Source organism: Pseudoalteromonas sp. B160, assembly GCF_037162485.1.
Taxonomy (GTDB): domain Bacteria; phylum Pseudomonadota; class Gammaproteobacteria; order Enterobacterales; family Alteromonadaceae; genus Pseudoalteromonas; species Pseudoalteromonas rhizosphaerae.
In genome coordinates this window covers 922,740-1,845,485 of the sequence record NZ_JARLUX010000001.1, presented here as the reverse complement: position 1 = coordinate 1,845,485, position 922,746 = coordinate 922,740, and the positions used below count along the sequence as shown (strand labels likewise).

Sequence of the window (922,746 nt, the reverse complement as noted above, 5' to 3'; positions counted from 1 at the left end):
ATATGCAATGCTAACTGTGTTAGGCCTGAATAATTAAAGGGCTGCAATCATGCAGCCCTCTGCAAACAGTGATTAATCATCAGCTTGTGATTTAGTGTGGTACCAATTTACTGTGCGGGTCAGCATCATAATCAAACTCAGTACCACAAATACCAATCGTGTTAAGTTACTGACCATTTATAGCGACAGATAAATACAGTGATAACTAGGCGTAAATTTTGACATATAGTTGTTCTACTTGAAAAAATTATAACGCAGTTAGCGCTTTATTTAGCTCGCTAGAATGGTTAAATATTTAAGTCGATTGGTATAAGTATCCATACTCAAATTGCTCTAAAGGTAGATTCCCTGGGATGTGAAGGAGCGTTTGTTTGATAAATAGGGATACACATGCCGTGGAGCATAGGGATTGCAAGAACGGCCACTACTGAGTTCACCATGGGGTCTTGGCTTGGTGTTTTCATTTTATTCCAGACGTAAAAAAGCCGCTTCATTTCTGAAGCGGCTTTCTCAATTTGGAGCTTGGTGATGTCATAGTGCCCACAGCGGTAGAGAGCCACATAGCAAATGTATAGGTCGGCATTAGGCGCTTATTCTTTTCCTTTTACCTGATGCCTTTTACCTTTCACCTCGAACCTTTATTTTTACTTTATGCCAGACGTAAAAAAGCCGCTTCATTTCTGAAGCGGCTTTCTCAATTTGGAGCCTGGCAATGTCCTACTTTCACATAGCAAATGCTACACTATCATCGGCGCTGTTTCGTTTCACTACTGAGTTCGGCATGGGGTCAGGTGGGTCCAAAACGCTATTGTTACCAAGCAAATTTGGTGTTAATCGCGTTAGCAATTAACTAAAATTTGGAATTCTGATAATAAAAGTTTTCAGTAAATCTACTTTAGTCTATTAACTTCTTGCGCTATCAACTATCACATAAAACGCGTTTGGCGTTGTATGGTTAAGCCTCACGGGTAATTAGTACAAGTTAGCTTAACATATCACTATGCTTCCACATCTTGCCTATCAACGTTGTAGTCTTCAACGGCCCTTCAGAGAGCTTATAGCTCTAGTGAGAACTCATCTCGAGGCCTGCTTCGCGCTTAGATGCTTTCAGCGCTTATCAGTTCCGAACGTAGCTACCGGGCAATGCCATTGGCATGACAACCCGAACACCAGCGGTTCGTTCACTCCGGTCCTCTCGTACTAGGAGCAACCCCTCTCAATTCTCAAACGCCCACGGCAGATAGGGACCGAACTGTCTCACGACGTTCTAAACCCAGCTCGCGTACCACTTTAAATGGCGAACAGCCATACCCTTGGGACCGACTTCAGCCCCAGGATGTGATGAGCCGACATCGAGGTGCCAAACACCGCCGTCGATATGAACTCTTGGGCGGTATCAGCCTGTTATCCCCGGAGTACCTTTTATCCGTTGAGCGATGGCCCTTCCATTCAGAACCACCGGATCACTATGACCTACTTTCGTACCTGCTCGACGTGTCTGTCTCGCAGTTAAGCTGGCTTCTACCATTACACTAACCGTACGATGTCCGACCGTACTTAGCCAACCTTCGTGCTCCTCCGTTACTCTTTGGGAGGAGACCGCCCCAGTCAAACTACCCACCAGGCACTGTCCGTAACCCCGATTCAGGGGCCAACGTTAGAACATCAAAACTACAAGGGTGGTATTTCAAGGACGACTCCACAAAAACTAGCGTCTCTGCTTCTAAGTCTCCCACCTATCCTACACATGTAGGTTCAATGTTCAGTGCCAAGCTGTAGTAAAGGTTCACGGGGTCTTTCCGTCTAGCCGCGGGTACACAGCATCTTCACTGCGATTTCAATTTCACTGAGTCTCGGGTGGAGACAGCGTGGCCATGGTTACACCATTCGTGCAGGTCGGAACTTACCCGACAAGGAATTTCGCTACCTTAGGACCGTTATAGTTACGGCCGCCGTTTACCGGGGCTTCGATCAAGAGCTTCTCCGAAGATAACCCCATCAATTAACCTTCCGGCACCGGGCAGGTGTCACACCGTATACGTCATCTTGCGATTTTGCACAGTGCTGTGTTTTTAATAAACAGTCCCAGCCACCTGGTCACTGCGGCTCCAATCAGCTTAGAGAGCAAGTCTCATCACCAATCGGAGCGTACCTTCTCCCGAAGTTACGGTACGATTTTGCCTAGTTCCTTCACCCGAGTTCTCTCAAGCGCCTTAGTATTCTCTACCTGACCACCTGTGTCGGTTTGGGGTACGATTCGGTATAATCTGAAGCTTAGAGGCTTTTCCTGGAAGTATGGCATCAGCAACTTCATCACCTTAGTGACTCGTCTCGTGTCTCAGCCTAACAGCAACCCGGATTTACCTAAGTCACTAGCCTACTCACTTTCACATGGACTACCAACGCCATGCTTGCTTAGCCTGCTCCGTCCCCCCATCGCAATTATACCAAGTACGGAAATATTAATCCGTTTCCCATCGACTACGCCTTTCGGCCTCGCCTTAGGGGTCGACTTACCCTACCCTGATTAACATGGGATAGGAACCCTTGGTCTTCCGGCGTGCGGGTTTTTCACCCGCATTATCGTTACTCATGTCAGCATTCGCACTTCTGATACGTCCAGCATACCTCCCGGTACACCTTCAACCGCTTACAGAACGCTCCCCTACCACTCAGAATAAATTCTGAATCCGCAGCTTCGGTGCATAGTTTAGCCCCGTTACATCTTCCGCGCAGACCGACTCGACCAGTGAGCTATTACGCTTTCTTTAAAGGATGGCTGCTTCTAAGCCAACCTCCTGGCTGTCTGGGCCTTTCCACATCGTTTCCCACTTAACTATGACTTTGGGACCTTAGCTGGCGGTCTGGGTTGTTTCCCTCTTCACGACGGACGTTAGCACCCGCCGTGTGTCTCCCGGATATTACTTTACGGTATTCGGAGTTTGCAAAGGGTTGGTAAGTCGGGATGACCCCCTAGCCTTAACAGTGCTCTACCCCCGTAAGTATTCGTCCGAGGCTCTACCTAAATAGATTTCGGGGAGAACCAGCTATCTCCGGTTTGATTAGCCTTTCACTCCTAGCCACAGGTCATCCCCTAACTTTTCAACGTTAGTGGGTTCGGTCCTCCAGTTGATGTTACTCAACCTTCAACCTGCCCATGGCTAGATCACCGGGTTTCGGGTCTATACCTTGCAACTAGTCGCCCAGTTAAGACTCGGTTTCCCTACGGCTACCCTATTCGGTTAACCTCGCTACAAAATATAAGTCGCTGACCCATTATACAAAAGGTACGCAGTCACCCAACAAGTGGGCTCCTACTGCTTGTACGTACACGGTTTCAGGTTCTATTTCACTCCCCTCACAGGGGTTCTTTTCGCCTTTCCCTCACGGTACTGGTTCACTATCGGTCAGTTGGGAGTATTTAGCCTTAGATGATGGTCCACCTATATTCAGTCAAAGTTTCACGTGCTCCGACCTACTCGATTTCACTTAAAAGGGATTTTCATGTACGGGACTATCACCCTGTATCGTGGCACTTTCCAGAGCCTTCCATTAACACCAATTAAGCTTAAGGGCTGTTCCGATTTCGCTCGCCGCTACTTTCGGAATCTCGGTTGATTTCTTTTCCTACGGGTACTTAGATGTTTCAGTTCTCCGCGTTCGCCTCGTTAACCTATGTATTCAGTTAACGATACCTGCAAGCAGGTGGGTTTCCCCATTCGGAAATCCTAGTCTCAAGTGCTTTTTACTAGCTTGACTAGGCTTATCGCAAGTTAATACGTCCTTCATCGCCTCCAACTGCCAAGGCATCCACCGTGTACGCTTAGTCACTTAACCATACAACCCAAACGGGTCTTTGTTTCGTGACAGTTTAACTTCGCCAGAAGTTAATATTGAATACTAAAGTAGATACCAATCAACAAACGTAAACGTTCATTAAATGGCACTGAATGATACTGCTATCATTCTTTTTTACTTTTGAAAACTCTGTACAAATACACTGTATTTATACGAATTTTATTATCAGCTTTTCCAAATTTTTAAAGAGCATATTAATTAGTTATCCCAAAGGGATACGCACTAATTAACAATCATCTGTGTGGACACTACGAACAAATAAGTTCTAAATCGTATAAGGAGGTGATCCAGCCCCAGGTTCCCCTAGGGCTACCTTGTTACGACTTCACCCCAGTCATGAATCACTCCGTGGTAAACGTCCTCCCGAGGGTTAGACTATCTACTTCTGGAGCAACCCACTCCCATGGTGTGACGGGCGGTGTGTACAAGGCCCGGGAACGTATTCACCGCGTCATTCTGATACGCGATTACTAGCGATTCCGACTTCATGGAGTCGAGTTGCAGACTCCAATCCGGACTACGACGCACTTTAAGTGATTCGCTTACTCTCGCGAGTTCGCAGCACTCTGTATGCGCCATTGTAGCACGTGTGTAGCCCTACACGTAAGGGCCATGATGACTTGACGTCGTCCCCACCTTCCTCCGGTTTATCACCGGCAGTCTCCTTAGAGTTCTCAGCATTACCTGCTAGCAACTAAGGATAGGGGTTGCGCTCGTTGCGGGACTTAACCCAACATCTCACAACACGAGCTGACGACAGCCATGCAGCACCTGTATCAGAGTTCCCGAAGGCACCAAACTATCTCTAGTAAGTTCTCTGTATGTCAAGTGTAGGTAAGGTTCTTCGCGTTGCATCGAATTAAACCACATGCTCCACCGCTTGTGCGGGCCCCCGTCAATTCATTTGAGTTTTAACCTTGCGGCCGTACTCCCCAGGCGGTCTACTTAATGCGTTAGCTTTGAAAAACAGAACCGAGGCTCCGAGCTTCTAGTAGACATCGTTTACGGCGTGGACTACCAGGGTATCTAATCCTGTTTGCTCCCCACGCTTTCGTACATGAGCGTCAGTGTTGACCCAGGTGGCTGCCTTCGCCATCGGTATTCCTTCAGATCTCTACGCATTTCACCGCTACACCTGAAATTCTACCACCCTCTATCACACTCTAGTTTGCCAGTTCGAAATGCAGTTCCCAGGTTGAGCCCGGGCTTTCACATCTCGCTTAACAAACCGCCTGCGTACGCTTTACGCCCAGTAATTCCGATTAACGCTCGCACCCTCCGTATTACCGCGGCTGCTGGCACGGAGTTAGCCGGTGCTTCTTCTGTAAGTAACGTCACAGATAGCCTCTATTAAAGACTACCCTTTCCTCCTTACTGAAAGTGCTTTACAACCCGAAGGCCTTCTTCACACACGCGGCATGGCTGCATCAGGCTTGCGCCCATTGTGCAATATTCCCCACTGCTGCCTCCCGTAGGAGTCTGGGCCGTGTCTCAGTCCCAGTGTGGCTGATCATCCTCTCAAACCAGCTAGGGATCGTCGCCTTGGTAAGCCATTACCTTACCAACTAGCTAATCCCACTTGGGCTAATCTTTTGGCGTGAGGCCCGAAGGTCCCCCACTTTGGTCCGTAGACATTATGCGGTATTAGCAGTCGTTTCCAACTGTTGTCCCCCACCAAAAGGCATATTCCCAAGCATTACTCACCCGTCCGCCGCTCGTCAGCAAAGTAGCAAGCTACTTTCTGTTACCGCTCGACTTGCATGTGTTAGGCCTGCCGCCAGCGTTCAATCTGAGCCATGATCAAACTCTTCAATTAAAAGTTTTTTGCCTTTCGACAGCTCAATGAATTCTGAATTTATTTAATATCTTTCGATATTGAATTGACTGTGCCGAAGCAACTTATAAATAAGTTACTTCTGTTGGTCACTCAGTTTCAATTGAGACTCTAAATTTTTTGCCTTGCTTAGCGAACTAAGCTTGGCTGTTAGAACTCAACCTGTACGAGTGCCCACACAGATGATTGCTTTATATTGTTAAAGAACGTTTGAGTTGCCTTAGCGACTCAAGGGAAGCGAATCTTACGCTTTCCTATTTTTTTGTCAACACTTAATTTTTAGTTTCTTAATAAAAGATTTCAAAGCTAAGTTTTACTCGACTTACTTACCGTTTGTTCAGCGCTTTTCATTGCTGCCTGCCGGGTCAGTGGGTGCGCATTATAGGGATATTCTTGAGGCCGTCAACGCTTTATTTCAGTTTTATTAAATTAATTAACTATTTGCTCAAAAGGCATACAAACAAGGCGTTACAGCGTTATTTTCGCTTAAATTTTCAGCTATGAGAGCAAACCAAGCTGCGCATACAGACCTGATCCATCTCATAGCTAAATAGCAATTATTAAACTGTTGCACTGTTATCTTTTTTAATTGGATTAAATGCGGCTATCGGATTGATTAATTTTCCTTCAAATTTAAGATTTTTTGCCGGATCTGCCAAATCTATCATTTGCTGATTATTACTTAACTGTAATCGGTTTAAACACGACAAGGTAAAATCAGCACTAAATAGATCATACTTGATAAACTTATCTTTTAGTTCTGGGTGTGATTGTTGATAACTAATTACACACTCTGCAACTTGTTGCCAAAAGGCCTGTTCTGAATAGTCGTTTTGCTGGTCAAGAATATCGGCCACGAACCTAAAGAAACAATCAAACACATCAGTAAAAATTGACAGCACCTTTAATTCATCGGGCACATCGACTGTTAAACGTTGAATATTATCTGCTAGTACTAAATCTTTATTTAGAATAGCGATCTCTTCGGCAATATCTTTCATGATTGCTTTGGCTGGAATATTGTCCTCAAGTAATAGAATCAAGTTTTCACCATGAGGCATAAAGACTAAGTCATGGGAGTAAAAACAATGAAGGAGTGGATCTAAGTATGATTTTAAATATTTAGCAATCCAAGTATGAGTATCAATCTGCGCCGATTTAATTAAAGCAGGTAATAATGCTTGGCCTTGATTATCGATATGCAGCAGCGACGCCATGGTCATTAAGCGTTGGTTGCTCTTGATGCTTGGCATTGGGCTCTCACGCCAAAGTGCAGAGAGCATTTTTCGATATGGACTGTAATGATCGGTTGCGGCCTCTAAAGCGTGATTATAATAACCAATAGCAGCCACCTCTCGTAGTATCGTAAATCCTGAGTCAGCTAAATATGGATCTTGTGATACAACCTGCGCCACCCAATCATTAATAGCCGGTGTTGCACTCATATAATAAGGCGATAAACCACGCATGAATCCCATATTCAAAATTGACAGTGCGGTCTTAACATAACGTTTATGAGGATGTGTTTTATTGAAAAAAGTACGAATAGACTGCTGCGGCTGATATTCATCTTCACTGTATCCTAAGCAAACCAAATGCTGATCAGCAATATCGTTAGAGAATAACGACGCGAGTTTATTAAACCACTGCCAAGGATGAACGGGGAAAAAGAAGTAATCGTCACTATTTACTCCACGCGCTAATAGCTTTTGCTTAAATGACTCTATGGTGTGCGTCGATAGCTCTTGCGTTATGAGTGTTTGATAATCTAAATCATCGGTGGTCGAAAACACCACTCTATCTTTATGCGCACCTAGCCAAACCAGCTGTAAGTGCGCGCCAGTCTCTGGTGCGTATTGGCGATAATCATTGGTATCAAACCCTATTCGACCATTGTTTGCTATAAAGCAAGGATGACCTTCCGTCATCGCACTCTCTACCTGTTGAAAATCCGCAGTGGTGAGCTGCTCAGCAGTCAATGCTGGCAGCTGATGCTTATAAGCACTGCCATATAAAGTACTGGCTATTTCTTCTAAATAAGTAGGCAGCATAGCTTGGCTGATACCTAAACTATGTTGTAACTCACAAATAAAGGCGATTGAATCGAGCTCGGCTACTTGGTTATCTATTTGTTTTTCAATTGAGTCTGCTGCTATATGCCAGTGATTCAAATACCCCAGCTTGGCTTTAAAGCGATAAACAATGGTTTCTTTGTCTGTACTGAGCTCAAAATATTGCCAATCTGCATCTTCATTGGTCAATTGCGGTTTTATCAGCCGCTCATGAGCAAACTCACTCAAAGCTTTGCGAACATGTAACCTATTTACATGCCGCCATAGCTGTGGCGTTAAATGACTGACGGCTTGCTCTGGGCTCAGGGGAATGTGCTTCATAGTATTATCCTTATTTAATGCGTGATAAAAGTTATCACGCGTGCAAAATGCGAGATGTGCGGTTTTATGAGTTAACCTAACCGCAGATTGATAACGAAAGCCGGCTTTAGTATTCAAACAATGAATTTTGTTATTGCGAATATCGGGTTCAACAATAACGCGCTGATTTTTGTCATTAGCAAAAATGAAATTCATCACCAGTTGAAACACCGACCAAGTAAAGCCATGCACCTTGTTATTGCTTTGGGCAATCAGAATGTGCATGCCAATATCACCTGCTTTGACGGGGTAATGATTACCTATTTCATCTAATAGAGGGTCATATAACTCAACTAAAAAACACGCGCTATTGTTTGCGTAGCCGATATAAATATCACTATGTGCTAACAGGCTTTGATATTCTTGCTGTAACTGCTCAATGGTAAATTCCTGCATGCCCCAAAACTGTGCATGAGGCTGAGTAACCCACTGGTGAATTAACGCGAGATCTTGTGCTAGGCTAAATGGCCTTAAGCTAAGCTCTGCTATATTAGTAAACTGCTGACAAAAAACAGCTGCTGTAATGGACATTATTGAGCCCTCGTGGTGGATGCCAGATTGGCGCAAGGAGTATGGCGTCGACTTTGCTTGCTCAGTAGCCATAAACAACAAGCAGATATAGCGAGCCCACCAGCGGCGACCCAAAAAGGTATTACTAAACCAGAGCTTTTAACCAGCAAACCCGCGCAGTAAGAAGCTAAAAGTACACCTAAGCTTTGGCAAAAACTGACTTTACTAAAATCTTCAGCGTACTTGTCTGGCGTACTCACTTGGTAAAGCAGCAGATCAAGACGCACAATAATAATGAATAGCGATAGACCGAACAGGCAGCGTCCTGCGATCACTACTAAGTAAAGAGGGCTGGCTTGTAATGCAACGCCTGTAATGATCAACATAAAGACAACTAATAAGTTGATGGGGTTGCGATTTGTTTGCTGCCGCCACTGATTAAAGCACAGCGCAAGCAATGCCATAAAAGCAGGGATAGAAAACACCATACTCGCGAGGACGATACTGGAGGTGTCGCTAATACTTTGCCAATATGCCGCAAAAAAAGGCCGGATCAAAAAAGCACTAAAGTAAAAGCACAACATAACAATGCCAAGTTGATATACAGGCCAACGACTTGATGAAGTGATTGATGTTTTTGCTACTGGAGGCGACTGATTTTTACTAGGCGCTAATCTTATGAGATAGGCGCACACAAAAACCTGAGTAAAATCGCTTAGAGCCATTATTAAAAATGCGGCTTTGCCAGGAAGAGCCGATAACACAAAGCCACCAGCAAGTGCGCCAAGTATGGCGCCAAAGTGCACCACAACACTAAGCATTGCAATCGTCGCAACGTGATTTGTTTTCGCTTCCAAGCTCATTAAGTATGGATAAACCAGTAAATAGCTGGCTTTAAAAGCAAACATAGCCATGGAGGAAAACCAAAACCAATTTAAGTCGCTAGCAAAAAAGCTACTGACACTAAATACACCCGCAGCAATTTGGCTATAAACCAATAAAGGTAGCACATTAATGTATTTACTAATGAAGGCCCAAATAGGAAAACAGACCATGACAACAAAGCAGCTGGCAGCAATGTAAGTGCCAACATAGGCAGGGTCACTTATATTAAATACCGCACTAAAGAAAGTAGGATAAAACGGCAATAACATTGAATCACTGAGCACTGCAAATACCGTTACCGCGATCAACAAAACTTTAAACTGCTTACTCATGCGCGAAACTGCTCTACTTCGTCGCTTAACTCATAATTGGGCGCAGCAAACTCCTGAAAAGCTATTTTACGTTCTATTGGATAATATTCATGTCCGGTGATCGCACGAATAATACAAGAGTTGCGATAACATGCCATGCCTAAATCAGGAGTCACAAAACCATGGGTGTGTTGCTCTGTATTTTGTACAAAAATACGTTGATGCTGCTTGTCTATTGAGTAATTACGAGCAACTTGATAAAGCCCCGCGTCGTCACTATCAATGCAATGACTGATCCCAGCTAAAAAGCTCGGTTGGTAAGACTGATAACCCGTTGCAAAAATAACGCTTTGGGTGTTTAGTGAATAACCTTGCTGCTGTTCAGTTTGCTCTAAGCTAAGTTCAAAACCCTGCTGGTGGCTCAGGTAGGTCATATCAATCAATGCCGAGTTTGTGTGCAAGCTTACTGGCAATTTAGCTGTTAGCCGTTTGCTATAAAGCAAATCAAAAATATTGTTGATCAATTCGCTATTAATACCTTTATAGAGATTATGCTGACGACGATTTAACTGCTGGCGTTTTTGTTCTGGTAATTGATAAAAATAATCAACGTATTCTGGTGAGGTCATTTCTAACGTTAATTTAGTGTATTCGAGCGGATAAAACCGTGAAGAACGAGTAAGCCAATTTAGTTGATAATCATGCTGATCAATCTCTTGTAATAAATCATAAAAAATCTCAGCGGCACTTTGCCCGCTACCAATAATGCTGATCGACTGTTTTTGCTGTAATTGACTTTTATTGGCTAAGTAGTTGCTAGAATGAATAACCCCCTCTTGCAACTTAAATGCTTGAGCACATTGAGGATGACGTGGCACCGGCTCGGTGCCTAACACTAAATGTTTAGCTAGATACACTTGTTCTGCTGTTTGTACTATATAAATATCTTCGTCTTGGCTGTACTCAACATGCAGAACCTCTGAATTAAAACGTATATTAGGCAGCTGCTTTGTTGCCCACTGGCAATACTGATTATATTCTTGGCGAAGTAAGAAAAAGTTTTCTCTAATATAAAAAGAATACAGTCGACCTTGCTGCTTTATATAGTTTAAAAAGCTATAAGGGCTAGTAGGGTCAGCAAGCGTTACCAAGTCAGACATAAAGGGGGTTTGTAAACTTACCTCAGGAAGCATCATGCCTGGATGCCAATTAAACTCAGCTTTTTTATCTAAAAAGAGGCTGCTGACTCCTTCAAGTGGCGCAGTTAAACATGCCAGACTTAAATTAAATGGCCCTAAACCAATACCAATAACATCATAAATGGACTTATCCATAGCTAACTTCCTCCAGTGCAAGACTTAAAGGAGCATGTTCGTTCGCTAAATCACTTGCTAAGTATTGATAACCATATTGCTTTATAAGCCTTACAACTTGCTGGATATCATTGATAGTGGTGGCACAGTTCAGTAAGGTGAACTTTAAATATTGTTTATCTGCTACCTTAGTTGCCGCGATCAACGCCTCACCTTGGCGAGATAACTGTTTACGAATATATTTATTTACGGCGTCCAATTCACTATCTGTAGCACCGCTATCGCCAACAAAACGAAATACCAGTGTACTTAACTGCGGCTGATGAATAATTTCAATATCTGCTTCAGAGGCTAATAACAAATAACCTTGTCGTGCTAAATGCATCACTTGTTCAAATGCTACACCTAAGTTTTGAGCTCCTACCGTACGCAGTGAAAACCACAACTTTAACGCATCAAAACGTCGTGTGGTTTGAATGCTCTTATTGCATAGATCTGGCGTTCCCGCTTGTTGCTGACTTAATGGGTTTAAATATTCGGCATGATAAGTAACAACTGATAGATGTTGCTTATCTTTTACAAAAAAGCACTGCAGCTAACAGGCTGAAAAAATGACTTATGGTAATCAATAGTGACCGAATCTGCGCATTCAATACCCGCTAACTTGTGTTTATTATTGGGCGTTATTAATAAGCCCCCGCCATAAGCAGCATCAACATGAAGCCACGCACCACAGCGCTTAGCTATTTCAGCTATCTGCGTTAATGGATCGATACTACCAAAATCAGTTGTTCCAGCTGTTGCAACGATGGCCATAACGATATCGCCTTGTTGCTGACAGTCTTCGATTGCCTGATTTAAAGCGGTCATATCCATTCTAAAATATTCATCACACGGAACGCTTACAACAGCATCGTAACCAAGTCCTAAAATTGCGGCGGCTTTTTGAATACTAAAATGGCTAACTTTTGAGGTGAAAATTTTTAGTCGTTTAAAGTCGTGTGGTAAACCTTGCTGTTTATTAGTATGCCCTGCATATAACTGGCACTGAAAATCACGAGCTAACAACATCGCCATCAAATTAGATTGCGTACCACCACTGGTAAATACGCCATCAGCCAGCTCACCAAGCGCTAGTTTTGAGAGTGTCCAATCTACGATACTTTGTTCAATAAAAGTGGCACCACCACTTTGATCCCAGGTCTCTACAGCAGTATTAATCGAAGTAGCGAGCAATTCAGCAAGGATACTTTGATAAACAATCGGACAATTTAAATGCGCGAGATAGCGTGGATTATTAAAATAAACAGCATCTTTAAGATAAAGCTGAGCAACTTCTTCTAGTGCGTCCGGTATATCAAACAGCGGTTGATTAAGGTCAATACCAATAAATTTTTTAGCTAGCTCCTGCGGTAATATACCGCTAAATGGTTTTTGTTGTGTTGCGATTGTTTGCTCCAACAATTGCATAACCTGCTCAAGACCTATTTTAAAATTATCTATATTTTCCTTATTAAACATTGAATTAAGCATTGAACTTGCTTCATTAGTTGAAGCTTGCTGCTGTGAATCCGCCAGTAACACATTTAACTGAACCATGAGCACGATCACCTTTAATTGAAAATAATTGATAAATCTAAATGAGAATGTATACTAATCGTGTTTCCAATAGGGTGTCAATGGTTTAATTCTAGTAAAATTTAAGGAGTGATTGTGTTAAAAAAATCAATGTTTGGACTATCTGCAATATCATTATGTTTAATGAGTAACTATGGATTTGCTGCAGAAAAGCCAGCCGCAGACGACATAGAAAGTATTGAAGTATATGGAAAAAGTTATCGTTCAACAGGGACCAAATCGAGTTTGACGCCGATTGAATCGCCTATAAGTTTTGAGGTTTACGACAATAAATTACTAGAGTTACGCCAAGTAGATACCGTTAATGAAGCATTGCGCTATGTTTCTGGGATCACACCTGAAAATCGCAGTACAGTAACGATTTTTGACCAATATACGATTCGTGGTTTTGAAAGTTACCGTAATTTTTACGATGGTTTACCGCTGCAATACAACCTAGCTTATAACTTAGCTCCACAAGTAGATGCGTATGCAACACAAAGTGTCGAAATTTTAAAAGGCCCAGCATCGGTTTTATACGGATCGGCACCTCCAGGTGGCATGGTTAACCAAACAGCAAAAACGCCACAAGCATCCTCTGAGCACAATATTAGAGCCCGAATTGGTAGCAATAGCTTGGCTGAATTAGCTTTAGATAGCACAGGCGCTATTACCGACGGCGTTAATTATCGCTTTATTGCACTTGCCCGTAGCCGCGACGGCCAACAGCAAACAACCGAAGAAGAAAGAATCACCATTGCGCCCTCAGTAACTTTTGAGATAAGTGAGCAAACAAGCTTAAACCTTAACTTATATTATCAAGACGATCCTAAAATGGTGCCATCAACGCCATTACCCGCGAAAGGCACACTTTACGAAGCCAGTTACGGTAAGTTAGATGCTGATGCGTATGCTGGCGATGAAAACTGGGCTGAGTTTGCTCGTGAAGTCACTATGATCGGGTATAAATTAAATCATGAATTTTCAGATTCAATTTCGTTTTTACAAAACTTTCGTTATACCAATGCCGATGCCACGCAACAAAATAGCTATGACTTCGGCTTAGCGGATGCAGATAAAATTTTAACTCGTACTGCCTATAAAACCATTGAAGACGCGGAAGGCTTCGTGGTTGATAACCAACTCGCTGTGCAATTTGGTTTAGCGAAGACTAATCATCAGCTATTATTTGGCTTTGAATATCAAGCCCTTGATTCTACATTTGACTATGCCGATACTTTTGGTGCAAATACGCCAACACTTGATTTATCAAATCCAGATCACAGCCAGTTTAATGCAGCTACTACAGCCGCTTTAGATAGCTATCGTCAATTTAGCCGTTTAGAGCAATCTCAACGCGGTTTTTATCTTCAAGATGAGATAAAGCTCGATGCGCTGACAGTGATTGCTGGCCTTCGTTATGATAATTACTACAGTGTTACAGATGATACGAAAAGCGGTATATCTAGTAGTCAAGAAATCGATCAAAGCGATACCACTTTTCGTATGGCAGCAATTTATACCTTTGATAATAACATTGCTCCTTATGCCAGTTACTCAGAATCATTCGAGCCCACTTCGGGGGTAGATACCTTAACTGGCAAAGCATTTAAACCAACGACCGCAGAGCAAATTGAAGTCGGGATGAAATATCACAACAATGATGCAACAACTAAAGTAACCGCGGCCTTTTTTGATTTGCGCAAACAAGATGTGGTGGTTAACACTCCAGACTTTATGAAATACACACAAAATGGTGAAGTACAATCGAAGGGTTTTGAGATCAGTGTTTATCAGCAACTCACTGACACTCTTGATGTTACTGTAAATCTAACAGATATGGATGTTGAGGTAATAGATAATCCACAAAACCCGGCATTGGAAGGTAAAACACCAATTTGGGTAGCTGAGCAACAAGCCTCAATGTGGTTAAATTACTTCTTTAACGATGCACTGGAATTTAATGGCGGTGTACGTTATGTCGGTGAAAGTCAGTTAGATGCCTTAAATTCCGATACAGTACCGGGTTATACCTTGCTTGATGCTGCCGCTAGCTATCGTTTTAACGACAGCTATAAAATCGGTTTAGCCGTGAGTAACTTAACAGACAAACGTTATGTGGGTGCTTGTTTTGATATAAATGGCTGTTGGATGGGCGCTGAGCGCAGTGTTGAGCTTAGTTTAAACGCCTCATTTTAAGTATCTAAACTCGTTATGAACGCTGAACAACTCGCCCTTAGTAAGCTGTTAAATCTTGCTAAGGGCTACCACAGTGCTTTAAAAGTACCAGAACAATCAACAGATTGGCTCGATATACAATCGAGTTCATTGCTGGTTGCAAGGTTACACCAGTATTGGCAGCAGCAATACCCCGCTGCTAGGCGCAGTTATTGGGCAATCAAAAGCTGGGGAATGCTGTATTGGCAACCTGTCTATTTAGCGCTTATCAGCGTTCATGAACTTAATATGAGCTTTTCTTTGCAAAACTTTAAGCAACACTATCAGCAAGGTGTTATTGCAGGGCTGCAACTATCCACTATAAAAGCGCAGTACCATCAAAACCAGCAACAGGCAGTAACGGATATGGCTGCCCACTTGAAACGCTATGTTGTTAAGTTACTCACAGATTTAAACCTCGTTGCAAGGCTTAATGAGCGTTTGGCGATGTCCTTATTAGCTGACACGCTATTAGCAATACTACTACTTCATGCAAAGCGAAAGCCGCAGTTTAATATTCATGTAATGGCAGCGCACTGGTTGCATGCTCTCGATATCTCAGAGGCGGGGGAGTTTATTATGCTTACAGCTTGTTCAGACTCATTAGCATTAACGCGAAAAACATGTTGTTTGCATTACCAAATAGGTAATGTTGCAAAGTGCGCTAATTGCCCAAAACAACCTCAGCAAATTAAAGTTCAACGGATGCAACAGGAGTTAATAGCAGTATGTTACAGCTAAATAAAAAGCAAAAAGCGAGTATAAACTCGCTTTTCTAGCTAAAGTAAACACTACTGCGCTTACTTTTTAACTGGGCGTTTCCAACCGGTTAAGTTGCGCTGTTTTGAACGTGCGATTGCTAGCTGTTCATCTTCAACGGTGCTAGTGATCACAGAACCTGCACCAACAGTTGCTGTTGCGCCAATGTTTACCGGTGCAACAAGCGATGAGTTAGAGCCAATAAAGGCATTATCACCAATAATGGTTTTGGCTTTATTTACGCCATCGTAGTTACAGGTAATAGTACCGGCACCAATATTTACTTTTTCGCCAATTTCAGCATCGCCTAAGTAAGAAAGATGATTTGCTTTAGAGCCTTTGCCTAAACGGGTTTTTTTCATCTCAACAAAGTTACCAATATGCGAGTCTTCTTCCATAATCGCACCTGGGCGCAGACGTGCATAAGGCCCCAAAGTACACTTGTCGGCTACGCTTGCATCATCAATTAAGGTATTAGCTTTAATAATTACGTTATCGCCAATCGTACAATTTTTAAGTACGCAGTTAGGGCCAATTTCAACGTTATTACCAAGAATAACTTTACCTTCAAAAATAACGTTTACGTCAATTAATACATCTTCACCCGTTGTCACTTCGCCGCGTACATCAATGCGAGCAGGATCGGCAAGCGTTGCACCATTAAGCATTAACTGTTCGGCTTGCCACGACTGATATGCGCGTTCAAGGCCTGCAAGTTGTACGCGGTTATTTGCACCTTCAACTTCCATTGGATGATCTGGTTGTGCTGAGCTTATCTCTACACCTTCACTGTGCGCCATTGCGACTATATCTGTGAGGTAGTATTCACCTTGCGCGTTTTCGTTAGATAAGTTGCCTAACCAGCTTTTCAGCAGTTTACCGTTTACAGCCATAATGCCAGTGTTTACTTCGTTAATAAGTAATTGCTCTGCGCTTGCATCTTTTTGCTCAACAATACCCACTAGCTTACCATCAACACGTAACATACGGCCATAACCATTAGGGTTAGCTAAATTAACAGTAAGCACGGCTAAGCCGTTTTTAGGTGTGGCAGCGAGTAAACGCTCAAGGGTTGATTGCTTTGTCAGTGGTACGTCACCGTATAAAACCAATACAGTGTCTTCATCATTAATATGTGGGTTTGCTTGTGCCACTGCATGGCCAGTACCAAGCTGCTCAGCTTGAAGTACCCAGTTTACATCGTTGTCAGCAAGTTGTTGTTGTAATAATTCGCCGCCATGACCAAAAACTAAGTTAGTAGATGTCGCACCGAGTGCTTTAGCATTATCGATAACGTGTTGCACCATAGGTTTACCGGCAACTTTATGCAGCACCTTAGGTAGAGCAGAGCGCATACGAGTACCTTTACCCGCAGCAAGAATTACAGTAGTAAGTGACATTAAAACAATATCCTTCTTTCTTTGTTTTATTGAAATGAGTAAGCGTGTGTAAATTCAACCAAGATCACGTAAGTCACATCATGTGCACTTACTCAGCAGCAATCTAGCAGTAGCCACTGAATCTAAGCTGAAATCACAACTTGCTTTGTATTAGTTATATTGTAACGGGGATCGATGAAGGATATAAGTAAAAATAATGATAAAGAGCTGTAAAAGTAGAGTTTAGAAAAATGATAGCGTTCTAATAAGATAACAATGCAGTATATTTCAAGCACAAAAAAGCCCACATAAAGTGGGCTTTTTGAAAACCAGATAGGCTTACTTTTTACGTAATTGCTGAATAACGCGTAGCTGTGCAATTGCTTCTGCAAGTTGTACTGCTGCTTGTTGATAATCTAATTCAGCGGCTGAAGAATTCGCCATTTGCGCTTCAGCTTCACGTTTAGCTGCTTCTGTTGCTTGTTCGTCAAGGTCTTCACCACGAACCGCTACATCAGCCAAAATAGTCACTATGTTCGGTTGCACTTCTAGAGTACCACCAGCAACATACATTACTTCTTCGTGACCAAATTGCTTTACTAAACGTACCATACCAGGTTTAAGGGCAGTCAATAGTGGCGCATGTCCTGGGTTTACACCTAGTTCACCTTCACTACCGCTTACTTGAATCGATTCAACCAGACCAGAGAATAACTTCCGCTCTGCGCTTACTACGTCAAGATGTACAGTCATAGCTGCCATACTACCCTCCTAATTACATGTTTTTGGCTTTTTCTTGAGCTTCTTCGATAGAGCCAACCATGTAGAACGCTTGCTCTGGCATATCATCAAATTCACCGTTTAAGATGCCTTTGAAGCCAGCAATTGTGTCTTTAAGTGACACGTATTTACCCGGTGATCCTGTGAAAACCTCTGCCACGAAGAATGGCTGAGATAGGAAACGTTGGATTTTACGTGCACGAGATACAAGTTGCTTATCTTCGTCAGAAAGCTCGTCCATACCTAGGATTGCAATGATGTCTTTAAGTTCTTTATAACGCTGAAGAACTGTCTGAACGCCACGTGCTGTATCGTAGTGCTCTTGACCAATTACTAATGGATCAAGTTGACGTGAAGATGAATCAAGTGGGTCTACCGCTGGGTAGATACCAAGTGACGCGATATCACGCGAAAGTACTACTGTTGCATCTAAGTGAGCAAACGTTGTTGCTGGAGATGGATCCGTTAAATCATCCGCAGGTACGTATACCGCTTGGATTGAAGTGATTGAACCCGTCTTAGTAGATGCGATACGCTCTTGCAGTACACCCATTTCTTCAGCAAGTGTAGGCTGGTAACCTACCGCTGATGGCATACGACCAAGAAGTGCAGATACTTCAGTACCAGCAAGTGTGTAACGGTAGATGTTATCTACGAAGAAAAGTACGTCGCGACCTTCGTCACGGAACTTTTCAGCCATAGTAAGACCTGTTAACGCTACGCGTAAACGGTTACCTGGAGGCTCATTCATCTGACCGTATACAAGCGATACTTTATCAAGTACGTTTGAATCGTTCATTTCATGGTAGAAATCGTTACCCTCACGAGTACGCTCACCAACACCGGCGAATACTGAGTAGCCGCTGTGCTCGATTGCGATGTTACGAATAAGTTCCATCATGTTTACGGTTTTACCAACACCGGCACCACCGAATAAACCAACTTTACCACCTTTAGCGAATGGACATACAAGGTCGATTACCTTGATACCAGTTTCTAAAAGTTCTACTGAACTTGATTGCTCTTCGTATGAAGGCGCTGCACGGTGAATAGACATACGGTCTTCTTCGCCGATTGGACCAGCTTCATCGATTGGCTCACCAAGTACGTTCATGATACGACCAAGCGTTGCTTTACCAACTGGAACTTGAATCGCTTCACCTGTGTTTGATACTAATGCACCACGGCGTAAACCGTCAGTAGTACCTAGTGCGATAGTACGTACCACACCGCCACCTAGCTGTTGTTGAACTTCTAGAGTCAAACCAGCTAAATCGCCATCTGTTATTTTTAACGCGTCATATACGGCTGGCACGCTGTCTTGTGAAAATTCAATATCCACAACGGCGCCGATAATTTGGACGACCTTACCTAAACTCATGTCTATTCCTCTCGTTAATCTTTGCCCGAAGCATTAAACTGCTGCTGAACCAGAACAAATCTCACTAATTTCTTGTGTGATTGCCGCTTGGCGAGCCTTGTTATAAACAAGCTGTAACTCATCCATAAGGTCGCCTGCGTTATCAGTTGCAGCTTTCATTGCAACCATACGGGCGGCCTGTTCAGAGGCAGCATTTTCAACTACACCTTGGTATACTTGAGATTCCACAAAACGAACCATTAATGTATCCAAAATTGCTTTTGGATCTGGTTCGTAAATGTAATCCCAACGGTGTGCAAGTTCTTTGCTTTCGTCTTTTGGCAAAGGCAACAACTGATCGATTGTTGGCTCTTGCTTCATGGTATTTACAAACTTGTTGTAAACCACATACAAGCGGTCTAATTTGCCTTCATTGAATGCTTCTAGCATTACTTTTACCGGACCAATTACGTCGGTAATAGAAGGCGCATCGCCTAACCCTGATTTTTTGGCAAGTACTGTTCCACCAAAACGGTTAAAGAAAGTGCCGGCTTTTGAGCCCATAACTGCGAAATCTGCAGAAACACCTTTTTCTTTCCACGCTTTGATATCTAAAGATACTTTCTTAAACTCATTAGAGTTTAAGCCACCACATAAACCACGGTCGGTAGAAATGACGATATAACCAACGCGCTTGACCTCACGCTCTTCCATATATGGATGGCGATATTCAAGGTTAGCATTAGCAACATGACCGATCACTTTGCGTAAATTTTCAGCGTACGGACGGCTTGAAGCCACTCGTTCCTGTGCCTTTTTCATTTTAGACGCAGCAACCATTTCCATAGCGCTAGTGATCTTTTGAGTATTTTTAATACTACCGATCTTGCTTTTAATCTCTTTTCCGCTGGCCATGACTCTTTCTCCGAATCAAGGTGTGCTTTAGCGAACTAAAGCGCACCATTTATAACTAAATTACCAAGTTTGCGTAGATTTAAACTTCTCTAGAAGTTCTTTAAGCTGCGCTTCGATCTCGGCATTGTAGTTACCAGTTTCATTGATTTGAGCCATAAGCTCTGCGTATGTGCTGTTTGCATAAGAAAGTAACCCAGCTTCGAAATCCATGATTTTAACGATTTCGATATCTTGAAGGTAACCTTTCTCTGCTGCAAATAACGACAAAGACATTTCAGCAACAGACATTGGCGCGTACTGTTTCTGCTTCATTAGCTCTGTTACACGCTCACCATGCTCAAGTTGAGCACGAGTTGCATCATCAAGGTCAGACGCGAACTGCGAGAACGCAGCTAATTCACGATACTGAGCTAGGGCTAGACGAATACCGCCACCTAGTTTCTTAACGATTTTAGTTTGTGCAGCACCACCAACACGCGATACCGAGATACCAGCATTTACTGCCGGACGGATACCTGAGTTGAATAAGTCAGTTTCTAAGAAGATCTGACCATCGGTGATAGAGATAACGTTAGTCGGTACGAACGCAGAAACGTCGCCGCCTTGAGTTTCAATGATTGGCAATGCCGTCAATGAACCTGTTTTACCTTTCACTTCACCATTGGTGAACTTTTCAACGTACTCAGCGTTTACACGCGATGCACGCTCAAGAAGACGAGAGTGAAGATAGAATACGTCACCTGGGTATGCTTCACGACCTGGTGGACGCTTAAGTAGCAATGAGATTTGACGGTAAGCAACTGCTTGCTTAGATAAATCATCATATACGATTAATGCGTTTTCACCACGGTCACGGAAGTATTCACCCATAGTACAGCCCGCGAACGGTGCTAAGTACTGAAGTGCCGCAGACTCAGAAGCAGATGCAACAACTACGATAGTATTTGCTAATGCACCGTGCTCTTCTAATTTACGTACTACGTTAGCAATAGTAGATGCTTTTTGACCAATCGCTACGTACACACACTTAACGCCTGTGTCTTTTTGATTGATGATTGCATCGATTGCTAGTGCAGTTTTACCTGTTTGGCGGTCACCGATCACAAGTTCACGTTGACCACGACCCACTGGGATCATCGCATCGATAGATTTATAACCAGTTTGTACTGGCTCATCTACTGATTTACGTTCGATTACACCCGGTGCAATTTTTTCTACAGGTTCAAAACCGTCGTTATCTAAAGCGCCTTTACCGTCGATAGGTGCACCTAGTGTGTTTACAACACGACCAAGTAAACCAGCACCAACAGGAACTTCTAAGATACGACCAGTTGTGTATACTTTTACGCCTTCTGTAAGGTCAGCGTATGGACCCATTACTACTGCACCAATTGAGTCACGCTCAAGGTTTAGTGCGATAGCATAACGGTTGCCTGGAAGCTCAATCATTTCACCTTGCATACAGTCAGCAAGACCGTGGATGCGAATGATACCGTCAGTAACAGATACAATTGTACCTTCGTTACGAGCTTCACTTACAACTTCGAACTTCTCAATACGTTGTTTGATCAGATCAGAAATTTCAGTGGAATTAAGTTGCATGCTCTTCTTCCCAATTACGATTGTAGTGTAGTGGCTAAACGGTTTAATTTACCGCGAACAGTGCCGTCGATTACTGTGTCTCCAGCCTTAATCATAAGGCCACCAACAAGTGATTCGTCAACACTACAATTCAGCTTAACTTTGCGTGCGAAACGTTTTTCAAGTGCCGCTACCAGTGTTTCTTGCTGCGTTGCAGCAAGGGTTGTTGCAGAGGTGATGTCAACATCAATCTCTTTATCGTAATCTGCTTTAAAAGCAGAGAACAATTGTGCAACAGCTGGTAGGGCGGTCAAACGTCCATTTTCAGCCATAACCTTTACAAGGTTTTGACCGTATTCGTTGAGTTGCTCTGCACAAACAGAAATAACAATTTCTGATTGCTTATCAGCAGAGGCGCTTCCAGTTAGGAATTGAGCGACTTGTTCATTTTTCGCCACTTCTGAAGCAAAAAACAACATATCATTCCAACTCTCAACTACGCCTTTTTCAACGGCAAATTCAAAGGCCGCTTTAGCGTATGGGCGAGCGATTGTAGTCAATTCAGACATGCTCAGACCCTCCTATTAAAGCTCAGCTACAAGTTTTTCAACAATGTCGCTGTGCGCGGCTTCATTGATTTCGCGCTCTAGAATCTTCTGTGCGCCGATAACCGCTAAAGTAGCAACTTGCTTACGCAGTTCTTCTTTAACACGGTTACGCTCGGCTTCAATTTCAGAATGACCTTGAGCAATGATGTTTTCGCGCTCGTCGTGACCACGAGATGTCTCTTCGTCTACGATTTGCGTTGCACGCTTCTTAGCTTGCTCGATGATTTCAGCAGCTTGTGATTTAGCTTCTTTAAGTTCTGCAGTTGCTTTTTTACGAGCAAGTTCAAGATCTTTTTCAGCTTTATCAGAGGCCGCTAAACCATCTTCAATTTTTTTCTGGCGAGCTTCAATAGCACCGTTAAGTGGTGGCCACACAAACTTCATGCAGAACCAAACAAAAACGATAAATGCTATTAATTCGCCGAGTAGAGTAAGGTTTAAACTCACAACCACTCCTCCTTAGTCAATAGTTGATCGCGGATAAAGTATTTTTTCAATATTAAAGTGCGAACAACATGTATAGACCAATACCTACACCGATCATCGCGATAGCATCGATAAGACCCGCTACGATGAACATTTTAACTTGTAGTTGTGGTGCAAGCTCAGGTTGACGAGCAGCAGACTCAAGGAATTTACCACCTAAGTTACCAAAACCGATAGCAGTACCTAAAGCACCAAAACCGATAAGTAACGCTACAGCGATATATTTAAGACCTAGTACGATTTCCATTGTTTTCTCCGATTAATTTTCAAAGTTTAAAGTTTAAGTAAAAAAATCTTTATTGAACTGACGTCTGATTAATGATCAGTTGACGCCATGCTCAGGTATACAATTGTTAGCATCATGAAGATGAATGCTTGCAATACGATTACGAGAATGTGGAACACAGCCCATACGAAGTGCAGTGGTAATTGGAATAAGCCAATCGCTGCAATCAGAATGAAGATCAATTCTCCTGCGTATAAGTTACCAAATAAACGTAGTGCCAATGAGATTGGCTTAGCAAACAAGGTTACTAGCTCTAGTAACAAGTTTACTGGAATAAATAGTGCTTGAACCACTGGGTTCTTAACGTTAAACGGTTGTAATGTAAGTTCTTTAACAAAACCCATAACGCCTTTAACGCGAATCGAATAAAAGATGATAAGTGCGAATACACCTAAACCCATTGCTAACGTTAAGTTAAGATCGGTTGTAGGTACCACTTTCATATAAGTATGCGATTGACCGCTTGAAATAACATCCCAAGACTCACCACTAATCAATGCCGCAGCAGTTGGTAGGAAGTCAACAGGTATTAAATCCATTAAGTTCATCAAGAATACCCAGACAAAAATTGTCAGAGCAAGAGGGGCAATTAGTTTACTTTTACCGTGAAAGGTATCTTTCACGTTAGAGTCAACGAATTCTACGACCATCTCGATAAAGCACTGAAATTTACCAGGAACACCAAGCGTTGCTTTATTCGCAGCGCGCTTGAAGATCCATAGAAAGATCAATCCTAAACCGATAGACCATGCTAGGGTATCGACATTAAGTACCATCCACCAATTGTTAGGGTCGTCGGATAGACGCACCTGACCGTTGGTTAGGTGGTGCTTGATGTAACCCGTTAGAGTTAGCTCTTCACCTGCAACCATGTTATATCCCAAAAGTTAATGATTAAAAAAAACTGGCGCGAACAATCCAACGAACATCACTAATATAAAACTACAAAAAAATGGCAAAAAGATTACCGGATACAGTTTAAATATCAGCGCAAACAAAAAGATTGTTAGCAAAAATTTTAATCCGTTGCCGCGTTTAAACGAGGCAAACACTTGTTTTGCTTTACTAGCACCCATATAACGGAATGCATAGATAACAAATACAAAATTAGGGAGCACCGCTACAGTGCCTCCAGCGATAGCTGAAAGGCCTGCATCTACTCCCCAACCAACAAAAATGATTACAGCAGCAACTAATGCTACAACGCCCTGAAGACATATTAATTTTAATGCGGCAAGCCGATATGGCCTCGCTAACTTATTTGTCACGTTTAGTTAACCTTAGTGGCAATCTAATTGTCAGGGCATGAAAACTGGCGAAATTATACTGATTCCTACCAGTTTTGCAACTTGAGTCGGTGTATTGTGGTGCAAATTTGCGACGAATGTCTCTTTTTGGACATGATATTTATTAATGCTCGGAATTCTCTGCATTTATACGGCTTAAAATTCCATCTAACTCTTCTAAGTTAGTATACGAAATAACTAAGTTTCCTTTGCCTTTTTTGTTGTAGTTAATTTCAACTTTAGCACCCAAGTTTTCGGCTAATTGTTGTTCTAACTGTTTGACATCTGGATCTTTTTCGAAAGTTTCTTTTTTAGGGGCAGGTTCAATAATTGAACGAACTAATTTTTCTGTTTCGCGTACAGTTAAAGCCTTTGCTACAGCCAGTCGAGCAGCATCAGATTGTGCTTCACCTTCAAGGGCTAATAAACAACGCGCATGACCCATTTCAATATCGCCATGTTCCAACAATATTTTAACATCATCATTAAGGTTATTTAGTCGTAATAAATTAGTTACCGTCGTGCGTGATTTGCCTACGGCATCTGCCACTTGTTGGTGAGTTAATTCAAACTCAGTTAACAAACGGTGCAATGCAACCGCTTCTTCCATGGCATTTAGATCTTCGCGTTGAATATTTTCAATCAATGCGATGGCCACCGCAGCTTCATCAGGCACATCTTTAATGATACATGGTACTACGTCTAGCTTAGCTATTTGTGCAGCACGCCAGCGACGTTCACCAGCAATTATCTCATAACTGTTTTCTGCTACTGGACGAACTACAATTGGCTGAATAATCCCTTGCGATCGAATTGAGCTTGCTAGCTCTTCAAGCGCTTCTTCGGACATGTCTTTACGTGGCTGATATTTACCTGAGTGTAAAAACTCAATCGGTAGCTTTTGCAGTTCACTACTGGTTGGCTGAATAATTACATCCTGCTCACTCACGTTGGGTTGTTCAGTGCGGGCACTCGGTGCTGGTTTTGACGAGCTTAATAAAGCATCGAGTCCTCGGCCTAAACCGCGTTTTTTAGCAGACATGTTCTTTTTACCTCAAGTTAGGCGACGATTGGGGATATTTTTTCTTTTCTGCGTAACATTTCACCGGCAAGTGCTAAATACGCTTTAGCGCCACTTGATGCCCGGTCATAATACATTGCGGGTGCACCAAAACTCGGCGCTTCAGCTAAACGTACATTACGTGGGATCACGGTGCGGTATACTTTATCGCCAAAATGTTGTTTAAGCTGCTCAGATACATCATTGGCCAAACGATTACGCGGATCGTACATAGTACGTAAAATCCCTTCAATCTGTAGTTTTGGATTAACTAACTTGGCTAATTGCGTAATTGTGTCCATTAATGCGGTTAAGCCTTCAAGCGCATAATATTCACATTGCATAGGCACTAAAATTGAATCCGCGGCCGCCATTGCATTCACCGTAAGCATGTTCAGTGATGGTGGGCAGTCGATAAAAATAAATTCATATTGATCAGATATTTTTTCAAGGGCATTGCGTAGTCGTACTTCTCGAGCATAAAGCTCCATCAGTTTAACTTCGGCGGCGGTAACATCACCATTGGCAGCAATTAAATGATATTCACCAGAGGTTTCTTTAGTAACAACTTCTTCAATTGGTTTATCTTCGATTAATAAATCATAAATTGTTGCCACATCGCCGTATTTGTCTACGCCGCTACCCATGGTTGCATTGCCTTGCGGATCGAGATCAATAAGCAACACTTTACGTTTAGTTGCAGCCATTGATGCCGCGAGATTAACTGCTGTGGTGGTTTTACCCACACCACCTTTTTGGTTTGCTATTGCGATGACTTTTGCCACAGTATCTCTGATCCCTAGTCTTTAGAAAGAATAATTAAATGTCTTTGCGCATCTAATTTTGGTACTTCCAAGGTGATTTTTTGCTCGAACTTAACACCTGCTGGTAAAGATTCTAGCTCTTCACTTGGAAATACGCCTTTTAAGGCAATAAACTTACCTGAATGATCAATCAAGTGCGAACACCAGTCAACCATATCTTGTAAAGATGCAAAAGCACGACTCAATACACCATCTAATTTAACACTTGGTTGATAATCTTCAACTCTAGACTGCACTGGGGTTACATTTTTCAGACCTAGCTCATGTTTTACCTGCATTAAAAAACGCACGCGTTTACCTAAACTATCTAATAAAATAAATTGTGTCTCAGGTAATGCAATAGCTAATACGATACCCGGAAGACCAGGACCCGTACCAACATCAATATAATGATGACCGGGTAGGTGAGGTGCAACAACTAAGCTATCCATAATATGCTTAATCATCATATCCTCAGGTAAACGCACTGAGGTTAAATTATAAGCTTTGTTCCATTTATTGAGTAACTCAACATACTGAACCAATTGTTGCTGTTGTTTTTCAGTTAGCGCAATATCAGTTTGCGCTAACAAAGTAGTTAATTGTTGCTGTAACACAGTATTCCTTAATGACTACGCAATTTTACGTAGTAAGCCTTGCTTCTTCAGATAAACTAATAATAGCGAAATAGCAGCAGGCGTGATACCTGAAATACGTGATGCTTGACCGATTGTATCAGGACGCGCCTCAGTTAATTTAGCAACCACTTCATTTGATAGACCCGATACGATCGAGTAATCATAATCTTTAGGCAAAATAGTTAACTCATGACGAAGTTGCTTATTGATCTCTTCTTGCTGACGAGCAATATAACCTGCGTACTTAGTGTGGATCTCAACTTGCTCTAACGCTGTTGCATGATCAAACTCAGATCCTAATCCTTCGATCGCCATTAGATCGTTATAACGGATCTCAGGGCGACGTAATAATTCTTCTAAACTTGCTTCTCGGGTTAATGGTGTTTTAAGTAAGCCATTAACTTGATCAATTACAGCGTGATCTTTATGGATCCAAGTTTCTTTGATCCGTTGAGATTCTTTTGCAATGATATCCATTTTTTCATTAAATGCTTGCCAGCGTTCATCGTTAACTAAACCAAGTTCACGACCTTTTGCTGTTAAACGAATATCAGCGTTGTCTTCACGTAGTAACAAACGGTATTCAGCACGACTAGTAAACATACGGTACGGTTCTTTGGTACCTAGTGTAGTTAAATCGTCGATTAATACACCCACATAAGCTTCATCACGGCGTGGTGTCCAAGGCTCTTTACCTTGCACTTGCAATGCTGCATTCATACCGGCAATTAAGCCTTGTGCACCGGCTTCTTCATAGCCTGTAGTGCCATTGATCTGTCCAGCAAAGAACAAACCATCAATAAATTTGGTCTCTAATGATTTCTTTAAATCGCGTGGATCAAAAAAGTCGTACTCGATAGCATAGCCTGGACGGCAAATATGTGCATTTTCAAAGCCAGTGATTGATTGCACAATCTCTAATTGCACATCAAATGGCAAACTAGTTGAAATACCATTTGGATAAAGTTCATAAGATGTTAGGCCTTCAGGCTCAACAAAAATTTGATGTTTGTCTTTATCTGCAAAGCGAACAATTTTATCTTCAATAGAAGGACAGTAACGTGGACCAATCCCTTCAATAACACCTGAGTACATAGGTGAACGATGTAAATTATTGCGGATCACATCATGAGTTTTTTCATTGGTGTATGTGATGAAGCAAGAAATTTGTTGTGGATGATCTAACTGCTTACCCATAAATGAAAACACCGGTGTTATAGCATCACCAGGTTGTTGTTCCATTTTACTAAAATCAACTGTACGGGCATCAATACGTGGTGGCGTTCCAGTTTTTAAGCGATCAACACGAAATGGTAATTCACGTAAACGATTTGCTAATGCGATTGAAGGTGGATCACCAGCGCGACCACCTTTGAAGTTTTCTAAGCCAATGTGAATTTGGCCACCAAGGAAAGTGCCTACGGTTAATACCACAGAAGGTGCGCTAAAACGCAGTCCCATTTGAGTAACAACACCTGTTACTTTATTATTTTCAACAATCAGATCATCACATGATTGCTGAAAGATCTTCAGGTTATCTTGGTGTTGTAAAATATCTTGAATAGCAGCTTTATATAAAGCGCGATCTGCTTGTGCACGAGTAGCTCTTACTGCTGGTCCCTTTGAAGAATTTAAAGTACGGAATTGAATGCCGCCTTTATCAATTGCTTGGGCCATTGCACCACCTAGTGCATCAATTTCTTTAACCAAATGACCTTTGCCAATACCACCAATTGCTGGGTTACATGACATCTGACCAAGGGTATCCATATTGTGAGTCAGCAGTAGGGTATTCATACCCATACGTGCAGCAGCTAACGCAGCTTCTGTACCTGCATGTCCACCACCAACAACAATAACATCAAAATTTTCGTGAAAAATCATTTCGGGATCCTACTTAATCAACCAGCAAACTTTCAAGGGGGAGCGTATTCTACCTATAAATTTACAGAAGATAAATGATTAAACTGTGGCCAAGATCTAAGTAAATGATCTCTAATAATATAAAGGATCTTTTAAAGAGATCTTTTATTACTGTTACTACTACTGAGCATGATTTCTGTTGATAAGGTTTAGTTTACTTATTAAAACATAAAGTTAGTTCGGATCTAAAGGTGTTAATATGATCGGATCTAACTGATTATAAGCTCTGATCAAAAAGGCTCTTTATGCACAGGGGTATTGGATCAGATCTTATCCAATGGATAACATAGTCTTAAAACGCAGTTAGATCATAGCTTATCCACAATCTGATCTAAATACTCAGTAAATTGTGGGTAACTTTAAATTTGGATCTAAACTGTGATCTTAATTAAATACGGTTTATTTGCTCGATCCAGCTTGGTAACCAAGCTAATGCGGTGTCTTCTGGTAGTTCTTCATCAAGAATATTCAACTCTAAGCGCTCTGCTATACAGTGCGCGCCTTTACTTACTAAAAGTTGTTCTAGATTACGGCCAGCGAGGTTATAGGTATCATAACTGGTGTCACCTAAACCAATAACACTAAACTTTAATCCTTTTAAATCATTAACTTGATTAATATCTTCAACAAAGGATAAAAGGTTCTCAGGGTAATCACCAGCACCATAAGTAGAAGTACACAATAACCAGATAGTATTTTCTTGGTTTATCTGTGAAAAGTTAGGTTGATCATGAACTTCTGTAGTGATCCCTTGAGTAACTAACTGCTCTGCTAGTTGCTCACCTACATACTCAGCAGATCCCATTTGGCTGCCTATAATGATATTAACGGAGTTCATAATTCTATTTGATCACACAACTGCTTACTTATAGGCTTATGATAACTGAGTTTACTCAGCAGTAAAGCCTTGAATGAAAGTTTGTATAAGTATTTAAGGTACAATTTTTGATTGTTTTTATTTTTAATTCGTAATTGTTTGATATATATAAATAAAATAAAGTATTCCAATGTGTAATCTTCTGATCAAGCTGTTGATAAAAAGTGGGAAAGCTGGGTAGTAAAAACATAAGATCTTATTTTTATTTTACTAAGCTATTGATTTTACGTTTTATGAGTGGTGAATTTTCGTTTCATTAAGAGTTTTAAAACGAGTGATCAGAATGTGGATAGATCGCCTGTTGATAACGATCGTTTTGGCTATAAATTAATTTATGAAATGCCAAAAAATATTTCAAGTAGGGTGCTAAATAAGTAATTAATGGCAATTAAAGTTGATTTAGTGGGTTTATTGCTCGATTTATACTGTTTGAGCTAATAAATTGAGTACTTTTTATATGCCTCTAAGTTAAAAATGATCAAAAAAGCCCAAATTGTGGATAACAATTTGAGCTTGTGCTGATCAATTTCTAAATTAGTTGCTATTTTTATCACTAATTATGATTTTAATTTTGTATAAATAGCTTTTAAAACTCCGATTAGAATAAATGATCGCTACTTTTTGTGCTATTAAAAGTACTGCTAGCGGTAAAAATATAGGCTTTTGTGGCATCAAATAGTGCATTACCAAGCGTATATCTTTGCACGCCATGTGCAAATAATGAGCTGCTATTACTACTATTATCGCAAAGAAAATCACTTTTTAATGGCTGTGCCATCACGTTAAGTGGCACCTTAAGTGTCGTTGTTATTTGCTTTATTGCTGTTAAATCGGATAATCCAGGGATAAAAATACCATCAACGCCAGCGTCTTGATAAGCCAAAGATCGAGTTATTACATGTTCAAGAGAAGCCATATTTTGGCTGTAGCAATCAGTTCTAGCATTGATAAATAGCTGTGAAAAACCATACTTTTTAAGTGTATTTTTAATCGCTTTAAGGATTTCTACTTGGTGTTCTAGGGAGCGTAACTGAGCTGTTTTTTTATCTGAATCCTCAATATTAATACCGACAGCACCTAATTTGGCTACGGCCAAAACATGCTGACAAATAGTGTTTACGTCATTACTGTAACCTGATTCAATATCCACAGAAACAGCAATATTAACAGCATCGATTATTGGTTTTAGCTGACTTATAAACTCCTCAAATGAGCATTGTTCGCCATCTTCTTGACCTCTAGATTGGGCCATCCCCCAACTTGTTGTGGCGATAGCAGCAAAACCAGTATCAGCTAATATGCGAGCGCTTAATGGATCCCACGCATTTGGTAATAAAAATAATTGGTCTTGTTTATGTAATTGATGAAAGGTTTGGTATTTATTCATAATGATCTCAAAAGTGAATTTCATTATGACTATAAAAAGATTACGGTGACTACGCTGGCCAAATTCGGCACTGAACGTAAATTTTAAGCTCGTTGTAAAAACCTAAAAGGCAGTGATAGCGACGGATAATTTAGAGCGGTTGGTCAAGTCTGGTTATTAAATAACGACTTTTATTTTTTATTGAATACAGCTAATACCAATCGTGTAAAGTTACTGACAATTTATAGCGACAGATAAATACAGTGATAACAAGGCGTAAATTTTGACATGTAGTTGTTCTAATTGAAAAAATTATAACGCAGTTAGCGCTTTATGTAGTTCGCTAGAATGGTTAAATATTTAAGTCGATTGGTATAATAATATACTGGTTTTTGAAGGGGACTAAGAGTGCTTATATAAGCACCCTTAGTTTTTAATTATTTACCGATACAAAATGAGCTGAAAATTTTGCCAAGTAGATCGTCAGAGGTAAATTCACCGGTGATCTCGTTTAAGTAGTTTTGTGTTAAACGTAGTTCTTCAGCTAGGATCTCACCGGCAATATGCATCTCTAATTGGTCTTTGCCAGTTTGTAAATGATGAGCTGCGCTATCGAGTGCATCCAAGTGACGACGACGGGCCATAAAGCCGCCTTCGGTAGCTCCCTGAAAACCTATACATGCCTTTAAGTGAGTACGAACTAACTCTATACCATCAGCATTTTTAGCACTTAAGCTGATCACTGGATATTGCTGGTTTTCGCTCATACCGACTTCGTCACCCGATAAATCGGCTTTATTTCGGATCACGGTTACGCCCATACCGGCAGGTAGTTTTGCCATAAACTCTGGCCAAATAGCATGTGGGTCAGTGTCTTTGGTATCAGTGCCATCAAGCATAAACAACACGCGGTCGGCTTGTTTTATTTCATCCCATGCGCGTTCAATGCCTATTTGCTCAACGCGGTCTGGGCTTTCGCGCAGGCCTGCAGTATCTATAATATGTAGCGGCATGCCATCAATGTGAATGTGTTCTCGTAGTACGTCACGGGTGGTGCCGGCAATTTCAGTAACAATAGCGGCTTCACGCCCTGCAAGTGCATTTAGTAAACTAGATTTGCCTGCGTTAGGGCGCCCAGCAATCACCACGCGCATACCTTCACGCATAATGCTGCCTTGTTTTGCTTGATTGGTCACATTGCTTAGCTGAGTGATAATGACATTTAGATCACCAGAGACTTTACCGTCAGATAAAAAGTCTATTTCCTCATCGGGAAAATCAATGGCCGCTTCAACGTACATACGCAAGTGAATGACTTTTTCAACTAAGGTATCAATGTGCTTAGAGAACTCGCCCTGGAGTGATTGTAAGGCGCTTTTGGCTGCTTGTTCTGAAGTGGCATTAATTAAGTCAGCAATTGCTTCTGCTTGGGTTAAGTCCATTTTGTCGTTCATAAAGGCGCGCTCAGAAAACTCGCCTGGCTTTGCTAATCGCACACCTTCAATTTGGCTAATTTCTTTAAGTAGCATATCCAGTACTACAGGACCGCCATGGCCTTGTAGTTCAAGTACATCTTCGCCAGTGAAAGAGTTTGGCCCGGCAAAATAAATAGCAATACCTTGATCAAGTTGCTCGCCAGCAAGACTGTTAAATGGCACGTAATCGGCGTAACGCACCTTAGGGCAACGACCAATAATCTGTTCGGCGACGGTTTTTACTAAACTGCCAGAAACGCGAATAATACCAACGCCACCACGACCAGGTGCGGTTGCTTGTGCTGCAATTGTGTCTTGATTGATCATGCTAATAGTTTGCCAACTTAAAGAGTAATGGTATGGGCGTATTGTAACCTATGCAGTTATGACTGGCGAATAGCGGGCAATAAAAAAGGCGACCAATGGTCGCCTTAATTTAAGTAACTGAGCAAATTAGCCCCTGACTTTTATTCCTTGCTTTTCCATACCGCGATAGATGATCAGCATCTGTGCGATAGAGATAAGGTTTGATACTAACCAGTAAAGTACTAGACCAGATGGGAACCAAAGGAAGAACACTGAGAAGATAACCGGCATAAAGGTCATCATCTTTTGTTGCATCGGATCAGTTACCGTCATTGGTTGTAGCTTCTGAGTAATAAACATACTGGCACCAAATAAGATTGGTAGTACGTAGTATGGGTCTTTCGCAGATAAGTCAGTTAACCAAAAAATAAATTCAGCATGACGCAGTTCTGTTGATTCTAAGAATACATAAAATAGCGCTAAGAAAATTGGCATTTGCAGCAAAATAGGGAAACAGCCACCCATAGGGTTTACTTTCTCTTTGCGGTACATTTCCATGGTTGCTTGGCCGAATTTTTGACGGTCATCACCAAACTTTTCTTTTAATGCAGCCATTTTAGGCTGTAGGGCACGCATCTTCGCCATTGACGTATATTGCGCTTTGGTAAGTGGGTACATTGCTGATTTAACAATCACAGTAATGGCGATAATTGCCACACCCCAGTTACCTAGTATGCTATGTAGCCATTTTAATAGTATAAATAACGGCTGTGAGATAAACCATAACCAACCGTAATCGACAGTTAAATCTAAGTTCGGATGAATAGCTTCAAGTATATCCGACTCTTTAGGGCCCATATAGTAAGTTGCACCAAGAGTTGCTTGTTGGTTCGCTTGTACATTTATCGGCTCACCTTTAGCACCAATAATTGCTGCGTTGCCTTTAGCAATTAAGCTGTAAAGGGTATTTTGCTGTTCTTGCGAAGGAACCCACGCACTTACAAAGTAGTGCTGAATAAAAGCAATATAACCACCTTGCGTATTAATGCTAAGGTTTTTGTCGGCCATATCAGAAAAGCTATATTTCTCGTACTTTTCCTCAGCAGAACCATAGGCAGCACCTAAGTAGTTTTGGTCAACTAAGCTGCCTTTATCTTGTACTGTGCGTTTTACTTGCGTATACAGCTGTACTTGAATTGGCTCTGCGGTGGTGTTATTTACTGAGTATTCTAAAGCAACATCGTATTGACCTTTTTTGAATACATACGTTTTAGTAAAACTAACACCTTTGCTATCAGTAAATGTAAGTGGTACGCGAAGTTCGTCACCTGTTAAAGCAAATGTTTTTTGCTCAGAGTGATAAACTGGGCGACCTTCTGCAGATGCATCTGGGCCATTTAAGCCTATTAAACCACTTTGAGAGAAATATTGTTTACCATCAAACTCACCAAGTAACATATAAGGCGTTTCGCTGCCTTTTGTTTCTTCGTATTGCAGTAAGTCAGCTTCAACAATATCACCACCACGGGTGTCAATTTTAACTTTGAATACGTCAGTCGTAATTTCAATAACTGAACGTTTCGCGGTTGTTGCTGCAGTAGGTAATTCACCATCGGTTGATGATGGAACATAATCATCGGAGTCAGGGGAATTAGTTTGTAGTGTTTGTGTGTTGGCACTAGGATCGACTTTTGGTGCGTTGTAGTCTTTATTCCACTCTTGGAACAATAAAAACGATACAAGCATCAGGCCGATGAATAAAAACGTGCGTTGCGATTCCATAACAGCTCTTATTTCTCGTGTTGGTGGTTAATATGGGTTAATTTTTCAGGTACGGGATCATCCCCACCTGAATGTAAAGGATGACATTTTAATATGCGTTTAACCGCTAACCAACTCCCTTTTACAGATCCATGCAAATTAATTGCTTGAATAGCATAACTAGAGCAGGTTGGATTAAAGCGACAATGCGGACCTAACAGCGGACTAATCCACTTTTGATAACCACGAATTAATAACACTAAACAGCGCTTAGGAAAAGCAACAAGTGGTTTTAGTAACCTCATGATGTTCAAGCCTCTGCGTAATATTTAGTGAATGGATACCATGAATTTAAACGCCCAAAATGGAATTTTAAATGCATGATTAAAAGGTGAGCTAAAGATACCTTAATTAACCATGTAATTCTATTGCTATTGGCTCTGTTTATTGGATTTAGCCGATTTGTTGGGGCGTTTTTTAAACGGCGGTGGTTTTGGTGCACCAGGTTTACAGCGTTCGTTAATCTTGCGCCATAATTTAGTGAGTTGTTTAGTTAGCTCTTCATTTGACTGTTCATCAATACCACTTTTAACCATCAGCACAATATCGACATTATCAATAGTGTGTTGGTTTAAACGAAAACTTTCGCGAGCAAGACGTTTAATACGGTTTCGTTGGCAAGCTTTTTTAACCCGTTTTTTAGCGACAGTGAGTCCTAAGCGAGGTTTTGCTTGGTCATTGGGTTTTGCTAATAAGGTAAAGAAAGGAGTTGCGGCCCGAGCGGGTTCATTAAAGATGCGAGAGTAATGCGAGGGAGTTAACAGACGTAACTCCCTGCCAAAGTTAAAGTCTTCCACTTATATATTAAGCAGAAAGAACTTTGCGGCCTTTAGCGCGGCGACGAGCTAATACTTTACGGCCATTTACAGTTGCCATGCGAGCACGGAAACCGTGTGCACGTTTGCGTTTTAAAACGCTAGGTTGAAAAGTTCTTTTCATAACAATTCCATCCGATCGGTTAAAGGTTAAAACATCCTATGCAGGTCGCGATCCTGGCACAGGTGCCATTGCGAGCGCGAGATATTATCGATGAAGTGCCTTAAAGTCAACCATAATCGCATTTATAATAGAGGGGCGATAATAGATCTGTTGGCAGGATCTGCTAGGATCCTTATATTAAAGAAGTTTTCCACAGGCTCTGTATAAAAAGTGCATAAAAGCTTGGGGTAAGTAAAATAGATCACATAATTTGATCGCGATCCAAGCCCTTTTTTGCTATGATCATACTTTGAAGTTAAAAATAATTGCTATTAAAAATCAATGTCTTGCTTGTTTTTTTAGCCAGATCATATTTTTCAAAAAAATCAATCTTGTACTTGTGGATAAAGTGCATTCATAATACTCGGTCTTGGGTTAATAAATTGCCTAAATAATAGTAATAAATGTATGTTTTCCGGACACTAAAGATGACCGGGAATAAATACTAAGTCTTTGGGAGTTTAACTGTGTATCTGTCGGTTTGGCAAAGTTGTTTATATGTATTGCAAGATGAACTGCCTTCGCAGCAGTTCAGTATGTGGGTAAGACCACTACAAGCAGAAAGTACCGAAGATACCCTGACGATTTATGCACCTAATCGCTTTGTGCTTGATTGGGTAAGAGAAAAGTACTTAAACCGAATTAATGAATTACTTGTTGAGATTTGTAAGGATGAAGCGCCAGAGTTACGCTTTGATGTAGGTAGCAAGCCAATCCACAATGCGCAAGTGATCGCGCCTGCAACAACTGGCTCTGCGACCCCGATGAATCAGCCAGCAGCAAAGCAGCAACCAAAAGCAGCTAAAGCTGTGGTTGAGCCTGCACCTAAGTCTGGTTATAAATCAAACATAAAAGAAAACTACACCTTTGATAGTTTTGTTGAAGGTAAATCTAACCAGTTAGCAAAAGCTGCTGCGACGCAAGTTGCGGATAATCCTGGTGCTGCCTTTAACCCGGTATTTATATATGGTGGAACGGGTTTAGGTAAAACGCATTTATTACATGCGGTTGGCAATGGCATTATGGCAAATAAGCCAGATGCAAAAATTGTTTATATGCACTCAGAACGCTTTGTGCAAGATATGGTTAAAGCCCTGCAAAATAATGCTATTGAAGAATTTAAGCGTTATTACCGCAGTGTTGATGCTTTAATGATCGATGATATTCAGTTTTTTGCTAACAAAGAACGCTCACAAGAAGAATTCTTTCATACTTTCAATGCATTACTTGAAGGTAACCAACAAATTATTTTAACCTCAGATCGTTATCCAAAAGAGATTGAAGGGGTTGAAGATCGCCTTAAATCACGTTTTGGTTGGGGTTTAACCATCGCGATTGAGCCGCCAGAGCTTGAAACGCGAGTGGCTATTTTGATGAAAAAGCCCAGCAGAGTAAAATAAATTTACCTCACGAAGTGGCCTTTTTTATCGCTAAAAAATTACGTTCAAATGTGCGTGAGTTAGAGGGCGCGCTTAATCGTGTGATTGCTAATGCAAACTTTACTGGTCGACCAATTTCGATCGACTTTGTAAAAGAAGCATTACGTGACTTGCTCGCTTTGCAGGACAAACTGGTCACGATAGACAATATTCAACGTACGGTTGCTGAATATTATCGTATTCGTGTCTCAGACCTGCTATCTAAGCGCCGCAGCCGCTCTATCGCAAGACCTCGTCAAGTTGCTATGGCACTGTCTAAAGAACTTACCAATCACAGCTTACCTGAGATTGGTGATGCCTTTGGTGGCCGCGACCACACTACAGTATTGCATGCTTGCAGAAAGATTAAATCACTACGTGATGAAAGCCACGAAGTGAAAGAAGATTACCAAAACCTAATAAGAACATTGTCATCTTAGGGCTGACTTTATTATGCAAATAACTATATCAAGAGAACAATTTTTAAAACCTTTGGTGCAAGTATCCGGCGCAATTGAACGCAAGCATACCTTGCCAATTTTATCTAACGTTTTGTTAGAGGTTGAAAATGGCGAGCTTTCAATGACAGGTACAGACCTTGAGATTGAACTTGTTGCAAAGGTTTTTGTTGGCGATGATACCGCTGATACTAAATTGACTTTGCCAGCTAAAAAATTACTCGATATTTGTAAAAGTCTGCCAGACGGTTCAGATTTAACGTTGAGCAGTCAAGATCACCAACTATTACTGACCAGTGGAAAAAGTCGCTTTTCATTAACTACACTCGCTGCGGAAGACTTTCCTAATCTTGAGCAGTGGGACGGTGAAGTTGAATTTCAACTAACGCGCTTAGAACTGCGAAAGTTACTTGAAAGCACTCACTTTTCGATGGCCAATCAAGACGTACGCTATTACTTAAATGGTATGTCGTTTGAAGTAGATAATACTGATATAAAAACAGTGGCTACTGATGGTCACCGTTTAGCAATTGCGCAAAAACAATTAACGCAATCGTTAAACACTCAACGTCAGCTAATAATTCCGCGTAAAGGCGTACAAGAAATTATGCGGCTAATGGTTGCTGATGATGAGTTGGTGACAATTCAATTTGGTGCAAATCATATTCGTATTTTAGATACAGAGTTTACTTTTACTAGTAAATTAGTTGATGGGCGTTTTCCTGATTACCGCCGAGTATTGCCACGTGGTGGTGATAAAGTGATTACCGCAAATCGTGAATGGTTACGCAGTGCGTTTCAACGGGTATCTATTTTATCGAACGAGAAGTTTAGAGGTGTACGGTTAAACTTATCGAACGGACTATTAAAAATTACCGCCAACAACCCAGAGCAAGAGCAAGCTGAGGAAGTGGTTGAAGTGAGCTATCAAGGTGATGACTTAGAAATTGGCTTTAACGTATCGTATGTTTTAGATGTATTAAATACATTAAAAACAGAAGACGTTTTATTTACGCTTGCTGATTCAAATAGTAGTGCATTGATTGAAGGTGCTGGCGATGAAGAAGCCATGTACGTTGTTATGCCAATGCGCTTATAAGGCACTATGAGTTTAAGTCATTTGAGCCTCAATAATTTTCGGAATATTGAGGCACTCACTGTAGAGCCAGTGAATGGTATTAACATAATTTATGGTGAAAATGGCAGTGGCAAAACCAGCCTTCTTGAGGCTATTTATTACCTTTCTCATGGCAAGTCTTTCCGCACCCCAAAACACAAAAGTATCATTACGCACCATAAAGAAAAATTCACCATTCATGGTCGTAAATCACTTTATAACTTATCAATTCCAATCGGTATTAGTAAGACTTTAAGTGGTGAGACCGAATTAAAAATACAGGGTAAGTCTAGTCGTCGAGTGTCTGAACTTGCCCAGTTAATGCCAGTACAAGTGATCACCCCTGAAAGCTATTCGTTGTTTTTTGGAGGTCCAAAAGAACGCCGAAAATTTTTAGATTTAGGATTGTTCCACGTGGAACAAGACTTTTTCTATTTGTGGCAATCTTTCAATAAAGTATTAAAGCAACGTAATGCATTATTGAAAAGTAAGCCTAAGAATTATTTTGATCAAATCAAGTTTTGGGATAAAGAATTTGTTAGACTGGCAGACCAAATAAATAATTTACGAATTGCGTATATAAGTAGGTTTAAGCAGCAATTTTTTGATAAAATGTGTGCAGAATTAACGCTTATACGCGATTTAGAAATAAGTTTTTATGCTGGTTGGAAAGAAAATGAATCTCTAGCCGACGCTCTCGAACAAAGCTTTGAGCGTGATAGTCGCCAAGGTTTTACAAATAAAGGGCCGCATAAAGCTGATTTCAGTTTTAGTGTCGCTGGCAATAGTGTGGAAAACACCTTTTCACGCGGTCAATTGAAACTATTGCTTTATGCGTTAAAAGTAACGCAAAATAGTTTGATTGAGTCAGAGACAGAAAAGCAATCAATATTGCTAATAGATGATCTACCTTCAGAGTTAGGGGAAGATACGAAAGAGAAAGTAGGACAGTTATTGTCGCACTGTAGCTCTCAAATATTTATCTCTACAATTCAATCTGAAAGTATTTCTGCTGTGGTGGAACCCATGCAACGAGAACTACAAATGTTCCACGTGAAACATGGCAACCTAATAACAAGATAAGTGGGATTAACCATGTCTGAGAATTACGATTCGTCGAGTATTAAAGTACTAAAAGGATTAGACGCAGTAAGAAAGCGTCCTGGAATGTATATAGGGGACACCGATGATGGCACAGGCTTACACCACATGGTGTTTGAAGTCGTTGATAACTCTATCGATGAAGCCTTAGCAGGTCATTGTGATGACATCTTTGTCTCAATTCATTTAGATGGTTCAGTCTCTGTTCGAGATAACGGCCGTGGTATTCCAACTTCAATTCATGAAGAAGAAGGCGTGTCAGCTGCTGAAGTAATTATGACAGTACTACATGCTGGTGGTAAGTTTGATGATAACTCATATAAAGTATCAGGCGGCTTACACGGTGTTGGTGTTTCAGTAGTAAATGCGCTTTCAGAAAAATTAAAGCTAACAGTTCGTCGTGAAGGCAAGTTACATGAGCAATTTTACACTATGGGTGTTCCTGATGCGCCACTAGCTGTAATTGGCGAATCAGAAACCACAGGTACTGAACTTCGTTTTTGGCCAAGTGGTGAGACTTTCACAAATTTAGATTTCCATTACGATATTTTAGCTAAGCGCTTACGCGAGTTATCATTCCTGAATTCAGGTGTGAGTATTATTTTAAATGATGAACGCGAAGAAAATAAAACAGACCACTTTAAATATGAAGGGGGTATTCGTGCCTTCGTTGAGTATTTAAACCGTAACAAGACACCTATTCATAAAGGTGTATTCCACTTTACTCATGAACGTGAAGAAGATGGTATTAGCGTTGAAGTATCAATGCAGTGGAATGATGCTTACCAAGAAAACATTTACTGTTTTACAAACAACATTCCACAACGTGATGGTGGTACTCACTTAGCCGGTTTTAGATCTGCGCTAACTCGTACACTTAACAACTATATGGAAAAAGAAGGCTTTAACAAAAAAGCTAAAACAACCAGTAATGCAACAGGCGATGATGCCCGTGAAGGCTTAACTGCAGTTGTTAGTGTTAAAGTTCCTGATCCTAAGTTCTCATCACAAACCAAAGATAAGCTAGTTTCAAGCGAAGTTAAATCAGCTGTAGAACAGGCAATGGCTGAGAAATTCACTGAATTCTTATTAGAGAATCCAGTAGACGCAAAAATAGTTGTTGGTAAAATCATTGATGCTTCTCGTGCTCGTGAAGCGGCGCGTAAAGCCCGTGAAATGACTCGTCGTAAAGGCGCAATGGACTTAGCAGGTTTACCTGGTAAGTTAGCGGATTGCCAAGAAAAAGATCCAGCCCTGTCTGAACTATATATAGTGGAAGGGGACTCTGCTGGCGGATCAGCCAAGCAGGGTCGTAACCGTAAGAATCAAGCGATTCTTCCGCTTAAAGGTAAAATACTAAACGTAGAGAAAGCGCGTTTTGATAAGATGTTATCTTCACAAGAAGTTGCCACGTTAATTACAGCCCTTGGTTGTGGTATTGGCCGCGATGAGTATAACCCTGAAAAATTACGCTATCACCGCATCATTATCATGACCGATGCTGACGTCGATGGTTCGCACATTCGTACGTTACTGTTGACCTTTTTCTACCGTCAAATGCCAGAAATCGTTGAACGTGGTTATATCTATATTGCTCAACCACCACTTTATAAAGTGAAAAAAGGTAAACAAGAGCGCTATATTAAAGATGATCCAGCACTTGTCGAATACCTAACTTCATTAGCATTAAATGGTGCCGCACTTTATACCGGTGCTGATGCATCTGCACTTGAAGGTGAAGCTTTAGAGGCTATCGTTCATGATTATCAAAACACCGTTAAAGTTATTGAGCGCTTAAAACGTAAATACCCGAATACGGTTATGGAACGTTTGATCTATCAAACAGAGCTAAACGAAACTGATTTAGCCGATGAAGCTAAAGTAATCGAGTGGACCAAAACGTTAGTCGATGACTTAGTCGCACGTGATGAAGATGCAACTATCTTCGCTGCTGCAACAGAGCATGATACTGAGCGTAACTTATATTACCCAGTTATCAATATTCGCCAACACGGTGTTGATAAGGCACACGTACTGAGCCATGATTTTATCTCTTCACGTGATTATAAACGCATCGCAGTAACTGGTACTAACATTGCCAATATCTTAAGTGAAGGTGCTTATATTCAACGTGGAGAGAAAACACTAGCTGTTGATAACTTTGTGGATGCATTGGAATGGTTGATCGCAGAATCTAAGCGTGGGCTATATATCCAGCGCTATAAAGGACTAGGTGAGATGAATCCAAGTCAGCTGTGGGAAACTACCATGGATCCTTCAGCGCGTCGCATGTTACAAGTAACCATTGAAGATGCTGTTGGTGCAGACCAATTATTCGCAACCTTGATGGGTGACCAAGTTGAGCCGCGTCGTGAGTTCATAGAAACGAATGCACTACGTGTAGTTAACTTAGACGTATAATTAAATTATAGTAATTACAAAAAAGGAGCCTTAGGCTCCTTTTTTATTTTCTCAATTGCACAAACTGCTTAAAACATGACTACGCACAAGGTATACTGAAGGTAATTTTCACGCTACATCACAGCAGATACTAAAAGCCAAATATGCAAAAATATGACGTTAAAACCTTTCAAGGTTTGATCCTGGCTTTACAGGATTACTGGGCACAGCAAGGCTGTGTCATTATTCAGCCACTTGATATGGAAGTTGGTGCAGGCACATTTCATCCGCAAACATTTTTAAAGTCTATTGGTCCTGAACCAATGTCGAGCGCGTATGTGCAACCATGTCGTCGTCCTACCGATGGCCGTTATGGTGAGAATCCAAATCGCCTGCAACATTACTACCAGTTCCAAGTCGTATTAAAACCATCACCAGATAACATCCAGGAGCTATATTTAGGCTCATTAGCGGCTGTTGGCATTGATACCCTTACTGACGAAGTACGCTTCGTTGAAGACAACTGGGAATCACCTACGCTAGGCGCATGGGGTCTTGGTTGGGAGATCTGGTTAAACGGTATGGAAGTAACCCAGTTTACCTACTTCCAACAAGTAGGGGGCTTAGAGTGCTCTCCTGTTACTGGTGAGATCACTTATGGTCTTGAGCGTTTAGCTATGTACATTCAAGGCGTAGATAGCATCTACGATCTAGTATGGGCTGATGGCCCAATGGGCCGTGTTACTTACGGTGATGTATTCCATCAGAACGAAGTTGAGCAATCAACTTATAACTTTGAGCATGCAAATGTTGACGATTTATTTGCCCAGTTTGATAAATGCGAAGCTGAGAGCCAAAAGCTAATTGAAGCAAGCTTACCATTACCTGCTTATGAGCAAGTAATGAAAGCATCACACGCATTTAACTTATTGGATGCACGTCACGCTATTTCGGTGACAGAGCGCCAGCGTTATATCTTGCGCGTTCGTGCATTATCTAAAGCGTGTGCACAAAGTTATTATGACAAACGCGAAGCGCTTGGTTTCCCGTTGTGTAAGGATAAGTAAGCATGTCAGCACAAAATTTATTAGTAGAAATTGGCACCGAAGAGTTGCCACCAAAATCATTGCGTAAACTTGCCGAAGCATTTGCTGCAAATCTGACTGCAGAGCTTGAGAGTCTAGAGCTTAATCACCAAGGCGTAAGCTGGTATGCATCTCCTCGTCGCTTAGGTTTACAAGTAACAGCACTTGAAGCTCAGCAACAAGACAAAGAAGTAGAAAAACGTGGTCCAGCAACGAAGGCTGCATTTGATGCCGATGGCAAGCCGACCAAAGCTGCAATGGGTTGGGCTCGTGGTTGTGGTATTGAAGTAAGTGAAGCGCAAACACTCGAGACCGATAAAGGTGCATGGTTGTTACACATTGCTAAAGTAGCAGGCAAAGAAACCACAGCCTTGATGGCTGATGCGGTAAATAAAGCGTTAGCTAAACTTCCTATTCCTAAACCAATGCGTTGGGGGGCGAATAAAACACAATTTATTCGTCCTGTTCATACCGCAACTATTTTGTTTGGCGAACAGCTAATTGAAGGCGAAGTCCTTGGTAAAGCAGTGGGTAACCAACTGCAAGGCCATCGTTTTCATCATCCAGAAAAAATCACAATCAAACACGCTGATGATGTTTTTGAGGTGCTTAAGTCTGCACATGTTGTTGCTGATTACCAGCAGCGTAAAGCACAAATTCGTAGCCAAATCGAAGCTGCAGCAACAGCCGTTAATGCAGTAGTAGCTATGGATGAAGATTTACTTGAAGAAGTAACTTCATTGGTTGAATGGCCAGTAACTCTTACTGCAACATTTGAAGAAGCGTTTTTAGATGTACCAGCCGAAGCGCTGATCTACACTATGAAAGACGATCAAAAATACTTCCCATTACTTGATCAAGACGGCAAGCTACTTAATAAGTTTTTGTTTGTTTCAAACATCGAAAGTAAAAACCCAAGCGTAGTTATTGCTGGTAACGAGAAAGTAGTGCGCCCGCGTTTAGCTGATGCGCAGTTCTTCTTTGAAACAGATAAAAAGAAAACTCTTGAAAGCCGTTTAGAATCACTTAATAGCGTATTGTTCCAACAGCAATTGGGTACGCTTAAAGATAAGTCAGAGCGTATTAGTGAACTTGCTGGTTACATTGCTGAGCAATTAGGTGCCGATAAAACACTTGCTAAGCGTGCTGGTTTATTAAGTAAAACCGATCTAATGACCGAAATGGTGATGGAGTTTACTGACGTACAAGGTGTGATGGGGATGCACTATGCACGCCATGACGGTGAAGCCGAAGATGTTGCCATTGCCCAAAACGAGCAATACATGCCGCGTTTTGCCGGTGATAATTTACCTACAAACTTAATTAGCTGCGCGGTAGCGATTGCCGATAAGTTCGATACACTGGTAGGTATTTTTGGTATTGGCCAAGCACCAAAAGGTGATAAAGATCCGTTTGCGCTTCGTCGTGCAGCCATTGGTGCGCTGCGTATCATGGTAGAAAAAGAACTACCACTTGATACTTTAGAATCTAGTCGCAAAATCACAAACCCTGTTTGGCGACAAGCTAACTAACTTAAATGTATCAGCCGATGTGTTTGAATTTATGCTAGGGCGTTTTCGTGCATGGTATCAAGATGAAGGTATTGAAGTAGACGTTATTCAAGCTGTACTAGTACGTCGCCCAACTAAGCCTGTTGATTTTGACCGTCGTGTTAAAGCGGTAAGTCACTTCCGTACATTAGACGCCGCAGAAGCGCTTGCAGCAGCTAATAAACGGGTAAGTAATATTCTGGCTAAAAATGACATTACAACGCAAGGCACTGTTGATGAGAGCTTATTAAGCGATGATGCCGAAAAGGCATTAGCGTCACAAGTTGCTAAGTTTGCCACTGAATTAGCGCCGTTATACGCGGCTGGCGACTATCAAGAAGCGCTTGCCCAACTTGCGGGTATTCGTGAAAGTGTTGATAACTTCTTCGACAACGTGATGGTAATGGCAGACGATGAAGCCGTTAAGCAAAACCGTTTATCATTACTAAGTCAACTGAGTGGTCTATTTTTAGATATTGCTGATATTTCTGTATTACAGAAATAAATTCAGCTTCGCTTAAAAAGCCAGCAGCTATGCTGGCTTTTTAGTATTAGAGGGAATACCTATGAAACGTATATTAACAGTGGCTCTAGTTGCTTTACTGAGTGCTTGTTCGAGCCAAATACAAATGCCAGATCTTAGCGATGTACTGCCAGGCCAAGAACTTGACCGTACAATGTACCTACGCGGCGACTTCAATTTATGGGATGCAGAAACGCAATATGAATTTACTCAAGTCGCGCCTGCGCTTTATCAAGCACAAGTAAAGTTTTCAACACCGGGTAAAGTGTATGAGTTTAAAATCGCTGATATGGAGTGGAGCGCAGGTTATAACTGTGGGTTCAGTGAACAAGATCCAACCGGTCAATCTCTGACGTTAGGGCAAAGCGTTGTTGCCGATTGTGACACTACTTATAATTATTTTAGCTTCACTCCTGCAATTAAAGGCAGCTACATCGTTAGCATCGATTATCATAATAACGATCAGCCAAAAGTAACAATAACTAAAAAATAGAGCTACAGGGTAAATATTGCCATTATAATGTCTGATTATATTTACAGAAGTAATAACACCCTGTTAAAATTGGTACAGATTTTTTGTAATAATCGAAGTCAATTATTTTTGAGTACTATATCAAAAATAATTTAAAACCTCTAAAGCGCCAAATATAATCATAATATACTTGGATCGTTAATATGAATAAAAAAATTAAAATAGGATTACAGATGTTAAAAACTACAGTAACAGCAGTTGTTTTAGCGGGGGCTTTTATAGCCGCTCCATTACAGGCTAAAGAGGGTCTTAACCCTTGGCAGGATTGTGGTATCGGCGCAATGGTATTTCCAGAGAATGGAACCGCAGCAGCAATTTCAAATATTATTTGGGATTTAGGTACTACAGCAGTATCTTCAAATATATCATCTGTTGGTAGCTGTGAAGGCGCAGGTGCAAAAACAGCTCTATTTATTCAACAAACATTCCCTGTACTTGAGCAAGAAATTGCTGAAGGTGAAGGTGAGTATGTTACTGCAATGCTAAATGTACGTGGTTGTGACGCTAGTTCTCATGGTCAAATTGTAAATGCTATCCGAAACGATTTTGCGACTAAACCTGCTCAAAATCCTCAAGCATTATATGCAATTGTTGAAAGCAAAGTGACTACACAGTTTGCAGCTACTTGCCCAGTTATTTAACTGTTAATAGAGTAGGTGTCAGCACCTACTCATACTTATGACTACAATCAAATACTTACCAGCACTAGCACTAGCACTGTTTGCTACGTTTTCATCTTATTCATCTAGCTCACTTTCCGAGCATCCAACCTGGTTGAAATTAGGGCATTATAAAAACGCATCATCTCCTCAAAGTTATATTGAGAGTGATTCATTTTTATCTCAAAAAATGGCAAAAATAACCCTTCATCCGAGTTAAAAGCAACGATTGATGCATTTAATAAAGACGCACAAATGCAATGCAAGTATCCTGCTAGATATCAGTGGTTACTATCACAAGGGCTTGAATTCTCAGAGCCAAAGGTTGAATGCACCGAACTTATAGAGTGGAGAGATAAACAACCGATTCACTCTGTAAGTTTAGTCTTTGCTTCAGGGTATATGAGTAATCCGGCTTCGCTTTATGGCCATATGCTTTTAAAGCTAAATAGAATCAACGCCAGAGCACAATAAGTTACTAGATTACAGCTTAAATTATGGGGCACTAGTTCCTGATAATGAAAACGGTTTGGTCTATATTACGAAAGGGTTATTTGGCGGTTACGAGGCTGGTTTTTCTGATCAACTATTTTACCGTCATCAACATAACTATGGTGAAATAGAGCTGAGAGATATATGGGAATATAAGCTTAACTTTAGCCAAGAAGACGTCCTCTTTTTAACTAATCATTTATGGGAAATTATGGGGGCTAAGTATTCTTACTATTTTGCGGATGAAAACTGTGCATTTCATATCGCAAGGGTTGTTGAATTAATTATAGGTGAGCAGTTAACGAATGAGCTTTCGCCTTGGGTTATTCCTGCGACTATTTTTTCTCGCTTAAATAGTGCTCAATATAATAACGAAAAGCTAGTAAAGCAGATTGAGTTTACTCCTTCAAGAAGTAGTGTTTTTCATCAATATGAAAACAATCTTTCAGTAAAAGACTCTAAGCTGGCTTTAGCTATTTATCATTCGCAAAATATACTTTTTGAGCCGACATTTACAAATCTAGATGTGGTAACTAAAAAACGAATTATTGAAACTCTTTTTGAGTTTGTTCAGTTGCAGCAAATAAAAAAATATGATGTTGAACACATTGAAAAGTTAAAAAAAGCTCTTATTAAAGCTCGTTTAGTCCTACCTCCAGGTAAAGAAACCTCTTTTATTAATTATGATAAATATGCACCGCATTCAGCTCAGAAACCCTCAAATATATCTATTTCTTCGACTGTGTATAAAAATGAACAAAGCCTAAATTTAGGTTTCAGATTGAGTTATTTTGATTCATTAGCTTCTGATATTGCCAGAGTTCCTTACTCTAATTTAGAGATGTTGGATGTTGAGGTTGCTTTATTTGATTCGCAGTTATATCTAGAAAAATTACATCTTTTAGATCTAGAATCATTTAACCCAGCCTATAGTCAGTGGCCAAATGAAGGCGGTTGGGCATGGCAGATAAATGTAGGTTATGAAAGAAATCGCAGTCAGTGCTTTAGTTGCTCAAGTACATTTGCCATGGCAGGAGTTGGAAAGTCATGGTTATTAAATGCTAATCAGTCGCTAGTGTACGGTATGATTAATGGTTATGCTGGTGAATTACAAAGCACCCAACAATGGCTGGATACTTCAATAGAGCTAGGATTTTTAACGACTGTAACTTCTAATTTAAAACTAAGAACATCAATTGAGAAGTTTTATCACCAACAGTTAAGCGGTATTGCAACGAACATCGAGCTATCAGTGCCTATCAATCAAGATTTCGACATACGATTTGGTTATAAACATGCAACAGAGTTTCAGTGGCAGTTGAAATTAAACTTTTACTGGGATTAATGAATGTTTTGATTAGGGTTAATTATTGATTTATAGCCCTTTTTTAACTAAATATCGATACGGTATGGCATCTACTTCTTTTTCTAACAGTGTATGATCCATAAACATACAAAAGCTGGGGATATCACGGGTGGTTGATGGATCGTCGGCAATAATTAATAAAGTTTCGCCATTTTCCATTTTACGTACCGCGCTTCTGATCATCATTACAGGCTCCGGACAGCGTAGGCCAATGGCATCTAATTGGTGATCGGGATTCTCAAAACTCATTGCATAACCTTTACTGTTTATTTAGCGCTTAACGATTAATTTAAGGCTGCTAGTTTAACGACCTCAGCCTGATAAATAAAGTCACTTCACTTGTGCTTATAAAGCGACATAACTTAGCTGCAAAAAATTAATTATAAAAAAGCCGCGTTGATTTAATCAACGCGGCTTTTTATCACCAAGGTATTACTTAATACATTTTATTAATCTTGCACACGTTCAAATACAGTTGCGATGCCTTGGCCTAAACCAATGCACATAGTTGCTAAACCATATTTTGCGTTTTTATCTTCCATTAAGTGAATAAGTGAGGTGCTGATACGTGAACCAGAACAACCTAAAGGATGACCCAGAGCAATAGCACCGCCGTTTAAATTCACTTTTTCATCAACTACATCAGCAAGACCTAGGTCTTTTAATACTGGTAGTGACTGTGCTGCGAATGCTTCGTTAAGCTCAGCAACATCGATATCATCAATAGTGATACCGGCTTGTGCTAATGCTTTTTTACTTGCTGGTACTGGGCCGTAACCCATGATTGATGGATCGCAACCTGCAACCGCCATGGCTTTAACACGTGCACGAATTGGTAAGCCTAAAGCTTTGGCTTTTTCTTCGCTCATTACTAACATAGCAGATGCGCCGTCAGAAAGAGCTGAAGACGTACCGGCAGTGACTGAGCCTGATGCAGGGTTAAATACTGGGCGAAGCTGTGATAAGCCTTCTACCGTTGTTTCTGGACGAATTACTTCGTCATCTTCAACTAAAATCAGTGAACCATCTGCGTCATGACCTTCCATTGCGAGGATTTCGCGGCGGAAACGTCCTTCAACCGTTGCTGCATGAGCTCGTTGATGTGAGCGGTATGCAAATTGGTCTTGCTGCTCACGGGTAATACCGTGAATAGTTGCAAGGTACTCTGCGGTTAAGCCCATTGAGCCAGATGCTTGTGCAATTGAAGTTGCTAAGCCTGGGTGAAAGTCGTTACCGTGGGTCATTGGCACATGACCCATGTGCTCAACACCACCAATGATGTAGGTATCACCAGCGCCAGTCATGATTGCGCGAGCAGCATCGTGTAATGCTTGCATTGATGATCCACATAAGCGGTTTACTGTTACCGCTGGCACTGTGTGAGGAATGCCGGCAAGTAATGCGGCATTACGAGCAACGTTAAAACCTTGCTCTAAAGTTTGTTGTACACAACCCCAATAGATATCGTCAATCGATGCTGGATCAACGGCTGGGTTGCGATCAAGTAAGCCCTTCATTAGGTGGGCGCTTAAATCTTCGGCACGCTTATGTTTAAATACACCGTTTTTTGAACGGCCCATTGGCGTGCGGATACAATCTACAATTACTGGAGTATTCATGGTCTTATCCTTCCACCTTATAGAAAATACGGCCTTCTTCAGCCCATTTGCGAGTTTGTTCAGATACTTGGTAAATCGCACCTAGATGAGCGTATTTGTCAGCTGTTGCAACAAAGTTAGCTAGTCCAGTTTGATCTAAGTAACGGAACGCGCCGCCTCTAAATGGAGGGAAACCAATACCGTAAATAAGTGCCATATCAGCTTCTTGTGGAGAAGCAACAATGTTTTCTTGTAAACACAGTAGCACTTCGTTGATCATAGGTATCATACAACGGTCGATAATTTCTTGTTTATCAAACTCTTTCGGTGCATCAGTGATTGCACTAAGTAGCTCAACTGCTTGTGGATCTTGAGCTTTTTTCAAGCGACCGCGACGATCCGGAGCATACTGGTAGAAACCCGCTTTGTTCTTTTGACCAAAACGCTTTTCGTTAGCGAATATTGTTACCGGATCTTTTTCGGCACGTGACATGCGCTCAGGGAAACCATCTGCCATCACGCCAGTACAGTGGTAAGCCGTATCAATACCGACAACATCAAGTAAGTATGCAGGACCCATAGGCCAGCCAAATACGTTTTCCATTACTTTATCTACTTTGGCAAAATCAGCGCCTTCAACAACTAACTTACTAAAGCCGGCAAAGTATGGGAATAATACACGGTTTACAAAGAATCCTGGGCAATCGTTAACAACGATAGGTGATTTACCTAACTTTAAGGCGTAATCAACAACGGCGTTAATCGTTTGCTCTGAAGTTTTCTCACCGCGAATAATTTCTACCAGTGGCATTTTTGGCACTGGGTTAAAGAAGTGCATACCACAGAAATTTTCAGGTTTTTCAAGAGCTGTGGCTAATTCATCAATACGAATAGTTGATGTGTTAGACGTTAAGATAGTACCTGCAGGCATGTCTTTTTCAAGACCTGCTAAAACGGCTTGTTTAACTTTAGGGTTTTCAACAACTGCTTCAACAATGATATCAGCGCTTTGTAAATCGCTATCATTAAGAGTTGGTTTGATTTTACCTAACGTTGCTACCATTTTGTCCATCGCCATATGGCCGCGTTGAACTTTTTGACCTAATAGCTTAGATGCTTCACCCATACCTAAATCAAGCGCATCCTGTTGGATGTCTTTCATTATAATAGGTGTTCCTTTATAAGCTGACTGGTAAGCGATACCGCCACCCATAATACCAGCACCAAGTACTGCAGCTTGTTTAATTACTACATCACTGGTTTTAGCTTGTTTGCGCGCTTTCCCCTTGATGTATTGATCTGCTAAGAAAATACCCGTTTGGGCTGCGGCTTCTGGAGTGCGTGCTAATTTAGCAAAGTTGGCATTTTCAATCGCCATTGCTTCATCACGAGTACAGTTTGCTGCTGCTTTAATAGTACGAACTGCCATAATAGGAGCAGGATAGTGGCCTTTGGTTTTACCCATTACCATACCTTCTGCCATTGCAAAGCTCATACCTTGCTCAACACGGTTCAATTTAAGTGGTTGTAATTTTACTTGTCGCTTAGCTTGCCAATCTAGTTTTCCAGAGATTGCTAATTCAAGCGTTGAAATTCCTGACTCTATAAGTTTGTCAGTACTAACTACCGCATCGACTGCACCTACTTTTAAAGCATCAGCTGCGCGGTTTTCGGCACCAGAGGTGATCCAAAGCATCGCATTATCAGCACCAACAATGCGTGGTAAGCGAACTGTACCGCCAAATCCAGGCATGATGCCAAGTTTTACTTCTGGTAGGCCAATTTTAGCATCAGTGCTAGCAACACGATAATCGGTAGCAAGTACCCACTCACAACCACCACCAAGTGCTAAGCCATTGATAGCGCTTAAAGTTGGGAATGGTAAATCTTCTAGCGCGTCAAAAACATCAGTGGCATCTTTGATCCACGTTACTAATTCAGCTTCTGGTTTAGTAAAGGTAGGTAAAAATTCGAAAATATCGGCGCCAATAATAAAGTGTTCTTTATCACTGGTAAAAATCATGCCTTTGATATCACTGTTTGCGGCTAATTCTTTTAATGCAGAGGCGCAATCTTTCAAGGTTTGCTGAGACAAAGTGTTTACAGAACCTGCAACACAAAATTTGAACTCGGCGATATTATCCTTGATGAAAGCAACTTCAAAGGAATCGCTTTTATATAACATTATTATTCTCCCTAGTTAGTGAACTAAGACTGGTACGATGAGTTTGCATTTCAATCAGTGTGCTTGCTTTAAATTAAAAATGCAACGAAAAATTTACTGTGGTGCCTTACTACTGGTTAAAATATAGCTTGTTTGGTGCTAAGGTGTAGGCGAAGTGTTTGTCTTTTATTTACCTTTGAATATTTAAGGTCATCATGAAAAAACAATTTTTAAGTGTAACGGCAGCAGCATTATTATTTCCTTTATTTTCTGCCTACGCTAATACTGAACATGACGCATTTTTAGATGCTGAAAGAAAAGTTAAATATGCTAGTTATCAGGAGTTTAAAGAAATAACAGCACAGCTAGACCATCCATTAAAGCCTTATGTGGAACAAGTCTATTGGCAGCGCCATCCCGATATTGAGCACCAATCTGAAATAGAGCGTTATTTAACTATTTACCAAAGTACGCCTTTAGAGTGGCCAGTGCGCAAAGCATGGCTGCAGAATTTGCAAAAGCAAAACCGCAAAGCCGCTTTTATTAATAATTATCGTGAGACTACAAATACTGAACTGACTTGCACTTACCTGCAGTATCAGCTTGATTTAGGGGCACCAGAACAAGCGATAATGAGACAAGTAACAAATTTATGGACTGTTGGGAAATCACAGCCTGAAGAATGTGACCTATTATTTAGTACTTGGCGTAAAAAAGGTTATATGAGCCAAGAGCAAATATGGCAACGTATTACGTTATCAGCACAAGGTGGTTCGCAAAGTTTATTGCCATACTTAAAAACTTTATTACCAAAAAATGAGCAATACTTGGCTGACTTTTATCGAAAAGTTCGCAGCGATCCCAGTGCAGTTGCAGGAATGTATCGTTACAAGCATAAAACAGTTAAGGAAAGCGAAATTGCACACTATGGAATTAAACGCTTAATTTGGCGAGATAAAACCTTAGCGCTCAAGGCGTGGGAAAAGTTAGACAAAATGTTTAACTATTCTGACGAGCAAAAGGCTGATGTGTATTATAGTTTTGCTTTAGCGTTGGCATCAAGAGGTCATCCTGAGGCACGTTTCTGGTTGAGTAAAGTGCCCAAAGATCGTCAAGATCGTAAATTAATGCAATGGCAGTTAGGCAATATGCTGAAAACTCAGGATTGGTCGGGCATCGTTGCGTTTTTTACAGGTAAAGAAAATCTCAGTCTGGGTCAGCAATATTGGTTAGCCTACAGTTTAGCTCAACGAGGTGATACACAGCGTGCTAAAGCTATTTGGCAAATAGTCGCAAAAGAGCGTGACTATTATGGCTTTTTGGCTGCCGCGCGGTTGGGGTTACCTATTGAACTCAATAATCAACCATTGTTAGTGAGCGATAAATTAATGCATGAGGTCGCTAATGCCCCAGGTTTTAAACGTGCTAAAGCGATGTATGAACTTGAGCGGTTTACTTCGGCTCGTCGCGAATGGAATTATTTAACAAGCACTTCTAGCGATGGAGAAAAGCTCGCGGCTTCAAAACTCGCAGCAGAATTAGATTGGTACGACAGTACTATTTATACTTTAGCGCAAATTAAGGCATGGGATTATGTAGAGTTACGTTTCCCATTTGCTTTTCAAGATTTATTTGAGCGTTATAGTAAACGTAATCATATAGATGTTACTTGGAGCATTGCTATTTCGCGCCGTGAAAGCTCTTTTGCACCTGATGCGCGTTCTCACGCCAATGCGCGTGGTTTAATGCAGTTATTACCAAGTACAGCGAAGTATGTCAATAAAAGTACTGTTTCAGGAAGTCGCTTAAATCAGCCGAAAACAAATATACGTTTAGGCACAGAGTATTTAGAATATTTAAAAAACAAAAACCATGGCAACGAAATACTAGCAACTGCCTCGTATAACGCTGGTTACCATAGAATCAAAAAGTGGTTACCAAATGAAGCTATGCCTGCTGAATTATGGATTGAGCTTATCCCGTACCGTGAAACTCGGGAGTACGTAAAAAATGTGTTTGCTTATCGTCAGGTTTATCACACGCGTTTAGGGCGCGAAGGAAACATACTGGCACCAATATTGGATATGAAGATGGGTGGCTAAGGCACAAGTGCTTTAGCGCATCTGCATTGGGGTTAAACAGGGTCTATGTTAGACTTAAAATAAGTTAAATTTAACAGATGGGTTTTCTATGGATAAATTAGCCGTTTTATACGCCGAACATATTGCAACACTGCAGCAGCGTACTCGTACTATTATTGAGCGTGAAGGATTAGAAGGTTTAGTGATCCATTCAGGACAAGCTAAACGTCAGTTTTTAGACGATATGTATTATCCGTTTAAAGTCAACCCGCATTTCAAAGCTTGGTTACCGGTCATCGATAATCCACACTGTTGGATTGTTGTGAATGGCAGTGATAAACCAAAACTGATTTTTTATCGCCCTGTCGATTTTTGGCACAAAGTACCAGATGAGCCACGAGATTTTTGGGCTGATTACTTTGATATCGAGCTATTATTACAGCCTGATCAAGTTGAAAAACTATTACCATACGATAAGGCGAAGTACGCTTATATCGGTGAATACCTAGAAGTAGCTCAAGCGCTAGGCTTTAGCATTATGAACCCAGAGCCGGTGCTCAATTACTTTAATTACCACCGTGCTTATAAAACTCAATACGAACTTGAATGCTTACGCCAAGCTAATCGTATTGCGGTTGATGGCCACAAAGCTGCGCGTGATACCTTTTTTAACGGTGGCTCTGAATTTGATATTCAGCAAGCGTATTTAATGGCCACTCGCCAAAGCGAAAACGAAATGCCGTATGGCAATATTGTTGCGCTTAACGAAAATTGCGCTATTTTGCACTACACTCATTTTGAGCCTCAAGCCCCAAAAGCACATCATTCGTTCTTAATTGATGCTGGCGCTAATTTTAATGGCTATGCTGCAGATATAACTCGTACTTATGATTTTAAAAAGTCGGGCGAGTTTGCCGAATTAATTGCCGCAATGACACAGCATCAAATTGCATTGGGTAAAGCACTGAAACCAGGTTTGTTATACGGTGAACTGCACTTAGATTGCCATCAACGTATTGCTCAGGTGCTTAGTGATTTTAATATTGTTAAGTTACCAGCCACTGAGATCGTTGAGCGCGGTATTACGTCGACTTTCTTTCCGCATGGGCTTGGCCATCATCTTGGTTTACAAGTGCACGATATGGGTGGTTTTATGGCTGATGAAAAGGGTACACATCAAGCGCCACCAGAAGGTCATCCATTCTTGCGTTGTACGCGCTTGATTGAGAAAAACCAAGTATTCACGATTGAACCTGGTTTGTACTTTATCGATTCATTACTTGGTGATTTAACGCAAACAGACAACAAGCAGTTTATTAACTGGGAAAAGGTTGAAGCGTTTAAACCATTTGGCGGTATTCGCATCGAGGACAACATTATTGTTCATGAAGATAGCTTAGAAAATATGACCCGTGATTTAGCATTAGATTAATCATCCGGTGTTAAAAGTTGGGGCCATATGGCCCCATTTTTTGCTTCATTATTTGGGTTTATCAAAGAATGTCAGAATATAAGTACCCAGCAGCAACCGTTTTTCATCAAGAAGAAATAAAAAAAGCACCTTTATTGTGCATATTGCTCATACGCCAGATTTAGCCTCGGCAAAAGCGTTTATCCGTGAGATTGAAAGTAAATATAGCGATGCTCGTCATAACTGTTGGGCGCATGTTGCAGGTAATCCTGGTGGTAGTCATGTTTATGGTTTCTCTGATGATGGTGAACCAAATGGTACTGCAGGCAAACCTATGCTTAATGTATTAATGGGATCTGGGCTTGGAGAAGTCACCGCGGTAGTTACTCGTTATTTTGGCGGTATAAAGCTGGGTACTGGCGGGTTAGTCAGAGCATATGGCGGCTCGCTAAATAATGCCTTGGCACATTTAACAACTACATTAAAAGTTCCTAGTGTTGAGCTGGTGGGCTGTAGTGATTACAGCGCGCAAGGAGCGATAGAGCAGTTACTAAAAACGCAATTTCAAGTACTTAACATAGAAAAGCAATTTACTGCTAATATAGAATGGGTTATTACTATAGATAGCCGCCAAGCCACACAAGCCATAAAAGATATTTATGATTTGAGCCATGGCGCGGTTGAGTTAAGTATTAAAGAGTAAGACAATAGCATTCACGCACTAATCATTACTTAATAAAAAAGCGATAGCTCAATGCAATTTCGTACCATCATAAAAATTCTCGGCCAACTGGTTGTACTGTTCAGTATCACTATGGTGCCGCCGGCAATTGTATCGCTCATTTATAAAGATGGTGGTGGCGTGCCATTTGTTCTCGCATTTATATTCAGTGTCATTATTGGTTTACTTGCATACTATCCAAATAGACGCGAGCAGGGAGATTTAAAAGCTCGCGAAGGTTTTTTAATTGTGGTGCTATTTTGGTTAGTTCTAGGGGCATTCGCATCTTTACCGCTGATTTTTTTACAAGAACCTAATTTATCATTAGCGGATGCGGTATTCGAAGCGTTTTCAGGGCTAACTACAACCGGTGCTACAGTGTTAACAGGCATTGAATATCTCCCTAAATCGGTATTGTTTTATCGCCAACAACTGCAATGGTTAGGCGGTATGGGGATAATCGTATTAGCGGTTGCAGTGCTACCCATGCTTGGCGTTGGTGGTATGCAGTTGTATCGAGCTGAAACTCCAGGGCCTGTAAAAGATTCCAAAATGACGCCACGTATTGCCGATACCGCAAAACATCTTTGGTATATTTATGTGTCGTTAACTATCGCGTGTACTTTAGCGTACTGGGCTGCCGGAATGAATTGGTTTGATGCTATTTGTCATTCATTTTCTACTGTTGCAATAGGCGGATTCTCTACTTACGATGCTTCTATGGGACATTTTGACAGTCCATTAATCAACTTTATTTGCGTGATATTTCTAATCATCGCTGCCGTTAATTTCACCTTGCATTACGCAGCTGTTTCGAGTCGAAATCTCAGAGTGTATATCCGCGACCCTGAGTTTAAAGTGTTTTTGTTTATTCAACTAGCGCTGGTGATAGTGTGTTTTACGGTACTGTCGTCCAATAACATATATGCAAACGGTGACGAAACGCTCGATCAGGCATTATTTCAAGCGGTATCAATTAGTACTACTGCGGGTTTTGCCACCGATAATTTTTCAGCATGGCCCTTATTCTTGCCTATTTTACTGATATTTTCGAGCTTTATTGGTGGTTGTGCAGGTTCCACTGGCGGCGGTATGAAAGTAGTCCGAGTGTTTTTACTTTATCTGCAAGGAATACGTGAGCTTAATCGGTTAGTGCATCCTCGTGCTATTTACTCTATTAAACTTGGTCGTAAGGCATTACCAGATAAAGTAGTTGAAGCCGTATGGGGATTTTTCTCTGCTTATGCGTTGGTATTTGTCATTATTATGTTAGCGTTAATGGGGACCGGTATGGATAACATAACGGCGTTCTCAGCCACCGCAGCTTGCTTAAATAACCTCGGCCCTGGTTTGGGGGATGTTGCGTCGCATTATGGCGCTATTAGTGATGGCGCTAAATGGCTATTAACCATTGCGATGGTGTTCGGGCGATTAGAGATATTCACCTTATTAGTGTTGTTTACACCGACCTTCTGGCGTGGTTAGTTTGTATAAAAGCGAGCACTTGTACAAGGTTATTTATAGTTGGAAAGGAAATGGCAAAAACAAGACAACAATTAAACTTAGAAAACCTTGCCTACATTAGTGCTGGTAGCATTGTTGATGTCGAAATATTAACACCCACAGCCAGTAAGCGAATTAAAACTGAATTTGTTGGTTTATTGCATGAGCGTTTTGTGATTTTAAATTATCCATCAGCCAAGCGCTTAAGTAACGCGGGTGAATATTTAAAAGATGGTGTTGTGGTGATCGTCAGAGCGGTGCTTGAAACCGGTGGCGGGCAAGTTATAGCATTTCGTCAGCAGGTTATGTCAGTGTCGTCGCACCTGGCACGGCTTATTTATTTAAATTTCCCAACTGAAGTGCAATTATTTAGTTTGCGATCACAAACTCGTATTCCCACATTATTAGCTGCAAAAATAAAGTTTAATGACGAACGCGAGATGCAAGGAGTTATTAAAGATATCTCAGTAACTGGGGTAATGTTTGATGTAAAAAGTAAAGCTGATCTCAGTGAATTAAAGAATACTCAGTGTCATATTATGCTCGATAAAAACAATAAAGGTGTTACTGAGTTTAGCGGACAAATATGCAGTGTTAAAAGCCATGCCACTAGCGCCCAGTTTGGTATTCAACTAACGGCAAGTGAAGACGAGATGAAAACTTTCATGAAAGACCACTTTATTGACCTTTCAGTGCTTGAGCCACTGGTGTAAATTTGTGCATATTCGCTGTTTTGCGACAAAATAGCGGATATACCGTAACCCACCTTAAAGAACTCTAAATTTATTTTTATTGTTATTAATTATCAGCAACATAGATTTTTTATTTATTTCAGTTGCTAATTTTCAGCTGGTTAATTTCAGCGCCTGTCACTCTTCTTGCCTATAAAAATATAAATACGAACACTGTAAGTACGGATCTGTGTCTTTTCTATTAAACCTAATTAATTGATTTTTATAAACTATATTTTATAGGTGGTTTACGTGTTGCTAAAAAGCAACAAAAAACACCGTAAATAGCCAGTCAAAAGTAAATTTTATTTTTAATAATTTGATTTTAAACGTTTTTTTAAATGTGGCACCGAAGTTGTAATAGTCTAGTTGTACAGAACGAAAATGTGATTAGCACATCGTTCGAAACCATAAACATTGAAGGAATATTTATTATGAACACATTAAATAAAACGTTGGCACTTATTGCTCTAGCATCTTCTTCAGCCGCATTTGCTGCAACAGACTTTGACACATTAGATGTTGATGGTAATGGCGCAATTAGCCAAAGTGAAGCTTCAGTTGATGCTGAGCTTATGAGCCAATTTGCAGAGCTTGATACCGACGGTAACGGCGAACTTTCAAAAGCAGAGTTTTCAAAAGCTTAATGTCGCTTTTTGACAGGGAAAAATGAAAAGGACTTCGTAACACACTATTCATCATCTCAGGTGAAAGGAGATAACCAATGAACATACTAAATAAAGCGATAGTACTTATTGCATTAACCTCTTCATCAGCAGCATTTGCTTTTGAGGCGTTAGACTTCGATACCCTTGATGTTGATGAAAATGGTGTGATCAGTCAAGTTGAAGCCGCAGAAGATGCTGAGCTTTTAAATAGATTTGCAGAGCGTGATACTGACCAAAACGGTGAGTTATCAAAAGAAGAGTTTTCAAAAGCTTAATAATTTAATACTGAGTTTATCCTGAGTTGCCAAAGACAACCTAAGTGGGCAGGGAACCCATGATAAAGGATAACAAGGAAGACTTTACTCGCATTGAAAACCAGTATTGAGACAAATTTTTTGATAGTACATTGAAGGAATATTAATTATGAACACATTAAATAAAACATTAGCACTTATTGCACTGGCATCTTCATCAGCGGCGTTTGCTGCTACCGATTTTGATACGCTAGATGTTGATGGGAATGGAGCTCTGAGCCAGCAAGAAGCATCAATGGGTGGTATTACATCTACAACATTTGCAGAGCTTGATACTGACCAAAACGGTGAGTTATCAAAAGAAGAGTTTTCAAAAGCTTAATAATTTAATACTGAGTTTATCCTGAGTTGCCAAAGACAACCTAAGTGGGCAGGGAACCCATGATAAAGGATAACAAGGAAGACTTTACTCGCATTGAAAACCAGTATTGAGACAAATTTTTTGATAGTACATTGAAGGAATATTAATTATGAACACATTAAATAAAACATTAGCACTTATTGCACTGGCATCTTCATCAGCGGCGTTTGCTGCTACCGATTTTGATACGCTAGATGTTGATGGGAATGGAGCTCTGAGCCAGCAAGAAGCATCAATGGGTGGTATTACATCTACAACATTTGCAGAGCTTGATACTGACCAAAACGGTGAGTTATCAAAAGAAGAGTTTTCAAAAGCTTAATAATTTAATACTGAGTTTATCCTGAGTTGCCAAAGACAACCTAAGTGGGCAGGGAACCCATGATAAAGGATAACAAGGAAGACTTTACTCGCATTGAAAACCAGTATTGAGACAAATTCTTTGATAGTACATTGAAGGAATATTAATTATGAACACATTAAATAAAACATTAGCACTTATTGCACTGGCATCTTCATCAGCGGCGTTTGCTGCTACCGATTTTGATACGCTAGATGTTGATGGCAACGGCGCAATCAGCCAAAGTGAAGCATCGGTTGATGCTGAGCTTATGAGTAAATTTGCAGAGCTTGATACAGACGGTAACGGTGAGCTCTCAAAAGCTGAGTTCGCAAAGGCCTAATTATAGCTTCCGCCTACAAGGAATTTTAAAAGGACTTTTACATTGATTACGTTCAAAAGCAGCCAATACCCCGGGCTGCTTTTTTTATGCCTGTGTGCTTCCTGTGCGGTTAAGTGCATTATTTACAACATAAATACATCAGCTTATTATCGTGGTATTAATTTATACATGGAAGTTGCTAATGTTAGAGATTATTAGTTTATATTCAGCACTAAGCGCGAGTATATGGATTGTTGCTGGGGTGTATATCGCTGGTAGGTGTTATCCAAACTATAGTCATGCAAAGCAATTTTGCAGCGAGCTCGGTGCTGCTGGCAGTCCCACGGAAAAACTATCCCCGCTTATTAATAACTATCCTCTTGGGTTACTATTTTGTTTATTTGGTTGGTATGTCGTACAGCTGGAAAATACCGCTATATTAATTATGTTGGTCGGTTGGCTTGTCATGATTCATGGTGTGGGTACCTGGATTGCCGGTTACTTCCCCATGGATGCGGATCCTAATACTAAAAACCCTACTTTGAGTTGCCAAATACATTCTTGGGCTGGCTTGGTAATGCTGCTGTCTTTGCTGATTGCGCCAATTTTTGTTGCTGTAAGTTCATATACCGGTATTTCATTTCGGCTTTTTTCAATTTTGTGTGTGTGTATTACCTGTTACTTTTTAGTTTTGTTGACGCAAGCATTTAAGCAAAAAGGCAGTGTAGGCACTTATCAACGATTAGCTTATGGTGTGCAGTTGTTGTGGTTGAGTGCATTTTCGTTGGTGCTTTAACCGTAAAATAATTTTTAATGGGAGTTTCAATGTCTGAATATGTAGCAAGTGTTGTGTGGTCTCGCCAAGCAGAAGAGTTGTTTATCGATAATAAATATAGCCGAGGTCACTTGTGGCAATTTGATGGTGGGGCAACTATTGCTGCATCCTCCTCACCGCATATCGTGCCACTGCCATATTCTGTGGCAGAAAGTGTCGACCCCGAAGAGGCATTTATTGCGTCATTGTCGAGCTGCCATATGTTATTTTTCTTATCTATTGCGGCAAAAAATAAGTTTATAGTTGATAGCTATCAAGATGATGCCGTTGGTTTGATGCAGCGCGCTAGTGATGGGCGTATGTCGATGACTCAAGTAACTTTAAAACCATGTGTGAAGTTTGCCGAAAATGAGCAACCTAGTGCAGAGCAATTAGAAGAAATGCATCACCAGGCTCATGAGTTATGTTTTATCGCCAATTCGGTGAAAACACATATTGTGATTGAAATTGTTGGTGCTTAATTAAATTGTAAGAATACCCAGAGCGTTAAAACTGCAATATCGTTGCTATTGTTTCGCATAATGGCAACAAAACACGAATTTTCATAAACTAACTGCGTTTTTATTTTTTACTTACCAAAATAAATTTAATTTCCCCTTACAATTCAGATTGTTAATTTATGAAAAAAATTTAATTTTTATCAGTTAAAGTTGCTGTTCAGTTGCGGTTAGGGTACTCATCTTTGAAAAAAACACTATTATCAGCATAGTTTATCGAGTTGTGTCATTTTTATAACTATTAACCATTTGATTTATATGGTTTTATAGGTTAACGCATAAATTTTGTTGCTAAACTGCAACAGAATAGTCCTTCTAAATTCCACGAAAACATCAAAATACAATGTAACTTAATGATTTTTAATGATAATAAATTGTTGGCACCGAAGTTGTAATACTCTAGTTGTCTTGAACGAAACGGTGATTATCACTTAAGTTCACAACCATAAACTTTGAAGGAATATTTATTATGAACACATTAAATAAAACATTAGCACTTATCGCATTAGCTTCTTCATCAGCAGCATTTGCAGGTACTGACTTTGACACCTTAGATGTTGATGGTAGCGGCACGATCAGCCAAAGCGAAGCGGCAGTTGATGCAAAATTAATGAGCCAGTTTGCTGAGTTAGATACTGATGGTAATGGTGAGCTTTCAAAAGCTGAGTTTTCTGAAGCGTAATCGCTTATTTTCATACAAGGATCTTTGCAAAGGACCTGCGCATTTGATTAAGCAAGCACACTAAATTTTGGAAGGAAGATAATTATGAACACACTAAATAAAACCTTAGCACTTATCGCGTTGGCATCATCATCAGCTGCTTTTGCAGCAACTGACTTCGATACTCTTGATGTTGATGGCAATGGTGTAATCAGCCAACAAGAAGCATCTGCTGATGCGACTATTTCAGCTAAGTTTGCTGAGCTTGATACTGACCAAAACGGTGAGTTATCAAAAGAAGAATTTTCAAAAGCGTAATTTCAGTTTCCACAAACAGGGATCTCTGAAAAGGATTTCTTTCTTTTAAATTATTAGGAATAACACTATGAAACATATTAATACAGCACTTGCTATTTTTGCCTTAGCGGCTTCATCAACTGCGTTTGCAGCAGTTAGTTTTGACACATTTGATACTGATGGAGACGGCGTGATTAGCCAAAAAGAAGCCTCTGTGAATGCACAGTTAGTTGAAATTTTTGCTGACTTAGATACAGATCAAAACGGTGAGCTATCGAAAGAAGAGTTTGCCAAAGTACAATAAACTGATAGAAATAACACTCCTACAAAAAAAGCAGCTTAGTTAAGCTGCTTTTTTTGGTTAACTTGAATGGTTATAAGCTGTAGTCAAACTGCAGGAGAATTTTCGCGGGCTGCCGTAGCGATATTGGTTATAAAAACCAATTTGGTTGTAATAAGTTTTATCAAATAAGTTATCAATATTTACGCTAACAGACATTTGTGAGTTAATTTGATAACTACTCATAAGGCTTGCGATGCCATAACTTGATTGCTCTACTTCAACTTGACCGTGAACTGGGTTTTTTACTTCATCATAGCTGCGACTTTGCCAGCGATAACCGCCACCGACTTTCAACCCTGTTAACAGGTGATCTAATTTATAAGTGGTAAATAACTTAAATTGATTTTTTGGGTTTGTGGTATTGAGGATGTCACCTTCGGGCGTTTCACCTTCGCTATAAGTGTAGCCAAAATAGCCATTCCAACTATCAGTAAATGCACCATTAAGTTCAAACTCAAGCCCTTGGGTGACCGTACCATCAATTGGTTGATAAATTGCCTGAAGAGTGTCTGGAATTGTTTCGCCAGTGTATTCGCCCACATTGTCTTGCTGAATTTCAAAACCCGATAGTGCAATGTCTAAACGCTCGTCCAATAATGAGGCCTTGATACCTAGCTCATAATTTTGACCTTGAATTGGGTCAAGGTAATTACCATTTTTATCGACGCGGCTTTGCGGGGTAAATATATCGGTGTAGTTAGCATAAAGTGCCCAATTATCTGCCAAGCTATAAGTAGCACCTAAATAATTGGTCAGCTCGTTATCTAATTTATAATCATGTTGGCTGCCAAAGTTATCTTGATTTGTTTGCCATTGATTTAAACGACTACCCAAAATAATAGATAGCGCATTAGTTACGTTAAACTGTGAAGCAAAATAAAGTGCGCTTTGCTTTGTCGTGCCATACGAGCCATAGGCAGGTGTGGTTTGCCAGTTAGGTTTTGGGTAGTCATAATCTGTTGCAGTAAAGTCGCCAATGACAGTCGGTGGCTGTTGGTTTGCAAAATAAGGCGTTGAAAAATCTTGATCTTGGTTGTTGTAACCAAAAAGCAATTGGTGGTTTTGCCCAAACCAGTTAAACCTACCTGCTAGCTCTATTTCATAGGTTCGTTGTATTCTTTTCGCATCAATATAATTTACTGAACCGAGCTTCATGCCTATATTCGTTTGTGAGTCAGGGTTACCTGTCGCCCAAAAAACATCGTAATGTAGGTCATTATTACCATATATATAGCTCGCACTTAGCTGCCAATTAGCATTGAAGTAATGCTCAATACTCATAAAGCTATTCAATGCTTTAGTTTTTGAAGATGACCAATTTGGCGCTGTTGAAGTTTCTCGGTCATAGTTAGTACGGCTGCCATCGCTATAAAAAATAGGTAGTCCACCCGACATCGTGCCTTTTGGGTCTGTGGTTTGCGTATCAACAGCAAAAGTTAACAGGGTACTATCAGTTAGGTCAGCTTCAACAATACCGTATAACGTGGTTTTTTCTTGGCTGAACCTGTCTTGATATGATTGCTGATCTTGATAGGCGAGTACGGCACGCGCACGCACGGTTTCACTGCTATTTAAACTACCCGATGCATCAACCACACCACGATAGTTTTGCCAAGAACCAACCGTTGCAGAAATATTTACTTGGTTATGCACAGTAGGGCGCTTACGTATTAAGTTAATTGCTGCTGATGGATTACCTGCACCGAGCATTAACCCTGTGGCACCCTGGACGACTTCAATGCGTTCAAAAATTGCTGTGTCTGTTAAATTATCGCCGTAATTAAAGCGGGTATCGTAGGTTGTTGCTATGCCATCATATAAAATACTGGTAACACTGATACCGCGCGCTGAAATTGAATATTTACCATTATCGGCCTCTCTTGCATTGATGCCGGTTACGCTGGTGATGGCTTCAATAGCACTATTTAATTGTTGATCGGCCATAAATTGACTGGTGATAGCGATAGCTGATTGCGGAGTTTGCAAGTGGCTGAGATCAAGCCCTGTTGCTGAGTTCATTGCACTTACTTTGTAGCCGCTATCTTGCTGGCCCACGATGGTTAGTTTTTCAATGTCGTTTTTAGCTTCGGCATTTGCATTCGTTGACAGTCCACACACAAGAATACCAATAACACTGCAATATGTAACACAAAGAGGGGTGTTTAAAGTTGGGTGTATCATTTGAAGAAATCCATTTATATTAAAAAATGTGAAATTAACTTCTCACAGAAAGAGAAAACGCTTGATTATCAAACAGCGTGAGAGTAATGGATTTGGGTACATAAGTAAATGCTTTTGAGATTGATTTTTATTTGCATGTGTTGGAGGTGGAAATTCACCTTTCGATACAGTTGCTTTGTGTCGAAAGGTGAGGAGTAACTTAGAGAAAGATAGCGCTAACTTGGAACAGTTTTTCAACTACGTTGATATGCTTTTTATCGATCAAGAACATAATGACGTGATCGCCTGAGTGAATTATCGTGTCGTCGTGGGCAATGAGTACATCATCATTACGGACAATCGCGCCAATCGTGGTACCTGCAGGCAGCTTAATATCAGCAATTGCACGGCCGACAACTTTAGAGGTATGTTCGTCGCCATGGGCCACCGCCTCAATGGCTTCTGCTGCGCCTTTACGTAATGAATACACATTAACAATATCACCGCGGCGAACATGGGTAAGCAGGGCAGAAATCGTGGCTTGCTGTGGTGAAATGGCAATATCAATTTCGCCACCTTGCACTAAATCAACATATGCACCGCGCTGAATAAGCACCATAGTTTTTTGCGCACCCATGCGTTTAGCGAGCATGGCTGACATAATATTAGCTTCATCATCATTGGTTACCGCGATGAATACATCAACTTGTTCGATGTGTTCTTCTGATAACAACTCCTGATCTGACGCATCACCACAAAACACCACTGTATTATCAAGCATTTCTGATAACTGCTCAGCACGTTCTTTATTTCGTTCAAGCAATTTTACGCTATGATTCTTTTCCAGAGAGCGAGCAAGCCCAGCACCAATATTACCGCCACCAGCAATCATAATTTTTTTGTATGAACGCTCTAATTTCTGTAGTTCATTCATTACTGCACGAATATGTTTGGTGGCAGCGAGGAAGAACACTTCATCATCCGCTTCAATTACTGTAGTACCCAGTGGTTTGATTGCTTTACCTTGGCGGTAAATCGCGGCAACACGAGTTTCAACATTAGGAATATGCTCTTTTAATGCTGACAATGCATAACCGACTAACAATCCACCGTAGTAAGCCTTTACCGCAACCAGCGAGAGCATGCCATCGCCAAACTCTAAAACTTGTAACGCACCAGGATAATCAATCAAGCGACGAATATACTTAGTCACTAGTTGCTCTGGAGCAATATAGTGGTCAACAGGTAAATCATCGTTTTGAAAGAGCTTTTCGCGGTACTTTAAGTATTGCTCAGAACGGATCCGAGCAATTTTAGTCGGCGTATTAAAAATACTATACGCGACTTGGCAAGCGACCATGTTCACTTCATCTGAACTGGTCACTGCGATGATCATATCGGCGTCTTCCGCACCGGCGCGGCGTAATACATCAGGGTGGGCACTATGACCTGTAACACCCTGTAGATCGTATTTATCTTGTAACTCACGTAATCGGTTGCCATCAATATCAACAACCGTGATTTCGTTTTGTTCACCTACCAGGTTTTCAGCGAGTGTACCGCCTACTTGTCCTGCACCGAGTATGATTATTTTCATGGTTTACTAAAAGCTTCTTATGAGTGTGTTTTTATAAGCTTGGCATAATAAAATCCGTCACTCTCACCAGGCAGTAACTGCAGCCCAGGGTTGCTTGGGGTATCGTTATCATGTAGCGGGGTATGTTCAACATCGTTATTATTTGCTAAAAATTTAGCGACTTGCTGTTGGTTCTCTTGTGGTAATACCGAGCAGGTTGCATAAATTAGCGTGCCACCTGGTTTCAATAATGGCCAAATGCTATTGAGAATATCGCCCTGGAGTGTCGCCAGATCATTGATATCTGATGCACGACGTAGCCATTTGATATCTGGGTGACGACGAATTACACCCGTTGCAGAGCAAGGAACGTCTAATAGAATACGGTCAAACTGTTGCTCATCCCACCATTTGTGTGGCTGCGAAGCATCGGCACATTGTAAATCAGCGCCTAAGCCAATTCTTTCAAGGTTTTGCTTTACACGTTCAAGGCGGGTGGCATCGCTATCAAGTGCCAGTACATCAGCATCTGCGAGTTCTAGAATGTGACAGGTTTTACCACCGGTGCTGCGCAGGCATCTAGAATATGCTCGTCAGCTTTTGGATCTAACAAGCGTGCCGCAAGCTGTGCTGCTGCATCTTGTACTGAACATGCGCCGGTGTCGAATTCAGGCAACGAAAACACATCGCGCGGTTTATCCAGCTTAATACCATCAGGGAAATCAGGATTGAGTGTATGTTCAATGTCATTAGCAGTGAGCATTTCGCTATATTCAGCGGTGCTATATTGCGCTTGGTTAACACGCAACCACATTGGTGCTTGCTGCTGGTTCGCTTCTAGTAGAGCTTGCCAAGAGTCAGGGTAAGCTTCAGTTACTTGTTTGATAAACCAGTTTGGGTGGTTGTATAAACACACTGGTATTTGCTTGGCTTTTTCTTCCAGCTCTACTTGCTGGCGCTGAAAGCTGCGTAAAATAGCGTTGATCAAGCCTTTTAAACCCAATGCGCGCAGTTGTTCTAATGCATTAACCGTTTCGCTAATGGCTGCATGCGGTGGAACCCGCATATGTTGTAGTTGGTAAATGCCCACATACAGTAAGAACTGGAATATACGGCGCTTACCTTTAAGTGGCTGCTCAACTAAATGTTGACAATAATTTTCTAAACTTGGTAAATAACGCAGTACGCCGTAACAAATTTGCTGTAATAACGCTTTATCTTTAGGTGGTAAACCTTGGCTGGCAAAAGGCAGCTCTTGATTTAATGAGGCGCCTTTATCAACCACGTTATATAAAGTTTCGGCGGCAAGTGCCCTGACATTACTCATTGTGTTCGCCTATTCGTGTGCCAGGAGTTACCCAGTCTGCTCGACCATTTAAAAAGTCAGTAATGGCCATTGGCTTTTTACCTTGTGGTTGTACTTGAGTGATATTAAGTGCGTTAGTACCACAGGCAATCACAATGCCGTGTTTATCGCTTTGTAATACCATGCCTGCCGTGCCTTGCTGGTCAACAACATTAGCTTGATAAACTTTTACAGTGTGTTCACCCATTTGGGTAAAACAGACCGGCCATGGATTGAATGAGCGGATATTACGCTCTATTTGCGCTGCGTCCATCGACCAATCAATATTTGCTTCGTCTTTAGATAGCTTTTTAGCGTAATTGGCAAGCTCGTCATTTTGTACTTGCGGGGTAATTTCGCCATTAGCTAACTTAGTAATGGTGTCTATTAGTGCGCTTGGGCCTAAATCGGCAAGCTTAGCGTATAAACTTGCACTTGTTTCAGTGGCGGTAATAGGGCAGCGGCTAATATGCAGCATGTCGCCGGTATCTAGGCCTTCATCCATTTGCATTATGGTGACGCCAGTCTCTTCATCGCCCGCCCAGATAGCGCGTTGAATCGGCGCGGCACCACGCCAGCGCGGTAAAATTGAGCCGTGTACATTTAAACAACCAAGCCGTGGCGCCTCTAAAATTGCTTTTGGTAACAGTAATCCATAAGCGACCACGATCATAAGGTCAGCATTTAAGCTGCTTAGTTCAGCCAGAGCGTCGTCACTTTTTAATGAGGCAGGTTGAAACACTGCTAAATCATTGGCCAGTGCTAGCTCTTTCACTTCACTGGCTTTGAGTTTTTTACCGCGCCCTGCTGGACGGTCGGGTTGGCTATACACGCCAACAATTTGATGCTCTGAGTCGATAAGAGCTTGTAAATGGCGCGCAGCAAAGTCTGGCGTACCGGCAAAAATAATGCGTAATGGTTGTGTCACTGAACTTCCTAATTATTACTAAGGTATTATTGCGCTGCTAACTTAGCTTCTTTTTCAAGTTTTTTACGAATACGTTGGCGCTTTAACGGTGATAAGTAATCGATAAATAGTTTACCCTGTAAATGGTCAAGCTCATGCTGGATGCAAATTGCTAGTAGCTCATCAGCATCTAAACTAAACTCTTCGCCATTTTCGTTTAATGCGGTCACTGTTACAGTTTCTGCGCGGTCAACTTTTGCATAAGAGTGTGGCACAGATAAACAGCCTTCTTCACTTACCGTGGTGCCATCTTGTTTAGTGATTGTCGGGTTGATCAATACTAACGGTTTATCACGTTCTTCTGATACGTCAATGACCACAATACGTTGATGAATATCGACTTGAGTCGCAGCTAATCCAATGCCGTTTTCATCATACATAGTTTCCAGCATGTCTTTTACAATTTGGCGAATTTGGTCGTCAACTTGCACCACTTCTTTTGCTATTGTACGTAAACGCTCATCTGGAAATCTTAAAACTTCTAACCTAGCCATAGTAACCTTTTTCACTTGTGCTTAATTTAGGGTATTGTATGCTCTTATTTTAGCCATTCGCGTTCACCTTTAACAGGTTTTGGTTGATAATAATGAAAAAACACCACAAGGAAGCTCAATGAAATACCCATTACTCGCGGCAATGTTGGCATTAAGTGCTACTTTCCCATCCTTAGCAGATGTATTAACTATAAAAAAAGATGCGCCTAAACAATACGTTGTGAAAAAGGGCGATACACTTTGGGATATTTCAGGGGTTTATTTGCAAGAGCCTTGGCAGTGGCCGGAACTTTGGCAAATGAATCCACAAATTAATAATCCACACCTAATTTACCCAGGGGATGCACTGTCTTTAATCTATGATGAGCACGGTAATCCACGTTTGGTGATTAATCAGGGTTATAAAAAGCTTTCTCCACATGGTCGAATTGTACAAAAAGGTAAAAATGCGATCCCTACTTTACCTCTTGAGCTGCTGCGTCCTTACCTAATCTATGAGCAAGCACTAAATGCTGATGACATTGCCGATAAACCTTATATTTTAGGAGCCAATGTCAACACTAAAATGAATACCGAAGGCCATATAGTTTATGTTAAAGGTGAGCTGAAATTACACGAGTCATACGCTATTTACCGCAAGGGCGAAGCATATGTTGATCCGCAAACAAACGAAGTGTTGGCTAATAAAGCACAATTAGTGGCGGTGGGTCGTGTATTTAGAAAAGGTGATATTGCCAATGGTGTACCTGCTTCAGTTAAAATTGAACAGGTAAAGAGAGAGATCAAAGCGGGTGATTTTTTAATGCCTGCGATAGAAGGTCAGCTATTACCTGCGTATTTTAATATTCATCGTCCTGAGCAGCCAGTGCAAGGTGAAATCATCGCATCAGTGAGTGGATTACGAGAATTCAGCACAATGGATATTGTAGTGCTAAACTTAGGGTCAGAGCAGCAAATTAAAGAAGGCCACATTTTAGATATTGAGCGTCAATCACCGACTGTTTTTGATGGTCGTAATGGCCCACGCTACAAAGAAGATTCAAATAGCCTTGAAAAGTTAGTAACAAACGCCAACGAATTTTTTGGCGTAGAGGCAGATGCCGACACGACTGTGTGGCATATGCCAAAAGAACAGGTCGGTCAGCTAATGGTGTTTAAAGTTTATAAAAACGTTAGTTATGCCTTAATCGTAAAAAACCAGCACCCAATCCGAGTCGGTGATTTTGCAGTTATAAATTAATTCAGGTTTGAGTGCTCTAAGGAGGGAGCATGAAAGATTCATCAGGCAAGCTAACCCATTGGCTTGCCTTTTATTTATGTAAAGGCTTAGGTGTTAAAACCTTATTGGCATTGGCACAAAAACTGCCATTAGATGATTTGTTTGAGCTGACTCATGAGCAGCTTACCGGTCATGGTTTAAGCCCGCATGTCGCCACTAATTTACTGGCAACCGATTGGCAGCAAGTTGACTATTATCAACAGATAATTGTTAACTCACAGATAACCGCAATTGATTACTTCGATCCTCACTATCCACCATTATTAAAAGAAATTGCTAGCGCGCCTTTATTGCTATTTTGCCGAGGCAATTTAGAGTTATTGACCAGTCCGCAAATCGCTATTGTTGGAAGCCGCAATGCCACGCCAATCGGTTTAGAGATCGCCGCTGAATTTGCTCATCAACTCACTTTGGCAGGATTAACGGTAACTTCCGGAATGGCGCTTGGTATTGATGGTGCTGCCCACAAAGGAGCGCTGGCGGGCAATGGTAAAACCATTGCAGTGCTTGGTACTGGAGTGGATGTTTATTATCCTAAACGGCATAAGTTACTCACCGATCAAGTATCCGAACGGGGGATGTTGGTGAGCGAGTTTTTACCCGGTACAGCCGCTAATGCTAATAACTTCCCAAGACGTAATCGTATAATATCTGGTTTGTCATTAGGTGTGTTGATTGTCGAGGCTGAAATAAAAAGCGGTTCGCTTATCACCGTGCGGTATGCGCTGGAGCAAAACAAAGAAGTTTTTGCAGTGCCTGGTTCAATTAAAAATCCACTCTCTGAAGCCAGTCACTTTTTAATTAAACAAGGTGCAAAGCTGGTGGAAAATGTCAGTGATATTCTAGACGAAGTGAGCTTTTTCTGCGAAAACAGTCTATATACTATAGAAGAAGCAACGGTTGATGAACCTGCCTGCGAAATACTAAACAGTGTTGGTTTTGAAGTAACAGCTGTTGATTTAATTGCTCAGCGTAGCCAGTGGCCAATAGATAAAGTGCAAGCACGTTTACTTGATCTTGAATTGGAAGATAGAGTAGAGCGTGTATTAGATGGCTATATTAGAGTTCGATAAGCTTAGTGTGGAGGAAAGTAACATGTTCGATATCCTCATGTATCTGTTTGAAAACTACATTCACAGCGAAGCCGAAGTCTTTGTTGAGCATAATGAACTCACTGACGAATTATTACGTGCCGGCTTTAATAAGCCCGAAATATACAAAGCACTTGATTGGCTTGAGCAGCTTGCTGACTTGCAGCACAGTGATGAATTCCCTTATTTAAACCGCCTCCCACAACATGCGATACGTATTTTCACCGATAGTGAATGCCACATGCTGAGCGTAGAGTGTCGGGGCTTTTTAATGTTTGTAGAACAAGTCGGAGTGATCAACAGCGCAACGCGTGAAATGGTTATGGATCGTTTGTTCGCATTAGATAAATCTTATATATCACTTGATGATTTAAAATGGGTGGTACTTATGGTGTTGTTTAATGTGCCAGGCTCAGAGCAAGCTTATGCACAAATGGAAGAACTTATTTTTGATGAGCCGGCAGAGGTACTACATTAAGCAAGTGCTGCGCTTGTATCTTTAATTAGTTTGGGTATATTAGGCGAAAATTAGTCAGCTGCTTAGGGAACACATGAGTAAAATCGACCAATCGCTTTTTTCTGCAAATCAACATGCCTTAGAAAAAGAATACGAAGTGTGCCCTAAATGCGGTTCAGAGCTTGTGATCCGCAACAGTAAATCAGGTCCTTTCCTTGGCTGTGCGAGTTATCCCGAATGTGATTTTATTCGCTCGCTTGCTCAACATGATACTCAACAAATCAAAGTACTTGATGATAGCCCTTGTCCAGAGTGTGGTAATCCGCTAGTAGTGAAGAATGGCCGCTATGGTATGTTTATTGGCTGTACGGGTTATCCTGAGTGTCACTATATTGCTCATGATGAGCCTGAGCCAAATGAAGAAGTTTTACCTGCTTGCCCTAAGTGTAAAAAAGGCCAGTTAGTGGCGCGTAGTAATAAATTTGGTAAAACATTTTATTCATGTAATAGCTATCCAAGTTGTAAATACACACTCAATCACAAACCAGTTAGCCATATCTGCCCCGCGTGCCAATGGCCAGTAATGATGCAAAAGCAAATGACCAATAGTGTTGTGCTACAATGCCCTCAGAAAAGTTGCTCGCATAAATTCACGGTGAGCGAATAATTACCGGCTTTAATTTTATTGTATTTGGAGATTTTCAGTGACTGATACTACCTCAGTTCCTTTAACTGCCCTTGCTGCTGTGTCGCAAGGCGGGGTTATTGTTTACCCAACCGAAGCTGTTTATGGCTTAGGCTGTGACCCCGATAATCAGCAAGCTGTGGAGCGCTTACTTGCAATAAAGCAGCGGCCATTTGAAAAAGGCTTAATTTTAATTGCCGATAATTATGGGCAATTATTAAAGTATGTTGATGATGCAAAAATTCCGATGGATAAACGCGCTGATATTTTTTCCAGCTGGCCCGGCGCAATTACTTGGGTTATGCCAGCGGCTAAAGGTACGCCTAAATGGTTAACAGGACAATTTGATAGTATTGCTGTGCGTGTAACTAATCACCCAACAGTAAAGCGCTTATGCCAAGAATTAGGCAAACCTCTTGTGTCTACTAGTGCTAACTTATCAGGACATGATACGGTCACTAGTATTGCAATGGCTAAAAGTGAGTTTGGCGAGCTGGTGGCATTTTATGTAGATGAACCACTTGGTGGTAACACGCAGCCTAGCACTATTAAAGATGTAATGACCGGCAAAGTATTTAGAGGATAACCATGCACAGCAATTTACTCGAACAAGTAAAAACCTACCTGATGGCCTTGCAAGACACAATTTGCCAAGGTTTAGAGCAAGCTGATGGCCAAGCCAAGTTTGTAGAAGACAGTTGGCAGCGCGAAGAAGGCGGTGGTGGGCGAACTCGTGTTATTCGTGGTGGCAATGTGATCGAGCAAGGTGGGGTGAACTACTCGCATGTGTTTGGTGCTTCGATGCCGGCATCGGCAACTGCGCATCGTCCAGAACTTGCTGGTCGTAGCTTCCATGCCTGTGGTGTCTCGCTAGTGATCCACCCAAACAATCCACATATTCCAACGAGCCACGCTAACGTACGCTTTTTCATTGCAGAAAAGCAAGGTGAGGAGCCTATTTGGTGGTTTGGTGGTGGTTTTGACTTAACGCCATTTTATCCTGAGCTTGAAGATGTTCAACATTGGCATCAAGTCGCGCATGATTTATGTGCGCCGTTTGGAGATGAGGTTTACCCTAAATATAAAAAATGGTGTGACGAGTATTTTTACCTAAAACATCGCGATGAAACGCGCGGTGTCGGCGGTTTATTCTTTGATGATTTGAATGAAGCCAGGTTTGAGCAAAGCTTTGCCTTTATGCAAGCAGTAGGCAATGGCTTTTTAGGGGCTTATTTACCTATTATTGAACGTAGAAAAGCAACCCCATTTACTGAGCAGCAACGAGACTTCCAACTTTATCGTCGTGGCCGTTATGTTGAGTTTAACTTAGTGTGGGATCGTGGCACTTTATTTGGCTTGCAAAGTGGCGGACGTACAGAATCAATATTAATGTCGATGCCGCCGCTAGCGCGTTGGGAATATAACTATACACCCGAAGAAGGCAGTGCTGAAAATAAGCTATACGCTGACTTTTTAAAACCAAGAGACTGGTTAGGGCTAGCATAGTAAGCAGGCTGCCAGTCAATATCTGGTTTATTGACTGGCAACTTTAAGTATTACATCAATTTAAAGCTTCTTACTTGCTCATCCAGTGAACGCGCTAGATTTAACAGCTCCTCACTTACTTTTTGGTTATCGTTAGCATCCACTAATGACCGCTCAGCGTTATCACTAATACCAATAACACTCCTATTTATTTCCTCTGCGGCTAAGTTTTGTTGTTCTGTCGCGTCGGCTATTTGAATATTAAGTTGATTTATTTCATTCATCTGCATAGAAATATCTTTTAAAGCTTGAGCAACATTTTTTACTTGTTGCGCTCTAGCATCAGCCTCCTCACACGATTCACCCATGGTTTTAACCGTTTGCGCCGCTTCGGATTGTAGTTTGTCGATTGTGCGACGAATTTCATCGGTGGATGCATGAGTACGAGTTGCCAATGTACGTACTTCATCAGCCACCACAGCAAAGCCCCGCCCAGCTTCACCTGCACGTGCGGCTTCAATCGCAGCATTAAGAGCTAACAAATTGGTCTGTTCAGCAATACTGCTAATCACTTCGAGTACTTTTCCTACCTCAAGTGTTTGTACTTGTAGTTGACTTACTTGCGCTGCAGCTTGGCGAACATCGTCTGCCAATTGATTAATACTGAGTTCTGTTTGTTCAGCAACATGCATACTTTGTTGTGCAAGTTCATTACTGTTTTCTGATTTTTCAGAGGCAAAGTGAGTGGTGTTTTTTACTTCATTAGAGGAGCTCTCTAGTTCGTTTATAGCAGCTGCCACGGAGTCTGTATTTTTCTTTTGCTCTAAAATAGCGCGCTCAGTAGTATCCGCTGAGGTATAAATTTTTTCTGCTGAGTGGATCAATACTTTTGATGAATGAGATACTTGAGCAATATTATCTTTAAAGGTAGCGATCATCTTATTAAAGCTGGTGGCGAGCCAACCCAGTTCATCTTCAGCGCTATCGTCAATTCGCAGGCTTAAATCTTTGTTGGTTGTAGCTAAATGCATAGCATGACCTAGCTTTTTAAGGCGTACAATAAAAATTTGTCTAAACATAATGCCCAGTAATACAAAGGCAATAATAAAAATAATAGAGAGTAATGCGGTATTTACTAGGGTGTTGTAAGTCACCGCATTATCAATATCAGCTAATGAGTAACTAATTTTAACTACGCCGAGTACATCACCTTCTTGTGCTTGATGACAGCCAAGGCAATTAGTGCCTTTATAATCGCTACTGGCAAACATAGGGCGCAGAAAAGTTATACTGCGGCTATTATTTTGCTGATCAATTAGCAATGTTTCCTTGCCTTTTAAAGCCTCGCGTTCGATATCGTTGCTCGGCGCTTGATTTTTATTGCCCGGCCCATAAAGTTTATTAACAATTGGGGAGCGAATAATATGCGCATCTTCAATATTTGGGTGCTTGCGTAGTTTTTGGCTTAATAGCTCTCTATTTGCCATGGTGCCTGTGATCATCAAAGTATTGATAGAGTCAAAGTAGTTATCAGCAAGAAGCTTAATATTTTCTGCAACAGTGTCTTGCGCAAGCGTTCGTTGTTGGCTTGAGCTACTAAGAATACTGGCAATTAACACAATAATGCCTGTTAGGGCCAATAGGGCATAAATTTTATGTTGGATTGATTTCACACGCACGACGCTTTTTCTAAATATTTGATCACGTATTATCTATATTTAAAAAAAGGCCGTTTTGACTTAGCGCAAATAACGTGCAGTTAAAGAGAAGTGCTAGTGCTGATTAATCATATGACTGGCAAGTTGTGCCAAAGATTTACGTAACCCTTCTCGTAATAAGGGATTATCAATTTCCGCGTCTAACGCTTTATTCATGCAATACATCCATTGATCTCGTAAATCTTGATCAATTGGAAAAGGCATATGGCGTTTACGCAGCATAGGGTGACCATGCTTTTCAACAAACAAGTCTGGGCCGCCTAACCACCCTGATAAAAACTCAAAAAACACTTGGCGAATACGGTCCAATGGTTGAGGATGCATATCATATAACGGTTTAGCGTATTCATCGCTGGCCATAATGTCGTAGAATCGATTCGCAAGTGCTAAAGCACCAGCTTCTCCACCCATCAGTTGATAAGGTGTTTTTTCTGGCGTTGGTGCTTGCTGTTGTTCTGGTGGTTTCGATTTTGAAAAGAATCGTTTAATCATAGTTTTATCATCATTAATTAGCAGTAAGTTACGAGGTAATGTTACTGCACAAAGAGGTTGCTCAAATATGGACAAATATGCAGTTTTTGGAAATCCTATTAAACACTCAAAATCCCCTGCGATACATCAGCAATTTGCAACCTCATTGGGCGAACAAATCGAATACAGCGCAATATTAGCACCGATTGATGGTTTTAAAAAAGCCGTGGCCGATTTTTTTGCCACAGGCGGTAAAGGAGCTAATGTTACAGTGCCATTTAAAGAGCAAGCATTTGCGCTAGTTGATGAGCGAACTGAATTGGCAACCATTGTCGGAGCAGTAAATACTATTAAGTTATTAGATGATGGGCGCTTGCTAGGTGACAACACCGATGGCATTGGTTTTGTGAACGATCTGCTTGCGAATCAGGTTACCATTAAAGATAAACGGGTCTTACTTATAGGTGCCGGAGGCGCTGCACGTGGCGTGGTTTTACCGTTATTGGCACAACAGCCGAGTGAAATCATTATAGTCAATCGTACGGCAGCAAAAGCTAAGGAACTAGCTGAATTATTTGCCCAATACGGTAATGTAACTGGCTATGGTTTTGATGATTTGCCAGTAAGTGATTACTCGCTAATTGTAAACTCTACATCTAGCAGTATGCTTGGTGAATTGCCTGCGCTTGATAAAAAACACCTTGATGGCTGTGAACATGTTTATGATATGTTTTATTCACAGCAAAATACGCTGTTTATGCAATGGGCTCAGGGCTATAAGGCTAATATTAACGTACTTGATGGAAGTGGCATGCTAGTAGGGCAAGCTGCACAAGCCTATTTTGTGTGGCGCAATAATATGCCTGAAATACTCCCTGTTGTTCGGGCATTAAAAACCGGAGAGCTTGCATGAATCAAGCAATCCAATTTATCGACCGATTTGAATTTAACGTACAATCCCAGCTGTTAACGTTTTTTGCTCAAGTAAGTGGCTTAATGGTTGAATGTGTCATTGACACACACACGCTAGCATTGGCAGACCAACAAGCTGCAAAGTTACATTTTGAACAGGCGCGTTTTGACTATGAAGATATAGCCGAGCAACTAATCGAGAATGAAGAATATAACTCGGCAGGACAAATCATTGTTTCAGTGCTGAGTTAATCCTCAGCTAGATACTCATCTTTAAGCTCAACATAATTAGTTGCTGATATTTTTAAAAAACTCAGCTCTTGCTCGGTTAAAGGGCGCGCCTGCTTTACTGGACTACCCACATAGAGAAAGCCCGATTCCAAGCGCTTGTTTGGTGGGACTAATGAACCGCCACCAATTATCACATCATCTTCAACAATGGCATTATCCATTACAATCGCGCCCATGCCGACTAAAATACGATTCCCCAAACAACAGCCGTGCAACATAACCTTGTGACCAACGGTAACATCATCACCAATAATTAATGGATAACCATCTGGGTTACTTTTACTGGCACGCGTTAGATGTAACACGCTGCCGTCTTGCACGTTAGTACGTTCACCAATGCGTATATAGTTAACGTCCCCTCGTGCTGCTACTAATGGCCATACACTACTATCTTCACCTAATGTGATATCACCAACTAAAACAGCCGACTCATCTATATAAACAGACTGGTTAAAACGAGGAGTAATTCCTTTATAAGAACGGATTGCCATAAAACACCTAATAAATTAAGAATAAGTTCAATAGTAAGAGGTAAATAGTGTAGCAGTAGAGCCTATAAAATGGCCAGCTAGGATCTGTGCTGTATACTAAACTAGCACTTTTGAGCTGTTTAGCGCGTAAATTGAACGAACAGCACTTTATTTCAAGTTTTCTTTAAAAAACGCTTGCGTAAAATTCGCCGCGCCCTATAATGCGACCCCACTGAGACGGCAGACAGCAACGCTTAGCGAGGCAAGAGTTAATCAGTTAGTCGAGTAAAACTTGAGTTTAGATTTTTAATAAAGTTTAAAATTAAGTGTTGACAAAAAAATAGGAAGGCGTAATATGCGCAGCCCTAGCGAGATAAAGTTTAACTTTAACCGCAACGTTCTTTAACAATATAAAGCAATCATCTGTGTGGGCACTCGTACAGATTGAGTTCTAACAGCCAAGCTTAGTTCGCTAAGCAAGGCAAAAAATTTAGAGTCTCAATTGAAACTGAGTGACCAACAGAAGTAACTTATTTATAAGTTGCTTCGGCACAGTCAATTCAATATCGAAAGATATTAAATAAATTCAGAATTCATTGAGCATGTCCTTAGGGACAGAAAAAACTTTTAATTGAAGAGTTTGATCATGGCTCAGATTGAACGCTGGCGGCAGGCCTAACACATGCAAGTCGAGCGGTAACAGAGAGTAGCTTGCTACTTTGCTGACGAGCGGCGGACGGGTGAGTAATGCTTGGGAATATGCCTTTTGGTGGGGGACAACAGTTGGAAACGACTGCTAATACCGCATAATGTCTACGGACCAAAGTGGGGGACCTTCGGGCCTCACGCCAAAAGATTAGCCCAAGTGGGATTAGCTAGTTGGTAAGGTAATGGCTTACCAAGGCAACGATCCCTAGCTGGTTTGAGAGGATGATCAGCCACACTGGGACTGAGACACGGCCCAGACTCCTACGGGAGGCAGCAGTGGGGAATATTGCACAATGGGCGCAAGCCTGATGCAGCCATGCCGCGTGTGTGAAGAAGGCCTTCGGGTTGTAAAGCACTTTCAGTAAGGAGGAAAGGGTAGTCTTTAATAGAGGCTATCTGTGACGTTACTTACAGAAGAAGCACCGGCTAACTCCGTGCCAGCAGCCGCGGTAATACGGAGGGTGCGAGCGTTAATCGGAATTACTGGGCGTAAAGCGTACGCAGGCGGTTTGTTAAGCGAGATGTGAAAGCCCCGGGCTCAACCTGGGAACTGCATTTCGAACTGGCAAACTAGAGTGTGATAGAGGGTGGTAGAATTTCAGGTGTAGCGGTGAAATGCGTAGAGATCTGAAGGAATACCGATGGCGAAGGCAGCCACCTGGGTCAACACTGACGCTCATGTACGAAAGCGTGGGGAGCAAACAGGATTAGATACCCTGGTAGTCCACGCCGTAAACGATGTCTACTAGAAGCTCGGAGCCTCGGTTCTGTTTTTCAAAGCTAACGCATTAAGTAGACCGCCTGGGGAGTACGGCCGCAAGGTTAAAACTCAAATGAATTGACGGGGGCCCGCACAAGCGGTGGAGCATGTGGTTTAATTCGATGCAACGCGAAGAACCTTACCTACACTTGACATACAGAGAACTTACCAGAGATGGTTTGGTGCCTTCGGGAACTCTGATACAGGTGCTGCATGGCTGTCGTCAGCTCGTGTTGTGAGATGTTGGGTTAAGTCCCGCAACGAGCGCAACCCCTATCCTTAGTTGCTAGCAGGTAATGCTGAGAACTCTAAGGAGACTGCCGGTGATAAACCGGAGGAAGGTGGGGACGACGTCAAGTCATCATGGCCCTTACGTGTAGGGCTACACACGTGCTACAATGGCGCATACAGAGTGCTGCGAACTCGCGAGAGTAAGCGAATCACTTAAAGTGCGTCGTAGTCCGGATTGGAGTCTGCAACTCGACTCCATGAAGTCGGAATCGCTAGTAATCGCGTATCAGAATGACGCGGTGAATACGTTCCCGGGCCTTGTACACACCGCCCGTCACACCATGGGAGTGGGTTGCTCCAGAAGTAGATAGTCTAACCCTCGGGAGGACGTTTACCACGGAGTGATTCATGACTGGGGTGAAGTCGTAACAAGGTAGCCCTAGGGGAACCTGGGGCTGGATCACCTCCTTATACGATTTAGAACTTATTTGTTCGTAGTGTCCACACAGATGATTGTTAATTAGTGCGTGTCCCTTTGGGATAACTAATTAATATGCTCTTTAAAAATTTGGAAAAGCTGATAATAAAATTCGTATGAATACAGTGTATTTGTACAGAGTTTTCAAAAGTAAAAAAGAATGATAGCAGTATCATTCAGTGCCATTTAATGAACGTTTACGTTTGTTGATTGGTATCTACTTTAGTATTCAATATTAACTTCTGGCGAAGTTAAACTGTCACAAAACAAAGACCCGTTTGGGTTGTATGGTTAAGTGACTAAGCGTACACGGTGGATGCCTTGGCAGTTGGAGGCGATGAAGGACGTATTAACTTGCGATAAGCCTAGTCAAGCTAGTAAAAAGCACTTGAGACTAGGATTTCCGAATGGGGAAACCCACCTGCTTGCAGGTATCGTTAACTGAATACATAGGTTAACGAGGCGAACGCGGAGAACTGAAACATCTAAGTACCCGTAGGAAAAGAAATCAACCGAGATTCCGAAAGTAGCGGCGAGCGAAATCGGAACAGCCCTTAAGCTTAATTGGTGTTAATGGAAGGCTCTGGAAAGTGCCACGATACAGGGTGATAGTCCCGTACATGAAAATCCCTTTTAAGTGAAATCGAGTAGGTCGGAGCACGTGAAACTTTGACTGAATATAGGTGGACCATCATCTAAGGCTAAATACTCCCAACTGACCGATAGTGAACCAGTACCGTGAGGGAAAGGCGAAAAGAACCCCTGTGAGGGGAGTGAAATAGAACCTGAAACCGTGTACGTACAAGCAGTAGGAGCCCACTTGTTGGGTGACTGCGTACCTTTTGTATAATGGGTCAGCGACTTATATTTTGTAGCGAGGTTAACCGAATAGGGTAGCCGTAGGGAAACCGAGTCTTAACTGGGCGACTAGTTGCAAGGTATAGACCCGAAACCCGGTGATCTAGCCATGGGCAGGTTGAAGGTTGAGTAACATCAACTGGAGGACCGAACCCACTAACGTTGAAAAGTTAGGGGATGACCTGTGGCTAGGAGTGAAAGGCTAATCAAACCGGGAGATAGCTGGTTCTCCCCGAAATCTATTTAGGTAGAGCCTCGGACGAATACTTACGGGGGTAGAGCACTGTTAAGGCTAGGGGGTCATCCCGACTTACCAACCCTTTGCAAACTCCGAATACCGTAAAGTAATATCCGGGAGACACACGGCGGGTGCTAACGTCCGTCGTGAAGAGGGAAACAACCCAGACCGCCAGCTAAGGTCCCAAAGTCATAGTTAAGTGGGAAACGATGTGGAAAGGCCCAGACAGCCAGGAGGTTGGCTTAGAAGCAGCCATCCTTTAAAGAAAGCGTAATAGCTCACTGGTCGAGTCGGTCTGCGCGGAAGATGTAACGGGGCTAAACTATGCACCGAAGCTGCGGATTCAGAATTTATTCTGAGTGGTAGGGGAGCGTTCTGTAAGCGGTTGAAGGTGTACCGGGAGGTATGCTGGACGTATCAGAAGTGCGAATGCTGACATGAGTAACGATAATGCGGGTGAAAAACCCGCACGCCGGAAGACCAAGGGTTCCTATCCCATGTTAATCAGGGTAGGGTAAGTCGACCCCTAAGGCGAGGCCGAAAGGCGTAGTCGATGGGAAACGGATTAATATTTCCGTACTTGGTATAATTGCGATGGGGGGACGGAGCAGGCTAAGCAAGCATGGCGTTGGTAGTCCATGTGAAAGTGAGTAGGCTAGTGACTTAGGTAAATCCGGGTTGCTGTTAGGCTGAGACACGAGACGAGTCACTAAGGTGATGAAGTTGCTGATGCCATACTTCCAGGAAAAGCCTCTAAGCTTCAGATTATACCGAATCGTACCCCAAACCGACACAGGTGGTCAGGTAGAGAATACTAAGGCGCTTGAGAGAACTCGGGTGAAGGAACTAGGCAAAATCGTACCGTAACTTCGGGAGAAGGTACGCTCCGATTGGTGATGGGATTTACTCCCTAAGCTGATTGGAGCCGCAGTGACCAGGTGGCTGGGACTGTTTATTAAAAACACAGCACTGTGCAAAATCGCAAGATGACGTATACGGTGTGACACCTGCCCGGTGCCGGAAGGTTAATTGATGGGGTTATCTTCGGAGAAGCTCTTGATCGAAGCCCCGGTAAACGGCGGCCGTAACTATAACGGTCCTAAGGTAGCGAAATTCCTTGTCGGGTAAGTTCCGACCTGCACGAATGGTGTAACCATGGCCACGCTGTCTCCACCCGAGACTCAGTGAAATTGAAATCGCAGTGAAGATGCTGTGTACCCGCGGCTAGACGGAAAGACCCCGTGAACCTTTACTACAGCTTGGCACTGAACATTGAACCTACATGTGTAGGATAGGTGGGAGACTTAGAAGATGAGACGCTAGTTTTGTTGGAGTCGTCCTTGAAATACCACCCTTGTAGTTTTGATGTTCTAACGTTGGCCCCTGAATCGGGGTTACGGACAGTGCCTGGTGGGTAGTTTGACTGGGGCGGTCTCCTCCCAAAGAGTAACGGAGGAGCACGAAGGTTGGCTAAGTACGGTCGGACATCGTACGGTTAGTGTAATGGTAGAAGCCAGCTTAACTGCGAGACAGACACGTCGAGCAGGTACGAAAGTAGGTCATAGTGATCCGGTGGTTCTGAATGGAAGGGCCATCGCTCAACGGATAAAAGGTACTCCGGGGATAACAGGCTGATACCGCCCAAGAGTTCATATCGACGGCGGTGTTTGGCACCTCGATGTCGGCTCATCACATCCTGGGGCTGAAGTCGGTCCCAAGGGTATGGCTGTTCGCCATTTAAAGTGGTACGCGAGCTGGGTTTAGAACGTCGTGAGACAGTTCGGTCCCTATCTGCCGTGGGCGTTTGAGAATTGAGAGGGGTTGCTCCTAGTACGAGAGGACCGGAGTGAACGAACCGCTGGTGTTCGGGTTGTCATGCCAATGGCATTGCCCGGTAGCTACGTTCGGAACTGATAAGCGCTGAAAGCATCTAAGCGCGAAGCAGGCCTCGAGATGAGTTCTCACTAGAGCTATAAGCTCTCTGAAGGGCCGTTGAAGACTACAACGTTGATAGGCAAGATGTGGAAGCATAGTGATATGTTAAGCTAACTTGTACTAATTACCCGTGAGGCTTAACCATACAACGCCAAACGCGTTTTATGTGATAGTTGATAGCGCAAGAAGTTAATAGACTAAAGTAGATTTACTGAAAACTTTATTATCAGAATTCCAAATTTTAGTTAATTGCTAACGCGATTAACACCAAATTTGCTTGGTAACAATAGCGTTTTGGACCCACCTGACCCCATGCCGAACTCAGTAGTGAAACGAAACAGCGCCGATGATAGTGTAGCATTTGCTATGTGAAAGTAGGACATTGCCAGGCTCCAAATAAGAGAAACCCGTTACAGCGATGTAACGGGTTTTTTGTTGTCTGGCATAAAGTAAAAAGAAGGTTCGAGGTGAAAGGCAATAGGTTTTAGGTAAAAAAGAATAAGAGCCTAAAGCCGACTCTATACATTTGCTATGTGGCTTCTCTACCGCTGTGGGCACTATGACATTACCAAGCTCCAAATTGAGAAAGCCCGACTAGCAATAGTCGGGCTTTTTACATCAGCAGTAAAGTGAATGAGTGAGTTGGTCAGGAAGACAGCTTTAACCTTTTGAGATGCGTGCACTGCTATTTTTAATCATGAGAAACTAGTCAACTCGCACTCTTTATAAATAGAAGGCAAACTAGTGTTTTTTATAAGTAACAGGCAAACCTGTAACCTCTATAAGTGATAGATAAATTAGCGAAAGCTTTGGAATAAAAACGCGTAGTCTTGCTGCTACGCGTTTTAGTATTTAGCTTCTAGAAAGTTGCTCGAACGCTAAGTGCAAAGCGTCGATCTGTCGTGAAGTTCAACGCCTGAGTTTTAGTGCCCGCTTGATCCATTTGATATTTAGTTTTGGTTTCAGTCTCGAGTAAATTACTCGCTTCAACACCTACTTTCCAATGATCATTAATGGTGTAGTATAAGCTGGCATCCATCATACCTGAAGCCTCAGCATAAGCTGGTACATATTCTTCAGATTCGCGTAGGGTTAATAAATATTCAGAGCGCCACGTATAGGCTAGACGAAAAGAAACCTTTTCGTATTCATACATACCGATAATATTTAAGTTTTGGTCTGAATACCCTTGCAGAGGTAGCCCACTGAACACACGGAAAGTGTTACGGTTATCAGCGATAGGGTTACCATTTTCATCGAATCCTAATGTTCCATTTGAGATTTCGTTAGGATCTTCTAAACCACTCTGGTCTATGAAGGTATAGTTTAATTGTAAACCTAAACCACCCCAAGCGCCTGGCAGCATATCGTAGAATTGAGAGTATGAAAATTCAGCACCGCGCAGTGTACCAGAGCCAGTATTGGCAGGACCATATGCAGATAAGTTGTATTCTTCAGTTCCGTATGTCACGTCAAGGTCAAATGTTCTATTGCGAATAATGTTATCTAGTTTTTTATGGAATAGCCCCAAAGTAACGTAGCCTGCTGGCGCGAAATACCATTCGGTTGTTAGATCGGTATTTATTGCTGTTTCAGGTTTAAGGTAAGGATTACCCGATAATGCGGTCAGTTCTATATCATCGATTCCTACAACAGGGTTACTCGTTTCATCATAGTCTGCGCCAGGTGTTTGGAGGCGACGATTATAGTCTAGATTGATAATACTGATGTTCCGTGCATCAACTAGGCTTGGGTAAAATAAGGCTTTTGAGATGCCAAATCTTACCACTACGTCTTCGCTAATACCCATGCTTAGGTTTAGGCTTGGTAATATTGTGCTGTAATCAGTACCATCCACTGTGCTCAGTGTTGATTCACCCCCAGCAAGATCATAATAGCGCTTGTATTCTGGCTGCTGCATTACTGTATTTAAGGATGTTCCAGGTTCACCGCGCTTACTTACCGGCGGTTGCACTAATGCGCCAGTGGAGGCTAATTTGTAGTTTACATAGCGTAAACCTACATTACCGACTATTGGAATATCTTGCGCGACAAAATCAAAGTCGCCACGTACATAAAACTCGGTGCGTTTTTCGTTTGTTGCACTGATATTATGAGCTGCATAAGGGCCTTCAACACGGTTTGGCTTATCTGTATAAGGGACGTAAGTACCCGTACAAATACCGTTGTTTGCTGCGCTGTTTGTTGCATTATGCCAACCGTCTTTACAGCCCTGGCGGAGCGAATCAGCATAATTTTTGACTAATTCCATGCGTGGAAAAAGGAAGTTATTTACATTACCTTGCAGGACTTGACCGTTGTAATAATCAGAGAAATCAACACGCTCAAATAATTCAGGTCGATTAACTGCAGAAGCTGCATTACGGTCATCTTGTACCCATGGTGTACCGATTGCAGACCAACCTTCATAAGCGGTGTCGCGAACAGTCAAGTCTTTGTCTGAGTGATAAATACCAGATTTAATGTTAGTAAATGTACCATCGAGTTCGTAATTAACATCTAATTTAAAACTATTGGCTTTGGCTGTATTATGCTCTATTTGTTCCATGCCACTACCAAGAAATAGATTTGGTACAGGACCATTCCAATCTTCATTAGGAGACCAACCTGCGGTTAAAATATTGTCACTGAGAAATTCAACAGAAGGTCTAGAGCCGCGCATATCTAGGAAGTAAGGCGAAACTACATGGACATGATTACCTCGTGTTTGACCTGACATACTGTAATTTTGTAGTGATTTTTCAGAGTCTATGTGTTGGTAATCGAAATCAACCGTCAGGCGATCAATTGGTTTTAGTGTTAGTTTGAATGAAGTATCTTTAACGGTATTTTCGTTATAGTTCCAGCGACTTCGATAGAAAAAGGAGTTTCAGGACTTACACCTAAAGCAATACCTGATGTGACGAATCCATTCTCAGTGGTTAATGGGTAACCATTTTCAGCATCATCCATCCAATTCTGAGATGAGCCCATAAACCCTTTAAAGCCTTGAGCTGCTTGTCCAATTTGGCGTTCGTTCCACTCCAATGAGGCTCTTGAATTAATATGTTCCAAGGTGGCCACTATAGTTTCGTCGTTGTTAGCCCATTGCAATGATGATGTAAAGCCAGTGCGTTTACGATCATTAGTAGCTGTACTCATATGAATAGCAACCGGAACATGCCAAACACTCGCTGCAGGTTGACCGGGTAAAGCAGGGCCATCAACCGGCGAGCTTGGATCAACACCTATGATGCCACCCCATTGATCAGTAGTGGGAATAAATGAATCGCCACGGGAGTGGAAATTACCTAAACCAATACCATCACCTCGTGTTTTATATTCAGATTGTGATCCGGCAATAAGAAAGCCAAATTTACCTGCATCAGTTTCCCAGTTATCAGAGAACAGAGCGGAGAAAGAAGGAGTTGTCTCATCTCGAAAGTCACTGTAATTAGCTTTTGCGTTAAAAGAGATAATACGGTCTGTGGAATCAAATGGTTTGCGAGTAATTAGGTTGACTGTACCAGCAATACCTCCTGATATAAGATCCGCGGTTTGGTTCTTAACTACTTCTACAGCTCCTAGTAGCTCCGCGGGGAAGTCCTCATAGCTTAGGCCACCCGATGGATTTGCGCTAAATGCATCACGGCCATTTACTTCAGAGCGGACCCGGTCCAAGCCTCGAATAAGAACACCAGTCCCCTCATCTGCATAATGCTTCGGATCACTAGAAGATGCAAAGCGTTCAATTGTGACCCCAGGAACACGTTGGAGAGCCTCAGTCACTGATTTGTCAGGCAGTGCACCAATATCTGATGCCGTGATAACATCCTTTACGGTATCAGCATAGCGCTTTAAGTTTTGTGCGCTATAGATACTGCCACGGATGCCCGTGACCTCTATAACCTCAATTGATTCATCTTTATTAATAGGTCTGACATCGCTGTCATTTTGTTGCGAAGTTTGAGCTGTAAGTAACAGTGGACAAAGACCTAGTAATGCATATGAAATCGCAAGGCTAAGCCGAGTTTTCGTTCGTCCAGTGTTGTATTTATTGCTATCGATGACTAATTTTGACATGGTTTAATCTCTTTTACTTATTTTTATAACCAGTTGTAACCTTGCATTTTAACGAGGGCAAAGTTACTCCTTTCGATCGGCATTGCTACTTAATATGCCAAGTTTTAGTTACTACTTTAAATTAATGCAATACTTTTTTAACATATTAAAAGAAATAAAGTAACATTTATTTTGTTTTTTAAGGTTACTTTTTAACAGGAGCTAAGGATTAGTCGTTCTTTTAAATGTAAGGGGGTAGTTATTCCATAATAATTGTTATATGAAAATAGCGACAGGAGATAGGGTTATTACCCCGAACTCAGGTTTAGTAGTAAGAGTGATGGATTTAATTTTCTGGTTAAAATCAAAAACGCCAACTCGAGGTTGGCGTTTTAATTATGAGGCTAAAGTAGCTTATTAAGCTTTAGGTCCTGCATTTTTGATTTCATCTGATACATCGTATTTAGCGAAGTTTTCAGTGAAGTCTGCTGCAAGTTTGGCCGCATATTCAGCGTATTTAGCTTTATCTTCCCAAGTATTGATTGGGTTAAGTAGCTCGCTGTTAACGCCTGGTACTGCAACTGGTACGTCTAGGTTTAAAACATCAATATGTTGAGTTTCAACGCCAGCCAGTTTACCTGATACGATTGCATCAACAACAGCGCGGGTAGTTGGAATATCAAAACGCTTACCAGTGCCGTAAGGACCGCCAGTCCAACCAGTGTTAACTAGGTATACCTTAGCGCCAAATTCACGTACACGCTTCATTAGAAGCTCCGCGTATACACCCGCTGGACGTGGGAAGAATGGTGCACCAAAACAGGTTGAGAATGTTGATTCGATATCGCTGGTAGAACCAATTTCAGTTGAGCCAACTTTTGCAGTGTAACCGCTTAGGAAATGAAACGCTGCAGCTTCTTCGCTAAGGATTGATACTGGTGGTAATACGCCGCTTACATCACAGGTTAAGAATACCACTGCTTTTGGCTCGCCTGCGCGGTTCTCTACTTTACGTTTTTCAACGTGTTCAAGCGGATAAGCTGCGCGGCTATTTTGCGTTAGGCTAGTATCATGAAAATCAGGAATACCTTTTTCATCAAGGACAACGTTCTCTAGGATAGTTCCAAAGCGGATTGCATCCCAGATAACAGGCTCATTCTTTTGTGAAAGGTCGATACACTTAGCATAACAACCACCTTCGATGTTGAATACACTACCAGGTGCCCAGCCGTGCTCGTCATCACCAATTAAAAAGCGAGTTGGATCTGCTGATAAAGTTGTTTTACCGGTACCAGATAGACCAAAGAATAATGCTGTATCGCCAGCTTCACCTACGTTAGCTGAGCAGTGCATTGGTAGCACGCCTTTCGCTGGTAGTAGAAAGTTTTGCACTGAGAACATTGATTTTTTCATTTCACCGGCATAACGCATACCTGCAAGCAATACTTTACGTTGTGCAAAGTTGATAATTACTGTGCCATCACTGTTAGTGCCATCACGTTCTGGGTCACAAACAAATGAAGGTACATTCATTACCTGCCATTGGGGTAAATCAGATGCATTATAAGATTTAGGTTCGATAAACATATTTTTGGCAAAGATATGATGCCATGCAGTTTCCGTTGTAACAACAACAGGTAAATAGTGCTCTGGATCAGCGCCTACTTCAAGGTGAGAGATGAAGTGGTCGTTGCTCTGCACATGTGCTTCAACACGTGCCCATAAAGCGTCAAATTTATCTGCATCGAAAGGGCGATTTACATTACCCCACTGGATTTCATTTTCAGTACTTGGTTCTTGAACAATAAAACGATCTTGTGGTGAACGACCAGTACGACGACCAGTGTTAGCAACAAAAGCTCCATTGGCGGCTAAAGTCCCTTCACCGCGACGGATCGCGTGTTCGACAAGTTCAGCTGCAGTTAGATCGACAAAACGAGTAGCGCTTGAAGTCATGTTTATACCTAAATTGTGTGAGATTGAACGGGATAGCTCTGGGGTTCTTGTTTCCCTTTAAGCTGTAATTATAGTAACAGATGGATTAGGGATATTCGAGCTTATCAAAGGCCTAAAAACACATATATTTAGTAAAAAACATGAATAATTTCAATGATACCGGTGTCATAAAAGTAATACAATTCATGACACCGGTATCAATTTTTGGCATAAAAAAACCGCAATAAATGCGGTTTGAATTTTGTTGGTTTTTTGAACGATTAGATTAGTTGAAAATACTTTTCACATCTTGTTCATTAAAAACGTAATCTTTTAAGCAATAATGGCAGCTAATTTTTACCTCACCATTTTCAATAACGTCATCTAATAAAGCTTGTTGACCTATATTAACGAGCGCAGTGATGGTTTTTTCTCTACTACAACCACATTTAAACTGGATTGCTTGCGGCTCGTAAACACGCGGATTGTCTTCATGATAAAGTCGAGTAAGCACAGTGGCAGCATCAAGCTCTAACAACTCTTCAGCTTTAATCGTATTGCTGAGTGCTTCAAGGTGAGTAAAGTCAGTAATCGACTTTTCTTTATTTACAGGTAACACCTGTAGTAGTAAACCAGCAGCTTTAGCATGACCTTGTGTTGTATCAGTTGCAAACCATAGACGTGTTTGTAGTTGCTCTGATTGTGCAAAGTAGGCTTCAAGACATGCTGCTAACGTGTCATGCTCAAGCGGAACTATACCTTGATAACGCTCACCTTTAGTTGGTGTGATTGTCAGTACCATCACACCGTTACCGATTAGTTCCTGGATGGTTGAGCCTGTTACTTCACCTTGCAGGCGGGCAATACCACGCATATTTTGTTGATGATCACCGTTGATAACCGCATATTTTACCGGGCCATCACCTTGCAGTTGTACTGCTATATCACCTTCAAACTTTAATGTAGCTGTAAGTAGGCAGGTTGCGACCAGTAACTCACCCAATAAAGCTTGCACTTGCACGGGGTAATTATGATCGGCAATCATTTCATTATAAGCTTGCTCTATTTGTACGAGTTCGCCGCGGACGTCTAGTTGATCAAATGTATAACGATGAAGTAGATCTTGTTGCATGAGTGGCTTTACCTAACTTGATTTCATTTTTAAAAGTTCGCGTCTTTGCTTTTTATCTGGTTTACGGTCCGGATGAGGAGCAAAAAAGCTATTATTCTTGCGCGCGATGCTATTGGCTTCGCGTTTTTCGATACTTGCATCAGACTCCTGATACAAAGTTTGAGCAATGGGGGCACTTAAACGTTTATCAAGCAATTTAAGTACAGTGATAACTTTTTCGTCAACTCCTTGAGCAAGTTTGATCACGGCATCTAGTTCGACTACCTTACTAGGCTTAGTGCGCTGGCCATTATAATGTACTTTGCCACCTTGCACCATGTCCCGTGCGATGGCGCGGGTTTTATAAAAGCGTGCAGCCCACAACCACTTGTCTAAACGGATACTAATAGTTTCATCTTTTGATGTGGTATTACGGGTGTTACTTTTTGACACGATTATACTCGATTAAAAGCGTGACTCTGTAAGGCAAAACTTAGCATGAAACTTACTGACAAAGAAATAGTCGAAGCTTTTTACATTCAGCGTAAGTGTTAATTTACCTTGTTTACAAAGTTTAATATTAGTGCGCTTGTTGAATGAAAAATGAAAAGGTACTATAGGCCAGCGATGAAGCAGCAAATTAAAATAAGAAACGTCATTTATGGAACAGCGATTACAACAGCTAAAACATCTAGTAAGTAAATTACCCCACGCTAAATTGGGTTGGGCAATAACGCTTTTAGCCGTTGTTTATATTGCCTTTTTGGCTGCAAAACTATTTTGGTTAATATGGCCTACCCTGGTTAATTCTAGCCTTTCTCCAAGCTATATTAATAGCGTTACAGGTAAGCCTGAACGGGTTAATACGCAATTAATTTTAGCACAAAACTTGTTTGGTAAAGCCGACGCAGTGCCTAAAAAACAAGCAAGCCAACAAGCTCAAGTCATTAACAATGCGCCAGAAACTCGATTAAGCATTAATTTAACTGGTATTGTTGCAGTCAGTGGCAATGATCAAACAGGCTTGGCAATTATTGAGTCTCAAGGTCAACAATCAACCTATTTGGTGGATGACGTTGTGCAAGGCACTCGCGCTAAACTTGCGCAAGTATTACCTGATCGAGTAATTTTAGATGTTAGTGGCCGTTTTGAAACGTTAATGCTTGATGGCGTAGATTTTACCAAAACAGTGTCAATGCCAGTACTTGCCGAACGTGATAGTGATGAACCTGAACTCGATGACGGTCCGCAAATGGAAAGTGACCGTCAGATTGATGTAACAGCAAATCAAGAAGTAAAAGAAGCACTTATAGATACCCGGGAAGAACTGTTAAAAGACCCTGGTAAACTATTTGACTATATTCGAGTATCTCAGGCTATGAAGGATGGTGAGCTTATTGGCTATCGTTTAAGCCCAGGTAAAGACCCTGCATTATTTACGCAGATGGGGTTACAAAATAACGATTTGGCTGTATCGATTAACGGCTATCAATTAACAGATTTAAAACAGGCCATGTCAGCCATTAATGAGCTGCGTAATAGTACCGATGCGAACATTACAATTGACCGTGATGGCGAGCAGATTGATGTGCAATTTAGCCTGCAATAACTTAGCTTTGGAGTTTTAATATAATGGTTCACGCGCTACACCTCAAAAAAATCAGAAAAGGGTTAGCTAAGTACGCAACACTTTTTTTGTGGCTAGCTTATCTCTATCGGTGTCTGCCGTTGAGTATGCTGCAAACTTTAAAGGGACCGATATCAACGAGTTTATTAATATCGTTGGTAAAAATCTAAATAAGACCGTCATTATCGACCCGAACGTACGTGGTAAAGTAAACGTACGCAGCTATGAATTGATGGATGAAGCACTTTATTATCAATTCTTCTTAAATGTACTAGAAGTTTACGGTTATTCAGCTGTTGAAATGGATAACGGTATATTAAAAATTGAAAAAAGCTCTGATGCTAAAAAATCAAACGTACCGTTAGTTACTGAAGACGACCAAGCGCGCGGTGATATGATGATCACTCGTGTCGTACGTGTAAAAAATGTTAGCGTACAAGAACTAGGTCCATTAGTGCGTCAGTTTAGCGACCAAAAAGATGGCGGTCATGTTGCCAACTTCAACGCTGCAAACGTCATGATGTTGACCGGTCATGCTGCCTCAGTAAACCGACTTGTTGAAATTATTCGCTCAGTTGACCAAGCCGGTGATAAGCGGGTTGATATTGTAAAGCTAAACTTTGCCACCGCTGATGATGTGGTATCTGTGGTTGATAATATTTACAAAGATAGCGGTAAAGGCAGTATCCCAGAATTTTTGATCCCTAAAGTCGTTGCAGATGGCCGTACTAATAGCGTTATTGTCAGTGGCGAAGGCCAAGCAAGAACGCGTGCTATTGAATTAATTAAACGCCTCGACGGTGAGTTACAAAGCCAAGGCAACACTAAAGTAATTTACCTTAATTACGCTAGCGCTGAAGATTTAGTGAAAGTGTTGCAAGGGGTTAGCAAAACGCTTGGTGAAGAAGGTCAAGGTGGGGCAACTAAAACCCGTAGCCGCAACCAAAACGAAACCAGTATTGAAGCTCACCCAGATTCAAACTCATTGGTCATTACTGCTCAACCTGACACCATGCGTTCATTGGAGTCAGTGATTGAACGGCTTGATATTCGTCGTGCTCAAGTACTCGTTGAAGCAATCATTGTTGAAGTAATGGAAGCTGATGGTATTAACTTTGGTCTGCAATGGATTTCAGAGCAAGGCGGTATGATGCAGTTTAATAACGGCACAACCGTTCCTGTTGGTTCTTTAGCTGTAGCTGCTGAACAAGCCCGTGATAAGACAGTGACTAAAACTCTCACTGGTGATAATACTGAGCTTAAGGAATACGATGAAACGCAAAAAGGTGATCTTGGCCCGTTAGGTGCTTTGTTAGGGGGCATCAATGGATTGGCTATGGGGATTGTTAAAAACGATTGGGGCGCGATCATTCAAGCAGTCTCTACTGATACTAACTCAAATATTCTTGCTACGCCTTCGGTTACCACCATGGATAACGAAGAGGCATCGATGATTGTCGGTCAAGAAGTGCCGATCATTACTGGCTCGCAAACGGGTTCTAATAATTCTAATCCATTTCAAACAGTAGAGCGTCAAGAGGTAGGTGTAAAACTTAAAGTAACGCCACAAATAAATGATGGTTCAGCTGTACAGTTAACCATTGAGCAAGAAGTATCTGGCGTGAGTGGTACTACTTCGGTGGATATATCTATTAATAAACGTGCCATTAAAACCACGGTTATGGCTGATGATGGCGGCATGGTTGTGCTTGGTGGTCTAATTGATGAAGACGTACAAGAAAGTGTCTCAAAGGTACCAATATTAGGTGATATTCCTATCCTTGGTCACTTATTCCGCTCAACCAGCACCAGCAAGCGTAAACGTAATTTAATCGTGTTTATTCGCCCAACCATTATTCGTGATGGTATTAAAATGAATAAATTAAGCCACAGTAAATATAACTTTATCCGTGGTGAGCAGTATAAACAAAAAGAAGATGGTATTGATTTAATGCCTCTAACCGATGCACCAATCCTACCTGAGTGGAATGATGCATTAGTATTACCGCCAACTTATGAAGAATACTTAAGACAGCAAAATACAGATGAGCGCAATAATGACTGATGCAATCACTGAGATCACCGCAGAGCCCTCACAGCCGCTAAATAATAGCGAGCTGATGACCAGTAACGATTTAGTTGAACTGCCTAATAAGCGGCTACCATTTTCATATGCACGACGTGCAGGCATGTTATTAAGTAAAAATAATGATGACCGTGGTGGTTTTCTATCGTGGTGAGCTTAATATTGATGCATTGTTAGAAGTGCGCCGCATTGCTGGGCATGGCTTTACGCTTGAACATTTAGCTGATGACAAGTTTGAGTTGTTATTAGAGGCATCGTATCAACGCGATAGTTCTGAAACCCAGCAAATGATGGAAGACATAGGTAACGAAGTTGATTTATTTTCACTGGCTGAAGATATGCCGCAAACGGAAGATTTGCTTGCCGGAGATGATGATGCACCAATCATTAAATTGATCAATGCGATGCTCAGTGAAGCGATTAAAGAAGGCGCGTCAGATATTCACATCGAAACCTTTGAGCAAGAGCTGGTGATCCGCTTTCGGGTTGATGGCGTGCTTAAAGAAGTGTTAAAGCCGAATCGTAAACTCGCTTCATTGTTAGTTTCGCGTATTAAAGTAATGGCGAAACTCGATATTGCAGAAAAGCGTATCCCGCAGGATGGTCGTATTAGTTTGCGTATCGCAGGACGTGCCGTTGATGTTCGGGTATCAACCATGCCATCAAGTTTTGGTGAGCGGGTTGTACTGCGTTTACTTGATAAAAATAACGCGCGTTTAAATCTTGAAGATTTAGGTATGACGCTGCGCAACCGTGAATTGTTCTCTGATTTGATCAGTAAACCGCACGGAATTATTTTGGTGACCGGTCCAACTGGTTCTGGTAAAAGTACCACGCTTTATGCGGGCATGAGCCAAATTAACTCTCGCGATCGTAATATTTTAACGGTTGAAGATCCAATCGAGTATGAAATCCCAGGTATTGGTCAAACTCAGGTAAATACTAAAGTTGATATGACCTTTGCCCGTGGCTTACGGGCAATCTTACGTCAAGATCCTGATGTAGTAATGGTTGGTGAAATACGTGACCTTGAAACCGCACAAATTGGCGTGCAAGCCTCACTTACAGGTCACTTAGTGATGTCGACATTGCATACCAATACCGCAGCAGGTGCTATCTCTCGTATGGAAGATATGGGGGTTGAACCCTTCTTGCTATCATCTTCTTTGTTAGGGGTGTTATCGCAGCGTCTAGTGCGAACTTTATGTAAGAGCTGTAAAGAAGGTCATGTTGCAGATGAGCGCGAGTGTGAATTGCTCGGCGTACCATTTGTAAATCCGCCGACTATTTACCGAGCCGTTGGCTGTGAAGAGTGTAACTTTAATGGTTACCGTGGTCGTACCGGTATTCATGAATTACTGGTAGTTGATGAAACTGTTCGCGAACTTGTTCACAGTGGTAAAGGTGAGCAAAGTGTTGAAAAGTACATTCGCAAACATACCCCAAGTATTCGCCAAGATGGCTGTAGTCGCGTATTAGCCGGTAAAACCACCCTTGAAGAAGTATTACGTGTAACGCGTGAGGAAGGTTAACAATGGCAGCATTTGAATATCGCGCGCTCGATGCTCGCGGCAAAGAGAAAAAAGGTATTCAAGAAGCGGATACCGCGAAACAAATTCGCCAATCTTTACGTGAACAAGGTCTTACGCCGCTCGAAGTTGTGCCCGCCGCAGAGGGTGATAAACAAGTTAAAGGTGAAAAAGCTCGCCATTTGGCAGCTTTTTTAAAGCGAAAATATCTACCTCAGATCTCGCTTTGATCACTCGCCAACTCGCTACACTCATTCAATCGGCGTTACCGGTTGAAGGGGCGGTAATGGCGGTGGCTGAGCAGTGTGAAAAGCCGCGTATGAAGCGTATGTTAATGTCGGTGCGTTCAAAAGTTGTTGAAGGTTATACCTTGGCTGATGGCATGTCTGAGTTTCCACATGTATTTGATAATTTATACCGCGCTATGGTAGCTGCAGGTGAAAAATCAGGTCACTTAGATGCTGTATTGAACCGTTTAGCCGATTACACGGAACAACGTCAACACATGCGTAGTCAAATCACACAAGCGATGGTGTATCCGGTGATATTAGTAATATTTGCCATTGGTATCGTTTCAATATTACTAGGTACTGTAGTGCCTAAAATATTGAAGACATTTGAAAAGTCAAAGCAGGTTTTACCTTGGACGACGGAATGGGTAATGGCTGCTAGTAACTATGTGCAAAATTATTGGTTCATTACTTTGGTGTTATTTACCGCGACAGTGATTGGTGTTAAACATGCGCTAAAACAGCCTAAGATCCGCTTTTGGTATGATTCGAAAATTTTGATGATGCCGGGCATTGGCAAAGTTGCTCGTAGTATTAATACCGCCAGATTTGCTCGTACACTGAGTATCTTGTCATCAAGTTCAGTGCCGTTACTCGAGGGAATGCGTATTTCTGGTGGCGTATTGATCAACGAGAAAATTAAAAAAGCAGTGGCGGATGCCGCAACCCGCGTTAGTGAAGGGGCAAGTTTAAGAGCGTCCTTACAACAAACAAAATTATTCCCACCGATGATGCTGCATATGATCGCCAGTGGGGAGAAATCAGGTGAGCTCGAGCAAATGCTAGAGCGTGCTGCAAACAATCAAGACCGTGAATTTGAAACCATGGTAAATGTCTCGCTAAAACTCTTAGAGCCTGCGATGATAGCGTCCATGGCGGTTATTGTATTGTTTATCGTAATGGCCATATTACAACCTATTATGGCAATGAATAAAGCGATTGGACTTTAACTATTTTAGGGATTTCGTAATGCATTTTTACCGTGTTACGATAGTTAATTATTAAGAACAACAGAGGTATGTACGTGAATAAACAAGCAGGTTTCTCATTACTCGAAGTTATGGTGGTACTGGTTATCATTGGCATGATCATGTCAATCGTGGCACCCAATATTATGGGCCAGCAAGAAGAAGCGGCACTTGATAAAGCGCATCTTGATATTCAGCAGCTTGAAGATGCTATGAGTCTTTATAAATTAAAGAACAAAGCGTACTTAACCACTGAGCAAGGCCTTGAAGGGTTAGTGACTAAAACTAGCGTAGAGCCAGTACCAAAGCGTTTTCCTGAAGGTGGCTTTATTTCTAAATTACCAGAAGATCCATGGGGAAATCCGTACCAGTTAATCAGCCCAGGTGAAGTTGGTAAATTTGATTTGTTTTCAATGGGACCCGATGGCGAAGTGGGTACTGATGACGACATTGGTAACTGGGATGAAGAAAAATAATAATGCATCTTAGTATAAAGGCGTTTTTACACCCAGCACCGAGCTTAGCATGATGTTAAGTCGGGCTAAGTTGCGCCTTGCAAAGCTAAAGTCACCGATGCGTGGCTTTAGTTTAATTGAAATTTTGGTTGTGCTGGTGGTGATCGCCTTCGCCACTAAAATGGTGGTATATAGTCTTGATGGCGGTGTTGAAGATGAATTGGATAAACAAGCACTGAGACTGCATACCACCATTAATATGGCTTCTGAATTTGCAATCTTAAATCAGGTTGAATTAGGTTTTCAGCTTGATAAAGATACCTTAGAGTTTTTAGTGTTTGATGGTGAAAAATGGATCACCTTCGACCGAGAAAAGCTGTTTGCGCCGATGACTGTTGATGAACGTCTTAAGTTGACACTTAATCTAGAAGATCTCGCATGGGCTCAAGATAATCTACTCGAGCAATCCAATTGGCGCGAGTTAATGAGTGGCGGTGATGATGATAGCTTACTCGAATTGCAAAAAATGAAAATCCCGCAAGTGCTAATTTTATCTTCTGGTGAGGTGAGCGCATTTCAACTTATCTATGAATTAAAAGATGAAAAAGAACCTGTGTATTTCATCGAAGGGGAATTTTCCGCACCGGTTAACTTACGCAGAGAGCCAGAATAATGTATCGCAGGTCTAAAGGTTTTACTTTACTTGAGGTTATGGTGGCGCTGAGTATTTGCGCCATGGCAGGGATTGCCGCCATGCAAGCTACAGCCGAGCATATTAATCATTTATCAAGCCTTGAAGAGCAAACCTATGCCTCTTGGGTGGCTGAGAATGTAATGATTGAACAGCGTACCTTAGGCGATAAGTGGCAAGGCAAAAATGGCGCAAAAGGCACTGAAACAATGGCTGGTATAGAATGGTATTGGCGTCAAGATACCGAAGCGACAGCAGATAAAAGTTTTGTAAAAGTGACTATTAATGTATTTAGCGATGAAAAGTTAGAGCACTCGGTTTATGAGCTCATCAGCTATTTAAATAAAGGTAGCAAATAAGTGAAGCAGCGCGGTTTTACACTATTAGAAGTGATGGTAGCGCTGGGGATTTTAGCATTCGTCGTGTTAGCTACTCACCAAATTCTTGATTCGACCACGAAAGCGAAAGATGCATCAGACGAAAAAATTGCAGAATTGAATGGTTTGCAAACGACCTTTAGGTTAATGGATCAAGATTTCAGCCAAATGACTAAACGTGCCGTGCGCAATGAAGCCGGTGATGTGCAAGAACAATATCTACTTGCTGGGCGTTACACCATTAATAGCCAGTATGATGGTATTGCCTTTGTGCGAGATGGCTGGGTTAACCCAATTAATTTATTACCGCGCTCAGAGCTACAAGTGGTGGGTTATCGTGTTATTGATGACAACCTTGAGCGTATATATAGGGTCTATGTTGATCAACTCGATAATCTTGAGCCGCGAGTGCAAGTTATTCTTAAAGATATCGAAGATCTTAAATTTGAATTTTTAGATGAAAAAAATGAATGGCAAGAGCAGTGGCAGGGCAAGTCATTGCCAAAAGCTGTGGCGGTCACATTGCAACAAATTGATGAAGAACCAATAAGACGCGTTTTTTTAGTACCGGGTAATGGAAAGATGGGAGGTTTAAATGAACCATAAATCCCAACATGGCGCCGCGCTTATAATTGTCTTATTTATTGTTGCCTTGGCATCAATTTTAGCCGTAGAGATGAGTGCTAACTTGCTTGTTCAAGTTCAAAAAAGTACCAACATACAAGGCCATCAGCAAGCCAAGTGGTATGCCTATGCAGCAGAAGAGCTGGCTATTAAAGCGTTATTACAAAGCAAAAAAGATGACCCTGAAAAAACCACTTTAAAACAAATTTGGGCGCAACAAGGCGATATTCCTTATCCGGTCGATAATGGTACCTTGCAAGGCAAGATCACGGACTTACAGGCTTGTTTAAATCTCAATGCATTACGTGTTAAAGCGCCACAAGCGGGTAGTACTGATAAAACCAATCCTGCGCACACCGCGTTATTAGCGCTATTAGAAAATATTGAGGACTTGCCAGCAGAAGAGTCGGAAGAAGCCATGGCTGACAGTGTTTACGACTGGCTCGATGAAGATAGTATTACTTATCGTTCTGGTGCTGAAGAAGATGAGTATTTATCGCGTAAATCACCATATATGACAGCGAATAGTTTTTTTGCATCAAGCTCAGAGCTGCGTTTGGTTAAAGGGTTTAATCCATTAGTGATGGAAAAAATCTTGCCATACGTATGCGTGATCCCAGGTAGCGAATTGTTAGCAATTAATGTCAATACAATCGCTCCTGAACAGGCATTATTATTGAGTGCATTGATTGATGGTTTGAGTGAGTCAGGTGCGCAAAGTGTGCTATCAGTCCGGCCAGAAGAAGGCTTTAATAATATTGAAGAATTTTTTGAACAAGTGAATCAACAAGGGGCTCAAAATGTTAAGTCTGTTGAAAAACTGTTCACCATAAATAGCGAATATTTTAAACTACAAGCGCAGGCTAAATTTGTCGATCTGCGTTTTTCGATGACCACATTACTGCATGCCAAAGATGGCGAAGTAACTATACTGGCGCGAAAATTTGGAGGCGTACAGTGACAGAAATACTGTTGATCCGCACGGGTCAAACTCAACAAGAAAGTATTAATTGGCTGATTTACTCACCATTAGAACAAGAAATAATTGCCAGTGGCGGATTGCCGAACGCTGAGCAACTGAGTGAGTTAGTTGAAAAAGCACAGAATCGTGAAGTTGTGGTATTACTGCCATGTGATCAGGTGCAACTAAAAACCGTAATCCTGCCGACCAAATGGAATCGTAAGCTTGAGCAAGCGCTCCCATATATGCTCGAAGAAGAGATTGCATGTGACGTAGATGACTTATTTATCGCGATTGCTGAGCCTACTATGGTCGGTGACAAGCACGCCATTAAAGTTGCCATGACTGACCGAGAATGGTTTGAAACTTGGTTAGCTGTATTTGCTGAACATGAAATTGCAGTGTTAAAACTGTTACCCGATGCATTATTGCTTCCTACTGCGGAACATGAGGGATTAAGCGTTATTGAGCTTAATAACCAATGGCTATGTAAGCAAGGCTCATGGCGGATAAGTGCTGTAGAGCAAAGCTGGTTGGCTGAGTATTTAACTGCTTTAGGTCACCCTGATGTTGCACATTACAGCCCTGCCTCGCAATTTCCAGAAACGGTTAATCTTACGGCGCATACCGATGCTTATGATTTGCCGCTGGCGTTATTTGCTAAACAATTACCTGAGATAAAATTCAATCTTCGCCAAGGCCAATATCAACTGAAAAAGAAAAGCGCATTATGGTGGGCGTATTGGCAAGGTGCCGCCATTGCAGCGAGTGTCGCGTTAGTTGGCTCTGTGGCAGTAAAAAGTCTTGAATTGTATCAGTTAAATAGTGAGCTTGAAGTCGCTAAAACACAAGTGGTTGAGCGCTATCAAACGGCCTTTCCGGGGAAAACAGTTCGTCCGCATTTGATTAAAAACCAAATTCAGGGTGAATTGGCTAAATTAGAGGGTGGCAGCAGTGCCGGATTCCTAGATTTAACGAATGAGCTGGTGGGGGTATTTAGCCAAGTGCAAGAGTTTACTCCTGAGACATTGCGTTATGATCAACGTCGCAATGAACTTAGAGTTCGTGCTCGCGGAAAAGATTTTCAAACCTTTGGCAAAGTTAAAGCAATTCTTGAACAACGCGGATTAACTGTAGACCAAGGCTCATTAAATAATGATGGCGACTTTGTAGTCGGTGAAATAAAACTACGAGGTGCTGCATGAAACAACAACTTTTAAAACATTGGCGTGGCTTAAAAGAGCAAGAGCAACAGTTAGTGATGGTCGCTGGGGTTATTTTTGTTATTTTTATATTAGTTATGGGTATTTTTAGACCACTAAACAACGCGATAACTGAAGCTGAAAAAAACCAAGTTAAACAGCAAGAATTATTAGCGTGGGTTGATAACAGTATTGTTAAACTCAAAGCGGGTAGTGCGCGTGCAGTTACAAGTGACCAAAACTTGAGTCAAATAGTTAATGCTAGCCGCGCTCGCTACGATATAACCATAAGCAAAATGCAGCCTAGCGATAATTCATTAAGATTAACCATCGACTCGGTACAGTTTAATAAGCTCATAGAATGGCTTGATGAACTGGTAAACACTAAAGGCGTATTGATTGAAAATTTAGATCTCAGTCGCGATGATAAACCAGGCTACGTGCGCGTTAGCCGACTGGTATTAGAGAAGTAAAGAATGAAAAAAATAGCGATTCTTATAGTAATATTTTTCTTCGGTTTTATCTTTTTTGCACTATTAAAAACGCCAGCTGCAGTTGCGCTTAATTTAGCAAATCCTTATCTACCTAAAGATCTGCAAATAGGTAAAGCATCGGGTAGCATTTGGCAGGGTAGAATCATGCAGCTGCGCTATCAAGATGAACAGATTAATAATTTAAACTGGGATATTTCTGGTTGGGCATTATTCACCGGACAGCTTACAGGCAGTGTAAAGTTTGGTGATCCGCGACAGACCAGTGAACTGTCAGGACGCGGTGACTTTAGTTATGGTTTACTTGATCAAGTAGTTGCATTAAATGATGCTACATTGCGTTTGAGTGTTGAACGTGCGATGCAGCGTTTGCAGTTGCCATTACCTATTAATGCTAAAGGCAGAGTAATTGTTGAGTTAGATGAATATCTCTCAGGAGCGCCTTATTGTGATGCATTAAAAGGTGAAATCGCCAGTCCAAACATCGATGTGCAAGGATTGTCTGGCTGGTTTAGCGTTGGTCCATTAAGTGGCAAGTTAAGCTGTAAGTCGGGTGATATAGCCGTGTTAGTTGATCCTGAAAACCGCTTAGGCTTAGCGGCTGATGCAACCTTAAAAGCAAACATGGACTTTAAAGTGGCTGGATATATCAAGCCAGAAGCATCACTACCAAAAGAAGTACACGATGCCGCCAAATTTTTAGGCCGTGCAGATAGTGATGGCCGTTATCCATTAAATTTTTAAACAAGGCTGAATTGTTTTATGCAAATTCCTGAATTTACACAGCAACATGGCCAGCAGTTAAGTACGTATTTAGCGAGCCGCAATGGCGCCATGACATTTGTGCAGAGCCAAGGTTACTTATTTGCGGTTATTTGCTCTCCTGAGCCATTAGACGTACACGAGTGGCTTGAGCAGATAGTGCCAGATGCACACGGCCAGCTAGAAGAACAAACATTATTTGCATTTATGGCTTTGTATCATCAGATCAGTGAGCAAGTTTATGAAACAGGTTTTAAGCTCCCTGTAAGTTTACAGGTGAGTGATCAAGACAACAGCTACCTAGATTTGCATGAATGCCAGCAATGGTGTCAGGGTTTTGTTCAGGGAGCACAGGTGTATATTGATAAGCTAATGCAAGCTGATGCACTGACAACAGACTTAACTGATGCATTGCAAACCGCTTACGCCAGTTTAGGCTTTTTTGCTTTAGAGCCCCAGCTTATCACAACAATTGCCCAGCAAAATCAGCTTAGTGAAATACAACTATGCCAGCAACAGTATGAACTAATGGGAGATTTTGCATTAGGATTTGCTGAGTTAATAGAAATTATCGCGGTGCAAAGTGGTTTGTACGCAGATGAAGAAGATGGTTGGAGTTAGCATTATGCTAAATCCAACACAATTTCAGTACAGCCCTTAGGGCATTTAGCAACCCCTTGGCGGGTTGCTGAGTCTTTAAATCTAACGTTAATATGCCTTGGCATACTTCACATTTAACCGTTTGCCCTTTCGCCAGCTTCTTCAGTAGGTTTTTATGTTGGTTAAACGATGCGCTGCTTTTTTTGTTAAAGCTGAAAAATCCACTATTTACCTCTGCGCTCTGCCAATGATGTTGAGACGATGTCACACACTGTATTTAAACGATCTTCATAAAAATATAAGTTGAGATCTTTACTGCGGCAGTAACGAGTATGGAATAGCTGCAGCTGTTCATCAGTTTGCATGGTTTCTTCTAAATACTCTAACTCGCTTTCTGAAAGTGTTAGTTCTGACTTGATGCGGTTTTTTGCCATGCTCGCAGCGGGTCCACGGTTAATGTTGCTAGCACTACTTAATAGCCCTACACCTTCTCCTAATAACTTTTCTCGAGGTTCTTTTATCATTGGATGATCAATTGTGAATAACGCAAGTATCACTACAACTAGTACAAGGAATTTTTTCATATGTGAGTAAACTTTGATCTGAACGGGTACGAATTAGGCACCAGTGTAATAAAATGCCCCTTTGTAAAGCAAGCAAGTTAGGTGAATAAATTATTATCAATGAATATCAGCTTTTTTGAGGAGAGTTGGTATAATGACAGAGAACAATTAGATTTTTCAGAAATCTCTGAACTTTTACAGCACAGTAGTTCAGTTTGCACTATTTTTAAATGTAAGCTTAGTTGTTAGCTATCTAAATAGCGTTATATGATTGTTTGACTTTCATTCTCCAAGCGGCGTTGAGGAACTTCGATGGACAAGCAAATAAAAGTAAAAAATATTCCTAGTGAGGTCAAGATCGAAAAGCCCGATCTCTATGCTCAACAGGATAGATTTAATCCCCGCAATCGCATTTATGTACGTGCGGTTAAAGGGTTACATCAACTATTAAGACAGCGCATTGGTTTTCTTGGTATGTTGGCGTTCATGGCGCTGCCATGGATAAACTTTAATGACCAACAAGCTGTGTTATTTGACCTCATTGGTCAAAAATATAACATTTTTGGGCTAACTCTATGGCCACAAGATTTTACTATTCTTGCTTTTATTCTGATGCTTGCTGCATTCGCGTTATTCTTAGTGACCACCTTTTACGGTCGGGTATGGTGTGGCTATACGTGCCCGCAAACAGTCTGGACGTTTATTTTTATTTGGTTTGAAGAAAAGTTCGAAGGGACAGCGAATCAACGCAAGAAGCTTGATCAGCGACCAATGGACTTTGATAAATTTTGGCGTAAGACAGCCAAGCATACAGGTTGGATAGCTTTTTCTTTATACACCGCACTTACCTTTGTTGGTTATTTCACACCTATTCGTCAGCTGTTACCGGATTTTGTTACTTTTGATGTAGGTGGCTATGCGCTGGTTAGCATTATCGTATTTACTGTATGTACTTATGGTAATGCTGGATGGATGCGCGAAATTATGTGCTTGCATATCTGCCCGTATTCGCGCTTTCAATCTGCAATGTTTGATAAAGATACCTTCACAGTAAGCTACGATGAAAAACGTGGTGAAAATCGTGGGCCACGTAGTCGTAAACAAGATCGAGAAGAGCTTAGCTTAGGTGACTGTATTGACTGTAATTTGTGCGTACAAGTATGCCCAACAGGGATCGATATTCGCAATGGTCTGCAAGCTGAATGCATTAACTGTGGCGCCTGTATCGATGCCTGCGACGGAGTAATGGATAAGATGAATTATCCGCGCGGGCTTATCTCATATACCACTGAGCGTAACCTAGAAACGCCAGAGAATAAAACCAATCCTCTGCGCGCTAAGATTATTGGTTATATTGTTATATTAGTGGTGCTCAGCGCAGCGCTGGTAACGAATATTGTGATGCGTAAGCCAATGGACTTAGATATTATTCGCGATCGAAATCAACTCTATCGAGTCGATTTTAATGGGCTTGTCGAAAATACCTACACACTTAAAGTGATCAACAAAGCACAATACGAGCAAACCTTTAATATTAAGGTGGTAGGACTGGAGAACTTTAAGTACATAGGTAAGCAAACTTTTACCGTGCAAGCAGGCGAATCGCATAACGTGCCATTGTCATTGGTGATGGATCCGTATGATTTGAAAGCGCCTATGACCGAGTTTAATTTTGTATTATCGCCAGTGGACAATCCAAGTTCACAAATTTCGCAGCCGAGTAACTTCTTTAAAGCGCGATAGTTAAGTACACTGATAACAAATAAAAAGCGGGATTTTCCCGCTTTTTTTATAATTGATGAGAATTATGAGTAAATTTAGTTTTGTTGACCTCACCCTGGATTCGATTTTAGATGCGGTCGAAAGTATTGGTATTTACGCAGAGTCTGGCTTATTAGCACTGAATAGTTACGAAAACCGTGTCTATCAATTCAAAGCTGAAGATGGCCTACGTTATGTGGTGAAATTTTATCGCCCCGAGCGCTGGAGTAAGGCACAAATACTCGAAGAGCATAGCTTTGCATTTGAATTGGCTGATGCTGAAGTGCCTGTAGTTGCGCCGATACAGCGTAATGGCGAAAGCTTATTTGAGCATAATGGTTATCTATTTACTTTGTTCCCAAGTGTCGGGGGGCGCATCTTTGAAGTTGATAATCTTGATCAGTTAGATGTGTTAGGACGCTTGATTGGTCGAATGCATCAAGCAGCTAAAGCCAATGTTTTTAGCGAACGTCCGGTCATAGGGTGTGACGAGTATCTAGATACAGCTAAAATTCAGTTACAAAACAGTAATCTGGTGCCTAGCAGTTTAACTACCGCGTTTTATACTATTTTGGATATGGTGATCGCTAAAACGAAATCGCTTTACCAGCAGGTGGATACTATACGTTTACATGGTGATTGCCATGCCGGTAATATTCTGTGGGCCGGTGATGCGTTGATGTTTGTTGATTTGGACGATAGTCGTCAAGGGCCTGCGATTCAAGATTTATGGATGATGCTCAGTGGCGATCGAAACAATCAACTGTTACAGTTAGATACCTTAGTGACTGCCTATGAAGAATTTTGTGATTTTGATCACACTCAACTCAAATTAATTGAACCATTACGGGCAATGCGTATGATTCATTATATGGGGTGGCTAGCTAAACGTTGGGAAGATCCGGCATTTCCGCGGAACTTTTCATGGTTTGCTGATGACAAATACTGGGAGCAACAAATTTTAGCGCTGAAAGAGCTGTATTCTGCACTTCAAGAGCCGCCGCTGAAGTTGCTGCCTAACTAATTATTAAAAATATTTGAAACGAGAGTCCAATGCTTAAAAAACTAAAATTGAGTTTACTACTGTTATGTTTACCTTTTGCTGCGATGGTTGCAGACTTTAAAGCTGGTGAGCACTATGACGTACTAAAAATTGAAAAAAGTAAAACCTCACAAGTAACAGAGTTCTTTTCATTTTATTGCCCGCACTGTTTTAAGTTTGAAGCTGTAGCTAAAGCAATGGAAAAAGCTTGCCTGCAGGTACTGAGTTTGTAAAAAACCATGTCAACTTTTTAGGTGGTTTAGCGCCAGAAGTGCAAAGTAATTTGAGCTATGCGTATATCATTGCTAAACAGCATAACAAAGGTGAGCAAGTTGCAGATCAAATGTTTGACAGCATTCATATAAAACGTGCTCCACTCAATAACATTAAAGACGTCAAAGCATTACTTGCAGTAAATGGTATTGATAGCGATACCTTTGATAAAGATATTGCCAGCATGCCTGTGATTGCGGCGGAAAAAGCCATGCAAGACAAGCAAAATAAGTTTTCACAAATGGGAGCCTTAACCGGTGTACCAACGTTTATCGTTAATGATAAATATAAAATCAATATCAATACCATCAAGAGCCAAGAGCAGCTTGATGAGTTAGTTGCCTTTTTATTACAACAATAAGCTATTAAAACAATAATTTTTGGAGTTTTTACCGATGATCAAATTAGTTAAAGCAGGATTGCTGGCACTTTTATTACCATTAGCCGCGAATGCAGCACCAACAACTTATGAAGAAGGTGTGCATTATGATGTAGTATCTGAGCGCGCTAGTAAAAAGCCAGAGGTAAAAGAGTTTTTCTCATTTTATTGTCCAGCGTGTAATAACTACGAAGCTCTATTAGTTGAGGTTAAACCTAAACTTGATACAAGTATTGAGTTTAAAAAGAGCCACGTCGATTTTGTTGGTGTGCGTGATCCTGAAAATCAACAAATGATTTCACAGGCACTTGCAACAGCTGAAGTACTACCACAAAAAGATGCCATTATTGCTGCTATGTTTAATCATGTTCACGTTAAACGTGCTAAGTTTAATGAATTAGCTGATGTTAAAGATGTATTTGTCGCGCAAGGTGTTGACGGTGATAAGTTTGATAAACTGTATAAAAGTTTTTCAGTACGCACTATGAGTTCAAAAATGAAGCGCGACCAAGATTACTATAAAGATAAGGGGCACTGCGTGGCGTACCAACATTTATCGTAAATGGTAAATATAAGCTTAACCTAGGTCGTGAATCAGGTATTACTGAGCCTGAAGATATTAGCAAATTGATTAATTATTTAGCTGCTAAATAGAGCGGTTTAGTGTTTATTGTAAAAAAGCTCCGTACGCGGAGCTTTTTTGTTGCAGGTGGTAAGAAATGCATAAAATACTGGTTTCAAGTTGCTTACTTGGTGCTCCCGTGCGCTACGATGGTAGCGGACAACAGTTACTCCATCCTCAGCTTATCGCATGGCAGCAGCAGGAACGTATAGTCGCTTTTTGTCCTGAGATTGCTGGTGGTTTATCCACTCCTAGAGATCCTGCTGAAATCGTCAACGGTAAAGTGATTACCAATACTGGTGATGATGTGACACCGGAATTTCAGCTAGGTGCAAAACAAGCATTACGCCTTTGCCAACAGTACAATATTCGTTTTGCGCTATTAAAGGAATCAAGTCCTTCTTTGTGGTCGTAATACAATTTACGATGGCTCGCACAGTGGTATTAAGGTGGTTGGAATGGGATTAACGGCTTCGCTATTAGAAAAGAATGGTATTAAAGTCTTTAGTGAGCAGCAAATGCCAGCGCTAGTAAAAGCACTGGCATAGATACTTTACAATTTACGTTGTAAAAATACCCCTGATTCAATGTGGTGGGTATATGGAAATTGGTCAAAAATCGCAAACCGTTTAACTTCATGAGTGCGAGTTAGGTGCTCTAAATCACGCTCTAGCGTATCAGGGTTACATGAGATATAAATAATACTCTCGTAGTTAGCCACCAAATCACATGTTAGTGTATCCATGCCTGCGCGCGGCGGATCAACTAAAATGGTTTGACAATCATAGCTGCTTAAGTCAATCCCTTCTAAACGTGAGAAGGATCGTTCGCCTTTCATAGCTTGAGTAAACTCTTCGCTCGACATACGAATGATATCTAAGTTAGTTACGTTATTTTTAGCAATATTATACTGCGCTGAGTGTACTGACGATTTAGAAATTTCGGTTGCTAATACACGATTAAACGAACCAGCTAAGGCAATTGAAAAGTTACCGTTACCACAATAGAGCTCTAGTAAATCATTTTTTAGTGGTTTACATAAGTCTTGTGCCCACTCCAGCATCTTAATGTTTACTTTAGCATTTGGCTGCGTAAAGCTGTTTTCAACTTGTTGGTAAATAAGTTGCTGGCCATTAACTGTTAAACGCTCAGTAACAAAATCATCACCGAGTACTTCTTTTTGTTTGCGAGCACGCCCAATAAAATCAATTTTAAAGCGCTCACTCAATGATTCTTTTAGTGACTTGATAGCTGCTAGCCATTCTTCGTCGAGTGGTTTGTGATAAAGCAGACTCACTAAAATCTCACCGCTTAAACTAGAAAGATAATCTATTTGGAATAATTTACGACGCAAGACTTCACAGCCTTTAAGATTATCGATCATTGCCTGCATTACTTCCCCAATTAGCGGCGCTGCAGGGTCAAACACATCGACTCTGATTTTGTCTTTGGTGGCTTGATCAAACATAATGTGGAATAACTCATCGCCATCGTGCCATACTCTAAATTCAGCGCGTTGACGGTAATGAATTGGCTCAGAGGCAAAGACTTCTAATTGTTCAACACCAAAGCGTTGGAATTGCGCAATGATACGTTGCTCTTTTTCATTTAACTGTGCGTCGTATCCTGTTGTATCGATCTTTATAACCGCCATTACCTACTACCTTATTTCATTATGCTGTTTATCGGCGCTATTGTAGGGGGCAGGGATTATTTGTCTAGGGTCTGTTTATCTTTCTAGGTTAATTTTGCAGCTGTGCGTTTGGTTTTTAGGCAAGGCAGAGCCTATGTAGTGTGGTTATTCCCCATAAATAGGCGATAACGTAGCATAAATGCCAAACGCGCGCTGCCCGAAGGGTTCTGCCTAGGGGCGATTAACTCTTTGTTGCTCAATTTTTACTTAGCCCACTAGGTTACAAATCTCGCGCCGCGATTAAATCGCCCCGAGGTTGAACAAATTTTAATCCTTAAAGGTCAACAGGCCCTAATTTTGAGTAATAGCAAATGCTGTTTTTTTGTACATTTTACTTTAGTTATTTATTTTTGGGCCGATACTTAAGTAAGCAAAAATAGGAGTCGGATCATGAAAATTGGCAACTTTGGCTTTGTTCCAAACAACAACGTCAATAAATACAGTAACAAAGCTGCATTACAGCAACCTACAATACAGTCGCCTCAAGATAGTTACCAGCAACGTGGTAAAGAATTAGCAGCAAAAGTGTTAGGTGACAAAATGGCTGAGGCTTTAGGCTTACCTGTCGCGGAAGAGAAAAAAGACAAGCCACTATTTGATTTTGAAGAAATCGTCAAAAACGTTTTGGACTTTGTAACTGGTGCCGTTAAGAAAGCGCAAGTCAATGGAGCCGATAATGAAAAACTCAAAGGTATGCTTAGTGATGCACGCAAAGGTGTGCAAACAGGTATTGATGATGCTTATGGTGAATTAAAAGATACCGGTATTCTAAACGACGAAATTGAGCAGGGCATAGAAAAATCCAAAGAAGGTATTTTTAATGGCCTGGATGAGTTTGAAGAGGATTTATTTAACCCTAAACCGGATTCTGTCAGTGTTACTCAAGCACAGTATTTAAGTTTAAGTAATAATGCTCAGTATAACTTCACCACTTGCAGAAGGTGACGAGGTGAGTATTAGTTTTGCTGATGCATTTAAACAGCAATCAGCCAGTAGTTATCAGCGTAATGGTCAAAATGAAGGCTATGCCAGTGCATCATCACAATCGCGGGAGTTATCATTTAGCATGTCAGTAAATGGTGACTTAAACGAAGATGAACAAAAGGCTATTAATGCAATGATGGAAGACTTGCAAAATGTTAGTAAAACATTTTTTGGTGGTGATTTGGAACAAGCCTTTGAACAAGCACAAGAGCTCAACTTAGGCAACGAACAGCTCGTCGCGTTTTCAATGGACTTAAAGCAAACTAAAACGTTTGCAGCAATAAAAGGCTATGAAGAGAATAAACCAACACCAGAGAAAGCTGTGGCTGAAAAAATAGCTCCATTTAATGACGATCTAAAAAATGCCTTTAATAAAGCGGGTGATCTTGGTTTGCAAAATGAACTGTCAGGCATTTTACAATGGTTAAATCAAGACCAAGAGGAAATAGGCAAATTAGTCGACTATACAAAATCGATGTTTGAGCAAATGAATAAATTGCGCTCAGCAGCACTAGAGAGTGAAGCATAAGCTTTATTTTCAGTACACCGCGTGGCAAACTGCTCAGCTTAGTTATTATAAGGAGCGAGTTGTTTGTCACCTCATATCATGGTTTTTGATTCGGGCATTGGTGGTACCACAGTGCTGAAGCATATTCAGCAATACGTACCTGATGGCCGTTATAGTTATTTTATGGATAACGCCTACCTACCTTATGGAAAGCTGAGTCAACAAACCATAATTCAGCGCCTCACCGGATTATTAATTTTTATAGAAACACAACAATTAAACGTTGATGTGTTAGTTATTGCTTGTAATACCGCATCTACTTCAGCACTGAGCGCACTTCGCGAATTAACCACGATACCGATCGTCGGTGTAGTACCCGCAATTAAACCCGCCGCTTTATTATCTAAATCACAGCATATTGCCTTATTGGCCACACCAGCAACAGTACAAAGTAGTTATACACAACAGTTGATAAGCCAGCATGGTCAAGCTGTCACAGTACATTTATATGCTAGTGTTGAACTTGTAACGTTGGCGGAACAAACATATCAAAGTAAAAAGATTACCCAAGACAAACTAGTTGCAGAGCTCGATAGTCTCGCTATTGATAATAGAGTGGATGTAGTCGTGTTAGGTTGTACGCATTTCCCAATTTTAGCAAAAGGTTTGAATGAGTATTTTAACAGCACTGTATTATTACTTGATTCCGGCGTAGCAATAGCCAAACGGGTGTGTGCAATACTCAAAGGGCATAATATAGATTGCAGTGATGAGCTTGATGCTAATTGTACAGGCAAGAAAAAGCCGCTACGTTATTACGCAACGGCTTCGATTTATGTTGATAAGCAACCGGTGGAGCTAGTTACGCTGATTGATCCGACTCAGAACGAAAAGAGTTAGATTCATCATCTTGTTTTTGTTTTGCTTCACGAACTTTCAATGTACGTTGTTGGAACTCGCTATCGTTTAATTTTGCAATAGCATTATCAGCATCTAGCTCTGCCATTTCAACAAAGCCAAAGCCACGACGTTTGCCAGTATTTTTATCCTTTAATAGGCGTACATTAAACACTTTACCTTGTTCTTCAAATAAAGCGCGAACTACACCTTCATTTGCACGATAAGGAAGATTGCCCACATAAAGTGTTTTTGTTTTTACTTCGGCTTCTTCTACATCGCCAGATGACATTGCAGCTATAACTACACCACCAATTAATAAACCAGCACCAAATAACAGTGCAGGACTTAATTGTAGGCTCGAAAGCGCAAAATTAACTATAACGAAACCAATAACAGCAAGGATAACTGAAGAGATAAGAGATTTTTGATCGGGTAATTTCATTTTGATCTACCAATAAACAGGAAATAAACATTAATTTAACATTGTGAACTTGCTATCTTAACGCGATAAATGAACATAGCAATGATATTTATGTGAAATAATTTAATTTACATCAAAAAAGACTCGAAAAAGCATCGATTGAGTGTTCTTTTAAAGCGTTTTGGGTGCTTTTTGAGCGAACAGTCAAAAGATTGAAAAAAAGTGTTGATCTGTTTTTGGATCTCCCTATAATGCGACCCCACTGAGACGGGAAACGCCAACGCATAGCGAGGCACGAACAACTCAGAGAGTTAAATAAAACTTCGGTTTTAAATATTAGAAAGAAAGTTTAAAACTAAGTGTTGACTCGAAAAATAAAGGATGTATTATACGCATCCCTAGCGACAATGTCGCAACGTTCTTTAACAATATAAAGCAATCATCTGTGTGGGCACTCGTACAGATTGAGTTCTAACAGCCGAGCTTAACTTTCTTTTAGATAGCTAAGCAAGGCAAAAAATTTAGAGTCTCAATTGAAACTGAGTGACCAACAGAAGTAACTTATTTATAAGTTGCTTCGGCACAGTCAATTCAATATCGAAAGATATTAAATAAATTCAGAATTCATTGAGCTGTCGAAAGACAAAAAACTTTTAATTGAAGAGTTTGATCATGGCTCAGATTGAACGCTGGCGGCAGGCCTAACACATGCAAGTCGAGCGGTAACAGAGAGTAGCTTGCTACTTTGCTGACGAGCGGCGGACGGGTGAGTAATGCTTGGGAATATGCCTTTTGGTGGGGGACAACAGTTGGAAACGACTGCTAATACCGCATAATGTCTACGGACCAAAGTGGGGGACCTTCGGGCCTCACGCCAAAAGATTAGCCCAAGTGGGATTAGCTAGTTGGTAAGGTAATGGCTTACCAAGGCAACGATCCCTAGCTGGTTTGAGAGGATGATCAGCCACACTGGGACTGAGACACGGCCCAGACTCCTACGGGAGGCAGCAGTGGGGAATATTGCACAATGGGCGCAAGCCTGATGCAGCCATGCCGCGTGTGTGAAGAAGGCCTTCGGGTTGTAAAGCACTTTCAGTAAGGAGGAAAGGGTAGTCTTTAATAGAGGCTATCTGTGACGTTACTTACAGAAGAAGCACCGGCTAACTCCGTGCCAGCAGCCGCGGTAATACGGAGGGTGCGAGCGTTAATCGGAATTACTGGGCGTAAAGCGTACGCAGGCGGTTTGTTAAGCGAGATGTGAAAGCCTCGGGCTCAACCTGGGAACTGCATTTCGAACTGGCAAACTAGAGTGTGATAGAGGGTGGTAGAATTTCAGGTGTAGCGGTGAAATGCGTAGAGATCTGAAGGAATACCGATGGCGAAGGCAGCCACCTGGGTCAACACTGACGCTCATGTACGAAAGCGTGGGGAGCAAACAGGATTAGATACCCTGGTAGTCCACGCCGTAAACGATGTCTACTAGAAGCTCGGAGCCTCGGTTCTGTTTTTCAAAGCTAACGCATTAAGTAGACCGCCTGGGGAGTACGGCCGCAAGGTTAAAACTCAAATGAATTGACGGGGGCCCGCACAAGCGGTGGAGCATGTGGTTTAATTCGATGCAACGCGAAGAACCTTACCTACACTTGACATACAGAGAACTTACTAGAGATAGTTTGGTGCCTTCGGGAACTCTGATACAGGTGCTGCATGGCTGTCGTCAGCTCGTGTTGTGAGATGTTGGGTTAAGTCCCGCAACGAGCGCAACCCCTATCCTTAGTTGCTAGCAGGTAATGCTGAGAACTCTAAGGAGACTGCCGGTGATAAACCGGAGGAAGGTGGGGACGACGTCAAGTCATCATGGCCCTTACGTGTAGGGCTACACACGTGCTACAATGGCGCATACAGAGTGCTGCGAACTCGCGAGAGTAAGCGAATCACTTAAAGTGCGTCGTAGTCCGGATTGGAGTCTGCAACTCGACTCCATGAAGTCGGAATCGCTAGTAATCGCGTATCAGAATGACGCGGTGAATACGTTCCCGGGCCTTGTACACACCGCCCGTCACACCATGGGAGTGGGTTGCTCCAGAAGTAGATAGTCTAACCCTCGGGAGGACGTTTACCACGGAGTGATTCATGACTGGGGTGAAGTCGTAACAAGGTAGCCCTAGGGGAACCTGGGGCTGGATCACCTCCTTATACGATTTAGAACTTATTTGTTCGTAGTGTCCACACAGATGATTGTTATTGTAAAGAGAACAAACACTTATTGTTTGGGTCTGTAGCTCAGTTGGTTAGAGCGCACCCCTGATAAGGGTGAGGTCGGTAGTTCAAATCTACTCAGACCCACCACTTCTTCAACGAAGTCGGTAATCAAACAATAAGTACCAGCATATGTGGGGCTATAGCTCAGCTGGGAGAGCGCCTGCCTTGCACGCAGGAGGTCAGCAGTTCGATCCTGCTTAGCTCCACCACTTACTTCTTAAAAATAAATATTCTTTTATCGGGCAGCATAATCGCCTGAGAATAGAGTGTGTTTAATTTTGAGAGGTTTTTGTATCTCTTGCTCTTTAAAAATTTGGAAAAGCTGATAATAAAATTCGTATGAATACAGTGTATTTGTACAGAGTTTTCAAAAGTAAAAAGAATGATAGCAGTATCATTCAGTGCCATTTAATGAACGTTTACGTTTGTTGATTGGTATCTACTTTAGTATTCAATATTAACTTCTGGCGAAGTTAAACTGTCACAAAACAAAGACCCGTTTGGGTTGTATGGTTAAGTGACTAAGCGTACACGGTGGATGCCTTGGCAGTTGGAGGCGATGAAGGACGTATTAACTTGCGATAAGCCTAGTCAAGCTAGTAAAAAGCACTTGAGACTAGGATTTCCGAATGGGGAAACCCACCTGCTTGCAGGTATCGTTAACTGAATACATAGGTTAACGAGGCGAACGCGGAGAACTGAAACATCTAAGTACCCGTAGGAAAAGAAATCAACCGAGATTCCGAAAGTAGCGGCGAGCGAAATCGGAACAGCCCTTAAGCTTAATTGGTGTTAATGGAAGGCTCTGGAAAGTGCCACGATACAGGGTGATAGTCCCGTACATGAAAATCCCTTTTAAGTGAAATCGAGTAGGTCGGAGCACGTGAAACTTTGACTGAATATAGGTGGACCATCATCTAAGGCTAAATACTCCCAACTGACCGATAGTGAACCAGTACCGTGAGGGAAAGGCGAAAAGAACCCCTGTGAGGGGAGTGAAATAGAACCTGAAACCGTGTACGTACAAGCAGTAGGAGCCCACTTGTTGGGTGACTGCGTACCTTTTGTATAATGGGTCAGCGACTTATATTTTGTAGCGAGGTTAACCGAATAGGGTAGCCGTAGGGAAACCGAGTCTTAACTGGGCGATTAGTTGCAAGGTATAGACCCGAAACCCGGTGATCTAGCCATGGGCAGGTTGAAGGTTGAGTAACATCAACTGGAGGACCGAACCCACTAACGTTGAAAAGTTAGGGGATGACCTGTGGCTAGGAGTGAAAGGCTAATCAAACCGGGAGATAGCTGGTTCTCCCCGAAATCTATTTAGGTAGAGCCTCGGACGAATACTTACGGGGGTAGAGCACTGTTAAGGCTAGGGGGTCATCCCGACTTACCAACCCTTTGCAAACTCCGAATACCGTAAAGTAATATCCGGGAGACACACGGCGGGTGCTAACGTCCGTCGTGAAGAGGGAAACAACCCAGACCGCCAGCTAAGGTCCCAAAGTCATAGTTAAGTGGGAAACGATGTGGAAAGGCCCAGACAGCCAGGAGGTTGGCTTAGAAGCAGCCATCCTTTAAAGAAAGCGTAATAGCTCACTGGTCGAGTCGGTCTGCGCGGAAGATGTAACGGGGCTAAACTATGCACCGAAGCTGCGGATTCAGAATTTATTCTGAGTGGTAGGGGAGCGTTCTGTAAGCGGTTGAAGGTGTACCGGGAGGTATGCTGGACGTATCAGAAGTGCGAATGCTGACATGAGTAACGATAATGCGGGTGAAAAACCCGCACGCCGGAAGACCAAGGGTTCCTATCCCATGTTAATCAGGGTAGGGTAAGTCGACCCCTAAGGCGAGGCCGAAAGGCGTAGTCGATGGGAAACGGATTAATATTTCCGTACTTGGTATAATTGCGATGGGGGGACGGAGCAGGCTAAGCAAGCATGGCGTTGGTAGTCCATGTGAAAGTGAGTAGGCTAGCGACTTAGGTAAATCCGGGTTGCTGTTAGGCTGAGACACGAGACGAGTCACTAAGGTGATGAAGTTGCTGATGCCATACTTCCAGGAAAAGCCTCTAAGCTTCAGATTATATCGAATCGTACCCCAAACCGACACAGGTGGTCAGGTAGAGAATACTAAGGCGCTTGAGAGAACTCGGGTGAAGGAACTAGGCAAAATCGTACCGTAACTTCGGGAGAAGGTACGCTCCGATTGGTGATGAGACTTGCTCTCTAAGCTGATTGGAGCCGCAGTGACCAGGTGGCTGGGACTGTTTATTAAAAACACAGCACTGTGCAAAATCGCAAGATGACGTATACGGTGTGACACCTGCCCGGTGCCGGAAGGTTAATTGATGGGGTTATCTTCGGAGAAGCTCTTGATCGAAGCCCTGGTAAACGGCGGCCGTAACTATAACGGTCCTAAGGTAGCGAAATTCCTTGTCGGGTAAGTTCCGACCTGCACGAATGGTGTAACCATGGCCACGCTGTCTCCACCCGAGACTCAGTGAAATTGAAATCGCAGTGAAGATGCTGTGTACCCGCGGCTAGACGGAAAGACCCCGTGAACCTTTACTACAGCTTGGCACTGAACATTGAACCTACATGTGTAGGATAGGTGGGAGACTTTGAAGATGAGACGCTAGTTTTGTTGGAGTCGTCCTTGAAATACCACCCTTGTAGTTTTGATGTTCTAACGTTGGCCCCTGAATCGGGGTTACGGACAGTGCCTGGTGGGTAGTTTGACTGGGGCGGTCTCCTCCCAAAGAGTAACGGAGGAGCACGAAGGTTGGCTAAGTACGGTCGGACATCGTACGGTTAGTGTAATGGTAGAAGCCAGCTTAACTGCGAGACAGACACGTCGAGCAGGTACGAAAGTAGGTCATAGTGATCCGGTGGTTCTGAATGGAAGGGCCATCGCTCAACGGATAAAAGGTACTCCGGGGATAACAGGCTGATACCGCCCAAGAGTTCATATCGACGGCGGTGTTTGGCACCTCGATGTCGGCTCATCACATCCTGGGGCTGAAGTCGGTCCCAAGGGTATGGCTGTTCGCCATTTAAAGTGGTACGCGAGCTGGGTTTAGAACGTCGTGAGACAGTTCGGTCCCTATCTGCCGTGGGCGTTTGAGAATTGAGAGGGGTTGCTCCTAGTACGAGAGGACCGGAGTGAACGAACCGCTGGTGTTCGGGTTGTCATGCCAATGGCATTGCCCGGTAGCTACGTTCGGAACTGATAAGCGCTGAAAGCATCTAAGCGCGAAGCAGGCCTCGAGATGAGTTCTCACTAGAGCTATAAGCTCTCTGAAGGGCCGTTGAAGACTACAACGTTGATAGGCAAGATGTGGAAGCATAGTGATATGTTAAGCTAACTTGTACTAATTACCCGTGAGGCTTAACCATACAACGCCAAACGCGTTTTATGTGATAGTTGATAGCGCAAGAAGTTAATAGACTAAAGTAGATTTACTGAAAACTTTATTATCAGAATTCCAAATTTATAAGGTGACTCTTAGCGCGTAGCGTTAAAGTTGAGGCACCTTGCGCAAAGGAAATGTAAGCACTACGTGCTTTGTCATTACTCCTTTGCACCCTATTTGCTTGGTAACAATAGCGTTTTGGACCCACCTGACCCCATGCCGAACTCAGTAGTGAAACGAAACAGCGCCGATGATAGTGTAGCATTTGCTATGTGAAAGTAGGACATTGCCAAGCTCCAAATTGAGAAAGCCCGACTAGAAATAGTCGGGCTTTTTTACGTTTAAAATGTGAGTTAGCGAGAGTAAAGTTAGCGAGAGTAAAGTTAGCGAGAGTAAAGTTAGCGAACGTTTGACATAGGGCGCGAAAAGTTTATTTTTGTAAAACTCGAAACTCGAAACTCGAAACTCGAAACTCGAAACTCGAAACTCGAACTCGAACTCGAAACTCGAAACTCGAAACTCGAAACTCGAAACTCGAAACTCGAAACTCGCAAATTTATTTCCTCTATCAGCTAATGATACCAATCTGCCAAATTATACCAATCTGCCAAATTATGTGATCTAATTAGCACACTGATACTTATCTACTTTTACTAAATTGAACTTAGAAAAATCCAAGCAACTTTTAGCTTTATCACGTAAAGAGCCTAATGCAAGAAAGCGCATACGCCTGCTTGCTGTTTCATTATTCTTTGAGGGTGAAAACAGAACGAATATTGCTAAGCGGCTAAATACAGCGCGCGGCAGTGTCAATAAATGGGTTTCAAACTACCTTAACAATGGCGTTGCTGGCTTGAACAACAAACCGATTAAAGGTCGTCCAGCTAAATTAACCTCACAACAACTAAATACACTGTCAGATTATGTAAAACAGTCAGCAAGTTCTTCAGAAGGAGGCAGACTAATGGAGGAAGATATTGCTCAGTATATTTATGACCAGTTCAACATAAGGTATCACACCGATCATATTTACAAACTGCTCAAGAAGCGTGGGTTTAGCTGGATCACAAGCCGTTCTAAGCACCCAAAGCAGTCAAAAGAAAGCCAAGAGGCTTTTAAAAAAGTTCCAAGTGGAAACGCTCCTTCACACCCAGGGCATCTCCCTTTAGGTCGCATTGATGTTTGCTTTCAAAATGAAGCACGGTTTGGACAACAAAATCAAACAACACGCTTATGGGCTGAAACAGGCACGAGACCCCGTGCAACAAAACAACAGCAGTTTGAGTATGGTTACTTATTTGGTGCAGTCTGCCCAAGTAATGGTAAAACAGAAGCGCTGATCAGCCCTATTGTTAATAAAGAAATCATGACACAACGTATGGAATTAATATCAAAAGCCACGGAGGCGGGTTAAGTTTTAAAAACTCGCGCTCCCCAGAAGGAAATGTAAACTCGCACTCTTTATAAGCAACAGGCAAACTAGCGCTGTTTATAAATGATTGCAAATAATACCAATCGACTTAAATATTTAACCATTCTAACGAGCTAAATAAAGCGCTAACTGCGTTATAAATTTTTCATGTAGAACAACTACATGTCAAAATTTATGCCTTGTTATCACTCCATTTATCTGTCGCTATAAATGGTCAGTAACTTAACACGATTGGTATAAGTTCTTATACTTCGTAAGTAATAGACAAGTCGGCTTAATCATCATTTGTTGCAATTTCATTGTTGGTTTAATAAGTAAGCTGTGTAAAACTAGCTGGGTTAATTTAGTAAATCAGGTGACATGAATGTCGAATATAAAAGCTTGGAAACTTATCAGTTTATTTTGTTTGGTAAGCTTACTTATGGGCTGTCAATCGAAAGAAGAGCAGTTACAAGAAACAATTAAACAATCTATAGCTAAAGCTGAAGTTGAGTTAGCAGGACTTGGTAGTGCCTTAGATAACGGCTCAATTCGTAATGCCGCTTTATTAAGCGAATATGGCCGTATACTTAGCAATGAAAAGCCAGAGCTAGCTAAAATTGCTGGTGTGCTCGTGCAAGATGCAACTCGAAAAGGCCCGCTTTACTCAGGTTTGCAACAACGCTTAGCTGATATCAAAAGTACTTACCTTATTCCTCCTTACGATGAAACACTGCAAAATATTGATTTGTTGCGAGATGCTGCAAAGCCCGCTTTATTTTCGGATGCTTTGACCGATCCTATTAATATGCTTGCTGATATGTCGGGTAGCTCGCTTGCGCGTGTCGGTGCAATCAGTCAGCAGGCTGAAGGGGTTGGTGAAGGCAACCAGTTAGTCGGCAATCCTAATTATGGTAATTGGCAAACTAACAGTAGCGGTATCAGCTTTTGGCAGTGGTATGGCATGTACCGCATTTTAGGTGATGTATTTGATCGTGTTGAATATGGTAGTTGGAGCAAGCGCCGTAAGTATAGTTATTATAATGATTATGGTCGTGCGCGTTACTCTAGCCCTAAGCAAATTAAAGCACAAACCGCCGTTGAAACACGTACTAAACAATCTTATCAACGCCAAGGTAAGCAATTCACAAGCCCTTATGCATCTAAAAAAACCGGGGCTTCTGGGTTAAGTCGTAGCAGTTATACACCACCAAAAAGTCGCAGTAGTTACTCCAAAACCAGTAGCTATAGTAAAGACTCGGGATCGGTCAGAAACAGCAATAATAGAACCTCTCGCGGTGTCAGTCGCGGTAAGTAAACGGCTATTTAAAGATTTAGTGTTGGAGTTTAAAGAATATGTATGAATTTAATGGAATAACTATGTGGTCACTACAAGCAATCGCGATTGATTTTGCGATTATTATTGCACTGTTTGTGAGCCTTAAATATATCAAAGGTTGGGTATCTAACTTACATGCCAATGATGAGATCACTGAGCGTGATAATTTTGCGTTTGGTATTAGCTTTGCTGCTGGCTTAGTTGCTTTAGCAATTGTGCTGACGGGTGTAAGCAGTGGTGCATTTGCAGTGAGCTTACAGCAAGAAGCACTGCAAATGGCAGCTTATGGTTTGTTAGCTATTGTGCTAATAAAGCTTGGGCACTTTTTCAAGATAAAGTGGCACTGCGCAAAGTCAGCTTACATGATGAAATAGTGAAGGGTAATGTAACTGCCGCGGTGATTGATTTTGGCCATGTTGTGAGTGTGGCAATCGTGATTCGCTCAGCGCTATTTTGGGTGGCTACAGAAGGCTGGCATGGTTTACCAATCGTTATAGCAGCGTTTATTATTGGTAGCATTGCGTTATTGCTCGTGAGCCAGTATCGCGTACAACTATTTAAGCGTACTAACCGAAGTGGAGATTGCCTACAACAAGCAATTGTTGACGGTAACTTGGCTGTTGGTATTCGCTATGCTGGCTTTTTAATCGGTAGCGCGCTTGCGCTTACTGCGGCTTCAGGTATCGCGCCTTATGCTGCAGATAGCATTAACACCAGCTTGATTTTCTGGGCGATTAGCGCTTTGGTTAGTTTAATTGCATTTATCGTACTGCATTTAATTACGATTAAAATTATCCTTTCAGGTTGCGATATATCAGACGAAGTGAACCGTCAAAAAAATGTGGGTGTAGCAACTATTTCAGCGGCAATCTCGTTTGCTGTGGGCATTACCATGGCAACTCTATTAGGCGCGTAAAACTTGTCACATTCTAAGCAAAGCCCAAGTAAGTACTCCTTACTTGGGCATGATTTTTTATTAATTACTGTTATGGCCATACTCGCTGGGTGTGGCCTTATTTATGAATATCTGCTATCTCATTATGCCGGACGAGTTTTAGGCTCTGTAGAGAGCGCTATTTATGCGATGATAGGCACTATGATCGTAGCTATGGGTATAGGGGCTTTTTTAGCGCGTTGGTTTAAGGATGCCTTTACCGCCTTTGCTTGGCTTGAAAGTCTTATTGCACTTGTTGGTATGGGCTGTATCTTAGCTATAGCCAGCGTTATTGCTGTTAGTTATTCTTTACCGCATATTTTTTCTGACATTTTTAATCTACCAGCTGATGTAATTCTTAACGGCTATATATTTCAAAAACTCCAAGAGTGGTCACGATTCCTACCTTATGTATTTGGCTTATTGTTAGGTCTATTAATCGGTATGGAAATTCCACTTATCGCTCGCATACGTCAGCATGTTTATGGTCGTTTCTTAGAAAATAATGCAGGCACGATCTACGGTGCCGACTATATAGGTGCAGGTATTGGAGCGGCTATTTGGGTTAGCATTATGTTGGCTATGCCAATCATGCAGGCTGCGGCATGGACTGCGCTATTTAATATTATCGCAGGTTTGGCATTCTTATGGCGTTATCATAGCTATGTCCGTTACGCCAAACTATTACTGGTATGTCATATCGCTTTACTGGTGTTATTTGGTTTTATTTTAATGCTTGGTAGTAGCTGGATGAAAGATTTAAGTAATGTGCTTTATAAGGATAAAGTTATTTATTCTGAAGCGACGAAGTATCAGCATCTAGTGTTAACCGAGCGATTGAGCCGCAATCAACCCGATCCAATTACCGATCTTTACTTAAACGGCCGCTTACAGTTTTCTAGCATTGATGAACAAATTTATCATTCAATGTTAGTGTATCCGCCATTATTAGCCTCGAACCGTCACGATAATGTATTGATTATAGGCGGTGGTGATGGCTTAGCACTAAGAGACGTATTGAAGTGGCCTGTTAAAGAAGTCACTTTAATTGATTTAGATGCCCAGTTACTTAGTTTATTTGGTCATGATGACGATGAATTTAATCCTCCGGCAGCTATTCATGAGCGCTTAACTAAACTTAATAAGCACTCAATGGCTGATCCTCGATCGCATATTAAAGTGGGTGATGCTTTTCTTGAAGTAGAGCGGTTACTTGATGAAGGTAAGCGTTTTGATACCATCATTATTGACTTACCTGATCCGAATCATCCCGATTTAAATAAAATGTACAGTGACTATTTTTATAATCATATCCGTCAATTACTAGCCGCAGATGGTGCAATGGCTGTGCAGTCAACTTCGCCTTATCATGCTAAAAAAGCATTTTTAAGTATTGGTAAAACAGTCAAAGCGGCAGGTTTTAAGCATGTTGAGCAATACCAGCAAAATATTCCATCATTTGGACAATGGGGATGGACGATTGCAACCACCACAGGTCAATCTGCAAGTGCGAGAATTAGCGATATAACAAGCTTACCAGTTGCTTCTAGATGGATCAGTAAAAAATATTTATTGGCAGCATTCGTATTCCCCAATCATTATTTTGAACAAATAAATGATATTGAAGTCAATCAATTAGGCTCAGGTACTTTATATGATTATTATCGTAGTGCATGGCAGATAGAAAGCGAATTGTATAAAAATTAATAAATCATGGTTGACATAATATGTCGACCATGCGAATCTTAACTCAGACATAATATGTCAAATGACAAAAGGCAGAGACATGGAATTAAATGAACTTTCAATAAAACTAGCATCTTTTGAAACTGAAGGCGCTAACTTTGAGTCTTTCTTGATTGCCAATCCGGCGAACAAGATGTGTTGCAAGTCATAGTAGATGGCAATGATGAGCTTCCTATTTTTGTTACTCAGACACAAGAGCAGCTGTTATGTATTAGCTATTTGTTCGCTGATGAGGAAGTGAAGCCTGAACTACGTGATGAGTTGAATGAAACCTTATTACGTTTGAATGTACCAATCCCGCTGAGTGCATTTGCGAAGATTGATGATAAATATGCGATCTTTGGTGCTTTGTCGGTTAATTCATCGTTTGATGATATTACCCATGAGCTAGTTACTTTAGCTGATAATGCCATCGATGCATTAGAAGCGGTAACCATTTATTTAAACGATTAACAGCTAGCTATTTTAAGTGGAGTTAAGATTATGAGTATTTTAAAAAAGTTATTTACAGCAGTACGTGGCGGCGCGCGTGAAGCGGGCGAAGCAATTGTTGACGCGAATGGTATTCGTATCTTTGAACAAGAAATTGCTGATGCGCAAAACGCGCTGCAACGTGCTAAAAAAAGCCTAACTGAAGTGATGGCTAAAGAAATGCAAACGAAGCGTAAGATTAGCGCATTAGATGCCTCAATTGCTGAGCACGAAGCGTATGCAGGTCAAGCACTTGAAAAAGGTAATGAACCGTTAGCGCTAGAAATTGCTGAGAAAATTGGCGACTTTGAAGCTGAAAAAGCAGAGCATGATCAAGTGTTAGCTGGTTTTAGCAATCACATTGTAACGTTGAAGCAGCAAGTAAAAGATGCTGAAAAATCGATCAAAGAAAACCAACGTCAGCTTACTATGGTTAAAACCACTGAAAGCGTGCAACAAGCAACAATGGCAGTAAATAGCACACTTAATACTAATAGCTCGTCGATGACGAATGCACGCCAATCACTTGAGCGTATTAAGCAACGTCAACAAGATCGTAGTGACCAGCTTGGTGCTGCTAAAGTACTTGAAGCTGACACTAATGGCGATGATCTTAAAGCTAAAATGGCTGAAGCTGGAATTGGTGATAGCAATCCAAAAAGTGCAGATATCTTAGCGCGTATTAAAGCGAAGCAAAACGGCTAACGCGCAATTACGATTATTAAAAGGTAACTTATTATAAGTTACCTTTTTTGCTTATGAGGCAGTCTATGTTTAACTTCTTTAAGTCTAAAAAAGCCCCTGAACGCCAATTAAATCACCCTAGTGAACTTAAAAAAGGTGATATGTTCACAGTGATTGATTCGTTTGCTTACCCAAGTTGGCTAAAAGGGCAAACATTGCGCGTTACCGATGTGCAAACTTATCAATATCAGCACAGTGCAGATTATGAGCTAGTACTTGAAAGTGATGCTGGCAAGGTGGTTTTTGCAAATAGAGCGCAGCGATGGTGAAGAGTGGGCGAATTTTTCAATCAAAATCCAACGTGATGAAGTGGATGAAATCTTCACTCTGGATGAGTTTGCGCGCATCTTTGACGAAGACGATTTAACCTACTTAGAAGTGAAAAATACACCAGAGCGTTACATGCAGTTTTTAGCTAAAAGCTATCAACAAAGTGAATCACCATTTGTGTGTTATTTTCATAATAAAGATTATCGTAGCCAGCCATTACCACGCTATGAGCAAGAAGGTGGCGAACCATGCGAAATGATTTGCCTTGAGTCGAGCGATGGGAGCCATGGTTTAAACATTGAGATTTGGGATGGTGGAGAAACTGAAGTATCACTCACTTTAACCCGACCAATCACAGACATTGTTGATCTGTTCCCTGGAGATGCGCAGTGAGTAATGCAAAAGATAAATGGTTACGTCAGGAGCAGGCTGTAAGAGCCACGCAAATGGCGTTTGATCTTAGCAGTGAAGTGCAAAAATCGATAAAAAAGCAAGCCATTGATCAAGAGCTAACGCCATCCGATATGATCCGCAAAATTTTATCACTTGAGGTTAAATCAAAAAAACGCGTCAACGTTTATCATTTAACCTTAATGATGAAGAAATAGCATTACTTGCTGAACGCTTTGGCGTTGCCCCAGATGATAAGCGGGCAGTAAAACAGCAAGTTGCTGAGTTACTGATTGCTCGAACTAGTAAACGCTAGGTTTTGCCTTCTGATTATTAAGCCCTTACACTTAGGGCTTAAATTATCAAATAATGAGTTGTTGTGAATATTATTTTAATCGCCTATCTACTAATTTTTGCTTTGTTTGGCACGGCAGCGAGTTATTTCTTACGGTTTATTTATGCCTATTGGGTTAAAAAGCAGATGCCGATGCATTTTATTTTTAAAGCAGGGATTTGTATTGTGGCGGTCGTGGTAATTTCCGCGCTGATCCCATTATTGGTATAGCGCGGTTGCAGCAGAGCGACTATTTTAGCTCAAACGACTGGCATTGCTGATCAATACATAATGCTTGCACAGGTAAAACCGGTAAACAATCATTTAAACCATTGGTTTTATTATCGGCAGTTTCTTGCTGAGTAATTTGATCCGCTAACTGTTCTGCATTTTCTTGTTGTGTGTGCAAGGTTGAGTACACTACATAGCGGCTTGGACCACCACAGGCGCGTTGGCCTACTTCAAGCACCTTACATTGAAAACTCGCGGTACAGCTATTATCTTGCACCAACTCAGCCAATGCGCTATTTAATTTAGATACATTTGCATTGCCGTTTGCTGGTGTTGAGTCAGAAGTGCTGACACAACCACTGAGGATCAGCAAACTGGCTGTTGTTACTAAAAATTTAGAATATGATGAACGACTCATATTGGTTTCCTTAATAAACACTTGTCGCAGAGCTTTCTAGTTTAACACATTTATTTTCAATACACTGAGCCGCAGGGGCAGTCAGGTGCTGACAAATACTGATCATCTTGTTCTGTGCATTAAATTGGCTTTCAAGGCTGGTGATCTGCTGAGTTAACTTTTCAACGGCTTGCTCATTTGCCGTTTTATTAGAGTAAACAATATAGCTACTAGGGCCGCCGCACGCACGGCTACCAACCGGTAATACTTTACATTGAGAGCTGTTATCGCAGTTTAGATCTGCAATTTGTGTCTGTAATTGCTGGTGGACCTTTTTAATGTTATCTCTTGTTGCCGGAACTTCTGTTTGCGGATTTAACTTAGTCGCTTGATTATTTTTAACTAGCGCTGCAAGAGCCGGGCTAAGTTGGTTGTTATTCGGGGTCGCAGCATCAGAACAAGCCGATAAACATAACGGCAGTAGAAGCGCGATAATAAATAAGCGCATGATAAACCTTCATAGTGGTGAACAAGTAACCACCATCATACACTTTGCAGATAACACAGCAATAAAAACTATGGCATTCAAAGGTTAAACCCGACGCTAAGGACGGGTTTAATATTTTTATAGCCCGCCTTGGGTTAATTTTGCGGGATTGAGTAAAGCTTCCAGCTCACTACGTGATAGGTCAGTTTCTTGCTCAGCAACATCAAGAATTGGACGGCCATCTTGATATGCTTGTTTGGCAATTTTAGCTGCTTTAGCATAACCAATGACTGGATTAAGCGCGGTCACTAATATGGGGTTTTTGGCGAGTGCTTTGTCGATATTGGTGTGTTTCACTTTAAAGGATCGAATTGCTTTATCAGCTAATGCTTGACTACTATTTGCCAGTAACTCAATACTTTGCAAAATATTGTAAGCTATTACAGGTAACATTACATTGAGTTCGAAGTTACCTGATTGACCTGCAACAGTAATAGTTGCGTCATTACCAATCACTTGTGCACTAACCATGGCTGCCGCTTCAGGGATCACAGGATTTACTTTACCGGGCATAATTGATGAACCGGGTTGTAAAGCTTCTAGTTCGATTTCACCAAGGCCAGCTAGTGGACCTGAATTCATCCAACGTAGGTCGTTTGCTATCTTCATTTGTGCAACAGCGAGCACTTTTAGCTGCCCTGATAAAGCGACAATGGTGTCTTGCGAACCTATGTTATAAAAAAGTTCTTGCTTGGCACAAAGCGTACACCGACGTTGGCACTGAGATTTTTACAAAATTGCTCAGCAAACAGGGGATCGGCATTTATACCAGTACCAACGGCTGTGCCTCCTTGCGCTAAAGCAGATACCCCTTCAAGGCTATAGCGGATCCCTGCCATTGCACTATCAACTTGGTGTTGCCAAGACCCTAGAGTTTGCGCAAATGTCACTGGCATAGCATCCATCAAATGAGTTCGACCCGTTTTTACGATTTCACCTATTTCTGACTTTTTGCGCTCCAACGTTTGGGATAGCTGATCCAGCGCCGGAAATAGTTCATACACCACGTTAATTACACTGCTTACAGCAATAGTGGTAGGGATCACGTCGTTAGAGCTTTGCCCCATGTTTACGTCGTCGTTGGGATGGATAACCTCATCACCATAACGACTTGCTAAAGTTGCAATCACCTCATTAGCATTCATATTAGTGCTAGTACCTGACCCTGTTTGAAATATATCAATAGGGAAGTGTTCTAAATGTTCGCCATCAATGATCTCTTGGCATGCGCGCTCGATTGACTGTGCTTTATTTTTACTGAGATGACCTAGCTCGTAGTTGCTTTGCGCTGCGGCCTGTTTGATATAAGCAAGAGCGGTAATAAACTGTTTTGGCATTACTAAATCGCTAATGCGAAAGTTATTTACAGCACGTTGAGTTTGCGCTTGATAAAGTGCATCTGTAGGGACTTGTAATTCGCCCATACTATCTGATTCGGTTCTAAATTCGCTCATAAAAACTCCTAGAAAGGGTTAAATTCGTGACTGAGAATACGGGCTTCACGCTCTAGTATCAGGTATTTCTTGATACTATTATGACTTCTATAAAAGCGCTTTAATGCCAGTAACGGTTTATAAAGTTGCTCTAAACATTGTTTGCGAATTGCACAATGGACTAAAGAGTCGCACATTTTGTTGAGGATTTCATGGAAAGTGCGTCTTAGATAGAGTTCTTGCAGCAATAGATTGTGGTTTTTTCGTAATGACGTGCAGCACTCAGGCCAGCTTCAATGTAATTTGCCACTAAAGCTGGCGCATGTAGCCCAGGTCGCGGGCAAATACATTTCATTTGCTGTTGATAATAAAGCATAGCGTGATGTTCATGCATAAGAAAAACCGATTAACTGTAATGGTAATTATTATCATTACAGTTAATCGGTTTCGGTGCAAGTCACAAATTGTAAATATTGGCGGAAGGTGAGTTTTTTAATTGTAGCCAAGAATAAATATTTGGTCTGTTTCATGTATTAACGCCTGATTTTGTTGATTTGTTTGCGATAGTAAATCAATTACAGTGGCACGTTCATCACAGCCTATTTTATCTGTTACTGGTTTTTCACTTGCCGCAATTGCAGCGTCTAGGGCGGTATAAGGTGATATATACATAATCTTCTCCGTTTGGTTGATTCAATTAGATAAATGCATAACTCATACCATGCTCAATATTTTTTTTATTACTTTGAATTATATAGTTTTTATATAAAATTAATTATTTAATAGCGACATCTGTTGCAAGATTTGCTTTACTAATGGGCATACTTTACCAATCTTGGTGCATCTGTATTGAGATGCTTGGAAATATATATGACGAAACCTTTCTCGCAAGCGTGTGAAAATAATAAAAATCCAATATTAAGCGTCATCACAGCATATTTAGCACAAGTCGAGAGTGTGTTAGAGGTGGGATCAGGTACGGGGCAACACAGCGTGCACTTCGCTGCTAATTTGCCTCACTTACAATGGCATACCAGTGATCGCTTGGTTAATCATAATGGTATTAAACAGTGGCTTGATGAAGCAAAGCTAGATAACTTGCACGCACCAGTAGAGTTAGATCTAAATCGCCCTTGGCCAATAAATACCGTTGATGCTATTTATACTGCTAATACGTTACACATCGTCAGCAAACCGTTAGTTGAGCAATTTTTTACTAGTGTTAATAAGCATTTAGCGTCAAAAGGTCTCGTGTGTATTTATGGCCCATTTAAATACAACGGCAACTTTACCAGTGAAAGTAATCAGCGTTTTGATGAATTTTTAAATCAGCAAGACTGCCAAAGTGGCATTCGTGATTTCGAATGGGTACAGCAATTAGCTGAGCAAGCAGGGTTAATGCTTGTTGATGATATTGCGATGCCTGCTAATAATCAGTTATTGATTTTTAAACGTCATTAGTTATCAATCTTAAAAGGTAATAATTCAGTGCATTGCTGATGATAGATGCGCATATGCTGACGCTCACGTTGTAAGTAATCTGCTATCGCAGGACTAAAAGTAGCATCCATTACGGCATGTACGGAGTGAGTAAATACCGGTGCAAAACCTCGTGCTATTTTATGCTCGCCCTGCGCACCTGAGTGAAAACACTGAAGCTGATGTTTAATACAATATTCAATACCTTGGTAATAGCAAAGCTCAAAGTGCAGGCAATCAATTTCTGCTATAGCTCCCCAATAGCGCCCGTATAGTGTGTCATTATTTTTAAAGCTCAGTGTTGCAGCGACCACTTCGTGAGCATGGATGGCATGCATGATCACCAGTTTATCGGCCATTAAGGCATGTAACAAAATAAAAAAGTCATGATTTAAATAACCCATGTGGCCAGAGCGTTTTAAATAAGTGCGTTGATAAAACTCGCAAAACTGGCTCATCACAGCTTTAGTTATCTGTTCACCTTGCAGCCATTTAATACTAATATTTTGCTGGGTTATTTTATTACGTTCTTTTTTCAATACTTTACGTTTTCGTGCAGTTAACTGCGCTAAAAAATCGTCAAAAGTAGCGTAGTTTTGATTTTGCCATTGAAACTGCACGCCAATACGATGCATACCTTGATGTGGTGTGAGTTGAGAGGCTTGCTGTTGCGAGCAAAAGTTAATGTGCCAGCCAGACCAACCTTGTTGCTCACATTGAGCTGTTAAAGTCTGTGTAATGTACTGATATACTTGTTCTGGGTGTGAGTGTGCAATCGAGAGGCGTTGACCTTCAATAGGGCTAAACGGTGAGCCAGATAACCACTTAGGGTAATATTCTAAACCATGTTGCTGGTAAGCTTCCAGCCCATGCCCAATCAAATACATATTCGCCATAAGAGTGACTTTTTAGATAGCCAGGTGCTAATGCCACCAAAGTATCATTTTGGTAAATGGCTAAATGTTGCGGTTGCCAACCAGACGCGGCTGATACGCATTGGCTTTGTTCTAATGCAAATAAAAATGCATGATCAGTAAATGGATTATCGGCAAAAAACTGCTGCCAAACAGCGGCATCTATTGCACTGATACTGGTTAACCAGCGGTGACTAAATATACTCATTATTGATTGTCCTGCGAGCCTTCAACCTGCTTTATAAACTGTTTTATATAGAGTGCTTGCTCAGTAAAGTAAGGGTTGTAAGTCAGACGTTGAAAGGTTGGAAATGCTGCAATATTTTCTGCAGTACGCTCGCCAATATTAGGTTTTTCGGTCGTTTTACATTGCTTATACAAAGTATCATCATCGAGGTAACTGCCGCAATTGCGATAAGCGCCAGCAATACCGTAGTAAGGGTTATCAGGTGAGTTAACTACGGCAATATGAGAAATACCATGAATGTTTTTACAGGTTGCATTTTTGCACTGTGGATTTAATACCCTGTAGTCTTTTGGAAAATCACTGGTAATGGTTGTTTTATCACCGTAATAAACCAAAGTATCTAAGCTATTTGCAGGGCGTATCTTTACATCATGTAAGGCGCTTAATAATAGCAGCGATGCGCGGGTATCAATGGTGGTATCTACATCACTCATTACTGAAAAAATAGCTAAGTTTGGTAATTGACGCTCGATTAGTTCTGGTAACGCAATTGAGCGCATAGCATCGTCGGCTGCGGTTGCGGCATTAAATGGAAACGACTCATATTTAGCAAAATCAATATCGGCGTCTTTATCTATCCAATTCACAAAGGGAATACGATCAATCCACTTCGCCAGCCAACCATTTTTATTATGTGGTTCAGTGGCGGGCGAAAACAGCATCAGTGCGGTTATTTTTGGGTTAGCGGGCTTGACAGTTAGATAATTGAGTAACAGGGCTGCACCTGTAGAGTAGCCACCTAAAATCACTTGATCAAAATCTTTGATAGTGCGCTTGATGGCATAGTCAACAGCTTGCTGCCATTGTTTGGCATTAATACTACTTAGTGCATCAGCTGCGGTGCCATGGCCTGGTAACAGCAAAGTACGTACGGTATAGCCCTGTTGAAAGTAAATCTGTGCCAAGTCATGATAGGTAAATGGAGAGTCGGTAAGCCCATGAATCAATAGAACCGCTTTGTGGTTGTTATTTTGGCGTAATTCAAATGGCGCTATAAGATCAACTATATTAGGGGGGCTAGTACGTTGCTGTTGTTTAACTAAAAGCTGATAGGTATCAGTTAAAACAGGGCAAGGCATTGATGCGCGAGGGTTTGCCGCTAAAATATGTTGGTATGCAAAGCTTAAATAATCACTAAATGCTTGCTCACTTTGATAGGAAAAACCCGTATTAGCATTGCTTTTTTCAAACCGTAATAAGCCCTGCTTTTTGCTGTTCATAATATAGTTTAAATCAGTCAACTGAGTAACGCAGTTGGTTTGGCCGATAGCAAGGCTAGAGGTTGTTAATAAAGTGAGAGTTAGTAATATTCCATTAAGGCTCATAAACATCTACATAATTGATTAGGCACTCGGTTAGCTTATCGAGTTCGAGGGGTTTTGCAAGATGCTGATTAAAACCAATTGCTAAGGCATTGGCTTTATCCTCAGGCATTACATCAGCGGTTAAGGCAATGACGGGTAATTGTTCAGTACTTTTAATTTGACGTATCAAGGCGGTGGCTTGGTAACCGTCCATAATGGGCATTTGGCAATCCATTAACACTAAATCGAAGTCATTTATTTTAACTTGCTCTACTGCTAATTCGCCATTTTCAACCAGTGTTGGAGTGATCCCTAAAGAGCTAAGCATTGCTTTTATTACTAATTGATTGACGCTGTTATCTTCTGCAACCAGTATTTTTAGTTTGCTTAAATCAACATGCTGTTGTGTGTGCTTTGCCGTTACTTGTTGCGCAGCACACGTATTTAACTCGACAGACAGGGTAAATGTGGAGCCTTTACCTGGCTCGCTTTGTACGCTGATATCTCCAGACATTAGCAAACTAAGTTCTTTTGCGATTGTTAAACCAAGCCCAGTGCCACCAAACTTACGTGATGTTGAGCTATCAGCTTGGGTGAATGCATCAAATAATTTACTTTGCTCTGATGGCGCAATGCCGATGCCAGAGTCTTTAATAGCCAAGGTAATTTGCCTACGTTTATCGGTGATCTCCTTACAGTATGCGCTAACACTTACTTCACCTTCGCAGGTAAACTTAATGGCGTTACTACATAAGTTTAATAAAATTTGCTCAATTCGCATAACATCACCTTCAAACCAAATATCGGCTGGTAATTGGTTATCAACCTTCCAGTGAATGCCTTTTTGTTCAGCGCTTTGTTCGAACATACTGCTAATCCGGCAAGAAGAGCATTTAAATCAAAAGGAGCGACTTCCAAGGTGAGCTTTTGAGATTCAATTTTAGAGATATCGAGTACATCATTGATTAAACTTAACAATGATTTAGAAGCTAAATTAATTTTATTTAGATAATCGGTGAGGATTTCAGCGCTATCTTCATTTTTAGCTAAGGTTGAAAAACCGATCACCGCATTGAGCGGCGTACGAATTTCATGGCTCATATTGGCTAAAAATCGGCTTTTAGCCTGATTAGCTAAATCAGATTGCTTTTTAGCTTTAACTAGTGAGCGAGTTCGCTCTGCCACTAAACGCGAAAGTGCAAGATGTTGGTTATTAAACAGCAGTAATACCAGTAAAATGAGTGAGCTTACTATGACCTGTAAAATAAGTAAAAAGAGTGTCATATGATTGGTTTGATGCGGTAGAAACTCATCTTTAACCGTTAAATCAACCAACCAATTTTGCCCTGCAAAATTAATCGTGATGGTTGTAAGCTTATTGCTTTTGGTCGGCATATTTTCGACGTTTGAATAAAACGGGTTGGTAGCATTGGCTTCATAAATAGCGATATTAAACATCTTATTTTGTGCTTGCGTAAGCGATTGAGCAAGTATGTTTTCCACTAAGAATACACCTGTTGCGTAGCCTTTAATTGAGGCAATTTCATTATTTTGTTGATACACAGGGGCGAATAATAAATAAGCGGGTTCAGGTTTTTGTGCTTGCACTAATTGAATTATTTTAGTGCCTACAGGGCGATTTTTGATGCGTGGGTCGAGTAAAGTCTCTCGGCGATCTTTACGAGAATTGAGGTTAAAACCAATAGCGGATTGATTTTCTGCAAAAGGGGCGATATAGGTAATAATCACTAATGGATCGTCGTTTGATAATGGCGCTCCTTTAATACTCGGATCAAAGTTATATGAATTATAAATTTCATTGAGCTGCTTGTTAAAATCACTGACCTGAGCTGGGGAATTTTGCGATTCCATGAAAATGCTTTAATAAATGAATGCTCAGCCAATAATTGGGCACTGTAGCTATCAAACTCTTGCTGACTTAAAGTCGGTGTTGATTGGATTTGGCTCGCAAGGCTTTGTACGGTTATTTGGCTAAGGTTTAAATTGCGCAGTAAACTGTTTTCAATGATAGATGTTTCACGCTTGGCAATTTGTATCGCATTTGAATAAGTCTCTTGGTTGTATAGCTTAGTGGTTAAGGCTACAGAGACGAATAATACCGAGCAGACTGCGATGGTTGGCAATGGGGTGACGTAGTGTCGTTTAAATTTAGGCTGTAATAACGCCAATAAAAAGGGGGTTGCGATCAGCACGCCGAGTGAGTCACCTAACCACCAAAAAGTAACATTTTTCCAATGATTATCAATGCTGTAAGCGGGATTAAATTGACTTAAAGCGTAGACTCCAATATTGGCCGATATGAGGCTGACGACAATACCGACGATAAAAATAAAATAAATAATTGATTGGCGTTGTTTTAAATACAGCGGATGGCCTAGCCAGTACTTTAAAAGAGCAGCGCCAATCATGCCTTGTAATACGGCGCCTAAGCCGATTAGCAGTACTTGTTGTAATGTATTGCCAATTAAAACCTGATCAGTGATCGCGTTATCACCGGTACTTAAATTAAAGGCGACAGAGGCAATAAATAATGCCGGAATAAAACGCCACCACCAGATAAAACAGCCAACTAAGGCAATACCAGCAGGGAGCCAAATAGGGATGACTTGTGATTGAAAGGCAAAATTAGTTAATAACTTACCAGTTGCAAAATAAGCAATAGCAAACGATATGTAAAAAACAAAAGAACTGGATGTTGAACGAAAAATCTTCACATGCATCCTTGTTAAATATTATTTTTATAGTGATATTTCAGTATAGCGAATCGGCACTAAATAGTATTATTTTTTAAAGTGGTAGCTGCTTTTTGCTAAATGTTTGCTTTAAAACCACTGTAGACTCAATGTTAGCAATACAATCAATACTCCCTAGCTTATATTTAACAAAACTTTCGTAGCTTTCTAAATCGGTAGCAATAATCTTCAATAAGTAATCATAGCTTCCTGATATGACAGAGCACTCCAGTACATGATTCAGTTTTTCCACGTGTTCTTCAAACATATTTGCCGCACTGGCGGAATTTTGGCTCAACCGCACAAACGCATAGACCAGCACGTTTAACCCGAGTGCGCGTGGGTTTAAGGCTGCGTGATAGCCAGTGATCACCTTGCTTGCTTCAAGTTTTTTTATACGTCTCAAACAAGGGGTATCCGATAGACTTACAGTTGTTGCAAGTTCTGATACAGAGGTGCGCGCATTGCTTTGTAACAACGTTAGTAATTGTTGATCTTTTTTATCTAAACTCATAACTATGACAATAAATTTTATTTAATGGTGATTATAGAGTGAATATCACTAATTGTATGGGTTTTTATTAGTGGTTTTGCTGATTTGTGCTCTATGTTATCTGTTAACCTAAATGCAATAAAATTTGGTATGGAGTAATACCTGTGAGTAATAATACCCAGGCATTTGATGAGTGGCTCAGAACCCGCTTTGTAGAAATTAATAGTCAACTAGAGGCTATCTATTGGCAACAAGAAGATAAAGCTAACGTAGAATTTGTCGGGGAGCAATTTAAGCATCAGTTAGAGGCTGAGGGTAATGCGCATATTCGTAAGTTACTGGCAGAAGGCAATACTGATGAAGGATTTGATCGTGCGTTTGATTTACTTGGCAATGTAGGATTATTTATGGCGGCTTGTCGACGCCATGAGATCACTGAACCATCGCGCGAAACAACCTCCCCTTTAGTCGAGGCCTCGGCACTAGCCATGCATATTGGTGCATCAATTGGGGTTACTCCGCGTTTTGCGACGGCTCACTTAACCACCCATAATAAGGCGATTAATGGCCTTTATAAGCGCTTTACGGATCTGCCAGATGAAAAATTATTTATTGATTACAATACCAAAGGGATTTTAGCCTATAAGCGAGCAGCTGACGCATTATTAAAAATTCAGCCATTAGGTATTTCGCATCCGCTATGCGGTGATTTACTTAAAGTTGCCAAGCAGGCGTTGGTCGATGTGATTGAATCGAATACGGCTTTATATAATCAGTTAGACACCGAGCGATTCTTTTTCTGTGTACGTCCTTACTATAAGCCGTATCGGGTTGGCAAAGAGGTTTACCGTGGAGCCAATGCGGGAGATTTTGCCGGAATTAACGTTATAGATATGCTGTTAGGTTTATGCTTTGCCAACGAACCGAGTTACTCACAAATGCTGGTGGATAAATTTTTATATATGATGCCTGAAGATCAGCAAATTCTGCGAGAGTCTATGCGTATGCCAAGCATAATGGATGACTTTTTAGCGGCAGGAGATACCCGCCACAGCTCGTGGTTTAAAACCAATGCCAAGTTGTTTATACAAGTATGTAAGCTGCATGGCGATACTGCAATAGGTCATCATAATCAACTGGTTAGTAAGTTTATAGCTCAGCCAGCTCAACACATGCAACAGCAACATATGAATAAAGTAACTGCCAGCGGTCCGCCATTGCATGTGTTATTGGATTCTCTTGAACAATTAAGAGATCGTCGAGCAGCAGCAAAGCGTGATGATATAAGAACTCGTTATGATGATTTAGCACAATTAAAGCAATGGGTGAGTAATTAATATGTACAAAGATGACTTTAATCTTGCGGCAGGCTGTTACTTGCTAAATCACTCTGTTGGCCGTGCACTGAAAAGCAGCCAAGATGATTTTAACCAGCACTTTTTTGCTCCTTGGCAAGCGAGTAATAAAGAGCCATGGCAGCAGTGGCTGCCAGCCATTGAACGCTTTACTCAGGCGCTCAGTACATTGTTTAATTCACCGAGCAGGCAATTTTGCCCACAAGTAAATTTATCGAGCGCTTTAACAAAGTTAGTTATGTCGCATCCTCGCTTACGGCAAGCTAATTGTAAGGTGTTGATGGCGCAAAGTGACTTTCCTAGCATGGGGTTTGCAATGCAAAAAGCGCTGGCTAGTAGCGCTGAAATAAAGTTTATTCCTGAACACGTAGATTTAACTGATAGCGTGCAATGGCAACAATATATTCAAACAGATATTGATTTAGTATTTATTAGTCACGCTTATTCAAATACTGGCCAGCAAGCGCCAGTAGCTGAAATTACGCAACTGTGTAAGCACGCAGGCTGTTTGAGTCTTGTTGATGTGGCGCAGTCAGCTGGTGTATTGCCTCTAGATTTAAGCCAAGTTGATGCTGATTTTATGATTGGTTCCAGCGTTAAGTGGTTATGCTCAGGTCCCGGTGCGGCATATTTATGGGTTAGCCAGGCGCAATTAAATGTGTGCGAACCACAAGATGTAGGGTGGTTTTCACATCAAAATCCATTTGAGTTTGATATTCATCACTTTGCTTATCATGATAGCGCATTGCGTTTTTGGGGCGGCACTCCATCGATTGCGCCATTTGTTCTCGCAGGGCATAGCATTGGTTACTTTGCTAAATTAGGTGTTGCAACAGTGCGAGCGCACAACTTGGCGCTACTTGAACAATTAAGTGCAGAGTTTAGGCCATATTTGGTGTCACCAACAACGCCAGAAAAACGTAGCGGTACAGCTATTTTAAATTTTGGCGAGCAACAGCCAGCGGTATTAAGCGCGCTGTCTCAGGCGAATATAAGTGTCGATGCGCGAGCATATGGGGTGAGAGTTTCACCGCATATTTATAACAACAGTAGTGATATAGCACAGCTAATAAAAGTGGTTAAACAAACCCTAAGCTAAATTTATTGGCTTAGTTGCGTTTTAAACGCTTTTAACGCATCAATTTGTTGCTGATACTGCTTTATTTTCGGCTCAATGCGTTGCTCCGCTTGTGCTGTGCGTTTTGCTATCGCATCAGCAATTGAGTTTGCACCCATTTTATTTGCAGAGTCTTGCGTCATATAGTTTATTTTGGTTTTTTGTTCTGCAAGAGTATCTTGAAGTTGCTTTATTTCTCGTTGATAAACTGCAATTTCACGATCAATTTTTTGCATCGCAACATAACTATCTACAGACGCCATGATATCTTTGCTTTGTTGCGTATTAGATACTTGGGTCACATTAGTTGGTGGAATTTTTATTTCTTTAGCATCGTCACCACAAGGTAGTTGACTAAAGGTAGCCACGCCATCAACCGTGCATTGGTAAGCAGCCGTAGCCACAGCTGCTGGTGGTATCAGCATTGCTACGGCACACACCATTGTTAACTGAAGTTGTCGCAAGTACACTTATGAATCCCTAAATTTGCATTAAAATATCCAGTGCAGCTAGTTTATCAAGTTTGTTAATTTGAATCGCCAATTAATCGTTGCGATTTTATCAGTGAATTTATTTTCCTTATAACGGTGCCTTTTGCAGTGAAAAATACCCGAGTAAGTGACGCATAGTGTTAGCTTGATCTGCCATTTGTTTTGCCGCAGCCATGGTTTCTTCAGTCATCGCTGAGTTTTCTTGGATCAAGGTTGTTAGACGTTGTACCACAATATCTACCTCTTTAATTGCCTGCTGTTGAGTAATCGAAGAGCTATTGATTGACACTATCATATGGTTAACATCAGCCACAGCGCTGACAATTTGCTTTAGTTTCTCACCTGATGAGTTAGCAAGGGCGGTACCGTGACTAATTTTTTGGTTGCTGTTGCTTATTATAGTTTTAATTTGTTTCGCCGAGGTTGCGCTACGTCCAGCTAATTCTCTAACCTCATTGGCAACGACCGCAAACCCGCGACCATGCTCGCCAGCTCTGGCAGCTTCTACCGCTGCGTTGAGAGCTAATAAATTGGTTTGAAATGCTATTTCATCAATAACAGAGACAATTTCATTAATATCCTTACTGGAGTTATTGACCTCAACAATGGCATGAACCGTTTGTATGGATAGCTCGCCCCTTCGGTTGCGCTCATTTGAGCGTTTTCTGCAAGCTTAACCGCTTCGTTAGCTTGCTTAGCAATGGCTGCTATTTCATCTAGCATGTTACTGCTGCTAGCACTGGCTTCTTCTAAATTGGCTGCTTGCTCTTCAGTGCGTTGACTTATTTCGGTGTTACTCTCTGCTATCTCTGCGGCGCTTTGTGATACTCTTAAGGCAGAGTCTTGGATGCTGCTAATAACACTGGTAAGTTTTTCAATCGTTTGATTTACATCTGCTTTTAATGTAGCAAATACACCTTGGTAATCCTGCTGTACTTGTTGATTTAAATTGCCTTGAGCAAGCCCGCTTAATACCTTAGTTACCTCTGCGATTGCATCTGCGGTGATGGTCAAAGAACTGTTCACATCATTTTGCAGCAGCGCTAATTGGCCTTGCATGTTTGTCTCTAGTTGTTGATTAAAATCACCGCTACGCATAGCTGCCATAACGCGCGCGAGTTCAGCAATAACAATACTCAAATTGCTAATAGAGCTATTTACATCATCTTTAAGTACATTGAGTTGGCCATTCATATCGCTATCGATTGTCTGCTCGAAGTTACCTTTACTGATCGCCAGCATAACGTTTGATATTTCACTTACAGCAGTGTCTAAACCCATAATTGAGTTATTAATATTATGCTTTAAAGTTGATAATTGGCCATTGGCACTGCAATTTACTTGTTGTTTAAAGTTGCCAGCATTTACGGCTGCCATAACATCGTTAATATTTTTAATGATTAACGCGAGATTGTCGACGCTCGCGTTGATATCATTTTTAAGTGTGGCTAACTGGCCTTGTAGAGGTTGCTCAAGGTGTTGTGAAAAATCCCCATCGTGAAGTGCGCTCATTACGCGACTGATATCACTTACTGCTCCCGCTAAACTGTGTACTGAATTATTCACACTGTTTTTTAATTGTGCCAAAGAGCCTTGTGCGGCTACCGTAACCTGTTGTTTAAAGTCACCATGTTCGATATGGCTCATTACCCCGACAATTTCAGTAATGGTGCTATTTAGCGATTGCAGAGAGCCATTTATATTTTGTTTTAAGGTGGCCAGCTGTCCCTGCATTGGGGTTGTTATTTGGCTGTTAAAATTTCCTTGGCTCATTTCATCTATAATATGATTTATTTCACTCATTGCTTGCTCTAGCGAGTCTGCGCAATTATTTGTGGCCTGTTTTAAGGAATCTAATTCACCTTTGCAGGGCGCACTAATTCGGTGGTTAAATTCACCTGCGGCCATTTTATTCATAACCGTATTGGTTTGGGAAATAGAGCTTTGCAGCGCATCAAGGAGGCAATTAAAAGCACTTGCCGATGAACCTATTTCATCATTCGAAAGCACTGGCGTTCGTACCGAAAAATCACCTTTTTGTTCAACGTGACGCATTGTGTCGACAAGTAATTGCACAGGGCGGGTGAGCGAACGAGCAAACCAAATAGCGACCAGAGTAATGGCAATGATCGATATTATTAAGGTGCTAATGAGAATCGTCGTTAAATGACTGACTGTGGCAAAAGCTTCTTTTTTATCTATTTCAGCCAGTAATGACCACTGTATACCTAATACGTTAATAGGTTGATAAGACGACAGTACTAAGGAGCCGCTATAATCGGTGATTACTTGCTGACCTTTTTTACCTTGCTGAGTAAGCTCAGTTGCCAGCGTTTTTACTTTACCTATGCTTGGATAGCGAAAAGAATTTACAACTGAGCGGTTTTCGGGGTCGAGAAAGGAATCAGAACGCATTAAAAAATCAGGTCCGACTAAATATGTCTCGCCACTTGTACCTAAGCCAGCCCGCTCAGTCATAATGACATTTAGGGCATCAATGGATAGTTGAAAAATCAAGGTGCTGGTATGTACGCCTTGGTTATAAATTGGGGTGGCGATAAAACTGGCTGGTGCATTATAAGATGGCAAATATTGCTGATAATCGACAAAGGTTATTTCATCTTCATTGATCATTTTTGCTTGTTTAAATGCCAATGCTAGGTTGCTATTAGCATAAGGTCCATCGAGTAAAGAAGTGGCAAAGTCAACTTCTTTGTAAACAGAGTAAACTACTTCAGCGCTGCGATTGTCGATGATAAAGACATCATAAAAATCAAATTTTTGCGCAAAATTTAGTAAAAAGCTATGGTATTTGCTGTGTAGTAAATTGTAGTTATTATCAGCACTTGCTTGTACTAATTTTGCTTTCTCGCCAAGTGGGTATGGGTTATCTGCTAGGTATTGTGATTGCCAATATTTAGCCGTGGGTGAAAGTGTGGAAAGCAGCTCAGAAGTTGGCAATTTGTCTTCGTTTTTAAGCCGGTATTTAGTATTAAAGTCGTTGTGATAGTAATCTGCCAGCTGTTGCTCTGCGGTGCTGTCGAGAGATGTTGTATAGGGCTCTTTAAATGCACGGCTAAGTTCATCTGCTGCGGTGTGGAGTAAAGGGCTTTGTGCTAAAAATAATAATTGCGCATGTATATCGGCAAAATGCCTTTCAATGGCGCTTTTTTTAATTTCACTAACCGCTTCTAATTGAGCATAAGTTTGTTTATTTAAAGCAGTAGCCGAGTTATACAGTGCAAGACTGATGGCTATCGCCAAGGGAATTAATGCAACGAGCAAAAAGGCAATAACAAGCTTTTTAGTCAAGCCAATATTACGTACAAAATTTCCGAATGAACGGGTTTGGTTAGCCATAACAACATCCTTATCAAAGCAAAGCTGTAAACCTAATATAGGTAATTAAGATTTAGTGTAGAACAGCTTGAATTAAAAGCGAGTCGATGACGAAAAATAGATTTTTTAGTTGCTGTAATGCACTCGCTATACTCTGTTAAACTACGGGCATTCAAATTTAAGTGTGTTTGCTATGAAAAACTCCATTATTCCAGTTGTATTGGCCGGTGGTATCGGTTCGCGGTTATGGCCATTATCGCGCCAAGCTATGCCAAAACAGTTTTTACCTTTACTGGGAGATGAGTCATTATTGCAAAGTACCTTAAATAGAGTCTCTGACTCATGTTTTACTGATCCGATTTTGGTTTGTAATGAACAGCATCGCTTTATTGTCAGCAGCCAATGCCAGCAAATCGGTGTTGCAACCATGGCGTTACTATTAGAGCCTGATGGCAAAAATACTGCTCCCGCCATCGCATTGGCAGCACAATATGCATTACAGCAAGGGCTTGATAAACCTTTATTAGTGATTCCAGCCGATCATCATATTGATAACTTTGAGTTGTTAATAGAGCAACTTCCTGATGCGATAAGCTTGGCGCAACAGGGCAAGTTAATTACCTTTGCAATTGAGCCAGACTCAGCCCATTGCGGTTACGGTTATATTAAAAATGGCACTAAAATAGCATCTTCAAACTGCTATGAAGTTGATCAATTTAAAGAAAAGCCCAGTCTACTATTAGCACAGCAATATCTTGCCAGTGGCGAATATAGCTGGAACAGTGGAATGTTTTTATTCACTCCTAGCGCATACCTTGCTGAACTTGAGCGTTTTGCACCAAAAATCGCCAGTTGCATTGCAGCAGCCGCCAATTTCAGTGGTGACTTAGGTTTTACCCGTGCCAATAATGAAGTCTTAAAAAACTGTCCAAGTGATTCAATCGACTATGCTATTTTAGAACGCAGCCCAAATGTGGCGGTGCTGCCTTTAGCGCTGAATTGGAATGATGTCGGCGGTTTTAATGCGCTATGGCAAAGTGCCGATAAAGACGAGCAAGGCAATAGCCTAAGCACAGATGACGTGGTTTTACATAGCCATAACAACTTGCTCAGCGGTGAAGAAGGTCATAGTATCGCAGCTCTTGGGGTGAGTGATTTAGCGATTATTCACACCCATGATGCAACTTTAGTCGCGAGCAAAAGCCAATTAGAGCAGCTTCCGGAACTATTAAAGCAATTAGCCGTTAAGCACGGTGATAAATTGATCCATCATCAAGCCGTGTATCGACCGTGGGGTAGTTACCGAGTGTTAATTGCAGGCACCGGCTTTAAAGTGAAAAAAATTATTGTCAGCCCAGCTGGCAAACTTTCAACGCAGCGCCATCAGCACCGCGCTGAACATTGGGTTGTCGTCTCTGGCATTGCTGATGTGCGTATTGATGGCCAAGCACACAGGCTTGCTGCCGATCAATCTTGCTATATAGCCGCCGGTCACATTCACAGTTTAGCAAACACGCAAAATGAGCCACTTATTCTTATAGAAGTACAAACTGGCAGCGTTTTAGATGAAACGGATATTGAACGTTTTGACGATCAGTATGGTAGAAAATAGTGAAGGTTAATCGCTTTTAACCCAGCCAATACTTAATATATAACGACTACCTTTTTCTATTTTGGTTACTGCATGCTGAGTTATATCGGGCCTAAATAGTTTTATACGCTGGCTTTGAAATAAGGTGTTTTCGCACATAAACTCACCGCCCAGTTGGGCACGTTTGATAATGAGATTTAAACGAAAATGCTTACCTTTTTTTACTTTATCTGTATGGGGCTTTATTTCACTACCAACGGGAAACTTAATTAAATAAGTATCAAACTTTACTGGCCAATGGGCGCCACACAGAAGCATTTTGTCATAGCCCGAATCTTGCCTGCCACGCTGCCAGCGAAATAAATTTTTAAAAATAGCCATTGTATCTTTTCCTTATTACTTTAACTTCGCCAACTCGCCAACTCGCCAACTCGCCAACTCGCCAACTCGCCAACTCGCCAACTCGCCAACTCGCCAACTCGCCAATTCGTCAACTCATCTGCTCCCTGACATACTTTAAATACTGCTCAAGGCTATTTTGCCATAACACCAATGCTTCTGTGAGTGACTCTTTAAGCGGTTTGTTGTCGAGTAAGCGTCGTTCTATTTTTTTAACTCTATGCCGTAGCGGTTAAAACCGAGTTGTAAAGCGGTGCTTGCTTGGCGATGGAGCAGCTTAATACATTGTTCTTTATCTTCGTCTAATAATTGTTGAGCACGGATCAGCTTGTTGCGTGCGGATAATACAAACTCGTTGTAAATAGACGAAATCTCGTCTTCACTAAAAGAGCTTTTTAATGTGTCTGCTGCGGTATTGTCATATAAAACATCACTCAGCTCAACGGCAATACTGGGTGCATGGCTGCTTTGTGAATCACTTAATGCTTGGCGTAATTTTTGTTGTTTAATTGGTTTACCAACAATGTCTTTTATTCCTAATGAGAAATACTCTTTGATTTCGTCAGGGCTTAAACTGGCAGTAAAGGCGAGTACTGGGGTACGTTGATTTTTATGCTCCATACCTTTGAGGGTTTTAAGTACTTCTTGGCCAGTCAGATCTGGCAGGTTCATGTCTAATAGCACAACATCAAAGTGGTACTCTTGCATCAGGTTAATAGCACTTTTACCATCGCGGGCGAGCTTGATTTTATGCTCATCATCAGCCATAAATTCTATGGCTATTTTTTGATTTAAATCTAAATCCTCGACCAGTAATACATCTAGTCCAGTTAAATAATCTTTTGATTGATGGCGCTGTTCAACAAGGCTGAGTTCGCCAAGCACAAGCGTGATATCAAAGCTAAACGAACTGCCTTTATCTAACTCACTGGTAATATCAAGTTGGGAGCCCAGTTTGGCTAGTAGGCGGCTGGTGATAGCAAGCCCTAGGCCTGTTCCGCCTTTTTCTTTACCTGCGCTACTTTGTACGTATGGCTCTGTAAGGTATTCTATTTCATCATCTTCAATGCCAGGCCCCGAGTCAATTACACTAATACGAATATGATGTTCAAGTTGGCGCTCCTCTAATAACTCTACGCGAATTTTAACTTCACCTTTGTCGGTAAATTTAATCGCATTACCAACGAGGTTAATGATGATTTGCCGAAGTTTTTGTTGGTCGCAGTAATAACAAGCTTGCTCTGGGAGGTTATAAATTAACTCAAACTTTAAGCGTTTCTGCTCGGCTAATGGACTAAGTAATAAACATAAGTTATGCAACCAAGTTTTAAATTCTACGTCCTCTTCATAAAGTGCTTCGTTGTGTTGGTCAAGGCTTGCGTAATCAAGCACTTTATCCACTAACAAGTTAAGTGATTCGGCGGAGTTTATAATGGCTTCGCAATAAGGTTTGTCTCGCGGGTCTGTTGATTGATTTAAGATCAATTGCGCACTACCTAAAATACCATTAAGGGGAGTGCGAATTTCATGACTAATGGTAGATAAAAATAAGCCTCTTATTTCAAGATCTTTTTGCGCTTTATTAGTTAACTGATTGAGGTTTTGCTCTCTGCGCTCGTTACATAATAACGCCATCCCGGTGGTATAAAACATTGGGGCGATCACGCCATTAACCAGTAAGGTCACGCTAAACCAGTTTTCTTTTAACAGTGTGAAATTGTTAACATCTTCCATTAAAAAAGCGCGACCGACAAAAATACAGCTAATAATGGTCAGGATCAAAATATAGACAATGCTGCCATTGGGGTAGGGCTTACGGGCAAAGCGAATAAATAAGTACAGTAAAAACAGTGCTTCGCTTATATGCTGTAAATCAGAGGCCAGCATACGATTACGAAGGTTAGAATCAACTACGGTAAAGTACATTAGCAATGCTCCGCAAAACAAGGTTGCTAATACAAAAAACCGAAACTCTTTGCCGCGGTAACCTAAAAATTGGCTGATTGCTAATGCATGGATGATGGACGCGCTAAACCATAAACTATTAGCAAGAACAATAGTGATAATGCTATCGAGACGACCGTGTAAGGCAAAGCTCATTAGAGCAATAAATAGCACTAAAGGATAAAGAATATATAACACTGTGCCTGGAGTGTTTTTGTTGGCGCGCCAAGTTAAAAAGTTGAGTAGTGCCATGACGACCATCATGGCGGCACTGGCAGAGTAGAGCGTGAGGGAGTCGAGCATTCATATTCCAAGCAGATCAGGATGACGAGTTTAGAATAATGGCAATTGCATTTGTTAGCAAATATCGTGCTCTAGAATAAACAAAAAAAACAGGCACAAAGTACCTGTTTTAATATTAAAATAAGAGTTACTAGATTAGCGAATTTCGTCCGGAATATTTTGTTGTGCCCACGATAATAATTCAATACGATTACGACATTTTGTCTTTCTAAATGCGCTGTATAAATGAGTTTTTACAGTGTGTGGACTAATGCTTAACGCTTCAGCTATTTCCTTATTTTTAGAGCCGTTACTCATTAAGGAGATAATTGCTTTTTCGCGTTTAGTTAATTTTACAGGTTCAATATCACCGTCAGTGAGCTTATGTAATGCGTCTTTATTGAACTGCAACATACGGTTTAATGCGTTACACATGATATCACGACGATACCACAGCTGATCTTCGAGTAATAAACGAATGCCTTTCATTAGCACATCAGCATTGTCGGTAGTATAAAAAACACCCCGAATACCGCTTAACAATGCACGATTAGCTAGTTCTGGATTTTCGTCTAAGTTGAATAATACGATATCGCACTTAATACGTAGATTGACCAATTGCTCTTTCAATTTCCCCCAAGCGTCTTGGCTTGATGTTTCGATAAACAATAAACGCGTTCCCTCAGGAACGTCAGATATATTTGTTCCGGTAGTAACATTGAGCCCTTGGGTTTTTAATAAAGGCTCTAATACATTAATACCAATTGTATTAATTGGCTCTAGATCTAGTAACAAAAAGGCAGAACTACTCATACTTACTATACTCTTGAATAAAGTTGACTAATCAATCCTAACATGCAATCCGCCCCTTTAGTATTAGAAATTTCCTACTTTAGGGTAAGATAGACATAGTTTTATAACGTTTATCGTATTCGTCATAAAAGATACATTTAAAAAACTTTGTAACAATTTGAAATTAATAGCAAATAACATTTTCTTTCAAAGTTAATTTTTTTACAAATATTTACAGTTAAGCCGTTTAAAGTAAACCTTTAGTCTTATTTTGGTAAGGTGGCCACCCCATTATTTTACCTGCTAGCATATGTAAATGGATATGATAAACAGTTTGCCCGCCATGTTCATTGCAATTCATTACCACGCGGAAACCATCCTCTGCAAAGCCTTGTTGTTTCGCTATTTTTGCAGCAACCACATACAGGTGGCCAACAATTGGCGCATCTTGCTCGGTAATATCATTGATGGTCGCAATCGCTTTTTTCGGGATAATCAGCACGTGAAAAGGGGCTTGTGGGTTGATATCTCTAAACGCTAAACTAAGCTCATCTTCGTAGATGATATCAGCTGGGATCTCGCGGTTAATAATTTTAGTAAAAATAGTTTCTTGGCTCATTTAAAGGGCTCTTTGTCGGTTGTACTAAAGTCACTAATGACAAACTTTGCCTGCAGTGTCAAACTGAAATCAAACAACAAGGAGCTATTATGCGTAAACATTTATTATTAAGCGGTATTGTGTCATTATTTTTGAGTGCGACAAGCGTGGCCGAAACCGTCAATTTTCCTGAAGAAATAGTGCCATTACAAGTGGGCGATAAGAAAATTGAGCATTCATTTTTCAACCGTGTTGATGAAGTCGAGCTGGTTCCTGGCGTATATCAGCTCAAACTTAAATACACCGATTTGTACGAGCAAGGTTACGATGAGCATCAAGTTATCGACTCAGAACCATTTTGGGTGACGATGACCATTGCTGCCAATACAGATTATGATGTGGTGTTTAACCGTGCTGATAATGCGGTAGCAGCAGAAGTTTTTGCAGAAGCGCCACAAGTGAGCTTACAAGCAAAAGGGGCGTCATTAGGCACGCCGCTAGCCATTATAGCTGAGCCCGATTTGACAAGTAGTATTAACTCTCAAGTTGCGACAGTGCAAGTAGCACCAACAGCAGCAACCAGAGCTGCACCGATGGCTGCTAATTTACAAGCTCCAGTTTCTCGCCCTGCACCTAATGCAGGTAATGCGCCTAGTGCTGCCGCCATGTTAGATTTTTGGTGGCAACAAGCCAGTGCTCAAGAGCGGCAAGCTTTCATTGATAAAGTCACTAAAAATAAATAGCACTGATTAAAATAGATAGCAAAAAGGGCGAATAAATCGCCCTTTTTAATTTTCGTTATTTAGCTATTACTTAGCAAACAAGTCGTCAATAGTACCTTGCGCAAGTGGGTGGTAGCCCGGGCGCGCTTTTAGGTATACTTCATGTGCCCATTCACGTTTACCATTAGTAATCAGAGCTTTGTATAGCGGCACGATTAATTTGCGACGGCCAATACCTGATAAGTGTTTATCAAGTGCTGGATAGATAGGTTGATAGCCATTGCCAACCGCAAGCATAAACCAAGCAAAAGCACGCTCTGCGTTAGTTGATTGTGTAAGGTTGAACTCGCTGTCTAGCATCGCCATTTTATCTAGGCTTAAATCACGTGGTAAGTTATTTAAAAAGTGTAACCACTCATGCACAGTCCAATTTGCCGTAGGAAGTTGTGCGGCAGTTGTGTCACCTTTTAACCATGCTGCTGTTGCACTATCTACTTTATCGAATGCATCTGAGGTTGGGTTTGGTGCATCGCTCGGTAAGCCAGGCTGAAAAATCCACTCGTTTACTTTATCCATGCTAACAACACCTGGATACTGTTCAATTAAGTTCGTTTTTAAGTAAGTAACAAACTCTGCGGTGGTCAAAGATTTGAATGAAAACTCTTTAAAATAGGCTTTTACAAATGGGTCGAACTTGTCGCGACCATACTTGTTTTCAAGGTAAATTAAGAATAGCTGGCCTTTAGTATATGGCACTGAGCTGAATGCATCGTCCGGATCGCGGCCATTAAGTTTTAAGTTAAGGCGAGTATCTGGCGCTGCAATAGTTTTAAGTTGAGCACGCAGGCCCGCAGCGTCAAGCGCTTGCTCCATAACCGCACGGTCACGACCATAAACTTCTTCCATAATACGGTTTTCAACGTACGAGGTAAAACCTTCATTCAGCCATAAGTCTTCCCATGTAGCATTGGTTACTAAGTTGCCAGACCAAGAGTGAGCAAGCTCATGAGCGATTAAGTTAACTAAGCTTTTATCGCCAGCAACAACCGTTGGAGTGATAAACGACAGACGTGGATTCTCCATGCCACCGAAAGGAAAGCTCGGCGGTAACATTAAGAGGTCATAACGGCCCCAAGCATATTCACCATACATGGTACTTGTTTTATCGATCATCGCTTGCGTGTCTTCAAATTCAGCAACTGATGCATCTAAAATGGTTGGTTCAGCAAAAATGCCGGTTTGGCGTGACATAGCTTTAAATTCTAGATTACCAGCGCCAATCGCAATTAAGTAAGGAGAGATTGCTTGAGGCATATCAAAAATGTAATCGCCATCTTTATAAAGTGCATCTTTGTTGTCGGCACTCATCACCGCACGAACATCTTTAGGTGTATGAATACGTGCCGAGTAAGTTACACGCATCGCTGGTGTATCTTGTACTGGGATCCAACTACGAGCATGAATTGCTTGCGATTGGCTGTACATAAACGGATGAGTTTTACTGGCTGTTTGCTCAGGTGTTAACCATTGTAAGCCTGATGCTTCTGGGCGGCTATTGTAGTAAATGCGTACTTTTGCTGCTTGGTTTTTAAAAGTAATAGTTAACTTTGAGCCTTTAACATCATCACGTGCAGCAAGGGTAAATTTTGCTTTATGCCAGCCTCCAGTTTGATCTTGATACATTACTTTATCAATATCTAAGTCACGGGTATCAAGTACCAATGTTTTGCTGTCGGCATTTTGCCATTGTAACGTATGCTCAACAAAACCTTCTAACTGCTTGTCAGCAAAATCAACGTCTAAATCAAGATTTAAGTGTGTAGTAATAACATCATCAAGATTAGCATAGGAATTTTGATCAATGGCACTGGCCATTGCTTGAGAGCACATACCTGCCATAGCGAGGCTTAAAAAAAGCGGTTTAAGTTTCATATTGACCCTGGACGGAAATAAAAAGTGCAGGTTTTATATCATGATTGACCATCAGGGTTGAGCAATTTTTACAATCTGATGCGCGTTTTGCGACGATAGGTTACACTATTGCGATTAGTGACGATTAACCTTTGGGGCATTTTGTGGCTCTTTCTTTGCAAGCTTTTCATACATTTTCTTTACCGAGCCAGTGTTCACAACTGTGCGAAATAACTGACCTTACACAATTACAGCTACTGACGTTTGATAGCCCTTTTTGCATTTTAGGTGAAGGTAGTAACACGGTATTTTTAAGCGATTATCAAGGCACTGTAATTAAAATGGCGACTACCGGTATCGCCATCATTGAACGCGACAATGATTACTTACTTGAAGTTGTTGCAGGAGAAAACTGGCATCAGCTTGTTGCATATACGCTCAAACAAGGGATGCCTGGGCTTGAAAATCTTGCTTTGATCCCTGGTACAGTTGGCGCAGCACCGGTACAAAATATTGGTGCCTATGGTGTAGAGCTGGCAAAATTTATTGAATACGTAGAATATTTTGATATCGCCACTAAGCAGCTCATCCGCCTTAGTTGTCAACAATGCGAGTTTGGCTATCGAGAGTCTATTTTTAAGCATCAATTAGAAAATAAAGCAGTGATCACTTGCGTTGCATTGGCATTACCAAAACTTTGGCAGCCAGAGTTAAGCTATGGTCCTTTACAGCAGCTTGAGTCGGTAACGGCGCAGACGGTTTTTGAGCAAGTGATTAAAACTCGTAACAGCAAATTACCGGATCCTTACATACTTGCCAATGCCGGAAGCTTTTTTAAAAACCCAATTATAGAAAACCAGTTACTTAGCGAATTGCTCGTCGCGTATCCGCAGTTGCCTCATTATTACTATGATGAACACCACCATAAAGTAGCTGCCGGTTGGTTAATAGAACAAGCAGGGTTAAAAGGGTACCGTATCGCAGGAATTGAAGTGCATCAGCAACAAGCGTTAGTTTTAGTTAATCATGGTGGCAGTGAAGGCAGTGACCTAATTAAAATGATTCAACATATCCAGCAGCAAATATGGCAACGTTATCAAATAAGCTTACAGCATGAAGTTCGCTTGATGAATAATGATACTGAATGCCATATCGGTTTAGGGGAGTTAGCATGAAGGCGCCGGATGGTAATAAATTAGCAATCTTAAATGCGCTCAATCAGGGGGGCTTTATCTCTGGGCAATTACTTGGTGAGCAACTTGGCATTAGTCGCGCCGCAGTGAGTAAACATATGCAAAGTTTACAAGCGATGGGGCTGGATATTTTTAAAGTTAGCGGTAAGGGTTATAGCCTTAATAACTCCGTGGGCTTGTTAGAGCAAAATAAGATCCAGCAATATTATCAAGGCTTGAACGCCAGTACGGCACATATCGAAGTGCATCCGATCATTGATTCGACCAACAGTGAGTTAATGCGCCGTATTGCGGCTAAACAAACACTAGATTCAGGCACTGTCGTCGTCGCGGAAATGCAGCAAGCAGGGCGTGGGCGACGCGGACGCGTTTGGCAGTCTCCATTTGGTGCGAACTTGTATTATAGTTATTTCTGGCGCTTAGATGACGGGCTGCAAGCCGCAATGGGTATGTCTATCGCAGTAGGCTTAGCTGTTTACGATACGTTAAAAGCACTGTATCAGTTAGATATTGAACTCAAGTGGCCAAACGATATTTATCTTAATAAAGAAAAGCTCGCAGGTGTTTTGGTCGAATTAGATGGTCAGCCACAAGGACCATGTCAGCTCGTAATAGGCGTTGGTATTAATTTGCAAATGCCCACAAGCTACAGCCAGCAAATCGACCAAGCGTGGACTGATTTGAGCCAACATAGCCAACAGATTGATAAAAATCAGCTGGTGGCACATTTAACATACCACCTTGAGCAACGATTAGCGCAGTACAGTCAAACTGGCTTGCATGACATGTATCAGCAGTGGAACGAACTCAACGCCTTTGCAGGACAGTGTGTGGAGTTAAATACTGGGCATAGAAGCTGGCGTGGTATCTGTGAAGGCATAGATCCACAAGGTGGTATTCGTATTCGCCAAGATGGTGAGGTTAAAAGCTATTACGGTGGTGAAATTTCACTACGCAAGGCAGTTCAATGAGATTATTAATCGATGTAGGTAATACAGCACTTAAAGCAGCGCTATGCCTGCAAGGCGAAATCAAACCGTGTGATGTTAGTGCGCTACCTTGGCGGCAAATTAACGAGCTGGTTTATGCAAGTGTCGGTAAAAATGAGCAACTCAATGGACTATTAGCACAAGCATCGGCATTTCAGGTGCCATGTTTTGAAGCGAAAGTGACTAAACAATTGAGTAACCTTAGCTGTGCGTATCAACAATTTAGTAATTTAGGTATTGATCGCTGGCTTGGTTTAATTGCTGCTTTTCAATTATGGCCGCAACAAGATTGCATCGTGATAGACACAGGCACAGCCACAACAATTGATGTACTTACAGCACAAGGACAACATTTGGGTGGCTGGATATTACCTGGCCTTGATCTCATGACACGCTCATTAACACAGAATACGCAGCGTGTTTTTGATGATGCCAACACGCCTTTTGCGAATGAGCTGGGTGTAAACACACCTAATGGTTTAAAAAATGGCGCGCTAGTGGCAACCTTAGGGGCTGTTGAACAAGCAAAATTACATTTAACCAATAAAAAACCTCAACTAATTTTTGCTGGTGGCTATGGTGCATTATTGAAAGCGCAATTTTTAGACGCGATTTATGATCCGCAATTAGTGATGAAGGGGCTCAATTACTGGTATGAATTGAGCAAAAATTAACAAAAACAGGCTGTTTTGCCTGATTTGTGAGCGTTCGGCACATAAAATCACATTTTTTTTAATTTTCTTGTTGCATCACCACCAACCTTCCTCTAATATCTCGCCCCGTACTAAAGCAGTGCCGACTTAGCTCAGCTGGTAGAGCAACTGACTTGTAATCAGTAGGTCAACCGTTCGACTCGGTTAGTCGGCACCACTTTCCTTTTACCGAAAGTGTTTAGTAAAGAATTATCGTGGAGGGGTTCCCGAGCGGCCAAAGGGATCAGACTGTAAATCTGACGGCTCAGCCTTCGCTGGTTCGAATCCAGCTCCCTCCACCACTTTATTCTTGACGGTTAGAGGTAGTTTAAGAACAGGTTGCTAACGCGGGCATCGTATAATGGCTATTACCTCAGCCTTCCAAGCTGATGATGCGGGTTCGATTCCCGCTGCCCGCTCCAGTTTCTGGTGTTGCTGATATAGCTCAGTTGGTAGAGCGCACCCTTGGTAAGGGTGAGGTCGGCAGTTCAACTCTGCCTATCAGCACCAGTCTTAGAATCTTCTTGATTACTTCCTTTATCTGTCAGAAAATACTATTTGAAATTTGAAAAATTTAACTTAATCTACCTCTGGTGGATTATTTTCATATGTAATCTAGATACACAAAACTGATAGGTTCCGTCATGGCAAAAGCAAAGTTTGAACGCGTAAAACCGCACGTAAACGTAGGTACAATCGGCCACGTTGACCACGGTAAAACTACCCTAACTGCAGCAATCACTAACGTACTTGCAAAAGTATACGGCGGTGTTGCTAAAGATTTCGCATCAATCGATAACGCTCCAGAAGAGCGCGAGCGCGGTATCACAATCTCAACTTCACACGTTGAATACGATACGCCTACTCGTCACTACGCACACGTAGATTGTCCTGGACACGCCGATTATGTTAAAAACATGATCACTGGTGCTGCTCAAATGGACGGCGCTATCCTTGTTGTTGCTGCGACTGATGGCCCTATGCCACAAACGCGTGAGCACATCCTTCTTTCTCGTCAAGTTGGCGTTCCTTACATCATCGTATTCATGAACAAATGTGACATGGTTGATGACGAAGAGCTACTTGAACTAGTAGAAATGGAAGTTCGTGAACTTCTTTCTGAGTACGATTTCCCAGGTGATGACTTACCACTAATCGCTGGTTCTGCGCTTAAAGCGTTAGAAGGCGAGAAAGAGTGGGAAGACAAGATCATTGAGCTTGCAGACGCACTTGATTCTTACATCCCAGAGCCAGAGCGTGACATCGATAAGCCGTTCATCATGCCTATCGAAGATGTTTTCTCAATCCAAGGTCGTGGTACTGTTGTAACTGGTCGTGTTGAAGCTGGTATCATCCGCATCAATGACGAAGTAGAAATTGTTGGTATCAACGATACAACTAAATCTACTTGTACTGGTGTTGAAATGTTCCGTAAACTACTTGACGAAGGTCGTGCTGGTGAGAACATTGGTGCACTTCTACGTGGTACTAAACGTGAAGACGTTGAACGTGGTCAAGTACTAGCTAAGCCTGGTTCAATCAACCCACATACAACATTCACTTCAGAAGTATACGTACTTTCTAAAGATGAAGGTGGTCGTCATACTCCATTCTTCAAAGGTTACCGTCCACAGTTCTACTTCCGTACAACTGACGTAACTGGTGACGTACAGTTACCAGATGGCGTAGAAATGGTAATGCCTGGCGATAACGTTAAGATGACTGTAAAGTTAATCTCTCCAATCGCAATGGATGAAGGTCTACGTTTCGCAATCCGCGAAGGTGGCCGTACTGTAGGTGCTGGTGTAGTAGCAACTATCGTAGAGTAATAATTAACTTTTAAAGTTAATTATTAGAAAAAAGGTCACTTAGGTGGCCTTTTTTAATGTCTGCGATTTGAGCTGTAAGCTCTAAGCGGAAAGTTTTAAGTTGCTCGGCGTTAATATGTACTTGTAGGCGAGTGGCTTGCCACCGCGTTTATAACAGAAAGTAAATATATTAAATTTTCTTGCTATTTAAGTTGAGGAGATCTAGATTTTTACCGCTTACCGCTTACCGCTTACCGCTTACCGCTTACCGCTTACCGCTTACCGCTTACCGCTTACCGCTTACCGCTTACCGCTTACCGCTTACCGCTTACCGCTTACCGCTTACCGCTTACCGCTTACCGCTTTTTTTAACTTTTTCTGCGCGCGCTTTTGTTCTGCTTTCTTAACGTGTTTGCTGATCCACTTGGTCATTTTTACCATTAATGCTGGCGGGAAGTCATGGCCCATACCGTTTACTATCTTTAATTTAGCTTTCCTGATTAGGGCTGCGGTTTGCTTTCCAGCGGCTACTGGCATGACTGGGTCTAAACTGCCGTGAATAACTAATGTAGGGGCTTTTATTTTCGGCATTAAATGTTGCCGACAATCACTGGCGGCAATAGCGGCAAGTTGTCGGTTAAAGCCTTGCGGGTTGTGTGCTCTATCCACTCCTAGGGTGGCTTGTTTACGCAAAGCTAGTTCATCTTGTGGATAGGCTGGACTGCCAATTAATTGATTTAGCCTTATATTATAATGTATAGCACCATCACGACTGGCTTGGGCGCGACGATGTTTTGTAAGCTGTAAAAATAGCTTTAAATTAGACGCCGATAGCTTAGGTTTACTCGAACTTGACATAATTGAGGTTAAGCTCAAGACCTTTTTTTATATTTAGCTGCGATAATTTGTGCAATCATGCCGCCCATAGATGCACCGACTAAATGCGCTTTTTTGATTTTTAATTCGGCCATTAATTCTAATACATCATTTGCCATATCATCTAAGGTGTATGGGATGCGGGATTTAATAGGTAACCGTTTATTTAGCCATATTTTGAATAGGTTAGGGCTACCAAATTGTTCAAGTTGGCTTGAAAGACCTGTATCGCGGTTATCAAAACGAATGACTCTAAACCCTTTAGCTACTAAGCCTAAATATAATTCATCAGGCCATACTGTTAGCTGCGCTCCAAGGCCCATAATCATAATGATGACAGGCGCTGATTTCTTTCCTTTATCTTGATAGCTAATTGTAATGCCACTTTTAATTTTAATCGTGCGCATATTACGTTATGTCGATAGTTTATTTAGCGACTTATGCAAAACAGTATAGTTAAAACTCAGTAATCCTTCATGAGTAGAAATATGAATTTTTTATATCAGAATGAGAGCCGTTTTTTAATACGTTTAACTCTTCAGCATGTTTTCGCAGTTCTGCTAGCATGCTTTCATTGCCAATCATTTCATCAAGTACAGAGCGGACATTATCATCACTAGTGTGCTGGTAAAGTGATAAAATATGCTGGGCAATTTGTTGGCTATTGCCATCTTCTGAGCTTTGCGATTGATAGTATTGCGATATCAATCCTTGCCCCGCTAAACGGCGAATATAATCGTTAGACTCATGCTGCAGTAGTGAAGTAAAGCGCTCAGTCAGGCGTTGATCGAGTACGGGTGCTTGAGTTATGACTTCAATGGCTTGGATTTTGAATTTCTCATCATCACTATTAGCGGCCAGCTCTAAAATATTATCGACTACCGCAAAGTCATACTCAGGTATTTTTGATTTATTCAAAATATACATATTCATTTGTAGTTGAGTTAGGGCTGCGAGTCTATCGATGTCTGTGGCATTTGGGTCGAGTATTTGCTCTCGTAATTGTGTGGTTATTTTTTTCGCATAGTCAGAGTCTGACTTTATGCGTAGTTCATAGTCTTGTGGTAAGTCGGCATAAAAACCGTAAAGTGGGTTGCTTTCACGCATTTCATCTATTTCTTGCTGTTCTTTTTCCGTCAGTACAGCAAGCACTAACTCCTTAAAGTCATCGTTATTATATTCTTGATCTATAGAAGTATTTTTTATTTTTAGGCTGGTAACTTGTCGCTGTAAAGATATTATTTTGTTATGCAATTGGGTAATTGAAAGTTCGTTGCTGTCATTATTCAGTGGCATATTAGTAACAATGATCGATGACTGTTCAGTGCTACTTTTGTCGTTAGGTAAACTCACTGATTTGAAAAATGTACCGTAACACGAGATCACAAGTGCGGCTGAGGCAAGGGCTATTGCGACTGATCCTTTACTAATAGGCATGTGGTGGAGGCTCCATATTTGAAAAGGCGTAATTTACCGCTTTTGGGGCTATAAGTCTGTTAAAAGATGTAGAAAGTTAAGTGTGCTTCAGCGTATTATAATTTATTCGCTAAGTATGATTGATAACGAAGATTAATTTTATTTTTAATTAAGCAAGGAGACTCTTCTCTTTGCAAACATCATGTTGTTTGGTCGTTGTATACAGCACGGAAAAGGAAATATGAATATATTTAAGTGGTTTTTTATTGCGTTGTTTTTGCTCCTATCGGGGTGCGCAACAAAGCAAGAAAAGGTTAAAAAAGACAGTGTCAAAAAAGCAACCCTCAGCATCGCAGAAAATCGCAAACCGCTTGGTAAAGTTGGTGTGATTACGCTGATTGGTGATAACTTACTTTGTACGCATACAGGGGTTACGGTATTCAGCAATGAACGGCAGTTGTATGCGCTCCCTACGGGTTTAAATGAGCTACTAACGCAGCGGATAATTGCGCGCTTTGCTGGTTTTGATACCGCCTTAGTGCCGTTAAATAAGCAATCTATGTCGATCATTAATACTGATGTAGGCGTCTCGCGATGGAGCAACATTGAGTTTAATAATCAACAAAATGTAGACACGGTTTTGATTTTCAGTGGCGCGTTTAAATATAGATCTAAAGACGGTTATTATAAAGATGAAAATGCGCTTCATACCTATGCTGAGTTTTTTGTATATGATGTGTCTTCAGGTGATTTACTAGCTGAGTCAACGCATTACCAGTACAACTTGTTTGACGCGTTTAGCTGTACACAAAGCACATTTGCGACAACAGGAGCGATGTATGAGTTGATTAAAATGGCAGGGTCCACGGCTCAAGAGAAATTGATAAATGAGATTTTTCAGCCATCAAAGAGTAATTAGGCCCTGAACCTCAGGACCTAATTATTTATCAATTAATGTTTTTTTGCATACTGTTCGGCTTGTTGCCATACGCGCAGCACATTGCCACTGAGGATTTTTTTGATATCTTTGTCACTGTAACCACGATCCATTAATCCTTGCACTAGATTCGGGTAGCTAGATACATCTTTTAAGCCTACTGGCAGTGAATCGCCAACACCATCGTAGTCAGAGCCGATGCCAACATAATCGATACCAATTAATTCAACAACGTGATCGATATGCTCAAGTACTTGCTCAAGACTCGCAAATGGATACGGGTTTTTAGCACGATACGCGGCATCAAAATCTTGACTTAATTTAGTGCCTTCTTTTTTTGCCGACTCTTTTTTACTCTTTAACTGCTTGCCCCAATCACCTGCTTTAGCGGTTACAAAGCTTGAACCAAAGTTTATTTGAATAACCCCGCCGTTCTTTTTCAGCGCTAGTAGCATATCGTCATCCATATTACGCTCAAAACCAGGCGTATATTTGCGCAGTGATGAGTGTGAGGCAATAACCGGTGTTTTAGATAGCTCCATTACTTGATAAAACGCATCATCTGAAATATGTGAAACATCAATCAGCATGCCGATATTGTTCATCTCAGTAACCAGTTTTTTACCAAATGGGCTTAGACCTTTCCATTTACGGCGAATATCATAAGATGAATCTGAAATATGGTTGCTTTGTGAATGAGCTAGGGTGATATAGCGTACAGCACGATCAAAAAAGTGCTGTAGGTTTGCCATGTCACCTTCAATTGGTGAGCCGTTTTCCATCCCCATTGCTATCGACATTTTGCCTTGTTTAAACTGCTTTTTAATATCATTCGTTGAATCGGCAATAGCAAACTTGTCAGGAGCGCGCTGGGCAATTGCTTCCATACTATCAATGAGTTGATTTGCTAGCTGAAAGCTTTTACCTTTCCCTTCAAACTCCAAATGCGCAGGAATATAAATCGACATAAATGGCGCATTTAAGCCACCTTTAACTGCGCGTGGGTAGTCAAAATCACCGTCATCAGTGGCTTTAGTAACATCAGCCCATTTAGCATGAATACGGTACGGCACATCGATATGAGTATCGATTAAAATAGTGTCTTTGGTGAGTTTAATTGCTTTAGCTGATGCGCTAATGTCTGCACCTTGCACTTGGCTTGATAAAGCAAGTGCAACGGCAATAACTACTGAGCTTAGTTTTATCATTTTTAATGGCTCTTTTAGTAAAAAAGCCATTGTCTATTTTTACAACTAGGGTTACAAGTTTACTCGTTAAATTGTGTTTCACTTTGCAGTGCTTTAAATTCACCTTTAGAAATAATAGTAACTGATTCGTGCAGTTCTGAAAAAAACACCATGGCATCGCCATTTTGTAGTTGTTGTTTTACTTGCGCCACTTTACTTTCAATACTGAATTCTTGCTCACCGTAATCGGTGCCTTCACGTAGCACATAACTTTCAATTAAATTGTATAGAGTGTCTTTATCTAGTTGCTCATGGGGAATGATCATAGCTGCTCTTTTTTGACGATTTGGGTGAAGAAATCTGGCACTACATGCTCTAACCAATAAATCGGTTTAAATGGATTTTTTCCACTTATAAAGCCAACATGGCCGCCTTTTTCTGAGACTTGCAGCGTAACATGCTCACTAACATCTTGCCTACTGGGTACAGCTTTAATTGACAGCATTGGGTCGTCTTTCGCATGAACAATTAATGTGGGTGTTGTAATGTGTTTTAAATAAGGCTTAGCGCTGGCTTGTTGATAGTAATCTTCAGCACCAATAAAACCATGTAAAGGAGCTGTCAGTTTATCGTCAAACTGCCATAAATCATCAATTTCCATTAGCTGATCTGGTGTTAAATCAATCTGTTTTGTGATTTGCGGTAATTTACGCTGCATCGATTTTTTCATGCGATCGAGTAAATACTTTTGATAAATCTTAGCCAAACTTTTACGAATAACTTGGCATGATGGCGACAAATCATAAGGAGCTGAAACAACCGCCGCGCCATCAAGTAAACATTGTTCGCCTTGTTCACCTAAGTATTTGGCCAGTACGTTACCGCCGAGTGAAAAGCCAACTGCAACCATCAAGCGATCTGGAAACTGCTGCTTAAGTTGTTTTATAAAAAAATCGAGATCGCCGGTTTCGCCACTATGATATGCACGGGGTAGGCGGTTAACTTCAGTAGAACAGTTACGAAAATGCATTAAAACAACACTAAACCCCTGCTTTTTGAGGGCTTTCATCATGCCTTTTGCATAAAAGCTATTGATATTACCTTCCAGGCCATGCAATACAATTGCCAGCGGCGCGTTATCGTTTTTGGGTTGTGACCAAGCGAGCTCTAAAAAATCGCCGTCGGGAGTATCAAGCTGCTCTAATTGGTAGCGAGTATTATGAAAAGGCCGAAAAAACCGTGGCATAATGGTTTGCACATGGCGATTAGTCATCCACCAAGCTGGCTTGAAATCTGTAGACATAAGTTAAAACATGTTTAGCTAATAGAATCGCTAGTGTAACAAACTTTTAATAATAAAAAGCCCCTAATCAAATAACTTGATAGGGGCTTTGTGCGTCGTGCTTAATTCTGATTGGGTGTTTTGTCGTCATGTACTTTTTTGATAAAAAAGTACACAAAGAAAAGGCATAAACTGATCACTACTCCCAGAAAACCAAATGATAAAAATAGTACTGGGTCACTAAAAAAGTCTCTGAAGAATACGTCCATAAATGCCTCCTAATGTCTATGGGTTCATCATAGTGCGAGTTGGCAGAGGCTGATATGATCCAGATCAAGCTATTTTGTTGATTATAAAAAGCGTGATTGAGAAGTTGATTTGGATCAACAAAGTTAAGTCAAGTGGCGGAGTGACTGGTAAGGGGGGTAGGCAAAGTAAAGTAAAATAAACTTGAAGTCAAAAAAATTGACATGTTTAAAAAATAGCCTTAACTTAGTTGGTGTCAAAAATATTTTACTTGGAGTTAATTATATATGACTCGTTCAGAACAGTTGAAAGAGCTTTTACAAAGTATAAGCTTTAGAGAGCTTACGCTTAGTATCGATTTATTGGTCAGCGTATATATTTCGTTTTTTTATGTAGACAGCTTAATTAACGCAACTACAGAGCAGCTCGCTTCGGTCTCTTGGCTGTCAGGGTTACTGCTACAGGTATTAACTTACTCTGTGGTACTTATGGTATTGAGCTATTTATTGCTCGCATTCATTAGTGATAACGAGTTAAAACAGCCACTTGATGTTAGGGAAAAACAAATAAATTTAATTGGTTATAAGTATAAAGCGGTAATTTTACAAGTGGGTATTTGTATTGCTATTTTTCAATATCAAATTGAAGCGAATGGTTGGGGGCCTGCTATTGAATACAACATTCCTTATTTACCTATGCATGTGATGGTAGGTGCTTTTTTAATTGCTGAAATAACGAACTACATAGCGCAGTTATATAAAGGTAGAACGGGTGATATCTATGAGTGAATATGCAATCAGTAACTCTATTCGGACATTACGGTTTTTATACAATGAAATGACCCAAAAGCAACTCGCCGATGCTATTGGGGTAACGCGTCAGACTGTGATGGCGATTGAGGCAAATAAGTACTCACCGTCATTAGAAGTCGCCTTTAAAATTGCAGCCGTCTTTAAGTTACCTTTAGAGGAGGTATTTCAATATCGGGCGACCAATACGTAGCATGATATACGATATTAAAGTGGGGTTTAATGATAGGGGTTTACTGACTCTTCTATAAAGTACAGTGTCTACTTTATCTTTATCTGAGTTCGACGGCGCTGAGTTAATGATAGAAAAGCAGTTACAAGGTAATAAATTTCTGTAGGTCGTCATTTATGGCGATAATTTTTTTGAAGTAAAGTGATAAGCTAAATCATGGCTTTGCTTTACTCTTAAGCGAAGCGCTTCTAAATCTCTTTGTGAATAAGTTACTTAAGATCTTTTTACACAAAGAGAAGATAATGAGAAGTAAATGAGGGGAATGCAAAATTTATTTGCAGTAAAGTTGGCTCTGACAAGCTTATTAGAAATAGCATCTGTTTGGGCTTATAATTTCAACTTTATTTTTTTATACCTAGTAATAATGGTGGTAGACATTGAAAATTACACGGATAGTTAAATACACTTTAGTGATTATGCTGCTGCAAATTGCTTTATCGACATTACTCAATATTGTTGCTGGTTTTGAGCGCTATGCATCATCGAGGCTTGGCGATTATATTCTTATTGCAATCATCCCATCCAGTGTCTTATCTTTTTTACTATATGGTGTAATGGCATATCGCAGTGATAATTATGCTTGGCGAGATGCATTTTATGTTTGTTTTTTAGGCTTTTTTCTTGGTGCAATAACTGTCTCATTGATCTTGCAAGAGTTTTACTTTTTCTCAAAAACTTCCATTATCGAGTTGCCCGTTTCATTGTTAGTTATTATTTTAGCAACCCTGACAGGGTTGAAATTGCAAAGAAAAACGAGCGCTTAAAGCTCACAAATATATAGTATTACATTAATGGTCTTGGAATCAGACTCTAATGTTAATGTGTTAATTTTTCCACCAACACCTGCTGTTGTTGCTTTTTCAAGTTTGATCTCTTTACTGAGTTAATAATAAAGAAGTAGTTACAAAGTAACGAATTACAGTAGGTCGTCATTTATGGCGACAATTTTTGCAGTAAGTCATTTAAAGATCTTTTTGCACAAAGAGAAGAGAATGAGAAGTAAATGAGGGGGGAATGAAAAATTTGGTTACCCGTAGGAAATGGCTTTAGCCATGAATTATTTTTGTTAGTAGGATTGTCGCGCTAAAGCACGACCTACATGAGAACTTTTACAAATATAACGATGTGTTATGTGGCGTGCTGCAAGGTGTTAGCGCAAAGCTATTAATTGTGGTTATTAACATCTGTTGTTGTTGTTTTTCTAGCTTTAGCTCGGCACTGAGCAGTTCTTTACGAATTGCAGCATAATCTGCAATTTCGGTGTGATTGGCTTTTAAATAGCCGCGGGAAGTACGTAGGGGCTTTAAAACCTGTTGATCAAATGCACTAATACATTGTTCAAGTTTGCTTAGCTGTGCTTGGCTAATTGCTAGATTGAGAGAATCTAAATAGTACAGTAGCAGGCACAGGTTAACGTTTTTACCTTGCTGGTTTTGATAATCCAACAGGCGTGCTTGCATGCCATCTTTGCTATAAAGCTGACATGCAAATTGCCAAAAATCGTTGCTGTTAAGCAAGTTCATCGGCAAAGGCCTGCTCTTTTTCTTCCATCTCTTCAAGGGCCATTAATAGCTCCTCTTCGATGTCATTTACTTTCGGTGTTAATGTCGCTTGTTTAGCTAGTAATTCTTTGAGTTTTGCTTTGTTGTCATCGTTATAAAGCTCGTTATCGCCAAGTGCTTGTTCGATTTCAGCTAATTCGGCAGAGTGTTTATCAAGTTGCTTTTCAAGCTTTTCGATGTGCTTTTTAAGTGGTTGTGTGGCTTTTCTAAACTCTGCTTCTAGGCGTTTTTGCTCTTTACGGTTAACGCTTGAGTTTGCTTTTGGTTCATTGTCATCTTGAGTGGTTTTTGCCGCTTCTTTATTAGCGTTAAGTAGCCATTGATAGTATTCGTCTAAGTCGTAGCCAAACTGGGTTACTTCACCGTTATCCACTAAGTAATATTCGTCGGCGGTATTTTTTAGCATGTGACGGTCATGGGAAACGGTAACCATCGCGCCTTCAAACCCTTGCAACGCCATTACTAAAGCATGACGCATTTCTAAATCAAGGTGGTTGGTTGGCTCATCGAGCAGTAATAAGTTTGGTTTTTGATAGACCAACATTGCGAGTACTAATCGGGCTTTTTCACCCCTGAAAACGGTGCTACGGGCTCAAGGGCTTTATCACCAATAAAGGCAAAACCACCTAAAAAGTCACGCAGTGATTGCTCGGTGGCTTTAGGATTTAAACGCTGCAAATGGGTAATCGCGCTGGCTTTTAAATCTAGCGATTCCAATTGATGCTGAGCAAAGTAACCTATGTTTAAGCCCTGATGTTGGAATACTTCGCCTGCTTGCGGTTGTAAGTCGCCAGACAATAACTTTATTAAGGTTGATTTACCTGCGCCGTTACGGCCAAGTAGGGCAATGCGACTACCAGGGACTAAGTTAAGTTTAATACTATTTAAGATTGTGACATCGCCATAGCCGGCTTGAGCTTTATCGAGTGTCATCAATGGGTTTGGTAGTGCGGTAGGCTCTGCAAATTCAAAGTCAAAGGGCGAATCAGCATGAGCTGGTGCGAGCTTTTCCATACGTTCAAGCGCTTTAACGCGGCTTTGTGCTTGTTTGGCTTTACTGGCTTTGGCTTTAAAGCGGGTAATAAATTGCTCAAGGTGGGCAATTTGATCTTGTTGTTTTTCAAACATCGCTTGTTGTTGTAATAAACGCTCTGCTTTTTGGCGTTCAAATTGCGAGTAGTTGCCTTTGTAAACATTGATCTTTTGCTTGTCGATATGCCAAATTTGGTCAACTACAGCATCGAGGAATTCACGGTCATGCGATATCAACACTAAAGTACCGGTGTAAGCGCGTAAAAAACGCTCCAGCCAGTACACCGCATCTAAATCCAAGTGGTTAGTTGGCTCATCCAGTAGCAGCAAGTCGGCATCACGAATCAGCGCTTGGGCAAGGTTTAAGCGCATTCGCCAACCACCGGAAAAATCACTAACGGGGTTTTCAATTTGGTTATTTGCAAACCCTAACCCGTGAAGTAACTCGCCGGCTTTGGCTTCTATGCTATAGCCTTTAATGTGCTCAAGTTGTATGTGCACTTTGGCTTGGGTATCGCCATCATCATTTTGTTCGGCTTCGCGCAGCGCAATACGCATGGCGTAATACTCAGGATGACCTTGTAATACATAATCAATTGCGCTGATATCTAGCGCTGGCGTTTCTTGTTTTACCGAGGCGATAGACCAGTCTTTAGGGATACTGCAATTACCTGCATCAAGCTGTAGTTCAGATTTCAATAAACTAAAGAGTGTTGATTTACCGCAGCCATTGGCGCCAACTAGGCCAACTTTGTGTTCTGGAAATAATGTAGCTGAGGCATCTTTAAGGAGTGCTTTACCGCCGCGAAGTAATTCAATTTCTGAGATCTGGATCATGTAGTCTGCGCTTTACTGTGCCTTTGTGAACTTGACGCTATCATAGCACGGAAGCTGGACTATATTTCAATCGTCAGCGTATCAACTGGGTAGTTATTGGGTTAAAATGTAGCAAGTTTCTTTTCAAACTGTGGGAAAACGTAGTGAAACAGAAAAAACGATTTATTGCTGGGGCAACCTGTCCAGAGTGTAAAACCATGGATATGATGATGCTTTACAAAGAGCACGATGTAGAGAAAGTCGAATGCATGCAGTGCGGCCATAAAATGGCACAGCCAGAGCAGGCTGTTCAGGCATCAACACGCCAATTTGAACAAGTCATTGGCGTGTTTAAACCGAGCGATTAAGCGCCCGCAACCATCAATAGTGTGGCGGCGGAGGCTCTGGCGTGTCTGACATCATCATAGATGATGATTGCGACTCTTTAATTTTTTCAGCCAGTAGCTCTGTTTGGCGCTTCATTTTTGCCAACAGCTGCTGGTGCACTTTTATTTCATCATTTAAAATTTCAATCGTTTCGTCTTGAAAAGCCACTTTGGCTTCAAGTTCTGTTAAGCGATGTTCAATTGTGTTCATTTTTTTCTCGTCTAGTAAAGCGCTCAGCGATCCCACTGGAGCTTTCGGTTAACAACGCAGTATCGTTGTCAGTAAAAGCGACATCAAGTACCACTGCTGATTTTGGTCTACTGCCTTCTCGCGGTGTTACATGCCAACTTTGAATTTGTTCACCACTGGATAATTGCCATAGGTCCACTAAGCGGTTAGGTGAGCCTGTTGCCAGCAAGGTGCCTGCTTCATTAAAGCGTACCGCAGTGAAAATTCTCTGGCGGGCAATATACTGCAGTTTACTAACAAGATCACCTGTTGTCAGCTGCCATACATGTGCCTGTGTCATACTGTCTGCGGTAAATGCATAGCGACCTTGCGGATCTAAGGTCACTTGGGTGACACGACTTGGATGGTTAAAGCGATGGATCACTTGTCCGGTACGAGTATCCCAAAAGTACGCCGCATAATCGTTGGAGCCACTGAGAGCAAAATTTCCGTTGGGCGATAAAGCAACTGCGTTAATTTTTTCTTGGTGACCAAGGAACTCAATGCGTCTACCGGTCTCTAAGTCGAGGTAAACAACAACGCCATCGCTACGACCGTACAAAACACTGCGGCCTTGGTTACTAATGGCGATATCACGAATAGTGGCGGTTTTTATTTTGTAGTAGCCGGTATTTTTGCCAGTGGCAATATCCCATACTGCAAAAGTGGTTTTTTCAGCGGTAACAGCGTGGCTGTTGTCATAAGCGATAGCCACGGTATGTACTAGGCTATCGGCGTCTTGTTGCTGAAACCATTGGTATTTTAGTACTTGCTGTTGATTATCCCATAGGGCGACCCCATGGTGTATAGATGAGATCAGGCTGTATTTGCCATCATGAGATATTGCGGAGGCGAACGCGCCTCTGGCTGCATGCTCATAGCTTGCAGTGGCTTGGTCTTTTTGTTCTGAGCAGGCAATCAGCAAGGTGCAGCACAGAAGATACAAAAAAGTACGAAATATCGACATATTACAGCTATTTCCCCTTAACTCTTAGTGATTGAGAGGTTAGACTAGGGCTCGTGAAAGCCTAGGTTGTTTATCTAATTAACGTGAAAGTGAGCGTATAGCCTACAATCAGAAATTAGATAAGTAGCCTACCATGGGCCGTTAACCTTTAACTAGTAATAATACAATAAATGACATCTGCAAAGTGTGTCGGAGATTTAAAATGAAAAAGACGATTAAATTGTCATTGATTGCAGCGTCAGTTTTAGCGCTAACAGCTTGTAATCAAGAAGCAAAACAAGAACAAGCACCTGTTAAACTTGAAACTGAAGTACAACAACAAGCATACGGTATTGGTGCATCTGTTGGTAACTTCTTAAATAAAGATTTAGCTGATAAAAAAGAGTTAGGCATTGAGCTTGACCAAGCATTATTAATTCGTGGTTTTGAAGATGCCCTTGCTGGCGACGCAAAAATTGACGAAGAGAAAATTCGTGAAGTATTAACTGCACTTGATACGTCAGTACGTACTAAGCAAGAGCAACATGCCAAAGTAGAAGCTGAAAAAAGCCAAGCTGAAGGTGAAAAATACCTAGCTGATAACGCTAAGAAAGAAGGCGTAACAGTAACTGAATCAGGCCTACAGTACGAAGTGATCACTCAAGGTGATGGTGAAATGCCAGTAGCAACTGACGTAGTTAAAGTACACTACAAAGGCACACTACTTGACGGTACTGAATTTGATAGTTCGTATGCTCGTAACGAACCAACGACTTTCCCACTTAACCGCGTAATCGCTGGTTGGACGGAAGGTTTACAACTTATGCCTGTAGGTTCTAAGTATAAGTTTACTATTCCAGCAGAACTAGCATACGGCGATCGTGACTTAGGTAAGATCCCAGCTAACTCAACACTTGTTTTTGAAGTTGAATTACTTGAAATTCAAAATGAAGAGCAAGCAGCAGTTGCAGAGTAATTATTTATTCTGTGCGAGAAGGGGGCTAATTAGCCCCTTTTTTTGTTGCTAAAATCTTAGCTGAAGGCGGTTTCTTTCATAGTCAACGTACCTGTATCAGCATTGAGTTCGATTTGCGTACCGACCGGTAATATGAACTGTCGTTTTATATGGCCAATCATCGCCCCTCGGTAGGCAGGGATAGCCAGCGGTTTTATATAATCTGCAAAAATTTCATCTAGCGTCAATGAGCCATAGCCATTTCCCGAGCTGCAATCGTTACAGTCACCAAATACAACCCCCGCTATTTTGTCCAGTGCACCCATTAGTTTTAAAGTGCTGAGCATGCGGTCAATCCGATAAGGTGCTTCATCAATGTCTTCTAAAAATAAAATAGCCCCATCAAATTGTGGTAAATAAGTTGAGCCAGCCAGCGCTGTTAGTACAGTTAAATTACCGCCGATAAGTTGTCCAGTCGCTTTACCTGGTGTGATGGTTTGGGTGAGGTATTGGCTATTAACCAATTCATCATCGGCTTTTGGCAAGTTGCTAAAGTGCATGCGGGTTTGTTGCTCAAACATTTGTTTAAATTGTTTAACATGAAATGGATTCCAATCACTAGAGGCGTTAGGTCCATGAAAACTAACAATACCGGCTTTAGCTAGTAACGCGTTATGAAGTGCGGTGATATCTGAGTAGCCCATCAGCGGTTTGGCGTTAGCACGGATCATTGCATAATCCAGCAGGGGTAAAATACGTGCCGCCCCAGAGCCACCTCGTAAGCAAAAAATAGCATCAACACTGCTGTCGTTAAACAGCGCATTAAGATCGTCTGCACGTTGTGTATCAGTGCCCGCAAGGTGGCCACGTCTAGCCATAATATTAGGTGCTAACTTAGCATTATAGCCAAGCGCTTCAATTACTTGCTTAGCTAAAATAATGTCTTTTTGATTTGCTGTTGCTGCTGATGGGCTAGCTACACCAATTGTGCCTCTGCTTGGTAAGGCGTTCGGCTTTTTTAAACTTAGTGCAGTTTGACTTGATAGGTTAGCTGCTTGAGCGCTATTGCCTGCGAGTAACCCTGCACTGAGGAGTGATACAGATTTCAAAAATGTACGTTTATTCATGGCGAGCCTGTGTAGTTTTAATGCACAATAAGGCTATAATTACATCATTGAAATATAAATTTCAATTTTATGGGGTGTTCTGGGAATATTAAATTTATAGATGGGTGAGAAAAGACTTAAAGTAAACAGCAAACAAGGAGCTTAGCTCCTTGTAACGTAATAATTGTGTGTATTATCTAGGTGTGATTAGAATATAAATTATCAATCAACTCATCTTCTAACTCAAAACGCAGCTCAAGTGTTTCACCAAGTTTTGATAAGTCGTCATCAAAATCATTGAGTAAATCTTCTTTATCCACCTCTGCATATTTGTCATTAAAATCAAGTGCAATGTCAGTAGTTTGCGAAATTCGTGGATAAAGTTCATTGGCAAGCTGCTGGCTGTTAGGGCCTTTTTGCTCACATGCCTTGGCAATGTCGTCATACACTTCAAAGTGACCAGCAGATAAATAATCCATCAATAGTTGGCAAAAATTTTGGATCTGTAATTGGTCAGGTAAGGCATGGTCTTTTTTATCATACGGTGAAAAGCCAGCAATACGACAATATAAAACTAATAGCTCTTGGCGTTCTGAGAGCCATTTGTCGATCACGGTGTGGCTACCACCCCATTTTTGTTGAGCTTTTTCCAAACGCGTCAGCATTATCATTCTCCTTAGCTGGGTTGGTTTCTTCTATAACAATGAAATATGCCGCAAAGATCAACACATTTTTTTATAATTTTGTAATAAAACAAGAACTATATGATATATAAACAGTTTTTTTAATAAAATACAAATCGTTTATATTGTTTCAGGCAAGAAAAAACCACCATAAAGGTGGTTAATTTCTTTTTCCATGACTTGTTTAAACAAGCTTTCTTATTGTTATTAGAAGATTTTTATTTTTATTGTTATGTAATTTTTATTGTTTTTATTGTTAACGCGGGACAAGTTATACCAAGGTTTTTACTATGTTGCAAACATATTAATAAAAAATTTCAAATGTTATTGTTTGTTGTATTAATTTTGTACCAAGCAAGCATCTTAAAATAGATTATTAATCTGTATCAATACTAAGGTTAATTAGTGCCATAGCGATAGAGAGGTGTGCGATATGGTGATACAATCTGCGCAATATCTATCAGCTTTAGGATCCTTTACGCTATGAGCGAATTAAAAAACGACCGTTATTTACGTGCACTACAAAAACAGCCAGTTGATGTGACTCCGGTATGGATGATGCGCCAAGCAGGGCGTTACTTACCAGAATACCGCGCAACTCGTGCACAAGCGGGCGATTTTATGAGCCTGTGTAAAAATGCTGAGCTCGCTTGTGAAGTAACATTACAGCCGCTGCGTCGTTACCCATTAGATGCCGCTATTTTATTTAGTGATATTTTAACGATTCCAGATGCGATGGGCTTAGGTTTGTATTTTGAAACCGGTGAAGGTCCTAAATTTGAGCGTCCAATTTCATCACTTGCTGATGTACAAAAAATTCCAAAGCTCGATCCAACAGATGAGCTTGGTTATGTTATGAATGCCGTAAGCACGATCCGTCGTGAACTAAAAGGCGAAGTACCGCTAATTGGTTTCTCGGGTTCACCTTGGACACTTGCTACTTATATGGTTGAAGGCGGGAGCAGCAAGACCTTTGGTAAAATCAAAAAAATGGCGTTTGCTGAGCCAAAAACACTGCATTTGTTACTTGATAAGCTTGCTGATTCAGTGATCGATTACTTAAATGCACAAATTAAAGCCGGTGCGCAGTCTCTAATGGTGTTTGACTCATGGGGCGGTGTATTGAGCCCGCGTGATTATAAAGAGTTCTCATTGCAGTACATGCACAAAATCGTTGATGGTTTAATTCGTGAATACGATGGCCGCAAAGTGCCCGTTACGTTATTTACTAAAAATGGTGGTCAATGGATTGAAGCGATAGCAGCAACGGGGTGTGATGCAATTGGTCTCGATTGGACAATTAATATTAGCGATGCTAAGCGCCGTGTCGGCGACAAAGTAGCTCTGCAAGGTAATATGGATCCATCAATGTTACATGGCACACCAGATCGTATTCGCCAAGAAGTAGCGACTATCCTTGAAGATTTTGGCACAGGTGAAGGTCATGTATTTAACTTAGGCCATGGTATTACGCCTGATGTTGATCCTGAAAACGCGGGTGTATTTATTAATGCCGTACATGAGTTTAGTGCGCAATATCATAAGTAACTGCAGCTGTAACAAGCACTGTCATTTATAATCAAAAAAGCCCGCTTATCAGTAAGCGGGCTTTTTATTAGCTGTCTCAACGTTTATTTAAACAGTCGATTCAAACCATTTAACGCCGCAACACGGTAGGCTTCAGCCATAGTTGGGTAGTTAAAGGTGGTATTTACAAAGTAATCAATATTATTGCCGCCATTTTTTTGTTCCATAATGGCTTGGCCAATGTGCACGATTTCAGAGGCACGCTCGCCAAAACAATGCACCCCCAGTACTTCTTTGGTTTCAGTGTGGAATAATATTTTTAAACTACCCACTTCGGTACCGGCAATTTGTGCTCGCGCTAAATGTTTAAATTGAGCTCTGCCGACTTCATAAGGGATTTTCGCGGCGGTTAACTGCTGCTCTGTTTTACCTACTGAGCTCATTTCAGGGATGGTATAAATACCTGCCGGAATATCAATAATTAGTTTTTCATCGCAATTACCACAGGCAATTGCATCGGCAGCAATTCGACCCTGATCAAACGCTGCACTAGCAAGACTTGGGTAGCCAATGACATCACCAACGGCATAAATGTTATCGACCTCGGTTTGGTAAGTTTCATTAACTTTTAACTGCCCGCGGCCATCAGCTTTTAAGCCAACCGCTTCAAGGTTAAGTCCGTCAGTGTTGCCGGTGCGACCATTGGCAAATAAAATACAGTCAGCTTTAACGCGTTTTCCTGATTTTAAATGCATAACAACGCAATCATCACGGGTTTCAATGCGGTCAAATTCTTCGTTATGGCGGATCACAATGCCGCTATTCCAAAAGTGATAGCTTAAAGCATCTGAGATTTCAGCATCCATAAAGGCGAGTAAACGGTCGCGAGTATTAACTAAATCGACTTTTGCACCTAAGCCTTTAAAAATAGACGCATACTCACAACCAATGACACCAGCGCCGTAAATAAGCACTCGATGAGGGTCATGCTCTAGGCCTAAAATAGTATCGCTGTCGTAAATACGAGAATGGGTAAAGTCGACTTCAGGTGGGCGATAAGGGCGAGAACCTGTAGCAATAACAATGGTTTTAGCAGTTAGTCGTTCGGTTGACCCATCAAGACGTTTAATTTCAATTGTGTGCTTATCAACAAAGCTAGCATCACCTTGAAACATATGAATGCGATTACGATCGTAAAAGCTACTGCGTAAATTTGATTGCTTAGAAATAACCGAGCTGGCGTGGCGCAAAATATCAGGAAACGTTAACCTACTAGGGCGCTCACCCACATTAAACAATGGGTTTGCTTTGTATTCTATGTAGCGGCTAACAGAGTGACGTAGTGCTTTTGAAGGGATAGTACCCCAATGTACGCAACCACCACCAACGGCAGCTTGGCGTTCGATAACGGCCACTTTTTTGTTGCTTTTAGACAGGTTCATGGCGGTACCTTCACCGCCAGGACCTGTGCCTATAATAATTGCATCATATTGAAATGATGGTTGTTCTTGCTTTACTTGTTGTTTGGCCACAGCCACTCCTACATTAACTAAAAGAGGCTTTTAATAACCTCGCATTGAGTGCAAGCCACGCCTGCTTTTGATTTTCCCAGGCTGCTTCCAACTCATGATATTGTGTCATTAAAGCTGATTTTTCGCATTGTTGCAGCATGTTATTCTTTTTAACTTCTAAAACTTGCTTTTTTAGTGCGCAAAAGTGTTGTAGCTTTTTCAGCAATAAATCGTACTCTTGCTGCAATAATGTAAGCTTATCTTGCGCTAAAGGCAATTTCGCTAAACGGTTTTGCGTTCTATTCATTAACGTTTCGGCTTTGGCTTTTTCGATGCGCTCAACCGGCGTACGTTTTAATTTTTTAGCAAGTCCAACAGCCGCAAAAGCGCGGATCATCCATTTTGTGGGATCATAATGAAACCATTTTATGCCATTGCGATAATCACTGGCAAAAATATGATGAAAGTTATGGTAACCCTCGCCATAAGTAAACAAGGCTAGTACCCCGTTATCACGAGCAGTGTTTTTTTCGGTGTAAGGTCGAGAGCCCCAGATATGCGCCACCGAATTAATAAAAAAGGTGAAATGCTGGCTCAATACCAAACGCAACAATCCAGCTAACAACAGCATGCCAATTACATCACCAATTATTAAACCCAGCAGGGCAGGGATACCAATATTAGTTGCTAATACTAATTTCATATAATGACGGTGTTGCCACATCACTATTTTATTGCGTTGTAAATCACGACAATTACTATAATCACCATAACTGTCGCCTTGGTAATCGCGTAACATCCAACCTATGTGGCTATACCAAAAGCCATTAGTTGCTGCATAAGGGTCTTTTATAGGGTCATCAACTTGGCCATGATGAACGCGGTGATCGCTGCTCCAGTGCAGCGCACTATTTTGTAGTGCAAAAGCACCACCTAGAGCAAAAAAGGCTTCTACAACAGGATGAGCGTCGTAAGTTTTATGGGCCCATAAGCGATGGTAGCCTGCGGTAATTGACATACCAGCATAAAACATACAAGCAACAAATGCGATCCAATGACTACTGGTAAAGCCATGGGTAAACCCATACCAAGGCACTAATGTGGCAGCAGCCAAAAAAGTAATACTAAAAAATAGGACATTGGTCCAAATAATCGGTGGTTTTTTCATCTTTTCAAATCTGAGCGTACACTTGTAAGCTAAAATAATATTTCATTCTCTTGCCGTCAAGTATTAGACTGGAGAATTAAGATAAAAATCACCATAAATTGATTTAAATTAAATCAGGAGTAGTTCATGTCGGGTGTTCGCGCGCAACAGAAACAAAAAACACGACAAGCTTTAATTGAAGCGGCATTTAACCAATTAAGCGCCGATCATAGCTTTTCTAATTTAAGTTTACGTGAAGTTGCCCGTGAAGCAGGTATAGCACCAACCTCATTTTACCGCCACTTTAAAGACATGAATGAACTGGGTTTAACCATGGTCGATGAAGCCGGTTTAACGCTGCGCCAGCTAATGCGCCAAGCGCGCCGCCGTATAGCCAGTGGCGGTAGCATTATCACCACCTCGATTGTTACTTTTATGGAGTTTATTGATAACTCCAGTAATCAATTCAGATTATTACTGCGTGAACGCTCCGGCACCTCTAAAGCATTTCGTGCCGCTGTAGCCCGTGAAATTAAACACTTTATTTTAGAGCTTGCTCATTATCTTGAAAGCGAAACCCCGTGCGATGCAACTCATGCGTATATTCAAGCAGAGGCCATGGTCACGCTAGTATTTAATGCCGGTGCTGAAGCATTAGACATAGAAGGGCAACAACGAGAAGAGTTAGTCGAGCGTTTAATTTGGCAATTACGTTATATAACGCGTGGCGCTAGTAATTATGTGCGAGAGAATAAAAACACAAGTGAATAATAACACAAGTGAATAATCAGCATAAATGCTTGTAGATTTTTTGTTCCTACTTCTTTATTATTACAAGCTAAAGTTTATACTTAAAAAATTAAATCTCTGCATTAGAGAAAGCGAGGATGCACATGCTCACCAAGGACGCGGTGAACTTTCAACACGCCCATATTTTTGATGAAATAAAAGATGAAGCAACCGAACCTGTTGTAACGTTTGCGTACGTCAGGCGAGCTGAATTCTTTTTATTACCGAAAAAACTACAACGGCTTATTCAAGATAATCAGTATGGTGTAATTGATAAACGCCAAGCCGCACGGCTACGTGATGATCCCCGCAGCCAATTTTGGGCAAATGAAAAAACATGGCGAAAAGTCAGCTACAACACCTATAAAAATACCGCGCAAGGCTTAGCTGTTTATCCAAAAGATCCTGTGAGTACCACTAAGTTTTCGTCATCCGGTGGAGCTAATGCCGCACCTGATTATTCGGCTTCGGAGCATTTTTTAAGTGACTCCAACCAAGCAAACTTCTTAGCAAATCCAGCGCTACTCAATAGCCAGTATGGCGAAGGCCAAGCAAAGTATATTGCGCAATCAATGCAGCAAAATAGCCGTGCTTTAAAGCCAACAGTTGTTGAAGTTCACTTACCCGCAGTATGTATATATAAGCCTATTTTGCAAAGTACTGTATTGCTAAAAGCGTCGCATCAAGTTAGGCAAAATTTTTCAAATCATCTTTTACAAGCGAGTGAAAGCGTAGAGCAGCTCGCCCAGCAATATACCGGCTATAAAAATGCCAATTTAATCTACGACTACAACCTAGGCTTTAGTAATCGCAAACCAGCCAAGCCCGGCACTAGCTTACGCGTGCCCGATGGCTGGAAGCTTAATATCGAAGGCTCAAGCAGCAACAGCCGCAGCGTGGTTATTAAGTGGCAAGGGCCAACCAGCGGGCAAGTAACCTTACAACTCGATAAAAAACGCCCTGACGAAGTCTCATTTTGGCAGCATTTTTTTGCTGTAAAGCCCGGACTTTATAACGTTATTGTCACTGCCAGCGGCGCAGTAGATACCACTACCTTTACCGTTGAACAGCCCGCGTTAGGCTACGAAATTGAATTGCGTGATGAAGTAGGCGAGCCGCAAGCGAATATGGGGTACAAAATTCGCTTACGTAACGGCCATATTATCACCGGACAGCTCGATCAAAACGGCTACGCCAACGTATCAGGCCCTGATTTCGAAAACGCCAAAGTCAGCTTTTTTGAACTCGCCGATCACGATTGGTCAGTAGGCAACATCACCTAAACGTAGACTTGCTCTGGCGATATTTATATTTAGGGATAAGGATATTTCAATGACACAACAACACACCGTCGCACAAGGCGAAACACTGCTACGCATAGCACGCCAATATGGTTATAAAACCTCAACCGCCTTGTATAACCACCCCAGTAATGCTGAATTTAGAGCGCTGCGCCCTGATCCAAACTTAATTTACCCTGGTGACGTTATTACCATACCACCTAAAAAAGAAAAGTTTATGCCGCTGCGAGCCAACAGCCTAAATACGTTTGTTGTACAAAACGAAAAAGAATATTTTCGCCTGCAAATAATTCATGAAGATGGTGATGACATCACTGGCAAACGTATTGTACTCAACATAGGCAGCCAAACTATCGATACCGTTTTACCGAGCGACGGCCTAGTTGAAGTTGAGCTAAATGAGAACGACACGCTCACCGCTCAGGTTGATTTATATCTCAAGGAAGATCAAAGCTCACCCAGTGAAAGTTTTACCGCACAAGTTGGTCATTTAGACCCCATCGATACACTTTCAGGTGTGCAAGCACGCTGCAATTTATTGGGCTTTGACTGTGGCACAGTTGATGGCGTTAACGGCGCAAAAACTAAAGCCGGTGTTAAGGGGTTTCAATTTGTACATGGCTTAGAGGTTGACGCCATAGCAGGGGAAAAAACAAAAGCTAAGTTAAAGCAAGTTTATGGTTCTAAATCTAAGGAATAGAATGAATACAGCAAAGAATGCCTTACCTATGGCGGTTAATAGCATCAATAAAGTGATAGTTGATACTGAAGTGACACCTATTTATCCCGTGCGATATGCCTATGCCAATTTTTTTGAAGAAACATTACATGAAAATGCGCTACCTACAGATTTGAATACGTTATTACATGCAAGAACGATTAAAGATGGGCAGGGTTATATTGTTCGTTTACTGCGTGAAGGCTGGGTTTATCTATTTGATGAAGATAATCCTGCAACAGATTTACTGCATATTTTTAAATATGAAAAACGCAAAAGTGATAAAGGCGTAGCGACTGAACACTTTGTTAAATACACATTTAAGAATGGTGTCGATGCTTCTCAAGGTATCGAAGTGGATACACATAAAAAGTGTAAGCTTTCTGATGATGGTAGCTATGGTTTTGTATTTGCCAGTAGAGAAGCAAAAAAAGTCTCTATTGTTTATACCGAGCATGAATTAGCGAAGGAAGTAATCGATAAGCTGCAAAGTCAGCAAAGCTTTCGTCGCGAATGCATGCAGTTAATTGACCTTCAAAAAGAAGACGGGCAGGACTTTGTTCCAGCAACAGAAACCAATTTATGGAAGCTTGTTGAAGATTACAGAGAGCGCAAAGAGCGTTTTTTAAAGTTTCAAGCAAGTACAGAGGCTGATCAAAATGAAATTAGTTTAGATGTACTAACTACGGATGACTCCTACGAGCTTGATGCAAGTTACATTTCCTTACTTATCAATCACACATTGAGGTTTTCTAAAAAATCTAAAATTGTTGCGTTATTTGACCCTGTTGGACGACAAAAAGATATTGCACTTGCCCATGCTCAGCTGTGTATTTTACAGCAAGCCGAATCCGCTCAAAACATTTATCCCTACACAATAGGCGCGTTTGTACAAGCGCTTCGTAGTAGTAAAGACGAAGTTATTAAAGAAGCCTTAGCAGAAAACATCAACTGGCAAGAGCATGGCCGCTATTGGCAAGCAATGGATAAACGACAGCGTACATACTTAGCACGCCAGCAAGAGTTCGTCGATTTGTATAGCGCATTTATGGAAGCTGCGCCGCATCAAAATCAAGTAGGGAGTTTGAATACCTATCTACGAAGTTTTTTGCAGAGCCCCAACAAGATGCTGAGCAGGAAAGTGAATTTGTTAAGGTGTGCGATATCTACAGTGATATATTTTCCGGAATGTTAGCGTCAGCACCTGGAAATAAAGCCTTTGAGCAGTTGTTTATTGCAGGGGCTGAACAGGCCGACAGCAACAGTAATACGTCACCAATCGCCATATTTTGGCACTACTTTTTAAGGCCAATTGTTACGCAACCACAAAAGGGCACAGACTTTACTGCAAACACCTTAATAGCCTTAGATAGACTGATGGTGACGATAGCCCCGCTTATCTCTAAGTTATACTCACCGACAAAGGTGAGTTTGGACTACGCAAAAAAACTATTTGGTGTAAGTGCAGGGGCAGGTATTAACTATATCGCCAACAAAGTAGTTCCCGCTATCTTAAACGCGTATGGTATACAAATACTCGATAAAACAGTTTCCCTCACTGAGCCACAACTAGAGAAGCTGCTTAACCAAGTCATCAATGACTCAAACTTAAATCACACCTTACATGTAACTAACCCGCAAACAGCGGAGCGTTATGTCGGCAGTGCTGAGCGCAAAATTAAGCTAGGGCAAGCGGCATTTGACTGGGTTGAAGGCGTAAAAGACGCTAAACTCCCCACGCTAATTACTCTATCAGAAATTCAGGTTGATGCTCGTCATTATAATAATTATGAGTTTGTGCATAGTCCTTACAGTGAAGCGAGTAAAATAGCGCTTTTAGTAGATGGCAGCTTTGCTGGTTTAAGTGCCTTTTTTAATCTTTCAGCAATTAATGACCTAATCCATCAAAATCGATTTGATATAACAAACCCACTAAAAAACCGCTCAACATTTCAATCTGTGATGACATGGACGAGTGTACTCTCAGCGCTAACGGTTGATATCGCTACCATAGGAAGTGACACACTAAAACTAGGTGTTAAGGTACAGCCTAAGTTGTTACAGCCACAAGCAATGCAAAAGTTACCATCGCAGGCAACACGTTTAAGTAAATCACTAAGTGAGTTTGTTGCGGGTAAAGTGGCTGCTCGGCTTATTTTAGTGGCGAATATTACTGGTGGTATTAGTTCATCAATAAGTAGCTTACATGCCTTTAATATGGGCAGTGACGAGGAAGGGGTTGGCTACTTAGCTATTTCAGCAGGCTCTTTTATTTTGGCAGGGCAAGCGATGCTTTATGGTGCCGGTGCAACAGCAACAACTGGCGCCTTGCCAGTAAGTCTTTTATTAACTGTTGTGGGGTTAATTGCAATCGGTGCTGGTGCGGCAGTTGCATTTATCCATGGTAAAAACGATGTAGAATTATTGCTCTCTTGTTGTTTTTGGGGTAATAGCCGTAAGTATCCATTTTGGGATAAGGGTGATAAGTATAATCCGTTTTATACATCTAAACCTAGGCCATTTATAAATGTAAGGATAGATATAGCTTTTGATATATATAAAGAGCAAAAAATAGCTAATGCTTACAAAGTGGAATTACAAGAATTTGAAAATTTATTTAATCGCCCGTTATTAGCGCTTGAGCATAAAACAGGGCAATCCGATTTCCATTTTACTTTACCTAATTTTAAGCAGGGAATATCGCAACTGCATTTTAAAGTCATGGTGAATAGATTAGAGCAAGCTGATGGAGCGACGATTGCATCACAAAAAGGGGGGAGCGAAATTTATACAGTTGTACCTGAAGAAGCCCCAACTTTAACTAAGCAGTTAAAAGAGCAGCTAAACGCACTAAAAAGCGCTTTAACATCAGGGATGGCAAAATTTACGTTAAGTTTACAGCATCAGCACAAAAACAATGTGACTTTGTATTGGTACTATGAGCCTAGCCCTAATAGCATTGTGCCTAAGCGTTACTTAATTGAAAACGAAGTCCTTGACGATGCAATTATTGGTATGATTGATAATGATTTTATACCTAACTGAAATTAATAAAAGAGGCCATAATGGCATTAATTAAACCAATTTACCCAGTACCCTTAGTCAATAAATTAAAAGCGTTGTTGGCATTTAAGTTACCTAGCGCAGAGATGCCACCACCGCCGATCATCTATGTTGATGATAATGCCTGTAAGCTTAGCAACAACTCTATTAAAGCACGTAATATGGGCATTATCCCGATGTTATTCATGGTGTCATTTATTGCGTTTTACCAGGTAGTTGGTTTTTATTCTATGTGGAAGTCAGTTGAACAGGAAACTTTGGAATATATTGACTCTTATAAAAAAATACGGAGAAAACTATTTTTTATCTTCCACTTTACCCCCCGTGAGGAAAAATATTTATGAACGGCTTGATGAAAATGGCAAAATGTCATTAAGCCGCTATATGCATTATCACTACTATGAAACCGCTGATGTTGGCGGTACGTTTCGCCTTAAGCGAGATATAATTTTATCCATCTTTATTATACTGACACTTCCGCCCTTATTGTACTTTTTAATCTTTTTTAAGCGCCAAGCGCCGATGGTGTTTGATCGTAATCGGCAAATTGTTTATCACTGGTATAAGGGCAACGTCCGTGCTCAACATTTTAAAGACCTCCGAATACATGAAGATTCACAAATGATGCGTATTCAAACGCGCAGCCTTGGTAGGCGCGGTGATATGCGTTGGGCTAACTTTATGGTGCAACCGCGCCATAACCCTTATTACAACGGTAAAGATGCGTACGAGCCAGTATTGGCGTTTATTTGCCAATTTATGGAATATGGCCGCGAGCATGTAATGCCGCAGCATGAGCAATGGCAATCAGATGACAAACCCTTTGCATTTTTTGATGATGAAAAACCAAAAGACTTTGAGCAACAGCTAAATGCGGTATTAACACATTTGTCAGAGAATGATACAGATATCCCGCTTGATAAAGACAATTTACCCTTATCTACAGGGATGGATATGAGCATGAGTATGCGTTTAAGTAGGGCCGAGAGTCGAGAAAGTAATAAAGCTGTGGACAAGAATGAATAAAGGATTTGTTGAGATTAATGGCATTAATTAAACCAATTTACCCAGTACCATTAATCAATAAAATAAAAGCGTTGCTGGCATTTAAATTACCTAACGAAGAGATGCCACCACCGCCGATCACCTATGTTGATGATAATGTCTGTAAGCTCAGTAACAACTCAATAAAAGCCCGTAATATGGGTATTATTCCGGCGTTGTGCATGGTGTCATTTATTGCCTTTTACCAGATAGCTGGTTTTTATTCCATGTGGAAATCAACGGAAGAGAGTATGATGAAAATGGTTGATTTTTATAAAAAAAGCATGGAGAAGATTATTTTTTATCCCCAAATGTTGAACCAGTAAGTAAAAGTTTTTACGATATGTTTGATGAAAATGGCAAAATGTCATTAAGTCGTTATATGCATTATCACTATTATGAAACCGCTGATGTTGGCGGTACGTTTCGTCTTAAGCGAGATATAATTTTGTCCATCTTTATTATACTGACGCTTCCTCCCTTATTGTATTTTCTAATCTTTTTTAAGCGCCAAGCGCCGATGGTGTTTGATCGTAATCGGCAAATTGTTTATCACTGGTATAAGGGCAACGTCCGTGCTCAACATTTTAAAGACCTCCGAATACATGAAGATTCACAAATGATGCGTATTCAAACGCGCAGCCTTGGTAAGCGCGGTGATATGCGTTGGGCTAACTTTATGGTGCAACCGCGCCATAACCCTTATTACAACGGTAAAGATGCGTACGAGCCAGTATTGGCGTTTATTTGCCAATTTATGGAATATGGCCGCGAGCATGTAATGCCGCAGCATGAGCAATGGCAATCAGATGACAAACCCTTTGCATTTTTTGATGATGAAAAACCAAAAGATTTTGCGCAGCAACTTAATGCGGTGTTAACACATTTATCAGAGAACGATACAGATATCCCGCTTGATAAAGACAATTTACCCATTCCTCCAGTGTGAATACGGTTAAGTAAAAAACAATGGCTTTGATTAAACACCATTACCCAATACCTTTAGCAAATAAGTTGAAAGCACTACTTAGCTTTCAACTCACTAAAGAGGCACCGCCGCCAACACCGATAGTGTATGTAGATAAGCATGTTTGTAAGCTTAGTAATAATTCAATGAAAGCCCGTAATATGGGACTGATCCCATTGTTATTAATGGTTTTATTTACTGTATATTTAAATATCGATGACTTCTGTATTGGTTGGGAGAAAAAGGAGAAGTCGACACAACACAAAATTAGATTTTATAAACGTGAATATGGCGAAAATTACTTTTTATCTCCACAAGTTCACCCTATAGATAAGCGAAATTACGAGATGTTAGATGAAAATGGAGACCTATCATTAAGTAATTATATGCAATATCGTTATTATACAACTGCCAAAGTTGGCGGTACTTATCGCCTTAAAAAAGACATTTCACTTTTAGTTTTTTACGCTGTTACTATTCCACTTTTGTTGTTTTTTATTATTCGTTTTAAACGTCAAGCACCGATGGTGTTTGATCGTGATAAACAAATTGTCTACCTCTGGTACAAAGGCAAAGGTACGCGCCCAGCACTTTAAAGATTTACGGATTTATGAAGACTTTCAAATGATGCGTATTCAGACCCGCGGTTTTGATAAACACAACAACATGCAATGGGCTAATTTTATGGTGCAACCTCGTCATAATCCTTATTACAACGGCAAAGATGCGTACGATCCAGTATTGGCATTTATTTGCCAATTTATGGAATATGGCCGCGAGCATGTAATGCCGCAGCATGAGCAATGGCAATCAAATGACAAACCCTTTGCATTTTTTGATGATGAAAAACCAAAAGACTTTGAGCAGCAATTAAATGCAGTGTTAACACATTTATCAGAGAACGATACAGATATCCCGCTTGATAAAGACAACTTGCCTATTCCTCCAGCATGAATACGGTTAAGTAAAAAACAATGACATTAATTAAACCAATTTACCCAGTACCATTAATCAATAAAATAAAAGCGTTGCTGGCATTTAAATTGCCTAGCTCAGAGATGCCACCACCGCCAATCACCTATGTTGATGATAATGTCTGTAAGCTTAGCAACAACTCTATTAAAGCCCGTAATATGGGCATTATCCCTATGTTATTCATGGTGTCATTTATGGCGTTTTACCAGATAGCTGGTTTCTATTCAATGTGGAAGTCAACAGAACAAAATATTCAGGAGGATGTTGAATATTATAAAAAAATATGGGGAAAATTACTTTTTATCACCAAGCGTTCACCCTTTAGATAAAAATAACTACGAAAGGCTCGATGGTGAAGGCAAGATGTCATTAAGCAGATACATGTATTATCGTTACAATGAAACAGCTGAATCTGCCCGTACTTTTAGGCTCAAACAAGATATTTTCGTGTCAATCTTTATTATACTGACACTTCCGCCCTTATTGTATTTTTTGATCTTTTTTAAACGCCAAGCGCCGATGGTGTTTGACCGTAATCGGCAAATTGTTTATCACTGGTATAAGGGCAACGTTCGCGCCCAGCATTTTAAAGACCTACGAATACATGAAGACTCTCAAATGATGCGTATTCAAACGCGCAGCCTTGGTAAGCGCGGTGACATGCAATGGGCAAACTTTATGGTGCAACCTCGTCATAATCCTTATTACAACGGCAAAGATGCGTACGAGCCAGTATTGGCATTTATTTGCCAATTTATGGAATATGGCCGCGAGCATGTAATGCCGCAGCATGAGCAATGGCAATCAAATGACAAACCCTTTGCATTTTTTGATGATGAAAAACCAAAAGACTTTGAGCAGCAACTTAATGCGGTGTTAACACATTTATCAGAGAACGATACAGATATCCCGCTTGATAAAGACAATTTACCGTTATCTACAGGGATGGATATGAGCATGAGTATGCGTTTAAGTCGGGCCCAGAGTAGAGAAAGTAATAAGGATGTGGACAAGAATGAATAAAGGATTTGTTGAGATTAATGGCTTTGATTAAACACCACTACCCAATACCTTTAGCAAATAAGTTGAAAGCACTGCTTAGCTTTCAACTTACTAAAGAAGGCGCCGCCGCCAACACCGATAGTGTATGTAGATGAACATATTTGTAAGCTTAGTAATAATTCAATGAAAGCCCGTAATATGGGGCTGATCCCATTGTTATTAATTGTGTTATTTACTGCATGTTTAAATGCTAATAATATATTAAAAAGCTGAGTGCAAGAGAGAGAGCAACTATTGATAGTATTGAATTATATAAAAAAAGTATGGAGAGAATTATTTTAGTAGTACAGAAGTAAACCCAATACACTTAAAGTGGTATAAATTGCTAGATGAAAGTGGTGAGTTGACGTTTAAAAGCTACTTGTATGCTCGTCACAGTAATAAACATACAGCTTATGGAAGTTATTTTTACAAAAAAGACATTTCATTTTTAGTTTTTTACGCTATTACTATTCCACTTTTGTTGTTTTTTATTATTCGTTTTAAGCGTCAAGCGCCGATGGTGTTTGATCGTGATAAACAAATTGTCTACCTCTGGTACAAAGGCAAAGTACGCGCCCAGCACTTTAAAGATTTACGGGTTTATGAAGACTTTCAAATGATGCGTATTCAGACACGTGGTTTTGATAAACACAACAACATGCAATGGGCTAATTTTATGGTGCAACCTCGTCATAATCCTTATTACAACGGCAAAGATGCGTACGAGCCAGTATTGGCATTTATTTGCCAATTTATGGAATATGGCCGCGAGCATGTAATGCCGCAGCATGAGCAATGGCAATCAAATGACAAACCCTTTGCATTTTTTGATGATGAAAAACCAAAAGACTTTGAGCAGCAACTTAATGCGGTGTTAACACATTTATCAGAGAACGATACAGATATCCCGCTTGATAAAGACAATTTACCCATTCCCCCTGTGTGAATAAGGTAAGGGCTGATGGTTTTAGAACTTCAAAAGCGCTTTATAACCACCCCAGTAATGCTGAGTTTAGAGCGCTGCGCCCTGATCCAAACTTAATTTACCCGGGCGATAAAATTACCATACCACCTAAAAAAGAAAAGTTTATGCCGCTGCGCGCCAATAGCCTAAATACGTTTGTTGTACAAAACGAAAAAGAATATTTTCGCTTAAAAGTAGCGTATGACGATGGCGATGATATTACCGGTAAACGTGTTGTGCATCGATACCGTATTGCAAAGTGATGGGCTTATCGAAGTAGAGCTTAATAATAACGACGCACTTACTGGCAACGTCGATTTATATTTAAAAGCAGGCGAAACCACACCAACTAAAGGCTTTGCGGTACAAATAGGCAATCTAGATCCAATCGACACGCTTTCTGGCGTGCAGGGACGTTGTAATATGTTGGGGTTTAATTGCGGCAAGGTTGATGGCGTCATGGGAGAAAAAACACGCATTGGGGTAAAAGAATTTCAGTACCAACATGAGCTAGATGTAGATGGTATTCCTGGCCCTAAAACCAAAGCAAAATTACAGCAAGTATTTGGGAGTTAGTATGAGTGCCCCGCATAGTATGCCAATGGTAGTTAACAATATAAATCTGTTAACGATTGTTAAGCCCGCTTTTGTATTTTTTTATCAAGTTGATACTAATGCAAAAAATTACGCTAAAGAACAGCTCATGCTGGTAAATAATCAACATAACTGGCAGCAAATAAAACCCATATCACGTGTAATGCCTGAGGGGAACTGGGTTCGTATAGAATTTACCGACATACCCCAAAGCGGCAATTTTGATTTATTACAAGACCCAAACGACGGCCAGCCTACTTACTATATATTTGATAACGTGCCATTCAGCGAGCTTAACAAGCAAACACCAAACACGGTAATAATGGCAGAGATAACAGAAGGGTAAGTGTATTCATTTTTTCCTTCATTATAAAAAGTTTTAAATAATGAGTTTGTTTACTGCAATCCAATAAATGGGCTCATTCAGTAAAAGGATAGTTTTTGATGTTTTTTAAAAAATACAGCATGTTTTGCGTGCTCTCTCTTGTGCCAGCTTGGTACTAGGCGGTTGCTCAGAGCCATCTTCACAAGGCTCTGAGCAGGCAGAGGTTGATGTTGCTAAATATCCATGGGCTAAAGAGCATAAAAACCACCCAGAGTGGCCAATGGACATTCGTGAAGAGGTGTATGGCGATGCAGATACCTTCTCAACCCCGCGGTTAATGTTTTGGAATAAATACAAATACAGTGAGGTACGCACGCTGTGGTCATCTCGTTTAGATGGCTCTGACAGGCGTCGCATAATTCCTGAAGAAATTTTTACCCAGTTGGAACCTGCGGGATTGCATCCACCATCTCGCTCACCAGATAACCGTTATATCGCTATTTCGGGTTATATAAATGACCGAGCGACGCGCCAGTTATACGACACCAAAGAACAAAAACTAATCACCATGTCAGGCGGGGGGGCATCCTTCATTTAACTGGACCTCAGATAGCGATAATGTAATTTTTTATGCAGATGGTAAACATTACAACTACAAAGTATCAACAGCAACACTTACACAGCGTAAAATAATTTACTCTGACGAGTTATTTTTACTCCCAGGCGATAAAGAGTTTTTAGCGGTAAAGCACGATGGCTTTTGGATACATAAATTTAATGGTGAAATAGTGCGTAAAGTGAATTTTGGTTTTCCGAGAGAATGGGAAATGAAAAACCACCGTATTTCACCGGATGGAAAATATTTAGCGTTTATGACTCATGGCAGAGACGACTTTCATTTTCACTGGGTAAATCTTGCCAACCCTGAAATAGAGCATTCAGAGAAAGGAACAGGTGGTGGAGTTATATTTTCATTAGATGAAGATGTTACTCTTAAATTTGGTTATAACGACTTTAAAGAGCCAGCTAGTCGAGATGAAATACCTGACATATATAGCATTATTACTAAAACGAATATTTTAACAGGTGAGCAAAAAATCACACGAGTAAAGGAAATGGGTATTTGGGGTCTTGATACATTAGTTCCAATAGCAATTACAAACGTAGCAGCACAAGGACGATAATAATGCATAAAATGAGCAAAGGATCTGAATAGAGTGGAGACAACAGTGGGAATTAAAATAGAAAACTTATCTAAGCAGGATCGGCCATAAAGTAAAGTATATTATGGTTGCTTTAGGTTTGGTTTGAATTATATAACCGTAAAGTTGGTTTTATACGAAATTTATTTTCTTTTATTGTGGTTTTTCATTCCATTTAAAGGTGAGATTATGCTTGCATGCGCAGTTTTGAAGTGTTAAAAATAGGGCTCACTGAACACACACATTTAGTAAAGACGATGCAAAACACTCATTTAATTACATTAAAACTGAACCTCTTACTGCAAGCGCACGTGAGCGGGGATTAGTGTATTTGCATTAAGTAAACACAAAAAACCCCGCATATCGCGGGGTTTTTTTTATCTCGCATCCAGGGCAGCAGAGAATTAAGGGTAGATTATGCAAGAACAAGATAAAGTATGGATTTTCGACACCACTTTACGTGATGGTGAGCAAGCGCTTAAAGCGAGCCTGACTGAAGAAGATAAAATCCAGCTGGCACATACTATTAGCCGCCTAAATGTGGATGTGATGGAAGTAGGTTTTCCGGTTTCGAGCCCTGCCGATTTTCGTTCAGTGCAACGTATAGCGACAGAAGTGAAAGGCCCTATTATTTGTGGTTTAGCACGCGCTGTTGCTAAAGATATTGAAGCCTGTGGCGAAGCACTTCGCACAGCACAACAAAGTCGAATTCATACTTTTATTGCTACCAGCCCTTTGCATTTAGAACACAAGCTACGTATGAGCTTAGATGATGCGACAGCCATGGCGGTTAAATCAATCAAGCTTGCCCGTAATTATACTGATGATGTGGAATTTTCATGCGAAGACGCAGGCCGTACACCGCATTGGGATTTATGCAAAATTGTTGAGCAGGCGATTAATGCCGGTGCATCAACCATCAACTTACCAGATACGGTTGGTTTTGTTACGCCAGACGAATACGCGGCGATGATCCGCCATTTAATGAATAACGTGCCAAATATTGATAAAGCGCGGTTAAGTGTACATTGTCATAATGATTTAGGTTTGGCTGTTGCCAATTCTGTTGCAGCGGTGCAAGCCGGTGCACGGCAAATCGAATGTACTATTAATGGTATTGGTGAGCGTGCGGGTAACTGTTCACTTGAAGAAGTGGCGATGATCATGAAGATGCGCCAAGACCACTTAAAAGTGTATACCGATATTCGCAGTGAAGAGATTTATCGCGCCTCACGCCAAGTGGCGAAAATTTGTAATATGCCAGTACAACCTAACAAAGCGATTGTTGGCGAGAATGCTTTTGCCCACAGTTCAGGTATTCATCAAGACGGTGTATTAAAAGCGCAAAATACCTATGAAATTATGTCACCAGAAAGCGTCGGCGTACCAAATAACCAATTAAATATGACCTCACGTTCGGGTCGTCATGTTATTGAGCACCGCCTTGAAGAATTAGGCTATCAAAAATCTGATTACGATATGGATAGCCTATATGAAAGCTTCTTAACCCTTGCAGATCAAAAAGGTACAGTGTACGACTATGACCTTGAAGCGATGATTTATTTTAATCAAATCAGTGATAAAGACGACAAATACCAATTAGAGTTTGTTAACTCAACGTCTAACTCGCAATCAGTAGCAAGCTCAACGATTGGGATGACGATTAATGGTGAGTCTAAACAAGAAGCGGCTACCGGCAATGGCCCTGTAGAGGCGTCATTCTTAGCGATTGAACGTTTAACGGGTATGGCTGTTGAAATGATTGAATTTAATCTAGAGGCGACCGGTGAAGGTGCCAGTTCATTAGGTGAAGTAAATATAATAGCTAAATACGATGGCCGCCCTTATCACGGCGCGGGCATTGCAGCGGATGTGGTTGAGGCGTCAGTACGCGCCATGATCCGCGTTTATAACTTAATTTATCGCGCACAAAAAGTGTCTGATTTAAAACAACAAAGGAAAGCAGGATGAGTCAATCAAATTATAGCGTTGCAGTATTAGCAGGCGACGGTATCGGCCCAGAAGTAATGGCAGCAGCAGAGCAGGTATTGGATGCTGTGAGCAGTAAATTTGGTTTTACTTTAACTCGTCATCATCATGCCATTGGCGGCGCTGCGATTGATCAATTTGGTAAAGCGTTACCCGATCAAACCCTTGCAGCGTGTGAAAGTGCCGATGCAATTTTGTTTGGTTCAGTGGGCGGTCCAAAGTGGGAGCATCTTCCTGCCAATGAGCAACCAGAGCGCGCATCACTTTTGCCACTACGTAAACACTTTGGTTTGTTTTGTAACTTACGCCCAGCGCAACTATTACCAGCACTGAGCGCTGCATCGCCATTACGTGCCGATATAAGCGAAAAAGGCTTTGATATCTTATGCGTGCGTGAATTAACCGGCGGTATTTACTTTGGCGAAAAAGGCCGCAGTGGCGAAGGGGCTGAAGAAGTGGCGTTTGATACGCAAACTTATTCACGCAAAGAAATTGAACGCATTGCACGTTTTGCCTTTGAAGCAGCAAAATTACGTAATAACCATGTAACGTCGGTTGATAAAGCCAACGTATTAGCATCAAGTGTATTATGGCGCGAAGTAGTAACCGAAGTAAGCAAAGACTTCCCAGAAGTAAGCCTTGATTATATTTACGTTGATAACGCGGCAATGCAACTGGTTAAACAACCTAGCCAGTTTGATGTGTTACTGTGTGATAACTTATTTGGTGACATATTGTCAGATGAATGCGCGATGATCACCGGATCTATGGGCTTATTGCCATCGGCAAGTTTAAATCAGTCAGGCTTTGGTATGTATGAACCTGCTGGTGGTTCGGCACCTGATATTGCTGGCAAAGGGGTTGCAAACCCAATCGCACAAATTTTAAGTGCCGCGTTAATGCTACGTTATTCACTAGGCCAAGATGAAGCGGCGCGCAGCATTGAAAAAGCAGTAGCCGAAGCGGTCGAAGCAGGCGTAGGTACACCGGATATTTACCCAAATGCAGGTTATACAACGCAAGACGTTGCCGCAGCAATTGTCGCTCGTATATAAAACAGCACGTATTTAAACAATTATTCACTCGCTGCACCGTCACGCGGCGAGTCAAACAAATTAGGGGATCAGCAAGTGGCCCAAACGTTATACGATAAAATCTGGCAAGCACATGTAGTTGCTAGTATTAATGAGCAAACCGATTTACTTTATATTGACCGTCATCTAGTACATGAAGTGACATCGCCGCAAGCTTTTGCTGGCCTGCGAGAGAAAAACCGTAAAGTGCGTTGTCCTGAAAAAACCATCGCAACGATGGATCATAATGTATCGACCAAAAGCCGCTCATTAGATGCCGCCAGTGAAGTATCAAAAAACCAATTGATGGCGCTTGATGCCAACTGCAAAGAGTTTGGTATTGTACTTTACGATTTAAACTCAATTAACCAAGGCATAGTGCATGTAATGGGGCCTGAGCAAGGTATTACTTTACCTGGCACTACCATTGTTTGTGGTGATAGCCATACCTCTACTCACGGTGCATTTGGTGCACTGGCCCATGGTATTGGTACGTCTGAGGTTGAGCACGTACTCGCGACGCAAACACTACAACAGAAAAAAGCCAAGTCATTAAAAATTCAAATTAATGGTGTACTACGTCCAACGGTTACAGCCAAAGATTTGATCATGGCGGTGATTGGTAAGCTAGGTACCGCTGGTGGTACAGGTTATGTGGCAGAGTTTTGTGGTGAAGGTATTGCAGCACTGTCAATGGAAGCGCGTATGACATTGTGTAACATGAGTATTGAAATGGGCGCTAAAGCGGGTTTAATCGCTTCAGACCAAATCACTTATGATTACTTAAAAGGCCGCCCATTTGCTCCACAAGGCGATGATTTTGAAGCTGCAGTTGCCTACTGGGAAACCTTAAAAACTGACGAAGGTGCGCAGTTTGATTTAGAAGTTGAACTAGAAGCGAGTAGCATTCAGCCGCAAATTACTTGGGGCACTAGCCCTGAGCAAGTTATTGGTGTTGATGAATGCATTCCAGATCCAGATCAAGAGCCTGATTTAATTAAAGCTGATGCGATTCGCAGTGCCCTTAAATACATGGGTTTAACAGCCGGTGATAAGTTATCGTCAGCGAGCGTAGATACGGTATTTATTGGTTCATGTACCAACAGCCGAATTGAAGATTTACGCGCCGCCGCACAGATTGTTGAAGGTAAAAAAGTGGCTGCTGGTGTTGAGGCGTTAATCGTACCTGGCTCTGGCTTGGTGAAAAAACAAGCTGAAGATGAAGGCCTAGCTGATATTTTCAAAGCTGCTGGTTTTGAGTGGCGTGAACCGGGTTGCTCAATGTGCTTAGCGATGAACGATGACCGTTTAGGTGCAGGCAAGCGCTGTGCATCCACCTCAAACCGTAACTTTGAAGGTCGCCAAGGCCGTGGTGGTCGTACACACTTAGTAAGCCCTGCAATGGCCGCTGCGGCAGCTATTCATGGTCGCTTTGTTGATATTAGAGGAGAAGCCTAATGAGCATTTTTTTAGTGGCTTAATGGCCCCACTTGATAAAAACAACGTCGATACCGACCAAATCATTCCAAAGCAGTTTTTAACCTCAACCAGCCGTGATGGTTTTGATGCGGCGTTGTTTTATGATTGGCGCTATTTAGATAACGACGAGCCAAACCCTGAGTTTATTTTAAATCGGCCATGTTACCAAGGCGCGCAAATATTACTAACTCGCGATAACTTTGGCTGCGGCTCATCACGTGAGCACGCTCCATGGGCATTAAAGCAATATGGTTTTGAAGTGATTTTAGCGGAAAGCTTTGCCGATATTTTCTTTAATAACTGTGGCAATAACCAGATGTTAGCTATTGCACTACCAGCACAAACATTGGAAGACTTATTTGTACTGAGCGAGCAACACGACGATATTCATATCGACATCGATCTTGAAAACCAAACGCTGACCAGCAATAAGTTTGCCCCAATTAGCTTTGATATTCGCAAAGACGTAAAAGAGCGCTTATTAAGTGGCTTAGATTTTATCGGTGTGACCGAAACGCTAAATCCACAAATTGACGCGTTTGAAGCAAAGCTTAACGCCGAGCGTCCTTGGCAGTAGTGGTTTAAAAGTAACTAGATAATGAAACGCGGCTAAGGCCGCGTTTTTTATTGCTGCGGTTAGAAATAGTTGTTAACTTCGGAACATTATTGGTAATTAAACATTGAAAGAATTATTTATGCGAACGCTTTCTCCAAAATATATAGGCATTATTTTAGGTGTGCTTTACGGCATATCTATACGGGTATTTCTAGAGTTTAGTGATGCGTTTAACTTCGGCAGTTTAGTCACTATTTCTTTTATGTTTTTAGTCCCCATTGCGATTGGCTATATTCGTATTTATTTTGAATGCAAGCTCAATAAATCAATGTCTTATAAGCACATGGCAGTTAAGGCTTGGCAGCCTATTTTTGTATTTTTACTGGTCAGTATAGTCACTCTTTTAGAGGGAGTATCTGTGTCGCCATGGCGCTACCTGCATTTATGTTATTTGCAAGTATAGGAGGAGTCCTAGCTGGATTTGTACATCGTAAATTAGAAAAAGAAAGTAAAAAAAGTCGTCATGTCAGTGGCATTAATACCTTTGATTTTATCACCGCTAGAGGTGAATTTTTTAAAGCTATCGCAAACATATGAAGTTAAAAACTCAATTGTTATCAATGCACCAATAGACGTTGTTTGGCGGCAATTAGCGAATGTGAGTTACATTGCCGAAGGAGAGTTCCCAATGTCATTTTCGCAATTAATAGGTATTCCTCGCCCTTTGCAGGCGGATATGAATGCACAAGGTGTTGGAGCAGTGAGAACTAGTAAATGGCAAAATGGTGTTGTATTTAAAGAGGTTATAACGGATTGGCAGCCAAATAAACAAATGCTCTACCAGTTTGATATCGACCCTGATTTGATTCCAGACAACGCACTAGATAAACATGTAAAGCTAGGCGGGGAATATTTTTCACCTCTTTATGGTGGCTATTATTTAGCAGAAACCGCTAATGGACAAACCGTTTTAACGTTAAAAACCACTGTTGAAGATAATACCAACTTTACTATTTACTCTCGATTATGGGGTGAGGTTATTTTTCAAGACTTTCATAATTCACTATTAAAGTTGATGAAAAGCCGAGCTGAAAAAGCCGTTTAAGCTATTTTATGGTTGGCTTGCAAACTTTTTTAGCTTACTCACCGCTGGACCACCATTCACCGCGATTACTTCCTTTGTATTTATTAACAGGCTAAGCTGCAACTTTATACTTTTAGGAACATGCTATGAAATTATTAACTGCGGCGACTTTATTGCTGGCGTCTACGGCGGCGTTTGCTCGCCCTGCGCCTTTGGTATCTATCCCAACTCATGATGGCTTTTTTGATAATATTGCCGCCCATTGTGGTAAAGCTTTTGAGGGTAAAGTAACGGTTGATAATGCCACTGGTCCTAGCTCGTTTGCGGGTAAAAAACTAGTCATGCATGTTCGTAAATGCACTGATAGCGAGTTACAAGTACCGTTTCATGTAGGTGATGATGCATCACGTACGTGGATCATTACCAAAACCGGTAGTGGTTTGAGTTTAAAACACGATCATCGCCATCAAGATGGGACTGATGATGTATCGACTATGTACGGTGGTCATACAGTTGATGCTGGGTTTGCTAACGTGCAGTCGTTCCCTGCGGATCAGTATTCAAAAGAATTGTTTGTTAGCCAAGGTATTCCACAATCTATCGGTAATACATGGCAGATGTATATTTACCCTGAAAAATTTACTTATCGTTTAATTCGCCAAGGCCGCGAGTTTCGCGTTGATTTTGATTTAACAAAACCAATTACACCACCGCCAGCGCCTTGGGGTTATAAAGACTAAAGATTAGTCTTTGCTGGGCTTTGTCTCACATTGTAGTAATACCGTTAAAGGCGGCTGATAGGCGCGGGGTTTGGTTGGGAAACGATCATACTCTTGTACACCATCAGTCACTTTTAGCATAAATGGATTACCACGGCATAAACGATCAGCATGGCGCAATAAAAATACACTTTGATTTTTAAAATGCTGATAGTCGTCAGATTGAATTTCTAGATGATAGTTATTTGCGTCTAATTTTGTTTGGTAATAATGGACTTTTTCATCGAAGTCATAGAGTTTTTCGGTTTCACCTTTTTCTGCTAATACCGCATTACTGCCTATTAATAGTGCCAGCGCACTGATAATTACTAGCCTATTTGCTGTTTTTCCTTTCATAAACCTTTAACTCCATTATTGTATTGAGCGCACTATTTAATTACAGTGATGCAACGAGTTATGCTGTAAGTCTAACACCCAAAAAGGGAAAATGTGATGTTCAAACAAATAAAACAACTATTTTCAGCTTTTGATGAGCAACCAGCTCAGCTGCAAGAGCATGATTTGAAAACGGCTGTAGCGGCATTATTGATTGAAGTCATGCGTGCTGATCGCGAGCAGCAAGACGATGAATTGAAAACGTTATCTCTGACTTTAAAAAAGTATTTTAATTTGAGTGATGAAGACGTTAGTGAGCTAATGCAAAGCGCAGGAAAAAGTTTGGATGACGCGATTGATTACTTTCAGTTTTCTAAACAAATTAATGATCAATGCAGCGCAGAGCAACGGATTGAAATTATAGAGCTGCTATGGCGCTTAGCGTATGCCGATGGTGAGTTAGATCCGCAAGAAGAGTATGTAATTCGCCGTGTTTCTAACTTGTTGTATGTCGCGCATGAGGATTTTATCGCTGCCAAGTTAGCAGCGACAAAGCTTTCTTAAGCGGTTTATTTATTTAATTTGCTGGCAACGCTGACGAGCTGCTGAGCAAGGCCTGCAATTCGTTCTGCTGTCACTGGGTCACTAATGCGGCCATTTTCATCAAGCAAAGTGTGAATTGCAGGTACGGCAAGTTGATCTGCCAATACCAAGCTGCCGATACCCGATAAAATATCGCGAACGTGATTTAGACCACGTAAGCCACCTAAGCCTCCCGGTGATGAGGCGTATAAAGCCGTTACCTTGTTACGAAATGCTGGAACTGCGCCTTGCTCAGTACGTGATGCCCAATCAATGGCATTTTTAGTACCGCCGTAATTGAACCGTTATATTCAGGGCTGGCAAGTAAGATGCCATCTGCAGCGCGTAGTTTGTCTTTTAATAACTGAGCGCCTACTGGTGTGCCTTGCGCTTCAACGTCTTCGTCAAACATGGGTAAGTTTAGATCTGCCAGTTTAATTACTTCAACTTCTGCACCGCTTTCTAATGCAAAGCGGGCTGCTTCATTGATCAATTTTTGGTTAAAGCTGTCTTTACGTAAGCTGCCTGCTAAGGCAATAATTTTTGGTGCTGTCATGGTGGTCGCCTTCAATAACGTAGTTGGGTTTGCCTGTTAACTACTTTAGCAAATATTTACTTGCAGAAAAGCCAAATAAACGCAAAACTTATGTGCATATACGCACACTTGAGGTTAAGGGCAGGTATGGCGATTCAATTTGATGACTGGCAAGATGTAAAAGTAGCCTATGAAGTTGCGCGGTTAGGAACGTTAACAGCGGCGGCTGAAAAGCTCAACGTTCATCACAGTACGGTACTTAGGCGCATTAATAACCTTGAGCAAAGTTTAAATGCACGTTTATTTCATCGTCATGCCAGGGGTTATAAAGTAACTGAGATTGGCGCTAAACTCTTTACAGCAGCGCAGTCTATTAATAGTGAACTTGAACGCTTACACAATGATATTATTGCCGCAGATAGTACTTTGCGTGGTAGTTTATTGCTTACAACGGTCAGTGGTTTTATTGATGTACTGAGTGATGTGTGTGAACAATTTCAAAGTTTACATCCACAGGTGCAGCTGGAAGTTATATTAGATCAAAAGCGTTTACGTCTTGACCACGGCCAAGCACATATAGCGGTTCGCGCAGGTCCTCGTCCTGATGAAGGTGATTATATCGCCCAGCATTTGGCGCATTTGTCGTCAGGATTTTATGCATCAAAGCGTTATATTGATAAGCATGGCGTGCCAAAAAGTATTAAGCAATTGCCGTTGCATAATTTTGTTTCGGGGGTGGCGGGTTATAATGGCAAAGTGCCTTATTTTGTTTGGGTTGATGAAAATATACCAACTTCACAAGTGAAATTACGCGTGTCTGAAACCTCAGAGGCAACCCGTGCAATTGTTAAAGGCTTGGGAATTGGCGGGATGCAGCATGACGTGGCGGCGCAGTATGCTGATTTAGTACCAATACTAGCGGATGAACTGAGTTGGCCAACGGATTTATGGCTAGTAACCCATCACTTAGTGCACCGAACAGCTAAGGTACAGGCGTTCAGTCAGCTTTTAAAAGCGTATTTTAAGGAGCATAAGCTCGCGTAATTTAGCTGGTTAATCTTTCTATCAGCAAAAACGTGGCTAAACAGTATTTAGCCACGTTTTGTTTAACGACTGAGAAAAATTAATTAACGTCCTTTTAAATTACGCATGTCTGCTTGTACGTTACGATAAAACCGACCTAAGCTTCTATCTTGGCTACGTAATTGCGCAAGGCTCTGAGTATTGCGTTGCTGCTCTTTTAACAGTTTTTGATAATTAGTGATACGCCGCTGCGTTAATAAGCCTTTTTGTAACGCAGCTAGCACCTGACAACCGGGTTCTAGCTGATGACTACAATCGGCAAATCGACACTGCTGCGCCAGTTCACTTATATCGTTAAAAGTAAGCTCTACACCTTGTTGACAGTCACTTAGTTGCAGCTCTCGTATGCCGGGAGTATCGAGTAACAGCGCTCCTACGTTAAGAACATGCAATGCTCGATGAGTCGTGGTGTGGCGACCTTTGCTGTCGTCCTCACGAATTGCACCAGTGTCACTTAGCTGCTGTTCACATAAGCTATTAACTAAGCTGGATTTACCTACACCCGAAGACCCAACAAAAGCTAATGTTTGACCTTTGCCGCACCATGGCATTAATTGCTCAACACTGCCACGCTCTAATGCATTAACAGACAGCACGGTTAAGTGATTATCAAGCGCTGTTAGTTGTGCTATATGTTGCTCTGGTTCTGCACATTGATCGCGTTTGGTCAGTACAACAACGGGTAAACACTCACTTTGATATGCTAACGCTAAGTAGCGTTCAAAGCGGCTTAGATTGAAATCTTGATTATGCGAGCTGACAATAAACAAAGTATCAATATTAGCGCCAATAAGCTGTTCACTTAATTTACTTCCCGCACTTTTGCGACTGAGCAATGTTAAGCGCTCAAGCAATCGGGTAAACAGCCAGTGTTCGTTGTGTTGCGTAAGTAATATCCAGTCACCCACAGTTAAGGGGGATGATCTGAATTTACCAATACCTTGTGGCAACCCTGCTCACTCTGTACAACAAAGTGGTCGCGATGGTAGGTAATGATCCGTGCAATCAGTGTGTGCTCTAAATCATTGAGCGTAAGTTGTTGTTGGAAAAATGCGCGCCAACCCAGTTGGCTTAAACTTAAATTAGTATTCATATAACCCCATTACTGCAAAGAGTAAAAATAACAAAGGGGTTTGCTGTTAAATTTTAGCTATCAACAGCGCCCGGCTAATGGCCGAGCAAAACTTAATATTAAAAAATAAAATTAAGCACTTACTTGCCCAGCAAGGGGGTTTAATACAATCATCAAATATCTCCTGTTTAGATGTTTATTGTGGTTTTACACCAGTTGGCACTATAGCCAAGTTTGGGTGTATAAAATACACATTAAATAGATTTTTTTACTGTAATACCGAGACGTTTGGCTAATCGCACTAAGTTAGCGCGATCAACTTTTAATGTTCGTGCTGCACTGGCCCAGTTGTAATTATGTTGTTCTAGCTGTTGGCTGATTAAATGCTGAGTAAATGTATCCGTTGCTTGTTTGAGCGAGAAATTTTGTTTATTTATGTTATTGTTATCGGCAGTTGTTAATGCGACAGGCGCTGGGTTATTTGTACTTAGGTTAAGTTCACAATGAGCAGGTTCAATAGTAATTATTGCTTGCTGCCACTGGCTTTGTTTGGCTTTTAATGCTGCACGGCTGATCACATGCTCAAGTTCTCGCACATTCCCCGGCCAGTCATATTGAGTGAGTAGTAGTTGCGTTTCGACGCTGAGTTTGAGTTGTTTGATAGCTAGCTTACGAGCTGTTCTTTCAACAAAGTAACCTGCAAGTAAAATTACATCGTTTTCGCGTTGTTTAAGTGGCGCAACGTTGAGCGGGTAAACACTTAACCGATGATATAAATCGGCTCGAAAACGCCCTTGAGCGACTTCGTTTTTAAATGCCTGTTTGTAGCCGCAATAACCCTTACATCGACGTATTTTACTTCATCTTCACCAACCGTTTGGATTTCACCACTTTGTAAGACGCGCAATAGTTTACTTTGCATGGCAAGTGGCAGTTCACCAATTTCATCTAAAAATAAGGTGCCACCATCAGCCAGCTGAAACTTGCCTTGACGTGCATTATGGGCGCCGGTAAATGCGCCTTTGGCGTGGCCAAAAAATTCACTTTCGGCGAGATTCTCTGGTAATGATGCACAATTTAAGTGAATTAACGGCATTTCGCTACGTTTTGAATGAAGATGGATATTGCGTGCTACTAGCTCTTTACCTACCCTGGTATCACCTTGGATCAAGACACTAAACTCAGAAGCCGCCACTAGTTTTATATCGCTTCGAAGGGCTTGCATGGCCGTGCTTTGGCCGATGATCTCTGCACCATCGCGGGTAAGCGCTTCGCGGTTTAGCTCTTGCACTAAAGCGCTACTATGTTGCGCGTGGTTTTGATATTGCTGCAGTTTTAATACAGTTTGCAAATGCGCGGAGCAAAGCGTACCTAGTTGAGTAAATAGCTCAAGGTCAAAACTGTCGAATGCATTTGCATCGAGACTGTCGAGGGTGATCACCCCGAGTAAGTTATCGTCGCTATCAAGTAGAGGGATGCCTAAGCAAGCATGAACAGGAATATCGCCAGCTTTGCTCGATAGTAAACCGTCGTACGGATCAGGAATTGGGCAATCATGGGCAAACTGTAATGGTTGCTTAGCGTTGCAAATGGCATGTAAACGTGGATGCTCGTTTATTACAAAGCGTCGTCCTAGGGTGTCAGGCGTCAGTCCATGAATAGCTTGTGGTTTTAACACATCGCCTTGTAAGGTAAGCAGTGCAATAGCGTCACTGGGTATTACTTGTTTGATACACTGAATTAACTGCTGAAAAGGCTGCTTTTGGTCGCTCACTTTAGCAAGCACAAGGGCGACATTAAGTAAGCTTTGTTTATCTACCATGTCAAAATGACTCAAATGTGTTTTTATCTTATTTAAAGGTGAGTCATAAAGACTTTTTTGTCAATAGCAAAATAGTTAATATGTTGAATAATAAGCAGTTTAAATCTTGGCTCGGCTTGTGCAATAGCGTGTTATAAATACCTAGATAGATGAGTCTAATACGCTGATGCGAGCAATCAATTTAACCGAACCAATGCCCAAAAAAGTGCGTTTTTATCAAGTCAGTCAATGGCCGTTATGGATGTTAGCATTTCGGCCCTACTTTTTAGGAGCTGGCTTATTGGCCGTTTTGTCGATTAGTTATTGGTTACTCATTTTAACAGGCCATGCCAGATGGCAATTGACTATGCCAGCAACACTTTGGCATGCCCATGAAATGATGTTTGGCTTTGCAGGCGCTGTAGCTGTGGGGTTTTTATTAACCGCAGCACAAACTTGGAGCGGGGTTGCGAGTATTAATGGTCGTAAATTGATGTTGCTAACCCTAGTGTGGCTAGCAGCTCGTGTTGCGTTTTTTATTACCAGTGCAGGTATTGAAAACTTTAGTTTATATGCGGTGTTATTGTTCCAATTGCTTTGGTGGTTAGGTGCAGTTATGGCGCTGGCTAATATGCTCCTTAAAGCTGGCAATAAAAATAACTACCAATTTTTACTGATGCTAAGCGCATTGTGTGTGCTCAATATTATTTATTTATGCTTAGCAATACAACAAAACATGCTACTTGCATTGGCAGTCGCCGATACCGCAGTACTAGTAATGACCTTACTTGTCGGTGTGGTGGCTGGGCGGGTATTACCTTTTTTACTGCTCGTGGTCTTGGTTTAGCGGAGCAAGTGCGTACTCCTCGTTTAGATAAAGTGCTGCTTTACAGCTCATTGTTTGCTGTCGCGCTTTATTTTATCAGCCAATTATTTATAGCAAGCGTTAATCCTGGTTGGGCATTGGCTGTTGTTGCTGTAGTGCATTTAAGTCGCTCATTGTTGTGGTGGAATAATCAAATACTCAAAGTACCACTGTTATGGTCGTTGCACTTCTCTTATCTAGCTCTTGGGCTTGGTTTAGTATTGCTTGCGCTGAGTTTTTACAGCTCGGTTATTTTGTTTAAAGACGCGCTGCATATGATCACTATAGGTACGATTGGCATGATGATCTTAGCGATGATGACGCGGGTATCTCATGGTCATACTGGCCGCCCTTTAACTATTCCTCACTTTATGGCTGTGGCGTTTGCTTTAGTGTTTATTGCAGCAATTATTCGTTCGTTATTACCAGTTGTTATTGGGCCACACATCGCATGGCAGCTGAGTGCTGTACTGTGGATCGTGGCATTTTTATTGTTCTTATTCCACTGTATTCCTATTTTAACGCGGCGTCGTGTTGATGGGCGTCGTGGTTAAAGGAAGTTGTATGTTATCTGATAAAACCATTGAAATAGTAAAAAGCACAGCGCCTTTATTGGCGCAGGCGGGCACCGTTGTCACGGAGCATTTTTATAACCGGCTGTTTAGTCATAACCCTGAGCTGCAGGATATTTTTAATATGGCCAATCAACGTAGTGGCCGTCAGCAATTTGCATTATTTAATGCCTTGGCTGCGTATGCTCAAAATATTGATAATTTAGCCGTATTAAAAGAGGCGCTGGCACGCATTAATCATAAGCATACCAGCATGCATATTTTACCTGAGCATTATCCAATAGTTGGCGGACACCTGATTGGCACTTTAAAAGAATTGATCCCTGAGCAATTTACAGCTGAAGTTGAATATGCATGGCGTGAGGCTTACGCACTACTTGCTGATATTTGTATTACCGAAGAAGCGGCGCTATACGAGCACAGTAAAAATAACCACGGTGGCTGGTCGGGTACTAGAGCATTTGTTATTGCTAAAAAACAGCCTGAATCAGAGTTAGTAACCAGTTTTACTTTAGTGCCAGTCGATGGTAAAGCGGTAATGACTCATAAACCAGGGCAGTATTTAGGTATCAAAGTAAAACCAGCTTATGCACAGTATAGTGAGATACGCCAATACTCTATTTCTCAGCAAAGTAATGGTGAAAATTACCGTATTAGCGTGAAAAAAGAGTTATTGCCAGCAGCGGGGATTGTATCTAATTATTTGCACTCACTTGATGTGGGCAGCGTTGTGGAGCTTTATCCACCGGCTGGAGACTTCTTTTTACGCGCAAATAAAAAACCTGTGGTATTAATTTCTGCGGGCGTTGGTCAAACACCGATGCTGGCAATGTTACAAACATTATTATGTGATACATCGAATCAAGCGGTCACCTATTTACACGCCTGTGAAAATATCCTGCAGCATTCATTTAGTCAGTTTTTGGCTGAGCAAGCCGCGGCGCATACTCGATTAAATTACTACACTTGGTTTAATCAAGGTGGCGAGGGAGCTGAGTTTACTGGATTGATGAATGTCAGCGCTGTTGCTGAGCAGCTACCGCTTGAAGAAGGTGATTTCTACATCTGTGGCCCAACGGGGTTTATGGCTGCAATTAAACAGCAATTACTCGTATTAGAAGTTGCTGCTGAGCGTATTCACTACGAGGTGTTTGGCCCACATCAAGATATTTAATGACGAAACTAAATGCAGGTTTTAAGTGAAAAGGCGCGAAATGCGCCTTTTTTATGGTTTTGGCTATTTAAAGTACAGCATTGCTATTTTTCGCTGCCAAAGCTTGGTTTTGCCATGCGGTAAATAATTTTTGTTGCTTGTCGGAAATTTTTAAACCATAGGTTTTTTGCATATAAAAATAAGCATCGGCAATGCGTTTTCGTGCATAAAAGGGCGGCTCTACCACACGCTGTTTAAAATCTACCTTTACTTGGCAGCGACCATATTGGCTTGCATTACCTGCAATCATGCCAAAGCTGTAATTAGAGCGGTCTGCGTTTATTTCACCAATTGCCGGAGCGAGATTATTTATATCAGCTTCCATTTTCCGAAATTGCGCACTGACTTTAATGCAATTTTTTCGGCCGCCCTCTTGCCAGCATTGTAGCTGGTGACCAAATTCCCATGCAGACACAATATGTTCCCACTCAATCCGAGTTGCGCGCGCATTTGGTTTGCCTGAACGAGTAACCGCATTGCGAGGCACATAACCACATGCATTTGGGTCGGGCACCAGTTTTTTACCTTGGCGTTTAATATTACAGCCACAATAGAGGCTGGTGGCGTTATCAGGAAGGGTTTCGATGAGGTGTTTTTTTGCGCTGTAAAAACTGGTGAATTGTTCTGCATAAAGGTTAAAACTCACACAACACAATACCAGCGCAATAATTAAATGCGGCATATCCAATCACTTTAGTGAACTACAGGAAGCGCTAGTTTAGAGCGATTATTCAAAAAGTAAATCGCTTAACTGTGTGATGTAGTGGGAATTTCAACTCATCTACAAGGTAAGGTTAGCTACTTGGGCGACGGGAAGTACGTTTTCTAAAACGGATATTCTGTAGTAATAAAATAAAGCCAGTTAAACAAAACAATATGCTACTGGCTGCAAAACTAATTAATAATGGGTTATTAAAATCTTCACGTTGATCATAGTCCATTATGTGTAACATCCAGAAAAAATCGAAAATTCGCCAAATTGTGCTGCGAACAGTAATAACTTGGCCACTATCAGCGGATAAATATAGTGTGGTGTTAAACGTATCGTCAAAATTTACTTGCCAAATATTTTCTTTAAAGCCAACTTCGCGAGTACCTTTAGCTAGTTTGATCGCGTCTGTTACTTGCGCATTAATTAATAGATGAGCTTGGGCATTGGCAATAATTTGCGCTTTACTCGGTGCTACCAAAGGACTGCCAGTAACTCCGTTAAAGCTGTACTCACCGTTACTGTTGCTCACAATAATGGTAGGGATTGTTAAAAAGTGACTATAACTAATTTGTCTTGGCTGAGTAATTTGTGAAACGATATTATCAACTGAGGCTAGATAATCAGCTTGTTTGAATGGGTTATTTAATTGCCGCGCAGCTAAATGTTTACCGTGAACTTTTTCAAGCGGTATAGCACTCATAATTAAACCACCGAGTAACCATGCAAAAATTTGTAGCGCTAATAAGTAACCTAACCATTTGTGAAACTTACGCGCATGTTTAAAAATGCGTTTATCCATAGTGACTACCTGTTTGTTATTAGTGCGGTATTCTATAAATTATATTGAGTTTGCCAATGTGGCAAATTGTCGCATCAACAAAATAAAACTAGCTACTCTAGATTTGGTATATACGCAAAATTAGGTTAAAGTTTGCGTTGTTATTAACGCAGGGTAAAAATGAAACAATGTCGGAAATTCAATTTTTAAATGTAGATCTAGAGCTTGAATCAAAGCAAGATATTAGTTTGTTAGTTGCAGACTTAAAAAAAAGTGCTGTGGTTTTGCATTACGATAAAGATGAGTACCGTCAACTAGCACGTATTGAGTCTAATGAAGACGTTATCTCACCAGATAAAGCGATTAACCACTTATGTGAGTTAATTGAATCTTGCTCACGCAATGCATTAAAGCAGTGGTTATCATGCTCAAAGCGCACCTTTGATATTGGCTTTGAATCAGGCACTTCGCCAAAATGCTTTAATCAAGCGCTCAGTGCCGATACTTTATTGCGTATTTCTGCTATTGGCGCAGGTATTGAAATTACAATTTATCCACTTTCAAGTTAGCCTTTTCGCTCTACAATTGCTGCGGTCATTCTTGATACGCAGCACAGTTCTCCACGACTATTGGTGATTTTTATTTCCCATACGGATGTACGCTTGCCTAAGTGTAGTGGTGTTGCTATCGCGGTTAATAAACCATTACGTGATGCTTTTAGATGATTGGCATTGATCTCCTGGCCAACACAATAAAACTTTGTAAAATCAACAGCAAAGTTTGCAGCATAACTCGCCACCGTTTCTGCAAGTACAACATTTGCGCCGCCATGCACCATACCCATAGGGTTATGATGAGCTGGGATCGCGGGCATCGTTGCTACTAAATAATCATCGCCTATTTCACTTATTTCAATGCCCATGGTTTTCATCAATGTGCCTTGACCACTTATGCCGTCATCAAGTTGCTTACATTGTGCTAGGGTGATCGGTTGATACCAAATACTCATCTGTCTACCTCACTAAGTTATTTACTAAATCAGTCTACACTTTTAAACATTTTCCTACAGTTAAGATCATAAAAATAGATAAAATGTACCTATATTATCTAACTGTTAATGGATCTTAAGGATGAAAGTAAAGGTATTTGGATGTGGTGCAATATTATTGATGAGCCTTGTTGCTCAGCCGCAGGCTGTTGCTAGTACCCAACATCAACTCGATATTGGTTTTACCGATTTAGCTGGTTTAGATGAATCTTTTTTAGGCGCACGATACCGATATTTTGCGCAAGATCTTGAATCTTTGACTGGTCCATACGAGCTAAAAGCGTATTTAAATCAAGTCAATAATTATGCTATTGGTGGGTTTGCTAATGATGATTTTAGCTATTTAAATGCCGATGCTGCCATCTATGGTCCCGCAGGATTAGTTATTAGTGCCAGCGCGCAGCGCCTCTGTGAGGATAATAGCTATTGGCAAAATACTGATTATTTAGTGAGTGCCGCTGTTGGTAAGCAAATGAATGAACAGTTACAACTAGGGTTCAATGTATATTACAGTCGCTTAGAGCGCCATGATATGTGGTTTGGCAAAGATAATGAAAGAGTCGCGGTTGAATGGACTTATGCACCTTATGTTCGTTGGACAAATATAGTTAGCAATCAAGGTTGGGATTTAGAGCTAAAGCAATTGGCAGGGCGTTATCGTTATGTGCAGGGGCAGGCGGTTTATTATGTAAATCAAGCATGGTCAGTGGGAGTCGTTGCCAATATTCGGAATCAGAAAAATCTAAAAGACAACTATGAACTGCAAACGCAATATTGGTTTAATCAACATGTAGCATTAAAGTTTGGTCTTGGATCTGCGCTTGATTCTGGAAGTGGTTTAAATAGTATGAGCTTGTTATTAACGGCGCGATTTTAAGCCAATTTATATTTGCGATTTTCAGATAACTGTATATACTCACAGTTAAATGTACTGTATGGAAAACCAGTTGTATGCGCCCATTAACGAATCGCCAAGCTCAAATTCTCGAACTTATTAAAGTTTTTATTAAAGATACCGGTATGCCGCCAACCCGTGCTGAGATTGCGCAAACGTTAGGTTTTAAAAGTGCTAATGCAGCGGAAGAACATTTAAAGGCATTAGCGAAAAAGGGCGTTATTAAAATGAAGCTCGGTGCTAGTCGAGGTATTCAGTTAGTTGAAGAGGATGAGCCGGAACAACTTGGTTTACCTCTAATAGGCAGAGTTGCCGCTGGTGAGCCTATTTTGGCAGAGCAGCATGTTGAAAGTCATTGCAAAATAGATCCACTCTTGTTTAAACCGGCTGCTGATTTTTTACTGCGTGTGCAAGGCATGAGTATGAAAGACATTGGTATTATGGATGGCGATTTATTGGCAGTACACAGCACTCAAGTTGCTGAAAATGGCCAAGTGGTGGTTGCCCGTGTTGATGACGATGTAACAGTAAAACGCCTTGAAAAAGCAGGTAAAAAAGTTTTTTTACATGCTGAAAACGATGAATTTTCACCGATTGAAGTGGATCTTGAACATGAATCTTTCAATATTGAAGGGTTAGCTGTTGGGGTGATCCGCAACGCTGATTGGATGTAAATTTTTTGATCTGTATTTTGCACCAAATTGGTGAAGTTTGGTGCATTTAATTTTTTACCGCTTTAATGGCTAGATTTTATACTTAGCTATAGCGTCCTAAGCCCTATCAAATCTACTTGTCAGCTACTTTTAGCCCTCTAATATTATCCCTAATTACAAAATAACGCGCTGATTTTTAGCTGTTATTTATGCACCAAAAAAGAATTTAATTGCTCTTAAAACTTGCTAATTGTTCATTTTTTAACTAATTGGTTAATACACTGTCTTAACAGCTACTTTAAAAGTCTAACAATTTTGCTCAATAGCATAATTTAGGGTTGCGTTAATATTCAGTAACAATAAAAAATAACGAATTGGCGCGAATAAAGCTGTGCCGCCTTTTCGCTTTGCGTTTTGCAATAGCATTTAAAGGAGCCGTCACATGGGTAAATTGAGCTCTACCTTGTGGCTTATATTGTTTGTTCTACCGCAGCAAGTATTGGCTAATAGCCAGTTTAATATGCGTAAGGGCGTAACAGATATAAGTAATGATGTTTATCAGCTGCACATGACAATATTTATTATATGTTGTGTGATTGGGGTCATCGTGTTCGCCGTGATGTTTTGGGCACTGATCCACCACCGTAAATCTAAAGGGGCAAAACCAGCCCAATTTCATGAAAGTACTAAAGTTGAAATCCTTTGGACGGCAATCCCGTTTGTGATTTTAATTGGTATGGCAATTCCTGCGACAAAAACTTTGATTGCAATGGAAGATGCTAGTAAAGCTGATCTCACGATTAAAATTACTGGTTCTCAATGGAAATGGCATTATGAGTACATGGGTGAAGATGTTGAGTTTTATTCAATGCTTGCTACACCTCAAGATGAAATAACTAATCTTGCAAATAAAAACCCTAATTACCTGCTTGAAGTTGATAAACCTTTGGTGTTGCCAATTAATCAAAAAGTACGATTTTTAATGACCTCAGACGACGTTATTCATTCTTGGTGGGTGCCTGATTTTGCAGTGAAAAAAGATGCTAACCCTGGGTTTATCAATGAAACTTGGACCAGAATTAATGAAGAGGGCATTTATCGAGGGCAATGTGCAGAACTATGCGGAAAGGATCATGGCTTTATGCCTGTGGTGGTTGAAGCTAAATCTGAGCAAGCATTTGCAAACTGGCTGAGCGAAGCTAAGCAGGCAAAAGCAAACGCTGCAATTGCTGATGCTGCATTATTAGATCAAACATTACCAAAAGAAGAATTAATGACACTCGGCGAGCAAGTCTATATGGCCAGTTGCGCTGCGTGTCACCAACCAACAGGTATGGGCTTACCAGGGTTTTCCGGCGCTCAAAGGCAGTCCGGTAGTATTAGGAGATATTAAAGATCATATTGATGTAGTGCTTCATGGTCGCCCAGGTACCGCTATGCAAGCATTTGACAAGCAGTTATCAATCAAGCAGCTAGCAGCTGTGATCACCTATAAGCGTAATGCATGGGGCAATGACACTGGGGATGTAATTCAACCGAGTCAGATACAAGCCGCGATTGATGCAACTTCGGAGGCTAAATAATGAGTAGCGTAACAGAGCAACAACATGATCAAGCTGCACACCATGATGGACATCATCATCCTGCGAAAGGTTTTAAACGCTGGCTTTATACTACTAACCATAAAGATATCGGTAGCTTATATTTAATTTTTTCGTTGACGATGTTTTTAATTGGTGGCGCCATGGCGATGGTGATCCGCGCAGAGTTATTTCAACCTGGCTTACAGTTAGTAGAGCCTCACTTTTTCAATCAAATGACCACAGTACATGGCTTGATCATGGTATTTGGTGCCGTTATGCCGGCCTTTACAGGATTGGCTAACTGGATGGTACCACTCATGATTGGCGCACCAGATATGGCATTACCACGGATGAATAATTGGAGCTTTTGGATTTTACCTTTTGCTTTTATTATTTTACTGGCATCCCTGTTTATGCCAGGTGGTGGCCTGGCATTTGGCTGGACTTTTTATGCACCACTGTCAACAACTTACAGTAACGATAATACCGCATTATTTGTTTTTGCTATTCACATCATGGGTATTAGCTCAATTATGGGCGCAATCAATGTGATTGTAACTATCGTTAATTTACGTGCGCCAGGTATGACTTGGATGAAGCTGCCGCTGTTTGTGTGGACATGGCTTATCACCGCTTTTTTATTGATTGCTGTGATGCCGGTATTGGCCGGTGCTGTGACTATGGTATTGACTGATAAGTATTTTGCAACCAGCTTTTTTGATGCTGCTGGGGGCGGTGATCCGGTGATGTTCCAGCACATATTTTGGTTTTTTGGTCACCCTGAAGTGTACATTATGATTCTGCCAGCCTTTGGCATTATCTCGACTATAGTGCCGACCTTTTCACGTAAAAAATTATTTGGTTATGCCTCTATGGTATATGCCACATCTTCGATTGCTTTACTTAGCTTTATAGTTTGGGCGCATCATATGTTTACCACAGGTATGCCTGTCGCTGGCGAATTATTTTTTATGTATGCAACTATGCTGATATCGGTGCCAACTGGGGTCAAAGTATTTAACTGGGTAGCCACCATGTGGCGTGGTTCGATTAGTTTTGAAGTGCCTATGTTATTTAGTATTGCGTTTATTGTGTTATTCACTTTAGGTGGTTTCTCTGGGTTGATGCTGGCGATTACTCCTGCTGATTTTCAATACCATGATACTTATTTTGTGGTGGCGCATTTTCATTATGTGTTAGTGACTGGGGCGATATTTTCAATTATGGCCGGGGCGTATTATTGGCTGCCAAAATGGACGGGAAATATGTTCAATATCACCTTGGCTAAATGGCATTTTTGGTTGTCTTTAGTGAGCGTGAATGTATTGTTTTTCCCTATGCACTTTGTTGGTTTGGCCGGTATGCCGCGCCGGATTCCTGACTACGCACTGCAATTTGCAGACTTTAACGCGATTATTAGTATTGGTGGCTTTGCTTTTGGTTTATCACAATTGTTATTTGTGGTTGTAGTATTTAAGTGTGCACGAGGCGGCGATAAAGTGCCCGCCAAAGTGTGGGATGGTGCTGAGGGTTTGGAATGGGAGGTGGCATCGCCTGCGCCTTATCATACTTTTGAAACGCCACCGGAGATTAAGTAATGAGTCATGCACCACTGCTTAAGCGCTTAGTTTTAATATGTCTTGGCATGTTCGCTTTTGCGTTTGCTTTGGTGCCGTTGTACGACGTTTTTTGTGATGTAACAGGCCTTAATGGTAAGCCTTCGTTAGAGCAAGCAAAGCAAAGTACGAGTGTTAATGAGGCACGAGAAATCGACGTAAGCTTCACAACTCATGCGCAAAGTGGAGCGCCATTTGAGGTGCAATCACATGAGTATAGTGTGGTAGTAAAGCCCGGAGCTATGCGCGAAGTGCTGTTTAGAGCAAAAAATACCAGTAATGAAGATAAAGTTATGCAAGCGGTACCGTCGGTGTCTCCAGGCAAAGCAGCTAAGTATTTGCATAAAATGGCTTGCTTTTGTTTCGATCAACAACCTTTGAAAGCAGGTGAAGAAGTGGAATTTAAACTGCTTTTTTATGTTGATACGCAATTACCTGAAGATGTTGAAGAGTTAACTTTGTCTTATACCGTGTTTGATATTAGCGGGCAGATAGTGGCTAGTAATTAGGTTGCCAAGCTAATAGCTAATTAGGAGCAAACAAAATGGATAAAAATTACGAAAAATATTATGTTCCCGCGCAAAGTCCGTGGCCAATAGTTGGCGCATTTGCGATGTTTTTTATTGCTGTTGGTGCAGGTCTTACCGTAATGCAAGCAAGCAGCGGCGGTGGTGCTGGCCATTATGTGCTTTACGCAGGAATTGGTGTGTTGCTGTTTATGCTATTTCGCTGGTTTAAAAATGTCATTGAAGAGTCTGATCAAGGCTTATATTCAGCGCAAATGGATCGCTCGTTTCGTCAAGGCATGAGCTGGTTTATTTTCTCTGAAGTAATGTTTTTTATGGCTTTTTTCGGTGCCCTTTTTATGCCCGGATGATCTCTGTGCCTTGGCTTGGCGGCGCCGGAAATAATGCCATGACCAATGAGGTACTGTGGCCTACTTTTGAAGCAATCTGGCCATTAGTTACTACACCCGGTGGTGGTACTACACAGGCTATGGGTTGGCAGGGATTGCCGCTGATCAACACATTAATATTACTAACCTCGTCGGTTACCTTACATTTTGCTCATGTAGGCATGGAGAACAATAAGCGTGGGCCATTAAAAGTATTTATGGCACTGACAATCGTATTAGGGGTCTGTTTTTTAGGGCTGCAAGTCGTAGAGTATATGCATGCTTATCAGGATTTAGGACTGACCTTAGATGCTGGCGTATATGGCAATACTTTCTTTTTACTAACCGGCTTTCATGGCATGCATGTGACCTTAGGAACTATTTTATTATTAGTCATGCTGATCCGCATTTTAAAGGGCCACTTTAGCCCAGATAAACATTTTGCGTTTCAAGCCGCAGCTTGGTATTGGCATTTTGTTGATGTGGTGTGGTTGTGTTTATTTGTGTTTGTATATGTGCTGTAACTTTATCAATTGGTGATGAGTTACTGTGGATGAAACCTAGTTTAAGGGCTGCAATAACAACCACTAAGACGATAACAGAAAACAGCACACGACGGCCTAAATAGTGAGACATAGGCCGTCCATCTGTTTTACCCGATACCATAATAAATAAGGCACGGAACAAGTTAAAAAGTATAAATAGTAGCAACAGTACGATAATAATTTTAATAATCACTGGGTCACCTTTATGCAGTTAATTTTATGGCGTAAACAAAAGCTTAGCTCAATTATTACCATTTGCGTGGTAACCATTGTGGTATTGGTGTGTTTACGCCTAGGGTATTGGCAATTACAGCGAGCTGAAAGTAAAACTGAGCAATTAACACAAATAGCAGCCCTGCAAAGTCAGGGAGTAATGAGCTGGCAGCAAATGCAGCAACTGCCTAGTGATTGGAATAAAACGGGCTTGCAGATAAGTATCTCTGGAGTGCTAGATACGCAGCAATATTGGTTGTTAGATAATCAAGTTTACCAAGGTCAGGTTGGCTACGATGTACTTACCTTGCTGCGTTTACAGCAAAGTAAGCAAACTCTGTTGGTGAATTTGGGTTGGGTTAAAGCACCACTTACTCGCCAGCAACTCCCTAGTATAAACCTACCATCGACTCCTTTGGCAATGACCGTGCAATTAAAGCAAGGAAAGCTCAGTGGCTTTACTTTGCAAGATGCACAACACAAGACGGATACAGCATGGCCCAAGCGCGTACAAATTATCGATTTAGCATTGTTTTCACAGCAAACAGGTCGCGACATGATTGACTTTATTGGTTATCGGCAAGGTATCGCGGATGAGATTGCTGCGCCGCATTACCAAGCTGTGGTGATGAGCCCCGAAAAACATCAAGCCTACGCAGTGCAATGGTTATTGATTGCGATTGCCTGCCTTGTTATTGCTGTATTTGCTTTTAAAAAGAAGGAATTACAATGAAAAACAATCCGTTATTAATATTTATTGGCTGTTGTTTAGTGCCTTTAATACTGGCGTATTTGGCGTTAAAGCTTGAGTGGATACCTAGTGCATCGAGTAATAAAGGGGAATTTTTAACACAGGAAATAAAACTACAAGATTGGAAAAAAACGGAGCATAAACAATGGACTATTGCTTTAAATCACCCAGCACAATGCCAACAAGCTTGTGCACAGCAGTTACAAGCACTAGAGAACCTCTACATCGCTCTTGGTAAAAATCAAGGTAAAGTCGATGTAGCCATCCTTGGCCAGACACAGCAAAAAGAGCTGCCATGGCGTCAGTTACCTGAGGTTGATGTACTGCAACCAGCTAGTTTATATCTAATTGATCATATGGGCTTAGTGGTCTTGCAGTATCCCTACCATAGTGAGCCACAGCAAAACCGTTTGACTCAAAAAGGACTGTTAAAAGATTTAAAAAAATTACTTAACTATTCGCGTTCTAGCTAAATTAAGGAGTGCCAATTATGTATAAAAACTATAAACATTTGGTATTAGCCACTTTTATGTTATCGATCTTAGTTGTTGGCTTAGGGGCTTATACGCGCTTGAGTGATGCCGGATTGGGTTGTCCGGATTGGCCCGGTTGCTATGGCTTTTTAACGGTACCCAAGCATGAGGCTGATTTAGCCCATGTAGAGCAAACCTACCCTGATATGATGTTCGAAACCGCTAAAGCGTGGAAAGAAATGATCCATCGCTATTTTGCCGGCACGTTAGGTTTACTTATTTTAGCGTTATTTATATTGGCTTTATTAAAACGTCAATATCCAACCACGCCAATTAAATTACCCTTACTATTACTAATACTGGTGGTGTTCCAAGCGGCTTTAGGGATGTGGACCGTCACCATGAATTTACAGCCGCTGATTGTATTGGGGCACTTATTAGGTGGATTTAGTATTTTATCATTGGTTACATTATTGTATTTACGGCTAACGGCAAAACCAATTTTTGGCGGCGACGCCCCAGCTCGGCGTTACTTTAAACTTAGTCTAGTCGCATTAGTGGTGTTGGTATTGCAAATAGCGCTAGGCGGTTGGCTTGCTGCTAATTATGCGGCGCCGCACTGCAATGGCTTGCCATTGTGTAGTTACGGACAGCCGTTTTCATTGAGTAGTGTATTTCAGTTGCCATTAGAGCAAAGTACTTATGAATATGGTGTACTTTCACAGCAGGCTAGGATGTCGATCCATTTATTACATCGAATGTGGGCGTTAGTTACCTGTGTAGTATTAGCGCTGATCATGTGGCGCATTTATAGCCGTGCTGTGTCGAGAAAAATAAAGCATTGTACAGTTTCCGTAATGGTCGCGTTGCTGTGTCAAATTTGTTTGGGCTTGGCGGTTGTGCACTGGCATTTCCCGCTCGGCGTTGCGCTGGCACATAATTTAATGGCTGCCATACTATTGTTAACAGTCGTTCGTTTATGTTTTTACTTAAAAGCACGTACATAGGGGCAGTTATGACACCATTAATAGCAATAACAAAGTTAGCACCTAGCCAAATTAGCGGCTTAATAAATGATTATTTAGCGATCAGTAAATTTAAAGTAGTCGCGATGTTGGTATTAACAGCATGGGTTGGTTTAGCGCTGGCACCCGATGTTGGTCGTGGTATTGGCGTACAGTTTATTAGTTTACTGGGGATTGGCTTGTTATCCGCAGCAGCTGCGGTGATCAATCATGTAGTTGATAGCGAAATAGATAGCAAAATGGCACGTACACGCCATCGGCCAGTTGCTAAGGGGCGGTTATCTAAACTGCATGCTTTAAGTTTTGCCGCTGTTATTGGGGTGAGTGGTTTCATTATGTTGATGATCTGGGCTAATACTTTAACCGCTGTATTAACCTTATTTGCGTTAGTTGGTTATGCGTTTATTTATACCTCCTTTTTAAAGCGTGCAACGCCACAAAATATTGTTATAGGAGGACTCGCAGGGGCCATGCCGCCGTTGTTAGGGTGGGTATCAGAAACCAGGCACATGGCAGCTGCTCCTTGGTTATTGGTGATGATCATATTTACTTGGACTCCGCCGCATTTTTGGGCGTTGGCAATTGCTCGCAAAAGTGATTACGAACGCGCTAAGATCCCCATGTTGCCAGTCACTCATGGCATTGATTTTTGTAAAACCTGTGTAGTTGCATACTCTATTTTATTGGCTTTGGTATGTGTATTGCCTTATTTAATTGGTATGTCGGGGCTCATTTATTTAATTGCTGCGACATTACTTAATGGGATTTTTATCTATAAAGCGGTAAAACTAAAAATAGCGGGGAATGACGATACAGCAATGGATTTATTCCGTTTTTCAATTATTCATTTAATGATACTCTTTGTCGCCTTATTTATAGATAAATGGTTCGTTATATGAATAGCTTAGCAGTTAAGCGTGGGGCGAGAGTGTGGTTGGCGTTAAGTTTATTGCTGTTAACAGCTTGTAGTGACAGCGCTATGCCTGACGTTGAAGCTTTGGTATATGAACAAGCCAAACCTTTGAGTGATTTTACTTTACAAGATCAAAATGCTCAGCCAGTAACTAAGCAAACATTGCAAGGTCAATGGAATTTAGTGTTTTTAGGTTATACCAGTTGCCCAGATATTTGCCCTCTGACATTAGCTAAACTCAATGGCGTTTATAAAGCGTTGAAAGATGAATACCCATTGCAAATTTGGTTTTTAGCGGTCGATCCAAAACGCGATACAGTCGCTAAACGCAAAGCCTACATTGATTATTTTAATCCTGATTTTTTAGCGGTCTCAGGGGAACATAAAGATCTATTTCCACTAGTTAGAGAGTTAGGTTTGATTTACGCAATTAGTAATAGTGATGAGCAAGAATATGCCGTTGACCATAGTGCTTCAATTGCGATGGTTGATCCTCAAGGGGCGGTAAGGGCCATATTTAAACCTGAATTTAAACAGGGCAGTGTGCCATTAATTAATGCTAAATTATTAATAACTGAGTTTAAACAGATTGCGGATCATTATTAATAGCATAAGTATATTTTAATTATTTTCGAGGAGCGTTTAGCTCCTTTTTTGTTTTTCTTTTATCCCCCCTGTAAATAATTTCACTCTTTTTTCAACGCATTTATGGCATTTTTACTAACTCAGTCTAAGCTTTTGTTATGAATTGGTTAAACATGGAAAGTGCGAACAATATGATGAAGCTTCCCGCTGAACTAGCAATCACCCAAGTTGAAAACTTACACCAAGATTTATTACAAGAATTACACCGCAATGATGATGTTTGTTTAGACATTAGTGAAGTTGTACGCGTAGATACTGCCTCGATTCAACTATTGTGTGCTCTGCAAAAGCACTTGCTGTGCGTACATCACAAAATTATTTGGGTTGGGCAAAGTGAGCCTTTAAAAAATGCCATTAATCGCTTAGGCCTGAGTGAATATCTAATACTAGAAAATGCAGATTAAGGAGTTCATATGAAAAGAATTTTAGCCGTGGATGATTCGGCATCGATGCGTCAAATGGTGAGTTTTACACTGAAAAAGGCGGGTTTTGATGTCACTGAGGCAAAGGACGGAAGTGAAGCACTTAGCATCGCAAAACAACAAGGTTTTGATGCTGTGATTTCCGATGTCAACATGCCAGTGATGGATGGTATTACTTTGATCAGGGAGTTACGCACCTTACCAAACTATAAATTTACGCCATTGCTAATGCTAACAACAGAATCAGGAATGGACAAAAAAGTAGAAGGGAAAGCTGCTGGTGCAACAGGCTGGATAGTTAAACCTTTTAATCCTGAACAGTTATTAGCGGTTTTAAAAAAAGTAATTCGCTAATCTAGGGGATGGGGTATGAGTATAGATTTAAGTCAATTTTTTGAAGTCTTCTTTGAGGAAAGTTTTGAAGGCTTAGATGCGATGGAAGCTGAGTTATTAAACTTGGTACCTGGCGAAGAAGATTTAGAAACAATCAATACCATTTTTCGTGCTGCGCATTCTATCAAAGGCGGCAGTGGTACATTTGGTTTTAACTCTGTGTCTGACTTTACTCATGTGCTAGAAACCCTATTAGATCAAATTCGTGAGGGGAAACGAGAGCTTACCGCAGAGCATGTTAACCTATTACTTAAATCTGTTGATTGCTTGCGGGAGTTACTTCGTGGCTTACAAGCAGAGCAAGAACCTAATTTAGACGAAGCTATTGCACTGAGAATTAAGTTTGAACAGATTTTAGGGGTAGATCAAGGCGAAAAAAATAAACTGGAAGTCACTGCTAGCCCCGCTCAACTTGCGCTAAACACCTATCAGATTGATTTTAAACCATATCATCATTTATTTAAAACAGGCAATGAGCCACTGTATATGATCAGTGAGTTGGCTGAATTGGGCGATTTAGAGACTCAAGCTTTCAATAATGAGATCCCTGACATTGCTGATTTAAGTCCCGATGATTGTTTTTTATCTTGGCGATTCTTTTTAAACACAGCAAAAGATGAGAGTGCGATTCGAGAAATATTTGAGTGGGTTGAAGATGATGCTGATATTACCATCGCGTTGTGCGGAGGGTTATTTGCTGATGATGATGATGATGATGATGCGCAAATTACAACACCTGATGTAATTGAGGAAAACCCTAATTCAACTTCAGCCCCTGCAGTTGTCAATGTTGCTGCGGTTAAACCAATAAAAAAAGGCACTGCGGTCAAAGCAAGCACTCCAGCTGCAGAATCTACTTCAATCAGAGTAGGCATAGATAAAGTTGATTCATTGATCAATATGGTTGGAGAGCTGGTTATCACTCAAGCCATGTTGAGCCAAATTGGTCAACAAGAGATCACCGAAGCGACTATCGCCTCTTTGCAGGAAGGTTTAGCGCAATTGGCTCATAATACTCGTGATTTACAAGAAAATGTAATGCGTATCCGAATGCTGCCAATCAGCTTTGTATTTAGTCGTTTTCCGCGTTTAGTACGAGATATTTCGCAAAAGCTAAATAAGCAAGTTGAGCTAAAACTGTTAGGTGAACAGACCGAGCTTGATAAAACTGTAATGGAAAAAATATCAGATCCTATGGTGCATTTAGTGCGAAATTCGCTGGATCATGGTCTAGAAACTGTTGAACAGCGTCTTGCTGCAGGTAAAGACCCAGTCGGTACAGTCACACTTAATGCATTTCACCAAGGTGGCAATATTGTTATAGAGATCATGGATGACGGACAAGGCCTTAATACTGTAAAGATTAAACAAAAAGCGGTTGCTAATGGGCTAGTAAGTGAAGCTGATGAGTTGGATGATGATGAAATTAATGAACTCATTTTTATGCCGGTTTTTCAACCGCGGATGAGGTAAGCGACATATCCGGACGTGGGGTAGGTATGGATGTGGTCAGGCGTAATATCCAATCACTCAATGGCTCGGTTGAAGTTTCATCTGCTGCAGGTGTTGGGTCTACCTTCACTATTCGCTTGCCACTTACGCTGGCTATTTTAGATGGTCAGTTAGTGAGGGTTGCAAAGCACACCTATATTATTCCATTAATTTCTATTGTTGAATCATTACAAATAGATATCAGCAAAGTCAGCCGAGTGGGTAAAGACCTAGATGTACTTAGACTGCGTGATGAATACATTCCTATCTTGCGTTTATACAGTATTTTTAATCATCAAGGTGCGATAGAAACGCTTGATAAAACCTTGTTAGTGGTGGTTGAAAGCGATAACCAAAAAATTGGTTTGTTAGTTGACGATTTATTGTCACAGCAACAAGTAGTGATTAAAAGTTTAGAAGCTAATTACCAAAAAGTAGATGGCGTGTCAGGTGCCACTATATTAGGGGATGGTCGGGTTTCGTTGATTGTCGATATCAGCGGCTTAATTAAATTATCAGGATTAAGAAAACCTGGTAGCCAAGAATTGATTATTGAATCGCAAGCCAACTTGGAGGCTTCATGATCTCTGCGCACAGCGAATTAGATAACAAAATAATGCTTGAACAGGCCCAAGGAGTTAAGCAGTTTTTAACCTTTATTATGGCTGATGAAGAATACGGTGTTGATATTTTAACTGTTCAAGAAATTCGCAGTTGGGAGGAGATCACCGAGATCCCGAATGCCCCAGATTATGTAAAAGGGGTGATTAATCTACGTGGCACCATAGTACCTATTTTAGATCTTAGATTACGGTTTGGCTTAGCGACGATTGACTATGGACCGTTAACAGTGGTGATCGTAGTGAAAGTAATTTTTGAGCAAAATAGCAAGATTATGGGAATGGTAGTCGATGCCGTATCTGATGTTTACAGTATTGTAGAGCAAGATGCGAAGACGGTGCCTAACTTTAGCGGCTCAGAGAATGCTGAATTTATCGCAGGGTTAGTGAATGTCGGTGAGAAGATGGTCGCGTTATTGGACCTGCAAAAAACAATGGATATTTAGCCAAATACTAAATATAGCAAATGGTGATCAACAAGAAGGTGATGGGCATGGGGTGGTTTAGTAATTCTAAAAAATCAAATAATGATTTAATCGTTACGGCATTAAATAAGTCACTTGCGGTGATTGAGTTTGAACCTAGCGGCATAATTATTACGGCGAATAATAACTTTTTAGATGTAATGGGTTACCCCTTAGAAGAAATTCAGGGCCAGCATCATTCAATGTTTGTATCTAAAAAAGAAGCTCAGAGCAGTGAATATAAAAGCTTTTGGCAAAGCTTGAAAGGCGGAGAGTTTATTGCTGATGAGTTTCAGCGGATCAGTAAAAGCGGCAAAGATGTGTGGATCCAAGCAACTTATAACCCCGTTAAGGATGAGCATGGAAATGTTATAAAAGTTGTGAAATTTGCCAGTGATATTACGGCGCAAAAGATGCTTGCTGTTGAAGCTGCGGGTCAAATTGCTGCTATTAGTAAATCTCAAGCGGTGATTGAGTTTGGTTTAGATGGCAGCGTGTTGATCGCGAATGACAACTTTTTGCAGACATTTGGTTATCAGTTAGAAGAAATAGTCGGGCGGCATCACCGTATATTTATTGAACCTGAGGTTGCTAAAAGTGAGCAATACCAACTGTTTTGGCAAAAATTAGGTCATGGTGAATTTGACTCAGGTGAGTACTTACGTATCGCTAAAGATGGCAGTGAAGTATGGATCCAAGCATCTTATAACCCAATTTTTGATCTCAGTGGCAAACCTTATAAGGTGGTTAAATATGCGACAGACATCACAGCTCAAAAAGAATTAGAAAAAGAATCAAAAAGGGATGCTGATCTATCGAGCGCATTAACGATCTGCCAGGCGAGTGTGATGATGGCAGACAATGATTTACAGATAGTGTTTGCTAACAATCAATTAAAACAAATGTTCCAAGCCAGACAAGGTGAGCTGCAGAGTGTACTAGGTGATTTTTCCGTCAATAGTATAGTGGGCTCAAGTATTACGGCATTTTTTGAAAATACAGCACAACAGGTTCAGTTGTATACAAACTTGACCGACTCTATTGAGTCAAAACTAGAAATTGCATCGTTAATTTTTAATATTATTGCGACCCCTTGGTTTAATAAAGAAGGTAAGCGCTTAGGAACAATAATTGAGTGGCAAGATTTAACCGAAAGTATTAAAAAATCGACTGCTGAAAAACGTGCTGCTGAAGAGAATTTACGTGTACGAAGAGCGCTGGATCGGGTTGCCACAAACACCATGATTGCAAATACTAAAAACGATATTATATATATGAATGAAGCGGTGCAAAATATGATGCGCGCCGCAGAGCAAGATTTACGACGCGACTTACCTAATTTTGATTGTAGTCAGTTAATAGGGCAAAACATTGATGTATTTCATAAAAACCCAGCTCATCAACGCAATCTGTTAAGCAAGCTAACCGATACTTACAGTGCAGAGATACTTGTAGGTGGGCGCACCTTTGGCTTAGTTGCGAACCCTATTTTTCCCCAGAAAATGAACGTATTGGCACTGTGGTGGAGTGGGAAGATCGAACAGCCGAAGTCGCAATAGAAAAAGAAATTGCTGACTTAGTCAGCTCTGCACGCAAAGGTAATCTAGACGCTCGTGTTACAGAGCAAGGTAAGGGCGGTTTCTTTTTACGCTTAGCTAAAGGTCTAAATGGTTTAATTGGTATTGTTGATGATGCTGTCACCGGTACTGCTAATATGCTTGATGCGATGGCCAATGGTGATTTATCAAAACGGATAGAGCAAGAGTATCAGGGGTCGTTTGAAAAACTCAAGCGTGATGCCAATACCACGGCTGATAAATTAACGGAAGTCATTAATCGTATTAATACCTCGGCAACCTTAGTGGCAAGTGGAGCAGAGGAAATATCTCAAGGCAACGCTGATCTAAGCCAGCGTACAGAAGAGCAGGCCTCATCGCTTGAAGAAACAGCATCTAGCATGGAGGAAATGACCAGTACAGTACGTCAAAATGCTGATAATGCAAAAGTGGTTAATGAATTAGCAGAAGAAACGCGCGACAAAGCGCAGCAAGGGGGCGAAGTTGTTAATCGCGCGGTGATCAGCATGTCGGCAATTAATGAGTCGAGTAAAAAAATTGCCGATATTATTAGCGTGATTGACGAAATAGCATTTCAAACTAATTTATTAGCTCTTAATGCCGCTGTTGAAGCTGCTAGAGCTGGTGAACAAGGGCGTGGCTTTGCTGTCGTTGCCGGCGAAGTGCGTAATCTAGCGCAGCGTTCCGCGGGGGCTGCAAAAGAAATTAAAGAGTTGATCAGAGATAGCGTTGGTAAAGTTGAAGATGGCACTTTATTAGTAAATGAATCAGGAGCCACTTTAAAAGAAATTGTTATTGCAGTACAAAAAGTAACTGAAATGATATCTGATATTGCAGCAGCATCCGAAGAGCAAAGTTCAGGTATTGAGCAAGTCAACAAAGCTATTTCGCAAATGGATGAAATGACCCAGCAAAATGCGGCCTTAGTTGAGCAAGCATCCGCGGCCAGCGAGTCAATGTCAGAGCAAGCGAATGATATGACCCGGTTACTGAACTTTTTTACTATAAGTCAGCAAGACGCTGTAATTAATACTGCATCAGTAACTCCTACTACCGCGCCACCACGTAGTAATAATATCCGTAGTAAAGCGCGAGGTAATAACTTTGCTAATTCAGCTGATGAATGGGAGGAATTTTAACGTTTTTTGCAATCGCATTACTAGTTAAGCCTCTGTACTTTGAAAAATCCAGAGTCTTAACTTTTAGCAATTTTGTTAATATTCAATCGCAGCTCAGTCACGCCTATTGCGAGTAATTGTAATGAAAGAGTTTTTACTAACCGACCATGATTTCAAGCAAATAGCTGCAATAGTTTATGACGCGTGTGGCATTGTATTAGGTGATCATAAACGAGAAATGGTCTATTCACGTCTTGCTCGTCGGCTCAGAACATTGCAGCTGACAAATTTTAAACAGTATTTAGCTTATTTAGAGGCACATAAAGAGCAAGAATTTAGTGATTTTATCAATGCAATAACAACTAATCTGACTTCTTTTTTTCGTGAATCACATCATTTTGATTATTTGCAATCCCATGTAATACCCAAGTTATTAGTGACAAATAAAAGCACTCGGCGAGTTCGGATATGGTCTGCAGGTTGTTCAACTGGGGAAGAACCCTATTCTTTAGCTATGACCTTACATGGGTTATTTCCAGCCGATTGGGATGTGAAAATTTTAGCCACTGATTTGGATTCAAATGTATTAGCTAAAGCACAATCAGGTACCTACACTGCGGCTAATGTGAATGGACTTGAACAACATCAATTACAGCGCTGGTTTTTAAAAACTAAAGATGGTGAGTTATTCAAAGTTAAACCTGAATTACAGCAAAAAATTCATTTTAAGCGGTTGAATTTATTACAAGACTGGCCAATGAAAGGGCCTTTTGACGTGATCTTTTGTCGTAATGTGGTGATTTATTTTGATAAAGAAACAAAAGATCAGTTATTCCACCGTTATTGTCATATTTTAGCTGAACATGGGTACCTATTATTAGGTCATTCTGAAACCATGGGAAAGGAGCATAGTGAGTTTAAAAACTTAGGTAAAACTATGTATCAGAAGGTGATTTATGGATAGTCATTTTAAGCCAGTATTACATGGGTTTGAGCATATTAAGCGGTTTTGGGACTCAGGTCAGCGGCAAGTTATTGTTAAAGTATTGCCTGGTGAGTTTTACGTGTCAAAAAACGATGAGGTGATTTCCACTGTGCTAGGTTCATGTATTGCTGCTTGCATTTATGATGACAAGCTTGGTGTGGGTGGCATGAATCACTTTATGTTACCGATTGAAAAAGGCGTAGAGCCAACTAGTGCGCATAACTTAAATTGTCGTTATGGTAACTGGGCGATGGAGTTTTTAATTAATGAAGTACTTAAAAATGGCGCCTCTAGGCAAAATCTAAAAATAAAACTGTTTGGCGGCGGTAAAATTATTCGCTCGATGACAGATATTGGCCTTGGTAATATTCGCTTTGCTTACTCTTATGTGCAAGAAGAAGGGCTAGAATTAGTGTCTCATGATGTGGGGGGCCTTGGCCGCGTAAGGTCAATTTTAACCCTCAAACAGGCAAAGCGCAGGTTAAAAAATTGCGCGACATGCACACTGATGTGATTGAAAAACGCGAAGTCCGTTATTTACATGATATCGAAGAACAAGATTCTAAAACCGATATTGAGTTATTTTAAGGGGTAAAAAATGGTCAAGGTGTTAGTGATTGATGACTCGCCATTGATTCGACGAGTATTGACGGAGGTACTGCACCAGGCTGATGATATTCAGGTCGTAGGGTGTGCAGAAGACCCTTATCAAGCACGAGAAATGATTAAGCAACTTAATCCCGATGTGCTGACTTTAGATATTGAAATGCCGAAAATGGATGGCATTAGTTTTTTGAAAAACCTAATGCGTCTACGGCCTATGCCTGTGGTAATGATATCAACGCTCACCCAAAAAGGTTCACCGATGACTTTGGAGGCGCTGGAATTAGGGGCAGTTGATTTTATAGCTAAGCCGACAGTCAATGTATCTGAGCAATTAAGCCAGTATGCTAAATTAGTGCAACAAAAGGTCCGTACGGCAGCGTCGGCAAGAGTACGGCCTTTTAAATTAAGCCAAGTACAAGCTATCGAAACGTTAAGTAATGCACAGTTTAGTATCAATAAGGTTTTGGCGATTGGAGCTTCAACAGGAGGAACAGAGGCGATTAAAGAGGTGCTAATAAGAATGCCAGAAAACTGCCCTCCGATCGTTATCACGCAGCATATTCCACCTGTGTTTAGTAGTTCATTTGCTTTGCGCATGGATAGGACATGTACTATCAATGTCAAAGAGGCGCAGCAAGGCGATAAGTTAAAAGCTGGCTGGGCTTTTATCGCCCCAGGTGGTCAACACTTAAGCGTTATACAGCAAGGAGGCAGCTTATATTGTCAGCTTGATGAGAGCGAGCCGGTTAACCGTCATCGTCCTGCGGTTGATGTATTGTTTAACTCGCTGGTTAAACTGTGCCCTAAAAATACCATCGCAGCTTTATTAACGGGTATGGGGAGCGATGGTGCGCAAGGTTTACTGGCGCTAAAACAGCATGGTGCTTATACCGTAGCGCAAGATGAACTATCGTCAGTGGTATGGGGCATGCCTAAAGCCGCTGTAGAGATCGGAGCAGCTTTAGCGGTGGTCTCGCTTGATAAAGTGACGCAGCATCTACTAAACCAAGCAATGAAAAAGTAGTCACCTTATAAACTTGAGCTGATTATCCCGGGCTCAGGTTGATAATTATCAAGGGATTATATTTTTACTGCACAATTACCCACGGTTGTGAAAACCAATAATAGCTATTCTTATGAGCAATTGATGGTGCTGTGCAGTTAAATCGTGATCGCCCTTGAGCTAAATTTTTCGGTGAATTTATGGTCACAGTATCAGCTGCTGACCAGTTTAGTTTTGCCTGACCGATGCCCGATACATAACAAGCTAGCTGACTTTTATGAAAGTCTCCCATATTAAATTTAATGCTGATCTGAGGTGGGTTTTGGCTGGTCACGCTATCAATATAAGTAAGCTCTTGGATTGAAAATGCGCGAGAGTTTAGTTTGGTCACTAGCGTATCAAGCTTGCTATAAAACCCAGAAGCCGGAAAGCGTGGTAAACGGCTAAAATCAGAATCTTTGTTGATGGCACCAGAGTGTTGGCCAATACCAATAAAGCCCAACTCTTTCACTAAACTTTGTAATTGGTTATTAAACTCGCCATATGGATATGCTAAGTATTTATAGTCATGGCCAATTTCTTCTTTGATCCGTTGTTGTGATGACAAAATATCTTGCTTAATACGCGCCTGCCATTGTTGGGGTGTTTCATCGGCTAATTTACGATGTAGGTAATCATGTTGTGCGCTGTGATTGCTGATCAGAGCACCTTTTTTGGCAAGTTCTCTGAGTTTATTCCAGCCCATTACATAGCCTTTACCTTCATCAATCAATTTTGGATTAACGAAAATCGTATAGGGGTAAGCAAACTTTTCTAATATCGGCGCTGCTTGTTCATAATTATTGTTGTAACCATCATCAAAGGTAATAGCGACGGTTTTATCTGGTAAACTTTGGCCTTGTTGTAAAGCAGATAGTAATTCATTCAGTGGCACTACGTTAAAGTCATGCTGTTTTAGATAGTTTAAATGCTCAGTGAAGGTTTCTGCACTGACACTGGTGACTGCTGGCAGGGTCTCACTGACATGGTGATACTGTAAAATAACTGCGCTGTGAGCAGGTAAAGATAGACAAAAGAGGATCGATAGCAGACTGTGAAAAAATTTCTTAATCGTCATAAAGCACACCATAAAAGCTTGCTGTTGTTAGCTGGTCCAATGATATTATCAAATATAACCGTGCCACTGTTAGGAATAGTTGATACTGCAGTAATAGGGCATCTTGGTAGTGCTCATTTTCTTGCCGGAATTGCCTTGGGCGCCACGGTAATTTCATTGCTATTTTGGTTGGCGGGCTTTTTACGCATGAGTACCACAGGGCTGGTTGCGCAAGCTTATGGCAAGAAAGATTATCCTCAATTAGCCGGATTATTAAAGCGCAGTTTAGTATTAGCGCTTATCGTGGCATTTTCTTTAATTGCTTTATCGCCACTTATTAAAAATGCCATAGCTTACCTTTCTGGTTCAAGTGCGCAGGTGCTCGCACAAGCTTATAGTTATTTTGAAATTCGTATTTTTAGTGCTCCAGCGGCATTATGTAACTTGGTATTATTAGCTTGGATGTTAGGGATTCATTACGGTAAAGGGCCTTTTTATTTATTACTAGTTACTAATATCACCAACATTGTTTTAGATATTTATTTTGTTGTGTACTTAGATTGGCAAGTCGCCGGAGCTGCTTGGGCATCGTTGATTGCCGATTATACCGCGCTATTATTTGCATTATTCTTGGTTTTTAGGTTGGCGAAAAAAATGACTGTGCCGCTATTTTTAGGTGGGTGGTTTAGCCGAGATAAAATGTGGGCGTTATTAAGTCTTAACCGTGATATTTTTATTCGCTCCTTAATTTTACAACTGTGTTTTAGCTTTATGACCTTCTATGGTGCACGCATTGGCGAGGTAACGCTTGCGGTAAATGCTGTATTACTGAACTTTTTAATGCTAGTGAGCTTTGCTCTTGATGGTATTGCCTATGCAAGTGAAGCAAAAGTTGGCCAAGCAAAAGGTCAACATAGCGTACGGCGTATAAACTTATGGGTAAAAATAAGCGTATTTTGGGGAATGCTATTTGCTTTTTGTTATAGCGTGTTTTTTGCATTGTTTGGTTCGCAAATCATTACCTTATTAACAGATATTCCTGAAGTGATCAAAGCCGCCAATGAATACTTACCATGGTTGATTTTTATGCCATTAGCGGCAATGAGTTGCTTTTTGTTTGATGGTATTTTTGTTGGCCTAACCAGAGCTCAAGATATGCGAAATACCATGCTAATTTCAGCATTAGTTGGATTCTTTGGCGTGTTTTGGGTGTTTAATGCTTGGCAAAATCATGCGCTTTGGTTAGCAATGACCTGCTTTATGCTACTGCGTGGCATTACATTGGTCGTACGTTATAAGCAGTTGCAAACAGCGCAGCAGTTACTGAATTAATAGAAATAGCAATAAATCTAAAGTTCACTTATAACTTTGGATTTATTGTGCTAAAACGGCGTCGTTAAGCACTGTTTATTTTAACTTCGATTCGCATCTTGGGATGGCTTGGATATATGACTGAACTTTATCATTGGTTTGATTTAATTGGCATCGCCGTATTTGCCATGTCAGGCACTTTAATTGCCTATGATAAAAAAATGGATGGCTTTGGAGTCGTGGTACTGGCGACGGTCACCGCGATAGGTGGTGGCACAATTCGAGATTTGATTTTAGATGTTCCGGTATTTTGGTTACACGACCAAAGTTATTTTATCGCGATATTTGCATCTGTCTTTGTTACCACGCGATTGATCAATAAGCAAAAATCAATTCCTTTATATCATTTACAAGTTGCAGATGCGTTTGGTTTAGCGTTCTTTGCTGTAATGGGGGCGCAAAAAGCATTGCTCGCGGGGATGCCAGCTACAACCGCAATTATTATGGGGGTGATCACCGGTTGCTTTGGCGGAGTAACGCGAGATGTGTTGGCAGGCAATATTCCTATGCTATTAAAAGGTGAGCTATATGCAATTACTTGTATTGCTGGTGGTATTGTTTATACCCAAGCAATTGTATTGAACATTGAAACAGAGATAGCGATGGTGTTAGCGATGTTAACCACCTTGCTGTTACGCCTTGCAGCAATGAAATGGCAACTAACACTACATATTTTTAAATATCCTGACTAGACTGTAAAGAACAGAACGTTACAGGGACAAAGGATGTCATTAGCTCGAATTTATTCTCGTGCCCAAGTGGGCATTCAAGCACCTGAAGTGATCGTTGAGGTGCATCTAGGTAATGGTTTACCAGCATTTCATATTGTAGGTTTGCCCGAAGCCTCAGTAAAAGAAGCCAAAGATCGTGTACGCAGCGCATTAGAAAACTCTAAATTTGGTTTTCCAGACCAACGCATTACAGTCAATTTAGCACCTGCTGATTTACCCAAAGAAGGGGGGCGTTTTGATTTAGCGATTGCGGTTGGTATTCTCATCGCTTCAGAGCAAATTGTTTGCACTGATATTGAACGCTATGAATTTTATGGTGAGCTGGCACTGAATGGCGAAGTGCGTGGCGTGAATGCAATACTCCCATCAGTTTTAGCTGCTAAAGCACAAGGGCGTTGTTGTTTTTTACCTTTAGTAAATGACAGTTTAGCGAGTTTAGTAAATGGCGTTGAGCGCAAAGCGGTCTCTTCTATCCAAGAAGTATGGAGTGATTTACTCAATCAGCAGCCTTTACCTCTTAATATTAGCTACCCAGAACAGCAACATAGCGGTGTTGAGTTCTTAATTGATTTAAGTGATGTAAAAGGCCAGCCTGGCGCAAAAAGAGTGTTAGAAATCGCTGCGGCGGGTGGCCATAATTTACTTTTTTGGGGCCACCTGGTACGGGTAAGTCAATGCTCGCGCAACGTATGCCGACTATTATGCCGGGCATGTCCGATGATGAGGCACTTTCCACTGCAGCGTTGTATTCAATTATTGGTCAAAGTGTCGATCTAACTAACTGGCGCAAGCGACCATTTCGTAATCCTCATCACACATGCTCCGCTGTGGCGCTAGTCGGAGGCTCTTCAAACCCAAAACCAGGGGAGATTTCACTGGCACATAATGGCGTATTATTTCTTGACGAACTACCTGAGTTTGAACGTAAGGTGCTTGACTCATTACGCGAGCCAATGGAGACAGGCACTGTAACGATTTCAAGAGCGGCAAGGCAAATGGAGTTTCCTGCACAGTTTCAATTAATTGCGGCTCTTAATCCAAGTCCTACGGGTTGTCATAATGATAAGCGCGCAACTCCGGATCAAGTTATGCGTTATCTATCGCGGGTATCAGGACCATTTATTGACCGTATTGATTTACAAATAGAGCTACCACGTTTAAGCAGTGCGCAATTGCAAAGCACTCAAGAAGAACAAAGTAGTGCGACTGTGCGCACGCGGGTCGAGGCGGCATATAATCTGCAATTGCGTCGCCAAGGTAAAGTCAATGCGCGACTTAATAATAAAGAAATGAGTGTGCATTGTGCGCTTGCAGCGCCGGAGTTACAGTTTTTAGCTAAAGCCAGTGAAAAGCTATCATTATCGCCACGCTCTTATCATCGAGTGATCAAAGTAGCGCGAACAATTAGTGATCTAAAAGGGCAAGATAATATTAGTTTAGATGAACTAAAAGAGGCACTCAATTATCGTGCATTTGAACGTTTGTTATCACAATTAACCCAGTATTAGTGGTTAGATTGCATTAAATTGACAGCATGTAGCCTTTACCGCGTACCGTAACAATACGCTTTTGGTCTTTTTCGTCACTCAACTTTTTACGTAAGCGGCCAATTAAAACATCAACAGTTCTGTCATTTGGACTCCAATCTGGCTGGCCAATTTCTTCTGATATTTTTTCACGAGACGTGGCTTTTCCTGCGTTTGAGATCAAACAAATTAACACTTTATGTTCCGCTTCAGTGAGCCTAGATTCAATGCCATTAGCAGTGATTAAAGTGCGGTTGTCTGGATGCAGTTTGAAGTCAGCATATTCAATGAATTCTTCGCTTTCATCGCTACTGTTATTATTACTTTTTAAGCGCTTATAAAGTGCTCTTATACGTAGTTCAAGCTCTAATAAATCAACTGGTTTACAAATATAGTCATCAGCGCCTTGGGCAAGTCCGGCAATACGATCGGCTTGAGAATCTCTGCTTGAAAGCATGATCACACCAATGTCTGTGAGGGTGTTGAGTTCTTTTGCTAAATGTAAGCCATCACGTTTAGGTAATACTATGTCAATAATTGCTAATGATATGGCATCATGATTATTAGCGCGAGATTGCACTATTGCTAAGGCATCAGCGCCAGTTGCATCATTCTCAATGCAAAATTCAGTCTCTGCAAAATGATTGAATATACGTTTTACTAATAGTTCGTCATCTTCAACCAATAAAACATGAATAGTCATAGTATCTTAATTACCTTTAATGATGCCTCTATGTTATCACTCATTCGTAAAAGGTGAGAAGGGCGATTTTTAGTATTTATGCACTATTTAGGTGATTATTTAATTATTATCAACAGGTAAACATACTAGGTTTACCTGTTGAACAGAATAAAAGCTACTTTTCAGGGTATAAGTACTGCCACCACTGTGGTTGCTCTTTTAAATGCTTATCGAAGTAGGCAAGCATAGTATCCCACCAATCAAAGCGTTGATCGCGAGCAAAAATTTGATGGTCCGCCCCTTTATATTCAATAAGGTCAACATCTTTGCCTAGTAGTTTCAGCGCAGTATACATAGTGTGACTTTCGCCTACAGGTACATTGGTATCAGCATCACCATGTAATAGCAGTAGCGGTGTGGTTACTTTGTCTGCATGGAAAACCGGACTATGTTGGCTGTATAGTTCACTATTATTCCAAGGATAGCTGTTTTTAGAGGCTTCGCCAGAATATAAATAGCCCCACCAACCGTGACCCCAATACGAGGTAATATTAGAAATCCCCGCGTGTGCGATTGAGGCACTAAACATGTCTGTTTTAGTGGTCAGTAACATAGTCATAAAGCCACCGTATGATGCGCCTAAATTACCTAAACGATTTTTATCAATAAATGGATACTGTTTTAATAGTGCTTGGGTACCTTGCATAATATCGTCAGCAGTATATTGACCCCACGCATTCACATGCTTAGCAGAGAACTGTTGGCCAAATCCAGTTGCACCGGTCGGTTGCACTACATAAACCACATAGCCATGCTCTGCCCATAAATTGAAAGGATAACGCCCAGTAAAACCACGAGTAACCGGTGATGTACCGCCATAGTAATATACTAATGCTGGGTAGTGTTTGTTCTTATCAAGATTGCTTGGAAAGTAAACACGACCTTTAATTTCAACACCTGCGGTATTGATGAAGTTAAATTCATCTAAGCTGGCTATATCGGTATTTGCATACGCTTGTGGTTTAGAATCCCACAATGTGGTTGCGGTGTTTTTATTAATACTTAACTGTTTTAATTGCTGTGGAGATGATGCATTAGAGCCGCTAACTAAAATAGCTGGGCTGCGGTTGTTTGAAAAACTGAATTGTTCAACTACATCAAAACCTGTTTTGAGTTTGCTAAAGCGTTGTTTGCTTTTATCGTACAGGTACAAAGCAATCGTATCTTGCTCAGTGACTTTAATGAGGGCATCGCCATTAGCGAGCACTTCAAGTTGACCAATGGCAGGATCAAATTCACGACTTAATGGTGCTGCATTTTTACCATGATCAGTTAATAGGTAAAGCTGTCCATCATAGTTGTTAGCAAGCATATTCTCAGGTAGGTTTCTGCCTAAACCATCTTTAAAATCAGGACCCGCAGTGACATAAATGTCATCACCTGTGTATTTAGCTTGATTAAACGTAGCAAACTGACCAATAACTGTGTTGCTCGCATTGGCAATATTCAATTCCACTAACTCAGTGGTGGGGTGAGTCGACGCTTGCATTACTTGCACACCACGACTCAGTAATACCGTACCACGTTTGCTATTAAAATCTTCAATACTGTGACTAAGTGGTCCTTGGCTTATTGTTTTACTCAGGCCTGTACTTATATCTAATAAGTAAGCTTGTGAGGTTGTGCGGGCATATGACCAACGATCTTGTAAACCTTGGTAGTGTTTAGTTAGGCTGTTATCAGCTGCTGGTGATTTGGACCAGCTGAAGATTAAGCTGTTGTTATCGTAATATGCAAAGTCACCCGCGCCCTCTAGGTTGCTGGCAATCACTTTAAGATTAAGGGTTTTTCGATTTAATTGCTTTAACTTTCCATCTAATAGATAGACTAAATAATTATTATCGGGGCTCCAAATAATGTTACTCGGTTGACCCGACTCAAAACGGTAAACTGTTTGATTATCATCATTTTTTAGCTCTGTGATCACATTTGCTTGATTGCCAGTGCTATCCTGATAATGACGTTTTGCCACTAAATAGTGTTTGGCATCAGGTGCTAAAGATAGTGAACTAACCGTTGTGGCATCAAACAGTTGTTTAGCAGATAAACCGTGTTGCTCTTTATTGCTAAAAGTTAATCTATCAATTGCTGCTTTAGGGTTGAAATCAACGTCAACATCGTGCCAATTAGCAACTTGTTCAGCAATAATCACTATTTGGTGATCGCCTTGCGGTAATGCCAGTTCATAGCTTTCTTTTGTGACTGATTGTTTTTCACCATCGATAAACAACTGCGCTTTTTCGATACCTTTAAGTGTCAATGTGCCTTGGCTAAAGCGCTCTGCATGAGCGGTAAACTTTAATGCTTGTAGACCACCAAGAGTTAACGCATTTACTTTGTCTAAGGTTTGCCACTTTAATTTTTCGCCAAATACCGTAATACTTGTTGTTGGTTGTTGAATGCTAGGTAATAGTGCGTTAATAATCGCATCTTGATGCTCAGTTTGATATGGCTTTAGCTGCATGTCAGCTGCAATTGGGCCAATAAACTTAATATCTGCTTTATCTAATGGTGCAGCGACTAAAGCGCTACTTAATGTGCTTAAAGTTAACACCGCGAATGTGGTTGTTAGGCGAGGTGCTTTACCGCGCCATAGTGAACTAAAATTCATTATTGAGCCTGATGTAGGGAATTTAATTTAATATAGCATGTGGTTGTGGTGCCAAAAAGTGCTCTGCGATGGATTTCATTGCTCAGCAGCGTAAGGTTTGAGGTTAGGGGCTACACTTGGTAAGGTGTATACCTAAGGGGGTATAATTGACTGACTGGCTAAGGGGTAACAGTGACATTATTAATCGTTTACATGGTTGCGGCGATTACGATTTCTTTTTTATGTTCGATTATGGAAGCCGTACTATTGAGTATTACGCCAAGCTATGTCGCAGTATTGCGTAAAAAAGCCTAAGCTAGCCAAACGTTTTGAGCAATTAAAAACCAATGTAGATCAGCCTTTAGCTGCTATTTTAACCTTAAATACGGTTGCCCATACTGCAGGTGCTGCCGGTGTAGGGGCACAAGCCGCGGTGGTTTTTTCTGATGCGGCGGTGGGAATTGCTTCGGCGATAATGACATTGTTAGTATTGGTGCTGTCAGAAATTATTCCAAAAACTCTGGGCGCAAAGCATTGGCGAACGCTTGCACCTATGGTGACCCAAGCATTACAGTATTTAGTCATCGCACTAAAGCCTTTTGTGTGGCTTGCTGAAAAACTCACCGGTATATTGGGCCGTAATTACAACGAAGAGTATTATATTCGTCAAGAAATTGAAGCTATGGCTGATATGGGGTCGCAATCAGGTGCTTTGCATCAGGAAGAGTCTGAAATCATCCGTAGTTTATTGCATTTTCGCCACGCTAAATTAGATTCATTACTTACCCCGCGTACCGTCTTGTTTAAAGTGCATAAAGATTTAACTGTAAATCAGTATTTAGCTGAGCATGGTTCAGCGTCGTTTTCTCGAGTGTTGGTATATGATAAAAATGGTGATGATATTATCGGTTTTGTACATAAAAACGATATTATGTTGGCGTATCATCGATTGGGCGAGAACTATAAAATCAGCAAGTTGATAAAACCTATTTATACTGTGCCAGAGACCTTATATGTACCTACTTTATTACATACTTTGTTAGCTGAGCGCACTCATATTTGCTTAGTGGTAGATGAATATGGTGATGTGCAGGGGATTGTGACGCTCGAAGATATGATTGAAGCGTTAATGGGCTTTGAAATTGTAGACGAGCATGATCAATCAGCTAATATGCAAGCAGTTGCTAAGCAAATGTGGCGTCAGCGCTTGGAAAGTAGCAATAAATTGTTAAGCGCTGAGAATACCATGGCGAAACGAAAAAATTAACGTCGGCTATGACTATTTAATGAAACCATATGTAGCCATGATTGCGCCCAGCGAATAAATTCAGTTTTGCCTTTTGGGCGACTGATCAAAAAGCCCTGCATTAAAATGTGCTCTTTAAAACGCTCCAAGTATTCAAGCTCCTCAACGCGCTCAATGCCTTCAGCGACAATTGTTAAGTCATCTTGAATAGCTATATTCACTAAGCTACTAACAATGACCTGAGAAAATAAATCACTTTCAATATTACTGATCAAGGTACGATCTATTTTCACCTCAGTAAAAGGCAGTGTTTTTAATTGTTGTACATTGGTAAACCCAGTGCCAAAATCATCAAGAGAAATACCAAAACCACGCATTCGCAAACGGTTTAGAGTTTCTAGCTGTGCTGAACTGGATAAAGCATGCTGTTCTGTGATCTCTAAAATAATTTCACTTGGGGTCAATTGATTAAGGTGTAAAATTAAAGCCAGCTTATCTGGGCAGCTTAAATCTTCTAGCTGGCAGGGAGACAAATTAAAGGCCAGTTTAAGTTTGTAGCCTAAACGAGTTTTTATTTCTGAGAAATCGCCTGTTGCCTTTTCAAACAACTGAAATGTGATTAGGTTAATTAAATCTAGATCTTCAGCGACACAAATAAATCGCTCCGGTAAAAGTACTGCGCCTTGTTCCGCGGTCACTATTCTGGCTAATACTTCTATGCTTTCAACTTTATTACTATTACGGTTTACTTTTGGTTGATAAAACGGCGTTATCTCATTATGACTTATTGCATGCAGCAATTGCGTTTCAGAAATTGGTTCTGTGGGTTTTTCAGTATGACAAGCTAAATACTCTAGTTTTTGTAGCAGTGTATAAACTTGGTTGAGTTGCACTGGTTTGGCGATGTTACCAATTAAATGTACATTATTTTTTCGGGCTAAATCAGCCGCCAAATCAATGATTTTTGAATTCATTTCCGAAATAATGACAATTGCGCCTGGATATTGGATATCGCCAAGGTGGCGAATAAGCTCCATGCCATCCATGTCTGGCATATTCAGGTCAGTAAACACGGCGTCAAAAGTATATAGATTCGTTTTTACTTTATTAAGAGCGTCTTGAGCATTCAAGCATGTAGTTACATTGGGCACATTAAGCTCATTTAAGATAGCCTGCATCACTACTAAAATAGCTTTTGAATCATCAACGACCAGAATGCTGCGTGCTAATTTTGTCATTTTCTTCCCTGAAATAAAATTTACTTGTTAACTAAAAGTAGTCGAGAATAGCGAAGGTGTCAGCTTTATAGTTGCAAATATATTCCATAATCTCGTTAAAAAAATGGGTATACTAACGATATAATTTTTAAGGTTTAAAGTGACATCATGCAAATACAGCTGACCCTAGCTGATCAACAATTTAGTTTAGTGCTCGCAGGGCAACAAATTGTAAAAATTTTTCAGCAACAACAAGCGATTGGGTTTGATAATCCGCGCGAAAATTATTTTGAATTTAAACTTGACGATCAAGTAATTGGCTTAGACACCAGTGCTGTAGTTGAACAAAGTTTATCACTTCATATTAATAATCAATTTGTACAACAGCTCACCTTGCCAGCAATTGAAAAAACCAAACCTAAGCAGGGGCTGCTTGGATTATTTGCGCTTGGTTTTAAGATCTTTAAAAGTGCCAAAGTTGTTAAAGTGGCGTTAGCTGGCGCCTCAGTGGCTGGTTATGCGTGGCTGTTCACCTTTGAATTTGCCTTGATGCTGATTGCCTGTTTAGTGATCCACGAATACGGCCATGTTAGAGCAATGCAATATTTTGGGATTAAAACCAAAGGCATTTACTTGATCCCGTTCGTCGGCGGGCTTGCCGTAAGCGACGATAAAATTACCACCCGCTGGCAAGATGTGGTGATTTCTTTAATGGGGCCCGCATTTGGTTTGATCACCTCCGTAATGGGGGTGGTGCTTTATTACGCCACCGAGATGGAAATATTCGCCGGGGTCGCAGTACTCAGCGCATTATTGAATTTATTTAACTTGTTACCTATCTTGCCGCTTGATGGCGGGCATGTATTAAAAAGTATTAGCTTCTCAATGCGTTCATGGGTTGGATTGAGTATTTGTATTTTAGGCGTGTTATTTGGCTTATGGCTAAGCTACACCTTTGGCTTAATGCTATTAGTGTTTTTCTTATTTATCGGTGCACTGGAAATAGCCTTTGAATGGCGCGGCCGCCACTATTCACATTTACTGCCACTAGATAAATATGGGCAAGGTTTTTCGGCCGTGATGTACGCTTTAGTAGTTGCAGGCCATGTGGCTGTGATGATGCATTTTGCTGACTCTGAAAATGCAATTTTAAGCCTGCCGATGAAGATATTGTCGAGTTAACAAATTTAAATAGCGTGAGGTGTTACTCACGCTATATTTTTGCAGCAAGCGTTACGGATAAAAACTCAACACCAAGGATATAAACACGCCGGTTATAATTAGCTGCACTAAACAAAAGCCCATAATGTCTTTGGCTTTTAGGCCGGCAATTGCTAGCACTGGCAAGGCCCAAAATGGTTGAATCAGGTTAGTCCACGCATCACCCCAAGCTACCGCCATAGCCACGCGTGGCATATCTGCACCCAGAGCTTGTGCTGCGGGTATCACTATCGGTGCTTGTACCGCCCATTGTCCACCGCCAGATGGCACAAATATATTGACTAATCCCGCGCTTAAAAAGCTCCAAAACGGCAGTGATTGTGCACTGGCGATGGCGATAAATCCTTGTGATATTTGCTGCGCCAAACCTGTTTGTACCATGATTGCCATGATCCCAGCATAAAATGGAAACTGGATAATAATCCCTGCGCCGCTGGGGACTGCTTGCTGCAGGCTATTAAGTAAATTATACGGCGTTTGATGCAGTAAAATCGCAGAAAATAAAAACAGTGCAATCACACTGTTTAAATTAAGTGAGCCGCCACTAAACACAAAATAATTAGCTAAATAAACTAGCCCAAGCACTCCAATGCCTAGTCCTAATAACTTACTGTGTTCAATTTTATCGGCAGGGCGAGTAACATTGTTGGGCTTAGGTATCGGTTCTGCTAATAGCGTTTTATCAACATAAATGCTGTCTTTGGCGCTGGGTAACATATAACGATTAACCAGTGGCATAATGATAAATAAGCCAATAACTATGGCTATATTAAATCCTGAAAAAAGTGTTTCGCTGGTGTTTATCACACCAATGCTTTGCTGTGAAAAATGCCCTGACGTTGCGATAGTTAAAGGAATTGAGCCTGCCAAGCCACCATGCCAAACAATAAAGCCAGAATACGCACTGGCAACCAGTAAGCGATAATCAACTAGTGTGTGGCGGGCAATGGCTTTGGCAAATAAAGCGCCAATAACTAAGCCAAATCCCCAGTTAATCCAACTGGCAAGTAATGATACAAAAGTCACTAATAAAATAGCTTTTGGCGCAGTATTGGCAAGTTTTGCTAATTGCGTGAGCAGTCGGCTCATCATCGGTGTACTTGCCAGCATATATCCGGTGAGTAATACCAACAGCATCTGCATGGCAAAACTCAGTAAGTTCCAAAAACCACTGCCCCACGCGCTCAGCACTTGTTGTGGGTTTGAAGGTGTCACTACACACGCAATTATAAAGGTAAGTAGTGTGAGTAAAATAACAAAAATAAATGGATCGGGTAGGTAACGTTCCACTAATTTAGTGAACGGTTTGGCAACATGATTTAGCATAATGATTGTGTGTTTTGATTATTGCTACATATTGCCAATTAATCACGAAAGTGTTTAATTGGCAAATAGAGTTGTAGTCGTGGTGTTAAATCGCGTATTTCTTCGTCATTATAACAAACGTTAATTCAAGCACTAGCGTGGCATAAGCCACGCTTAGATACAGTGCTATTTCTGTGGTGCGAGGACCGCTTTTAAACGTGTTTGTACTTCTTCTACGAGTAAGTCTGGTTGAAATTTAGATAAAAACGCATTGCAACCCACTTTCTCGACCATGGCTTGGTTAAAGCTGCCACTGAGGGATGTGTTAAGTACCACATGCAGATTTTTTAAGCGGTTATCGTTACGGATCTCGTGCGTTAAGCGATAACCATCCATTGCTGGCATTTCTGCATCGGTGATCACCATCAGTAACTCTTTTTCTACGTCCATGCCTTTATCAGCCCAGGCTTTAAGCATATTGAGTGCTTCAAGACCATTACTGGCTGGGATAATCTCAATACCCAACTGCGTTAATGTATCGCTCACTTGTTTTCGTGCTGTAGGTGAGTCGTCAGCATGGAGTATTTTTCGGCCAACAAATTCGTTTACGATACTTTGATCAAGCACCTCATCAGAAATTTGTACTTCGTACTCAACAATTTCTGCTAGTACTTTTTCTACATCAATGATCTCTACTAACTGCTCTTGGCCATCACGTTGAATTTTAGTGAGCGCAGTTAGATAATGATTTTTACCGATAGAGGAAGGCGGTGGCATTATATCTGACCATGTCATATTAACGATTTGATCAACCTTACCAATTAGAAACCCTTGTACTGTGCGATTGTATTCAGTGATCACTAAGTTACTATCTTCAGTGTTCTTAGCCGCAGACATGCAAATCGCTTGGCGTAAATCAATAACAGGGATTGATTCACCACGAATATTGGCCACGCCTGATATTTTAGGATGGGCATGTGGAATGATACTAAGATGCGGCAGTTTCACTACTTCTTTAACTTTAAAGACATTAAGAGCAAACAAGTGGCGACTGTGCAAATAAAACAATAATAACTCTAAGCGATTTTCACCAACGAGTTGAGTTCGTTGATCAACAGAAGCTAATACACCTGACATAACACGCTCGACTTTATAATTAATAATTCAAGTATAGCTTACACTGTTCTACTTTAAAAAGCAGTCTAGATAATAATCTTGATCCTCAAAGGTATTTCAAGCATTGCCTTCATTTAAGCATTACAGTAACTTATCGGATAATTGATAGCTGAATAACCAAGTGTGGGCATGCCTTTTATATTTAAACGATTATTTTTACTAGTCAGAAATCATATTGATCAGGTTAGTTGGCAAGCTGTCGCTATTGCTACATTATTACATATGGTCTTGATCTGGTTGTTGTTAATCTTCGCTGAAGAAGCCGCACTGAGGCCAATTAGCACTTTTGTTTATTACTATATCGTTACTACCTCAACGGTAGGATATGGTGATTTTAGTGCAACTACAGATCTGGGTAGATGGATTGTGGCGATACTGCAAATTCCATTTGGTTTAGCTTTATTTGGTGTTCTGTTAGGTAAAACAGGGCAAACAGTTACTTATTTAATTAGGCGCGCTATGACGGGTGATAAAAGTTTTGCACATTTTCACAATCACATTATTATTTTTGGCTGGCATCAAATTCGTACTAAAAAAATGATTGATTATATTCTCGCTGACCAAAAGCGTTTGGATCGACGAATTTTGCTTGCGGTCACAGAGTCAATGGAGCATCCGTTTTTAGCTAATGCCCATGTTGATTTTGTGCGCTTAACTAGTTTTACAGATTTAAGCGAGCTGGAAAGGGTCGCAATTAAACTGGCAGATAAAATTATTATTGACGGGCAAGACGACGACGAAACTTTTACGACCGCCCTGCGCATTAGTAAATTAGTGAAAGATGACTGCCATATTAGTGCGCACTTTAACGATGAGAGTAAAGTCGAAATGCTACTAGAACATTGTTACAACGTGGAATGTTCAACGGCTAAGTCAGCCGAAATTCTAGTACGTTCAATGCAAGACCCTGGCTCAAGTCGTGTACAAGAGGAATTATTATCTACTTTGCATGGTGATACCCAGTTTAGTTTAGCTATTCCTGCTGATTTAGCGGTAATGGAATTTGGTAAATTATTTCATCATTTTAAACACGACCATGATGCTATTTTACTTGGTGTTGCTCACAACCTGAGTGCGCAAAATATGGATTTAAATCCACCACTGGATTATCCGGTTAACAGTGGTGATATTTTACATTACATTGCGGTTGATCGTGTTTTAAGCAGCGAAGTTGATTGGCAGGGGCTTGCTAAGTAATGAATGAAGTGGCGTTTTTAATTCTACTTTTGAGCGCATATATACTCCCAGTAGTGATTGTGCTCAATAGTAAACGTACGCAAGGCCACGAAAAAAATGGCTGGTTAATCGGCATCATTTTCTTTTCATGGCTCGCACTGATAATGTACTTTGCGATAGTGCCCAAGCACGGGCACAAAAAGAAAACTACCAAGAAAAAGAAAGGTTAAAATTGAGTTGTCAGTTTACATATAAATTTGCCAACCGTGCTTGATTAAACAAGCACGGTTTTTTATTTTAACTGTTTTAGTTTGTGCTCCACTAAAGGATCATCAGGGGCAAGTTGCTGAGCAACTTCCAGCAGCTGAATAGCATCCTTAGGGTGTTCATCTTGGTGCTTTAGCGCGACATCAATCAATGGTTGAATATCAATTTTGGCTTGATGCTCTTGCACATGCGCTGCTTTTTCATCAATCAGTATGTTGTGTGCTTTACTTAATAATACTTGGCGGTGTGCCGATTTAGCATTCGCCTTGTTGAGCCTTCTATAATAGTCTTCTTTAAAGCGCAGGGTTTTGGTTTGTAGGCGAAATTGCGCAATATCGACTTGTTGATGGCTAATAAAGTCGACGGCCACTTGTTTATAAAAGCCAAATTTATTTAGGTAGTTGGCATGGGTACTATGACCCATACCAAACACGCGTAAGTGGGTTAGTTGCGAATAGCGCTTAGCATGGCCACGGTCAATACGATTGGTCGGGTCGTAAATTATATAGCCTTTAGCATTGCCTAAATCGAGATCGTGGTAATCTTGCTCCCAATCGAATTGTTGTGCTATATCCGTACTTGAGCGGTCATCCCAAGGAGCAAGTGCTTTATTTTTGGTGCTAACAGGGTGAAATAACAGTACCTTATCTAGCTTTAGTAAATTAGCAAATGCACCCACAGCAAAGCCACCTCGGCTTAAGCCGTAGCCTAATCGCTGGGTAAAGGGTGTTAGCAAGGGAGCGAGTTGCTCGAGGAAAAACAGTAAATTACGGTGTCTAAACCAATTACTTATTCCTAAGTGCTGAAAAGAAATAACATTCACATGTTGTTTTTGCGCTAGTTGAAATCCCCAAGGGCTAAAATCATCATTGAGATCATGCTCTTGGTAATTAGTACTCTGCAGGAGAAAAGGTGAACAATAAAGGCTTATTTATATCAATAAAGTGATACTTAACAAAAACATCGCCAAGTAAATCGCCTCCAGAGATAGGTAATCTGGTTTGCTGTTCATCTTGAGGTAGAGTTAACCACTCATCTAACCAATACAGTAATTTCATCTAACCCCCTAACTAAAACAAGCCACCTATTTTAGCAAATTTGGAAAAAGAAGGAAAACGTGATGTATTAGCAGCAAATTATTGTTGTTACTCTGCCATTTTTATAATTGCTTGCCAATCCGCTTTAGTTACTGGCATTACCGATAATCGACCACCTTTTTTTAGAGCTATTTCGGTGATGGCGTCGTTTTCTTTAATCGCTTTTAAGCTGACTAATTTATTTAAATGCTGCTGATAGGTCACATCAACCACAACCCATCTCGGTTTATCACTGGTTGATTTAGGATCGTAATAATCACTGCTTAAATCAAACTGGCAAGAATCTGGGTAGGCTTCAGTAATCACTATTGCGATACCTGCAACGCCGACGTGTTTACAGCTAGAATGGTAAATCATCACTAAATCGCCGAGCTTAACGCCATCGCGCATAAAATTACGGGCTTGGTAGTTGCGCACACCTTCCCATGCAGTGGTTTGTGCAGGGGCGCTTTTTAAATCGTCGATTGAAAATGCATCGGGTTCAGTTTTAAATAACCAATACGCCATAACTAGGATCCTTGAAATATTTACATCATACTTGTCTATAGTATCATTAAAATCTAAATGGGATTGAGGAGCAACTATGAGCCAAGTTTTAGATGATTTATTGTCGTTATTAACGTTAGAAGAAATAGAGCAGGGCTTGTATCGAGGGCAAAGCCAAGATTTGGGTTTTCGTGCGGTATTTGGTGGTCAAGTCATGGGCCAAGCACTGTCTGCAGCTAAAGAAACCTTACCGGAAGGCCGTATTGTTCATTCACTGCATTCTTATTTTTTACGCCCTGGAGATGCTGCAAAGCCAATTGTGTACGATGTTGAAACGATCCGTGATGGTAAGAGCTTTAGTACTCGCCGAGTTAGTGCTATTCAATATGGAAAACCTATTTTTTATATGACGGCATCATTTCAAGGTGCTGAAGATGGCTTGTCGCATCAAGCTACTATGCCGGATGTACCTGCTCCTGAGGAGCTGCGCTCATCACTGGAGTTTTATCAAGAGCACGCATCTCATATACCTGAGGTGATCCGCAATAAGTTTATTCGCGAAATGCCGATTGAAATGCGTCCGGTCACCTTTCATAACCCATTTAAGCCAGAGGTAATGGAGCCGGTTAAACATATTTGGTTCAAAGCCAATGGCGAGATGCCAGATGATCAACGTATTCATAACTATTTATTGGCGTATGCGTCTGACTTTGAGTTTTTACCAACGGCTCTACAGCCTCATGGTGTCTCGTTTATGCAGCCAAACATGCAAGTAGCAACAATTGACCATGCGATGTGGTTTCATCGTCCGTTTCGAATGGATGATTGGATTTTATATACCATTGATAGCCCAAGTGCGAGCTCAGGGCGGGGGTTGGTGCGTGGTCAGTTCTTTGACCGTCAAGGCAATTTAGTTGCCTCAACGATCCAAGAAGGTGTAATGCGTCAGCGTTAATATGCCGCTTGCAGTTATTTTTGCTTACATTGTCCTTGCACAATATCACTAATTGACTGCCAGACTCGCGCTGGCAGCAAGGCTTTAAGGTGAATATACACTTCACAAAGTTCAGTACTGCCCTGTAAGCCATTCTCGGTTTCGCTAATTAAACTTTGTTCGCGCAAGTTGCTAATAAAGCCTACCAATACTTTTTTGTCAAAAAACTCAGGGGTCTTAATACCATGCAAGGTACCTAAGCGCTGCGCTAATACTTGGCTTTCGCGTTCAAGCTCTTCGCGTTCAATTTCTTTACTGGTTTGAATAAAGCCAATCACAATGGCGTAGCGTTGCAGGGTTAAGCTAAGCGCACGACCTAGAATTTCCAGCTTGGCTAAGCAATCATTACTGTTGGTGATTTTTATGTTATCACCATCTATTTCTATTAAATCTTGATCTACAAAGCTGGCCAGTATGCGGGTGATATAATTTTCATCAAGTTCGTGTAAAAACCATTCTTTAGCAAACATCGGGTAAAAACAGTTAACCAATTTTTGGCACTGCGATACTGTCGTTTTATGGCTTTTAAATATATGCAGTGCCAGTAAGCTTGGTACGGCAAACACATGGAGAATATTATTACGGTAGTAGTTAAAGAGGATTTTCTCTTTATCGTTAATCGCGATAATCTCGCCAAACTCATCGCTTATAACGTCAAATTTATTCAACTTTAAAGCATGTTCGAGTAACTGTGATGAAGTTTCATCTGGGGTGGTGATTTTTTCACTGTAACTAGCGCTACGTTGTAAATGTAAGTAAAAGTCTAGTTGTGCTAACAATTTAGGCTTGCTCAATGCTTGCTTATCATTTACCAGTAAGATCATTGCCAGTAAATTAACTGCGTTAAGCGCGGCGGCACTATTAATATTAACCATCACTTTATCCGCTAAAGTCGCCACTTGCGGACCAAGCCATTGTGGTTTTTGAACATCAGTTGGGTGAATAGATTCACGCCAATCAGGTTGATGCTCATTTAAATATTGATTAACCGAAATCGGATCGCCAAAATTCAAATAGCCGCGGCCATAGTTTTTGAGATTTTTAATGGCTTTGAAAATACCGAAAATCGACTCGCCTTTTTTATCATCACCTGCGAGTTCTTTCAGATAAGTATTTATTTCCATGACGTGTTCATAACCAATGTACACCGGCACAATCGAAATAGGGCGATCAATACCACGTAACATAGCTTGTAGTGTCATCGCCAACATACCTGTTTTTGGTGGTAGTAAACGCCCGGTACGGCTACGTCCGCCCTCAGTATAAAACTTAACTGAGTAACCTTTGATAAACAACTGACTTAAATACTCTTTAAATACAGCAGAGTAAAGCTTGTTGCCAGCAAATGAGCGGCGAATAAAAAATGCGCCACTGCGGCGGAATATGCCGCCTGCTGGGAAGAAGTTTAAGTTAATACCAGCAGCAATATGTGGTGGTACTAAACCAAGATGATAAATCGAGTAGGTAAGTAATAAGTAATCCATGTGGCTGCGATGACACGGCATATAAATAATTTCATGACCTTTATTGGTTAGATCATGGATTTGTTCGGTGTATTTTATATCAATGCCGTTATAGAGTTTGTTCCATAGCCAGGTTAATACACGATCTGCAACACGTATGGTGGCATCACTGTAGTTAGCAGCAATCTCATCTAATAGCTTTAACGCATTTTGCCGTGCTTGCTCATGGCTGATTTTTTTGCTTTTTGCTTCATCGTTAATTGCTTTTTTTATAGTCGGTGATGCTAACAATGAATTAAATAGTTGCTCGCGTGAGGGCATTTTAGGGCCCGTTGCCGCCAATTTTTGACGACGAAAATGCACCCTAGCGACGCGAAGTAATTTATGAGGTAACTCATCAACATCGGCTTTTTCATTTACTAATAACGATAAATCCAACGGTTGACTAAAGCGTATAAAGTTATCACGCCCTGAAAACAGTAATACAAAAAACTTACGAAACCAGCTAGGTGTAAGTGAGTGCGAAACCAGCGTACCTAAACCTGGTTTTTCTTTGCCTGGATTACGACCCCATAAAATAGTGACCGGAATGACTTGCACGTTTTTTTCGCCACTGGTGAATAGCTGAGCAATTATTTGTTTACCCTGGTTTAGCGCGTCAGTTGGCTTCGCTTGGCTGCCAAACAGTGGTGGTGGATTTTGTAGGCCAATAAAACGGTCTAACTCTGCATTACCCAACAGCTGTTGTTCAATTGGTCTGGGCAGGTTGTACTTCTTACAAACTCGGTCAAGGGCCGCTAAATCTGAGCGAGCATTAAGTTTAACTATATAAAAAGTAGGATATGCGGGATTAAGACCGTATTGTTCAATTGGGTTCTCGGGCAGTACTTTGCTTTTCACAAATAGGCGATTCATCACCATAGACACAAAATTCAAGCAATAATTAAAAATACGCATCAACTCACCAAGGTTAAGGATTAAGAGATAAAAGCAAAATAAGGATGAATAATAACAATTAAAAACTGGACTGACCATTATCATTAGTGCCAAGTCCGATTGCATGGCTTCCTAACTATAGTAAATTCCCAGTAATGACGACATAGTGACAACCCTTTTTTACAGTATAAATAATCCTCATTCTGGTAGTTTGAAATAGTTGTTGCATTTATCACCAATATCACTATAATACGCAGGCTTTCAAAATTCCCCGGGAACTTGGAAGGAACATTAAGCTTGGATTTCAAGCTAATAAAACAGGAGTTCCGATTTGGAACTCAACGTAGATATAAATCAACAACCGGCATCTTATGTTTTTAAGATTGTTTCGGTCGTTTTTTTATGCTCTTTTAAATGCTCTTTATATTGAGGTTTAAGAATGTCAAATCAACGCATTCGTATTCGCCTAAAAGCTTTTGACCACCGTTTGATTGACCAATCAACGGCGGAAATCGTGGAAACTGCGAAACGCACTGGCGCACAAGTACGTGGTCCAATTCCACTACCTACACGCTTTGAACGTTTTACTGTACTTACATCACCGCACGTTAATAAAGATGCGCGTGATCAGTACGAGATCCGCACCCATAAACGTCTGATCGACATCGTAGAACCAACTGACAAGACTGTTGACGCACTTATGCGTTTAGATCTTGCTGCTGGTGTTGATGTTCAAATCAGCCTGGGTTAATCGAAAGATTAGAGAGGTTTTAGGAAAATGGCATTAGGTCTAGTCGGTCGTAAAGTGGGTATGACACGTATCTTCACTGAAGATGGTGTATCTATCCCTGTGACAGTTATTGAAGCGACACCTAACCGCATTGCTCAGATCAAATCTGACGCAACAGACGGTTATAACGCGCTTCAAGTAACCGCAGGCACTAAAAAAGCAAGCCGTGTAAACAAAGCAACAGCGGGTCACTTCGCTAAAGCTGGTGTTGAAGCGGGTCGCGGTCTGTGGGAATTCCGCCTAAATGGTGGTGAAGGCGATTTTGAAGTAGGCGCTGAGCTTACTGTTGAATTATTCAACGAAATCAACAAAGTTGACGTAACCGGTACTTCTAAAGGTAAAGGTTTCCAAGGTGGTGTTAAGCGCTGGAATTTCAGCATGCAAGACGCTACACATGGTAACTCTCTATCTCACCGTGCTCCTGGTTCAATCGGTCAAAACCAATCACCTGGTAAGGTGTTTAAAGGTAAGAAAATGGCCGGTCATATGGGTGCTGAGCGTGTAACGACTCAAAACTTAGAACTAGTACGCGTTGACGCTGAGCGTAACTTGCTTTTAGTTAAAGGTGCAGTACCTGGCGCTATCGGCGGTGACGTTATCGTTAAACCTGCTGTTAAAGCATAAGTCCTGGAGATTTAGTGATGGAATTAGCAATTAAAGACGCTTCTGGCGGTCTTGAAGTTTCTGAAGCTACTTTTGGACGTGAGTTTAACGAAGCATTAGTACATCAAGTAGTTGTTGCATACGCAGCAGGTGCTCGTCAAGGTACTCGTGCTCAGAAGACACGTTCTGAAGTAAGCGGTGGTGGTAAAAAACCATGGGCTCAAAAAGGTACTGGCCGTGCACGTGCTGGTACAATCCGTAGTCCAATTTGGCGTTCAGGTGGCGTTAGCTTCGCAGCTAAACCACAAGACCACAGCCAAAAAGTAAACCGTAAAATGTACCGCGGTGCGATCAAAAGCATTTTATCTGAATTAGTTCGTCAAGAGCGTTTAATCGTTGTTGAAAGTTTTGCTCTAGCAGCACCAAAAACTAAAGAACTAGTTGCTAAGCTTAAAGAACTTGAGCTTAAAGATGTTCTAATCGTAACTGAAGAAGTAGATGAGAATCTATTTTTATCGGCACGTAACCTGTACAAGGTTGACACGCGTGATGTAGCTGGTATCGACCCTGTAAGCTTAATCGCTTTCGATAAGGTACTTATTACAGCAGCTGCTGTTAAGCAACTTGAGGAGACGCTAGCATGATTCGTGAAGAACGTCTTTTAAAAGTGATCCTTGCTCCACATATCTCTGAAAAAAGCACTATTGCTGCTGAAGAAAACAACACTATCGTTTTCAAAGTAGTAAATGACGCAACTAAAGCTGAAGTTAAAGCAGCTGTAGAGAAGCTTTTGAAGTGGAAGTAACTGGTGTTCGCACACTTAATGTTAAGGGTAAAACAAAACGTACTGGCGCACGTTTCGGTCGTCGTAGCGACTGGAAAAAAGCTTACGTTACTCTTAAAGAAGGCAGCGAACTAGACTTTGTCGGCGGCGCCGAGTAATAAGGGAGTTAGAATTATGGCACTTCAAAAGTGTAAGCCAACTTCTGCGGGTCGTCGTCACCTAGTTAAAGTGGTAAACCCAGATCTACATAAGGGCAAGCCATACGCACCACTATTAGAGAAAAACTCTAAATCAGGTGGTCGTAATAACAATGGTCGTATTACGGTTCGTCATATCGGTGGTGGTCATAAGCAGCATTACCGTTTAATCGATTTTAAACGTACTAAAGATGGCATTCCAGCCACTGTTGAGCGTTTAGAATATGATCCAAATCGTAGCGCAAACATCGCACTTGTATTATATGCAGACGGTGAGCGTCGTTACATTATCGCACCAAAAGGCTTAAAAGCTGGTGATGCAATCCAGTCTGGTGTTGATGCACCAATCAAGCCTGGTAATGCATTACCTATGCGCAATATGCCTGTAGGTTCGACTGTTCACAACGTAGAATTAAAACCAGGTAAAGGTGCTCAAATCGCACGTTCTGCTGGTGCATACGTTCAAATCCTTGCTCGTGATGGTCAGTATGTAACATTACGTCTTCGTTCAGGCGAAGTTCGTAAAGTTGAATCAGATTGTCGTGCGACGCTAGGTGAAGTAGGCAATGCTGAGCATATGCTTCGTTCACTTGGTAAAGCAGGTGCAAATCGCTGGCGTGGTATTCGTCCGACAGTTCGTGGTGTTGCCATGAACCCGGTTGATCACCCACACGGTGGTGGTGAAGGTCGTACATCTGGTGGTCGTCATCCTGTGTCTCCATGGGGTAAGCCGACTAAAGGTGCTAAGACGCGTAAGAACAAGCGTACGGATAAATTTATAGTACGTCGTCGTACTAAGTAATATTGAGGAATAGCCATGCCACGCTCTCTCAAGAAGGGTCCTTTTATAGACCTACACTTGCTGAAGAAGGTAGAGAAAGCTTTGGAAAGCGGTGACAAGAAGCCAATTAAAACTTGGAGCCGTCGTTCAATGATCATACCTAACATGATCGGATTGACCATTGCTGTCCATAATGGTCGCCAGCATGTACCAGTTTTCGTTTCTGACGAAATGATCGGTCACAAACTAGGTGAATTTGCACCAACTCGCACTTACCGTGGCCACGCTGCGGATAAGAAAGCGAAGAAACGTTAAGAGGGGAATGATAAATGCAAGCATTAGCTAAACATAAATTCGCCTCTGGTTCGGCGCAAAAAGCACGTCTAGTTGCAGATCAGATCCGCGGGTTACCTGTCGATCGCGCACTAGAAATCCTGGCGTACAGCCCTAAGAAAGCGGCTGTATTAGTTAAGAAAGTACTTGAGTCTGCTATTGCTAACGCAGAGCATAACGAAGGTGCTGACATTGATGAGCTACGTGTAACAACGATCTTTGTGGACGATGGTCCAACAATGAAACGTATTATGCCACGTGCTAAAGGACGCGCAGACCGCATCCTTAAGCGTACAAGCCACATCACTGTTGTGGTTTCAGATAGCTAGGAGTATAAGTAATGGGACAAAAAGTTCATCCTACTGGTATTCGCCTAGGTATATCTAAACCTTGGGTTTCTACCTGGTACGCGAGTTCAAAAGATTTCTCTGCACAGCTTTTTGGCGATCACAAAGTACGTACATTCCTTACTAAGGAATTGAAAGCGGCTTCTGTGTCTAAAATCGTTATTGAGCGTCCAGCAAAATCAATCCGCGTAACAATTCACACGGCTCGTCCGGGTGTTGTTATCGGTAAAAAAGGCGAAGACGTAGAAAAATTACGTCAAGCGGTAACTAAGATTGCTGGTGTACCTGCTCAGATCAATATTTCTGAAGTACGTAAACCAGAACTAGATGCACAACTAGTAGCAGACGGCATTGCCTCTCAACTAGAGCGTCGTGTTATGTTCCGTCGCGCTATGAAGCGTTCGGTACAAAATGCAATGCGCATCGGTTCTAAAGGGATCAAAGTTGAAGTTAGCGGTCGTCTTGGCGGCGCAGAAATCGCACGTTCAGAATGGTATCGTGAAGGTCGTGTACCTCTACATACTCTTCGTGCTGATATCGACTACGCAACTTCTGAAGCCTTAACCACTTATGGTATCATTGGTGTTAAAGTTTGGATCTTCAAAGGCGAAGTTATTGGTGGTTTACCACTAGTACAAGAGCAAGAGAAGCCAGCTAAACGCGCACCAAAGAAAGCCAAAAAAGTGCTAAGTAGAGGTAGCGAGTAATGTTACAGCCAAAACGTACAAAATTCCGTAAAATGCACAAAGGCCGCAACCGTGGTTTAGCGCAAAACGGTAACAAAGTAAGCTTCGGTACTTTCGGTTTGAAAGCTACTGGCCGTGGCCGCATGACTGCTCGTCAAATCGAAGCAGCTCGTCGTGCCATGACACGTCACGTGAAACGTCAAGGTAAAATCTGGATCCGTGTCTTCCCTGACAAACCGATCACAGAAAAGCCTCTTGAAGTTCGTATGGGTAAAGGTAAAGGTTCTGTTGAATATTGGGTTGCTGAAATTCAGCCTGGTAAAGTACTTTACGAAATGGAAGGTGTTTCTGAAGAGCTTGCTCGTGAAGCATTCGACCTTGCTGCTCGTAAACTGCCATTCAAAACAACTTTCGTAACTCGGACGGTAATGTGATGAAAGCAAGCGAACTAAAAGATAAAAGCGTAGAAGAGCTTAATGCTGAACTTCTAGGTCTTCTTCGTGAGCAGTTTAACCTGCGCATGCAAGCAAGCACTGGTCAGTTAGCTCAAACTCACACGCTAAGAACAGTACGTCGCGATATCGCGCGTGTAAAAACAGTTATTAACCAGAAGGCAGGTCAATAATGAGTGATAAAATTCGTACTCTTCAAGGCACTGTAATCAGCGACAAGATGGAAAAATCTTTCACTATCGCTATCGCACGTTACGTGAAGCACCCAATCTATGGGAAATTCATCAAACGTACGACTAAATTACACGTACATGACGAAAATAACACAGCAAAAGCGGGTGACGTTGTTACTATCCGTGAATGCGCTCCAATCTCTAAGACTAAGTCTTGGACATTAGTAGACGTTATTTCTAGTCCAAAACAAGCTTAATTTTTAATTAAGTCTGTTTTATAAAAAGCCCCGGCATTAGCTGGGGCTTTTTGCGTTTGGAGCAGCTTTTAGCGATAAGCTTTCAGCCGTCAGCGCGGAGTAAATTCCCACCGTAGCTTGGGTTGAGTCTATTGAGGGCAGGGAAGAAGAGAACAGTAATACCAATCGACTTAAATATTTAACCATTCTAGCGAGCTAAATAAAGCGCTAACTGCGTTATGATTTTTTCAAGTAGAACAACTACATGTCAAAATTTACGCCTTGTTATCACTGTATTTATCTGTCGCTATAAATGGTCAGTAACTTAACACGATTGGTATAAGAATATGCAGGTATAAAAATTCATACCATAGAAAAAGCACGTCGATAAATTTCCCTCATAAAAAACTACTTGACCTTAACCTAGCTCCAGCTTTTATGCTGTATTTTTTCACTCTGATTAAATGCTATGTGTCCGATTCAAAATTACCTTTTAAGCCTAGGCCTTACCGAATATAGACAATCTATTTTGCAAATTGTGAAGCTTGCAGAAGCGGTGGATCACTCAATTGCAAATAACAGTGAATTTGCAACTGCTGCGTTAGCATGGGTTGAGCAACAAAAAAGATGCCCAACAATGATAAACAAAAGAGCATTAATTATATTCTTACTGCATAAATTGGGTTATAAAATTAGAGAGCAAAACAGCCTTTGCAACTGCAAAGGCTGATGTTTTTCTGCGCTGACCGCTGACCGCTGACCGCTGACCGCTGACCGCTGACCGCTGACCTTTACCAAATCATCTCAACAAATTCTGGATGATCGATATATGGATTGCGATTGCCTTGATGCTCATAAGCGGCTTGGTTTCTATCTAGTTCAAGTTGACTGACTGGATCGTCGTTATGCCAATTAACCAACATAGTTACTACCCAATTCTCAAACACTTGGTTACTAGAGCCGTTAAGCACGGCATTACTAGTCGTGGTGTTGTTTTGCCAAGTACCAATGACGTTTTCGTAGCGGGTTGCCATATAGAAGTAGGCGCGAGCAAAGTCACCTTTAAACTCATCGATTGGCTCAAATACCGTGCCAGAGTAATTAATCGAGCTGGCTGCGCTGCCAAGCTTACTGCCATTGCTTGAGGTGAAACTGGCGCTGCCTACTTCGCCAAATGGGTAATTGCTACGTTTTGAATTAACATAACCATCGGTTGCAAAAATATGATGTACGTCTGAGTTCATAGGCTCATTTGTGCCGCCAAACCAACTTTTCGGAAATGAATGTTCGCGGTTATAACAATCAGCTTCACTATTGTAAGTGCCGCATTGATCACTTACAGCGACATAGTTATAGCTGTCTTGACCGGTGGGATTTTCTGAATAGCGATCGAGTATTGAATTGTCATTTTCAAAGTACTTATCCCGTGAAGCAAGATCGTAAAAACTCCAAATAGCTGAATAACCTTGTGAGTTGTGACCTTTAATAATGTTATAAAGCGCGGTTTTAAGTGTATAGCCCGTTAAACCTTGTGCTGTAACATAGTAGCCAGTTGGCTCGCTGGGTGGCGTTTCTGGGTTGGTATTATCACCAAGTATAAAGGGAGTTGCTTCACTGCTTTGAAAACTACTGCCGTTAGCCAATGTTGTTTGGGCGGATGTTAGCGCGTAGCTGCCATTACCAAATGAACAGCAAATACCGTCGCCGTAACTATCAAAAATACTAAATGTGTAATCGCCATCAACTAAGCAAGCTTGCTCTGTGTAGCTGTTGTTGCCACTATAACTGCCACCTGACGCAACTGCTATGCCTTGGGCGTTAGTGATCTGCCAGCTAGTCTCTTCGCCATAGTTATCAGTTGTCAGTGCTAAGTTAACGGTGTTATCAGCACAACCGACTGGTGGCGGTGGGGTGGTATCACTAGAACCTGGTGTAAAACTATCCACATAAATAGTTTCACTGCCATCAAAGCCGCTGACATCGTAAAAACGCAGGCCCACGGTAATCGTAGCATTGCTGGTTGCTGTATATGTATAGCTTATTTGTTGCCACTGATTTAATAACGCTGGATTTGAATAGCCTTGATAGCCGTCGGCAATTAAGCGCGCTTTAATGCCGCCTTCGGTGTGATAAACCCAGCTTGAGAATAAGTAGCTTTTGCCGGCCTCAACAGTAACTTCTTGCAGTAAATCAGTATTGCTTTGACTAGCGGTATTAACCACTACTTTTGCAGCAAGAGCTCCTGAATTCACTATGGTATTTGAAGCTGATAGTGTAATGCCTGAGTCAATCGTACTCCAGCCGTTTGGGCTATTACTTGACCAGTTTTCAAAGTCACCATTATTAATGCTGGCCATGCAGGGAAGTGCTGTAGCTAACATAGCACTGCTGAGTATGAGTTTTCTATATGCCCCGTGTGACATAGTGTTTCCTTATTGTATTTATAGTCGGCGCACAGAATGTGGCCAAATCCACTATAGCCTACTCAAGATTTGTTGCAAAAAAGTTAATTTGTATTTTGAAAAAAATGAAGTGAATAAATTTTTGTATGATATTTCTGATCGGCTAAGCGTGGTGCTGAAATCATCAGCAGTTATTTTTACCTTTTAATCTGTTTTTACTGGTTAATTTATAAATTAATAACTAAATGGAATAACAAAGCAGATTCTATTCTTTTTTTATTGGCGCGTACCCCGTTATTCTTCACACTCAGAGAAATCTTTAGGGCCTGAGTTATTTGCCTTAAAGGCGACACAAATTTTAGGCAAAGTGATTACTGCAATCAGTGAGCATTTTGCAGATAACTTTCAGGGTTACGGGGAATTAATTCATGTTGTTAGGTCAACTCAATGCCGCGGCAAGTCCGCTATCGCAAGAGCAAGTACAAAAGCTGCAAGGTTTAGTGGCTGAGCTTAATCCAATTCAGCAAGCTTGGGTAAGTGGCTACCTTGCTGCGAATGCCAATACGGCGGCCTTAGGTGGTGTTGTAGGTGCTGCGCCAAGTGCTGGGGATGCAGCGGCATTGACCATTTTATATGGCTCACAAACCGGTAATTCAAAAGGTGTAGCGACTAAGCTCAAAGAGCAAGCGGAGTCTCGTGGTTTAGCTGTTAAGCTGGTTAGCATGGCTGATTACAAACCAACGGCCCTGAAAAAAGAAAAATTCTTAACTGTCGTTGTTTCTACTTACGGTGAAGGTGAGCCGCCGGAAGATGCCGAAACATTACATGAGTTTTTAGCAACCAAAAAAGCGCCTAAGCTTGATGGCGTTAAAATTGCCGTTATAGGTTTAGGTGATTCAAGCTATGAGTTCTTCTGTCAAACAGCAAAAGACTTTGAACAGCGCTTAAATAAGCTTGGTGCAGAAACCATTTATCAGCGTGCTGATTTAGACGTTGATTACGATGATGAAGCCGCCAGCTGGATCAGCGGAGCACTTGATGCATTTGAACCTGATTTAAAAGCACAGCAAGGCGCAACAGGTGGGCAAGTGGTGTCATTTGGTGCACCAGCAACAGCTGCCAGCCAATATACTAAGCAAAACCCATTTCCAGCAGAACTTAGCCTAGTGCAAAAGATCACTGGTCGTGACTCTAGCAAAGATGTGCGCCATGTTGAGATTTCACTGGAAGGATCTGATATTACTTACACACCGGGCGATTCATTAGGCGTGTATTTTTTGAATGATGAGATTCTGGTTGATGAAGTACTGACACTGACGCAAATTGATGGTGCCAGCAAAGTTAAAATCGCTGATGAAGAGCTCAGTGTTCGTGATGCACTGATTGAAAAACTTGAATTGACTCAGTCATACCCTGGCTTTGTTGAAAAGTACGCGATAGCGACAGGTGCGCCTGAGCTATTAAAGCTGGTTGAAGATAAAGCGGCAATGCGTGAATATATTGAGCCTCGCCAAATCTTTGATGTGATCCGCCAAAATCCAGCTGCGCTTGAGGCACAAACGTTTGTTGATTGCCTACGTAAACTGCAAGCACGTTTATATTCAATTGCGTCAAGCCAAGCAGAAGTTGAAGATGAAGTGCACTTAACCATTGGTCTAGTTGAATTTGAAGCATTCGGTAGTGAGCATTTAGGTGGTTGTTCTGGTTATTTAGCACGTCGTGCTGAAGAAGGTTGTAAAGTAAAAGTATATAGCGAGCATAATGATAACTTCCGTTTGCCAACTAACGACGAAACGCCAGTGATTATGGTTGGCCCTGGTACTGGTATTGCGCCGTTCCGTGCTTTCTTGCAAGAACGTGATGCCCGCGAAGCATCCGGTAAAAACTGGTTATTCTTTGGTAATCCACACTTTACCCAAGATTTCTTATATCAAGTAGAAATTCAAGGTTATTTAAAATCAGGGCTACTAAGTAAAGTTGATGTGGCGTTTAGCCGTGACCAAGCAGAGAAGGTCTACGTGCAAGACAAGCTACGCCAAAACAGCAAAGACGTATTTGCATGGCTAGAAGCGGGCGCGCATTTTTATATTTGTGGTGACGCAAATCGCATGGCGAAAGATGTACACCAGGCATTGGTTGATATCATCAAAGAAAACAGCGGTAAGAACGATGAAGACGCTGAGCAGTATTTAAAAGATTTACGTAGCGCAAATCGCTATCAGAAAGACGTGTACTAAGCGTAGACGTTGCTTACTTTATAAAAGCAAAGCTAACAGCCGTCACTGTAACAAATTTAGGAGCAAACATGAGCGAACAAGATAAAAACGTAAAGCTTTCTGATAACGAGCGTTTGAAAAGAGAAAGTAACTTTTTACGTGGCACCATAGAGCAAGATTTAAAAGATGAGATCACCGGTGGCTTCACTGCGGATAACTTTCAGTTAATTCGTTTCCACGGTATGTATCAACAAGATGACCGTGATATTCGAGGTGAGCGTGCTAAGCAAAAGCTAGAGCCATTACACAACGTAATGTTACGTGCTCGTATGCCTGGCGGTATTATCAAACCTGAACAATGGTTAGCAATTGATAAGTTTGCTGACGAAAAAACTAGCTACGGCAGTATTCGTTTAACAACCCGTCAAACGTTTCAATTTCATGGTGTGTTAAAACCAAATATAAAAGGCATGCACCAAATGCTTAATAGCGTGGGCATCGACTCTATTGCAACGGCAGGTGATGTTAACCGTAATGTACTTTGTACTACAAACCCTGTGGAATCTGAGTTGCATCAAGAAGCATACGAGTGGGCTGCAAAAATCTCAGAACATTTGTTACCAAAAACTAAAGCGTATGCAGAAATTTGGTTAAACGGTGAAAAGGCTGAGACTACAGAAGAGCCAATTTTAGGATCTAACTACTTACCGCGTAAGTTTAAAACCACAGTGACCATTCCACCGAACAACGAAGTGGATGTGCATGCGAATGACTTAAACTTTGTAGCTATTGCAGATAACGGCAAGCTAGTTGGTTTTAACGTATTAGTAGGCGGTGGCCTTGCCATGACCCACGGTGATACCGCAACCTATCCACGTAAAGCCGATGATTTTGGGTTTATCGCCTTAGCGGATACGCTAAAAATTGCTGAGCATGTGGTGTCTGTACAGCGCGACTGGGGTAATCGCTCAAACCGTAAAAACGCAAAAACTAAATACACCTTAGACCGTGTTGGTACTGATGTATTTAAAGCGGAAGTAGAGCAACGCGCAGGTGTTAAATTTGCGCCAAGCCGCCCTTATGAGTTTACTCATCGTGGCGATCGCATTGGTTGGGTTGAAGGTATTGATGGTAAGCATCACTTAACTTTATTTATCCAAAGTGGCCGTATTTTAGATTTACCGGGTAAACCACTGAAAACAGGTTGTCGTAAAATTGCTGAAATTCACCAAGGTGATTTTCGTATGACGGCAAATCAAAATTTGATCATCGCCGGTGTGCCTGCCGATCAAAAAACAGTGATTGAAGAAATAGCCCGTAATCACGGTTTGATTGACGACAAAGACTCTGAGCAACGTAAAAACTCGATGGCCTGTGTGGCATTACCAACTTGTCCACTCGCAATGGCGGAAGCTGAGCGTTACTTACCAAGCTTAATTGAAAAGACCGAGGCATTGCTTGCTAAGCACGGTATTCCTGATGACAGCATCATCATGCGTGTGGTTGGTTGTCCGAATGGCTGTGGCCGCGCAATGTTAGCGGAAGCTGGCCTAGTAGGAAAAGGCCCAGGTAAATATAACGTGTACTTAGGGGGTAACCTTGAGGGGACGCGTATTCCTAAATTGTATTTAGAGAATGTTGGTGAAGACGTGTATTTAGACGCCTTTGACAAATTAATTGGTCAATGGGCAAGTGAGCGTAATGACGGCGAATGCTTTGGTGACTTTGTGATCCGCAAAGGCATAGTTGCTGAAGTTAAAGTGTCAGTCACCGATTTTCACGCTTAATTTAAAAGCAAGCGGTGACGCTTGCTGAGGTTTGGAATTTACTATGAGTGAATTTAAAAACATATTACAGCTAGATAAAGAAAGCCAAGTAACACTGCTGGCTGATGCTAACGGCGTATTGAAAGATATGAGCGCTGAGCAGCGTGTCGCATGGGCACTGGAAAACTTGCCAGACACGCAGTTTTTATCATCGAGCTTTGGTATTCAAGCGGCTGTGATGTTGCATTTAGTTACAGTACAGCGCCCCGATATTCCTGTGGTATTAACAGATACTGGTTACTTATTTCCTGAAACTTATCAGTTCATTGAGCAAATGACCGAACGCTTATCGCTAAATTTAAAAGTGTATAAGTCGCAGTTAAGCCCAGCTTGGCAAGAAGCCAAGTTTGGTAAGTTATGGGAACTAGGTGAAGCAGGTATTAAACAATACAACCAGCTTAATAAAGTTGAACCAATGACTCGCGCATTAAAAGACATTAATGCAGGTACTTGGTTTAGTGGCTTGCGCCGTGACCAATCATCAACACGTGCCGATAAGCAAATTATTGAAATTAGCCGTGGCACGGTAAAGGTTTACCCAATCATCGAATGGTCAAATCGCGATGTTTATCAGTACCTGACTAAACATGACTTACCATATCACCCATTATGGGAGCAAGGTTATGTGTCAATGGGCGATGTGCATACTACGCGTAAACTAGAGCCAGGTATGACCGAAGAAGAGACCCGTTTTTTTGGTCTAAACCGCGAATGTGGCCTACACATTGATGGTGATGGGATCTAATTCTGAACGTAAAAATATAAGTAAATCATTTAAGCTGAGATAGCTAACTATAGTGATTATTAAAGCGCAGCCTAGCTGCGTTTTAAATTTTTGACTATAATACAATCAGCCGTTATAAATTGATGTGCATGTATTTTATGAAACCATATTACGTAATTTTCTTTTTATTCTTTTCTACTAGTCTTTTTGCCGATAACCTTCGCATTGCCTTACCCGAGCAAGATTACCCTCCTTATCACTTTGTTTGTTCAAAAACAGGCATTTTAAATGATGTTATTACATCGTTTTCGATGGCAACGGGGATCCAAATAGACTATACCTTCGTCCCTGAAATGCGCTCTGCGAAAATGGTGAAACGAGGTGATGTTGATGCACGAATGGAATCAGAAGTTTGGCTTGTAGATAATGGACCCTATTATTGGAGCCAAGAGATAGTAGTAATTGAAGATGTGTTAGTAGTCGCTCGAGGAGCTGAACTAATTGACTTTAAGGAGCTAAGCAGTTTAAAGGGCGGTGTTTTACTCGGGCGATTTGGTTATGTGTATCCAAAATATGAGCTACCAGTAGTGAATGAGACTCTGCACCGTGAGAATTTTTATTCAGACTTAGAAATATTGCAAAGTTTGCACAAAGATACTGATACAAGTAAACGCTTTACTGTTATGTCACGCTCTGTCGTAAACTGGTACATACAAAAGTACCCTGAGCTTGCTGCTTTGACCATAAGTGATGAAAATGTCGCTGAGGCGCCGCTGCAGTTGCAGTTTTCTTATAATTCAAGGGGTAAAAAGTACGCGAAAGAATTTAATGATTTTTTACAAAGCTTGAAAGATAATGGCGGCCTAGCTAAAATCATAGCCCGCTATCAATGATAGCAATCGAGAATTTTAACTCAAAGGATTGAAGATGAAGTATTTTGCGTACCTCGCTATTATGGTATTGCTGATCAGTGTCGCGGCATTATTTTATTTGCAACGACCCGATGGTCAAACGTGGTTAACCAGTGATGGTATTAGTAGTAAATCAAATCAGCTAACAGAGCAAATGGTTGCGTTATCAAGTGACACCCTTGCCATGGCAGCCACATTGGTTAGTGAGACCAGTCAAAAAGTTGTAGAATCAATTACCAATGAAAGCTCAGTAGCAACGACCGTTATTTATAAATGGCAAGATCAGCAAGGTCAATGGCATTACTCAGATCAGCCTAATCCTGAGGGCACAAGTGAAAAAGTAATTCTAGATCCGCGCGATATTACAGTAGTTGCGGCCGAAGATACGTCCATTTTAAAAGGCAGCTCAAAAACAACTAATATGTCTTTAATGCCAAACTCAGGCAGTGTTTATGATCCCGTGGTGATGAAAAAGCTGTTTGAAGATGCAGAGCAAGTGAAAGAACAGTTAGAGCAACGTACTAAATCGTTAGATGAGACGCATTAATTTACTTTAATAGCGTTGTTTTGCTGTGTTTTTTCGGGCTGTGTTACAAAAAATTGTTGCTTAATAATTGGCAGGTTATAGGCTTTTAACCAACGATCAGTAGCTATCATTAGTTCTCCTGAAGCAACTAATCTTGTCAGGCCTTCATCAAAATTATCTCTGACAGACTTATCTTGAAAAACAATGTAAGAGCCTTGATAGTTTAAAATATCGCGATATATAAAACTTGTAGGGTCAAGTTGGGTGTTTGTTGATGTATGCCAGTAGAGCATTAAATAATCACCGATACGGGCATCGATCTTATTGGTAAGTAACTGTTTATTTAGGGCTTGTTGATTTCCTATTTCAGTATAATAGGTGAATACCTGTGTCGCCATGTTTTTATATTCTGGGCCAAAGATATCGCTCGCCCCTATAAAACTACCTACTCTTAAATTCTCCAAATCGTTCAACGTAGCTACTTTTTCGGTCCATGCAGAAGGAAGCATGGTCACACGGTTCATAAATCGTACTCGATAACGAGAAATAAAAGCATGTGCAGCTGGTTGTGCCGTATAGTTGATCGCTATATCAGCGACTTTATTGTTGAAGTAGCGTTGAATAGCATCATTATTTAACGGCACCAATTGCGGGTTTTGATAGCCTTGTATCAGTAACACTTGAACCACAAGTTGATCGAAGTAACCATTACCGGTTACGTTGTCCTGCATGAAATAAGGTGCAAAATTACCGGATGCAATAATCAATTTGTCATTTGCACGTAATTGAGTGGGTAAGCAAAGCACCAAAAATGCCGCTATTAATAAAGTTTTAGCGGTGTTAAATGGTTTGATTAATTGCATGAACTTGCTGCTATACATGTTTGTCACGTACAGCCTCTATGTTCATTAAAACAATAGTGAGGTAAATTTTTGTAGGCAGAGAAAATAGCACTCCAATAGCAATAAAAGCGGCGCTGATAATAATGCCATGTATACTATTTTGTTCACCAAACAGATCCGAGACTAATAAATAATGTCCAGTCGCAATAAGGCATATGCCAAGGACAATAAATACTTTTAGTACTGTGATGATCTTCTGCTCGGTCATAGTATGCAGGCATTAATGATAAGATGAATTAAGTGTAGTTAATAATGAGTAAGCTGACTTGTTTTACATCAAAAAATTAAGGGCTAAGCAAATTAATTTTGCAAAGCCCTAATATTATAGATTAATTAGCTAGTTAACATATTACGCAGTACATACTGTAAAATGCCGCCATGTTTGTAGTAATCCCACTCTTTGGGGGTATCAATACGGACATCGGCACTAAAGCTTAGTTTTTTGCCTTCGCTATTAGTGGCAACGACACTAACTTCCTTGGTTTTATCGTAGAGACCTTCGATATCGAACTGCTCTTGACCTGTTAACCCCAGTGATTCATGGCTCTCACCTGCTTTAAATTGCAGTGGTAGCACGCCCATACCAATTAGGTTCGAGCGATGAATACGCTCATAACTTTGCGCAATGACCGCTTTAATACCTAATAATAGCGAACCTTTCGCTGCCCAGTCTCGTGATGAACCCGTACCATACTCAGCACCGGCAAGCACAACGAGCGGTACGCCTTGCTGTTGATACGCCATTGCAGCATCGTAAATACTGGCAAGCTCATCATCAGGTTGAGTGCGCGTTACACCGCCTTCGGTGCCTGGTGCAAGCAAGTTTTTTAAGCGTACATTGGCAAATGTACCGCGCATCATTACTTCATGATTACCACGGCGAGAACCGTATGAGTTAAATTGCGATTTATCTACGCCATTTTCTTGTAAGTATTCGCCAGCAGGCGCGCTTGCTTTAATTGCACCAGCAGGGGAGATATGATCAGTAGTGACGGAATCGCCAAGTTTTGCTAAACAGCGAGCACCCGTAATAGTAGGGATGCCTGGTGGTTCTGTCGTCATGCCATCAAAAAACGGCGCTTTTTTAATATACGTTGAGGCATCATCCCAGTCATAAAGTTTACCATCAGGAATTTTGATTTGTTGCCAGCGATCATCACCCTTATAAACATTACCGTAACTGGTAGCGAACATTTCTTTAGTGACGGTTTTTTTCACCAGTTCATTCACTTCGCTGACACTAGGCCAAATATTTTTCAGGTAAATATCGTTACCATTAGCATCTTGCGCAAGTGGCTCGTTATAAACATCGATATCAGTACGACCTGCAATCGCATAGGCGACAACTAAAGGTGGTGAGGCTAAAAAGTTCATTTTCACATCTTGGTGAATACGTCCTTCAAAGTTACGGTTACCCGATAAAATAGAGCTTACTACTAATTTATGTTGTTGAATTGCCTCACTGATCTCATCGGCAAGCGGACCTGAGTTACCAATACAGGTAGTGCAGCCATAACCTACTAGGTTAAAGCCAAGTGCATCTAAATCATCCATCAGGCCTGCTTTTTTTAAGTAGTCAGTGACCACTTGTGAGCCAGGTGCCAGTGATGTTTTTACCCAAGGTTTTACGTTAATTCCTAACTGGCGAGCTTTTTGCGCAACTAAACCAGCGGCTAAAATCACACTTGGATTAGAAGTGTTGGTACAGCTAGTAATGGCAGCAATCACACAAGCGCCATCTTTTAACTCAAATTCTTGCCCTTTAAAGTTAACCTTTGCTGCGCCCATAAATTGCGCTTCGTTGGTTGGCTCATCAGGATTAGTGACAGGGCCTTCACCTTCAATTCGTGATTGCTGTTCATCACTATCGTCGCGCTTAGCAAGACGTTCATCTTGAAAGGTTTTTAAATGATTGGCAATAACTTCGCCAGCTTGATCAAGGGCAATTCTGTCTTGTGGACGTTTCGGACCGGCAAGGCTTGGCACTACATCATTTAGGTTTAATTCGAGCTTGTCGGTGTAATTTGCTTCATCGCCATCGTTGCGCCATAAACCTTGATGTTTTGCGTAGTCTTCTATCAGTTTTAGCTGTGTTTCATCACGGTTGGTTAAACGAAGATAATTAATTGTTTCATCATCGATAGGGAAAATACCACAGGTAGCGCCGTATTCCGGTGCCATGTTGGCTATGGTTGCGCGGTCGGCTAGTGGTAAATCAGCAAGGCCATCGCCATAAAATTCTACAAATTTACCGACAACGCCATGCTTACGCAATATTTCAGTAACGGTCAGCACTAAATCGGTCGCTGTGGTGCCTTCAGGTAAGCGGCCACTGAGCTTCATGCCCACAACTTGTGGGATCAGCAAGCTAATTGGCTGGCCGAGCATTGCGGCTTCTGCTTCAATACCACCTACACCCCAGCCAAGCACGCCTAAGCCATTGATCATGGTAGTATGAGAATCAGTACCAACTAAGGTATCTGGGTAAGCAAATTTTTGCCCGTTGCGGTCTTCGTTAAATACCACTCGTGCCAGGTATTCTAAATTCACTTGGTGAACGATCCCTGTTGCAGGCGGCACTACTTTTAAGTTATCAAAGGCTGTTTGCCCCCAACGTAAAAACTCATAGCGTTCTTTATTGCGTTCATATTCTAGCTTGGCATTTAAATCAAATGAGCCATCATTACCATAGCCATCTACTTGTACAGAGTGATCAATTACCAATTCGGCAGGAGAGAGTGGGTTTATTTTCGCAGGATCGCCACCGAGTTTTTCCATGGCGTCACGCATTGCGGCTAAATCAACGATTGCAGGCACACCGGTAAAGTCTTGCATTACTACGCGTGCTGGCGTAAATGCTACCTCAGCAGTTGGCTTAGCTTGAGGATCCCAATCTAATAATGCATCGATATCTTGTGCTTTGATATTTACGCCATCTTCATTGCGTAATAAATTTTCTAGTAGAATTTTCAGCGAGAACGGCAATCGTTTGGCTTTGTCGCCTAATCCTTGCAGTGAATGAATATGAAACTGCTCGCCATTAATAGTGAGTTGTTTTTGGGTATCAAAACTATTATTCATTATATGCCCCTAAAGTAGATGAATGTCCTTAAATGGTAAATGTAACCTCTTTTAAATAGTGAAATGCAAACTGCATACCAGTATCAGATTGCACGATTAGTAGACAGTTTATGATACTGAGATGATGCTGAAAATTTAGATTTCAAGCCATGGGTAGTAAAACCAATCAAAACAACGCAAGCTTGCAGTGATGTTTTATCTCAGCCAGCCTTGTTGTTTGCCACGATGACTAAGTTGTAATAATAAAACAGCGATGATGATCACCAGTAGTGGCATAAATACAGCACTCGCACCGAGTAATGCAATACTGTTAATGACGATAAAATTATAAAATTGCTGGATAAAAATCGCGATTAAAGACAACGCAAAACACGCTCGCGCAATGGCATTTTTAAGCAATAAGAAAACACAGCCTAATGTGCCAGCAAAAACGGCTACAGCAAATGCTAAGGTAGACCATAAAGGGGTATTTGAATATGCAGCTTGTTGATCTGCAGGAAGTTTACTAATCATCTCAGGTGTCATAAGCAGTTGCATAATAAATGCAATTACCCCGAGTAAATTCCAAACTAATGCGGCCCAAGCAACACTTTTGAGCCAAGTAGGGGCTGTTGAAGTCGTCATAAAATGCTTTCTATTTGTCGTTATTTAGAAAGTAATTAAAGACGACCTCAAACTGTTTTACAAGTTATGCTGGTGATTAACCAAATGAAATTGGACGACGGCCCGTTTTTTCATCTACTTTCGGCTTTTTAGTACGTTTACGTTTGTTTTTAGGTGCCGCTGGTGTTTCTTGCACAGGGCTTTTTACACTCTCAGATTGAGTATTTTCCACAGCACGCTGCGCCGGTGTTGCATCTTCACTTAGGGTTAACTTAAATAGCTCACCATCAAATTCAAGCACATCACCACTGTATAATTTTTTCCGCTTGATTGTACAAATTTCATGGTTAACGCCAACATAACCTTCAGTGATAAGGTTTTTGGCTTGGCCGCCACCTTCGACTAAATCAAGAACTTTTAAGAGTTTGCATAGCTCAATTGGCTCTTCTTCTAATTCAATTTCAATATATTCGTCGTTCATGTTTGATCTCATTAAGGTAGGGCACAGCCTGTAGTATAAAGGCTGTGCGCGACTTTTGCATCAAGCAGCCTAAAGTCTACAGGGCATTAAATAGAATTAACCTGAAACTATATCGAATTTTCTACCGTCTTTAAAAAAACGGTAGTAATTCAAGCGTAGTATCCGCGTGAAAAGCTGGCCTACAATTTGCTGTTCGAATCGAATTCGATATTTAGTTGGTCATTTTATTACAAATGCCGCAGTACTGGAGATTTAACATGGGCGTAAGACTAGCCATGAAAAAAGAGCTAATGGGTTTAGAGGGTTCTGACTTTATGACCGCAGATGATGTGCGTGCGCGGCTTAATCAGGTTGCAAAGAAAGCATCGCAACAACCAGAGCGAGGCTTTTCGCTTATTTCACGTTTTAACGACAATCACAGCCAATTAAGTTGTGGTGAAAATAGCAAAGAAAAACTACTTGAGTTTCAACGACACCGCTTGTTTAAGGATGTTTTATATACCCGTAAAAGCGTGGATGCTTGGCTCAATAGCCAAGTGAATTAACTTGCTATAAATAGTCACCTCGAATAGACTACAGTTGTAATCTATTCGAGGTGACTATGAAATATGGCATTTTAATTGGCATGTTGTTATTACTAACTGCGTGCCAACAACCAACAATATATGTGTACACGCAAGCGTTAACAGAGCTAGAAAAACAACAGCTAACAATACGCTTACAGCAACAACCATTACCGTATCAGTTTATTCAATTACCAATCCCCAAAGAGTTTGCCGCTGCGACACTGTTAACTTCCGAAGATAAGCTACTTACAGCTGAAACCGAGCAGCTTGCTGATATTATGCAAGCAATGGGCTATCAGCCACAGATACACTATGTGTCGGCGGCAAATCATCATTATAGCAATGGCAATATTGGCTTTTACTTGCGTGGTGAGCAAATAGAGCTAGGTTTTGATGTGCCAGAACAAATGCGAACTACTGGTTGCGTTGAAGATCGTTACAATGGTCTCAAAGTTAGATTTGTTGATAACTTGGTTGAATTTGCTTTACTAAATGGTGCCCGCGCTCAGTTAGTTTGGCAGCGTTATGAAAATTATTTAGTCATCAATTATAGAGATACTTCGCAGTCATACACGCATTTAAGCCCTTTGGTTGCTACTCCTTTTGGGGAAAAGCCCTCAGACACATTTCGCTATAACGCACACATTACAGGGCCGCATTGGTTAAACTGCTCGCTGCAAGTTGTGTATATGGATTAGCCCCGTGATTCTAGGTAGTGACTAAGTTTGGCTATACGCTCGCTCATCCCTTCGATAATGCGGTCTTTAATTTTTTCGCGGATCACATTTGGTAAACGTATTAGTGCTTCGCTGGTAATCGCCAGTACTATGGTATCGCTTTTAGCACGAGCACTGGTGCTGTGCTCGCGGTTATTTATAAACGCACCTTCACCAATAAATTCGCCTGGTTCAATGGTGCCTAAATCCATCAGATGACTATGTTTAAATACCACAATAGCGCCGCTGAGCACGATATACAGTTGTTTGTCGTTATCAAACTGTTTAAACACAAAGCGATCTTTATTGATCAAGTATAAGTGACTGAATGACTCCAGTAATACTTGGCGCTCATTGAGGCTGAACTCTCTAAAAAACTCAGCCTATTAAGTATCTCCATCTGCTTTATTAATGGAATATGCTCGATTAACTTCAACTTATTTTCCTTCGTTTGAGCAGGGAAGTTAGTTGATATTGCGCTCTTTTAATTTACGGGTCAATGTATTGCGGCCCCAGCCTATTTTTACTGCGGCTTCTTGTTTATGTCCTGCACAGTTTGCCAATGCGGTTTTAATTAGGCGGGTTTCTAATTGCGCTTGTACATTAGGCCAGATGTTTTCTTTACCTTGCTTAAGCTCTAGATTAAGCCATTGTTGAAAGGCATCAAGCCAATCACCCTCTTGTTGAGTCTCGTCAATTGCTAAGATCTCTGGAGGTAAGTCTTGCTCACTCACAAGCTCGCCAGGAGCCATAACGGTAAGCCAACGGCAAGTGTTCTCTAGTTGACGAACATTGCCAGGCCAGTTGAACAAGCGTAGTAAGTCGGTGGCTTTTGAGCTGAGAATTTTGCTTTCGACTTGTAAGTCTTTGGCGCTTTTATGTAAAAAATGCTGTGCTAAGCGTTCAATGTCTTCGGTACGTTCACGCAGTGCAGGTAGGCGCAGGCGCACAACATTTAAGCGATGAAATAAATCGTCTCTGAATTTGCCTTGTTTTACTAAGTCTTCAAGGTTTTGGTGAGTCGCGGCAATGATCCGGACATCAACTTTAATACTTTGATGGCCACCAACACGGTAAAACTCACCATCAGCTAAAACACGCAGCAAACGGGTTTGTACATCCAGCGGCATATCACCAATCTCATCTAAGAATAGCGTACCGCCATTGGCTTGCTCAAAGCGACCTTTACGTACGCTATCAGCACCAGTAAAAGCGCCTTTTTCATGGCCAAATAGCTCTGATTCAACCAACTCTTTTGGAATAGCTGCCATGTTTAAGGCAATAAACTGGTTTTCTTTGCGTGGGCTGTGGTTATGTAAAGCACTGGCTACCAATTCTTTACCGGTACCAGATTCACCATTGATAAGTACGCTCATACTTGATGCTGACAGCTTACCTATTGCTCGAAATACTTCTTGCATGGCTGGCGCTTCGCCAATGATATGGGCACTCTTAGGTGGTGCGGGTTTACGTTTTACTTTTTTAGTTGAGTTAGCGCGACACGCGCTTTCTACTAACGCAACGGCTTCATTTAAATCAAATGGTTTGGCTAGGTATTCAAAAGCACCTTTTTGAAACGCATTTACCGCTGAATCTAAATCTGAATGCGCAGTCATGATGATCACTGGCAAGCCTGGGTTTTGTTCAGCGATCAGTTCTAATAATGCCATACCATCCATACCAGGCATACGTACATCAGACACCAGTACCGTAGGTTGGCTAAACTTTAATGCTGACAGAACGTCTTGTGCATTAGAAAAACTTTCAGCATTAAATCCTGCGCGAGTTAGTGCTTTTTCAAGTACAAAGCGAATAGATGCATCATCATCAACCAGCCAAACTGTTTTCATGCAAACTCCAAAAACCGATTAATCCGCAAAAGGCAGATATATATTAAACTCTGTATGACCTGGCCAGCTATCGCATTCTATATAGCCGTTGTGTTGATCGATCAAGGTTTGTGCAATCGAGAGACCTAAGCCAGAACCACCTTCTTTGTTGGTGATCATCGGGTAAAATAATGTCTCTTTGATGCTGGAATCGATACCTGGTCCGTCATCTGAAATTTGGATCAGCAGTGCCTTTTTAGGGGCTTTTCCAGGGCGACGTTGCTGGTGATTAATACGTGTTTTAATTTTTATCACGCCACCACCGACTAACGCTTGTTGTGCATTTCGAACGATGTTAAGTACTACTTGCTGAATTTTACCTTGGTCAATATAGACATCAGGTATACTTGGGTCGTAATCTTTTTCCAAGCTAATATTGGCGCAATTATCTAATGTACTAAGTTTAATTACAGACTCTAAGGTTTGATGAATATTACCGTATGACTTTTGTGGTAATTGATTCGGGCCCAGTAGCCTGTCAACAAGCTCTCGTAAGCGATCGGCTTGTTCAATAATTAATTCTGCACATTCATCCCGTTCTTGCTGATCAACCTCATACTGCAATAATTGCGCCGCTCCGCGAATTCCGCCTAAAGGATTTTTGATTTCATGAGCAAGCCCTCTAATTAGGTTACGTGCTGCTTGATATTGATGCATTTGATTAGAAGCTTGATCGTGGCGAATTTCATCATCAGTTTGGCGACACTCGAATAAAATAAAATACTCATTTTGTAACTTCACGCGACGCGAACTAATTGCCAGTTTGGCATGACGAGAATCAACAAAAACCACGTCAGCTCTGTGCTGGTGGCAATCTACACCATCTACCAAAGAGTATTGTGCAATGCGTTTAAGGTCAATGGAATGGTAATTAAAAAGACTGTCAAAAGGTTGATTGAGGATACGTTTAGGGCCTAATCCTAACAGTTCACTGGCGCTATTATTAGCGTAAATAAGGGTGAATTGTTGATCAAGTAAGATCACTGCCGTTGACAGGTTTTGCCAAATGCTAGTTAGTAACTCAGGGTTAAAATTTTTATTATCGGGCATGGTTGCACCATTTTAGTGCGCTGATGATTATTAGCAGCTTAGCACAAATATTTTAAGTAAATTATGGTCTTTGATAGAAATACATGGTTTTTATAAAGACGATGCTCTATGCATATAAAATGTGCTCACTGGACTAACAGAGACAACAGAGCCTTGTGGGTCAAATAGCTTCAGTTGCAATGTGTGTTCGCCACGGTTTACCTCGCGCAGGGCAAAAGTACTGATATTGCTAGGTTCTGCGTACGGTGCGCCATCAACTAGTAGTTGAATTTTAAAACCATTCTCAAAGCGTGGTGTTATACGGCTAGTTACATACACTGAACCGGTATTTTCACGAACAGTGCCTTGATCGGCAGGGGAAGAAATAACCGCTTTATAGCTTTTCACAGCCGCTGGTTGCTGTTCATCTAAAATGCTTGTATCAACAGTCGGCATCGACAAACTTTGATTGGTGAGCTTGATTTCTTGCGCACCTGGTTTAGGAGTATCTGAAAATACTGATACGCCATTTTTATCTTTCCAAGAATAAATTTTCTTATCGCCAGAATAGCCATAAAAGCTGATTAAAATCAGAGTTACTAGTAATAAAAGCGTCTTTTTCACCTTGTCACCTTGCATTTTTTGCACTAATTAAACTTTAGTGGAGAATGGGAAAATTAGCCATAAAAAAAGCCCGCAGAACGGGCCTTGAGAACACACATATATTATCTATAAGATAATTTTTCTACAGCCTAATTAACAGCTGTAGTACATTTCGAACTCAACAGGGTGAGTCGTCATGTTAAGCTTTTCAACTTCTTTAGACTTAAGCGCAATGTAAGCATCGATTAAATCGTTAGTGAATACACCACCTTGATTTAAGAACTCACGGTCAGCATCTAGAGACGCAAGCGCTTCTTGTAGTGAAGTTGCAACTGTTGGGATTTCTGCTGCTTCTTCTGCTGGTAAGTCGTATAAATCTTTATCCATTGCATCGCCAGGGTGGATCTTGTTTTTGATACCATCAAGGCCAGCCATAAGCATTGCAGAGAAAGCAAGGTATGGGTTAGCTGTTGGATCTGGGAAGCGTACTTCGATACGACGACCTTTTTCTGATGGAACCACTGGGATACGGATTGATGCAGAACGGTTACGTGCAGAGTACGCAAGCATTACTGGCGCTTCAAAGCCTGGTACTAAACGTTTGTACGAGTTAGTAGACGCATTTGCAAAAGCATTGATTGCTTTAGCATGCTTGATAATACCACCGATGTAGTAAAGCGCTTCTTCAGAAAGACCGCCGTACTTGTCGCCTGCGAATAAGTTAACACCGTCTTTAGCTAAAGACTGGTGACAGTGCATACCAGAACCATTGTCACCAACGATTGGCTTAGGCATGAAGGTCGCTGTTTTGCCATATAAATGAGCCATGTTATGGATAACATATTTCATTTCTTGGATTTCATCTGCTTTTAATACCATAGTGTTAAAGCGAGTTGCGATTTCGTTTTGACCAGCTGTAGCCACTTCGTGGTGATGCGCTTCTACAACTTGACCTAGCTCTTCAAGAACTAAACACGTCGCTGAACGCCAATCTTGGAAATCATCAACTGGAGCAACAGGGAAATAACCACCTTTCACGCCTGGACGATGGCCAGTGTTGCCGCCTTCGTAGCTTTTATCTGAGTTCCAAGCTGCTTGCTTAGAATCAATTTTGTACATTGAACCTGACATATCAGTTTTGTATTTGATGTCATCAAATACGAAGAACTCTGGCTCAGGACCAAATAGCACGGTATCAGCAATACCAGTCGAACGCATGTACTCTTCAGCGCGCTTAGCAACTGAACGAGGATCACGCTCATAACCTTGTAATGTGCCAGGTTCAACAACATCACAACGTAAAATTAAAGTAGCTTCTTCTGTGAAAGGGTCTAATTTAGCAGACTCAGCAACAGGTAGTAATACCATGTCTGATTCATTAATGCCTTTCCAACCAGCAATTGAAGAACCGTCAAACATTTTGCCGTCTTCAAAGAAATCTTCATCTACTTGGTGATGAGGAATAGAAACATGTTGCTCTTTACCTTTGGTATCAGTAAAGCGTAAATCAACGAACTTAACGTCATTTTCTTTAATAAAATCTAAAACCGATTGTGACATGTGTCCTCCAACTGTTGGGTTTTATTTTGCTGCATAATTGCTTTTGCTTTTATAGTAAGCGGCTTTTATGCCATTTTTATAGTGCATTGTTTTTAAGGTTAAAAAATAAGTTATACATCCAGCTGTTATATGTTTTGCACCATATTGGATCGGCTTGTGATCATTTTGGTGCGTCAGTGTGGTCACTTCTCTTTGGCGCTAAATTGTATAGATTATAAACACCAACATAAAGCTAACTTACTCACCAAATACTGCCAAATTATGACAATAATAGCTAGGAATGAGCAAAATAGTGGCAAATTGAAAAATTAAATTAATTAAAATGTCATATATAAAACAGATACTTATTGCAAGTATAAAGAAAGTTTTGAAATATATATTGGATAAACTTTCATCCATGTCATTAATAAGGGATAATATGCGCCCTTTTAAATCCTATGCTGGGACATCTCGTGAAAACGCAGATGAGTGCGTAGATCTTGCAGGATCAATGAGAATTTAATTTCTCTGAGTAAAAATATGAGCATCGAAAAGTTAAGAAATATAGCGATTATCGCGCACGTTGACCACGGTAAAACAACATTGGTTGACAAACTACTTGAGCAATCAGGTACATTAGAAACACGCGGCGGTAACGAAGAGCGCGTGATGGACTCAAACGACATTGAGAAAGAACGTGGTATTACCATTTTGGCTAAAAACACAGCCATTTCATGGAATGACTACCATATCAATATCGTAGACACCCCTGGACACGCCGACTTTGGCGGTGAAGTTGAACGCGTACTTTCGATGGCTGACTCAGTATTACTACTTGTTGATGCTCAAGAAGGTCCAATGCCACAAACGCGTTTCGTTACGCAAAAAGCATTCGCGCAAGGCTTAAAGCCAATCGTTGTTATCAATAAAATTGATAAACCAGGTGCACGTCCTGATTGGGTTATGGATCAAATCTTTGATTTATTCGACAACCTAGGCGCAACTGACGAACAGTTAGACTTTAAAGTAATCTATGCATCAGCAATTAACGGCTGGGCAACATTAGATTTAGACGAGCCATCAGACAACATGGAACCTATGTTCAAGATGATCGTTGACGAAGTATCACCACCGGATGCAGATCCTGAAGGTGACTTCCAAATGCAGATTTCGCAACTTGATTACAACTCATATGTTGGTGTAGTCGGTATCGGTCGTATCAAACGTGGTTCTGTTGCTCCTAACCAACAAGTTACTATTATCAGTGCCGATGGTACTAAACGTAATGGTAAAATTGGCGCAGTACAAAGCTACCTAGGCCTTGAGCGTATCGAAACTGATAAAGCTTACGCTGGTAACATCGTAACAGTAACAGGTATTGGTGAGCTTAAGATTTCTGATACAGTTTGTTTCCCTGGCAACGTTGAGGCATTACCACCACTAAGTGTTGATGAGCCAACTGTAACAATGACATTCTCTGTAAATAACTCACCTTTCTGTGGTAAAGAAGGTAAGTTTGTAACGTCACGTAATATCCGTGAGCGTTTAGACAAAGAATTAGTACACAACGTAGCACTTCGCGTTGAAGATACTGCTAGCCCAGATAGCTTCCGTGTATCTGGTCGTGGTGAATTACACCTAGGTATCTTAATCGAAAACATGCGTCGTGAAGGTTACGAGCTAGCTGTTTCTCGTCCAGAAGTAATCTTACGTACTGTTGATGGCGTTCTAGAAGAACCGTTTGAAACAGTAACAATTGACTGTCAAGATGAGCACCAAGGTTCTGTAATGGAGCAAATTGGTCTTCGTAAAGGCGAACTAACAAATATGACGCCAGATGGCAAAGGTCGTATGCGTTTAGACTTTATGATCCCAAGTCGTGGTTTAATCGGTTTCCAAACTGATTTCATGACGCTTACATCAGGTTCTGGTCTTATGTACCATACTTTCGACCATTACGGTCCGCACAAAGGTGGCGAGATCGGTGTTCGTAAGAACGGTGTAATGATTGCAAATGCAACAGGTAAAGCACTTACTAACGCATTATTCAACTTACAAGAACGTGGTCGCTTATTCATCGGTCACGGTGTTGAAGTATACGAAGGTATGGTTATCGGTATTCATAACCGTGATAACGACCTTACAGTTAACGCCCTTAAAGGCAAGCAGTTAACTAACGTACGTGCATCTGGTACTGATGAAGCGCAAACGCTTTCTCCGCACCTAAACTACTCACTTGAGCAAGCGCTTGAGTTCATCGATGATGACGAGCTAGTTGAAGTAACACCACTAAACATTCGTATCCGTAAGCGTCATCTTACAGAAAACGAACGTAAACGTGCTGGTCGTGCGCCTAAAGGATAATCACCTTATAAATTAAGCTGATTTTAAAAGCCGCTGTATTGCAAAATACAGCGGCTTTTTTGTGGTTATTAGTTAGCGAGAGTAAAGTTAGCTAGGGGAAAGTTAGCGAGAGTAAAGTTAGCGAGAGTAAAGTTTGTGAGGGGAAGAGCTGTAAGCTATAAGCGGTCAGATTAGAACAGCGTAGTTGGCTAGATTGGTGTTTGTATAGCTATTAGGTAAAAACCGCTAGATTTTATAAACCATGCAACATAACCTCTTTCCTCTAAAAGTGCAGCGCCTCTTATCCTCTTTGTGAATAACTGACTTAAAGATTTTTTTGCACAAGGAGAAGAAAATGAGCAGTAAAAGAGGAAGGGCTTTTAAAGTAGCTGATAATGCAAAGCCCCTGTTTTTGTTAGCGGGGTATTTTTTCGTTGGGTTTCGCTGCGCTCAACCCAACCTTGCTTAACTTGCTAACTTTACTCTAGTTGACTCGCCAACTCCTATCACTTTTTCGGTAATAACGTAACCTTTCCAAATACGCTGGCGTCGATATAGCCTAGGTTGCGGCTGCCATTTACGGGTTGTACTTCATGCGAACCCATAAAGTGCTCACGAATTTTACTGCCGTCGTTATCGCAGTAGGCGAGCATAAAGCCGATTACTTGCTTTGCCGTTAACTTAAGCGGGGTGTTTGGCACACCTTCTTGGAAATCATTCGGGTAGAGCTTAATGGCTACTTCCCATGTGATGTTATATGGGGCGGTACTGTTTCGTTGCCAGTGGCTGATTAAATGATCTGTGTATAAATGGGGTTTTTTATCAGCTCCGAAATCGGCAGCTTGGTTATCAAGACCAATGTGATAGGCAAACGCAGTATGATTGAACTGATGGTTACCGCCAGCTGCGTCGCTATCAATAAACACTTCTAAGGCATCATCGTCCCAGTACTTATCGGTAGGATCTGGATGGGTATCAATTAGTACATCATCCACAATATCGGCTTGTAAATACAGGTAGTTTTCATCCCAAAGTAACTTGTAGCGGCCTTTAAAGTCTTTATCTGAGTCAGGCAAGGTGCCATCCATAAGAAAAGGCATAGGCTGCCATTTTGCTTGGTCCCATGCGCTTTCAGATACACCGTCAATAGTAATTGGTGTTGCTGTATGCTCTACATCGATAGCCATAGCGGCGTTGCTCATTAATAGGCCTAAGGTAAGCGCGGCTGTTTTCATCTAATTCTCAAAGTTTCTTATTTTGTTTGTGGTTCAATAGTGACTGAAACAAAAATTGAAAACAACAGACAGAATGTTCAGGTATAAAATTAGTGATAGTAATGGATCGTAAGTGAATACAGTTTTTTACATTTTCTCGCTCAGTTAACAGGTAAAGTAATGGCACTACTAGAATTAATATAAAAGGAATAATTGTGGCTAACGTATTGTTGTTGATTGTGGCTATGTTGTTATCTGGTTGTACTTCTTCGCAAGTAATGAGCTCGGGTTGTGACTTTGTTGTTGGTAGTGTGCAAAGTCAGCAACGGCAAGTGCAGAACCACTCGCTTGATAGCTCAGAGACACACCAAACAGCGAATATAATTAATGGTTTTTTTAGTATGTTACTTGGGCCAATAAATCGCTCTCTCGGTGATGATGAATGTAAGGCGGAAGAGCAATCGTATCAGTACCCAAGTGCCGTTTTATAGTGCGACACTTTGCCCTTCATTTAGAATATACAGCGGGATTTGTGACTTCATCTCATCATACATATGCAATAAGCGCAGCAATGCAGAATGGCTGCTGTGATCGCCCATCTTCCAACTTGAGTTGCCATAGCCCCAAGGTATCATAACTTTACAGTTAAGCTCCTGTGCGGCTGTTAAGGCATCCTCAGGAGTAGTATGTACATAACGATACCAGTTACCGTTTTCTTCATGGTAGTACGAGGCGATTGGCATTAAGCACACATCGATAGCGCCATATTTTTTCTGTATATCGTTAAAGTGTTTTGAATAGCCTGTGTCGCCTGCAAAAAATAAAGTGCTGCCATTTTGCTCAAGTAACCAGCCATTCCATAAATCTTTATCGTTATCTTCGTAAATAAAGGGCACTAACACACGACTGCTAAAATGATGCGCAGGTAGCGCATGAATGGTTAAATCATCAATTTTAGTTTTTGCATACCACGCCATTTCGCTAATATTAAAACCACCGGTAGGAAAGTTATCTGCCATACCAAGTGGTGTTAAGTAGCGAGGTTTATTACCGATGCTTTCAATGTCTGCTTTATTGAAGTGATCGTAATGAATATGAGAATAAATTACTGCGTCTAGATTGTTAAGTTCACTTTCGCTAAGCCAGTCCCCAGGCTTACGATAAAACCCAGATGCAAGCCGAAAAGCTAAATCAACAGGGGAGTCAAATTGCTCTTTTACTGGGTCAAATACAACTTGCTGGCCGTTAGGAGTGTTGATCATAAACCCGGCGTGACCGAGCCAGCGAACTGTGTAGCCGGTATTTAGTTGTGGTGCTAGTTGCGCGCCTTGATAGAGGCAGTTTTCACCCGGAGTTTCACATATCAAGTTAGCATTACTTGGGTAACAATCACTTTCGCAGCTAATCGTATAGGTTTTTTTCCCTGGATAGAGGTTGTGGTAGCGCCCAGCCTGTTCACCCTCTTGATGAAGAGGCACAACAGTATCAGCGCCTGCAATTCTTTGCACATGATTGGCAGTGCTACACGCAGCTAATAAACTTGATGCGATAATTAAACTAACTGCACGTATTTTCATTGTTTAATGTTTTTATAATTCTAATTAGGTAGAATTGTAGCAAAAATAGCCGATGAAAAAACACTTAAAAAGTAACAAGATATAACAACAAAAAAGCCTACATAAATGTAGGCTTTGATTACTCTGCGACTAGCAAACTAGCGCTCTTGATAAGTGACAGGCAAACTCACAGCTGATTTAGCCTGCTTTACTCATTTGCTCAATAAATTTATTTGAATCAGCAATCGACTTGTTCATGTCATCCATTAACACTTTGATGTCGCGCTTAAGATTAGTGAATTCACCTTGAATGGCTGATACAGCTTGTGCATTAAGGTTATGCTTCAAGTATAAAACATTGTCATGCAGTGATGACAGTACCGGCTCCATCTTGCTTTCAGCATTACGCATAGAGCGTAACAGTTTATCAAAGTCACGTTTGGTTGCGGTGAGCTTTTTATTACTTTCACGTTTAAGTGAAGCGTTAGAATATTGTTCTAATTCATCGTTCCATTCTTCAAACAATGCTTCAGCTACATCTTCAACTTTGTTGATGTTATTTGTAACGTCATTAGCAGCCGCAAGGCTAGATTCGTAGTCATCATTGAGTTGGTCATAGGCTGCTTGTACATCTCCACCATCAAAGTTAATCAATGTTGTTAAACGTTCAAGTGCAGATTGGAATTCCTCTTGAGACTCTTCTTGAGACTCTTTAGTTGCTTCTACGCGGTCCACTAAAATGTCACGCTTATGCACACCAACTGATTCCATAGCCGAGTAATATGCAGATTGGCAGCCAGATAAAGCCAGTGATAAGGCCAATATTGGTGCGCTGAGTAAAGTCAGTTTTTTCATCGAGATCCCTTTTTAAATCCGTTAGTGCTGTAAATTATGTGGTGGATTGCTATGATAATCAAAACTATTTTAGCAGAAAGTTAACTTTATGAATGAAAAGGTCGCACATTATAAACAGCAGTTGAGGGTACTTATACGTCAGCAGCCAACGTGGTGGATGCAGTATATTAATCGCTGCATTGACGACCAAATTACTGTAAATGCTGGTTATTTAGCCTATGTAACCTTACTTTCATTGGTTCCTTTAATTGCAGTTGGCGTGGCTATTTTCTCGGCTTTTCCTGGCTTTGAAGATACCCGTATTGCTATTGAAAACTTTTTATTTACTAACTTTGTGCCTACCTCATCAGATGTAATTAAAGAGCATATAACGTCTTTTGCAGGTAATGCCAATCAAATGACCGCTGTAGGTATTGGTTTTCTTGCAGCGATAGCATTGCTACTGATCCGTAATGTTGATGCGACGCTGAATCGAATTTGGCGAATTAAAACCAAGCGACCAATGATGATTTCTTTCGCGGTATATTGGATGGTGTTGAGTTTAGGGCCATTGTTATTAGGCGCAAGTATTGGTGTTACTTCATATATTGTGTCGTTAGTATCATTTGCCGATCAGGGGATTCCGGGCTTTAGTGGCTTTTTATTAAAATTACTGCCTTATTTAATTTCTATGGCTGGCTTTATTATGCTCTATACTTTAGTGCCTAATACTCGCGTATCTTTTAAAGCTGCAGTACCAGGTGCTTTATTTGCAGCCTTGTTGTTTGAATTAACTAAAAAAGGTTTTGCGCTTTATATCAGTCACTTTCCTTCATACGAAGTGATTTATGGTGCGGTGGCAACTATTCCAATTTTATTTGTGTGGGTGTATTTGTCGTGGGTGGTTGTGTTACTCGGTGCAGAGTTTACAGTATGTATTGGCCCTAAAAATATCGAAGATACACCCGATATTATCCTTGATGAGGGCGATGCTAATAAGTAATTCACTGCATCGCTGATAGGAGAATCGGCATTATGCAGTTATATCCAAATATTACCCCATACCATGATTTTCATTTGAGTGTGGGAAGTGGGCACCAAATTCATGTACAAGAGTTCGGTGATCCAGCTGGCTTGCCGGTGGTAATTTGCCATGGCGGGCCCGGCGTAGGTTTACATGCTGATAATTGCCGTTTCTTTGATCCTACCCGTTATCGTATTATTTTATATAGCCAACGCGGCTGCGGGCAATCAACGCCTCATTTAACTAGCGCTAATACAACCACAGAACTGGTCGCTGACCTTGATTATTTACGCACTTACTTAGGACTAGAAAAGTGGGTGTTAAGCGGTGGTTCGTGGGGAGCAACTCTGTGTTTGCTGTATGCCATCGAACACACTCAACATGTACATGGGTTAATTTTACGAGGCACGTTTTTAGCTACTTCAGCCGATTTTCAGTGGCTATATAGTCGTCATGGTGCTGCTGCACATTTTTATCCTGAATTATATGCGCGTTTTTCTCAGGATTTACCTGATGTTGCCAGCATTTTTGCGTTTTATCGGCGGCAATTAAATGATGATAATCAAATTAATGCAAATCACTTTGCTAAATTATGGTGCCAATGGGAAAACGTATTAAGCCATGGTAAACAGCAACATCAATGGGGGTTAAGTTCACCACAGTTGGGGCTTAATATGGCGCGTTTAATGGTCCATTACTTTACTGCTCAGTGTTTTATTACTGATAACTTCATTGGTGAACACTATAAAAAAATTAGTAAAATTCCTACTTGGTTTATTCATGGCAGGCATGATTTAGTGTGTCGTTTTAATGCCGTACAGCATTTAGCTGAGCAACTCAACGCACAGTTACTTATTTTAGATGGTGTTGGGCATGGTGTTGATAGTAATGTATATTTAGCGGCAGTGCGGCGTGCAGCCGATCTTATGTGTATCAAATTATCGAGGAATAGATGCAAGGATTAATTCAGCGCGTAAAACACGCAAAAGTTGAAGTGGATGGTCAGGTAATTGGTCAAATTGAGCAGGGGCTTTTATTGTTGCTTGGGGTTGAAAAGCATGATGATCAACAAAGCACTGATAAGCTGCTACATAAAGTTAGCAATTACCGCGTATTTAGCGATGAAAACGACAAAATGAATTTAAGCCTGCAAGATATTCAAGGTGAGTTATTGGTGGTATCGCAATTTACTCTGGCGGCAGATACTAAAAAAGGCATGCGGCCAAGTTTTTCATCAGCAGCCACACCTGCACAAGCTAATGAGCTATACGAATACTTTGTTAGCCAAGCTAGAGTTATGGGGTTAAGCGTAGCTACAGGGCAATTTGCTGCGGATATGCAAGTCAGTTTATGTAATGATGGGCCAGTGACATTTAATTTAACAGTGTAGTTAAGGCTAGCAGTTATTTTCTGATCACCACGATGTTGTTGGCATAACCTGGAATTTTTTCGATGCTAGGTATTTTACCAAAAGTGGTGATCAGCAAATGTTCTAACTGCTTTAATTGTGATTCATGACCAGATAAAAAATTAATAAATAAATAGCCATTTTTAGTTAAAGCACAGCGCAGTTTTTCATAAAAGCGGTGTTTGTATAAAAATAACGGCGCATCTAATTGGCTAAATAGGTCAAGAATGATCCAATCGTATTGTGGGCCATGCTCTAATACAGCTTCAGCATCAAAACAGCGTAAATTCGATGCATGCTCACCACCAAAAAAACGCTTATAGCAATGAATGATATTCGGATTTTTCTCTACAGAAAGTAGCTGACTATCAGGGTAGGTGTGTTGTAAGTAATTGCGGATAGCGCCGCCACCTAAGCCCAGTTCAAGTACGGCGTTTGGTGCCGGAGTGGTTGCCATAATTGCGCTAAATATTGTAAATGCGGAAACAGCAAATGGCTTGGGCTGCTTTTCTCGACCACTGACTGTAGTGTTTCGTTGATCAATAACCAACGTAACTGCTTATGTTGGCGTACCTGAATGCAATCGGCGCCATATTTGTGCCAATAGAGTAGTTGCCCGATACGGTGACAATCTTCGATAAAGCTGTGTTTTACTGCCCCGTTGTCTTCAAAAAAATGTTCCATAGTTACATCAGCATAGACGAGTCAATCTAAAGTGCCAATATGTCTATCAAGTTTTACAGGTAAAGCAGTTATTTTGCGTTGCTCACCAAAGTCGTATTCCAAGTTTTTACCAGATGGAGTATGGTAGTTTGCAAATAATAACTGACCGCATTTTTAGTTAGATAAACGCATCTTGAATTAGCAAGCGTTTGCGGCCTTGGTAGCAACAGGAGTGATTATGTTTCAGGTGACAACACCACAAAGTAGCGAAGATTGGCAAGCGTATTATCAATTACGTTGGCAAGTATTGCGCGCGCCTTGGAATGAACCGCGTGGTTCTGAGCAGGATGATTTAGAGCAAGATGCTGAGCATCGCTTTATTAAAAATAAAGAGGGGGCAGTGTTAGGTGTTGCACGACTGCATTTTAATAATCAACAACAAGCGCAAGTCCGTTATATGGCCGTTGCACAAGGTAACCGTAATCAACACATTGGTAGCCGTTTATTGCATGAGCTCGAGAAAATAGCCTGGACTCAAGACGCCGATGAGTTAGTTTTATTCGCTCGTGAACGAGCATTAGAATTTTACAAACGTCATGGTTATGAATTAAAAGAAAAGGCTCACTTAGCTTACGATGATGTACAACACTGGAAAATGGTGAAACAAAAACCGTCTGAGCCAGGCTGGTTCCGCCATCCCAATTGGACCCAAGTTCTGCAAAATACCTGGCGCGAATCTATTCCGATCAGCGATGCTATGGGCATTAAAGTTGAAAGTTACACTGATTGGCAATTTACCACCAGTGCAGATTTAAATGCGAACTTAAACTTGCATAACACTATGTTTGCTGGCTCTATTTATAGTTTAGCGACGTTAACCGGCTGGGGCGCGACTTATTTAGCACTCAAAGAAGCCGGGCTTGAAGGTAATATTGTGTTAGCTGATGCTAATATTAAATATTTAAAACCGCTTAATAACGACCCTCGTGGCAGCGTTGATTTAAGCGGCTGTAAGGGTAAATTAGCCGAGTTAGAGTCAGAAGGTAAAGCGAGCTATGTAGTGCCAGTGGAAATCTACGATGGTGAGTTACTGGTTGCTGAGTTTGAAGGTACATTTAGAATTATTAAGTAGTTAGAATTCAGAGCAAACAAAAGATAAGGCCAAGCAATTGCTTGGCCTTTTTTTATAGTAAATCAGTTAATAATATACCCACGCCAATACGTTCTATGTCAGCGTTATAATCAATTAAACTTTCACCGTAGCCGTTGAAGTATTGGGCGTAACCGCGAACTCGGCCCCATAACGGGAATGACCAATCAAGTTGAATTGCGCCACGATTGTCTGAATTTAAGTTGTTACGTGTCATAAAACTAAATTCATGATCATTAAGTCGATATGCACCGCTAAATTCAAAGTAACCCATGTATTTGTAAATATCAGGGTTATCATCACCTCTTGGATCTAATGGCGTTTCCTTCTCGCTTTCTGAAATACGGTACCAAGGTTTAAAGCTAAACACATAGCCATCGTTTTCCCACAGAAAGTTTGCATAAATACGGTTCCATGAGCGCGACTGAGGCTGACTATTACCGTTAGATTGATGCGAAATACCAAGGACTACTGCCATTTCGTCGCCCCATGGAACGTGCTTCTTATCTAAATAATTAACCCAAAAAATTTCTGGCTCATAGTTGGTCTCACGAAATGGTGAGGAGCTTTCTTTGTTATAAAGCTGCCAATATGACTGTAATGTAAAGGCAAAAAATATAGCCTGGTCTTCATCAGAAAAATCATCGAAAATAGGTACCTTAATTGAAAGCTGATATTTTGCTTCTAAGTTATCGAGTGGTTCATCTTGTTTTTCACCGGTTAGTTCGTCATACGCTTCAAACGAGCTATTGTTTGGGTGGGATACATAAGAAACAGGTAAAATGTAGTTACGTTTGTGTGGGGTAATAACATTACGGTTTTCTTTACTTACTTCTTCGCGTGCTTGGCGCTTATCGAGTGCGGTAAGTTGTTTGCTTTCATCAAGTGATGAGCATTTTTCACGCAGTTGTGCTAGCGTCATCTCGCCAGCCCCGCCAATTGCCTCATTTAAAATACATTGCTTTACTAGCTCGACATCATCATCTTGCTCGTTGGTTTTTGCTGTTGATTCTGATTGTGCGAATACAGTGCTTGATAATAGTGCAGTAAATAGGATCCCATAGTGCCAAGTCATTATTATTCCTTTGATAAAATCAAATAGAGAGTAGCTATTGTGTTTTTCGTAAATGAGAATAGGCTAATTTCAGTATCATAAAACGACTAAGATACCTATCCCATACATTTATCCAGCATTTACTGTAACTGAATATCAGTGAATTGTTACTGAACTTACGTGATTGTGGCGCTTTTCGATCATAAATACAAAGAAAAAGCGGCCGAAGCCGCTTGTTCGATGCACTTTTTCCAATTGGATAATCGTGCTCTCACGCAATGAGAAGGGGTGAGCTTGATATAAAAATTAAAGCTCAAATACGTTAGTAAAGAATTTATATAGTTCGGTGCCTTGGTTTACGCTTGCTGAAGCAAAATGCAAAATCGCGATGGCGTCACAATCAAGGGTTAGGGTTTGTAATGGTTGCTCTGCGAGGTAGCGCTCCATTCGCAATACTCTAGCAATCGGCTCGCCAGCTTTGATATGGCCGCCAAGTGGCGCTATATACTCAACCATGCCGCCCATAGGTGCATAGTAAGCAAGGTAATCATTTAAATCACAGCCGTAGCGCTTCATTACTTTTGGCTGATAGGGGGCATCAACGAATACCTGCTTATGATTTAGGTAACTTAAAATACTATTAGCATCATCAAGGGCCGCAGTTAAATCGATTTTTTCTTGGCTGCCGAGTTCGACCGTAAAAGCTTCAACTTGAACATTAAATTCACGCCCTTGTTGAGCTAATGCCTCGGTTAATTGCCACCATGGGCAAAAACTTGCTTCATCCATTGCTCCTGCAAAATCATTAGGGATGATTAATACATGAGGAATATTAAAGTAGTTGGCACTGGCCTTGGCATAATCTGGGCAATATAAATGCTGACTCGAAATGGGGCCTGTGTGTAAGTCGAGCACGATATCAGCTTGGTGTGCCAACTTTTGCAAGTTAAGTGCAATGCGTTTGCCTGTAGTTAGGCGATAAGCTGGACCGCTTAGTTGTTGGTCTACTTCATCAATCAGTGCGGCTTTAAACGCACTTTTTAAGGTTTGCTCATCGGCATCACTATATTGCTCAGCAAATTGGCTCGCGAGCTTACTATTGCAGTGATACATGCGGTTCCAGTTGGTGCCGGTGATTGGATCAAAACGACCAAGGGTGAATTCGCCCGATTTTTGATTGCAACCAATTGGGTTCGCGTAAGGCACCAGGGTGATATCGCCTTTGAGTTCAAGATGCTTAAGCTGCTCAAGTAATTGGTAAATAACCGCATTGCCTTGTACTTCTGCACCGTGCATATTAGCTTGCACATACACACTTGGCCCAGTGCCATCGCCTTTTAAACGATAGACAGGAATTGTGAGCGGTAGGCCGTTGGCAACTTCACCAACTACTATGTTTTCTTGGCTTATAGCTTTAGTCGTACTCATCTCAATTACCTTAAGTAGTAGCTGGCATCTTCAGCTGTGCGAATACAGTTAAGCTCGCCATTTTGTAATGTGTATTCAGCGGCTAGCTCATGACATAAAAAATACGGCATACTTTCGGTAAAGCCGTACGCGCCACATTGGCTAAACACCAGCCAGTCTTGCTCATTTAAATCACTAGGTAATTGGTGTTCACCTAAGCAATCAAGTGCTGTACATAATGGCCCATATAAGCTCATAGTTTGGTATGCAGCAGTTGAGTCTCGTAATAATCGTGCCGGAAATCTTGGCTGGTGACTGCAGGGCGCAATAAATGATTAATACCGCCGCTTAAGATCACTTGTTGTTGGGCATAGTTAAGTTTTCGCTCAACGACAGGTGTTGCGTAATGACCGCATTCGCCCACAGCATAACGGCCAAGCTCCATCCAGAGTTCTTGTACGCCTGCGGCATTCTTAATGTCAGCTAATGCATCAATGAGCGCATCCCAACTTAAGGTTGGTGCATCAAGAGTGTAAGGAATACCTAAACCACCGCCTAAGTCGAGTACTTTTAAGTGAATACCTAAGTCGTTGGCAAGCTTTGTTAGCGGTGCAATCATTTGTGACCAAAGTTCAGCTAGCTTGTCGCTGCTGAGCATGTTGCCCCATTGAAAAATATGCAGGCCATCAAAGCTAAGCGCTGGGTAGTCGCTAGTATTTAGCGCTTGCCATTCATCGCAACCTAAACCAAATGGAGTAAGGCTATCACCACCAAGTGGGTTTTTTCCCCTTCAGGCCAGCGTAATTGCACTCGCAGTAATACCTGTAACTGACAGTTTTGTAAGCTTGCTTGCTCGTTAAGCCAGCGTACTTGATTAAGGCTTTCGGCAACAAAGGTACGTACGCCGCGCGCAATAAAGTGTTTAATTTGTTTTGGGCTTTTGGCAGGCCCTGTATTGAGCACGCGCTCGCTGTTAATACCTTGTGCCAGAACTTGCTCAAGTTCGCCTTTACTTGCTACATCAAAGTTAAAACCCACGTTATCTAAGCTTTGAATGACTTTAGATAATGGATTAGCTTTTACGGCATACCACAGTTTTACCTCAGTTTGCGCCACTAATCGCGTTAAGTGTGCGTTTAATGTATCAAGGTCGTAAATAAAAAGGGTGTATCAAGCGTAGTTGATAGCTCATCAATGGCGGTTTTAACTGGCGTGCTCAAAAAGCTCATTAACGTAAAACCTCTTCAAGCAGCAATGATGCATCACTTTGTTCATCACGGTATTTTACAATTAATGCACACGACATACTTAATCCTTGCTCGCGGGCCCAAGTATTAGAAGCTGGACGAGAGCCTGGAATAACAATTGCGTATTCAGGAATAGGCTCGCCTTTAGCCAGCTGGCGCTCATTAACACAGTCATAAACTGGAATAGTTGCTGATAAGCGTACACCTGGTGCGAGCACCGCGCCTTTTTTCACTACTACGCCTTCAACAATCACGCAACCTGCACCGATGAATGCATCGTCTTCTACCACCACCGGGCTTGCACCAATAGGTTCAAGTACACCGCCTAGTTGTACTGCAGCGCTTAAATGTACATTTTTACCTACTTGCGCACACGACCCCACTAACGCGTGGCTATCAACCATAGTGCCTTCGTCGATAAACGCACCAATGTTTACATATGCTGGTGGCATAATAATCGTGCCCTTAGCAACGTGTGCGCCACGGCGAACGCTTGAGCCACCAGGTACCATACGCACTCCAGCATCGGCTGCAAAACCTTGTGGTGCTAAATTGTGTTTATCAACAAAGCCACCTGGAAATTCGGTATTAGTGCCATTTTTAAACGCTTCTAAAATACCTTGTTTTACTGCAACGTTAGCATGCCATTGGCCGTTGTCGTCTTGTGTTGCTGCGCGCACTGCGCCCGATTCTAAATTATTTAGTAGTTCTAACCAGCTCATTATAAAAACCTGTATTTAATGCCAAGATAAAATGGTGTTGTTTGCGTTGTTAATACAATCAGTTTGCGTTAACTCAAGATGCGTCAAAGGTGGACGTAAGTACGGGCTGTTAATTCGCCCTTGTAAATGCATCAATACTTTGACGGGGATAGGGTTTGCGACAGCAAACAAGCTTTGAATGGCTTGTGACCAGTCGGCAAATAAATTGGGGTGTTGACCGCTGAGACTTCGTTTTACAAACTCATGGGTTTGCACAGGCCATGCATTAGCAGCCACAGAGACTAAACCTTTTGCGCCAGCCTGGGCAAAGTAAGGCATCAGTGCATCGTCACCGCTAAAAATAGCTAAATTAGGTGCGACTTTTCTAAAACCTTCAAATTTAGCAATGTCGCCACTGGCTTCTTTGAGTGCCCACAAGTTTTTATGGTCTTTTAAGTTGCTAATTACGGCCGATGGAATATCAACAGCACTGCGCCCTGGTACGTTATAAAGCATGCAAGGATGTTTACTGGTATTAAGTAAGCTTTCAAACCAATGTGTTTGGCCTACTACGCCAGGCTTAGCGTATAGGGGAGTGCCCAGTAAATAGCTATGAATGGGTAACTGATTACAGTATTCAACCCAGGCAATTTGTTGCTTTAGGTTTATACCGCCTACTGCAACCATCAGTGGTACTGTTGGCGTTAATTGGCACACGTGTTCAACAATCGCTTGTTGCTCTTTGAGTGTTAGTGCGAGGCCTTCGCCAGTGCTACCAAGTAATAAAATACCATTGTTAGCCACTTGCTGCTGTGCAACTAACTGATCAAGAGTGGCATAGTCGACTTCACCAGCGTCAGTAAATGGCGTGACGAGTGCCGTCCACAAAGGGTAGTCATTTAAATTGAAGTTATTGATCATCTCTCACGAACTTATAAGTGATTCGAGGAGTTAATAAGCTTTTATGATTGGAGCCACATTAACGTCGTTCGAACTAATAATTCGAAGAGCGAATGGGCTTAATATAATAGGGCGCTATGGCCTTATTACGCTAAGACCAGAAGCTCTCCACCAAATATTTTAACAGCCAAGCTGTTATTGGTGACAGTCGCTGGGATTCAACCCAGTCGCCCGAAGTAAAACTTCACAAAAAGTGTTACTTCTCGGCGTTAATTCCCCTCACGTATGATCACTGGAGTGTGTGCTCCTCACATACGTTACCTGAATAACGCACCTCTTCTAGCCCATGGTGCAAGTTTTATCGTTTAAAACTCACACCTTTAATAGGGGTAATACGGAAGATTAAAGCATTTTAGCCGTCTAGGTGTCAAGGCTGGATATTTTTAAGTTTATTTTTAGCTGCAATGTGCTCCTGACATTTTTTTACAACGTAAATAGCGTTACAGTAAGCGTAATAACAAGCAGTGGTAGTGAGTAATGGAAAAATTTCAAGATATATATCAACGAGCGGCACAGCGAAAAGGTAGCGAAGTAATGTTACAGCACTTACTTGTTGCTCCTCAAAATGCAAAGCAATTAACTGCTTTACCTGATGATGCATGGCTTGAAGAGTTTACCCGCAAAATTTTTCAAAGTGGTTTTTATTGGTCAGTGATCAACAATAAATGGCCAGGTTTTCGGGAAGTATTTTGGGATTTTAGTGTGGCTAAATTATTAATGATGCCGCCAGATATGCTTGAGCAAAAAGCCACCGATGAGCGAATCGTTCGTAACTTTAAAAAAGTGCAAACGATCCCAGAAAATGCGTATATGATCCATGAAGTGGCAAGTGAACATGGCAGTTTTAGTCAGTTTATTGCAGATTGGCCGAGCGACGATATTATTGGTTTGTGGGGGTATTTAAAAAAGCATGGTGCGCGTTTAGGTGGTAACACCGGCCCTTATGCATTGCGAACCTTAGGGAAAGACACTTTTTTATTCTCGCGTGATGTAGAAAGTTATCTCCGTGCTCATAAGATAATTGATGGCGGTTTACACACTAAAAAGTCACTTACCAGCGCTCAACATTTTTTTAATGAATTGCAGCAACAAAGCGGATTAAGCCTTCAAGAGCTCAGTTTGTTAGTTGCATACAGCGTGGGCGATAATCGCGTTGGCATACAAACAACCCAAGCCTAAGGAATACTATGAAATTAGTTGCTCGTTACACCCAGATTGCTGATGATTTTGCTGTGGCTGATCAGCCAAGTGCTGTTATTGCTCCAAACTTACTGCTGTGGAACGATAAGTTAGCTAGGCAGCTTAATATTGAGGTTGCCACATCAGAACGTGCGGTAATTTTTTCTGGTAATCTTAATAACAGCGATGTTGCTGCTGTGGCATTAGGTTACTCAGGGCATCAATTTGGACATTTTTCACCGCGTTTAGGTGATGGGCGAGCACATTTATTAGGGGCTGTCACTGATCAGCAGCAACAGCTTTGGGACATTCAACTCAAAGGTTCTGGTGCTACGCCATTTTCACGTGGAGGTGATGGCCGTTGCGCAATCGGTCCTGCGGTACGTGAATATATAATGAGTGAGGCAATGCACGGGCTTGGCATACCGACGACACGTTGTTTGGCAGTTGTTGCCAGTGGTGAAACAGTTTACCGTCAACCACCACAACAAGGAGCCATTGTTACCCGCGTTGCTAGTAGTCATATACGTGTCGGTTCGTTTCAGTATTTAGCTGCGCAAGGTGATGTTACTGGTTTAAAAACTTTAGCTGATTTAGCTATTGAGCGTCATTATCCTGAGATAAAGTCTACGGGCTCTGCGCGTTATTTGGCATTTTTAACTGCGGTGATTGAAAAGCAAGTTAGCCTGATTGTTAGCTGGATGCGCGTTGGTTTTATTCATGGAGTAATGAATACTGATAATACGCTCGTCAGTGGTGAGACCATCGATTATGGCCCTTGTGCAATGATGAATCAGTTTGATTTTGATACTGTATTTAGTTCTATTGATCGCCAAGGCCGCTATGCTTTTGGCAATCAACCTAATATTGCTAATTGGAATTGTGCACGTTTAGCTGAAAGTTTAATTCCTTTAATTAGCGATGACGAAGAGCAGGCTGTTGAGCTACTAAGCCCATTAATAAATGGTTTTGCTGAGCAGTTTCATCAAGCTTTTACACAGATGTGGGCGAAAAAGTTGGGCTTTGATGGTCATCAAGATGGTGATGCTGAATTAGTATCCGAGTTATTAACTTTACTGAAAACTCATCAGCTTGATTACACCAATACTTTTGACTCCTTAACAGAATCACTGCAAGGTCAGACTGCTATTCCGAGTGACTTGGCTGGTTGGTCTATTAAGTGGTTAGCCAGAACAAATACGCAAAGCTATCAGCTGATGCGCCAAGCCAACCCACGCTTGATCCCGCGTAATCATATCGTTGAAAGCATAATACAGCAGTATGAAAGTACTGGTGAAAGCAGCATGTTAGATGAATATTTAACAGCCTTGAGGTCGCCTTACCAATTGTTGGCAAGCCCTGCATTTTGGTACTCACCGCCTGTCGATATGGACACTAATTACCAAACATTTTGTGGTACATAATAACAGCATCAATTATTGTTATTTGTCGCTGTTCGTAAATTGAACGGATACGAACGAATTGATGCTACTTATTCATCCAGATCTTTAGTTAAAAGCTGTTATTTATTAATAATTATAAGAAATAAATATGCTTAGCTACTTGTTGATTTAAAATTAACCAATATAATGCATCCATTAACTTCAGCATTTAAATTTTTAAAGCCAAATATATTGGAAACGTTGTTTCTGAAATAGTAGTGATAGCAATTACAATGCTGACAATCGATGTATGTGTAAGTTAGGTAAAGTCTTTTATCTGAACTATAATGTAGAGCGCTTTATTCTAATAAATATTTAAATTGCAAAATATATGCATTTAAACGTTTTTGTTAAGTAATGATTAACTAAAAGATACGGTACTCTGTAATCAAACTTATTGAGCTAGGGTTTCTTAGCTACAATTTTAATTGTGAAAATGGGAAGGAAACAATGAAATTAAAATCACTTACTATTGCTTTAGCACTAGCTGCAACTAGCGCTTCAAGCTTCGCGGCTGAAAAAGAAGGTTTCTTTATCGGTGCTTTTGGCGATTATTACGATGCTTCATGGGAAAATGTCCGTGGTAGCGCAGGTACTAACGTTGATGATTCAACTGGTTGGGGTGCGGAAATTGGTTATCGTTTTAACGATTACTGGAGCGCGCGCTTAGAATATGCTGATATGGATTTTGACATTTCAAATGTAAATCCTGCTATGAACGCAACAAGCATGGACGGCGATCGTTTAGGTATTGATGGTCTTTATCACATCAACGGCGGCCCTTTCTATGGTATTTTCGGTCTTAAACAAATCGATATTACAGAAAACCTAACTTTTGCTAATGTGGGTGCTGGTTACCAACATTATTTCACTGATAATTTCGCATTTAATGCTGAAACATCTATTTACCAAGGCCTTGACCGTGGTTACACAGATGTAGGTGCTAAACTTGGCCTTAGCTATTTATTTGGTAAGCAAAGTTCAGCAGCTGAGCCAGTTAAAGCTGCTCCAGCTCCAGCTACAGTAGTACCTGTAGCAGTTGCCACAGTAGATAGCGATGGTGATAACATCCCTGATGCAGATGACCAATGTGCAAACACACCAATGACAGATGCTGTTGATGGAACAGGTTGTACTCTATATGAAGACCGTGAAGTAACTAAGAGCTTGTTAGTAACATTCCCTAACAATGCGTCGGTTGTTGCTGGCAAATATGACAGCGGTATTGAAAAAGTTGCTAGCTTCTTAAAAGAGCACACAGATACAACAGTATTACTTGAAGGTCATTCTTCTGCTGTTGGTAAAGCAGATTACAACAAGTGGTTATCTAAAAAGCGTGCTGATGCAGTTGCTGCTAAGCTAATTGCTGATGGCATTGCTGAAGATCGTATTACTACTGTTGGTCTAGGCGAAGAGCGTCTTAAAAATACAGACAACACACCTGCTGCACACGCGGAAAACCGTCGTGTAGAAGCACACATTAAGTCAATTGAACGCGTGAAAGTTGAGCGTTAATAGCATTTGATTTATTAAAAACCCGGCAATATGCTGGGTTTTTTTATGCCTAATAAAATAGTAATGATTCGCAGTTAATTAACATTCATGTGAATGGTGTTTTCCTTTTTGACTATTCATAGTATTTATAGTGAGTATAAAATTTTGCTTGATTGCATGGACTTTCATCTATATTTAAAAGCTTTATAATTAATCGTCAGAATACTATAAGTATTGAGTAATTTTTCGCGAGAACGCGTATTACTGAATACTTTCACGTCACCAAGAGGGCAATATTGTGCTAGAAGATTATCGTAAACACGTAGAAGAACGTGCCGCGTTAGGTATCGTACCAGCGCCATTGGATGCTCAGCAAACGGCTGATCTTATCGAGCTAGTTAAAACACCACCTGCAGGTGAAGAAGAGTTTATTTTAGACTTATTAGTAAATCGCGTGCCGCCAGGTGTGGATGACGCAGCTTACATCAAAGCTGGTTTTTTAGCCGCAGTTGCTAAAGGTGAGGCAACTTCACCACTAATTTCAAAAGAAAAAGCAGCTGAGCTATTAGGCACAATGCTTGGCGGTTACAACATCGCCCCCATGATTGAGCTACTTGACGAAGAATCGCTTGCGCCAATCGTTGTTAAAGGTCTTGCAAATACGTTATTAATGTTTGATGCATTTTATGACGTTGAAGAAAAAGCAAAAGCGGGTAATGAATACGCTAAGCAAATTATTGAATCTTGGGCTGCTGCAGAATGGTTTACCAATAAACCTGCGGTTGCTGAAAAAATCTCAGTTACGGTATTCAAAGTAACTGGCGAAACAAATACTGATGATTTATCACCAGCGCCAGACGCATGGTCACGTCCTGATATTCCATTGCATGCTTTAGCAATGCTAAAAATTGAGCGTGACGGTATTACACCTGATAAAGCTGGTGAAGTTGGCCCAATTACACAACTTGAAGAATTAAAAACGAAAGGCTTACCACTTGCCTACGTAGGTGATGTTGTTGGTACTGGCTCTTCTCGTAAGTCAGCAACTAACTCTGTACTTTGGTTTATGGGCGATGATATCCCGTTTGTACCAAACAAGCGTGTTGGCGGTGTATGTTTAGGTAATAAAATTGCGCCAATCTTCTTCAACACAATGGAAGATTCAGGCGCATTACCAATCGAATTAAATGTTGATGAACTTAACATGGGTGAGCAAATCGATATCTTCCCTTACGAAGGTGTTGTTAAGCGTCACGGTACTGATGAAATTATTTCTACTTTTGAACTTAAATCTGAGGTAATTTTAGATGAAGTTCGTGCTGGTGGTCGTATCCCACTAATCATTGGTCGTGGTTTAACTGACAAAGCGCGTACATCTCTTGGCTTGGGTGCAACTGATGTATTTAAAGTACCAACAGCAACAGAAGTTTCTGATAAAGGCTTCACACTAGCGCAAAAAATGGTTGGTAAAGCATGTAACGTTGCAGGTATTCGCCCTGGTCAATACTGTGAGCCTAAAATGACTACTGTTGGTTCGCAAGATACAACCGGTCCTATGACGCGTGATGAACTTAAAGATTTAGCCTGTTTAGGTTTCTCTGCAGATTTAACAATGCAGTCTTTCTGTCATACATCAGCTTACCCTAAACCTATTGATGTAAATACTCACCATACGCTTCCTGATTTCATCATGAACCGTGGCGGTGTTTCACTTCGCCCAGGTGACGGTATTATCCACTCATGGTTAAACCGTATGTTATTACCAGATACCGTCGGTACTGGTGGTGATTCACATACACGTTTCCCATTAGGCATTTCATTCCCAGCGGGGTCGGGTGCAGTAGCATTCGCAGCAGCAACTGGTGTAATGCCACTTGATATGCCTGAATCAATTTTAGTCCGTTTTAAAGGCGAAATGCAGCCTGGTATCACATTACGTGACCTAGTACATGCAATCCCTTACTACGGTATTAAGCAAGGCTTATTAACCGTTGAGAAAAAAGGAAAAATTAACGAATTTTCTGGTCGAGTACTAGAAATTGAAGGCGTTGAGCACCTAACTGTTGAGCAAGCATTTGAATTATCTGATGCATCTGCAGAGCGTTCGGCGGCAGGTTGTACTGTTAAGTTATCTAAAGAATCTATTTCTGAATATCTAGAATCAAACATTGTTATGCTGAAGTGGATGATCTCTGAAGGTTACGGTGATGTACGTACGATTGAACGTCGTGTTACGGCAATGCAAGAGTGGTTAGCTAACCCAGAACTTATGGAAGCTGATAAAGACGCTGAGTACGCTCATATAGTTGATATCGATTTAGCTGAAATTAAAGAGCCAGTTCTTTGTGCACCAAATGATCCAGATGATGCGCGTCTCCTTTCTGATGTTGCAGGCGAGAAAATTGATGAAGTATTCATCGGCTCTTGTATGACTAACATTGGTCACTTCCGTGCTGCTGGTAAGTTGCTTGATGGCTTTAAAGGTCAATTACCGACTCAGCTTTGGGTTGCTCCACCAACTAAGATGGATAAAGACCAACTTACAGAAGAAGGTTATTACGGTATTTTTGGTCGTGTTGGCGCACGTATCGAAACTCCAGGTTGTTCACTATGTATGGGTAACCAAGCACGTGTTGCAGATCAAGCAACAGTTGTGTCTACCTCTACACGTAACTTCCCGAACCGTTTAGGTAATGGCGCAAACGTATTTTTAGCTTCATCTGAACTTGCTGCAATCGCTGCAATTTTAGGTAGATTACCAACATCTGCTGAGTATCAAGAATATGCTGCGAAGATCAATGCAACAGCATCAGATACATACCGTTACTTGAACTTCCATCGCATGCCAGCTTACACTAAAAAAGCAGACAACGTGATTATTCAACAAGCTGTTTAATTTTAACTCGTTTGTATATGACAGCCTGCTTAGCAGGCTTTTATATTAGGGATGCTGAAATATTATTCGTATTTAGTTGAACATTAAGAATGTGGCGCTACAACCTACCTTACCAGCCTGCGACTAAGTTGAACTTGTAGTTGAAGATTGAAAAATAAATATGAGGTTAGTTGGACTCTTTAAGTGTTTTTGTTATTGATGTTTATAAATAGAAATTCCATTGGTCATTTTGTTGTTAGATTAAAATTTCATTATGATGATGTTTTAGATCTTAAAATTCTACTTTAACCTTACTTTAATCAAGTAAAGACGCAAAAAATCCCCTCTATTTGCATTAAAATCCCTTCATTATTTATGAGTTAATCCTCTTATTTTTAGGCGAGATTTTTATGACAGCATTAAACAACCAGAACCTATTACAACTTCGCTTTGTAAACCAAGCTCATATTGAGGCTGTTAAGCCATCGTTTGCTAATCTTCCGGCTAACCCGTATGCCGACGGTGCGTTTCGTAAACGCCGCTATTCAGTAATTAAAGTGCAAAATGATGAACTTGTTTTACAAGCCACAAAAGCATTTGTACAAGATGATTCAATCAATACTTTCCAAGGTAATGTTGAGCGCACTTACGAAAATTTAGAGCCGAGTTTATTGGCAAGCGAAGGGATGAAAAGTATCGTCAATGAGTTTCGTGCCATTACCGGTATTAGCGAACAGCGTGATATTGAAATTCATCAATTTCGTATGCTTGCTATTGAAAGTGATACGCCGCCTGCGCCAGAAGGTATTCATCAAGATGGCTTTGATCACGTTTGTATTTGTGGTGTATCTCACGAAAACTTAGAAGGTGGTGAGTTGTTGGTGTATGAAAATAAGCAAGCTGAGCCTTGTTTTAAAATGGAAATTAAAGACGGTATGTTTGCATTAATTAATGACCGTGAAGTTTGGCATAACGCAACACCGATGAATAAAATTGATGACACAAAAGCGGGTTATCTTGACTGCTTCGTACTGACAGCTTAAGGAATAGCAATGAACTTAACACAATTACGCCGCCAATTTCCGGCCCTAATGCAGCAAGTAGCTGGTAAGTCACCAATATTTTTAGATGGCCCGGGTGGCTCACAAGTACCACAGCCTGTTTTGAGTGCAATGTCGGCTTATTTAGGTTATTACAACTCGAATTTAGGCGGTGCATTTTTTTCGAGTGAAAAAACCGTTGAGTTAATGGCTGATGCGCGCCAAGCGGCTGCTGATTTACTTAATTCCCCATCGCGCGATCAAATTGTATTCGGTGCGAATATGACTAGCCTTACTTTTAGCTTTAGCCGTGCGATTTCTCGTGATTGGCAAGCGGGTGATGAGATTATCGTGACCAATGCAGATCACTTCTCAAATGTATCTTCTTGGCAGCAGGCTGCAGAAGATAAAGGCGCAAAGGTTAATACTGTATTGATTAACGAAGCTGATTGCAGCTTAGATTTAGCGCATTTTACAAGCTTACTGAGTACTAAAACCAAATTAGTAGCCGTTACTTATGCATCAAACACTACCGGCTCTATAAACGACATTAAACGTATTGTTGAAATGGCTCATAGGGTAGGTGCTTTGGTGTATGTGGATGCTGTGCATTATGCGCCACATGAGCTGATTGATGTTCAAGCACTTGATTGTGATTTTTTGGCCTGCTCTGCGTATAAGTTTTTCGGCCCACATTTAGGTATGGTGTACGGTAAGCGTGAGCACCTTGAAGAGTTTAGACCATACAAAGTCGAGCCTGCCAAAGATGTTATTCCTGGGCGCTGGGAAACCGGCACGCAAAGCTTTGAAGCACTCGCAGGTTTAATTGCTGCTGTTGACTACATTGCAGATATTAGTGAGCTTGATGGTAGCTATTCACGCCGCGATAAATTAGCTTCTGCTTTTGCAAAAACTAAACAGCATGAAATGGCGTTAAGTGAGTACTTCCTTACTCGACTAGTTAACTATCCTAGGATCAAACTATTTGGTATTGATGATTTAGATCGTTTAGCTGAACATACCCCAACTTTTGCTTTAACCTTTGTAGGGCTTGAGCCACGTCAGGTGTCTGAGTTTTTAGGTAAGCAACATGTATGTGTGTGGGATGGTAACTTCTACGCTCAGGGATTATGCAAGCAATTGGGTGTATTGGATACTGGCGGCGTTGTACGCATTGGTTGTATGCACTACAACACCATCGAAGAGCTAGATAAGTTATTTGATTTGTTTGATGAACTGATTTAAAGCTATAAGTTATAATTAGAGCTATAAGTCATAAGCTGTAAGTTTTAAGCGACCAGAGCGCTTGGTAAGCCTTGACATAAAATCTGAATTGAGTAGATTTTTGGCTTACCGCTTACCGCTTACCGCTTACCGCTTACCGCTTACCGCTTACCGCTTACCGCTTACCGCTTACCGCTTACCGCTTACCGCTTACCGCTTAGGCCTGTGGCTGCCCGTATATTTGCTCTGCGCGGTTAAATAGCACCCACGATGTTAAAATATATTTATCATTCGATACTGGCTTATTACCGCGATGAGTATGAGTAAAGTAGCCTGGGGCAATCACCATAGTGCCTTTTTTCGGAGCTATCTTACGATTTTGATAATAAAACTCGGTTTCACCGCCTTCTTCAACATCGTTTAAATAAAACATAAATAACAATACTCGATGCAGTGCTTCGTTATGGTGTAACTGTGGGTACACTTCACTATGCCAATACGGGTAGCCGCCTTTGTTAACTTCGTATTTTTGCGCTTGGATATTACCGAGTCGAAAAATTTGCTGTACCAATAAAGGTAATTGCGGTTTACCTACCTCGTCAAAATTAGCTTGCGTTAAATCAACAGGTTGTCCTGTTTGGGGGTGGTACACTTTTAAACCAAACGCCCCAATCATTATAAAAATATGTTCTTCAATGTAGTTAAAAACATATTGTGCAGTAGTTTGTTGAATATGTTTTAATTGCTCAGCGTATTCAGGATGATTGTTTAAGTGTAAGTCGTGGCTATCTTTTTTATTAAGATCTATGCCGCCTGATGTCATCCCTTGTTTTATATGCGGGCTTTGCGAAAAGGTGGTGATAAAGTTATCGCAAAAGTCATTACTGAGCGCGTTGTCATACACGCGGATAAAGTCCGTCATGAGTTACCTGTTTAATTATTATTGGATTATTATGTTTACTGAAAAAGTGATGCCGCGCTTTAGCGAAACGGATGCACTCGGACACATCAACAATACCGTACTCCCTGTTTGGTTTGAAGCCGCACGTGCGCCTATTTTTAAATTTTTTACCCCCGATTTAAACCCGCACGACTGGAAGCTTATTATTGCTAAGATTGAGGTGTCGTTTGTAGGTGAGTTGTTTTACTCGCATGAAGTGAGTATTAAAACATCGGTAGAGCATATTGGCAGCAGCTCATTTGTGCTTCGCCAAGAGGCGTGGCAGCAAGATAAATGCTGCGCCATTGGTAAAACGGTGCTGGTACGTTATGACTTTGCCACTAAAGCTAAGCAAGCTTTATCTAGTATTGAAAAAGCAGCCTTAAATGAGCATTTTATTGCAGCTTCTTAATGTGTAGTTAGTAATTTAAGGTGCGCAAGTAGTTATCTAAAGCGGTGACTTGCGCTTTCCTAAAGCATAGCCCGAGCTTTGTTCTGCGCCACAATATGTCATCGCTGGTTTTTGCCCACTCGTTGTTAATTAGGTAATCGACTTCTTGAGCGTATAGACCATGGCCAAAATGACAACCTAAGTCAGCCAATGCACTGCAATTACCTAGCAGTGCATTAGTTAGCGTGCCATAGGAGCGTACCAGCCTATTTAATAATAACTCAGGCAACCAATTATATTTTACTTGTAGTTGCGTTATTAACGTCGCTTTTTCACTAAAATCTCCGCCTGGTAACGGCGCGCTTTTTGTCCACGCTTCAGTCATATGAGGATAAAATAGCGCGAGTTTGTCCACAGCATTTTCTGCCAGTTTTCGATAAGTAGTTATTTTTCCGCCAAACACACTTAACAAAGCAGCCTGATTATCATCATTATTTAATATCAGCTTATAATCGCGGGTTACAGCTTGAGCATCTGCTGAGTGGTCATCGAGTAATGGCCGTACGCCACTGAATGTATGTACTATATCAGTCGCTTCAATCGGAGTTTTAAAGTAATGATTAGTAATATTGATTAAGTAACTAATTTCTTGTTTGCTAATTTTTACATCTTTAATATTGCCGGTATATTCTTCATCAGTAGTGCCAATGAGAGAATAGTCATCTTCAAAGGGAATGACAAAAACAATACGTTGATCTTCATTTTGGAGAATATAGGCACATGGCTCGTCATGAATACGTGGCACCACGATATGGCTGCCTTTGACTAAGCGAATATGCTGTGGTGATGGCTGAATAAATACATTATCAAACAATGAAGCAACCCAAGGGCCTGCGGCATTAACAATGCATTTGGCTTTGATTTGTAGTTGCTGCTGGGTCGTTTGTTGCGCTAGAGTTACATCCCAATGTTCAATATTGCGCTGTGCCTTGATACAACGAGTACGTGTTGCTATGGTTGCTCCGTGTTGTTCGGCGGCAAGGGCGTTTAAGATCACTAAACGCGCGTCATCTACCCAGCCATCAGCATATTCAAACCCTTGTGTAATTGATGCATTTAGCTACACTGTCTTTTGTGAAAATAATCGACTTGGAAGCGGGTAGCGTGTCTCGTTTTCCTAGATGGTCGTAAATAAATAATCCTAGGCGGATCATCCATGGCGGCCGCAAATGTGACTGATGAGGAAGCCTAAACGAGAGCGGCCAAATAATATGCGGTGCTTTTTTTAATAACACTTCACGCTCTAGCAATGCTTCTTTTACTAACCTAAATTGATAGTGCTCTAAATAGCGCAGCCCGCCATGAATAAGCTTACTGCTGTTTGATGAGGTGGCTGAGGCTAAATCGTCTTGCTCACACAATAATACTTTCAAGCCTCTACCACTTGCATCTGCTGCAATACCAGCACCATTAATGCCACCGCCAATGACAAGTAAATCATATTCGTTATCGAGTAACTGCACGGGTGAACCTTAAAGTTAGTTGTTAATGCCAGATTATATTAACGCGATTAGCCGTCATTCTGCGGATTATTAGCAAGCGTCACTTGCGCAATACAATGTAGCCATTTTGCATATAAATCGTTACGCTCAAAGCTACTCATAGTTGGCTCAAAGCGGCGGTCACATCGCCACATAGTTGCTAGTTGCGCTGTTGATTCATAAACACCACTTTGCAGGCCTGCTAAATAGGCGACGCCAAGCGAGGTGGTTTCGGTTAAGGTGGGGCGCTCAACACTCGCACCTAAAATATTAGCTAAAAACTCCATAGCCCAATTATTATTAGCCATACCGCCGTCAACGCGCAAGATGCTGGGGCGCAAGCCATCCCCTTCCATCGCTTTTTGTAAATCTTTAGTTTGATAACCCACTGATTGCAAAGCTGCAGCGACAATCGTACTAATACCTGAATCTCGAGTAAGCCCTAAAATAGCACCTCGGGCATTGGCATCCCAATAGGGAGCGCCTAAACCTGTAAAAGAGGGCACTAAAAATACCCCATGATCTAAGGGAACACCTTTGACGAGGGCTTCACTTTCTCCCGCGCTTTCTAATAATTTCAAGCCCTCTACAATCCACTGCATGGTGGCACCTGCCATAAAAATACTGCCTTCAATGGCATACGTAGGTTTGCCGTTAAGTCTATATGCGATGGTGGTTAATAAGCGATTGTTTGACTTTAGTGCTTTATCGCCGGTGTTAAGCATTAAAAAACAGCCTGTTCCGTAGGTGCTTTTTGCCATACCTTCTTCAAAACAAGCTTGGCCAATTAAAGCGGCTTGCTGATCACCCGCTATGCCGTTAATTGGAATTTCACCACCAAATAACTCGCTGCTAGTAACACCAAAGTCAGCCGCTGAGTCCATTACTTCAGGTAGCATCGAGGCTGGAATATCAAATAAGGCGAGTAAGTCTTCATCCCAGCATTGCTGGTGAATGTTAAACAGTAATGTGCGAGAGGCATTGGTTGCATCTGTTTTGTGTACTTTACCATCGGTTAATTGCCATAGTAAGTAGGTGTCTACCGTACCAAACGCCAGCTCACCTGCTTGTGCTTGCTCTTTAGCGCCAGTGACGTTATCTAAGATCCAACGAATTTTGGTGGCAGAAAAGTACGGATCGAGTAATAAGCCGGTTTTATCATTGACGATTTTACTGTGCCCAGCATCGCGCAAACTATCACAGTACTGGCTAGTGCGTCGGTCTTGCCAAACAATCGCGTTGTAAATAGGTTGCCCGGTTTTTTACTCCACACTAAGGTGGTTTCTCGTTGATTAGCAATGCCTATGGCAATAATGTCGGCAGCCGTTACCCGTTGCTGCGCCAATACGTTTTTAACGCTCGCGAATACGGTTTGCCAAATATCTACAGGATCGTGTTCAACCCAACCATTTTGCACAAAGTGCTGCGGGAAGGTTTGTTGGGCTGTGCCAAAAACCTCGGCATCTTTGGTGTATAAGATGGCGCGAGAGCTCGTCGTTCCTTGGTCAATCGAGAGTATGTATTTGCACATAAAATATAATGTTATTTAACTTAGATAAAGATAGCTTGTCTCTAAGCTAAACGAATAGCAATGCTTTTGCACCATAATGGATGTAATTTTAGGCAAATAGGATGAGTGAAAGGGAGTTAAGGCTCAGTGCTGGCGCTTAGTTTTAAATAAGCGCCAGATATATATAATATAATTATTAGTTGGCAGCATCAGCTAATTGCTGATGGAGCCAATCTTTTAATGCCATTCTATCGTGTTTTAATTGATGCATTGCTTCATCATCAATAGGGGCATCTTGTAACTCCAGGACACGGATTTCTTTATCAATTGCATTGTATTGCTTTGCCCTTGCCGCGAACTCTTCATTATCAGTGTTGAGCTTAGTGATAGTGCTTTGGTATTCAGGGAAATCTTTAGTTAATGAATGATCTTCGCCTAACATAGGTCGCTCCTTATTAAAGCGTGTTACATATTAATCTCGATAGATAAACACGCATGGGTTTTAGTCAAATTAAATGCTCTGAGGCGTTTTGCCAATACAATAGAGCTTGGGCTGATTTAAAATAAATCAACATCAAGCTCAGTATTATCGTTATTAAAGTAATTTCCCTTTGCCTGAATACAAAACACTGACACTCGTGCGGGCTTAAGTTAGAATATGAACGCAGGCAGTTGCCTGCAAACAATTTCTATTTTGAGTGCTTTATTACATGCTTTTAATGATCGATAACTACGACTCGTTTACCTACAATTTGGTACAGTATTTTCAACGTTTAGATCAAGAGGTGCTAGTAAAGCGCAATGATGAGATCTCGGTTAGTCAAATTGCCCAGTTAAACCCTAAGCATATCGTGATATCTCCCAGCCCATGTTCACCAAATGAAGCGGGTATATCTTTGGAGCTTGTTGAGCAATTAAAAGGTCAATTTCCAATTTTAGGTATTTGTTTAGGTCATCAAACAATAGCACAAGCACTAGGTGCGAACATTGTTAGGGCAAAGCAAGTGATGCATGGTAAAACCTCGCCAATTTATCATGCTAATCAAGGTGTATTTGCCGGCTTACCAAATCCATTAACAGTTTGCCGTTATCATTCGTTGGTTGTTGAACAAGATAGCATTCCTGATGAGTTGCAGATCACCGCTTGGACCGAAACTGAAAGTGGCCAGTTAGATGAAATAATGGGCTTAGTTCATAATAGCTTAGCGTTAGAGGGGGTACAATTTCACCCAGAGGCAATTTTAACGCAGCGAGGACTTGAATTACTTGCTAACTTTTTAACTCGGTTCTAGGCTTATGCTAACAAACGTAGTAGCTTCCCTTAATTTATTTATAAAAGATAACTATTAATGACAGATGAAATACGCCAACAAAGGACAGCTAAGGCATTAGAGCAACGAGCCCATGATTTGTTGCTTGGACATAGCTTTGCGCAACGTCAAATTGGCTATATTCATACTCTAGATATAAATTATGGTGAGGCGATGAAGCAGCGCACCTTACTTGAGGTTGAAGTTGCTGCGCAAAAAATACGTAAACTCTCCAGTACTTCGCATCATAAGTACCGCGCTCAAGCCAGCCAGCAGTTACATCAAGTTATTGATACCGCCATGAACAAGCAGTTAGCCGATATTGATACGGTACTACATGAAACCATTGGTATTGAAGATAATGTCCCCGCGATTTTAGACATACTTGCGGTAAAATCAGCATCGGTAGGGCGCCTTGAGCCATTAGTTAAAGATTTAACTTGGTTAGGACGTGAGTTAGTTGCTTTTGTGAATTTGCCTTATTATCGCGCGCAGCGCAATAAACATACTTCGGTAAAAGTTGATAACCCCTCTTTAGCTCTGCGTTATATTGGTTTAGACAACTTACAGTTTGTAGTGCCTACCTTTGCGGTACGTCATTGGATGCCACACAGCACCGAACCATTTCCATTATTGAAGCGTCGCCTACGCGATAACTCAATGGCTTGCGCGATTGCGGCGCAAGAGTTGGCTAAGCTCAATGGTATTAATGAAGTACATGCATTTACTTTGGGTATGTTACTCGATGTTGGCAAGATAGCTTTGATTCGACTCTATTTACGTACATTCGAACGAGTGTGGCAGCGCAAAGTAACCCTTGCCCGAGAAGACCAACATAAAGATCTTCACACCGCATTGTTAGAGTTAAAACCTGATCCGTTATTTTTAAGTACTTTACTTAATCAGCATGCGCTAAAAGTCACGGCGACGGTGATTGATAAAATGGCGTTTCGGTATTTACCTTTTAATGCTGTGTTATCGCAGTTGATTAATGGTGTGTCCAAAGGGGATTCACTATTGCCATTAGCGATGTTAATGCAAAAGGCACGTTGTTATAGTCAATGTGTTACTTTGAGCGAACATCAGCTGGTGGAAAGTGATGAAAAATCACTCTGGTTTGATTACGTTGGGTTATCAAAACAGGAACTAGAACAACTTGAAAAAACCAATTTGCAGCACTTTCATATTAAAATTGACTAGGGCGTGTTTATCTTTCGAGGTTGAATTTACAGCAGTGTGTTTGGTATTTAGGCAAGGCAGAGCCTATGTAGTGTGGTTGTTCCCCATAAATAGGCGATAACGCAGCATCAATGCCAAACACGCGCTGCCCGAAGGGTTCTTCCTAGGGGCGATTAACTCTTTGTTACTTACATGGATGTAAGTAAGGGGCGTGAGCAGGACGCGGAAGCTTTGCTCAATTTTTACTTAGCCCACTAGGTTACAAATCTCGCGCCGTGATTAAATCGCCCCTAATTTGAACAAATTTTAATCCTGAAAGGTCAACACGCCCTTATTTCATAAATTTTTTGTTAATTTTTTTACGACTATTCATTCATCATTAATATCTACTCTTACCCATATTTTATCTTGCAAAGCTCTGCCTGGTGGGTGGTGGGGCAGCGATATAGAATAAACAACCCCATAATTCGTTATTCAGATAGTTATTCACTATCTCTGAAATTATATCTCAAAGCCTTTAATAACAAGGGCTACATGAAAGTTTTATAAGAGACAATAACGAAAAACTCTGAAATAATGATTATCTGAAAATTGAACCAGAGAGTATTTTTTGGCGATGTGAGCTATGCTGATTTACGCCAAAGGAGATGGTACAACAGTCTATCATCAAGCCTATTTTTTAAACTTTCTGTAGGATCACAATTAAGAGGATATAAAATGACAGTCAATCGCGAATTATTTGATCAAGTAATGGTTCCTAACTACGCACCTTCAAGCGTTATTCCTGTTCGTGGCGAAGGCTCACGTGTATGGGATCAGCAAGGTCGTGAATATATCGATTTTGCCGGTGGTATCGCTGTTAACTGTCTAGGTCATTGTCATCCAGCATTGGTTAAAGCATTAAAAGAGCAAGGCGAAAAAATCTGGCACCTATCAAATGTAATGACTAATGAGCCAGCACTTCGTTTAGCTAAAAAATTGGTAGATGCTACATTTGCTGAAAAAGTATATTTCGCCAACTCAGGCGCAGAAGCAAATGAAGGCGCACTAAAATTAGCGCGTCGTGTTGCGCTTGAAAATTTTGGTGAACAAAAATCGCAAATCATCGCTTTCAATAAAGGTTTCCATGGCCGTACATTCTTTACTGTAACCGTGGGCGGTCAAGCTGCTTACTCTGATGGTTTTGGTCCTAAGCCGGGAGATATCGTACATTGTGACTATAACGATTTAGCCGCATTTGAAGCACTAATCTCTGATAACACATGTGCGGTAATGATGGAGCCATTACAAGGTGAAGGCGGCATTATCTCTGCTACTGACGAGTTTGCTCAAGGTGTACGCCAGTTATGTACTAAACATAACGCATTACTTATTTTTGATGAAGTACAAACTGGTGTCGGTCGTACTGGCGATCTTTATGCATACCAAGGGTTAAATGTAGTACCTGATATTTTAACTACTGCAAAAGCACTTGGCGGCGGTTTTCCAATTGGTGCAATGATCACCACGACAGAGATTGCTAAGCACCTTAAAGTCGGTACTCATGGTTCTACTTATGGCGGCAATCCGTTGGCATGTGCTGTTGGTGAAGCAGCCTTTGATACTGTGAATACACCAGAAGTATTAGCTGGCGTAAAAGCAAAGTCAGCATTGTTTAATGAATTACTAACTGCAATTAACGATAAGTACAACGTTTTCTCGGAAATTCGTGGTCAAGGTTTATTAATTGGTGCTGTGGTTAATGAGCAGTTTAAAGGTCGTGCTAAAGAGTTTTTAGTAGCAGGAACCGCTGAGGGTGTGATGTCGTTAGTAGCGGGAGCCGATGTGGTGCGTTTTACTCCATCTTTAGTGATCCCTGGAAGCGGATATCCGTGAAGGGATGGCACGCTTTGAAAAAGCCGTAGCCAACGTTGTGAACGGTTAATCAACACCTCTAATCATAATAAGGGCAAGTAGCAAGCTTGCCCTAATATTCTTAATTTACCGTTATTTATAAGGGAGCAAGCGGACTCATGATGATCCTTCGCCCAATCCAGCAATGTGATTACCCAGCTTTATTGAAAATTGCCCACGAATCAGGACATGGTTTTACCTCTTTACCTAATAACGAAGAGTTATTACAAAAGAAGATAGCTCATTCAATAAGCTCATTCGCAAAAAGTGCATCTCATCCGGGTGATGAAGGTTACTTGTTTGTTCTTGAAGATAGCGAAACAGGTGAAGTAGTCGGTACCTCAGCAATTGAAGCTGCGGTTGGTTTAGATGATGCGTTTTATCACTATCATTTAAGTAAAGCTATTCATTCATCTCGTACATTGAATGTTTATAAAGCGGTTGATATTTTAACCTTGTGTAATGATTACACTGGAGCAACTGAGCTTTGTACGCTGTTTTTAAAAGATGGTTACCGTAAAAATAATAACGGTAAGCTGCTTTCAAAAGCACGTTTTATGTTTATCAAGCAGCACCAAGAACGCTTTGCTGAAACCGTAATTGCAGAAATGCGCGGTGTTTCTAACGAACACGGCAGTAGTCCATTTTGGCAATGGTTAGAAGAACACTTTTTCTCGATGGATTTTCCAACAGCTGATTACTTAACCGGTATTGGCCAAAAAGTGTTTATTGCTGAACTAATGCCAAAGTACCCAATTTACGTCAACTTATTAAGTAAAGAGGCGCAAGCCGTGATCGGCAAGGTGCACAATAATACGCGCCCTGCGATTGAACTACTGAAAAAAGAAGGCTTCACCTTTAATGGCTACGTTGACATTTTTGATGCTGGCCCAACGGTAGAAGCAAAAGTAGATAATATTGCAACTATTCGTAATGCCAAAAACTTTACCGTAAAAATCGGTGAAAACAGCGGCGAGACGGCTATCATGCTAGCGAATGACAAACTCAATGATTTTAGAGCAACCGTTGCACAACTAAACCTTGATGAAACAAGCTCTGAGTTGACTTTGCCACAGGCAATGGCCGATGCACTGCACTTACAAGCTGGCGATATAGTTACCGCAACACGTATATAATTTAGGAGAAAGTACATGACTCATCCTGCACAATTTATTAATGGTCAATGGTCGCAAGGCCTAGGCGATGCATTTAATTCAGTAAACCCAGCCAATAACGAAATTATTTGGCAAGCAAACTCAGCCACCAGTGAGCAAGTAGACACCGCTGTTAACTCTGCGCGTGCAGCATTTTATAGCTGGGCTGATAAATCATTTGCAGAACGTTTAGCGATTGTAAAAACTTTTGCCGAAACCCTAAAAGAGCACAGCGAAGAGCTTGCTGTTGTAATAGCCCAAGAAACGGGTAAGCCGTTATGGGAAACTCGCACTGAAGCGGGTGCTATGGTCGGTAAAATAGCTATCTCTGAAAAAGCATTTTTAGAGCGCACTGGCGACGTAGAAAACCCAATGCCGCAAGGTCGTGCAATGATCCGCCATAAACCACATGGTGTAGTGGCGGTATTTGGCCCTTATAACTTCCCTGGTCATTTACCTAATGGCCATATTGTGCCTGCACTTTTGGCGGGCAATACCGTGGTGTTTAAACCATCGGAGCTAACTCCAGCTGTTGCTGAGCTAACGCTTAAGTTATGGGAAAAAGCAGGTTTACCAGCAGGGGTTATTAACCTAGTACAAGGCGAAGTAGCCACAGGTAAGGCTCTTGCTGCTCACAAAGGTATTGATGGCTTATTCTTTACCGGTTCATCACGCACAGGCCATATTCTGCATGAGCAGTTTGCCGGTCAACCAGGTAAAATCTTAGCATTAGAAATGGGTGGTAACAATCCACTGATTATTACTGATGTTGCTGATACCAAAGCCGTTATTCACGATATTATTCAATCAGCATTTATCTCAAGTGGCCAACGTTGTACCTGTGCACGCAAGCTGTTTTTACCAGCAGGTGAGCAAGGCGATGCAATTTTAGCCGGTTTAATTACCGCGACTAAAGCCATCAAAGTGGGCAACTACGATGATGTAGAGCAACCGTTTATGGGCTCGATGATCTCATCAGCTGCGGCCGCTGGTATGGTAAAAGCACAGCAACAACTCGTTGAGCTTGGTGCTGAAGTATTGGTTGAGCTTAAGCATACTGAAAATACAGGTTTTGTAACGCCTGGTATTATTGAGTGCACAGATGTTGCTAACTTCCCAGATGAAGAGCACTTTGGTCCACTATTAAAAGTATTCCGCTTTACAGATTTTGATAGTGCGATTGATAAAGCCAACGATACCAGCTTTGGTTTGTCTGCGGGTTTACTCAGTGATAATGCGGCAGATTACGACCATTTTTTACGTCGTATCCGTGCTGGTATTGTTAACTGGAACCGCCCAATCACCGGTGCCTCAAGTGCAGCTCCTTTTGGTGGTATTGGTGCATCAGGTAATCATCGTGCAAGTGCTTACTATGCAGCTGATTATTGCGCATACCCAGTTGCCTCTGTTGAACTTGAAAAAGTAGCAATGCCAGCAACATTAAGCCCAGGCTTAAAAATCGATTAATCGATTTTGGTCAAATAGTAATAAATAACTAAAAAAGCAGCCAAGGCTGCTTTTTTTGTATTGGTTAATGCTCAAAGGTAGCAATTAAAAGCGCTTTCTGCTTAAATCAATACAGTCGTTTTAATTAGGTGTGGATAATTATGGTTTTAGATAGGCAAGGATATGATGACCTCATCATGTATCTTACTCAAAATTTAGCATTATTTGAGAAGTCCGGCGAAATAAAACCAGGCGCTCCTACTATTATGGAGCTAATAGAAGATGATATTGCTGAAAATGTTATGTTGTTATGCCAGCAACACACAGAGCTTTCTACTGAACAACGTAGTCAAATCGTGCGTGAAGTAGATGGCATTGTATACGACTTACAAGAAGTCCTCAGCAGCGTCACCAGTAATCAAGTGACAATAGAGCAACATGCATTTATCGATGAATTTGCCGCATTGGTAAAAAACCTCTTTGATAGCGCAGTTGTCGAAAGTGCCTGATCATTCCAATTATCGTTTTTAATTTGCAACTGCGTGTGACTTCCTTACAATCAAGGAAATAACTTCTTTGAGAGTAATAAAATGCAAGCGAATGTGAAATGGGTTGAAGGCGATACTTTTTTAGGGCGTTCTAATTCTGGTCACAATGTTGTGTTTGATGCTGGTAGCGATAGCGCCGCACCAAGCCCAATGGAAATGGTATTAATGTCAGTTGGCTGCTGTTCATCGGTTGATGTAGTCAGTATTCTAAAAAAAGCTAAACAACAGTTTTCAGATGTGCAAGTGCAATTGAGTGCTGAACGCGCAGAGTCCGCTCCGCGAGTATTCACTAAGATTAACTTACACTTTGTTGTGACTGGCGACAACGTTTCAGAAAAGCACCTTGCGCGTGCCGTTCAACTATCTGCAGAGAAGTATTGTTCAGTAGCATTAATGCTTGATAAAACAGTAGAAATTACCCACACACACGAAGTTATACAAGAACAGGGAAAATAACGCTTTTTCCTGAGGTGAAATTCGTATAAAATCCGCGAACTTTTCATTCTGCTCTGGCAGATTTCACTTGTTTATAGGTTGGTTTATCATGAACAAACCCTTCGATAAAATTAAACTTCATGGCTTTAATAACTTAACCAAAAGTTTAAGCTTTAGTATTTACGATATTTGCTATGCAAAGACTGAGCAACAACGTAAAGAATATATTGAATATATCGACGAACAGTACAGTGCTGATCGACTAACCGATATTTTAGGTGAAGTAGTAGACATTATCGGTGCGAATATTTTAAATGTTTCGCGTCAAGATTACGACCCTCAAGGTGCTAGTGTAACAATTCTGATCTCAGAAGAGCCAATTGAGCAGCAGCAAACTTATGAAGTTGATGAAGCACCAGGACCATTACCTGAAACAGTTGTTGCTCATTTAGATAAAAGCCACATCTGCGTTCATACCTATCCTGAAGCTCACCCTGATGATGGTATTTGTACTTTCCGTGCCGATATCGAAGTATCAACCTGTGGCATTATTTCGCCATTAAAAGCGTTAAACTTCCTAATTCATAGCTTAGAGTCAGATGTTGTAACAATTGACTACCGAGTGCGTGGTTTTACCCGTGACGTAGATGGTGTTAAGCACTATATCGATCACGCGATCAACTCAATTCAAAACTACATGACCGAAGATACCAAAGAAGCGTACCAAATGATGGACGTGAATGTGTATCAAGAAAACTTGTTCCACACTAAGATGATGCTAAAAGAAACAGACCTAAATACTTATTTATTTGGTGTTACTACGAGTGATTTATCTGAAGACGAAGAAGAAGCAATTCGTTCTAAATTAACACGTGAAATGCAAGAAATCTTTTACGGCCGTAACTTGCCGGAAGCAGAATAAACTCACTTAATTAGTAAGTTTTAAAAAACGGCGCGCAATGTAAATTGCGCGCCGTTTTTTATTAAAGTTGCTAAATGCAGCAACAAAAGCAAACGAAAAGACCATCCTTCCTAAGTATACCTCCTAAATTAGCCTGAAAATGTTGGTGACGACATTCCTTGACGCTAGCAGCTGTGGCTAATAGTCTAAGTAAACAGCCCGTCTTCTATTATGGATCAATATGCAGAATCAAGGCCTAGCACAGCAACTATTTTTGGCAAAGCAGGTGAGGGAGCACGAAGCAAAAGCAGCGACCTTGGCAGGCGTTAGCATGTTCACTTTGATGGAGCGCGCAGGGCATGCGGTATTCTCGCAGTGTATCGAGCATTTTCCGAATGCTCAGCGCTACTTTATTCTGGTCGGTTATGGTAATAATGCGGGCGATGGCTATATTGTGGCAAGCCTTGCCAAGCAAGCCGGTAAGGAAGTCATTGTACTTGCAGCCGATACCAGTAGACATCTCACCGGGGATGCGCTTACAGCTCAGCAACGTTGGCAAGCATTGGGGGGCGAAGTTGAAAGTTACACGCAAGGTCGCCTCAATAATGCCGATATTATTATTGATGGTTTGTTAGGTACCGGAATTAATAGTCAAGTTCGTCCGCCATTTTTAACGATGATTGAAGATGCTAACGCGCAACCTAGCGCAATAGTGGCAATTGATTTACCTTCAGGCATAGACGCCGACACCGGGCAGCCACTTGGCATCGCTATTCAGGCTACTATTACCGTTACTTTTGTGGGGATTAAACAAGGCTTAGTAACCGGTGCCGGGCGAAGTGCTGCAGGAAAAATCATTTTTAATGATTTAGGGATCGCAGAATCATTTACCAAGTTAGTGGATGCTAGCGCAACACTTATCAATATCACTAGTTTTAAACCACTTGCTGCACGAAGTCGCAATAGCCATAAAGGGAACCACGGCAAGCTGTTATGCGTCGGTGGGAATCAAGGTACTAGCGGGGCCATTCGTTTATCAAGTGAAGCAGCACTTCGTACAGGCGCTGCAATGGTGCGTGTTTATACTCATCAAAGCAGTGTACAAGTCGTTAGTAGTGGTCGCCCTGAATTAATGGTCAGTTGCGACAGTTTATCCGCAGCCCTTGAATGGGCAAATTGTGTCATTATTGGTCCAGGTCTTGGTCAGGATAGTTGGGCGCAAACGACATTTGAGCAGGTTATACAATATTGCTTAGCAAATAATTTACCATTAGTTATTGATGCTGATGGCTTAAATTTGTTGGCTAAGCATGCTTTAGAGTATCGCCTTAAAAATTGCATAATAACCCCGCATGCTGGTGAAGCCTCACGGCTAATGAAAGTTTCAATTGCTGAGATTGAAGCAAATCGCTTTCAATCTGCTACGGATTTAGCTAAACGTTATACCAGTACCAGTGTGCTGAAAGGCGCGGGTAGCCTGATCGCCAACGGGCAGCAAACTTGGTTGTGCGAAAATGGTAATCCAGCGCTTGCCGTTGGTGGCAGTGGTGATGTGCTTACCGGCATCATAGGTGCGTTACTTGCTCAAGGTTTCGCTGTTGATCAAGCCGCATGTTACGGTGTGACATTGCACGCTAAAGCAGCCGATATTTTGGCAGAACGCGAAGGGGAGCGCGGTATGTTGCCAAGTGATTTATTTGCTATTGTTAGGCAGCTCATTAATGGTAAATAGCGGTTAAATATACTTTTTGGTCACTATTTTTAGGAACTCGTTTTGCTAAATACAGCACAGTCCCTATACTCTAATTTGCGCGGCTATTATTTACTACTGAGGTAAAAAGAAGATGTTGATACAAAAAAATGTACCTAGGGAGTTTTCTGCTGCTGTTGTTTGCTTTAATTATTCTGTCAGGAATAATGCAGCTAGTTGTTACGCCAATCATTAAAAATGACGCTATATCCAGCGCAAAATTACAAGCAAAGGTGATCGGCGAATCGTTAGCAAAAGATTTAGCTAAAAGTGCCACCTTAACGCAAAGCTTAGCCGTGGTAGCCGAGACTTTGCCATTGCAGCAGGCGGCCTTTATTGAAAATATTGCTCCTTTGATTGCAAGTGGCAAAGGTATTGCGGGTGGTGGTATTTGGCCTGAGCCGAATAAAATGCTGCCTTCAGCAGCAAAGGCATCTCTTTTCTGGGCGAAAACAGGTAATGGCCAATATAAACTTTTAGATGATTATAACCAGCCCGACAGCAGCGCGTATCAACAAGAAACCTGGTATAAAAATGCCATTAACGCTAATCGGGGTGAGTGCGTTTGGTCCGAAGCTTATGTAGACACGGTATCGAATGTACCGATGGTTACCTGTTCCGTGAAAATAATCCGTGATAACCAATTTTGGGGGTTGCCACCTTAGACGTTGAACTGGCATCTATCGAAAGCTCATTGATCGCAGAGAACAATGCTACTGGCACCTATAACTTTATTTTAGATAGCGCCGAGCAATTAGTATCGATTCCATCGATACGCAATACTAACTTAGCAATGATGAGCCTTACTCAGGTTGCCAGTAAAGACAGTAGCTTAAAGCCGTTGGTCAGCGCCTTGCAAAACAGCAATACAACTGTTGCTGAATTTGCCAGTGGTGTGGTTAATAATGACCAATCTATTTTAGTAACTTACTCATTGGCAGAGCAAAATTGGCGCTCAGGGGTTATTATTCCTGCCGCAATTGCCAAGAAAACCGTTAACACCCTCACTTATTATTTATACAGTTCATTTATCGCCCTTATTCTCGCTTTTGTATCAGTATTACTGATTTTTGGTAATCGCCTGGTGCAGCAAATTAACACCACCACAGAGCAAGTTAGAATGTTGGTGCAAGGTCGCACGAATTCAAAACTGGCCGTGCGTGGAAGTGATGAAATGAGCCACTTATGCGAAGCGATTAATGATTATGGCGATCATCTGATTAAGATTTTAGAACAGATCCAAGCAGAAGCCGCTGCGGTTAAAAACAACGCTGAAGCGATGGATAACTTAAGTAATAACAGCCAAATTCGTACGCAAGAGTTAATGGAAGAAAACAACATGTTGGCTGAGGCAATTCATGAAATGTCGATAGCAGCCTCATCAGCCTCACAAGATGTTTTGAGCGTTGCAGATATTACTACGCAATCAGCTGATTTAGTGAATTCTGGTTTTGATGTTATTGAGAAGAATGCCGAATCAATCCAGTTATTATTTGATAAATTAACGGAATCATCAGATGCCATTTCACGGATTGCACAAGACTCAAAACAAGTGGGCTCGGTGCTTGATGTGATCATGAATATTTCAGAACAAACTAATCTACTTGCGCTTAATGCCGCCATTGAAGCTGCTCGAGCAGGTGAATCAGGGCGTGGTTTCGCGGTAGTGGCTGATGAAGTTAGAACCTTGGCACATCGTACTCAGCAATCGGCTGGCGAGATTGAAACCATGATCAGCCAATTGCAAGAAGCCGCTAGTAGAGGGGTTAACGTTATTGGGCAATGCCGTGAATACTCTGAAGTAGTGAACGAGCGCTCAGCAACAACACGTGCACAGTATGAAAGTATTGTTACCGCGTTTAATGATATTAAAGAGCGTTCATCAAGCATTGCCGTCGCGACTGAAGAGCAATCACAGGTAACCGAAAATGTGAAAAACTTGGCAGAGCGAATTCGTGAGATCTCTGTGCAAAATGCCAGTGATGCTGAAGAATTTCGTAGCGTCAGCAAAGATTCAAATAGCCAAGCACAGCGTTTATATCAAATTAGTCAGCAATAATGTGATTCATTGATAGTGTTTTTCAAGCATCGTTAGCTGAGAATGTCAGCGCGATGCTTCACCTTCGTCCTCTTCTGGTGGATCGCCGGAGTCTTCTTTGCGTTTACGCTGCTCTTGTTTGGCTTTTTGTACATTCTCAAATTGCGGGGGTGGAATAGGGAATAACGAAATAAGCGGAAAGAACGACAAAAATAAAAAGCCCCTCGTGACATGGTTTTACCCCAAGCGACAATTTTCATCATGGCCCAAAACACAATCAGCAATAATATGCTCACTACAAGCCAATGCAGCAGTAATGTTCCAAGACTAACCTTATCTAATAAATCCATTTGTTTTTAATATGGTTACTAATAGTTAGTTAATGAGGGTTAATTGAACAATATCAAGTCAACCAGAGGTTCCGTATTAAGCCAGTAGGTTATGATTTATTGCGATAACAATAATATTTCACTCTAGTACGCTTGCCTTAGTCTGCTTTTTATACTTTGTGAATGCAGGTGGTGTGACAGGAGTAACAAAATAAATGAAAGAAGGGTAAAACTACAAAATTCCTAGTGATATTGTTTTCATTACACATAACTAGTCGCAATAATTTTTGTTAGGATTTTCAGAAAGGTTATCAGAGGAAATCGAAGTTATCGTAACTATGCATATTTAACGATAAATAAAATATCGCGTGTAAAATAGTCGATAAATACTTGTTAATAATTATCGCCTATCGTATTGTGTACCTCTATTGGGTTTTGTGCATCGAAATTTAAAAGTAGATGTATCTAATTGTTTTAACCAATGGAATTTAACTAGGTATGTTTTAGTGTATAAAAACAACCTGAGCAATTTGACCTCTAAAGTTTGCCGTTTACGTTGTTGAAGTTTAAAAAGGAACGGTTTTTACTAACCATGAAAGGATATTCGTAATGAAAAAAATTTATTTAGTATTATTTGGTGCTGCCATGTTTAGTAGTGCAACAATGGCAAATACAGTTTCTTGCTATGTGGATACAGACGCTTATGACAATTATACGGAAAATTATTGCTATGGTAGTGGTCAGTTATCTAACCATAGACAAGGTGCAGTAGTATTTAAAGTTGATGTAAGTAAACCTGTACAGAATATAATCTGGACAGTTGATGGATTTCTTGCAAAACCTAGGTCTAATAGCTGTACTGGCGAAATTTGTATAGTTGATGTAAGACATGGAGAGAGTGAAGTCTCTGCATGTGTAGACAAAATTTATTATCAAGACTACACATGGGCTGATGTTAATTGGTGTGCTAATGCTTCAACCAACTTCTGGGGTGAGGGTAAAGTTCCTCAGTGATCTGTAGAATATAAATAGCAACTTTTGCTGTATTGTAATTCACAGTACAGCAAATTTAGTTACTTTTTAATTGTAGTAAGTCCCATTTATTACCATACAAATCTTCAAATACCACAACGGTGCCGTATTCTTCTACGCGGGGCTGTTCATTAAAGTTAACGCCATTTTTTTGCATTAATTCATAATCTCGCCAAAAGTCATTGGTATGTAAAAATAAAAACACTCGGCCGCCAGTTTGGTTGCCCACAGCCTCTAACTGCTGTTGAGTACTTGCTTGTGCGAGTAATAAATTAGTGCCATTAGAGTTCGGTGGTGATACTAATACCCAGCGTTTGCCATTACCCTGATCAGTATCTTCGATTAAATCAAACCCCAGTTTTTGAGTGTAAAATGCAATCGCATCATCATAATTCCCTACAACTAATGCCATGCTACCTATATGCTGTTTTATGTTTGTCATTGTCCTACCTTGAAATAATGCAGTGCTTAAAGATGCTTTTTTAGCATATAAGAAAATATAACCCGAGGACAAAAGACTGGTACGTTAAGTGCGGTGCTAGATTTATCCGTACGTCTGACTTCAGTCAGAAAGCTTTTCCCGATAAATCTGGCCTTACCAGTGGCTGGCGCTAGGTTTGAAACTTATTATCTTTAAAAACAAAACCCAGCTTTCACTGGGTTTTTAATAACATAAATATTATCGATGTAACTCACCGGCTCGTTCTGGCTGATAAGTGATTGCTTTTATTTTTACTTTTATGAGACCGCCACTTGGTTTTGGCCATTCAATTTCATCGCCTTGTGACAAACCAAGTAGGGCGCTACCTACTGGTGCTAAAATTGATATTTTATCAGCACTTGCATCAGCATTTTTTGGATACACTAAGGTCTTAGTGAATTCTTCTTTAGTTGATTCAACAATAAAGTTTACCGTTGAGTTCATAGTAACCACTGTCGAAGGCACATCTTTTGGCTCAACGATTGTTGCGCGGCCAAGTTCAGCTTCAAGTTCTTTTTCGCCAGCAAAGCTTCCTGCTGGTAATGATTCCATTAAATCATACAATCTATCAGCATCGAGTGACGAGATGATCAGTTCAGGCTTTTTATTCATCTTAATATCCTTAATTATGGCTTATAAATAAAATTAACTCTGAGTATGGTTTTGGCATACAGTTAAAAAGCACTGCAATACGCTGGAGTCATTTTATTTGCTACTTTATCGTTGCTCTTAAAGCTAAAAACCCAGCCGAAGCTGGGTTTTTATTTTAGCTAGATGGTTAGGAGATGAATTACATCATGCCGCCCATACCACCCATGCCGCCCATGCCTCCCATATCAGCGCCGCCAGCTTCATCCTTTGGGATTTCAGCTACCATTGCTTCAGTGGTGATCATAAGGCCAGCAATCGAGCCTGCAAATTGTAGTGCAGAGCGCGTTACTTTTGTTGGATCTAGGATACCCATTTCAATCATGTCGTTGTATTCGCCAGTTGCTGCGTTGTAACCGAAGTTACCCGTGCCGCCTTTAACTGCGTTAATAACAACAGACGCTTCGTCACCTGCGTTGGTAACGATTTGACGAAGTGGTGCTTCCATAGCACGTAGTGCTACTTTAATACCGTGGCTTTGATCTTCGTTGTCACCAACTAAATCAACAAGTTTGCTTGCTGCACGTACTAGTGCAACACCACCACCAGGCACTACGCCTTCTTCAACCGCAGCGCGAGTTGCATGAAGTGCATCTTCAACGCGGTCTTTTTTCTCTTTCATTTCGATTTCAGTAGCAGCACCTACTTTGATTACCGCAACACCGCCGGCAAGTTTAGCCATGCGCTCTTGTAGTTTCTCTTTATCGTAGTCTGATGTTGCTTCTTCGATTTGTGCTTTGATTTGCGCAACGCGACCGTTGATGCCAGCTTCTTCGCCTGCACCATCGATGATAGTTGTATCATCTTTAGTGATAACTACGCGCTTTGCAGTACCTAAATCTTCAACTGTCGCTTTTTCAAGTTCCAGGCCGATTTCTTCAGAGATAACCGTACCGCCAGTTAATACTGCGATATCTTGTAGCATTGCTTTACGACGGTCGCCAAAACCAGGTGCTTTAACTGCTGATACTTTAACGATACCGCGCATGTTGTTAACAACTAGAGTAGCTAGTGCTTCGCCTTCAAGGTCTTCAGCAATGATAAGTAATGGTTTGCTTGCTTTAGCAACGGCTTCTAATGTAGGTAGCAACTCACGAATATTAGAGATTTTTTTATCTACAAGTAGAATAAATGGGTTATCTAATTCAACAGCGCCTTTTTCTGCGTTGTTGATGAAGTATGGAGATAAGTAACCACGGTCAAACTGCATGCCTTCAACAACATCTAGTTCGTTTTCAAGTGATTGACCTTCTTCAACAGTGATTACACCTGAATTACGGCCTACTTTTTCCATTGCTTCTGCAATGATGTCGCCAATTTCTTTATCAGAGTTAGCTGAAATAGTACCCACTTGAGCGATTGCTTTTGCATCGGCACATGGTACTGAAAGTTCTTTTAGCTCAGCAACAGCTGCGATGATTGCTTTATCAATACCGCGCTTAAGGTCCATTGGGTTCATGCCCGCAGCAACCGCTTTTAAGCCTTCGTTTACAATTGACTGCGCTAATACTGTTGCAGTAGTTGTACCGTCACCGGCTGCATCGTTTGCTTTAGATGCAACTTCTTTAACCATTTGTGCGCCCATATTTTCAAACTTGTCTTCAAGTTCGATTTCTTTTGCCACTGATACACCATCTTTAGTGATCACTGGAGAGCCAAATGATTTGTCTAGGATTACGTTACGGCCTTTAGGACCTAAAGTTACACGAACTGCGTTTGCTAAGATGTTTACGCCAGCTAGCATTTTAGCGCGTGCGTCACCTGCAAAAAGTACTTCTTTTGCTGCCATGATTAATTTCCTTTGAATTCTGAATGTTTGTTAAACGAAAAGTAGCTTTAGCCTACAATGCCTAAAATATTGTCTTCACGCATGATCAGGTACTCTTGACCTTCGATCTTTTCAGCTTTTTCAACATATGAGCCGAATAACACAGTGTCACCGACTTTAACTTCTAATGCTCTCACATCACCGTTATCTAGAGTACGGCCATTACCCACTGCAACAACTTTACCGCGGGTTGATTTCTCAGCCGCAGAACCAGTTAATACAATACCGCCAGCAGATTTGGTTTCTTCTTCTAGGCGCTCAACGATCACGCGATCATGTAAAGGACGAATGTTCATTTTATTTAGTTCTCCTAACAGTTTCTGAACAGGACAGAAAAAAGCTTTATATGTACCAGTTTGCATTAAACCCTGTGGTTCAAGGCAATTGATTTAGTTGTACTCAGTAATGGGGGTATTGCTTCAAAACCCAAGTGATAAAAATTAAAATTTTTAATCTTTTCTCTCGTACTCACCATCAATAGTGGTCGGCTCGCTCATTTTGCGAGGTTCTGGCTCTGAATGGGTGTGCTGATTAAATGCTGTTGGACCTTGTTGCATGCCTGCACTCATACGCACCGTTGCTTGACTAGCAAGGCCTGCAGCTAGTTTATTGCGAATGGCCGGGGTCAATAATAAAAAACCGAATACGTCGGTCATAATGCCTGGAGTTAGCAATAATATGCCAGCAATAATCACACATAAACCGGTAAATAATTCTTTGGCTGGCATTTGCCCTTGCGCCATTTGTGTTTGCACATTTTGCAGTGCGCCCATACCTTGTGTTCTAACTAATTTTGCGCCGAATATTGCGGTTACAATAACCAGTGCAATAGTGGCGAATCCACCAATTACATCAGCTACTTGAATTAACAACGCAATTTCAATAATTGGCACGAGAATAAATAATAAAAACAAAAATCTAAACATAAGGCTCTCTAAATAGTGATCACTCAGTTGAGTTAATGAAATATAAATATGGGTTATCAGGTCTTTTTTCAAGGCTAGTGGTAAAGCAGTGTTGGCTAAATAGCCTGAACTCTGATTAAGCGATTTATTATCCGCAGTTTAGGTTAACTACACTTTGCCTTAGCTATCAGCTACTATGGCATTGGGCAGAGCAATCAATCAAAGGTTCAATATGACGACTCATTTTCGACTTATTTTTACCACTTGCGCAGATGTAAGTGAGGCACGCTCCATAGCTGAGCAATTAGTTAAGCTTAAATTAGCTGCGTGTGTGAACATTCTTCCAAATGTGGAATCTGTTTATATGTGGCAAGGAGAGGTTGCTTATGCAACCGAGTGTAAATTATTAATTAAAACAAAGTCAGAAAAAATGAATGAATTGATTCAAACTATCAAGCAATTACATAGTTATGAAATTCCTGAAATACAGGTTATTGATGTGGCCACTGGCAATTTAGCCTATTTTAATTGGATGGATGAGGTACTTAATTAATGCGTTGTTTTCTTTTATTGCTTTGTGCGCTGTCGTTAATGCCAGCACAGGCTGCAACTAATAATTTATTAAGTGATTTGCTGCAGCCCGCAGAGCAAACATTTTTACCTGTTGATCAGGCATTTTCATTTGATTTTGATCAGCAGGGCAGCACACTTTTTATTGGTTGGGATATTGCGCCAGGATATTACCTATATAAAAAGAAGCTAGAAATCATTGGTAAAGGTGCTGATATTGAAGTGCCCGATCTTGGTAAAGGCGTGATCATTGAAGATGAGTTCTTTGGCAAAACAGCAGTGTTTTTTGATTCACTGAGTGTGATCAGCAAGCTAAGTAATATAGCTGAAGATGGCGTAATTAAAGTACGTTATCAAGGCTGTGCTGAAGCAGGGCTATGTTACCCGCCAGAGATCATCACCATTCCATTGAGTATGATTGCCGGTGAAACCCCTGCAACTGATAATGCAACCGCAGGCAATGCATTAGCTGCGCTTAGCGCTGAATCAGCGGCTGCTACAGAAGATGTTGTAACGCAAGAAGATGACTTAGAAAAAGAATTAAACTTTACTGAAAAACTGGCCTCGCAAGGTTTGTTAGCGAACCTAGCGATTTTCTTTTTGGTCGGTATTGGCTTGGCATTTACGCCATGTGTATTTCCGATGTTTCCTATTTTGTCGAGCCTAATTGCAGGACAAAAAATCTTTCCACTAAAAAAGCTTTTGCGCTTTCTTTTGTTTATGTGCAGGGTATGGCCGTTACGTATGCGGCGCTGGGCCTTGTGGTTGCATCACTTGGTGGTCAAGTGCAAGGTTATTTGCAGCACCCATATGTATTGATTAGTTTTAGTTTATTATTCGTTTTACTCGCTATGTCGATGTTTGGTTGGTACGAAATAAAGCTCCCTAGCGGCATGATGAATAAGCTCACACAAGTAAGTAATAATCAAAAAGGCGGCAACTACATTGGCGTGTTTTTAATGGGGGTTTTATCGGGTTTAATTGCGTCACCTTGTACCACTGCACCGTTATCAGCTGCGCTATTGTTTGTTGCGCAAAGCGGCGATTATTTAGTTGGCGGCTTAACTTTGTATGTGCTGAGTTTAGGGATGGGTATTCCGCTGCTGTTATTAGGCACCTCCGGCGGTAAATTATTGCCAAAAGCAGGCGGCTGGATGGAACAAGTTAAAACCCTGTTTGGTTTTATCATGCTGGTAGTGCCATTGATCTTGCTTGAACGTATTGTCGATGCAGACATCATATTACTTATGGCGGGCTTATTAGCATTAGCAACGGCCTTGTATTTACATCATTGGCAGAGCGCTCAAACACAAGGTAAGTTAAAAACTGCATTGTGGTTTGTTGCAACGTTATTAGTTGTTAGCGGTGTGAGCTTAACTAAAAACTATATATGGCCCACAGCGCAAGTTGTTAGTGCCGCAAATGGCGAGCAACAAGAGCGCGGCTTTAAATTAGTTGCTGATTTAGCTGAGCTCAAACAAGCAATAAATGATGCAAACAGTGGTGGTCGTTTAGTGATGGTCGATTTATATGCAGATTGGTGTGTTGCGTGTAAAGAGTTCGAGAAATACACTTTTCCTGACGCTAAAGTACAAGGTGAGTTTGCAAACTTTGAGTTGTTAAAAATTGATTTGACCGAAAGTGATGATAAAACAATTGCTGTAATGGAAGAGTTTTCGGTATTTGGTTTACCCAGTATTTTGTTTTTTGATACACAAGGTGAAGAGCTTGCAGCACAGCGTGTGACGGGCTTTTTAAATGCCAAGGACTTTGCTGAGCATTTAGCTAAAGTGAGAAATAGCGCTAAATAAACGTTTTTCGCACCGCTATTTTAAACGCCACTTTATATGAGTGGCGTTTTTGTTTTTGTGGTGGCTACTAGTGATTAGACCAGTATTTTGCTGCTATTTACATCGAACTGGCTATAATAGGTGGTTAACGTGAGAAATACTTGCTATTTTAGTTTTTCCCTCTACATTTTGCGGGAATTTCTAATCAAAATGGCTTAACTCATTATTTATAGGATTATCGCGTATTATGGCTGCAAAATTTAAACTTTTAGTTATAAATGGCCCTAACTTAAACATGCTGGGTAAGCGTGAACCAGAAAAATACGGTTTACAAACACTTAGTGAGATTATGAGCGAACTAACTGAGTTTGCGCATGGTCTAGATGTTGAGCTAACGCATTTTCAAAGTAATAGTGAGCAAGCTTTAATTGAGCACATACATAGTGCATGGCAGGTCATTGATTACATTATTATCAACCCAGCGGCATTTACGCATACAAGCGTGGCTTTACGTGATGCGTTACTGGCTGTTGATATCCCGTTTTTTGAAGTGCACTTAACTAATGTGCACACGCGGGAAGCGTTTCGTCATCATTCATATTTTTCTGATGTGGCGCAGGGCGTGATATGTGGATTAGGCGCAATGGGTTATCGCGCAGCACTTGAAGCTGCGGTCAATCGGTTGCAAAACTCGAATTAATTTTAAACTAACAAACTAACAGGCGGGTCGTTCATGGATATTCGCAAGATCAAAAAACTAATTGAACTAGTAGAAGAATCAGGTATTGCTGAATTAGAAATCACCGAAGGTGAAGAATCAGTACGTATCAATCGTAATAATATGAGTGCAGGTCCTGCTTACGCTCCGCATTATGCACCACAGTACGCACCAGCACCAGCTCCAGCCCCTGCAGCTGCACCTGTTGCAAGCGCAGAAGCGGCAGCACCTGCGGGTCCTACTGGCCATCAAGTATTATCGCCAATGGTTGGTTCTTTCTATACAGCAGCTTCTCCTGAAGCGCCTTCATATGTAGAAGTGGGTTCACAAGTTAAAGTAGGTGATACGCTTTGTATCATCGAAGCGATGAAAATGATGAACCAAATTGAGTCAGATAAAGCGGGCACCGTGAAAGCGATTTTAGTTGAAAATGGCGAGCCAGTAGAATTTGATCAACCTTTATTCATCATTGAATAATAGCGCAACCTAAAAGGCCAACTCTAATGTTAGATAAAGTAGTCATTGCAAACCGAGGTGAAATTGCACTTCGTATATTGCGCGCCTGCAAAGAGCTTGGGATCAAAACGGTTGCTGTGCATTCAACGGCGGATCGCGATCTTAAGCATGTATTGCTTGCAGATGAAACAATATGTATTGGTAGACCTTCTGCCACTGAAAGTTACTTAGACATTCCGCGCATTATTGCGGCAGCTGAAGTAACCGATGCAGTTGCTATCCACTCGGGTTATGGTTTCCTTGCAGAAAACGCTGATTTTGCTGATCAAGTTGAACAAAGTGGTTTTGTGTTTATTGGTCCGCGCGGCGACACGATTCGTCTAATGGGCGATAAAGTATCTGCAATCGAAGCAATGCGTAAAGCTGGCGTACCATGTGTACCAGGTTCAGATGGTCCGGTATCGGATGATAAAGACCGCAACATGCAAATCGCTAAACGTATCGGTTACCCAGTGATCATCAAAGCCGCTGGTGGCGGTGGTGGTCGTGGTATGCGGGTTGTTCGCAGTGAAGCTGAGTTAATTGACTCAATCGCTTTAACGCAACAAGAAGCAAAACAGTTCTTTGGTAATAGCATGGTTTACATGGAAAAATTCCTTGAAAACCCACGTCATATCGAAGTTCAAGTATTGGCTGACGGGCAAGGTAATGCTGTTCACTTAGGTGAACGTGATTGTTCTATGCAACGTCGTCATCAAAAAGTAGTCGAAGAAGCGCCAGCACCAGGTATTACTGCTGAAGTGCGTAAGTTTATCGGTGAGCGTTGTACGCGTGCATGTATCGAAATCGGTTATCGTGGTGCGGGTACATTTGAGTTCTTATACGAAAATGGTGAGTTCTATTTCATTGAAATGAACACTCGTATTCAGGTTGAGCATCCAGTGACAGAAATGGTTACCGGTGTTGATTTGATCAAAGAGCAGTTAAAAATTGCAGCGGGCCAACCACTATCATTCACGCAAGACGATGTCGTTATTCGTGGTCATGCAATTGAGTGTCGTATTAATGCTGAAGATCCTGAAACGTTTATCCCGTCACCGGGTAAAATTACGCGTTTCCACCCAGCAGGTGGTTTAGGTATTCGTTGGGACAGCCATATTTATGCTGACTACACAGTGCCACCACACTATGATTCAATGATCGGTAAATTAATTACTTACGGTGAAAACCGTAATGTAGCAATTGCCCGTGCACGTAACGCATTGAATGAGCTTGTGATTGACGGTATTAAAACTAATACGTCATTACATAAGCGCATCTTAGCGGATGAAAACTTCCAAAATGGTGGTACTAATATCCACTATCTTGAGAAAAAATTAGGTCTATAGTCCTAATTACAAAAAAACCGGCAACTTTGCCGGTTTTTTTGTGTCTATAAGTGTCGATTCTCGCCTTAGTAAAATAATCTGGTATGATTAACAAGTTATCGTTTTTAATACTATCCATGAGGTTAGAATGACGCACTGTGTTGGTTTTCAACTCGCTGATGAAGCTGCAACGGTTAAAATGGGCAATCAACTTGCTGTGCTAATGGAGCAAGGTGCAGTTATTTACTTACACGGTGATTTGGGAGCAGGTAAAACCACTTTAACACGTGGTGTGATCCAAGGCTTTGGTCATCAAGGTAAAGTTAAGAGTCCAACTTATACGCTGGTGGAGCCATATGAGTTGGCAACGGCCAATGTTTATCATTTTGATTTATATCGTTTAGGCGACCCAGAAGAATTAGAATACATGGGTATTCGAGATTATTTTTCGCCAACAGCTATTTGTGTGGTGGAATGGCCTGAAAAAGGCGGCGAGTTTATCCCAACACCAGACTTAGATATTACTTTACGTTATGTCGGCGATGCACGAGCAATTGAGATCCAAAGCATTAGCCCGCGTGGTCATAGTATCGTGGATAAACTCAAAAACCATAGTGAATAACAACAAATAACAAGGGTGTGAAGATACCGATGAGTCGAGTTGTCATAAAGTGGATGGGTGCTTTTTTGCTGTTAGCAACCAGTGCTAATCTCTATGCACAAAATACTATCAATAGTGTACGGGTGTGGCCATCGCCAGATAGTACGCGGGTAGTATTCGACTTAACGGATAAGCCCGACTTCAGTTATTTTATGCTAAAAAATCCACTGCGTTTAGTGGTCGATTTAGAAAATACAGACAAAATAAAAGACCTACCAACTATTCCCAGTAAGCATCAAATCGTCAGTAAACTACGTTACTCGAAAGCGAAAAGCAGCCAGGGGGTACGATTTGTTTTTGAGCTTACAGGGGCCGTTAAACCGGTGATTTTTGCATTGGCGCCAACGGGACCTTATAAAAATCGTTTAGTGGTCGACTTATATGACAAAAATCAACCAGAGCCAGTAGCTGCAACGAGTAATACTGCGGTTAAAAAGCGTGAGCTTAATCAACAACGCGATATTATTATTGCTATTGATGCAGGCCATGGCGGCGAAGACCCTGGGTCAATTGGCCCCTCTGGTACTTATGAAAAAGATATCACATTACAAATTGCCAAACGCTTAGAGCGGATGATTGATGCCGAGCGCGGGATGATTTCGCGAATGGTGCGAAGTGGAGATTACTTTGTCAAACTTAATACCCGCACTAGCCGTGCAAGGCAGAAAAAGGCTGACTTTTTAGTTTCAATTCATGCGGATGCATTTACTAGCCCGCAACCAAATGGCGCCTCTGTTTGGGTGTTATCACTTCGTCGTGCTAATTCAGAAATTGGTAAATGGATAGAAGATAAAGAAAAACATTCAGAGCTACTCGGTGGTGCTGCTGGAGTGATTAAAGACACGGCCAGTGAAAAGTACTTGGCGCAGGCGCTGTTGGATATGTCGATGGATCATTCGATGAAAACCGGTTTCAGCGTTGCTGAAGGCATGGTTCATGAGCTTAAAAAGGTCGCTAAGTTACATAAAAAAGAGCCGCAAGCGGCTAGCCTAGCGGTATTAAAGTCACCAGATATTCCATCTATTTTGGTCGAAACTGGGTTTATTTCAAACCCGCGAGAAGAAAAACTATTAAAAAGTGCTAATCACCAAGAGCGCTTAGCGAAAGCAATATTTACTTCTATCAAAAGCTATTATCTGAAAAATCCTCCGGATGATTCGCTGTTTGCGTCGTTAAAATCGCAATATCCCACTAAACATAAAGTTCGCCCTGGTGAGTCGTTAAGTTTGTTAGCTAGTCGCTATGGGGTATCAGTAGGTAAGCTTAAGCAAGTCAATCAATTAAAATCTAATACCTTGTTTATTGGTCAAGAGTTAGACATTCCGCAAAGTTAAAATCGTTAGGATCAGTATGAGCATTGAAATATTACCCGCGCGATTAGCTAACCAAATTGCTGCGGGCGAAGTGGTTGAGAGACCCGCATCTGTGGTCAAAGAACTCGTTGAAAATAGCCTAGATGCAGGCGCAACACGTATTCAAATTGATATTGAGCGCGGCGGTCATAAGCTTATTCGCATTCGTGATAACGGCTCAGGCATTGATAAAGACGAGCTCACGTTGGCGCTTTCTCGTCATGCTACTAGTAAATTAAAGTCCCTTGATGATTTAGAAAATATTTGTTCTTTGGGCTTTCGCGGCGAAGCATTGGCGTCCATTAGTTCGGTATCGCGTTTGACGCTTAGCTCAAAAACCAAACAGCAAGAGGCTGCTTGGCAAGCATTTGCACAGGGGCGAGATATGGCGGTGCAGATTAAACCCACTGCTCACCCTGACGGGACCACCATTGAAGTTAAAGACTTATTTTTTAATACGCCCGCTAGACGTAAATTTTTACGCACCGAAAAAACCGAATTTACTCACATTGATGAGTTAATAAAGCGTATTGCCCTGAGCCGTTTTGATGTGTCAATTACCCTCACCCATAACGATAAAGTAGTGCGTCAATATCGTGCTAAAACCGACCCTGCACAGGCTATTGCTCGGGTCGCTCAGGTTGCAGGTAAAGCCTTTGCTGAGCAGGGGTTATATATTGAGTCAGGCGATACAGGCTTGCAGCTACATGGTTGGGTGCTACCAGTTGGCTCGAGTAATACTACGCAATATACCTATGTAAATAATCGTATGATGCGCGATAAGCTTATTTCTCATGCCATTCGCCAAGCGTTCGAAGAAGTCGCAGGCCAAGAAGAGCTACCGGGCTTTGTTATTTATATCGACATTGATCCGCGTCAAGTGGATGTAAACGTGCATCCTGCGAAACACGAAGTGCGTTTTCATCAAGGTCGCTTAGTGCATGATTTTATTCTGCAGGCAATTAAACAAGTCGTGGTGCCGCTTCAAGATGAGTTTGCTGGTGTTACTCAGCATGTTGATTCGCAACACAGCGATGCTAAAGCAGCGCATACAGCAACACCCGCTCACTCCAGCAATACAGCAGGCAGTTTGTTTGATTATCCTAAGTCGCACTTACAACCAGCGGAGCAAGCTCGCTACGGTGCTAATTTAGCACCTAGTGGTGGTGGATATACAGGTTCAAGCGAGCGAAGTAAGCAAGCGAGCCGGACAAATCATCAAGATGTGAGTGCGTTTTATCAAGGGGTCAATGAGCAACACGCCAGCCATTTTGATCAACCTATTGGCGTTACTCAAGAAGTAGCACCATTGTTACAGACGCAAAGTGCGCAGCCGTTGCTGGTACAAAGTGATGGCGGTTGTGTATTTAGCCTGCAACAGCAATTATATTGCTCACACTTTAAATATTTATTAGTCAATGATTGGCTTGAGCTTATTGCTGAGCAAGGCAGCTTAGAAGGAAAAGCCTTACTATTGCCTGTGCGAGTTAATATCAGTAAAGAAGACAGCCAAAGCTTAACACAGCAACAATCATGGTTTACCTTGCTGGGCTTTGAGTTATTGATTGAAAAGCAATTTGTGATGGTTAAAAAGTTGCCACAGAGTTTGTATCTGCTTGATGTGAGCCAAGCCGTAGATGCGCTATTAAAAGCCACTAAGGCTGAGCTTAATAGTGTGGAGCAATGGCTAAACTGGCAGCTTAGCCAAGTGCCCGAGCGCTTTTTTGCCAGCCAAGCTTTTGCCTTGGCGGTTACGCGAATGCAAAATAATCCGCAAACAATCCAGCGTTTATCTGCAAAAGCAGTTAAAATAGATTTAAGTTATTTTTTAGCACAGTTAGATTAAGGTTATCGAGTTGAGTAATTTACCGGTCATTTTTTTAATGGGCCCAACCGCTGCAGGCAAAACTGCATTAGCAATCGCCTTATGCCAACATTTAAAAACTGAAATAATCAGCGTCGATTCAGCCTTAGTGTATAAAGATATGAACATAGGTACGGCAAAACCAGATCAACATGAGTTAGCGCTTGCGCCACACCATTTAATTGATCTAATCGACCCTAGCGAAAGTTACTCAGTAGCTGATTTTCGTCGTGATGCAATTGAAAAGATTGACCAATTTCACCAACAAGGTAAAGTGCCTGTATTAGTTGGTGGTACAATGATGTACTTTAAAGCATTAATTGATGGATTATCGCCATTACCTGAAGCATGCCCGGTAGTACGAGCAGAGCTTGAGCAACAAGCCAAGCAACATGGCTGGCCGGCACTTTATAAAGAGCTTGAGATAATTGATCCGCAAGCGGCACAAAAAATGAGCGAGAATGACTCGCAACGCATTAACCGCGCCCTTGAAGTTTACCGATTAACGGGTAAAACAATGACTGAATTACAAAAAAGTAAGCAGCCGAGTTTACCGTATACTTTTCATCAATTTGCTATTGCGCCTGATGATCGCGCCGATTTACACCAGCGAATTGAACAAAGGTTTAAAATAATGCTTGAGCAGGGGTTTGAAAATGAAGTTTCATCCCTATATCAACGTAAGGATTTACACCCTAACTTACCTTCCATTCGTTGCGTGGGTTATAGACAAATGTGGGATTACATTGCTGGCGAGATTGATTACGATGAAATGGTCTTTCGCGGTATTGCAGCAACACGACAGCTTGCTAAGCGTCAATTGACGTGGTTAAGAGGTTGGCCCGATGTAACGTGGTTAACAACGGGTGATGAAGAAAACTTGCAACGTGTTGTAAGTTCGCTAAGCTAGTAGTAGTTGAAATTTTTTAGCTTTGTTAAATGAGTTCAGCCACTTAATTATAATAACACCTAGAACGAAGGAAAATAACATGGCAAAAGGCCAATCGTTACAAGACCCATTTTTGAATGCGCTACGTCGTGAGCGTATTCCAGTATCAATCTTTTTGGTTAATGGCATCAAACTACAAGGTAAGATCCAGTCATTTGATCAATTTGTTATTTTACTAGAAAACACCGTGAATCAAATGGTGTATAAACATGCGATTTCTACCGTAGTTCCTGCTCGTGCTGTTAACTTCCAAGGTATTCAAGGAAGCGAAGACGGTGAAGAGCCTGAAGCTGGAAATTTTTAAATTAGGAGCATAATGTTTGTTTGACCGTTATGAAGCCGGCGAACAGGCAGTCTTAGTTCATATCGACTTTCCAAAAGAAGGGGATCGTGAAGATCTTCATGAATTGGAAATGTTGGTATCTTCTGCTGGTGTTAGCAGTTTGGCGGTTGTGCAAGGCAGCCGTCAAGCACCACATCCGAAACTATTCGTCGGTACCGGAAAGGCTGAAGAAATCGCTGAGATTGTCAAAATCCACAACGCAGATGTCGTCATTTTTAATCATCAACTCAGACCGTCACAGGAACGCAATTTAGAACGCGTTTGCCAATGTCGTGTGCTTGATAGAACGACGCTTATTCTTGATATTTTTGCGCAACGTGCACGTACCCATGAAGGTAAGTTGCAGGTTGAGCTAGCACAATTGCGTCATATGTCGACGCGTTTGATCCGAGGCTGGACGCATCTTGAACGCCAAAAAGGCGGGATCGGTTTGCGCGGGCCTGGTGAAACTCAGCTAGAAACAGATCGACGTTTATTGCGAGTTCGTATTCAAAGTATTCGCGCGCGTTTAGAGAAAGTGGCAGTGCAGCGTGAGCAAGGTAGACGTGCTCGTAACCGCAATGAAATTCCTACGGTGTCGTTGGTAGGGTATACCAATGCGGGTAAGTCGACGCTATTTAATCGCATTACTAACTCTAATGTGTATGCTGCTGATCAACTGTTCGCGACGCTTGATCCAACCTTACGCAAACTCGAAATAGAAGATGTTGGTTCGATAATTTTAGCCGATACCGTTGGCTTTATTCGTCATTTACCCCATGACTTAGTTGCCGCATTTAAAGCGACGCTAACCGAAACTCGTGAAGCTGATTTACAACTTCATGTGGTCGATGTTGCGGATCATCGTCGTAAAGAGAATATTGAACAGGTACAATCGGTTCTTAAAGAAATAGAAGCTGATGAAGTGCCGCAATTGTTGGTTTACAACAAAATTGATGCGCTTGAAGATATTGAACCACGTATTGACCGTGACGATGAAGGCATGCCTATTAGAGTATGGTTGTCGGCACACAGTGGCGCAGGGTGTGAATTATTGTCTGAAGCTATCAGCGAGCTGTTAGCAAAGAAAATGTTTGTTCATACGCTTAAATTAGCTCCGCAATATGGTCGTTTACGTGCTGCGTTGTTCAATTTAAATGCCGTGCATCAAGAAGACTTTGATGAACAGGGTCATTGGTTACTTGCTACTCGACTGCCTATGGTAGAATGGAATCGTTTAAGAAAAGAGTTTGGTCCTGAAATCGACGCTTTTATTTCGTAATTCGAAAAAACTACTGCACAATGTCATTTTTAGTATGAGAACTGCGGTATTTTTGTTAGATTTAACGTAATTACCTAAATTATTTAGATAACAATGGAGTATAGCTATGGCCTGGAATGAACCGGGTAATAATGGCAATGACAAAGATCCGTGGAACAAAAAAGGCGGACGTGATCAAGGCCCACCTGACTTAGACGAGGTGTTTCGTAAATTCAGCAGCAAGTTTGGTGGCTTATTTGGCGGTAAAAAATCCGGCAATGGCGGCGGCGGACTTGGTGGAGCTGGTCTTTCATTTGTACTGATCATTGCTGCAATTGTATGGGCATTGAGCGGTATTTATACCGTGAAAGAAGCAGAGCGCGGCATCGTTTTACATTTTGGTCAATTTGACCGCATTGCAGATCCAGGTCTGCGTTGGAAAATGACGTTTATTGAAACGGTAATTCCGGTTGATATTGAAGCCGTTCGCTCATTATCGACGTCTGGTTTTATGCTCACTGAAGATGAAAACGTGGTAAGCGTTGAGTTTCAGGTGCAATACCGTGTTATTGATCCTTTCCTATACAAATTTAGTGTAACTAATGCTGATTCTAGCTTAGAAGAAGCGCTAGAGAGTGCACTGCGTTATGTTGTTGGTCATTCAAAAATGGACCAAGTATTAACGAATGGCCGTGAGGTTGTGCGTCAAAATACGTGGGATGAACTGAATAAAATCGTCGAACCGTATAACTTAGGTTTGATCGTAACTGACGTTAACTTTAAAGACTCACGCCCACCGGCTGAAGTTAAAGACGCGTTTGATGATGCCATTGCCGCACAAGAAGATGAACAACGTTTTATTCGTGAAGCTGAAGCATACGCGCGTGAAATTGAACCACGTGCTCGTGGTCAAGTTACTCGTATGACGCAAGAAGCTGAAGGTTACGGCGAGCGCATTATTTTAGAAGCACAAGGTGAAGTCGCGCGTTTTGAAAAGCTATTACCTGAATATCAGGCTGCTAAGCGTGTAACCCGTGAGCGTTTATATATTGATGCCATGGAAGAAGTGCTAGGTAACAGTTCAAAAGTGTTAGTTGATGTTAAGGGCGGCAATAATATGATGTATTTACCGCTTGATAAAATCATGGATAAGCAAGGGAACGCAACCCGTGTTGCATTACCTAGCTCAAGTGATATTAACGACTTACGCAATAAAGTTAATACATCGCGCAATAGCACTGTGAACTCAAGTTCAGACCGCTTTGGTGCTGATCGCTTTAACGACGGGAGATAAGCGCAATGAAAAACTTTAGTTTAGTTATATTACTAGCGGCCGTTGTGTTGTCTTTTTCGTCAGTGTTCGTAGTACCTGAAGGGCAAAAAGCAATTGTTATGCTATTCAGCAAAGTGCAAAAAGACAGTGATGATAAAGCAATTGTTTATGGTCCTGGCTTACAATTCAAAGTACCTTTCTTTAGTCAAGTACGCCGTATTGATGCGCGTATTCAGACATTAGATGGTGCACCGGATCGTTTTGTTACTAGCGAGAAAAAAGACTTAATAGTTGATTCGTTTGTAAAATGGCGTGTTAGTGATTTTAGTGCTTTTTACTTACGTGCCCGTGGTGATAAGCAATACGCTGAAGCACTACTTAAGCAAAAAGTAAATAATGGTCTACGTACTAACTTTGGTTCACGTACTATCCGTGAGATTGTTTCCGGTGAACGTAGCGAGTTAATGGAAGAAGCATTAGTTCAAGCTTCTGAAAGTGCTCAAGAGCTAGGTATTGAAGTACTTGATGTACGTGTTAAGCAAATCAATTTACCGTCAGAAGTGAGTAATTCGATTTACCAACGTATGCGTGCAGAGCGTACTGCTGTTGCTAAAGAGCATCGCTCTGAAGGTCAAGAAAAAGCCGAAACGATTCGTGCTGACATTGACCGTCGTGTCACAGTAATGCTGGCTGATGCTGAGCGTAATGCCCGTACCGTTCGCGGTGAAGGCGATGCAAAAGCTGCGGCTATTTATGCCAATGCGTACAATAAAGATGCTGAATTCTTTGGTTTTGTACGTTCATTAGAGGCCTATAAAAAGACCTTTAAAGATAAGCAAGACGTAATGGTATTATCACCAGACAGTGACTTCTTTAGATATATGAAAGGTGCTGCAGCGCAGTAATCTTTTTCTAAATCTAGCACAAATCCAAACCCTGTGTATGCAGGGTTTTTCTTTTAGTAAGATGAATTTTTATGAGTAACTTAATGTTATTCAACCAGTTAATTTTTATTGCAAAGGTCGTTGTACGACTGCGCAGAAAAAATAACCTAAACGGGGGTGATCTTTCCCCTCATTATCTGGTAAAATCTCGTCCTAATTTTTTCTAAGTGAATTTACAATGGGTAAAAACGTTGTTGTATTAGGCACCCAATGGGGTGACGAAGGTAAGGGTAAGGTAGTTGACCTCCTTACAGACAAAGCATCTTTAGTAGTTCGTTACCAAGGTGGCCATAACGCTGGTCATACACTGGTAATCGAAGGTGAAAAGACAGTTTTACACCTTATTCCATCGGGTGTATTACGTGACAATGTTAAGTGTGTGATTGGTAATGGTGTTGTTGTTTCACCAGAAGCGCTAATGAAAGAGATTGGCATGCTTGAAGAACGTGGCGTACCAGTACGTGAACGTTTATTGATCAGTGAAGCATGTCCGCTTATTTTGCCTTTCCACATCGCATTAGATGTAGCTCGTGAAAAAGCACGTGGTAATAAAGCGATTGGTACAACAGGTCGCGGCATAGGTCCTGCTTATGAAGATAAAGTAGCCCGTCGTGGTTTGCGTATCGGTGACTTATTCAACCCTGAATTATTCGCTGCGAAGCTTAAAGAAGTATTGGAATACCATAACTTCACTTTAGTAAATTATTACAAAGTAGATGCGGTAGATTTCCAACAGACGTTTGATGATGCAATGGCTGTTGCAGATATCCTTAAAGCAATGGTTGTTGACGTAACTGAGTTACTTGATCAAACGCGTCTAGCGGGCGACAACATCTTGTTTGAAGGCGCGCAAGGTACATTACTTGATATCGATCACGGTACTTACCCATATGTAACGTCTTCAAATACTACTGCTGGTGGCGTTGCTACAGGTGCTGGTTTTGGTCCGTTAAATCTTGATTATGTACTAGGTATTATCAAAGCTTACACCACGCGTGTTGGTTCTGGTCCTTTCCCTACCGAGCTTTACGACGGTTTAGAAAAACAAGACCCAGTTGGTAAGCACTTAGGTACCGTAGGTCATGAGTTTGGTGCAACGACTGGTCGCTTACGTCGTACTGGTTGGTTAGATGCTGTGGCTATGCGCCGTGCAGTACAAATTAACTCTATCTCAGGTTTTTGTTTAACTAAACTAGACGTGTTAGATGGTCTAGAAACACTAAAAATCTGTACTGGTTATCAGTTAGAAGATGGCACTATCACTAATGTGACGCCACTTGCTGCTGAAGGTTATGATAAAGTAACGCCAGTTTATGAAGAGATGCCTGGTTGGACTGAAAATACAGTGGGTGCTACTACTGTTGAGCAGCTACCAAAAGCGGCACTTGATTACATCAAACGCATTGAAGAAATCACCGGTGTACCTGTTGATATTATTTCTACAGGTCCTGACCGTGTAGAAACTATGGTATTACGCAGTCCGTTTGCATAATTACTAATAGTACTAAAAAAGCTGCCTTGTGCAGCTTTTTTTGTGTCTGGGGATAGTGTTTATAATAAATAAGCTATTTATAAATTTCATTATGGAACGATCTTTGTATAAACTTTAGCAAGATGGTTTTTAATTTAAAGTGACCTAAATGCGTTTGTTAACTTGTTTATCATTAGTGCCGTTATCGTTTTTGCTGGCAAGCCACGCCAAGTCTGAAGAGACCATAGCTGCCGTGCCACTATATACAGAAACTGAGCTGCTTGCTTTGATCAATAGTAATACACATCTTGCACGAGTAAAAGCAGATGACTGCCAGTTAGTACAAGATATCGAAGCACGAGCCAATAAAATGGCACTGCCTTCTTATCAATTTTTATATGGCGATATGCTGGCGTATGCGGTGTGTGTTGATCGTAATGTAGAGCTTGGTGTGTATTATATGCGTCAAGCAGCGCAGCAAGGCTTAGCGGCGGCATTAGAGCAACTCGGGCGATACTATGACACGGGTCGATTGGTGCAAAAGGATAAAGCGCTTGCTGTGACTTACCTACGTGAAGCTTCATCACAAGGTAATTTAAAAGCACAATTGCGGTTAGTTAATTTATTTAATCAAGGCTATGGCAGTCCACGTGATTACGAAGACGCATATCGTTGGTTATTTCATAGTATGGTTGCAGATAAAGCAACCCATAAAAAGATTGAACGCTCGCTAGCCCAATTGGCGCAAAAAATGCCCGATAGTGTTGTCGCGCGAGCACGCTTGCCGATGTAGGTATGAGCTGATCAGTTAGCAAGTTGAAAGTAAAAGGGCTAGGTGTGATACCTAGCCCTTTTCGTTTTACTCTTTTATTTCTTTCGGTTCTTTGTTTTTGCCATTATTAGGATCTTTCAATACCGACATTTTTGGTGGCAGCATCGCGACGACACGTTCACCTTCTTGCGGCGGTTTTTCCATATTAATAGTAAACGGACGCAGTTTGATAGGGCTATCATCATCACTGTCTTTGTCACCATTGAGGATGAATAACGGAATTGCATCGCTGTTCATCTCTTGGTATTTGCCCCAGTTAAACTCTTCAGAAATTCGCGTTACACTGACCTTGCCGCCTTTGGCAATTAAGCTACTTAAACGTGCATAAGAGCCGCTGTCACCAAACAAAATTTGCCGAGATAGAAACGTCGCGCTGTCTTTGTTTGCTTTGGCGTGAGAGGTAGAAGAACGCAATGAAAAGACGTTCTTTTCATTCAATAAATGTGAAAAATACTGCACGCCTAGCGCGTTATGATGGCGGTTTGGCGAAAGCGCCATTACGCTGCGTAGAGTTGTCAGGGGTAAGTAACGTTCAGCATGTTCTGATTGCGGGTTACCATAATAACAAGGCAGCCCATCCATACGTGCCATGCGGCAGTTTTCCCAAGCTGGATCTGATAAGTGTACTTGAATATTTTGCTCTTTTAGCCCACAAGCAATGGCACGAGCGACATGGTTTGCACCAATGATCAAAATAGTATTAGGTGAAGGCTGACGAACACCTAATAGCTTCGCAATCGGAATCGCAGTTAAGCTTTGCAGAACTACTGTGATAATGATAACGGTAAAAATCAGTGGCACCATTTTCTCGGCGTCAGCAACACCAGCTTCCATCATACTAATAGCAAAAACAGAGCCTACCGCTGCTGCGACAATACCGCGCGGAGCAATCCACGCGAGTACTAAGCGAGATTTAATTGGTAGCTCAGTGCCGAAAGTGGAGATCGCAATACACAATGGGCGAGCGATAAATAATACGATAGCCAAAAAGATAAACACATCGGCATCAAGCATCATTAAATCAGCTAATTCTAAACGCGCAGCAAGCAAAATGAATAAGGTTGAAATTAAGATCATAGACAGATCTTCTTTAAACTCTAAAACAGAATCAATTTCTAAATCGTCTTGGTTCGCTAACCAAATACCAAATACAGTAACCGCTAATAGACCTGACTCATGGCTCAAATGATTTGAGACTGTAAAGCTAATAAGTACCAGAGCTAAGATGCCGAATTTATGTAATTCAAATGGTAGCCATTCGCGGCGGATCAGTAACGTTGTAAGCCAACCTGCGACCACACCAATAGATAAACCGACTCCTAAGGTTTTAAACAAGGCGATTACGGTATGGATAAACACTTCACCTTGACCAACTAGCATTACCGCTTCAAATACTAAAACCGCAAATAAAGCACCAATTGGGTCAATAACAATGCCCTCCCAGCGTAGTATGCGATCAATGTCTTGGGTTGGCCGCATTGAGTTTAATAGCGGTGCAATAACTGTTGGGCCAGTAACAACCAATACCGCACCGAGCACCGCTGCTACACGCCAGTTGAGTTCTAAAATCCAATAGGCACTGAGGCTTATCACTATACAAGTCGTAATCATGCCAATAGAGCACAAGTTACGGACTACCTTGCCAATACCTTTGAGCTCTCGAAAGTGTAGAGTTAAAGAACCTTCAAATAAGATCACCGCAACACTGAGCGAGACCACAGGGAAGAGTAAATCACCAAGCAGTGCATCTGGATCAAGTAAACCCGTAGCAGGGCCAAGTAACAGGCCGGTAAGTAACAAAAATAAAATAGCTGGGACACGAAAACCCCATGCTATCCATTGGGCGAGAACCGAACATAGAGCGATCCCTGCGATATAAATAGCTGACATAGATGAAGTATTCCTTATTTATTACAACAGTTAGGAGTAAACCTTTCGATACTTATAATACAGGGGTATACACGTGTATGTTAATTTTTCCTAATAGAATTTTAGCTGTTTACGAACTTATTTGTAGAAGAAATGATAATTTATTGGTTTTGAAATATTTGAAACAAATTAAACTCTGTTTAACTAACTGAATCTTATAGACTTTAAAATTTATTAGCTGTAATAGTAAGCCGAGTGAATAAAATATAGTCTTGATCTTTAGGCTAAAAGTAGCGTAATATAGTTAGTGTTCAAACAATTAGTCATCTAATTAGTTACTTGTTAGGTATAAGCGAATACATATAGTTATTTTTAAGTTGCTTTAAATTACAACAACTTAGATTGAGGTCACTATATTTATATGCTTAAAAATCAATTTGTTAATTGTTTTGAATGCAGTTTGTACAATTTTACTCATTTTTAGTAATTAGTTAATTTGAACATAAATTACATTTTATTGTGATTCATATTGTTTGAGTTGAACTGTTACTTACTCAATATTTGACACCCATCGTGGTGAGCAAATCTCGGTCCTTGAGTCATCACCCTATCTGTTGGTGTACCAGACTTTAGAGGCTCTATGTATGTTGTTAATAAAAAAGCTTCACACAGCTTTTTACAGCGATGCATAAACAACACTTTTTATTTACTTTATAACTGTTCAGTCTTAATGATTGAGCCAAAGTTATGCTATATCTAACGCACTTTGTTAATTAACTAAGTGAGCGTTTCCGGCTGAGTATTAAAAAGTGATGGTTAAAGAAAGTGAGCAAAAGCAAGTGCAAATTGTTAACTCGTAACCTAGGTAAACACTAGGTGGTTGTTTTCAGATTTATCCAAACTAGGGTAAGTCACAGTTAAAATGGAAAGTTGAACATTTATGCAAAAGTTAAATTGGCGACGTATCGTATTAAAAGTAGGTAGCGCATTGATTGCACCTGATCAAGATGGTTGTCGCTCACGCTATTTATTAACCATCGCTCAGTTTATTGTTCGTTGTCGTAGTCAAGGAATTGAAGTTATTTTAGTTTCGTCAGGCTCAGTTGCCGCTGGCGCGCATTTATTTCCGAAGACACAAGAGCGCACTGTGGCAATGAAAAAAGCCATGGCAGCAGCAGGGCAAACCGAAATGATGGCTATGTGGGACCGCTTTTTTGATTTCCCATCGGCGCAGATTTTATTAACTCATGGTGACTTACGTGACCGTGAGCGTTATGAGAGTATTAGAGAAACTGTTTTCACTTTGTTGGATCATGGTGTGCTGCCAATCATGAATGAAAATGATACGGTGACAACTGATGATTTAAAAGTCGGTGATAATGATAACTTATCGGCAATGGTCGCTGCTGCAGCAGATGCTGATGCATTGATGATTTTTTCAGATGTGGATGGGCTTTATGATAAAAACCCTAATCTGCACGATGATGCAATATTACTGCCTGAAATTAAATCAATTGATGAATCAATCTATGCTATGGCAGGATCTGCTACCAGTGCGGTTGGTACAGGTGGTATGAAAACTAAAATTGAAGCAGCTGAAAAAGCGACTTCACATGGTATTACTACTTATATAATTAATGGTTTTAAAGAGCAGACATTTACAAAACTGCTGGAAGGTGAGAACCCAGGTACTATTTTCTTACCATACGAAAAACCGATGCAAGAAGCTGTTCACTGGATGACTCATACTGCAAGTGAGCAAGGTGAAGTCGTTGTCGCAGGTTCATACGATGAATCTTTAGAAGGTGAAACTGGCTGTATCCGTGGCGATGAAATTGTCGCAGTGCATGGTGAGTTTGCAATAGGCGATACCATTTTGGTACGTAGCAGCGACGGCACTCGATTAGCCAAAGCAACTGCAAATTACAGTAGTTGTTTATTGAATTTTATAGCTGATAACGAACAAAGCGAATTTAGCGACAAGATGCAAGATTCGATTGGTCCCGTTATTTCAGAGAAAGATATCGCATTATTGGAGAAGTCATGAGTTTAATTACAGATATTTCACGTCAGGCAGCAAAAGCGGCACATCAGTTAGCCTTACTCGATACCGAGACTAAAAATCAGGTGCTACTGGATATGGCTGCAGCATTACGCCAACAAAAAGCATTTATTATTAAAGAAAACGAAAGTGATTTAGCCGCAGCCCGTGATAACAATCTAGCAGCCGCTATGATTGACCGTTTAACGCTTAATGACGAACGTATTGAAGCGATGGCTGAAGGCATTGAAGTGATAGTAAGCCTTGATGATCCGGTGGGTCAATTACGCGATATTACTGAACGTCCTAACGGGATTAAAATTCGTAAAATGCGCGTACCACTTGGTGTGGTATGTATGATTTATGAAGCGCGTCCAAATGTAACCGCTGATGCTGGAGCGTTATGCTTCAAATCAGGTAATGGGGTTATTTTACGTGGTGGTAAAGAGGCGCTTAAAAGCTCGCAAGCAATTGCTAGTGTTATGCATCAAGTATTAGAGCAGCATAATTTACCGGCAGCGTTAATCTCCGTTATTCCAGATCCAGACCGCGGATTATTAATGGAATTGATGCAGCAACGTGACAGCATTGACTTAATTATTCCACGCGGCGGCGAAGGGCTAATTAACTTTGTAACAGATAACAGTACAATTCCTGTGATCCAGCATTTTAAAGGTGTATGTCATTTATACGTAGATAAAGACGCTGACTTAGAAGTGGCGATTAACTTGCTACTGAACGGTAAAACTCAGCGTACTGGCGTATGTAATGCATTAGAAGGACTTGTCGTTCATCAGGATGTTGCAGATGAGTTTTTAAATTTATGTGCTGTTGTATTACGCCAAGAAGGTGTAAAAATAAATGCAGATAGCCAAGCCGCACAATATTTTGATGATGCAACAGTGCTTGCGCCAGAGGAATTTGGCGAAGAATATTTAGATTTAGAAATCGCGATTCGTGTAGTACCAGATTTTGCTGGTGCAATTGAGCATATTGCGCAATTTGGTTCAAACCATACGGAAGTTATTTGCACTAAAAACCAAGCCGCGGCTGAATTGTTCCAGCGCAGTGTTGATGCCTCAGTAGTGATGGTTAATACCTCATCACGCTTCTCTGATGGTTCACAGTTAGGTTTAGGTGCAGAGATTGGTATCGCAACGTCAAAACTACACGCTTACGGTCCAATGGGCTTAGAATCATTAACGACGGAGAAATACCTCGTCAATGGTGTAGGTCAAATTCGCGAATAATTGGTAGTCGAATAACCAAATTAAAATGCCGAGTTTATGCTCGGCATTTTTGATCGTAAATACCATGCAGCGCACAACTGATAGCTAAAAAATAACTAACATAAAATAAACAGTTTTTTGATTAAAATGACAAAGATTTAAAAATTGAATTTGGCATGAGAGCCATAGTGATAAAAATTGAAGAGTAGGAAAGTGGTGGAGCTAAGCAGGATCGAACTGCTGACCTCCTGCGTGCAAGGCAGGCGCTCTCCCAGCTGAGCTATAGCCCCACATTCCTAAAGTTACGAATTTCGTAACCTACTTGGAGGTTCCGTTTCAAGCGGGACGAACTTTAATGAGATTTCTAAATTTGGTCAAGTATTATTTATATATTTTTTGAATTTTTACGCAAACAATGAATTTTTGGTAGACTAACGGTCACTGGATAACAGGAATGATACTAATAATGAAAAAATACGCGTTGATGTTACTCGTTTTACTCTGTGGTTGTGCTAGCCAAAGTGATGAGCCGCCTTTTGAAATTAATAATAAACAGTTACACACTAAATTAGATGAGCAAGGTAATAAGATTTTTGCTTATGTGGTATCGGTTAAAGCCAATAGTCGCGCAAATTTAAACTTAGATCGACCACTGACACGCCAGCAATTTAAAAACTTTGCAGAGCAAGAATATTTTGAAGAATCAAATAGCTTAAAATTAGAATTAGAAGATCAAGCCGTGCACTTATTAAAACAAGAGTTGCATGACAAAAAATATTGTCGCAACGATAAATATGAGATAAATGAAGTATTGTGGCGAGATTTAAGTGTACGCTTGATGGGGCGTTGTTTATAAATGTTAGCGGATAAAAGTAAATTAGCGGCGCTGTTAGCGCATTTAAATATCAATTATGACGTTATCGAACACCCTGCATTACATAGTAGTCTTGCTGCAGATGAATTAATGGTGGAACGGCCCGGAACGCGATTAAAAAACTTATTTTTGCGTGATAACGAAGGTAAAAAGCATTTTTTGGTGATCACCGCACATGACAAGCAGTTAGACTTAAAATCACTGGCTAAATATCAAGGCTTGTCACGCTTAGGGTTTGCCTCTGATGAGCGCTTAGCACGCTTTTTAAAAGTCGCACCTGGATGTGTATCTATGCTTGCTCTGATGAATGATAAGCAAAATGATGTCACTTTATGGCTTGACCAAGACATATGGTTTGGTGATCTATTTCATTGTCATCCATTTGAGAACACCCAAACATGGTTATTAAAAAAGCCGATTTAGACGCTTTTTTGCCACCACAGGGCATCAACCTAAAGTGGTTTTTTTACCCGCTAGATAAGCCGAACTTACTAAAATTAATCCGCATATACAGACTGATAATAACGAGGCCATAAATGCGATATGGCCAAGTTGTTGATATACCAAGCCAGGTACAAAAGAGCCTAAAGCCCCGCCACTATAATAAAACGACACATAAGCACCATTAGTGACACTCGGTGGTGCACTGCTTATTTTATTAACCAGCGGCGCTGCGGTTGAATGAATAATAAACATCGCGCCGCAAAAACCAGTGAATGCCAGTAAAAAAATCACTAATTGTGAGCTCATCAAAAATACTAGTGTAGTGCTGTAAAAAGCAAATATAGCAGACAATAAATGCCACGGTGAAATACTCTTTTTTAATAACCAAGGAGTCGCAATAGAGGCGAGGGCGCCAATCAAGTAACCGCTATAAACTAAGCCAATATCACGGGTATTAGTAATTAAAAAAGTGTCTTGTAAAATGAACGGTAAATAATTTAATAACGCAGCAAAGCAAAAAAACATACAAAACACCGCACCATATAATTTTAATACCGCAGCATTCGCGAGCTGTTTTAAATAATTTAATGGGGAAAGAGTGCTGTTAACAATGGCTGTTTGATTACGTGGAATACTCAATGCAAAGCTAATTAAACCTGCGGCAATAACAAAATAGAAGCTTTGCCAAGTCCATAAATCAGCAAAAATAGCCGCTAACACTCGGCCAAAGTAACCCCCAGCAATTGTACTACCAATATAGAAGGTCATATTCTTTTGCAAACTATCAGCTTGATAAGTGCTGCCTATGTAAGTGGTCATTGCTGTGAGTGCGGCAGGCAAGGTTAAACCTTGTAAAAATCGTAGTAACAGTAATAACTCAAAACTGGGAGCGTAGGCAAAAGCAACACAGGTAACAGCTAGTACTAGCATCGCGTAGCGAAGAATTGTTAAAGGGTTACGTTTAGCTAGTAATAAGCCGTATACCAAAGGAGCAATCGCCAAAGGGAGCATAGTTGCCGTCATCAAGCTACCTGCGGTTGCAGGACTAACTGAAAATTGCTCTGCAAATAAACTTAATAATGGCTGCGGTGCATAGAGCACGAAAAAGATAAACAGCGAGCAAACTAATAAATGACCGAAACGCATTTTATTGGCCCTACTACAAAAACCACAGCTTAACCTGATTGATATTAAATTCAACCTCAACGCGTTCTTTAAGTGGTTACTTTTATTCTAGAAATAAGTATTTATTGCGCTAAATCAGGTTTTCAATCACAACACTTTGCTAGATTAATGGTCACAGCACTATGATTTGTTTTAATTGGTGATTATACCCAAGCCACCTCAAGATGCAGAATTCAGCGTTTCACAGGGGCTTAATATCAAGGCGTTACTTTGCAAGAATGGCAGTCCCTTTTAAGAAGTAACAACGCTGAGAGTAAGTTCCTGTGAAACGCCCAACGGGTTGGTTTAAAAGCGATTTATACTGCGTTATTGATTTTAGCAATAGACCCACTATTACTTGCAATCAATGCCTTGCCTAAATCGCTTTTAATTCCAACTGAAACTCGCATCTTGAGGTGGTTTGGGTATAAAATAAAGCTAATATCAGTTTTTAATGGAACAAAGCTATGGGTTCATTACAAGACCAATTGCTACAAGCAGGATTAACCACATCACATAAAGCTAAAGTTGCTAAAAGTGAAAAGCGTAAGCAACAAAAAAGCCAAAAAAGGGGCGACCAGTAACCCTAGTGATCTGCAAAAGCATATTCAGCAAACAAAGTTAGAACAGCAGAAAAAAGCAGAAGAATTAAATCAAGCTCGCCAAGGTGAGTTAAAGCAACGTGAGCAAGTTGCCCGCGTAAAGCAGATATTAGAACATCATAATCAAGATTCGATTCGTGGTGAGCGGACTTTCAATTTTACTTACGAAAATAAAGTCAAAGAGCTCGACGTAAATGAACAAACGCAAAAAGCCTTGTCAGGTGGCCGACTGGCAATTTGTGTATTGGAAGGGCAGTTTTTTGTACTTGAAGATGAGCCAGCCCGTAAAGTGGCAGAAGTTGATGAAAAGTACATCGTGTTTCATGTAGAGCCTGAAGACAAAGGCAAAGATGCTGATGACCCATACGCTGATTTTGAAGTACCAGATGATTTAGTGTGGTAGCCTAAGAGATGACTTGAACAGCGTGTTTGGTGATCTACTTGGTGTATAAATTACGTACATATGTGATGTACAAAGATCCGTTATTATGGTCTACAATTAAGCTAATAATTTTTATAAACCGTCAAAAAGAAGAGAAAATACAATGAGCAAGATAACAAAATTACTCTTAGGTGCAAGCCTCTCTATGGTTGCTAGTATGTCATTTAACAGCATGGCTGCCGATGGTGCTGCGCTTTATACAGCAAAAATGTGCCAAACATGTCATGGCCCTGAAGGTAAGGCACCGATCATGGCAATGTATCCTAAACTAAATGGTCAGAATAAAGACTACTTAGTGGCGCAAATGAAAGACATTAAATCAGGTGCGCGCAACAATGGCATGACTGCAACGATGAAAGCGATGGTTGCGACTGTTACTGAAGAAGAAATGGTCGCTATTGCCGATTACTTAGCAAACGTAAAATAATTTTTGCTGAGTGTGAGTTATCACTGGGCTCACAGAAAACAGCCACACCAATTTGGTGTGGCTGTTTTGTTTTAAATATTGATCATCCACGCACACTACTTTAGACTTCTATCCATCTATATCGTGTTTTGCTTTTAACGCGTTTAAATAAGGCCCCATAATGTTTGATTTACCACAACTTGATTTAAAAAATAAAGTCTCTGCACAAGAATGGCAGTTACGAGTTGATTTAGCCGCCTGTTATCGGTTGGTTGAGCATTTTCGTTGGGGTGATTTGATTTACACACATTTATCGGCGCGTTTGCGGGGACTGACCATTATTTAGTGAATGCGTTTGGCCTCACATTTGATGAAGTAACAGCTTCTAACCTAGTCAAAGTGGACTTGGCCGGAAATATTTTAGATGACACGCCATTTGCAATCAACCCTGCAGGTTTTACGATTCACAGCGCGATTCACGAAGTGCGTGATGACGCTCATTGTGTTATTCACTTACATACTAAAGAAACGATTGCCGTTGCCACGCAGCAAAATGGTCTGCTGCCACTTAGTCAGTATTCAATGTTTTCACTGCCGTCATTGTCTTATCACGGCTATGAAGGCTTAGCAGTTAATAGCGATGAGAAAAAACGTTTACAAGATGATCTCGCTAATACTAATCATATGTTGTTAGTAAACCATGGTGGTTTAACTGTGGGGCCAACGGTGGGTGATGCATTTATGCGTTTTTATGATTTACAGCGTGCTTGTGAAATACAGCTGGCTTTACAAGCCAGTGGCCAAGCTGTTACACCAGTACCTCAAGCCATAATCGATAATATTTATAATCAAGCGAATGTAGTGCACAGCGGAAGTACCGGTGGGCAATTAGCTTGGCCTGCGATGTTACGTAAGGCCCATCGTCTTGATCCTAGTTTTGCAAAATAACCTAAGCCTTGGTTAATAAGGAATTGTCATGAAAGTTAATCGCGTTGAAGTTTTTGATATCCACTGTCCAGACAGACCTGCTTGGACTCCTGTATTTGTCCGTATTCATACTGACGAAGGTATTAGCGGGGTTGGCGAAGCTGGCCTTGCTTATGATTTAGGACACAGTGCTGCCGCTGCTATGATCAAAGAAATGGCTGATGCTTTCTTAATTGGTCATGACCCATTTCAAACCGAAAAGTTATGGTCGCGTATGTTGCGTGAAAGCTTTTGGGGTTTAGGTGGGGGCCCAGTAGTCTATGCAGCAATGAGCGCGATAGACACCGCTTTATGGGACATTAAGGGTAAAGCACTAGGTTTGCCTGTGTATCAGTTGCTAGGCGGTAAAGTTAACGACAAGCTGCGTACTTATGCTTCGCAATTACAGTTTGACTGGGACACTGAGTTTAAAGCTCTGGTATATCCACAAGAATACGCAGAAGCGGCGTTAAAAGCAGTGGCTGAAGGCTACGATGCCGTTAAAGTTGATCCGATCCAATATGATAAAGACGGCAATACCTATTACGACCGCACTAACATTATTTCACGTGCTGAAATGAAGCTATATCGCGCCCGTATGCAGGCAATTCGTGAAGCTGTTGGTGATGAAGTCGATATCATTTTTGAATGCCACAGTTTACCGGGTGTTACCTCTGCTATTCAAATCGGTGAAATCGCTAAAGAATTTGACTGTATGTTTTATGAAGAACCAGTTAACTACTTAAATCATTCGTTACATGCCAAAGTGGCAGATAAAGTATCAGTGCCAATTGCCGGTGGCGAGCGTTTATATAATCGTTGGGGTGTGCGCCCTTACTTAGAAGATCAAAGTATTAATGTATTACAGCCAGATATCGGTTTATGTGGTGGTTTTACTGAAACTAAAAAAGTGTGTGATTACGCTGATATTTTTGATGTGCGTATTCAGGCTCACGTCTGTGGCGGCCCCGTTGCAACCGCAGCATCATTACATTTAGAAACGGCTATTCCAAATTTCTTAATTCATGAGCATCACACTTATGCAATTAAAAAGTGGAACCGTGAGTTATGCTTGCAAGATCCACAGCCTAAAAATGGTTTCTTTGAAGTGTCTGAAGAGCCGGGTATTGGTATTGAACTTAACGACGAAATAGTGATGCGCTCTCAGCGTGTTGAGATCAAATAAAATCATAGGCTACGAGCTATGAATAGCGAGCTAATTCCTGCTCGCTATTCATTAAGTTTATCTACTTTGACCTTTGCAAATTTAAAACTATTTCTTACTAATTCAAAGCGTTAAAATTTTCCTAGCACCTAGCACCTAGCACCTAGCACCTAGCACCTAGATATCATTCACCTTACATTGTACATCCGGTAGCGGCTCGGTGGCTTTGCTATCGAGATGACGTACAAAGCATAGGTTGTTTTTTATCAGTAATTCAAAACGGTCTGGCATGTTTAGCTGTTTACCCATAATAGGGTTGCCAAGTTCGTCGGTTTTAGTGACGTTATCAACGACCATCAAGCTGCGCTTCATAAACACATCATTAGCTACTGCAATCTTCTCTGAGCGCATTAGGCGAGCAATTCCTTGAGCAATCAGTTCGCCTTGTGGCTCTGTTAGTAATGCATGCTGTAATTTTGGTGTTGGTTTTTCACTTTGTACAGAGCAGCCGCAGATCAAGACCGCGGCTAGTATTGATGATGAACATTCTTTTAGCATAACAATTCTGCCTTGAGTTTAATGCTAACGCTTAATGCGAAGGCAGTATTTTATTTTGCTCAGCAAGAGATCCAGCCCGTGTATCTAATACTGCTGGGGTGTCACCAAAGCGTGCAGGTGCAAAACCTTGCTTACTGGCTATTGAACTGGCTGCTGGACAACTACCATTATCACGATAACCCAGCGCTGCTTTAAGTATAGCTTCTTCAGGGTCGCCTAGCTGATGGCTAAAGTCATCAGCAACGGCGCAACCGGCTATGCGTACTGGTAGGCGGGCATTATCAGTGGTATTTTGCGGCGCAAAACCATCTGAATATTCACCAAAACCTTTATTGTTCTCGCCAGTAAATTGAATGCTAAAGTAAGTCGTATCGCAGTTATCGGTGGGATAAAAACCGTATGGTTTACCGCAGGTACCAGAGCCAATTTGAATTACCTCAATATCTGCACCGCGTAAGCCATTTATTATCGCTTCGCTGGCAGAGCAAGTGCTGGCGGTAGTTAACAAGTACACGCGTTCTAAATTTAAGGTTGGTAATGGCGTGCCAACAACTAGAGCAGGATTATCAGCAAAACCAACAAACTCATTGGTAAACATGACGGGTTTTAAGCGTTGTCCTGTTACTGGATTAAATGTTGGGTGTTGATCGTTAAAAATGGTTTTTTCGAAAATTTTACCGTTGGTGTTCGCGGGGCCTGCGATCATATAAGCAACTTGACTAGCCATTTGTAAAAAACCACCGCCATTGTAACGAATATCAATAATTAGGTCAGTGACATTACTTGCTTTGAGATTATTAAAGGCATCATAAAGCGATTTTTCAGCAATTGCATTGTGGCTATTAAATTGAAAGTAACCAACAGTGCCATCAGCTAAGGTCTTCACGTTTGTGACTGGCCTAGAAGTAATCGTTTGCGAGTTTAAAATAACTTCGCGGGTTTCATCGGTATTTATATCTTTGAATACAAAGCTGGTGCTTTTACCAACTTTAGTTGGATATAAACCTGCGTTGAGGGTATCTACTTCAGCTTGCGTATTGGCATTGATAAAATCAACACCATCGATTTCTAAAATCTCAAAGCCGCGGGCAAGATTTTGCGCACTTGCAGGTGAGTTAGGTTCTGTATAGCTGATCACACCTTGGCGTGGTGCTGTAGGGCTTATTAATTTAACGTTAAAACCATAGCCGAAGGTTACCCCTGATTGGCTTTGGGCTCTCCATTGTGCGGTCGGCAGACTGGAGTGAAAGTTATCTTTGTTTGCGCCTGACTCGGTAATTTGCTCGGTTTTTAGTAATTTAAAATATTCACTTACAGCAGGGGTCAGCGCTGGATCACGATCGATAATTTCGTCATACCAAAGATAGGTTTCGTTACTCCATGATCGCAGCCAGTGCTTTTCGTTTAATACTTGGCATTGTTGATAAAAGTTACTAGAGGGCTGAAATACACCTTGCGTCCAATTGATACTGCTACCAGTGTCGCCACCACCATTGCTGTTGTTGTCGGTCATTGTACTACCGCCACCACAGCCAGAAAGAAACGCTAGAAAAGAAACATTGAAAAACCCAATAGTGAGCTTTTGAATAGAAGAGATAGCCATGATGATGCTCTGTTTTTATACAATATAACTCAATATAGCGGTTTTTTATTAAACTTGGTAGCAGTGCTGAGCATTTTTGTAGCTGAGTTTTTGCCATAAATTATGAGTGTTACAAAGCTCAAAATGGTTTGACCAACGCTGTTGATAACTCGCGTTGATTTGACATACAGGGAAATTACTAGCAAACATAACGCGGTGCTGGCCAAAGTGCTGCAGGATAAAGTTAAAACACTGCTGTTGCTGAGCTTGCATCTGCGCAGTGAGTAGCTCAAAGCCTGAAAATTTAATCCAGCAGTTAGGTAGTTGCGCTAATTGGCTGATCCCATGCTGCCAAATTGACAGATTATTGGGTAAACCCGCATGGTTTATTATTAATTGTAAATGCGGAAGTTGTTGGCAGTAGTTGATTAGCTGTTGGGTAATTGTAAGCTTTTCAACTTCAAATTGAGCTTCAAATATCAGCTGCTTACTGGCTAATAGCGCTAAGTTATCATGGCATGTAGCATCGCTTAAGCGCATGGCATCAGCGCCTTCGGTGATATCTCTAATGCCCACTAAGCTTGGGTGTGATAAAGCGGTAATTGCATTATTAAAATCGTCGGGATGACTGTTAATATTGGCAAAGCTGATAGCTTTATAATTGTGGCCACTTAAGTGCTCAGCTAGCCAGTGCAGTTCATTGATGGGGTGCTGGTTATCAAAGCCTGCTTCAATGTGTACTAGGCCAGCAATTTCAAACTGACTTATATGCTGTAATTGGTTAACACTTATGGGCGCTTTAATCGTATCTAAATTTGGCCAAGGCACAGGATTGTTACCTTGTAGCCAATCATATTGCCCTTGGACTAAATTAAAAAAGTGTACGTGGGGGTCAATAATACGTTCACTCATTGCGCGGTGTAACCACCGTCAATGGTTTGCAAACTGCCGGTAATAAAGCTGGCATCATCACTGGCTAAAAACGTAACCAATGCTGCGACTTCATCAGCTTGGCCTAATCGTCCGAGTGGCTGTAATGCGCCTTCTTCGGCAACTATAGTGGCTTTGTCGGCGCCACTACGAGCACAATATGCGTCGATAGCATTATGAAAAAGCGGTGTTTCTATGGTGCCTGGGCACACTGCATTGGTGCGAATATTAAACTGGGCATAATCCAATGCGGTGGTTTTTGCCATTGAGGCTAACGCATGTTTGGTCAGGTTATACGCAAACGAGTTGTTTTTAGCTATGATGGCTTGATCTGAGGCAATTAAAATAATTGCCCCATTTTGTTGCGCTTTCATGCTTGGTAACACGCTTTGAATTGCCGCGTAGGCACCTTTTACATTAAGAGCAAACAAGCTATCGAAGGTTGCTTCGTCAGTGTCTTCAATTGTCGCGCTTAGATGACGGCCGGCATTCGATACCAACACATCTATACATTTGCCATTACTGGCAATTTTTGCAATAACCGTTTTTACTGCGCTAACATCACTCACATCGCAGTGGTGCCAAGTGCCTAAATTTGCAGGTTCTAGATCAAGGTTATGTACTTGGTAACCATTATTTAGAAAACGCTTTACAACAGCAAGACCTATACCTTTACTGCCGCCTGTAACGATAGCAACCTTTGACATGGAATTTCCTTAGTGGTTGTGACCACAACCGCCTTCGCTATGGACATGGCCGTGTGATACTTCTTCGCTGGTTGCTTCACGTACGCTAAGTACTTGCACATCAAACGTTAGAGTTTTGCCTGCAAATGGGTGGTTTAAATCACAATCAGCATTGAAACGACCTACTTTCACGATCGTTACTTGATGACGGCCTTGATTAGAGCTAACCATTGCTGTCATACCTGGCTTCCATACTTTAGTGTCACCTTGAAGGTGTTTAAGAGGAATACGTTGAATAAGATCATCAACACGTTCACCGTAAGATTCACTCGGTGTAAGTGTCACGCTGAAGCTATCGCCAGCAGCCTTGCCTTCAAGAGCCGTTTCAAGACCTGGAAGCATACCTTCCAAACCATGAATATAGGTTAGCGGCTCACTGCCAGTACTTGTTTCTAGTTGCTCGCCCGCTTCACTTAATGTGTAGTGAAATTCAACTGCCGAGTTTTTGCTAATTTGCATGCCGATCTCTTTAATTTAACTGTAATGAAAAGCTAATTTTACGCTAAATAAGCCGGATTATAAACTACTGGTTCGGTTAGTGTGGTTGCTTTAAGGTTCTTGCAAGCTCTGAAAGTAAACCTTCGTCATGCAATTGTGACACGGCCTTTGTTGCTTGCGGCAAATGTAGCACCAGCTGCGTGCCAGGCGTTAAAATACTCGAGGCACTAAGTTTATTCCACCTGGGCTAAATCACTATGCGGCACATCATAAAGTTGGCTAATTCCCAGATAGTATCACCAGGCTTTACCTGATATTGAATAGCGATAGTGGGGATCGCTATTTCAGTTTGTTCAAGGTAAGGACTGATTTTATAATTGATAGTTAACGAGTCTGGCATGGTGCGAGGTTGGCCAACCATCAATGCTTCACCAATACCAATTAAATTAGAGGTTTTGTTATTCATCGCTTTTAGTTTGTTAACTGATAATCCAAAACGACGAGCAATCGAGTACAAAGTATCATTTTTTTCACTGTATATTCGCCAGTGAAATTATTTTTAAAGAACTGGCTGCTTAATAAGCTTTGCTGTTGCAGTGGTAGTAATAAAGTATGGGGACCATTAGGTGAGCTTTGGTTTTTTAAATAGCCAGGGTTGAGTTTGTGTAGTTGGCTGCGACCAATACCAGATAAATTGGCAATCACCGAAAAATCAAATTGCTGGCCAACGTTAAGCTCAGTTGTAAGGGCTTTGTTGGCAAGTTTAGGGCGGTATAGTCCGTGCTGAGGGTTTTGTATTAAGTAGCTTAATGCCATTAGCTTTGGCACGTATTCAGAGGTTTCTTTGGGTAATTTCAACGACCAGTAATCAGTGCTTTTGCCGCGCTTTTTATTTTCTGCGATGGCGCGCTTTACACGTCCTTCGCCACTATTATAAGCCGCTAATGCATGTAGCCAGTCGCCATCAAAGCGCTTATGTAAATACTCTAAATAGGCCAAAGCTGCATCTGTTGAAGCGAGAACATCTTTGCGCCCGTCATACCATTGATCTGATTTTATGCCGAAATGATGAGCCGTCGCACCGACTAATTGCCATACCCCAACAGCTTGTTCTGATGAGCTAACAGTCGGACGAAAATCACTTTCCACAAAGGGCAATAAGGCTAATTCCATGGGTAACTTACGTTGTTCTATTTTACTAACAATATGATAAAGATAAGGCGCAGCCCGAGCACTGACAATCTGTAAGTATTTGGGTTGCTTGGTATACCAGAGAATCCGTTTATTTAGTGCTTTGTTTAAGTATATGTTAATGGTTAAATTGTTGGCTATATGTTGCCATAAATCTTCATTACGAGTGTGCGCTTGAGGTGATCTAGTGGCTTGTTTTGCAGAAGCTGTTAATGTTATTTTTTGTTTTTTATGCTTGGCATCTGTGGGCTGTGCCGAGTTATTCGATGACGGTTTAACGTGATTAAAAATAACCGGAGTTTGCATAGTATCATTTGGCGCTGAATGCGGTTCAGTTGTTTGGCAACCAGATAGTAAGATTAAAGTCACAAACAGGGCAAAGAGGTAACAGCGCATAAAAATCACTAAATTAATATCCTTTTAAAAGTCTAGCACATCCGTGTGCGAGCGCTATTTTGACTGTTTAACTCGTTTAAGTCCAGCCTCTAGAAACAGCGGGTAAGCTTTTCGTGCTATCTCATCAACTTGGTAGTCTTTCGCAAACTGCTGATTAAAGCTTTGCTGTAATTGCACTAAATCTTGCTCTGGATAGTTTGTTACATGCTGTTGTATCGCGTGCAAAAAGTTTAATGGTTGCTGTAAATCGTCTCGTTTTAGTACGCTTCCGTGGCCAGGAAGGATTATCTTGATGCGCTGATCTGAGTGAAGTTGCGTGAGTATCTGCAACCAGTTATTAAAATTACCATGGCCAGGATAAGGTAGCCAATCAACCACATCAGCACCGACTAAAATGCGATGATTTTCGGCGCTGAGAGTTAAATCACCATTAGTATGGGCTTGGTGTGCGTTAATAGTGACCGGGTAGTTGCCAAGTTCAATGGTTAAGCTATCAACAACGTAAGTTTGTGGTGGTTGTAGTTGATATTGGCGCCATCGTAATAATCGCTGCTTAGCTAAGTTGAGTTTGTTTTGCCAGTGCTGTTGTTGCGCTTCGGGCTGCTGGGCTAAACGCTGTAAACTCAATTCTATACTTTTTTCATAACTATCAAGTTTATTAGTATAGGTTTGTTGGAGTTGACTAAATTCAGTAGCAAGTTGTTGATGGACAATTAATTGAGCATCAGGGAAATGATGCTGCAAAATAGCCATGCCCAGTAAATGGTCGTCGTGGAAGTGACTAGCAACTAAGTAACACAAAGGGGTTTTTAAGGTGCTTTTTAGTTGCTTAACGGTTGCTTCAACAGCGGCAAAGTCGCCACTGGCATCAAACATTAGCGCGCATTTATCACCTTCAATGAGCACTTGGTTTGAGTCATAAAAGCGTAGGGCTCGTTGCTGCTCTAAAAATTGTACGTTAGGGGAGATTGTTTGCCACTGTGTTGCTGCAACAGCAGAGCGGGGTGCAACAAGACTAAAGCTTAGCAATAAAAGTGCAGTTAACTGAGTGGGGATATAAAAAGGGTGAGTCATAACCGTATTGCCAAAATAGAGAAAATAAAATAGGCAAGTTAGCTGATTTTGTTTTTAATTGATACTGGAATCCACGAGATAATAAAAAAAGCGCGAGTGCGCTTTTTTTATTCGGCTGACGATTGCCCTAAGTAAGCACTGAGCTTATCGATGAGTTGATCCTGCTGCTGTTGGGTAACGCTTTGCTGTGTTTTTGCTTCGAGTAACTCATGGCTAATATTCAAGGCTGCCATTAATAAGGCTTTTTGATCATTGCGCACTGTTGAGCGCTGCTTCATTTTATCAACCAAATCATTTAAGTATTTGGCTGATGCAATGAGTGCATCCTCTTGCCCAGCTGGGCAAGCAAATTGCTGCTCTTTACCAAGCAACTCAACTGTGACTCGCTGGTTTTGCAGCTCAGACATTAGTTAGCCTGTTGGGCGCTTTGTAGCTTCTCAAGTAAACCCGTTAAAGTTGTGCTGGTGTCTTTTTGTTTTTCTTCACTTTCAAGTACTTCAAGTTGAAGAATTTCATTTTCATCGATTAGCTTACTATTTTTATCTTTAAGCTCGCTAACCTGAGTTTGTAGCTGTGAATTTTGGCTAATTAATTGGTCGATCAATTGTTCTAGTTGAGAAAGGGTATCGTTATTCATAAAGGCGCTCATAAAACTGTGATTATTGTCATGCAAATGTAAAGCAAAGTTGCTTTATATGCCAGCATTTACGTGTGTTTTGGCTGATTTTTATTTAATGTTAATAAGCTGTTCAGGCTAGCGACTAATTTGTTCATAAGTGGTTCACTTAATGGCCAGCAATTTATGACCCTTGGCGTTTTATGTTGTAGAATATAACTAACTTCAATGAGTTTATTTAAGCGAAATTATATTATGCTCAGTTACAGACACTCATTTCATGCTGGAAACCCAGCCGATGTCGTTAAACATTTGGTATTAGCTCAGGTATTAAGTTACCAGACGCTCAAAGATAAGCCATTGGACTATATCGATACTCACTCAGGAGCTGGCTTTTTTGAATTAGCCAGTGCTGATGCACAAAAAACGCAAGAATACCTTAATGGCATTGCTAAGCTTTATCAACATCGCAGTGAGCATCAGGAACTAAATGATTATATTGATTTAATTAAATCATTTAATGACACAGAACAATTAGCTTTTTATCCGGCTCGCCGAAAATTGCTGAGCATTTCTTGCGTCGCCAAGACAAAGGTTGGTTTTTTGAACTACATCCGCGAGATTTGGCATTACTACAAGAAAACATGAGCGGTAAGCGCTCAATTCGTGTCCGCGGCGAGGATGGCTTTACGGGCCTAGTGGGGTTATTACCCCCCGCTTCGCGTAGAGCATGTGTACTCATTGATCCACCTTATGAAATTAAAGACGATTACGACACTGTGGTAACAACATTAACGAAGGCTTATCAACGCTTTGCTACTGGCACTTACATGATTTGGTATCCGGTGGTCGACAGAGAAAGAATTGAGCGTATGGAAGAGGGATTGATTGCTTCAGGTATGCGTAATATTCAGTTATTTGAATTGGCGACTGAAGCCGATACTGACGTGCATGGCATGACTGCATCGGGGATGATAGTGATTAATCCACCGTGGAAGTTAAAACAAACTATGGATAAGGTATTACCTGAACTAGTTAACTTATTAAGCGATTCATCAGGCTTTTATCGCAGCGAGCAATTAGTTGCCGAATAAACATTGAAACGCCCAGTTCACTGGGCGTTTAATTACAGAGAGTGATTAGAGTTAATTAAAATACACGGCTTTAAAGGTTGCCAGTACTTTACCTTGCTTATCTTTTAAGGTGAGTGATTCACCATTAATATTCCACGTCGCAGTATTTTCTAGTACGCCAGACATTGCAGTTTCTTGTTCCATACCTTGAGAGCACATTTTTCTAGTACTAGCTTGCGGGCTGAATGTCAGTGCTTGTTGATCTACTTGATAACTACCAGCAAAATTATTGCAGCCTAAAAAGCCATGGCTTTTGTTATCTTTACTAAATTGAATAAAGGGTTCTTTTGTTTCAACAGTGACTTGCACGCCATTTATAGTAACAGCTTTAAAATACGTATTTACTAAATCGACATTAGGCTTTTGCGGCGCAACTTTAGACACGACTACTTCATAAGGTGCTTGTTGTGATTGCTCAAATGGATTGTTATGTGTAGTACTAACGTACAATAACTGATCTTGATTAGTGATACGTGCAATTACGCTATAGCGATGACGTTGATCCATTTTGCTCGCGTCGTAGCTAAGCTCTACCGTATAAGGTGGTGCGCCATTGATATCAATAGTTTGTTGACTAATTATTTCTGCTTCAGTATCCATCTTTGACACATCAGCTAAAGTCACTGTGAGTTGTGAGCCAGGACCTAACATGCTGCGATCAAGGTAGCTAACTTGAGTTGTTAAAGTGGCCATGGCTGCATCTTCAGTGGTTTGTTTAGTTTGTGGATCAGGTAGGCTCTTGCACCCGTTAAGTACCATTGCACTGCTGGCCAATAAACTAATGCTGGCAATCGATTTTAAAACTGAATAAGGTTTGTTCGATAGCATGGTTTATTCCTTGAAATAAATGAATCGGTTGATTTTTAATCTATGGGTAGTTTACAGCGCGATTACTTAATCATAGCTTAATTATATTTAGGAACAAAAAAAGGCGCATAAATGCACCTTTTTGTAGGCAGAGAGATATTTACTTCTTCACAAACTTGGTCAAAATAACAATGCGCTGACCGTCAACACGTCCTTCAATATGTTCAGGGTTGCTGGTCAAGCCGATATTACGCACAGCAGTACCACGTTTAGCCGTTAAGCTACTGCCCTTAACATCTAAATCTTTAATAAGTGTGACTGTATCGCCGGCTTGCAGTACCACGCCGTTGCTATCAACATGTTTAATATCATCATTTTCAGCAAGTACTTTTTTAGCCCATGCTAACGTATCTTCTTCAAGATAGATCATGTCTAGCGCATCTTGTGCCCAGCCATTATCAGCAGCTAAACGGGTTAGCATACGGTACGCCACCACTTGTACCGCAGGTGTTTGGCTCCACATGCTATCGTTTAAACAATGCCAATGAGTAGGGGTAATATCAGTGGTGCCTTCAACTTGGTCTTTACACGTTTGGCAAGTATAAATACATTTATCTGAATGAGCTTCAGTGACAGGTGGCACTTCGTATACAGAAAGGTTTTCAGTTGCAGTACATAGCTCACATTGGTTATTACTGCGTTCAACTAAGGCTTGTTCAATGCTCATATCAAGGCTCTTTTGGGGGTTAACAGAAAAGTAAGCCCTTATTATACTCAATCATCAGTCAAATTAGAACTTATCCATTATTTTAGTGTGGGTATAGTGAAAACTTTGACTTTACAGATGGTTTGCAGACATTCAATAAAAGGAGCATTATTACTTACAAGTTTAGGCAAGGCGCAAAAACCTTACTATACTGAGTACATAAAATAACAACAATTTAGCTGGCAAGAGTCACTATAGTTATTAGCAGGAAATAATATGCTTAATACGCAGATAACCGCCGAGGTGCCAAAACTTGTTACACAATACATTGCCAGGCAGCCTATTTTTGATGCTGAAACAGGCATTTATGCATACGAATTACTGTATCGAGATTCGATAAATAACGCATTCCCTATTGGCACAACAGATGGTCAGGCTACTGGGCGGCTGTTTTTTAACGCTTTAATGCTTATTGGTATAAATAAACTTACTGCGAACCAACGCGCTTTTATAAACCTATCTTCAGATGCCCTGTTAGATGATTTCCCTAAATTATTGCAACCAGATAGCGCAGTAATAGAAATCGTTGAACGAGCCGACAACATTGATAAAGTGACCAGTCGAGTTACGACTCTAAAAAAAGATGGCTATACTTTTGCTCTCGATGATTATGATGGAGATGAAAAATGGGAGCCATTATTACATTTAGTTGATTATATAAAGCTTGAAGTTGAAGAGCCCATCATTAAAACCAATATGCTGTTAAAAAAGCTTAAACGCCGTTTTCCTGATGTAAAAATCATAGTTGAACGAATTGAAACGCACGAACAATTTATGCTACTAAAAAGTGCCGGCTGCGATTACTTTCAAGGCTTCTTTTTCGCGCGTCCAGAAATGCTCAGCTACCATAATGTTGAGCCATCTAAATTTGCTGTTTTTGATTTGCTGCGCTGTACGTCGCGCCCAGATCTCGATTTTGATGAAGTCCACCAGCGGGTAGCTAAAGACGTCGGTTTAACTGCTCGTATTCTTAAATTAGTGAATGCACGCTCTGGTAACCAAAATTTAGTGATCACCTCTATTTCACAAGCGGTTATTTATTTAGGTGAAGATGCAATTCGTCAATTTGTAAGAGTGTTGGCCCTTAGTGAACTAGGGGTTGATAAACCTAGTGAACTAACTAAGTTGGGGTTAACTCGTGCGCATTTCATGCAGTTAATGCTAGAGCCTGGCGGTAAGGAAATGTCTCAGCGTGGTTACTTAGTTGGCTTGATGTCAGTGCTCGATGCTATTTTAAATATGGAACTGGATGTTATCGCAAAAGAGTTTTGTTTAGGCGATGATTTATCGAGTGCACTGCTTAACTTTAACGGTATGTTAGGTGCTACTTTGCAGTTAGCTCGCGCGGTAGAGGAAGATAATTGGCCATTAGCAGTTAAATTGTTAGAAACCATTCGGCCAGCTTCTCCCATCGATGTCATTTATAATGCCATGCTCGTAGCACGGCAATACGGCGATGAGGTTTTAGCCTCAATTATTGAAGATACTTAATACCTTGAGTATGATGCGCCATTATCAATATACTTTAAAAGACGACTATGCGTTTATTACTGCCGATCACGACTATTTTAATTGCTCTGGCGTTGTTATTACCTGGCGTTACTCAGCCTGTGCTAACCCTTGAGGGGAAAATTGATAAATCAAAGCTCGCCAAAACAGGCATTGCTATGATTGCTGATGAAGGTGACCGTCATACCCGCAATATGTTAATGATGGCGTCGAGCATGTTGGGCCTTGATAAACTCGAAGGTGAAATTAGTGCTTATAAAAAAACACGGAGCATTTGGGGCACGGTTAACGAACTTGCCAATAATAAAAATTACCTAGTCGCAGCATTGGTAGCATTGTTTTCAATTGTGGTGCCAGCTTTAAAACTGTTGATGCAATTAGTTTATTGTTTAATACCGATGAACAAATTAAAGCATATACTCGGTCAAGTTATACAAGGCTTGAGTAAATGGAGCATGGTAGATGTTTTTGTCATTGCTTTGATTGTGGCTTACCTTGCTGGTAACGCCGATGGCCAGATGGGGGAATTGATCAACATGCATGCCGAATTTGGTACAGGTTTTTGGTACTTTACCGGTTATTGCTTATTTGCCATCGCCGCCAGCAGCTTAATTAAAGTTACGCCAAAAAATAGTTAAACGTTTGTGTTAACTAAATAGTTATCATAAACTTCGCTAGAACCTAGAACCTAGAACCTAGAACCTAGAACCTAGAACCTAGAACCTAGAACCTAGAACCTAATTTATAAAAGGCACTTTTTTGCAACGCATTTATATTAGTTTATTCACAGTCGTTTTATTGCTCACTTTAGTGGGTCAAGCGGTTGCGTCTGTAACTATGAGTTGTGATATGCCACACATGAGTCAACCGCAAGCAACTATGGCTGATAGTAGTGATATGCATCACGACATGTCTGCGGGTATGATGAACATGGATTGTTGTGACGATGACGCAATCGCTAATCAAGAGTGTGGTTGTCCAATGAGCGCCTGCAGTACCCACTCAATGTTAAACATGAGTGTGTTAGTTACCGTTATACTGACGACGTCTGAAAAAGTACAACTTTATATCCCGCAAAATCAACATCGTATAGCCAGTTCACTGTATCGCCCTCCTATGCCTGCTTAATTGCAGGATAGGTGCGTCTAAAATTTACCTAAATCACCTTTTCTGCCCCTAAATTTAGTTGTCTTTTAATTTTAGTGGAGTAAGTGATGAATCACTTCGCAGTATTTAAAGTCAGTTTTTTAGCGCTTATGCTAACAACTGCAATTCCAGCACACAGTAATGAATTAAGCCTTGATGAAGCGCTCAGCTATGCACTTGATAATGAGCCATGGCTAACCGCCAGCAAATATCAACAAGCTGCTATACAAGCACAAAGTTTAGCGGCAGGCACACTGCCGGATCCAGTATTAACGGTGGGCTTAATGAATTTACCCACCGACGGTTTTGCTTTTGACCAAGAAGGCATGACCCAATTAAAAGTTGGCGTGAGCCAAATGTTTAGCCGTGGCGATAGCTTAGCGCTTAAGCAGCATGCGTTAGCGCAGTCAGCGCAGCAATATCCTTGGCTACGAGCCGACAGACTCGCTCAAGTAAAAACCATTGTTATTGAATCTTGGCTCAATGCATATCGTGCCCAGCAAAGTATTGCGTTAATTGAGCAAGATAAAGCATTGTTCTCGCAACTTATTGATATTACTGAATCGAGTTATGCCAGCTCAGTAGGTAACACCCGCCAACAAGATATTATTCGAGCGCAGCTAGAGTTAACCCGCCTTGAAGATAAATTAGTGATGTTAGAGCAGCAGTTCGAAAGCGCGAAAAAGCGTTTATCGCAATGGTTACCAATCAACATGTTAACTCAGCCTGTCAGCGCAAAACGTCATGATATAGCGCCTTTAGTTGATTTTGCGCAGCTTGAATTTGCACAGTTGATGCCATTATTAATGGCGCATCCAGCGATTATCGCGCTTGATAAAACAGTAGCGGCTAAACAAACAGAAGTTGAGGTGGCAAAACAAGGCTATAAACCGCAGTTTGGGGTAAATATGGGCTATGGTTATCGTGATGATACGCCAATGGGGGATTCCCGAGCGGATCTGTTTTCAGTTGGTGTGAGTGTTGATTTACCACTATTTACTGATAACCGCCAAGACCAACAAGTTAATGCGGCGATTGCTATGGCTGAGGCGGTGAAAACTCAAAAACTAATTGCATTACAAAAGCTACAAGGTATGTATTTTAAAGAGTTTAGTCAGTTGCCCCAATTAGCAAAGCGTGATGCACTTTATCAAACTAAATTATTGCCACAAATGGCAGAGCAAGCACAAGCTACATTAAATGCTTATACCCGTGATGATGGTGACTTTTCAGAAGTAATGCGCGCCCGTATCAGCGAACTGAATGCCAAAATTGATGCGTTAAACATAGAGATTGATCAACAAATTATTATTGCTCGCCTGAATTATTACGCTAGTAGCAAAGATGCTGCTGTGATGGTTGAGCAATTAGCAGGAGAGCACCGTGAACACTAATTTAAAATTGCTTATCGCAGTACTTATAGGTGCAGGAATATCTGCTAGTGGCTTGTATTTTTTCGGTAATAGTACAGAGCCTGAGGTGATCAGCGCAGAGAAAAACCATTATATTGGGTTGCGCCTATGGATAGTAATTATCGCCGTGATGCACCAGGGCTTTCACCAATGGGGATGGACTTAGTACCTGTGTATAGTGAAGGAGCTGACAACAATCAAGATGGTCCCGGTGCAGTGACAATTTCCCCTGCTGTTGTTAATAATTTAGGGGTTAGAACGGCTAAAGTACAGCTCAAGGCACTGCAAAGTGAAGTAAAAACGGTGGGCTACGTACAATACAATCAAGATCAGTTAGTGCATATTCACCCGCGTGTAGAAGGCTGGATAGAAACGCTGTACGTTAAAGCCGCTGGCGATCAGGTAAAACAAGGGGAACCGCTGTATACCTTATACTCTCCGCAACTGGTAAATGCTCAAGAAGAATTTGTACTGGCTGTTGATCGTAATAACACCGTGCTTATTCGTGCAGCCAAAGCGCGCTTAAAAGCATTGAATGTGTCGGATGGTTTTGTCGAGCGCCTACAAGTTAATAAAAAGGTGATGCAAAATATTACCTTCTATGCTCGCCAAAGTGGTGTGGTTGATGAACTTAATGTGCGCGAAGGTTTTTATGTCAAGCCAGGCACCTCAATGATGAGTATTGCTCAACTTGATGAAGTTTGGGTAGAAGCCGAAGTATTCGAGCGGCAAGCGCAGCTTATTGAAGTCGGTTTACCGGTGACTATGACTCTAGATTATATTGCCGGACAAAGCTGGCGCGGTAAGGTCGATTATATTTACCCAACATTGGATGCCAAAAACCGTACTTTGCGGGTGCGTTTACGCTTTAATAATCAAGATCACCAACTAAAACCGAATATGTTTGCGCAAGTAAGCATCCATGCTAAAGCTGCTGAGCAACAACTTATAGTACCTAAAGAAGCGGTGATCCGCACCGGTTCCCAAGACCGTGTTGTTATCGCTTTAGGCGAAGGACGCTTTAAATCGGTGGCAGTCGAACTGGGCCGCAGTGATAGCCATAACGCCGTTATTTTAGCGGGCGTTAAAGCCGATGATGAAGTGGTGACGTCAGCGCAATTCTTGTTAGATTCAGAATCCAGCAAAAGCTCTGATTTTAAGCGCATGCAAACACCAGAAGCTACCACTAGCGTGTGGGGCAAAGGAGTCGTTAATAGTGTAATGGCAGGTCACCGTATGGTGAATATCAGCCATGACCCTATTGAAGAGCTCGATTGGCCTAGTATGAAAATGGACTTTACGGTTGCCGATAGCGTTGATTTTCAAGCGCTGCAAGCTGGGCAAACACTGCATTTTGAGTTGACTAAAAAAGCCGATAGCAGTTATATGATTAGCGGCATTCATATTATGGATTCCACCCATATGATGAGCGAAGCGCAAAATATGGCGACCGTAACCGGTACTATCAACAGCATTAATAAAGCCCAGCGCACTGCCAATATTAGCCGTGGTGCAATTGAGAAATGGCACCGAGATCCGGCCACTATGGAATTTATGTTTGCTGAACATATTGATTTAAGTAGCCTTGAGCCGAAGCAACAGCTGACATTTACTTTTAGTGTGCAAGATGGTGAGTTCGTGATCCAGCGTATCGATACTGAATCAAGCATGCGAACAAGTGACAATAGCGCTATGTCATCGCATGACGGACATTAGGAGGCTTTATGATAGCAGCAGTTATTCGTTGGTCCGTTACCAATCGCTTTTTTGTATTATTGCTAACAGCAATACTCATTGGCAGTGGTTTATTTGCGGTAAAAAATACCCCAGTTGATGCCTTACCTGATTTATCCGATGTGCAGGTGATTGTAAAAACCTCATACCCAGGGCAAGCGCCACAGGTGGTGCAAGATCAGGTTACTTTCCCACTTACCACCGCGATGCTCTCAGTACCTGGGCGCAAACAGTACGTGGTTTTTCATTTTTTGGTGATTCCTACGTATATGTCATCTTTGATGAAAACACCGATCTTTACTGGGCTAGAAGTCGAGTGCAAGAGTATTTAAGTCAAGTAGCAAGCCGCTTGCCCGACAGCGCAACCGCAGAGCTGGGCCCAGATGCCACCGGTGTAGGTTGGATTTATTTATACGCGCTGGTGGATAAAACCAATCAGCACGACATTAGCCAGTTACGCAGCTTGCAAGATTGGTTTTTAAAGTTTGAATTGCAAACCGTACCAGGGGTGTCAGAAGTGGCCTCAGTGGGCGGTATGGTGAAGCAATATCAAGTCAATGTAGAGCCAGATAAACTGCGTGCTTATGGTATACCACTGAGTTTAATTCAAACCGCAATTAAGCAAGGTAACCAAGAAATGGGCGCTTCGGTGGTGGAAATGGCCGAAGCCGAATACATGGTAACCAGCACCGGTTATATAAAAAGCGTCGCTGATTTAGAGGCAATTCCACTTGGGGTGAATGCCAACGGCACACCGCTGCAATTACGCGATGTAGCCGATATTCGCCTTGGGCCACAAATGCGCCGTGGCATTGCTGAGCTAAACGGCGAGGGCGAAGTAGCTGGTGGCGTAGTGGTGATGCGCTATGGCGAAAACGCACAAAAAACCATAGAGCTGGTGAAAGCAAAGCTTGAATCACTCAGCAAAGGCTTACCCGATGGGGTAGAAATTGTGCCTGTGTATGACCGCTCTAATCTGATCAAAAATGCAGTGGATAACCTCACCAGCAAACTATTTGAAGAGCTAGTGGTAGTGGCGCTTATTTGCATCGTATTTTTGTTCCATGTACGCTCGTCCTTGGTGGCAATTATCACTTTACCGCTGGGAATATTAACGGCATTTATCATCATGTATTGGCAAGGCATAAACGCCAATATAATGTCGCTCGGTGGTATTGCTATCGCCATTGGCGCGATGACCGACGGCGCGATTGTAATGATCGAAAACATGCATAAACACATGGAAAAAACGCCACTAACCGATGAAAACCGCTGGCAAGTTGTCACCGATGCTGCCAGTGAAGTCGGTCCAGCACTGTTTTTTAGCTTAATGATCATTACCGTGAGCTTTATGCCAGTGTTTATTTTAGAAGCCCAAGAAGGCCGGATGTTTGCTCCGTTAGCGTACACTAAAACCTATGCCATGGCCGCATCTGCGGGCTTGGCAATCACTTTAGTACCGGTATTAATGGGTTACTTTATACGCGGCAAAGTTATTTCTGAGCAAAACAACCCAGTAAACCGCTTGCTAGTGAATGCTTACAAGCCGCTGCTGAACACGGTTTTGCGGTTCCCTAAAATGACTTTAGTACTGGCTGTGGTGGTCGCTGTTATTGGCTTTTATCCGGTCAATAAAATTGGCAGTGAGTTTATTCCGCCGCTGGATGAAGGCGATTTAATGTATATGCCGACGACTTATCCTGGTTTATCGATTGGGAAAGCGCGCGAGATTTTACAACAAACCGATAAACTTATCGCCACAGTGCCAGAGGTGTTAACCGTGTTTGGTAAAGTCGGCCAGGCAGAAACAGCAACCGATCCTGCGCCACTGACCATGATTGAAACCTTTATTCAGCTCAAGCCAAAAGATCAGTGGCGCGAAGGCATGACCTTAGACAAGTTGAAAAAAGAACTCGACGGCTTAGTGAAGTTTCCAGGCCTGACTAATGCATGGGTGATGCCGATCAAAACTCGTATTGATATGCTGGCAACTGGGATTAAAACCCCTGTGGGCATTAAAGTTGCGGGGCCAAATTTAAGCGAGATTCAAAAAATTGGCCAGCAGATTGAAGTGTTACTTAAAGATGTACCTGGCACGGCTTCCGTTTACTCTGAGCGTGTAGCGGGTGGGCGTTATATCAAGGTCGATATCAACCGTGAAAAAGCCGCCCGTTACAGCTTAAATATTGCCGATGTGCAGCAAGTGGTTGCCACCGCAATTGGCGGCATGAATGTAACCGAAACGGTCGAAGGGCAAGAGCGTTACCCGGTAAACTTACGTTATCCGCAAGACTACCGGGATTCGCCCGAAGAACTGATGCTATTGCCAATAGTCACCCCTGCAGGGCAACGCATTGCTCTTGCCGATGTGGCTGACGTATTTATTGAAGATGGTCCGCCGGGCATAAAAAGCGAAAATGCCCGCTTAAACGGCTGGAGCTTTATTGATATTGATGGCATTGATATTGGTAGTTATGTCGACAATGCGCGCAAAGTGCTTGACGAAAAGCTAGTGCTACCAGCAGGTTATTCAATAACCTGGGCAGGGCAATATGAATACATGGAACGTGCGAAAGAAAAGCTCGCCTATGTATTACCACTGACCTTAGCGATTATAATTGTGTTGTTATACCTCAACTTTAGAAGCTTTGTAGAAGTGGCAATTATAATAGCAACCTTACCGCTGGCGATGATCGGAGGCATCTGGTTAATGTACTTAGAGGGCTTTAACTTCTCAGTCGCCGTGGGGGTGGGCTTTATTGCCCTTGCTGGGGTCGCGGTGGAAATTGGCGTGATTATGCTGGTGTACTTAAATCAAGCCTACCAAGAAAAGTGTGCTCAAGCCAAGCTAGCAGGTACAACGCTTAGTTTTGCGGAGCTTAAACAAGCCATAGTCGAAGGCGCAGGCCTGCGAGTACGCCCAGTGATGATGACAGTCGCCACTATTATAATCGGTTTGCTCCCCGTACTTTACGGCACAGGCACCGGCAGTGAAGTAATGAGCCGCATAGCCGCGCCGATGGTCGGCGGTATGTTTAGTGCGATTGTATTAACCTTGCTCGTATTACCCGCAGTGTATTTGTTATGGCGAAAGCGGGGCCTAAATTCGTAAGTTGAATTAAAAATACAGAGTCCATCAAACTTTGTTTGACCATAGTCGCAGAATCTCGTAAAACAGGTACTGCGACTACCTCACAATTTTTGTAGGTCAATAGAGTCATTAAGGAGTACACAGGTAAATGAGTTTATATTTAAATATCAACTTTTTGCCCCATAGCTTTCCCAAAGCGTTAGCGCTTTAGGAGTTGGCTGATTTTAGCAACGGCTTAATTCAGCATGAGCAGTTATCTAAAAAAATCCTGAAAAATATAGACAAGTTTATATAAATAATACAAAAGAGCTTAATTTCTATATTGAGCAAGGAGAAGCGGAAAGTGGTGTACCGCTTAACGATAAATTGCCATTCTTTAACTGGGAGGTATTAAATACAGAGTTGTCAATTCCATGTAATTATTATGAGATGGATGCACAAGCTAGTTTTGTAGAAAAAAGTTTACTTGATTTAGGTAAGTTAAGTATATGCTTAAGTTATGGATATTACCTGCTTGTAACAAAAAGTTATAAGCTAAAGCGCTTTACATATCGCTTTAGCCGTTAACCCTTAAGGCTAGTGCCACCAGAATCTGTATTCCAGCTAAGTATTGCAGTTATATTGCATAACAATGATTATGCCAGCCACTTTTATAAGCTTTTTCAAGCTGGTTACATGAAGCATTGGGTTAATAGATCGAAAAGTCATATTGGTGATTTTATTATCTTGTTGTTTGATAGGGTCAAGGGGAGCAATACGTTAAAACCGATCGTAGATGACTTTGCTTACCAAGCTATTTTAGAGAACTGGGATAGTACTGACTTAACAAAAATCACCACTTATCTTAATCAGTTATGTGACGATCAAGTCGCTCAGGTAGCATCACCACCGAGTAAGATGTTTTTTGAGTTTGACAATATGAATTGGCAATTTACACCTTATGCCGCACTTATGCTGTTAACGCTAAGAGCACAACATGGCCTTGAAAATCCTGATTTCGAGCACCTTGGTTTTGGCAATGTTACTGCTTTACTATTAACTGAGCCTGTAACCCCTAAAAAAGATGACGTGCTTGAGCAGCTTGTAGCCAAGTTACATGAGCAAGGCTTTGATGAAAAAGCATTGTTAGTCTAGTTGTGGATTTCAACTTGCGATATAAAAGAGCCGAAGGATATTGTTTAATCACGAAAGTCGATTTGTATTTTTATGCATGGTATGGAGTATTTATGAAGGCTTATATTATCGTAGGTTTTGTTGTTTTATCTTCTTTATTTTTTTTATGATTTTACAATTTATTTAATCACTGTTTCGAACCGTTTGATTATGAATTTAAAGGTGAACAGCTTGCTACTTTCGAGCTAAGAAATTCTTACCTCTATGAATTTGCAAAGGATTATAAGTTGTCATTTATTTTAGTTCTGCTTGGTGATGAGGAGGTAAGTGGCAAACTCTCATTTACTGGGCGCCTTCTCCATTTGGAAAATAGCTTCATTCGTAAGTTATTTTCAGGTCATGATGGTGAATTCTACTTTTTTGTTGATTTTAATGGTAGCAAAGGCTTGATTGATCGTAAGAGCGCTAATGATATAGGTATTGTTTTTGTGAATGGGTTAAAATGAAAAGTGCGAATTTATCCAAAATAAAAATATAGCCTAAACGCCCCTAAAGCATTAGCTTTTAGCCTGTCCTAGAGCTTCACCCTATAAAAATTACCCTATGACTTGTAACTTATACGAGTTTGGGTGATTTACTTTCAATATCTCTCTGTTTTAATTTAACTTTTTATTGGCACGTTTTACGCAGGAGTATGGTTACTAGGGTTAATTAAGGAACGCACATGCAAGTTAAAACAATACAAGAAGTGTACGACTGGACTGTACTATTTCATACCCAAATGGCGGCAAATTTTTTAGTCTCAGAGACGATTTAGCAGAGCATAACCAAATGCTGGCAGACTATTTTGTTAAGTACGAAAAAAAGTTGGCTGAGGATTTAGTTGGTTTTAAAGCCATCACGGAGATCAATACCTTAGATACTTATTGTTACGAGTACTTTGCTGAAAACTCTGAACTGATTAATTTTACAGATTTAAACCGTGATACGCGTGTTGATGAGCAAGCCATGCAAGGTTATATATCAGATCAGCATCAAAAGGTGATCAATCTTTATCAATACTTACTTAGTCGTGCAGAAACGCCAACAGGTAAAGAGAAACTATCTCAATTGCTGGAGCTTGAACATCAAGGATTAAAGCAAATGATGCAAAGTGCTAATCGTCATATGGATATGTAATAGAAGATCTAATTTGGATAGCGCATGCTATCCAAATTCAGCCATGTCTGTAAATCACACAAAGTCGATTAAAAAGCCTACTTTCTTCAAATATTTTTGCTCTTGTTGTAAATCAGCATGAAGCAAGGTTTGTTCATTGAGCCAATCAGCTGGGAACTGCAATAGCATACTATTGCCTTTTACTGACACTGCTAACTCTTGATGTTGATCGTTAAGGCGTTTTTGATTTAATAATATAGCTAGTCTGAGTAATACAATTAATTGTAATATTTGAAAGTGGGGCACCGAGAGTAAAGTTGGAAATTCTTCTAAACGAATTTTTTTACGGTAAAACCGTATCATACAGCTTAATAATGTTTGCTGTTGTTGAGTAAATCCTGGCAGCTGACTATTTTCAACAACATAAGCACTATGTTTGTGTAAGCCTGATGAGTTAATACCTAAACCCACTTCGTGTAATTGCGCTGCCCACACTAATAATTGATGATTATCTAATGAGTCGAGCTGCCATTCTTTTTGTACTTGTAGGAATAACCAATCGGCAGTATTTGCAACACGTTGTGCATGTACTTTATCTATTGTGTTTCTTTCGCTTAAATTAGCTATGGTATTGGTGCGTATATCTTTAAGCGCTAACTTTTGCTGCATTTCATGCAGTAAACCTTCACGTAGTGAAAAGTCGCTGTAATCCATTTCGGTAATATTAAACAGCTGAAAAATCGCGAGTAAAATAGCTAAGCCACCGCAAATACTTACTTGACGCTCCGGGCTTAAACCTTCAATAAGTAAGTTATCGATAGTTTTAGCGGCTATAAACTGAGTTTTAAGTTCGAGCAATCGCTCCTGTGTGATATTTTTTTGTTCAGGGTCATTAGCGTTGATCATGGCTAATATTGATTTAATGGTGCCTGACGTCCCCACTACCGATTGCCAGCCTGCGCTGACGTAATTGGCAAAAATAACCTCAAGTTCTTGCTCTGCTTTTATTTGTGCTTTGCTAAAGCGTTTATCGTTAATAATACCATCGGCAAAAAATTGCTTGGTATAGCTTACGCAGCCCATATTACGGCTAGAGAGCAGCTTATGTTTAAAATGCTTGCCAATAATTAGCTCGGTACTACCGCCGCCAATATCAATAACTAAACGGTTTTCATCGTGATGAACATAATGAGCAACACCTTGATAGATTAAGCGGGCTTCTTCTTGACCTGAGATCACATCAATATGATAAGGAAAAACTCTATTTGCCTGAGTTAAAAATGAATTAATATTTTTAGCTCTTCGTAATGTATAAGTTGCAGCAATTTTTACATTGCTCGCAGGGAAGTCTTGTAGCGTAGTAGCAAACTGCTTTAATATCGTTAATGCTCTATCGATAGCCATTTGACTTAATTGGTTTTTTTCATCTAAGCCATCGGCTAAGTAAACGCGTTGCTTTTCTTTGTGGAGAATTTGCAAAGAGCCATCTACTTCTCTTGCGACCACTAAATGAAAGCTGTTTGAGCCTAAGTCAACCGCAGCTATTGAGGGATAATCATTCATTATTGTAATTGCCTTCCCATTTTTTTAAGTGATCATAAATAGCTATTTGCGAACGTATTTTTTTACGATTACCGCGTCTAACATAATGATTTTTCTGTTCGCTATCAATGATTCTCGCTTTGGTACGATCTTTAAATTGCAGTTCAAGTACGTCAACAATGAGTTGTTTTAGTTTTTCATCATAAATAGGCACGCCAACTTCAACTCGATGATCAAGATTACGTGTCATCCAATCTGCAGATGAAATATAGACTTTTTCATCCCCATTATTACCAAAGATCATAACTCGCGGGTGCTCTAAAAAGCGATCGACGATACTAATTACCCGAATGTTGTCGCTAAAATTATTGAGTCCTGGCACTAAGGAACACATACCACGGACAATAATGCGAATTTTAACACCGCTACGAGCGGCCAAGTACAAACAATCAACCAGTTCTTTATCTACTAAGTTATTTATTTTTAATGTTATTTTACCGGTGTGGCCATTTTCAACATGGGTTATTTCTTGGTGAATTAAACCAAGCAACAGCTGTCGAGCGTTCACTGGCGAAATCATCAAATGTTCGAACATAAACGGTTTATAACTGCTTTCAATAAACTTAAATACGCTATCACTTTCGTCACAAATACCTTGATGTTTAGTAAATAAACTAAAGTCTGTATAAATTTTGGCGGTTTTTTCGTGAAAATTACCAGTGCCAATGTGCGCGTACTTTACTATTTGACCTTTTTCACGACGATGAATAATACATAACTTACTGTGTACTTTAAGAGCTGGTATACCAAAAATAACTTTAATACCTGCGCCACTGAGTACTTTTGCCCACTCAATATTATTTTGTTCATCAAAGCGTGCTTTTAGCTCCACCATAACGGTGACTTTTTTGCCATTTTTTGCCGCGTTGATCAGTGATGAAATTAATCGAGATTTACTCGCAACACGATAAATGTTTACTTTAATTTGTGTTACTCGAGGGTCAAATGCTGCTTGGCGAACATATTCCAGTAGATGATTAAATGTATGATATGGATAATAAAGTAGAATATCTTGCTGACTAATTGCAGCAAACACACTGGCATGATTATTAAATGCTGTGCTTTGCAAAGCCGGTAATGATTTGTTTTCTAAATATTGCCGACCAACATTGGGAAAACCAATAAAGTCTCTAAAGTTACGATAGCGACCACCAGGGATCAACGCATCGTGATGAGTAACACCTAAGCGTTTTTTCATTACTTTGAGCATTGGCTCGGGCATCGCTTGGTCGTATACTAAGCGCACCGGCTCGGCATAAATACGCTGTTTTAGGCCCTTAGACATCTTATCTAAAATGCCTTCTTCTAGTTCGTCATCTAGGTTGTATTCTGCATCACGGGTCAGCTTGATTGCGTAGCCTTGGATCTCAGTAAAACTAAAAAAACTGCTAAATACGTCACTTAAAAAAACAAAATAATGTCATCTAACATCACAATAGTTTTATGACGACGGGTTTTTTCGGGTGGTAAAATTACAAAGCGTGGTACGCGATCGGTAGGGACTTCTAACATCGCATAATGACTTTTGTCGTTAAACATTTCGACAAACAAGTACGTCATTGTATCGTTAATATGATCTGAGAAGTCTTTATTTTCATCTAGCATTATAGGCGATATATGCTGTAATACATTGTCATGAAAAAATATTTTTAGCCAGTTAATATGAAATTCACTAAGCTGCTCGGGACGGTCAACATGAATGTTGTGGGTATTTAAATCATCGAGAATTTGCTGATGAATAACGTTAAATTTTTTACCAAGCTGCAAAACCTTTTGCTGAATTTGGGTCAGTAAAATTTCATCTTCATCAAAATTAGTATCTGGTAGTTTATTTAATAGAATACGTCGTTTTACATCGGCAACACGGACTCTGAAAAATTCATCTAAATTGTTTGAGAAGATCCCCAAAAAACGAATACGTTCAATAATTGGGTTATTTTTATCTTTAGCTTCTTGTAAAACGCGATCGTTAAAAGACAGCCAACTTAACTCTGGGGCAAAATAATTAATCGTTTGAGACGCATCAGCGCAGGCGTTCATATTCTATTCCTTGGATAGCAACTGAACAAAATATAAAGTAATTAGATGACATAAAAATGACAAACATGTCACTTTTATGACATGTTTATCTAGCTATAAGAGATGAATTTTAGCTGTGGCTTAAGCGTCTTCAATATCAACAATTAAGTCGGATGTAATTGCTTCGAGTGCAGCAACAACTTCGTCTTTATTCATGCCTGAAGGCAAGGCAACAGTTGCTACGGCGCTGAAAATTGGTAGTCCCCAGTTTGGTGCGCTTTGCTGCTTAGAGTTTAAGTGAGTGATATTAGCCCCTTTGTGACGCAATACTCCTGCAAGTTCTTGAATAATACCTGGTCGGTCATTACCAGTTATCACAAAATTAAGCTGTTCAGCAGGTGTGTCTGGTAGTTCATGCGCGCCTGTTTCAATCCGTACTTCTAATTGTGGTAAGCCATGCAATGCGTCTTGTAATTCTTGCAGATGCTCTGCTGGCACAGCTACTTCAATGATGCCAGCAAAGTGACCGGCTAAATGGCTTAAGTTACTGGTTAACCAGTTACCATTATGATTTAAAATTGCAGATGAGATGTCTTCTACAAGTCCTGGACGATCTTGTCCCAAAATAGTTATAACCAATTGCTTCATATAGATAATTCCTAAAGAGTGCCGTAATTAAATAATAAATGCCCAGGCATGAAATTATTGTTATATTAAAAAGAACCGGATTGAGTATTGACTCAGTCCCCAAATTTGTCCAATTTTTTTGCCAATAGTTCAATTTAAAAACAGTAAAATAGTGTGAGTTTACAGTCTGATTTATCTAAACTTTTGTTTATCAATAATAAAGCACTAAGTTGAAAGTTTTTCAAGTTATTGAATATAAACATTGTTTGTTTTTTTATGATGAATACCACAACAAAGTCTTAGCAATTATGACGTTTGTAACAATACTGTCATCTTGGTGAAATATAATCTATCCAACGTTAAGATTTATAGGTGTTTTGATGACTTCCAATCCGAATAAACCGTCTTTTAATACGGATAGAAGCCGTCTATTTAAAGATCGGTTTGCCAAATTTAGCATTACCGCTGGCGGTATTATGGTATTAATAGCTTTGCTATTGATATTCTTCTATTTATTGTATGTTGTGCAACCTATTTTTGAATCAGCGAAGGTAGAAACGCGCGATAGTTTTGCGCTTAGCGATGCTGAACAAATTGTTGGCTTAGGTGTTGAAGAGCAAACAGAAATTGCTTTTTTACTGAGCAAACAAGGTAAGGTTGATTATTACAGTGTTGAGAAAAAGGGCTTTGGTAAAAAGCTTGCTAGCTTAGTTGTGCCACTTGACAGCGAAGTGAGTAGTTTTGCAACCAGCGCGCCATTTCAAGGGCATTACGCATACGGACTAGAAAATGGTTCGGTGATGATAGTGTCACCTAAATTCTTAGTTACCTTTCCTAATAACGAACGTAAATTAACCCCACGTTTGGGTTATCCACTTGGTGAAAAAACATTGCAGGTTGACGACAATGGTGCTGCCATTAAACTATTTGCATTTAGTCATTATGAAGATAAAACCGCTGTTGTGGCACAAACGGCTGACAAACGTGTGATTTTTAGCAGCTTTGTTGCTGAAGAAAACATGTTCAGCGGTGAAGTTGAATGGGTTGTAGAACGCACTGAACTTGATGTCGAAGGGCGCGTAGACCAACTCCTAATGTCGCCAGATACCACCCGTACTTTTGTTCGCTCAGCAAATCAAATTTATGTTTACGATACTCGCAATCCAAGCGAGGTTGAGCTGATCCAAATGCTTGCGGCGAATGAAGAAAATGCCAACTTGGTTTCGGCGCAATTATTAGCCGGAGCTAACTCGCTGATGCTAGCGAATGACAATGGTGAAGTTTCGCAGTGGTTTGAAATTAATACTGACGATGGCCGTGAATATCAAAAAATACGCGCGTTTGAAACCTCAAAGCAGCCTAAGCTAGATATATTCACTGAGTTTTATCGCCGTACGTTCTTTACCACCAGTTCTAATGGTGAGTTAGGCGTGTATTACACCACCAGTGAAGCAAAACTATGGCAAGGTAAAATCAGTGAAGGTCCGATTGAAAACTTTGCTATTGCACCACGCTCAAATGCGGCACTTATTCTAGCTGATGACAAATTAACCGTGGTTGAAATTCACAATGAACACCCTGAGGTGACTTGGTCAGCCTTGTGGCAAGAAGTGTGGTATGAGGGTTATCCAGAGCCAGGTTATATTTGGCAATCAACGTCTGCCGGTGATGACTTTGAAGCTAAGTTTTCTTTAGTGCCAATTTCATTTGGTACTATAAAAGCTGCTTTATATGCGATGCTATTCGCAGTGCCGATTGCGCTCTCTGCAGCAATTTATACCGCTTATTTTATGTCTGGTCCATTGCGTAAAGTAGTCAAACCAACGGTTGAAATAATGGAAGCATTACCAACCGTAATTTTAGGTTTTTTAGCAGGCTTATGGCTTGCGCCGTTGATAGAAGAGCATTTACCTGCGATTGTTGGCCTGTTATTTATGCTGCCGCTGGGGATTTTAGCGACCGCATTTGCGTGGACTAAATTACCAGAAAGCTTTCGTCACCGTGTTCCTGAAGGGGCTCACTCAATCTTACTAATACCAGTATTGTTACTGATTGGTTGGTTAGCCTTTGCGATGAGCGGGGTGGTTGAGTTGTGGATGTTTGACGGTAATGTTCGCCAGTATTTGACTAACGAATTGGGTCTGACTTTCGATCAACGTAATTCACTGGTAGTCGGTATTGCGATGGGTTTTGCGGTTATTCCGACTATTTTCTCTATCGCAGAAGATGCTGTATTTAGTGTGCCTAAGCATTTATCAAACGGTTCATTGGCGCTAGGCGCAACACAATGGCAAACCTTGGTTAGTGTGGTGTTATTAACCGCCAGCCCTGGTATTTTCTCTGCGGTCATGATGGGCTTAGGCCGCGCCGTAGGTGAAACGATGATTGTACTAATGGCAACGGGTAATACGCCAATAATGGATTGGAGTATTTTCCAAGGTATGCGTACTTTGGCCGCGAATATTGCAGTAGAAATGCCAGAATCGGAAGTGGGAAGTTCACACTATCGGATCTTATTCTTAGCCGCTTTTGTATTGTTCATATTCACCTTTATTTTCAACACAATTGCTGAGTTTGTGCGTCAGCAGTTGCGTGATAAATACAGCTCGATGTAAGTGGGAGACACGACATGTTAAAGCAGTGGTTTAAGTCAGGTTCTCCTTGGATATGGATGACAGGTGGTGCAGTAAGTATCAGTTTGATTTCTGTCTTAGGGTTATTAGCAATGATTGCTTGGAAAGGGTTAAGCTTTTTCTGGCCATCACAAGTAGTGCAATTAGAGCTACAAGGCTCGGTTGCGCAGCAAACCGTAATTGGTGAAATATACGACCGTGAAATGGTGCCTAAGTCTCGTCTTGAGGCAACCGGTGTTGATTTATCTGGTTATGATAAAGAGCAACTAGAGCGTTATTTAATTAAAACCGGTAACCGTGAATACGTTGATTTAGATTTTCGTTGGGTGTTAGAAACCGACATAAAATCAAATACCATGCCTGCGACCCTAGCTGTATTTGAGCGCAGTAAAAACGGTAACTTCTATGGCTACGTTGAACAGGTAATAAAAGACGGCCAAGTGATTACCGATAATAAAACTGAAGTATTAGAAGAATTAGTTGAACGTGCCGTTGAGCTTAATGAGCAAGCTCTTGATTTGCAAAACGGTGACATTGGTCATATTAACTATCAATTAGAGCGTTTACGTTTACAAGAGAAATCGTATTTACTTGATGATGCATTGACCGATGAACGAGTGGCTGAGCTTGCGCAACAGCGTGCAGATCTAAGAGCCGAGTATGGCGTACTTGAAAAGCAATTGTTTGCACTGCGCAAACAAGCTAAGCGTGATCAGGTAACCGTGAAAGATATGCGCGGTGAAATTGTTACTTTGCCTTTATATCAGGTTTTGGATTTTTGGTTTCCTAATGACATGAGCTTTGTTGCAAAGCTAGGTCACTATTTTGTACAACTAGGTAAATTTGTTTCAGATGATCCGCGTGAAGCTAATACCGAAGGTGGTGTATTCCTGGCAATCTTTGGTACTGTTTTTATGGTAATGTTGATGGCTGTAATCGTAACGCCGTTTGGGGTTGTAGCAGCTATATACTTACATGAATATGCGGCTAAAAATGCGGTTACCAAGATGATCCGTATCGCGGTCATTAACTTGGCTGGTGTTCCTTCAATTGTTTACGGTGTATTCGGCTTAGGATTCTTTGTTTATGTATTAGGTGGCAGTTTGGATCAATTGTTTTATCCAGAAGCCGCACCTAGTCCAGTATTTGGTACTCCAGGGGTACTTTGGTCTGCTTTAACGCTTGCTATTTTAACGCTGCCTGTGGTGATTGTATCAACCGAAGAAGGCTTATCACGTATCCCAAGTACGGTTCGTCATGGCTCTTTAGCACTGGGCGCAACGCAAGCTGAAACGTTATGGCGTATTATCGTGCCAATGGCCAGTCCTGCGATTATGACCGGTTTAATATTAGCGGTAGCGCGTGCTGCCGGCGAAGTTGCACCATTGATGCTAGTGGGTGTGGTGAAAATGGCACCGACATTACCGCTCGATGGTAACTTCCCGTATTTTCATCTAGATCGAAAGTTCATGCATTTAGGTTTTCATATATACGATGTTGGCTTCCAAAGCCCAAATGTTGAAGCGGCGCGTCCGCTAGTGTATGCCACCGCATTCTTATTGGTATCAGTAATTATTACACTGAATATCACCGCGATAGGCATACGTAACCATTTACGTGAAAAATTTAGATCGCTTGATCAATAATTAGTAAAGATTCTATAGGTAACAAACATGATTACAGTCGCTCCACAAGTAAACCAATCAAGCACGAGTTTGAAATTGGACTTAGACAATTTAAGCACCGAGCAAACGGCACTCGAGATCAAAAACTTAGATCTTTACTATGGTGAAAAACAAGCGCTTAGCTCAGTGAATATGAATATTCCAAAAGGCCAAGTAACCGCATTTATCGGACCATCAGGGTGTGGTAAATCTACGTTATTGCGCTGTATTAACCGTATGAATGATCTGGTTGATATTTGCCGTATTGAAGGTGAAATTTTACTACACGGACAAAACATCTATGACAAAAAGGTAGATGTTGCAGCGCTGCGTCGCAATGTTGGTATGGTATTTCAGCGTCCGAATCCGTTTCCTAAATCAATCTACGAAAATGTGGTTTATGGCCTACGCTTACAAGGTATCAAAGAAAAACGTAAATTAGACGAGGTGGTTGAACAGTCACTGCGAGGTGCGGCACTGTGGGATGAAGTAAAAGATCGGCTTCACGATAGCGCATTTGGTTTGTCAGGTGGTCAGCAGCAACGTTTAGTGATTGCACGCTCTATCGCCATTGAGCCTGAAGTATTATTACTCGATGAGCCAACATCAGCATTGGATCCTATTTCAACACTGGTAATTGAAGAGCTTATCAACGATTTAAAAAATAAGTTTACCGTTGTTATCGTAACCCACAACATGCAACAAGCAGCGCGGGTTTCTGATCAAACGGCCTTTATGTACATGGGTGAATTAATAGAGTACTCAGATACCAATACGTTATTTACTACCCCAACGAAAAAGAAAACGGAAGATTATATCACCGGTCGTTACGGCTAGGCTGAGTCAAACTGTTTTTGGGTTACGTTAGCGATTTTGATAAGAAGGTAAACAATGGAACACAATATTAATAAGCATATTTCTGGCCGCTTTAACCAAGAGCTAGAAAACGTTCGTAATCATGTATTAAGCATGGGTGGCTTAGTTGAGCAGCAACTTAATAGCGCGCTTGATGCGGTAAGTAATGGCGATGCTGAGTTAGCGCGTAAAGTGCGTGAAAACGACTATAAAGTAAACGCCATGGAAGTAAATATTGATGAGGAATGTACCCGTATCATTGCTCGTCGTCAGCCAGCTGCAAGTGATTTACGCTTAGTGGTCGCGATTGCTAAAACTATTGCCGATTTAGAGCGTATTGGCGATGAGGCTGAGCGTATTGCTAAAGTTGCGCTAGATTCATTTACTAAAGATCAGCAAGATTTATTAGTTAACATCGAAAATATGGGTCGCCAAGTTTCAAAAATGCTGCATGATGTACTCGATGCTTTTGCACGTATGGATGTACAAAAAGCATTTGAAGTACACAAAGAAGATGCCAAGGTTGACCGTGAGTATGAAGCAATTACTCGTCAAATTATGACCTATATGATGGAAGATCCACGTTCAATTCCAAAAATTATGGATTTAGTTTGGTCGGTACGTTCATTGGAACGTATTGGCGACCGTTGTCAAAACATCTCTGAATATATTATTTACTTTGTTAATGGCAAAGATATTCGTCATACATCTCAAGAGGATATAGAAAAATCGTTATAGATTTTTTGATACCGTCTTGTTTTATTAAAGCGGCCAATGGTCGCTTTTCATGTTTTCGTTATAATTATAATGCTGTAGCGGCAGCTGTGATGTAATAAAAGCATTCACAATCGCGGTGAATGCTGTAAAATTCACGCCGCAAAGCATACTAATTTGATTTAAGGGTCAGTTATGCCTACAAACGCATTTTTAGGGGTATTCGCAAAATCTCCTATAAAGCCAATGGAAGATCACATCAAGAAGGTACATCAAGCAAGTAAAGCTTTGATCCCTTTTTTCAATCATGTATTTAAAGAAGAGTGGCAACAAGCAGAAGAGATTCGTTTGAACATTCGTACTTTAGAACGTGAAGCCGACGACATGAAAAGAAATATACGTTTACAATTACCGCGCGGTTTATTTATGCCGGTAGAGCGTACAGATTTGCTCGAACTCGTCACCCAGCAAGATAAAATTGCTAATAAAGCAAAAGACATTGCTGGTCGTGTAATTGGTCGTGAGATGACCATTCCAAAAGAAATTCAAGTTAACTTTTTAGCCTATGTAACTCGCTGTGTTGATGCAACTAAACAAGCATCAAACGCAATCAATGAGTTAGATGAGTTACTAGAAACTGGTTTTAAAGGTCGTGAAGTGACCTTAGTAGAAAAAATGCTCGTTGAATTGGATGCAATTGAACAAGACACGGATGATATGCAAATCATAATACGTCGCCAATTACGCGACGTCGAAGATGAACTCAATCCTGTAGATGTAATGTTTTTATATAAAATCATCGAATGGGTCGGCGAGCTTGCGGATATCGCAGAACGCGTTGGTTCGCGTCTTGAGCTGATGTTAGCTCGGTAATTTACACTCAGTTCAATAACGAAAGATTAGGGTTACACAATGGATATCATTGCATCTTATGGCACGGTATTAATTTTAATTGCCGCAGCAGTCGGTTTTTTTATGGCTTATGGTATTGGCGCGAATGACGTTGCTAATGCGATGGGCACATCGGTAGGTTCAAAAGCATTAACTATTAAACAAGCTATTTTTATAGCGATGATTTTTGAATTTGCAGGCGCCTACTTAGCTGGCGGCGAAGTAACATCGACAATTCGTAAAGGCATTATCGATTCTACGCCGTTTTTAGACCTGCCAGAACTTATGGTATTAGGGATGATCTCGGCATTATTTGCAGCGGGTAGTTGGTTGCTAATAGCTTCATTCTTAGGTTGGCCGGTATCAACCACGCATTCAATTATTGGCGCTATCATCGGATTTGCCTTAGTTGCAGTTGGCAGCGAAGCGATTCAATGGGACAAAGTTGCAGGTATTGTGGGGAGTTGGATTGTTACCCTGGCGATTTCAGGGTTTATTGCCTACTTAATATTTATGAGTGCGCAAAAGTTAATTTTTGACACCGATGCGCCACTTAATAATGCCAAACGCTATGTGCCTATTTACATGGGTTTAGCCGGTTTTATCATGTCTTTAGTAACCATCAAGAAAGGTTTAAAGCACATTGGTATTAATTTAGGTGCTGTTGAAGGTTATGCATTAGCAATCGGTATTGCTGTTATTGTTGGTATTATTGGTAAAATCGTTATTTCTCGGTTAAAGATTGATCCAAAAGCCGATAAGAAAATGCAATTTAATAACGTTGAGAAAGTATTTGCTATCTTAATGGTATTAACCGCATGTTGTATGGCATTTGCTCATGGTTCTAATGACGTGGCTAACGCGATTGGTCCGTTGGCTGCAGTTGTAAACATTGTTGAAAATAACGGTGAGATAGCTAAGCAAGCGACAATCGCATGGTGGATTTTACCACTAGGTGGTTTCGGTATTGTTGCAGGCCTTGCAATTTTAGGCAAAAAAGTAATTAAAACGATTGGTGAAGGCATTACGCATTTAACACCAAGTCGTGGTTTTGCTGCTGAATTAGCTGCTGCTTCTACAGTTGTAATTGCATCGGGAACAGGCTTACCAATTTCTACTACACAAACCTTAGTTGGCGCGGTATTAGGGGTAGGTATGGCACGTGGAATTGCTGCACTTAATATGGGTGTGATCAGAAACATTGTAGTTTCTTGGGTAATTACATTGCCAGTTGGCGCTGCCCTTGCTATTGTTATTTTCTACATACTGAGAACTGCCTTTGGAGTTTAAATCCAGCAGTCTTTAAGTATTACAGACTTTTAGCTTGAAAAGATCTCAACGCCCTTGGTGTTGGGGTCTTTTTATTTGTGGGTACAAAAAGTATGACGAACTTACCAAGTATTAAACAGCTGCAGTATTTATTGGCAGTTCATCAGCATCAACATTTTGGCCGCGCCGCAAGTGCGTGTTTTATTGGTCAATCAACACTCAGCAGTGCAATTCAAACCCTTGAAGAAACACTCGGTTGCCAACTCATAGAGCGTGAAAATCGTAGTTTGATGTTCACAGCCATCGGCGAAGAAGTGGTAGAGCGGGCACGCAAAATTATTGACGATACGCTAAGTGTTAGAGAGCTGACTAAAAGCCATTTAACACCGCTAAGCGGTACGCTCACCCTCGGAGTTATTCCAACGATTGCTAGTTTTATTGCGGCACCTCTATATCACCTTTGTCAGCAACAGTTTGCTGATTTAGAGTTGGTACTGGTTGAAGACACCAGTGATAGCTTGTTAGATAAACTCGAGCATGGCCATATCGATATGGCGCTGTTGGCACTACCTTACGATACTGATAAATTTCATACTCAAGTACTCGCGCAAGATCACTTTTGCTTAGTACATCATAAAGACTATTTACCTGCTAAGAATATAGAAGATTTTAACTTGTTACCGGAAGCCAGCGTGTTCTTATTAGAGCGAGAACATTGTATGACAGGGCACGCATTAAGTGCTTGTCATTTAAATCGTTCAAGCTGTATCAATCCGTTTGAAGCGGCGAGCTTACACACCTTACTTAGCATGGTTGAGCACCAGTTCGGTGTGACTTTCTTACCGCAAATGGCGATTAACGCGGGTATTTTAGCGAACAAAAACATGCTTGCCACTCCCTCACAAAGTGACGCATACCGCGATATTGGCATTTTATGGCGCAAAACAACTGGTCGTATTCGAGATTTTCGTTTATTTAGCCAAATGCTAGAAAGCTTTTTAAAGCAGCAATGTCGTTTAATGGCAGATGAATAGCTCATTTAGGTGAGCTTTTTTATTTATTTTCATTTATTTTTATCTTTTCCAAACTATCTGCTTCACTCTATCGACTAACCTCATAAGTAAAATAACTAAGCATCGAGAATCGTGTTTTTTCAATCAATAGAAACATTAATCGCCAAAGCACAACAAGGAAATAAGCGCGCCTGGCTTAAGCTGGTTAAGCAGCATGAAAGCCAAGTTTATAACTATTGTTTGCGGATGCTAAGTAACCCAGATGATGCCATGGACTTAATGCAAGAGGTGTTTATTTCGGTGTATAAAAGTCTGCCGAACTTTCGTGGTGAGTCGAGTTTTAATACTTGGGTATTTCAAATTGTGCATCGGCGTAGCGTTGAATACTACCGCCGTCGCAAGCATTATCAGAGCTTAGATGATGTGCCAGAACAGGCCTGTGAACACAGTGAATTAGAAGGCAATAGTGTAGCTCAGGCCCAGCATCAGCAATTAAAAAGTATGTTGAATAAGTTACCGTGGGAGCAGCGTTTAGTGGTGGAGTTGAAATTTTTCCAGCATTGCACCTTTGAAGAGATTGCTGAGCAATTAGATATTTCAACTAATACTGCTAAGTCGCGGTTATACAGTGCATTAGGAAAATTAAAAGTTCATTTGGAGGCCGTAGATGGCTAGTTTAGAGTCGCTTTTTGAGCAATGGTTAGATGGTAAAGTTTTGAGCGATAAACAATTGCAGCAGCTCGAAAATACTCCCGAATATGCAGCGTTGATGAGCCAAGCGCAAGTATGGCAACAGCATAGCCGTGACTATAAGGCTGTACCTGTACCAATCTGGGATCGCCAATCAACAATATCGCAGTTCTCTGCTGTGCGTCTGTTTAGCGTCGCTGGAGCGTGGGCTGTTGCAGCATCAGTATTGGTTTGTTCGTTAATCTTTTTAGTTTTACCGCAATCAGATGCGCAGGGGTTACTTACACAAGTAACGAAACAAACACATTTATTGCAGTCTCAACAAAAGCAAATTGACCAAATGCAAAAAATTATTACTGCGCAAAATCAATTGCAGCAACAGCAGATGTATCAATTAGCAAAAGAGGCCATTGCAACAGGACGAGTTGAACGCCAAGAAGATATTGCCAGTTTAATCACTTACATCAAAACCCAGCGAGCTCAAGATCAAGCGTACCTACGGATGCAATTAAATGATTTAGCCGAACAAGTACAAGAGCAGCCTACAGCCGCGATTGCGAAAAATTAGGAGTATAGAGCATGAATAAAAAACTTATCAGCAGCGCCATAATGGCCATACTTGGGTGTTTAAGTGCTAATGTATCTGCGCAAGAACCAGCGGAGTTGGCATCAATACAGCGTGAAGTAGCAATAATGGAAAACATTTTAAGCAGCGCGTTAAAGCAAGATACCAATAAAAGGATCCGTGCGATTCAAGCCAACTATTTTGTTAAGCAGGGAGTGGTATTTGAGCTGGACGTAAGAGGCTCTAGCCGCTGGCAGACTATTTTTAGTAACGCACCTAATGCGCCGTTACCACCGCTGCCTGAAATTGATTTTGCTAATATGGATATTGAAATTATCAGTGATCAAGTAGAGTTTATTACCGAAGATGTTGTTGAATCATCACGAGAAGCTTATCAACAAGCGATGGAACTAATGCGTGAAGGCGCAGAACAAGTGCGCGAAATTGCAGAGCAAGAGCGTGATGTGGGCCGAAAGTTGCGGGATTTAGAGCGTGAAAAGCGCGATTTAGAGTTTGCCAGCCGCCATGATAATAGCGCCGAAGAGAAACAGCTTGAACAACGCAAAAAAGCGTTAGAAAAAGATATCGCGAAGCTGGAAAAACAACAAACTACACTCACTAAACAGCAGCAACAGCTACGCCAAAATATCAATGCAAAGCATGCAGAGCGTGAGCAACAACAAGCCGCAGAGCAACAACAGTTACTGGAGCAAGTAAGCACAAGTATCAGTCTTACGTTATGTGATTACGGTAGTGGTTTACGTAGTTTGCCAAACGACGAGCATGTGAGTTTTGTTCTTAAAGGGCTCGGCGATAAAAATACGAGTTTAATAAAAGTATTTAATAAATCAGATATTAAAAAGTGTGTCGCTGGCGATATCAAAGCCAGCGAACTGACTAAAAAAGCTATTAGCTACCAATTTTAATTAGCCGAGCTGATATTAACTGAGCTCAATTAATAACTTATCCCTGACCAACAAGCAGCCGTGTTACAAAGGCTGCTTTTCGTTATGCCCTTCATATTCAAACTGTTTATTGAATGGCGTAATATCTGGTAAAAATAACAAATAAACCCACACCACTAAGTTAAAGTAGGGGATCAAACCTAAGCAGGTAAAAGTTACAACCGGGTAACCTTTGATACTGGCATATCGATAGCATTGGTAAGTTATCCCTAAGTTTACCGCTAATAGTAACACTATTAATTGCATCATAATTCACTCCATAAATTGACAATGATACTAATAACAACATGTTAGTTTGTGAGTGGCATGTTGCTATGATTTAACGATGTCATGTGAAATTTCGATTATCATCATAATCACAAGACATTTATCGCCCGATGAGCAAAGTATAGATGAGTTATCACAAGATGGAAGTAAAAAAATGCGTAGATTTGTATGAAAAGTTCGCTATTTTAGCTAGGTGGTTGTTCGTAAAAAGTTTTGTTTTGATAAATTTTTTGTAACTGATGTTTGATTTTTTCTACGGACACTGGGCGTGAAATAAAGTAGCCTTGGCCATAATCAACACCTATTTCTTTTAGTGCTAAAAAGATCTCTTCATTTTCAACATATTCAGCAACTGAACGCTTATTGAGCGAGCGACTAATATCGTTTATTGCTTTAACTAACGCCAAGTCGATTGGATCATTAAGCATATCGCGAACAAACGAACCGTCTATTTTTACGTGTTGAGCTGGCAGTTGCTTAAGATAATTAAAGGTGCTAAAGCCAGTGCCAAAGTCATCAATTGAGAAATGACAGCCCAAGCGATTGAGCTTTTCGATCATCGCACGAGTGGCAGTTAAATTATTGATACTGGCGGACTCGGTGATCTCAAAAATAACCCGGGTAGGGCTGATATCGCACTTTTCAAGGGTCGATTCGATATGCGGTAATAGGCGTTCATCTAAAAACGATTGCGCAGATAGGTTTATTGCAACTTGATTTAGCTCAGGGTTAGCGGCAATGGCAGAAATTGCATTGCTGATCACACATTGATCCATTAAGTAAGTGTCGTTCAATAATTCAAGTGACGGAATAAATTGGTTTGGATAAACCAGTTCACCGTCTAGTTTTAAGCGTAACAGTGCTTCAAAATAAGCGACACCACCATGTTTAAAGTCCCAAATCGGCTGGTAATGTAATTCAATTTGGTTTTGTTGCAATGCTTGGCGAATGCTGTGTCCCCACTCTAATCCAGCTTGCAAGGTGTTATGGCTGGCATCTTCTTTAGAGTAACAATGAACCAAATTACGGCCTAAGCTTTTAGCAACGTACAAGGCAATATCAGCTTGTTTTAAGCATTCACTCGGATCATGGTTCGCTGCTGTTATTTGCGTTAAGCCAATTGAGCAGCTAATTGAATAAACTTGTTCTTCAGATTTAAACTGATGACCTTCAATAGCCATGCAAATACTTTCTGCTATCAAGTGTGCATCAAGCAGATTCATATTATTTAAGATCACCGCAAATTCATCACCACCAATGCGACACACTAAGTGTTCATCACTGATATTGGCGTTAAATAGGTGCGCAACTTCTTTAAGAACTATATCGCCTTGTTGATGGCCTTTACTGTCATTAATTATTTTAAAATGATCGAGGTCAATATAAATTAAAGCGTGTTCTATGTCGCCATTAGTGCGTTGCGGCTGGCAAATTCGATTGAGTTGTTGATCAAAATAATAGCGGTTATGTAAGCCGGTTAAGGTGTCATGTAGCGCTAAATGGCGCAGCTGTAATTCAGCTTGTTTGCGCTCATGAATATTATCTATTGTGGCGGTGATCGTGGCAGCATTACTGCTGTTTTTGATTAGTTGTAAGCGGCACTCAACCCAAATAGCTTGACCATCTTTATGAATAATTTGCACTTCAACCTGCTGTTGCAAGGCACCGCCATGCAAAATACTGCTAATTGTTTGCAGTAGTTTATCTTTGCAATCATTGATACAAAAGTCAGAGAGTGCTTTGCTCAAGGTTTGTTTTATGCCAAACCCACTGAGTGCTTCCCACGCAGGGTTGATAAAACGAATGCGGCCTTGTTCATCAAATTCAAGCACCACAGTATTAAGATGTAATAGTATCCGCTGATGGGCTGAAAATAGCTCCTTATAGCGGCTTTGACTTTGACTTAGTTGTTCTACTTTTTGTGCAAACTCTGCATAACTGACCATAAAATCTTCACGGCGCGCAGCATGGTCGCATACTTTACTTAACAAGGTTTGTTCATACGGTGCACGAATAAAATCAGTAACCCCTGAAAGCAATAGTTGTTCAGCATGATCGGCATCTTTCGTGTCTATAATGGTTACAATGGCTTGTTTTGGGTTGTGTTGTAAAATCTCTTCAACTAATTGACTGGCAGCTCCTGCGTGTGCTGCGGTTGCATCAAGTAACACAATGGCAAACTTTTGCTGCAAATAGATTGATAATGCTTGTTTATTACTAGAAACATGGGTGCAGGCAAAGTTTAGCTGTAATTGTTGCGCTATTTCAGCTGCTTTGTCACTGTCGGTTTCGAGCAGCAACAAGTCTAAACGACTACTTTTTTCTAAATGCGTTGATAACACATTTGCCAGTACCTGTGGCAGCATATCTTGGCGTTCAAATGGCAATACTGCATCTATGCCATAACTGCGTGCTGTCGTTTCGGCTATTCGCTCACAATAGATAGGCGGAGTTAGTACAATTGGTGTATTTTTTGGGGTTTTTAATAACCCTGAACGGATCATCCGAGAAAATCGCCAACCATCTATTTTACCAACATTAAGACCGGTAATAATGACATCGACCGCTTGAGATTTAAGAATTTCGAGGGCTTGCTGGCTATCGGCTACTTCAAGGAAAGTAAATACATTGAGCCGATTTAAGGTTGACTTAACAGCCTGACGCTCAGCGACACTGGCGTTTAAGATCAGCAAAGTTAGCTGCTTAGCCATTTATGTCACACCTCTTATAAACCTAGAACTAATTAAGTTGAGTAGAATAATGCCATTTGTCTCGAACCACAAGAGAACATTCCATTGTATTTTAATTAAAGCCGTTGGTTGAGCTAATAGCGCGATGCAGTTAAACTTGGCGCGACTTTTTTGATCTGGATATATCCTATGCGTGTGGCTGATTTTAGCTTTGACTTACCTGATGAATTAATTGCTCGTTTTCCTAAACAGGATCGAACCAGCAGTCGCTTATTAACCTTAGATGGCCCAAGTGGCGCTGTAGAACATAAAATATTTAGCGATATTATTGATTTAGTAAATGAAAATGACTTGTTGGTATTTAACAATACCAAAGTGATCCCTGCTCGTATGTATGGCCAAAAAGCGTCAGGTGGCAAAGTTGAAGTCTTAGTGGAGCGAGTGCTTGATGAGCACCGCGTGCTGGCTCATGTACGAGCAAGTAAATCACCAAAACCAGGTACAGAACTTATTCTCGAAGGTAAAGCGCAGGCGACTATGGTGGGTCGTCATGGCGAATTGTTTGAACTAGAGTTTAGCGATAGTCAAAATGTACTGGAAATTTTAAACGATATTGGCCATATGCCACTGCCACCTTATATTGACCGTCCAGATACTGACGAAGACCGCAAACGCTATCAAACAGTCTACGGTGAAAAACCTGGCGCGGTTGCAGCGCCAACTGCTGGCCTACATTTTGACGATACGCTCATGGCAGCAATAAAAGCTAAGGGCGTAAACATGGCATTTGTTACTCTGCATGTTGGCGCGGGCACATTTCAGCCGGTACGCGTAGACTCGGTTGATGATCATATAATGCACTCCGAATACATTGAAGTGCCTGATGATGTTGTTGCAGCAGTCGCTGCAACCAAAGCTAACGGCGGCAGAGTGATTGCGGTAGGCACAACTTCGGTACGTTCATTGGAATCAGCAGCTAAGATACATGGCGGCCAATTAGCCAGTTACTTTGGTGACACCGATATTTTTATTTACCCAGGTTATCAATTTAACGTAGTTGATGCCATGGTCACTAATTTTCACTTGTCAGAATCGACATTGATCATGTTGGTTAGTGCATTTGCTGGGCAAGATAATATTATGAGTGCATACCAAACTGCAATTGCACAAAAATACCGCTTTTTTAGCTACGGCGATGCGATGTTTTTAACCCGTAAATAGTTTTTTCTATAAAAGCACTTAAAGCCCAGCCTTGCGTTGGGCTTTTTAGTTTTGATTTTTGCACTTTTAATTTCAGCTTTGAGCCCAATTAATAGTAATGGTTTTACAAAAAGGGTAGAATCGAGCGGTTAAATTATAGCTTGTTGGACTGTTTTTCTGACATTTGAGGATGATATGAAGTTTGAATTAGACCGTACAGACGGTAAAGCCCGCCGCGGCCGCTTGATTTTTGATAGAGGCGTAGTCGAAACGCCAGCATTTATGCCAGTAGGTACTTACGGTACTGTCAAAGGTATGACCCCAGATGAAGTCAAAGACACTGGTGCGCATATTTGCCTAGGTAACACCTTCCATTTAATGCTTCGCCCTGGTACTGAAATCATCAAGCAGCATGGTGGATTACATGGTTTTATGAATTGGGATAAACCGATTTTAACCGACTCAGGCGGTTTTCAAGTGTTTAGCTTAGGCGCAATGCGTAAAATTACCGAAGAAGGTGTATTGTTTAGCTCGCCTGTTAACGGTGAAAAAATTATGCTTTCACCAGAAAAAGCCATGCAAGTGCAGCGTGATTTAGGTTCAGACATCGTAATGATTTTTGACGAATGTACGCCTTATCCTGCCACCGAAAAAGAAGCTAAAGATTCAATGGAGTTATCACTTCGTTGGGCTAAGCGTTCAAAAGAAGGTCACGGTGACAATCCATCAGCTTTATTTGGTATTATCCAAGGTGGTATGTATCCGGAGTTGCGTGCTCAGTCACAACAAGGTCTTGAAGAAATTGGTTTTGATGGCTACGCACTCGGTGGTTTATCGGTCGGTGAGCCAAAAAATGAGATGATTAACATTCTTGATCACTGTGCTTATAAAATGCCAGAGAACAAACCCCGTTACCTTATGGGTGTAGGTAAACCTGAAGACTTAGTTGAAGCCGTTCGTCGCGGTATCGATATGTTTGACTGTGTAATGCCAACTCGTAATGCGCGTAATGGTCATTTATTTATAACCGGTGGCATTGTGAAAATTCGTAATGCTGTGCACAAAACAGATACCGGCCCACTTGATCCTGAGTGTGATTGCCATACTTGTAAGAATTACTCGCGCGCGTACCTACATCATCTTGATAAATGTAACGAAATTTTAGGTGCACGACTAAACACAATTCATAACTTACGTTACTATCAGCGCGTTATGGAAGGTTTACGTAATGCGATCGGTGACGGTAAGTTAGATGAATTCGTAAATGATTTTTATGCACGCCGCGGCCAAGAAGTGCCAGAGCTTGCAGATACCACAAATTAAATTTAAAAATTAAAGAGGAAGTGTTATGAGTTTATTTATTTCAAACGCCCACGCAAGTGCGGCAGGTGCAGCGCCAGCCGGTGGTGGTTATGAGATGTTGATCATGCTAGCTATCTTTGGCTTAGTATTTTACTTCTTGATTTACCGTCCACAAGCTAAGCGTGTAAAAGAACATAAAGCGCTGATGAATGCGATGGCAAAAGGCGATGAAGTTCTTACTCAAGGTGGTTTAGTGGGTAAAATCGCTAAAATCTCTGACGATAAAGATTTCATTGTTATTTCACTTAACGATCAAGCTGAAGTAACTGTACAAAAATCAGCAGTGTCAGCAGTATTGCCTAAAGGCACAATGAAGTCGCTATAATAATAATAAGGACGCCCACGTGTTAAACAAGTTTCCATTATGGAAGTATTTACTTGTTCTAGCTGTGATTGCGGTAGGTCTTTTATATGCCTCTCCTAATTTGTATGGTCGTGATCCGGCCATACAAATTTCAGGTACTAAAGGAACTGATGCAGATCTAGCTGTAGTAGACAAAGTAAATGCGACCCTCAAAGAGCACAATGTTACCGTAAAATCAGTTAAGTTCGAAAACGGTCAAGTGTTGATCCGCTTTAAAAATGTTGAAGAGCAGCTTAAAGCGCAAGATTTATTGCGTGATTCATTGAGCGACGATTACATCTCAGCCATTAACATGGCCCTGGCGCAACCTCATTGGTTAAAAGCCCTTGGCGGCAATCCAATGAAATTGGGCTTGGATTTAAGTGGCGGTGTTCACTTTACGATGGAAATTGACATGGTGACAGCGGTTGATAACGCGCTGGAACAAATGGATCAAGACTATAAAAGTGATTTACGTGAAGAAAAACTACGCTATCGCACGGTACGTCGTGTAGCTGGTACTGAACGTATTCGTGTGGAGATGCGCAGCGCAGAAGATAAAGATGCGGCAGAGCGTTTTTTACAGTCACGCTACCCATTACACAACTACATTGATGATAGCTCTAACGATAACGCGTTTTATGCCACCATCAGCGAGCAAAAACTCAAAGAAATTCGTGACTATGCTATCAAGCAAAACGAAACCATTATCCGTAACCGTATTAACCAAATCGGTGTTGCTGAGCCTAACGTACAACGTCAAGGTGCAGAGCGTATTATTGTGCAGCTACCAGGTGTTCAAGATACTGCGCGTGCGAAAGAGATTTTGGGTGCTACAGCAACCCTTGAGTTTCGTGAAGTAGACGAAAATGCCGATCCAACGGCAGCAGCGCAAGGGCGTATTCCGCCTGGTACTGAAATGATCATGAGCCGTGATGGCTACCCAGTGGTACTTAAAAAACGCATTATTCTCGAAGGTAGTCACATTACTGGTGCGCAATCGGGTGCCGATGAATACCAACGTCCGCAAGTAAGTATTAGCCTTGATAGCAAAGGCGGCGCGAAAATGAATGCTTTCACTAAGCGTGCTATTGGCAAGCGTATGGCGACGGTATTTATAGAGTATAAGCCTTCTGGTAAAACAGACGAAAACGGTAAAGCGCTACCACCAATTAAGGTGGAAGAAGTGATCAACGTTGCAACTATACAAGCGCGTCTTGATCGTTCGTTTCGCATCACCGGCATTGATAACCCTGCAGAAGCACATAACTTAAGTTTATTACTACGTGCTGGAGCACTTGTTGCGCCAATTCAAATTGTTGAAGAGCGCACGGTAGGGCCAAGCTTAGGTCAAGAAAATATCGAAGCAGGTATGACAGCGGTTGCTTTAGGTTTCTTGTTTGTACTGATCTTTATGTTAGTTTATTACAAAGGTTTTGGCTTAGTCGCTAATATTGCCTTAGCAGCTAACTTAGTATTGATTGTGGGTGTTATGTCGTTGATCCCAGGCGCTGCACTAACACTGCCAGGTATTGCTGGTATCGTACTAACGGTAGGTATGGCAGTTGATGCCAACGTACTAATATTTGAGCGTATTCGCGAAGAGCTGGCCGATGGACGTAGTCCGCAACAGGCTGTTCATCATGGTTATGATAGTGCTTTTAGTACAATTTTTGATGCCAATATTACCACCTTAATTGCTGCGATTATCTTGTTCGCAGTGGGTACAGGCCCAATTGCTGGTTTCGCAGTGACACTTGCGATAGGTATTATCACCTCAATGTTTACAGCCATTGTTGGTACCCGTGCGGTAATCAACTTATGTATTGGTGGTAAGCGCATTGATAAGCTGTCAATTTAAGGAGCAGATATGCAAATTTTAAAATTAGGCGGCAGAACTTTAGGGTTTATGTCGCTGCGCAAAGTTGCTATGAGCATCTCAACGCTACTTATTTTGGCATCGTTCGCATCGTTCTTCGTTAAAGGTTTAAACTTTGGCTTAGATTTTACGGGCGGTACTGCTGTAGAAGTCGGTTTTGCACAACCAGCAGACTTAAAGAAAGTACGTTCAGTGTTAGCTGAAAATGGTTTTGCAGATGCATCAGTACAATTATTTGGTTCAAGCCAAGAGATATTGGTTCGCTTAGCACCGCGAGGTGATGATGTTAAAGCCGAAGTAATTGGTAACCAAGTAATTGATGCACTTAAAAAAGCCGATGATAGCGTAGTAATGCGTCGAATTGAGTTTGTTGGCCCAAGTGTAGGTGAAGACTTAAAAGAGCAGGGTGGCCTTGCCATGTTAACTGCGCTTATTTGTATCTTGATCTATGTGGCATTTCGCTTTGAGTGGCGTTTTGCGGTAGGCGCGGTGTCGGCACTTTTACACGATGTAATCATTACTTTAGGTTTGTTTTCAGTATTAGGGTTAGAGTTCGACTTAACCATATTGGCGGCAATACTGGCGGTAATAGGTTACTCTCTTAATGATACTATCGTTGTATCTGACCGTATTCGTGAGAACTTCCGCAAAGTGCGTATCGACGATACTGTTGAGATAATTGATATTTCATTAACGCAAACACTTAACCGTACTCTAGTAACTTCAATTACCACTATTTTAGTATTAATCGCCTTGTTTGCTTGGGGTGGTCAAACTATTCATGGTTTTGCTACAGCGCTGTTATTTGGTGTGTTTATTGGTACTTACTCTTCGATTTATGTTGCTAGTGCCGTTGCGCTTGCAATGGGCGTAAGTAAAGAAGACTTAATACCAGAAGTTATCGAAAAAGAAGGCGCAGATTTAGACGCTATGCCATAGGTATGATTCTAATTTTACGTTTAAAAAACCGCTCATTGAGCGGTTTTTTGCTTTTAGGTATTGATGCCGCGCAAGCTGTATTAGGGATCAGATTATAGGTGTCAGATTTCAGGTAGAGCTAGTCTCCAGCCTTCAATCTCTTGCATTTCACTTTTGTGTGTAGCGAAGCGCCTCTGTGCGCTCGTGAGCATAAAATTGCGCGAGGTAAACTCTAGCCTACGGGTTGGCATCGGTGTTTTAATATGCGTAGGCGCGACTTTATGCCTAGTAAGTTGTATTGAGGGTTAGATTTCAGGTGGAGCTAGTCTCAGTCTTTAACCTAATGCCTTTCACTTCTTTGTGTAGCCTAGCGCCTCGGTGTTCTCTGTGGTGAAATTGTTTTTTCAAATAGAATGCAGAGCAGGATTTTTCGTGGCTGAAGCCAACTCCTACGAGTGAAGAGTCGGGCTTAAACTTATCGCTAAAGCCCTCTGTGTAGCGCGAAGCGCCTCTGTGTTCTCTGTGGTGAAATTTATTTTTCAAATAGAATGCAGAGCAGGATTTTTCGTGGCTGAAGCCAACTCCTACGAGTGAAGAGTTGGGCTTAAACTTACCGCTTAAAGCTCTACAGCTTATGATTCAGCCTCTGTGTAGAGAAGCGACTCGGTGTTCTCTGTGGTGAAATTGTTTTTTCAAATAGAATGCAGAGCAGGATTTTTCGTGGCTGAAGCCAACTCCTACGAGTGAAGAGTCGGCCTTAAACTTACCACTTAAAACTTACAGCTTATAGCTTGGTTTCTTCTTCTATCGCACTTACAATAAAATACGGATTTAAGTATTCATCTTTGGTGTTATAAACAAGCGGGCTGCCATCAAGCTTAGTGACTTTTGCGCCGGCGATTTCGGCTATAGCGTGACCTGCGCCGGTGTCCCATTCGCAGGTTGGGCCTAGGCGTGGGTAAATATCGGCGCTGCCTTCGGCGACTAAGCACAGTTTTAGTGAACTGCCTTTTGAGACCATTTCCACCTCGTCAAAGCGTTTTATAAACTCGGCTAAATCCGGTGATGGATGCGAGCGGCTGCCGACTACGCGAATTAGGCCTTTGTTTGCTTTGGTGGTGACTTTAAGCTCAATGCGCTCATCACCGCGGTCCTTAAATGCGCCGATTGCCTCTGCTGCCAGATAAGACACGCCTAGCGCAGGCGCATCTACTACCGCTAAGATAGGCTTGCCGTTTTCAATCAAGGCGATGTTAACGGTAAACTCACCGTTCTTTTTAATAAACTCTTTAGTGCCGTCGATTGGGTCAACCAGCCAATAGCGGGTCCACGTTTGACGGATATCCCAGCTGATATCGGCACTTTCTTCACTTAATACTGGGATCTCTGGGGTTAAGTGGGCTAGGCCATTGGCAATCACTTTGTGAGCTGCAAGATCGGCGTCGGTTACAGGGCTTTCATCAGCTTTGTACTCAACGTTAAAATCCTTTTCGTAAATCCCCATAATAGCGCTGCCAGCTTGGCGGGCAAGGATCAGTATTTCTTCGAGCAGTTCCGTTTGGTTCATGACTTAACCTTTAATAATTTGCTGTTGTTTTAGATACGCTATCAGCTCTTGCACCGATTGGTCTAGGGTGTTTTTACTGGTATCTAAAATTATTTCCGGTGAATGGGGTATTTGGTAGTCTGAATCTATACCTGTGAAGTGTTTTATTTCACCTGCGCGGGCTTTTTTGTATAAGCCTTTTGGATCGCGGCTCTCGCATACGTCCAGAGGTGTGTCTAAAAACACTTCGATAAATTCACCGTCATCGACTAAGTTTCTTACCATATCGCGTTCAGCGCGAAATGGGGAAATAAATGCGGTGAGTACCAATAATCCAGCATCGACCATTAGTTTAGCGGTTTCACCAACGCGGCGAATATTTTCGATACGGTCTTCGTCGCTAAAGCCTAAATCTTTACACAAGCCGTGGCGTACATTGTCGCCATCAAGCAGGTAGGTGTGAATACCTTGTTGATTGAGTGCGCTTTCAAGGGCGTTTGCTACGGTGCTTTTACCTGAGCCGGAAAAACCAGTGAACCATAAAATAGCCGGTTTATGGCTTTTGTGTTCGCTACGTTGTGCTTTAGTAATGGCATAGTTATGCCAAACAATGTTCTCATCCATTATAAAACTCTCTTATGAGTAAGCGCTGGCTTAAAATGGAAATACCAGCGGGATCAGGGTTAATACCGTTATTGAATAAATAATAGAAAGCGGTAAGCCCATTAATACATAGTCTTTTAAACGATAATTGCCGGCGCTATAAACCATCAGGTTAGTTTGATAACCAAATGGTGATATAAAGCTTGCAGATGCACCAAAGGCGACCGCCATAATAAACGGCAGCGGGTCAACATTAAAGCCCATTGCTAATGCATAAGCGACAGGGAATGATAGTGCCGCTGCGGCGTTATTGGTGATAAGTTCGGTGAACATTACTGTCATTACAAAAATCGCGATAAACGCACCATAGGGGCCAAAATCACCGAGTACATAAAACAATGCTGCAGATATTTGTCCAGCTAGGCCGGTGCCTATCATCAGTTTTGCAAGGCCAATGGCGCTACCAACTACAGCGAGTAACTCAATAGGAAAACGGCGTTTTACTTCACTCAGCTTTATCGTTCCCGTGAGCATTAAGCCAATCAGCAATACTAATAAGCCTTTTACCAGTGGTACATAGCCAATAATGCTCAGCCCAAGTACCGTTGCAAAGCTCGCTAATACTAAGTTAGATTGCTTGGGCGCTAAGTGAGTTTGTAAATCAAGCCCGGAAATATACACAAATTCGCGTTTTAAATTAGGCAGACTATAAAAGTCTTTACCTGGTGCGAGGATCAGTGAGTCTCCCGCTTGCAGCTGCACTTTACCAAGGCCACCTTGCAAGCGGTCATGGCCGCGACGAATAGCGATAACAGCGGCATGAAACTGTTCACGAAAACGCGCTTCTTTAACTGTTTTTCCTATAAATTTAGATGATTGGCTGACAACAACTTCAACGAGGTGCTCAACATCTTTTTGATGTTTATCGTGAACTATTTTTAGCCCGTCAAAGCGTGTTAGCAATGGCACTGATTTGATGTCACCGACAAACAGCAATACATCGCCCGCTTTAATCAGTTGTTGCGGGGTCACTGCACAAATGCGTTTATCGCCGCGAATAATTTCTGCTAGGAATAAGTCTTTAAGTTCGCGCAGGCCATTTTCTTCTACGCTTTTACCAATTAGTTTTGAGCCTTCTTCTATTTTACCTTCGAGATAAAAAGGCACCACTTCTTGATCGTTTTTGCCGTTGTCTGGCAAATATTTTAGCATCACTAAAATAGTGATCAGGCCCACACTTAATGCGCCTAACCCGACTATGGTAAAGTCGAAAAAGCCTAGCGGTGCCATGCCTGCATCAACGGCAAAACCATTGACGATTAAATTTGTTGAAGTACCAATTAAGGTAATTGTGCCACCTAAAATAGCAGTATACGACAGCGGTAATAGTAGCTTTGAAGGTGAATGGTTTGGATTGTCTTTTATGGCAGTAATGAGCGATGCGACAACCGCTGTATTATTGGTAAATGAGGATAAAAACGCTGTAGAAAGTCCGAGCTTAGTGACTGAGCTGGTTAAACTTCCTTTTGATAATGACTGGGCAAGCTTTTGTACGAGTGTAGTTTTTTCAACCGCAATCGAAACCAGTACTAATAACACTAAGGTGATCAGTGATGGATTGGCGTAGTTGATCAGCATATCTTCAAGGTCGATTAACCCGCCTAGATATGCGGTGCCAATGGCGCCAACAAAAAGCCATGCTGGCTTTAGCCGCGTGCCAAACAGGCACCCGACTAAAGTTAGCATAATGCCTGTTAATACTAGCTGTTGATACATGCTTTATATGTCCTTAACAGGCAAAGTTGGTTATTTAAGCTTTGATATATCAAGCGCTTGCCAATGTGGGAAGTGCTTGCGTACTAACGCATTAAATTCAACTTCAAACTCACTAAAGTTACCCGTTTGTTCTTGCTTAGCAAGCACGTTTTCAATCATACCCGCCGCAACAGTTAAGTTAGATAAACGATCGATTAAAATAAACGCACCGGTTTCGTGATTGTTGTGATAAGCATCGGCCAAAATGGTTTCGGTCAATTCTAGGGTAACAATCGCGATTTCGTTTAACTGCAGGCTGTCTGCGCTGCCGTGTTCAAGGGTGTTCACATCAATGGTGTGATCAATCTTTTTCACGATAGCCGAAGTATTTTTACTGCCTAGCTTAAAGTTATAGCTTTTACCCAGTACCAGCGGCGCTTCGTGCATCCACACAAGCTTTGCTTGTACTTGGTTAGTTACAGTCGCTGTTGAATCAGCAGGAACGATCACGTCCCCTCGGCTAATATCAATTTCAGTGTTAAGCGTTAAAGTAATTGCTTGACCAGCTTCGGCTGTGTCTAAGTTGCCGTCAAAGGTGACAATCTCTTTAATGCTTGAGGTTTTACCTGATGGCAATACTTTAATAGCATCACCAACGCGTAATTTTCCTGAGGTCAAAGTACCTTGGAAACCACGGAAGTTTAGGTTAGGGCGTACTACATACTGCACAGGGAAACGCGCTTCAAAGCCAGTGTCTGTTTCAGCTGCTGGTGAGTCTTCTAATAACTCAAGCAGTGGTTTATCTGTGTAATATGGTGTGTGCTCTGAGCGTGTTACTACGTTATCGCCTTTAAGCGCCGACATAGGCACAAACTTGATGTTAGATACGTTAAGTTGCTCGGCAAATTTTAAATAATCGGCTTTAATGCGCTCATAAACGGTTTCGTCAAAATCAACAATATCCATTTTATTCACGGCAACAACAAACTGTTTAATACCCAATGAATCACAGATAAAGCTGTGACGCTTAGTTTGTACTTGCACACCGTAGCGCGCATCAACAAGAATAATCGCTACATCACTGGTTGATGCACCGGTTACCATGTTGCGGGTGTATTGCTCATGCCCTGGAGTATCAGCAATAATGAATTTACGTTTAGCCGTTGAAAAATAACGGTACGCTACATCAATAGTTATGCCTTGCTCACGCTCAGCTTGTAAGCCGTCAACCAGTAGTGCTAAATCGAGCTCTTCACCGGCATTACCGACTTTTTCGTTATCTTTATGCAGTGCTGCTAACTGATCTTCATAAATTTGGTGGCTGTCGTGCAGTAGGCGGCCAATTAGGGTTGATTTACCGTCATCCACACTACCACAGGTCAGCATACGCAATAGGCTTTTGTCTTGTTGGCGAGCAAGATAGGCGTCGATGCCAATTGCTTTTACTTCGTTAATTGTATCGCTAGTATTAATAGACATTAGAAATAGCCCTCACGTTTTTTCTTCTCCATTGAACCTGCTGAATCGTGGTCAATTACCCGACCTTCACGTTCAGATGACGTAGATAGCAGCATTTCTTCGATAATCTCAGTCAGTGTACTGGCTGTTGATTCCACTGCACCGGTAAGTGGGTAACAACCTAAAGTACGAAAACGAACAGATTTCATCATGGGTACTTCGCCTTCTTTAAGCGGCATACGCTCATCATCAACCATGATCAAAGTACCATCACGCTCTACAACAGGGCGCTCTTTGGCTAAGTAAAGCGGAACCATATCGATGTTTTCTTGATAGATATATTGCCAAATATCAAGTTCAGTCCAGTTAGAAAGTGGGAATACACGGATGCTTTCGCCAGGGTTAACTTGACTGTTATAGGTATTCCAAAGCTCTGGACGTTGGTTTTTTGGATCCCATCTGTGGTGTTTATCACGGAATGAATAAACACGCTCTTTAGCGCGAGATTTTTCTTCGTCGCGGCGTGCACCACCAAACGCGGCATCAAAGCCATATTTATCAAGCGCCTGTTTTAAGCCTTGGGTTTTCATGATATCGGTATGCTTACCAGAGCCATGAGTAAATGGGCTGATATCAATCGCTAAGCCTTCAGGATTTTTGTGGACGAGTAAGTCAAAACCGTACTCTTTTGCTAAGCGATCACGAAATTCGATCATTTCTTTAAACTTCCAGTTGGTATCAACGTGAAGCAGTGGAAACGGAATTTTACCTGGGTAAAACGCTTTACGCGCTAAATGTAAAAGTACCGATGAATCTTTACCGATTGAGTAAAGCATAACTGGGTTCTCAAACTCAGCAGCAACTTCGCGCATGATTTTGATACTTTCAGCTTCTAATTGCTGAAGGTGAGTTAAAGCCATTGTTAGTCGTCCTACTAAAATGATTAAAAGTTAAAATCTAAATAGTTTAAAGCTATGCCACGTCTGTAAGCGGTTGTGCAAAGCTACTAGTTTGGGCTTTTGTGCCAAACCAATGAAGTTCTTCATGTAATGAAGCAACTTCACCAATAATTAATAATGCCGGTGAAATAATGCTGTGACGCTCGATTAAATCGGCCAGCTCACCTAATTTACCGGTTACAACGCGTTGATTTTTGCGAGTACCGTTTTCAATAATTGCCACGGGTGTATCTGCACCGCGACCATGTTTTAATAATTGTGCTTGAATATGGGGAGACTTAATTACACCCATATAAATTGCCAGAGTTTGGTTTGGTTTTGCCAGTGATTGCCAATCTAGTTCTTGACCGTCTTTTTTACAGTGACCAGTTACAAACTGTATGGCTTGTGCATGGTCACGGTGCGTTAGCGGAATACCCGCATAAGCGCTACAACCTGCGGCAGCAGTTATGCCAGGGACGATTTGGTAATTTACGTTATTGGCTGCCAGTACTTGAACTTCTTCACCACCACGGCCATAAATAAACGGGTCGCCACCTTTAATGCGGCACACTTTTTTACCTTGCTTGGCAAGGTCAACTAGCATTTGGTTAGTATCTTCTTGCACAACACTGTGATCGCCTAAGCGTTTACCCACACAAATTAAATCAGCATCGCGGCGCACTAGCTCCATAATTTCGTCAGAGACTAGAAAGTCATACACCACCACATCAGCTTGTTGCATTAGTTGCAGTGCTTTCAGTGTTAATAGCTCTGGATCTCCTGGACCTGCGCCAATTACGTATACTTCACCTTCAGGATCCAGTTTTGTATCGAGTAATTGTTCAAGCTGTACGCTTGCGGCAGCTGTATCACCCGTTTGTACTTTGCTGACGACAGATGAATCAAATACGCCTTCCCAAAATTGGCGACGATCAGCAAAACTCGTGAAGCGCTGTTTTACTTTGTCGCGAAAGCTGCCAACTAAACTTGCAAGCGGGCCGATGTGTTGTGGAATAAGCGTTTCTAACTTCTCGCGTAAGCGCCGTGCTAATACCGGCGCTGTGCCAGCACTTGAAATTGCAATAGTGATCGGGTCACGATCAACAATTGAAGGAAAAATAAAGGTGCATTTAGGTTGGTCATCCACCACGTTAACGAATACATTTCGTGCATTTGCGAGTTCAAATACGCTGTTATTTACGTCATCATTGTCGGTTGCGGCAATGACCAGCATTTTGCCATCAAGATGTGATTCATCAAAAAAAGCGTCAATTAGAGTGACATCATTATTTTGTGCATGCTCTTTTAATTCATCACAAAACCAAGGTGCTACTAAAGTGACATCAGCGCGAGCTTTCAAAAATGCACGGCACTTACGTAACGCAACCTCTCCACCGCCAACAACCAATACAGGTTTATTGTCGAGCTTGGTAAAGATAGGTAAATATTGCATGTGTAGACCCTTGGAAAAAATTACAGCAAAGATGCTTTTCAGAAACTCAGAATATAGTGGCGTAAGCTAAGTAAAAAATAATTAAAACCCAGTTAATATAACTAAAAGTTATATAGGGTTGTCCGATTTGGCTTAAGCCTTAGTTAACAGGGGATTGCGCCGAGTTACAAGTACTATAATGACTATATATTGAGCTTAGAGTGTTTGGTTATTAGCTATAGCGAGAATAGTTAAATTTGGTACTATTGCTAATACATGAACTTACTTGGTGGATTTATGACAACGCAACTAACTGATGCGGCATTGGCCGTGCAATTAATGGATTTAACCAGTTTAAATAGTAATGATAGCGCGGCAACAATACAGGCCTTGGTGGCTAGTATTAAGCCCAACCTAGGTATTCCGGCTGCAGTGTGTGTTTATAGTGAGTTTGTTGATGACGCCAAGCTTGCTTTAGCTGAGCGCGAGCTTAGTTATGTAAAAGTCGCCACAGTAACTAACTTTCCCTCAGGCAACAGTGAGCTAAGTGAAGTAATTAATGAAACATTAATCGCAATAGAGCGTGGCGCAGATGAAATTGATTTGGTGTTACCGTATCAAGCCTTAATCGCGGGGGACGAAGCCACAGCACTAGAATATGTGCGTGCCAGTAAAGAGTGTTGTCCTGAACACGTACAATTAAAAGTAATTATAGAATCCGGCGCACTAAAAACAGCGCAGTTGATAACACTGGCGACAGAAATAGCAATTGCCGGTGGTGCTGACTTTGTTAAAACCAGCACTGGCAAAGTAGCTATAAATGCCACTATTGAAGCAACCGAAGTGATGTTAAGTACGATTAAAAAGTCGCCGCGTGTAGTCGGTTTTAAAGCTGCAGGTGGCGTGAAAACGGTTATGGATGCAAGTAATTACTTACAGCTAGCGACTGATATTATGGGAGAAAGTTATTTGAATCCGTCAACATTTAGATTTGGTGCATCAAGCCTGTTAGCTGATGTATATGCGGTACTTAATGACGCGTCATAGTGAGCAAGAAAAATTACAACTTGAGCATGATGCAGGCAAGTTGTTCTTGCGTTGCTATGAACATCGCTTTGGTATTCCAATGCGCCATATTTGGCATAATCAGCCGAGTAAACCAGATATCAGTTGCTATCGTAATGAACAGAAGCTTGATATTGAAATAGCACATTTATATGCCAGCGAAACCGAAGCCATGGCAGTACTCGGCAGGCCTTTATCTATAAGCATGCAACGAGATCTTGCTGATATGGCAATGCAACCAAGTGAGCAGCGGCTGCACTGTGCACTGCAGCGGTTATTAGAACAAAAAGGAAAAAAGCATTATCAATCAGAGCAAACATGGTTGCTTATTCGTAACGCCAGTACTATTTGGCATAAAGCGGATTTTGACGCTGAGTTACAGAATATAACGATACCGCTTAGCCATCCTTTTCAACAAATTTGGTTGCTTTGTGATTTTTATCAGGGCGAGCTGTTACAGCTGTTCTAAGTATTTAGATGGTATAGCAGCCAAGAATAAACTGGCTGCTAAATAACTTGATCTTTGGTTAGTTAATTTTAAACATACTACCTAAGCTCTCAAGCCCTGACTTATTGGTTTTAGCAATACATTGACTTTCATCGAGTGACTTTTTGGTTGCTTCGTCTGCAAGTCCCGACACTTTTAATTGTTTCTCTTGTTGGTATTCACGCAGTGCGATAACTGTTTGACGATCGTACTTAACATCTTCAGTTTCAAATTCTTCATAATCGGGTTGGTTTTTTAAATAACCTAAACAAACTAGATTCATGCGAGACATGGCTAAATCCATCTTTTTCATAATGCGGCATTCTATGTGTAGGAACATCGACTTTTGCTACTGGAGCAACGGCTTTTGACTTGGCAGCCGTGGTCGTAAGCGGTGGTGGTGCTGTGTATCCAGGTGCTAGGGTATTATTACTGTTATAGCGATAGTAAGTGGCAGGGACTTTAGTTTGTAAAAACTCTACAGCTTTGATTATCACTTCGCGGAGCGCTTTTTCTTTAGGGGTGTTTGACCAGCCACTTAAATTACCACCGACTAAAGCACCACCAAAATTAGTTGCCGCACTGGTAAAATCAAAATCTTTGCTGCCTCCTTCGACGCTGGTGGCTGCTAAAATACGTGAGGTGCGAGTATCGATAAGGCGTAAATCAATCGCCATATGCGAGCCTGAAAAACCTGCCGATACTGAGCTAAACACATCACCTATAAAACCGCCAGTACCAACACTGGCACCTGAGCTGTCGTCATCAAATTCAGTTACCGCTGCTACCACAACTATTTCGGCTCCTTCAATTTCACCGTAAGCTGCCCCTGATGCTGCGCTAACACGACCTGAAGCCGCTAGATCTTGCTCAGATAACACTGCATCTAACGCTTGGCGTTCAAGTACGATAAAGCGATTGGTGCCTACCAAAGCTGTGGTGAGTTGGTCGGCCATACCTTCACCTATTTCTTTTCGCCACCAATGAGAGTCATTCGATTTATCGGTAAAGCGTGCCACGGCAATACGCGCTTTTGGACCATTATATTGTTGTTGGGCGATTTCATTAATGTTTGGTGAATCTTGGTTTGAAGTGACCTTGGTCGAAGTACTTTGGCAAGCGCTAAGACTGCTAGCAACGAGGGTTGCCAACAGTACTTTTTTAGTTGTTGTGAGCATATGATTTTCCTTAATTAATGTGCCAAATAGAAACAGTGAAGGTTTTTATTCTACAAATTGTTTTAAAGTTAATTTAAAGAAATCATAAGGTTAAAAATAGTACTGAGGCGAACACTTTAGTCACACAGGCGAAGTTTTTGCATTCAGGTTGGTATTTTCCCTAAACTGCTTGGGCGAAACGTTATGCTTTGCCTTAAAGCAGCGAGCAAAGTAACTTTGTGAGCTAAAGCCGACTTTTTCAGCAATTAAACCTATGCTCAGCTCGCTGTCGCTAAGTAACTTTTCAGCATACTCTAAACGAGTATTACGAATATAATCACTGGGAGTTAAATTGTAGAGTGCTTTCATTTTCAGTTGTAAGGCACGTGGGCTTAAATATAATCCTGCAGCGAATTCTTCAATACTAAACGCTTCGTTGTGATAGTTATCACGGATGATGTTTTTCAGGCGTTCGGTAAATTGGTAATCTTTACTTTGTGTAAGCTGCGGATCGAGTACCAGCGGCGGAGCATGAGCCGCAAGCTGCTTTGCTAAGTGCCGATTAAGGACTGCACGAATACTCAGTAACCCTTGTACTCTACTGAGCAGTAATTGCGGCTCAAATGGTTTACTTAAAAAATCATCTGCTAGTAAATCAAGGCCTTTTAGTCTGCTTTGTGTATCGGCTTTTGCTGACAATAATAACACCGGTATATGGCTGGTAATGTTATTTGTGCGTAGCGCATTAAGTAATTGATAACCGTCCATGCAAGGCATCATCACATCGCTGATCACTAGATCTGGCATTTCTGTTTGGCAGATGGCTAAGCCTTGTTCGCCGTTAATAGCACTTAAGCAGTGGTACTCAGTAGCAAACAAAGTCAGCAGTAGTTCGCGCATTTCGTCGTTATCTTCAACAATCAGTAGCTTTTGCGAATTGCTGGGGCGGGTTGCTTCATTTACTGGTGCTGCTAGCGAAGTTGCGCCATGCTCTGCTTCAGTCAAAGGCAGAGATACAGTAAAACAACTGCCTTTACCTACTTCACTTGTTAGTGAAATCTGCCCGCCGTATTGCTCTAGCAATTGTTTAACTAAAGCAAGGCCAATTCCACTGCCGTTTTGATTTTGTGCTGCAACACGCGTAAAGCGTTCAAAAATAATGCCTTGTTGGTGTTTTTCGATGCCAATACCGGTGTCAACAATCGCGATATGAGCCATGTTATTATGCACTGATAAGCTAATCTCAACTTGACCGCCTGAGTGGGTATATTTGAGGGCATTACTAACTAAGTTGGTAATAATTGACGTTGCATGTTCTGGCTCAAGTGCTATGCAGCAAGAGCCTTGGCTGAGATCTGTCATTGTTACGTGAATACCTTTTTGTTCAAACAGCACCGTGAAGTCAGCAACCAGCTGCTTTATAAATGGTGCTAAAGGATAGGGCGAAACGTAATGTATAGCGCAGCTGGGGCGTTGGCTTAGCTGTAATAGTTGATTTATTAAGGTCAGCAAACGTAGGCTATTGCGTTTGATCATCGATAATTGTTTTTGGCTAGCTTGATCTTTATGGTTTAGCTGCAAGCTTTCAAGTGGCGCGAGTATTAAACTCAGAGGCGTTTTTAATTCATGGCTAATATTATCTAAAAATTGACTTTTTAAGCGATTCAGTTCACGGGCTTGATTACTTGTTTGTTCGGCCAGCTTAGCGCGGTATAGCGAGGCCGCAATAAGCCAAATAATAACCCCAGTGAGAAGAACATAACCGGCATAGGCAAGGCGACTTTGCCACCACGGCGGCACCACCGTGAAATCGAGCATAGCTTTAGCATTACTCCACTGGCCATACTGATCTTTTACTTTTAGTTGCAGCTGATAGTCGCCTGCGGGCAGTTGCGGGTAGTTTATTTGCCGTTGTTGTGCGTTGGTATATAGAAATTGCTTATCAAAACCAGCGAGTTTGTATGCATATTGATATTGTTGAGGTGCCGACGGGCTATTTAATGCTGAGAACTTAAAGCCGATCACGCCGACACCTTTGTTAAAGGAGAGTGTTTGTATATAGCTAATTAATTTCGCAGCTTGAGTCTCGTGCTTAGTGTATGGGGCAGTGGCTATCGCTTGATTGTTAATTAGTAATTCGGTTAACACAGGCTCTGGAGTTGTAGCTGTCAGCTGTAGCTTAAGCGGATCAAATTGATTAAAGCCATTGATCCCGCCAAAAAATAGTTCACCGTTCTGCGCTTGATAAGCCGCGCCGAGAATAAATGAATTATGTTGCACGCCATCACGGGGTAAAAAATGCTGCATATTTTCAGAGCTGGGCTGATAACGTGTTAAACCTTGGTTGCTTGCCAGCCACAGGTAACCTTTGGCATCCTGTTTAATGGCAAAAATATTATCGTTTAGCAGGCCATCATGCTCGGTGATTCGGGTTATCTCTGCCGTTGTTTTATTCAGTTTATTTAAGCCTCCAAAAGTACCCACCCACAGTGTATTGTCATCTTGCAGATGAAGGGCGGTAACCATGTTATGACTTAAGCTATTTGGGTTTGTTTGATCGGCTTGATAATGGCTAAATTCATTGTTGTTGAGGGTGAGTTTATTTAAGCCAACTCGAGTACCAGCCCAAATTGCATTAGCAACGTTATCGTAAACGAGGCTAAATACGGTGTTGTTCGATATACTATTGTGTTGTTCCGAGTGCTTAAAATGCTCAATGGTCAAGTTATCTGGGTTAAACAGACTTAAACCTTGATTGCTTCCCAACCATAAGTTGCCGTTCCGATCGCTGGTGATCGCATAAATGTTATTGCTGCTGAGCTGGTGGCTTTGCACTGTGAATGATGTAAAGTCATCGCTTTCGCGGTTATAACGCAATAAACCGCCACCATAGGTGCCAATCCAAATACGCTGTTGGCTATCTTCATGAAGGCTGAATATATTGTTGTTGGTAAGGTTGCTTGTATCGACGTGATAGCGCACAAAGCCGTCTTTTGTTTGTCTATTTAACCCGTTGCGGGTACCGACCCATAATTGCCCTTGCGAATCTTTAAGTAAGGCCCGGATAAAATCATGGCTAATACTGTTAGGGTCATCGCTGTGTTGTTGATGATTAAATTGATTTTGGCGCATATCGTAGCGTTGTAACCCATAACCATCAGTGCCTATCCACAGAATACCTTGCTGGTCTTGATACAAAGACAGTAAGTAATCATTAACAAGCCCATGACGTTGCTGTGGAAGGTGTTTAAATTGGCTAAAGCTTGTCAGAGTTGTTTGATAGTTGGGATTATAATATAAGCCTTGGCCGTAGCTGCTAAGCCAAAGATGCTCGTTATTATCGATTAAAATATCGCTTATCCATATACCATCTAGTTGTTTTATATCATTAAACTGTTCACTTTCTAAATCAAAGACACTAAGCCCTGTTTTACTGGCAATCAGTAGCTGCCCTTGTGGCGTGAGTTTTAGGCGCCATAGTTGCTTTTTACTTGCTGAAAAGTGGCTAAATTTAGCTGTCTTTGTATCAAATTTTATTAATCCTTCATTACTGGCCAGCCATAAATTTTGCTTAGCATCAATCACCATATCCTGAAAAATAATACTACCTTGGGTGTTTGGCGAGTAGGAAAAGTAGGCAGTTTCATGCTCGGCTACATTTAGGCGAGTTAAGTTACCATCTTCATGGCCTAACCATAAATTATTGTGTTGATCAGTAAGCATTGACCAAATGCGGTTATCTTTAATCGCTAATGGACTGCTACGGTTAAAATGAGTGAATGTACCGGTGTCTGTATTTAGGGCGTTTAGCCCTTGTGTAGCTGTAGAAAACCACAGCAGATTATTGTCAGTGGTAACACAGTCGGTGATCCAATTACTCGATAGACTTGGCTGGGTTGGATGAGACTTAAAGCGTTTAAATTCATAACCATCAAAACGGTTGAGCCCACCTTGGGTGGCGAACCAATGAAAACCACGGCGATCAGTTATGCTGCAAGTGACAGAGTTTTGCGTTAACCCCTGTTCATTAGAGAAGGAGTCTAAATGTAAAGACAGTGCCAGCGCGCTGTTATGAAATAGCCATAAAAAACCAATAATGGCCGGATAGATAGTTGTTTTTATTGTTAGCACGTGCTTCCTCGTGCGTAGTAATATCCCTTGAATTGAAACAATCATAAACTGCTTTTTAATCAATGTTAAGATGGATTTTTCAATCTAGTGATGAGATTTTGACTTATGGGCATCTTTTACACTTGTGTTAATGAATTGCGTAAGTATAATAGGCATCCACTTTGCAGGGGCGTAGTTCCAATTGGTAGAACAGCGGTCTCCAAAACCGATGGTTGGGAGTTCGAGTCTCTCCGCCCCTGCCATTTTATCCTGTTTGTGGGTAAAGTCTGAGGTTAAAAATCGGTTTAAATAAGTCTGTTTTTAAGTTTGGATTTTAATGGATTAACCCTGCCATAGTGTAGGGTTGTTGTGTCTGTAGTTAAGGTAATAATATTATGAGCACGAATGTAGAAACTCCATCAAGTGCGATGGATTCAGTAAAGTGGCTTGTGGCAATTGCGCTACTTGCAGGCGCAGTAGTTGGTAACTATATGTACGCAGATCAGTCTGTGTTATTACGTGCTATTGGTGTTGTTGTTGCTGTTGCCGCTGGTTTGGGGATTGCATCACAAACTGAAAAAGGGCGTACCTTCCTTGCTTTTGCAAAAGAAGCACGCATCGAAGTACGTAAAGTAGTGTGGCCTACGCGCCAAGAAACTACCCATACGACATTTATTGTAATGGTTGCAACTGCGATTATGGCACTTATCCTTTGGGGATTAGATGGCATTTTATTCCGCGCAGTAGGCTTTTTAACTGGATTGGAGATCTGATCCCATGTCGGATGAGAACAACGAAAGAAACTACGTTGGTACGTAGTACAGGCTTTCTCAGGTTATGAGAAGCGTGTTGCACAAACTATTCTTGAGCATATCAAGATCGAAGGTTTGGAAGATAGCTTTGGTGAAGTATTAGTACCTACTGAAGAAGTGGTTGAGATGCGCGCTGGTCAAAAGCGTAAATCTGAGCGCAAGTTCTTCCCAGGTTATGTACTTATCCAAATGGATATGAACGATAAAAGCTGGCACTTAGTAAATAGCACCGCGCGTGTTATGGGCTTCATCGGTGGTACGTCTGATCGTCCAGCACCAATTAGCGCTAAAGAAGCTGATCGTATTCTTAACCGCTTACAAGAAAACGCTGAAGCGCCTAAGCCTGCAACGTTATTTGAACCAGGTGAAGTGGTACGTGTTGTTGACGGCCCATTTGCTGATTTCAGTGGTGTGGTTGAAGCTGTTGACTATGAAAAGAGCCGCGTAAAAGTATCGGTACTTATCTTTGGTCGTTCTACTCCTGTTGAACTTGAATTTGGTCAAGTTGAGCAAGATAGATAAACAAATTAACTGATTTATACCAAAAAATATATTGTTTGGTATAAAGCTTGAAAAAGGCCGCTGATTAACTTATAATCATCGGCCTTTTTGTATTCAAAGTAAGCATTTCTTGGTTTGTATACAGAAAAGTGAGAAACCAATTTTTAAACTGGGAAGCCGCTAGAGTACGCGTCCTCGCGCGCACAAGGCTAAGACCCACCTAATGAGGTATTTATAATGGCTAAGAAAGTTGAAGCTCTAATCAAGCTACAAGTTGCTGCTGGTATGGCTAACCCTAGTCCTCCAGTAGGTCCAGCACTAGGTCAACACGGTGTAAACATCATGGAATTCTGTAAAGCGTTCAACGCACGTACAGAATCTATCGAAAAAGGCGCTCCAGTTCCTGTAGTGATCTCTGTTTACGGCGACCGTTCATTTACGTTCGACATGAAAACGCCACCGGCTGCTTACTTACTTAAGAAAGCTGCAGGTATCAAATCTGGTTCAGGCCGTCCTAACACTGAAAAAGTAGGCACAGTAACTCGTGCTCAACTTGAAGAAATCGTTGAGACAAAGAAACCTGACCTTACAGCTTCTGATTTAGAAGCTGCGGTTCGCACTATCGCAGGTTCTGCGCGTGCGATGGGCTTGAACGTAGAGGACTAAGATAATGGCTAAATTAACTAAACGTATGCGTACTATCCGCGAAAAAGTGGAAGCGACTAAAGATTACGAAATCACTGAAGCAGTTGCTCTTTTAAAAGAGTTAGCGACAGCTAAATTCGTAGAAAGTGTTGACGTTGCTGTTAACCTTGGTATCGATGCTCGTAAATCTGACCAAAACGTTCGTGGTGCAACTGTACTACCTAACGGTACTGGCCGTGACGTTCGCGTTGCAGTGTTCACACAAGGCGCTAACGCAGAAGCTGCGAAAGAAGCTGGTGCTGAACTAGTAGGTATGGAAGATCTTGCTGAGCTAGTTAAAAAAGGCGAGATGAACTTTGACGTTGTTGTTGCATCACCAGACGCTATGCGTGTTGTTGGTCAACTAGGTCAAATCTTAGGCCCACGTGGTCTAATGCCAAACCCTAAAACTGGTACTGTAACGCCTAACGTTGCAGAAGCAGTTAAAAATGCTAAAGCTGGTCAAGTGCGTTACCGCAATGACAAAAATGGTATCATCCATACTACTATTGGTAAGGTTGATTTCACAGTTGAGCAACTTCAACAAAACCTTGAGTCGCTAATTGTTGCGCTTAAGAAGGCTAAGCCTTCACAAGCAAAAGGTGTTTACGTTAAGAAAGTAACCATCTCTACAACAATGGGCGCAGGTGTTTCTGTTGACCAAAGCACTTTAACAACAACTGTTGTTTAATTGAGTGTTTACATGGCGTGAAATTTATACTATAATTTTGCGCCATTTTGTTGAGAAATTTTGTTTTCTCAACAAGTAAAGAATTCGGGTTGAAGTCCATAATTTCGGTGCGCCTTCGGGCAAAACGATAAATTGGGCTTCCGTCCAAGACCGTAGGTGGCTTCGGCCTTAATATTCACCTACGTAGACGGTGTGAATCCCCAGATAGATTTTTCCTAATCTTCTGGCTCTCGCCGTAAAAAGCATCTCTATCTTGTTTGGTAGGGAAGAGTAGAACAGGGAAGCCGATGTACGGTAACCCATTAAACCAGGAGTAACACCCATGGCTTTAAATCTTCAAGGCAAAAAAGCAATTGTTGCTGAAGTCAACGAAGCAGCCAATGGTGCTCTATCTGCAGTTGTTGCAGATTCTCGTGGTGTAACAGTTGGCGCAATCACTGCCCTTCGTAAAGAAGCTCGTGCAAATGGTGTTTGGATGAAAGTTGTCCGTAACACTTTAGCAAAACGTGCTCTTGAAGGAACACAGTTTGAGTGCCTTTCTGATTCATTTGTTGGTCCAAGCTTAATCGCTTTCTCATCAGAGCACCCAGGTGCTGCTGCGCGTATCTTTTCTGCTTTTGCAAAGAAGAACGAGAAATTTGAGCTTAAAACGGCCGCTTTTGAAGGAAATGTTGTTGATGCAGCAATGCTTGCTACATTACCTACATACGACGAAGCTGTTGCACGCTTAATGAGCGCTATGAAAGAAGCGTCTGCTGGCAAATTGTGTAAAACAATTGAAGCAGTACGTGTACAGAAAGAAGAGCAAGCTGCTTAATTTTAAGCTGTTTAATCAATCTTTCGGTGTAAAATTTTTTGGACCTAGAGTCCGTTAATTATTAGGAAATTTGTAATGTCTGTAACTAAAGACCAAATCCTTGACGCAATTGCTGAAATGTCAGTAATGGACGTTGTTGCTCTTGTTGAAGCAATGGAAGAAAAATTCGGCGTAACTGCTGCAGCTGCTATGGTAGCAGGTCCTGCTGCTGAAGCTGCTGAAGAGAAAACAGAATTTGACGTAATCCTTACTGGCGCTGGCGCTAATAAAGTTGCGGCAATCAAAGCTGTTCGTAGCGCAACTGGCCTAGGCCTTAAAGAAGCGAAAGCTCTTGTTGAAGCTGCTCCTACACCTGTTAAAGAAGGTGTATCTAAAGAAGAAGCTGAAGCTCTTGCTAAAGACCTTACTGAAGCTGGTGCTGAAGTTGAGGTTAAGTAATTTAGCTTTTGCTAAGTTCGCTGTCTGAGAAATCAGGCAAGGGCTGGTGATTATTTAATCACCGGCCTTTTTGCGCTATAGAGCGATGTATTCCTATAGCTCAAATAAAATCTAATTTTCTCTTTACTTTCAACGCTTTATAGTTTGCTAGTGTTAAAGTGGGAGCTAATTGGAACAACAATTAAATGTTGTACAATCTTGGCTTAGATGCCAGTTAAGTCTGTTCTTACAAGAACAGGTCGGGTCAAAGATCAGCAAGCTGAGGAACCCCATGGCTTACTCTTATTCTGAAAAGAAACGTATCCGTAAGGATTTTGGTAAACGTCCACAAGTTTTGGATATACCTTTCTTACTGTCAACGCAGTTAGAATCGTTTAAAAAATTCTTAGTGCCGGACGCTGATGGCGATCATGGTTTGGAAGCTGCCTTCCGTTCTGTGTTCCCAATCAAAAGCTACTCGGGAAATTCTGAGCTTCAATACGTAAGTTATCGTATTGGTGAGCCAGTTTTCGATGTAAAAGAATGTCAAATTCGCGGTGTGACTTATTCTGCTCCACTTCGCGTAAAACTACGCCTTGTGGTGATGGATAAAGAAGCGCCAGGCACAGTTAAAGACATTAAAGAGCAAGAAGTTTACATGGGCGAAATTCCGCTCATGACCGATACCGGTACTTTTGTAATCAATGGTACAGAGCGTGTTATCGTTTCTCAGCTACACCGTAGCCCTGGTGTATTCTTTGATAACGACCGCGGTAAAACTCACTCATCAGGTAAAGTGCTTTATAACGCACGTGTTATCCCATACCGTGGTTCATGGTTAGATTTTGAGTTTGATGCAAAAGATAACTTATATGTACGTATTGACCGTCGTCGTAAATTACCGGCGTCAATCATGTTGCGTGCACTTGAGTACACGACAGAAGAGATCTTAAACATCTTCTTCGAAACCACTGCGTTTGAAGTAACTGACGGTAAAGTTCTTATGGAACTTGTGCCATCACGTTTACGTGGTGAAACCGCTGCCTTTGATATAAAAAGTGAAGACGGTGAAGTGTTCGTTGAGTCTGGCCGTCGTGTAACAGCGCGTCATATCAAGAGCATTGAGAAAAAAGGCATTAGCCATTTAGAAGTACCCCATGAGTATATCATTGGCCGTGTAATTGCTAGAAACTACGTTGATGAGTCAACGGGTGAAGTGATTGCAAACGCGAATGATGAATTAACTTTAGAGTTAATGGCTGAATTGGTTAAAGCAGGTCACACTAAAATTGATACTCTATATATCAATGAAGTGGACAGCGGTGCATATATTTCTGATACGTTACGTATTGATTCAAGCACTAACCGCTTAGAAGCACTAGTAGAAATTTATCGCATGATGCGCCCAGGCGAGCCACCGACGAAAGACGCGGCTGAAGCCTTATTTGAGAACTTGTTCTTCTCTGAAGAACGTTATGACTTATCTACTGTAGGTCGTATGAAGTTCAATAGCCGTGTTGGTTATGACACTGACACAGGCCCAGGCACGTTAAGCAAAGAAGACATCGTGTCTGTTATGAAAGTATTAATTTCTATTCGTAACGGTCAAGGCGATGTTGATGATATCGACCACTTAGGCAACCGTCGTATTCGTAGTGTTGGCGAAATGGCTGAGAATCAGTTCCGTGTAGGTTTAGTACGTGTAGAGCGTGCGGTACGTGAGCGTTTAAGCTTAGGTGACCTAGATGCGATCATGCCACAAGATCTTATTAACGCTAAGCCTATTTCGGCAGCAGTTAAAGAGTTCTTTGGTTCGTCTCAGTTATCACAGTTCATGGACCAAAATAACCCGCTATCAGAAGTGACGCACAAACGTCGTATTTCTGCATTAGGGCTGGGCGGTCTTACACGTGAACGCGCTGGCTTTGAAGTACGTGACGTTCACGTAACTCACTATGGTCGCGTATGTCCAATCGAGACTCCTGAGGGTCCAAACATCGGTCTAATTAACTCATTGTCTACGTACGCACGTACCAATGACTATGGTTTCTTAGAAACACCTTACCGCAAAGTGGTAGACGGTGTAGTAACTGATGAAGTTGATTACTTATCAGCCATTGAAGAAGGTCAGTTTGTTATCGCACAGGCGAACTCAAACTTAACTGAAACCAATGAGTTTGTTGATGAATTAATCCCATGTCGTCACAAAGGTGAATCTACCTTTATGGGTCGCATGGACCAGCAATATATGGATGTATCACCACAACAGGTGATCTCTGTAGCGGCAGCACTTATCCCGTTCCTAGAACACGATGATGCTAACCGTGCATTGATGGGTTCAAACATGCAACGTCAAGCAGTACCAACATTGAAAGCGGACAAACCGTTAGTAGGTACTGGTATTGAGTTAACACTAGCGAAAGATTCTGGTGTAACGATTGTTGCTAAACGTGGTGGTGAAGTAATGTATGCTGACGCAAGTCGCATCGTTGTTAATGTACATGAAGAAGAACGCATCCCTGGTGAAGCGGGCATCGACATCTACAACTTAACCAAATACACACGTTCTAACCAAAACACATGTATTAACCAAAAACCAACTTGTATGGTTGGCGAACCGGTTACTCGTGGTGACGTGTTAGCAGATGGTCCTTCGACTGACTTAGGTGACTTAGCCCTTGGTCAAAACTTGCGCGTGGCATTCATGCCATGGAACGGTTATAACTTCGAGGATTCAATCTTACTATCAGAGCGCGTAGTTGAAGAAGATCGTCTAACGACTATCCATATTCAAGAACTACAGTGTGTTGCCCGTGATACTAAGTTAGGTCCTGAAGAGATCACTGCAGATATCCCTAATGTGGGTGAATCTGCACTAGGCAAGCTTGATGAATCAGGTGTTGTTTATATCGGTGCTGAAGTTAAAGGCGGCGATATCCTAGTAGGTAAAGTGACTCCGAAAGGCGAAACGCAATTAACTCCTGAAGAGAAGCTACTACGAGCTATCTTTGGTGAGAAAGCGTCTGACGTTAAAGACAGCTCATTACGTGTACCAAACTCTGTAACAGGTACTGTAATTGACGTGCAAGTCTTCACCCGTGATGGTGTTGAAAAAGACAAGCGCGCGCTAGAAGTTGAAGAAATGCAACTTCGTGACGCGAAAAAAGACTTTAACGAAGAATTCCGTATTCTTGAAGCAGGCGTGTTAGATCGTGCTCGTAAGTTACTTATCGCAGCCGGTCAAGATGAAGATAGATTAGCGTCATTGAATGCTGAGAAGCTACTAACTCAAAGTCTTGCTGAAGAAGATAAGCAAGCTGAACTTGAGCAACTAGCAGCCCAGTACGATGAGCTAAAAGCTGAATACGATAAAAAGTTTGAAAACAAACGTCGTAAAATTACCCAAGGTGATGACTTAGCACCAGGCGTACTTAAGATTGTTAAAGTATACCTAGCTGTTAAACGTCGTATCCAACCAGGTGATAAAATGGCGGGTCGTCACGGTAACAAAGGTGTTATCTCGACTATCGTACCAGTAGAAGATATGCCATACGATGATAAAGGTCGTACTGTTGATATCGTACTTAACCCGCTGGGTGTACCATCACGTATGAACATCGGTCAGATCCTTGAAACACATATGGGTCTAGCTGCTCGTGGTATTGGTGAGCGTATTGAAGAAATGATGAAAGAACAACGTGAGCTTCATGAGCTACGTGACTTCATCAAGCAAGCATACGAAATTGGTGAATCTCGCCAGTTCGTAGACATTGCTAGCTTCACAGATGACGAAATTCGTCGTTTGGCTGAAAACTTAAAAGGTGGTTTACCAATCGCTACTCCTGCATTTGATGGCGCGAAAGAAAGCGAAATCAAAGACATGCTTGAGCTAGCTGGCTACCCTCGTAGTGGTCAGGTTACACTTTATGATGGCCGTACTGGCGATCAGTTTGAACGTCAAGTAACTGTTGGTTACATGTACATGCTGAAACTTAATCACTTAGTTGATGACAAAATGCATGCGCGTTCTACTGGTTCTTATAGCCTTGTTACTCAGCAGCCGCTGGGTGGTAAAGCACAGTTCGGTGGCCAGCGTTTCGGTGAGATGGAAGTATGGGCACTAGAAGCATACGGTGCCGCTTACACTCTACAAGAAATGTTAACAGTGAAATCGGATGACGTGAACGGTCGTACTAAGATGTATAAAAACATCGTTGATGGTAACCATAAAATGGAACCAGGTATGCCAGAATCGTTCAACGTATTGTTGAAAGAAATCCGCTCACTGGGTATCAACATCGAGTTGGAAGAAAATTAAGCCAATTAGATGCTGCAGCTAGCCTGCAGCATCTGTTACGGCCGAATAGAATGTAGGGACGAAATCATCCGTCCTCAAGATTAACTCCGACAGGAGAGCTAAGGTGAAAGACTTACTTAAGTTTCTGAAGCAACAAAATAAGACCGAAGAATTCGATGCAATTCGCATTGGTCTTGCTTCACCAGACATGGTTCGTTCATGGTCATACGGTGAAGTAAAGAAACCTGAGACTATTAACTACCGTACTTTCAAGCCTGAGCGCGATGGCTTATTCTGTGCCCGTATTTTCGGTCCAGTGAAAGATTATGAATGCTTATGTGGTAAATATAAGCGTCTTAAACACCGTGGTGTGATCTGTGAAAAGTGTGGCGTTGAAGTAACACTCACTAAAGTGCGTCGCGATCGTATGGGTCACATCGACCTTGCGAGCCCAGTTGCACATATATGGTTTTTAAAATCATTACCGTCACGTATCGGCTTAATGCTTGATATGACGCTTCGTGATATTGAACGTGTTCTTTACTTCGAATCATTCGTAGTAACTGAGCCTGGCATGACGACGCTTGAGCGTAGTCAGCTATTAGGTGAAGAAGAATACCTAGATGCACTAGAAGAGCACGGTGATGAGTTTGAAGCGAAGATGGGTGCTGAAGCAGTATTAGACTTGCTTCGTGAACTCGATCTTGCGCAATTAATTGCTGAAATGCGTGAAGAGTTACCAACAATTAACTCTGAAACTAAGCGTAAGAAGATCACTAAACGTCTTAAATTAATGGAATCGTTCCACCAATCAGGTAATAACCCTGAGTGGATGATCATGACAGTACTTCCAGTATTGCCACCTGATCTACGTCCATTAGTACCACTTGATGGTGGCCGTTTTGCGACTTCTGATCTAAATGACCTTTACCGTCGTGTTATTAACCGTAATAACCGTCTTAAACGTCTACTAGATTTAGCTGCACCGGATATTATCGTACGCAACGAAAAACGTATGTTACAAGAAGCGGTTGATGCGCTACTTGATAACGGTCGTCGTGGTCGTGCAATTACAGGTTCTAACAAGCGTCCGCTTAAATCTCTTGCTGATATGATCAAGGGTAAGCAAGGTCGTTTCCGTCAGAACTTACTTGGTAAGCGTGTAGATTATTCAGGCCGTTCTGTAATCACAGTTGGTCCTACACTTAAGCTTCACCAATGTGGTCTTCCTAAGAAGATGGCACTTGAGCTATTCAAACCATTTATCTATGGCAAATTAGAGCGTCGCGGCATGGCTACGACAATCAAAGCTGCTAAGAAAATGGTAGAGCGTGAAGTTCCGGAAGTATGGGATGTATTAGACGAAGTAATTCGTGAACATCCAGTATTACTTAACCGTGCACCAACACTTCACCGTTTGGGTATCCAAGCGTTTGAACCTGTGCTTATCGAAGGTAAAGCAATCCATTTGCATCCATTAGTATGTGCGGCCTACAACGCCGACTTCGATGGTGACCAAATGGCGGTACACGTACCGCTAACGATTGAAGCGCAGCTTGAAGCTCGTGCATTGATGATGTCAACAAACAACATCCTATCTCCTGCGAATGGTGAGCCAATCATCGTTCCATCACAGGACGTTGTATTGGGTCTATATTATATGACCCGTGACCGCATCAACGCGAAAGGCGAAGGCGCGATCTTAAAAGATCCTAAAGAAGCAGAAAAAGCATACCGCAGCGGTAATGCCGACCTTCACGCTCGCGTGAAAGTACGTATTAGCGAATCAGTTAAAAACGAAAATGGTGTAGTAGAAGACACTGTAACTGTTATCGATACAACTGTTGGTCGTGCAATTTTGTCTCTTATTTTACCAAAAGGCATGCCGTTTTCGTCAATCAATCAGGCCCTAGGTAAGAAACAAATTTCTGGCTTATTAAACGAGTGTTACCGTCGTCTTGGTCTTAAAGATACAGTTATCTTTGCTGACCAAGTTATGTATACCGGTTTCCACTACGCAATGAAGTCAGGTGTTTCAATCGGTATCGATGACTTAGTTATCCCACCGATCAAAGCATCAATTATCGAAGCAGCTGAAGCTGAAGTAACTGAAATCAACCAACAATTCCAATCAGGTCTTGTAACGGCTGGTGAAAAGTACAATAAAGTTATCGATATCTGGTCACGTGTAAATGAAAACTTATCACGTGAAATGATGGCCAACTTGTCAAAAGACACGGTTATCAATGCCCAAGGTGAAGAAGAAGAGCAACCGTCATTTAACTCAGTGTTTATGATGGCCGACTCTGGTGCTCGTGGTAGTGCCGCTCAGATCCGTCAGCTAGCAGGTATGCGTGGTCTAATGGCACGTCCAGATGGTTCAATCATCGAGACGCCAATCACCGCTAACTTCCGTGAAGGTCTAAACGTACTTCAGTACTTCATCTCAACGCATGGTGCGCGTAAAGGTCTTGCCGATACAGCACTGAAAACAGCGAACTCGGGTTACCTAACGCGTCGTCTAGTAGACGTTGCACAAGATTTGGTAATCAACGAAGACGATTGTGGCACAGAAGATGGCTTAACAATGAAACCGCTTATTGAAGGTGGTGACGTTGTAGAAGCACTTCGCGAACGTGTACTTGGTCGTGTTGTTGCTGAAGATATTGTGATCCCTGGTACTAATACAGTACTAGTAGAGCGTAATATCATGCTTGACGAAAAACTGTGTGATCTTTTAGAAGAGCACTCAGTAGATGAAGTTCGCGTACGTTCAGTTATCACCTGTGATAACGACTTTGGTGTATGTGCTAAGTGTTACGGTCGTGACCTTGCACGTGGTCATATCATCAACGCGGGTGAATCAGTAGGTGTTATCGCGGCACAATCAATCGGTGAGCCGGGTACACAGCTTACGATGCGTACTTTCCACATCGGTGGTGCAGCATCAAGAGCGTCTGCTGAAAACAATGTACAAGTTAAAACTAACGGTACATTGAAGCTTCATAACGCAAAATATGTATTAAACACTGACGGTAAGATTGTTATTACCTCTCGTTCTACTGAAATCACTATCATCGATAGCCATGGTCGTGAGAAAGAGCGTTATAAAGTACCTTACGGTGCGGTATTAACAGTACAAGACAATACGGAAGTTCAAGGTAATGACATCGTTGCTACTTGGGACCCGCATAGTCACCCAATCGTTCTTGAGCATAAGTCAAAAGTATCGTTCAGCGATATCGATGACTCAAACACTGAAGCACAGACTGATGAACTAACTGGTTTAACCCGTGTAGTTGTTAAAGATCTTGCTAAGATAAATGCGAAAGAGCCGAAGCTTATCATCGAAAGTGAAGAGCGCGGTCTGCAAGAAACTCGTCTTCCTTCATACACTACGATTGAAGTAACAGACGGTGTAACGGCAAACCCAGGTGACGTGTTAGCACGTATTCCGCAGGAAGGTTCGAAAACTCGTGATATCACGGGTGGTCTACCACGCGTAGCCGACTTATTTGAAGCGCGTAAACCGAAAGAGCCAGCTATCTTAGCTGAGATCACCGGTACGATTAGCTTCGGTAAAGAGACTAAAGGTAAGAAGCGTTTAGTTATTACTCCAGCAGAAGGCGATCATTACGAAGAAATGATCCCTAAGTGGCGTCAACTTAACGTGTTTGAGGGTGAGCAAGTGTCTAAAGGTGAAGTTATCGCCGATGGTCCTGAATCACCACATGACATCTTACGCCTACGTGGTGTGACTCATGTTGCTAACTATATCGTTAACGAAGTGCAAGAGGTTTACCGTTTGCAAGGCGTTAAGATCAATGACAAGCACATTGAAACAATTATCCGTCAAATGATCCGTAAGTGTACGATCCTTGACGGCGGCCATAGTGAATTCTTAGCCGGTGAGCAAATAGAAGTGGCACGCGTTAATATCGCAAACCGCGACTTAGAAGCTCAAGGCAAGTTACCTGCTAAATATGAAATCCAATTAATGGGTATCACTAAAGCATCACTAGCCACAGAATCTTTCATCTCGGCAGCCTCGTTCCAGGAGACAACTCGTGTCCTAACTGAAGCCGCTGTAAATGGTAAGAGCGATGAACTTCGCGGTCTGAAAGAAAACGTAATTGTGGGTCGTTTGATCCCAGCCGGTACCGGTTTTGCGTATCATCAAGAACGTATGGCTCGTCGTAAGCAGAGCAAAGTTGTAGTTGAAGAGCAAACAGTAAGTGCAGAAGAGGCAACTCAAGCGCTAACTGATGCTTTAAACGCGGATTTATCTGGAAATCAATAAATCTAACTTAATCAATAGATTAGGTTTTTGCAAGGCAGTTATCTACTGCCTTGCTAACGGTTTAGGTTGACAGCTCAATCTTTGCTCATTAAAATTCCGCCACCCATTTACCTGCACGTTTGGTACGAGCTTGTAAATAAAGGGCGGATTTTTTTATTTTTTCAGTAGTAATTTTAATTTCAGGAGCTATTTAAATGGCAACTATTAACCAGCTAGTGCGTAAGCCACGTCGTAGCAAGGTTACGAAAAGTAACTCAGCTGCGCTTAAAGCGTGTCCGCAAAAGCGCGGTGTATGTACTCGCGTATATACAACTACACCTAAGAAACCAAACTCGGCGTTACGTAAAGTAGCTCGTGTACGTTTAACTAACGGTTTCGAAGTAACTTCATACATTGGTGGTGAAGGTCATAACCTTCAAGAGCATAGTGTAATCCTAATCCGTGGTGGTCGTGTTAAAGATTTACCAGGTGTGCGTTTTCACACTGTTCGTGGTGCACTTGACTGTGCAGGCGTTAGCGACCGTCGTCAAGCTCGTTCTAAATACGGTGCAAAACGCCCTAAAGGCTAATTGTATTCCGTTAGTAAGGCCAAGCACTAAATATTTTTAATTATTGTTTTGGGTGATTGACTCGAAAGAGCAAACCTGAATAAACCGGAGATACAAAATGCCTAGAAGACGCGTAATAGGTCAACGTAAAATTCTTCCAGATCCTAAGTTCGGATCGGAACTTCTTGCAAAATTCGTTAACATCGTAATGTTAGACGGCAAGAAATCTACTGCTGAAAAAATCGTTTACGGTGCGCTAGATGTGGCTGCTGAGAAATCAGGCAAATCGCACCTTGAAATCTTTGAAACTGCACTTGAAAACATCCGTCCACAGGTTGAGGTTAAATCTCGCCGTGTTGGTGGTTCAACGTATCAAGTACCAGTAGAAGTACGTCCAGTACGTCGCAACGCATTAGGTATGCGTTGGTTAGTAGACGCTGCACGTAAGCGTGGCGAGAAATCTATGGGCTTACGTTTAGCTCAAGAACTTGTTGACGCTTCTGACAACAAAGGCACTGCGGTTAAGAAACGTGAAGACGTTCACCGTATGGCTGAAGCGAATAAAGCATTCGCACATTACCGTTGGTAATCTGTCCTTAACCTTTAAGAGGATTTTATGGCACGTACAACTCCACTTGAGCGCTACCGCAATATCGGTATTGTTGCTCACGTAGATGCAGGCAAAACCACCACAACAGAACGTGTTCTGTTCTACACAGGTCTTTCTCATAAGATCGGTGAAGTACATGATGGCGCCGCAACTATGGACTGGATGGAGCAGGAACAAGAGCGTGGTATCACAATCACTTCTGCTGCAACAACGTGTTTCTGGAAAGGGATGGACGCGCAATTTGACGCTCATCGTATCAATATAATTGATACTCCAGGGCACGTGGATTTCACTATTGAAGTAGAACGTTCTTTACGTGTACTTGATGGTGCGGTAGTTGTGCTTTGTGCTTCATCTGGTGTACAGCCGCAAACTGAGACAGTTTGGCGTCAAGCGAACAAATACGAAGTTCCGAGAATGATCTTCGTAAATAAAATGGATCGCACGGGCGCTGACTTCTTAACGGTTGTTGGCCAGGTGAAATCTCGTCTTGGAGCAACGCCTGTTCCAATTCAGCTACCAGTAGGCGCTGAAGACGACTTTAAAGGTGTTATTGACCTCATAAAAATGAAAATGATTAACTGGAATGATGAAGACCAGGGAATGACTTTCACCTATGAGGCAATACCGGCAGAACTTCAAGATTTAGCTGAAGAATGGCGCTCAAACTTAGTTGAAAGCGCCGCTGAAGCATCTGAAGAACTAATGGATAAGTATTTGGAAGGTGAAGACCTGAGCGAAGCAGAAATTAAAAATGCTTTGCGTCAGCGTACATTGGCTAACGAAATCGTCCCAGTCACATGTGGTAGTGCATTTAAAAATAAAGGCGTTCAAGCTGTGCTTGATGGCGTTATTGAATATATGCCTGCACCAACACAAGTGAAACAAATTCAAGGTATCCTTGAAGATGGTACTGAGGAAGAACGTCCAGCTAATGACAACGCACCGTTTGCTGCACTTGCTTTTAAGATTGCAACAGACCCGTTCGTTGGTACTTTAACTTTCTTCCGTGTTTACTCTGGTACTGTTAAACAGGGTGACGCGGTATACAACCCAGTAAAATGTAAGCGTGAGCGTCTTGGCCGTATCGTTCAGATGCATTCAAACTCACGTGAAGAGATCAAAGAAGTCTACGCAGGTGATATTGCGGCGGCTATTGGTCTCAAAGACGTAACAACAGGTGAAACACTGTGTGATCCGAATTCTATTATTACGCTTGAGCGTATGGAATTCCCTGAACCAGTTATCTCTGTTGCGGTTGAGCCTCGCACAATCGCTGACCAAGATAAGATGGGTATCGCGCTAGGTAAACTAGCGGCAGAAGATCCGTCTTTTCGCGTACAAACTGACGAAGAATCAGGCCAGACTATTATTTCTGGTATGGGTGAACTTCACCTTGATATCATTGTCGACCGTATGAAACGTGAATTCAGTGTTGAATGTAACGTTGGTAAGCCGCAGGTTTCTTACCGTGAAGCTATTCGTTCAACTGTTAAAGTTGAGGGTAAATTCATACGTCAATCAGGTGGACGTGGTCAATATGGTCATGTCTGGCTTAAACTTGAACCGATGGATATTTCGGATGATGAAGCCCCAATTTACGAGTTCGTTAACGAAACCGTAGGTGGCTCCGTTCCAAAAGAATACATCCCTGCGGTAGACAAAGGCATCCAAGAGCAAATGTCTCAAGGTGTGCTGGCAGGCTACCCATTACTTGGTGTGAAAGCGACTTTATATGATGGTTCATTCCATGATGTAGATTCGAATGAAATGGCATTTAAAATAGCGGGTTCACTGGCAATGAAACAAGGTGCGCTACAAGCAGACCCTGTACTATTAGAGCCAATGATGAAGGTTGAAGTACTCACTCCTGAAGCAAACATGGGTGATGTAGTTGGTGACTTAAACCGTCGCCGCGGCATGATCGAAGGCATGGAAGATGCGCTAGGTGGACTTAAATTAATTAACGCCCAGGTTCCGCTTTCTGAAATGTTTGGTTATGCTACTGATCTACGATCTGCAACACAAGGCCGTGCCTCATACTCTATGGAGTTTTTGAAGTACGCTGAAGCCTCGAAACATGTTGCGGACACAATAATTACAGCTCGCGCTGTTAAGTAATTTTTAGCTCGGTTTGGTCCACAGTGGACTGAACCTTTAATTTCTTTATAGGAATTTTTTAAGATGGCAAAAGCAAAGTTTGAACGCGTAAAACCGCATGTAAACGTAGGTACAATCGGCCACGTTGACCACGGTAAAACTACCCTAACTGCAGCAATCACTAACGTACTTGCAAAAGTATACGGCGGTGTTGCTAAAGATTTCGCATCAATCGATAACGCTCCAGAAGAGCGCGAGCGCGGTATCACAATCTCAACTTCACACGTTGAATACGATACGCCTACTCGTCACTACGCACACGTAGATTGTCCTGGACACGCCGATTATGTTAAAAACATGATCACTGGTGCTGCTCAAATGGACGGCGCTATCCTTGTTGTTGCTGCGACTGATGGCCCTATGCCACAAACGCGTGAGCACATCCTTCTTTCTCGTCAAGTTGGCGTTCCTTACATCATCGTATTCATGAACAAATGTGACATGGTTGATGACGAAGAGCTACTTGAACTAGTAGAAATGGAAGTTCGTGAACTTCTTTCTGAGTACGATTTCCCAGGTGATGACTTACCACTAATCGCTGGTTCTGCGCTTAAAGCGTTAGAAGGCGAGAAAGAGTGGGAAGACAAGATCATTGAGCTTGCAGACGCACTTGATTCTTACATCCCAGAGCCAGAGCGTGACATCGATAAGCCATTCATCATGCCTATCGAAGATGTTTTCTCAATCCAAGGTCGTGGTACTGTTGTAACTGGTCGTGTTGAAGCTGGTATCATCCGCATTAATGACGAAGTAGAAATTGTTGGTATCCATGATACAACTAAATCTACTTGTACTGGTGTTGAAATGTTCCGTAAACTACTTGACGAAGGTCGTGCTGGTGAGAACATTGGTGCACTTCTACGTGGTACTAAACGTGAAGACGTTGAACGTGGTCAAGTACTAGCTAAGCCTGGTTCAATCAACCCACATACAACATTCACTTCAGAAGTATACGTACTTTCTAAAGATGAAGGTGGTCGTCATACTCCATTCTTCAAAGGTTACCGTCCACAGTTCTACTTCCGTACAACTGACGTAACTGGTGACGTACAGTTACCAGATGGCGTAGAAATGGTAATGCCTGGCGATAACGTTAAGATGACTGTAAAGTTAATCTCTCCAATCGCAATGGATGAAGGTCTACGTTTCGCAATCCGCGAAGGTGGCCGTACTGTAGGTGCTGGTGTAGTAGCAACTATCGTAGAGTAATAATTAACTTTTAAGTTAATTGTTAGAAAAAAGGTCACTTCGGTGGCCTTTTTTAATGCCTACGATTTGAGCTGTAAGCTCTAAGCGGAAAGTTTTAAGCTGCTCGGCGTTAATATGTACTTGTAGGCGAGTGGCTTGCCACCGCGTTTATAACAGAAAGTAAATATATTAAATTTTCTTGCTATTTAAGTTGAGGAGATCTAGATTTTTACCGCTTACCGCTTACCGCTTACCGCTTACCGCTTACCGCTTACCGCTTACCGCTTACCGCTTACCGCTTACCGCTTACCGCTTACCGCTTACCGCTTACCGCTTACCGCTTACCGCTTACCGCTTACCGCTTACCGCTTACCGCTTACCGCTTACCGCTGAACCATTGTAACGTTATGATATAACAAACAAAAATAATGTAACTTTTAATTTTTATGTAACATAAAGTCACTTTTTAAGTAACAAAACCTACCTAATATGATGCTCTCATTACTACAGACATTCTTGACCAAATCGTATCAATGGAACTTAAAAATGAAAATTAATAAAATTGCGACTGCAATTGGTTTAACACTGGCGTTGTCAGCGGGTGCTAATGCAGGTGTGTTACCTGATAACCAAATGAAAAGTGATTGGTATAGCGCTGCACAGGCTAAATTAACCTCTAAAGAAACGATGGCTAATGCAACACCAGCCACTAAAGCAAAGAACGTAATTCTATTTGTTGGTGATGGCATGGGTATATCAACCCTCACCGCAGCACGTATCCTTGCAGGCCAAAAACAAGGCGCTTTAGGAGAAGAGGGCTTTTTGAGCTTTGAAGAATTTCCGTATTCGGCACAAATAAAAACGTATAACGTCGATGCGCAAACACCGGATTCAGCAGGCACCATGACGGCTATTATCTCAGGTGTTAAAACGGATGTTGGTGTTATTGGTGTTAACGAAGACATTGAACGTGGCAAATGTGCAACTGTAGCAGGTAATGAATTAATTACAGCTACAGAGCTTGCAGAAATTAAAGGCCTAGCCACAGGTATTATTTCTACTGCACGGATCACCCACGCAACGCCAGCTGCAACGTATGCAAAATCAGCTGATCGTAATTGGGAAGACATTTCCGACATGCCTGCAGATGCAGTCACTGCAGGTTGTGAAGATATTGCGTCGCAATTAGTTAATTTCGAAAAAAATCTAGAAGCGCGCTTTGCGGGTGTTGATGTTGATGGTCTAGAAGTGGTGATGGGTGGCGGTCGTCGTCATTTCTTACCAAAAGATGCTGCATTTAACTCTAATGATGCTATGAGTGCAGTCGAAGGTGATCGTACTGATGAACGTGATTTAACAGCGCAATGGCAGCAAATGTATAGCGATGGTAAATACATTACTGATCAGGCCGGCTTTGACGCAATAAATGGCGATACCAAACGCGTATTTGGATTATTTAATGAATCGCATATGCAATATGAAGCGGATCGCAGTAATGATATTGCAGGTGAGCCTTCATTAACGCAAATGACGACTAAAGCGATTGATATCTTAAAGAATAATGAAAAAGGGTTTTTCCTAACGGTTGAATCGGGTCGTATCGATCACGCCCACCATGCCGGTAATGCTTACAACGCATTAAATGACACAATTGAATTGGCCAATGCGGTAAAAGCAGCAGTAGAAAATACCGATCCAAATGAAACACTTATTTTAGTCACTGCGGATCACAGCCATGTATTTACCATTGCTGGCTATCCAAAACGCGGTAACCCAATTTTGGGTCAAGTTGTAGCAGTAGGTCGCGATACTCCAACCCTTGCAGCTGACGGTATGCCTTATACCACAGTCGGTTACGCAAATGGCTTGGGCTTTAGAGATTTAGGTGATGAAACAGATGCAGACGCTTCATATTTAGCCGCAGCAGTTGCTGGGCGTGTTGAATTAAGTGGTGTTGATACCTTAACACCGGGCTTTCATCAAGAAGCAGCAGTCCCACTTAGCTCGGAAACTCATGCAGGTGAAGATATTTCATTGCATGCTAAGGGCCCTGGGGCACAGTTGGCACAAGGCGTTGTGGAGCAAAATGTTATTTTCCACATTATCAGTCAAGCGCTCGAACTAATAGAAGAATAATGGTGATTACAATGAAAAAACTTAACTTAATATCTCTTGCTGTGGTTGTTGCGTTAGCGGGTTGCTCTGATGATGACGATAAAATTGAGTCACTGACGGTTAAAAATACGCTTGCAGTTGGCTCTGAGCAATGTATCAATGGTGGCATTGAAACCCTAACAGGTGACGACAGCAATCAAAATGGTGAGCTTGATGCAGATGAAGTAACTACAACCACTGTAGTGTGTAACGATGCTGAAACTTCATTGAATCCACAACAGTTAGCGCCGCTTACTACCAATACTTGGTATAAAGAAGCACACACTAAATTAGCTAGTAGCCAAGATAATATTGCTAATATTGTTAAAGAGTCTGGCAAAGCGAAAAACGTCATTTTGTTTGTTGGCGACGGTATGGGGGTTTCAACAGTAACAGCTGCGCGTATTTTAGCGGGTCAGTTACAGGGCAAAATGGGTGAAGAACATCAGTTAAGCTTTGAAACACTACCGTTTTCAGGGTTTGCTAAAACTTATAATGTTGATGCACAAACACCTGATTCTGCAGGTAAGCGATGACAGCAATGGCATCAGGCGTAAAAACTGATGTCGGTGTTATTGGTATTGATGAAGCAGTGGTTAATGGTAATTGTTTGTCAGGTAAAGGCCATGAATTAGTAACGTCATTAGAGCTTGCGGAAATTGCAGGTAAATCAACGGGACTTATTTCAACGGCACGTATTACCCATGCCACACCAGCTGCAACGTATGCAAAAGCGGCAAACCGCAATTGGGAAGATGTTTCAGATATGCCTGAGTCGGAAGCGGCTAATTGTGAAGATATTGCATCGCAACTGGTTAACTTTGAAAAGAACTTAGAAGCGCGTTTTGCTGGGATCGATGTTGATGGTCTTGAAGTGGTAATGGGTGGCGGTCGTCGTCATTTCTTACCAAAAGACGCAGCATATAATTCAGCTGATGCAGTAAGCTCGGTAGAAGGCGATCGTACTGATGGCCGTGATTTAACTGCTGAATGGCAAGCTCAGTATCCAAATGGTCAATACGTAATGGATCAAGCAGGTTTTAATGCGATTGATGTGACTAACACTAAACAAATTTTTGGCTTGTTTAATGAATCTCACATGCAATACGAAGCTGACCGTGGCAATGATATTGCGGGTGAACCATCGTTATCAGAGATGACAGCAAAAGCACTGGATGTATTGGATAACAACGAGAAAGGCTTTTTCTTAACGGTTGAAGCTGGACGAATTGACCATGCTCACCATGCGGGCAATGCCTATAACGCTTTAAGCGATACCATTGAGTTATCAAAAGCGGTGCAAGTGGCGCTTGATAAAACCAGCATTGAAGATACGCTGATTATTGTCACTGCCGATCACAGCCATGTATTTACTATCGCAGGCTACCCAAAACGCGGTAATCCAATTTTAGGTAAAGTGGTTGCCGTGGGTGAAACCGAGCCAACACTTGCTGCCGATAATATGCCATACACCACCGTAGGTTATGCTAATGGTGGCGGCTTTAGAGATTTAGGTCAGGAAACGGATGCTGAAGTAGGTTACGACTTTGCCCCAGTAACCGGTCGTGTTGATTTAACCGATGTGGATACGCAAAGTCCAGGTTTCCACCAAGAAGCACTTGTGCCGCTGTCATCTGAAACTCATGCGGGTGAAGATGTTGGTGTTTATGCAATTGGCCCTGGTGCGCATTTGGTAACAGGTACTAACGAGCAGAGCTTTATTTTTCACGTGATGGATTATGCAGCTGACTTAGTAAAACAAGCGGATGCTAAAGTTACAAATTAAGTAATTGTCATGTAATACGCTTAACTAAAGAGCAACTCAAAACTGAGTTGCTCTTTGTCATTAATCTGCAAAATAAACACATTACAGTGACTCACGGTATTAAATCGAAAAGAGAATCCAGTGAAAAAAATTATCCTATCTTTAGCGTTAATAAGTCCATTGGCCAGTGCCACGCAGTGCGCGTTGGACAGTCAATATGTGCAAGCAAGCTATCAGGTTAGTAAGCAAGTTGCGGGCAAAGCTGTGGCTGAATCTCAACAGTTTACATTATGGCGAACACCCCATCAGGTTGCAGAGCAAGGCCTTGAATTAGTTGAAGTGTGGCAACAGTTGAGTAATCAGCAAATTCGGCCAATTCGTTACTTTCAAACACCGCAGCGTGGTATTGAATATCAACCTTCAGAGGTGCAAGGTCAGCAAGATTGGAGTACTAAATACCAATTAGTTAGTGATGATTTTATTGCCAAGATGACTTTAACCGATGAGCAAGGTGATGGCTGCGAGAAAATACAGCATTATCAATTAGTGCAAGGTGATACTACGATTGAGCTTGCATGGTTGGTAAATCAAAAGCTGGTAAGCGCAATGAGTATTGGTAAACCGCAACTTACTCAAACATTAACGTTGGGCACTGTGGACTTTAAAAAAGCTCCGATACAGCAGCAATTTGCCCTATGGGATGCTTATCAAACGACTGACTATGCGGATATCGGTGATAACGAAGGCGACCCATTTTTAGCCAAAATGATTAACTTAGGATTTATCGAGCATGGTGCGTCGGGCTTTTATGATGCTAATGGTAAAGCGCTTGGTGGTGGGCACAGCCACTAAAAAGGGCCGGTGAATGCTCTTTTAAAGTCTCGATTTGGATGTTAAAAGGCCAAATTTCAGCTTTATAAATTAGCATGTGGCCAGTGCCCGCAAAAGTATCGATTCGTTTAACCGTAATAAGTGATATTACACTATCGCAGCTGTATTTAGGCCAGGTTCAAATCATTCGTTGTTTGTTTTGCTATAAAGATCACCTTACGATACAAATAAAATTGGCTAAAATGGCTTTCCTCTTTTAACTTTAGTAGATGTACTATTTAAGGAGATTGAATCGTGAGTGACACACAAAGTAATCACCCCCACGGGGTTTTCTGTTGGTCAGAGTTATGTACATCTAACTGGAAAAGCGGCAAAGCTTTTTACACTGAGTTATTTGCTTGGGGGCTGATGATCAACCCATTGGTGATGGTCTTTATTACACTATGTTACAAAAGCAAGGTGATGATATTGCTGCCATGTATCAAATGCCGAACGAACAAAAAAACGCAGCGACATCAAGTCATTGGTTAGCCTATATTGCAGTAGATAATATTGATGAAGTAGCTGAAAAAGCCAAACAATTAGGTGCTGATATTATCGCCGGTCCTCATGATGTAATGGACGCGGGTCGCATGGTGTTGCTAAATGAGCCTGGTGGTGCATTATTTGCCTTATGGCAAGGTAATCAACATAAAGGTTGCAAACGTTTAGGTGAACTTAATACTCCCTATTGGCATGAACTGGCAACCCGCAACAGTGCTGCAAGCCGTGAGTTTTATTGCCAGTTATTGGGTTGGCAGAGCGTTGAAAAACCTATGCAAGGAATGAGCTACACATTATTCACTGTTGCTGACCAACCCGTTGCAGGGATGATTGAAATGACCGATGAATGGCCTGCAGAAATTCCTGCTCACTGGATGATTTATTTTGCTGTCGATGATTGTGATAACTATGTCGCAACGGCTCAGCAACTTGGCGGTGAAGTGTGTGTGGCACCAACCGATATTCCCGAGGTGGGCCGCTTTAGTGTGATCACCGATCCACAAGGCGCAGTGTTTTCAATTATGACCTCCGCTATGAATGATGTGAAATGTAACTAGTTATGCTTAATTTAATTAACTAAAAAAGCACTTAGGTGCTTTTTTTATTTTTGTTTGCCCCAAGCTCTCAGTTATAGAGTGTATATAGAATGGGAGTAAAAGTATGACAAAGCATGTGGTAATTACAGGCGCTAATCGTGGCATCGGCCTTAATTTATGTCAGCAATATTTAGCAAAGGGTTACCAGGTTACGGCCGTGGTGCGTACTCCAAGCGATGAACTTAAAGAATTAGATGTGACAGTGATCAGCAATATCGATGTTGCCAATGCAGCAGATATCGAAACACTTGAAAACCAGTTACATGGGCATAAGATAGATCTGCTTATTAACAATGCCGGTATTTTCCATAATGAAAGTATGGCAGAGATGGATTTTGATACCATTAATCAACAGATAGCCATCAATGCTGTAGCACCAATTCGAGTTACCCATGCGTTAATACACTGCTTAGGTATTGACGCTAAAGTTGCCATGATCAGCAGTCGCTTAGGGTCGATTGCTGATAATGACTCAGGTGGTTATATTGGTTATCGTATGTCAAAGGCTGCACTTAACGTGGCATCAGTCAGTTTAGCTCATGAGCTAAAAAGCAAAAAAATTGCGGTTGGTTTATTTCATCCGGGCTTTGTGCAAACACAAATGGTTAATTATGCCGGAGACATTTCGCCTGAATTATCTGCAGAGCTTTTAGCACAACGTATTGATGAACTAAACCTAAGCAATAGTGGTGGTTTTGGCATTCAAATGGTGAAACCCTACCTTGGTAAATAATATTTAATGTAGGTTATCTTTAATAGCTAAACAGGCTGTAAATCAGCAGTCAGTTTAGCTAAATTTAATTAATTTTTGCTATAATGCTGTCATATTAACGATTTTAGTATTTGAGAGCAGCACATGGAATTAGAGCAAGATAGTAGTTTAACACTTCCGTTATTTCTTTTTGATGAGACCTTAAATGAGCGAGATTTATCGACCCCTGATCTCTCAATAAGCGTACTTTTAGATGACGACTTACTGATCCAGCTTTGTCAAAATCCAGCCCCGGATAGCAGCATTGCTATTACTATTTCAGATTATATTGTAGAAGCCCATAACCTGGCGTTTGCAGACTTAGCAAGCAATGCACATCAAGCACAGCTAACTTTAACGCGTGGACCATTATTGAGCGCAGTACTCGATACCCAATCAGAGCAAACATTTGTGTCCCCACAAATGGATATGATGCCGACGTTTGACTTGGGCGATGAGGACGAATAATTCGATGAGAAAGTCTTTTTTGCTGAGTGCACTAATTGTTGTGCTCAGTGGCTGCGCTTATTTAGGTGCCGCTCATTACAATGAGCTATTCGGGCCAGAGCAAACACAGCAGCGTATGGTTGAACATAACTCAGGTAGCGGTGCTGAGTTCTTACAGCATGTACAACCTGTGCTCGAGAGTCGTTGTGTGGTTTGTCATGGCTGCTATGATGCACCATGCCAACTGAAACTTTCATCTCCAGAAGGAATTGACCGCGGCCTAAGTAAGGAACGTGTTTACAATGGTACTCGTTTATTAGCATCGACTCCCAGCCGCTTACTTTTTGATGCAACGAATACTAGCCAGTGGCGTGATAAAGACTTTACCCCAGTATTGAATGAACGAGCGCAAACAGAGCAAGCAAATCTTGCCGGTAGCGTGTTGTACAACAGTTTAGTGTTAAAAATGAGCTCACCGCTACCAAATGATGAGATCTTAGATGATGAGTTTGATTTTTCTTTAGATCGCTCGCAAAGCTGCGCCACTATAGGAGAATTTGACAGCCTTGCCAACAGCCAACCTCATTCCGGGATGCCATATGGATTACCTGGCATTTCGCGTACTGAATTTAAGCACCTTGAAAAGTGGCTTAAAGAGGGCGGTAAAATGGCGCATATTAAACCGCCAAGCACAGCTGCTTTAGCTCAAGCACAACGCTGGGAGAGCTTTTTAAATCAAGACGGTTTAAAGTATCAATTAACAGCACGTTATGTGTTTGAACATTGGTATTTAGCGCATATTTATTTTGCTCAAGATGATGAAAAAAGCTTTTTAAATTGGTGCGTTCGAGTACACCACCAGGGCAGGACATTGAGTTAATAAATACCCGCCGCCCTTACGATGATCCTAAAGTGGAACGTGTGTATTATCGCTTAATGCATGACCGTTCGACTATTTTGGCAAAAACGCATTTACCACTGGCACTGAATGACAGTAAATTAGCGCGCTTGTACAGCCAGTTTATTGCGCCAGATTATCACGTTGACAGCATGCCAAGTTACTTGCCAGAAATAGCATCCAACCCATTTAAAGTGTTTGCCGCCATGCCGGTTAAATCTAAATATCAATTCATGCTAGATGAAGCTGAATTAATTATTATGGGCTTTATTAAAGGACCTGTATGTCGTGGTCAAATCGCATTAAATGTTATTAATGATCATTTTTGGGTGGCATTTGCTGATCCTGCTAAAGCGGCAACGCCAGAAGTGGGTGAAATGCTGCTACAACATGAAGATGCCTTGGCATTGCCTGCGGCTGAAGAAAGCAACGCTTTACCTATATCTAGCTGGGTCAAATACGCCAAACGTCAGAATACTTACCTTAAAGCCAAGGCAACGTTGGCAAATAGCATGTTCAAAAATGGTGAAAACCTAACCACCGACCTATTATGGCGTGGTGACGAGGTGAATGATAATGCTGCTCTGACTATTTTCCGCCATTTTGATAGTGCGACTGTGGTTAAAGGTTTTATTGGCCAAGAGCCAAAAACCATGTGGGTATTAGATTACGCACTGTTTGAGCGGATACATTATTTACTAGTTGCGGGTTTGATGTCTACGGTAATGTTGGCCATCAGTTAATCACTCGCTTATACATGGATTTTTTGCGCCTAGAAGGCGAGCAAAACTTTTTAGCACTGTTACCTAAACCTCAGCGTAAAGAGTTAAAAGCAAACTGGTATCGTAAAGCACCACCGAGTTTAACTAATTTCTTTGAAAGTGGTGATGAGTTTAGTCAGCCAACTGGTATTGACTACAAAACACAGGATCAACAACACGAGTTATATGGCTTAATTAAACAAACGCTAAAACCGGTGTTAAGTCCGCGCTTTGATTACACACAAGTACCAGAGCCGTTACAGCAGTTAAATAATATGCCTGCAAAAGCAATTAATTTACTGCCGCAAATCTCGTTTATATTAGTGAAAGACGGTGCTGCAGAGCATCAAGCGTATACCATGATCCATCACAATGCCCATTATAATATTTCTAGTTTATTGAACGAGGAAGGGCAGCGCGCTTATGCAGAAGATACCGTCACCATTGTGCCTGGTTTCATTGGTGATTACCCTGAAACAATTTGGTATCTGAATAATCCACAACAACTTGCATCATTTGCCGAGCAACTACCATTGATGCAAATAGAAGCCGATTACAGAGCATTAAAGAGTCAGTTTGCAATTCGCCGAACACATCCGCAATTTTGGCAATACAGTGATATTTTGCACAAAGTTGCCAAGCAATACCGTGGTGTGGAGTACGGTTTGTTTGATTATAATCGTTTAGAAAACCGTTAATTATAAAAGCAAAATTAATAAACCCCGCATTTAAGCGGGGTTTATTTTTTTCATTAATATCATTGCTTAAAGTGTCGCTTTATCCCCTTTGGTCTACACTTATTAAAAAAAATAGGGCCTATTATGATTCAAATTATTGCTAATATTCGGTCGCGTTATCGTTGGGCGTTATTAGCGATAGCGATTCTCTCGAGCGCGAGTGCTCTGCTTATTCAGTTTATGTTTTTTGTGCAAAAGGATGATGCTCATATTATCAATGTTGCAGGTAAGCAGCGGATGTTGTCACAAAAAATCGCTTGGCATAGTAATGCCTTGGTTACTGAGATTGGTAGCAATATTAAATTACACCGTGATGTATTAGCTAAAGCGAGCGCAGAGTTTAGAGCAGGGCATGAATTTTTAGTGCAACAGCATTCTAATGGCGATTATTTATATTTAGACGACCAGTTAGTTGCTTATTATTTTTCATCACCAATTAACCTTGCGCAAACGTCGCAGGCGTATTTGGCTAAAGTGCAGCTACTGTTAAATGCTCCTAGTGCAAATACAGCAGAAAAGCGATTTAAAGTTGCTGAGGTTGAACGCTTGCTCAAGGAGCTTGATGGTGCAGTCACGCTATTTGAACAACAAGCAAAGTTCAAAACCCGAGTGCTGTCCAACTTAGAGCTGGCTTTTTGGCTATTAACTTTAGTGTTGCTATTCATTGAGCTGAAATTTATATTTCAGCCTATGGAGCTGCAAATTACCGCTGCGATTAATAAATACCAACAACAAAAGTTGCGAGCAGAGCAGATAAGCACTTATAAAGAGCGCTTTATCGCACGGGCAAGTCATGAATTTAGAACACCGCTACAAGGGCTGGTAGACTCGATTGAGCAACTTCAGCTATTAGAATCTCAGCAAGCATTGCAAAAACAAGCAAAATATTGTGCCAGCAGAATTGTAAGTATGCTGGATGAGTTATATGAACTACAGCAGTTTAATACTGGGCAATGGCAGTTAAAATTTATCAAGCGTAATTTAATAACCACGCTTGAGTCGGCTATTACACCTTTTCAGTTTGCCTGTGATAACAAACAGTTAAAGTTTGAAGTAAAACTCAGTCCTGAGTTAGATCGCTATACAGAGTTTGATCATTTACGATTGCAGCAAATCATTACCGAACTACTTAGTAATGCCATTAAATTTACTAGCACTGGACAGGTTTCAATATCCGTTAGTTACCAAGATGGTCATATTAAAATAGTGGTCGCTGATAGCGGCGTTGGTTTTGCTCAATGCTATCCATATTTAAATCATCATAGCATCGAACAGGGCAATGATTTTCAGGGCTTACAAACCGGTTTAGCGCGTGTGCAACATATTGTCAGTGCTATGCAAGGCGGCGTTGAGTTTAAAGATGTCATACCGCATGGTGCACAGATTAAGATCCGTTTGCCATTATCTAAAGCTGCACTACTAACGAAGCAAGGCAACTTACCTGCACAACTGCATTGCTTAATCGTAGAAGACAATTTATTAAACGCGACAATTTTATCGCGAATTTTAACCGAGCTTAATTACACGGTTGAAGTTGCTGAAAACGGTTTAATAGCAACACAAAAAATTGCTGAAAGTGAGTTTAATGTGATTTTTATGGATTTGAACATGCCGGTGATGGATGGCTTTCAAGCGATTGATATTATCCGCCAAGAACTAAATTCAACGGTTCCGATCATTGTGATCACCGCCAACACTGCGCCAAGTGATTTAGAGCGAACTTATGAACTTGGCTCTAATGTACATGTTTATAAACCATTTTCGGTTGCGGATATTAAAAAAGCCCTCATGAATGTATTTAACGAGGGCTGATAATTTTAGTGGCTGATTTTAATATCACCTACACCGACTTTAACGTTAATGCGGTATTGGCCGTCACCGTTATATTTACTAGTTGAGGTGACCAGCTTACGGCTATGTTTAGCATCATTTTTCATGCCTGCTATTTTGGTGTCGCCAACACCACTATCTAGGGTGATCGTTTGATAGTCAGCTAACGCGCTGCTGATCCGTACTGCGCCCACACCGACATCGATGCTGGCAGTATTAGCAAAATTATTTACTTCAATATCGCCCACACCTAGCTCTAAATCTATCGCCATGGTTGTTGGTATACTTACCAGCCAGCTTTGTTGTACATCGTCATTATCAATCGAGAGGCTCAGCTTATCGCTACTTTGTTGATGTTTTAAAGTGATATCTTCAAGTGCAACATCATCACTAAACCAATTATCATTTTTCGCTTTTAGCTCAATCGACACGGTTACTTGGTTACCTTGATGGGTGCTAAGTTCTAGGCTGCCAACGGGGACGTTGATCGCCAATGCCTGCTTGGCAGTGACATCAAAGGTCTGTTCAATTTTTTGCTCAGCATGAGCAGCTAAACTACTGGTTAATAGAATTACGGCTAAACTAGAGATACTAAGTGTATTCATTATTTTTACTCGTTGTTAATGGCTTTATAGATTAGACGTTAGCAGATTTAAAAAGGTTTAAACCGTGTGAATTTTATTCTATAGCCATGCTAATAAAAGTCATGTATTTTCAAACTAATTAATTTAAGAGCTAAAAAGGATCGCTGTGCAGTCAATTAAACTCAATAATGTGACGGCTAACCTTGGTACCAATGATCGCGAAAGTTTTCTCGTAAGTAATCTAACTTGGCAGGTTGAGAGCGCTCAGCATTGGGTGCTGCTTGGCGGTAACGGAGCAGGAAAATCAGCCATAACAGCAGTATTACTCGATCAAGCTAATATTGTCAGTGGTACACGAAGTTGTGATTTTAAGCGTACAGAAATAGTCTCTTCAGATCTGCAAAAGCAATTGATTACTGCTGAGTTATTAGCTGATCAAGACGACATCACCGATGGTAAAACCAGCCCTAAATTGGTGTCAGAGCTGATTTATCAGCAATCAGGCCCATATTTTGATCAACAGCTATGTCTAGCAGTTAATTACAGGGTTTGCTTTTGAGGCATTGCTTAAGCAACGTTTGCGTGCACTCTCAACCAGGAAACACGTAAACTAATGTTAATTAAAGCACTGAGTAATCGCCCCGAACTGATTGTGCTTGATGAACCGTTTGACGGTTTGGATGTGCAAAGCGTTGAGCTATTACGTAGCGTATTAATCGAACTAAGTGCCAGCATGACCATGGTCTTTGTGGTTAATCGGTTAGATGAAATCCCCGTATTTATTACGCATTATGGTTATGTGAAAAATGGCGAATTACAACAGCAACTAGCAACACCTGACCTTAAGCAGCGCGATGATTTATTTAAATTATTACACCTACAACAAACTGATTTAACGATTCCTAGCAAAGACGTGGCACACAGTGCCCCAGAGTTTAATGAGCCTGAGTTAGTACGGTTGCAAAATGCCAGCGTCAGTTATAGCGGTAAGGTTATTTTTAACCACTTAAATTGGACAATCAAAGCACGACAGCATTGGCAGCTCAGTGGTCAAAACGGCTCCGGCAAAACCTGCCTGCTTAACTTAATCACTGGCGATAACCCGCAGTGTTATAACAATGATATTAAAGTGTTTGGCTATCAACGCGGCAGTGGTGAAAGTATTTGGCAAATTAAGCAGCATATTGGCTATATTTCGAATGCTTTGCATATGGAATATCGGGTTAGTATTTCGGCGCTAAATACCATAGTGTCAGGCTTTTACGACAGCATTGGCTTGTATCAAAAGCCAACTCAAATTCAGCTTGATATCGCCATACAATGGTTAGCATTATTAGGTTTGAGTGAGTTAAAAAACACGCCATTTACACAACTGTCTTTTGGTGACCAACGCATGCTATTGATTGCCCGCGCTATGGTAAAACACCCCACATTACTGATTTTAGACGAGCCATGTTTGGGGCTTGATGAAGCCAACCGGCAGCGTGTTTTACTGTTAATCGAAAAAATATGCACCGCAGGCAGTAGCACAGTGATTTATGTAAACCACCATGCGAAAGATAAAATCACCGGGATAGAGCACTATTTAGATATGGCTGATTTTAGGTAAGGAAAAGGTTCTAGGTTTTAGGTACTAGGCGCTAGGAAAAACCAGAGCAGCTCGGCGTTAAATTTATCGCCGTAGGTTGGGTTGAGTGCAACGAAACCCAACAGCCATTCTTGCAAAGTAACTCCGTGATATCAAACCCCCTGTGAAACGCTGAATTCTGCATCTAGAGGTGGTTTGGGTATACGGATAGCAAACAGTTACATAATTTGTTATTAATGAGTAATGTAAATAAGAGAACGCGCCTTTTGTATAAAAGAGGAACGTGCTCTTTGATTAAATTTTTATATGACAAGGATAGCTCAATGGAAGTAACAGCTCAGGTTACATTTATCAAAATTGATAGACCATCTCATGCATTCAGGTATTTTGGTGATAATTGCTGGCCAAGAATATAATATTCACCTGATTTAGATACTAGTAGTAGAATAATTTTGTGGAAGAACGTCACAAAACTGCTTGTTGTAAGTGTTATGTGTTACTACAAACTAAGGAGTATGAATGAGCTTCAAATCTTGGTTAAGCTTATTCTGACTTTTCTAAAAAAGCGTGCTCTAAGTTGCGCTACATTTTAGATCATGAGTCGAGTGAATTTCTAAATTCAATTAATGACACTTGTAATGACAGGATTAAAACCTTGAAATCTGGTTCTGTGGTATGGCGTGCACAAACTGGATGCGATAAGGAAAAGGCTACTGATAGTGCAGAACAAGAGTTCCATGTTGATAAGCGTATTCCTTATTCATTCAAACGAATGAAACCCTTGAGCAATAGCCCCTCAGAGGGGAGAGCGAACTTAAAAGGGAACCCTTGTTTATATGTAGCAGCAGATGCAGAAACTGCGGTACACGAAGTGAGGCCTTGGCCTGGATTACCCGTAACAATCGCTAAATTGCATTTGACAAAGGATATGAAGTTGATAGATTTTTCGGAGACTGCTGAGGCCGAGCTGTACCCATATTTTTACATCGACGAACCTTCTATTGAGCAGAAAATTGACGCTGTGTGGGCTGCGATGGATATTGCTTTTTCTTGGCCTGTAACGGAATCTGATTCCAAATCAGAATATGCGCCGACGCAAATAATATCAGAGTTTATTAAATCGAAAGGGTATGACGGGATTATTTATAAAAGCTCTTTAACTAAAGGGCATAATTATGTCCTTTTTAATTTAAATGATGCGGCAGTTGTTCAGTGTGACTTGTTTGTCGTATCTAAGGTTAAATATGACTTCGAGAGGTTGGATGAAAGCTCATCTTTGACAGCGGAGCGTGGCAACACATAACACATATGAGCCTTAACTCTGGGAATAGGCACTAATGTTCTTTTTGACTGTTTTTATATAGTGATGGTCAATTCTAAATCAATAAACAAATTCGTTTACTTACTCTAAAGCGCAGCGTCTCTTACCCTCGTTGTGAATAATTCAATTAAAGATCTTTTTTCATGGTGCAGTCGGGAGGCCAGCATCGCAGGAAGGGTATTGTGAGTATTTACATAGAAAGCGACGAGCAAACGTGAGTAATTGCTAAAAACCCTTAGCCTAGTATTTAACTTCGTATAAATCCCCAGTCAGTAATTCGCAAGCTGCTAATTTGCAGTCATTCACATGTATTAAATTTAGGTTTTACAGCCCATTGACAGTTTTTTCTGTAAGTAGAATAGATATTGTTGAAAAGTAAATAGAGCAAATTAGTCAGCTTTTTGGTTGTTGTCCTAAATGAGAATATTAAGATGGGTATCACTGTATTCTCGATAAAATTAATCTAGGATTTTTCTATTTAACTCTAAAGGTAGGTTTTTTCTAAGATTAATGCCATTCACTATTTCATTGTTATGGCTTAGTTATACCAATTCGAATAACAAAGGATGTACCAATGAAACTCAATAACTACTTACTTACATTTTGCTGTGCTATTGGCAGCGCTCATCTTCATGCTGACGAATTTGCTAACGCTGGTGGCCATGCAACAACGAAACCGATAGAGCCGATTATGGCCACTATTCCTGCTGGCAGTTTTGCTATGGGATCTACCAAAAAAGAAAGTACCCAGCCTGTTACTAACGTCAATGTTAAAGAATTTAGTCTGGGTAAATATGAAGTCACCGTAAGTGAATTTCGTCGTTTTATTGCGGCAACAAATTATGCTGCACCAAAAGAATGCCGACATGAAATGAACGGGTGGTTCTTACCGTATTCAAAAGGCAACTGGGAAACTAATGCCTTAAATACCAGCGAATTTCAGCCCGTTGTTTGTATCAATTGGCAAGCGGCACAGGCTTATACAAAATGGTTAGCGAAGGAGACCGGTAAGCCTTATCGATTACCAACCGAGGCTGAGTGGGAATATGCCGCTAGAGCTGGCACTAAAACCGATTATTATTTTGGTGACGATCCTGATAATACACAAGTGTGTAACTATGCCAATGTTGGCGATTTATACGGTGAAAGTATCTTGCAGCGCGACAGTAATACTAGCTATTACAACTGGAGTGGCGATATTGCCCATTGTAATGATCACTCAGCTTACGCCAGCATTGTTGGTATGTATGAGCCTAATGCTTTTGGTTTGTTTGATGTATTAAGTAATGTACAAGAATTCTTAGCTGATTGTTATGTGCGAGGCTACAAGCATATCGCTAATGATGGTTCAGCTTACGTAAGTGACGAGTGTGAGCTGCGTGCTGCTCGAGGTGGTAGTTGGCATTGGAGTCATAGTCCGCTATTTAGTCGAGGCGCTATTCCAGAAGATTTTGCTGGCGGCGTTGATGGCTTTAGACTCGCACTTGATGGAGCTGCACCCAAACTAGCTAAAAGCAGTCAAAAATTTCAACGTGAGTTAATTTTTGCTCAACAACAAGAGCAAAAGCGCCGAGATAATCAGCCTGCTATTCCAGCCCAAGTGACTAATGTTGTATTAACGCAAACAGACGATTCGGTAACGCTAACGTGGGATAAAAGTGAGGACAGTGATATCGATAGCTATCGTGTTTATCGCAATTTACTTTCTGGTGGTATGTTTAAGTTACTTGCAAGCAACCTGACTCAAACAACGTTTACAGATAAAAATATTGGGCAACATAAATATGACTATACCGTGGTGGCTGTTAAACAGCATCTGCAAAGTCACTACAGTAAGCCGATAACCATTGAACCAGGTTGGATAAGTGTTCCCGGTAAAGTAGAAGCTGAATGGGCAGTCGAATTTAGTGATAGTGTAATTTCTTTTAGCTCTGATGGTGAGCGCTTTGGTAGCGTCTTAACGGGGCCAGATGCTATAGGTAAAAACGCTGTTATTACTTATCAGCTTAATGTCGCCAAAGCAGGGTTTTACCAACTTGAATATCGTGTTGCAGCCGAACGAGATACCAAAGGATTTGACGTCTATAGTAATGAAAAAAAATTGGCTGAAAACCCAGTACTTAAAACCGGCGGTTACGATAAATGGCAAATTCAGCAAGGCTCTCTGGTTAAGTTGAAACAAGGTAAGAATACACTAACCCTAAAATCTCGCGACAATAATTGGAAACTGAATTGGTTATCCTTGAAAGCGAGTTAATACCTAGTTAGAAAAAGCAAAAACTACTTGGGTAGCTTTTTAGCGTGGCTCTTGAAATATGCTTGCTACCCTTACTAGCTCGATAAAAAAGAGCAAAAAAATTTTTAAATAGCGTTTTTAAAGATTAAGCGTAAGTAATTTATCTTTATTATAACGTCGCCAATTCTCACCCGCATGCTCAGTAATATATTGAGAATAGAAGTCGTAATTTTCAGAGTCATTGTTATCACTACATAATAACAACGCAACATCCAAACTCAGGTTTCTGTCACCAGAAAGTTGCGCTTGTTCAAAGGTGTGTTTTGCTAAGCGATTAAAGTCCTTTGTTTGTTTACTGGCTTGGGCAAATAAAGTTTTTAGATAAGAGTTTTGTGGACTATCAATAGATGTAGTCGTTACAGATAAATTATCAATCAATGCCTTGGCTTCCGCCAAGCGATTTTCATCAAGGTAATATTGTAGCAAACTCTTGCGGCTACTTTGCGCAACCCAGTGGTCAGGCGTTAATTTGGTAAAGTCGAGTACTTGTTTAAAATGAGGTTCTTTGTCTGCTGGTGTTTGGGCAAAAATAGCATAATGAAAGGGGATTTTAGCAAAGTGATATGGTGGCAAGTTATACGCTTTCATTTTACGTTCAGCTTGTTGTAAATAAAGGTATTGGTCTGTTGCTTGCTTATTTTTATAAGCTAAAACTGAAAGGTAAGTGAGAGCATCTAATTCACGCAGTATATCGTTAACCTGCAGTGATAATTGCGCGGATTTGAGCAAACTTGCTTTCACCGCATTGTAGTTTTTATTTTGGTGATCTAACCAAGATTGAGCAAACCAGGCATCTGCTAGGCGCTTAGCATCATTAATCTTTTTGAATTGAGAAATTGCGCTGGCGAGTTTTTCTGAACTGAGCTCAAACAATTCTTTTCTTGTTAAAATTTCACTTTGTAGTAATAGGGCGTTACCTAATTGTTGTGTGTTTTGTGCTTCAATAGCAAAATTAGCAAGTTTATCAGCCATTACCATGGCTTTTTCAAACTCTTCCATTTGAATATAAAGCATCGCCAACTTGCCTAAGTTAATAAAGTCGTTAGGTTTGCTTTTATGGGCGATAGATAACTTAGCCAGTCTGATTTCAAGTGACTGTGGTGACATTAATAAGTCATAAATGTAATCTTGTGATAAGTGCTGTTTTAGCTTGCTTATCACTGCTTGATTGGAAGAACCTGTTAATTGTCCGCGCCAGTCCGTAATAGGACCTTTCAAGATAAAATCTAGATAGGTGAGTGAATTATAGGTACGTACGTTGGCGGTTAGTATCAGTGGATGCTTATCAGCAAGCTTTGGATATTCACTCTCAATCGATGTTTCAAAGTGCAAAGGGCTTAGTTGGGGTAGTTCTGTAAAATCAAAAAATTCATCATCAGCGAGCTTTATAGTGTTGTTACTAAGGCTTTGAGTAAAAGGTATATAAGCAATGCCAATTGCAGCAGGTGCGGCGACTTTATCAGAACTATGTGGGAATAGGATTAAGATTGCTGTGGCGAAAACAACCAGTAAACTTGTGAGCAAAGCATAAAATCCCATAGGCTTTTTTTCTGTAGGGCCAACTTTAAATATATCGCTTGAGTTTATGTCAGACGTTGCGTTAGCACCGATTTTTTGTGTCAATGGCATAGTTGCTATTGGCTTAGCTTTAATTGTAGTAGTCGTAATGTTTACAGATCGAGGCTCAGTTATTACTGCTGTTTGTATTTGGCTTGTATTCAATTGCCATTGATAACCTCGCTTAGGGAAAGTTTTAATCGCGCTATTACCAAAAACAGCTCTTAGATGGCTAATATTTTGAAATACAGCCTGTTCAGACACCACTTTATCGTGCCAAACCTTAGTTAAAATAGCATCTTTACTAAAAACTTGTGTGGAATCAGAAAGCAGTAACGCCAATAGCTTAGCTTCATTAGGACGAATATCAATATCGTCGCCATTTTTGCTGAGTATTAAGTTGTTACTGTCGAATTCAAAATCTAAAAAAGTATATCGCATTATTTAAAGTATTTAGTTTGCTGCTACTATAATCCAACATCATCTTAACCGACCTAATGTTTAAAGGGAGTATTTATCAATAGCGTGATGACAAGATTAACAGTTACATCATCATCAGCCTCAACTTATCTATGTATTCAAATAAAAGCCTTACCCATTTTGAATAAGTGCATGATTGCGACATGTTGAATTTAGAAATGAAAAAAACGTTCCTACATTTATCAACCAAATAGTAAGGTCAGATATCAGCTACACAACCTTAGCAGAAAGACCTGTCTATCTGCTAAGGAAGTTATATTTACTAATACTTAACAAGCAGCAAAAATAAATTGAGTATCTCTCTATTTATAAGCGAGTTACGCTAAATCCCTGATCTTGAAATTGCTTTAACAAACCGTGTTGTTCTGGCAAATGTAGGGCGCCTACGGCGATAAATAGTTTTTCTTTACCGATGCGAGGCGTGAGCTCTCTTACCCAATTATTGTTACGTTCAATCAGCATTACTTGTTCGCTGATCTCACCGTAGTTGCTGTCGTCAAAGCTTTCATTGTAATACTTAGTTAAGGTCGCCATATCACCATTTTTCCATGCATTAACTAAGCTAATAAAGTAGGTTTCAACGTCGGCAAGCTGTTCAAACGTTTCTTCAATCATTTCGTTACTTAACAACGATAGATTATTAAACATCTCCATTTGATATTCGAGAGTTTCTAATTCGCCAACTGGTATATTGTTGGTTTTTGTATAGGCAAGTACTTGCTTATCAATGCCATATTGATCGGAAAAACCAATATTTTGAAATTCGATTTGCAACATAGTAACCATTACGGCCCATGGCGCCATATTGTTAAACATCGCAATATCAATTGATTTGTTGCTGAAGTATTGGTCAAGCTTCTTATAGTTTTGTTCCGAAAGCTCAGTTTGCAGTGTTTTGCCATTTTTTAGCATCATAAAAGGCATTGAGCGGCGCTGCATTTCCATCGGGCTAATTGCACTAACATTGACTTCAACAATTACTTTATCACTGGCATCAAGCGCGTCGGTTACTTTTTTAGGTAGTCCTTTCATGGTGGCATCACCGACATGCACAGTGCCAAACAAATATGATTTAACACCATTTTTTTCTAATTGCCACAACCCAGGTTCACTGTGGCTAGCAAAACTAATACACAGTAAAAGGGATAAAATAAAGTAACTGCTAATACGCTGAGTGAGGTTCATAATTGTCCTTATTGGTTGGGTATATATCCATATTAAACCAATACGCTTAATTGGGTAACGTTAAAATTAATGCTAAGCGAGAGTTTGGTTTGTTTTTTGCGCTGATGGTAAAGTTATTGAGATTACATAAACTGTTCACTATCGCTAGTCCCAAGCCGTGGCGTTGGTTATTCGTTCGTGAGCTATCAAGCTGGTAAAGGGGGGCAAAAATAGCCTCTAGTTGTTGTTCACTTAAAGGCTTAGCTAAAGCGTTACATAGCGTGATTTTGGTGTGATATTCAGTTTGTTCGACCTGTAAGTTGATAGGTTGGGTGCTAAGCCCATAAAACAATGCGTTATCGAGCAAGTTAGATAAAATGGTATGCAGGCAAAATCGATCAGCGGTGATCATCAGCTCAGTTGCAACATTTAGCAGTAAGCGCTGCTTAATATCGGCATGTTTAAACTGCAGTTCATTGCTTAATTGCGTAATAAAGTCACTTAAATTAACGCTTTCTAAATTGAGCTCTACAGCGCTACTACCAGCGCGCTGTAATAGCAGCAAGTTATTGACGATGGTTTTCATACGCTGAGATATAGCCAATATATCGCTGGTATATGTGGCGCTAATACGCTCATCATCAGGGTAGCGCAGTGCCACTTCTGACAAGCTGATCAGCTCAGAAATTGGCGTTTTCAATTCATGGGCGATGTCGCTGGTTAGGCGTTTTTCATTTTGATAGAGCTGTTGATTGGTGGTAATAAATTTATTCAGCTCATTACGAATAGGTTCAATTTCCTCTACCTGAAAGTCACTTTTGATAGTTTGTGAGGCGCCAGTGATATCGAGTAATTTTATTTGTTCATTTAAGTTGTTCAGTGGAAAGAGGCCACGATTAACGATTCGAGTGACTAAATAACGTACTCCAAAAACTGCGATAATGCAGGTCAGAATAAAAACCACATCAATGATCAGCAATACTTTATTTAATGATGAAATAGGGGCTGCGATAGTTAAAACCATGGTCTTAAAATGACCGCTGCCGCGTGCTGCTTCGTCTTCTTGTTGGGCAATGAAGTGGCTGATCATGGCGCGACCCTCTTCACCGTTAGGCAAAGTGTAATCAATAATTTTAAATTCGTTAATGGGGATAGCGAAATTGGGTAAATCAATATTTTGATATAGTTGCAATGAATCTGATTTTTCAAACGTCTGTTGTTCGTGCCATAGCTGATAAAATTCGCTGGCATTAGCCTGCTCATATTCAGACATAAATTCGCCAGCAAAATCAAACTCTAGTTTGCCATTATGATCTTTCACTAAGGTTTTTAAATAATTAGATTTATTAGTTAACGATTGATGAAATTGGTTTTCAACCCAAGAATCAACGCTCAAATCGACAGTTAAAAAAATAGTAACCAGAATAATCGACAGTACGGCACTAATATTATTGACGAGTTTACGCTTGATAGAGTGACGTTTAGTTTTTGGCAACTCAGTTTTGAGAAGCAACATAACCAAATCCACGTTTATTCTTAATTGGTAGTTCGCCGCCTAGTAGTCGTACTTTTTTGCGGATCGCTGAAATATGTGCTTCTAGGGCATTTTTTGACAGCATATCAAATTGGCCGGCCACGGCTTCGCTGATCATCTCAAGGCCTAACACCCGTTCTTTGGCACTAAATAAGCACTCAATGATTTTATATTCGTTGCGAGTAAGGTTTATGGGGTGCTGCTGATAATGCAGTGTTTTTAAGCTCAAATCTAACACGCATTCACCTACACAGAGTGTGTTTTGCTGGTTTTGTAATTGGCCTCGCCGAGACAACGCCAGTACTCTGGCATGTAATTCTTCAAACGAAAACGGTTTCGTTAGATAATCATCAGCACCTTTCATTAAGCCGTTTATTTTGTCTTGTGCTTCAGAGCGAGCGGATAGAATTAATACCCGAGCTTGACTCGAGCTGCTACGCAGTGCTTTGAGAATACTCATGCCATCAACACTTGGTAGCATTAAGTCGAGAATGATTAAATCATAGTCGCCACACAGTGCCATACTTAAACCTTGTGAACCATCACCGGTACCGTCCACGGTAAAACCGAGATTATTAAGGCCTACGTCTAGGCTGCGCCTAAGCGGTTCAGAATCTTCGATTACGAGTATTTTCATGATCTTAACTTAATTAAATAACACGGTTTGCCTTGCTGCTTTAGCAAGGCATCAGTGCGTTAATGATACCAACCATTTTGATAGGCTAAGTTACCTAAATTGGCATGTGCCAGTGCTTTTTTCACCAATTGTGGGTCGTTGCTGGTGGGCACTAATTTATCTTGTGTGTATATATAAGTGGTTGCTGGTTTTTGTGGTTGTAAAATTACGACCTTATTACCTTGACCACTATTACCGGTTATGTAGGCAAAGTTTTTATCGTATTGCATCATTGCGCGTTGTTTGTTATCAGCGATTGGCTGCGCAAGATCGCGACCTATCATCGGATGTTCACCACTGGCTCCAATTAAGGATAATAATGTTGTCGGAATATCAAGTTGGCTGGCAAGCTGATGGTCACGCTTGGCATTGATACCCTTGCCAAAAATAACCGCAGGAATACGAAAGTGCTCAATCGGCACTAAACTTGCGCCCGATACGCGCGAATCATGATCGGCAATTACTATAAAGACGGTATCGTCCCAGTAACTTGATTGCTTTGCTTTTTCGATAAAGGTGCCTAATGCATAATCGGCATATTTTGCCGCATTATTGCGAGTTTGTTTTTGCTTATCGTATAAGGTGATTTTATTATCTGGAAACTCATAAGGGCTGTGATTAGAGCTGGAAAATACCAAGCTAAAAAAAGGTTTACCTTGTTGTTGTAACTTAGTCAGTTCAATATCCGCTTGGTTAAAGAGATCTTCATCAGAGGCGCCCCATGAGCCATTAAAATCAATATTGGCAAAGTCATTACTATCTACAATGTGTTGAAAGCCATTACCCAAAAAGAAGCTTTGCATATTATCAAAGTGACTTTCACCACCGTAAATAAATTGGGTGTGGTAATTTTGTTTACTTAAAAAGTCAGCAATGGTAAAAAAATCACGTTGCGATTTATCAAGCTTTACTACTGCGCGAGAAGGCGTCGGGGTAAAGCCAGTGATAACAGCTTCTATACCACGTACTGAGCGTGTGCCTGTGGCGTATAAATTATCAAACCCCCAACCTTGCTGATAGAGCTTATCTATATTAGGAGTTAAAGGTAAACCGCCTAAAGTACCTACATAGCGAGCACCTAAACTTTCTTGTAAAATGATGACTAGATTTTTGGGTTTCCCTTGATACGCCGCTTGATGAAAGGTTTTGGTTGGAGCGCTGGCATCGTTAAAAACAGCTTGTTCATTTTGCATACTCGCGCGCACTAAGGCTAATAATTCCTCTTCTGGTATTGCACCATAAAAGTCTTGGCTTGATTTTTCGTTACCGAGTTGTTTAATTGCAAAGGCTACGCTATACAATGAGTTAAGGCTAAGATCATTAAGTAAATGATCGGTTGAAAATGCCACCATTGCAGGGTTTAACGGTCGATGACCTAGTGAGTTACGTGCACCTAGAACGGTTAAGCACAGTAGGCTAATCACCAATAAGGAGTGTTTTATGATTGGCAACTGACAGTGGCTACGCCATTGGCTGGTAAAAACTTTTGTAGCCAGTTTAACTCCGACGATCAAGAATAGTAAAGTGGCGAATACTTCTATTTTATACCCTGCAAAAATCATTCGAGAGACTTCTTTTGGGTATATTAAGTATTCAATAAATAAGCGGTTTGGACGTAAGTCATATTCATTAATAAAGGTCGGAGTGATTACTTCAAAGAAGATCAACAGAGCAGCCATTAGCAGTAAATAGTATTTAATAATGCCACGGATAAGGTGCTGTTTAGAGATTAATGTGCTGATAATAATCAACAACAATGCCGGCATTAAAATATAGCTTAAGGTAGCCGTATCAACGCGCAAGCCGCCAATAAAAATATTTAGCCAAGCATGAGAGCTAAATACTCGCTCACCTTGCCATACACTTAAGCTAAAACGAGCCAGGGTTAACATAGTTAGCGATAAGCTAAAAAATGTTAGCAATACCCAGTATGGACCGAGTTTATTGTTTAGTTGCGCAACACTAAATCTATCAGTTATGCCCATAAAATAGCCCACCAAATAAGTGTGCTTATTAGCATCGCTATAAATACACTGGCAGAGGCAATATCTTTAGCCAGCCCAGAGAGTTCATGATGTTCTGTACCAATACGATCAACTACTACTTCAATCGCAGTATTGACTAATTCAGCGAACAGTACAAACAGCAAGCTGGCAATTAAAATAAGTTTATCGCTGGTGGGAATATTCGCCAGCCATGCAAACACTCCAAGTAATAAAAATAGCGCGAGTTCTTGCTGAAATGCAGCTTCAAATCGCGTCATCCATTTTAAGCCATTAAAAGTATGGCGTAAGGTAAATAAAAGGCGTAGTAGTCCTTGACGTTTGAGTACCGTTTTCGAATTATTCATTATTGTTCTTCACTTTGTTATTGATTGTTTTACAGTTACTTACTAAATCTAAAGGTAGTTCATAAGTTTTACTTTTGATGCCTATTAGACTTATTAATGTATGAAAAATATTGTCGTGAGAAGCTGCTTGTTGTTGATCAACACTCTTCAAGCAACTTTCTGTAATGCGTTGATTACCTTTGGCAGCCCATATATACATTGGGACATGTGTTTGGCCACTAGGAGCAAAACTATAGGGAAAGCCATGTAAGTAGGCGCCGTTTTCGCCGAGCGACTCACCGTGATCTGAAATATATACAAAGGTTTTATCAATATTGTCAGGTAAGTTATTCAGTTCGGTTAACATTAATGAGTTTACGTAGTCGCTATACGCTATGGTGTTGTCATAAGTATTAACTAACTGCTCAGTGCTACAGTTTTGTATATCACTGCGGTCGCAGGTTGGTGTAAATTGCTTAAATTGATCTGGGTAGCGTTGAAAGTAAGTGGGTCCATGAGAGCCCATCATATGCAATACAATGACCGTATTGGCTTGGCTTAGATTAGCTAGTTTACGTTTAAGTGGTGCTAGTAACGCTTCGTCATAGCAATGCTGTTGTTCACAAAGTGCATAGTTATCTACCTTGATGGTAATGTTAGTAACGCGATTACAGACATTTTTACAGCCACTGTTATTATCAATCCACAACACATCAGCGCCAGCGCTTTGGGCTATGTCGAGAATGTTTTGCTGGTTATCAGCTTCGTTACGTGAGAACTCAGCTTGGCTTTGTCGTGAGAACATACAAGGAACAGATACTGCTGTTGCGGTTCCACAGGACACTACATTGTTCAGGTACGTTACTTTGAAAGGTCGAGTGAAGCGGTTGGTGTCGCGTGTATAACCTTGGTAAGCAAAATTTTCAGCACGTGCTGTTTCACCGACTACGATAACGGTTACTTGCGTGTGTTGTGATGCACTTAATACTGGCGTTGGGTCTAAAATTTGAAATGGTTCGTCAGAGACCAGCCATTGATCGCGAATATATTTATAGCCACTGCTTAAGTATTGAAATGGAATTAACTCTTTTTTTAATAATTGATTATTACGTCCGGTGGCGGCGTAGTCAGCATAAAAGCTCAACACAATTACGGCGATTAGAGCAAAGCAGCTAAGTACGAGTTTACTGCGACTTACCAGCTCTTTGGTTAGCGGACTAAAACGAATATTGGTTTTAATTAAAACCAATAGCGGCACTAAGGCAAATAAACAAAAGAACATGATAAATTGCAAGTTCAGATAGCTTGCCGCTTCATGACCGTCAGTTTCAAAGGTGTTTTGAATCATCGAATAGTCAAATACCACTCCATAATTTAAAGTGCCGTAAAGAGCGGCACATGAGCTTAACAATAATATGTAATTAATTGGTTTGAGTAGCCAGCGGCTAGATAATAATGAAAAGAAAATAATTAGTAAGCAAAGTAACAGTAACGGTACTGAGAGTAAAAATAACCATGAAAAAGAGGGCAGTGTGGTGATTGCGTTGAATGCACCATGCATAAAAGGAATATTGATTATTAAGCAGTAATAACATGCCAATGAAATAATAAAAGTATTGGCGCTACAGGTAATGTAGAAGCGCTTTTTAAAACCTGAACTGAAAAATTGGCCTACCAACATAAATTGAGAACTCAATAATAATAATTTAATACCTGCATAGTAGAGTCCAAGACTTAAGAAACACTTAAGGATAGCTAGTCATTTCCTGAATTAGATGATTTAAAAGGAATGATTTATTGTGATTTCGTCAAAAATTAATCAAACCAGTAATTGGTTATAACAAGGTATGAAATATCAATAGTTCCATATATGAGGTAAATTAATCTACATAGGCTTTCATATTGAATTTTTATGCCTTTAAAGTCAGGTGGTGAGCGGTTTTTTAGATTGATTTTAAGGTTGACTTAGCTCTCCCATCGCGGTACTAATATAAAAAGACAGCGGGGAAGTTAATATTCCTTCGTAAACTAACAAATTTTGGTATTTATTACATGCTTACAAACGCACTAAACCTAGTCCTAATTAACGTCGTGGTGATTATTATTACCGCGGGGGCTACTTAGTGCTTTAAAAATACGTAAAGCATTATAAAAGCCCCCGCACTTAACCAGTCGGGGGGCTTTTTAGTTTCAGGGTTTAGCAATAGTTAAGTATAGATATGTCACTGAGGAATGAGGATTATTTAATGACAGGCGCAGAGTTAACAATTGATTTATTAGCCAAACACGGCGTAAAAGAAGTATTTGGTTACCCTGGTGGGGCAATCATGCCAATTTACGATGCGCTGTATGGTGCGCCGGTTAAACATTATCTCACTCGTCATGAGCAAGGTGCAGGTTTTGCTGCGGTTGGTTTTGCTCGTAGCACGGGTAAACTTGGGGTGTGTTTTGCGACTTCAGGCCCTGGGGCTACTAACTTAATCACCGCGCTTGCTGATGCGATGATGGATTCAGTGCCATTACTTGCGATCACAGGCCAAGTACCAACTGCTGCCATTGGCTCTGATGCGTTTCAAGAGATTGATGTATTAGGTATGTCATTATCCTGCACTAAGCACAGTTATATGGTTGAACGTCCTGAAGATTTAGCCGAAATACTGCAAGAAGCCATGCATTTAGCGCAATCAGGTCGTCCAGGCCCTGTGTTAGTAGATATACCAAAAGATATTCAAATGGCGCAAGTGCCTTTTCATCCTTGGCTTGCGGCTGATGATTACTTACCGGTGTTAGATTTAAAGCAAGTGGCTATTGCTAACCAACTATTAAGCGAAGCCAAGCGGCCTGTTGCCTATGTTGGCGGCGGTGTACAGGCGGCTGATGCGCAAGTACAGCTAATGCAATTTTTAGAAAAAACCCAAATGCCTGCGGTTTCAACGCTAAAAGCATTGGGCAGTGTATTACCTGATTACGAATATAACTTAGGTATGTTGGGCATGCATGGCGGCCAAGCTGCAAATTTAGCGGTACAAGAGTGTGATGTCCTCGTATGTATCGGTGCGCGCTTTGATGATCGTGTAACAGGTAATTTAGGCAAGTTTGCGGCTAAAGCAAAAGTGATCCATTTAGATATAGATGCTGCTGAAATTGGTAAGCGTAAACCAGCTAAAGCATCGTTAGTTGCTGATTTAAAAACCTCATTGCCGCAATTAGAGTGCTTTGTAACTGAACAAGCATGGCGTGATCATGCCAAAGAGATGATGATTGAACATGCATGGCGCTATGACTATCCGGGCGAAAAAGTATATGCCCCGTATTTATTAAGCCAACTAAGCCAGCGGATGCCAAGTACAGGCGTTGTGTGTTGTGATGTAGGCCAGCACCAAATGTGGGTGGCACAACATATGAAGTTTAGTCATCCAAGCAACCACTTAAGTAGTGGTGGTGCAGGCACTATGGGCTTTGGTTTACCTGCGGCCATTGGTGCGCAAGTAGCTCGACCAAATGATTTTGTGATCACTGTTTCTGGTGATGGTTCAATCATGATGAACATTCAAGAGTTAGCCACTATTCGTCGTAACAATTTACCGGTAAAAATATTAATTTTAGATAACCAACGTTTAGGTATGGTTCGTCAATGGCAAGAGTTATTTTTTGAAGGGCGTTATTCTGAAACTGATTTATCAGATAACCCTGATTTTGTGCAATTGGCTGCCGTATTTGGTATCGCTGGGCAAACGATCACCCACGCTAACCAAGTTGATGATGCAATTACAGCATTAGTGAATAGTAAAGGTCCTTATATAGTACATGCCTGTATCGACGATAAAGAAAATGTTTGGCCGCTAGTACCGCCAGGTGCCGCGAATGACGAAATGATGACGGAGAGTGGAAAATGAAACACAGTTTAACAGTCGCTTTAAAAAATCAAAGTATCGCCGTTGAGCGCTTTTTGCGTGTAGTTCGTCATCGTGGTTTTGATTTAACCCATTTTCAATTGAATATGGATGATGGTCATTACCATGTGGCTATGACGGTCGACAGTGATAAGCCAATTCACTTATTAACCACGCAGCTCAATAAGCTGGTGGACGTTAAGCAAGTAACACTAGAAAATTTACAACAGCAAGCAATGTAGTTTGCTGTAAAAACTAAATCAACAGGGCTATTGGGTCTTTTCCCCTTAGCAATAAAAATTTAAGAATGAGGATGTCAGTTACATATTATAAGTAACTGCAAACACTGAGGTAACTATGGCTAAATTAAGAAGTGCAACAACAACTGAAGGTCGAAAGCGCGCAGGTGCTCGTGCATTATGGCGTGCAACAGGAATGACAGATAGCGATTTTGGCAAACCGATTATTGCGGTTGTAAACTCATTCACGCAATTTGTACCGGGTCATGTGCACCTTAACCAACTCAGTGAGCTTATGGCAGAAACCATTACTCAAGCGGGTGGTGTGCCAAAAGAATTTAATACTATCGCCATTGATGATGGTATTGCCATGGGCCACGGCGGTATGTTGTATTCATTACCATCGCGCGACTTAATTGCTGACTCAGTTGAATACATGGTAAATGGTCACTGCGCCGATGCAATGATATGTATTTCTAACTGCGACAAAATCACCCCAGGAATGATGCTGGCGGCACTTCGTTTAGATATTCCAGTAATCTTTGTATCTGGTGGCCCAATGGAAGCAGGTAAAACTAAGCTTGCCAATATTGATATCAAACTAGATTTAGTTGATGCCATGGTAAAAGGTGCTGATGAATCAGTAAGTGATGCTGACTCAGAGCAAGTAGAGCGCTCAGCATGTCCTACCTGTGGCTCGTGTTCGGGCATGTTTACCGCCAACTCAATGAACTGTTTATTAGAAGCAATTGGCCTCGCACTACCTGGTAACGGCACTACACTTGCGACTCATAAAGATCGTAAACAACTGTATGTCGAAGCCGGTGCACGAATTGTTGATTTATGCCGTGAGTATTACCAAAAAGATAATAAAGAAGTCTTGCCGCGTGCTATCGCTAATAAAACCGCGTTTATGAATGCCATGGTGGTTGATATTGCTATGGGTGGCTCGTCAAATACCGTATTGCATTTACTTGCAGCTGCGCAAGAAGCCGGTGTTGATTTTGATATGTCGCACATTGATGCGTTATCTCGTAAAACACCTTTCTTATGTAAAGTAGCGCCTGCAACCGCGCAATACCATATTGAAGATGTTCATCGTGCTGGTGGCATGATGGCAATAATTCGCGAGCTTGGCAAAGCTGGCTTAGTGGATCTGTCGGTAAATCATGTTGCTGGCATGACTATGGCAGAGCTAGTTAAAAAATGGGATGCCACTGATCCAAACAACGAAGCAGCGCAAAAGTTTTACCGAGCGGGACCTGCGGGCATTCGTACCACCAAAGCAATGAGCCAAGAATGTCGTTGGGATGAAGGCGATAATGACCGTGAACATGGTTGTATCCGTAGCGTTGAACATGCGTTTCGCCAAGATGGCGGCCTGGCGGTACTATCTGGTAATTTAGCTGTTGATGGTTGTATTGTGAAAAGCGCGGGTGTGGTTGATGAAATGCTACACTTTGAAGGCACCGCCGTGGTGTATGAATCACAAGACGATTCAGTTGAAGGCATTTTAAATGACGAAGTAAAAGCCGGTGACGTAGTCGTTATTCGCTACGAAGGACCGAAAGGCGGACCTGGCATGCAGGAAATGCTTTACCCAACCAGTTACTTAAAATCAAAAGGTTTGGCTGAGCAGTGCGCACTTATAACCGATGGTCGCTTCTCGGGCGGTACGTCAGGTTTATCAATTGGCCACGTTTCACCAGAAGCGGCCAGTGGCGGTGCCATTGCTTACGTTGAAAACGGCGATAAAATTATTATCGATATCGCTACCCGCGAAATCACGTTAGCGTTAACAGATGAAGAACTTGAAGCGCGTAAGCAAAAGCAACTTGCTCGTGGTAAACAAGCGTACAAACCACTCGATCGTGAACGTTATGTATCATCTGCGCTAAAAGCGTATGCGCTACTTGCAACCAGTGCTGATAAAGGCGCGGTGCGTGATTTAGCCAAACTGGAGGAGCTTAGTTAATTATGGTTTCTCAAGAGCTCGATTATTTTCGCGCTATTATCCAGGCTAATATGGAACCACTGGCAAAAGTTACTGAGGTTAGCGAAATGGCTGAACTCAGTGCTCGTCTTGGTAATCAAGTATGGCTAAAGCGCGAAGATCAGCAGCCAGTTTATTCGTTTAAACTGCGTGGTGCATACAACAAACTGGCTAAACTGCCAGCCGGTTCAGTGGTGATCACCGCCTCAGCTGGTAATCATGCTCAAGGGGTGGCGCTCAGTGCATCACACTTAGGGCATCAAGCAACGATTGTAATGCCAGTGACGACCCCTGAAATCAAAGTCAATGCGGTACGTGCGCTTGGTGGCGAAGTGGTTTTACATGGCCATCATTTTGATGCTGCCAAAGCTTATGCACTGGAACTTACTGAGCAGCGCGACGGCATATTTGTTCCTCCATTTGATGATCCTGATGTGATTGTAGGGCAAGGCACGGTTGCACGTGAATTAATGCAGCAGCTTAATCAACTTGATGCGGTATTTATTCCAGTTGGTGGTGGTGGCTTACTTGCTGGTATGGCCGTGTATATAAAGTCATTGCGCCCAGATATAAAAGTAATCGGTGTAGAAGCTGATGAAAGTGCCTGTTTACAAGCGGCACTTGCAGCAGGCAAACCCGTCGAGCTTGAACGGGTTGGCAGTTTTGCCGATGGTGTTGCGGTAAAAATTATTGGTACCGAAACCTTTCGTTTGGCGCAAAAGTTTTGTGATGAAGTAGTCACTGTAACCGGTGATGAAATATGTGCGGCGATGCAAGATATTTTTGTTTCAACCCGTGCGATTGCTGAGCCATCAGGTGCGCTGGCAACGGCTGGGCTGAAAAAAATGGTGTCAGCAAACAGGCCAAAAAGGGCTGCATTTAGCAGCTGTGTTATCTGGCGCAAACTTAAACTTTGACCGCTTACGTTATGTGGCTGAGCGTACTGCGCTGGGAGAGAAAAACGAAGCGTTGTTAGCAGTAACCATCAATGAAGAAAAAGGCAGCTTTAAACAGTTTTGCGCCTCATTAGGTGGTCGCGCTATTACTGAATTTAACTACCGTTACGCAGGCCCTGGTGAAGCGCAAATATTTGTTGGTGTTGCACTGCGCCAAGGTCAGCAAGAGTTAGATGAGCTCACAGCTGATTTAACCACCAATGGCTATCAATTTTGTGATTTATCAGATAACGAACTGGCTAAATTACATGTTCGTTATATGGTTGGTGGTAAAGCACCTGAGCAGATGCATGAGCGGTTATTACGCTTTGAATTTCCTGAATATCCAGGCGCACTGGCGCGCTTTTTAGATACTTTAGGCAGCAATTGGAATATTACTTTGTTTCATTATCGGAATCATGGTGGTTCGATGGGCAATGTATTAGCAGGGTTTGCGATTGAGCCTAGTCAGTATGAGGTATTCAACGAGCATTTAAATCGCTTAGGTTACAGTGTGCAAGATGAAACACTGAATCCGTGTTTTACCCAATTTTTAACTACTCAACGTCCCATCGATAGGGTGAAAGCGGTTAATAATTAAAGATATATACCCAAACCACTTCAAGATACGAATTCTGTATCTTGAAGTGGTTTTAGTATAAGCAAGCACCTCAATTGAGGTGTTTTTTTGTCTATTTGCAAACTTAAAGTCTTGGGTTAATTGAATATCTTATCTATAGTTATAGCAATATTAGCTAACTTATTAGATCACGATTTGTCATTTAAAGGACTGAAATTTCAGCTTTATGCCACTTTGCTTATACTCAGCGGGCAAAGTTTTGCGTCAGCGGATGTGACTTTACAACTAAAGTGGACGCATCAATTTCAATTTTCTGGTTACTATATGGCTCAGCAACAAGGCTTTTACAAAGCGGCAGGGCTAAACGTCACTATTTTACCGGCAGATCCTGATAACCCAGATACCTTCACTAAAGTGTTGGCGGGCCAAGCTCACTTCGGGGTCGGGCACTCAGGTATTTTACAGCAACGGATCGCAGGTAAACCCTTGGTGGCAATGGCTGCTATTTTACAATTTTCTCCTTATTGTTGGATGGTAAAAAAAGCTCCGATATTTTTCATCCTCGGGATTTTGTCAATAAGCGTCTTAGCAGTATCAGCCGCAAAGAAAATGCCGAATTATTGGTAATGCTCGAACGCAGTGGTATCCAAACGAATAATTTACCTTCTTATGAAAGTGGTAACAGCAGTGCGGATTGGTTAGCTGGGAGTATTGATGCGATGCAAGTGTACGTGACTAATGAGCCGTATATTATGCGTGAGCAAGGCATTGACTATAGACTTATTTGCCCGCAGAAGTATGGAATTAATGTGTATAGCGATATTCTTTACACCACAGAGAATATGCTCGAACAACATCCGCAAACAGTTGAAGCATTTTATCAGGCCAGCTTAAAGGGCTGGCGCTATGCAATGATGCATATGGATGAAACAATTGCATTAACTCAACACCAATACGCACCCAATAAAAGTTTTTCTCAGCTTGCCTATGAAGCTGAAGTATTGAGTGATTATATTTTACCACCGGGCACTAATTTAGGATCTATGTCGATAGCGAAATGGCGGTTGATTGCTGACCTATACGGGATTGAGCAAGACGAATTTAATCAGGCGCAAGATGGCTTTATTTACCAGTATGTTGAACCTGAACAAATTAAAATGTCGTGGATGCTTATTGCGGCAATTATAATTAGTTTGTTATCTATACCACTTTATTTACGCTTGATGTTCAGAAAAAGCGTATAATGCATAAATGAAATGACCATCGCTAAAATCACATGATCCTTGCTGAGCAGTTTACAGCCCTAGATAACTTATTACATAGTACTCGCCATTATTGGCAATGCACTGCATTCGATTTTGATCAGCTGCCATGGCCTGAATTAGAACAACCATTAACGCTGTTGAGCGATCAACAAGTTGCCGATCTCGATAGCAATCAAGATGCCTTGTATCAATTTTTTAGCCCGTATATTCCCGTAGTCAATAACTTAGCTACATTGTGTTACTTACCTCAAGCCTCTACTACGCGTAGCGAATATCCGTTTTGGATCAGCAATGGTATTAAAGGGCGCAAGTTTGCGCAGCTGCAAGATTTTGTTTGTGCGCTTGGCCAAGAATCACAATTACCTGTATTAGAATGGTGTGCGGGTAAAGGCCATTTAGGACGTATGCTGGCATTTAACCGTGCGCCGAGTGTGCACAGCATCGAATTGCAACAACATTTATGTGAGCAAGGCCAGCAAAGTGCTCAGCTACAAGGGTTAGCCATGCACTTTAGTCAAGCCGATGTGCTCAAAGATGATGTAACTGGGTATTTTCAACAAGCACAACATGCAGTGGCGCTGCATGCCTGCGGGGCATTACATCAGGCGTTTATGAGTAACGCGGCTAGCGCGCAAACGCAAAAAATCAGTCTATCGCCGTGTTGCTATCACTTACTCACCCCGAATGATTATCAAGCTATGAGCGATGCCGGTAAGCGTAGCCAACTGCAGTTAACGCATCGTGATTTAAAATTAGCACTACAAGAAACGGTGACAGCGCCTTCTCGGGTAGATAAAGTTCGTAAAACTGAAGTGCAATGGCGATTGGGTTTTGATGCTTTGCGCAAAAGCCTCACCAGCGAACAAAACTACGTGAGTGTCCCCTCAGTTAATAAAGCTATTTTTTCAGATTCATTTAAAGCTTTTTGTGCATGGGCAGCAGATAAAAAGGCACTAGATATACCGCAAGGCATTGATTATGAATGCTTTTTAAGGAAAGGCAAAATGCGCAAAAAAGTCACTGAACGCATCGAACTGGTCCGTCATGTGTTTAGAAGAGCAATTGAGGTTTGGCTTGTGCTCGATCGTGCTTTATATTTGCAACAACAAGGTTACCAAGTCAGTGTGCAGACGTTTTGCGAAAAACAATTAACGCCACGTAATATCCTGATCCAAGCTACCGCCAAAGACAGAAAAGAGATGAAATGAGAAAGTTAAAAAACTTATTTGAAAATAATAAACGCTGGGCTGAACGAACGTGTAAAGATGATCCGGAATTTTTTAAAATCCTATCCATGCAACAAAACCCCGAGTATCTGTGGATTGGTTGTTCTGACTCTCGTGTACCTGCTAATGAAATTGTAGATCTAATGCCAGGTGAACTATTTGTTCATCGTAATGTAGCGAATGTAGTGGTGCATACCGATCATAACTGTTTGTCAGTGATGCAGTACGCTGTCGAAGTGTTGAAAGTAAAGCATATTATGGTTGTTGGCCACTATGGTTGTGGTGGGGTTCAGGCTGTACTTAACGATGCTAAATTTGGTTTAATTGATAACTGGCTTCGTCACGTCGGTGATGTAAAAGAGAAATACACCTCAAAGATTAATGCACTCGCTGAGAAAGACCGCCTCAATAGCCTGATTGAATTGAACGTGATAGAGCAAGTACGCAATGTATGCCGTACTAATATAGTCCAAGAAGCATGGCAACGTGGTCAGGAGTTGACTATTCATGGATGGGTTTATGGTCTTGCAAATGGTCACTTACACGACTTAGAGTCAGTAGTAACTTGTGCCGATGAAGTTGATGTTAACTATAAAAGTTCAGGGCTTAAAGTATTTGAACGTTACGTAGTAGAATAAGTACGTAACCTAAGCACTGCGCCCTATCTGGGCGGCGGCTACCTTCAATAATTGTAATCTTAGTTTTAAAGGCTAAGTCGATGTGCTTTTTTCATTTGGCTTTTTTATATGGTGAAAACACCCTCTATACTTTCGGTGTTTTTCGCTTGCGATATTGCAGTGGTGTTTCAAAAGTAGAATTATGAAAGGCATGACAAAAGTGAGCATGATCATAATAGCCACATTGTAAGGCTATATCTGTTATCGGTGTTTGGCTGTCAGCAAGTAGCGTGCGTGCGGCTTTTAGTCGGTAAAATTGCTGTAATTGAGTTGGACTAACCCTGGCTTCTTTTTTAAGCGACGCTCAAGAGTACGTCGTGTCAGGCCAAGTTGTTTGCCTATACAGCTAGTGGAATTATTGAGTTGAATAAGCTGCTTGATCACTTTAATGGTATTGCTTTTTACGAGTTGATTGTTGATTGCTTGGCTGAGTAACCACTGCTCGAGTAAATACAGTTGGCTGGTTAGTGGACTGCTTTGCATTTGTTCAACACATGCTATTAAACTGTGATACCAGCTTGGGGTAAAATCTTCACCGAGTAGATAATTTTCTTCAGCTAACTCGTGTAGCGTTATACCTAATAAGTGATAAGCACCAGTAGGCGCAAAACGAATACTGACTAAATAATCCTGATTGCTGAAAGTTGTTGCCTGCGTTTGACGATTAAATGCGAAGGTAATAACGGGTGTCGCATTGCTAAAATCAATTGTTAGGCTTGCGCCTGCATCAGGGTAGAGCTTTTCTGTAAAGAACCGTGTTGTTTGTGTGGTTGTTGAACCTATTTTCCAATAACACTGCACCCAATCAGTTAAGCGTTGATCGGGTGCGAATTTTTGAAAGCTCAAATGGGGCAATGGATCATTTACTAATAAAATGGCCATGGTGTTAACCTGACTTATATCGTCGCAATGGCAATTTCTTCTTCGCGTAAAGTCAGTACTTCATAGCCGTCAGCGGTGACGACAATAGTGTGCTCCCACTGCGCAGAAAGCTTTTTATCACGAGTAACCACAGTCCAGCCATCCGGTTTAGTTTTTACTTTTGCCGCCCCTTGGTTGATCATCGGCTCAATGGTAAAGGTCATGCCTTCTTTAAGTTCAACGCCGGTATTGCGTTTACCATAATGTAAAACTTGCGGCTCTTCGTGCATTTGCTCACCAATACCATGTCCGCAGTATTCACGTACAACGCTATAGCCATTAGTATGGGCAAAATTAGCGATAGCGTTGCCAATATCGCCTAACCTCACTCCTGGTTTTACGAGCTTGATGCCTTGCCACATTGCTTGATAAGTTTTTTCGACTAAGCGCTTGGTCAACGGTGACACCTCACCAAGCATATACATTTTACTTGAATCGGCAATAAAGCCATTTTTCTCAAGGGTAATATCTAAATTGACGATATCGCCTGATTTTAATGCGCGTTTAGAGTCTGGAAAACCATGGCAGACTACTTCATTTACTGAGCTGTTTAACACATAAGGATAATCGTATTGGCCTTTGCTGGCAGGACGTGCAGCAAGTTCATCAACAATATAGCGCTCTACTAAATCATTGATCTCCATGGTGGTGATGCCGATTTTGACCTGTTGATCTAAATAGGCAAACACCTTTGCCAGTAGGCGACCAGACTCACGCATTAGCTCTATTTGTGCGGGAGTTTTAATAATTATTTCACTCATGCAAAGATTCTCCAGCTGTTACATCGGCTTGTGCAAGTTGCTGTTTGATTATTTCGGCGTAGGTCATGGTTGGATTAAGCTCAGCTAGCATGCCTATCTTTATCCAGTATTCAGATTGAGAGTTTATAGATCGTACCATAGTGGTACTGGCTTTGCGGATCTCTTCGTGCAGTTGATCGCTGATTTTTACGATACCCATAACAGTGCCTATATATAAAACGTATACGTATCGTATATAAGTGTTCGCGTGTATGCAAGGCGTAAAACAAATCAGGCAGCCGAAGCTGCCTGAAGTAATAACTAAAACGGTATTATTCGGGTTGCTCGCTTTGCTTATTACTACTGAGTTGTTGCTCAAGTAGTGCAACTTTCGCTTCTAATGCAACGAGCTTCTCGCGGGTGCGAATTAGTACTTGGCTTTGTACATCAAATTCTTCACGGCTGACAAAGTCCATCTCAGCAAGCTTATTTTGAATAGCTTGTTTGGTTTTCGCTTCAAACGTATCGGCAAGGTTTTTAACGCCTTGCGGCATGTTACTGGAAATCTGTTTGGCAATTTCTTCAAGTTTTGCTGGGTTGATCATGTCTGTCCCTTACTGTCGCGTAAATGATAATGGCTAATGTTACCTTATTGGCTAGGCGTATTGTAGTGATTACGTTAAAATTGCCCGTCTTTAATGCAATCTCTTTGGTCGATATGAAACTCAATCCTAAACAAGATGAAGCGGTAAAATATATTAGTGGTCCATGCCTAGTGCTGGCGGGGGCGGGATCAGGAAAAACTCGTGTAATTACTAATAAAATCGCTTACTTAGTACAAAAATGTGAGTATCAAGCACGTAATATTGCCGCGGTGACCTTTACTAATAAAGCGGCGAAAGAGATGCGCGAGCGAGTTTTTCAAACGTTAGGTAAAAAAGAGTCAAAAGGCTTGTGGGTATCTACCTTTCATACCTTAGGCCTTGAAATCATTAAAAAAGAACTAACAACGCTGGGTTTTAAACCTGGCTTTTCATTATTTGATGATCAAGATACTGGGCAATTAATTGCTGACTTAACTGAAGAAGAGCTAAAAAAAGACAAAGATTTACTCAATCTATTAAAAATGCAAATAGGCAGCTGGAAGAACGAGCTTATTTTACCAGAGCAAGCGATTCGCGAAGCGCGAGAGCCACAAAAAGCGCTATTTGCGCAATTGTATGCGCGTTATCAAACCCAGTTACGCGCCTATAATGCTTTGGATTTTGATGACTTGATCATGATCCCCACCTTATTACTGATCAATAATGCAACCTCGCGTGAGCGTTGGCAACAACGTTTCCGTTACCTGCTGGTGGATGAATATCAAGATACCAATACCAGTCAATATCAATTAGTTAAGTTGCTTGTGGGTGAGCGTGCGCGTTTTACCGTGGTAGGTGATGACGACCAATCAATCTATTCATGGCGCGGTGCTCGACCACAAAACTTAGTGTTATTAAGCAAAGACTTTCCAGGTTTACGGCTCATTAAGCTTGAGCAAAACTATCGCAGTGTGAAGCGTATTTTAAAAGCTGCTAATATCTTGATTGCCAATAACCCTCATGAATTTGATAAAAAACTGTTTAGTGAGTTAGAAAATGGCGAGCCGATCAAAGTGATTGGCTGTCGTGATGAAGAGCATGAATCAGAGCGGGTCGTCGCTGAGATCATCTCGCATAAATTTATGAAACGCACCAGTTATAAAGATTATGCTATTTTATACCGTGGTAATCACCAAGCGCGTGGCTTTGAAAAGTCGTTAATGAGTAACCGAATACCTTACAAGATCAGTGGTGGAATGTCGTTTTTCTCACGCTCTGAGATCAAAGATATAATGGCGTACTTGCGCTTATTGGTGAATCAAGATGACGACAATGCGTTTCTACGTATTGTGAATACTCCGCGCCGTGAAATAGGCACAGTTACGCTGGAAAAGTTGGGTACCCTAGCCAATGAAAAACATGCCAGTTTATTTGCCACCTGTTTTGATAATGACTTAGGTTATCGCTTAAAAGGTCGCGGTTTAAACTCGTTAGCGGGATTTGCACGTTGGGTGGTTGAGCTGTCAGATAATGCGGTACGTGGTGATACCCTTGAAGCGGTAAAAGATTTAGTCAGACAAATAAATTACGAAGCTTATTTATACGAGTCATCACCGAGTGCGAAAGTTGCAGAAATGCGCATGAAGAATGTTTCTGAGTTGTACCGTTGGATCACCGATATGCTCACAGGTGATGCGGATAATCCGCCGTTGACGCTTGCTGAAGTGGTGAGTAAGTTAACGTTGCGTGACATGTTAGAACGTAACGAAGAAGAAGATGAAGCCGATGCAGTGCAATTACTAACGCTGCATGCCTCTAAGGGCTTGGAGTATCCTTACGTATTTATGGTAGGCATGGAAGAGGGGTTATTACCGCATCAAGTAAGTATTGATGAAGAAAACGTTGATGAGGAACGTCGCTTAGCTTATGTGGGGATCACTCGTGCTCAGCAAGAGCTGACCATGACCTATGCGAAAATTCGTCGTCAATTTGGCGAAACATCACAAACAGAGTTGAGCCGCTTTATACAAGAGCTACCGCAAGATGATTTAGCATTTGAAAATAAAAAAGCGCCAAATACGCAAGCCGAACGAATGGAAAAGGGCCAAGCCAGAGTTGCTAATTTACGTGCTATGCTGAAAAAGCCTGAGTAGTTCATCTGAGCTGCGGATAATAAACTGGTTATCCGCGACGCATATCGTTAATTTAAAATTTGCTCGTTCGAAGAGTCAGCTGGGAGTGTTGCTGTAGAACTAATTGCATGCTGCCTACCAATAAATAGTGATAAACCATGAGTGTCTAGTAAGGCTCTATAATTTAATATTGAAGGGCCTTTCGCGATTACTTTTATTTGTTTTATCTTAGTTATTGCTAGTACACCTTGTAGTTGTAAATCAAAGCTTTGTTGTTGTAACACTCGTTTACTAAAGGTAGAGCTAAGTAATAAATAATCGAAATTAATATCGCATAGTAAATTAAGTTCGCAGCGATCTTTAGCAAAATCATTTAAGCCAATCGAATAGCCTTGTTTACTCAATACTTTTAAATTACTAATTTGTACCGCTGAGGCGTAACGGATCTCTTGTTCATTAAACAATAAACAAATTTGTTTCGTTATGTTGTGGTTTTGCATTGTTTGGCATAACGCCTGGAATTCAATTTTTTCCAGTAATAAGCCCGAGCAAGGGAATAACACCATCTGCAGTTGTGCCGTTTGGATTTGTTGACACGCTTTAGTTAATAACTGTAATTCCACTTCCAGCTGTTGTGCTTTATCAGCGGCAAACTTCTTTAATATTTCAAAACTAGTGCTACCAAGTACTGGGTGTTCACCAAATGCTTCAAGTAGCGACTCTGACTGATGCTGTTCATCAAGTGTAATAATTTCAGAGCAGCGAAAATGCATTGGTAAAGAGTCTAAGTGATGACTGGTTTCTAACTCATACGGGCTGGTGCCGGCACTAAGCAGTGGATGGTAAAACTCGAACCGGCTGCGACCGGCATTTTTTGCATAATACATGGCAGCATCAGCATCACGAATAATTTCATCCGTATGCTTGTAGTTTGTTTTCGAATAGGTAATACCGACACTGGCACCACTTTGTACACATATACCTTTCATGCAAAATGGTTTTTTCATTAGTTCAATTAATCGCTTAGCAACATCTTCGGCTTGTTGACGATCAGTTAAATGAGTTAATAAAATAACAAACTCATCGCCGCCTAAACGCGCAAGTAAATCGTGCTCCCTAATACATTGTGAGAAAGACTCACTGACGCTAATTAAAAACTGATCACCAGCTTGGTGACCAAGTTGATCGTTAATATCCTTAAACTTGTCTAAATCAATAAACAGCACAGCAAACTGTTGTTCAGGGTAACGTTGATAATGCTGTAGAGTTTTTTCTAATTGGGTTAAAAATAAACTGCGATTAGGCAAGCCAGTAAGTGGATCGTGGTGGGCATCATGATACAGCTGTTGCTCTATTTTTTTACGCTCTTCAATTTGCATTTGTAAATGCATATTGGTTTGGCGGATCTCTTTGGTTTTTTCAGCAACCCGAAACTCTAATTGTTGATGACTTTGTTTTAAGGCTTGAGCAGCCAAATGTGCTTGTAATACAGTCGCTATCTGATGTGATACAAAGGTAATTAATTCAAAGTCGTCTTGATTGAAAATATGCTTATGGTTGTAGGCTTGGCAAGTTATTAAGCCAATTACACCTTGCGCAGTTTTTAATGGTGCACCTAACCAGCTGGTTGCTGAGTTTGAGTCAGAGACTTGTCCAAGTCGCTCGACTTCGCCTGACTTGAGTAGTTTTTGTGCTCTAGTACAATCAATAAGCTGAGTTTGTTCGGTACGTAATACTAATTCGCTATAACCTTTGGCGAAAGGACGCGGTTGGGTGTTATCTCTATATTCATCCACACAGTACGGAAAGTTTAACCAACCTGTTTCGCGATCATATAATGCAATGTATAAGTTTTCAGCGTAAGTTATTGATTTTATTATTTCATGTACTTGTTGATATACTTCATTGATATGCTTTGTTTGCGTCGCTAACTCTGAAATTTTAAACAAAATATGCTGGCGTTCGAGGGTTTTTTTATGTTGTTCTACTTCGAGGTTAAGCGCTTCATTGCTCTGTGTTAATGCACGAGTTCTTATTTTTACTTCAGACTCTAATAGTTCGCGTTTTTTTACTCGTTCGATAGCTGTTGATAAATAGAGCGACATTACTTCTAATAGCTCGATTTGTTGTTCAGAGTAGCTTTGTTGTTTATCGTAACTTTGTGCGACTAGCACTCCAATAATACTTTGCTCTCGGTATACTAGGACGCCTACCCAATGTTCTGCTGGTGTGCCAAGTAACTTAAATAACCCCTTGTTGGCAGCAGCCTGCATTTCATCACCTTGGAAGTAGGTGGTTTTACCTTGCTTAAACACATACCCAGTGACACCTTGGATAAAATTATTATCTTGATTAAGTGGCACAGATATACCATCTTTTTCATCAGCAAAGTAAGATAGTTCAAGGGTGTTACTAAATTGATTTAACAGCACCACGTAAAAACTTTTACTTGGCATATAATCTTGCAAAATATCATGAATCGCAGGGTAAAGTAGCGTTAATTCGGCAACAGAACTAGCTTGCTCTGATAATTGGATCAGGGCATTTTGTAAGTGGTGGGATTGCTTATACTTTTGGACTAGAGCTTTTAAACGATTATTTTTATGCTCCAGCTTATGTAGTAAAGCTGTTATATCTTCCAGTGACATTAAACCGATTTTTATTATTGTATATTTATTGGTCTTATATTTTCACTTTTTTGCTGAATCGTCAAGCGGACAATAGTATTAGAAAATGATAATAATAAATAGTGATAAAGGTAGGTTAATATTTATTTTTATAATAAAAAAGGCTGAAAAAATCAGCCCTTTATAAAAAAAAGTACAGAATTAAGTATTATTTTTTGCTCATGAAATCAATAGCTGCGCTTATTTCATCATCTGAGCAGTCCATGCATGTACCGCGTGGTGGCATTGCGTTAAAGCCATTAATTGCATGGTTTAATAGAGTGTCTGCGCCTTTAGCTAAGCGTGGAGCCCAGTCATCTGCTGATTTTGGTGCACCAAGTGCGCCAGTACCATGACATGCAAAGCACGCCGCTTGGTAAACTTGTTCACCGGTACGAGGACCTGTTGGCACTTCAGCAACTGCTGCTTTATCGCCTTCAAAGTAAACGGCACCTATAGGCGCGATACGTTTTTTGATCGCATCTTCAGTCATAGAGTTATCATATGGCTGTGCGTATGCGGTGGTTGCTAGCAATAATAATGCTGCTGATAGTTTTTTCATTTTGCCTTGCTCACTTCGATTTGAACGTGATCAATCACGATAGATGACGGAATTTAGAACGATTATAACGCTAAGCCGCAATTTATAAAACGCTACGATGTATTTTTCTTATGAAAAAACACTATTTTTTGCGTCAGCGCAACAAAGCACCTACTTTAGAATGACTGATTTGCGGTTTTTGTAGCACCTAATTAGCTCATTTTCAAAAGCGCAGCGACTAGTTTTTCAATACCTGCATCAGCATCTAAAATTGACTGCGCTAACATATAAGCTGGAGTGCTTACGAGTTTATGTTGCTCATCAATTACAATATCATCTACCGCACAATCAATGTGTTGAGCGCCTAAACTTTGTAGTGCGTTAGCAGTATCAACATCATTACCAATAGTGGTTTTTACGCCAGCACTGTAGATCAATGGGATCATTGCTGGAGCAATGCACATATAGCCTGCTGGTTTTTTGGCATTCGCAAATGCTTTAGCAGCACGGAGCATTTCAGGGTTTAATTGTGCTTGCGCACCATTGATCGCAAAATCACACAGGTTTTTAGCTGCGCCAAATCCACCAGGCACAATCAAAGCATCAAAGTCATTAGCATCTAACAGTGTTAACGCTTTGATATCGCCACGGGCAATGCGTGCCGCTTCGACTAATACGTTCCGGTTAGGGGTCATTTGTTCCCCATTCAGGTGATTGATCGTGTGCAATTGCTCAATATCAGGGGCAAAACACTGGTAGCTTGCTCCGGCTTTGGCAATATGTAATAACGTTAATACGGCTTCGTTGATTTCTGCACCGTCATAAACTCCACAACCTGCTAAAATTACAGCTATTTTTTTCATATACTATGCCCTTATTTATTATTCATAAAGTCAGTTTAGCATGACTTTTGCTGACTGTTATGGCCTTATTAAGATCATTTTGTGATCATCAATAATGATGAGTTAAAGATTATTTTTATTCGATCAATCCACTCGAGGCAGAGCAAAAACACGCTATATGCTTTTTTTAAAGTTGGCTAATAGGAAAAAATTATAAAGGATCGCTATGATCTTTGATCCATTGTGGTAGAATGCTTGTCCGGTTATTTATAAGGAATGAATTAACCGTTTTTTAGTTGTAAAAAGCCACAATCAAGCAAAGCAATAAAATGTTTTTCCACATTGTGATAAAAATAATAAAAAAAGAACCTCGTATTATCTTTTTAAAACAAAACATACACTTAACTTGTTTCTAAGTAGTTTTAAATTACTTTGGAGGAATAGCTTGTGGGTGTTATCTACATAGTTATCCACAACTTACTCTTATTTAACGGTTTAAACAAAGCTTAATTCACAGTCGTTTTATGCGTGCCCTTATGGCATGCTTACAGATATTTCGTTTTCTCTCATTTAGGATCCAATTACATCATGGCTCAGATCCCTGAAAATCCACTTATTTTAGTCGATGGCTCTTCCTACTTATTCCGTGCATATCATTCACCACCGCATTTAACTAACTCAAAAGGTGAAGCAACAGGCGCTATTTATGGCGTTGTTAACATGATGAAAAGCCTGATCAAACAGTATGATCCAAGCCATATGGTGGTGGTTTTTGATGCTAAAGGTAAAACTTTCCGTAATGATATGTACAGTGAGTACAAAGCCAACCGCCCGCCAATGCCCGATGATTTGCGCACGCAAATAGCGCCACTGCACGATATTATTAGGGCGATGGGTTTTCCGCTTATTAGTATTGAGGGTGTTGAAGCTGATGACGTGATTGGTACATTCGCCCGTATTGCTTCAGAGCAGCAGCGCCATGTATTGATCTCAACCGGTGATAAAGACATGGCTCAGTTAGTGAATGAGCATGTCACTTTGATCAATACCATGACCGACAGTATTTCTGATCCAGACACTGTGGTTGAAAAATTTGGCGTTGGTCCTGAACTGATCATCGATTACTTAGCTTTGATGGGCGATAAAGTAGATAATATCCCAGGTGTCGATGGATGCGGCCCTAAAACGGCGGTTAAGTGGTTACAAAAATACGGATCATTACAAGGTGTGCTTGATCATGCCGGTGAGATCAAAGGTAAGATCGGCGAAAAGCTTGCCGCCGCAGTCGATCATTTACCGCTAAGTTATGAACTGGCTACCATTAAATGCGATGTTGAAGTTGAATCAGACTTAGATACCTTTAAATTGCAAGAGCCAAATCGTGATGAACTGATTGCCTTGTATGGCGAGTGTGAGTTCCGTCGCTGGTTAGCTGAGTTATTAGATAATCCAAAAGATGCAGACACTCACTTGGCTGTCCCTAGTGAAGCGAATGAATTACCGCAAGTAGCTGATGCTCATTATGAAACAATCCTGACAACAGAGCAATTAGATACTTTAGTCGAGCAATTAAATGCCGCTGAACTATTTGCCTTTGATACTGAAACAACCAGCCTTGATTACATGCAAGCTAAACTTGTCGGGATGAGCTTTGCTGTTAAAGCTGGCGAAGCCGTGTATTTACCGGTTGCCCATGATTATCCTGGCGCGCCTGAACAGTTAAGCTTAGAGACGGTGATGGCGAAGATCGGGCCAATTTTAGCTGATGAAAACAAAGCTAAAGTTGGTCAAAATTTAAAATATGATAAGAGTGTATTGGCTAATGCCGGTTTTGAGCTAAAGGGTATTAAATTCGATACTATGCTTGAATCTTACGTATTTAATAGTGTTGGTACTCGCCATGATATGGACTCGTTGGCGCTAAAATATTTAGGCCATAAAAATATCAGTTTTGAAGACATTGCTGGTAAAGGTAAAAAGCAGCTGACATTTAATCAAATCGAACTTGATAAAGCGGCACCTTATGCCGCAGAAGATGCGGATATTACGCTTCGTTTACACCAAGTATTATGGCCGAAACTTGCAGCCGATGAAAAGCTTAAATCGGTATTTGAAGATATAGAGATGCCGCTTGTCAGCGTTATTTCAGATATTGAGCGCACCGGTGTTGCGATTGATAGTAAAATGCTTGCCGCGCACAGCCAGCGTTTGGGTGAACGTTTAATTGAGCTGGAAAAAGAAGCGCATGAGATTGCTGGTGAACCATTTAACTTAAGCTCACCAAAGCAATTGCAAGTATTGTTGTTTGAAAAACTTGAACTGCCAGTTATTAAAAAAACGCCAAAAGGCGCACCTTCTACAGCTGAAGAAGTACTACAAGAGTTGGCTCACGATTACCCGCTGCCTAAAGTTATTATTGAGCACCGAGGTTTATCTAAGCTTAAATCAACCTACACTGATAAATTACCACTGATAGTGAATGAGCAAACGAAGCGTGTGCATACTTCTTACCATCAAGCGGTAACGGCAACTGGCCGATTAAGTTCAAGCGATCCTAATCTGCAAAATATTCCTATTCGTTCAGAAGAAGGACGCCGTATTCGTGAGGCTTTTATTGCTGCAGATGGCTATAAAATAGTGGCTGCCGATTACAGCCAAATCGAACTACGTATCATGGCGCACTTATCGCAAGATAAAGGCTTGTTAAATGCGTTTGCCAATGGTCTTGATGTACACAGTGCAACTGCTGCGGAAGTGTTTGGTGTTGAGTTAGAAGATGTAACCACGGATATGCGCCGTAAAGCTAAAGCGGTTAACTTTGGTTTAATTTATGGGATGTCAGCATTTGGTTTAGCACGTCAACTTGATGTACCGCGCCATGAAGCGCAACATTACATTGATAAGTATTTTGAACGTTTCCCTGGTGTGCTTGAGTACATGGAATCAACCCGTGAGAAAGCTGCCGAAAATGGCTATGTTGAAACTATTTTTGGTCGTCGCTTACATTTACCAGAGATCAACGCCCGTAATGGCGCGCGCCGTAAAGGAGCCGAACGTGCTGCGATTAATGCACCAATGCAAGGCACCGCTGCTGATATCATCAAAAAAGCCATGCTAACAGTCAACAAATGGGTGTATGAACAAGCACCGAATACGGTTAAATTACTGATGCAAGTACACGATGAATTGGTATTTGAAATCAAAACTGAGTGTGTTGAGCAATACACCGCAGAAATTTGCCAGTTAATGTCTGATGCTGCGAAATTAGATGTGCCATTAGTGGTTGAAGCTGATAGCGGAGATAATTGGCAACAAGCCCATTAATCACTGAGCTTTTTAAATCATATAAGCGCGGCTGCATTGAGTGAAGCCGCGCTTTTTTATGTCTGTGAATAGGGTAGTCAGTTTTTTAAAAGGTGGCCATTCGGCTACTTTCTTAACGCTATAGTAGGTCACTCATTTAATGCAATGGATATAACACTAAAAACCGTCGCTTTTGATTTGTGGTTAAATGCTCATCAAGTAGCTGGGTAATTTTTTGCTCTGCTTGTTGTGGCTCATAGTGTTGTTTTAACTGTTTAATTTGTTGTTTGAGTTGCTCACTCAATGTTTGCCATTGCTGGCGCTGCTGCACTAGAGCGATTAACCTTGTTGCCGCAGCATCGCCAAATTCCGCTGCCAGTTGATTGTAGTCTTGTTGTTGCAGGGCATCTTTTAGCTCAGTGTTTAAAGCTTTTAGATCGTTACTAGGTTTAAGTGCCTGGGTAATACGCTCAGGTTGCTCGCCCTCTAAATTAGATAACAATTGTTGCTTTAATTCATCACTAATATGGTTGTTCTGATTAATTTCAAGCTTGGCAATTGTATAGTGCTGCCACTCATTATCATCGTTAAATAAAAGAGTGATTTCAGCTGCATTGAAGTAGCGTTGTTGAAAAGCGATCATTGCAATTAATTGTTCGCTTAGCGGCAAATGAGCGAGTTGTTGCTGCAGCTCTGCCAGCGCTATTTTAAAGCTGAGGTAGCGATTAAATAGCTCACTATTGATTTCGCATGCAGCTAACTTTTCGCACTGTTTTAGAGCCTGCGAAGCACTAAACTCACCGGACTCTTGGCTAGCTAAAATAACGTGTTCAAAAATGCTATCGATTGCCATCGGTTGATCGACATGTGGTGGCGTTGCACTTGTAAGCTTATCGTCGCTGAGTAAAAAAATCATAGCTGTGCTAGTGATAGATATCACTAACACTAAAATGAGCAACTGCTTCATTGTTTATAAGCCTAATTTTTTCAAGCGATTAGCATGTTGACGGTAGACTGTCAGTGGATCGGTTGCAAATAAATGATGAAAGCCAATCAGTTGATTCACTTCATCAAGGTGATTCATGCGGTAATTATCTTTTAATACATAACCTAAATGGCTACTACAACGAGAGACTAAGCCATCGTCATCGCCTGGGATCAGTATTGCAGTGATCGCCAGTGCTGCATCTGATGGGTCAAATATATTTGTTAAAGTTCGAGTACCACTCCAAGAAAAGTAATATACGCCATTACTGGCATACATAGGTCCTTGCTGGCATTGCTCAGCAGGTAGGCCTTCTGGATATTTTTGATTAAAGGCCAGCGCGCCCTCAGTGGTTAAGCTCTCCAGTGCACCAAGCGCATCTTGTGGTAACTGACTATTGCCAGAGAGTAATGCGATTAACCCGCCAAATGCATCAAAGGCTGTTTTAGCTATACCTTCTAGCTTAGATCCAGGAGTCAGTCCTTGGCGCACCACATCAGCAACAGGGCTACCAAAATTAACACCGCCAACACTGGTCGCTGAGGCAACTAAGTCGGGGCGTAGTGAGGCAACATAGCGAATACTTTGCGCACCTTGACTATGACCAATGAGATTTACTTTTGTTGTACCAGTTAGTGCAATAATCTGTTCAACTTGCTGTAGTAACTGCTCGCCTCGTTGTTCAGAATTATTCAGCGAGGATACGGCCGTGACGAAAACCTGTGCGCCATCACGACTGAGGCTTGCTGGTACCCGATAAAAATAATCGACACCTAATACATCGTCAAAACCCATCAAGCCATGTGCTAATACAATTGGGTATTTAGTTTGGGTATAGCCTGCATTAGCGCTATTACTGAAGATAAATAGCAGGCAGCATAAGTATAGAGTGGTTATTTTTTTCATGATCAGTGCTCTTTTATTGTGTGTGTTTGATCACGCTTTGAACTGCTGTTTACAGACAAAGTGTGTGGAGTTTTTATTCTAATTAGTTAATAGAGCAAATTTTGAGCTGAAATTCAATGTTAATATTAAGTTAAATTAACATGCAATTTGTAGTATTAGTTATATGTTTATCAATTCGACTAGTTAGTACCTGTATTTAGTTTATTTATCATGGTTAGTTTGGTAAAGTCCGCGTCGTCCTCATCCTGTAGGACATCCTGTTGATGATGCACTCGAAAGGGTGCTCGTATTGATAGCTTCTCCCCAGTTTGCTATACCGGCCCAGCATTAATTTGTTGGGTCGTTTTTTTGTCTCTGTTATTTATTATGCTATTGATTGCACTTCATAGAACAAGTGATACCATTGAATCTCATTTTCATTTTGAAAGGAATGCGTGATGGTTAAATCAATTGCGATATTAGGTCTTTCGTTATCAAGCCTATTAGTCTCTGGTGTTGCCTGTGCTGATTGGCAGGTTAACAATGATCAAAGCAAAGTAAGTTTTGTGTCTATTAAGTCAAATAGTATTGCTGAAGTGCATCACTTCAAAAATGTGTCAGGTAGTTTAGCTGAAGATGGCTCTTTCTCAGTTGATATTGATCTGAGCTCAGTTGAAACGATGATCCCTATCCGTAATGAACGCATGACCAAGTTGTTATTTGAAACAGCGAAGTTTCCAACCGCAACCATAACAGCTAATTTAAGCACGCAATTAAAAGCGCTTAAGCCTGGCCAACATGTATTTAAAGGTATTAGTGCTGAACTTGATTTTCATGGCGCTAAGAAAGAGATTACACTGGATGTTATAGCCAACTTGTCATCGCAAGGGGATATCAGCGTTTCATCAATGAGCCCAATTATCATAAATGGCGCAGACTTTGCTGTCATTGATGGCATTATGCAATTGCAAAAGTTAGCAGGTTTACCATCGATAGCAACGGCAGTACCTGTTAGTTTTTCATTAACGATGAACAAGCTTAAATAATGCACTCTTTGAATGAGCTTGCCACTGCACTTGAGCAGCCAAGCAAGCCATTTTCTCAATGGCAGCCGCAGCATTGTGGCGAGCTGCCAATTATCATCAATCAGCAAGGTGAGTGGTTATACGGTGGCAGTAAAATTACTCGTATCGCTATGGTTAAGCTGTTTGCCTCAGTTCTTTGCAAAGAGCAGGATACTTTTTACTTAAAAACACCAATCGAAAAAATAGCTATTACTGTCCATGATGCTCCCTTTATAATCGTAAATTGGCGCTTTGAAATGACAGAGCAAGGGCAAGTGTTATGTTGTGTGGATAATTTACAGCGAACTTGGCTAGTAACCTGCGAACAACCTTTAGTAGTACAAGATTATCAGGGCAATGATGTGCCGTATTTACAGTTACCGTATGGCTGTAGTGCTCGGGTATCAAGAAGTGTGTTTTATCAGTGGGCAGAAATAGCACAAGCTGATAAGCAAGGCTATTTCATTCAATCTGCGGGTCAGCGTTTTTACTTAAACGTGTGATTAAGCATCTGATTCAGGCGTTTGTTCAACATCAGTAGGTGGTATTGCAACAATTGGCCCTAGGAACCATTCATCTAATTTCTTAGCAACTTCAGGTAATCCTGTGCCTTTTAAAGATGAAAACGCGTGAACGGTAATATCACCCTCTAAGCTGCTTAACTCGCGACGAACTTGCAGCACCTGTGCTTTACGTGCACCTTGCTTTAGTTTGTCGGCTTTAGTTAATAGTGCCAATACTGGAATTTCACTACCAATTGCCCAATTAATTAAATCGCGGTCTAAATCTTTAAGAGGATGACGAATATCCATTAAGATCACGATACCTTTTAAACTTTGACGTTTTTGCAGGTATTCACCTAATGACTTTTGCCATTTCTTTTTCATTTCGATCGGTACCTTAGCAAAACCATAGCCAGGTAAATCGATTAGACGCATATCATCAACATCGGCTAATTCAAATGTGTTGATCAGTTGCGTACGGCCAGGGGTTTTACTAGTACGTGCCAGCTTTTGGTCAGTTAATGCATTTAGGGCGCTAGACTTACCGGCGTTGGAGCGGCCAGCAAAGGCAACTTCAATTCCCGTATCAGCAGGCAATTTAGTGATATCTGGAGCGCTGGTAACGAACGATGCAGTGTTATATTTGATACGAGATTTGAGCACAGGCTCTCCTAGAAACTTAATTAAGTATTACAGCGAGTAAACTTTACTTAATTAAAGTTCACTTAAGGGGCGCATTTTATACTATTACTACACTATTAAAAAGCGCATTTGGACTAAGATAACAGCCTAAAATCAACTAAAATGATATGGTCAAAGCTTAATCTAGGTCAAAACCCTATAATTTATAAGTTTAATATGAGTAGAAAACGTGCCAGAGAATTTATTATCGTGTAGAATATATAAATCACAACATCCATATTGTAGATGATACAGGGTCGGAAACAGAGAATTCACCATGAAAAAAATAGCACTATCTTTAACTATATTGCTTGGTGCGTTGTCAGCAAGCAACGCAACAGCATTTGATGGCGATGTAAACGCAGGTAAAGAAAAATCAGCAACGTGTGCGGCTTGTCACGGCCCAGACGGTAATGCGCCGGTTAATATCTACCCAAAACTTGCAGGCCAACACGCGGATTATATTTATAAGCAACTTACTGAATTGAAGTTAGGTATGACTTCAGGTGGTAAAGAGGGTCGTATGGATCCAGTCATGAGCGCGATGGCAATGCCATTAAGCGATCAAGACATGAAAGATTTGGCTGCTTATTTTTCGTCACTTAACATGTCTGAAGGTGAGACACCTAAAGATATCGTTGACGTTGGCGCCATGCTTTATAAAGCAGGTGACGCAGAACGTGGTATTCCAGCATGCGCAGCATGTCATGGTCCACGTGGTAATGGCTCATCATTAGCTAAGTTTCCAAAAATTTCTTTTCAACATCCAGAATACATCAAGTCACAGCTTGAGAAATTCCGTGATGGTGTGCGCCATAATGATTTAAATGGCATGATGCAAGATATTGCCAAAAAGCTAACTGACAAAGATATCGAAGTGCTTTCTAAGTACTTAGGTGGACTACACTAAAGTAGTATAGATTAATTTTATTATTAATCCTAAAATCTATAGTGGTTACAAAAAGCAGCTCAGGCTGCTTTTTTTGTATTTTTTGTTTTGTCGATATTACCTCTTTCCTTGTAAGACATTGACCATATCCTGCTGTAAGCCAAATCCTATTTTTATTTTTGTTTTTATTATAACTCATTGTAATTTAATGTTTTGGTTATGTTGCAATTTGTATTGCGTAAGAAAAATTATATAAATTAGTTGTAACAAAATTATTAATGCGTAAATTAACCCCTGTCGCTGAAACAATAAGAACAAAATGGACTAAACTACACGGAAAGTAGTGTGACGTGATTATCGGGGATAAGACATCGGTTGATGTCACCGAAGGAATATTAAAAAAGAGTCAATGAAGACCGAGAATAATAAAATCTCACGGAAGTTTAAAATAAAAACAAAATGGAATGTTACATGGAAGGTAAAAATAATAACAACATGGAACAACAAAAATAATAACAATAATAAAGACTAAAAAGTCGAAGGGAGAAGTGTCCAGTTAAATGGCGCTCAGATTAGCAGGCGGTAGAGATGTTTTCTCTACCGCCTTTTTATTTGTCCTGTTACAATAGCCATTGTTTATACTTAAATGTATAGAAAGTGCGCAAGTAGTCGAGTTACCCAACCTCAATCCGCACAAACCGAATTCTTCTGGCAAGGCCAGCATCGCAACGCTAAAATGCGCGTTGCTCAAAACCTCTTAAGTGAGATGATCAAGATATGAGTAGAACTAAAAAGTCACGTAAAATCCCGTCTAACGGTCCTGTTCGTTTAAGCAAAGATAAGCTTAAAGAAATGCGTGCATTGAAAGAACAACGCGTTAAAAAGACCAAAGGTGCAAAGCCAGGTTCACGTAACTCGATAGACGCTTTACAGCCTGAGAGTAATAGTAATCAGCAACATAAAGATAAACGTGTTGGTAGTAAAAAACCAATCCCTTTAATTGCCGTTGCAGCTGAACCAGTTATTGAGCTTAAACGTAACTTGAAGCCACAAGTTGAACTGAAAAAAGTAGTTCAGCCTGAACTTTCACCAGAGCAAGAATTAGAAGCGCTAGAAAATGATGAGCGCTTATTGAAGCTGGTTGAGTTACATGAAAGTGGCCAGTTATTAACAGGTAAAGATGCTAAATACTTCAACAGCCGTATTGCACGTCATCAAGTGTTATGTGAATTGCTTGGTATTGAAGACGAAGCTGACGATTTTGATGATGAAGAGTTTAGCGAAGAAGCTAATAGTGACTTTGATCATTACTTGTCGAATGATTTAGCCAATGAATGGTTAGATGACGAGGACGATAAATAATGAACATAATGATCTTGGCTCTGAGTGTTGGCGCTGTGATCATTGCGGGGCTGGCATTTTATGCTGGCCAATTACTGTATAAACTCAGTGCGCAAAAAAACTGATCGCGAAAGAGCAGGTAAAGCAGCAAGCTAAGTTAGCTAAGTCACGCTTAGAGCGAAATGCCAAGCTCGCAGACAGCATTCATTTAATCGCCCGTGCTATGCACCAAGAGCAATGTGAGTTCTCAGAAGGGAGTTTGCGTATTTGGGTGCTAATGTCGCAATACAGCTTTGAGGATGACGAAGACCTTCCAGGGCGTTATCCAGGCATATTTGCGATGTATGAAGTGGTAAAAGAAATGCCAACTCATGACGCTCGTAAAAAATATTCGAAAAAAGAAATATTTAAACAAGACAGCGCTCGCTGGCGTGCTGAAGAAACTCATGCAGAGCAAATTAAAGCTGACTGTGAGAAAATCATTGAAGAGTTTAAAGCAGCCCCTGGTAGCGAAAACGTGGTGTTTAACTAATTTTATAGTATCAATAAAAAAGCAGACCTCGGTCTGCTTTTTTTATGCTTGTGCACTCAGATTAAATTACCCGAGAGAACCGAGTCGCGTTAATCTGTTTTTGTAAATGAGCATCAAAACACATACAAATGATACGAATAAACAAATTGCCGCGTGCTGTGACGGTTATTAAGTCTGCATTGATAGTTACCATGCCATCTGCTATTAGCGGCTCAAGAGCTTGCAGTGAGCTGGCAAAGTAATCTTTAAAGTCGAGTTGATAGCTATTAGCAATACTTTGCATATTCAGTTCAAAGTGGCAAATAAGCTGTTTTATCACATCAGCGCGAATAACGTCATCATTATCAAGTTTCATACCTTTGCTGATTGCACTGCCAAGCTGATTATCAATCGCGTGATAGTAATGCTTTAACTCTTTTTGATTTTGCAAAATAGCAGTGCCAATTTGTGAAATTGATGACACCCCTAAACCCAGTAAATCACAGTCACCATGAGTGGTGTAGCCTTGAAAATTACGATGTAATTGCTGACTATTTTGTGCAATAGCTAACTCATTACTGGTTTTTGCAAAGTGATCCATACCAATAAACTGATAACCTGCGTTACTCATTTGTTCTAAGGTATTCTTAAACATGGTGAGCTTATCGTGAGCGCTAGGTAAATCTGCATCCTTAATTTTTCGCTGAGCGGCAAAGCGATCCGGTAAGTGCGCGTAATTAAATACCGATACACGATCAGGACTAAGGGCAATTAATTGCTCAATAGTCTCTTTAAAGCTCTCAGGGGTTTGCAGTGGTAAGCCATAAATCATATCTGCATTGATTGATTTGAAGCCGAGTTCACGCGCTTCACCAATCAAACTTTTTACTGCATCAGCACTTTGTGGACGGTTAACGGCAAGCTGTACATCATCATTAAAGTCTTGAATGCCAAATGATACACGGTTAAAGCCAAGGCTACGCAAGTGGCTGAGCATGTCAGTTGCCAGTGAGCGAGGGTCTATTTCAATGCCACGCTCCGCATCGGGAGCAAACTTAAAGTGCAGCTCAAGTAGCGCGATTAAACGGCTCATTTGGCTGGTTGTTAAAAAAGTGGGCGTGCCACCGCCTAAATGCAGTTGCTGTACTTGATAGCTATCAAATAGCAGCGCTTGAGCGATGATTTCTTTTTCAAGATAATCTAGGTATAAGTCAGCTTTTGATTGATGGCGGGTTATTACTTTATTACAGCCACAGTAATAGCAAAGCTGACTGCAAAACGGAATGTGGATATATAAAGATAAGCTGCGACTGCTTGATGAGTTAATTGCACTGATCAAGTCTTGTTGTTGATAGCCATCATTAAACGACAATGCTGTTGGGTAGGAGGTGTATCTTGGTCCAGACACATTGTACTTATTTATTAAGCTTTGATCCCATTTGGGTAAATTAATCATCACGCGCACCTTTTATATCATTTTCGTTAGTATAAAAAGGATGCGTCGAGGGAATATTGATCTACAACAAAAAAGAGTGCCGGAGCACTCTTTTGCTTATCAATATTGGCTTACTTAAGCTTAAACTGATTAACGGTTTTATTTAGTAAGCTGGCAAGCTCGTTAAGGTCCCTGGCTTCATCAGCAAGCTCAAGGGCATGATCTGCAGTGCTGTTCACTAAGTGATTAATTGCCGCTAAACTATTATTTATATCTTCGGCAACCACCGTTTGTTGCTCGGTTGAGGTGGCAATATGATGACTTTGATCTTGTACTTTAGTCACTGAGTCAGCAATGTTTTGCAATGCATCTAGTACTTCTTGAGTTTGTGTAACCGAGCTTTGCGCGCGCTCTTGTCCTTGTTGCATCATAGTTGAAGCTTGCTGTGCAATTTGCTGTAAGCGTGAGATCATGTTGCGAATATCATCAGTTGACTCTTGTGTGCGACTGGCCAACGAGCGAACTTCATCGGCTACGACCGCAAAGCCACGGCCTTGCTCACCAGCACGGGCGGCTTCAATTGCAGCGTTCAGCGCCAGCAAATTGGTTTGCTCTGCAATGGAATTGATCACATCAACTACGGCGCCGATGTTACCACTTTCTTGCTCTAGGCCTGCGACCACTTTAGCAGCTTCGCCAATATGGTCAGCTAAGGCGGTCATCACGCTTTGTGCATTTTGCGAGCGAGTGGCGCCATCTGCGGTGATTTGTTGGACTTCCTCAGCTGCATTGTTGGTGTGTTGTGCATTACGCGAGATCTCCATAACCGTGGTCGCCATTTCGGTTACTGCAGCGCTAACACTATCAACCTGCTGTTTTTCTTGTTGAATTTCGTCATTAGTTTGTTGCGAAACCGATTTTAATTGTGCCGCCGCATCGGTAAGTTGTTCAGCCTGTGCTGCGGTATTAAGCATCATAACGTGCAACTTATCAATAAAGGTATTCATATGATGAGCTAACTGGCCAACTTCATCTTTGCTATCAATAGTAATTTTTTGGGTTAAATCGCCATCCCCAGAAGCAATATCGCGCATGATATGGGTCAAGGTGATGATCGGCTGTGAGATCATTTTTGTAGCCCACAAAATCATTGCCATGATGATTAATAAAATAATAATGACCGAGCTGGTGGTGGTCATGACCGCGTCATTTACTGGCTCATCAATCATAGTGCGTGGCACTAAAATACCCACGTACCAGTTTAGATAAGGATGCTCTAATTGTAAGCGGTTATAAACCACAAAGTACTCTTGTCCTTGTAAGGTTACCTTGGCATCACCAGCGACGTTATTTTTCATTTGCTGGTTGAGCGAACTGAAGCCTTGCGTGTCGCTAAATTGTTTTTCAAGTACTTCTAACCCCTCTTTACCGTTAGGACCTTCATCGGTGATTGAAAGTTTATGGTTGGTACGTTTTGATAAATGCACCACTTTTTGGTCGCCATCGAGTAAAAAGCCAAAACCTTGACCGTTAAAACGAATATCTTCGACCATTTTATTGATTTTATTCAGTTGTAAATCGACGCCACCAAAACCAATTAGTTCGCGTTGCTTATTATAAACAGGCTGTTGCACAACCGCAGAGGCATTACCTGTGGTTAAATCAACTGAAATGGGCCCGACATATAAACGGTTAATTTTTAATGCATCTTGCCACCAACCACGTTTATAAGCGTAATACGGCTGGCCATTATAGTGGGTAGTACGTTCATGCTCTTTAAAATATTCACCGGTTTTGGCGGAGGCAAAAAATGCCGAGAGAATATTTTCATCATTGCCACTAATGCGTATAAAGTCTTGATTTACTTCTTCGTAGCCTGGCGCGCCTTGGAGTGTTTGGTCGCGTTTATCCCATGCGTCAAACCAGTTAACGAGATGAGGATTATTCACAAAAGTTTCTACAACTTTGCCATATTGAGCAAAATAGCTCTGCATTGACAGCTGTTCGCTTTGTAAGTAGCTGTATGCTTCACGTTCAATACTTTGACGAGACAAGGCGGCGATATGGTTCACAAAGTAAGTCGAGGCAATAAGTAACAGCACACTGATAGTGCCACCAATTAATAACAGGATTTTTTTCGTAATGATAGATTTCGTAACATAAGTGCACACATTCTTATTATTTAGTAGAGTAAGCACTCTTATCTAATCATATCTTTATCTTAATCGCTATTGTGTGCGATGAGAGAAGTGAACAAATTTCTATTTAATTGTAAGGGTGATGTTACGTGGCGGGTAAAAATAAAGACCAATTAATAGTATTGGGCGCAGGTTGGTTGGGTCAGCCATTGTGCTTACAACAGCTCGCAAAAGGTTGGGATGTTCAAGGCACCCATCGCAGCGCAGAGCATCAACATGCTTTTCAGCGCCAGTTAGTATTTGCAGATCAGCAATTAGCTCATCAACTAGATTTACATAATGCGTGGTGGGTGTGTGCTATACCACCACGTAGTCGCCACGCTGATAGCCATTATTTAGCCACGTTAAAATTAGCCATTGAACTGGCAGGCACCATGAATGCAAAAGGCTTTTTGTTGTGTTCATCAACGGCTGTGTATGCTCAAGATAATCTAACCTATACAGAGCAAAGTGAGATTAAAGTAAGCACTGCACGCCAACAGCCATTAATTGATGCTGAGCAACTGGTATTAAATGCGGGTGGAAAAGTACTTAGACTCGGTGGTTTAATTGGGCCAGAGCGAGAGCCTGGGCGTTTTGTGGCAGGCAAAGAACTACAAAGTTCGAGCAACCAAACCGTTAATATGGTGCAGCAACAAGATGTTATTAATGCGATTGTTACTGTGTTGGAGAATTGGCAAGTTGCAGCGTCAATTTACAATGTAGTCAACCCAGCTCATCCAACCAAAGCAGATTACTATCAGCAAAAATGCCAGCAATACGGAACAACCCCCTACATTTACGAGTGACGAAAGCGCCGAACGCATCATTGATGGTTCGGCTATTGAATCACTTGGTTTTAACTATCAGTTTGCTATTTAAAACGACGGTAATACGCCTTTAGGTAATAAATTACACAACTCACCTTGCTGTAATAATAAATTAGCTGCTTCGATATCTGGGCCAAAATAACGGTCTTTATCGTAGTAGCTCACTTTTGTGCGCAGTGTTGCTTTAGCTTGTTCAACTTTGGCTGATGCCTGCAATGGCTTTCTAAATTCTAACCCTTGCGCAGATGCCAACCATTCAATTGCCAGTACGCCTTGCGTGTTATCAGCCATTTCTTGCAGACGACGTGCTGCAAAAGTTGCCATAGAAACATGATCTTCTTGGTTAGCTGAAGTTGGTAAGCTATCCACAGAAGCAGGATGCGCCAATGATTTATTTTCAGACGCTAATGCTGCTGCGGTTACTTGTGCAATCATAAAGCCTGAATTAACGCCGCCGTTTTCAACTAAGAAAGGTGGCAACTTTGATAAGTTTGAATCAATGAGTAACGCAATACGACGCTCAGCTAGTGCACCAATTTCGGCAATCGCTAATGCTAAATTGTCGGCTGCCATAGCCACAGGCTCGGCGTGGAAGTTACCTCCCGAAATAATATCGCCTACATCAGCAAATACTAATGGGTTGTCGGTTACACCATTAGATTCACACAACAACACTTCGGCTGCTTGGCGAATTTGCGTTAAACACGCACCAAGTACTTGTGGCTGACAGCGTAGGCAATACGGGTCTTGTACTTTTTCACAATCCACATGAGCTTCGCTGATCTGTGAATGTTCACCGAGCATATCGCGAAACATTGCCGCGGTATCGATTTGACCAAGTTGGCCACGAATTTCATGAATACGTGCATCAAATGGCGAGCGACTTCCCATTGCTGCTTCAATACTAATTGAGCCAATCGCGCAGCTTTGTGCATATAAATCCTCAGCCCGAAATAGCCCTTGAAGCGCAAATGCGGTAGAGGCTTGAGTGCCATTTAACAAAGCCAAGCCTTCTTTAGCAGCCAGTGTTAATGGCTCAAGACCGGCTATTTTAAGACCGTCAGCAGCGCTAATGAGTTTACCTTGATAGCGCATTTCGCCTTCGCCGAGCAGTGGTAAACACATATGTGAAAGTGGCGCTAAATCGCCAGATGCACCTACCGAGCCTTTTTTTGGCACGCATGGATAGACTTGTGCAGCAAGTAACTGCATAAAGAATTCGATCACTTTTAGGCGAATGCCAGAAAAGCCACGTGATAATGAATTAATTTTCAATACCATCATTAATCGTACTGTGCTGTCATCCATATAAGCACCGATGCCCGCAGCATGGGAAAGTACAATGGATCGCTGGAGTAACTCTAATTCATGTTCAGCAATTTTAGTATTGGCGAGTAAGCCAAAACCGGTATTAATGCCATAAACCGTTCTGTGTTGATCAATCACGTCTTGCACGGTTTGTGCACTGGCTGCTATTTTTATCTCGCTATCTTTGGCGAGCGTTAACGTCACTGGTGATAAATTAATTTGGCGCAGTGTTGCTAAATCGAGCTTTCCAGGTGTTAGGGTGAGTTTAAACATGATTATTCCTTATTTAACATTGGCAGGTCGAGGCCTTGCTCGGTCGCACAATTAATTGCAATATCGTAACCTGCATCCGCGTGGCGCATAACGCCCGTTGCAGGATCATTCCATAATACGCGGCCAACCCGCGCAGCTGCTTCGTCGGTGCCATCAGCAACAATGACTACGCCAGAATGTTGGCTAAAGCCCATACCTACACCACCACCATGATGAAGTGACACCCATGTTGCACCTCCTGCGGTATTCAGTAATGCATTAAGTAATGGCCAATCTGATACTGCATCTGAGCCGTCTTTCATTGCTTCGGTTTCACGGTTTGGACTCGCAACTGAGCCTGAGTCTAAATGGTCACGGCCGATCACAATCGGTGCTTTAAGCTCACCATTTTTGACCATCTCATTAAATGCCAGCGCTAAACGAGCGCGGTCTTTTAAGCCAACCCAGCAAATACGAGCAGGTAAGCCCTGGAATTGAATACGTTCACGAGCCATATCAAGCCAGTTATGTAAGTGTTTGTCGTCAGGAATAAGCTCTTTCACTTTTGCGTCGGTTTTATAAATATCTTCAGGATCGCCTGATAATGCCACCCAACGGAATGGACCAATTCCTTCGCAAAATAATGGACGAATATAAGCTGGCACAAAACCTGGGAAATCAAAGGCATTTGTTACGCCTTCGTCAAATGCCATTTGACGAATGTTATTGCCGTAGTCAGTTGTTGCAGCACCAGCTTGTTGTAGTGCTAACATTGCGTTGACTTGCACAGCCATCGATTGCTTAGCTGCTTTGACAACCGCTTGTGGATCTTGTTCACGCATTTTAGCCGCGTGTTGCATGCTCCAACCTTGCGGTAAATAGCCATTCAACGGGTCGTGAGCAGAGGTTTGATCGGTCACTACATCGGGAGTAATAGCTCGGTTAACAAGCTCACTAAATACATCAGCGGCATTACCAAGTAAGCCGACTGACAGCGCTTCGCCTTTGCCACACGCCTCGTTGATAAGCTCCAGTGCATGATCTAAATCGGTTGCTTTAACATCCACATAGCGGGTTTTGATCCGAAAATCGATACGCGTTTCATCGCATTCAACTACGAGTGCGCTAAATCCCGCCATGGTTGCCGCAAGTGGCTGCGCGCCGCCCATACCGCCTAAGCCACCGGTTAGTACCCACTTTCCAGCAGCGTCACCATTAAAATGTTGTTTTGCCATCGCTACAAAGGTTTCGTAGGTACCTTGTACTATGCCTTGTGATCCAATGTAGATCCATGATCCCGCAGTCATTTGCCCATACATCATCAAACCAAGTTTATCGAGCTCGTTAAAATGCTCCCAATTAGCCCAGTGAGGTACTAAGTTTGAGTTGGCAATTAATACGCGCGGTGCATTACTGTGAGTTTTAAATACCCCAACAGGTTTGCCTGATTGTACGAGTAGCGTTTCGTCGTCTTCGAGTCTGTCGAGAGTTTCGATGATTTTATCAAAGCAAGGCCAATCACGCGCTGCACGACCAATCCCACCGTACACAACTAAAGCATGTGGATGTTCGGCTACTTCAGGATCTAAATTATTCATTAACATGCGCTTAGCTGCTTCGGTGAGCCAGCTCTTAGCGCTGATTTTATCGCCGTGTGGGGCGCGGATAACGCGAGATTCATCAAGTCTGTTGTTCATAGATTACTCCTGTTGTATATACAAGCTTATTGGTTTCAAAAAATACGCTGTGAAGCGCATCATTTTTGATTTTTATATTCTTTCTAATGTTATTTTTTACATATTACTTTTTAAAAGTTAAATGTCCGCCTAAGCGATACTTACTACCCGGTGATACTAAACGGGCAAAACTAACAATCCCAGATGATGACCAAGTACGCCTAATCACCTGTAAGCATGGCTCTTCATGGTATAAATTAAGCCATTGGCACATTTCGCTGTTAGGCATTATTGCTTCTACCGTATGGCGCGCTTCCGTTAATGGTGCGACGCTCGATAAATATTCGTGCGGAGTTAACGCAGTAAAATCTTGTTGAAGGTAGCTTGTTGCTAGTGCAGGGTTAACAAAGCGCTCCTCAACTTGCAGTGGCTGTTCGTTTTCGTTATGCACTAATACACTGCGATACACCACGCTATCTACTTCAACACCCAGTGCAATCGCAATTGGCGCAACGGCGCTGATAGATTCAAGCACTAATACTGTACAGCTATAATTGCCGTTACGGGCCTTGACTTCATCTGCTATATTTTTGATTTCAAGCAATGATGATTGCGATTTAAAACTGGCAACGAACGTGCCTAAACCTTGACTACGAGTCAGTATACCCGCTTCGGTGAGCTCGCTTAATGCTCGGCGCGCAGTCATTCGACTAACACTAAATTGTTCTGCTAATTCATTTTCAGAAGCCACACGTTGGTTTTCAAGCCATGCGCCGCTGCGGATATTATCAACAATAAATTGCTTTATTTGTGCGAACTTAGGTGTCGTCATTTGAATTATTATGGTCTTTTAAATTTGTTATTAACTATAAGATGGCATATTTACCTTGTATATACAAGATGGCTTGTTAGACTGATAAAAAATAATTTTCGGAGTTAATATGACAACAATCACTGCAAATGATCCGGCTAATGACTGGGATTTATTGATCACAGATGCCAATATCGCAACTATGGATTGCAGTATTGCAGCCCCTTATGGCGCCATCGAAAATGCAGCATTGGCTATCCGCAAAGGTGTCATTGTGTGGTTGGGTAAACAAGCCGATTTACCTAAATTCGACGTATTAGCAACGCCGATGCTTTCAGCAAAAGGGCAGTGGCTAACACCTGGTTTAATTGATTGTCATACCCACTTAGTGTTTGCCGGCTCAAGAGCTGAAGAGTTTGAACAGCGTTTACAAGGTGTTAGTTACGAGCAAATAGCAGCGCAAGGTGGGGGGATCGCTAGTACGGTAGCAGCAACACGAGCTGCGGATCATGAGGCTTTATTTGTGCTCGCGAAGGATCGTCTCAATGCCCTCTATGCCGAGGGAGTGAGTACCGTTGAGATCAAATCTGGTTACGGACTTGATTGCGAAAATGAAGTTAAAATCCTCGAAGTGGCACGTTTGTTAGGTGAAAATCACCCGATTGATGTAAAAACAACATTTTTGGGGGCGCATGCCCTACCTTTGGAATATAAAGGTCGCAGTGATGAGTATATCGATCTGGTTTGTAATGAGATGCTTGAGCAAGTGGTTACTGCAAATTTAGCCGATGCTGTCGATGTGTTTTGCGAAAATGTTGGTTTTAGTAATGAGCAAACTCGCCGAGTTTTTAATGCCGCAAAAAAACATAATTTGCCAGTGAAATGTCATGCTGAACAGCTTTCAAATCAGCAAGGAGCACAATTAGTCGCTGAATTTAATGGGTTATCTGCTGATCATATTGAACATTTAGATGAAGCTGGAGTAAAGGCCATGGCTGCAGCAGGCACTGTGGCGGTATTATTACCCAGGGCATTTTATTTTTTACGCGAAACCAAACAGCCGCCAATTGAGCTATTAAAGCAGTATCAAGTACCAATAGCGATTTCGACAGACTTTAATCCAGGTACATCACCCTTGTGTTCTTTGCAATTAATGATGAATATGGGGTGTACTTTATTTCGCTTAACTCCTGAAGAAACTCTCGCCGGAGTTACGCGTAATGCCGCAAAAGCATTGGGTTTAACTGATCGCGGAGTGTTAAAAGTCGGCATGCGTGCCGATATAGCTCATTGGCAAATATCCCACCCAGCACAATTAAGTTATCAATTTGGCGTGAATAAACTGTTAAATCTGTGGATTTTGGGTAGACTAAATTAGTCTGTTGTAATGTTGTACTCAAAAAATGATTTTAATTGCGCTATTAACAAATACGGGACTTGAATATTCTGCAGGGAGCGCTTTTTTAAACAATATATTGACGCCTACTTTTTTAGCCGGCGCTATTTTTATGGCGATGATCTGTGCCTTGTGCGTGGTTAAAAAGCCATTACTGCGCTTTAGCTATCTCAGCAATGGGGTACTTGGGTTGGCAGTATTAAGCGGCGGCTTTAACTTTTTGGAGTTACTATTTGCACTGAGTATTGGTTTGCATTTATGGCTGGCATTTTCGCAAAATAAGTGGACTATGCTCACTTTGAGCTGTTGCTCAGCACTCGTATTTACGGTGTGCTTAGCGGCTCATTTACTACTTGAGTTACCTCTTTATTTAATTGTACTGGCGAGCATTGTACTGGCGATGTCTGGCTATTTTGATGATGAAGAACTTGTTGCTGAGGCTGATGACGCAGCGCATATAAATCACTTTATGGAGCCTGCGCCGTTATTAAATCTTCCCGATATTAAGCAGTTACGCCAAGGCTATTACGACTGGCGTAAAAACAATCAACAACGAGCTGCGTTGGTGGTTATCCGGTTGGAGGGTTTGCTCAGGTTAATCAGCATATTGGCCGAGACTTTGGGGATTTACTATTAGCGCAGTCTGCAAACCGTATTAAGCAGCTACTGCTTATTGAAGAAGTGATTAATTTAGCTGGGGAACAAAAATTAGCTCACCTTGGTGGCCTAAATTTTGCGTTTATATGTAATTTAGCGCAGCAAAAACATCTACATGAGCAATTAATCAATCAAATACTAGGGGCCACCTTGAAGCCGTTTAATGTGGCTAATTGCACTATTAAAGTCAATGCACGGGCCAGTTTCGTTGATTGCGATGAACAAGAAAATAGCTTTGATAATTTAATTTCGTTTGCTTACCTCGCTTTAGATAGCCACCCAAAACAACAAGTGGTGGTGTACCATCAACAAATGAGAATAGAGCAATTAGAACAGCAAGCGCGTTTGAAAGAATTAGCAAATATCGATTTTTCTAGCGAACTTGAATTGTATTTCCAACCCATCATTTGCAATCACGATGAAAAAATTGAATTTTTAGAGTTGTTACTGCGTTGGCAACATCCCAGACAAGGGATTTTATCGGCTAATCGATTTATTGATGATATACGTGTTGCAGGGCTTGCTTATCCATTAGCCACATTTGTTATTGAACGCGCCGCAGAGCTTGCAATGGCACTGCGCATGGAAGGCATAACGATGCCTTTGAGTATCAATTTATTTGGCTCTGAAATGCTAAATGAAGAATTTATCGAATTCCTTGATCACATTTTTATCGAACATCAACTACAAGCTGGCGATTTAATTGTCGAGTGTCCACTTAATCTGTTTATGAGTTTAGATGAGCAAGGTAAAGCAATGGTCGCACGCATCAATAGCATTGGTATTAAAGTCTGTGTGGATGGCCTTGGTGATAGCCCTATTTGGCTTGCTAAGTTACCAAATTTAGCCGTTGCATATGTAAAAATAGCGCCTTCATTAACAGCTGATTTCAGTCATCAAAGCCATGTTCGTAGTTTGATCAGCGGTATGGTTGATATGCATAACCAACAAAATGCGAAGGTAATTTGCGAAGGGGTAGAAACACTGGAGCAGCTTAATTTTGTAAAAAGTTTAAACGCCTATGCTGCGCAGGGTTATTACTATAGTCATCCACTGAGCAGTGTTGGCATGATCTCTTGGTTAAAACAATGGCAAATAGAGCATCCGTAATCGTTTTTTAGTTTGCTTTGGCTTGTAAATAAGCATTCACGAGAGCTGTGATTATTTGCCCTGCATCGCTCATTCCAGCCTGTATACCACTAGGATGTTGGTTGGGGCTGCTTCACATAAATGCAAGTATTGGCTGTTTACTTGACTGGCAGCTAAATGCACAAAGTGTTCGGCATCGCTAACACTAAAACCACAATTGGTATACGCACTGACGGGCATTAATGAAATGCTATCAAGATCCACTTCAACCCCAAGTGGTGCATCAATTAGATTATATAGTGCCTGCTGGCATGCTTCAGTTAAGGTTTTTTCGCGCCTAACTTGCAGCGCTTGGTAGCTATCATAACTAAATTGGGCAGCAGCTAAAGCATCAATAATTGCTTGATTGTTTTTCAGCTCGTGCATGCCAATAACATGATAATTATTTAAGTGTTGCTCGTTATATGCATAGCGAAAACCATTACCACTATGGCGGCCTTCACAGTCACGGAAATCGGCATGAGGGTCAAAGTTGATCGCGTTTATTGGGCGCTGTTTATGCTTGCTTAATGCGCGAATAATACCAAGGCAGTTATTATGGCCACCGCCAATAACGATTGGCTCTAACCCTGCAGCAAAAATTAAGCTCAGTACTTGCTCAACACGTTGATCAAGCTGGGCGCATAACTGGCGTAATTGTGTTAGTTGCTGAGGATTCTGGTTTGATAAATCGCGCGCCGCAAGAGTCAAATCGCTGATCGCGACTTCGCCTAATAACAAAACTTTTTCGTTCGCTAAAAATTGGTTATCAGGTTGATTTAAAAAGCGTTTAAGAAATGCTTGCCAGCCATCTTCGGCACCACCATTGCCTAAGTTGGCGCGTGGCCCGATATCTTCGCAAATACCTAGTAATACATACTTAATACCAAATTGCGCGGCATCGTGCATGGCTTGTAAAGGATCAACACCAGTGTCAAGTAGGGCTATTGACTGCCATGCTTTTCTTTCATTAGCGCGACTGCTACACCAAGGTTTTACAGTCGCTTCATCATAGATATGTAGGTGGTTTGACACTCGTTATTCTTCTACGATTTCCAGTTCAAGTTCTTCACCAGATAATACAATACCGGTGCTATCTGCATAGATAAAGTCGTCATCAAAGAATGAGACACCAGCGAAGTTAACGCCAATGCCGTCTTCACCAGCACCAGTACTGTCTGCTGCAACAGGGATTGAAGCAATTGCTTGAATGCCTAAATCAAGCTCTTCAAGTTCATCAACATGACGTACTGCACCGTATACCACAATGCCTTGCCAGTTATTTTCTACAGCTAGTTCAGCAAGCTCGATATCGATTAATGCGCGACGAGTTGAACCACCCCCATCAATTAATAATACACATTCTTCGCCGTCTTGAGAGAGTATGTCGCGGATCAGTTCATTATTTTCAAAACATTTGACGGTTTTAATACGGCCACTAAAATTGTGACGACCACCAAAGTTAATAAACATAGGTTCGAGCACATCGACCACATCGGCAAAGTGATCGCATAAATCTGAAGTGCTGTAATCCATTTTTCTATCCTTTCTAAAGATACGTGAGCTGATGTTCAGTATACCTTTCTTAAATGCAATAACAACGACTTAATAACAGTAAATTGCGCTCTTTTTAAACAATTATTGCGCTAAAACAGGAAAAGCAATATTAGTGTCTTAAAAGCGTCACTCAATTGTTATTTTCACCGCCTAAGCTGAAATTGTGTACAGAGTTTGCACAATTAAAGGAGCAAGTAATGAGTGAGAACAACATGCTAAAAAAAGTTGTCCAACTGGACCAAAGTTTGTTTTTGATGCTATTTAATGGCAATGCCCCAAAATGGTTAAAAAATTCAGCTTTAGGTTTCTCAAAAACAGGCAATGGAGGGCTTTATGTATTAATCGCTGTTGGTTTTGGCTGGCTTAGCAGTGAAGCTGAATTACGGCTTATGGCGATGACTCTATTGCTGGGCTTTTTAATTGAGCGACCCATTTATTACGTGGCTAAAAATAGTTTTGCCAGAATTCGGCCATGTGATTGTTTAGTAAAAGGCGCTTACATTACGCCCAGTGATAAATTTAGTTTACCGTCAGGGCACAGTGCTGGCGCATTTTTAGTGGCCGTTATCTTAGCGCAGTATTTCCCGCAATTCGCAGAGTTATGTTTTTTGTGGGCAACTGGTGTCGCAGCATCGCGGGTGTTACTTGGGGTACATTTTCCTGTTGATGTAGTGCTTGGTGCATTGATGGGGGGAAGCTGTGGTTTATTGGCAATCTTGATAGTGGCTACCTTATGAAAATACTTTATGGCATTCAAGGAACTGGTAATGGTCATATAACCCGAGCACGGGTGATGGCGAATGCGTTTAAGCAAATGGGGATTGCTGTAGATTATGTGTTTTCAGGGCGAGCCCAGCAGAATTACTTTGATATGGACGAGTTTACTAATTATCGCAGCTTTCGGGGGTTATCTTTTACTACTCAAAATGGTCAAGTCAATAGTTACCAAACAGTGAAAAATAGCCGTATATGTAGATTACTAAAAGACATTAAACAGTTAGATGTATCGGGTTATGATTTTGTGTTTAATGACTTTGAACCGATCAGCGCATGGGCAGCAAAACGCCAAGCAGTGCCAGTCATAGGCATGAGTCATCAAGCTGCATTTTTATCACCCAAAGTACCAATGTTTGGGCATAGTTTGCTGCGCCGCTCATTCATAAAATATTATGCTCCTGCTGATACCTACTTAGGCGTGCATTGGCAACCATTTGCGCAAAATATCATTCCTCCTTTTATTGCTCATCATCAGCATGATAATCCAGTCAATGTTGACAATAAAGTATTGGTATATTTACCTTTTGAAGAACTGCGAAGTGTGATTGATTACTTACAAGAGTTTCCTGAAAAAGAATTCTATTGTTACCACCCGCAAGCACAAAATAGTTCAACCGCGAATATTCATCTACGAGCCCCTTCACGTGGTGGCTTTTTAAATGATTTAGCTAATGCCAGTGGTGTGATCGCAAATGCGGGTTTTGAGCTCTCTAGCGAAGCACTAAAATTAGGTAAAAAACTGTTATTGAAACCATTGTCAGGGCAGTTTGAACAAGACGCCAATGCACAAACATTATTAGCAATGAAAGCCGCGCACGTAATGAATTACTTAAACCCCAATGCGTTGGATGATTGGCTCAATAGTACCTCACAAAAACAGATTAATTTTCCAAGTGATCCACAGCCATTAGTTGAGTGGTTAGCTGCAAGACAGTGGCATAACACACAGGAATTACATCAAAATTTGTGGTCTTCGGTAGGCTAAATTTAAAATCAACTGATTTTTTAAAACACTGTAGTAAAAAACAATAATAATGTAAGCCAATTGTTAGTTATTTAACTATACTATCTTGCAGTGATTTATTTTATAGGCTGTTGTTAATGAGTTTACTCCAAAATTTGACTATTAAACGTCGTTTACAAGTCAATGCATTAGTTGTTGGTCTCGCTATGGTCGTTATGTTGTGCGTCATTATTTATGAGGCACGCATTATGCTAAAACTAAATGAAACGATTCAGTATGCTGAAAAACTCGATATACATGAACTGTCAATGCGCAAGTACGAAAAAGACTTTTTGTTTTATAAACAAGAAAGCAGCTTAGAGTTATTCGATCAAGAATATGAACAGTTGCAGATTAAAATTAAAAAATTGGCTCAATTATCAGCCGAGCTTGATATTGCCACTGTGCAAGTAGAGCAATTTGCAGTACTTGCTAAGCAGTATAATGATGATTTTCAAAAGGTTGTGCAATTACAGAAGAAAATAGGCTTACACCCCAAAGATGCGCTTTATGGCGAACTGCGAGACGCAGTACATAAAATGGAAACGTTGTTAGACAAACAAGATAACTATCATTTACTCACTTTGATGTTACAGCTTAGACGCTCTGAAAAAGATTTTATGCTGCGTTTTGACCTAAAATATTTAACTCGTTTTGAAGACGGTGTATCGGAGCTTGAGCGCCAAATTCGCAACGAAAACTTAGCTTCAAGTGACCAGTCAGAGCTGTTACGTTTACTTGCTATTTATAAAAGTAAGTTTAAATCGTTAGTTGATGAGCAAGTTGCATTAGGTCTGGATTTAGGTTCAGGTGCACTTGGTAAAATGAGAGACAGCGTTAAACAAAGTGATGATTTAGTTACTTTAATTACAACTGCAACTAAGCAGCAAGTTGAGTCTACTGCTGCAAAAACGCAAATGCTCGCAATAATAATTTTTATTGTTGCCAGCTTGCTGGTGATGATCTTGGTGTACTTTACAAGTCGTTCGATTATCGTCCCAATTGAACGGGTGTATCACACCATCAATGAAATTCGTCGAAATAATAATTTAAGACTTGTTATAGAACACAGTGGTAAAGATGAAGTAACCACCATGACAATTGATTTTAATAGTCTTATAAGTGACTTCAAAAAACTCATTTACGAAGTAAATACAGCTTTAACGACTTTAAATATTGCTACCGATCACTTATCGGAGAGCACCGCAGCAACGAGCTCGGGTATGCAAGAGCAGTTGCATGAAGCTGATATGGTTGCAACCGCCGCGACGGAAATGCAAGCCACCATTCAAGACATTTCTCATAATACCGAGGCCGCAGCCAAAAAAGCAGAATCAACTAATCAAAGTGCTCAACAGGGGCGCAAAGAAGTTGAAGCAACGGTTAAGCAGATCAATCAATTATCCGATTCACTGGGTAATGCCTCTACCGTAGTATCACAGCTTGAAAAAGACGGTGAAACTATTGGCTCAGTATTGGATGTTATTCGTGGTATCGCTGAACAAACTAATTTACTAGCACTCAATGCCGCAATCGAAGCTGCGCGCGCCGGAGAGCAAGGCCGAGGCTTTGCTGTTGTTGCTGATGAAGTGCGTTCACTTGCACAGCGTACTCAAGAGTCAACCAAAGAGATTGAGAGTATTATCTCGATTTTACAAGGGCGTACTCAAGAAGTCGTAAGCATAATGCAACGATGCCGAACACAAGGCGGCGAAAGCGCAGCACAAGCAACAAAGGCGGGTGAACTACTGAACTCTATTACCGAAGATGTGCAAACTATTATGGAAATGAGCACGCATATTGCCACCGCAATTGACGAGCAAAGCCAAGTTGCTTCTGAGGTGAATAAAAACGTCGTGCGTATTCGTGATATCGCCGAAGATGCCTCAGCTCATTCATCAAGAAATGCACAAACTAGCGAAGAAGTATCAGAGCAAGCTAGGGTACTTTACGCCGCGATAGATAAGTTTAAGGTTTAAAAACAGAAGCTAGGTTCTAGGGTTTAGGCTCTAGGAGTTAGCTGAGCTTTAAGCGCTAAGCCATAAGTTTTAAGCAGCCCTGAGTTGTTTGAAAGTTATGGCTTTTTTGTTTTCACACTTTTTTATTTTTAGGTTAAAGGTTACTCTCAGTTTTATTTCTCGACGATAAACCAGTTAATTGGAGCCTCTTTGCTAAAGTGTAATCAGTGTGCGGCTAAAAAAGATTTCAAAATACATTTTTGGATGTCAAAAATAGACATGGTTGGGTTTATCTTTCTCAGCCTTTGTTTATCTATACCCATTGGGATTGTGGCTTTCTTAGCTGAGGAGTCGCAAAGTTTTGCTCGCTTTATTGCTTTTGCCGTTCTAATTTTTGCCGCAATTAAAAAACACAAAAAAGTGGTTGCACTTTTAATCGTTGAGCTTGTTATTGACTGGGCTCTTGATAAGGCTGGAATGTATGAGTTTAACTTAATGGTTGCAACAGCATTTATCCTCACATTCATAAAAATTGGCAGTAAGGTTTATGGATTCTTTTTTCAATGTGTGAATTATAAGTTTGATTTAGACATCTTTTGTCCAAAGTGTAATAAAACATATAAAAAAGTTAGGCTACCAGAGAGCAAGTAATAGCTAACTTAAAGTAAATAGGCAAGGGCGATATCAATCTTTTTACTCTAAAGTGCAGTGCTTTAAATAATAGAAAAGTTATGATTATTTGTAGTGGCTCATATCTTATCTTACAGTTTCGATAAATAGACTTGGACTTCATCTAACTGGCATTTATGAGCAAAAGCGGACGCCGGTAAAAGTTAAACTTAGTCCTGTTTTTTGAGTAGGATCCTAATTTTGTCTGATAACATTATTAACCGCCGTTTTGATGCAAAATAACAAGCTTTGAATTTTAGCTATTTTAATTACTTGTTTACAAAGGTAATTATTGGTGGAATTATAAGAGTATATAATATAAACCGTTTTGGTGTGTTATAAGCACGGATGGATATGAGAGCACTTTATTTACTTTTATTTTTAGTTTCTATCAATGTAAGTGCTGATGCTTACTTTCCCAGCTGCTTTGAGTCCTCTACTTTTGAGAGGAATGGTAAAAAGCTATTTATTACACCAGATGATTTGTTAAACCGTCCTAATTGGGGCTTAGGTGATGGCGAACCACCAATATCAATTGGTAGTGCAACAGAAAAAGTTATGTCATTTCTTCGTGATAAATACAGTGTTGAAGAAGTGATTTTTGCATTTGTTCACCTAAAGAGCCAAGTTTGTTCAATAGACCAGGAAATGCAAATAGTTTGGTTTTACGTTTTCGCTGCTGACTCACCAATTAGTCTTGTTGGTATCTCAATGACTGGACGATTGATTGAGGCCGTAGAATGACATTTTGGAAATATGCTTCTAACAAACCAAGTCATCGGAAAATCACTCACTGGCTGCGCTAAAACGTTCGTGTGTTTTCCGCTGCTTGTGGCATTATATTTCATGAGAATTTTGCTTTCATCTATGCTATCAAAGGGGTTATATATGGATCTTGAAAAACAAATCAAAGTATTTAAAGATTTAGGCTACGAATTCGCAGAAGGTGTAACTAAAGAGCTAATTCTTCGTGATGTATATGAAATGACATGGGAAGAAGAAACGGAAAAACATATTGAAGAGAACCCTTTTTCAATTTTATATTATTTCTATGGATGGAGAGATTCTGCTGTAAAAGGACGCAATTATACAGATGATTGTATTTGGTACGATTTAGAGTTCTTTGATTCTAGATCTGAATATAAATGGTTTATGGAAAGAATGGGAGTTATTACCCATGGTGATATGATTTTTTCAGATATAACAATAGATACAGATTCAGATGATTGGGAATGGATTGATTTTAAAGTTAACGGTATACCTAAGCGATGGAAATTGGAGAAAACGGGCATAATACCAGATCATTTTGTAGAACGTTTTTCATCTTTAAATAAAGAATTAGGTTTTTCGCGACAGTTTACCTATTACGATAATGGCGGGCAACAATGGGTCATTGATTATGCTAACAAATCAGAACAAAAAGAATTTAATGAAAAAACAGGTTTAAATAGAGAGTGGCTAGGTGAAGGAAATCATTTTAAAGCTCTTCCAGAAAGCCATGATGAAGTACCATCTAAAACTCTACAGCAAAAATTTGTGAGTATATATTCAAAGTTAGCTAGTAGATTTCAAAGTCAATAACAAAAGAAATATAACACATATGAGCCTTAACTCTGTCAATAGGCACTAGTGTTCTTTTTGACCGTCAATTCTAAATCAATAAATAAATTTGTTTACTTCGTCTGACGATGTGGCTGTTAAGGCAGTAGCTTAAGGCAGACACATATAAGCGCAACGTAATAGCCTTCACGTTATTAGCGCAGCATTTGCTTATTTTCCTCTTAAGCGCAGCGCCTCTTAACCGCTTTGTAAATAATTCACTAAATTTTTTGCACAAAGAGAAGGGAATGAGCAGTAAATAAGGGAAACTTAGCGTTTAGTATTGGCATGCTTAAATAATCGATAATCTAACATGATTATTACTAAGCGATTGAATCAAAATAGCAACTCGGCTATGGTTAATGCATCAATAAAAAATAAATTAAAAACGAGTTATTCTAAAGGCTCGTTAGGATTACGAGAGTATCAATGAAACTTTTAAGCTGGATTTTACTGATATTATTTATATTATCTTATGGTAGTTCTGCATTATTTTGTTCAGGTTTTGTTGATATTATTGAGCCAAATTTTGGTGAATGCTTTAACAGTGGTGTTTCATATTTTGATTATTTTCCAAAAGGTCAATCTCCTCTTGAAATGTTAGGTGTAAAACTAATTGCGGCATGCTTAGTAATATCATTTGTTATTGGTTTTATTTATCATAAGTTTAAAGTCAGAAAGCAACCCTAACATATATGAGTCTTAACTCAGTCAATAGGCAATAGTATTACCTTTGACGGTTTAAATTCGGTAACGGCCAACTTAAAATCAATAAACAAATTTGTTTACATCGTCTGTCGATGCAGCTGTAAGTAGCTTACGGCAATCAGACTATTTAGGGCTTATTAAAACCTTTACCTAGCACCTTCTCGTTACGCTTCGCTACACTCAACCACAACCACATAGTTAACTTTAACGCCGAGCTGCGCTAACTTTCACCTTGAACCTTTTAACTCGCTAACTATACTCTCGCAAACTCGCTAAGGCACAAACTTGATCGGTACGCTGTCTTTATTGGCTTGATGCTCTGCGACGCGTTGTTGGTAGGTTTGCCATAGCTCGTCATGTTGAGTTTGTAGGTGGCTGAAGTATGCCCAGCTAAATAAACCGCTGTTGTGGCCATCGTCAAAGTCTAAACGCAGTGCGTAGTGGCCGACTGGCTCGATGTTTTTGATGCTAACCTGCGATTTACCGAGTACCAATTTCATTGGTTCGTTACCATGGCCTTGTACTTCGGCAGACGGTGAATGAACACGTAAAAACTCACAGCTAAAGGTGCAATGGCTGTCATCGTCAAAATAAACATCAAGGGTTTTACTAATGGTGTGATGATGTACCTTGATCACTTGCTTCATTGTTATACCTTTGTGATTAACCTAGAACCTAGAACCTAGAACCTAGAACCTAGAACCTAGAACCTAGAACCTAGGCTCTGAGATCCTAGTTTTAAAATTAAAGAATAAAGCGACTTAGGTCTTCATCTTCAACCAGTGCACCTAAATGCTTCTCAACATAGGCGGCATCAATGACTAAACTGGTGCCAGCTTGCTCTGATGCATCATAGGAAATTTCTTCCATCAGTTTTTCCATTACCGTATGTAGGCGACGTGCACCAATGTTTTCGGTTTTTTCATTAACTTGCCATGCCGCTTTGGCAATGCGCTCGATGGCGTCATCGCTAAACTCTACACTTACTTGCTCTGTTTTAAGTAGTGCATGTTGTTGCTCGGTCAGTGAGGCATGTGGTTCGGTTAAAATACGTTTAAAGTCGTCAGCGGTTAATGCTTCAAGCTCTACACGAATAGGTAAGCGACCTTGTAGTTCTGGGATCATGTCAGATGGTTTTGCCATTTGGAATGCGCCAGAGGCAATAAACAACATATGGTCAGTTTTCACCATGCCATGCTTAGTGCTCACGGTTGAGCCTTCAATCAGTGGCAGTAAGTCACGCTGTACGCCTTCACGGCTTACGTCTGGACCTGATGATTCTCCGCGCTTACAGATTTTGTCTATCTCGTCGATAAACACAATACCGTTTTGTTCGGCTGCGAAGATTGCTTGCTCTTTTAGCTCTTCAGGGTTTACTAATTTAGAGGCTTCTTCTTCAACCAATAATTTAAACGCTTCTTTAATTTTAAGTTTACGTTTAGTGCGCTTGTCACCCGCCATATTTTGGAACATGCCTTGCAACTGGTTGGTCATTTCTTCCATACCAGGTGGTGCCATGATCTCAACATTTGGTTGTGCTTGGGCTAAATCAATATCAATTTCTTTATCGTCTAATTGACCTTCGCGTAATTTTTTACGGAAAATCTGACGCGTTGAAGAGCCTTCATCGCGTTGGCTTTCACCAGACGAATCTTTAGCTGGAGTCAGTAGTGCATCTAAAATACGTTCTTCGGCAGCTTCTTCTGCGCGATGTTTGAATTTTTTAGTTTGTTGTTCACGGGTCATTTTGATTGATACATCAACCAAGTCGCGAATGATGGTTTCAACTTCTTTACCAACATAGCCCACTTCAGTGAACTTAGTCGCTTCGACTTTAATGAAAGGCGCGTTGGCAAGTTTTGCTAAACGACGGGCAATTTCAGTTTTACCAACACCGGTTGGACCAATCATCAGGATATTCTTCGGCGTTACTTCAGCGCGAAGATCTTCATCTAATTGCATGCGGCGCCAGCGATTACGAAGAGCAATAGCCACTGCTTTTTTGCTTTTGCTTGACCAATTATATGCAGGTCAAGTTCATGAACGATTTCTCTGGGAGTCATATCAGACATAGCAGTTCCTATTACAATTCTTCGATGGTTTGAAAGTTATTTGTGAATACACAAATGTTGCCGGCAATTGTCAGGCTTTTTTCAACAATTTCGCGGGCGCTTAAATCGGTGTTTTCAAGTAGGGCAGTTGCAGCTGATTGGGCAAAGTTACCACCACTACCAATGGCAATTAAATCATTTTCAGGCTGCACAACATCACCGTTACCAGTAATTATCAGTGAGGCTGTGGAGTCGGCAACAGCAAGCAATGCTTCGAGTTTGCGCAAGGCGCGATCGCTACGCCAATCTTTAGCCATTTCAACAGCGGCTTTGGTTAGATTGCCTTGGTGCATTTCAAGCTTGCTTTCAAAACGTTCGAACAGGGTGAAGGCATCAGCAGTGCCGCCAGCAAAACCGGCGATCACTTTGCCATTATAAAGGCGTCGAACTTTGCGGGCGTTGCCCTTCATTACGGTGTTACCAAGTGAAACTTGGCCATCGCCACCAATGACGACTTTATCGCCGCGACGTACACTTACAATAGTGGTCATGTTATTCCTCATCATCGAGTCGCAGGGGCGACTCGTTAAAAGCGATTGATGATGAGTTAATATGGGTTAATGGGCTAAAATCAAGTCCAATTCCAAATTCCGCAACCAGTTATTTTGCTACGCTTTAGTTTGTTTTTATCACTTTCGGCTAAACGTTTGGTTTTATAAGGACCTAAACGCACTTTATACCAGACACCGTTAGTGCCGGTTGTTTCACGAATTTCGGCGATTAATCCGGCAAATGCAATTTTAGCTTTTAAGGTTTCTGCTTGGCCATGGGTTCTGAACGAGCCGCATTGCATTACATAAGGGCCTTTTTGTTCAAGCTCTCTTACTTCAACTTGAATTTCATGCTCTTTGATTTCTTTTATGAATTCAGGAGGGCGTGGTTTAGGCAACTCTTGTTGCACTTTTGCAGGTGTTGGGTTTGCTTGTTGTTCAACCAGCTTTGGATCTGCATTGGTTTTGACATACCATAAACCAAAACTAAAACCGCCAACAAGTAGCACGGTAACCAGTACTAATAAAACGGGGAATGGTTTTTTCGGTGGCGCTGTTTTTTTGCTATTACGGTTGCCTGGTTTTTTATTAATAAAATCGTGTTGTGCCATGGTGGTATTGGGCTTCTAACCTTAAATCATATCTATTGGATCTACATCTAAGCTCCATCGCACCTTTTGCGCTAATTTACTGGTACTTAAGTAGTCTACCATTTGCGCGAGATATTGGTGTAATAGAGGGCGTTCGAGCGCTTGAATATGCAATTGAAAGCGATATTTCCCTGCAATTCGCTCGAGCGGTGCAGGGATCGGACCTAACAATTGTATACCAGTTAGACCTTGGACTGGAACTAAATCTGTTAAAAAATCGACCACTTGCTTTATGTTGTGACCTTCGGCGCGGACAATCGCCATATTAGTTATTGGTGGTAGCTGTGCGTCATCGCGCTCTTGCAGTGCAAAACGGGCGAAATCTTGATAACCATTATTGACTAAATCTTGTAATAAAGGATGCTCGGGAAAGTGAGTTTGCAATAATACATGACCAGGTTCGCCACTGCGCCCAGCACGGCCAGCCACCTGAGTAACCAATTGTGCTAAATGCTCTGTGGCGCGAAAGTCGCACGAGTACAAGCCGCCGTCGACATCAAGGATCAATACTAAGCTCACATCAGCAAAGTGATGACCTTTGGCAAGCATTTGGGTGCCAACTAAAATCCGTGCACCGCCTTGGTTTATATCGTCTAGGGCTTTTTCTAAACTGCCTTTACGACGCGTTGAGTCGCGGTCAATCCGGCTAATCGGGGTATCAGGAAACTCGGTTGTTAAAAACTCTTCTATTTGTTCGGTGCCTTTGCCGTTAGGAAATATTTGTGTACTACCACAGTCTGGACACTGATGCGGCACGCGTTCTTGTTCACCGCAGTGATGGCAAATCATCTGGCCGATGGCTTTGTGAAAAGTCGCACTAGTGCTGCAACGTGTGCACTCACTTAACCAACCACATTCATGGCAAATCAGGGTAGGCGAAAAACCGCGACGGTTTAAAAATACCATCACTTGTTTGCCTCGTTTTAAATGCTGACGCATAGTGGCAAGACTGGCATGAGCTATACCAGCTTGATCCGGCTGGCCTTTCATATCAATCAGCTGAAATTTATTGTCGGTACTGGTTTGCGCACGTTGTGTTAGGCTCAGTAGTTGGTATTTATTATGAATTGCCTTATGCAAGGTTTCGAGCGCCAGGGTTGCTGAGCCTAAGATCAGCGGTATTTTATGTTGAAAAGCGCGGTATGCGGCTAAATCACGGGCATGGTAACGTAAGGTATCTTGTTGTTTAAATGAACCGTCATGTTCTTCATCAACAATGATCATACCAAGCTTTAAAAATGGTAAAAAGATACTCGAACGTGTACCAATCACAATTGCGCAACTGGCTTTTTCACAAAAGCGCCAAGTTTGTAAGCGTTCGTTATCGGTCAGTGCTGAATGCCACAGCATAATCGGCGTATCAGGAAAGCGACGACGAAATCGATTAACCGTTTGTGGCGTAAGGCCAATTTCAGGCACTAGTACGAGTGCTTGTTCACCGCGTTTTAAAACCTCTTCAAGGCATTGTAAGTAAACCTCGGTTTTACCACTGCCAGTGACACCTTCTAGTAAAAAGCTATTGAAACCGACCGCTTGATTAATGGTGGTACAGGCTACTGCTTGCTCTTTATTTAGAGTCGGCTTAGTGCCTACGGTGGGAAGTTGTTGTTGCCATTGGTTGTCGTGTTCAATCGTTTGGCTGATCAGCTCCTTGTTAAGTAAGCTGTCGATAGTTTTTTTACTAAACCCCAGCGCTTTTAATTCTGTAAGTGATGATTTACCCGAATCTGCCAGTTGTTTGAGTAAGCTTAGTTGGCTCTTTGCTTTTAAAGACGGTAATTTAGCGCCTTTTTCAGTTAGTGCCACCATACTAATACTGCTTTTATCTGGGCACAGTCCTTGACGCAGCGCGCCAGGCAGGGCGATATGAATTGTTTCACCTAGTGGGTAGCAATAATAGCGCGCAGTAAAACGCAATAATTCGATATGTCGCTCTGATAAAACGGCTTCATTATCAATCACTTCAAGCACTGCTTTAAGTTTATTAACCGGCACATCGGTGTTGGTTTTTAGCGCCAGTACTACCGCAACTTTGCGCTGATTACCAAATGGCACCCATACCCGCGCACCGACTTTAGGCATCACCGATAAACCATCGAGTTGCTCTGGAATGCGATAATCAAAGGTGCGATGCAACGGTACTTTTATAGCAACTTCAACAAAACTCATAACAACCCAAACAAGAACGAATAAGGGAGTTAATGTACTAAAATTATGGCTGAAAACCTACCTGCAAATATCTTCTTTAAAACTTTTGTTCATTTTATTAGCAAAAACGACATTTAAAGCTTGTAGCAAGTGGGGTTGTTGCTTAGAATACGCGTCCTAAATAATTTGTTTTAACGACGTATGGTGCCAGACTCGGGTTTGGAGAGCGATGCGGCCTTAACTAGAGGTTTCTATGAAAGAAGGTATTCACCCTAAGTACGAAGTAATTTCAGCATCATGTTCATGTGGAAATAAATTCGAAACTCGTTCTACTCTGTGTAAAGACATTCACTTAGACGTATGTTCTGCGTGTCACCCGTTTTACACTGGTAAGCAAAAAAGTTTTAGACACAGGTGGCCGTGTTGATCGCTTTAACAAGCGTTTCGGTTCACTTAGCAGCAAGTAATTCTTGTTGTTTTGTCGGAAAAAGCACCTTAGGGTGCTTTTTTTTATGCCTGCTATTTATTAAAAACACCGCCTTTTAGTCTTTATTTCTTGCTCTAGTGCTCCAGCTTTACGCATTCATTATGTTGTGACTATTTCCCACTTTTATATCCAGTATAGCGAGTAAATAACAGACAAATAGTGATTTGTTGACTATATTGTCATTCTCGTTAAAGCGATAAATTAAACGTTTTTGTCGGTAAAGTTAGGTCTTTTGCGGTTAAATGTTGTTAACGTCTTACTTTGATGGTTTTTAGTCATAGGTCATTATTTTTGCTTTAAAGCGTTGCATAATGAGCATTTTAAGATGGGTTTTTTGATGCTTTGTGGCGTTTTTATAGCCGAAAATTGAAGCTTTTTTGCAAAAAATGCTGACAAAACGCATAAAATTAACGGATATAGCATATAACAGGATAGACCTGATATTGCTTGAATTTAATTATAATATAGGTATCGTTCCCTATAAGATATAAGAACTGCTTACTCTCACTTTCAACTTAACTTACTTGCAGGATAAAATCGCGTTATGTCAGACTTTCGTGAACAAGCTTTACATTACCATTCGCACCCCGTTCCAGGAAAAATTAGCGTTGAGCTTACAAAGCCAGCTGAAACCGTACAGGATCTTGCACTCGCATACAGCCTCGGTGTTGCAGAACCGGTACGTGAAATAGCTGCTGATCCCGCTAATGCCTACAAATACACCGGTAAAGGCAATATGGTTGCGGTTATTACTAACGGCACCGCTATTTTAGGTTTAGGTAACTTAGGTCCATTGGCTTCAAAACCGGTTATGGAAGGTAAAGCGTTATTATTTAAACGCTTTGCGGGTCTAGATTCGATAGATATTGAGGTGAAACACAATACCACCGAAGATTTCATCAATACAGTTGCTAACATCGCTGATACGTTTGGCGGTATTAACTTAGAAGACATTAAAGCGCCAGAGTGTTTTGAAATAGAAAAAGCATTGATCGAGCGTTGTAGTATTCCAGTGTTCCACGACGATCAACACGGTACCGCGATTGTAACGGCTGCTGGTATGATCAACGCACTTGAAGTACAAGGCAAAGAAATCGAAGATGCGATTATCGTTTGTTTAGGAGCCGGTGCCGCAGCGGTTGCGTGTATGGAGCTACTGATCAAGTGTGGTGCATTGCGTGAACATATTTACATGTTAGATCGTAAAGGCGTTATTCATACTCGTCGTGATGATTTAAACGAGTACAAACAGTTATTCGCTAACAATACAGATAAGCGCACACTGCAAGATGTTATTGCTGATGCCGATGTATTTGTTGGTGTATCTGGCCCGAATTTACTTTCTCCTGACGATCTTAAGCTAATGGCTGATCGACCTGTAGTGTTTGCCTGTTCAAACCCAGATCCAGAAATCTCACCAGTGCTTGCTCATGGTGCTCGCGATGATTTAATCATGGCAACGGGTCGTTCAGATTATCCAAACCAAGTTAACAACGTGCTGTGTTTCCCATTTATTTTCCGTGGTGCGCTAGATGTGCGTGCAAGCAAAATTAATGATGAAATGAAAATTGCTGCGGTTGATGCTATTCGTAGCATTGCTAAAGAACCAGTACCAGCGGAAGTATTAAAAGCGGCGGGTGTTGAGACACTTGAATTTGGTGCGCAGTATATTATTCCAAAACCGATGGATCCGCGTTTATTACCGCGCATTGCCAAAGCAGTAGCGCAAGCGGCAATTGATTCTGGTGTTGCACAAATTGATATGCCGGAAAACTACATGGAGTAGCTGCTTAGCTGCAATTGGTAATGGCACAATAATAAAAACCTCAGTAACTTACGTTACTGAGGTTTTTTTGTAGCCAATTCCTGGAAGCAGGAATATATACAAATGATAACTTAATCTTCGTTGAGTACAGGTACTTCGAGACCCATTTCAAGCATGATTTTTTTCACTTCTTCAGGCACTTTCTCTGGATTATCTTTACGTAAATCTTCATCGTTTGGCAGTGGTTGGCCAGTAAATGCGTGTAAAAATGCTTCACAAAGTAATTCGCTATTTGTTGCATGGCGAAGATTATTAATTTGACGACGAGTACGCTCATCAGTCAAAACTTTTAATACATTTAGCGGGATCGAAACGGTGATCTTTTTAACTTGTTCTGATTTTTTCCCGTGTTCTGCGTATGGGTGAATATATTCACCATTCCATTTAGCCATAGGATGTATCGTTGCCTCAGGTTGTTAATTGTTTGCGCGACCTTTTGCAGCGCAAAGATGGCGAAATTCTATCGTGTTAAAAAAGATAGTCAAATACTTGTTTTTTAGCCATCTAGCGGCTTAAATGTTTTTACTTCTAATCTTGCGGCTAAAACCGCATAAATGCTTTGACTTATTAAATTTGATCCTCTAACCTTTTAGACGTCTAAACATCCATTTAATTGTAGGTGACGGTATGAGTCAAAAGAATAAAGCAACCATTGCAGTACGCAATGGTATTGATGCAGATAAACATCACGGCGCGGTTGTGCCTCCCATTCATTTATCGACCACCTACTCATTTGCTGATTTTGATAAAAAGCGCCAATATGATTATGGCCGTAGCGGCAACCCAAACCGTGATTTACTCGCTGAAACGCTCGCTAAGCTTGAAGGTGGCGCTAAGGGGATTATCACTGCAACGGGCATGGCTGCGGTGCATTTAGCTACTCAGCTGCTAAACAGTGACGATACTTTAGTGATCCCACATGATTGCTATGGCGGTAGTTACCGCTTATTCACCTCACTTGAAAAGCGTGGCTTATTAAAGTTAGTGGTTTTAGATTTAACTAAATCTGAAAATCATCAAAAAATTCTTGAGATAAAACCAAAGCTAATTTGGATTGAAACACCGAGTAATCCTATTTTACGGTTAACTGATATTAAAGCGATCACCACGATTGCTAAGCAGTGCGGTGCATTGGTTGGTGCCGATAACACATTTTTATCACCTGCTTTGCAAAACCCAATTGAGTTTGGTGTTGATATTGTGGTGCATTCGACCACTAAATATATTAACGGTCACTCAGATGTTGTTGGTGGTGCGGTGATCGCCGCTACCCAAGAGTTGGGTGATGAGCTTGCTTGGTGGGCTAATAACATTGGCATTACCGGTGCCCCGTTTGATAGCTACTTAACGTTACGTGGTTTACGTACTTTGAATGTTCGTTTACGTCAGCATCAAGAAAATGCCTTTATTATTGCTCAATATCTAGAAAACTCCCCTTATGTAAGCCAAGTATATTACCCTGGATTAGTATCTCATCCACAGCATGAACTCGCTAAACAGCAGCAACGTGGTTTTGGTGGCATGGTAAGCTTTGATATCAAAGGTGATATTAATGATGCTGCAGAATTTTTGACCAGCTTAGAAGAATTTAGCTTAGCTGAGTCATTAGGTGGGGTTGAGAGTTTGATTTGTCACCCTGCAACTATGACCCACGCAGGTATGGAGGCAACTGCTCGTCTTGCTGCGGGAGTAGGTGATACCCTGATCCGTATTTCGGTGGGCATTGAAGATGTAAAAGATTTAATCGCTGACTTAGATCGTGTATTCAATAAAGTGAAACCAGGTCAAGCTCAGCACGGCGCAAAAGTAATCGCTTCCTCTGTTCAACAACAAGATGATGAGCAATCAAACTCATTTAAACTGACTCCTGCACATACGGCTTTGTGGTAATAAAAAATGGTAAATATAGTTCATAAATTTGGTGGTTCTAGCCTTAGTTCTGCAGAGCGTTATCAGGCCGTAGCAAATATTATTCTAGCCCATACGGAAGCCGGTGATTGTGTGGTGGTATCCGCAGCAGGTAAAACTACCAATACGTTAGTTACGTTATGGCATAGTTACCAGCAAGGTGATCAACAGGCAGTGAGTGATATTTTATTGCAGCTTGATAATCATCAACGTACTTTGATCGAGCAGTTATTGAGTCCAGCAGCGCGACATACGGCATTAAACGTATTAGAACAAGAGCTAGCCTTAATTGCACAGCAAACTCAACAGCAAAGCTTACAGGAAGCCGCATTGCTTGCTCACGGTGAAGTTTGGTCGGCACGATTATTGGCTAGCTATTTAAAACAGTTAAATGTTGCAGCTCAAGATGTTGATGCTCGTCAATTGTTTACCCTTAATGATGGGCAATTATTACATCAAAAAAATCAACAAGCCTGTGCCGAGTTAATTTCAGCCAATTGCATTAATATTGTTACCGGTTTTATAGCCGCTGATTGCCAAGCAAATACCGTTACTTTGGGGCGCAATGGCAGTGATTACAGCGCGACTTTGTTAAGCAGTTATTGTCATGCTAGTCAGGTATCAATTTGGACTGATACCCAAGGGGTGTTTAGTACCGACCCTCGTAAAGTAAAAAAAGCGATTAAGTATTCTAAAGTATGTCGTGGCCAAGCAAACTTACTGGCGCGTTTGGGCAACCCAGTGTTACATGCTAAAACTCTCTCGCCATTAAAAAATACTGATATCAAATTAGTCGTTCGCAGTAGTTACGACAGCGAAGCTAGCGCGACAGAAATTGTCAAAGAAGGTTACAGCAAAGCTAAGCGTTTTATCACTACCTTAGAAAATATTGATTTACTGCGTATTGATCAGCTGCGTGGCGGAGAAATTGGCGAATTAAGTCAGCTTATTCAACACAGCTTGCATCATTTTATTAAAAACGGCGATACCTACTTACTAGTGCCGGCAGCAGCGACTCATCAGGTGGTGAGTCATTTGCAAGGGCGCGCTAATATTATTGAGTCGAACTTACATGGTTGCGCTGTTGTGGCGCCACGAAATGATGTAGCGCAATTATTTGAACAAGCAACGCAAGTGCTTAGTGAGCAAAGTTTAGTGCCGCGCTTTAGCCATCAAGACGCAGACTACATATTACTACTAACGGATCAATCTATTGATAGTGATGTATTGACCTTATTGCATGATAAGCTGATTAACAAAGGCCAAGAGCTTGCCATTATTGTTGCTGGCCTTGGTAATGTTGGTGAAGTATTTATTGAGCAACTAAGTCAGCAGCTTAATCGTTTGCAGCAACACTTCAGCGTTAAGCTGGTTGGTTTATTACGCTCGCGCTTTATGTTGTTCAGCCCAAGTGGTATCGTGCTTGAGCAATGGCAGTCACAGTGGCAAAACGAAGCAATAGATTACCAAGAAGCTGATTTACTGACACGTATCAGCGAACTCGATTACGAACACAAAGTGCTGATTGATATTACTGCTAGTGAAGCGTTTAGTAAGCTTTACCGGCGTTTGTAAATTCAGATTGTCACCTGATCAGTGCTAATAAATATGCGGGCACTGCAAATAATGACTGGTATCAAAATTTACGCCGTAATTTAGCTGAACGTAACTTATTATGGCGTTATAACACCAGTGTTGGTGCGGGTTTACCAATTAATTTTGCGTTAGCTGATTTACAAAACAGTGGCGACAGTATTACCCATATTGAAGGCGTGTTCTCAGGCACTTTATCGTGGTTGTGTAGCAGTTATGATGGCAGTGTGGCGTTTTCCGATTTAGTATTGCAAGCGCAGCAAATGGGTTACACCGAGCCTGATCCACGGGAAGATTTATCAGGGCGTGATATGCAGCGTAAGCTATTAATTTTAGCTCGTGAATTAGGGCTCACCTTAGAGCTTGATGAGATTGGCTTAACACCGTTGATGCCAGAGCAACTAGCGCAAGGTGATTGGCAGTCTTTTTTAGCTAATAAGCAGTTGCTTGATGACTTTATTGCTGAAAAAGCACAGTTAGCTGGCAAAGAAAACAAAGTACTGCGTTATACCGGTGCGTTAACAATTGCTGATGGCAAAGTAACCGCTAAAGTCGGTTTGGCTTATGCAACACAGGGTGATGCCTTAGCTAACTTAACTCCAGGTGATAATATCTTTGTTATCAACAGTCAGTGGTATAGCGATAATGCGTTGGTGATCCAAGGTCCTGGTGCAGGCAAAGAAGTTACCGCAGCAGGCGTGCATTCTGATTTATATTGGTTAATACAAAACTTAAAATGAGCTCTGAGTTTGTAAAATAAAAAAAGCGCCGATTGGCGCTTTTTTTATTTAGCAGCGATTTTATATCGCGACATAGTAATATTAAAACAGCTCTTCTTCTGTTTTAGTCTCTTCTTCAAACACGTTTTCTACATGCTGCATCACATACTTAGTGGGCGAGGTGCCTTTTTCAAAGTATTCAAAGCGACTAGTGTAATCGTTCTTTTGACTCAAGAGTCCCGTTGCTAGATCGATTCGTACCGACACTAATCCTTCAGGTGGCTCGATTGGTGCTTCTGGCTTTTCTTTGAGTGCTACTCGCATAAAGTCAATCCATGCCGGTTGAGCTGTTTTAGCACCAGATTCTGCACCAGAGATCTGGGTATTATCCATGTTGTTGTTATACGTCGAGCGACCAAGCGGGTTACCTGGATTATCAAATCCAACCCAGACCGAGGTCATAACATTACGGTTAAAGCCGCTAAACCAAGTATCGACAGAGTCATTAGTAGTACCCGTTTTACCGGAAAGATCGCGACGATCTAATACCTGAGCACGCCAACCGGTTCCACTCCAACCCGTTTTATGGGCCCAACTACCGCCTCCCCAAATTGCGCTATTCATCGCATCGGCTATCAAAAACGCGTTTTGTTTAGATATGATGCGCGGCGCACAATGATTTGCTGTTTGGCTGGTATTTAACTCAGAAGTAGACTCAAATTGAGTCGTTGTTAGCGGAGGAGTAACGGGATCACACGCTAATAGTGGTTCTGTTTTAAATAACACATTACCTGCAGAGTCTTGAATCTCATTAATGAAATAAGGGGTGATCAAATGACCGCCATTGGCAAATGTGCTCATGCCACGGGCAAGCTCTAAAGGAGTAATTGACGCACTACCTAAAGCTAGCGATTCACTGCGATTGATATCATTATTTTGAAAGCCAAATTTTAATAGGTGATCAGCTGTGCGCTGCAAGCCTACCCCGCGCAGTAAGCGCACCGAAATAACGTTTTTCGATTGTGCTAAAGCACGACGAATACGGATTGGGCCGTTATATACCGCAGGGCTGTTTTTTGGTCGCCATGCAACCCCTAGGCTTTTGTCCCATTGATTGATTGGCGCATCATTTAAAATAGACGCTAAGGTATAACCATTATTCAGCGCCGCAGAATAAATAAACGGCTTAATGTTAGAGCCGACCTGACGTTTCGCTTGCACGGCTCGGTTATATTGGCTTTGTTCAAAGCTATAACCGCCAACAATTGCTTTAATGCGACCATCATTCGGATCCAGCGATACTAATGCACTTGAGGCTTCAGGTAATTGGCTGAGTAGATAACTGCCATCGTCATTTTTACGTAGCCAAATTTGCTCACCTGGATTGAGTATGTCAGCAGCTGTTTTTGGTGGGAAACCTTGACGGTAACGCGTAATGTATTTGCGCGCCCATTTGAGATTATCCCAGTCTAGAGTGACTTGCTCACCACTTTTTAATAACACTGTTGCCGTTTGCTCTCCTACAGACAAAACTGCTGCCGTTAATAGCGGGGCAATTTCTTTTACCGGCTCAAGCTTTGCTAAAATTTCACTAGAGCTTAGGGCAGGTTGCGTTTCAAAATCCCACAGTTGCTGCTCTGGGCCACGATAGCCATGGCGCATATCGTATGCATGGAGATTATCAACGAGTGCTTTTTGCGCTGCGGCTTGTACGTCAGATTCAACACTGGTGTAAACTTTAAAGCCGGTATTATATGCTTTTTCGTAGCCATAACGAGCGACCATTTCTGCACGCACCATTTCAGATATATAAGGCGCATATAAGTCTATTTCGGCACCATGAAATTTTGCCGTAATTGGTTCTTGAGAGCTCTGGTTGTAGTCTGCTTGAGAGATATAACCTTCATCAAGCATACGTCTGAGTACCACATTACGGCGTGCCTTGGCGCGAACTGGGTTTCTGATCGGATTTAAAGTTGAAGGCGCTTTTGGTAAGCCTGCAATCATTGCCATTTGCGCTAAAGTTAACTCGTTTAGTTGCTTACCATAATAGACTTGTGCAGCGGCTCCGATACCAAAAGCACGATTACCTAACTCTATTTTATTTAGGTATAAAGCGAGTATTTCATCCTTGGTAAGTAAGTTCTCAATGTGTAACGCAATGAAGATCTCTTTTACTTTACGAATATAGGCCTTTTCACGTGTTAAGAAGAAGTTACGAGCTAACTGCATTGTTATAGTACTTGCGCCTTGTTTTTTCTCACCAGTTGAAATTAATACGAGCGCTGAACGTAAAATACCTATAGGATCTATACCTATATGGTCATAAAAACGGTTATCTTCAGTGGCTAAAATAGCATTTATGAGTGGTTGTGGGATCTCTTCTATAGTCACTGGAATGCGGCGTTTTTCACCGAACTGGTTGATTAACAAACCATCTTTCGAAAAGACTTGCATAGGAGTTTGTAATTGCACGTCTTTTAAAACTTGCACACTGGGGATATCAGATTTAACGTAATAATAAAGGCTTACTAAGGTAATGAGCCCTAAAAACGCGCAGATGATAAAAAATTGTAAAGTTCGTTTTAATAAAATCACTTATATTTTCCCTAAATGGACTCCCAATTAGAATCGGAGACTGCTAGTATATATTGATTAAAAAATGAATAGTATTTTTTCATATAAAAATTATAACTTGTTTATTCTTAAAACAAAGGCCAAGTTGCGAACATGCTAAGTCAACTATTGAGTAAGTCTTCATCGATGATGGTAGGGATAGATATCGGTTCACATGCTATAAAAGCAGTGTTACTGAATGAAACGGACAGTGGCTATAGGCTCGAAGCGTTAGCAATTGAGCCAATGCCAAAAGGTACAATGGCTGAGCGCAATATTCAAGATATTGAGGCGATTGGTAATATCATTACTAAATTAAAGCGTAAGTTACCAAAGTCAATTCGTTCGGCAGCAGTTGCAGTATCGGGACAAACCGTCATTACGAAAGTAATTTTTATGGATGTTACGCTTTCAGATGCAGAGCTTGAGTCGCAAATAGAAATCGAAGCTGACAGCCTTATTCCTTATCCTTTAGATGAAGTTAGCCTAGACTTTGAAAAGCTCAGTACCAACGAAGCCGATCCTTCCAAAATGAATGTGTTGCTTTCAGCTGCGCGTACCGAAAGTGTTGAAGCTCGTGTTGGTGCATTAGAATCAGCTGGCTTAGTAGCAAAAGTAGTTGATGTAGAAAGCTATGCCCTGAGTCGCGCAATGGATGTGTATTATCAGCAATTACCAAGCGATGCATTTAATAAGTGTGTAGCAGTGGTCGATATTGGCGCGGTACTTATGTTGGTAAGTGTGGTACTTGGCGGTGAAACGATTTACACCCGAGACCAAGTATTTGGTGGCGATCAATACACTAACAGCATAGTAGCTTATTATAATAAAAGTTTTGATGAAGCTGAAATAGGTAAAACTACAGGCGATCTTCCGCCTAACTACACGTTTGAAGTATTGGCACCATTTCAAACCTCATTATTACAGCAAGTACGCCGCGCAGTGCAGATGTTTTTAACTACCAGTGGCAAAGATCAAATCGATTACATTGTGCTCACTGGTGGCACAGCGATGATTGATGGCCTCGATCGACTGCTAATCGAAGAACTAGGCATCCATACCATAGTGGCAGAGCCTTTTGAAAATATGGATATTTCCCATCATGTCGATCGCAATGTGTTACAGCGTCATCGTACTCAATTTGCAATAGCGACGGGTTTGGCATTAAGGAGTTTTTCATCATGCCACATATAAATCTACTGCCTTGGCGCGAACAGCAGCGCAAACAATCACAGAATAAGTTTGCCACTGTTTTGTTTTTTGTGGTGCTTGGCAGTTTTATCAGTATGTATTTACTCAGTAGTTATTACGGTAGTTTACGAGATGGTCAAAATATTAAAAATAATTACCTTTCAGCTGAAATTGGCCAATTAGATAAACGTATTAGTGAAATACGTGAATTAGACAAAAAGAAAGAAAACTTGCAGCAACGTATGCGCTTAATCGAAGAACTGCAAAGTAGTCGAAACTTGGGTACGCAAATTATGGATGAAGTTGCCAAAATTGTACCAACGGGGGTGTATCTAACTAAGTTAGAGCGTCGTGGTAGTGCAATTCATGTGGTTGGTCGTAGCGAATCAAATAATTACTTGTCAAATATGTTACGCCAAGTACAAAATTCCTATCTGCTCGAAAAGCCGATAATGCAAGGTATTATTGCTGGTGAAAAATCGTCTCGTTTATTGAGTGATTTTAATATGGAATTTTATGTAAAACCCTTTGATAAGATTGGAGAGGTTAAATAATGAACCTTGATATCAAAGCGTTAACAGAGATTGAATGGAACGAAATTGAGCTTGAAAACATTGGCGACTGGCCAATAGTTGTCAAGATTATTTGCTGCACTTTTGTAGCGGCCCTCGTATTGTTTTTCAGTTACAGCTTATTGGTTTCAGATGAAATAGATAGCTACCATAATGCGGTTAGTAAAGAAGTTGAGTTACGCAGTAACTACCGAGTGAAATACTCACTAGCGAGTAATCTAGAAATTTACCGTCAACAAATGGTTGAAATGGAAGAAAAGTTTTCTTTATTGCTAAAGCGCTTACCGACTTCAAACGAAACACCAGGCTTACTTGATGATTTATCTTATGTGGGCACGACCAGTGGCTTAACCTTTCTTAAAATTGGCTGGTTACCAGAAGTGGAAAAAGAGTTTTATACTGAGTTGCCGATTAAAATTGAAGTAATAGGTAGCTACCATGAGTTTGGTGATTTTGTTGGCAAAGTAGCGCAACTTCCTCGTATCGTAAGTTTGCATGACTTTTCAATTACTAGTTCAGATTCAGGCAAGCTGACATTTAGCGTGGTCGCCAAAACTTACCGCTACGAAGGCGGCGTGAAAAAAGTAGGGGCTAAAAAATGAAAAAATTAGCCTTGGTTTTACTCGGCGGTATTTTGGTGAGCGCATGTAACGATGATACCTCTGAGCAAAAAGAGTTTATTGATCAGGTAAAAGCCAGCACTACACCTAAAGTTGAGGCCATTCCAAAACTGATCCAATTTGAGCACTTTGAATACAATGCACAGCAACTACGTAGTCCTTTTGTTGCGCCGCAGCCAGAAATTATTCAAAATAACATGATCCAAGTTAAAAACTGTTTACATCCTGATCCTGATCGTACGCGTGAAGTTTTAGAGAAATATCCGTTGGATAATCTGGCAATGAAAGGCACACTGGGTTCTGGTGGCCAAACATGGGCATTAATTAAAGCTGCAGATGATACTTTGCACCGAGTGACTGTGGGTAATCATATTGGTTTATATCATGGTGTTGTACAAGATGTTAAAAGTGATTATATAGAATTGTTAGAATTAATACCCGACGGGTCTGGTTGTTGGAAAGAACGTCTTACGAAGCTTGAAATGTTAGAGGCGGGCTCCAATGGCACTAGTTAAAAATAAAAAAGGTAAAATTAAAATGCATAAGGGAGTATCTTGGAGTAATCGCATTCATCAGGCTTTGTTTGTTGTTATTGCCCTTTTTATCACGCAATCAGCAATGGCAACTCCGTTATTGTATGACATTCGTTATAGCCCATTAATAGCTGGAGAAACACAGTTACAGCTGGTATTTGATGAGGAGCTGAGTGAAGAACCAAAAGTTCAGGTATTTAATAACCCAGCCCGTATTGAAATGCGCTTTAATGCCACTGATGTTGAACAAGGTATAAGTGAAGTACAAATCAATCAAGGCGGTATTGAAAAAGTTAATAGTGTAGCTGCTGATGGTAACTTGATTGTCACTGTTCATTTAGAGCGTTTAAAAATTTACCAAACAACGGTTAATAATAATCTTGTTTCATTACACGTTTCCGATAATCCTATCACGTCACAAGAAGATGCTAATACCGCCAAAGAAGTGACTGGCAATTACATTAACTCAATCCAGTCTATTGATTTTCGTCGTGGTGAAAAAGGTGAAGCACGAGTATTAGTATTCTTGCAAGACACTCAAGCTGCGATTGATGTGCATGAAAGTGGCGGTAAAATTATTGCTGAATTTCATCATACCGATATTTTAGATGACTTATTATATGAGCTAGATGTGCTAGATTTTGGCACTGTGGTCAGCTCAATTGAGACATTTAAAGAAAATAATATGAGCAGGGTGGTAATAACTCCTAATGCAGCGTTTAAATTTACTTATCAGCAAATTGAAAATATCCTTACTCTTACAGTTGAAAAAGATGACTCGCAACGTTCATATTTAGAAGGTGGTAAAGAGTATCAAGGTCGGCCAATGACGCTAAACTTTCAAGACATCTCAGTGCGTGCCGTATTACAAATTATTGCCGGCTATAATGATTTCAACCTAGTAACCAGTGACTCAGTCAGTGGCAACATAACTCTGCGTTTAGATGGTGTGCCTTGGGATCAAGCTCTTGACGTGGTATTACGCGTTAAAGGTTTAGATAAGCGTATGGATGGCTCTATATTAATGGTTGCACCATCTGAAGAGCTTGCCGCCCGCGAAGCGAAAGATCTAAAAGCCAAACAACAAGTTGAAGATTTAGAGCCGCTTTATAGTGAATATATTCGTTTGAATTATGCTAAAGCGGAAGAGTTTGCTGATTTACTGAAAACCGACACTAACAGCATTATTAGTGCTCGCGGCAGTGTATCCGTTGATAAACGTACCAATACCTTGTTAATTAAAGACACCGTTAAAAGCATTGCAAGTGTTCGCCGTATGGTCGAAACTTTGGATATAGCGGTTAGACAAGTTATTATTGAGGCACGTATGGTTACTGTACGTGATAACGTAAAAGAAGACTTAGGAGTACGTTGGGGGTTTAGTGATCAACAAGGCACTGATGGTATTTCAGGTACCTTAGAAGGTGCTAATACGATTTCTAACGGCACCATTCCAAGTATTTCTGATCGCCTTAATGTAAACTTGCCTATCACAGGTGCCGCTGGCAGTATTGGTATGCACGTTGCTAAATTAGCAAATGGCACGTTACTTGATTTAGAGCTAACCGCGCTTGAAGAAGAAAACCGTGGTGAAATTATCGCAAGTCCGCGCATTACGACTGCCAACCAGAAAAAAGCACGTATTGAACAAGGTACCGAAATACCGTATGTTGAATCTGCTTCAAGTGGTGCTACAACTGTTAGCTTTAAAAAGGCAGTATTGAGTCTTGAGGTAACACCACACATCACCCCAGATAATAAAGTTATCTTGGATTTAATCATTACCCAAGATACCCGAGGTGATACGGTACAAACTGGAACTGGTCCTGCAGTTGCAATTGATACCCAAGAAATTCAAACCCAAGTACTGGTTGAGAATGGTCAAACCGTGGTACTTGGTGGTATATTCCAGCAGCAAATCATTAACTCAGTTAAAAAAGTACCATTATTAGGTGATATTCCTTACCTAGGAGTGCTGTTTAGAAGCACTAGTGAGTTCAATGAAAAGAAAGAATTGCTGATTTTCGTTACTCCGAAAATCCAAATAGAGTAATTTACACTGATTTATTCTTACACAATGGGCAATTATTGACTTTAATTGCTCGTTAATTGGCTTTTTGTTCTAATTGACTTGAAATACCCAATCAATTACTGAGATAATCCCCTCCTTAATTTTGGGGCCAGGTCGTTAGGCGGGGTTTTATTTCAAATTTTAGAGTTCGTTTGTACTAAAAGATATGGCTGAAAAACGTAATATATTTCTAGTTGGCCCTATGGGGGCTGGCAAAAGCACAATTGGTCGTCACATTGCAGATCAATTGCACCTTGAATTTGTCGATTCTGATCAAGAAATCGAACGCCGTACCGGTGCAGATATTGCCTGGGTGTTCGATCTTGAAGGTGAAGAAGGCTTTCGACTTCGTGAAGAATCTGTCATTGGCGATCTAACAGAAATGCAAGGTATTGTACTTGCAACTGGTGGTGGTTCTGTGATGAGTAAAGAAGTACGAAACAAGCTTTCGGCTCGTGGTATTGTTGTATACCTAGAGACACCTATCGAAAAGCAAGTTGCACGCACGCAGCGCGACAAGCGTCGCCCATTACTGCAAACAGAAGAAGCACCTCGTGATGTATTAGAGCGCTTAGCTGAAGAACGCGAACCGTTGTATAAAGAAGTAGCTGATTTTGTTGTACGCACTGATGAGCAAAGCGCTAAAGTTGTCGCTAATCAAATCATCGAGAAATTAGATTTTTAAATATCAATAAGAAAGGATACTAGCGATGCTTGAATTAACAGTTAATTTAGACGAGCGAAGTTATCCTATTTATATTGGTCAATCTGCTCTTCAACAGACTGACAGGCTGCATCATCATATTGGTGATTGTCGACCTATCATTATCACTAATGACACCATTGCACCTTTGTACTTAAGCGATGCAATGGCGTTATTAGCTGATTTAAATCCGCTAAGTTTTATTATTCCTGATGGTGAGCAATATAAATCACTGGAATGGTTTGAGAAAATTTCGGCTTTTTTGCTTGAAAATAATTGCGGCAGAGATACTTGCTTAATCGCCCTTGGTGGTGGTGTGGTCGGTGATCTGACTGGTTTTGTTGCGGCCTGCTATCAACGCGGAGTACCGTTTATTCAAGTACCCACTACCTTATTATCGCAAGTTGATTCATCAGTTGGCGGTAAAACGGCGGTTAACCATCCTTTGGGTAAAAACATGATTGGGGCTTTTTATCAGCCGCAAGCCGTGTTTATTGATACTCAATCATTGCATACACTTCCTGCTCGTGAATTTGCAGCCGGTATGGCTGAAGTTATTAAATATGGCTTAATTTACGATACAGAATTATTTACTTTTCTAGAAAACAACACCGCGCAATTACAGGCTTTGGATGAAGAAACCATTCAGCATGTGATTTTTCGTTGTTGTGAAATTAAAGCACTGATTGTCGCTCAGGATGAAAAAGAAGCAGGACTACGAGCGTTACTTAATTTAGGCCATACCTTTGCACATGCTATCGAAGCGCAAATGGGATACGGCCAATGGCTACATGGTGAAGCTGTTGCTACTGGCATGGTATTAGCAGCACAGCTAGCTCATACTCGTGGTGATTTAAGTGCACAAGAAGTTGCAAGGATCGTTACCTTAATAGCGCAATATAATTTGCCTAGTGAGATCCCTGATGTGATGACTGCTGAACATTTCCTTCATCATATGCGTAAAGATAAAAAGAATAAAAAAGGCACGATCCGTTTTATTCTTCCTACTCAGTTTGGTCAATGCGCGTTGGTTGATGATGTCTCAGATCAACAGGTCCGAGATTTAATAGGGCGCTAATGCAATCGCAAATCTTACCTAGCCGTGCGGCTTTGGTTGATCGGATTGCCCTACAGTTTGAATATGGGCAAAATTTAATTGTCTTACTGGGTCCTTCTGGACTTGGTAAAAGTTATCTTCTCGAAACCTTCATTACTGATAAATACAGTGATTTTAATAAGTCATTTGTGCAGCTAAGTGCGCGTATGAGTGATATGCAATTGATGAGTGAGTTACTGGAACAAAGCTTCCGCTCGCCGTTAATTGATCAAAACCTAAGCCTGTCAGAAAATTTCTACCAACTAGCTAAACAGCAAAACTGTGGTCCATGTTTATGGGTGTTAGATGGTGGACGGCATTTATCTGAAGAAATGGTCGAAGAGTTAACAGCGCTTACCAAGCATAGTCCTACTACTTTATATGTCTTACTGGCATCGCAATCAGTGGGGCAATTTAAAAGCGCTGTTGAAATTCATCTTGAAGCACTTTCAATAGCAGAAAGTAAACAGTTGATGAAGTGCTATTTTAATGATTTACCTTATGATGAAGACCCGGTATTTCAAACCTTTTTGCGCGAAGCACACGGTAATCCGAGTTTATTGTTAGCGTGGCAACCAACACAGCATACAGCTAAGGTTGTAGTCACTGATAAAGTATCTTGGCGAGTACATTTAATAACGCTGCTAGTGATTATTATGTTACTCATCATTGGCTTTTTATATAAATCTGATATGACCCGTTGGTGGTATGATTTTTATCAGCCACAACCTGAAACTCCAGTGGCGACGGCAATCGCAGTCGATACTTTAAAGCAAGCTGTAACAGAACCAGCGGTGACAATAGATTCCTCACAAGTAGAAGCTGCAGATGCTCAATCAGCTGATCAACAAGCTCAACCAGAGCAAGACAAGCCGCTTATTGATAATCCTACTCAGGAAAATAATGTTGCGGCAATACTCGATAGTTTAGCGCCAGTTGCAGAGCCTGTTGATATCACGACTAGCTTGGCTGAAGAACCCACTGTGGTAGAGCCTGTTCCTCAAGCGCAGCAAATTATGCCAGCAGATAATGCTTGGTATCTACAACAGCCGGATAGTAAGGTCGTGATCCAGTTACTAGCGGTAACTCAGCAAACAATCGCCGAGCAGTTTGTTGCTAAACAGTCGCTGCAAGTACTTGGTAAAGTCTATCAAACACGCCGCAACGATAAAATTTGGTGGGTGGTAACCTATGGCAGCTTTGATAACTTAAATGCTGCTCGCGAAGTGCTAGCAAGCCTACCTGAAGCGGTGCGTAAAAATCAGCCGTTTTATAAAAAAATCAGTAAAATAAAACAAGAAATCGCGTTACTAGATCAGTAAATTTACACTGTTTAGTGTAAAATCGCGGCACACCAGTTTGAAGTAAAGAGCCGATGCAGAAAAAGACCAGAGCCTTCCTTAAATGGGCTGGCGGAAAATACAGCTTAGTTGAAGATATTAGCGCGCGCTTAAATGAAGCGAGCAAACACGCTGATACCTTAGTTGAACCGTTTGTTGGTGCTGGCTCGGTATTTTTAAACACAGATTTTAAAGATTATATTCTTAATGATATTAATGCTGATCTCATTAACTTGTATAACGAATTAAAAAACTCTCCAGATGAATTCATCAGCGATGCTAAAAAGCTGTTTGTTGATTTAAACAACCAGCCTGACGCATATTATGATTATCGCGTACAGTTTAATCAAAGTAATGACATTTACGAGCGAGCGATCTTATTTTTATATATGAATCGCCACGGCTACAACGGTTTATGCCGCTATAACCTGAAAGGAATTTTTAATGTTCCGTTCGGTAAGTATAAACGTCCGTATTTTCCTGAAAAAGAAATGTACTTTTTTGCCGAAAAAGCGCAACAAGCCACGTTTACTTGTTTAGGTTATGACGATGTATTTAAATTAGTACCCGATAACGCAGTGATCTATTGCGATCCACCTTATGTTCCTTTGAGTAAAACGGCGTCGTTTACCTCTTATGCTAAGGGTGGCTTTAATTTAGATGATCAGGCGAATCTAGCTAATTTAGCTGAGCAAGCGGCATTTGAAAACAAAACACCGGTATTGATCTCGAATCATGACACTGTATGGACACGTAAAATATATAGCCAAGCAACGTTAGCTGAAATTCAAGTTAAGCGGACGATTAGTCCAAAAGGTGGTTCGCGCAATAAAGTCAATGAGTTGATGGCTATGTACTTAGCACCCATGTCACCACGCCATAGATAGCGGTTACAAAAAATATAAATAAAATAATAGCGATGATAATAATACTGGTAGGCGAGTGTTGTTTAAAGTCAGCGTGACGCTTGTGCTCAGATTGCACACCAAAAAATGCCGCAACAACACTTTGTATAGCGCTGATCAGTTGCCGCACTTTACTAGAACCTAGGACTAAGTGAACGTGCTTTTTGTGGTTCGTCTGAGCTGGTTAATAATTCAAGTAAATCTAAATAATGAAATTGTGCACTGCGACTATCACCAGTGATCCATGACATCCAACTTGATTCTTGTTCGACCTTCATACATTGCACTGCATTATTAATTTTTAAATGGCCTGAGCTACATTCGCAATCGTTAGCTGCGATAAGTGTATTATCACTTTTTGAAAAATAGCTTAGTGTACCGATAGTTATAGCAGCCGCAGTTAAGATCCCGATTTTAAAAGCACGCATTTTACTAAGTCCATAATAGTGTTACTCACTAGAGCATACATAAAAAATGCTCAAATAACAAACTTAATTTATCCTTAACAAATATAAAAAATTAATAAAATTAAAAGGTTAAGGTAAAAATAATGTTTATATTTAGCTGTTTAAAATATAACCGTTGCAAAACTTCAAATAGAGTTAAAGCTTTAATTAGCTGGGATTCTTGGGGAATAGCTTGATTTAGGTTACATTATGGCAATTATCGGCCCTGCTATTTTGCGCATTTTTAATATCACTAAGGATTGTTTATGTTAGAAACACTACAAAAGTACCTTATCGCCCCGTCTATTTTATCTGCTGATTTTGCCCGTTTGGGCGAAGATGTTGAGCGTGTTTTAGCTTCTGGTGCAGATGTAGTTCATTTTGATGTGATGGATAATCACTATGTGCCAAACTTAACAATTGGGCCTATGGTGTGCAAAGCGCTGCGTGATTATGGTATTACGGCGCCTATTGATGTGCATTTAATGGTTAAACCGGTCGATAGTTTAATACCGCAATTTGCTGATGCTGGTGCTTCAATCATTACTTTTCATCCTGAAGCGAGTGAACATATTGATCGCACTTTGCAGCTGATCAAAGATCATGGTTGCCAAGCTGGTTTAGTCTTTAACCCTGCGACGAGTTTAAGCTATTTAGAACATGTAATTGATAAGCTTGATGTGATTTTATTAATGTCGGTTAATCCAGGTTTTGGCGGTCAAAGTTTTATTCCTAATACTTTGGAAAAACTACGCCAAGCACGGAAAATAATTGATGATTCAGGTCGTGCTATTCGTTTAGAAGTAGATGGTGGTATTAAAGTCGATAATATTGCGGCGGCGGCTCAAGCCGGAGCTGACATGTTTGTTGCCGGCTCTGCTATTTTTAATCAGCCAGATTACCAACAAGTAATTGAACAAATGCGTGCCCAGTTAGAGGGTGTAAAATAATGAAGTATGAAGCCGCTTTATTTGATCTTGATGGTACTTTAGTTGATAGTGTTTATGATTTATATATAGCGATGAATCTGACTTTATCTGATTTAGCTTTTCCAATTGTAAGTCAGGGGTTGGTACAAAGCTGGGTTGGTAACGGCATTGAAATGCTGGTTAAGCGAGGCCTCAGTGGCGACATGAAAGTCAGTGAACACCTAGATCCAGCATTAGCAGATAAAGCAATTGCGCTTTTTTATGGTCATTATGAGCAACAAGTAGGTGAATACAGTGTGCTTTATCAACACGTAGAAACAGGCCTTGCGGCGTTACGTGGTATACCAAAAGCGTTGATCACTAACAAAGCCCGCTGCTTTACTGAAAAGCTACTTGATAAGCTCGCTTTAAGCAGTCATTTTGAGGTGATAGTGTGTGGTGATGACATGGCCAAAAAGCCTTCACCAGAGCCTCTTTTATTTGCTTGTCAGCAATTAAATGTACCAGTGAGTCAAGCAATTATGATTGGTGACTCAAAAAGTGATATCTTAGCGGCGCAAGCGGCACATATAGACGTACTTGCCGTTAATTATGGTTATAACCAAGGTGAAAATCTTGTTGATTTGAATCCACAGTACCTCTGTGAGAATTTCTTAGATATAATACCTGTTCTTACCCAGCGTTAAGCGATTTTTTAATTTTAGCATTTTTTATTTTTGTAATATAAAGGAACATCATGAGTAAACCAGTAGTGTTAAGTGGCATGCAGCCAACCGGTGGAATGACAATAGGCAACTATGTTGGCGCTATTAACCAGTGGGTAAAGCTACAGGAAGAGTATGATAGTCACTTTATGTTAGCTGATTTGCACGCGATTACGTTACGCCAAGATCCAGAGCTTTTAAAAACCCGTGTATTAGATGGTATAGCTTTGTATGTTGCATGTGGTATTGATCCAGATAAAGCTGCTTTATTTGTGCAGTCGCAAGTGCCTGAACATGCACAGCTAGGTTGGGTACTAAACTGTTATGCGCAAATGGGTGAGCTTAACCGCATGACCCAGTTTAAAGATAAGTCAGCAAAGAACACCAGCAACGTAAACGTTGGTTTGTTTGCTTATCCGGTATTACAAGCAGCTGATATTTTACTTTATCAAGCGGCGCAAGTACCAGTAGGTGATGATCAAAAGCAGCACCTTGAACTAACACGCGATATCGCAACGCGCTTTAATAACTTATATGGTGAAGTTTTCACGATCCCAGAACCTTACATTCCAGAGTTTGGTGCGCGAGTAATGAGCCTGCAAGATCCACTGAAAAAAATGTCTAAATCAGATGAAAACCCAAATGGTTTTATCATGATGTTAGACGAACCAAAAAAGATCGAGAAAAAGCTTAAAAAAGCAGTAACCGATTCAGACGAGCAAGCGCGTATTTATTTTGATCGCACTGAAAAACCAGGTGTATCAAACTTACTAACACTTATGTCTGTTGCAACCAAGCGCTCAATTGAAGAGTTAGTGCCTGAATACGAAGATAAAATGTATGGCCATCTGAAAAAAGACACCGCTGACGCAGTAGTAAGCATGATCGAGCCAATCCAAGCGCGCTTTAAGGAGATCCGTGAAGATCAAGCATTGCTCAACAACATCATGAAAACCGGTGCTGAAAAAGCCAGCGCACGTGCAGAAGTGACCTTAAAGTCTGTTTACAACGCGTTAGGATTTATTCCACGTCCGTAAAAGGTTGCTTGTCCGCTTAAATAAAAAATGCCGCTTAAATAGCGGCATTTTTTATAGAATACTAATTAATATTAAAGATCCAAATATAAACAGTAATGACATAGCTTGCTTGTCTGTTTTATCCATTACTCAGTCCTTTTGCTTGTCATTTCAGTGCTATCGTCAATATTAACCAAAGAAACGGTGTAACCTTTATTTTCAAGTAATGTAAGTAAGCTATCTTTGCCTGCAAGGTGTGCAACTCCAACAAGTACAAATTCACTTTTATCGTTATTAAACATCTCTTCTACTTTAGCTAACCAAGCATTATTTCTATCTGTTATTAACTGCTGATAAGTATGCGGATCATTTTTTTGCATTGTTTCAATAGCCACTTTATTCAGTGTGTCTGTATCACCTTGACGCCATGCAGATACCAGCTCTTTAAACATTACACCGTAATTATTTAACTCGGCTAAATTATTTTTAATAAAATTATTTTCGTTGTTCTGTCCCATTGTTTTGAAAAGCTCTAACTGAAACTCCATAGTTTCCAGATAGTTCTTTGTTTTATTATCTATCGTCGCTTTTTTGGTAAAGTACGCATCAACGCCTTCACCCATTAAGTTTTGTTTTTGCAACTCCATCGACATTAAAACAATACTTACCATAGCAGGGCGAAAACCATCTAACTTGGTTAGGTTAGCGCCAAATTCAGTAAGTTTATTTTCCAATAAAAGCTTTACTTGCGGGTTTAACTTTTGGCTTAACGTTTCGTTATTAGCATATGATAGCGCTGCTAACATTTGCATTTGTGCGTTCGCATCTGATGGGTCTGGAATTGGCGCTTCTAAAACAATAGTATCTGCTTGCTTATAAGCGTGATTAAACTCTGCAGGAAGCGGCATTTCTGATTTAGGTAAAATATGTACCGTACCACCAATAAATAACGAGTCACTGCCTTTGTTAACCTGCCACACAGAGCTTTGTGCTTGTGCTGTTGTTGCTATTAGGCTACTACTAAGTAAAACACTTGCTGATACTATTTTTTTGGTAAATGTGTTCATAGCAATTCCTTAATTTAAGCTGTTTAAAGTTTTTATTACTTAGTCAAAACAGAAGTTATGTAGGCTGTAATTGATGACGTTACTCGTGAAAGGTTCTTATCAATTTGTGAGTTAATTTTATTTATGGATGAGTCAAAATCAGCAGCTATTTTCTCATCTATGGTAGAGAGTAAGGTTTGAGTATTTATGTTGCTTGTTGTAACCGCATCAGAGGAAGTTGTTTGCTTATTGAGTGGTTGAGCATTCGTTATTGTTTCGCCAATCATGCACTGTGCTGATTTTGATTGAATCGCCTGCGTTTTACTTTCAGCAGCGATAACGAATGCAGTATTAAATGCAGTTGCTAATAGTAGAGCGGGTAGTACTTTTTTAATTGCGTTATTCATAATCAAACCTTTTATGTTTTTTAAGCGCTGCCAAATTAGTATGCAAAACGATTTTGGCTAAGCGGCTTGTTGATGACGTTTTAAAGAATATCGGTGAATTTTCATAGAGTCGCTTATCTAGTTGTGAGCAATTAATGTATAAGGTTTTTACTTTGTTTTATTCTTTAAAATCAATATTTTGATGTTAAACCTTATCTGCTAATATAAGGTTTATAAATACAGTTACTATAAAACAGAATGTACATGTGGTAGGGTTTGGCAAAATAAAAAATACTTAAAGACTATGAATTATCAAATCGGACCTTGGCAATTTATTAGTAATCGCTGTGTGATTACTTCAAATAGTATAGAAAGGGAGTTAGATCCTCTATTAGTAAAGTTAGTACTTCATTTTATAAATAAGCCTCAACAAATCGTATCTCGTCAAGAGCTCATAGAGAGTGTATGGCAGCAAAAATTTGTAGATGATAATGCAATTAACCGTGCTATCTCAGAGCTGAGAAAGCAGCTAGCGCATCCGATTGAAAAAGCTCCTCTTTTAAAAACACATTATCGTAAAGGTTACAGTTTAACGGTTATACCTGAGCGTTTAACACAAGAGCTTGAACTTGATAAAACTCAACAACCTGCAAGTATCATATCGGTTGCTGTTGAAAAAGGTGATGATATTTCGACGATAAAGCCCAATCAAGCTATTCAAAAAAAGAGCACTCAAAAGCCCCTTATTTTTGCTTTAGCCGGTATTGTTTGCTTGTGCTTTTTAGCATGGTTCAGTTTAGTATTTATTAGCAAGCCAGAGGGAGAGTCTATTAAACAGGTAACGATAAAAAAGGTAGCAAGTACGTGGAACTTAGGAAGTGAAGTACACCCCGAACTATCCTCAGATCGGAAATATTTAGCCTATACCAATATTGAGCCAGAAACAGATATTAATCATGCATTTGTTAAGCGTCTTTCCGATCAAAGAGAGGTTGAACTCACTTATCCTGGTTTTCAGGTGTCCGTTTTATCGTGGCAGTTAAACCAGCCTTATGTGTTATTACAGGCTACAAACCTAAAGCAACAGCTTTGTGAAATGGTATTAGTTGATCTGAGTGAATTTCCGATTGTTGGGGAAACAAAGTTAATTAAAAAATGCGATCTTAGATACACTGGCTATGCACAAGTAGACGAAAATGGGGAACATATTTATTACACCGAGTATAAGAATGAACAAGATGGGTCTGGTTTATATCAATTTGACTTAGAATCGCAAAAGGAGTCAATTATCATCCCACCGCCAGGTATAATGTATGGCATCAGCATGCCTCGTTTATCTCATTCTGGTAATAAGTTAGCGTATATACTCAATCAAAAAGGTCAGCCATTCTCTGTATTTACTTATAACTTTGAAACTCGTGAGACTAAGCGTTTATTTCAAGCACAGAAAAATACCATTAGCTTTGCTTTTGACTGGCTTTTAAATGATAAAGGCGTGATTGTTTCTGAAGGATCACAGCTCACAACCGTTTTATTTGATGAAAAGAGTATTCTTAAAAATACAGTGCAAGTTACGCCTGAAATATCGCCCTATTACATAGCGGTTCAATCAGCTAATAGCCTATTTTATTCTGCAAATAAAACGCAAACTTACTCATTAACCAAAGTTACCGGTTTATTTAGTGATACTCCTAAATATGAAGCACTCTATAAAAGTGAAAAAGATGATTACAACATTGTTGAAGTCGTTAACAAAGAGGGGCCTGCACAGGTTTTTGTATCAGAACGCTCTGGTAGTAGTCAGTTATGGCTATCTCAAAATGGACTGATAAAGCAGCTTAGTCATTTTACCCACGATGGCTCATCTACGTTTGCAATGGGAGGATTGAGTGTATCTCCTAATCAGCAGCGTATTTTGTTGAGAATAAATAAAAGCATTGCATTTTATGATGTTATAGCTGAAAAGCTCTACTCAATAGCAGAGTTTAAAGGGCGTAAAATAGTAAGCTATGTATGGTCAAAAAATAATGAAGGTATCCTTTATATTGAACAAGGTGATTCAAAAAATATACTTGCCAAACTTAATTTATTAACTCGCGACACCACATTATTAGACGATATTAAACCCAATAAACTAATTTCAGATAGCGATGGTAGTAGTTACGTAATTACCAATAATAAGTTAATTCGACTATCTGATAGGCAAAGTTGGGAGTTATCTAAAGATGCTAGTAAAGCGATTGGCTATGCTATTCGGGGTAACTATTTATATTATTCAGATGCGATTTCAAGAGTTGCTCGACTTAACTTACAAGATAACACCATACAAGATATGCATATGGACTTTCGACCAATTGCTTTTTTTATAAGCGGTGATGACGAAATTTTATTTACGGGCTCAAAATACAAAGACATGCAAATAATGCAAATTAGTTGGAATGAGTAGTTAAGATAACTATGCAAAAAAAGTAAAACATTATCTGCAAAACAACTAACAATGGAGCGGGCAAGAATCATAGCATCAACCACTATTACTCTATATTCAATAATATAAAGGATGTTTTTTATGATTCACGCAAGAAAACCTTATCGATTTAGTACCCACAACCGGTTAGTGTCAGGTGAGCGTTTTTGTCCGTGGTGTTGAATTCTGGCTGCGCCGTTATATTTCGGGCGCAGCAAATAACTAAAGGCGTTACTTTTTATCTAATTGATCCGTTAATTTATTGTCAATCTGTTTTTGAATTTCTCGCATTGATTTTTCTAGCTTTACGTTTAGCTTAGTGTTTAGTGAGTTTTCAAACCGAAGCTCTTTTTGCTGTGGATTTTGCATCACGACTTTAGAAATATGGACGCTGCTTAACTGTTGCATAATAAGTTCAGGGTTACCAGCAGCCATGGCTGAAGATGAACAGAATGTTGCTATGATCAGAATTACAGGTAATGCTTTTTTGATTAATTTTTTCATAATAAAACCCTTTTTAATTGTAAAGTGAGTCAGCAAGTGAACGTCTGCTAATATGTTTAACTGGCTGGTTTACTGTTGACGGTGAAAAGAATAGCTCTAAATTTTTTGTAAGTCGCTTATCTACTTATAAGGGATTTATAAATAACATTCTGAGTATTTTTAATATTATAAAACATGTCGTTACCTTTAAATCTTATATTCATATATAAGATTTAAAGGTAACGTTATATTGAAACTCTTGACGGTGTTAGGGTTTAAGAATATTAAAAGTCCAGAATCCAATATGAATTATCAAATCGGACCTTGGCAATTTATTGAACACCGCTATTGTTGTTAAAGCTGGCAGTATTGAGCGAGAATAAGACCCGTTAAGTAATTATTGCTCGTCAATAATTAAGTAAGTATATAAGCAAGTGTAATTCCACCGAAAAATAATAGAAGCCAAACGTAGAATTTTATCTTATTGTAAATAAAGGATAAAATTATTGGAAAGCATATTTTACAGACAGTCAGAGCCTCACTATTTTGAAGCAAGCCGAAAGCGTTATGGCGATCCCTGAGTTATGCCGTGAACATCTAATGAGCAACTCAACCTTTTATTAATGGCGTGCATAATTTAAAAACAGGTTTGACTTTAATTAACTGACTTTAGTATTTTCCGTAGCCCGTAGCCCGTAGCCCGTAGCCCGTAGCCCGTAGCCCGTAGCCCGTAGCCCGTAGCCCGTAGCCCGTAGCCAGCTATGGCGCTTTAATGCCCGGCGATTGGCATGCTTTTACCGTAAAGCTGTAACCGTAAGGTTTGCTGTTATCTGGTGCAATTTCAACAATTTCGTAGTCGTTAATCTCAATCGCTTTACTGTCGTCAGATTTTTTGCAACGGGAGTATTGGTCTGCTTCGTAGGTGTAAGCAAACATAGCAATTAACCGTTTGCTGCGTTCAAAGTAACCTTTTGTGTTAAAGAATAATCGTACGGATTGAGTGGTTTCATCTTCTTCCGTCGGAGTTACTGGCAGTGTGGGAGGTGTTTGGGTAATATTTTCACTTGGTAGTTGCCCATGTATTTTTTGGCTGAGCTCTTCTACAACTTCAACTTCTTGTTGCTCTGTTAGTGCTCGACTTGAGAGCTGCTTGCTGCTGACGAAGTTGCTTACTATGTCATCAAAAACGGCACCGGTATCTTTGTCATCAACAAAAGACATTAGATTGATTATTACAATCGTTGATAAAAAAAACCGTATAGAAGCTGTAAGTAAAGGTGAATAGCTTTGGCTAATAAACTTTACCCGCTGTGAACCAAACGGTTTGATGATTAAGAGCATAAAAATATAGAACGGCAATATCAATTGTAATAATAGTAATGTTGATAGAGAGATGCCCAACGCCCAGGGTGGTAAATAAAGTAGCGTGGCAAAATTGTGGGTGTAATTAAAATGTGTTGCTGAAACATGAGTTACATTATTTACAATGCCACTGGCATTGGCCAGTACAAAGTTGGCGATACTGGCATAGAAAATAAGTATAAGTGCTTTGCCAGCAAGTGAATGCCAGAGCTTATTGAACTTTGGCCAAAACTCAATAGTAAGCGCTACGATAGTGATACTGGCGCATAGCCAACCACTTTGAAAGATGATTAGGCAGATTAACGCCAATAAGTAGAGCTTTTGCGCGGTGTTAAGATTAAACCAAATAGCTTTACCTTGCTCATAAAAGCGCAGTTTATGAGGTTGCAAATTTTGCTGTTGTTGCCTCAGCTGTTTGTTTGCACGCCATCTGGCAATTTTTATGTATCTTAACACCGGCCAACCTTAGTACATAAAGCGAAAACCCTATTTTGATAATAGGGGTTTTAAATAGTGGCCAGTATGTGAACGCTCACATTCGGCTACTTCATCCGGCGTGCCTGCAATGAGGATCTCACCGCCGCCAGCACCACCTTCGGGACCTAGATCAATGATCCAATCGGCTGTTTTTATTACATCAAGATTATGCTCAATAACCACAATCGTATTACCGTGGTCACGCAGGCGATGCAGTACTACTAATAATTGTTCAATATCAGCAAAGTGCAAGCCTGTGGTTGGTTCATCTAAAATGTATAAGGTTTTACCTGTGTCACGTTTAGATAACTCGCGGGCGAGTTTAACCCGTTGAGCTTCACCACCAGAGAGCGTTGTCGCGGCTTGGCCTAAGCGAATATAAGACAAGCCCACATCCATTAAGGTTTTTAGTTTACGCGCAATGGCGGGTATTTTATCAAAATAGTCGTGTGCGTCTTCCACCGTCATTTCTAATACTTGATGGATGTTTTTGCCTTTATACTGCACTTCTAACGTTTCACGGTTATAACGTTGCCCTTTACAGACATCACATGGCACATATACATCAGGTAAAAAGTGCATTTCGACTTTGATCACGCCATCGCCTTGGCAAGCTTCACAGCGGCCACCTTTTACATTAAAGCTAAAGCGACCGACTTTGTAACCACGAGAGCGAGATTCTTGCGTGCCCACAAACAGTTCACGAATGCCAGTAAAAATACCGGTATATGTGGCTGGGTTTGAGCGTGGGGTACGGCCAATCGGGCTTTGGTCAATGTCGATAACTTTATCAAAATGCTCAAGGCCACTAATTGATTTGTACGGTGCGGCTTCGGCGGTGGTTGCTCCGTTTAGTTCGGTATGAGCAAGTTTAAATAAGGTGTCGTTGATAAGTGTTGACTTACCAGAGCCTGATACGCCAGTAATACAGGTCATTAAACCAAAAGGTATTTTTAAATCGACATTTTTTAAGTTATTACCGCTAGCGCCAAACAGCTCTAACCACTTATCGTTGATTTTATGACGCTCTTTGGGAACTTCAATTTTGCGTCGGCCAGATAAAAATTGCCCTGTTACTGACTCTTCGCTAGCTAAAATGTCATCGCGAGTACCTTGGGCAATGATATAGCCGCCATGCACGCCAGCTCCAGGACCAATATCAATAATATGATCGGCGGCACGTATGGCATCTTCGTCATGCTCTACCACAATCACGGTATTACCTAAGTCGCGTAGATGGATCAGCGTTTGCAGTAAACGGTCATTATCACGTTGATGCAAACCAATCGATGGTTCATCAAGTACATACATTACGCCTACTAAGCCTGCGCCAATTTGGCTGGCTAAGCGAATACGTTGAGCCTCACCGCCAGATAAAGTATCAGCACTGCGCTCTAAAGAGAGATAATTTAGCCCTACGTTGATCAAAAACGATAAACGGTCGCGAATTTCTTTTAAGATTTTCTCAGCTATCTGGCCTTTTTGGCCCGTTAAGCTTAGTTGCTCAAAAAAGCTCATCGCTTCACCAATACTCATACTGGTGATAGCGGGTAAGTTAGTCTGACCGATAAATACATTGCGCGCTTCTTGGCGTAGGCGCGACCCTTTACAACTTGGGCAAGCTTGGCTGGTTTGATATTTAGCCAGCTCTTCGCGCACGGAATTTGATTCTGTTTCACGATAGCGGCGGTTCATGTTATTTAACACGCCTTCAAACTCATGGTTACGAGTGATCAGATCGCCACGGTCGTTGCGGTAGTTAAAAGCAATTTTTGTATCGCCAGAACCGTCTAAAATGATTTTTTTAGCATCTTTAGATAGTTCCTGAAATGGCATTTCTAAATCAAATTTATAGTGCTCAGCAACGGCTTGTAGCATCTGGAAATAGTAAAAACTGCGTTTATCCCAGCCTTTTATGGCGCCGCCAGATAAACTAAGCTCTGGGTTTTGAATCACTCGATTTGGGTCGAAATACTGACGAACCCCTAAACCATCACAACTTTGGCATGCGCCTGCCGGATTATTAAATGAGAATAACCGAGGTTCAAGTTCGGTCATGGCGTAGCCACATGTTGGGCAAGCGAAGTTGGCGGAGAGCAGCAGCTCTTCGGCGTTTGCGTCATCCATCGATGCAATAGTTGCTACACCTGCTGACAGCTCTAACGCGGTTTCAAACGATTCGGCTAAACGCTGTTGTAAGCCATCTTTCACTTTAAAACGATCGACCACGACTTCAATAGTGTGTTTTTTATGTAGTTCTAAAGTCGGTGGATCAGAAAGGTCGCATACTTCCCCGTCAATACGGGCGCGAATATAACCTTGGCTGGCTAGTTGCTCTAACAACTTAACGTGCTCACCTTTGCGCTCTTTCACAACAGGGGCTAGCAACATCAGCCTGCTGCCCTCTGGGAACGCCAGCACAGTGTCGACCATTTGGCTAACAGTTTGTGCAGCGAGTGGCAAATCGTGAGTAGGGCAACGCGGTTCACCGACACGGGCAAACATTAAGCGCAGGTAATCATATATTTCGGTAATGGTGCCAACGGTGGAGCGGGGATTATGTGACGTTGATTTTTGTTCAATTGAAATTGCCGGCGACAACCCTTCAATATGATCAACATCAGGTTTTTCCATTAAAGATAAAAATTGTCTGGCATAGGCCGATAAAGATTCTACATACCGACGCTGCCCTTCTGCATATAAGGTATCAAATGCTAAAGACGATTTACCCGAACCAGATAGACCGGTGATAACAATTAATTTATCACGGGGAATGGTTAGGCTGATGTCTTTTAAATTGTGCGTGCGGGCGCCTCGGACTTCAATGTTTTCCATGCTATCTCGTTTCATTACCAAATTGATTTACTGAGTATCTCATAATACGTGCGAAGATTAATCCTTGATCAATGAAAAATCATCGCATTGGGACGATTATTTCTCTGTAAGCTTGTGGTAGAATCCCTGCTCAAATTTTAATAGACAGCAAGAACACGCGAATCATGACAGCTTCTTCACTCAATTCACGAGAAAAACGCGCCGCAGTTTCCTTAGCGAGTGTGTTTGCATTTCGTATGCTTGGCCTATTTATGTTGATGCCAGTATTGGCGATTTATGGGCAAGAATTATCAGGATTTTCACCGATATGGATTGGTTTTGCGATTGGCGCCTATGGTTTAACACAAGCTGTGTTACAAATTCCCATGGGGTGGTTATCGGATAAAATTGGCCGTAAAAAAGTCATTGTTGGCGGTTTAACTGTTTTTGCCATCGGTTCGGTGATTGCTGCCACGGCTGATTCAATGCAAATGGTCACGTTAGGGCGAGCATTACAAGGGATGGGCGCAATTGCCAGCTCGTTATTAGCTTTTGCTTCTGATTTGAGCCGCGATGAGCAACGACCAAAAGTGATGGCCGTGATTGGTATGAGCATAGGCATGAGCTTTGCTATTGCTATGTTACTTGGTCCAATGGTTGCCGCAGCGTGGGGTCTTGCTGGAGTGTTCTGGTTAACTGCTATTTTGGCTGTTGCAGGTATTTTTATTGTGTTGTTTTTGGTCCCCAAAGCGGTTAGTAAAGCCCCCAAAGGCGATACCTTAGCAAGCGTTAGCGATATTAAAAAACTCATTAAGCACCCGCAATTAGCGCGTTTAGATTTAGGGGTGATGCTATTACATTTGACCTTGACGACGATTTTTGTCGCCTTACCAGGGCAGTTAATTGCCAAAGGTTTAGCAGCACAAGCGCATTGGCAAGTATATATTCCCGTTTTATTACTGGCATTTTTATTAATGGCGCCAGTGATGATCATTGCGATCCGCAAAGAAAAAGAGAAACAGGCATTTGTTGGCTCTATCGCAGTGCTCGCTCTAAGTATGTTGGCAATGGCAATTGGTGTTGACTCAATCATCGGCATGGCGATGTGTATGCTGGCGTATTTTGTTGCCTTTAACTTTTTAGAAGCGACAATGCCGGCATTAGTATCGCGCTTAGCACCTGCTAGCCAAAAAGGCTCGGCGATGGGAGTGTTTTCGTCAGGACAATTTTTTGGTGCATTTTTAGGTGGTATTTTAGGCGGTTACGTTGCGCAATCAACAACGCCGCAAGCAGTGTTTGCCGCAGCCGCAGTTGTTGGGGTAATATGGCTTATCCTTGCGTGGAATATGCAAGTCCCGCCACGCAGTAAAATGATAAGCTTAATGACAGAATTAAGTAACGAGCAGCAAGCGCAAACCCTTGCTTCTCGTTTAGTTGCTTTACCAGGCGTAATTGAAGCAACAGTAGTCTGTGATGAAAATCGCAGTTATTTAAAGATTGATGATAAAGAATTTGACCTAGACCAAGCCCGCAAAGTGGCTGGTTTAATATAACGTTTATAGGAGAAAGGTCCATGGCACGCGGTGTGAACAAAGTAATCTTGGTTGGTAATTTAGGTCAAGATCCAGAAGTACGTTATATGCCTAACGGCAATGGTGTAGCGAATATTACTCTAGCTACGTCAGATAGCTATAAAGACAAAAACACCGGTCAAATGGTTGATAAAACAGAATGGCACCGTGTTGTGTTTTTTGGCAAGTTAGCTGAAATTGTTGGTGAATATTGCCGTAAAGGTTCACAAATTTACGTTGAAGGCAAACTTCAAACCCGTAAATGGACTGACCAACAAGGCCAAGAGAAATTCACCACTGAAATCGTAGTGGATGGTTTCACTGGTCAAATGCAAATGTTAGGTGCCCGTGGTGGCGACCAACAAAGTGGCGGTTACCAAGGTGGCCAACAGCAAAGCCACGGTGGTCAATCTCAAGGTGGTTACGGCCAACAACAGAGCGCACCGCAGCAAAGCGCACCACAACAAGGTGGTGGGTATGCTCAGCAGCAAAGTGCACCACAGCAAAGCGGTGGGTATGCACCAGCGCCACAACAAGCGCCAGCAGCTCGTCAGCAACCAGCGGCAGCACCACAGCAAAGTAATCAATACCAAGGTGGCGGCTATGCTCCACAAGGTGGTGGACAAGCGCAAGGTGGTTTTGCACCTAAGCCACAAAGTGCTCCGCAAGGCGGCGCATCAAATCCAATGGAACCACCTATCGATTTTGATGACGATATCCCGTTCTAATTCAAGACAAAAATGAAAATGTTTAAAAATACCCTGAAAAGCCGCTTTTAAGCGGCTTTTTTGTTTTTATTGTGTGCTGTAGTCTGAATATTACAAAATAGTAAGAGCTGGTGAATAGAGGGAGCTGACCGCTATTTTTCTTTTATGTTGTAGTTTTTTTAGTTAACAGCTATCAAATGCTATGGAGTGAGAGTTATTTTTATTTAGAACGTGTACTGTCCTAGGTCTCTAAAAAAGCGTCAGTTTTGGCTTTGTTACTATATTTATAGCATTTAAAACCATCTTTAATCATGCTGTAGCCTTGTGTTTATAAGGATCTTGAACAACACTTTAGCTATTCATACAAATAGCGTAACAGCCATGGTGACTCAATTTAAAAATGCACAAGTACGGATGCTAAGTATTTATGTGATTGCTTTTATGCTTTTACTAACAGTATTTAATCTCTTGTTAGGGGAGATATTGCATCAAAAAGTACACATCACTGGGAGTCAATTAGCTAAGCAAGTCTATAGCCTCAAACTAAAGCCAATTGCAGATAAAGAGATCATTGCCGCACTTGCTCAAAGTCATGGTTTTATGCTTGAATCAGCCCATGAGTCGTTTCACTTTTCTGCTTTTATGACCCAAGATAGTGATATCTTTAAATATAAAACAGTTAGTTTAAAGCTTTATCATTTGCCTTTTTGGGTTGTAGAAAGTCCGCTATTTATTTTATTAAATCTAGTGATGATTGGCGCTGCTATTTGGAGTTATCGCTGGTGGCGTCTGCTATTTAAACAGCGCGATGGCGTAGATTCAATTGCATTATTAACTGGTAGTAAAGTATCAAGCAGCCAACAAGCGCCTAAAGATGTGGTTAAATTAGCACTAAATGATATTGCAATTAATAGTACAAAAGTACTTACAGCCAAGCGTAAATTAAGTTCCGCAGACGATGTTGCAATTACCGCAATGTACGGTATCCAAAATAATCATAACCACCTTTTTGCTTTACTTTATTGGACACGGCCATTTCCAGATAACGTTGATTTAGAAAGCCACTTTAAACTTATTGTAATCAAAGGTTTTAAAGAGTTATCTCGGGTATCAGTTAAGTTGTTATCTTCAGGAGGTCTGGCAATTACCTTGGAGAATATACCTCAACCTGATATCGATGCTTACACTAAGCGCTTGCATCAAATTATTTATCAGGCTTCTTTGCTTTATCGCGGTGATTTGTCTCGTAAAGAAATTAAAATAGGCGTATGTAATTACCGCGATGGTGCCGATCAAACTGTGGTTTATCAGTTAACTAAATCAGCACTCGCATTAGCAAAACAAAGTCCATGGCAGCATACTCATCGGGTACCGTTTAACCATACGCGTTCAACGGTGCTGGCAAATAGCGATGAGAACTTAGCTGATTACATTAGCAAAAAGAAATTTATGTTGTTTTTTCAGCCGCTATTTGAGTTCGCCAGTGGTGATATTTTACAGCATGAAGCTTTGATCCGAGGTTCGTCATAAGTCTTTAGGGATGCTTTCTGCTAAGCAATTTATTCCTCAACTAAAAAATGATTCAGCGATTGTTTTATTGGATAAAACAGTATTGGATCAAGTTGTTAAGTTATTAGAAAGTGAAACAAGTGCGTTAACTGTGAGTATTAACTTACACGCATTTAATTGGTTTTCTAATGACTATTGGCGCTGGTTTGGGCAGAGGATGAAAAATGTAAAAGGCGCTGATAAACTACAGTTTGAGATATCGGAGGTGGATTTTTATCAACATCAACAGCGATTGAATTTTGCTTTTAGTACAATTAAATCAGTGGGGAGCTCAGTATCAATTGATAATGTTTCATCGCACGATAAAATCGCTTTATTAGCGCCTTACAAAGGGATCAAAGGACTCAAGCTTAGCTATGATTTAATCCACGACATTGATAAAAATGTAACGCAGCAAAAAGTGGTGCGCCAAATTGTAGCCAGTGCAGAGCGAGTGAACTTACCCGTATACGGTGTTGGTGTTGAGACGCAGCAAGAGCTCAATATGCTTAAAAAACAGGGCGTCATTGGCGCGCAAGGATTTTATTTTACGGAGCCTTTGCAAGAGTTTACTAATGTAATGGTTAATTAATCTATTAACTGGCGGTAACGCAGTCCATCTAAGCCTTGCAGACCGCCGGTATGAATCGCAACGATCCTGCTACCTGCTGGAAAGTAGCCTTGTGCGATTAATTGCCATAATGCATACATCATTTTTCCTGAATAAATAGGCTCAAGTGGTAATTTATGTTGGGTTTGCATCATTTGGCAAAACTGCCAAAGTTTAGGGCTAAATTTACCATAGCCACCATCATGAAACGCGGTGAGTAATTGCCAGTTTTGCTGCTGCGTAGCAATTGCACTAAGAGATTTGATTTCATCCACTAGATAATCTGCTTGCTTTAATACCGCAACCCCTAAAACCTGAGTGGTCTTATCGCAGCCTTCAATCAGTCCTGCTAATGTGCCGCCACTACCGGTTGGGCATAAAACATAATCAGTGTGAGGTAATGATTGAGCGAGTTCTCTACAACCTAGCAAGGCGGCTTTATTAGTGCCACCTTCCGGTAATATATATGCATTGGGGAAATATGCTTGTAACTGAGCTAGGTAATCTGGAGTATTTCGCTCTCGGTATTCTATACGTGTTACAGGGTGAAGCTGCATACCGCATTGCTTAGCAAACTGTAAGGTGGGGTTGTGTCGATCAAGTTCAGGGCCGCGAATAATGCCGTGGGTTTTTAAGTTGAATTGCTTTCCTGCAGCAGCACAGGCATGAATATGATTTGAAAAAGCACCGCCAAAAGTAACTAATTCTGTTTTACCCTCTGTTTTCATTGCAGTTAAGTTATATTTTAATTTTCGCCATTTATTGCCGCTTATTAACGGATGCAGAAGATCGTCACGTTTTATCGATAAAGATATTCTTTGTTCACTCAGCATCGAACAAGTGATTTTTTGCAGTGGAGACTCAGGGATTAAATTCACAGTTGCAACTTAAAATAAATGGGCCATAAGTTTAACAAATTAGCCATGAACAAGAAAAGGGGCTATTTTCATACTATGTGATGGTAATTTACTGGCATGAAGTACGGTAATAGTTGTAAACTCAGATAATTTTTGAACAAAGCTTGTGTTTTGCCTTGCAAGTACATAGCATAAGAGTTTAATTATAAAAAATAAATAATGACCAAATAATTGCCGCTTTTTGGGAATGGAATATATGCGAATTGCTCCTTTATCTCTGTTAATTTCAGCTAGTTTGTTTGCATCGAGTGCATTTGCACAAGATACAGCCACAGTTACTGGAATTGAATCTGAGATCAGTATTAAACAAGCTGAATACGATAACGCTACACAGATACTTGAAAAACATTTAAAAGAAGAAAGTCAGTTACAAAGTCAACTTGATTTATTACGCACTCGTTCGACTGAGCTGGACAAAGAAAAAAATCAAGCACTTGATGCCATGAATGAAATGTATCGTCGTTTAATTGATGATCCCACTATTGATATAAGTGCTGCACAGGCGCGATATCAGCAAGCTGTGGTTGATCATAAGCAAAATAAAGACGATATCGCGATGCAGTTGGCGGCAATTGCATCCCACCGCAAAGACATTGAACAAATTCGCGTAGCAAAACATACTCAGTTAAATACACTCGAAAGCTTAAAAGAACAATTAACAACAGCTCGAGTTGAGCGCTTACGCAATGAGTTTACCCGCGAAGGGACGCTAGAAGTTAATCACACTATCAACTGTAAACGAACAGAAACATTGGCAGCCTGTGAGCAACGAGGCCAGCAAATGGGCTTACAAAAAGCAACCAAGCGTTTTGTAGACCAAATTTTTGCTAACTTAACTGAAGAGCGCCTAGTTGAACCCAAACGTAATATGGCTGGTGCACAAGTACAGGTTTTAAGTAGCCATGTAGTTAATAGTGCTTTTAGCGGTCAAGGCAATTATAACGTTAACTTAAGCGTCACTATGCGTGGTGATGTGAATAGCAGCCGCTTATGTAATTTATTGAGTGTTGATAATCGCTATTGTTCAGAGTACGGCACGCCGCTAACGGCAACCTATCAAACTCGGTATGACACTACTTTTACTGATAGTCAGTTAACATTCAGTGATGGTCAGGATAATGCCAACGTTTCGGTGTCACGCTTGAGTGAACAACCAATACGTGATTATTCAGTCAAACCAATGCCAACGGTTAATACACAAGTCGTTGATAGTAATAAAATGATTGAATTTACACTGCGTTCAAACGTATACGACGACGAAGTGTTTATTGATGGCGTAAGTTTTGGTTCAACACGTTTAGCAACGACTTTACCAAGTGGTATTCATGATGTTGAAGTTCGCAAGCAGGGTTATAAACCTTATCGCGTGCGTGTTGATTTACGAAAGCCGCAGACGATTCATGCTAAGTTGGTAAAAAGCCTGAGTCGATTGCTGCACCGACATACACCAGCGAGCAACGTAATACTACATCAGTAACTAGTGCAGCTATAGGCAATGCTGCCGCTGACGTGGTAGTTATTCCCGCAGGTAAGTTTGAAATGGGTGATATCAATGGCAATGGACTTGCAAATGAGCGTCCAGTTGTTGAAAAAACCATTGCAAACTCATTTGCGATGCAAAATAAAGAAGTGACAGTCGGTGCTTATCAAAAGTTCGTCAGCAACACTAACTATAAAACTGAAGCTGAGCGTAATCGTGGCTGTGCTTATTATTTAAATGGCGAACCGGTCTGGGAAGCAAATTTAAATTGGCGTAATCCAGGTTTTGAGCAAGGCAGTGATTTTCCAGCAGTGTGCTTAACCTACAACGATGCGAAAGCATACGCTGATTGGTTGTCTGGTCAAACAGGTCAACAATATCGTTTACCTAATGAGGTTGAGTGGGAGTATGCAGCACGCGCTGGTACTAAAACTGAATACCCGTGGGGGAATGAGATAGGTAAAAATTTAGCCAATTGTGGTTGGTGTGGTAGTGAGTGGTCAAATAAAAGTGCATCGCCAACAGGCTCGTTTGCACCTAATGCGTTTGGTCTCTACGACACAGTAGGAAATGTATGGGAATGGACTCATAAGTCAGCTGAACAAGCGGATGTTACTGTCCGTGGTGGTGCGTGGAATTTCGCGCCTAGCTTAGCTCGTGCTTCAACTCGTTTGATTTTAGCGCCAGATTTTCGTGCAAACTATATTGGTTTTCGTCTAGTACGCGAACGATAAAATTAATTTAAAAAGGAAGCATAGCTTCCTTTTTTACCCAATTAACAAAGGTAGCTGCACTTTTATTGCCGAACTGATTCAGCATGGTAAAGTTGCATAAGCTAATATAAGAATATTTTTCAAAGGTCATCCAGCCTCATGTTTAAAAAGCTCCGTGGTATTTTTTCAAACGATCTATCGATCGACTTGGGTACAGCCAACACCCTTATTTATGTTAAAGACGAAGGCATTGTCCTTAATGAACCATCAGTAGTTGCGATCCGTCAAGAACGCGCTGGTGGACCTAAAAGTGTAGCCTCAGTAGGGACTGAAGCAAAGCAAATGCTTGGTCGAACGCCTGGTAATATCAAAGCCATTCGGCCAATGAAAGACGGTGTAATTGCTGATTTTTATGTAACTGAAAAAATGTTACAACACTTTATTAAACAAGTGCATAACAATAACTTTTTACGTCCAAGTCCGCGTGTGCTTATTTGCGTACCGTGCGGTGCTACGCAAGTAGAAAAACGCGCAATTCGTGAATCGGCTATGGGCGCAGGTGCGCGTGAAGTTTATTTAATTGAAGAGCCAATGGCTGCGGCAATCGGTGCAGGTTTACCGGTATCAGAAGCAACAGGTTCAATGGTTGTAGATATCGGTGGTGGTACCACTGAAGTTGCAATTATTTCACTAAACGGCGTGGTGTACTCATCATCTGTACGTATTGGTGGGGATAAGTTTGATGAAGCAATTATCAACTATGTACGTCGTAATTTTGGTAGTTTAATTGGTGAAGCAACGGCTGAAAACATTAAACATCAAATTGGTTCTGCGTTTAAAACAGATGAGCCAATTGAGATTGAAGTACGTGGCCGTAACCTTGCCGAAGGTGTTCCGCGTTCATTTACGCTTAATTCACATGAAATATTAGAAGCCTTGCAAGAGCCATTAATGGGGATTGTTAGTGCGGTAATGGTTGCCCTTGAGCAATCGCCACCAGAGCTGGCGTCAGATATATCAGCCAAAGGCATGGTATTAACAGGTGGTGGTGCATTACTTAAAGATTTAGACCGTTTATTAATGGAAGAGACCGGCATTCCTGTTGTGGTTGCTGATGATCCATTAACGTGCGTTGCGCGTGGCGGCGGTAAGGCACTTGAGATGATTGATATGCATGGTGGTGATGTATTTAGTTACGACTAATGAAGTTAATGTTCGGGCGTGCCATTTCTTTGCAGCTGCGACTTTTTGTCGCAGTGCTTTTGAGTATCGTGTTGATCGTAGGCGATCGTTATACGCAAGGTGGCACCACAGTACGCACTAGTTTAAACACCTTAGTTAGTCCGTTATTGTATTTAGCCAATTTACCTTATGAAGTATTTAGCCTCGGGGCTAAAAGCTTACACACGCGCGATCAATTATTAACTGAAAACGAAGCCCTCAAGAAAAAACAATTACTGCAAAGCGAACAGCTTCAGCAATATCAATTCTTAAACAAAGAAAATCAAAAGCTACGCGCGTTACTTGGTTCTTCTGCTAAGCAGTCAAATCGTAAAATTATTGCTCAAGTTCTCTCTGTTCATTCAAATCCTTATAGCCATCAAGTGGTGATCAATCGTGGCACGATAGATGGCATCAGTGAAGGCCAAGCGGTGATTGATGAGATGGGGGTCGTCGGACAACTTACCAAAGTAGGCTCAACGACGTCTCGGGTGTTACTGATGACCGACACAACCCATGCCACACCAGTACGTATTTTACGTAATGATGTGCGTACCGTGGTTGAAGGGATTGGTAAAATTAATTTAGTTAAACTCTCCCATGTACCCCATAGTTTAGATGTACGGATTGGTGATGTGCTAGTGACATCAGGACTTGGAGGCACTTTTCCTGAGGGCTACCCGGTTGCTGTGGTAACTGAAATTAATCGCGATGAGGGCCGCCCGTTTGCTCAAGTATACGCCGAGCCGATAGCTCAGTTAGATCGTATTCGCTTATTAGTGATCTTATGGCGTAATCAGCAGGAAACTATCAGCAATGAATAGTCGTTACTTCTTATTGATCACCGTGAGTATTTTCTTTGCGTTGATCATGGCTTTGATGCCATTGCCTTTTTCGTTTGAACCCTTTCGCCCTGACTGGGTGTTATTAGTATTAATGTACTGGTCTTTAGCTGTTCCACATCGATTAAATATTGGTACGGCTTGGGTAGTTGGCTTGCTGATTGATTTAGCCACAGGGTCACCGCTGGGAATTAATTCACTCACTTACTCAATTTGTATTTTTGTAACCGCAAGTAACTTTCAAAAAATTCGTAATTTTTCAATTTGGCAGCAAGCGATACTTGTGGGCTTATTTTTAACCCTATATCACTTAATGCAATTTTGGCTTAATCACTTTTTAATGGACGTTTATTTCAACCCGCAGTATTTATGGCCGGTCGTGACTGGCATGTTAAGTTGGCCTTGGATTTTCTTATTGCTACGTAAATATCGCCGTCATTTCAGGATCAGGTAATGCAAACTGCCATTTATTTAGCGTCAGCTTCTCCTCGGCGCAAAGAATTACTAACTCAACTTGGTATCGAATTTTCACAATTTAGTGTTGATGCTGATGAAAGCCAGCTAGCAGACGAAACTCCCCTTGAACTTGTTGAGCGTTTAGCGCGTCTAAAAGCTCAAACCGGTGTTGCTATGGGGTATACAGATCGCCCCGTACTCGGCAGTGATACCGTAGTGGTCATAGATAATCAGTCACTAGGTAAACCCCGTGATAAAACTGACTTTATGGCAACCCTAAAACGTTTATCTGGGCGCAGTCATCAAGTGTTAACGGCAATTGCATTTGCTACTGAACACAAGGTCATGAGTTGTGTAGTAACCACGCAAGTGAGTTTTAAAACACTCTCAGAACAAGAATTAGCAGCATATTGGCAAACTGGTGAACCACAAGACAAAGCCGGTGGCTATGGTATACAAGGACTCGGTGGGCGCTTTGTTACTAATATTTCCGGTAGCTATTTTGCGGTAGTAGGCTTACCTTTATATGAATGCGAAAAATTATTAAGCGAATTCCTAAGTAGGTAACATGAGTATAGAATTACTGATCAACGTCACCCCGAGTGAAAGCCGTGTTGCCCTGATTGAAAACGGTGTATTACAAGAAATTCAACTAGAGCGTATTGGCAATTTAGGTATCGTCGGCAATATTTATTTAGGTAAAATAAGCCGAGTATTACCGGGTATGCAAGCTGCGTTTGTTGATATTGGTTTAGATAAAGCGGCTTTTTTACACGCGTCTGATATTGTAAATAGCGCCTCAATTGTTGAAGGTGTTGACGAGCAACCAATCAAAAAAGTACAAGATATTCGCGAGTTAGTGCGCCAAGGTCAATACATTATGGTGCAAGTGGTAAAAGATCCACTGGGTACTAAAGGCGCACGTTTAACAACTGACATCACCATCCCTTCTCGTTATTTAGTGTTTATGCCAGATGCCACCCATGTTGGTGTGAGTCAGCGTATAGAAACCGAAGAAGAACGCGCGCGATTGAAAAGCATTGTAGGTGAGTATGGCGATGAAGACGGCAGCTTTATAGTTCGTACTGCAGCTGAAGGTGCCAGCGAAGCTGAGTTGCGTCACGATGCCGAGTTTTTAAAAAAACTATGGAAAAAAATCGTCACTAAACGTAAGAAAACCAGCAAAGAAAGTATTTTGCATGAAGATTTAACCTTAGCATTTCGAACTCTACGAGATTACGTAGGGGAAGACATGGAACGTATTCGGGTTGACTCAAAGCTAACCTATGAAGAGCTAAAAACCTTTACCGCAGAGTTTGTACCAATCCTTTCCGATGCTTTAGAGTATTACCCAGGCGAGCGACCAATTTTTGATTTGTTTGATGTTGAAAGTGAAATACAAAAAGCCTTACATCGTAAAGTGACGTTAAAGTCAGGTGGCTATTTAATTATCGACCAAACCGAAGCGATGACCACGGTCGATGTTAATACCGGTGCCTTTGTTGGCCATCGAAATCTCGAAGAAACTATTTTTAACACCAACGTAGAAGCTACTTCTGCGATTGCCCGTCAGCTTAGGTTGCGTAACTTGGGCGGTATTATCATTATTGACTTTATTGACATGGTTAGCGAAGAGCATAAGCGCAGGGTATTGCATTCACTTGAGTCTGCACTGGGTAAAGATCGCGTTAAATCAAATATTAATGGTTTATCGGCATTAGGCTTAGTGGAAATGACCCGCAAACGTACTCGAGAAAGTCTTGAGCATATTTTATGTGATGTATGTCCGGCCTGCTCTGGGCGCGGTTCACAAAAAACCGTTGAAACCGTATGCTATGAAATACTGCGTGAAATTGTTCGAGTAAACCGTGCTTACGCGGCTGATAAATTTATGGTTTATGCAGCTCCCGCGGTAAGTGAGGCATTACTTAATGACGAGTATCATAATCTTGCAGAACTAGAGTTATTTATTGGTAAGCAAGTGAGCATTCAAACCGAAAGCCTCTACAGTCAAGAGCAGTTTGATGTGGTTATGATGTAATGAAAGCAAAGACGGTCTGTTTTTTTGTATCCGTAAGTTATGGCAAGTGTTCGCCATAACGCTGGTACTACTTGCCGTTGTTGTTTCGGTTTTAAAATATACCCTGCCGTATGCCAATGACTATAAAGGTGACCTTGAAAGTTATCTATATGATAAGTTTGCGGTTAATTTATCAATTGGGGCTATTTCTGCCAGCTGGCATGGCCAAGGCCCTTCTATTGTCTTGGAAGATATCACCTTTGAAGATAATAAAAGCTCACCCATCGCACTGACTATCGCTAAAGCTAGCCTTGAATTAAACGTCTGGGAAACCATCAAAACACGACAGTTAAAATCTAACTACTTTGTGATCAACGGTTTCCATGCTGATGTTGATATGCCGACTATGTTGCAGTCAAACAGCAGTGAGGTATCGTTTGAACAAAAAGAGCTGATTGAAGGCTTATTCTTAGGTAAAACCGGTCATTTTGCGGTTGAAAATAGTAGTCTTAATTTTATCTTGGCAGATGGCAAAGAGCGTCGGGTGATGCTTGAAGACATCGTTTGGCAAAATCAATACGAACAACACTTAGCTAGTGGTACTTTAGCATTGCCCGGGATTTCAGTGGGTACATTTGATGCTCGCTTGGCATTAACCGGATCGACGCTAGAAACCATGCTGGGTGATATTTATGTGCAAGCAAATAATGTTGATGTGTCGAAATGGCTGGCTCAGTATATTAATGCTAGTAAAGAGCAGCTCAATTCTGACATTAACTTAGAATCATGGTTGAGTATTGAAAAAGGCCTGATCAAAGATGTCACAGTTAAATGGTTGCCAAGCTTTATTAATTGGCAGCAAGATACAAAAAGTCATCAATTTAGTTTAAGTGAAGGGGTTTTAGCCTTTACCCTTGGCAGCAAGGTTGGCGGTTAAAAAGTTCAGGGGTGCGGCTCTCAAACGATCAACAGCATTGGCCTGACTTTCAATTTGAAGCACAGCTGGATAACAAGCAACAACAAATTTGGTTGCAAGAACTCGATTTTGATTTGGTTACAAGGTTAGCCCAGTTAAGTGATTTTGCTGAATTAGAGCCGCTGTTAAGTCGTCAACCCAGTGGTCAAGTTAAGCGCGCTTATGTGCAATTTACATCAACACAGCAATGGCAATTATGGTTTGAAGCCCAGCAATTGGGCTGGCTTGCAGAGCAAGGTGTGCCCGGTGTGCAGGGCTTACTTGTCGATGGTTTGTTAAATCAAGATAGTGGTCGTATTAATCTGTTTGGCGAAAATAGCGAGTTACTTACCGCTGATACTTTTAGCCAGCCAATCAAATATAACCAACTGAATATGCAAATTGATTTAGCCAATAGTGAGCAAGGTTGGCAGATCAGCAGTGATAATATGTGGCTTGATAATGATGAGGTCACTGTTGCAGCCGAAATGAAGCTTAGCTTAGACGAACAGCCTCGGCTTGATTTATATGCAGAAGCATTTGCACCAGATGCCAGTGTTGCCAGCCATTATTTCCCACGCCCTGTGATGACTAAAAATTTAGTTGATTACTTAACTGGGGCTATTAAAGGTGGTGAACTTACGCAAACACAAGTGCTGTTTTCTGGGCCATTAACGGGCTTTCCGTTTGCTGATAATTCAGGACAGTTTGAAGTATTAGCGCAGGTAGATAACGCCAATTATCAATTTGCCCCTGATTGGCCTGCAGTAACTCAAGCGAGTGCAAAATTACATTTTGAAAATCAGCGTATGGATATTTACTCTGAGCATGGGCGGCTTGTTAACTTAGCGATCGATGATGCCGTGCATGTCAGTATTGCAGATCTAATGAACGCAGATGTACTGAGCGTAAAAATTAATAAACGTGCTGAGATGGAAACATTACTGCCGTTTTTTAAAGCAACGCCAATTGCTGAGCCACTAGCAAATGTATTTGAGGTGATCCAAGGTAACGGCGCTGCCAGCGCTGATATTGAGCTACTTGTTGATTTAAATGAGTTAGATGTAACAGCTAAAGGCATGGTTAATTTAAAAGATCTGCCAGTGTATTTAGCACAACCTGGGCTTCAGCTTGAAGGTGTTACAGGTCAGCTCTATTTTAATGATGATCAGATCACTTTAGAAAATGCTAACGCAAGTTGGTTAGGAATGCCGCTGAAAGTTAACTTTAATGGTAAAAATATTGGCCCAAACTATCGTGCTGACGTTGATATAAAAGTACAGTTAAATGCTGATACGTTAATTTCTCATGGTCAAGACTTACTAAAAGGTTACTTGCATGGTGAAAGTGAAGTGGCTATTAATCTTGCTCTAAACTTTTTAACGGACGGCTTTGATTATCGCGCTAATGTCAGCTCACAACTCGAAGGGCTCAGTAGTGAGCTGCCCGCACCATACACTAAAAGTGCCGATCAAGTATGGCCGCTAACGGCTGTTATTCAAGGTGATAATATTTCTAATTTGATCACCGCTAATATTAATAACAACTTATATTTTAATGGCATCTTAGCGAATAACGTTGGCAAACTAACCAATGCACAGTTTATTTTAGGCGAGCATGATCTGGGTTTAAACCAGCAAGACTTAAGTGTTGCAATTGATTTAGAGCAAACAGATCTATTACCTTGGCTTGGCTTGATCCAGCAGATCATCACCATCAGTCAAATAGAATCAGCTGAGCAGAGCGTACTACCGCCATTAAAAGAAGTGGTGGGTAACATTCAGCAATTAACCATTGGTGATATTGCATTTAATGATTTTGAAATGCGTTTAGCGCCGACCCCAAGTGACATGAGCTTACGGCTAAACGCCAAAGAATTACGCTCGCAAGTACTTATTCCGCTAGATAAATCAAGTCGGCCGATTCATATTGCCAGTGATTATTTACGTGTTAACTTTACCCCAACAACAGACGAATTACAGCCATCTGAAACACCTCAAGATTACACTTGGTTGAGTGACATACCGGCCATTGAATTTGAGTGTGCTGATTGTAAAGTGGCAAGCTATCAATTAGATAAAGTCAGCGCATCGCTTTATGGCGATGGTCATAAGCTCACCATATCTGAGCTGGTGGTTGATAAAGGCGAGCATGTGTTACGTGCTAAAGGGCATTGGCAAGATGGCATAAGTCAATTTAGCGGTAATATGCAAAGTGATGACATCGGTGAACTATTTGATGAATTTGATATAACCACCACAGTTAAAGATTCACCCGCAGATATTAAATTTACGCTTGCGTGGCAAGATGCGCCTTATTTATTTGATATTGCCAGCCTCAACGGTAATTTAGATTGGCGTTTAGGCGAAGGGCATTTAGCTGAGGTAAGCGATGGCGGCGCACGGGTATTTTCGTTGCTGAGCCTGGATTCATTAGTGCGTAAGTTAAAACTCGATTTTAGAGATGTATTTTCGAAAGGTTTTTTTATAACAGTCTGCAAGGTACCATGCAGGTAGATAAAGGCATCGCTTACACGCAAGATACGAAAATGGATGGAGTACCTGCCGATCTGACGGTTAAAGGCCATACTAACCTCAATACCATGGAAATTGATTACGATTTAGCGGTTGCACCACAAGTGACCTCAAGTATTCCGGTGATTGTCGCGTGGATGGTCAATCCTGTAACTGGGCTTGCAGCATTGGCGATAGATAAAGTACTCCACTCTGCGCGCGTTATTTCTGAGATTAATTTTAAAGTGACTGGCAGCATGACTGATCCTGTAGTGAAAGAAGTAGATCGTAAAAGTCGTGAAGTGACTCTTCCGCAAGCTGCACAAAACCAACCTCAAGCCGCCGCCTCCAGTGAGTTAATACTCAAAGATGCCGCTGTTACAGTCACCCAATAAGGCCTTAAACGATGCAAGCTATGATAGTCGCTCTACAAATGTGCTCCAGGCTGTGTGCTGATGACAACATGAATCAACTTAGACAACAGTTAACTACGCTTCCTGCAACTCGCCCGTTACTGGTGTGTTTACCTGAAAGCTTCTTGGTGTTTGCTAATAGCGGCCATCAAACACTTGTTGTAGCAAAGCAAAGTGATGTTTATCAACAACAATTAAGTGAGTTATGTCGCCAACATGATATTTGGCTAGCAGCAGGTACTGTGCCTATTGCCACAGAGCATGACAAATACTTTGCAGCGTCTTTGCTGTTTAATGAGCAAGGTGAAGTGCTGGCCCAGTACAATAAAATGCATTTATTTGACGTTGATGTTGCTGATGGGACTGGTGCGTATCGCGAGTCTAACTTCACCGAAGCGGGCAGTGACATTGTGGTGGTCGATTCACCGTTTGGTAAAATAGGTCTTACAGTATGTTATGATCTACGCTTTAGTGGCTTATTTAGTGCTTTGCAACGAGCCGGGGCAGAGGTTATTTTAGTGCCTAGCGCATTTACTACCATAACAGGTGCAGCTCATTGGCAACCGTTATTAACGGCCAGAGCGATAGAGACGCAAAGTTATGTGATTGCTGCTGCGCAAGTAGGGCAACACGAAAATGGTCGCGCGACATACGGCCACAGTATTATTATTTCTCCTTGGGGCGACGTCCTCAGCGAGCTTGCAAATGGCATTGGGTTTATTGGTTGTCAGCCAGATCTAAACCGCTTACACGCCATTCGTCGAGATATGCCAGTGCAATCTCACCAACGATTTAGAGAGCATTTATTATGAACACGGTTGAACAGCATTTATTACACGACAGCCAGCTAAATCGAGAAGAACTCGAAAAAACGCTTGGTTTTATTCATCAGCATAAAGTTGATTACGCGGATCTTTACTTTCAATCTAGCCACCATGAATCATGGGTGCTTGAAGATGGCTTAGTAAAAGAAGGATCGTACAACGTTGAACGCGGCGTCGGCGTACGCGCAGTTAGTGGCGAAAAAACCGGTTTTTCGTACTCTGATGCAATTAATTTAGAAGCACTTAACAAAGCCGCAACCGCTGCGCGCAGTATTGCCGAAGCAGGTGAAAGTAAAGCCATTCAGGTATTTAGTGATGTAGCAGCAAAACAGCAGTTTGCACCACTGCAACCGATTCAAAGCATGAGTGATACCGACAAAGTAAATTTATTACGTGAGCTTGAAAATTATATTCGTGAGCTTGCTCCTGACGCAGAGCAAGTTATTAGTTCTATGTCTGCGGTGTATGAAGAAGTATTGATTGCGGCCAGCGATGGTACATTTGCCACCGATATCCGCCCATTGATCCGTTTAAATTGCTCGGTATTACTTGAAAAAGACGGCCGCCGTGAACGCGGTGGCGCAGGTGGTGGCGCACGTTTAGATTATGGTTACTTTAAAGAACTGGTGGATGGTAAACCCCGTTGGATGGAATACGCAGAAGAAGCCGTACGCCAAGCAAAAGTAAACCTTGAAGCTATTGACGCTCCAGCGGGCACGATGGAAGTGGTACTTGGCGCAGGTTGGCCAGGAGTCTTACTGCATGAAGCCGTAGGTCATGGCCTAGAAGGCGACTTTAACCGTAAAGGAGCCTCGGCATTTAGCGGTAAAGTGGGCCAAAAAGTCGCATCAGAGCTGTGTACTGTAGTTGATGACGGCACCATTGCCGATCGCCGTGGTTCACTTAATGTGGATGACGAAGGTACGCCTGCAGCGTACAACGTACTTATCGAAAACGGTATTTTAAAAGGCTACATGCAAGATAAAATGAATGCGCGTTTGATGGGCGTTAACCCAACTGGTAATGCGCGCCGTGAGTCATACGCGCATTTACCTATGCCACGTATGACCAATACTTATATGTTAGGCGGCGAGCACAGCCAAGCCGATATTATTAGTACAGTTAAAAAAGGTATCTTCGCCCCAAACTTTGGTGGCGGCCAAGTAGATATCACTTCAGGCAAGTTTGTATTTAGTGCCTCAGAAGCCTACTTAATTGAAAACGGCAAAATTACTCGGCCAATCAAAGGCGCCACATTAATTGGTAACGGCCCTGAAGTTATGCAGCAAATATCTATGGTTGGTAACGATCTTGCGCTGGATAAAGGTGTGGGTGTGTGCGGTAAAGACGGTCAAAGCGTCCCTGTTGGCGTTGGCCAGCCAAGCTTGAAAATAGATAACTTAACAGTGGGTGGCACCGCTTAATTTTTGTAACTGCTATTGAGCTGTAAAGAAAAAAGCTTAGCCCCTGATGGAGCTAAGCTTTTTCTTTATTGATTGATAACTAAGTGCTTAAACTTAGTTTTTTAACTCACTTTTTGCAGCTTCGTTATACCAAAGCTCCATAAAAAAAGCGGTTAGCTTATGCTCTATTTCTAGCGCCTTGTCAGTTGGGCAAAATAGCGTAAAGCTGGCTTTAAACTCGCCCAACTCTGTGGTACTAAAGTGTATTTCAGGCTCAGGGCCAGAAATTTTTGCATCTAATTTTCTTTCGATAATCGAATTATAACGACCAGCCACATCTTGAAACTCTTCACAATATTGCTTCGCTTTCGTGGTTAGAGTTTCGTAAATTGGATACGGATTAAAACTTTCTTTACGGACAATACTAAAGTGATGAGTGGTAAAACGTTTTACAAAGTTTAAGTTTTTAATCGGGTTAGTGATCAGTTTATTATTCGGAATATAAATAGTTTTGCGAGAAAACTGATAGGTGTGCATGTCAATTTCATGCATGGTGGTTTTGATCCAATCAGTTTCTGCTATTTCACCATAATATTCACCAACCTGCACCCAGTCGCCAACCCGAAACGGACGGGTAGTGACTAAATAGAAAAAGCCAATTATACATTGAATAAACTCTCTGGTCGCAAATACAATAGCCACTGCAAATGCCGCGATCGACAGCGCAAAGTTCTGGATTTCAGTAGACCATACAAATAGCAGTAATAGCACCGTTGCTAGGTTAATAGAGTGCTTAATATTGTGCGAAATATAGCGAATATCTTTTTCTTTTTTCTGCTTTATGGCGCGCAAATCTGTCAACCAGCGCCTTAAGAGAAAACGCAATAGTGATCATTGCTAGTGAAATAAGTACCGGATGGAGCAGTAAATCTTTGTTCATAAATTCCTAATTGATGGAGCGTTAATAAAAAATAACACGCGACCATACTAACTAAATTTTGCAGATTTAACCACGGTAGAACAGTAATAAAGGGGCAAAACCGTTATATGTTTTATCAACTAACTAGCATCCAAAGACCCGCTGTTATCATAAATAGATTCTCGGTTAATGAGATAAAACCTAGCGGTACATTGCTGTTGCCACCGACGCACGCGCACTTGAGTTCACGTTTATCTATATATACAGCTTTAAATACTGATACCGCACCAATACCACCAATAAATAACGAGAACGGCGCCACCGCTAAGGCCGGAAGTTTGGCCACCATCCCGATGGCAACATAGGCTTCAATAAAAGGATAAACATAAGCATAAGGCACAACGCGCATGGCAAGTAAGTCATAGGTAATAAATGAGTTTGAAAAGCTATATAAATCTTGTAGCTTTTGAATTGCTAACACCGCCATCGACAGTGCAATAAACAGCATTAAGTTTTGCATAGACAATAAAGCGTCGCCATTGGCATAGCTAAACCCGCAGCTGAGTAATAGTGTGACTGCAAAAATAGCTAACACTGGCGTGTAAGTTGTGCCTTGTTGACCCGCTTTGGTCAGATTGAAAAAATCGCGCAAATCATCGTACTCACCTATACGTTTATCATCAATAAAGGTTTGTGGGGTGGTTTTTACATCATGCTGTTGTTTGAAGTCATCGGTTTGTTTGCGGCTAGTAAGGTGGCGATCATCAACATCGTAGCCATTACGCGCTAACAAATCTTTTGATTTTAACCCGAACGGGCAAATATGCTCATCGGTTACCATGCGATATAAAATTGCTGACTTAGACACAGTGCCTCCTTGTAAAAATGTAAAGCCGACTACGTAATCATTACCGAATTACGCAGTAAACATAAACAAAATGTGCTTGTTATTCAGTGTTATTAAGTGAATACAAGGTTTGTGCCAGCTAATAATAATTACTTGGTCATGCTTAAAACAACATCCATAACTGGATCATGCCATGCTAAATAATCATGGGTGTAAAAACCTTGCAACAGAGCTGCAAGGTTTCGTGGCGACCTTAATGTAGCGACTGTTTAGGCCTGCATAAAACGCGGCAATGTTAGTTACCAGGCATAGGGATATAACCAGGTAGCTGCTCAATTCTCTTCATCCACGCTTTAATATGCGGGTATTTATCTACCTCAACATCTCCTTCATGGGCGATGGATATATAAGGATAAATTGCACACTCGGCGATAGTCGGGCGATTCGCTGCTAACCAATGGTTATTCATAAGGTGAGAATCGATTAATGTAAGTATTTTATTTGATTGCAGCACACATTGAATATGATCATACTCGGCCGCAAACTTTTTAATTAACCGAGCTTTATTCGGTCCATGTTGTATTTCATTAGCCGCGACAGACAACCATTGCATAACGTCTGCTTGTAAATGCGCTTCACTAGGCCACCATGCTTCACCGCCATATTTATTGGCAAGATAAACTAATATCGCTTGCCCATCTCTTAACACTATATTGCCATCTTCAAGTATTGGGATTTCTCCCCAAGGGTTTAATTTAATTAATTTACTTTGCTTATGCTCGCCTTGCATAAAGTTAACAGGAATAATATTTAATGGTGTATGGATCAGTGAGGCAAATAACCTTACTTTGTAACAGTTGCCTGATAACTCTAAATCATATAATTTCATTTTTTGTCTCCTCTGATAATAATTGATTGAACTCAAGAACGTTCCCATCAGGATCACGGATAAATAAAGCGATTCTTCTCGGGCCGAGTTTTTTTGGTCCCTCAGTGATTGTGAGCCCTTCTTTAGATAACCAAACTTGAAATTCATTAATGTTATTAATAATGAATGCAGGATGCGTGATCCCTGGTTTTTTTATCGGCTCATCAAGGAGTGTGTTCTTTTGCCCTGTTATTTTTGCACCATTAAAAATAAGATTAATGCGAACACCGCCCGCTGTAATCATCTCATTCGCTTCGCCTTCTGCAATGCGATAGGTTTCTTTGAATCCAAGGCGTTCATAAAAGTGGACTGATTTTTGTCTATTGCTGACTCGAATACCAACATGATCATAGGCAAGAGCTGCTTGAGGGTTTACAGGAGATAAAGTGTTCATAGAGTATGTTTCCTATCTTTATTTGATAGCGACACTATGACATTTTGTTATTTAAAAGATAATACGGTAAATTTGATAAGGATATTTTCAATAAATGAGATAATCAATGGACAAGTTACAAGCAATGTCTATGTTAATTAAGGTTGTGGAAGTTGGTAGTTTTTCTGCGGCAAGTAAAGAGCTAAATGTTCCTTTGCCAACCCTGAGCCGAAAAATATCGGAACTTGAGAACCAGCTCGGTGTGCGTCTATTACATAGAACAACGAGAAAGTTATCGTTAACGGACTTTGGGGCAAATTATATTCGTGCTTGTAAAGCAATTATCGAGCAAGTTGAAGAGGCCGAACAAGGGGTAAAAGGTGAATATTCAGAGCCTAAAGGGGAGTTGGTCATCACCGCACCAGTGATGTTTGGAAGATTATATGTATTGCCAATTGTTACTGAGTTTTTGTCCTTATATTCCAGCATAAATGTGCAGTTAATTTTGTCGGATGGAAATATTAATCTGTTTGATAATGATGTTGATATGGCTGTTAGAATTGGTGCGCTACCAAATAGCTCAATGATAGCCACTCAAGTAGGAGAAATTCGGGTGGTAACCTGTGCAAGCCCATCGATTTTAGCTGCCCATAAAACGTTAAAAACACCGGCTGATTTAACTCACTACCCGTGTATATCACTAAATACGGCGATGACAACCCCACCTTGGAGTTACCTTGTTCCGGATTCTACAATTGCTTTTAATGTAAATATATCATCGCGATTAACGATTACGGATAGTAAATCAGCTGTTACTGCTGCTATAAATTCAGTAGGGGTAACCCAGCAGCTACATTACCAAGTTAAAGATGCACTTGAGCAAGGCGCGCTTGAGGTCATATTAGCTGAATTTGAACCCGCGAAAGTTCCTGTGCATTTACTGCATAAATCTCGAAAATATATGCCACAAAAAATGAAAAGCTTTTTAGATTTCGCATCACCAAGATTAAAAAGCAAAATTGATGAATTAGCTTTGTAGGTATTGATAGTAAGTAAAGTCACCAGCCAAAACGAAAAAACCTTGCAGCGTTAACTGCAAGGTTTTATCTTTTTAGCCTTTAGCCTTTAGCCTTTAGCCTTTAGCCTTTAGCCTTTAGCTAGCGCATAGTAACAAACTCTTCTGAGCCAGTTGGGTGCAGCGCAACAACGGCATCAAAATCTGCTTTGGTTGCGCCCATTTTCATAGCTACTGCAAAGCCTTGGATCATTTCATCAACCGCAAAACCTAAGCCGTGTAAGCCTACAACTTTCTCGTCAGGGCCTGCGCAAACTAGCATCATGTTACATGCTTGGCGGTGCTGAGTAACCGCAGTGTACATAGCAGCAAAGCTTGATTTATACACTTTTACGTTCTCGTTGCCGTACTGCGAAATTGCTTCTTGCTCAGTTAAACCAATGGTACCAATTGGCGGGTGGCTAAATACCACTGTAGGAACTAAGCTGTAATCCATTTTTAAATCATCTGGCAGGTCTTTATTGAACAAACGCTCTGATAAAGTACGGCCTGCTTTTACTGCAACAGGGGTAAGCTCTATACCGCCTTCGATGATATCACCCACAGCATAAACATTTTTAGCCGTGGTATTTTGGTACTCGTCTACCTTAACGTAACCGCCTTCGTTTACTTCAACACCCGCTGCGACTAGGTTAATCTTATCAGTCGTCGGTGTACGGCCAATGGCCCAAATGACTTGATCAACATTTTGACTGTAGCCATTTTCAAAGTGGATAGTTAAGCTGCCATCGCTTTCTTTAACTACTTCTTTTGGTGAGCATTCTGTATGCAGCGTCGGGCCTTCTTTGGCCATAATATCAACAAGGGTGTCGATGATGTATGGGTCAAAGGTGCGCAGTGGTTTATTTTTACGAACAAATAAATGGGTTTCTGTACCTAGGCTATGTAGTACACCGGCAATCTCTACCGCGATATAACCGGCACCAACAACGGCAACGCGTTTTGGTTGTTCATTCAGCTCAAAAAAGCCATTTGAATCGATGCCGTGTTCAGCACCTGGTATATTTGGAATGCTAGGGCGACCGCCTACGGCCACTAAAATATGATCGGCGGTGTAGTGCTCGCCGTCTACTTCGACTGTTTTACTGTCAATAAATTTAGCGAAGCCTTTAATAACTGTTACGCCGTTTTTAGCAAGGCCATTATCGTAACCCTTATGAATGCGGCCAATATAGGCTTCACGGCTTTCTACTAGTTTACTCCAGTTGAATTCTTTTACTTCAACATTAAAGCCGTAATCAGGGGCGTATAAGTTAATTGCTTCAGCAACTTGAGCGCCATGCCACATTACTTTTTTTGGTACACAACCTACATTTACACAGGTTCCACCCATATGTTTTGCTTCAATTAGTGCCACTTTCGCGCCACGCATTGCTGCACGGTTAGCTGACGCTATCCCGCCGCTGCCGCCGCCAATCGCAATGTAATCAAAATGCTGAGCCATCTTTAGTCCTCAAGTTTATATAAAACGTATTTCTCTGATAATAACACATGGCAGACCCGTTAAAAGCCCCTTGTATTTCGAGACGTACGCCCCAACTTAAAAATCATATTCGAAACGATTTGAGAGCTAACATGAGCGATTTACAAAATAACCCACTAATAGGCCTTGAAGGCTTACCACCGTTTTCAAAAATTAAGCCAGAGCATGTTGTGCCGGCGCTAAAAGCGGGTATTAGCGAATGCCGCGCTAAAATAGACGAAGTGCTGGCTAATAAATCATTCACTTGGCAGGACTTAGTGTTACCTCTTGAAGAAGTTGACGATAAATTATCGCGAATGTTTTCTCCGGTATCGCATATGAACTCCGTAGTTAATAGCGATGAATTACGTGAAGCGTACGAACAATGTTTACCACTTATCTCAGAGTATTCAACCTTTGTTGGTCAACACCAAGGGTTGTATGAAGCCTACAACGCACTACACAACAGTGATGAGTTTAAAACGTTAAGTACGGCAGAACAAAAAACTATTACTAATGCATTGCGTAGCTTTGAATTATCGGGTATCGCCTTGGCGCCTGAGCAGCAAAAGCGCTACGGCGAGATCAGCGCACGTTTATCAGAACTTGCGGCTAAATTTGGCAATAACGTGATGGATGCCACATTGGCTTGGCAAAAGCACATTACTGATGAAAGCGAACTCGCAGGTTTACCTGAGTCGGCGTTAGCGTTAGCGGCAGATACAGCAGCAAGCAAAGAATTGGACGGCTGGGTATTTACCCTTGATTTCCCGTCTTACTTACCGATCATGACTTATGCTGATAACCGTGAATTACGCGAAGAGACGTATACGGCATTTGCAACACGCGCATCAGATCAAGGCCCACACGCTGGTCAGTTTGATAACTCTGAGATCATGAGTGAAGAACTCGCGCTGCGTCATGAAATTGCGCAACTATTAGGTTTTGCCAGTTATGCTGAAAAATCATTAGCCACTAAAATGGCTGAAACGCCAGAGCAAGTATTCTCATTTTTAGAAGACTTAGCCGCTAAATCTAAACCACAAGCTGAGCAAGAGCTCGCTGAGCTGCAAGCTTACGCTAAAGAAAAACATGGCATTGAGCAACTCGCTGCGTGGGATTATGGTTATTACGGTGAAAAGCTTAAGCAAGAGAAATACGCAATATCAGACGAAGTACTGCGCCCGTATTTCCCCGCAGATAAAGTACTAAGCGGCTTGTTTGAAACAGTAAATCGTTTATTTGGTATTAGTGTTAAAGAGTTAAAAGACATTGATAGTTACCATAAAGATGTACGCTTTTTTGAAATTTACGACAGTAGCAATACTCTGCGTGGCCGTTTTTATCTTGATTTATACGCGCGTGATCACAAACGCGGTGGTGCGTGGATGGATGACTGCATGGGTCGCAAAGTACGCGCCAATGGCGAGTTACAAACGCCTGTAGCGTATTTAGTGTGTAACTTTAATAAAGCGGTAGGCGATAAGCCTGCACTGTTTACTCATAATGAAGTCACCACTTTATTCCATGAGTTTGGCCATGGTATTCACCATATGCTAACCCAAGTTGATGCCGCGCCAGTTGCTGGTATTAATGGTGTTGCATGGGATGCCGTTGAGCTGCCAAGTCAGTTTTTAGAAAACTGGTGTTATGAAGAAGAAGCACTTAACTTTATTTCAGGTCACTATGAAACGGGCGAGTCATTGCCTAAAGAGTTATTGGATAAACTACTAGCAGCTAAAAACTATAACTCAGGCATGCAAATGCTGCGTCAAATCGAGTTCTCGTTATTTGATTTTAGAATTCACAACGATTATCAAGCGGGTGAAGAATGCCAAATTCAAGCGCGTTTAGATGAAGTACGTAGCCATACATCAGTTGTTAAAGCACCAGAGTTTAACCGTTTTCAACATGGTTTTAGCCATATCTTTGCTGGTGGTTATAGCGCAGGTTATTATTCGTATAAATGGGCCGAAGTGCTCTCAGCTGATGCGTTTTCCAAATTTGAAGAAGAAGGTATTTTTAACCCAGAAACTGGGCAAGCCTTTATGCAGCATATTTTAGAAAAAGGCGGCAGTGAAGAGCCAATGGAGTTGTTTAAAAACTTCCGTGGTCGTGAGCCAAGTGTCGATGCACTATTGCGCCACAGTGGTATTGCAGCTTAAGCACTACGTATATTTAATCTTGAAAAGCGCCGTTTGGCGCTTTTTTACTATTTAGAGTAATAAATTGTCGCAAAATCAGGGCTCCGTACTATGCTTTTTTAAGTAATTAATAAAAAGGAATTGGGCATGACAAAACTGGTACTGGCGATTGATGATGATAAATATGTTCATCGTGTAATAGAGGAATCATTAGCGGGGTTTTGTCAGTTAATTCATGCTAAAAATGGCGAAGAAGGTTTAAGGCAAGCTTATAAATATAGCCCTGACATTATTTTATTGGATGTTGAAATGCCGGGTAAAACGGGCTACGAAGTGTGTCGTGAGCTGAAAAGTAATGAGCAAACCAAAGATACCCCAGTGATGTTTTTGTCGGGTAAAAGCGAATTACCAGAACGTGTTAAAGGTTATAATGCCGGTGCTGCCGATTACATTGTAAAGCCCTTTAATGCAGAAGAATTAATGGCGCGTATTCGGGTGTTGTATCAATATCGTCAGCATTCTATTAAGTTAAAAAATGATGTTGCGCGCGCGCAGAGCACTGCTGAAATCGCCATGACTGACTCCGGCGATATGGGGCGCATAATGCGTTATGTTGGGCAAACCTATCACGCCCATGATGTGCAATCATTATCGGCCTATTTTTTTGAATTCTTCCGACCGCTGAATCTCGATGTGGTTGTGGCATTTTGGTATCAAGATGTAGGAGTTGTGTGTACTGATGACGGTGGTGTTTGTCCGTTAGAGCAAGAGTTATTAGAAAAGCACCGTTACTCTAATCGCTTTGTTGATTTTAGTAGTCGTACTATTGTTAATTATCCTAAAGTGTCTATTTTAATTAAAAATATGCCTTTAGATGATGTTGTGCTGTATGGTCGCTATAAAGATTTATTCCCGCATATTTTGGAGGTGACCAATGCCAAAATTCAAGATATGGAAGTAAAGGAAATGGCGCTAGCCCAAGCGCATGCGGTTGGTAATGCTTTCAATGAGCTTTCTTCGCAATTATTTGTCAGTAGCGAGGCGCGTGAAGAAGCCGTAGCTAAATTGACAACTCAGTTATCTGAATTACGTGCACTTATGCAGCAAGATCCCGCTTTTGCTGCGAACCAAGCGTTGGCATTGCAGGTTGAGCAATTAGAGCAAACACAATTACAGTTAACTATCTTGAATGATGACTTGGCTTTTATTAAGCATCAGCTCAATCACATTATTGAATCGCGCAGCGAATTGATAGAAAGCTTGAGCAACACAGCCGCGTCAGAGCACTCTCAAGACGTTACTTCGCAAACTGATATTGAGCTATTTTAGTGCTATAGCGTTAAGCAATTGATATACTTCGCAAGCTATTTACGGTCGGAGTTTATTTTGGTTATACAGTGTCCTTTTAAAGAAGTACGTCCTTATCTTAATGAAATTGAGCTGCGTTTTGGGCTCGCTGAGTGGGCGGCACAAAGCGAAGGCTTTTCACTTCATTATGATGATCAAGGCTTAAGCTTACGAAAAACCGATGAACCAAAACTTGGCGCTATTAGCGTTGACTTTGTAACTGGGGCTGTTGCTCATCGGCGTAAATTCGGTGGCGGTAAAGGGCAATCAATTGCTAAAGCGGTGGGTTTAAATAAAGGAGCGACCCCCGTTGTTCTAGATGCGACCGCAGGGCTTGGCCGTGATGGTTTTGTGTTAGCATCACTGGGTTGTAAAGTGATTTTACATGAGCGCCATCCGGTTGTTGCAGCATTACTTTATGATGGTTTGCAACGTGCTTATAGCGATAATGAAATTGGTCCGTGGATGAAGCAAAACATGAGCCTAGTGTTTGGCTCAAGTCATACCTTACTCGCGCAATGCGAAAGTATGCCAGATGTAGTTTATTTGGATCCAATGTTTCCACACCGTGAAAAGTCAGCACTGGTTAAAAAAGAAATGCGGGTGTTTCAAGACTTGGTTGGCGCAGATAATGATGCTGATGACTTACTCGCATTTGCCTACCCACTGGCTAGTAAGCGAGTGGTTGTTAAGCGGCCTGATTACGCACCATTTTTAAATAATCAGACGCCTAGCATGCAGATTAAAACCAAAAAGAATCGCTTTGATGTGTATGTCAAAGCCGCCATGGTGTGAGGCTTTATTCGTATTTTTTATTTTTGTTCCCATAAAGTTATAAGAGTTTCATATCGATTTTCATTAAACTGTCATAAATAGTTAATAGTGTACGCGCAGTTACCCAAAGGAATTTAATTTCATGCGCGTGTCATCATTCACTCGGTTGCTGGCTATTTTGCTGGCATTGGCTAGCCTGCTGTTAGGCGGAACCTTGTACTGGGCAAGTCAAACCTTAGTTAAACTCGAACAACAAGACCAATCTTATAATCAATTAAAAAATAAAATACTCGTTGATTTAAAAGGCTTACTAGAAGATTACTTAGCACAGGGCGATAGTCAGTATTTAGGGAAAGCGTCGGATTTAATTAGCCAAGTAAAAGACACCCAACTTGCTATTTTACCAATTGATTTAAAACAACAGTTAGATCTGCAATTAAGCCAACTCGATACTGATATAAAAGGTAAGTATCGTGCTTTAGGTAAACTGTCAGGTAATGAAACAGCATTACTTGATAATGCACTTAGGCAAATGGCGGGCTCAGCTTCTTCTTTAATTGGTTATGCTAACAAAGCAGGGCAACAAAATACTAACGCTCAGGCTTATTATCAGCTTGGCAGTGATTACTACCGCGAAGTGACAAATTTGTCGTTGTTTACTTATCAGCTAATGCTTAGTTTTGATCAAGACACACAAACCAACTTACAACAAAGTATTGCTAACTTAAACCGTTTAGCAAAGCAGATTGACGAGCTTGAAAACTTGGGCGTTATGAGTGAAGTTGATGAAGATAGTTTGTTTATAGATGAAGAAGCCGAAGATTTAGCAGGTGAAATTAAGGCTGAGCTAAGAAGCTGGCCGAACCGCTACCCACGTGATTTAGAGAACACCATTGCACAAGCTCAGCAGCGTCAAACAGGCATACAGGCTCTGCGCAAACAGATCAGTACACTTTCTGACACGGTGATAAATGCTGAGCAGCAACTTAAAATTCAGCAAGGTACGTTAAAGCAGCGAGTATTTGTAGTGTTTTGTATTGCCATTGGCATGTTGGTTGTATTGGCTGTTGGTGTTTACTTTGTACAGCGAAATCAAGTATTAACCCCGCTTCGTCAATTACGTGATGGCTTTGCATTTTTAATCGAAAGTAACGAATTAAAAAATATTGAAAGTAGTAACTCAAAAACAGAAGTTGGTGAAATAGCTAGTTACTTTAACCAGTTAATTGAGCGTCAACGGTTAGAGGCTGAAGAGCGTGCACAAATGCTCAAGGTGATTAACGATTTTATGCAAGAAATGAGCGAGCATCTACATACGATAAGTCAGCAAACAGATGCCAGTCATCATCAAGTTGAACAAAATCAAGAATTATTGGCTGATATTCAACATATTGGTGAGCAAGTAAACGATATAAACGGCAAAGTAGCAGATAACGCCAAGCATACGTTTTCAGCAATGGAGCAAAGTTTAGGGTTTGCCCAAAACATGCTCAGTGCTAGCTCAAATACACAACAGCGGGTGGAGCAAGGTTTACATAGCTTGCAAGAGTTGCTCAGTGGTGTACAAGATGTAGGGAAAGTTATTGAAGTGATCCGCAATATTGCAGATCAAACTAATTTGCTGGCACTCAATGCTGCGATCGAATCAGCGCGCGCAGGTGAACATGGCCGTGGTTTTGCTGTGGTTGCAGATGAAGTGCGCAAGTTAGCTCGGCAAACACAAGGTTCGCTGAGTGATATTAATAACCAGCTCAATCTATTGAGTGAAAACTCAACTATGGTGTCAACGCAAATATCAGCATTAGCTGATGATGCTCAATTGCAAACCGATAATGCCCAAGAGCTGAAACGAAACTCCGAAGGGGTAGCTCATAATGCACAGGATGCTAATAAAGTCGCTTTTGATGCCATGGAGTTGGCAAAGCAGCAAAACTCATTGTTAGAGAACTTCAGCCAGTCAATGCAAAGTATGAAAGGGCAGGTGAGTGAATCCAGTTTATTAGTGGCTGATATTCATCAGCGTTTACAGCAGCAAATGCATACTATTCGCAGTAGTTTAGGATTGTAACTTTGCTTGCAAAGGCACAATTACTCGCAACTCGATGTTAGGGTTGGTTGCGCTTTTGTGCTATTTTGGTGTTGTTCAAAACCCATCACTTTAAAAGGAAATATCATGATTTCTCAAGGTCAAACATTACCAGCCGTTAGTCTTACACAGCTTACTGACGACGGTATGCAAACACTTACCAATGAAACACTTTTTGCAGGTAAAAAAGTGGTGTTATTTGCAGTGCCAGGCGCGTTTACACCTACGTGTTCAAATGCACATTTACCTGAATTTATTACTCTAGCAGATAAAATAAAAGCCAAAGGCGTTGACGCTATTTACTGTGTATCAGTAAACGATGCGTTTGTAATGAAAGCATGGGGTGAGCAACATAATGCTCAAGCAATCGAGATGCTTGCCGATGGCGATGCTAGCTTTACCAAAGCACTTGGTTTAGATAAAGACACTGCTGCATTTGGTGGTGTACGCTCAACGCGTTATGCAATGATTGTTGAAGATCAGCAAGTCACAGGTTTATTTGTTGAACAAGATAAAGAGTTTGCAGTAAGTCGCGCAGAAGCGGTACTTGAAAAGCTTTAAAAAAGAGCTAAAAAAGCCGAACTTTCATTCGGCCAAAGTTACCAAGGGAACTGGCAAATAGCACTTATAGGCATAGAGTTTAATACAAACCCTATGCCTTATTGCTAATTAAGGCTGGTATTGTGCGTCAAGCGTTAAACCGGCAAAGGTTTTATAAGCATTCACACTCATGTGCCAAGTTCCTGCTTGAGGATTGCTAAACGTACATGTCTCTGCGTTACCGTTTTTATATGGGCGGCAATCATAGCTAGAGCCTGTTGGTTGGCTGCCAAACTTAACAAATAAATCTGCATCACCTGAGCCACCAGACGTTGTTACGGTAAAGCTTGCCATTCCTGCTGGAACATCAAGGGTATAATGTTTCCATTGCCCTGCATTAGCTGAAATATCAGATACAGTTCCACCACCTGCTTGTGGATTACCTGTGTTACCAGAGGTTGTTAAATTACCAACTAAACTCACGCCTGAGTAAGCCGAGTAACCACGTACCATCACATGATATGTACCAGCAGTTGGGCTGTCTATAGAGCACTCTTCGCTGTTACCCCCTTTATACGGACGACAATCATAAGTTGATGTAGTGGGTTTACTACCTGAGCGTACATATAAATCTGCATCACCCGTTCCGCCACTCATAGTGAAAGTCACATTACTTGCGCCACTTGGTACAGTCATTGTATAAAAAGTATCACTACTCGCAGCGCCACTTAGGCCCGTTTGAGCTTGGCCATCAAGTAACTCATTGCCGCCAACGGGTGGTGTAGTACCACCGCTTGCAGCAGCAACTGCGGCTGCAGCGTCAACAATACCAGTACCACAGTTATTGCATGTGGCAGGGAATGAGCGAGTGCTTGATTTTAATATGCTTTCAATTTCATCAGGCGTTGCAGTTGGCTTTGCTTGTTTAATAAGAGCAGCAACACCAGCAACATGAGGTGCTGCCATCGATGTACCTTGTGAGTAATGATAGCTGTCACTAGAAGGGCTTGATGAACCTGAGTTATGTGTAGATAAAACACCTTCTGAATCATTAGCAAAGCTTTGCGCGCCACCAGGTGCTGCAACATCGATAGATGTACCATAGTTTGAGTAGTAAGCTCGCCCACCATTACGACCAACCGATGCAACATTTACTACGCCATTACAGTTACCAGGGTTATAGTTGTTAGCATTGTCGTTATCATTACCTGCGGCAATGACAATTACAGTGCCGTTATTACGTGCTTGGTTAATCGCGTTTTGTGTTGTTGAGCTACAAGAGCCGCTGCCACCCAAACTCATGTTGATGACATCAGCAGGATTAGCATTAGCTGGTACGCCAGAAACTGATCCGCCTGAAGCCCAAATAATGCCGTCGGCAATATCAGATGTTAAACCACCACATTTACCAAGTACGCGTACCGGAACAACTTTAGCATCATAAGCAACACCAGCAACACCTTCGCCATTATTCGTAACGGCTGCAACAGTACCTGCAACATGGGTTCCGTGCCAGCTTGAACCTTGTGCACTGTTATTATTACCACACTCACCGGCAGATACTGCATCACCTGGATCGCGTGCATCACTATCGCGTGCGCCGCCGTCATTTGCGACAAATGTATCCGAAATCATATCGTAGCCAGGTAAAATATTGGCATTAAGATCAATGTGTGGACGATAACCAGTATCTAATACTGCCACTGTTACACCGCTACCTGTTGCGGTATCCCATGCAGTTGGAAGGTTTAACCCGCCAGCTTGCTCATAGTAATGCCATTGGTCGTCATAACGAGGATCGTTAGGCGTTGCAAATGGTTTTAACATCTGGTCGATTTCAATGTATTCAACATTGCCTGAAGCCATTACTTCTTGCATATATTGTTGGGCTTCGTCAGCGCTTAGTTTTTTATTTGCACGCATAACATGATGATTGTCCAATGCCATTGCACGGATATATTGCGCCTTAACTTTTCCTTTTTTACTGGTAAAGTTTTTAACAAAGCCTTGGGCCTTTTTATTCATCATTTGTGGGCTAGTTTCAGCAGCCGACATTGTGCTCATTTCATCAGCGTTATTTTTATATTTGATGATAAAACGTGTACCGAGAGGAGCTTGGCTTTGTAGTTTTGTTGTTATGTCAGCAATAGATGGTGTTATTGCTTCGCTAGGATTTGCCATGCTTGATGTCGCTGCAAATATTGCGCTTACAGTAAGCGCTACAGCGCATTTTTTAAATGTTTTTCTTGTTGTCATAATTATCCCTAGATTGTTATTAAGCTTCACGATGAATTGTCGTGAAGGGGAACAAAAGTAAATGATATGTTAAAATAGTTAAAATAACGTTTTATTATTAATGTCTCTATTTTAGTTATATCGGGATGTTTATATGGCTAAATACGATTTTATGACTTTTATTATGTCGTTGTAGTGGTTGTAAAGTATTAATTAATTTGTGGAATAGCGAGGTGAACATTTATTTTTTCAGACTTTGTTGTTAATAATAAAATAGTGAAATACCGCTCAGTTTGTACTTTTAAATTTGCTACAATTGCAAAAATTTCCTCATGAGATGAACAAATGACCCAAGTAGATGTAATAGTGATCGGTGCCGGAGCCGCAGGTCTAATGTGTGCAGCACAAGCAGGATACCGTGGCCGCAGTGTTACAGTGCTTGATATGGGCAAAAAGCCTGGTCGTAAAATTCTCATCAGCGGCGGCGGACGTTGTAACTTCACCAATGAAAACGCCAGCCCTGAGAATTATTTATGTGGTAATCCACACTTTGTAAAATCGTGTTTGAGCCGTTATACCCAGCATGATTTTATTGAGCTGGTGGACAGACACGGTTTGGCGTATCACCATAAAACCCTTGGGCAGTTATTTTGCGACAATAGCGCACAAGATATCGTTGATATTTTGCTAACAGAGTGCGAGTGGGCGGGTGTTAATGTTGCGCTGCGTAACGAAGTGCTTAGCGTTGAAAAAACCGCTACTGGCTATCTCGTGATCACAGAACAACAGTCATACAGCTGTGAGTCACTCGTTGTTGCCGCTGGTGGCTTAACCATGCCAAAACTAGGCGCAACACCAATAGGGTATAAAATTGCTGAGCAATTTGGCTTAAAAGTATTACCGACCATGGCAGCACTTGTACCATTTACCTTGCACCAACATGATAAAGACCGCTTTGAAGGGCTATCGGGTATTAGCGTGCCATGTATCGTCAGCAGTGAAGACGGCACCAGTTTTAAAGAAAACATCCTATTTACTCACCGTGGTTTATCAGGCCCCGCTATATTACAAATCAGCTCATTTTGGCGAGCAGGGCAAGCAGTGACTATAAACCTGTTACCAGAGCTTGATTTAACAGCGCAATTAGCAACATGGCGAGAAACCCAAGCACAAAAATCATTAAAAAATAGCCTTGCGACTATTTTGCCAAAACGCTTTATTGAAATACTGCATGAGAGTAAAGCCATTCCAGATTGCAATGTAAATCAGCTCACCCATAGCCAAATTGACGATCTAGCTAATTACATTCATAACTGGCAAATTAAACCCAACGGCACCGAAGGTTACCGCACAGCGGAAGTAACTCTAGGCGGTATAGACACCGACGAACTCAGCTCAAAAACCTTTGAAGCGAAAAAAGCCCAAGGGCTGTACTTTATTGGTGAAGTAACCGACGTAACCGGTTGGCTAGGCGGCTATAACTTCCAATATGCTTGGAGCTGCGGCTTCGCAGCAGGGCAGTATTGTTAGCTTGTGCAGAGACAATAAAGTTTGCCTGTAGTGAGATATGCTACAACATGCTCATTTCTCTAGCTGATTTAAGGTTATAGATAATGAGCAGTTGCATAATTCTTATTACACCCATTTTAAAACAAGAGTTTAAATATTTGGTCAATGCTAAGAAAAATAATAACATGCTGTTAATATTAGGAACTTTGTAGCGCCTATGTGGTCATATTAAATTAGTGTTATAGGGAACACTAATTGTTTAGGGAACAAATATTGTGACAACGTGGCGCTGGCCTCTTATTATTTCATTACTGCTCCACGGGATAATTTTTTCAATATTAATGAATGTTAAAACCCCCAAATTAATAGTGACAGACACTCCCCCAATTAAAGCATATATGGTTAGTATGACGCCGCCTAAATCATTGCCAGCAATAGGACAAAATAGCAACCAGCACGAGCAAGCCACGCTGTTGAAAAAGCTTGAAAAACCAATTATTCCTGCTGCAAACACGATTGTAAAAATTAAAAAAACAATAAAGCCTGTAACGCCGCCCAAGGCACAAGCAGACTCTAACAGCTATAAAAAAATAGACCTTAAATTAGGTTTAAAGAGCATACTAAAGCAACAGCAAAATACACTCCCATCAACACCTCCAACGTCACAAGCTTTAGCACAACCACTGCGTATTACAGTGCCAAAGGAGCACCAGCAAACCAGCATAGACTCATTAAAAGTTGAAAAGCAAAGCATGCAATTAACTATCTATCGCCTAGGAGATAACTGCTTTAAAAAAGTATCGATTGGAGCTGGTGTAATGCCAAAAAGTGACCTACCAGATAGTTATTTAGTAGGCACCACTTGTGCTAAAACAAAAGTAACCGACGCCTACGATCAAGCAATGAACAAATGGTTAGATAAAAAGTGACTACTGTGCGGAAGTCATTAGAAATAAAAAAGGACAGGCGCAATTTTTGGGTATCCAGAATACTGACAACCGGTTTCACCGACTGAGTGTAATATGTTGCTTCTAATAATAAGTAATTAAGATGGGAGCATAACAATGGTCATTTCATCAATTTAAAGTTGGAACTATGAATAAGTCGAAAATTATAATAGATGATTGCAGTGATATTGAAGATTTTGAAGTCGTAATTTCTAGCTCTGAGCTAAATTTAACTCCTTATGAAAACAACCTTAATAATATATGGGATGAAGTACTTGAAGAGTCTAAAAACAGCGGTGTTGAAGTATGGGATGGGCTTTATTATCGGTTAGAAAATATTGCAGAGTTGAAAAGTGGCTCAATGCAATTAAGGCTAAGTACCGTACGATATTCAACAGTCCGTTCGTTGATGAAATTAAGTCGAACTCATGACTTAGATGACAAGTACTTTCCATATCATATAAACACAGGGGCTTTGATATCAACAAAAGATGATTTTTTGTTTTTGGAGAAAAAGCCAATAGTAATGATGATAAGTTTATTGATCTTATTGGTGGGGGATTGCAGAAAGATGAATTAGCAGTCCATACCGCAATTGATATTAGAGATAATATTTTAAAAGAAGCGTTTGAAGAAGCTAATATAACTCAAGAGTTTGTTGAGCTAATCAACTTAAATTCAATCGTACTGACCAATACAATGAGCATATTTATTATATTTAACATTAAGTTAAATATAAATAGGGAGCAGTTAGCTATAGAGTTTGATAACCGAACAGATGAGGAATTATCCGGCTTACGGTTTTTTGATAAAAATGAGGTTAACCAATTCAGCTCAAATAATAATGTATACCCTTACCTCACCATCGTCCCTGACTTAATCGCAAAGTTTCCTGCTAATTAGTGAGCAGTTATTTTATTATGTTTATACTGCTGAACCTCTTCGTTTTACAGCTCTCGTATAACTACACAGATATAAAACATAGGAATACATAAAACACGCCATAATTTTAGTTTGCTTTATGTTCAAAAACTGATTAACATGCGCTCGTTCAATTGTTCAGCACTTACCCTAAGTGTTGGATTCATCAATTAACTGTGAAGGAGAAAATATTATGACAATTACATCAACATCCTTTGCAGGTCTTATCCGATAAGAAACTTGTTACTTAAATACGCTTTTATATATTAAGCACATTTAAGTAAACATTGCGTTTAAACGCGTTCCTTTCGTTTGATTTCAATATAGATCCAGACCTGCCAATTCGTATTTCGTTTTAATCCTATTTTTCTAACAAAGAAAAAGGAATTGGTATTATGGACAAATCCGTCCAAAAAATAACTGAAAAAGTTAGCCTTATTGCGTCTGCTGATACGTGGATTGAAGGGCTGGCAATACAGCAACTGATCAAAACATCAGAGCTAAATGGTATGCAACGTGTTGCGGGCATGCCTGATTTACACCCTGGTAGAGGGTATCCTATCGGGGCTGCATTTTTTACTACTAACAAAATTTACCCAGCATTAGTGGGTAACGATATTGGCTGCGGTATGACGCTGTGGCAAACCACAGCCAAAGTAGCAAAAGTAAATTTAGATAAACTAGCTAAAAAATTTACAGATATTGAGCTGCCACTCGACGAAAGCTGGTCCTCAATCATAGAAAGTAGCAAAGCGGCAAAAAATATTACTATCAAGGGTTATGATAGTGCCTTGGGCACCATTGGTGGCGGTAATCATTTTGCCGAGTTTCAAGCGATTGATGAGATATACAATCAAAGTGCTTTAGATGAGTTAGGGCTAAGTAAAAAGCATCTTCAATTATTGGTTCATTCAGGCTCGCGAGGTTTAGGGCAATCGATATTGGTTGAACATATAGCGGGCCATAATCATGATGGATTATGTGAAAGTGAAGCTGACTTTAAAGATTACATGAGCAAGCATGATGAAGCGGTGCGCTTTGCAGAGCTTAATCGTGAGTTGATCGCTAAGCGGTTTTTAGAGGCTATACGAGCCAATGGTGAGTGTAGCTTAGATATTAACCATAATTTAGTATCGGCTAAAAATATTAATGGTTGCGATGGCTGGTTACACAGAAAAGGTGCAACACCGAGTGATAAAGGCTATGTAGTGATCCCTGGCTCTCGTGGCGATTACAGTTATCTTGTAAAACCTGTATTTACAGAGTTTATTGGTAATGATCTAACAGTGCAGGAAAGTATCAATACCAGTTTATTTTCACTTGCACACGGCGCGGGGCGAAAATGGCAGCGTGGTGAGTGCCATGGCCGATTAGGTCATAAATACAAGCGCGAAGATTTATATCGTACAGCGTTAGGCAGCAGAGTTGTTTGTGGTAATAAAGAATTGCTATACGACGAAGCACCACAAGCATACAAAAACTGCGAAACGGTGATCAGCGATATGGTCGATGCAGGGTTAATTGAAGTTGTGGCTAAGTTACGCCCGATACTAACCTTTAAAACAAATGGAGATTGTTCATCATGATATTACTACAACTATCTGCTGGGCAGGGCCCTATCGAGTGTTGCAAAGCTGTTGGTTTGGCGCTGAAAACGATTGAAAAGCAATGTCGAGAAAAGGGCATAAGGCTCGATATTGTTGAAACCGTTGCTACTAAAGAGCTGGACTGTTTTAAATCGGTACTATTACAAGTTGGTTCAGGGCAGCTAGATTCAACAACAGCTTATTTAACAAAATTTTATTCAGAAAAGGAAAGCCAAGTTAAGCAATTGGCTCAGTCATGGCAAGGTACTATGTTGTGGGTGTGTCAAAGTCAGTATCGGCTTAAGCATAAACGTAAAAACTGGTTTTTTAGCGGGCAACTGTTCGATATTGATGAAAGTAAGCTTGATAAAGGCGTAACTTTTCAAACATGCCGCGCGTCTGGCGCTGGCGGTCAACATGTTAATACTACTGATTCAGCGGTAAGAGCAACTCACACAGCAACGGGGACTTCGGTACGTGTTGAGAGTGAGCGCAGTCAACATGCCAATAAGCGTTTAGCAAGTGTGTTGTTGTTTCAAAAACTAGAGCAAGTAGCGTTGGATAAAATGACTCAGCAAGAAACAGCACGTTGGCAGCAGCACTGGGAAGTTGAGCGTGGTAACCCTGTAAAAACATTCACTGGTGAAAAGTTTGTTTTAAACCGTGACTGCTCAGTTAATAAAGGAGTACATAATTAATGAAGGAACATAAAGAGACAAATGTACTTTTCATTTGTAGTCGCAATCAGTGGCGAAGCCCAACGGCTGAGCAAGTATGGAGAAATCACCCAGAGCTCGCTGTTAGCTCAGCAGGCACCAGCCCTAATGCAAAGAGAACAGTGAATGCCAAAATGATGCAATGGGCTGATGTCATATTTGTTATGGAGCAAAAACACAAAAATAGACTTAAAGCGCAATTTGGAGATTTATTAACGTATAAAGATATTCAAGTATTAGATATTGCTGATGAATACCAATATATGGATAACGAGTTAGTAAGTATTATAAAACAAAGCGTTGGCAGCTATTTAGCGCTAATGTAAATTGAAGTAAGAGGGTAGAGCAATGTAATTCCATCTCAACACCGCATATTTAATTTTGCCATTTCAGTATTGGAGAGATTGTTATGCGGTGCTTAAAACTATTAGAAGAGTGAACACAATGTTCAATCTTAACGTTTACAGTTGGAGTTACATGATGAGAGTTAAATACCCTCGCACCCCGCATTTACCTTGGTCACCGGGTGCAACAGAAGATGATATACACCAAGGTAATTTAAGCTGCTTTGCAAATAAGCAAGTCGTTGTTACTGAAAAAATGGATGGCGAAAATACGACTTTTACAGTGACTTTGTACACGCTCGTTCGATTGATAGTCGTTTTCACCCATCAAGAACATGGGTAAAAGCGCTGCAAGCAGAGCTTGGCTACAAAATTCCGCAAGGATGGCGTATCTGTGGCGAAAACCTGTATGCAAGGCATTCAATTAGCTATGAATCATTAGCTAGTTATTTTATGGCATTTTCGCTATGGAACGAAAACAACGAATGCTTAAGCTGGCAAGACAGCAAACAGTTTTTTGCACAATTAGGGCTGCTCACCCCAAAAGAGTTGTATGTTGGCTTATGGTGCGAAAAAACAATAAAAAACATAGTATTGGATACTCAATACCAAGAAGGCTATGTCGTTAGACTTGCTGATGGTTTTCATTACTCACAGTTTAAAAAAAGTGTCGCAAAATGGGTGAGAAATAACCATGTGATCACTGATAAGCATTGGATGCATACTGACGTGATCCCTAACGGGTTAAGCACTAAAAACACAAAAAAGGGAGGTTAAGATGAAAAAATTAGCCGCTTGGTTAGATAGTTTAGCTTTAAATCATTCACCAAATTTTGCTGAGTGTGTTGAGTATTTGGGAGATGCGTTTCCTCTACTGCACCAGTTCGCTGACACTGAGCAAGACAGTATCTGGCATGCTGAAGGCGATGTTGCCATTCATACTGATATGGTGTTGAGTCAACTGTATGAAATACTAGTCAATGATGCTGAACATATAAAAGGCGCTCAAAGGCAGGTATTGATCTTATCTGCTTTATTGCATGATATTGCCAAGCCAATAACTACAAAACGCAAACAGATAGAAGGTGTTGAACGTGTAGTTGCACCAAAACATGAGGAGATAGGTGCAAATTATTTAGCGATTAAATTACTTGAGCTGCCCCTTGAGTATAAAGCTATTAATAGCATTACAGGATTAGTGGGTTTTCATCAAATGCCAAAACGTTTGGTGATCAAAAATCAAAGTTACAGTGATTACCTGCACCTTTCTTTAAATGCTAATTTAGAGTTACTTTATTGGCTTGAATTAGCCGATATGAAAGGGCTAACATGCACAGATCTAGCGCAACAAATCGATTTGTTGGAACAGTTTAAAATGTTTGCGCAAGAGTATGAATTGTGGAGCGAGAGTGAGGCAACTCACTCAATTTTAAAACCTATTCAAGTCAAATCTTCATGTGCAGAACAAGCATATTTAAATGGCTATGCTGTTCGTCAGCTGGCAAATGGTCAAATTAGTATAGTTGAGGAAGCGCTAGCAAAAAATTATCAAGGTGCTTTAGGATACAGTCATCTTTATGTGATGTGTGGTATTAGCGGCAGTGGTAAATCTACTTGGATTGCACAAAACTTAACAGGATTTGAAGTTATTTCATTAGATGATATTCGTGAAGAGCTTAATGGGAAAAAGGAATTGCCAAAAAAATCGAGGACAAATGTTACAGTTAGCTAAATCGCGATTAAAAACGGCATTAGCAAATAAGCAAAATATTGTCTGGGATGCGACCAATTTTCGTAAAGACTTTAGACAAATTATTTGTGATCTTGGGCTAAATTACGGCGCTTTAATTACGGTTGTTGCTCTGCAAGTTAAAGAAAGCACACTACGTAGTCAAAACAAAAGTAGAAAGCATAATGTGGGTGATGACGTTATTACTAGTCAGTTAAATAAGTTTGAGTGGCCTTCAGTTACTGAAGGTCACAGAATGCTATTATTGGCGAAAAAGGAGTAATTTTGTCTGAATACGGCTCCTTTTTTTATTAAATTAATTTATTGAATAAAGTAGGCTGGAAATACTAGCCTACTTATTTATAGTGATGACATTTTCTCGTCTTTTTAATTTTAAGTTATAGTTTTTTAGCTTTTTACCATTAGAGGAGATAGTGATGTAACCTAGAAGTTCACATGTGTCATAAGCACTATTATCAATTGAAGATAAAATATCAGCAGTAGCATATATCGATGCTGTATTTTTAGTGACGAAGTCTAGTTTATTCAGTTCAACTCCATCACACCAAAGATCCCTAGTTTTAGGGTTAATTGAAAGATAACTTCCTAAAAACCATTCTATATCCGATGGTAAAAATCCAAGGCTAGTAGAATCAGTTAAGCCTTTTTCAATAACGTAAAGCCCAGCGGCTATTATTCTTTCGTCACGTCTTACATCGTTTTTTAATATGCGTTGGCAAGTAAATCTACGCTGTAAACTTTTTGAACAATACTTCAAAAACTCTACGTTGGGATCCGGCTCTAAAGTAGTTTCACGAACAACTTTATCCTCTAAAATAACCTCTAATTTAAGATCCGAAACGGTGTATTGTTTATAACCATTGTATTCACTATCTAATATTACTTTTGGCAATAGCCCAACAAGCTTTTCCTCTGGTAACCCAATAAGCGGCTCACCATAAATACAAAAGTCGCTAGATGTGATTTTTATACAATTTAGCCTAAATTCATAGAATGAATCGAATTCAAGCTGTAAACCTAGTGTGTCATAACACCAAACTTCATGTATGGAATCATCTTCTTTAGCAGTCTGTTTTTTTGTTTGTTTTGGTTTACCAATAATTGATTGAACGTCTATTTGACTCATACCGAAAGTAATATTGCCAATACCGAATAAAGGATAAATTTTCATTTTAATTTAGCTAGGTGCTAAAGAAAGTTTTTAAGATAAACCAATTTACCATTTAACTTTTTATTATCAATAGAAATTACGATTTAGACATTGCTAGGGGTTTCTATGGGCCCGTTTATATTTAGCTTGATATTCGCGGCGCTGCTTTGTGATTTCATAAAGAACTATGCCGGTAGTCGTTGCTAAATTTAGGCTCTCAATCATACCGAACATGGGAATTGAAATACAAAACTCACTGTTATCTACAACTGTATCACTTACACCTCGTGATTCGTTACCAAACCATACAGCTAACTTCGGTTGAGTATAATCCGCCTCATGAAGGATTTGATTTAGTTTACCCTTAATGTGTGGAGAGGTTATTACTGATACAAACCTATTTTTTTGCAGATGCGCAAAGCATTCTTCTGTACTATTAAAGCGTTTAACAAAAGTCCACTTTGAAGCTGAGACAGAGATTCTGGATAGTGATTTTCGCCCTCTTAATTCTTCCCAGTCATCAGACAAAGAATGTCGAGAATCAACAACATAAATCTTTTCAACACCAAGCGCATTTGCATTACGAATGACTGCGCCTATATTTTTAATATCCATAGGATTTTCTAGAACCGCGATTAAATTTTTACATTGGTATGCTTTAATTTCATCTGCTCTTTGGCGAATAGTACTCTTTGAATCATTCATATCTCAGTTCTCCTAAATGAGTCTAATGTTTATTTACTTTGAGTAATACTTAGTTGGACTCAAGCACTTCAACAAAAAATTGATTTAATTCTTCAAAATCGACGTCTCTTGTTTCAAATTTTGATCTGTAGTTTTCGTGTCTCGCTAGTTCTGACTCAATAAACTCATTAATCACAGGCACGCTTTTAATATACTCTTTCTCTAAACTGACGCGTTTTGATGCTAGAAGCGCTGATATTGCCTCATTAAGTGGGGTATTGTCCGCTACTAACTTGCGTAAAGTATCGAATTCGATAGGTGCCGGCTCGTTATATTTTTCAAGCCACATAATTGCTAATAAAGGCCTTAAAACATAGAAATACTTTTCCAGAGGGACTTGCTCTTTTTTAAGATATTCACGGAAATTGCCTTTAGCCATATGCAAGTAGTGATAAATTCCTCGTGTTGATGACGCGATAAGTGGCAGCAATTCGCGCGCTTTTGTTGCAAAGTGCTGGTCATCTACATACACAATGGGTGATTGTAGCCACTCGATAAACGCGGGGTTAGATTTATAAAATAATTTTAGCGCTTTGCGAATATCCCAGCCGTTTATATCTATTTCATCGACGATTGGGTATTCAATCACATCGCGTTTATCTTCAAGGTTTACTGCTAAATACCAGTCTGTTGGGTGCGCGTAAATAAATCGCACGTCGTAATCGCTGTTAGGAGATTCAAACTCCCACGCTCGGCTACCTGACTCTATCGCGTAAAGTACCTTAACATTGTGCTCAGCTTCTGCGGCTTTTATTCTGCGTAGTATTTCAGTGTGAATATCTTTGTTGATGCGCTGATCTACCGTATTTTCTTGGTTATTTATTTTCATGGTGTAACTCTTTATTTTTTAATTCGGTTAGGCAATCGCGTAAACAATTTATTTCCGCTTCTCGCATTGCTGCACCAATTAGCGGGCCGCTTTTACCTCTTGAAATTGCTTGTTATACTATGGCTTTTCTGTCGAGTTGCTTTAATGCATTTAATAGTGACTGCGCTAATTGGAATTGTGGATAGTCTTTATTTACAAAGTCTTCGCCCCTACCTTGCGCATCACATAAACACGCTTGAAGAAACTGTAAAAAACGGTGTGGATGTTCAAGCGCATTCATTTTTTCAACAATGAGTTTGTGTACTTTTTTAGGTGTTAGCTCAAATAATTTGTGACAGCGGGTGTGGTTATCACTTGTTAAAACTGCCAGCGCTTTTAATTTATTCGGTACTTTTAAGCGTTCGCAAAATTCATTAATTACCTTAATACCTCTTTGCTCATGACCAAGTAAATTCCCATACTGCTGATAGCAATAGGCTTTGCCAAAGTCGTGGGTGAGGGCGGCAAAGCGTGTTTCAATATCAAAACCTAAATCAGCAGCTCGCTTTAGTACCAGCATGGTGTGAATGTAAACATCCCCTTCAGGGTGGTGGTTTTTAGGTTGAGGGATACCTTGCATCGCTTCAATTTCAGGAAATAGCCCTAAACCATTAAGCGCTTGAAAAAATAACTGCGGATGTTTCTCGCTCAATGCTTTTTCGGTCTCATTCCATACACGTTCGGGTACTAAGTTCGCAAGTTCGCCGCTTTCTTTTAGTTTGTTCATAAGCGCTTGAGTGTCTGGGTGTATTGACCATTGCTCACCAAAGCGGGCAAGAAAACGTGCAATCCGTAACACGCGCACGGGATCCTCTGCAAAAGCGGCGGTGGTGTGCCTGAGTATTTTGTTTTTTAAATCCGCTTGACCATTAAACGGATCGATAATATTGCCTTGATCATCCATCGCCATTGAATTAATGGTTAAATCGCGCCTAGCTAAATCTTCTTCTAACGTTACCGAGGTGCTGGCATCCACTGTAAAGCCCGTATAGCCTTTGCCATTTTTTCGTTCAGTACGGGCAAGAGCATATTCTTCTTTTGTTTTTGGGTGCAAAAAAACCGGAAAATCACTGCCAACAGACTGATAACCTAATGCGATTAAGGTGGCAGGTGTTTCGCCTACTACAACATAATCTTTGTCTTTTGACTGATGGCCCAGTAATGAGTCTCTCACTGCTCCACCGACTAAGTAGACCTTTTTTAGTTTATTATTCATTACTTTACCGCTGTATTTTTAATCCTGTTTAAGTGTCTTGTGCTAGTGAAACATGCCACAGGCACTGTGTTAATTGCTTTAACTGTATCTCTTTTCCTAATATGTGTTTAATAACATTTATATTGGTTATTGTATGCAAGCTAGGTTTAGTTGTTGTAAAGCTGCCGCTTCCTGCCAATGCAATGGGCAGTAATAATTGGTCGGCTAAATACTCTTCAACTGCCGCCTGAGATTGAATAAATACATTGACTCTGCCTGCTGCGCGTTTTGCTACATTTTGTGCTGATAATCCTTTTTCTCCCCTGACCTCAAAAACAGAACGATGCGTTTCACTATCAATACCTAATTGAAAACTGTTACCCGGGCCTGGGGTGATCACGTTTTGCACAAGGCTTGGTGAATCGTGCCAATTGAGGACTTTTTTAGCTGTGTTAATTTCGCGCTGCCCTATGCTTGATGGCAGTGAGCTTACTAGTGCCGTTAGAGAGCAATTATTCGTTTGTTTAGCAAATTGAGCACCAGCAGTAGTTAACTTAATTGGCTTAAGCTTTGTTGTTGGTTGAACGCTTATTTGCCACTTTCCGCCGCCTGCAGGATAAAATCCGAGTGCTGTCGTTTTAATCTGGCAATCAACACCCATGCGTTTGAGTATGGGCAAAAATGACTGTTCTAAAAAGCACAAAGAAGGTGACATTCCATTATGTGTGCCGCCTTCAAACGTGACGGTTGAGCAGTTTGGTGCCAGTGCCAATACAGGTAAAATTGTTTGGCATACCAATACGGTGCTGCCTGCACTACCAATGGCAAAATTAAAGTTACCGGCTTTTATTTTGCCTGGCGAAAAGCGAATATGCGTTGAGCCAAGTTCAACGCCTTTAATACTGGCACCACAAATCTCTTGTGCCGCCAAAACACATGTCAGGTGTTGACGTAATAGCCCTGTTTTGTTTCTACCTGCTCTAATATTGTAAAGTTCAATATTTTGCTGGGTTAAAATAGACAGGGTGAGGGCGGTTCTTAATACTTGGCCGCCGCCTTCACCTTGTGAGCCATCTATTTTTATAAGTTCTGTGGTCATATAATTATATTTATCCTTTTACACAAACTATTTGTTTTAAGGTATATACCACCTCAACCAAGTCTTTTTGTGCTGCCATTACTTTTTCAATATCTTTGTATGCATGAGGGATCTCATCAATAACAGCGGCATCTTTTCTGCACTCTACGCCTTGTGTAGCGGCAATTTGATCTTCAACGCTGTACACCTTCTTGGCTTTTGTTCTAGACATAACCCGGCCTGCACCATGGCTACAACTATTGAAGCTTTCAGGGTTTCCTAAACCACGAACAATAAAAGAGCGCGCGCCCATATTACCTGGAATAATGCCCATTTCACCTTTTTCAGCTCTTACTGCCCCTTTACGTGTTACAAAGCAGTCTTTACCAAAGTGATGCTCGCGAGAAATATAATTATGGTGGCAATTTACTGCGAGTTCATGGGTTGAGAACGCTACAGGTATTTGCTTTCGTAATGCTGCTATGGCATTAAACATCATAATTTCACGGTTTTTGGCGGCAAAGTCTTGCGCCCATTCAACCGCTTCAACGTAATCATCAAAAAAGTCACTGCCTTCTTCAAGATAGGCTAAATCCATATCGGGTAGATTGACTTGATGGCGCTGCATTTCTTTTTTAGCTAACTCAATAAAGTACGTCCCAATGCGATTACCCACGCCACGGCTGCCAGAGTGCAGCATGATCCATACAGTATCGTGCTCATCTAAACACAGTTCTAAAAAATGATTGCCTGTTCCCATAGTACCTAAATGGTTAACGTTGTTGCTCTTTTTTATTGCTGGGTGTTTTTCACAAATAACTTCAAACCGCGTCTGTAACTTAAGCCATTCACCCGCCACTACATCGGGTATGTTATGCCATGCACCTCTGTCGGCTTTGCCTCTATTGCTAGTTCTGCCATGCGGGACTGCTGACTCAAAAGCATGTCTAATCGCCAACAAGTTATCAGGTAGTTGGCTTGCTGTTAAAGTTGTTTTAGTGGCGACCATTCCACAGCCAATATCAACACCCACTGCGGCGGGAATAACCGCATTAACTGATGGTATAACACTGCCAATGGTTGCACCTTTACCTAAATGCACGTCTGGCATCACCGCAATATGTGAATGCACTAAGGGCATACGTGCAATATTGTTTAGTTGTTGTTGAGCTTGCTCTTCAAACGGCACGCCTTTGGTCCACGCTTTAATTGGTACACTACCTTGGTTTTCGATTACGTTATAATTTTTACACATTCGTTTTCCTCAATTCTTTTCATTATTACTTTTTGCGTAATGCTTTCTGGTTAGGCTATTTTTACTGCGCCGTTCATTAATCCTTCTAAACCGCCATACACGGTCAGATTGTTTATTCGTTCGGCGACTTTTTCTAATGCTTCCAGCTCTTTTAAACGCATTAGTGTTGGGTTGTTTTCAATCATTTTTGCAGTGTTATGTAAGCTTCTGGTTGCTGACGTTTCTTCGCGTCTTTTAATTACATTGGCTTCTGCTGCTTTTTGCGCTTCAACTACTTGGTTTAATATTATTTTCATTTCACCTGGCAAAATAATGTCTTTTACCCCGACATTCTCTAGGGTGATACCAATGTCTGTTAAAGACTGTGCAACCAGCTCTTTTACCGTTTCATTTACGTACAACTTATCCAAAAGGATATCATCGAGCGATTTTGTGCCAACGGCTTCACGTAATGCTAACTGCAAAGCTTTGTAGACAAAGTCATTCACGTTATCAACGCTTCGCGCTGCAAGCTGAGCGTCATGTACTTTAATATTGGCACTCAAATTAATGCGTAAGCTTACGCGGTCTTTACTGAGGATCTCTTGTCCTGAGATCTCGAGTAACTGTGTTCTGCAATCAAAGGTTTTTAATTCAATCTCATGATTAAATTGCCAAAAACCATAATGACCAGGTGTTAATTGTTTTAGCAGCTGACCATTTACATACAGTAAACCAATGTGCTCTTTTGCTACGTATAAATCAGCAATTGGCTTAACCGCAACAATACGATCACTTTTAATTAAACGTGACGCTGTATTTGCGCCAGCACGGTTAATTAAAAAAAGCGTTTTATCATCTAGGGCTATTTCTTCGTCGATAGATACTTTCTCTAGTCGAATATCACCCGCGTCTTGCCATAGATATAATTGTTCGCTAGGTGCGACGATCCCTTCAAGTAAGTCATTAACGTACAGAAGGCCCACTTCCGCGTTACTTAGCTTACAGTGAAAAATATGTTCATTTAGCTGTGGGTTATTTCGATACAGCCTTTCAGCATTTTGTTCCGAAAAGTACAGCGTGTTTATATCAAAATAAACAAACGATAATTCATTTTTAAAATCCCAACGTTTATGTTTTCCAGGTGTGAGTACATCTATTAGTTGTTGATTTTTGTACACAAGCACTCTTTGGTTTTCAGTGATCTCGACTATTTTTTGAAATAATTTTTTGCTTAACATTTTAAATTCCTTATTGTTTTTACTTCCCTTAAATTAAGGGGTTAGTAAGAGTTAAATACTTGTTTAATAAAAGCCCAAAACTGCATAGCGATGGGGAGCATCCAGCTTGCCACCGTTCATTCGCCTGAGGCGTTTATCAAGCATTGGTAATAACGACTTACTAACGTCTTTATATGTATGTTTAAGATGGGATTCGAACCCAAGGCAGACGGCGAACCGCTGCTCCACCAATTTAACTTTTCAATGTTGTTTGATTAGGAATACGCGGCAACAGTGTTGAGCGCACCAGAGTGACTTTTTGAATCACATCCCATTAATCAGACTCCTAGGTAATTACAAGTCATGTGCCAGTTTTGTTTAAATATTTATATTTTATTTTAACTGATTGTTTTTATTGGTTTAAGTGGTTTTTTATATGTGTTTCTAGTTGTTGCGCTTGATAGGTTTTTCATTATTTTGTATTCTTTTGTGTAGTGTTTTTATCCATATGGATACGGTTGTGAAAGATACAGTAGTCGTTAGCTTAATTGGTACGCAGTTAGATTATGTCGGTAAGAGAGTCGATCGATGGGCCAAGTGGCGACCTAATATAAGTTTATGTAGTCAAGATAATCTAATCGTTAATCAGCTACATATGCTGTATGACACTCACAGTAGCCGTCTTGCTAATAATGTTGCAGTGGATATTGAGTCTGTCTCCCCTGAAACAAATGTGCAGTTACACCAGCTTAACTTTAGTGATCCGTGGGACTTTGAAGAAGTGTATGCCAAGCTCTTTGATTGGTGTTCACACTACACTTTTGATACCGATAAAAATGATTACTTATTTCATATCACAACGGGTACGCATGTTGTGCAAATATGCAGTTACTTACTTACAGAAAGCCGGCACTTTCCAGGGCGGTTGATTCAAACATCACCAGATCATAATAACAATAATAAATCGATAGGACGCATACAGATCATCGATTTGGATTTATCTAAGTATGATCAATTAGCCACGCGGTTTGATATTGAGCACCAGCAAGGTAAAGAGTTTTTAAAAGGCGGTATAGAAACTAAGAACCAGTTTTTTAATCAGTTGATCACGCAAATAGAAAAAGTCGCTATTCGCTCGCAGGATCCAATGCTTTTAACTGGGCCTACTGGGGCCGGTAAAAGCCAGCTTGCAACCCGTATATTTCAATTAAAGAAAAAGCGCTCTATGTTAAAGGGAACGTTGGTTTCGGTAAATTGCGCTACGTTAAAAGGCGAGAATGCCATGGCTGCGTTATTTGGCCATACTAAAGGGGCGTTTACGGGGGCCCAGCAAGCAAGAGATGGGTTTTTATTGAGCGCACATGATGGCGTACTTTTTTTAGACGAAATCGGCGAGTTGGGTTTAGAAGAACAAGCAATGCTGCTGCATGCTCTTGAAAATAAAACTTTTCACCCAGTTGGCAGTGATACACCTATACAAAGTAATTTTCAGCTAATTGCTGGTACCAATAGAGATCTAAAAAAAGAGATAGATCAAGGTCATTTTAGAAGTGACTTGTTTGCTCGTATTAACTTATGGGCTTATGAATTACCAGCACTGAAAGACCGAAAAGAAGATATTCCAGCTAATATTGATTACGAAGTTGATCTCTACACTAAAAAAATGGGGGATCGCGTGCAATTTAATAAAGAAGCTAAAAATGCTTTTATTGGTTTTGCCACTTCAAATGAGGCATTATGGACTGGTAACTTTCGTGATTTGAGCTCTGCAATTACAAGATTATGTACATTGGCTGATTCTTCACGTATCACAGTAGAAGATGTGAAAGATGAAATAGCTCGCTTAAAGCAAGCTTGGTATCCACAAAACCAACAGTTAGCGTCGAGTGTCCTTTATGATTACCTAGAAAATACTCAGGTAGAAGAGTTAGATAATTTTGACATTAATCAGCTTAGTCATGTACTCACTATCTGTCAGCATCATAATAGTATGGCATCAGCTGGCAGGGAGTTATTTAACGTAAGTCGCACGCTCAAGTCTCAAGCTAATGATTCAAGCCGTTTGCAAAAATATTTGAGTAAATTTGGTTTGAAGTGGAGTGATATCTCGCCTAAATCAAAACAAGTATAGGTTAAAGCTACATCACTTATCCCGATGCGTAATTATTGTGTAGCTGCAAGATTAAATACGCAATTAAGTGGTTTGCGACTACTATTTAAGCAGTTAGCTTGTTGATTGTTAAAATAAAGGTTTTTGCTAGTGACAAGTCAGTAAAAACTTTTATACTGCAACCCGCTTTAATCGCTTAGGTGGTTAAACGCTTCTAAAATTTAGCTTTGTTTTTTAAAAACATAAGCTAATACAAAATGGCCCCTTAGCTCAGTTGGTTAGAGCACACGACTCATAATCGTTAGGTCCCCAGTTCGAGTCTGGGAGGGGCCACCACTTTTACACGCTTTCCAAGTAAATACCTAATAAACAAAATTACTCAGTTGTTCGTTTTATCAATACGATATTTACGCTTTGTTATTAAATAACAATCCTGAACTTGTATTACCTGCAGATGTAAATAAGCTATTGACTAAGGTTGAGACATTTTTTCTAACCGTTAACTGTATAAAACTTAATTCATCATCTAATTGCTTATTTAGCTCCGTTAATTGCTGTTGTTGCTGTGTTTTAGATAATGTTTCGTCATTTTTTACCGTTTTTATTTTATTCTGTAGTTGATCTATGTTCTTTAGAGTTTGTTCCTGCGAAGTTTCCTCAGGCTGTTTGGTTTCATCATCTTCTTTACTGTCAGTGTTCGCAATATTTCTGTTTTCAGAAGTGCTTGTTTTATCATTCTGAGACTTTACATCTACGTTGCTTGTAGTCGATTGTGTATTTAAATTATTTTGCTTTATATTATGTGATTCAATTTGTATTTGTGGATGAAAAGCATTCAACTTCATAAAGTCCTCTACGTGATAAAAAATTGACTGATTTTAGTTCAGGTCTGAATAAATATTTTTATGCACTTTTCGTTCCAAAAATAGGGTCTGTATTTTTAAGATTAAATATTACTAATTAAAGGTTATGTTAATGGCATTTAATGCTATTTCCTTAAAGGTGTGATAATTTGCCTCAATATTTTGGATACTTTTTTGTAAAAAATATTCTCATCAGTTTAGCTGTTGACAAACAAGCTGTTTGTTTTAAAAGTTCTCGAAGAATTACTCCTTGCTGTAATTCTGTAAGATTGATTGCGGTGTTGTAAAATAACAACTAACCTTAAGATAAAAGATTGGGGAGGTTTAATTAGTGAATGATAAATCAATGGAATGCGATAGAGTGTTGTGTAGCAATTGCACGGATGAAGAAAGCCTTGGTTTTGATTTTACAATGGCATTTCAACCAATAATAAATTGCCAAACTAACTCTATTTTTGGTTACGAGGCACTTGTTCGTGGTTTAAATAATGAATCTGCGTATTCAGTTATTTCTAAAGTGAATGATGCTAATCGTTATACTTTTGACCAGCTCTGTCGCATTAAGGCAATTGCATTAGCCGCAAAACTAGGCGTTGATTCGATGTTAAGCATTAATTTCTTACCTAATGCTATTTATAAGCCAGAACGCTGTATTCGTACTACATTAGAAGCCGCTAAAAAATATAATTTTCCTACTCAACGTATTATGTTTGAGTTTACTGAAGTTGAGAAAATAGAAGATAGTGCTCATATAAAGCGAGTCGTTGAGTATTACCAGTCTTTAGGTTTTACAACAGCCACGGATGATTTTGGATCTGGTTATTCAGGACTTAATTTATTAGCCGATTTTCAGACTGATATTATTAAGTTAGATATGGAGCTTATTCGCAATATCGATTCAGATAAAGTACGCCAAGCAATTGTGACCCATAGCTTAAACATGTTTCGCGATCTAAATATCACTCCGCTAGCTGAAGGGATAGAGACTCTTCAGGAATATACTTGGCTAAAAGCAGCGGGCATAGAGTTAATGCAAGGCTATTTATTTGCTAAGCCTGGCTTCGAAAGTTTGCCTAAAGTAGATTTTTAAGAACTACTAAGTAAGCTACTCTTTTGGAAGTGCCTGTGATAATACTGCAGCTAATGCAATAAACCCAGTTGAGATCCACAAGCAAGCTTCTAGCCCGTGTTGTTGATATACCCAGCCCGAAAGCACTGTGCCGAATAATCTGCCCATGGCATTTGCCATATAGTAAAAGCCCACATCAAGTGACACGCCATCACTATCAGCAAGGCTTACAATTAAATAGCTATGCAATGATGAGTTAATCGCAAACACCGCACCAAATATCAGTAAACCGATAATAACGGATGCTTGTATATAAAAGTCAAAATGCAGAGCTAAGGCAATCATGGCCGGTATAGCTGTTAAGTAACTGGCCCATAAAAAAGCGCTACGGCCACAGGGCACCTGAACTGATTTTTTTCCTGTACTCATTATGTTTGTAATATAAGGCGCAAAAGACTGCACTATGCCATAACCAATAATCCAGCATGCCATAAAGCCGCCAACCCACCAGTGATCCCAGGCAAATGTAGCCGCTAAAAATACCGGTAGCGCCACAACAAACCAAACATCTCTGGCGGCAAATAAAAATAGTCGTGCCGCAGAAAGTACATTAATTGCTTTGCTCTTAGAGAATAGCTCACTAAATTTGGCTTTATTTTTAGCTTTGCCTAAATCTTCTTTTAATGCGAATAAACTAAATAGCCAAACCATAGTGAGCATGCAGATCATGATTAGCATTGCGCCATGAAACTCTAGCAAAGTCAGCAGTACGCCACCTAAAAAGAAGCCAACACCTTTTAACGCATTTTTAGAACCCGTTAAAATAGCCACCCATTTGAAAAGCTGGCCTTGCGCGTCTTTTGGTACTAGTAACTTAATAGCGCTTTTGGCGCTCATTTTATTCAGATCTTTTGCGATCCCTGAAAGCGCCTGCGCAGCCATCACATAAATTACGGTGAGTGTATCTACAGGTGCCATAAGCATTGCCAAAGACACAATTTGTAATGCTAAGCCAATGTTCATGGTTTTATTCAGGCCGAATCGAGCTCCCAGCCATCCGCCCACTAAATTGGTGATCACACCAAAAATTTCATAAAACAAAAACAACATAGCAATACTAAGTGGGCTGTAACCTAATTGATAAAAATACAGCACCACGAGCATCCGCAGTGCGCCATCAGTTAAAGTAAATGCCCAGTAATTACCGGTAATGATCAAATATTGTTTTATTTGTGGGGAGAGTGCTGTGAATCGATCCACGGTTAATTATTCCTTGTCAGCTAGACCAACTTTACGTACCAGTTCCGCAGTTCGGTTCGCGTAGCCCCATTCATTGTCGTACCACACATAAAGTTTTACTTGAGTGTCGTTGATCACCATGGTTGATAGCGCATCAATGATGCTGGAACGAGGATCGGTTTTGTAGTCAATAGATACCAGTGGGCGTTCTTCGTAGCCCATAATGCCTTTTAGTTCATTTTCAGCAGCATCCTTAAGTAATTTATTTACTTCAGCAACGGTTGTACCGCGCTCAAGTTCAAATACACAGTCAGTAATTGATGCGTTAGTTAGCGGTACGCGAATAGCATGGCCATTTAGTTTACCTTTTAACTCTGGAAATATATGCGTTATTGCAGTAGCTGAACCAGTTGTAGTGGGGATCAAACTTGTGCCGCATGAACGTGCACGGCGTAAGTCTTTATGCGGCGCATCAATAATTGTTTGGGTGTTGGTTATGTCATGAATGGTGGTGATTGAGCCATGCTTGATACCAATCTTTTCATGAATAACTTTTACTACTGGTGCTAAGCAGTTAGTTGTGCATGATGCAGCGGTAATGATTGGGTAAATCTCTTTATTATAAAGGTGGTCGTTTACACCTATTACTACATTTAAAATACCCTCTTCTTTTACTGGTGCTGTAACAACAACGCGTTTTACACCTTGATCTAGGTAAGCTTGCAGTAGTGCCTTGGTTTTAATTTTACCCGACGCTTCAATAACGACGTCACAGTTTGACCAATCAGTCTGTTCTGTTTTAGTGTTTTGCGTAAAAGCAATTGTTTTACCATTAATTATAATAGTATCTTCAGTATGACTTGCTTCGTGATGCCATTTACCGTGTACTGAATCAAACGTCATTAAATGAGCGAATGTTTCAGCATTACCGCCTGGATCGTTAATATGGACAATTTCTATATCATGCCAATCAAATGCTGCGCGCATTGATAATCGGCCCATACGGCCAAAACCATTTATACCTACTTTTACTGTCATAATTACATCCTGATTAATTGTTGGGTTGTAAGTGCGGTAAAGCTAGCGCTTCATTACGTTAGCCAATGTTAAATTGTGCTGTGTCTATTAAAGTTATCGTTAACTGCAAAAGCTCACTTTATTAGGTCGTTTATGCATAGTCGCTAATCGCTTAAGGCTGTTGATGATCAGATGGAGATTACTTTCAGTGGTTGTACTAATAATCGTCTTGCTCCATTGTGGCAATCTTGGATTAATTTGGTAAAACACCCATTGTCCGTGCTTTCTATCTGTAATGATGCCGGCTTTCTTTAATACGGCTAAGTTACGCGATACCTTTGGTTGGCTTTGCTCTTGCAGTGCTACCATTAATTCGCAAACACATAACTCGCCATAGTAGTTGGTTAACATTAAAGTTTTTAATCGGATCTGATCAGTTAAGCATTTATAAAATATGCTTGGATCTATCGATAACTCGTTATCTTGATCTGAGATGGTACTACTACATAGTGGCACATACTGATGTGATTGCAGGTTATTAATATTACCGTGTACGTCAATAAACATATCCAGTCGTTTATCAAGTTCATAGAGGGTTGCGACAAAGGGCTCTAAACCTACCATTACTTTTGGATCTGCAATATCCCACGCAAGTTGCAACAGTGCGCCTTTATAAACTCTGCATTCATTGTTTGCTCTTTCACATAGCGTAATAACATAATCAAAAGTCTTATCTGTAAACTCAGCTATATGTTTTGCGCTGAGCTCAGTTATCGGCAAGTTAAACTTTTGCAAACAATTAATTGTTCTAGGATCAATATCTTTAGGAGCGATCCCAGCACTATAAACATCAAAAATCTCTCCCGCTTTATTTCTCAGTAATACTTCTGCCATTTGTGAACGGGCTGAATTCTCAGTGCACAGAAAGAGCACACTTTGCTTTGAGCTATTACTTTGGGACATGTAAATTAAATATTCTGACTGACAATATCCATTAAGTGTATATATGAAATTTCATATATACAATACTGGTGTTATTAATATCAACGTATATGAATGTGAAACCCTATTTTAGAAGGATTGAACAATAGCGATTATCTATTTTTTAGATGTGTTTTTAAGCATCTTGGCTAAAAAGCAAGCGTAAGGCATGTTTTTTATAGTTTTCTTTAAAAAACGCTTGCGTAAAATTCGCCGCGCCCTATAATGCGACCCCACTGAGACGGCAGAGCGCAACGCATAGCGGGGCATGAGCTACTCAGGGTGTTAAGTAAAACTTAAGTTTAGATTTTTAATAAAGTTTAAAATTAAGTGTTGACAAAAAAATAGGAAAGCGTAGTATGCGCAGCCCTAGCGAGATAAAGCAATGCGCTTTAATCGCAACGTTCTTTAACAATATAAAGCAATCATCTGTGTGGGCACTCGTACAGATTGAGTTCTAACAGTCGAGCTACTTAGGTAGCAAGACAAACAAATTTAGAGTCTCAATTGAAACTGAGTGACCAACAGAAGTAACTTATTTATAAGTTGCTTCGGCACAGTCAATTCAATATCGAAAGATATTAAATAAATTCAGAATTCATTGAGCTGTCGAAAGACAAAAAACTTTTAATTGAAGAGTTTGATCATGGCTCAGATTGAACGCTGGCGGCAGGCCTAACACATGCAAGTCGAGCGGTAACAGAGAGTAGCTTGCTACTTTGCTGACGAGCGGCGGACGGGTGAGTAATGCTTGGGAATATGCCTTTTGGTGGGGGACAACAGTTGGAAACGACTGCTAATACCGCATAATGTCTACGGACCAAAGTGGGGGACCTTCGGGCCTCACGCCAAAAGATTAGCCCAAGTGGGATTAGCTAGTTGGTAAGGTAATGGCTTACCAAGGCAACGATCCCTAGCTGGTTTGAGAGGATGATCAGCCACACTGGGACTGAGACACGGCCCAGACTCCTACGGGAGGCAGCAGTGGGGAATATTGCACAATGGGCGCAAGCCTGATGCAGCCATGCCGCGTGTGTGAAGAAGGCCTTCGGGTTGTAAAGCACTTTCAGTAAGGAGGAAAGGGTAGTCTTTAATAGAGGTTATCTGTGACGTTACTTACAGAAGAAGCACCGGCTAACTCCGTGCCAGCAGCCGCGGTAATACGGAGGGTGCGAGCGTTAATCGGAATTACTGGGCGTAAAGCGTACGCAGGCGGTTTGTTAAGCGAGATGTGAAAGCCCCGGGCTCAACCTGGGAACTGCATTTCGAACTGGCAAACTAGAGTGTGATAGAGGGTGGTAGAATTTCAGGTGTAGCGGTGAAATGCGTAGAGATCTGAAGGAATACCGATGGCGAAGGCAGCCACCTGGGTCAACACTGACGCTCATGTACGAAAGCGTGGGGAGCAAACAGGATTAGATACCCTGGTAGTCCACGCCGTAAACGATGTCTACTAGAAGCTCGGAGCCTCGGTTCTGTTTTTCAAAGCTAACGCATTAAGTAGACCGCCTGGGGAGTACGGCCGCAAGGTTAAAACTCAAATGAATTGACGGGGGCCCGCACAAGCGGTGGAGCATGTGGTTTAATTCGATGCAACGCGAAGAACCTTACCTACACTTGACATACAGAGAACTTACTAGAGATAGTTTGGTGCCTTCGGGAACTCTGATACAGGTGCTGCATGGCTGTCGTCAGCTCGTGTTGTGAGATGTTGGGTTAAGTCCCGCAACGAGCGCAACCCCTATCCTTAGTTGCTAGCAGGTAATGCTGAGAACTCTAAGGAGACTGCCGGTGATAAACCGGAGGAAGGTGGGGACGACGTCAAGTCATCATGGCCCTTACGTGTAGGGCTACACACGTGCTACAATGGCGCATACAGAGTGCTGCGAACTCGCGAGAGTAAGCGAATCACTTAAAGTGCGTCGTAGTCCGGATTGGAGTCTGCAACTCGACTCCATGAAGTCGGAATCGCTAGTAATCGCGTATCAGAATGACGCGGTGAATACGTTCCCGGGCCTTGTACACACCGCCCGTCACACCATGGGAGTGGGTTGCTCCAGAAGTAGATAGTCTAACCCTCGGGAGGACGTTTACCACGGAGTGATTCATGACTGGGGTGAAGTCGTAACAAGGTAGCCCTAGGGGAACCTGGGGCTGGATCACCTCCTTATACGATTTAGAACTTATTTGTTCGTAGTGTCCACACAGATGATTGTTAATTAGTGCGTATCCCTTTGGGATAACTAATTAATATGCTCTTTAAAAATTTGGAAAAGCTGATAATAAAATTCGTATAAATACAGTGTATTTGTACAGAGTTTTCAAAAGTAAAAAAGAATGATAGCAGTATCATTCAGTGCCATTTAATGAACGTTTTACGTTTGTTGATTGGTATCTACTTTAGTATTCAATATTAACTTCTGGCGAAGTTAAACTGTCACGAAACAAAGACCCGTTTGGGTTGTATGGTTAAGTGACTAAGCGTACACGGTGGATGCCTTGGCAGTTGGAGGCGATGAAGGACGTATTAACTTGCGATAAGCCTAGTCAAGCTAGTAAAAAGCACTTGAGACTAGGATTTCCGAATGGGGAAACCCACCTGCTTGCAGGTATCGTTAACTGAATACATAGGTTAACGAGGCGAACGCGGAGAACTGAAACATCTAAGTACCCGTAGGAAAAGAAATCAACCGAGATTCCGAAAGTAGCGGCGAGCGAAATCGGAACAGCCCTTAAGCTTAATTGGTGTTAATGGAAGGCTCTGGAAAGTGCCACGATACAGGGTGATAGTCCCGTACATGAAAATCCCTTTTAAGTGAAATCGAGTAGGTCGGAGCACGTGAAACTTTGACTGAATATAGGTGGACCATCATCTAAGGCTAAATACTCCCAACTGACCGATAGTGAACCAGTACCGTGAGGGAAAGGCGAAAAGAACCCCTGTGAGGGGAGTGAAATAGAACCTGAAACCGTGTACGTACAAGCAGTAGGAGCCCACTTGTTGGGTGACTGCGTACCTTTTGTATAATGGGTCAGCGACTTATATTTTGTAGCGAGGTTAACCGAATAGGGTAGCCGTAGGGAAACCGAGTCTTAACTGGGCGATTAGTTGCAAGGTATAGACCCGAAACCCGGTGATCTAGCCATGGGCAGGTTGAAGGTTGAGTAACATCAACTGGAGGACCGAACCCACTAACGTTGAAAAGTTAGGGGATGACCTGTGGCTAGGAGTGAAAGGCTAATCAAACCGGGAGATAGCTGGTTCTCCCCGAAATCTATTTAGGTAGAGCCTCGGACGAATACTTACGGGGGTAGAGCACTGTTAAGGCTAGGGGGTCATCCCGACTTACCAACCCTTTGCAAACTCCGAATACCGTAAAGTAATATCCGGGAGACACACGGCGGGTGCTAACGTCCGTCGTGAAGAGGGAAACAACCCAGACCGCCAGCTAAGGTCCCAAAGTCATAGTTAAGTGGGAAACGATGTGGAAAGGCCCAGACAGCCAGGAGGTTGGCTTAGAAGCAGCCATCCTTTAAAGAAAGCGTAATAGCTCACTGGTCGAGTCGGTCTGCGCGGAAGATGTAACGGGGCTAAACTATGCACCGAAGCTGCGGATTCAGAATTTATTCTGAGTGGTAGGGGAGCGTTCTGTAAGCGGTTGAAGGTGTACCGGGAGGTATGCTGGACGTATCAGAAGTGCGAATGCTGACATGAGTAACGATAATGCGGGTGAAAAACCCGCACGCCGGAAGACCAAGGGTTCCTATCCCATGTTAATCAGGGTAGGGTAAGTCGACCCCTAAGGCGAGGCCGAAAGGCGTAGTCGATGGGAAACGGATTAATATTTCCGTACTTGGTATAATTGCGATGGGGGGACGGAGCAGGCTAAGCAAGCATGGCGTTGGTAGTCCATGTGAAAGTGAGTAGGCTAGTGACTTAGGTAAATCCGGGTTGCTGTTAGGCTGAGACACGAGACGAGTCACTAAGGTGATGAAGTTGCTGATGCCATACTTCCAGGAAAAGCCTCTAAGCTTCAGATTATACCGAATCGTACCCCAAACCGACACAGGTGGTCAGGTAGAGAATACTAAGGCGCTTGAGAGAACTCGGGTGAAGGAACTAGGCAAAATCGTACCGTAACTTCGGGAGAAGGTACGCTCCGATTGGTGATGGGATTTACTCCCTAAGCTGATTGGAGCCGCAGTGACCAGGTGGCTGGGACTGTTTATTAAAAACACAGCACTGTGCAAAATCGCAAGATGACGTATACGGTGTGACACCTGCCCGGTGCCGGAAGGTTAATTGATGGGGTTATCTTCGGAGAAGCTCTTGATCGAAGCCCGGTAAACGGCGGCCGTAACTATAACGGTCCTAAGGTAGCGAAATTCCTTGTCGGGTAAGTTCCGACCTGCACGAATGGTGTAACCATGGCCACGCTGTCTCCACCCGAGACTCAGTGAAATTGAAATCGCAGTGAAGATGCTGTGTACCCGCGGCTAGACGGAAAGACCCCGTGAACCTTTACTACAGCTTGGCACTGAACATTGAACCTACATGTGTAGGATAGGTGGGAGACTTAGAAGATGAGACGCTAGTTTTGTTGGAGTCGTCCTTGAAATACCACCCTTGTAGTTTTGATGTTCTAACGTTGGCCCCTGAATCGGGGTTACGGACAGTGCCTGGTGGGTAGTTTGACTGGGGCGGTCTCCTCCCAAAGAGTAACGGAGGAGCACGAAGGTTGGCTAAGTACGGTCGGACATCGTACGGTTAGTGTAATGGTAGAAGCCAGCTTAACTGCGAGACAGACACGTCGAGCAGGTACGAAAGTAGGTCATAGTGATCCGGTGGTTCTGAATGGAAGGGCCATCGCTCAACGGATAAAAGGTACTCCGGGGATAACAGGCTGATACCGCCCAAGAGTTCATATCGACGGCGGTGTTTGGCACCTCGATGTCGGCTCATCACATCCTGGGGCTGAAGTCGGTCCCAAGGGTATGGCTGTTCGCCATTTAAAGTGGTACGCGAGCTGGGTTTAGAACGTCGTGAGACAGTTCGGTCCCTATCTGCCGTGGGCGTTTGAGAATTGAGAGGGGTTGCTCCTAGTACGAGAGGACCGGAGTGAACGAACCGCTGGTGTTCGGGTTGTCATGCCAATGGCATTGCCCGGTAGCTACGTTCGGAACTGATAAGCGCTGAAAGCATCTAAGCGCGAAGCAGGCCTCGAGATGAGTTCTCACTAGAGCTATAAGCTCTCTGAAGGGCCGTTGAAGACTACAACGTTGATAGGCAAGATGTGGAAGCATAGTGATATGTTAAGCTAACTTGTACTAATTACCCGTGAGGCTTAACCATACAACGCCAAACGCGTTTTATGTGATAGTTGATAGCGCAAGAAGTTAATAGACTAAAGTAGATTTACTGAAAACTTTTATTATCAGAATTCCAAATTTTAGTTAATTGCTAACGTGATTAACACCAAATTTGCTTGGTAACAATAGCGTTTTGGACCCACCTGACCCCATGCCGAACTCAGTAGTGAAACGAAACAGCGCCGATGATAGTGTAGCATTTGCTATGTGAAAGTAGGACATTGCCAGGCTCCAAATAAGAGAAACCCGTTACAGCGATGTGACGGGTTTTTTGTTGTCTGGCATAAAGTAAAAAGAAGGTTCGAGGTGAAAGGCAATAGGTTTTAGGTAAAAAAGAATAAGAGCCTAAAGCCTACTCTATACATTTGCTATGTGACTTTTTATCGCTGTAGGCACCACGACATTGCTAGGCTCCAAATTGAGAAAGCCGCTTCAGAAATGAAGCGGCTTTTTTACGTCTGGAACAAAGTTAAAACACCAAGCCAAGATCCCATGCCGAACTCACTAGTGACCGCTCTTGCAATCCTATGCTCCACGGCATGTGTATTCCTATTCATCAAACAAACGCTCCTTCACATCCCAGGGCATCTACCTTTAAAGCAATTTGAGTATGGATACTTATTTGGTGTAGTGTGCCCAAGTAATAGTAAAACAGAAGCGCTGAGTGCCCTATCGTCAATAAAGATTTCATGACGCAACACATGGGAATTAATATCAAAAGCGACGCAGGCGGGACGTCATACGGTGTGATCGTTGATGGGTAGTTTATGCCAATCGACTTAAATATTTAACCATTCTAGCGAGCTAAATAAAGTGCTAACTGCGTTATAATTTATTCAAGTAGAACAACTACATGTCGAAACTTACGCCTTGTTATCACTGTATTTATCTGTCGCTATAAATGGTCAGTAACTTTACACGATTGGTATAAATCTATTAACTATTAACTTTCTCGTTGGATCAGACCTTCAAGAGCGCGAATGTTGGTGAGTAAATCTTGCCTTTGTGGGTTAGCGTTAAGTGCTTTTTTAAGCTGGCTTAATGCTTCTTTGTAGTTTTTATTTTCAATTTCAATTTGCGCGAGACCTAACCATGCAGAGAGTTGGTACTCAGGTAAAGCTTGTGCTCGTACATACATTAACCTTGCTTGTGTCAGTTGGTTTTGTTGCTGATAGATATTTGCCAGGCTTAACAGTGCATCGCCAAGATTTGGGTCGATTGTTAATGCTTTATGTAAACTCTTTTGAGCTTGTTTAAAGTTACCTTGCTCAATTGCTAGCTGAGCGGTATAAACTGAAAACTCTGCGCGGGATTGTTTTGATAACTTATTTATGAAAGGGTTTAGTTGCGAAACGAGCTGCTTGGCTAGCTGCCATTTTTTTGTGCGATAAGCCAATTTAGGGTTTGCATACTAATCTCGCTAGCTTCTGCTATTTGAGCTGGCTGAGTGCTTGCTAATGCATTACTTAACAATTCAACAGAGCGTGAGTAGCTACCTTGTGTAAGGTGAAGTTGTGCTGCAAGTAATTGATTACTTGCATTGCTAGGTGCCAGCTTTAAAGCTACTTCAATACTTGCCAAAGCTTGTTTATTGTTGTCTTGTTGTAAGGCAATTTGTGCACGTTGTAGCCAAAGCTCTGGATTGTTAGGGGATGCATTTAATAGCTCTTTTAGCAGAGCTTGGGCTTGACCTAGATCGCCTGCAGCAATTAGTGAAAATAGTAACCCTTGTTGATATTGTGCTTGCTGTGGCTCAAGCATTAATGCCTGACGATAAGCTGCAATTGCGCTCCAAGGCTGCTCAGCTTGTACATGAATATAGGCAAGTTGCGCATAGACTTGCGCATCAGCTTGGCCAAGTTCAATACAGCGGGTTAGATGTGGCTGTGCTTGTTGATAATTACCTTGCTGCATATAGAGCAGACTTAAACCTTGATGAGCTTTAACTAAATCTGGCATGCTTGATAAACTTGCCTTTAACGCCTGCTCAGCTCCTGCAAACTGTTTTAAGGTTAACAAAACTTGGCCACGTAAAAGTTGTAACGCAGGGCTATCGTTACCTAATTCACGTTGTTTAAATGAGATCAGCAACAGCTTGGTAGTTACCTTGTTGTAATAGTGGTTTTAGTTGCTGGGCGAAGCTGCGTTCATTAGCTTCGATTTTTATATCTGTTGGGCTCAGTAAATTATTATTGATCAGCAACTGCCAGTGTGGATCGCTTGGTTGTAGCTTTACCTGCAATGAGGTTGCTTGGCTGGCAGCCATATAAAAGGTTAATGGCACGATAGCTAAAGACGTTAACCATTTTTTTGTTGTTAATTTTTTCATTGTATTTTCACTTAAATACTGGCTTTACTAAGGTTTAAATTCAATGGGCCAAATAAATCTGGCTCTCACTATTTCACCGTCTTTTTTTGGTGAACTAAACCGACTTTGCTTAATGATCTTGTCTATTTCAGGCTTTAGCTCAGGGTACGGGTTTTGTATAACATCAATTAAGCTTAATCGGCCATTTTCATCGATAAAAACATCGAGCTTCACGATGAAGGTACTCACACCTTGGCGAGTTAACTTTTTAGGTAATACTGCTTTTACGGGAGTGAGTAGCGTGGGTAAACCATCTAGTTGATTTAAGCTAAAGGCATCCCAATTAACTTCGATAGATTGAAATTCAGGAGTAGCAATTGGCATATTTGCAAGGGTTGGTTTGCTAAGCGAAATTTTACTTTCAATTTTTATATTAATGGCTTGAATAGTTGCCCCCGCACCTTCGACAACGAGGCTTTGCATCGGCTCTGTCACAGCTGATTGCGTCACGGTTGGTGGCGGAGGTGGAGGCAGTGGCACTAAAGCAACTTCACGGACGATAACTTTGTCGTTGATAACGTGCTCAGCAATTTGCCCAAGCCAAAGTAAAACTAACGCGCATGCAAGTACCGTTAGGCTCAACATAAAAGCAAAAAACGGATGACGTTTATTAGCTATTGCAGGTTGTGATGCGAGTATATTATTTTGCATATTATTGCTGGGTCGCTAAGTTAACGGTTGCTGCACCAGCAAGTTTTGCTTCGTCTATTACCTTTACTAATAGCTCGGTTGGTACGGTTTTATCAGCTTGGATCACTACCGGTCTTTGCTGTTGTTTTAGCATTTGCTCTACGCTGCTGCGCACACCGGCCACGCCAATTTGGCTACCGTCAAAGTAAACCTGCTGACTATCAGTTATGGCAAGAAAAATAACTTGTTGCTCTAATCTGCTTGCTGAGACGGCTTGCGGTTTATCAACCTCGACCCCACTTTCGCGAACGAAAACGGTGGTTACAATAAAGAAAATCAGTAGTATAAATACCACATCTAATAGTGGTGACATATCAATATGATGCGCAGACTGTTGTTCTAGGCGTTGTTTTAAACGTGCTTGCATTGGCTTAGCTCGCTTGCTGTTGGATAGCACTGTTACGTGTTACGTACAGCAAGTAAGCTTGCATCAGCCATGCAGGAATTGCGCAGACTAACCCCAGTTGTGTAGTGAGTAGAGCATTACTTATCGCTTCACTCATTAATTCGTTTTCGCCTTGCGACATCACTTTAAATGTATCGAGTAAACCAATAATGGTGCCTAATAAACCAAGTAATGGCAGCGCAGCGGTCAAAATAGAGCTGACGTCGTGCCAGTAACCTTGGCGTTGCAGTTTATATTGTTTTAAATGCAGGATATCGTGCCAAATGAGCTGATAAACAAATAGCGCTAATAGGATGATAAGCCAGCAGATAAAATTATCGAACAGTTGCTCAAACATTTTTCACCTCAAGTTGACTAAGTTGCAGTGCGAACGCTTCAAGTTGGGTGTAATAGGCTTTAGCTTTACGCGATAGTAGCGCATTGAGTACTAATGCTGGTATGGCAACAACGAGGCCAAGCTCGGTAGTGATCAAAGCTTGAGCAATACCACCAGATACCACTTCTGGATCGCCTGAGCCAAATAACGTCATCATTTTGAATGTTTCAATCATGCCACTGACTGTGCCCAATAAGCCCAGTAGCGGTGCTACCGATGCTGTGATCGCGATTGCGCCAATGTAGTTATCAAGCTTGTGTTTATTATGCATCAGCTGATTAAATAACTGGTCATCTCTTATTTGTCCTATGTTGCTATCAACAGAGAGTTGAAACAGCGTTGCTTGCATTCCGCTGAAGCTGTGTTGCTCAGGTTGATTAAACGCAGTTTGTAAAGTCAGCGTCGAGACAGCTTTGATCTTACTAAGGCTAAATAATTGATATGCCTTGAATAGCGCAATTAATAATGCAAAACATGCAAATAAAATAATAGGGATTGCCCATAAGCCACCTTTTTCAAGATGTTCAACTGCACCTTCTTGTTGCGCTTGACTGGCAACTAAGCGGGTTAAACTTGGATCAAATGTTAAAGAAGCTGCGACCTTAGCTGAGTTTGTATTTACTTGTGAGTAAGCAATATCAAATGGGTTATTCTCATCACTTGATTGAACTATAGCTACTTTTGGTACTGCAACGTTAGCTGCTGATGAAAGCAGGCCGGTTAGTTTTGGCTGTGCAACACTAAACCAAGCCACGGGACCTACTTGTAATGTTGTAGCTGCGGTCAGTTCGCCATTTTTCAATACTATATTTTGTTTTTTAAACTCTGGATATAATGCCGCGGTTTGCTGCTCTATCACCGCGACTACATCATTCAAAAGTGCTTGTTGATCGTTTTTACTTTGCGCTTGCTGAGCGTATTGACGAGTAAATCGGTTGAGTAAATTTAGCCGATATTGCTGTTGTTGTTGCCAGCTATCTAAGCGTGTTTGTAGCTGGGTTAAACTCAATGTGTCTTCATCAGCTAAACGGCGATTGAGTGTCGCTTGCTCACGCTCTTTTTTAAGTGCTTGCTGTTTTTCAAATATCTGTTGTGCCATAGTTGTTTGCTGTTTGGCAATCCGCTGTTGTGCTTTATTTAAAACGCTCTGCGCCGTTTTAATATCCGTTAGCAATTGTTGTTTGGCAGCATCCGCAGTCGCGGCTGTTACTACTTGGCTAAAACTCAGTAGTGTAACAAACCAAAAAGTACAGAATCGTTTCATTGCGTCAGCTCCTTAGCTGCATAGCTAAATACAGGCAAGGTAAGCCAGTGAGCTGCTTGTTTTTTTCTTGTACAGCGATACCGTGGGCAATTTGCTCGCCATCAATTTCAGTATCAAATTGCCATTGCCAACCTAACTCAGAAGGGAAGCCAATGCCCGCATAACTTAAATCATTACTAACAAACCATGCTTGTGCGGCACCCAAATAAAGCTGTTTTACCCATATTTCTTTGCCTTCACTATTACTGATTGCCATTTCATGAATTGAAATTCGGTTTTGAAAATCAGCCAATTGGCCAAGCATTTTTAAAGCAATTTGTAGCTTTTCATTCGCATCTAGGCTTTCGTTATCTAGATCGCCAATACTTTGCCAGCTCGCCAGTAATGGGGGAGGTAATTGTACTTGCAGTGAGCGCAATTGCTGGCTGAGCTGGATTAATTGACTATTGAGCGCGTTTTCATCGGTCTCAAGCTGGCTTTGTTTTTTAATTAGCGCAGTGCGCTTTTCTGCCAGCTCAGAGGTGTTCTTTTGACGATTTTGGTTTAGCTGTTTGAGTTGTGTTTGCTCTGCATCAAGTAATATTAATGTTTGTTGCATCGAGGTTTTTTTCTAGCCAATGTGTTTCTAACTCACTAGTTTGTTGTTCTATTTGTAACCACTGATTAACGAGGTTTTCAAGTTCGCTAACCGGATCAGCTAAGCTTGAGAATGAGCTTAGTAAAATAACTGCCCCAACAGATTTTATAAAACGTTGCATATGCTAAGTAATGCCCTAAAAGTAATAACCATTTACAGTACAAAGCCAAGCTCTGGCTTTAACTTTATAAAATTAAAAAACCTTGATTTTTAAGCGCTTAAACTTAATTTTTCACGCCACTCATGCACCCAAGTTTACTGTGCATTTACAGTCGCGTTACGTAAGTTTAAAAGTGTGAAAAATAGTACAATGATTGACAAAATAATACAAGTGATAACATTTCGCATTTACATTAATATTACTCAGTGCTAGGATTCCGCCGAACTTAAATCAACGTGCTTAAATGACTTGCTACAAAAACAACGTGTTAGCAAGTTCCCTGCTAATGGAGCTAAAATGGGTAAAATGACTAATAAACGCCGAACTTATATAAAACCGCTGGCTGCTTTTGTTACCGCAACTTTATCAACTTGGGCGTCTGCTCAAGGAGCTGAAAATATACAAGAGCTATCAGTAACCAAAGCAAAAACGCAATCGGAACAAAGCTATAAAGTTGAAAAATCATCATCAATAAAGAACACCCAGCCGTTGGTTGATACTGCAAAATCAATAACGGTTATTAACAAAGCTGTGATGAAAGATAGAAATGTAGATAGTTTGCAAGATGCGTTACGTAATGTTTCGGGTATTTCATTGGCGGCGGGTGAAGGCGGTGCGCCAGCTGGTGACAGTTTATCTATTCGTGGTTTTAGTGCTGCCAATGATATTTTTATCGATGGTATTCGTGATATTGCCGGGTACGACCGTGATACTTATAACGTTGAGCAAATCGAAGTTGCAAAAGGCCCAAGCTCAGCAACAACAGGTCGAGGTTCAACGGGCGGTAGTATTAACTTAACTACAAAAACGGCGACGTTAGATGAATTTAATGATGCTTCGCTGCGTTTAGGCACAGAGAGTGATTACCGCGCGCAAATAGATAGTAACTTTAAAGTGGCTGAAACATCAGCGCTACGTGTCAATTTACTGGTTGATAAAGGGGATGTTGCTGGGCGTGATCATGTTGAAAAAGAAAAACAAGCAGTCGCGGTTTCGTTTGCGACTGGTTTAGGAACCAATAGCCGTTTTAATCTTAATGCTGATTATCAGAATCAAGATAATATGTCTGATTACGGTATTCCGTGGGTTGGTTCTAGCCCTGTTGCTGAACTTGCTGGTAGCGAAAATGCAGCGCCACCGGTGAATTTCACTAATTTTTACGGTAACGTATATCGTGATTTTGAAGATATCGAAGCGTATTCAACAACTGCAAAGTACGAGTATGACTTGTCGCAAACAACCATGCTACGTGCTCAAGGTCGCATTGGCCGTGTAGAGCGAAAAGATACAGTAACAGCGCCGCGTTTTATTGATGTAAAAACAACAACTGATATCAGAATGAGCGACGTTAAAAATCGTGATACGCGCAATGAATTGGCAACACTGCAACTTGATTTAGTTGGTGAGTACTATTTTGCTGGTGTAAAACATAATGTGGTTACTGGTGTTGAATTAACTAACGAGACATTTAGCCGTTGGAATGTAACTGCATTGGTAGCTGATAATTTAAAGAACGAACCAGCGCTGAATGATTTATACAACCCAGATGCTTATTTACCTTACACTGGTGAGTATGGTCGTGATGGCACTAGTACTGAAGCGGTTGCTAAAACCCGTGCAATTTATGCATTCGATACAATTACATTTAATGAATATTGGCAATTAACTGCGGGTTTACGTTCAGAGCAGTACGATAGCGATTATCAGTATGATTACAAGGATCCAGCATTAATGATCTCAACTAGCGATACCATGACTAGTTGGAACGCATCTGCCGTATATAAGCCAAGTCAAAATAGCAGCATTTACTTTGGTGCAGGTAACTCGTATAACCCATCGGCTGAAGGCATTGCAGTATCTACTCGTGGTAATTCAAGTGAGTTAGATCCGGAGAAGAGCCAAAGCTATGAGTTAGGCACTAAATGGAATTTACTTGATGATAAGTTGATGACCAGTGCCGCTATTTTTAGAACGGTTAAAACTAATGCGCGCGTGGATGATCCTAATAGTGATCAGCGTGGTGTTGAAGTGCTTGATGGTGAGCAACGAGTGCAAGGTTTAGAGTTGTCTGCAACAGGTATTATCACTGACGAATTAAGTATTATCGGTTCTTATACCTATCAAGATAGCGAAGTTACTGAATCTACGGTTGATGGTGATGTTGGGCATAACTTGGCTCGAGCACCTAAAAATAGCTACAGTGTTTGGGCTCGATATGACTTTAGCGACGCGATAGCTGCAGGTTTTGGCGCACAATATATTGGTGAGCGTTATAATGGTAATTCAGCGACCAGTCGTAAAGCCGATAGTTATGTTTTGTTCGATATGATGCTTTCTTATCAAGCAACTGAGCAGTTAAGCATTCAGTTTAATGGTGAGAATTTAACGGATGAAGATTATGAAGATAAACTAGGTGGCGGACACTTTATTCCTGGTCAAGGTCGTTATTTTACACTAACGGCTAGTTATTCTTTCTAATTACAAACTAATGTTTGTTGAATAGGTTAAAGCTTATTAAACAGGTTAATGCTTATTAGCCTGTTTTTTAAGATTTGGGAACTTCCATGCTATTAAAAATACCAGACTTGCTCAGTGCTGATGAAGTCGCTTATTGCCGTAATGTTTTATTGGCCGCGCAATGGACTGATGGCAGTGTTACCGCAGGTTATCAATCAACTAAGACCAAAAATAACTTACAATTACCTGAGCAAAGCGCTGCAACCAAAGAGCTCGGTGATATAGTTATGGGCGCTCTGGCTCGCAGTGATCTATTTATGTCAGGGGCGTTGCCTGCAAAAATTTTTCCACCTTTATTTAACTGTTACCAAGGTGGCCAATCGTTTGGTATTCATGTTGATAATGCGATTCGACAAGTACCTGGCACACCAGTGAAAATTCGTACGGATTTATCAATGACGTTATTTTTGAGCGAACCAGAAGACTATGATGGTGGCGAACTCGTTATTGAAGATACTTATGGCTCTCACATAGTAAAACTCCCTGCAGGTAGTATGGTGTTGTATCCATCAACCAGTTTACATAAAGTCACTCCCGTAACTCGGGGGCGACGTTTAGCTTCATTTTTTGGTTGCAGAGCATGGTTAATAGCGATGAAAAGCGTGGTTTGCTATTTGAGTTGGATATGTCGATTCAAAGCTTGCGCGAAAAAGTCAGCGATAGCCCTGAGATTGTTAGGTTAACTGGTGTGTATCATAATTTATTAAGGCAATGGGCACAGACGTAAACAGGTTGTAGTGATGTGTATTTAAACTCAAAATATAAAAGTATATATTTATAAGGCGCTACCACGATTGGTTAAGTGATAGCGCTTTTTAGATCTTACAATGCACATTATTAAATATGTTATTGAAATAGTAGTTAATTAAGACTTTTTTTGCAAAGCTAACAATTACCAGTAAATTTGCGATAAACCATAAGTCTTTAATAACAAAAAGGCCTAATCTTGCAAGTAGTGTTGAGCTGTCAAAAGCTCCTTCAGCTGAGAATAAAAATGTCTGCGTCATTAAAAATACGGCACTGCAGCCAAGAGCCGCAACATAAATGGCTAATGGATGCTTTTTAATGATAGCCAAAGCGAGTGCTAAAGAAAAAAAGATGTCGTACGCACCAATTAGATTAGACGCTGTTTGCACTGAAAATAAGGTATATAACCAAGACATAAAAATAGAGGTTGATACCAGTGATATAATTCCATTTGCTTCAAACTCGTAAAATTTCATACCACCAATCCAAATAAGCACTAATGCAACAGGAAAGAAGTTCAAAATTACCATGCCTTGAGCTGACAAGCGCTGCGGTTTATAAAGGTAAATAGCGAGAGAAACAAGTGCGGTGTACTTAATTATGCCTTGCCCAGAGCCTATAATTGGGAAGCCACCTAAGTCAGTCATCCAGCGGCTTTCACTTAATAAGGTAACAAGCGGTATAACGGCAAGAGTGATCAGGCTAACAAAAGCAGGGGTCTGAAAACGTGATTGTTTTAAACTTAAAATAATAAATAAAGCGGTTACTAAAAAAGCCACTCCAGCGAGTATTGATTGCCCAGTTTCAGGGATTACATTGGCTAATTGATAAAAATTGAAAATAGCATGCACATTATTTACCCCTGCTCCTAATAAGAGGCTAAGACCCAATAGCGATAAGCTAATAATTAGCAGTGAATGAATACTGTAACGAGTATAGGTTGGTTGCATTTTTGATAGGTGATTAAATATAGATACTGTAAAAGAGTGGTAAACGAGACTTTTTATTTCAAAAAATATAAAAAAACCAGCTTATTGAAGCTGGTTTAAGTTTTGCTATTTATACCCATTTGGGTTGTTACTTTGCCAACGCCACGTATCTTTCATCATCACATCGATACCACGCTCTGCTTGCCAATCAAGTTCACTAAGAGCTTTTTCAGGCGCTGCATAACAAGCTGCAATATCACCTGGGCGACGAGGTGATACCTGATACGGAATATCTTTACCACAGGCTTTGCTAAATGCGTTGAGCATTTGTAGCACCGAATAACCATTACCGGTGCCAAGATTGTAAACATGGGCACCGGTATCTTGGTTTATTTTATTAAGTGCCTTTAAATGACCAAGCGCTAAGTCAACAACATGGATGTAATCACGCACACCAGTACCATCAACCGTATCATAGTCATCGCCGAAGATACCCAGCTGCTTTAATTTACCCACTGCCACTTGCGCTATGTAAGGTAATAAGTTGTTTGGAATACCATTGGGATCTTCACCAATTAGGCCTGACTCGTGCGCACCTACGGGATTAAAGTAACGCAAAATTGCAAATGCAAAGCGCTCATCTGATTTAGCGATGTCTTGTAACATCATTTCAACCATCAGTTTTGATGTGCCGTATGGATTAGTAGTGCCACCTACCAGGAAATCTTCTTGAATTGGCAGGCTTGTTGGATCACCATATACTGTTGCCGATGAGCTAAATACAAGTTTAAACACACCTGCATCGCGCATAGCATCAACGAGAGTCAGCGTACCTTGCACGTTATTTTGGTAATACTCAATGGGTTTCACCATTGATTCACCGACAGCCTTTAAACCGGCAAAATGAATAACACTCTCAATTGTATGTTTTGCAAAAACGCTGGCCAAAAATGTTTTATCAAGGATGTCACCTTGATAAAAGTGCACAGTTTTACCAGTGATTTTTTTTACACGCTCAAGTGATTCCACACTCGAGTTGCTTAAATTATCAATGATAACAACATCATTATCTTGTTGTAATAATTCAACAACAGTGTGTGAGCCTATGTATCCCGCGCCACCTGTTACTAAAATTGTCATGAAATCTCCATATATAAGGTGAAGGTGTATAGTTGTAATTTCATCATAAATAGCACTTCAATACATGCTTTATCTGATCTTTTTGTTGTTCCATGATGTTACGGTATCAATTAATCATAGTTAACTGGTGTCTGGTTACATATTTTACATAAATGATAACAATGAGACTAAATAGTATTAAGCTATAGTTAAGTTGTTAGTGCTATTATTTCAACTATATTAGCCCAAGGGCATTTTGGAGATAGACAATGAATACATTTAAAAAAGTAGCGATGGCTATGTTAGTTGTACTGCCTGTATTTGCTCAAGCAGGAGAAGCTGTCGTAAAATGGCAAGACTTCAATGACTACCGTGATGTACGTCCTTCAAATGAACCTAAAGGCTCATACCATAAACATGTAGCGAGCAGTTTTGAAAAGCACTTTAATAAACTGGCAGAAAAAGTTGCCTGAAGGGTATAAGTTTAATGTTGAAGTGACTGAGCTGGATTTAGCCGGTGATGTACGCTTTGGCGGTATGAATGATTTACGTATTGTAAAACCAATTTATTTTCCACGCATTGAGTTTCAATATTCGGTTACTGATAAAGACGGTAACGTGATTAGTCAAAGCGATAAAGTCGAATTAAAAGATATGGGCTTTATGGATAAAATTAAAATGGGCCGTGATGAACAGTTTTACTATGATAAACGTTTGATCACTGATTGGTTTGATAAAGAATTACTGCCAGTTGTTACCCCAAGCTAAATTAAGAGTAAAAAGCGCTACAGTTTAATGATAGCGCTTTTATAGTTACTTGAACGTTGCGAGTAATTGCAGTAACTGTTGTAATTTAATAACAGTGGTTTTTAGCTTTTCTTCACTAAAACCTTCTGAACTTAAGCTTTCTACATCTGCAGCTACATCTAATACATAAGGTTTGAAGCGTTTTGCTTCAAAGGTAAAACCAGCATCGGCAGGAAATAACGCTGTAAATTTACCTAAGCCTTGTTGTTGCAACTCATCTAATTTTTTATCTGCGTCAAGAGACTGGCGATAAACAATTTTTAAGTTGGCATTGAGTTGTTCAATAATTGAATCCATTTTTTTCCTAAAGCTTTAGACCGCAATGCCGATATAATACGGGTAATAAGCTAAAAAGTCAGGTATGAGCTATGAATATATCAGGTGGAAATCTACCGGCCATGAGTGGCGCGGGTCAAAGTGGCGAAGTATACAGCGCAGCATTGGCAAAAAAACAGCAAAAAGCGGATGGTGCAGCAGCACTGGCACTTATTGAAGGTGCCGCTAGTTCGAGCGCTGCACAAACGCCAGCAAAATCAGTTACAGCTTCGCTTGGCAATAACGTTAACGTATACGTTTAAGTCTTGTGTTTATAAAAGCTTGAGGTCAATCGGCGTTTTACTTTTTGACCGCCGATTTCGCGCATCAGCTTTGGTACTAAAAATCCTGGCAATGCGATAAGCATTTCGGCCATGATTTTGCGTGCCTGTGATTCGTCGATATCAAAATGACTCGCTCCTTCAACTTTATCAAGTAAATATAAATAATAAGGCAGTACGTCGGCATCAAATAACGCTTCGCTTAATGCGACTTGCGCTTCGCTGGTATCATTTACATCTTTTAATAGCACCGCTTGATTGAGCAATGTGACACCTACCTTTTTGAGTTTTTGCATTGCCACTTTAAAATCATCATCAATCTCGTTGCCATGGTTAATGTGATTAATAAACACAATTTTAAGTGGAGACTTTGCAAAACGTTCGCACAATTGGTCAGTAATGCGAGATGGGATCACCACCGGTAGGCGGCTATGAATTCGCATTCGTTTAATTTGTGGTAATTGTTCAAGCTCATCCATAAACCAACTAATTGCGTCGTCTTTGGCCATTAACGGATCACCACCACTTAAAATCACCTCGTTAATATTAGCATCCGATTTTATGTAATCGAGCGCTGCAATTAAGCTGCGTTTATTTAGCTGATTTTCTTGGTATGGAAAATGGCGACGAAAGCAATAACGGCAATTAACGGCGCAACCAGTTTTAAACATCACTAAAACTCGGGATTTATATTTGTGTAATAATCCTGGTTGAGCGTTGTTTTGCTCTTTTAATGGATCTTTATCAAAACCTGTTTTAGCGATAAACTCTTGGTGGCGCGGCATGACTTGCAGCAGTAATGGGTCATTAATATCGCCATAACGCATTTTTTTGATAAAAGGCACAGGCACACGTACCGGAAAAAGAGCTCGTGCTTTGAGGTCTTTTTCGTCGGCCATGCTTGATAAACCTAGCATTTCTAGCAAGGTGCGTGGGCAAGTAACAACATTAGCTAATTCTTTTTGCCAGTTTATATGCAAATTTGCTTCATTTCTTTGTATCATTGGTAGGTAGATTACTCGAAATTATTAGATAGAGGAAACGATGGCGAATTATAGCACCAACGAGTTCAAGGGCGGCCTAAAAATTATGATGGACGGCGAGCCTTGCAGTATTTTAGAAAATGAAATGGTAAAACCTGGTAAAGGCCAAGCGTTTAACCGTGTTCGTATTCGTAAACTTATCTCTGGCAAAGTACTTGAAAAAACTTTTAAATCAGGTGAGTCAGTAGAGGGTGCTGATGTAATGGATACCGATCTTGCGTATCTTTACACTGATGGTGAGTTTTGGCATTTCATGAATAACGAAACATTTGAACAAATCGCAGCTGATGAAAAAGCGCTTGGCGATGCTGGTAAATGGTTAGTTGAAAATGATGTATGTACTATTACTTTGTGGAACGGCAATCCAATAGCTGTTGCACCACCTAACTTTGTAGAGCTTGAGATCACTGAAACAGATCCTGGTCTTAAAGGCGACACAGCAGGTACTGGTGGTAAGCCAGCAACGCTAAGTACTGGTGCTGTTGTGCGTGTACCATTATTCGTACAAATCGGTGAAGTAATTAAAGTCGACACCCGTAACGGCGAATATGTAAGCCGTGTTAAGTAACTTTAATATAGCTTAATAAATCCCAGCTTAAGCTGGGATTTTTTTGGAGAAAATATGTCAGCAGATCTTTGGCAACCAAGCGCACAAGTAAATACTTTGGCACAACGAGCCGCAATTTTACGCACTATTCGGGAATTCTTTTACCAACGCCACGTTATGGAAGTTGATACGCCTAGTTTAAGTGCAGCGAGTGTTACTGATGTTCATTTAGCGAGTTTTAAAACGCAGTTTATTGGCCCCGGTTTCGCGAAAGGCTTACCGCTTTACTTACAAACATCACCAGAATTTGCCATGAAGCGATTATTGGCAGCCGGCAGTGGTGCTATTTACCAAATTTGTAAGGCATTTCGTAACGAAGAGGCGGGCAGCCATCATAATCCTGAGTTTACTATGTTGGAATGGTATCGCCCTGGGTTTGATGAGTTTGCGCTGATGGATGAAATTGATGAATTAATGCAGCTTATCTTAAATGTTCCACCTGCAGAGCGTTTAACCTATCAAGATGCTTTTACCAAAGCATTAGGACTTGATCCGCTCAGTGCCACTATTGAACAGTTACAAACACTTGCCTGTGAACAGGGGTTTGCTGATATCGCTAAGCATGAAACTCACCGTGATACGTTACTACAATTATTATTTTGTATGAAAGTTGAGCCAACAATTGGCCAACAAAAACCTTGTTTTATTTATCATTTTCCTGCATCGCAAGCCGCACTGGCGAGTATTTGTGAGCATGATATTAGAGTCGCTGGGCGGTTTGAGCTTTATTATCAGAACATGGAGCTGGCGAATGGTTTTAATGAGCTCACCAATGCACAGGAGCAAGCTAAACGTTTTACTGAAGATAATGCATACCGCAAAGCGAATAACTTAACACAAGTGCCTATGGACACCCGTTTAATCGCCGCTCTTGAGCATGGTTTACCACAATGCGCAGGAGTAGCATTAGGGGTTGATAGGTTAGTGATGTTAGCAACGCAAAAAAACACCATAAAAGAAGTCATCGCGTTTGATGTAGGTAGGGCTTAAAAGGCTCAAGATTCAAGGTTAAGAAAAGGTAAAAGTAATCTAGCTTTTACCTTTTAACTTATCCCTTGAAACTCGTTTTTATAACTCGTAGATAAATGTGACGCCGGCAACCATTGGTTCGCCAAGCTGAGTGTATGTGTGAGTTGCATACCCTTCGCGTGGGTCGTTACCAAATTCAAAACCACGTGTAGGTACTTCTTCATCAAATACGTTACGTGCCCAAGCGCGAATTGACCATTGCTCAGCCTCGTAACCAGTAGTTAAATTAACTAAATTAATGTTCGGTGCCTGCGAGTTGTGGCTATCTGAGAAGTAATAATTATCTTTACCTTCAATGCCGATTGTAGCAAATAACTCGTCAGTAAAGTTATAGCGAGCCGTGAATGCATACTGGTATTTAGGCGCTTGTGATTGCTCGCGACCATCTTGATCTAGACCAGATTGAGCGACAAAGTCATTGATTTTAGTATGTAAATAACCAGCGCTACCGGTGAAAAATAAGTCATCAGTTAATTGGTAACTGCCTTCAATTTCAAGGCCGTAATTCTCTCCAGAGCTGGCGTTATCAATATAACCAGTAAACTTTTGGTCTTCCACTTTCCAGGCTTTTAACTGCATATCTTCGCGATACATATAAAAGGCCGCTAAGCGCAGAATAAATTTTTCATCTAAAGAGCTACCTTTAACGCCAAATTCACCACTCCATAGGTACTCTGGTGCGAAACTAGTGTGGTTTTTAAAGAAATCAGCATCAAGGTTTAAACCGTCATCTTTCGCTTTGGCGAGTGCTTCAGAGTTAATCCCTCCTGCTTTATAACCACGAGTTAGGCTGGTATAAATCATGGTACGGTCAATGACTTGATACTCAAGGGCAAGTTTACCACCGACCATCACATCATCAGTACTTTCAATAAAACCATTATTATCGGTGTAATCACCTTGGTATTGCTCAACGCGTAAGCCTGTTATTAAGGTGGTTTTATTACCAATCGGCGTTGCTAGTTGGCCGTAAATTGCGGTATTACTAGTTTCATAAGTTGAAGCGAATGGAGCTGCAAGCCAAGTGTATTGGCGTTCTAAATCAACATTACGGGCTTGATAATAAAGTCCCGTAACCCAGTTACCACCTTTGCCATTAAATTGCAGTTCAGCAGCCTGGTCTTGACGATCTCGAAAGTAGCTATCGGTTGAGCTATAACCATCGGGGTGTAGTCCTGCACCGCATAACTGCGACTTATTAATATCGTTACATACCCAGTCTTCATCAAAGCTATAAACTAAATCACTATCAATACCTGATAAGTTTAAACTGACATCAAACCAAGCAAAGCCAGTGTAGATGTTGGCAAGACCTACCGCGATACTTTCTTGGTTATCTTGGCCTGGGTGATCGGCTACACTATTACGGCTATTATCAAGCGTAAATGCATCGTAGCCGTTATTGATATCAATATAATGAACACTTAATTCAGTGCGAAGATGATCTGTAAGTTGGCTGTGTAGTTTAAAACGACTAACCAGTTCATCTTGCTGTTGTGTTGACTCGTTTAAATATAGGTTATCAACATAACCATCAGACTCACGTTGATAAATACTAGCGCGCACTGCGGTGCTGTCTGTAATACCAATACCTGCGGCAACACCCGCTTCATAACTGTTGTAGTTACCTGCGCCTAGCTGCACTTTGACGCTTGGATCAAAAGTTGGATCGGCTGATTCCATTTGGATCATACCAGCCATACCATCAGCACCAAAGCGAGTACCTTGCGGACCGCGATAAATCTCAACTTGGTTTACATCAAACAGTAATGAACTACCACCTAAGCCGGAATAATTAATGCCATCGATCACTAAGCCAACAGAAGGGTTAATAGGGTCAACAAATTGTGAGCGTAAACCAACCCCTCGAATTTGGATGTAACGGCCACGAGAAGCACCAGCGGTAAAATTTACGTTGGCAGCACTGGCAAGCATTTCGTCTAGAAAACTAGCACCTCGGTCATTAATTTCGCGTTCGCTAAATAAACTGGCACTGGCACTAAGGGTTTGAATGCTTTCTTTTTGAAAGTCTCCGGTGACGAGTATTTTTTCAAGTTCAGTATCTTCAACAAAAGCTGGGGCGCTTATCAAAGGTAAAAGCGCGGCAGTAATTAAAGACAGGCGTAATTTCATTCTATTACTTAACTCCATTTTAAGGACTTGCATGATAGCAACTATTCTCATTAAAGTCGTGATACCAGTTATATTTATGTGCTATAAACGCGCACAGTATACATAATAAGGAATACAAATATGACCTTTAAAGTTGACTTTAAAGTACGCGACTACGAATGCGATTTACAAGGCATTGTAAATAATAGTGTGTATTTTAATTACCTAGAGCATGCGCGCCATGAGTTTTTGCATGCGAATGGGGTTGATTTTGCTCAGCTTACTCGCGATAAAATTAATTTAGTCGTAATGCGTAGCGAGATGGATTATAAGCAATCACTAATGCTCGGAGATGAGTTTTATGTCGCTGTAGAGCCTGAGCGTATTAGTCGCTTAAAGTTTGGCTTTCGACAAACAGTGGTAAGAAAGCATGATGAAAAAGTGATGTTAAAGGCACTGGTGATTGGCACCGCGGTGAATGAGCTAGGTCGGCCATTTTTGCCCGATCAAGTTGATCTACTATTTAAGCCTGAGTAATTTTCCGGTGCCACCTTTTTTACTATCTTAGAACATTTTTTTACATTAAAAACATGCATTATTAACGGTATAAACTGTTATTTATTGTTATCATGTTGCAATTGAGTTTTAGGTTAGTAATTACATGAAATTAGCAGCAATCCCGATGCTTATAATCGGTTTATGTATTGGCTGCTCATCGACAGGGACAGTCACCAGTGAGCAATTAAAATACACTAAGTGGCAACTATCACGGGTTGATGGTTTAGCAATCCCTGCATCATATTCAGCATCATTAAGTTTTATTGAAGCTCTGCAAGTCAATGGTTTTGCTGGTTGTAATAAATTTTTTGGTGAAGGTCAACTTGATGATAATCATTTAACGGTGAATAAATTAGGTATGACCCGTAAATCATGCGGAGATGAGTTGGACGAGTTTGAACTGCAGTTTTTAAATGCGTTAAAGCAAGGTGTGCCACTGCAAATTCAAGATCAGCAATTGGTTTTAAATGGCGAGCAAACATTTGCGTTTATTCCCGCAAGTTGATCTCTTGCAGGCTTGCAATATCTAACGTACACTCGTTAGCGAACAATATATAGAATTTTACTTGTCGGAGTGCCTTGAGTTTTTAACTTAAAGGCTGAGATCGCGAAAGCGGGATCCGTGAACCTGATCAGGCTAACACCTGCGTAGGGAACAAGCTGCCTAAAACGGGTGCTTGTGCGCCAGTTTTGGGCATAAGCACTGTGGCTGCCAAGGTTGGTAGTGCTTTTTTGTAACACCAATCTACGATCCATGTAGCATTTGCTACTCTCTATTGCGTTGCTTTTTATCGCACTAGCAGTATCTGACAAGACAACCCTTTTAGCAATGAGGTAAGTCATGTCAAACACATCAAATAAACCGTCTCGCCGCGAAACTCGTGCGGCTGCATCAGATTATATTTATAACCTTACTGGGCAACCATTTCCAAGCTCACACAAAGTTTATGTACAAGGTACGCAAGATAATGTGCGTGTTGGTATGCGTGAAATTACTTTGAGTGATACCTTTATCGGTGGCACCGATGAAAACCCAGTGTACGAATCAAATGCACCACTGCGTGTTTATGATACGTCAGGCCCATACACAGATCCTGATTTTACTCTAGATGTTCGTAAAGGGCTGGATAAGTACCGCGAACAGTGGATTGAAAGCCGTGGAGATACTGAAATTTTAGGCTCAGTCAGCTCGCAGTTTTCTCAGCAACGCATGGCCGATGAAGGCCTTGATCATATTCGTTTTGAGCATCTCCCAAAAATTCGCCGCGCTAAAGCCGGTAAAAATGTCACGCAAATGCATTATGCTCGCCAAGGTATTATCACACCGGAAATGGAATATGTCGCAATTCGTGAAAACATGGGCCGTGCGCAACTTCAAAAAGAGTTATTAGCACAGCAGCACCAAGGCGAGTCGTTTGGTGCGAGTATCCCTGAGTTTATTACTCCTGAATTTGTGCGTGATGAAATTGCCCGTGGTCGTGCGATTTTACCTAACAACATTAATCACCCAGAAACCGAGCCGATGATTGTAGGGCGCAATTTTTTAGTGAAAGTGAACGCTAATATTGGCAACTCATCAGTTAGCTCATCTATTGAAGAAGAAGTTGAAAAAATGGTCTGGTCAACCCGCTGGGGCGCTGACACAGTTATGGATTTATCAACGGGTCGTTATATTCATGAAACTCGTGAATGGGTAGTACGTAACTCACCAGTGCCAATTGGTACAGTGCCTATTTATCAAGCGCTTGAAAAAGTAAATGGGGTTGCCGAAGATCTAACGTGGGAAATTTTCCGCGATACTCTAATTGAACAAGCCGAGCAGGGTGTGGATTACTTTACTATTCACGCGGGGGTGTTATTACGCTGCGTTCCAATGACGGCAAAACGTGTCACTGGGATTGTGTCGCGCGGCGGTTCAATTATGGCGAAATGGTGTTTAGCGCATCATAAAGAAAACTTCCTTTATACTCATTTTGAAGATATTTGTGAGATTTTGAAACAGTACGATGTGTGTTTCTCATTAGGAGATGGCCTGCGTCCTGGTTCAATTGCAGATGCCAACGATGACGCGCAATTTAGTGAACTGCGTACGTTAGGTGAGCTGACCAAAATCGCGTGGAAACACGATGTACAAGTGTTTATTGAAGGCCCAGGGCATGTGCCAATGCATATGATCAAAGCTAATATGGAAGAGCAGCTTAAGCATTGCGACGAAGCACCTTTTTACACCCTTGGCCCGCTGACAACTGACATCGCCCCAGGCTATGACCATATCACCTCTGGTATTGGGGCGGCGCAAATTGCATGGTATGGCTGTGCAATGCTGTGTTATGTCACACCAAAAGAGCATTTAGGTTTACCAAATAAAGAAGACGTTAAAGAAGGGCTGATCACCTATAAAATTGCCGCTCATGCCGCCGATTTAGCCAAAGGTCATCCCGGAGCGCAAGAGCGTGATAATGCGTTATCAAAAGCGCGTTTTGAGTTCCGCTGGCATGACCAATTTAATATTGGTTTAGACCCTGTTCGTGCTCGTGAATACCATGACGAAACACTGCCACAAGAATCTGGCAAAGTAGCGCATTTTTGCTCTATGTGTGGGCCAAAATTCTGCTCAATGAAAATCACCCAAGAAGTAAGAGAATACGCTAAAGATCTAGAAGCCAGAGGCATAGATCCTAACAACGTAGGTGATGCTATTGAGATCAAAATGGTCGATGTTGAAGCCGAGATGCAAGCTAAATCAGCCGAATTTAAACAAAGCGGCTCAGAGATTTATCATAAAGCGGTTTAAAAACTAGTTAGCGAGTTAGAGAGTTGGCGAGTGAAAAGCTCGCTAACTTTACTCTTGTAGCTAGAAAACTGAATTAAGGATTCTCATGTCTTACAATATTGCGGTGGTGGGGTTTGGTTTAACGGGGCGTTTAACGGCGCTTGAGTTGAGTTTACAGCATCGGGTAACTGTTTATGAAGCGGGTGACGAACAAGCGCTTGATAGTGCAGGAAGAGTGGCAGCGGCGATGCTTGCACCACTGGCTGAATCTGTATTCTGCGAGCAAGACTTGGCCTTGATGGGGCTGGATTCAATAAAGCGTTGGCCGAGAATTTTAGCGCAACTTGATGAAGCGGTGTTTTTCCAACAGCAAGGCACACTTGTGGTTGCACACCAGCAAGATAAAGGTGACTTACAAAGTTTTATACTGCGTTTAAAGCCTTTAGCTGAACATCAAGGACATCAGTTAACAGGGGCACATATTGCTGAATTAGAGCCAGAGCTTACAGGGCGTTTTAACCAAGGTGTGTATTTACCTTGCGAAGGGCAAATTGATAATCAGGCTTTTTATCAAGCTAGTTTTAACACTCTAAAGCAGCGTAATGTGAGCTTTAAGTTTGCACAACAGGTTGATGTAACATCGCTAAATCTACAGCAATCGTTTGATTATATTATTGATTGCCGTGGCCTTGGCGCTAAAAGCGCAGCGTGTAAGCTACGCGGAGTGCGTGGTGAAGTAGTGCGTTTGTACGCCCCTGAGGTTAATTTAACGCGGCCAGTGCGGTTAATGCACCCGCGTTATCCTATTTATATTGCTCCGAAGCCAAATCATCAATACGTAATTGGCGCGACAGAAATTGAATCACAAGATAAGGGGGCTGCCACTGTGCGTTCGACTCTTGAGTTGTTGTCAGCAGCGTACACAGTACACAGTGGTTTTGCTGAGGCGCGAGTGTTGAATATTCAAACCGGCCTGCGTCCTGCATTTAGTGATAATCGCCCGCAGATTTCCCAGCAGCAAAATGTGATCAGCATTAATGGCTTATATCGTCATGGTTATTTACTCGCACCGAGTTTAGTGGCCGATGCCATTGCACGGATAAAATAAGGCTTATTATGAAAGTAAGTATGAAAATAACAATTAATGGTCAACATTTTGAGTTAGCAGATAACGCCAATATAGCCCAAGGTTTGACGCAGTTTGCAGCAAAAGAGCCTTTTGCAGTGGCGCTTAATGGTCAATTTATACCGCGTAGTCAATGTGATACTACCTTACTTAACGAAGGCGATAGCATTGAATTACTGTCACCGATCCAAGGTGGCTAATATGAGTAGCGTAATATCAGATAGTTTCAGTATTTATGGTGAGCAGATCACTAGTCGGTTATTAATTGGCTCAGCACTTTATCCATCACCTGCGGTTATGGCCGATTCGATTGTTGCCTCTGGCGCGCAGATTGTTACTGTGTCATTACGACGTCAACAAAGTGCCGCCGCAGGAGATGACTTTTGGCAATTGATCAAAGATACGGGCTTAAAAATTCTACCCAATACTGCAGGCTGTCACAGTGTCAATGAAGCAATTACACTGGCACAAATGTGCCGCGAAGTGTTTGCTACCGATTGGATAAAACTTGAGTTGATTGGTGATGATTATAACCTGCAACCAGATCCATTTGCATTACTGGAAGCGACACAGATTTTATTAGCCGAAGGCTTTAAAGTATTACCTTATTGTACTGACGACTTAGTGTTATGTCAGCGTTTAGCTGATGCAGGGTGTGAAGTACTGATGCCGTGGGGAGCGCCTATTGGCACAGGTAAGGGCTTGTTAAATAAATATAACTTAAAAACTATTCGGGAGCGCTTACCCGATACCACATTGATTGTTGATGCTGGCCTTGGCTTACCATCACACGCCTGCCAAGCGCTTGAATTAGGTTATGATGCGGTGTTATTGAATTCGGCTATTGCAGGGGCGGGCTGCCCTGTTACCATGAGTCATGCATTTAAAGCAGCCGTTGATGCGGGTCGTTTTGCTTACCGAGCAAAGGCGATGCCAGAAAAAGACGTCGCTGCGCCATCTACGCCCACTATGGGTATGCCATTTTGGCATCAACAGTAATAAATGAAGTAAAAAATTAGGAAATACGTAACTATGAATCATGTTGTTTGGACAATTGCTGGCTCTGACTCTGGTGGTGGTGCAGGTATTCAGGCGGATATTAAAGCGATGCAAAGTTTTGGCGTCCATGGTTGTACAGCGATCACCGCATTGACTGCGCAAAACAGCCTAGGCGTTGAAGCACTTAACCCGATTTCAACCGATGTTATTGAGTCGCAATTACTCGCCCTTGAAAGCGACATGAAAGCCCGTGTTATTAAAATTGGTATGCTTGCCAATGTGCAGCAAATTCAATTGATCAGTGAGCATCTAAAACATTATAAAGCCACTTGGCCGGTTGCGCCTTTGGTTGTATATGATCCGGTGGCCATTGCTAGCAGTGGTGACTTACTGACAGAAGAAGATACCGTTAGCGCAATTAAAGAATGCTTATTGCCGCTGGTGGATGTGATCACTCCGAATACCCATGAAACGCAGTTGCTCACTGGGATATATTTAATTGGTCCCAGTGCTGTGATCGAGGCTGCGCAAAAGCTGCAAAGCTGGGGCGCAAAAGCGGTGCTGATCAAAGGTGGCCATTGGGATTATCCAAGCGGATATTGCATTGATTACTGCAGTGATGCCAGCTCTTATGGCAGTAATGAATATTGGCTTGGTAACGAAAAAATTCAAACGCCGCACAGCCATGGTACCGGTTGTAGTATGGCGTCAGTGATTGCAGCGTGTTTAGCGAAAGGTTACCCGCTTAAAGATGCCTTTATTTTAGCCAAAGCCTATATAAATCAAGGCTTAAAAGCTGCGGTTCGTTATGGTGAAGGAATTGGCCCTGTGGCACAAACGAGCTTTCCCGATAATCTTGATGATTACCCACAAGTCATTGAAGCGGGTAGTTGGCTGGGTGATGAGCTGGATTTTGAACAACCAAACGAATTTACTATGGCGGCAGGTTTTACTGAGTGTGAAAACAAACAGCTTGGTTTATATGCAGTGGTTGATAGTCTCGATTGGTTAGAAAAGTGTTTAGCGCAAGGCGTTAAAACTGTACAACTTAGAATGAAAAACGCCAGCGAAGAAGAGCTTGAACACGCTATTGCTGCGGCGGTCACACTTGGTAAAAAGTACGATGGCAATGTGTATATCAACGATCATTGGCAGCTGGCGATCAAACATGGCGCTTATGGTGTGCATTTAGGTCAAGAAGATTTACTTGAGGCTAATCTGGTGGCCATTAAAGAGTCGGGCATGCGTTTGGGGATTTCGACCCATGGTTTTTATGAAATGCTGCGCGCTCATAATTACCGCCCGAGTTATATGGCGTTTGGCGCTATTTACCCAACCACGACCAAAGATATGACAGGGCAAATTCAAGGGCTTGAAAAGTTAAAGCGTTTTGTGCCGTTAATGAGTGATTACCCAACGGTAGCTATTGGTGGCATTGATTTATCACGAGCGGGCGAGGTTGCTGCAACCGGTGTTGGCAGTGTAGCTGTTGTTAGGGCTATTAGTGAAGCAAGTGACTATCAACAGGCGATTGCCGATTTACAAGTGGCTATTAATAGCAATGAGTGAGGCAATAAAAGGATCTTTATCTGACAAAGAGCAGTTACGTTACAGTCGTCATTTAATGCTTAAAGAAGTCGGCTTTGAAGGGCAGTTAAAGCTCAAAGCCGCTCACGTTGTGGTAATTGGAGCGGGGGGTTAGGCAGCCCCGCATTACTGTATTTAGCTGCGGCTGGCATTGGCGAATTAAGCTTGTTAGATGATGATAAGGTTGAGCTTTCAAATTTACAGCGCCAAGTGCTCTATAAAGTAAATCATTTAGGGCAAGATAAGGTCAGCGCTGCGGGCAAAGTATTAAGCAGCTTAAATAATCAAATCAAGATCAACACAGTAAGTGCAAAATTAACCACTGAAAATGCTGAGCAAGTTTTTACTGGCGCAACCTTAGTACTTGATTGCAGCGATAACTTCAGCACTCGCTATGTAGTAAACCAGCAATGCTTGGCACTGGGTATTCCACTGGTGTCGGGGGCGGCAATAGCGAGTGAAGGGCAGCTGATGTGTTTTGATTTTCGCCAGCCACAGAGCCCTTGTTACGGGTGTATATTTGGAGCACAACCGCAACAGCAGGCGCTTAATTGCAGTAACGCGGGCGTGCTTAGTCCGTTGTTAGGTGTTATTGGCTCGATGCAAGCACTGTTGGCAGTTAATATCTTGCTGGGCCATCATCAAGGCAGTCAGTTTATTCGTTTTGATGGGCTAAGTTTAGCGCAGCAGCAGTTTAAATTAACTAAAGCGCCCGAATGTACTGAGTGTGCAGGGAAAGAGCTTAAATAAAAAACGCGGCATGACTGCATTAGTCGGTCCGCGTTTTTAATTAAAATGAGTTATAACTTAATTATTAATTAGGTATTAATCATCAATCATCAACTTTAGCAAACGGTGTGCCCATGCGAGTCACTGTGCCTGGTTTTTGATCATCAAAGATATCTGCTTTATTAGCACCCCAGGCTAAAATAACCGTGGAGCCTAATTTAAAGCGACCCATCTCTTCACCCTTTTTCAAGGTAATTGCATTTTCACCTGAGGTTTTGTAGTTCCAGCTAAATACATCTTTACCTGCTGGTGGTGTAACTGTACCGGCCCAAATAGTTTCGATACTGGCAACAATTGTTGCACCCACTAATACCATAGCAAGCGGGCCAATTTCAGTCTCAAAAATGGCTACTACGCGTTCGTTACGAGCGAATAGATTAGGTACATTTTGCGCGGTAAGTGGGTTTACTGAAAATAAATCACCGGGGACGTAAATCATTTTACTCAAGGTGCCATCAATCGGCATATGAATACGATGATAATCTTTTGGCGCTAAGTAAATCGTTGCAAAGTCGCCGCCTAAAAATGGCGCTGTATCTTGCTCTGAGCCGCCAAGTAAAGCTTGTAAGCTATAGTTGTGATTTTTAGCTTGAATAAGCTGGCCTTCAACAATTGGGCCTAATTGACTGATGGCACCATCTACAGGGTGAGTAATGATGTCATCTTCAGTGTTTAATGGCCGAACGCCTTCTTTTAAAGGACGAGTAAAAAACTCATTAAACGTTTTATAGTGAGCTGGGTCGCTATATTGCGCTTCATTCATATCAATTTTATATTGTTTAATAAACAATTTAATTAAAGTAGTTGTTAGTGCACCTGCTTTAGCTGCAGCTAACTTGCCTACCATACGGGATACAAAATGTTTTGGCATTGCGTACTGCATTGCGATTTTGAATTTGTCTAAACTCACAAGTTTTTTCCTAAAAAATTATACGCGTGGAGCACGAGCACCCGCTCGGCCATCGGCCATTGTTTCTAAAATTCTATGGTAGCTATCAAAACGTAGCTGTGAAATATCACCATCATCGATTGCTTGGCGAATTATACAGCCTGGATCATTTAAATGTTTACAGTCTCTAAAGCGGCAACCGCCAATAAACTTGCGAAACTCTTTAAAGCACCAAGTAACACGCTCTACATCTAAGTGCCACAAGCCAAATTCACGAATACCAGGGGAATCAATTAAGTTACCGCCTGAAGGTAAGTGATGAAGTCGTGACACGGTTGTTGTGTGTTGGCCAAGGCCACTATTTTCAGAGACCTCTTTGGTCAGTATTTCGGCATCAGGTAAAACAGTGTTAACTAAAGTTGATTTCCCCACACCACTTTGACCAACAAAAATACTATTTTTATCAATTAAGGTTTCTTTGAGTGCATCAATACCGTAACCGGTTTTATTACTTACTAGTAATACTTGATAATCAAGTGACCTATAAATATCCAAAATTTTGTTGATGTTAGCAAGCCCAGGCTCATCAATTAAATCTATTTTATTGAGCACTAAAATAGGCTCAATGCCCATATCTTCGCAGGCAATTAAATAGCGGTCGATAATACTGGGGGTAAACTCTGGTAGTACCGCAGAGACCATCAAAATCTGGTCAATGTTGGCGGCTATGACTTTTACACCGTCGTAAAAATCAGGGCGAGTAAGTTGCGAGCGCCGTTCATGCATCGCTTCTATAACGCCAGCTAAATCACCTTCGCTGACTTTTGCGCGGCGAAATTGCACTTCGTCTCCGCAAACAATACCTTTAACGGTACGGCGAATATTGCAGCGCAAAACATCTCCGTTATCAGTTTCAATATCGGCATGTTGACCAAACCGACTGATCACCACGGCATTTTCAGGCGCACCTAAATTGTCAGTTTGCCATTGCTCAACCTTGTTAGTGGTTGGCGCAGAATCTGCATTAGACAAGCGTTTTTGGTGATTGGCCTTAATCCTACGGGATTGACCTTTACTTAATTTCTTCTGTTTTGCCACTTTTGGCCCATAACTTAGTTAAATGTCGTGCTTTTTGAAAAAAAAGCTTTAGGTCGACTGATGATACTAATATGATATATCTAAATGCGTTAGATCTAAAGGAAAGCACCGCAAGGTAATTATGTCTTTTCATAAATCAAATCTGATTTGGCTCGACCTCGAAATGACAGGTCTTGAACCAAGTACAGACAAAATACTCGAAATCGCCACGGTTGTCACCGACAGTGCGTTAAACATCTTGGCTGAAGGGCCAACTATTGCTATTCATCAAAGTGATGAATTGCTTGATGGTATGGATGAATGGTGTACTAAGCAACATGGTCAGTCAGGGTTAACTGCACGCTGTAAAGCGAGCACATTCACAGAGCAAGATGCTGTTGAACAAACTTTGGCATTTTTAAAGCAGTGGGTTCCTGCAGGCGCTTCGCCTATGTGTGGTAATTCAATAGGCCAAGATAGACGCTTTATGAATAAATATATGCGTGAACTGGAAGATTACTTCCACTATCGTAATTTAGACGTAAGCACTATCAAAGAACTAGCAAGACGCTGGAAACCAGAAGTTTTAGCACAAGTGCACAAAAAAGGTTCACACCTTGCTCTTGATGATATCAAAGATTCCATCATGGAATTAAAAGTCTACCAAGAAAAATTCTTTAATTTGTAAAAAACACTTGCAAACACATCGGATTATTGTAGAATCCTGCCCCGCTTAAGACGATAACCCCCGCGGGGTTAGTGTGCTTGAGCAATTTGAATGCGGCACTAGTTCAGTTGCCGGAACGTTCACCGCGACCTGTCGCGGACCAACGGAAAAATTACTGACTATTTTGAATGCGGCACTAGCTCAGTTGCCAGAACGTTTACCGCGACTTGTCGCGCACCAACGGACAAATTACTGACAATTTTGAAATGCGGCACTAGCTCAGTTGGTAGAGCGCGACCTTGCCAAGGTCGAGGTCACGAGTTCGAGCCTCGTGTGCCGCTCCAATTTCTCACCAAAGAAATTGCAGCAAGTTTCAAATAAAAGCTATAAACTTTTTTAGAACCTATAACCTAAAAATTATAATGCGGCACTAGCTCAGTTGCCAGAACGTTTTACCGCGACTTGTCGCGCACCAACGGACAAATTACTGACTATTTTAAAATGCGGCACTAGCTCAGTTGGTAGAGCGCGACCTTGCCAAGGTCGAGGTCACGAGTTCGAGCCTCGTGTGCCGCTCCAATTTCTAACCAAAGAAATTAGAGTAAGTTTAAAGTGAAAATATTATGCGGTACTAGCTCAGTTGGTAGAGCGCGACCTTGCCAAGGTCGAGGTCACGAGTTCGAGCCTCGTGTACCGCTCCAATCTCTTTAAGCAATCTAAAATAAAATATGCCAAGGTCGAACTAAGTCATAAGCAGTTCGAGCCTCGTGTACCGCTCCAATCTCTTAAAAATGAATACCCACCCAAGTTTGATTGACAAGCAGTTATTGCTTAAAGCACATATCCAATTTATTTAGTATTTCAATTTAAATAGTTTTATTTAAACTTGCCCTTGCAGCGTTGCAATAATACGTCTTGCGCCGCCATGATCACGATGTTCGCCTAAATAGATCCCTTGCCATGTACCAAGCTGTAAACGTCCTTGGCTAATTGGAATCGTTAGCTCGCAGCCTAAGGTACTCGTTTTTATATGCGCAGGCATATCATCATCACCTTCGTAATCATGACGATAATAAGGTTGGCGCTCGGGAACAAATTTATTGAAGTGACTTTCCATATCCATACGTACTGTCGGATCAGCATTTTCATTAATCGTTAAGCTGGCTGAGGTATGCTGTATAAAAAGGTGTAATAAGCCAATTTGGTAATCGGAAATCTCAGGGAGTTGGCTGAGTATTTCGCTATCAATAATATGAAAGCCTCGAGAGCGAGGCTTTAAAAGTAGTTGTTTTTGCAACCAGCTCATATTTTATCGAAACTAACTTCAATATTGGCATTACCGGCATCAGAGGTAAATGGGATCAATATTTTTGCCCCTTCACTTTTATGAGTTATGGTATGACCTTTACCAGACACAACGATTGGTGTAGCCATATTAAAGTCATAGCCTTTTTCACCAAGTAAATTTTTTGCCCCACCAGTGACCATATTGGTAATTTCACCAACCATATCGGTTACTTCTTCATTGATCGAATCAGGGCGTTCACCTAGCATTCTTTCCATAATAGTCAGGGCAAGGCTCTCATCAAAAGTGATCGAAAATGAACCTTTAGTTTGCGGTCCTACCATGCCAATTAATCCCGAAACGTCGCCACAGGCAACTTCATCTTTTTTTATTTTCGGCTTACCCGGTTTTAGTTCGGTTTGCGCCATTGTGCTGAGCACATTTAATAAAGATGATAAAAAAGGATTGATGAACTCTACATTCATTATTGTTTATCCCTCGAATTTAGCAGTTTAACTGCGGTTATACGTTAAAGTGTAGTGAGTTATTTTAGCTCTGCACTTAATTATTCTTTACAATTTCCACATCTACCATGGGCTTCAATAGTTTGCCCTGATACGACGAAACCACTCTCAGCAGCAAGACTATTAAGTTCATGCGAAATCACGCTAGAGTGTAGCTCTTTGACAAAACCACAACTATCGCATATCAACAGTTGTACAGGGTGGATATGATCAAAATGATGACACAACATAAATGCGTTAGTACTTTCAATTTTGTGAATAAAACCTAATTCAGCTAAAAAGTCTAAGGCACGGTAAATTGTGGCTGGTTTTGCTCCTGATTCAGTGAGTTTTAGTTGCTCTAATAAATCATAAGCGCCCACTCCGCCTTGCGCACTTGCTAATAGGCGAAATACTTTTTCACGAATTGGAGTGAATCGCGCACCGCGATTGTCACACACTTGTTTGGCTTTACTAACGAGTGATTCTATTTTCATCTTCTCTTATCCTTACGCTACCGTGATATACTAACATACTGTATTGTAGTTGCAGCGTTTTTATTAGACAGTTTTATTCTAGGAAGGCCAACAATGAATGAATTATTAGCGGTATTTATTTTCTTTTTTGCGGTTATTGATCCAATCGGTACTGTGCCTGTTTTTATAGCCTTAACACGCGGTGATAGTGACAAATTCAAACGTAAAGTCGCGTTGAAAGCTGTTCTGGTGTCTGCTGGGGTACTATTGTTTTTTGTTGTCGCTGGGGAGCTGCTTTTAAATGCTATCAATATCCCCTTGTCAGCGTTTCAAATCGCAGGTGGTATCGTGTTATTGCTGTTCGCTTTGTCTATGATCTTTGGTGAAAGTAAACCAGAAATGGAAATTAAAAGTGTACGTGATAGCACTGAAACGGCCATTTTCCCTTTAGCTATTCCATCAATCGCCAGTCCAGGTGCGATGCTTGGCGCTGTTTTGATGACTCGTAACACTGAATACACGTGGGTTGAGCAGTTAATTACTTCATCAATGATGTTAGCTGTTCTTGTTGTGGTACTTGTGCTGTTACTGTTGGCAACCCATGTTCACAAATTAATTGGTGACAGCGGTGCGAGTATCATCAGCCGGATCATGGGTTTGATCCTTTCATCAGTTGCCGTGACAAATATACTCGACGGGATAGCCCACTATTTTGGCTTACAAGTATTTACATAAAGGCTGTGTATTGCTGTTAAATAGCTATTGTCATATAAAATTTTGAATTGTTGCTTAGAATTATCTAGATTAAATATAACGTAATAAAATTTAAGGAATGAAAAATGTTATTAAAAAAGATTATTTTATGCGGTTTTCTTGTTTTGGGATTAACGGCTTGCGTTGAACCGCCTCAAAGCGAAATGAAGGTTATTCAAGTTACTGACTATGATTTTAGCCATAATGACAATCATGCTGTTACCGTATATTTCGGTCATACGGGAGGAGATCATTACACCGTTACTTTATTACGAGACGAAATTAAAGAGGGAGTGTTTATTGAATCTTCCGCTAAAAATGCGCCTAATTTAGTGTTTGATGCCAGTTGGGCTGGTGAATATTATGTGCAGTCAGCTAAGCATGATACTCATTCATCTTTAAAAATACTTGAGCTAAATAGCGAAGCTAAAGTTGCTAAATTTGAAGTCGCAGCACGTTTGGTTAACCCCAAGCAAAAAAATGATTATATAAGCTTAGAAAAAACCACCATTACAGTGCAAGGCCAGCAATTTGATAATCTAACAAAATCGTTTTAAGTATATTATCTAAAGCGCAGCATACATTTTTGTTGCTGCGTTAAACAACTCAATCTCTGCTACCGACAAACAACAACTTGCTTACGATTGAAGCTCGGCTTTGATTTGTGTAAAATATAGTGCCTTCCAATGAGGGAATAACCCTTATACTTATATATCATCTGAGGATTTTACTTTGAATAGACGTTTTTCTGTGGCCCCGATGCTCGATTGGACAGACCGCCATTGCCGTACTTTTCATCGTAAAATGACCAAGCATGCGGTGCTTTACACCGAAATGGTAACAACCGGTGCGATTTTATTTGGGCGAGGTGATTATCTACACTTTAATACACATGAAAACCCCGTTGCTTTGCAATTAGGTGGCTCTGATCCTGAAGCTTTGGCAAAGTGTGCAAAACTGGCTGCTGAACGTGGTTATGATGAAGTAAACCTGAATGTTGGTTGCCCTTCGGATCGAGTGCAAAATGGCCGCTTTGGTGCGTGTTTAATGGGCGAGCCGCAGCTTGTTGCTGATTGTATTGCAGCAATGAAGGCGGAGGTTACTATTCCTGTTACGGTGAAAACACGCATTGGTATTGATGAGCAGGATTCATATGAGTTTTTATGTGCGCTGATCGAAGCGAGTCATAAGGTTGGCTGTGATGACTTTATTATTCACGCTCGTAAAGCATGGCTAAAGGGATTAAGTCCGAAAGAAAACCGTGAAGTTCCACCGCTTGATTATCCGCGTGTTTATCAACTGAAAAAAGATTACCCACAACTTGATTTAAGCTTAAATGGTGGGGTTAATACCATCGCTGATAGTCTTGTTCATTTAGCGCATCTTGATGGCGTTATGATCGGTCGTGAAGCGTATAGTAATCCATTTATATTAAGTGAAGTGGACGAGAAAATTTACGGTGATACTGCGTGTACATTATCCCGTCATGACGTGGTGCGTTCAATGTATGGTTATATTGAAGATGAAATGCGCCAAGGCGCTAACTTTTGGCATATAGCTCGCCATATGTTGGGTATTTTCCAAGGCCAACCAGGGGCGCGAGGATTTAGACGTCATTTATCTGAAAACGGCCATGGTAAGCAAGCCGATTTATCAGTGATGGATAAAGCATTAAGTTTTGTGCCTGAATAGCTGAAATTTTAATCTTGAAAGCCACTTTTTAGTGGCTTTTTTTGATCCTAAAATTTAGTCAAAATATCACTTTTTTAGTTAATTTAACGTATTTTAATTCAGCTAAACGTCACTTTTAAATTGATGTTATCTTTCTATCCTATTGTTATTTATTGTTTTAGTTGTTTTTCTAACGACATGGCATAAGTCTTGGAATCTCCTTGGTGTAATCACCCATAATCAACAGGAGAAAATCATGGGCCTAATGAATCGTGTTAATGATCTAATTCAATCAAACTTGGTCGCTGTGCTTGATAAGGCAGAGGATCCAGCAAAACTACTTAATTTACTTATTATCGAGATGCAACAAGCTCTGAATGAGTGCCGTACTACCGCTGCAGCGATTTTGTGTGAAGAAAAAGCATTGAAACGCCAGCAAAGCGATAAGTTAACATCCATAGCACAATGGCAAGAAAAAGCCGAAATAGCCGTCAGTAAAGGTCGAGATGATTTAGCCACAGCCGCATTAAAAGAAAAGCAGCGTGTAGCCGCTGATATGGCAGCTGTTGAACCTGAGCTCGTTAAATTAACCGATTCAATGGCCAAGTTAGCTGACGATGCACAGCGTTTACAAGACAAACTTAGTGCTGCCAAAGCAAAGCGGCAGAGCTTAACTCAGGTGCATAGTGTTTTAAATGCACGAGTACGAGTTAATCAACAGTTACATAGCGATAAAGTGGCACATGCACTGTCGCGTTTTGATGTGATTGAGCGCCGAGTTGAGTCAATTGAATCACAAGTGGAAGCATACGAAATGGCTGCAGCTAATCAATCAGACACGGCAATGCAAATTGATGCGCTTGTTAAAGACGAAGCCTTGGATAAAGAGCTTGCAGCACTTAAAGCTAAAGTAAAACAGTCGGCTTAGGAGTTATAAAAATGAATACATTTAATAACAATACTCAATGGAGTAAAGATCCATTAAATAAAAAAATATCGGGAGTATGTAGTGGCTTAGCGCGTCGGTTTGACTTTCCGATTTGGGCAACTCGATTAGCAACTATTGTACTGTTTATTCAGTTCCCACTATTTATAGGTGCGGGTTATTTAATTGCACATTGTTGTTTAGACAACAAGGTTTATTAGGAGAGCGCCATGAAAATTATTGCACTGTGTCTGCTAGCAGCATTGTTTATCGCTTCTAGTCCATTTGAGATAATGCAGTTTGACTCATGGCAGCTCCCTTTGTGGATTGCTGACTTGAGTTGGGTTGGCATTGAATTATTTGGTGCATTAGTCGCTGTGGTGGTCGTTATTGCCATTATTGCGCTGGTTAGTGTTGGTTTGATTGGCGCAGGTCTAATAATAGGAGTCGGCGTGATGCTGGCTTTGTTGTTTGGTTCTGTGATGATCGCATGGCCGCTACTGCTGATTGTTTTTCTGTGTTGGTTAGTCGCGGATAATAAAAAGGTCGCATAGCTTGCCACACAGAGGTTACCTTAAATGCTAATTTAGCTGACTATTTTTTCGCAAATATGCTAAATTTAGCACTTAAAGTGATTATTATAACAAGGATCGAAATGACTCTTAAGCCATTACTAACTATCTTCACAGCGGCTTTTTTAGCTGTAGGCCTATACTCTCCAGTGCTATTTGCCCATGCAGAGCATCAACATGATACAGCAAGTGATATTGTAGTTAGCAATGCCCAAGTAAGGATTTTTTACCTGGCAGTCAATCTAGTGTTGGTTATTTAAAGCTTGTTAATCATGGTGATGCAGCAGTGACATTAACTAAGGCTAGCCTTGAGAGCTTAGGACGAGTTGAAGTACATGAACATCAGCATGTTAATGGTATGATGAAAATGCAAAAAGTAGATGCGTTAGAGATCAAAGCACATCAACAGCTAGATTTTAAACCAGGCAGTTATCATTTAATGGTTTTTGAACCAAAAGAGCCGTTAAAAATAGGGCAAGAGCTCAAACTCACGCTATATTTTAGCAATGGAGATCGTGTATTTACTCAAGCTACCGTGGTTTCATTAGAAAGCCAAGTTGAGCAAGTATCACAATCTGAACAGCACCATACACATCACTAGGAGATTAAATGTCACAACATAAAGGGAAAATTATAGCAGGGCTAATATTAGTTTTTATTTTATTTTATGCCGTATCTGTGTATTGGAGTGTTGAGCCAAGCCGCGTAAATGTGATCACGCAAGCTAAACAGGATGCGCAGCAGCGTGGCGAAAAACTAGTAACAGGTTACACAACAACTACGGCTTTGATTAATGTTGCCAGCACATTATTGAATAAACCTGGTGGCTATTTATCAAATGATGTAATACCTCCGAGTATTCTTATGGATAATATGCCTGCTTGGGAATATGGCGCATTAGAAATGACGCGCGATTTGGCGCTATCAATGCGTAAAGACTTTAGCCGTTCTCAGTCGCAATCGACCGAACATGAAGCTCTAAAAAAAGCCCAGCCCCAATTTAATATTAGTTCAGAAGCATGGGCGTGGCCAAGTGCCGAGAGTGAATACCAAAAAGGCATTGATTTATTAATTGTGTATCGTACTCAAATCGCTGACCAAAACAGCCGTGACAGTCAGTTTTATGCGCGGGCAGATAACCTACGAGGCTGGTTAAAAGAAGCCGAAAAACGCCTTGGTAGTTTAAGTCAGCGGTTAAGTGCCAGTGTTGGTCAAGATCGGTTAAATACTGATTTAGCCGGTGACAAAGAAGCACATCAAGCGACTTATGCACCATTACAAAATCAGATAAAAACCTCTTGGTGGGAAATAGATGACGTGTTTTATGAGTCACGCGGTGCAACTTGGGCTTTATTACATTTTTTGCAAGCGGTAGAATATGACTTTGCTGATGTATTAGAGAAAAAGAATGCACGTGTGAGCTTACAACAAATTATACGTGAGCTTGAAGCAACCCAAGAGACTGTTTGGAGTCCGGTGATTTTAAATGGTAATGGTTTTGGTTTTGTTGCTAATCATTCATTAGTAATGGCAAATTATATTTCACGAGCCAATGCGGCTCTTATTGAACTTAGCGAACTTTTAGCGCAAGGATAACACATGAAAAAGTACTGTTTAGCCGCTGCCCTTTCGATGGCATTTTTGGCTCCAGCGGCTCACGCTGACACCCTTTTAGGTTTATATGTTGGTGTTGATGGCTGGCAATCTGATAATTCAGGTAGCTTTTCAGATAGCGGTAATATGCAAGACTTTAATTTTGAAGATGAAACCTTCATCAGCTACTACGCAGCGCTTGAGCATCCAATTCCATTAGTGCCAAATATAAAGTTAAAGTATACCGAGCTTGAGTTAAATGGCTCAACCTTGCTTAATGAGACGTTTGAGTTTGGTGGTACTTCATTTACAACCAATACCACAGCAACTACGATCAGCGACTTATCACACGTTGATTATATTTTATACTATGAGATATTTGATAATGACTTATTATCTATCGATTTAGGTGTAAATGCTAAGCAGTTTGATGGCGATATTGTTGTTACTGGTACAGCAAATGGTAAAGCAACAACAGAAACTGTGGATTTTTCAGGTTTTGTGCCATTAGTTTATGGTCGTGCTGAAGTAGGCTTACCGTTAACGGGTTTAAGTGTTTTCTTTGAAGGTAGCTTACTTGCTATCGATGATAGTAAAGTACAAGACTACCAAGCGGGTATTGCATGGGCTTTACTTGATAACTTAGCGGTAGATTTAGATATCAAAGCGGGTTACCGTCAAATGACGCTAGAGCTTGATGATATTGATAATCTATATACTAATATTGATGCATCAGGTCCATTTGCAGGCATACAAATTCACTTCTAATTTGTTTGCTTTGGCGTGGTACCGTTATTTAATTGCGTGCCACGCTACTTCAAACTCTTCCTCAAGTGCACTGCTTAACAATTGCTTATAAGCCTTATTAACTGGCGTGTTAATCAATTTTCTAAGTTCATCACCCGTTTGCGTAAATTTATAGTAACTGAGCACTAAATCGTTATTTTTTGGTTTGAGTACGACCCGTTGGGTTAAAAATGTCAGATTCATTTCTTGGCCAGCCTTAAGCGCTGCAGATTCAATTTCTTTACGGTAGATTAGGCCAATATCCATCAAAGTTAATACATCAGGAAAACTGATCCCAGCTTTACCTAAGTTAAACGATACTTTATTGCCTTTGCGTAGCAAATCAAATAGCGAAGGTTTTTTATAAAAGCCTAATAAAATTAAATGGCTATTATCTTTTTCATTATAGCCACAAATTGCGGTACATTTTTGTAGTGCATCCGCTTCGCGCTGGGTCATCTGCTTAAGTGTTTGTAAGCTTTTAATTGAAAATGTTCCCGGTGATACAGTTTCTCCCGCTAAAATTTTTGCCCACAGTTTTTGCATTGATTCGTTTGAAGTATCTTCACATAGTGCAATAAAGCGTTCGACCCAATCACTGTCAGGTTGCCCTTTACTAGTTACGTCGGGGCAAAAATCCATAGCCATAGCCATAATCGCTTCAATATTTTGTTGTTGTTTGATAAGTAGTAATTGTTGGCGATGTTGGGCTCTATTGAGCGTTGAGTTATCACTATTGACTTGATAGGGCAGTTTACTTTGCCCTTGTGGACCATAACTATCATCACTGGCACTGGTAAGGCGAGTCGAACTGGTTTTACTCATCGAGTAACCTAGTTTAATTTCAATTATATGAGCAAGGTTAATTTTTGCTTGGGCTGTTTGAATCGTCATCGATCTTCTCGCTGTGTGTTGCTGTTTGCAGCTGCGCAGTAGTTTTTAAATTATTAAGTCCAAGTTTCACCGTATTTGCCAAAATATATTGGCTAAATAGCGCCAAATAGCCACCTAGAATCGAAGTAGTAACTTCGCCATCTAGTGAGCATGTTACTTGATTTCCATTAGCTAGAGGTGAAAAAGAGATCACACCTTTAATAATATGTTCTTCATTAAAGAGAATATTAAAATTGATTTTAGTGCTGCTTATATTGGTAATCGTCATTTCACCTACTCCCCAGCTACTTTGCCAAAACTGATGAGCACCCACGCCAGAACTAGGCTCTCCAATAGTGAAAACAATACTTGGATCTACTTTTTGCCAAGGTGACCAGCTAGTCCACTTGGTAAAATCACTAAGCAACGGGGTGATACCTGTTTGCGGAGCATGAATTTTAATGCTCTTTTGGACTTGGTATTGTTGTGGTAATAGCAGTCCAATTACCAGTAAAATCAAAGTAATCAGAAAAATAAATTTAGTAATTCTGGGTAAAATATTAATGGCTGTTCCTTAAATTATAAATTCTACTATCGCACAGCAAGGTGCTGAATATCGACTATAATCTGTAAACCAATATTCATTAATCATCGACATTAATACTGTATCATAAGTTAAATAGTGATAACTTATTAGTCAATAATGAATTGTCTTAATATTAAATGATGGCGCGCAATATTTGAATTTAAAGGATTTGGAATGACGTCAGAACACAATGATTTTTTGTTTTTCAACCATGAAGACGAGCCTCATGAAGAAGTTGCGCCCAAAGATTACTGGGATGTTCTGATTGTTGATGATGATCCTGAAATTCACACTGTAACAGAACTAGCGCTCTCAGGCGTTGAGTTTTGGGGAAGAACACTGCGTTTTCATCATGCTTATTCTGGCGCTGAAGCAGTTGAAGTGTTAGCTAATACTAATAATGTGTCGGTATTACTGTTAGATGTAGTCATGGAATCCGATGATGCAGGCTTAAAAGTAGTTAAAGAGGTACGCGATACGCTGAAAAACCATAACGTACGAATTATCTTACGAACGGGTCAGCCCGGATATGCGCCTGAAGAGCGAGTGATCCGAGAATATGATATCAATGATTATAAAACTAAAACCGAACTTACCCGCAGTAAGCTAGTTACCTCGTTAGTTACAGCTATTCGCTCATACGAACAAGTTTGCCAACTTGAATATCAAAGCAAAGCGTTAAATAATATTCTGTTAGCCTCAAAGGCTATTTTAGGTTTTACCGACATTAAAGCATTTACTATGGCGGTGATTAAGCAGCTCTCGGTAATTTTAGATTGTGCGCCAAGGGGGTTGTGTGTGGCAGTCTGGATGATAGCTATCAGGTTCAAGTGTTGGGTGGTTGTGCTGAGTTTAGTGCTTTTATTGGCCAAGGTGTAGAACAACTTGATGATGGGCGGATTATTTTGCAAGTGCAAAATTGTTTTGAGTTTGGCGAACATCAGCACACTGAGCACGACACTACGTTTTTATTGAAAAGTAAAAATCGTCAGGCTGCTATTTACTTAGAGTACGTTAGCCAACCAAGCTTAACACAATTGCAATTTGCTGAAATTTTCTTAACAAACGTCAGTGTAGGCTTAGATAACGTCAGACTTTTTAATAAACTCAGAGATGCAGCCTACAAAGATGTGTTAACAGGTCTTGCCAATAGAACTGATTTTATTGAACAAATTGAAAAGTATCATCGGTTAAATAGTAACGAGTATATATTTATTCTAATTGATGTCGCACATTTCTCAGACATCAACAATGGCCTGGGTCAAGAGGTGGGTAATCACTTGCTTACTTCAATCGTTGAACGGCTCAAGCAAGAATACCCAAACGCTAAATTACTGTCACGGATTGGTGCAGATGTATTTGGTTTTTTAATTGAGCGCGATGGATTTGATTTAAACGAATTAAGTGAAAATTTAAGTTTGCCGTTTGCAGCAGCAGAGCATTTGTTACCGGTTAATTTTAAAATTGGTTTGTGCGAGCAACAGGACTTTCAAACCACAGGTATTGAAACACTTAAGCTTGCGTATATCGCACTCAATCACGCTAAAAAAGGTAATCAGGGGAATGCTGTTTGTTACACTCCCGATATGGAAGAGCAAATGGCTTGGCGATTAGGGATTATTCGCCAGCTTCGCCAAGACTTTGAAAATAATAAATTGGAAGTCTGGTATCAACCGCAATTGGCGTTTAGTGATTTGTCATTAAAAGGCTGCGAAGCATTACTACGTTGGCCGTCGGGACAAGGTAACTATATTTCCCTCGCGGTTTTTGTGCCACTTGCTGAAGATGCAGGGCTAATTGTTGAGATTGGTCAATGGGTATTGGATCAGGCTTGTCAGCAGCAAAAACGTCTTGAGGCTCAAGGTGTTGAAATTTGTATTGCGGTCAATGTGTCGGTACCGCAATTTAAGGTTAAAGGCTACGCACAACAAGTCAAAGATACTTTGCGAAAATATCAGGTCAACCCAAAAAATATTGAATTAGAAGTTACCGAAAGTGTGGTGATGGATGATCTCTCGATGGTGATTGAAACACTGCAAGATCTAAAAGAGTTTGGTATTGAAGTGGCGATAGATGATTTTGGCACTGGTTTTTCATCACTGAGTTATTTGCAAAAGTTACCGTTGGATAGGTTGAAAATAGATCGTGCATTTGTCAAAGACTTACCCGAAAAAGACAGCGGCGCAATTGCCAAGCTGGTTATAGCTCTTGGCGCGCAGCTCGGATTAAAAACGATTGCAGAAGGTGTTGAAACACAAGCACAAGCTGATTTTCTTAAGCAATTGGGTTGTGATGAAGTGCAAGGTTTTATGTACGCTAAACCGATGCCTGAAGTTGAGCTTATTCAATATATTGAAAGTAAAAAATAATATTATGTTTGATGCCAGTGTAAATAGCTAATATCGCTTGGTGATTAATTCGGGTATACTTTGCGACCTTTTTTAAAGCAATTGGTTACTTTATATGAGCGCACTTAAAGCCAAGCGAGCGTTATTCTCATACCCTAAATATTGGGCTGAGTGTTACGGCACAGCACCATTTTTACCAACTACACGCGAAGAGATGGATGCCCTTGGCTGGGATAGCTGCGATATCATCATTATCAGTGGTGATGCTTATGTAGATCACCCTAGCTTTGGTATGGCGGTAATTGGTCGTGTACTTGAAGCACAAGGTTTTAGGGTCGGTATTATCGCTCAGCCAGAATGGGATTCGAAAGATGCCTTTATGGCACTTGGTAAGCCTAACTTATTTTTTGGTGTGACTGCCGGTAACATGGACTCGATGATCAACCGCTATACGGCTGAAAAGCGTATGCGCCATGATGATGCCTACACGCCTGGTAATGTGGGTGGCAAGCGTCCTGATCGTGCGGTGATGATTTACTCACAACGATGCCGCGAAGCCTACAAAGGTGTGCCAATTGTAATAGGTGGTATCGAAGCCAGCTTACGTCGAATTGCCCATTATGATTACTGGCAAGAAAAAGTTCGCCGTAGTATTTTATTTGATGCCAAAGCCGATATTCTTATTTACGGTAATGCTGAGCGACCATTAATAGAAGTTGCTCATCGTATTGCCGCCGGCGAAACGATGGATACCATTCAAGATATCCGTGGTACGGCGGTTATTCGTAAAGAGCCATTACCGGGCTGGCGTGGTAGTGATTCTACCGCGATTGATAAAATTGGTAAAATTGACCCAATTCCAAACCCATATGGTGCAGATGATGTGGGTTGTAGCAAAAGCGAATTTAAAAAAGCGGGTATTGATTTACAAGCTGAAGCGGCAAAACCAATTACCATTCAGCCAGCGCGTCCTAAACCTTGGGAAAAAACCTACGTTAAGCTACCTGCGTTTGAGCAAGTGAGTGTTAATAAACCACTGTACGCTCATGCATCACGTATTTTACATCAAGAAACGAACCCAGGTTGTGCTCGAGCGTTATTCCAACGCCATGGCGATCGCTCTATTTGGGTTAACCCACCTGCGTATCCGCTTGAAACACATGAAATGGATGCGGTGTTTGGATTGCCTTATCAGCGAGTTCCGCATCCAAGTTATGGTACTGCAAAAATCCCCGCTTACGACATGATCAAAACCTCAGTTAATATTATGCGAGGTTGTTTTGGTGGCTGTAGTTTCTGTTCAATTACTGAGCATGAAGGACGGATAATTCAAAGTCGTTCACAAGAATCGATTATTGAAGAAATCGAACAAATTCGTGACAAAGTACCAGGGTTTACTGGGGTTATTTCGGACCTTGGTGGGCCAACTGCTAACATGTATAAACTGCGTTGTAAGAGCAAAAAAGCTGAGAGTACCTGCCGACGTTTATCATGTGTATATCCTGATATTTGTAAGCATATGGATACCGACCATACACCGACTATCGAGTTGTATAAAAAGGCCCGTGAAGTTAAGGGGATTAAAAAAATCCTAATAGCCTCTGGTGTTCGCTACGATTTAGCTGTGCAAGACCCTCGTTACGTCAAAGAACTCGTAACCCATCATGTTGGTGGTTATTTAAAGATAGCGCCTGAGCATACCGAAGACGGGCCATTATCTAAGATGATGAAACCAGGCATGGGCGCATATGATCAGTTTAAAGAGCTTTTTGATAAATACTCAAAAGAAGCAGGGAAAAAGCAGTACCTGATCCCTTATTTTATTTCTGCGCATCCTGGCACTAAAGACGAAGACATGGTGAACATGGCGTTGTGGTTAAAGTCGAATGATTTTAAACTAGATCAAGTGCAAAATTTTTATCCGTCACCAATGGCTAATGCCACCACGATTTATCACACTGGGATGAACTCGCTGCGTAATATTAAAAATAATACTGAGCAAGTACCGGTGCCAAAAGGCGCGCGTCAACGTCGTTTACATAAAGCGATATTGCGTTATCACGACCCAGCAGGTTGGCCGATGATCCGTGAAGCACTGCGTAGTATGGGCAAAGCCAAGTTGATTGGTAAAGGTCCAAACTGCTTAGTGCCAGAAGAAACCCGTGACGAAAAATCGCTTAAAGCAGGTAAAGGCGGGCGTCCAGCGCTTAGCCGCCACACCGGCTTTAGCCAGTTTAAAAAAGCCAATACCAAACCTAAGGTTGGCGGTAATCGTCAGCGGGCTAGGTAATTTTCGGTAAATAAAAAACGCCCAGCATTTGCTGGGCGTTTTAATTTATAGTTGTTTATTCTTCAGCTTATTCTTCAATGAAAGCTTCGCCTTCGGTCATCCACTTAGCGGCAGGCTTGCCTTTTAAGTAGTGATCAAAGTACTGCATCATCCGAATTGAAAAATCCACTTGGTTAGGGAATTTCTTTAAGTGGTGTGGTTCACCTTCATACTGCAAAAACGTCGCATCTTTGCCTGCACGGCGCAGCGCTAAATAATACTGTACGCCTTCGTGCCATGGTACAGCATCATCTTTATCGCCAAACATAATTAAGATTGGTGTATTTACTTTATCAGCGAAGAATACCGGTGAGTTTTCGATGTAAAGCTCTGGCGCTTCAAACAAGGTTTTACCAATACGGCTTTGCCCAGTTTCATATTGGAACTGACGCGCTAATCCTGATTTTAAGCGAATACCGCTGTAAGCGCTGGTCATGTTTGATACGGGCGCACCCGATACTACCGCTTTGAACATATCAGTTTGGGTGATCATAAAGGCACTTTGATAGCCCGCCCATGAATGCCCTTGTAAGCCAATTTTATCAGGGTCAGCGATACCTAAATCAATCAGCTTTTGGGTGGCGTTGATCATGGTTTGCGTTGATGATTTACCAGGGTGACCAATTTCAAAGCGAATATCAGGTAAGAAAATCGCGTAACCGTTCGAAGTAAACATTGGGAAGTTAGGGCGGTGGTTTAATTCCATTTTAGGGAAATCAAACATGCGTTGACTCATATAACGGTAAAAATACACCACCACTGGCACTTTATCGCCCTTTTTATAGCCTGCAGGCTTTATCAATACGCCTTGCAAGTCTTCGCCATCGAAGCCTTTATAGCTAATTAGCTCCGGTTTTTGCCCCCACGCAAAGTCGTTAACTTGTGGGTTTAAGTTAGTAACGCGTTGTGGCTTTTTAAAGCTAAAATCAGTTTGATAAAAATCAGGGAACTGCTGATAAGTTTGCTCAGTGAATAGGTATTTATCGGCATTTTTAGCTTTTTTTACCACGTCAAAACGTTTTTTACCGCTTAATACTTTGCTGATCGAGTTATCAGCAAGATTGAATTTTGCTATTTCAGTTTGCTTTTGCTGTAAGTTTGTAGCACTTAGCAACAATGTATCTTCTTTTTTAAAGCCAACTTGGTCTTTATCAAGTTTGATGACTCGATATTGCGTGTTGTTTTCTTTGCCTTGTGTAAGGCGTGTGGCTTTGAGGGTTTTAACGTCAAATGCCCAGATATCGTATTTGCTATATACCAGCACTTGGCTACTATCAGTTAACCAACCGGCAAAACCATAACCCGGTTGAGTTGAAGGGTAATCGTGCTGATCATCAGCGAACGTTGCTTTAATCGCTGTTGTTAAGATACTGACTTTATTGTTACCTAAGTCTTTGAGTTGCACTTGGCTATTTTCAAAGTAAGCTGCAAATTGTCCACTGGGTGATAGGCTAGGCCTAAACGGGTAATCACTGATAATTGCTTTACGCTCACCATTTTGCACATTGACTGCATAGTAGTCAGCAAAAAAACCGCCATACATAATACGTTTAAGATAGGGTAAATTTGAAGAACCAAGTAACGCAGTGCGATTATTGGTATTGAGTGCCACATCTGGCATGTCAGTGTTACTTAGTTGCGCAACTTGTTTGCCATTAAGATGGTAAACGGCTTGATAATGACGATTTTTATTGCTCTCGTTCCATTGCAGCTCTTCGCGGGGTTTAATTTCGGCATCGTTGTTATGCCAAACGTGAAGGCCTTTTTGGTCGCGTATCGTATCGTAATCAAATAACGAGGCTTTATCTGTGTATTTCTTTTCTTTAATTTTTTCCGCTAACTTAGGGTGATTTTCAAAGTACAGGCGTTCACCGTCTTCAGACCAGCTCAATTTTGCTGTTTTACCAATAGTCCAATCTTTTTCAGGGGAAGCAATATTTGTAAGCTGTTCGTTTTGCCACAGTTTTAGCTGATGATCGCGACGGCGCATATCGTCATTTACATAATTACCCAGTGTAAATGCGGCAATATTCTTAGTTGGATGCCATACTATTTTGTTTGCCACCACGCCTGGTTCATCAATTAATACACTCGTATCAAATGTTTGGTTTAATGTAATTAATGCTACTTGGTTATCGTTACCGTCAGGATAGCTTTGGCTGACCAGCAGCTCGCTGCCAAATGTATTGATTGCGTAACTAAATACGCTATTTACTGTATGAGTTGTTTTATCTTTTAAATTTACAACAATGAGCTCAAATGCTTTGTCTTTCTTATCTGGTTTGATTTCACTGGTTTTAGCGGTGTTTTTTGTGTCATCAATATCTTTATTATCAGCGTCTTTATCTGCTTTTTCATCAAAGCGATAAGCTAACCAGTTACCATCATCAGAGAGCTGGTAATCTTTTACGTTCTCAAAAACGTGTTGTTCCCCCGTTATTGTATTAACGAGTACTAGATTGTTTTTTAAGGTGTCTTTCTTTTTTGTGGTTTCTTTTTCAAGCAAAGTAGGGACTTGGGTGAATGCTACCCAGTTAGCTGCTTTGTTGATCTGAGGTTTAGTGCCGCGCTCAATTTCTGCAAGTAATTTATTATTGTTTAAGGTATAGACTTGGCCTGTTGCATCGCCACGGTATGGGGTTGCACTAAAGCTCAGTACTTCACCATTTTCAGATAATTGCGTTGTTTTAGCTGCTTTGAAATCGAATACATCTTTAAATTGTAGCGGCTCTTTTGCTGATGCCGTGGCACTGCCAAGGCTTGCAACCAGTGCTACGCTGAGTAGGGAAAGTTGTGCTTTCATTGTTACTTCTCGTTTTGTTTCATCTGTATCATCATAACGAGTTTGTTCAACAATTCGAGTAGAAACGATAAGCGGTCGAAAATAAAGGTTGAAAGTAACATTTATAAAAAAACCTTGTAGGAAAACCGACAAGGTTGATGATTTTAGGAGCTAGGAGCTAGGAGCTAGGAGCTAGGAGCTAGGAGCTAGGAGTTAAAGCCATATTTTTTGTAATTCTAACCACTGTTTTTCAAATTGCGCGCTAGGTTTTGCTTTAAAGTCACTGCGGACAAATTGGTTCATCTTGCCTTCAATGTAGGCAAGTAAAAAGTTGGCAATGGTTAACTCATCACTTTGAAAGGTTTTACCTTCGCGAAGTTTGCGCTCGCGTAGTACTTGTTTTAGTTGTGTTTCAAGCTTTTCAAACAAGCTTTGTACACGCTCACGCAAGCGTTCTTGCTCACCTTGCAAGGCGTCGCCGGTCAAAATACGAGTGATCCCTGGATTTTTCTCAGCAAATGCCAGTAGTAGCAATAAAATATTATAGATACGGCTTTGAGTTTCTTTTTCGTTTTCAAGAATGAGATTTATGCGCGACAACAAAGTGTCTTCAATAAACTCTATTAAGCCTTCAAACATCCGTGCTTTACTCGGGAAATGACGATAAAGCGCAGCTTCAGAAACGCCTACCTCAGCAGCTAATTTTGCTGTGGTGATACGTTGACCTGGGCTGGTTTCTAACATTTGTGCGAGTGCTTGTAGTATTTGCTCTTTGCGATTACTTCTTTTTGTCGCAGGCATGAACATTCCTTTCTTTATAATTATTTACTTAGCTTTTGGCGGCTACTTATCACTCACTTTTTGAGCAAGCGATAAGGGCTATGTTAATGTTTTATTCAGTTTCTTTCCAGCCTTTTTACAATCGTTTAGCAAGCTCACTCATTACACTCAGTGCTAATGCGCTTTTGGTATCGACGGGCAGTTCTTTTTGTTCATTATGCCAGAACAGTGTTAAAGCATTATGATCTGAATTAAAACCAAGGCCGGTTTGTGATACATCGTTAGCGCAGATCATATCGAGGTTTTTATTGCTGAGTTTGCCTTTCGCATAGCTTGCGACATCTTGAGTTTCTGCGGCAAAGCCAACTGTATATGGGCGACCCTCTGTAAGGCTAGCAACTGCGGCAATTACATCAGGATTTTTAACTAAAGTGAGTGTCAGTTCATCGCCTTGTTTTTTCATTTTTTGCTCGGCAATCGCTGCGGCGCGATAATCGGCAACCGCGGCGCAACCAATAAAAGCATCCGACTTTGGAGCAAAAATAAGCGATTGTTCAAGTAGTTGCTCAGCGGTCTCAATGTTAATTAGGTTAACACCTGGTGGTGGCGCAATTGTTACCGGACCTGAAATCAGGTTAACCGTTGCTCCTAAACTAACTGCCGCATGTGCAAGCCCAAAGCCCATTTTCCCAGAGCTGTGATTTGATATAAAACGCACCGGATCAAGTGGCTCACGAGTTGGCCCTGCGGTGATTGTAATTGTTTTACCAGCTAGTAGTTGCGGTTGCGAAGGTTGCGTGCAAAGTGCCACTAACTGATGTGGTTCAAGCATTCGCCCTGCACCTACATCACCACATGCTTGTTCACCCTTACCTGGGCCCCAAATTGCAATGCCACGCTGTTTTAAAGTTGCTAGGTTAGCTTGAGTTGCTGGGTGGGCATACATTTGTTGATTCATTGCAGGCGCCACTGCTACTTTTGCGGGGGTTGCCAGCAATAGAGTGGTGAGTAAATCATCTGCAATGCCGACTGCCATTTTTGCGATGATATTAGATGTGGCAGGAGCGACTAATATTAAATCAGCCCATTTAGCAAATTCAATATGGCCCATAGCGGCTTCAGCAGATGGATCGAGCAAAGAGTCTGAGACCATTTCACCACTTACGGCCTGCATGGTAAGCGGAGTAATAAAGTGCTTAGCTGACTCAGTCATCACCACTTTTACATCACAACCATGATCTTTTAAACGTCTAACAAGTTCGGCGCATTTGTAGGCGGCAATACCACCGCTGATACCAAGTACAATTTTTTTATTTACTAATTCTGTCGTTAAATTGGTCATTAACTTTGTCATACTCTGATAAAACTGTTTGTCGATATGCGCTAACGATAGCAAATCTTTGCCTTGGGGACGAAGTTTTAATATGGAATTTATTCGCAGTTTTACAGGCGAAATTTTATTTTTGCATTACAGTTAAATTATAAATCATTTTTCAGGGACGAAATAATGCAGCTCACCTCTTTACCAAGTAGCCAGCGACCACGCGAAAAGTTATTGGCGAAAGGGGCTAAGTCGTTAAGTGATGCCGAGTTATTAGCGATATTTTTGCGAACGGGTTTACCGGGCATGAATGTAGTTGAGTTAGCACAACATTTAATGACACAAAATCAAACACTGCATAACTTATTTAATGCATCAATCGATGATTTTTGTGCACAAAAAGGACTGGGCACAGCAAAATTTGTGCAACTTCAAGCAGTACTGGAATTGAGTCGTCGTTATATGATGGAGCAATGTCAGCGCGAAGCGGTATTTAATTCACCGCAATCAGTATATGACTATTTAACGATTGAGCTGCGAGGCTTGCAGCAAGAAGTGTTTATGGTGTTGTATTTAGATAGTCAGAATCGCTTAATTAAAGAAGAAACACTTTTTTATGGCACTATTAATGCGGCATCTGTTTACCCAAGAGAAGTCGTCAAAGCGGCTTTAAAAAATAACGCTGCGGCACTTATTTTGGCTCATAATCATCCATCAGGTATTGCTGAACCAAGCCAAGCTGATAAATTAATTACCGCTAAATTGCAGCAAGCTTTGCAATTAGTCGATATAAATATTTTAGATCACATCGTTGTTGGGGGAGATAATTGTGTTTCGTTTGCAGAACGAGGCTTGATTTAAGCGTATTCAAATCACTAAGCGTGTTAAAAATGAGCGGTTTAGTGCTTATTTGCAAATTAGTTTAATTTAAATGCAGTTTTTACTTTCCCTAAGGGCATTCGATCTTTATAATTAGCCGCTATCAAATTTACACATGAGCTGGTTGGATTAGATCAATCACTTGATCTTTGCCTGTATAAGCTGTATAAAGAGCGCCCTTCGATTTATCCCTGGGGCACAAAATACATAGCCTAGGGGACAAATTAAGCTCGAGCGAAGTTATTGGAGATATATAGACATGTCTAAAGTATGTCAAGTTACAGGTAAGCGTCCTGCGGTTGGTAATCACCGTTCACACGCGAGAAACGCGACTAGACGTCGTTTCCTACCTAACCTACAAACACACCGTTTTTGGGTTGAAAGTGAAAAACGTTTTGTAACATTACGCACTACTACTAAAGGTATGCGTATTATCGATAAAAAAGGCATCGACACGGTTCTTACTGAAATCCGTGCTCGCGGCGTAAAAGTTTAAGGACCTGAGTCATGCGTGATAAGATCCGTTTAGTTTCTACAGCTGGTACTGGTTTTTTCTACACTACCGACAAGAACAAGCGTAACATGCCGGAAAAAATGGAAATCAAAAAGTTTGATCCAAAAATCCGTAAACATGTTCTTTTCAAAGAAGCTAAAATCAAGTAATTTTAGTTTTCTATGAATATCAAAAACCCAGCTTAGGCTGGGTTTTTTGTTTTTCAAATGCGTAGTTTTTCCGTTCTCGAATCACAGATTATTCGTTTATATCATCGTCGACTAATTTTAAAAATGTGTCATAACAGGTAACATGTGCGTTGTTATCGTTGATGCAAACTAAATTTCGGCCGTGATGTTTAGCAAAGTAGAGTGCCTTATCAGCTCGCTCTAATACTTTTAAAACGCTATCATTACTCTTTTGTATAGCGGTTACCCCAAGGCTGATAGTGATAGGCATATTGGCAACTGTATTTGAGCTAATTAAACTCCTTAATTCATTCGCTTGCTTTGCTGCATCCAACAAAGCAGTGTTGAGTAATATTATTACAAACTCTTCACCACCCCAACGGGCGATTAACGCTTGCTCACCTATTTTTTGCTGCAACAGATGAGCAAACTCTTTTAGTACTTTATCGCCAACTAAATGCCCGTGGGTATCATTAATTTTTTTGAAATAGTCTATATCACACATAAGTAAACAATGAGATGCTTGAGAATGCTCGCTTTTAGTTATTAATGCCGATAACTCTGCATCAAATTTTTGTCTGTTGTATAACTCAGTCAACTTATCTGTTTCTGCTAACTTTTTAATTTCGTCATTAAGGTTAGATAAGTTTTGATACGCTAACGAACGTGTTTTTTCGTAAAATCTAAAAATTAGAATATGAGCGATACTGACTTCGATAGTGTTAAATAATGATCCTAACCCTATGGTTATTGTTTGTTGTTGCTGTGTATAAATTAAGTATGCACAAATAGAGAATGCAATTGCGCTGATGATGCTTCCCCGTTTTCTGCCTATTAAAAAAAATGCAAAAGGGGGATAAGCGTAGCCCATAATATTGAGAATGGATTTCCGCCTACCGAAATTATAAATAATATAGCTAAGCTGCTAGCCATTAATGTAACAGCCCATGCGGTTACATTGACGTTGCCAGATTTGTAAAACCAGAAATAAATAGTTAATGAGATAACAAGTCCTAAACAGTCAATTAAGGCAAGGTCTAATTGCTCGAAATAGAAAACATTGAGTACTGTTAAAATGAAAAAGTAAGCCGTTGAAAATAGTAAAAAATGGGCGATTAAACGTGCTCGCCAAAAATCTTTGTGATCCTTTGCAAATTGCGGAGACTTACTGTACCAAAACCCTAACATAAATGAATATTGCCTAATTATTTATGATGTTAAGTATTACTTATTTGCAGAGTCCTGTGTAGCACAAATATTAACTGATAAGTTTTAGGTATAAAAAAACCTTGCAGGAAAAACCCACAAGGTTAATATTTTTAGCACCTAGCACCTAGCACCTAGCACCTAGCACCTAGCACCTAGCACCTAGCACCTAGCACCTAGCACCTAGCACCTAGCACCTAGCACGTTAGAGCTTTGCAAATGCATCTTGCAGTGGTGGTACTACTTGCTTTTTACGGCTCAGTACGCCGTCTAGCCATACTTTTCCGTCTTTGGGCGTTACACCATAAGCAGTTTCAACTAGTGTTGCATCGTCAGATACGATCAGCATTTGTGAGCCTTCTTTCATGATGTCGGTAAGTAATAAGAATACCGAGTGGCGTCCACCTTCTTCTTTAAGCTTAGCAATATCAGCTTCAAGGTCTGCTTTAATATCATCAAATACCGCTAGATCGATAACTTCTAATTGACCAATACCAACTAGTTTACCGTTCATGTTGAAGTCTTTAAAATCACGCATTACTAAATCACGCGCTGGAGTATTCTCAACTGCTGACTTAACACGGAACATATCCATGCCTAATTCTTTAAAGTCCTCGATGCCGGCAATTTCAGCAAGCGCTTCAACACATTTAATATCAGCTGTGGTGCAGGTTGGTGATTTGAAAATAACCGTATCACTTAAAATTGCACACATCATGATGCCTGCAATGTCTTTTGGAATTTCAACATTGTAGAAGTCATACATCATTTTAATGATCGTGTTTGAGCAGCCAACAGGGCGGATCCAGCATTCAAGAGGTGTAGAGCTGGTTAAATCGCCTAGTTTATGGTGATCAACAACGCCAACAACGCGAGCTTGATCGATATCATCAGGTGCTTGCGTTTTTTCAGTATGGTCAACGATGTAAACATCTTCACCGGCATAACTTAATTTTAGCTCTGGTGCTTCAAAGCCGAATTTATCAAGAATAAACTGCGTTTCAGGTGATATTTCACCAAGACGAGTTGGAATTGCTGGTTCTTCGATTTGGTTTTTCAAATATGCGAGTGCGATTGCACCACAAATAGAATCTGAATCTGGGATTTTATGACCCACTACATACATTGACATGACGGAACTCCTTAAATTTTGCCGTATTTTAGCAAAGTAATTTAACTTTGACACATTCGCGTTGGTGATTTTTTGTAATATTCAGTCTTAACAGTAGTTAAAAAATTCAACTGCCATTTTTATATGTTTTTGGTTACACTTTAACTAATTGAATCTTTTAGGAAGAACTCAAATGCAGTTAGGTCGCAGGGGCTGGAATAATGTGGTTATTTTTTCCATGCTGTTGATGATTTTCTTTTTTAATGGATTACATACAAAACTCAACAGTGGTTCAGAACAATCTAGTGTGCAAAGTGTATTGCCAGCGCAAAACTTTATTTTAGCTCTAGAGTTTCCCGATCAAAAAATAGAGCGCATAGGCACTTCTTGGCGCGCCACTGCATTAATCAATAATGCACCTGCTAGTTTTTGGCAAGCAACAACAGCAAACCTTGTGGCATTAGTAAATGAATGGCAGAGCATGCAATTGTCGGTCGCTGAGAATCAGCAAGCATTCCACAATACCTCAGCTTTGACTGTAGCAACCGTATGGTTGGCAGGCGAGCAACTTCCTTGGTTGTATCAATTATATAGCGCACCACAAGGTTATTATTTATTAGATAAAAGCAACCAGCGCGTGTTATCACTTGATAAAGCAACTGCGCAGCGTTTATTCCCTAGTTTTAATTTTTCACAAAGTGAGCCTAAATAGTATGCCTGAATTACCAGAGGTTGAAGTTAGCCGAATGGGGATCACCCCACATATTTTGCAGCAAACAGTTACAAAGGTGAATATTCATAATCCGAATATGCGTTGGCCTGTGCCGGATGATGTGTACAAAATCGCTAACTTAGCTGTTTTAGCTGTTGAGCGTAGGGCAAAGTATTTGCTACTTGAGTGTGAACTGGGCAGCATTATTTTGCATTTAGGTATGTCGGGTAATTTACGAGTTGTTGAACAAAATGAGCCATTAAAAAAGCATGATCATATCGAGTTTATATTTGCCAACGGTAAAGCATTGAGACTAAATGATCCACGCCGATTTGGTTGTTGTTTATGGCAAGCGCCCGGAGAATGTCATAGCTTACTGAGCAAACTGGGCCCTGAGCCACTCACTGATGAATTTACTGCTAAGCGCGTATATGAGCAGTCACGAAATAAGAAAGTGCCAATCAAACAATTTATTATGGATAACGCTGTGGTGGTTGGTGTGGGTAATATTTACGCTAACGAGTCTCTTTTTAAGGCCGGTATTCATCCAAAACGTGAAGCAGGAAAAGTATCACAAGCGCGCTATCAGCAATTAATCCCTATTATTAAAGATACTTTGGCTGCGGCTATCACTCAAGGTGGCACGACATTAAAAGACTTTGCCCAAAGTGATGGTAAACCAGGTTACTTTGCACAACAGTTATTAGTTTATGGCCACAAAGGTGAGCCATGTATGGTATGTAAGAAAGCATTAACAGAAATTCGTTTAGGGCAACGTAGTACAGTGTACTGTAGTCAATGCCAAAAATAAGTTAAGGCATGTTGCACTTGAGAGCTGCTATTTGCAGCACTGGGAACAACACGCCTGAGGTATGTACCTGAGTTACAGCTCAAACGGTGCAACGCCGACGGCTGTCATTTTATAGCCCACTTGTGCAATGTCGCCACTCCAGGTTTCAGTGCTGATGACGCCGGTAACGACTATGGCATCGTACAAACTTTCAATTGGCACGCCGCCTTTAATTGTCACATGAACAATTTGATTCGGTGGTGGTGGTGGCACGTGGATGCAAGCACCAAAGTAAGGCACTAATAAAAACTCAGTAATCATTTCGCTGTCACCTTCAAGAGGTACTACAAACCCAGGTAAGCTGACTGATTGGCCATTAAGTTCCTTAACAATTGGTGCATCTAGATCAGGTTGCACCCAATTTTGCTCTGTACCTTCATGGCTAGCTTGATCTTGAGTATCTATTTGTACATGTCCCTTAGGAATTAAATCTTCCCAAAAAATTTCTTTTGGTTCATTGGCATAACTACTAAAATTATAACCAAAGCTAAAAATAACTAAGCAAAGCAAAGTGAGCTTTTGAAAGTACTGCATGATATTCCTCTTAAATTTTAATGCTCATGCCATCAGACAATGAGTAAAAATAGGCGCGGGTGGCTGGTATCAAACCAACGATAAAGCCGGCCGCCATAATAGCGCCGATCAATACCAGTTCATAGCTCGATAGCATCGCAATGGTGATTGTGATGCCGGCATTACTTTGCAAGTAACCTGTGGCAAGAGACATTAATAAATAAAATAACCCACAACCTACTAGGCAACCTAAAAAGGTTATCAGTAGTGATTCTATGCTGATCAATGTGAATAAATGCCAAGGACGCGCACCGACAGAGCGTAAAATGGCCAATTCGCGGCGGCGTTGGTTAAGGCTGGCCAATAGGGTCGTTAGCATGCCTAGCAGACTCACGAGTACCACTACGATAGAAAACAGCAACAAGATTTTTTCAACAATTGTCAGCATTTCCCATAGCTCACGCAAAGTTACACCAGGCATGATGGCAAGCAACGCTTCAGGTTTGTACTGATTAACATTACGCCTTACTTGTAACGTATAAAGCGGAGAATCAAAACCCACTAAAAACGCGGTGATTTGCTTAGGTTCGCCTGTTAGATCATCATGCTGTTCATGTTCATGTTCATGTTCATGTTCATGTTCATGGCTGGTGTGGTTACCGCTGTGGATCAGTTCAATAGCCGCTAATGGAATATGTAGGGTTTTATCAACTGGCGTGCCTGTCGCATCTAAAATGCCCACCACAGTGAAAGGATTATCATCATGATGATGAAAGCTGGTATTACCCATACCGTGTGAAATAACGATACTATCACCCAGCGAATAGCCTAGCTTGGCTGCTACCTGCGCGCCCAGTACGACCTCATTTAAATGGGCGAAGGCGCGGCCTTGGCTAAACCTAAGCTGCTGCTTTTTAGCAAATTTATAATATTGAAAATAATCAGCGGAGGTGCCCAGTACCGCTTGGCCTTTATGGCTATCTCCTAGTGATAGCGGAATGGTCCAGTTGACGCCGCGTTGCTGTTTTATATATTGGTAGCTTTGCCAGCTAACGCCATTATTAGCATGACCGATGCGAAAAACCGAAGACAATAACAGCTGTATATCTCCGGTACGAGCGCCAACAATTAGATCAGTACCAGAAATGGTATTACTAAAACTACTTTTGGCATCAACCCGTACTCGCTCAATACTCAGCAATAACATGACACTAACAGCAATAGTAAACAGAGTTAAGAATGCACTAGCGCGGCGATTATATAAGCTACTAATAGCAAGTTTTAAGAGGATCATTTACCTTGCTCCTGTAGCGACAGTAAATCAATGTTGCGATTAAAAAGCGGTTGTAAGCTGGTATCATGGCTGACAAAAAGTAAGGTGCTATTCGCTTCATTTGCTTGTGTAAAAAGTAAGTTGATAAAGGACTGGCGATTGTTTGCATCAAGAGCAGACGTTGGCTCATCGGCAATTATCAATTCGGGGCTGCCAATAAAGGCGCGCGCCGCCGCGACTCGCTGTTGCTGGCCAATACTCAAGCTAGCAACATTTTGTTGGTGTAATTGCTCGTCTAAGCCCAGTGCATTTAATAGCCTTGAGGCCTCTTGATTAAGGGTTGGACTATTAATTAATGCTTTTTTTGCCGTGGTTTTGAAAATTGGCAACCTAATGTGACATTATCAATCGGTGATAGGTAAGGAAGTAGATTAAAATTTTGAAAGATATACCCAATATGCTCAGCGCGAAACTTATCGCATTTACTTTTACTTAATTGACCCAGTTCACAACCTAAAATACTCAATTGGCCTGATGTAGGACGGTTAATACCTGCAAGTAACGACAATAAAGTGGATTTACCACAGCCGCTAGGGCCATGTAAAAACACATGTTCACCTTTAGCAATGCTAAGTGTTGCAATTGCTAAAGTGGGTTTGACTTGTTGTTTTTGCCATTTAAAACTTAGCTGCTGTATATTAATCATCACGTAAATTACTACTGGATTTTGATGTTATCTTATAACGTGTATAATAAAATACCAACTAAACTGCGTTAAATCACATAGTGCTTTAATTGTGATTTCCCCGGTCTCGATTATTATTAGCGGCTTATAACCCCATACCCATACGATCGCCCTTACAGGGCGTGCCATATACTCGGAGATAGCATGACTAGCTATAAAGTTTTAGATGTAAACGATGACTTACCAATACGCACAAAGGGCCCAGTTCACAGTGGCAAAGTACGTTCAGTTTATTGGTTAACAGACGAAGACAGCGCGCGTTTGATCAGTGACAAAGGTTACCAAGTGCCAAAGGGTACAGAACTGGCTATTATGGTTATTTCTGATCGTATCTCTGCATTTGATTGTATATGGCAGGGCGAAAATGGTTTAAATGGCGTGCCAGGTAAAGGGGTCGCATTAAACACAGTTGCTGCTCATTGGTTTAAGTTATTTGATCAGGCAGGCCTTGCAGGGAATCACATTGTTGATATTCCGCATCCGTATGTGTGGATTGTACGTAAAGCCAGTACAGTAAAAGTAGAAGCAATTGCTCGTCAGTACATTACGGGCAGCATGTGGCGTGATTACAGTAAAGGTGTACGTAATTTCTGTGGATTAGAATTGCCTGAAGGCTTAACGGCTAATCAAAAGTTAGACGATGTGTTAATTACGCCATCAACAAAAGGTATTATTACTGGCGTTGCAGATATTCCTGCGGTGGATGATGTCAATATTACCCGTGAAAACATAACTAATAACTTGAGTGTGTTTAATTTTAAGTCCGAAGATGATGTTGCTCAATACGAGAAATTACTTGTTGAGGGTTTTGCTTTAATTAGTGCTGAGCTAGGTAAACTAGATCAAATCTTTGTCGATACAAAATTTGAGTTTGGCTATGTAGAAGATATTGATGGTACAGATAAACTAATCTATATCGATGAAGTTGGGACGCCTGATTCATCAAGAATTTGGGATGGTGCTGCGTATCGTGATGGTAAAATTGTTGAGAACTCTAAAGAAGGGTTCCGCCAATTGTTAATTAATAATGTGCCTGATAGTGATGTGTTATTGAATAAAGATCGCATGCTTGAACGTGAGCAACTAGCAAAAGATTACATTTTACCTGAGTCGGTTATGTTAGCTGTTTCTGATACTTATGTAGGTATCGCTAGCAAAATTGTGGGTCGTGATATTTTAATTCCAACAGATCCGCGTAGTGAAGTAATTGCCATTTTAGACGGGCAATATGGTTTAATTTCTAATGCTTAATTACTAGTAATCAACTTGCACCATTTTAAAAGCTTAGAGTTTTGCTATTATTTATAGTTACTGGGCTTTTATTCTTGCATTTAGAGTCAGTCTCTAATTAACTTAACCTAAGATTAATTAGAGATACTCATATGTTAGTGTTCGCACAACAGGGGATGACCAAATGAGACTGCAAGTAATGGCAACAAAAAGCATCATGACAGTTTTCGCTATGGTGCTTGCATGCGATGTTTATGCGCAAGATGTTACGCTCAACATCGTTGATCAATATGGGCAGCCTCTCACCAATGCAGTGATAGAAATTGCTAGCGAAAGCAATAAAACATTATCGCAACAGTTACCTGTACTGATAATGGATCAAGTAGATAAGCAGTTTTCACCAACGCTTTTGATTGCTCACCAAGGGCAGCAAGTGAACTTTCCTAATAGCGATAATATTCGCCACCATGTATATTCTTTCTCGGAAGCTAAACCATTTCAGTTAAAGTTATATTCTGGACAACCAGAAGCTCCGATTACATTTGAAAATCAAGGGGTTGTGGTGCTTGGCTGTAATATCCATGATTCTATGCTAGGGTATATTTATGTTGCGAAAAGCGCTGATGTTTATCAAAGTGATGAGCATGGGAATGTGCAACTAAGTGGCCTAAATTTGCCAGTACAGCTAACTATTTGGCATGCTTTACAAAAGAACGCACTCGAAGCAAAACAGCCTTTAACGTTAGCTGTAAATTCACCTCATAGTTTACAAGTGACACTGCAAACAACTGAGCCTAAGCCACGTAATACTTTTGGTAGTAAGTTTAAGGGTGGGAATGACTAATAGTTTAAAAAATCGCATAACTGTTTTATGTGTAGGCTTAGTGTTATTAACTACTGTTGTGAGCTTATTTAGTTTTTGGTGGTCGACGAGTCAATTTAATGAAAAAAAGGTCACCCAAGATATTAATGTGGCTGAAAATGTCTATAAGCAGTACCTAGCGTCAAAAGAAAGTTTATTGCTCACAGCTGCAAAAGTACTGACTGCTGATTTTGGCTTTAAACAAGCGGTTGCTACCAAAGATGCAAATACCATTAGTAGCGCATTGTATAATCATAGTCAGCGAATCAATGCTGATTTAATGCTGCTTCTAGATCTGTCAGGAAAGTTAATTTCTACTAATAAACAGCAAGATTTTAATAATAACTTACAAGAATTAATGAATGAGTTGCTCAATAATACCGAGCAATCTAGTTTTGTAGTGCTACACGAACAATTGTATCAAGTCATTTTACTACCAGTTAAAGCCCCGCGTACTATCGCCTACAGTTTAGTAGGTTTTAAAATTGATGATGAGGTTGCGGTTGAACTAAAAAACTTAACAGGTATGGATGTAAGCTTTATAGCTAAAAGCGATAATTTGGTTAAAAGCTCTTTGTTAGAGCGTCCAAGCCCATTTATTCCAAACGAGTATTTTCATAATTCCACCACAAAACGTATTTTTGGTGAACAATTGGTATATCGCAATCGCGATGTACATTTGCCTTCACTTGACGATCATCCCGTTAATGTATTGCTTAGTGCTGATCTAACGCAGAGTTACAGTGAATTTGAGAGATTGTTTTACACGTTAGTCATTCTTGCGTCTTTAACGATTTTTATCGGCGTTATTACCAGTAGTTTATTGGCCAAAAACTTAACCATGCCGTTATCACAGTTGGCGAGTTTAGCGCGGCAGTTTGCGCGAGGAAACTACAGTGTTGATGCGATGAGTAAAAACCAAAGCAATGAAATAGCTACATTAATTGATGCTTTTAAGAACATGGGTAATGATATCCAAGAGCGTGAACAACAAATTAGCTTTGCCGCAAAGCATGATTCTTTAACTGGTTTTTATAATCGTTCTGCAATGCTGGAAGTGTTGAGCGAAAATCTTGAACAAAACCAAGAATACACCTTAGTGGCAATCGATATTCGTGGTCTTAGGCATATTAACGATAAGCTAGGAGCTCGTATTGGCGATGACTGCTTAAAAGCTGTGGCTTTACGTATTGCTGAGTTTTCAGATGAGTTTGGTGGTTTACATGCACGTATTGGTGGTGATGAATTTTTAACCGCTTTTCCTAGTAGTGCAGGGCGTAATCTTAAAAGTGGCATAGTCGGGTTAATGGCGCAGTTACAAGCTGGTTATACTATTCAAAAGCTTAAAATCAATTTACGTTTTAGTGCTGGTGTGGTGGAGTATCCTTCGCAAGGGTTACAAGCGGATGATTTAATGCGTCGGGTCTTGATTGCTGTGGATAGTGCCGCAAGTGCTCATGAAAATATTCATTATTACCTGCCTGGAGAGGATGAAGCGCATCTTGATAGGCTCATTATGATCGATGAGCTCAAGCAAGCGATTAATGATGACGATGGTCAATTGTTTATGACCTATCAGCCTAAATTACATATCGCTACACAACAAATCAATAAAGTGGAATCGCTTATTCGTTGGCAACGCAAGGATGGTAGTTGGGTATCGCCGGAGCTATTTATTGACCTAGCTGAACAATCGGGATTAATTGTTGACCTTACCGGTTGGGTGGTAAAAACAGTAATAGCACAGGTCGGACTTTGGCAACAGCAAGGCATTTATATGCAAGCTGCAATTAATGTTTCAGCCCAAGATATCGCTTATCCTGGCTTTCACTCCAATTTAATTCGTACATTAAAACAGTTTTCAGTTGCACCTGCGCTTATCACGATTGAATTAACAGAGCGCGATATGATTGAAAATGAAGAAAAAGGTATTCAAGCGTTGGAAAACTTGAAAGCAATCGGTGTCAAAATTTCTCTTGATGATTATGGGGTTGGGCAAACATCGCTAGGGCGCCTGAAAATGTTACCTATTGACGAGCTGAAGTTAGATAAGTGTTTCATTCTTAAACTAGATGAATCTGAAAAAGATCAGTTTATTGTTGAATCTACGATTACCTTAGGTCATCAGCTTGGCTTCTCTGTTGTAGCCGAAGGGGTTGAAACATTAGAGTCGCTAGAGCTGCTACAAAAAATGCAGTGTGATCATGTGCAAGGGTATTATCTAAGTCGTCCACTCAAAGCAGACGTGTTTGAGCAGTGGTTGGAGCAGTATAATGAAAAAGCTTAAATTATTATGTTTAACTGTTATCGCATTATCTGCATTTAATACTTTTGCCTCAAAAGGCAAGCTGCTAGCAACGCCAGGAGTATCGCAAGTAGAAGGTAGTGGTGGTGGTGGTATCGTGCCTTGGGCGCAGCTTGCGGGTTATGCCAGCGAGGATGAGTTTTCTATTAATGGCTTTTGTAGTCGGGCCGATGTTACCGATTACAGCTTAGATGTATGCGGTGCACAAGTTAACTTATTTAATCGCGTTGAGCTTAGCTATGCACAGCAAAACTTTGCTGTGCCGGCGCTAAATACCGAGATAGAACAAGAAATCAGCGGTGTTAAGATTAGGCTCTATGGTGATATTGTTTATAGTGACTGGCCTCAAGTTACCTTGGGAGTACAACATAAATCACTTGATGATGGCGCAGTCGCTATGTTAGTAGGGGCTAAGGATACCTCCGGTACGGATATTTACCTTGCTGCAAGCAAGCTACATTTAGGGGCCATTGCAGGTTATAACTGGTTTTGGAATGTTACCACGCGTTATAGTGAAGCAAATCAGCTTGGCTTACTCGGATACGGTGGGGCGAATAGCAATGAAAAACTATTATTTGAAGGTAGTACTGCCATTTTTCTTAGTCGAGAAGTTGCTGTTGGAATAGAGTATCGTCAAAAATCAAATAATCTCGGATTGGGTGAGCAAGATTGGCAAGATGTGTTTGTTGCTTGGATACCAAATAAATACGTAAGTGTCACTGCAGCATATCTTGATTTAGGTAGTATTGCTGGGGCAAAAGACCAAACCGGTTGGTACTTATCGGTAACAGGATATTGGTAATGGGAAAAATACTAACAACGATAGTGTTAATAGCCAGCTTAGCAGGTTGTTCATCGGCTTCAAATCTAACGTTGTATCAGCAACTTGGTGGTCAAGCAGGGCTACAAAGACTGGTTGATAGTTTCATTAATCAAATCGGTAATGACGAACAAATTATTCATTACTTTGAGCATGCAAATATTAGCCATTTCCGTGAAGGCTTTATTAATCATTTGTGTGTACTAACTGATGGGCCCTGTGAATATACGCGTGATAGTATGGTTGATATTCATACTGGCATGCACATCACGGAGGGTGACTTTAATCATGTGGTTGATTTGTTAATTAATGCCATGAATGAACAAAATATTAGTCATACAGTGCAAAATAAAAATACTCGCGAAAATGGCACCACTGAGAACCGAGATTATTAAGATTTAAGCAAAAATAGTCGTTGTTATGATAGTTTAGGCTGAAATAAAATTATGGTTTCTGTACAATGGCATTTGTTTTTGGTTAAATTAATGTAAATTATGTTCGTGTATTTTGATGTTTTGCATATTTATTATATCCCTCAATACTTACCAGTTATAAAAAAGCTGACCAAAAAAGGGCATAAATGTGTATTGATTTTTTATAAATCGCAGGATGCGAAACTAATTTCTGTTTGCAATAAGTTTATTGCAGACAATCGGCTATCAGCAGTTTGGCTAAATGATACCAGTCAGGCTTTTGCTTTTTACCAAAAAGTGAAGTTGATTGGATTATATTTGGTAATGCATTTCCACAAAGCGAAAAGTTAAATAAAAAAACAGCACTGATGCAACACGGAATTGGCCCCAAACAGTGCTACTACGATGTATCAAATGCAGGAATGACTGTAAGGTTTGTTGAAGGGGTACATCGGAAAAATCGATTACAAAGCCTTTATCCTAACGGTACTTTTATTGACTCAGGTTATGCGAAGTTAGATCCTCTATTTGACTACAGTGTTGAAAAAATATCACTGGAAAAGCTCGGTCTTGATCCTAATAAAAGAACATTGCTATATGCGCCTACATTTTATCCAAGTTCAATTGAGTGTATGAGCGACCATTTTGCGGATGACTTTGCAGATTATAATATAATTATAAAACCACACTTTTTTACGCTTACAAAACCACGTTATAAAAAACAACGCTTTAAATTAGCTAATTGGAAAAAACACACAAATGTTTATATTGCGGATGAAAATCAATTTGATTTAACACCATTTATTGCGGTTGCCGATATTATGCTTTCAGACGCATCGTCAGCTATTTTTGAATTTGCTGCACTAGATAAACCCGTTATATGGTGTGACTTCTATAAATTACGCTGGAGTTACCGTGGTATTTTTTCATTTCGTTTGAAAGGGCGTTTGGATGATGATATTCATTATTTTAATGAAATTTGTTACCCTGCTAAGCATTATCAAGATCTCGCCAATATGATTAGTCAATCTAGTTACGAGAGTGACGTTTTTAAAGAAAATAGGGCGAGACTTATTAAGTTGCTCGCTGGTAAAATGGATGGCTTATCTGCTGAGCGCATTGCTAACTATTTAGAGGAAAATAAATGAGGCGAGTAATAACTTTTGGGACGTTTGATATTTTCCATGTTGGCCATATCAATATATTAGAGCGAGCGAAAGCACTGGGTGATTACTTAATTGTAGGTGTATCTTCAGATGCTCTTAATAGGTCAAAAAAAGGCCGTAATCCAGTTTACAGTGAAGCAGATAGAGTGAGAATAATCAGTTCATTGCGTTGCGTTGATGAGGTGTTTATTGAGAAATCATTAGAGCTTAAAGGTGAGTACATTACTGAACATAATGCTGACTTATTAGTAATGGGGGATGATTGGGCTGGACGTTTTGATGAATTTAAAAGCTTGTGTGATGTTAAATACCTTACTCGAACCCCATCAATTTCAACCACTGAAATTATTGAAGTGGTACGTAATCCATTATCGCAATAAATGTTGTAAGGTGGGGCCTGCCCACCTTCGATTTAATTACTTTAATTTCATATAGTTTAGCGCTTTACGGATTTTGTATCTGCGCAGTAGATTAAGCGGCTTTTGCATAACTCCGGTCTCAATAATCTGTGCAGTTGCTGCTAGTATGCGTTGAGCGCTGTTTCCATCAGTAAAAGGATGTACTTGAGTTATATACTGGTTAATTTTCAGTTGCTGCTCATCGCTGAAAGATAATGCTTGCTCTAGCGCGTTAGTTAATTGCTCTGCAGCTGTGATATTAATTAAAGCATCTTGAGGTTGGCTATTGTTAAAGGTGATAACGGGTTTGCCTAATAATAATGATTCATCGACTGCACTTGATGTATCTGAAATAACCACATCAGCGTGTTGAATTAATGGGATTAAGTTATCGTTTTGGCAAATTTCAAAATGTTCCATTTCAGCCAGAGTCTGATAAAGCTTTTGCCACTGAGGTTTAGTTTTTGGATGAAACTTCAATTTTATATCGTAATCACCACTACTTGCAAGTGATTTTATTTGCTCAAATAAAATCTCGAGAGAAGATAAATTTGGCGAAAATGTTGGCGCATATAAGATAACGGGCTTCTCATTTTGCCGTTTTTCGTAATTAAAATAAGGATCAAGTTTCGGCCAGCCAGTTTCTATCACTCTAAAATAACGGTATTTTTCTGCTAAGCGTGTAAATGGTTCCGTTGTAAGAGGACCGTGAGTACAGTACAAATCAAAAAAACCTCGAATAGCAAAATGACCTTTCTTTTTATATTCTAAGCCATGAAAAACTTGCACTTTCACTCAGGGAAAAAATCTGGGACTACATTTCCAGGTACGAACACTGCGCAGGGATTAAAGTTTTTGACATCTTCAATATTTTTAAGTTGTTGCTCTCCTTCTAACAAGCCGTTGGCAATTCCACTTCTTTTTGTAATAAACCAGCAGGCTTTATCTCCATTTGCTCTAATTGCATCTTGAATTGGGCGTAAAATAGCAAAGCTGTAAGGTTGTTCTACATAAAGCAAGTAATGTTTAGGCATAATGGGTCGCTTTTAGACTTTTAATTGGTAATTCAATATGTGGCAGAAGAATTAGATAACGCCATCTTATTTATTAAGTTTTACCGCCTATAATACAATTTTACTACAGTAAAATAAATCTATGTGATCTGCATCTTTTAAGTAGCTAATAAAGTATTGTAACGCTTCATTCATAAATAAGTCATTATTACGGCTTAGTATTTATATCAAATATTAAAATTGGTATAAGCACTCTATGCACTTTTTATTCGTATCTCGTCGCAATGTACATGCTCGCTACTATAAAAAGTTAATCACTCAACTAAATTTAAGTGCTAGTTTACATATTTTTGGTAAGCCAATACTGCGTGCATTAAAGTACTTACCGGAGGCATTTAAAGCGTCTTTTGACGATATAATAGCTACTCAGATAAAGCGTAAACAAGCAAAGCATGCTATTTGGCATAGTTACTTGTTAATCTTACCTTATTACCTTCTACTCAATTTTGTCGAGCGTTGTCGCTACGCTAAGTATTTGGCGTTACTTACTCGGGAAAAACCAACACATCTGGTTATTTGGAATGGTCATAAACTGCCTAATATCACAGTAGTAAAAGCGGCGAAAAAGCTAGAAATTAACGTTTTTTATTATGAAAATGGCTTGCTGCCAAATACTAGCTGTTTAGATCCTAAAGGTGTTAACTTTGCATCTGCAATTAAGCGTGATCGAAATTTTTACCTTAATTTTGAATCATCATATGCATCTGATTTAAGCGCTTTAGCGTTAATGCCTCGATCAAATCACAAAAAACGTAAAGCATTTTTACAGAGTAAGTTACCGCCAAGGTATATTTTCGTGCCTTTTCAGGTTCCCCATGATACGCAAATCGTTTGTTATTCGCCCTGGATTAATTCAATGGAGATGTTATTTACAGAAGTAATGACAGCGATTGAAAAACTAAATGATCCAGAGTTAAAAGTGGTATTTAAAGAACACCCCTCTTGGCATAAACACTATTCTCATTTATATAAAAAGCACCCTCAGGCAGTATTTGCCAACGGCAATGTGACGGCTGATTTAATAGAAAATGCACAGGCCGTGATCACGATTAATTCTACCGTCGGACTAGAGGCGTTATTGTTAGGGCGCCGTGTTATTACGCTTGGGCAGGCTTGCTATAACATTGATGAATTGGTTTTACATGCGCGCAATAATGAGGAGTTAAGTGAAAAAATATCGCAAATGAACCAAGGTTGGCAATTCAATGCTCAACTTAGAAATCAATTTTTCAATTATTTAAAGCATGTTTACAGTGTCCAAGGAAGGTGGCAAGATTGCTCAAAAGAACATGCTGATGCTGTTGAAAAACGTTTGTTAGGATTGGATGTTTTTTCTCAGCAAATTAATGAAGTAAAGGATAACAATGAAAAACATCGTAACTTGCCAGTGGTTGAACGAGCACTTAAACGACCCCAAGCTGATTATTTTTGATGCCGGTATGGTGCGTCCAGGTAAGCTGGGAGAGTATAAACCAGAAGCTAAGTTACCTAATGCGCAGCGTTTTGACTTTAAAAAGCAATTAGCCGATCAAGACAATCCGCTACCGCATACCATGTGCAGTGCAGAGCAATTTACTCAGCAGATGCAGTTAATGGGGGTTGATAAAGATTCCTTAGTTATCATCTACGAAGACCAAGGCTTATTTAGTGCTGCAAGAGGTTGGTGGATGTTTAAAGCCATGGGCTTTGATAATGTCAAAGTACTCGGTGGTGGCCTTGCTAAGTGGCAGTCGTTGGGTTATTTAACTCAAATTGAATATAGCCGCCATTATCATAAAGGTAACTTTGTTGCCAAACCGCGAGTTGGTTACTTTATTGATGCGGTTGCAGTCTTTCAGGGCATAGATGATGAACATACCGTACTACTTGATGCACGAGGTTATCAGCGTTATTTAGGTGAAATGGCAGAGCCGAGATCTGGGATGCGCAGCGGCCATATTCCTAATAGCCGCGCTTTACCTTTTGTTGAATTATTGGATGATGGCGAAGCAAAACCATTCGTTGACATTAAAGCTGCTTTCGAGGCTGTACTTGGCGATCAAGCAGATCTGCAAACTACCTTGCAATTTAGTTGTGGCTCCGGCGTTACTGCATGCATCTTGGCGTTATTTGCCGATGAGTGCGGATATGAAAATCTGCATGTTTATGACGGCTCATGGAGTGAGTGGGGCGGCCGAGACGAACTACCTATCGAAACAGGTCCTTGTCCTTCGCGTTAAACGCAAATCCGTAGTGCTGCCAGTAATCAATGGCTTTCTTATTGAGAGGCTGGCGTACTTGTACTTTGCTTGCTGTTGCCGACGGGCTATGTTGCTTATGAAAATCCAGACACTTAACTTGCCAAGGTAAATCACAAAAATCATAGAGCAGCTGCGTGCTTGTGATTGGCTCTGATACTAATGTTTCGTATTGCATAATCATCACATTATCCGGGTGTTTTGCTGCAAAATGATTTATCAAAGAGCTGTAATCTTGATAAAAACTATCGATGTCTTGCAGGTTATAGCTATAGTGATGAAACGCACTGGCTGGGCTGTAGAGTTGGCGGTAATTAGCTATACAGCTAGCTTTTCGGCCTCGTTGCATGCAAATGATTTTAGCCTTCGGGAAAGCCGCTAAAATTAAATCGATATAGTAAAAATTAAATGGCTGTTTGTCGCAGCTGCGTAGCTGTGCTGCTACTAGTTGACTAATACGCTGTTTATACTGACTCAACTGCGCCATTAACGCAGCATTTTTATATGCGTCATTGAGCACCACGCTATTTAATGCCTGAGCATTATTACCTTGGCAAACCTGGGCAATATCATTGAGTTCACCAACACCTTGCACCAGATCTGATTGATTCATTATTTTTTCTAGCAAAGTAGTCCCTGAGCGCGGCATACCAACAATAAATATCGGAGTAAAATCGTTGTCGCTTAAGGACGGCGTATAACTGTGACTTAAGGTTATCAGTTGCTGGCTAAATGCTTTGTGAGCTTGCGCATCATATTTTACATGCTGACAGATCGCTTGCTTACTTGTAGTAAAGTGGGCAAAGGCTTGCTTATAATCAGCGCAGTGCTCGTAATTGAGTGCAATCGCATGGTGCAGAAATTGTTGCTGCATCGGCGTTTTAGCGTATTCGGTTAAAGTTAACAGCTGTTGTAAATGCTGCTTAGCCTGCTTGTTATTGTTAAGTTCAGCTAGCGAATAGTGAGCTTGAAAATGTTGCGGATACTGTTTAACAAGCATTTGTAGTAGCAGTATTGCATCACTAAATTGCCCCATTATTTTATATGCCACTGCTAAGTTATAACAGATTTGTGGATTTTCAGGAGCATGTTTATAGGCCCGTAATTGCCACTCGAGCGCCAGTGGATAATGGCCTAAACGAGTCAGTACATTAGCAATTAAATCGCATTCAATAACTTCATAATATGGATGTTTTATTGCTTCAGTTATATATTGCTGCGCATCTAACAGCTGCCCGCGCAGTACGGCAAATTTGGCTGAGTGAGCAAAATATAAAGGTAGGGGCGTAATACTAATCGCTTTGTTTAAGAGTTTATTTGCTTTGCTTATATCATTTGCTGCAACATTTACTTGCGCTAGCAAAAAATAGCTAAAGTGATCATCTGGTGTGTTTTTAATATTACTGATCAGTAATAAGTGCGCGTCATTAAGCTTGCTATGATTAATAGCGTGCTCAATTTGTTGTTGTAGATTTTTTTGTATCGATGTCAGCATGGCAATAAGCATAAAAGCCTTGGCGTAAAACACCAAGGCTTTTTTAATTTATAGATAACCGTTATTACAGTTCAAAGTTATACGTAAACTTCATGCCGATAGTACGCGGTGTTGTAGTGTAGTGACCATACACACGTTGTAGTTCAGGAAGTTCTTTCGAATCAATCCAAGACTTATCTCGACGTACAGAGGTGAACGCGTACTTATCGAATAAGTTATCAACATAGAGAGTGGCCGACCACATATCACCGGTTAGCTTGGCAGATAAGTTACTCAAGGCATAGCCTGCAAGCGTTTCACCATCAGCTTTTAAGCCAATTTTAGTGATCGTATCGCTCTGTGCTGTTATACCGTAATTTACGCTTAAAAGTTTATTATCTAATACATCTTGTTCGTAACGCAGACCAAACGAGAATTGATGCTCAGGCGCACCTGGCAAGCGGTCGCCATCTTCACCGCCTTGTACTCCTGCACCAAATACATCAGGAGAATCTTCAGTTAATTGCGCTTTGGCATAAGCGTATGTGGCATAAGCAGTCCAGTTATCCGCGATGATTGCACGGCTTGAAACTTCAACCCCTTTAGAGTTAGCAGTAGCTGCATTTGAGGTAATCAACTCCTGACCATTTACGGTTGTGCTACCGATTTGCGCGTCTTTCCAATCAACATTAAATAATGCCGCGTTAAAGTGTAGGCGGTTTTTAAACCAGCTCGATTTAAAACCAAGTTCATAATTTACAGTGGTATCAGGTTCATAACCAATTTCATTTGGTAGAGCACAGACAATTTGTTGTTCAGGTAACACATCAGGGCAAGGAGCTAGGCCGTTGCCACCACCAATCCTAAAGCCTTCACTAACGGTAAAATAGGCTAGTACACCAGTTTCAAAAGTGTAATTAGCGTTAAATTTAAATAAGTTACCGTTATCACTGGCGCTCGTATTCACCATTGCAAGTTGATCTAATGATGAAAAATCACCTGAATACAACGGTGTGGCTGAGCCTGAAGTAGTGGATACATCATATTCGTAAAAACGCGCACCAAGGGTTACATTGAATTGATCGGTAAACGCATAACCTACTTCACCAAATAGTGCTTTTTCAGTGGTTTCAGAGTCACTGACTAAAATATACTCGAGATCTTGTTGTAGATTAGGAATATCATCGCCCCAAAACTCAGTTAAACCGGGTGTGTATTCGCGATCGTCTGAGTGAGTTTCAAGCTTGTTGTAGTAACCACCGACAATCCAGTTAAAAGCGCTATCAGAGTTAGACACTAAACGAATTTCTTGAGTGAAACTATCACGTTTTGATGTATCCAAGGTTTGCGCAACAAACGCTGGAAATTCTGCATAACCAGTCCATATGTCGTAAAGCAAATCAGTTTGATCACGTTGTCCAGATTGCTCATAGCTTGACCAACCAGAGGCAGATACAAGTTCAGCAAAACCTAAATCCGCTTTAATTTCCAAGCTTAATAAGTCGTTTTCTTCTTCACCAGGCTCAAGTATCCGCGCGGCATTTTCATACTGGCCAACCATCCCTTGTAGGCCACTGCTGTCACTTAATGAATTATATTGCGATGTAGAATTACCGCCATTTTCTTGTTTTTGATAAAAATAGTTTAGCGTTGCTTCTACTGCTTCGTTGGCTTGCCAACGCAGTGACACACGACCTGTGGTAATTTGCTCATCATTTACATCACTGACACTGCGCAAGTTAGCACTGACATCTTGTGGGTTGGTAAAATCAGGGTTTGGGTTTGATACGCCTGGGTTTTGTACTACGAAGTTATAATCGATATAACCTGGGTTGGTGTAGTAATTGACGCTAGCGCGAATAGCCAATACATCGTCAATTAACGGCGTATTAAATACTAAACCAAACTCACCGCCAGTGCCGTCACTTTCGTTTAAGCTAAACACATCACCAGTGACTTGGCCTTCGGTAATATCGAGCTGAGGTTGTTTTAATAAGTAACGAATTGCACCACCTAATGTTCCCGCTCCGTATAATGTACCTTGTGGACCGATAAGCACTTCAACACGGTCTACGTCTGTTAAACGTAAATCAATATTAAGTGGAATCTCACCCACGTAAGTGGCAACTGTACCACCATCAGAAATACGATCTGAAGTATTGGTATTTAAGCCACGGACAATAATCGGTGAACCTTCACGGCCACCTTGATCAGAAATAGTTAAACCTGGCACCCAGCGTGCCACATCTTCAAGATCACCAATGTTTTGATCTTTGATCACATCACCATCAAGGGCGGTAATATTAAGTGGTGCCTCTTGCACTGAGCCCGCACGACGAGTCGCGGTAATTTGAATTGTTTCAATTGCTTTTTCTGTTGCAACTTGTTGCTCCGCTGCAACAGCATGACCGGCAGTAAAAAATTGGGCGGCTATTGCGCAAGCGACAATATTAGGCTTGAACTGTTTCATTGATTATCCTGTTTTTTGTTTATCTGGTTGTCATTTTCTAATAAGAAAGCATGTTATAAAAAGATAAACAAGATGGCTGAAAGGGTACGGAAATTAATATGCAATTATATAGATAAAATATTCATCAAAAAACGTTTTTTAGTGCTTTAAAGAGTTTTTATTGCATATTAATATTTGTATGAATTTTTTCTCTTTATGGTTTTTGTGCTATTTTGCATCACTTGTTAATTTTGTGTTTTTGAATGGGCAGTTTTTACAATTGTTTTTACAACATGTACCACGTTTTAAAAAGAACCAGCGTGAGAACACCATATAGTTGTTCTGCATTGTATAATCGAGATTTTCTATTAGGGGATTATGGCTAGAGAAAGAGGCTGCAAAACTAAGCTGATTTTTAAGTGGTTGCTGATAGAGGGCATTTAAATATAGATTGATTTTAGTCAACGTACAATCTCTGCATAAACAGCTGGTGGTTGTGCTATCAAGCGGTAAAATAGCAGGCAGCTCATTGCACCAACAGGCATTGATATCATCAACGTTGCAGTTAAGAGTCGCTTGGCATTGCGAGCAGGCTAAAATAGTCATTAGATATATTTTAATCTTTAATGAAATAGTCAGTTACAGGATAACAGATAATTAAAAATGAACAGAGCACAAGCGTTAGCAGAATTTGTCACTTTTGGTAAATACAAAGACGAGGCAATAAGTATTATTGTTGCATCAACAATAGATAACCAAGGCCCAATTTACATATTGACGCTCGCAACTGTTTTGGATGTGCTCACTCGCTGCCAAGCAGATGAGATTGATTTAGACGATCTGGAGTTGTGGGCGAATGTTATAGAATCTAGAACCGACATCGACTATAGCGCCGTCGAAGGGGTTATCTATGCCCTCAGCAACAGCGAACAAATGGGCGAGCTTGATAAGAGTAAAGTTGCGAAGTTGGTTGAATTATTAGCAAGTTAGTAGGGGCTAGGTTCTAGGGATATTGCGGCTAACTTCGCCTTGATATGGCTGAAAATAAAAAACGCGGCATAAAGCCGCGCCTACGATGTGATTGTTATCTGAGGAAATCACTTTCCTAGAGCCTTTTACCTAGCTCCTCTATCCTAAAGTCTATTACTTATGATATCCCAAGCAGGTTTCTACTTCGTTTTTCGAACCTAAAATCACCGCTACGCGTTGGTGGATAGCGTCGGGTTGAATATCCATAATGCGTTCTGTGCCAGTTGAGGCGATGCCGCCGGCTTGCTCGATCAGCATAGCCATTGGGTTTGCTTCGTAAAGTAGGCGTAGCTTATTTGGTTTGTTTGGATCTTTAGTGTCGGTTGGGTAGGTAAAAATACCACCGCGACATAACACGCGATGAACATCACCGACCATGGCGGCAATCCAGCGCATGTTAAAGTTACGCGCTCGTGGGCCTGTTTCGCCAGCCATTAAGTCATTTATGTAGTTTTGCATCGCAGGCTGCCAATGGCGTTGATTTGACGCATTGATGGCGTATTCGTTGGTCTCTTCTGGTACTTGGGCAAAATCTTGAGTTAATAAGAAGCTGCCGTGTGTTTTATCTAGCGTGAAGAAACGTGTACCTTTGCCAGTCGTTAATGCAAGCACTGTAGATGGGCCATATAATACATATCCCGCAGCGACTTGGCTTTTACCCGGCTGCATAAAGATACTTTGATCTGCAGGATCTGAGCCTTCAGGCGCTTTCATTACTGAGAAAATAGTACCAACCAATGAATTGATATCGGTATTTGATGAGCCATCAAGTGGGTCAAACGCAACGATATATTCTGCATTCGGGTTGCCAGCTACTGTGTAGTCTTCTTCTTCTGAGGCTATCGCTTTTACGTAGCCTGACTCCAGTAAAATATCTTTAAGTAGTTGGTTGGTCAGAACATCGAGTTTCTTTTGTGTTTCGCCTTGAATGTTTTCATCAAGCGTTGAACCTAGTACACCGGACAGGGCACCTTGGCCGACGCGGAATGAAATTTCTTTACAGGCCGCTAAAATCGTTCTGATCAGTGATATTAACTCTCTAGGGCAACCGTCTTCAAGTAATACCGGAGGTAGTCTACGCATTCTATTTTCCTGATAACGTTATGGGCCATGATAATCATAGGGTGAGAGGGATCATCACAGCAAGCGCTGAATTTCGTCTTAAATAACTGTATTTTAGGTGCAACATCCTATACTGGACACACCTTAACCGTATTTAAAACGCGAATAACAAAGATAAGATTATGCAAAAAATACCATTGATACGTTACATACTCTTTACTGTGTTGCTAACTATGATAACCCAAGCGCACGCAGCAATTAAGTCTATTAATGATTTTACTGAACAAATGAATCATTTTCCGAGCTACTTCTCTTTTTATTACGACACTCAAAACGGTAAAATTTATTTAAAAGTTGATAAACTCAAGCAGCAATTTTTATTACAGCAAAGCTTGCCTTATGGTGTCGGCTCTAACGATATTGGCCTTGATCGCGGCCAGTTAGGCAATACGCATCTTGTACAGTTTGAGCGCTTTGGCGATAAAGTGATGTTACGGGCTATTAATACCTACTACCGTGCAAATACCAGCAATAAAGCCGAACAAAAAAGTATTCAAGAAGCCTTTGCATCAAGTATTTTAGCGGGTTTTAAAGTGGTTGCACAAAGCCCGCAAGCTGTATTGATTGATTACACGCCCTATTTACTGAGCGATGTACATGGTGTGGGTCGAACGCTTGCTGCACGTAAACAAGGCAATTTTAGCCTTGATGAAAGTCGCAGTGCAGTAAATATGGATCGCTCAAAAGCGTTTATGAAAAATACTGAACTTGAAGCTGTGCTGACATTTAATGGCACTCAACCGGGTGAGTATATTCGTCAGGTCAGTGCTGACCCTTACGCATTAACCGTGCATATGCATCACTCTTTAATACAGTTACCTGATGATAATTACACGCCACGTGCGTTTCATCCGCAATCAGGTTATTGGAGTATTGAACATAAAGATTATGCCGCGCCATTAAGTGAATCAATGTTGGTACGTTATATTCCGCGTCATCGTCTAGCGAAAAAAGACCCAAGCTTACCTATTAGCGACCCCGTTGAGCCGATTATTTATTATTTAGATCCAGGCGTACCAGAGCCGGTAAAAACAGCGTTACTCGATGGCGCAAAATGGTGGGATGATGCGTTTTCTCAAGCGGGTTATAAAAATGCATTTATTGTTAAAGTGTTACCAGATAACGCCGATCCTATGGATGTGCGTTATAACGTGATCCAGTGGGTGCATCGTGCAACGCGCGGTTGGTCTTATGGCAGCTCGGTGATCGATCCGCGTACAGGTGAGATTTTAAAAGGTCACGTTACATTAGGCTCACTGCGTGTGCGCCAAGATATTTTAATAGCTGAAGCACTTGCAGCGCCTTATTTAGAAGGTAATGAAGTGGCAAAAACGTTACAAGCAATGGCACTTGATCGTATTCGCCAGCTCAGTGCTCACGAAATTGGTCACACACTTGGTATAGCGCATAATTTCTCTGCGTCAGTGGCTGATCGTGCTTCGGTGATGGATTATCCGCACCCACTAGTGGGCTTTAATGACCAAGGTGAACTCGATGTGAGCCGAGGTTATGCACAAGGTATGGGGCAGTGGGATACGCAAGTTATAAAGTACGGTTACAGTGATTTTCGTAACCTTGATGAAGATGCAGAACTAAGTGCAATTTTAGCGGATAACCAAGCTAAAGGGCTGGAGTTTATTTCTGATAGTGATGCACGAGCGCAAGGTGGCGCGCATCCAACAGCTCATTTATGGGATAACGGCAGTTCGCCAAGTGAAGAGCTATTAAGAGTGCTTGACGTAAGACAACAAGCACTCGCTAAATTTGGTATTAACAATATCAAAGAAGGGACGTCACTATCTCAGCTAGAAGAGATGCTGGTGCCGCTGTATTTATTCCATCGTTATCAGGTCGAGTCTGCTGTAAAACTGATTGCAGGTGTTGATTATGATTACGAAGTACGTGGTCAAGGTATGGTAAAAGGTGCACAAGTTGTTGCAAAGGCAACTCAACAGCTCGCTTTAAAGGCCATCTTAGCTACCCTAAATGCTGACAATTTAGTATTACCAGAATCAGTGTTAGCGCTAATTCCACCCAAGGCCTATGGCGAATCTAAAAGCCGAGAAAGCATTGTTGGCCGCACTGGCTTAACCTTAGATGCAATGGCGCTACCCGAAGTGGCTGCACAACATAGTTTAGCGTTATTGCTAAATAGCCAACGATTAAATCGTTTAGCACAGCAACAAGCGCGCAGTGATGCATTTTTTAGCTTAGATGAACTGCTTGCAAAAGTTTATCAGCAGGTGTTTTTGATTCAGAGTAAAAAAGGCATGGCAGGCAAAATCACTCAGCGGGTGCAGTTATTAACAGCAAAGCAGTTTGCTGATTTAGTCGCCAGTGATAAAGTTGCTCCAGAGGTGCAAGCTCAGTTGCGTTATTACTTAGTAAAACTGAGTAAGGCGTATCAGCAAGAGTCTTTACTTAGCAGTGCTGATGTTGGTGAAAGTGCGTTTAAGCAATACTTAGCCGATCAAATTAAACAGTTTCTGGCTACCGGCAATTGGCCTACAAATTTTACTGCATTACCAATCCCACCAGGATCACCAATTTAAATGTTATCTATAAGGCCCTAGAAGCTAGGGCCTAGTTTCTCTTGCATAAAACTGGTTTTTTGTTAACCTAGCCGCCTTCCATTTTTAGTCTTTTTGAGGTGTTTATGGCGTTTTTATCTCGTTCGATATTGGCGATGTCCATAGCACTATCAAGTCTTAATGTCAGCGCTAAAGCCGTGTGCGAAGTAGAGCTAAGGCATGGTTTGATCATCACTGATGATGTCATTCGTATTGTTGATAAGGGCCAAACCCGCGTACAAATAAATAATGATAATCAACTATTTATCCGTGGCTATTGGATTGATCTAACGTCAGATGAAACCCTAGTGTTAAAACAGTTTAGCGCGGGTATTCGCGATACGGTGCCTGAGTTGGTAGAGTTGGCAACTGACGGTGTTAATCTTGGCTTAAGTGCGATAGAGCAAGTTGTTGAAGGTATGTCGGACAAAGAGTCGGAAGTGCTAAAAACGCAACTGCAATATGTTGAGCGCGCTTTAATGGATAAATTTAAACGCGGTGATGATTTCTTTTTTATTGCCCCACAATCACTATCTAAAATTGATGATTTTTTTACCGAAGAGATCAGTCAAAAAATTCACTCTGCAGTTCATGGCTCTCTCGGCGCTATTTTAGTTTCTCTAGGTGATGCATTTAAGTCCCGCGAAGGTAATATTGAAGATCGTATCAATGACATGGGACAGCGCATGGATATTATTTCAAAAGAAATCGATAAGTCATTGCAGAAAAAAGCTCAACAGTTAGAGTTAAAAGCCTCAGAATACTGTGAATGTTTAAACTCGCTTGATGTCACCGAATCACGATTACAAATGATAGTACCAAGTATGGCTGATTTTGATTTAGTACAAATTAAATCTTAACTTAATCAATTCAATTAAAAAGCCCGCGTAATTAACGCGGGCTTTTTAGTTTTAGGTAACCAATTACTAGGATCTAAACTTGCCGGTTTCAGCTTCTAAATCGCTCGTCAGTCCTTTTATCAAGTCCGTTGCGGCGTGGGCTTGATGCGATAGGTCTGCGGTCTGTGAGGCGGTGTCAGAGATGGTCACAATGCGTCTTGCTGTGTCTTCCCCTGCATCGAGCTGCTCTTTAGCTGCAATGGCTATTTGATGGCTCATTTGTGCTATGGCACTCAAAGATGCAGCAACACGCTGCAACTCTTCACTGGCATCTTTAGATTTCGCTACGGTTTGTTCACTGGTGGCAATACTTAAGTTAACTGAAGTTTTTGCATCTTTAGTGGCGGATTGTAATTTACCGATCATAGTACGAATTTCTTCTGTGCTAGTTTGCGTGCGCTGCGCTAGTTGACGTACTTCATCCGCAACGACCGCAAAGCCTCTTCCTTGTTCACCGGCACGGGCAGCTTCAATGGCTGCATTGAGTGCTAACAGGTTAGTTTGCTCGGCAATACTTTGAATAACAGTAAGCACATTTGCAATATTATTTACTTCATCATCAAGGAGTTGGATGTTATTACCAGCGCTGTCAATTTGTTGCTCTAAAAGAGCTATGGTATTTGCTGCCTCAGCAGTTAAATGACTGGCATTTTGTCCTTGGCTTTCGGCTTCTTGTACTGAAAAGGCGGCTTGCTCGGCATGCTCAACCACTGTTTGCGCAGAGGCTGTTAGCTCAGTGATAGCTGATGCGACCATATGGGTTTCTTCGTTTAGGCTGCGGGTCAGTTTATCAAGCTCAGTTGAGCGGGATTCGTTATCTAAACTCTGATTTTTTAGACTATCAGTAACATCTTTAATACTGCCAACTACACCCCGTAGCCCTTGTTGCATATAGTGCATGGCAGCAATAATGCTTTCAGGTTGGGCGTCAGTACGAATATGCGAATTTAAGTTGCCACGAGAAACTTGCTTAACAATACCAATTACCTCAGTGACTTCACCGCCTAACGCGTTGCTTAAAGAAATACCAAAGCGAGCAATTGCAGCAGTTAAAGCAAGGGCAATAAGTAGTGACAAGCCTAGTAACCACTTAGCGGTATTCCAGTAACGCTCATCAACTTCTTTTTCGCTGATCCGGTACCAACATACCAACCAAAGTAAGGGGTTTTTTGCACCACAGAGGTTAGGTCAACGGTTTCACCATCACGGACAGAATCCCAATGATAGGTAATAATTTTGTTGGTTTGATTACCGACTAATTGTTCAACCATACGACCAATACTGTTACCGCTGGCATCTTTGAAATCATTAAAACTGGTGTTGTGTAGCTGCGGATCGTGAGGTGTAGCAATAAAGTCGAGTTTATCATTCACTACGTACACATATTCACTGTCGTGGTATTTGTTTTCACGCAACATTTGCGTGGCAAATTCACGCGCCTGTTGCTCGGTTAGTTGCCCATTTTTAGCAAGTAACTCAAATTGCTCGACAATATTTGTCGTGCTTTTCATGAGTTGATTGATACGGGCAATATTATCGCTTTCACTTGCGTGGCGAAGAGATTGTAAGCCCAGTAATGCAATAGCATTGAGTGCTACAAACATCGCTCCAGCGAACAAAATTATTTTAGTTCTTAATGCTAAACCTGACAGCACATCGCGCCCCTTATTATTTTTATGACCATGATTTTCTACCATGTTTGTCGGCCAGATGTTAGCTTTAATTAACAATAATATGGGAATTAGACGTGACTTTTACTCAAGTTTCCATTACGGGTAAATTAAAGCGTGATTTCTGCTGCGCTTAAGAGTCGATATTCTCCGCTAGCAAGAGCCTCATCAAGCTCGATATTTGCTACTTTTTCTCTATGTAATTCAACGACCTTATTGCCTACTGCAACGAGCATGCGTTTAACCTGATGATATTTACCTTCGCAGATCGACAGACGCATACGATATGTGGCAAGTTGCTCTGCAATTGCGGGTCTGGTTAGTTCTTTTTCGTTGTGTAATTGCACTCCTTGGCGAAGTTTTTCCAGCGCATCATCCGTTAGAGGTTCTTGTGTTTCAATCAGGTAAGTCTTAAATTTGTTATGTTTTGGGGAGGTGATTTTATGTGACCAATCGCCATCATTGGTAATGATCACAAGCCCAGTTGTATCGAGATCAAGCCGACCTGCAACATGAAAATCACTCATGTTAAGTTCATCGAGTAAATCAAATACCGTTGGGTGTAACTCGTCACTGTTGGCGCATACATAACCGACCGGTTTATTCAGCATATAATAGCGTTTACCTAGAAAAACTAGCGGCTTACCTTGCCATAATACGTTATCTGTCGCTGTGATTGGATGATCATAAGCGCTGATCACCTCGCCATTTACGCTGGCATCTTTACGCTTTATTCCTGCTCTCGCTTTGGTGCGTGGCGTTTCTGCTAGATGGCTAATAAATTTATCTAGGCGGCAAGGGAATTTCATTGGGTTCACACTTCTAGTCGACTACAATGGCGGCGAGTATAACGGATCGTGATAACGCATGACAGTACACAGTGGACAAATATTAGCATATTATCAACAGCAAATAGCCACCGGTAAATTGCAATTTGATGATGCCCAATTAGCAGCGGTGAATGCACTAGACAATCTCGCAATTGCCATTGATAAACCGCATCATTGGTGGCAAAAATCGGTATCTTTGCAAGGCATTTATTTGTATGGACCTGTTGGACGGGGTAAATCGATGCTAATGGATGTGTTTTTTGAGACTGTAGCAATTAAACAAAAAACACGTTTACACTTCCATCATTTTATTGCTCAAGTACATACTCGTCTAGGACAGTTGCAAGGGGTTAAAAACCCGCTGGATAAAATAGCAAATGAGTGGTCAGAAACGCTTAAATTAATTTGTTTTGATGAGTTTTTTGTCTCTGATATTGGCGATGCTATGATCATGGCCGGCCTATTTAAAGCCTTGTTTGCCAAAGGCATCATTTTGGTTGCTACGTCAAATTGTCAACCTGAGCAGCTTTATTATAACGGCTTGCAGCGAGCGCGCTTTTTACCCACCATAGCGTTAATTAAAGCGCATTGTCATATTATTAATGTCACAGGCTCTGTTGACCACCGATTTCGTTTTGGTAAGCACGCAACTCATTATTTTAACAGCTCGGCTAACTCTGAACTGGATGCTGATTTTTTGGCTTTTGCAGATAACTTACAAACAGCAACTGATATTTCTATTTACGGGCGTAAACTGGCGTGTTTAAGGCTCAGCAATAATGCCATTATGTTTGATTTTATGGCGTTGTGCTCAGGCCCGCGTAGTACCGCTGATTATATTCATTTAGCAAAGTACTATCAGCGTGTGTATATCTGTAATGTGCCAGTAATGGGCGCTGCGGCAACAGGTAAGCAAATAGTGCATGGTATTGAAGATAGCTATCAGCGTGAAAAACAAGATTTACAAGAACATACACTAGACGATGAAGCGCGACGCTTTATTGCTTTAGTGGATGAATTTTACGACCGTGGCAAGTTATTGATACTGAGTAGCGAGGTTGGCATTGCTGATTTATATCAAGGTAAAAAGCTGGCATTTGAATACGCACGCACCGAGTCAAGATTAATAGAAATGCAAAACTGGTTCTAGGTTTAAATAAAAAAGGTACGTTCTTGCGACAGGGCAAGATCACGAACTTTACCTTGACTTAAAAGTATGATCTTATACTCCTTTTTAAGGAGCCCCCATGCCTGATATTCAACTATTTAAATATTTCGAATCAATTGCCGACCCTCGCCAGCAGGGTAAAGTTGTCCATAAACTTTTTGATATCATATTCTTAGCTGTCAGCGCTGTCATATCTGGGTGCCAAGGCTGGGAAGATATTGAAGATTTTGGCCATGATAGATTAGATTGGCTCAGGAAGTACGTTCCTCTTGAGCAAGGTATCCCTCGCCATGACACAATCGCTCGTGTGATGAGTCGCATTGATATGACGCAGTTTCAAGATTCTTTTTCTTCTTGGATGAAAGACTGTTCTAAATTAACTCAGGGCGATGTAGTTGCGATTGATGGTAAGCGATTGAAAGGTTCATTTAATCAGTCAGATAGGCGCGATGCACTTTATATGGTCAGTGCATTTGCGTGCGAAAATGGTGTTGTTTTGGCGCAATGCCCTGTTGATAAAAAGTCGAATGAAATAACAGCGTTACCAGAGCTTCTTGAATTACTGGAGATAAAAGGCTGCTTAGTCACGATTGACGCTATGGGGTGTCAAAAATCAATTGCAGAGACAATAGTGGATAAACAAGCCGATTACCTACTGGCAGTAAAAGCGAACCATAAAGGACTGCTGTCACAAGTAGAGAATGCTTTATTACCTGAGGTCACACGACAAGCGTCCGAAGGAGTTTTGTTTAATGAAGCCGATTATCATAAAAACAGAGAAGAATTCAGGTGTTGTGCTGTTAGTCATAACGTAAGTGATTTATCAGAAACGAGCAATTGGAAAGATGCCAAAACAGTGGGAGTTATTGTTTCTTATAGGAAAGAAAAAAACAAAGTAAGCAATGAGTTATGCTATAGATACTACATCAGTTCAGCATATCTATCGGCGGAAGAACTCGCAAGATCCGCACGGCAACATTGGCAAATAGAGAATGGATTACATTGGCGTTTAGATGTCGGATTTAAAGAAGATGATTGCCGAATTAGGCGTGAAGGTGCAGCACCTGTATTTGCGGGGCTGAGACACATCGCATTTAATCAGCTAAAAGCAGAAACAAGCTTTAATAAAGGCATGCCCGCAAAACAGAAAAAAGCTATGCGCAGTACAGATTACCTTGAAAAGGTATTGAAATCATAGACTTTTTTCATGCTCTTGCCCTGGTTCTTGCGATACGTACCTTTGACAACAACCTAGTAGTTATAAAACTAACGAATCATTAACACTTCGTTAGCAATAAATTTTAGACGCTATCATTTAAAAACTATATTGCGCACCTAAGTACATATAACGACCAGTACCACCGCCATATCCACTGTAATAATTACCGTTGCCACTTGGGTAGAATGCGCCTTTATTATCAAATATATTATTAATTCCACCAAACACGCGTAAGTCGCTGTTTGAAGTTAAGGCCATAGTGTAAGAAGCTGATAAACTATGCTTTATATATGAGCCGTAGTCTTGATAAGCAAGAGGCTCTGGGTTGGAAATACAGTCTGCACTTGCAGCGGCACAGTTTTCATTGTTTTCTAACACGGCCGTTAGGTAATCTTTTTCATCTTGTTGATCGGCTTTAAAAGAGCCCAAGAAGTTGGTACGCCAACGAATACGCAAGTCATCCAAACTCCATGCAATTGACATCGCGGCTTTGTCTTTACTGCGACCATATCCAGCATAATGAGTAACTACGTTATTGCCATCTAAACCTTCATAGGTTTGTGAGTTTTCAATAACGTGATTGTAGTCAAGCTTTAAAGATACTTCGCCATAACTACCAATATCAAAATCATAAGTCGCGACTACATCATAACCACGGGCTGTCAGCTCATCTAAATTATATTCACGCTGTAGAATTTTGATAATGTTACCTTCGTTATTTCGGGTGATATCATTACAGAACTCATTATTGCTACCCCAAGCTGCTTCAGAATCGTAACATTCATTCATAATATTTTCGTTACTGATCTCATCAATCGCATCAATAATGGCAATATCGTAGTAATCGATGGCGAGATTAAAACCACGGAAAAACTCCGGTGATAGTGTTACACCAAAGGTATAGGTATCGGCCGTTTCTTCTTTAAGGTTAGGGTTACCTGTACCTGGAGAATAATTGTTATCTTCGCTGTCGAATTTAAAGTTAGGATCCTCAGCTAGCTGTTTAGCAAGAGTTGGCTCTAAACGACAATTATCATGACCTGGCTTAGTTGAGGTCGCCGTTAAGCCATCACAAATATCATCATATGAGTCGAAATCGCCACGCGGTGGAGACATCAATTCGGTAATCGTTGGAGCGCGCTGTGCGCGAGCATAATTTGCGCGTACCATGTAGCCATCAACTGGCTGCCATAGTAAACCTAGTTTATAGCTGGCTACAGTATTGACGTTTTCCATGCTGTAATTAGCTAAGCGTAACGAGGTTTCAGCGGATAAGCTTTTTGCAAGAGGGGCATCTTTTAGTAGTGGAATCGCCAATTCTGCAAAGGCTTCATAGACTTCAACTTCACCATAAAACGAAGGAACAACGTTAAACGTAATACCGCCAACTTTCATGTCCTCACTGGTATCTAAGCTTTGGCTATCTTTACGATATTCGCCACCAAATACCGCAGAAACACTCCCTGCTGGTAATTCAAATAAATCACCTGTGATGTAACCCATCACTGTATATTGCTGAATCTTTGTATCAATAATCGGGTTGCTACGGATCCAGTCGGCCATATCTGGAGTAATTGAACCTTCACCAAATAGATTGATTGGTACACAGCCTGCTGCACGGGCTGCTTCATCTATACATTGAATAGAGCCATCAGCAAGTTTCTCCGCTTGTAATGCTTGATTTAAATTTATTACATTCAGTTCATTATTACGGATTTGATGCTGTTTAAATTGCCCATATCCGGCTGATACATCCCAATCCCATTGGTGATTAAACATAGTACCTTGTAGGCCTGCCCATGTCCGGATAGTGGTACGGTCATTATCAGTACTGATATTACCGACTTCGCCAAAGCGACGATCCCAATAAATGCGGTCTTTGTATGGATTTGCGTCTAAGATTTGTTGTGGCACATACGGGTTATTAATTGGAATGTAGCCCGGTGCGATATCTGCGATTGGATCGCCTGTTACAGCATCATAACGCGGTACGAATGCACCCTCATATTCATCTTCAGGTGACTTACTGTTGAACGAGCCACTTTTACTATATTGCAGTTGGAAGTAACTCATGATGTCGTCGCTGATATCAAAATCGATTTTTACAGCTGTTGACAGGTTATCACTTGGTACATCCAGCATTACGTACTGATTTGAGTTAATACCGTATATTTCTTCATTGCCTTTCCAGTCATCACGCAGTGTTTGACCGTCATACCAAAATTGCGTTTCGTTGTTATTGTTTTCTAGAAAAACGCCGCCTAAGGTGCCATCACTTTTACTTACCCAATCAGCTTGAGTAATGTCACGCATACATTTAGAGCCACTTTCGGTCATCATTTGATTGCACATAAGAGTGTTATTATAGCTATGTGCGGCTTCTATTTTTGCACGATCGCGATCATAGTAACTAATGCCAAAATCGCGGTCCCAGTTAGCACTAAAAAACACATACCCTTTATTATTAGCAAATGAATCGCCGTAGTTTAAATCAAGAGTAAACTCTTTGCCGCCACCTTCAGTGGTTTGGCCACCACGAGCCTGAAAATCAAAGCCTTCTTTTTTGATTGGGTAATTATATTGACGACCCCAGCGACTGCATCGGCTCCATAAGTTGCAGATGCGCCACCACTGATTATTTCAACACGTTCAACCATGCCACTTGGAATGGTATTTAAGCTTACATAGTTACCGCCGTAGCTATTTGACACTACACGGCGACCATCAATAAGAGTAAGGGTACGATTAGCGCCTAAGTCACGTAATTGAACGGTTGAAAGGCCAGTGCCAGAAATACTCGATTGACTTGTATTGTTGCCTATACTTTGGCTAAGTGCAGGCATGTTATCAACAAGAACATCAGATAAGTTACCTAAACCAGTGTCTTGAATCGCCGCGCGATCCATAGTCACTAGTGGTGTGGCAACAGAAAAACTATCACGCTTTAAGCGAGAGCCAGTCACCACTATTTTTTCAGGGGCTTCTTGTTTCTCTTCTTTTATCGTTGTTTTATTTGGCGTTAATTGATGTTCAATTTGTTTATCATTTGCAATTAATTGGCCTGAAAAGCTTGCTGTGATCGCCAGTGCTAATGCGCATTTTTTTGTTAATATACTGCTCACAGATTTCCCTTACATATTGAATCTTGATAAAACTAATGTATTAGTAATCTTTGAAGGGCAGTTCAAAGTACAGCAACTAATGCATTAGCGAATGGGTTTATACCCAAACCAGCTCAGATGTGAGTTTCAGTTAGAATTAAAAGCGATTTAGGCAAGGCATTGATTGGCTCTATTGTTAAAATCAATAACGAAGTATAAATCCGCTTTTAAACCAACCCTTTGGGCGTTTCACAGACACTTACTCTCTTGTTAAAAGGGACTGTCATTGTTGCAAAGTAACGCCTTGATATTAAGCTCCTGTAAAACACTGAATTCTGCATCTTGAGGTGATTTGGGTATATTCGTGAGTTGTTTTAAATAATCGTGAACAAAAACACAATGAAAGGTATCTCGTTTATATCCCTATTTTACATCTATTTTATATCTATTCCTTTATTATCATATGGTTGAGTTTATTCAATCGAATGGTTGGTAAATTGTAATTATGCTGTCTATCGCGTTATTTTGCTTTTTGTGCCAATAAAAGGTTAACCTTCTAGACTTCTAAATATAAGGTGTAAATACGTTATTTATGAAAACTAACCAGTCATTTTCCTTAGGGCAGTGCGAAGTTAATACAATTGAAAATAAGCTGTTATGTGGTGAGAGTGAATGTGTATTGCAACCTAAATTTGTCGAGTTGCTGTGTTTTCTTGTTATGCGTTATCCAGAACTTGTTACTCGTGAAGATCTAATCGATGGTGTCTGGGATGGTAATCAATTTGTCGGTGAAAAAGCGCTGACCAATGCAATCTGGCATTTGCGTAAAACCTTTAAAGAACTAGACCCTGCTCATGCTTATATTGCTACAGTTCGCAAAACAGGCTATCGCTTGGCACAGCAACCAGTATTTTTAGATACTCAAAAGCTAAAATCAGAAGTAAAGCCGCAGTTAACGCAAATAAAAAAGAGTAAACAAGTACTTTTTAGTAGTGTTAAAATTGCAGTCATGGTGGCTACCGTTATGGTATGTCTTGCGTTTTTTTATTTTAAGCGGCAAATTCCGAGTCTTGAGCCGTTAAAGTTCACATCTTTATCTGAACATGTTGAAACCATTACCACGAGCCCAGGTCGGGAGTTATTTCCGGCAATTTCAAACGACAGCCATTTTATTGTTTATTCTTGGCGTCGCCCTGGACAGCAAGCAAACCTTTATCTTCGAGATTTATTTTCACCTGAACAAGCGGCTATAGCCTTAACTGAGAGCTCATTTCTTGAGGGACGTGCTGTATTTAGTCATGATTTAAATAATATATTTTATTATCGGCGAGATGAGCAAAGGCAGTGTGAAATAGTTAAACAAAATTTAACGACAGCAGTAACAAGGGTGTTGGCAACATGCGGTCAAGGCCGAAGCACCGATCTTGATATTAACGCCGCAGGTAATCAGCTGGTATTTATCAGTGATGATAAAAATGATCACGCACAAACACAGCTAAATATTGTTGATCTTCAATCAAGTGAGTTAGCAATAACACGAGTGCCTTGCTCTGGGAACTGTGATTTTAATGATGAATCAGTGGTATTTTCGCCGGATGGTAAACAGCTCGTGGTATCGCGAAATTTAGCCTCCGGCTACGAAGAGCTATTTTTAGTTGAAATTGCTACTGGCAATGCTAAGCAATTGACCTCGGGATTTGTTGATATTCGTGGTGTGGATTGGCACCCGAGTAAAGATTTGTTGGTTTTTTCTGGGGTTGATCAAGGTAAGCGGCATGGTTATTTTTATGAATTAGCAACTGGGCGCTTAGTTGATGCGCACATTGACGGATTAAGTTATCCAGAATACAGCCAAGACGGCAGTTTGTATTTTCACCAATGGGATATCGACTCTACGCTGATGCGAGTTGAAACAAATAATGTGGTGGCGAGCTCTCCATTTCCTGTTTTATCTACACATTTTAATACGCGTTTTCCTGATTACAGTGCTACTAAAAATAAATTGGTATTTGTGTCAAATGAATCAGGCACGACAGAGTTGTGGATTGCCAATAAGGATGGCACACAACGCAAGAAACTAACTCAGTTAAATGCCACTATTTATAGTCCTGTTTGGTCACCAGATGGACGTTATATAGCATTTGTCGTATCTAAAAATGAAGTGAATAGCCTTCGAATTTATGATTTTAATTCACAAAGTAGCAGCCAAATAAATACAGGCCTTAATTATCATGGCAAACCAAGCTGGGCGCCGGATAGTAAGAGTATATTGACCTCAAATAATAATGAGTTATACCGGTTTAATCTCAAAGGCGATAATTTAGGTAAAGCGATTGAGCAATCAACAATGTATGCGTATGAGGATAAGGATGGAGCGTTAATTTTTGCAGATATTGCAGCCAAACAATTATGGATAAAACAGCCTGATAGTGGCCATGCGCAATTACTTGTTGAATCTATTAATTTGTCTAATCATTCATCTTGGTACTATGTTGAGGGAGCAACTCAGGCGTTATCAAGAGTATATTACTTCAATGTAGAACGGGACGATTACCGTTTGAGTTATTATGATTTTTCTACGCAAAGTCAGCATGATTTGATGCGTTTACCTGAGCGTGCATTTAGCCGCAGCTCAGGTTTGACCTATATCGAAAATATAGGCTGGTTAGTGTATACCTCGTATAAATCACCACAAATTGATATTAAGCGTATTAAAGCTGAATATTTACCCTAGAGGCTGTTTAACACTTTCGGTAAATTTCGTGTTCCATATCGTGAACGTTAACGCTTAAGCTGTCTGATTCTCGGCAGTATATTTTTAAACAGTCTAACAACTGCTCGCTGAGTTGTTGCTTTTGTTTAATCGTACGTCCTTGCATAATATGTGCGCCAATATGGATAAAACCTTCCTTACCATCGCCCAATTGATAATGTGTATAGGCTATAGCGCGAGTTTTGATCGTTGCTAATTCAAACAAGCCACTGTTAAACGTTGCTTGATGAATTTTTTCAACCAATACCTGCGGTAATACCGGTAAATCTTCAGAATGTTCAATGATGATATGTGGCATGTTATCTATTTGCTCCCCTAAAAACGATATGTGAAACCTAAGCTGGTTTGAAACTGATTGAGTACATCACCATCAAAATGCCACAAGCATTGCTTGTTTTCGTCTGTTGGTAATGCACATGAAACGTTACTGGCATTATTGACGATCGTTGCAAGCCAGCGAGTTTCAAATAAGATGCGAGCTTGATCGCTAAATAAGTATTCTAAACCGCCATACAGGCCGCTGGCAAAGAAAGTATCAGAGCTGGCGAAGTTAGGACTTATGTAATTTGCACCAATTTGTGCGCCGACATAACTATTAATGTGGTTGCTTAAAGGGACTTCAACAGCACTTTGAAACATAAAATACTGCATTTCAACGTTTTTATCAGGGGAGGATTGAAAGTCACTTTCGGTGTTTGAAAAGTAAAAACCATAACGAGCTGAGTCAATTGTTCTATCAATACTAAAAGCAAGATGGTTACTATCTTTGAGCTCTATAGCTAAACCGTTTTTAGTTTCTAATGATTGATTAAAGCTTTTACCAGTATAAAGACTCAGTGAGTAACCAGCTAACGCACTCTGACTTACTAACAGTAAGCACAGTAAAACAAATACTTTTTTCATGGTGTCGTGCTCGTTGTTGTGATTAATTTAAGTTAGTATTGAAACATAGCTGAATATTAAATGTAAGCCACGAATCGTTTACCCCTACATGGAGCAAGTAATATATGAAACCTATAATGATAGGTGTATTGACAGGTTTATTGATCACCTTAGCGGGCTGCTCTGATGATGTTGCATCAGTTAGTTTGGGATTATTTACCACTAAAGATATTAAAGTTAACTCGCAACAAGACCCGTTAGTAAAAGGTGTAACCTGTCATATTAGCCATATCGAAGCAAACTTAGATTTTGCTGATCCGTCTGATATGTCTATTGCGTGTCGCCAAACAGGACCAATTACTGCCGACCAATTACAAGCGATTGACCGTAGTAAGTCGGGTGAGGTGGTATTTAAATCATCAAAAAGTATTTTATTTAAATCATTAAAAGTGCGTCGAATTTATGATGCGCAAACGCGAACTCTGTTATATCTGTCGTACTCAACTAAAGAGTCAACCGGCAGTCATCATCATGCGTTATCCACTGTGCCATTATATAACACCCAAGCATGGGCATGGGCACAAGAGCAAGAATAAGCAAAAGAGCAAACTATGTTAGCGTTATTTAAAAGCAAACCTTTATTAGATGAACAAGAGCAGCAATGGCTGATTGATACTTTTGTGTGGGCGGTGGAAAATTTTGACAGCGACTATTTCATTAATAACTCGCAATTAGTTTTGCCAAACCACCAATGCTTTCCCGATGCGGTTTCAAGCATTGAAGAAATGGCCAGTAAAGTGTTTGAGCGAGTGGTTGGCTATGCGGGGCTGCAAGCTTGGCCAATTACGCTGGTGGCTCCACAGCAATTGCAGCCGCAAGTATTTCCTCATTTTGCTTTTAGTAATCAGTTACGTGGTGATAATAGCCAATTAATTGTGCCGCCAAGCCATACGGTTAATGTGTCATTTAATCCAAATCAAATTAATCAGCCACAAGATTTAGTGGCCAGCTTTGCCGGTACTTTAGCGACAATTATGATCCACCATGTGGGCGTGTTACCACCAGGCGGTAAAGAGTTTTTACCACAGGCCGCCGATGCCGTGGCATGTTTTTTAGGTTTTGGGGTAATGATGAGCAATACGGTATATCAGTTTAAAGGGGGCTGTGGCTCGTGTTACAACCCCTATGCGAACAGGCAAGCTGCACTTAGTGAACCGCAAACCTTATTTATGCATGCCCTTATTTGCCACTTTAAAGGCTATAAAGATTCTAAAAAAGCATTTAAAGCCGCACTTACGCAGCCAATTCAAAAAGGCGCAAAAGAAATAAAAGCCTTAGTTAATAGTACTGCTAATCCGTTGTTGTTAGCGCTTGATGATAAAAAAGCGGGGTAATCGTGGCTTATTTAGATGAGTTTTTATTGATTGCACTGGCGCACTTTTTTGCTGTAGCAAGCCCTGGCCCAGATTTTGCCATTGTGCTTAAACAAAGTGTTCAGCAGGGGCGTCGTAATGCATTGTGGACCAGCTTTGGGGTAGGCCTGGCTATTTTATTACATGTTAGTTATTGCTTACTCGGGGTTGCGGTTTTATTAACGCAATCACCAAACGTATTTATGGCATTAAAATATTTAGCGGGTGCATACTTGGCCTACATTGGTGTGCAAGCGCTTAGAAGTGCTAGACCGGCGCCAGCGCAGCAAGAAACTGTTTTTCAATCTCAAGGTGTTGAATCCAGTTGGATTGCATTTCGTCGCGGCTTTTTAACCAATGCGTTAAACCCAAAAGCCACGTTATTTTTTATGTCGTTGTTTACTTTAGTGATCAGCCAATCAACGCCATTAATTGTGCAAGCAGGCTATGGGCTGTATATGGCATTGGCAACGTGGGCGTGGTTTTCGTTTCTATCCTTGGTGCTATCAAAGCCTAGTGTTCGCGGTTTTTTTCAAAAAAGTGGCTATTGGTTTGACCGTGGTATTGGCGTGATTTTGATCGCTCTAGCAATAAGAATTGTAGTGTAAGTGTTGTTTTAACAGAAATCTGTAGTAGGTGAATATGGCTGTATATAATTTTTCGTTTGGTTCAAATATGTCGTCGAGTCGTTTGTTGGCGCGTTTACCAAACGCTACTCGTATTGGTACGGCAATACTAGCCGGTTACGAGTTAACCTTTGATATGGTAAGTACTGATGGCTCAGGAAAAGGCAATGTACGCCCATCAAATGATAAGAACGCGCAAGTATATGGCGTGGTATATCAACTCAATGACGCAGAAAAAACGATTTTAGACGCCATCGAAGGGCCTCGTTATGACTGCGTAGATATTCAAGTAACATTACTTGATGGGCAACAAGTAGCGGCGCATTGTTATATTGCCAACACCACTGATGCTCAGATACTGCCTTACGATTGGTATATGCAGCACGTTCATCGCGGTGCGCTTGAAGCTGGTGTGCCAAATGCGTACAGTGATGCCATAAAGTCTCGGCCAACCTGCCAAGATAGCGACAGTGCGCGTGCAGCCATTGAGTTTGCTGTACATCAAAAATAAAAACTAAAATGATAACTCCAAGGATTGTTATGAAATTAACTAAACTAGCGATTGCGGCCACCTTATTAGCAGGCTGTGCATTTAATAGCTACGCCGATATTGATACCAAGCACATTAATCAAGTGATTGAAAATTCAATGGCGCGCTTTGATGTGCCGGGTATGGCCGTGGCGATTGTTGAAAACGATAAGGTTATTTTTGCTAAAGGCTTTGGTGTTAGTAACTTAGATACAGGTAGTAAGGTGAATAAAGACACCTTATTTGGTATTGCATCAAATACTAAAGCATTTACGGTTGCGGCATTGGCAAAATTAGTTGATGAAGAAAAGCTCAGTTGGGATGACAAGGTAATTGATCACCTTCCTGAATTTCGTTTATACGACCCTTATGTAACCCGCGAAATGACGATCCGTGATTTATTAAGTCACCGTAGTGGTTTAGGGTTAGGCCAAGGGGATTTAATGATTTGGCCTGACACCGATAAATCAATCGAAGAAATTCTCGCAGGCCTTAAATATTTAAAACCAGCTAGTAGTTTTCGCAGCACATACGCTTATAACAACTTGATGTTTGTGACCGCTGGCGAGGTAGTCGCGCGGGTCTCAGGTATGAGCTGGAATGATTATATTGAAAAGAATATTCTCCAGCCTTTGCACATGGATAACTCACGCGCCGGTTTTTCGCGTATTCCAAAAAGTAATAAGAACTGGGCAACGGGTCATATTCCTATGGATGGTCAATTACATCCATTTTTCGTTAATTACTTAGAAGATTTTCGTGGTGCCGGCGCTATTGCATCCAGTGTGAATGATATGAGCCAATGGCTACGTACACAATTAGCCCATGGTAAAATGCCAAATGGCGAGCAGTTGTTTAGTGAAAAACAACAAGAGCAAATGTGGCATCCACATATTACCTCACTGGCGTCAAAAAGCGCTTATGAGGCTTATCATCAGCAATTTAGAGGTTATGGTTTAGGTTGGAGCATTGAAGACTACCACGGTATTAAAAAATTAGGCCATGGTGGTGGTATTTTAGGAATGGTATCGCAGGTGACGTTATTGCCTGAGAAAAACCTCGGGATTGTTATTTTATCTAATCAGCAAGCATTCGGTGCGCTCTCTGCTATTACTCATGAAGTGCTTGAAGACGCCCTTGAACTTGAAGATAAAGATTGGGTAGCAGAGTTGGCTAAAAAGCATTTTGAAGGTAAGCAAAAAGCGTATGCTAATGCTAAACCGGACGCTCCTGCAGACTATCAACCACAGTTACCAAATATTAGCTACACCGGCACTTTGCACGATGATTGGTATGGTGATGTTATTATTGAAGAGCTAGACGGTAAGTTACGTATTGATTTCACGCATACTAAACGTTTAAAAGGGCAGCTTGAGCATTACACGGGCAACACATTTATCGTCAAGTGGGATGAAAAGCTACTCGAAGCTGATGCGTATATTAGCTTTGATATGAGCACTAAAAATCGTGTGAATGAAGCGACAATGCGTGCAGTATCAACAGCGGTGACTGATTTCAGTTTTGATTTTAGAAATCTTCATTTGCAAGCTAAATAGTAAACCAAAGTCGCAAAGCCACCAAAGGGTGGCTTTGTTATAGTTACAGTCGTTAACTCATTTGGAGCATTTATGCGTACTGCGATTATTTCTCATCCTTTTTGCCGTAAACACAAAATGATCGCGGATCATCCAGAGTGTCCTGAGCGCTTAGATGCTATTACCGATCGTCTTTTGGCCAGTGGCTTGGATATTGCCGTGCAGCAAAAGCAAGCGCCTAAAGCATTACGTGAGCATTACTTATTAGCCCATGATGAGGCCCTTGTATCGCTGGTGGAAAACACCCTCCCGGAACAAGGTTTAGTATCACTTGATGGCGACACTTGGTTATGCCCAGAGTCATTTTTGGCAATTGAGCGGGCGGTAGGGGCAGGGCTATTAGCCGTCGATGAAATATTAGCGGATAACCTCGATGCCGCATTTTGCTCCGTACGGCCACCGGGTCATCATGCAAACCGTACAACCTCTGCCGGCTTTTGTGTGTTTAATAACTTAGCAATTTCGGTGAAGTACGCGCAAAGTAAAGGGATTAAGCGCATTGCGATTGTCGATTTTGATGTTCACCACGGTAATGGCACGCAAGACATTTTTATCGATGATGACAATGTGTTGCTTTGCTCATTATTTCAGCATCCTTTTTACCCTAATACCGCCGTTGAAAATAACGATACATTGGTTAATTCACCGTTGCCCATAGCCAGCGATGGCAATGATTTAAAAACGTTGTATAACCAACAGTGGTTACCTAAATTAACAGAGTTTAAGCCAGAATTATTGTTTATCAGCGCAGGGTTTGATGCGCATTTTGAAGATGATATGGCAAGCCTCAAATTTGTTGAGGCTGATTATGCTTGGTTGACACAACAGCTGTGTGACATGGTAAAAAGTACTGGCTGTAGAGGGATTATCTCTTATTTAGAAGGAGGATATAATTTATCAGCGCTAGGGCGCAGCGCCATAGAACATATTAGAGTGTTTGCAGAAGCAGAAGAGTAGCTTTATTTTCATTCTACAATTAAGTAAAAATATTGGTTGTTGTATGATACCAATACCACTAATTAAACAAGGAAGATAATGTCTCTAGTAATTAATATCTTAGTCACGTTGGTACTGTGCTTTTGGGGAAGCATGATGATGATGTCGCCGATGATGTTCGGTGCCCCTGGCGCGACGAATAACAAGCAAGCGGTATTAACAGCCTTATTATTTTTAAGCTATCCGGTACCGTTATTTTTGTTGATTGGTTTATTTGGTGGTAGTTATTTTGGCATTAACAGTTACAAGATGGCGCTGATAAGTGCCGTTGTTATCGGATTTTTATTTACGATATTTGGCTATACCAGTATGGTTAAGAATCTGCTTCAAGGTATTGCCAATGGTGGCTACTGTGTGGTCGAACAGCGTGTTTACTATAATGCTAAGTTAATGGAACACGCTGATGCTGAAAGCTTTATCAGTTACAGTCAAGCTGATTTAAATACCTATGATGCTCAACTGTACGCTAAAGATAAACAGCATCTTTACTACAGCGGTCAAGCTGTGAGTGGTGTTAACCTTGAAAACTTGCACGCTAAGATAATTGGCAGTGATCTTTATTGGCTTAACGATACTCAGGTGATTAAAGGCGAGCGTATTGTTGAGGGCGCAGATCCTAGCACTTATTCAGCATATGATTATTATAGTTTTTGGAATATCTCAGGGCATGAGGGAAATCAGGTCATTTACCATCACGATGAACCCATGCATAACATAGATGCGCAGTCATTTGTCCCTATTGATGATAGTTATGGGAAAGACGGGCAACATATCTTTTATCAAGGTCTCGCTATTTTAGCGGATGTTGATATTGATACCGCCAGTTTTTCACGATTAGATGAAAATTTTGCCAGCGATAATCAGCATATTTTTTACTTAAATGGGGAAGATAGCCATATATTGATAGGCGCTGAACCTGTTAATTTTGAGGTGTTTGAGCGCAACTACTACAGAAGTGGTGAGATTGTTTATTACGTTACACAATATGAGTCAGCAAAGCCGATGCCACAGATACATGCAGCCAGCTTTACGGTCACTCAATATGATGAACAAACGAATTCGGATGCTTACGATAAAAATAATTACTATCTTCGTGGTGAGGTTGTTGTAACGCGCTAAGGCGTTGCGATGAACGAGGTAATTTGCTGTTGAAAATGATTAAACAGAAGGAAGTTTATTCATACTCTCGGGTAACTTGCCTACGTTGGTTTGCGTTGCATCAACTTGGTTTATATCGATAAAGTCAAGTTGCCCATTTGCTATGATCTGCTTACCATTACTCAGTTTTAATGGTGTACTTCCTTGATTCTGCAAAGTTGTGGTGATTATTGACTCTTTTTATCGGTTATCTATGAGCAATATTTGTAAAAACACAGCAAACATTACTTATCCTCACTCTATAAAACAAGACAAATTATGATTTACGAGATCAAGTTTTGTTTTTTAATTTTTGCGCATGTAACACGTTAAGATATTTATGTAGGTTTAAACTAAGCCAATATAGGGTTAGCGTGTTCTAAAATGTTACATGCCCTAAAAATTACCACGGTTATTCTTTTAACCACTGTGCAACTTGTTTTGTATAATAACTCACTATTAAATCAGCGCCTGCACGTTTGAAGCCGGTCAGTGTTTCAAATATCACTTTCTTTTCATCAAGGGCACCTGCTAATGCTGCAAATTTAATAGCGGCATACTCACCACCAACTTGGTAGGCAGCTAAAGGTAAGTTTGTTTTCTCTCTCAAGCTGCTAAGGACATCAAGATAGGGCGTGCCTGGTTTCACCATTAGAATATCAGCGCCTTCTTGTTCATCAAGAAGGGCTTCTTGAAGCGCTTGACGAATATTTGCGTAATCCATTTGATAGCCTTTGCGATCACCACTTAATTCACAATCAACAGCAGCTCTAAATGGACCATAGAAAGATGAAGCAAATTTAATGGCGTGAGCTAAAATGGCAACATGTTCAAACCCTGCATTGTCAAGGCCTGCTCGAATAGCTTTAACTTGACCATCCATCATCGCAGATGGGGCTAGCATATCGGCACCTGCTTTTGCTGCGCATACACTCTGCTTTACAAGGTTAGCAACAGTTTGGTCGTTACAAACTTGATTATCTTCAACAACGCCACAGTGTCCATGATCTGTATATTCACAAAAACAAATGTCGGGTATTACCATCATCTCGGGGCATGTTTGTTTGATTGTTTTAATCATACGTGCCAGTAAACCATCATCGTGCCATGTATCACTGCCAACACTGTCTTTATGATGCGATATACCAAAAGGCATAACATACTGAATTCCTAATCTATGCAGTTCAGTAATTTCTTGGGCTAATGCATGTTCAGGAATGCGCTGTATACCAGGCATAGTGGATATTTCTAGACTTTCAGTTAACGACTCTTCGATAAAAATAGGATGGATAAGATCGCCAATATTAAAATCAAATTCGCGTACTAACTGTCGCATTGCGTCACTGTGGCGAAGCCTGCGCATGCGTCTTGATAAATTAGGTGTACTCATTGCTATCTGCCTTACTGAGCTGAGTATAACGAGATGTTTATAATATCATTTTTATCACTGTAAACGATATGCGTTAAATCAATATTAAAGGCGTGTTCATGAGAGTAAGCTTTTTCTTTATTTGTAATAAATAAACTGTAATTGTTGTAATTGCTGGGTTAGAGTTGTGTTGTTTATTTAATAATTTAAAGTTGATGAAAATGAAGTGGCTATTAGTTAGTTTTTTCTTGCTCTGCATTTGCTAATACAGCTATTAACTCCCTTTCTTTTGAGGATGATGCGTTTAAAGATTGTATTAAAACAACAGCAAGTGATAATCAATGGCGTTATGTAGAAGAGTTTATTGCTATAAAATGTCATGGAATGGGTATTGATAATGCGCAAGAGCTTAACCAGTTTATAAATTTACAGTCGTTGTCTTTGTTTAATAATAATTTGCAGTCCCTAGATCTAAGGAAACTATCACAGCTAACATTATTAAATTTAGCGAATAATGATTTGCACTTACTACAAATTAACTCTTTGAATAAGTTGGAAAAACTTTATTTATTTAAAAACCAACTTGTTACGCTCGACATGTCTGGTTTAAGTTCGTTGCATACTGTAAGAATGATGCAAAATCAGCTTAAAACGCTCGATATATCAGCACTGAAAAACTTAAAGACGGGCTATTTTTTCGATAATAAACTTGTTGACCTGCAAATTAATGGCCTCGATAAACTTGAATTTTTAGATGTTCGCCAAAACCCGATGCCAGATGCCCTCTACGACTTTTACGATGAGCAAGAAGGTGTCGTAATTAGTCATGATGGCAATGCTGATGATTGGAAGTAACCACAGTGATTACTTGGATATAAGCACAATAAAATAGTGAGCTTATATCCAAAACTAAAAGTTATAAGAGGCCGACACTTCAACTGTAGATAAGTCAAAGTTTGCGATATTCGAGTATAAACCTGTGTCTTTTGCTTGGTAATAAGCGGCTAATAACTTAAATTCCCATTTACGAGAATAACGCCACGCCAGCTCTAAATCGAGCTCATTGCCTAGCTTTTTATTATTAGCAAGAGATTCAAAGCTATGAGCTACTAACTTCCAACGTATTTTAGCTTTACGACCAGCGTATGATAAATAAGTGTCGCTCAAGCCAGCTAATTCATCATAGCGGCTAAATACATCTGCCCACCCTAAAAATTTATGGTTAGTACCTAAGCTAGTTTGAAAGGCGGTGTTGTTATCATCGCCTAAATATTCATAGCCAACGTCTAATCGGTGACTGCGATATTGAACACCTAGCTCCGCTAATAAATACCATGCTTGATAATTTTTAGGATTGTTGGTTGCATCTTTTTGCCATGCTATTTCCGCACTGTAGTTATATTTCAGTTGATCAGGTTTTGCTGCGCCTTCTAAGTGCAGCCCCAGTGTGTTTGATGAAAACTCGGCTGCAGTTTTATTATCCACTAAGTAAGCGAAGCTACTAATTGTTACATTAGGATTGAACTTATAGGAAAGATTAATCAAGTGACTATTATGCTGATGATTGCCAAGTTCGCTAGTTGGTCGTATTAGAGTCTCTGGATATCGAGAATCGGAGCTGGGTAACCGAGCGATACTGTGATCTCCAAAAATACGATGAACTTTGTTTACATAGCTATAGTTAAACTGCCAGTTAAAACCATTTCTATATTGCAGTGTTGCAGCATCAAATGTTTGATCGTTTTGCCAATATGCAGCGTTGCCAACATGGCGTTCATTATCAAAGCTAATTACTTGGCGGCCTACGACAGCTCGCCAATCGACCAAAAACTGCCACTGCAGATTAAGTTGATTAAGCTCACCTCCAGGTGGATCAGGAATAGGGGCGTGATCATTAAAGTAAGTGATGGAGTTATAGCTATCTTTATCCAATGCCCAAACATAATCATATTGACCAAACAAGGTTAGTTCATAGTCTGTTATAAAGCTGCCCTCAACACGTGTCAGTAGGGTTGTTGCTTTGGCATTTTTAAGAGATTGATCGTTTACTTGCTGGTGGCGCAAACGAAAGCTCGCATCATATTCAAATGTGTTGGACATTGCTGAGCAGGAACAGCCAATCAAAGTGATAGTTAAAATTAGTTTGATCATGAATTTTCCTGCCAGCCAGCCATTCTGATACAAGGACCTTTAGAGACTTGTACGCCCATTGGCTCACCAATAGACGAGCCGCCCTTTTCTTCTAAAGTAAGTAGTAAGTTTTCAGAGTCTTTAATTAAGCGCCACTCAGGTTCGCTAAGAGGGCGATTAAATACATTACTGGTAGTAGGAATAACACCTAAGCTTCGTACTTGGTTATCTGTTTTTGAGGTTACCCAAAGCTCTAAACTCATTTCATTAGGGACTGTTGGTGTATCAATAAGCTCAATGGATAGGGTACGGCTATTTCCATAAGTCGCTGCAACCAATTGTGGTTGCTGATTTGTATCATTCATAACAGCCAAGTAGCTAAGTGGATCGGTTTTATCTTTTGGTTGCAATACGAACAGGGCTAGCGCTAAAAAAATACAGACAAAGCGCTCGTTGCTTGATAAAAGCCAAGGCCAAACCAGTTATGAAAACTACTTTTGGTTTTTTGATTAAACTGTAATTGCTGTTCAATCGCTTTTAAAGTGGTTTTTTTGGCGAAATCTCAGGTGTTTTATTATTTAGAGGGGCAAATTTTTGTTCCCAATAATCTATTCGTTGGTCTAATGCTGTGTATTGCATTCTTAAACGTGAGATCCGCTTACGAACTCGTATTGGTTGTGTACCGAGCACATATTGCTGTGCAAGGTGCTCTATTAACGCTTGGTTTTGATAACGTTTTATTGTGCTAGGCATTGTTGTAACCTCGTTAATCCTCGTTTTAACCAAGACTTCACTGTATTTAACGGCTTCTTTAATTTAATTGCGATCTCATCACGGCTAAATCCATGATAGTAAGCCATTAAAACACTGTCTCGTTGTAACTGCTCTAATTGATTTAGACAATCTTCTAGCTGTTGTCCTATATCGCACAATAACGTTGTAGCTTGGTCGTTAGTTGTTAAGTGCTCTTCGTCTTCATTTGTATCGGTTGTTAGTTTACTTTCAACACGTCTGTTTTCACTACGAATTCGATCGTAACATCGGTATCTAACGATGGCCGCCATCCATGTGAAAGGCTCTGCTTTGGCTGCTCTAAACTCATTAGCGTTATACCAAATCTGCACGAAGGCTTCTTGTAGAATTTCGTTGGCATTGTCTCGATTATTTAAAATTCGATATGCAATACTGAGCAATTTACCAGACGTTTGTTCGTAAAGATTTCTAAATGCTTGCTGATCCCGCAAAGCGACTTTAGCAATCAAGTCAGGTAGGTTTTCTTTATTCATATTAATTTTACCTTGGCTCCATTTAAAGCGGAGTATACAGCGCTTTAAATGGAGCCTGTTAGAGCTAAAAATAGAAGTGTGTTTGTAAAAATAACTTATCGTTATTTCGTTGTTTAAACTGTGGAATACTATCTGCGATCCGCACCCCTGCTCTTAACTGTATATGGGATATTGGCGTATATTCACCAATTAAAGAGAAGCGGGTTTCTTGGTCTTCATCAATATCAGTATTAGGATCAAAATACTCTGAAGTTAGCTTTATATTGACCCCTTGTTGCCATTGATAGTTGATTTCAAATAGGCCAACAAGTTGACTATTATCAACGCCATTTTGTTGTGTCTTGATCCAATCTAATTCACTTAAAAGTGTAAAATCAGCAATAGTATAGGCACCGTATACGTTTAGTATTTTTTGTTGTGATGTATCACTGTCATTTAACACCAAGGTGCTGCCAATCCGCATATTGTCAAATAGATGCTCACCGCGAATACCATATAAAAATTTATTGTCGTCATTACTGACCGAGCTGGTGCCATTTGATACGAATATATTAACCGTTGTTTTTGTGTAATCTAGCCCAACTTCAATACCGTTATCGCTGCTATCAAAGTTAAACCCAGTGGCTTGTCTAACATAAGCAGAATCATCTTCGAGACGAATACCAAAGGGGATATACATTTTGCCCACTTTTATAAAGTGGTTATTTTTAAATTTATACATGGCAAAAGCTTCGCGGTTTACAGCCGCACCTGGTGCGATTTGCTGGTCAAGATAAAAAGTCATTCCCAGCTCTTTTGCGCTTAATGCTAAATAAAGTTGCGCGGAGTCAATTCTAAACGAGGCATTATCACTTTTTACGTCGTTTTCATCTTTACTGTATTCTAGGTTACTACGGAAATTTCCGCCTAGTTGTAAATAGTCGCTAATTTTTCCTATATCTGCAGAGCTTAATTTTAGCTGGTCAACGGGCAGCATTGCATGACCATATAAATTGCCAAAGCTGGTTCGTAAACCACCACCGTTAGGGTTCACATGACAGGTGCCACACTTTAGATTATTTTTATAGGCTATATAAGGTTCCGCTAGCACTGGTAAACTAAAACCAAAAGTGGCGATGACTAAAAAGAGTTTAAAAACGTGTTTCATAATTGAATGCTCCGCCTGGTTGACCATCAGAATTACCGTCTAATTGTTGCCCAAAAGTACTCATAACAGAGCTCAATGAGTTGTCATTTATTATCAATTTTAATGCTGTCGGGGTTGTTGGTTTTTGAATTTTTATATTTACTAATCGATTGCTTTTCCATATCAGCTCATAGGGTTCAGATAACGGCTCTTTATCTTGGTATATCAAAATTTGATCAGCAGTTAGTGTTGATTTGTCTACATTAACACTAAAATTAATATTTATTTCTACAGTGTTTTGAATGTTTTTTTGATTGATACTGGTAATAAATAAAGATGCATTATTGACCTCAATATTTGCACCGTTATCAATCCATTGGCCAATAGCTGCGATGCTTTCATTTGACAAAGCTGGCTGATTAAGCGGCATTCTGTTCCCAGCTCGCGGATCACCCATCACTTTTAAATAAATGAAGCTGTTTTCTTTATTTCCAGGGGTAACTCTTAAAAATTCAGAGTTACCAATTGCTTGCACATTTATTAGATTTTTAGCCGTGTTGTCTAAAGTATCAAACTGCAATCCATAAGGAGCGTTTGCACCCGAATGGCAGACAGAGCAAATAGGTGTAAAAATAGTTTCCTGTAACAAGCTAAGTGTTGCGGCGTTGTTATCATTTTCAGGTGGGATAGGTTTGTTTACATCATCATCAGGATCAGCAGAGGGTTTATCACCGGTTGCTTCAGGTGGTAACTGACCATTGGCATTTAAGGAGCTACCATCGCCAGCACCACACCCAGTAAGTGTTTGTAACAGCAGCAAACAAACAATAAAGAATTGAACTTTCATTATTAAAAACCTTATATAAGCCGGATAGAATCCGGCTTTTTATTGTTTATTATTGACGAGCTAGAGGCCATTGCGCGTAGTCACCAAAGGTGTCGCCCTGCTTGCTATCTGCAGTAAAGAAATAAAGCGGTTTACCTTTATAAGCCCATTGACGTTTTTTACTACCGTCATCTTCATTGCGCTCTATAATGCTAAATAAGCCAGTTGCTTGATCATTGTCATTGGCATAAAGAGGCGGCCATGTAGTTGCACAGCTGCCCATACATGTAGATTGCCCTGAGTCTTTCACATCAACATCAAAGGTATATAAGGTTAAGTTGTTTTGTGCCTCTGCATTTTTACCTAGGCTATTTTCTGTCGGGGAGTTGGCAACAAAGAACGTGCCTTTACTAGCGTGGTTAAGTAAGCGAACAGGAGCTGGACGTGCAACGTACCAAACATCGCCTACGCCTTCACCAGCCGTTGTTTGCGCGTCAGTATCAGGCGTAAAGAAGTAAAGCGGTTTGCCATTTATAGCCCACTGTTTGAAGCCATCAGCTCTATCGATAATGCTGTATGGCCCGTTCGCTTGGTCTTCGCTATTTGCAAGCAGTGGTGGCCATGTATCAATACATTGGTCAGAATTGCAATTTGAGGCGTTGATGTCATCAACGTTAAATATATATAAAGCAAAGTCTGATTTATCTTGTATTGTAGGCGTGAGTTTACCGTTATCATCTCTTAACAGGACGAGCACATTGCCAGATACTGTAACGCTTTGCCCTAGGTTTGTTTGCTCTTGTTTAAATTGCGTACTCGCAACTGACGGAGCTTTATCAGCCGCAGGAGTAATAACATGCCAAACACCGCCTAAACCATCGCCATTAGTTTGCCCTTTAGCTGTGTCGTTTTTAAAAAAGTACACAGGTTTAGTTTTGTATGCCCATTGCTTGAATCCATCTGCACGGGTAAACATTGTAAAATCACCACTGGCTTTACTTTGCTCATCGGCTAAAAAGGGTGGCCAAGTAACGGCGCAATCATCATTGCAGTTTGATGTGTTATCAGCGTCGTTATCAAAAGTATATAACGTGAATTGATCGAGATTAGCTTTGCTTGCTTTATTAGCTTCGGGTATTAATACTTCTCCATTAGCACTAAGCAGGGTTCCTGCATCATTAGTTCTGAACGTTGCAGGTTCAGTGGTTGCTAAGTGCCAAACGTTGCCAAGGTTATCGCCAAGTTTGTCATCTTTAGTTTTATCATTAGCAAATAAATATAATGGCTTTCCATTATAAGCCCACTGTTTTAGCTCACCACGTTCAACTAACGACAGCTTACCGTCGATATGAGCGCCAGCATCAGCCATAACTGGGGGCCATGTATTAACACAGTTATCACTGGTGCAATTGGCTTTATTCAGTTCGTCTAAATCAAATGTGTATAAGCTAAATTGATCTTTATTGACTCGCGCGAGCTCTAATACCTCAGAGGCAGACGTTGCACTCACTACAACGCCATTAGCCATTAGCTGGGTAGAATTCATTGCAATTGGATTAGGGCGAGATAAATGCCATATATTATTTAAACCATCTCCATTTGTATCGCCTTCGCTGCTGTCATCGGCAAACTGGTATAGCGGATGACCATTCCATGCCCATTGAAAAGTACCATCGTTACGCTCAATAGTCGAAAACTGCGCATTTTCAGGGCGTTGTTGGTCTGCAAGCAAAGGAGGCCATATTGCTGCACAGCTACTCTTATCATTGCTTTTACCTGCTTCGGCACCTTGCTCTGCATTACAGGTCGATTTATTTTGTGAATCATTATCAAAAAGATAAAGAGATAAGCCAAGCTCACTGATAAAGATAGTTCCCTTTTCATCCAGTGTTACCATTTTTGGTATTACGGATTGTTCAGGAAATTCAATACTACTTGGTTTGGCCGGCGGGGTTACCGGTGTAGAAGTCGCTGGTGGGGTTTGCTGTTCTTTATTGTTATCGCTGCCACCACACGCGACTAAACTCATGGATAAAACGGCTGATGCAACTAAACGTGCTATTTTACTAATTTTCATTAATTACTCTCTTAATTATTATGTATCGAAGAGCAATTACGCGTTTTAGCTAAAAAAGTTGCATTAAAAAATTATTTTTATTTTATTCCTAATAGATCAAATGCTTGGGAAGCTGTTAGGCTGGTTATTTTAGTTAAGCAGCAGTGTCCTTCTTGTGCTAAGTGCTGCGTTACTCTGCGAGCTAACTCTATGTTAGTCAGCGGCGTTGCAAGGTTAAATGCTAAATCAAAATATTCGCCTTGTTTATTCAATATCACACAGTGTTGCTGTTGTTCAGCGGTTAAACTGTGTAGATAGTCATTTAAATCCCGTAGTTCATTAATAATTTCTAGCTCGTTGTCACTACATATCAAGTAAGGGAAGTAAGTATGCATGTATTTATTGTCCTGTATCAAATAGCGCGAGCAATATAATAATATAATTATAGTTCGTATTATACTAAGGACGAATATTATGAAACAAACTCGCCACCCTCAACAGGTATCAGATATTTTTTCTAGGAAATTAGTATGTTGTTCCACCGATACCTCTTTAGTTGATGCTGTACGGTTGATGCAGGTTCATAATATAAGTGCAATTTTTATAAAAAAACGGCAAGAAATCGTTGGTATTTGGACTGAAGCAGATTGCATTAAACTAGATTTTACTGACAGCAACCTTAAACATATTGAAATTCAAAGCGTAATGAGTAGCCCGGTATTGAAAATCTCCTGTCAGCAATTACTGTGTGATGCCGCGCTTATTTTTTATCAACACAGTGTTCGCCATTTATTAGTTATTGATAACAATGATCTACCATGCGGCGTTATTAGTATTAGTGATATTGTACGTAATCAAGGGCTTGATCACTATTTACAATTTAGACCAATCAAAGAGCAATATCATAAAGATGTGTTAGTGGTACCTAGTTATTTGACGCTCAGTGAAGGCGTTGAAATGATGCGCGAGCGAACCGCCCAAGTTATTTTAGTGTATAACCAGCAGCAAGACGAACATGGCATTATCACCCAGCGAGATTTACTGCATTTGATCGTCGAACCCGATAGTAATGCGTCATGTTGGAGCTTTGCGAGTCGGCCCTTGTATCGGGTAAGCTCAAAAAGCAGTTTATTCGATGCGTATCGATTAATGTCTACCAACAATGTGCGTCATTTAGTGGTCACTGATGATTTGGAGATTAAGGGAGTGCTCGCCATTGAGCATCTTGTTAATGAAATAGAAAGCGCCTATTACAGTGAGCTTGAAAAAGTACTTGAACAACGTGATATAGACCTTCAGCATTCACAGCGTAATTTGTATCTCGCGAATAAAATAATCGATGCCTCGCTAGATGGTATTATGATCACCCAACAAAATGGTGTGATCATGCAGGTTAATCCTGCTTTTACCGCGCTTACCGGCTATCAAGAATATGAAGTGGTCGGCAAACACCCTAGAATTCTAAGCTCCGGAAAGCACGGTAAAAATTTCTACGTAAAAATGTGGCAATCAATTACCCAAACTGGTGTGTGGCAAGGGGAAATATGCAATCGTAAAAAAAATGGTGATTTGTATGTTGAATGGCTAACTATTATTGCTATCCGCGAGCCAAATGATGATGAGCTAGTGTATGCGGCGATTTTTAGCGATATCACTGAACGTAAAACTGCAGAAGACAAAATTGTTCAGTTAGCTTATTTTGATGAGCTAACAGGCTTACCTAATAGACGCTTATTTAATGACAGATTAACCATGGCATTAGCTGCTGCACATCGAAATAACGACATGTTAGCAGTGATGTTTATTGACCTAGATCGGTTTAAAGAAATCAATGATAGCTTAGGGCATAGTGCGGGGGATGAGTTATTAAAAATGGTGGCAATACGGCTGCAAAACGTATTGTGTGAAGGTGATACTTTAGCGCGATTAGGTGGCGACGAATTTGTGGTGCTATGCGAGATTGATGATATTAGCGCAGTGATTAGTTTAGCCGATCAAATTTTAAATAACTTAAACACTCCTTTTCAGCTCGAAGGGCTTGAGGTAGGCGCGACGGCATCAATCGGTGCTGCGGTCTATCCTGATGATGGTCTCGATAGTGAAACTTTACTAAAACACGCTGATATTGCCATGTATCGCTCTAAAGAAGTGGGTAGAAACTCATTTCAGTTATTTAAGCCATCGATGAATGCACGCTCTTTAGAGCGCTTTGCGATGATGAGCCGGTTTCAATATGCGCTCGAAAATGATGAGTTTGAACTGTATTTTCAGCCTAAACAGTGTTTAAGAAGTAAAGCTATCAAAGGTGTTGAAGCACTCTTACGTTGGCAAGATCCCGCGCTTGGCATAATATCGCCTGCACAGTTTATCCCATTGGCGGAAGAACTAGGTCTAATTGTAAAGCTGGATCTCTGGGTGCTCAATAACGCTGGCATGCAATTGGCGTTATGGCAACAACAAGGAATAACGGCTGGTCGGTTGGCAATTAATATCTCAGCTTGCCATCTTAGTCAGGGGAGTTTATCAAGTAGCGTTGAGAAAATGCTCCAGCGCTATAATTTATCGGGAAATTGTCTTGAAATAGAGTTAACAGAAAGTAGTTTTATTAGCTCATTTAGTCAGGCGAAAAGAGAATTGTGGCAACTTAAAAAAATGGGCGTACAGATTGCGCTAGATGATTTTGGTACCGGCTATTCGGCACTGAGTTACCTTACAAAATTACCCATAGATACACTAAAAATAGATGCCAGCTTTATTGCTAAAGTACCCGATGAATACGGTAATAGTGAGATTGTTGCCGCGATAGTGGCAATGGCGAATAGTCTTAATTTAAAAGTTATCGCTGAAGGGGTTGAAAAGCTTGCTCAGTATAGTTACTTATTGGAGCTAGGCTGCGATGTGATCCAAGGCTATTACTATTGCCGCCCGTTAACGCAGCGGCAATGGTTAGAGTTTTATCAGCTGCAAAATCAACCTACGGTGATATCGTAAGAGGTAAATTTACGAATGTTGATAACGCCAGTATCAAAGATCAAGTACTGGCCTTTAATACCGTTTAAAATACCACTCACAACTGGCTCTTTATCAAAATTAAAAGAGCTAATTTTAGTTGGGTAGGCGGTAACAGGGAACTCTAAATCAACCACTTCTTCATCAAGTTGTTCTATCGCTGTAGCACCAAAGAGCTCTGCAAGCTCATTTAGTTTATCGGCAATTTGTGGAATAAGTTCTGCCGCAGCAGCTTTTAAATCAAGGACATCGCTTTGTCCTTTGAGCATATTACGCCAATTGGTTTTATCGGCAATAAATTGTGCTAAGGCAACTTCAACTAATCCAGATTGTAAGCGCGTTTGTACTTTGAATATTGGCAGTGCTTGCGTTGCACCTTGGTCAATCCAGCGGGTTGGAATTTGTGTATGACGGGTGATCCCCACTTTCAGCCCTGACGTGTTCGCAAGATAGACATAATGTGGGATCATACAGTTTTCTTCGCCCCACTGTGGTTCACGGCAAGTACCTTGGTCAAAGTGACATGTTTCAGGTTTCATAATACACATATCGCAGCTAGCAAGCTTACGCATACATACAAAACAATGACCTTGCGAGTAACTTTTTTGGTTTTTTTACCGCAGCTAGAACATACAATAGCGCCATTAAAAGTCAGTGTAAGCTGCTTGCCAATATAGGCATTAAGATCGACCAACTCATCACCCACAGGCAAATGATACTGAATCGGTTGTGTTAGCGATGATTTTAATTTTTTGATAGTGCCTTGCATCTTTACGCCCCTAAAGATGTGAAAAAGAGGATTCTATCAGTAATCCTTAAACATGTGGCAATTTTACTTAATTCGCTTGTTTATTTTCAGCTAACCACAACAAATAGTCATCCACAGCGATGGCTTTGGAGTAATAGTACCCTTGCCCGTAGTCTGCCTCCATGGCCTTTAAAAGTTGTTGTGTTGTTACATCTTCAACTCCCTCGGCAGTGACTTTTAAACCTAGGCTATGAGCCATTTCTATCGCAGCCTTAACAATTACTCTATTAGCACTGTGAGTAGGGAGACCTATAATAAATGATTTATCTATTTTTAAGGTTGAAAAGTTGTAGCTAACAAAACAATTTAGTGACGAATAGCCAGTACCAAAATCATCTAAAATCACTTCAATACCAAGGCGGGTTAATTGTTCAACTAAGTGAATCATTTGCTGTTGGTTTGCAATTAAAGCTGACTCAGTAAGTTCAAACTTAAGTTGTTTGGCAGGAACATTGTGTTTGAGTAAGGTGTTTTCAATTTTTTCAATTAAATTATGGATCATTAAGTTTTTAGCACTTAAATTAACGCTTACTTTATGCTTAAAAAAACCTGCGTGATTAAACTTAGCGATATCTTGGCAGGCTTGCTCTAGCACCCACAGTGTGAGTTTATTGATAAGACCAGTACGTTCGGCTAATAGGATTAAAGCCTCTATATTGATTTGCTCATAAGGTGCATTAGGCCAGCGCAATAAGGCTTCACTGCCAATCGTTTGGCCGGTGCGTAAATCTATTTGCGGCTGATGATAAATAGTTAACTGGTTCGTTTTTAAGGCATTTTGAAATGCAGCCGCTAAGCTAATGTTCATAGTGACAGGTATTAATTTTGACTGATTATTTGGATAGCTTGTTTGTGGCGCTTCGGTTAGTGAAAAATAGCCATTTTGCAACCATGTATCAAAGCCACTTTCACCGTCGAGAATACAATATCCCATTGCGTAGCTTAATTGTAAATCAAACCCTTGCACCGGATGATGTTTAGGTAAGCTTTTACGAATTTTGGTTAACTTATCATGCAGTGATTGTGCACTTTGAGTTTTAATTGAAATGAATGCCAGCACACCGTTGCTCAAATCGGCTATCCGCGGACAGGTATCTAGATTGCTCTCTAAATTGATAAATTCACGCTCTTTACTCAGTTGCAGCTCAAGAGATTTAGCAATAGCAACAACAAGTTGACTACTTTGAGTTTGATTTAAAATATGACTGAGTGAATGAAAATCAGTAATTCTAATTAAGCATAAGCTTGCTCTGCGCTGCTTGAGTTGTAAACTCATATAGGCTTGTTTTAGCATGGCACTATTTAATAGTTTGGTTTGCTCTGTATGAGTGGCGTGATACAGCGCCTTTTCTCGTTGATAGCGCACTCTATCCGCAAGTGCCATAGCCATTAATACCACCTCACATAGTATTGCAACTAAAAATGCGTGGCGTATAGCAAAGCTATAAGGTAATACGCCAGTTAATTCAAGCGGTTGAATGGCTGCACCAATAATAAGAGGTATCCATGAAACAACATAGAACTTAGCCCATCGGAAGCCACTACGTAATTTTCTGTAAATCATAATAATACAGACGATGTACAACAATACCAACACAGCAAAAAATATCGGTGCAGCAATATTTTCAGCTATGAAAAAACAACTTATACCTAGACAAAACATTAAAAGCATTAAATATATACTGAGTTTATAACGCCAGCATTGCTCTTTATGGTAACGCAAAAACATAGTGCAGAATGCTAAGGTAAATAAAGCAATTGCATAGTTGCTAACAACAATATATTTTTGAAAAAATAGCTGCCAACTTAGTGGCCAAAGATAAAAACCAAAACCAAGTACACCCCCCATTAAAATGATGGCACTAATAATGTAACCAATATAGATTAAGTACACGCGATCTTTAATACCAAAAAACAGCACTAAGTTATAAAGTGCCGCCATAATAAGTACACCCACAAATATTCCCCAAATAGCGGTTTGTGAGCGGGTTAAATCCTGAAACTCTGCTTCGCCATATAAATTGACAGGGGTTTTACTTATGCCGGTTGTATCAACTTTCAGTAGTAGCTTTTGTTTACTCTGCGCAGTAATTGTTAGCCGAATATGCGGCACGCTGTATTGAAAAAGAGAGAGTTCAGATTCCAAATCACCAAGTCGAGTGGTCGTTATAATATTATTGTGACTATCTAGGTGATAGACAGTTAAATGATCAACCATTGGATTATCAAAATGAGCGACAATTTTTTCATTTTGTTGGCTACGATTATCTAGATCTACTAGTAACCAGTAATTACGTGGCGTGAAGTTCCAATCGATATGCTCAAAAGGTTTTGCTGTAAAGCTATTTAGGTTGTCTAAAATCTGCTGAGTATGCAGATTTTTTGTATCATCAATGAGATAACTTTGGGATAAATATATGGGAGTTGTTTTGTCGATTGTATATCTAGTGGGCGTGACTAAATGACTTGCGAAATTAGCAATTACATAGAACAAGAAAAGTAGTATTAAAACGGCAATAAAGCGATAGCGAAGATGGTTATTTTTCAATTGTCAGCGTTCTTTTTTTAGTCCTTGAAATTAGTGTAGCACTAAAAAGCGCAGATAAACTGCGCTTTTATTAAATAGTAACTGGTTATACCAATGCGCTATTTTTCCCGAGCGATAGCGCGATAAGCAATATCTGTACGGTATTCCATACCTTGCCAGCTAATTTCATCAACTAGTTGGTAGGCACGTTGCTGCGCTTCGGTCACTGTGTTACCTAGTGCCGTTGCACATAATACTCGGCCACCGGCAGTCACTACGTTATCGCCGTCTTGCTTAGTACCCGCATGGAAGACTTTTTCGCCTTCTGGGTAGGTTACTTTTAGACCACTGATTGCATCACCTTTTGGGTAGTTATCAGGGTAGCCTTGAGCTGCAAGTACCACACCCACTGCTGCGCGTGAGTCAAACTCAATCGTCGTTTTATCAAGTTCAACACGATTAGCTGCTTCAATCAGTTCAACTAAGTCAGACTGTAAACGAAGCATCATAGGTTGTGTTTCAGGATCACCAAAACGACAGTTGTATTCGATTACTTTAGGGGTCCCAGAGTCATCGATCATCAAACCAGCATAGAGGAAGCCAGTGTAAGGATGGCCTTCGCTTGCCATACCTTCTACTGTTGGGTAGATCACTTCGTTCATAATACGCAGGTGGATTTCATCAGTTACCACCGGCGCTGGTGAGTATGCACCCATACCGCCAGTGTTCGGACCTTGATCGCCATTATAAGCGCGTTTGTGATCTTGGCTGGTAGCAAAAGGTAATACGTTTTTACCATCAACCATCACGATAAATGATGCTTCTTCACCTTCTAAGAACTCTTCGATTACCACGCGGCTGCCAGCGTCACCAAAAGCGTTACCGGCTAGCATATCGCGAATAGCATCTTCAGCCTCAACTTCGGTCATGGCAACAATAACGCCTTTACCTGCGGCAAGACCATCAGCTTTGATTACAATCGGCGCGCCTTTTTCTTTTAAATAAGCAAGCGCAGGGTCGATTTGTTCAAACGTTTGATAATCCGCAGTTGGGATAGCATGACGAGCTAAAAAGTCTTTAGTGAATGACTTAGAGCCTTCTAGTTGCGCAGCGCCTGCTGTTGGGCCAAAGATAGCTAAACCGTGCTCACGGAATTTATCTACCACGCCAAGTACTAATGGTACTTCAGGTCCAACAATGGTTAGCTCAACATTATTGTTTTGTGCAAAGCTAAGTAGGCCATCGAGATCTTCAACGTTAATGGCAACATTCTCAAGCTTGGGTTCAAGCGCTGTACCGGCATTACCTGGTGCAACATAAACAGTGTTTACTTTTGTATTTTGAGCGGCTTTGAACGCAAGTGCGTGTTCGCGGCCGCCGCTGCCAATGACTAATACATTCATGGCGAATATCCTATTTAAAGCGGTTTTTTAAATTTCAGCGTCATGCGGTCGCTTTCACCAATTGCTTTATATTTAGCGGCATCTTGCTCGCCAAGTCTAAGGCTTGGTGGAAGGGTCCATACCCCTTTAGGGTGATCGGCTGTATCAAGAGAGTTTGCATTTATGTCACTGCTTGCTGCCAGTTCAAAGCCTGCTTGTTTAGCAAGTTCGATTACCACGCTTTGTTTCATATAACCTGATGACTTTTGCATTTCATCAGCTTGCGCTTCAGGTAGGCGATGTTCAACCACACCTAAAGTACCACCTGGTTTAAGTGCTTTGTAAAAAGACTTAAAGGCATTAGCTGCGGCATCTTTATCTTTGCTCATATACCAATTATGTACGTTGCGGAAGGTTAACACCATGTCTGCGCTGCTCGCCAGGGCAATGTCTAAATGTGTTGAAGGAGCGAATTCAGTCAGCTTTACTTTATTGAATCGCTCATCTTCAGCAATTTTCTTTTTAAAGCCAGCTAGAGCTCGTTGGTAATAACCCACCGATGAGTCAGCAGGGAAATGCGCGGCATAATAAGTGCCTTGCTCTTTCAGTGCTGGCGCTAAAATTTCACTGTACCAGCCGCCGCCAGGCGCAATCTCAACAACAGTCATAGTTGGTTTAAAACCAAAAAACTCTAATGTTTCGACAGGGTGGCGGTATTGATCGCGATCACTGCTGCGCTCGCTTGATTTAACTGCATTATTTAATGCTGAATCATGGCCATGCTCATGGCTAATAGCCATAGTTGATGTCATCGCAAGGGTGGCAACAAGTAGAGATTTTAGTGCAAATTTCATCGTCTGTTCCTTCACATTATATTTTTAGAATAGGTTATAGAATAAGCAGAATACGTGAATTTGGTGCAAACAAAAAAGAGCTAACTGATGCAGTTAGCTCTTTGTGTGATTAATGGCGGAAGTGACGCATGCCAGTAAACACCATTGCCATACCAGCTTCGTCAGCGGCAGCGATAACTTCTTCATCGCGCATTGAACCACCTGGTTGGATCACAGCTGTAATACCAGCCTCTGCAGCTGCATCAATACCATCACGGAATGGGAAGAACGCATCAGATGCCATTACTGAACCTTTAACTTCAAGGTTTTCATCAGCGGCTTTAATTCCGGCAATTTTAGCTGAGTAAACGCGGCTCATTTGGCCTGCACCTACACCAATGGTCATACCGTCACGGGCATAAACAATGGCGTTTGATTTAACAAATTTAGCCACTTTCCAGCAGAATAATAAGTCTTTAAGTTCTTGCTCAGTAGGCTGGCGCTTAGACACAACCGTTAAGTCGCCTTGCGTTACCATACCCAAATCACGGTCTTGGATGAGTACACCGCCATTAACGCGTTTGATGTCATGACCTGTCGCTTTGCCTGACCATTGGCCACACTCTAGTAAGCGTACATTTTGCTTAGCCGAAATAATTTGTGCAGCAGCTTCTGATACTTTAGGTGCAATGATCACTTCAACGAATTGACGTGACACAATCGCTTCAGCGGTATCAGCATCAAGCTCTTGGTTAAAGGCGATGATGCCACCAAATGCTGACGTAGGATCGGTTTTGAATGCGCGATCATAGGCTTCAAGGATGTTGTCACCGATTGAAACGCCACAAGGATTAGCATGTTTAACAATAACACAGGCTGGTACATCAAATTCTTTCACACATTCAAGAGCTGCATCTGTATCAGCAATATTATTGAAAGAAAGTGCTTTACCTTGCAGTTGTACGGCAGTTGCAACAGACGCTTCTTGAACGTCGTTTTCAACATAAAAAGCCGCATCTTGGTGTGAATTTTCACCGTAGCGCATGTCTTGTTTTTTAGTAAAATGCATATTGATAGTGCGTGGGAATTTAGTTTCCTCAGCTGCTTCATCAGTGTAATCAGCAACCATCTTACCGAAGTAGTTAGCAATCATACCATCGTACTGCGCGGTGTGCTCGTAAGCTGCAATGGCAAGATCAAAACGTGTTTTGTATGTAGTTGAACCATTGTTGCTTTGCATTTCGCTGATCACGCGGTCGTAATCTTTGGCGTTTACTACAATAGTCACGTCTTTGTGGTTTTTAGCCGCGGCACGTACCATCGTTGGGCCGCCTATATCAATGTTCTCAATGGCATCTTCAAGGCTGCAGTTTTCTTGAGCGACTGTATTCGCAAAGGGGTATAAGTTAACTACAACGATATCGATAGCTGAGATGTTATGAGCGTCCATTACATCTTCATCTTGACCACGACGCGCTAAAATGCCGCCATGAATTTTTGGGTGAAGAGTTTTTACGCGACCATCCATGATCTCAGGGTGACCTGTGTGGTCAGATACTTCAGTGACTTTAATACCGTTATCGGCAAGTAATTTACAAGTACCGCCAGTTGATAAGATGTCTACGCCTTGTGATTCAAGAGCGCGAGCAAATTCAACAATACCGGTTTTATCTGACACACTTAGTAGTGCGCGACGAATTGGACGATGTGTATCCATTGTAGTTTGATTACCTCAGTGTTTGAGCTAGCTTAGAAAGGCGCTATTTTAACTGAATATCGCTTAAAAAACGATATTTATACACAAGTCATTTGGGTATACAGAGTGAGGATTTTGCAATTAGACGCTTTTTTGAGGATTTTTAAAGATATAAAAAAAGCACCCGAAGGTGCTTTTTCAAACGAATGTTGTGATAAATCACAACTCGTTATTAGTTCATGCCGTATTTCTTTAGTTTCTTACGTAAAGTACCGCGGTTGATACCTAGTAAGATTGCCGCACGTGTTTGGTTGCCACGTGTGTAAGTCATTACTTCTTCAAGTAATGGTGCTTCTAGCTCTGAAAGAACAAGGTCGTAAACGTCTTGCACATCTTGACCGTTAAGCTGTTTTAAATAGTGATGAACAGCTTTCTTCACTGCATCGCGTAATGGCTGCGGTTTCTCGTGTGACTGAACATGAGGGTTAGTGATAAATGGAGAAGTCACGTTTTGTTCGAACATTGTTTATATCTCTTTCTTTCTTAGTTAGCTGCTAGTGTTTTAAAGTATTGCTCTAATGTCTCGATTTGTGCCTGTGGATTATCGAGAGCATTAAATACTCGCCTAAACTGACCGTCACTGTCATGGGTTTGCAAATACCAAGATACATGTTTGCGAGCGATGCGCGCTCCCATTGGTTCGCCGTAAAACGCATGAAGGTTCACTAAGTGTTCCATCAAAATACCACGTACTTCCGTAATTGGAGGCACAGGTAAATGTTCACCGGTTCGCAAATAGTGGTCTATCTCCCTAAATATCCAAGGGCGACCTTGGGCGGCTCGACCAATCATAATGGCATCTGCACCCGTATAGTCCAAAACCTGTTTTGCTTTTTCAGGAGATGTAATATCACCATTAGCAACCACAGGTATCGACACTGAACGTTTTATATCCCTAATTGTGGCGTATTCAGCTTCACCTTTGTACATACATGCGCGTGTACGCCCATGTACGGCCAATGAAGCTATGCCATAACGTTCAGCTATTCTCGCAATCTCAACACCGTTACGGTTATCCTGATCCCATCCTGTGCGGATTTTCAGTGTTACAGGTACATCAACAGCGCTAACCACCGCATCTATAATCTCTTCCACTAAACCAGGAAACTGCAAAAGGGCGGAGCCTGCGAGTTTCTTGTTCACTTTCTTAGCTGGGCACCCCATATTAATATCTATGATCTGTGCACCATTACTTACATTGAATTGTGCAGCCTGCGCCATAAGCTCAGGATCAGCTCCTGCGATTTGCACCGCGCGTATTCCCGATTCACCACTGTGATCCATACGGTTCATCGATTTCTCGGTTTTCCATACCAAAGGATTTGACGATAGCATTTCAGATACAGCTAGCCCCGCACCTAAGCGGCGACAAAGTTGTCTAAATGGTCTATCTGTAATTCCCGCCATTGGCGCCACAATTACATTGTTTTCTAATTGATATGTTCCGATACGCACTGTATTCAATAGGCCTCTTTTCAAGGGGCGCTAAGTTTACGGTTTTTTTGTCGAAAATCAAAGGCTATAAATTGAACAAAAGTGACTTTTTTTGACTTTTGCATATTGACATTTGATAACAGTTTGACGAACGGCTCTATTTGTGTGAATTTTATACAGAACTAATTTGTGATAAGAAATCATTCAGTTTTTTGGCGTGTAAATAATAGGTAAAGCCTGTTAATTACAGGCTTTACATGAAGGTTTTGCGTTAATACTCTAAATTGCCGAACCCAGCAAGTTAAGCTTTTTTCATACCACTTACACGTGTCCATTCACCTTCAACAGCGATATCATCAAGCGCTAAAAAAGGGGCATAAACATCTGCTACCGACTGCGCTTGTTCTTCTAAAATTCCCGACATAGCAATTTTACCACCTGGTTTTAACAAGCCTAAAATCACGCTGTGTAATTCACGCAGTGGCGCAGCTAAAATATTGGCCACCACGATATCGGCGCTAAACTCAGGCTGATTTTCTGGCAAGTATACTTCGAGTTTATCTGCAACGCCGTTTCGCTGTGCATTATCTAAGCTTGCTTCAAGGGCTTGAGGGTCTATATCGATGCCGATCATGCGCTCAGCGCCAAGTTTGATAGCTGCGATACCTAGAATTCCAGAGCCACAACCAAAGTCGACCACAGTTTTACCGGTCAAATCTTGGCTTTCTAGCCATTTTAAGCACAAAGCGGTGGTGGCATGGGTGCCAGTGCCAAAAGCAAGGCCAGGGTCAAGCAGTACATTGACGGCATCAGGATCGGGAATATCACGCCAGCTTGGGCAGATCCATAGTTTTTCACCAAACTGAATTGGGTGGAAGTTATCCATCCATTCGCGTTCCCAGTCTTTGTCTTCAAGTTGCTCTATTTTGTACACTAAGGTGTCTTTTAACTCGTCGTGGCGCTGTAATAGAGCTATCACCGCATTCATATCGTGGTTAGCTTCGAATAAACCAATCACAGTCGTGTCAGCCCAAAACACCACAGTGCCGATTTTTGGTTCGTAAATAGGGGTGTCTTTAGCATCAATAAAGGTAACAGACGCACTGCCTGCTGCCATTAATAGATCACTTACTGCATCTGCGGTTGCAGCATTAGCATTAATACGGATTTGGATCCAAGCCATAATTATTTCCTGTAAATAGAAAAAAGGCCGCTACAGCGGCCTTTTAAATTTAAATCTGTATTTGCTAATTACTTAGCATCTAAGAAGCTTTTCAATAAGTCAGAGCGTGAAGGGTGGCGTAATTTACGTAGTGCCTTCGCTTCGATTTGACGAATACGCTCACGCGTTACATCAAACTGTTTACCTACTTCTTCTAAGGTATGGTCGGTATTCATATCGATACCAAAACGCATACGCAATACTTTTGCTTCTCGGGCTGTTAGACCTGCAAGCACATCGTTGGTAGCACCGCGAAGAGATTCCATTGTTGCCGAGTCGATTGGCGAATCAATAGTAGTGTCTTCGATAAAGTCGCCTAAGTGCGAATCTTCATCATCACCGATTGGCGTTTCCATAGAAATTGGCTCTTTAGCAATCTTAAGTACCTTACGGATTTTATCCTCAGGCATCATCATGCGTTCTGCTAATTCTTCTGGATTTGGCTCACGACCCATTTCTTGCAGCATTTGACGAGAAATACGATTAAGTTTATTAATCGTTTCAATCATATGCACCGGAATACGGATTGTACGCGCTTGGTCGGCGATAGAGCGTGTGATTGCTTGACGGATCCACCACGTAGCATAAGTTGAGAACTTATAACCACGGCGATATTCAAACTTATCAACAGCTTTCATCAAACCAATGTTACCTTCTTGGATTAAATCCAAGAATTGTAAACCACGGTTGGTATATTTTTTAGCAATTGAGATTACAAGACGTAAGTTCGCTTCAACCATCTCTTTCTTCGCACGGCGCGCTTTTGCTTCACCAATGCTCATACGACGGTTGATGTCTTTAATACGCTCAATGCTTAAACCTGTGCTTTCTTCGATTACACATAGTTTATTAATACAGCGGATGATTTCTGGTTTGATTTCTTCTAATTTTGCAGAATGTTTTTCATTCGCAGCAATCTCAAGATCAATCCATGCAGCATCAGTTTCATTATTAGCAAAGTGCTTAACAAAAGTTTTCTTCGGTAGCTTAGCGATTTGTACAGCTTGTTTCATGACGATACGTTCTTGAACACGAACTCTGTCCATCATTTCACGCATGTTGTTAACCATACGATCAAACTGTTTCGGCACTAGTTTAAAGGTTTTAAACAGCTCACCAATCTCAAAAATCGCAGCTTGCGATTCTGGATGTGAACGGCCTTTACTATCAAACGTGTCGCGTGCTTTATTGTAAAGATCACGAAGGTTTTCAAAGTGTACACGAGCCTCTTCAGGATCTGGGCCAGTATCTACTTCTTCTTCGTCTTCATCATCGCTATCAGTATCATCGTCATCTTCATCATCAAGTTCTTTTTCGCTTAATTCAGAACCGATATGGGTAGCAGAGATTGGCGCAGCATCTTCATTAGGATCGAAAAAACCAGAGATAATGTCGCTTAAGCGCATTTCTTCTGCTTCAAACTTATCCCATTGCTCAAGCAGGTATGTAATTGCTTCAGGGTATTCTGCAACCGAGATTTGTACTTGGTTGATCCCTTCTTCAATACGCTTAGCGATAACGATTTCGCCTTCACGGGTAAGCAGTTCAACAGTACCCATTTCACGCATGTACATACGAACCGGATCCGTTGTACGGCCGATTTCTTTATCTACAGTAGCAAGCGCAGCGGTTGCAGCTTCTGCTGCGTCTTCATCTGTTGTTGTTTCTTGCATCATCAATTCATCGGCATCAGGCGCGTTTTCGCTAACCTTGATACCCATATCATTGATCATACTAATGATATCTTCTACTTGATCTGAATCGATAATATCTTGTGGAAGGTGATCATTAACTTCTGCAAAAGTTAAATAACCTTGCTCTTTACCTTTTTGAATCAGAAGTTTTAATTGTGACTGAGGAGTTGGATCCATAGAGATTGTTTCTTCCACTCTGATAAGTTGATACAACAGGCGCCAGCTCGCTTATTTATTAAGCCAAGCTAAGTATTATTTGACGCAGTGAATAGCACAGTATAACAGCATAATTCATTTTTGACTAGCTGTTAGTGTCTTTTCGACCCTTTTAACGCTTGAGTAAGGGCTAAACATTCTAGCCTTTCTTCACTCGTAAGCCCTTGGGTCTTGTCTTTTATTAATAAGGTCTCGAGTCGATAATTTAAACACTGATCTTCAATAAATCTGAAAGTATTTTTAAATTCGTCCTCTAAACGGTCGTCATTGATCTCATGACGCCAAGTAGCGAGCTTAATGAGCGCCTCATACTCGGGTGTTTCTCGAAATGATTCAATTAATTGCGCTGTAGTAATGTCACTATTTTGTAAGGCGCAATGTTGTAGCTTAATAAGTAAGGCGATACCAGCAATATTCATTTGTGCTAAATCAGCTAAATAGGGCACTGTATTGGCTAACTTAGGATGCTGAATTAGTAACCCAATTGCGCGACGCATTGGCGTAATTTTAAATTTTCGCTCAATCGCATGCTGCTGTTTAGGTGTTTTTAAGCGATTGTTTAACTGCTCTTTAGTGCGGCCTATTAATCGACCTAAGTGCTCTAATAAGTTTTCTTGATAAAACTGACTAGGGATTTTTTCAATCAACGGAAGCACAGCACTAAGAAGCTTAGCTTTACCTGCATCGGTAGTTAAATCAATCTCTTGGCTGAGTTTATTAAACAGCACTTTGGTAAAATCATCGGCTTGAGATAAACGTAGTTCAAACGCTTCTTTGCCTTCTTTTTGTACTAATGAATCGGGATCTTCACCGTCTGGTAAAAATACAAACAGTAGCGCTTTGCCATCATTTAAATAGGGCAGGGCATTTTCGAGTGCACGCCAAGCGGCATCTCGGCCAGCGCGGTCACCATCATAACAACAAATTACTCGGTCTGTGGTTCTAAACAATGTATGCATGTGCTCAGCGGTGGTGGCGGTACCAAGCGCAGCTACTGCATATTCAATACCTTGCTCGCTCAGTGCTACTACATCCATATAGCCTTCAACTATGAGCACATGTTCAAGTTTTTTATGCGCTTGTTTTGCTTCATATAATCCATATAGTTCAAAGCCTTTATGGAAGATACGGGTTTCTGGCGAGTTTAAATATTTAGGCCCTTGATCCGCTTGCATCACACGGCCACCAAAGGCAATAACACGACCACGTTTATCGCGAATAGGGAACATTAAGCGATCACGAAAGAAGTCAAATTGGCGGCCAGGGGTTTTCTCTGAGGCCAGCTTTAGCTCAACTAATTGCTCTTTTTGTTCTTTATTGCGGCCAAGTTGTTGGCAAAGGCCTTCCCATTCACTGGGGGCATAACCAATCATAAACTTTTTAACTGTTTCGCCACTTAGGCCTCGGCCTTTTACATAGTCTATTACGGTTGCTGAATTAGCATGATGTTTTAACTGGTGTTGATAAAAACGCGCACTATGGAGCATTAAATCGTAATCTGAGCGTTTTTGTTCTGCGGTACGCTCTGGACCATTACTGGTGCCTTGCTCGCGGGGAACATCGAGATTTAGGATGCTTGCAAGTTCTTCAATGGCATCAACAAATTCAAGCTTGTCGTATTCCATAACAAATGAAATAGCGTTGCCGTTCGCACCACAACCAAAGCAATGATAAAACTGTTTGTCTTGAGATACAGTAAATGATGGGGATTTTTCGTTATGAAAAGGGCAACAGGCTTGGTAATCTTTGCCCGCTTTTTTTAAGCCAACTTTGGAGTCAATTAGCTCAACAATATCGGTTCTGGCAAGTAAATCATCTATAAAATTACGTGGGATCTTTCCAGCCATTAGTAAAGTGTAGTCCTGAGATAAATAGAAAATAAGGTGAACGAAATATCAGATAATTTAGTTCTACAATTTAGATTTGAACACAAATGCTATTTTTATTAAAGCGAAAAACGAAGAAACCGAGCACATGGCTCGGTTTGCTTAAATCATACATCTGTATGTGGGAGTATTAGGCAGTTAATCGTTGCTTAATTAAACCAGAGATCTTACCTAAATCGGCGCGACCTTCAGCTTTGCTTTTGATTATACCCATTACTTTACCCATATCTTGCATACCTGCTGCGTTAGTATCAGCAATAGCCGCATCAATAAGAGCTATGATTTCTTCTTCACTCAACTGTTGAGGTAAGAATTCTTCAAGAGCTGTAATCTCATTGGCTTCAATTTCGGCTAAATCTTCACGGCCAGCATCAGTATACTGAGTGTAAGAATCACGGCGTTGTTTAACAAGCTTCACTAATACTGCGGTAATACCGTCATCATCAAGTGTTATTTGCTCGTCAATTTCACGCTGCTTGATTGCAGCAAGCACCATACGAATTGGGTTAAGACGAGATTTGTCTTTCGCTCGCATCGCATCTTTTTGCGCATCTTTTAGCTTTATTAAAAGGCTCATTTATACAAGACCAATACTGATCAATATAATTTAACGCGACGTGCGTTATCGCGAGAAAGCTTCTTCATGTGACGCTTAACCGTTGCAGCTTTTTTACGCTTACGCTCAGCTGTTGGCTTTTCATAGTGCTCGCGACGACGAACTTCTGAAAGGATACCTGCTTTTTCACATGAACGCTTGAAGCGACGAAGTGCTACGTCAAACGGTTCGTTCTCTCTTACTTTAATTACTGGCATTAAAAATTCACCTACCTAAATAATGAGCGTTGCTCAAGTTGATCAAACAATGATCAAGTGGTTCAAAAATGGTGCAGTATTGTAATCCGAAGCCGCACCACATGTAAAGGATAAATATTGTCTGCTCCAAGTGGAAACAAAAAATATTTCTATGTTATTAATTTTACTGTAGTTCATAGAGGCGGCAAAATACTTGTCCCGCCGCTTTTTCTTTCAATAACAGCCAATTGCTGGGTGTTTGTAACGCACTCATCTCGCTTTCAACTTCAACATAAATGAGGGCGTTTTTACTTAACCAGTCATTTTCAGTGAGTAAATCACAGCATTTTTGGGCTAAACCTTGGCGAAAAGGTGGATCAATAAACACTAAGTTAAACTGTTGTTGCTGAGTATTGTTACTTAAATAAAGCAAACTGTCGGTGCAAATTACTTCAGCATTAGTGAGTTTTAACGTGTCAATATTAGTTTGTAATTGGTTGGCGGCGAGTTTATCCATCTCTAAAAAGCGTGCACTGAGAGCAAAACGAGAGAGTGCTTCAAAACCTAATCCACCGGAACCTGCAAAACAATCGAGTACTTTAGTATCGCGAGTATCTTGCATTAACCAGTTAAATACCGTTTCTTTGATACGATCTGTGGTTGGACGAAGACCTTGCACATCTTTTACTGGTAATTTACGGCCACGAAATTGCCCGCTGATGATCCTAATAACGCCATCGCTGGCTTTATTACTCACTTGTTTTTGTGGTGATTTATTTCTCATTTAGCTCACTAAAAAATGGTATCTAGAATCCAGCTCAGATAATATTGCAATCATATAGTAGCGTGTCATTTTTCAACTGCGCTAAAAGTGTTACTATGAGCATCTTAGACAATATGTTGTGGTTATTAGCGGCTGTGCTTTTAAAGCAATGCAGCGAATACACAAAGTATTACCGTTAGTTTATCAGATTTTTATAAGTGGTTATTAGCAAGTATGGCAAAAAAATAAATTCCTGTCTTGGTTTGGTTTTGGTAAGTCAGATAAAAACCAACAAGTAGAGCAGACCGCCCAAGAGGCCGATAACCAACAAGCGGAAGTTGAGCGCTTAGAACAACAGCGTATTGCCGCAGAGCAAGCTGGAAGCTGAGCGTTTAGAGCAACAACGAATTGCTGCAGAAGAGGCGGAAGCTGAGCGCGCAGAGCAACAGCGCATTGTTGCAGAGCAAGCTGAAGCAGAGCGCTTAGAACAACAGCGCATTGTTGCAGAGCAAGCTGAGGCAGAGCGCTTAGAACAACAGCGCATTGCTGCAGAGCAGGCAGGAGCAGAGCGCTTAGAACAACAGCGCATTGTTGCAGAGCAAGCTGAAGCAGAGCGCTTAGAACAACAGCGTATTGCTGTAGAGCAAGCTGAGGCACGTGATGCTGAACGCCAAGCTATCACAGATGCTGAATTAGCAGCAACAGAACAAGCAGAACAACAACGCCGCGATGAAGCCGCTCGTTTAGTACAGCAAGAAGAAGCAATGCTTTTAGAGCAAGAACGTATTGCAGTAGAACAAGCCGAAGCTGAGCGTTTAGAGCAAGAGCGTATTGTTACTGAGCAGGCTGAAGCTGAACGTTTAGAGCAAGAGCGTATTGCTGCCGAGCAAGCTGAAGCTGAACGTGTAGAACAAGTGCGTATCGCAGCAGAGCAAGCCGAAGCTGAGCGTTTAGAGCAAGAGCGTATTGCCGCGGAGCAAGCCGAAGCTGAACGTGTAGAGCAAGAGCGTATTGCTGCCGAGCAAGCCGAAGCTGAACGTGTAGAGCGAGAGCGTATTGCTGCAGAGCAAGCCGAAGCTGAACGTGTAGAGCAAGAGCGTATTGCTGCCGAGCAAGCCGAAGCTGAACGTGTAGAGCAAGAGCGTATTGCTGCCGAGCAAGCCGAAGCTGAACGTGTTGAACGCGAGCGTATTGCTGCAGAGCAAACCGAAGCTGAACGTGTAGAGCGAGAGCGTATTGCTGCCGAGCAAGCCGAAGCTGAACGTGCAGAGCAACAACGCATTGCCACAGAGCAGGCCGAAGCTGAGCGTGTAGAGCAACAACGTATTGCCGCAGAGCAAGCTGAAGCCGAACGTGTAGAGCAACAACGTATTGCAGCAGAAGAGGCGGAAGCTGAGCGTTTAGAGCAAGAGCGATTAACGGCAGAGCTTGCTATCGAGGAAGCAAAAACAGCTGAAAAACCTAAGAAAGAAGGTTTTTTTGCTCGTCTTAAAAAAGGCTTATTAAAAACCAAAGTAAACTTAGGTTCTGGCTTTGCATCGATTTTCACTGGTAAGAAAATTGATGATGAATTATTTGAAGATCTTGAAACTCAGCTATTAACAGCCGACTTAGGTGTTGATACCACCATGAAGCTGATCGATCGTTTGACTGATGCGGCTAACCGCAAACAGTTAAAAGATGGTGATGCATTATATGAGCTAATGAAGCAAGAAATGGCGGCGATGCTTAAAACGGCAGAACAGCCATTAGAAATTCCTGCTGATAAAAAACCATTTGTTATTTTAATGGTGGGTGTTAATGGAGTTGGTAAAACAACGACCATTGGTAAACTTGCTAAGCAATTTCAGGATCAAGGTAAATCAGTCATGTTAGCTGCAGGTGATACTTTCCGTGCAGCTGCGGTTGAGCAATTACAAGTATGGGGTGAGCGTAATAAAATCCCAGTAATTGCACAGCACACCGGTGCTGATAGTGCCTCAGTGATATTTGATGCATTTCAAGCTGCCAAAGCGCGTAACGTTGATGTGTTAATTGCAGATACAGCTGGTCGCTTGCAAAATAAAGACAACTTGATGCAAGAGCTTGAAAAAATAGCCCGAGTGATGAAGAAAATTGATCCCGATGCACCGCATGAAGTGATGCTAACCATCGATGCTGGCACAGGGCAAAATGCAATTAGCCAAGTGAACTTATTTAATCAGTGTGTTGGCCTTACCGGTATTACATTGTCTAAGTTAGATGGTACAGCCAAAGGTGGGGTTATTTTTGCCGTCGCCGATAAATTTAATATTCCGATCCGCTATATTGGTGTTGGTGAAGGCATTGATGATTTACGTGCATTTAATAGTAATGACTTCATTGATGCGCTATTTAGCCAAGATGAGGACGAAGTTTAAATTTCAAAGGGGAGCTTGCTCCCTTTTCAGCTGTGGATGATTGATAACTAAAATGATAAATTTTCAGCAAGTCAGCAAAACATATCCTGGTGGTCACCGAGCACTGGAAAAAGTTAATTTTCATGTTAAACTGGGTGAATTGGCTTTTTTAACTGGTCACAGTGGTGCTGGTAAAAGTACCTTACTTAAACTCATTAGTTTAATGGAACGCCCGTCGGCGGGTCATGTTTTTATTAATGGCGTTGATTTAAATGCAGTAAAATCGCGGCAAATTCCTTATGTCCGCCGTGATATTGGTATCATATTTCAAAACCACCGTTTATTAGAGCGCCACACTATTTTTGATAATGTTGCCTTGCCGCTAATTATCGAAGGTACGCATCATAAGCAAATTGAAAAGCGTGTGCATGGCGCACTTGATAAAGTTGGCTTGCTAGATAAAGTAAAATGCCACCCTTCAACACTCTCTGGTGGTGAACAACAGCGAGTTGGGATTGCCCGGGCAATTGTAAACTCTCCGCCATTATTACTTGCAGATGAACCAACAGGTAACCTAGATCCTGAGCTTTCCATGGATATCTTGCGTTTGTTTGAAGAATTTAATAATCATGGCACTACAGTCTTAATTGCCACCCATGATTTAGGGCTGATCTCGCGAATGAAATACCGTAGCTTAACCTTAAAAGATGGTCGCATGAGTCAAGATCCATTGGCAGAGGCAACACTATGAGTTTGTTATTCAAAGGCCGAAAAAGCCAAAATGAACGAGTAAAAAAATCAGTTTTTGCAGCCGGATATTTCTTTGTGCTGAATATATTTCGCCAAGGTGTATATAGCCTAGGCGAAATGTGGCGCACACCGATGGCGTCAATGATGACCATTGCGGTGTTGGGTTTAAGTTTAACCTTACCAGCGACCTTGTATTTAGTGGTTAAAAATGTGCAGCAGGTCAGCAGTGGCTTTGAAGAAGCTGCAGAGATTTCATTATTTGTAAAAGAATCTATGAGTGAACAAGAAACACAAACACTTGTTAAACGCTTAGCACTCTACCCTGAAATTGATAATGTCACTTTTATTTCTAAACAAAATGCGCTCATTGAATTTAAAGAAGTATCAGGGTTTGGCCAAGCACTTGAATATTTAGATAGCAATCCTCTGCCAGATGTTGTTATCGTCACGCCGACTTCTCGCCATCGTCAACCAAACGCCGCGCAAGCATTATTAAAAAAGCTTGAAGCAGAGCGTGAAGTCGATTTTGGTAAATTAGATATTGCCTGGCTTGAACGTTTAAATGCATTATTAAGCCTGTTAAAAGAAAGCGTGATCACCATCGCGTTGTTATTACTGACTTCGGTAACTTTGATCATAGGCAACACTATTCGCTTATCAATTATGGATAAGAAAGAAGAGATCCAAGTGATGAAGCTAGTCGGTGCAACCAATACCTTTATTCATGCGCCATTTTTATGGACCGGCATTTGGTATGGCATTGTTGGTGGTTTGTTTGCTTTTATATGTGTGGCCCTCATGATGTGGTGGCTTGGATCTGCAGTCACCCAAGTCGCTGGAGTGTATCAAACTAACTTTAATTTAATCGGCTTAAGCTTAGGCGAGTTTGGTGCGTTAGTGCTGCTTGCAACCAGCTTAGGGTTTGTTGGCTCCTACTTATCTGTTAATCGATATATAAAAGAAATCGAACCCGATAAAGTGTAACAATTATTTTTTATAATCATTGATTAAGTTGGTTGTGGTGAATTGCTTTATCATAACCAACTCACCGCAAAGCTAGAATTCATCGCTTATTCAGGCGTTTAAAGTAGAATAAAAAACACTGAAAAAACCACTTGCTTCAATCGAAAAAAAGTTTTACATTGAAGTTAGCACTCTAAGTGAAAGAGTGCTAAGATGGTTTCAAATGTTTATCACTGAGGTGAAAAATGAGTAAAGATTTATACGCAATGGCACTCACAGTTGGACAGCAAAGCGCAAGTATGGACGGTTACCTTCAAGCGGTAAGCACTATACCTATGCTAGGTGCTGAGCAAGAAAAAGAGTTAGCGACTCGCTTACAGGAAGATGGCGATCTTAACGCTGCAAAGCAACTCATCATGTCTCACCTTCGTTTTGTTGCACATATAGCTAAAGGTTACTCAGGTTACGGTCTACCGCAAGCTGATTTGATCCAAGAAGGCAATATCGGCCTGATGAAAGCAGTAAAACGTTTTGACCCATCAGTGGGCGTACGTTTGGTTTCATTTGCAGTGCATTGGATCAAAGCCGAAATACACGAATTTGTACTTAAAAACTGGCGCATTGTTAAAGTTGCGACCACTAAAGCGCAACGCAAATTGTTTTTTAATCTTCGTAAAAACAAAAAACGTTTAGGTTGGTTTAACCAAGCTGAAGTTGCTACCGTAGCGAGTGAGCTAGGTGTGAGTGAAAAAGAAGTTCGTGAAATGGAATCGCGCATGAGCGGCCAAGACATGGGCTTTGATTTAACCGGTGACGACAGCGATGACGCACCAACTAGTACCTATTCGCCTGTGCAATACTTAACTGATGGCAGTAATGATTTAGCTGAAGAAGTTGAACAGCAACAATATCAAGAGCAATCTCATACACGTTTATTTAGTGCGTTAAAAACCCTAGATGAACGTTCACAAGACATTGTTAGTGCTCGTTGGTTATCAGACGATAAAGCAACACTGCAAGAACTGGCTGAAAAATACAGCGTATCTGCAGAGCGTGTTCGTCAACTTGAAAAAACAGCAATGAAAAAGTTACAAGCTGCAATGAGTTAATCACAGTTTTACAAAATTATTAAAAGCCCTGCATGAAAATGCGGGGCTTTTTGCGTTTAGGGAAGTTACAAGTTTTAAGTCATAAGTGGCAAAAAGCAAGACAACCAATCTACTTTGATACTAGTATTACAAGCGCTGAGATTGATGGAAAAGCGTTACTACTAAAAATTAATGAAGAAGATAAACCGTTGACTAGAAAAACCCTGTTAAACCCTTTCACAGATGATGATCAGAAAAGTAGAGCTATAATATGGATTTCATACAGGGTGACTGCTCAGGGCAAGATCACGAACTTTACCTTGACTTAAAAGTATGATCTTATACTCCTTTTTAAGGAGCCCCCATGCCTGATATTCAACTATTTAAATATTTCGAATCAATTGCCGACCCTCGCCAGCAGGGTAAAGTTGTCCATAAACTTTTTGATATCATATTCTTAGCTGTCAGCGCTGTCATATCTGGGTGCCAAGGCTGGGAAGATATTGAAGATTTTGGCCATGATAGATTAGATTGGCTCAGGAAGTACGTTCCTCTTGAGCAAGGTATCCCTCGCCATGACACAATCGCTCGTGTGATGAGTCGCATTGATATGACGCAGTTTCAAGATTCTTTTTCTTCTTGGATGAAAGACTGTTCTAAATTAACTCAGGGCGATGTAGTTGCGATTGATGGTAAGCGATTGAAAGGTTCATTTAATCAGTCAGATAGGCGCGATGCACTTTATATGGTCAGTGCATTTGCGTGCGAAAATGGTGTTGTTTTGGCGCAATGCCCTGTTGATAAAAAGTCGAATGAAATAACAGCGTTACCAGAGCTTCTTGAATTACTGGAGATAAAAGGCTGCTTAGTCACGATTGACGCTATGGGGTGTCAAAAATCAATTGCAGAGACAATAGTGGATAAACAAGCCGATTACCTACTGGCAGTAAAAGCGAACCATAAAGGACTGCTGTCACAAGTAGAGAATGCTTTATTACCTGAGGTCACACGACAAGCGTCCGAAGGAGTTTTGTTTAATGAAGCCGATTATCATAAAAACAGAGAAGAATTCAGGTGTTGTGCTGTTAGTCATAACGTAAGTGATTTATCAGAAACGAGCAATTGGAAAGATGCCAAAACAGTGGGAGTTATTGTTTCTTATAGGAAAGAAAAAAACAAAGTAAGCAATGAGTTATGCTATAGATACTACATCAGTTCAGCATATCTATCGGCGGAAGAACTCGCAAGATCCGCACGGCAACATTGGCAAATAGAGAATGGATTACATTGGCGTTTAGATGTCGGATTTAAAGAAGATGATTGCCGAATTAGGCGTGAAGGTGCAGCACCTGTATTTGCGGGGCTGAGACACATCGCATTTAATCAGCTAAAAGCAGAAACAAGCTTTAATAAAGGCATGCCCGCAAAACAGAAAAAAGCTATGCGCAGTACAGATTACCTTGAAAAGGTATTGAAATCATAGACTTTTTTCATGCTCTTGCCCTGGGTGACTGCTCCGTCGTCACGGCTTATTACTTTTGCTTAATTTAATATAATGACTAGGCGTTACAATTATTTTAAATAATAATATACGTGCAGTATTTATACCGTGCTATTTATTTACACTCGTTAGGTTATTAATTTAAGTTTTACATTGAATTAATAATGCTTCTTTTTATATTCTCTTAAATCTTTGATTTTAATTTATTATTTAAATATTGTATGCGAAAATAGAACAAGATTGAGAATTGTCTCTCAATTCATACTCTAAATTAAGCTAACCCCAAGCTGTATTTATATCCGTATTTCAATTTAATTAAAGTCAGTATTAGCACTCAATATGAATTCATATTCACTAAAGAAAAAAATATTATTATCGGTTGTTCTCGCCCTCGTAATTGTTGTTGTATTATTGTCATGGTATAGCTACTCCACGCAAAAAGCGTTGTTACTGCAAAACAGTGTTGATAGTGTGAGGCAAGCAGGTAAACAGCAAGCCGCGCGTATCGAAGCATGGTTAACCGATCGTCAGCGAGTGATCGCTTCTGTCGCCACTAAAGTCGAAGGTGATACGCTTAATGCATTGCAGCAAGCACAGATATCTGGCGATTTTCAATTAACCTATTTTGGTAACCGCGACGGGCTGATGGTGGACTCTGATCCCAGTATTGACCGCTCAGGTTATGATCCTAGAACACGTCCTTGGTATCAGCAGTCACAACAAGCTCGTAGCAGCATAATTACCAAGCCTTATTTGGATGTGGCCTTTAATCTATTGGTCGTTACCATAGCTCATCCAGTGCGCAATGGTGTGGTTGGCGGTGATGTGTCAATTGCGAGTATTGTCGATAGCGTTAGCAATATGTCTCTACCGGCAAACGGTTATGCCATCATGATGCATGAAGACGGTACTGTGATCGCCTATAAAGACTCAAGTAAATTGATGGGTAAAATTACCAATATTGAGACTAAATTAAGCAGCCGACTAATCGAATCAAGTAGCCAAACAGGCCAACTTACGCCTGTTTATTTTGAAACTGAAGCTCGGGATAAGCTACTTTGGGGGAAAAAATCCAAAATACAGGTTGGCAGCTAGTTTTTGTACTCGACAAACAAACGTTAGAGGCACCATTAGTAAGCTTGATGGTCACCCAGTTAGGACTGGCAACGTTAGCACTGATCATTAGTGTATTATCTATTTCTTGGTTGTTAAGTTTGCTACTAGGGCCACTAAGTCGCGTGTCGCAAGCGTTATCTCGTATTGCTGCAGGCAATGGTGATTTAACTCAGCGTATTACAGTCGACAGCCAAGACGAAGTCGGCATGTTAGCTGATAGCTTTAATAGTTTTGTAAGTAGTCAACATCAGCTGATCAGTCATATTCGTCAACTAGCGACTGATCTCAGACTCAGATGCAGAGAAAAGTCTGTTAACCAATCAATCAAGCGTTAATGAACTACAGCGCCAACAGCAAGAAGTTACAATGGTTGCTACCGCAGTTACAGAGATGTCCAGTGCTACTCATGAAATTGCAGCTAACGCTGAAAATACCGCTGCCGCATCCCAGCAGTCGGCGCAAAGCAGTATTCAGGGGAAAAGCTTAGTTGATAAAACCAGAACCACGATTAACTCATTGGCATCAGAAATTGATGAAACCACAGTAGTGATCAGTGAGCTGAGCCTGCATGCACAAGCAATCTCAAGTATTTTAACGACGATTCAGGAGATTGCAGAGCAAACTAATTTACTAGCATTAAATGCTGCGATTGAAGCGGCGCGTGCCGGCGAGCAAGGCCGTGGTTTTGCAGTTGTCGCAGACGAAGTTCGGGTGTTATCACATCGAACTCAAAACTCTACTGCAGAGATTTATACCACGATTGAAACGTTGCAAAATACCACTAAAAAAGCGGTTAGCTTGATGGATAGCAGTAAAAGTTTAGCTAATAATAGTGTTCACGATGTCAACGCCGCAGCACAAGCTTTAGAAGAGATTACTCAAGCAGTGAATGAGATCTCCGATATGGCGGGACAAATTGCCGTTGCAGCCGAGGAGCAAACTCAAGTAACAAATGAGATAACCAGAAACACGGTCGCGATAAAAGATGTCACTGATGAAATCACTTCGTCGGCGATGACTCATTTAAGTCAAGCCAAAATGCTTAAAGATCGCGCAACTGACTTAAACGAAAAAGTTGCTACCTTTATTCTGTAATGTGACATTTTTGCTTTGAGGCTGAATACCAGCTAATCAAAATTGAGTAAGTTTGTATGAGGGGTTTTCTCCCTACAGACTTACTCAATCGTAAATTAAAATATTAACTTGAGAGGGGAGGAGGAAAGGAATTTTAATTGTTTTAAATTATATTCTGTGTCTTTTAAAATGACTTTGACTAATACCATGAGGGAATACTTCAGACTTTATGCATCGAAATTCGAGAGTATCTTTCAGCTGACCAAATAACGAAATACCAGCACCTAATAAAACAGGAATTGTGGTAATTATCATTTCGTCTATCAGATCATCTTTTAGGAAGTTTTGAATTGTCACACCGCCATCTATATATAAATTTTTATAGCCATCATCTTGAAGTTTTGTAGTTAACTCTCGTAAATCACCTTTTACTATAGAAAATTTACCTTCACAGCTTGCTGGCACACTGCTTAGGGTATTACTTAAAACAAATACAGGCTTTGAATATGGCCATTCACATTCTAGCGTTAACACTAATTCAAATGTGTTGCGGCCCATAACTAAGGCATCAATACTTTGCATATGCTTAACAAATCCCATATCTAAATTATTAGGGTTGGGGATTGAATATAACCAATCAATTTCATTATTTTTATCTGCAATGTAGCCATCCAAACTTGTTGCTATAAATGCTAAATTAGCCATAGTTGTCTCTTATGTTGACTCTATATTAATATCAAATATTCTACACTGTAGAATATTTTTGTAAGCTTCAATAAATTAGGCAGGGTTATGACGGTTAAAAAAAGAGGCCGGCCGCAAAAAGAATCAAAGGTATTAAGCGGTGAGGAAATAATAAAAACGGCTAAAAAACTGATGTTAACTAGCGGTAAGATACCGAGTATTCGATCTTTGTCGGCAGAGCTTCATGTAGATGCAATGGCAATATATTATTATTTTAAAAATAAAAACGTGCTGTTAGAAGAGCTAACAACATCTCTAATTTTTGAGATGTATATACCTAAGAATGATTTAGAGTGGGAGGTAGAGTTACGAAAGCTCTCAAAAAGCTATGTTGCACTTTTAAGTAAATATGATGGTTTGCTGCAAACATTGTTGTCTATGAATTCTACAAGCCCAGCTAACGTTTTTATTGATAGATTTAAAATAATTACAAAGGATTTAAATCTGGAAGTATCAGCAGAAAAGGCTTCACTAAATTTACTTGCTGATTATTTACATGGTTTTTCTATGTCGATGAGTTGTGATAGTACAGCTCAATTAACAGTTGATGATGTTGATGGATCGCTTGATATTATATTTGCTGGAATCAATGCTTCATTGAGCATGAGTAACCAGTAACTTATTGATAACAGTTTATTTTTGATTGGAGCCCTTTAATTGTTTAACTGCCATAATATTTAGTTAGTAAGTACTTTTACTTGGCGCTTAAAACAGAGGGGCAACGTTTTGATAGCAGATATCAATTCATTTTGATTTTAGCTACAATACGCGCCGATCAATTTATAGGTAATCGTAGTGACTAATACCTCAAGTAATTCAGTACTGGTTTTACGCGCTCAACAAATTAGTGAGTCTCGTCGTGAGTTTAATGCCCGTGGCGGTAAAATGGATCGCTGTGAACGATGCTTAATCGCGAAACATTACTGTATTTGTGACGGTGTGGAGCCGGCTGATAGTAAGGCGGCGGTATGCTTACTTATGTATCACAACGAGAGTTTTAAACCCTCTAATACAGGGCGATTAATTGCTGAAATTATTCCTGATAATCATGCTTTTCGTTGGGACAGGACTGATCCTGACGATAAACTATTAGCCTTATTAAATGACCCGCAATATCAACCTATGGTGATCTTTCCTGCTACAGATGTTGAAGATACCGCACGCGTTATTACTGATGTACAACACCAGTCTAATAAACGTCCCTTGTTTATCTTTTTAGATGGCACATGGCGTGAAGCGAAAAAAATGATCCGCAAAAGCCCGTATTTAGACGAGTTGCCAGTCCTCTCAATTACCGCAGAAAAACTGTCAGATTATCGCTTACGTGTAGCCCCTCACGCACACCAACTTGGCACCGTTGAAGTGGCCATTTTGGTTTTAGCACTAGCTGGGGAGGTTGATGCAGCAACTAAGCTTGAACAGCATTTTATGAAGTTTCGCGATGCGTATTTATTAGGTAAGCGCAATAAAGGCAGACCTGAGTAATTTGGTTTCCCCATGTTGTACCTCGAAAAATCGCGATATAAAATCGCTTATATGGACTGCTCCTATTGCACAAGCCTTTTTACATTAAAATGATGTGATTGCGTGCTTATATACGGGCTCTAATGAGGCGCTACCTCGGCCACTTTGATGTTTTCGCGCCCTTGTGCCTTATCTGCTACACGGTATCTTCGTACACTAGCGATTTTTCAGGCTCTCAAGGGTGGGTCTCACCACTTAATGCTCTATCTTGGCTTGTTCAATTCTTTTGTTTGCTGACTTTTTATTTTTACGCGGTTAATAATCTTGCTTCATAACTCGTTCCATTTTTGAGTAAGGCGTAGGCTGTTCGCATTGTTTTGTTTGCTAATGCAATAGCGGCGCACTTGACACCTTTTCTTATTAGAAGGTTTTTTATCCATCGTTCTTTTTCTGTCGTGGCTTCTCTGTTTTTTAATTTACTCACTACTGAGCGAGCGCCTAAAAATAGGTTTCGTCTTAATGCACCACCTCGTCTTTTGGGTATGCGCCCTATCTTTGCTTTGCCACCTGTCGAATGCTGTAATGGTGTCACTCCTGCACACGCCGCAGCACTTCTTCCATCGTTAAACTGTGTCGTGTTACCTAAAAAAGACAGGACCTCGATAGCCGTGATTGGGCCGACTCCTTCGAGAGCCATTAAGCGTTGACAGCCATCATTTTGTTTTGCAATACACTCTATTTGTTTTTGCAGCTCTACCTTATTGTCACACTGCTGTTTATAAAGTGAATAGCTGAGCGCGAGAGCATGCTTTAGTTCTAGCGGCAGTGTGTTTTCTGCATCTTCTAAAATATCGGGTATGGCTGCTTTAAATGCGGCCTCACTTTGGTTAATCACAATACCAAACTCAAGGAGTAGCCCGCGAATTTGGTTTGATAACTGAATTTTTTGTTTATCTGCTAACGCTCTTACTTTGCTAAGTGACTGTAAAGCCTGCTCTTCAATGGTAAGAATTTTACACGAACGAACATTCGGGACTCGACTGGCAACGGCTATTGCGATTGCATCGTTCGCATCTGTTTTTTGCCCCTGTCTAAATGCTTTCACGAACAAAGGGTCAAGGAGTATTACATCATGACCAAAGGACTGCGCAGTGCGCGCAAAATGCTGGGCGCTTGCGCATGCCTCCATAGCAACAACTGACGGTTTTGCTTTAACTAATAACTCAAGCAGCGTTTGACGGTTAACTGATTTATTGGACATCAGTTTGTTGCCTTTAAACTGCGCCGCTTGGAAAGTATTTTTTGCTAAATCAATAGCAACTAAATTACAATGTGCCATGTATGGACTCCTAATTTGGTAAAAGATTCTCTGCAGTTTCTTTATACCGTACTCTCCCGTTAATGGGGAGGAGTCCATACATCTGCTACGAATGGGCAATATCTTGTTGGCGTGGGTTTTCAGCGTAACATGTAATAAAAAAGCGCGCTGTAACTTAATACACCGCGCTTTTTTAAACTTAAAACTTACAGCTTATAACTTAAAGCTCAGCTCTCAAATCAATGTGATACCACAATTAAGCGAATGGCATCTAGTTGCAGCTGGGCTTTGCCAATATAAGTTGTTAGTTCAGTGCGTTGCTTGTCGTAGAAGGTAAGCTCTTCTTCACGAATATTTGGGTTTATCTGTTTTAAAGCAGCTAAACGCGCCTGCTCTTCACTGAGCGATTGTTGCATTTGCTCAAGCGCCGCAGTGCGAATGACTTCTAACTTAGTTTGCGCCATTTCTTGTGCTGTTTTAAGCATTGGGTGAATCGCACTTTGTAGTGCTCCAGCAAGTTTACTGGCTGTTTGACGGCCTACCGCAGAAAGCTGCTGATTAAAGCCATCAAAACCTACATTATCGCCTAGGTTATTACTGGCTTTGTCGAGCAAAATACGAATCGGCGTCGGCGGTAAAAAGCGGCCAACTTGCAGCGCTTTTGGTGCCATGGCTGCTGCTACGTAAATTAGCTCAACAAAAAAGGTGCCTGGTGGTAATTTTTTGTTTTTAAGTAATGCGACTGACGCAGTACCAAAGTCATCATCACAGATCATGTCTAAGGTGCCTTGCACCATAGGGTGATCCCAGCTGATGAAATGCACATCTTCTTGTGCCAGTGCTGTGTCACGGTCAAATGTGACTGTCATGCCGTCATCTTTTAAACTTGGGAATGACGGATTTAGCATATGCTCAGTTGGCTTTAAGATAATAGTATTTTCACCTTTGTCTTCTTGGCTAACGCCAAAGGTATCAAACACGTTGATCATATAACTTGGTAGTTCAAACTGGTTGTCTAGTTTTTCAATATCAACAACCAGCGAGTCTGCTGCACCTTGGCCTGATGAGTGTAACTCAAGCAAACGGTCACGCCCGCTTTCCATTTGTTTACGCAGGACTGCGTTTTGACCGGCTACTTGCTCTAGTAATGGCTCTAGCTCGTCTTCATCACAGTTATGGGCGGCAATAAACTCAAGTAGCTCATCTTTAAACTCTTTATACAAAAGTTGCCCGGTGCTTGAGGTGGTTTCAAAGGCATCTAAGCCTTCGTTATACCAACGCAGTAATACTTCTTGTGCGCTGTTTTCAAAGTACGGTACATGGATGTTGATGTCTTGAGTTTGGCCAATACGGTCAAGGCGACCAATACGTTGCTCAAGTAAATCTGGGTTCAGTGGTAAATCAAATAACACTAAGTGATGAGCAAATTGGAAGTTACGACCTTCTGAACCAATTTCAGAGCACAATAATATTTGTGCATTGTCGTATTCATCAGCAAAGAATGCAGCGGCGCGATCTCGCTCAATAATTGTCATGCCTTCATGGAACACTGAGGCTTTAATCGCTTCGCGTTCACGCAGGATTTGCTCAAGGCTGATAGCGGTTTCGGCTTTAGCACAAATAAGCAGGACTTTTTCGCGTTTAAGGGTTTTTAGGGTGTCGATCAACCATTCTACGCGAGGATCAAATTGTCCCCAGCTAGCGCTTTCGCCTTCAAACTCTTGGAATATTTTTTCAGGGAATAGGGCGCGTTGCGCGCTAAGCTCTGCATTTTTAATGCCGCTCATATTGCCCAATACTGAAATTGCCGTTTTATATTGTTTCGGCATCGCCATCGGGTAGGCGTGTAGTTTGCGACTAGGGTAGCCGTCAATGCCGCTACGGCTATTTCTAAACAAAATACGGCCTGTGCCATGGCGATCTAATAACATCGCCAAAATCTCTTTACGGGCCGCTGCATCGCCATTTTGCGCTTGTTCAAGCACCTTACTGATGTCGGTTTCTTTTAACAGCTCAATTAGCGTGGCTTTGGCGTTGTCATCAAGGGCTTGCTGTTGTAATAATTGATTAGCAGCCTCTGCCACATGCTTATAGTTACTTTCTTCAGCAACAAAGGCATCGTAGTCATAAAAGCGATCAGGATCGAGTAACTGTAGGCGCGCAAAGTGGCTGCGGTGACCAAGTTGATCCGGTGTTGCTGTTAATAGTATCAGCCCTGGAATATCTTGGCTAAGCTCAGCCATACGTTGATATTCAGTGCTTGGTTTACCGTTGGTAATACTTAAATGATGCGCTTCATCAACAATCAGTAAATCCCAATCAGCCATTGTTGCTTGTTCAAACCAGCGTTTTTTCTTGGTTAAAAACTCAAGGCTAGTTAGTACTAACTGTTCAGTGTCGAATACATTTGGTGAGTCGGCAAATGCTTCATCGCAACGCTCTTCATCAAAAATTGAAAAGTGTAAATTAAAGCGACGCAGCATTTCAACTAACCACTGATGCTGCAAGTTCTCCGGCACTACGATGAGCACTCGGCTTGCGCGACCACTGATAATTTGTTGATGTAAAATCATCCCTGCTTCAATGGTTTTACCAAGGCCTACTTCATCAGACAATAATACTCGAGGAGCAAACCGTTTACCGACCTCTTGTGCAATATAAAGCTGATGCGGAATTAAGCTTGCGCGCTGGCCAATCAACCCCTTAATAGGTGATTGTTGGCGTTCAAACTGGTGTTGCCATGTTTGATAGCGCAATGTATAGCGATCAAAACGGTCAACTTGACCGGCAAATAAGCGGTCTTGTGGTTTATTAAATTTGATGAAGTGATCTAAAAACGTTTCTTTTAATTGTGCTTTTTCACCGTTATCAATACGAGTGCCGTGATAACAAAGTAAATCACCGATAGGTTCAATTGACTCGACTTCAAGTTCCCATTCTTCAACGCTTTTGATCACATCACCAGGATTAAATGCCACACGGGTAACCGGTGCTTCTAGCATTGAGTAAACACGGTTTTCGCCACTGGCGGGAAATAAAATGCTGACCTGACGGCCCTCAAGGGCAACCACTGTGCCTAATCCTAAATCTGACTCTGTATCACTGATCCAACGCTGACCTAAGGAAAAATTCATGTATGTCTCGTCTATGAAGAAAAAGGCGGCTATGTTACCTGTTACCTAACACCACTGCAAGGCACGAACCAGCTGACTTTTAATTAATTTAATAACTGTGAATTATTCCTATTAAAGCTGCTGCAATAAGGATTAATTCAAAACAAAAAAAGGTTTGTCATAAAACAGACTTTTATGACATCTAAGCTAAACTTAGAATATACCTAGCAATTAAGTTTTTCAGGGTGAGCGTTCACCCGTTTTACTTGATTAGTTGTGTATAGCATAAAAATCATAAAACGTAAGGAAAGTGCTATGGAAAAAGCTTCGAACCTTGATAGTAAAATGTATGTGCTAGATACCAATGTATTGCTTCACGAACCCCTCGCGTATTTATCATTCCAAGAACACGATGTTGTAATTCCCATGACAGTTTTAGAGGAACTGGATCATATAAAAGATCGTAAGCATGATGTCAGCCGTGATGCCCGTGTGGCCATTCGTGGTTTGGATGAAGTACTCAAAGATGCCACACCAGAACAAATGCTCAAAGGTGTCGCTCTACCTAGTAATAAAAAGGCCAAAGCATCTTCGGCTGGCACACTTATTATTGTTAATGATCATTTATTTGCCGATTCTATCTCAGGTTTACCTGGCAACGAAAATGACCACCGTATTATCAATTGTGCCGTGCACCTACAAAAACAACATCCTAATAGCAAAGTGGTGTTAGTTACCAAAGATATTAATATGCGTTTAAAGGCCAAAGGCGCAGGGCTTAAATTTGTTGAAGATTATCGTACCGATCAGCTGATTGATGATATTGCTTTGCTCTCCAGTGGTTATAAAAAAATTGCTGGCGATTTTTGGCAGCATGTGGGCGAATGTGAAACACAACAACATGGTCGTGATGCGTTTCATAAAGTGGCAAAAAGTTTGATCCCCGATGTATTTTGCAATGAATATTTACTTGATGACAGCGGTCAGTTTGCCGCACGAGTCAAATCTTATGATGAGCAGCATATTATGCTCAAAGATATCGGTGTTGAGCGTTTAATGCATCAGTCGGCATGGGGAGTAAAGCCAAAAAATATTTATCAAGGCATGGCAATGGATGCGTTACTCGATACCAGTATTGAATTAGTTATTTTAACAGGTCCTGCAGGATGCGGAAAAACATTACTAGCGCTTGCCTGTGCTTTGGAAATGGTGGTTGAAAAAGGTATTTACGATAAGGTAATTGTCACCCGAAATACTCCTGAAATTGCTGAGTCGATCGGTTTTTTACCAGGTACCGAAGAGGAAAAAATGGCACCATGGTTAGCTGCGATCACCGATACCTTAGAGGTATTACACAAAGGTGACGAAAATCCTATTTCAAGCCGTAACTATATTATGGAAAAGGCCAACATACAGTTTAAATCAGTTAACTTTATGCGTGGTCGCAGCATTCAAAATGCCGTGGTCATTTTAGATGAAAGCCAAAACCTTACCGCCTCACAGCTGAAAACTATTATTACCCGTTGTGGTGAAGGTACTAAGTTAATTTGCTCTGGTAACCTTGCGCAAATAGATAGTAACTACTTAACTCCAGTTACTTCTGGTTTAACTTATATTGTGGAGCGCTTTAAAGATTTTGAAGGCAGCGCCACGGTTAACTTAAATGGTGTGGTGAGAAGCCGTTTAGCATCGTTTGCGGAAGAAAATTTATAACTTGCGCAGTCCCACTTAGCTCGCTAACCTTGTTGACAAATTTAGCGCCAAGCATCGGATTGTAGATTGAATTTTCTACCTTTAAAACATTACTATCGTTCACTGGCTGTGGCACTTATTGTGCCGCTGCTGGTGGCTTTTCTATTATGTTTACACTTATATAATATTAAATTAGATCGCGCCGTTGCTAAACGTGAAGCGGATTTTGCCAATATAGCAGCGCAAGTTGAGCATGCTATGAATGGTGCTGATGGCTTGATCAACACACTGTTCTCTTTATACGAGCAACCTTTGTCGTATCAATTTGAGCCGCAATGGCTTGAAGATATTAATCAGCAAGAGAATTATTATTACCGAAAAATCCCTGATGGAGGCGGTGAAATTGTCGGGCAAGGTAAGTTTTCGACCACTCCTAATGCGATAGCTCAATGGCAGCAAGTGATCGCCTTGGGACCTGCTTTTAATACCGCATTATCGTTAATTCAATCCTTATCGGCAGTTGCTTATGTTAATGAGCAAGGCTTTGTTTATATAAAACGTCGTCGTGATGAAGATAGCCTAATGTTAACTCAAGTATTGGATGGCCAGTTGCGCCCAGCACTGGCTGACAATTCACTGACATCAAGTGCGATAGTAGAGGTGGCTGGTAAAAATTACTTATCAATAGGGCGTGCGCGTGAGCAGGGCAGTGAAGATTATATTATTTTGATTTATGACTTATCGGCAGTATCGCAATGGCTAAAAAAATATCGCCGCGCAGTGGCGAATATATATTTTTAAATAGTGCGCAGCACGTCATTATCAGCTCACTTTACGATATTGAAGAAGACACGCCATTAGCGGAGTATTGGCCTTCAGCTAAAGCGTCATTAGCAGAATTAGATAATCAGGGTAATCTCACTCTTTTACAAGCGCAAAAGCAGCTACCAATTTATGCGGGTTATTTTGCATCACATGATGAATTAGCCTCACCGATTGTAACTGATGTATTAATTGAACTTACTTTTTTGAGTATGTTTTTAGTGATGATGTTCAGTACCTTGTTATGGTTAAGCCAGCGTATTTTTGTGAAACCCATGACATATTTAATGGCGTATCTTGAGCAAAATGAGGAGCATTATAAAGATTATTCAAATTATCATATACCAGCAAACTGGCAGCCGTGGTTTAGCCGAATCAAGTGGGTACTTAACAAAAATCAGCAGTTGGTAAACTCATTGCAGCAGGCAAATAGTGAACTTGATGATCAAGTAAAAATAAAGACCCGTGAACTCGCACGCAGTTATGAGGCTAAAGAACGCCATTTAGCATTATTGAATACTATGCTCAATAGTGTGCCAGATCTTATTTATTTTAAAAACATTGATGGCTCATTCTTAGGATGTAATCGTGCTTATGAACAATACATAGGTATTGAGCAAGGGCAGTTAGTTGGTCAGCAGTTATGTGATATTAGTGATGATAATGGCCAGATCAGTGAATTAGAGCAACAAGTTTTAACAACCAAAATGAAAGCTGAGCAACGACTTGAAACCCAGCTACAAACCTTTCAATTAACCATCGCGCCATTTTATAACGATCAAAATCAGTTACTAGGTTCAATGGGAATTGGCCGGATATAACCGCCCAACAACAAGCTCTTTTGGCATTAAAAGCGTCAGAGTCTAAGTTTCGCAGCGCCATAGAGTATGCAGCTAATGGAGTGATTTTACTTTCACTTGAACAGACCGTATTACAACTTAATCGAACTGCGCGAAAGATTTTTAAGATTGATAAAACTGAGCAGGATTTATTATTAGTGGATTTATTTCCACGACAACAGTGGCAAGAAATAGCAACGCTTTTAGCTTTATTGCTGAGTGAGAAAAAGAAAGTTTACCATCTTACTTTAGGACAAGAAGAGCTAAATTGCTGGTGGCAGCTGAGTGTCTCTTTAGTATGGGATGAGCAACAAGCACCTTACTATTATGTTATTCATATTCAAGATGTCAGTGCATTGACTCAGGCCAAACAAGATGCCGAGCGGGCAACCGAGGCCAAAAGCCGATTTATTGCTAACTTAAGCCATGAAATACGCACGCCACTGCATGCTGTGACAGGCCTTATTGATATGGTAACTCAGCAAGGCTTAACAGCGCAGCAGCAACAGCATGCAGTTCAAGCAAAAAATGCTGCGCAAAGTTTATTAACCATGCTTAATCGAATGCTTGATTTTGCGCGAATCGAAAATAACCAAGTGCAATTAGATTTAGTTGATTTTGCTGTAGTTGCACTTGTTGACAGCTGCGAGAGTGTATTAATAGGGCTCTGCCAGCAAAAAGAGTTGGCTTTTAATATCGATATTGATCCGCTAATTGCTCCGCAGTTAGTCGGCGATTACATTCGCTTACAGCAAGTGCTCGGTAATTTACTAACCAATGCCGTGAAATTTACTGAACATGGCAGTATCACTTTGAAAATAACAGCCGTTGAATTGACGCCAACACAACAAACCCTGTGTTTTAAAGTGATCGACACCGGGATCGGTATTGATAAAGCTGATCAGAGTCGATTATTTGACGCATTTACGCAAGGCGACGAATCACTCACTCGTACCCACCAAGGCGTTGGTTTAGGGCTTGCTATAGTCAAACACGAAGTGGCATTAATGGGAGCTGAAATTAAAGTTGTCAGCAATAAAGGCCAAGGCAGTGAGTTTTTCTTTACTATAACCTTTAATGTTGCCGCTCAAATCGATCCTATCGTCTGGCACAATACTTTAGTGATTCATTCTGAGCGGGGAATTAATTTACCTACCGCATTAGCGCCATTAAAACAGCTAGAATTTTTTGAGTTAGCTGAATTAACAGACCACGCTGTATTAGCAGATTATCAGCGGATCATCATTAATGACGTTGATCTACCGAGAGTAATAACGCGAGACAATATAAAAACAGCATTGATGAGTAATAACACGCAGCTTTATGTTGTTAAAAATGCTCCAAATACTCCGCTGCCTACTCTTAAAGGTATGCAAATGTGCAGCGTGAAAAGTTCTGCATTAGTACAACGAATACAGCAAGTTGAGCCGATATCTAAACGCCCTGATGTAAATCTGACAACGGCAGAGAGTAAACTCAACGTTGCGGGCTTACTAGTGTTAGTTATTGATGATAATCAGCTTAATTTAGATATTATTAGTAATATTTTAAGTCAAGCACATATTAATGTAATGACAGCAACTTCGGCGATGGCAGGGATAGATTTGGTTGCACAAGTCATGCCTGATCTGATCTTAATGGATATTCAAATGCCAGAAGTCGATGGGTTACAAGCAACCGCTTTATTGCGACAAAGTTATGAACAACAGCAATTACCTATTTTTGCGCTAACTGCGCATTGTGAAGCAGCTGACGAGCAACGCTCACTTGCCGTAGGTATGAATAAACATTTAACAAAACCAGTGGTTGCAGCAACGTTATTAGCGGCGATCAATGAACTACAAATTACCGGCGCTGTTTTTTATAATCATTCTTTTGCATTAGAACAATTCTCGGGTAATAATGATTTATTGCAGATTATGTTGGATAAACTTGCTAAGTTGTGTGTAAGTCATCTGCAGCAATTAAAAGTACCGATGCAAGCAAAAGCTTTGGAACGGTTAGTGCATAGTATTAAAGGTGTGTCAGGAAATCTTGGCTTTAATCGCCTAAGTGCTACCGCTCAGCAATTAGAAAGTAGACTACGCAAGACACCAGACGTAGGGCAAATATCCCTGAGTCAGTTAGAGTTCGAACTAGCACAAGTAAATAGATATATTCAAATACAAGGCTCAGTAAATGTTGAAGAAAGCCAAAATACTGATCGTTGATGATGACCCATTAAATCGATTGGTGTTGGAAAAAACATTAGCGAATGATCACGAAATATTTTTAGTTGAAAGTGGTGAAAAAGCCCTGACATTTGTTAAATCAACTGCGGTTGACTTAATTATACTCGATATTGTAATGCCTGGCATTAATGGCTATGAGGTATTAATTCAGTTAAAAGAAAATTCAACTACGCACGCTATTCCAGTTATCTTTATTTCAGCTAATACAAGCCATGATGATGAAGCAAAAGGGTTTGAATTAGGCGCAATGGACTATATTGCTAAGCCATTTAGTCCCGCAATAGTACGTGCACGAGTGCGAAATCAATTATTGATTAAGCAAAAAAATGATTTGTTAGAAATGCTCGCCTCCATTGATGGGCTGACAGAAATACCCAATCGGCGTTATTTAGATGAAAGCTTATCGCGAGAATGGCGTCGCAGCCGTCGAGCTGGTACACCGTTATCGGTGCTATTAATAGATATAGACCATTTTAAGCGTTATAACGATTGTTACGGTCACCGTGCTTGGGATGACTGCCTTAAAGGTGTTGCACATGCATTAGTTGCAGCGTGTGAGCGTGGCACTGACTTTGTTGCGCGCTACGGTGGAGAAGAATTTGCCGCAGTGTTACCCGATACCAACCAACACGAGGCATTAAAATTTGCTAATAAACTCAGAGATGCTGTTAATACGCTAGCTATCCCGCATAAAGCATCACTCAATGCCGCTCACATTACGATAAGTATTGGGGTTGCTACAACTGAGTTTGGTCAAGTTTATTCTGAGCATATATTACTTGAAGAAGCCGATTTAGGTTTATATCAAGCTAAAGATAGTGGCCGCGATAAAATTATCGCTCGAGTTATTGACGCAAGTTAGTAAAGTCAGTTACTACAGCAAATAAAGAGTGAATATGCTCCACTCTTTACTGCTTTAGTTTTGTGTCTAAATGGCGCTAAGTGAATTATAAATACTATCACCCACACCAATCAGTTTCTCGTTTTTAAAGACCAGTGGAGTACATTCATCTTTTGTCATTTTTCCGTCAGAGTGAATACTGTGGGTGGCATAAAATAGTACTTGGTATACATCACCGTCTTTTTTTAATAATTCTGTAAAGTCGGGAGTTTTTAATTTATTTAATACATTTTGATAGCTGGTATCTAAAGTGAGCCCTGAGATGCTTTCACGATTAAATTGATGATGTTCTTCCCAGCTTGAACTATTACCAGCCCAGTGTGTTTGTGCTTCACCATCGGATACTGCAATTACACAACCAGTAAGAAGAGGGGCTGCAAGCGCGGCAATTAAAAGTACTTTTTTCATTATTTTATCCTGGATATTAAATATTGATTTTAATTTATCTATTAGCTAGCAAAGAACTAGCCAATATTTTATGTTATTTAAAATCAATGAGTTAGATTTTTTTGTAAGGTGGTGAATTATATTTAACCACCTTTTATAGCGTGACTAACTAAAAGTTAGTTGATTAGACCAGTCTATTTAAACTTTCACCTTGGCTAAATGCGCTAATATTTAAGCTGACTTGCTTTACTAAGCGAATGATTGACTCTTCACTGGCCCATGCAATATGTGGAGTCAGTATTAAATTATCACCACGATAAGCGGCCAATGGATTATCCTTCGCAGCTGGTTCTTTACTTAATACGTCAAATCCCGCTCCTGCAATTTGGTTATTGCTCAGTGCGTTGGCTAAATCAGCTTCATTAACGATACCACCGCGCGCGGTGTTAATTAAAATGGCATTGGGTTTCATCATAGCAAGTTCAGCAGCACCAATCAGATCACGACTTTCATCGGTTAAAGGGCAGTGTACACTAATAACATCAGCTGTTTTTATTGCTTGGTAAAATTCTGTTCGGCCCTCTCTAGTTACTTGGTTTTTACGCTCACTGATAATTACATTGGCACCAAAAGCACGTGCAACATCCGCAACAGCTTTACCAAGCGAACCATAACCGATAATTGCCAGAGTTTTACCTCCTATATCATTAAAACGGTAATCAAGGCGGCAGAACATCTCGCTTTGTTGCCATAACCCTTGTTGGCAATCAGCAATGTAGCGGTGAGTATTACCCAGTAAATTGGTGATCAGTGCAAAGGTATGTTGTACAACCGAAGGTGTTGAATACCCGGCCACATTGGTAACGGCAATGCCAAACTCTTTAGCGGCGACTAAATCAACATTGTTAGTGCCAGTTGCGGCTACACATATGAGCTTTAATTCAGGGAGTTTTGCCAGTGTTTCGCGATTAAGTACCACTTTATTGGTGATCAAGACATCAGCGCCTGCACTATGCGCTAATACTTGTGCTGGACTGGTTAGTGAATAACTAGTGAAGTTGCCAAGTTTTTGAAAAGGTTCAAGGGATGTGCCTGCAAGCGTAGCAGTATCGAGAAGAGTAATATTCATGAGCTTTCCTTATAATAAAAATTTATAAATGCTTGACCTTGGTGTGTACTCTAAGGTTTATACTCAGCATCAGTTGATAATATGTTAATTGGAGACGGTGATGAAAATAGGCGAATTTGCCAGTCAATTAGGTGTCTCTACAGATACCCTAAGGTACTATGAAAAGCATGCTTTGTTAACGCCTTCAGCGCGAACGCAAGCAGGTTATCGAGATTATAGCCAAACCGATCTTAAGCAAATGATGTTTATTTTGCGCGCTAAAAATGTTGGCTTTAGCTTGGCTGAGATCAAAGAACTATTACAAATTAAATTTAAAAAACATCAGCATTCTTGCCATGAAGTTAAAAACTTAACAATACAAAAGCGTGACTTAGTCGCAGAGCGTATTGCTGAATTAACACGTTTTCATCAATCATTATCCGTGTTAGCTGATAAGTGCTGCGGAGGCAAAGAGCCCGCAGATAACTGTTCGATATTAACCACTTTGGAGGACATTGATGGACTTAATCAATAATTTTTGGCAGTTATTTTTATTATCTGCACCTTGGTTAATGCTCGGTTTATTAATAGCTGGGTTATTAAATGTGTACTTACCGGCTGATTTCTTAAATAAACACTTGGGAAAAGAAGGTTTTTGGACGACTGTTAAAGCTGCTTTAATTGGCGCACCAATGCCATTATGTTCGTGCGGTGTAATACCTGCTGCAATTGGTTTAAGACGTGCAGGCGCTTCAAAAAGTGCTACCACTGCGTTTTTAGTATCGACGCCAGAAACAGGGGTTGATTCGGTGTCGGTATCGTATGTGTTACTAGGTCCTTTTATGGCTATAATTCGTCCAATAGCGGCGATTTGCAGTGCTATTGTCGCTGGTGTCTTAGTGGGGCGTGATGCTGAAAAAACGCAAACTACAGATCACATCAGTGAAGTTAATAATGAGCAAAAGCGAGCAACGACAATAAGTTGTTGCTCAACGAAATCAGCAGTGGTCGAAGAGAAGGTTAGTTGCTGTTCAACGAAACCAGCAGCGGTCGAAGAGAAGGTTAGTTGTTGTTCAACTAAACCAGCAGCGGTTGAAGAGAAGATAAGTTGTTGTTCAACTAAATTAGCAGCAGTTGAAGAGAAGATAAGTTGTTGCTCAACGAAATCAGCTGTGGTCGAAGAGACGGTTAGTTGCTGTTCAACGAAACCAGCAGCGGTTGAAGAGAAGGCAAGTTGTTGCGATACATCAAGTGCAGCACCAGCCAGCCAATGGCAAAAGATGAAACAGGCAGTGAGTTTTAGCTGTAACAAATTGCTATCAGACACTATGAAGTGGTTAATGATTGGTTTGTTCTTTGCAGCCTTAGTGCAAACTTATGTACCAGAATCATTTTTAACCCAATGGGGCAGTGGTATTTTGGCTATGCTGGTGGTGATCGTGATTAGTATTCCCATGTATATTTGTGCGACCGCATCAACGCCGATTGCAGCTGGTTTGTTATTAAGTGGCGTAGCACCTGGCGCTGTTTTAGTCTTTATGTTGGCAGGTCCTGCCACTAATGTCGCGACGCTTGGCGTGGTTGCCAATGAGCTTGGTAAGCGTGCAGTGGTTGCTTATTTAGTTGGTGTAATAGGTGTCGCTTTGATATTTGGTTTTTTAACCGATTATTTAGTGGCTGAATTTGGCTTTGTTGTTACACCATTATTAGGTGATGAACATCAAGTGCTACCACATTGGTTAACCCTTCTCTGTGGTACTATTTTAGCACTGTTAATGGCGCGTTTAGTTCTTAAAGGAGCGTTTAGTAAATACCGCAGCACTGGTAAGAGCATTGCATAATTGAATGTTATTAAAAAGATTTTTAGCTGTTATAAAATATAAACAATGGACCAAATTAATGACTTAGTTCGCATTTTAGGTTGTCTGAGTTATAATCGCCTATAGAATATAAACGGTGCGCACGAGCGCACCGTTTTTTTAACTTTAAAGATGCAGTAATGAGTGAACCAGTGGACAAGTACGCAGATATAAGACCTTACAATGATGATGAAGTAGCCGCTTCGGTTGCACGCTTGATTGATGATAATGCGTTTATTGATGTAGTTGCAAAATATAACTTACCGCGTTTTTTATCAGCTGTACCCTTTTTATCTAGAACATTGGTAAAGTATCAGTTACGTAAAAAGTGGGGCGCTATCAACAGTGTTGAGCAAGTTCAACAAATCGTTGCTAAGTATTTAGCACAGCTGGTAAAACGCACCACAACTGAGGTGACCTTTTCTGGTTTGGATCAACTCGATCCAAAGCAAGCGTATTTGTTTATCTCAAATCATCGCGATATCGTACTTGATCCTGCTTTAATTAATTGGGGCTTATTCAGTCACAAAATGAAGACAGTCCGTATCGCCATCGGTGATAACTTACTGCAAATCCCTTATATCACCGAACTGATGCGTTTAAATAAAAGCTTTATTGTTAAGCGCTCAGTTAAAGCGCCAAAAGAAATGCTTAGAGCACTATCGCAGCTTTCAGCTTATATTTACGATTCGCTTGCTGGTGGTGATTCAATTTGGATTGCACAAAAAGAAGGCCGCGCTAAAGATGGCTTTGATCAAACAGATCCTGCGCTACTTAAAATGTTGCAGCTTAATGGTCGTAAGCAAAAGAAAGAGTTTGCTGAGTATGTACGTGAGCTAAAAATTGTACCAGTATCAATTTCATATCAATATGAACCTTGTGCAACAGCCAAAGCCAGAGAGCTTTATCATAAGCAGCATCATGGTAAATATGTAAAGTCAGCGGGTGAAGATATTGCCAGTATTGTTGAAGGTTTTAGTACCGCCAAAGGGCATGTTCATTTAGCATTTGGGCAACCAATTGAAGACGGGTGTGAATCACCAGAGCAGCTGGCAAAAACCATCGATGAGCAAATTATTGATTCGTTCTTTTTACACCCAGGAAATTATATCGCTGGTGGCTGTAAACAGGCGGTGATTAATAAAGCCGATGCTCAGGCATTTGAGATGCGTATGGCGCGTGTTCCAGATGAATTAAAACCTCTGGTGTTAGCTATGTACGCTAAGCCATTTCATCGTAAGGTTGAGTTTAATAGTAGCGAAAGCGGCCAATAACTAATGTAAAACATCTTCAAAAAAACCGTAATTAAGTTACGGTTTTTTTTCGTTTAAAAAACGGGCTATACTAAAGTTGTGTTTATTGGCCGATGTTTGTTATGCAACAAATTGAAATTTTTGAAATTCCAAGTCCTTGCAAAGGCATTTGCGAGGTAAATAACCGAGGCTATTGCAAAGGCTGCTATCGAAGTCGGGAGGAACGCTTTGGTTGGAATTCATTTTCAAACGTAGAAAAAAAGCAAGTCATTAGTTTGTGTCAACAGCGTTATAAACGTTACTTGCAAAAGCGCCAAGCACTTATCGCTAAGTCAGCACCATCGGAGCAGGGGGATTTTGGTTTTTAATCAAGATTATGTTTAGCCCTGAGTAAACGAACTGTGCCATTTTCATTGAGTTTATGCAGTTCTTTTTCAAGCTTAGGAATTAATGCGCTATGGCGTGAATGCAAAAAGTGATAGCTTTTTATTGGTGCCAGTATTTCAGTTTGAAATTGCTTAACATTAAACTGAGGGTGTTTAGTAGACAATAAAAAGTCGAGTAAAATCACACCTTGTACTTTACCTTGAGTGAGTAAATTAAGTTGAGCAGTGACGCTTTTCACCTTAATAATGTCACCAATAAAAGGGTGTTCGTTAAGGTAACTCTGCGCTGCAGGATAACCAACTTGAATGGCGATATTGTCTAGCTGCTCAAATGTACATTGTTGGCAGTTTTTTAATAGCACAAGGTTAAACTCAAATAGCGCAAAGTTAACCGGATGCAAGTTTTGATATTGTTGACTGATACTGGCCACTCGCCCTAATTGGCCATCAAGCGTGCCATTGTTCGCTGCAGATAAAGCGCTTTGGTGATTAAAGTCAATAATATGTACATCATAGCCAAGTTCCTTATATGCAAGGGTCATCAGCTCAATCACATAGCGAGCCTGTGGGGTATCGGCTGGGCGATTAAACAGCATATGTTGCGTGTTCGCCATAGTGCTCAGTGGCGTTAGTGAATAACAGAGCAATATGAGATAAAAAAAGCACTTAATCACAGCGTTTCCATATTAGGACTAAAAACGCCACCAATCTACGTTTAAAAGCTAAAAAGCGCAAGTTTAGCCGTGACTCTTTTAGGCAAATGTTTGTTATACTCTGGGCATTAATATGATTAGTAATAACTGGTAATTTATGTCGTTTAACTTATGCTTACTACCTCGTGAACAAAAATATCAAATTCAATTGGATTACGAGGCATCGTTTTGGGCTTATCAAATAAAGCGTGGTAAGAGTACTCGTGAGCAAATATACAATACAATTCATAGTCGGCCAGTGGCAGAGCAGATGTTTTTGAAGCAGCAATTTGAACAATATTTAGCGACGATGCAAAGTTAATGACGGCATTGCGTTTTGAATGCCTAGAGCCAATTAAAACCCCTTTAGTGAATAAGTTTTACGATCAATATAAAGCCCGAGGTCGGGCAACCAGACAAGATCAAGTGTGGGTTGTTTATAATGACTTAGTTATTGTCGCGGCATGCAGAATTCAAAATCGCAGTGATTATTTGTTTTTGTCTACCTTGCTGGTTGCACCTGCTTGGCGCGGTCAAGGAATTGCAAAAAAACTACTAATTCATACCTTGTCTAATCAAAATTCACTCGTTTATACATTTGCTTATAACTATTTAGCTGATTTTTATCAATCAATTGGCTTTAACTTTGTGTTAACATTGCCACCACCTTTAGATACACTCTTTACTGTCTATCAGCAACGAAATATCGTAGCTATGCAGTGCTAGTAAAAATAATTTGTTAAAACAACCACGTGGAAATTTAGATGGGTCAATGGTTTAAGGCTAGTGTGTTCTTTTTGTTAGCCGCCTTTGTTGTTGCTAGCCAAGCTACTATGGCGCAGGTAAAACGCTTATCGCCAAGTGAAGGTTTATCACAAAGCTATGTCAATACCATGTTGATAGATAAAAGCGGCTATCTTTGGTTGGCGACTGAAGGAGGCTTAAATCGTTACGATGGCTATCAGGTAGTACATATTGCAGGGCCAAACGGGGAATTAGATGAAGCAATTATTGACCTTATATATCAAGACCCGGATGGTTATATTTGGATTGCATCGTTAGTTGCAGGGCTGTTTCGCTATGATCCAAGTACCGATAGTTATCAACAATTTTTATCAAAACCCACCAGTGAAGAACAAGTCTTAAGTCAGTCTGTATTTAGTATGGTTGCCACCGATAATAAGTCATTATGGATTGGCCGTGGTTGGGACTTTGCTCGCCTTGATTTAGCGACGGGCCAAATTGAGACTATTTTTGAATTACCAGAGCGCACTCGTAATACCGTGATCCGCGATTTATTACATTACAAAGGTTATATCTTCATTGCCGCCAGTACTGGCGCATATGTCTATCATATAGCAACTGGGCAATACCGAAAATTAGAGCATTTAAGCACCGAGCCAGACCATGTGTATCAAAATTATATAAAGTCGTTTGCAATAGGCGAAAATGAGCAACTGTTAGTGGGGGCCGTACGTGGTTTATATCAAGTTGATATTAGTGATTTACCGAGTATGTTTGAGCGCCCAGATGTGCCTTTTAAAAATAAAACCATATTGAACGATCTTAATATTTGGAAAATAATAAATGACCATGGGGTGCTTGATTTAGGCACCGATAAAGGTTTATTTAGTCTCGATTTGAATAGCGGTGAGCTGACTAAAAATAATAGAGTAAAAGAAAGTAAATACTCACTGGCAGATCCAAGTGTTATCGATATTGTCAAAGATAGTAACGGCGCTATGTGGACAGCTACTAAAAGTGATGGGGCATTTTATTTACCTTATGATAATTATCATTTTGAAAATGTTAATGCCAGCATGCTCTCCGGTGATGGTTTATCGCACCCTTCTATTTGGGGCATAACCGAGTATGAAGATAAACTCTGGCTAGCAACTCATAATGGTTTAACTGCGGTTGATTTAAAAACTAATCAAGGGCAAGTGTTTTTAAAAGATTATCAAGCTGATTTGTTTACCACTGAATTTAATATCTACGCTATTTCTCCTTATAAAGATAAATTGTGGCTGCGTACTAATCGCGGGATTTTTAGTTTTGATCCGCATAGCTATGAAATTTTTCCTGCAACAACAGCCGACCCAAGCCAGCAACACCTGATCACAGGGTGGATACATGGCTCAGTATTGATGCCAAATGGTGAATTATTTTATGTTCATTCTGATCATGGCATGTTTGTTTATAATATCGACAGCCAAAAGATCACTCCTTTAGGTGGTGAATTTGAAAAGTTTGAACCGTTTTTAGCTTATGGTTTCTTACCGCCTTTATCTACCAAACCTGACTCCCCGTTATTTTATAATGCAGGGGTGCTTTATCAGGTTGATCCAAACTCATTTGCTTTAACAAAAATCTATACCGTGCCACAGCAACACGAAAATGTAGCCGTTAATGTAATGTCTTATATTGTTGATAATAATAATGTGCTGTGGATCACGTTATCGAATTTTGGCTTAATTGGTCTTGATGCATCGAATTACAAGCTGTTGTATACCATAGATTTAGATAAAAATAAGCTCGGCACCTTATTGTACGATATGGTGTTAGATGATGCTGGAATGATCTGGATGAGTAGTCATAAAGGGATCTGGCGATTAAATCCAGAAAACAAACATTTTCAGCAATTTACGACATCAGAAGGACTGGTCTCTACCGAGTTTAATAGTGGTGCATTTACGCGTTTAAAAACCGGCCAAATAGTCTATGGTACGTTAAAGGGATTTAGCTATTTTTACCCAAATGATAATCAACCTAGGCATGGTTTAATTGATCATGTAAATATAACCAGCATTGATTTGATGTCTCGTGAATTATCTACGGATCTTAAGCAACCAATAAAAACAATCACCTTAGAGCACGACGATATAGGTCTTGAAGTGGCTTTTTCGGCAATGGCATTTAACTACCAAGAACGTATTATTTATGAGTATCAACTCTCTGATGGGCAAAAGTCTTATACCCGTAATAATAACCGAGTGCTATTTCCAAAACTTAACCCTGGCAAATACCAACTAAAAATTTGGGCTAAAGATCCGCTTACTGGCGACTACACACAACCGGCAGTATTGGACATTGTGGTAAAATACCCGCTATGGCGCGCGCCTCAGTTTATAGTGCTTTACGCACTGGTGTTTTTTGGATTAGTTGCGGCTTGGATTATGCGTCGTAATCGAATTCAGCAATTATTATTAGCAGCCCATAGAGAAAGCCAAGAAAGTGAAGCGCGCTTAAAGTTAGCATTAGAGGGCAGTCGTTCAGGGGTTTGGGATTGGCAATCTTCAAGTCCAATCATTTATCAACCACGACTTAAAAATGAGCTGGGTTATGATGTTGAATCGGTTAATTTGGATGATTATTTAGCAAAAATACATCCTAAAGATAAACAACATTTTCGTATCGAATGGTTAGAATTTTTATCCACCGAGAAAGGCTATTTTAACTGCACCTATCGTTTACGCCATAAATTAGGCTATTGGCGCTGGTATAAAGACTTTGGCAAAGTGGTTGCTTGGCAAGGAAGTACACCCGAGAAAGTGGCCGGCACTTACACTAATATGACTCGTGAATTAGTGTTTGAAGAACATGCCCGTTTATTTGGCGCAGCATTTGAGCAAACCCGCGATTGGGTCTTTATTCTGGATAAAAGTTTACGTATTTTAGCTACCAACAAAGCACTGCAGAGCGCATTTAACTTTCCTGTTGATTATCGTTCTAGCTGCTCATTACACTTAGGGTTAAGTCGTGTTGTAAGGGTTAACTATTTACGTGTAATGAAGGAATTGCAAGCTGGTGAACATTTTTCTGCAGAAGATACCGTTTACTTAGCTAATGGTGAATCTCGCCATGTATTAATTAAAGTCAGTGCTGTGGCAGATACTGAACAACGCTTAGAAAGCTATGTGGTCATCCTCACTGATATTAATGCGCAAAAGTTAGCTGAAAATGAATTGTTTTTATTAGCAAATTACGACAGTTTAACGGGGTTACCAAATCGTACTTTATTTAATGACCGAGTTGAACACGCACTTGAACAGGCAAAAGGCCAAAATTCAAAAGTAGCGTTACTCAATATTAATATCAAACGTTTTAAGTATTTTAATGACTCGCTAGGGCATGAAGCTGCCGATGAGATAATAAAGGCGGTGGCACTGCGGATCAAATCGCGTGTACAGGCCAAAGATAGTGTAGCCCGTTTTAGCGGTGATGAATTTATGTTGTTAGTCGAGGGCATTCAACAAATCGAAGAGGTTGTTTTACTGTGCGTTAAGTTGATGGCCAGCTTGAATGACAACATCATTATTAACAACCAAGCGATTAGTGTCAGTTTAAGTATTGGCGTGGCGATTTCGCCTGATGATGCACTCAGTGCTAAAAGTTTAATTAAAGCGGCTGATATTGCACTGTATCATTCGAAAAAGAGCTTGGAAGGTTGTTATCAATTTTATAAACAAGAAATGAATCAGCATGTACAACGCTCTCTGCATTTAGAATCACAATTAACTCAAGCCTACCAAAATCATGCGTTTTGTAATCATTACCAAGTGATTGTTAATGCTAAAACTCATCAGGCCGAAGGGCTGGAAGTATTGCTGCGTTGGCCAGAAAATAACAGCTATGAAACGCAAGAGTTTGCGCTTGCTGCTGAGAGTATCGGTTTGATCACAAAAATTATGTTGCAAACCTTAGCTAGAGCGTTGATTGAACTTAAACAGTGGCAGTTACAAAAGCCTGACTTGTATGTGTCTATTAACCTGTCTGCACTGGATTTTGAGTATAAAAATTTAGTTGATGAAATTCGCAGTGCGCTAATTAATGCTGATGTATCAGCCAGCTCTGTGGTGTTTGAAATTACAGAATCAGTGCTGATGCATGATTCACCGCAAGCGTTAAATAGCATGTCAAAGTTGAAGCAACTAGGTTGTCGCTTATATATGGATGACTTTGGTACAGGTTATGCTTCACTCACTTATTTAAAGCGCTTTCCGATCGATGTACTGAAAATTGATCGCAGTTTTGTAACTGATATTGGTATAGATAGTGACGATGAAGCGATTATTCAGTCAACGCTTGCATTGGCGAAAAGCTTAGGTAAAGAATGCGTCGCAGAAGGCGTTGAAACTAAGCAGCAGCTTACCTTTTTGCGCAACTTAGGCTGTAATTTATTTCAGGGCTATTTATTCAGTAAACCAATCCCAGGTGATGATGTAAGCGCATTATTAAATAAAGACTGGCAGTCGTTGTTGAATGAAGACTAATGCTAGCTAGAGTTTTATTAAATGGTGAAAATATCAGTGCCGAGTTTATAAATGGTTACTTTTTTGAATTTTTAAGCTTAAGTTGTTTTAGCAAAAAAATAACTATTATGAATCAAGGAAGTTATGAAGCCTGAGAAGCCTACTATTATGGATATGTCCGAATTTAAGCCATCAGCGAGATGTCCTAATTGTAATTTGATTATGTACTTAGGAAACAGGTGCCCGCATTGTGATTATTTGCTCAGTCATACGGAGCAAAAAACTCAAAGAGAATTTTGGCTTAAAGTTCGAAATACTGGCTATATAAAAGGTATGGTCTTCTTTGCTTTCTTCTTTTTTATAGCTTGGGTTTTATTTGCTGAGTCATAACGTTTTTGAGACTCAACACTACAATTAAACCAATTGCGGTGTTGATGCCCTAAACAGTTGAAATTTTAACTAGAAGCTATATCTAGTCTTGGCGTTCACCGCAGTGACGACAATAAAGGTTTTTAGTGCGTGCACTAAGTTGAGACTTAATTGCTTTGTTTGCTTCTTGCTTACTTAAACCAAGCTTACAGCGCAAATTCTCTAGATGCTCCAGTTGCGCATCATCTAGTTTGCCATCTAGCTCGCCATCATGCAGACATTCATGCACCGCATCACTAAACATGATCCTACGCTTACGTAGCTGTTCAGAGAAACTCGAAGCTAATAAGCCGGTGGGTATTGCTACCATTCCCATACTCAGTAACGTGATCACGCCGCCAAAAAAACGCCCTAGCGGTGTTACTGGCACAACGTCACCATAACCTACAGTGGTCAGCGTTGCCATTGCCCACCACATTGCCGCAGGAATGGAGCCAAATTTATCCGGTTGTATATCGTGTTCAATTAAATAAATTCCGCAGGAAGCTAAAATTAGCACCACTGCCATTATAAAGAATGCGGCCAAAAGCGAACTGCTTTCATCACGAAATGATTGTAAAAGTAGCTGCATTGCTCGTGAGTAACGAGTGAGCTTAAAAACACGTAGGAGTCTGAGCACTCTTAAAAAACGTAAATCAAAGGTGATAAACATCATTAAGAGCGTGGGCAGGATTGCCATGAGATCAATTAAGGCTAAAGGAGAGAGTAAATATTTTAAACGGCGTTGAAAATTACCACAGTCTAGACTTTTGTACTCGGCACGTTCTACGCATGACCAAAGGCGAAGTAAATACTCGATGGCAAAAATACTAACCGAGACAAGCTCAAGTATTAAAAATTCATACTTATATTGCTGAGCCAAACTGACCACGGATTCAAGCACAATTGCAATCACATTAATCATTATCAGCGATATTAGAAATATATCGATGTAATGACCAGTCTTACGGTACTCCCCATTACCTTCAAAAAATAGCGCTGTGCGTTTACGTAAATTATTCAAATTAAATCCGTGTTCTTTTAAAAATAATACTGGTTTAGAGTTTAGCTTATAGCGACTATTCAAAGGCTATAAATATGGTTATGTCAGATTGTACATTGTCGTATTGAGTGTGCATATAAGCGGTAAAAACTTGTAATGTAGAATTAAAACGTGCATTACAAACTATCGGAATAAGATGTGATTATTTTTTTCTTAATACCCGAGCTCGAAATATTAGGTGTTTGTGGTGCAAACATGACATCAATATCGTACGCTTGTAATGCATCAGCGGCTTCATTCCAGCGCTCACTATTTTGCCATTGCCCGCCAACAACCACCTTATTTACTCCCATGCTTGTATCCATTTACAAGTGCTCTGAGTCTTTACTATTGGACTTGGCACTAAGGCAACGTGATCCACGATCGCCAGTGCGCTTATAATCGCCATTCTTTCATGCTGATTAATGATCGGAAACGTATTTTTATTTTCAAAGCATAAGTCATCTGACGCAACCGCAACAAACAGTTCGCTTCCTTGTGCTTTAGCAAATTTTAAATAATTTAAATGACCAATATGAAATAAGTCAAATACACCAAGAGCCAAACAGCGCGTATTATGACTGCTTTTATTATCTGAATTTAAGCTATGTATTTGTGAGTTTAGAGTCATGTAGGCATACTTTCGGCTTTATCGGTTAATTTTTTTATTAATTCGTCGTTATTATCAAAAAAGTAAGTTGGTTTAATATGTGTTTTAATTTCCCCATTCACTCATTAAGCATAACTTATAAAGCCTTGAATACACAAAGGACTGTGTTAATAACGAGAATGAGCGAATATTTTTTGCGCATAAAATAGTATCAAAAAGAGGGTCGGGTGTTTGCCAATCTCCATAAAGCGCACTTAATATCAGTTCAGGTTGTGCTAGATGCCATACGTTGCCAAAGGGAGTTGTTTTTTCTACTAAATTTAAGGTTGGATATTGTGTAATTCTATTCCACTCAAAGGGAATATCACTCATCCAAAGCCCACAAATAGTTTGTTGGTTGGCGGTATCAACACCAAAGCCACAAATGTCCAAGGTCACTCCATCTGGGTGAGCAAAGCATCGTGGGTTAATTAAGTCATAAGAGCGCATATGTTCATGCCAGCCTTGGCTTTTTAAAAGTGTAATAGCCTGCTCCATTTGCCCCCAATCAACTCCAATATCAATATCTTTATCAAAAGGGAGAATTGCACCTTCGCGTATGATGCCCAATAAGCTACCTGCTGTGGCAAAGGATTTAATGTTTTCTTGGCGTAAAAGGGCAAGGGTTTTCCATAGCAAGGCCTCATGTATTTTGGTATCGAATTCAACTTTTGGTTGTTGTTTGTAGCTATGGATGGGTGGAGTGTCTAAAAACATCTCTAATGCATGGCGATATTGTGCAACCGCTAAGGGAAGCTCTCGTGCTTGTTGGTAGCACATACCTAAGGTATAACTAAGCTCACTTGAAGCTGGGTGTGCTGCCATGCAAGCTATTAATGGCGCTATGTGATTTTTTGCTGTGCCCTCTATCAGTGCTATTTCGGTCAAATAACGATGTGCAATCAAAGATGAGTGGTCTTTGCTCAGTACATATTTAAATTTTGCCTGCGCTAACTGGTATTGGTTTTTTTGGTATAACTCAATGCCTTTTATTAACTCTGTATGTATTATGCTCAATTGATTATTTTCCGTAGATATAAATAAAAATCACAGTTCTTTCACAATAGAACATGTTCTTAATAATGTATTGTTTTTAATGCTTACAGGTAGAGTGCAGTTTGGGGCAATAATGACTCTATTAAGGTCTAAGTTGCGGCGGCAGTATAATAAAAATTGTTCAATTTCTTCCGTTTTAAGTGGGCGCGGTAATAATAATTTATCCAATAGCCCTACAAATGTAATATCAGGGAAGCTAGTGAGCAAAGCTTTTATAGATACCACATCGTGGCAGTCATCAATTGATAGTAAAGAGAACCTGTTACTATCTAGGTAATCAAAATAAATGGAAGAACTGCAATGATAGTGAAGAAGGTGGTTTTGATGTGTTAACTGCGCTATGCATTGTTCATCATAAGGCGCTACAAGTGTTTTAAATTGCTGATAACTGCAAAATGCACCACAAGCATGAAAGTTGCAGTAGTAAATTCTAACATTTTTAATTAATAGTAAAGCTTCAATATATTGTGCTGTTATATCACTTAATAAAGATAACATCTTTTTGTAAGGTGCGCGCTCTAACTCGGCTGCAGTTAATGTACCCGCAAGCATTGAATTTAAATGATAAAGCGGAGAGTAAACCGTTGCAAAACACAGTTTATTCTCATTGCTAAAGTGCTCGCTAACACGTTTATGTGCTTCAATATTTATGAGTAGTTGCGGACAATCGTTTAATTCTTTAGGGCTTTTTTTATCATCTAACAAAGCTGATAAACTATGGGGGTAGCTGTTTTTTTCAACTGTTCCTAATGGGTTATGTTTGAAGTGCCGTTTAATGCCAAATGCGCTACATACACTATTACTATTACAGCTCAGTTTTATAAAGCAATGATCATGAATATCTTGGTATCTAATAACTGACTTTGCTAGTAAGTCAGCATCTAAGTCGATATTAGGCCAGTGTTTCCAGCTCGTTACTTTCAACTATAGTCCCTTATAACTTCAGTACCATGTTTATACTGCCTTCTTCAAAGTCGCGGCTGATCTTAAAGCCTAGTTTTCGGGCTAATTCAATCATTCCGGTATTTTCCGGCAGGGTGATACCCTCAATAAATTGTACGCCTTGGCTTTGACAATACTCAATAGCGGCGCGCATTAATAAGCCACCTAAGCCAAGGCCTTGGCAGTTTGAGCGTACTACTATAGCAAATTCGGCATGCACTTTATCTGGGTCCATTAACACCCGAGAGACGCCAAGCGTGGCGTTGTCTTGAGTGATAATAAACGCCATTTCACGATCGTAGTCAATTTGCGTCATTTTAGCGAGTTGATCGTGGTTAAATTGCGGCAGCTCACCAAAAAAGCGCTTGTAGCGATCTTCTTTGCTGAGAGATTGATCAAACTCTTGGTGCGCCTGTTCATCTTCTGGCTTTATTGGTCTGAGTGTCGCAAGGGTATTATTTTTAAGCGTCACTTGTTTAACCAGCTCAATTGGGTAAGGGCGAATAGATAAGCGTTTACGATGTGATTGTACTTGGTAGTGACTCAGGGTCATGGTGGCATCAAGCACCAAAAACTGGCCATTACTGGCTAAAATAGGATTTAACTCAAGCGAAGTTATATCGGGTTGATCAATTACCAGTTGTGAAATTCGCGTAAGCAATGCACACAGGCGATACTTATCAACTTTCTCAGGCAAAATGCGATCTTTAAGCACGCCTTTATCATGCGCCGCAGCAATTAAATATTTTGCTAAGTTCATATTCAAAGGTGGTAAAGCAACCGCTGCTTGAGCAAACTCTAGACCTGTGCCGGCTTCTCCTAGAAGTATTACAGGACCAAAATTAGACTCCGTTTTTACGGCAATGCGTAGTTCATTGGCCCCCGCTCTGGGAGCCATTTTTTGTAGCGAAAAACCTTCAATAATCGCATCAGGGTAGGTGTTTCTTATTCTTAATAACATTGCAAAAGCGGTTTGCTCAACTTCTTGTGCGTCATTGAGATTAAGTACTACACCACCGACTTCTGATTTAGATGGAATGCTAGGGCTGATCAGTTTCAGTGCCACAGGAAAGCCTAGCTCTATGGCTTGCTCTTTTGCTTCTGTCGGCGTGTATGCGACCTCGGTTTGAATACATTCAACGCCATAGTGAGCGAGTATTTGGCTGGCTTGATGGGTGGATAGATAGCTTTGCTGCTCTGCTAAAAACTCATTCACGAGCGCTTTTGCTGCGTGTTTATTGATTTTAGCGTCATCTGTGTTTGACTCTGGAGTTTGGGTTAAATGTTTTTGATTACGGCGATAACTTACTAAGTGCATAAAGGCACGAACTGCGCCCTCTGGGGTGCGATAAGTAGGAATGCCGTAGTTGCTACATACACGACGGGCGGCATAGGCGGCATCTTCGCCCATAAAATTTGTAATCACATAAGGACGCGCCATTTTCGGTAGTTTATTCAACGTTTCAGCGATAATTAATGCATAGTCTTCACTTGGCGCAAGGGCCGATGGCGTATGTATGATGAGTAGATTTTTTACTTCCTTAGCATGCAATAAAATTTCCAGTGCTTGTTGGTAGCGTGCCGGAACTGAGTCACCAAAAATGTCCACCGGATTAGAGGTCATATCCGACTGTGGGATCACTTTATTGAGCGCCGCACGGGTTTCTTCACTCAATTGTGTCAGCTTACCAGAACTTTGTAATAAGCTATCAACGGCCATTACGCCGGGGCCGCCGCCATTGGTTAAAATGGTGAGTTGTTCCACCTTTAATAATTTAGGATGCATGGCCAGTGTTTGTGTAGCAGCAAACAGTTCAGTTAAATCATTTACTCGTAACATACCTGCGCGTTGGAAGAGGGCGTCATACACCGCATCTGAACTTTGCTTGCCGCCAGTGTGAATTTCGGCAGCAAGTGCTCCAGCCGCTGTTTTACCGGTTTTAATGGCGATCACCGGTTTACTAAACGCAGCGGCACGAGCAGCTGAAATAAAGCTGCGGATATTCTCAATGTTATCGATGTACAGCAAAATAGCCTTCGTTTTTGCATCGCGACCTAAAAAGTCGAGTAGTTCAGCAAAGTCGATATCTAAACAATCACCCACAGAGACAAAGTATGAAAAGCCAATTTCTTTATGTTTTGCCCAATCTAAAATAGTGGAGCACACAGCTGCGGACTGTGAAATAAACGCTAATTTACCAGGGCTTGCGATAGTGTGAGAAAAACTCGCATTGAGGCCAATATGAGGGATCAACAAACCCAAACAATTAGGGCCAAGTAACGATACTTTGGCTTGTTTAGCGGCTTCTTGCAGTGCTGTTTTTTGTTCATGATTGAGTCCGGCTGCGATCACAATCGCATTTTTACAGCCAAACTCTCCAAGCTCTGTAATGATATTAAGTAGAGTGTGTTTGTTCGTACAAATAACCGCAAGGTCCGGTATTTTCGGTAGCGCCGCAATAGACGGGTAGGCCAACACGCCATGTACGGCGCTATTAGTCGGGCTTACTGGCATGATAGGGCCGTTAAATCCGCCTTGTAATAAGTTGCGCATTACTACAAATCCTGCTCGGGAAACGTTATTCGATGCACCAATCACGGCAACCGAAGTCGGATTGAAAAACTGACTAATGCGTTTTACACTCATGGTCTTTCCTTGCGGGTTATTTGTTTTTTAGCACGACGATGCAATAGAATCTTTTTGCTAACGACGCTCGCATCTTGAGGTGGTTTGGGTATATGCTCAATGTAACCTGTTTAAGTTGATTTTTCGAGCATCAAACCAACTTAACATTGATAATTATCAAAGGAACCTAAATGAATAAGTCAAATGGATATTACCAGTTGCTTGGCGCAGCTGTATTGAGTGTCGCTATACTTGGCTGCGGATGGATTTTAAAATCAGCAGCGCTTGATGTAAAAAATATGGAACGCACGGTTGAGGTTAAAGGATTAGCAGAGCGTGAAGTAACTGCTGATACAGTGATCTGGCCGGTACAATTTAGTGATGCGGACAATAACCTCGAAAAGTTAGTTGAACGAGTTGAGCAGAAAAATGCCGTAGTGATCGCTTTTTTAAAACTGCATGGCTTTGATGAACAAGAGATCAGCCAAGGTAGGCAATCAATTGTTGATAAACAAGCGCGCGAATATGGCGCTGATAATCAACAGTTTCGCTATATTGCCCGCGCAAATATTACCGTGTATTCGCAGCAGCCTGATAAAGTGCAAAACGCCTTAACTAAGGTGGGCCAGCTAGCCAAACAAGGTATTGCGATTGTGCAAGATAACTATGAAACCCGCATTGAATATTTGTTCTCTGGGCTAAACGATATAAAACCAGCAATGGTGCAAGAAGCAACCGAAAAAGCTCGCGAAGTGGCATTAAAATTTGCCAAGGACTCACAGTCAAAACTAGGTAAAATTCGCACCGCAAGACAAGGGCAGTTTAGTATAATCGACCGAGATTCAAACACTCCGCAGATAAAAAAAGTGCGAGTTGTAACCAGCGTTGAATATTATTTATCTGATTAATTTTATTTATGTTGTACAAGGTAGCGCTCAACTTGTTCTGTTTTACAGCGTAAGTAAGCGCCACTGAGCAGTATTTTATAGTCACTGAGTGGCTTTTCTGGGCTTGTTTGAGATAACGTGAGTAAGGCTTTTAAGAATGCGGTAGTGTTTATATTGCCCTGATTTTGTTTAAACTCAACTTCCATTAATGCCAGCAAGGCCGAAAATTCATGCTTTGGTAAGCTGTGTGGAGCTGGGTTGTTTGCAATGTAACTAGCAACTGGGGTCAGCCCGATATCATTAACTTGCGCTAATGCTTGCAGCAAGTTTTCGTTACTTTCAAATAGCATCAGTGAACGTACATAATTAAACGGTAAATTAGCCTCACTACACTCGCTAAATAAGCGGTGCAATACATTTTGCTGCTGTTGGTTTTGTTGTGTAAAACCATGATTGAACTTTAGACCAGGGGTAAAAAAACTTAATTGTTCGGTATTATTTAGCTGACTGATGATGGCTGTTGGTAGAGAGTGTTGAGTTAATATGCGTGTGGCGATATTTTGCAGATAAGTATATTTTACACTCATGCGTTGCGCACTGCTATATAAGTGCTGTAACTGCATGGCTTGTTGTATTGCAGATAAACTGGCAAAGCTATCAACAATGGCTTGCAACTGATGCTGCTGCATCTGTTGATTTAGTTGACTGATACATGTATCCATTGTTAATCCTATGCGTTACGTGTATATCAATTGCTTTATCCTAGCGTAAAGCACTTGTTGGTCAAGTGTTTATCTATCTTTCAGGCAATAAAAAAGGCCGTAGATACGGCCTTTGTATATGTTATAAAGTAAGGATGCTTAAGCTGCTAGTTTGCTTGCAACCCATTCATCAACAAAGTTTTCAAGTACGTTTAGTGGCACTGCGCCATTTTTAAGTACTACATCGTGGAATTGGCGAATATCAAACTTATCGCCGAGTTTAACCTTGGCAGCTTCACGAAGTTCTAAAATCTTCAGCATACCTACTTTGTAAGCAGTTGCTTGCGAAGGCATTACAATGTGACGTTCAACCATTTTAACGCCGTCAGACGTCGCGTTTGGCGTGTTATTTACGTAGTAATCAATACCCTGTTGGCGAGTCCACTTCATTTCGTGGATACCAGTATCAACCACTAAGCGACATGCACGCCATAGTTCCATCGATAGACGGCCAAAGTCAGAATAAGGGTCTGCATACATGCCCATTTCTTTTGGTAATAACTCTGAGTACAAGCCCCAACCTTCGATATAGGCTGTGTAGCCACCGAATTTACGGAACTTAGGCACGCCTTCAAGCTCTTGCGAAATTGCAATTTGCATGTGGTGACCTGGAATACCCTCGTGATAAGCCAGCGCTTCCATTTGATACGTTGGCATTGCTTCCATGTCGTAAAGGTTAGCGTAGTAAACACCCGGGCGTGAACCATCTGGTGCAGGCTGTTGGTAGAATGCTTTACCAGCCGCTTTTTCACGGAATGCTTCAACACGCTTAACAATCATGTCGGCTTTAGGCTTAACAATGAATAGCTCATCTAAGCGTGATTTCATGGTGTTAATAAGTGCCGTGGCTTCGTCAAGGTATTGCTGCTTACCTGCTTCAGTATTAGGTAAGTAAAATTGCTTATCGGTTTTCATAAACTGCATAAAGGCTTTTAAATCGCCTTTAAAGCCAACTTTTTCTTTGATTTGGCGCATTTCTTCATGAATACGAGATACTTCAGCTAAACCGATGGTGTGGATTTCTTTAGCCGTTAAATCAGTAGTAGTAGTGCGCGCTAATGCGTTGTTGTAAAACGCTTCGCCATCAGGAAATTTCCAAGCACCATCACGATCATCAGCACGTTTTTCAAGCTGTGCTAAATAATTAATTAACTTAGAGTAAGAAGGTTTTACAGCCGCTTTAAGGGCTTTCTCAGCATCGCTGATTAACGCGTCTTTATCAGCTTGAGCAATTTCAAGCTTCGCAACTTTACGTTTAAAGTCGGCAAGTAAGGTGGAATCATCACCTTGTTCAAATGGCGCACCGTGAATGATATTTTTGCTTGAATCAATCACATGTGGGAATACAAATTTAGGAGCGATAATGCCTTTATCAGCACGTACTTCTAAATCGGTGATCAGTTGATCAATAACCGTGGTTACGCCATTTAAACGCGAGATATAGGCTTTGGCATCGGTAACATCAGAAATCTGGTGTTGGTTGATTAAAAAGGCCAGGATCATCGAGTGAGTACCAAACATTTGGTTCACTGGGTAGTTATGATAGCGCCATTTAAAATCAGCAATGCTGTTTTCAAGGTCTTGCTTTTTAAGGTCATAACTAACTTTTGTGGTGTCATCTAGGAGTTCGCGGTTAATAGCGTTTAATGCCACTAAATCATCTTTTGTTTGTTGATGATCTTTCAGTACGCGCGCTTCGCTACCGTCATCCCATTTGTCGTAGTCTTGTTTGATACCCATGTATGTTTGATAAACAGGGCTGCTCATCACATCACGGTTAAAAGTATCTTCGAAGAACGCATTCGCTTTGTCTATTTCGCTTTGTACAGGTTGTGCTTGTACAGTTGGCGTGCTTTGTTGCTCTGGTGTTTGCTGGCAACCACCTAGCAGTGCAATACTCACTGCGGCGGCGATAAAGGTTAGTTTACGCATGTTTTCCCTTTTGTTGTTAGAAACCATTGAAGGTTATTAATTATTATTAGTGTGTATTTGTTAGTAAAGTTTGGGTCGTTATTACACAAACAATTCTAGCAGGTCATTTAAAAAACGATGACCTTTTTGGCTTACCTGCCAGTGACTATCCGTTTGCTTAAGCAAACCCTTGGCAATGGCTTGTTGCAGCGCATCAGCTTGGCTTTGCAGCGGTAACTGAGTTAAGGCTGTAAAGTCACTAATTGGGCAGGCTTCAAATAACCGTAAGCGATTCATAAAGAATTCAAACGGTAAGTCGTGCTGTTCAACTGGCCACTGTTTAAATAAATAGGGCTTAGCTAAATCCATATAACCGCGAGGATGTTTTACTTTCTCAGTGCGGGTAATGATGCCTGTTTTAGCATCGGTTACCTTACCATGGGCACCACAACCAATGCCTAAATAATCGCCAAAGCGCCAATAATTTAGGTTGTGTTGACATTGGTAGCCAGGTTTTGCATAGCCGGAAATTTCATATTGCTGATAACCTGCCTCAGTAAGTAAGGCTTGGCCTTGCTCTTGAATATCCCATAAGGTGTCATCGGCCGGTAACGTTGGCGGTTTAGATGCAAATTGGGTATTGGCCTCAATCGTTAACTGATACCACGAAATATGTGGCGGATTAAGGGCGATGACTTTTTTCAAGTCGCTCAGCGCATCAGCAACAGATTGCCCTGGTAAGCCATGCATTAAATCAAGATTAAAGCTATTTAAACCTGCTTCATGAGCTTGCTCTGCGGCATATATGGCTTCATCGGCACCGTGAATACGCCCCAACGCTTTGAGCTTGTCGTCTTGCATGCTTTGCACACCAATCGAAATACGATTAATGCCAGCTGCCACATAGTCTTTAAAGCGGCCTGTTTCAACCGTACCAGGTTGGCTTCTAAGGTGATCTCGCAGTTTTCACTTAGGCCAATTAATGAATCCACCGCCGTTAATAAATTAACGTAGGCCTCACCGGTTAATAAGCTAGGCGTGCCACCACCGATAAAGATTGAATGAATTTTACGTCCTTGCACTAAGTGCAGATCGGTTTTTAAATCATCAATTAAATGCTGCACATATTCCTTTTCAGGGAGCTCACCTTTTTGACCGTGACTATTAAAATCACAATACGGGCACTTTTGCACACACCAAGGGACGTGCACATATAAACTTAATGGTGGTAAATTCACAGGCCGCCTTTGAGCTTAAGCTCAGACAATAAACGTTGTAACGCCTGACCACGATGGCTAACTGCATTTTTTTGCTGTTTAGTCAGTTGCGCACTGGTGCATTCAAGTTCTGGCACATAAAAAATAGGGTCGTAACCAAAACCACCTTGGCCGTTTTGGGCTAAGGTAATTTGACCTTCCCAGCTCGCACTGCAAATCAGTGGGGTAGGGTCATCAGCATGACGCATTAATACCAGCACACACCAAAAGCGCGCACTGCGGTTTGGGTTGTCAGCAAGTTCGCTTAATAATTTATCAATATTATCTTGATCGCTAGCGCCTTCACCGGCATAGCGAGCTGAGTAAACGCCAGGGGCGCCGTTAAGGCCATCAACCTCCAATCCTGAGTCGTCAGCAATAGCTGGTAGCCCAGTTATTTTTGCAGCATGGCGAGCTTTGATAATAGCGTTTTCAACAAAGGTGGTGCCTGTTTCTGCTACTTCTGGCACATTAAAATCGCTTTGTGGCACAACGTTTATTTCAAGCGGGTTTAGCATTTGCGCCAATTCGTTGACCTTACCCGGATTGCCAGTGGCTAACACTAAAGTTTTTTTCATGAATTAATCTACGTAAAATTTTTGCTGGAACTGCAGCTTTTGAAATTGATTACCTTGTTGTATTTCAATTTCAAAGCGCAGAATTTCTTCGTTAGTAAAATCAACTTGCGCGAGGTAATAAATTGCATCGCCTTCGATGACTTCTTTGAAATCTAAGGTTTGCTTATTACCAAGTAGGTTTTTAGCAGTGCCTTTAAGAATGGCGGTTTGCGCTGTGGCATCGGTATCTTTTTTAAGGATTGAAATATTTACAATGCCCTTATAACCACTACGTTCTAGGCCATAGGTTTTAGCTATTTGTGGTTGAATAAAGGTTGACGGAAATGCAATGTAATGTACTTGCCATGGACCGAGTTCTTTGTATTGTGCGCCTTGCATTTGTTCACTGTGAGCACTAAAGGTAATGCCTGCCAGTGCAAAAAATAAAATACTTGCGAGCTTTTTCATAAATGACTCTTAAAAAAAGAGGCCTAGTAGGCCTCTGTGTTAATGATAAGGTTAGCCGACTAAATCCATAAACAGAAACTGGGCAAATTGCAGCGCGATAATCAACACTAAAATTGATAGATCTAAGCCGCCCAGTGGCGGTAACACTTTACGAATAGGTCTTAACATTGGTTCAGTTAGCTGCTGAAATACCGCTTCTACTGGATTGTTGCCTTGGCTTACCCAGCTTAATAACGCGCGAATAACTAATACCCAAAACAACAAGTTTAAGCCTTCTTTAATCACCGTTTCTAGCGCATCTAACAGTACAAATCCAACTTCCCATGTCGCGCCTACTAAAAATATCAGCGCAGTAGTTTTTGCAGCAGCGACAATGAACGCCAGTAATAACGAAGCTAAGTCTAGACCACCTAACCCTGGAATAATTTTACGCAGTGGATTAACAGCAAATGAAGTAGCTTTGACCACAAACTGACTCAACGGATTGTAAAAATCAGCCTTGGCGGCTTGTAGCCAAAAGCGCATTAATACGACCATTAAAAATAGATCGAATAGTGTGCTTATTAAAAATTGCATGGCGTTCATAACGTACCTTAATTAAAAACCTTAAACATAAATAGGGCTAAAAGCAGCAAAGTGCTTTTAAAGTTCTTGTTCCATTTGCTCTGCGCGAGCAATACAGGCATCCATTGCATCGGCGACAGTGTTAGTCAGACCGTGTGCTTTTAAATGTTCAACGGCTGCATGCGTGGTGCCACCTTTTGATGTCACATTAGCACGCAATTGTGAAATACTAATCTCAGGCTGAGATAGTGCCATTTCAGCTGCACCTAATGCTGTTTGCTGTACTAAGCGACGTGCGTCTTCACCGCTAAAGCCAAGTGCTTTGGCTTTTTCTTCAATGGCTTCCATAAATAAGAAAAAGTAAGCCGGTGATGACCCCGTAACAGCAATAACATCGTTAATTTGTGACTCTTGCTCAACCCATACCGCAATACCTGTACATTCAAATACTTGTTGCACAAAAGTGTGTTCTTGCTCGGTTTCGCCAGCACCAAATAAACCTGATACACCGCGCCCTAATAAAGACGGGGTATTTGGCATACAACGTACCATCTTAACGTCTTGTCCGAGCATTTCACGTAACCGCTTAACCGTTAAGCCTGCGGCGACAGAAATAAATAGCTTATCGCTAAAGTCGATACCCGAATCTTGAAATGATTGACATAAATCACCCATCATTTGCGGCTTTACAGACAACACAATAACATCGGCATCGCGCAGTGCTTGGTTATTATCTGCGGTGGTTTTAACCCCGAAATCCGCTGCTACCTTAGCGAGTTTTTCTTGGTTACGATTTGTTGCAATAATACTCGATGCAGCAAATCCTTTTTTTACCATGCCGCCAATAATGGCGTAGCTCATATTACCTGTGCCTATGAATGCAATTGTTTTATCTGACATATCTTAGTTATCACCTTAGCTTCGTTGGCCAAAAATATCCGTGCCGATGCGTACCATGGTTGAGCCTGCTGCAATCGCAGCTTCGACATCACCACTCATCCCCATCGACAGGGTGTCTATTTGAGGATATTGGGCTTTAAGTCTATCAAAGCAAGCACGTAATTGCTCAAAATATTGTATTTGTTGCTGTGGATCGTCAGTTTTTGCTGGGATTGCCATGACACCACGCAATTCTAAATGCGGGCAATGGTGAATAAATTCAGCGAGGCTTGCAAGTTTATCGGGGTGGCAGCCTGATTTTGAGTCCTCTAAGCTGATATTTACTTGGATCAGTACTTTTAAAGGGGCTTTATCTGCGGGCCTTTGATCGTTTAAACGTTGCGCTATTTTTTCACGTTCAATACTTTGCACCCAATCAAAGTGGCTGGCAACAAGGGCGGTTTTATTTGATTGAATAGGGCCAATGAAATGCCAAACAATATCGCTATAATTTGCTAATTGGGTTATTTTATCAACAGCTTCTTGAACGTATGATTCACCAAATTCTCGGTGACCTTGTTGATAAGCCGCTAGAATGAAATCAGCAGGTTTGGTTTTTGATACTGCCAACAAGCAGACATCGTGCTCATTACGATGATATTTTTTTGCCGCTAAGGCAATTCTAGCATAGGCGGACTTAAGTCGTTCTGCTATTGTAACCATATAATTATCAGTTAGTTGTGGAGTCATAAATGGATATTACCGAATTGTTGGCCTTTAGTGTGCAGCACAAAGCATCAGATTTACACTTATCATCAGGGGTTGCGCCAATGATCCGTGTTGATGGTGATGTGCGACGTATTAATATACCAGCGCTGGAAAACAAAGATGTTAACAGCCTAGTTTACGATATTATGAACGATAATCAACGCAAGGACTATGAACAAAACCTTGAAGTGGATTTTTCGTTTGAAGTGCCAAACTTAGCACGTTTTCGTGTTAATGCCTTCAACTCAAATCGAGGCCCCGCAGCTGTATTTCGTACCATTCCCAGTGAAGTGCTGACGCTTGATGATTTAGGTGCGCCAGATATATTTAAAACAATCTCAGATACGCCGCGTGGTTTAGTGTTGGTAACAGGACCTACAGGCTCTGGTAAATCGACCACATTGGCTGCGATGGTGGATCATATAAATCAACACAAGCATCATCATATTTTAACCATCGAAGATCCCATCGAGTTTGTGCACGACAATAAACTGTCGTTGATTAATCAACGTGAAGTGCATCGCGATACGCATAGTTTTTCTAATGCATTGCGCAGTGCTTTACGTGAAGATCCAGACGTAATTTTGGTTGGTGAGCTACGTGATTTAGAAACTATTCGCCTTGCCATGACTGCTGCTGAAACCGGCCATTTAGTATTTGGTACATTGCATACTACGTCAGCCCCGAAAACCATTGACCGTATTATCGATGTGTTTCCTGGTGAAGAAAAAAGTATGATCCGCTCAATGCTTTCAGAGTCATTACGCGCAGTTATTTCACAAACCCTGTTGAAAAAAATTGGTGGCGGGCGAGTCGCAGCACATGAAATCATGATTGCAGTGCCTGCGATCCGTAACCTTATCCGCGAAGATAAAATTGCGCAAATGTATTCGTCCATTCAAACTGGCGCATCGCATGGTATGCAAACCATGGATCAGTGTTTAATCAATTTAGTGAATCACGGTGTTGTTACCAATGCTGAAGCGCGTGCTAAAGCACAAGATAAAAATAATTTCGGCGGCTAGGCCCGAGTAAGGAGCAGTAATGACACATTCTCTTGATTACTTTTTACATTTGATGATTGAAAAGCAAGGTTCGGATTTATTCGTATCGAGCCAATTGCCAGTCAGCGCAAAGATTAATGGCGAGCTAATTGCACTTGGCGACGAAAAAGTATCAGACGAAGAGTCGCTGCAATTAGTTGAATCAGCGATGAGTGAAAAACAAAAAGCAGAGTTTCATAATACTAAAGAGTGCAACTTTGCCATAGCTACCGATGAAGGGCGCTTTAGGATCTCGGCATTTTGGCAACGAGATTGCGCGGGTATGGTTATTCGCCGTATTGTTACGCAAATTCCTGATGTTGCTGAGCTTGGTCTACCGTCGACATTGACTGATGTGATCATGGCTAAACGTGGTTTAGTGCTGTTTGTTGGTGGTACTGGCACCGGTAAATCAACGTCGTTGGCTGCATTATTAGGTTACCGTAATCGTAATCAACGTGGGCATATCTTGACCATTGAAGACCCGATTGAGTTTGTCCATGAACATCGCAAAAGTATTATTACTCAGCGTGAAGTTGGCTTAGATACGGAAAGTTTTGAGGCGGCGTTAAAAAGCTCATTACGCCAAGCCCCCGATGTCATTTTAATTGGTGAAATACGTTCGCAAGAGACCATGGAATACGCACTTAGTTTTGCTGAAACCGGTCATTTATGTGTTGCTACATTACATGCCAATAACGCTAACCAAGCAATTGACCGTATTATGCATTTAGTGCCTAAAGAAAAGCACGATAAGCTAAAATATGATCTATCCTTAAACTTACGAGCTATCATAGCACAACAACTAGTGCCTACAGCCGATGGCAATGGTCGAGTAGCTGCTATCGAAATTTTATTGAATACCCCGATTATCGGCGAGCTTATCAAAAAAGGCGACATTGGCGGCATTAAAGAAGCCATGGCTAAAGCGAAAGATATGGGTATGCAAACCTTTGATCAAGCGTTATTTGAGCTCTATAAACAGCAACGTATCAACTATGCAGATGCTTTGCATCACGCTGACTCACCTAACGATTTACGTTTGATGATTAAGCTTCGAAATAATGAACAGCAAGGGGCTGGTTTTTTACAGGGAGTAACAATTGACGGGTTAGAACCTAAAGGTCAGTAGTATGAAAAAACGCATAAAATGGTTACTTGTAACAGTTAGTTTTTATGTTGTTAGTAACTCATTTTTTGCGATGGCGACAGATCAATCGATTGCTATTTTTATCCGAGATGACGTGCATTATGATTACACACATTTTTTAGCCGGTAGAGCACCGCAGGATATTACTGATTTTAGTGGTCGATTTATACGTCGCGATGTAGTTGATATGATCATTGCCCAACAAGCCTTGTACTTGGGGGGCTTTAATAAAACTTTCAGTTATCAAATTGGTAAAATTAATTTTCGTAATACCAAACTGTTAGAAAAAGGTGAGCTACTGATCAGCTTTGATAGTTATTGGTATGAAGATGCCAAATCACTAGCAGATAAAGTGTATATCAGCGATGAGCTGATCCGTAAAGGCGAGTATTTTGCGGGGATTTTTACTTCTCCAAACAATAAAAAAGTATTTCAGCTGCAGCACCTGTCAGATTTTAATCAACTAACTAGTGTGTCTACGCCGCGTTGGCGTACAGATTGGAAAACTTTATCGCAATTACCATTAAAAGATCTAGTTGCAGAGGATGAATGGCTCAGTCAAGTGCGTATGGTATCGATGCAATGGATTGATTTTATGTTAATGCCACTGATGCCACAGATGGGTAACCAATATGTACTTGAAGATATTGTTTTGCAAGCGGTACCTAATGTGCTGATATTATTAGATGATAGTCGTCATTTTGTAATATCAAAACGCCATCCTGATGGCGCTCAGGCTTTTAAAGCGTTGCAAAAAGGCTTAAAGATATTACGAGAACAAGGTGCGATAGAAAAAGCCTATCGCCAAGCTGGATTTATTCCTGAACTGAGTGAGCAGCTTATTATAAACCTACCGCTTACCCGTAAGCTTGTTCAAAGAAGCTTTCCAAAATAATAACAGCCGACATATTATCCACATTTCCTTTACCTAAGCTACGGTAACCGCCTTGCTCAAATAATCGTGCTTTTGCATCTGCTGTGGTTAAACGTTCGTCTTGGGTCTCTACAGGCAGTCCATAGTGATTATGTAAGCGGTTGGCAAACTTTTTAGCTTTAAAGGTGACTTCTTGATTTGTGCCATCCATATTAAGCGGTAATCCAACCACCAGTAAATCAGGTTGCCACTCATCGACATGCTTTTTAATAAAATCCCAATTTGGAATACCATCTTTGGCTTTGATAGCGCTTAGGCTCGATGCGGTTCCTGTTAGTTCTTGGCCGATAGCAACACCAATGCTGGTGGTGCCAAAATCAAAGCCCATCACGGTGCGTTCACCTTTGGGCTTTAGTTGTTTTTTAGTCATGCTATCTCTGTGCTTTAAAATTGTGGTTGACCACGCTTATGCGTGGCCAGCTTCCGAACTTAATTGGCTAATATCAAAACCGAGCGTCGCGACTGCTTTTTCCCAGCGTTGCTCTATCGGTGTGTTAAAAATAATCTCAGGATCGGCTTTTATAATTAGCCATGAATTTTCGAGTAGCTCTTGTTCGAGCTGGCCTTGCTCCCAACCCGCATAGCCCAGTGTAATAATAAACTGTTCTGGTGCTTGGGCTGTGGTTAAACTTGCCAACACATCTTTGGATGTGGTTATCATTATTTCGCTGCTAAGTTCTTGGCTTGCGCTATAACCTGCTTTTGGAGAATGCAGTACAAAACCACGATCGGTTTTTACAGGTCCTCCAGCAAATACTGCAACACTTGCTGCGTGGGTGGATTTGTCGTTATCAATCTCTATTTTGTCGAGCAAGTCGCCGACTGTAATATTGATCGGCTGGTTGATCACCAGCCCCATAGCCCCGTCTTCATTGTGCTCACAAATATACGCGACAGCACGTTTAAAAAAGGGTCTTGCATTGATGGCATTGCGATTAAAAAATGATTTTCTAATGATTGCATAACGATACCCCTTTATTGTTAGTAAATTTAAGTATGGCTCAGTTTTCTTTCTATGGCATCAAATAAGCGCCCAGTAATTGAAATATCATAGGCAGCTTCGATTTCTTTTACGCAAGTAGGTGCTGTAACATTAATTTCTGTTAGCTTATCACCAATGATATCAAGACCTACAAAAATAAGCCCTTTAGCTTTTAATGTTGGTGCAACGGCTTCGGCAATTCTACGATCTGAATCACTGATTGGGCGTGCTTCACCACGACCGCCAACAGCTAAATTACCACGTGTTTCACCATTTTGTGGAATGCGGGCTAGGCAATATGGGATCACTTCGCCATCGACCACCAATACGCGTTTATCACCTTGTTTGATCTCTGGGATATAGTTTTGTGCCATGGCAAAACGGCTACCGTGTTCGGTGAGTGTTTCGCAAATAACCCCAATGTTGGCATCATTTTCAGTCACACGGAAAATAGAGGCGCCACCCATACCATCTAAAGGTTTTAGAATGATGTCTTTATGTTCAGCCAAAAATGCGCGGATCTGGTGCTTACAACGGGTTACTAAAGTGTCAGGTGTATGCTCACTAAACCATGCGGTGAATAACTTTTCGTTCGCATCACGCAGGCTTTGTGGCTTATTAATAATAAGCGTGCCTTCAAGTTCGGCGCGTTCTAAAATATAGGTTGCGTAAATGTACTCAGTATCAAACGGTGGATCTTTACGCATTAAAATAACATCTAAATCAGCAAGTGCGATACTGGCTTTTTCTTCCAGCTCATACCAATGGTTTGTATCGTCGAACACGGTTGCTTTTGCGGCTGTGGCATACGCTTTGCCTTTACGCAATGAAAGATCATTCATTTCCATGTAGTAAATTTCATAGCCACGGCTTTGGGCTTGCATCATCATTGCAAAACCGGTGTCTTTTTTGATGTTGAATCCGCTGATCGGATCTGAAATTATACCTAACTTAATTGCCATGTTCGTTGCCTTACTGAATCTGTTGCTATTGATATGAGGGTGGTTTTACTAATTTCAATTAGCTAAATCGCCAAATTGTAGCTGTAGTGCACTTAAGACTGTCAAAGCGGCAGTTTCAGTGCGCAGCACGCGTGGACCGATACGGATATCAACAAAATTTTGTTGTTTGGTCTGGGCAATTTCATCATCAGTGAAGCCACCTTCAGGACCAACTAAAAACCGCACGCCAGCGCTAGGTACTTCGATTGTTTTAATACTGTGCTCTGCACGAGGGTGTAGGGTAAGCTTAATTTCATCACTGCTTTGTGCAAGCCATTGGCTGATGTCTATCGGTGGATGAATCGTGGTGATTCGGTTACGACCAGATTGCTCTGCTGCAGCAATCGCTATTTTTTGCCATTGCTGGTGTTTTTTTGCAAGTCGCTCGGCGCTTAATTTAACGCCACAGCGTTGACTGAAAATAGGGGTGATTTCAGTGATCCCTAATTCAACAGACTTTTGAATGGTAAAGTCCATTTTGTCACCGCGAGAAATCCCTTGGCCTAGGTGAATGCTCAGCGGTGATTCAACATCTTTTTCATTAAATTCAAGCGGCATTGCAACGACTGATTTTTTTCCTACTTCAATGAGTTCGCAAAGATATTCGCCGCCTTGGCCATTAAACAACGAGATATGCTCACCGACTTTCATCCGTAATACGCGACCTATGTGGCCTGCTGCATCATCTTCTAACTGAAGTGCAGTGGCAATTACAATAGGACTTGCTTGATAAATATGAGGAACTCTCATGATGACCTTCAACAAAAATAGCTAATATCGTTATGGTATGTAAGTCATCTCTTCGGTGCAAATACTTATTGTGAGTCAGTGATAATTAGTTAAGTTTTATTTTAACTAATTATTAAGCTTTTCACATAATGCGTCTAAATTTTGCGGTGTTTCGGCTATTTCGGTTTGACATGATAAGTGATTGTTTTGTGCTAAGTCTGTGACTGGTTCAAACAGGTATCCATCATCAATCTCTTTAATTAAAAACCGTACAGAATGTAAAGAATTGAATATAAATCGTTGTTTATCATCAGCTAATAAATAATCCGTTTGATTGTATAGTACACCGGCAATATCATGGTGTTCATGTAAATAACTCGCCAGTTCTGACACGCTAATTTCATTACTAAAGTCGCAGTAGCAATAATCTTTGATCAACTGGTCAAACATTAATTTAACCAAGTGACGGGTATTTGCACCAGCAACAACAAGGGTACTTGGACTGGTGCCGTGTGGCTGAGCAAAATAATGTTCAGTGAATTGCCGGCTGAATTCACTGTCGTTATCGATCAGTAGATAGTTATTTACTTCAAACGGCATAAGGCCCCACGTATTACGTCATTTTCAATATTAAATTGAAAACATACTTATTAGTAAATAGCCTATAGCGCTGAAAACAGCAAATTCAATGCAAGCTATTCCAATATTATCCTGATGATCAATTTCAAGCTCAGTATCAATGTTTGGCGAAGAGATGAACTTGATTATAGTCGTTAATAGATACAGTAATAACCACATAGTTCCGCAATGTAAAGCTAATGTGAATAAATTCTCAACCATTTTACCACTGTGAAAAGTGGCACTGGCAAGACCCGCATAGATAGCTAATGCAAGGCCAATGGATTTACCGGCATAACGAATGCCAATAGAGGTGTTTTCTAAATTAAAGTTACTTTGTAATGACGCCCCTTGATTGGCGCGAGCAAAGCGATATTCACGGAATTTACTGTCTAAGGCAAAAATAGTTTGCAGTAAAAAGAAGCTGACAAAGGCAATTAGTAAGCTGCTAAACCCTTGGGTATGAGACCAGCTGTATAGCCCTAATGTAATAATACAGTTAGCGATCAACATGCCTGAATCTACCAAAGCGGCACAGACATTTTGTTTTAGTATGGCGGCTTCTTCATTAAAGCGGTGCAAGATCCACTTGCGGTGGATCAAGTGGCCTACTTTAATAAAAGTAAACAACAGAACTATCAGTACAATCATCTTAAGCGGGTTTGATTGGGCTGCACTGATACTAATTTCATCAAATAAAAATGCTACAGTCGCGATCACTACACTAATTTCTGACGCAAAACTAATTCCTAGAGCAAAATTGTCATGTTGAGCAAGTTCTTCTTTTAATGCTTGTTTAGCCTTGAGTTGACTCACTACCCGCAAACAAATAACAGCTAAACAAATAACCATAAAACAGATAGCAATCGCGAGTAAACTAGTGTTAGATAAAGATAAATATGACATTGAGAACCTAGGGTGGTTATTATTATGTTAACTATTCTAGTACGGTTACGACTGATATAAAAGAGAGTATTTGATGACACCAGGCGAACAACTCCCAACAGCACTGCATGGTTTAGGCAGCGAACGTTTTTTTCAGCTATATCCAGAGCTTCCTGCTAATGAATTAATTATTAATTTGTTAGGTTTGAGTGACTTCGCCTGGCGTTGCCTGCAATCTCAGCCGCAGTTAATTGAGATGTTGCTCAGTGATACTCAAATGAGTTTGCGAGATAGTCCTAACCCATTTCAAGACTTAAATCTTACCGAGGTTGATGAAGCGCAGTGCCATAAAATTTTACGCCGTTACCAGGAACGCTATTGGCTAAAAGTAGCGTGTTTAGATTTATGTTACAGCAATGATATAGCCGATAGTATTGGCTATATCTCGGCTTTAGCCGATCAGCTAATTGATAGTGCCAATAACTGGGCATTTGCTCAGGTTGCTCAGATTAATGGGCAACCATTCGATGAGCAACAACAGCCTCTGGCGATGTTGGTATTAGGAATGGGTAAGTTAGGTGGCCAAGAACTTAACTATTCGTCAGATATCGATTTAATTTTTTCTTATCCACGTAGTGTAAAAACTCAAGGTGGGCGGCGCTCTTTAGAAGCGCAAGTGTTTTACACTAAAGTGGCACAAAAGCTGATTGCCGCACTTAATCAAACAACGGTTGATGGACAAGTATTTAGGGTCGATATGCGGCTGCGACCTTTTGGTGAAAGTGGCCCCTTGGTGATGAGTTTTAATGCCATGGAAGATTACTACCAAGATCAAGGCCGTGAGTGGGAACGCTATGCCATGCTCAAAGGACGTTTAATTGGCCCTCAAACGGGCTATTGTGATGAATTTTATCAGTTATTAAAGCCTTTTGTGTATCGTCGCTATATCGATTTTTCAGTGATTGAATCGCTGCGTAAAATGAAGCAAATGATAGCTCAAGAAGTACGCCGTAAGCGCTTAACCAACAATATAAAACTAGGCGCTGGTGGAATTCGTGAGGTCGAGTTTGTGGTGCAAGCATTGCAAATGGTACGAGGTGGGCGTGAAGCCAATTTACAAACACAATCATTACAAAAAGCGTTAGCTGAATTAGTAAATATTCAAGTTATTGGCGCAGATGAAGCAAAATTATTACGCCACAATTATTTGTTTTTAAGGCGAGTTGAGCAATATTTACAGATTTTTGCAGATCAACAAACGCAAACATTGCCAGATGATGCCTTGAGCCAACAACGATTAAATTACCTGTTAGAGCAGAGTGACTTCAGCGCATCTTTAGCGCAAATAAATGATATTATGGCTGGCATACACAGTGAATTTGAACAAGTTATTGGTTATGAAAGTGAGCCTGTTGATCCTTGCGAAAGTGCTTTTATAAGTGCTTGGGAACACACCGATATTAGTGTTTTAACCGACCCAAATGATGCATGGCAAATACCATTAGAAGATTTTAAAGCCCGCTTAACGAAAACTAAAATTGGTCATCGTGGCCGTGATATTCTCGATAAACTCATGCCATTAATGCTAAAGCAACTATCAGACAGTCAAGCAAGTGGTGACGTATTTAGTATGATCTGCCAAGTATTAAGCAAGGTTATTTCACGAACAGCCTATTTAGAGTTGCTGTTTGAAAACCAAGGCGCGTTAAAACAGCTTGTTTCGTTGTGTTGCCATAGTAAATGGATTGGTGAGCATATTTCGCGTTACCCGATTTTACTTGATGAGCTTATCGATCCTGCGGTGCTGTATAAGCCTACACCACTGACTGCATATAAAGACGAAATACGACAGTATTTTTTACGAATTGATAGCGCAGACTTAGAACAGCAAATGGAAGCACTGCGTCAGTTTAAACAAACCCATCAACTACGTATTGCTGCCGCTGATGCAACCGGTGTGTTAGATGTAATGAAAGTAAGCGATCATTTAACAGCATTAGCCGAAGCGATAGTTGAGCAAGCGGTGAACCTTGCTTGGCAGCAAATGGCGCAGCGTTTTGGTATTCCGCCCAATACTGATGAAGAGCACAAGGGCTTTGCCGTAATAGCTTATGGTAAAACCGGTGGTTTTGAAGTGGGTTATGATTCTGATCTCGATTTAGTCTTTGTACATAATAGTGATGGCTCAGAGCAAACTAATGGCACTAAAGCGATTGATTCACGGCAGTTTTATTTAAAATTAGCACAGCGACTAATGCATTTATTTAATACTCGTACGGCGTCGGGCATTTTATATGAACTAGATACGCGGTTACGCCCAGAAGGTGCCTCAGGGTTAATGGCAATCAATCTTGAGAGCTTTAACCACTATCAGCAAACGCAAGCTTGGACATGGGAACATCAAGCGCTAGTGCGTTCTCGGATGATTTTTGGGCAACCCGAATTACAGCAGCGCTTTGCGCAAATTCGCTTAGGCATTTTGTGCCAGCAGCGCGACCCGCAAAAGCTTAAAGAAGATGTGATCATCATGCGTGAAAAAATGCGCACACATTTAGCGAAAGGCAACGATATTGAGTTTGATTTAAAACAAGATACTGGCGGCATTGCTGATATTGAGTTTCTGACTCAATATTTAGTGCTTGATAACGCTTATAGCTTGGAGCAACTAACTACTTACTCAGACAACGTAAGGATTTTAACCGATGCAGCAAGGCTTGGTTGTATTAGTGATGAGATCAAGGAAGGGCTTATTACAGCCTATATTGATTATCGCTCGCGTTATCATGTGTTGAGCCTAGATCAGCAGGGACGTTGTGTAACAAAAGCTGAATTTGCGAAAGACATCGCATTTGTTACACAAGCATGGCAGCAGATATTTGAGTTAAGCGCTTAACTTCTTAGGCGCTTACAGTTTTCGCGCACATATTCAGAGGGCAGCTCGGTTATCACGGCTGCTCGCTGTTTAAAACAAAAGAAGGTATAAACTTCGTTTTCAAAGTCATCATTGATCGCTTCGGCCAACTTGATAAAGTGTTGAATTAAAATTGCTATCCACTCTAAAGTGTTCTTTGATCACATAGTCTTTACTTAAATACCAATACAGAACGATATCTTCATCGCGTGCGTAATCAGTTAACACTTTTTTTAAAGTCGAGCCATTTTCAAAGCGTCTCGGCATTAATTCACCAGTCCAATTTGGTGAGGATGGTTCAACAACTTTAGCGCGCTCGGTCAGCGCCGCATCTATATTTATATCCGGATTAGCTAATTTAAGTACGTATTTATCGCGTTCATTGCTTTTATTTACTTGGTTGCGTAATGATGAATAAAAACGTGATAAACCTTGCGCAGCCGCATTTTTGGTATCTTTCATGTCCATGACTGGACCATGGCCTAATAAAAAATAAATTGCTGCGGCAATTAAAATAGCAGCTAATGATAAATGCTTAACCCAAAACCACATGGCTCATACTCTTGTATTTGTATTTACTAATAAAAGCATATTACAATGCTGTTGTCACTTGTAATAAGAAGGTGCATCAATATCAGGGCGTGTTTTAAAACGTCTATGAAGCCACATATATTGCGTTGGTGCAACGTTTACAGCTTGCTCGATACGTTGGTTGACGCGTGTTACATCAGCATGATCATCACCACTTGGAAAATTATCTAGTGTTGGCAGTATTTCTAAATGATACTTGCCATGTTCATCGCGACGGCTGGTTAAACTAACTGTTTCGCAATTTTTGCTGGCTGCAAAAAGTAATGTACCAGTGGTACTTGCTGTATCTTTGACTGCAAAAAATGGTGCAAATTCACAACGTTTACGACCGTAGTCCTGATCTGGTAAATAGTAACAAACCTTTTTAGCCTTAAGTGCTTTTAGTAACCCTTTGACATCGCGCTTGCCAATTAAATACTCATTGGAACGTAAGCGGCCACGAGTCATAAAAAATTCCATTAGCGGGTTGTTATGTGGACGATAGAAGCCAATACCTTGGTGATTGAGCCCCATAATGCGGCTTGTCATTTCAAGATGAAGAATGTGTGGCACGAGTAACAGTACACCTTTACCTGATTGTTGGATCCTGTCAAAGTGCTCAAGTCCTTTCACTGAGCCATAAACGCGTTTTATCCGCCAGTTTGGCCACCACCATGCCATTCCGGTTTCAAGAGTCGCAATACCGGTGTTTTCCATATTCTGTTTGACCAGTGCGCGTTGCTGCTCAGCGGGCATTTCAGGAAAGCACAATTTAATATTTACTTCGGCAATATGGCGGCGTTTTTTCATAGTGCGATACACCAAACGGCCAAGTTGCCTTCCTAGCCAAAGTTGTAGTTTCGAAGGTAACCAAGATATTGTATATAAAATAAACACACCAAGCCAAGTAAGCCAATAGCGAGGCCCCAGAAAGGACCATTTAAATTCAGAAGAGTTGACCACGGAAATATCTCACATACGAAAAGTAGCTAGTTTAACTGGATGAATAAAAAAATACAAAAAAGCCAGCAAGTTGCTGGCTTTTAAATGAGTAATGTTAAGCTTATCTTTATTGGATTTCTTTTAAACCTTGGTTGATGGCTTGTAAATCATTACTTGTTAACGTGCCCGCTGCTTGTTTTAAGCGTAGCGTTGATACAACGTAGCGATAACGTACATCAGCGAGGTTACGTTTGGCGTTAAATAAGTTTTGTGTACTGACCAGTACGTCAACAATAGTACGAGTACCCACTTCAAAACCAGCTTCAGTGGCTTTTAATGCACTTTCAGCAGAAACTACGGCTTGTTCAAGCGCTTTAAAGGTCGCAATATCTGATACTACTTGATTATAAGAGGTGATCACCGAGCGGGTTACGCCACGCAGACTAGCTTCTAGATCTTCACTTGCAGCAACATAAAAAGCACGTGCCTGCTCAGTCGCTGCAGTAGTAGCACCGCCTGAATATATTGGCACACTAAAGTTAATGCCAATATTTGTACTATCACCACGTGGGCGGGCAGTGTTGCTATTGCTATCAGTTAGTGTATCACCGTAGCTGGCATCTAAAGTCAGCTTAGGATAATGGCCTGCTTGTGCTAAATCAATTTGATCTTTAGCGATATCAACCGTTACCTTGGAGACCTGCAGGTTTAAATTATTTTGTTCTGCAAGCTTAATGTAATCGGGTGATTTTTTTGTCGGTTGTACCGTAGAGAATGTTTCGGTATTTAATACATCAAGCTTAGCATGATATTTACCGGTAATTTCACGAAGCTGCTCACGGGCAGTTTCAACGCCGTTTCTGGCAACGATTTCGCGGGCAACCGAGTTATCAAATTGTGCTTGCGCTTCATGCACATCGGTAATTGCCGTCAAGCCTACAGCATAACGCTGTTTGGTTTGCTCAAGTTGACGTTCAATAGCGCGTTTTTCAGATTGTACAAATTCTAAGTTATCAATTGAACTTAATACGCTGAAATAGCCATCTGCAACACGAACAATTAGGTCTTGCTTGGCAAAATCATATTGAGCAGCTGCTTGCAACGCTTGTTTGTCTGCAATACCGAGTGAATTCCATGCACCTAAATCAAACAGAGTTTGGCTTAGTCTAAGACCACGGCTGAAAGTATCTGAATCGCTATCGATCTTGGTATATCCTGCCGCATCAGTTCCGTTAAATGATGTGCTATCGGTTTTCTCATACCCCATAGAAAAACCGATTTGTGGCAATAATGCGCTCATCGCACGGTCACTGTTATAAGCTTGTGCATTTGCTTGGGCTTTTGCTTTTAAAACTGTAGGATCGTTAGCAGTGGCAATTTCATAAACTTGTAATAAGTCTTCAGCATTTGACGCTGTAGCTGTTAATGCGCAAGATATACCAATCAGCGCAGCAAGAATGTTCTTTTTCATTATTCGTTCAGTCCTTAGACAATTTACGTTCTAAAAGCATGGTAACCTGTTTTACATAAGAACAAAAAAATTTGCGTAAAACAGCGTAAACAAGTGTAACAGAATATAATATCCCGGACATGATAGTAAGTATCTAGGTTGAAACTCAAGTAATAATATGTGTAATAGGAAACTTCATGGCTGATGAAATACTCACAAAATTTACCAAGCAAGACGTTATAATAGCTCCTATAAAGGTACTTTATAACGGTTTTTTTAAGATTAACTTATATCAGTTTGAACATGCATTATTTGCGGGGGGCCAATCAGCGACGATCCGCCGTGAAATACTTGAACGCGGTGACGCTGTTGCGGTTTTACCGTATGATCCCGTAACAGACTGTATTTTGCTGATCGAACAAATACGTATTGGCGCGATAAAAAGTAAACAGTCACCTTGGTTATTAGAATGTATAGCAGGCATGACCGATGGCAGCACTAATTATGAAGATGTCGTTAGGCGCGAAGCATTTGAAGAAGCGGGCTTAGTACTGAGTGAATTAGAATTTATGCTATCGTATCTGTCAAGCCCTGGTGGGACTACTGAGCGGTTACATCTTTACCTTGCAAAGACTGATTTAAGCCAGCTGCAAAGTGGCGTGTATGGACTTGCAACTGAAGGTGAAGATATTAAAACGCATATTCTCAGTTTTGATGATGCAATGGCGCGTTTAGCAACCGGTGAGATAGATAATGCTGCCTCGGTAATTTCATTGCAGTGGTTAGCGCTTAATCGCGAACGTATAATTAATAATCAGCGCAGCTAAAATAGTAATAGACTACCCTTAACCTCTAACTTTATGGCGGTAATGTGACAGCACTTGCAGTGAAACAACGATATATTCAGAGTCTTCCTAAATACTTGACGTTATGTGAGCATAACTACTTACGTGCTTTAAAATTGTTGCCCAATGAGCGCAAAGAAGGCAATACACGTCAAGTACAATTGGGTAATAACCAGTTTGTAATTAAGGTTGATGGCTGTGCTAAATACACGATGGATATTTCAATAACGCAATTAACCGGTATGTTAAAAGGATTTAATCCGCTGTTTTTAACTGTGCGTTTATATCACGATGCAAAAGTTGCTGAAATAATTCACCATGATTACCATCAAAGGATCAAACCTTCATATGGTTACCCTAATCCGCAAATGCATCAAAAAGATGAAAAATATCAACTTAATGCGTTTTTGTATGATTGGTTAGTGGCGTGTGTTGAAAGTGGTCGAGCGGTACTTAACTGGGATATAAATGATGGCCTGGTTTGATGAGTCGGCGCAGTTCAATAATACTCAGCTGCGCTTAGCACATATTACCGATTGTCACTTATTTGCAGACCCACAAGGGGAGTATTTTGCGGTCAATACCGCTGAGCACTTTTCTCGCGCGCTTGCAGATATGGCAAAACAGTCACTAGACGCCGTGATCTTTGGTGGCGATTTAACCCAAGATCACAGTTTTGCATCATATTTGTTGTTTGCTCAGTTGATTGCCGATTCAGCACTTACTTGCCCAGTCTTTTGGCTGCCAGGTAATCATGATGATATCAGTGCGATGCAGCGTATTTCTGGTGGTCAAATCAATAGCGCAAAACGGTTAATTGCCGATGGGTTTGAAGTGTTATTAATTAGCTCTAAAGGGCCAACACCAGCAGGTTGGGTAAGCGAAGCCGATTTAAATGAACTCGCTGATTTATTAGCGACTTCACAGTCGCCAAGCGTGGCTTTTTGCCACCATAATCCATTACCTATTAATGGTTACCTAGACAAGCATATGCTCGAAAATGGCCCGCAACTACTTAATGTATTGCATAATAGCGCGCTAGTAAGGCAGTTATTTCATGGTCATGTTCATAATGACTATCAATTTAAATTCAGAAGTATTGAGATTTTTGCTACGCCAGCAAGCTCAGTGCAGTTTACTAAATACACCGATGACTGGCAGCAACATAATGCGGGGCCTGGTTATCGATTGTTGACAATATCAAAGCCAACAAACAGTGCAAAACTATTAATTAACTCGGAACTGATGTGGCCCAACGAGTAATTTATATTCATGGTTTTAATAGCAGCGAACATTCATTTAAAGCTGTCCGCTTTGGTGAGTATATGGCACACTATGACGTTGATTATTGTGTGCCACGGCTAAGCCATGAACCGTTTCATGCGATAATTCAAATTGAACAATTATTAACGCCAAATACTGTATTACTTGGTAGTTCTTTAGGTGGTTTTTACGCCACTTATTTATCGCAAAAATATCAGTTACCAGCAGTGGTTATAAACCCTGCGGTTAAGCCTTATTTATTATTGAGTTCTTTGTTAGGGCCGAACTATAATCCCTATCAGGATAGCCATTACGAGCTCAACAATAGTCATATTAACGCGTTAAAATCACTGTCGATACCTAGCTTAGAGCGCCCATCATTACTGTATTTATTACAGCAAACGGGTGATGAAGTACTGGATTATCAGCAGGCCGTTAAATATTATTCACAATGCAAGCAACAGATAGAATTTGGTGGTGATCATAGCTTTGTTGGCTTTGAAGACTCCATTGCTAGTATTGTAGATTTTCTTAAAATCACGTAAAACATAGCTAAGCGCATAAAAGATAAAAACTATGAGTCAGCAAAATTATAACGCCGAAGCCATTGAAGTATTAAATGGGTTAGAACCTGTTAAACGCCGTCCTGGTATGTACACCGACACCACCCGTCCTAATCACTTAGGACAAGAGGTTATTGATAACAGTGTCGATGAAGCCATGGCCGGACATGCCACTAGAATTGATGTCATTTTGCATGAAGATAATTCGCTAGAAGTTAGCGATGATGGCCGTGGTATGCCTATCGATATTCACCCAGAAGAAGGTATTCCAGGGGTCGAATTGATTTTTACCAAGCTGCATGCAGGTGGCAAGTTCTCTAATAAAAACTACCAATTTTCAGGTGGTTTGCACGGGGTAGGGATCTCCGTGGTTAATGCATTATCAACGCGCGTTGAAGTGGTTGTGCGCCGCGATGCACAACAATACATGATGGCGTTTGAAAGCGGTGATAAAGTTGAAGATCTTCATGTTATAGGCACCGTAGGTAAACGTAATACAGGTACAACTGTACGTTTTTGGCCTGATGTAAGCTACTTTGACTCAGCTAATTTCTCGTTGACTAAATTACATCATTTATTAAAAGCTAAAGCCGTACTTTGCCCAGGCTTACGTATTAAGTTTGTTAATAAACAAACCAAAGAAACCCAAGAGTGGTATTACGAAACAGGCCTTAAAGACTACTTAAACGAAGCTGTTAAAGGTTACGAAGTACTGCCAAAAGACCCATTTACCGGTGAGTTTTCAAGTTCAACGGAAGGTGCTGATTGGGCGGTTGTTTGGTTACCTGAAGGCGGTGAATCGATAGCTGAAAGTTACGTTAACTTAATACCAACTGCGCAAGGCGGTACTCACGTAAATGGTTTGCGACAAGGTTTACTTGAGGCTATGCGTGAGTTTTGTGAATTTAGAAACTTACTGCCGCGTGGCGTTAAGCTCACCCCCGATGACATTTGGGAACGGTGTAGCTACGTTTTATCAGTGAAAATGCAAGATCCACAATTTGCTGGTCAAACCAAAGAGAAATTATCTTCTCGTTCGTGCTCGGCATTTGTATCTGGGGTGGTAAAAGATGCATTCAGTTTATGGTTAAATGAGCACACCGATACTGCTGAGTTACTGTCAGAGTTATGTATTTCTAATGCACAAAAACGTCTTCGCGCAGCCAAAAAAGTGGTGCGTAAGCGTGTTACCGCAGGCCCCGCATTACCGGGCAAATTAACCGACTGTAGCGCTGCAGATAACGACCGTACTGAGCTGTTTTTAGTAGAAGGTGACTCAGCTGGTGGCTCAGCTAAACAAGCACGTGATCGTGAGTTTCAGGCAATAATGCCACTACGTGGTAAAATTTTGAATACGTGGGAAGTTGAATCAGGGCAAATTTTAGCGTCACAAGAGGTGCACGATATTTCTGTGGCGCTGGGTATCGACCCTGACTCAACTGATATCTCTTCGTTACGCTATAATAAAATTTGTATCTTAGCGGATGCTGACTCCGATGGACTGCATATTGCGACTTTGTTGTGTGCACTATTTGTTCGTCATTTCCCAACGTTGGTGAAAACGGGTCACGTATATGTAGCTATGCCACCGTTGTTTAGAATCGACATTGGTAAAGATGTTTATTATGCCCTTGATGAAGATGAAAAATCCGGCATCCTAGCGCGTATTGAAGCAGAGAAAAAACGCGGTAAAGTAAACGTACAGCGTTTCAAAGGCTTGGGTGAAATGAACCCACTGCAACTACGCGAAACGACCATGGATCCTAATACTCGCCGCTTAGTCCAGCTAACCTTAGAGGATGAAGTGGAAACCATGGAAATGATGGATATGTTGCTGGCGAAAAAGCGCTCATCAGATCGTCGTCAATGGTTAGAAGATCATGGTAATCGTGCTCAAGTGTGATTTTTAAAGTTGTTTGTACTTGTATCGTATAAAGCTGTAACTCGATTTATACCAATTTATTAAAAACATGATTATTTAGTGAGTTATATCCCCCTAAGGTAAAATAACTCACTAATTTAATGCAATTGGTATTTGCTGACAAACGACTATGTAATCAAAGTCCTGATTACTTAATTAAAGCTCGTATAATCAGTGTTCGCGGTGAGTTCTAAGTCATGGCAAGTTTGCTGTGGTGAAAAAACGTCGCTCAAAGATTTTTAATAGAAAGCAGATTAAGCGTTATATGCAGCGAAGCAGCATGGCCAAATAGGGTAAAATCGATGAATAAATTACTAGTTTCTCTACTAACTTTAGGCTTGCTAAGCCCGTCCTTAGCAGCAAAAGAAATCCTTAAAGAACTCAGTGTTCCTAATGGTTTTACTGTAAGCATATTTGCCAGTGATGTGGAAAATGCACGGCAATTAGCAGTATCTAAAAAAGGTATTGTCTATGTTGGCTCGCGCAGAGCGGGAAACGTATATGCACTTATTGATCACAATAGTGATGGGGTTGCTGATAAACAAATACTGGTGGCCAGTGGTTTAACTATGCCATCGGGTTTAGCAATCAAAGATGGCGACCTGTATGTTGCTGAAGTACAACGTATTATCCGTTTCAAGAATATTGATACACAATTAAAAGCACCTAAATATGAAGTGGTATACGACGCATTACCGACAGAAAGTCACCACGGTTGGAAGTTCTTACGCTTTTCACCAACTGGCGAGTTAATCATTCCTGTGGGTGTACCTTGTAATATTTGCGGCGAAGATGAGCGCTATGGGCGAATATTTTCATTGGATGTAAACACCAAACAAATGACCACGTTAGCACAAGGTGTGCGTAACTCTGTTGGTTTTGACTTTCATCCTAGCACCCAGGCTATGTGGTTTAGTGATAATGGCCGAGATATGATGGGGGATGATCTTCCACCGGATGAACTAAACCGCTTAACAACCGAAGGTGAACATTTTGGTTTTCCGTATGTGCATGCAGGTGCCATCTTAGATCCTGAATTTGGTAAAGGTAAAAATATTGCCGATTACAGTGCCCCAGCTTTAGCCTTGGGTGCGCATGTAGCCCCATTAGGGATTCATTTTTATCAAGGTAAACAATTTCCTGCTAATTATAAGCAACAATTATTTGTTGCTGAACACGGCTCTTGGAACCGCAGTAAAAAATCTGGATATAAAGTGGCAGTTGCCACTATTGAGCAAGGACGTGTGATAAAATACACGCCGTTTATTACGGGCTTTATGAAAAACGAAGAAACATTGGGTCGTCCGGTTGCTTTTGCAGAACTTGCCGATGGCAGCTTATTGATCTCCGATGATTATGCCAATGTGATCTACCGTGTAAGCTATAAAAAAAATTAGGTAGGCTTTGATGAGTGATACAGATACCTTGCTATTGCAAGGAATTGAGCAACAAACAATGGGGCGTTTTACTGAAGACGCCTATTTGAATTATTCCATGTATGTGATCATGGATAGGGCATTGCCACATATTGGCGATGGTCTAAAACCAGTACAACGTCGTATTATTTACGCCATGAGTGAACTGGGTTTATCGGCAACGGCTAAGTATAAAAAGTCAGCCCGTACCGTTGGTGATGTACTCGGTAAGTATCATCCTCATGGTGATAGCGCCTGTTATGAAGCGATGGTGTTAATGGCACAACCATTTTCTTATCGTTACCCATTAGTTGATGGGCAAGGGAACTGGGGGCTGCAGATGATCCAAAGTCATTTGCGGCAATGCGTTATACCGAAGCGCGTTTATCTAAGTTCTCAGAAGTACTGTTAAAAGAACTTGGCCAAGGAACTGTTGATTGGACGCCAAACTTTGATGGCACAATGGATGAACCACAAGTATTACCATCACGCTTACCACATATTTTACTCAATGGTATTACGGGTATTGCAGTCGGTATGGCAACTGACATTCCGCCACACAACGTGCGCGAAGTAGCCAGTGCCTGTTGTTTGCTGTTGGATAACCCTAAAGCTGAGTTAGATCAATTGCTTGAGCATGTACAAGCTCCCGATTACCCAACTGAAGCTGAAATAATCACTTCAAAAGCGGATATTCGTAAAATTTATCAAACCGGCCGTGGTTCGATAAAAATGCGCGCTATTTATACAGAGGAGCACGGCGATATTGTCATTACTGCACTGCCACATCAATGTTCTGGTGGTAAAGTACTTGAGCAAATCGCAGCGCAAATGAATGCCAAAAAGCTGCCTATGGTCGCTGATTTACGTGACGAATCAGATCATGAAAATCCAACCCGGATTGTCATCATTCCGCGTTCTAATCGCATTAAAGTGGAGCCGTTAATGGCTCATTTATTTGCCACTACGGACTTGGAAAAAAATTACCGCGTTAATATCAATATGCTTGGCCTTGATGGCCGTCCGCAGGTAAAAGATTTACGAACCATTTTAACTGAGTGGCTGGTGTTCCGTCGTGAAACAGTGCGCCGTCGCCTGCAATATCGTTTAGATAAAGTATTGGCTCGTTTACATATTTTAGAAGGTTTACTTGCAGCCTTTTTAAATATTGATGAAGTTATTGAGATTATTCGTAGCGAAGACAAGCCAAAGCCTGTGTTAATGGAACGCTTTGGTATTACAGACATCCAAGCCGAAGCAATCCTTGAATTAAAACTACGTCATTTAGCGAAACTTGAAGAGTTTAAAATTCGAGGTGAGCAAGATGAGCTTGCCAAAGAACGCGATAAATTACAGCTGACTTTAGGCTCTGAACGTCGTATGTCGACGTTACTAAAAAAAGAGATTCAAGAAGCAGCAGAGCTGTATGGTGATGAGCGCCGTTCACCGATTGTCGAACGTCTTGAAGCTAAAGCATTAAGCGAAAAAGATTTAATCCCATCAGAATCAGTAACCGTTGTGTTGTCTGAAAAAGGTTGGGCGCGTGTTGGTAAAGGCCATGATTTAGATGTTGAAGGGCTCAGTTACCGGGCTGGCGATGCATATAAAGCCTCTGCGCGTGGTAAGAGTAACCAACCTGCGGTGTTCTTAGATTCTGCTGGGCGTGCATTTGCCACTGATGCGCATGGGTTACCGTCGGCACGAAGCCAAGGTGAACCAATGACAGGTCGGTTTAACCTTACTGCAGGTGCTAATTTTGAGCATGTAGTGATGGGCGAAGACAAACAAGTGTTGTTAATGGCATCAGATGCAGGTTATGGTTTTATTACTGATTTTGTAGATCTAGTAAGTAAAAACAAAAACGGTAAAGCCCTGGTCAGTGTGCCTAAAGGTGGGCAATTATTAGCGCCAATTCGGGTTAATGATGTTGCTAACGATTACTGTATGGCGATATCTAATGAGGGCCGGATGTTGTTATTCCCATTACGTGATTTACCAAAACTAGGTAAAGGTAAGGGTAACAAGATAATCTCTATCCCAAGTGCCAAAGTACAAGCGCGTGAAGAGTTTGTTAAAGTGCTGGCAGTGGTGCCTGAAGGTACCAGTGTTACCTTGCATGCAGGTAAGCGTAAACTGACTCTTAAACCTACTGATTTGGAGCACTATCATGGCGAGCGTGGCCGTCGAGGTAACAAACTACCGCGTGGTTTACAGCGTGTCGATGAAGCGGTTGTAGAGCTGACGGCGATTGATGATGATATTGAGCCGACAGAAACCGAGTAAGTATTTTTTTATATCTATGAATAAAACGGCCTGCTATTGCAGGTCGTTTGTTTTTAAAGCAGAAAATTATTTTAAGCTTACATGTGTTCGCTAAACACTCGTTTAGCGGCAAAAATAACGCTATAATGCTGGCGTTATTATTTTTGGAGCGTTTTCTTTGTTAGCTATTATTCGTATTGTTATTATGGCATTGTTTATTTTATTAAGCTGTGTATTTGGTTTACTCCTTTGTTTAGTAAAACCTTTTCATATAAATAATGTACATATTATTTCAAGTTGGTTTGGCACAGTGGCTAAAATGCTTGGTGTAAACGTGGTTATTACACGCCATCCTGACGCGCAAAATTGTGGCCCTGCAGTGTATGTTGCAAACCATCAAAATAATTACGATATTTTCACTTTACCGGCGGCGGTACCAAAAAACTGTGTCAGTTTAGGTAAAAAAGTCTTAAGTGGATCCCATTTTTTGGACAGCTATATTGGCTTTCGGGCAATATTTTAATTGATCGGGGAAATCGTTCTAAAGCGGCTAGCACGATCACTAAATCGGCCGATAAAATCAAACAAAAAGGCTTATCAGTGTGGATTTTCCCAGAAGGAACCCGCAGTTACGGACGTGGCTTATTACCATTTAAAACAGGTGCATTTCACACGGCTTTAAATGCGGATGTACCTGTAGTACCTGTATGTATGAGCACAACATATAAAACCATTAAGCTAAATCGCTGGGACAATGGTATAATCTACATAGACATGTTAGCGCCAGAGCCACTTGATAAAACGATTGGAGCACGTGAACACGCAAAGCGTATTCATAGCAAAATGGCTGCTAGAATAACTGAATTAGATGCTCAAGTGAGAGAAAAGTAATGGAAAATTGGCGTGAAATTAGTGAAGACATTGTAACTTCGTTATTAGAAGATGGTTCTGATCCTGAGATCTTATACGAAGTAGAACATCACTTTGTTTGCGAAGACTTTGTCAAGCTTGAGCAAGCTGCACTAGCTGCGTTTAAACTAGGCTATGATGTTGAAGAGCCTGCAGAACTTGAGCTTGAAGACGGCAGTAAGATTTGGGGCTTTGACATCGTTGTTGAAGCTGAGTTAGATGTTGACGTAATAATGGAAGATGTTGATAAACTAGCACAACTTGCGATCGACACCGACGTAGAATACGACGGCTGGGGCACTTACTTTCAAGAGTAATATGTTATCCACTAGGTCCTAACCACTAGGACCTAGTGTAATTCATACCTATTATTGACTCGCCAACTCGCCATTTCCTAGTGCTTATTTCGTATTCGTTACTTTTGTTATAGACATTTGTAGTGGATCGTTGATAATCAGTAATTATTATTGTTTGAAATGAATTAATCACTTTATATGCTTATTACCCTTCCAATTTCTGAACTCGTACCAGGAATGTTTGTTGACAGTGTTAGCAAGCAGTTTGAGGGGGTTGATAGTATAAAAATCAAAACTCGCGGCCTAGTACGCGATAAATCGATCATCAAGCGCTTGGTATCAGAAGGAGTGCAAGAGCTGCTGATAGATTTTACGCAAAGTGACGTGAGTGTTCCTGCCAAATATCAGCTTAAACCTGAAGTCGCGACTGTGGCAGCCGACAAGCCTAAAAAATCAAAAATAAAAAAGGTTATTACAGTTGAGCAAGAGTTTGCCAAAGCGAGTGTGAGCTATGAGCAACATAATCGTAATTTACAAAGTTTATATGGCGATGTTACTTCAGGCTTAAAGATGAATATCGCATTGCTTGATGGCATTGCCAAAGATATCGTGGCATCGGTATTTCGTAATCATAATGCAATGACTATTTTAACTCGTATTAAAGATAAGCATATGTACAATTGGCGACATATGACTAACTGCGCCATTTTTGTCACTGTATTTGCCAAGTACTTAGGTTACAAAGAAAGTGTTGTACAAGAGCTGGCCATGGGGGCCTTGCTACATGACTTAGGCCAAGCTAAATTACCACAAGGGATTTTTTCTAAACCTGAGAAAGTAAATAAGCTTGAGATGCAGGCGATTAAAAAGCATGTAGCGCAAAGTTTAGGCTTGGTAAAAGGCGAAAAAGGCATTACCCCATTAATGCTTGATATGATAGTTAATCACCATGAGCGCTTAGATGGCAGTGGTTATCCTCGAGGTCTGCAGGGCGAAAAACTTAGTCGACCAGCGCGAATTATGGCGATAGTTGACGTTTATGATGCAATGACCGCAGATAGACCCCATCAAATTGGTGATGAACCGATCAACGCATTGCGCTATTTATTAGCTAATAAACACATGTTTGATGGTGAGTTAGTACAGCGGTTTATTAAGTGTTTAGGTGTGCATCCGGTCGGTACGATTGTTAAATTAACCAATGAACGATTGGCATTAGTAACTGAAGGTAATCATCAGAACCCCATTCAACCTAAAGTTAAAGTTTTCTATAATGCTAAGCATAGTCATCATATTACGGCAAAAGATGTTGATTTAACTTCACCAGATCATGACTTAAAGATTTTAGCGAGTATCAAACCATTAGATTATCAGCTTAATTTGGCTCGTTTGTTAAAAGAGCATCTGTTGGTTTAAGCGGTTTTTTGGTTATTGCTTTGTTACAGTGTTTTTTAGTTGATTGCTTAGCCGATAATAGCGCACCACTGAAGCAACTCACCATTAATAATAGCCACAATAAAGTCCCATTCTCTGAATGTAACGCACTGCAGCAGCACACTAGTGCGACTAAAGCACAAACAATAGCACCTAACCAATAATGGTTAACAGGGTTATCGCATTCACCATCTCTAGTGCAGGCACAAAAATTAGCTTTGCAAAAGCAATATACACTTACCCCACAAAAAGCCAACGCAGCAATAATTAATCCTATCTCCACCGCTTCATCTCCTTTGCTAGTCCTGTTTGGCAGTCTAATAGTGCTTATCAAACAAGTCAATCTAAATGATAATTAATTGCAAATGAGTTTTTCGCAGCAGCTTATCCGATGAGTTTTAAAAAACTGTTACTTTGCTGTTAAAAAATGGTTTTTATGGGGTTTTTTAACGCTTTGTTACAGTTTTTTATTTAAAAGTAAGGTACTGTGCAAAGGTTTTGAAGTAACTTACTCCTAATAATTAGAGACAACACATGGGAACCCAAGCATTTTGTTTGGTTAAGGAAACACAATGAAATTTACAAAAACTTTAATTGCAGCATCACTTGCTGTTATGTCTGCAGATACGTTTGCAGCGGCTTTCCAGCTTGCAGAGCAAAATGCCTCTGGCTTAGGGCGTGCATATGCTGGTGAAGCAGCAGTGGCTGATGATGCCTCTGTAGTTGCGCGTAATCCAGCTCTTATGTCTGTATTTAAAGAGCAGCAGCTAAGTATTGCAGGTATTGCTGTCATTCCAGATGTCAGCCTTCGTGGCACTGAAGCTAGTAATCAATCAGTTAACCCTGGTCAACTAAACGACAGCAGTATTGCGCCAGCCGCTTTTGTTCCTGCAGGTTATTTTGTAATGCCTATCGATGACAAGTTTGCTGTTGGTTTTGGTGCGTTTTCAAATTTTGGTTTATCAACTGAATTTGAAGCAGATTACCCTGCAGGCCAGCTTGCTGGTGAAACAGAGATTGTTACTGTAAATATGAACGTAAGTGGTTCATACAAAATCAATGAGCAATTTAGTGTTGGCCTTGGCTTAAACTATGTTTATGCAGATGCGAAAATCATTCGTAACTTTGGTGCCAATCCATTAGGTTTACCAGCACAAACTCAAGCAGTACATTTAGAAGGCGATGATACTGGCTTTGGTTGGAACTTAGGAGCTAGCTATCAGATTGATGAAAATAGTCGCTTTGGTTTTAACTATCGTAGCGAGACAGATATCACATTTGATGGCGAGTTTTCTAACCAATTACCTGCACAAATCGGTGGCCTAGCTGGCGTAAGTGTACCTGGAAGTGTTGAAATCACTCTCCCTGCGATTGCTGAGTTCTCTGGTACACACCAGTTAGATGAGAAAACAGGCTTACACTACAGTGTATTATGGACTGGTTGGGATAGCTTCCAAAAGCTAGAAGCTTATGTTCCAGGCAAAGATACACCTGTATTCTCTAAAGATGAGCACTTCTCAAACTCAATGCGTTACTCAATCGGTGGCGATTATCAGTTTAACGATGCTGTACTATTACGTGCTGGTATTGCTTATGATGAATCACCAGCCGATCAAAAACACCTGTCGATTTCTATCCCTGATACTGACCGTTTTTGGTACTCGTTTGGCGTTAACTACACCATGAGCGAACAAGCAAACCTAGATATTGGTATGAGTATTCTCCGTGGTAAAACACAAAACTTTACTGAATCTGATGGCTTAGGTCAGCAGTGGGGCTTTGAATCAAAAGGCCATGCATACTTATTTGGTGCGCAGTATAACTACACGTTTTAATTTGTAGGCGCGGGTTTATCCCGCGCAAATAAAAAGCCGCGTTATTTATTAACGCGGTTTTTTTTGTGTCTAGCTGTGCGGGTTTCCCCGCATCTAGTTACAAGCTTTCGATCTTGGCTTTTTGCTCAAGTAGTTTTGCTTTCGCATCTGAGAACTCTGCAAGCTTCTCATTTTCTTTAGCAAGGACTGCTTCAGGTGCATTGTTAACAAACTTTTCGTTTGCTAGTTTATTTTGTACTTGAGCAAGGCCTTTTTCGGCTTTTTCAAGCTGCTTAGCAATACGTGCAAGTTCGGCGTCAACATCGATTAGACCTGCCATTGGGATCATGATCTCAAGGTTACCAACATAAGATGTTGCACATGCAGGAGCGTCATCTTTGTTATCAAGCAGCGTAAATTCTTCAATTTTAGCAAGTGATGCTAAGAAAGATTTATTTTCTTCAATACGACGTACATCATCCGCAGATGCATTTGCTAGTAATACTGATAACGGCTTGCTTGGGCTAATATCCATTTCACCACGAATGTTACGAATGGCTAAAATGAATTGCTTAACCCACTCTAAATCATCCATTGCTTTTGCATCAACGTTAGCTTCATTGTAAACAGGGAAGGCTTGTACCATGATACTAGTGTTCGCTGTTTCAAGACCTGCCAGTGGCGCAACACGTTGCCAAATCGTTTCGGTAATGTATGGCATCATTGGGTGCATTAAGCGCAGTAGGCTTTCAAGCACAGTGATCAGTGTATGACGCGTACCACGTTGTTGTGCTTCATTGCCTTTGAATAATACAGGCTTTGTCAGCTCTAAGTACCAATCGCAAAATTGGTTCCAAGTGAACTCATAAAGCGTATTTGCTGCAAGGTCAAAACGGTAGTTATCTAAGTGCTCAGTATAGGTTTTAACAGTTGCTTCAAATTGGCCTAAGATCCAACGATCAGCAAGTGAATACTCTTTAACTGCATCATTTGTAAAGCCACAATCTTGCTCTTCGGTGTTCATTAGTACATAACGGCTGGCGTTCCACAACTTATTACAGAAGTTGCGGTAACCTTCAAGGCGGTTCATATCCCAGTTGATGTCACGACCAGTCGATGCCATTGCCGCTAAAGTAAAGCGCAGTGCATCTGTACCGTGGGCTTCAATGCCGTTATCAAAGGTTTTACGAGTATCTTTTTCGATTTTCTTAGCGACTTTTTCTTGCATCAGGTTACTGGTGCGTTTTGTTACTAAGCTTTCAAGGTCGATACCGTCAATCATATCGATTGGATCAAGTACGTTACCTTTAGATTTTGACATTTTATCGCCATTTTCATCGCGAATAAGACCCGTAACGTAAACCGTTTTAAAGGGCACTTGTGGCTTGCCGTTATCATCTTTGATGAAATGCATGGTCATCATGATCATGCGCGCTACCCAGAAGAAGATAATATCAAAACCAGTTACCAATACGTCAGACGGGTGGAAAGTTTTCAAATCATCTGTGTTCGCAGGCCAGCCTTGGGTTGAAAAAGTCCAAAGTGCTGATGAGAACCAGGTATCGAGTACATCTTCGTCTTGGCTAAGTGTTACGCTATCAGCAATGTTGTTTTCACGACGTACTTCTGCTTCATCACGGCCAACAAAAACGTTGCCTTCGCTGTCGTACCAAGCTGGAATGCGGTGACCCCACCACAACTGGCGCGAAATACACCAATCTTGTACGTCGTTCATCCACGAGAAATACATGTTCTCGTATTGCTTAGGTACAAATTGAATATCGCCATTTTTTACTGCGTCTTTTGCAGGCTCAGCCAGTGGTGCAACACGTACATACCATTGGTCAGTAAGTAGCGGTTCAATAACCACACCAGAGCGGTCGCCGTAAGGTACGGTTAGAGCGTGATCTTCAATCTTTTCAAGTAAGCCTAATTGTTCAAATTCAGCCACAATTGCTTTACGTGCATCGAAGCGGTCAAGACCATGCAGGCGCTCAGGAATTGGTGCATCAAACTCAAGCTCTTTACCATCAAAGGTGTAGGTTTCGCCTTGGCTTAGAATTGCGGCATCTTTATCGAAGATATTGATCAACGGCATTTGATGACGCTTACCAACTTCGTTATCGTTAAAGTCGTGTGCTGGCGTGATTTTTACACAACCAGTGCCTTTGTCTTTATCGGCATGTTCATCAGCAACAATTTTAATTCGACGATTAACAATCGGCAGTAAAATCTCTTTACCGATCAAGTCTTGATAGCGTTCGTCATCTGGGTTTACTGCAACGCCTGAGTCACCAAGCATGGTCTCTGGGCGAGTCGTTGCCACTACAATGTAGTTTTTACCGTCTTGGGTTGTAACACCATCAGCCAATGGGTAACGTAGGTGCCACATGTGGCCTTGTTTGTCTTTGTTTTCAACTTCAAGATCAGAGATAGCCGTGTGTAGCTTTGGATCCCAGTTTACTAGGCGCTTACCACGATAAATTAAATCTTCTTTGTGTAAGCGTACAAACACTTCTTTAACTGCTTCTGATAAGCCGTCATCCATAGTGAAACGTTCACGATCCCAGTCAACCGATGCGCCAAGGCGACGAAGTTGTTTTGTGATAGTCCCGCCAGATTGTTCTTTCCACTGCCAAATTTTGTCGATGAAAGCTTCACGGCCTAAGTCGTGGCGTGTTTTACCTTCTTCAGCAGAGAGTTTACGTTCAACCAGCATTTGCGTAGCAATACCTGCGTGGTCAGTACCTACTTGCCATAATGTGTTATTACCTTGCATACGTTTAAAACGCGTTAAGGTATCCATAATGGTGTCTTGGAAAGCGTGGCCCATGTGTAAGCTACCAGTGACATTGGGTGGCGGGATCATAATTGAATATGCATCGCCTTTACCTGATGGTTTGAAGTAGCCTTTTTGTTCCCAGTCTTGGTATAACGACTGTTCAATATCTTGCGGATTGTAGGTTTTATCCATTACACAGAACCTTAAATAAGTACTTAAATGAGTTAGTTAGCTATTTATACAAAAGGTATGTTAGCTATTAATATCTTGCGTGGTGATATTAGCACCGAGTTGGCGTAGCTTTTTAAAGCGCTCACGGGCAGCTTGTTTAGCAGTGGCTTCAACGGGCACAAAATCAAAAACTTGGTTAAACCGACGAATAAAGTCCGGCAATTGTGCAGCCAAGTTAATTAAAACTTTACGATTACCGACTGGCGGGGTAGTACCTATTTCAACGGGCGCACCACCTTTTGGACCTTCACCTTGGAGATTGTGAGGCACAAAACTGTCGGGGTCGAATGACCAAATAGTTTCATCAATGGCATGGGCAATTTCAAGATCATCAACGTAAATAAAGATACGATGACCAAGACGATACTGTTCAGCAGCAATATCAGCCGCTAAGCTAAAGTGATCATCAGCCTTGGCTAATGACTCATCTTGTTGCTTTAGAACGAAAAACTGGGCGTTCATGCTCATTGTATCGGGGCTTCCCACAGTATTGAAAATAATACTTAAATCAAAGCAGGGATTTTGCCATATAACGCGTTTTGCTTCAATTAATACGCTAATTTATACGTTAATAAGTGGGGAATAAATAAGGCGCTAAAAAGCGCCTTATTTAAATTTACAATGTATTGTTAAACGCGGGGTTTAATCTTGGCTGGTTTCGCTTACACCGGCACGGTTGAGTAAATATTGCGTAAGCATTGGCACCGGTCGACCTGTTGCGCCTTTGTTTTTACCACTGCGCCAAGCAGTGCCTGCGATATCTAAATGGGCCCAGTTATACTTTTTAGTAAACTTAGATAAGAAGCATGCTGCTGTTATCGTTCCCGCAGAGCGGCCGCCTAAGTTAGTAAAATCAGCAAATGGGCTTTCTAGTTGATCTTGATAATCATCCCACAGTGGCAACTGCCACGCACGGTCGCCACTTTGCTCAGATGCTTTTAACAAGTCATGTGCCAGTGGGTTGTGGTTAGATAATAACCCCGTTGCATGAGCGCCAAGGGCAACAATACAAGCGCCAGTTAAAGTAGCGACATCAATCACGGTTTCAGGTTCAAAGCGCTCAACATAAGTGAGTGCATCACATAATACTAAGCGGCCTTCAGCGTCGGTATTTAGTACTTCAACTGTTTGCCCTGACATAGTGGTCAAAATATCACCCGGACGATAAGCATTCGAGCTTGGCATGTTTTCACAACCTGCGAGTACACCAATTACGTTAATCGGTAATTGCATTTGCACCAAAGCACGCATTGCGCCAATAACACCAGCTGCACCGCCCATGTCGTATTTCATTTCATCCATGGCTTCGCCTGGTTTGAGTGAAATACCACCTGAGTCAAAGGTTAAACCTTTACCAACTAGCACGATTGGGGCTTGATCTTTCGCGCCGCCTTGGTAGTTAATTACCGACATAATAGATTCGTTATCACTACCACGACCAACTGCTAAGTATGAATTCATACCTAACTCTGCCATTTTATCTTCGCCAATTATATCAACTGTAACGTTGTCAAAGTTAGCTGCAAGTTCTTGCGCTTGTTCACCTAAATATGCAGGATTACAGATGTTTGGCGGCATGTTCGCTACGTCTTTACATAACTTACTACCTGCAGCGATCGCTAGACCATGTTCAATGGCACTTTCACCAATGGTAAGTTCGCGGCGAGTTGGCACGTTAAACACAATTTTACGCAGCGGGCGACGCGGGTCACTTTTTTGCTTTTTAATTGGTTAAATGTGTACAAGCAGTCTTGGGTGGTTTCGACCGCTTGGCGGACTTTCCAGTAGGTGTCGCGACTTTTAACATGTTGCTCAGTTAAAAAGCATACCGCTTCCATCGACCCAGTTTCATTTAGGGTATTGATAGTTTTTGAAATAATTTGTTTGTATTGTTTGTCGTCTAGCTCGCGTTCTTTACCACAGCCGACCAATAGTATGCGTTCACTTAACACATTGGGTACATGATGCAATAACAGCACTTGTCCTGGCTTGCCTTCAAGGTCGCCGCGACGCAATAAATTAGAGATATAACCATCACTGATTTTATCGAGTTGTTCACCAATGGGGGATAAACGACGTGGCTCATAAACGCCAACTACAATACATGCGCTACGTTGCTTTTCAGGACTACCACTTTTTACGCTAAATTCCATTGTCACTCCTAATTTTGAGTCATTTAACCCTTAAATAAGGGTAATAAAATAAAAATCCAGATACTAGCTTAATATTAGCTTATAAACGCTGACTCATTATGTGTATTTGAACTTTATACTTTTGTAGCCATCAATACCACTAATGCGACAATATATCGAGTTGCTAGGTATGATATTTAATGTTGATGACATATAATAAAACCCTAAGTTTACTCAAATTTTCTTACTCTTGAAGTAAAACATCATGTTTAACAGGGGCGATCATTGCTAATTTTCCGTTATTTGACCACTGAAGTTTTAAAGTCTCAGGTCGCCGTATTTTTAACTTTGATGACAATTTTTTTGTCGCAAAAGTTTGTTGTTATTTTAAGCGACGCCTCTGAAGGCGGTATTCCTGCTAAGTTAGTACTGTCGATGATTGCACTAAAGTTACCGCAATTGGCATCATTAATACTACCGCTAAGTATCTTTTTAGGGATTATTCTCGCCTACAGTCGCATTTATGCCGACAGTGAAATGACTGTTCTCAAAGCCTGTGGCGTTAGTGAATGGTACGTAGTGCGTGTAACCTTAGTTTCTAGTGTGGTACTAGCGCTATTGGCGGGAGTACTGACTTTATATATAGCCCCATGGGCGAGTGAACAAGAATATCAATTGAAAGAACAAGCCAAAGCGGATGCCGGGTTATCAGCGCTGCGTGCTGGGCGCTTTCAACAAACAGGGAACGAAAAAGCGGTGGTGTTTATTCACAATATCGAAAACGGCGGCAAAGAATTACACAAAGTATTTGTAGCACAACTACCCGATAGTGAAAAAGACAATCTCGCACGGTTAGTATATGCGCAGCGGGGTGTGGTGGTCGAGCAAGAAAGCGGTGAGCAGCAATTGGTGCTCAGTGACGGTAAGCGTTACGAAACTGACGGCGAAACGCCAGCGCTCAATTTAACCGAATTTGATGGCTATAGTGTACAAATCCGTGAGCAAGAGATAGAACATCAACGCCGCAAACTTGAAGCTGTGCCGACCATTGATTTGTTTGCGATGAAAACGACTGATGCGATTGCTCAGTGGCAGTGGCGTCTTGCTATTCCGCTTTCTATTCCGCTACTTACTTTATTAGCAGTACCGCTGAGTGTCGTTAATCCGCGCCAAGGTAAGTTTGCCAAGTTAGTACCTGCCATAAGCTTGTATTTAGGTTATTTCATCTTATTGAATGCAGCAAAATTTGCAGTTGAGGATGGTAAAATTCCGCCTTCAATTGGCCTATGGTGGATCCACTTTACGGCGTTATTTATCGGCGGCTTTTTGATCATTAAAGGGCGGCCACTCGGTGCTTGGCTAAAAGCTGTGTTGACTAAGCGGGAGTATGGCGCATGATGAAAATGCTTGATTGGTACTTAGGCCGTAGCATCTTGCAAACCACTGGTTTTGCTTTGATGGTCTTGGTGGGGATCAGTACCCTGATTAAATTTATTGAGCAGCTTAAATCAGTCGGTCGCGGTAGCTATGATATTGCAACTGCATTGTTATATACATTATATAGCATGCCTGGCGATCTTGTGGTGTTCTTCCCAATGGCCGCTTTAATTGGTGGCTTAACAGGTCTTGGAGCACTTGCGTCAAATAGTGAGCTGGTGGTTATGCAAGCTGCTGGTATGTCGCGTTTGCAAATTATTGTCTCAGTGATGAAAACTGCAATATTTATGGCGCTTTGTATGATGGTATTAGGCGAGTGGGGCGCACCGGCCGCACAGCTCAAAGCGAAAGAAATGCGTAATCAAGCTATACACGGTGGCGATGTATTTAACGCTCAGCAAGGTGTATGGGCTAAAGATGGTAATAACTTTATTAATATAGAAGATGTTGACCAAAACGGCGTATTACACGGTGTGAACATGTATCATTTTGATAAATCACTACAACTTACACAAATTACTAAAGCTCGCGAAGCAGTAGGCCGTAAAGATGGTTGGTTACTTCGTGATGTAAGTAAACTGCAACTCAGTGAAGAGTTGATCAGTACACAGCAACAAGATGAAGAGTTTTACGAATCACAACTTACAGCTGAAAAGCTGGGGGTAGTATCGGTAAAACCAGAGGCGCTTTCTTTCACAGGACTTTGGTCGTATTTAGGTTATTTAAAACAAAATGAGCAAGATACCAGCACCTATGAGCTGGCTTTATGGCGTAAAATTATGCAGCCAGTATCGATAGCGGTGATGTTATTAGTGGCGCTGTCGTTTATATTTGGCCCACTGCGTACAGTGACGATGGGCGCGCGGATTGTAATGGGCGTAGTAACCGGTATTGCATTTCACCTAACCAATGAAATATTTGGTCCTGTGGTGATGGTGTATCAAATCCCTGCGATAATCGGGGCGACTTTACCAAGCATAATATTTATAGGTTTTGCGACTTACTTGCTTAATAAGCGAAATTGATAATGGGGAGCTAGCAGCCTAGCTCCTTATTGCTAATCTAAAGAACGATAAATTCGTTTGTTTTCTTCTTTTGTTAGCGCAACAACCTCGGTTTTAGACAGGTAATCTTGCAGCGCTCGTTTGTTTTTAAAATCAACTAATACCACTAAATTACCCAAGCCAAGTAATGCGGTTACGCTACGAATAACGGCTTGTGACCAACTAATTAGCTTACCATCGCGAGTTTGTACTTTTAAACGCCATGCGCGCATACCAATCGTTTGGCCACTCTTAGTCCAAAAATAGCCAAAAAACACTAACGCTACAACGACTAAAAGTGTACTGCGAAGACCTGATAACAATAGTGAATTTTGAATTAGCGCAGACACATCCTCAGCACCATTTAAACTAATAACCTCAAGTGAAATAAGCCCTTGTACGGCAAACAAATACAAAACAACGCTTAGCATAGCAAATGCAATAATAGCTAACGTATCGTAAACTAACGACGCAAAGCGACGCCAAAAGCTCGCACGCGGAAATTCAGCAGACATAAATAAACTCACAAAGTTAATATGTGCGCTAGTTTAGCAAATAGCGAGACAAATACTAGCTAGTCGCTTTTATGAGTGAATGTTAATGGTTGCTCAATTGTTAAGCGGTTGATCGTGGTTTTGTAAAAAACGCTTGCTGCTCCTCTTATTGTTTGTATAATGCATGGCATAGAGACAAAGACAGCTTGATAAGTCCTAGCTCTAAAGTGGTTTTTCTTTATCTTCTCATGTTAGAAGGTTAAAGAAAAATGATGCCAGCGTGATGAAATTGGTATACATGGGGGATTCAAAATCCCCTGCCGCAAGGCGTGCCGGTTCAAGTCCGGCCGCTGGTACCACTTTTGATAACCCTTGCTTTTTAGCAAGGGTTTTTTTATGCCTATAGAAAAGTGAAATGCGGACTCGAGCGCCACTCAAACCAATATTTGACGATGAACCATAGCTTTTTTAGCCAATCCGCATCGTTTTAACTTTCCCTCATGCTGATTAAAAAACTTATCAACAATAGTCTATTGGTAAATAAATACAGATTACCTATTGTGGGTATAGTAGAATGCGCGCCCTAAATATATTTTTACTTTATTACTTACCCTTACTCAAAGTTCGTACATTGAGGCATTTTAAAGGAAAAAAATGACGACTAATCGCTTATTTATCTTTAAGCATATTTTTATTTTGTGCATTCTGTTTACATTATCTGCTTGTGGCGGTGGCTCTGGTAGTGCAGAAAAATCTGACACAGGAACTAATTCAAACCTAGATATAACAGCGCCTGTTATTACTTTAAACGGTTCGCAAGCTATTACGCTCAATATAGGCAATAGCTACCAAGAGTTAGGTGCATCTGCTTCAGACGATAAAGACGGTAGCGTAAGTGTTAGCGTGTCAGGCTCTTTGAACCTTAATCAAGCTGGTGTATATACGTTTACATACACTGCTACTGACAGCGCGGGAAACTCTTCAAGTGTAATTAGAACAATTACAGTGGTTGCACCCGACGATACACAAGCGCCAACTATAACGTTGAATGGTGAAAAGTCTATTTCTCTTGAGCTGGGCGAATCATACCAAGAACTAGGGGCGCAAGCACAAGACAATGTGGATGGAACAGTCAGTGTCGCTATTTCAGGCTCAGTGGACGAAAGTACGCCCGGCGACTACACAATTACATATACTGCAGTCGATTCCGCTGGTAATACGGGTTCAATTACCCGAAAAGTGACAGTATTTGAGGCTAAAGACATCTCGCCACCGCTGCTTACTCTCATTGGTAAAGAGTATATTAAGTTATTCTTAAATGAAGAGTACTCAGAGCAAGGGGCGTCGGCACTTGATGACTTTGATGGTGCAATCAGTGCGACAGTATTTGGTGAGGTTGACGTTAATAACGTAGGTGTATACATAGTTACCTATACTGCAACAGATAAAGCAGGAAACACGGCAAGTATTGAGCGCACTGTTGAGGTGGTTATACCTCGTGAATTTATCACAACCTGGAAAACGGATAATACACAACTGTTCTCAACAGATGCTAATACAATTAAAATTGCAACGAAAGGTGAAGGTTATAACTTCCAGATAGAGTGGGGCGATGGCACTATCGACCGCAATGTTGTTAATACAATTACCCACACATACGACACCAGCGGAACCTATACTATTAAAATAAGTGGTGACTTCCCACGTTTTTACTTTGATGAAACGCAAGCTGATTGGAACAAATTATTAACCATAGAGCAGTGGGGTGATATTCGTTGGTCATCAATGGAGCGTGCATTTATAAACTGCTCTAACCTTGTTATTAATGCCTTAGATACACCTGACTTATCAAACGTCACGAATCTTTCTTACATGTTTTCGTATGCGCAATCGTTCAATCAAGACATAAACGATTGGGATGTTTCTACTATTACTGATATGACCGGTATGTTTCAAGGTGCTATTTTATTTGATCAAGCTCTTGAAAGCTGGGATGTGTCTCGTGTCGTAAGAATGGGGCATATGTTTGATGGTGCAACGAACTTTAATCAAGATATTAGCAATTGGGATACAGCGAGCTTAAAAGACATGATACGCATGTTTAATAATGCCAGTCAATTCAACCAACCAATAGGCAGATGGACAGTTGGCGGTGTTTATAGGATGACAGGACTATTTGCTAATGCAGTGTCATTTAATCAAGACTTAGGTGATTGGAAAGTTGGGTTTGTATTTTATATGGGCAATATGTTTGATGGTGCATCAGCATTTAATCAAGACATTGGCCGCTGGAATGTGTCCGACGTTGCCTATATGAACAGTATGTTTCGCAATGCGGTTTCATTTGATCAGAACTTAAGTGATTGGGATATTTCTAACCTCAGTGATATGCGTAGCATGTTTGAAGGGATTGCATTGTCGGTTGAAAACTACGATGCTCTACTCAATGGCTGGAGTAAGTTATCGACTCCACCGCTAAAAATTGGTTTTCATGCTGGTAATAGCCAGTATTCTGAAGCTGGAAAAACTGGACGCGATATTCTCACTAACATACATGAATGGAATATTGCTGATGGCGGATTAGTACAATAGCATTTAACCAGTAAGCTGTGTTGTTCTATGTTTAGAGCATCGCAGCATTTACTTGCATCACAGAAGTGCATGGTTAATAAGCTCTATATTATATAAGTGTAAATTTATCTAGTGTTTATGAGTTACGGTAATAAGCCTTTTAAAAACGCGATACATGATAAGTTGAGCCATAAAACAAGTTGGCAGAGAACTTAACTTATTGATTAAAAATCTAGGTAATGCATACAAGGACAGTCGTAAAGCAAATTCACACTGTTCTTCAGCGCACTTATCAAATAGAAGCAAGTTGCTCAGTATTAAATCAACAGATACTTTAAATATAGTTGTAGTCGTGCGGACTTGTTTACCTTCAGCTTTAGTTAAAACGTGAGCCAAGAAAACCTAAACAGGTGAGAGCTAAGCGACGTTCAAAGTTACTATACGCCGCTTAATTTAATCTAGTAGAGCAAACTATGTTCTATTTAGTCAATTAGAGTCACTTTGCATTGGTAGGTATTATCACCCACTGAAAAACTGCCTTTGCCATTCCATTGATTATCAACGCCAAAGCTTGCCGTAAAAGGTGACTGGTAACTACCAATTGCAGGTGGTGGAAAAGACACCACTGCTTGACCTGTTAGCGCGCCAACTTTAGTTACATCATTATAGCCAGTTGCATGCATATGGCCTGATGCGCTAGCGGTGAAATGAGGTGAATGCTGCGTTCCTTCTTGGATGCTGCCATTTGCTCGACCATTTAATGAACCTGTTTTTGGATCTACAGCAAACTGAATTTCCATAGAGCCACCACCAACAACACCAGATTGAAATTGTAATTTAACGAGATATAAGCTTTCATCAGACATTTTCTTGTTCCTTTTGTAGATTGCATTCGCACTGTTATATGGTTACTCAGTAACCGAGTGAAAGTGTAGAATGACCACCACAAAAGACATATTACAGCGTATTACATGAAGTTGAGTTTGAGGGCGTTTAGGTTTTTTTATCGTTGTTTTTTAGAATAGGGGCTGCTTTTACAAAGTATTCGCTGATTAAACTAAATGTTCTTTTTAGTATTTCTTTTCGAAGCTAGCTACACTGGCAATAGTATTGTTGCGACTGCACCTTGGTGTTTTTCTTTATTCGCTAAGCTCAAACTACCATGATGCTGCTCTATCACGTTGCGACAAAAGCTTAGACCAATCCCTTGACCTTGTTGTTTAGTGGTGTAAAACGGCACGAATATGTTATCGGGGTTGGCAAGGCCTTGGCCGTTATCATCAATGGTGATGCAGCTTACTTTTCCTTGCTTATACACACCTAATGTTATTTTAACGGGCGGGGTGCTTGCTTCGATGGCATTTTTTATTAGATTGATCATGACTTGATGAATAAACGTGCGGTCGGCCTTAAAAGTTGCGGCGTCTGTTACGCAGCTAAATGCAACGTCAGGGTATATTGCGCACACTTGTTTTAAAAATGTGTCGGTGTCTATTGCTACTATATTAAGTGCCAGTGGTTTATTTATATCGCCATAGCGCGTGACAAATTCATTAAGATAATTACAGCGCTCACTTATAACATTAAGTGCTTGTATTTGTCGTGGTTCGGTGAGCTTCACGGCGAGATTTTCAGCCATTGCAGTAACTGGTGTGAGTGAGTTGCGAATTTCGTGACCGAGTACGCGAATAATTTGCTGCCATGCTTGCAGTTGGCTTTCGCGAAGGGCTGAGGTGATGTCGATCATAACAATAAGTTGATGACAGCTGCCTTGCTCTATAAATTCACTGTGGCGTATTTGCCATTGCTGGGCTGTAATAACATCGCTAAATTGCCAATGTGCGTCTTGCTTTGTAAGCCCTAATTGTTCAGCGCTTGCATAGCGTAAGGTTTGCCATTGAGTCTGTTTAAATTCGCTAAACGCATTATTGGCATAACTGAGCTTATTATATTGATCGAGCACCATGATCGGCACATTAAAATGCTCAATTAATTGGTACACCAAAAAATATGCTGATCGTATCGCGACTTCTTTTTTAAATAACTCTTCACTTAACTCAATCAAGCTTTGTTGTAATTGGTGAATACTCCCCGCCTGATAGCTGGGCTTAACGAGCTGGTTATAATCTTCGTTTAAAATGGCATCTAGGTGGGCGTAATTGCGGTTAAAGCTGTTGATCACTTTTTTATAGGTACGAATAAACAGCTTAAGATAAATAGCTAAAAATAGGATTGAGATAACGGCAGAAGTAACAACAGATAAAGCAAAATATTGGCCAATAAAATAGCACCCCAACGCTGCTAAAGTGCTACTAAAAAATGCAAAGCCAATTAAACTGCGTTCCAGCGATGAGTGATAAAGACAACTAAGTGTCATACTGCTTTTCATACGGTAATCCCGTATTTTTCAAGGCGACGATACATAGAAGATTTACCTAAACCTAATAATTTAGCGGCGTTAGGAATATGGCCTTGGGTCTGCTTGAGGGCTAAATCAATTAATTGGCGCTCTGCGTGCTCTAGTGTCATTAGTGGTAATGTGTTATTGATTTGACTGCTGTGCAGGTTTAAGTCATCGGCGGTCAATGTGTCGGTTGTTGCTAACAATATTGCCCGTTCAATCACATGGCTTAGCTCGCGTACATTGCCCGGCCAAGTATAGTGGTTTAATTCATGTTTAGCGCATTCACTCAATGTAAGTATGGTGCTTGAGTATTTTTTAGCATGTAAATTTATAAAGTGCTCGCACAAAGGCACTATATCTTCAATGCGTTCGCGTAGTGGCGGTATTACAAACTCCAAAGTGTTTATCCGATAGTATAAATCTTCTCTAAACTGGCCTTGTTTTATCAGTGTGGCAATATCGCCATTGGTGGCACTGATCAAGCGTACATTGGTTTTTTTAGTGTGACTCGCGCCAACCATCTCAAACTCTTGGCTTTCGAGTACCCGTAATAATTTTGCTTGTTGTGGTAGTGGTATATTGGCTATTTCGTCTAAAAATAAACTGCCGTTATCGGCCAGTTCAAAGCGGCCAATGCGCTCATTTTTAGCATCAGTAAACGCGCCTTTTTTATGACCAAACATTTCGCTTTCAAATAACGATTCAACAATAGCCCCCATATTCACTGCAATAAACGGTTGTGTATGGCGCGTAGACTGCTGATGAAGCCATTGTGCTAATTGGCTCTTACCCGTACCATTTTCACCGGTTAGTAAAATGTTGGCATCGGTTTTAGCTACCTTAGCTAACTGACTTATCAGTTGTTGCATAGCGTGTGACTGATACACAAATGCAGGCGAGGCATGATCGTTAAGCTGTTGCAGCAACTTTTGATTTTGTTTGTTTAACTTTTTAAGTGTGAGTTGCTGAACGAGCAACTTTAATAAGCGCTGGTTTTGCCATGGCTTTTCAATAAAGTCACACGCACCGTGTTGCATAGCGCGAACCGCTAGATCTACGCTCGACCACGCAGTCATTGCGATGACAGGGATATCTAACTGTTGTTTATGTAAGTGCTGTAAAAACGCCAAACCTTCGTCACCTGATGTGGTGTCGCGGGTAAAATTCATATCGAGCAAAATAAGGTCAATCGCTTGGCTATCTTTAACTACTGCTTGCGCGCTAAAAGGTGAGTCGCATTCGAGCACTTGGTAGCCGTTATCTTCTAAAATAAAGCGCGCGCTTAGGCGGATTTCGGGGCTATCTTCAATGATCAAAATAGTGGCAGGCATAAACTTCCAAATAGGTGAATAAGCACAGGTTGATTGTAGCGTATAGCGATTTCTATGCCAGTGATTTTATTTTTGTATTTCAGCTTGTTAGCTATTTAAAGGTGATTTCAGTAGGTGTTCCAGTCCGATTACGGACTGCTTGCGTCCGATTTTGGGTTAGCGTGTCTGTCGAAGTGAAAGCCTTTAACTAGGGTCAGTCTCAAATTGATACTGAGGAGTCCGGTATCGCCGCTCAATAAGAATTTTTAAATAGTACATACTTGTAATTGTTTGTATTTATTGATTTTTAATGTTGGCACGTGTTTCGCTATAGCTTAGATATACAAAGCATAATGCGGTGCAATATGGACATAGTAAAAACAAAAGTAGTCAAGCAGTTATCGCTTTGGCATAAGCTAATTTTATTACTGGCTGTTATTTTAATTGTGGCAGTGATTTATCAGCGCAGCAGTCAAGTAGGTGTGTCAGTATCGCGCAGTAATATTATTATTAGTGATGTACGCCAAGGCGCGCTTGCGATTACGGTTACAGGTTATGGTGAACTTAAATCTGCGCAGCAGCAATTGCTTACGGCAAAAACGTTGGCCACTGTGCAGGCTATTTTATTAAAACCAGGCGCAATAGTGACCAGTGACTCAGTGATTGTGCAGTTAGCCAATCCAGCGCTTGAGCAACAGCTCGAAAATGCGCAGCAAGAACTTAATAAACTCAATGCTAACTTACGCCAGTTAAGATTAAACAATACTCGCGAGTTATTAAACGAGCGCTCTCATGTGGCACAAAGCCATGCCGCTTACGAAAATGCCAAACTAAAATTAAAAGCTGAAACCAGTTTGGTTGAACAGGGCATAGTCTCAACGCTTAATTATCAGCGTAGCATGTTAGACGAGCAACAACTTCGCCAGCAATTAGCAATAGCTAAGCAACGTTCAGAGCAACTAAAAGCCGTACACATAGAATCTGAAAACATTCAGCTTGAGCAAATTAAACAGCAACAAGGGTTAGTAGTTATGGCACAAACACAATTGGCCAATCTATCTGTAGTAGCGGGAATGGATGGGGTATTACAGCGTTTACCGATTGAGCTTGGGCAAAGCGTAAATGCAGGGCAAGAAATTGCGCTTATCGGCTCGGTTGATTCGTTAATTGCAATTATTCAAGTACCACAAAATCAAGTAGATGATATTCGGTTAGGGCAGCTCGCAGAAGTAGATACACGCCGCGGTGTTGTTATGGCAAAGGTGTCACGCATCAGCCCTGTGGTGAGTAATAATACAGTAGAGGTAGAGTTATCGTTGCCTAAAGAGCTCCCTGAAAATGTTCGGCCGCAATTAACTGTCGATGCCAATATTAAGGTCGCACAGCTAAAAGATGTTACTTATATCGAGCGCCCAGCAAACGTAAAACCGCACAGTGTAAGAGATCTGTATCAGGTAAACTCACAGCAGCAAAGCGCGCACTTGGTTGATATCAAATTTGGTCGCGAGGCTGGGCGCTTTATCGAAATACTAAGCGGCGCACAGTTAGATCAGCAATTGATTATTTCAGATTTAACCAACCTTACTCGCAGCAATAGCGAAATTCTAATTAACTAATGAACAGGATAAAAATAATGACAGAGCAAAAAATAACGAACACCCAAGCCGATGTCGTATTAGCAATGAAAGGAATTAGTAAGGTATTTGAAACCCAAGAGTTACAAACCTATGCACTGCGTAGTATTGATTTGTGTATTTATCGCGGTGAATACTTGTCGATATCGGGGCCATCTGGCTGTGGTAAATCAACATTACTTTCATTATTGGGTTTACTTGATATGCCAACCAGCGGTGAATATTTAATTGACGGTAAAGACGTCTCTGCACTTTCGCTAAATCAGGCTGCTGAAATTCGCAATGCAAAAATAGGATTTATTTTTCAATCATTTAATTTAATTGATGAGTTAAGTGTGTTCGATAACGTGGCATTACCACTGCGTTATCACCACTGTAAACCAAACAAGCAAATGATTGCTGAAAAAGTAAAAGCGTGCCTTGAAAAAGTAGGGCTTGGGCATCGTATGAGTCATAAACCTAACCAATTATCTGGTGGACAGCAGCAACGCGTGGCGATAGCCCGAGCGCTGGTGACTGAACCGGCAATATTATTAGTTGATGAGCCAACGGGTAATTTAGACTCAAAATCGGGAGATCAAGTTATGCACGTATTAAGTGAGCTACATGCAGCCGGCACCACTATTTGCATGGTGACACATGACCCGCGTTACTGTGATATGGCTACAAGGCAACTAAAGCTATTGGATGGTGAGATGCTAGGGGCTGTGGGTATAAAAGATCAGCTAAGTGCTTAAATAACCTGTTTAGTGAGAGTAAAATGGAATATCCAAAAATAATAAAACGTCAATGGCTATTAAGGGATAACTTAACGGAGTGCCATAATGACTTATAATTTAAAAAATGCATTACTTAATATAACTAATCATAAAGTTTACAGTTTAAGTGTTGTAGCGACGTTAAGTATTGTTTTAGCTGCATTAATTACTGTATTAACACTTGCCTATATTATGCTGTTAAAACCATTGCCATACCCTGAGCAAATGCGGTTAGTAAAAGCTGAATATGCTCAAATAGACCAAACCGGGGCGCTTAATACCCGCGCTTTTAATTACCCTGCACTGATTGATTTATATAAAAATCATAGATTATTTGAGCAAGCTGCGTTGGTGTATTACGGTGAACAACGCCTTGATGATGTAGCGGGCTTACCCATAGTAAACACCTCATTTGTTACCCCTCAGTGGTTTGAAATGTTTGCAATTAAGCTACATTTAGGACGAGGTTTTACGCAAACCGAAGCTCTTGATAGTTTTAACCCCGTTGCCGTTATAAGTTATCGAACATGGCAAAATGACTTTGCCAGTAAAGAAAACATAATAGGTCAAACACTTAGTGTGGGCGCTCAGCAATTCAAAATTATAGGTGTGGCTGCAGCCAACTTTAAATCGCCTGCACTTATCAAAACAGGGCAGGTCACTGACGTATGGTTGCCGTGGGATTATAATTTAACCTCTGCAGAGGCTAAACCATTTTGGTGGAACCGTTACTCGCGCAGCCATTTTGTGGCTAAATTACCAAGCGATGTAAGCATTGAGCAGGCGAGTAAAAGGTTATCGCAGTATGTGGATGATGTATGGCAACAGCATATTACGACCGAAGCATTCTTTGCAGGTTGGCATATCGAACTTGAGCTAAACACCTTGCAAACAGTAATATTAAAAGAGACACCGCAGAATATTTATTGGCTCATTTTAGCTGTAACGGGGTTGGTTATTATTGCCTGTGTAAACATTAGTAACGTGTTTATTGTAAGAACTGCAGCGCGTAAACACACATTAGCACTGAGTGCGGCGCTGGGCGCAACACGGTTTACTTTGTTTAAACAGTTTTGGCTGGAGATTGCCTTGCTAATAGGCTTAGCAAGTATAATAGGCCTTGCGTTAGCGGCGATTTTTTTAGCAACCTTAAGCGATTTTGCCATGGCAATATTACCGCGCGCCAATGAGCTTTCTATTAAAGCAGTATCATTCCTTATCACACTGGTTAGCGGCTTAATATTAACGACGCTGTTCGCTTTTTTATGTACGCGAATAGTAAATTACCAACAACTGATAAGTAGTTTAAAGTCAGCAGGTAAAGGGACGACAGTGCAGGTGGGCAAGCGCGTATGGCAAGGCTTGGTCGCTTTTCAAGTAGCTGTAGCGTGTACATTATTGTTTATTAACTTTTTAGTTTTTAGCGTTAATAAAAGTAATATTGACGAGGCTTTCACACTGCCACTTGAGCAATTAACGAGTTTAAAGGTTAATGTAGCAAGCCATGTAGCGGCTGATAGAGACAAAGCAAATCAGCTATTAGAGCAAGTAGCTAACGAGCTTGCTTTACTGCCAGAGGTTAGGCAAGTAAGTCGTTCATCATCACCTATAAACGATAATTTAATTACTTGGTCATTGGTTGAGGTAGCAAGCAATCAAAACGTATTACCTTATGGTAAATCAGTTGATGAGCAGTATTTTTCATTACTTAAACAACCCGTATTACAAGGACGTGGTTTTACAAACGAGGATACTAAAAGTAATGCGAATGTTATTATTATTAATGATGTACTAGCAGAAAAATTATCAAATGATGGTAATGCATTGGGCATGCATTTGAGTTTTGATATAACTTCAGGGCGCGAAAATGATTTAGTAATAATAGGCATAGTTAAAACAATGCTTATACCGTGGAAAACGTCGCTTGAGCCTAAAGCTTATTTGACTCGTGCTGGTTATAATTCATTTATTATCGAGTTTAAAAATGCTCAGCACTTAACAAAAAATACGCTTAACACCTTATTACAATCTATTGATTCAGGCTTATCAGTTCATCAATTAGCGCCATTAAATGCACAGCGCGATACAGCACTGTTTCGTCAATATGTAGTATCGGCGACAACGCTGATGATCATTGCTGCCACTATTGCCTTAACCAGTATTGGTTTGATAGGTATTATGCGCTACTCAGTGTTATTAAGGCGTGCTGAAATTGGTATTCATTTGTGTGTTGGCGCAAAGCCACTGGCATTGTTTTTGTTAGTATTTAAGCAAAATGGCAGCGTAATCGTAACGGGTATAATACTCAGTATTGCGTTATTGCTGGCTTTACAACAACCACTACAACTGATTGCGGATGGAGTACCGCAAATTATGCAGCTTGGTATGTTATTCATGACTTTATTGTTTGTAATTAGCCTTGGCGCACTGGCGTGTTATTTACCTTTAAGTGCCCAGCTAAAGCGCCCTGCAATTTACGGTGTACAAGGATTACAACAGTAAAGTGTGTAGTTTAGGAGGGACTGATTGAGTAAAAGGCTTAAATCAGCTCCTTCAACTAGCTCTTTTAAAAACACTTTATAAAATTTGGCACGTTGATAAGTTAATAATAATTATAAATATGGTACGGGCTGAATGTTATTATCTGCAATCTATACAACTAAAAATGCTACAACAGGGATTTCAGTCAATGATTGCAAAGTTAGATAATGCAAATGAGGCAGTCGCAAAGCAAATTTACACCACCTTTCAACGCTCTTATAAAATAGAAGCTGAATTAATAGGTACGCAGAATTTTCCGCCTTTATCGCGCACTGTTAATGATATACACAATTCGCAAACGCTTTTTTATGGATTTTATGACGATACTCAGCTTGCAGGGGTTATTGAACTGGTAATTATCAATGAGCGATTAGAAATTAATAGCTTAACGGTTGACCCAAAGCATTTTAGAAAAGGCATCGCCGATAAGTTAATCCGCTATGCGTTAACTAACTTTATTGAAACAGCATCAACAGCGATAGTTGAAACCGCAGTAGTTAACGAGCCCGCTATTAAGTTATATAAAAAGCATGACTTTGTTGAGTTTAAAAGATGGACGCCCGATCACGGTATTGAAAAGCTGGCCATGATTCGAACTGGCATTGTTTGATTCAAAAGCCACAGTGTAAAAAACGTTGTAAATTCAATTTCTTTTCAATTATTAGTTTAACTAGCAAATACTTATCGAAAGGTAACCAACGGTTGTTATTTTGTTATGCCAATCACTTAAGTTTATTTTAAGTTTTACTGTTTACGCTTAACCAAACATATTTAAACATGATTTTTGAAATACAAATTTTATGTTTTAGATCACTAAATACTTAGTAACGATAGGTTACTGTATGTGGAGTATTTAATACGTACAAGGGTAGAGGTTACCTCTTCAAGCTCTCAAAACATAAGAGGTAGGTTGATGAGTAGCCATGTAACACCGATCGACTTAAATATTTAACCATTCTAGCGAGCTAAATAAAGCGCTAACTGCGTTATAATTTTTCAAGTAGAACAACTACATGTCAAAATTTATGCCTTGTTATTACTGTATTTATCTGTCGCTATAAATGGTCAGTAACTTAACACGATTGGTATAATTTCATTTTTCGAGAGGCATTATGAATTTAAAAAACACGACAACTCATTACAATACGCTCTCCATTGCTTTGCATTGGCTTATGTTCATATTGATTGTAGCTGTTTACGCAAGCATTGAACTGCGCGAATTATTCGACAAAGGGACTACAACCCGAGATGCCTTTAAAATGTGGCATTTTATGCTTGGTTTATCGGTTTTAGCTTTAGTAAGCGTTAGGCTAATTGCTCGCGTAGTGGGTGGCTCGGCTCCTGATATAAAACCAGAACCAGCTAAGTGGCAAAATAACCTCGCCAAACTAGTGCATGTTATTTTGTATGGTTTCATGTTTGCTATGCCTATTGCTGGATGGTTAATTTTGAGCACGGCAGGCAAACCAATTCCGTTTTTTGGTCTAGAGCTGCCGCCATTGGCCAGTAAAGATTTAGACTTGGCTAAAACCATCAAAGAGCTGCATGAAACCGCAGGGGAAGTTGGTTATTACTTGATTGGATTACATGCAGCCGCCGCCTTATTCCACCATTATGTTTTATCTGATAATACGGTTGCAAGAATGCGTTTGCCGAAAAAATAACAGCGAATAAAAATTTAAAAAAGGGAGATTCAGTCTCCCTTTTTTAATTTTGCTACTTTCTGTTTGACTTAACGCTATTGCCACTTTGACGAAGTTCGGCTAAGAGTGATAGCCAGACATTGAAATTGACTAAATATAATAGCTAATTAAGTGCTCAAACTGTTGTTTGCGCACATATTCAAGGATATGAGCGGCGCGCGTATATTGTTTCATTTAGCTTTGCTTAAAGATAATAGAAAACTTAGTGATAGTAATACCTTAGCTAATTTGTTAAAACTGTGTAATGTATTAATGTGAGTGTGGTCGGAGTAGAAAGATCCGCCCTTCGCGCACTATAAAATTGTTAGGGCTGCAAGGAGGGTTTTGTGGATTATTTGATACCAAAAGATTTGCCTTATGAATTCTTGAATTCACTTGGTATATCAACGGTTGAGCGAGTTTCTATTGAGCCGTTCAGTGGTAGTAAGAAGGTTGAGTGCTACAACAACGTTCTAAAATTCTTAGAGACAAACAGCGGTGATATCCAATTTGGTTGGTCATTTTCTCAACTTGGGAAGATAGTCCTTAAACTTACGGGTCATGTTGTCATAAAGCTTCCTGATGGCTCATTCAAGTGTGTTACTCCTTCTGAACATGAAGTTTCTGAAATTTACTTTTACCCCGACAACTCCATTATTACTTCGGTTAATGAGTCGAGGCTTCCGGCGAAAGTATTTGCGCTCGTGGAAAATGAAACAGTGAGTCGTTTCGTTAAACTTGAAAACCTTCAAAATAAAATGAGGCTAGAAGGTAATGAGCTTGCTATTAAGCTAATCATGCATGAAAAATACCTTCTTTCAAGTAAGCTCATCGAGACTTTCAATGCCTATAACGAGTAGTGAAGCCCTAACAAACGCATTAACAGGGACAAAAAATTGTTGGTTTTTTGCTCCTTCGTCGCTAATTATAGCCAACAATTTTTAGCCCACTATGCGGACGTTGGCACGATAGCCTTAGAGTTTCGATATGAATATAGAAGTCACATTGATAATTGGACTTGTAGTCGTTATTGCTTTCTTTTTCTTATTCAGAGGAAAGAAAACAAACCTGATCAGCTACAGGCTAGCAATTGTGAATCAAGTGAAACTCGTTCTCCGAAAAAATATGAGAAGGTCTCATATTCAAAGGAGCATCGTGCATTAATTAATAAGCCGTATAGCATGCAATGTAAAACAGAGGTGTTTACACTTGCCGAGCTTGAAATTATTAATAAATATGGAGCATGGTTAAGCGCTCTTGCGTCAAATCAGATTAATCCTGAAACCAAAGGTCAAAAGCTATTTGTAGAAGAGTGTCAGCGCTTCAGAGCACTTAATTTGAAGGAAATGCTTTCTTATTTTAGCAATCGTGATAAGGGTGGTTCAATTCAATCTGTATGGTTTAAGTATCTTTGTCGTTTAAAATTTGAAAGAGACAATCCAAGTATTATCAACGATAAAATAAAAGTTGATTGGGGTTGGCAAGGGCCACCAATAGAGTCAGGTGAATATGTTTTCTTTTCCAGATAGAGCATATAACACATATGAGCCTTAACTCTGTCAATAGGCACTAGTATTCTTTCTGACCGTTTTTATAAATGGACGGTCAATTTTAAATCAATAAACAAATTCGTTTACTTCGTCTGTCGATATGGCTGTTAAGCAAGTTGCTTACGGCAAACACATATAGGCGTGTTACGCAGTAATAGATTATTGCGATCTCATCGCAGCCAGGTTTTTCCCATATCCTTTTGGGGTCGCTGGGGCACTACGACCAAATGGATTTAGAAGGTAGAGCGAAGCAGTATGCCAGAGCCGAGACATTCATCGGTTAACTTCATCATGGCACTACTCAAGAGGGCTGGTTTCCTCAATCGAATATGTCAGTCTAGTTTAGTTTAATTTTAATCTACATGCTCGTTAGGCGTGTTTCCTAAATTGCTTACTCAGTGCTACTATAGTGATACATTTTTGTGGAGGTTATTATGAGAGTAGAGTTAGTAACAACATTGAAACGCCAAGCGACGAAAATATTATCTGAACTGCATTTAACTAAAGAGCCCGTATTAATCACCGAACATGGGCAACCGTCAGCGTATCTTGTTGATGTTGATGACTTCGAATTCATGCAAAAACGTATGCAAATCCTTGAGGCGTTAGCTAAAGGCGAGCAGGCAATAAGTAGAGGAGAAACTATGTCTAATATTGAAGCTAAAGAGAAAATGAATAAATGGCTGAAATAATCTGGACAAATCCTGCTCTGGAAGATCTAAACGATATCGCTGAATATATTGCATTGAGTAACTTGCTGTCAGCTAAAAAGTTGGTGGCGAAAATTTTTGCTAAAGTTGAACGCCTTGAAGAGTTCCCTGAATCAGGGAAAACACCGATTGAACTATCAAATCTGAATTACCGTGAAGTGATAGTTAATCCTTGTCGTATATTTTACAAAATAGACAATGATAAGATTTTTATTTTACACATAATGAGACAAGAGCGTGATTTACGTAAGTTCTTGTTGCAAATGTAGCTTACACTAATCGGGTAGCCTGAGCTCTTTCAACATCACCCATATGCGCTTATTATTTACAGTAAGTGCAGTGGGCGGTTCATATCCTGTAATCAAGATGTACTGATAAGGCTAGGCACTTACCGCCTAAAATAAGACACTCAAACACTTGTCAGACCTTCCAAAACGCCAATTAAAACAGCAGCAAATCGTCTTTTATATTTTACGTGAAAGCCAGTTGTCGATTGAATCAAAATAGCAACTGGGCTATGGTTAATGCATCAATAAAAATAAATTAAAAACGAGTTATTCTACAGCCTCGTTAGAGTTTTCTGTATGTCTCTTGTAAACGGAATTCCAATTTCAGAACTACCAAAGGTTCTTAATCTTATCTTTGAAGATGATGTTCTTATTTACGAAGCTTATTCAGATTTCGATAAAGAAATACAAATTTTTTCTAATCGGAAGGATTTGAATGAATATGCTAATTTCAAACTATCTGAGAATGACTTTAGGTGTAAAGATATCAACTTGACTCTCCACTACTCTGACACTGGTGGGGAGGTTTACATTGAGAAACATGATTTGGTTCCAGATAAGTGTGATGGTGCTACCTATAGATATACAGCAGATGGCTGGGGCACAATCAATTTCAATATTTTTATTGAAGGAGATTACTTCGTGTTGTTTTCGCTTCATGCAAGAGATAAAAAGGAAGCAAAAGAGTGGCAGGATACTTATCCAGAGTTTGGGTCTTTTTTAGTTTGGGAATGGAAAAATGTCAGTAAGCATTTAAAAAGACTAGAGACGTCATACAGTGCAATTCATAATAAGTTGGCAAAAAAACTCTAACAAGTCGATTATGTTCGCCCAACAATTTGGGCTGAGACTGCAAACCCGCGCGCCATATCGAAGAAAAACAGCATCAGGTCTTACATCTTGCATTTTATTATAAAAGTCAAAAAGAAAGACCTGCCGACGGAACCATGCGAAGGTTATAGTCTCTGAAAAGGCAAAAGCTATCCCAACTTGTCAGCTAGTGATTCAAATTACTCATGCTCTAAATATCAACCGTGGGAAGCTGAAGCGTTTGAACTAGAAGATAGAGTAAGAGAAGCTTTATATAACAGGATCCCAGAATTAAAATGCTAATAACAAGCAATTAGGATCGGCAACGTCCGTTCATGACACTCTGTCGCCATAATAATTCTTACAGGTCAAAAGACTGCTATTTTAATTTAAGTCGATTTAGCTACGGCTAACTTAACCAATTGTAGTTATATTAAAAAAACATGCTTGACTTAAATTAACGGCACTTTTATTTTTTCGTTGCTCGTTGCTCGTTGCTCGTTGCTCGTTGCTCGTTGCTCGTTGCTCGTTGCTCGTTGCTCGTTGCTCGTTGCTCGTTGCTCGTTGCTCGTTGCTCGTTGCTCGTTGCTCGTTGCTCGTTGCTCGTTGCTCGTTGCTCGTTGCTCGTTGCTCGTTGCTCGTTGCTCGTTGCTCGTTGCTCGTTGCTCGTTGCTCGTTGCTCGTTGCTCGTTGCTCGTTGCTCGTTGCTCGTTGCTCGTTGCTCGTTGCTCGTTGCTCGTTGCTCGTTGCTCTAGCAGCTTTTTATTTATTCGGGTATCATTTGCGCAACTTTGATTATCAGTTGCTATTTATGACCACGTTAAGTGCCAAGGAAAATATTCAAGCCATTGTTAAGGCGATTAAAGCTGAAGAAGCTAAGCTTCGTCAAAAGCACCCGTTATTAGCCCATCAGAATACTATCGGGATGGCTATTTTATTATTATCACTCAGTGCGTTAATTGGGGTTGGTGCACTTTATTACTTCGCTATTATCCCTGCGTGGCTGTGTATTATTTTAGCAGCCATTGCAGCGTCAATTTCCCACGAGCTTGAACACGACCTGATCCATAAACAGTACTTTAGTAACCAGCCTTTTCTACATAACTTTATGATGCTAACAGTGTGGCTAATGCGCCCAAATACTATTAGCCCATGGTATCGCCGTAAAATGCATTTACATCATCATAAAGTGTCGGGTACTGAGCAAGACTTAGAAGAGCGCTTAGTGGGTAATGGCATTAAAAAGCCATTGTTACGGGCGTTGGTAATTGTTGATGGCTTACTCGGCTTGTTAATTAACGCTAAACGTTTTAGTAAAGAAATCAAAGGGTTTAGCTTTTTTAAGGTATTTAACGCAGGGTTTCCGGTTACCACAGCGTACTTTGCTATTTTATACAGCGTAATTGTGTTCCATTTAGTTGATTTATTTACCCCACTTGCGGCTAATTCGCCGGCGTTGTTGCTGGACACTATGGCGGTGTTTGAGTTTTTAATGGTGGTGTTGATTGTGCCTAATATTGTACGTTCAAGCTCATTAAATTTTGTGACTTCATCAATGCATTACTATGGCGGCGTTAATAACATGCTGGAGCAAACGCATGTTATAACGAGTCGCTTGTTTGCACCGTTTAACTTGTTTTGTTTTAACTTTGGCCATACCCATACAATTCATCACTTTGTGCCGAATCAACCGTTTTATTTACGCCAAATGATCAGCAAGAAAGTGCTTGAGGTAATGAAAAAACACGGTGTTCGCTTTAACGATTTTGCTAGTATCAAACAAGCAAATCGCTATCAAGCTTCTTAATATCAAGATACCAATTACTAATTGACCTCAAGTTAAGTTAAGGTTTTAAAGTCGTTATCTAACTCAATATTTAGGTAACGACTATGAACCTTAATCAAATCACTTTACCCGTCTGTGACATCGAAAAAGCAAATCAATTTTACCTGGCCATGGGCTTTACACAAATTGTAAAAATGGATCATTATTCACGCTTTGAGTGCCCAAATAAAGCTACATTTTCTTTATTATTAACCGATGATGTGTTTAGTAATGGCGCGGTTATATATTTTGAAAGCGCAGAACTAGAAAAGTGGGTCGCCTCCTTAAAAGCTAAGGGCTTTGAGTTTGAATCAGTGATCACCGAGCAGCGTTATTTATGGCGAGAAGCTGTGTTAAAAGACCCATCAGACAATAAAATTAAACTTTATTGGGCGGGGTGTAATCGGCTGAATCCACCATGGCGAGTTGAAATTACAGATTGATCGTATTCTTGCTATGTCGGGTATAAAGATATTTTGTAAAAGAGTCTGTTATGTTTGATAGTAGCCAAGTGTCTAGAATTATCGAGATGGCATGGGAAGATCGCACGCCATTTGAAGCCATTGAAAACCTTTATGGTTTAAATCATTCCCAGTTAGTTAGTTTTATGCGCGACAATATCTCATCGGGTTCGTTTAAAGTCTGGCGCAAGCGCCATGCTGGCCGTACAACAAAACATTTAAAATTACGCAATCCCGCTATTATGCGCAGCCACTGTAAAACCCAGTATAAAAACCGTTAATGACCTAAACGTTTGTTGAAAATACAAGGGAAGTTGGCGTAAAGTGATACCACTTTAGTTAGTTAAAATTCTATGTAGGGATCTTAAATGCAAATTACCGGACGTTGTCATTGTGGTGAGGTTACTTACCATGCTGAAGTTGATGAAAATAAAGTAATAAATTGTCATTGTACTGATTGCCAAATTATCGCAAGTTCCCCATTTCGAACTGTGGTTATATCACATCCTAACGCGGTTACGTTTACTGCAGCTGCGCCGAAAGAATATATAAAAACAGCCGAAAGTGGTAATAAGCGTGCACAGGGATTTTGTGGCAATTGCGGCACCTCTTTGTATGCAACGTCAGTCGGTGATGGCGATAAAATTTATGGCCTACGTATTGGGGCTATTGAGCAGCGTGAGCAACTTATTCCTAAAGCACAAATTTGGTGTCGTTCAAGCCCATCTTGGTTAAAAGAGCTAAACACTATAACTGGCTTTGATACTGTGCCTTAAGCGTCTAATTTCGTAATGTATATTACTACTATGCGCGCTCTAACAATTTTGCAAAAGATAAATTAGCGCGCATTGCTACGTTTATATCTGCTTTAATAGCCAGTGAATTGATCACGGCATTTATGTGTGCTGCTTCAAATTGCGAATCAAGACATGTAACTAAATGGGCTTGAAGCAGAGCTTGAAAATTATCTTCCACTGCCAATGCCCCCAGCTTTATTGCCAAGTAACAGTGATGAGAAAGCCTGCTTTGGGCGCTGTTTATTTTAGTCGTGGATAGGTGTTCAATTTCTTGCTCAACCAATGCTGTACGATTTGGCTGTCTTTGCAAACATATTTGTTTTAGCACGTTTAGGCTATTTAACGCCCGAGGGGCACCAATGTAGGTAACCATATAAGAAAATGCACTATTAAGCTCATCAATGGTATGTCCTTTATCTAAGGCTTCGTTCAACAAGTTTTTTAGACGATATAACTCCCCCATTGCTGCAAGTGCGGCAATAGCTGCAACAAACGGGTATTTTGTGTGGTTATTTACTTTAAGCATAATGTCTCTTTAAAAATTAAATTGTTAAAAAGCAAAAATATCGCAGTAGGTAAGCTTTACCTTAGGCTGCTTAATTTGCTGTTTAAAATAGTGCGTAGAGAAGTGAATTATTTGGGTTTTTATAGTGATAACCTGTCAGCGCATTAATATGCCTGAGCGAATATTTATTATTACTGATAATGGCTAAATGTGTTTGTTAAAACCAATGTGTTTTTTGCCTAAAACAACAGATAGTGATTGTTTTTAATATTTATGAGTGTGCTTAGTGCTAAGCTTTGATTAAAGTATGATGAGATCAAATTAAAACGCGATGACTAGTAAACAGACCTTAACCGAATCCGTGTTAGCAATTGCTACACACGATGGTATTTTTAACACTCAGATAGATGCGCTTAAATTAGTACGTCGCAGCAATGTGTCTGAGCCTATGCCATGTGTTTATGGGCTTGGTTTAGGCATAACTGTGCAAGGTGGCAAGCGTGTTACCTTGGGCGAAGATATTTATGATTATGCAGAAGGACAAACATTAGTTGCCTCTGTTGATGTGCCAGTTGTAAGCCATATTACTTCAGCGTCTATACAACGCCCTTTTTTAGGGTTGCACTTATGTATCGACAGTAAAGTTTTAGGTCAAGCAGTTGCTAATATGGATTTTTCATCTCAAGATTGTGTAGCTCGTCAATGCGCTATGTCGGTAGTCGATGCTGATGAGGGCCTTTTAGATGCTATAAATAGGCTGATTAAATTATTAAACGAGCCTAAGCTGCTTTTGCAACTAGCCCCTTTAATCCAAGAGGAGATTGTTTTTCGGTTATTACAAAGCCCACATAGTTATCAATTAAGGCAAATAGTAACCGCAGGATCCGCTAGTCAAAAAATAGCTAAAATTTTATATTGGTTAAAACAAAATTATAAAGATGATTTTTCGATAGTTGACTTAGCTGCTGAGGCGCATATGAGTGAATCAACGTTTCGCCAGCACTTTCGAGAAGTGACTAAACTCAGCCCTTTGCAATATATCAAGAATTTACGTTTACAAGAGGCGAGGCAATTAATGCTGAATCAGCGCCTTGATGCGAATACGGCTGCTTTGCAAGTGGGCTATGAAAGCGCCTCACAATTTAGCCGAGAGTACACCCGATTTTTCGGTCGTCCTCCTCTTAAAGATATAAATGCATTGCGTTTAAGCAATGCATTTATTTAGGCATGTAGTTAGGTATTGCTGTCACTTCTCATGGTGATATTACGTCCACCTAAATAACCAAATACGGCGCACAATGCACTCGCAAAAGCACATAACCATAAGGTGGTTGTCCAATTGCCAAAGTAGCTATGTAATGAGCCTGCGATAATCGGCCCAGAGGCGGCAAGTAAATAGCCCAAGCACTGTGCCATGCCTGAAAGTGATGTAGCCTGACGGGTGTCATGAGTACGTAAGCTAATAAACGATAAACCTAAAATAAAGCAGGCGCCTGAGCAAAATCCTAAGGTGACTGCCCACAAAGAGGCAAACTCAGGTAAATAGAGCAGCCCAAGTGAGCATGTTGCGGCTATTAGTGCTAACAAGCTGGTTAAAATACGTTGATCTTTAAGCTTTGCCAGCAGTGGTATTAAGATAATGCCAGGCACTGCAGACGCTACTTGAAAGGCACCTTGTAGCGCACCCGCATGCTGAGCTGTATGGCCACCTTCAAGCAAAATGCTCGGCAACCAACTAATCATAATATAGGTAAAAAATGAATTTAATCCCAGCAGTAAGGTAATCTGCCACGCAAGCGCCTCGTGCCATACTTTGTTGGTGTTGACACTCGCCAGTAGATCTTTTGTTGGCTTAGTATGAAGTTTTAACTGTGGTAGCCAAATAACAATACTCACTAGGGTAAGTAAGCCATAACAAGCAAGGGCTAATTGCCAGCCGATACTTTTATATTCAGCCAGCGGAATAATAAGCGCGGCATAACTACCACCAAAAATTCCCATTGCTAGTACGTAAGTAGAGGTCATCACTGCCACTTTATGTGGGAAGTCGCGTTTAATTAAGCTCGGTAACAGTACGTTACCAATTGCGATACCGATGCCAATGACTGCTGTACCTAAGTAAAGCATTGGCATAGAGTCAATTAGCCGCGAAGCCAAGCCCAAACCAATCAGAATAAGCGCAATAAACAGTGATATTTCTAAGCCTTGTTTTTTAGCAAGACTTGCCGCCATCGGGCTGGCTAAAGCAAAGGCAATTAACGGCAGTGTTGTGAGCATACCGGCTTGCGAAGGGCTTAAGTTAAAGGTCAAAATTATTTGCTCAAGCACAGGAGCAAGCCCTGTAACGGGGCGCGTAAGTTAGCGGCAATAAAAATAATGCCTAAAATTAAAATCGCAGTGGAAAATAAAGTCCGTTTAATTGGAGTTGAATACAAAACTAAAGTCACCAAGTAGATGGCAGGTAGCGTAATTATACCCCAACGCAACTGACGTTGATATTAAATTGCCAGCTGATTACTCTTTAAATTTGAATAACTTATTCTTAACAATTCCTTGTTCAGCAGGGTATTTTAAAAATAATTAACCCCACTTTTTATAGTCATCCGTTAATAACCTTACTAATTACGAATTTAATAGATAACAAGGTGACTTTATGAATAACAAGATTACTAATGCCCAGCAGGTTAATTTACGTTTAACTATGTTGAGCCTTGCGGTGATAGTTAGCTTAACTGGCTGTGAGCAAAGTGCGCCACATGAGGTTGATAAACAACAAAGCCAAGTAAACAACGCGGCGCCAATTAATCAAACCGATGAGCAGCAATTGGAGCTGCAAGCTCAAAAAATACAGATGCAACATGCCGTAAGATATACGGCAATGCCACAAGGAATGATGCATGAAAGCGTTGCTATGCCGCGCTCTGAATTACAGCTACAGCCGATGCCACGGACTCCAATTGATGATGTAGTCGTAGTGTCAGAGCAAGATCGTGAAAATTATTTAAAATCCCAGCAAAACCCAGTAAAACAAGTTGGTACTGAACCGGTTTCAACCTTTTCAATTGATGTTGATACGGGCAGTTACAGCAATACTCGGCGTATGCTCAATATGGGGAAATTACCACCTAATGACGCAGTGCGTGAAGAAGCTTTTATTAATTATTTTGACTACGATTACAGTGCACCCAATAGCATAGCTACACCTTTTAATGTTCATACCGAGATGGCAACAGCTCCTTGGAATGAGCATCGGCAACTGTTAAAAATTGGCATTAAAGGTTTTGAGATTGAAAAAGCCGATTTAAAGGCAGCGAATTTAGTGTTTTTACTGGATGTATCTGGCTCTATGAATGCACCAAATAAGTTACCCTTATTAAAAACCAGTTTAACCATGTTAACTAAACAATTAGATGAAAATGATTCAGTTGCCATTGTCGTGTATGCCGGTGCCGCAGGCGTGGTTTTGCCAGCAACGAAAGGCAATGATCAACAAACTATCAGCGCCGCGTTAGATAAACTGGCAGCAGGCGGCTCAACTAATGGCGAGCAAGGTATTGAACTGGCTTATCAAATTGCGGCCGAAAATTTTAAAAAAGGAGGTATTAATCGGGTGATTCTAGCCACTGATGGCGACTTTAATGTGGGCACCCAATCAATCGATAAACTCACAGAGCTTGTGGCATCTAAGCGCAAGACGGGGATTGCCTTAACTACTTTGGGATTTGGCCAAGGTAATTATAATGATGGCCTAATGGAGCAACTGGCGAATATAGGTAACGGCCAGCATGCTTACATAGATAACATAAACGAAGCACGCAAAGTACTGGTCGATGAACTCAGCAGTACCATGCAAATTATTGCCAAAGACGTAAAAGTTCAAGTGGAATTCAATCCACAGCAGGTGGCTGAATATCGTTTAATTGGTTATCAAAATCGCGTACTCGCTAATGAAGATTTTAATAACGATAAGGTCGATGCCGCAGAGTTAGGGGTAGGGCATAGCGTGACTGCGCTGTATGAAATAACCTTAGCCAACTCAGATCGTAAACAAATTGATGAGCTGCGTTACCAATCTAAAGAAGACAAAAAACTGGCTACCAGCAATGAACTCGCCTTTGTAAAAGTGCGTTATAAACAGCCTGACGCTGAGCAAAGTAAGTTGATCACTCAAGCTGTTGCAACACCTAAAGGTGAGCTGCCTTTATCGCAAGCCAGCCAAGACTTTAAATTTGCCGCCGCAGTGGCTGGTTTTGCGCAGTTATTAAAAGGTGCAAAATATATCGGAGACTGGCAGTATGAAGATTGCGCTAAATTGGCAACCGCTAACAAAGGCATAGACACATTTGGCTATCGTAGTGAGTTTGTGCAACTCGTTAATAATGCTGCGGCACTGTGATACCAATCAACTTAAATATTTAGTCATTCTAGCGCGCTAAATAAAGCGCTAACTGTGTTATAAATTTCTCAAATAGAACAACTATATGTCAAAGTTTATGCCTTGTTATCACTCTATTTATATGTCGCTATAAATGACTAATAACTTAACACGATTGGTATGATTTAAGTAAAGGATGTTATGACAGAACTAGCTGATGAGCAATTAATGTTGAGTTATGGACAAGGTGATGTACAGGCTTTTACCCAGCTGTACCTACGCCATAAAAATAGCTTATATCGTTATTTTTTACGCCAGTGCGCAAACCCGCAAGTGGCTGAAGAGCTTTATCAAGAAGTCTGGAATAAGCTGATAAAAGCGCGCTCACAGTATCAAGTGAGCGCTAAGTTTACCACTTGGTTGTATCGTATTGCGCACAATGAATTGATTGATCATTACCGCCGCACTGGTACGCAAAACAAATGGCTAGACGGTGATAATCAAGACATTGAAATTGCCGAATTTGCTGATCATAACAGTCGACCAGATGCTGAAAAGCTCGAGCAGGCTCAGCAAGCAGCGCAGTTAAAAGTGTGCCTAGCACAATTGCCACGTGAGCAAAAAGAGGCGTTTTTACTTAAACACGAAGCTGATTTTACCCTCAAAGAAATTGCCGAACTAGCGGTAGAAACAACTGAAAATATCAAAAGCCGCATCCGTTACGCGCTAGCCAAGCTAAAGCAATGTATCAAGTATAAAATGGAGACTAACAATGAGCGATAAGTTAACCGATCATGATATTGCTTCACTTTATAAACGAGGTGCAACGGAGCAACCAAGCTTACAACTTGATGAGCAAATATTACAACATGCAGCTGAAGCCGCTAATGCTAACAAAGTAACCAATATTAATAAGCGCAAACGCTTTTACCAAACTTGGTATGGGCAATTATCTACTGCGGCATCACTGGTGTTAGTCGCGGTTTTATATATGCAAAATACTACTCAGTATCTTAAGCCGTCAGAGGCAATGAATGATCTACAAATTTTAGTCGATGAACAGACTGCGTTAGCACCTGCAGCCTCGTCTGAAATGATGCAAAGCGAAGTGCTAGAACAAAAGCAGCTAGAGCAATTAAAGCAAACTCAAAGGCTTCAACGCAGTACACAATCTTACACGGCAGGACAGCAATTTGAGTCGCAAAGCATGACCGCTAAAAGTGAAGTATTATTAGAGCTTGAAGTGATCACCGAAGACGTTGCGAATAAATTTAAGCGTATAGATACACTTATTGCTGATGGTGAAACAACCGCCGCTAAAGCTCAGCTTGCTGAGTTATTAGTAGCGCACCCAGAACTCAAGGTGCACTTAACTGAGCAGTATAAACAGCTATTACAGTAAAAGGTAATCTAGTTATGTTCGCTATATAGCTATATTTTTTGTTTTATACTACCATGTTCGCTATATGGCGAGTTTTTGGTGGCTGCGATGAATAGAATAGAAATAGGAAAAGCGCTTGCTCAGGCGCGAAAAGAAAAACAACTAACACAACGAGAAGTGCAAAAATTGACGAACATTAATAAAAGCACACTATCTGAAATTGAAAACGGTAAATTTACAGGATCATTGGATATCCTTGAGCGTTATACTCATTATTTAGATTATGAGCTAGCTGTAGTACCAAGAACTTTGTCTAAATCACGGTTACCTCGTTGGGATGAATTAAACGATCTTTTTAGTGAGGATAGCTAGTGACGGCTTTTAACCTACCTGAAAAAGTACAAAAGTTGACAGTGTGTATAGATGACAAAGAGCTGGGTGTGCTAACTCATGATGCAATACACGATTATAAGCAAACGCAAAATGAGTTTAATCTATCATTAACTATGACTGAAAAAGGCATGGATGATAGTTATCGATCTGGTGCATTGCATCCTATTTTTGCGCAAAATTTGCCTGAAGGCATAACCGTAGATACATTGCACAAAGGCTTGCTCGTTACGCCAAAGTTAACGACATGTACTTATTAGCTTTGCAAGGAAGTGATGGTATTGGCATGTTATCTTACCAAGGTGACTTTAAATTACCGCAAGTTGATAGCGTGTCACTTAACGATATTCTTACGTATTCGCATGCACAGCCTTTATTTCCGCAGTTATTAGAAAAATACTATCTCAGGAATACCTTGTCAGGAATGCAACCCAAAGTAAGTATTCCAAGTGTTGAGCGAACAGTTCATCAAAAAGATCTGATCGTAAAATCATTTGATGAAGAGTTTGAGCTGCTTACTGTTAATGAATATGTGTGCATGCAAGCAGCTAAATATTGCGGTCTAGCACCGCCAAATACGTATTTATCTGATAACCTTGAAACATTTGTGATTGAACGCTTTGATCGTGGTGAAAGTGGCACTCAGTTGCTAGGTTATGAAGACTTTACAACTTTGATGAAGCGCTCTTCAGATCCCGATGAAAAATATCGGGGAAGTTACGAAACCCTACTGAAAGCAACCTATTTGTACACGAATAATATGCTCGAAGTTGAAAAAATGTATAAGTACATCGTTTTCAGTTGTTTAATTGGTAACGGTGACGCCCATCTTAAAAATTTTGCGCTGCAGTACACGCCAGATATGAGCAATATTTTTGTTTCTCCACCTTTTGATATTACTCATACATTAATTTATCCAACCATCAATAATAAAATGGCACTTAATATTTGTAAGAGCAAAGAGTTTCCAGACTGTGATCACTTAATTAAGCTGGCTAATCAAGGTCATATCGTAATTAGGAATGCGCAAGAGATTGTTGAATCGTTAGCTCAAGGGGTTATAGAGTATGTTTCAAGGTCACAAGAAGTCTTGCTTTTAAGTGGTTTAAAAGAGTCGATTTTAGCTGGAGTTGATAAAGTGATGACTGCAACTTACAACTCAAAATCATATCGCCATGATAAAAAGAAAAAGTTTGAGTAATAGCAGAAATCACTTAATTCAATATTTACCAAGCGTAACTTGCTGAGAACATTATATTACGTGGTCGCCCAGGAAAATAACGGTCGCCAGTAAAGCTGGTGTAATCGGCACGCTCTGCATAGGCGGTATCAAATAGATTGTTAATGCGCGCGGTTAGTTTCAATTGTTCTGTCAGTTGCCATGCTGCGCGTAAATTTAGTAAGTCATGGCCTGCGTAACTGTGTTGGTTTTCAGGATCGGTAAAATAGTCACTGACATGATGCCACTCAATAGCAATTAAGGTGTTATTGGTGACTTGCCAGTTAGCTTGTAGGTTGGCGATATTACGCGGTGCTGTGTCTATGTCGTTACCGTTAATGTTTACTTCAGATAAAACTTGGTCATAGTCGTATGTGTGTATTGCATGGCTTGCTGCTAGGGCAAGTTGAATCGACTGAGTAAGTTGATAATCCAGCTCCAGTTCAATACCACGGTGCTGAGTTTGGCCATCATTAATGGTGAAAAAATTGCTGTCGCGAAAAATCACGTTTTGTTTATTCATCGTATACGCAGAGACTACATAGTGCAGTTGTTGATATTGCCCTTTGAGGCCCACTTCTAGATTGTCTGCAGTTTCAGATTCGAGATCAGCCACTTGTTGTTCGCGCTGTAGCTGATAAAGTTCAGCCGCTTGCGGCGCACGGTAACCGCGAGATAGGTTTGCATATAAATAATTATCAGCACTTAATTGATAACTCAAGCCAAGTTTAGGCGATGTATTGGTAAAGGTATTCTTACTACTTGGCGGGCGCGAGTAACGACAACCGCCAAATCCACATTCGCTGCCATTCTCGTCAGTGCGACCAGCCAGCATATTATTGGTGTAGTCGTAATCAAGCTGCTCAAAGCGTGCGCCTAAACTGATAGCGAGTTGCTGCCATTGCCAATCAAGGCTAATAAAAGGGGCGAGTAGGGTGCTGGTTACATCGTAATCGTAATGCTTACCTTGTGGTACAGTTGCTACTAAAAATGCTGAACCTTGAGTTGGCTCGTCTTGATATTGCAAAAAATCTGCACGGGTGTATTCGCTGTCTAGCCCTAAATTAACAGTTAATTCGTTTGAATACGCATGCTGCCAAAGTGATTGCACGCCAACGCCATTTTGGCTGTTTTCTTCAAGCGGTGTGCCTGGTAAAAAATGCTTAAAGAAGGTCATACTTTGATTGCGCACATACGGGGTAATGGTTAGCGTATCTTTTGCTGTTTGCCATTGTGTTTTTGACCAAAGCCGAAATGAGCGGGCTTTTCTAAATGCATCAGGATCAAAGTTTTGCTGGGCTATTTCATCGTTTTTATAGCTTTCAAAGCCTTCAATAAATCCGGCAGTTTTTTGATCTAAGTGGGTATAGCTCAATCCTGTTGTGACGGATAGATCATCACTTGTATAGCGATGGCGCAGATTGAGCTTTTCTTGGTCTACGCTTTCATCATCACGGTATCCGGTATCGCGAGTGATACTGGCATTGATACCAAATCCTTGATTGCCTAAATCTTTTCCGCTGCGCAGTTTGAATCGGTTGTAACCGTAAGAGCCTAAATCAACGCCGAGCAAATGTTCATCATAAGTGGTATCTGGGGTGATCACATTAATTACGCCATGCACAGCATTTGAGCCGTAAAGGGCAGAGCCTGGGCCTTTTAAAACTTCAATACGCTGCGCCATTTCGGTGTGCGCTTCAAACAATTCGTTAATATTGCAAAAGCCTGCCGCACGCAGGGGGATGCCATCTTCGGCTGTTAAAATACCGCCACAGGCGCCAGCGCCAGAAAGCACCGGAGAGCGCAGTGCGGGCAAATATTCTTGACCGTTACCATGTTGCACATTGGCACCTGCAACTTGCTTTAACACTTGCTCGATATGGGTCGGTGCGATTAAATCTAACTGTGCTTTAGTGATGCTGCTTATTACTAAAGGAAGAGGATCGGCGCGTACCTCAGCACGAGATGCTGTAGTGGTAATGCGTTCAATGTCGTTTTGCGCGGCGAAAGAATTAAAGGCTGTAGGTGTGATCAGCGCCAGAGATAATAATCGAGAAAGCATGAAAGCCCTTTATCTAAGATATTTCAAAAGGGCAGGATATAACCTTTTTTAGGAATTCTAAAGCTTTAGCGATAAACGCTTGTTAGTTTAATGTAGAGCTGTTTAGTTATTTGCTCGTGTTGTTTTAAAATTAACATAGCAGTTAGTAACATTAATAAGAAATATAAACTGCCACCACTGCTGCCGTCTTTATGATTAACATTGGCTATTTTGTCTTCTTTGACACGGGTTTTAAATGAACCAAGTTCAGCATCTAAGTTTGTGATCATGTCATCAACAGCTAAGCTAAAGCTGCCTTGCGACTGCTCGTTTAAGGTTTCATCAATACCGACGGCTGTACTGCGTTGCTCTACTTTGTTAATTCCGGAGCTCGAAACAGCATTTTTCTACTTTTCACATCGAAAACAGCTGTATCAACAAAAGTTTGTACGGTGTTTTCGTTGCCAGGAATAACGTATAACCCCACAATTGTTAAATATAAGAATGCAGCATTATTTTCGAGAGTTTGTGATACTTGGTCATATGATACCAGCGCAATAATATCAACGTCATATAATCTACATACTTGCTCAAGAGTGGTAAATCCTTGACCTCCTTTTAAATAACTACTAGGAATAACTTCAATACGGTCAATGTAGTCATATTGCATAAACTGTTTTTTTACTTTCTCAAGCAAGGCGATTTCGTCGTTACTGCGAATGCCAGAGTCATATTGGTTAGGAATAAATGCAATACCTACAGTGGCAGGTAAGTTGAGTGTTGGCACGCTTGGTTGATGGGCTTGGCGACTTTGTTCATCAGGGTATAGAAAATCCACCAAGCTACTTGAGCGCGTTTTTTGATTCGCATTTTGGCTGAGCATAGTGCTGCAGCCAGCTAACGAAGTAATTACAATCACCAAAACCAATTTTAGAGTTTTCATATTATTCCTTTTTATAATTAAGTGATCCGATGAGTTTGAACCTTGAACGATGAAAAAGTTCTCACTGTGCTATTTTAAGATAATGTTAGTTAGTACATTAGATTGCTTAATAAACTCCTCATCGTGGCTCACCAATATAAAGCTGCCAGTAAAATCAGCCAGATTTTGCGCAAGATATTGCTTGTTAGCCAAGTCTAAGTGGTTATCGGGTTCATCGAGTAACAATAAATAGTGCTGCGCATTTTGCGCCGCTATAAGCATGGCTAATTGCATTTTCTCGCCGCCGCTTAATTGACTAATTGGCCGATAAATATTCTCTCCCTTAAAGCCAATATTCGCAAGCAAATGGCGTACTGTTTGTTGTTTTAGCTGACAGTGTTTTTCTAATGCATTGCATAAAGTGTCTGTTGCTCCTAAAAAAGAGCTGTGTTGATCGATATAAAGCACTTTACTATTTAATTGAAGCGCTGTTGATACTGGTGAATTTGCCGAGTCATTAATCATCCGGAGTAATGTTGACTTACCGCTGCCATTGGCTCCTTTTAGGTGTAACTTATCACCACTAAAAATTTGCAGGGTGATTGCTTTATTAGCGCTTGAAAATGGCAAAGTAAGTTTTTCAATAAATAGTAGGCGTTTATTGCTAGTCGGTTGCGTAAACTTTACTGTTTTAGCTTTACTATTTGGTAACTGCTGTTGAAGTGTTTGGCGTTTTTCGGTTAGGGCTTTGCGTTTGGCTGAGGCTAGCCGCTCAGAAGCGCCTTTACTTGCTTGGGCACTGTTTTTCTTAAAGTCTAACATCACTTTTGGTTGGCTGGTGGTGTTACGTTTTTTATTACCTTGTGCTGCTCTTTGTTGGGCTTTTTCACGATTAAGCTGGGTTTGCTGAAGGTGTTTTTGTCGCTCCTTGTCAAGATTATTAATTTGCTTTGTAAGCGCAGTTTGTTGCAGCGATTTCTGTTGGCTAAAATGCTGATAGTTACCCGTTTCATAATGAACACCTTGGCTGCTGAGCTCAATAATAGCATCGCATTGATTAAGTAATTGGCGGTCATGACTTACTACAATTACTTGTCCTTTAAACGCATGTAATTGGTCAATTAGCCATTGCTTTGCTGATTGGTCTAAATGGTTACTTGGCTCATCTAAAATCAGTAAATCAGGCTTTGTTTGCAACGCGCAAAATAGCATTAAACGCCGCTGTTGACCGCCGCTTAAATGCTTAATTGGCTGGTTTAATGAGGTATCAATAGCAAGGGCTAAAAGTTGTTGTTTGTAATATTGCTCGCATAACCAATCATCATTGATTAGGTTAAAGTCAGCTTCATGGCAGCTTCCTTGTTCAATACGATTAAGGGCGGCTAACTTTTTATCAACTCCTAATAGTTGTGCAATTGTGGATGACGATGTTTGAAGGTGCTGCTCACTTAATTGTTGTTGTGAAATAAGCACGCGAGTACCACTAAATTCAACATGTCCCGTACTAGGTTGTTGTTGGTTTGCCAATATACTCAACAATATTGATTTACCGCTGCCATTAGCACCAATGATCGCGGTGAGCTTTTCATTTATTGAAAAACTAAGTTGTTTAAATTGAGTTTGGCCATCAGGGTGTTGATAGCTTAAATTGTGGATGTGTAATGTATGCATAATGCCTCTGGAGTGTTCAGGGCATGGCGCGCAAAGCAATTAAAATTAACTAGGTATCGTTAAGTCGATAGCAAGATATATGACGAATTTTGCGCCCACTAACCCTGTAAATTCAAAAAATAAAACGAATTTCAACAGGTGTTAGTTATTCATTAATGCGCAAACTCCAGTAAGGTAAGTGAGTTAATAATATACGAATATGTTGTGAGCTGTCAGCCAGTTTTTATTATTTATTCTCTTTAATATAGCTAACTAATTGTTTGTTAAAACACAAAACTGTAAGCACTCACTACCTTTACAAAGTTTACAATTCATTTCATCTTTCATTCAGGCTGACTTGTTAGGCTTTAATTATTCACACAGATTATGCTAGGAAGTAGCTATGAATAAATTAATCCCCCTGTCTTTGGCTGTACTTGGTTTGAGCCTATTACCGTTTGCAGTAAATGCTAAGCACGAGCGCGAACATGATCGTTATGAACATCGCCATGAGCATCATCATGAGCATAAAAAGCACAGTAAAAAGTACCATAAAAAATATTATAAAAAACACCATAAGTCAGCAGATTATAAAAAGTTGCCGCCAGGTTTATACAAGAAAGTAGGCTACGGGCATGGCTTACCGCCAGGTTGGTATAAAAAATATCATCGCGGCGATCGCCTTGATAGAGATATTTACCGCCGTGGTCGAGTTGTTGAGCGTCATGACCGAAAGGGGATAATTTTACTGGAAGTTGATGATCAGCTAATTCATTTAGTGCATGACACTCGAGAGATTCTCTCTATTGTTACTCGTCACTAAATTTTTACCAAGTCACAACTTGATGTAGGGTTATTTAATTTACTTCATAACGAGTTCATGAATTATTGCTATTCTTTAAATGAACTAAATAGGGAGTAAAATATGAAAGCACTTCTATCTACTGCTTTGCTTGGCTTAGTACTTTGCAGCGGCGCAGCTTTTGCAAAAAATGATAACCATGACAAAGACAAAAATAAAGGTAAAGGGAGTTTACCGCCAGGATTACAAAAAAAGTTGATAATGGTGGTCAATTGCCTCCTGGTTGGCAAAAAAAGTACCACAAAGGTGACAGATTAGATTACGATATCTATCGCCATGGTCGAGTAGTAAAACCGATAGACCGTGATGGTCGTATTACGATTGAAATAGACGATACCATCATTCATATGGTGCATGATACTCGCGAAATTTTGTCAATTTTAAGTCGTTATTAATAAAGGATTATTGAATGCTAATTGTGCTGGTAAGTATATTAAGTGTGTTATTAGTTGTGACACTTTTACCTATGTCTTTCAGCCAGCATTATTTAATTCGTAGTTGCGACTTTGTTCGTTTACAGGTTTTTTATCTTGCATTGGCTGGGTTGCTTTTAGGTGTTTATTTTGCATTAAGTGGACTATCGCCTTTGGTTGTATCGTCGCTAATCATGGCAACTGTAATTTTGCTTATTCAAGGTAAATGGATATATCCTTATACTTGGCTTGCTAAAAAAGAAGTGGCGCAAAGTCCCGCAGGCAGTGGGCATAGTATTCGTATTATGTCGGCTAATGTGTTGATGTCGAACACTCGCTACCAAGACTTAATAGATTTAGTCCATGAACACCAGCCAGATTTACTTATTACGCTTGAGTCAGATACTAAATGGCAACAGCAACTTGCAGCCATTGAAGAAGATTATCCATACAAAATATTTTGCCCGAAAGATAATCGCTACGGCATGCATTTATACAGTAAATATAAGATAAAAAAACAACAAGTATGTGAGCTTGTAGAAAACGATATTCCCTCAATTCACGTTCTATTTGAGACTGTAGAAGGTCTTGAAGTACAAGGTCATTTTATTCATCCTGCTCCTCCAAGTCCTACTGAAGAAGATACCTCTAGGCCACGAGATACCGAACTTATTTTGCTTGCTAAGGCTTTAAAGAACAACAAACGTCCAACAATTGTTGCTGGCGATTTAAATGACGTTGCTTGGTCAAGAAGTACCCGTTTATTTATGGAAATCAGTGACTTTTTAGACCCACGCAAAGGCCGAGGTTTTTTTAATACCTTTCATGCTGGGTATTTCTTTATGCGCTGGCCGCTTGACCACTTATTCCATAGCCATGGCTTTACTGTTAAACGTATAAAAAGGCTAGAAAAATATGGCTCGGATCATTTTGCTCTTTTAACTGAGTTAGTGCATAAGCCTGATAATAGTAACCAGCAACTAGATGACGACATGGATATTCAAAAGGCGGTTAATGAATTGCAAATGGAGAATACTTCTAGCCGAGAAGTGCCTACCTTTAATGATGAAGTAAGTAAAATATAGCTAATAACCGTTATTGTACACTTAACTTATTTAGTCATAAAAAAAGGGCCAATTAAGGCCCTTTAGAGTATTTTTTATTAGGAGTAGTTAGCTATTAATCATAATCGCTTTAATATTAACAAACTCTCTCATACCAAAACCGCCGTGCTCACGACCATAACCACTGTCTTTAACACCACCAAATGGTAAGTTTGGCTGGGCCAGCCCATAACCATTTATGTTAACCATACCGGTATCAAAATGCTTTTTAGCAAGCTCAATGGCTTTCTTTTCATCTTTACAAAGTATGCCGCCACCTAGACCATAGCGAGAGTCGTTGGCAATGCGCATCGCATCTTCGTTATCTTTGGCTTTGATAAGTGAAGCGACTGGGCCAAATAATTCATCGTCATAGGCCGGCATGCCGGAGAGAGATTCTCAAGTAATGTGGCTGGATAGAAATAACCCGTTTGCTTAGGTATTTCGCCACCAGTCACAATAGACGCACCAGCCTCAACTGATTGCATTACTTGTTTATGAATTTTGTCTCTTAAATCCTCGCGTGCCATTGGGCCAAGATCGGTGTTTTCATCCATAGGATCGCCAACTATTAAGGCGTTAAATTGCTCTGTTATGCCTTTTTTAAACTCATCGTATAAGGCTTCAACAACCACAAAACGTTTTGCAGATACACAAGTCTGACCATTATTGATCATCCGTCCTTGCAGGCAGGTTTTAATTGCCAGCTCTAAATCTGCATCATCAAGTACTAAGTAAGCGTCGTTACTACCAAGCTCTAGGACAGTCTTCTTCACGTGTTTACCTGCTTGCTCAGCCACTTTTTTACCAGTGCCATCACTGCCAGTAAAGGTAACACCACGGATTGCTTTATGGCTAATAAGCTCGCTGGCTGTTTTACCGTCAATCAGTAAATTTTTAAATACATGACTAGGGAAACCTGCATCGGAGAACATTTCTTCAATTTTTTCAGCCATACCAAACACGTTACTAGCATGTTTAAGTACTGCCGTATTACCAGCCATAATGTTAGTCACGGCATAACGAATTACTTGGTAGAGAGGAAAGTTCCAAGGTTGTATGCCTAGTAACACACCTGTCGGTTGATATGTAATTATAGCGCGACCGTTTTCCATAGGGCGTTCTTCATCCGCTAATATCGTTTGGCCATGTTCGGCGCTGTAACGACATATAGCTGCACAAAGCTCTACTTCTTGTAGACCTTGATTGTATAATTTGCCCATTTCTTGAGTCATCAATGTTGCTAGTGACTCTTTTTGTTGCTCGAATACATGTGCAAGTTTGTTTAAATACTTAGCACGATCGGTCAATGAAATATGGCGCCACTCTAAGAAAGCCTCATGACTTTTATCTATCTCATTTTTTGCTTGCTCTAGGTTAAGCAATGTATAGTCTGCAATAGTTTGTTCAGTGGCAGGATTAATTGTCGTTACTGTGTTAGTCATTTTCATCTCCTTACAAATAATATTGAGTAAAGGAGTGCAAAGCTAACGCCAACTCTGCGCTAAACTATTTAATTATTTTAAGTTGTTGCTATAAAACAGCTTTTAATTTTTTCATTATTATTTTTACTCAGCTATTATTTTTGTATCGGTAAAAAGTTCTGGTGGCTGAAAAAGTTACAAGGAGTATGTTGTGGCGTTATCTTTTTTTAATACGCATTTAGCGCTTATTCAAGCGCCGATGGCGGGTGTGCAAGATTTTCGTTTAGCTGCTGCGGTGAGTAACGCAGGTGGTTTAGGATCATTACCCTGTGCAATGCTCTCAAAACAACAGTTAGTGAGCGAGCTTGATAAACTGACTCAAGCGACCAGTAATCCCTATAACCTTAACTTTTTTTGTCATACGGTCGGTGATTACACCAGCCAACAAAAGCAGCAATGGCATAATTTGCTAGCGCCTTATTTTGATGAGTATGGTATTGATGCTGAAAGTTTACCTGCAGGGGCTTCTCGTCAACCTATTAGTCAATCGGTTGTTGATATTATTGCCCCTTATAAACCCGCGGTGGTAAGTTTTCACTTTGGTTTACCTGAGCAAACGATTATGGCGCAAATCAAAAGCTGGGGCACTAAAGTGATTTCAACCGCTACCACTTTAGATGAAGCTATTTGGCTGAGTGAAAATGGCGCTGATGCTATTATTGCGCAGGGTTTAGAAGCAGGAGGCCATCGAGGGCATTTTTTATCAATGGATTTAAGTCTGCAGCAATCAACTGTGCAATTAGTTCAAAACTGTGTGGCACGTCTTTCTTTACCTATTGTTGCCGCAGGCGGTATTGCAACCGCTGATGATGTAGAGCAAATGCAAGCTTTAGGTGCAGCCGCTGTGCAAGTCGGGAGTGCTTACTTATTATGTTGCGAGGCACAAACTTCAGCGCTTCATAAGCAAGCAATTTTAAATCAGAAAACGGATAATACTGCGCTTACTACGTTATTTTCTGGTCGGGCGGCACGAGGCATTCAAAATCGTGTAATGGATGAGTTAGGCGCTTTGGCTATAGGTGTGCCTGAATTCCCTCATGCCAGTACCGCGATAACGGCACTTAGAGCAAGCGCTGAAAAAGCAGGGCACGATGATTTTTCACCACTTTGGTGTGGCCAAAAGCATGTCCCTCGTGTAGGTATGTCGGCAGAAGATATCACCTATTTACTTATGAAAAAGTGATTGGTTTAAATTGAATCAAAGCCCTAACTTATTACTGGGTGATAGTTATCAATAATTAGTAATATGTTTGGCAATCTCTTTTAGTAAATAGGTTTCGCGAATGATTGATAGCCCTTGTTTTTCACTGGTTGCCAGCGTTCGCTCATTATGAGCAATGGCATCATAAATATTAACCCATTTAGCAACCATGCCATTTTGTTGCTCATAATGTTCTAGTTGCGCTTGCCCTAATTGCTCATCGATACTACAAAAATAGCAGTAAGACTTTATATGGATCACTGCATAATCATCTTTATACCAAGGGCGGTATTCTTCATAAAGGCCAAACTCACCGAGTACTTTGATGTTTTGTGCGCCAGTTTCTTCTTGTAGCTCGCGGATTAATCCTTGCTCTATGCTTTCACCTTCATCAATGCCGCCGCCAGGCAAGCTGAAATCTTCATAGCGGGCAGTGTACATTAATAAAATATCAGTGCCTTTTAAGGCAATAGCACGGCTCGTTAGGCGAGTAAATTGACGTGGTTCGCTGGCACTCACACTGGGATGAACGGTGCTTTTAAGTAAGCGCATCAGAATGTTCCTTAAAATTTAATTTAAAAATTATATCTCAAAAAAGATCTAAATCTATTTAGACAGCGTAAATTTTCAGTTAAGCATCGATTTTGTAGAATAAGGCAGTTAAGATGTTAGGCTGGGCAATGATAACAAGCATAGGGATTTATCATGTTAAACATACTGTTAGTTGATGATGATAGCGAGTTTAGTGATGTCGTTTGTCATATCGTAGAGTTTTTAGGACATAACATTAATACTGCTGCTAATTTAGCAGAGGCTGAGCAGTGGTTTGTAAATAATACCTTTGACCATGTATTGTTAGACTTTATGCTGCCTGATGGAAGTGGTTTACACTTGGTTGAGCACCTTAAAAGTATTGGTCAAAAACCAAAAATAACCCTTATTTCAGGTCATCCTTCAGTCAAAGGTAAGTTGGCTGAAATGTGTGAGCCTAACGTTGGTCATCTAGTTAAGCCCTTGCAGCGCGAAGATATTGAGCGCCTTCTCAACCCTAAAAAAACCACGGCTAAGAAAAAAGCCGAGCCAAGTATTAAAAAGCATTTTGGCACCTTAATAGGTGAATCGCCGCAAATGCAGCATTTGTATACCATGATTGAGCGCGTTGCTAACACCAACGCCAACGTAATGTTAATGGGTGAAAGTGGTGCTGGTAAAGAAGTTGTCGCACAAGCGATTCATAATGCTAGCGCATGTACAGGACCTTTGGTGGCTACTAACTGCGGTGCGTTATCGAAAGAACTTATTGGTAGCGAATTATTTGGCCATGAGAAAGGGGCTTTTACTGGCGCTATTGCCCGTAAAGATGGGGTGTTTGAACAAGCAACCGGCGGAACATTATTTCTAGACGAAGTGACTGAAATGCCAATAGATATGCAGCCTAATCTATTGCGAGTGTTAGAAACTAAAAAAGTAACCCGAGTAGGTGGCAGTAAAGAAAGTGCGGTAGATTGCCGAGTTATTTCTGCGACTAACCGCTCATTAGAAGATTTAGCGCAAAATAATGTTATTCGTGAAGATATCTACTTTCGGTTAGCTGTATTTCCTATTGATATTCCACCACTGCGTGAAAGAAAAGAAGATATTGCCTTATTAGCCAATGCTTTTTTAAATCAATTAAATGAAGAAAATAATACCGACTTTCAATGGCAGACGGCACAATTAAAGTTACTTGAAAGCTATGATTGGCCAGGTAATGTTCGAGAACTGCGCCACGGTATTCACCGTGCTTTTATTATGAGTGATCCAAAAGGTAAAGCGATTACTTTGCCAGATAACTTAGAGTCACCATTTTCACGAGTGAATAAGCAAACTCAAGCAAATCAAGTGACTGCAGGGCAAACTATTGAAGAAGTTGAAAAAGAGCTGATCCACGCTACGTTGGATAAAGTACAAGGTAATAAAACGCTTGCAGCGCAAATGCTAGGTATAAATACTAAAACTTTATACAACCGTCTAAATGCCTATGGTGGCATTGGCGAATATAGCTAAATTAAACTCAAGTAATCAACAAAGGGGTAGCATGGCTAATAACGATAAAATCAATAAGTTGATTCATGATGCACGCGGACCACTGAATCGTATATCGATGAATGCAGAATTGATCAAATTAGTGCTAGAAAATGATATGCCAAAAGAAAAAGCATTGGCAGCACTTGATAAAATAATAAGTAATTGTCAGCAATGCAGTGACAGCTTGGAACAAATATCGAATCTCGGCGTCGTTGAATAAGATAATATAAAAGGATTATAAATGAAGCTGCAAAAGCAACAAGGTAAGGTCAAGGTAACCTGGGCCAGTTTTATCGCGGTGCTGCTGTGTATTGTGGTGGGGAATGCGATTTTGGCAATGAATACCATTCAAAGCCTGACTCAAACCCAACAGCGTTTAGATGATACTAATATGTTAAACACCGCAATTGAGAAGCTTCATCTTTCAATTGTGCAGGCAGAATCAGGACAACGTGGTTACTTATTAACGGGCGATAAAGATTATTTAGCACCCTACAACGACGCTATTATGCAGCTCAATTCACAAGCTACACTGGTTAAAAATTTACGTACTGAAATTGCAGGCCAAGCAGATAAAGTAGCGCGTTTACTATTTTTGGTTGATGATAAAGTTGCGGTATTAACCAGAACCGTTGATTTAGCATTAGCAGATAAAGAACGCCGTGCTCATTATTTACTAGAGACGCATCAAGGCCGTAAGCTTTACGAGCAAATTAGAGAGCTCGCTGATGAAATTCAAGATGCGGAGTCTGCTTTTAAAGCTGTGCAGTTTCGAAAGTTAGGGCAAATTAAAAAAGAAGCCAAACTCACTTTTGCAATTACTGCCGTAACCAGTGCTTTATTGATCCTTGGTATGTTTATGCTCACGCGTATTAACTTACATACAGCGGCAAAATATCAGCAGGAACTTGAATATCAAAACGAAACACTGGCTAGTAAAGTGACCGAGCGTACACAAGAGCTGACCTTGTACTCTGATGAACTAAGTCGCAGTAACCGTGAGCTTGAAGAGTTTGCCTTTGTAGCGAGTCATGATTTGCAAGAGCCACTGCGCAAAATTCAAGCATTTAGTGATCGCTTAGAAACCATGTTTAAAGACGAATTGGGTGAAAAAGGCATTGATTATATCGCGCGTATGAAAAATGCAGCGCAAAGAATGTCTAATTTAATTAATGACTTGTTAGAGTTTTCGCGAGTGACAACACGTGGTAAAGACTTTGCCGATACGGATTTAAAGCAAGTACTTGATGATGTGCTAAGCGATTTAGAAATTGCGATTAAAGAGTCAAATGCGCAGGTCAACGTGGGCGAAATGCCAGTAATACAAGCAGATCTGAGCCAAATGCAGCAGCTATTTTTGAATTTGATTTCAAATGCGGTGAAATTTAGACGTCCAGATGTGGCACCAATTATCACTATTGAGTATCAGCATCAGACTGAATTTAATGATGATTATAATACAGAGCTGGAATGGCAAATCATTACAGTTAAAGATAACGGTATTGGTTTTGCGCCAGAATATACCGACAAAATTTTTGTTCCGTTTCAACGTCTGCATGGGCGTTCGCAATATAAAGGCACGGGGATTGGTTTATCCGTGTGCCGACGTATTGTAGAGCGTCACGGCGGTACGATAGCGGCACAAAGTGACACCGGTGAGGGAGCAACCTTCATCATAAAACTACCTGTGGAAAGCGAGCTTTTCACATTGCAAGGAGAGGCTTAAATGCCATTTTCTAAAGTAAAGCCAATCACCATTTTAATGGCTGATGATGATGAAGATGATCGTTTATTAACGCAAGACGCACTCGCTGAAAGCCGTGTATTAAACGAGTTATACTTTGTTGAAGATGGTGTGGAGCTTTTGGAGTACCTAGAGCGTAAAGGTAAGTTTGAAGACAAAAACTCATCGCCACGACCTGGGTTGATTTTATTGGATTTGAATATGCCACGCATGGATGGACGCGAAGCGTTGCAAGCGATTAAAGGCAATTCAAACTTAAAAGGTATTCCTGTAGTTATTTTAACCACGTCTAAGCAAGAGGAAGACATGGTTAAGGGTTACGATTTAGGCGCGGCTTCATACATTACTAAACCAGTTACGTTTGATGGCTTAGTTGAACTAATGAAAACGTTAGGTAAGTACTGGGTGGAGTTTGTAGAGTTACCTAGTACGTTTAATGACTAAATAAAAAACTGGAGACGCTATGTTAGATAAGGCAACCAGACTGTTACTTGTTGAAGACGATGAAGATGATTATATTTTAACCTGTGATTATCTAGAGCAGCTGAGTTCGCATACATTTGATATAGAGTGGATCAGTGATCCCAAGCAGGCAGTTAAGGTGCTGAGTAAAAATCATCATGATATTTGCCTGCTTGATTACCGCTTAGGGGCTTCAGACGGCTTAGCAGTATTAAAACAAGCTGTAGAAAATGGTTTTAATGGCCCTATCATTATGCTCACCGGGCAATCAAACGACGCCCTTGATTTAGCCGCATTGGATGCTGGGGCTGTTGATTATCTCGTAAAAAGTGAAATGAGCTCAAGTCGCTTTGCCCGCTCTATTCGCTACGCATTAGCCCGACGTGATGTTGAAGATGAACGCCTTGAACGACTCAAAGCAGAAGCCGAAAATCGTTCTAAAGACCGCTTTTTAGCACATTTAAGCCATGAGCTACGCACCCCGTTATCGTCAATCTTGGGCTATACCGAGTTGCTTATGCAAAGTGAATTTAACAATCATGCCAATAATGAGTTAGGGGTTATTTATCGTAATGGTAAGCATCTACTTAGCTTGTTAAATGATGTTCTCGATTTATCAAAAATAGCTGCCGATAAACTGGAGCTCAGCTGCAGTGATGTCAACCTTGATAGTTTAATGGCTGATGTGTTTACCTTAATGCGAGTATCTGCGCTGGATAAAGGGCTGTCGCTGCGTTTTGAGTCATTACAACCTTTGCCCCTTGTAATTAGTATTGATGCGACACGGTTTCGGCAAATTTTAATTAATATCATCAATAATGCGATTAAGTTCACCGAGCAAGGCGATATCATTGTTCGCGCATGGACAAAAGTTATTGATGGCCGTGAAATGCTGTTTTTTAGTATTAAAGATTCTGGAATGGGTATTGCCCCTGAGAAACAAGCACTTATATTCAAACCATTTGAACAAATAGCCGATGTAGAATCGCGCTCAGTTGGCGGCGCGGGGTTAGGTTTAGCTATTTGCTCTGAATTGTTGAGTCGTATGCAGGGCGGGATCACATTAGAGTCTGCTATTGGTCATGGATCTGAATTTACTATTTCAGTGTATCCGGGCAATATTCAATATGTAGAGCGCAGTGTATTAAAGCTCGATTTGACACCTAATATGCAGCAAAAAATGGCCCCCTGTAAAGTCAGTGGCCGAGTATTGGTGGTGGATGATTTACGAGATTTACGGGTGTTAGTTGGGCATATGATCTCTTCTGCTGGTGCAAAGGTTGATTATGCTGAACACGGTAAGCAAGCACTTGATAAAGTAACTAAAGCACAACAGCAAGGTGATCCGTACGACATTATATTTTTAGATATTCATATGCCGGTGATGGGGGGCAAAGAAACCACGATTGAACTTAGAAAAATGGGTTTTAAGGGGGCGGTAATAGCGCTTACTGCTGCCACGATGAAAGGTATACATAGCGAGTTATTGGCGCTGGGCTTTAACGATGTGATAGGCAAACCTGTTGATTCAAGCTTACTTTATCAGTGCTTAACTAATTACTCTATGGCGGCTAATAAGCCCGTTGATAAATTAGCGCAACCAGCGCGAGTAAAAAGTTGTGCGCGTTTTTTATTGGTTGAAGATGATGCAGATGCGGCGCAAATCACCCAGTTATTACTGGAAAGTTTAGGGGTTGAAACCGTTGTTGCAACTAGTTATGAGCATACTTTAGCAATTCTAAAAAATGACTCTCAATTTGATAAAGTGTTATTAGATATGCATTTGCCTGATGGCAGTGGCTTGGATTTAGCTCGTTATACAAAGCAGTATTATCCAGATCTAAAGCGAGTAATCGTCAGTGGTATACAGCCAGATCCGAAGCAAATTGAACTCCTTGAGATAGAGCAAGTATTACTTAAACCGATTAATTTAGCATTACTAACCCAACTTATTGAGGGTTAGTAATAATTGATTGACGCACCACTAATTCAGGTTCAAAAAGAGTTTGTAAAGCTGGGGTGGTTTTTTTATACACCTCACTTAAAATCCAGTTAGCAGCCATTTGGCCCATTTCGTTGATTGGGTAGTTGACGGTACTAAGTGGTGGATACACATGACGGGTAAAAAATACGTTATCGTAGCCCATAATAGAAAGTTGCTCAGGCAAGATTAATGATGACTCACGGGCACTGGCCATAGCGCCGGTTGCCATTTCATCATTGGCACAAATTAGCGCTGTAAATTTTGAATTACCGTTATATAAATGCTGAAAGCCTGCAGTGCCGCTGTCTTCCATAAAATCACCTTGATATAGTAATTGCTCATTAAAACTAATGTTGTGCTCTGCTAGAGCTTGTTTGTGCCCTGCGAGGCGATCTTGAGCATCTTGTTTCCACAGTGGGCCGCTGATATAAGCGATATTCGTATGGCCTTGCTCTAATACGTGTTTAGTCGCTAAATAACCGCCTTTTACGTTATTTAAAATAATGCAGCGCGATGCTAGTTCGCGAATGTATCGATTGATCAGTACAAAAGGAGTTTTCCCTTTGCTCAACTCTATTAAGTAGTCATCACTAATTGCTTCAACATGTAAAATTAAGCCATCACAATTACGACTAATTAAAAACTCGATTGCTTGTTGTTCACGTTCTTCGTCACTGTGACCTGCTGCAATGATCACATGCTTGCTTTGTTTACGAAAAGCGGTCTCAATGCCGCTCATCATTGGGCCATAGAAAGGGCCTTGTAGTTCGGAAACTAATAAACCAACACTATTTGAACAGTTAGATGCGAGAGATTGTGCTATGGAATTAGGCCGGTAACCAAGCTGTGTCATCGCAACGGTTACCTTTTTTCGCGTTGCATCACTGACATTAGTATTATTATTCATTACCCTTGAAACGGTCGCTAATGAGACCCCAGCAAGTTTTGACACCTCATAAATGGTCGCCATGATATTCCTTGTTAAGTACTACTTCTTTGGGCTAAATCAGCGTTTATTTTCTCTAAGGTATTATTATCAAGAATATACCTTTTCATGATCAACGCGACAAGTACACTACCAATTGCAGGAAACAGTGTAAACGAGGTTAAAATACCGGCTTTAGTTGCTTCATTAAGCTCAGTGTTAGCCTGATAGCCATAGTAAGCCAGTAACCAACCAGCAATAGCTCCGCCCAGTGCAAGGCCTAGTTTAATAAAGAACACCACGCTTGCATAGACCAAGCCAGTTAGCCGATGGCCATTTTGCCATTGTCCGTAGTCAATTGCATCTGCCATTTTTGCCCATAACAATGGAGTTGCCATTTGGGTGAAAAAACACCATAAAAAATAGACTGCAAACGCGAGCACTAATTGGTCGTCAGATAAGAAAAATGCAAAACAGCTTATGGCCGCAGAGATGTATTGGAGATATATATATGCTGCTTTTTTATCAACCCGTTTACTCAGTGGTTGTGCGCAGGCGCAGCCAAGGATATTACCGATCATTCCCAAGGTAACAAATTGCGTAACTAAGTCGGCTTCACCAAGAACATATTTTACGTAATAAATTGCTAAAGTCGTACGCAGCACCATACTCGTGAGCAGCATAATGGCAGCACCACAGAGTATTTTAAAAGGACCGTTTTGCCACAACGTTGCCATTTGTGCTTTGAGGCTAAGGGTTTGTTGCTGTGGTGCAACCACGCGTTCTTTAGTAAAGCGAAAGCAGGTCAAAAATAATATCACACCGAAACAGCTCATCAGTATCATAGTAAGCTGATAGCCAAGAGCATTATCGCCTTTACCAAACCAGCTTACTAATGGCAATGTGCAAGCACTGACGAGTAAGCCACCGAGCATACCAAATACAAAACGATAAGATTGAATGGATACGCGTTCACTCGGATCGCGACTTAGTACTCCACCCAAAGCTGAATAAGGAATATTAATTGCGGTATAAACCAGCATTAATAGCGTATAGGTGACAAACGCGTAGATGACTTTTCCTGTCGCGTTTAAATCTGGTGTGGTAAAAGTAATTACACTAACCAGCCCAAACGGGATCGCGAGCCACAATAGGTAAGGCCGGTAGCTACCATATTTGGTTCGGGTTGCATCGGTGAGCGCCCCCATTAACGGATCGGTGATTGCATCAATAACTCGCACCACTAGGAACAGAGTACCAACGATGGCCGGAGAAATACCAAATATATCGGTATAGAAAAAAGTTAAAAATAGCATCACGGTTTGAAAAATGATGTTACTTGCAGTATCACCTAAGCCATAGGCTATTTTTTCTTTTCTAGTTAGCATAATTGGCACTCATGTTGTTATTATTTTTTGCGCTGTGTGAGCAATGCGCGATATTGTATTGCGCTCTCTTTTAGTATGCGTTGCTGGTTTTCATAATCAACATAAACGAGACCAAAGCGTTTTTCATAGCCGTATGCCCATTCAAAGTTATCCATTAAGCTCCATGCAAAATAGCCTTGTATATCAACCCCTTGCTCAACTGCGTCATGCACTGCATTGAGGTGGGTATGATAATAACTAACGCGCTCTGTATCGAGTACTTGGCCATCTCGTAGTGTATCTGCCATGGCCGCACCATTTTCAGTTACATAAACTTTAGGTAGTTGGTATAGCTCATTTAATGATACTAACAACTCAGTTAAACCTTGTGGATAGACTTCCCAGCCCATGTCAGTCACAGCTATGTTGTTGATTTGTGCTTCGGCAAACCAGTTATCATCAGTGTTTTTGTAGTGTATGCGGGTATAGTAATTAACGCCAATAAAGTCGATTTTTTGACTGATTATCGCCATATCATTAGCAGCTATATGGGGTTGCACTTCACTACTGAGGCTATTTAAAAGCGCCGGATACTGACCTTCTAAAACTGCTTTGATATACCACTGATTGTGATATTGATCGGCTAATAATGCTGCTTGTGTATCGTTTTCTGTCATTGGATAAGCTGGGCTGAAGTTAAGAACAATACCAGCTTCTATATTAGGGCAATTGGCGCGCAGTACTTGCATGGCAAGACCATGGGCTAACAATAAATGATGAGCCGCTTGACGACCTGCTTGTTGACTTTTAATACCGGGTGCATGTACACCCACTTCATAGCCTAAATAGGCACTGCAAAAAGGTTCATTTAAAGTCGCATAAGAGTCAACTAAACCTGTCAACTGCTTGGTAACTAAATCAGTATAGTGAGCAAATGCATAGGCGGTGTCACGGTTTAACCAGCCACCGTTATCTTCCAAGTGTTGGGGTAGATCCCAGTGATATAAGGTGACATAGGTCTTGATATTGCGTGCTTTTAAAGCCGTTAATAAATCACGATAAAAGCCAATGCCTTGCTGATTAATACTGCCATCTTGATGCAATACGCGCGGCCATGAAATTGATAATCGGTACGCATCAACGGCTAAGTCAGCAATCATTGCGATATCTTGTTGCCATAGTTCAACATGGTTACAGGCTGTATCGCCATTGCTATTGTCGGTGATAGCCCCTGGTTGGTCACAAAAAGTATCCCAAATAGATGTCAGGCGTGCGTTGCGAGCTCCCTCAATTTGAAATGAGGCTGTGGCTACACCAAAGGTAAACTGAGGTTTAAGTAGCGCAGAGCTAGGCGGCAGAGAAATAGTTTTAAACACGATTAGGTGCATCCTTTAACATTCAGTTTTGGCAATTACTTTTACATTAAGCGCAGCATAGTTATTAAAATGGAAGCGCTTACAGAATATTTGTAAATAAATTGCTAATTTCGATTTATATGATATAAATGTAAGCGCTTACATTTTATGTTGCAACTATTATTTGCTTTTTTTAAGTAATGAAAAAGTACTTTAATAAACGTAACGAACTGATAATTAAAATAATTAGAGAGTTTAATATGGCAAACGTCACACACAATTTGGCAACGAATGAACATAGCCTACAACCAATGGGCAAACAAACGTTTGCTTTAACGTCGTTGACCACCTTATTTTTTATGTGGGGGTTTATTACGTGTCTAAACGATATTCTGATCCCCTATTTAAAAGGGATGTTTTCACTCAATTATACCCAAGCGATGCTAATCCAATTTTGTTTCTTTGGGGCTTATTTTGTGATGTCGATACCCGCTGGTAAGTTGGTGAGTAAAATAGGTTATCAATTTGGTATTGTGGTGGGCTTGGTGGTGGCAGCGGTTGGTTGTGCATTATTCTATCCTGCAGCCGTTGCGCATGTTTATGAGCTGTTTTTATTGGCGCTATTTGTACTGGCCTCGGGGATTACCATCTTACAAGTGTCAGCCAATCCATACGTAAGCGTACTTGGCGCTGCAAAAACAGCGTCGTCGCGTTTAACCATGACCCAAGCATTTAATTCGTTAGGTACTACGGTTGCGCCAATCTTTGGTGGCTGGCTTATTCTAACCGAAGTCAGCCAAGCAACCGCAGAGCAAGTTAAACTTCCTTATCTAATGCTTTCAGCAAGCTTGCTGGTACTTGCGGTTATTTTTGCTTTTTTAAAATTACCTAAACTTGGCAAAGCAGCAGATGCTGAGAGTGAAAATCAATATGTTGAGAACTTTATTGATTTAGGTAGTGTTTGGCAGTATCGCCATTTAATTTTAGGAGCCATTGGCATTTTTGTTTATGTCGGTGCTGAAGTCGCAATCGGCAGCTTTTTAGTAGGCTTTTTAACCTTAGATCATATTGCGGGTTTTACTGAGCAGCAAGCAGCACATTATATTAGTTATTACTTCGCTGGCGCCATGATAGGTCGCTTTATTGGTGCTGCAATCATGCAAAAACTCAATGCAGGTAAGGTATTGGCATGTCATGCACTACTTGCCATGGTACTGGTGTTAATGGCGATGACAGGACAAGGGGCATTAGCAATGTGGGCTATTTTGTTGGTCGGATTATGTAACTCAATTATGTTCCCAACCATCTTCAGTTTAGCCCTACAAGGCCTTGGCAAATATACCTCTCAGGGTTCAGGTATTTTATGCTTAGCCATTGTCGGTGGTGCAATTATTCCATTATTACAAGGTGTCCTAGCTGACAATTTTGGTGTGCAATTAGCACTATTACTGCCGATCGGCTGCTATTTATATATTACTTACTTTGCGCTATTTGGCTCAAAAGTAACAACCTCAACTCGTCATTGATAACTAGGTGGACAATATGACAATAACAAAACCACGTACTCTTTTGGTAATGATGATTGCAGCAATGGCGATGAATGGCTGTTCGCAATCAGAACAAACAGCAGCGACCAATGATATTTGGCCGATGATCAAAAGCGGTGTTAAAGACGATGCCAATATGGAGCAAAAAATTGCTGACTTGCTCGGCTCAATGAGCTTAGAACAAAAAATAGCCCAGATGATCCAACCTGAAATTCGCGATATTACAGTGGAAGATATGCGTCAATATGGTTTTGGTTCTTACCTTAATGGCGGTGGGGCTTTTCCTAATAATAATAAACATGCCACGGCTGCTGATTGGATTGAACTAGCCGAAAAAATGTACCAAGCATCAGTAGATGATTCCCTTGATGGTAGCCGTATCCCAACTATGTGGGGAACCGATGCAGTTCATGGTCATAATAATGTTATTGGTGCGACGTTATTTCCGCACAATATCGGTTTAGGTGCGGCTAACAATCCACAGTTGATTGAAAAAATTGCTGCAGCGACCGCGCAAGAAGTGATGGTAACCGGTATTGATTGGGTGTTTGCACCTACTGTTGCAGTAGTACGAGATGACCGCTGGGGCCGCACTTATGAAGGGTATTCAGAAGATCCACAAATTGTTAGAGATTATTCAGCCGCAATAGTAAAAGGCTTACAAGGCGCAGTTGATCAAGACTTTTTATCAGATAAACGGGTGATCAGTACGGTTAAGCATTTTATTGGTGATGGTGGTACACAAGGCGGTGATGACCAAGGTAATAATATTACCAGCGAAGCAGAGTTATTTACCATTCATGCGCAAGGTTATGTGGGAGGCTTAGGTGCTGGAGCACAAACAGTTATGGCGTCGTTTAATAGCTGGCATGGCGAAAAAATCCATGGCAGTAAATATCTCTTAACTGATGTGCTAAAAGGCAAAATGGGTTTTGATGGCTTTGTTGTGGGTGATTGGAATGGTCATGGACAAATTCCTGGTTGTACCAATGGAAACTGTGCACAAGCCGCTAATGCCGGCCTTGATGTATACATGGTGCCTACTGATGCATGGAAGCCACTTTATGAAAACCTTATCGCACAAGTTAACAATGGCACAATTGCGCAATCACGAATTGATGATGCGGTAACGCGTATTCTGAGAGTAAAAATGCGTGCGGGTTTATTTGATAAACCAAGTCCTGCAAATCGTCCACTTTCAGGAAAAACAGAGGTCATTGGTAGTGCTGAACATCGTAAAATCGCAAAACAAGCAGTTCGCGAATCTTTAGTACTCCTAAAAAACAAACAACAGTTACTGCCGCTTTCGCCAAAAGCAAATGTGTTAGTAGCTGGTCTAGGTGCTGATAATATCGGTATGCAATCTGGCGGTTGGAGCATTACTTGGCAAGGTACGGGGAATCAAAATAGCGATTTCCCAGGTGGCACGTCGATTTTGGATGGTATTGAACACACTGTTAAGCAAGCGGGCGGGCAAGTTCAGCATGACTTAAACGGTGAGTTCAATACTCGTCCAGATGTCGCTATTGTAGTATTTGGTGAGCAACCTTACGCAGAAGGCAATGGGGATTTAGATAATCTTGAATATCAGCGGGGTAATAAAACGGATTTAGCGCTACTGCGAAAAATTAAAGCAAGCCGGTATTCCCGTTGTATCATTATTTATTAGCGGCCGCCCAATGTGGGTAAACGCAGAACTTAATGCCAGTGATGCGTTTGTCGCGACTTGGTTGCCAGGTAGCGAAGGGGATGCAATTAGCGATGTGTTATTTGCAAATGTAGATGGCTCAGTAAATCATGATTTTAAAGGCAAGCTGTCGTTTTCTTGGCCGAATAACCCAGTTGATAACGAAAATCGTGGTGATAAAGATTATTCGCCATTATTACCGTATGGTTTTGGCTTAACTTATTCAGATAAAAACACCTTGCAAGATGATCTTGTTAAGCAAACAGGAATATCACAGCAGCTTGATGATTTAGTATTGTTTGAGCGCGCGGTTAAAGCGCCATGGAGTCTGCATTTACAAAGTGGTGAGCAGCAAAAAGTGATGGCAAGTAGTCGCGAATCAATCGGAGCTGTTAGCGTTAAAACCTTTGATAAAGACGTTCAAGAAGATGCGCGTGCAATTACCTTCAGCGGCGATGAACTAGCAGCAGTGCGTTTAAGTGCGGCATTCCCATCTGATTTACGTTCGTTTGTTGAAAAAGCAGGGCAATTACAAATGCAAATTAAGGTTGAGCAAAGTGCCGATGCCCCGCTTTGGCTTGGTATGCAATGTGGTGATGATTGCCAAGGTAAATTGGATATTGCTAAGCAGCTAAATGCAACCAACGAATGGCAGACTTTAAACATTGATTTACGGTGTTTTGCACAGCAAGGTGTTAATTTAGGTCAAGTATTTTCACCTTGGCAGTTAAGTACAGCTGCGCCATGGCAGGTATCGATTGCGAAACTCAACATCACCAGCGAGCATGTATCTACTGAGGTTATTTCATGCCAGTAATGCCTTTGTTGATCTTGATACCAGTGACATCGATCTAGATAAATAGCAATACGAAGTTAATTGCCAATAAACGTCATAAAAAGTAGTCTAGGCTGCTTTTTATTGAATAGGAAAGATCGAAATGAAACCAGTGAATCCATCAAAAGTCATTTGTATTGGTCGTAACTATGCAGCGCATATTGCTGAGCTTGGTAATCAAGAGGCAGACGAAATGGTGGTGTTTTTAAAGCCGCCAAGCGCGATAACAAATACCTTAATGTGTACTCATAAGGATGAGCAATTACATTTTGAGACTGAAATTTGTTTTCAAGTTAACAATGGCTGTTTAGCTGCTGTGGCGGTGGGACTGGATTTAACTAAGCGAGATTTACAGAGTAAATTAAAAGCCAGCGGTTTACCGTGGGAACGCGCGAAAGCCTTTGATGGCTCTGCATTGTTTAGTGAGTTTGTACAAATAGACGAACAAGCTATTGAGCATTTAAGCTTAACCTTACTGATAGATAATAAGGTGCGACAACAAGGCGGCGTTGAGTTAATGCTTTATAAACCCACGGTTATCTCAGCCCAAGTTAGTGAGTTTATGACTTTAATTGATGGCGATATTATTATGACTGGCACACCTGCAGGAGTAGGAGCTGTGAACGCAGGAAGTAAATTTATTGCTCAGTTACACTTGGGCTCAGACTTATTGGTTCAGCAAGAGTGGTTGGCTGAGTAAGTTTTAATATCTGTTGTTGATATTGTTGATCAAACTCCGCAAAGGTATTTTCAAGCAATACACGCTGTGTTTGCTGGTACTTTGCAGACGGCAGTATGCTATTTGTTAGCACTCGATTTATTTTTTTAAAGCATTATTAGCAAAATTATTAGGGGCATTGGTTGAGCAGCCAATCGCACCTAAAACCAGCTTATCGGCGTGATCGGCAATAGGTAAGGTTACTACATTATCAAATTCGCTGAAGCGGTTGTAGTAATCGGCTAAAAAAGGATAGTCGATAGTGTAATCAATATACCCATGATTGAGCCGATTGATCACCGAGCTGCTTTCGTTTTCACTGTTCCAACTTAATGATGTATGTTGGTCGCTTTTAGTATTTCGAGCGATGGTATTTAACTCTGGAGTAAATTTACGCGCAGCGGATTGACCAAAAATAAATTTATTATCTGTCAGTAGTTTAACTAAATTTATCGGTGAACTGTGTTGTTGGCTAATTACTTTCGCTGTTTTAGCTGAGGCAATGATAGCAAATGGTGGGTACACCGTAGTTGGCACCGAGTAGAACACTCGCGGGGTGTTAACTTTACGATGGATCATACAAGGGAAACATGCTTGTTGACCTTCATCGAGGTACTTACCTATACGTTTTTGCGGCAACATGAGGCGGGTATGCTTTATATCGGGTAATTCACTGATGAGCTGTTCGACTAAGTAATCACATAAGCCACCATCGGGAGTTTGTGCTGTTTTGGCCAGATGAAAAGGGGCTGTATTGCTTTGTAGCCAAGTTATATGGGTTACTTCATCGGTAGTATTAGCAAGTACATAGACGCTTGAAAAAAAGAGAATAATGCAACGATGTAATAGACAATACGCATAGCTATATTTACTTTATCCGCTAACAATTTAAATCGAGTATACAATAACTAATATTTTGCGCTACTAAAGACTGGTAAGTTATTACGGTAAGTTAATTTTTCAATACTTTAGTGGTGTTTTTTTGATTCACTATTTGTGAGAAGTCGTTTTTCAAGTATTTTAATCCGGTGGAAAGCCCAAGCATTGATAATGATTGGGCTTTATTGATTAAAATGGCATTGGGTATTGCTTAAATACATTACCGATATCAGTTAGAGCTTGTTCACTTAATTCGATGTTGAACGCGGCAATGTCATCTTTTAGTTGTACCAAGCTGGTTGCACCAATAATTGAAGAAGTAACGCCATCAACTTGGTCACACCATGCAAGCGCCAATTGTGCTGGGGTTATTTGGTATTGCTGGGCAATTTCAACATAGTGGCTGATTGCTTGTTGAGATTGCGCTGTGTCACGGAATAAACCATTACGCTGCACCAGTGTCCAGCGGCTACCATCGGGACGTGCGCTATTTAAATATTTACCACTTAACATACCGCCTGCTAAGGGTGACCAAGGTAAATAAGCAATATCTTCGTGAATACATTGCTCTATTAGATAAGGCCAATCTTTAGCGTGTAATAAACTAAATTCATTTTGAATAGAGACCATGCGCGGTAAATTATGTTGTTCACTTAACCGTAAAAATTGGCTAATACCCCATGGCGTGTCGTCAGAGAGACCACAATATTTAATTTTACCAGCTTTAACACAGTCGTTTAAACCTTCAAGAATATCGAGCATACCCGCTGTGTGTTGCTCTGTATTAGCGTCACTAAAACGGATCATACCTGGCCAATGTTTGCTAAAGTGCGGTGATTGACGATTCGGCCAATGCAGTTGGTATAAATCAATTACATCGGTTTGTAGGCGTTTTAATGACTCGTCAACGGCATGAACGACTGCTTGACGAGTAATATCGCCGCCATCGCGTATCCAAGCTAGGCCATTGCCAGCAATTTTAGTGGCGAGCACAATATCGTCTCGCTTACCTGGATTACGCGCTAACCAATTACCGATAATTTGCTCTGTCTTTCCGTACGTATCAGGAGTGGGAGGTATGGCATACATTTCTGCAGTATCAATGAAGTTTACGCCATGCTCTAAGGCATAAGCAATTTGCTCATCAGCATCTGCTTGATTATTTTGTACGCCCCACGTCATGCTGCCTAAGCATACACGAGACACATTGAGACCACTGCTACCAAGTGGGTTGTAACGCATAATGATTCCTTACTTTTATGATTCTCGGCTGTACTTATGTAATGCAGCCAATAATGGCTCACTTAATTGTGCTTTCTTACCCGTTTTAAAATTAAACATCACCACTTGCGATGACCCTAATGTAGTCAAGGCATTTTGCGCTTGGCTAAATACGCTGTAGTGCATCATAAAACGGTCTTTTTGAATATCACTGATGGTAACGCCTACCAACACTGTATCAGGAAATGTGACTGGGCGTTTATAACGCGCGTTATTTTCACTAATCACAGGACCAATACCTGTTGTTTGTAAATCTTCGAGTAAATTTATTTGATTAAAAAAATCAATTCGAGCAGTTTCGAAATAACGAAAATACACCACATTATTGACATGTTGTAAGGCATCCATTTCTCCCCAAGCAACATTAATTGCTGTATGGATAGGGTGTTGTTCTATAAATGATTGCATATTCGACAGCTTTTTAAAGTAAAAACGTAGATTAGCAATTGGTTCTGTTTAGCTCAAGAAAATTAGGAAAACAGTGAAAATGTGCTAGTTTTAGTAGTTCACGGTTACGTAAATGAATACTTTAATCTGATTTAAAGGAGCTAATTATGAATACAGTGACAGCAAAAATAATGAAACGCTTAGCGCTACTGGTGGTGATCTGTTTGGCATTCGTTTGTTATGCGATGGGCAATGCTTCTGGGATGGTGATACTAATCGTAGTTGGTTTTATTTTAGAAGGTGCTTTTTGGTTATTCGGTGCGAGGTTATTTAATCGTAAAAGTCTTCACAGCAAGAATCATCGAGCTGATGACTTGCTAATAAATCAAACTTAATGAATAATAACTGTTCATTTGTACAGTGCTTGGTTTGAGGAATGAAAAAGTTTATTCATATTGACATGGATTGCTTTTACGCAGCGGTCGAAATGCGCGATAACCCCGCGCTTGCTAATGTACCTTTGGCAATTGGTGGCAATAGTCGCCGTGGAGTGCTCTCTACAGCAAATTACATCGCCCGCGAATACGGTGTGCGCTCTGCGATGTCTAACTACCGTGCTAAACAATTATGCCCAGATTTAGTGATTGTACCAGGGCGTATGCAAGTTTATAAACAAGCCTCTTCGCAAATTCGTGCTGTATTCCAGCGCTATACCGACCTTATAGAGCCTCTTTCTTTAGATGAAGCTTACCTTGATGTGACTGAAAGTAATGCATGCCATGGTAGTGCGACCTTAATGGCAGAGCAGATCCGCGCCGATATTTTTGCAGCCACCGGTTTAACTGCTTCGGCTGGAATTGCGCCGATAAAATTTATTGCCAAAATTGCCAGTGATGAAAATAAACCGAATGGTCAATTTGTAGTATTGCCTGAGCAAGTGGATGACTTTTTAGCGCAATTACCTTTGGGTAAAATACCCGGGGTCGGTAAGGTTACCCTTGAAAAACTCAATTTAAAAGGCTTATACACCGGTGCTGATGTGCGCGCTAAAGGGGTTAATTGGATGCAGCAACACGTTGGTAACTTTGGGGTCTCGCTGTATCAAAAATGTGCCGGTTTACATATTGGTAAAGTATCCACAGAACGTACCCGTAAATCGCTCAGTGTTGAGCATACCTATGAATATAATAAAACCAGCTTACAAGCGTGTTTAGAACAATTGCCAATATTATTGGCTGAGCTTCAACGTCGATTAACAAAACAGCAATTAGAGCAACGTATAAATAAACTCAGTGTCAAAGTGAAGTTTGCTAATTTTGTGGTGACATCGGCCGATCAAACTTGCCACCGACTTGATGAAACTATCTTGGCTGAGCTGCTGAGCAAAGCATATCAACGTGGCTTGCAGCAGCCAGTGCGGTTACTCGGTGTAGGAGTCGGTGTTAAAAATGAACCGCAGCAACATGTACAGCTGAGTATATTAGATTAAGATACTGCGCGCTATTTGCTTCAATAAATGATAAGTGGGCAGTGAGTAACTGCTGTATTTTACACTGTAACTCCAAGTTGCCAGCGTTATGTTAGCTCGTCGTACATTGCTGGCAATAGCTATTTAAATCAATGATAATAAGCTCCTACGTATTTTGACAACAGGACCTTTTTTTATGGCATATCCTCACGCAGTTGCAGCCCCGCAATTAGATAACGCAAAACATGATGCGCTTATTATTATTGCCGATAATTTTTCTGAGTTAGACGATCCGAATCTAAGCCAAGCTATTAAAGCGCAAATGGCGGTTGATGCACGTATTGGTAAGCAAGTCACGCTGCTTGTTGTTGATTCTAAAAGGGTAATTTTAGCGCCGACAGGTCCATTAAATCGTGATTATGACGATGTACGTCGTTATTTTGATGCAGCTAAATTGGCTATCAATGAAGCTAAAGCATCAGGCAGTACAAAACCTGCTATTTACTTACCACAAGCAAGCCAAGGTAGCCGTTATCAGTATGCCTTAGAAGTTGCTTATCTTGGTGCTTGCCAAGCGTTGTGGCAGCCGCTTGAGGCACGCGAGTTTCATGGTGAAAGCATTGAACCGATCACTCAAATAGCCTTGTTTGGTGCTAATGAGCAAACAATTAAAGCAGTGAATGCCATTGCCGCAGGGCAGTATGCTGCTCGTGATTTATGTGGCACTGAGCCTGAGCGTATGGCGCCACCACGTTTTGCTGATTACTGTGTAGATTTATTTAAAGGCAGCAAGGTCAATGTTGCAGTGATTGCAGATATTGCCACGATTGATAAAGAGTACCCGATGATGAGTACCGTGGCTCGCGCTTCATATGCGGTTGAGCGTCATCACCCTCGTGTTGTAAAACTTGAATATGTACCAGAGGGCGAAGTAACACGTACCTTAATGTTTGTCGGTAAAGGCTTAGTATATGACACCGGTGGTGCCGATTTAAAAGTGGGCGGGCATATGGCCGGTATGAGCCGTGATAAAGGCGGCGCAGCCTCTGTTGCTGGTTTTATGAAATCAGTGGCAGACTTTCAACCACAAGGCGTTAAAGTTATTGCTTACTTAGCGGTAGTTCGTAATTCAATTGGTTCTGATTGTTTTGTACCAGATGAAATTATTACTAGCCGTGAGGGCGTACGTGTTCGCATCGGTAATACGGATGCAGAAGGGCGCTTAGCTATGGGGGATTTACTCAGCGAGATGAAAGATTTAGCAAAAGGAGAAGTTAATCCTGAAATCTTTACGGTCGCAACGTTAACCGGACATGCAGCTCGTGCAATGGGACCTTACAGTGCATACGTTGAAAATGGCCCTGCACGTGCGGCTAATATTTCTCGTAAGCTGGCTGACAGTGGTGACTTATGGGCTGATGGTGCAGAAGTTTCTCGCAGCCGTCGCGAAGACTATGATTTTATTAAACCGCGTACTTTAGCTGATGACGTATTATCAAGTAACAATGCAGCATCAGCAGTTACCGCACGTGGTCATCAGTTCCCTATGGCATTTTTAGCTATTGTTGGTGGCCTTGATAAGCATGGTTGTGAGTCAGCACAGCCTTTACCTTATGTGCATATGGATATTGCCGGTAGTGGTGTTGAAGGTGGTGATTGGCAGCACGGTAAACCAACTGCAGCAGGCTTAAGCAGTTTATTTGCTCGTTACTGCTTATAATAAGCAGTATTAAATACAACAGCCCCGTCATATAAAATGACGGGGCTTTTTTGTAATTTGTTTTTGTTAATTAATCTAATTTAAAGCGATTAACCACATCAGTTAGCTGTTGGCTACTGTGTTTAAGATTATCGCTTGCACCAGAAAGTTGTGATGTATTGGCCAGAGATTGTTCGGTTGATTGCGATAGTTCATTAATTCGCAAATTGACTTCATCCGCAGCACTTGATTGTTGCTCAGTCGCACGGGCTATTTGACCATTCATATCGGTGATAACCGACACCAGACGTTCAATTTCAGTTAATGAGGTATTGGCAGAGCCAGCTTGTTGTACTGTGCTGGTGGATAATTGTTGGCTAGCTGTTACCGCCTCTACAGCCGCCTGTGCGCCTTTTTGTAATTTGGCTATCATCGCCTGAATTTCGTCTGTGCTCTTGCCTGTGCGACTTGCAAGAGTGCGTACTTCATCAGCTACAACGGCAAACCCCTGGCCTTGTTCGCCAGCACGTGCCGCTTCGATTGCAGCATTGAGTGCCAGTAAATTGGTTTGCTCCGCAATACCGCGGATCACGTCTAGTACCGATCCTATATTATTACTTTCTTGAGCTAAATCAGCGGTAACTTGACTCACAGTCTCAATGTTTTTGGACAGTGTTTCTATGGCTTGAATTGTTTTAGCAACGACTTCTTTACCTTCAGATGCATTCACCGCGGCTTGGTTAGCGGCTTGTTCAGCCGCTTCGGCATTGCGACTTACATCATGAATTTGGTGGGTCATTTGCTCCATTGCTGCAGCGACTTGCGTTGAGCTATCGTTTTGCAGTTCAATAAAAGAATGATTGGTTTTACTCGCATCATCCACTGTTTGGGCATGCTGGTTAACATCATTGGCATTATTTGCCACTTGTTTAAGTGACTCACGCATTTTGGTAGTAAATAAATTAAAGTGGCGAGATAATCGTGATACCTCATCATTACCATTTTCATCTAAGGTTTGGGTTAAATCCCCTTCACCTTGAGAGATACTTTTCATCATATTTGCAGCAAGCCGAGTTGGCAGTAAAATACTTCTGGCGATTAAGTAACTTAAACTAATTAATAGCAAAATAATCACTGCGGCATTGAGAATAACTAAATTCCGTAAGCTGGCAAAAGCGTTATCAATAGTATCAATATAAACACCTGAACCGACTATCCATTGCCACGGGGTAAAACCTTTCACATAGGCTATTTTATCAACTGGTTGATCTTTACCTGGTTTAGGCCATTTGTAAGGGATAAAACCTTCACCACTTTGCTTAACTATTTTAACCATTTCAACAAATAACGGTACGCCATCTGGGTCTTTACTGTTGCTGAGTGATTTACCGTTTAATTCTGGTTTAAAAGGATGCATAACCATGGCTGGCTGAAAATTATTGATCCAGAAGTAATTGTCATTGTCATAGCGAATACTAGCTATTGTAGCTAGTGCACCTTGTTGGGCTTGTTGCTCGGTGAGTTCGCCGCTTTGTTGTAATGAATGATAATGGGTAATAACGCTATAAGCAGCTTCAACCAGATTTTTAGTTTTCGTATATTGGCCTGCTTTGAGTGAACCATATTGCTGAGTTAAACTAGTAATACTTAAAAAAAGTAAACCAACAACGACCAAACTTACCAAAATAGCTAAGCGCTGAAAAATAGTAAAACGGCGTAGGTACGACATAAAAAATCCTTTAGAAGTGCTCGCAGAAGGCGCGCATATATTAAGCGTAGTAAATATTACTTTAAAATCTAGTTAACTGTTCCTTGTTTTGGTCTAAAGTTTTTAAATAAATAGGATTATCATTAAGTCAAAAAAAGGCTGATTTTTCAATCAGCCTTTATGCGGTCATTACTGATTTACTCTACATCAAAATGACGATTAAAGAAGTTAGTGATTGTTTGATGCAAGTGAGTTTGCACTTGTTTACCCCGTAAGCTGTGCTTGGAACCAGGATAAGTCATCATTTCAAATTGCTTTTCGTTATCTTGCAATTGTTTAAATAACTTAGTGGCATGGGTAAACAATACGTTATCGTCGGCCATACCATGGTAGATCATTAATGGCCCTTTCAAGCCATCTGCGTATGGAAATACCGCACTGTCTGTATAGCCTTTGGCATTTGTATCAGGATGTCCTAAATAACGCTCGGTATAGTGAGTATCATACAGTGCCCAATCAGTCACTGGCGCTCCAGATACGCCTGCTTGAAAATAATCACCAGCTTTAAACATGGTCATTAATGCCATATAGCCACCGTAACTGTGACCATAAATACCAATACGTTGTGGGTCAACATAATCAAGCGTACGTAAAAATTCGACGCCTTTTATTTGATCAGCCACTTCAACCACACCTAAATGTTTGTAAATGGCATCTTCAAACTTTTTACCACGATTATACGAACCACGGTTATCTAATTGGAACACTACATAACCTTGCTGTGCCATATATTGGAAATATAAGTTCTTGCTGCGCCAACTATTGGTTACGCGTTGTGCGTGTGGGCCGCCATAGACATTGACAAGAACAGGGTGTTTTTTACCATCATTTACCGTTGCAGGTTTAAATAAACGATAGTGCATCTCTTGACCATCATCAGCAGTCAAAGTGCCATATTCAGGCTCAGCTAGATCAGTAAGATAAGGAGTTAGTGGATGGTTTTCATCAAGCTTATTTTGTTCTAACCAAGTAACAAATTCACCGTTTACTTTACGCAGTGCAGCTGAGTTTGGCTTGTTGACCGATGAACTGTTATCAATAAAAGTTTTACTGTCTTTTGCCATTACCACATTGTGATAAGCACCTTGCTCAGTGATACGTTTAATATCGCCCTTTTTAAACAGTGGAACACTGTATAGCTGGCTTTCCAAAGGCGTGTCTTTGCGTCCGGCAAAGTAGACAATGCCTTTTTTCTCATCAATACCTTTTAAGCTATCAACCACCCAGTCACCATCGGTGATCTGACGCACTAACTTACCATTGGTACGATATAGATATAAATGCTTAAAGCCATTGCGCTCAGAGGCCCAAACAAAATGTTTTTTGTCTTTCAAAAACTGTAGATCAAAATGTAAGTTGATCCAGGTATCACTAGTTTCTGTTAAGGCGACTTTTTGCTCTGTTGTTTCGCTGTTATAAAAGCGCAATTCTAAGTTGTGCTGTGAGCGGTTTTGCCACTGATATGATAGGGTTTTGTCATCTTCTAACCATTTTGCACGGGCAATGTAAATGTCTTCGTCTTTACCTAAATCAACCCAATCAGTTTTTTGATTATCGAGCTTAACCACACCAAGTTGAATTTTTACATTATTAGTGCCGGTAAATGGGTAGCGTTGGTTAAACAGTTTCACTTCATCAGCGTAAATTTCATTGCGGATAGCTTCTTTAACTGGGCTTTCGTCAATGCGAGTGAAGGCTATTTTTGATTCATCACCAGACCACCAATAACCTGTCATTCGGCCCATTTCTTCTTGCGCGACAAACTCCGCCATGGCGTTTTTGATCACACCGCCGCCATCTTTACTCAGCTGAATTTCTTTACCTGATTTAAGATTTAGCGCATAAAGATTTTGTTCACGGACAAACGAGACAAAGTTTCCTTTTGGTGAAAAGCGTGCGTCGGTTTCAAATGCCTCAGTATCGGTCAGTTTACGGCTTTTTCCTGCTCCTAGCTCGTAATAATAGAGGTCACCATTAAGTGGAAATAACAAGGCTTTACCGTCTTTAGACCATTTGTATTCTAAAATACCTTTACCAAAAATACGTTGGCGCTCACGGCGTGCTTTTTCTTCGTCTGAGAGGTTTTCGGGGCCTGAAAAAAGTTTGGCAGAGTCGACTAAAATACGATTTTTGTTATCTTTTAAATTATATTCCCACAAATCATAACGGTTGTAATCGTCGCTTTTACCTTGCAGGTAGGTAACTCGGCTACCGTCTGGTGAAAACTTAAGCTGTACAGGTGCTTTACCCGCTAAACTTGGATCATCAAAAATACGTTCTAAAGTAAGAGGCTTAGCTTGCACTGTGATGGCTGTTGCCACCAAAGGTAGCAAGTATGAGAGGTGTTTAATTTTTTTAACACGTGTTTACCTTCGCTCGAATAAAAACTGCAACGATGGTAAAGCCAAGCGTGGGCAACTGCAACTAAATGCTATAAAGTAGCGAAAATGTAATGCACTTAATTTGTAAGGAATAAAAATGACCGTTGAATTCTCTTTAGCCCCAGAACTTGCACGTGATTGTATTGAACTGGCCGATTGGCCATTATGCAAAGTGTTACTTATGAATGATAGTCAATACCCGTGGTTTATTTTAGTGCCTCGTAAAGCGAATTTAAAAGAGAGCATTGATCTAAGCGAGTCTGAACAGCTATTGCTAATGCAAGAGTCAGCGAAGTTAAGTCGGCTCCTCAAGGAGGTACTTAACCCAGATAAACTTAATGTCGCAGCGCTTGGTAACATGGTTCCACAGTTACATATTCATCATATTGCCCGCTATAAAACCGATGTCGCATGGCCTGCGCCAGTATGGGGGAAGTATCCCGCCGTGCCTTACAGTGAAGAGCAATTGGCACGTTTAAAAACACATTTTTAATCGTGGTTGAGTGTTTATATAACAGAATTTTATCATGGAATTATGACTTTTAGTTGGGTGAAAATAGACTATGCTTAGGGTCACTAAGTCGTGGCTGTTTATTACATTCAGTATATAAGGATTGCAAACTAACGGATGAAAGCTTTTGTATTGTTTACCTTGTTAATTGTATTTTCGCATCACAGTGCAGCAAATACATTTTACTTTGTTGGTACCACCTTTCCGTCGGTACTTGAAAAAAATGAACAAGGTCAAATAGAAGGCTTAGGCGCCGACATCGCAGGTGAGATTTGCCTGCGTTTAGGTTGCCAAATTAAAATTGATATTTTGCCATTTAAACGGGCGCTAAAAATGATTGAACTTGGCAAAGCTGATGCATTTATAGGCCCTTATAAGTCGGCTATTAGAGAGCAATATATGGTTTATAGTGAGGCTGCTTTCTATCAAGATCCGCTGGTTTTTTATGTCAAAAATAGTAATGAATTCCAGTGGCATAATAATTTAGAAACATTAAAAGAGTTATCGGTAGGATTAACAAGAGGTTGGAACTATGGTGACGATTTTGAGCAATATAAAAGTCAGTTGGAGGTTTCTGAAGTGGGTACTGTAGAAGCCAGTTTTTTGCAATTAATTCATGACCGTGTCGATATTATAGTGACTCATCCAAGAGCCGCACAGCCCGTTATTAAGCAGTTAAGTTTAGCTAATCAAGTTAAACAGTTACAACCGCCATTAATTGTTAATAAAGGCTATTTTGGTTTTTCAAAAAAACGTAATTTAAATGAGTTTATTACCTTATTCGATAAAGAATTAAATAATATGATTGCTAATGGTGAAGTAAAAAAAATGAGTGAAAAATATGGTTTAGCATTCCCGTAATAGCAATATTGAATTAAAAAAGGCGTTTTAGGTGAGCCCCTAAAACGCCTTTTTAGTATTAATTATATTATTCTAAACCTAACTCTTTCTTACCTTGTTTAAATGTGACATCTACAGGGATATTAGCTTGGCTTAGTTTTTCTAAATCTTTAGCAAGTTCCACTTTGATATCACCATGTGTGGCAATCAGTTGATCAACTTTCTCATAATCACCATCACCTTGTAAGGTTAAGATCAAACCAGATAGCTTGGCCATCGCTTGGCCCATTTTTTCCATATTTACGCTGTAAAGGCCTTGCTCATTTTTAGAGAATGCACCTTCTTCTGCGAAAAAGTTAAAGCGGATCATATTTGCTTTTCCATGGGCACTTGATGCGCCAAAACGCACTGAGCGGAAAATACCGGCCATAAAAGTGATGTAATAATCTTCAAGTGTTCCCTCTGTGATCTCACCTTTTTTGAGTAACTGCTCAACCATGTACAAGCCTAAGATATCGGCTTTGCCTTCTTCTAAAGCACTGGCATGTTCTTGTAAAGACTGACGAACCGTGCCTTTACCTGTGATAGTATTTTTTATCCCTAAACCATGAGCGACTTCATGGAACATGGTATTGGCAAAAAATGCATCGAAAGTAATGTGTTTACGTTGCTCAGGAACAATTAACTGCTCAGCGATTGGCACCAATATTTTATCAAACTTAGCGCGCATAGCATTTTTCAGTTGTAAACGGCGAGTGCCTTTTTCAAGTTGTACTTGTTCGTCATTTGGTAAGTTAATAGCAATAGTTTTACTGCCAGCATTAGAATGGCCTGCGTAGTAAACAACATCATATGCATTTAAGTCCGCATCAGAGCCTGGCACTTCTTGTTTGTATTTGCCATCAACAGGGAGGCCTTTTTGTAGCTCTGGTAAAAATGCTGCAAATTTAGCAAGGCGCTCTGACCATGCTAAATCTTTCACTAATACATACGATTCGAAGGCTGCGCGAGAGCCGAACAATTGATCTTCATAGGTTTCGATTGGACCAATAACGATATCGATGGGGTTGTTCTTCATGTCCATCCAAGCAAAGTCTGATGCTTGATAATCATCGTTTTGTAGTGCATCTGCACGTAAATTCAGGTAACTAGCAAACTCTTTATCATCGGCAAGCTTGCTCGCCTCACGTAATAAGTTAGCCGCTTTTTCAAGGGCTTGAGCATATTCAACCGAATAGGCAACGCTATATAGCTTGCCTTGCTCATCTCGCTTAATGACTGAATACAGGCCATTTTTATCTGCTACGTCAGCCTTGTTTAGCTCTTCTTTAGTGATATCGGCTGGATAAAATTGAGCTCCGGCTGTTTTATCTTCATAGCCTGACAAAAAGACTTGATCGCCATTTAATCTATCCCATGGTCCATAGTTAATATCGGCAAATTTTTGTACTTTAGGATCATTGATTTTGGCTAAAAATGCCGCTTTATCTTCACCAAATGCTTGGCGCCAGAATAGATCATCCATAATTTTAGACGCATCAATAAGTTTTGCTATTAACGCTTTTTGGTTGTCGCTTAAATGTGATAAATCAGTCGTTAAACTAAAATCGGTATAGATATCAAGGCGACTAGTGTCAGCGTTAACAAGTTGTGGGCCGCTATCTTGTACTTGCTTAATTGAGGCTGCTGCGTCAGTTGACGCTTTAGGTGCGCTGGCTTGATCTGAACATGCACTAAGAAAAACGGCACCGGTGAGAATAAGTGCTTGGCTAATTTTATTGAGAGTCATTATATTGCCTGTTAAAAAGTAAGTTTAATTATAGATACCCTTGAGAGGATATTTCGCTTCCTTGTTATGCCAGCATTAAAGCAAATCTTATGCGTAAATAGCAAGTTTCCTGTGTTGTGATGGTCTTAGCGAAGGGATATAAAGTGTAGTAGAAAAATAAACTAATATAATTTCTGTAATTTTCTTAACTTTAGCGGTAACTTAGACAATACTGTATTTATAAAAAATAAACATTCCATGGTTTGGGTGTATTAACAAATCAATACAAAAGGATGGCACATTTATGTCAACAGAAAACGCACTACTGACCATTTTGGTTGATCGTATAAATAATGACACGTTAGTTTTACCCACCTTGCCTGAGGTTGCGGTTCGTGTACGTCAAGCTGCCGATAATCCAGATGTAAACTTAGCGCAAATGGCTGATGTGATCTCTCATGATCCGGCATTAGCAGCACGGATGATAAAAGTCGCAAATAGTGCTTTTATGGGGCGAACAGTTAAAGTTTCTAATATAAATCAAGCGGTAACGCGTATTGGTCTGCGTCAAATCAAAAATATCGCAACAGCAATGGCGATGGAGCAACTGTTTGTTTCAAATAATGAGCTGATCAAAGGTTACATGGATAAGGCATGGCAGAAGACCTTAAAAGTAGCATGTCACTCAATTACTGTGATGGAGTTTTTCCTTAAGAAAAACAAGCAGACCTCATTGAATCGTGACACCATTACACTGGCATCACTAGTTTATAATATTGGTGTATTGCCTATTTTGACTGAAGCGGAACGTCACCCGGAAGTATTTGCCAATCCAAGCTTTTTAGCGCATGCGATTCAAAAGCTTAGCGGTAAAGTAGGGGGAGCCATCATGCGTGCTTGGGAGTTTACTGATGAATTTGTTGAAGTAGCAGAAAGCTGGGCCAATCCTAACTATCGCCCAGAGCATATTAGCTATGTTGATTTCATTCGTATTGGCGCGATTATGGAAGGTATTTTACAAGTTTCAGATAAGTCTGCAGCATTACAAACTTATATTGATAAAGGTGTGATCCCATCACTTGATATCTTCTCAAGTGATGAATATAACGATATGCTCGATGATGTGAAATCGGTATTTAGTTAAGTTAATTCGTCAGTTAAAAAAAGCGCCAATAGGGCGCTTTTTTAGTATTTAAAACTTAGTCAAAATTTAGGCTAAATCTTCCACGTCACCTAAACCAGCCGTAAGTTCTTCTAGCATTAGTTTAATTTCTTCAGAGGCGAGAATAAAGTCAGCATCAAGTTTGACCAACATATCTTCTTTAGGGATGTCGGCGTTTTCTTCTTTTAATGTTTCAGAGTAGCTTAAGCGCTTAATAGAGCCATCATTTTGCAGCATGAACTTCAGGCGCTCTTGCCAATCTAGTGCAAGTTTTGTTACTCGCTTACCGCTTTCAAGGTGCGATTTAACTTCATCACAGGCTAAATCATGGCCTTTAAGCTTAACTTGAGCACCGCTATCGTCTGCTTCTTCAAGCTCTGCGTCAGAGCCAATAGCAAAGCCCTCAGGTGTACTGAAGTTAGTTAACCAGTCCGTTAAAAACACATCTAAGTCATAGTTTGCAAATGCAGGAACTACCGGCAATGTACCTAGTGATTTGCGAAGTAGTGCTAGTAACTCTTCTGCTTTATTAAAGCTACCACTGTTGACGACTACCCAGCCATTTTCTTGGTCAATAAAGGCAAACTGTAAACTCGACTTTTTAAAGGCTTGCGGTAATAAGCTATGGAGGATATTTTCTTTGAGCTCGTCTTTTTCTTTTTTCTTAACAGGGCGATTTTCTTCTGCTTCGATAAGTTCTATTTTTTCAGCAACCATATCGTTGATAACGGATGCAGGAAGTACTTTTTCTTCACGTTTAGCACAAACCAAAATACTCTTTTGCGAGAAATGGGAAAGGGTATCACCATGTTTACCAAAGGCTTTGGTCCAGCCAAATGTACTTAAATCTTGACTACCGCAAGGGCGAAATAAATCTTGCTCTAAGGCTTTCTCAAAGTCTTCTTGGGTGTACGACACGTCTTGCTTAAAGCGGTAACAAATAAGGTTACTAAACCACATAGGGAGATTGATCCATTCGGTAAATTTACCCAATCATAACAATAAAAAGCTGATGCGCAAATGACTGATTGGCCAAACGTTTAGCAATTAAGCAAAGTGTTAGGCAAACAGTCTCGGCGCATTAGTTATTAAATATAGACAAAGGTTTTGGCATGTCTTTAGGGAAACTAATATGATAATGCAAGCCGTTCCACTGGTGAGCTTGTCGCATCGATTTCGCCGCTCAAGGTTTGCTTGACCAAATTGAAAGTAATGTGTGTGCCCAGACCACTGCCGCCTTGATCGCGTTTAGTCGTAAAAAACGGATCAAACAGTTTTTCAAGTTGCTGTTCGGTAACGCCATTGCCATTATCTTTAAAGTCGATAATCACTTGGTCATCTTCATCTTTAATAGCAATGTCTATAATGCCATTGCTGACACCATCGAATCCGTGGATCAATGAATTCATAATCAAATTGGTAAAAATTTGACTGATAGCACCAGCAGGTAGATTTAAGGTTAAATCTACCGGGCAATCTAAATTAATATGATGACTGGTATTTTTTATCTTAGGGTGTAATGAGCGAATAATTTCACCTAGATATTCTTTTAGGTTGATAGTTCGCACAGCTTCACTGGCTTGATCAACCGCAATTTGCTTAAAGCTGGCAACCAGCTCTGAAGCACGGTCTAGGTTAGTGGTTAATAGGCTAGTACTTTGTTTGGCATCATTAATAAACTCCTCAAGTGCTTTAGGCGAGAGTGTTTTCTCTTTGTAAGCGTTTTCAATTTGTATTAAACGCTCTTGCAAAAAGGATGTGGCAGTAACCCCTATACCGACCAGGGTATTGATATCGTGGGTAATACCGGCAACTAAACCACCCAAAGCGGCCATTTTTTCTGAGCTGACTAAACGCTCTTGCGCCATATTGAGTTCATCAACATAACGTTGCATTTCAGTTTGTTTAGTTAGTAGCTCTTGCTCAGTATGGCGACGCAAATCAACTTCTTCGGTGAGCGTTAGTTTTTGTTTTTCCAACTCGTATTTTTGTTGCTGTAAATCCATCATAGCTTGACTTAAATTTGATGTTTTACGTGCCACTTCTTGTTCAAGTTGTAGATTTTGCTGATCGAGCTTTTCGTTACTTATTATCAATGCTTTTTGAGTTTGTTCAAGCTCTTTGCGGTATTGCACAACTTTATCGATCAACTTATTGAATGATTGTTCCATTACTTTTAATTCGTTGTGCTCAGTTGTTTCAATTTCGATATGTTGACCTTCGAGGTCATCTAATTGAAGATCTTCAATTTGCTCTGTTAGTTGTGCTAGAGGTTCAGTGAGTAGTTTTCTAAATGCCATTAAGAATAAGATGATTAAAAATGTAGTTTTGATCATCGCATTGCCAATTAAAAAATAAATTGAGATCATAATGCGACTAAATACCACTTCTCGGCTCGAAAATAGCGTGACATCACCAACTTGGGTGGCGCGGCCAGAAAATTCAAAGATCAATGGAAAGGTATAACCGAATAAGCCAGATGGAGTATCTTCGATAATCGCTTCTTCTTGTACTAATTGTTGGCTATATAGCTCGCGAATATCGAGTGAGCGACCTAATTGTGAGATTATCTCGCCGCTATCATCACGTACAATAATACCTTCAATCATTGGAATTGCTAATAAGCCTTCTGCTGTGGTGATGGTTTGTTTAGTGTTTAGCTCCCAAATAGCACGGGTTAAACTACGACTAAATGTTTTTTGTAAGGTCGTCAGTTCGTCACGTATATAATCTTTCGTGTTTACATATTCTGCAATAACTTGCCCGCACGTGACTACAAAAGTTAATAAAAAGTAGACGGATAACACGCTGGTAAGTAGCTTTTTTGATAGGCTTTTTTGTAGCATCGGTGGCCTATAGCTCCTTTATTTTTTTACAAAGCTTAATTAATACCCTAGCAACGAGTACACTCAGTATTAAAGTTAGCTAATAAATGTTTAAAAATAAATAAAATAATCTTATTTAACAGTACAAACATTGTTAATTTTTCTTTTTTTAGCAAAAACTTAAGCTTATCGCTGTTAAATTTTTGTGTTATAAAATCACAACATTACTACAACATCGTTATTTATTGAGTGATAAGTTGTCTGCTCAGTAATCTATTATCCGTATTTTTAGTTGTCTATATTATGAATTTTTCCGTACTGGTGTGTGATGATTCAACAGTAGCACGCAAACAAGTTATACGCTGTTTAAATGAGTGTATCTCAGCAGATATTATGCAAGCAAAAAATGGCCGTGAAGCGTTAGAGTTAATGCATATACATAACTTCGATTTACTGTGTCTTGACTTAACTATGCCCGAAGTTGATGGAGTACAAGTTCTTGAAGGTATTAAAGCACAAAAAATTGAATGCTTTGTGCTGGTAATTTCGGCAGATATTCAACTTGAAATGAAACAACGCGTCGCTAAGTTGGGAGCTATAGCCTTCGTTGATAAGCCGATAGATAAAACAAGATTAAATGAAATACTGCATAAATTTGGCATTCATTAGATTTCTTTATAATCAAAAGGCATAATTTATCTTTTTATTTGGGGTTGACAGAATAGCCCTGTTTAAGGCAGTCTAAGGGCTATGAAAACAAATAATCACGCATTGACCATTATTATTACAACCACCATTCTTACTGGATAGTGGCATAGGTCGGTGCAACAAATTTAAAGGCCTGTGTTCACAACGAACACAGGCCTTTTTTCGTTTTATGGGATGAGGAAACATAAAAAATGCGAGTATTAAAATTTGGTGGGTCGTCACTTGCTGACTTTGCCTGCCTACAACAGGTAGCACAGTTAGTTAAAGCACAATTAAAAGACGAAATGTTATTGGTGCTATCGGCTCCAGGTGGCATGACCGATTCATTGGTTGCACTGGCAAGCGCTGCTGAACAAGGACTTGATTATGATACACAGTGGCACGCATTAATTGAGCGTTGCCAAAGCTTAAAAGCAGCCGTTGAAGCTGAATATGGTAGTGTTCAAAACTGGCCTGATTTAAACGAACTGCAAAATAAGCTAGCGGGTGTCAAACTCATCCAATGTTGTCCAGATCAAGTGCGTGCTTATGTTATTAGTTTTGGTGAGCGCATCAGTGTATCACTGATGCAGTGTCTATTAAGCTCACATAACGCCCACTACCTCGAAGCAACCGATTGTATTGCATCAACTAATGGTCATATTGATGCAGAAGCTGATCTAGTGGCGAGTAAAATTCGTTTTCAAACGGCTTTAAAAGCTAATCCTGCGACTATTTATATTATGCCTGGCTTTACAGCTAGCAACGAACAAGGCCAGCTAACTACACTGGGACGTAATGGCTCAGATTATTCAGCCGCAATTGCCGCAGCGTGTTTAGAAGCTGAAGTATGTCAAATTTGGACTGACGTTGATGGTGTGTACAGTGCTGATCCGCGTTATATCAAAAAAGCCACTAAAGTTGATTTTTTATCATATAAAGAAGCTATGGAGCTTTCTTACTTTGGTGCCAAAGTTCTCCATCCTAAAACAATTCTACCGTGCGCTAAAGCTGGCGTGCCGTGTGAAATTAAAAATACCCATAATCCGGATGCACAAGGATCACTGATCAGTAATGATAATGTGTCATCGGAGCCGGTAAAAGCGTTATCTAGTTTACAAAATCTTGCGATGCTAACGGTTTCAGGCCCTGGCATGAAAGGTAAAGTAGGCATGGCATCAAAAGTTTTTAATGCCCTTGCTCACGATAATGTTTCGATTGTACTGATCACTCAATCGTCATGTGAATTTAGTATCAGCTTCTGTGTCCATGAATCAGATTTGCCATTGGCTCTTGAGGCATTGCAAACTGCGTTTGAGCTTGAATCACAGGCGGGACTAATTGAACCTGTACAAGTGCAGCGTAATTTAGCAATCGTTACTTTAGTGGGTGATAATATGCGCGCTCATAAAGGCTTAGCTGCTAAATTTTTCGCATCACTTGCCCAAGCACAAGTTAACATTGTCGCTATTGCCCAGGATTCAACTGAAAGTGCAATTTCAGCAGTGATTGACGGCGAGCTGTGTAATGATGCTGTAAAAGTGTGTCACGAAAACTTCTTCACTCATATCCCATCAATTGATGTATTTTTATTAGGCTGTGGTTTAGTTGGCCAAGAACTTATTAAGCAGTTAGAGCGTCAGCAAGCATGGCTTGAAAAACGTAATATCAAACTAAACTTGTATGGTGTTGCTAATTCACGTCAATTACATCTTGATAGCGAAGGAATTGCTTTTGACGATTGGCAGCAAAAGTTGGCAGCATCAGAACAACCGTTTGACCTCAAACTGGTTGAACAATTTGTTAGGCAAAATCATTTAATCAATCCAGTGCTGGTTGATTGTACGTCTTCAGATGCTTTAGCGGCTCAGTATGTAGACTTTTTGAATGCCGGTTTCCACGTTGTGGCTGCAAATAAAAAAGCCAATACAAGTTCATATGCTTATTACCAAGATTTAATTACAGCAACGCAAAAAAATAATCGTAAGTTTTTATACGAAACAAATGTCGGTGCAGGTCTTCCAGTAATCGATAACTTACAGTCACTGTTTGGTGCTGGCGATGAGTTACTTGAATTTAGCGGAATTTTATCCGGTTCATTGTCATATATGTTTGGCGCATTGCAAGATGGTTTATCACTGTCTGAGGCAACCATTAAAGCAAAAGAGAGTGGTTTTACTGAGCCAGATCCACGTGATGATTTATCGGGCACTGATGTCGCGCGTAAGTTATTAATTATTGCCCGCGAAGCAGGTATGAAATTAGAGTTGAGCGATATCGAAGTTGAATCAGTGCTTCCTTTGGGTTTTGCCCAAGGTGATAACGTTGACGAATTTATGGCTAAATTGCCAAGTTTAGATGCTGCGTTTAATGACCGTATTCAAAGTGCTGCAAGTGAAGGCAAAGTGTTGCGTTATGTTGGTACTATCAAACAAGGCCACTGCAAAGTAGGTATTGAAGCGGTAGATGAAAAGCATGCTCTGGCTGTTATTCGTGACGGCGAAAATGCCTTAGCAATTTTGAGTGCATACTATCAACCACGTCCATTTGTTATTCGTGGTTATGGTGCCGGCTCAGCAGTGACTGCGGCTGGGGTATTTGCTGACATTTTAAAAACGTTATCGCGCTAGGAGAGTATAATGATCGAAGTATATGCTCCAGCCTCAATCGGTAATTTTGCAGTTGGTTTTGATGCCTTAGGTGCTGCGCTTGCTCCTATTGATGGCACGTTATTAGGTGATGTTGTTGCGGTAAGTTCTAGCGAGCTTGACGAATTTATATGCTCTGGCGATTACGCAGATAAACTACCAAGCGATGCCAGTGAAAATTTAGCGTATCAGTGTTTAGTGCATTTTCGTGAACATGTAGCGCCAACCATGCCAAGCGTTAAACTGGAATTAAAAAAGAACTTACCAATTGGCTCGGGTCTTGGTTCAAGTGCTTGCTCTGTAGTAGCCACATTTGCGGCGCTGGATCAGTTTGCAGGTACTGCACTGAGCCAAGTGCAGTTAATTGAATTAATGGCTGATTTTGAAGCGATTGTCAGTGGCGGTCGTCATTACGACAATATCACTCCGTGTTACTTGGGTGGTTTGCAGCTTACTGGTGATTTAATTCCAAATAAATCAATTGCTTTACCGGTTGATGAGCGTTGGTATTACGTAGCGGCTTTTCCTGGTTTTTCACTTAATACCGCTAAAGCGCGTTCAGTGTTACCAAAACAGCTAAGTATGCATGCGAGCGTTGAATTTGCGCAGCGCTTATCAGCGTTTAGTACTTTATTGTTAACTAGCCGATTTGATGAAGCACTCTCCATCATGAGTGATGAAATAGCGGAGCCGCATCGTGCGCCACTGATCAATGGTTTTAGTGAAGCTAAAGCGGCGCTGCCAGAGTTTGGTGCTGAGATTGTCAGTATCTCAGGTGCTGGTCCTACATTATTTACCGTGTGCAAAACGCTTGAAGCTGCACAGCAATGCGCACAGTGGCTTGAACAAAACTATATTAATGAGCAAGGCTTCTGCCACATTTGTAAACTCGATAACGCCGGCACGCGTCAGCTATAAGAATTTAAGGAACTAATAATGCAATTACATAATTTAAAAGATGATTCTCAAAAAGTGTCGTTTGTTGAAGCAGTTAAAACAGGTTTAGGACGTAATCAAGGAGTATTTTTCCCTGAATCGCTCGCGCCTTTAGCTGATGTTGATAGTTTACTCGATATGGACTTTGTTACTCGTAGCAGTAAGATTTTATCGCATTTGATTGGTGATGAATTACCTGCTGATACGGTTGCACAAATGGTGCAAAATGCCTTTAACTTTCCTGTTAAATTAGTTGAAGTTGAAGACAATATTTATTGTTTAGAGTTGTTCCATGGGCCAACGCTTGCATTCAAAGACTTTGGCGGTCGCTTTATGGCTGAGTGCTTGGCACAATTTAGCCAAGGTGAAAAAACCACAATACTCACAGCAACCTCAGGGGACACTGGGGCAGCTGTTGCGCATGCGTTCTATAACAAGCCAAATATTGATGTGGTTATCCTGTATCCAAAAGGTAAAATCTCATTAGCACAGCAAAAATTGTTTACTACTTTGGGTAATAATATCCATTGCTACGCTGTAGATGGTAGCTTTGATGATTGCCAAGCGATGGTTAAAAATGCCTTTTTAGATGATGAAGTTAAATCTCGCTTAGGTTTAAATTCAGCTAATTCTATCAATATAAGTCGCCTTGTTGCACAAGTATGTTATTACTTTGAAGCAATAGCGCAATTACCAAAAGAGCAGCGCGCCAAAGCACATATCTCAATACCTAGTGGTAACTTTGGTAATGTATGTGCGGCGATGATCGGTGCGGTGATTGGTTTACCGGTCGCTAAACTTAGCGCTACAACCAATCAAAATGACACTGTACCGCGCTTTATCCTTGATAAAAACTGGGCGCCTAATGCCACAATCGAGTCATTGTCTAATGCCATGGATGTGAGTAAACCTAATAATTGGCCACGTGTACAAACCATGCTTGATAACAAATGGTTTAGTTATGATGATTTTTATTCAACTAGTGTTGATGAAAATGATACCCAAGCAGTGATGAAAAAATTCATCAAACAGGCTATGTTGCTGAACCACATACAGCGATTGCTTATCAGGGCCTAAAAGCTAACTTAGCAACTGATTCTGCTGGTATTTTTCTGGCAACAGCGCATCCGGCTAAGTTTAAAGAAAGTGTTGAAGAGATTTTAAATATTGAACTTGAAATGCCAAAACCACTAGCTGATGCATTAGCTAAACCATGCTTAGCCGAAGATATCGCAGATGATTACGATATCCTGCGTGAAATATTATTAGCTAAACTAGGTTAGTTTTTACCCGCTCAGTAAAACTAAAAATAAACGGCATATGTGAAAGCAATGTCGTTTTTTATTGCTTTAAATTGTACTTAATAGCAGTAATGGAAAATTAAACTATTGAACGTGAACGGCGGTTTAGCACTCGTAAACAAAAAATTAAAATGGCTATAAGGCAGATCATAATCCCTGCAAGTATAACTAATTCATTCGCTACCCAATGGATTAGGAGTAATCCGCACATAAATAAAATAAATGGTTTAAATTCATAATAATAAAAGTGTTTGTTAACTTTAATGCGATTTACTTTATGATCTTTACGCCGTGAATTTGAGCGTAATCGCCAAATGTTGGCACCATTGAAGAATAAAAAATACCAATGGCTGTTGGTAAAACAGTGCTGAAAAGTAAAATGCAAAGTCCGCCAACAATGACATAACAATAAGGAATTGATTCGTAGATAGGTTTAGCTAGCATAGTAAATTAGTTCATCATCCATGATTACATTGGTATCATAATAGTGTAAACAATCGCGAATGCAACAGATTAAGGTATAAATAATGTAAATGTTATTTGCTTTTATTCATTAAAATTACTGATGCTTTAATAAAAAAATATCATTACAAAAACACTGTGAATTAAATTCAATCCCTGTTTAAATATGTTCATCTTTACACCATAGGCAAATTGACGTTTTCAGCGTATAATTCAGCCTTCAAAATACCATACACGTTGCCCTAGGAGCCCCCATGTTAGAACGTAGCATGAATATTTCGGATTTCGATCCAGAGTTATTTGAAGCAATCACTAAAGAGACTGCTCGCCAAGAAGAACACATCGAGCTTATCGCATCTGAGAACTACTGTAGCCCACGCGTACTAGAAGCGCAGGGTTCACAGCTAACAAACAAATATGCTGAAGGTTATCCGGGCAAGCGTTACTACGGTGGTTGTGAGCATGTTGACGTGGTTGAACAACTAGCGATTGACCGTGCCAACGAATTGTTTGGTTCAGATTATGCTAACGTTCAGCCTCACGCAGGTTCACAAGCAAATGCTGCTGTGTTCTTAGCTTTATTAGATGCTGGCGATACAGTGTTAGGTATGAGCTTAGCTCATGGTGGTCACTTAACGCATGGATCACATGTAAGCTTCTCTGGTAAGCTTTATAACGCAATCCAATACGGACTTGACGAAGCGACTGGCGAGATTGATTACGCACAAGTTGAAGCACTTGCACTTGAGCACAAACCAAAAATGATCATCGGTGGTTTCTCAGCATACTCAGGTATTGTTGATTGGGCTAAATTCCGTGAAATCGCTGACAAAGTAGGCGCTTACTTGTTTGTTGATATGGCTCACGTTGCAGGTCTTATTGCTGCTGGTGTTTACCCAAGCCCAGTACCACATGCACATGTTGTTACTACAACTACGCATAAGACATTAGCCGGCCCTCGTGGTGGTTTGATTATTTCTGCTTGTGGCGACGAAGCTATTTATAAAAAGCTTAACAGTGCAGTATTCCCTGGTGGTCAAGGTGGTCCTTTATGTCACATTATCGCTGCCAAAGCAGTGGCATTTAAAGAAGCATTACAACCAGAGTTTAAAGTATACCAAACTCAAGTTGTGAAAAATGCTAAAGCTATGGTTGCAGTAATGCAAGAGCGCGGTTATAAGATCGTATCTGATAAAACAGAAAACCACTTGTTCTTACTTGATCTAATTGATAAAGACATCACTGGTAAAGACGCAGATGCGGCTTTAGGTAATGCTAATATCACCGTAAATAAAAACTCAGTACCAAATGACCCACGTTCACCGTTTGTAACGTCTGGTTTACGTATTGGTTCACCGGCAATCACACGCCGTGGTTTTAAAGAAGCTGAGTCTAAAGAGCTTGCTGGCTGGATCTGTGACGTACTAGACAACATCAACGATGAGTCAGTACAAGCACAAGTAAAAGAGAAAGTTAAAGCAATCTGTAAAAAATTACCTGTTTACGCTTAATTGAGTTACAAACAGTAATTTAGATCACAATAGCTTAGTTTTTTGCTATTATAAAGGCCGCCTAAAAGCGGCCTTTTTTGTTTTTAACGGAAGCTGATACCTATGCATTGTCCATTTTGCACCGCAAAAGATACCAAAGTGATTGACTCGCGTTTAGTGGGAGGTGGCCACCAAGTAAGGCGACGCCGTGAATGCAATGAATGTCATGAACGCTTTACTACCTTTGAAGGCGCAGAACTTGTAATGCCTCGGGTGATCAAACAAGACGGTAGCCGTGAACCTTTCAATGAAGATAAACTCCTTAATGGTCTACACCGCGCATTAGAAAAACGCCCCGTCAGTACCGAGCAAGTTGATGAAGTGGTCAATATTATTAAATCGCAATTACGTGCCACCGGCGAGCGTGAGATTTCCAGTCACCTGATTGGCGAATGCATTATGGAAGCGTTGAAAAAACTCGATAAAGTCGCTTACGTCAGATTTGCATCGGTATACCGTTCATTCGAAGATATTCGTGAATTTGGTGAAGAAATTGCCCGTTTGGGAGAGTGATATGAACCAATATCAGTTTAGCGAACAAGATTTCTCTTATATGACCCGAGCGATTGAGCTTGCCAAACAAGGACGCTTTACTACCACCCCAAACCCAAATGTTGGCTGTGTATTAGTAAAAAATGACGTTATTGTTGGTGAAGGTTTTCATCAAGTTGCCGGCCAAGGCCATGCTGAAGTGAATGCATTAGCAATGGCGGGTAGCCAAGCCTTTGGCGCAACTGCTTATGTCACGCTTGAACCTTGTAGCCATTTTGGTCGCACACCGCCGTGTGCCGAAGGTTTAAAAGCTGCTGGCGTGGTAAAAGTAATTGCTGCTATGGTTGATCCAAACCCGCAGGTAGCCGGTAAAGGTTTAGCTATTTTAGCGGACGCGGGCATTGAGGTTGCGTCAGGTTTGTTAGAACAACAAGCAAGGCTGTTAAACCGTGGCTTTTTAAAGCGCATGGAGCAAGGTATGCCATTTATTACCTGCAAAATGGCCGCAAGCCTTGATGGTAAAACGGCACTTAAAAACGGTCAAAGTAAATGGATAACGGGCCCTAAGGCTCGCCAAGATGTGCAACTACAGCGCGCACAAAGCTGCGCTATTTTAACCGGTGCGGACACAGTATTAGTTGATAATGCAAAACTCAATGTTCGTGTTGAAGAGCTGCCAGAGCCGTTACCAACGCAATTACCTGTACGCCAACCTGTACGTATTATTATTGATTCACAAAATCGTTTAACACCTGAGCTAGCATTATTTAGCATTGCCAGTGAAGTAATTATTCTTACCACTGAACTTGATAAATCACAGCAATGGCCTCATTACGTAAGCCATATTGTAGTACCAGAAAAAAATAATAAAGTTGATTTAGTGGCTGCCATGAAACTTCTAGCGCAGCAACAGTTTAATCATATTTGGTTAGAGGCAGGGGCAACCTTAGCGGGCCAAATGACTGAATGTAATTTAATTGATGAATATATTGTTTATCTGGCGCCGAAGTTGTTAGGGAATGACGGCAAAAGCTTACTAAACTTTACAGAGCTGACAAGTATGCAGGACGTTGTTAATTTATCAATTAATGAGAGTGTGTGTATCGGTGACGATATTCGTATCACGGCGACACCACGCAAAGCCTCATCTAAACCAAATAACTAAAGAGTAACCACTATGTTTACTGGGATCATCGAAGCAACGGGCACTATTAGCGAGTTACAACAAAAGCAAGGCGATTTAGCTATCCGCATTAAAAGTAATAACCTTGATATGGCCGATGTAAATTTAGGCGATAGCATTGCAACTAATGGGGTTTGCTTAACGGTTGTGGCCAAGCACAGTGATGGATTTAGCGCTGACTTATCAAATGAGACGATTAGTTTAACGGGATTTGCTCACTATAAACAAGGGCAAACTGTAAACCTTGAGAAAGCCATGCAGCCAGTATCTCGTTTAGGTGGTCACTTAGTTTCAGGGCATGTTGATGGCATCGCGACTATTACCGCAATTACGCCTAATGCGCGTGCCGTTGAGTACTGGTTAAGCACCGATGTACAACTAATGAAATATATTCCTTATAAAGGCTCGGTATGCATTGATGGTATTAGCCTAACAGTAAATGCAGTAGCAGATAATAAATTTAAACTGACAATTGTGCCGCACACTAGTGAGCAAACAACTATTGCTGATTTTAAAGTAGGCACGCAAGTGAACTTAGAAGTAGATCAAATCGCGCGTTATTTAGAGCGTTTGATCAAAGGGGCAGAGCAGCCAGCTAGTTCAGATATTTCGATGAGTTTACTCGCCCAAGCCGGTTTTATTAAATAAACGCACTCCACAACTTACACGAGCAGATTATGAATTTACACAGCGCACAAGAAATTATTGATGACATTAAAGCCGGTAAAATGGTTATTTTAATGGATGATGAAGACAGAGAAAATGAAGGCGATTTAATTATCGCAGCCGAGCACATTAGTGCTGGAAGCGATCAATTTTATGGCCACTCATGGTCGTGGCTTAATTTGCCTAACAATGACTCAAGAGCGCTGTGAGCAACTTGATTTACCATTAATGGTAAAAAACAATGGTGCGGCATTTTCGACTAACTTTACGATGTCGATTGAAGCATCGAAAGGTGTGACTACGGGGATTTCTGCTGCAGATCGCGCTCGTACTGTGCAAGCTGCGATTGCCAAAGGTGCTGTACCAAGTGATATCGTTCAACCTGGGCATATCTTTCCTATTATGGCACAACCAGGTGGCGTATTAACGCGTGCCGGTCACACTGAAGCCGGTTGTGATTTAGCCCGCTTAGCCGGTTTAGAGCCTTCATCAGTAATTGTGGAAATTCTTAATGCTGATGGCACCATGGCGCGTCGTCCTGATTTAGAAGTATTTGCTGAGCAACATAATATCAAAATTGGCACTATTGCTGATTTAATTGAATACCGTAACATGAATGAAACCACCATTGAGCAAGTGGCAAAATGTAAGTTGCCAACCGTACATGGTGAGTTTGATTTAGTTACTTATAAAGATACCATTGACGGCCAGTTACATTATGCGCTGTTAAATGGTGAGGTTAAAACGAATGAACCAACCTTAGTACGGGTTCATTTAAAAAGTACCTTCAATGATATTTTGTTATCTGATCGCAGTGCCGATAGAAGCTGGGGCTTGTCAGATGCCATGGCTTATATTGCAAAGCATCAAGGTGTGTTAGTTATTCTAGGTAAGCAAGAATGCACCGAAGAGCTAGAAGCGACAGTTAAAGCGTTTGCTGCAGAAGATGCTGGTGAGACGGTCGCGCATCGTAAATTCCAAGGTACTTCACGCACCGTAGGCGTAGGGTCACAAATTTTAGCTGACTTGGGCATTGAAAAAATGCGTTTGATGAGCTTGCCTAAAAAGTACCATGCGTTATCGGGCTTTCACTTAGAAGTGGTTGACTACGTAGAGCCACAATAAGCACAACGCTTAAACTAGGCTATTATTTTATTTATATGGTATGATGCGCAGCAATTTTTGCGCAATCGCAACCGCTTGAACTTATTTTTTAGGGTTATCGAATGAAAATTATTGAAGGTAATAAATACGCTCCTGGCAAGAAATTCGCTATCGTTATTTCTCGTTTTAATGACTTTATTGGTAGCAGCCTATTAGCTGGTGCTGTTGATGAATTAAAACGTACTGGTGGTGTATCTGATGATGATATTACCGTAGTTTATGTACCAGGTGCGGTAGAATTACCTTTAGCGGCGAAACGCGTTGCAGCAAAAAAAGAGTATGATGCAATCATCGCTTTAGGCGTTGTGATCAGAGGTGGTACACCACATTTTGATCTTGTCGCTGGCGAATCAAATAAAGGCTTAGCGCAAGTGTCGCTTGAGTATGATATCCCGATTGCATTTGGCGTATTAACCACTGAAAGCATTGAGCAAGCGATTGAACGCGCTGGCACTAAAATGGGCAACAAAGGCGGCGAAGCTGCTTTAGGCGCACTTGAAATGGTTAATGTGTTAGATAAAATTTAAGTTTAAGGAATTTTTGTGAAACCAGCAGCAAGACGTAAAGCACGTATCTTAGCACTTCAAGCCGTTTATTCTTGGCAATTAAGTGGCAATGCCATTGCCGATATCGAACAACAAATGTTGATCGAAAACGATGTGACTAAAATTGATGTTGAATACTTTAAAGATCTTTCGCGTGGTGTTGCTATAAATCATAAGCAACTAGACGAAGCAGTATCGCCACATTTAACTCGTCCATTTAACGAGTTAGACCAAGTTGAACGCGCTATTTTACGTTTAAGCAGCTATGAGCTGAAATTCCGTGAAGATGTACCTTATAAAGTTGCTATCAACGAAGGTATTGAGCTTGCTAAGATATTTGGCGCTGAAGACAGCCATAAATTTGTTAATGGTGTACTTGATAAAGCGGTAAAGCATTTACGTAAGTAATGCGACCGTAAAAGGAGAGCCGGCATAGGCCGGCTTTTTTGTGTATGAAGGAATTTGAATTAATAAATCGCTACTTTAAAGGTCGTGGCATAACTCGTCGCGATGTTAATTTAGGGATTGGTGACGATTGTGCATTGGTTACTGTTCCTGAAAATTGTCAGTTAGCGATTACCACCGATACACTGGTAGCAGGCGTACACTTTTTTGATGACATCGATCCGCGTGCATTAGGCCATCGTGCCCTGGCCGTAAACTTAAGTGATTTAGCTGCTATGGGGGCTGAGCCTACGTGGGTTTCGGTTGCTTTAACGTTGCCAAATATTGATGTTGAGTGGCTGGAAGAATTCACCGAAGGCATGCATGAAATCGCAGAGTATTTTAATGTGCAAATCATTGGTGGCGATACCACGCAAGGGCCGTTAACAATTACTATTTGTGCTAAAGGTACAGTGCCTGCAGGTAAAGCACTGCGCCGAAGCGGTGCTAAAGTAGGTGACTGGGTTTATGTTACAGGGCCGCTAGGTGATGCCGGGCTTGCGATTGAAGCTCGTAAGCAAGAGATTAAGATTGCTCCAGAGCACTTAAGGTACGTTAATCAACGATTTGATTACCCAACTCCGCGTGTTGCTGCGGGGCAAGTATTACGCGGTTTAGCATCATCAGCGATTGATATCTCAGATGGTCTATTGGCAGATCTTGGGCATATTTTAGCTCTGTCGCAAGTTAGCGCTTGTATTGATGTGAATAAAATACCAACCTCGGATGCATTGCGTGCTACTTTAGAACGAGATCAACAACTGCCGTTTATCCTCAATTATGGCGATGACTATGAGTTGTTATTTACGGTACCTGATAGCAATAAAAGTATGCTGGAAATGAAATTGCGCCAGTATGGTGTAGATGCAGCCTGCATTGGACAAATAAAAAGTGGTGAAGGCGAAGTTGAGCTGATGCTCGATGGCGAAAAATTAGCATATGATGATGCTGGTTTTGAACACTTCACCAAGGAGTCGGTTTGAATAAACCTGCATTATTTAATTTAAAGCGCCCTCATCAATTTTTTGGTTTGGGCTTTGGTTTAGGGTTAGCACCTAAAGCGCCAGGTACGTTTGGTACCTTTGCTGCGCTACCGTTTATTTTTACTACTATGTATTTCCCGCTGTGGTTACAAATTGTATTTGCGGTGGTTATTAGTATTTTTGGTATATGGGCATGTGGCAAAACCGCTGATGATCTGGGCGTACATGATCATCCCGCGATTGTATGGGATGAAGTTGCCGGATTTTACATTACCATGATCGGAGCTGCATTAAGTTGGCAGTCTTTGTTAGTGGGTTTTTTGTTATTTCGTTTTTTTGATATCGCTAAACCAGGTCCTATTCGCTTTCTTGATAAGCGGGTTCATGGTGGTGTAGGTATTATGGCGGATGATGTTTTAGCTGGTATATTTTCTTTAATTTGTGTTCAGGCATTGTTTAAAATGGGTTATTTGCCCTTTTAACCTTAGTTTTGCAACGAGGTATTGACGTTATGATGCGATTTTTATTGGTTATTATTGTGCTGTTCTGCAGTATGCCAAGTAAGGCGTCAATTACCGACTATGTTGTAAAACAATGGAATATGCAAAATGGCTTACCATCGCAGTCACTTAAAAGTGTCGTGCAAGATAAGCAAGGCTATATGTGGCTGGGAACTCAGTTTGGCCTCAGTCGCTTTGATGGCAATACATTCACTAATTACAATACCTTAAATAGTAATTTTTTACCCAGTAACGGCATTAATAAATTACTTGTCGATAGCGAAGGCTATTTATGGATTGGTACTAAAGATGGTATTGTGGTCATCGATCCCACCACTATGGCAGCGCAAGAGTTTAGTGTAAAAGGCCCTGTACGCGATGTTATCGAAGATGCGAAAGGCAGTATTTGGATAGCAGCGAATGGCCTGTACTTTGTATCTCGCAATCAGATCAATGTCAGCGCAGTGCATGACTTACTAGTCCCTGTGATGAGTGCCAGTTCAGTAAAGCAGATTGTTGGTACTGTCAGTCAGCTGGCATTATCGCCAGAAGGGATCTGGCTGGTGAATGAACGATACTTGCTACGGTTAACTAATTCCTCCTCTGATTTTGCAAAGTTACGCTTAGAACTAACTGCTAAGGTATCGATACCTGAGCGTTTAGCACAAACGATTATTCACGATTTAGCATGGCTGGAAGGAAACTTATATTTAGCGTCAGAGCTCGGTGCTTACTTTTTAGATTTAGATGACGAGTTAAGGCCTTTTCCACTTCCCAATGCGAATAACTCAGCGGTTTATAAATTTATGAGTGACTCAAATGGAGCACTGTGGATTTCGACCTATGGGCGCTTACTGTTTCGAGACAACTCCGGCGATTGGCAATGGGTTGAGCCGAGCCAACTTGACCAAAGTATTTGGTTTGCTGATTTATATCGCGATAATGATAATAATATTTGGCTTGCGAGTTTTAGTGAAGGATTATGGCTTGCGCACGAAGGCAGAATAGAACGTCACTCAGCTATATCACAAATGACCGAAGCGGTTATGGCCATTAGCCAAGCGCCCGATGGGAGATTGTGGGTCGCTAACCGCAGTGGTGTAGGCTACTTTGATTTAGATAAAAACTTTATCAATCAAATCCCAAGTAATCAATACGGACGTGCAGCCGTGCATGATTTACAGTTTGATGGCTCACGGTTATATATCGCCACTGGACGTGGTGTGTATATTTATGAAAACAACACCTTGTTCACTGTCCCTGGACGCGCTTTAAAAGATAACCCGGTGTTTGCGATTAGTCGCTCCAGCAAAGGAGGCTTTTGGCTTGGTACTGGCGGGTATGTATCGGCTTAGTTACGGTGGTTTAACCCCATTTGCTTATAACGCATTTTTAGGCAGTAAGTTTATTACTTATGTCGTTGATGAAGCTAATTTTGGTTTAATTGGCACTAGCAAAGGCGCTTACTACTTTACTGATCGTGGTATTGAAAAAATTGGCGATCAAACGAGTCTTGAAAGTGCTTATGTTACAAGCATCTTAAACATTGATGGAGTTGGTATATTAATCGGCTCATTAAATGATGGTTTATTTTATCGAAGCACACAAGGGCATTGGCGTCAGTTAGATGCTACCAATGGCTTACCTTACGGTTCTATTTTTAGTTTACGTTATGATGAAAAGCTCAAGCGCATATGGGTTAGTACCATGAAAGGTGTCTACCGAATGCCGGTTGAGCAGTTTAGTAACGATATTGAAAGCTTAAAAGTAGAGCAGGTTATTTCGTCATACGATCGTCAACTAGACGGTAAGGCCAGCCAGTGTTGTACCGGCCTTGGCCATGATGCTGTGGCGGAGTTAGGCAATTCAATGTGGTATCCTAGCCTACAGGGGGTCGTGGAGATCCCTAAAGATATTGAGCTGTTTGGCGTTAAACCATTACAGCCAAAGGTTGAGAGTTTAAATACTGGGATACGTAAACTTGCAACAGCTGCATTAGGGCGTAATCCTGAATTAGAAATCGATGAGCGTGATATCACCCTTAAATACACTGCGATAGACTATTATGCACCGACCAGTATTGAGTTTCGCTATCGTTTAACTGGTTTAGACAGCGATTGGCGTTATGCTAATACCCGCCGTGAAGCTATTTATACCAATTTACCGCCTGGTGCATTTTTGTTTCAACTTGAGGCTAAACGACAAGGTGAAGGTTGGCAAAAAGCGCAAAGTACGGAATATTCATTTGTAGTACCAAGACGGTTTGATGAAACAATTTATTTTCGGCTGTTGATCACTGGTAGTTTTATTTTATTATTTTATTTAGTGTTTTGGGTATTTAGAAAGCAAGAACGCCGTAAGCAAACCGCGCTTGAAAGTTTAATCACAGAACGCACCAGTGAGCTGCGCCAAGCTAATGATAAGCTTAATCAAGTTAACTCTCAGCTAAAGCTTATGAGTCACTCTGATGAACTTACTGGGCTGAGAAGCCGCCGCTTCTTATTTGATCAACTACCAAAAGATATAGAGCACTTTCAGCGTAACTCACAATCATTACAAGCGCAGGGAAAATCCTTGGTGTTGCTAATCATTAATTTTGATAATTTTAGCCGCATTAATGACGCTTATGGACCGATTGGTGGTGATAGTTGTTTGCAGCAAATGGCTGCATTGCTTAACTCTCGTACCCAAGGATCTGATTATGTTGCCCGTTGGAGTGGTGATGAATTCTTGTTACTGCTACGTGACTTTAAACGCACTGCAATCGATAGTTATGTTGCGCAGCTGTGTAAAGTAATTGCTGATCACACATTTAAGTTGCCCAGTGGTGACAGTATAAACTTGACTGCATCGATTGGCTTTTCATTTTACCCATTACCATTATTAGGTGGTCAGGTTATTGGTTGGGAAACCTCTGTCAACTTAGCGGATATCGCGCTACATCAAGTTAAAAAGCGCGGTGGCGATGGTGTTGCAAACATCACCTTTGATGAACAATTAGATGCCTTTGAGTTTGAGCAAACCAACAATGTTGAGCAACAACTGAGTGTATTACAAGCTAATGGTTTAGCAGATATCAAAGTGTGGATGCGCTAATTGGCTAATTATGCGTTTGCTTATTCTAAGACTGCTGTTAGTTAAAGATAAGAAATGCCTTAACTCGAAAAGTTAAGGCATTGGGAGGCCAACTAAAGGCAGTTAATTTAACTGTCCTTGATGGTTAGCGATTTAGCCAGCTTGGTAAAATAGCAACAGACTCAGGAGCTGTGAATGAGTAGCTTACGCTGGCTGCAATATCACCGCTGGGGCTATTGAGAATATTATCAAACCGCATGACTAAGCCATTTGATTTTTCGGCTACGTATAAATGATTGCCGGTAAACATAATATCGACAGGATTACCGAGCATGGTTGCAGGTCCGGCGATATTGACACTGACATTGTTCAAACCTGATCCGGTTCCTGCATTATTTAATACAAACAATTTACCATCAGTGGCGTCAGCGGCACTGCCTACATCTGAGACAATTAATGAGTCACTTAGTGGATCGTAATCAATGCCATGTATATTGGTAGGGGCTGGGAATGCGACTCCTGCTGTTGCGGGTGTAATTAAGCGATCTTCCCCGGTTACAGTGCTCATACCCGCCATTAGCTTGCTTTTAACTTCATCAAAAACAGCAATAGTCCCATTGGTTAATGCCACAAATGCTCTATCAGTAGTGACATCATAGTCAACATCCCATGGACGTGCACCACCGCTTGCTGTGAGCGTCAAAAGGGGCGTTACATCACCCGTAGTACATGTTGAGAATATTAATATTCCCGGTGTTGTGGCATTGTTTTCAGCGACAAAAATCATCCCACTGTCTGATGCTACATCAATACCTTTTGGCGAGATTAGGCCGGTATTACTGCCGCTGATGATAGAATCTTGGCTTAGTGTAAATACCTCGCCATCACGGTGCATCGCGACTTTATTGGAAATAACAATTCCACCTACAGAGGTTGTGCTGTTATCAAAGCTCGCATAGCTGTTACCGGCTTTATCAAAGGCAACACTTTCGATTGTTTGACTTGCATTATAACTGCCAATTTCACTTGTTAACTGTGCATTTAGACGTGAAATTTGTCCTGTTGTAGGGCCTGCCGCGCTTGGATTACTACTTACAGCAATACCCATCAATGGCATATTAGTCATATAACTGTCAGATACATCAGGCATATCATTATGCATCACTGTTGCGGTTATTGACTCTGGCTTAATCGTTGCGGTGACGCTATCTGGACTAATGTCACCACTGACGCCATTAAAGATATTGCTAAATACCAGAATTGCATCATTAGATTTTTCTGCAACGCGTAAGTCGCTACCAGTCAGGCTGATATCCACAGGGTTACCAAGCATAGTAGCAGGGCCAGCGATACTGCGAGCAACCGTGGTATTGCCAGTAGCAAGGGATGCGTTGTTGATCACAAATAATGCGCCGTCGGTTGCATCACTGGCACTGCCGACGTCAGAAAGTACTAATTTATTTGTATCAGCATCATAAACGATACCATGAATATTAACGGAAACTTTGTTACCGCTTGCATCACTGGGTGTGATTGTACGAGTTGCCATAGCGGTAAAGCCACCATCTACATAATTATCGTATACTGCAACATCACCATTAGTGAGTGCCACATATAAGCGATCGTTTATATCATCGTATGTTACATCCCACGGTTTTGCGTCTGTAACTGTACTAGCTAAAGGCGCTGCATTTCCTGCGGCGGTAGCACCAAAGACAGTGATCTGCATGGCATTAAAGTCAGCGGCAAAAATGAGTCCGCGCTTATTTGATATATGAATACCTTTGGGATTGACTAACGTAGTGTTGCTGCCGGTAATGGTACGATCACGATTACTGTCAAACATACCCCCATCGGCACGGCTTAATACTTGGCAAACGGTGCTAAGAGCGCCATTACCAGAATCGCTGGCTTGAATTAAATTACCTAAGCTATCAAATGCAACACCTTCATTTGCCCCACTATTAAATGTTTTTAACTTTGCAGCATTTTGATTAATCAAATCAACGGTGCCTGCATTATCAGCACCATTATTAGCCAAAATAAAAGTTGCTGCTGCAAATCCTGGAGTACCATCTGATCCATTCGTGCCATCGCTACCATTTGTCTCATCAGCGCCATTACTACCATCGACGCCGTCCATGCCCATTTCACCTTGCGGGCCTACAGCGCCATCTTTTCCATCATCGCCACTACAGCCGGTTAAGCCAATCAAAATTGCTAGAGTAAGCGCAGACAAACAAAGTTTACTGGTTATTAATTGTGCGTGAATAGATTTGGTGCTTTCGCCTGATTTTAACGTTTTCATAACTTGTACCTTCTTAAATATTCCATCAAATGTGAACATACAAAGAGCTTGGCTTAAAACAGCTTATACCAATCGTGTTAAGTTGTTAGTCATTTATAGCGACGGATAAATAGAGTGATAACAAGGCATAAATTTTTATATGTAGTTGTTCTACATGAAAAATTCATAACGCCGTTAGCGCTTTATTTAGCACGCTAGAAAGGCTAAATATTTAAGTCGATTGATATTATATAAAAGCGTGAACACTTTGCTCACGAGCTAACCTCAGTGAATAAACGTGGCAGGGAAATAATTGGATGCAAGAAAGTTGAAAAAAGTGAGATTTTTTTAAATGTTTGAAAATAAATAACAAAGGAGCCTACGCTCCTTTGTTATTTTATTAACTTAAACGTTGGTTACTTAGTAATAAAGTTTTTTATGCTATCGAGTATACCTTGTGAGCCTAAGCCCATTTCATCATGCATTTGTTCTTGTGTTCCATGCTTGATGAACTCATCAGGAATACCTAAATTAAGGATGCTTACTGTTGCTTTGATAGCTGCTAAATATTCATTAACAGCAGAGCCTGCACCACCAACAATCGCGTTATCTTCAAGGGTTACAATGACGTCATGATCGGCTAATAAAGTGTCGATTAGTGCGCTATCAAGAGGTTTAACAAAACGCATATCAACGAGGCTGGCATTTAATTCATTGACTGCCAGTTGAGCGTTTTCAAGTAAAGTACCAAAGGATAAAACTGCGATTTTAGCACCTTGTTTAATCACACGACCTTTACCAATTTCAAGCTCAGTCATTTGCTCGCAGATTTCAGTTGTGCCAGCACTACCACGAGGATAACGAACTGCAACAGGGCTGTTACAACGATAACCAGTGTACAGCATTTGCCGACATTCATTAGTATCACTCGGTGCCATGATAATCATATTGGGGATACAACGGATAAAGCTTAAATCGTATGCGCCTTGATGAGTTTCGCCATCAGCACCAACAATACCAGCACGGTCAATTGCAAATAACACGGGTAAGTTTTGCAGAGCAACATCGTGAATAAGCTGATCGTAGGCACGTTGTAAAAAGCTTGAATAAATAGCGACAACTGGTTTTAAGCCTTCGCAGGCAAAACCTGCGGCTAAAGTAACCGCGTGTTGCTCGGCAATGGCAACATCAAAATATTGCTCAGGGTATTCTTTTGAAAAACGCACCATGCCTGAGCCTTCACGCATAGCTAGGGTGATTGCCATAAGCTTTTCATCTTGACTTGCCATGTCACACAACCAATCGCCAAATACTTTAGAAAAAGTCGCAGCGCCTGGTTTTGATTTTGGTAGGCTGGAAATCGCAGGGTCGAACTTAGGTACGCCGTGATAGCCTATTGGATCTGCTTCTGCTGGTTTATAGCCTTTACCTTTCTGGGTTTTGATATGCAGTAACTGCGGCCCTTTTAGGTTACGCATATTGCGCAGTGTATCAACCAACATGTTTACATCATGACCATCAATTGGGCCAATGTAATTTAAGCCTAACTCTTCAAAAAAGGTGCCTGGGATAACCATGCCTTTTAAGTGCTCTTCCATGCGGCTGGCTAATTCTTTTACTGGTGGCACGCCAGATAGCAGCTTTTTACTACCTTCACGAATGTTAGTGTAAAAACTGCCTGATAAGATACGAGCGAAATGATTAGTTAGTGCACCGACATTTTCAGAAATCGACATTTCGTTATCGTTTAATATGATCAACATGTCAGATTTAACATCACCTAAGTGATTCATTGCTTCAAACGCCATACCCGCGGTAATCGCACCATCACCAATAACCGCTACTGTTTTTCGTCCTTTGCCTTCTTTTTGCGCCGCAATTGACATGCCTAAAGCAGCAGAAATCGAGGTGCTTGAATGGCCAACACTAAAAGTGTCGTAGTGGCTTTCTTCACGAAATGGAAACGGATGTAAACCGTCTTTTTGGCGGATCGTGTGCATTTGATCACGGCGCCCTGTGAGAATTTTATGTGGGTATGCTTGATGGCCTACATCCCATACTAAGCGATCTTCAGGGGTGTTATATACATAATGAAGCGCTACAGTAAGCTCAACTGTGCCTAAACCTGATGCTAAGTGACCACTACTTTGCGAGACTGAGTTTAGTAAGTAATCACGTAACTCATTACTAAAAGCAGGTAATTTGTCTTGCGCTAAATCACGCAACTGGGCTGGTTCGTCAACCAAACCTAATAATGGATACTTGCTACTATCAAGTGTCATGATTTTTAATACATCCTTCGCTAACCAGAGGTCATTATAGCGTAATATTACTCTGATTCTTTAGTTATTTTGTACATCATTACTTGCTCAAGCTAGAGCCTAGAATTAATAATCGCGTTCAACAATGTATTTTGCCAAGTTTTCTAGCTCAGAAGTGTCAGCATCTATTGCTGCTAACGCATCGAGTGCGCATTTTAGTAATGATTGTGCTTTTTGTTTTGCACCTGTAAGCCCAAGTAGAGCAGGGTAGGTCGCTTTATTTGCTGCAACATCGGAGCCTTGTGGTTTACCTAAGACTTGGGTATCACCTTCGATATCAAGAATATCGTCTTGCACCTGAAAAGCCAGCCCAATTGCATCACCAAACTGTTTTAATTGTAATAATGTTTGTTGATTTGTACCAGCTGCGCATAATGCACCTAAAGTAATTGCACAATTTAACAAAGCACCTGTTTTTAATTTATGGATACGTTCGAGCTCAGCTAAATTGACTAATTTGTCAGTCGCTGCAATATCCAGTGCTTGACCACCGACCATACCTTCAATACCCGATGCTTTGGCAAGTGCTGCAATCATTTTTAACTGTTGCTGTGCAGGAACGTTAAATGAATGGTTAGCAATTAAATCAAACGCTAATGTTTGCAGCGCATCACCGGCTAAAATAGCATGAGCTTCGCCATAGACAATATGGCAAGTCGGTCTACCACGTCGCAGGTCGTCGTCATCCATCGCGGGTAAATCATCATGAACTAACGAATAACTATGAATACATTCAATAGCAGCAGCCAACACGTCTAAATCTTGTTTATTTGCGCCAAGCATTTTTCCCGTGGCATACACTAAAAATGGTCGTAATCGTTTACCGCCATTTAAAACGCTGTAGTGGGTGGCTTGTTTGATGCTTTGCTCGGTATCGAGCGGTTGCTCAAAATACCGATTGAGAGTGGCTTCAACATCTTGTTGAGCACATTTTATTTGCTCTGTTATTAACACCCGTTATTCCAAATCATTATCAAAGTTAGTAAGTGGTGACTGACTATCACTACCCATTAAAATAGCTACTTTTTGTTCAGCTTGTTGTAACTTACTTGAAGATGCGCCGGCTAAAGCAATACCGCGTTCAAACTGTTTTAATGATTGCTCAAGGGAAAGCTCTCCTTGCTCCATTTCTGTGACGATTAAGGATAATTCATCAAGCGCTTGCTCGAAGCTTAGGTTCTCTGGTTTTTTCGTCGCCATACTGATTTAACTTAGATGATAGAAATGTGAGGCCAATTTTAGGGGGAATGCTAAACTAGGTCAAAGGGTGATGCATTTTTTTTGAATAATTAATTGTTTTCTTGCCACTTTTAATTATTTATACCTTTACTTAAGCCTTGCAGGTTATCAATGGTAGCTTAAAATGCTAAACAGGGTTGAAAACTTTCATTTCATTTTTTTCATTAAATGGTTTAAGTAATTCAATAGATTGCCGATAAGCTGTTAATAATAAAAATTTGTTGCTGGTAGCAACAAAGCATCGATTCCTCTGGAGGGGTAAGTGGATTTAGCAACCATTATAGGTATTCTCGGAGCTATTGGTCTTATTGCTATGTCAATGGTACTAAGTAGTGGCGGCGAAGTGGCTATGTTTTATAACACGCCATCGGTGGTTATTGTTTTCGGTGGTTCGATTTTTATAGTGTTATCAAACTATACGATGAGTCAATTCCTCGGTATCGGTAAAGTCGCGGCTAAAGCCTTCATGTTCAAAATAGAGTCACCTGAAGAGCTTATCGAAAAAGCAGTTGAACTTGCAGACTCGGCCCGTAAAGGCGGATTTTTAGCACTAGAGGAAGCAGAAATACCCAATGCGTTTATGCGTAAAGGGGTTGATATGCTTGTTGACGGTCATGACGCTGATGTTGTTCGTGCCACCTTGCAAAAAGATATTTCTCTTACTTCTACTCGTCATGAATCGGGGGCCGGTTTGTTTAAAGCGCTTGCCGATATTGCGCCTGCGATGGGGATGATCGGTACTTTGATTGGTCTAGTTGCGATGTTGTCGAATATGGATGACCCTAAAGCGATTGGTCCTGCGATGGCGGTAGCGCTTTTAACAACATTATATGGTGCGTTTTTAGCAAACGTGGTGGCAATTCCTATCCAAGTAAAATTGGAATTGCGTAAAGACGAAGAAGCAATGAATCAGCGGCTAATTTTAGATGCGGTATTAGGTATACAAGATGGCCAAAATCCAAAAGTCATCGAAGGTATTTTGAAAAACTACCTAGCTGAATCAAAACGAAAAGTGGATACTGAGGAGTAAGCATGTCAGATCAAGAGTGCAAGTGTCCACCACCCGGTTACCAGCATGGATGGGTACCTTCGCGGATTTGATGTCACTATTGATGTGCTTCTTTGTACTTTTACTCGCGTTTTCAGAAATGGATGTACTTAAATTTAAACAAATCGCAGGCTCAATGAAGTTTGCCTTTGGTGTACAAAATAAAATAGAAGTAAAAGATATTCCCAAAGGAACATCCGTTATCGCGATGGAGTTCACCCCAGGTAAACCTGAACCTACCCCAATCGAAACCATTCAACAGCAAACTGTCGAAATGACCCAGCAAATGCTTGAGTTTCAGGCTGGTGATGAAAGCTCCGCTGGCGGTCGTCAAGAGCAACGCGGTAATAAGCGTGGCGGTGAGTCACAAAGTACAGCGCAACAACAAGCATCAGAACAATCTATTTCTGCAGCTGATCAAGAGCAGGTTAATGAGTTAGTTAAAAAGATAGCCCAGCAATTGGAACAACAAATCATGGATGGTGCTGTTGAGTTGGAATCATTAGGTCAGCAAATTATTATTCGTATTCGTGAAAATGGTTCATTTCCATCTGGGAGTGCATTTTTACAACCTAAGTTTAAACCAATCATTCGTGATATAGCTGCGTTACTAAAAGATGTGCCAGGTGAAATTACGGTGTCTGGTCATACTGATGATTTTCAAGTTTCGAATGAGCTGTATACCAATAACTGGGACTTATCATCGAAGCGTGCAGTTGCGGTTGCAACTGAAATGCAAAAAGCGCAAGGCTTTGATAAAACCAGAATGGTTGTTGTCGGTCATGCCGAAACTCGACCACTTGTTCCAAATGATTCTGATGCGGATAGACGACGTAATCGCCGCGTGGAAATTTCAATAATGCAAGGCAAGGCTAAGGAGTCAGATCCGATAGATGTGCGTTAAGATGCTTGGCAAAGTACCTAATTTAGCTTAAAGTAGTTTTTTAACAAGTGTAACGGAGTGTCTGATGAAAAACGTTGATAAATATAGCTATATGCCGGGTAATGGCAGTGGTGACGATGATAAAAAGCCAGACTAATCATGCCTGATTGGTTTTTAGGTGCTATATCATTACTTAATAAAAGCTGGGTGTTTTTTAAGCCCAGCTTTTTTGGTTTTTTATCTTCGCAAAGACTGGCTTGCTTTGCGTTTTACTTTAGTGACTGGGTTATTTTTCTTATATGGAACCTTGATACATAATAGCCTTAGAGAGTTAGATGACCCTTATATTTGGCGTTATGTAGTTTGGGCTTTTAATGATATTGCTTGGATGGCTTTGATTGCTTACTGGGCTATTAAAGATAAAGTGTATCTTTGGCAAAGTGTGATCGGTCAATTGGTTGTAATTAGTGCGCCTATCTTACAATTATTTAGATTAGTGGATCGCCACCTTTGGGATTTATCGTATAGCACTATGCTATATAAAACGTTATTACCGTTAATCAATATTGGCACTGTCGTTGTGTGCTACCTTCCTCTGTTGTATTTATTTATGCGAAAAAATCGCAGTTTAAAGAGCTAATCATTAACTATTTGTAGATTAAATTACGTGTGCTAAACTACTGTTTAAATAACCAGTTGTTGATAGTGCCCTATGAAACTTTATATAGCCGAGAAGCCATCTTTAGGTCGTGCCATTGCCGATGCGCTACCAAAGCCTCATAAAAAACATGATGGCTATATTGAAGTGGCTAATGGCGATTGTGTTTCTTGGTGTATAGGTCACTTGCTCGAGCAAGCAGAGCCTGATGATTATAATGAGCAATATAAAAAATGGCGCTTTGATGACTTACCGATTATCCCACAGCAATGGCAGTTAAAAGCAAAATCTAAAACTCGTAAGCAACTTACGGTACTTAAAAAGTTAATCAAACAAGCTGATCAACTTGTTCATGCTGGTGATCCAGACCGAGAAGGGCAATTACTTGTTGATGAGGTGATTGAGCAAGTTAAACTTAGCCAAGCCAAAAAACAGCAAATTCAACGTTTATTGATCAGTGATTTGAATGTTAGCGCGGTTAAAAAGTCGCTGCAAAACGTTCGCTCTAACCGTGAATTTATTCCACTTAGTGTATCTGCTTTGGCGCGTTCGCGAGCTGATTGGCTGTTTGGTATGAATTTAACGCGCGCCTATACGCTTGCAGGTCAAAAAGCAGGGTTTGGTAATGTATTATCAGTAGGGCGTGTACAAACACCGATATTAGGATTGGTTGTCCAGCGTGATAACGAGATTGCTAATTTTGTGCCAAAACCTTTTTATGAAGTATTAGCTCATTTAAGTACCGAAAATAAAGAGCCGTTTACAGCAAAGTGGCAACCAAGCAAAGCGTGTGAACCTTATCAAGATGAAGAGGGGCGAGTGCTCCATCGAGGCCTTGCTGAGAATGTTGCGTCGCGAATTTCTAATCAATCAGGTGAAGTTACGGCGCTTGAACAAAAGCAGAAAAAGCAACAAGCACCTTTGCCGTATAATTTGTCAGCGTTACAAATTGATGCTGCGAAAGCTTTTTCAATGCCTGCACAAAAGGTATTGGATATTTGTCAAAATTTATATGAGCGTCACAAGCTAATTACCTATCCACGTTCAGACAATCGTTACTTGCCCAAAGATCATCACCAAGAAGCAGCCAGTATAATAAAGGCAATTGCCATCAATGGCGGGCAAAATGACACTCATTGCCAAGGCGCAGATGTGAGTAAACGCAGTAAGTGTTTTAACGACGCTAAGGTAGCTGCGCATCATGCCATTATTCCTACCGCTAAGCAGCAAAAGTCAGCAAGTTTGAGCGTTGAAGAAGGTAAAGTGTATGGTCTTATTAGCCGTCATTATCTGATCCAGTTTTATCCAGACTACATTTACAATGAAACAAAGGCTGAAATAACAATTAATGGTGGTATCTTTAAAGCCAACGCAAAACAAGATGTAAGTTTAGGCTTTAAAGCGTTAATGGGAAAAACCGCATTAAAAGATGAGCAGATATTGCCGCCATTAATTAAAGGGCAACAGTTGCAGTGTGAACGCGGTGAAGTAATTGATAAAATGACCAGCCCGCCAGCTCATTTCAATGATGCAACGCTGCTTAGTGCAATGACAGGTATTAGTCGGTACGTTAAAGATCCAGAAATCAAAAAAATACTCAAAGAAACAGACGGCTTAGGAACCGAAGCAACCAGAGCGGGTATTTTAGAGTTATTATTTAGAAGACAATTTTTAAGACGTCAAGGTAAACTCATTTTAGCAACCGATACAGGTAAAGCATTGATCAGTGCGTTACCGCATGGTTTAGCCAGCCCAGACCTAACCGCAAAATGGGAAGCATCGTTGGGCGACATAGCAGAACAACAAATGAGTTATCAACAATTTTTAAATCCTTTATTAGTGGATTTAGCGGCTTTTGTGGAACTTGCCAAAAATTGTGATAGCAACGTATTTGCACAATTACCAAAAACGCCGCAAAAGCGGCGTTTTACAAGAAAAACTAAACCAAAAACAAAATCGGCTTAGTCATCCATTGCTAAGATTATTGATTAAACAAAGCCACCGCAGCGTTACTCATCGCAGTGATACCTGTGGGGATTGCAACTTTATAGTCAGGTGCAAATTTACTTGAATGTAGTGAAGGTAAAGTTGCCCCTGATGTTTGTGCCGCTTGATATTGAGCTTGCTCTACACCACCTAACCAAAATAAGGTGATAGGGATGTTTTTATCTGTGCGGCCATATAAACCAAAATCTTCCCCTGCCATAACCGCTTCGGTTTCAAGCACATTACTTTGTCCAATCGCCGAGCTAATCGCACTACGTACAATATTAGTTTGTGCAGGGTCGTTATATGTAGATGGGATTGACTCATCTTCATGTACATAAACCACAGGTATTAAGCTTTCATCCAATCCTGCACTTAATGCAATGCCTTTAGTTATACGTTTTATTGCTGCAATTTGTTGCTCGCGAATTTTAGGATTATAACTTCTAAGTGTCAGCTGTAGCTTTACTTCATTCGAAATTACATTATGTTTAGCTCCACCGTGAATTGAACCCACTGTAATTACTGAGGGTTCAAGAGGTGATAATTCGCGACTGGTAATTGTTTGCAGTGCCAACACGATCCGTGATGCGATAACAACAGGGTCAATAGTCATATGTGGGTAAGCACCATGACCACCTTTACCTTTAACCGTAATATCTACTGAATCCACACTGGCCATGGTGTACTCATTTTTCATACTGACTTGTCCTGCAGGAACACTCGCACTAACATGCAAAGCGATAACGTGATCAGGAGTCGGATATTTACTAAATAAACCTTCTTTGAGCATCGCTTTTGCACCGCCACCCACCTCTTCTGCAGGTTGTGCCACCATCATTAAGGTTCCTTGCCATGCATCTTTATGTAGCATTAATTGTTGCGCAGTACCAATAAATGAACTCATATGAATATCATGACCACATCCGTGCATCACACCAACGTTTGCTCCTTCATCATTTATAACAGTGACTGTTGAAGCATATGATTTACCAGTTTGTTCTATGATTGGTAAGCCGTCTGTATCAGTACGGATCATTATTGTCGGGCCATCACCATTTTTATATAAGCCTACTACACCAAAGCCACCCACATTGTCGGTCACCTCATAGCCAAGCGCACGTAATTTGGTGGCAAGCTTTTCTCCCGTTTCTTGCTCATGGTATGAAAGTTCTGGGGACTGGTGTAAATCTAAGTAAAACTTTTCAATGGCAGGCATCGTTTTATCTAACTTCAGCTCCAAGGTTGTTGAGCTTGCTAATGGACTAAGCAGTATAAGTGCAGCGTATAGACTATAAAATTTCATAAAAGACCTTTTTGATTTATGGCTTGTGATTCTGGGCTTGTAATTATTATGTTTGCCTCCATATAAAACCCTAAATAGTCTGATATGGCAATCAATAGCAATGAATAATATGGTAAATGTTAATCCGCAAAATCTTCAACAAGTGCTGGGTGAAACATCACAACAAAAACTAGTCCTGTTAAGTTTCTTTTCAGCACAAAGTCCAGAGTGTCAATCTCAAGCAGCTATTTTACAGACAATAGCCAAAGATTATGGTGACTATATATTAGTTGCCACATTAGATTGTGATTTAGAGCAAGCACTCGCAGCACAACTAGCACAGCAAGTTGGACTACAAACATTACCAACCTTAGTGCTATTAAAAGATTCAGCACCTGTTGATGTATTAGCCGGTGCACAAGCTGAAACTCAAATCAGAGAAGCGTTAAGTAAACATTTACCGCAGCCTCATGAAATGTTGTTAGAACAAGCCAAGCAAGCACTGATCGCTCAGGATTTAAATCAAGCGTTTAATTTTGCCAAGCAGGCTTACGAATTAGACAATACAAATGCGCGTATAAAATTAGTATTGGCAGATATATGCATTCAAATTCATAAACTGGATGACGCGCAAGCTTTGTTAGCTTCAGTAAATGAAAATGAGCAAGATGCATACTTTACAAATATTCAAGCAAAGTGCGCACAAGCACTTCAAGCACAAGAATCGCCAGAGCTAAAAGCATTACAAGCGAAAGTTGAAAAGTATCCTAACGATCTTGAATTAAAAGTTGAACTAAGTGCAGCATACGACCAAGCAGGCAAAAAAGAGCAAGCGTTAGAGTTACTATTTACAGTGTTGAAAAAAGATTTGAATTTTGCCGATGCCAAGGTAAGTTATTTAGCTATTATTGCCTCTTTACCGGATGGTGATAGTTTAGCGGCTAAATATAGAAGAAAGCTTTACAGTATCCTCTATTAACAAGTTTTTATTTTGTTTTATGGAAAGCGCCGAAGTTAATGGCGCTTTTTTTATGCCAAAAACTTGCGAAATATCGATAATAGATAATACTGAAGATCCTTTCAGGGAAAAGTCGTTGTTATTTTGTACAGTTGACTAGGGGTTTTAGTGTGTTTAGCGCGTAAATTGAACGAACAGCACTTTATTTCAAGTTTTCTTTAAAAAACGCTTGCGTAAAATTCGCCGCGCCCTATAATGCGACCCCACTGAGACGGCAGACAGCAACGCTTAGCGAGGCAAGAGTTAATCAGTTAGTCGAGTAAAACTTGAGTTTAGATTTTTAATAAAGTTTAAAATTAAGTGTTGACAAAAAAATAGGAAAGCGTAACATGCGCAGCCCTAGCGAGATAAAGTTTAACTTTAACCGCAGCGTTCTTTAACAATATAAAGCAATCATCTGTGTGGGCACTCGTACAGATTGAGTTCTAACAGCCAAGCTTGGTTCGCTAAGCAAGGCAAAAAATTTAGAGTCTCAATTGAAACTGAGTGACCAACAGAAGTAACTTATTTATAAGTTGCTTCGGCACAGTCAATTCAATATCGAAAGATATTAAATAAATTCAGAATTCATTGAGCTGTCGAAAGACAAAAAACTTTTAATTGAAGAGTTTGATCATGGCTCAGATTGAACGCTGGCGGCAGGCCTAACACATGCAAGTCGAGCGGTAACAGAGAGTAGCTTGCTACTTTGCTGACGAGCGGCGGACGGGTGAGTAATGCTTGGGAATATGCCTTTTGGTGGGGGACAACAGTTGGAAACGACTGCTAATACCGCATAATGTCTACGGACCAAAGTGGGGGACCTTCGGGCCTCACGCCAAAAGATTAGCCCAAGTGGGATTAGCTAGTTGGTAAGGTAATGGCTTACCAAGGCAACGATCCCTAGCTGGTTTGAGAGGATGATCAGCCACACTGGGACTGAGACACGGCCCAGACTCCTACGGGAGGCAGCAGTGGGGAATATTGCACAATGGGCGCAAGCCTGATGCAGCCATGCCGCGTGTGTGAAGAAGGCCTTCGGGTTGTAAAGCACTTTCAGTAAGGAGGAAAGGGTAGTCTTTAATAGAGGTTATCTGTGACGTTACTTACAGAAGAAGCACCGGCTAACTCCGTGCCAGCAGCCGCGGTAATACGGAGGGTGCGAGCGTTAATCGGAATTACTGGGCGTAAAGCGTACGCAGGCGGTTTGTTAAGCGAGATGTGAAAGCCCCGGGCTCAACCTGGGAACTGCATTTCGAACTGGCAAACTAGAGTGTGATAGAGGGTGGTAGAATTTCAGGTGTAGCGGTGAAATGCGTAGAGATCTGAAGGAATACCGATGGCGAAGGCAGCCACCTGGGTCAACACTGACGCTCATGTACGAAAGCGTGGGGAGCAAACAGGATTAGATACCCTGGTAGTCCACGCCGTAAACGATGTCTACTAGAAGCTCGGAGCCTCGGTTCTGTTTTTCAAAGCTAACGCATTAAGTAGACCGCCTGGGGAGTACGGCCGCAAGGTTAAAACTCAAATGAATTGACGGGGGCCCGCACAAGCGGTGGAGCATGTGGTTTAATTCGATGCAACGCGAAGAACCTTACCTACACTTGACATACAGAGAACTTACTAGAGATAGTTTGGTGCCTTCGGGAACTCTGATACAGGTGCTGCATGGCTGTCGTCAGCTCGTGTTGTGAGATGTTGGGTTAAGTCCCGCAACGAGCGCAACCCCTATCCTTAGTTGCTAGCAGGTAATGCTGAGAACTCTAAGGAGACTGCCGGTGATAAACCGGAGGAAGGTGGGGACGACGTCAAGTCATCATGGCCCTTACGTGTAGGGCTACACACGTGCTACAATGGCGCATACAGAGTGCTGCGAACTCGCGAGAGTAAGCGAATCACTTAAAGTGCGTCGTAGTCCGGATTGGAGTCTGCAACTCGACTCCATGAAGTCGGAATCGCTAGTAATCGCGTATCAGAATGACGCGGTGAATACGTTCCCGGGCCTTGTACACACCGCCCGTCACACCATGGGAGTGGGTTGCTCCAGAAGTAGATAGTCTAACCCTCGGGAGGACGTTTACCACGGAGTGATTCATGACTGGGGTGAAGTCGTAACAAGGTAGCCCTAGGGGAACCTGGGGCTGGATCACCTCCTTATACGATTTAGAACTTATTTGTTCGTAGTGTCCACACAGATGATTGTTAATTAGTGCGTATCCCTTTGGGATAACTAATTAATATGCTCTTTAAAAATTTGGAAAAGCTGATAATAAAATTCGTATAAATACAGTGTATTTGTACAGAGTTTTCAAAAGTAAAAAAGAATGATAGCAGTATCATTCAGTGCCATTTAATGAACGTTTACGTTTGTTGATTGGTATCTACTTTAGTATTCAATATTAACTTCTGGCGAAGTTAAACTGTCACGAAACAAAGACCCGTTTGGGTTGTATGGTTAAGTGACTAAGCGTACACGGTGGATGCCTTGGCAGTTGGAGGCGATGAAGGACGTATTAACTTGCGATAAGCCTAGTCAAGCTAGTAAAAAGCACTTGAGACTAGGATTTCCGAATGGGGAAACCCACCTGCTTGCAGGTATCGTTAACTGAATACATAGGTTAACGAGGCGAACGCGGAGAACTGAAACATCTAAGTACCCGTAGGAAAAGAAATCAACCGAGATTCCGAAAGTAGCGGCGAGCGAAATCGGAACAGCCCTTAAGCTTAATTGGTGTTAATGGAAGGCTCTGGAAAGTGCCACGATACAGGGTGATAGTCCCGTACATGAAAATCCCTTTTAAGTGAAATCGAGTAGGTCGGAGCACGTGAAACTTTGACTGAATATAGGTGGACCATCATCTAAGGCTAAATACTCCCAACTGACCGATAGTGAACCAGTACCGTGAGGGAAAGGCGAAAAGAACCCCTGTGAGGGGAGTGAAATAGAACCTGAAACCGTGTACGTACAAGCAGTAGGAGCCCACTTGTTGGGTGACTGCGTACCTTTTGTATAATGGGTCAGCGACTTATATTTTGTAGCGAGGTTAACCGAATAGGGTAGCCGTAGGGAAACCGAGTCTTAACTGGGCGACTAGTTGCAAGGTATAGACCCGAAACCCGGTGATCTAGCCATGGGCAGGTTGAAGGTTGAGTAACATCAACTGGAGGACCGAACCCACTAACGTTGAAAAGTTAGGGGATGACCTGTGGCTAGGAGTGAAAGGCTAATCAAACCGAGAGATAGCTGGTTCTCCCCGAAATCTATTTAGGTAGAGCCTCGGACGAATACTTACGGGGGTAGAGCACTGTTAAGGCTAGGGGGTCATCCCGACTTACCAACCCTTTGCAAACTCCGAATACCGTAAAGTAATATCCGGGAGACACACGGCGGGTGCTAACGTCCGTCGTGAAGAGGGAAACAACCCAGACCGCCAGCTAAGGTCCCAAAGTCATAGTTAAGTGGGAAACGATGTGGAAAGGCCCAGACAGCCAGGAGGTTGGCTTAGAAGCAGCCATCCTTTAAAGAAAGCGTAATAGCTCACTGGTCGAGTCGGTCTGCGCGGAAGATGTAACGGGGCTAAACTATGCACCGAAGCTGCGGATTCAGAATTTATTCTGAGTGGTAGGGGAGCGTTCTGTAAGCGGTTGAAGGTGTACCGGGAGGTATGCTGGACGTATCAGAAGTGCGAATGCTGACATGAGTAACGATAATGCGGGTGAAAAACCCGCACGCCGGAAGACCAAGGGTTCCTATCCCATGTTAATCAGGGTAGGGTAAGTCGACCCCTAAGGCGAGGCCGAAAGGCGTAGTCGATGGGAAACGGATTAATATTTCCGTACTTGGTATAATTGCGATGGGGGGACGGAGCAGGCTAAGCAAGCATGGCGTTGGTAGTCCATGTGAAAGTGAGTAGGCTAGTGACTTAGGTAAATCCAGGTTGCTGTTAGGCTGAGACACGAGACGAGTCACTAAGGTGATGAAGTTGCTGATGCCATACTTCCAGGAAAAGCCTCTAAGCTTCAGATTATACCGAATCGTACCCCAAACCGACACAGGTGGTCAGGTAGAGAATACTAAGGCGCTTGAGAGAACTCGGGTGAAGGAACTAGGCAAAATCGTACCGTAACTTCGGGAGAAGGTACGCTCCGATTGGTGATGAGACTTGCTCTCTAAGCTGATTGGAGCCGCAGTGACCAGGTGGCTGGGACTGTTTATTAAAAACACAGCACTGTGCAAAATCGCAAGATGACGTATACGGTGTGACACCTGCCCGGTGCCGGAAGGTTAATTGATGGGGTTATCTTCGGAGAAGCTTTTGATCGAAGCCCCGGTAAACGGCGGCCGTAACTATAACGGTCCTAAGGTAGCGAAATTCCTTGTCGGGTAAGTTCCGACCTGCACGAATGGTGTAACCATGGCCACGCTGTCTCCACCCGAGACTCAGTGAAATTGAAATCGCAGTGAAGATGCTGTGTACCCGCGGCTAGACGGAAAGACCCCGTGAACCTTTACTACAGCTTGGCACTGAACATTGAACCTACATGTGTAGGATAGGTGGGAGACTTAGAAGCAGAGACGCTAGTTTTTGTGGAGTCGTCCTTGAAATACCACCCTTGTAGTTTTGATGTTCTAACGTTGGCCCCTGAATCGGGGTTACGGACAGTGCCTGGTGGGTAGTTTGACTGGGGCGGTCTCCTCCCAAAGAGTAACGGAGGAGCACGAAGGTTGGCTAAGTACGGTCGGACATCGTACGGTTAGTGTAATGGTAGAAGCCAGCTTAACTGCGAGACAGACACGTCGAGCAGGTACGAAAGTAGGTCATAGTGATCCGGTGGTTCTGAATGGAAGGGCCATCGCTCAACGGATAAAAGGTACTCCGGGGATAACAGGCTGATACCGCCCAAGAGTTCATATCGACGGCGGTGTTTGGCACCTCGATGTCGGCTCATCACATCCTGGGGCTGAAGTCGGTCCCAAGGGTATGGCTGTTCGCCATTTAAAGTGGTACGCGAGCTGGGTTTAGAACGTCGTGAGACAGTTCGGTCCCTATCTGCCGTGGGCGTTTGAGAATTGAGAGGGGTTGCTCCTAGTACGAGAGGACCGGAGTGAACGAACCGCTGGTGTTCGGGTTGTCATGCCAATGGCATTGCCCGGTAGCTACGTTCGGAACTGATAAGCGCTGAAAGCATCTAAGCGCGAAGCAGGCCTCGAGATGAGTTCTCACTAGAGCTATAAGCTCTCTGAAGGGCCGTTGAAGACTACAACGTTGATAGGCAAGATGTGGAAGCATAGTGATATGTTAAGCTAACTTGTACTAATTACCCGTGAGGCTTAACCATACAACGCCAAACGCGTTTTATGTGATAGTTGATAGCGCAAGAAGTTAATAGACTAAAGTAGATTTACTGAAAACTTTTATTATCAGAATTCCAAATTTTAGTTAATTGCTAACGCGATTAACACCAAATTTGCTTGGTAACAATAGCGTTTTGGACCCACCTGACCCCATGCCGAACTCAGTAGTGAAACGAAACAGCGCCGATGATAGTGTAGCATTTGCTATGTGAAAGTAGGACATTGCCAGGCTCCAAATTTAGTCGAAGGACTTAAAACTTAATAATTAAAATAAGAAAATTGAAAAGAATTTTCTTGGTAACAATAGCGTTTTGGACCCACCTGACCCCATGCCGAACTCAGTAGTGAAACGAAACAGCGCCGATGATAGTGTAGCATTTGCTATGTGAAAGTAGGACATTGCCAGGATCTAATTAAAGAAAGCCCGACTAGAAATAGTCGGGCTTTTTTACGTTTGCAGGAAAGTGATTTAGCAGTGAGATTATGCTGGCGGGCAAAGACAGCGCCAATCATTAAGATCATTTTATTGTTTTGAAAAACTCGCAAACTCACTATAAAACTTAGCGTTTAGGCCTCTACCTATGCGATAAGATTATTATATTTATCATACAAATAGTGGGGCTTCATGGCACGTAAAAAAACAACTAAATCAAAAGGTTCATCAGGACTCAATCGTAAAAACAGTGAAAGCTTCATAGTTAAATTTAGTAATCATGCTGATACTCAACTGTGTGCTTCTGGTTTGATGTATAAAGTAATAGATGAGATCTCTGGTGAGCGAGTAACTGACACAGATACCGTGGTCATCAATCAGCGTATTATGCTTGCTGATGGCAGCGTAATAGCTGATAGTTATAAAGCTGGAATGCCTGAAGTATTTACCTTAGATGAGGCAATCGAAGGATTACGAGAAGGTATTTTATTGATGTCGGTTGGTTCTCGCTATGAATTTGTAATTCCTGCAGAGCTGGCGTGGGGACGCAAGGGGAATGGTGGAAAAATAGGAGCTAATGCCGTTCTACATTTTGATGTGCGCTTAATCCGTTTAGGATGACCATTATGCTATTGTTAAAAGTACTTTTCTTTAATGTAAGAGGGTTTTATGCCGCCATTTTCTAGTCGCGTTTACTTATTACGCCATGGCGAATTGATTGAGCAAGGAGTCTTGGCCGGACAGACAGATTTTTTACTCAGTGAACTTGGCCGTGCGCAATTACATCAAGCGTGCAGTGAGCTAACTAATATTGAGCTTGTACAAAGTTCGACTTTGAAACGATGTAGCGAATTTGCCAGATCTTTTAGCCATGCCCAGCAAATACCACTTTTTCTGACCGATCAGCTCCGAGAGTTTAATTTTGGTGATTGGGATGGCTGTAAATATGATGATTTGTGGCAACAGACGGACTCTCCTAGTATTGGCGATTTCTGGCAAAGCCCTTGGCAAGTAACCCCCTCATGGCGAAAGTATGAGGGATTTTTATCAGCGAATAGCAACGTGGTGGCAAACGTTACTAATTGATATTGCAAGTAATCGTACTCAAGCACAATTAGTTTTAACGCATGCCGGAGTGATCAAGCAACTATTAGGTATTATTTGTCGGTTACCAAAAGAGTCGAATCAGCAAAACATATTTTCAATCGGTTATGGGAAGCTCATTTGTATTGATATTTACATAGATGATAGCGATAAAGCATGGCCAAGAATTGTGTTTTAAAATACTATTTTTAGCCGTCTAGAAAGATATTAATTGAAATATTTACTCACCCGCCCATAATAGAGCCTTATGTATTTTGGAATGGGGTGTAACTCCTCAACTGTTCCCGCAACTGTAAGTCGCAAGCGCGATAAGTCAGATACAAAATACGTTAATTTATTACCTATTGAGCGGGCTAACTCTTCTATTATCACCATGATCATAATGGTTTGTAGTGTATTGGGTTTAGCTATTGCTAGAGAGATAACACATTGCAAATACCAGCAGTAATAGATCCCCCTTACTTGAAGTAGCTAATTTATCGTGGTCGGTGGCAAATACCGCCATTTTGCACGATATTAATTTTGCAATAAAACCAGGCCAATTTATTGGTTTGTTAGGGCCTAATGGCGCAGGTAAATCAAGTTTATTGCGTTGTTTATACCGTTACACTAAACCAGTGTGCGGTGAGGTTATATTTGCAGGGAAAAATATTTGGCAGCTAAGTGCGGATGAATATGCCAAGCAGGTTGCTGTGGTGCTGCAAGAAACACCTTCGCAATTTAACCTATCGCTTTATGATGTAGTGAGTCTTGGTCTTACGCCGCATAAAAGCTTATTTAGTTCGACAACTAAAAATGATCAACAAATTATTTTTCAGGCGATTGAGCAAGTTGGCTTGAGCCATCATTTACAGCAATCGTTTGATTCCCTTTCCGGTGGCGAGAAGCAACGCGCATTGATAGCACGTTCAATTGTACAAAGCCCTCAATTATTAATTATGGACGAGCCTACCAGCCACTTAGATATTAAATATCAAATTCAATTAATGGAGTTGGCTAAATCGCTAAATGTAACGGTATTAGCGTCGTTCCATGATCTTAATCTTGCAGCAAGTATGTGTGATGAACTACTGGTGATAAAGCAAGGTGAGTTAGTTGCAACGGGTAGCCCAGAATATGTCATCACGGAAGAAATGCTCAGCGAAGTATTTGGTGTCTGTGCAGAAGTCTCGGCGCATCCACAGAGTAAACAATTAAATAAGGTCATTCCGCGTATTACCTATTTTTACGGCTATCAAGGTGGTGGCGTTGATGCAAAAAAATAATTATTTTGCAGTCAGCGTGGCGCTATTTTTTGCCTTGTCGAGCATTTTTATAGCACTTAGCTTTGGTGCTGCGGCCAGTAAACTCATTGATGTATACCACAGTATTATAGGTCAGGGAGATGACTCCTTTATAGCGCGGATCATATGGCAACTGCGAATGCCACGAACATTGTTGGCGTTTTTAGCTGGCTCTGGTCTAGCTATTGCTGGTTTAATTTTACAAACCGTAACCCGTAACCCGTTAGCCGATCCTTACTTATTTGGTATTTCATCGGGAGCCTCATTTGGTGTGGTATGTTTTATGACACTAACAGGAGTCAGCGCGGGAATAACAATGTCGGCCGCGGCATTTGTTGGTAGTTTATTGACTATGTTATTACTGGTTTTTATTGCCGGACGAGCAGGTCGCGGACAAGTTGAAAGCATGCTCTTGGCTGGGGTCGCTTTATCCTTTTTATTCAGTGCCTTTACCAGCTTACTTTTATATTTTAGTGATCCACAGGCGATCACGGCTATTTTATTTTGGACGCTAGGCAGCTTTGCTCGCGCACAATGGTCAACGTTATGGTTACCCGCTTTAGTTATTATTAGTTGCACCGGGCTGATGATGGGTTTTCGTCGGCAACTAAATGCAATGTTACTAGGTGATGAAAGTGCTGCAACTTTAGGAATACCGGTACAGCGGTTTCGGTTATTAATGTTGGTATTGAGCTCATTGATCACTGCAGTGTTAGTGGCGATGTGTGGTGGTATTGGTTTTGTTGGTTTGATGATCCCGCATATAGTACGGTTTTTTGTGTCGCAAGGCACTATTACTGGTTTGATCATGACGGCTTTAGTTGGCGGTATATTTATGGTGTGGGTTGATGTGCTATCGCGTATTTTACTTGCAAATCAAGAATTGCCAATCGGTGTTATTACTTCTGCAATAGGCAGTATTTTCTTTTTATCGTTACTTTATTTTCGCAAGCGAGAGAGTTAGTCAGATGTTTAATATACCCACAGTAACTAATCAATTTGGTCACCTCATCATTGATAAGATTAACCAAAAAACTAAACCGCTTGGTGCACTTGGACAGTTAGAACAATGTGCAATACAACTGGTTACTTTGTTTAGCCAAAAAGTGGCAAGCGAAGATGCTTTTAAAACCTTTGCACCTGCAATCAATAAGCCTACTTTGCTGGTATTTGCAGGAGATCATGGTGTTGCTGCACAAGGGGTATCGATAGCGCCCAGTGATGTCACCTCACAAATGGTAGCTAATTTTGTCAGCGGTGGTGCCGCTATTAATGTCTTTTGCCAACAGTTAGGTTGGCAATTAGAAGTGATTGATTGTGGTATTTTGCATCCAGTCACAGCGCCAAGTGTCCATAATTGCCGTCTAGGAAGTATAACAAAGCCACTTAATACAGACATGGCAATGAATACCGCGCAGGTACAGCAAGGCTTTAATAATGCTAAACAGCTGGTGCAGCAGCTCAGTCATAGTGGTTGTAATACAATTGCCTTTGGCGAAATGGGCATAGGTAATACCACCAGTGCAGCAGCGATTATGGCAGCTATGCTGAATTTACCTGCACAGCAGTGTGTTGGCAAAGGCACGGGTGTTAGTGATGATATTGTTACGCGTAAAATAACAGTTGTAGAGCAAGCGCTGGTATTGCATCAGTTACATTTAGCAGATCCTATTTCACTACTTGCAGCGTTAGGTGGCTTTGAAATTGTGCATATTACGGGAGCTATGTTGGCTGCGGCTGAGCAAGGCATGGCTGTAGTAGTTGATGGCTTTATTTGTAGTGCTGCGGCAATGGCCGCAATTAATATTAACCCAGCAGTGAAAGATTATTTAATTTTTGCACATTGCTCAAATGAGCAAGGCCATCGACTGATGTTAAACGCACTCGATGTTAAGCCACTGCTGCAACTTGATTTACGCTTGGGTGAAGGCACTGGCGCTGCGTTAAGTTTACCATTATTGCAAGCCGCACTTGGTTTTTATAATCAGATGGCTAGTTTTGCTGATGCTGGTGTTGAGCAGGTTGTCAGTTAATGCCTAACCTAGAGGCAAATAAAGTAACGCAATGGCAGTTACTGTTATTAGCAATTAGCTTTTTAACCCGGCTACCGGTGCAGTTGCGCTTTAATGTAAGCGGTGCTCATTTAAATCAAGCAAGTCGCTATTTTGCTTTAGTGGGTTTACTGCTTGGTGGATTATTAGCACTCAGCTACGGCATTTTTCAATTACTGTTACCAGCATCAATAAGTGTATTACTAATGATGGCTGTCGGGTTGTTATTAACAGGCGCATTTCATGAAGATGGCTGGGCCGATGTATGGGATGGTTTTGGCGGTGGTTGGCAGGTGTCGCAAAAGCTTGCCATTATGAAAGACAGTCGTCTTGGTACTTATGGTGCAGCGGCATTATTTATTATGCTGCTGGTTAAATTTCAAAGCCTACTCTTTCTTAGTGAGTCATTGATTACTGTATTGAGTGCAATTGTTATCGGGCAATGTGTAAGCCGAGTAGTGGCAACCAGTTTAATTATGGGGATGGAGTATGTAAGTGAGGATGCGACTTCAAAAGTAAAGCCGCTTGCTATGCACCTATCGGTCACTAGTTTAGTTACGTTACTTGTAACCGCCGCTACTTTACTGGTTAGCTTGATTGCTGTTGGTGTATTGTTATGGCAAACCGTATTCATTCTTATCGCAGTATTACTGATCCTAAGAGTCATTTTGATCCGCTGGTTTAAACAGCAGTTAGGTGGTTACACTGGCGATTGTTTAGGTGCGGCGCAGCAGCTAAGTGAAATTGCCATTTACTTAACTTTCGTGAGTATATTATGAACGCTAACCACACATTTATTTTAGGCGGCGCACGCAGTGGAAAAAGCCGCTTTGCTGAACAGCTTGCACAGCAAAGCAATAAAAGCGTTATTTACCTCGCAACGGCGCAAGCCCACGATACTGAAATGCAAGATCGTATAGTCCATCATCAACAACAGCGCTCTATAGATTGGCCGTTAGTTGAGGAGCCAATTGCATTGGCTGAAGCGTTACAAACACACAGCAGCAAAGATAACTGTATTTTAGTTGATTGCTTAACCTTATGGTTAAGTAACTGTTTATGTCACGCCACAAGTGATTGTTGGGATGAACAGAAATCAGCACTACTAAATACCCTTGAAAATTTACCGGGGCAAGTGATTTTTGTCAGTAACGAAGTTGGCCACGGTATTGTGCCTCTGGGCGAGCTAAGCCGCCGGTTTGTAGATGAATCAGGCTGGTTACATCAAGCCATTGCCGCAAAAGCTGCGCGAGTTGAATTTATAATGGCAGGTCTTGCCTTAACACTGAAAGGGCAGTCATGATGAAAACATTAATGGTACAAGGTACGACTTCTGATGCAGGGAAAAGTACTTTAGTTGCAGCATTGTGCCGGGTATTTGTTGAACGCGGGATCAAAGTTGCTCCATTCAAACCGCAAAATATGGCCTTAAACAGCGCTGTAACAGAAGATGGCGGCGAAATAGGTCGTGCGCAAGCACTTCAGGCGATTGCAGCTAAAGTGGTGCCACGGGTTGATTTTAACCCCATTTTACTCAAGCCCAATAGTGATACTGGCGCTCAAGTGATAATTCACGGTAAAGCCATTAGTAATATGGAAGCAGGTGCTTATCATGATTATAAAAAAGTCGCGATGGATGCGGTACTGGCTTCGCAACAGCGTTTAAGCGAAGAGTTTGAGCTACTGGTAGTTGAAGGTGCGGGCAGTCCGGCTGAAATTAATCTACGTGCGGGTGATATTGCTAATATGGGTTACGCCGAAGCGGTTGATTGCCCCGTGATCATTATTGCAGATATAGATAAAGGCGGTGTGTTTGCGCATTTGGTCGGTACTCTTGCGCTATTAAGCGAGTCAGAACAAGCCCGAGTAAAAGGCTTTGTGATCAACCGTTTTCGTGGCGATATAGGCTTATTGCAAGGTGGCCTTGATTGGCTTGAAGAGTACACCGGTAAACCAGTTTTAGGGGTGTTGCCGTATTTACATGATCTCGCCCTCGATGCTGAAGACGCGGTAGCGATAGATAATCAAGTAAGCCAAGCAAAAATAAAAATCGCAGTATTGCTACTTCCTCATATTAGTAACCACACTGATTTTGATGCGCTGCGTTTAAACCCGCAAATTGACATTAATTACATTCGCCATACTCAAGCAATTCCACACGTTGATCTGATCATCATTCCTGGCAGTAAAAATGTTATTAATGATTTAGCCTTTTTAAACAATGAAGGCTGGGGCGAGCAGATTCAGCGTCACTTGCGTTATGGCGGTAAGTTATTAGGTATTTGCGGAGGTTTGCAAATGCTCGGCACAGATATTTATGACCCTGAGGGTGTGGAATCAAGTAAAACACACTGTAAAGCTTTAGGGCTTGCTGATTTTGCCACTCACTTAGGGCAGCATAAAGTACTAACTCAAGCTGCTGGTGTGATCCATCTTGGCGGTCAACAAGCAAAAGTCGCAGGCTATGAAATACACGCTGGTTGCAGCGCTGGCCCAGCATTTAAAAAGCCTTTTTTACAATTTACTCAGCATCCACAGCATGTTAGGCAAGATGGCTTTATATCAGATGATGATTGTATAGCAGGTACTTACTTACATGGCTTATTTGATAGCAGTGCAGCTACGCAACTAATACTGGATTGGGTATTGCCAAATAGTGGTATTACCCAATTAATAGATATAGACACACATCGCGAGCAGCAATTAACGCGCTTAGCCACGATGTGTAAAGAACATTTAGATTTAGACAAAATAACGCAAATTTACCAAAACTGGGAAGGAGTTAATCATGAGCGACACGCATAACGACAAGCACCAACAACGCCAACAAAAAGTAAAAGATAAAGTTGATGAGCGTATAGCCGCAGCACAAACTGAGAAAGGTGTTTTTCAGGTGATCACCGGTAACGGTAAAGGTAAATCAACCTCAGGGTTTGGCACGGTAACACGTTGTGTAGGCCATGGCATGAAAGCTGCTGTGTGCCAGTTTATTAAAGGTACTTGGCCGTGTGGTGAGCGTAATGTATTGCAAGGCGCAGGGGTTGAATTTGCCATTATGAACACAGGTTTTACCTGGGAGACGCAAAATAAAGAATCAGATACCGCAGCGGCGCAAGCGACTTGGCAAGAAGCAAAACGTATGTTGGCTGACGAATCAATTAATTTAGTATTACTTGATGAAATTACTTATATGATCACCTACGGCTACATTGATTTAGACGAAGCACTCGAAGTGATCGCTAATCGTCCGCCAATGCAATCTTTAATTATTACTGGCCGTGGTGCGCACCGCAAGTTAACTGACTTAGCTGATACTGTTAGTGAAGTGCGCAATGTTAAGCATGCATTTGATGCTGGTGTTAAAGCGCAAATAGGATTTGATTATTAATGGCTACGCTTAGGTTTGTACTCGTTTTATCGCTGGCTCTGTGCTGCTTTAAGCTCGTGGCTGATCCTAACAAGCAGCAATTAAGAATTATCGCCTTGGCCCCGCATATTGTTGAAAACCTGTATACCATCGGCGCTGGTGAGCAAATCGTGGGAACCGTGGAATATGCTGATTTCCCTGCTGCGGCCAATGATATCCCACGTATCGGTGGTCACCAAGGTATTCAAATAGAAAAGCTACTGGCCCTCAAACCTGATTTAGTTTTAGCATGGAAAACGGGTAGCAAAGCTGAGGATTTAGCACGTATTAAAAGTTTTGGTATTGATATAATTTACAGTGACGCCAGTGAAGTAGATAAAGTACCCAATGAACTGCGCCGTTTAGGTGAGCTTACTGGACGTGAGCAATCAGCCGAGCAAGCCGCACTTGAATTTGAGCAAAAAATTGCTGTAATCAAAGCCAAGCAGCAAGGTAAAAGTAAGGTCGCGGTATTTTACCAGCTATGGGCAGAACCGATGATGACGGTGGGTAAAAATACCTGGATCAATCAGTTAATCGAAATTTGCCAAGGTCGTAATGTATTTGCTAGCAGCCGAACTGATTACCCTCTGATAAGTATTGAAAATGTGATCGTGGCAAAACCAGAGATCATTATATTGCCTAATGAAAAGTCACAAGCGCAGCAAACGGTGATTGATTGGACACAATGGCCCGAAGTACCCGCGGTAAAGCACCATCAGTTTATTAGCGTCAATGCTGATTTACTACACCGTTTTACCACGCGTATGTTGGATGGTCTTGCTGATATGTGTACTAAAATAGATGATTCACGCGTTGCAATTAAGGAGGCACAATGAGTGATTGGCAAGACTTTTTAAAACCGAATGTGCAAAAACTTATATGCAGCAGACGTTGGATACAGTTGCTCAAAAGCGCAGCGAAGGTATTGCTGTATATCCGCCAGAGCAGTATGTATTTAGTGCATTTGATGCAACACCGTTAAGTAATATAAAAGTGGTTATTTTAGGACAAGATCCTTACCACGGCGAAGGACAAGCACATGGTTTGTGTTTTTCGGTATTACCAGAGGTTGTTAAACTTCCCCCTCATTAAAAAATATCTATAAAGAGCTGGCTACAGATATCGATGGTTTTCGCGTGCCTATGCACGGTTATTTACAACGCTGGGCAGAGCAAGGGGTGTTTTTACTTAATACCGTACTGACTGTTGAGCAAGGCCAAGCCCATTCCCATAAACACTTAGGTTGGGAGCAGTTTACCGATAAGGTTATTGCCCATATTAATCAACACTGTGAAGGTGTGGTATTTATTTTATGGGGTGCTCACGCACAAAAGAAAGGTAAAGGCATTGATAGTACGCGTCACCATATTTTAAATGGCCCGCACCCATCGCCGTTGTCTGCGCATCGTGGCTTCTTTGGTTGCCAGCATTTTTCCGCAACCAATCAGTTATTAACACAGCAAGGGCAAACAGCGATCGATTGGCAAGTTTAGGAATTGTAGATGCTAGGTTATCCTGCGCAGAATATACGTTAACTGATATAAACAAAGGCCCTTACTTTATCGGTAAGGGCCTTTTAGTTGGTTAGTAGCTATTGCGAAATTAAAAATCTAATTCATCAATCGCAATATTGTCTGTAAAAAAGTCTAGTTCCTGTAGTTCTTTACGTAAACGTTGCTTGTCTTTTAAAGCTTCGATTTCGCGCCATTTTCTCTTTTTATTTTTCTGAGAGGTCTTTCTTGTTGTATCAGGACCTTCTAATATCTCTAAAATATCGTCTAGGCTATCCATGAACTTCTCCTATTGAATTTTTTGAACCTCGAAAATACCTATACCACAGGCCACACTAAAATAGAATAAAAAAGTGACATTTATGTTACAGGTAAGTGATAAATTAATGAATAGAGATTATTTTCAGGCATAAAAAAACGCCGCAAATGCGACGTTTAATTTAAACGATAAAAGCGATTACATTGCTTTAAAACGCGCTTCTAGTTGCTCTTGTGCATCAGCAAAAGAACGAATACCTTCAGCTAGTTTTTCTGTCGCCATGGCATCTTGATTATGTAACCAACGGAACTGAGCTTCAGTTAGTGGTGCAGGTTTAGGCTCTTTAGTAATATCACTTTCAAGTAAATACTCCTGTGCACCTTCAAGGTTGCCTAGCTCTTCTAAAAGGTTAGGACTGATGGTTAGTTTATCGCAACCAGTTAGTGCGATGATTTCACCGGTGTTACGGAAACTTGCGCCCATAACAACCGTTTTATAATCATGACGCTTATAAAATTCAAAAATACTGCGTACTGATTGCACGCCTGGATCTTGTAATGGATCAGTTGGTTTTTCTAAGCCGTTAGCAACGTGCCAATCTAAAATACGGCCAACAAATGGTGAAATCAAAAATACGTTAGCATCTGCACAAGCACGGGCTTGAGCATCACTAAATAGCAGCGTTAAGTTACACTTAGTACCTTCTTTTTCAAGTTGCTCTGCGGCTTTAATACCTTCCCACGTTGAGGCAACTTTGATTAAGATTTTATCTTTGCTCACACCTTCTTTTTCATAAAGGCTTAGTAATGTGTGTGCTTTAGCAATTGTTGCTTGAGTATCAAATGATAAACGTGCATCAACTTCGGTTGAAATATAACCCGGCACAATGTCACTGATCTCTTTACCTAGTAATACAGCAAAGTAGTCACAGGCTAGTTCTAATTGTTTAGCAGCGTCTTGCTCGGTTTCTTTAGCATAACTCCACGCTTTATCTAAATACGGCTTATAGGCTTCAATTTCACTGGCTTTTAATAGCAATGAAGGGTTAGTTGTTGCATCTTCCGGTTGGTGTTTTTTAATCGCTTCAATATCACCAGTGTCGGCCACGATAGATGAATGTTGTTTGAGCCTTTGTAGAGCTGAAGTCATTTGCTTTCCTCATTCCAAGCAAGTTAAAAGAAAATCTACTGTAACTACCTTATACTGCAGCACTGTGACAGCGCTTAATAGGTCTTATGTCCGTATCAGTGAAGAACGAAGGTGCATAGCATAATTTGCTGTGCTAATAAGGTAGGTATCATACCAATCAATTCTAACTAATTGATATAAACAAAACGTGCTTTTCGTTTCATTTAATGTTGAAATTGACATTAAATAATTTCCAAGTCAATAGCTAACTATGATCACTGTTATTTCACCTGCAAAAAATTTAGATTTCGAGAGCCAAGCAAGCACTGATAAATTCACGCAACCTGAGTTACTTGAGCACAGCGAAGAGTTGATGACGGTGTGCCGCGAATTAACGCCGGCACAAATTGGCAGTTTAATGAAAATTAGCGATAAGCTTGCAGGCCTTAATGCTGCGCGCTTTAGTGAATGGTCGCAACCGTTTACTACCGACAACGCTAAACAAGCCGTGATGGCTTTTAATGGCGATGTATATGGTGGTTTAGATGCAAACAGCTTAACTGCCGGGCAACTTGATTACGCGCAAAGTCACCTACGTATTTTGTCAGGCCTTTACGGATTATTAAAACCACTTGATTTAATGCAAGCGTATCGCTTAGAAATGGGCACTAAGCTTGATAACAGCCGTGGTAAAAACCTCTATGAATTTTGGGGCAATATTATTGCTGATAAACTAAATAGCGTACTCGCTGAGCAAGATAGCCAATATCTAGTAAATTTAGCATCAAACGAGTATTTTAAAGCGGTTGATAAAAAAGCCTTAAACGCGCAAATCATTACTCCACACTTTAAAGACTGTAAAAACGGCCAATATAAAATTATCAGCTTTTATGCTAAAAAAGCTCGCGGCTTGATGGCTCGCTACATTATTGAGAATAAAGTTACCCAGTTAAGCGATTTAAAAAAGTTTACTGTTGATGGTTACTACTACAGTAGCGAAGCGACCCAAAAAGAGCTGGAGCCAGTATTTCTAAGAGATGAACAAAACTAGTTATTAATCTGTTTAAAAGCCATGCAATGCATGGCTTTTTAGTTTTGGCGCTTATTTTGCAATAACCTGACACTATTTATAAAATAATCAAGGTTAAGCAATGCTAAAAATACCTTCTATCAGCGATGCCGAAAAACTTATTGAAGAAAAACTCGGTGGCTGGTTTGATGTCGTAATAAGCCATATACCTAATTTTATAGTGGCGGTGATCATCGCCATTGTTTTCTCAATTCTCGCGCGTTTTTTAGGTTCGATGATGCGCAATGTTTTACGCCGCTCGTTAGACTCCCAACAAATTGCAGACTTAATGGCATCGATATTCAAGATGATAGTACTGTGTGTTGGGTTATTTGTTGCCCTCGATTTTATAGGGCTAAAAGGCACTGTAACGTCATTACTGGCTGGTGCTGGGATTGTTGGTTTAGCAATTGGTTTTGCCTTTCAAGATATGACCGAGAACCTAATCGCTGGTATTGCTATGGGTATTCGCAAACCCTTTAAAACAGGCGATGTTATAAAAACCGATGATGTGTTTGGCAATGTGCGCTCAATAAATTTGCGCAACACGCTTATCGAAAACTTTTATGGGCAATTGATTTTAGTGCCTAACAAAATACTTTTTCGTAATGTATTACGTAATTACAGTACCTTAGGTGTACGCCGCATTGAAGTGCCGGTGGGCATTTCATATGGTGATGACCCCGAGCTGGCAGCTGAGGTGATAGTTAAAAAAATCAATGAATTTGATTTTGTAATTAAACAAGACGAAACCGCTGTTTATGCTGAAGGGTTTGGCGACAGTAGTGTCAACTTACTGGTGTGGTTTTGGATAAAATACCCTGGCGAGGCAGACTTTATGACCGTACGCCATAAAGCAATTGTGGCAGTCAAACAAGCGCTAAGTGACGCTGATATTAGTATTCCATTCCCAATTCGCACCCTTGATTTTGGTATTAAAGGCGGTGAAAAACTCGATGCGATGATCACTGAAAAGCGCCAGCACTCAGAACAATAAATGGCACTATCATCAGGTAATATTTACCTGTTGATAGTGCTAATTTACACAAATTTACAGCTGGTAATACAGTTGTTGATTTGCGCATATTTACCAGTATTAAGTTTTCTACTGATAGACCGCATTTATGGCGAAGTATCAAAACAAGTAAAAGGCAGTGGTCATAGTTTAGTTATCGCTAGCCGATTATCTACTTTACTTATTAGACACGAGCTAAAACTAAGGCTAGTGTCTAATAAGTAAAGTCGAAGGTAAAATTAATGAATAACATTAAAGTGAGCAATGAAGAACCAAGTAGCCCATGTATTCGGCATTGTTGTTTAGATAAAAACGATACCTGTATCGGTTGCTTTAGAACCCTTGATGAAATTCTCGCGTGGCACAGTGCAAGCCCTGCACAAAAGCTGCAAGTTCTTAATGAATGCCAAAATCGCAAAAACGCGCAACATAAATAATCACTTTGTAGAGCAAACTGCAAAAGCTAACCACAAACTTCAAGATTAGTACCATTTAATTCGTAATAAAGATAAAAACCGTATACTAGTTTTTACCGCTCTGTACTGCCCGTTAATAAATACTCCAACACACACAAAGAATAAGTTAGCGATACACTCGTGCCACTGCATTTGTGCTAAGCATCCATAATCGGTGGTGTTTTTGAATTTTTGATTGCATACGTATTCAATTTTCATTTTGTGAGAATCTCTCTATTGTTAATTCTTTGTAAATGAAAATACCTATTACTTGACAACACAACGGAACACACAATGAAAATTAAAAAAATAGTAACCACTATTGGGCTAAGCATTGCCCTAAGTGGTGCTACGTCGATTGCAAATGCAACACCAACAACATTCGTCCATCTATTTGAATGGAACTGGCAAGATGTAGCCCTCGAATGTGAACAATACCTAGGACCTAAAGGCTATGCTGCGGTACAGGTATCGCCGCCTAATGAACATATACAAGGCAGCCAATGGTGGACGCGTTATCAACCTGTCAGTTACCTATTGCAAAGCCGAGGCGGTAACCGCGAGCAGTTTATTGATATGGTTAATCGCTGTAATGCCGCTGGCGTTGATATTTATGTAGATACTTTAATCAATCATATGGCTGCAGGCAGTGGTACAGGCACCGCTGGTAATACCTATGGTAATAAACAATACCCAATTTATAGCCCACAAGACTTTCACACCAGTTGCACCATTAATGGCTCTGACTACGGCAACGATCGTTACCGAGTACAAAACTGTGAGTTAGTTGGACTAGCAGATTTAGATACCGCTGCAACGTATGTCCAAAACACATTAGCGGCTTACATTAATGAATTACAAGCCATTGGTGTTAAGGGGTTTCGGTTTGATGCCTCTAAACATGTTGCAGCCAGTGATATTCAAAGTTTAATGGCGAAAGTGAATGGCTCGCCAGTGGTCTTTCAAGAAGTAATTGATCAAGGTGGCGAGGCTGTTGCTGCCTCTGAGTATTTAGCGTCAGGTTTAGTTACGGAGTTTAAATACAGCACTGAACTTGGCAATACCTTTAGAAATGGCTCGCTTGCATGGTTAAGTAATTTTGGTGAAGGGTGGGGGTTTATGCCAAGTGCATCGGCAGTGGTATTTGTAGATAACCACGATAACCAACGTGGTCATGGCGGAGCGGGTAATGTAATTACCTTTGCAGATGGCCGTTTGTACGACTTAGCAAACGTATTTATGTTGGCTTACCCATATGGTTATCCAAAAGTAATGTCGAGCTATGACTTTCATGGTAATACTGATGCCGGCGGTCCTAATGTGCCAGTGCATAACAACGGTAATTTAGAATGCTTTGCCAGTAATTGGCAATGCGAACATCGTTGGTCTTATATCGCTGGTGGGGTGGATTTTAGAAACAATACGGCAGATAACTGGGCCACAACAAATTGGTGGGATAATACAAATAATCAAATAGCGTTTGGTCGAGGAAGCTCTGGCCATGTCGCAATTAATAAAGAAGATTCAACACTCAATGCCACTGTACAAACGGATATGCAGCCAGGGCAATACTGCAATGTGCTAAAAGGGGCGTTGACTAATGATGCATCAGGTTGCACTGGTGAAGTTATTACTGTTAACGCAAATGGCACTATAAACTTAAATATAGCTGCGTGGGATGCAATGGCTATTCATAAAAATGCCAAGTTAACCACAAGCACAACCCCAGAACCTACTAGTGATTGGCAGCGCACAGTGATATTTATTAAAGCGCAAACACAAAGTGGCCAAGATATGTTTATTCGCGGCGGGGTTGACCATGTTTATGCAAACACAAACCTTGGGCGTAATTGCCAAACGAGTAACTTTGAATGTGCGATGCCAATTCGCCACAATAATTTAAACAATGTCACTACCGCTCCTTGGAAAGCAAACGATAACTACCTAGATTGGTATGGTATTGAAACTGGCCAAAGTATTGAAGCACAAGGCACTGCAACTGATTGGACTACAAATATTTGGCCTGCTGCTTGGGGAGCTGAAAAAACAGTGGCTAATGATGGTTTTGGTGTAACACCGCTGAACATTTGGGGCGAACATTATTGGCTACTCGATGTCGATATGGATTGCAGCAAAGCGGTTAATGGATGGTTCGAGGTAAAAGCCTTTATTAAAAATGGCCAAGGCTGGGAAGATGATATAACTCAAGCGAGGGCTCCTTATGCCAGTACTAATCACCTTGCGCAATGCGGTAAAATTAATGTGTTCGAGTTTAATAATGCAGCGGTAGAAATACGCAATTTCTAATTTTATTACAGATAAACCTCAGCTAAACCATAATTATGCGTTTAGCTGGGGTTTTACTTTGTAAGTCATGTTCTGGATATTTGCGTTTTCTGTGTTTTAAGTACACCTAAGTTGAAACATCATAAAATCAGTTGCTTTAATCTTTAACCTTTAACCTTTAACCTTTAACCTTTAGCCTTTAACCTTTAGCCTTTAATCTTTAACCTTTAATCTAGCACCTTTAAACTCTTCAATCTCTCACCTGCATTTTATTTTCAATAATTGCCACACCTTGGGTGTTTTCTAAAAACTTTTGTGCCAGTGCGCGTTCAAAGCCGGTTTCGGTTAGACCATAAATGGCTACTTTGTTGCCATCAACGTGTACTCGCAGTTGCGAGAGGTTTAGGTTTGGATTGCTACGCAGTTTATGAATTATAGTCTGCTGTAGTGTTGGTTGAGGAGAAACGCTGCTGATCATAATTGTACTAGTGGCTGCACTGACTTGCGTTGCGCAGGCGAGTAAAAATACACAGCAAAGTGATACCAATGATACAGTTAATTTGAAGCGGTCCATGATTTCCCTCATAACATCTATTGTATGTGTTTAGTGAATAGTAAGCTTACTGTTACAATATTTATTCCAACTTTAACGTATTGAAATTTAAGGGATGTTTTAAGTTTGGGTAATGTTTTTGGAATTTTTTACATTCAACTGAGTAAAAAGTACGGCGATTAGCTAACTAATTTAGATTTGTAGTTGCTGTTTAGTGCAGCTATAGCGATGCAATATATTTTTTGTTAAGTGATGGTCGTAGCTGCAAGCTTGTAATGAGCAAGCTAAATGGGGAGCACAAGATAATTAATTTGCATGACTGCTATGAGAGGGTTTAATAACTTACTGCGAGTAGGTAAAACTGAATGTAAAAAGCCGAGACTATGATAAGTCTCGGCTTTTTATGTGGCGTTAAAGCAGATGAATTATTTCTTTTTCTTGGCTTTTGCTTTGGCCTTTTTACGGGCTTTGATTTTTACCGGATCTTTATGTTTTTTGATTGGCGCTTTAGCCTCTTTATGACGCGGCTCAAATCCTTTAACAACACGGCGTTTAAGGCGCAGCTCAATGTAGCGTTCAATTTTGGCTAATACTGCAATGTCATGGGCTTCTACTAACGAAATTGCAATGCCTTTCTTACCTGCGCGAGCAGTGCGGCCAATACGGTGAACATACACGTCTGCTGTGCGTGGCATATCAAAGTTGATCACATGACTAATATCAGCCACATCAATACCGCGGGCGGCAACATCAGTCGCAACTAATATTCTTGTACGGCCACTGTGGAAATTTTCCATTGCCTTCATGCGTTTGTCTTGTGGCATCTCGCCACGTAACCAGGCTGCGCGAACCCCAGCATTGGTCAGCTCGCCGACTAATGTTTCTAGGCGATCACGGGTTTTAACAAACACAATAGCTTTGCTTAAGTCTTCACTGTTTAGTATTTCAACCAACATTGCTAATTTATGGTTGTAATCATCAGCAATGTGTACCCATTGGTGGATTTTAGCTTTTTCTTTACGTGAAGATTCAGCTTCTAATAGGGCTGGATCTTTTAAAATTTGCTCTGCAAATCGTTCAACGCTATCGCCTTCAAGAGTGGCTGAGAATAAAAAGCACTGACGACGATTTTTTGCTTCTTCACAAATACGCATCATTTCTTTACGAAAGCCCATGTCTAACATGCGGTCTGCTTCGTCTAAAATAAGCATCTCGACGTTTTCGGCATGAAAGTTTTCGGTTTCTAAATATTCCATTAATCGCCCTGGTGTGGCGATTAATATATCGTTATTTTTTTCAAAAATTTCTTTATGCGTACCGTAGTTAATACCGCCAGTAACAACACCAATTTTAAGGTTAGTGCCTTTAGCAAGTAGTTCACACTGTTCATGAATTTGATAAGCTAACTCGCGCGTTGGAGTCATGATCAAAACACGGGCAAAACCAGGCTCGCGACGCGGGAAATCAAGTAAGTATTGAATCGCCGGGATCAAAAATGCCGCTGTTTTACCAGTACCGGTTGGTGCGGAGGCTAAAATATCACGGCCTTGCAGCGCTTCAGGGATCGCTTGTTGTTGAATGCTAGTTGGGGTTTCGTAACCCATTTTAGCAACGGCTTGTAGTATCTTGTTATCAATATCAAAATCAGAAAATTGCATAGAGTGTCAAAAATAGAGGACAATTGCTGGTAATTATACGCGCTATCCGCCAGTTGGTGAATGAAAAGGTGAAAAAATGTCAGGCTTTGTGTTTAAACAATTTAAAGTAGCGCAAACGCGCAGTGCGATGAAGGTCTCGACGGATGGAATTTTACTCGGTGCATGGGCTGACTTAACTACTTCACAGCGGTTACTTGATATTGGCACAGGTACTGGGTTGTTGGCATTAATGTGCAAGCAACGCAAACCAACTATGCAGGTTAATGCTGTTGAAATTGATGCCAATGCATGTGCTGATGCGCAGCAAAATTTTACAAATAGCCCATGGCCAGATATTACACTGATGCAAAAAGCTATTCAGCAAGTAACCACCACAACTGAGTTTGATGTTGTGATCAGTAACCCTCCGTATTTTAATGCCAGTTTAAAAGGGCAGGACTTAGCCCGTAATACCGCACGTCATACAGATAGCTTAAGTTTTAGTGAGTTAATCACTGCATTCAAACACCTTAGTCACCAAAATGCTTTTTTAAATGTGATCCTACCTTGCCCTGAGGCGCAGTTGTTTATTGCACAAGCGCAATTACAAGGTTTGTATTTAGTGCGCCATTGTTTAGTACAAACTACTGCCACTAAAGCGCCGAGCAGGAGTTTAATGTGCTTTGCTTATCAGATGCAAGAATGCGAGCTGACCAGCTTAACGATTCATGGCCAAGGGGCTCAATATAGCGATGAGTATATAGCTTTATGTAAAGACTTTTACTTGAAAATGTAATCATCATTGAATAAAAGGTACATTTATCGCACACTGATGAAAAACCTGAGTGATAGATATGGATAATCAACTACCTAAACCTTTTATTTTTGTACTTTCCTTAGTGCAAGGCATTGTTCTTACTTTGTTATATCGTAGTGTTGAAAATCAGCTATGGCCTGCGACAGAGCCAGTTTGGTTGTTTTCTTTAGTTACTTTTACCATTAGTTTTGTGCTACTGACTTTACTTGCTGTAGAGCAAGCTAATATTAAAAAACTGCTTAGTTACTTGTTACCATTTAGTCTGTTGTTATCACTCCTTGGTGCTTATATTGGTGCTCAGCAATACCCTATTGCGCTGGTTAATAACGATGCTTTAACGGCCATTTTTATATTCACAGCCTTAATTGCCAGCTTTAAAGCACTTATGTATATCCAACAACTGATTGGTAATGAAGCAATTAGTTATAGCCAATTAGTCAAGCTCTCATGGCGTAACTTTATTTTGTTTGCAGAGTGTTGGTTATTCGTTTTAATTTTCTGGGGAATTTTGCAGTTAGGAGCGGCGCTATTTAATGCGTTAGAGATTACATTTTTCTCTGAGCTACTCAAAAAAGACTGGTTTTGGATCCCAACTTTAACCTTAGCGTTCGGTTTTGCCACGGTGATCTTTAGAGGGGTTATGCATATAGAAGATAACATCTCATTTTTATTGCAAACCTTGATTAAGTTTTTACTGCCAGTACTTACGGTTATTTCTTTAGGCTTTTTAGCGACGCTACCGTTTACGGGGCTAGATAAATTATGGCAAACAGGCAGTGGTAGCTCGTTAGTTTTATGGTTACAGGTACTCACTTTATTTTTTGTGAATACGGTTTATCAATACGCTGCTGATCAGCGACCTTATAAAATTGTAATACACAGGTTAGTATTTTTTGGTATTGCTTTATTACCAATTTACAGTGTGATTGCCGCTTATGGCATTTGGCTTAGAGTTGAACAATACGGGATCACGGTGGGTCGCTGCTGGGCTATTTTAGTGTGTCTTTTACTTGCGTGTTTTTCATTCGGGTATTTAGTCGGGATCGTTAAAAAGCGCGATGCATGGCAACAAGTGCAAAGCAAAGTTAATATTGTGATGGGGGTAGTGATTTTAATATTCATGCTACTAGTGAACTCGCCAATTTTGAATTTTCAGCGTTTATCTACCGAGAGTCAAATCGCGCGCTTAAATGAAGGTGACGTGAGTATTGAAGAATTTGATTATTATTACTTCTCAAGTAATTTAGGACGCCAAGGCTATCTTGCAATGCAAAAGTTACAAGCGCAAATTCAGAGTACTCATCCAGAGCAAGCAATGATCATTGAGCGAATGTATGTCAACCCAGATAATCCAGAGTTTGAGGCTTTAGCCGAGCAAACATCAATAACAGAGTTTGTTACGCACTCGACGTTTTGGCCTAGGCAGCAGGTGTTTTCGGATGAGTTAATTCAGGCTGTATTCGAGAGCTTACATTTCAACCGCTGGACACCGCTTAAAAGTCATTCATTTTATTTTATCGCCATAGATTTAAACCAAGATGAACAACTCGATTATGTATTTATAGATGAATCGAATCACTCTACTGAAGCTAATCTGTGGTTGCATGATGGCACTCAATGGCAATCAAAATACATGACTATCGATAATCCCGAGCAAATTAAATTACTAAAAACACTGATTGATGCAGATAACATTGAGGTTGCACAACCCAAATATAATGATTTGAAAATTGGCGATGTGCTGTTTAAAGTCAGGAGTAATATTGATTACTAAACAGGGTTTAAGGTCAGAGTGTTCAAAATATTAGTTGGTAATTCAATATAAAGTTCAACGCTATAACGTTTAGCGTAATACATTGAATCACCAAACTAATAAATATTGTTAGGCTAAGTAACAGCAGGAGCATACAGAAAATTATTCTGCTATAGCTCCTGGTATTTCTGTAATTACAGCCAGATATAGGCTTTAATTGGCATCAAATAACTCAAATATTCGGTTGTCACCAGGAGCCGTTTTTACCACTTGCAACAAGGCATTTGCCACGTTTTCACGGCTGACTTTTGCATCTTTACGTTCACTTGGCCGTTGTGTGGTGATTTGCAATGAAGCACTGTCGTTGGTAAGTGAACCTGGGCGTACAATAGTATAATTTAGGCCGCTATTGATTAGATGTTCGTCAGCCATATGTTTAGCAACTAAGTAAGGTTTTAAATCGCTTTCTGTTGCATCAGGATCATCTGCGCCAATTGAACTGACCATAATAAAGTTTTTTATATCATATTGCTTTGCATAATTTACGGCTTTAACCGCAGCCCATAAATCAATTAATAATGTTTTATCATCGCCGGTATTTCCGCCAGAACCGGCAACAAAAATTACCTGTTCGCAGCCTGTAAATGCTTGGCTAAAGTCACCCTCGAGATCTTGCTCGGTCACGCTGAGGTAGGGACTGCTTAAATCGCTTAACTTATTTTTATCACGTACGAGAGCGACAACCTGATGCTGATCATTAAGTAGTAACTGTGTCGTTATTTTACCAATCTGGCCACTTGCGCCTATGATTAATGTTTTGCTCATCATTAACTCCTTCAAAAAATAGCTAAATTGCTCACTGTGTTTATAGACCTTGGGGGAGATATTTATTTTTAAAGGGCTAGAACCACTTTATTACTTAAACCAGAGTATTTAGTTTTCATTTTTGTAAAGCTGACTTTCAGCTGATATCGACTAACCTTTATTTAATAAGGTCACATATTTGGAGCGTAAAATGACGGTTTCAGCAATACCAAAGGGGTATCATGCAATTACTCCTTACTTGATAATTAACGGCGCAGCAAAAGCAATAGAGTATTATGAGAAGGTATTTAATGCCCAGCTCATTATGCAAATGCCGCTGCCAGATGGCGGGATTGCTCACGCAGAAATTAAAATTGGTGATTCGCATATTATGCTTTCAGATATGTGCCCTGAAGCGCATTTTAAAAGCCCTGATGAGCTTGGCGGCACGCCTGTGAGCTTAATGCTTTACGTTGCAGATGTAGATGCCGTATTTGCTAATGCGGTTGCCTTAGGTGGTAAAGAAATACGCCCAGTACATGACCAATTTTACGGTGATAGGGCCGGTACATTACAAGACCCATTTGGCCATGTATGGACAATAGGCACTCATAAAGAAGACCTCAGCGATGACGAGATTAGTCAACGCATGGTTGATCTGATCAGTAAAGAAGAAGACGCATAAATTACAGTGGCTGATATCTGATCTCATAGTTTTGAAAAATAGGTTTATATTTCATCTGAAAGACAGCTATGAGTAGTTTTTAATGTGAGTGTCACTTTTATTTTATGTGCTTTATTTTCTTGCATTTATAAGTCGTGTTTGTTTTTTCAACAACTCGCGGGGTTATTTCTTGTATTTTACAACAACAAAAAAACAACAAATATAAATCTCTTGATTTACATTTAGATACAGAGTTAGACTAAAAGTATTAAAAAACTCAAAGGGTTTACTGTCTGCAACTCGCGGGTTTAGATCCTTTGAATAAGCTGTTAGCTTTATTTGTAACAGTAAGGAAAAATCTTGGATTGGTTAACTTTTATAAGTGGTTTAGTTTCTGCATTAGCTTGGCCCCTTACAGTAGTAGTTATCGTTTTAACGTTGAAGTCTAGCATTAAAAAAATGATACCAAATGTCAAAAAGTTCAAGGCAGGCCCTGTCGAAGCTGAGTTTGAGAAAGCTGAGTTCACTCGAGAGGTAAAGGCTCTACGAGGAAATGCTGACGATTTCCTTGATGATAAACCACTTAATAAGCATGAAGAGAAATTGTATCAATTGAGTGAGATAAACCCAAGATCGGCAATTCTAGAAGCATGGCAAGGGATAGAGTTGTCAGCGAGGAAAGTCGTAGTTGAAAAGGGACTCTATGAACCGGGCCAGAATCTAGGCCGCTCCTAGATGTTTATCGTTCTTTAGCTAAGTATGATCTTATCTCAGCAACTGAACTGGATCTATTTCATGAGCTAAGGAGCCTTCGTAATAAAGCTGCTCATGAAGAGAGCTTTATGCCAACTAAGGAGTCAGCGATTAATTACATAGAATTGTCGAGAAAATTAAGTAATAGCATAGATAAAGCTAACAAGTTGCTTAAGAGTGATTCGTAACGCGTGGCATTTTTACTTTACGGTGGCTTATGTGATTAAGGCGCTGTGCTGTAGCTTTTGCATTGCGTTACTCACACCTTAGCAAGGCGTTGAGGCTGTAGAATTACTCTTTTTTAAGAAAAACAGTCTGTTTTATGGGTTCCAAATGCATTGCCTAGTGTTTTAAAAACGCTTAGAGTTAATTACAGGAGCTCGTTTTTTAATTGAATTTGGCTGTTAGAGTTATTCTACAGCCTCGTTATAGGGCAGTTCATCCATCACTTTAATAAGGGTAATTAATTGGCAACTGAAGAAGATGACTATAAAAGACCGTTAAAGGATATCTATGACGGATTCCCTGAATCTTTGCGCATGTCAGTTAATAAGGATGCAGGCAAAATATGGAAATATTTCGCCTTATGGTGCTTCTTTGTAATTCTATCTACGATGTGTGTTGTTGGTTGGATTAGTTGTGATTTAATTGATGAGAGTGTCGGAAAAAGAATTCAACGAGCGGGGGCTATTATTCCGTTATTTGCTGTATTTGGCGAAGCAGTATTTTTAATAAAATTAAATAATTTGGCCAGTGTTATTCACCCTGCAGAATTACTATGTGAAATTTATAAAGAGCGGCGCTTTAAACTTCTTAAAAACACATCGCTATATATAACTGCTTTTTTCATTTTTTTAGGTGGTATATTATCTGGTTATGGTGATTTGTTGTATAAGCAAATAGCCCTATAATCGGGTAGCCGGAGTTCGCCTCCAGCCCCACACCACCCATCATGCATTTTTATTAACAAGAAAAGCAATGGGCGGTTTATCTCCCGTAATGAATATCGATCTAAATATCTCTCAATGACACAAAATAAAAGGGGTCAAATCTTGACTTCAGACATCAAAGGTCTAGATTTATAGTTTACTATTCATTGAGTGAATTACTATGTCTAGGCCGCTGCGAAAAATAAAAGGGGTCAAATCTTGACTTCAGACATCAAAGGTCTAGATTTATAGTTTACTATTCATTGAGTGAATTACTATGTCTAGGCCGCTGCGAATAGAGTATGAAAATGCGTTTTATCATGTAATGAATCGAGGGAGAGGGCGCGAAAATATCTTTTTAAGTGATAACGACTTTAAGTATTTTTTACATTGCATTGAGCAAGCAAGTATTCGCTTTAATATTGAAGTGCATTCATATTGTTTAATGACCAATCATTACCACCTGCTAATCAAAACCCCTGATGCAAATTTAGGCCGAGCCATGAAGCATATTAATGGCCTTTACACCCAATACTTTAATAGAGTACATAACACCGATGGTGCGCTGTTTAGAGGGCGCTACAAAGCGGTGCTGGTGGATGCTGATAACTATTTATTGCATGTTAGTCGGTATATTCATCGTAACCCAATTGAAACGAACATACCGTTGGTAGAAGAGCTTGCTAAGTATAAATTGTCTAGTTATCCAGCTTTCATTAGAAGGGGATCGACGCCTAAATGGCTCGTTCGAGACTTTATATTTTCGCTGCAAGGCAAAAAGCGTAAATATGCTGCTTATAAGCAATTTGTTGAATATGAAAACAATAAAGAAATAAGCGCTTTTTATAGTGCTAAAAAGTTATTGTCGGTTTTGAATAAAAGGGGTCAAATCTTGACTTCAGACATCAAGGGTCTAGATTTATAGTTTACTACTCATTGAGTGAATTACTATGTCTAGGCCGCTGCGAATAGAGTATGAAAATGCGTTTTATCATGTAATGAATCGAGGGAGAGGGCGCGAAAATATCTTTTTAAGTGATAACGACTTTAAGTATTTTTTACATTGTATTGAGCAAGCAAATTTTCGCTTTAATATTGAAGTGCATTCATATTGTTTAATGACCAATCATTACCACCTGCTAATCAAAACCCCTGATGCAAATTTAGGCCGAGCCATGAAGCATATTAATGGCCTTTACACCCAATACTTTAATAGAGTACATAACACCGATGGTGCGCTGTTTAGAGGGCGCTACAAAGCGGTGCTGGTGGATGCTGATAACTATTTATTGCATGTTAGTCGGTATATTCATCGTAACCCAATTGAAACGAACATACCGTTGGTAGAAGAGCTTGCTAAGTATAAATGGTCTAGTTATCCAGTTTTCATTAGAAGGGGATCGACGCCTAAATGGCTCGTTCGAGACTTTATATTTTCGCTGCAAGGCAAAAAGCGTAAATATGCTGCTTATAAGCAATTTGTTGAATATGAAAACAATAAAGAAATAAGCGCTTTTTATAGTGCTAAAAAGTTATTGTCGGTTTTGGGTTGTGAGGACTTTATTGAAAACATAAAAGACTATATTGCTAAATCAGATAGCGAAAGAAAGCTTGTTAGTAAAAAACGCTCAGCAGATGATGTTATAGCTTACTTAGCTAAACACTTTAATGTTGAAGTTGATGAGATTATAACGGTTAAAAAGGGGCGAAAAGAGAAAAATTTACCACGCTGGTTTGCTATAAAATTATGCCAAGATTTAACGGGATTAAATTTGCAGGCATTAGCAGATGTTTTTAATGTTAAACACTATTCGGCGATATCAAAAACTGTCGGTAGATTAAATGCCTTAATGATTGAAGATAAGAAGGTTGAATTACAATTAGAAAAACTTCGGGATTGTTTGATGTCTGAAGTCAAGATTTGACCC

At 41.0% G+C, this 922,746-nt stretch carries 733 protein-coding genes, 13 tRNA genes, 16 rRNA genes, 102 pseudogenes and 3 riboswitches; of the genes and pseudogenes, 527 read left to right on the top strand and 337 right to left on the bottom strand.

The window, feature by feature from the left end:
• Positions 1-704 precede the first annotated feature (704 nt).
• The 7 genes and pseudogenes from rrf (P4S61_RS08630) to P4S61_RS08600 form a co-directional block, all read right to left on the bottom strand.
• Positions 705-819, bottom strand: a 5S ribosomal RNA gene (gene rrf / locus P4S61_RS08630).
• Between the two features lie 132 nt (positions 820-951).
• Positions 952-3,837 (bottom strand): 23S ribosomal RNA (locus P4S61_RS08625).
• A 296-nt stretch (positions 3,838-4,133) separates the two neighbouring features.
• Positions 4,134-5,674 (bottom strand): 16S ribosomal RNA (locus P4S61_RS08620).
• A gap of 578 nt (positions 5,675-6,252) precedes the next feature.
• A complete protein-coding gene (locus P4S61_RS08615; RefSeq protein ID WP_337118125.1) occupies positions 6,253-8,655 on the bottom strand; it encodes a GNAT family N-acetyltransferase in 2,403 nt (800 codons plus the stop codon).
• On the bottom strand, positions 8,655-9,851 hold the full coding sequence (locus tag P4S61_RS08610; protein ID WP_337118124.1) for an MFS transporter: 1,197 nt from the start codon (positions 9,849-9,851) through the stop codon (positions 8,655-8,657). Before P4S61_RS08610 ends, P4S61_RS08615 begins: the two co-directional genes overlap by 1 nt.
• Positions 9,848-11,164: a lysine N(6)-hydroxylase/L-ornithine N(5)-oxygenase family protein gene (locus tag P4S61_RS08605; protein WP_337118123.1), complete on the bottom strand. Its 1,317-nt coding sequence runs from the start codon at positions 11,162-11,164 to the stop codon at positions 9,848-9,850. The genes P4S61_RS08610 and P4S61_RS08605 overlap by 4 nt, the downstream gene beginning before the upstream one ends.
• Positions 11,157-12,613, bottom strand: a pseudogene (locus P4S61_RS08600) (pyridoxal phosphate-dependent decarboxylase family protein). The gene P4S61_RS08605 and the pseudogene P4S61_RS08600 overlap by 8 nt, the downstream one beginning before the upstream one ends.
• Before the next feature lie 258 nt (positions 12,614-12,871).
• Between P4S61_RS08600 and P4S61_RS08595 the strand changes: the two are divergent.
• A complete protein-coding gene (locus P4S61_RS08595; protein ID WP_182759108.1) occupies positions 12,872-14,959 on the top strand; it encodes a TonB-dependent siderophore receptor in 2,088 nt (695 codons plus the stop codon).
• 15 nt (positions 14,960-14,974) lie between these two features.
• On the top strand, positions 14,975-15,718 hold the full coding sequence (locus P4S61_RS08590) for a siderophore ferric iron reductase (protein ID WP_337118122.1): 744 nt from the start codon (positions 14,975-14,977) through the stop codon (positions 15,716-15,718).
• A gap of 59 nt (positions 15,719-15,777) precedes the next feature.
• Here the strand turns inward: P4S61_RS08590 and glmU are convergent, their stop codons facing one another.
• From glmU to rpmH, 21 genes are all read right to left on the bottom strand, one after another.
• On the bottom strand, positions 15,778-17,136 hold the full coding sequence (gene glmU / locus P4S61_RS08585; RefSeq protein WP_337118121.1) for a bifunctional UDP-N-acetylglucosamine diphosphorylase/glucosamine-1-phosphate N-acetyltransferase GlmU: 1,359 nt from the start codon (positions 17,134-17,136) through the stop codon (positions 15,778-15,780).
• 318 nt (positions 17,137-17,454) lie between these two features.
• Positions 17,455-17,877: a F0F1 ATP synthase subunit epsilon gene (locus tag P4S61_RS08580; protein ID WP_145241679.1), complete on the bottom strand. Its 423-nt coding sequence runs from the start codon at positions 17,875-17,877 to the stop codon at positions 17,455-17,457.
• Positions 17,878-17,890: 13 nt separating this feature from the next.
• Positions 17,891-19,276 (bottom strand): F0F1 ATP synthase subunit beta, encoded by a 1,386-nt coding sequence (gene atpD / locus P4S61_RS08575; RefSeq protein ID WP_145241681.1) that lies wholly within the window; start codon positions 19,274-19,276, stop codon positions 17,891-17,893.
• Between the two features lie 33 nt (positions 19,277-19,309).
• The gene (atpG, locus tag P4S61_RS08570; protein ID WP_145241683.1) at positions 19,310-20,170 is read right to left on the bottom strand and encodes a F0F1 ATP synthase subunit gamma; all 861 of its coding nucleotides are present in this window, start codon (positions 20,168-20,170) and stop codon (positions 19,310-19,312) included.
• 60 nt (positions 20,171-20,230) lie between these two features.
• Complete coding sequence (gene atpA / locus P4S61_RS08565) at positions 20,231-21,772, bottom strand: F0F1 ATP synthase subunit alpha (protein ID WP_145241685.1); 1,542 nt, start codon at positions 21,770-21,772, stop codon at positions 20,231-20,233.
• Positions 21,773-21,786: 14 nt separating this feature from the next.
• On the bottom strand, positions 21,787-22,320 hold the full coding sequence (atpH, locus tag P4S61_RS08560; RefSeq protein WP_145241687.1) for a F0F1 ATP synthase subunit delta: 534 nt from the start codon (positions 22,318-22,320) through the stop codon (positions 21,787-21,789).
• A 15-nt stretch (positions 22,321-22,335) separates the two neighbouring features.
• On the bottom strand, positions 22,336-22,806 hold the full coding sequence (atpF, locus tag P4S61_RS08555) for a F0F1 ATP synthase subunit B (protein WP_145241689.1): 471 nt from the start codon (positions 22,804-22,806) through the stop codon (positions 22,336-22,338).
• Between the two features lie 52 nt (positions 22,807-22,858).
• Positions 22,859-23,092: a F0F1 ATP synthase subunit C gene (atpE, locus tag P4S61_RS08550; protein WP_009838908.1), complete on the bottom strand. Its 234-nt coding sequence runs from the start codon at positions 23,090-23,092 to the stop codon at positions 22,859-22,861.
• Positions 23,093-23,160: 68 nt separating this feature from the next.
• Complete coding sequence (gene atpB, locus P4S61_RS08545; RefSeq protein ID WP_337118120.1) at positions 23,161-24,003, bottom strand: F0F1 ATP synthase subunit A; 843 nt, start codon at positions 24,001-24,003, stop codon at positions 23,161-23,163.
• 15 nt (positions 24,004-24,018) lie between these two features.
• Positions 24,019-24,399 (bottom strand): ATP synthase subunit I, encoded by a 381-nt coding sequence (locus P4S61_RS08540; protein WP_145241693.1) that lies wholly within the window; start codon positions 24,397-24,399, stop codon positions 24,019-24,021.
• A 142-nt stretch (positions 24,400-24,541) separates the two neighbouring features.
• The gene (locus P4S61_RS08535) at positions 24,542-25,459 is read right to left on the bottom strand and encodes a ParB/RepB/Spo0J family partition protein (RefSeq protein ID WP_182731923.1); all 918 of its coding nucleotides are present in this window, start codon (positions 25,457-25,459) and stop codon (positions 24,542-24,544) included.
• Between the two features lie 17 nt (positions 25,460-25,476).
• A complete protein-coding gene (locus P4S61_RS08530) occupies positions 25,477-26,262 on the bottom strand; it encodes a ParA family protein (protein WP_145241697.1) in 786 nt (261 codons plus the stop codon).
• A gap of 14 nt (positions 26,263-26,276) precedes the next feature.
• Positions 26,277-26,897, bottom strand: a complete 621-nt coding sequence (gene rsmG / locus P4S61_RS08525) for a 16S rRNA (guanine(527)-N(7))-methyltransferase RsmG (protein WP_149983167.1) — start codon at positions 26,895-26,897, stop codon at positions 26,277-26,279.
• Positions 26,898-26,912: 15 nt separating this feature from the next.
• Positions 26,913-28,802, bottom strand: a complete 1,890-nt coding sequence (gene mnmG / locus P4S61_RS08520) for a tRNA uridine-5-carboxymethylaminomethyl(34) synthesis enzyme MnmG (protein WP_145241701.1) — start codon at positions 28,800-28,802, stop codon at positions 26,913-26,915.
• Between the two features lie 427 nt (positions 28,803-29,229).
• Positions 29,230-29,679, bottom strand: a complete 450-nt coding sequence (locus P4S61_RS08515) for a flavodoxin domain-containing protein (RefSeq protein ID WP_145241703.1) — start codon at positions 29,677-29,679, stop codon at positions 29,230-29,232.
• Between the two features lie 637 nt (positions 29,680-30,316).
• Positions 30,317-31,105, bottom strand: coding sequence for an isocitrate lyase/PEP mutase family protein (locus P4S61_RS08510; RefSeq protein ID WP_182759106.1), 789 nt, complete (start codon positions 31,103-31,105; stop codon positions 30,317-30,319).
• A gap of 416 nt (positions 31,106-31,521) precedes the next feature.
• Positions 31,522-32,886 carry a tRNA uridine-5-carboxymethylaminomethyl(34) synthesis GTPase MnmE gene (mnmE, locus tag P4S61_RS08505; protein WP_337118119.1) on the bottom strand — a complete coding sequence of 455 codons (1,365 nt, stop codon included), beginning with the start codon at positions 32,884-32,886 and terminating at the stop codon, positions 31,522-31,524.
• Between the two features lie 126 nt (positions 32,887-33,012).
• On the bottom strand, positions 33,013-34,647 hold the full coding sequence (yidC, locus tag P4S61_RS08500) for a membrane protein insertase YidC (protein WP_145241709.1): 1,635 nt from the start codon (positions 34,645-34,647) through the stop codon (positions 33,013-33,015).
• Positions 34,648-34,655: 8 nt separating this feature from the next.
• Entirely contained in the window at positions 34,656-34,931 is a 276-nt protein-coding gene (yidD, locus tag P4S61_RS08495) for a membrane protein insertion efficiency factor YidD (protein WP_064668255.1), read from the bottom strand.
• 126 nt (positions 34,932-35,057) lie between these two features.
• The gene (rnpA, locus tag P4S61_RS08490; protein WP_145241711.1) at positions 35,058-35,483 is read right to left on the bottom strand and encodes a ribonuclease P protein component; all 426 of its coding nucleotides are present in this window, start codon (positions 35,481-35,483) and stop codon (positions 35,058-35,060) included.
• Between the two features lie 7 nt (positions 35,484-35,490).
• On the bottom strand, positions 35,491-35,625 hold the full coding sequence (gene rpmH / locus P4S61_RS08485) for a 50S ribosomal protein L34 (protein WP_004335215.1): 135 nt from the start codon (positions 35,623-35,625) through the stop codon (positions 35,491-35,493).
• 506 nt (positions 35,626-36,131) lie between these two features.
• Between rpmH and dnaA the strand changes: the two are divergent.
• From dnaA to P4S61_RS08435, 10 genes and pseudogenes are all read left to right on the top strand, one after another.
• A pseudogene (dnaA, locus tag P4S61_RS08480) lies at positions 36,132-37,522 on the top strand (chromosomal replication initiator protein DnaA).
• A 13-nt stretch (positions 37,523-37,535) separates the two neighbouring features.
• Positions 37,536-38,639, top strand: coding sequence for a DNA polymerase III subunit beta (dnaN, locus tag P4S61_RS08475; protein ID WP_145241715.1), 1,104 nt, complete (start codon positions 37,536-37,538; stop codon positions 38,637-38,639).
• A gap of 6 nt (positions 38,640-38,645) precedes the next feature.
• A complete protein-coding gene (gene recF, locus P4S61_RS08470; RefSeq protein WP_145241717.1) occupies positions 38,646-39,740 on the top strand; it encodes a DNA replication/repair protein RecF in 1,095 nt (364 codons plus the stop codon).
• A gap of 12 nt (positions 39,741-39,752) precedes the next feature.
• Complete coding sequence (gene gyrB, locus P4S61_RS08465) at positions 39,753-42,179, top strand: DNA topoisomerase (ATP-hydrolyzing) subunit B (protein ID WP_145241719.1); 2,427 nt, start codon at positions 39,753-39,755, stop codon at positions 42,177-42,179.
• Between the two features lie 143 nt (positions 42,180-42,322).
• On the top strand, positions 42,323-43,225 hold the full coding sequence (gene glyQ / locus P4S61_RS08460) for a glycine--tRNA ligase subunit alpha (RefSeq protein ID WP_145241722.1): 903 nt from the start codon (positions 42,323-42,325) through the stop codon (positions 43,223-43,225).
• A 2-nt stretch (positions 43,226-43,227) separates the two neighbouring features.
• Positions 43,228-45,298: pseudogene (gene glyS / locus P4S61_RS08455) on the top strand (glycine--tRNA ligase subunit beta).
• Positions 45,299-45,359: 61 nt separating this feature from the next.
• Complete coding sequence (locus P4S61_RS08450; RefSeq protein ID WP_182735381.1) at positions 45,360-45,809, top strand: hypothetical protein; 450 nt, start codon at positions 45,360-45,362, stop codon at positions 45,807-45,809.
• A 212-nt stretch (positions 45,810-46,021) separates the two neighbouring features.
• A complete protein-coding gene (locus P4S61_RS08445; protein ID WP_182731929.1) occupies positions 46,022-46,489 on the top strand; it encodes a DUF3015 family protein in 468 nt (155 codons plus the stop codon).
• Between the two features lie 192 nt (positions 46,490-46,681).
• Positions 46,682-46,981, top strand: a complete 300-nt coding sequence (locus P4S61_RS08440) for a DUF7843 domain-containing protein (RefSeq protein ID WP_442961588.1) — start codon at positions 46,682-46,684, stop codon at positions 46,979-46,981.
• Positions 46,956-48,344 (top strand): lipoprotein N-acyltransferase Lnb domain-containing protein, encoded by a 1,389-nt coding sequence (locus P4S61_RS08435; protein ID WP_337118891.1) that lies wholly within the window; start codon positions 46,956-46,958, stop codon positions 48,342-48,344. The genes P4S61_RS08440 and P4S61_RS08435 overlap by 26 nt, the downstream gene beginning before the upstream one ends.
• 30 nt (positions 48,345-48,374) lie before the next feature.
• On the opposite strand, the gene tusA is transcribed toward P4S61_RS08435, so the two are convergent.
• The 3 genes from tusA to fadB all read right to left on the bottom strand — a co-directional run bounded on the left by tusA (position 48,375) and on the right by fadB (position 52,148).
• Positions 48,375-48,614: a sulfurtransferase TusA gene (gene tusA, locus P4S61_RS08430; protein ID WP_182731931.1), complete on the bottom strand. Its 240-nt coding sequence runs from the start codon at positions 48,612-48,614 to the stop codon at positions 48,375-48,377.
• Between the two features lie 200 nt (positions 48,615-48,814).
• Complete coding sequence (gene fadA, locus P4S61_RS08425; protein ID WP_145241734.1) at positions 48,815-49,984, bottom strand: acetyl-CoA C-acyltransferase FadA; 1,170 nt, start codon at positions 49,982-49,984, stop codon at positions 48,815-48,817.
• A 4-nt stretch (positions 49,985-49,988) separates the two neighbouring features.
• Positions 49,989-52,148 carry a fatty acid oxidation complex subunit alpha FadB gene (fadB, locus tag P4S61_RS08420; RefSeq protein ID WP_145241736.1) on the bottom strand — a complete coding sequence of 720 codons (2,160 nt, stop codon included), beginning with the start codon at positions 52,146-52,148 and terminating at the stop codon, positions 49,989-49,991.
• A gap of 194 nt (positions 52,149-52,342) precedes the next feature.
• Here fadB and P4S61_RS08415 point away from each other — a divergent pair, with 194 nt between their 5' ends.
• From P4S61_RS08415 to P4S61_RS08345, 15 genes and pseudogenes are all read left to right on the top strand, one after another.
• Complete coding sequence (locus tag P4S61_RS08415) at positions 52,343-54,229, top strand: transglycosylase SLT domain-containing protein (protein ID WP_182735378.1); 1,887 nt, start codon at positions 52,343-52,345, stop codon at positions 54,227-54,229.
• An 88-nt stretch (positions 54,230-54,317) separates the two neighbouring features.
• The gene (gene pepQ, locus P4S61_RS08410) at positions 54,318-55,640 is read left to right on the top strand and encodes a Xaa-Pro dipeptidase (protein WP_145241740.1); all 1,323 of its coding nucleotides are present in this window, start codon (positions 54,318-54,320) and stop codon (positions 55,638-55,640) included.
• A 68-nt stretch (positions 55,641-55,708) separates the two neighbouring features.
• Positions 55,709-56,322, top strand: a pseudogene (locus tag P4S61_RS08405) (YigZ family protein).
• Positions 56,323-56,373: 51 nt separating this feature from the next.
• Positions 56,374-57,825, top strand: a complete 1,452-nt coding sequence (locus tag P4S61_RS08400) for a TrkH family potassium uptake protein (RefSeq protein WP_145241744.1) — start codon at positions 56,374-56,376, stop codon at positions 57,823-57,825.
• 50 nt (positions 57,826-57,875) lie between these two features.
• Positions 57,876-58,556, top strand: a complete 681-nt coding sequence (locus tag P4S61_RS08395; RefSeq protein WP_337118117.1) for a flagellar brake protein — start codon at positions 57,876-57,878, stop codon at positions 58,554-58,556.
• A gap of 452 nt (positions 58,557-59,008) precedes the next feature.
• Positions 59,009-59,221 carry a calmodulin gene (locus P4S61_RS08390; protein ID WP_145241748.1) on the top strand — a complete coding sequence of 71 codons (213 nt, stop codon included), beginning with the start codon at positions 59,009-59,011 and terminating at the stop codon, positions 59,219-59,221.
• A 77-nt stretch (positions 59,222-59,298) separates the two neighbouring features.
• Complete coding sequence (locus tag P4S61_RS08385) at positions 59,299-59,517, top strand: calmodulin (protein ID WP_145241750.1); 219 nt, start codon at positions 59,299-59,301, stop codon at positions 59,515-59,517.
• A 148-nt stretch (positions 59,518-59,665) separates the two neighbouring features.
• The gene (locus tag P4S61_RS08380; protein ID WP_145241752.1) at positions 59,666-59,878 is read left to right on the top strand and encodes a calmodulin; all 213 of its coding nucleotides are present in this window, start codon (positions 59,666-59,668) and stop codon (positions 59,876-59,878) included.
• A gap of 148 nt (positions 59,879-60,026) precedes the next feature.
• Entirely contained in the window at positions 60,027-60,239 is a 213-nt protein-coding gene (locus P4S61_RS08375; RefSeq protein WP_145241752.1) for a calmodulin, read from the top strand.
• Positions 60,240-60,387: 148 nt separating this feature from the next.
• Positions 60,388-60,600 carry a calmodulin gene (locus P4S61_RS08370; RefSeq protein ID WP_145241754.1) on the top strand — a complete coding sequence of 71 codons (213 nt, stop codon included), beginning with the start codon at positions 60,388-60,390 and terminating at the stop codon, positions 60,598-60,600.
• 181 nt (positions 60,601-60,781) lie between these two features.
• Positions 60,782-61,375, top strand: coding sequence for a DUF998 domain-containing protein (locus P4S61_RS08365; protein ID WP_149983182.1), 594 nt, complete (start codon positions 60,782-60,784; stop codon positions 61,373-61,375).
• Between the two features lie 29 nt (positions 61,376-61,404).
• Positions 61,405-61,875 carry an OsmC family protein gene (locus tag P4S61_RS08360; RefSeq protein ID WP_182718499.1) on the top strand — a complete coding sequence of 157 codons (471 nt, stop codon included), beginning with the start codon at positions 61,405-61,407 and terminating at the stop codon, positions 61,873-61,875.
• 505 nt (positions 61,876-62,380) lie between these two features.
• Positions 62,381-62,593, top strand: coding sequence for a calmodulin (locus P4S61_RS08355; RefSeq protein WP_145241758.1), 213 nt, complete (start codon positions 62,381-62,383; stop codon positions 62,591-62,593).
• An 84-nt stretch (positions 62,594-62,677) separates the two neighbouring features.
• A complete protein-coding gene (locus P4S61_RS08350; RefSeq protein WP_145241760.1) occupies positions 62,678-62,890 on the top strand; it encodes a calmodulin in 213 nt (70 codons plus the stop codon).
• A gap of 67 nt (positions 62,891-62,957) precedes the next feature.
• Entirely contained in the window at positions 62,958-63,173 is a 216-nt protein-coding gene (locus P4S61_RS08345) for an EF-hand domain-containing protein (protein WP_145241762.1), read from the top strand.
• A gap of 57 nt (positions 63,174-63,230) precedes the next feature.
• Here the strand turns inward: P4S61_RS08345 and P4S61_RS08340 are convergent, their stop codons facing one another.
• The 5 genes and pseudogenes from P4S61_RS08340 to def all read right to left on the bottom strand — a co-directional run bounded on the left by P4S61_RS08340 (position 63,231) and on the right by def (position 69,754).
• The gene (locus P4S61_RS08340) at positions 63,231-65,393 is read right to left on the bottom strand and encodes a TonB-dependent siderophore receptor (RefSeq protein WP_337118116.1); all 2,163 of its coding nucleotides are present in this window, start codon (positions 65,391-65,393) and stop codon (positions 63,231-63,233) included.
• A 199-nt stretch (positions 65,394-65,592) separates the two neighbouring features.
• Positions 65,593-66,969 carry a Trk system potassium transporter TrkA gene (gene trkA, locus P4S61_RS08335; RefSeq protein ID WP_064668279.1) on the bottom strand — a complete coding sequence of 459 codons (1,377 nt, stop codon included), beginning with the start codon at positions 66,967-66,969 and terminating at the stop codon, positions 65,593-65,595.
• A gap of 17 nt (positions 66,970-66,986) precedes the next feature.
• Positions 66,987-68,275 (bottom strand): annotated as a pseudogene (gene rsmB / locus P4S61_RS08330) (16S rRNA (cytosine(967)-C(5))-methyltransferase RsmB).
• Positions 68,268-69,221, bottom strand: coding sequence for a methionyl-tRNA formyltransferase (gene fmt / locus P4S61_RS08325; RefSeq protein ID WP_337118115.1), 954 nt, complete (start codon positions 69,219-69,221; stop codon positions 68,268-68,270). The pseudogene rsmB and the gene fmt overlap by 8 nt, the downstream one beginning before the upstream one ends.
• 26 nt (positions 69,222-69,247) lie before the next feature.
• Complete coding sequence (gene def / locus P4S61_RS08320) at positions 69,248-69,754, bottom strand: peptide deformylase (protein WP_182735374.1); 507 nt, start codon at positions 69,752-69,754, stop codon at positions 69,248-69,250.
• A gap of 118 nt (positions 69,755-69,872) precedes the next feature.
• Here def and P4S61_RS08315 point away from each other — a divergent pair, with 118 nt between their 5' ends.
• The 6 genes from P4S61_RS08315 to hemF all read left to right on the top strand — a co-directional run bounded on the left by P4S61_RS08315 (position 69,873) and on the right by hemF (position 74,772).
• Positions 69,873-70,994 carry a LysM peptidoglycan-binding domain-containing protein gene (locus P4S61_RS08315; RefSeq protein WP_145241768.1) on the top strand — a complete coding sequence of 374 codons (1,122 nt, stop codon included), beginning with the start codon at positions 69,873-69,875 and terminating at the stop codon, positions 70,992-70,994.
• Between the two features lie 29 nt (positions 70,995-71,023).
• Positions 71,024-72,106 carry a DNA-processing protein DprA gene (dprA, locus tag P4S61_RS08310; protein WP_337118114.1) on the top strand — a complete coding sequence of 361 codons (1,083 nt, stop codon included), beginning with the start codon at positions 71,024-71,026 and terminating at the stop codon, positions 72,104-72,106.
• Between the two features lie 22 nt (positions 72,107-72,128).
• A complete protein-coding gene (locus P4S61_RS08305; protein ID WP_145241772.1) occupies positions 72,129-72,602 on the top strand; it encodes a DUF494 family protein in 474 nt (157 codons plus the stop codon).
• A gap of 73 nt (positions 72,603-72,675) precedes the next feature.
• Positions 72,676-73,248 carry a DNA topoisomerase family protein gene (locus tag P4S61_RS08300; RefSeq protein WP_182718494.1) on the top strand — a complete coding sequence of 191 codons (573 nt, stop codon included), beginning with the start codon at positions 72,676-72,678 and terminating at the stop codon, positions 73,246-73,248.
• A gap of 37 nt (positions 73,249-73,285) precedes the next feature.
• On the top strand, positions 73,286-73,852 hold the full coding sequence (locus P4S61_RS08295; protein WP_182731936.1) for an L-threonylcarbamoyladenylate synthase: 567 nt from the start codon (positions 73,286-73,288) through the stop codon (positions 73,850-73,852).
• A gap of 2 nt (positions 73,853-73,854) precedes the next feature.
• Positions 73,855-74,772, top strand: coding sequence for an oxygen-dependent coproporphyrinogen oxidase (gene hemF, locus P4S61_RS08290; protein WP_337118113.1), 918 nt, complete (start codon positions 73,855-73,857; stop codon positions 74,770-74,772).
• Between the two features lie 50 nt (positions 74,773-74,822).
• On the opposite strand, the gene P4S61_RS08285 is transcribed toward hemF, so the two are convergent.
• Positions 74,823-76,424 (bottom strand): methyl-accepting chemotaxis protein, encoded by a 1,602-nt coding sequence (locus P4S61_RS08285; RefSeq protein ID WP_145241780.1) that lies wholly within the window; start codon positions 76,422-76,424, stop codon positions 74,823-74,825.
• A gap of 99 nt (positions 76,425-76,523) precedes the next feature.
• Positions 76,524-76,961 (bottom strand): group II truncated hemoglobin, encoded by a 438-nt coding sequence (locus P4S61_RS08280; protein ID WP_145241782.1) that lies wholly within the window; start codon positions 76,959-76,961, stop codon positions 76,524-76,526.
• 67 nt (positions 76,962-77,028) lie between these two features.
• Here P4S61_RS08280 and aroE point away from each other — a divergent pair, with 67 nt between their 5' ends.
• Both aroE and P4S61_RS08270 read left to right on the top strand, forming a co-directional pair.
• Positions 77,029-77,853, top strand: a complete 825-nt coding sequence (aroE, locus tag P4S61_RS08275) for a shikimate dehydrogenase (protein ID WP_145241784.1) — start codon at positions 77,029-77,031, stop codon at positions 77,851-77,853.
• Complete coding sequence (locus tag P4S61_RS08270; RefSeq protein WP_145241786.1) at positions 77,850-78,104, top strand: DUF1488 domain-containing protein; 255 nt, start codon at positions 77,850-77,852, stop codon at positions 78,102-78,104. The genes aroE and P4S61_RS08270 overlap by 4 nt, the downstream gene beginning before the upstream one ends.
• Here P4S61_RS08270 and P4S61_RS08265 read toward each other — a convergent pair.
• A complete protein-coding gene (locus tag P4S61_RS08265; protein ID WP_149983193.1) occupies positions 78,101-78,634 on the bottom strand; it encodes a gamma carbonic anhydrase family protein in 534 nt (177 codons plus the stop codon). The two genes, P4S61_RS08270 and P4S61_RS08265, sit on opposite strands and share 4 nt — an antisense overlap.
• Before the next feature lie 607 nt (positions 78,635-79,241).
• Here P4S61_RS08265 and P4S61_RS08260 point away from each other — a divergent pair.
• The 3 genes from P4S61_RS08260 to rrf (P4S61_RS08250) all read left to right on the top strand — a co-directional run bounded on the left by P4S61_RS08260 (position 79,242) and on the right by rrf (P4S61_RS08250) (position 84,212).
• Positions 79,242-80,783, top strand: a 16S ribosomal RNA gene (locus tag P4S61_RS08260).
• Positions 80,784-81,079: 296 nt separating this feature from the next.
• A 23S ribosomal RNA gene (locus P4S61_RS08255) occupies positions 81,080-83,966 on the top strand.
• 131 nt (positions 83,967-84,097) lie between these two features.
• Positions 84,098-84,212 (top strand): 5S ribosomal RNA (gene rrf, locus P4S61_RS08250).
• A 468-nt stretch (positions 84,213-84,680) separates the two neighbouring features.
• Here rrf (P4S61_RS08250) and P4S61_RS08245 read toward each other — a convergent pair.
• From P4S61_RS08245 to hslR, 5 genes are all read right to left on the bottom strand, one after another.
• Positions 84,681-86,561 (bottom strand): TonB-dependent receptor domain-containing protein, encoded by a 1,881-nt coding sequence (locus tag P4S61_RS08245; protein WP_337118112.1) that lies wholly within the window; start codon positions 86,559-86,561, stop codon positions 84,681-84,683.
• Positions 86,562-86,641: 80 nt separating this feature from the next.
• Complete coding sequence (locus tag P4S61_RS08240) at positions 86,642-87,904, bottom strand: TonB-dependent receptor plug domain-containing protein (protein WP_337118111.1); 1,263 nt, start codon at positions 87,902-87,904, stop codon at positions 86,642-86,644.
• 396 nt (positions 87,905-88,300) lie between these two features.
• Positions 88,301-89,839, bottom strand: a complete 1,539-nt coding sequence (locus tag P4S61_RS08235) for a phosphoenolpyruvate carboxykinase (RefSeq protein ID WP_182732552.1) — start codon at positions 89,837-89,839, stop codon at positions 88,301-88,303.
• 265 nt (positions 89,840-90,104) lie between these two features.
• The gene (gene hslO / locus P4S61_RS08230; protein WP_149983376.1) at positions 90,105-90,950 is read right to left on the bottom strand and encodes an Hsp33 family molecular chaperone HslO; all 846 of its coding nucleotides are present in this window, start codon (positions 90,948-90,950) and stop codon (positions 90,105-90,107) included.
• 12 nt (positions 90,951-90,962) lie between these two features.
• Positions 90,963-91,385: a ribosome-associated heat shock protein Hsp15 gene (gene hslR, locus P4S61_RS08225; protein WP_392352783.1), complete on the bottom strand. Its 423-nt coding sequence runs from the start codon at positions 91,383-91,385 to the stop codon at positions 90,963-90,965.
• A 205-nt stretch (positions 91,386-91,590) separates the two neighbouring features.
• Here hslR and gspC point away from each other — a divergent pair, with 205 nt between their 5' ends.
• The 13 genes and pseudogenes from gspC to P4S61_RS08160 all read left to right on the top strand — a co-directional run bounded on the left by gspC (position 91,591) and on the right by P4S61_RS08160 (position 103,613).
• Positions 91,591-92,538 carry a type II secretion system protein GspC gene (gene gspC, locus P4S61_RS08220; protein WP_337118110.1) on the top strand — a complete coding sequence of 316 codons (948 nt, stop codon included), beginning with the start codon at positions 91,591-91,593 and terminating at the stop codon, positions 92,536-92,538.
• Positions 92,539-92,561: 23 nt separating this feature from the next.
• Positions 92,562-94,621 (top strand): annotated as a pseudogene (gene gspD, locus P4S61_RS08215) (type II secretion system secretin GspD).
• Positions 94,614-96,174, top strand: a pseudogene (gspE, locus tag P4S61_RS08210) (type II secretion system ATPase GspE). The pseudogenes gspD and gspE overlap by 8 nt, the downstream one beginning before the upstream one ends.
• 2 nt (positions 96,175-96,176) lie before the next feature.
• Positions 96,177-97,411: pseudogene (gene gspF, locus P4S61_RS08205) on the top strand (type II secretion system inner membrane protein GspF).
• A gap of 74 nt (positions 97,412-97,485) precedes the next feature.
• Positions 97,486-97,905 carry a type II secretion system major pseudopilin GspG gene (gspG, locus tag P4S61_RS08200; RefSeq protein WP_145242768.1) on the top strand — a complete coding sequence of 140 codons (420 nt, stop codon included), beginning with the start codon at positions 97,486-97,488 and terminating at the stop codon, positions 97,903-97,905.
• Between the two features lie 52 nt (positions 97,906-97,957).
• The gene (locus tag P4S61_RS08195) at positions 97,958-98,557 is read left to right on the top strand and encodes a prepilin-type N-terminal cleavage/methylation domain-containing protein (protein WP_182760526.1); all 600 of its coding nucleotides are present in this window, start codon (positions 97,958-97,960) and stop codon (positions 98,555-98,557) included.
• The gene (gene gspI, locus P4S61_RS08190; RefSeq protein ID WP_145242773.1) at positions 98,557-98,934 is read left to right on the top strand and encodes a type II secretion system minor pseudopilin GspI; all 378 of its coding nucleotides are present in this window, start codon (positions 98,557-98,559) and stop codon (positions 98,932-98,934) included. Before P4S61_RS08195 ends, gspI begins: the two co-directional genes overlap by 1 nt.
• Entirely contained in the window at positions 98,935-99,558 is a 624-nt protein-coding gene (gene gspJ, locus P4S61_RS08185; RefSeq protein ID WP_145242775.1) for a type II secretion system minor pseudopilin GspJ, read from the top strand.
• Positions 99,548-100,537 (top strand): type II secretion system minor pseudopilin GspK, encoded by a 990-nt coding sequence (gene gspK / locus P4S61_RS08180; RefSeq protein ID WP_145242776.1) that lies wholly within the window; start codon positions 99,548-99,550, stop codon positions 100,535-100,537. Before gspJ ends, gspK begins: the two co-directional genes overlap by 11 nt.
• Positions 100,534-101,742, top strand: coding sequence for a type II secretion system protein GspL (gene gspL / locus P4S61_RS08175; RefSeq protein WP_182732555.1), 1,209 nt, complete (start codon positions 100,534-100,536; stop codon positions 101,740-101,742). The genes gspK and gspL overlap by 4 nt, the downstream gene beginning before the upstream one ends.
• Positions 101,739-102,212 carry a type II secretion system protein GspM gene (gene gspM, locus P4S61_RS08170; protein WP_182719493.1) on the top strand — a complete coding sequence of 158 codons (474 nt, stop codon included), beginning with the start codon at positions 101,739-101,741 and terminating at the stop codon, positions 102,210-102,212. Before gspL ends, gspM begins: the two co-directional genes overlap by 4 nt.
• A 3-nt stretch (positions 102,213-102,215) precedes the next feature.
• Positions 102,216-102,974 carry a type II secretion system protein N gene (locus P4S61_RS08165; protein ID WP_145242782.1) on the top strand — a complete coding sequence of 253 codons (759 nt, stop codon included), beginning with the start codon at positions 102,216-102,218 and terminating at the stop codon, positions 102,972-102,974.
• Between the two features lie 18 nt (positions 102,975-102,992).
• Positions 102,993-103,613, top strand: coding sequence for a UPF0149 family protein (locus P4S61_RS08160; protein ID WP_337118109.1), 621 nt, complete (start codon positions 102,993-102,995; stop codon positions 103,611-103,613).
• A gap of 203 nt (positions 103,614-103,816) precedes the next feature.
• On the opposite strand, the gene P4S61_RS08150 is transcribed toward P4S61_RS08160, so the two are convergent.
• Positions 103,817-104,176 (bottom strand): hypothetical protein, encoded by a 360-nt coding sequence (locus P4S61_RS08150; protein ID WP_145242788.1) that lies wholly within the window; start codon positions 104,174-104,176, stop codon positions 103,817-103,819.
• Positions 104,177-104,467: 291 nt separating this feature from the next.
• Between P4S61_RS08150 and ccoG the strand changes: the two genes are divergently transcribed.
• From ccoG to P4S61_RS08125, 5 genes and pseudogenes are all read left to right on the top strand, one after another.
• Entirely contained in the window at positions 104,468-105,898 is a 1,431-nt protein-coding gene (gene ccoG, locus P4S61_RS08145) for a cytochrome c oxidase accessory protein CcoG (RefSeq protein ID WP_145242790.1), read from the top strand.
• Between the two features lie 64 nt (positions 105,899-105,962).
• Positions 105,963-106,940 (top strand): serine/threonine protein kinase, encoded by a 978-nt coding sequence (locus tag P4S61_RS08140; protein ID WP_337118108.1) that lies wholly within the window; start codon positions 105,963-105,965, stop codon positions 106,938-106,940.
• A 29-nt stretch (positions 106,941-106,969) separates the two neighbouring features.
• A pseudogene (locus P4S61_RS08135) lies at positions 106,970-107,592 on the top strand (thiol:disulfide interchange protein DsbA/DsbL).
• Between the two features lie 34 nt (positions 107,593-107,626).
• A pseudogene (locus P4S61_RS08130) lies at positions 107,627-108,264 on the top strand (thiol:disulfide interchange protein DsbA/DsbL).
• A 65-nt stretch (positions 108,265-108,329) separates the two neighbouring features.
• Positions 108,330-108,780: pseudogene (locus tag P4S61_RS08125) on the top strand (DUF523 domain-containing protein).
• 5 nt (positions 108,781-108,785) lie between these two features.
• Here P4S61_RS08125 and trmA read toward each other — a convergent pair.
• On the bottom strand, positions 108,786-109,886 hold the full coding sequence (gene trmA / locus P4S61_RS08120; RefSeq protein WP_337118107.1) for a tRNA (uridine(54)-C5)-methyltransferase TrmA: 1,101 nt from the start codon (positions 109,884-109,886) through the stop codon (positions 108,786-108,788).
• A 429-nt stretch (positions 109,887-110,315) separates the two neighbouring features.
• Here trmA and P4S61_RS08115 point away from each other — a divergent pair.
• Together P4S61_RS08115 and murI are read left to right on the top strand one after the other, a co-directional pair.
• A pseudogene (locus P4S61_RS08115) lies at positions 110,316-111,438 on the top strand (DUF5610 domain-containing protein).
• 63 nt (positions 111,439-111,501) lie between these two features.
• Positions 111,502-112,317: a glutamate racemase gene (gene murI, locus P4S61_RS08110; protein ID WP_337118106.1), complete on the top strand. Its 816-nt coding sequence runs from the start codon at positions 111,502-111,504 to the stop codon at positions 112,315-112,317.
• Here the strand turns inward: murI and P4S61_RS08105 are convergent.
• Positions 112,280-112,759 (bottom strand): RNA recognition motif domain-containing protein, encoded by a 480-nt coding sequence (locus P4S61_RS08105; RefSeq protein WP_145242807.1) that lies wholly within the window; start codon positions 112,757-112,759, stop codon positions 112,280-112,282. The genes murI and P4S61_RS08105 overlap by 38 nt on opposite strands.
• Positions 112,760-113,392: 633 nt before the next feature.
• Here P4S61_RS08105 and P4S61_RS08100 point away from each other — a divergent pair.
• The 14 genes and pseudogenes from P4S61_RS08100 to P4S61_RS08035 all read left to right on the top strand — a co-directional run bounded on the left by P4S61_RS08100 (position 113,393) and on the right by P4S61_RS08035 (position 126,285).
• A 16S ribosomal RNA gene (locus tag P4S61_RS08100) occupies positions 113,393-114,934 on the top strand.
• A gap of 76 nt (positions 114,935-115,010) precedes the next feature.
• Positions 115,011-115,087, top strand: a tRNA-Ile gene (locus P4S61_RS08095).
• A gap of 46 nt (positions 115,088-115,133) precedes the next feature.
• Positions 115,134-115,209, top strand: a tRNA-Ala gene (locus P4S61_RS08090).
• A 302-nt stretch (positions 115,210-115,511) separates the two neighbouring features.
• Positions 115,512-118,398 (top strand): 23S ribosomal RNA (locus P4S61_RS08085).
• Positions 118,399-118,595: 197 nt separating this feature from the next.
• A 5S ribosomal RNA gene (gene rrf / locus P4S61_RS08080) occupies positions 118,596-118,710 on the top strand.
• Positions 118,711-119,073: 363 nt separating this feature from the next.
• Positions 119,074-119,829: an IS630 family transposase gene (locus tag P4S61_RS08075; protein WP_337118105.1), complete on the top strand. Its 756-nt coding sequence runs from the start codon at positions 119,074-119,076 to the stop codon at positions 119,827-119,829.
• Between the two features lie 382 nt (positions 119,830-120,211).
• A complete protein-coding gene (locus P4S61_RS08070; RefSeq protein WP_337118104.1) occupies positions 120,212-121,144 on the top strand; it encodes a CHAD domain-containing protein in 933 nt (310 codons plus the stop codon).
• Positions 121,145-121,182: 38 nt separating this feature from the next.
• Positions 121,183-122,081: pseudogene (locus P4S61_RS08065) on the top strand (DUF350 domain-containing protein).
• Positions 122,082-122,084: 3 nt separating this feature from the next.
• On the top strand, positions 122,085-123,806 hold the full coding sequence (locus tag P4S61_RS08060) for a polyamine aminopropyltransferase (protein ID WP_182719303.1): 1,722 nt from the start codon (positions 122,085-122,087) through the stop codon (positions 123,804-123,806).
• Positions 123,807-123,885: 79 nt separating this feature from the next.
• A pseudogene (locus P4S61_RS08055) lies at positions 123,886-124,298 on the top strand (YjfI family protein).
• 30 nt (positions 124,299-124,328) lie between these two features.
• A complete protein-coding gene (locus tag P4S61_RS08050) occupies positions 124,329-125,021 on the top strand; it encodes a PspA/IM30 family protein (RefSeq protein WP_145242702.1) in 693 nt (230 codons plus the stop codon).
• A 65-nt stretch (positions 125,022-125,086) separates the two neighbouring features.
• Positions 125,087-125,723, top strand: a pseudogene (locus tag P4S61_RS08045) (hypothetical protein).
• Positions 125,720-126,036, top strand: a pseudogene (locus P4S61_RS08040) (hypothetical protein). The pseudogenes P4S61_RS08045 and P4S61_RS08040 overlap by 4 nt, the downstream one beginning before the upstream one ends.
• 63 nt (positions 126,037-126,099) lie before the next feature.
• A complete protein-coding gene (locus tag P4S61_RS08035) occupies positions 126,100-126,285 on the top strand; it encodes a hypothetical protein (RefSeq protein ID WP_145242705.1) in 186 nt (61 codons plus the stop codon).
• A gap of 19 nt (positions 126,286-126,304) precedes the next feature.
• Here P4S61_RS08035 and P4S61_RS08030 read toward each other — a convergent pair whose 3' ends face one another.
• The 4 genes and pseudogenes from P4S61_RS08030 to P4S61_RS08015 form a co-directional block, all read right to left on the bottom strand.
• Positions 126,305-126,703 carry a hypothetical protein gene (locus P4S61_RS08030; RefSeq protein ID WP_182719305.1) on the bottom strand — a complete coding sequence of 133 codons (399 nt, stop codon included), beginning with the start codon at positions 126,701-126,703 and terminating at the stop codon, positions 126,305-126,307.
• Positions 126,704-126,713: 10 nt separating this feature from the next.
• Positions 126,714-127,190, bottom strand: a complete 477-nt coding sequence (locus P4S61_RS08025) for a hypothetical protein (protein ID WP_337118103.1) — start codon at positions 127,188-127,190, stop codon at positions 126,714-126,716.
• A gap of 117 nt (positions 127,191-127,307) precedes the next feature.
• Positions 127,308-128,683 (bottom strand): annotated as a pseudogene (locus P4S61_RS08020) (class II fumarate hydratase).
• A 471-nt stretch (positions 128,684-129,154) separates the two neighbouring features.
• The gene (locus P4S61_RS08015; RefSeq protein ID WP_145242712.1) at positions 129,155-129,334 is read right to left on the bottom strand and encodes a hypothetical protein; all 180 of its coding nucleotides are present in this window, start codon (positions 129,332-129,334) and stop codon (positions 129,155-129,157) included.
• A 198-nt stretch (positions 129,335-129,532) separates the two neighbouring features.
• Here P4S61_RS08015 and P4S61_RS08010 point away from each other — a divergent pair, with 198 nt between their 5' ends.
• On the top strand, positions 129,533-130,123 hold the full coding sequence (locus P4S61_RS08010) for a DUF938 domain-containing protein (protein WP_337118102.1): 591 nt from the start codon (positions 129,533-129,535) through the stop codon (positions 130,121-130,123).
• Here the strand turns inward: P4S61_RS08010 and P4S61_RS08005 are convergent.
• From P4S61_RS08005 to P4S61_RS07990, 4 genes and pseudogenes are all read right to left on the bottom strand, one after another.
• A pseudogene (locus P4S61_RS08005) lies at positions 130,120-131,263 on the bottom strand (GNAT family N-acetyltransferase). The gene P4S61_RS08010 and the pseudogene P4S61_RS08005 sit on opposite strands and share 4 nt — an antisense overlap.
• Positions 131,263-132,627 carry an alpha/beta hydrolase gene (locus P4S61_RS08000; RefSeq protein WP_337118101.1) on the bottom strand — a complete coding sequence of 455 codons (1,365 nt, stop codon included), beginning with the start codon at positions 132,625-132,627 and terminating at the stop codon, positions 131,263-131,265. Before P4S61_RS08000 ends, P4S61_RS08005 begins: the two are co-directional and overlap by 1 nt.
• A pseudogene (locus P4S61_RS07995) lies at positions 132,617-135,341 on the bottom strand (CHASE domain-containing protein). Before P4S61_RS07995 ends, P4S61_RS08000 begins: the two are co-directional and overlap by 11 nt.
• A 73-nt stretch (positions 135,342-135,414) precedes the next feature.
• A complete protein-coding gene (locus P4S61_RS07990) occupies positions 135,415-135,873 on the bottom strand; it encodes an Lrp/AsnC family transcriptional regulator (protein ID WP_182732562.1) in 459 nt (152 codons plus the stop codon).
• Between the two features lie 137 nt (positions 135,874-136,010).
• Between P4S61_RS07990 and P4S61_RS07985 the strand changes: the two genes are divergently transcribed.
• Positions 136,011-137,189, top strand: coding sequence for a PrnB family protein (locus P4S61_RS07985; RefSeq protein ID WP_404936112.1), 1,179 nt, complete (start codon positions 136,011-136,013; stop codon positions 137,187-137,189).
• A gap of 1 nt (position 137,190) precedes the next feature.
• Positions 137,191-138,306 (top strand): aminotransferase class V-fold PLP-dependent enzyme, encoded by a 1,116-nt coding sequence (locus P4S61_RS07980; protein ID WP_182735769.1) that lies wholly within the window; start codon positions 137,191-137,193, stop codon positions 138,304-138,306.
• Positions 138,307-138,308: 2 nt separating this feature from the next.
• Here the strand turns inward: P4S61_RS07980 and P4S61_RS07975 are convergent, their stop codons facing one another.
• The 3 genes from P4S61_RS07975 to P4S61_RS07965 all read right to left on the bottom strand — a co-directional run bounded on the left by P4S61_RS07975 (position 138,309) and on the right by P4S61_RS07965 (position 142,175).
• Positions 138,309-138,749 (bottom strand): DUF4124 domain-containing protein, encoded by a 441-nt coding sequence (locus P4S61_RS07975; protein ID WP_337118100.1) that lies wholly within the window; start codon positions 138,747-138,749, stop codon positions 138,309-138,311.
• Between the two features lie 154 nt (positions 138,750-138,903).
• Complete coding sequence (locus tag P4S61_RS07970; RefSeq protein ID WP_337118890.1) at positions 138,904-139,422, bottom strand: methyl-accepting chemotaxis protein; 519 nt, start codon at positions 139,420-139,422, stop codon at positions 138,904-138,906.
• Positions 139,359-142,175: a methyl-accepting chemotaxis protein gene (locus P4S61_RS07965; protein WP_337118099.1), complete on the bottom strand. Its 2,817-nt coding sequence runs from the start codon at positions 142,173-142,175 to the stop codon at positions 139,359-139,361. Before P4S61_RS07965 ends, P4S61_RS07970 begins: the two co-directional genes overlap by 64 nt.
• 172 nt (positions 142,176-142,347) lie before the next feature.
• On the opposite strand from P4S61_RS07965, the gene P4S61_RS07960 reads away from it, so the two are divergent.
• Entirely contained in the window at positions 142,348-143,766 is a 1,419-nt protein-coding gene (locus tag P4S61_RS07960; protein ID WP_182820162.1) for a mannose-1-phosphate guanylyltransferase/mannose-6-phosphate isomerase, read from the top strand.
• Between the two features lie 6 nt (positions 143,767-143,772).
• Here P4S61_RS07960 and P4S61_RS07955 read toward each other — a convergent pair whose 3' ends face one another.
• The 4 genes and pseudogenes from P4S61_RS07955 to P4S61_RS07940 form a co-directional block, all read right to left on the bottom strand.
• Positions 143,773-144,126 carry a 2OG-Fe(II) oxygenase gene (locus P4S61_RS07955; protein ID WP_145242732.1) on the bottom strand — a complete coding sequence of 118 codons (354 nt, stop codon included), beginning with the start codon at positions 144,124-144,126 and terminating at the stop codon, positions 143,773-143,775.
• A gap of 109 nt (positions 144,127-144,235) precedes the next feature.
• Positions 144,236-146,391: pseudogene (locus tag P4S61_RS07950) on the bottom strand (ATP-binding protein).
• 135 nt (positions 146,392-146,526) lie between these two features.
• A complete protein-coding gene (locus P4S61_RS07945) occupies positions 146,527-147,183 on the bottom strand; it encodes a helix-turn-helix transcriptional regulator (protein WP_145242736.1) in 657 nt (218 codons plus the stop codon).
• A gap of 226 nt (positions 147,184-147,409) precedes the next feature.
• Positions 147,410-147,781: a histidine triad nucleotide-binding protein gene (locus P4S61_RS07940; RefSeq protein ID WP_145242738.1), complete on the bottom strand. Its 372-nt coding sequence runs from the start codon at positions 147,779-147,781 to the stop codon at positions 147,410-147,412.
• Positions 147,782-147,870: 89 nt separating this feature from the next.
• Here P4S61_RS07940 and P4S61_RS07935 point away from each other — a divergent pair, with 89 nt between their 5' ends.
• Positions 147,871-148,503 (top strand): DUF2057 family protein, encoded by a 633-nt coding sequence (locus P4S61_RS07935; RefSeq protein WP_182735853.1) that lies wholly within the window; start codon positions 147,871-147,873, stop codon positions 148,501-148,503.
• A 66-nt stretch (positions 148,504-148,569) separates the two neighbouring features.
• Here P4S61_RS07935 and P4S61_RS07930 read toward each other — a convergent pair whose 3' ends face one another.
• Positions 148,570-150,414, bottom strand: a complete 1,845-nt coding sequence (locus P4S61_RS07930; RefSeq protein ID WP_145242742.1) for a M1 family metallopeptidase — start codon at positions 150,412-150,414, stop codon at positions 148,570-148,572.
• Positions 150,415-150,557: 143 nt separating this feature from the next.
• Between P4S61_RS07930 and murB the strand changes: the two genes are divergently transcribed.
• From murB to tuf (P4S61_RS07890), 8 genes are all read left to right on the top strand, one after another.
• Positions 150,558-151,568, top strand: a complete 1,011-nt coding sequence (gene murB / locus P4S61_RS07925; protein ID WP_337118098.1) for a UDP-N-acetylmuramate dehydrogenase — start codon at positions 150,558-150,560, stop codon at positions 151,566-151,568.
• The gene (birA, locus tag P4S61_RS07920; RefSeq protein ID WP_182732635.1) at positions 151,565-152,557 is read left to right on the top strand and encodes a bifunctional biotin--[acetyl-CoA-carboxylase] ligase/biotin operon repressor BirA; all 993 of its coding nucleotides are present in this window, start codon (positions 151,565-151,567) and stop codon (positions 152,555-152,557) included. Before murB ends, birA begins: the two co-directional genes overlap by 4 nt.
• Positions 152,554-153,249 (top strand): type III pantothenate kinase, encoded by a 696-nt coding sequence (locus P4S61_RS07915; RefSeq protein ID WP_145242748.1) that lies wholly within the window; start codon positions 152,554-152,556, stop codon positions 153,247-153,249. The genes birA and P4S61_RS07915 overlap by 4 nt, the downstream gene beginning before the upstream one ends.
• A 120-nt stretch (positions 153,250-153,369) precedes the next feature.
• Positions 153,370-153,445, top strand: a tRNA-Thr gene (locus P4S61_RS07910).
• A gap of 39 nt (positions 153,446-153,484) precedes the next feature.
• Positions 153,485-153,569 (top strand) — tRNA-Tyr (locus P4S61_RS07905).
• 45 nt (positions 153,570-153,614) lie between these two features.
• Positions 153,615-153,689 (top strand) — tRNA-Gly (locus P4S61_RS07900).
• Positions 153,690-153,701: 12 nt separating this feature from the next.
• Positions 153,702-153,777: transfer RNA gene (locus tag P4S61_RS07895), tRNA-Thr, on the top strand.
• A gap of 134 nt (positions 153,778-153,911) precedes the next feature.
• Positions 153,912-155,096 carry an elongation factor Tu gene (gene tuf / locus P4S61_RS07890; RefSeq protein WP_182758002.1) on the top strand — a complete coding sequence of 395 codons (1,185 nt, stop codon included), beginning with the start codon at positions 153,912-153,914 and terminating at the stop codon, positions 155,094-155,096.
• 321 nt (positions 155,097-155,417) lie between these two features.
• Here tuf (P4S61_RS07890) and P4S61_RS07885 read toward each other — a convergent pair.
• Positions 155,418-156,358: pseudogene (locus P4S61_RS07885) on the bottom strand (alpha/beta fold hydrolase).
• 67 nt (positions 156,359-156,425) lie between these two features.
• Positions 156,426-157,388, bottom strand: a complete 963-nt coding sequence (locus P4S61_RS07880) for a hypothetical protein (protein WP_337118097.1) — start codon at positions 157,386-157,388, stop codon at positions 156,426-156,428.
• Between the two features lie 220 nt (positions 157,389-157,608).
• Here P4S61_RS07880 and P4S61_RS07875 point away from each other — a divergent pair, with 220 nt between their 5' ends.
• A complete protein-coding gene (locus P4S61_RS07875) occupies positions 157,609-158,286 on the top strand; it encodes a hypothetical protein (RefSeq protein ID WP_337118096.1) in 678 nt (225 codons plus the stop codon).
• 32 nt (positions 158,287-158,318) lie between these two features.
• Here P4S61_RS07875 and P4S61_RS07870 read toward each other — a convergent pair whose 3' ends face one another.
• From P4S61_RS07870 to P4S61_RS07860, 3 genes are read right to left on the bottom strand one after another with little or no spacing between them, the layout of a single operon-like run.
• Positions 158,319-159,512, bottom strand: a complete 1,194-nt coding sequence (locus tag P4S61_RS07870; protein WP_337118095.1) for a dipeptidase — start codon at positions 159,510-159,512, stop codon at positions 158,319-158,321.
• A gap of 59 nt (positions 159,513-159,571) precedes the next feature.
• A complete protein-coding gene (locus P4S61_RS07865; RefSeq protein WP_145242392.1) occupies positions 159,572-159,817 on the bottom strand; it encodes a YheU family protein in 246 nt (81 codons plus the stop codon).
• Positions 159,814-160,794 (bottom strand): hydrolase, encoded by a 981-nt coding sequence (locus P4S61_RS07860; RefSeq protein WP_145242394.1) that lies wholly within the window; start codon positions 160,792-160,794, stop codon positions 159,814-159,816. Before P4S61_RS07860 ends, P4S61_RS07865 begins: the two co-directional genes overlap by 4 nt.
• A gap of 512 nt (positions 160,795-161,306) precedes the next feature.
• Here P4S61_RS07860 and P4S61_RS07855 point away from each other — a divergent pair.
• The 3 genes from P4S61_RS07855 (at position 161,307) to P4S61_RS07845 (ending at position 162,824) form a co-directional block, all read left to right on the top strand.
• Positions 161,307-161,807: a hypothetical protein gene (locus P4S61_RS07855; RefSeq protein WP_064667687.1), complete on the top strand. Its 501-nt coding sequence runs from the start codon at positions 161,307-161,309 to the stop codon at positions 161,805-161,807.
• On the top strand, positions 161,800-162,021 hold the full coding sequence (locus P4S61_RS07850; protein WP_064667688.1) for a helix-turn-helix transcriptional regulator: 222 nt from the start codon (positions 161,800-161,802) through the stop codon (positions 162,019-162,021). The genes P4S61_RS07855 and P4S61_RS07850 overlap by 8 nt, the downstream gene beginning before the upstream one ends.
• Positions 162,022-162,476: 455 nt before the next feature.
• Complete coding sequence (locus P4S61_RS07845) at positions 162,477-162,824, top strand: hypothetical protein (protein WP_337118094.1); 348 nt, start codon at positions 162,477-162,479, stop codon at positions 162,822-162,824.
• A gap of 345 nt (positions 162,825-163,169) precedes the next feature.
• Here the strand turns inward: P4S61_RS07845 and P4S61_RS07840 are convergent, their stop codons facing one another.
• The gene (locus P4S61_RS07840; protein WP_337118093.1) at positions 163,170-163,583 is read right to left on the bottom strand and encodes a TIGR02444 family protein; all 414 of its coding nucleotides are present in this window, start codon (positions 163,581-163,583) and stop codon (positions 163,170-163,172) included.
• Positions 163,570-165,491, bottom strand: a pseudogene (locus P4S61_RS07835) (ATP-binding cassette domain-containing protein). The gene P4S61_RS07840 and the pseudogene P4S61_RS07835 overlap by 14 nt, the downstream one beginning before the upstream one ends.
• Before the next feature lie 143 nt (positions 165,492-165,634).
• On the opposite strand from P4S61_RS07835, the gene P4S61_RS07830 reads away from it, so the two are divergent.
• Entirely contained in the window at positions 165,635-165,838 is a 204-nt protein-coding gene (locus P4S61_RS07830; protein ID WP_337118092.1) for a YheV family putative zinc ribbon protein, read from the top strand.
• 13 nt (positions 165,839-165,851) lie between these two features.
• Here P4S61_RS07830 and P4S61_RS07825 read toward each other — a convergent pair whose 3' ends face one another.
• Together P4S61_RS07825 and P4S61_RS07820 are read right to left on the bottom strand one after the other, a co-directional pair.
• On the bottom strand, positions 165,852-166,067 hold the full coding sequence (locus P4S61_RS07825; protein WP_145242400.1) for a SlyX family protein: 216 nt from the start codon (positions 166,065-166,067) through the stop codon (positions 165,852-165,854).
• Entirely contained in the window at positions 166,054-167,052 is a 999-nt protein-coding gene (locus P4S61_RS07820; protein ID WP_182719569.1) for a WD40 repeat domain-containing protein, read from the bottom strand. Before P4S61_RS07820 ends, P4S61_RS07825 begins: the two co-directional genes overlap by 14 nt.
• A 202-nt stretch (positions 167,053-167,254) precedes the next feature.
• On the opposite strand from P4S61_RS07820, the gene fkpA reads away from it, so the two are divergent.
• The gene (gene fkpA, locus P4S61_RS07815) at positions 167,255-168,007 is read left to right on the top strand and encodes an FKBP-type peptidyl-prolyl cis-trans isomerase (protein WP_337118091.1); all 753 of its coding nucleotides are present in this window, start codon (positions 167,255-167,257) and stop codon (positions 168,005-168,007) included.
• Positions 168,008-168,063: 56 nt separating this feature from the next.
• Here fkpA and P4S61_RS07810 read toward each other — a convergent pair whose 3' ends face one another.
• Complete coding sequence (locus P4S61_RS07810; RefSeq protein ID WP_337118090.1) at positions 168,064-169,113, bottom strand: S66 peptidase family protein; 1,050 nt, start codon at positions 169,111-169,113, stop codon at positions 168,064-168,066.
• A gap of 176 nt (positions 169,114-169,289) precedes the next feature.
• Entirely contained in the window at positions 169,290-169,757 is a 468-nt protein-coding gene (gene rsd / locus P4S61_RS07805) for a sigma D regulator (protein WP_145242408.1), read from the bottom strand.
• Positions 169,758-170,258: 501 nt separating this feature from the next.
• Here rsd and hemE point away from each other — a divergent pair.
• Positions 170,259-171,323, top strand: coding sequence for a uroporphyrinogen decarboxylase (gene hemE / locus P4S61_RS07800; RefSeq protein WP_149980407.1), 1,065 nt, complete (start codon positions 170,259-170,261; stop codon positions 171,321-171,323).
• 83 nt (positions 171,324-171,406) lie between these two features.
• On the opposite strand, the gene sthA is transcribed toward hemE, so the two are convergent.
• Both sthA and P4S61_RS07790 read right to left on the bottom strand, forming a co-directional pair.
• A complete protein-coding gene (gene sthA / locus P4S61_RS07795; RefSeq protein ID WP_145242412.1) occupies positions 171,407-172,834 on the bottom strand; it encodes a Si-specific NAD(P)(+) transhydrogenase in 1,428 nt (475 codons plus the stop codon).
• Positions 172,835-172,847: 13 nt separating this feature from the next.
• Positions 172,848-173,981, bottom strand: a complete 1,134-nt coding sequence (locus P4S61_RS07790; protein ID WP_182760444.1) for an acyl-CoA desaturase — start codon at positions 173,979-173,981, stop codon at positions 172,848-172,850.
• Positions 173,982-174,107: 126 nt separating this feature from the next.
• Between P4S61_RS07790 and fabR the strand changes: the two genes are divergently transcribed.
• From fabR to P4S61_RS07660, 25 genes and pseudogenes are all read left to right on the top strand, one after another.
• Entirely contained in the window at positions 174,108-174,731 is a 624-nt protein-coding gene (gene fabR, locus P4S61_RS07785; protein ID WP_182719645.1) for an HTH-type transcriptional repressor FabR, read from the top strand.
• Between the two features lie 122 nt (positions 174,732-174,853).
• Entirely contained in the window at positions 174,854-176,032 is a 1,179-nt protein-coding gene (locus P4S61_RS07780) for a hypothetical protein (RefSeq protein ID WP_337118089.1), read from the top strand.
• A 49-nt stretch (positions 176,033-176,081) separates the two neighbouring features.
• A complete protein-coding gene (locus tag P4S61_RS07775) occupies positions 176,082-176,750 on the top strand; it encodes a PGRP and LysM peptidoglycan-binding domain-containing protein (protein WP_337118088.1) in 669 nt (222 codons plus the stop codon).
• A 1-nt stretch (position 176,751) separates the two neighbouring features.
• The gene (locus tag P4S61_RS07770) at positions 176,752-177,963 is read left to right on the top strand and encodes a toxin VasX (protein WP_337118087.1); all 1,212 of its coding nucleotides are present in this window, start codon (positions 176,752-176,754) and stop codon (positions 177,961-177,963) included.
• Entirely contained in the window at positions 177,957-179,813 is a 1,857-nt protein-coding gene (locus P4S61_RS07765) for a hypothetical protein (protein ID WP_337118086.1), read from the top strand. The genes P4S61_RS07770 and P4S61_RS07765 overlap by 7 nt, the downstream gene beginning before the upstream one ends.
• A gap of 20 nt (positions 179,814-179,833) precedes the next feature.
• Positions 179,834-180,175 (top strand): hypothetical protein, encoded by a 342-nt coding sequence (locus P4S61_RS07760; protein WP_337118085.1) that lies wholly within the window; start codon positions 179,834-179,836, stop codon positions 180,173-180,175.
• Between the two features lie 22 nt (positions 180,176-180,197).
• Positions 180,198-180,857: a hypothetical protein gene (locus tag P4S61_RS07755; RefSeq protein WP_337118084.1), complete on the top strand. Its 660-nt coding sequence runs from the start codon at positions 180,198-180,200 to the stop codon at positions 180,855-180,857.
• 17 nt (positions 180,858-180,874) lie between these two features.
• Positions 180,875-181,201 (top strand): hypothetical protein, encoded by a 327-nt coding sequence (locus tag P4S61_RS07750; RefSeq protein WP_337118083.1) that lies wholly within the window; start codon positions 180,875-180,877, stop codon positions 181,199-181,201.
• Between the two features lie 17 nt (positions 181,202-181,218).
• Entirely contained in the window at positions 181,219-181,824 is a 606-nt protein-coding gene (locus P4S61_RS07745; protein ID WP_337118082.1) for a hypothetical protein, read from the top strand.
• Between the two features lie 20 nt (positions 181,825-181,844).
• On the top strand, positions 181,845-182,438 hold the full coding sequence (locus P4S61_RS07740) for a hypothetical protein (protein ID WP_337118081.1): 594 nt from the start codon (positions 181,845-181,847) through the stop codon (positions 182,436-182,438).
• A gap of 28 nt (positions 182,439-182,466) precedes the next feature.
• On the top strand, positions 182,467-182,796 hold the full coding sequence (locus P4S61_RS07735; RefSeq protein WP_337118080.1) for a hypothetical protein: 330 nt from the start codon (positions 182,467-182,469) through the stop codon (positions 182,794-182,796).
• A gap of 20 nt (positions 182,797-182,816) precedes the next feature.
• Positions 182,817-183,146 (top strand): hypothetical protein, encoded by a 330-nt coding sequence (locus P4S61_RS07730; protein WP_337118079.1) that lies wholly within the window; start codon positions 182,817-182,819, stop codon positions 183,144-183,146.
• Positions 183,147-183,180: 34 nt separating this feature from the next.
• On the top strand, positions 183,181-183,840 hold the full coding sequence (locus tag P4S61_RS07725; RefSeq protein WP_337118078.1) for a hypothetical protein: 660 nt from the start codon (positions 183,181-183,183) through the stop codon (positions 183,838-183,840).
• 361 nt (positions 183,841-184,201) lie between these two features.
• Complete coding sequence (locus P4S61_RS07720) at positions 184,202-184,807, top strand: hypothetical protein (protein ID WP_337118077.1); 606 nt, start codon at positions 184,202-184,204, stop codon at positions 184,805-184,807.
• On the top strand, positions 184,804-185,088 hold the full coding sequence (locus tag P4S61_RS07715; RefSeq protein WP_337118076.1) for a hypothetical protein: 285 nt from the start codon (positions 184,804-184,806) through the stop codon (positions 185,086-185,088). Before P4S61_RS07720 ends, P4S61_RS07715 begins: the two co-directional genes overlap by 4 nt.
• On the top strand, positions 185,039-185,401 hold the full coding sequence (locus tag P4S61_RS07710) for a peptidoglycan-binding domain-containing protein (protein ID WP_337118075.1): 363 nt from the start codon (positions 185,039-185,041) through the stop codon (positions 185,399-185,401). The genes P4S61_RS07715 and P4S61_RS07710 overlap by 50 nt, the downstream gene beginning before the upstream one ends.
• A gap of 1 nt (position 185,402) precedes the next feature.
• Positions 185,403-185,765, top strand: coding sequence for a hypothetical protein (locus P4S61_RS07705; protein ID WP_182758012.1), 363 nt, complete (start codon positions 185,403-185,405; stop codon positions 185,763-185,765).
• A gap of 98 nt (positions 185,766-185,863) precedes the next feature.
• A pseudogene (locus P4S61_RS22920) lies at positions 185,864-186,928 on the top strand (hypothetical protein).
• Between the two features lie 435 nt (positions 186,929-187,363).
• Entirely contained in the window at positions 187,364-188,917 is a 1,554-nt protein-coding gene (leuA, locus tag P4S61_RS07690) for a 2-isopropylmalate synthase (protein WP_145242424.1), read from the top strand.
• Positions 188,914-189,990 carry a 3-isopropylmalate dehydrogenase gene (leuB, locus tag P4S61_RS07685; protein ID WP_182735445.1) on the top strand — a complete coding sequence of 359 codons (1,077 nt, stop codon included), beginning with the start codon at positions 188,914-188,916 and terminating at the stop codon, positions 189,988-189,990. Before leuA ends, leuB begins: the two co-directional genes overlap by 4 nt.
• Positions 189,991-190,065: 75 nt before the next feature.
• Positions 190,066-191,466 carry a 3-isopropylmalate dehydratase large subunit gene (gene leuC / locus P4S61_RS07680; RefSeq protein ID WP_145242429.1) on the top strand — a complete coding sequence of 467 codons (1,401 nt, stop codon included), beginning with the start codon at positions 190,066-190,068 and terminating at the stop codon, positions 191,464-191,466.
• A complete protein-coding gene (gene leuD, locus P4S61_RS07675) occupies positions 191,432-192,064 on the top strand; it encodes a 3-isopropylmalate dehydratase small subunit (RefSeq protein ID WP_337118072.1) in 633 nt (210 codons plus the stop codon). The genes leuC and leuD overlap by 35 nt, the downstream gene beginning before the upstream one ends.
• A 118-nt stretch (positions 192,065-192,182) precedes the next feature.
• Complete coding sequence (locus P4S61_RS07670) at positions 192,183-192,506, top strand: hypothetical protein (RefSeq protein ID WP_337118071.1); 324 nt, start codon at positions 192,183-192,185, stop codon at positions 192,504-192,506.
• Between the two features lie 60 nt (positions 192,507-192,566).
• The gene (locus P4S61_RS07665) at positions 192,567-193,148 is read left to right on the top strand and encodes a hypothetical protein (protein WP_337118070.1); all 582 of its coding nucleotides are present in this window, start codon (positions 192,567-192,569) and stop codon (positions 193,146-193,148) included.
• 125 nt (positions 193,149-193,273) lie between these two features.
• Positions 193,274-193,867 (top strand): hypothetical protein, encoded by a 594-nt coding sequence (locus P4S61_RS07660; RefSeq protein ID WP_182758019.1) that lies wholly within the window; start codon positions 193,274-193,276, stop codon positions 193,865-193,867.
• A 3-nt stretch (positions 193,868-193,870) separates the two neighbouring features.
• Here the strand turns inward: P4S61_RS07660 and P4S61_RS07655 are convergent, their stop codons facing one another.
• Positions 193,871-194,242, bottom strand: a complete 372-nt coding sequence (locus P4S61_RS07655; protein ID WP_145242437.1) for a hypothetical protein — start codon at positions 194,240-194,242, stop codon at positions 193,871-193,873.
• A 96-nt stretch (positions 194,243-194,338) separates the two neighbouring features.
• Here P4S61_RS07655 and P4S61_RS07650 point away from each other — a divergent pair, with 96 nt between their 5' ends.
• Positions 194,339-194,785 carry a tellurite resistance TerB family protein gene (locus P4S61_RS07650; protein WP_145242439.1) on the top strand — a complete coding sequence of 149 codons (447 nt, stop codon included), beginning with the start codon at positions 194,339-194,341 and terminating at the stop codon, positions 194,783-194,785.
• A gap of 5 nt (positions 194,786-194,790) precedes the next feature.
• Here the strand turns inward: P4S61_RS07650 and P4S61_RS07645 are convergent.
• Positions 194,791-195,359: pseudogene (locus tag P4S61_RS07645) on the bottom strand (NADPH-dependent FMN reductase).
• 126 nt (positions 195,360-195,485) lie between these two features.
• On the opposite strand from P4S61_RS07645, the gene P4S61_RS07640 reads away from it, so the two are divergent.
• Positions 195,486-196,382 (top strand): LysR family transcriptional regulator, encoded by an 897-nt coding sequence (locus P4S61_RS07640; RefSeq protein ID WP_182783889.1) that lies wholly within the window; start codon positions 195,486-195,488, stop codon positions 196,380-196,382.
• 83 nt (positions 196,383-196,465) lie between these two features.
• Here the strand turns inward: P4S61_RS07640 and rsgA (P4S61_RS07635) are convergent, their stop codons facing one another.
• The 3 genes and pseudogenes from rsgA (P4S61_RS07635) to norR all read right to left on the bottom strand — a co-directional run bounded on the left by rsgA (P4S61_RS07635) (position 196,466) and on the right by norR (position 199,315).
• Positions 196,466-197,371 carry a ribosome small subunit-dependent GTPase A gene (gene rsgA / locus P4S61_RS07635; protein ID WP_442961554.1) on the bottom strand — a complete coding sequence of 302 codons (906 nt, stop codon included), beginning with the start codon at positions 197,369-197,371 and terminating at the stop codon, positions 196,466-196,468.
• Complete coding sequence (locus tag P4S61_RS07630; RefSeq protein ID WP_337118069.1) at positions 197,332-197,514, bottom strand: hypothetical protein; 183 nt, start codon at positions 197,512-197,514, stop codon at positions 197,332-197,334. Before P4S61_RS07630 ends, rsgA (P4S61_RS07635) begins: the two co-directional genes overlap by 40 nt.
• A gap of 233 nt (positions 197,515-197,747) precedes the next feature.
• A pseudogene (norR, locus tag P4S61_RS07625) lies at positions 197,748-199,315 on the bottom strand (nitric oxide reductase transcriptional regulator NorR).
• A gap of 166 nt (positions 199,316-199,481) precedes the next feature.
• Here norR and P4S61_RS07620 point away from each other — a divergent pair.
• Positions 199,482-200,713, top strand: a pseudogene (locus P4S61_RS07620) (NnrS family protein).
• A 10-nt stretch (positions 200,714-200,723) separates the two neighbouring features.
• The gene (gene hmpA / locus P4S61_RS07615) at positions 200,724-201,905 is read left to right on the top strand and encodes an NO-inducible flavohemoprotein (protein WP_337118068.1); all 1,182 of its coding nucleotides are present in this window, start codon (positions 200,724-200,726) and stop codon (positions 201,903-201,905) included.
• Positions 201,906-201,972: 67 nt separating this feature from the next.
• Here the strand turns inward: hmpA and P4S61_RS07610 are convergent, their stop codons facing one another.
• Positions 201,973-202,626, bottom strand: coding sequence for an endonuclease (locus tag P4S61_RS07610; protein WP_182758022.1), 654 nt, complete (start codon positions 202,624-202,626; stop codon positions 201,973-201,975).
• A gap of 112 nt (positions 202,627-202,738) precedes the next feature.
• Positions 202,739-203,455: a hypothetical protein gene (locus P4S61_RS07605; protein WP_182731725.1), complete on the bottom strand. Its 717-nt coding sequence runs from the start codon at positions 203,453-203,455 to the stop codon at positions 202,739-202,741.
• Positions 203,456-203,622: 167 nt separating this feature from the next.
• Here P4S61_RS07605 and P4S61_RS07600 point away from each other — a divergent pair, with 167 nt between their 5' ends.
• Positions 203,623-204,003, top strand: a complete 381-nt coding sequence (locus tag P4S61_RS07600) for a hypothetical protein (RefSeq protein ID WP_145242456.1) — start codon at positions 203,623-203,625, stop codon at positions 204,001-204,003.
• Here the strand turns inward: P4S61_RS07600 and P4S61_RS07595 are convergent.
• Positions 204,000-204,443 (bottom strand): PaaI family thioesterase, encoded by a 444-nt coding sequence (locus tag P4S61_RS07595; RefSeq protein ID WP_145242458.1) that lies wholly within the window; start codon positions 204,441-204,443, stop codon positions 204,000-204,002. The genes P4S61_RS07600 and P4S61_RS07595 overlap by 4 nt on opposite strands.
• 121 nt (positions 204,444-204,564) lie before the next feature.
• Here P4S61_RS07595 and P4S61_RS07590 point away from each other — a divergent pair, with 121 nt between their 5' ends.
• The 6 genes and pseudogenes from P4S61_RS07590 (at position 204,565) to P4S61_RS07565 (ending at position 210,648) form a co-directional block, all read left to right on the top strand.
• Positions 204,565-205,359 (top strand): hypothetical protein, encoded by a 795-nt coding sequence (locus P4S61_RS07590; protein WP_149980421.1) that lies wholly within the window; start codon positions 204,565-204,567, stop codon positions 205,357-205,359.
• A 74-nt stretch (positions 205,360-205,433) separates the two neighbouring features.
• Positions 205,434-206,051 carry a transcriptional repressor LexA gene (gene lexA / locus P4S61_RS07585; RefSeq protein ID WP_337118067.1) on the top strand — a complete coding sequence of 206 codons (618 nt, stop codon included), beginning with the start codon at positions 205,434-205,436 and terminating at the stop codon, positions 206,049-206,051.
• 421 nt (positions 206,052-206,472) lie between these two features.
• Positions 206,473-207,613 (top strand): annotated as a pseudogene (gene coxB / locus P4S61_RS07580) (cytochrome c oxidase subunit II).
• On the top strand, positions 207,613-209,211 hold the full coding sequence (gene ctaD / locus P4S61_RS07575) for a cytochrome c oxidase subunit I (RefSeq protein ID WP_337118066.1): 1,599 nt from the start codon (positions 207,613-207,615) through the stop codon (positions 209,209-209,211). The pseudogene coxB and the gene ctaD overlap by 1 nt, the downstream one beginning before the upstream one ends.
• On the top strand, positions 209,211-209,738 hold the full coding sequence (locus P4S61_RS07570; RefSeq protein WP_149980422.1) for a cytochrome c oxidase assembly protein: 528 nt from the start codon (positions 209,211-209,213) through the stop codon (positions 209,736-209,738). The genes ctaD and P4S61_RS07570 overlap by 1 nt, the downstream gene beginning before the upstream one ends.
• Before the next feature lie 35 nt (positions 209,739-209,773).
• Positions 209,774-210,648 (top strand): annotated as a pseudogene (locus P4S61_RS07565) (cytochrome c oxidase subunit 3).
• Here P4S61_RS07565 and P4S61_RS07560 read toward each other — a convergent pair.
• Entirely contained in the window at positions 210,548-210,862 is a 315-nt protein-coding gene (locus P4S61_RS07560; protein ID WP_145237795.1) for a DUF2909 family protein, read from the bottom strand. The pseudogene P4S61_RS07565 and the gene P4S61_RS07560 sit on opposite strands and share 101 nt — an antisense overlap.
• 12 nt (positions 210,863-210,874) lie before the next feature.
• Here P4S61_RS07560 and P4S61_RS07555 point away from each other — a divergent pair, with 12 nt between their 5' ends.
• From P4S61_RS07555 to P4S61_RS07495, 15 genes and pseudogenes are all read left to right on the top strand, one after another.
• Positions 210,875-211,615, top strand: a complete 741-nt coding sequence (locus tag P4S61_RS07555) for an SURF1 family protein (RefSeq protein WP_145237798.1) — start codon at positions 210,875-210,877, stop codon at positions 211,613-211,615.
• Positions 211,612-212,106 (top strand): transmembrane cytochrome oxidase associated protein, encoded by a 495-nt coding sequence (locus P4S61_RS07550; protein ID WP_145237802.1) that lies wholly within the window; start codon positions 211,612-211,614, stop codon positions 212,104-212,106. Before P4S61_RS07555 ends, P4S61_RS07550 begins: the two co-directional genes overlap by 4 nt.
• A 17-nt stretch (positions 212,107-212,123) precedes the next feature.
• On the top strand, positions 212,124-213,113 hold the full coding sequence (locus P4S61_RS07545) for a COX15/CtaA family protein (protein WP_337118065.1): 990 nt from the start codon (positions 212,124-212,126) through the stop codon (positions 213,111-213,113).
• Between the two features lie 8 nt (positions 213,114-213,121).
• On the top strand, positions 213,122-214,030 hold the full coding sequence (gene cyoE / locus P4S61_RS07540; RefSeq protein ID WP_337118064.1) for a heme o synthase: 909 nt from the start codon (positions 213,122-213,124) through the stop codon (positions 214,028-214,030).
• Positions 214,027-214,650 (top strand): SCO family protein, encoded by a 624-nt coding sequence (locus tag P4S61_RS07535; RefSeq protein WP_145237811.1) that lies wholly within the window; start codon positions 214,027-214,029, stop codon positions 214,648-214,650. Before cyoE ends, P4S61_RS07535 begins: the two co-directional genes overlap by 4 nt.
• Positions 214,651-214,820: 170 nt before the next feature.
• Positions 214,821-215,093, top strand: a complete 273-nt coding sequence (locus P4S61_RS07530; RefSeq protein WP_145238313.1) for an STAS domain-containing protein — start codon at positions 214,821-214,823, stop codon at positions 215,091-215,093.
• Positions 215,094-215,102: 9 nt separating this feature from the next.
• Positions 215,103-215,465, top strand: coding sequence for a response regulator (locus tag P4S61_RS07525; protein ID WP_145237813.1), 363 nt, complete (start codon positions 215,103-215,105; stop codon positions 215,463-215,465).
• Positions 215,466-215,480: 15 nt separating this feature from the next.
• Positions 215,481-216,977, top strand: a complete 1,497-nt coding sequence (locus P4S61_RS07520) for a chemotaxis protein CheA (protein ID WP_442961553.1) — start codon at positions 215,481-215,483, stop codon at positions 216,975-216,977.
• 26 nt (positions 216,978-217,003) lie between these two features.
• Positions 217,004-217,579, top strand: coding sequence for a chemotaxis protein CheW (locus P4S61_RS22915; protein WP_442961552.1), 576 nt, complete (start codon positions 217,004-217,006; stop codon positions 217,577-217,579).
• Positions 217,576-218,061 (top strand): chemotaxis protein CheW, encoded by a 486-nt coding sequence (locus P4S61_RS07515; RefSeq protein ID WP_145237819.1) that lies wholly within the window; start codon positions 217,576-217,578, stop codon positions 218,059-218,061. Before P4S61_RS22915 ends, P4S61_RS07515 begins: the two co-directional genes overlap by 4 nt.
• A gap of 47 nt (positions 218,062-218,108) precedes the next feature.
• Entirely contained in the window at positions 218,109-219,638 is a 1,530-nt protein-coding gene (locus P4S61_RS22910) for a PAS domain-containing protein (protein ID WP_442961551.1), read from the top strand.
• The gene (locus tag P4S61_RS22905) at positions 219,602-220,795 is read left to right on the top strand and encodes a methyl-accepting chemotaxis protein (RefSeq protein ID WP_442961550.1); all 1,194 of its coding nucleotides are present in this window, start codon (positions 219,602-219,604) and stop codon (positions 220,793-220,795) included. The genes P4S61_RS22910 and P4S61_RS22905 overlap by 37 nt, the downstream gene beginning before the upstream one ends.
• A 121-nt stretch (positions 220,796-220,916) precedes the next feature.
• Positions 220,917-221,738, top strand: a complete 822-nt coding sequence (locus tag P4S61_RS07505) for a CheR family methyltransferase (protein ID WP_145237825.1) — start codon at positions 220,917-220,919, stop codon at positions 221,736-221,738.
• Positions 221,731-222,347 (top strand): annotated as a pseudogene (cheD, locus tag P4S61_RS07500) (chemoreceptor glutamine deamidase CheD). The gene P4S61_RS07505 and the pseudogene cheD overlap by 8 nt, the downstream one beginning before the upstream one ends.
• Positions 222,348-222,357: 10 nt before the next feature.
• Positions 222,358-223,389, top strand: a complete 1,032-nt coding sequence (locus tag P4S61_RS07495; protein WP_145237831.1) for a protein-glutamate methylesterase/protein-glutamine glutaminase — start codon at positions 222,358-222,360, stop codon at positions 223,387-223,389.
• A 64-nt stretch (positions 223,390-223,453) separates the two neighbouring features.
• On the opposite strand, the gene P4S61_RS07490 is transcribed toward P4S61_RS07495, so the two are convergent.
• Positions 223,454-224,485, bottom strand: a complete 1,032-nt coding sequence (locus P4S61_RS07490; RefSeq protein WP_145237834.1) for a polysaccharide deacetylase family protein — start codon at positions 224,483-224,485, stop codon at positions 223,454-223,456.
• On the opposite strand from P4S61_RS07490, the gene dinF reads away from it, so the two are divergent.
• The 3 genes and pseudogenes from dinF (at position 224,462) to P4S61_RS07475 (ending at position 228,074) form a co-directional block, all read left to right on the top strand.
• Positions 224,462-225,796, top strand: coding sequence for an MATE family efflux transporter DinF (gene dinF, locus P4S61_RS07485; RefSeq protein ID WP_182731732.1), 1,335 nt, complete (start codon positions 224,462-224,464; stop codon positions 225,794-225,796). The genes P4S61_RS07490 and dinF overlap by 24 nt on opposite strands.
• 116 nt (positions 225,797-225,912) lie before the next feature.
• Positions 225,913-226,527: a trimeric intracellular cation channel family protein gene (locus P4S61_RS07480; RefSeq protein WP_145237840.1), complete on the top strand. Its 615-nt coding sequence runs from the start codon at positions 225,913-225,915 to the stop codon at positions 226,525-226,527.
• Positions 226,528-226,560: 33 nt separating this feature from the next.
• Positions 226,561-228,074 (top strand): annotated as a pseudogene (locus P4S61_RS07475) (YifB family Mg chelatase-like AAA ATPase).
• 13 nt (positions 228,075-228,087) lie between these two features.
• On the opposite strand, the gene P4S61_RS07470 reads toward P4S61_RS07475, so the two are convergent.
• Positions 228,088-228,795 (bottom strand): response regulator transcription factor, encoded by a 708-nt coding sequence (locus P4S61_RS07470; RefSeq protein ID WP_182731734.1) that lies wholly within the window; start codon positions 228,793-228,795, stop codon positions 228,088-228,090.
• 154 nt (positions 228,796-228,949) lie between these two features.
• Positions 228,950-231,445, bottom strand: coding sequence for an alpha/beta hydrolase family protein (locus tag P4S61_RS07465; protein ID WP_145237850.1), 2,496 nt, complete (start codon positions 231,443-231,445; stop codon positions 228,950-228,952).
• A 171-nt stretch (positions 231,446-231,616) separates the two neighbouring features.
• Here P4S61_RS07465 and P4S61_RS07460 point away from each other — a divergent pair.
• Positions 231,617-232,691, top strand: a pseudogene (locus P4S61_RS07460) (CNNM domain-containing protein).
• Here the strand turns inward: P4S61_RS07460 and P4S61_RS07455 are convergent.
• Positions 232,688-233,908, bottom strand: a complete 1,221-nt coding sequence (locus tag P4S61_RS07455) for an EAL domain-containing response regulator (protein WP_145237856.1) — start codon at positions 233,906-233,908, stop codon at positions 232,688-232,690. The pseudogene P4S61_RS07460 and the gene P4S61_RS07455 sit on opposite strands and share 4 nt — an antisense overlap.
• 144 nt (positions 233,909-234,052) lie before the next feature.
• On the opposite strand from P4S61_RS07455, the gene P4S61_RS07450 reads away from it, so the two are divergent.
• Positions 234,053-235,069, top strand: a complete 1,017-nt coding sequence (locus P4S61_RS07450) for a metalloprotease (protein WP_182735464.1) — start codon at positions 234,053-234,055, stop codon at positions 235,067-235,069.
• A 51-nt stretch (positions 235,070-235,120) separates the two neighbouring features.
• On the opposite strand, the gene P4S61_RS07445 is transcribed toward P4S61_RS07450, so the two are convergent.
• Together P4S61_RS07445 and P4S61_RS07440 are read right to left on the bottom strand one after the other, a co-directional pair.
• A complete protein-coding gene (locus P4S61_RS07445) occupies positions 235,121-236,434 on the bottom strand; it encodes a short-chain fatty acid transporter (protein ID WP_145237866.1) in 1,314 nt (437 codons plus the stop codon).
• 165 nt (positions 236,435-236,599) lie between these two features.
• On the bottom strand, positions 236,600-237,550 hold the full coding sequence (locus P4S61_RS07440; RefSeq protein WP_145237870.1) for a chemotaxis protein CheV: 951 nt from the start codon (positions 237,548-237,550) through the stop codon (positions 236,600-236,602).
• A gap of 168 nt (positions 237,551-237,718) precedes the next feature.
• On the opposite strand from P4S61_RS07440, the gene P4S61_RS07435 reads away from it, so the two are divergent.
• Complete coding sequence (locus tag P4S61_RS07435) at positions 237,719-238,786, top strand: potassium channel family protein (protein ID WP_145237873.1); 1,068 nt, start codon at positions 237,719-237,721, stop codon at positions 238,784-238,786.
• A complete protein-coding gene (locus P4S61_RS07430) occupies positions 238,786-238,995 on the top strand; it encodes a PLDc N-terminal domain-containing protein (RefSeq protein WP_145237876.1) in 210 nt (69 codons plus the stop codon). The genes P4S61_RS07435 and P4S61_RS07430 overlap by 1 nt, the downstream gene beginning before the upstream one ends.
• Before the next feature lie 62 nt (positions 238,996-239,057).
• Here P4S61_RS07430 and P4S61_RS07425 read toward each other — a convergent pair.
• Both P4S61_RS07425 and P4S61_RS07420 read right to left on the bottom strand, forming a co-directional pair.
• Positions 239,058-240,090 (bottom strand): annotated as a pseudogene (locus P4S61_RS07425) (cytosolic protein).
• Between the two features lie 87 nt (positions 240,091-240,177).
• Positions 240,178-240,636 (bottom strand): EVE domain-containing protein, encoded by a 459-nt coding sequence (locus P4S61_RS07420; protein ID WP_337118060.1) that lies wholly within the window; start codon positions 240,634-240,636, stop codon positions 240,178-240,180.
• A 76-nt stretch (positions 240,637-240,712) separates the two neighbouring features.
• Between P4S61_RS07420 and tesB the strand changes: the two genes are divergently transcribed.
• The gene (gene tesB / locus P4S61_RS07415) at positions 240,713-241,570 is read left to right on the top strand and encodes an acyl-CoA thioesterase II (RefSeq protein WP_145237887.1); all 858 of its coding nucleotides are present in this window, start codon (positions 240,713-240,715) and stop codon (positions 241,568-241,570) included.
• Positions 241,571-241,584: 14 nt separating this feature from the next.
• On the opposite strand, the gene plsB is transcribed toward tesB, so the two are convergent.
• Positions 241,585-244,029 (bottom strand): glycerol-3-phosphate 1-O-acyltransferase PlsB, encoded by a 2,445-nt coding sequence (gene plsB, locus P4S61_RS07410; protein ID WP_182819861.1) that lies wholly within the window; start codon positions 244,027-244,029, stop codon positions 241,585-241,587.
• Positions 244,030-244,447: 418 nt separating this feature from the next.
• On the opposite strand from plsB, the gene rpsJ reads away from it, so the two are divergent.
• From rpsJ to rpsQ, 11 genes and pseudogenes are all read left to right on the top strand, one after another.
• Positions 244,448-244,759 (top strand): 30S ribosomal protein S10, encoded by a 312-nt coding sequence (rpsJ, locus tag P4S61_RS07405; RefSeq protein WP_002957900.1) that lies wholly within the window; start codon positions 244,448-244,450, stop codon positions 244,757-244,759.
• 27 nt (positions 244,760-244,786) lie between these two features.
• On the top strand, positions 244,787-245,422 hold the full coding sequence (gene rplC / locus P4S61_RS07400) for a 50S ribosomal protein L3 (protein WP_054206125.1): 636 nt from the start codon (positions 244,787-244,789) through the stop codon (positions 245,420-245,422).
• 17 nt (positions 245,423-245,439) lie between these two features.
• A complete protein-coding gene (gene rplD, locus P4S61_RS07395) occupies positions 245,440-246,045 on the top strand; it encodes a 50S ribosomal protein L4 (protein WP_054206126.1) in 606 nt (201 codons plus the stop codon).
• Positions 246,042-246,343: pseudogene (gene rplW, locus P4S61_RS07390) on the top strand (50S ribosomal protein L23). The gene rplD and the pseudogene rplW overlap by 4 nt, the downstream one beginning before the upstream one ends.
• A gap of 16 nt (positions 246,344-246,359) precedes the next feature.
• Entirely contained in the window at positions 246,360-247,184 is an 825-nt protein-coding gene (gene rplB / locus P4S61_RS07385) for a 50S ribosomal protein L2 (protein ID WP_007376192.1), read from the top strand.
• A gap of 15 nt (positions 247,185-247,199) precedes the next feature.
• On the top strand, positions 247,200-247,478 hold the full coding sequence (rpsS, locus tag P4S61_RS07380; protein ID WP_010561269.1) for a 30S ribosomal protein S19: 279 nt from the start codon (positions 247,200-247,202) through the stop codon (positions 247,476-247,478).
• Between the two features lie 14 nt (positions 247,479-247,492).
• On the top strand, positions 247,493-247,825 hold the full coding sequence (gene rplV / locus P4S61_RS07375) for a 50S ribosomal protein L22 (RefSeq protein WP_004588690.1): 333 nt from the start codon (positions 247,493-247,495) through the stop codon (positions 247,823-247,825).
• A gap of 11 nt (positions 247,826-247,836) precedes the next feature.
• Positions 247,837-248,550: a 30S ribosomal protein S3 gene (gene rpsC, locus P4S61_RS07370; RefSeq protein WP_337118050.1), complete on the top strand. Its 714-nt coding sequence runs from the start codon at positions 247,837-247,839 to the stop codon at positions 248,548-248,550.
• Positions 248,550-248,963, top strand: a complete 414-nt coding sequence (gene rplP / locus P4S61_RS07365; RefSeq protein WP_002957890.1) for a 50S ribosomal protein L16 — start codon at positions 248,550-248,552, stop codon at positions 248,961-248,963. Before rpsC ends, rplP begins: the two co-directional genes overlap by 1 nt.
• Positions 248,963-249,154, top strand: coding sequence for a 50S ribosomal protein L29 (rpmC, locus tag P4S61_RS07360; protein ID WP_054552371.1), 192 nt, complete (start codon positions 248,963-248,965; stop codon positions 249,152-249,154). Before rplP ends, rpmC begins: the two co-directional genes overlap by 1 nt.
• Positions 249,154-249,411 (top strand): 30S ribosomal protein S17, encoded by a 258-nt coding sequence (gene rpsQ, locus P4S61_RS07355; RefSeq protein ID WP_016709053.1) that lies wholly within the window; start codon positions 249,154-249,156, stop codon positions 249,409-249,411. Before rpmC ends, rpsQ begins: the two co-directional genes overlap by 1 nt.
• 770 nt (positions 249,412-250,181) lie before the next feature.
• Here the strand turns inward: rpsQ and P4S61_RS07350 are convergent.
• Positions 250,182-251,813, bottom strand: a complete 1,632-nt coding sequence (locus P4S61_RS07350; protein WP_145237895.1) for an endonuclease — start codon at positions 251,811-251,813, stop codon at positions 250,182-250,184.
• 407 nt (positions 251,814-252,220) lie between these two features.
• Between P4S61_RS07350 and P4S61_RS07345 the strand changes: the two genes are divergently transcribed.
• The 5 genes from P4S61_RS07345 (at position 252,221) to P4S61_RS07325 (ending at position 258,016) form a co-directional block, all read left to right on the top strand.
• Positions 252,221-254,029: an assimilatory sulfite reductase (NADPH) flavoprotein subunit gene (locus P4S61_RS07345; protein WP_145237900.1), complete on the top strand. Its 1,809-nt coding sequence runs from the start codon at positions 252,221-252,223 to the stop codon at positions 254,027-254,029.
• Positions 254,030-254,097: 68 nt separating this feature from the next.
• Positions 254,098-255,795, top strand: a complete 1,698-nt coding sequence (gene cysI / locus P4S61_RS07340; RefSeq protein ID WP_182732336.1) for an assimilatory sulfite reductase (NADPH) hemoprotein subunit — start codon at positions 254,098-254,100, stop codon at positions 255,793-255,795.
• Positions 255,796-255,838: 43 nt separating this feature from the next.
• Complete coding sequence (locus tag P4S61_RS07335; RefSeq protein ID WP_182732337.1) at positions 255,839-256,579, top strand: phosphoadenylyl-sulfate reductase; 741 nt, start codon at positions 255,839-255,841, stop codon at positions 256,577-256,579.
• 137 nt (positions 256,580-256,716) lie between these two features.
• Positions 256,717-257,451: a substrate-binding periplasmic protein gene (locus tag P4S61_RS07330; protein WP_337118041.1), complete on the top strand. Its 735-nt coding sequence runs from the start codon at positions 256,717-256,719 to the stop codon at positions 257,449-257,451.
• A gap of 34 nt (positions 257,452-257,485) precedes the next feature.
• Positions 257,486-258,016 (top strand): DUF4124 domain-containing protein, encoded by a 531-nt coding sequence (locus P4S61_RS07325; RefSeq protein ID WP_145237915.1) that lies wholly within the window; start codon positions 257,486-257,488, stop codon positions 258,014-258,016.
• On the opposite strand, the gene P4S61_RS07320 is transcribed toward P4S61_RS07325, so the two are convergent.
• From P4S61_RS07320 to P4S61_RS07300, 5 genes are all read right to left on the bottom strand, one after another.
• Complete coding sequence (locus P4S61_RS07320; RefSeq protein WP_337118040.1) at positions 258,013-258,858, bottom strand: ABC transporter substrate-binding protein; 846 nt, start codon at positions 258,856-258,858, stop codon at positions 258,013-258,015. The genes P4S61_RS07325 and P4S61_RS07320 overlap by 4 nt on opposite strands.
• A 10-nt stretch (positions 258,859-258,868) precedes the next feature.
• A complete protein-coding gene (locus P4S61_RS07315) occupies positions 258,869-259,105 on the bottom strand; it encodes a hypothetical protein (RefSeq protein WP_145237921.1) in 237 nt (78 codons plus the stop codon).
• Positions 259,106-259,230: 125 nt separating this feature from the next.
• On the bottom strand, positions 259,231-261,978 hold the full coding sequence (acnA, locus tag P4S61_RS07310; protein ID WP_337118037.1) for an aconitate hydratase AcnA: 2,748 nt from the start codon (positions 261,976-261,978) through the stop codon (positions 259,231-259,233).
• A 195-nt stretch (positions 261,979-262,173) separates the two neighbouring features.
• Entirely contained in the window at positions 262,174-262,602 is a 429-nt protein-coding gene (locus tag P4S61_RS07305) for a hypothetical protein (RefSeq protein ID WP_145237927.1), read from the bottom strand.
• Positions 262,603-262,678: 76 nt separating this feature from the next.
• On the bottom strand, positions 262,679-263,062 hold the full coding sequence (locus P4S61_RS07300) for an RNA-binding S4 domain-containing protein (protein WP_064667768.1): 384 nt from the start codon (positions 263,060-263,062) through the stop codon (positions 262,679-262,681).
• Positions 263,063-263,319: 257 nt separating this feature from the next.
• Here P4S61_RS07300 and P4S61_RS07295 point away from each other — a divergent pair, with 257 nt between their 5' ends.
• Positions 263,320-263,607, top strand: coding sequence for a hypothetical protein (locus P4S61_RS07295; protein WP_145237930.1), 288 nt, complete (start codon positions 263,320-263,322; stop codon positions 263,605-263,607).
• 56 nt (positions 263,608-263,663) lie between these two features.
• The gene (locus tag P4S61_RS07290; RefSeq protein ID WP_145237934.1) at positions 263,664-264,326 is read left to right on the top strand and encodes a hypothetical protein; all 663 of its coding nucleotides are present in this window, start codon (positions 263,664-263,666) and stop codon (positions 264,324-264,326) included.
• On the opposite strand, the pseudogene P4S61_RS07285 reads toward P4S61_RS07290, so the two are convergent.
• The 5 genes and pseudogenes from P4S61_RS07285 to glnA form a co-directional block, all read right to left on the bottom strand.
• A pseudogene (locus P4S61_RS07285) lies at positions 264,323-264,780 on the bottom strand (cyclic nucleotide-binding domain-containing protein). The gene P4S61_RS07290 and the pseudogene P4S61_RS07285 overlap by 4 nt on opposite strands.
• 28 nt (positions 264,781-264,808) lie before the next feature.
• On the bottom strand, positions 264,809-266,194 hold the full coding sequence (gene ntrC, locus P4S61_RS07280) for a nitrogen regulation protein NR(I) (protein ID WP_145237940.1): 1,386 nt from the start codon (positions 266,192-266,194) through the stop codon (positions 264,809-264,811).
• Positions 266,195-266,212: 18 nt separating this feature from the next.
• Positions 266,213-267,283, bottom strand: a complete 1,071-nt coding sequence (gene glnL, locus P4S61_RS07275; RefSeq protein ID WP_145237942.1) for a nitrogen regulation protein NR(II) — start codon at positions 267,281-267,283, stop codon at positions 266,213-266,215.
• A gap of 90 nt (positions 267,284-267,373) precedes the next feature.
• Positions 267,374-267,886 (bottom strand): DUF4124 domain-containing protein, encoded by a 513-nt coding sequence (locus tag P4S61_RS07270; RefSeq protein ID WP_246175485.1) that lies wholly within the window; start codon positions 267,884-267,886, stop codon positions 267,374-267,376.
• 132 nt (positions 267,887-268,018) lie between these two features.
• On the bottom strand, positions 268,019-269,425 hold the full coding sequence (gene glnA, locus P4S61_RS07265) for a glutamate--ammonia ligase (protein WP_145237945.1): 1,407 nt from the start codon (positions 269,423-269,425) through the stop codon (positions 268,019-268,021).
• A gap of 519 nt (positions 269,426-269,944) precedes the next feature.
• On the opposite strand from glnA, the gene typA reads away from it, so the two are divergent.
• Positions 269,945-271,768: a translational GTPase TypA gene (gene typA / locus P4S61_RS07260; protein ID WP_145237948.1), complete on the top strand. Its 1,824-nt coding sequence runs from the start codon at positions 269,945-269,947 to the stop codon at positions 271,766-271,768.
• 485 nt (positions 271,769-272,253) lie between these two features.
• Here the strand turns inward: typA and P4S61_RS07255 are convergent, their stop codons facing one another.
• Complete coding sequence (locus P4S61_RS07255) at positions 272,254-272,982, bottom strand: CBM9 family sugar-binding protein (protein ID WP_145237951.1); 729 nt, start codon at positions 272,980-272,982, stop codon at positions 272,254-272,256.
• A gap of 194 nt (positions 272,983-273,176) precedes the next feature.
• On the opposite strand from P4S61_RS07255, the gene P4S61_RS07250 reads away from it, so the two are divergent.
• Positions 273,177-273,452 (top strand): hypothetical protein, encoded by a 276-nt coding sequence (locus P4S61_RS07250; RefSeq protein WP_337118030.1) that lies wholly within the window; start codon positions 273,177-273,179, stop codon positions 273,450-273,452.
• Here P4S61_RS07250 and P4S61_RS07245 read toward each other — a convergent pair.
• Together P4S61_RS07245 and P4S61_RS07240 are read right to left on the bottom strand one after the other, a co-directional pair.
• Positions 273,447-274,538 (bottom strand): MBL fold metallo-hydrolase, encoded by a 1,092-nt coding sequence (locus P4S61_RS07245; protein ID WP_337118029.1) that lies wholly within the window; start codon positions 274,536-274,538, stop codon positions 273,447-273,449. The two genes, P4S61_RS07250 and P4S61_RS07245, sit on opposite strands and share 6 nt — an antisense overlap.
• A 177-nt stretch (positions 274,539-274,715) precedes the next feature.
• The gene (locus P4S61_RS07240; protein WP_337118028.1) at positions 274,716-275,372 is read right to left on the bottom strand and encodes a DUF2959 domain-containing protein; all 657 of its coding nucleotides are present in this window, start codon (positions 275,370-275,372) and stop codon (positions 274,716-274,718) included.
• Positions 275,373-275,460: 88 nt separating this feature from the next.
• On the opposite strand from P4S61_RS07240, the gene P4S61_RS07235 reads away from it, so the two are divergent.
• From P4S61_RS07235 to dtd, 3 genes are read left to right on the top strand one after another with little or no spacing between them, the layout of a single operon-like run.
• Positions 275,461-276,354 carry a virulence factor BrkB family protein gene (locus tag P4S61_RS07235; RefSeq protein WP_145237963.1) on the top strand — a complete coding sequence of 298 codons (894 nt, stop codon included), beginning with the start codon at positions 275,461-275,463 and terminating at the stop codon, positions 276,352-276,354.
• A gap of 32 nt (positions 276,355-276,386) precedes the next feature.
• Positions 276,387-277,340, top strand: a complete 954-nt coding sequence (locus P4S61_RS07230; RefSeq protein WP_145237966.1) for an alpha/beta fold hydrolase — start codon at positions 276,387-276,389, stop codon at positions 277,338-277,340.
• Positions 277,328-277,765 carry a D-aminoacyl-tRNA deacylase gene (dtd, locus tag P4S61_RS07225; RefSeq protein ID WP_182732350.1) on the top strand — a complete coding sequence of 146 codons (438 nt, stop codon included), beginning with the start codon at positions 277,328-277,330 and terminating at the stop codon, positions 277,763-277,765. Before P4S61_RS07230 ends, dtd begins: the two co-directional genes overlap by 13 nt.
• 13 nt (positions 277,766-277,778) lie before the next feature.
• Here the strand turns inward: dtd and P4S61_RS07220 are convergent.
• A pseudogene (locus tag P4S61_RS07220) lies at positions 277,779-278,467 on the bottom strand (spermidine synthase).
• Positions 278,468-278,684: 217 nt separating this feature from the next.
• Here P4S61_RS07220 and P4S61_RS07215 point away from each other — a divergent pair.
• Positions 278,685-279,578, top strand: a complete 894-nt coding sequence (locus P4S61_RS07215; protein WP_145237973.1) for a bifunctional GNAT family N-acetyltransferase/hotdog fold thioesterase — start codon at positions 278,685-278,687, stop codon at positions 279,576-279,578.
• A 52-nt stretch (positions 279,579-279,630) separates the two neighbouring features.
• On the opposite strand, the gene P4S61_RS07210 is transcribed toward P4S61_RS07215, so the two are convergent.
• The 5 genes and pseudogenes from P4S61_RS07210 to dapA all read right to left on the bottom strand — a co-directional run bounded on the left by P4S61_RS07210 (position 279,631) and on the right by dapA (position 284,926).
• Positions 279,631-280,671, bottom strand: coding sequence for a phospholipase A (locus P4S61_RS07210; protein WP_182758040.1), 1,041 nt, complete (start codon positions 280,669-280,671; stop codon positions 279,631-279,633).
• A gap of 285 nt (positions 280,672-280,956) precedes the next feature.
• Positions 280,957-282,078 carry a succinylglutamate desuccinylase/aspartoacylase family protein gene (locus tag P4S61_RS07205; protein ID WP_337118027.1) on the bottom strand — a complete coding sequence of 374 codons (1,122 nt, stop codon included), beginning with the start codon at positions 282,076-282,078 and terminating at the stop codon, positions 280,957-280,959.
• 5 nt (positions 282,079-282,083) lie between these two features.
• Positions 282,084-283,286, bottom strand: a pseudogene (locus P4S61_RS07200) (PLP-dependent decarboxylase).
• A complete protein-coding gene (locus P4S61_RS07195; RefSeq protein ID WP_182735693.1) occupies positions 283,286-284,026 on the bottom strand; it encodes a 2,3,4,5-tetrahydropyridine-2,6-dicarboxylate N-succinyltransferase in 741 nt (246 codons plus the stop codon). Before P4S61_RS07195 ends, P4S61_RS07200 begins: the two are co-directional and overlap by 1 nt.
• A gap of 15 nt (positions 284,027-284,041) precedes the next feature.
• Positions 284,042-284,926 carry a 4-hydroxy-tetrahydrodipicolinate synthase gene (gene dapA / locus P4S61_RS07190; protein ID WP_145237988.1) on the bottom strand — a complete coding sequence of 295 codons (885 nt, stop codon included), beginning with the start codon at positions 284,924-284,926 and terminating at the stop codon, positions 284,042-284,044.
• 132 nt (positions 284,927-285,058) lie between these two features.
• Positions 285,059-285,252: riboswitch (Lysine riboswitch) on the bottom strand.
• Between the two features lie 190 nt (positions 285,253-285,442).
• Here dapA and P4S61_RS07185 point away from each other — a divergent pair.
• From P4S61_RS07185 to P4S61_RS07160, 6 genes are all read left to right on the top strand, one after another.
• The gene (locus P4S61_RS07185; RefSeq protein ID WP_337118024.1) at positions 285,443-286,144 is read left to right on the top strand and encodes a DNA-3-methyladenine glycosylase I; all 702 of its coding nucleotides are present in this window, start codon (positions 285,443-285,445) and stop codon (positions 286,142-286,144) included.
• A gap of 8 nt (positions 286,145-286,152) precedes the next feature.
• Positions 286,153-287,568, top strand: a complete 1,416-nt coding sequence (locus P4S61_RS07180) for a protein adenylyltransferase SelO (protein WP_337118023.1) — start codon at positions 286,153-286,155, stop codon at positions 287,566-287,568.
• 468 nt (positions 287,569-288,036) lie between these two features.
• Positions 288,037-289,101: an OmpA family protein gene (locus tag P4S61_RS07175; RefSeq protein ID WP_337118022.1), complete on the top strand. Its 1,065-nt coding sequence runs from the start codon at positions 288,037-288,039 to the stop codon at positions 289,099-289,101.
• Between the two features lie 277 nt (positions 289,102-289,378).
• Positions 289,379-291,976, top strand: a complete 2,598-nt coding sequence (gene acnB / locus P4S61_RS07170; protein WP_145238000.1) for a bifunctional aconitate hydratase 2/2-methylisocitrate dehydratase — start codon at positions 289,379-289,381, stop codon at positions 291,974-291,976.
• A 389-nt stretch (positions 291,977-292,365) separates the two neighbouring features.
• Positions 292,366-292,998 (top strand): 2OG-Fe dioxygenase family protein, encoded by a 633-nt coding sequence (locus tag P4S61_RS07165; protein ID WP_182732360.1) that lies wholly within the window; start codon positions 292,366-292,368, stop codon positions 292,996-292,998.
• A gap of 9 nt (positions 292,999-293,007) precedes the next feature.
• Positions 293,008-294,240 carry a cysteine desulfurase-like protein gene (locus tag P4S61_RS07160; RefSeq protein ID WP_337118021.1) on the top strand — a complete coding sequence of 411 codons (1,233 nt, stop codon included), beginning with the start codon at positions 293,008-293,010 and terminating at the stop codon, positions 294,238-294,240.
• A gap of 196 nt (positions 294,241-294,436) precedes the next feature.
• On the opposite strand, the gene P4S61_RS07155 is transcribed toward P4S61_RS07160, so the two are convergent.
• Positions 294,437-295,141, bottom strand: a complete 705-nt coding sequence (locus P4S61_RS07155) for a 2OG-Fe(II) oxygenase (protein WP_145238009.1) — start codon at positions 295,139-295,141, stop codon at positions 294,437-294,439.
• 31 nt (positions 295,142-295,172) lie between these two features.
• Between P4S61_RS07155 and P4S61_RS07150 the strand changes: the two genes are divergently transcribed.
• The gene (locus tag P4S61_RS07150; RefSeq protein ID WP_337118020.1) at positions 295,173-295,571 is read left to right on the top strand and encodes an acyl-CoA thioesterase; all 399 of its coding nucleotides are present in this window, start codon (positions 295,173-295,175) and stop codon (positions 295,569-295,571) included.
• 7 nt (positions 295,572-295,578) lie between these two features.
• On the opposite strand, the pseudogene glpD reads toward P4S61_RS07150, so the two are convergent.
• From glpD to P4S61_RS07135, 3 genes and pseudogenes are all read right to left on the bottom strand, one after another.
• Positions 295,579-297,073, bottom strand: a pseudogene (glpD, locus tag P4S61_RS07145) (glycerol-3-phosphate dehydrogenase).
• A gap of 47 nt (positions 297,074-297,120) precedes the next feature.
• A pseudogene (glpK, locus tag P4S61_RS07140) lies at positions 297,121-298,622 on the bottom strand (glycerol kinase GlpK).
• A gap of 175 nt (positions 298,623-298,797) precedes the next feature.
• Positions 298,798-299,043, bottom strand: a complete 246-nt coding sequence (locus P4S61_RS07135; RefSeq protein WP_145238021.1) for a YdcH family protein — start codon at positions 299,041-299,043, stop codon at positions 298,798-298,800.
• A gap of 268 nt (positions 299,044-299,311) precedes the next feature.
• Between P4S61_RS07135 and P4S61_RS07130 the strand changes: the two genes are divergently transcribed.
• The 11 genes and pseudogenes from P4S61_RS07130 to P4S61_RS07080 all read left to right on the top strand — a co-directional run bounded on the left by P4S61_RS07130 (position 299,312) and on the right by P4S61_RS07080 (position 311,276).
• Positions 299,312-299,893, top strand: a complete 582-nt coding sequence (locus P4S61_RS07130) for an anthranilate synthase component II (RefSeq protein ID WP_337118019.1) — start codon at positions 299,312-299,314, stop codon at positions 299,891-299,893.
• 57 nt (positions 299,894-299,950) lie between these two features.
• Positions 299,951-301,111, top strand: a complete 1,161-nt coding sequence (locus tag P4S61_RS07125; protein WP_145238027.1) for an HDOD domain-containing protein — start codon at positions 299,951-299,953, stop codon at positions 301,109-301,111.
• Between the two features lie 696 nt (positions 301,112-301,807).
• Positions 301,808-303,014: pseudogene (locus tag P4S61_RS07120) on the top strand (aspartate aminotransferase family protein).
• Positions 303,015-303,102: 88 nt separating this feature from the next.
• The gene (astA, locus tag P4S61_RS07115) at positions 303,103-304,119 is read left to right on the top strand and encodes an arginine N-succinyltransferase (RefSeq protein ID WP_145238033.1); all 1,017 of its coding nucleotides are present in this window, start codon (positions 303,103-303,105) and stop codon (positions 304,117-304,119) included.
• 15 nt (positions 304,120-304,134) lie between these two features.
• Positions 304,135-305,604 (top strand): succinylglutamate-semialdehyde dehydrogenase, encoded by a 1,470-nt coding sequence (gene astD / locus P4S61_RS07110; RefSeq protein WP_145238036.1) that lies wholly within the window; start codon positions 304,135-304,137, stop codon positions 305,602-305,604.
• 140 nt (positions 305,605-305,744) lie between these two features.
• A complete protein-coding gene (locus P4S61_RS07105; RefSeq protein WP_149980484.1) occupies positions 305,745-306,092 on the top strand; it encodes a DUF3802 family protein in 348 nt (115 codons plus the stop codon).
• An 81-nt stretch (positions 306,093-306,173) separates the two neighbouring features.
• A complete protein-coding gene (locus P4S61_RS07100) occupies positions 306,174-306,587 on the top strand; it encodes an OsmC family protein (RefSeq protein ID WP_145238042.1) in 414 nt (137 codons plus the stop codon).
• Between the two features lie 88 nt (positions 306,588-306,675).
• Positions 306,676-307,488, top strand: a complete 813-nt coding sequence (gene speD / locus P4S61_RS07095) for an adenosylmethionine decarboxylase (protein WP_145238045.1) — start codon at positions 306,676-306,678, stop codon at positions 307,486-307,488.
• Between the two features lie 220 nt (positions 307,489-307,708).
• Positions 307,709-309,199, top strand: coding sequence for an NAD(P)H-hydrate dehydratase (locus tag P4S61_RS07090; RefSeq protein WP_182758810.1), 1,491 nt, complete (start codon positions 307,709-307,711; stop codon positions 309,197-309,199).
• Positions 309,200-309,384: 185 nt separating this feature from the next.
• Complete coding sequence (locus tag P4S61_RS07085; protein WP_337118018.1) at positions 309,385-309,882, top strand: cache domain-containing protein; 498 nt, start codon at positions 309,385-309,387, stop codon at positions 309,880-309,882.
• Positions 309,864-311,276 (top strand): methyl-accepting chemotaxis protein, encoded by a 1,413-nt coding sequence (locus P4S61_RS07080; protein ID WP_337118017.1) that lies wholly within the window; start codon positions 309,864-309,866, stop codon positions 311,274-311,276. The genes P4S61_RS07085 and P4S61_RS07080 overlap by 19 nt, the downstream gene beginning before the upstream one ends.
• 45 nt (positions 311,277-311,321) lie before the next feature.
• Here P4S61_RS07080 and P4S61_RS07075 read toward each other — a convergent pair whose 3' ends face one another.
• Entirely contained in the window at positions 311,322-311,465 is a 144-nt protein-coding gene (locus tag P4S61_RS07075) for a hypothetical protein (RefSeq protein WP_337118016.1), read from the bottom strand.
• A 728-nt stretch (positions 311,466-312,193) separates the two neighbouring features.
• Here P4S61_RS07075 and P4S61_RS07070 point away from each other — a divergent pair.
• Positions 312,194-312,598 (top strand): hypothetical protein, encoded by a 405-nt coding sequence (locus tag P4S61_RS07070; RefSeq protein ID WP_337118015.1) that lies wholly within the window; start codon positions 312,194-312,196, stop codon positions 312,596-312,598.
• 55 nt (positions 312,599-312,653) lie between these two features.
• Here the strand turns inward: P4S61_RS07070 and P4S61_RS07065 are convergent, their stop codons facing one another.
• From P4S61_RS07065 to P4S61_RS07045, 5 genes are all read right to left on the bottom strand, one after another.
• A complete protein-coding gene (locus P4S61_RS07065; RefSeq protein WP_337118014.1) occupies positions 312,654-313,058 on the bottom strand; it encodes a VOC family protein in 405 nt (134 codons plus the stop codon).
• Positions 313,059-313,295: 237 nt separating this feature from the next.
• Positions 313,296-313,709: a nucleoside diphosphate kinase regulator gene (rnk, locus tag P4S61_RS07060; RefSeq protein ID WP_182718918.1), complete on the bottom strand. Its 414-nt coding sequence runs from the start codon at positions 313,707-313,709 to the stop codon at positions 313,296-313,298.
• Between the two features lie 178 nt (positions 313,710-313,887).
• Complete coding sequence (groL, locus tag P4S61_RS07055; protein ID WP_145238063.1) at positions 313,888-315,534, bottom strand: chaperonin GroEL; 1,647 nt, start codon at positions 315,532-315,534, stop codon at positions 313,888-313,890.
• Positions 315,535-315,581: 47 nt separating this feature from the next.
• Complete coding sequence (locus P4S61_RS07050) at positions 315,582-315,869, bottom strand: co-chaperone GroES (RefSeq protein ID WP_054204533.1); 288 nt, start codon at positions 315,867-315,869, stop codon at positions 315,582-315,584.
• Between the two features lie 153 nt (positions 315,870-316,022).
• On the bottom strand, positions 316,023-316,499 hold the full coding sequence (locus P4S61_RS07045) for an FxsA family protein (protein WP_182735547.1): 477 nt from the start codon (positions 316,497-316,499) through the stop codon (positions 316,023-316,025).
• 211 nt (positions 316,500-316,710) lie between these two features.
• Between P4S61_RS07045 and cutA the strand changes: the two genes are divergently transcribed.
• From cutA to P4S61_RS06970, 15 genes and pseudogenes are all read left to right on the top strand, one after another.
• Entirely contained in the window at positions 316,711-317,031 is a 321-nt protein-coding gene (cutA, locus tag P4S61_RS07040; protein ID WP_182732161.1) for a divalent-cation tolerance protein CutA, read from the top strand.
• A pseudogene (locus P4S61_RS07035) lies at positions 317,031-318,859 on the top strand (protein-disulfide reductase DsbD). Before cutA ends, P4S61_RS07035 begins: the two are co-directional and overlap by 1 nt.
• Positions 318,860-319,085: 226 nt before the next feature.
• The gene (gene aroQ / locus P4S61_RS07030; RefSeq protein ID WP_145238079.1) at positions 319,086-319,538 is read left to right on the top strand and encodes a type II 3-dehydroquinate dehydratase; all 453 of its coding nucleotides are present in this window, start codon (positions 319,086-319,088) and stop codon (positions 319,536-319,538) included.
• Between the two features lie 33 nt (positions 319,539-319,571).
• The gene (accB, locus tag P4S61_RS07025; RefSeq protein WP_182735549.1) at positions 319,572-320,033 is read left to right on the top strand and encodes an acetyl-CoA carboxylase biotin carboxyl carrier protein; all 462 of its coding nucleotides are present in this window, start codon (positions 319,572-319,574) and stop codon (positions 320,031-320,033) included.
• A gap of 26 nt (positions 320,034-320,059) precedes the next feature.
• Positions 320,060-321,400 carry an acetyl-CoA carboxylase biotin carboxylase subunit gene (gene accC / locus P4S61_RS07020; protein ID WP_337118012.1) on the top strand — a complete coding sequence of 447 codons (1,341 nt, stop codon included), beginning with the start codon at positions 320,060-320,062 and terminating at the stop codon, positions 321,398-321,400.
• Between the two features lie 127 nt (positions 321,401-321,527).
• Positions 321,528-322,001, top strand: coding sequence for a tRNA (adenosine(37)-N6)-threonylcarbamoyltransferase complex ATPase subunit type 1 TsaE (gene tsaE, locus P4S61_RS07015; RefSeq protein ID WP_182732164.1), 474 nt, complete (start codon positions 321,528-321,530; stop codon positions 321,999-322,001).
• 29 nt (positions 322,002-322,030) lie between these two features.
• On the top strand, positions 322,031-323,374 hold the full coding sequence (locus P4S61_RS07010; protein WP_337118011.1) for an N-acetylmuramoyl-L-alanine amidase: 1,344 nt from the start codon (positions 322,031-322,033) through the stop codon (positions 323,372-323,374).
• 16 nt (positions 323,375-323,390) lie between these two features.
• Positions 323,391-325,238, top strand: coding sequence for a DNA mismatch repair endonuclease MutL (gene mutL / locus P4S61_RS07005; RefSeq protein ID WP_182732165.1), 1,848 nt, complete (start codon positions 323,391-323,393; stop codon positions 325,236-325,238).
• Between the two features lie 10 nt (positions 325,239-325,248).
• Positions 325,249-326,166, top strand: a complete 918-nt coding sequence (miaA, locus tag P4S61_RS07000; RefSeq protein WP_149980497.1) for a tRNA (adenosine(37)-N6)-dimethylallyltransferase MiaA — start codon at positions 325,249-325,251, stop codon at positions 326,164-326,166.
• Positions 326,167-326,245: 79 nt separating this feature from the next.
• A complete protein-coding gene (gene hfq, locus P4S61_RS06995; protein WP_064668197.1) occupies positions 326,246-326,509 on the top strand; it encodes an RNA chaperone Hfq in 264 nt (87 codons plus the stop codon).
• Between the two features lie 16 nt (positions 326,510-326,525).
• Positions 326,526-327,809, top strand: coding sequence for a ribosome rescue GTPase HflX (hflX, locus tag P4S61_RS06990; protein ID WP_149980498.1), 1,284 nt, complete (start codon positions 326,526-326,528; stop codon positions 327,807-327,809).
• 106 nt (positions 327,810-327,915) lie between these two features.
• Complete coding sequence (gene hflK, locus P4S61_RS06985) at positions 327,916-329,082, top strand: FtsH protease activity modulator HflK (protein ID WP_149980499.1); 1,167 nt, start codon at positions 327,916-327,918, stop codon at positions 329,080-329,082.
• Positions 329,083-329,087: 5 nt separating this feature from the next.
• Entirely contained in the window at positions 329,088-329,966 is an 879-nt protein-coding gene (gene hflC, locus P4S61_RS06980; protein ID WP_145238107.1) for a protease modulator HflC, read from the top strand.
• Positions 329,967-330,183: 217 nt separating this feature from the next.
• Complete coding sequence (locus P4S61_RS06975) at positions 330,184-331,497, top strand: adenylosuccinate synthase (RefSeq protein WP_145238109.1); 1,314 nt, start codon at positions 330,184-330,186, stop codon at positions 331,495-331,497.
• Between the two features lie 148 nt (positions 331,498-331,645).
• Positions 331,646-332,269 (top strand): tetratricopeptide repeat protein, encoded by a 624-nt coding sequence (locus P4S61_RS06970; RefSeq protein WP_145238110.1) that lies wholly within the window; start codon positions 331,646-331,648, stop codon positions 332,267-332,269.
• A 66-nt stretch (positions 332,270-332,335) separates the two neighbouring features.
• On the opposite strand, the gene P4S61_RS06965 is transcribed toward P4S61_RS06970, so the two are convergent.
• Positions 332,336-334,198 carry a cation:proton antiporter gene (locus P4S61_RS06965; RefSeq protein ID WP_145238113.1) on the bottom strand — a complete coding sequence of 621 codons (1,863 nt, stop codon included), beginning with the start codon at positions 334,196-334,198 and terminating at the stop codon, positions 332,336-332,338.
• Between the two features lie 919 nt (positions 334,199-335,117).
• Here P4S61_RS06965 and proB point away from each other — a divergent pair.
• Positions 335,118-336,224, top strand: a complete 1,107-nt coding sequence (gene proB, locus P4S61_RS06960; RefSeq protein WP_145238116.1) for a glutamate 5-kinase — start codon at positions 335,118-335,120, stop codon at positions 336,222-336,224.
• On the top strand, positions 336,221-337,468 hold the full coding sequence (locus P4S61_RS06955) for a glutamate-5-semialdehyde dehydrogenase (RefSeq protein ID WP_145238119.1): 1,248 nt from the start codon (positions 336,221-336,223) through the stop codon (positions 337,466-337,468). Before proB ends, P4S61_RS06955 begins: the two co-directional genes overlap by 4 nt.
• Before the next feature lie 193 nt (positions 337,469-337,661).
• Here the strand turns inward: P4S61_RS06955 and P4S61_RS06950 are convergent.
• Positions 337,662-337,737, bottom strand: a tRNA-Ala gene (locus tag P4S61_RS06950).
• Between the two features lie 176 nt (positions 337,738-337,913).
• Here P4S61_RS06950 and P4S61_RS06945 point away from each other — a divergent pair.
• Entirely contained in the window at positions 337,914-338,303 is a 390-nt protein-coding gene (locus P4S61_RS06945; RefSeq protein WP_145238122.1) for a hypothetical protein, read from the top strand.
• Positions 338,304-338,802, top strand: a pseudogene (locus P4S61_RS06940) (prolyl-tRNA synthetase associated domain-containing protein).
• Here P4S61_RS06940 and P4S61_RS06935 read toward each other — a convergent pair.
• On the bottom strand, positions 338,769-339,911 hold the full coding sequence (locus tag P4S61_RS06935) for an MFS transporter (RefSeq protein WP_337118009.1): 1,143 nt from the start codon (positions 339,909-339,911) through the stop codon (positions 338,769-338,771). The pseudogene P4S61_RS06940 and the gene P4S61_RS06935 overlap by 34 nt on opposite strands.
• Before the next feature lie 485 nt (positions 339,912-340,396).
• Here P4S61_RS06935 and P4S61_RS06930 point away from each other — a divergent pair.
• The 4 genes and pseudogenes from P4S61_RS06930 to P4S61_RS06915 all read left to right on the top strand — a co-directional run bounded on the left by P4S61_RS06930 (position 340,397) and on the right by P4S61_RS06915 (position 343,531).
• Positions 340,397-340,934 (top strand): annotated as a pseudogene (locus P4S61_RS06930) (DUF2058 domain-containing protein).
• Between the two features lie 142 nt (positions 340,935-341,076).
• Positions 341,077-341,400, top strand: coding sequence for a c-type cytochrome (locus tag P4S61_RS06925; protein WP_337118008.1), 324 nt, complete (start codon positions 341,077-341,079; stop codon positions 341,398-341,400).
• A 160-nt stretch (positions 341,401-341,560) separates the two neighbouring features.
• A pseudogene (locus P4S61_RS06920) lies at positions 341,561-342,327 on the top strand (class II aldolase/adducin family protein).
• Positions 342,328-342,355: 28 nt separating this feature from the next.
• A complete protein-coding gene (locus P4S61_RS06915; protein ID WP_337118007.1) occupies positions 342,356-343,531 on the top strand; it encodes a mandelate racemase/muconate lactonizing enzyme family protein in 1,176 nt (391 codons plus the stop codon).
• Between the two features lie 156 nt (positions 343,532-343,687).
• Here the strand turns inward: P4S61_RS06915 and P4S61_RS06910 are convergent, their stop codons facing one another.
• From P4S61_RS06910 to zapB, 9 genes and pseudogenes are all read right to left on the bottom strand, one after another.
• Positions 343,688-344,068 (bottom strand): hypothetical protein, encoded by a 381-nt coding sequence (locus tag P4S61_RS06910; protein ID WP_337118006.1) that lies wholly within the window; start codon positions 344,066-344,068, stop codon positions 343,688-343,690.
• A 31-nt stretch (positions 344,069-344,099) separates the two neighbouring features.
• Complete coding sequence (locus P4S61_RS06905) at positions 344,100-345,671, bottom strand: S41 family peptidase (protein WP_337118005.1); 1,572 nt, start codon at positions 345,669-345,671, stop codon at positions 344,100-344,102.
• Positions 345,672-345,719: 48 nt separating this feature from the next.
• On the bottom strand, positions 345,720-346,562 hold the full coding sequence (locus P4S61_RS06900) for an amidohydrolase family protein (protein ID WP_145238147.1): 843 nt from the start codon (positions 346,560-346,562) through the stop codon (positions 345,720-345,722).
• Complete coding sequence (locus P4S61_RS06895) at positions 346,559-347,287, bottom strand: SDR family NAD(P)-dependent oxidoreductase (RefSeq protein ID WP_145238150.1); 729 nt, start codon at positions 347,285-347,287, stop codon at positions 346,559-346,561. Before P4S61_RS06895 ends, P4S61_RS06900 begins: the two co-directional genes overlap by 4 nt.
• 9 nt (positions 347,288-347,296) lie before the next feature.
• Complete coding sequence (locus tag P4S61_RS06890) at positions 347,297-347,785, bottom strand: FKBP-type peptidyl-prolyl cis-trans isomerase (RefSeq protein WP_182732172.1); 489 nt, start codon at positions 347,783-347,785, stop codon at positions 347,297-347,299.
• 76 nt (positions 347,786-347,861) lie between these two features.
• Positions 347,862-349,351, bottom strand: a pseudogene (locus tag P4S61_RS06885) (LysM peptidoglycan-binding domain-containing protein).
• 54 nt (positions 349,352-349,405) lie between these two features.
• Positions 349,406-350,425: an MBL fold metallo-hydrolase gene (locus tag P4S61_RS06880; protein ID WP_149980510.1), complete on the bottom strand. Its 1,020-nt coding sequence runs from the start codon at positions 350,423-350,425 to the stop codon at positions 349,406-349,408.
• A gap of 107 nt (positions 350,426-350,532) precedes the next feature.
• The gene (locus tag P4S61_RS06875; protein ID WP_145238162.1) at positions 350,533-350,832 is read right to left on the bottom strand and encodes a cell division protein ZapA; all 300 of its coding nucleotides are present in this window, start codon (positions 350,830-350,832) and stop codon (positions 350,533-350,535) included.
• Positions 350,832-351,062 carry a cell division protein ZapB gene (gene zapB / locus P4S61_RS06870; RefSeq protein ID WP_145238165.1) on the bottom strand — a complete coding sequence of 77 codons (231 nt, stop codon included), beginning with the start codon at positions 351,060-351,062 and terminating at the stop codon, positions 350,832-350,834. The genes P4S61_RS06875 and zapB overlap by 1 nt, the downstream gene beginning before the upstream one ends.
• 234 nt (positions 351,063-351,296) lie before the next feature.
• Here zapB and P4S61_RS06865 point away from each other — a divergent pair.
• Positions 351,297-352,135: pseudogene (locus tag P4S61_RS06865) on the top strand (23S rRNA (adenine(2030)-N(6))-methyltransferase RlmJ).
• A 51-nt stretch (positions 352,136-352,186) separates the two neighbouring features.
• On the opposite strand, the gene P4S61_RS06860 reads toward P4S61_RS06865, so the two are convergent.
• On the bottom strand, positions 352,187-353,002 hold the full coding sequence (locus P4S61_RS06860; protein WP_145238168.1) for an META domain-containing protein: 816 nt from the start codon (positions 353,000-353,002) through the stop codon (positions 352,187-352,189).
• Positions 353,003-353,141: 139 nt separating this feature from the next.
• Complete coding sequence (locus tag P4S61_RS06855; RefSeq protein WP_145238171.1) at positions 353,142-353,708, bottom strand: PhnA domain-containing protein; 567 nt, start codon at positions 353,706-353,708, stop codon at positions 353,142-353,144.
• Positions 353,709-353,963: 255 nt separating this feature from the next.
• Here P4S61_RS06855 and P4S61_RS06850 point away from each other — a divergent pair, with 255 nt between their 5' ends.
• The 9 genes and pseudogenes from P4S61_RS06850 (at position 353,964) to P4S61_RS06810 (ending at position 364,931) form a co-directional block, all read left to right on the top strand.
• Positions 353,964-355,238 carry an EAL and HDOD domain-containing protein gene (locus P4S61_RS06850; protein WP_145238174.1) on the top strand — a complete coding sequence of 425 codons (1,275 nt, stop codon included), beginning with the start codon at positions 353,964-353,966 and terminating at the stop codon, positions 355,236-355,238.
• Positions 355,239-355,285: 47 nt separating this feature from the next.
• Positions 355,286-355,894, top strand: coding sequence for a paraquat-inducible protein A (locus P4S61_RS06845; protein WP_145238177.1), 609 nt, complete (start codon positions 355,286-355,288; stop codon positions 355,892-355,894).
• A 121-nt stretch (positions 355,895-356,015) separates the two neighbouring features.
• The gene (locus tag P4S61_RS06840; protein ID WP_145238180.1) at positions 356,016-356,384 is read left to right on the top strand and encodes a hypothetical protein; all 369 of its coding nucleotides are present in this window, start codon (positions 356,016-356,018) and stop codon (positions 356,382-356,384) included.
• An 86-nt stretch (positions 356,385-356,470) separates the two neighbouring features.
• The gene (locus P4S61_RS06835; protein WP_145238183.1) at positions 356,471-357,796 is read left to right on the top strand and encodes a TolC family protein; all 1,326 of its coding nucleotides are present in this window, start codon (positions 356,471-356,473) and stop codon (positions 357,794-357,796) included.
• Positions 357,786-359,530 (top strand): annotated as a pseudogene (locus tag P4S61_RS06830) (efflux RND transporter periplasmic adaptor subunit). The gene P4S61_RS06835 and the pseudogene P4S61_RS06830 overlap by 11 nt, the downstream one beginning before the upstream one ends.
• A gap of 8 nt (positions 359,531-359,538) precedes the next feature.
• Positions 359,539-362,660: pseudogene (locus tag P4S61_RS06825) on the top strand (efflux RND transporter permease subunit).
• 654 nt (positions 362,661-363,314) lie between these two features.
• Positions 363,315-363,773 (top strand): hypothetical protein, encoded by a 459-nt coding sequence (locus P4S61_RS06820; RefSeq protein WP_337118004.1) that lies wholly within the window; start codon positions 363,315-363,317, stop codon positions 363,771-363,773.
• A 266-nt stretch (positions 363,774-364,039) separates the two neighbouring features.
• Positions 364,040-364,258, top strand: coding sequence for a hypothetical protein (locus tag P4S61_RS06815; RefSeq protein WP_145238198.1), 219 nt, complete (start codon positions 364,040-364,042; stop codon positions 364,256-364,258).
• Between the two features lie 218 nt (positions 364,259-364,476).
• A pseudogene (locus tag P4S61_RS06810) lies at positions 364,477-364,931 on the top strand (hypothetical protein).
• 54 nt (positions 364,932-364,985) lie between these two features.
• Here the strand turns inward: P4S61_RS06810 and P4S61_RS06805 are convergent.
• The 3 genes and pseudogenes from P4S61_RS06805 to P4S61_RS06795 form a co-directional block, all read right to left on the bottom strand.
• Positions 364,986-366,473, bottom strand: a complete 1,488-nt coding sequence (locus P4S61_RS06805; RefSeq protein WP_145238204.1) for a Ppx/GppA phosphatase family protein — start codon at positions 366,471-366,473, stop codon at positions 364,986-364,988.
• Positions 366,466-368,552: pseudogene (gene ppk1 / locus P4S61_RS06800) on the bottom strand (polyphosphate kinase 1). The gene P4S61_RS06805 and the pseudogene ppk1 overlap by 8 nt, the downstream one beginning before the upstream one ends.
• Before the next feature lie 120 nt (positions 368,553-368,672).
• Positions 368,673-369,179: a glycine cleavage system protein R gene (locus tag P4S61_RS06795; protein ID WP_145238210.1), complete on the bottom strand. Its 507-nt coding sequence runs from the start codon at positions 369,177-369,179 to the stop codon at positions 368,673-368,675.
• A 359-nt stretch (positions 369,180-369,538) separates the two neighbouring features.
• On the opposite strand from P4S61_RS06795, the gene P4S61_RS06790 reads away from it, so the two are divergent.
• The 10 genes from P4S61_RS06790 to P4S61_RS06745 all read left to right on the top strand — a co-directional run bounded on the left by P4S61_RS06790 (position 369,539) and on the right by P4S61_RS06745 (position 380,378).
• The gene (locus P4S61_RS06790; RefSeq protein WP_337118003.1) at positions 369,539-371,773 is read left to right on the top strand and encodes an ABC transporter permease subunit; all 2,235 of its coding nucleotides are present in this window, start codon (positions 369,539-369,541) and stop codon (positions 371,771-371,773) included.
• Between the two features lie 14 nt (positions 371,774-371,787).
• Complete coding sequence (gene pstA, locus P4S61_RS06785; RefSeq protein WP_337118002.1) at positions 371,788-373,437, top strand: phosphate ABC transporter permease PstA; 1,650 nt, start codon at positions 371,788-371,790, stop codon at positions 373,435-373,437.
• Between the two features lie 27 nt (positions 373,438-373,464).
• Positions 373,465-374,292 carry a phosphate ABC transporter ATP-binding protein PstB gene (gene pstB / locus P4S61_RS06780; protein WP_145238219.1) on the top strand — a complete coding sequence of 276 codons (828 nt, stop codon included), beginning with the start codon at positions 373,465-373,467 and terminating at the stop codon, positions 374,290-374,292.
• Between the two features lie 54 nt (positions 374,293-374,346).
• The gene (phoU, locus tag P4S61_RS06775) at positions 374,347-375,048 is read left to right on the top strand and encodes a phosphate signaling complex protein PhoU (protein ID WP_064668157.1); all 702 of its coding nucleotides are present in this window, start codon (positions 374,347-374,349) and stop codon (positions 375,046-375,048) included.
• Positions 375,049-375,219: 171 nt separating this feature from the next.
• Positions 375,220-375,897 (top strand): TIGR00153 family protein, encoded by a 678-nt coding sequence (locus tag P4S61_RS06770; protein WP_145238222.1) that lies wholly within the window; start codon positions 375,220-375,222, stop codon positions 375,895-375,897.
• 39 nt (positions 375,898-375,936) lie between these two features.
• Positions 375,937-377,205: an inorganic phosphate transporter gene (locus tag P4S61_RS06765; RefSeq protein WP_337118001.1), complete on the top strand. Its 1,269-nt coding sequence runs from the start codon at positions 375,937-375,939 to the stop codon at positions 377,203-377,205.
• A 92-nt stretch (positions 377,206-377,297) separates the two neighbouring features.
• A complete protein-coding gene (locus P4S61_RS06760) occupies positions 377,298-378,218 on the top strand; it encodes a hydrogen peroxide-inducible genes activator (protein ID WP_149980528.1) in 921 nt (306 codons plus the stop codon).
• Positions 378,219-378,329: 111 nt separating this feature from the next.
• Positions 378,330-378,872 carry an RNA polymerase sigma factor gene (locus P4S61_RS06755; protein WP_182719203.1) on the top strand — a complete coding sequence of 181 codons (543 nt, stop codon included), beginning with the start codon at positions 378,330-378,332 and terminating at the stop codon, positions 378,870-378,872.
• Positions 378,865-379,455 (top strand): hypothetical protein, encoded by a 591-nt coding sequence (locus P4S61_RS06750; RefSeq protein WP_337118000.1) that lies wholly within the window; start codon positions 378,865-378,867, stop codon positions 379,453-379,455. The genes P4S61_RS06755 and P4S61_RS06750 overlap by 8 nt, the downstream gene beginning before the upstream one ends.
• 11 nt (positions 379,456-379,466) lie before the next feature.
• The gene (locus P4S61_RS06745) at positions 379,467-380,378 is read left to right on the top strand and encodes a hypothetical protein (RefSeq protein WP_337117999.1); all 912 of its coding nucleotides are present in this window, start codon (positions 379,467-379,469) and stop codon (positions 380,376-380,378) included.
• A 63-nt stretch (positions 380,379-380,441) separates the two neighbouring features.
• Here the strand turns inward: P4S61_RS06745 and P4S61_RS06740 are convergent, their stop codons facing one another.
• A complete protein-coding gene (locus P4S61_RS06740) occupies positions 380,442-380,666 on the bottom strand; it encodes a hypothetical protein (protein ID WP_145238241.1) in 225 nt (74 codons plus the stop codon).
• A gap of 203 nt (positions 380,667-380,869) precedes the next feature.
• Entirely contained in the window at positions 380,870-383,395 is a 2,526-nt protein-coding gene (locus P4S61_RS06735) for an EAL domain-containing protein (protein ID WP_337117998.1), read from the bottom strand.
• Positions 383,396-383,563: 168 nt separating this feature from the next.
• Here P4S61_RS06735 and queA point away from each other — a divergent pair, with 168 nt between their 5' ends.
• From queA to secF, 5 genes are all read left to right on the top strand, one after another.
• Positions 383,564-384,595: a tRNA preQ1(34) S-adenosylmethionine ribosyltransferase-isomerase QueA gene (queA, locus tag P4S61_RS06730; protein WP_145238247.1), complete on the top strand. Its 1,032-nt coding sequence runs from the start codon at positions 383,564-383,566 to the stop codon at positions 384,593-384,595.
• A gap of 174 nt (positions 384,596-384,769) precedes the next feature.
• On the top strand, positions 384,770-385,897 hold the full coding sequence (gene tgt / locus P4S61_RS06725; RefSeq protein ID WP_145238250.1) for a tRNA guanosine(34) transglycosylase Tgt: 1,128 nt from the start codon (positions 384,770-384,772) through the stop codon (positions 385,895-385,897).
• Between the two features lie 25 nt (positions 385,898-385,922).
• On the top strand, positions 385,923-386,261 hold the full coding sequence (yajC, locus tag P4S61_RS06720) for a preprotein translocase subunit YajC (RefSeq protein WP_182732013.1): 339 nt from the start codon (positions 385,923-385,925) through the stop codon (positions 386,259-386,261).
• A gap of 19 nt (positions 386,262-386,280) precedes the next feature.
• The gene (secD, locus tag P4S61_RS06715) at positions 386,281-388,140 is read left to right on the top strand and encodes a protein translocase subunit SecD (RefSeq protein WP_337117997.1); all 1,860 of its coding nucleotides are present in this window, start codon (positions 386,281-386,283) and stop codon (positions 388,138-388,140) included.
• A 9-nt stretch (positions 388,141-388,149) separates the two neighbouring features.
• A complete protein-coding gene (gene secF / locus P4S61_RS06710; protein WP_145238256.1) occupies positions 388,150-389,097 on the top strand; it encodes a protein translocase subunit SecF in 948 nt (315 codons plus the stop codon).
• A 763-nt stretch (positions 389,098-389,860) separates the two neighbouring features.
• Here the strand turns inward: secF and cysQ are convergent.
• From cysQ to cysG, 6 genes are read right to left on the bottom strand one after another with little or no spacing between them, the layout of a single operon-like run.
• Positions 389,861-390,643, bottom strand: a complete 783-nt coding sequence (gene cysQ / locus P4S61_RS06705) for a 3'(2'),5'-bisphosphate nucleotidase CysQ (RefSeq protein WP_337117996.1) — start codon at positions 390,641-390,643, stop codon at positions 389,861-389,863.
• Positions 390,644-390,646: 3 nt separating this feature from the next.
• On the bottom strand, positions 390,647-391,246 hold the full coding sequence (gene cysC / locus P4S61_RS06700) for an adenylyl-sulfate kinase (protein ID WP_145238262.1): 600 nt from the start codon (positions 391,244-391,246) through the stop codon (positions 390,647-390,649).
• A 30-nt stretch (positions 391,247-391,276) separates the two neighbouring features.
• Positions 391,277-393,001, bottom strand: coding sequence for an SLC13 family permease (locus P4S61_RS06695; protein ID WP_337117995.1), 1,725 nt, complete (start codon positions 392,999-393,001; stop codon positions 391,277-391,279).
• Between the two features lie 30 nt (positions 393,002-393,031).
• The gene (gene cysN, locus P4S61_RS06690) at positions 393,032-394,459 is read right to left on the bottom strand and encodes a sulfate adenylyltransferase subunit CysN (protein ID WP_182732017.1); all 1,428 of its coding nucleotides are present in this window, start codon (positions 394,457-394,459) and stop codon (positions 393,032-393,034) included.
• Positions 394,459-395,358, bottom strand: coding sequence for a sulfate adenylyltransferase subunit CysD (gene cysD, locus P4S61_RS06685; RefSeq protein ID WP_145238271.1), 900 nt, complete (start codon positions 395,356-395,358; stop codon positions 394,459-394,461). Before cysD ends, cysN begins: the two co-directional genes overlap by 1 nt.
• Before the next feature lie 52 nt (positions 395,359-395,410).
• Positions 395,411-396,832, bottom strand: coding sequence for a siroheme synthase CysG (cysG, locus tag P4S61_RS06680; RefSeq protein WP_337117994.1), 1,422 nt, complete (start codon positions 396,830-396,832; stop codon positions 395,411-395,413).
• Positions 396,833-397,108: 276 nt separating this feature from the next.
• Here cysG and deoC point away from each other — a divergent pair, with 276 nt between their 5' ends.
• Positions 397,109-397,858 carry a deoxyribose-phosphate aldolase gene (deoC, locus tag P4S61_RS06675; RefSeq protein ID WP_337117993.1) on the top strand — a complete coding sequence of 250 codons (750 nt, stop codon included), beginning with the start codon at positions 397,109-397,111 and terminating at the stop codon, positions 397,856-397,858.
• Positions 397,845-398,345 (top strand): hypothetical protein, encoded by a 501-nt coding sequence (locus P4S61_RS06670; protein ID WP_337117992.1) that lies wholly within the window; start codon positions 397,845-397,847, stop codon positions 398,343-398,345. Before deoC ends, P4S61_RS06670 begins: the two co-directional genes overlap by 14 nt.
• 58 nt (positions 398,346-398,403) lie before the next feature.
• On the opposite strand, the pseudogene P4S61_RS06660 reads toward P4S61_RS06670, so the two are convergent.
• Both P4S61_RS06660 and P4S61_RS06655 read right to left on the bottom strand, forming a co-directional pair.
• A pseudogene (locus tag P4S61_RS06660) lies at positions 398,404-399,541 on the bottom strand (CsgG/HfaB family protein).
• Positions 399,542-399,661: 120 nt separating this feature from the next.
• Positions 399,662-403,651, bottom strand: a complete 3,990-nt coding sequence (locus P4S61_RS06655; protein ID WP_337117989.1) for a two-component regulator propeller domain-containing protein — start codon at positions 403,649-403,651, stop codon at positions 399,662-399,664.
• 165 nt (positions 403,652-403,816) lie between these two features.
• Here P4S61_RS06655 and P4S61_RS06650 point away from each other — a divergent pair.
• From P4S61_RS06650 to P4S61_RS06545, 22 genes and pseudogenes are all read left to right on the top strand, one after another.
• Positions 403,817-403,893, top strand: a tRNA-Trp gene (locus P4S61_RS06650).
• 132 nt (positions 403,894-404,025) lie between these two features.
• Positions 404,026-404,403, top strand: coding sequence for a preprotein translocase subunit SecE (gene secE / locus P4S61_RS06645; RefSeq protein WP_016710555.1), 378 nt, complete (start codon positions 404,026-404,028; stop codon positions 404,401-404,403).
• Between the two features lie 4 nt (positions 404,404-404,407).
• Positions 404,408-404,964, top strand: a pseudogene (nusG, locus tag P4S61_RS06640) (transcription termination/antitermination protein NusG).
• 216 nt (positions 404,965-405,180) lie between these two features.
• Positions 405,181-405,609: a 50S ribosomal protein L11 gene (gene rplK / locus P4S61_RS06635; RefSeq protein WP_008108462.1), complete on the top strand. Its 429-nt coding sequence runs from the start codon at positions 405,181-405,183 to the stop codon at positions 405,607-405,609.
• A 4-nt stretch (positions 405,610-405,613) separates the two neighbouring features.
• The gene (gene rplA / locus P4S61_RS06630) at positions 405,614-406,318 is read left to right on the top strand and encodes a 50S ribosomal protein L1 (RefSeq protein ID WP_145238292.1); all 705 of its coding nucleotides are present in this window, start codon (positions 405,614-405,616) and stop codon (positions 406,316-406,318) included.
• Positions 406,319-406,640: 322 nt separating this feature from the next.
• Entirely contained in the window at positions 406,641-407,135 is a 495-nt protein-coding gene (gene rplJ / locus P4S61_RS06625; protein WP_145238296.1) for a 50S ribosomal protein L10, read from the top strand.
• A 75-nt stretch (positions 407,136-407,210) separates the two neighbouring features.
• Positions 407,211-407,573: a 50S ribosomal protein L7/L12 gene (gene rplL / locus P4S61_RS06620; protein WP_064668694.1), complete on the top strand. Its 363-nt coding sequence runs from the start codon at positions 407,211-407,213 to the stop codon at positions 407,571-407,573.
• A 271-nt stretch (positions 407,574-407,844) separates the two neighbouring features.
• Complete coding sequence (rpoB, locus tag P4S61_RS06615; protein WP_337117988.1) at positions 407,845-411,870, top strand: DNA-directed RNA polymerase subunit beta; 4,026 nt, start codon at positions 407,845-407,847, stop codon at positions 411,868-411,870.
• Between the two features lie 103 nt (positions 411,871-411,973).
• Positions 411,974-416,149 carry a DNA-directed RNA polymerase subunit beta' gene (gene rpoC / locus P4S61_RS06610; RefSeq protein WP_145238302.1) on the top strand — a complete coding sequence of 1,392 codons (4,176 nt, stop codon included), beginning with the start codon at positions 411,974-411,976 and terminating at the stop codon, positions 416,147-416,149.
• Positions 416,150-416,343: 194 nt separating this feature from the next.
• On the top strand, positions 416,344-416,718 hold the full coding sequence (rpsL, locus tag P4S61_RS06605) for a 30S ribosomal protein S12 (protein ID WP_002958885.1): 375 nt from the start codon (positions 416,344-416,346) through the stop codon (positions 416,716-416,718).
• Between the two features lie 97 nt (positions 416,719-416,815).
• On the top strand, positions 416,816-417,286 hold the full coding sequence (rpsG, locus tag P4S61_RS06600; RefSeq protein ID WP_054206871.1) for a 30S ribosomal protein S7: 471 nt from the start codon (positions 416,816-416,818) through the stop codon (positions 417,284-417,286).
• A gap of 27 nt (positions 417,287-417,313) precedes the next feature.
• The gene (gene fusA, locus P4S61_RS06595) at positions 417,314-419,428 is read left to right on the top strand and encodes an elongation factor G (RefSeq protein ID WP_145238305.1); all 2,115 of its coding nucleotides are present in this window, start codon (positions 417,314-417,316) and stop codon (positions 419,426-419,428) included.
• Between the two features lie 63 nt (positions 419,429-419,491).
• Positions 419,492-420,676, top strand: coding sequence for an elongation factor Tu (gene tuf / locus P4S61_RS06590; RefSeq protein ID WP_337117987.1), 1,185 nt, complete (start codon positions 419,492-419,494; stop codon positions 420,674-420,676).
• A gap of 190 nt (positions 420,677-420,866) precedes the next feature.
• Positions 420,867-421,058 carry a hypothetical protein gene (locus P4S61_RS06585; protein WP_337117986.1) on the top strand — a complete coding sequence of 64 codons (192 nt, stop codon included), beginning with the start codon at positions 420,867-420,869 and terminating at the stop codon, positions 421,056-421,058.
• Between the two features lie 143 nt (positions 421,059-421,201).
• Positions 421,202-422,791, top strand: coding sequence for an alkaline phosphatase (locus P4S61_RS06580; protein WP_337117985.1), 1,590 nt, complete (start codon positions 421,202-421,204; stop codon positions 422,789-422,791).
• Between the two features lie 11 nt (positions 422,792-422,802).
• A pseudogene (locus tag P4S61_RS06575) lies at positions 422,803-424,595 on the top strand (alkaline phosphatase).
• Between the two features lie 120 nt (positions 424,596-424,715).
• Positions 424,716-425,426, top strand: a complete 711-nt coding sequence (locus P4S61_RS06570) for a hypothetical protein (RefSeq protein ID WP_182740407.1) — start codon at positions 424,716-424,718, stop codon at positions 425,424-425,426.
• Positions 425,427-425,699: 273 nt separating this feature from the next.
• Positions 425,700-426,505: pseudogene (locus P4S61_RS06565) on the top strand (VOC family protein).
• Positions 426,506-426,608: 103 nt separating this feature from the next.
• Positions 426,609-427,273: pseudogene (locus P4S61_RS06560) on the top strand (SDR family oxidoreductase).
• Between the two features lie 127 nt (positions 427,274-427,400).
• Positions 427,401-427,763: a hypothetical protein gene (locus tag P4S61_RS06555; protein ID WP_337117984.1), complete on the top strand. Its 363-nt coding sequence runs from the start codon at positions 427,401-427,403 to the stop codon at positions 427,761-427,763.
• A 4-nt stretch (positions 427,764-427,767) separates the two neighbouring features.
• Positions 427,768-430,099 (top strand): annotated as a pseudogene (locus tag P4S61_RS06550) (fatty acid cis/trans isomerase).
• Positions 430,100-430,222: 123 nt separating this feature from the next.
• Entirely contained in the window at positions 430,223-431,950 is a 1,728-nt protein-coding gene (locus P4S61_RS06545) for a response regulator (RefSeq protein ID WP_337117983.1), read from the top strand.
• Positions 431,951-431,955: 5 nt separating this feature from the next.
• Here P4S61_RS06545 and P4S61_RS06540 read toward each other — a convergent pair whose 3' ends face one another.
• A complete protein-coding gene (locus tag P4S61_RS06540; RefSeq protein ID WP_145238348.1) occupies positions 431,956-432,573 on the bottom strand; it encodes a hypothetical protein in 618 nt (205 codons plus the stop codon).
• A gap of 145 nt (positions 432,574-432,718) precedes the next feature.
• On the opposite strand from P4S61_RS06540, the pseudogene P4S61_RS06530 reads away from it, so the two are divergent.
• The 3 genes and pseudogenes from P4S61_RS06530 (at position 432,719) to P4S61_RS06520 (ending at position 437,718) form a co-directional block, all read left to right on the top strand.
• A pseudogene (locus P4S61_RS06530) lies at positions 432,719-434,161 on the top strand (ATP-binding cassette domain-containing protein).
• A gap of 634 nt (positions 434,162-434,795) precedes the next feature.
• The gene (locus tag P4S61_RS06525; RefSeq protein ID WP_337117980.1) at positions 434,796-435,443 is read left to right on the top strand and encodes an RES family NAD+ phosphorylase; all 648 of its coding nucleotides are present in this window, start codon (positions 434,796-434,798) and stop codon (positions 435,441-435,443) included.
• 592 nt (positions 435,444-436,035) lie between these two features.
• Positions 436,036-437,718 (top strand): SUMF1/EgtB/PvdO family nonheme iron enzyme, encoded by a 1,683-nt coding sequence (locus P4S61_RS06520; RefSeq protein WP_337117979.1) that lies wholly within the window; start codon positions 436,036-436,038, stop codon positions 437,716-437,718.
• Between the two features lie 117 nt (positions 437,719-437,835).
• Here P4S61_RS06520 and P4S61_RS06515 read toward each other — a convergent pair whose 3' ends face one another.
• The 7 genes from P4S61_RS06515 to P4S61_RS06485 form a co-directional block, all read right to left on the bottom strand.
• A complete protein-coding gene (locus P4S61_RS06515; RefSeq protein WP_337117978.1) occupies positions 437,836-439,755 on the bottom strand; it encodes a transcriptional regulator in 1,920 nt (639 codons plus the stop codon).
• A gap of 345 nt (positions 439,756-440,100) precedes the next feature.
• On the bottom strand, positions 440,101-440,979 hold the full coding sequence (locus P4S61_RS06510; RefSeq protein WP_145238356.1) for a TraB/GumN family protein: 879 nt from the start codon (positions 440,977-440,979) through the stop codon (positions 440,101-440,103).
• Positions 440,980-441,025: 46 nt separating this feature from the next.
• Positions 441,026-442,474, bottom strand: a complete 1,449-nt coding sequence (locus P4S61_RS06505; protein WP_337117977.1) for a sensor histidine kinase — start codon at positions 442,472-442,474, stop codon at positions 441,026-441,028.
• Positions 442,455-443,129, bottom strand: coding sequence for a response regulator transcription factor (locus P4S61_RS06500; protein ID WP_337117976.1), 675 nt, complete (start codon positions 443,127-443,129; stop codon positions 442,455-442,457). Before P4S61_RS06500 ends, P4S61_RS06505 begins: the two co-directional genes overlap by 20 nt.
• 59 nt (positions 443,130-443,188) lie before the next feature.
• Positions 443,189-445,153, bottom strand: coding sequence for an LTA synthase family protein (locus P4S61_RS06495; RefSeq protein WP_337117975.1), 1,965 nt, complete (start codon positions 445,151-445,153; stop codon positions 443,189-443,191).
• Entirely contained in the window at positions 445,144-445,518 is a 375-nt protein-coding gene (locus tag P4S61_RS06490; protein ID WP_145238368.1) for a diacylglycerol kinase, read from the bottom strand. Before P4S61_RS06490 ends, P4S61_RS06495 begins: the two co-directional genes overlap by 10 nt.
• Positions 445,511-447,178, bottom strand: coding sequence for a phosphoethanolamine transferase (locus tag P4S61_RS06485; protein WP_337117974.1), 1,668 nt, complete (start codon positions 447,176-447,178; stop codon positions 445,511-445,513). Before P4S61_RS06485 ends, P4S61_RS06490 begins: the two co-directional genes overlap by 8 nt.
• A gap of 565 nt (positions 447,179-447,743) precedes the next feature.
• Between P4S61_RS06485 and ilvG the strand changes: the two genes are divergently transcribed.
• The 7 genes and pseudogenes from ilvG to can all read left to right on the top strand — a co-directional run bounded on the left by ilvG (position 447,744) and on the right by can (position 456,266).
• A complete protein-coding gene (ilvG, locus tag P4S61_RS06480; protein ID WP_182819917.1) occupies positions 447,744-449,393 on the top strand; it encodes an acetolactate synthase 2 catalytic subunit in 1,650 nt (549 codons plus the stop codon).
• The gene (ilvM, locus tag P4S61_RS06475; protein WP_145238377.1) at positions 449,390-449,632 is read left to right on the top strand and encodes an acetolactate synthase 2 small subunit; all 243 of its coding nucleotides are present in this window, start codon (positions 449,390-449,392) and stop codon (positions 449,630-449,632) included. The genes ilvG and ilvM overlap by 4 nt, the downstream gene beginning before the upstream one ends.
• Positions 449,633-449,747: 115 nt before the next feature.
• Entirely contained in the window at positions 449,748-451,604 is a 1,857-nt protein-coding gene (ilvD, locus tag P4S61_RS06470; protein WP_145238380.1) for a dihydroxy-acid dehydratase, read from the top strand.
• 2 nt (positions 451,605-451,606) lie between these two features.
• Positions 451,607-453,158 (top strand): annotated as a pseudogene (ilvA, locus tag P4S61_RS06465) (threonine ammonia-lyase, biosynthetic).
• A gap of 174 nt (positions 453,159-453,332) precedes the next feature.
• A pseudogene (locus tag P4S61_RS06460) lies at positions 453,333-454,381 on the top strand (ABC transporter substrate-binding protein).
• Between the two features lie 32 nt (positions 454,382-454,413).
• Complete coding sequence (locus P4S61_RS06455; protein WP_337117973.1) at positions 454,414-455,610, top strand: methyltransferase; 1,197 nt, start codon at positions 454,414-454,416, stop codon at positions 455,608-455,610.
• Positions 455,607-456,266, top strand: coding sequence for a carbonate dehydratase (gene can, locus P4S61_RS06450; RefSeq protein WP_182731681.1), 660 nt, complete (start codon positions 455,607-455,609; stop codon positions 456,264-456,266). Before P4S61_RS06455 ends, can begins: the two co-directional genes overlap by 4 nt.
• A gap of 124 nt (positions 456,267-456,390) precedes the next feature.
• Here the strand turns inward: can and P4S61_RS22900 are convergent.
• From P4S61_RS22900 to ubiK, 5 genes and pseudogenes are all read right to left on the bottom strand, one after another.
• A pseudogene (locus tag P4S61_RS22900) lies at positions 456,391-456,543 on the bottom strand (helix-turn-helix domain-containing protein); the annotation flags it as partial.
• A gap of 5 nt (positions 456,544-456,548) precedes the next feature.
• Positions 456,549-457,187: a DUF6597 domain-containing transcriptional factor gene (locus P4S61_RS06445; protein WP_337117972.1), complete on the bottom strand. Its 639-nt coding sequence runs from the start codon at positions 457,185-457,187 to the stop codon at positions 456,549-456,551.
• 14 nt (positions 457,188-457,201) lie between these two features.
• The gene (map, locus tag P4S61_RS06440; protein ID WP_145238400.1) at positions 457,202-457,987 is read right to left on the bottom strand and encodes a type I methionyl aminopeptidase; all 786 of its coding nucleotides are present in this window, start codon (positions 457,985-457,987) and stop codon (positions 457,202-457,204) included.
• Positions 457,980-458,186, bottom strand: a complete 207-nt coding sequence (locus P4S61_RS06435) for a ParD-like family protein (protein ID WP_149982600.1) — start codon at positions 458,184-458,186, stop codon at positions 457,980-457,982. Before P4S61_RS06435 ends, map begins: the two co-directional genes overlap by 8 nt.
• Before the next feature lie 112 nt (positions 458,187-458,298).
• Positions 458,299-458,571, bottom strand: a complete 273-nt coding sequence (ubiK, locus tag P4S61_RS06430) for a ubiquinone biosynthesis accessory factor UbiK (protein ID WP_145238407.1) — start codon at positions 458,569-458,571, stop codon at positions 458,299-458,301.
• A 113-nt stretch (positions 458,572-458,684) separates the two neighbouring features.
• Here ubiK and rep point away from each other — a divergent pair, with 113 nt between their 5' ends.
• Complete coding sequence (gene rep / locus P4S61_RS06425) at positions 458,685-460,703, top strand: DNA helicase Rep (RefSeq protein WP_337118888.1); 2,019 nt, start codon at positions 458,685-458,687, stop codon at positions 460,701-460,703.
• 47 nt (positions 460,704-460,750) lie between these two features.
• On the opposite strand, the gene P4S61_RS06420 is transcribed toward rep, so the two are convergent.
• The 3 genes from P4S61_RS06420 to elbB form a co-directional block, all read right to left on the bottom strand.
• Positions 460,751-463,324, bottom strand: coding sequence for a diguanylate cyclase domain-containing protein (locus P4S61_RS06420; protein ID WP_442961586.1), 2,574 nt, complete (start codon positions 463,322-463,324; stop codon positions 460,751-460,753).
• A 193-nt stretch (positions 463,325-463,517) separates the two neighbouring features.
• Positions 463,518-463,910: a c-type cytochrome gene (locus P4S61_RS06415; protein ID WP_145238413.1), complete on the bottom strand. Its 393-nt coding sequence runs from the start codon at positions 463,908-463,910 to the stop codon at positions 463,518-463,520.
• A 191-nt stretch (positions 463,911-464,101) separates the two neighbouring features.
• Entirely contained in the window at positions 464,102-464,752 is a 651-nt protein-coding gene (elbB, locus tag P4S61_RS06410; protein WP_182735055.1) for an isoprenoid biosynthesis glyoxalase ElbB, read from the bottom strand.
• A gap of 567 nt (positions 464,753-465,319) precedes the next feature.
• On the opposite strand from elbB, the gene polA reads away from it, so the two are divergent.
• Entirely contained in the window at positions 465,320-468,055 is a 2,736-nt protein-coding gene (gene polA / locus P4S61_RS06405) for a DNA polymerase I (RefSeq protein ID WP_182735056.1), read from the top strand.
• 136 nt (positions 468,056-468,191) lie between these two features.
• Here the strand turns inward: polA and P4S61_RS06400 are convergent, their stop codons facing one another.
• Positions 468,192-469,001, bottom strand: coding sequence for a lipase secretion chaperone (locus P4S61_RS06400; protein ID WP_182758650.1), 810 nt, complete (start codon positions 468,999-469,001; stop codon positions 468,192-468,194).
• Between the two features lie 3 nt (positions 469,002-469,004).
• Entirely contained in the window at positions 469,005-469,925 is a 921-nt protein-coding gene (locus P4S61_RS06395) for a lipase family alpha/beta hydrolase (protein WP_145238425.1), read from the bottom strand.
• Positions 469,926-470,362: 437 nt separating this feature from the next.
• Here P4S61_RS06395 and P4S61_RS06390 point away from each other — a divergent pair, with 437 nt between their 5' ends.
• Positions 470,363-470,950, top strand: a complete 588-nt coding sequence (locus P4S61_RS06390; protein WP_145238428.1) for a YceI family protein — start codon at positions 470,363-470,365, stop codon at positions 470,948-470,950.
• Complete coding sequence (locus tag P4S61_RS06385) at positions 470,950-471,471, top strand: DUF1285 domain-containing protein (RefSeq protein ID WP_145238431.1); 522 nt, start codon at positions 470,950-470,952, stop codon at positions 471,469-471,471. Before P4S61_RS06390 ends, P4S61_RS06385 begins: the two co-directional genes overlap by 1 nt.
• Here P4S61_RS06385 and yihA read toward each other — a convergent pair whose 3' ends face one another.
• Complete coding sequence (gene yihA / locus P4S61_RS06380; RefSeq protein ID WP_145238434.1) at positions 471,472-472,134, bottom strand: ribosome biogenesis GTP-binding protein YihA/YsxC; 663 nt, start codon at positions 472,132-472,134, stop codon at positions 471,472-471,474. It lies immediately after the preceding gene.
• Positions 472,135-472,429: 295 nt separating this feature from the next.
• Between yihA and P4S61_RS06375 the strand changes: the two genes are divergently transcribed.
• The 3 genes and pseudogenes from P4S61_RS06375 to P4S61_RS06365 all read left to right on the top strand — a co-directional run bounded on the left by P4S61_RS06375 (position 472,430) and on the right by P4S61_RS06365 (position 474,914).
• Positions 472,430-473,062: a c-type cytochrome gene (locus tag P4S61_RS06375; protein ID WP_182735060.1), complete on the top strand. Its 633-nt coding sequence runs from the start codon at positions 472,430-472,432 to the stop codon at positions 473,060-473,062.
• 756 nt (positions 473,063-473,818) lie between these two features.
• Positions 473,819-474,403 (top strand): Der GTPase-activating protein YihI, encoded by a 585-nt coding sequence (gene yihI, locus P4S61_RS06370; protein ID WP_145238440.1) that lies wholly within the window; start codon positions 473,819-473,821, stop codon positions 474,401-474,403.
• Positions 474,403-474,914 (top strand): annotated as a pseudogene (locus P4S61_RS06365) (DUF2489 domain-containing protein). Before yihI ends, P4S61_RS06365 begins: the two are co-directional and overlap by 1 nt.
• Positions 474,915-474,975: 61 nt before the next feature.
• Here P4S61_RS06365 and hemN read toward each other — a convergent pair.
• Positions 474,976-476,349 (bottom strand): oxygen-independent coproporphyrinogen III oxidase, encoded by a 1,374-nt coding sequence (hemN, locus tag P4S61_RS06360; protein ID WP_182758649.1) that lies wholly within the window; start codon positions 476,347-476,349, stop codon positions 474,976-474,978.
• 110 nt (positions 476,350-476,459) lie between these two features.
• The gene (locus P4S61_RS06355) at positions 476,460-478,430 is read right to left on the bottom strand and encodes a methyl-accepting chemotaxis protein (protein WP_337117970.1); all 1,971 of its coding nucleotides are present in this window, start codon (positions 478,428-478,430) and stop codon (positions 476,460-476,462) included.
• 185 nt (positions 478,431-478,615) lie between these two features.
• Here P4S61_RS06355 and P4S61_RS06350 point away from each other — a divergent pair.
• Positions 478,616-479,387: pseudogene (locus tag P4S61_RS06350) on the top strand (NADP-binding protein).
• Here P4S61_RS06350 and hutH read toward each other — a convergent pair.
• The 3 genes from hutH to hutC all read right to left on the bottom strand — a co-directional run bounded on the left by hutH (position 479,384) and on the right by hutC (position 483,403).
• Complete coding sequence (hutH, locus tag P4S61_RS06345) at positions 479,384-480,916, bottom strand: histidine ammonia-lyase (protein WP_145238455.1); 1,533 nt, start codon at positions 480,914-480,916, stop codon at positions 479,384-479,386. The pseudogene P4S61_RS06350 and the gene hutH sit on opposite strands and share 4 nt — an antisense overlap.
• A gap of 2 nt (positions 480,917-480,918) precedes the next feature.
• Positions 480,919-482,592, bottom strand: a complete 1,674-nt coding sequence (gene hutU, locus P4S61_RS06340) for a urocanate hydratase (RefSeq protein WP_145238458.1) — start codon at positions 482,590-482,592, stop codon at positions 480,919-480,921.
• A 103-nt stretch (positions 482,593-482,695) separates the two neighbouring features.
• The gene (hutC, locus tag P4S61_RS06335; RefSeq protein ID WP_145238461.1) at positions 482,696-483,403 is read right to left on the bottom strand and encodes a histidine utilization repressor; all 708 of its coding nucleotides are present in this window, start codon (positions 483,401-483,403) and stop codon (positions 482,696-482,698) included.
• A gap of 109 nt (positions 483,404-483,512) precedes the next feature.
• Between hutC and hutI the strand changes: the two genes are divergently transcribed.
• Both hutI and P4S61_RS06325 read left to right on the top strand, forming a co-directional pair.
• Positions 483,513-484,760, top strand: coding sequence for an imidazolonepropionase (gene hutI / locus P4S61_RS06330; RefSeq protein WP_337117969.1), 1,248 nt, complete (start codon positions 483,513-483,515; stop codon positions 484,758-484,760).
• 130 nt (positions 484,761-484,890) lie between these two features.
• Positions 484,891-486,545, top strand: a pseudogene (locus P4S61_RS06325) (EAL domain-containing protein).
• Between the two features lie 7 nt (positions 486,546-486,552).
• Here the strand turns inward: P4S61_RS06325 and P4S61_RS06320 are convergent.
• Positions 486,553-487,598, bottom strand: a pseudogene (locus P4S61_RS06320) (formimidoylglutamase).
• 3 nt (positions 487,599-487,601) lie between these two features.
• The gene (gene rraA, locus P4S61_RS06315; protein WP_145238473.1) at positions 487,602-488,099 is read right to left on the bottom strand and encodes a ribonuclease E activity regulator RraA; all 498 of its coding nucleotides are present in this window, start codon (positions 488,097-488,099) and stop codon (positions 487,602-487,604) included.
• A 218-nt stretch (positions 488,100-488,317) separates the two neighbouring features.
• Here rraA and P4S61_RS06310 point away from each other — a divergent pair, with 218 nt between their 5' ends.
• From P4S61_RS06310 to P4S61_RS06280, 7 genes are all read left to right on the top strand, one after another.
• Positions 488,318-488,857: a phosphatase PAP2 family protein gene (locus tag P4S61_RS06310; RefSeq protein ID WP_145238476.1), complete on the top strand. Its 540-nt coding sequence runs from the start codon at positions 488,318-488,320 to the stop codon at positions 488,855-488,857.
• Positions 488,854-489,882 (top strand): MJ1255/VC2487 family glycosyltransferase, encoded by a 1,029-nt coding sequence (locus P4S61_RS06305; protein ID WP_145238479.1) that lies wholly within the window; start codon positions 488,854-488,856, stop codon positions 489,880-489,882. The genes P4S61_RS06310 and P4S61_RS06305 overlap by 4 nt, the downstream gene beginning before the upstream one ends.
• 116 nt (positions 489,883-489,998) lie before the next feature.
• Entirely contained in the window at positions 489,999-491,879 is a 1,881-nt protein-coding gene (locus P4S61_RS06300; protein ID WP_145238482.1) for a methyl-accepting chemotaxis protein, read from the top strand.
• Between the two features lie 189 nt (positions 491,880-492,068).
• Complete coding sequence (locus P4S61_RS06295; protein WP_182735065.1) at positions 492,069-492,509, top strand: hypothetical protein; 441 nt, start codon at positions 492,069-492,071, stop codon at positions 492,507-492,509.
• Between the two features lie 372 nt (positions 492,510-492,881).
• A complete protein-coding gene (locus P4S61_RS06290) occupies positions 492,882-493,271 on the top strand; it encodes a hypothetical protein (RefSeq protein WP_182735066.1) in 390 nt (129 codons plus the stop codon).
• Between the two features lie 144 nt (positions 493,272-493,415).
• The gene (locus P4S61_RS06285; RefSeq protein WP_182758645.1) at positions 493,416-494,108 is read left to right on the top strand and encodes a hypothetical protein; all 693 of its coding nucleotides are present in this window, start codon (positions 493,416-493,418) and stop codon (positions 494,106-494,108) included.
• Between the two features lie 447 nt (positions 494,109-494,555).
• Complete coding sequence (locus P4S61_RS06280) at positions 494,556-494,816, top strand: hypothetical protein (RefSeq protein WP_145238485.1); 261 nt, start codon at positions 494,556-494,558, stop codon at positions 494,814-494,816.
• Between the two features lie 290 nt (positions 494,817-495,106).
• Here the strand turns inward: P4S61_RS06280 and P4S61_RS06275 are convergent, their stop codons facing one another.
• The 5 genes and pseudogenes from P4S61_RS06275 to priA form a co-directional block, all read right to left on the bottom strand.
• Positions 495,107-495,481: a gamma-butyrobetaine hydroxylase-like domain-containing protein gene (locus tag P4S61_RS06275; protein ID WP_337117967.1), complete on the bottom strand. Its 375-nt coding sequence runs from the start codon at positions 495,479-495,481 to the stop codon at positions 495,107-495,109.
• A gap of 97 nt (positions 495,482-495,578) precedes the next feature.
• Positions 495,579-496,906: pseudogene (gene hslU, locus P4S61_RS06270) on the bottom strand (HslU--HslV peptidase ATPase subunit).
• 11 nt (positions 496,907-496,917) lie between these two features.
• Positions 496,918-497,436: an ATP-dependent protease subunit HslV gene (hslV, locus tag P4S61_RS06265; RefSeq protein WP_145238496.1), complete on the bottom strand. Its 519-nt coding sequence runs from the start codon at positions 497,434-497,436 to the stop codon at positions 496,918-496,920.
• A gap of 80 nt (positions 497,437-497,516) precedes the next feature.
• A complete protein-coding gene (locus tag P4S61_RS06260; protein ID WP_149982624.1) occupies positions 497,517-498,047 on the bottom strand; it encodes an SPOR domain-containing protein in 531 nt (176 codons plus the stop codon).
• Between the two features lie 21 nt (positions 498,048-498,068).
• Complete coding sequence (priA, locus tag P4S61_RS06255; protein WP_337117966.1) at positions 498,069-500,255, bottom strand: primosomal protein N'; 2,187 nt, start codon at positions 500,253-500,255, stop codon at positions 498,069-498,071.
• 232 nt (positions 500,256-500,487) lie between these two features.
• On the opposite strand from priA, the pseudogene rpmE reads away from it, so the two are divergent.
• Positions 500,488-500,701 (top strand): annotated as a pseudogene (rpmE, locus tag P4S61_RS06250) (50S ribosomal protein L31).
• A 564-nt stretch (positions 500,702-501,265) separates the two neighbouring features.
• On the top strand, positions 501,266-502,507 hold the full coding sequence (locus tag P4S61_RS06245) for a malic enzyme-like NAD(P)-binding protein (protein ID WP_337117965.1): 1,242 nt from the start codon (positions 501,266-501,268) through the stop codon (positions 502,505-502,507).
• Between the two features lie 110 nt (positions 502,508-502,617).
• Here the strand turns inward: P4S61_RS06245 and metJ are convergent, their stop codons facing one another.
• Complete coding sequence (metJ, locus tag P4S61_RS06240) at positions 502,618-502,938, bottom strand: met regulon transcriptional regulator MetJ (RefSeq protein WP_016709540.1); 321 nt, start codon at positions 502,936-502,938, stop codon at positions 502,618-502,620.
• A 235-nt stretch (positions 502,939-503,173) separates the two neighbouring features.
• Between metJ and metB the strand changes: the two genes are divergently transcribed.
• On the top strand, positions 503,174-504,436 hold the full coding sequence (metB, locus tag P4S61_RS06235) for a cystathionine gamma-synthase (protein ID WP_182760697.1): 1,263 nt from the start codon (positions 503,174-503,176) through the stop codon (positions 504,434-504,436).
• A 6-nt stretch (positions 504,437-504,442) separates the two neighbouring features.
• Positions 504,443-506,787, top strand: a pseudogene (metL, locus tag P4S61_RS06230) (bifunctional aspartate kinase/homoserine dehydrogenase II).
• Between the two features lie 81 nt (positions 506,788-506,868).
• Here metL and P4S61_RS06225 read toward each other — a convergent pair.
• Positions 506,869-509,364, bottom strand: coding sequence for a penicillin-binding protein 1A (locus P4S61_RS06225; protein WP_337117964.1), 2,496 nt, complete (start codon positions 509,362-509,364; stop codon positions 506,869-506,871).
• 132 nt (positions 509,365-509,496) lie between these two features.
• On the opposite strand from P4S61_RS06225, the gene P4S61_RS06220 reads away from it, so the two are divergent.
• The 9 genes from P4S61_RS06220 to P4S61_RS06180 all read left to right on the top strand — a co-directional run bounded on the left by P4S61_RS06220 (position 509,497) and on the right by P4S61_RS06180 (position 518,395).
• Positions 509,497-510,576: a pilus assembly protein PilM gene (locus P4S61_RS06220; protein ID WP_337117963.1), complete on the top strand. Its 1,080-nt coding sequence runs from the start codon at positions 509,497-509,499 to the stop codon at positions 510,574-510,576.
• Complete coding sequence (locus P4S61_RS06215) at positions 510,564-511,127, top strand: PilN domain-containing protein (RefSeq protein WP_145238523.1); 564 nt, start codon at positions 510,564-510,566, stop codon at positions 511,125-511,127. Before P4S61_RS06220 ends, P4S61_RS06215 begins: the two co-directional genes overlap by 13 nt.
• The gene (locus tag P4S61_RS06210) at positions 511,127-511,747 is read left to right on the top strand and encodes a type 4a pilus biogenesis protein PilO (protein ID WP_182735072.1); all 621 of its coding nucleotides are present in this window, start codon (positions 511,127-511,129) and stop codon (positions 511,745-511,747) included. Before P4S61_RS06215 ends, P4S61_RS06210 begins: the two co-directional genes overlap by 1 nt.
• A complete protein-coding gene (locus P4S61_RS06205; protein ID WP_182731697.1) occupies positions 511,744-512,280 on the top strand; it encodes a pilus assembly protein PilP in 537 nt (178 codons plus the stop codon). Before P4S61_RS06210 ends, P4S61_RS06205 begins: the two co-directional genes overlap by 4 nt.
• The gene (locus P4S61_RS06200) at positions 512,267-514,351 is read left to right on the top strand and encodes a type IV pilus secretin PilQ (RefSeq protein ID WP_182731698.1); all 2,085 of its coding nucleotides are present in this window, start codon (positions 512,267-512,269) and stop codon (positions 514,349-514,351) included. The genes P4S61_RS06205 and P4S61_RS06200 overlap by 14 nt, the downstream gene beginning before the upstream one ends.
• 184 nt (positions 514,352-514,535) lie before the next feature.
• Positions 514,536-515,054, top strand: a complete 519-nt coding sequence (gene aroK, locus P4S61_RS06195; RefSeq protein WP_008466255.1) for a shikimate kinase AroK — start codon at positions 514,536-514,538, stop codon at positions 515,052-515,054.
• Positions 515,055-515,079: 25 nt separating this feature from the next.
• The gene (aroB, locus tag P4S61_RS06190; RefSeq protein ID WP_182735074.1) at positions 515,080-516,150 is read left to right on the top strand and encodes a 3-dehydroquinate synthase; all 1,071 of its coding nucleotides are present in this window, start codon (positions 515,080-515,082) and stop codon (positions 516,148-516,150) included.
• Positions 516,150-517,490: an AAA family ATPase gene (locus P4S61_RS06185; RefSeq protein WP_182735075.1), complete on the top strand. Its 1,341-nt coding sequence runs from the start codon at positions 516,150-516,152 to the stop codon at positions 517,488-517,490. Before aroB ends, P4S61_RS06185 begins: the two co-directional genes overlap by 1 nt.
• Positions 517,491-517,543: 53 nt before the next feature.
• Positions 517,544-518,395, top strand: a complete 852-nt coding sequence (locus P4S61_RS06180; protein ID WP_337117962.1) for a Dam family site-specific DNA-(adenine-N6)-methyltransferase — start codon at positions 517,544-517,546, stop codon at positions 518,393-518,395.
• Here P4S61_RS06180 and P4S61_RS06175 read toward each other — a convergent pair.
• On the bottom strand, positions 518,358-518,492 hold the full coding sequence (locus P4S61_RS06175; RefSeq protein WP_257326428.1) for a DUF2970 domain-containing protein: 135 nt from the start codon (positions 518,490-518,492) through the stop codon (positions 518,358-518,360). The two genes, P4S61_RS06180 and P4S61_RS06175, sit on opposite strands and share 38 nt — an antisense overlap.
• A gap of 55 nt (positions 518,493-518,547) precedes the next feature.
• Positions 518,548-518,841 carry a hypothetical protein gene (locus tag P4S61_RS06170; protein WP_145238548.1) on the bottom strand — a complete coding sequence of 98 codons (294 nt, stop codon included), beginning with the start codon at positions 518,839-518,841 and terminating at the stop codon, positions 518,548-518,550.
• A 284-nt stretch (positions 518,842-519,125) separates the two neighbouring features.
• On the opposite strand from P4S61_RS06170, the gene rpe reads away from it, so the two are divergent.
• The 3 genes from rpe to trpS are packed head-to-tail and all read left to right on the top strand — an operon-like array spanning position 519,126 to position 521,529.
• Positions 519,126-519,809: a ribulose-phosphate 3-epimerase gene (rpe, locus tag P4S61_RS06165; protein ID WP_145238551.1), complete on the top strand. Its 684-nt coding sequence runs from the start codon at positions 519,126-519,128 to the stop codon at positions 519,807-519,809.
• The gene (locus P4S61_RS06160; protein ID WP_337117961.1) at positions 519,809-520,474 is read left to right on the top strand and encodes an HAD-IA family hydrolase; all 666 of its coding nucleotides are present in this window, start codon (positions 519,809-519,811) and stop codon (positions 520,472-520,474) included. The genes rpe and P4S61_RS06160 overlap by 1 nt, the downstream gene beginning before the upstream one ends.
• A 50-nt stretch (positions 520,475-520,524) precedes the next feature.
• Entirely contained in the window at positions 520,525-521,529 is a 1,005-nt protein-coding gene (gene trpS, locus P4S61_RS06155; RefSeq protein WP_182735078.1) for a tryptophan--tRNA ligase, read from the top strand.
• A gap of 125 nt (positions 521,530-521,654) precedes the next feature.
• Here the strand turns inward: trpS and P4S61_RS06150 are convergent, their stop codons facing one another.
• Complete coding sequence (locus tag P4S61_RS06150) at positions 521,655-522,575, bottom strand: TraB/GumN family protein (protein WP_182757926.1); 921 nt, start codon at positions 522,573-522,575, stop codon at positions 521,655-521,657.
• Between the two features lie 35 nt (positions 522,576-522,610).
• Entirely contained in the window at positions 522,611-522,961 is a 351-nt protein-coding gene (locus P4S61_RS06145; protein WP_182819878.1) for a hypothetical protein, read from the bottom strand.
• 283 nt (positions 522,962-523,244) lie between these two features.
• Between P4S61_RS06145 and P4S61_RS06140 the strand changes: the two genes are divergently transcribed.
• The gene (locus tag P4S61_RS06140) at positions 523,245-525,386 is read left to right on the top strand and encodes a winged helix-turn-helix domain-containing protein (RefSeq protein ID WP_182759958.1); all 2,142 of its coding nucleotides are present in this window, start codon (positions 523,245-523,247) and stop codon (positions 525,384-525,386) included.
• Positions 525,387-525,635: 249 nt separating this feature from the next.
• Here the strand turns inward: P4S61_RS06140 and P4S61_RS06135 are convergent, their stop codons facing one another.
• From P4S61_RS06135 to uvrA, 3 genes are all read right to left on the bottom strand, one after another.
• Positions 525,636-525,908 carry a hypothetical protein gene (locus P4S61_RS06135; RefSeq protein WP_182759957.1) on the bottom strand — a complete coding sequence of 91 codons (273 nt, stop codon included), beginning with the start codon at positions 525,906-525,908 and terminating at the stop codon, positions 525,636-525,638.
• Between the two features lie 738 nt (positions 525,909-526,646).
• Positions 526,647-527,705 (bottom strand): hypothetical protein, encoded by a 1,059-nt coding sequence (locus P4S61_RS06130; RefSeq protein WP_337117959.1) that lies wholly within the window; start codon positions 527,703-527,705, stop codon positions 526,647-526,649.
• 30 nt (positions 527,706-527,735) lie between these two features.
• A complete protein-coding gene (gene uvrA, locus P4S61_RS06125) occupies positions 527,736-530,561 on the bottom strand; it encodes an excinuclease ABC subunit UvrA (RefSeq protein WP_337117958.1) in 2,826 nt (941 codons plus the stop codon).
• Between the two features lie 164 nt (positions 530,562-530,725).
• Here uvrA and P4S61_RS06120 point away from each other — a divergent pair, with 164 nt between their 5' ends.
• The 4 genes from P4S61_RS06120 to P4S61_RS06105 all read left to right on the top strand — a co-directional run bounded on the left by P4S61_RS06120 (position 530,726) and on the right by P4S61_RS06105 (position 534,958).
• A complete protein-coding gene (locus tag P4S61_RS06120) occupies positions 530,726-532,093 on the top strand; it encodes an MFS transporter (RefSeq protein ID WP_145238569.1) in 1,368 nt (455 codons plus the stop codon).
• A 20-nt stretch (positions 532,094-532,113) separates the two neighbouring features.
• The gene (gene ssb / locus P4S61_RS06115; protein WP_182735083.1) at positions 532,114-532,839 is read left to right on the top strand and encodes a single-stranded DNA-binding protein; all 726 of its coding nucleotides are present in this window, start codon (positions 532,114-532,116) and stop codon (positions 532,837-532,839) included.
• A 318-nt stretch (positions 532,840-533,157) separates the two neighbouring features.
• Complete coding sequence (locus tag P4S61_RS06110) at positions 533,158-534,348, top strand: hypothetical protein (RefSeq protein WP_337117957.1); 1,191 nt, start codon at positions 533,158-533,160, stop codon at positions 534,346-534,348.
• 10 nt (positions 534,349-534,358) lie between these two features.
• Positions 534,359-534,958: an EAL domain-containing protein gene (locus P4S61_RS06105; protein ID WP_337117956.1), complete on the top strand. Its 600-nt coding sequence runs from the start codon at positions 534,359-534,361 to the stop codon at positions 534,956-534,958.
• Here P4S61_RS06105 and P4S61_RS06100 read toward each other — a convergent pair.
• Complete coding sequence (locus tag P4S61_RS06100) at positions 534,955-535,809, bottom strand: 1-aminocyclopropane-1-carboxylate deaminase/D-cysteine desulfhydrase (protein WP_182757987.1); 855 nt, start codon at positions 535,807-535,809, stop codon at positions 534,955-534,957. The two genes, P4S61_RS06105 and P4S61_RS06100, sit on opposite strands and share 4 nt — an antisense overlap.
• 280 nt (positions 535,810-536,089) lie before the next feature.
• Between P4S61_RS06100 and P4S61_RS06095 the strand changes: the two are divergent.
• The 10 genes and pseudogenes from P4S61_RS06095 to tldD all read left to right on the top strand — a co-directional run bounded on the left by P4S61_RS06095 (position 536,090) and on the right by tldD (position 548,754).
• Positions 536,090-538,107, top strand: a pseudogene (locus P4S61_RS06095) (SUMF1/EgtB/PvdO family nonheme iron enzyme).
• Between the two features lie 138 nt (positions 538,108-538,245).
• The gene (locus tag P4S61_RS06090; RefSeq protein ID WP_145238587.1) at positions 538,246-539,289 is read left to right on the top strand and encodes a rod shape-determining protein; all 1,044 of its coding nucleotides are present in this window, start codon (positions 538,246-538,248) and stop codon (positions 539,287-539,289) included.
• Positions 539,289-540,131 (top strand): rod shape-determining protein MreC, encoded by an 843-nt coding sequence (gene mreC, locus P4S61_RS06085; protein WP_182717725.1) that lies wholly within the window; start codon positions 539,289-539,291, stop codon positions 540,129-540,131. The genes P4S61_RS06090 and mreC overlap by 1 nt, the downstream gene beginning before the upstream one ends.
• Positions 540,124-540,603, top strand: a complete 480-nt coding sequence (gene mreD, locus P4S61_RS06080) for a rod shape-determining protein MreD (RefSeq protein ID WP_145238590.1) — start codon at positions 540,124-540,126, stop codon at positions 540,601-540,603. The genes mreC and mreD overlap by 8 nt, the downstream gene beginning before the upstream one ends.
• Entirely contained in the window at positions 540,603-541,172 is a 570-nt protein-coding gene (locus tag P4S61_RS06075; RefSeq protein WP_145238593.1) for a Maf family protein, read from the top strand. Before mreD ends, P4S61_RS06075 begins: the two co-directional genes overlap by 1 nt.
• A 1-nt stretch (position 541,173) precedes the next feature.
• Entirely contained in the window at positions 541,174-542,646 is a 1,473-nt protein-coding gene (gene rng / locus P4S61_RS06070) for a ribonuclease G (protein WP_145238597.1), read from the top strand.
• 46 nt (positions 542,647-542,692) lie between these two features.
• Positions 542,693-543,562 (top strand): YhdP family protein, encoded by an 870-nt coding sequence (locus P4S61_RS22895; RefSeq protein WP_442961549.1) that lies wholly within the window; start codon positions 542,693-542,695, stop codon positions 543,560-543,562.
• An 11-nt stretch (positions 543,563-543,573) separates the two neighbouring features.
• Positions 543,574-546,488 (top strand): annotated as a pseudogene (locus P4S61_RS06065) (YhdP family protein).
• A 20-nt stretch (positions 546,489-546,508) separates the two neighbouring features.
• Positions 546,509-547,318, top strand: coding sequence for a carbon-nitrogen hydrolase family protein (locus tag P4S61_RS06060; RefSeq protein ID WP_337118887.1), 810 nt, complete (start codon positions 546,509-546,511; stop codon positions 547,316-547,318).
• Positions 547,315-548,754, top strand: a complete 1,440-nt coding sequence (tldD, locus tag P4S61_RS06055) for a metalloprotease TldD (RefSeq protein WP_149982653.1) — start codon at positions 547,315-547,317, stop codon at positions 548,752-548,754. The genes P4S61_RS06060 and tldD overlap by 4 nt, the downstream gene beginning before the upstream one ends.
• A gap of 93 nt (positions 548,755-548,847) precedes the next feature.
• Here tldD and P4S61_RS06050 read toward each other — a convergent pair.
• From P4S61_RS06050 to P4S61_RS06035, 4 genes and pseudogenes are all read right to left on the bottom strand, one after another.
• Positions 548,848-549,673 (bottom strand): annotated as a pseudogene (locus tag P4S61_RS06050) (mechanosensitive ion channel family protein).
• Between the two features lie 115 nt (positions 549,674-549,788).
• Entirely contained in the window at positions 549,789-550,520 is a 732-nt protein-coding gene (locus tag P4S61_RS06045) for a glutaredoxin family protein (protein WP_337117955.1), read from the bottom strand.
• A 274-nt stretch (positions 550,521-550,794) separates the two neighbouring features.
• Entirely contained in the window at positions 550,795-551,388 is a 594-nt protein-coding gene (locus tag P4S61_RS06040) for a glutathione S-transferase family protein (RefSeq protein WP_337117954.1), read from the bottom strand.
• Entirely contained in the window at positions 551,375-551,821 is a 447-nt protein-coding gene (locus P4S61_RS06035) for a VOC family protein (RefSeq protein ID WP_145238636.1), read from the bottom strand. Before P4S61_RS06035 ends, P4S61_RS06040 begins: the two co-directional genes overlap by 14 nt.
• 106 nt (positions 551,822-551,927) lie before the next feature.
• Here P4S61_RS06035 and P4S61_RS06030 point away from each other — a divergent pair, with 106 nt between their 5' ends.
• Positions 551,928-552,839 (top strand): LysR family transcriptional regulator, encoded by a 912-nt coding sequence (locus P4S61_RS06030; RefSeq protein WP_182757942.1) that lies wholly within the window; start codon positions 551,928-551,930, stop codon positions 552,837-552,839.
• Positions 552,840-552,957: 118 nt separating this feature from the next.
• On the opposite strand, the gene gorA is transcribed toward P4S61_RS06030, so the two are convergent.
• A complete protein-coding gene (gene gorA, locus P4S61_RS06025; protein ID WP_182732055.1) occupies positions 552,958-554,319 on the bottom strand; it encodes a glutathione-disulfide reductase in 1,362 nt (453 codons plus the stop codon).
• Positions 554,320-554,450: 131 nt separating this feature from the next.
• On the opposite strand from gorA, the gene prlC reads away from it, so the two are divergent.
• From prlC to P4S61_RS06000, 5 genes are all read left to right on the top strand, one after another.
• Positions 554,451-556,502, top strand: coding sequence for an oligopeptidase A (gene prlC / locus P4S61_RS06020; RefSeq protein ID WP_145238693.1), 2,052 nt, complete (start codon positions 554,451-554,453; stop codon positions 556,500-556,502).
• 126 nt (positions 556,503-556,628) lie between these two features.
• Positions 556,629-557,810 (top strand): response regulator, encoded by a 1,182-nt coding sequence (locus tag P4S61_RS06015; RefSeq protein WP_182759952.1) that lies wholly within the window; start codon positions 556,629-556,631, stop codon positions 557,808-557,810.
• 57 nt (positions 557,811-557,867) lie between these two features.
• Complete coding sequence (locus P4S61_RS06010; RefSeq protein WP_145238699.1) at positions 557,868-558,623, top strand: class I SAM-dependent methyltransferase; 756 nt, start codon at positions 557,868-557,870, stop codon at positions 558,621-558,623.
• A 121-nt stretch (positions 558,624-558,744) separates the two neighbouring features.
• Positions 558,745-560,670: a methyl-accepting chemotaxis protein gene (locus tag P4S61_RS06005; protein WP_145238702.1), complete on the top strand. Its 1,926-nt coding sequence runs from the start codon at positions 558,745-558,747 to the stop codon at positions 560,668-560,670.
• A gap of 105 nt (positions 560,671-560,775) precedes the next feature.
• Positions 560,776-561,249 carry a peroxiredoxin gene (locus P4S61_RS06000; protein WP_145238704.1) on the top strand — a complete coding sequence of 158 codons (474 nt, stop codon included), beginning with the start codon at positions 560,776-560,778 and terminating at the stop codon, positions 561,247-561,249.
• Between the two features lie 108 nt (positions 561,250-561,357).
• Here P4S61_RS06000 and P4S61_RS05995 read toward each other — a convergent pair whose 3' ends face one another.
• Positions 561,358-563,484 carry a S8 family peptidase gene (locus tag P4S61_RS05995; protein ID WP_182758717.1) on the bottom strand — a complete coding sequence of 709 codons (2,127 nt, stop codon included), beginning with the start codon at positions 563,482-563,484 and terminating at the stop codon, positions 561,358-561,360.
• Positions 563,485-563,808: 324 nt separating this feature from the next.
• On the opposite strand from P4S61_RS05995, the gene P4S61_RS05990 reads away from it, so the two are divergent.
• The 10 genes and pseudogenes from P4S61_RS05990 to P4S61_RS05945 all read left to right on the top strand — a co-directional run bounded on the left by P4S61_RS05990 (position 563,809) and on the right by P4S61_RS05945 (position 571,498).
• Positions 563,809-564,993 carry an NAD(P)/FAD-dependent oxidoreductase gene (locus tag P4S61_RS05990; protein ID WP_182758716.1) on the top strand — a complete coding sequence of 395 codons (1,185 nt, stop codon included), beginning with the start codon at positions 563,809-563,811 and terminating at the stop codon, positions 564,991-564,993.
• A gap of 386 nt (positions 564,994-565,379) precedes the next feature.
• Positions 565,380-565,901, top strand: coding sequence for a hypothetical protein (locus P4S61_RS05985; protein WP_337117953.1), 522 nt, complete (start codon positions 565,380-565,382; stop codon positions 565,899-565,901).
• A 166-nt stretch (positions 565,902-566,067) separates the two neighbouring features.
• Complete coding sequence (locus tag P4S61_RS05980; protein ID WP_337117952.1) at positions 566,068-566,499, top strand: hypothetical protein; 432 nt, start codon at positions 566,068-566,070, stop codon at positions 566,497-566,499.
• Positions 566,481-566,822 (top strand): hypothetical protein, encoded by a 342-nt coding sequence (locus P4S61_RS05975; protein WP_337117951.1) that lies wholly within the window; start codon positions 566,481-566,483, stop codon positions 566,820-566,822. The genes P4S61_RS05980 and P4S61_RS05975 overlap by 19 nt, the downstream gene beginning before the upstream one ends.
• A 413-nt stretch (positions 566,823-567,235) precedes the next feature.
• The gene (locus P4S61_RS05970) at positions 567,236-568,426 is read left to right on the top strand and encodes an RNA ligase RtcB family protein (protein WP_337117950.1); all 1,191 of its coding nucleotides are present in this window, start codon (positions 567,236-567,238) and stop codon (positions 568,424-568,426) included.
• On the top strand, positions 568,423-569,124 hold the full coding sequence (prfH, locus tag P4S61_RS05965; RefSeq protein WP_145238719.1) for a peptide chain release factor H: 702 nt from the start codon (positions 568,423-568,425) through the stop codon (positions 569,122-569,124). The genes P4S61_RS05970 and prfH overlap by 4 nt, the downstream gene beginning before the upstream one ends.
• The gene (locus tag P4S61_RS05960) at positions 569,124-569,468 is read left to right on the top strand and encodes a low molecular weight protein tyrosine phosphatase family protein (RefSeq protein ID WP_337117949.1); all 345 of its coding nucleotides are present in this window, start codon (positions 569,124-569,126) and stop codon (positions 569,466-569,468) included. The genes prfH and P4S61_RS05960 overlap by 1 nt, the downstream gene beginning before the upstream one ends.
• Positions 569,469-569,619: 151 nt before the next feature.
• On the top strand, positions 569,620-569,829 hold the full coding sequence (locus tag P4S61_RS05955) for an RNA ligase family protein (protein WP_337117948.1): 210 nt from the start codon (positions 569,620-569,622) through the stop codon (positions 569,827-569,829).
• A complete protein-coding gene (locus tag P4S61_RS05950; protein WP_337118886.1) occupies positions 569,793-570,263 on the top strand; it encodes an RNA ligase family protein in 471 nt (156 codons plus the stop codon). The genes P4S61_RS05955 and P4S61_RS05950 overlap by 37 nt, the downstream gene beginning before the upstream one ends.
• Before the next feature lies 1 nt (position 570,264).
• Positions 570,265-571,498 (top strand): annotated as a pseudogene (locus P4S61_RS05945) (AAA family ATPase).
• Between the two features lie 69 nt (positions 571,499-571,567).
• Here P4S61_RS05945 and P4S61_RS05940 read toward each other — a convergent pair.
• From P4S61_RS05940 to P4S61_RS05910, 7 genes and pseudogenes are all read right to left on the bottom strand, one after another.
• Positions 571,568-572,407: a hypothetical protein gene (locus tag P4S61_RS05940; RefSeq protein WP_337117947.1), complete on the bottom strand. Its 840-nt coding sequence runs from the start codon at positions 572,405-572,407 to the stop codon at positions 571,568-571,570.
• Between the two features lie 93 nt (positions 572,408-572,500).
• Entirely contained in the window at positions 572,501-573,091 is a 591-nt protein-coding gene (locus tag P4S61_RS05935) for a TrmH family RNA methyltransferase (RefSeq protein WP_337117946.1), read from the bottom strand.
• A 49-nt stretch (positions 573,092-573,140) separates the two neighbouring features.
• Complete coding sequence (locus P4S61_RS05930; RefSeq protein ID WP_337117945.1) at positions 573,141-573,959, bottom strand: nucleotidyltransferase domain-containing protein; 819 nt, start codon at positions 573,957-573,959, stop codon at positions 573,141-573,143.
• Positions 573,946-575,214: pseudogene (locus tag P4S61_RS05925) on the bottom strand (multifunctional CCA addition/repair protein). Before P4S61_RS05925 ends, P4S61_RS05930 begins: the two are co-directional and overlap by 14 nt.
• Positions 575,215-575,242: 28 nt before the next feature.
• Positions 575,243-576,292 carry an RNA 3'-terminal phosphate cyclase gene (gene rtcA / locus P4S61_RS05920; protein ID WP_337117944.1) on the bottom strand — a complete coding sequence of 350 codons (1,050 nt, stop codon included), beginning with the start codon at positions 576,290-576,292 and terminating at the stop codon, positions 575,243-575,245.
• Positions 576,293-576,302: 10 nt separating this feature from the next.
• The gene (locus P4S61_RS05915) at positions 576,303-577,526 is read right to left on the bottom strand and encodes an RtcB family protein (RefSeq protein ID WP_337117943.1); all 1,224 of its coding nucleotides are present in this window, start codon (positions 577,524-577,526) and stop codon (positions 576,303-576,305) included.
• 50 nt (positions 577,527-577,576) lie between these two features.
• Entirely contained in the window at positions 577,577-578,746 is a 1,170-nt protein-coding gene (locus tag P4S61_RS05910) for a slipin family protein (protein ID WP_337117942.1), read from the bottom strand.
• Positions 578,747-579,245: 499 nt separating this feature from the next.
• Between P4S61_RS05910 and rtcR the strand changes: the two genes are divergently transcribed.
• Positions 579,246-580,856 (top strand): RNA repair transcriptional activator RtcR, encoded by a 1,611-nt coding sequence (gene rtcR, locus P4S61_RS05905; RefSeq protein WP_337117941.1) that lies wholly within the window; start codon positions 579,246-579,248, stop codon positions 580,854-580,856.
• Positions 580,857-581,094: 238 nt separating this feature from the next.
• Positions 581,095-581,171: transfer RNA gene (locus tag P4S61_RS05900), tRNA-Ile, on the top strand.
• A gap of 71 nt (positions 581,172-581,242) precedes the next feature.
• Here P4S61_RS05900 and P4S61_RS05895 read toward each other — a convergent pair.
• A complete protein-coding gene (locus P4S61_RS05895) occupies positions 581,243-581,680 on the bottom strand; it encodes a hypothetical protein (protein WP_182735831.1) in 438 nt (145 codons plus the stop codon).
• 349 nt (positions 581,681-582,029) lie between these two features.
• On the opposite strand from P4S61_RS05895, the gene P4S61_RS05890 reads away from it, so the two are divergent.
• Positions 582,030-582,788 carry an EAL domain-containing protein gene (locus P4S61_RS05890; RefSeq protein ID WP_337117940.1) on the top strand — a complete coding sequence of 253 codons (759 nt, stop codon included), beginning with the start codon at positions 582,030-582,032 and terminating at the stop codon, positions 582,786-582,788.
• Between the two features lie 15 nt (positions 582,789-582,803).
• On the opposite strand, the gene arsJ is transcribed toward P4S61_RS05890, so the two are convergent.
• The 3 genes from arsJ to P4S61_RS05875 form a co-directional block, all read right to left on the bottom strand.
• Positions 582,804-584,027, bottom strand: a complete 1,224-nt coding sequence (gene arsJ, locus P4S61_RS05885; protein WP_337117939.1) for an organoarsenical effux MFS transporter ArsJ — start codon at positions 584,025-584,027, stop codon at positions 582,804-582,806.
• 6 nt (positions 584,028-584,033) lie between these two features.
• A complete protein-coding gene (locus P4S61_RS05880; RefSeq protein WP_145238745.1) occupies positions 584,034-585,044 on the bottom strand; it encodes an ArsJ-associated glyceraldehyde-3-phosphate dehydrogenase in 1,011 nt (336 codons plus the stop codon).
• 99 nt (positions 585,045-585,143) lie between these two features.
• Complete coding sequence (locus P4S61_RS05875; RefSeq protein ID WP_337117938.1) at positions 585,144-585,986, bottom strand: metalloregulator ArsR/SmtB family transcription factor; 843 nt, start codon at positions 585,984-585,986, stop codon at positions 585,144-585,146.
• A gap of 646 nt (positions 585,987-586,632) precedes the next feature.
• Here P4S61_RS05875 and P4S61_RS05870 point away from each other — a divergent pair.
• The 3 genes from P4S61_RS05870 (at position 586,633) to rrf (P4S61_RS05860) (ending at position 591,604) form a co-directional block, all read left to right on the top strand.
• Positions 586,633-588,174 (top strand): 16S ribosomal RNA (locus P4S61_RS05870).
• A 297-nt stretch (positions 588,175-588,471) separates the two neighbouring features.
• A 23S ribosomal RNA gene (locus P4S61_RS05865) occupies positions 588,472-591,357 on the top strand.
• A gap of 132 nt (positions 591,358-591,489) precedes the next feature.
• Positions 591,490-591,604: ribosomal RNA gene (gene rrf, locus P4S61_RS05860) — 5S ribosomal RNA — on the top strand.
• Between the two features lie 713 nt (positions 591,605-592,317).
• Here rrf (P4S61_RS05860) and P4S61_RS05855 read toward each other — a convergent pair.
• Genes P4S61_RS05855 through P4S61_RS05815 form a run of 9 tightly spaced genes read right to left on the bottom strand, consistent with a single transcriptional unit; the run spans position 592,318 to position 597,236 of the window.
• Complete coding sequence (locus P4S61_RS05855; RefSeq protein ID WP_337117937.1) at positions 592,318-592,770, bottom strand: tetratricopeptide repeat protein; 453 nt, start codon at positions 592,768-592,770, stop codon at positions 592,318-592,320.
• On the bottom strand, positions 592,740-593,465 hold the full coding sequence (locus P4S61_RS05850) for a tetratricopeptide repeat protein (RefSeq protein WP_337117936.1): 726 nt from the start codon (positions 593,463-593,465) through the stop codon (positions 592,740-592,742). Before P4S61_RS05850 ends, P4S61_RS05855 begins: the two co-directional genes overlap by 31 nt.
• Positions 593,449-593,703, bottom strand: a complete 255-nt coding sequence (locus P4S61_RS05845) for a hypothetical protein (protein ID WP_337117935.1) — start codon at positions 593,701-593,703, stop codon at positions 593,449-593,451. The genes P4S61_RS05850 and P4S61_RS05845 overlap by 17 nt, the downstream gene beginning before the upstream one ends.
• Before the next feature lie 27 nt (positions 593,704-593,730).
• Positions 593,731-594,393, bottom strand: coding sequence for a hypothetical protein (locus P4S61_RS05840; RefSeq protein ID WP_149983263.1), 663 nt, complete (start codon positions 594,391-594,393; stop codon positions 593,731-593,733).
• Between the two features lies 1 nt (position 594,394).
• A complete protein-coding gene (locus P4S61_RS05835) occupies positions 594,395-594,799 on the bottom strand; it encodes an ExbD/TolR family protein (protein ID WP_149983262.1) in 405 nt (134 codons plus the stop codon).
• 4 nt (positions 594,800-594,803) lie between these two features.
• Positions 594,804-595,175 (bottom strand): MotA/TolQ/ExbB proton channel family protein, encoded by a 372-nt coding sequence (locus tag P4S61_RS05830; protein WP_145234597.1) that lies wholly within the window; start codon positions 595,173-595,175, stop codon positions 594,804-594,806.
• A complete protein-coding gene (locus tag P4S61_RS05825; protein WP_149983260.1) occupies positions 595,168-596,478 on the bottom strand; it encodes a MotA/TolQ/ExbB proton channel family protein in 1,311 nt (436 codons plus the stop codon). Before P4S61_RS05825 ends, P4S61_RS05830 begins: the two co-directional genes overlap by 8 nt.
• 4 nt (positions 596,479-596,482) lie before the next feature.
• Positions 596,483-597,076: a DUF3450 family protein gene (locus tag P4S61_RS05820; RefSeq protein ID WP_337117933.1), complete on the bottom strand. Its 594-nt coding sequence runs from the start codon at positions 597,074-597,076 to the stop codon at positions 596,483-596,485.
• Positions 597,051-597,236, bottom strand: coding sequence for a hypothetical protein (locus P4S61_RS05815; protein ID WP_337117932.1), 186 nt, complete (start codon positions 597,234-597,236; stop codon positions 597,051-597,053). The genes P4S61_RS05820 and P4S61_RS05815 overlap by 26 nt, the downstream gene beginning before the upstream one ends.
• Positions 597,237-597,572: 336 nt before the next feature.
• Between P4S61_RS05815 and P4S61_RS05810 the strand changes: the two genes are divergently transcribed.
• Together P4S61_RS05810 and P4S61_RS05805 are read left to right on the top strand one after the other, a co-directional pair.
• Positions 597,573-599,753, top strand: coding sequence for a TonB-dependent receptor (locus P4S61_RS05810; protein WP_337117931.1), 2,181 nt, complete (start codon positions 597,573-597,575; stop codon positions 599,751-599,753).
• Between the two features lie 86 nt (positions 599,754-599,839).
• Positions 599,840-600,519 (top strand): annotated as a pseudogene (locus P4S61_RS05805) (Fe2+-dependent dioxygenase).
• A gap of 88 nt (positions 600,520-600,607) precedes the next feature.
• Here the strand turns inward: P4S61_RS05805 and P4S61_RS05800 are convergent.
• Both P4S61_RS05800 and galE read right to left on the bottom strand, forming a co-directional pair.
• A complete protein-coding gene (locus tag P4S61_RS05800; protein ID WP_337117930.1) occupies positions 600,608-601,489 on the bottom strand; it encodes a DUF417 family protein in 882 nt (293 codons plus the stop codon).
• A gap of 105 nt (positions 601,490-601,594) precedes the next feature.
• Positions 601,595-602,608, bottom strand: coding sequence for a UDP-glucose 4-epimerase GalE (gene galE, locus P4S61_RS05795; protein ID WP_337117929.1), 1,014 nt, complete (start codon positions 602,606-602,608; stop codon positions 601,595-601,597).
• 248 nt (positions 602,609-602,856) lie between these two features.
• On the opposite strand from galE, the pseudogene P4S61_RS05790 reads away from it, so the two are divergent.
• Positions 602,857-603,355: pseudogene (locus tag P4S61_RS05790) on the top strand (DUF3016 domain-containing protein).
• Positions 603,356-603,400: 45 nt separating this feature from the next.
• Here P4S61_RS05790 and P4S61_RS05785 read toward each other — a convergent pair.
• Positions 603,401-603,691 carry a prephenate dehydrogenase gene (locus P4S61_RS05785; RefSeq protein ID WP_145234613.1) on the bottom strand — a complete coding sequence of 97 codons (291 nt, stop codon included), beginning with the start codon at positions 603,689-603,691 and terminating at the stop codon, positions 603,401-603,403.
• 71 nt (positions 603,692-603,762) lie between these two features.
• Between P4S61_RS05785 and P4S61_RS05780 the strand changes: the two genes are divergently transcribed.
• The gene (locus P4S61_RS05780; RefSeq protein ID WP_145234615.1) at positions 603,763-603,972 is read left to right on the top strand and encodes a hypothetical protein; all 210 of its coding nucleotides are present in this window, start codon (positions 603,763-603,765) and stop codon (positions 603,970-603,972) included.
• 9 nt (positions 603,973-603,981) lie between these two features.
• On the opposite strand, the pseudogene epmB reads toward P4S61_RS05780, so the two are convergent.
• Positions 603,982-604,994: pseudogene (epmB, locus tag P4S61_RS05775) on the bottom strand (EF-P beta-lysylation protein EpmB).
• Between the two features lie 40 nt (positions 604,995-605,034).
• On the opposite strand from epmB, the gene efp reads away from it, so the two are divergent.
• Together efp and epmA are read left to right on the top strand one after the other, a co-directional pair.
• Positions 605,035-605,601, top strand: coding sequence for an elongation factor P (gene efp, locus P4S61_RS05770; RefSeq protein ID WP_145234620.1), 567 nt, complete (start codon positions 605,035-605,037; stop codon positions 605,599-605,601).
• 54 nt (positions 605,602-605,655) lie between these two features.
• Complete coding sequence (gene epmA, locus P4S61_RS05765) at positions 605,656-606,630, top strand: elongation factor P--(R)-beta-lysine ligase (RefSeq protein ID WP_145234622.1); 975 nt, start codon at positions 605,656-605,658, stop codon at positions 606,628-606,630.
• Positions 606,631-606,708: 78 nt separating this feature from the next.
• On the opposite strand, the gene P4S61_RS05760 is transcribed toward epmA, so the two are convergent.
• On the bottom strand, positions 606,709-608,802 hold the full coding sequence (locus tag P4S61_RS05760; protein WP_337117928.1) for a TonB-dependent receptor: 2,094 nt from the start codon (positions 608,800-608,802) through the stop codon (positions 606,709-606,711).
• 120 nt (positions 608,803-608,922) lie between these two features.
• Between P4S61_RS05760 and P4S61_RS05755 the strand changes: the two genes are divergently transcribed.
• From P4S61_RS05755 to P4S61_RS05720, 8 genes and pseudogenes are all read left to right on the top strand, one after another.
• Positions 608,923-609,318: an acyl-CoA thioesterase gene (locus tag P4S61_RS05755; RefSeq protein ID WP_337117927.1), complete on the top strand. Its 396-nt coding sequence runs from the start codon at positions 608,923-608,925 to the stop codon at positions 609,316-609,318.
• 124 nt (positions 609,319-609,442) lie between these two features.
• Positions 609,443-609,844, top strand: coding sequence for an META domain-containing protein (locus tag P4S61_RS05750; RefSeq protein WP_310736442.1), 402 nt, complete (start codon positions 609,443-609,445; stop codon positions 609,842-609,844).
• 55 nt (positions 609,845-609,899) lie between these two features.
• Positions 609,900-610,011, top strand: a riboswitch (TPP riboswitch).
• A 169-nt stretch (positions 610,012-610,180) separates the two neighbouring features.
• Complete coding sequence (thiC, locus tag P4S61_RS05745; protein WP_337117926.1) at positions 610,181-612,133, top strand: phosphomethylpyrimidine synthase ThiC; 1,953 nt, start codon at positions 610,181-610,183, stop codon at positions 612,131-612,133.
• Between the two features lie 85 nt (positions 612,134-612,218).
• Positions 612,219-613,220: an FAD-dependent oxidoreductase gene (locus tag P4S61_RS05740; protein ID WP_182785220.1), complete on the top strand. Its 1,002-nt coding sequence runs from the start codon at positions 612,219-612,221 to the stop codon at positions 613,218-613,220.
• 20 nt (positions 613,221-613,240) lie between these two features.
• Entirely contained in the window at positions 613,241-613,438 is a 198-nt protein-coding gene (gene thiS, locus P4S61_RS05735) for a sulfur carrier protein ThiS (protein WP_145234634.1), read from the top strand.
• Between the two features lies 1 nt (position 613,439).
• Positions 613,440-614,237, top strand: coding sequence for a thiazole synthase (locus P4S61_RS05730; protein ID WP_149983249.1), 798 nt, complete (start codon positions 613,440-613,442; stop codon positions 614,235-614,237).
• Positions 614,238-614,270: 33 nt separating this feature from the next.
• Positions 614,271-615,806, top strand: a complete 1,536-nt coding sequence (gene thiE / locus P4S61_RS05725) for a thiamine phosphate synthase (protein WP_182732513.1) — start codon at positions 614,271-614,273, stop codon at positions 615,804-615,806.
• Positions 615,799-616,574 (top strand): annotated as a pseudogene (locus P4S61_RS05720) (HesA/MoeB/ThiF family protein). Before thiE ends, P4S61_RS05720 begins: the two are co-directional and overlap by 8 nt.
• A gap of 82 nt (positions 616,575-616,656) precedes the next feature.
• On the opposite strand, the gene asd reads toward P4S61_RS05720, so the two are convergent.
• The gene (gene asd / locus P4S61_RS05715) at positions 616,657-617,523 is read right to left on the bottom strand and encodes an archaetidylserine decarboxylase (RefSeq protein ID WP_182732511.1); all 867 of its coding nucleotides are present in this window, start codon (positions 617,521-617,523) and stop codon (positions 616,657-616,659) included.
• Positions 617,524-617,541: 18 nt separating this feature from the next.
• Complete coding sequence (gene rsgA / locus P4S61_RS05710; protein ID WP_145234644.1) at positions 617,542-618,600, bottom strand: small ribosomal subunit biogenesis GTPase RsgA; 1,059 nt, start codon at positions 618,598-618,600, stop codon at positions 617,542-617,544.
• Positions 618,601-618,721: 121 nt separating this feature from the next.
• Here rsgA (P4S61_RS05710) and orn point away from each other — a divergent pair, with 121 nt between their 5' ends.
• The 4 genes from orn (at position 618,722) to P4S61_RS05690 (ending at position 619,947) form a co-directional block, all read left to right on the top strand.
• On the top strand, positions 618,722-619,267 hold the full coding sequence (gene orn / locus P4S61_RS05705) for an oligoribonuclease (protein ID WP_145234646.1): 546 nt from the start codon (positions 618,722-618,724) through the stop codon (positions 619,265-619,267).
• Between the two features lie 247 nt (positions 619,268-619,514).
• Positions 619,515-619,590: transfer RNA gene (locus tag P4S61_RS05700), tRNA-Gly, on the top strand.
• 159 nt (positions 619,591-619,749) lie between these two features.
• Positions 619,750-619,825 (top strand) — tRNA-Gly (locus P4S61_RS05695).
• Positions 619,826-619,871: 46 nt separating this feature from the next.
• Positions 619,872-619,947, top strand: a tRNA-Gly gene (locus P4S61_RS05690).
• A gap of 179 nt (positions 619,948-620,126) precedes the next feature.
• On the opposite strand, the gene P4S61_RS05685 is transcribed toward P4S61_RS05690, so the two are convergent.
• The 3 genes from P4S61_RS05685 to P4S61_RS05675 form a co-directional block, all read right to left on the bottom strand.
• The gene (locus P4S61_RS05685) at positions 620,127-620,552 is read right to left on the bottom strand and encodes a secondary thiamine-phosphate synthase enzyme YjbQ (protein ID WP_145234649.1); all 426 of its coding nucleotides are present in this window, start codon (positions 620,550-620,552) and stop codon (positions 620,127-620,129) included.
• Positions 620,549-621,016, bottom strand: a complete 468-nt coding sequence (locus P4S61_RS05680; RefSeq protein ID WP_145234652.1) for a chemotaxis protein CheX — start codon at positions 621,014-621,016, stop codon at positions 620,549-620,551. The genes P4S61_RS05685 and P4S61_RS05680 overlap by 4 nt, the downstream gene beginning before the upstream one ends.
• A gap of 80 nt (positions 621,017-621,096) precedes the next feature.
• Complete coding sequence (locus P4S61_RS05675; protein WP_145234655.1) at positions 621,097-621,531, bottom strand: transcriptional repressor; 435 nt, start codon at positions 621,529-621,531, stop codon at positions 621,097-621,099.
• Between the two features lie 93 nt (positions 621,532-621,624).
• Between P4S61_RS05675 and P4S61_RS05670 the strand changes: the two genes are divergently transcribed.
• From P4S61_RS05670 to P4S61_RS05630, 9 genes and pseudogenes are all read left to right on the top strand, one after another.
• The gene (locus P4S61_RS05670; RefSeq protein WP_145234657.1) at positions 621,625-622,245 is read left to right on the top strand and encodes a MarC family protein; all 621 of its coding nucleotides are present in this window, start codon (positions 621,625-621,627) and stop codon (positions 622,243-622,245) included.
• 104 nt (positions 622,246-622,349) lie between these two features.
• A complete protein-coding gene (locus tag P4S61_RS05665) occupies positions 622,350-622,820 on the top strand; it encodes an outer membrane lipoprotein-sorting protein (protein WP_145234659.1) in 471 nt (156 codons plus the stop codon).
• 175 nt (positions 622,821-622,995) lie between these two features.
• Positions 622,996-623,955: a tRNA dihydrouridine(20/20a) synthase DusA gene (gene dusA / locus P4S61_RS05660; RefSeq protein WP_220495331.1), complete on the top strand. Its 960-nt coding sequence runs from the start codon at positions 622,996-622,998 to the stop codon at positions 623,953-623,955.
• A 235-nt stretch (positions 623,956-624,190) separates the two neighbouring features.
• Complete coding sequence (locus P4S61_RS05655) at positions 624,191-624,862, top strand: PspA/IM30 family protein (protein WP_182735668.1); 672 nt, start codon at positions 624,191-624,193, stop codon at positions 624,860-624,862.
• An 11-nt stretch (positions 624,863-624,873) separates the two neighbouring features.
• Positions 624,874-625,080, top strand: a complete 207-nt coding sequence (locus P4S61_RS05650) for a PspC domain-containing protein (protein WP_145234665.1) — start codon at positions 624,874-624,876, stop codon at positions 625,078-625,080.
• Positions 625,081-625,089: 9 nt separating this feature from the next.
• Complete coding sequence (locus tag P4S61_RS05645; protein ID WP_145234667.1) at positions 625,090-625,413, top strand: hypothetical protein; 324 nt, start codon at positions 625,090-625,092, stop codon at positions 625,411-625,413.
• Between the two features lie 101 nt (positions 625,414-625,514).
• Positions 625,515-626,032, top strand: a pseudogene (locus tag P4S61_RS05640) (copper chaperone PCu(A)C).
• 8 nt (positions 626,033-626,040) lie between these two features.
• Entirely contained in the window at positions 626,041-627,027 is a 987-nt protein-coding gene (locus P4S61_RS05635; protein ID WP_145234671.1) for a DUF2333 family protein, read from the top strand.
• Positions 627,028-627,030: 3 nt separating this feature from the next.
• Positions 627,031-627,792, top strand: a complete 762-nt coding sequence (locus tag P4S61_RS05630; protein ID WP_145234674.1) for a TIGR04219 family outer membrane beta-barrel protein — start codon at positions 627,031-627,033, stop codon at positions 627,790-627,792.
• A gap of 24 nt (positions 627,793-627,816) precedes the next feature.
• Here P4S61_RS05630 and P4S61_RS05625 read toward each other — a convergent pair whose 3' ends face one another.
• Together P4S61_RS05625 and P4S61_RS05620 are read right to left on the bottom strand one after the other, a co-directional pair.
• Entirely contained in the window at positions 627,817-628,704 is an 888-nt protein-coding gene (locus P4S61_RS05625) for a TIGR03899 family protein (protein WP_145234676.1), read from the bottom strand.
• Complete coding sequence (locus P4S61_RS05620; RefSeq protein ID WP_182820153.1) at positions 628,673-629,203, bottom strand: SRPBCC family protein; 531 nt, start codon at positions 629,201-629,203, stop codon at positions 628,673-628,675. The genes P4S61_RS05625 and P4S61_RS05620 overlap by 32 nt, the downstream gene beginning before the upstream one ends.
• A 240-nt stretch (positions 629,204-629,443) precedes the next feature.
• Between P4S61_RS05620 and P4S61_RS05615 the strand changes: the two are divergent.
• A pseudogene (locus tag P4S61_RS05615) lies at positions 629,444-631,638 on the top strand (bifunctional diguanylate cyclase/phosphodiesterase).
• A gap of 94 nt (positions 631,639-631,732) precedes the next feature.
• Positions 631,733-633,907, top strand: a complete 2,175-nt coding sequence (locus P4S61_RS05610; RefSeq protein ID WP_145234682.1) for a YgiQ family radical SAM protein — start codon at positions 631,733-631,735, stop codon at positions 633,905-633,907.
• Between the two features lie 67 nt (positions 633,908-633,974).
• Here the strand turns inward: P4S61_RS05610 and P4S61_RS05605 are convergent, their stop codons facing one another.
• The 3 genes from P4S61_RS05605 to coaBC all read right to left on the bottom strand — a co-directional run bounded on the left by P4S61_RS05605 (position 633,975) and on the right by coaBC (position 638,862).
• Positions 633,975-636,749, bottom strand: coding sequence for an alpha/beta hydrolase family protein (locus P4S61_RS05605; RefSeq protein ID WP_182820152.1), 2,775 nt, complete (start codon positions 636,747-636,749; stop codon positions 633,975-633,977).
• Positions 636,750-636,941: 192 nt separating this feature from the next.
• Entirely contained in the window at positions 636,942-637,529 is a 588-nt protein-coding gene (slmA, locus tag P4S61_RS05600; RefSeq protein ID WP_145234700.1) for a nucleoid occlusion factor SlmA, read from the bottom strand.
• A gap of 115 nt (positions 637,530-637,644) precedes the next feature.
• Positions 637,645-638,862 carry a bifunctional phosphopantothenoylcysteine decarboxylase/phosphopantothenate--cysteine ligase CoaBC gene (gene coaBC, locus P4S61_RS05595; RefSeq protein WP_404936454.1) on the bottom strand — a complete coding sequence of 406 codons (1,218 nt, stop codon included), beginning with the start codon at positions 638,860-638,862 and terminating at the stop codon, positions 637,645-637,647.
• 153 nt (positions 638,863-639,015) lie between these two features.
• On the opposite strand from coaBC, the gene radC reads away from it, so the two are divergent.
• The 3 genes from radC to rpmG all read left to right on the top strand — a co-directional run bounded on the left by radC (position 639,016) and on the right by rpmG (position 640,371).
• Positions 639,016-639,690, top strand: a complete 675-nt coding sequence (gene radC, locus P4S61_RS05590; protein ID WP_145234702.1) for a RadC family protein — start codon at positions 639,016-639,018, stop codon at positions 639,688-639,690.
• Between the two features lie 277 nt (positions 639,691-639,967).
• Positions 639,968-640,204 (top strand): 50S ribosomal protein L28, encoded by a 237-nt coding sequence (gene rpmB / locus P4S61_RS05585; protein WP_004335549.1) that lies wholly within the window; start codon positions 639,968-639,970, stop codon positions 640,202-640,204.
• An 11-nt stretch (positions 640,205-640,215) separates the two neighbouring features.
• Entirely contained in the window at positions 640,216-640,371 is a 156-nt protein-coding gene (gene rpmG, locus P4S61_RS05580; protein WP_004335545.1) for a 50S ribosomal protein L33, read from the top strand.
• A gap of 88 nt (positions 640,372-640,459) precedes the next feature.
• On the opposite strand, the gene P4S61_RS05575 is transcribed toward rpmG, so the two are convergent.
• Positions 640,460-641,260, bottom strand: coding sequence for a GGDEF domain-containing protein (locus P4S61_RS05575; RefSeq protein WP_337117924.1), 801 nt, complete (start codon positions 641,258-641,260; stop codon positions 640,460-640,462).
• Positions 641,261-641,800: 540 nt separating this feature from the next.
• Positions 641,801-642,727, bottom strand: a complete 927-nt coding sequence (locus P4S61_RS05570) for a manganese-dependent inorganic pyrophosphatase (RefSeq protein ID WP_149983161.1) — start codon at positions 642,725-642,727, stop codon at positions 641,801-641,803.
• Between the two features lie 172 nt (positions 642,728-642,899).
• Between P4S61_RS05570 and P4S61_RS05565 the strand changes: the two genes are divergently transcribed.
• Together P4S61_RS05565 and mutM are read left to right on the top strand one after the other, a co-directional pair.
• A complete protein-coding gene (locus P4S61_RS05565) occupies positions 642,900-643,418 on the top strand; it encodes a hypothetical protein (RefSeq protein WP_182758373.1) in 519 nt (172 codons plus the stop codon).
• A gap of 1 nt (position 643,419) precedes the next feature.
• Entirely contained in the window at positions 643,420-644,229 is an 810-nt protein-coding gene (mutM, locus tag P4S61_RS05560) for a bifunctional DNA-formamidopyrimidine glycosylase/DNA-(apurinic or apyrimidinic site) lyase (RefSeq protein ID WP_337117922.1), read from the top strand.
• 72 nt (positions 644,230-644,301) lie between these two features.
• On the opposite strand, the gene P4S61_RS05555 is transcribed toward mutM, so the two are convergent.
• The 3 genes and pseudogenes from P4S61_RS05555 to P4S61_RS05545 form a co-directional block, all read right to left on the bottom strand.
• A complete protein-coding gene (locus tag P4S61_RS05555; RefSeq protein WP_149983159.1) occupies positions 644,302-644,802 on the bottom strand; it encodes a DUF3299 domain-containing protein in 501 nt (166 codons plus the stop codon).
• A gap of 10 nt (positions 644,803-644,812) precedes the next feature.
• Positions 644,813-646,075: an ABC transporter permease gene (locus tag P4S61_RS05550; RefSeq protein ID WP_337117921.1), complete on the bottom strand. Its 1,263-nt coding sequence runs from the start codon at positions 646,073-646,075 to the stop codon at positions 644,813-644,815.
• A pseudogene (locus P4S61_RS05545) lies at positions 646,072-646,760 on the bottom strand (ABC transporter ATP-binding protein). The gene P4S61_RS05550 and the pseudogene P4S61_RS05545 overlap by 4 nt, the downstream one beginning before the upstream one ends.
• A gap of 183 nt (positions 646,761-646,943) precedes the next feature.
• Here P4S61_RS05545 and P4S61_RS05540 point away from each other — a divergent pair.
• From P4S61_RS05540 to P4S61_RS05510, 7 genes and pseudogenes are all read left to right on the top strand, one after another.
• Positions 646,944-648,050: a phosphoribosylaminoimidazolesuccinocarboxamide synthase gene (locus P4S61_RS05540; protein WP_182734512.1), complete on the top strand. Its 1,107-nt coding sequence runs from the start codon at positions 646,944-646,946 to the stop codon at positions 648,048-648,050.
• 163 nt (positions 648,051-648,213) lie between these two features.
• Positions 648,214-648,873, top strand: coding sequence for a methylamine utilization protein (locus tag P4S61_RS05535; protein ID WP_145234718.1), 660 nt, complete (start codon positions 648,214-648,216; stop codon positions 648,871-648,873).
• Positions 648,866-651,178, top strand: coding sequence for an EAL domain-containing protein (locus tag P4S61_RS05530; protein ID WP_145234720.1), 2,313 nt, complete (start codon positions 648,866-648,868; stop codon positions 651,176-651,178). Before P4S61_RS05535 ends, P4S61_RS05530 begins: the two co-directional genes overlap by 8 nt.
• Positions 651,165-651,998 (top strand): DUF3034 family protein, encoded by an 834-nt coding sequence (locus P4S61_RS05525; RefSeq protein ID WP_145234722.1) that lies wholly within the window; start codon positions 651,165-651,167, stop codon positions 651,996-651,998. The genes P4S61_RS05530 and P4S61_RS05525 overlap by 14 nt, the downstream gene beginning before the upstream one ends.
• Positions 651,998-652,418, top strand: a pseudogene (locus P4S61_RS05520) (group I truncated hemoglobin). Before P4S61_RS05525 ends, P4S61_RS05520 begins: the two are co-directional and overlap by 1 nt.
• A gap of 379 nt (positions 652,419-652,797) precedes the next feature.
• Entirely contained in the window at positions 652,798-653,577 is a 780-nt protein-coding gene (locus P4S61_RS05515; protein ID WP_337117920.1) for a CDP-glycerol glycerophosphotransferase family protein, read from the top strand.
• A complete protein-coding gene (locus tag P4S61_RS05510) occupies positions 653,574-653,975 on the top strand; it encodes an adenylyltransferase/cytidyltransferase family protein (RefSeq protein WP_182734519.1) in 402 nt (133 codons plus the stop codon). The genes P4S61_RS05515 and P4S61_RS05510 overlap by 4 nt, the downstream gene beginning before the upstream one ends.
• 36 nt (positions 653,976-654,011) lie before the next feature.
• Here the strand turns inward: P4S61_RS05510 and P4S61_RS05505 are convergent, their stop codons facing one another.
• Together P4S61_RS05505 and P4S61_RS05500 are read right to left on the bottom strand one after the other, a co-directional pair.
• Positions 654,012-654,782: a CDP-glycerol glycerophosphotransferase family protein gene (locus P4S61_RS05505; RefSeq protein ID WP_337117919.1), complete on the bottom strand. Its 771-nt coding sequence runs from the start codon at positions 654,780-654,782 to the stop codon at positions 654,012-654,014.
• Positions 654,783-654,784: 2 nt separating this feature from the next.
• The gene (locus P4S61_RS05500; RefSeq protein ID WP_337117918.1) at positions 654,785-655,027 is read right to left on the bottom strand and encodes a hypothetical protein; all 243 of its coding nucleotides are present in this window, start codon (positions 655,025-655,027) and stop codon (positions 654,785-654,787) included.
• Between the two features lie 235 nt (positions 655,028-655,262).
• Here P4S61_RS05500 and P4S61_RS05495 point away from each other — a divergent pair, with 235 nt between their 5' ends.
• Positions 655,263-656,498 (top strand): capsular polysaccharide export protein, LipB/KpsS family, encoded by a 1,236-nt coding sequence (locus P4S61_RS05495; protein ID WP_145234728.1) that lies wholly within the window; start codon positions 655,263-655,265, stop codon positions 656,496-656,498.
• Entirely contained in the window at positions 656,431-657,285 is an 855-nt protein-coding gene (locus P4S61_RS05490; RefSeq protein WP_337117917.1) for a sulfurtransferase, read from the top strand. The genes P4S61_RS05495 and P4S61_RS05490 overlap by 68 nt, the downstream gene beginning before the upstream one ends.
• On the opposite strand, the gene P4S61_RS05485 is transcribed toward P4S61_RS05490, so the two are convergent.
• The 3 genes from P4S61_RS05485 to P4S61_RS05475 all read right to left on the bottom strand — a co-directional run bounded on the left by P4S61_RS05485 (position 657,254) and on the right by P4S61_RS05475 (position 661,832).
• Positions 657,254-658,798 carry a tetratricopeptide repeat-containing sulfotransferase family protein gene (locus tag P4S61_RS05485; protein WP_337117916.1) on the bottom strand — a complete coding sequence of 515 codons (1,545 nt, stop codon included), beginning with the start codon at positions 658,796-658,798 and terminating at the stop codon, positions 657,254-657,256. The two genes, P4S61_RS05490 and P4S61_RS05485, sit on opposite strands and share 32 nt — an antisense overlap.
• A gap of 64 nt (positions 658,799-658,862) precedes the next feature.
• A complete protein-coding gene (locus tag P4S61_RS05480) occupies positions 658,863-661,247 on the bottom strand; it encodes a TonB-dependent receptor (RefSeq protein ID WP_337117915.1) in 2,385 nt (794 codons plus the stop codon).
• Between the two features lie 207 nt (positions 661,248-661,454).
• Complete coding sequence (locus P4S61_RS05475) at positions 661,455-661,832, bottom strand: DUF5522 domain-containing protein (RefSeq protein WP_337117914.1); 378 nt, start codon at positions 661,830-661,832, stop codon at positions 661,455-661,457.
• A gap of 57 nt (positions 661,833-661,889) precedes the next feature.
• On the opposite strand from P4S61_RS05475, the gene P4S61_RS05470 reads away from it, so the two are divergent.
• Entirely contained in the window at positions 661,890-662,216 is a 327-nt protein-coding gene (locus tag P4S61_RS05470; protein ID WP_182819850.1) for a hypothetical protein, read from the top strand.
• Positions 662,217-662,369: 153 nt separating this feature from the next.
• Here the strand turns inward: P4S61_RS05470 and P4S61_RS05465 are convergent, their stop codons facing one another.
• Positions 662,370-663,338 carry a class 1 fructose-bisphosphatase gene (locus tag P4S61_RS05465; RefSeq protein WP_145234740.1) on the bottom strand — a complete coding sequence of 323 codons (969 nt, stop codon included), beginning with the start codon at positions 663,336-663,338 and terminating at the stop codon, positions 662,370-662,372.
• 161 nt (positions 663,339-663,499) lie between these two features.
• On the opposite strand from P4S61_RS05465, the gene P4S61_RS05460 reads away from it, so the two are divergent.
• Both P4S61_RS05460 and P4S61_RS05455 read left to right on the top strand, forming a co-directional pair.
• Entirely contained in the window at positions 663,500-665,929 is a 2,430-nt protein-coding gene (locus P4S61_RS05460) for a zinc-dependent metalloprotease (RefSeq protein ID WP_337117913.1), read from the top strand.
• Between the two features lie 104 nt (positions 665,930-666,033).
• Positions 666,034-666,807 (top strand): YggN family protein, encoded by a 774-nt coding sequence (locus P4S61_RS05455; protein WP_149983146.1) that lies wholly within the window; start codon positions 666,034-666,036, stop codon positions 666,805-666,807.
• A 66-nt stretch (positions 666,808-666,873) separates the two neighbouring features.
• On the opposite strand, the pseudogene P4S61_RS05450 reads toward P4S61_RS05455, so the two are convergent.
• Positions 666,874-668,543, bottom strand: a pseudogene (locus tag P4S61_RS05450) (methyl-accepting chemotaxis protein).
• Between the two features lie 83 nt (positions 668,544-668,626).
• Positions 668,627-669,325, bottom strand: coding sequence for a pseudouridine synthase (locus P4S61_RS05445; RefSeq protein ID WP_337117912.1), 699 nt, complete (start codon positions 669,323-669,325; stop codon positions 668,627-668,629).
• A 58-nt stretch (positions 669,326-669,383) separates the two neighbouring features.
• Here P4S61_RS05445 and zapE point away from each other — a divergent pair, with 58 nt between their 5' ends.
• Together zapE and P4S61_RS05435 are read left to right on the top strand one after the other, a co-directional pair.
• Positions 669,384-670,496, top strand: coding sequence for a cell division protein ZapE (zapE, locus tag P4S61_RS05440; RefSeq protein ID WP_182734533.1), 1,113 nt, complete (start codon positions 669,384-669,386; stop codon positions 670,494-670,496).
• 97 nt (positions 670,497-670,593) lie between these two features.
• Positions 670,594-671,712, top strand: coding sequence for an ISAs1 family transposase (locus P4S61_RS05435; protein WP_337117895.1), 1,119 nt, complete (start codon positions 670,594-670,596; stop codon positions 671,710-671,712).
• A gap of 117 nt (positions 671,713-671,829) precedes the next feature.
• Here the strand turns inward: P4S61_RS05435 and P4S61_RS05430 are convergent.
• A pseudogene (locus P4S61_RS05430) lies at positions 671,830-674,855 on the bottom strand (TonB-dependent receptor domain-containing protein).
• A gap of 571 nt (positions 674,856-675,426) precedes the next feature.
• On the opposite strand from P4S61_RS05430, the gene P4S61_RS05425 reads away from it, so the two are divergent.
• On the top strand, positions 675,427-677,568 hold the full coding sequence (locus P4S61_RS05425; protein WP_337117911.1) for a winged helix-turn-helix domain-containing protein: 2,142 nt from the start codon (positions 675,427-675,429) through the stop codon (positions 677,566-677,568).
• A 7-nt stretch (positions 677,569-677,575) separates the two neighbouring features.
• On the opposite strand, the gene P4S61_RS05420 is transcribed toward P4S61_RS05425, so the two are convergent.
• Both P4S61_RS05420 and P4S61_RS05415 read right to left on the bottom strand, forming a co-directional pair.
• Positions 677,576-677,905 carry a 5-carboxymethyl-2-hydroxymuconate Delta-isomerase gene (locus P4S61_RS05420; protein ID WP_145234757.1) on the bottom strand — a complete coding sequence of 110 codons (330 nt, stop codon included), beginning with the start codon at positions 677,903-677,905 and terminating at the stop codon, positions 677,576-677,578.
• Positions 677,906-677,922: 17 nt separating this feature from the next.
• Positions 677,923-678,510 (bottom strand): outer membrane beta-barrel protein, encoded by a 588-nt coding sequence (locus P4S61_RS05415; RefSeq protein ID WP_182734536.1) that lies wholly within the window; start codon positions 678,508-678,510, stop codon positions 677,923-677,925.
• Positions 678,511-678,614: 104 nt separating this feature from the next.
• Between P4S61_RS05415 and P4S61_RS05410 the strand changes: the two genes are divergently transcribed.
• From P4S61_RS05410 to P4S61_RS05380, 7 genes and pseudogenes are all read left to right on the top strand, one after another.
• Positions 678,615-679,085 carry a CreA family protein gene (locus P4S61_RS05410; RefSeq protein WP_182731318.1) on the top strand — a complete coding sequence of 157 codons (471 nt, stop codon included), beginning with the start codon at positions 678,615-678,617 and terminating at the stop codon, positions 679,083-679,085.
• A 15-nt stretch (positions 679,086-679,100) separates the two neighbouring features.
• Positions 679,101-679,883: pseudogene (locus P4S61_RS05405) on the top strand (hypothetical protein).
• A 2-nt stretch (positions 679,884-679,885) separates the two neighbouring features.
• Positions 679,886-680,509 (top strand): LysE family translocator, encoded by a 624-nt coding sequence (locus P4S61_RS05400; protein ID WP_145234766.1) that lies wholly within the window; start codon positions 679,886-679,888, stop codon positions 680,507-680,509.
• 34 nt (positions 680,510-680,543) lie between these two features.
• Positions 680,544-681,038 (top strand): gamma-glutamylcyclotransferase family protein, encoded by a 495-nt coding sequence (locus tag P4S61_RS05395; RefSeq protein WP_145234768.1) that lies wholly within the window; start codon positions 680,544-680,546, stop codon positions 681,036-681,038.
• Between the two features lie 29 nt (positions 681,039-681,067).
• Positions 681,068-682,612 carry a serine hydrolase gene (locus P4S61_RS05390; protein ID WP_145234770.1) on the top strand — a complete coding sequence of 515 codons (1,545 nt, stop codon included), beginning with the start codon at positions 681,068-681,070 and terminating at the stop codon, positions 682,610-682,612.
• Positions 682,613-682,684: 72 nt separating this feature from the next.
• Entirely contained in the window at positions 682,685-683,608 is a 924-nt protein-coding gene (locus P4S61_RS05385) for a histone deacetylase family protein (protein WP_337117910.1), read from the top strand.
• A gap of 78 nt (positions 683,609-683,686) precedes the next feature.
• Complete coding sequence (locus P4S61_RS05380; protein ID WP_145234775.1) at positions 683,687-684,766, top strand: DKNYY domain-containing protein; 1,080 nt, start codon at positions 683,687-683,689, stop codon at positions 684,764-684,766.
• Between the two features lie 39 nt (positions 684,767-684,805).
• Here the strand turns inward: P4S61_RS05380 and P4S61_RS05375 are convergent, their stop codons facing one another.
• Entirely contained in the window at positions 684,806-684,961 is a 156-nt protein-coding gene (locus tag P4S61_RS05375; protein ID WP_182758363.1) for a hypothetical protein, read from the bottom strand.
• A gap of 235 nt (positions 684,962-685,196) precedes the next feature.
• Entirely contained in the window at positions 685,197-686,174 is a 978-nt protein-coding gene (gene hemB / locus P4S61_RS05370) for a porphobilinogen synthase (RefSeq protein ID WP_182758362.1), read from the bottom strand.
• A 363-nt stretch (positions 686,175-686,537) separates the two neighbouring features.
• Here hemB and P4S61_RS05365 point away from each other — a divergent pair, with 363 nt between their 5' ends.
• Positions 686,538-687,008 (top strand): hypothetical protein, encoded by a 471-nt coding sequence (locus P4S61_RS05365; protein ID WP_337117909.1) that lies wholly within the window; start codon positions 686,538-686,540, stop codon positions 687,006-687,008.
• A 54-nt stretch (positions 687,009-687,062) separates the two neighbouring features.
• Here P4S61_RS05365 and P4S61_RS05360 read toward each other — a convergent pair whose 3' ends face one another.
• The 8 genes from P4S61_RS05360 to P4S61_RS05325 all read right to left on the bottom strand — a co-directional run bounded on the left by P4S61_RS05360 (position 687,063) and on the right by P4S61_RS05325 (position 693,972).
• A complete protein-coding gene (locus P4S61_RS05360) occupies positions 687,063-688,304 on the bottom strand; it encodes a hypothetical protein (protein ID WP_337117908.1) in 1,242 nt (413 codons plus the stop codon).
• Positions 688,301-688,693, bottom strand: a complete 393-nt coding sequence (locus P4S61_RS05355; protein WP_442961548.1) for an anti-sigma factor domain-containing protein — start codon at positions 688,691-688,693, stop codon at positions 688,301-688,303. Before P4S61_RS05355 ends, P4S61_RS05360 begins: the two co-directional genes overlap by 4 nt.
• Before the next feature lie 127 nt (positions 688,694-688,820).
• Positions 688,821-689,036, bottom strand: a complete 216-nt coding sequence (locus tag P4S61_RS05350) for a hypothetical protein (protein WP_337117907.1) — start codon at positions 689,034-689,036, stop codon at positions 688,821-688,823.
• Positions 689,021-689,569: a sigma-70 family RNA polymerase sigma factor gene (locus P4S61_RS05345; protein ID WP_149983121.1), complete on the bottom strand. Its 549-nt coding sequence runs from the start codon at positions 689,567-689,569 to the stop codon at positions 689,021-689,023. Before P4S61_RS05345 ends, P4S61_RS05350 begins: the two co-directional genes overlap by 16 nt.
• 64 nt (positions 689,570-689,633) lie before the next feature.
• On the bottom strand, positions 689,634-690,716 hold the full coding sequence (locus P4S61_RS05340; protein WP_337117906.1) for a hypothetical protein: 1,083 nt from the start codon (positions 690,714-690,716) through the stop codon (positions 689,634-689,636).
• Positions 690,700-691,542, bottom strand: coding sequence for a hypothetical protein (locus tag P4S61_RS05335; protein WP_337117905.1), 843 nt, complete (start codon positions 691,540-691,542; stop codon positions 690,700-690,702). Before P4S61_RS05335 ends, P4S61_RS05340 begins: the two co-directional genes overlap by 17 nt.
• Positions 691,543-691,591: 49 nt before the next feature.
• Positions 691,592-693,598, bottom strand: a complete 2,007-nt coding sequence (locus P4S61_RS05330; RefSeq protein WP_337117904.1) for a hypothetical protein — start codon at positions 693,596-693,598, stop codon at positions 691,592-691,594.
• Between the two features lie 77 nt (positions 693,599-693,675).
• Positions 693,676-693,972 (bottom strand): DUF4144 family protein, encoded by a 297-nt coding sequence (locus P4S61_RS05325; RefSeq protein WP_337117903.1) that lies wholly within the window; start codon positions 693,970-693,972, stop codon positions 693,676-693,678.
• Positions 693,973-694,051: 79 nt separating this feature from the next.
• On the opposite strand from P4S61_RS05325, the gene P4S61_RS05320 reads away from it, so the two are divergent.
• The gene (locus tag P4S61_RS05320; protein WP_337117902.1) at positions 694,052-696,568 is read left to right on the top strand and encodes an EAL domain-containing protein; all 2,517 of its coding nucleotides are present in this window, start codon (positions 694,052-694,054) and stop codon (positions 696,566-696,568) included.
• Here the strand turns inward: P4S61_RS05320 and P4S61_RS05315 are convergent.
• The 13 genes and pseudogenes from P4S61_RS05315 to rsmD form a co-directional block, all read right to left on the bottom strand.
• A pseudogene (locus P4S61_RS05315) lies at positions 696,547-697,355 on the bottom strand (DUF2797 domain-containing protein). The gene P4S61_RS05320 and the pseudogene P4S61_RS05315 overlap by 22 nt on opposite strands.
• Before the next feature lie 67 nt (positions 697,356-697,422).
• A complete protein-coding gene (locus P4S61_RS05310; protein ID WP_145234785.1) occupies positions 697,423-699,942 on the bottom strand; it encodes an EAL domain-containing protein in 2,520 nt (839 codons plus the stop codon).
• A gap of 98 nt (positions 699,943-700,040) precedes the next feature.
• Positions 700,041-701,324, bottom strand: a complete 1,284-nt coding sequence (gene purD / locus P4S61_RS05305; RefSeq protein ID WP_182734541.1) for a phosphoribosylamine--glycine ligase — start codon at positions 701,322-701,324, stop codon at positions 700,041-700,043.
• A 14-nt stretch (positions 701,325-701,338) separates the two neighbouring features.
• Positions 701,339-702,157 (bottom strand): class I SAM-dependent methyltransferase, encoded by an 819-nt coding sequence (locus tag P4S61_RS05300; RefSeq protein WP_337117901.1) that lies wholly within the window; start codon positions 702,155-702,157, stop codon positions 701,339-701,341.
• A 109-nt stretch (positions 702,158-702,266) separates the two neighbouring features.
• A complete protein-coding gene (purH, locus tag P4S61_RS05295) occupies positions 702,267-703,853 on the bottom strand; it encodes a bifunctional phosphoribosylaminoimidazolecarboxamide formyltransferase/IMP cyclohydrolase (RefSeq protein ID WP_337117900.1) in 1,587 nt (528 codons plus the stop codon).
• Positions 703,854-704,064: 211 nt separating this feature from the next.
• Positions 704,065-704,355, bottom strand: coding sequence for a DNA-binding transcriptional regulator Fis (gene fis, locus P4S61_RS05290; protein ID WP_002957804.1), 291 nt, complete (start codon positions 704,353-704,355; stop codon positions 704,065-704,067).
• 20 nt (positions 704,356-704,375) lie between these two features.
• Complete coding sequence (gene dusB / locus P4S61_RS05285) at positions 704,376-705,347, bottom strand: tRNA dihydrouridine synthase DusB (RefSeq protein ID WP_182731350.1); 972 nt, start codon at positions 705,345-705,347, stop codon at positions 704,376-704,378.
• 280 nt (positions 705,348-705,627) lie between these two features.
• Entirely contained in the window at positions 705,628-706,509 is an 882-nt protein-coding gene (prmA, locus tag P4S61_RS05280; RefSeq protein WP_145234796.1) for a 50S ribosomal protein L11 methyltransferase, read from the bottom strand.
• A gap of 68 nt (positions 706,510-706,577) precedes the next feature.
• Complete coding sequence (rpoD, locus tag P4S61_RS05275) at positions 706,578-708,419, bottom strand: RNA polymerase sigma factor RpoD (protein WP_337117899.1); 1,842 nt, start codon at positions 708,417-708,419, stop codon at positions 706,578-706,580.
• A gap of 131 nt (positions 708,420-708,550) precedes the next feature.
• The gene (dnaG, locus tag P4S61_RS05270) at positions 708,551-710,305 is read right to left on the bottom strand and encodes a DNA primase (RefSeq protein WP_145234801.1); all 1,755 of its coding nucleotides are present in this window, start codon (positions 710,303-710,305) and stop codon (positions 708,551-708,553) included.
• 169 nt (positions 710,306-710,474) lie between these two features.
• Positions 710,475-710,921 (bottom strand): GatB/YqeY domain-containing protein, encoded by a 447-nt coding sequence (locus P4S61_RS05265; RefSeq protein WP_145234803.1) that lies wholly within the window; start codon positions 710,919-710,921, stop codon positions 710,475-710,477.
• 20 nt (positions 710,922-710,941) lie between these two features.
• Positions 710,942-711,157 carry a 30S ribosomal protein S21 gene (gene rpsU / locus P4S61_RS05260; RefSeq protein ID WP_337117898.1) on the bottom strand — a complete coding sequence of 72 codons (216 nt, stop codon included), beginning with the start codon at positions 711,155-711,157 and terminating at the stop codon, positions 710,942-710,944.
• A 163-nt stretch (positions 711,158-711,320) separates the two neighbouring features.
• Positions 711,321-711,920: a 16S rRNA (guanine(966)-N(2))-methyltransferase RsmD gene (gene rsmD / locus P4S61_RS05255; protein ID WP_145234805.1), complete on the bottom strand. Its 600-nt coding sequence runs from the start codon at positions 711,918-711,920 to the stop codon at positions 711,321-711,323.
• Positions 711,921-712,663: 743 nt separating this feature from the next.
• On the opposite strand from rsmD, the gene ftsY reads away from it, so the two are divergent.
• The 7 genes and pseudogenes from ftsY (at position 712,664) to P4S61_RS05220 (ending at position 720,790) form a co-directional block, all read left to right on the top strand.
• The gene (ftsY, locus tag P4S61_RS05250; RefSeq protein ID WP_337118884.1) at positions 712,664-714,298 is read left to right on the top strand and encodes a signal recognition particle-docking protein FtsY; all 1,635 of its coding nucleotides are present in this window, start codon (positions 712,664-712,666) and stop codon (positions 714,296-714,298) included.
• 52 nt (positions 714,299-714,350) lie between these two features.
• Positions 714,351-715,028 carry a cell division ATP-binding protein FtsE gene (gene ftsE, locus P4S61_RS05245; protein WP_337117897.1) on the top strand — a complete coding sequence of 226 codons (678 nt, stop codon included), beginning with the start codon at positions 714,351-714,353 and terminating at the stop codon, positions 715,026-715,028.
• Entirely contained in the window at positions 715,025-716,011 is a 987-nt protein-coding gene (ftsX, locus tag P4S61_RS05240; protein WP_145234809.1) for a permease-like cell division protein FtsX, read from the top strand. Before ftsE ends, ftsX begins: the two co-directional genes overlap by 4 nt.
• A 224-nt stretch (positions 716,012-716,235) precedes the next feature.
• Positions 716,236-717,099, top strand: coding sequence for an RNA polymerase sigma factor RpoH (gene rpoH, locus P4S61_RS05235; protein WP_145234811.1), 864 nt, complete (start codon positions 716,236-716,238; stop codon positions 717,097-717,099).
• A 32-nt stretch (positions 717,100-717,131) separates the two neighbouring features.
• The gene (locus P4S61_RS05230; protein WP_337117896.1) at positions 717,132-717,407 is read left to right on the top strand and encodes a hypothetical protein; all 276 of its coding nucleotides are present in this window, start codon (positions 717,132-717,134) and stop codon (positions 717,405-717,407) included.
• Positions 717,408-717,442: 35 nt separating this feature from the next.
• Positions 717,443-718,561: an ISAs1 family transposase gene (locus P4S61_RS05225; RefSeq protein WP_337117895.1), complete on the top strand. Its 1,119-nt coding sequence runs from the start codon at positions 717,443-717,445 to the stop codon at positions 718,559-718,561.
• Between the two features lie 357 nt (positions 718,562-718,918).
• Positions 718,919-720,790, top strand: a pseudogene (locus P4S61_RS05220) (methyl-accepting chemotaxis protein).
• Positions 720,791-720,937: 147 nt separating this feature from the next.
• Here P4S61_RS05220 and P4S61_RS05215 read toward each other — a convergent pair.
• On the bottom strand, positions 720,938-721,474 hold the full coding sequence (locus tag P4S61_RS05215; RefSeq protein ID WP_182731324.1) for a dihydrofolate reductase family protein: 537 nt from the start codon (positions 721,472-721,474) through the stop codon (positions 720,938-720,940).
• A gap of 87 nt (positions 721,475-721,561) precedes the next feature.
• Between P4S61_RS05215 and P4S61_RS05210 the strand changes: the two genes are divergently transcribed.
• Positions 721,562-722,131 (top strand): TetR/AcrR family transcriptional regulator, encoded by a 570-nt coding sequence (locus P4S61_RS05210; protein ID WP_145234818.1) that lies wholly within the window; start codon positions 721,562-721,564, stop codon positions 722,129-722,131.
• Between the two features lie 177 nt (positions 722,132-722,308).
• Entirely contained in the window at positions 722,309-722,998 is a 690-nt protein-coding gene (locus tag P4S61_RS05205) for a tRNA-uridine aminocarboxypropyltransferase (protein ID WP_337117894.1), read from the top strand.
• A 286-nt stretch (positions 722,999-723,284) separates the two neighbouring features.
• Here the strand turns inward: P4S61_RS05205 and P4S61_RS05200 are convergent, their stop codons facing one another.
• Both P4S61_RS05200 and rapA read right to left on the bottom strand, forming a co-directional pair.
• A complete protein-coding gene (locus tag P4S61_RS05200) occupies positions 723,285-724,316 on the bottom strand; it encodes an IS110 family transposase (RefSeq protein ID WP_337117893.1) in 1,032 nt (343 codons plus the stop codon).
• A gap of 218 nt (positions 724,317-724,534) precedes the next feature.
• Positions 724,535-727,429, bottom strand: coding sequence for an RNA polymerase-associated protein RapA (gene rapA, locus P4S61_RS05195; protein ID WP_182778366.1), 2,895 nt, complete (start codon positions 727,427-727,429; stop codon positions 724,535-724,537).
• A 294-nt stretch (positions 727,430-727,723) separates the two neighbouring features.
• On the opposite strand from rapA, the gene P4S61_RS05190 reads away from it, so the two are divergent.
• From P4S61_RS05190 to P4S61_RS05170, 3 genes and pseudogenes are all read left to right on the top strand, one after another.
• Entirely contained in the window at positions 727,724-729,121 is a 1,398-nt protein-coding gene (locus tag P4S61_RS05190; protein WP_337117892.1) for a PhoH family protein, read from the top strand.
• A 66-nt stretch (positions 729,122-729,187) separates the two neighbouring features.
• A pseudogene (locus P4S61_RS22890) lies at positions 729,188-732,971 on the top strand (ATP-binding protein).
• Positions 732,940-733,854, top strand: a complete 915-nt coding sequence (locus P4S61_RS05170) for a diguanylate cyclase (protein ID WP_337117888.1) — start codon at positions 732,940-732,942, stop codon at positions 733,852-733,854. Before P4S61_RS22890 ends, P4S61_RS05170 begins: the two are co-directional and overlap by 32 nt.
• A 66-nt stretch (positions 733,855-733,920) precedes the next feature.
• On the opposite strand, the gene P4S61_RS05165 is transcribed toward P4S61_RS05170, so the two are convergent.
• Positions 733,921-734,301, bottom strand: a complete 381-nt coding sequence (locus tag P4S61_RS05165) for a DUF3192 domain-containing protein (RefSeq protein ID WP_145234895.1) — start codon at positions 734,299-734,301, stop codon at positions 733,921-733,923.
• A 163-nt stretch (positions 734,302-734,464) separates the two neighbouring features.
• Positions 734,465-735,409 (bottom strand): D-2-hydroxyacid dehydrogenase, encoded by a 945-nt coding sequence (locus P4S61_RS05160; protein ID WP_337117887.1) that lies wholly within the window; start codon positions 735,407-735,409, stop codon positions 734,465-734,467.
• 100 nt (positions 735,410-735,509) lie between these two features.
• On the opposite strand from P4S61_RS05160, the gene zntR reads away from it, so the two are divergent.
• The 4 genes from zntR (at position 735,510) to P4S61_RS05140 (ending at position 738,868) form a co-directional block, all read left to right on the top strand.
• Complete coding sequence (gene zntR, locus P4S61_RS05155; protein WP_145234897.1) at positions 735,510-735,923, top strand: Zn(2+)-responsive transcriptional regulator; 414 nt, start codon at positions 735,510-735,512, stop codon at positions 735,921-735,923.
• The gene (locus P4S61_RS05150) at positions 735,907-737,229 is read left to right on the top strand and encodes an SO_0444 family Cu/Zn efflux transporter (RefSeq protein WP_337117886.1); all 1,323 of its coding nucleotides are present in this window, start codon (positions 735,907-735,909) and stop codon (positions 737,227-737,229) included. Before zntR ends, P4S61_RS05150 begins: the two co-directional genes overlap by 17 nt.
• Before the next feature lie 158 nt (positions 737,230-737,387).
• Positions 737,388-738,521, top strand: a complete 1,134-nt coding sequence (locus P4S61_RS05145) for a 1-acyl-sn-glycerol-3-phosphate acyltransferase (RefSeq protein WP_145234899.1) — start codon at positions 737,388-737,390, stop codon at positions 738,519-738,521.
• Positions 738,522-738,622: 101 nt separating this feature from the next.
• Entirely contained in the window at positions 738,623-738,868 is a 246-nt protein-coding gene (locus P4S61_RS05140) for a DUF1289 domain-containing protein (protein ID WP_145234900.1), read from the top strand.
• Here P4S61_RS05140 and P4S61_RS05135 read toward each other — a convergent pair.
• A complete protein-coding gene (locus P4S61_RS05135; RefSeq protein WP_337117885.1) occupies positions 738,865-739,500 on the bottom strand; it encodes a transporter substrate-binding domain-containing protein in 636 nt (211 codons plus the stop codon). The genes P4S61_RS05140 and P4S61_RS05135 overlap by 4 nt on opposite strands.
• 196 nt (positions 739,501-739,696) lie before the next feature.
• Between P4S61_RS05135 and P4S61_RS05130 the strand changes: the two genes are divergently transcribed.
• The 3 genes from P4S61_RS05130 to P4S61_RS05120 are packed head-to-tail and all read left to right on the top strand — an operon-like array spanning position 739,697 to position 744,851.
• Positions 739,697-739,900, top strand: a complete 204-nt coding sequence (locus tag P4S61_RS05130) for a DUF3283 family protein (protein ID WP_064667173.1) — start codon at positions 739,697-739,699, stop codon at positions 739,898-739,900.
• A complete protein-coding gene (locus P4S61_RS05125; RefSeq protein WP_182731333.1) occupies positions 739,900-740,304 on the top strand; it encodes a GNAT family N-acetyltransferase in 405 nt (134 codons plus the stop codon). The genes P4S61_RS05130 and P4S61_RS05125 overlap by 1 nt, the downstream gene beginning before the upstream one ends.
• Positions 740,305-740,342: 38 nt before the next feature.
• Positions 740,343-744,851 (top strand): EAL domain-containing protein, encoded by a 4,509-nt coding sequence (locus P4S61_RS05120; protein WP_145234903.1) that lies wholly within the window; start codon positions 740,343-740,345, stop codon positions 744,849-744,851.
• Positions 744,852-745,302: 451 nt separating this feature from the next.
• Here P4S61_RS05120 and P4S61_RS05115 read toward each other — a convergent pair whose 3' ends face one another.
• The 6 genes from P4S61_RS05115 to P4S61_RS05090 form a co-directional block, all read right to left on the bottom strand.
• Positions 745,303-746,262, bottom strand: coding sequence for an ion transporter (locus P4S61_RS05115; RefSeq protein ID WP_145234904.1), 960 nt, complete (start codon positions 746,260-746,262; stop codon positions 745,303-745,305).
• Between the two features lie 155 nt (positions 746,263-746,417).
• Positions 746,418-746,594 carry a hypothetical protein gene (locus P4S61_RS05110; RefSeq protein WP_337117884.1) on the bottom strand — a complete coding sequence of 59 codons (177 nt, stop codon included), beginning with the start codon at positions 746,592-746,594 and terminating at the stop codon, positions 746,418-746,420.
• The gene (locus P4S61_RS05105; protein ID WP_337117883.1) at positions 746,585-746,911 is read right to left on the bottom strand and encodes an adenylyltransferase/cytidyltransferase family protein; all 327 of its coding nucleotides are present in this window, start codon (positions 746,909-746,911) and stop codon (positions 746,585-746,587) included. Before P4S61_RS05105 ends, P4S61_RS05110 begins: the two co-directional genes overlap by 10 nt.
• An 84-nt stretch (positions 746,912-746,995) precedes the next feature.
• The gene (locus P4S61_RS05100) at positions 746,996-747,946 is read right to left on the bottom strand and encodes a tetratricopeptide repeat protein (RefSeq protein ID WP_337117882.1); all 951 of its coding nucleotides are present in this window, start codon (positions 747,944-747,946) and stop codon (positions 746,996-746,998) included.
• Between the two features lie 30 nt (positions 747,947-747,976).
• Entirely contained in the window at positions 747,977-748,909 is a 933-nt protein-coding gene (locus P4S61_RS05095) for a uroporphyrinogen decarboxylase family protein (protein ID WP_337117881.1), read from the bottom strand.
• A gap of 10 nt (positions 748,910-748,919) precedes the next feature.
• Positions 748,920-751,574, bottom strand: a complete 2,655-nt coding sequence (locus P4S61_RS05090) for a bifunctional acetate--CoA ligase family protein/GNAT family N-acetyltransferase (protein ID WP_145234910.1) — start codon at positions 751,572-751,574, stop codon at positions 748,920-748,922.
• Between the two features lie 170 nt (positions 751,575-751,744).
• Between P4S61_RS05090 and P4S61_RS05085 the strand changes: the two genes are divergently transcribed.
• Positions 751,745-752,461, top strand: coding sequence for an SIMPL domain-containing protein (locus P4S61_RS05085; RefSeq protein WP_337117880.1), 717 nt, complete (start codon positions 751,745-751,747; stop codon positions 752,459-752,461).
• Between the two features lie 2 nt (positions 752,462-752,463).
• Here the strand turns inward: P4S61_RS05085 and P4S61_RS05080 are convergent, their stop codons facing one another.
• The 8 genes and pseudogenes from P4S61_RS05080 to P4S61_RS05045 all read right to left on the bottom strand — a co-directional run bounded on the left by P4S61_RS05080 (position 752,464) and on the right by P4S61_RS05045 (position 759,586).
• Positions 752,464-753,162, bottom strand: coding sequence for a hypothetical protein (locus P4S61_RS05080; protein ID WP_145234914.1), 699 nt, complete (start codon positions 753,160-753,162; stop codon positions 752,464-752,466).
• A gap of 138 nt (positions 753,163-753,300) precedes the next feature.
• Complete coding sequence (locus P4S61_RS05075) at positions 753,301-755,133, bottom strand: DUF885 domain-containing protein (protein WP_337117879.1); 1,833 nt, start codon at positions 755,131-755,133, stop codon at positions 753,301-753,303.
• A gap of 81 nt (positions 755,134-755,214) precedes the next feature.
• A pseudogene (hemW, locus tag P4S61_RS05070) lies at positions 755,215-756,350 on the bottom strand (radical SAM family heme chaperone HemW).
• Positions 756,347-756,946, bottom strand: coding sequence for an XTP/dITP diphosphatase (locus tag P4S61_RS05065; protein ID WP_145234920.1), 600 nt, complete (start codon positions 756,944-756,946; stop codon positions 756,347-756,349). The pseudogene hemW and the gene P4S61_RS05065 overlap by 4 nt, the downstream one beginning before the upstream one ends.
• Positions 756,947-756,949: 3 nt before the next feature.
• A complete protein-coding gene (locus P4S61_RS05060; RefSeq protein WP_145234922.1) occupies positions 756,950-757,393 on the bottom strand; it encodes a DUF4426 domain-containing protein in 444 nt (147 codons plus the stop codon).
• Positions 757,394-757,444: 51 nt separating this feature from the next.
• Complete coding sequence (locus P4S61_RS05055) at positions 757,445-757,978, bottom strand: YggT family protein (RefSeq protein ID WP_145234925.1); 534 nt, start codon at positions 757,976-757,978, stop codon at positions 757,445-757,447.
• Between the two features lie 57 nt (positions 757,979-758,035).
• A complete protein-coding gene (proC, locus tag P4S61_RS05050) occupies positions 758,036-758,857 on the bottom strand; it encodes a pyrroline-5-carboxylate reductase (protein WP_182731342.1) in 822 nt (273 codons plus the stop codon).
• Positions 758,858-758,872: 15 nt separating this feature from the next.
• The gene (locus P4S61_RS05045) at positions 758,873-759,586 is read right to left on the bottom strand and encodes a YggS family pyridoxal phosphate-dependent enzyme (protein ID WP_145234929.1); all 714 of its coding nucleotides are present in this window, start codon (positions 759,584-759,586) and stop codon (positions 758,873-758,875) included.
• A gap of 2 nt (positions 759,587-759,588) precedes the next feature.
• On the opposite strand from P4S61_RS05045, the gene P4S61_RS05040 reads away from it, so the two are divergent.
• Genes P4S61_RS05040 through P4S61_RS05030 form a run of 3 tightly spaced genes read left to right on the top strand, consistent with a single transcriptional unit; the run spans position 759,589 to position 762,692 of the window.
• Entirely contained in the window at positions 759,589-760,629 is a 1,041-nt protein-coding gene (locus P4S61_RS05040; protein WP_145234931.1) for a type IV pilus twitching motility protein PilT, read from the top strand.
• Between the two features lie 19 nt (positions 760,630-760,648).
• Complete coding sequence (locus P4S61_RS05035; RefSeq protein ID WP_337117878.1) at positions 760,649-761,779, top strand: PilT/PilU family type 4a pilus ATPase; 1,131 nt, start codon at positions 760,649-760,651, stop codon at positions 761,777-761,779.
• Between the two features lies 1 nt (position 761,780).
• On the top strand, positions 761,781-762,692 hold the full coding sequence (locus P4S61_RS05030) for a hypothetical protein (RefSeq protein ID WP_145234935.1): 912 nt from the start codon (positions 761,781-761,783) through the stop codon (positions 762,690-762,692).
• Here the strand turns inward: P4S61_RS05030 and ruvX are convergent.
• The 6 genes and pseudogenes from ruvX to P4S61_RS05000 form a co-directional block, all read right to left on the bottom strand.
• On the bottom strand, positions 762,655-763,101 hold the full coding sequence (gene ruvX, locus P4S61_RS05025) for a Holliday junction resolvase RuvX (RefSeq protein ID WP_145234938.1): 447 nt from the start codon (positions 763,099-763,101) through the stop codon (positions 762,655-762,657). The two genes, P4S61_RS05030 and ruvX, sit on opposite strands and share 38 nt — an antisense overlap.
• Before the next feature lie 36 nt (positions 763,102-763,137).
• Positions 763,138-763,694: pseudogene (locus tag P4S61_RS05020) on the bottom strand (YqgE/AlgH family protein).
• 27 nt (positions 763,695-763,721) lie between these two features.
• A complete protein-coding gene (gene gshB / locus P4S61_RS05015; RefSeq protein WP_145234942.1) occupies positions 763,722-764,675 on the bottom strand; it encodes a glutathione synthase in 954 nt (317 codons plus the stop codon).
• 54 nt (positions 764,676-764,729) lie between these two features.
• Entirely contained in the window at positions 764,730-765,464 is a 735-nt protein-coding gene (rsmE, locus tag P4S61_RS05010) for a 16S rRNA (uracil(1498)-N(3))-methyltransferase (protein ID WP_145234944.1), read from the bottom strand.
• A gap of 105 nt (positions 765,465-765,569) precedes the next feature.
• The gene (locus P4S61_RS05005; protein ID WP_145234946.1) at positions 765,570-766,043 is read right to left on the bottom strand and encodes a hypothetical protein; all 474 of its coding nucleotides are present in this window, start codon (positions 766,041-766,043) and stop codon (positions 765,570-765,572) included.
• A 30-nt stretch (positions 766,044-766,073) separates the two neighbouring features.
• The gene (locus P4S61_RS05000; protein ID WP_337117877.1) at positions 766,074-766,967 is read right to left on the bottom strand and encodes a DUF350 domain-containing protein; all 894 of its coding nucleotides are present in this window, start codon (positions 766,965-766,967) and stop codon (positions 766,074-766,076) included.
• A 73-nt stretch (positions 766,968-767,040) separates the two neighbouring features.
• Between P4S61_RS05000 and glnE the strand changes: the two genes are divergently transcribed.
• A complete protein-coding gene (glnE, locus tag P4S61_RS04995) occupies positions 767,041-769,839 on the top strand; it encodes a bifunctional [glutamate--ammonia ligase]-adenylyl-L-tyrosine phosphorylase/[glutamate--ammonia-ligase] adenylyltransferase (RefSeq protein ID WP_337118883.1) in 2,799 nt (932 codons plus the stop codon).
• Here the strand turns inward: glnE and P4S61_RS04990 are convergent.
• From P4S61_RS04990 to tolC, 3 genes and pseudogenes are all read right to left on the bottom strand, one after another.
• Positions 769,836-770,409: pseudogene (locus tag P4S61_RS04990) on the bottom strand (TcpQ domain-containing protein). The gene glnE and the pseudogene P4S61_RS04990 overlap by 4 nt on opposite strands.
• 54 nt (positions 770,410-770,463) lie before the next feature.
• A complete protein-coding gene (lpxL, locus tag P4S61_RS04985; protein ID WP_145234954.1) occupies positions 770,464-771,390 on the bottom strand; it encodes an LpxL/LpxP family Kdo(2)-lipid IV(A) lauroyl/palmitoleoyl acyltransferase in 927 nt (308 codons plus the stop codon).
• 106 nt (positions 771,391-771,496) lie between these two features.
• Entirely contained in the window at positions 771,497-772,840 is a 1,344-nt protein-coding gene (gene tolC, locus P4S61_RS04980) for an outer membrane channel protein TolC (protein WP_182731346.1), read from the bottom strand.
• Positions 772,841-773,016: 176 nt separating this feature from the next.
• Here tolC and P4S61_RS04975 point away from each other — a divergent pair, with 176 nt between their 5' ends.
• The 10 genes and pseudogenes from P4S61_RS04975 to P4S61_RS04930 all read left to right on the top strand — a co-directional run bounded on the left by P4S61_RS04975 (position 773,017) and on the right by P4S61_RS04930 (position 783,709).
• Positions 773,017-773,646, top strand: coding sequence for an NUDIX domain-containing protein (locus P4S61_RS04975; protein WP_145234960.1), 630 nt, complete (start codon positions 773,017-773,019; stop codon positions 773,644-773,646).
• A gap of 44 nt (positions 773,647-773,690) precedes the next feature.
• Entirely contained in the window at positions 773,691-774,149 is a 459-nt protein-coding gene (locus P4S61_RS04970; RefSeq protein WP_145234962.1) for a DUF1249 domain-containing protein, read from the top strand.
• On the top strand, positions 774,136-774,927 hold the full coding sequence (locus tag P4S61_RS04965) for a metallophosphoesterase (RefSeq protein ID WP_149981416.1): 792 nt from the start codon (positions 774,136-774,138) through the stop codon (positions 774,925-774,927). Before P4S61_RS04970 ends, P4S61_RS04965 begins: the two co-directional genes overlap by 14 nt.
• Complete coding sequence (locus tag P4S61_RS04960; protein WP_145234964.1) at positions 774,912-775,472, top strand: YqiA/YcfP family alpha/beta fold hydrolase; 561 nt, start codon at positions 774,912-774,914, stop codon at positions 775,470-775,472. Before P4S61_RS04965 ends, P4S61_RS04960 begins: the two co-directional genes overlap by 16 nt.
• Before the next feature lie 31 nt (positions 775,473-775,503).
• A complete protein-coding gene (parE, locus tag P4S61_RS04955; RefSeq protein ID WP_145234966.1) occupies positions 775,504-777,393 on the top strand; it encodes a DNA topoisomerase IV subunit B in 1,890 nt (629 codons plus the stop codon).
• Between the two features lie 320 nt (positions 777,394-777,713).
• Positions 777,714-778,808: a PQQ-dependent sugar dehydrogenase gene (locus tag P4S61_RS04950; protein WP_337117876.1), complete on the top strand. Its 1,095-nt coding sequence runs from the start codon at positions 777,714-777,716 to the stop codon at positions 778,806-778,808.
• A 10-nt stretch (positions 778,809-778,818) separates the two neighbouring features.
• Positions 778,819-781,109 (top strand): annotated as a pseudogene (parC, locus tag P4S61_RS04945) (DNA topoisomerase IV subunit A).
• Positions 781,110-781,266: 157 nt separating this feature from the next.
• Positions 781,267-781,979 (top strand): annotated as a pseudogene (locus P4S61_RS04940) (1-acylglycerol-3-phosphate O-acyltransferase).
• Positions 781,979-782,314 (top strand): ribonuclease E inhibitor RraB, encoded by a 336-nt coding sequence (gene rraB / locus P4S61_RS04935; RefSeq protein ID WP_064667208.1) that lies wholly within the window; start codon positions 781,979-781,981, stop codon positions 782,312-782,314. The pseudogene P4S61_RS04940 and the gene rraB overlap by 1 nt, the downstream one beginning before the upstream one ends.
• A 177-nt stretch (positions 782,315-782,491) precedes the next feature.
• Positions 782,492-783,709, top strand: a complete 1,218-nt coding sequence (locus P4S61_RS04930; protein ID WP_145234975.1) for an HD-GYP domain-containing protein — start codon at positions 782,492-782,494, stop codon at positions 783,707-783,709.
• Here P4S61_RS04930 and P4S61_RS04925 read toward each other — a convergent pair.
• The gene (locus P4S61_RS04925; protein WP_145234977.1) at positions 783,669-784,010 is read right to left on the bottom strand and encodes a hypothetical protein; all 342 of its coding nucleotides are present in this window, start codon (positions 784,008-784,010) and stop codon (positions 783,669-783,671) included. The two genes, P4S61_RS04930 and P4S61_RS04925, sit on opposite strands and share 41 nt — an antisense overlap.
• 289 nt (positions 784,011-784,299) lie before the next feature.
• On the opposite strand from P4S61_RS04925, the gene P4S61_RS04920 reads away from it, so the two are divergent.
• Positions 784,300-785,562 (top strand): outer membrane protein transport protein, encoded by a 1,263-nt coding sequence (locus P4S61_RS04920; RefSeq protein ID WP_145234979.1) that lies wholly within the window; start codon positions 784,300-784,302, stop codon positions 785,560-785,562.
• A gap of 97 nt (positions 785,563-785,659) precedes the next feature.
• On the opposite strand, the gene P4S61_RS04915 is transcribed toward P4S61_RS04920, so the two are convergent.
• From P4S61_RS04915 to pepA, 3 genes and pseudogenes are all read right to left on the bottom strand, one after another.
• The gene (locus P4S61_RS04915) at positions 785,660-788,515 is read right to left on the bottom strand and encodes a valine--tRNA ligase (RefSeq protein ID WP_182734581.1); all 2,856 of its coding nucleotides are present in this window, start codon (positions 788,513-788,515) and stop codon (positions 785,660-785,662) included.
• A 60-nt stretch (positions 788,516-788,575) separates the two neighbouring features.
• Positions 788,576-789,022: a DNA polymerase III subunit chi gene (locus P4S61_RS04910; RefSeq protein ID WP_145234983.1), complete on the bottom strand. Its 447-nt coding sequence runs from the start codon at positions 789,020-789,022 to the stop codon at positions 788,576-788,578.
• Positions 789,023-789,196: 174 nt separating this feature from the next.
• Positions 789,197-790,707: pseudogene (gene pepA, locus P4S61_RS04905) on the bottom strand (leucyl aminopeptidase).
• A gap of 264 nt (positions 790,708-790,971) precedes the next feature.
• Between pepA and lptF the strand changes: the two are divergent.
• Together lptF and lptG are read left to right on the top strand one after the other, a co-directional pair.
• Positions 790,972-792,084, top strand: coding sequence for an LPS export ABC transporter permease LptF (lptF, locus tag P4S61_RS04900; RefSeq protein WP_182732528.1), 1,113 nt, complete (start codon positions 790,972-790,974; stop codon positions 792,082-792,084).
• Positions 792,081-793,148, top strand: a complete 1,068-nt coding sequence (lptG, locus tag P4S61_RS04895; RefSeq protein WP_145234989.1) for an LPS export ABC transporter permease LptG — start codon at positions 792,081-792,083, stop codon at positions 793,146-793,148. The genes lptF and lptG overlap by 4 nt, the downstream gene beginning before the upstream one ends.
• 32 nt (positions 793,149-793,180) lie before the next feature.
• On the opposite strand, the gene P4S61_RS04890 is transcribed toward lptG, so the two are convergent.
• Positions 793,181-793,681: an RDD family protein gene (locus P4S61_RS04890; RefSeq protein ID WP_145234991.1), complete on the bottom strand. Its 501-nt coding sequence runs from the start codon at positions 793,679-793,681 to the stop codon at positions 793,181-793,183.
• Positions 793,682-793,934: 253 nt separating this feature from the next.
• On the opposite strand from P4S61_RS04890, the gene P4S61_RS04885 reads away from it, so the two are divergent.
• Together P4S61_RS04885 and P4S61_RS04880 are read left to right on the top strand one after the other, a co-directional pair.
• Positions 793,935-794,019 (top strand) — tRNA-Leu (locus tag P4S61_RS04885).
• Positions 794,020-794,314: 295 nt separating this feature from the next.
• The gene (locus tag P4S61_RS04880; RefSeq protein WP_337117875.1) at positions 794,315-796,252 is read left to right on the top strand and encodes a BspA family leucine-rich repeat surface protein; all 1,938 of its coding nucleotides are present in this window, start codon (positions 794,315-794,317) and stop codon (positions 796,250-796,252) included.
• A gap of 461 nt (positions 796,253-796,713) precedes the next feature.
• On the opposite strand, the gene P4S61_RS04875 is transcribed toward P4S61_RS04880, so the two are convergent.
• From P4S61_RS04875 to P4S61_RS04865, 3 genes are all read right to left on the bottom strand, one after another.
• Positions 796,714-797,097: a DUF1842 domain-containing protein gene (locus tag P4S61_RS04875; protein WP_145234995.1), complete on the bottom strand. Its 384-nt coding sequence runs from the start codon at positions 797,095-797,097 to the stop codon at positions 796,714-796,716.
• Between the two features lie 227 nt (positions 797,098-797,324).
• Positions 797,325-798,620, bottom strand: coding sequence for a sensor histidine kinase (locus tag P4S61_RS04870; protein ID WP_337117874.1), 1,296 nt, complete (start codon positions 798,618-798,620; stop codon positions 797,325-797,327).
• Positions 798,617-799,966, bottom strand: a complete 1,350-nt coding sequence (locus P4S61_RS04865) for a sigma-54-dependent transcriptional regulator (protein WP_337117873.1) — start codon at positions 799,964-799,966, stop codon at positions 798,617-798,619. Before P4S61_RS04865 ends, P4S61_RS04870 begins: the two co-directional genes overlap by 4 nt.
• 344 nt (positions 799,967-800,310) lie before the next feature.
• Here P4S61_RS04865 and P4S61_RS04860 point away from each other — a divergent pair, with 344 nt between their 5' ends.
• The 14 genes from P4S61_RS04860 (at position 800,311) to P4S61_RS04795 (ending at position 812,979) form a co-directional block, all read left to right on the top strand.
• Positions 800,311-801,561, top strand: coding sequence for an HlyD family secretion protein (locus tag P4S61_RS04860; RefSeq protein ID WP_337117872.1), 1,251 nt, complete (start codon positions 800,311-800,313; stop codon positions 801,559-801,561).
• Positions 801,562-801,578: 17 nt separating this feature from the next.
• The gene (locus tag P4S61_RS04855) at positions 801,579-802,316 is read left to right on the top strand and encodes an ABC transporter ATP-binding protein (RefSeq protein ID WP_182732533.1); all 738 of its coding nucleotides are present in this window, start codon (positions 801,579-801,581) and stop codon (positions 802,314-802,316) included.
• An 87-nt stretch (positions 802,317-802,403) separates the two neighbouring features.
• Positions 802,404-804,839 (top strand): ABC transporter permease, encoded by a 2,436-nt coding sequence (locus P4S61_RS04850; protein WP_337117871.1) that lies wholly within the window; start codon positions 802,404-802,406, stop codon positions 804,837-804,839.
• A gap of 187 nt (positions 804,840-805,026) precedes the next feature.
• Positions 805,027-805,488, top strand: a complete 462-nt coding sequence (locus tag P4S61_RS04845) for a GNAT family N-acetyltransferase (protein ID WP_145235007.1) — start codon at positions 805,027-805,029, stop codon at positions 805,486-805,488.
• Between the two features lie 502 nt (positions 805,489-805,990).
• Positions 805,991-806,542, top strand: coding sequence for a cytochrome b (locus tag P4S61_RS04840; RefSeq protein WP_145235009.1), 552 nt, complete (start codon positions 805,991-805,993; stop codon positions 806,540-806,542).
• A gap of 365 nt (positions 806,543-806,907) precedes the next feature.
• Positions 806,908-807,420 (top strand): hypothetical protein, encoded by a 513-nt coding sequence (locus P4S61_RS04835; protein ID WP_182758139.1) that lies wholly within the window; start codon positions 806,908-806,910, stop codon positions 807,418-807,420.
• 321 nt (positions 807,421-807,741) lie between these two features.
• Positions 807,742-808,089 (top strand): DUF413 domain-containing protein, encoded by a 348-nt coding sequence (gene maoP, locus P4S61_RS04830; RefSeq protein ID WP_337117869.1) that lies wholly within the window; start codon positions 807,742-807,744, stop codon positions 808,087-808,089.
• 455 nt (positions 808,090-808,544) lie between these two features.
• Positions 808,545-808,802, top strand: coding sequence for a type II toxin-antitoxin system Phd/YefM family antitoxin (locus P4S61_RS04825; RefSeq protein ID WP_145241243.1), 258 nt, complete (start codon positions 808,545-808,547; stop codon positions 808,800-808,802).
• A complete protein-coding gene (locus P4S61_RS04820) occupies positions 808,790-809,089 on the top strand; it encodes a type II toxin-antitoxin system RelE/ParE family toxin (RefSeq protein WP_182739801.1) in 300 nt (99 codons plus the stop codon). Before P4S61_RS04825 ends, P4S61_RS04820 begins: the two co-directional genes overlap by 13 nt.
• A 315-nt stretch (positions 809,090-809,404) precedes the next feature.
• Positions 809,405-809,920, top strand: coding sequence for a hypothetical protein (locus tag P4S61_RS04815; protein WP_182739800.1), 516 nt, complete (start codon positions 809,405-809,407; stop codon positions 809,918-809,920).
• Between the two features lie 808 nt (positions 809,921-810,728).
• Complete coding sequence (locus P4S61_RS04810) at positions 810,729-811,724, top strand: fatty acid desaturase (RefSeq protein ID WP_145241236.1); 996 nt, start codon at positions 810,729-810,731, stop codon at positions 811,722-811,724.
• Positions 811,725-811,807: 83 nt separating this feature from the next.
• Positions 811,808-812,185 (top strand): VOC family protein, encoded by a 378-nt coding sequence (locus tag P4S61_RS04805; protein ID WP_182758142.1) that lies wholly within the window; start codon positions 811,808-811,810, stop codon positions 812,183-812,185.
• Positions 812,186-812,235: 50 nt separating this feature from the next.
• Positions 812,236-812,484 (top strand): TIGR03643 family protein, encoded by a 249-nt coding sequence (locus P4S61_RS04800; protein ID WP_145241233.1) that lies wholly within the window; start codon positions 812,236-812,238, stop codon positions 812,482-812,484.
• A gap of 87 nt (positions 812,485-812,571) precedes the next feature.
• A complete protein-coding gene (locus P4S61_RS04795; protein WP_182718283.1) occupies positions 812,572-812,979 on the top strand; it encodes a GFA family protein in 408 nt (135 codons plus the stop codon).
• A gap of 28 nt (positions 812,980-813,007) precedes the next feature.
• On the opposite strand, the gene P4S61_RS04790 is transcribed toward P4S61_RS04795, so the two are convergent.
• Positions 813,008-813,526, bottom strand: coding sequence for a carboxymuconolactone decarboxylase family protein (locus tag P4S61_RS04790; protein ID WP_182758143.1), 519 nt, complete (start codon positions 813,524-813,526; stop codon positions 813,008-813,010).
• 310 nt (positions 813,527-813,836) lie between these two features.
• Here P4S61_RS04790 and P4S61_RS04785 point away from each other — a divergent pair, with 310 nt between their 5' ends.
• A complete protein-coding gene (locus P4S61_RS04785; protein WP_145241227.1) occupies positions 813,837-814,730 on the top strand; it encodes an AraC family transcriptional regulator in 894 nt (297 codons plus the stop codon).
• Positions 814,731-814,738: 8 nt separating this feature from the next.
• On the opposite strand, the pseudogene P4S61_RS04780 reads toward P4S61_RS04785, so the two are convergent.
• Positions 814,739-815,961, bottom strand: a pseudogene (locus tag P4S61_RS04780) (MFS transporter).
• 197 nt (positions 815,962-816,158) lie between these two features.
• Between P4S61_RS04780 and P4S61_RS04775 the strand changes: the two are divergent.
• From P4S61_RS04775 to P4S61_RS04750, 6 genes are all read left to right on the top strand, one after another.
• On the top strand, positions 816,159-817,901 hold the full coding sequence (locus P4S61_RS04775) for a vWA domain-containing protein (RefSeq protein WP_259399561.1): 1,743 nt from the start codon (positions 816,159-816,161) through the stop codon (positions 817,899-817,901).
• Positions 817,902-818,081: 180 nt separating this feature from the next.
• Complete coding sequence (locus P4S61_RS04770) at positions 818,082-818,663, top strand: sigma-70 family RNA polymerase sigma factor (RefSeq protein WP_145241223.1); 582 nt, start codon at positions 818,082-818,084, stop codon at positions 818,661-818,663.
• A complete protein-coding gene (locus P4S61_RS04765; protein WP_337117868.1) occupies positions 818,653-819,282 on the top strand; it encodes a hypothetical protein in 630 nt (209 codons plus the stop codon). The genes P4S61_RS04770 and P4S61_RS04765 overlap by 11 nt, the downstream gene beginning before the upstream one ends.
• 87 nt (positions 819,283-819,369) lie before the next feature.
• Positions 819,370-819,633, top strand: coding sequence for a helix-turn-helix domain-containing protein (locus P4S61_RS04760; protein WP_145241219.1), 264 nt, complete (start codon positions 819,370-819,372; stop codon positions 819,631-819,633).
• On the top strand, positions 819,633-819,911 hold the full coding sequence (locus P4S61_RS04755; protein WP_337117866.1) for a HipA N-terminal domain-containing protein: 279 nt from the start codon (positions 819,633-819,635) through the stop codon (positions 819,909-819,911). The genes P4S61_RS04760 and P4S61_RS04755 overlap by 1 nt, the downstream gene beginning before the upstream one ends.
• Positions 819,899-820,852, top strand: coding sequence for a type II toxin-antitoxin system HipA family toxin (locus tag P4S61_RS04750; protein ID WP_337117865.1), 954 nt, complete (start codon positions 819,899-819,901; stop codon positions 820,850-820,852). The genes P4S61_RS04755 and P4S61_RS04750 overlap by 13 nt, the downstream gene beginning before the upstream one ends.
• A gap of 25 nt (positions 820,853-820,877) precedes the next feature.
• Here P4S61_RS04750 and P4S61_RS04745 read toward each other — a convergent pair whose 3' ends face one another.
• The 3 genes and pseudogenes from P4S61_RS04745 to P4S61_RS04735 form a co-directional block, all read right to left on the bottom strand.
• Positions 820,878-822,932, bottom strand: a complete 2,055-nt coding sequence (locus P4S61_RS04745) for a TonB-dependent receptor (RefSeq protein WP_182759598.1) — start codon at positions 822,930-822,932, stop codon at positions 820,878-820,880.
• A 65-nt stretch (positions 822,933-822,997) separates the two neighbouring features.
• A pseudogene (gene rhlP / locus P4S61_RS04740) lies at positions 822,998-823,854 on the bottom strand (rhombotarget lipoprotein).
• 69 nt (positions 823,855-823,923) lie between these two features.
• The gene (locus P4S61_RS04735) at positions 823,924-825,504 is read right to left on the bottom strand and encodes an ATP-binding cassette domain-containing protein (protein WP_182758150.1); all 1,581 of its coding nucleotides are present in this window, start codon (positions 825,502-825,504) and stop codon (positions 823,924-823,926) included.
• A 382-nt stretch (positions 825,505-825,886) separates the two neighbouring features.
• Between P4S61_RS04735 and P4S61_RS04730 the strand changes: the two genes are divergently transcribed.
• From P4S61_RS04730 to P4S61_RS04720, 3 genes are all read left to right on the top strand, one after another.
• Positions 825,887-826,306, top strand: a complete 420-nt coding sequence (locus P4S61_RS04730; protein ID WP_182759596.1) for a hypothetical protein — start codon at positions 825,887-825,889, stop codon at positions 826,304-826,306.
• A 251-nt stretch (positions 826,307-826,557) separates the two neighbouring features.
• On the top strand, positions 826,558-826,740 hold the full coding sequence (locus P4S61_RS04725; protein WP_337117864.1) for a hypothetical protein: 183 nt from the start codon (positions 826,558-826,560) through the stop codon (positions 826,738-826,740).
• 14 nt (positions 826,741-826,754) lie between these two features.
• A complete protein-coding gene (locus P4S61_RS04720; RefSeq protein WP_145241206.1) occupies positions 826,755-827,843 on the top strand; it encodes an endonuclease/exonuclease/phosphatase family protein in 1,089 nt (362 codons plus the stop codon).
• A gap of 87 nt (positions 827,844-827,930) precedes the next feature.
• On the opposite strand, the pseudogene P4S61_RS04715 reads toward P4S61_RS04720, so the two are convergent.
• Positions 827,931-829,306, bottom strand: a pseudogene (locus P4S61_RS04715) (NAD-dependent succinate-semialdehyde dehydrogenase).
• 190 nt (positions 829,307-829,496) lie between these two features.
• Here P4S61_RS04715 and P4S61_RS04710 point away from each other — a divergent pair.
• Entirely contained in the window at positions 829,497-830,528 is a 1,032-nt protein-coding gene (locus tag P4S61_RS04710; protein ID WP_182731819.1) for an NAD(P)H-dependent flavin oxidoreductase, read from the top strand.
• A gap of 48 nt (positions 830,529-830,576) precedes the next feature.
• Here the strand turns inward: P4S61_RS04710 and P4S61_RS04705 are convergent, their stop codons facing one another.
• Entirely contained in the window at positions 830,577-831,098 is a 522-nt protein-coding gene (locus P4S61_RS04705) for an NUDIX hydrolase (RefSeq protein ID WP_182731820.1), read from the bottom strand.
• Positions 831,099-831,251: 153 nt separating this feature from the next.
• Between P4S61_RS04705 and P4S61_RS04700 the strand changes: the two genes are divergently transcribed.
• From P4S61_RS04700 to P4S61_RS04680, 5 genes are read left to right on the top strand one after another with little or no spacing between them, the layout of a single operon-like run.
• Positions 831,252-832,592 carry a sigma-54-dependent transcriptional regulator gene (locus P4S61_RS04700; protein ID WP_337117863.1) on the top strand — a complete coding sequence of 447 codons (1,341 nt, stop codon included), beginning with the start codon at positions 831,252-831,254 and terminating at the stop codon, positions 832,590-832,592.
• A 31-nt stretch (positions 832,593-832,623) separates the two neighbouring features.
• On the top strand, positions 832,624-832,833 hold the full coding sequence (locus P4S61_RS04695) for a histidine kinase (protein WP_145241196.1): 210 nt from the start codon (positions 832,624-832,626) through the stop codon (positions 832,831-832,833).
• A 21-nt stretch (positions 832,834-832,854) separates the two neighbouring features.
• Positions 832,855-834,339 (top strand): sensor histidine kinase, encoded by a 1,485-nt coding sequence (locus tag P4S61_RS04690; protein WP_145241194.1) that lies wholly within the window; start codon positions 832,855-832,857, stop codon positions 834,337-834,339.
• Positions 834,340-834,801 carry a response regulator gene (locus P4S61_RS04685; RefSeq protein WP_145241192.1) on the top strand — a complete coding sequence of 154 codons (462 nt, stop codon included), beginning with the start codon at positions 834,340-834,342 and terminating at the stop codon, positions 834,799-834,801.
• A 19-nt stretch (positions 834,802-834,820) separates the two neighbouring features.
• Positions 834,821-836,782, top strand: a complete 1,962-nt coding sequence (locus P4S61_RS04680) for a response regulator (RefSeq protein ID WP_337117862.1) — start codon at positions 834,821-834,823, stop codon at positions 836,780-836,782.
• Here P4S61_RS04680 and P4S61_RS04675 read toward each other — a convergent pair.
• The 3 genes from P4S61_RS04675 to P4S61_RS04665 are packed head-to-tail and all read right to left on the bottom strand — an operon-like array spanning position 836,769 to position 840,483.
• On the bottom strand, positions 836,769-837,773 hold the full coding sequence (locus P4S61_RS04675; RefSeq protein WP_145241188.1) for a LacI family DNA-binding transcriptional regulator: 1,005 nt from the start codon (positions 837,771-837,773) through the stop codon (positions 836,769-836,771). The two genes, P4S61_RS04680 and P4S61_RS04675, sit on opposite strands and share 14 nt — an antisense overlap.
• An 11-nt stretch (positions 837,774-837,784) precedes the next feature.
• A complete protein-coding gene (locus P4S61_RS04670) occupies positions 837,785-839,116 on the bottom strand; it encodes a glycoside-pentoside-hexuronide (GPH):cation symporter (RefSeq protein WP_182731822.1) in 1,332 nt (443 codons plus the stop codon).
• 20 nt (positions 839,117-839,136) lie between these two features.
• The gene (locus tag P4S61_RS04665; RefSeq protein WP_182731823.1) at positions 839,137-840,483 is read right to left on the bottom strand and encodes a GH1 family beta-glucosidase; all 1,347 of its coding nucleotides are present in this window, start codon (positions 840,481-840,483) and stop codon (positions 839,137-839,139) included.
• A gap of 278 nt (positions 840,484-840,761) precedes the next feature.
• Here P4S61_RS04665 and P4S61_RS04660 point away from each other — a divergent pair, with 278 nt between their 5' ends.
• The 3 genes and pseudogenes from P4S61_RS04660 to P4S61_RS04650 all read left to right on the top strand — a co-directional run bounded on the left by P4S61_RS04660 (position 840,762) and on the right by P4S61_RS04650 (position 845,219).
• Positions 840,762-841,976, top strand: a complete 1,215-nt coding sequence (locus P4S61_RS04660; RefSeq protein ID WP_259397251.1) for a sugar MFS transporter — start codon at positions 840,762-840,764, stop codon at positions 841,974-841,976.
• 16 nt (positions 841,977-841,992) lie between these two features.
• Positions 841,993-844,501 (top strand): annotated as a pseudogene (locus P4S61_RS04655) (glycoside hydrolase family 3 protein).
• Positions 844,502-844,622: 121 nt separating this feature from the next.
• Complete coding sequence (locus tag P4S61_RS04650; RefSeq protein ID WP_145241178.1) at positions 844,623-845,219, top strand: fumarylacetoacetate hydrolase family protein; 597 nt, start codon at positions 844,623-844,625, stop codon at positions 845,217-845,219.
• Positions 845,220-845,336: 117 nt separating this feature from the next.
• On the opposite strand, the gene P4S61_RS04645 is transcribed toward P4S61_RS04650, so the two are convergent.
• From P4S61_RS04645 to P4S61_RS04635, 3 genes are all read right to left on the bottom strand, one after another.
• Positions 845,337-845,879, bottom strand: a complete 543-nt coding sequence (locus P4S61_RS04645) for a hypothetical protein (protein ID WP_337117861.1) — start codon at positions 845,877-845,879, stop codon at positions 845,337-845,339.
• 426 nt (positions 845,880-846,305) lie between these two features.
• Positions 846,306-847,358, bottom strand: a complete 1,053-nt coding sequence (locus tag P4S61_RS04640) for an aldo/keto reductase (RefSeq protein ID WP_182778830.1) — start codon at positions 847,356-847,358, stop codon at positions 846,306-846,308.
• Between the two features lie 15 nt (positions 847,359-847,373).
• Positions 847,374-847,805, bottom strand: coding sequence for an acyl-CoA thioesterase (locus P4S61_RS04635; protein ID WP_145241172.1), 432 nt, complete (start codon positions 847,803-847,805; stop codon positions 847,374-847,376).
• Positions 847,806-847,951: 146 nt separating this feature from the next.
• On the opposite strand from P4S61_RS04635, the gene P4S61_RS04630 reads away from it, so the two are divergent.
• From P4S61_RS04630 to P4S61_RS04620, 3 genes are all read left to right on the top strand, one after another.
• Positions 847,952-848,179 (top strand): hypothetical protein, encoded by a 228-nt coding sequence (locus P4S61_RS04630; RefSeq protein ID WP_337117860.1) that lies wholly within the window; start codon positions 847,952-847,954, stop codon positions 848,177-848,179.
• Between the two features lie 41 nt (positions 848,180-848,220).
• On the top strand, positions 848,221-849,273 hold the full coding sequence (gene dinB, locus P4S61_RS04625) for a DNA polymerase IV (RefSeq protein WP_337117859.1): 1,053 nt from the start codon (positions 848,221-848,223) through the stop codon (positions 849,271-849,273).
• Positions 849,274-849,448: 175 nt separating this feature from the next.
• Positions 849,449-850,972, top strand: coding sequence for a M17 family metallopeptidase (locus P4S61_RS04620; protein WP_337117858.1), 1,524 nt, complete (start codon positions 849,449-849,451; stop codon positions 850,970-850,972).
• 70 nt (positions 850,973-851,042) lie between these two features.
• On the opposite strand, the gene P4S61_RS04615 is transcribed toward P4S61_RS04620, so the two are convergent.
• Together P4S61_RS04615 and P4S61_RS04610 are read right to left on the bottom strand one after the other, a co-directional pair.
• A complete protein-coding gene (locus tag P4S61_RS04615) occupies positions 851,043-852,680 on the bottom strand; it encodes a methyl-accepting chemotaxis protein (RefSeq protein ID WP_337117857.1) in 1,638 nt (545 codons plus the stop codon).
• 176 nt (positions 852,681-852,856) lie between these two features.
• A complete protein-coding gene (locus P4S61_RS04610) occupies positions 852,857-855,040 on the bottom strand; it encodes a S9 family peptidase (RefSeq protein WP_337117856.1) in 2,184 nt (727 codons plus the stop codon).
• 157 nt (positions 855,041-855,197) lie between these two features.
• Here P4S61_RS04610 and P4S61_RS04605 point away from each other — a divergent pair, with 157 nt between their 5' ends.
• The gene (locus P4S61_RS04605) at positions 855,198-855,593 is read left to right on the top strand and encodes an HIT domain-containing protein (RefSeq protein ID WP_145241160.1); all 396 of its coding nucleotides are present in this window, start codon (positions 855,198-855,200) and stop codon (positions 855,591-855,593) included.
• A 135-nt stretch (positions 855,594-855,728) separates the two neighbouring features.
• Positions 855,729-856,472 carry a substrate-binding periplasmic protein gene (locus P4S61_RS04600; RefSeq protein ID WP_145241158.1) on the top strand — a complete coding sequence of 248 codons (744 nt, stop codon included), beginning with the start codon at positions 855,729-855,731 and terminating at the stop codon, positions 856,470-856,472.
• A 67-nt stretch (positions 856,473-856,539) separates the two neighbouring features.
• On the opposite strand, the gene P4S61_RS04595 is transcribed toward P4S61_RS04600, so the two are convergent.
• Positions 856,540-858,240, bottom strand: a complete 1,701-nt coding sequence (locus P4S61_RS04595; protein WP_145241155.1) for a dipeptidyl-peptidase 3 family protein — start codon at positions 858,238-858,240, stop codon at positions 856,540-856,542.
• Between the two features lie 283 nt (positions 858,241-858,523).
• Here P4S61_RS04595 and P4S61_RS04590 point away from each other — a divergent pair, with 283 nt between their 5' ends.
• Positions 858,524-859,363, top strand: coding sequence for an HDOD domain-containing protein (locus P4S61_RS04590; RefSeq protein ID WP_145241153.1), 840 nt, complete (start codon positions 858,524-858,526; stop codon positions 859,361-859,363).
• A 66-nt stretch (positions 859,364-859,429) separates the two neighbouring features.
• Here P4S61_RS04590 and rdgC read toward each other — a convergent pair whose 3' ends face one another.
• The gene (rdgC, locus tag P4S61_RS04585; RefSeq protein WP_145241151.1) at positions 859,430-860,341 is read right to left on the bottom strand and encodes a recombination-associated protein RdgC; all 912 of its coding nucleotides are present in this window, start codon (positions 860,339-860,341) and stop codon (positions 859,430-859,432) included.
• Positions 860,342-860,462: 121 nt separating this feature from the next.
• Positions 860,463-862,227, bottom strand: a pseudogene (locus P4S61_RS04580) (ATP-binding protein).
• A gap of 282 nt (positions 862,228-862,509) precedes the next feature.
• On the opposite strand from P4S61_RS04580, the gene P4S61_RS04575 reads away from it, so the two are divergent.
• From P4S61_RS04575 to P4S61_RS04510, 14 genes and pseudogenes are all read left to right on the top strand, one after another.
• Positions 862,510-862,875 (top strand): response regulator, encoded by a 366-nt coding sequence (locus tag P4S61_RS04575; protein ID WP_182731831.1) that lies wholly within the window; start codon positions 862,510-862,512, stop codon positions 862,873-862,875.
• Between the two features lie 230 nt (positions 862,876-863,105).
• Positions 863,106-865,523, top strand: coding sequence for a bifunctional aspartate kinase/homoserine dehydrogenase I (gene thrA, locus P4S61_RS04570; RefSeq protein WP_145241147.1), 2,418 nt, complete (start codon positions 863,106-863,108; stop codon positions 865,521-865,523).
• Positions 865,524-865,532: 9 nt separating this feature from the next.
• Positions 865,533-866,459 (top strand): homoserine kinase, encoded by a 927-nt coding sequence (gene thrB / locus P4S61_RS04565; protein WP_145241144.1) that lies wholly within the window; start codon positions 865,533-865,535, stop codon positions 866,457-866,459.
• Positions 866,460-866,477: 18 nt separating this feature from the next.
• A pseudogene (gene thrC / locus P4S61_RS04560) lies at positions 866,478-867,760 on the top strand (threonine synthase).
• A gap of 734 nt (positions 867,761-868,494) precedes the next feature.
• A complete protein-coding gene (gene glyA, locus P4S61_RS04555) occupies positions 868,495-869,751 on the top strand; it encodes a serine hydroxymethyltransferase (protein ID WP_145241140.1) in 1,257 nt (418 codons plus the stop codon).
• 102 nt (positions 869,752-869,853) lie between these two features.
• Positions 869,854-870,303: a transcriptional regulator NrdR gene (gene nrdR, locus P4S61_RS04550; protein ID WP_016708083.1), complete on the top strand. Its 450-nt coding sequence runs from the start codon at positions 869,854-869,856 to the stop codon at positions 870,301-870,303.
• A 1-nt stretch (position 870,304) separates the two neighbouring features.
• Positions 870,305-871,447 carry a bifunctional diaminohydroxyphosphoribosylaminopyrimidine deaminase/5-amino-6-(5-phosphoribosylamino)uracil reductase RibD gene (gene ribD / locus P4S61_RS04545; protein WP_337117855.1) on the top strand — a complete coding sequence of 381 codons (1,143 nt, stop codon included), beginning with the start codon at positions 870,305-870,307 and terminating at the stop codon, positions 871,445-871,447.
• Between the two features lie 12 nt (positions 871,448-871,459).
• Entirely contained in the window at positions 871,460-872,113 is a 654-nt protein-coding gene (locus P4S61_RS04540) for a riboflavin synthase (protein ID WP_145241136.1), read from the top strand.
• Between the two features lie 29 nt (positions 872,114-872,142).
• Positions 872,143-873,256, top strand: a pseudogene (gene ribBA / locus P4S61_RS04535) (bifunctional 3,4-dihydroxy-2-butanone-4-phosphate synthase/GTP cyclohydrolase II).
• A 101-nt stretch (positions 873,257-873,357) separates the two neighbouring features.
• Complete coding sequence (gene ribH / locus P4S61_RS04530) at positions 873,358-873,822, top strand: 6,7-dimethyl-8-ribityllumazine synthase (RefSeq protein ID WP_145241133.1); 465 nt, start codon at positions 873,358-873,360, stop codon at positions 873,820-873,822.
• A 15-nt stretch (positions 873,823-873,837) separates the two neighbouring features.
• On the top strand, positions 873,838-874,248 hold the full coding sequence (gene nusB, locus P4S61_RS04525) for a transcription antitermination factor NusB (protein ID WP_145241131.1): 411 nt from the start codon (positions 873,838-873,840) through the stop codon (positions 874,246-874,248).
• Between the two features lie 44 nt (positions 874,249-874,292).
• Positions 874,293-875,267, top strand: a complete 975-nt coding sequence (thiL, locus tag P4S61_RS04520; RefSeq protein ID WP_149981196.1) for a thiamine-phosphate kinase — start codon at positions 874,293-874,295, stop codon at positions 875,265-875,267.
• Positions 875,264-875,749, top strand: coding sequence for a phosphatidylglycerophosphatase A family protein (locus tag P4S61_RS04515; RefSeq protein ID WP_145241127.1), 486 nt, complete (start codon positions 875,264-875,266; stop codon positions 875,747-875,749). Before thiL ends, P4S61_RS04515 begins: the two co-directional genes overlap by 4 nt.
• 29 nt (positions 875,750-875,778) lie before the next feature.
• A pseudogene (locus P4S61_RS04510) lies at positions 875,779-878,863 on the top strand (diguanylate cyclase domain-containing protein).
• 124 nt (positions 878,864-878,987) lie between these two features.
• Here P4S61_RS04510 and P4S61_RS04505 read toward each other — a convergent pair.
• The 4 genes from P4S61_RS04505 to P4S61_RS04490 all read right to left on the bottom strand — a co-directional run bounded on the left by P4S61_RS04505 (position 878,988) and on the right by P4S61_RS04490 (position 884,650).
• On the bottom strand, positions 878,988-881,150 hold the full coding sequence (locus P4S61_RS04505; RefSeq protein ID WP_337117854.1) for a hypothetical protein: 2,163 nt from the start codon (positions 881,148-881,150) through the stop codon (positions 878,988-878,990).
• 395 nt (positions 881,151-881,545) lie between these two features.
• Entirely contained in the window at positions 881,546-883,411 is a 1,866-nt protein-coding gene (dxs, locus tag P4S61_RS04500) for a 1-deoxy-D-xylulose-5-phosphate synthase (RefSeq protein ID WP_337117853.1), read from the bottom strand.
• 105 nt (positions 883,412-883,516) lie between these two features.
• Positions 883,517-884,404 carry a (2E,6E)-farnesyl diphosphate synthase gene (gene ispA / locus P4S61_RS04495; protein ID WP_337117852.1) on the bottom strand — a complete coding sequence of 296 codons (888 nt, stop codon included), beginning with the start codon at positions 884,402-884,404 and terminating at the stop codon, positions 883,517-883,519.
• Positions 884,405-884,407: 3 nt separating this feature from the next.
• Positions 884,408-884,650, bottom strand: a complete 243-nt coding sequence (locus tag P4S61_RS04490; protein WP_145241119.1) for an exodeoxyribonuclease VII small subunit — start codon at positions 884,648-884,650, stop codon at positions 884,408-884,410.
• Positions 884,651-884,951: 301 nt separating this feature from the next.
• On the opposite strand from P4S61_RS04490, the gene pomA reads away from it, so the two are divergent.
• From pomA to P4S61_RS04470, 4 genes and pseudogenes are all read left to right on the top strand, one after another.
• Positions 884,952-885,719 (top strand): flagellar motor protein PomA, encoded by a 768-nt coding sequence (pomA, locus tag P4S61_RS04485; protein ID WP_145241117.1) that lies wholly within the window; start codon positions 884,952-884,954, stop codon positions 885,717-885,719.
• Between the two features lie 2 nt (positions 885,720-885,721).
• A pseudogene (locus tag P4S61_RS04480) lies at positions 885,722-886,641 on the top strand (flagellar motor protein MotB).
• Between the two features lie 208 nt (positions 886,642-886,849).
• Complete coding sequence (locus tag P4S61_RS04475) at positions 886,850-887,260, top strand: hypothetical protein (protein ID WP_442961546.1); 411 nt, start codon at positions 886,850-886,852, stop codon at positions 887,258-887,260.
• Between the two features lie 72 nt (positions 887,261-887,332).
• Complete coding sequence (locus tag P4S61_RS04470) at positions 887,333-889,243, top strand: DNA topoisomerase III (RefSeq protein WP_145241111.1); 1,911 nt, start codon at positions 887,333-887,335, stop codon at positions 889,241-889,243.
• Positions 889,244-889,259: 16 nt separating this feature from the next.
• Here P4S61_RS04470 and P4S61_RS04465 read toward each other — a convergent pair whose 3' ends face one another.
• Positions 889,260-890,570, bottom strand: a complete 1,311-nt coding sequence (locus P4S61_RS04465) for a M20 metallopeptidase family protein (protein WP_337117851.1) — start codon at positions 890,568-890,570, stop codon at positions 889,260-889,262.
• A 100-nt stretch (positions 890,571-890,670) separates the two neighbouring features.
• Here P4S61_RS04465 and P4S61_RS04460 point away from each other — a divergent pair, with 100 nt between their 5' ends.
• The 16 genes and pseudogenes from P4S61_RS04460 to ung all read left to right on the top strand — a co-directional run bounded on the left by P4S61_RS04460 (position 890,671) and on the right by ung (position 906,678).
• Positions 890,671-891,528, top strand: coding sequence for a tetratricopeptide repeat protein (locus P4S61_RS04460; RefSeq protein WP_145241107.1), 858 nt, complete (start codon positions 890,671-890,673; stop codon positions 891,526-891,528).
• Positions 891,529-892,164: 636 nt separating this feature from the next.
• Positions 892,165-893,706 (top strand): 16S ribosomal RNA (locus P4S61_RS04455).
• A 296-nt stretch (positions 893,707-894,002) separates the two neighbouring features.
• A 23S ribosomal RNA gene (locus P4S61_RS04450) occupies positions 894,003-896,889 on the top strand.
• Positions 896,890-897,021: 132 nt separating this feature from the next.
• Positions 897,022-897,136 (top strand): 5S ribosomal RNA (rrf, locus tag P4S61_RS04445).
• Positions 897,137-897,198: 62 nt separating this feature from the next.
• Positions 897,199-897,313 (top strand): 5S ribosomal RNA (rrf, locus tag P4S61_RS04440).
• 217 nt (positions 897,314-897,530) lie between these two features.
• On the top strand, positions 897,531-897,959 hold the full coding sequence (locus tag P4S61_RS04435) for an FKBP-type peptidyl-prolyl cis-trans isomerase (RefSeq protein WP_149983394.1): 429 nt from the start codon (positions 897,531-897,533) through the stop codon (positions 897,957-897,959).
• Between the two features lie 48 nt (positions 897,960-898,007).
• Positions 898,008-898,620: pseudogene (locus P4S61_RS04430) on the top strand (histidine phosphatase family protein).
• 22 nt (positions 898,621-898,642) lie between these two features.
• A riboswitch (cobalamin riboswitch) is annotated at positions 898,643-898,785 on the top strand.
• Positions 898,786-898,870: 85 nt separating this feature from the next.
• Positions 898,871-899,707, top strand: coding sequence for an ABC transporter ATP-binding protein (locus P4S61_RS04420; protein WP_337118882.1), 837 nt, complete (start codon positions 898,871-898,873; stop codon positions 899,705-899,707).
• The gene (locus tag P4S61_RS04415) at positions 899,694-900,689 is read left to right on the top strand and encodes a FecCD family ABC transporter permease (protein WP_337117849.1); all 996 of its coding nucleotides are present in this window, start codon (positions 899,694-899,696) and stop codon (positions 900,687-900,689) included. Before P4S61_RS04420 ends, P4S61_RS04415 begins: the two co-directional genes overlap by 14 nt.
• A gap of 4 nt (positions 900,690-900,693) precedes the next feature.
• On the top strand, positions 900,694-901,758 hold the full coding sequence (cobT, locus tag P4S61_RS04410) for a nicotinate-nucleotide--dimethylbenzimidazole phosphoribosyltransferase (RefSeq protein ID WP_182740682.1): 1,065 nt from the start codon (positions 900,694-900,696) through the stop codon (positions 901,756-901,758).
• The gene (locus tag P4S61_RS04405; RefSeq protein WP_337117848.1) at positions 901,758-902,555 is read left to right on the top strand and encodes an adenosylcobinamide-GDP ribazoletransferase; all 798 of its coding nucleotides are present in this window, start codon (positions 901,758-901,760) and stop codon (positions 902,553-902,555) included. The genes cobT and P4S61_RS04405 overlap by 1 nt, the downstream gene beginning before the upstream one ends.
• Positions 902,552-903,079, top strand: a complete 528-nt coding sequence (gene cobU / locus P4S61_RS04400; protein ID WP_337117847.1) for a bifunctional adenosylcobinamide kinase/adenosylcobinamide-phosphate guanylyltransferase — start codon at positions 902,552-902,554, stop codon at positions 903,077-903,079. Before P4S61_RS04405 ends, cobU begins: the two co-directional genes overlap by 4 nt.
• Complete coding sequence (locus tag P4S61_RS04395) at positions 903,079-904,581, top strand: cobyric acid synthase (RefSeq protein WP_182758786.1); 1,503 nt, start codon at positions 903,079-903,081, stop codon at positions 904,579-904,581. The genes cobU and P4S61_RS04395 overlap by 1 nt, the downstream gene beginning before the upstream one ends.
• Positions 904,565-905,164, top strand: coding sequence for a cob(I)yrinic acid a,c-diamide adenosyltransferase (cobO, locus tag P4S61_RS04390; RefSeq protein WP_145242905.1), 600 nt, complete (start codon positions 904,565-904,567; stop codon positions 905,162-905,164). Before P4S61_RS04395 ends, cobO begins: the two co-directional genes overlap by 17 nt.
• Positions 905,164-906,021 carry a cobalamin-binding protein gene (locus P4S61_RS04385; protein WP_337117846.1) on the top strand — a complete coding sequence of 286 codons (858 nt, stop codon included), beginning with the start codon at positions 905,164-905,166 and terminating at the stop codon, positions 906,019-906,021. The genes cobO and P4S61_RS04385 overlap by 1 nt, the downstream gene beginning before the upstream one ends.
• Positions 906,018-906,678 (top strand): annotated as a pseudogene (gene ung / locus P4S61_RS04380) (uracil-DNA glycosylase). Before P4S61_RS04385 ends, ung begins: the two are co-directional and overlap by 4 nt.
• Before the next feature lie 109 nt (positions 906,679-906,787).
• Here the strand turns inward: ung and P4S61_RS04375 are convergent.
• Together P4S61_RS04375 and tal are read right to left on the bottom strand one after the other, a co-directional pair.
• Positions 906,788-906,976: a DUF3545 family protein gene (locus P4S61_RS04375; RefSeq protein ID WP_145242910.1), complete on the bottom strand. Its 189-nt coding sequence runs from the start codon at positions 906,974-906,976 to the stop codon at positions 906,788-906,790.
• 177 nt (positions 906,977-907,153) lie between these two features.
• Complete coding sequence (tal, locus tag P4S61_RS04370; protein WP_182735812.1) at positions 907,154-908,104, bottom strand: transaldolase; 951 nt, start codon at positions 908,102-908,104, stop codon at positions 907,154-907,156.
• Between the two features lie 250 nt (positions 908,105-908,354).
• Here tal and yaaA point away from each other — a divergent pair, with 250 nt between their 5' ends.
• The 4 genes from yaaA (at position 908,355) to P4S61_RS04350 (ending at position 912,929) form a co-directional block, all read left to right on the top strand.
• A complete protein-coding gene (gene yaaA / locus P4S61_RS04365) occupies positions 908,355-909,134 on the top strand; it encodes a peroxide stress protein YaaA (protein ID WP_337117845.1) in 780 nt (259 codons plus the stop codon).
• 100 nt (positions 909,135-909,234) lie between these two features.
• Positions 909,235-910,149 (top strand): mechanosensitive ion channel family protein, encoded by a 915-nt coding sequence (locus P4S61_RS04360; protein ID WP_145242916.1) that lies wholly within the window; start codon positions 909,235-909,237, stop codon positions 910,147-910,149.
• Positions 910,150-910,409: 260 nt separating this feature from the next.
• Positions 910,410-910,604 carry a DUF1289 domain-containing protein gene (locus tag P4S61_RS04355; protein ID WP_145242920.1) on the top strand — a complete coding sequence of 65 codons (195 nt, stop codon included), beginning with the start codon at positions 910,410-910,412 and terminating at the stop codon, positions 910,602-910,604.
• A 312-nt stretch (positions 910,605-910,916) separates the two neighbouring features.
• Positions 910,917-912,929, top strand: a complete 2,013-nt coding sequence (locus P4S61_RS04350) for an alpha-amylase (RefSeq protein ID WP_337117844.1) — start codon at positions 910,917-910,919, stop codon at positions 912,927-912,929.
• A 229-nt stretch (positions 912,930-913,158) separates the two neighbouring features.
• On the opposite strand, the gene P4S61_RS04345 is transcribed toward P4S61_RS04350, so the two are convergent.
• Both P4S61_RS04345 and srmB read right to left on the bottom strand, forming a co-directional pair.
• Positions 913,159-913,482, bottom strand: coding sequence for a BON domain-containing protein (locus P4S61_RS04345; protein ID WP_149983403.1), 324 nt, complete (start codon positions 913,480-913,482; stop codon positions 913,159-913,161).
• 404 nt (positions 913,483-913,886) lie between these two features.
• Positions 913,887-915,119 carry an ATP-dependent RNA helicase SrmB gene (srmB, locus tag P4S61_RS04340; RefSeq protein ID WP_145237725.1) on the bottom strand — a complete coding sequence of 411 codons (1,233 nt, stop codon included), beginning with the start codon at positions 915,117-915,119 and terminating at the stop codon, positions 913,887-913,889.
• Positions 915,120-915,195: 76 nt separating this feature from the next.
• Here srmB and P4S61_RS04335 point away from each other — a divergent pair, with 76 nt between their 5' ends.
• Both P4S61_RS04335 and P4S61_RS04330 read left to right on the top strand, forming a co-directional pair.
• Positions 915,196-915,894, top strand: coding sequence for a tRNA1(Val) (adenine(37)-N6)-methyltransferase (locus tag P4S61_RS04335; RefSeq protein WP_145237721.1), 699 nt, complete (start codon positions 915,196-915,198; stop codon positions 915,892-915,894).
• A 58-nt stretch (positions 915,895-915,952) separates the two neighbouring features.
• Positions 915,953-917,689, top strand: a complete 1,737-nt coding sequence (locus P4S61_RS04330; protein ID WP_337117842.1) for a DUF4153 domain-containing protein — start codon at positions 915,953-915,955, stop codon at positions 917,687-917,689.
• A 192-nt stretch (positions 917,690-917,881) separates the two neighbouring features.
• Here the strand turns inward: P4S61_RS04330 and P4S61_RS04325 are convergent, their stop codons facing one another.
• Positions 917,882-918,493 (bottom strand): SDR family oxidoreductase, encoded by a 612-nt coding sequence (locus P4S61_RS04325; RefSeq protein ID WP_337118881.1) that lies wholly within the window; start codon positions 918,491-918,493, stop codon positions 917,882-917,884.
• A 190-nt stretch (positions 918,494-918,683) separates the two neighbouring features.
• On the opposite strand from P4S61_RS04325, the gene P4S61_RS04320 reads away from it, so the two are divergent.
• The 5 genes from P4S61_RS04320 (at position 918,684) to P4S61_RS04300 (ending at position 922,743) form a co-directional block, all read left to right on the top strand.
• Entirely contained in the window at positions 918,684-919,157 is a 474-nt protein-coding gene (locus tag P4S61_RS04320) for a VOC family protein (protein WP_145237712.1), read from the top strand.
• Between the two features lie 339 nt (positions 919,158-919,496).
• Complete coding sequence (locus P4S61_RS04315) at positions 919,497-919,871, top strand: hypothetical protein (RefSeq protein ID WP_337117841.1); 375 nt, start codon at positions 919,497-919,499, stop codon at positions 919,869-919,871.
• Between the two features lie 485 nt (positions 919,872-920,356).
• A complete protein-coding gene (locus P4S61_RS04310) occupies positions 920,357-920,800 on the top strand; it encodes a hypothetical protein (protein WP_337117840.1) in 444 nt (147 codons plus the stop codon).
• 295 nt (positions 920,801-921,095) lie between these two features.
• Positions 921,096-921,743: a transposase gene (locus P4S61_RS04305; RefSeq protein ID WP_337117839.1), complete on the top strand. Its 648-nt coding sequence runs from the start codon at positions 921,096-921,098 to the stop codon at positions 921,741-921,743.
• 25 nt (positions 921,744-921,768) lie between these two features.
• Positions 921,769-922,743, top strand: a complete 975-nt coding sequence (locus tag P4S61_RS04300; protein ID WP_337117838.1) for a transposase — start codon at positions 921,769-921,771, stop codon at positions 922,741-922,743.
• Positions 922,744-922,746 lie beyond the last annotated feature (3 nt).

Coding starts and splice junctions, on each gene's coding strand:
- P4S61_RS07740 (WP_337118081.1), top strand. CDS start 181,845: ATGGCTTTGATTAAACACCATTACCCAATACCTTTAGCAAATAAGTTG.
- gspC (WP_337118110.1), top strand. CDS start 91,591: ATGGAACAGCGATTACAACAGCTAAAACATCTAGTAAGTAAATTACCC.
- P4S61_RS08515 (WP_145241703.1), bottom strand. CDS start 29,679: ATGAACTCCGTTAATATCATTATAGGCAGCCAAATGGGATCTGCTGAG.
- cysG (WP_337117994.1), bottom strand. CDS start 396,832: ATGCAATATTTACCTATCTTTACCAAGCTCGACAATAAACCTGTATTG.
- P4S61_RS04615 (WP_337117857.1), bottom strand. CDS start 852,680: ATGTCGTACCTACGCCGTTTTACTATTTTTCAGCGCTTAGCTATTTTG.
- P4S61_RS08365 (WP_149983182.1), top strand. CDS start 60,782: ATGTTAGAGATTATTAGTTTATATTCAGCACTAAGCGCGAGTATATGG.
- P4S61_RS05525 (WP_145234722.1), top strand. CDS start 651,165: ATGAAAAAGCTTAAATTATTATGTTTAACTGTTATCGCATTATCTGCA.
- typA (WP_145237948.1), top strand. CDS start 269,945: ATGAGCATCGAAAAGTTAAGAAATATAGCGATTATCGCGCACGTTGAC.
- P4S61_RS07600 (WP_145242456.1), top strand. CDS start 203,623: ATGTCGGAAATTCAATTTTTAAATGTAGATCTAGAGCTTGAATCAAAG.
- P4S61_RS04705 (WP_182731820.1), bottom strand. CDS start 831,098: ATGCGCTTACTTAAAAGCACCGTTCATCCCAGTGTGAGTGCCAGCGAA.
- P4S61_RS04820 (WP_182739801.1), top strand. CDS start 808,790: ATGGCTGAAATAATCTGGACAAATCCTGCTCTGGAAGATCTAAACGAT.
- dapA (WP_145237988.1), bottom strand. CDS start 284,926: ATGATCAATAACTTCAATTTAAATGACTACCCTTTGTGGACGGCACTC.
- P4S61_RS07945 (WP_145242736.1), bottom strand. CDS start 147,183: ATGAGTAGTTCTGCCTTTTTGTTACTAGATCTAGAGCCAATTAATACA.
- rpmC (WP_054552371.1), top strand. CDS start 248,963: ATGAAAGCAAGCGAACTAAAAGATAAAAGCGTAGAAGAGCTTAATGCT.
- P4S61_RS08010 (WP_337118102.1), top strand. CDS start 129,533: ATGACGAAACCTTTCTCGCAAGCGTGTGAAAATAATAAAAATCCAATA.
- cysD (WP_145238271.1), bottom strand. CDS start 395,358: ATGGCTTTAACTCACCTTCAGCAATTAGAAGCTGAAAGTATCAAAATC.
- P4S61_RS06395 (WP_145238425.1), bottom strand. CDS start 469,925: ATGAAAAAAATAACCACTCTATACTTATGCTGCCTGCTATTTATCTTC.
- P4S61_RS06505 (WP_337117977.1), bottom strand. CDS start 442,474: ATGTTGCTTCTCAAAACTGAGTTGCCAAAAACTAAACGTCACTCTATC.
- P4S61_RS04815 (WP_182739800.1), top strand. CDS start 809,405: ATGTCTCTTGTAAACGGAATTCCAATTTCAGAACTACCAAAGGTTCTT.
- P4S61_RS06275 (WP_337117967.1), bottom strand. CDS start 495,481: ATGAAGCAAGTGATCAAGGTACATCATCACACCATTAGTAAAACCCTT.
- fusA (WP_145238305.1), top strand. CDS start 417,314: ATGGCACGTACAACTCCACTTGAGCGCTACCGCAATATCGGTATTGTT.
- P4S61_RS07755 (WP_337118084.1), top strand. CDS start 180,198: ATGTCATTAAGCCGCTATATGCATTATCACTACTATGAAACCGCTGAT.
- P4S61_RS06540 (WP_145238348.1), bottom strand. CDS start 432,573: ATGAATACACTTAGTATCTCTAGTTTAGCCGTAATTCTATTAACCAGT.
- P4S61_RS05800 (WP_337117930.1), bottom strand. CDS start 601,489: ATGCAACCAACCTATACTCGTTACAGTATTCATTCACTGCTAATTATT.
- P4S61_RS05340 (WP_337117906.1), bottom strand. CDS start 690,716: ATGAAACACGTTTTTAAACTCTTTTTAGTCATCGCCACTTTTGGTTTT.
- P4S61_RS07465 (WP_145237850.1), bottom strand. CDS start 231,445: ATGAATTTTAGTTCACTATGGCGCGGTAAAGCACCTCGCCTAACAACC.
- P4S61_RS06510 (WP_145238356.1), bottom strand. CDS start 440,979: ATGAACCTCACTCAGCGTATTAGCAGTTACTTTATTTTATCCCTTTTA.
- P4S61_RS05150 (WP_337117886.1), top strand. CDS start 735,907: ATGGACTTAATCAATAATTTTTGGCAGTTATTTTTATTATCTGCACCT.
- P4S61_RS05955 (WP_337117948.1), top strand. CDS start 569,620: ATGATGAGAGTTAAATACCCTCGCACCCCGCATTTACCTTGGTCACCG.
- P4S61_RS08305 (WP_145241772.1), top strand. CDS start 72,129: ATGTTCGATATCCTCATGTATCTGTTTGAAAACTACATTCACAGCGAA.
- P4S61_RS07930 (WP_145242742.1), bottom strand. CDS start 150,414: ATGAAACTTAAACCGCTTTTTTTAAGCCTCGCTATGGCAGGTATGTGC.
- P4S61_RS06495 (WP_337117975.1), bottom strand. CDS start 445,153: ATGGGCATAACTGATAGATTTAGTGTTGCGCAACTAAACAATAAACTC.
- P4S61_RS07455 (WP_145237856.1), bottom strand. CDS start 233,908: ATGACAAAATTAGCACGCAGCATTCTGGTCGTTGATGATTCAAAAGCT.
- P4S61_RS07595 (WP_145242458.1), bottom strand. CDS start 204,443: ATGAGTATTTGGTATCAACCGATCACCCTAGCACAATGTAAGCAACTT.
- P4S61_RS04360 (WP_145242916.1), top strand. CDS start 909,235: ATGCTAAAAATACCTTCTATCAGCGATGCCGAAAAACTTATTGAAGAA.
- P4S61_RS05755 (WP_337117927.1), top strand. CDS start 608,923: ATGACCTTTAAAGTTGACTTTAAAGTACGCGACTACGAATGCGATTTA.
- rng (WP_145238597.1), top strand. CDS start 541,174: ATGAGTATAGAATTACTGATCAACGTCACCCCGAGTGAAAGCCGTGTT.
- queA (WP_145238247.1), top strand. CDS start 383,564: ATGCGTGTGGCTGATTTTAGCTTTGACTTACCTGATGAATTAATTGCT.
- P4S61_RS08385 (WP_145241750.1), top strand. CDS start 59,299: ATGAACATACTAAATAAAGCGATAGTACTTATTGCATTAACCTCTTCA.
- P4S61_RS06970 (WP_145238110.1), top strand. CDS start 331,646: ATGCGTTTGTTAACTTGTTTATCATTAGTGCCGTTATCGTTTTTGCTG.
- fabR (WP_182719645.1), top strand. CDS start 174,108: ATGTCGGGTGTTCGCGCGCAACAGAAACAAAAAACACGACAAGCTTTA.
- P4S61_RS05455 (WP_149983146.1), top strand. CDS start 666,034: ATGGCGTTTTTATCTCGTTCGATATTGGCGATGTCCATAGCACTATCA.
- P4S61_RS05550 (WP_337117921.1), bottom strand. CDS start 646,075: ATGATCCTCTTAAAACTTGCTATTAGTAGCTTATATAATCGCCGCGCT.
- P4S61_RS06245 (WP_337117965.1), top strand. CDS start 501,266: ATGTCAGACTTTCGTGAACAAGCTTTACATTACCATTCGCACCCCGTT.
- mnmE (WP_337118119.1), bottom strand. CDS start 32,886: ATGATCAATCAAGACACAATTGCAGCACAAGCAACCGCACCTGGTCGT.
- atpD (WP_145241681.1), bottom strand. CDS start 19,276: ATGAGTTTAGGTAAGGTCGTCCAAATTATCGGCGCCGTTGTGGATATT.
- hmpA (WP_337118068.1), top strand. CDS start 200,724: ATGTTATCTGATAAAACCATTGAAATAGTAAAAAGCACAGCGCCTTTA.
- yidD (WP_064668255.1), bottom strand. CDS start 34,931: ATGAGGTTACTAAAACCACTTGTTGCTTTTCCTAAGCGCTGTTTAGTG.
- yidC (WP_145241709.1), bottom strand. CDS start 34,647: ATGGAATCGCAACGCACGTTTTTATTCATCGGCCTGATGCTTGTATCG.
- P4S61_RS06900 (WP_145238147.1), bottom strand. CDS start 346,562: ATGAGTGAACGTATTATTGACCCCCACGTACACTTTTTTAATTTAGTC.
- P4S61_RS07665 (WP_337118070.1), top strand. CDS start 192,567: ATGTCAGTGGCATTAATACCTTTGATTTTATCACCGCTAGAGGTGAAT.
- rpsL (WP_002958885.1), top strand. CDS start 416,344: ATGGCAACTATTAACCAGCTAGTGCGTAAGCCACGTCGTAGCAAGGTT.
- P4S61_RS08350 (WP_145241760.1), top strand. CDS start 62,678: ATGAACACACTAAATAAAACCTTAGCACTTATCGCGTTGGCATCATCA.
- P4S61_RS07435 (WP_145237873.1), top strand. CDS start 237,719: ATGCCTTTTATATTTAAACGATTATTTTTACTAGTCAGAAATCATATT.
- P4S61_RS06060 (WP_337118887.1), top strand. CDS start 546,509: ATGATAGTCGCTCTACAAATGTGCTCCAGGCTGTGTGCTGATGACAAC.
- yaaA (WP_337117845.1), top strand. CDS start 908,355: ATGATCACTGTTATTTCACCTGCAAAAAATTTAGATTTCGAGAGCCAA.
- P4S61_RS07240 (WP_337118028.1), bottom strand. CDS start 275,372: ATGAAAAAACTGACTTTACTCAGCGCACCAATATTGGCCTTATCACTG.
- P4S61_RS05415 (WP_182734536.1), bottom strand. CDS start 678,510: ATGAAAAAAGTATTTGTTTTACTGTGCTTACTGTTAGTAAGTCAGAGT.
- P4S61_RS05645 (WP_145234667.1), top strand. CDS start 625,090: ATGAAAATTATTGCACTGTGTCTGCTAGCAGCATTGTTTATCGCTTCT.
- trmA (WP_337118107.1), bottom strand. CDS start 109,886: ATGGCGGTTATAAAGATCGATACAACAGGATACGACGCACAGTTAAAT.
- P4S61_RS06260 (WP_149982624.1), bottom strand. CDS start 498,047: ATGGCACAACACGATTTTATTAATAAAAAACCAGGCAACCGTAATAGC.
- P4S61_RS04645 (WP_337117861.1), bottom strand. CDS start 845,879: ATGTTGCCGCAAAAACGTATAGGTAAGTACCTCGATGAAGGTCAACAA.
- def (WP_182735374.1), bottom strand. CDS start 69,754: ATGGCTAGGTTAGAAGTTTTAAGATTTCCAGATGAGCGTTTACGTACA.
- tuf (WP_337117987.1), top strand. CDS start 419,492: ATGGCAAAAGCAAAGTTTGAACGCGTAAAACCGCATGTAAACGTAGGT.
- P4S61_RS08300 (WP_182718494.1), top strand. CDS start 72,676: ATGAGTAAAATCGACCAATCGCTTTTTTCTGCAAATCAACATGCCTTA.
- gyrB (WP_145241719.1), top strand. CDS start 39,753: ATGTCTGAGAATTACGATTCGTCGAGTATTAAAGTACTAAAAGGATTA.
- P4S61_RS05165 (WP_145234895.1), bottom strand. CDS start 734,301: ATGAAAAAAGTACTTTTAATTGCCGCGCTTGCAGCCCCTCTTCTTACT.
- P4S61_RS06515 (WP_337117978.1), bottom strand. CDS start 439,755: ATGCGATATACTTTTTTAGATTTTGAATTCGACAGTAACAACTTAATA.
- P4S61_RS05200 (WP_337117893.1), bottom strand. CDS start 724,316: ATGGCACATTGTAATTTAGTTGCTATTGATTTAGCAAAAAATACTTTC.
- ccoG (WP_145242790.1), top strand. CDS start 104,468: ATGGACAAGCAAATAAAAGTAAAAAATATTCCTAGTGAGGTCAAGATC.
- P4S61_RS05120 (WP_145234903.1), top strand. CDS start 740,343: ATGGGTCAATGGTTTAAGGCTAGTGTGTTCTTTTTGTTAGCCGCCTTT.
- P4S61_RS05140 (WP_145234900.1), top strand. CDS start 738,623: ATGCAACAAATTGAAATTTTTGAAATTCCAAGTCCTTGCAAAGGCATT.
- P4S61_RS04920 (WP_145234979.1), top strand. CDS start 784,300: ATGAAATTTACAAAAACTTTAATTGCAGCATCACTTGCTGTTATGTCT.
- P4S61_RS04325 (WP_337118881.1), bottom strand. CDS start 918,493: ATGAGCAAAACATTAATCATAGGCGCAAGTGGCCAGATTGGTAAAATA.
- P4S61_RS07630 (WP_337118069.1), bottom strand. CDS start 197,514: ATGAATACTAATTTAAGTTTAAGCCAACTGGGTTGGCGCGCATTTTTC.
- P4S61_RS06860 (WP_145238168.1), bottom strand. CDS start 353,002: ATGCTATCGAACAAACCTTATTCAGTTTTAAAATCGATTGCCAGCATT.
- P4S61_RS08150 (WP_145242788.1), bottom strand. CDS start 104,176: ATGAAAAAATTCCTTGTACTAGTTGTAGTGATACTTGCGTTATTCACA.
- P4S61_RS07530 (WP_145238313.1), top strand. CDS start 214,821: ATGATGAAGCTTCCCGCTGAACTAGCAATCACCCAAGTTGAAAACTTA.
- P4S61_RS05325 (WP_337117903.1), bottom strand. CDS start 693,972: ATGCATACTTACTTCCCTTACTTGATATGTAGTGACAACGAGCTAGAA.
- P4S61_RS06945 (WP_145238122.1), top strand. CDS start 337,914: ATGAAAAAATACGCGTTGATGTTACTCGTTTTACTCTGTGGTTGTGCT.
- cysQ (WP_337117996.1), bottom strand. CDS start 390,643: ATGAACCAAACGGAACTGCTCGAAGAAATACTGATCCTTGCCCGCCAA.
- P4S61_RS07990 (WP_182732562.1), bottom strand. CDS start 135,873: ATGAGTTTAGATAAAAAAGATCAACAATTACTAACGTTGTTACAAAGC.
- P4S61_RS04305 (WP_337117839.1), top strand. CDS start 921,096: ATGTCTAGGCCGCTGCGAATAGAGTATGAAAATGCGTTTTATCATGTA.
- atpH (WP_145241687.1), bottom strand. CDS start 22,320: ATGTCTGAATTGACTACAATCGCTCGCCCATACGCTAAAGCGGCCTTT.
- P4S61_RS07305 (WP_145237927.1), bottom strand. CDS start 262,602: ATGACGACTTCAACAGCCCCTACTTGGCTCAAAAGTGTTGCTTGGGCC.
- proB (WP_145238116.1), top strand. CDS start 335,118: ATGCAAAAGTTAAATTGGCGACGTATCGTATTAAAAGTAGGTAGCGCA.
- P4S61_RS07495 (WP_145237831.1), top strand. CDS start 222,358: ATGGTCAAGGTGTTAGTGATTGATGACTCGCCATTGATTCGACGAGTA.
- P4S61_RS04930 (WP_145234975.1), top strand. CDS start 782,492: ATGCTTATTACCCTTCCAATTTCTGAACTCGTACCAGGAATGTTTGTT.
- P4S61_RS07070 (WP_337118015.1), top strand. CDS start 312,194: ATGAAAAAAATTTATTTAGTATTATTTGGTGCTGCCATGTTTAGTAGT.
- P4S61_RS06075 (WP_145238593.1), top strand. CDS start 540,603: ATGCAAACTGCCATTTATTTAGCGTCAGCTTCTCCTCGGCGCAAAGAA.
- P4S61_RS05465 (WP_145234740.1), bottom strand. CDS start 663,338: ATGCGTAGACTACCTCCGGTATTACTTGAAGACGGTTGCCCTAGAGAG.
- P4S61_RS06835 (WP_145238183.1), top strand. CDS start 356,471: ATGAATCACTTCGCAGTATTTAAAGTCAGTTTTTTAGCGCTTATGCTA.
- P4S61_RS06160 (WP_337117961.1), top strand. CDS start 519,809: ATGAAGTATGAAGCCGCTTTATTTGATCTTGATGGTACTTTAGTTGAT.
- P4S61_RS05635 (WP_145234671.1), top strand. CDS start 626,041: ATGTCACAACATAAAGGGAAAATTATAGCAGGGCTAATATTAGTTTTT.
- P4S61_RS06150 (WP_182757926.1), bottom strand. CDS start 522,575: ATGAACACATTTACCAAAAAAATAGTATCAGCAAGTGTTTTACTTAGT.
- dtd (WP_182732350.1), top strand. CDS start 277,328: ATGCAAGGATTAATTCAGCGCGTAAAACACGCAAAAGTTGAAGTGGAT.
- P4S61_RS07750 (WP_337118083.1), top strand. CDS start 180,875: ATGGCATTAATTAAACCAATTTACCCAGTACCATTAATCAATAAAATA.
- P4S61_RS08400 (WP_145241744.1), top strand. CDS start 56,374: ATGCAATTTCGTACCATCATAAAAATTCTCGGCCAACTGGTTGTACTG.
- P4S61_RS05570 (WP_149983161.1), bottom strand. CDS start 642,727: ATGTCAATGTATGTAGTGGGTCATAAAATCCCAGATTCAGATTCTATT.
- P4S61_RS06290 (WP_182735066.1), top strand. CDS start 492,882: ATGAGAGCACTTTATTTACTTTTATTTTTAGTTTCTATCAATGTAAGT.
- P4S61_RS07065 (WP_337118014.1), bottom strand. CDS start 313,058: ATGACAAACATAAAACAGCATATAGGTAGCATGGCATTAGTTGTAGGG.
- P4S61_RS04330 (WP_337117842.1), top strand. CDS start 915,953: ATGGATAATCAACTACCTAAACCTTTTATTTTTGTACTTTCCTTAGTG.
- gspM (WP_182719493.1), top strand. CDS start 101,739: ATGAAACAACAACTTTTAAAACATTGGCGTGGCTTAAAAGAGCAAGAG.
- tsaE (WP_182732164.1), top strand. CDS start 321,528: ATGACGCACTGTGTTGGTTTTCAACTCGCTGATGAAGCTGCAACGGTT.
- P4S61_RS08510 (WP_182759106.1), bottom strand. CDS start 31,105: ATGAATAAATACCAAACCTTTCATCAATTACATAAACAAGACCAATTA.
- P4S61_RS04635 (WP_145241172.1), bottom strand. CDS start 847,805: ATGCAATCATTTATAGAACAACACCCTATCCATACAGCAATTAATGTT.
- rpsS (WP_010561269.1), top strand. CDS start 247,200: ATGCCACGCTCTCTCAAGAAGGGTCCTTTTATAGACCTACACTTGCTG.
- dnaN (WP_145241715.1), top strand. CDS start 37,536: ATGCAAATAACTATATCAAGAGAACAATTTTTAAAACCTTTGGTGCAA.
- phoU (WP_064668157.1), top strand. CDS start 374,347: ATGGAACACAATATTAATAAGCATATTTCTGGCCGCTTTAACCAAGAG.
- P4S61_RS04695 (WP_145241196.1), top strand. CDS start 832,624: ATGGCTAATAACGATAAAATCAATAAGTTGATTCATGATGCACGCGGA.
- P4S61_RS05785 (WP_145234613.1), bottom strand. CDS start 603,691: ATGGATTCAATTATTGAACAACTCAATGCCAACTTAAAAATTGTTTAT.
- P4S61_RS06520 (WP_337117979.1), top strand. CDS start 436,036: ATGAAACTCAATAACTACTTACTTACATTTTGCTGTGCTATTGGCAGC.
- P4S61_RS05740 (WP_182785220.1), top strand. CDS start 612,219: ATGTCTTACAATATTGCGGTGGTGGGGTTTGGTTTAACGGGGCGTTTA.
- P4S61_RS07045 (WP_182735547.1), bottom strand. CDS start 316,499: ATGTTTAGATTTTTGTTTTTATTATTTATTCTCGTGCCAATTATTGAA.
- aroQ (WP_145238079.1), top strand. CDS start 319,086: ATGGCTGCAAAATTTAAACTTTTAGTTATAAATGGCCCTAACTTAAAC.
- fkpA (WP_337118091.1), top strand. CDS start 167,255: ATGAAAAAGACGATTAAATTGTCATTGATTGCAGCGTCAGTTTTAGCG.
- P4S61_RS07335 (WP_182732337.1), top strand. CDS start 255,839: ATGAGTGAATTTAAAAACATATTACAGCTAGATAAAGAAAGCCAAGTA.
- P4S61_RS05750 (WP_310736442.1), top strand. CDS start 609,443: ATGAAATTAGCAGCAATCCCGATGCTTATAATCGGTTTATGTATTGGC.
- P4S61_RS06435 (WP_149982600.1), bottom strand. CDS start 458,186: ATGGGTATCGTAAAAATCAGCGATCAACTGCACGAAGAGATCCGCAAA.
- P4S61_RS06300 (WP_145238482.1), top strand. CDS start 489,999: ATGAGTTTACTCCAAAATTTGACTATTAAACGTCGTTTACAAGTCAAT.
- P4S61_RS08360 (WP_182718499.1), top strand. CDS start 61,405: ATGTCTGAATATGTAGCAAGTGTTGTGTGGTCTCGCCAAGCAGAAGAG.
- P4S61_RS05380 (WP_145234775.1), top strand. CDS start 683,687: ATGTCTCTAGTAATTAATATCTTAGTCACGTTGGTACTGTGCTTTTGG.
- mreC (WP_182717725.1), top strand. CDS start 539,289: ATGAAGTTAATGTTCGGGCGTGCCATTTCTTTGCAGCTGCGACTTTTT.
- P4S61_RS05835 (WP_149983262.1), bottom strand. CDS start 594,799: ATGCAAGCACGTTTAAAACAACGCCTAGAACAACAGTCTGCGCATCAT.
- P4S61_RS06220 (WP_337117963.1), top strand. CDS start 509,497: ATGCTAAGTCAACTATTGAGTAAGTCTTCATCGATGATGGTAGGGATA.
- P4S61_RS05065 (WP_145234920.1), bottom strand. CDS start 756,946: ATGAAAAAAACTTTAGTGTTAGCCACTGGCAATCCGGGTAAGGTCAAC.
- P4S61_RS04865 (WP_337117873.1), bottom strand. CDS start 799,966: ATGCCTGCCACTATTTTGATCATTGAAGATAGCCCCGAAATCCGCCTA.
- P4S61_RS04810 (WP_145241236.1), top strand. CDS start 810,729: ATGACCACGTTAAGTGCCAAGGAAAATATTCAAGCCATTGTTAAGGCG.
- rraA (WP_145238473.1), bottom strand. CDS start 488,099: ATGGATTACAGCACTTCAGATTTATGCGATCACTTTGCCGATGTGGTC.
- P4S61_RS07050 (WP_054204533.1), bottom strand. CDS start 315,869: ATGAACATTCGTCCTTTACATGATCGCGTGATCGTTGAGCGCCTAGAA.
- groL (WP_145238063.1), bottom strand. CDS start 315,534: ATGGCAGCAAAAGAAGTACTTTTTGCAGGTGACGCACGCGCTAAAATG.
- P4S61_RS04300 (WP_337117838.1), top strand. CDS start 921,769: ATGTCTAGGCCGCTGCGAATAGAGTATGAAAATGCGTTTTATCATGTA.
- P4S61_RS07820 (WP_182719569.1), bottom strand. CDS start 167,052: ATGTCGATATTTCGTACTTTTTTGTATCTTCTGTGCTGCACCTTGCTG.
- P4S61_RS07875 (WP_337118096.1), top strand. CDS start 157,609: ATGAATATATTTAAGTGGTTTTTTATTGCGTTGTTTTTGCTCCTATCG.
- P4S61_RS04690 (WP_145241194.1), top strand. CDS start 832,855: ATGAAGCTGCAAAAGCAACAAGGTAAGGTCAAGGTAACCTGGGCCAGT.
- cobO (WP_145242905.1), top strand. CDS start 904,565: ATGAGCGACACGCATAACGACAAGCACCAACAACGCCAACAAAAAGTA.
- hutC (WP_145238461.1), bottom strand. CDS start 483,403: ATGACGACACCTAAGTTCGCACAAATAAAGCAATTTATTGTTGATAAT.
- P4S61_RS08000 (WP_337118101.1), bottom strand. CDS start 132,627: ATGAGCCTTAATGGAATATTACTAACTCTCACTTTATTAACAACCTCT.
- aroK (WP_008466255.1), top strand. CDS start 514,536: ATGGCTGAAAAACGTAATATATTTCTAGTTGGCCCTATGGGGGCTGGC.
- P4S61_RS07325 (WP_145237915.1), top strand. CDS start 257,486: ATGAAGTATTTTGCGTACCTCGCTATTATGGTATTGCTGATCAGTGTC.
- rplP (WP_002957890.1), top strand. CDS start 248,550: ATGTTACAGCCAAAACGTACAAAATTCCGTAAAATGCACAAAGGCCGC.
- P4S61_RS05135 (WP_337117885.1), bottom strand. CDS start 739,500: ATGGCGAACACGCAACATATGCTGTTTAATCGCCCAGCCGATACCCCA.
- galE (WP_337117929.1), bottom strand. CDS start 602,608: ATGACAATTTTAGTAACAGGTGGCGCGGGATACATAGGCTCACACACT.
- P4S61_RS08390 (WP_145241748.1), top strand. CDS start 59,009: ATGAACACATTAAATAAAACGTTGGCACTTATTGCTCTAGCATCTTCT.
- P4S61_RS05335 (WP_337117905.1), bottom strand. CDS start 691,542: ATGAAAGTTCAATTCTTTATTGTTTGTTTGCTGCTGTTACAAACACTT.
- P4S61_RS05540 (WP_182734512.1), top strand. CDS start 646,944: ATGACTAGCTATAAAGTTTTAGATGTAAACGATGACTTACCAATACGC.
- orn (WP_145234646.1), top strand. CDS start 618,722: ATGTCTTTTCATAAATCAAATCTGATTTGGCTCGACCTCGAAATGACA.
- P4S61_RS05810 (WP_337117931.1), top strand. CDS start 597,573: ATGGGTAAAATGACTAATAAACGCCGAACTTATATAAAACCGCTGGCT.
- fadB (WP_145241736.1), bottom strand. CDS start 52,148: ATGTTATATAAAAGCGATTCCTTTGAAGTTGCTTTCATCAAGGATAAT.
- P4S61_RS05685 (WP_145234649.1), bottom strand. CDS start 620,552: ATGAGCTGGTTGCAAAAACAACTACTTTTAAAGCCTCGCTCTCGAGGC.
- P4S61_RS05215 (WP_182731324.1), bottom strand. CDS start 721,474: ATGGCTAATTTAGCATTTATAGCAACAAGTTTGGATGGCTACATTGCA.
- mutM (WP_337117922.1), top strand. CDS start 643,420: ATGCCTGAATTACCAGAGGTTGAAGTTAGCCGAATGGGGATCACCCCA.
- tusA (WP_182731931.1), bottom strand. CDS start 48,614: ATGAGTTTTGAGAATCCCGATCACCAATTAGATGCCATTGGCCTACGC.
- aroB (WP_182735074.1), top strand. CDS start 515,080: ATGCTTGAATTAACAGTTAATTTAGACGAGCGAAGTTATCCTATTTAT.
- P4S61_RS04870 (WP_337117874.1), bottom strand. CDS start 798,620: ATGAAAAGCAGTATGACACTTAGTTGTCTTTATCACTCATCGCTGGAA.
- P4S61_RS05515 (WP_337117920.1), top strand. CDS start 652,798: ATGCAACACGGAATTGGCCCCAAACAGTGCTACTACGATGTATCAAAT.
- P4S61_RS07825 (WP_145242400.1), bottom strand. CDS start 166,067: ATGAACACAATTGAACATCGCTTAACAGAACTTGAAGCCAAAGTGGCT.
- P4S61_RS07725 (WP_337118078.1), top strand. CDS start 183,181: ATGTCATTAAGCAGATACATGTATTATCGTTACAATGAAACAGCTGAA.
- maoP (WP_337117869.1), top strand. CDS start 807,742: ATGCAATGTAAAACAGAGGTGTTTACACTTGCCGAGCTTGAAATTATT.
- epmA (WP_145234622.1), top strand. CDS start 605,656: ATGTCAGCAGATCTTTGGCAACCAAGCGCACAAGTAAATACTTTGGCA.
- P4S61_RS06090 (WP_145238587.1), top strand. CDS start 538,246: ATGTTTAAAAAGCTCCGTGGTATTTTTTCAAACGATCTATCGATCGAC.
- fis (WP_002957804.1), bottom strand. CDS start 704,355: ATGTTCGAACAAAACGTGACTTCTCCATTTATCACTAACCCTCATGTT.
- P4S61_RS04965 (WP_149981416.1), top strand. CDS start 774,136: ATGGCCTGGTTTGATGAGTCGGCGCAGTTCAATAATACTCAGCTGCGC.
- trpS (WP_182735078.1), top strand. CDS start 520,525: ATGAGTAAACCAGTAGTGTTAAGTGGCATGCAGCCAACCGGTGGAATG.
- P4S61_RS05665 (WP_145234659.1), top strand. CDS start 622,350: ATGTTATTAAAAAAGATTATTTTATGCGGTTTTCTTGTTTTGGGATTA.
- P4S61_RS07935 (WP_182735853.1), top strand. CDS start 147,871: ATGCGTAAACATTTATTATTAAGCGGTATTGTGTCATTATTTTTGAGT.
- metB (WP_182760697.1), top strand. CDS start 503,174: ATGAGTCAAAAGAATAAAGCAACCATTGCAGTACGCAATGGTATTGAT.
- P4S61_RS05345 (WP_149983121.1), bottom strand. CDS start 689,569: ATGAATAAAGAAAACCTACCTGACTTGATTGCTAAAGTCGCTTTGCGG.
- P4S61_RS07520 (WP_442961553.1), top strand. CDS start 215,481: ATGAGTATAGATTTAAGTCAATTTTTTGAAGTCTTCTTTGAGGAAAGT.
- P4S61_RS04590 (WP_145241153.1), top strand. CDS start 858,524: ATGTCAACAGAAAACGCACTACTGACCATTTTGGTTGATCGTATAAAT.
- P4S61_RS07655 (WP_145242437.1), bottom strand. CDS start 194,242: ATGAAAGGAAAAACAGCAAATAGGCTAGTAATTATCAGTGCGCTGGCA.
- P4S61_RS05225 (WP_337117895.1), top strand. CDS start 717,443: ATGCCTGATATTCAACTATTTAAATATTTCGAATCAATTGCCGACCCT.
- P4S61_RS04770 (WP_145241223.1), top strand. CDS start 818,082: ATGACAGAACTAGCTGATGAGCAATTAATGTTGAGTTATGGACAAGGT.
- P4S61_RS05730 (WP_149983249.1), top strand. CDS start 613,440: ATGAGTAGCGTAATATCAGATAGTTTCAGTATTTATGGTGAGCAGATC.
- rplA (WP_145238292.1), top strand. CDS start 405,614: ATGGCTAAATTAACTAAACGTATGCGTACTATCCGCGAAAAAGTGGAA.
- P4S61_RS07345 (WP_145237900.1), top strand. CDS start 252,221: ATGTTGTTAGGTCAACTCAATGCCGCGGCAAGTCCGCTATCGCAAGAG.
- P4S61_RS06400 (WP_182758650.1), bottom strand. CDS start 469,001: ATGAAGCAGTTGCTCATTTTAGTGTTAGTGATATCTATCACTAGCACA.
- dprA (WP_337118114.1), top strand. CDS start 71,024: ATGAAAGATTCATCAGGCAAGCTAACCCATTGGCTTGCCTTTTATTTA.
- P4S61_RS05125 (WP_182731333.1), top strand. CDS start 739,900: ATGACGGCATTGCGTTTTGAATGCCTAGAGCCAATTAAAACCCCTTTA.
- P4S61_RS05630 (WP_145234674.1), top strand. CDS start 627,031: ATGAAAAAGTACTGTTTAGCCGCTGCCCTTTCGATGGCATTTTTGGCT.
- mreD (WP_145238590.1), top strand. CDS start 540,124: ATGAATAGTCGTTACTTCTTATTGATCACCGTGAGTATTTTCTTTGCG.
- cobU (WP_337117847.1), top strand. CDS start 902,552: ATGAACGCTAACCACACATTTATTTTAGGCGGCGCACGCAGTGGAAAA.
- P4S61_RS07870 (WP_337118095.1), bottom strand. CDS start 159,512: ATGATAAAACTAAGCTCAGTAGTTATTGCCGTTGCACTTGCTTTATCA.
- P4S61_RS05990 (WP_182758716.1), top strand. CDS start 563,809: ATGACCCAAGTAGATGTAATAGTGATCGGTGCCGGAGCCGCAGGTCTA.
- thiE (WP_182732513.1), top strand. CDS start 614,271: ATGAATCATGTTGTTTGGACAATTGCTGGCTCTGACTCTGGTGGTGGT.
- P4S61_RS04750 (WP_337117865.1), top strand. CDS start 819,899: ATGTACTTATTAGCTTTGCAAGGAAGTGATGGTATTGGCATGTTATCT.
- P4S61_RS08070 (WP_337118104.1), top strand. CDS start 120,212: ATGTCGAATATAAAAGCTTGGAAACTTATCAGTTTATTTTGTTTGGTA.
- P4S61_RS06580 (WP_337117985.1), top strand. CDS start 421,202: ATGAAAATTAATAAAATTGCGACTGCAATTGGTTTAACACTGGCGTTG.
- P4S61_RS04675 (WP_145241188.1), bottom strand. CDS start 837,773: ATGGCGACCATTTATGAGGTGTCAAAACTTGCTGGGGTCTCATTAGCG.
- P4S61_RS04745 (WP_182759598.1), bottom strand. CDS start 822,932: ATGCTTTCTCGATTATTATCTCTGGCGCTGATCACACCTACAGCCTTT.
- P4S61_RS07880 (WP_337118097.1), bottom strand. CDS start 157,388: ATGCCTATTAGTAAAGGATCAGTCGCAATAGCCCTTGCCTCAGCCGCA.
- P4S61_RS07295 (WP_145237930.1), top strand. CDS start 263,320: ATGGGCGTAAGACTAGCCATGAAAAAAGAGCTAATGGGTTTAGAGGGT.
- zntR (WP_145234897.1), top strand. CDS start 735,510: ATGAAAATAGGCGAATTTGCCAGTCAATTAGGTGTCTCTACAGATACC.
- P4S61_RS05780 (WP_145234615.1), top strand. CDS start 603,763: ATGAATATATCAGGTGGAAATCTACCGGCCATGAGTGGCGCGGGTCAA.
- trkA (WP_064668279.1), bottom strand. CDS start 66,969: ATGAAAATAATCATACTCGGTGCAGGACAAGTAGGCGGTACACTCGCT.
- P4S61_RS22915 (WP_442961552.1), top strand. CDS start 217,004: ATGGATGTGGTCAGGCGTAATATCCAATCACTCAATGGCTCGGTTGAA.
- P4S61_RS04320 (WP_145237712.1), top strand. CDS start 918,684: ATGACGGTTTCAGCAATACCAAAGGGGTATCATGCAATTACTCCTTAC.
- P4S61_RS04505 (WP_337117854.1), bottom strand. CDS start 881,150: ATGAAAACGTTAAAATCAGGCGAAAGCACCAAATCTATTCACGCACAA.
- P4S61_RS07550 (WP_145237802.1), top strand. CDS start 211,612: ATGAAAAACAATCCGTTATTAATATTTATTGGCTGTTGTTTAGTGCCT.
- P4S61_RS05670 (WP_145234657.1), top strand. CDS start 621,625: ATGAATGAATTATTAGCGGTATTTATTTTCTTTTTTGCGGTTATTGAT.
- P4S61_RS07845 (WP_337118094.1), top strand. CDS start 162,477: ATGCTGCTGCAAATTGCTTTATCGACATTACTCAATATTGTTGCTGGT.
- P4S61_RS07940 (WP_145242738.1), bottom strand. CDS start 147,781: ATGAGCCAAGAAACTATTTTTACTAAAATTATTAACCGCGAGATCCCA.
- thiC (WP_337117926.1), top strand. CDS start 610,181: ATGTCAAACACATCAAATAAACCGTCTCGCCGCGAAACTCGTGCGGCT.
- P4S61_RS08535 (WP_182731923.1), bottom strand. CDS start 25,459: ATGTCTGCTAAAAAACGCGGTTTAGGCCGAGGACTCGATGCTTTATTA.
- P4S61_RS07165 (WP_182732360.1), top strand. CDS start 292,366: ATGACAGCATTAAACAACCAGAACCTATTACAACTTCGCTTTGTAAAC.
- P4S61_RS04435 (WP_149983394.1), top strand. CDS start 897,531: ATGGCACGTAAAAAAACAACTAAATCAAAAGGTTCATCAGGACTCAAT.
- P4S61_RS06765 (WP_337118001.1), top strand. CDS start 375,937: ATGGATATCATTGCATCTTATGGCACGGTATTAATTTTAATTGCCGCA.
- P4S61_RS08140 (WP_337118108.1), top strand. CDS start 105,963: ATGAGTAAATTTAGTTTTGTTGACCTCACCCTGGATTCGATTTTAGAT.
- P4S61_RS04890 (WP_145234991.1), bottom strand. CDS start 793,681: ATGTCTGCTGAATTTCCGCGTGCGAGCTTTTGGCGTCGCTTTGCGTCG.
- rdgC (WP_145241151.1), bottom strand. CDS start 860,341: ATGTGGTTTAGTAACCTTATTTGTTACCGCTTTAAGCAAGACGTGTCG.
- P4S61_RS04850 (WP_337117871.1), top strand. CDS start 802,404: ATGACTTATAATTTAAAAAATGCATTACTTAATATAACTAATCATAAA.
- rpsU (WP_337117898.1), bottom strand. CDS start 711,157: ATGCCAGTAATTAAAGTAAGAGAGAACGAACCGTTTGACGTAGCACTT.
- P4S61_RS07810 (WP_337118090.1), bottom strand. CDS start 169,113: ATGAATAAACGTACATTTTTGAAATCTGTATCACTCCTCAGTGCAGGG.
- P4S61_RS06875 (WP_145238162.1), bottom strand. CDS start 350,832: ATGTCTGAGCTGCAAAACCAGCGAGTCACAGTTGAGTTGCTTGGTAAA.
- P4S61_RS06965 (WP_145238113.1), bottom strand. CDS start 334,198: ATGTCAGCTATTTATATCGCAGGGATCGCTCTATGTTCGGTTCTCGCC.
- P4S61_RS06040 (WP_337117954.1), bottom strand. CDS start 551,388: ATGAAATTATATGATTTAGAGTTATCAGGCAACTGTTACAAAGTAAGG.
- P4S61_RS05395 (WP_145234768.1), top strand. CDS start 680,544: ATGGCTGTATATAATTTTTCGTTTGGTTCAAATATGTCGTCGAGTCGT.
- P4S61_RS07570 (WP_149980422.1), top strand. CDS start 209,211: ATGAGTCATGCACCACTGCTTAAGCGCTTAGTTTTAATATGTCTTGGC.
- ubiK (WP_145238407.1), bottom strand. CDS start 458,571: ATGATCAACCCAGCAAAACTTGAAGAAATTGCCAAACAGATTTCCAGT.
- P4S61_RS06200 (WP_182731698.1), top strand. CDS start 512,267: ATGGCACTAGTTAAAAATAAAAAAGGTAAAATTAAAATGCATAAGGGA.
- ftsX (WP_145234809.1), top strand. CDS start 715,025: ATGAGTTTGTTATTCAAAGGCCGAAAAAGCCAAAATGAACGAGTAAAA.
- P4S61_RS05470 (WP_182819850.1), top strand. CDS start 661,890: ATGAACAGAGCACAAGCGTTAGCAGAATTTGTCACTTTTGGTAAATAC.
- gspI (WP_145242773.1), top strand. CDS start 98,557: ATGTATCGCAGGTCTAAAGGTTTTACTTTACTTGAGGTTATGGTGGCG.
- P4S61_RS05035 (WP_337117878.1), top strand. CDS start 760,649: ATGACACATTCTCTTGATTACTTTTTACATTTGATGATTGAAAAGCAA.
- rplK (WP_008108462.1), top strand. CDS start 405,181: ATGGCTAAGAAAGTTGAAGCTCTAATCAAGCTACAAGTTGCTGCTGGT.
- aroE (WP_145241784.1), top strand. CDS start 77,029: ATGGACAAATATGCAGTTTTTGGAAATCCTATTAAACACTCAAAATCC.
- P4S61_RS04670 (WP_182731822.1), bottom strand. CDS start 839,116: ATGCTAACTAGAAAAGAAAAAATAGCCTATGGCTTAGGTGATACTGCA.
- P4S61_RS07135 (WP_145238021.1), bottom strand. CDS start 299,043: ATGTTAGGCGAAGATCATTCATTAACTAAAGATTTCCCTGAATACCAA.
- P4S61_RS07010 (WP_337118011.1), top strand. CDS start 322,031: ATGAGTCGAGTTGTCATAAAGTGGATGGGTGCTTTTTTGCTGTTAGCA.
- P4S61_RS04600 (WP_145241158.1), top strand. CDS start 855,729: ATGAAAGCTTTTGTATTGTTTACCTTGTTAATTGTATTTTCGCATCAC.
- P4S61_RS06925 (WP_337118008.1), top strand. CDS start 341,077: ATGAGCAAGATAACAAAATTACTCTTAGGTGCAAGCCTCTCTATGGTT.
- tolC (WP_182731346.1), bottom strand. CDS start 772,840: ATGAAAAAGAACATTCTTGCTGCGCTGATTGGTATATCTTGCGCATTA.
- P4S61_RS08580 (WP_145241679.1), bottom strand. CDS start 17,877: ATGGCAGCTATGACTGTACATCTTGACGTAGTAAGCGCAGAGCGGAAG.
- P4S61_RS07975 (WP_337118100.1), bottom strand. CDS start 138,749: ATGCTGATACCACCAGCAGCTGTGGCTACGGCTGCTTACCAATGCACG.
- P4S61_RS06105 (WP_337117956.1), top strand. CDS start 534,359: ATGCTTTCTGCTAAGCAATTTATTCCTCAACTAAAAAATGATTCAGCG.
- lexA (WP_337118067.1), top strand. CDS start 205,434: ATGCGCCCATTAACGAATCGCCAAGCTCAAATTCTCGAACTTATTAAA.
- rtcA (WP_337117944.1), bottom strand. CDS start 576,292: ATGACCACAGAACTTATAAAAATAGATGGCTCACAAGGTGAAGGCGGC.
- rpsQ (WP_016709053.1), top strand. CDS start 249,154: ATGAGTGATAAAATTCGTACTCTTCAAGGCACTGTAATCAGCGACAAG.
- astD (WP_145238036.1), top strand. CDS start 304,135: ATGACTCATCCTGCACAATTTATTAATGGTCAATGGTCGCAAGGCCTA.
- P4S61_RS05330 (WP_337117904.1), bottom strand. CDS start 693,598: ATGAAAATTAGTAAAATAGCACGTTTAGTTGCATCAGCCGTTTTATCC.
- P4S61_RS07125 (WP_145238027.1), top strand. CDS start 299,951: ATGACAGATGAAATACGCCAACAAAGGACAGCTAAGGCATTAGAGCAA.
- P4S61_RS07185 (WP_337118024.1), top strand. CDS start 285,443: ATGGAAAAATTTCAAGATATATATCAACGAGCGGCACAGCGAAAAGGT.
- P4S61_RS06100 (WP_182757987.1), bottom strand. CDS start 535,809: ATGCTGAGTGAACAAAGAATATCTTTATCGATAAAACGTGACGATCTT.
- P4S61_RS06005 (WP_145238702.1), top strand. CDS start 558,745: ATGCGCGTGTCATCATTCACTCGGTTGCTGGCTATTTTGCTGGCATTG.
- parE (WP_145234966.1), top strand. CDS start 775,504: ATGAGTCAGCAAAATTATAACGCCGAAGCCATTGAAGTATTAAATGGG.
- P4S61_RS07195 (WP_182735693.1), bottom strand. CDS start 284,026: ATGAGCTGGTTAGAACTACTAAATAATTTAGAATCGGGCGCAGTGCGC.
- P4S61_RS04405 (WP_337117848.1), top strand. CDS start 901,758: ATGCCTAACCTAGAGGCAAATAAAGTAACGCAATGGCAGTTACTGTTA.
- P4S61_RS06500 (WP_337117976.1), bottom strand. CDS start 443,129: ATGAAAATACTCGTAATCGAAGATTCTGAACCGCTTAGGCGCAGCCTA.
- rplC (WP_054206125.1), top strand. CDS start 244,787: ATGGCATTAGGTCTAGTCGGTCGTAAAGTGGGTATGACACGTATCTTC.
- P4S61_RS05490 (WP_337117917.1), top strand. CDS start 656,431: ATGAAAAACATCGTAACTTGCCAGTGGTTGAACGAGCACTTAAACGAC.
- P4S61_RS07175 (WP_337118022.1), top strand. CDS start 288,037: ATGAAATTAAAATCACTTACTATTGCTTTAGCACTAGCTGCAACTAGC.
- rpmG (WP_004335545.1), top strand. CDS start 640,216: ATGCGTGATAAGATCCGTTTAGTTTCTACAGCTGGTACTGGTTTTTTC.
- P4S61_RS08270 (WP_145241786.1), top strand. CDS start 77,850: ATGAATCAAGCAATCCAATTTATCGACCGATTTGAATTTAACGTACAA.
- P4S61_RS07290 (WP_145237934.1), top strand. CDS start 263,664: ATGAAATATGGCATTTTAATTGGCATGTTGTTATTACTAACTGCGTGC.
- P4S61_RS07085 (WP_337118018.1), top strand. CDS start 309,385: ATGCAGCTAGTTGTTACGCCAATCATTAAAAATGACGCTATATCCAGC.
- P4S61_RS07780 (WP_337118089.1), top strand. CDS start 174,854: ATGCTCACCAAGGACGCGGTGAACTTTCAACACGCCCATATTTTTGAT.
- P4S61_RS05935 (WP_337117946.1), bottom strand. CDS start 573,091: ATGAATGATTCAAAGAGTACTATTCGCCAAAGAGCAGATGAAATTAAA.
- glnA (WP_145237945.1), bottom strand. CDS start 269,425: ATGTCACAATCGGTTTTAGATTTTATTAAAGAAAATGACGTTAAGTTC.
- P4S61_RS04350 (WP_337117844.1), top strand. CDS start 910,917: ATGAAAATTAAAAAAATAGTAACCACTATTGGGCTAAGCATTGCCCTA.
- P4S61_RS04720 (WP_145241206.1), top strand. CDS start 826,755: ATGCTAATTGTGCTGGTAAGTATATTAAGTGTGTTATTAGTTGTGACA.
- P4S61_RS05830 (WP_145234597.1), bottom strand. CDS start 595,175: ATGTTTGAGCAACTGTTCGATAATTTTATCTGCTGGCTTATCATCCTA.
- P4S61_RS05930 (WP_337117945.1), bottom strand. CDS start 573,959: ATGAAAATAAATAACCAAGAAAATACGGTAGATCAGCGCATCAACAAA.
- P4S61_RS07160 (WP_337118021.1), top strand. CDS start 293,008: ATGAACTTAACACAATTACGCCGCCAATTTCCGGCCCTAATGCAGCAA.
- P4S61_RS06485 (WP_337117974.1), bottom strand. CDS start 447,178: ATGTTGGTAGGCCAATTTTTCAGTTCAGGTTTTAAAAAGCGCTTCTAC.
- P4S61_RS08240 (WP_337118111.1), bottom strand. CDS start 87,904: ATGTCAAAATTAGTCATCGATAGCAATAAATACAACACTGGACGAACG.
- P4S61_RS08280 (WP_145241782.1), bottom strand. CDS start 76,961: ATGATTAAACGATTCTTTTCAAAATCGAAACCACCAGAACAACAGCAA.
- P4S61_RS06770 (WP_145238222.1), top strand. CDS start 375,220: ATGCCTACAAACGCATTTTTAGGGGTATTCGCAAAATCTCCTATAAAG.
- P4S61_RS04660 (WP_259397251.1), top strand. CDS start 840,762: ATGGGCAAACAAACGTTTGCTTTAACGTCGTTGACCACCTTATTTTTT.
- P4S61_RS05110 (WP_337117884.1), bottom strand. CDS start 746,594: ATGGGAGTAAATAAGGTGGTTGTTGGCGGGCAATGGCAAAATAGTGAG.
- P4S61_RS05060 (WP_145234922.1), bottom strand. CDS start 757,393: ATGAAAAAGCTCGCAAGTATTTTATTTTTTGCACTGGCAGGCATTACC.
- P4S61_RS05495 (WP_145234728.1), top strand. CDS start 655,263: ATGCACTTTTTATTCGTATCTCGTCGCAATGTACATGCTCGCTACTAT.
- P4S61_RS05760 (WP_337117928.1), bottom strand. CDS start 608,802: ATGAAATTACGCCTGTCTTTAATTACTGCCGCGCTTTTACCTTTGATA.
- rraB (WP_064667208.1), top strand. CDS start 781,979: ATGGAAAATTGGCGTGAAATTAGTGAAGACATTGTAACTTCGTTATTA.
- P4S61_RS08370 (WP_145241754.1), top strand. CDS start 60,388: ATGAACACATTAAATAAAACATTAGCACTTATTGCACTGGCATCTTCA.
- rpmH (WP_004335215.1), bottom strand. CDS start 35,625: ATGAAAAGAACTTTTCAACCTAGCGTTTTAAAACGCAAACGTGCACAC.
- gshB (WP_145234942.1), bottom strand. CDS start 764,675: ATGGCAATTAAGTTAGGTATAATTTCAGATCCGATCAGCGGATTCAAC.
- P4S61_RS07230 (WP_145237966.1), top strand. CDS start 276,387: ATGCAGTTATATCCAAATATTACCCCATACCATGATTTTCATTTGAGT.
- P4S61_RS04375 (WP_145242910.1), bottom strand. CDS start 906,976: ATGGATAGCCTAGACGATATTTTAGAGATATTAGAAGGTCCTGATACA.
- P4S61_RS06490 (WP_145238368.1), bottom strand. CDS start 445,518: ATGAATAATTCGAAAACGGTACTCAAACGTCAAGGACTACTACGCCTT.
- rpsC (WP_337118050.1), top strand. CDS start 247,837: ATGGGACAAAAAGTTCATCCTACTGGTATTCGCCTAGGTATATCTAAA.
- P4S61_RS08380 (WP_145241752.1), top strand. CDS start 59,666: ATGAACACATTAAATAAAACATTAGCACTTATTGCACTGGCATCTTCA.
- leuB (WP_182735445.1), top strand. CDS start 188,914: ATGAGTCAATCAAATTATAGCGTTGCAGTATTAGCAGGCGACGGTATC.
- P4S61_RS06555 (WP_337117984.1), top strand. CDS start 427,401: ATGGAATTAGAGCAAGATAGTAGTTTAACACTTCCGTTATTTCTTTTT.
- map (WP_145238400.1), bottom strand. CDS start 457,987: ATGAGTGAAATAATTATTAAAACTCCCGCACAAATAGAGCTAATGCGT.
- gorA (WP_182732055.1), bottom strand. CDS start 554,319: ATGGCTCAGCATTTTGATTACATTGCGATTGGCGGCGGCAGCGGCGGG.
- P4S61_RS04665 (WP_182731823.1), bottom strand. CDS start 840,483: ATGCACCTAATCGTGTTTAAAACTATTTCTCTGCCGCCTAGCTCTGCG.
- P4S61_RS05385 (WP_337117910.1), top strand. CDS start 682,685: ATGCGTACTGCGATTATTTCTCATCCTTTTTGCCGTAAACACAAAATG.
- P4S61_RS07705 (WP_182758012.1), top strand. CDS start 185,403: ATGAGTGCCCCGCATAGTATGCCAATGGTAGTTAACAATATAAATCTG.
- purH (WP_337117900.1), bottom strand. CDS start 703,853: ATGGATACACATCGTCCAATTCGTCGCGCACTACTAAGTGTGTCAGAT.
- atpE (WP_009838908.1), bottom strand. CDS start 23,092: ATGGAAATCGTACTAGGTCTTAAATATATCGCTGTAGCGTTACTTATC.
- P4S61_RS04490 (WP_145241119.1), bottom strand. CDS start 884,650: ATGGCGACGAAAAAACCAGAGAACCTAAGCTTCGAGCAAGCGCTTGAT.
- speD (WP_145238045.1), top strand. CDS start 306,676: ATGAACAAACCCTTCGATAAAATTAAACTTCATGGCTTTAATAACTTA.
- P4S61_RS06890 (WP_182732172.1), bottom strand. CDS start 347,785: ATGCAAATTAGCAAAAACTCGGCAGTTGAATTTCACTACACATTAAGT.
- P4S61_RS05210 (WP_145234818.1), top strand. CDS start 721,562: ATGACGGTTAAAAAAAGAGGCCGGCCGCAAAAAGAATCAAAGGTATTA.
- P4S61_RS07640 (WP_182783889.1), top strand. CDS start 195,486: ATGGCGATTCAATTTGATGACTGGCAAGATGTAAAAGTAGCCTATGAA.
- P4S61_RS08355 (WP_145241758.1), top strand. CDS start 62,381: ATGAACACATTAAATAAAACATTAGCACTTATCGCATTAGCTTCTTCA.
- P4S61_RS05675 (WP_145234655.1), bottom strand. CDS start 621,531: ATGAAAATAGAATCACTCGTTAGTAAAGCCAAACAAGTGTGTGACAAT.
- P4S61_RS06140 (WP_182759958.1), top strand. CDS start 523,245: ATGAATTATCAAATCGGACCTTGGCAATTTATTAGTAATCGCTGTGTG.
- mnmG (WP_145241701.1), bottom strand. CDS start 28,802: ATGATTTTTCACGAAAATTTTGATGTTATTGTTGTTGGTGGTGGACAT.
- P4S61_RS07150 (WP_337118020.1), top strand. CDS start 295,173: ATGTTTACTGAAAAAGTGATGCCGCGCTTTAGCGAAACGGATGCACTC.
- P4S61_RS05160 (WP_337117887.1), bottom strand. CDS start 735,409: ATGAATATTACTCTTCTCGATACTGCTACGCTTGCAGGCACATCCCTT.
- P4S61_RS05575 (WP_337117924.1), bottom strand. CDS start 641,260: ATGGGCTACGCTTATCCCCCTTTTGCATTTTTTTTAATAGGCAGAAAA.
- P4S61_RS08615 (WP_337118125.1), bottom strand. CDS start 8,655: ATGTCCATTACAGCAGCTGTTTTTTGTCAGCAGTTTACTAATATAGCA.
- P4S61_RS04795 (WP_182718283.1), top strand. CDS start 812,572: ATGCAAATTACCGGACGTTGTCATTGTGGTGAGGTTACTTACCATGCT.
- priA (WP_337117966.1), bottom strand. CDS start 500,255: ATGAGTTTTGTTGAAGTTGCTATAAAAGTACCGTTGCATCGCACCTTT.
- P4S61_RS05510 (WP_182734519.1), top strand. CDS start 653,574: ATGAGGCGAGTAATAACTTTTGGGACGTTTGATATTTTCCATGTTGGC.
- P4S61_RS04460 (WP_145241107.1), top strand. CDS start 890,671: ATGAATAATATGGTAAATGTTAATCCGCAAAATCTTCAACAAGTGCTG.
- P4S61_RS06170 (WP_145238548.1), bottom strand. CDS start 518,841: ATGCGTGCTTTTAAAATCGGGATCTTAACTGCGGCTGCTATAACTATC.
- P4S61_RS06880 (WP_149980510.1), bottom strand. CDS start 350,425: ATGACTCACCCTTTTTATATCCCCACTCAGTTAACTGCACTTTTATTG.
- P4S61_RS05090 (WP_145234910.1), bottom strand. CDS start 751,574: ATGAGTGTAAAACGCATTAGTCAGTTTTTCAATCCGACTTCGGTTGCC.
- P4S61_RS04785 (WP_145241227.1), top strand. CDS start 813,837: ATGACTAGTAAACAGACCTTAACCGAATCCGTGTTAGCAATTGCTACA.
- P4S61_RS06745 (WP_337117999.1), top strand. CDS start 379,467: ATGAATAAAAAACTTATCAGCAGCGCCATAATGGCCATACTTGGGTGT.
- glyA (WP_145241140.1), top strand. CDS start 868,495: ATGTTAGAACGTAGCATGAATATTTCGGATTTCGATCCAGAGTTATTT.
- rpoH (WP_145234811.1), top strand. CDS start 716,236: ATGAGTAAAGATTTATACGCAATGGCACTCACAGTTGGACAGCAAAGC.
- coaBC (WP_404936454.1), bottom strand. CDS start 638,862: ATGACAAAGTTAATGACCAATTTAACGACAGAATTAGTAAATAAAAAA.
- P4S61_RS06205 (WP_182731697.1), top strand. CDS start 511,744: ATGAAAAAATTAGCCTTGGTTTTACTCGGCGGTATTTTGGTGAGCGCA.
- P4S61_RS06415 (WP_145238413.1), bottom strand. CDS start 463,910: ATGAAAAAACTATCAGCAGCATTATTATTGCTAGCAACCACCGCATAC.
- tldD (WP_149982653.1), top strand. CDS start 547,315: ATGAACACGGTTGAACAGCATTTATTACACGACAGCCAGCTAAATCGA.
- glnE (WP_337118883.1), top strand. CDS start 767,041: ATGACACCAGGCGAACAACTCCCAACAGCACTGCATGGTTTAGGCAGC.
- hflK (WP_149980499.1), top strand. CDS start 327,916: ATGGCCTGGAATGAACCGGGTAATAATGGCAATGACAAAGATCCGTGG.
- P4S61_RS07505 (WP_145237825.1), top strand. CDS start 220,917: ATGAAAGAGTTTTTACTAACCGACCATGATTTCAAGCAAATAGCTGCA.
- P4S61_RS04875 (WP_145234995.1), bottom strand. CDS start 797,097: ATGTCTGATGAAAGCTTATATCTCGTTAAATTACAATTTCAATCTGGT.
- P4S61_RS05085 (WP_337117880.1), top strand. CDS start 751,745: ATGAATAAGTCAAATGGATATTACCAGTTGCTTGGCGCAGCTGTATTG.
- P4S61_RS08340 (WP_337118116.1), bottom strand. CDS start 65,393: ATGATACACCCAACTTTAAACACCCCTCTTTGTGTTACATATTGCAGT.
- rplL (WP_064668694.1), top strand. CDS start 407,211: ATGTCTGTAACTAAAGACCAAATCCTTGACGCAATTGCTGAAATGTCA.
- P4S61_RS05390 (WP_145234770.1), top strand. CDS start 681,068: ATGAAATTAACTAAACTAGCGATTGCGGCCACCTTATTAGCAGGCTGT.
- rapA (WP_182778366.1), bottom strand. CDS start 727,429: ATGAATTTTTCCTTAGGTCAGCGTTGGATCAGTGATACAGAGTCAGAT.
- P4S61_RS07790 (WP_182760444.1), bottom strand. CDS start 173,981: ATGAAAAAACCACCGATTATTTGGACCAATGTCCTATTTTTTAGTATT.
- P4S61_RS05445 (WP_337117912.1), bottom strand. CDS start 669,325: ATGAAATTCCCTTGCCGCCTAGATAAATTTATTAGCCATCTAGCAGAA.
- P4S61_RS05475 (WP_337117914.1), bottom strand. CDS start 661,832: ATGACTATTTTAGCCTGCTCGCAATGCCAAGCGACTCTTAACTGCAAC.
- yihI (WP_145238440.1), top strand. CDS start 473,819: ATGAGTAGAACTAAAAAGTCACGTAAAATCCCGTCTAACGGTCCTGTT.
- P4S61_RS06445 (WP_337117972.1), bottom strand. CDS start 457,187: ATGGCCATTTTATTAGTAAATGATCCATTGCCCCATTTGAGCTTTCAA.
- P4S61_RS07650 (WP_145242439.1), top strand. CDS start 194,339: ATGTTCAAACAAATAAAACAACTATTTTCAGCTTTTGATGAGCAACCA.
- pstB (WP_145238219.1), top strand. CDS start 373,465: ATGATTACAGTCGCTCCACAAGTAAACCAATCAAGCACGAGTTTGAAA.
- P4S61_RS05650 (WP_145234665.1), top strand. CDS start 624,874: ATGAATACATTTAATAACAATACTCAATGGAGTAAAGATCCATTAAAT.
- P4S61_RS08235 (WP_182732552.1), bottom strand. CDS start 89,839: ATGACTTCAAGCGCTACTCGTTTTGTCGATCTAACTGCAGCTGAACTT.
- P4S61_RS07840 (WP_337118093.1), bottom strand. CDS start 163,583: ATGAACTTGCTTAACAGCAACGATTTTTGGCAATTTGCATGTCAGCTT.
- P4S61_RS04730 (WP_182759596.1), top strand. CDS start 825,887: ATGAATAAATTAATCCCCCTGTCTTTGGCTGTACTTGGTTTGAGCCTA.
- P4S61_RS06670 (WP_337117992.1), top strand. CDS start 397,845: ATGACGCGTCATAGTGAGCAAGAAAAATTACAACTTGAGCATGATGCA.
- P4S61_RS05995 (WP_182758717.1), bottom strand. CDS start 563,484: ATGACAACAAGAAAAACATTTAAAAAATGCGCTGTAGCGCTTACTGTA.
- rpoD (WP_337117899.1), bottom strand. CDS start 708,419: ATGGATCCAACTCCTCAGTCACAATTAAAACTTCTGATTCAAAAAGGT.
- P4S61_RS05350 (WP_337117907.1), bottom strand. CDS start 689,036: ATGCCTAGCACAATAAAACGTTATCAAAACCAAGCGTTAATAGAGCAC.
- prfH (WP_145238719.1), top strand. CDS start 568,423: ATGATATTACTACAACTATCTGCTGGGCAGGGCCCTATCGAGTGTTGC.
- P4S61_RS08195 (WP_182760526.1), top strand. CDS start 97,958: ATGTTAAGTCGGGCTAAGTTGCGCCTTGCAAAGCTAAAGTCACCGATG.
- P4S61_RS05815 (WP_337117932.1), bottom strand. CDS start 597,236: ATGCAACGTTTTATAAAATCTGTTGGGGCAGTTATTTTACTAAGCTCA.
- P4S61_RS07775 (WP_337118088.1), top strand. CDS start 176,082: ATGACACAACAACACACCGTCGCACAAGGCGAAACACTGCTACGCATA.
- efp (WP_145234620.1), top strand. CDS start 605,035: ATGGCGAATTATAGCACCAACGAGTTCAAGGGCGGCCTAAAAATTATG.
- P4S61_RS07605 (WP_182731725.1), bottom strand. CDS start 203,455: ATGGATAAACGCATTTTTAAACATGCGCGTAAGTTTCACAAATGGTTA.
- proC (WP_182731342.1), bottom strand. CDS start 758,857: ATGTCAGATAAAACAATTGCATTCATAGGCACAGGTAATATGAGCTAC.
- P4S61_RS05980 (WP_337117952.1), top strand. CDS start 566,068: ATGAATAAGTCGAAAATTATAATAGATGATTGCAGTGATATTGAAGAT.
- purD (WP_182734541.1), bottom strand. CDS start 701,324: ATGAATGTATTAGTCATTGGCAGCGGCGGCCGCGAACACGCACTTGCG.
- metJ (WP_016709540.1), bottom strand. CDS start 502,938: ATGGCTAAATGGAATGGTGAATATATTCACCCATACGCAGAACACGGG.
- P4S61_RS07180 (WP_337118023.1), top strand. CDS start 286,153: ATGAAATTAGTTGCTCGTTACACCCAGATTGCTGATGATTTTGCTGTG.
- P4S61_RS07130 (WP_337118019.1), top strand. CDS start 299,312: ATGCTTTTAATGATCGATAACTACGACTCGTTTACCTACAATTTGGTA.
- rpe (WP_145238551.1), top strand. CDS start 519,126: ATGTTAGAAACACTACAAAAGTACCTTATCGCCCCGTCTATTTTATCT.
- P4S61_RS06975 (WP_145238109.1), top strand. CDS start 330,184: ATGGGTAAAAACGTTGTTGTATTAGGCACCCAATGGGGTGACGAAGGT.
- P4S61_RS04465 (WP_337117851.1), bottom strand. CDS start 890,570: ATGAAATTTTATAGTCTATACGCTGCACTTATACTGCTTAGTCCATTA.
- P4S61_RS08025 (WP_337118103.1), bottom strand. CDS start 127,190: ATGCGCTTATTTATTATCGCGCTTCTACTGCCGTTATGTTTATCGGCT.
- rpsG (WP_054206871.1), top strand. CDS start 416,816: ATGCCTAGAAGACGCGTAATAGGTCAACGTAAAATTCTTCCAGATCCT.
- P4S61_RS05910 (WP_337117942.1), bottom strand. CDS start 578,746: ATGTTAAGCAAAAAATTATTTCAAAAAATAGTCGAGATCACTGAAAAC.
- hflC (WP_145238107.1), top strand. CDS start 329,088: ATGAAAAACTTTAGTTTAGTTATATTACTAGCGGCCGTTGTGTTGTCT.
- P4S61_RS08345 (WP_145241762.1), top strand. CDS start 62,958: ATGAAACATATTAATACAGCACTTGCTATTTTTGCCTTAGCGGCTTCA.
- P4S61_RS06310 (WP_145238476.1), top strand. CDS start 488,318: ATGAGTGAGAACAACATGCTAAAAAAAGTTGTCCAACTGGACCAAAGT.
- P4S61_RS06895 (WP_145238150.1), bottom strand. CDS start 347,287: ATGTCAAAGGTTGCTATCGTTACAGGCGGCAGTAAAGGTATAGGTCTT.
- fadA (WP_145241734.1), bottom strand. CDS start 49,984: ATGAATACTCCAGTAATTGTAGATTGTATCCGCACGCCAATGGGCCGT.
- polA (WP_182735056.1), top strand. CDS start 465,320: ATGGCTCAGATCCCTGAAAATCCACTTATTTTAGTCGATGGCTCTTCC.
- P4S61_RS05845 (WP_337117935.1), bottom strand. CDS start 593,703: ATGAAAAAATTAACAACAAAAAAATGGTTAACGTCTTTAGCTATCGTG.
- P4S61_RS07525 (WP_145237813.1), top strand. CDS start 215,103: ATGAAAAGAATTTTAGCCGTGGATGATTCGGCATCGATGCGTCAAATG.
- P4S61_RS06015 (WP_182759952.1), top strand. CDS start 556,629: ATGACAAAACTGGTACTGGCGATTGATGATGATAAATATGTTCATCGT.
- P4S61_RS04880 (WP_337117875.1), top strand. CDS start 794,315: ATGACGACTAATCGCTTATTTATCTTTAAGCATATTTTTATTTTGTGC.
- P4S61_RS05190 (WP_337117892.1), top strand. CDS start 727,724: ATGGAAAAAGCTTCGAACCTTGATAGTAAAATGTATGTGCTAGATACC.
- cysI (WP_182732336.1), top strand. CDS start 254,098: ATGAGCGAACAAGATAAAAACGTAAAGCTTTCTGATAACGAGCGTTTG.
- P4S61_RS08590 (WP_337118122.1), top strand. CDS start 14,975: ATGAACGCTGAACAACTCGCCCTTAGTAAGCTGTTAAATCTTGCTAAG.
- P4S61_RS06740 (WP_145238241.1), bottom strand. CDS start 380,666: ATGATGCAATTAATAGTGTTACTATTAGCGGTAAACTTAGGGATAACT.
- P4S61_RS06455 (WP_337117973.1), top strand. CDS start 454,414: ATGATCCTTGCTGAGCAGTTTACAGCCCTAGATAACTTATTACATAGT.
- P4S61_RS06375 (WP_182735060.1), top strand. CDS start 472,430: ATGAAAAAAATAGCACTATCTTTAACTATATTGCTTGGTGCGTTGTCA.
- P4S61_RS07590 (WP_149980421.1), top strand. CDS start 204,565: ATGAAAGTAAAGGTATTTGGATGTGGTGCAATATTATTGATGAGCCTT.
- P4S61_RS08030 (WP_182719305.1), bottom strand. CDS start 126,703: ATGAGTCGTTCATCATATTCTAAATTTTTAGTAACAACAGCCAGTTTG.
- secE (WP_016710555.1), top strand. CDS start 404,026: ATGAGCACGAATGTAGAAACTCCATCAAGTGCGATGGATTCAGTAAAG.
- P4S61_RS05985 (WP_337117953.1), top strand. CDS start 565,380: ATGACGCCGCCTAAATCATTGCCAGCAATAGGACAAAATAGCAACCAG.
- ftsE (WP_337117897.1), top strand. CDS start 714,351: ATGATAAATTTTCAGCAAGTCAGCAAAACATATCCTGGTGGTCACCGA.
- P4S61_RS22910 (WP_442961551.1), top strand. CDS start 218,109: ATGGGGTGGTTTAGTAATTCTAAAAAATCAAATAATGATTTAATCGTT.
- P4S61_RS06735 (WP_337117998.1), bottom strand. CDS start 383,395: ATGGCTAAGCAGCTAACTTTGCTGATCTTAAACGCCAGTGTCGCTGAG.
- zapE (WP_182734533.1), top strand. CDS start 669,384: ATGACAGTACACAGTGGACAAATATTAGCATATTATCAACAGCAAATA.
- P4S61_RS04335 (WP_145237721.1), top strand. CDS start 915,196: ATGTCAGGCTTTGTGTTTAAACAATTTAAAGTAGCGCAAACGCGCAGT.
- P4S61_RS06695 (WP_337117995.1), bottom strand. CDS start 393,001: ATGTATCAACAGCTAGTATTAACAGGCATTATGCTAACTTTAGTCGGG.
- P4S61_RS07730 (WP_337118079.1), top strand. CDS start 182,817: ATGACATTAATTAAACCAATTTACCCAGTACCATTAATCAATAAAATA.
- P4S61_RS05535 (WP_145234718.1), top strand. CDS start 648,214: ATGAGACTGCAAGTAATGGCAACAAAAAGCATCATGACAGTTTTCGCT.
- rplV (WP_004588690.1), top strand. CDS start 247,493: ATGCAAGCATTAGCTAAACATAAATTCGCCTCTGGTTCGGCGCAAAAA.
- hutU (WP_145238458.1), bottom strand. CDS start 482,592: ATGAACAACAGACTTGATGAATCTCGCGTTATCCGCGCCCCACACGGC.
- ilvD (WP_145238380.1), top strand. CDS start 449,748: ATGGCTAAATTAAGAAGTGCAACAACAACTGAAGGTCGAAAGCGCGCA.
- P4S61_RS06845 (WP_145238177.1), top strand. CDS start 355,286: ATGCGTTTATTACTGCCGATCACGACTATTTTAATTGCTCTGGCGTTG.
- P4S61_RS06915 (WP_337118007.1), top strand. CDS start 342,356: ATGAAAGTTAATCGCGTTGAAGTTTTTGATATCCACTGTCCAGACAGA.
- tal (WP_182735812.1), bottom strand. CDS start 908,104: ATGACTTCAGCTCTACAAAGGCTCAAACAACATTCATCTATCGTGGCC.
- atpA (WP_145241685.1), bottom strand. CDS start 21,772: ATGCAACTTAATTCCACTGAAATTTCTGATCTGATCAAACAACGTATT.
- P4S61_RS07490 (WP_145237834.1), bottom strand. CDS start 224,485: ATGACGATTAAGAAATTTTTTCACAGTCTGCTATCGATCCTCTTTTGT.
- dxs (WP_337117853.1), bottom strand. CDS start 883,411: ATGACACTTGATAGTAGCAAGTATCCATTATTAGGTTTGGTTGACGAA.
- P4S61_RS04385 (WP_337117846.1), top strand. CDS start 905,164: ATGGCTACGCTTAGGTTTGTACTCGTTTTATCGCTGGCTCTGTGCTGC.
- P4S61_RS08445 (WP_182731929.1), top strand. CDS start 46,022: ATGTTAAAAACTACAGTAACAGCAGTTGTTTTAGCGGGGGCTTTTATA.
- P4S61_RS04630 (WP_337117860.1), top strand. CDS start 847,952: ATGAATACAGTGACAGCAAAAATAATGAAACGCTTAGCGCTACTGGTG.
- P4S61_RS05460 (WP_337117913.1), top strand. CDS start 663,500: ATGCAAAAAATACCATTGATACGTTACATACTCTTTACTGTGTTGCTA.
- pepQ (WP_145241740.1), top strand. CDS start 54,318: ATGGATAAATTAGCCGTTTTATACGCCGAACATATTGCAACACTGCAG.
- P4S61_RS04855 (WP_182732533.1), top strand. CDS start 801,579: ATGACAGAGCAAAAAATAACGAACACCCAAGCCGATGTCGTATTAGCA.
- P4S61_RS06135 (WP_182759957.1), bottom strand. CDS start 525,908: ATGAAAAAATTAATCAAAAAAGCATTACCTGTAATTCTGATCATAGCA.
- dnaG (WP_145234801.1), bottom strand. CDS start 710,305: ATGGCTGGAAAGATCCCACGTAATTTTATAGATGATTTACTTGCCAGA.
- P4S61_RS04680 (WP_337117862.1), top strand. CDS start 834,821: ATGTTAGATAAGGCAACCAGACTGTTACTTGTTGAAGACGATGAAGAT.
- thiS (WP_145234634.1), top strand. CDS start 613,241: ATGAAAATAACAATTAATGGTCAACATTTTGAGTTAGCAGATAACGCC.
- P4S61_RS07735 (WP_337118080.1), top strand. CDS start 182,467: ATGATGCGTATTCAGACCCGCGGTTTTGATAAACACAACAACATGCAA.
- P4S61_RS05040 (WP_145234931.1), top strand. CDS start 759,589: ATGGATATTACCGAATTGTTGGCCTTTAGTGTGCAGCACAAAGCATCA.
- can (WP_182731681.1), top strand. CDS start 455,607: ATGAGAAAGTTAAAAAACTTATTTGAAAATAATAAACGCTGGGCTGAA.
- P4S61_RS07210 (WP_182758040.1), bottom strand. CDS start 280,671: ATGACTTGGCACTATGGGATCCTATTTACTGCACTATTATCAAGCACT.
- P4S61_RS05610 (WP_145234682.1), top strand. CDS start 631,733: ATGAGCGCACTTAAAGCCAAGCGAGCGTTATTCTCATACCCTAAATAT.
- ntrC (WP_145237940.1), bottom strand. CDS start 266,194: ATGAAAACAGTTTGGCTGGTTGATGATGATGCATCTATTCGCTTTGTA.
- P4S61_RS06850 (WP_145238174.1), top strand. CDS start 353,964: ATGCTTAATACGCAGATAACCGCCGAGGTGCCAAAACTTGTTACACAA.
- P4S61_RS08610 (WP_337118124.1), bottom strand. CDS start 9,851: ATGAGTAAGCAGTTTAAAGTTTTGTTGATCGCGGTAACGGTATTTGCA.
- P4S61_RS04540 (WP_145241136.1), top strand. CDS start 871,460: ATGTTTACTGGGATCATCGAAGCAACGGGCACTATTAGCGAGTTACAA.
- rep (WP_337118888.1), top strand. CDS start 458,685: ATGAAACTCAATCCTAAACAAGATGAAGCGGTAAAATATATTAGTGGT.
- ilvG (WP_182819917.1), top strand. CDS start 447,744: ATGACAGGCGCAGAGTTAACAATTGATTTATTAGCCAAACACGGCGTA.
- P4S61_RS04650 (WP_145241178.1), top strand. CDS start 844,623: ATGAAACCAGTGAATCCATCAAAAGTCATTTGTATTGGTCGTAACTAT.
- P4S61_RS05605 (WP_182820152.1), bottom strand. CDS start 636,749: ATGAAAGCACAACTTTCCCTACTCAGCGTAGCACTGGTTGCAAGCCTT.
- P4S61_RS05970 (WP_337117950.1), top strand. CDS start 567,236: ATGGACAAATCCGTCCAAAAAATAACTGAAAAAGTTAGCCTTATTGCG.
- P4S61_RS05915 (WP_337117943.1), bottom strand. CDS start 577,526: ATGTGTAAAAATTATAACGTAATCGAAAACCAAGGTAGTGTACCAATT.
- ssb (WP_182735083.1), top strand. CDS start 532,114: ATGGCACGCGGTGTGAACAAAGTAATCTTGGTTGGTAATTTAGGTCAA.
- P4S61_RS04790 (WP_182758143.1), bottom strand. CDS start 813,526: ATGCTTAAAGTAAATAACCACACAAAATACCCGTTTGTTGCAGCTATT.
- P4S61_RS07860 (WP_145242394.1), bottom strand. CDS start 160,794: ATGTCTACAGATTTCAAGCCAGCTTGGTGGATGACTAATCGCCATGTG.
- P4S61_RS06120 (WP_145238569.1), top strand. CDS start 530,726: ATGACAGCTTCTTCACTCAATTCACGAGAAAAACGCGCCGCAGTTTCC.
- P4S61_RS04910 (WP_145234983.1), bottom strand. CDS start 789,022: ATGAGCATGAACGCCCAGTTTTTCGTTCTAAAGCAACAAGATGAGTCA.
- P4S61_RS06760 (WP_149980528.1), top strand. CDS start 377,298: ATGACGAACTTACCAAGTATTAAACAGCTGCAGTATTTATTGGCAGTT.
- dinB (WP_337117859.1), top strand. CDS start 848,221: ATGAAAAAGTTTATTCATATTGACATGGATTGCTTTTACGCAGCGGTC.
- P4S61_RS05840 (WP_149983263.1), bottom strand. CDS start 594,393: ATGCAAAATAATATACTCGCATCACAACCTGCAATAGCTAATAAACGT.
- P4S61_RS05320 (WP_337117902.1), top strand. CDS start 694,052: ATGAAACAAACTCGCCACCCTCAACAGGTATCAGATATTTTTTCTAGG.
- rsmE (WP_145234944.1), bottom strand. CDS start 765,464: ATGAGAGTTCCTCATATTTATCAAGCAAGTCCTATTGTAATTGCCACT.
- thiL (WP_149981196.1), top strand. CDS start 874,293: ATGAAGGAATTTGAATTAATAAATCGCTACTTTAAAGGTCGTGGCATA.
- P4S61_RS05230 (WP_337117896.1), top strand. CDS start 717,132: ATGAAAATGCGGGGCTTTTTGCGTTTAGGGAAGTTACAAGTTTTAAGT.
- P4S61_RS07205 (WP_337118027.1), bottom strand. CDS start 282,078: ATGAGTACGACTAAAGCTATAAGCCAAGAAAACATAGTAGTTGGTGAA.
- P4S61_RS04800 (WP_145241233.1), top strand. CDS start 812,236: ATGTTTGATAGTAGCCAAGTGTCTAGAATTATCGAGATGGCATGGGAA.
- P4S61_RS07440 (WP_145237870.1), bottom strand. CDS start 237,550: ATGTCAGGTGTATTAGCTTCTGTTGATCAACGAACTCAACTCGTTGGT.
- P4S61_RS06390 (WP_145238428.1), top strand. CDS start 470,363: ATGGTTAAATCAATTGCGATATTAGGTCTTTCGTTATCAAGCCTATTA.
- hfq (WP_064668197.1), top strand. CDS start 326,246: ATGGCAAAAGGCCAATCGTTACAAGACCCATTTTTGAATGCGCTACGT.
- P4S61_RS05410 (WP_182731318.1), top strand. CDS start 678,615: ATGAAACCTATAATGATAGGTGTATTGACAGGTTTATTGATCACCTTA.
- P4S61_RS08050 (WP_145242702.1), top strand. CDS start 124,329: ATGAGTATTTTAAAAAAGTTATTTACAGCAGTACGTGGCGGCGCGCGT.
- P4S61_RS07100 (WP_145238042.1), top strand. CDS start 306,174: ATGCAAGCGAATGTGAAATGGGTTGAAGGCGATACTTTTTTAGGGCGT.
- P4S61_RS05880 (WP_145238745.1), bottom strand. CDS start 585,044: ATGACAGTAAAAGTAGGTATAAATGGTTTTGGCCGTATGGGCCGATTA.
- P4S61_RS06000 (WP_145238704.1), top strand. CDS start 560,776: ATGATTTCTCAAGGTCAAACATTACCAGCCGTTAGTCTTACACAGCTT.
- P4S61_RS06750 (WP_337118000.1), top strand. CDS start 378,865: ATGGCTAGTTTAGAGTCGCTTTTTGAGCAATGGTTAGATGGTAAAGTT.
- atpB (WP_337118120.1), bottom strand. CDS start 24,003: ATGGTTGCAGGTGAAGAGCTAACTCTAACGGGTTACATCAAGCACCAC.
- P4S61_RS07960 (WP_182820162.1), top strand. CDS start 142,348: ATGAAAAACTCCATTATTCCAGTTGTATTGGCCGGTGGTATCGGTTCG.
- P4S61_RS04575 (WP_182731831.1), top strand. CDS start 862,510: ATGAATTTTTCCGTACTGGTGTGTGATGATTCAACAGTAGCACGCAAA.
- P4S61_RS06545 (WP_337117983.1), top strand. CDS start 430,223: ATGATTCAAATTATTGCTAATATTCGGTCGCGTTATCGTTGGGCGTTA.
- P4S61_RS08015 (WP_145242712.1), bottom strand. CDS start 129,334: ATGTATATATCACCTTATACCGCCCTAGACGCTGCAATTGCGGCAAGT.
- P4S61_RS04415 (WP_337117849.1), top strand. CDS start 899,694: ATGCAAAAAAATAATTATTTTGCAGTCAGCGTGGCGCTATTTTTTGCC.
- P4S61_RS05045 (WP_145234929.1), bottom strand. CDS start 759,586: ATGACTCCACAACTAACTGATAATTATATGGTTACAATAGCAGAACGA.
- hutH (WP_145238455.1), bottom strand. CDS start 480,916: ATGTTTAAACTCACCCTAACACCTGGAAAGCTCGATTTAGCAACACTG.
- P4S61_RS07660 (WP_182758019.1), top strand. CDS start 193,274: ATGAAATTATTAACTGCGGCGACTTTATTGCTGGCGTCTACGGCGGCG.
- P4S61_RS07535 (WP_145237811.1), top strand. CDS start 214,027: ATGAATAGCTTAGCAGTTAAGCGTGGGGCGAGAGTGTGGTTGGCGTTA.
- P4S61_RS07515 (WP_145237819.1), top strand. CDS start 217,576: ATGATCTCTGCGCACAGCGAATTAGATAACAAAATAATGCTTGAACAG.
- P4S61_RS07245 (WP_337118029.1), bottom strand. CDS start 274,538: ATGAAAATACGTGCAGTTAGTTTAATTATCGCATCAAGTTTATTAGCT.
- P4S61_RS07965 (WP_337118099.1), bottom strand. CDS start 142,175: ATGGCTAACCAAACCCGTTCATTCGGAAATTTTGTACGTAATATTGGC.
- secF (WP_145238256.1), top strand. CDS start 388,150: ATGCAAATTTTAAAATTAGGCGGCAGAACTTTAGGGTTTATGTCGCTG.
- glmU (WP_337118121.1), bottom strand. CDS start 17,136: ATGTCACTTACTACTGTAATTCTTGCTGCGGGTAAAGGTACTCGTATG.
- P4S61_RS07420 (WP_337118060.1), bottom strand. CDS start 240,636: ATGGCGTATTGGTTATTTAAAACTGAACCCGATGCATTTTCAATCGAC.
- rsmD (WP_145234805.1), bottom strand. CDS start 711,920: ATGAGAAATAAATCACCACAAAAACAAGTGAGTAATAAAGCCAGCGAT.
- rnk (WP_182718918.1), bottom strand. CDS start 313,709: ATGAATAAAAAGCCTGAACTGATCATCTCGTCACTCGATGCTGATAGA.
- P4S61_RS05480 (WP_337117915.1), bottom strand. CDS start 661,247: ATGAAACAGTTCAAGCCTAATATTGTCGCTTGCGCAATAGCCGCCCAA.
- P4S61_RS05300 (WP_337117901.1), bottom strand. CDS start 702,157: ATGAAATTTGCACTAAAATCTCTACTTGTTGCCACCCTTGCGATGACA.
- P4S61_RS04700 (WP_337117863.1), top strand. CDS start 831,252: ATGTTAAACATACTGTTAGTTGATGATGATAGCGAGTTTAGTGATGTC.
- P4S61_RS06280 (WP_145238485.1), top strand. CDS start 494,556: ATGAAACTTTTAAGCTGGATTTTACTGATATTATTTATATTATCTTAT.
- thrB (WP_145241144.1), top strand. CDS start 865,533: ATGATCGAAGTATATGCTCCAGCCTCAATCGGTAATTTTGCAGTTGGT.
- P4S61_RS08605 (WP_337118123.1), bottom strand. CDS start 11,164: ATGGATAAGTCCATTTATGATGTTATTGGTATTGGTTTAGGGCCATTT.
- P4S61_RS06305 (WP_145238479.1), top strand. CDS start 488,854: ATGAAAATACTTTATGGCATTCAAGGAACTGGTAATGGTCATATAACC.
- P4S61_RS04765 (WP_337117868.1), top strand. CDS start 818,653: ATGAGCGATAAGTTAACCGATCATGATATTGCTTCACTTTATAAACGA.
- P4S61_RS08160 (WP_337118109.1), top strand. CDS start 102,993: ATGCAAATTCCTGAATTTACACAGCAACATGGCCAGCAGTTAAGTACG.
- P4S61_RS05265 (WP_145234803.1), bottom strand. CDS start 710,921: ATGAGCCTTTTAATAAAGCTAAAAGATGCGCAAAAAGATGCGATGCGA.
- P4S61_RS06955 (WP_145238119.1), top strand. CDS start 336,221: ATGAGTTTAATTACAGATATTTCACGTCAGGCAGCAAAAGCGGCACAT.
- P4S61_RS06210 (WP_182735072.1), top strand. CDS start 511,127: ATGAACCTTGATATCAAAGCGTTAACAGAGATTGAATGGAACGAAATT.
- P4S61_RS06385 (WP_145238431.1), top strand. CDS start 470,950: ATGCACTCTTTGAATGAGCTTGCCACTGCACTTGAGCAGCCAAGCAAG.
- glyQ (WP_145241722.1), top strand. CDS start 42,323: ATGCAAAAATATGACGTTAAAACCTTTCAAGGTTTGATCCTGGCTTTA.
- P4S61_RS06820 (WP_337118004.1), top strand. CDS start 363,315: ATGAAGCATTGGGTTAATAGATCGAAAAGTCATATTGGTGATTTTATT.
- P4S61_RS07105 (WP_149980484.1), top strand. CDS start 305,745: ATGGTTTTAGATAGGCAAGGATATGATGACCTCATCATGTATCTTACT.
- P4S61_RS05625 (WP_145234676.1), bottom strand. CDS start 628,704: ATGACGATTCAAACAGCCCAAGCAAAAATTAACCTTGCTCATATAATT.
- P4S61_RS07215 (WP_145237973.1), top strand. CDS start 278,685: ATGTTTCAGGTGACAACACCACAAAGTAGCGAAGATTGGCAAGCGTAT.
- radC (WP_145234702.1), top strand. CDS start 639,016: ATGCAGCTCACCTCTTTACCAAGTAGCCAGCGACCACGCGAAAAGTTA.
- slmA (WP_145234700.1), bottom strand. CDS start 637,529: ATGCCTGCGACAAAAAGAAGTAATCGCAAAGAGCAAATACTACAAGCA.
- atpG (WP_145241683.1), bottom strand. CDS start 20,170: ATGGCCAGCGGAAAAGAGATTAAAAGCAAGATCGGTAGTATTAAAAAT.
- glnL (WP_145237942.1), bottom strand. CDS start 267,283: ATGCCCGATAATAAAAATTTTAACCCTGAGTTACTAACTAGCATTTGG.
- P4S61_RS05485 (WP_337117916.1), bottom strand. CDS start 658,798: ATGCTGACATCGATACAAAAAAATCTACAACAACAAATTGAGCACGCT.
- astA (WP_145238033.1), top strand. CDS start 303,103: ATGATGATCCTTCGCCCAATCCAGCAATGTGATTACCCAGCTTTATTG.
- P4S61_RS07430 (WP_145237876.1), top strand. CDS start 238,786: ATGAATGAAGTGGCGTTTTTAATTCTACTTTTGAGCGCATATATACTC.
- P4S61_RS05130 (WP_064667173.1), top strand. CDS start 739,697: ATGTCGTTTAACTTATGCTTACTACCTCGTGAACAAAAATATCAAATT.
- P4S61_RS05170 (WP_337117888.1), top strand. CDS start 732,940: ATGTTGAAGAAAGCCAAAATACTGATCGTTGATGATGACCCATTAAAT.
- P4S61_RS05680 (WP_145234652.1), bottom strand. CDS start 621,016: ATGAATGTAGAGTTCATCAATCCTTTTTTATCATCTTTATTAAATGTG.
- P4S61_RS08265 (WP_149983193.1), bottom strand. CDS start 78,634: ATGGCAATCCGTTCTTATAAAGGAATTACTCCTCGTTTTAACCAGTCT.
- yajC (WP_182732013.1), top strand. CDS start 385,923: ATGAGTTTATTTATTTCAAACGCCCACGCAAGTGCGGCAGGTGCAGCG.
- P4S61_RS05940 (WP_337117947.1), bottom strand. CDS start 572,407: ATGAAAATTTATCCTTTATTCGGTATTGGCAATATTACTTTCGGTATG.
- P4S61_RS05565 (WP_182758373.1), top strand. CDS start 642,900: ATGCAGTTAGGTCGCAGGGGCTGGAATAATGTGGTTATTTTTTCCATG.
- rpoB (WP_337117988.1), top strand. CDS start 407,845: ATGGCTTACTCTTATTCTGAAAAGAAACGTATCCGTAAGGATTTTGGT.
- hemN (WP_182758649.1), bottom strand. CDS start 476,349: ATGATTAATTTACCCAAATGGGATCAAAGCTTAATAAATAAGTACAAT.
- P4S61_RS06790 (WP_337118003.1), top strand. CDS start 369,539: ATGACTTCCAATCCGAATAAACCGTCTTTTAATACGGATAGAAGCCGT.
- P4S61_RS07445 (WP_145237866.1), bottom strand. CDS start 236,434: ATGCTAAATCATGTTGCCAAACCGTTCACTAAATTAGTGGAACGTTAC.
- thrA (WP_145241147.1), top strand. CDS start 863,106: ATGCGAGTATTAAAATTTGGTGGGTCGTCACTTGCTGACTTTGCCTGC.
- hemE (WP_149980407.1), top strand. CDS start 170,259: ATGAGCGAATTAAAAAACGACCGTTATTTACGTGCACTACAAAAACAG.
- P4S61_RS07770 (WP_337118087.1), top strand. CDS start 176,752: ATGAATACAGCAAAGAATGCCTTACCTATGGCGGTTAATAGCATCAAT.
- P4S61_RS07235 (WP_145237963.1), top strand. CDS start 275,461: ATGAATGAAAAGGTCGCACATTATAAACAGCAGTTGAGGGTACTTATA.
- ilvM (WP_145238377.1), top strand. CDS start 449,390: ATGAAACACAGTTTAACAGTCGCTTTAAAAAATCAAAGTATCGCCGTT.
- rplJ (WP_145238296.1), top strand. CDS start 406,641: ATGGCTTTAAATCTTCAAGGCAAAAAAGCAATTGTTGCTGAAGTCAAC.
- P4S61_RS06935 (WP_337118009.1), bottom strand. CDS start 339,911: ATGCGTTTCGGTCATTTATTAGTTTGCTCGCTGTTTATCTTTTTCGTG.
- cysC (WP_145238262.1), bottom strand. CDS start 391,246: ATGGATGAGAACATTGTTTGGCATAACTATGCCATTACTAAAGCACAA.
- P4S61_RS07955 (WP_145242732.1), bottom strand. CDS start 144,126: ATGGCTATTTTTAAAAATTTATTTCGCTGGCAGCGTGGCAGGCAAGAT.
- cysN (WP_182732017.1), bottom strand. CDS start 394,459: ATGTCTATTAATACTAGCGATACAATTAACGAAGTAAAAGCAATTGGC.
- deoC (WP_337117993.1), top strand. CDS start 397,109: ATGACAACGCAACTAACTGATGCGGCATTGGCCGTGCAATTAATGGAT.
- P4S61_RS05145 (WP_145234899.1), top strand. CDS start 737,388: ATGAGTGAACCAGTGGACAAGTACGCAGATATAAGACCTTACAATGAT.
- P4S61_RS05005 (WP_145234946.1), bottom strand. CDS start 766,043: ATGCCGTTTGAAGTAAATAACTATCTACTGATCGATAACGACAGTGAA.
- P4S61_RS05530 (WP_145234720.1), top strand. CDS start 648,866: ATGACTAATAGTTTAAAAAATCGCATAACTGTTTTATGTGTAGGCTTA.
- P4S61_RS07555 (WP_145237798.1), top strand. CDS start 210,875: ATGCAGTTAATTTTATGGCGTAAACAAAAGCTTAGCTCAATTATTACC.
- P4S61_RS05080 (WP_145234914.1), bottom strand. CDS start 753,162: ATGGATACATGTATCAGTCAACTAAATCAACAGATGCAGCAGCATCAG.
- leuD (WP_337118072.1), top strand. CDS start 191,432: ATGGTCGCTTTGTTGATATTAGAGGAGAAGCCTAATGAGCATTTTTTT.
- P4S61_RS07610 (WP_182758022.1), bottom strand. CDS start 202,626: ATGCCGCATTTAATTATTGCGCTGGTATTGTGTTGTGTGAGTTTTAAC.
- P4S61_RS06030 (WP_182757942.1), top strand. CDS start 551,928: ATGGACAAGTTACAAGCAATGTCTATGTTAATTAAGGTTGTGGAAGTT.
- P4S61_RS07090 (WP_182758810.1), top strand. CDS start 307,709: ATGCAGAATCAAGGCCTAGCACAGCAACTATTTTTGGCAAAGCAGGTG.
- P4S61_RS07470 (WP_182731734.1), bottom strand. CDS start 228,795: ATGACTATTCATGTTTTATTGGTTGAAGATGACGAACTATTAGTAAAA.
- P4S61_RS07330 (WP_337118041.1), top strand. CDS start 256,717: ATGAAACCATATTACGTAATTTTCTTTTTATTCTTTTCTACTAGTCTT.
- P4S61_RS07980 (WP_182735769.1), top strand. CDS start 137,191: ATGTACAAAGATGACTTTAATCTTGCGGCAGGCTGTTACTTGCTAAAT.
- P4S61_RS04355 (WP_145242920.1), top strand. CDS start 910,410: ATGAATAACATTAAAGTGAGCAATGAAGAACCAAGTAGCCCATGTATT.
- P4S61_RS04845 (WP_145235007.1), top strand. CDS start 805,027: ATGATTGCAAAGTTAGATAATGCAAATGAGGCAGTCGCAAAGCAAATT.
- P4S61_RS04395 (WP_182758786.1), top strand. CDS start 903,079: ATGAAAACATTAATGGTACAAGGTACGACTTCTGATGCAGGGAAAAGT.
- rpsJ (WP_002957900.1), top strand. CDS start 244,448: ATGTCAAATCAACGCATTCGTATTCGCCTAAAAGCTTTTGACCACCGT.
- P4S61_RS06805 (WP_145238204.1), bottom strand. CDS start 366,473: ATGAATGATTATCCCTCAATAGCTGCGGTTGACTTAGGCTCAAACAGC.
- P4S61_RS04685 (WP_145241192.1), top strand. CDS start 834,340: ATGCCATTTTCTAAAGTAAAGCCAATCACCATTTTAATGGCTGATGAT.
- P4S61_RS06215 (WP_145238523.1), top strand. CDS start 510,564: ATGCCACATATAAATCTACTGCCTTGGCGCGAACAGCAGCGCAAACAA.
- accB (WP_182735549.1), top strand. CDS start 319,572: ATGGATATTCGCAAGATCAAAAAACTAATTGAACTAGTAGAAGAATCA.
- P4S61_RS07315 (WP_145237921.1), bottom strand. CDS start 259,105: ATGACCGAGCAGAAGATCATCACAGTACTAAAAGTATTTATTGTCCTT.
- hutI (WP_337117969.1), top strand. CDS start 483,513: ATGACAACAATCACTGCAAATGATCCGGCTAATGACTGGGATTTATTG.
- P4S61_RS05435 (WP_337117895.1), top strand. CDS start 670,594: ATGCCTGATATTCAACTATTTAAATATTTCGAATCAATTGCCGACCCT.
- rplB (WP_007376192.1), top strand. CDS start 246,360: ATGGCACTTCAAAAGTGTAAGCCAACTTCTGCGGGTCGTCGTCACCTA.
- P4S61_RS05030 (WP_145234935.1), top strand. CDS start 761,781: ATGAAAAAACGCATAAAATGGTTACTTGTAACAGTTAGTTTTTATGTT.
- P4S61_RS08595 (WP_182759108.1), top strand. CDS start 12,872: ATGTTTGGACTATCTGCAATATCATTATGTTTAATGAGTAACTATGGA.
- srmB (WP_145237725.1), bottom strand. CDS start 915,119: ATGCAATTTTCTGATTTTGATATTGATAACAAGATACTACAAGCCGTT.
- P4S61_RS07865 (WP_145242392.1), bottom strand. CDS start 159,817: ATGATCATTCCCCATGAGCAACTAGATAAAGACACTCTATACAATTTA.
- P4S61_RS07300 (WP_064667768.1), bottom strand. CDS start 263,062: ATGAACGACGAATATATTGAAATTGAATTAGAAGAAGAGCCAATTGAG.
- P4S61_RS07710 (WP_337118075.1), top strand. CDS start 185,039: ATGATATTACCGGTAAACGTGTTGTGCATCGATACCGTATTGCAAAGT.
- P4S61_RS05555 (WP_149983159.1), bottom strand. CDS start 644,802: ATGCAGTACTTTCAAAAGCTCACTTTGCTTTGCTTAGTTATTTTTAGC.
- P4S61_RS07255 (WP_145237951.1), bottom strand. CDS start 272,982: ATGAAAACAGCCGCGCTTACCTTAGGCCTATTAATGAGCAACGCCGCT.
- hslO (WP_149983376.1), bottom strand. CDS start 90,950: ATGCAACAAGATCTACTTCATCGTTATACATTTGATCAACTAGACGTC.
- P4S61_RS06035 (WP_145238636.1), bottom strand. CDS start 551,821: ATGAACACTTTATCTCCTGTAAACCCTCAAGCAGCTCTTGCCTATGAT.
- P4S61_RS04840 (WP_145235009.1), top strand. CDS start 805,991: ATGAATTTAAAAAACACGACAACTCATTACAATACGCTCTCCATTGCT.
- P4S61_RS05895 (WP_182735831.1), bottom strand. CDS start 581,680: ATGAAGTTGAATGCTTTTCATCCACAAATACAAATTGAATCACATAAT.
- P4S61_RS05105 (WP_337117883.1), bottom strand. CDS start 746,911: ATGACTCTAAACTCACAAATACATAGCTTAAATTCAGATAATAAAAGC.
- P4S61_RS08415 (WP_182735378.1), top strand. CDS start 52,343: ATGAAAAAACAATTTTTAAGTGTAACGGCAGCAGCATTATTATTTCCT.
- rpmB (WP_004335549.1), top strand. CDS start 639,968: ATGTCTAAAGTATGTCAAGTTACAGGTAAGCGTCCTGCGGTTGGTAAT.
- gspK (WP_145242776.1), top strand. CDS start 99,548: ATGAACCATAAATCCCAACATGGCGCCGCGCTTATAATTGTCTTATTT.
- P4S61_RS07155 (WP_145238009.1), bottom strand. CDS start 295,141: ATGACGGACTTTATCCGCGTGTATGACAACGCGCTCAGTAATGACTTT.
- P4S61_RS06145 (WP_182819878.1), bottom strand. CDS start 522,961: ATGAATAACGCAATTAAAAAAGTACTACCCGCTCTACTATTAGCAACT.
- P4S61_RS07850 (WP_064667688.1), top strand. CDS start 161,800: ATGAGTGAATATGCAATCAGTAACTCTATTCGGACATTACGGTTTTTA.
- prlC (WP_145238693.1), top strand. CDS start 554,451: ATGAGCGATTTACAAAATAACCCACTAATAGGCCTTGAAGGCTTACCA.
- P4S61_RS06180 (WP_337117962.1), top strand. CDS start 517,544: ATGCAGAAAAAGACCAGAGCCTTCCTTAAATGGGCTGGCGGAAAATAC.
- hemB (WP_182758362.1), bottom strand. CDS start 686,174: ATGAGTACACCTAATTTATCAAGACGCATGCGCAGGCTTCGCCACAGT.
- P4S61_RS07670 (WP_337118071.1), top strand. CDS start 192,183: ATGCGAACGCTTTCTCCAAAATATATAGGCATTATTTTAGGTGTGCTT.
- P4S61_RS04975 (WP_145234960.1), top strand. CDS start 773,017: ATGGCTGATGAAATACTCACAAAATTTACCAAGCAAGACGTTATAATA.
- P4S61_RS06905 (WP_337118005.1), bottom strand. CDS start 345,671: ATGGCTATCTCTTCTATTCAAAAGCTCACTATTGGGTTTTTCAATGTT.
- P4S61_RS05055 (WP_145234925.1), bottom strand. CDS start 757,978: ATGAACGCCATGCAATTTTTAATAAGCACACTATTCGATCTATTTTTA.
- P4S61_RS04775 (WP_259399561.1), top strand. CDS start 816,159: ATGAATAACAAGATTACTAATGCCCAGCAGGTTAATTTACGTTTAACT.
- P4S61_RS07350 (WP_145237895.1), bottom strand. CDS start 251,813: ATGTCACACGGGGCATATAGAAAACTCATACTCAGCAGTGCTATGTTA.
- P4S61_RS05960 (WP_337117949.1), top strand. CDS start 569,124: ATGAAGGAACATAAAGAGACAAATGTACTTTTCATTTGTAGTCGCAAT.
- plsB (WP_182819861.1), bottom strand. CDS start 244,029: ATGCGTATTTTTAATTATTGCTTGAATTTTGTGTCTATGGTGATGAAT.
- P4S61_RS05825 (WP_149983260.1), bottom strand. CDS start 596,478: ATGAAACGATTCTGTACTTTTTGGTTTGTTACACTACTGAGTTTTAGC.
- P4S61_RS05820 (WP_337117933.1), bottom strand. CDS start 597,076: ATGCAACAAACATTAATATTACTTGATGCAGAGCAAACACAACTCAAA.
- P4S61_RS04915 (WP_182734581.1), bottom strand. CDS start 788,515: ATGGATAAAACCTACAATCCGCAAGATATTGAACAGTCGTTATACCAA.
- P4S61_RS08375 (WP_145241752.1), top strand. CDS start 60,027: ATGAACACATTAAATAAAACATTAGCACTTATTGCACTGGCATCTTCA.
- ribD (WP_337117855.1), top strand. CDS start 870,305: ATGAACCAATATCAGTTTAGCGAACAAGATTTCTCTTATATGACCCGA.
- P4S61_RS05360 (WP_337117908.1), bottom strand. CDS start 688,304: ATGATCAAACTAATTTTAACTATCACTTTGATTGGCTGTTCCTGCTCA.
- P4S61_RS07760 (WP_337118085.1), top strand. CDS start 179,834: ATGGCATTAATTAAACCAATTTACCCAGTACCCTTAGTCAATAAATTA.
- hslV (WP_145238496.1), bottom strand. CDS start 497,436: ATGACCACTATTGTAAGTGTACGTCGCGGCGATAAAGTCGTCATTGGT.
- P4S61_RS04345 (WP_149983403.1), bottom strand. CDS start 913,482: ATGGACCGCTTCAAATTAACTGTATCATTGGTATCACTTTGCTGTGTA.
- uvrA (WP_337117958.1), bottom strand. CDS start 530,561: ATGGAAAACATTGAAGTCCGAGGCGCCCGCACGCACAATTTAAAAGAC.
- cobT (WP_182740682.1), top strand. CDS start 900,694: ATGTTTAATATACCCACAGTAACTAATCAATTTGGTCACCTCATCATT.
- P4S61_RS04760 (WP_145241219.1), top strand. CDS start 819,370: ATGAATAGAATAGAAATAGGAAAAGCGCTTGCTCAGGCGCGAAAAGAA.
- P4S61_RS05875 (WP_337117938.1), bottom strand. CDS start 585,986: ATGTCCCAAAGTAATAGCTCAAAGCAAAGTGTGCTCTTTCTGTGCACT.
- lptG (WP_145234989.1), top strand. CDS start 792,081: ATGATGAAAATGCTTGATTGGTACTTAGGCCGTAGCATCTTGCAAACC.
- ftsY (WP_337118884.1), top strand. CDS start 712,664: ATGCTTTTAGAGCAAGAACGTATTGCAGTAGAACAAGCCGAAGCTGAG.
- P4S61_RS05425 (WP_337117911.1), top strand. CDS start 675,427: ATGAAAACTAACCAGTCATTTTCCTTAGGGCAGTGCGAAGTTAATACA.
- P4S61_RS06910 (WP_337118006.1), bottom strand. CDS start 344,068: ATGCTAAAAGAATGTTCATCATCAATACTAGCCGCGGTCTTGATCTGC.
- P4S61_RS07915 (WP_145242748.1), top strand. CDS start 152,554: ATGAGATTATTAATCGATGTAGGTAATACAGCACTTAAAGCAGCGCTA.
- P4S61_RS05075 (WP_337117879.1), bottom strand. CDS start 755,133: ATGCGTAAACTAACCTTTATCGCCGCCGCAGTGAGTATTGCACTGCTA.
- P4S61_RS05365 (WP_337117909.1), top strand. CDS start 686,538: ATGGGTATTGATAATGCGCAAGAGCTTAACCAGTTTATAAATTTACAG.
- P4S61_RS08105 (WP_145242807.1), bottom strand. CDS start 112,759: ATGAAATTACCCGATCAAAAATCTCTTATCTCTTCAGTTATCCTTGCT.
- P4S61_RS04595 (WP_145241155.1), bottom strand. CDS start 858,240: ATGACTCTCAATAAAATTAGCCAAGCACTTATTCTCACCGGTGCCGTT.
- rsd (WP_145242408.1), bottom strand. CDS start 169,757: ATGCTGACGCGTTTGGAAAAAGCTCAACAAAAATGGGGTGGTAGCCAC.
- cyoE (WP_337118064.1), top strand. CDS start 213,122: ATGACACCATTAATAGCAATAACAAAGTTAGCACCTAGCCAAATTAGC.
- P4S61_RS04605 (WP_145241160.1), top strand. CDS start 855,198: ATGACCGTTGAATTCTCTTTAGCCCCAGAACTTGCACGTGATTGTATT.
- nrdR (WP_016708083.1), top strand. CDS start 869,854: ATGCATTGTCCATTTTGCACCGCAAAAGATACCAAAGTGATTGACTCG.
- tgt (WP_145238250.1), top strand. CDS start 384,770: ATGAAGTTTGAATTAGACCGTACAGACGGTAAAGCCCGCCGCGGCCGC.
- P4S61_RS05000 (WP_337117877.1), bottom strand. CDS start 766,967: ATGTCATATTTATCTTTATCTAACACTAGTTTACTCGCGATTGCTATC.
- P4S61_RS07480 (WP_145237840.1), top strand. CDS start 225,913: ATGACTGAACTTTATCATTGGTTTGATTTAATTGGCATCGCCGTATTT.
- P4S61_RS05500 (WP_337117918.1), bottom strand. CDS start 655,027: ATGCCTAAACATTACTTGCTTTATGTAGAACAACCTTACAGCTTTGCT.
- ctaD (WP_337118066.1), top strand. CDS start 207,613: ATGAGTAGCGTAACAGAGCAACAACATGATCAAGCTGCACACCATGAT.
- mutL (WP_182732165.1), top strand. CDS start 323,391: ATGAGCATTGAAATATTACCCGCGCGATTAGCTAACCAAATTGCTGCG.
- tesB (WP_145237887.1), top strand. CDS start 240,713: ATGAGCCAAGTTTTAGATGATTTATTGTCGTTATTAACGTTAGAAGAA.
- zapB (WP_145238165.1), bottom strand. CDS start 351,062: ATGAATAACGATACCCTTTCTCAACTAGAACAATTGATCGACCAATTA.
- P4S61_RS04860 (WP_337117872.1), top strand. CDS start 800,311: ATGGACATAGTAAAAACAAAAGTAGTCAAGCAGTTATCGCTTTGGCAT.
- pstA (WP_337118002.1), top strand. CDS start 371,788: ATGTTAAAGCAGTGGTTTAAGTCAGGTTCTCCTTGGATATGGATGACA.
- hemF (WP_337118113.1), top strand. CDS start 73,855: ATGCACAGCAATTTACTCGAACAAGTAAAAACCTACCTGATGGCCTTG.
- rplD (WP_054206126.1), top strand. CDS start 245,440: ATGGAATTAGCAATTAAAGACGCTTCTGGCGGTCTTGAAGTTTCTGAA.
- P4S61_RS04620 (WP_337117858.1), top strand. CDS start 849,449: ATGGCATATCCTCACGCAGTTGCAGCCCCGCAATTAGATAACGCAAAA.
- P4S61_RS08315 (WP_145241768.1), top strand. CDS start 69,873: ATGAAATACCCATTACTCGCGGCAATGTTGGCATTAAGTGCTACTTTC.
- P4S61_RS04950 (WP_337117876.1), top strand. CDS start 777,714: ATGAATAAATTACTAGTTTCTCTACTAACTTTAGGCTTGCTAAGCCCG.
- P4S61_RS04640 (WP_182778830.1), bottom strand. CDS start 847,358: ATGCGTTACAACCCACTTGGTAGCAGTGGTCTCAATGTGTCTCGTGTA.
- P4S61_RS07855 (WP_064667687.1), top strand. CDS start 161,307: ATGACTCGTTCAGAACAGTTGAAAGAGCTTTTACAAAGTATAAGCTTT.
- P4S61_RS05420 (WP_145234757.1), bottom strand. CDS start 677,905: ATGCCACATATCATCATTGAACATTCTGAAGATTTACCGGTATTACCG.
- birA (WP_182732635.1), top strand. CDS start 151,565: ATGAAGGCGCCGGATGGTAATAAATTAGCAATCTTAAATGCGCTCAAT.
- P4S61_RS07765 (WP_337118086.1), top strand. CDS start 177,957: ATGTTAGCGTCAGCACCTGGAAATAAAGCCTTTGAGCAGTTGTTTATT.
- P4S61_RS05655 (WP_182735668.1), top strand. CDS start 624,191: ATGGGCCTAATGAATCGTGTTAATGATCTAATTCAATCAAACTTGGTC.
- P4S61_RS06795 (WP_145238210.1), bottom strand. CDS start 369,179: ATGAAGCAATTGGTTATAACTATTTTGGGACAAGATCGTCCAGGACTT.
- P4S61_RS07745 (WP_337118082.1), top strand. CDS start 181,219: ATGTTTGATGAAAATGGCAAAATGTCATTAAGTCGTTATATGCATTAT.
- P4S61_RS04825 (WP_145241243.1), top strand. CDS start 808,545: ATGAGAGTAGAGTTAGTAACAACATTGAAACGCCAAGCGACGAAAATA.
- accC (WP_337118012.1), top strand. CDS start 320,060: ATGTTAGATAAAGTAGTCATTGCAAACCGAGGTGAAATTGCACTTCGT.
- P4S61_RS07545 (WP_337118065.1), top strand. CDS start 212,124: ATGTATAAAAACTATAAACATTTGGTATTAGCCACTTTTATGTTATCG.
- P4S61_RS07320 (WP_337118040.1), bottom strand. CDS start 258,858: ATGCAATTAATCAAACCATTTAACACCGCTAAAACTTTATTAATAGCG.
- tuf (WP_182758002.1), top strand. CDS start 153,912: ATGGCAAAAGCAAAGTTTGAACGCGTAAAACCGCACGTAAACGTAGGT.
- leuA (WP_145242424.1), top strand. CDS start 187,364: ATGCAAGAACAAGATAAAGTATGGATTTTCGACACCACTTTACGTGAT.
- cutA (WP_182732161.1), top strand. CDS start 316,711: ATGACGACTCATTTTCGACTTATTTTTACCACTTGCGCAGATGTAAGT.
- acnA (WP_337118037.1), bottom strand. CDS start 261,978: ATGAATAATAGTTTTGATACCCAAAAACAACTCACTATTAATGGCGAG.
- P4S61_RS06285 (WP_182758645.1), top strand. CDS start 493,416: ATGGATCTTGAAAAACAAATCAAAGTATTTAAAGATTTAGGCTACGAA.
- P4S61_RS08450 (WP_182735381.1), top strand. CDS start 45,360: ATGAAACGTATATTAACAGTGGCTCTAGTTGCTTTACTGAGTGCTTGT.
- P4S61_RS08245 (WP_337118112.1), bottom strand. CDS start 86,561: ATGTCAGGTCAAACACGAGGTAATCATGTCCATGTAGTTTCGCCTTAC.
- P4S61_RS08395 (WP_337118117.1), top strand. CDS start 57,876: ATGGCAAAAACAAGACAACAATTAAACTTAGAAAACCTTGCCTACATT.
- elbB (WP_182735055.1), bottom strand. CDS start 464,752: ATGAAAAAAATAGCTGTAATTTTAGCAGGTTGTGGAGTTTATGACGGT.
- P4S61_RS04470 (WP_145241111.1), top strand. CDS start 887,333: ATGAAACTTTATATAGCCGAGAAGCCATCTTTAGGTCGTGCCATTGCC.
- recF (WP_145241717.1), top strand. CDS start 38,646: ATGAGTTTAAGTCATTTGAGCCTCAATAATTTTCGGAATATTGAGGCA.
- ruvX (WP_145234938.1), bottom strand. CDS start 763,101: ATGACTAAAAAACAACTAAAGCCCAAAGGTGAACGCACCGTGATGGGC.
- P4S61_RS08165 (WP_145242782.1), top strand. CDS start 102,216: ATGAAAAAAATAGCGATTCTTATAGTAATATTTTTCTTCGGTTTTATC.
- prmA (WP_145234796.1), bottom strand. CDS start 706,509: ATGGCTTGGATCCAAATCCGTATTAATGCTAATGCTGCAACCGCAGAT.
- P4S61_RS06855 (WP_145238171.1), bottom strand. CDS start 353,708: ATGAGCATTGAACAAGCCTTAGTTGAACGCAGTAATAACCAATGTGAG.
- ribH (WP_145241133.1), top strand. CDS start 873,358: ATGAAAATTATTGAAGGTAATAAATACGCTCCTGGCAAGAAATTCGCT.
- P4S61_RS06185 (WP_182735075.1), top strand. CDS start 516,150: ATGCAATCGCAAATCTTACCTAGCCGTGCGGCTTTGGTTGATCGGATT.
- P4S61_RS04735 (WP_182758150.1), bottom strand. CDS start 825,504: ATGCATACATTACACATCCACAATTTAAGCTATCAACACCCTGATGGC.
- P4S61_RS04805 (WP_182758142.1), top strand. CDS start 811,808: ATGAACCTTAATCAAATCACTTTACCCGTCTGTGACATCGAAAAAGCA.